The organism is Streptomyces sp. RLA131 (assembly GCF_056270125.1).
Genome location: NZ_JBWDOQ010000002.1, coordinates 1927179 through 2837757 on the forward strand (window position 1 = coordinate 1927179; position 910579 = coordinate 2837757).

Here is a 910579-nt window from a genome sequence, read left to right on the forward strand (position 1 = left end):
GCCATGGTCGGTCACCGGTCGCCCCGACTGTGGCGGTTCGGCTGGGCGTCGGCCCGGCTCGACGACGTGGTGGGCTACCCGGGCGCGCGGCTCACCGCCGCCCTCGCGGTACTCGCCGGACCCGACCCGCGCGGGGCTTGGCGCGCCTGGCGTACGGACGGCCCCAAGCACCCGAGCCCCAACGCGGGGCCCGTAGAGGCGTCGTTCGCGGGGGCGTTGGGGGTACGGCTGGGCGGAACCCTGGCCTACGGGGGAAGGACCGAGCACCGGCCGGTGCTCGGCGCGGGGAACCGGGCCGTGGAGATCGGTGACATCGAGCGGGCGGTGCGGCTGTCGCGGCGGGTGAGCCTGCTGGCGCTGGGCGTCGCGGTGGCCGCCCGGGCGGCGTTCGGCCGCCGGCCCGCCGCCTCCGGCCGGGCCGTCTCCCGCCGGGCCGCCCGCACCCCGGCGGGAGCCTGCGCATGAGCGGCGGGGCGCTGCTGGTGGCCGGGACCACCTCCGACGCGGGCAAGAGCGTGGTGACCGCCGGGATCTGCCGGTGGCTGGCGCGGCAGGGCGTCCGCGTCGCGCCGTTCAAGGCGCAGAACATGTCGCTGAACTCGTATGTGACCCGGGAGGGCGCCGAGATCGGGCGCGCCCAGGCCATGCAGGCGCAGGCGGCACGTGTGGAGCCGACCGCGCTGATGAACCCGGTGCTGCTCAAGCCGGGCGGCGACCGCACCAGTCAGGTCGTGCTGCTCGGCAGGGCGGTGGGCGAGATGAGCGCCCGGGGCTACCACGACGGCAGCCGGGGGCGGTTGCTGGAGACGGTGGTGGGCTGTCTGGAGGAGCTGCGCGGGCAGTACGACGCGGTGATCTGCGAGGGGGCGGGCAGCCCTGCGGAGATCAATCTGCGGCGCGGCGACATCGTCAACATGGGGCTGGCGCGTGCGGCGCGGTTGCCGGTGGTCGTGGTCGGGGATATCGACCGGGGCGGGGTGTTCGCGTCGTTCTTCGGGACGACGGCGCTGTTGAGCGCGGAGGACCAGGCGCTGGTGGCCGGTTACATCGTGAACAAGTTCCGGGGGGATGTGTCACTGCTGGAACCCGGACTGGAGATGCTGCGCGGGCTGACCGGGCGGCCGTTCTACGGAGTGCTGCCGCACCGGCACGGCCTGGGCATCGACGAGGAGGACGGGCTGCGCATGTCGCGGCACGGGACCGTGCGCGAGGCCGGCACCGCCGCCCCGTACGGCGAGGACGTGCTGCGCGTGGCGGTGGCCGCGGTGCCGCTGATGTCGAACTTCACCGATGTGGACGCCCTCGCGGCCGAACCCGGCGTCGTGGTGCGCTTCGTGGACCGCCCCGAGGAACTCGCGGACGCCGACCTGGTGGTGGTGCCCGGCACGCGCGGCACCGTGAAGGCGCTGGAGTGGCTGCGGCAGCGGGGCCTGGCTCAGGAGATCGCGCGCCGCGCGGCGCAGGGCCGGCCGGTGCTGGGGATCTGCGGCGGTTTCCAGGTGCTGGGCGAGTCCATCGAGGACGAGGTCGAGTCGCGGGCCGGGACCGTCGACGGGCTGGGGCTGCTGCCGGTGCGGGTGCGGTTCGCCGCGGACAAGACACTGGCCCGCCCGGTCGGCACGGCGTACGGGGAGCGGGTCGAGGGGTACGAGATCCACCACGGCGTCGCCGACGTGCGCGGCGGCGACGAGGCGTTCCTGGACGGCTGCCGGGTCGGGGCCGTGTGGGGCACGCACTGGCACGGCTCCCTGGAGAGCGACGGCTTCCGGCGTGCCTTTCTGCGCAGGGTGGCCCAGGCGGCGGGGCGGCGGTTCGTGCCCGCGCCGGACACCGCCTTCGCCGCGCTGCGCGAGGAGCAGTTGGACCGCCTCGGCGATTTGATCGAGGAGCACGCAGACACCGCCGCGCTGATGCGGCTCATCGAGGACGGCGCACCCGCCGGCCTCCCGTTCATAGCCCCGGGGGCACCGTGAGCACCGTACTTCTGCTGTCGACCGCCGACACCGATCTGCTGGCCGCGCGGGCGTCCGGCGCGCCGTACCGGATCGGCAACCCGACGCGGGTGGACACCGCCGACGAGCTGCCCGCCCTGCTGGAGGGCGCCGGCATCGCCGTCGTACGGCTGCTGGGCGGCAAGCGGGCCTGGGAGGACGGCCTGGCCGCGCTGCGCACCGCCGGGATCCCGACGGTGCTGCTGGGCGGCGAGTCGGTGCCGGACGCGGAGCTGATGGCGGAGTCGTCGGTGTCGGCGGGCGTGGTGGCCGAGGCGCTGCGCTATCTGGTCGAGGGCGGGCCGGAGAACCTGCGGGAGCTGGCGCGCTTCCTGTCGGACACGGTGCTGCTGACCGGCGAGGGCTTCGAACCGCCCGCGTCGATGCCGGACTTCGGGGTGCACGGCTCCTACGCGTACCAGGAGGGCCGCCCGACCATCGGCGTGCTCTTCTACCGGGCGCACGAACTGTCGGGCAACACCGGCTTCGTCGACACCCTGTGCGAGGCGATCGAGGCGAAGGGCGCCAACGCGCTCCCGGTGTACTGCGGTTCACTGCGCGGCGTAGCCGAGATGCAGCGCAGGGTGGGGGCCGGGAGCGAGGAACGAGCGGACGGCACCCGCCCGCAGCGGAGTCGAGGCGAAGCGGGCACGACAGAACCGCGGGACGGGGAGGAGGGGTTGTACGCGCTGCTGGGGCGGACGGACGCGATCGTCGCCACGGTGCTGGCGGCGGGCGGGACTCGGGCCTCGGACGCGTCGGCCGGCGGGGACGACGAGGCGTGGGACGTCGGGGCGCTGGCGGAGCTGGACATTCCGGTGCTCCAGGGGCTGTGCCTGACCTCCTCGCGCGCGGCGTGGGACGCCTCGGACGCCGCGCTGTCCCCGATGGACGCGGCGATGCAGGTGGCGATCCCGGAGTTCGACGGGCGGCTGATCACGGTCCCGTTCTCCTTCAAGGAGCAGGGCGCGGACGATGTACCGGTGTACGTCGCCGATCCCGAGCGGGCGGCCCGGGTGGCCGGGATCGCGGTGCGGCACGCGGCGCTGAAGTACAAGCCCAACGCCGACAAGCGCCTCGCGCTGGTCTTCACCGCCTACCCGACCAAGCACTCGCGGGTGGGCAACGCGGTGGGCCTGGACACCCCCGCCTCGGCGGTACGGCTGCTGGACGCGCTGCGCGAGGCGGGGTACGGCGTCGACGCCTACCCGGACAACGGTGACGAGCTGATCCACCGGCTGATCGCAGCCGGCGGTCACGACGTGGAGTGGCTGACCGAGGAACAGCTCGCCTCGGCCCCGGCGCGGGTGCCGCTGGCCGACTACCAGCGGTGGTTCGCGACCCTGGACCCCGGGCTGCGCGAGGGGATGCTGGAGCACTGGGGCGAGCCGCCGGGCGGCCTGTACGTGGACGGCGAGGACATCGTGCTGGCGTCGCTGCAGTTCGGCAACGTCGTGATCATGATCCAGCCGCCGCGGGGCTTCGGCGAGAACCCGATCGCGATCTACCACGACCCCGACATGCCGCCCTCGCACCACTACATGGCGGCGTACCGGTGGCTGGAGCTGTCCTTCGGCGCGGACGCGATCGTGCACCTGGGCAAGCACGGCACCATGGAGTGGCTGCCGGGCAAGGGCCTGGGGCTGTCCGCCGGCTGCGCGCCCGACGCCGTGCTGGGCGAGCTGCCGCTCGTCTACCCCTTCATCGTCAACGACCCCGGCGAGGGCACCCAGGCCAAGCGGCGCGGGCACGCCACCGTCGTGGACCACCTGGTGCCGCCGATGGCGCGCGCCGACTCCTACGGCGACCTGGCGAAGCTGGAGCAACTGCTCGACGAGTACGCCCTGGTGTCCGACCTGGACCCCACCAAGACGCCGGCTGTGCGCAGCCAGATCTGGACGCTGGTGCGGGCCGCCGAGCTCCACCACGACCTGCATGTGGACGACCAGCCGGACGACGACGCGTTCGACGAGTTCGTCATGCACATCGACGGCTGGCTGTGCGAGATCAAGGACGTCCAGATCCGTGACGGCCTGCACATCCTCGGCGGCGGCCCGGTCGGTGAGGCGCGGGTCAACCTGGTGCTGGCGGTGCTGCGTTCGGCGCAGGTGTGGGGTGGTGTCGGCGGGGCCCTGCCGGGGCTGCGGGCGGCGCTGGCCGCGTGGTTCGGGCTGGAGGAGAAGGCGCTGCTGGCCGAGCCGGGCGCCCGGGTGGAGGTGCCGGCCGCGCTCACCTCGCTGGCCGGGGGACCTGCGCGTACCGGCTCGGACGCGGTGGACCTGCTGGAGACGCTGGCCCGGCGGCTGGCCGAGGCCATGGAGGCGGGCGGCTGGGCGACGGGCGCGGCCAAGGACGTGGTGGCCGAGGTCGTCGGCGCCGACGTCCCGGAGGCGGTGCGGGTGCTGGAGTTCGCCGCCGACGAGGTCGTGCCGCGGCTCGCCCGCACGACGGACGAGATCGACAACGTGCTGCGGGCGCTGCGCGGCGGTTATGTGCCCGCCGGGCCGTCCGGTTCGCCGACCCGCGGCCTGGTCAATGTGCTGCCGACGGGCCGCAACTTCTACTCGGTCGATCCGAAGGCGATCCCCTCCCGGCTGGCCTGGGACGTCGGCACGGCGCTCGCCGACTCGCTGCTGGCCCGTCATCTCGCCGACACCGGTGCGTATCCCAGGTCCGTGGGCCTCACCGTCTGGGGCACGTCCTGCATGCGCACGCAGGGCGACGACATCGCCGAGATCCTCGCCCTGCTCGGCTGCCGTCCCGTCTGGGACGACGCCTCGCGCCGCGTCACCGGTTTCGAGGTGGTGGGCCTCGACGAGCTGGGCCGGCCCAGGATCGACGTGACCGTGCGCATCTCCGGTTTCTTCCGGGACGCCTTCCCGCACGTGGTGTCCCTGGTGGACGACGCCGTCCGGGCGGTGGCCGAGCTCGACGAGCCCGCCGACCGCAACTACGTACGGGCCCACGCCGACGAGGACACCGCCGCGCACGGCGACCGGCGGCGTGCCACGGCCCGGATCTTCGGCTCCAAGCCGGGCGCGTACGGCGCCGGGCTGCTGCCGCTGATCGACGCCCGCAACTGGCGCAGCGACGCCGACCTGGCCGAGGTCTACGCGGTCTGGGGCGGCTACGCCTACGGGCGCGGGCTGGACGGCCGCGCCGCGCGGGGCGACATGGAGCAGGCCTTCCGGCGGATCCAGGTCGCGGCGAAGAACGTGGACACGCGCGAGCACGATCTGGTCGACGCCGACGACTACTTCCAGTACCACGGCGGCATGGTGGCCATGGTGCGGCATCTGACGGGGGTCTCCCCCGAGGCGTATGTCGGCGACAGTGCGATGACCGACCAGGTCAAGACGCGCACGCTCGGCGAGGAGACGCACCGGGTCTTCCGTGCGCGGGTGGTCAACCCGAAGTGGATGGCGGCGATGCGCAGGCACGGTTACAAGGGCGCCTTCGAGATGGCCGCGACCGTGGACTACCTCTTCGGGTACGACGCGACGGCGGGTGTGGTGGACGACTGGATGTACGAGCGGCTGGCCGCCGAGTACGTCTTCGCCCCGGAGAACCGGGAGTTCATGCAGAAGTCCAACCCCTGGGCGCTGCGGGGCATCAGCGAGCGGCTGCTCGAAGCGGCGGAGCGCGGGCTGTGGGCGGAGCCTCGGCCGGAGACCCTGGACCAGCTGCGGGAGACGTACCTCCAGCTTGAGGGCGATCTGGAGGGTGACGCGTGAGCGCGGCGCCGTCGCCGGGCGCGGACGGACTGCCCCAGCCCTGTTCGCTTCGTATCAAGGAGGCCCTGTGAGCACCCCCTATCCGTTCAGCGCGATCGTCGGGATGGACGATCTGCGGCTGGCGTTGCTGCTGAACGCGGTGTCCCCCGCCGTCGGCGGTGTGCTCGTACGAGGGGAGAAGGGCACCGCCAAGAGCACCGCCGTGCGGGCGCTGGCCACGCTCATGCCGGAGGTGGACGTCGTCGCGGGGTGCCGGTTCAGCTGTGATCCGCAGGCGCCGGACCCCGCGTGCCCGGACGGGCCGCACGCGCGCACGCCGGGGGTCGCCAGGCCCGCGCGGATGGTGGAGCTGCCGGTCGGGGCGTCGGAGGACCGGCTGGTCGGCGCGCTGGACATCGAACGGGCGCTGTCGGAGGGCGTGAAGGCCTTCGAGCCGGGTCTGCTGGCGGCGGCCCACCGGGGTGTGCTGTACGTGGACGAGGTGAACCTCCTCCACGACCATCTGGTGGACCTGCTGCTGGACGCCGCCGCGATGGGCGCCTCCTATGTGGAGCGCGAGGGGGTCTCGGTCCGCCACGCGGCGCGTTTCCTGCTGGTCGGGACGATGAACCCGGAGGAGGGCGAGCTGCGGCCGCAGCTGCTCGACCGGTTCGGGCTGACCGTCGAGGTGGCGGCGTCCCGGGAGACGGACGAGCGGGTCGAGGTCGTCCGGCGCAGGCTGGCGTACGACGAGGACCCGGCGGCGTTCGCGCGGCGCTGGGCCGCCGACGAGCAGGCGCTGCGCGCGCGGATCGCCGGGGCGCGGGCGCTGCTGCCGGGCGTACGGCTCGGCGACGGGCCGCTGCGGCAGATCGCGGCGACCTGCGCGGCGTTCGAGGTCGACGGGATGCGGGCGGACATCGTGATGGCCCGTACGGCGACCGCGCTGGCGGCGTGGGCCGGGCGCACGGAGGTGCTGGCCGAGGACGTACGGCAGGCCGCGCTGCTGGCGCTGCCGCACCGGCGCCGGCGCAATCCCTTCGACGCGCCGGGGCTGGACGAGGACAAGCTCGACGAGACGCTGGAGCGGAACCGCGGCGAGGACCCGGAGCCGGATCCCGACCCGGAAGGCCCCCAAGGGCCTGACGGCCCCGACGACGGTGGCGGCCCGGAAGGCCCCGACGACGGTGGCGGGCAGCCGCCGCAGGACGGCCCCGGCGACGACGCGACCGGCAGCGGGAGCACCCCGCAGGACTCGCGGGAGGACACCGGGCAGGACGCGCCGGCGGCCCCCGGCGGCGCCGGCGAGCAGCGGTCCGCACCGGCCGGCGAGCCGTTCAGGGCCAGGGCGCTGAGCGTGCCCGGCCTCGGCGAGGGCGCCGCCGGACGCCGCTCCCGGGCACGGACGGCCCACGGCCGCACCACGGGCGCGCGGCGCCCGCGGGGTGCCCTGGGCAAGCTGCACCTGGCGGCCACCGTGCAGGCCGCCGCACCGCACCAGCACGCACGCGGGCGCAGCGGCGCCGGCCTGGTGCTGCGCAGGGACGATCTGCGGCAGGCCGTACGGGAGGGCCGTGAGGGCAACCTGGTGCTGTTCGTGGTGGACGCCTCCGGCTCGATGGCGGCGCGGCAGCGGATGAGCGCGGTCAAGGGCGCGGTGCTGTCGCTGCTGCTGGACGCCTACCAGCGGCGGGACAAGGTCGGGCTGATCACCTTCCGGGGGACGGGCGCGGAGCTGGCGTTGCCGCCGACCTCGTCGGTGGAGGCGGGCGCGGCCCGGCTGGAGAAGCTGCCGACGGGGGGCCGGACGCCGCTGGCCGCCGGGCTGCTCAAGGCCCGGGAGGTACTGCGGGTCGAGCGGCTGCGGGACGCGTCGCGGCGGCCGCTGCTCGTGGTCGTGACCGACGGCCGGGCGACCGGCGGGCCCGACCCGGTGCCGCTGGCGTCGCGGGCGGCCCGGCTGCTGGCCGCCGAGGGCACCGCGTCGGTGGTCGTGGACTGCGAGTCGGGCCCGGTCCGGCTCGGGCTGGCGGGGGCGCTGGCGCGCGATCTGAGCGGCACCGCCGTCACCCTGGAGGAACTGCGCGCGGACGCCGTGTCCGCGCTCGTGAAGGACGTACGCAGGAGGGCCGCGTAATGCCGCAGGGACAGCCGAGTGTCGTGCCGCAGGACGGGCTGACGACGCGGCAGCGCCGCAACCGGGCGCTGGTCGTGGTGCACACGGGCGTCGGGAAGGGCAAGTCGACGGCGGCCTTCGGGCTGGCGCTGCGGGCCTGGAACCAGGGCTGGCCGATCGGGGTGTTCCAGTTCGTGAAGTCGGCGAAGTGGAAGGTCGGCGAGGAGCGGGCGCTGCGCGTGCTCGGCGCCTCGGGCGAGGGCGGGACGGTGGACTGGCACAAGATGGGCGAGGGCTGGTCCTGGGTGCAGCGCAACGTCCGGGACGCGCAGAGCAGCGAGGACGCGGCCCGCGAGGGCTGGGAGCAGGTCAAGCGGGATCTGGCGGCGCAGACGTACGGGCTGTACGTGCTCGACGAGTTCGCGTACCCGATGCACTGGGGCTGGGTGGACACCGACGAGGTCGTCGAGGTGCTGCGCGACCGTCCCGGCACGCAGCATGTGGTGATCACCGGGCGCAACGCGCCGGAGAAGCTGATCGGCGCCGCGGATCTGGTGACCGAGATGGGCAAGGTCAAGCACCCCATGGACGCCGGTCAGAAGGGCCAGAAGGGCATCGAGTGGTGAGCCCGGTCCATGTCCCCCGGCTCGTCATCGCCGCGCCGGCGTCCGGCAGCGGCAAGACGACCGTGGCCACCGGCCTGATGGCTGCCTTCGCCGGGGCCGGGCTCGCCGTGTCCCCGCACAAGGTCGGGCCGGACTACATCGACCCCGGCTACCACGCGCTGGCCACCGGCCGCCCGGGGCGCAACCTCGACGCGTACCTGTGCGGGCCCGAGCTGGTCGCCCCGCTGTTCCTGCACGGGGCCGCGGGGGCCGCCGGGGCCGGCATCGCGGTCGTCGAGGGCGTCATGGGGCTCTACGACGGTGCCTCGGGCGAGGGCGAACTCGCCTCCACCGCGCATGTGGCGAAGCTGCTGCGGGCCCCGGTGGTGCTGGTCGTCGACGCCTCGTCGCAGTCCCGGTCGGTGGCCGCCCTCGTGCACGGCTTCGCGTCGTGGGACCCGCAGGTGCGGGTCGCGGGCGTCATCCTCAACAAGGTCGCCTCGGACCGCCACGAGGAGCTGCTGCGCGAAGCGCTGGACGCCTCCGGGGTGCCGGTGCTGGGCGTGCTGCGCAGGGACGGCGCGGTGGGCACGCCCTCCCGGCACCTGGGGCTGGTGCCGGTCGCCGAGCGGCGTGCGCAGGCCGTGGACGCGGTGCGCGCGCTGGCGGAGCGGGTCCGTGCCGGGTGCGACCTCGACGCGCTGCTGGCCCTCGCGCGCAGCGCGCCCCCGCTCACGGTTCCCCCGTGGGACCCGGCGGCGGCCGTCGCGCAGGCCGACCCGCAGGCCGACCCGCAGGCCGACCCGCAGGCCGACGCGCATGCCGTCGCGCAGGCCGACCCGCAGGCCGACGCGCGAACCGGCATCGAGCGGCCGGTGGCCGGTGGCCGCCCGGTCGTCGCGGTCGCGGGCGGACCCGCGTTCACCTTCTCGTACGCCGAGAACACCGAGCTGCTGGCCGCCGCCGGGGCGGAGGTCGTCACCTTCGACCCGCTGCGCGACGAGGCGCTGCCGCCCGGCACCGCCGGGATCGTCATCGGCGGCGGATTCCCCGAGGTGTACGCGCCCGAGCTGTCGGCGAACGAGCCGCTGCGCAAGGCCGTCGCCGCGTTCGGGGGGCCGGTCGCGGCCGAGTGCGCGGGGCTGCTGTACCTGGCACGTGAGCTGGACGGTCTGCCGATGTGCGGGGTGCTCGACGCGACCGCCCGGATGTCGCAGCGGCTGACGCTGGGCTACCGGGAGGCGGTCGCCGTCTCCGACAGCGCCCTGGCTGTGGCCGGTACCAGGGTGCGGGGCCACGAGTTCCACCGCACCGTGGTCGAGCCGGGCGCGGGCGGTTCCCCGGCCTGGGGTGTCGTACGGCCCGAGCGGCGCGTGGAGGGTTTCGTGCAGGAGGGCGTGCACGCCTCGTACCTGCATGTGCACTGGGCCGGCCGTCCGTCGCTGGCGCGCCGGTTCGTGGCCGGGGCCGACGCGACGAGGGCGCGATGAGGCGAAGCGGCGCGCGGGCGGCGCCGGAGAACCCGCCCCGGGGGTGCGGGCATGCCCTGCCCCCCGGTAGTTGTTCGTCTGCGTCTGCGTTTCCGTCTTCGTCTTCGTCTTCGTCTTCGTCTTCGTCTTCGTCTTCGTCGAGAGATGTCATGAGGTGTGTCGTATGAGCAGCAGACTGATCGGGGTCGGGGTCGGACCCGGCGACCCGGAACTGGTGACGGTCAAGGGCGTGAACGCGCTGCGCGCGGCCGATGTGGTGGTCGTGCCGGTGATGGACAGCGGCGAACGGGGCCGGGCCGAGGCGACGGTGCTGCACTACGCGCCGCAGGAGAAGGTCGTGCGGGTGGTGTTCGCGCTCAACGAGCGGTCGGACCACGCCCGCCGCGAGGCGGCCTGGGACGCGGCGGGCGGCCGGGTCGCGGAGCTGCTGCGGGCGCACGGGACGGTGGCGTTCGCGACCATCGGCGACCCCAACGTCTACTCGACGTTCACCTATCTCGCGCAGACGGTGGCCGCCCTGGTGGACGGACTCGTCGTGGAGACCGTTCCCGGGATCACCGCCATGCAGGATCTGGCGGCGCGCAGCGGGGCGGTGCTGACCGAGGGGACAGAACCGCTGACGCTGGTGCCGGTGACGGCCGGGTCCGCGGTGCTGAAGCAGGCCCTGGAGGGCCCCGGGACGGTGGTGGCGTACAAGTTCGGGCGGCTGGCGGAGGAGGTCGCGACGGCGCTGCGCGAGACGGGCCGCACCGAGGGCGCGGTGTGGGGCTCCGCGCTGGGGCTTCCCGAGGAGACCATCCGGCCGGCCGGCGAGATGCTGGACGGGCCACTGCCCTATCTGTCGACACTGATCGCGCCCGCGTCGCGGGAGAGCCGTGGAGGAAAGCTGTGAGCAGCACCAGGACCGGCAAGGTCACGTTCGTCGGGGCCGGGCCCGGCGCCGCCGATCTGCTGACCTTCCGGGCGGCGAAGGCCATCGCGGACGCCGACATCGTGATCTGGGCGGCGAGCCTGGTGCAGGCCGAGGTCCTGGAGCACGCCCGTGAGGGGGCGGAGATCCTGGACTCGGCGACGATGTCGCTGGAGGACGTGGTCGCGGTCTACGAGCGCGCCGCACGCGAGGGGCTGCGCTGCGCACGGATCCACTCCGGCGACCCGGCCCTGTGGGGCGGCACGCAGGAGCAGCTGGACCGGTGTGCCGGGCTGGGGGTCGAGACGGAGATCGTGCCGGGGGTGTCGTCGTTCTCGGCGGTCGCCGCGATCGCGCAGCGCGAACTGACGATCCCCGAGGTCGCCCAGTCCGTGATCCTCACCCGGCTGGGCGGCGGCAAGACGCCGATGCCGCCCGGCGAGGAGGTGCGGGAGTTCGCGCGGCACGGCACGACGATGGCGCTGTTCCTGTCGGCTGCCCGGTCCGGGCAGCTGGTCACCGAGCTGCTGGAGGGCGGCTACCCGCAGGACACCCCGGTGGTGATCGCCTACCAGGCGACCTGGCCGGAGGAGCTGGTGCTGCGCTGCACGATCGCCACGCTGGAGGCCACGGTCAAGGAGCACAAGCTCTGGAAGCACACCCTCTTCCTGGTCGGCCCGGCCCTGTCGGCCACCGGCACCCGCTCGCACCTGTACCACCCCGGCCATTTCCACGGTTACCGCCGGGCCGATCCGGTGGCACGCCGCGCGCTGCGCGAATCGCGCGGCTGAGCCACCGCCCCGTACACACTGACCAGGCGCCGGAAGGAGGGACCGCCGTGAGCGACAAGCCGTACGAAGCCGGCGTGATCACCGTGATCGGTACCGGGACGGGGCTGCCGGCGCCGGTGGTTCCGGCCGGCGCCACGCTGGTGGTGGGCGCCCGGCGCCATGTGGACGCGGCGGCTCCGGCACCCGGCGTCGAACGGATCGTCCTGGGACCGCTGGCCCCCGCGCTCGACGCGATCGACGGGCACCTGGCGAAGGACGGCCGGGCGGTGGTCCTGGCGTCCGGCGATCCGGGGTTCTTCGGGATCGTACGGGCGCTGGCCGAGCGCTTCGGGGCGGCGGCGCTGGATGTCAGGCCGTCCTCGCCCTCGGTGGCGGTCGCCTTCGCGCGACTGGGCCTGACCTGGGACGACGCGGTCGTGGTGAGCGCGCACGGCCGTGATCCGCGCATCGCGGTCAATGTGTGCCGGGCGCATCCGAAGACGGCCGTGCTGACCGGTCCGGGAGCCGGGCCCGCCGAACTGGGCGCGGCACTGGCCGGCGCGGGCACCGGGCGGACGTTCGTCGTGGCGTCGGCGCTGGGCACGGCCGCCGAGTCGCTGGAGCGGGTCTCCCCCGCCGAGGCGGCGGGGCGCGACTGGTCGGCGACCGGGGTCAGCGTCGTGCTGTGCCTCGACGAGCGGCGGGCGCTGTCCCCGGTGGCGCGTACGGTCGCCGGGCCGCCGCCCGCGCCGGCCGGGTGGGCGCTGCCCGAGGAGGCCTTCGCGCACCGGGACTCCATGGTCACCAAGTACGAGGTCCGGGCGCTGGCCCTGGCCCGGCTGGGCCCGCGCACCGGCGAGCTGGTGTGGGACATCGGCGCCGGGTCGGGGTCGGTGGCCGTCGAGTGCGCGCGCTTCGGGGCGGCGTCCGTCGCGGTGGAGCGCACCGCCGACGGCGTGGAGCGGATCCGGGCCAACGCGGCCGCGCACGGCGTCGAGGTCACCGTCGTGCACGGCAGCGCGCCGGACGCTCTGGAGTCGCTGCCCGACCCCGACGCCGTCTTCGTCGGCGGTGGCGGCCGGGATCTGCCGGCCATCGTCACGGCCTGCGCGCGGCGGGCCCGACGCACGGTGGTGGTCACCCTGGCCGCCCTGGACCGGGTGGCGGACGTACGGGCCGCGCTGGCCGCGGCCGGGCTGGAACCCGACGGTGTGCTGCTCCAGTCGTCCCGGCTGGCGCCGCTGCCCGGCGGGGTCAGCAGGCTGGCGGCGGCCAACCCCGTCTTCGTGCTGTGGGCGACCCGGCCCGTCCCGCACCCCATCGATTCCCCACCCGGCACCACCACCGAAGGAGCACCACAGTGATCGGCCTGATATCCGCCACGGCGGCGGGACAGCGCGGCTGCGAACAGCTCGCGGCCGCCTGGCCGGACCGTACGCGCCTGTACGACGGCCCGGTTCGCGAGGCGGTCACCCGCGCCTTCGGGGAGTGCGAGCAGCTGGTCTGCTTCCTCGCCACCGGCGCCGTCGTACGGCTGGTCGCCCCGCTGCTGGCCGGGAAGACCACCGACCCGGGCGTGGTGTGCGTCGACGAGGCCCACCGGCACGCCGTCGCGCTGCTGGGCGGACACGCGGGCGGGGCGAACGCGCTGGCGGCGGCCGTGTCGCAGGTGCTGGGCTCGGCCCCGGTCATCACCACGGCGACGGACGCCGTGGACGCCCCCGGCCTGGACACCCTGGGGCTGCCCGCCGAGGGCGCGGTGGCCGCGGTGGCCCGGGCACTGCTCGACGGCGAACCGGTCGTGCTGCGCGCCGACGCGGTGTGGCCGCTTCCCCCGCTGCCGCCGAACGTCGCTGCGGCCGATGCGGCTGCCGGGGCCGGCGCGGCCGAGCTGCGGGTCACCGATCGTGTGGTGGCCGACGGTGACCGCACCGTCGTGCTGCGGCCGCCGTCGCTCGTGGTGGGCGTCGGCGGGAGCCGTGGCGTGGGCGCCGACGAGGTGCTGGGGCTCGTACGGGAGGCGCTGGCCGAAGGCGGGCTGGCGGAAGCCTCGGTGACGGCACTGGCGACTGTCGACGCCAAGGCGGACGAGGCCGGGATCGTGGCGGCGGCCGAACGGCTCGGCGTACCGCTGCTGACCTACCCGGCCGCGGCGCTGGCCGGAATCGACGTACCGAACCCGTCCGCCGCGCCGCTGGCCGCCGTGGGCACCCCCTCGGTGGCGGAGGCGGCGGCCCTGGCGGCGGCGCCGGGCGGTGAACTGGTGGTCCAGAAGCGGAAGTCGGCGATGGCCACGGCCGCCGTGACGCGGCGCCGCCCGCGCGGACGGCTGGCCGTGGTCGGGCTCGGCCCGGGCGCGCGGGACCTGCTGACCCCCCGGGCCCGGACGGAGCTGCGCCGGGCGTCGGTCGTGGTGGGCCTGGACCAGTACGTCGACCAGATCCGTGATCTGCTCCGCCCCGGCACCCGCGTCCTGGAGTCGGGGCTCGGCGCGGAGGAGGAGCGGGCCCGCACCGCGGTGGCCGAGGCCCGGGCCGGGCACGCGGTGGCGCTGATCGGCAGCGGCGACGCGGGGGTGTACGCGATGGCCTCCCCCGCCCTGGCCGAGGCGAGCGGCGACATCGACGTGGTGGGGGTGCCCGGGGTGACGGCCGCGCTGGCCGCCGCCGCGATCCTGGGGGCGCCGCTGGGGCACGACCATGTGTCGATCAGCCTGTCCGATCTGCACACGCCGTGGGAGGTCATCGAGCGGCGGGTACGGGCGGCGGCGGAGGCCGATCTCGTCGTCACCTTCTACAACCCCCGCAGCCGGGGCCGTGACTGGCAGCTGCCCAAGGCGCTGTCCATCCTGGCCGGGCACCGCACCCCGCAGACCCCGGTGGGCGTCGTGCACGCCGCCTCCCGTCCCGACGAGCGCAGCGAGCTGACGACGCTGGCCGCGCTGGACGTCACCACGGTCGACATGGTCACCGTCGTCACCGTCGGCAACACCGCCACCCGTGACGTCGCGGGCCGGATGGTGACCCCGCGCGGCTACCGGTGGCAGACGACCGCCGCCGTGGCCGACGCCCCGCTTCCCCCCGAGAACCCCACCAAGGAGACCCAGCTGTGACCCCGCCCGCACTCCTCCTCGTCGGCCACGGAACCCGTGACGAGGCCGGTGCCGAAGCGTTCCGCGCCTTCGTGGCGCAGCTCGGCGAGCAGAATCCGGGGCTGCCGGTCGGCGGTGGCTTCATCGAACTGTCGCCGCCGCCGCTGGCCGACACCGTGGCCGGGCTGGTGGAGGCCGGTGTGCGCAGCTTCGCCGCCGTGCCGCTGGTACTCGTGTCGGCCGGGCACGCCAAGGGCGACATCCCGGCGGCGCTGGCCCGCGAGGAGCAGCGGCACCCGGGCACGTCGTACGCGTACGGACGGCCGCTCGGCCCGCATCCGGGGCTGCTGGCGGTGCTGGAACGGCGGCTGGACGAGGTGGTGTCCCCCGAGGAGCGCGAGGACACCACGGTGCTGCTGGTCGGCCGGGGCTCCACCGACCCCGACGCCAACGCCGAGGTCTGCAAGGTCGCCCGGCTGCTGTGGGAGGGCCGGGGCTACGCGGGCGTGGAGCCGGCCTTCGTGTCGCTGGCGGCGCCGGACGTGCCGTCGGGACTGGACCGGTGCGCGAAGCTGGGCGCCGGGAAGATCGTGGTGCTGCCGTACTTCCTGTTCACCGGGATCCTGCCGGACCGGGTACGGCAGCAGGCGGAGAGCTGGTCGGCCGCGCACCCGGAGGCGGAGGTGCTCCAGGCCGGGGTCATCGGCCCGGAGCCGGAGCTGGCGGAGCTGGTGATGGAGCGGTACCGCGAGACGCTCAAGGGCGACCTGCGGATGAACTGCGACACCTGCCTGTACCGCGTCAAGCTGCCGGGCTTCGAGGACCGGGTGGGGGCACCGCAGCAGCCGCACCACCACCCGGACGACCCGTCGCACGCCCACGGCGGCCACGACCACGGCCACCACGAGCACGGTCACGGCAACGGCCACCACCACGACCATGCCCACTGACGACGACACGTACGACCTCCGCCACCACGGGGACAGTGAGGTCCGGGACGACGGCGACGGCCTCGTCGACCTCGCCGTCAACGTCCGTACCGGTACGCCGCCCCGGTGGCTGAAGGAGCGGCTGGCGGCCTGCCTGGACGGGCTCGCCGCCTACCCCGACGGGCGGGCCGCCCGCGAGGCGGTGGCCCTGCGGCACGGGCGGCCGGCCGCCGAGGTGCTGCTGACCGCGGGCGCGGCGGAGGCCTTCGTGCTGCTGGCGCGGGCGCTGTCGCCGCGCCGGGCGGTCGTGGTGCACCCGCAGTTCACCGAGCCGGAGGCGGCGCTGCGGGACGCCGGCCACCGGGTGGACCGGGTGCTGCTCGACGCCGCCGACGGTTTCCGGCTCGACCCGGCGCTGGTGCCGGACGACGCCGACCTGGTCGTCATCGGCAATCCGACCAACCCGACCTCCGTACTGCACCCGGCGCGGGCGCTCGCCGAACTGGCCCGCCCCGGGCGGACGCTGGTGGTCGACGAGGCCTTCATGGACGCGGTCCCGGGTGAGCCGGAGTCCCTCGCCGGACGCCGGGACCTGCCCGGGCTGGTGGTGCTGCGGAGCCTCACCAAGACCTGGGGGCTGGCCGGGCTGCGGATCGGCTACGTACTGGCCGGACCCGGGCACATCGCCCGGCTGGAGCGGGCCCAGCCGCTGTGGGCGGTGTCCACCCCCGGGCTGACCGCCATCGCGGCCTGCGTGGAGCCCGCGGCGCTGGCCGAGGCGGCCACCGCCGCCGTCACCATCGCCGCCGACCGCCACCGTCTCGTCGCCCGGCTGGGCCGGTTCGCGGGCCTGGAGATCGCGGGGGAGGCGCCCGCGGCACCCTTCCTCCTGATCCGGCTGCCGGGCGCGGACGTCGTGCGCGAGCGGCTGCGGGATCTGGGCTTCGCGGTACGGCGGGCCGACACGTTCCCGGGCCTGGGCCCGGACTGGCTGCGGGTGGCGGTACGGGACCCGGACACCACGGACCGGTTCGTGGCCGCGCTGGGCAAGGCGCTGGAGGCCTAGCCGAGGGGGCTGTCACCAGGTCCGGAGCACGCCGGAAAACTTTTCCGGATTCCCGTCACATCTGCGTGCAGCGTTCCGTCAGTGCTGTGAAGACGCCGACCAGGCCGAAGCGAAGGAGAGCAGCCATGACGAACACCTCCATCTCCCGGATGCCCAACCCGGCCGAGTTCGTGCCCGAGCTGAACGACATCAGCGCCGCCCTCTTCCGGGCCTCGGGCAACCGCTCGGTGCCGCGCACCACGACGAACCTGGTGCACCTGCGCGCCGGGCAGATCGTCGGCAACACCTACCTGACGATCCTGAACACCGGCTTCCTGCGCAAGGCCGGGGAGTCCGAGGAGCGCATCACCGCCGTCTCCTCCTGGCAGGACGCCCCGTACTTCACCGACGCCGAGCGTGCCGCCCTGGCCTTGGTGGAGGCCACCCTCCAGCCCGCCCCGCACGGCAGGGAACGTGTCTCCGACGAGCTGTACGCCGAGGTGGCGAAGCACTACGACGAGAAGGCGCTGGCCACCCTGACCATCGCGATCGGCCAGATCAACTTCTTCATCGCCCTGGCTGTCATCGGCAAGCCGCAGCCCGTCGGTTCCCTCGCGGACGAGCAGTGGGACTGACCTCGGACTCATTCGTCCAGCGGGAGGGAGAGGGCGGCCCGGCCCTCCCCCTCCCACACCTCTCCCGCCGGGGCCGGGTCAGTCCCTGACGGTCACCTCGACGGGCCTGCGGCGGCGCGCGGCGCAGGCCACGACGCTGCCGACGACGAGCAGCCCGGCGGCGCCCAGGGCGACGTACGGGGTGGCGGGGGCGCTGCCGGTCTCGGCGAGGCCCTGCTCCGTGGTGGCGGCGTTCTGCGCCCTGGCCCGGGTGCCCGCGCCGGTGCCGGTGGACGGCTTGACGCCGGCCGGCTCGGCGGTGCCGGTGGACGGCTTGCCGGTGCCGGGGTCCGCGGCGGCTCCGGGTCCCGGGCCGTGCGACGGGCCGTGCGACGGGCCGCGCGCGGCGCCGCCCCGGGGCATCCGGCAGGTCGCCCCCGCCAGGGTGACGTGGCCGTTGACCTCGCCCACGTTCAGGTCGAGCGGGTTGACGGCGACGGTCAGTTCGAGCGCGGTGGCCGCCGCCGTACGCGAGGTCACCGCGCGCGGGGACAGCTCCAGCCGCACCTGGCCGACCCCGGGCACCGTGACCCGGGTCGGGCCGCCCGCGCTGACCTCGACCCTCTTGCCGAGGACCAGGACCCGCCCCAGCACCTCGGACTGGGCCGTCGGCCGCCTGCCGGGCCGGCAGGTCGCCCGGGAGGTCACCGTCCCGGCCTCGATCAGCCCGAGCAGTGGCAGCCCGGGGACATGGACCCGGGCGTTGACCAGACGTACGTATCCCTCGGCGCCGTGCCGGTCCGCGGTGGCCCGCGCGACGGCGGCGTCGGCCCGCAGCACGCTGAACGCCCGGCCGTGGTCGACGCCGTCCAGCCGGGCGGACAGCGCGGTGCGGTCGGCGGCGGCGGGCGCGCGCACCTCGTTGAGTGTCAGACGCAGCGGCACGTCGACGGTCCTGCTGAGCAGCGACACGTCGAGCCCGGTCCGCAGGACGACGGCCGTGGCCTTTCCGCTTTTTCCGCTGCCGCTCGTACTCTGCGTGGCCTGCGCGGTGGCCGCGGGCGCCAGAGCGAGTGTGCCCGCCGCGAGTGCGACGACGGGCCTGCGGAAGGCAGTGCTGTACACGGTGGAGAACCCCCAACTGGCATGGGTCGCCGACGCCGCTGACGGGGACAGCGCGTTCGTCGACGACCTCGACGCCCGTAATGATTTACGTACTGAGGGTGAACCGGCGACTACCTGACGTCAGTTCACCCCAATGGGTGGTTTCCGCATCCGCGCTCGATTTCTCCGGTACGTGCGTTCGCCCGCGTCACTCGTTCCACGACGCGAACGTCAACTCGCGTACTCCCTGGCGTACTCGATCAGGGCAGCGAAGTCGATCGCGCCGGGATCGCCGTGCAGGTTCTCCGGGACGTGACTGTGTCCGCAGACACCCCGGAAGGCGTTCCACGCCCGCCCCGGCATCCGCTGCCCGTTGTGGGCGCCGTACGACTGCGGGTACGGCTTCCACAGCTTCGGTCCGCTCAGCGGAACGTCGTGTTCCTCGCTCATCCAGGCCAGGAAACGGGCGAGTTCACGCAGCGCCCACTCGGGCGCCTGGGGCCAGTACACATGCGGCTCGCTCCCCCAGTCCTGGTGGGTGACGGGGTCACAGGTGCCGACCAGCTCCACCTGGCAGACGTTGAGCGTGTTGGTCTCGACACCACCCGCCCGGTTGACCAGGGCACGGGCCGAGATGTCGATGTCGAAGTGCTGGTACCACTTGAGCTTGCGCGCCGCGAAGTCGGGCACGGCCGTCAGACTGGGCGCGCTGGCGCCCCCGTCGTACGAGGGGACACGACGCCCCTCGGTGGTGTGCAGGACGACGACGTTGACCTCCATCGGGTCGCCGCCGTAGTCGTCCTGGTACCAGTAACGCAGCGATGCGCCCGGGAACTTCTGCGGTCCTCGCCTGGTCATGGCTGATCCCCGTCCTGTTCCGTGCCGACCGGTCGTTCCGATACCAGCACGGACGGGACGGGCGTATCCCCCGAATCCCGCTCGGATCACCCGAACCGGGGTGCGGGCCCGCACACCGGACGGTTCAGCCGACCACCCGTCCGCGCAACACGATCCGCCGCGGCGCCGCCAGGACGCGTACGTCGCGGCGGGGGTCGGACGGGTAGACCACGAGGTCGGCGGGGGCGCCCTCGGTGAGGCCGGGCCGGCCCAGCCAGGCGCGGGCGGCCCAGGTCGCGGCGGAGAGGGCGGCCGGGGCGGGGAGCCCGGCCCGGACGAGCTCGGCGACCTCGTCGGCGATCAGGCCGTGCGCCAGCGAGCCGCCCGCGTCGGTGCCGGCGTAGATGGCGATGCCGGCCTCGTGGGCGGCGCGGACGGTGTCGTAACGGCGGGCGTGCAGCCGCCGCATGTGGTCCGCCCAGCGCGGGAACCTGGCGTCGGCGGGGGCCGCGAGCCGCGGGAAGGTGGCGATGTTGACGAGGGTGGGGACGATGGCCACCCCGTGCTCGGCGAAGAGCGGGATGGTCTCCTCGGTGAGGCCGGTGGCGTGCTCCACGCAGTCGATACCGGCCTCCACCAGATCCCGCAGCGAGTCCTCCGCGAAGCAGTGGGCGGTGACCCGGGCGCCCTCGGCGTGCGCGGCGGCGATCGCCGCCTCGACGGCGCCGCGCGGCCAGCACGCCGCCAGGTCACCGGCCTCGCGGTCGATCCAGTCGCCCACCAGCTTGACCCAGCCGTCGCCGCGCCGGGCCTCCTGCCGTACGTAGGCGGGCAGGTCCTCCGGCTCGATCTCCCACGCGTAGTTACGGATATAGCGTCTGGTACGCGCGATATGACGTCCGGCGCGGATGATCCGGGGCAGGTCCTCGCGGTCGTCGACCCAGCGGGTGTCGGACGGCGAACCGGCGTCGCGGATCAGGAGGGTGCCGGCGTCCCGGTCGGTGAGGGCCTGCTTCTCCGAGGTCTCCGGCTCCACCGGTCCATGGCGGTCGAGGCCCACATGGCAGTGGGCGTCGACCAGTCCGGGCAGCGTCCAGCCGTCGACGGTGACCGGGTCACGGGCGCCGGCCGGCCGGTCGTAGGTGATCCGGCCGCCGACCACCCACAGTTCGTCGCGTACCTCGTCCGGGCCGGTCAGGACCCGGCCCCTGATGTGCAGCACCTCGCGTTCGCCCATGACCGGCACTCTACGAGGCACCGGTTACCCTCGGCCCATGGCACATCCCCTCCTTGACCGGCTCCCCCCGATGACCCCGGCCCGCTTCGCCGGCATCGAGCGGAAGGTGGCCGCGCTGCTCCGTACCGCCAACGACGTCGTGATCACCCAGGGCGAGGCGCTGCTGCCCCTGGAGGGCTGCATCCGCGCCGCCGCCCGGCCCGGCTCGACGGCGCTGAACGTGGTGACCGGTCCCTACGGCCAGACCTTCGGCGGCTGGCTGCGCGACGCGGGCGCCACCGTCGTCGACCTGGAGGTGCCCTTCCACACGGCGGCCGGCACGGACGCGGTCCGGCGGGCCCTGGCCGAGCACCCCGCCATCGACCTCGTCTCCCTGGTGCACGCCGAGGCCGCCACCGGCAACACCAACCCGGTCGCCGGGATCGGCGAGGTGGTACGGGCGCACGGCGCGCTGTTCATGCTGGACGCGGTCGCCTCCGTGGGCGCCGAGCCGCTGCTCACCGACGCGTGGGGGGTCGACCTGTGCGTCATCGGCGCCCAGAAGGCGATGGGCGGCCCGGCGGGCGTGTCGGCGGTGTCGGTGAGCGAGCGGGCCTGGCAGCGGATGGCGGCCAACCCGGCCGCGCCGCGCCGCTCCTATCTGTCGCTGCTGGACTGGAAGGACCGCTGGATCGACACCGGCCGCCGCGCGCTCCCGCACGCCCCGGCGCAGTTGGAGATGCTGGCGCTGGAGGCCTGTGTGGAGCGGATCGAGGCGGCCGGGCTGGACGCGGTGATCCGGCGGCACACGGCGGCCGCCGCCGCCACCCGGGCGGGGGTGCTCGCGCTGGGCGCCGGTTCCGGTCTCGAACCGTACGTCCACGACGCCCGGGACGCCGCTCCGGTCGCCACCACGCTGCGCACCCTCGACGGCGTCGACGCCTCCGAGCTGGTCACCCGGGCCCTGGCCGCCGACCAGGACCTGCCGCTGGCCGCCGGGGGCGGAGCGCTGGCCAAGGAGATGATCCGGGTCAACCACTACGGGCCGGACGCCGAACTGGACGTCGTCGTACGCGGCCTGACCGCGCTGGCGCATGCGCGTCAGGGAGACACGGAAGCCGCCGTGAGCGCGGCGGAGCGGGCCTGGCGGCAGGCGCTCGCCGGCTGAGGGCGGATAGCGCAGGTGGCCGCTCGCGGCCGGTTCCGTCGGCATGGGGGGCCAGAGCTACGGAACCGGCCGCGAGCGGCTGGGGGACGTGAGAGGGGCCATTCTCCTAGTCCCACCCAGTGGTTGCCGCGGCGGGCGGATAGGTTGCCGAGAAGTTCGAAGTTTTTTCCGGCGTCCACATTCGTTCGGTTTTGGGCGACCCGTTCTCGAACAACTCACGTCGCACTGCTACGCTCACGCATCTCGCCAGGACCGAGGCGACGCAACGGGGCCACCGGTAGCGATCAGGGGAGGGGTCACCGTGGGCACAGCTGTCGACGATGTCGCCGCTGCCGAGTTTCACGAGTTCTTCGAGCGGCACCACACCGAACTGTCCCGTCTGGCCTATTTGCTGACCGGGGACCGGGACGCGGCGGACGATCTGGCGGCCGACGCGCTGGTCGCGATGTGGCACCAGTGGGACCGGGTGCGGGCGGCCGACCACCCGGCGGCGTACGCGCGCGGCGTGGTGACCAACCTCGCGCGTTCACGGATCCGGAGCATGGTGCGGGAGCGCCGCCGGGTGGCCCTGTTCTGGGGGCAGCGCAGCGAGCGGATGGACGACCCGGATGTGCCGGCGGTCGTCGACGTGCGCGAGGCGCTGCGCAGACTGCCGTTCCGCAAGCGTGCCTGCGTGGTGCTGCGGCACGCCTTCGACCTGTCGGAGAAGGAGACGGCGGTCACGCTGGGCATCTCGGTCGGCACCGTGAAGAGCCAGACCTCGCGGGGCATCGCGGAGCTGGAGAAACTGCTCGGGCCGGCGAACGCCGTACGGGTGCTCGACCCACCGGGGCGGAACAAGACGGCGGCAGCCGCTGGACACGCGGGACGGAGGAACTGATGGGCGGCCGGTACGAGGACAGGAACGGGCGGCACCCTGAGGTGCTGAGCGACCTGCGGACGGAACTGCGGCGTGCGGCACAGGAGCACCGCCCCGACCGGGAGCGGATGCTCGCCCGGGTGGAACGCGGGATGTCCGCGCCGGAGCCGGGGCCGCGGCGCGGCCACCGGTCGCGGTACGGACCGGCGCCGTGGGCGCGGGTGGTGAGCGTGACGGCCGGGCTGGTCGGCGCGTTCGGCATCGGCGGCCTCGCGGTGGGTCTGACGGTCAACAGCGGCGACGCCGGCCCGCAGACGGTGGTGTCCTCCCCCGGCCCGGCCTCGTCGCCCGCCGTGCCGTCGGCGACGGCCTCCCCGACCCGGCGGCCGGTCACCCCGCCGTCGGGCCGGGCGAGCGGCAGCCCGTCCGCGACCGGGAAAGCCACGGACAGCGCGTCGGCGCAGGCCTCGTCCACGCCGACGACCTCGCCCGACGTGAAGCGCGGCAACCATCCGCAGGACGGCTATCTGTGGTCGGACGGCTCGATCGACAAGGCGAGCAGCGAGTTCTGGGCGCAGAGCAATGTCACCGTCAAGAGCACCGGGACGCTGAGCGGACTGGTCGTCGAGCTGCGGGTGGTGAAGACCGACGAGGTGGCGAGCACCGGCTCGTGGTCGACGCTCAACTCCGACGACTACGAGGTGAAGATCACCGAGGACGACGACGCGCTGGTCTACCGCTGGACGCTGAAGCCGGGGAAGACGCTGGCGGCGGGCACCTATGTCTTCGCCGGCCAGTACAACCACGCCAAGGGCGGCCGGGACGCGGGCGGGGACGCGTACGCGGCGCAGGGCGACGGCCCGGACGGCGCGGTGGAGGTGCGCGGCGACTTCTACTGATCGCCGCCCACCGGCCACTGCCACCGTTCCCCGGCGCGCGTCCGCTGTTCACGGTCGTCCAGCGCGGTCGTCCAGCGCGGTCGTCCAGCGCCGTCGTCCAGCGCCGTCGTCCAGCGCCGTCATTTCACGCGGTCATTTCACCCGGGTAATTCTCCGGCGAATTCCCGGTAATAGCGGCCGGCTATTCTCCCGCATGCGCTCCTGCCCAGTCGTTCACAGCCCAAACGCCAAGGTTTCGTGAACGTTCCACGGTGATTCTCAGGGTGTGATCGACCCCACAGGATCACCCTTTTGCCCGGTTCTATCCGGGCAAACCGGGGCGTATCACCGCCCGGCTCACGTACGCGTGATAACTGCCGACGGCTGCCCTGTAAAGGCCGCAGCGCCATGCAATTCAATTTTCCACTCGGTAGCTTCGTGCCGCATGACCACCGCAACGCAATTGCTGATCGACAGCCCGGAAATCGGGGACGGCGCCGCGCTCTGGCGTATCGCCCGTGATTCACGCACCCTCGACCTCAACTCCTCGTACAGCTATCTGCTGTGGTGCCGGGACTTCGCCCGCACCTCGGTGGTGGCGCGCGGGGCCGGCGGCCGGGCGGTGGGCTTCGCCACCGGCTACGTACGGCCGGACCGGCCGGGGACGCTGGTGGTCTGGCAGGTCGCGGTGGACCAGGAGCAGCGGGGCAGCGGGCTGGCCGGCGCGATGCTGGACGACCTGGCGCAGCGCATGGCCGCCGAGGGCGTACGTGAGGTCGAGACGACGATCACCCCGGACAACGAGGCCTCGCACCGGCTGTTCATGTCGTTCGGCAAGCGGCACGGTGCCGGCGTGGAGCGCGAAGTGCTGTTCGACGGCGGCCTGTTCCCCGACGGACACGATCCCGAGGTGCTCTACCGCATCGGCCCGATCGCCTGAACTCCCCCGCACCCAGACCGCGAAGGAACCGGACATGACCATCACCCCGCCCGCCCCGACCGTCTTCGAGAGCCTGGAATCCGAGGTCCGCAGCTACTGCCGTGGCTGGCCGGCCGTGTTCGACCGCGCGCGGGGCAGCCGGATGTACGACGAGGACGGCCACGGCTACCTGGACTTCTTCGCCGGCGCCGGCGCCCTCAACTACGGCCACAACAACCCCGTCCTCAAGCGGGCCCTGCTGGACTATCTGGAGCGCGACGGCGTCACCCACAGCCTGGACATGAGCACCACGGCGAAGCGGGCCTTCCTGGAGCGCTTCCAGGATCTCGTCCTGCGCCCGCGTGACCTGGACTACAAGGTGATGTTCCCCGGCCCGACCGGCACCAACGCGGTGGAGGCCGCGCTGAAGCTGGCCCGCAAGGTCAAGGGCCGGGAGAGCGTGGTGTCGTTCACCAACGCCTTCCACGGCATGTCGCTCGGCTCTCTCGCGGTGACCGGCAACTCGATGAAGCGGGCGGGTGCCGGCATCCCGCTGGTGCACGGCACGCCGATGCCGTTCGACAACTACTTCGACGGCCGCGTCCCGGACTTCCTGTGGTTCGAACGGCTGCTGGAGGACCAGGGCTCCGGGCTCAACCAGCCGGCCGCCGTGATCGTCGAGACGATCCAGGGCGAGGGCGGCATCAATGTCGCCCGCCCGGAGTGGCTGCGCGGGCTGGCCGACCTGTGCCGGCGGCGCGACATGCTGCTGATCGTCGACGACATCCAGATGGGCTGCGGCCGCACGGGGACGTTCTTCTCCTTCGAGGAGGCCGGCATCGTGCCCGACATCGTCACCCTGTCGAAGTCCATCGGCGGCTACGGCATGCCGATGTCGCTGACCCTGTTCAAGCCCGAACTGGACGTCTGGGAGCCCGGCGAGCACAACGGCACCTTCCGCGGCCACAACCCGGCCTTCGTCACCGCGACCGCCGCCCTGGACACGTACTGGGCCGACGGCGGCAGCATGGAGAAGCAGACCGTCGCGCGCGGCGAGCAGGTCGAGGCCGCCCTGCGCCAGATCGTCGCCGAGCACACCCGCTCCGGCGCCCGGTACCGGGGCCGGGGCCTGGCCTGGGGGCTGGAGTTCACCGACAAGTCCCGCGCCGACCGGGTCTGCGCCCGCGCCTTCGAGCTGGGCCTGCTGGTCGAGAGCTCCGGCCCGCAGGGCGAGGTCGTCAAGCTGCTGCCCGCCCTGACCATCACCCCCGAGGAACTGGACGAGGGGCTGCGCACCCTCGCCCGGGCCGTCCGCGAAACCGCGTAAGGAGTACATCCGCAGATGATCGTCCGTTCCCTGAAGGACATCGAAGGCACCGACCGCGACGTGACCGCCGAGAGCGGCACCTGGCGCAGCAAGCGCATCATCCTCGCGAAGGAGGGTGTCGGCTTCTCGTTGCACGAGACGGTCATGTACGCGGGTACCGAGACCGCCATGTGGTACGCCAACCACATCGAGGCCGTCCTGTGCGTCGAGGGCGAGGGCGAGCTGACCGACGACGAGACCGGTACGACGTACGCGGTCGGTCCCGGCACGCTCTATCTCCTCGACGGCCACGAGCGGCACACCATGCGCCCGACGACCGATCTGCGCTTCGTGTGCGTCTTCAACCCGCCGGTCACCGGCCGCGAGGTGCACGACGAGAACGGGGTCTACCCCCTGCTCACGGAAGGAGCCTGACATGACGACCGCGACCACCACCGACCTGTACCCCACCCGGGGCGCCACCGAGGTGCTCGTTCCGCGCCGGGACCCGGTGGTCTGGGGCGACCGCACCGGGGCAGCCGTGACCGACCCGGCCCTCGGTGACTACGAACGCGACGGCTTTCTGACGGTCGATCAGCTGATCACGCCGGAGGAGGTGCGGACCTACCGCGCCGAACTCGACCGGCTGGTCGCCGATCCCGCGGTGCGCGCCGACGAACGGGCCATCGTCGAGCCCGAGTCCCAGGAGATCCGTTCGGTCTTCGAGGTGCACCGGCTCAGCGAGGTCTTCGCCGGGCTCGTCAACGACCCCCGGCTGGTCGACCAGGCCCGCCGGATCCTCGGTTCCGACGTCTACGTCCACCAGAGCCGGATCAACGTCAAGCCCGGCTTCGGGGCCTCCGGCTTCTACTGGCACTCCGACTTCGAGACCTGGCACGCCGAGGACGGCCTGCCCCGGATGCGTACGGTCTCGGTCTCCGTCGCGCTGACCGGGAACCACGCCACCAACGGCGGCCTGATGATCATGCCGGGCTCACACCGGTCCTTCCTCGGCTGCGCCGGCGGGACGCCCGCCGACAACTACCGGCAGTCGCTGCGGATGCAGCAGGCCGGCACCCCGTCGGACGAGGCCCTGACCGAGCTGGCGGGACGGCACGGGATCCGGCTGTTCACCGGCCCGGCCGGCTCGGCGACCTGGTTCGACTGCAACTGCATGCACGGGTCGGGCGACAACATCACGCCGTTCCCGCGCAGCAACGTCTTCATCGTCTTCAACAGCGTGGAGAACACCGCCGTCGAACCCTTCGCCGCCCCGGTGCGCCGACCGGAGTTCGTCGGCGCCCGGGACTTCACGCCGGTGCGGTGAGGCCCGTTCGCTGCCCGTACCCGCCGTACCCGTACCCCCGGGGAAGCGGGTCAGGGCGACGCGGCTGCCGTACGTACGGCAGCCGCGTCGCCCTGCGCTTTTCCTGAACCGACCGGTCAGGCCTCGCGGCGGCCGTCCACCCGGCGGGGCAGGCCCAGCGGGTTGCCGTCGCGCAGCTCGGCCGGGAGGAGGCCCTCGGGGGTGTCCTGGTAGACGACCGGGCGCAGCCAGCGCTCGATCGCGGTACCGCCGACCGAGGTGGAGGTGGAGGTGGTGGCCGGGTAGGGGCCGCCGTGGTGCATGGCGGGGGCGACGGCCACGCCGGTGGGCCAGCCGTTGACCACGACGCGGCCGGCCAGCGGGGTGAGGCGGGCCAGCAGCTCCGCCCCGCCGCCGGCGGCCTCGGCCTCGCCGACGTGGGCGGTGGCGGTGAGGTTGCCGGGCAGCCGCCCCAGGACGGCCGCGACCTCCTCGCCGTCGGCCGCTCCGGCGTAGCGGGCGACGACCGTCACGGGGCCGAAGCACTCCTCCAGCAGGGCGTCGTACTCGCCCTCCCGCGTCAGGCGGGCGGCCGGGACGGTGACGAAGCCGGGGCGCACCATGTGCTCCCCGCCGTCGCCGGCCTCGACGGGGGTCTCCACGCCGGGCAGCCCGGCGCGTTCGCGCACCCCGGCGATGAAGTTGTCCCGCATCCGGGCGTCCAGCAGGGTGCCCGAGGGCGCCTCGGACACCGCGCCGGCGAGGGACTTCAGCAGCCGGTCGCCCGCCTCGCCCTCCGGGGCCAGGACCAGACCGGGCTTGACGCAGAACTGGCCCACGCCCAGGGTCATGGCCCCGGCGAGACCGGCGCCGATCTGCTCGGCGCGCTCCTCGGCGGCGGCCTCGGTGATGACGACCGGGTTGAGGCTGCCCAGTTCGCCGTGGAAGGGGATGGGTACCGGCCGGGCGGCGGCGGCGTCGAAGAGCGCGCGTCCGCCGCGTACGGAGCCGGTGAAGCCGGCCGCCGAGACCAGCGGGTGCCTGATCAGCTCGATACCGGCCTCGAAGCCGTGCACCACCGACACCACGTCCGCCGGGAGGCCGACCTCGACAGCGGCCCTGCGCAGCGCGTCGGCGGCGAGTTCGCTGGTCGCGGGGTGGTCGGGGTGGGCCTTGACGACGACCGGGCAGCCGGCGGCCAGCGCGCTCGCGGTGTCGCCGCCGGGCACGGAGAAGGCCAGCGGGAAGTTGCTGGCGGAGTAGACGGCCACGACGCCCAGCGGGATCCGGTAGCGCCGCAGGTCGGGGCGCGGGGGCGCCAGTGCGGCGTCCGCGTGGTCGATGATCACGTCCAGGAAGGCACCCTCGTCGACGACGTCGGCGAAGGCCCGCAACTGGTAGGCCGTACGGCCGAGTTCACCGGTGAGCCGGCCCGGGCCGAGCGCGGTCTCCGCGTCGGCGGCCTCAAGGATCCGGGGCCCGGCCTCCTCCAGGAAGTCGGCGGCGGTGCGCAGCAGCCGGGCGCGTACGGCCCGGTCGGCCAGCGCCGGGACCGTGGTGGCCGCGGCCCGCACGACCGTGTCGACCTCCTCGGCCGTCGCCTCGACCGCTACCTGCTCCCGCTGCTTCCCGGTACGGGGATCCACACTCCACACTGGTACAGCCACAGCGGGTACCTCCACGCCTTTTGTTCGATATGCTGAACAGCATCCGTAATTGTGAATACGCTGGGAGCCTACTTGCGCGGGTCCCGGCCGAACAAGAGGGGTCGACGGATGGCTGCAGGGGACGGAGGATCGCAGGTCAAGTCGGCGGTCCGGACGGTCGAGCTGCTGGAGTTCTTCGCCGGGAGCCCGGGCATGCACAGCCTGGCCGCCGTCCAGGAAGCGGTCGGCTACCCCAAGTCCAGCCTCTACATGCTGCTGCGCACCCTGGTCGAGCTCGGCTGGATCGAGACCGACGCCACCGGCACCCGGTACGGGATCGGCGTACGGGCGCTGCTGGTCGGCACCTCGTACATCGACGGCGACGAGGCGGTCGCCGCCGCCCGCCCGACCCTGGACCGGCTGTCCGACGACACCGGCGAGACCATCCACCTGGCACGGCTCGACGGCACCAACGTCGTCTATCTGGCCACCCGGCAGTCCCAGCACTATCTGCGGCCGTTCACCCGCGTCGGCCGCCGGCTGCCCGCGCACTCCACCTCCCTGGGCAAGGCGCTGCTGGCCACGCACACCGACGAGCAGGTCCGCAAGCTGCTCCCGGAGTCCCTGGACGCGCTGACCGAGCACACCCACACCGACCGCGAGAAGCTGATCCTGGAGCTCCGGCAGATCCGCGAGCAGGGATACGCCGTGGACCGTGAGGAGAACACCCTCGGCCTGAAGTGCTTCGGCGTCGCCATCCCCTACCGCACCCCGGCCCGGGACGCGATCAGCTGCTCGGTGCCGGTGGCCAGACTCACCCCGGCACACGAGCAGTTGATCAGGGATGCCCTCTACGACGCCCGCGACCGGCTGACGCTGGCCACCCGGCGGCTCTGAAGCGGCCGGGCGTCAGCTGCTCACCGGCCACCGACCACCGGCCGCACTGCCTGCCGGCTCGGCGGCTCAGCGGGACAGCGGCTCGGCGGCTCGGCGGCTCAGCGGTGGCCGAACCACCTCATCGCCGGCAGCGCCCGGTCGCCGTAGTCGAACAGCGCCTGGTTCTCCCACGCGTCGGCCGACGAGGAGTCGTCCGGGTCCCAGCCGTTGCCCGTGACCGCGGTCCAGGTGGGCTCCCAGTAGAAGACGCCCAGACCGCGGCCGTTCGGCACCGCCTCGACGACGTTCATCACGTCGCGCAGGTTCGCCGCCTGCCCGGCGGGGGTGGCCGGGTAGCCGGAGACCAGCTGCGAGGAGAACGCGATGTTGTTCTCCAGCGCGTCGTCGTTGTCCAGGGTGAAGGCGTAGGCGGTCTCGGCGACGAAGACCGGCCTGTCGTAGCGGGAGGCCATGTCGTCGAGCGTGGTCTGCAGGTCGTTCAGCGCGCCGTGCCAGTAGCTGTAGTAGGACAGGCCGATGACGTCGAAGGGCACCCCGTACGAGACGGCGTTGTCGAACCACCAGCGGGCGCCGCCGTCGTCACCGGCGTTGGCCAGGTGCAGGGCGACCAGCGTGGAGCGGCTGACCGCCCTGGCCGCCTCCGCGCCGGCGGTGAGCAGCGCGGCCAGGCCCGGCCAGTTGTCCCAGCGGCCGTCCGGCCAGAGCATGCCGCCGTTGATCTCGTTGCCGATCTGCACCATGTCGGCCGTGGTGCCCTGCGCCCTCAGGGCCTGCAGGACGTCGTACGTGTGGTTGTAGACGTCGGCCTTGAGCTGGGCGAAGGTGTCCGAGGCCCAGGCCGCCGGCTTGTTCTGCTTGCCGGGATCGGCCCAGGCGTCGGAGTAGTGGAAGTCGACCAGCAGCTTCATGCCGTGCCGCTTGACGCGCCTGGCCATGGCCAGGACCCGGGCCTTGTTGTTGTAGCCGTCGGCCGGGTCGACCCACACCTTGAGGCGGGCGTAGTTCATCCCGGCGGAGCGCAGGATGGTCAGGGCGTCGGCGCGGGTGCCGTCGGCGTACCGGTACACACCGCCGAAGTCCTCGCTCTTGGTGAGGGTCGAGATGTCGGCCCCCTTGATCGCCAGGCCCGTCGAGCCGGGGGTGAGGGTCACGTCGTCGACGTTGATCCACTCGCCGGCGGCGGCGTCGGAGACGATGCTGACGGTGCAGCGGTGGTTGGTGACCTTCACCGAGGTGACCAGCCGTACCCAGCTGCCGTTGGGGGTGGGCGGCAGATCGGTGCGCTGCTCGGCGCCGCCGCAGCCGCTCAGCGCGAGGTGGGCGGTCCGCTGGCCACCGGAGGAGCGGACCCAGGCGGTGAGGGTGTGGTGGCCGTTCGCCAGGCCGGTCAGGTGCTGGTACGTCTGCACTTTGTATGCAGTAGACGACCAGTGGGTGAGCCGGTACGAGCCGGAGTGTCCACCGGATTCTGTATACGAGGCGTTGCCCTGGCCCGCGGCGTTGCGGGTGCTCCAGCCGGCCGGGGTGGCCGTGCCGGTGCCGTCGGCCTCGAAGTCGCCGTTGGCAAGGGCACCGGTGCCGGTGCCGGTGCCGGAGGCTGTGCCGGCGCCGGGCGCCGCGTATGCCGACGGCGTGGGCAGCGCGGTGAGTCCGGTCGCCGTCAGCGACACCGCGAGCGAGCGGGCCAGCATCGTGCGTCTCGAAGGGAGCATCGAGGTCATCCGTTCGACAGGGGAAAAGTACGGATACGGGTACGGGTACGAGCGGGCGGGCGGCGCCGCGCGACCCCAGTGCCGGGCGGCGCCGCCGGTGTGCCGCGTCAGCGGTGGCTGAACCAGCTCATCGCCGATGTGGCCTTGTCGCTGTAGTCGAACAGCGCCTGGTTCTCCCAGCCGTTGCCCGATGACGCGTCGGTCGGGTCCCATCCGTTGCCGGTGACGGCGGTCCAGGTGGCCTCCCAGTAGAAGACCCCGAGGCCGCGGCCGTTCGGCACCGCCTCGACGACACTCAGCACGTCACGGAACCAGGCCGCCTGGCCGGCCTGTGTGGCCGGGTAGCCGGAGACCAGTTCACCGCTGGTGTCGATGATGTTGGTCAGCGAGTCCTCACTGTCGAGCCGGAACGGGTAGGCGGTCTCGGCGATGTAGACGGGCTTGGCGTAGCGGGACGCGACGTCGTCGAGCGTGGTCTGCGCCGCGGCCAGCGTGCCGTGCCAGTAGCCGTAGTACGACAGGCCGATCACGTCGTAGTTGATGCCGTAGGTGGCCGCGTTGTCGAACCACCAGCGGACGGTGGCGTCGTCACCGGCGTTGGCCAGGTGCAGGGCGACCAGCGTGCCGGAGGAGACGGCCTTCGCCGCGCTGTAGCCGGAGTTGAGCAGCCCGGCGAGCTGGGACCAGTTGCTGGTCGAGCCCTCGGACCAGAGCATGCCACCGTTGATCTCGTTGCCGATCTGCACCATGTCGGCGGTGGTGCCCTGCGCCTTGAGGGCGTTGAGGACGTCGTACGTGTGGTTGTAGACGTCGGTCTTGAGCTGGCTGTAGGTGTGGCCGGACCAGGCCGCGGGCTTGGTCTGGGCACCGGGGTCGGCCCAGGTGTCGGAGTAGTGGAAGTCGACCAGCAGCTTCATGCCCTGGTTCTTGATCCGGGTGGCCATCGCCAGCACGCGGGCCTTGTTGTTGTAGCCGTCGGCCGGGTTGACCCAGACCTTGAGGCGGGCGTAGTTCATGCCGGCGGACTTCAGGATCGCCAGCGCGTCCCCGGTGGTACCGGAACTGGTCTTGTACACGCCGCCGTACGCCTCGCTCTTGGCGAGGGAGGAGATGTCGGCGCCCTTGACCGTCAGCCCGGTCGAACCGGCGGTGAAGGTCAGGTCGTCGACGTTGATCCAGTTGCCCGCGTTGGCATCGGAGTTGACGCTGATCGTGCACTGGTTGTTGGTCACCGCGATCGAGGTGACGACGCGGACCCAGGAACTGGAGCTGACCGGCAGGTCGGTGCGCTGGTCGGTGCTGCCGCAGCCGGTGAGCGCGAGGTAGGCGGAGTTCTGGCCGCCGCCGGAGCGGACCCAGGCGGTGAGCGTGTAGCTGCCGTTGGTCAGGCCCGACAGATACTGGTAGGTCTGCACTTTGTATGCAGTAGACGCCCAGTGGGTGAGCCGGTACGAACCGGAGTGTCCACCGGATTCTGTATACGAGGCGCTGTTCTGGCCCGCGGCGGAGTAGGTGCTCCAGCCGGTGGGAGTGGCGGTGCCGGCCCCGTTCGACTCGAAACCGCCGTTGGTGAGGGTGCTCGCGGCTGCCGCGGTCTGGGCCGGGGCGGCGGTCAGGCCGACGGCCACGAGCACGGGTATCGCCAGGGTGCGGGCCAGGGCCCGCAGAATGGTGCGACTCGGCTGGAACATCGTTGTCCCTTCGATGAACCCATGGGTGGGTTGGTTGGGCGGGGCGGCGCCGTCCCCACCGCGAGCGCGGTGACGCCGCCCCTACCGGCCGGAGACCTCCCCAGGCCCCGGCCGGAACCAGATGCGTGCGCTAGCCGTCCACGCGGACGACCCGTACCGCGCCGGCCGGCACCGCGAGCAGCCCGGCGACCCGCTCGCCGGTGAGCAGCTCCGTCCCGGATCCGCCGACGGCGACCTTGGCCTCGGTACCGGTGTGGTTGATCACGAAGACATGGCTGCCGTCCTCTCCGGCCCGCCGGACGACCTCCACGTCGCGCGGCAGGTCCTCGCGCGCCGCGATGCCCGCGTCGGCGGCGGCCGAGGCCAGCACCGCGTCCAGGTCCCGGGCGTCGAGGCGGGTGGAGACGTACCAGGCGGTGCCCTGCCCCAGTGCGTGGCGGGTGACGGCCGGCCGGCCGGCGGCGGGGCCGTCGGCGTAGGTCCACACCGGCTCGGCGCCCTGCGGGGCGGGCACGACGAACTCGGTCCACAGGTCGCCGGTCAGCTCCGGGCCCGCCCCCGCGGCCGCCGGGGCGTTCCCCCCCGCGGCCTCGATCCGTACCCGCTCGCCGTCGAGCAGCGGCGCGAACTCCTCGACGGTCAGCCCGAGCACCTCGCGCAGCGCACCCGGCACCGCGCCGGGGTGCACGGTGTCGTGCTCGTCGACGATGCCGGAGAAGTACGACACGACCAGGGTGCCGCCGCCCTCCACATACGAGCGCAGCTTGCGTCCGGCGGCCTCCGACGCGAGGTACAGCGCGGGGACGACGACCAGCGGGTAGGCCGACAGATCGGCCTCGGGGTGGGCGAAGTCGACGGTCAGGTGCCGGTCGTAGAGCGCCTCGTAGAAGCTGTCGGCGCGCTCCCGGGCGTCGTGGTCCTGGCTGGGGCGCCACTCCAGCTTCTGGGCCCACCAGGACTGCCAGTCCCACAGCATGGCGACATCGGCGACGGTCCGGCTGCCTGCGATCCCGGCGAGGGCGCCGATGTCGGCGCCGAGGGCGACCACCTCGCGCCAGATCCGGCTGTCGGTGCCGGCGTGCGGCAGCATCGCGGAGTGGAACTTCTCGGCGCCGTAGCGGGACTGGCGCCACTGGAAGAACATCGCGCCGTCCGAGCCCCGGGCGACGTGGCCGAGGCTGTTGCGGGCCATCTCGCCGGGGCGCTTGGCGGGGTTGCGGCGCTGCCAGTTGACGCCGCTGGGCGAGTGTTCGAGGAGCAGCCAGGGGGCGCCGCCGGCGACTGACCGGGTGAGGTCGGCGGCCATGGCGAGGTTGACGTGGGTGCGGCGGCCGTCGGTCATCAGGTAGTGGTCGTTGGTGACCACGTCGACCGCCTCGCCCCAGGCCCAGTAGTCCATGGAGTCGCACTGGCTGAGCGCGGTCATGAAGTTGGTGGTGACCGGGATGCCCGGGGCCAGCCGGTGCAGGATGTCGCGTTCGGCGGTGAAGTTGCCGCGGATCGTGGCGTCCGTGAAGCGCGCGAAGTCCAGCTGCTGCGCCGGGTTGGCGACGGTCGGGGTGATCCGGGGGGCGTCGACATGCGCCCAGTCCACGTAGTGCTGTCCCCAGAAGGCGGTGCCCCAGGCGGCGTTCAGCGCCTCCAGGGTGCCGTAGCGGGCCTGCAGCCAGAGGCGGAATTCGGCCGCGGACGCCTCGCAGTAGCAGGCCGATACGGGGACGCCGTACTCGTTGTGGACGTGCCACAGGGCGACCGCCGGATGGCTGCCGTAGCGGCGCGCCAGCTGCTCGGTGATCCCGGCGGCCGCCTGCCGGTAGGCCTGCGAGCTGTGGCAGATCGCGCCGCGCGACCCGAACCCGTAACGGATCCCCTCGCGGGTGACCGGCAGTACCTCGGGGTGGGCGGCGTAGAACCACGCGGGCGGTACGACGGTGGGGGTGCCCAGGTCGACGCGGATGCCGTTGGCGTGCAGCAACGCGATGATCCGGTCGAGCCAGCCGAAGTCGTACACACCGGGCTCGGGCTCCAGCAGAGCCCAGGAGAAGATCCCGACGCTGACCATGGTGACGCCGGCCTCGCGCATCAGCGCGACGTCCTCCTGCCAGACCTCCTCGGGCCACTGCTCGGGGTTGTAGTCACCGCCGTAGGCGAGGCGACCGACGCGAGGCAGCATGCGAACTCCTGGATGATGTTGGGAACGTGCACAGTCGCGTGAGCGGCGACTCGGCCTAGATAACCGCATGGCAACAAGCATTGACAAGTGTCCGGAAAGTTTCTCTACTGTGAACGCTCACAGTGCATGGCTGGCGGCCGCATCGACGCTGCCGCCCTTGTCAGGGAAGCGAGACCATGCGTACCTCACTCATTGCCAAGGTCACGGCCGCCGTTCTCGGCGCGGCCCTCCTCGCGAGTTGCAGCAGCAGCTCGGACGGCACCGCGAAGGCGGAAGAAACCGGCCCCGTCAGCCTCACGTACTGGGCATGGGCACCCGGCCTGGACAAGGTCGTCGACATCTGGAACAAGAAGAACCCGAACATCAAGGTGACGGTGAAGAAGCAGGCGTCCGGCGACGACCTGGTCACCAAGATCATCACCGCTTCCAAGGCCCACAAGGCGCCGGACCTCATCCAGGCCGAGTTCCAGGTGCTCCCCACCCTGGTCAGCAATGACGTGCTCGCCGACATCTCGGGCGAGGCCGGCGACGCCAAGAGCGAGTTCGCCGACGGCGTCTGGCAGCAGGTCACGCTCGGCTCGGACGCGGTGTACGCGATACCGCAGGACACCGGGCCGCTGATGTTCTACTACCGCAAGGACCTGTTCAAGAAGTACAAGCTGTCCGTCCCCACCACCTGGGACGAGTTCGCGCAGACCGCCCGCGCGCTGAAGAAGAAGGACAGCAAGAAGTCGCTGACCACCTTCAGCAGCGGCGACCCCGGCCTCTTCGCGGGCCTGTCCCAGCAGGCCGGGGCGAAGTGGTGGACCACCAGCGGTGACACCTGGAAGGTCGGCATCGACGACGCCGCCTCCAAGAAGGTCGCCGACTTCTGGGGCGGTCTGGTCAAGGAGGGCGCCCTCGACAACCAGCCGATGTACACCCCCGCCTGGAACAAGGCCCTCAACACGGGTACCCAGATCGCCTGGGTCAGCGCTGTCTGGGCCCCCGGTGTCCTCACCACGGCCGCCCCCGACACCAAGGGCAAGTGGGCCATGGCACCGCTGCCGCAGTGGACCGCCGGTGAGAACAAGACCGGCAGCTGGGGCGGTTCGACGACCGGCATCACCACCGACTCCAAGCACAAGGCCGCCGCGGCGAAGTTCGCCACCTGGCTCAACACCGACCCGACGGCCGTGGCCGCGCTGGTGAAGAACGGCGGCATCTACCCGGCGGCGACCACCGCCCAGACCGGCAGCGCGCTGTCCAAGGCGCCCGACTTCTTCTCCGACCAGCCCGACTTCTACACCCAGGCCGCCGCGATCGCGAAGACCACGGCGCCGGGTGCCTGGGGGCCGAACGTGAACGTCGCGTACAGCGCCTTCAAGGACGCCTTCGGCAAGGCCGCGCAGCAGAAGTCCGACTTCACCTCGGCCCTGGACACGATGCAGTCGACCACGGTCGCGGACCTGAAGAAGCAGGGCTTCAGCGTCGGCTAGCCGGTCGACCAGCCGGCCGGTCGGACCGTCGACCGGCCGGTCAGCGCCCCTTCCCGTGCCACTCTCCTGCCCCGCCCCGCCCGGAGACTCCCGGGCCGGGCGGGGCAGGGTGTCCGGAGGCCACCGCCCGGGCTGCTCCGCGGGCCCGGCCACCGTCCAGCGCGAACGCGCAACCGCTCCACCCACCGTCGAATCGAGTTACCCATGGCATCGGCGACCGTCCGCCCCCGTGAGCGGGGCCGTCCCGCAGGGCCGCGTCTGGCACCGTACGGCTTCCTCATCCCCGCCGCCGCGCTGTTCGCGCTGGTCTTCGCCCTCCCCATCGGCTACGCGCTCTACCTCAGCCTGCGCAAGGTCGAGGTCAAGGGCCTCGGCCTGGGCCACAACGCCCGCCACGAGGTCTGGGCCGGCGTGGCCAACTACACCGACGCGCTGCACGACACCGAGCTGCTGCACGGCGCGCTGCGGACCCTGGGCTACGGCGCCCTGGTGGTGCCGTCCATGCTGGGCCTGGCCCTGCTGTTCGCGCTGATGCTGGACGCGCACCGCACCCGGGCACGCGGCTTCTCCCGGCTGGCGATCTTCCTTCCGTACGCCGTCCCCGGAGTGATCTCCGCGCTTCTGTGGGGCTTTCTCTACCTCCCCACGATCAGCCCGTTCTACTTCCTGATGGACAAGGCGGGCCTGCCCGAGCCCGACCTGCTCTCCGGCGGCGCGATGTTCGGCTCGCTCGCCAACATCGCGGTCTGGGGCGGCACCGGCTTCAACATGATCGTCATCTACACCTCGCTGCGTGCGGTGCCCGTGGAGATCTACGAGGCGGCCCGGATCGACGGCTGCTCGGAGCTGCAGATCGCCCTGCGGATCAAGATCCCGTCGGTGGCCCCGGCCCTGGTCCTCACCTTCTTCTTCTCGATGATCGCCACCCTCCAGGTCTTCAGCGAGCCGATGACGCTCAAGGGGATGACCAACACCATCTCCACCACCTGGAGCCCGCTGATGAAGATCTACCAGGACGCCTTCGTCCGGGGTGACATCTACTCGGCGGCCGCCACCTCCGTGATCCTCGCGGTGGCCACCCTGGCCCTGTCCTTCGGCTTCCTCCGGGCGGCCAACTCCCGTACCAAGCAGGGGGCTTCCTGATGTCCGCCACCACGATCGCCCGCCCGGAGGCGCGTGCCCGGGAGCGCTCCGGCCGCAGCCGCCGGCCCCGCCGCCCCGGCCTGGTCCCCACCGTCGTCCTGCTGCTGGGCGCCGCCTACTGCCTGCTGCCCGTGGCCTGGGTGCTGGTGGCCTCGACCAAGAGCAGCGGTGAGCTGTTCTCCACCTTCACCTTCCTGCCCGGCACCGGCCTGCTGGACAACGTCCGCGACCTGACCGCGTACCGCGACGGCGTCTACTGGCAGTGGATGCTCAATTCCCTGTTCTACTCGGGGGTCGGTGCCCTGCTGTCCACGGCGGTGTCCGCGCTGAGCGGCTACGCGCTCGCCAAGTACCGCTTCCGGGGCCGCGAGACGATCTTCAACGTCCTGCTGACCGGGGTGCTGATGCCGCCGGTCGTCCTCGCCATCCCGCAGTACCTCCTGATGGCCAAGGCCGGCCTCGCCGACAGCTATGTGTCGGTGCTGCTGCCGAGCGTCCTGTCCCCGTACGGGATCTACCTCGCCCGGATCTACGCCGCCGCCGCGGTCCCCGACGACGTCGTGGAGGCGGCCCGGGTGGACGGCGCCCGGGAGTGGGGGATCTTCGCCAGGATCGGGCTGCCGATGATGCTCCCCGGGCTGGTGACGGTCTTCCTCTTCCAGTTCGTGGCGATCTGGAACAACTTCCTGCTGCCGTTCATCATGCTCGGTGACGACGAGAAGTTCCCCGTCACACTGGGTCTGTACACACTGCTCCAGCAGGGCGCGTCGGCACCGGCGCTCTACACCCTGGTCATCACCGGCGCGATGCTGGCGATCATGCCGCTGATCGCGCTCTTCCTGGTGATCTCCCGGTTCTGGAGTCTGGATCTGCTGTCCGGCGCCGTAAAGTCCTGACCCGAAGCCTGCCGAGAGAAAGCGCCGCATGAGCCGCACCGAACGACGTCGACCACCGACGATCCACGATGTCGCCCGCGAGGCCGGGGTGTCCCGCGGCACGGTCTCCCGGGTGCTCAACGGGGGCCACAACGTCAGCCCGACGGCGCTGGAAGCGGTCAACGCGGCGATCCGCAGAACGGGATACGTGGTCAACCGGCATGCCCGCAGCCTGATCACCGGCCGCTCGGACTCGGTGGGCTTCCTGCTCACCGAGCCGCAGGAGCGGTTCTTCGAGGACCCCAACTTCAACGTCCTGCTGCGCGGCTGCACACAGGCCCTGGCCGCCCACGACATCCCGCTGCTGCTGATGATCGCCGGGACGGAACCGGAACGGCGGCGGATAACGCGCTACATCACCGGCGGCCACGTCGACGGCGTACTGCTGGTCTCCAGCCACTCGGGCAACCCGATGGCCGAGCGGCTGGAGCAGGGCGGGGTGCCGGTCGTGGCCTGCGGTGAGCCGCTGGGCCAGAGCCACGCCATCGCGTATGTCGCCGCCGACGAACGGGGCGGGGCCCACCAGATGGTCCGCCACCTGGTCGCCTCCGGACGCCGCCGGATCGCCATGATCACCGGGCCGCTGGACACCCCCGGCGGTGTCCAGCGCCTCGCCGGCTACCGCGAGGAGCTGACGACCGCCGGACTGGAGACCGACGAGCGGCTCGTCGCCGAGGGCGACTACAGCCGCGCCAGCGGGGACGCCGCCATGACCGCCCTGCTCACCCGGGTCCCCGACCTCGACGCGGTCTTCGTCGCCTCCGACCTCATGGCGCAGGGCGCCCTGACCGCCCTGGACCGGGCCGGCCGCCGCGTCCCGGAGGACGTCGCCGTCGGCGGCTTCGACGACTCCCCCGCCGCCATGGGCACCCGGCCCCCGCTCACCACCGTCCGCCAGCCCTGGGACCGCATCAGCACCGAGATGGTCCGCGTCCTGCTGGCCCGCCTCTCCGGCGAGGACCCCTCCGCGGTCATCCTCCCGACGGAACTGGTGCGGCGCGACTCCGCGTAGCCGGCGGCCGTTCGCGAGCAGGGGTCAACTCGCCCTAGGATCAGGCACGTTGACCGCGCGGCTGCTCGGCAGCTCCGCTGCTCCGCTGCTCTGCTGCTCTGCTGCTCTGCTGCTCTGCTGCTCGGCCGCTCGGCCGCGGTCGGCACATCCTCTTCCGCTCTCGCGCCCCGGAGCCCCCGTGCGTCTTCCCCGTTCCGCTTCCGGCTGGACCATGGCGGTCTTCGGCATCCTCGCCACCGCTCTCGGGCTGGTGGGGCTGGTCTCCCCCGACGTCCAGCTGGGGCTGCTGGGGCTGGGTGCCGCGCACCGGCGCGCCGCGTCCGACTTCACCCACGCGTTCATGACCGCGTCATCCATGGCGGCGGTGAACATGGGCGTCTACTACGTCCTGGCCGCCCTCGCCGACTGGCGGGCCTTCTTCCGCTGGACGGTCCCGTTCCGGCTGCTGACCTGCACGGTCTTCACGCTCGCCGTGATCGGCGGGCGCGCTCCCGGAGCCTTCGTCGGGGTCGGGCTCTGGGAGGGCGCGGGGGCGTTCGCGACGGGAATGGCGCTGCTGTACGAACGGCGCGCGGCCCCCGGGGAACTGCCCGGGGGCGGCATGACGGCGCGCCTGGCCCCGACCGGCGACGCCCGGGCCTGAGCTCCGCGTCGCACGGTGAGCACCGCGAGCTGTCAGGGCCGGGGCCCGCAGGCCGCGCGGATCATTGGGAACCGGTCGGGCCACGGGCCGCGCCGGCACCAGATGTCGAGGGTGGCTATCCGCACGGCGTGAGCCGCAGGGTGAGCACCTCGAAGGGCCGCAGGCTCACCGCGATCGTGCCGTCCGGCTGCGGCTCGACCGGCGGTGCCCCGTCCATCGGGCGCTCCAGCAGGTCGGTGACCTGGGCGCGGGCCACCGGGAAGCCGGGCCGCAGCGTGGTGCGGGCCCGTCCGCCGAGCGACTCGTAGAGCCGGACGACGACGTCCCCGGAGCGGTCGTCGGCGAGCTTGACCGCCTCGATGGCCGCCGCCCGGCCGTCCAGGGCCACCAGCGGCTCCGGGGGTCCGCCGGCGGGGCCGGGGCCGGGGCCGTGACCCGGGACGATCCGCAGCGGCAGGTTGAGGGCGTAGCCGCCCTCCACCGCGTCGGCGACGGAGGCTCCCGGCAGGAGCGAGTACGTCATCCGGTGCCGGCCCTGGTCGGCCTGCGGGTCGGGGCTGCGGGGCGCCCGCACCAGGCTCAGGCGCAGCGTGGTGGTGGTGCCGCCGTCGTGGTCGCGGGTGGTACGGGTCACGTCGTGGCCGTACGTGGAGTCGTTGAGGACGGCGACGCCGTAGCCCGCCTCGGCGACCTGCACCCAGCGGTGGCAGAAGACCTCGAAACGGGCCGCCTCCCAGCTGGTGTTGGTGTGCGTGGGCCGGAAGACGTGGCCGAACTGGATCTCGGCGGCCGAGCGGTCGGCGTGCACGTCCAGCGGGAAGGCCGCCTTGAGGATCTTCTCGGCCTCGTGCCAGTCGATGTCGGTCTCGATGTCGATCCGGGGGCTGCCCGCGTGCAGCCGTACGGTCTGCGTGATGCGGGAGTCCCCGAAGGACCGCTCGATGCGGACGGCGCCGCTCAGCGGGCCGCTCCCGGTGACGGTGAGGCTGTCGACGGCGGTGAGGTCGGTGTACTGCCGCCGGTAGTGCGGGTCGATGTCCCAGGCGTCCCAGTGATTGGGCAGGTCGGTGTGCAGGCGCAGCAGATTGCCGCGTTCGCCGGGGGCCAGGACCTCGCGGTCGGCGACCAGGTCGTACACCGAGGAGAGGAGCCCGGCGTCGTCGAGGGTGACGCGGACCAGGCCGTTGTCCAGGACCCGGTCGGTGACGGTGACGGGGACGGTGACTGGGGGGTGCGCCTCCGTCAGCGGGACGGCGCCGGAGGCGGGTACGTGGGCGTGGACGGTGCGGGGCTCGCCGTCGGGCGTGAGCTCGGCGGGGACGGTGACGACCTCGGTGCGGGGGCGGGGGCCGGCGTTGAACAGCCACGGCGTGGCGGGCCGCGCCTCGGCCGGTCCGTGGTCACCGTCTCGTCGGCTGCCGTCGGCCGGTGGCCGGTCCGGCCCGGACGGGGCGGACAGCGCGGTTGTCGCTGTCGCGATGATCGCTTCCAGCTCTTCCCGGATCCGGGCGTAGGCCGCCTCGGCCTCGCGGTGCACCCAGGCGATGGACGAGCCGGGCAGGATGTCGTGGAACTGGTGGAGCAGCACCGTCTTCCACAGCCGGTCCAGGTCCTCGTACGGGTAGCTGTGGCCGGTGCGCAGCGCGGCGGTGGCGGCCCACAGCTCGGCCTCGCGCAGCAGGTGTTCGCTGCGGCGGTTGCCGGACTTGGTGCGGGCCTGGCTGGTGTAGGTGGCGCGGTGGAGTTCGAGGTAGAGCTCGCCGGACCAGACGGGCGCGTCGGGGTATTCGGCCCGGGCGTCGCGGAAGAAGGTGTTGGGGTCCTGGACGACGACCTTGGCGGAGCCTTCGAGGTCGCGCAGCCGGCGGGCCTTCTCCATCATCTCGCGGGTGGGCCCGCCGCCGCCGTCGCCGTGGCCGAAGGGGACGAGGGAGCGGGTGCCGCCGCCCTTGTCGGCGTAGTTGCGCACCGCGTGGGCCATCTCCGCGCCGGAGAGGACCGCGTTGTAGGTGTCGACGGGCGGGAAGTGGGTGAAGACCCGGCTGCCGTCGATGCCCTCCCACCAGAAGGTGTGGTGGGGCATCCTGTTGGTCTGGTTCCAGGAGATCTTCTGGGTGAGGAACCAGCTCATGCCGGCCAGTTTCGCCAGCTGCGGGTAGGCGCCGGTGTAGCCGAAGGAGTCGGGGAGCCAGACGCCCTCGCACTCGACGCCGAACTCGTCGGCGAAGAAGCGCTTGCCGTGTACGAGCTGCCGGGCCAGGGCCTCGCCGCCGGGCAGGTTGCCGTCGGCCTCGACCCACATGCCGCCGACGGGGATCCAGTTGCCGGCCTTGGCGGCCTCGCGCATGCGGGCGTAGACCTCGGGGTGGTGTTCCTTGGCCCACGCGTACTGCTGGGCCTGGGAGCAGGCGAAGACGAAGTCGGGGTAGTCCGCGGCGAGGGCGGTGACGTTGGAGAAGGTGCGGGCGGTCTTGCGTACCGTCTCGCGCAGCGGCCACAGCCAGGCGCTGTCGATGTGGGCGTGGCCGACGGAGGACAGGGTGTGGGCGCTGGCGTGCGCCGGCCGGGACAGGACGTCGGCGAGCCGGGCCCTGGCAGCCTCGGCGGTGCCGGGCACGTCGGTGATGTCGACGGCGTCGAGCATCCGCTCCAGGGCGCGCAGCAGTTCGTGCCGGCGGGGGTCGGTGGCGGACAGCTCGCGCATCAGCTCCGCGGCGACCTCGATGTCCAGGACCAGGTGCCAGACGTTCTCGTCGAGTACGGCGAGGTCGGCGCGGGCGAAGGTGTAGAGCGGCTCGGGCGGGGCGGTGAGCCGGTCGCCGAGCGGGGTGGGGAGGAAGCCGTTGCCGAGGATGTCGGGGTTGGCGGCGGCCTCCAGCAGGAAGTGCACCGGTTCGCCGCCGGCGGCTTCGCGGGCCACGGGCACGTACTGGTTACGCGGTTCGATGCCCTTGACCGGGTGTCCGGCGGCGTCGTGGACCAGGGCCTCGGCCTGGTTGCCGGGCCAGTCGCCGACGAAGCCGAGGTCGAAGACGGCTTCGACGCGCTTGCCGGCCCATTCGGCGGGGACGGTGCCCTCGGCGCGGATCCAGCTGGTGGACCAGGGGCGGCCCCAGCGCTCGCCGACGGCGAAGGGCCCGTACTCGGCGGCCAGCGCCTCGGCGACCGGCACGGGTTCGCCGGGGACGTGCCAGGCGGTCAGCGTCAGCGGGACGGACGCGCTGTACACGGCGGGGCGGATCCGCTGTGCCAGGACGCGGTCGAGGCGGTCCTCCACCTGCTTGCGGTCGTCATGCATGGCTCAGTCCCGGAGGTAGACGAGGTCGGGTACGTGCTTGCGGCAGCCGTCCGGCAGTCGCTGGGCGACGGTCACGGAGTCCACGAGTGGGTGCAGCGCGAAGGCGCGCGGCGCGGCGGCCCGTTCGCCGGTGGTGGCGGCGTGAGACGGACGGCGCCGGCCCGGTGCGGACCCCTGCGGATCACCGTGCCGGTCATGCGCCCCGTCATCCTGTTCACCGTCGTCATCCCGACCATCAACGGCCTCCAGAGCTTCGCGGCAATCGCCGCCAATGCCGGCCCCGGCGGCCCCGGCCAGGCCGGCCTGACCACGCTGCTGTACTTCTACCAGTCCGCCTTCCTCGACAACGACCACGGCTACGGCGCGGCCGTCCTCCGGGCGTTCTTCGTACTGATCCTGGTGCTGGTCCTCATCAACTGGCGCGTCGTACAACGAGGGAGGAAGACCTGACAGCCGGACCGACGGCCCCGGCCTTCGTCGTCACATGCGTGACCACCGTCCTGGTGCCGCGCACCGCCCGCCGGCGGGTGTGCGCGGCCGAAGGCGGCGCAGCGGCCCGTAAACGGGGCAGGCCCGTGGTGCGCGGCCGGAGCCGTGCACCACGGGCCTGCCGGGGACCAGGTCCCGGCCGCTTCCGGAAGACTTCTAGGAGACGAAGTAGGTCGGGTTCGGGATCTTGTACGACTTGTCGGCGTAGCCGCCGTCGAGGTCGGAGTACTGGTCACCGAAGTTGCCGATGACGTCGTAGCCGAGGGACTCGATGTAGGCGCGGGTGCCGGCCTTGTACTGGACGGTGGTGCAGGTCCAGGCCGTGACGGAGGCGCAGCTGCTCAGGTACGACGGCGGGTTGGCCTTGTTCTTGAGGAAGACGTGGTCCGCGTCGAGGTCCAGGGCGTAGCCGTCGGTGGTGAGGTTCTTCACCGCGGCGGAACGCTGGGCCTCGGCCAGGCCGGAGAGGAGGAAGACCTCGACGTGCTTGGAGTCGGCGTAGTCGACCAGCGAGGTCATGCCGGGAACCGCGGGGCGGTCCGCCTGCTCGACGTAGGCGGCCCAGGTGGTGCTGTTGTACGTGTAGTTGGTCTTCTTCTCGTAGTCGAGGCTGAGAAGCAGGGTGTCGTCGACGTCGAGGACGATCGCCGGCTTCACACCCTTCTTGTAGTGCTTGCCGGCCGCGCGCTTGATGTCCTTCTTGGCCTCGGACAGCACGCTGGCGACGTCCTTGGCGTAGTCGCTGTCCGCGGCGGACTGGTAGACGCCGTTCGCGTCCTTGGTGGTGCCGTAGTACTCGTCGATCTCCGTGACGAGCCTGCCGATGTTGTGCGGCTCGCTGCTGTGCCGCGCCTCGGTCACCTTGCCGTTGTCGCCCGCGGTCGCGACACCGGCGCCGTACAGGGCACCGCTCGCGATGGCACAGGCTGCGGCGATCGACGCCACTCTGACGGATGTGCGCATGGATGGGTCTCCGGATCTGGCCTTGTGCAGGCCACGAGGTCGGGATGAGACGTGGTGCCCGGCGGAACTCGCGCCCCCTCTGCACCAGGTCACCGCTTGTCTACGCGCATCAACACAAGGCGTACAACGCACTTTATGCTTCCGTTATGCGATTCATATGAACGTACGAGGCGGTGGGCGCTCAGCGCATCGTCGCGCCGATCGTGCCGCCGTCCGTGCCGAGGAAGGCCGTCGCGGGCAGCGAACCGCCCGCCCGGCGTGGCGCGTGGGCGGTGGCGGCGTCCCCCGAGCCGAAGGACGGGGCGGCGACCCCGGCGTCCCAGCTGTTGCCCGACGAGACGGCCTGGGCGCCGAGTTCGGCCGGGCCGCCGGTGTCGGCGACCGCGAGGTTCCTGGTCAGCCGGGCGGCGCCGGTGGCGAAGCGGAAGCCGGTGCCGCGGTTGGCGTAGGCGGTGTTGCGGTCGAGGCTGACCGCGCCGGAGCCGGAGCCCCCGGTGAAGCCGTCGGCGGCGTTGTCCCAGGCGGCGTTGGAACGCAGCAGGTGCGGGGCGGAGTTGTGGGCGGCGGCGAGCACGAAGCCGTTGCCGTGCCGGCTGTTGCCGGTCTCGCCGGTCTTGCCGGTCTCGCCGGTCTCGCCGGTGCCGCTCTCGCCGTCGCCGGCCTTGCCGTTGCCGAAGGCCCAGCTGCGCTCGACGGTGACCGGGGAGGCCCACCGCCACACGTCCATGCCGTCGTCCGCGTTGTTGAACAGCCGGGCCCCGGTGACCCGGTTGCCGCTGCCCGAGCCCGAGGTGACGGCCAGTCCGTCGGCGTCGTCGCGCCGGCCCGCCGGGTCGTGGTTGTCGTAGGAGTCCAGGTTCCGGATCAGGTTGTCCACCGTACGGTCGCCGCGCAGGGTGAACCCGCTGCCGCCGTTGCCGCTGGTGGCGAGGTTGCTGAAGATCCCGCCGGTGCTGGAGGTCACGACCAGGCCGCGCGCCGGGGAGTTCTGGAAGCGCAGCCCGGACACCGTCCAGTAACTGCCGCTGATCCCGGCCAGCGTGGAGCCGGCGGGCAGCCGGGAGCCGTCGATCCGGACCGTCTCCGACCCGTACGCGGTCAGGGTGATCCGCGAGCCCGGCCGGCCGCTCGCGGCGGCGCGCAGGGTGCTGGTCGGGTAGTACGTGCCGCCGCGTACCCGGATCACGGTGCCGGCCGAGGCGCCCTCGACGGCGCTCCGCAGGCCCGCGGTGGTGGAGACCGTGACCGTGGTGGACGCCTGGGCGTAGAGCGGCATGGCGGTGAGGTAGACCCCCGTCCCGCAGCCGACCGCCACCAGCACGGTGGCGATCGACAGGGAGGGGTCCTTGCGGTGGCGTCCGGCGGAGCGTCTCACGGGGAAGGGATCCTCTCGCGATGGTCCTGGTTTCCTGTGGTTGCCGCCGGACGCCGAAAGGTTGCCGCGAATCCGGAATGAATCCGGAACGAATCCGGAACCGGTTCCGTACGGCTCAGTTCATCGTGGCGCCGATGGTGCTGCTGCCGGTGGTGAGGAAGGTCGTGGCGGGCAGCGACCCGTCGGACTGACGGGAGTTGTAGCAGGTGGTGGCGTCGGTGCTGACGAACGACGGGGTGGAGATCCCGGAGTCCCAGTTGTTGCCTGCCGAGGTCACCGAACCGCCCTTGGACACCGAGCCGCTGCCGTTGCTCACGGCGAGGTTCTTGCCCAGCTTCGCCGAGCTGGTGGCGAAGTAGTAACCGTACTTGGTGTTGGCGTAGGCGGTGGTGCGGTTGATGACGATCGCCCCGGTGTTGCTGTTCTCGGTGAAGCCGCTGCCCGCGTCGTCCCACGCGGCGGAGTTGTTGACGACATGGGCGACGGTCTCACCGTCGCCGCCCAGCTTGTAGCCGTTGCCGTCGCCCGCGAAGGCGGAGTCCGACCAGCGGTTCTTGCCGTTGCCGAAGGACCAGGTGTGCTCGATGGTGACGGGGGACGAGAAGGACCACAGGTCGAGGCCGTCGTCGGAGTTGTTGTAGAGGCGGGCGCCGGTGACCAGATTGCCGGTGCCGGAGCCGAACTTGATGGCGACGCCGTCGGCGTTCTCCCCGTGGGTGGCGGCGTCGTAGTTGCCGTAACTGTCCAGGTTCTTGACGGTGTTGTTGGTCGTGGAGTCGCCGGTGAGGGTGAACCCGGAGTCGCCGTTGTCGATGGTCTTGACGTTGCTCCACAGCGTCGAGGCGCAGGACTGGCAGACCACCGCGCTGTCCGGGGAGTTCTGGAAGGTGATGTTCGAGACCGTCCAGTAGTCGGCGGTGAGTTTGAAGATCCAGTCGCCGTCGGGAAGGCTGGAGCCGTCGATCTTGACCGTCTCCGAGCCGTAGGCCTGCAGGTAGACCCGGTTGGAGGAGGTGCCGTTGGCCGTCGACTGCAGCGTGGCCGTCGGGTAGTACGTGCCGCCGCGCACCTGGATGACGGTGCCGGCTGCGGCACTGGAGATGGCGCTCTGCAGGGCCGCCGTGGTGGACACCGTGACGGTGGCGGCGTGCGCCTGGGGCGCGGTCAGCAGGGCGCCGCCGGTGGTGGCGGCCAGGACCGCGAACGCGGTCGCGGCGGACCGCCGGGAGCGGCTGGAACGGGCGGTGCGTGCGGAGCGTGCGGTGCGTGCGGAGCGTGCGGAGCGTGCGGAGCGTGCGGAGCGGATTCGGCTCATGGTGCGGATCCCTTCCCGTGGGGGTGTCGACCGGCGCGTCCCGGCGCCGGTGCTGTGGGGGGGTGGAGTTGTGGGTTGTGGTTGTGGTTGTGGGGGGGAGCTAGAGCTCCGGGAGGGTGTCCGGCCAGCTGATCGCGTCGTCGGGGACGGCGTCGTCCAGACCGGTCAGGGCCCCCGGCGGGAGGAGGTGCTGCCGGTGCAGTTCGCGGGCGACCAGCCGGGCGACCTCGATGGCCCCGTGGGCCTGGAAGTGGGTGTTGTCGGCCACGCCGGCCGGGTAGTTGGGGGACTCCCCCGCGTCGAGCCAGAGGAAGCAGTCCTTGGTGGCCTCCGCCCCCAGCTCGTCCCACAGGGCGAGGCTGAGCGCCTGGAGGTCGACCAGCGGTACGTCCTCCTCCTCGGCCAGTGCCTTCATCGCCGCCGGGTAGTCGCCGTGCGAGGCGTAGGCGTGCCCGTCGGCGCCGAAACGGCGGCGCTCGACGGGCGTGACGAGCACCGGGTGCGCGCCGAGCTGCCGGGCGCCGTCTAGGTAGCTGCGCAGATAGGTCCGGAAGGTGGTCGCGGGGTCGGTGCCGCGGGCCGGGTCGGTGGTCTTCTCGTCGTTGTGGCCGAAGGACACCAGCAGCCGGTCGCCGGGCCGGATGTCGCGCAGGATGTGGTCGAGGAGTCCGGCGTCCTCGTAGCTCTTGGAGCTGGCCCCGGACAGGGCGCGGTCGTCCACGGCGACCCCGCCGCCGGCGAAGAGCGGGAGCGCCTGGGCCCAGCCGGTGCGGGGCGCGGTGCCGGTCGCGTAGACCGAGGCGGTGGAGTCGCCGGCCACCCGGACGGTGACATGGCGTCCGCCCCGCGGGCCCGGGCGGCGCGGGGTGAGCTGCGGCGCCCAGTCGCCGAGCCAGTCGGCGACGGTCCGGGTGGCCGCCTCCTCGTCGGTGAGCTGCGGCCGGTTGTCGGGGACCGTGATCACCGCGCCGGGGCCGACGTTGGCGTACTCGCGGAAGCGCATGGTCTGCCAGGGGTAGGCCGCGCGCATGTCGGTGTACGGGGCCACGGCGTCGATGCCCGGGCCGAGCCAGCTGTCGCGGACGGTCAGCATCGGCCAGGCCGTGGTCTCGTACGACGGCACCCAGGGCCGGGCGATCTTGTACGCGGCGTCCGGCGCGCCACTGGTCACGCGGGAGCGCAGGGCCAGGAAACCGTGCGGGTTGGCTCGGGCCGTGGCGGGCGCGAACACCATGCCGTACGGGGTGAAGTCCACCGCCCGGTCCAGGGTGTGGAACGCGCAGCGGTCGAAGACGGCGGTGGCCCGGCCGAAGACGAAGTCGACGTCGCCCTCGATGTGGCAGTCGCGGTAGTAGTGCCGGTCGAAGGTGTCCAGGGCGGTGGTGTCGGCGAACAGGGTGTCCTGGTGGGCCAGCAGCCGGACGTGGTCGAAGAAGGTGCGGTCGCCGGTGGCGTGGACGGCGACGGCCTGGGTGCCGGTGATGTCGGGGTGGTCGGCGCGCAGCCAGTCGTTGGCGACGGTGAGGTCACGTACGGTCACCCCGGGTGCGGCGGAGGTGAAGGTGGCCGAGCCCGCGGTGCCGTAGGTGCCGCTGCCGTCGGGCTTGGGGGTGCCGTTGGCGTTGTCGTACACGATGACGATGTCGCGCGGGTCGCCGGTGGCGCCGGTGAGGGTCAGCCCGGCCCGGCCGGCGGGCACGGTGACGGTCTCGCGGTAGGTGCCCGGGGCGATGACCAGGGTCCAGCCGCCGGCCGGGGTGCCGGGGACGGCGTCCACCGCGGCCTGGACCGTGGTGTGGTCGCCGTGTCCGGCGGCGTCCACGAAGAGCGTACGGCGGTCGGGGCGGTGGCCGGGGGAGCCGTGGTCGCCGAAGCGTCCGTCGTCGGCGCTGCCGGTGGGGGTGGGGGTGGCGGCGCGGGCTGTGGCGGCTGCGGCGGTGGTGGCCGCGGCCCAGCCCAGGGCGGCGGCCGTCGCCGTGGCGGTCAGCAGGGAGCGGCGGCTCAGGCGGGGGTCGGCCATGTCAGCGGCTCCCCTCGGGGGCGCGCCACGGGGCCCAGTCGCCGAGGTACACCTCGCGGGTGGCCGAGGCGGCCTCCTCGTCGGTGAGCTGCGGCCGGTTGTCCGGCACCGTGATCAGCGCGCCGGGGCCGCTGTTGCGGTACTCGCGGAAGCGCTGGTTCTGCCATGGGAAGCCGGCGGACATGTTGGCGTACGGCTCGGCCGCGTTGACGCCGGGGCCCAGCCGGCTGTCGCGGACGGTGAGCATCGGCACGGCCGTGGGGTCGGAACCCGGTACCCAGGGGCGGGCCAGCCGGTAGTACGTGTCCGGCGCGGCGCTGGTGATCCTGGAGCCGGTCACCAGGTAGCCGCGCGGGTTGGCGGCGGCGGTGCTGGGGGCGAAGACGAAGCCGTACGGGGCCGAGGCGAGGTCGCCGCGGTCCAGGGTGTGGAAGTGGCAGTGCTCGTAGACGGCGGTGGCCCGGCCGAAGACGAAGTCGACGTCGCCCTCGATGTAGCAGCGGTCGTAGTACTGCCGGGCGAAGGCGGTCAGGGCCGTCGAGTCGGCGTACAGCGTGTCCTGGTGGCCGAGGAAGCGGCAGTGGTGGAAGGCGGACCGGTCGCCCTGCACCTTGATGGCGACGGCCTGGGTGCCGGTGATCCCGGGGTGGTCGGCGCGCAGCCAGTCGTTGGCGAAGGTCAGGTGGCGAGCGGTGAAGCCGTCGGCCTGCACGGTGGTGGTCGCCGAACCGGTGGTGCCGTAGGTGCCGCTGCCGTCGGGCTTGGGGGTGCCGTTGGCGTGGTCGTAGACGATCACCGTGTCGCGCGGGTCGGCGGTGGCGCCGGTCAGGCTCAGGCCGGTCTTGGAGGCCGTGATCAGGACCGTCTCACGGTGGATGCCGGGGCCGAGCACGATCGTCCAGGGCTCCGCGGGCAGGTCGGGGGTGGCGTCGACGGCTGCCTGGAGGGAGTCACCGGCGGGGACGAACAGGGTGCGGCGCCGGTCGGCGGCGCGGGCGGCGGTGGCGGTGGCCGGGCCGGCTCCGAGCCCGAGGGCGGCGGCCGTCCCGGCCAGGAGGGCGGATCTGCGGGTCAGGGGCAAGGGTCCACTCCTTTGTGGATGGGTGCGGGGTGAGCGTGGGGGCGCGGGGGCGGCGGGGCGCCGGCCGGGGACGGTCGGCCGGCGCCCGCCCGTGGGGGGAGGTCCGGGGGGCCGGGTCAGAGCTTGCCGGCGCCCGCGTGGCAGTCGACGATGCGCGGGATGTCCCTCGGGGCGTCGACCGCCGTGCGCAGGGTGGGGGCCCAGCCGGCGTCGTCGCCGAGGAGTTCGCCCGGGACGTTGGTGTTGTGGACGGCGAGCAGATCGGTCTCGGTGCCGTTGACGTAGTTGTCGTCGGCGGTCAGGGCGGTGCCCTTCCACTTCTTGATGACGGTGCCGACGTCGGTACCGGCCGGGAGGGTGAAGGCGTTGGCCTCGGCGACGAGTTGCGACTGGTAGCCGACGCCGAGGCTGTAGCCGAACTCGTAGCCGGAGTCCGCGGTGGTGACGTAGTGGTTGTTGTAGGCGTCGACCTGGCCGAAACGGACCCTCGGGGCGCGCTCGGTGACGTTCCGGTAGAGGTTGTGGTGCAGCGTCACCCGCAGCTTGCCCGCGTCGGTCGCGGAGGCGCTGTCGCTGTTGCCGATCAGCGACGTCTTGTCGTGCTCCTTGAAGACGTTCCACGATCCGGTGATCAGGTCGGAGCCCTTGATGATGTCGAAGAGGCCGTCGTGCTTCTGGTAGATGCGGCCGTAGTAGCTCGGCAGCGAGGAGTCGGGCTCGGCGCCGTCGGAGAAGGTGTTGTGGTCGACCCAGACATGGGTGGAGGTGACCACGGTGAGGTTGTCGTACTCCGAGTTCCAGTTGCCGGTGTCGCCGTCGGTGGGGTCCCAGGCGGGGAAGCAGTCGGAGGCGTTCTCGAACGCGAGGTTGCGGATGATGACGTTGTCGGCGCCCTTGACCATCAGGTTGCCGCCCAGGATCGTGGCGCCCTTGCCGACGCCGACGATGGTGGTGTTGGAGCCGACGACGACCTGGACCCGCTCGGCCTGCACCTTCTGGGAGGCGGCGCGGGCGTCCTCCTGGGCGCCGGAGGGCTCGGTGGTACGGCCCCAGGTGCCGGGGTCGTAGGCGGTGAGGTAAGCGTCGAGGGAGTAGCCGCCGGTGGCGTAGTCGTCGCAGCCGAGCGCGGCGCCGGTGTCGTCGGTGTTGAAGTCGATGGTGCCCCGCACCTGGATGATCTTGGGGGTGCTGTCGCCGCCGTTGAGGGCGGCGACCAGCTGGGCACGGTTGCGTACGGTCAGGACGTGGGCGGCGTCGGCGGCCGCGCCGCCGGTGGTGCCGGTGCCGCTCGACGCCCAGCCGTCGCCCGCGGGGAGCGTGGCACGGGCGGGGGACGCGGCCTGGGCCGGTACGGCGGAGGCGGCGGCCAGCGCCAGGGAGGCGCAGCCGACCAGGGTTGCGATGATGCGGGCATGACAGACTGACCTGCGCATTGCTGCTCCTTGCGGGGAGAAGGTGCGGTGCGGGTGAGGCCGGGAGGGGCGGCGGCAGACCGCCCCTCCCGGTGCCGGTGCCGGTATCGGTGCCGGTGCCGGTATCGGCGTGCCGGTGCCGGTATCGGCGTGCCGGTGCCGGGCCGGGTGAGGAGCGGGTGAGGACCGGGGTGGGGCCGGTCAGGAGCTGTGCTTCTTCCAGTCGGCCTGGGCCGCGTCGATCTTCTGCGCGAACAGGTCCAGGAACTGCTTGGCCGTCTCCTTGCCCAGCACCAGCTTCTGGAAGTCGGGCTCGGTGTCGGTCTTGCTGATCGTGCCCCAGTCCGGCAGGTAGTACGGCAGCTGGACGATCTTGGTGTTGCTGTCGGTCAGCGCGTCCAGAGCGGCCTTGGTGGTCGGCGACTGCGCGATCCAGGAGGCCTTCTGCGCCTCGGAGTTGGCCGGTATGGAGCCCGCCGACTCGTTCCACAGGCTGTTCATCTCCGCCGACCCGGCGAACTCCATGAACTTCCAGGCCGCCTCCTTGTTCCTGCTCGCCTTGAACAGCCCCAGCCCGTCCACCGGGTTGGAGACCGTGGTGCGGACCCCGCTCGCGTCCAGCGGCATCGCCACACCCGCGAAGTTGTCCTTGCCCAGGGCGTCCACATGGTTCTGGTACGAGCCCAGGTTGTGCTGGAGAATGCCGATCTTGCCGGTGTCGAACTCGGCGACCATCTTGGTGAAGTCGTTGTTCAGGTCGGCCGAGGGCGTGACCTTCTTGTACAGGCCGACGTACTTCTCCAGGGCCGCGACGTTCTTCGGGTCGCTGACCGTGCTCTTGTCACCGTTCCAGAAGGTGGTGATCCCCGACTGGCCGTACATCATGTCCAGCGCCTGGGCCACCGACCCGGCGCCGCCGCGGAAGGTGAAGCCGAACTCGTTCTTCTTCTTGTCCGTCAGCTTCGTGGTCGCGGTGTAGAAGTTGTCCCAGGTGGTCGGGGGCTGAACACCGGCCGCCTTGAACAGGTCGGTGCGGTACCACAGGATGCCCATGTTCGCCGAGGTCGGCAGCGTGTAGAGCTCGTCGTCACCGCCGGCCACCTGGACGCCCCTGACCAGGTTGGGGTCGAGCTTGCCCTTCAGCGCGCCGGAGTCGATCCGGTCGGTCACCGGCGCCAGCGCGCCCTGCGGGACCAGGTCCGCCAGCAACGCCGTACCGACGCCGCCCACGTCCGGCAGTCCGCTGCCGCCACCCGCGATGGCCGTGTCGTACTTCTGCTGCACCTCGGCGGCCGTCACCCCGACGTACTTCACCTTGATGTCCGGGTACTTCTTCTCGAACTTGGCGATGATCTGCTTCCAGACCTCGGTCCTGACCCCTCCGTTGTTGTCCCAGAAGGTGATCTCGCCCTTGCCGCTGCCCTCGTCGCCCTTGCTGCCGGAGCCGTCCGTCCCGCAGGCGGTGGCGGCGAGAGCCAGTGCGGACACGGCCGCGACCGCGGTGACGCCGGTGCGGAGTCTGCGGAGTCTGCGGCCCATTGGTGCGGTCATCGTGGAATCTCCTGTTCGGTAAGTGCTCGGTGCTCGGGACTCGTGGTGCTCCGGCCGGCCCGGCGCGGAGCCGGCGACGACCGGGAGGGACATACGTCGTATATGGCGTGGTATATGACGCGGTTTGTACGGTGTACCGGGCATCAGACACCGCCTTCGGTGAGCCGGTGGACCAGCCCCGCGGCCTCGGCCCGGCCGAGCCGGCCGTCCACCACGGCCGTGGCGATCCGCCGGGTCACCGTCCGGCCGGGCGGCAGCGGCAGCCGGTCCCGCCAGGCCAGCGAGGACCCGACACCGGGGTACTCGGCGGTCCGGACGAACCAGGGGTCGGCCCGCGTCGGCCGCGTCGCGCCGGCGAAGACCAGGGTCCAGCGGTCCCCGCCGAGCGCCAGCCAGTCCGCCGTCCGGCCGTGCACGGCGTCCTCGCCCTCCGCGTCCGCCGTGAACACCCGGACGGCCGGCCCGGACCCGGTGGGCGCCCGCCAGAAGAAACCGCCGTAGCCGGCGCCGGGGCGGCCGTTGGTGGCCGGGCTGCCGATGGACAGCTCACCGCCGGAGGAGTTGGTGAGGGCGAAGGTGAAGTCCAGGGCCCAGCAGTCGGCGCTGAAACCGCGGACCGCGACGGTACGGCGCTCGCGCAGTAACTCCCGGCCGCCGGCCCGCCAGGACAGCTCCTCCACGAAGCCGTCCGGGTCGCGCAGCAGCCAGCCCCGGTGGGCCTGCACCCCGTGGTTGTCCAGCTCGGTCGGCCCCTGGCCGCGCACATAGGTGCGTCCGCCCCAGAAGTTGTGGCCCCCCGCGTCCGGCACCGCGACGCTCACCCCGAGATGGTGCGGGTGGTCGCCCGGCATGAACGCGGTGACCGGCACCCCGGCGGTGGTCGTCAGCGGATGCAGATACGGACGCGGGCCGAGCCGGCCCGGCAGCTCGGGCCGGTAGGTGTAGCGGCCGACGGTACGGCCGGCGCAGCGCAGCGTCAGCGCTCGGGCGGCGGTGGTCCCGGTGACGCCCATCAGCGTCCCGCCCCCGCCGGGGCGGCGGCCCACGGCGCGCCCAGTTCCGAGAACAGCGCCAGCGTCTCCGCCCCGGCGGCCACCATGCCGTCGACACCCGGCACCACGCGCCGTACCGCGCCCTCGTGCCGCTCGGCGCGCCAGGCGCCCTCGGGCAGCCGCACCGGGTCGGGGGCGGTCCGTACCGCCTCGACCACCTTCATGAAGGCGCCGGTCGCGCGCGGCGGGACCAGCAGCGGGGAGCCGTCCCGCACATGGGCGATCAGGTTCTCCAGCAGGTCGGTGCGCCCGTAGGTCCGTTCCTCCGGGCCCCGGTCGGCGCGCTGGAGCAGCACCAGGTCCTGCTTGTACCAGAAGGTGACGCGGCCCCGGTCGCCGTGGACCACGACATACGGTTCGGCGGCCCGTTCGGCGCAGAGGGTGGCCGCCACGGTGATCCTGGTGCCGCGTGCCGTGCGCAGCCGTACCGCCGAGGTGTCGTCGGACTCGATGGCGTTGGCCCGGTACAGCTCCAGCTCGATGCTCTCGACGTCCTCGGCCAGGTGGCTGCCGTCGATGGCCAGGGCGGTGGCCACCGCGTGGGCCAGCGGGTTGGTCAGGACGCCGTCGACGACGTCGCGGCCGCCCAGGGTGCGGTGCCCGGACCAGGCGGCGCGGGTGAAGTAGTGCTCCTCGCGTACCCAGTTGCCGGCCGCCCCGATGCCGCGTACGGCACCGACGGCACCGTCCGCGACGAGTTCACGGATGCCGGCGAGGGCTTGCGAGCCCAGCGACTGGAAGCCGATCTGGCAGGCCCGGCCACTCGCCTCGATGCCGGTGACGAGGCGTTCGTACTCGGCGTAGGAGGGCGCGGGCGGCTTCTCCAGCAGGACGTGGGCGCCCTGCGCGGCGGCGGCGAGCGCCAGGTCGGTGTGGGTGTGGATCGGTGTGCAGACGATGACGATCGCGGCGCCGGTGCGGGCGGTCAGCTCCCCCAGGTCCGTGCCCTGTTCGGGGCGGCCCAGGCCGGCGAGGTCGGCCGGGTCGGGCGGGGTCACGTCGCAGACGCCGGTGAGCCTGACACGTCCGGTGCCGGCGAGCCGGCGCAGGTTCTGCAGGTGCCACCGGCCGTGGCCGCGTGCGCCCGCCAGAACGACGGATATCGGTGCCATTCGGACCTCCTTGTCCGGGGGTGTCAGCCCTTCACGGCCCCGGCGCTGAAGCCGGTGACCAGCCACTTCTGGATGAACGCGAAGACGATCACGACCGGGACGGCCGCCACGACGCCGCCCGCCGCCAGGGTGCCGAGGTCGACGCTCTCGCCGGAGCCGATGGTGTAGCTGAGGCCGACCGGGATCGTGTACTTCTCCTGGGTGCTGAGGAACATCAGCGAGAAGAGAAAGTGGTTCCAGCTGTGGACGAAGGCGAAGGAACCCACCGCGATCAGTCCCGGCCGCAGCAGCGGCAGCACCACCGCGCAGAAGGCCCGGAAGCGGCCGCAGCCGTCGACCCAGGCGGCCTCCTCCAGCGAGACCGGGACGTTCTTGATGAAGCCGCTGATCAGGATGATCGACAGGGGCAGCTGGAACACCGTCTCGGCGATGATCACGCTCCACAGCGAGTCGATCAGCCGCAGGTTGGCGAAGATCTGGAACAGCGGCACCAGCATCAGCGCGCCCGGGATGAACTGGGAGCACAGCAGGGCCAGCATGAAGACCTGTTTGGCGCGGAAGTCGAAGCGTGCCAGCGCGTAGCCGCCGAGCAGCGCGACCACCGTGGTCATCACCAGCGTGGCGACACCGATGAGCAGGCTGTTCCTGAAGAAGACCGCGAAGCCGAGGTCGTTCCACACCTTGGAGAAGTGCTTGGTGGTGGCGGGCCACGGCACCAGTGACGTCGACCCCGAGGGGCGCAGCGCGAACAGCAGCATCCAGTAGAAGGGGATGATCGTGAACAGCAGGTACAGGCCGAGCGGCAGGAATATCTGCCAGCGCGGGGACCCCTTGTCCTTCGGGCGGCGGCGCCCGGGGCCGGCGCCCCGGACGCGGTCGGCGCGCGGGGCGACGGTGTCGTGTTCCGTCATGGTGCTGGTCATGTGCGGTCGCCCCCGAACTTGCTGAGACGCAGATAGACGATGGAGCAGAAGAGGAGGATCACGAAGGCGACGGTGGTCAGGGCGGAGGCGTAGCCGAAGTCGTGGCCCTTGATGCCGGTTTCGGCGACGTACAGGGGCAGGGTGGTGGTCTGCCCGGCCGGTCCGCCGCCGGTGAGGGTGTAGAGGAGGTCGACGTTGTTGAACTCCCACACGCCGCGCAGCAGCGTGGACAGCACGATGGCGTCCTTCAGGTGCGGCAGGGTGATGTGCCAGAACTGCCGGCGCCGGGTCGCGCCGTCCACGGAGGCCGCCTCGTACAGCTCGCCGGGGATGGACTGGAGGTCGGCGAGGATGAGGATGGCGAAGAAGGGGACCCCGCGCCACAGTTCGGCCAGCACCGCGGCCGGGAAGACGGTGCTCGGGCCGGCGAGCACGGAGGTGCCGTACTCGCCGATGCCGTAGTCGGCCAGGTAACGGCTGATGCCGGTGGAGGGGTTGTAGAGCAGCATCCAGATGGTGGTGGTCAGCACGCCCGAGACGGCCCAGGGCGAGAAGACCATGGCGCGGGCGATGCCGCGGCCCACGAAGGTCTGGTTGACCAGCAGCGCCAGCGCCAGGCCGAGGGCGAGTTGCAGGCTGACCTCGGCGACGACCCACTTGAGGCTGAAGAGCAGGCTCGTCCAGAACAGCGGGTCGTCGGTGAAGATCGTGGTGAAGTTGCCGAAGCCGGCGAAGCCGTTCCGCCAGGGCTTGGTGACGTTGTAGTCCTGCAGGCTGTAGTAGAGGACGCTGGACATCGGGTAGGCGATGAAGCCCACCATCAGTGCCACGGCGGGTGCGATCAGGAGGTACGGAATGCGCCGTGCCGCGCTCGCTGACCGGCGCCGTGCGGGCCGGGGTGGTTTCGCCACGGCTGTGGCCATGACCGGTACTCCTTCGTACGGTACGGGGAAAGCGCTTGCCGAGTAGTGATGGTTCGTCCCTGACCGCGGGACGCGTAAGGGGAGTTGGTCAGCCCGCGTAGGGCTCGGGCACTTCGCCGGACCGGGCCAGGAAGCGGAAGTCGCAGCCGGTGTCGGCCTGGGTGATCTGGTCCTGGTAGAGCGCGCCGTAGCCGCGGCCGTAGCGCGGCGGGGGTGCCTGCCAGCCGGCCCGGCGGCGCTCCAGCTCGGCGTCGCCGACCTCCAGCCGCAGGGTGCGCGCCTGGACGTCGAGAGTGATCAGGTCCCCGGAGCGGACCAGGGCGAGCGGGCCGCCGACGTACGACTCGGGGGCGATGTGCAGCACGCACGCCCCGTAACTCGTGCCGCTCATCCGGGCGTCGGAGATCCGCACCATGTCCCGGACCCCCTTCTTCAGCAGGCGGTCGGGGATCGGCAGCATCCCGTACTCCGGCATGCCGGGGCCGCCCAGCGGGCCGGAGTTGCGCAGCACCAGCACGGTGTCCTCGGTGATGCCGAGCTCCGGGTCGTTGATGGTGCGCTGCATGGTCCGGTAGTCGTCGAAGACGACGGCGGGACCGGTGTGCTTGAGCAGCTGCGGCTCGGCGGCGACGTGCTTGATGACGGCGCCGTCCGGGCAGAGGTTGCCGCGCAGCACGGCGACCCCGCCCTCCTCCGCCAGCGGGTTGCCGAGCGGGCGGATGACGTCGTCGTTGTGGACCAGCGCCCCGTCGATCTGCTCGCGCAGCGTCGGGTGGGAGACGGTGGGGCGGTCCAGGTGCAGCCGGTCCTTCAACCGCGCCAGGAATCCGGGGAGTCCGCCGGCGAAGTGGAAGTCCTCCATCAGATATCTTCCACCAGGTCTGATATTCGCCAGCACCGGCACCGTCCGCGCGACGCGGTCGAAGTCGTCCAGGGTGAGGGTCACCCCCGAGCGCCCGGCCATCGCGATCAGATGGATCACGGCGTTGGTCGAACCGCCCAGCGCCAGCACGGTGGCGACCGCGTCCTCGTACGCCTCACGGGTCAGGATCCGCGACAACCTCAGGTCCTGCCACACGAGTTCCACGATCCGCAGCCCGGACGCCGCCGCCATCCGGTCGTGCCCGGAGTCGACCGCCGGGATGGACGAGGCCCCGGGGACGGTGACGCCCAGCGCCTCCGCCGCCGCGGTCAGGGTGGAGGCCGTCCCCATCGTCATGCAGTGACCGGGGGACCTGGCCAGGCCGTTCTCCAGTTCGCCCAGCTCGCAGTCGCCGATCAGCCCGGCCCGCTTGTCGTCCCAGTACTTCCACATGTCGGTGCCCGAGCCCAGCACCTCGTTGCGCCAGTGCCCCGGCAGCATCGGGCCGGCCGGCACGAACACCGTCGGCAGGTCCACGCTGGCGGCGCCCATCAGCAGCGCGGGCGTCGACTTGTCGCAGCCGCCCATCAGCACGGCACCGTCCACCGGGTAGGAGCGGAGCAGCTCCTCGGTCTCCATCGCCAGCAGGTTGCGGTAGAGCATCGGCGTCGGCTTCTGGTATGTCTCCGACAGCGTCGACACCGGGAACTCCAGCGGGAAGCCGCCCGCCTGCCACACCCCGCGCTTGACCGCCTGCGCGCGGTCGCGCAGGTGGACATGGCAGGGGTTGATGTCACTCCAGGTATTGAGGATCGCGATCACCGGCTTGCCCAGGTGCTCCTCGGGCAGATAGCCGAGCTGCCGGGTGCGGGCCCGGTGGCTGAACGAGCGCAGGCCGTCGGTTCCGTACCACTGGTGGCTGCGGAGTTCTTCCGGCGGAACTCGGTTGGTCAGAGGGGGCATGATGACTGACAGGCCTTCCGTATCGTCCCTGATCGGCGGCTTGCACTACGGCTTCTTCGGCTTGCGGCTCGCGGGTTCTACGGCTCACGGCTCCAACGGCATCGCGGTACGGCGGGGGCTCAGGACAGATCCCAGCCGGCGAGCAGGGCGGCGACCCGCCCGCGCGTCTCCTCCTCCAGCAGACGGCTCGGCGGCCGGACGTCGCGCCGGCACAGGCCCTGGACCGCCAGCGCCTCCTTCACCACCGACACGTTGTTGGCCGACTGGCGTTCCGCGCGCAGTTCCTCGAACTCGCGGATCCGCTCCCAGACCTTCATCGCGGCCACGTAGTCCCCGTCGCGCAGCGCCCGCAGCATCTCCAGCGACACCCGGGGCGCCACGTTCACCAGCCCCGAGGTGAAGCCGGTCGCCCCCACCGCCCAGTACGACGGCGCGTACAGCTCGGCCAGCCCCGCCACCCACGTGAAGCGGTCCAGCCCCGCGTCCCGCGCCACCGCGGCGAACCGCGCCGCGTCCGGCACCGCGTACTTCACCCCGATCACGTTGGGGCACAGCTCGCCCAGCCGGCCGATCACCTCGCCGTCCAGCAGCGCGTTGCGGATGTAGGGCACCACTCCGAGTTCCGGGACCGCCTCCGCGATGGCCCGGTGGTAGTCCACCCAGCCGTCCGGCGAGACATACGGATGGATCGGCTGATGCACCATCACCATCTGCGCCCCGGCCTCACGGGCGTGCCGCGCGGCCGCGGTCGCCGTCGGCACGTCGTGCCCGACCCCGACGATCACCTGGGTGTCCGGGTCCTGGGCCGCCTCCGCCATGGTCAGTTCCACGACCAGCCGGCGTTCGGCGGGCTCCAGGGCGTAGAACTCACCGGTGTTGCCGTTCGGCGTGACCGTCCGCACCCCCGCGTCGAGCAGCCTGCGCAACAGCACCCGGTAGGCCGTCCGCTCCACGCCGCCCCCGGCGTCGAACGGGGTCACCGGTATCGCCACGACCTCGGCGAGCGCTGACGACTGCTCTGCGAATGACATGCGGTCTGCCCTTCTCACGGCCTACGGCCACGGCTGAGGCCTTCCCGGTGTGCGACTACGGCTTGCGGTTCCGGCGGCCGGCTCGCGGCTGCGGCGCCCGGCTGCGGCTCGCGGCTGCGGCTGCCGGCGTGCGGAACCTGGGGTGCGGGCGCGCGCAGGACCGTCCCCTCACTGCGCGCGCCCGCGGCTCATGGGGCCGGCTCTTCCAGCCCGTGCTCGGGAAAGGCCCTTGCCACGAATTCCGTGATGTGCCGGTGCAGCAGGTGCGCCGCGCCGTCGCCGTCGCCGTCCAGCGCCCGCGCCAGGATCTCCCGGTGCTCGCTGGCCTCCTGCTCCCACGACGGCGTCTCCTGCCACACCACGGCCGACACCAGCGCCGCCTGGTCCCGTACGTCGTCCAGCATCCGCGCCAGCAACGGGTTCCCGCAGGGCACGTACAGCGCCCGGTGGAAGTCCCGGTTGGCCAGCGACCGGTCGGCCCTGTCCGCCGCCGCGTCCGCCCGCGTCAGCGCGTCCCGCGCCGCCTCCAGCGACGCGCGCTGCGCGATGGTCCGCCGCAGGGCCTCCGGCTCCAGCAGCAGCCGTACGTCGTAGACCTGCCGGGCCATCTCGGCGTCCACCGTGCGCACCGTCACGCCCTTGTACTGGCTCATCACCACCAGCCCGGTGCCGGCCAGCGTCTTGAGCGCCTCACGCACCGGCGTCTTCGACACCCCGAACTGCGCGGCCAGTTCGGTCTCCACCAGGGCCTGCCCCGGCCGCAACTGGCCGGTCAGTATGCCGTGCTTGATCGTCTCCAGCACGTACTGGGTGCGGGAGGGAATAGGCGTCGGCACAGCACCAGCCAGCAGGTCCATGGCAGCTCTCAGATCTCGCGTATGGCGTCTCATATATGACGTACGAAGTACGACGCGATGAAGTTAGAGCCGCGCAGAGGCCGAGTCAATGGGCTGAACGAACTTTGCCCCCGCGGCAGTGAACGGCCCGTCACTCATTCGGACGAAGCCGGTGCAATCCGAAGCACCCGCCCGGGGGTGGTCGCAGGATGCGGATCATGAACCAGCGAGCAACCGTCCCCCGCTTTCCGGCTACCGGCTCCCGGCTACCGGCTACCGGCTCCCCGACCGGCTCCCCGCTAACGTCGGGGACATGGACCCCGAGACCTTCGCCGAGCTCCGTCGGATCGCCGAGGCGCTGCCGGAAGTACCCGGGGTGGGAGCAGTGGAGATCGCCCACGGCGAGATCATCATGATGATGTCACCGGTAGCTCGACACGAGCTGGCCGTGATCCGACTCAGCCGGCAACTCAACGCCCAGCTACTCCGGACCCACCCCGGATTCATCGCCCACGGCGGAGCCGACCTTGTGGATCCCGCTCTCGGCCGGCTGCGTCGTCCCGACATCATGGTGTTCGCCGAATGCGACCTGGAACCCGATGTGGCCGCCTTGCGGCCGGAACAGGTCCTCCTGGTGGTCGAGGTCGTCGCCAGGTCCGATCCCGAGAACGATTACGAGGAGAAGGTCACCGACTACAAGGCGATGGGCATCGCCCACTACCTGATCGTGGATCCCCGCTCGGGCACTGGCGCGATCCACTCGCTGCCCGACTACCGGGAGCCCGTCAAGTTCTCGTTCGGCGACACGGTCACCCTGGGCCCCTGGACCCCTGGACCCCTGGACACGAGTGTGCTCAGGACCTACGGCGGCGGCCCGGAGGAGCGGTAGCCAGTAGCCAGTAGCCAGTAGCCACCCTCGGGTCAACTCGCCCGAAGGGCCGCCCGCACCGCCGCGAGATCCGCGTCCGAGGCCAGTCCCGCGTGGTAGAGGCGGAGCTCACTCGCGCCCAGCGCGGTGGCGTGGGCGATGTCGGCGGCCAGGGTGCCGGGGCTGCCGCCCAGGCCGGCGACGACCGGGAGGTTGGCGGCGAGCACGGTGCCGGGGCGGGCGTGGGGGACGCAGCCGGCGAGCAGGGCGGTGCCGGGGAGGACGAGGCCGTCGGCGTGGGCCAGTACGTGGGCGGGGTCGACGCCGGCGTTGGCACCGCAGTGGTGGAGGGCGGGGTCGGCGTGCAGGAGGACCTGGAAGCCGTCGGGGGCCTCGGCGCGCACGGCGGCGATGACGTCCCGCTGGAAGTCCCGGGCGATCCGGCCGCGCCAGGCCAGGGTGAGGGCGGCGAGGTCGGCGCCGAGGAGCTCTTCGATGTCGGCCCATTCGTCGGGGCCCGGGGTCCACTCCCCCGCCCAGACCGGGGCGAGGGCCCTGCGCACCGCGTCCCGCGGGTCGTCGGCGCCGAGCCCGGCGTATCCCTCGCGGCAGACGGAGCAGAAGCAGAGCGACATCAGGTACTGGGCGGCGGCGTCCAGCGGGACGCCGGCGACCTTGTCGTGGGCGTGGAGGTGGGCGAAGCCGTACCAGCCGCAGGATTCGAGTTCGGTGCCGCCCGCACCGGGGCGGACGGCGGCCTCGGCGGCCAGGGCGACGGCGTATGCGCGGACCTCGGGCCGGGCGATGCAGGGGGCCCAGGGGTAGCGGTCGCCGTAGGCGTTGGTGACGCGGATCCGGGGGTGGTCCTCGCCCAGCCGGGAGTTGTGGGCCAGTACGACCCAGGAGTGGACGGCCAGCCCGGCGTCGGCGAGGGCTTCTGCGGCGGTGGCGTACGCGTCGGCCACGGGGATCCAGTTCTGCGGGCGGGGCCGCAGTTCGCGTCCGGCCCAGCGCGGGCCGGAGGGCGGGTAGAGCACGGCGGCGTGCGGGGCGGTGACGACGCGGTGCCGGGGGTGGCGGGGGGTGAGGGCCCGGGTGGAGTGGTAGGCGGAGGCGAGGGTGACCTGGCCGATGCCGAGGTCGGCGATGCGGTGGGCGGCGTCCGGGTCGCCGATGACGTCCCAGGGGTAGAGGAAGGCCGAGACCTTCAACGGCTTCAACGGCTTCAACGGCTGCGACGGCTGCGACGGCTGCGAATTTCGGGACGGATGCGACGGCTTCGACGGCTGGGACACTGCCAACTCGACTCCTGCTGCGGTGGGTTGTCGGATCCTGCCGGGCGACGCCCTGCCGTGTTCGACGAGCCGTCCGGGCGCGGGGCCGGTGCGGCACCACAGGTCAGGAGCGTACGTCCATCTGATCATTGTCCATATTCATGAACATCGTTACGCTAGGGGACCTCCGGTCAGGGGGTCAAGCACGCCCTCGGCACGACTCCTTGACGCACCCGGAAGCGCTCCGCCCGCCCACACCCCCGGCCAAGGAGAACGTGCCATGCCCGCTCCCCGCACCGTCCTGCTCACCGGCGCCGCCGGCGGCATGGGCACCCTGATGCGCGAGCTCCTCCCCGCGTACGGCTACGAACTGCGGCTCCTGGACCTCACCGAGGTCGACGGGGCCCCGGAGGCGATCACCGCCGACCTCGCCGACCGGGCGGCGCTGCGCGAGGCCGTCCGCGGCGTCGACGCGATCGTCCATCTGGCCGGTATCTCGCTGGAAGCCCCCTTCGACAAGATCCTCAAGGCCAATATCGAGGGCACGTACAACCTGTACGAGGCGGCCCGCGAGGAAGGCGTCCGCCGGGTGGTGTTCGCCTCCAGCAACCACGCAGTCGGCTTCACCCCGCGCCCCCGGGGGGACGATCCGCTCATCCCGGTCGGCACGCCGCGCCGGCCCGACACCTTCTACGGCCTGTCCAAGTCCTTCGGCGAGGACCTCGCCCAGCTCTACTGGGACCGGCACGGACTGGAGACGGTCTCCGTCCGTATCGGCTCGTGCTTCGCCGAGCCGAGTTCGGTGCGCATGCTGTCGCTCTGGCTGAGCCCGGCCGACGGGGCCCGGCTGCTGCACGCGGCGCTGACGGCCGAGGGCGTCGGGCACACCGTCTGCTACGGCAGTTCGGCCAACACCCGGCTGTGGTGGGACCTGTCCTCGGCCCGGGCCCTGGGGTACGAGCCGCAGGACGACTCCGAGCCGTACGCCGCCGAACTCCTCGCCAAGCACGGCGAACCGGATCCGGCCGACCCCGAACACGCCCGCCTGGGCGGCCACTTCACCACCCGTCCGCCGATCTGGCCGCACTGACCCGATAAGTTGTCGGTCCGTGGATCGACGCGTGCTCAAACCGGTGCTCGACGTCCTGCTGGTGCTGGTGGGCGCGCTGCTGGGGATCGCCACCAACTACGCCACCGGCGAGACCGGCCATGTACCGCTGGCGCTGCGCCTGCTGCGCGACTGGTCGGTGCCCCTGGTGGGGGTGGGGCTCGCCGCGCTGGTCGCGGGCCAGATCTGGCTGCAGTTGCTGGACCGGCCCGGTGCGCCGCGCCGGGTCTGGGAGTCCGGCCAGCCGCCCTACCCCGGCCTGGAGGCCTTCACCGAGCAGGACGCGGCGGTCTTCTTCGGCCGGGACCGCGAGATCGCCGAGCTCGTCGACCGCCTCCACCCCGCCGTGCCGGCCCGCGCCCATCGGTTCGTGACGGTCGTCGGCCCTTCCGGCAGCGGCAAGTCGTCCCTGGTCCTGGCCGGACTGCTGCCCGCGCTCGCCCGGCGGCGCGGCCGGTGGACGGTGGGCCCGGTACTGCGGCCCGGTACGGATCCGGTGGCCGGATTCGTACGTGCCCTGGGCGGGCTGCCCGAGGCCCGGCCGGCGCTGCTGGTCGTCGACCAGCTGGAGGAGCTGCTGACCCTGTCCGGGCCGGACGAGCGGGCCGCGTTCCTGGCCGCCGTGCGCGACGCGCTGCACGCCGACGCCCGGCTGTGGATCGTGGCCACGCTGCGCTCGGACTTCCTGACCGGCCTGCTGGACGCCGGTTTCGCCGACCTCGTCCGCCGGCCCTCGGTGATCGGTGTCCTGGGCCGCGAGGAGCTGTACGAGGTGATCGGGCGGCCCGCCGAGCAGGCCGGGCTGGCCTTCGCCGACGGGGTCGTCGCCCGCATGGTCGACGACTGCGGCGGCGGGGACGCGCTCCCGTTGCTCGCCTATACGTTGCAGGAGCTGTACCTGCGGGCCGGGGGGCCGGGCGGCACCGTGACGGCCGAGGCGTACCGGGCGCTGGGCGGGGTCGCCGGGGCGCTGTCGGAGCGGGCCGACCGGATCAAGGCCGAGCTGGCCGGCGCGCCGGTCGTCGAGACGCTGCTGCGGTTCGTCACCGTCGACCGCAATGAGCCGACCCGGCGTCGTGTGCCGCGCGCCGATCTGTCGCGGGCCGGGCGGGAGGTCGCCGACGCGTTTGTCTCCGGGCGTCTGCTCACCGGTGACGGGGGTGTCCTGGACGTCGCCCACGAGGCCCTGTTCCGGCAGTGGCCGCCACTGCGGCAGGCGGTTCAGGCCCGCGCGGAGGAGCTGCGGCGGCGCACCGAGCTGGAGCGCTGGGCGCAGGACTGGGAGCACGCGGAGCGCTCGGACGCGTATCTGCTGGCCGGTGAACGGCTGGCGGTCGCCCGGCAGTGGGTGGTGGAGGACGGCGGGATCCCGCTGGTCGCGGAGTTCGTGGAGCGGTCGGTGCGGCGGGACCGGGTGGCGATGGCGCGGGTGGCGGACGCGGTGGCGGTCCGGGTGCTGGAGAGCGCCTCGCGTGAACCGGAACCGGCCATGCTGGCGGCGCTGGCGGCTGTCGAGGAGTGTGCCGCGACGCCGCGTGCGGTGCAGGCGCTGCACACCGCGCTGGGGGCGTCGCGGCTGCGGAGGGTGTTGCGGGGCTTCGGGCTGGGGGCGTCGGCCGTGACCTGGTCGCCGGACGGCCGGTGGCTGGCGGCGTCGTCGGACGACGGGACGGTACGGATCTGGGGAACGGGGGACGACCCCGGTGCCGTCGACACCGGTCCCGTCGTGCTGAGCGGGGGTGGCGACTGGATGCCCGATGTGGCGTGGTCGCCCGACGGCCGGCGGCTGGCCGCGGGTTCGCGCGACCGGACGCTGCTCGTCTGGGATACCGGGACCTGGGCGGAGGTGGCCGTGCTGCGTCACGGGGAGGCGGCCGGCGAAAGCGACCGGGGGATCGGCGGCATCGCCTGGTCGCCGGACGGCGGCCGGCTGGCCTCGGCGGGCAGTGACCTCGCGGTGCGCGTCTGGGACGGTGTCACGTTCGCCGAGGTGTGTGTGCTGCGTGGCCACGAGGCCATGGTGTGGGGGCTGGACTGGTCGCCCGACGGGCAGCGGATCGTCAGCTCGGGCGAGGACATGACGGTGCGGATCTGGGAGCCGGGGGCCGGGGCCGCCGTCCAGGTACTCACCGGCCACCGGGACATGGTGGCGGATGTGGCGTGGTCCCCGGACGGCAGCCGTGTGGCCTCCGCCTCCGACGACCGCACCGTGCGGCTGTGGGACACCCGCACCTGGACCGAGGAGCGCAGATTCACGGGCATGGACTCCTTCGACCGCGTGGCCTGGTCCCCGGACGGGAGCCGCCTGGCCGCGAGCGACGAGGACCGTACGGCCCGCGTGTGGACCCTGGGCGGCGGGACCGGGGTGACCTGGCTGACCGGTCACGCCGACAGCGTGTACGGGATCGCCTGGTCACCGGAGGGCGAGCGGATCGCGACCGTCTCCCGGGACCGCACCGTGGCCGTGTGGGACGTGACGGAACGGAGCAGCACCCTTCACGGCCACCGGGACTCGGTCTGGCAGGTCGCCTGGTCGCCCGGTGGGGACCTCCTCGCCTCGACCTCCCAGGACGGCACGGTACGGATCTGGGACGCGGCCACCGGGGCCGTGCTGCGCACGGAGGGACTCCGGGGCGGCGCGGCGTCCGGGGAGGTCGCCGATGTCGCCTGGTCGCCGGACGGCACGCGGCTCGTCGCCGCGCTGCGGGACGGCTCGGCCGTCGTCTGGCGGATCGACGGGGCCGGCGGGCGGCTGGCGCTGTCGGGTCACAGCGAGGAGCTGTCCGACATCTCCTGGTCCCCCGACGGCACCCGGATCGCCACCGCGTCCCGTGACGGCACCGCCCGTGTCTGGGATGCCGGTACCGGGGCCGTGCTCCACATCCTCGACGATCACGACGGCTGGGTCACCGGCACCGCCTGGTCCCCCGACAGCCTTCATCTGGCCACCACCTGCACCGACCGGACGGTCATCGTCCGCGACACGGCCGGCGGCGCGGCCGTGGCCCGTCTCCAGGGCCGTGGTGACCATGCCTGGAAGGTCGCCTGGTCCCCCGACGGCCGCCGCCTGGTCACCGGGTCCCGGGACCGTACGCTCCGTCTGTGGGATCCCTTCGCCGGCACCGAGCTCGCCGTCATGACCGGCCATGAGGACCGGGTGCAGGATGTCGCCTGGTCCCCCGACGGCCGGCTTGTCGCCTCGGCGTCCCGGGACCGGACCGTCCGGCTGTGGGATCCCGACACCGCCGCCGAGGTCGCCGTGCTGGGCGTGCACGACGACTGGGTGAACGGCCTGTCGTGGCACCCGGACGGTTCGCGTCTGGCGACGGCCTGCCGGGACCGGACCGTACGGGTCTGGGAGCCCGCCGACGGCGATGTGGACTCCCTGCTCCGCCGGGCCCGGGCGCGGGTGTTCCGGGAGCTGACGCCGGACGAGCGGCGGGCGTTTCTGCTGCCGGAGCGGCCTCAGCCGTAGGCGCTGATCCCGGTCAGGTTCCGCAGGCCGTCACGCACTCCTTCCAGGCGGGGTCGCTGAGCAGTGGCCGAAAGCGGGTGAAGAGACGGAGGAGTTCGGCGCCCCAGCGGTCGCGGAACTCGGTGCTGGTGAGGACGAGGTCGAGTTCGTTGGCGACCGTCAGTTCGGCGAAGTCGCGCCGCAGGGCGGCGGTGGGGTGGTGGGCCCGGCCGGTGAAGCGGTTACGGAAGGACGCGGTGCCGTCGTCGGCGAGGCCGGGGTAGGTGGCCTGCCGGTCGCAGCCGGCGTAGTCGTAGACCAGCTGCTCGGCCTCGGCGCCGATGAGGGCGGCGAGGTCGGCGCGGCGGTCCAGGGGCAGCAGGGCGGTCGGGAATCCGTCGGTGCCGTAGGCGGCGTGGCAGAGTCCGGCGAGCCGTAGTTCCGGACGGGCTCCCCAGCCGGCGAGCAGGCCGCGTACGCGGTGCAGGTGGTCGAGCAGGGTGCCGCCGGGGTGGGCGATCGCTCCGGCTCCGAGCGTCGCCAGGAAGTGGGTGGCGCGCTGTTCCCTCTCCTCGACGGGTTCTTCGGTCTCCGCGGGGTCTTCGGTCTCCGCGGGTTCTTGGATCTCTGCGGGGTCTTCCACGGGGCTGTCCCTCCATCGGTGGGTCGGCACCCTCCAACAGGGTTGCCGCCCACAGCTGTTGAGGCTCTCGTGTAGCTCAGAACGGCTTTCCCGGACGGTTCGGGAACGAAACGGGGACTCCTCGGCGGGTTGTCAGTCTGGGTTGACACATTCACTTTGTCAGCCCAGACTGACAGACATGGAAGCGGAAGAACTCACCGCACGGATCCGGTCCCACGACCCTGCCGTCGGCCTTCGGGCCGTGAGCGCGCTGCACCGGCTGGCCGAACGGGTCGAGACGGCCTCGGTGCTGCTGGCCCGGGAGCAGGGGTGGTCGTGGGAGCAGATCGGAGACGCGCTGGGCGTGTCGCGGCAGTCCGTGCACGCGAAGCACACCAAGCAGGAGAAGTGAGAGAGGGAGGCCGTAGATGTTCAAGCAGATGGCGAGCGGAGCACGCGACACCGTCACCTCGGCACTGGAGGAGGCCCGGCTGCGCGGCGACCGCCGGCTGGGCACCGAGCACCTGCTGCTCGGGCTGCTGCACGACCCCGGCTCGGCGGCCGCGCGGGCCCTGGGCACGGACCTGACGACGGCCCGCGCCGGGCTGCGGGACCTGGACCGGGCGGCGCTCGCCTGCGTGGGTGTGGACGTCAGCGGGATGGAGCTGCCGGCGATCCCGGCCTCGCGCAAGCGGACCCCGTTCAGCTCCGCCGCGCGCGGTGTGCTGGAGCGCGCCGTCCGGGAGACCGCCCGGGCCCGGAGCCGGCGGATCACGCCCGAGCACCTGCTCGTCGCCCTGCTGGAATGCGAACACCCCGACCCGGCGGCGGAGTTGCTGGATCAGCTGGATATCGACCGTACGGCCGTACGGGTACGGATCGGCGCCGGCCCCGACGACCCCGTTCGGTAATGGAACCGTAAAGGGGGATCGCTCGTTATCGAGAACATGACCGCTATGACACCCGGCTCGAATGTCCCCCTCGCCGCCCAGCGCGTCGCGGTGGAGGTCGCCGCGCCCGTGCGCCTCGACATCTCGGGTCTGCTGATCGCCGCCGACGGCAAGGTGCGCTCGGACGACGACTTCGTCTTCTACAACCAGCCCGACGGCCCCGGTGTGACATACCGGCCCGACTCGATCGTCGTGGACACCGCGGCCGTCCCGGCGGACATCGAGAAGGTGGTGGTCACCGCGAGCCCGGACGCGGCCGGGAGCACCTTCGCGGGCATCGAACCGACCGCGACCATCCGGGACGCCGGGGACGGCAGTGTGATCGCCACCTTCACCCCGCCGCAGCTCGGCAGTGAGACCGCGCTGGTCGTGGTGGAGGTCTACCGGCGCGGCGGCGCCTGGAAGGCCCGGGCGGTCGGGCAGGGGTACGCCGACGGGCTGGCCGGGATCGCGACGGACTTCGGCGTGAGTGTCGACGAGCCGGCGCAGGCCGCGGCCCCGGTCGCCCCGCCGGTCGCGGCGCCGGCAGCGGTCGCCCCGCCGGCTCCCGTCGCGGCCCCGCCCTCCGGCCCCGCCGTCACCGACATCCCCCCGCCGCCGCCCGCTCCCCCGGCCGCCGCGCCGGCCGCACCGGCCCCGGTGGCGTCCGGGAAGGTCAACCTGGACAAGGGCCGGGTCAGCCTCCAGAAGAACCAGACGGTCTCCCTGGTCAAGGGCGGCAAGCCGCTGCTGTCCGGCGTACGGATGGGCCTGGGCTGGGAGCCCGCCTTCCGGTCCAAGGACATCGACCTCGACGCCTCGGTCATCGCCTACGGCCCGCAGCGCAACCACATCGCGTCCTGCTACTTCGGCAAGCTCACCATCCTGGGCGGCGCCGTCCAGCACTCCGGGGACAACCTCACCGGTGAGGGCGCCGGCGACGACGAGGCGATCACCGTGCACCTCGGTGGCCTGCCGCCCGAGGTCACCGGTCTGGTCTTCACCGTCAACTCCTTCTCCGGCCAGAAGTTCGACAAGGTCGCCAAGGCGTACTGCCGGCTGCTCGACGCCATCACCGGCGAGGAACTGGTGCGCTTCGACCTCACCCAGGGGGAGCCCCGGACGGGAGTGATGATGGCCAAGCTGGTCCGGCAGTTCTCCGGCGAGTGGGAGATGACGGCCATGGGCGAGTTCGTGGACTCGCGCACGGTCAAGGGCATGGTCAAGCCCGCCGCGCAGGCGCTGTGACAGCGGCTGCGCGGCGGGCTCGGGCGTAACCGCCCGCGCGGGCGGTCAGGCGTACGGCGTCGTCAGCAGCTCTGGCGGCGCCAGGGGCCGGTGATGGCCAGCATGATGCCCGGGTCCTGGATGTTGGCGAACAGCGTCCTGCCGTCGGGCGAGAAGGTCACGCCGGTGAACTCGCTGAACTCCGGGTCGTCCGCGGTGCCGATGTTGAGGTCGTTGCGGGCGATGGGGTAGGTGCGGCCGTCGCCCAGGGCGCCGAAGAGGTGCTGGACGCCCTCGCCGTCCTCGGCGATGACCAGGCCGCCGTAGGGCGAGACGGTGATGTTGTCGGGGCCGTCGAAGGCACCGTCCACGGACGGGTCGGGGTTGACGCCCAGCAGGACCTTCAGGGTCAGGGTGCGGCGCCTGGGGTCGTAGAACCAGACCATGCCGTCGTGCTGGACCGGGCTCTCGTCACGGGCGAAGGAGGCGACGATGTAGACACCGCCGTCACCCCACCACATGCCTTCGAGCTTGCGGGCCCGGGTGATCTCGCCGGCGGCGAACTGCTTGCGCGTCGACACCGTCTTGGCGTCGCGGTCCGGGACGTCGATCCAGTCGACGCCGTAGACGGTGCCGATCTTCGTGGCGCGGGAGAGGTCGTCGACGAACTGACCCCCGGAGTCGAAGCACTTGAAGGCCTGGAGCACACCGGCGTCGTCGGCCAGGGTGCGCAGCTTGCCGCGGCCGTGGCGGAAACCGGCCGGCGGGGTCCAGCGGTAGAGCAGGCCGTTGGGGCCGGAGGCGTCCTCGGTGAGGTAGAGGTGGCCGCTCTTGGGGTCGGCGACGACGGCCTCGTGGGCGTAGCGGCCGAGGGCCTTGACCGGCTTGGGGTCGTGGTTGGCCTTGCGGTCGTAGGGGTCGACCTCGAAGACGTAGCCGTGGTCCTTGGTCATGCCGTTGGAGCCGGCCTTGTCCTCGGTCTCCTCGCAGGTCAGCCAGGTACCCCAGGGGGTGGCGCCGCCCGCGCAGTTGGTGGAGGTGCCGGCCACACCGACCCACTCGGCCACGTCCGAGCCGTGCTTGGCGACCTCGACGATGGTCACGCCGCCGGACGCCGCCGGGTCGTACACCAGGCCCTCGGTGAGCGGCACCGGGTGCGGCCAGCCACTGCGGGGGCCCCTGAGCTCGTGGTTGTTGGCGAGGAGGGTCGCGCCGCGCAGGCCCTGGAAGGTGGCGGTGCCGTCGTGGTTGGAGGGGGTGGACTCGCCGGTCTCCAGCGTGGTGACGCCGGTACGGGTGATGATCCGGTACGAGAAGCCCTCGGGGAGCGCGAGGATGCCGTCGGGGTCGGCGACCAGCTCACCGTAGCCGAGCTTGCCGCTGTGCCGGGCGGTGGCGGCGGCCGCCGCGGAGGCGGGCGCGTCCGCGGCGAGCGCGCCGGGGGCGGTGGCGAGCACGTCGACCGTTCCGGCCAGCGCGATGCCCGCACCGGTGATGGCCGAACGCTTGGCGAAGTCCCTGCGGGTGAGCGGCATCGTTTCTCTCCTGGTGGTCCACGTGCGACGTGGGTCATGGGTTGGTAATGCGCCGTCGGTCACGCTCCCGTCCTATGGCAAACGGAAGTTGAATTGAACCTGACTTTCGGCCACCCATTTCGGCCACTCGTTCCAGTGCCCGTTTCCCGCGCCCGTTTCCCGCGTTGGATTCCCGCGCCCGCTTCCCGCGCCCGCTTCCCGCGCCCGTCCCCGCGTCCGTCCCCGCGCTCGTCCGGCCTACTGGTTGCCGCCGGTCGCGGAGCGGGCCTTGAAGGCCGCCTTACGGGCCTCCTTGGCGACCGCCCGGTCCGGGTGCAGCCGTCCCATGGCCTCCAGCACGTCGGCCGTGGCGGGGTGGTCGACCCGCCAGGCGGCGGCGAAGAAGCTGTCGTGCCGGGCCACCAGGTCGGTGACGAGTTCCCGCAGCAGATCGAGGTCGTCGTCGGCGTCGAGCTGGGCGGCCAGGGTGTCGACGGTGAGCCAGAAGATCATATCCTGGTCCGGGGCGGGAACGTCGGGGGCGCCGCGCTCGGTGAGCCAGACCCGGGCCAGGCCGCCGAGTTCACGGTCGTCCAGGACGTCACGGAGGGCGGGTTCGGCCTCCGCTCCCAGGAGGCTGAGGGTCTGCTGGGCGACCAGTCGGCGGCCGGGGGCACCGCGGTCGTCACCGCGGGCGGCCTGCAGCAGTTCACCGGCGGCGTCGGCGGGCTTGCGCCGGCCGAGCCACTGGTCGGCCTCGCGGCGGGCGGCGGCGTCGGGGTACCGGAAGAGCGCCTCCAGCAGATCGGCGGCGGGCCGGCCGGCCAGGTCCCCGGTGGCCGGGGCGTGGGCACCGGAGTCGAGCAGCCGGGCGCGGACCCCGAAGACGCCGAGGGGGGTCAGCCGGACCAGGCCGTAACGGGAGACCTCCTCGGGGTCGAGCTCTGCGGCGGGGCCGGACTCCCCGTCGTCGGTGCCGTCCTCGGCCTCTTCGATGAGTGCCTCGTCGACGGGCTCGTAATCGATCAGACCGGTGGAGGTGAGCAGCCGGAAGTGTCCGTCCAGGCGCAGCATCACCTCGGTGACCTCTTCGAGAACCGCGTCGGAGGGGTCCTCCATCTCGTCGGGGACGACCATGGAGGCCGCCAGCACCGGCAGCGGCACCGAAGCGGCCTCGTTCTCCTCCAGCGCGCCGAACATGTACAGGTTGCCGAGCGCGCCGTCCAGGAACTCCGCCTCCTGCTCAGGGTCGAAGCCCAGCGCGGCCGGGTCGATGTCGCCGTCGGGGCCGAGTTCGTCGATGAGCCCTTCCAGGTCGGGTGAGGACGCCTCGGCGAGCGCGGTGTCGACGGACGACAGCCAGGCGTCCAGGATGTCCTGGGACCGGCCGCCGTCCACCTGTGCCAGCGCCTCACCGGGGACGGCCCGGCCGGCGGCGTCGTCCGCGTCGGCGGCAGCGTCGGGCGCGGCGGTCTCCTCCGCCGTCTCGTCGATGTCCAGCTCGACCAGGCCGGCGTCGATCGCGACCCCCCAGGCCTGCGCGGTCTCCGCGGGCCCGTCGGGTAGGTCGCCCAGGCCCAGTTCGGTGACGGCGCGCCGCAGGTCCGCCTCGGTCAACTCCCCCATGGCGTCCACCCGGACGTGCGGCGCGGCCCAGCGGGCCAGCCGTACGGCGCGCTCCAGCAGCGGCGCGGCGAGCGCGGCCCGCGCCAGCTCGTCCTCGGGCAGCAGCCGTACCGGCGGCAGGTCGAGGCGGTCAGCGGCCATGGCGAGGTCTCCTAAACGCTTACGGGATGTGAGGGCGTGGCACGGAAGCGTGAGCACGCGGACCCAGCGTAGTCCCGGAGGGGCAGTGAGGAGGTTCACCCTACGGGCGACCCCCGGCCGGCCGGGGGTGCCTTGACAACGCCATGACGAGCCAAGGAGATTACGCGCGTAGAGCCGTCGGCGGGACCCCGCCCGGCCACCCGCGCCCGCGCCGCCGGGTCACCCGCTCACGCTCCTCGTCGCCCGTGACCCGGCATACGGCATACGGCATACGGCACATCTCATATTGCATACGATATACAGCATACATCATACGATGAGAGCTGGTAGGCATCCCTCTTCAACCCGGCCCGGGTGTTCTTCACCGGCGGCGCGGGCGGCGACCGCACCCCGCTCGGAGACCCGACGGGTCAGGCCGGCCGCCCCGGGCGGGGCCGACACCTCCGTCCGCACGACGGCGGGTTCTCCGCCGACGGCGCCCCGAAGGCCCGCACCTCTCGCCGTGGCCCCGGCGAGCCGCATCGACGCCGGGTCCGCCGGGCTCCCCGCGTTGTTTGCGCGCGGGGAGCCCGGGCAGACGAGGCCACGATGCGAGCACTTCGAGCAATCCGGGCGCGAATATCCGCGTATGCCCCCGCGTATGCCCCCATGTGTGTCCCCGCACTGATCGTTCTGGGCGGGGGCGTCCCCGGTCTGGACCGTGACTCCCTGTGGCAGGACGAGGCGACCACCGCCGCCATCGCCGGCCGGCCGCTGCCGCAGCTGTGGCACACCCTGGGCAGCGTCGACGCCGTCCACGGCGCGTACTACCTGCTGATGCACTGGCTGCTGGCCGCGCTCGGCGGTGTCGTGCCGCTGGAGGTCCTCATCCGCCTCCCCTCCCTGCTGGCCGCCGCCGCTGCCGCCGCCGGCGTGGCCGCTGTCGGCCGCGCCGCCCACTCGCCCGCCGCCGGGCTGCTGTCCGGCTGCGTCTTCGCCCTGCTGCCCGTCGTCAGCCGGTACGCCCAGGAGGGCCGCTCCTACGCCCTCGTCACGGCGGCGGTCGTATGGGGCACGTACTTCCTGGTACGCCGCCGATGGGCCGGGTACGCGGTGGCCCTGGCCGTCGCCTGTGTGCTCAACCTCTTCGCCGTCCTGGTGCTCCCGGCCCACGGCGTCGCGCTCCTGCTGGCCCGGGCCGGGGCGCCCGCGCTGCGCCGCTGGGCCGCGGCAGTCCTAGCCGCCCTGATCCCGGCAGTGCCTGTCGCCTGGGTGGCCTCCGGGCAGACCGCGCAGGTGTCCTGGCTCACCCGCCCCGGGTGGCCGGACGTACGGGCGCTGCTCGGCGGCTGGGCGGGCGGCGCGCTGCCGCTGGCCGTGCTGGGGGCACTGTGCGCGGCGGGCGTGGTGGTGGGTCTGCGCCGGGCGCCGGGGCGGGCGTCCTCGCCGGCCGGTTCCCCGGGTGGCGCCGGGCGGGAGCCGGCGGCGGCGCCCCTGCTGCGCGGGCGGGACCCGGGTGGGGACCGGGGCCGGGGACGGGCCGGGGCGGGCGGCGCGCTGCTGACCGCCGGGCCGCGCCCGGCCGGCACGGGCGGCCCGGCCGGCGCGGCCGGCGCCCTCCCGGGCCCGGCGCTCGGCACGGAACCATCGCGTCCGTCCCTCGCCGTGCTGGTCGCCCTGGGGCTGCCGGTCGCCGTGCTGCCCCCGGCGGTGCTGCTGGCCGTGTCGCAGTTCCATCCGCTCTACCAGGACCGTTACGTACTGTTCTCCACCGCCGGCCTCGCCTGGCTGGCCGGCGCCGCCCTCACCGCGGTGGCCGCGGTGAAGCGCGGGGCGGTCGTCGTGGCCGCCGCGCTCATGGTGGCGCTGGGGGCGCTCACGCTGCCCGCCCAGCGGGAGGTGCGCCGGGTCGACAGCCGGGCGGACGACCCGGCCGCCGCCGCCCGCGTGGTGGCCGCGGGGGCACGCGCGGGGGACGCCGTGGTCTTCCTGCCGTCCGTGCGGCGGCTGGTCGCCGAGGCGTACCCGGGCGCCTTCCGCCGGGTCGACGATGTCGCCCTGGCCCGTTCGGGCGCACGGTCCGGGACGCTCGCCGGCCGCGAGATCAAGCCGGAGAAGGTGGCGGCTGCACTGCGCGGCGCGGACCGGGTGTGGGTGGTGAGCCGTTCGTACGCCTCGCCCGCCGACCTCGGCGCCCCCACGGACGTGGCCAAGCGTGACGCGCTGCGCACGGGGTTCCGGCAGGTCCGGATCGTGCGGGTGCTGGGCTACGCGGTGCGGCTCTACGTCCGGCAGACGCGGAGCCACACCGCAGCGCACTGACAGTACGTCAGTTGTGGCTGTGGAGCACCTCGTTGAGGCCGCCCCAGGAGCCGGTGCGCTGGAGCACCTCGACCGTGCCGGTGGTGGAGTTGCGGCGGAAGAGCAGATTGTCCGCGCCGGACAGCTCCAGCGCCTTGACGATCTTGCCGTCGGGCAGGGTGACCCGCGTGCCGGCCGTGACGTAGAGACCGGCCTCGACCACGCAGTCGTCACCGAGGGCGATGCCGATACCGGCCTCCGCGCCGAGCAGGCAGCGCTCGCCGATCGACACGATCTGCTTGCCGCCGCCGGAGAGCGTGCCCATGATCGACGCGCCGCCGCCGATGTCGGAGCCGTCGCCGACCACGACGCCCGCGCTGATCCGGCCCTCGACCATGGAGGTGCCCAGCGTGCCGGCGTTGAAGTTGACGAAGCCCTCGTGCATGACCGTGGTCCCGGTCGCCAGGTGCGCGCCCAGGCGGACCCGGTCGGCGTCGGCGATCCGGACACCGGCCGGGGCGACGTAGTCCGTCATGCGCGGGAACTTGTCGATGCCGGTGACCTGGAGGTGCAGGCCCTCGGCACGGGCGGCCAGCCGCACCGTCTCGACCTGGTCCACCGCGACCGGGCCCAGGGAGGTCCAGGCGACGTTGGCCAGCAGGCCGAAGAGGCCGTCCAGGTTCTGGCCGTGCGGCCGGACCAGGCGGTGGCTGAGCAGGTGCAGCCGCAGATACACGTCGTGGGTGTCCAGCGGCTTGTCGTCGAGCGAGGCGATGACGGTCCGTACGGCGATCACCTCGACGCCGCGTCGCGCGTCCGGCCCCAGTGCCTTGGGCGCGGTCCCGCCGAGGAGTTCGGCGGCGCGCTCGCCGGTCAGCCGTTCGGTGCCGGCCGGGCCGGGCGCCTCGACGAGCTCGGGCGCGGGGAACCAGGTGTCGAGAACGGTGCCGTCGGCGGCGACGGTCGCCAGCCCCGCGGCGACGGCACCGGTGGCGCGGGTAGCGGTCGTAGAGGTCGTTTCAGTCATGTATCGAACGCTAGCCTGCGATACCGCGCCGTGCCCAACCCGCCCCCGCCGCTCCGGCTGGTCAGCCCGGGGTGACCGCGCTGACGCTGCCCTGCTCGGCGGGGGCCGGATGGAACAACGGCATGCGGTGGGCGGCCAGTACGGCGCCGCCGACGATCACGACCAGCGCGACACAGACCGGCCACAGCAGCCCGGGCGCCGCCTGGTACAGGGCTCCGCCCAGGGGTGCGGCGAGGACCACGCCGCTGATGGAGGCGCCGGCGTACAGGCTCTGGAAGCGGCCCTGGAGGTGGTCGGGGGCGTTGTCGGCGATGTACGCCGTGGAGGGCGACTTGTACAGGATGTCGCCGAAGGTGAGCAGCGCCATCATCACGATGGCGGTGGCGATGTACCCGCCGAGGACCAGTGCCGCGTATCCGGCGCCGACCAGCAGGATGCCCCCGCCGATGACCAGCAGGGGGGCGCGTTCGCGCAGGGCGACGGTGACCGGGAGTTCCAGCAGGATGACGAGCCCGCCGTTGATGGCGATGAGCGCGCCGTAGAAGCCCGTGCCCATGCCGTGGTCGGCGAGGAAGACCGGCAGGGTGGAGTACTGCTGGCGGTAGATGGTGTCGGCCACCAGGATCGCCACCAGGACGACGATCACGGCCGGCCGCGCCCGCAGCGCCGTCCACAGCCCCGGGACGTCCGTGTCCGCCGCGGCGGACACGGGCCGCCGCCGCTTGTTGCCGTTGGCCGGGAGGATGAGAGCGGCCCAGACGGCGAAGAAGAGCATGCCCGCGCCGTCGGCGACGAACAGCCAGCCGTACGAGAAGCTCGCGGCGATCAGCGCGCCCAGCGGCGGGCCGACGGTGACACCGGTGTTGGCGAAGAAGCGCAGCAGCGCGAAGCCCTGGCGGCGGGCGCCCTCGGGCACGGAGAAGGCGATGAGCGCGGAGTTCGACGCCCGGGTGATGCCCGTACCGAACTGGCAGACCGGGAAGAGCACGGTGAGCGCGGCGATCGGCAGGACCGGCAGCGCGGCCAGGACGGTGCCGGCGACGACCATGCCCGCGATGATGGTGCGGCGGTGCCCGAAACGGTCACCGATCCAGCCGCCGGTGAAGTTGCCGACGACCATGCCGATGCCGCCGAGGCCGGCGATCAGTCCGGCGTGCGAGGTGCTGAGTCCGCGCGGCCCGGTCAGGTAGACGAAGAGATAGACGAAGGTGAAGCTGAGGGCCGCGACGACGAACATGCTGGCGGCCAGCAGCCATACGACTCTGGGGATGTCCTTCATCGCCTGTTTCACGCCTACTCCTGGATTCGGTTCCCCTCCAGAATCGATCAATCGCGGGTATACGTGCGGTACACAGCGATGGACGGATCAGGTCGCGACCGGTATCGGCCAGTAAGGGGTCACCGGATCAGCCGGGCGAACATCGCGCGGGCCTGATCGGCGTCGAACTCCCGCCCGGTGAGGAGAACCTGCAGGCAGAGCCCGTCGGCCAGGGCCGCCAGGGCGCGGGCGGTGCCGGGGTCGGTGCGGCGCCCGATGACCTCGGTCATCAGGTCCACCCACTCCGCGGCGATGGGGCGTACCGCGGCCCGGCGCAGCGCCGCCAGGTACAGCTCGTACTCCAGCTCGGTGCGGGCCCGGTCGCGGGTGACCATCTCCTCGACCAGCCGGGCGAGGTCGGCCGCGAGGTCGGTGCCCGGATCGGTCAGCGCGGTGCGCGCGTCGAGGTCGCGCTTGCACTCCTCGTTGGCCTGGTGGAGGGCGGCGACCAGCAGGTCGTCAAGGGTCGCGAAGTGGTACGTCGTCGAGCCGAGCGGCACATCGGCCTCGGCGGCGACCGCGCGGTGGCTGAGCCCCGCGATGCCGCGTTCGCCGACCACCCGGATCGCTGCGTCGATGATGCGGCGGCGGCGGTCGGGGTCGTAGCGGCGGGCCATCAGTGCGCGCCGCCCAGGTTGAGCACGACAACGCCGGCGATCACCAGGGCGAGCCCGGCCAGCCGGGCGGCGGTCGCCTGTTCGCCGAGGAAGACCATGCCGATGGCGGCGACGGCGGCGGTGCCGGTCCCCGCCCAGATCGCGTAGGCGGTGCCGACGGACATCGTCTTCAGGGTCCGCGCGAGCAGCATGAAGGCGATCAGATATCCGGCGGTGGTGCCCAGGGACGGCCAGAGCCTGCTGAAGCCGTCGCTGTACTTCATCGCGGTCGTGCCGAGGACCTCGGCGAGTATCGCGCCTCCGAGCATCAGGTACACCATGCGTACGAGTGTACACAACGATACGTACGACCGTACACATCAGCGGGCGGAGCCGCCGAGCCGGAAAATACCTCCCGGGGGGCGGCATAGCGGCGGGCATCCGTACGCGTCTGTGTCAGTGCAGAGCGCAACGGAAAGGTGACGGATGGATGCCCAAGGGCAGGAGAGCTTCAGAGAGTTCGTGGCGAACCGCTCGCCCGCGCTGCTGAGGCTGGCCGTGCTGCTGAGCGGCGGGGACCGCCACGCCGCCGAGGACCAGCTGCAGAACGCGCTGATCAAGGCGGCCGGCCGCTGGCACCGGATCGACGAGCCGGAGGCCTACGTCCGGCAGGTGCTGTACCGCCAGCAGGTGAGCCGCTGGCGGCTGCGCTGGCCGCACCGCGAGACCACGGTGGCCGCGCCACCGGAACCTACGGCGAACGACGCAGGGCACGGCGACGCCACGGGGGCCGCCGAACTGCGCATCGTCGTACGGCAGGCGCTGGCGCGCCTCACCGCGCGCCAGCGCACCGTCCTGGTGCTCCGCTACTTCGAGGACCTGCCCGAGGCCGAGGTCGCCCGTCTGCTGGGCTGCTCGGTCGGCACGGTCCGCAGCACCAATCACCGCGCCCTGGACAAGCTGCGCAGGGCCGCCCCGGAGCTGGGCGCCCCTTCGCACCTGCCTGTGGACTTCTCACCCGCGGAGGCCCGGTCATGAACGTCGAAGAGCTGCTGCGCGACACCCTCCACGACATGACGGGCGACGCCCCCGCCCCGTCCGCCGGCCTGGCCGACCGGGTCCTGCACGCGCGGCGCCGCCGCCGGATCCGGACGGTCGCGGCCGTGGCCGCCGCGACCGCCGCCGTCCTGGTCGCGGCCGTCACCGTCCCCGGCCTGGGTTTCCGCGACCACGCCGAGGGCCGTCCCGCCTCGGTCACCGGCACCGCCGACGTGGTCGGCCACCCCGACCAGACCCCGCCCCGGGATCTGATCGCGGCGGGCGACACGGCGGTCTCGGCGTACTTCACCACCAAGTGGGTCGTACAGACCGGCAAGGGCGCCAAGGCCGTCCGCACCCTCCAGCGCACCTGGCATCTCTACAACACCACCACCGGCCGCTACGACGCCGTCCCCTGGGCCTATCTCGACGTGGCTCCCGGCCTGCGCACCGCCGCCGTCCTGGAGGGCCCGCTTCCCAGCGGGCGCGTCGGCCTCCTGGACATGGCCACCGGCAAGGTGACCCGCTGGATCGAGCTGGACCACCCGGCCGGCGGCGTGAGCTGGTCGCCCAAGGGCGACAAACTGGCGGTGACGACATACGCCAGGACGCCGGAGACGATGGTCGGCACGGAGAAGATCAACCGGTCCGTGCAGAGCCGGACCGGCTACTACCTCGTGGACCCCGGATCCGGCACGAAGACCTACCGCGGACTGCCGCAGGACCCGTCCCTGGGCGGCAACATGCGCGAGGACCTGAAGTGGAGCCGCGACGGCTCACTCCTGAAGGTCACCGAGGTGTCCCTGAGCGAAGTCCGGTTCTACGACCTCCAGGGCCATGAGCAGCCGGCGCCCAAGGGCGAGGAAAAGGGCTACCCCTACGCCGGGCTGTCACCCGACGGCCGCCATCTCGCGGGTGACTTCGTGGGCAAGGGCGGCGACATCGCCACCGAGGTACTCGACGCCGGCAGCGGCGAACGGGCCGGCAAGGAGCCCGTGCAGGAGCTGCTCGCCTGGGCCGACAACGACCGGCTCATCGCCTGGGGCTGCGACCCCGAGAAGTGCAGCAGCTCGAACGAGTTCCGCAACCGTCTTCTGCTGACGGACATCAGCGGCGAGCACGTGACCGTGCTGTCCGGCTTCCGCGCGGCCTCCGCCACGTCCGGCAGCCGCTGGACGCCGCTGTTCACGGCGCGCTGAGACATGGGTGTGGCCCGGCAGCGGTGCTGCCGGGCCACACCCATGTCCCATGTGCCAGACGGGTCAGACGTTGAAGCCGAGCGCCCGGAGCTGGTCGCGGCCCTCGTCGGTGATCTTGTCGGGGCCCCACGGGGGCATCCAGACCCAGTTGATCTTGAGGTCGCTGACGATGCCCTCCGTCGCCGACCTGGCCTGGTCCTCGATGACGTCGGTGAGCGGGCAGGCCGCCGAGGTGAGCGTCATGTCGAGGGTGGCGACATTGGAGTCGTCGATGTGGATGCCGTAGATGAGCCCGAGGTTGACGACGTCGATGCCCAGCTCGGGGTCGACGACGTCGTAGAGGGCCTCGCGGACCTCCTCCTCGCTCGCCGGCTTCGTCGTGGTCGCCGTGGTCGTCGCGGTGGTCGCGGTCGTCGCGGTGTCTGCGTTGTCGCTCATGCGGTCTCCCTTGCCGCGCTATCGCCCAGGGCCTGGGCAGTAGCGTCCTTCCACGCCATCCAGCTGAGCAGCGCGCACTTCACGCGCGCCGGGTACTTGGAGACGCCGGCGAACGCGACCGCGTCCTCCAGCACCTCCTCCATCGCCTCGTCCGGCTCGGTCTTGCCCTTGGACTGCATCAGCTCCAGGAAGGTCTCCTGGATCTTCTGCGCCTCGGGGAAGTCCTTGCCGACCAGCAGCTCGTTGAGCACGGAGGCGCTGGCCTGGCTGATGGAGCAGCCCTGGCCCTCGTACGAGATGTCCTCGATCCGCGCGCCGTCGCTGCCGCCGAGCCGTACGCGGAGCGTGATCTCGTCGCCGCAGGTCGGGTTGACATGGTGCACCTCGGCGTCGCCGTCGCGCAGGCCTCGCCCGTGCGGGTGCTTGTAGTGGTCCAGGATCACTTCCTGGTACATGGAATCGAGCTTCACCAGTCGGCCGTCCTCATCCGAAGAAGTTCCGCACGTGCTCCAGGCCGTCGATCAGTGCGTCGACCTCACCCGGAGTGGAGTACAGATAGAACGACGCCCGGGTGGTCGCGGGAATTCCGTACCGGAGGCAGACCGGCCGGGCGCAGTGGTGTCCGACACGGACCGCGATGCCCTGCTCGTCGAGCACCTGGCCCACGTCGTGGGGGTGGATGTCGCCGAGGGTGAAGGAGATCGCGGCGCCGCGGTTCTCGGCCGTGGGGGGGCCGATGATGCTGAGGTCGGGGACCTCGTGGAGCCGCTTGAGGGCGTACTCGGTGATCGCGTGCTCATGGGCGGCGATCTTGTCCATGCCGATGGCGGAGAGGTAGTCCACGGCCGCGCCCATGCCGACCGCCTGGGCGATCGGGGGCGTACCGGCCTCGAACTTGTGCGGCGCCGGGGCGTAGGTCGAGGAGTGCATCGAGACGGTTTCGATCATCTCGCCGCCGCCGAGGAACGGCGGCAGGTCCTCCAGCAGCTCCTGACGGCCCCAGAGCACGCCGATGCCGGTCGGGCCGCACATCTTGTGGCCGGTGAAGGCCACGAAGTCCGCGCCGAGCGCCTGGACGTCCAGGGCCATGTGCGGGGCGGCCTGGGAGGCGTCGATCAGGACCAGGGCGCCGACGTCCTGGGCGCGGCGCACGATGGCCTCGACCGGGTTGAGGGTGCCGAGGATGTTGGAGACCAGGACGAACGAGACGATCTTGGTCTTCTCGGTGATGACCTGCTCGATGTTGCTCAGGTCGAGGCGGCCGTCGTCGGTGAGCCCGAACCACTTCAGCTTGGTGCCGGTGCGCTGTGCGAGCAGCTGCCACGGCACGATGTTGGAGTGGTGCTCCATCTCCGTGATGACGACCTCGGTGTCGCGGTCCACGCGGTACGGCTCGTCGGCCCAGCCCAGCATGTTGGCGACCAGGTTGAGCGACTCCGAGGCGTTCTTGGTGAATATCACCTCGTTGCGGCTGGGCGCGTTGATGAAGGCGGCGACCTTGTCGCGGGCACCCTCGTACAGCGCCGTGGCCTCCTCGGCGAGCACGTGCACGCCACGGTGGACGTTGGCGTTGTGCCGCTCGTAGTACTCGCTCAGGGTGTCGATGACCTGGCGCGGCGTCTGGGAGGTCGCCGCGTTGTCCAGGTACACGAGCTTCTTCCCGTCGTGGACCACGCGGTCCAGGATCGGGAAGTCCTTGCGGATCGTCTCGGTGTCGAGCAGGCCCGGCAGCTGCGGTCGTGTCACTGGGTTGCGCCACCCTTCACATACGACTCGTAGCCCTCGTTCTCCAGCTTGTCCGCGAGCTCGGGGCCGCCGGACTCGGCGATCCGGCCGTGCGCGAACACGTGGACGTGGTCGGGCTTGATGTAGCGCAGGATGCGCGTGTAGTGCGTGATCAGCAGGGTGCCGACCTGGCCGCTCTCGCGGACCCGGTTGACGCCCTCGGAGACGATGCGCAGGGCGTCGACGTCCAGGCCGGAGTCGGTCTCGTCGAGGATCGCGATCCGCGGCTTGAGCAGCTCCAGCTGGAGGATCTCGTGGCGCTTCTTCTCACCGCCGGAGAAGCCCTCGTTGACGTTGCGCTCGGCGAAGGAGGGGTCCATGTGGAGACGCTCCATGGCCTCCCTGACCTCCTTCACCCAGGTGCGCAACTTGGGGGCCTCGCCGCGGATGGCGGTCGCCGAGGTGCGCAGGAAGTTGGAGACCGAGACACCCGGGATCTCGACCGGGTACTGCATGGCCAGGAAGACACCGGCCCGCGCCCGCTCGTCGACGGTCATCTCCAGCACGTTCTCACCGTCGAGGGTGACGGTGCCCCGGGTGATCGTGTACTTGGGGTGCCCGGCCAGCGAGTACGCCAGGGTGGACTTGCCGGAGCCGTTGGGGCCCATGATGGCGTGGGTCTCGCCCTGCTTCACGGTCAGGTCGACCCCGCGCAGGATCTCCTTGGTGCCGTTCTCGACCTCGACGGTGACGTGCAGGTCGTGGATTTCAAGCGTTGCCATGGGTGCCTCAGGACTCCTGGGTGACGGAGACGAGCACTGCCGCATCGGGGCCGTCTCCTTCGATTTTTACGGGGTATACGGGGACCGGCCGCGTGGCCGGCAGCCCGGACGGCTTGCCGGTCCGCAGATCGAACGAGGACCCGTGCAGCCAGCACTCGATCTGGCAGTCCTCCACCTCGCCCTCGGACAGCGAGACGTTCGCGTGCGAGCAGACGTCGTTGATGGCGAACACCTCGCCGCAGGTCCGCACGACGGACACGGGCGTGCCCTGGAGTTCCACCCGTTTGGGGGTGTCCTCCTCCAGCTCGCCCAGCGCGCAGGCTCGTACGAAGGCCATCAGACGGACGCCTCCAGCTCGGCGTCGATCTTCGCCATCAGGCGTTCCTCCAGGTCGGGCAGGCCGATCTGCTGGATCAGTTCGCCGAAGAAGCCGCGGACGACCAGACGGCGGGCCTCGCCGGCCGGGATGCCGCGGGCCATCAGGTAGAACAGCTGCTCGTCGTCGAAGCGGCCGGTCGCGGAGGCGTGGCCGGCGCCGACGATCTCGCCGGTCTCGATCTCCAGGTTCGGCACCGAGTCGACCCGCGCGCCGTCGGTGAGGACGAGGTTGCGGTTGAGCTCGTAGGTGTCGGTGCCCTCGGCCTCGGCGCGGATGAGGACGTCGCCGATCCACACCGCGTGCGCGCCCTCGCCCTGCAGCGCGCCCTTGTAGGCGACGTTGCTGCGGCAGTGGGGCGTGTCGTGGTCGATGAAGAGGCGGTGCTCCTGGTGCTGGCCCTTGTCGGTGAAGTACAGGCCGAACAGCTCGGCCTCACCGCCCGGGCCGCCGTAGACGACCCGCGGGTGGAGGCGTACGACGTCGCCGCCGAAGGTGACGATCACGGACTTGAAGCTCGCGTCACGGCCGACCAGCACGGTGTGCTGGGCGGCGTGCACGGCCTTGTCGTCCCAGTCCTGGACCGAGACGACGGTGAGCTTGGCGCCGTCGCCGATCAGGAACTCGACGTTGGCGGCGAGCACCGCGTCACCGGTGTGGTCGATGACCACGACGGCCTCGGCGAACGCTCCGAGTTCGATGACCTGGTGGCCGAAGGCGGTGCCGCCCTCGCCGTGCACGGCGATCCGTACCGGCTCGGTGAGCACCGTCTCCTTGGGGACGGAGACCACGGAGGCCTTCTCGAAGGAGCTGTACGCCTGCGCCGCGATCCGGTCGACCGGCTTGCCGGCCCTGCCGATCCGGGCGTCGTCACGGCCCACGGTCTCGACGGTGACGCCCTCGGGGGCGGTCACCTCGACCCTGATGCCCTGGCCGCCGCTGTCGGCGACGGCGCTGCCGTCGTGCAGGCCGCGCAGCCGTTCCAGAGGCGTGAACCGCCACTCCTCCTCGCGGCCGTGCGGGACCGGGAAGTCGGCCACGTCGTAGGACGCGGGCGCGCTGACCCGGGCGTCACGGGGCTGGCCGACCTGGATGGCCCCTTCGGTGGTGGCACCGGCGGGAGCACCGGCGGCAACAGTTTCAGCCATGGCTGTCGTACGGCTCTTTCTCTCTGGGGTTCACGCTGGGACGCGTCGTCTGGTGAGCTTCGGGAGGCTTGGCCCTAGCCGACGGCCCCTTCCATCTGCAGCTCGATCAGCCGGTTGAGCTCCAGCGCGTACTCCATCGGCAGTTCCTTGGCGATCGGCTCGACGAAGCCGCGGACGATCATCGCCATCGCCTCGAACTCGGTCATGCCCCGGCTCATCAGGTAGAAGAGCTGGTCGTCGCTGACCTTGGAGACGGTCGCCTCGTGGCCCATGGACACGTCGTCCTCGCGGACGTCCACATACGGGTAGGTGTCGGAGCGGGAGATGGTGTCGACCAGCAGCGCGTCGCACAGCACGTTGGACTTGGAGCCCGCGGCGCCCTCGCCGATCTCGATCAGACCGCGGTAGGAGGTGCGGCCGCCGCCTCGCGCCACCGACTTGGAGACGATGTTGGAGGAGGTGTTCGGGGCCATGTGGACCATCTTGGCGCCGGCGTCCTGGTGCTGGCCCTCGCCCGCGAAGGCGATGGACAGGGTCTCGCCCTTGGCGTGCTCGCCCATCAGGTAGACGGCCGGGTACTTCATGGTGACCTTGGAGCCGATGTTGCCGTCGACCCACTCCATGGTCGCGCCCTCGTACGCCACGGCGCGCTTGGTGACCAGGTTGTAGACGTTGTTCGACCAGTTCTGGATCGTCGTGTAGCGGCAGCGGCCGCCCTTCTTCACGATGATCTCCACGACGGCGCTGTGCAGCGAGTCCGACTTGTAGATCGGCGCCGTGCAGCCCTCGACGTAGTGCACGTAGGCGTCCTCGTCGACGATGATCAGCGTCCGCTCGAACTGGCCCATGTTCTCGGTGTTGATCCGGAAGTAGGCCTGGAGCGGGATCTCGACGTGCACGCCCTTGGGGACGTAGATGAAGGAACCGCCGGACCACACGGCCGAGTTCAGCGAGGCGAACTTGTTGTCGCCGACCGGGATGACCGTGCCGAAGTACTCCTGGAAGAGCTCCGGGTGCGTCTTCAGCGCCGTGTCGGTGTCCAGGAAGATGACGCCCTGCTCCTCCAGGTCCTCGCGGATCTGGTGGTAGACGACCTCCGACTCGTACTGGGCGGCGACACCGGCGACCAGGCGCTGCTTCTCGGCCTCCGGGATGCCCAGCCTGTCGTAGGTGTTCTTGATGTCCTCCGGCAGGTCCTCCCAGGACTCGGCCTGCTTCTCGGTGGACCGCACGAAGTACTTGATGTTGTCGAAGTCGATGCCGGTCAGGTCGGAACCCCAGGTCGGCATGGGCTTCTTGCCGAACAGCTTCAGGCCCTTGAGCCGCAGCTTGAGCATCCACTCCGGCTCGGACTTCTTGGAGGAGATGTCGCGGACAACGTCCTCGGAGAGGCCGCGCTTGGCAGCCGCGCCCGCCGCGTCGGAGTCGGCCCAGCCGTACTCGTACGTGCCCAGCCCGTCGAGTTCGGGGTGAGTGGTCTCCGTGGGAGCAGTCATGCGGGGTTCCTCCCGGCGTTTGCTTGCGGAACAAAGGTCGTACAGACCCCGTCGCCGTGGGCGATGGTGGCCAGTCGTTGCACGTGGGTACCGAGCAGGCGGGAGAAGACCTCGGCCTCCGCCTCGCACAGCTGCGGGAACTGCTCGGCGATGTGTGCCACCGGGCAGTGGTGCTGGCAGAGCTGCTCACCGGCGGAGGAGGGCGCGCTGCGCGTGGTAGCAGCGTACCCGTCCTGGCTCAGGGCCTTGGCGAGCACCTTCGTACGGTCCCGGGGCTCGGCCGCCTCGACCTCGACCCGGTAGCGCTCGGCCTGGGCCGCGACCCTGGCCCGGGCGAAGTCCGACACCGCGGCCTCGCCCCGCTCCCCGCCACCGGCGGCCTGCGCGATCCAGCGCATCGCGTCGGCGGCGAGCTGGTCGTAGGCCTGGTCGAAGACGTCCCGGCCGCAGTCCGTCAGGGCGAACGCCTTGGCCGGACGGCCGCGCGTACGGGCCCCGTAGACCCGCTTCTCGCGGGGCTCCACGAGGTCCTCGGCGACCAGGGCGTCCAGATGGCGTCGTACGGCGGCCTGGGTCAGACCCAGCCGTTCGGCCAGGTCGGCGGCGGTCGACGGGCCGTGGTCCAGGATCGACCGGACGACCCGGTTGCGGGTGCTCCGCTCCCCGGCCGTCTGCTCCTCCTGAGCCTCGCCCACGTATTTCACAATGCCAGTGTTGCGTAATTCCTCGGGGCAAGGCAAGCGGGGTCCCGCGCGGACGGCGGTGGGGTACGTCACTTAGGTGAACCTAAGCCGACCAGCGCAAACGTCCCGCCCCCGCGCCGACCGGGCCCTCGGCGCGGCGGGTGCCGGGCGGGTTCGCAGACTGCCCGTCATGGGAGACGAGCCCGCGGTCCCAATCCCCGACGCCGGACTCGCACCGCTCGGCCGGGGGGCCTCCCGGGCATCGCCCGGCTGCGCCGGACTCCGTCCGCCGGACCCGGGACCGGGCCCTCGGCGCGGCGGGTGCCGGGCGGGTTCGTAGACTGCCCGTCATGGGAAACGAGCCCGCGGTCGAAGTGGACGGACTGGTCAAACGGTACGGGGCCAAGACGGCGGTGAACGGGCTCGACCTCGCCGTCGGGCGGGGGACGGTCACGGCGGTGCTCGGGCCGAACGGGGCCGGGAAGACGACGACCGTCGAGACCTGCGAGGGGTACCGGCGGCCCGACGCCGGCAGTGTGCGGGTGCTCGGGCTGGACCCGGTCACGCAGAACGCCGCGCTGCGCCCCCGGATCGGGGTGATGCTCCAGTCGGGTGGCGTCTACCCCGGCGCGCGGGCCGAGGAGATGCTGCGGCACACCGCCGGCCTGTACGCCCACCCCGTCGACCCGGACCTGCTGATCGAACGCCTCGGCCTCGGCTCCTGCGGCCGGACGCCCTACCGGCGGCTCTCCGGCGGCCAGCAGCAGCGGCTGGCGCTGGCCATGGCGGTGGTCGGGCGGCCGGAGCTGGTGTTCCTGGACGAGCCGACCGCGGGCCTGGACCCGCAGGCCCGCCGGGCCACCTGGGAGCTGGTGCGCGAGCTGCGCGCCGACGGGGTCACGGTCGTACTGACCACGCACTTCATGGACGAGGCGGAGCAGCTCGCCGACCAGGTCGCCGTCATCGACGCCGGCCGGGTCATAGCGCGCGGCACCCCGGACGAGCTGTGCCGGGGCGGCGCCGAGAACACCCTGCGCTTCTCCGGGCGCCCCGGTCTCGACCTGGCCTCGCTGCTCAACGCGCTGCCCGCCGACTCCGCCGCCGCCGAGCTCACCCCCGGCAGCTACCGCATCGAGGGCAAGGTCGATCCGCAGCTGCTGGCGACGGTGACCTCCTGGTGCGCCCAGCACGGCGTGATGCCGGACCGGCTCGCGGTCGAGCGGCGCACGCTCGAAGACGTATTCCTGGAGCTGACCGGCAAGGAGCTGCGCTGATGACCACCTTCGCCCCGGAGCCGGGCGCCGCCCCGCTGCCCCGCATGATCGGCGCGCAGACGGCCCTGGAGACCCGCATGCTGCTGCGCAACGGTGAGCAGCTGCTGCTGACCGTGGTCATCCCCGGCCTGCTCCTGCTGCTCTTCGGCACCGTCGACATCATCGACACCGGCGCGGGCGCGGCGGTGGACTTCCTCGCCCCCGGCATCCTGGCGCTGGCCGTGGTGTCGACGGCCTTCACCGGCCAGGCCATCGCCACCGGCTTCGAGCGGCGCTACGGGGTCCTCAAGCGGCTCGGGGCGTCGCCGATGCCCCGGTGGGCGCTGATGACCGCCAAGACCGGTTCGGTGCTGGTCACCGAGTCGCTGCAGGTCGTGCTGCTGACGGTGATCGCGTTCGCGCTGGGCTGGTCCCCGCACGGCAACCCGGCCGCGGTGCTGCTGCTCCTGCTGCTGGGCACGGCCGCCTTCTCCGGCCTGGGTCTGCTGATGGCCGGGACGCTCCGGGCCGAGGCCACCCTGGCCGCCGCCAACCTGGTGTTCCTGCTGCTGCTGGTGGGCGGCGGCGTGATCGTCCCGCTGGACAGGTTCCCGGCGGGCCTGCGCTCGGTGCTGGAACTGCTGCCGGTCTCGGCCCTGTCGGGCGGCCTGCGGGACGTGCTCCAGCACGGCGCCGGCATGCCGTGGGACGACCTGGCGATCCTGGCGGTGTGGGCCGTGCTGGGCCTGGGCGCGGCGGCGCGCTGGTTCAGGTGGGAGTGACGCAGTCGGTGAAACGGGCGAAGCCGGTGTCCTGGCCGGCGTCGACGGCCAGGAAGCCGCCGTCCTCGTTGTGGCTGGCCAGCAGGCACATGTCGTAGCGGACGACGCGCGGCAGCGTCGCGGTGCCGTCGGTGCGGAAGCGGTGGGCGCCGGTGAGCTGGCAGGAGTCGTAGCGGACGAGGGGGCCGCGGGTGCCGAGGTCGTAGCGGTGCGCCTTGAGGGCGGGGGCGAAGGACTTGAAGGCGTTGGCGGTGTCGTCGCAGTCGTTGAAGTGGACGGTGCCGCTGTTCCAGGCGCAGTCGATGACGACGACGTCGGGGTCGCGCAGTTCGAAGCGGATGTCCTCGGCGTGGAAGCGCTGGACGCTGCTGAAGTGCTCGGCGCGGGGGAAGCGGAAGAAGGCGCTCTCGTAGCCGTAGTCGGGGTGCTCCCGGGTGCGGCGGCCGGTGACGATGTAGCTGCCGCCGCGGCAGTTGACGGAGCCGCCGTAGGGGAACTCCAGGAAGTTGCCCCACTCGTAGTGGACGGTCATGTCGTTGAACCAGTAGTTGAGGAACTGGTCCTGCTGCTCGGGGTCCTGGGAGCGCTTGGACAGGCCCGAGTAGAGGAACGCCTTGCGGTACGAGCCGCCGACCCGGCAGGACTCCCAGCGCATCTCGGAGTTGGTGTTGCTGCCGTCCAGGGCGAGGCCGTACTCCCACTCCCCCATCCACTCGCAGTCGGTGAAGCGGTAGTTGGCGGCGCCGCCGGTGGAGTAGGACAGGAAGAACGACGCGCCGGGCGTGCCGGAGGTGAAGCGCAGCCCCTCGAAGGCGAGGTTCTGCCACATGTCGTTGTTGTTGCAGAGGTAGGCGTCCGCGGCGGTCTCCGGTGCGAAGACGATCTCGCTGATCCGCAGGCCGGCGCCCCGGAAGCGCAGGCCGTTGGCGGCGTTGTCGGGGTCGTCGCCGTTGAGCAGGGCGCCGGGGCGGGTGATCAGGAACCGGCCGGGCGGGATGTCGATGACGGTGCGGCCGGTGTGGTCGTCCAGGCGGGAGACGGCGTACGCGTAGGCGTCGGCGAAGGCCTGGCTGTCGTCGGTGGTGCCGTCGCCCTTGGCGCCGAAGTCGGCGACGACGTCGACGACCCCGGGGTGGCCGGTGGTGGCCGGTTCCTTCACCGCGGGCGCGGCCGGTGAGTCGGCGGCGACGAAGACGGCGGCGCCGGTGCCGGTCAGGGCGGCCGCGGCACCTCCGTAGAGCAGCCGTCTGCGGTTGAGGTGGTTGGCGGCTCCGTGATCGGTCATGATCCCCCCAGCGGCTCGAAAGCCCGTTACTCCCGAATACCCCCTCGTGAAGGATTGCACAAGAGGGCGCCTACGATGGTCGGGTGCCGAATCCGAACCTCCTCGCCGCCATCGCCCGACGCTGGACGCCGTCCCCGGTGACCGTGCGGCGGGCCGCCATGGCCGCGCTCGTGATGAGCGTGGTGATCGTGGTGACCGGCGGCGCCGTCCGGCTGACCGCGTCCGGCCTCGGCTGCCCGACCTGGCCCAAGTGCACCTCGGACAGCCTGACCACGACGAGCGCGATGGGCTTCCACGGTGCCGTCGAGTTCACCAACCGCATGCTGACGTACGTGCTGTGCGCGGCCGTCGGCTGGGCGATCGTCGCGGCGCGCTCGGCGAAGCCGTGGCGGCGCGGTCTGACCCGGCTGAGCTGGGCGCAGTTCTGGGTCGTGATGAGCAACGCGGTGTGGGGCGGCGTCACGGTGCTGACCCACCTCAACCCCTATGTCGTCGCCGCGCACTTCCTGCTGTCCACCGCGCTGATCACGGTCGCCCTGCTGACCTGGCAGCGGGTGTCCGAGGGTGACGGCGCCCCGCGCCCGCTGACCGGCAAGCCGGTGCGGCAGCTCGCCTGGGTGCTGACCGGGGCTTCGCTGGCGCTGATCGCGGTCGGCACCCTGGTGACCGGCGCCGGGCCGCACGCGGGCGACCACAGCGACGTCCCGAGGGTCGGCATCGACTGGGAGGGCGTCGCCCAGCTCCACGCCGACCTCGCCTGGGTGGTGTGCGCGCTGGCTCTGGCCCTGTGGTTCGTGCTGCGCGCCGTGGACGCCCCCGCCGGGCCCCGCCGTCGGGCCGCCGAGCTGCTGGCGGTGCTGCTCGCGCAGGGCGTCATCGGTTACGTCCAGTACGCGACGGGCCTGCCCGAGCTGCTGGTGGGTCTGCACATGCTGGGCTCGACGCTGATCTGGATCGCGGTGCTGCGGGTGCTGCTCAGCCTGCGCGAGCGGCCGTCCGCCCCGGCCGAGGGGACGGTTCCCGCCCCGGCGGCGGACTCGGCTGCGGACTCGGCTGCGGACTCGGCTGCGGACTCGGCTGCGGACTCGGCTGCGGCGACGGACCCGGCTCCGGCGGCCGGGGTTCACTCCAGCCGGTAGACCCGGCGCGCGTTGCCGGCCGCGAGCATCGCGGCCACCCGCCGCGCGTCGCCCGCCGACCATGCCCCGTCGGCGACCCAGCCGCCCAGCAGCCGCCGTACCGCGTCACGGAACAGTTCGGCGCCGGCCACGTACAGCTCGGGCAGCCCGTAGGCGTCCGTGGAGAACAGCAGCTTGCCGAAGGGCGCGAGTTCCAGGAACTCGGCGAGGACGGCGGGGGCGCGGGCCCCGGTGTGGGTGAGGGCGAGTCCCACGTCGGCGTGGACGTGCGGGAAGACATGGGCCAGGTAGGCCGCCTGCCGGTGGTACGGGTAGCCGTGCAGGAGAACGAGATCGGTGCCCAGGCCCGCGGTGGCGCGCACGAAGTCGGTGAGCAGCGCCGGGTCGGCGTGGTCCAGGCGCAGGTCGGGGTCGCCGAAGCCGGTGTGCAGCTGGAGCGGCAGCCCGGTGGCCACGGCGGTCCACAGCAGGTGCCGGATGAGTACGGGGTCGGTGAGCCGTCCGCCGGGCGGGCCCGCGTCCAGCCACCGTCCGGCGGCCCGCCGTACCTCGCCGGGGGACGGCGGTTCGGGGGCCAGCGCCAGGCCGTGGCGGTAGGCGGCGACCGACTTGAACCCGGCGGCGTTCCCGGCGGCGGTGTGCACGGCCTCGGCGAGCCCGGTGACGAGTCCGCCGACGGTGCCGGTGGCGGCGGCGACCCGCTCGGCCAGTGTCTCCAGCCTCACGATCTCGTGGGCGCCGGCCCCGGCCGCGCCGGCCAGCTCCCCGGGGCCGGTCAGGTCTCCCGGCAGTCCGGTGTCCACCAGGTAGGTGGCGATGCCGGTCGCCCGCAGCAGCCGGCGGGTCGCCTCGTACGCCCCGAGCTCCCGGCGCCGGGCCAGGTACCGGGCGGGCGGTGCGTGGGCCTCCAGCCCGAGCAGCGGCGGGCACCAGCGGCGTACGGCGAAGCCCGCCTGGGTGTCGAAGAACGTCGTCCCCGGGGCGGCGGGGGCGGCGGACTCGGTCAGGTACGGCTCGAACGACCCGAGGCCGAGTTCGCCGCGCACGACCCCGTGGCAGTGGTGGTCCACCAGCGGGGGGATCTCGATCATGGGCGGTACGGCCCCCTCCGCCCGTGCGGTCCACCGGGGGTCCCCCTTCCGGGGGAACTTCCCCGGCCTCGGCGAGTACCCCCTCCGGGGGGAAACCGGCGGCCACCGCAGGACGCGGTACCCGGCGACCCCGGGCACGGGCCGCCGTGCCGGCTCACCAGCGCCACCGGGTGGCCTCGGCGATCTGCTGCGGCTCGCTGCCGGCGAACCGTTCTGCCTCCGCGCGGCGTACCGCGAGCACCGCGCCGTGCAGGACGTCGCCGAGGGCCTCGCGCAGCACCGGGTCGGCCTCGAAGCGGTCGGCCGCCTCGCTCAGGGACGTGGGCAGGCGCTCGGGCCCGGCCGGGCCCAGCGCCGGGTCCCCGGTGACGGGCCCGGGCAGCTTCCCGGTGCCGGCCAGCCCGGCCGCGATCACCGTGCCGACCAGCAGGTAGGGGTTGGCGGCGGCGTCGAAGCACTTCAGCTCCGCGTTGGCGTCGTCGCCGTCGGCGGCGGCGGACCCCGCCACGAACCGCAGCGCCGCCTCCCGGTTCTCCAGCCCCCAGCAGCGGAAGACGCCCGCCCAGCGGGACGGCTCCAGCCGCAGATAACTCGCGGGGCTGGGCGCGCCGACCGCCAGCAGGGCGGGCAGGGTCGCGAGCAGTCCGGCGAGGAAGGCCTCGCCGGCGGCGGTCATGCCGTAGGGTCCGGGGCCGCCGGAGAGCAGCCCGGCGGCGCTGACGTGCAGGTGGCAGCCGTTTCCGACCTGCCCGGCGGTGAAGCTGGGCGCGAACGAGGCCCGCAGGCCGTGCCGCAGGCTCACCGCCCGTACGGTCTCGCGGACCAGTACGGCGTCGTCGGCGGCGCCGACCGGGTCGGCCGGCGCGGTGGAGACCTCGAACTGCCCGGGGGCGTACTCGGCGTGGATCTGGTGGACCTCCACGCCCTGGGCGGCCAGGGCGTCGTACAGGTCGCGCAGGTAGTCGGAGCGCTCGGTGAGCCGGGTGAGCCCGTAGGCGGGCCCCTCGCCGGGGGGATCGACGATCCATTCGGTCTCGAAGCCCATCCGCAGGTCCAGGCCCCGCTCGGCGGCCCGTTCGGCCATCCGGCGGGCGAACTGCCGCTGGCAGGCGGGGTGCGGCTCGCCGTCCTGCCGGAAGCGGTCGGCCGGGGCCCAGGCCCAGCCGGGCCGGGCGGCCAGGACGGTCAGCCGGTCCAGGTCGGGGAAGAGCCGCAGGTCGCCGTCGGGGCCGCCGAGATGGGCGGAGGCGGTGATCGCGTCGTCCGAGGTGAAGACGTCGAAGACCGGTGACATGCCGACCCCGGTCGACGCGGCCTCGGGGAGCCGGCCGGTGGGCACCGTCTTGGCGCGGCTGACGCCCGCGTTGTCCACCCAGCTGATCGCGACCGCCCGGACGCCCTCGGCGGTCAGCCGGGCCGCCTCCTGCCGGGCCAGGATCCGTCGCTGCTCACGTGTCTGCGCCTGCACCACGACTCCCGTCACCCGTCATCCGTCACGGACCACTGTCCATCCCATGGTCCCTAACGGCCGGGTGGGGCGTCAGGTGTTGGCGGGACCGCCGATCTGCAGACCGGCCATCCGCTTCCACTCGTACGGCCCGGTGCGGACCTTCGCCGCGAAGTCGCCGTCGAAGTCCTCGTGGAGGGTGACGCCGGCCCGCTCGACGGCGCGCAGCGCGATCTCGTGGGTCGGGGCGACCAGGTCGCCCCACTCGCCGTTCTCGCCGACCAGGACGATGCGGGTGCCGATCTGGCCGATGTACTCCACCGTGGCCTCGGCGGCGCCGCCGTGGCTCCTGGCGAAGGCTCCCACCTGCTTCGCGAGCCGCTCCACGCGCCGGGCGCTGCGGCGCTGCGCGCGAGCGTCGGGGCCGGCCGGGCCGGTCTCGGTGTCCGGGGTGCCCGGGGTGTCTGGGGTGTCTGCTGCCGTGACTGCCATGACCGAAATGCTACCCGCCGGTAATCAGCGGAGGAAGGGGTCCACGGCCACGGCCACGAACAGCAGCGTCGCGTAGGTGATGGACCAGTGGAACAGCCGCATCTCCTTGAGCCGCACGCCGGCCACGCCCGCCTTGGCCCGCCCGTACAGCGCGTGCGCCTCGACCAGCCAGAAGCCGCCGAGCAGCACGGCCGCGGCCCCGTAGAACCAGCCGGCCGCGCCGAGCGGCCACCACAGGGTCAGCGAGACCAGCACCATCACCCAGCTGTAGATCACGATCTGGCGGCCGACGACGACGTTGCCCGCCACCACCGGCAGCATGGGGATGCCGACCCGCGCGTAGTCGTCCTTGACCTTCATCGACAGCGGCCAGTAGTGCGGCGGCGTCCAGAAGAAGAGGACGAGGAAGAGGACGGAGGGCGCCCAGCCCAGACCGTCGCGCACGGCGGTCCAGCCGATGAGGATCTGCATGCAGCCGGCGACACCGCCCCAGACGATGTTCTGGGAGGTGCGGCGTTTGAGGCCGAGGGTGTAGACGAAGACGTAGTAGAGGATCGCGGCCAGCGACAGCGCGGCGGACAGCGGGTTGACCAGCACGGCGAACCACACCGTCGAGACCACCGACAGCGCGATGCCGAACACCAGGCACTCCCAGGGCGCGACCATGCCGGTGACCAGGGGACGCCGTTCGGTGCGGCGCATGAGGGCGTCGATGTCGCGGTCGATGTACATGTTGAGGGCGTTCGCGCCGCCGGCCGACATGTAACCGCCGGTCATGGTCGCCGCGACGAGCCAGAGGTCCGGCACCCCGTCCGCCGCGAGGAACATCACCGGCACCGTGGTGATGAGCAGCAACTCGATGATGCGCGGCTTGGTCAGCGCCACGAACGCCATCAAACGGGCACCGAAGGGCCGGTGTGACGGCCTGCGACCTGTGCTCGACCCGATGGCTCCGGCGGGCCGGGATTCGACGGCCGTCACGAACACCCCTGATCAAAAAGTCCAGCAAGCGGCTCCGCTTGCGCGTACCACGCCACTGTAGACGTAGCGGATACTCCGGCCCGCCCGGGGGTGCCCCGTGTTGACCCTCATACCGCACCGCGGGCGCCTCGCGCAGGCCGTTCGCGTTCAACAGGCGAAGACAGTCCCGGCGGGGCAGGCTGGCCCTGTACCCGGCTCCGCGCCGGGAATGTCCACTCGCGGAGACTGGTTGCCCCAGGCGTCGAGCAATACCGCTCGAATAGGTGCACGCCCCCACAGGGGTAGGCTCGACAACGCCCGGTAGGCACCCCGTCACCGGCGTCCATCATGTGGGAAAAGCAGCATGTGGAAAGGAGCCCTGAGCCAGGGTGAGTACCGAGCCGACGACCGCAGACCTCGAATGGACCGATCTGGACAGGCGGGCCGTTGACACCGCCCGGGTGCTGGCCATGGATTCCGTGCAGAAGGTCGGAAACGGCCATCCCGGCACGGCCATGAGCCTCGCGCCCGCCGCGTACCTGCTCTTTCAGAAGTTGATGCAGCACGACCCGTCCGACGCGCACTGGACGGGCCGCGACCGTTTCGTCCTGTCGCCCGGTCACACGTCGCTGACGCTGTACACGCAGCTGTTCCTTTCCGGCTACGGCCTGGAACTGGACGACCTCAAGGCCTTCCGTACCTGGGGCTCGCTGACCCCCGGTCACCCCGAGCACGGTCACACCACCGGCATCGAGACCACGACCGGCCCGCTGGGCCAGGGCATCGCCAACGCCGTGGGCATGGCGATGGCAGCCCGTTACGAGCGCGGCCTGTTCGACCCCGACGCCCCCGCCGGGGAGTCGGTCTTCGACCACAACATCTGGGCGATCGTCTCCGACGGCGACCTGGAGGAGGGCATCTCCGCGGAGGCCTCCTCGCTGGCCGGCCACCAGAAGCTGGGCAACCTGGTCGCCCTGTACGACGACAACCACATCTCCATCGAGGGCGACACCGCCACCGCGTTCTCCGAGGACGTGCTCAAGCGGTACGAGGCCTACGGCTGGCATGTGCAGCGGATCGAGCAGGACCCCTCGGGCGACTTCGACATCCACGCCCTGTACGCCGCCTTCAGGACCGCGCAGGCCGTCACCGACCGTCCGTCGCTGATCGCCGCCCGCACCATCATCGCCTGGCCGGCGCCGAACGCGCAGAACACCGAGGCCGCGCACGGCTCGGCGCTCGGCGACGACGAGGTCGCCGCCACCAAGCGGGTGCTGGGCTTCGACCCGGAGCGCAGCTTCGAGGTCGCCGACGAGGTGCTGGCGCACGCCCGCAAGGCCGTGGACCGCGGCCGTGAGGCGCACTCCGCGTGGACCAAGCGGTTCGAGGAGTGGCGTACCGCGCAGCCCGAGCGGGCCGCGCAGTTCGACCGGATCTCCGCGGGCGAGCTGCCGGCCGGCTGGGAAGAGGCGCTGCCGGTGTTCCCGGCCGGCAAGGACGTCGCGACCCGCAAGGCCTCCGGTGAGGTCCTGCAGGCCGTCGGCGCGGTGCTGCCGGAGCTGTGGGGCGGCTCGGCCGACCTCGCGGGCTCCAACAACACCACCATCGACGCCTCGTCGTCGTTCCTGCCGGCGGACAACCCGCTGCCCGAGGCCAGCCCGTACGGCCGCACGGTGCACTTCGGCATCCGCGAGCACGCCATGGCCTCGGCCATGAACGGCATCGCCCTGCACGGCAACACCCGCATCTACGGCGGCACCTTCCTGGTGTTCTCCGACTACATGCGCCCCGCCGTGCGCCTCGCCGCGCTGATGAAGCTGCCGGTCACCTACGTGTGGACGCACGACTCCATCGGCCTGGGCGAGGACGGTCCCACCCACCAGCCCGTCGAGCACCTCTCCGCGCTGCGCGCCATCCCCGGGCTGAACGTGGTCCGCCCGGCCGACGCCAACGAGACGGCCATCGCCTGGCGCGAGATCCTCAAGCGCCACGCCACCGCCCCGGCGCCGCACGGTCTCGCCCTCACCCGCCAGAACGTACCGACGTACGAGGCGAACGAGGACGCGGCCAAGGGCGCCTACGTGCTCTTCGAGGCCGAGGGCGGCCCGGCGCAGGTCATCCTGCTGGGCACCGGTTCCGAGGTCCAGCTGGCCGTCGGGGCCCGCGAGGCACTGCAGGCCGAGGGCATCCCCACCCGGGTGGTGTCGGTCCCGTCGGTGGAGTGGTTCGAGGAGCAGGACCAGGCCTACCGCGACAGCGTTCTGCCGCCGTCCGTCAGGGCCCGGGTCGCGGTCGAGGCCGGTATCGGCCTGACCTGGCACCGCTTCGTCGGTGACGCGGGCCGGATTGTGTCCCTGGAGCACTTCGGGGCAAGCGCCGACTACAAGGTCCTCTACCGCGAGTTCGGGCTGACCGCCGAGGCCGTGGCCGCCGCCGCCCGCGACTCCGTCGCCGCCGCTCGCTGACGTACGACGCATACGACTTACGAGGAGATGCAACTCCAATGACAGACGCACTCAAGCGCCTCTCCGACGAGGGCGTGGCGATCTGGCTCGACGATCTGTCCCGCAAGCGGATCAGCTCCGGCAACCTCGCGGAACTGATCGACCAGAGCCATGTCGTGGGCGTGACCACCAACCCCTCGATCTTCCAGAAGGCCATCTCCGGCGGTGACGGCTACGACCAGCAGCTGACCGAGCTGGCCGCCCGCGGCGTGACGGTCGAAGAGGCCATCCGCATGATCACCACGGCGGACGTCCGGGACGCGGCCGACGTGCTGCGCCCGGTCTACGACGCCTCCGGCGGGCAGGACGGCCGGGTCTCCATCGAGGTCGACCCGCGGCTGGCGCACAACACCCTGGCCACCGTCGCCGAGGCCAAGCAGCTGGCCTGGCTGGTGGACCGTCCCAACACCCTGATCAAGATCCCGGCGACCAAGGCCGGCCTGCCGGCCATCGCGGAGGTCATCGGCCGGGGCATCAGCGTCAACGTGACGCTGATCTTCTCCCTGGACCGCTACCGCGAGGTCATGGAGGCGTACGTCTCCGGGCTGGAGAAGGCCAAGGCCGCCGGTCTGGACCTGTCCCGGATCCGCTCGGTCGCGTCGTTCTTCGTCTCCCGGGTCGACACCGAGATCGACAAGCGGCTGGACAAGACCGGCGGCGACGAGGCCAAGGCCCTCAAGGGCAAGGCCGCCCTGGCCAACGCCCGGCTGGCCTACCAGGCGTACGAGAAGGTCTTCTCCTCCGAGCGCTGGTCCGCCCTGGAGAAGGCCGGCGCCCACCGCCAGCGTCCCCTGTGGGCGTCCACCGGCGTCAAGGACCCGGCCCTCCCGGACACGCTGTACGTGACCGAGCTGGTCGCCCCCGGCACCGTCAACACCATGCCGGAGGCCACCCTGGAGGCCACCGCCGACCACGGCGAGGTGACCGGCGACACCATTCGCGGCACCTACGCCCAGGCGCAGGCCGACCTCGACGCGCTGGCCGCCGCCGGCATCTCGTACGACGACGTCGTCCAGCTCCTGGAGGACGAGGGCGTGGCCAAGTTCGAGCAGGCCTGGAACGAGCTGCTGGACTCCACCGCGGCCGAGCTCAAGCGGCTCGCCCCGAAGGAGGCGTAAGGACGTTGAGCAGCGAAAATCCGCTGCGTGACGCCCAGGACCGACGGCTCCCGCGTATCGCGGGGCCGTCGGGCCTGGTCATCTTCGGCGTCACGGGTGACCTCTCCCGCAAGAAGCTGATGCCGGCCGTCTACGACCTGGCCAACCGCGGCCTGCTGCCGCCGGGTTTCTCGCTCGTCGGCTACGCCCGCCGGGACTGGGCGGACGAGGACTTCGCACAGGTCGTGCACGACTCCGTCAAGGAACACTCCCGGACCCCCTTCCGCGAGGAGGTCTGGCAGCAGCTCTCCGAGGGCATGCGCTTCGTCCCCGGTGACTTCGACGACGACCAGGCCTTCGAGAAGCTCAAGGCCACCATCAACGAGCTCGACAAGGCACGGGGCACCGGCGGCAACTTCGCCTTCTACCTCTCCGTGCCGCCCAAGTTCTTCCCCAAGGTCGTCGAGCAGCTGAAGAAGCACGACCTCAACGAGGGCCCCGGCGACGCCTGGCGACGGGCCGTCATCGAAAAGCCCTTCGGCCACGACCTGGAGAGCGCGGAGGACCTCAACCAGGTCATCCACCATGTCTTCCGGTCCCGCAACGTCTTCCGGATCGACCACTACCTGGGCAAGGAGACGGTCCAGAACATCATGGCGCTGCGGTTCGCCAACACGATGTTCGAGCCGCTGTGGAACCGGTCGTACGTCGACCATGTCCAGATCACCATGGCCGAGGACATCGGCATCGGCGGTCGCGCGGGCTACTACGACGGCATCGGCTCGGCCCGTGACGTCATCCAGAACCACCTGCTCCAACTGCTGGCGCTGACCGCGATGGAGGAGCCCGCCTCCTTCGACGCCGACTCGCTGGTCACGGAGAAGCTCAAGGTGCTGCGGGCGGTCAAGCTCCCGGACGACCTGGGCCTGCACACGGTGCGCGGCCAGTACGCGCACGGCTGGCAGGGCGGCGAGGAGGTGCTCGGGTATCTGGAGGAGGACGGCATCAACCCCCAGTCCAAGACCGACACCTACGCCGCCGTCAAGCTGGAGATCGACAACCGCCGTTGGGCCGGGGTGCCGTTCTACCTGCGGACCGGCAAGCGGCTCGGCCGCCGGGTCACCGAGATCGCGGTGGTCTTCCAGCGCGCCCCGCACTCCCCCTTCGACACCACCGACACCCAGGAGCTCGGGCAGAACGCCCTGGTCATCCGGGTCCAGCCGGACGAGGGCATCACCATCCGGTTCGGCTCCAAGGTGCCGGGCACCTCGATGGAGATCCGGGACGTGACCATGGACTTCGCGTACGGCGAGTCCTTCACCGAGTCCAGCCCGGAGGCCTACGAGCGGCTGATCCTGGACGTACTCCTCGGGGACTCGAACCTCTTCCCCCGTCACCAGGAGGTGGAGGAGTCCTGGAAGATCCTCGACCCGATCGAGGAGCACTGGGACACCCACGGGCGGCCGGAGCAGTACACGGCCGGGACCTGGGGCCCGAAGGCGGCGGACGAGATGCTCGCACGAGACGGCAGGAGCTGGCGCCGGCCATGAACATCGACCTGACCGAGACCACATCGAGCAAGATCAACTCGGCGCTGATCAAGGCCCGCCGGGCTTCGGGGAGTCCGGCGGTCGGCATGGTGCTGACCCTGGTCATCGTCACCGACGAGGGCAACCACTACGACGCCCTGAAGTCCGCGAACGACGCTTCCAAGGAACACCCCTCGCGGATCCTGGTCGTCATCAAGCGCCCCGGCCGGTCGCCGCGCGACCGCCGCACGGCCCGCCTGGACGCCGAGGTACGGGTGGGCGGCGAGACCGGCACCGGCGAGACCGTCCTGCTGCGCATGCACGGCGAACTCGCCAACCACGCCCAGAGCGTGGTGCTGCCGCTGCTGCTGCCGGACGCTCCCGTCGTGGTGTGGTGGCCGGAGACGGCCCCGCTCAACCCCGCCGAGGACCTGCTGGGCCGGCTCGCCGCCCGCCGCATCACCGACGCGGCGGCGGCCGAGGACCCGGTGGCCTCGCTGACCCTGCGCGCCGACACCTACACCCCCGGCGACACCGACCTCGCCTGGACCCGCATCACCCCCTGGCGCAGCGTGCTGGCGGCCGCCCTGGACCAGAAGCACGCCGCCCTGACCGGCGCCGTCGTCGAGGGCGAGGCGTACAACCCCAGTACGGAACTGCTGGGGCTGTGGCTCGCCGAGCGCCTCGGCGTGCCGGTGGAGCGGCGGGTCTCGGACGGCCCCGGCATCACCGCCGTACGGCTGCGCACGACGGACGGCGAGATCAGCCTGGACCGCCCCAACGGCTCGGTCGCCGAGCTGGCGATGCCTGGCCAGCCGGACCGGCACGTCGCGCTCCAGCGGCGCGGCACGGCCGAGCTGATCACGGAGGAGCTGCGCCGGCTGGACCCGGACGAGGCGTACGCGGCGGCGGTGAAGTTCGGCGTCAAGCGGCTGTCGCATCCGGAGCCGGCCGTGGTCGGCGCCGCCCCGAAGCCCGGCCCGCCGAAGGAAGCGAAGGAGCCGAGGGAGCCGCAGAAGCCGAAGGAGCCGCAGGAGAAGGCGGTATCGACGTGAGCGTGCCGCAGGTCGTCATCCACCGCGACAAGGAGCTGATGGCCAGGGCCGCGGCGGCCCGGCTGATCACCAAGGTCGTGGACGCCCAGGCCGCCCGCGGCTCCGCGTCGGTGGTCCTCACCGGCGGCCGCAACGGCAACGCGCTGCTGGCCGCCCTCGCGGAGTCCCCGGCCCGGGACGCCGTCGACTGGGCGCGGCTCGACCTGTGGTGGGGCGACGAGCGCTTCCTCCCCGACGGTGACCCCGAGCGCAATGTCACCCAGGCCCGTGAGGCCCTGCTGGACTCCGTTCCGGTCACCGCGGCCCGGGTGCACGCCATGCCCGCCTCCGACGGCCCGTACGGCGGAGACGCGGACGCGGCGGCCGCCGCCTACGCGCAGGAGCTGGCGCGGGCCGCCGCCGCCGAGGACCGGGGCCATGTGCCGGCCTTCGACGTCCTCATGCTGGGCGTCGGCCCGGACACGCACATCGCCTCGCTCTTCCCCGGCCACCCCGGCGTCCGTGAGACCGAACGCACCGTCGTCGGCGTCCACGGCGCCCCCAAGCCGCCGCCCACCCGGATCTCGCTGACCCTCCCGGCGATCCGTGCCGCCCGCGAGGTCTGGCTGCTGGCCGCCGGCGAGGACAAGGCCGGTGCCGTCGCCATCGCCCTCTCCGGCCCCGGCGAGCTCCAGGCCCCCGCGGCGGGCGCGTACGGCCGCAGCCGTACGCTCTGGCTCATCGACGGGCCCGCCTCGGCCAAGCTCCCCCCGGAGCTGCGACCGCCGCGTACGGCCTGACGGCCGCACCCGCCCGCACTGTCCCGCCCGCACTGTCCCGCCCGCACTGTCCCGCCCGCCGCCGTTCTCCACGGCGGCGGGCGGGCGGCGTCACCGTCCTCGCACCCCGACCGATCCCGGGAGAGCTCCGCATGCGGCAGCCCACCACAGAGCTTCTGTCGCACTCCGAAGGCCGGATCGCCGTCTCGGTCAAGGCGCTGTTGACCACCGCGTCACTCCTGTGGTGGGGGTATCTGCTCTGGGGCGTGCGGAACCAGCTCTACGTGGTGCCCACGGGCCTGCTGGTTCTCGGCACGCTGACCGTCTCCGTGGCGGCCACGTGGCGGCTGTGCGGGAGCGGGCGCCGGTTCCCGCGGCGCCTGGGGATGACCCTGATCGCCGTTCGCGGCATCGGGGTTGCGACCGTCACCCTCTGTCTGCTCTCCGCGACGTCCTGATGACGACGGGGCCCGGCGTCACCGCCGGGCCCCTGACCGCTGTTCCGCGACGGTCAACGACCGCGCAGCGACCGGTACTTGGCGACCAGTGCCTTCGTGGAGGCGTCCAGGCCGGCCACCTCCGCGCCCTCGGTCAGCGCGGGTTCGACCCGCTTGGCGAGGACCTTGCCGAGCTCGACACCCCACTGGTCGAAGGAGTCGATGTCCCAGACTGCGCCCTGGACGAAGACCTTGTGCTCGTAGAGGGCCACCAGCTGGCCGAGCACGGACGGCGAGAGCTCCGTCGCGAGGATCGTGGTCGTCGGGTGGTTGCCGGGGAACGTACGGTGCGGGATCTGCTCCTCGGCGACGCCCTCGGCCCGCACCTCCTCGCTGCTCCTGCCGAAGGCCAGGGCCTGCGTCTGGGCGAAGAAGTTGGCCATCAGCAGGTCGTGGTGGTCGCGCAGCGGGCCGAGCTCGCGGACCGGCTCGGCGAAGCCGATGAAGTCCGCCGGGATGAGCTTGGTGCCCTGGTGCAGCAGCTGGTAGTAGGCGTGCTGGCCGTTGGTGCCGGGGGTGCCCCACACGACCGGGCCGGTCTGCCACGTCACCGCCTTGCCCTGGCGGTCCACGTACTTGCCGTTGGACTCCATGTCGAGCTGCTGCAGGTAGGCCGTGAACTTGGCGAGGTAGTGGCTGTACGGCAGCACGGCGTGCGACTGGGCGTCGCGGAAGTTGCCGTACCAGATGCCCAGCAGCCCGAGCAGCAGCGGGACGTTCTCCGCGGCCGGGGCGGTGCGGAAGTGCTCGTCGACGAGGTGGAAGCCGGCCAGCATCTCGCGGAAGGAGTCGTTGCCGATGGCGACCATCAGGGAGAGCCCGATGGCGGAGTCGTAGGAGTAGCGGCCGCCGACCCAGTCCCAGAACTCGAACATGTTGTCCACGTCGATGCCGAACCCGGTGACCTTCTCGGCGTTGGTGGACAGGGCCACGAAGTGCTTGGCCACCGCCTCGTCGCCGGCGCCCAGGCCGTCGAGCAGCCAGCCGCGCGCCGAGGTGGCGTTGGTGATGGTCTCGATGGTGGTGAAGGTCTTGGAGGCGATGATGAACAGCGTCTCGGCCGGGTCCAGGTCGCGTACGGCCTCGTGCAGGTCCGCGCCGTCGACGTTGGAGACGAAACGGAACGTCAGCTCGCGGGCGGCGTACGGGCGCAGCACCTCGTAGGCCATCGCGGGGCCCAGGTCGGAGCCGCCGATGCCGATGTTGACGATGTTCTTGATGCGCTTGCCGGTGTGGCCGCGCCACTCGCCGGAGCGGATCTTGTCGGCGAAGACCCCCATCTTGGTGAGCACATGATGCACGGCGGGTACGACATCATGGCCGTCGACGGCGATGACGGCCGAACGCGGCGCGCGCAGGGCCGTGTGCAGCACGGCGCGGTCCTCGGTGACATTGATCCGTTCGCCGCGGAACATCGCGTCGCGCAGCTCCTCGACCCCGGCCGCGGCGGCGAGTTCGCGCAGCAGGCTCAGGGTCTCGTCGGTCACCAGGTGCTTGGAGTAGTCCAGGTGGAGGTCGCCGACCTGGAGGGTGTAGCGCTCGGCGCGTCCCGGGTCTGCCGCGAAGAGCTCCCGCAGGTGCGTCTCCCCGAGTTCTTCCCGGTGCTTGGCGAGCGCGTGCCACTCCGGCCGCTGGTCGAGTCGGATCCGGCTCGGGTTCTGCGCGTTGGTGTCGGACATCAGTCCACTTTCTCCTCGTCCTCGCTGCGGGACCAAACTAGTTGATTACGCGCCGACGAGTCGCAGCCGGGCCAAAGCCACCGCACCGGCGCCGCCGTGGTGTACGGGCAGTACCCGCAGGTCCAGTTCCTCGGCGCGGGCCACCACCCGGCCGAGCAGCGGGCCGTGCGGGCCGAGCAGGCCGCCGGCGGCCACCAGCGGCTCCCCGTCGAGCGGTTCGAGGGCGGCGACGGTGGCGGCGAGTTCGTCGGCGGCGTCGTCCAGCAGGGCTGTGGCCACCTCGTCGCCGTCGGTCTCGGCGCTCACCGCGAGCGGGCTGAGCCGGGCGAGCCGCACCGGGGGCTCGGCGTAGGCGAAGGGGAGCAGGCGGTGCCGCAGCAGCTCGCACTCGTGCCGGCCGGGCCGTTCCTGGGCGAGGTACGGGCCGCCCGGGGTGCCGGTGTAGTGCGCCAGGACCGCCTCGACGAGGGAGGTCCAGGGCCCGCGTCCGTCCAGGGCCCGCAGGGCGCAGCGCAGTACCTCGCGGCCGATCCAGAAGCCGCTGCCGCCGTCTCCGAGGAGCCAGCCGTTGCCGTCGGCCAGGTGGAGCCGGCGGCGGTCCTCGATACGGGCGGCGACGGCGCCGGTGCCGGCGACGAGGACCAGGCCGTCGGAAGGGGTGCCCTCGGCGGCGGCGAAGGCGATCTCCATGTCGCCCAGGACCTCGATGGAGCGGGCGGCGATGCCGTTGGCGGTGAGGGCCTCGTCCAGGCAGGAGATGGCCAGCTCGTATCCGGCGTCGGGTCCCGCGTCGGAGGCGCCGCCCGCGAAGCCGCCCACGACGGCCCGTACGGCGGCCCGCTGCTCCGCTTCCGGGGCGGCCGCCCGGATCGCCGCCACCAGGTGCCGGGTGAGCTCCGCCCGGGGCACGCTGATCGCATTGCCGGGCCCGCCGGCGCCCTCGCCGAGCACGGCGCCGTCGTCATCCGCGAGGTATGCCCGCGTACGGGTGCCGCCGGCGTCGATGCCGATCACCAGCGGCCGGTGATCACCAGCCACAACTGCGAGCATACGACGCGGTCACGCCCCGCGCAGGGCGGCGCGGACGCGACGGCACACACAGGAATGCCCCCGGGAGGCTCTCCCGGGGGTGTCCGCCCGCCTGGCGCGGTCAGATCTCGCCGCGCAGCTTGGCCAGCGCCTCGGCGAGGATCGCCTCGCCGTCGGCCGCGCTGCGCCGCTCGCGCACATAGGCCAGATGGGTCTTGTACGGCTCGGTGCGCGGCGGTGCCGGCGGGTTCTCCTCGTCCTGCCCGGCCGGGAAGCCGCAGCGCGGGCAGTCCCAGGTTTCCGGGATCTGCGCGTCACTGGCGAAACTCGGCTGGGTCTCGTGCCCGTTCGAACACCAGAAGGAGATGCGAAGGCGCGGCGCGGACTCGCCGCGCTCTGCCTCTCCCATCGGCCCCGCTCCGACCCGACTGCCACGGATCGCGTTGCCACTTGCCACGGTCGTAACTCCCTGCGTGATGGTGCTGCGAGGTCGCCCAGTTTACGGAGACCTTACGCCCCGTCCAGCGGCTGGGCGTCGACCCGGCCCCCGAGGACGCGGTTCCATGATAAGCCGCGTCGGCGACGAGGCGTCAGTTCTCCCTCAACGCACAGGAGTCGGAGGCGTCACGGGCCTCGGGAACACCGGTCAGTGGTTCTTGAACTTCAGCAGCAGACCGAGGACGACGATGCAGGTGAACCAGAGCAGACCGAGCGCCACGGTGATCCGGTCGAGGTTACGCTCGGCCACCGAGGAACCGCCGACCGAGGACTGCATGCCGCCGCCGAACATGTCGGACAGGCCGCCGCCCTTCCCCTTGTGCATCAGGACCAGCAGCAGAAGCAGCAGGCTGAAGACGATGAGGGCGATGGAGAACCCGAGTACCACAGCTGGACCAACTCTCTCGGTGACAGACGGACGACGGCATGAGGCCGCGGGGCCGGACAGTGGTCCGGCCCCGACAGCCTACTTGTCCCACAGGGGGTGAGGGTACTGGGGCGTGTCGCGAAAGGAGCGCCGTCCGCCCCTACTGGTCGCGGAAGCGGACGATCTTGACGAATTCCTCCGCGTCCAGCGCCGCCCCGCCGACGAGGGCGCCGTCGACATCGGGCTGCGCCATGATCGCCGCGACGTTGCCGGCCTTGACCGAGCCGCCGTACTGGATGCGGACCGCGTCGGCAAGCTCCTGGCTGTAGAGCTCGGCCAGCCGGACACGGATCGCCCCGCAGACCTCCTGGGCGTCCTCGGGCGTGGCGACCTCGCCGGTGCCGATGGCCCACACGGGCTCGTAGGCGACGACGATCGACTCGGCCTGCTCGGCCGGGATGTCCTTCAGGGCGCCGTCGAGCTGCGCGAGGGTGTGCGCGACCTGGTTGCCCGCCTTGCGGACGTCCAGGCCCTCGCCGACGCACAGGATCGGGGTGAGGCCGTGCTTGTACGCGGCCTTGACCTTGGCGTTGATCAGCGGCTCGTCCTCGCCGTGGTACTGGCGGCGCTCGGAGTGGCCGATGGCGACATAGCTGCACTTGAGCTTGGCGAGCATGGAGCCGGAGATCTCGCCGGTGTACGCGCCGGAGTCGTGGGCGGACAGGTCCTGTGCGCCGTACTTGATCTTGAGCTTGTCGCCGTCGACCAGCGTCTGCACCGACCGCAGGTCGGTGTAGGGCGGCAGGACGGCGACCTCGACGGCGTCGTAGTCCTTGTCGGTGAGGGCGAAGGCGAGCTTCTGGGTGTGGGCGATGGCCTCGAGGTGGTTGAGGTTCATCTTCCAGTTGCCCGCCATGAGCGGCGTACGGGTCATGCTTCAGTCCTCCAGTGCGGCGAGGCCGGGGAGGGTCTTGCCCTCCAGGTATTCGAGACTGGCGCCGCCACCGGTCGAGATGTGGCCGAAGGCCTTCTCGTCGAAGCCGAGGATGCGCACGGCCGCGGCGGAGTCGCCGCCGCCCACCACGGTGAAGGCTGGGGGTCCCCCCGCCGAAGGCAGGGAGATGTCGATCAGCGCCTGGGCGACCGCGCGGGTGCCTTCGGCGTAGTCGGGGTGCTCGAAGACTCCCATCGGGCCGTTCCAGAAGACGGTGGCGGCGTCGGCGAGCTTGGCGGCGAACAGCTTGCGGGACTCCGGACCGATGTCCAGGCCCATCAGCTCGCCGGGGAACGCGTCGGCGGAGACCGTGACCGGGTGCGTCCCGACCGGGTTCTTCAGGTCGGGGAAGGCGTCGGTGGCGACCACGTCGACGGGGAGCACGAACTCCACGCCCAGCTTCTTCGCCCGCTCCAGGTACTCGGTGACGGCCGGGAGCTGGTCCTCCTGCAGCAGGCTGCCGCCGACCTCGTGGCCCTGGGCCTTGAGGAAGGTGAACATCATGCCGCCGCCGATCAGGATCCGGTCGGCCTTGCCCAGCAGGTGGTCGATCACGCCGAGCTTGTCGGAGACCTTCGAGCCGCCGAGCACCACCACGTACGGGCGCGACACGTCCTCGGTGAGCTTCTTCAGGACGCCGACCTCGGTGGCGATCAGCCCGCCCGCGGCGTGCGGGAGCCGGGCCGGGAGGTCGTAGACGGAGGCGTGCCGGCGGTGCACGGCGCCGAAGCCGTCGCCTACGTACACGTCCGCCAGGCCCGCGAGGGAGTCGGCGAAGGCGCCGCGCGCGGCGTCGTCCTTGGCGGTCTCGCCGGCGTTGAAGCGCAGGTTCTCCAGCAGGACGACCTCGCCGTCGACCAGCGCGGCCACCGCGGTCTGCGCGCTCTCGCCGACGGTGTCGGTGGCGAACGCCACGTTCTTGGACAGGAGTTCACCGAGTCGCTTGGCGACCGGGGCGAGCGAGAACTGCGCGTCGGGCGCGCCCTTGGGGCGGCCCAGGTGCGAGGCGACGATCACCCGGGCGCCGGCGTCGGCCAGCGCGGTGATGGTCGGCACGGCGGCGCGGATGCGGCCGTCGTCGGTGATGGTGTCACCGGAAAGAGGGACGTTGAGGTCGGCGCGGACGAACACCCGCTTGCCGGCGATCCCTTCGGAGACGAGGTCTTCGATCGTCTTCATCCATGGCTCCTAGGTCATGGGACAGGGCCCGGACGACTCTCGCGTCGTACGGACCCTGTCCTCATCGCATCGTGCTGCGTGTTGCTTAGAGCTGGCCGCCGATGAAGGTGGTCAGGTCGACGAGGCGGTTGGAGTAACCCCACTCGTTGTCGTACCAGCCGATGACCTTGACGCTCTTGCCCTGGACCATGGTCAGGGACGAGTCGAAGGTGCAGGACGCCGGCCAGTTGACGATGTCCGAGGAGACGATCGGGTCCTCGGTGTAGTCCAGCAGACCCTTGAGCTGACCCTCGGCGGCCTTCTGGAACGCGGCGTTGACCTCGTCCTTGGTGACCTCGCGCTCCAGCTCGACGACCAGGTCGGTGACCGAGCCGGTCGGGACCGGGACGCGCATCGCGATGCCGTCGAGCTTGCCGGCGAGCTCCGGGATGACCAGGGCGGTGGCCTTGGCGGCACCGGTGGTCGTCGGGATGATGTTCTCGGCGGCGGCACGGGCACGGCGCAGGTCGCTGTGCGGGAAGTCCAGGATGCGCTGGTCGTTGGTGTACGCGTGGACCGTGGTCATCAGGCCCTTGACGATGCCGAAGTTCTCCAGCAGCACCTTCGCCATCGGCGCCACACAGTTGGTGGTGCAGGAGGCGTTGGAGATGATGTGGTGGTTCGCGGCGTCGTACTTGTCGTTGTTGACGCCCATCACGATCGTGATGTCCTCGCCCTTGGCGGGAGCCGAGATGATGACCTTCTTGGCACCGCCCGCGATGTGCTTGCCGGCGGCCTCGCCGGTGGTGAAGATGCCGGTCGACTCGATCACGATGTCGACGCCCAGCTCGCCCCACGGGATGTCGGCGGGGTTGCGCTCGGAGAGCACCTTGATGGTGTGGCCGTCCACGGTGATGGTGTCGGCGGTGTGGCTCACCTCGGCCTTGAGGCGGCCCAGGATGGTGTCGTACTTGAGCAGGTGCGCGGTGGTCGCCGTGTCACCCAGGTCGTTGACAGCCACGATCTCGATGTCCGCACCCTGCTCCAGGGCGGCACGGAAGAAGTTGCGACCGATGCGACCAAAGCCGTTGATGCCTACGCGGATCGTCACGAACCGATCTCCTCGCTGATTCGCCGAATACCTTTTATGGTCCGGCTGCGACTTATGGGATGTCCCCGACCAAGGACGACCCTACCTCGCCCGCGACCCGGTGGTGACATCAGGCAGGCCGGTGAAAACGGCGCGGCGACCCGTACCGCCCGGTAGGGGTACGGGCCGCCGCGCCGGCGGGTGCCGACGGGGTGCCGGGGCCGCCGCAACTCCGCTCAGGCGCGCAGCGACGCCAGTGCCCGGCCGATCAACGCGGCCCGGTCCGCGGCGCCCTGTACGTGTTCCAGCCCGAATCCGAGCAGGACGGTGTCACGTGTGGTGACCGCCGGGTAGGACGTGAAGAGTTCGCCGGAACGGACCCAGTCGCTCAGCGGGGCCGGGCTGCCGGCCGGCGGACCCGGCACCGTCCAGGCCCCGAGGGAGGTCTCGAAGCCCTCGGCCTGCTGGTCGGTGCCGCCCACCGCGAGCCGCGTGTCGTCCACGAAGACGCCGCGTCCGCCGCTGCCGGGGTCGGTGATCGAACTCAGCGACACCTCGACCGTGGTGCCCGCGTAGGCACTCAGGTCGAAGGCGACCTGCTGCCAGCCGCCGGAGGATCCGGTGAAGCTGTTCCAGGCCCCGCTGGTGCCGGTGGCGGTGCAGCCGTCCGTCCCCGGCGTCAGGTAGTGCGTCAGGAAGGGGTGCTCGTTGATCAGGAAGCCCGCCTCGCATTCGCTGGGCACGTCGGTGCCGGTGGCGCCGCCGGCCTCGGGCAGCGTCGTCCAGTCGTCGGCGCCCGCGGTGTGCGCTTCGAGCACCGCGTGGTCGTAGCCGGGCTCGGTGTCCCAGTTGAGCGCGAGCCGCAACTGCGGGTGGTCGGCCGCGTCGACGCCGGTGAGGTCGAGGGTGCGGCTCAGCCGCTTCCAGGAGTCGTCGGTGTGGGTGGCGGCGGCCATCCACCGGCCCGCGTACGGGGCGTACGGGTTGGTCACCCCGGTGTACGAGCCGGCCTTGGCGCTCGCGAACTGCGGGAAGCCGGCGGCGGGCAGGGAGTCGGAGGTGACGGTGTACGACCCGGGGGTGTCCAGCGGGTTGTCCGAGGCGTCACCGAGCGCGGCGGTGACCCCGGCCAGGGCCCCGCTGCCGGTGAAGCCGGTGGCGCCGGCCGACGACGCCCGGCCGTAGGCGCCGAGGTAGTACTGGCTGAAGTCGTCGGTGGAGGCGCGGCCCACGACTGCGGAGCCACCGGCCCGTTCCCCGGCCTCGACCAGTTTGCCGCCCTCGTTGAGGAAGGCGCGGATCGCGAGCTGGGTGTCACCGCCCGGTGCCTTGGCGCCGGTGTAGTGGACGACGGTGGTGAAGTGGCTGAGCACGCCGAGCGCGTGCGGGGCGCCCTGGGTCGCCACGTCCCAGACCACGGCGCGACGGCCGTTGGCCTTCAGCGCGTCGACGTAACTCTGGGCGTGGCCGGCCCCGGCGCCCTCCTCGGCGACCACCAGAACGGCGGCCTTCGCGCGGGCGGCCACGGTGTAGGTGAAGGGGTCGCTCGAAGTGCGCGCGCCGCTTCTGGTGCTGCCGGTGAACCAGACCTTCACGGTGTCGCCGGTGCGGGCGCCGCGCACCTCGGCGCGGTACTCGTCGAAGCGGAGGTTGTCGTGGCCGCCGTAGGTCTCGCCGCCCTTCCAGGCGCCGAGGCGGGCGGTGTGGACGCGGCCGCCGTTGATCCGGTAGGCGAGTTTCTTGCCGGTGACGGACTTGCGGACGGTGACGGCGACCTCCTGGCCGGCGCCGCGCGCGTAGGAGGTGGTGAAGGCGTCCGGGGTGAAGTCGGGGGCCCGGGTGCCGGTCACGGAGACGGGCCGGTCGGGGTGGGACGCGGTCTCGGCGACGGCGAGCGCGAAGGGCACGTTCTTGGCGAACTCGCCCTGGATCAGCTTCTCGTCGTCGGGGAAGTTGAAGCCGGACTGGCACTCCTCGGGCTTCCACGCGTCGGTGGGGTCGATGGCCGAGGCCGTCTGGCAGGTGCTCATCTCCGGGGTGAACATCAACGTGCCGTTGACGTTGGCGGCGTGGCCGTCGGCCTCGCCGTTGGTGGTGTAGAGCTCGGAGGAGACCTGCGGGTAGTAGCCGGGGATCGCGGAGTTGCCCGGGGTGCCGGCGAGCGACCGGTAGAGCACGTCGTCCGGGGTGGGTGTGGCGACCTGCCAGCCGACCCCGTACAGGAGCAGTTCGGCGGCGGAGTGGTAGTTGATGCCGTACTCGAAGCCGATGCGCTTCTCCAGGCGGTCCAGGGCCCGGGTCTCGGGCTCGGAGGACGGGCCCGTGCCGCGGTAGGTCTCACTGGCCGGGCTGGGGGACGAACCCTCGTTGTCGTAGCCCCACTTGTAGGCGAAGTTGCGGTTGAGGTCGACGCCGTCGCCGCTGGTGTACAGGCCGTCGCCGTTGTTGTCGCGGAGGTTCTTGCGCCAGAGCCGGTCGCCGTCGGGGTTGTGGGTCCAGTCGTAGCCGTCGGGGTTGGCGGAGATCACGAACCACAGCTCGGTGGTGTCCACGATCTTCGTGACGCGCGGGTCCTTGCCGTAGTTGTCCAGGTAGTAGTGGAGCAGCCGGCGGGTCATCTCGGGCGTGATCCACTCACGGGCGTGCTGGTTGGACACGTACAGCACCGAGGGCTTGGCGCCGTCCGCGGTCCTTCGGGCGCCCTTGGTGAGCTTGACGGCGAGGATGTCCTGGCCGAGCAGGGTCTTGCCGATGGAGACGACCTTGGTGAGGTGCGGGTGCGCCTGCCCGGTCTTGACGATCTCCTCGCGGAGGCCGCCGGCGCCGCTGTAGGGACGGAACACGCCGTCACCGGCGGCCTGGAGGCGGGCCTCGGCCTTCGCGGAGACGGTGTGCTCGGTGAGTTCCACCCCGTCGGCCTCCAGGCCGCGGGCCTGGGCGTCGGTGAGGTAGACCTCGACGTGGGCGGTGCCCGTGGCGGGGGCCTGCTCGGCGAGTTCCTGGCCGTCCTGCCCGGCCGCGAGGAGCAGCGGTATCTGGGCGCGGGTGATGTCGGCGTCGAAGACCTTCACGGCGTCCGCGGCCGGGTCGGCCTGCGGCGCGGCCCCGGCCGGGGTGGCGGGCGCCGCCATGATCCCTCCCAGCAGCAGTGCGCCCGCGATGAGTATCGATCGTGCCCTGTGTCCCATGAGCCCCCCTTGCAGTGGTCTGTCACGGCGGTGCAGACGCCAGGCTTCTGGTCACAGCATGGTCATGTCAATCCTTTCCGGGCAGAATGGCCGGACGGCAGAAAGCCGCCGGTGCCCGCGAGGGCGCACCGGCGGCCGGAGCGGCGGCTGCTCAGCCGACCAGGTTGTCGGCCATGTCCTCGGTGAGATTGGACTCGGTGCCCGGGATGCCCAGGTCCTGGGCGCGCTTGTCGGCCATCGCCAGGAGCCGCCGGATACGGCCCGCGACGGCGTCCTTGGTCAGCGGGGGCTCGGCGAGGGAACCCAGCTCCTCCAGCGAGGCCTGCTTGTGGTCCATGCGCAGCCGGCCCGCGGCGGCCAGATGCTCGGGCACCTCGTCGCCCAGGATCTCCAGGGCGCGCTGCACCCGCGCCCCGGCGGCGACCGCGGCCCGGGCCGAGCGCCGCAGGTTCGCGTCGTCGAAGTTGGCGAGGCGGTTGGCCGTGGCCCGGACCTCGCGCCGCATCCGGCGCTCCTCCCAGGCGAGTACGGACTCGTGGGCGCCGAGCCGGGTCAGGAGGGCACCGATGGCGTCGCCGTCGCGGACCACGACCCGGTCGACGTTGCGCACCTCCCTGGCCTTGGCCGAGATCTGGAGCCGGCGGGCGGCGCCGACGAGCGCCAGGGCCGCCTCGGGACCGGGGCAGGTGACCTCCAGCGAGGAGGACCGGCCCGGCTCCGTGAGCGAACCGTGGGCGAGGAAGGCGCCACGCCAGGCCGCCTCGGCGTCACAGGTGGCGCCGGAGACGACCTGCGGCGGCAGGCCCCGGATGGGGCGCCCCCGGCCGTCGACGAGCCCGGTCTGCCGGGCCAGCTGATCGCCGCCGGCGACCACCCGCACGACGTAACGGCTGCCGCGCCGCAGACCGCCCGGCGCCATCACCACCAGATCCGAGGAGTGGCCGAAGATCTCCAGGATGTCCTTGCGGAGCCGCCGCGCCGCGATCCCGGTGTCCAGCTCCGCCTCGATCACGATGCGGCCGGACACCAGGTGCAGCCCGCCCGCGAAACGCAGGATCGCCGAGACCTCCGCCTTGCGGCAGCAGGTCCGGGTGACGGGAAGCCGGGAAATCTCGTCCTTCACCGCTGCCGTCATCGCCATGGGCCGATCCTTCCATGCATACGAAAAATCCGGTCGTACGCGGCGGCCAGCAGCTCCGGGTCGTGTCGCGGCCCGTCGGGGGCGGCGACGGCGGCCAGCTCAACCGTGCCGGACAACCGCTCGGCGGCCTCGGCGAGGCTGTCGCGGTCGGGCACGGCGGCCTCGTCGGCCAGCACCACGTCGATGGTGAGTTTAGGGGCGTGTCGGGCCAAAACCTCCAAGTGACGCTGCGGAGAAAACCCGTCGGTCTCGCCGGGCTGCGGCGCGAGGTTCAGCGCGAGCACCTTGCGGGCCCGGGTCTCCATCAGCGCGCACACCAGTTCCGGCACCAGCAGATGCGGCATCACCGAGGAGAACCACGACCCCGGGCCGAGCACCACCCAGTCGGCGTCCAGCACCGCCTGCACGGCCTCCGGCACGGCCGGCGGATCCGACGGGACGAGCTGGACTTCCTGCACGTCACCGGGGGTGAGGGCGACATTGGCCTGACCCCGGACCGTGGTGATCCGGTCCGGTGCGGCCGGGTCGTGCCCGCGCACCGAGGCGGTCAGCTCCAGCGGCACGGCGGACATCGGCAGCACCCGGCCCTGGGCACCGAGAAGCCGCCCGACCCATTCCAGGGCGGCCACCGGATCACCGAGCTGTTCCCACAGCGCGACGATCAGCAGATTGCCCACCGCATGGCCGTGCAGATCACCCTCGCTGGTGAACCGGTGCTGGATCACCCGCGACCAGGTCTGGCCCCATTCGTCGTCCCCGCACAGCGCGGCCAGCGCCTTGCGGAGGTCACCGGGCGGCAGTACACCCAGCTCCTGGCGGAGCCGGCCGCTGGAACCGCCGTCGTCGGCGACGGTGACGACGGCGGTCAGGTCCTGCGTGATCCGGCGCAGCGCGGACAGCGAGGCGGACAGTCCCTGACCGCCGCCGAGCGCCACCACCTTGGGGGTTGCGCCGGAGCCCGAACGACGGGCCGACCGGCGCAGGAAACGGGCGGTCTTGATCACTCGCGCCCCATGTCGCGGTGGACGACGACGGTCTCCACGCCCTCCGACGACAGCCGGGCGGCCAGCCGCTCCGACATGGCCACGCTGCGGTGCTTGCCGCCGGTGCAGCCGACGGCGATGGTGACGTAGCGCTTGCCCTCGCGGCGGTAGCCGGCGTTGATGATGTGCAGCAGCTCGGCGTAGCCGTCGAGGAACTCCTTGGCGCCGGGCTGGTTGAAGACGTAGGTGGAGACCTCGTCGTTGAGCCCGGTGAAGGGGCACAGCTCGGGGACCCAGTGCGGGTTGGGCAGGAAGCGGCAGTCCACCACCAGGTCGGCGTCGACGGGCAGGCCGTACTTGAAGCCGAAGGACATCACGGTGGCCCGCAGCTCGGGCTCCTCCTCGCCGGCGAACTGGGCGTCCATCTTGGCGCGCAGCTCGTGGACGTTGAGCGAGGAGGTGTCGATGACCAGGTCGGCGTCGCCGCGCAGCTCGCTCAGCAGCTCGCGTTCCTTGGCGATGCCGTCGACGATCCGGCCGTCGCCCTGCAGGGGGTGCGGGCGGCGGACCGACTCGAAGCGCCGCACCAGGGTGTCGTCGGAGGCCTCCAGGAACAGGACCCGGCGCCTGACGCCCTTGGCCTCCAGGTCGGCCAGCGACTCGCGGAGGTTGTCGAAGAAGCGCCGGCCGCGTACGTCCACGACGACCGCGATACGGGCCACGTTGCCCTGGGAACGCGCGCCCAGGTCGACCATGGTGGGGATGAGGGCGGGTGGCAGGTTGTCCACGACGAACCAGCCGAGGTCCTCCAGGCACTTGGCCGCGTGGCTGCGGCCCGCGCCGGACATACCAGAAATGATCACGAGCTCGGGGATGGCCTCCGCCGCCTCGCCCACCGCACCGGTGGTCACCTGTGCTCCGCCTCCGTCGCTGACGTTCATGTTCCCTTCCCTCGCTCTTCCTCAATGATCTCTCCTGTGGCGGTGTTCACCGCAGGACCGGCGGGCGCCGCCCCGGCCAGGGCCGCGAGCACCGTCTCCGCCGTACGCCGGCCGACTCCCGGGACCTCGCAGAGCTGCTCGACGGTCGCCGTACGCAGCCGCTTGAGCGAGCCGAAGTGTTTGAGCAGCGCCTGTCTGCGGGTCTCGCCCAGGCCTGGTACGGAGTCCAGCGCACCGGCCTTCATCGACTTCGAGCGTTTGGCGCGCTGGTAGGAGATGGCGAAGCGGTGCGCCTCGTCCCGTACCCGTTGCAGCAGGTAGAGGCCTTCGCTGGTGCGGGGCAGGATGACCGGGTCGTCGTCACCGGGCACCCAGACCTCCTCCAGCCGCTTGGCCAGTCCGCAGACCGCGACATCCTCGATGCCCAGCTCCTCCAGGGCCCGCCGGGCCGCCGCGACCTGCGGCTTGCCGCCGTCGACGACGACCAGCTGCGGCGGGTAGGCGAACCTGCGGGGGCGGCCGCCCTCGTCGGTCAGCGCGGTGGCGTCGACTGGGCCGCTGACCCGCGCCGCGCGCTGTGTCCGGTCGGGCTGGTCGGTCTGGTCGGGCTGGTCGGTCTGGTCGCCGTCCACCCACTCCCCCGTCTTCTGCACATCCAGCAGATAGCGGCGGAAGCGGCGGGAGACCACCTCGTGCATGGCGCGGACGTCGTCCTGGCCGGCGAAACTCTTGATCTGGAAGCGCCGGTACTCGCTCTTGCGGGCCAGCCCGTCCTCGAAGACCACCATCGACGCGACCACGTCCTCGCCCTGGAGGTGGGAGATGTCGAAGCACTCGATGCGCAGCGGGGCCGTGTCCAGGTCCAGGGCCCCGGCGATCTCCTCCAGGGCGCGGGAGCGGGTGGTCAGGTCGGAGGCGCGCCTGGTCTTGTGCAGGGCGAGCGCCTGGGCGGCGTTGCGCTGCACGGTGGCCATCAGGTCCTTCTTGTCGCCGCGCTGCGGTATGCGCAGGGAGACCTGCGAGCCCCGGCGGGTGCACAGCCACTCCTGCACCGGCTCGTACGGCTCCGGCAGGGCCGGGACCAGCACCTCGCGGGGCACGGCGTCGCCCTGTTCCTCGCCGTAGAGCTGCTGGAGGGCGTGCTCGACCAGGCCGGCGGTGCCGACGTCCTCGACCTTGTCGGTGACCCAGCCGCGCTGGCCGCGCACCCGGCCGCCGCGTACGTGGAAGATCTGGACGGCGGCCTCGAGTTCGTCCTCGGCGACGGCGATCAGGTCGGCGTCGGTGGCGTCGGCCAGCACGACGGCGTTCTTCTCCATGGCGCGGCGCAGCGCCTCGATGTCGTCACGGAGGCGGGCGGCCTTCTCGTACTCCATCTCGGTGGCGGCGTCCTTCATCTGCTGCTCCAGGCGGCGCAGATAGGTGCCCGTCCGGCCGGCCATGAAGTCGCAGAAGTCGTCGGCCAGTTCGCGGTGCTCCTCGGCGGTGACCCGGCCGACGCAGGGCGCGGAGCACTTGCCGATGTAGCCGAGCAGGCAGGGCCGGCCGATCTGCGCCGAGCGCTTGAACACCCCCGAGGAGCAGGTGCGGACGGGGAACACGCGCAGCAGCAGATCGACGGTCTCGCGGATGGCCCACGCATGGGCGTACGGACCGAAGTAGCGCACGCCCTTGCGCTTGGGGCCACGCATCACCTGGACGCGGGGAAACTCCTCGTTCAGTGTGACGGCGAGCGACGGATAGCTCTTGTCGTCGCGGTACTTGACGTTGAAGCGCGGGTCGTACTCCTTGATCCAGGAGTACTCGAGCTGCAACGCCTCGACCTCGGTGCCGACCACCGTCCATTCCACGGAGGCGGCGGTGGTGACCATGGTGCGGGTGCGGTGGTGCAGGTTCGCGAGATCCTGGAAGTACGAGGAGAGGCGGGAGCGCAGGCTCTTCGCCTTCCCGACGTAGATCACCCGGCCGTGTTCGTCCCGGAACCTGTAGACGCCGGGGCTGTCCGGAATCTGACCCGGCTTGGGGCGGTAGCTGGATGGATCGGCCATGCCCCCACCCTACTGACTGGCGATGACAATCCCGTTCCGTCCACAGGGCTATCCGGCGATCAGCTTGCCGTCCTTGACCGTGACCTCGGCGGCACCGAGCGCGGTGGTGGCCGGCCCCTTCTCGACGGCGCCGGTCTCGGCGTTGAAGGCGCTGCCGTGGCAGGCGCAGGTCAGGGTCGTGCCGCTGACCGAGTCGCAGACGCAGCCCTGGTGGGTGCAGACGGCACTGAAGGCCTTGTAGGTGCCCTTGGAGGGCTGTGAGACGACCAGTTTGGCGTCCTTGTAGAGCTTGGCGCCGCCGACCGGGACGTCGGAGGCCGCGCCGAGTTCGGCGGAGGTGGTGGCGGCGGTGCTGCCGCTGTCCGCCGTGTCGCTCGTGGCGTCGGAGCTGCCGCAGGCGGTGAGGCCCACACCCGCGACACCGGCGAGGGCGGCGCCGCGCAGGACGGTACGGCGGCAGGGGGGCAGTTCGGTCATGCGATGCTCCTGGGCTCGGCACGTAGGGGGAAGTCAGGATCCGAAGATCTTGAAAACCGGACCTTACGTGCCGAGTCTTTGAGAAACCTCTGAGTCGGCGCTCAGGCCTTGCGGGCCGCGGCCGCCGTCCGCTTGCGCGGGGCCGCCTTCTTCCGGGCGGCCGGCAGGGCGGGCGCGTCGGAGATCCGCTCGGCCCCCAGGATGTCGCGGAGGAACTTGCCGGTGTGGCTCGCGCCCACTCCCGCGATCTGCTCGGGAGTGCCCTCGGCGACCACCAGGCCGCCGCCGTTGCCGCCTTCGGGTCCCATGTCGACGACCCAGTCTGCGGTCTTGATCACATCGAGGTTGTGCTCGATGACGATGACCGTGTTGCCCTTGTCGACCAGTCCCGACAACACCTTGATCAGCTTGCTGATGTCCTCGAAGTGCAGCCCGGTGGTCGGCTCGTCCAGGACGTAGACGGTGCGCCCGGTGGACCGCTTCTGCAGCTCGGAGGCGAGCTTGACGCGCTGCGCCTCACCGCCCGACAGCGTCGGCGCGCTCTGGCCGAGGCGGACGTATCCGAGCCCCACCTCGTTGAGCGTGCGCAGATGCCTGGCGATGGTCGGGACGGCCTCGAAGAAGTCCAGGGCCTCCTCGATCGGCATGTCCAGGACCTCGGCGATGGACTTGCCCTTGTAGTGGACCTCCAGGGTCTCCCGGTTGTAGCGGGCGCCGTGGCAGACCTCGCACGGGACGTACACGTCCGGCAGGAAGTTCATCTCGATCTTGATGGTGCCGTCGCCGGAGCAGTTCTCGCAGCGGCCGCCCTTGACGTTGAAGGAGAAGCGCCCCGGCAGATAGCCGCGGACCTTGGCCTCCATGGTCTCGGCGAAGAGCCGGCGCACATGGTCGAAGACACCGGTGTACGTCGCCGGGTTGGAGCGCGGGGTGCGGCCGATGGGCGACTGGTCGACATGGACGACCTTGTCGACCAGGTCGTCGCCGTCGACCCGGGTGTGGCGGCCGGGGACGCTGCGCGCGCCGTTCAGCTCGCGGGCGAGGTGGGTGTAGAGGATGTCGTTGACCAGGGTGGACTTGCCCGAACCGGAGACGCCGGTGACGGCGGTGAAGACCCCGAGCGGGAAGGACACGTCGATGTCCTGGAGGTTGTGCTCGCGGGCGCCGTGCACGGTCAGCTGCCGCTTGCGGTCCACCGGCCGCCGCACGTCCGGCGTCGGGATGCTGCGCTTGCCGGCGAGGTACTGGCCGGTCAGCGACTCCTTGTTGGCCAGCAGATCCTTCAGGGAACCGCTGTGGACGACCCTGCCGCCGTGCTCGCCCGCGCCGGGGCCGATGTCGACGACCCAGTCGGCGATCTTGATGGTGTCCTCGTCGTGCTCGACGACGATCAGCGTGTTGCCGAGGTCGCGCAGCCGCACCAGGGTCTCGATGAGCCGGTGGTTGTCCCGCTGGTGCAGGCCGATGGACGGCTCGTCGAGTACGTAGAGCACGCCGACCAGCCCGGAGCCGATCTGGGTGGCGAGCCGGATCCGCTGGGCCTCGCCGCCGGACAGGGTGCCGGCCGCGCGGTTGAGCGAGAGGTAGTCCAGGCCGACGTCGACCAGGAACCTCAGCCGCTCGTTGACCTCCTTCAGGACCCGCTCGGCGATGGTCTTCTCACGGGCGCTGAGCTTCATGCCGCGCAGGAACTCCGCGCAGTCGCTGATCGACATCGCCGCGACCTCGGCGATGGACTTCTCCTGCACCGTGACGGCGAGCACGATCGGCTTGAGTCGTGTCCCCTGGCAGACCGGGCAGGGGATCTCCCGCATGTACCCCTCGAAGCGCTCCCGGCTGGTGTCGGACTCCGACTCCGAGTGCCGCCGCTTGACGAAGGGCACCGCCCCCTCGAACGAGGTGGTGTAGGAGCGCTCCCGGCCGTAGCGGTTCTTGTAGCGCACCTGGATCTGGGTGCGGTGGCCGTTGAGCAGGGCCTTCCTGGCGCGCTGCGGCAGCCCGGCCCAGGGGATGTCGGTACGGAAGCCCAGCTCGTCGGCGAGGGCACCGACCAGGCGCTGGAAGTAGTCCCGGGTGTGGCCGAGCGACCAGGGGGCGATGGCGCCCTCGTCGAGGGACTTGTCCTCGTCGGGGACGATCAGCTCGGGGTCGACCTCCATGCGGGTGCCGATGCCGGTGCAGTCGGGGCAGGCGCCGAAGGGCGAGTTGAAGGAGAAGGAGCGCGGCTCCAGCTCCTCGAAGGACAGGTCGTCGTACGGGCAGTAGAGGTGCTCGGAGAACATCCGCTCGCGCTGCGGGTCGTCCTCGGGCAGATCCACGAAGTCCAGGATGACCATGCCGCCGGACAGCCCCAGCGCCGTCTCGACGGAGTCGGTGAGGCGGCGCTTGGCGCTGTCCTTGACCGTGAGGCGGTCGATGACCACCTCGATGGTGTGCTTCTCCTGCTTCTTCAGCTTGGGCGGGTCGGTGAGCTGGACCGTGGCCCCGTCCACCCGCGCCCGGCTGTAGCCCTTGGTCTGCAGATCGGCGAACAGGTCGACGAACTCGCCCTTGCGCTCTCGGACCAGCGGGGACAGCACCTGGAAGCGGCTGCCCTCCTCCAGCTCCAGCACCCGGTCCACGATCGCCTGCGGCGACTGGCGGGAGATGGGGCGGCGGCACTCGGGACAGTGCGGCTTGCCGATACGGGCGAACAGCAGCCGCAGGTAGTCGTAGACCTCGGTGATGGTGCCCACGGTCGAGCGCGGGTTGCGGGAGGTCGACTTCTGGTCGATCGAGACAGCCGGCGACAGACCCTCGATGAAGTCGACGTCGGGCTTGTCCATCTGGCCCAGGAACTGCCGGGCGTAGGAGGAGAGCGACTCGACGTAGCGGCGCTGCCCCTCGGCGAAGATCGTGTCGAACGCGAGGGACGACTTGCCCGACCCGGACAGCCCGGTGAAGACGATGAGCGAGTCCCGTGGGAGGTCGAGCGAGACGTTCTTCAGGTTGTGCTCGCGAGCGCCACGGACGGTGAGTCGATCGGCCACGCCAGTGCGCACCTTTCATAGAACGAGAGCGAGAAGAGCTGCTGATCCCCCAGACAGACTAACGAGGGCTCATAGCGGTTTCTTCCGGTTGATGCTTCCGGCCGCGTCACACCAGGCTATAGCACGTACATTCGATTTGCGGCCACGGCATGCCTTCTTCACCCGGACGAGTGGAGCGCGATAGCGTCGTTGACACACCCCGGGAGGCCATCTGTGTCCGTCCAACGACCCGACCCCGAGCGCGATGCGGCCGCGGTGGAAAAGGCCACCGCCCAGCTGGTCGACGCGGTCTCCGCGCTGACCCCCTCCGCCGTCGCCGAGCCCTCGCTGCTCCCCGGCTGGACACGCGGCCATGTCCTCGCCCACCTCGCCCGCAACGCCGACTCCCTGGTCAACCTGCTGACCTGGGCGCGCACCGGCGAGGAGACCCCGCAGTACGTCAGCCAGGAGGCCCGCGACAAGGACATCGCGGACGGCGCGGGCCGCCCGCCGGCGGAGCACCTGGACGAGCTGCTGATCTCCGCCGACCGGCTGGCCCACGCGATCGAGGAGACCCCGCCGCAGGCCTGGGCGGCGCAGGTCTCGATGCGGTCCGGACGAGTCGTCGCGGCGGCCGAGATCCCCTACCAGCGGCTGATCGAGGTCCTGCTGCACCATGTGGACCTCGGCATCGGCTACACCTGCGCCGACCTGCCCGGCGACTTCGCCGCCCGCGAGCTGGCCGGGGTCATCGACGGGCTGTCCGGCCACGAGGGCATCGCGGCGGTACGGCTGCACGACACCGACAGCGGCGAGCAGTGGACCATCGGCGCCGCCAACGAACCCGACCTCACCGTCAGCGGACCTCGCACCGCCCTGCTGGCCTGGGTGACCGGCCGCAGCGCCGGCGAGGGCCTGACCGGCCGCCCGGACGTGCCCCTGCCCGTGCTGCCGCCGCTAGGCTGACGGACATGGCTTACTCGGGAGAGGTCGAGGTCGGCGGCACGCCCGACGTGCACGAGCTCAAGGACCTGATCATCACCAAGGCCGCCGTCGGCCCCATGAACAACAACGCGTACGTCCTGCGCTGCCGCGCCACCGACGAGCAGCTGCTCATCGACGCCGCCGCCGAGCCGGAGACGCTGGCCGAGGTGATCGGCACCGACGGCCTGGCCTCGGTGGTCACCACGCACCGGCACGGTGACCACTGGCAGGCCCTGCGGGCCGTGGTCGACGCCACCGGCGCCCGCACCCACGCCGGGCGGTACGACGCCGAGGGCATCCCGGTCCCGACCGACGTGGCGGTCGAGGACGGCGACACCGTCCGGGTCGGCCGGGTCGAGCTCACCGCCCGGCACATCGTCGGCCACACCCCGGGATCCATCGTCCTGGTCTACGACGACCCGCACGGCCACCCGCACGTCTTCACCGGCGACTGCCTCTTCCCTGGCGGCGTCGGCAACACCCAGGGCGACGCGGAGCGCTTCACGTCGCTGCTCGACGACGTCACGTCCAAGCTCTTCGGCGAGCTGCCGGACGAGACCTGGGTCTACCCGGGCCACGGCTTCGACACCACGCTCGGCGCCGAGCGCCCGCACCTGCGTGAGTGGCGCGAGCGCGGCTGGTAGCCGCCGGGGCCCGCTCAGTTCTCGTGCTGGTGGAACCAGTAGAAGGCCGCGACGGCCATGGAGAGCCCGATGGCGAGCCCGATCAGGGAGGCGTGGACCCACGAGTAGCCGCTGAGGCTGAGCAGATAGCCCATGGCGCAGCCGAGGACGACGCCGTACAGGGCGGCGCGGGGTTCGCGGGCGAGCGATGAGCGCGTCGCCCCGATCAGGTAGCACACGGCCGCGAGCCCCACGCAGCCCACGACGGCGGTCACGGTCATCCTGGTGGTGGAGGCGCCGTTGTTGCCGGCGATGAAGGCCGCGTAGCCGCCGTAGACCACCCCGAGCATCAGCGGAACGGTCCACGCGGTGGTACGGATCGGCGTACGGGTGACCGCGGAGGCTTGTGCGTTCATGTCCAGGCTCCTCTCGTATGCCCTGTCCATCAGGTCACACCCGCGCGCCGGTCCCGGCAACCGCTGGGCTGCCGCGACCGGCGCGGGACGTGCGCGGAAGGAGTGCGGGACCGTCCGTCAGACGTCGGCGTGCTCCGGGCGCTCGGCGCCGGCCTCGCGCTCCGCCTGCTTCTTCGAGGCCCGCAGGCTGGTCACGGTGGTGACGGCCAGGACGAGCAGGATGAATCCCAGCGAGAAGGGGATGCCGATCTCCGGGACGTGCACGCCGGACTCGTGCAGGGCGTGCAGCACCAGCTTCACGCCGATGAAGCCGAGGATGACCGACAGCCCGTAGGAGAGGTGGACCAGCTTCCGCAGCAGCCCCCCGATGAGGAAGTACAGCTGGCGCAGGCCCATCAGCGCGAAGGCGTTGGCGGTGAAGACGATGTACGGGTCCTGGGTGAGGCCGAAGATCGCGGGGATGGAGTCCAGCGCGAACAGCACGTCGGTGGTGCCGATGGCGAGCATCACGACCAGCATCGGCGTCATGACGCGCTTGCCGTGCTGCCGCACGAAGAGCTTGGTGCCGTGGTAGCGGTCGGCGACACCGAGGCGGCGCTCGGCGGCCTTGAGGAGCTTGTTCTCCTCGAACTCCTCGTCGTCGTCGTCGGAGCGGGCTTCCTGGATCAGCTTCCACGCGGTGTAGATGAGGAAGGCGCCGAAGATGTAGAAGACCCAGGAGAAGGAGACGATGATCGCGGCGCCGGCGGCGATGAAGACCGCGCGCAGGACGAGTGCGATCAGGACGCCGACGAGCAGCACGCGCTGCTGGTACCGGCTCGGGACCGCGAACTTCCCCATGATCAGGACGAAGACGAAGAGGTTGTCGACGCTCAGCGACTTCTCGGTGACGAAGCCGGCGAAGAACTCACCGGCCGGCTGTCCGCCGCCGAAGACCAGCAGGCCCAGCCCGAAGAGGGCGGCCAGGGCGATCCAGACGCCCGTCCAGATGCCCGCCTCCTTGACCGACACGTCGTGCGGTTTGCGTCCGATGAGGAAGTCGACGGCGATCAGGGCGCACAGACCGGCGATGGTCAGCGCCCATACGGCCAGGGAAACATCCATTGCTTTGCCTCCGGCAGGCTGGTTCGGCAACTGTCAGCGTTGTCGCTGCCGGAGGTCTCTTCCACCCGGGCCCAAGGCGGCCCGGACCGGTGGTCCCGTCAGCACAGCCGTCGGGACGGCCCGTGATGACGGGGTCACCGCAGTAGGGAATACTCCCCTCCGCGTAAAGAACAGTACACGAAAGACCAAAGAAAGGTAAAGCAAAGGTCAAGTAGAGGGAAGGCCGGCCGGCCCGGAGGGGTCAGGTGCCATAGGCCTGCCGGGCCGTGGCGAGCCGGCCCAGCACCAGCGGCAGCACCTGGCTGCCCGGCGGCGGCAACAGCGGCTCGAAGGTCCACGCATGGCCGACCCAGGGGTCGGCGAGGTGGTCCTCGGGCAGCGGGGTCAGGCGCAGCAGGGAACGCCACAGCGGGTCGAGGACCGGGCCGTACTCGCGGGCGTCCTCACGGTCGGCGACCAGCAGCAGATGGACACCGGCCGAGGGGCCCTCGTCGGCGAGGTAGCGCAGCTGGTTGACGGCGCGGTCGTCGAAGCCGTACGGGAAGTCGTTGACGATCAGCAGGTGCTCGGCCGGGTCCAGGCCGGGCGGGAGCGCGTCGGGGGCACCGGCCCGCAGCGCCATCTGCACCAGGTCGACGCGCTCGGTCATCCGGGCCAGCACCGCTGCCACCCCGGCGGCGCCGACGGCCGGCGGCTCGCGCAGCGCACCGGAGTCGGTGAGCGGGGCGAGCGCGGTCGCAGCCGAGCCCGAGGGGTCGATGACCCGCAGCGCGTAGCCGCCGACCGGGTACGCGGCGAGCAGCCGGGCGGCCATCGCCACGGCCACCTCCAGGGCGCGGACGCGGTCCTGGGCGCTGTCGATCCACAGGCCGCGTTCCAGCGGGAGCCGCACCAGCATGGGGATCCGCAGCGCCGGGGACTCCGGCAGGTGCAGATCGCCCACCCGGACCGCCATCGGCGGCCCGTCCGGCACCGCGTAGCCGTGCCAGGCGGGGCTCTCCCAGCCCGCGTAGGCGGGCGGCAGGGCGGGCTCGACCACCTCGATCTCGGCGGTGAGCTGGGTCAGGTCGCGGTCCAGGGTCGCGCGGGCCTGGTCGACCAGATCGGCCTGCCGGGCCATGGCCTGGTCGCGGGCGGCCTCGGCGGCCGCCCCGGTCCGGGTGCGCGGGTCCGACAGGGCCCCCTCCAGCTCACGGTCGAGCCGCGCCTCGGCGAAGTCGGTGGCGCTGCGGTACGCGGCGACGGAGCGGGCCAGGTCCTCGAACATGCCCCAGACCTGGTTGTACAGCCGCTCCTCCATCGACCAGCCGCCGGCGTCCCCGGCGACCGGCACCGGGACCTCGGCGGCCGGGGCCAGAGCTGGGGCCGGGGCCGGGGCGGGGGCCGGGGGTTCCGGCTGGGTCAGCCGCAGGTCACGCAGGAGTTCGGGGACGCCGCCCGCGTAGCCCTGGCCGACGGCGCGGACCTTCCAGGCGCCCTGCCTGCGGTAGAGCTCCAGCGCCACCAGCGCGGACTCCTCGCCGAGGCCCGCGATGGTGAAGCTCGCCAGCTCGGCGCCGCTGCCGGCGTCCAGCACGGCCACGTACGGCGCCGCCAGCTGTCCGAAGCGGGCCGCCCCGGGCCGGCCGGGCGGCAGCGCCAGCACCACGCTCACACACGCGACCGGCCCGGGCACGGCGTCCAGTTCGACCGGGAAACGGTGCGCGGCGGCGGGCAGCGGGGAGAGCCGCAGCTCCTGCCCCGACTCCCCCGCCGTGCGGCCGGCCAGCACGGGCGTGGTGGCCGACACGGTGATCTCCAACCGGTTCCGCGGGAGCGGATGGTTCTGTCCCCGGACCAGCTCGGCGGCGGTCATGGATGCCCCTAGAGCGACGGCAGGATGGCGGGCATCAGGTCCTGGAAGGTGCGGCCGTTGGCCGGGGTGCCGATGGCGGTCATCGACCAGCCGGCGCCCGCGCGCTGCACCTTCGCCATGATCTGCGCGGTGTAGGCGCCGCCGCCGGTGAGGGTGTAGCGGGCCAGCTCCTGGCCGTTGGTCTCGTCCACCAGGCGGCAGAAGGCGTTCTGCACCTCCTGGAAGGACTGCCCGGTGAAGGAGTTGACGGTGAAGATGATCTGGTCGATGTGCACGGGGACCCGCTGCAGATCGACCAGGATCGACTCGTCGTCGCCGCCCTGCCCGGCGCCGCCGACCAGGTTGTCGCCGGTGTGCTTGACCGAGCCGTCGTCGCTGACCAGATGGCGGAAGAAGACCACGTCGACGGGCTGCTTGTCGGCGAACAGCACGGCCGAGGCGTCCAGGTCGACCTCACGGGTGCGGGAGCCGAAGAGCCCACGGCGGGGCGCGGCCTGCCAGCCCAGGCCCATACGTACCGCCGTCAGTGTCCCCCCGTCGGACTTCTGCAGGCTGATCTGCTGGCCCTTGGTCATGTTGACCGTCACGCGCGTCCCCTCTCACCCATGTGCACTGTGCGGTTGTCCTGTCCCGCACCCTATGGGTAGACGCCGAAGGGAGGCACGACGGTTCACCGGCTTTATGCCATGCCGGCCTCCCGCATCTGGCGCAGCTCCTTCTTCAGCTCGCCCAGCTCGTCCCGCAGCCGCGCCGCGACCTCGAACTGCAGCTCGGCGGCGGCGGCGTGCATCTGCCCGGTCAACTCGCCGATGAGGTCGGCCAGTTCCTCGGCCGGGAGGGTCCTGCTGTCCCGGCGGCCGCCGGCCTTGCCCGACAGACCCGGCACCGGGGCCTTGCCGCGCGAGCGCTGCCGGCCGCTGCCGAGCAGTTCCTCGGTGTCGGCGTCCTCGCGGGCGAAGGAGTCGAGGATCCCGGCGATCTTCTTCCGCAGCGGCTGCGGGTCGATGCCCCGCTCGGTGTTGTACGCGATCTGCTTCTCGCGCCGCCGGTTGGTCTCGTCGATCGCCTTGGCCATCGAGGGGGTGATGCGGTCCGCGTACATGTGCACCTGGCCGGAGACGTTGCGCGCGGCGCGGCCGATGGTCTGGATCAGGGAGGTCCCCGAGCGCAGGAAGCCCTCCTTGTCGGCGTCCAGGATGGCCACCAGTGACACCTCGGGCAGGTCCAGGCCCTCGCGCAGCAGGTTGATGCCGATCAGCACGTCGTACTCGCCGGCGCGCAGCTCGCGCAGCAGCTCCACCCGGCGCAGCGTGTCGATGTCGCTGTGCAGATACCGCACCTGGATGCCCAGTTCGAGCATGTAGTCGGTGAGGTCCTCGGACATCTTCTTGGTGAGGGTGGTGACCAGGACCCGTTCGTTCTTCTCGGCGCGCGTGCGGATCTCGTGCACCAGGTCGTCGATCTGGCCCTCGGTGGGCTTGACGATCACCTCGGGGTCGATCAGACCGGTGGGCCGGATGATCTGCTCGACGACGCCGTCGCCGCGCGAGAGCTCGTACGGGCCCGGGGTCGCCGACAGGTAGACCGTCTGGCCGACCCGGCCGAGGAACTCCTCCCACTTCAGCGGCCGGTTGTCCAGGGCGGACGGCAGCCGGAAGCCGTGGTCGACCAGGGTGCGCTTGCGGGAGGCGTCGCCCTCGTACATCGCGCCGATCTGCGGCACCGTGACATGCGACTCGTCGATGACCAGGAGGAAGTCCTCCGGGAAGTAGTCGATCAGGGTGTCCGGCGCCGTGCCGGCCTCGCGGCCGTCGATGTGCCGTGAGTAGTTCTCGATGCCCGAGCAGGTGCCGATCTGCCGCATCATCTCGATGTCGTACGTGGTGCGCATGCGCAGCCGCTGGGCCTCCAGGAGCTTGCCCTGCTTCTCCATGACCGCGAGCCGCTCCTCCAGCTCCTTCTCGATCCCGGCGATGGCGCGCTCCATCCGCTCCGGACCGGCCACGTAGTGCGTGGCGGGGAAGACGTAGAGCTGCTCGTCGTCGGTGATGACCTCGCCGGTGAGCGGGTGGAGGGTGGACAGGGCCTCGATCTCGTCACCGAACATCTCGATACGGACGGCGAGCTCCTCGTAGACCGGGAAGATCTCGATGGTGTCGCCGCGGACCCGGAAGGTGCCCCGGGTGAAGGCCACGTCGTTGCGCGCGTACTGGATGTCGACGAACTTGCGCAGCAGCTGGTCGCGGTCGATCTCGTCGCCGACCTTGAGCCGGACCATGCGGTCGATGTACTCCTGCGGGGTGCCCAGGCCGTAGATGCAGGAGACGGAGGCCACCACGATCACATCGCGCCGGGTCAGGAGCGAGTTGGTGGAGGAGTGACGGAGCCGCTCGACCTCCTCGTTGATGGAGGAGTCCTTCTCGATGTAGGTGTCCGTCTGCGGGACGTAGGCCTCGGGCTGGTAGTAGTCGTAGTACGAGACGAAGTACTCGACCGCGTTGTTCGGCAGGAGCTCGCGGAACTCGTTGGCGAGCTGGGCGGCCAGGGTCTTGTTCGGTGCCATCACCAGCGTCGGCCGTTGCAGCCGCTCGATCATCCACGCCGTGGTCGCCGACTTGCCCGTGCCGGTGGCGCCCAGCAGTACGACGTCCTTCTCACCGGCGCGGACGCGCCGCTCCAGGTCGTCGATGGCCGCCGGCTGGTCACCGCTGGGCTGGTAGGGACTGACGACCTCGAAGGGCGCCACACTGCGTTCGATGTCTGATACGGGCCGCATGCCATCCACCGTACGGCCCCCCACTGACAACGGGGGCCGGACCGCGCTCCGGCCCCTTCCCGAACCGCCTCCTACGGCAGCAGTCCGGGCGGTTTCCTGGCGGCGACGTCCTCGACCCAGCCGACCAGCAGCACGGCGACGGCGATCAGGATCCAGGCCACGCCGAACTGGAACCACATGCTGTCCAGGGGCAGCGACAGCTCGAAGGCTCTGACCTGCCACATCAGGTCGATCAGGGGGACGGAGACGATCAGGGCGATCTCGTGCCACAGGTAGATCGTGACGGCCCGGGAGTTGAAGACCGTCACCGTCCGGTCCAGCGGGCGGTAGCGGCGGATCCAGTTCATGTCCGGCCGGAAGCGGAGCAGCAGCAGGACGAAGCCGACCGACCACAGGGCCTGCGCGAGCGGGATCTCGTTGAGGTCGTAGGTGCCGTCGGACAGGTGGGTGAAGGCCCACCAGCCGCCGGCGGTCATGGCGGCGGCCGCCAGGAGCAGCACGACGGCGGCGCTCATCCGGTCGACCAGCCCGTCGCGGTGCGCGAAGCCGAGCATCCAGCAGGCCAGGTAGGTCGCGAGGTCGAAGACGACGGTGCCGACCTGGCCGTCCGGCGGGGTCCACACCGTCGACATGACGACGATCGGCAGCAGGGACAGGACGAGCACCGCGCCCCGGGACAGCCGGAAGGCCTTCAGCAGCAGCGGGGACAGCAGCACGAACCACAGGTACGTCCGCAGGTACCACAGGATGTCGGTGGCCTGCTCGGCCCAGGCGCTGCCGGGCGGGTCGCCGACCGGCACCACCCAGAGCAGCATCCGGGCCCACCAGCGGCCGATGTGGTGCTCGGGCGGGGCCCAGCCGTGGATCATCATCGCCAGGACCACGACGACGCCGAACGCCCACAGCGGCGGGAGCAGCCTGCGCATGCGGCCGCGGATGACGCCCGCCGCGGGGCGGTCCAGGGAGCGGGCCATCAGGGAGCCGGCGAGGGCGAACATCACGCCCATGGAGGGGAAGGCCAGGCTCAGCCAGGCCCACCCGAAGGTGTGGTAGGTGACGACCCGGACCATGGCGAGCATGCGCAGCACGTCCAGGTACCGGTCCCGGCCGCCGCGTGCCGCCGCGGCGGCACGCGCACGCCGGTGACCGCCCCGCACCGGCGCCGCCGGAGGTACCGGCTCCGCCGGCGAAGGTACCGGTGCCGGCGAAGGTGCCGGGGCAGGTTCCGGTGCCGGGTGATACGGATACGTCTGCGCGTGCGTTACCGCCTGCGTCTGCGTGTCGGTCATGAGACACCTGCCGGGGCCTGGGGGCTCCCGACCTCGCCGGTGCGCTTGAGCTTCTGCCAGCGCAGCCGGCCGCCGGTGAGCGCGGTGACACAGGAGTGGATGAGGACGAGGTACATCAGCTGGCGGTAGGCGATCTGCTGGAGCGGCATCATCAGCAGGTAGCGGTACTTCTCCCGGTCCAGGCGGAACGCGTAGGCCGCGCACGCCAGTTGGAGGGCCAGCACGGCGAGCCAGGCGAGCAGCGACTTCAGCGGGTCGACGAAGACGGCTCCGTAGATCGTGAAGAGGTCGATCAGCGGCGCGAAGACCGGGGTGACGATCTGGAAGAGCACCACCAGCGGCATGCCGACCCGGCCGAAGCGCCCGGAGGGGCCGCGGTCGACGAGCGAGCGGCGGTGCTTCCACAGGGCCTGCATGGTGCCGTAGGACCAGCGGTAACGCTGCCGCCACAGCTGGCCTATGGAGCCGGGGGCCTCGGTCCAGGCACGGGCGTGCTCGGCGTAGACGACCCGCCAGCCCGCGCGGTGCAGGGCGATGGTGACATCGGTGTCCTCGGCGAGGGTGTCCTCGCTCATGCCGCCGGCCTGGAGGAGCGCGGAGCGGCGGAAACCGCCGACGGCGCCGGGGATGGTGGGCATGCAGTCGAGCAGGTCGTACATGCGCCGGTCGAGGTTGAAGCCCATGACGTACTCGATGTGCTGCCAGGCGCCGATGACGGTGTCGCGGTTGCCGACCTTGGCGTTGCCGGCGACCGCGCCGACGGACGGGTCCGCGAAGGGCTGCACGAGCCGGCGGACCGTGTCGGGCTCGAAGACGGTGTCGCCGTCCATCATGACGATGAGGTCGTGACGGGCGTGCGCCACACCGTTGTTGAGGGCGGCGGGCTTGCCCGCGTTCTCCTGCCGTACGACGCGGACGTTGGGCAGGCCCATCGCCTCGACGATGTCGGCGGTGCCGTCGGTCGATCCGTCGTCGACGACGACGATCTCGATGGGGTGGGTGCTGGCGGCGAGCGAGTTCACCGTGTTGGCGATGCACTCCTTCTCGTTGTACGCGGGCACGATGACGGTCACCGGTTCGGTGATCTCCGGCCCCCAGGAGAACCGGCGTTTGTTGCGGATCCGGTAGTGCCGCCGGGCGAGGACCACCATCAGCGCGAAGCGGCCCATGACCGCGACGCCCACGACGACCAGCAGCCAGGACAGGCCCGGCATGACCCACTCGGCGAAGGTGACCGACCACACGAAGGCCCGGCCCTCCCACAACTGGGCGCCGGTGGCCTTCTGGTTGGTGCTCTTGACGCCGAGGCTCTTGGTAAGGGTGGTGAAGGTGTAGCCCTTCGCCTTCATCTTCTTGATGTACTCGCCCAGCGCCGCGACGGTCTGCGAGCGGTCGCCGCCCGCGTCGTGGAAGAGGACGGCGGCACCCTTGCCGTTCTCGGGGGTGGCGTTGCTGATGATCTTCGCCACGCCGGGCTTCGTCCAGTCCTCGCTGTCGGTGTCGACGAAGGCGCTGATGTAGCCCTTGGCGCCGATGTACTGGTAGACCGGCCAGTTGACGTTGTCGATCGCGTCCGTCTCGGAGGAGTACGGGGCGCGGAAGAGCGAGGTCGTGATGCCGGCGGCGCCGGACAGGGCGAGCTGGGTCTGCGACAGCTCACGGTTGATCCTGGCCTCGTTCTGGTACGACAGGTCCACGTGGGAGAAGGTGTGGACGCCGATCTCGCTGCCGGAGTCGACCATCTCGCGGACCAGTTCGGGGTAGCGGGCGGCCATCTGGCCGACCACGAAGAAGGTGGCGGGCACGTCGTTCTCGCGCAGCACCGCGAGCACCTTGGACGTCCACTCGACGCTGGGGCCGTCGTCGAAGGTGAGCGCGATGGTCTTCTTCGGAATGGAGTGGCTGGTGGCCTCGCCGTCGGCGTCGAAGCTGAGGAGCGGGCCGCCGTCGGTGACCTTGTCGGGGACCTTGCTGGAGCTGCCGGACTCGTGCACACGGCTGTCGTTGCCGATCTCCGAGTGCAGATAACCGTCGAGGAGCATGACGCACACCAGGGCGCACAGACCCAGCAGGGCCATCACCACCCGGGGTTTGGGGACGGCCTGCCTGCCCGCCGAGGCCACCCTGACGATCGCGCCGGGGGCGGCGTGCCGTCGGTTCGGATTCCTGGTCATCGCCATCGTGGGTCAGCCGCTCCAGGCGTTGCTGCTCGTGCCGGTGCCGCCGTCGCTTCCGGTGCCGCTCCCGCCGGTGCCGCTGTCGCCGCCCTGGGTGCCGCCGTCGCGGGAGGTCGCCGAGGCGCTGGGGCCGGGGGTGGCGGAGGAGGTCGCGCCGCGGGTGGCCGAGGCGGAGGCGCTCGCCGTGGACGTGGCCTTCGACGCGCTCGCCGAGGCGCTCGCCTTCGGGGTCGCCGTGGCGGAACTGCTCGCGGACGCCGACCCGGTGACGTCGGCGGCCGGTACGGTGCCCGCCGAGTGCGTCGCGGAGGCGGCCGGGGACGGCGTGCGCGCCGCGGTGGCCCTCCGGGTGGCGGTCGCCGACGAACTCGCCGTCGGGGACGCTGAATTCTTGGCCTTTTCCGCGGTGGTCGCGGACTTCGACGACTTCCCCGGAATGAGGGTGTCCGGCGCGAAAGGAGTACCGCCCGCGAAGGCCACCCCGAGCACGGCCGCGTAAGCGATGCAGCCGATACCGGTAATCACCCCGGCCCGCCGGATAATACGCGCCCTGCGGCCCGACGCATCGACGAAGACCGGTCCTTCTTCACTGGAACTACCCCTACGGGCGTTCACCCGCCCCGACTTGGAATTCATGGAGGGAATGCTATCAGGATAACCGCTTGATAAAATCTCAAATTCTTTCATGAGGTTTTTAATGAGGGATTTATGAGTTATCATGAGGGATCCTCACACGTGAGGTGTTGGTAGGGTCGCCGATATGAAAAAGCTGATCGGCGGAATCGCCGCCGTCCTGGTATTGGCGGGCGCGGCCGCGCTGGTATGGAGCGGCACCTCGCGTACGTCGCCGAGCAGCTCCCCCTCCTCCCACGGCTCCCCGTCGGCCGGTTCGACGGCATCGGGTCCGACGGCCTCCGGCTCTCCGTCCGGGAATGTGACATTCGCCCCGTACGTCGCCGTATCGGCGGGCTCGGTCCACGACATGGCCGCGACCGCGGACCAGGCCGGGGTCAAGGACTTCACCCTGGGATTCGTGGTCTCCGGCGACGGCTGCGCCCCCGTCTGGGACGGCGCCGAAGGCCTCACCGTCACCGGACTCGCCACCCGGATCAGTCAGTTGCGGGCGGCGGGCGGCACGTTCGCCGTCTCCTTCGGCGGCCAGGACGGCACCGAACTGGCCCTGGCCTGCGACAGCGTCTCCGACCTGGCCTATGTGTACGCCCAGGTGATCGACCGCTACGACCTCACCGAGGTCGACTTCGACATCGAGGGCAGCGCCCTGCGGGACACCGCGGCCAACACCCTGCGGGCCAAGGCCATCGCCCAGCTGCAGAAGGAGGGGACGGGGGAGGACCGCGTACCGCGGATCTCCTTCACGCTGCCCGCGATGCCGCAGGGGCTGACGGACGACGCCGTCGCCCTCCTGGAGAACGCCGAGCACAACGGCGTCGACATCGGGACCGTCAACATCATGGCGATGGACTACGGGTCCTCGTACACCGGTGACATGGGCGACTACGCGGTCCGGGCCGCCACCGCGGCCCACACCCAGCTGCGGAGCGTCCTCGGACTGTCCTCGGCCGCGGCGTGGCGGACCCTCGCGGTGACCCCGATGATCGGCGTGAACGACATCACCACCGAGGTGTTCACGGTCTCCGACGCCAGGCAGCTGGCCGCGTTCGCGGCGCGTGAGCGGCTCGGACGGCTGTCGATGTGGTCGGCGTCCCGCGACACCTCCTCGCTGGCCTTCAGCCGCGCGCTCTCCGGCGCGGCCGCGTCCGGCTGACGTTCCCCCGGACGCGGGGACCTGCGGAACATCAGGGCTGTTCGGTGCTGCCCGACGGACCGTCGGGCAGCACCGTGATGCGCTCCAACGGGCCGTACGGGCCGGTCGCCAGGGCCGCCCGGACGGCGGCGGCCACCTCGCCGGGATGCCGGGCCAGGGCGGACGGCGCGATCCGTACCACCCGCAGCCCCAGGGCCTCCAGCCGGCCGTGTCCGCCCCCGGCCGCCGGGCCGAGGTCCAGGGCGACGCCGTCCCGGGCCCAGTAGGCGTCCGGGGAGGCCAGGAAGGACCCGTCGAGCCGCAACTGCGGCCGCCACAGGGGCTGGCGCAGCCCGGCCCGTACGACCAGCGTGCGGGCCAGGACGAGCGCCGACCTGACCCCGGCGTCCAGTTCGGTGAGCAGCCGGCCGACGGCCGGTCTGCGGGCCAGTGCCGCGCCGCCCAGCTCGGCCGCCACGGCCTCCGGCCGCACCCCGGCGTACGCCACCAGCTCCCGGATGACGTCACGGGCCCACGCCGGGTCGCAGGACTCCCTCACCCCGTCGGCGGCGGCCCGGGCCAGCGGCGCCACCGGCACCCCGCCGACGGCCCGGGCCGCCGGCAGCCGGTGCGCGTGGTGCACCCGCACCCAGGTGTGCGTCCTGATCCGGCGGCCGGCGGCCACCAGGACGTCCACCACGGGCACCCCCGACGGCAGCGGCGCCGCCTCGATGCCGAGCAGCGCCAGTGCGGCCGTGCCGGTCACCATCGTCGGCGCCCCGGGGTGCCCGGCGAAACCCACCGCCGCCCGGCAGCGCTGTGCCAGGGTCATCGGCCCGGCGTGCATCACGATCACCCGGGGCAGCGGGCGCTGCCACCGGCCGCCGGGGCGCACCCTTTCGCGTACCAGGGACTGCGGGACGCCGATCGCGGCGAGCTGCGCCAGGGTGACCACCCGGTCCTGTTCACGGGCGAGCCCGCGCAGGGCGGGCAGATAGTCGTTTCGCGTCATGACCCTCCCGTGCCCCGCTGTGGCCGTCCGGCCACCCGCTGTGACAGAGCTGTCGACAAGCGCCACCCGCGAGAGTGTCGGTGGGGGCGCCTACGCTGGTGATGTGACGAGCCCGCAGACTGATTCCGCCTCCTCCCCCGCCGCCTCCCCCGCCGCCGCGCCGGCAGCCGGGGCCTCAGCCGTGACCGTGACCGTGGCCTGGGCGGTGCTGGACACCCGGATCGGGCCGCTGCTGCTCGCCGCGACCGAACGGGGCCTGGTCCAGGTGGTGTTCCATGCCGGTCCGCGCACCGCCGAGGAGGCTGTGGAGCGGCTGGCCCGCCGGCTGGGGGCGGCCGTGCGCGAGGATCCGGCCGCGCCGCCGCTGGCCGAGGCGATACGGCAGGTGCGGGAGTACTTCGCGGGCCGGCTGCGGGACTTCACCCTCGACCTGGACTGGTCGCTGACCACCGGCTTCAACCGCCGCGTGCAGCGCGAGCTGGCCACCGGCGTCCCGTTCGGCACCGTCGTCGGCTACCAGGACCTGGCCAACCGCGTCGGCGAGCCGGGGGCGGCACGCGCGGTCGGGGTCGCCATGGGCGCCAACCCGCTCCCCGTCGTCGTTCCCTGCCATCGCGTCGTGGAGAGCGACGGCGGCATCGGCGGCTTCGGGGGCGGGCTGGAGACCAAGCGGCAGCTGCTGGCCCTGGAGGGCGTGCTGCCCGAGCCGCTGTTCTGAGCCCTTGAACCTGCCGGGGGGTCAGATACCGCAGCCGGGATCCGGTGCGTCCACCGACAGCGGCGCGCCCTCGGGGAGGATGTAGGTGACGTAGAGGACGACCGGTTCGGTGCCGAGATTGCGGCCGATGTGGACATGGTCCGCACCGTCCGGCTCGACGAAGGACTGGCCCGCGGTCGAGGTCTCCACCGAGCAGTCGGCCATGGTGCGGGTCAGCGTGCCCGACTGGACGACGGCGATCAGCTTGCCCTGGTGGTAGTGCCAGCCGGTGCTGCCGCCGGGCGCGACGGTGATCGTCCGGACCACCACATCCGTCCGGCCCCTCGTCTTGATCTTCAGACCGTGTTCGGACGTGCCCTTGGCCAGGACCGTCGCGGTCACCCCGCTGCCGGGCGTGGCCAGCGCCGCCGACGGCACCACCGCCACCGCGGCCAGCGCGGTCAGCACCAGCCCCGCCCTGCGCATCCGGACCGCCGTCCCCCTGCCGAGCTTCATGAGATCCCCTCCCCTTCAGAGCCTGCGCAACGCTACCGAGAGACAAGGACAGCACGGAAGTGGACACAACACCGGGCATGACACCTGACACGACATCTGCCACGTCACCGGACCCGGCGGCCGACGCGGCACCCGGCGGGGCGGCCTGGGCCGTCACGGCGGGCGCGCCCGGGTCACCGGTGATCCTCCATGTCCCGCACGGCGCACGGGCGATCCCGCCGGCGGTCCGCGCCGGCATCCTGCTGGACGACGACGCGCTGACCGCCGAACTCGGCCACATGACCGACTCGCACACCCGCACCGTCGCCGAACGCGCCGCCGCCGCGGCCGCCGTGACGCCCTGGAGGTTCACCAACCGGCTGTCCCGGCTGGTCGTGGACCCCGAACGCTTCCCCGACGAACGCGAGGAGATGCGCGCCGTCGGCATGGGCGCCGTCTACACCCGTACCCACGACGGCCGTCCGCTGCGTGAGGACGACCCGGACGCCGGCCGGGCCCTGCTGGACGCCTACTTCACGCCGTACGCCGCCGCGATGACCGCCTGCGTCCAGGACCGGCTGGAGGCCGTGGGCCGGGCCGTGGTGGTCGACGTCCACTCCTACCCCCGTGACCCGCTCCCCTACGAGCTGCACGCGGGCGGTCCCCGGCCGGCGGTGTGCCTGGGCACGGACTCCTTCCACACCCCCGGCTGGCTGCTCGACGCCGCGCGGGAGGCGTTCGCCGGCTGCGGCACGGTCGGGCTCGACTCACCGTTCTCCGGGACGTATGTGCCGCTGCGGCACTACGGCGGTGTGCCGGAGGTCGCGGCCTTGATGATCGAGATCCGCCGGGACGTGCCCGGGGACCCGGAGCGCCTGGGCCGGCTGGTGAGCGCGCTGGCCGGGCTGATCGATCAGTCCTGCAGCCGGAACCGCGCCGCCTGGAGGTAGTCGGGCTGCGGATCCAGCGCCGCCGCGAGCCGGAAGTGCCGCAGTGCCTCGTCCGGGCGCCCGGCCCGCTGCAGTGTCCGGCCCAGCGCGAAGTGCGCGAAGGCGTTGTCCGGTTCCCGCTCCAGTACCACCTGGAACTCCAGCTCCGCCGGGCGGAGCTGGGCGGCCAGGAAGAACGCCCGGGCCCGCAGTAGGCGCGCCGCCGTGTTCTCGGGGTGCGCGGCGATCACCGAGTCGAGCAGCTTCACCGCTCCGCGCGGATCGCGGGCCTCCAGCAGCTGCTCGGCGGCACGATAGTCGATGACATGCGTCTCGGGTGTCCGTTCAGGCACGGCCATCTCCTTCCGGGGCCAGGGGTCAGAACTACCCCGCCATCACAGCGGTCATACGCGTTCCCCGCCGCGCAACACCTCCCAGACCTTGCGCACCTGAGGCTCCAGCGCCTCCAGGGTCCCCTCGTTGTCGATGACGAAGTCCGCGACGGCCAGCCGCTGCTCACGGGTGGCCTGGGCGGCCATCCGGGCGCGGGCCTCGTCCTCGGTCATGCCGCGCAACCGCACCAGGCGGTCGAGCTGCGTCGCTGGGGCGGCATCGACGACGACGACCTGGTCGTACAGCGACGCGAGCCCGTTCTCGGCGAGCAGCGGGACGTCGTGGACCACCACGGCGTCCGGCCCGGCGGCGGCCTCCTGCCGGGCGGAGGCGTCCCGGACGAGGGGATGGACGATGGCGTTGAGAGCCCGCAGCCGGGACGCGTCGGCGAAGACGACGGAGCCGAGCGCGGGCCGGTCGAGGCTGCCGTCGGGCAGCAGGATGCCGGGGCCGAACTCGGCCACGACGGCGGCCAGGCCCTCCGTGCCGGGCTCGACGACCTGACGCGCGATGCGGTCGGCGTCGATGATCACGGCGCCGTAGGAGGCGAGGAGCGCCGAGACGGTGCTCTTGCCCGAGCCGATGCCGCCGGTCAGCCCGGCGCGGACGGCCCGGGTCACGCCCCGTCGTCCTCGCGGTCGGCGAGGAAGCGTTCGAACTCGGCCGCCAGGTCGTCGGCGGACGGCAGCTCGACCGGCTCGGCGATCAGCGAGTCGCGGCTCTGGGAGCCGGCCAGGGCGTCGTACTGGTTCTCCAGCCCCCGGACCACGGACACCAGCTCGGCGTCGCCCTCCTCCACCTGCCGGTCGATCTCCACCCGTACGGTGTGCGCCTCGGTGCGCAGCGCGTGCGCGACCTCGGGCAGGACCAGCCCGGTGGCGGCGGTCAGTGCCTCCAGGACCGCCAGCGCCGAGTCGGGGTAGGCGGAACGCGCCAGGTAGTGCGGGACATGGGCGGCGACACCGAGGACATCGCGTCCGGACTCGGCGAGCCGCAGCTCGATCAGAGACTCGGCGCTGCCGGGCACCTGGGCCTCGTCGAACCAGCTGCGGTGGCCGGGGACGAGGTCCAGCCGGTTGCCGTGCGGGGTGAGACCGACGGGGCGGGTGTGCGGGACACCCATGGGGATCCCGTGGAAGTTGATGGCGAGGCGGACCCCGAGACGTTCGATGAGCTGGCGCACGGCGGCGGCGAAGCGCTCCCACTCGACATCCGGCTCGTGGCCGGAGAGCAGGAGGAAGGGCGCCCCGGTGCTGTCCTCGACCAGGTAGAGGGTGATCTCCGGCGGGTCGTACGAGCTCCAGTGGTCCCGCTCGAAGGTCATCAGGGGGCGTCGGGCGCGGTAGTCCACGAGGCGGTCGGCGTCGAAACGGGCGACGATCTCGTGCTCCAGGCGGTCCAGCAGCTGCTCGACGATCTGTGATCCGGTCTCGCCGGCATCGATGTAGCCGTCGAAGTGGTACAGCAGTACGGGTCCGGCATCGCCGAACGCCTCGTCGACGGCCTCGGCCCCGCCCGGCGCGAATTCGTACAGCCCTTGCGGATCCAGCACCGCACACCCTCTCTTTCCCCGCCCGCCACGGTCGTTGGCGGGCCCATGCTCTGCACTCTCGAACGAACGGCGGGGCCCGCGCATTCCCCCGGGCCCCGCCGTGGCCGGGCCGGAACGCGCGTGGGCCCCGCCTCCCGTGAGGGAAGGCGGGGCCCACGCGTGGGTCACAGGACCCCGGCGGCGAGCGTCAGCTCTGGCCGCCGGCCAGCTTCTCGCGAAGCGCGGCGAGCGCCTCGTCCGAGGCGAGGGCACCGGAGGTGTCATCGGACTCGGAGGAGTACGAACCGCCGCCACCGGCCACCGACGGCGCCGGGGCGCCGCCCGTCTCGGCAGCGGCCTGCTCGTCGGCCTCGCGGGACTTGATGACCTGGGCCTGGTGCTGCTCGAAGCGCTGCTGCGCCTCGGCGTACTGGGTCTCCCACACCTCACGCTGGGACTCGAAGCCCTCGAGCCAGTCGTTGGTCTCGGGGTCGAAGCCCTCGGGGTAGATGTAGTTCCCCTGGTCGTCGTACGACGCGGCCATGCCGTACAGGGTCGGGTCGAACTCGACCGAGGCCGGGTCGCCGCCGAAGGCCTCGTTGGCCTGCTTCAGCGAGAGGCTGATGCGGCGGCGCTCAAGGTCGATGTCGATGACCTTGACGAAGATCTCGTCGTTGACCTGGACGACCTGCTCCGGGATCTCCACGTGGCGCTCGGCCAGCTCGGAGATGTGGACCAGGCCCTCGATGCCCTCGTCGACGCGCACGAACGCACCGAACGGGACGAGCTTGGTGACCTTACCCGGGACGACCTGACCGATCTGGTGGGTCCGGGCGAACTGCTGCCACGGGTCTTCCTGGGTCGCCTTCAGCGACAGGGAGACACGCTCGCGGTCCATGTCGACGTCGAGGACCTCGACGGTGACTTCCTGGCCGACCTCGACAACCTCGGAGGGGTGGTCGATGTGCTTCCAGGACAGCTCGGAGACGTGGACGAGACCGTCGACGCCACCCAGGTCCACGAAGGCACCGAAGTTGACGATCGAGGAGACGACGCCGGAGCGCACCTGGCCCTTCTGCAGGGTGGTGAGGAAGGTCTGGCGGACCTCGCTCTGGGTCTGCTCCAGCCAGGCACGGCGGGACAGGACCACGTTGTTGCGGTTCTTGTCCAGCTCGATGATCTTGGCTTCGAGCTCCTTGCCGACGTACGGCTGGAGGTCGCGGACGCGGCGCATCTCGACGAGCGAAGCCGGCAGGAAGCCACGGAGGCCGATGTCGAGGATGAGACCACCCTTGACGACCTCGATGACGGTACCGGTGACGATGCCGTCCTCTTCCTTGATCTTCTCGATCGTGCCCCAGGCGCGCTCGTACTGAGCCCGCTTCTTGGACAGGATGAGACGACCCTCCTTGTCCTCCTTCTGGAGAACAAGAGCCTCGATCTCATCGCCCACGGCGACGACCTCGTTGGGGTCGACGTCGTGCTTGATGGAGAGTTCGCGGGAGGGGATGACGCCTTCGGTCTTGTAACCGATGTCGAGCAGGACCTCGTCCCGGTCGACCTTCACGATGACGCCGTCGACGATGTCGCCGTCGTTGAAGTACTTGATCGTCTCGTCGATCGCGGCGAGGAAGGCTTCCTCGTTACCGATGTCGTTGACCGCCACCTGCGGGGTGGTACGAGGGGCCTCGGTGCTGCTCGTCATAAGGAAAGGGGCTCCGGTACGGACAGAAATCGTAGGTACTGCTACGCCGGGAGCCCTTGTCGTCCCTGCCGAATTCCGGACAGCCTGCACGGCCGAGAGGTTTGCAACAGATACGAGCGCAGCCTGCTCGGTCCGAGGTGCGCAGGCTCGCAGCGCAACTTGTAGCATACGGGGGCAGCCGGGCACGGTCAATGCGCGAAGAGCACACCGGGGGCATTACACCCCTAATCGGGCAACGCGCATTGCATGCTGCGGCGGTATCCGCAGCCACAGGTCAACACAGAGGGTACGACGACAAGCGCGATGATCCAAGCACCCGGTACGGAAGAAGAGCCCGAGGCGACCCGGCGCGGCGCCGACAACACGGAGACCGTCCGTGCCAACCGCGGCTGGTGGGACGGCAACGCCGACGAGTACCAGATCGAGCACGGGGAGTTCCTCGGCGACGACCGCTTCGTCTGGGGCCCGGAGGGGCTGGACGAGGAGGACGTCCGGCTGCTCGGCCCGGCGGAGTACCTCGGGGGGCTGCGGGTGCTGGAGATCGGCGCCGGCGCGGCCCAGTGCTCGCGCTGGCTCGCCGCGCAGGGCGCGCGGCCGGTGGCCCTGGACCTCTCCCACCGGCAGCTCCAGCACGGCCGGCGGATCGGCGCCGGCTCCCCGCACGCGTTCCCCCTCGTACAGGCGGACGCGAGCGCGCTGCCGTTCGCGGACGCCTCCTTCGACCTGGTGTGCTCCGCGTACGGGGCGCTGCCCTTCATCGCCGACACCCAGCTGGTGCAGCGCGAGGTGCGGCGGGTGCTGCGGCCCGGCGGACGGTGGGTCTTCTCGGTGACGCACCCGGTGCGCTGGGCCTTCCCGGACGAGCCTGGGCCCGAGGGGCTGACGGCGGTCGCGTCGTACTTCGACCGGACGCCCTACGTCGAACAGGACGACGACGGGCGCGCCGTCTACGTCGAGCACCACCGCACCCTGGGCGACCGGGTCCGGGAGATCGCGCGGGCGGACTTCCGGCTGGTGGACCTCGTCGAGCCCGAGTGGCCGGAGTGGAACCAGCAGGAGTGGGGCGGCTGGTCCCCGCTGCGCGGACGGCTGCTGCCGGGCACGGCGATCTTCGTCTGCGTCGCCGGACAGGTGACCGGACAGGTGACCGGACAGGGAGCCGGGTGACGAGCCGGATGACGATCCGCGCCGAGGGGCTCGCGCTCCCCGTACGGACGGCCGTGCCGGCGCTGCTCGCGGCGCTGGAGACACACGGGTGCGCGGTGCTCGCGGCCCCGCCGGGGACCGGGAAGACGACCCTGGTGCCGCTGGAGCTGGCCGGGGCGGGGATGCGGGTGGTGGTCGCCGAGCCCCGGCGGATGGCGGCGCGGGCCGCGGCCCGGCGGATGGCGTGGCTCCTCGGCGAGGAGGTGGGCGGCCGGATCGGCTGCACGGTACGCGGCGAGCGCCGGGTGTCGGCGCGGACCGTGGTCGAGGTGGTGACCACCGGCGTGCTGCTCCAGCGGTTGCAGCGGGACCAGGAACTGCCCGGCGTGGACGCCGTGATGCTCGACGAGTGCCATGAGCGGCATCTGGACGCGGACACCGCGATGGCCTTCCTGCTGGACGTCCGGGCGGCCCTGCGGCCCGGGCTGCGGCTGGTGGCGGCCTCGGCGACGACGGACGCACCGGCGTGGTCGGCACTGCTGGACGACGCCCCGGTGGTGGCGGCGCGGGGGCGGATGCACCCGGTGGCCGTCCGTTGGGCCCCGCCGCCGCGCGGGATCCGGCCGCCGCACGGGACGCGGGTCGATCCGGCCTTCCTCGGCCATGTGGCGGCGACGGTCCGGCAGGCGCTCGCCGAGCTGCCCGAGGGCGATGTGCTGTGCTTTCTGCCGGGGGTGGGCGAGATCGCCCGGACCGCCGGGCTGCTGGGCGGTGCGGACGCCGAGGTGCTCCAGCTGCACGGGCAGGCCCCGGCGGCGGTGCAGGACGCGGTGCTGCGCGGCGGCGACGGCGGGCGCCGGGTGATCCTGTCGACGTCGGTGGCGGAGTCCAGCCTGACGGTGCCCGGGGTGCGGATCGTGGTCGACTCCGGGCTGGCGCGGGAGCCGCGCACGGACCACGCCCGGGGGCTCGGTTCGCTGACGACGGTACGGGCCTCGGCGGCGACGGCGGCACAGCGGCTCGGCCGGGCCGGGCGGGAGGCGCCGGGCACCGCCTTCCGCTGCTGGAGCGAGGCCGACGACGGCTCCCGTCCACGGTTCCCCTCCCCCGAGATCGCGGTGGCCGACCTGACGCAGTTCGCCCTCCAGGCGGCCTGCTGGGGTGATCCGGACGCGGGTGGCCTGGCGCTGCTGGACGCGCCGGCGGCCGGTGCGATGACGGCGGCGCGCGAGGTGCTGGCCGCGATCGGCGCCGTGGACGCGGTCACCGGCCGGCCCACCGCCCGCGGCACCCGGATGGCCCGCATCGGCGTCCACCCCCGGCTGGCCAGGGCCCTCCTCGACGGCGCCGCCCGGTTCGGCGTACGGCGGGCCGCGGAGGTCGTCGCCCTGCTGTCCGAGGAGCCGCCGCGTTCGTACGGCGACGACCTGGCCGCCGCCTGGCGCACCGCCCGGCGCGGCGGTGACGGCTACGCGGGGCGCTGGCGTGCGGAGGCCGGGCGGCTGTCCTCCGCTGTGGGTACGGGTACGGGCTCGGGCCCGGGCCCGGGCCCGGATACGGGCGCGGCGGAGGCCGGGGACGACGCCGTGGCGGGGCTGGTCGCGGCGCTCGCCTTCCCCGAGCGGGTCGCCCGGCGGCGCGGCGGTGGCCTGCTGATGGCCTCGGGCACCGCGGCGCAGCCCGGCGAGGGGTCCCGGCTGGACGCGGCCGCGTGGCTGGCGGTGGCGGTGGCGGACCGTCCCTCGGGGGCGCCGTCGGCGCGGGTCCGGCTGGCCGCGGTGATCGACGAGGGGACGGCCCGGCAGGCGGCGGCCCCGTTGCTGGGGACGCGGGAGGAGGTCGGCTGGAGCGGCGGCGACGTCGTGGCCCGCCGCGTGGAGCATCTGGGCGCGATCGAGCTGGCCGTACGCCCGCTGGGGAACCCCTCGCCCGAACGGCTGCGGGCGGCGCTGCTGGACGGCCTGCGCGAGGAGGGCACCGCCCTGCTGCGCTGGAGCCGGGACGCCCAGGGGCTGCGGCAGCGGCTGGCCTTTGTCCACCGGGAACTGGGCGGGGCCTGGCCGGACGTGTCGGAGGCGGCGCTGCTGGAGAGTGCCGGGAACCCCGGGGGGTGGCTCGGCCCCGAGCTGGCGACGGCCCGGCGCCGGGCCGACCTGGAGCGGGTGGACGCCGGTCAGGCCCTGTCGCGGCTGCTGCCCTGGGCCACCGGGGACGCCGCCCGCCTCGACGAGCTCGCCCCGGAACGGGTCACCGTGCCGTCCGGATCACGGGTCCGGGTCTCGTACGAGGCAGAGCAGCCGGTGCTCGCGGTCAAGCTCCAGGAGCTGTTCGGCTGGACGCGGACGCCGCGGATCGCCGGGGGCCGGGTGCCGCTGCTGATCCATCTGCTCTCCCCGGCCGGCCGCCCGGCCGCGGTCACCGCCGATCTGGAGTCGTTCTGGCGGGAGGGCTACCGCTCGGTGCGGGCGGATCTGCGGGGCCGCTACCCCCGGCATCCGTGGCCGGAGGACCCTTCGACCGCCGAGCCGACCCGCCGGACGAACGCGCGCCGCTGAGGCGGCGGCCGCGGGCCTCCAGGACGAGGGACAGCGACAGCAGGGCGGCGCCGAGGAAGAGGAAGCCCCAGGGCAGGTAGCTGGTCATCAGCAGCACGAGCCGGCGCTGGGACTTCACCAGGGCGACGGTGTGCGCGATGTAGTCCTCGCGCATCTTCACGTCGCCGGCGAAGACGGTGACGGGCTGCTGCTTGCCGTCGGTGTAGCGCAGCTCCTCGCGGTGGACCTCCTCGCCGTTGACGGGGGCGCCGGTGGTGGGGTCGACCCAGAACATCCGCTTGGTGGTGTACCAGCGCTCCAGGCCCATGGCGGTGACGGTCGCGGCGGTGACGTCCTTGACCGGCATGGTCCGGGGCATCGGGACCCGGGTCCAGGGGACGGTCTGCTCGAAGTAGTAGACGCTCAGGCCGCGGAAGTCGCGGGTGCCCCGGTAGTGGATGGGGGCGGAGGTGCGGGACTGGGCGTCGAAGTAGTAGTAGTCGCGCTTCTCGGTCAGGAAGGGGAACTTGAACTCGATGCCCTTTCTGGTGACCGGGGTGCCGTCGACGCTCTCGCCCGCCGCGTGGACGGGTTCCTGGCTGTGGGCGTCGAAGATGTAGCGCTCGGGGATCTCGGAGACCATCTTGCCGTCGGGCCCCTGGATGTAGGACAGGCCGTCCCAGACCACGACGTGCCTGCCGGTGGCCCGGCCGACCTTCTCCGCCTCCTCCACATTGCCCTTGAGGGTCTGGACAATGGTGATCTTGGAGACCTTCTTGGGGTGCATGCTGCCGTAGTCGAGCAGGGTGGCGTTCCTCGCTTCGAGGACGACGGCCTGGTACTGGCCGGCCGGGATCCTGGCCAGCCGGGGGAAGGCGTACCAGCGCAGCAGCGGCGAGAGGGCCGCGAAGAAGACGGCGAGGGCGAGGAGCACCAGGCTGGACCGGCGACGCACGGCGGCTCGCCTCCTACGGGTGGGAGGGGACGGTGGTCAGCAGCGGCTCGGGCGAGGTGCTGCCGCTGGGCGTGCCGATCGCGCACACGGCGAGTACGAGAGCCACTGCGGCGGCAAGTCCGGCGGCCGAGGCGATGAACGCGCGCATGACCGGGCCTCCTCCCGATTGGCGGACCCGTGGGGCGGGCCGGGGCACCGTAGCAACCGGGGCGTGAGATGAGAACACGTACGGCCGCAACTCCTGTGGGGAGCGCGGCCGTACGGGTGGCGGTGCCGGGTGTCAGTTGAGCTTGCCGGAGGCCGATTCGCCGGTGGCCACCTCGGTGGCCGAGGCGGAGGGGGAAGCGGTGGCGCACGGGTCGTCGGTGGCCGTGGCGGACGGCGAGGCGGACTCCGTCGCCGACGCCGAGGCGGTCGGGCAGGCGGTCGCGGTCGGGCTCGCCGACTCCGAGGCGGACGCGGAGGCCGACGCCGACGCCGACGCGGAAGCGCTGGCGCTGGCGGACCCCGAGGCCGACGCGGACGCCGACGCCGACGCCGAGGTGCTGATGCTCCCGCCGGCCGTCGCGGTGGGCTTGCCGGTGCCCGAGGCGGAGGCCGACGCGGTGGGCGACTTCGACGAAGAGGCCGACGCGGAGGGCGACTTGGTGCCCGTGGGAGTGCTGCTCGTACCGGTGGAGGTGCTGGTGCCGGGGCTGGTCTCCGTGCCGCCGCCGCTGTCGGGCACCGAGACGGCGCCGCCCTTGCGGAAGTGGTCGTACCAGGACAGGACGGTGTTCAGGTACTCCTGGGAGTGGTTGTAGCCGAGGATCGCCCGGTCCATCTCGGCGTCGACGGACAGGTCGCGGCCGTCGGCGCACAGGTAGTTGCCGGCGGCGAGTGCGGCGTCGTAGATGTTGTTCGGGTCCTTGTCGCCGTCGCCGTTGCCGTCGGCACCCCAGGTGGCCCAGGTGGACGGGATGAACTGCATGGGGCCCACGGCGCGGTCGTGCTTGGCGTCGCCGTCGTACGCGCCGTCGTCGGTGTCGGTGATGTCGGCGAAGCCGTCGCCGTTGAGCACCGGGCCGAGGATGGGGCTGATGGTCGTGCCCTCGGCGTCGACGTTGCCGCCGCGCGCCTGGTTGGACTCGACCTGGCCGATCGCGGCGAGCAGTTCCCAGCGCAGACGGCACTGGGGCTTGGTGGCGGCGATCGCGCTCTGCGCCCTCTGGTACGCGTCCAGGACGGTGGCCGGCAGGCCCGTGCCGGAGGTGTCGGTGCCGGTCCCCGTGCCGGTGCCTGGGGTACTCGACGAGGCGGGCGTAGGGGTGTTGAGCGGCGGCATGTCGGTGTAGTACGGCGAGCCGCCGTCGATCGCCGGGCCGGGTGGCGGGGTGACCGCCGCTCTGGTCGCCGCGCTGTTCTGACCGGCGAAGGCGAATCCCGGACCCTGTGAGGCGGTCAGTGCCGCCATCGCCGCCGCGGCGACCGCCGTGCCGGCGACCCCTCTGCGTATCCGTCGGCCGTACCGCGCTGCCATACCCGGATTCCCTCCCATATGGGCCTGATGTGCGTCTCCCGTGCGCGACAACGGTGGTGACACTACGGCAACTTGCTGCCCGCAGCTACCGGTCCGGGCCACGCATACTGATCAGACATACGGACGTAGGAAGAGGTTGTATGCCGTTCACTTTGAGCCATGCGACGGCTGTGCTTCCGGGTCTGCGGCAGGACCGGAACGGCCGGGTGGCCGGCCGGGGTCCGCTGGTGGCCTCCGCGCTGGTCGCGGGCTCCTTCGCGCCGGATGTGCCCTACTTCGCGGACTCCGTGCTGCGCGGCGTCTTCGGCTACGGGGAGATCACCCACGGCCCGCTGGGCGTCGTGCTGGTCGATCCGCTGCTCGCGGCGGTGATGGTGGGTGGCTGGTTCGCGCTGCGCGGTCCGCTGACGGCGCTGCTGCCCGAGCGGTGGCAGGGCCGGGCGGGCGCGGTGCTGGGGTACGGCGCCGGGCGGCGGCCGTCGTCGCCGCGGACCGCCGGGTGGTTCTGGGTGTCGGCCGTGGTGGGCTCGGCCACGCATGTGGTGTGGGACGCCTTCACGCATCCCGGGCGGTGGGGAGTGCGGCTGCTGCCCTTCCTGGACCAGGGCTCGTTGGCCGGTGTGCCGATGTACCGGGTCGCCCAGTACGGCAGTTCGGCGGTGGGCCTGGTGGTGGTGGCCGGCGCTCTCGTACGGGCGCTGCGTGCCGCTCCCGCCGACGCGCCCCGGCCGGGGCGGGTGCCGCGGCTGTCGCGGCGGGCCCGGCTCTGGGCGGCAGCCGGTCTGGCCGCCGGGGCCGCGGTGGGGGCGGTGGCGCGCTGCTGGCGCTGGTACGACCTCTATCCCTGGGCGCCGGCCGCTGACGCGCTGCCGATCGGGCTGTTCGGGGCCGGTGCCGGGCTGGTGCCCGCCGCCCTCGCCTGCGCGGCGGCGGTGCACCTGGCGGCCCGGCGTCCGGCCCCGGGCCCGGACTCGGACCCGGCCCCGGAGGCGCCGGGTCAGTGGGCGGCGGACTCCCAGTCGGCGCCGACGCCCACCGAGACGTCGAGCGGGGCGAGCAACGGGTAGGCGCCGGCCATCTCGCGGCGCACCAGCTCCTCGACGGCCGCCCGTTCGCCGGGGGCGATCTCCAGCACGATCTCGTCGTGGACCTGGAGCAGCAGCCGGGAGGTGAGTGCCTCCTTGCGGATGGCCTCGTCGACGCGCAGCATGGCGAGCTTGACGATGTCGGCGGCCGAGCCCTGGATGGGGGCGTTGAGCGCCATCCGCTCGGCCATCTCGCGGCGCTGCCGGTTGTCGCTGTTGAGGTCCGGCAGATAGCGGCGGCGGCCGAGCAGGGTCTCGGTGTAGCCGGTGATCCTGGCCTCCTCCACCACCCGCTGGAGGTAGTCCCGTACGCCGCCGAACCGTTCGAAGTAGGTGTCCATCAGGCCGCGCGCCTCGGCGGCCTCGATGCCCAGCTGCTGCGAGAGGCCGAACGCCGAGAGTCCGTAGGCCAGTCCGTACGACATGGCCTTGATCTTGCGGCGCATCTCGGCGTCGACCCGCCCCGCCGGGACGGAGAAGACCTGCGAGCCGACGGTGGTGTGCAGGTCCTCGCCGGAGGTGATGGCGGCGATCAGGCCCTCGTCCTGCGACAGATGGGCCATGACGCGCAGTTCGATCTGGCTGTAGTCGGCGGTGAGCAGCGACTCGTACCCCGCGCCGACGACGAAGCCGCGGCGGATGTCGCGGCCCTCGGCGGTGCGCACCGGCACGTTCTGCAGGTTGGGGTCGGTCGACGACAGCCGGCCGGTGGCGGCGACGGTCTGGCTGAAGCTGGTGTGGATCCGGCCCTCGGGCGCGATGGTCTTGATCAGGCCCTCGACGGTGACCCGCAGTTTGGCCTGCTCCCGGTGACGCAGCATGATCACCGGCAGCTCGTGGTCGGTCTGCGCGGCCAGCCAGGCCAGGGCGTCGGCGTCGGTGGTGTAACCGGTCTTGGTCTTCTTGGTTTTGGGCAGGCCCAGTTCGCCGAAGAGCACCTCCTGCAGCTGCTTGGGCGAGCCGAGGTTGAACTCGTGCCCGACCGCGCCGTGCGCCTCCTTCACGGCCTGCATGACGGCGCCGGCGAACTGCTGCTCCAGCCGCTCCAGATGCTCCCGGTCGGCGGCGATACCGGCCCGCTCCATACGGGCGAGCAGCGCCGAGGTGGGCAGCTCGACATCCCGCAGCAGATCGGCGGCGCCGACCTCGGCCAGCCGCTCGCCGAAGGCCTCGCCGAGGTCGAGGACGGTACGGGCCTGCGCCATCAGGGCGTCGGCCTCGGCGCCTTCCTCCTCCTCGCCGAAGGCCAGCTGGCCGCTCTCGCCGCCGGCCGGGGCCAGTTCACGGCCCAGGTACTCCACGGACAGGACGTCCAGGGCGAAGGAGCGGCGGCCGGGCTTGATCAGGTAGGCGGCCAGCGCGGTGTCCATGGTGACGCCGTCCACGCTCCAGCCGTGCTCGGCCAGGACCCGCATCACGTTCTTCGCGTTGTGCAGCACCTTGGGGCGGGCCGGGTCGGCGATCCAGGTGGCGAAGGCCCGTTCGTCGGCCTCGGCGAGCTGCGTCGGGTCGATCCAGGCGGCCGGGCCTCCGGCGGCGGCCAGCGCGATCTCGGTGACGCTGCCGCTGCCCAGGGCCCAGGCGTCGACCGTGGCCAGGCCCAGCGGCCCCGCCGCGTGGCTGTCCAGCCAGCCGGGCAGCTCACCGGAGTCCAGGACCCGGCCGTCGACCTCGACGCCGGCGGCGATCTCGGCCGCCTCCTCCACCGCGCCCGGGTCGCCGGCGTAGAGCCGCTCCCGGAAGTTGGCGTGCCGGAACTCCAGTGCGTCCAGTACCACGTCGAGCGCGGGGCGGTCGTAGGGCAGGCGGGCCAGCTCCTCGGGGCCGCAGGGCAGGGCCACGTCACGGACCATCTCGGTGAGCCGGCGGTTGAGCTTGACGGACTCCAGATGGGCGCGGAGGTTCTCGCCCGCCTTGCCCTTGACCTCGTCGGCGCGCTCCACGAGCTCCGCGAAGGACCCGAACTGGTTGATCCACTTGGTGGCGGTCTTCTCACCGACCCCCGGGATGCCGGGCAGGTTGTCCGACGGGTCGCCGCGCAGCGCGGCGAAGTCCGGGTACTGGCGCGGGGTGAGGCCGTACTTCTCCTCGACCTTGGCCGGGGTGAAGCGGGTCAGCTCGGAGACGCCCTTGGTCGGGTACAGGACGGTGACATGGTCGCTGACCAGTTGGAAGGCGTCCCGGTCGCCGGTGACGATCAGCACCTCGTACCCCAGGGCCTCGGCCTGCGTGGCCAGCGTGGCGATGACGTCGTCCGCCTCGAAGCGGTCGACCGCGAACCGCTTGACGGACATGCTGTCCAGCAGCTCGCCGATCAGCTCGACCTGGCTGCGGAACTCGTCCGGGGTCTTGGAGCGCGTCGCCTTGTACTCGGGGAACTCGTCGAACCGCCAGGTCTTGCGGGACACGTCGAACGCGACGGCCAGATGCGTGGGCTGCTCGTCACGGAGCGTGTTGGCGAGCATCGACGCGAAGCCGTAGATCGCGTTGGTCGGCTGACCGGTAGCGGTGTTGAAGTTCTCCACCGGCAACGCGTAGAACGCCCGGTACGCCAGGGAGTGCCCGTCCAGCAGGAGCAGGCGCGGCCGGCCGGCCGCGTCCGCCGGGGTGGACGCTGCGTTCGTCTTCTTACCTGTCTCTGCCACGCGTCCGATCCTCCCACGCCCCACTGACAATCCCGGCCGTGGCAGTATCTGCACATGGCAGGCAAAGCACCCTCAGGCGACCCGGTCCAGGACGCACCCGCGACAAGCGCTCCCCAGCACGCCGCCGCCGGGCTGCCGGCCGTCGGCCACAGTCTGCGCATGGCGCACCAGCAGATGGGCGTGCGGCGCACCGCGCTCACGCTGCTCAAGGTCAACCAGAAGAACGGCTTCGACTGTCCGGGCTGCGCATGGCCGGAGCCGGAGCACCGCCACACCGCGGAGTTCTGCGAGAACGGCGCCAAGGCCGTCGCCGAGGAGGCGACGCTGCGCAGGGTGACGCCGGACTTCTTCGCCGAGCACCCGGTCTCCGACCTGGCCGGGCGCAGCGGCTACTGGCTCGGCCAGCAGGGCCGGCTCACCCAGCCCGTCTGTCTGGCCGAGGGCTCGGACCACTACGAGCCGGTGTCCTGGGAGCGGGCCTTCGAGATCATCGCCGAGGAGCTGCGCGCCCTCGCCTCGCCCGACGAGGCGCTGTTCTACACCTCGGGCCGCACCAGCAACGAGGCCGCCTTCCTGTACCAGCTGTTCGCCCGCGAGTTCGGCACCAACAACCTGCCGGACTGCTCCAACATGTGCCACGAGTCGTCCGGCTCGGCGCTGTCGGAGACCATCGGCATCGGCAAGGGCAGCGTCCTGCTGGAGGACCTGTACCGCTCCGACCTGATCATCGTGGCCGGGCAGAACCCCGGGACCAACCACCCGCGGATGCTGTCCGCCCTGGAGAAGGCCAAGACCGGCGGCGCCACGATCGTCACGGTCAACCCGCTGCCCGAGGCCGGCCTGCAGCGCTTCAAGAACCCGCAGAACATCAAGGGCCTGGTCGGCGGCGGCACCGCGCTGTCCGATCTCTTCCTGCAGATCCGTCTCGGTGGCGACCAGGCGCTCTTCCGCGCCCTCAACGCGCTGCTGCTCGAAGCCGAGCAACGAGCCGCTCGGGACGGGGCCCCGGGCACCGTCCTGGACCGCGCCTTCATCGACGAGCACACCCACGGCTACGAGGAGTTCGCGGCCGCCGCCGGCGCCACCGACTGGGACGAGGTGCTGCGCGCCACCGGACTGGCCCGTGAGGAGATCGACCGGCTTCTCGCCCTCGTCCTGGAGTCGAAGAGCATCGTGGTGTGCTGGGCGATGGGCCTGACCCAGCACAAGCACTCCGTCCCCACCATCCGCGAGGTGGTCAACTTCCTGCTGCTGCGCGGCAACATCGGCCGCCCCGGCGCCGGGGTCTGCCCCGTGCGCGGCCACAGCAACGTGCAGGGCGACCGCACCATGGGCATCTTCGAGCGCCCCGCCCCGGCCTTCCTGGACGCCCTGGAGAAGGAGTTCGGTTTCGCGCCGCCGCGCGAGCACGGCATGGACGTCGTACGGTCCATCCGCGCCCTGCGCGACGGCGCGGCGAAGGTCTTCTTCGCCATGGGCGGCAACTTCGTGGCCGCCTCCCCCGACACCCACGCCACCGAAGCCGCCATGCGCGGCGCGCGGTTGACGGTGCATGTGTCGACCAAGCTCAACCGCTCGCACGTCGTCACCGGTGCCCGCGCCCTGATCCTGCCGACGCTGGGCCGCACCGAGAAGGACGTGCAGGCCGGCGGCCCGCAGTTCGTCACCGTCGAGGACTCCATGGGGATGGTGCACGCCTCGCACGGCGGCCTGGAGCCGGCGAGCCCGCACCTGCTGTCCGAGACGGCCATCATCACCCGGCTCGCGCGTGCGGTCCTCGGCCCCGGGAGCAAGGTGCCCTGGGCGGAGTTCGAGGCCGACTACGGCCTCGTACGGGACCGGATATCCCGGGTCGTCCCAGGCTTCGAGGACTTCAACACCAAGGTCGCCCGTCCCGGCGGCTTCACCCTTCCGCACGCCCCGCGCGACTCCCGCACCTTCCCCACCGCCACCGGCAAGGCCAACTTCACGGCGGCCCCGGTGGAGTACCCGGCCGTTCCCGAGGGCCGGCTGCTGCTGCAGACGCTGCGCTCCCACGACCAGTACAACACCACCGTCTACGGCCTCGACGACCGCTACCGCGGCATCAAGGGCGGCCGCCGCGTCGTACTGCTCAACCCCGAGGACGCCGCCGCGCACGGCCTCGCCGACGGCGCGTACGTGGACCTGGTCGGCGAGTGGTCCGACGGCACCGAACGGCGCGCCCCCGGCTTCAGGGTGGTCTGCTACCCGACCCCGCGCGGCTGCGCGGCCGCCTACTACCCCGAGACCAATGTGCTGGTCCCGCTCGACCACACCGCCGACACCAGCAACACCCCGGCGTCCAAGTCGGTGGTGATCCGCCTGGAGGGCGCCACCGACCGTCCGGTATAAAGCTGGTCAGTACACCGAAGTACCACGGGGTACGACGCCACAGACGATCGGAGCCAACCGGCATGGACGACCAGCGCGAGCCGAACCCCACCCCGTTCCCCGCGGAGGTCATCCAGGAGTACGCGGGCCTCGGCGTCGACATCGTCGCCCTGTTCTCGGCCGGCCATCTCGGCGCCCGCATGGGCATCGAGGTGACCGAGGCCTCCGCCGAGCGGGTCGTGGGCACCATGCCGGTCAAGGGCAACACCCAGCCCTACGGCCTGCTGCACGGCGGCGCCTCGGCCGTACTCGCGGAGACCCTCGGCTCGGTCGGCGCCATGCTGCACGCGGGCTCCGGCAAGATCGCCGTCGGGGTGGACCTCAACGCCACCCACCACCGCGGCGTCCGCGATGGCGTCGTCACCGGCGTGGCCACCCCGCTCCACCGGGGGCGCTCCTCCGCGACCTACGACATCGTGGTCAGCGACGAGCAGGGCCGCCGCGTCTGCAGCGCCCGGCTCACCTGCGCCCTGCGTCCGGTGACCCCCAACGGCATCACCGGCTGAGCCTCCTCCCGCTTTCATTTACGTAACGCTTCGTAACATCCGCGCAATACAGGAGGAGAGCCGCGCCCCGGTCGGGGAGTGCTCCGGAGCACTCCTCACCGGCGCTCACGCCCCCTGGTGATCCCGTTCACAGACAACACCGAGTACCGGAACTGCGGCTTCTCAGCATGTGAAATCTTTGGATTCACACGAAATGTTCGGTTTTGCCGCGCGGCCGAAGCTCAAGCCTTGCTCATGTCATAACAAGAGCGTCACATCATGTCCGCTCCCACTCCCGGACCCCCGCTCGCACGCCTATAGTCACGCCCAGTCACCGCGCCACCGGATTCCAGCTCAGTTCGGTTCAAGCGCACGACTCGGCCCCTCAGCAGAGCGGGCCGCGCCAGGGGAAAGGACCAATCGTGCGACACCGTTCCTTGCTGATTCTCACCTCCGTGCTCACTACCGGAGCGCTCACGCTGACCGCCTGCGGCTCCCGCAGCGACGACGGTTCGAGCGACAGCAAGACCACCACCGTTGTCATCGGGGTCGACGCCCCGCTGACCGGTGCGAACTCGGCCACCGGCCTCGGCATCCAGTACGGCGTCCAGATCGCCGTCAACGACGCCAACAAGAACAACACCGTCCCCGGCGTGAAGTTCAAGGTCAAGGCGTACGACGACAAGGCCCTGCCCGCCACCGGCCAGCAGAACGCGACCGCGCTGGTCGGCAACGACGACGTCCTCGGCGTCGTCGGCCCGCTGAACTCCGGTGTCGCCACCTCGATGCAGCAGGTCTTCGCCACCGCCAACCTGGTGGAGATCTCGCCCTCGAACACCAACCCCGAGCTCACCCAGGGCAAGAACTGGCAGACCGCGAAGAAGCGTCCGTACAAGACGTACTTCCGTACCGCCACCACCGACGCTCTCCAGGGCGGCTTCGCGGCCGACTACGCGTACAGCACCCTGAAGAAGAAGAAGGTCTACGTCGTCGACGACAAGCAGACCTACGGCGCCGGCCTGGCCAAGATCTTCAAGGACAGCTTCGCGGCCGCGGGCGGCAAGATCGCCGGCACCGACCACGTCAACACCGGTGACAAGGACTACTCCACCCTCGTCACGAAGATCAAGAACTCGGGCGCCGACCTGCTCTACTACGGCGGCCAGTACGACGAGTCCGAGATCATCACCAAGCAGCTCAAGGCCGCCGGCGCCGACATCCCGCTCTTCGGTGGTGACGGCATGTTCACCCCGACCTACATCGAGACCGCCGGCAAGGCCGCCACGGGCGACCTGGTGACCTCCATCGGCGTCCCGGTCGACACCCTGCCCGCCGCCAAGGACTTCGTCGCCGAGTACAAGGCCAAGAAGTACCCCGGTGACTACGGCACCTACGGCAGCTACGCCTACGACGCCGCCAACGCCATCATCAAGGCCGTCGGCAACGTGGTGAAGGACGGCAAGGTCCCGTCCGACGCCCGCGCCCAGATCGTCAGCCAGGTCCAGAAGTCGGACTTCGAGGGCATCTCCGGCAAGATCTCGTTCGACGAGTACGGTGACACCACCAACAAGCAGCTCACCGTCTACCAGGTCAAGGACGGCAAGTGGACCTCGGTGAAGAGCGGCACCTTCGAGCCCAAGAGCTGACCAGCCGACCGGCTGACCGGCTGATCAGGGCCTGACGCCCCGCAGCGCCGGCACCACCAGAACCACCACAGGGCCGCGCGGCCACGACCACACGTCACCGCGCGGCCCGTGTTCTACCCCCTCCCCCTTCTCGCTCTCCCCACCCACATGGAGGCCATGCGGTGAACACCCTGCCGCAACAGCTGGCCAACGGGCTGTTCCTCGGCTCGATGTACGGGCTGATCGCCATCGGTTACACGATGGTGTACGGCATCGTCCAGCTCATCAACTTCGCCCACGGCGAGATCTTCATGACCGGAGGCTTCGGCGCGCTCACGGTCTACTTCTACGTCCTGCCCGACGGCACATCCATGTGGATAGCGCTCCCGGCGATGCTCATCGGAGGCGCCCTGGTCGCCGTCCTCATCGCCGTGGGAGCCGAACGCTTCGCCTACCGGCCGCTGCGCGGCGCGCCACGCCTCGCGCCTCTCATCACCGCCATCGGCCTGTCCCTCGCCCTCCAGCAGGCCGTCTTCAACTGGTACCCCGACGCCAAGAGCGCCCGCGTCTTCCCGCAGCTCGGCTTCGGCCCGTACCACCTGGGCTCCATCAGCATCCAGAGCGGCGACGTCTTCCTGATCATCGCCGCCCCGCTGTGCATGGCCGCCCTCGCCTTCTTCATCCGCACCTCGCGCACCGGCCGCGCCATGCAGGCCACCGCGCAGGACCCGGACACCGCCCAGCTCATGGGCATCGACACCAACCGCATCATCGTGATCGCCTTCGCGATCGGCGGCTTCTTCGCGGCCGTCGCCGGTGTCTCCTACGGCGTCAAGTACGGCAGCGTCGACTACAGCATGGGCTTCCAGGCCGGTCTCAAGGCCTTCACCGCGGCCGTCCTCGGCGGCATCGGCAACATCTACGGTGCCATGCTCGGCGGCCTCGTCCTCGGCCTCGCCGAAGCCCTCGCCACCGCCTACATCGCCGACATCCCCGGCATGCAGCAGCTCGGCGGCCAGGGCTGGTCCTCGGTGTGGGCCTTCGTACTCCTCATCCTCGTACTGCTCTTCAGGCCACAGGGCCTGCTCGGCGAACGTGTCGCGGACAGGGCGTGAGCAACATGACCAACACCACCGAGAACCCCACCGCTCCCGCCGCCACGGCCACCGCGCCCGGCGTGATACCGCTGCCGCAGAGCGCCGCGCGGGCCCTGATCGCCGTCGGCGCCGCCGGTACCGTCGCCAGCGCCTTCATGTCCTGGACCTGGACCTCCGAGTTCCCCGGCGACCTCACCGTCTACGGCTACCCGGCAGGCCTGCAGATCCTCGCGCTCATCGCCGGAGCCCTCACCCTGCTCATGGCCCTGGGCACCTGGGGCGTACGCGGACTGCGCTGGCTCAACCCCACCGCCGGCCCCGCCCCGGTGTTCCTCGCGGCCATCTCGGCCTTCACGGTCACCTGGTTCACCGCCATCGCCATCACCGTCGACCTCGGCGGCCTGGTCAACCTCGACCCGGGCGCCTACGTCGCCATCGTCGCCTCGGCACTGGCCGTCGCCGGTGCCCTGGGCCTGCCCCGCCCCGGCGGCGAGCTGCGCAGCATCTTCGGCAAGCCCGACGACCTGCCCGGCGCCCGCGAACTCCCGGGCTGGGCGCAGCGGCTGACCATCACCGCCTGTACCGCCATCGCCCTGGTGATCTTCACCTACGGCATCGGCATCAACGACGAGGACAGCGAGACCTTCGTCGGCTTCATCCTGCTCATCCTCTTCGGGGCCATGGCCCTGTACACCGCCGGGCTGCTCGACCGCTTCTCCGCGCTCAACGCCCGGCACAGGGGCTTCGCCACCGGCATGGCCTTCCTCGCCGCGGCGCTGTTCCCCTTCACCCAGAGCAACGACCACAACGCCAACCTCGGCGTCAGCATCCTGGTCTTCGGAACCGTCGCCCTCGGCCTCAACATCGTCGTCGGCCTCACCGGCCTCCTCGACCTGGGGTACGTGGCCTTCCTCGGCGTCGGCGCCTACGCCGCGGCCCTGGTCTCCGGCTCCGAGTTCTCCCGCTTCTCCGGCGTCCAGTTCCCCTTCTGGGCCGCCGCCCTCACCGGCATGGCCGCGTCGCTGGTCTTCGGCGTCCTGATCGGCGCCCCGACCCTGCGGCTGCGCGGCGACTACCTCGCCATCGTCACCCTCGGCTTCGGTGAGATCTTCCGTATCGCCGTCAACAACATGGACGGCACCTCCGGCCCCGACATCACCAACGGCCCCGACGGCATTCCGAGCATCCCCGACCTGGAGATCCTCGGCTTCAACCTCGGCGCCTCGCACGTCGTCGCGGGCTTCACCCTCGGCCGGTTCGCGAACTACTTCTTCCTCATGCTGGTGATCACCGCGCTGGTCGTGCTGGTCTTCACGCGTGCGGCGGACTCCCGCATCGGCCGCTCCTGGATCGCCATCCGCGAGGACGAGACCGCGGCCACCGCCATGGGCATCAACGGCTTCCGGGTCAAGCTCATCGCCTTCGCCCTCGGCGCCTCCCTGGCCGGCCTGGCCGGCACGGTCAGCGCCCACGTCACGTACAGCGTGGTGCCCAGCCCGTACCAGTTCGCCGGCGCGGCCCCGCCCAACTCGGCGTTCCTGCTGGCCGCCGTCGTCCTCGGCGGTATGGGCACCGTCAACGGCCCGATCCTCGGCGCGGCACTGCTGTACCTGATCCCGGAGAAGCTCGGCTTCCTCAAGGAGTACGAACTCTTCGCGTTCGGTATCGCCCTCATCATCCTGATGCGCTTCCGCCCCGAGGGCCTCATCCCCGACCGGCGCCGCCAGCTGGAGTTCCACGAAACCGGGCAGCTCGACGTACCCGACGACCCACTCCTGCCCGACAGCACCGTCGGCGTCACCAAGGCGGGGGCGTAACCACCATGACGACCACCACTGCCGCCCCCGGCACCACCACCGGCACCGTCCTCGAAGCGTCCGGTGTGACCATGCGCTTCGGCGGCCTCACCGCCGTCAAGTCCGTCGACCTCACCGTCAACAGCGGCGAGATCGTCGGTCTGATCGGCCCCAACGGCGCCGGCAAGACCACCTTCTTCAACTGCCTCACCGGCCTGTACGTCCCCACCGAGGGCAAGGTCTCCTACAAGGGCACCGTGCTCCCGCCCAAGCCCCACCTGGTGACCCAGGCCGGCATCGCCCGTACCTTCCAGAACATCCGGCTCTTCGCCAACATGACCGTTCTGGAGAACGTGCTCGTCGGACGCCACACCCGCACCAAGGAAGGCCTCTGGTCCGCCCTGCTGCGCGGCCCCGGCTTCCGCAAGGCCGAGGCCGCCTCGCGCGAACGTGCCATGGAACTCCTGGAGTTCATCGGCCTCCAGCACAAGGCCGACCACCTCTCGCGCAACCTCCCCTACGGCGAGCAGCGCAAGCTGGAGATCGCGCGGGCGCTCGCCAGCGAGCCGGGCCTGCTGCTCCTGGACGAGCCCACCGCGGGCATGAACCCCCAGGAGACCCGCGCCACCGAGGAACTGGTCTTCGCCATCCGGGACCAGGGCATCGCCGTCCTCGTCATCGAGCACGACATGCGCTTCATCTTCAACCTCTGCGACCGTGTCGCCGTCCTCGTCCAGGGCGAGAAGCTCGTCGAGGGCGACAAGGACACCGTCCAGGGCGACGAACGCGTCATCGCGGCCTACCTCGGAACCCCCTACGAGGAAGAGGCCGGCGCCGAAGCCACCACCAGCACCACGGAGGACGAGCGATGACCGCCCTGCTCGAAGTCGAGGACCTGCGCGTCTCCTACGGCAAGATCGAAGCCGTCAAGGGCATCTCCTTCAGCGTCGAAGCCGGCCAGGTCGTCACCCTCATCGGCACCAACGGCGCCGGCAAGACGACGACCCTGCGCACCCTCAGCGGCCTGCTGCGGCCCAGCAGCGGCCGTATCCTCTTCGACGGCCAGCCCATCGAGAAGGTCCCCGCGCACAAGATCGTCTCCCTCGGGCTCGCGCACTCCCCCGAGGGACGGCACATCTTCCCCCGCCTGACGATCGAGGAGAACCTCAAGCTCGGCGCCTACCTGCGCAAGGACGCCGACGGCATCGTCAAGGACATCCAGCGCGCCTACGACCTCTTCCCCATCCTGGGCGAACGGCGGAAGCAGGCGGCCGGCACCCTGTCCGGCGGCGAGCAGCAGATGCTGGCCATGGGGCGCGCCATGATGTCCCAGCCCAAGCTGCTCATGCTGGACGAGCCGTCGATGGGCCTGTCGCCCATCATGATGCAGAAGATCCTGGCGACCATCGTCGAACTCAGGGCCTCCGGCACGACCATCCTGCTCGTCGAGCAGAACGCCCAGGCCGCGCTGTCGCTGGCCGACCAGGGCCATGTGATGGAGATCGGCAACATCGTCCTCAGCGGGACCGGACAGGACCTGCTGCACGACGAGTCCGTCCGCAAGGCCTACCTCGGCGAGGACTGACCCGGCACGGACGTACGGACGTACGTACGTATATGGGCCGGGCCCGCACCGACTGTCGGTGCGGGCCCGGCCCGTGTACGTGTGCGGCCGCGTCGCGGCCGCCGCTACTTCTCCGGCACCTCTTCGATCACGGCCTGCGCCACCGCCTGCATCGTCATCCGGCGGTCCATCGACGTCTTCTGGATCCAGCGGAACGCGGCCGGCTCGCTCAGCCCGTACTTCGTCTGCAGCACGCTCTTGGCGCGGTCCACCAGCTTGCGGGTCTCCAGCCGCAGGCTCAGATCCGCGATCTCGGCGTCCAGCGCGCGCATCTCGGTGAACCGCGACACGGCCATCTCGATCGCCGGGACGAGGTCGCTCTTGCTGAACGGCTTCACCAGGTACGCCATCGCCCCCGCGTCCCGCGCCCGCTCGACCAGCTCGCGCTGCGAGAACGCGGTCAGCATCAGGACCGGGGCCAGCCGGTCCTTGGCGATCTGCTCGGCCGCCGAGATGCCGTCCAGAATCGGCATCTTCACATCGAGGATCACCAGATCGGGGTGGTGCTCCGCCGTGAGCTTCACGGCCGTCTCACCGTCGCCGGCCTCGCCGACCACGGCGTAGCCCTCCTCCTCCAGCATCTCTTTCAGGTCGAGCCTGATCAGTGCCTCGTCCTCAGCGATGACGACACGCGTGGTCGTCGGGGGTACGTGCTGCTGCTCGTCAGCGGGCTCGGGGGCGCTCACGGGACTCCTTGTTCCTGGGCAGGACTGCACCAAGAGCCTACCTAGCTGCGCCCCTGACCACCTACACGGTAGGCTGTGATCCGCAACCGGCCGGGTTGGCGGAACGGCATACGCGGAGGTCTCAAACACCTCTGCCCGAAAGGGCTTGTGGGTTCGAATCCCACACCCGGCACTTTTTACATCTCACAGCACAATCCTTCGAGGCGCCGGGCTCAGCTCGCGCGCTCCAGCGGCTGCAGCTCCACAGCCAGCCGCATGTTCAGAGCCTGGGCCAGCCGTTCCAGCATCAGTATGGTCGGCATGGTGCCGCCCGCCTCGAATCGAGCCACCGCGGGCTGCTGCAGGCCCGCGGACTCCGCGAGCTGCCGCTGACTCAGTCCGAGCTCTTCACGGCGGGCCCGCACAGCCGCGCCGAGTTCGAACCTGAGCTGAGCCGCCCGATAACCCTCACCGGCGCCGGGCCGGGCCATGATCTCGGCGCGCTTCTCGCTCCACGCCTTCCTTGCCGCCATGTTCGCTACCCCTCGTCCTCGTCGGCAGTGTGCGATTCGGCGATGCATCGCTGCATCGCACGGCGCGCCCGGTCAACCTCGGCATCCTCGCGCATGCGTTGCTTGCGGAAGACCGTCAGCAGGACGATGCGGCGCCCGGCCGCAATCCAGTACGTGATCCGCACCGACTCCCGGTCGATGTGAAAGCGCAGCTCTCGAAGCTTGCCATCCAGCTGCCGGGTGTACGGCTCACCGAGCAGGACTCCGTACTCCGCGAGCAGGTCCACGTAGAAGACGGCGGTCTCCTGGTCGTCCTGCTTGAGCGCGTCGAACCAGTCGTCCACCTCGGGTTCGAGTTCCACTTCTCCCCAAGTCATAACATGGATGTTATGCAGGCGCCAGTGGGCACCTGCGGGAGAAGGCAGGGGCGCCACCCGAAGGGGCTACTTCGGGGAGTCGTCCTCGCCGATGTGGTGGACGCGGACCATGTTGGTCGTGCCGGAGATGCCGGGGGGCGAGCCGGCGGTGATGACGACGATGTCGCCCTTCTTGCAGCGGCCGATGCGCAGCAGCTGCTCGTCGACCTGTTCGACCATCTCGTCGGTGGTCCGGACGGTCGGGACGAGGAAGGTCTCGACGCCCCAGGTGAGGTTGAGCAGGGACTGGGTGGCCGGCTCGGGGGTGAAGCCGATGACGGGGATGGGCGAGCGGTAGCGGGTCAGGCGGCGGACGGTGTCACCGGACTGGGTGAAGGCGACCAGGAAGCGGGCGCCGAGGAAGTCGCCCATCTCGGCGGCGGCACGGGCGACGGCGCCGCCCTGGGTGCGGGGCTTGTTACGTTCGGTGAGCGGGGGGAGGCCGGCGGCGAGCATGTCCTGCTCGGCGGCGGCGACGATACGGCTCATGGTCGTGACGGTGGCGACGGGGTACTTGCCGACGCTGGTCTCGCCGGAGAGCATCACCGCGTCGGCGCCGTCCATGACGGCGTTGGCTACGTCGCTGGCCTCGGCGCGGGTGGGGCGCGAGCAGTCGATCATGGATTCGAGCATCTGGGTGGCGACGATGACGGGCTTGGCGTTGCGCCGGGCGAGTTTGACGGCCCGCTTCTGGACCAGCGGGACGGCTTCGAGGGGCATTTCGACGCCGAGGTCTCCGCGGGCGACCATGATCCCGTCGAAGGCGGCGACGACGTCGTCGAGGTTGTCGACGGCCTGCGGCTTCTCGATCTTGGCGATGACGGGGACGCGGCGGTTCTCCTCGCGCATGACGCGGTGCACGTCCTCGGCGTCGCGGCCGCTGCGCACGAAGGACAGGGCGATGATGTCGGCGCCGGTGCGCAGCGCCCACCTCAGGTCGTCGATGTCCTTCTGCGACAGGGCGGGGACGGAGACGGCGACGCCGGGGAGGTTGAGGCCCTTGTTGTCGGAGACGATGCCGCCCTCGATGACGATGGTGTGGACGCGGGGGCCTTCGACGTCGGTGACTTCGAGGGTGACGCGGCCGTCGTCGACGAGGATGCGTTCGCCGCGGCCGACGTCCGCGGCGAGGCCCTTGTAGGTGGTGCCGCAGATGTGGCGGTCGCCCTCGACGTCGTCGGTGGTGATGGTGAACGTGTCGCCGCGTTCAAGGAGTACGGGGCCTTCGGCGAAGCGGGCGAGGCGGATCTTCGGACCTTGAAGGTCGGCGAGGATGCCGACGCTGCTCCCGGTCTCCTCGGCGGCCTTGCGGACGTGCCGGTAGCGGTACTCGTGGTCGGCGTGGGTGCCGTGGCTCATGTTGAGGCGGGCCACGTTCATTCCGGCTTCGACCAGGGCCTTGATCTGGTCGTAGGAGTCGGTCGCGGGACCCAGGGTGCAGACGATTTTCGCTCGGCGCATGTTTCGAGCTTATGACTTACCCGCGGGTAGGGGCTGAGAAGCAGACGACTGTTCAACGGCTTCCGGACCAACGATTGTTGACAAGTGGTGAAGTGTGCGGGGGGTCGCTCGGATGAGCTGTTTCACAGCTCCGGGGCGGTCATCGTGAAGTGGGCGGTGACCTGGGCGTGGACGGTCTGGCGCTCGGGTTCGAGGTCGATGGCGGGGGTGTCGTCGGCGCCGGGCGGGCCGGCGGCGGTGAACGCGGCGGCGCGCATGGTGCGCTCGCGCAGCTGCGGGGCGGACTGCTGGACGCCTTCGTCGTCGAGTTCGAGCAGGGCGGTGAGGCGGGCGCCCAGGGCCTCGGCGTACTCGCGCGCGCGCTGGACGGCGTCGTGCACGGCCTGGGTTCTGGCGGTGCGGTAGGCGGGCGACGTGGGGCGCAGGGACCACCAGGGGCCGTCGACGCGGGTGAGGTCGAGTTCGGCGAGGCGGGTGGTGAGTTCGCCGAGGGCGGTGAAGTCGGTGAGGGTGGCGGTGACGCGGACGGTGCCGTGATAGGCGCGGACGCGTTCGCCCCGGCCGCGTTCGCGCAGTTCGGGGGTGATGACGAAGCCGCCGGTCTCGACCTTCTCGACGGCGTCGCCGTACTCCTTGACGAGGTCGAGGACGTGGTTGTTGCGGCGCGTGATGTCCTTGAGCGTGGTGTGGCGGTCGGTGCCGCGGGCGGTGACGGTGACGGCGATGCCGGCGAGTTCGGGCTCGACCTCGATGGTGGCCTCGCCGCGCACGCCGACGCGCGGGGCGGGCTGCGGGGCGGCCGCTGCGGGGGGCTGTGTCATGGGTTCCACTGTGGCAGGGCGGCGGTCTGTTGTACGTGTTCGAGCAGGACACGCCGCAGTTCACGGGCGGCGCGCGGCGGCCCGGTGTCCTTGCGGTGGGCGAGCGCGATGGTGCGGGTCAGGCCGGGCGGGGCGAAGGGGGTGGCCCGCAGGGTGGGGCGGCGGCGGGCGACCATGGCGGGGACGACTGCGAGGCCGAGGCCGGCCTCTACGAAACCGAGGACGGCGTCCATCTCGCCGCCCTCGACGGCGAAGGCCGGTTCGAAGCCGGCGGCGCGGCAGGCGCCGATGGTGAGTTCACGCAGGTCGTAGCCGCTGCGGAACATCACCAGGGGGTGGTGGCGCAGGTCGTCGATCCGCAGCAGCGGCGGGGTGTCGGCGGTGGTGACGGCGACCAGGTCCTCCTGGAGGACGGGGGTGGCGTGCAGGGCCGGGTCGTGGCTGTGCAGCGGCAGCACGATCAGGGCCAGGTCGAGGCTGCCGGTGGCGAGCTGGCGCACCAGGTCGCGGGAGCCGCCCTCCTCGATGACGAGCCGGATGCCGGGGTACTGGCGGTGGTAGGAGGCCAGGACGTCGGGAAGGAGCCCGGTGCACAGGCTCGGTGTGGCGCCGAGCCGGACCCGGCCCCTGCGGAGCTGGACGAGTTCCTGCACCTCCTGGGTGGCGGTCTCGGTGTCGGCGATGATGCGCCGGGCCAGGGGCAGCAGGGCCTCACCGGCGTCGGTGAGGGTGATGTTGCCCCTGGCCCGGCTGAAGAGCTGCGCGCCGAGTTCGCGTTCGAGGGCCTTGATCTGCTGGGAGAGGGAGGGCTGGGCGATGTGGACGCGTTCCGCGGCGCGGGTGAAGTGCCTGGTGTCGGCGACGGCCAGGAAGTAGACGAGCTGCTGGAACTGCATAGGCCCAGCCTATGGAAACGAGCCGGAACATGTCTTGGACCTGTCGTGGAGGCCGGCCCTAGCGTCGTGAGCATGGCTTTGGCGACCGCGCCCCGGGCGCGACTGTGGGACTCGACCGTCGGGAAGAAGGCGGTCATGGCCGTCACCGGCGTGATCATGCTGCTGTTTCTGGTCGTGCACATGCTCGGGAATCTGAAGATCTTCTTCGGCCCGGAGAGCTTCGACGGCTACGCGGCGTGGCTGCGCACCATCGGTGAGCCGGTGCTGCACAACGGCTGGTACCTGTGGGTCCAGCGCACCGCCCTGCTGGCCTGCGTGGTCCTGCACGGCCTCGCCGCGTACCAGCTGAGCCGCCGCGACCTGGCCGCCCGTCCCACCGGGTACGCGCACCGGCGGCGCCGGGCCTCGTACGCCACCCGGACGATGCGGTGGGGCGGGGTGATCCTGGGGCTGTTCATCGTGTGGCACATCCTGGATCTGACGACGCTGACGGTGAATCCGCGGGGGCAGGCGGGCCGTCCGTACGAGAACGTGGTGGCCGACTTCCGGGTCTGGTGGGTGGACGTCGTCTACATCGTGGCGATGCTCGCGCTGGGCCTGCACATCAGGCACGGCTTCTGGAGCGCGGCGCAGACGCTGGGGGCTGTGAACAAGCGGCGCGATCGCGCCCTGAAGGTGACGGCGAACGTGCTGGCGGCGGCACTGACCGCCGGCTTCCTCGTGGTGCCGGTCGCCGTGATGAGCGGATGGGTGAACTGAACATGTCCGACTACAGCGACTTCCGGGTGGGCGAGCCGGTCGCCGACACCAGGGCCCCGGCGGGGCCGGTCGAGCAGCGCTGGGACCGCCGCCGCTTCGAGGCGAAGCTGGTCAACCCGGCCAACCGCCGCAAGCACACGGTGATCGTGGTGGGCACCGGCCTGGCCGGCGCCTCGGCGGGGGCGACGCTGGCCGAGCAGGGGTACCGGGTGGTGCAGTTCTGCTTCCAGGACTCGCCGCGCAGAGCGCATTCGATCGCCGCGCAGGGCGGGATCAACGCGGCCAAGAACTACCGCAACGACGGCGACAGCGTGCAGCGGCTCTTCTACGACACCGTCAAGGGCGGCGACTTCCGGTCCCGGGAGTCCAATGTGCACCGGCTCGCCGAGGTGTCGGCGCAGATCATCGACCAGTGCGTCGCGCAGGGTGTGCCGTTCGCGCGGGAGTACGGCGGTCTGCTGGACACCCGGTCCTTCGGCGGTGTCCAGGTCTCGCGGACCTTCTACGCGCGGGGGCAGACCGGTCAGCAGCTGCTGCTGGGCGCGTACCAGGCGCTGTCGCGGCAGATCGACGCGGGCGGGGTGGAGATGCACGCCCGTACCGAGATGCTGGATCTGGTCGTGGTGGACGGGCGGGCCCGCGGGATCGTGGCGCGGGACCTGGTCAGCGGCGAGATCTCGGTCCATCTCGGGGACGCGGTGGTGCTGGCGACCGGCGGCTACGGCAATGTCTTCTTCCTGTCGACGAACGCCAAGGGCTCCAACGCCACCGCGATCTGGCGGGCGCACCGCCGGGGCGCCTGGTTCGCCAACCCGTGCTTCACGCAGATCCATCCGACGTGCATCCCGCGTTCGGGCGACCACCAGTCGAAGCTGACCCTGATGAGTGAGTCGCTGCGCAACGACGGCCGGATCTGGGTGCCGGTGACCGCCGGTGACTCCCGGCCGCCGGAGGAGATCCCCGAGGCGGAGCGGGACTACTACCTGGAGCGGATCTATCCGTCGTTCGGCAATCTCGTGCCGCGTGACATCGCCTCGCGCGCGGCGAAGAACGTCTGCGACGAGGGGCGCGGGGTGGGACCGGGCGGTCAGGGCGTGTACCTGGACTTCGCGGACGCGATCGCGCGGATGGGCCGGGAGCGGGTCGAGGAGAGGTACGGCAACCTCTTCGAGATGTACCGGCGGATCACGGCGGAGGATCCGTACCGGCGTCCCATGCGGATCTATCCGGCCGTGCACTACACGATGGGCGGGCTGTGGGTGGACTACGACCTCCAGACCACCGTGCCGGGGCTGTTCGCGATCGGGGAGGCCAACTTCTCCGACCACGGCGCGAACCGGCTGGGGGCGAGCGCGTTGATGCAGGGGCTGGCCGACGGGTACTTCGTGCTGCCGGCCACCGTCAACGACTATCTGGCGCGCGGCCCGTTCGACCCGGTACCGGCCGGTCATCCGGCCGTCCGAGAGGCCGTCGCCGGCGTCGGGGAGCGGCTGGGGCGGCTGCTGGCGGCCGGCGGGGACCGTACGCCGGACTCGTTCCACCGGGAGCTGGGTGAACTGATGTGGGACGAGTGCGGCATGGCCCGTACGGAGCCGGGGCTGCGCAAGGCGCTGGAGCGGATCCCGGCGTTGCGGGAGGAGTTCTGGCGGCGGGTGCGGGTGCCGGGGAGCGGCGCGGAGCTCAACCAGTCGCTGGAGAGGGCGAACCGGGTGGCGGACTATCTGGAGCTGGCCGAGCTGATGTGTCTGGACGCGCTGCACCGGCGGGAGTCGTGCGGTGGGCACTTCCGTGAGGAGTCGCAGACGGCGGACGGGGAGGCGCTGCGCGACGACGGCCGTTTCTCGTACGCGGCGGCATGGGAGTTCACCGGGGCCGGGGCCGCGCCGGTGCTGCACAGGGAAGAGCTGGTCTTCGAGTACGTCCGTCCCACTCAGCGGAGTTACGCATGAACATCACCTTGCGCGTCTGGCGGCAGCGTTCGGCATCGGAGCCGGGGGCGATGGTCACGTACCAGGTGGCGGACGTCAGCCCGGACATGTCGTTCCTGGAGGTGCTGGACGTCCTCAACGAGGAGCTGATCCTCGGCGGCGGGGAGCCGGTCGCCTTCGACCACGACTGCCGTGAGGGGATCTGCGGCGCGTGCGGTGTGGTCATCAACGGACAGGCGCACGGCCCGGAGCGGACGACCGCCTGCCAGTTGCACATGCGGGCCTTCCGGGACGGCGACACGGTCGATGTCGAACCGTGGCGGGCGGCGGCCTTCCCGGTGGTGCGGGACCTGATGGTGGACCGGTCGGCCTTCGACCGCATCGTCCAGGCCGGCGGCTATGTGTCGGTGCCGACCGGCAGCGCTCCGGAGGCGCATGCCACGGCGGTCCCGAAGGAGGCGGCGGACTCCGCGTTCGAGCATGCCGAGTGCATCGGCTGCGGGGCGTGTGTGGCGGCGTGCCCGAACGGCTCGGCGATGCTCTTCACGTCGGCGAAGGTCAACCACCTCAACGTGCTGCCGCAGGGCGCGCCGGAGCGGGAGTCGCGGGTGCTGAACATGGTGGCGGCGATGGACGGCGAGGGCTTCGGGGGCTGTACGAACACCGGTGAGTGCGCGACGGCCTGCCCGAAGGGGATTCCGTTGCCGTCGATCGCGGCTATGAACCGTGAATACCTGCGGGCGTTGCGGCGGAGTTGACGGAGGCGGGTGCGGGGACGGGGGCGGGCGCGGGGGCGGCGGCGGGCGCGGGCAGCAGCCCGAAGGTGGTGAAGGCGGTGCGGGAGGGCAGCGGGTAGGGCCGGGTGCCGGTGAGGGCGTTGAGGATGACGGCGGAGCGCCATGCGGCGAGTCCGAGGTCGGGGGCGCCGACTCCGTGGGTGTGGCGTTCGGCGTTCTGGACGTGGACGGCCGATCCGGTGTCCGCGATGGCGGGGGCGAGGACGAGGCGGTGGTCGGCGTCGACGAGGGGGCGGCCGGCGCTGTCGCGGCTCAGGTAGGGGTCGAGGGGGGCGAGGAGCTGGTCGAGGGGGCGTTCGCGGTAGCCGGTGGCCAGGACGACGGCGTTGGTGGTGAGCCGGGTGCGGACGCCCTGCTCCCGGTGTTCGAGGTGGAGTTCGATGGCGTTGGTGCCGATGCGGCCGGCGGTGCGGACGGTCACACCGGGGGTGAGGGTGGCGTCGGGCCAACCGCCGTGCAGGGTGCGGCGGTACAGCTCGTCGTGGATGGCGTTGATGGTGTCGTGGTCGATGCCCTGGTGGAGCTGCCACTGCCGCGGGATGAGCTGGTCGCGGACCGGTTCGGCCAGGCCGTGGAAGTAGTGCGTGTAGTCGGGGGTGAACTGCTCCAGGCCGAGTTTGCTGTACTCCATGGGCGCGAAGGCGGGGGTGCGGGCGATCCAGGTGAGGCGTTCGGTGCCGGCCGGACGGGCGCGCAGCAGGTCCAGGAAGACCTCGGCGCCGGACTGGCCGGAGCCGACGACGGTGATGTGCCCGGCGGCGAGGAGGCGTTCGCGCTGGGCGAGGTAGCCGGCGGAGTGCACCACGGGCACGGTGGGTGCCTCGGCCAGTGGCCTGAGCACCTCGGGGACGTACGGGGCGGTGCCGATGCCGAGGACGAGGTTGCGGGTGTGGGTGCGGCCGAGGGCTTCCGCTTCGCCGTTGGCGTCGAGCTGGGTGTGGTCGACCTCGAACAGGGCGCGGCCGGGGCTCCAGCGGACGGTGTCGACCTGGTGGCCGAAGTGGGTGGTGGGGAGGGATTCGGCGACCCAGCGGCAGTAGGCGTCGTACTCGGCGCGCTGGATGTGGAAGCGCTCGGCGAAGTAGAAGGGGAACAGCCGGTCGCGGGCCTTGAGGTAGTTGAGGAAGGTCCAGGGACTGGCGGGGTCGGCGAGGGTGACCAGGTCGGCGAGGAAGGGGACCTGGAGGGTGGAGCCCTCGATGAGCAGGCCGGGGTGCCAGTGGAAGGCGGGGCGCTGGTCGTAGAAGGCGGCGCGCAGGCCCGGGAGCTGGTCGGCGAGGGCGGCGAGGGAGAGGTTGAAGGGGCCGATGCCGATACCGAGGAGGTCGAGGGGCTGGTCGGGGCCGGTTGCCGTCGTCATCGGGAGGTGCTGCCTTCCGTGGTGAGCGCCAGCAGCGCTGCGAGGTCTTCGGGGCGGGTGTGCGGGTTGAGCAGGGTGGCCTTGAACCACAGGCGTCCGTCGGCGGTGGCGCGGCCCAGGACGGCACGGCCCTGGTGCATCAGGTGGCGGCGTACGGAGGCGACCTGCTGGTCGTCGGCGCCGCGGGGACGGAACAGCACGGTGCTGATGGTGGGGCGGGCGTGCAGTTCCAGCCCGGGGTGCTGTTCGACGAGGTCGGCGAGGGTGTGGGCGCGGTCGCAGACTGCCTCGACGAGGGCGCCGATCCCTTCGCGGCCCAGGGCCTTGAGGGTGACGGCGATCTTGAGGATGTCGGGGCGGCGGGTGGTGCGCAGCGAGCGGCCGAGCAGGTCGGGCAGGCCGGCCTCGGTGTCGTCGGCGGCGTTGAGGTAGTCGGCCCGGTGGTCCAGCGGGCGCAGCGCGGCGCTGTCGGGCACGGCGAGCAGGCCGGCGGCGACCGGCTGCCAGCCGATCTTGTGCAGGTCGAGGGTGACGGAGGCGGCCGAGCGCAGCCCGTAGAGGCGGTGGACCTCGCGGTCGCTGAAGAGCAGGGGGCCGCCGTAGGCCGCGTCGATGTGCAGTTCGGCGCCGTGGGCCGCGGCGGCCTGGGCGAGTTCGGGCAGCGGGTCGATGGCCCCGGTGTCGGTGGTGCCCGCGGTGGCGACGAGCAGTGCCGGGTCGTAGATGCCGGAGAGGGTGTGTGCGGCGGCTGCGGGGTCCAGGACGCCGGCCGGGGTGTCGACGACGATCGGCCGGGGCAGGCCGAGGACCCACGCGGCGCGCTCGACGCTGTGGTGGGCGTTGGCCCCGCAGACGGTCTGCAGCGGGGCGGCGGGGTGGCGTTCGCGGGCCAGCAGCAGGGCGAGCTGGTTGGACTCGGTGCCTCCGGTGGTGACCAGGGCGTCGGCGTGCGGGCGGCCGGGGAAGACCAGGGCCGCCAGGGCGGCGACGGTGGCGGCCTCGACGGCGGTGGCGGCGGGCGCCTGGTCCCAGGAGTCCATCGAGGGGTTGAGGGCGCTGACCGCGAGGTCGGCGGCGACGGCGACGGCGAGCGGTGGCGCGTGCAGATGGGCCGCGCACAGCGGGTCGCCCGGGTCGGCGGCGCCTTCGGCCAGGGCCTGTACGTAGGCGGTCAGAGCCCGTTCGTCCCCTTCGCCGCTCTCCGGGACCGCCTCGCCGCAGGCCGCCCGGACCCGCCGGGTGACCTCGTCGGGGCCGCCGGCCGGCAGCGGGCCGCCCCGCGCGGCGGCTCCCCGCGCGAGCGCGTCGAGCGCGGTGTCGAGCAACGGCCGCAGGTGCTGGGTGCCTTCGACGCCTCCGGCAAGGTGGGGATGGGGTGGCATGGGGTGGCGCCCTTCGCGGTTGTACGGCGGTGGTGCTGGTGCCGTGCGGCTGACCGGGGCGTTCGCACGTCCCGGTCAGCACAACGACCGCCGTCCGTCGGGGGACACCTCTTTTTCTGCGGCAGAACTTCAGACGCGGACCGGGGCCCGGGCCCGGGCTCTCAGTGGGAACCGCTGCCGCGTACCCGCAGGGCCCGGGCCAGATCGTCGAGCTGGTCGGCGAGCCTGCGCCGCAGCGCCGGGGTGACGGCGGGGTCGGCCAGGCATGCCTCGCCCAGGCTCAGCGTGCCGGGGTCGACGTGCGGCAGCGGGAAGGCGTGGCGGCCGGCGGCCTCGGCGAGCGCGCGGCCGCGTCGGGCGGCCAGCGCCGTGGCGGCGGGGAAGTAGCGGGGCACGTAGTCGCCGACCAGGTCGTGGTGCTCGGGCTGCCAGAAGCCCTGGGCGGTGGCGGTGAACAGGTAGTTGGACAGGTCGTCGGTGTCGAAGAGGGCGGCCCAGGCGGCGGCCTTGGCGGCCGGGTCGGGCAGGGCGGCACGGCAGCGGGCGGCGCCCTCCTGCCCGGTGGCGCTGGGGTCGCGGGTGAGTTCGGCGTCGATGTCGGCTCCGGTGGCGGCGCCGAGGACGCAGAGCCGGGTGAGGATCTGCCAGCGCAGTTCGGGGTCGAGGCGGGGGCCGCCGGGCAGGGCGCCGGCGGTGAGCGCCTCGCGGAGTCCGGCGGGGTCGGTGGCGACGGTGATGAGGGTCCGGGCGGCGGCCAGCGGGTGGCGCGGCAGCAGCGCCCGGGAGGTGGCCTCCAGGGCCGCCAGCGCGGCGGGGCGGCGGTCGGCGGGCAGGTAACGGTCGGCGATCTGGCCGCGGGCGAAGGTCAGGACGCCCTCGACGATGGCGATGTCGCTCTCGTACGGCAGATGGGCCCGGACCGCGTCGAGGTAGGCGGCGGGCGGGAGTTCGCCGTCGCGGACCAGGTCACGGGCGGCGTTCCAGACGACCGCGCGGGACAGCGCGGCGGGCAGGCCGCGCAGCGAGGCGGCCGCGGTGGTCCAGGAGTGCTCGTCGAAACGGATCTTGGTGTAGGTGAGGTCACCGTCGTTGAGCAGGACGAGGTCGGGGCGCGGGCCGGTGAAGTCGACGGGCTCGCCGGGCACGTCGACGGAGAGGCGTTCGCGGGCGACCAGCCGTGCCGGGTCGGTGGGCGCCTGGTCGTACAGGCCGACGGTGATGCGGTGCGGGCGGCTGCCGCCGTGGCGGACGGCGAGCCGCCAGCCTTTGCCCCCGTCGGTCGTGGTGACCTCCGGGGTGAGGGTGTCGGCGCCGGTGGTGCGCAGCCAGGCCGCCGCCCAGGTGTGGACGTCGCGGTCGGTGGCGCGGCCGAGGGAGTCCAGGAAGTCGGCGAGGGTGGCGTTGCCGAAGCGGTGGCGGGCGAAGTGGTCGTTGATGCCGGCGAGGAAGTCCTTCTCGCCGAGCCAGGCGACCAGTTGGCGCAGGGCGGAGGCGCCCTTGGCGTACGAGATGCCGTCGAAGTTGAGCAGCGCGGAGGCGGTGTCGGGGACCGCTTCGGCGTCGGGGGCCACGGGGTGGGTGGAGGGTCGCTGGTCGGCGTCGTAGCCCCAGCCCTTGCGGGCGACGGCGAAGTCGGTCCAGGTGTCGGTGAAGCGGGTGACCTCGGACAGCACCTGGTAGCCCATGTACTCGGCGAAGGACTCGTTGAGCCAGATGTCGTCCCACCACCGGAGGGTTACGAGGTCGCCGAACCACATGTGGGCCATCTCGTGCGCGATGACCATGCCGCGGGTCTGGCGCTCGGTGTCGGTGACGGCGGAGCGGAAGACGAACTCGTCGCGGAAGGTGACCAGTCCGGGGTTCTCCATCGCGCCGGCGTTGAACTCGGGGACGAAGGCCTGGTCGTAGGAGTCGAAGGGGTACGGCTCCTCGAAGATCTCGTGGTAGCGGTCGAAGCAGCGGCGGGTGATGTCGAGCAGCTCGATCGCGTCGGTGTCCAGATGGGGTGCCAGCGAGCGGCGGCAGTGCAGCGCGAAGGGCAGGCCGGCGTGCTCGGTGCGCACCGAGTGCCAGGGGCCGGCGGCGACGGCCAGCAGGTAGGTGCTGATGGGCGGGGTGGGTGCGAGCCGCCAGCGGCCCTCGCCGGTGCGCTGCGCGATGCCGTTGCCCAGGACGCTCCAGTCGGCCGGCGCGGTGACGGAGACCTCGAAGACCGCCTTGAGGTCGGGCTGGTCGAAGGCGGCGGCGACGCGCTGGACGTCCTCCATGAACAGCTGGGTGTAGAGGTAGGTCTCGCCGTCGGCGGGGTCGGTGAAGCGGTGCATGCCCTCCCCGGTGCGGGAGTAGCGCATGTCGGCCTCGACGCGCAGCTCGTGGGCGCCGGCGGTCAGACCGGTCAGCGGCAGCCGGTTGTCGTCGAGGGTGGCCGGGTCGAGCTCGCGGCCGTCCAGGACGGCGCGGTGCAGTTCCGCGGGCTTGAGTTCGACGAAGGTGTCGCCGTCGGCGAGGGCGGTGAAGCTGATCACGCTGCTGGAGGCGAAGGTCTCGTCCCCGCGGGTCAGGTCGAGGCCGACGGCGTAGTGCTGGACATCGATGAGCCGGGCGCGGGTCTCGGCCTCGGCACGAGTGAGAGCTGGCATACGGCCATGCTGCCGCATGGTCCCCGCGCGGCGCACCGGGGTTGTGGGGCCCGCTCGGCTCAGCCCGGGAGGGCGTCGACCACGAGACCGGCACAGGACACCAGCCGCAGCGAGGGGCGGAGGTGGCCCGGACTGCCGGGGGCCGGACTGCCGGGGGTCCGGCTGCCCGGGGCCTGCCTGCGCGGGGCCGGCAGGCGGAAGGCGTCGGCGGCGGACCGGGCCCGCACGCGGATGACCACGAAGCGGGCGCGGCTGCCGTCCTGGCGGGTGATGACGATCAGGTCGTGGCGGCGCAGTGCGCGCAGACCGTGGAAGACGGCGGGCCGTCCCCGCCGGGTGCCGCCCCGGCCGACGATCACGGCGGCGCCCGCCTCGCCGGGTGCGGCGCTGCGGTCGTACCAGCCGGCGTAGCCGCCCTGTTCGCCGTCGGGGGTCTGCGGGGTGCCGTCGTCCTTCAGGCCCAGGTCCAGGACGACGGCATGGACTCCGGCGGCCGGGATGTCGATCCGTACCGGCGTGTGCGGCGGCGGGTCGGTGGCCCGGGCCCGGGCGGTGGCGTGGACGGCCGCCGCGCTGTCCCGGTCACCGGCGTGCATGACGGACCACACCGTCGCCGCCGCGACGGCGAGCAGGGCGAGGGCGGCGGCGTTCACGCGGCGGTGGGCGGCGGTGGGCATACGGTCACGCTACGAGCGGCGGCGCCACGCCCGCATCAGCCGTCCGTCCACACCTGCGTCAGCCGAAAGAAGGGGGTGCCCCGGGGCGCGTACACCCCGGGGTGCACGACACGGGCACGACGGCGTGGACCGGCGCGTAACCTCGGAGGCGACGGAGCCGTAGCCGGGGGAGGCGCAGGTGAGCCGCATGCCAGATCCGGGGAGCCCGGCAGCCGGTCCGATCGTGCACGGATTTCCGCACCTGGAGACGGTCCGGGCGGCGCTGACCGCGCTGTACCGGCGGCTGTCGGCGGACATGCTGGGCAGCTTTCCGGCGAGTGTGCGCCCCGAGGCGGTGGACTTCTCGCCGGACGAGGATCCGTATCTGGGGGCGCAGCGCGTGGCGCACGTCATCGTGGAGCACTTCCGGCTGCCGCAGGCCCGGATGGTGGTGAGCTTCCGCGACATGGTCCACGCGGGCAATGTGGAGCTCGCGGCGGGCCCGGAGTACTTCGTCGAGCTGCACGCCCGGTTCAAGGAGGACCGCCGCGACGTCGGCGCGGTCCTGGCCCACGAGGTGATGCACGTCCTGCTGCACCGCCTGGACCTGGAGTTCCCCGGCACCCGCGACAACGAGATCCTCACCGACACCGCCACCGCCTATCTCGGCGCGGGCTGGCTGCTGCTGGACTCCTACCGCGAGGAGCCGGCGCTGCGCGGAGAGCGGGTGCTGATGTCGGCGTCGAAGCTGGGCTATCTCACCCCGGAGGAGTTCGGTTACGTGCTCGCCAAGCGCGCCCTGGCCTTCGGTGACGACATCGAGCCCTGGTTCACCAGTGTCCAGGCCCGCGAGGCCTACCGGGCCGGGCTCACCCTGGCGCGGCAGGACCTGCGCCGGCCGCCGTTGCTGGCCGGCGGCTGGGCGGGCCGGCGCCGCTACGCCAGGGATCGCCGCGCGGGCGTCGCGGCGCCCTCGGCCGGCTACACGTTCGAGGGCACCGGCAGCTCCGGCCCGCTGCGGGTCTGCTTCCCCTGCCCGACCTGCCACCAGCGGATCCGGGTCCCGGTGCGCGGCCGGGTCAGGGCGCGCTGCGCGCTGTGCCGGACGGTGCTGGAGTGCGACACGTAAGGCCGTGGCTGTCAGGGCCGGGTCGCCCACCATGTCCGCAGGACCTGTTCGGCGGGTTTGCCGTGCGGGGTGAAGGCGAGCCGGGCGGGGGTCTCGCCGCTGCCGGGCCAGTCGTCCCACATCCACCAGCTGACGCCGGCCCACCAGGATCTGCCGTCGAACACGGAGAGCAGGGCCTCGTAGGCGGCGGCCTGTTCGGCTTCGGCGGGGCGTTTGCCGACGGTCCAGGACCAGGGGGCGGTGGTGGCGCCGCGCTGGCTGGCGTATCCGGCCTCGGTGAACAGTACGCGGCGGTGGTGGCGGGCGGAGAAGGCGGCCAGCCGGGCCGCGACCGGGCGCCAGGCCAGCCGCAGCCGCCGTACGTCGGTGGTGGGACGGTCGGCCAGCGGCCAGTAGGCGTCGACGCCGATGAGGTCCAGGGAGTCCCAGAAGGCGACGTGCCGGTACTCGTCGTAGTTGGCGGCGTAGACCAGTGAACCGGTGTAGACCGCGCGTACGGCGGAGACGACGGTCCGCCAGCGGTCGCCGTCCCGTGAGGTGCCGGCCAGTTCGGTGCCGACGGCGAGCTGTTCGGCGCCGGTGTGCCGGGCGATGCGGGCGTAGTGGGTGATGAAGCGGGTGTAGGCGGCGAACCAGGCGTCCGGGTCGGTGGGGCGGATCCCGGCGCGGTCCCGGTCGCCGGGCAGGTCGATGTGCGGCTTGATCTGCACCTTGAGTCCTTCGGCGCGGGCCAGCCGGATGATGTGGCGCAGCGAGGCGTCGTCGGCGGTCTCGCCGGTGGGGTGCATGGCCGGGTCGTGGACGCCGCGCTGGTACCAGGTGGGGGTGAGGGAGATCCAGCGGGCGCCGGTGGCGGCGATGTCGCGGAGGTAGCGGGGGGCGGCGGGGCTGTCGTAGTCGGTGACGGCCCAGGAGGGCAGGGCGATGCCGCGTACCTGTTCGGGGGCGGCGGCGGGCGCGGTGGGCGGGGCGGTGGTGGTGCAGCCGGCGCCGGTCGTGGCGAGGACGGCCGCCGCGAGTGCCGCGACGGCCGTCCTCAGGAGCGGGGTCACGAAACCGCCGCGGGGCTGACGAAGGTGTAGCCGAGGGCCTTGATGCCGTCGACGGTGTCCTTGAGGGGCTGGAGCGGATAGGTGGGGTGGTAGAAGAAGCTGGCGAACCCGTCGCGGACGGCGAGGTTGGCCTTGGCGGAGGCGATCAGGTCGGCGGGCAGCCGGGCCGGGTGGTTGTTGAAGGCCTCCGGCTCGTAGTTGCCGATGTTCTCGGGCAGCACGGTGGTGCCGTAGACGTCCTTGACGACGTACGGGAAGAACTGGCCGATGAACCGGTTGGCGACGGCCGTGCCGCCCAGCGTCCCGGAGAAGTACAGCGAACGCTCCAGCCGGGCGGTGAAGTTGGACGCGAAGACCTTGTAGTCGGCGGCGGAGGCCGCGTAGTGCGGGGTGGTCCACAGCTTGGGTTTCGGCAGGCCGGCCAGGGTGAAGGCGGAGAGCGCGGAGGTGACGCGGCCCTGGGCCCACAGGGTGGAGTCCTCGGGGACCGTGCCGTCGTGGACCACGTTGTTCGCGGTGTCGACGTGGGCGCGGTAGAACTCGAAGTCGTCGCCGGTGACGCCGTTGTAGGGGTTGGCGACGCTGCCGTACTGGTGGGTGTAGCCGTGGTCCATCAGGACGGCGCCGTGGGCCAGCATGTACTTCAGCGCGGAGACGACCTGGGGGCGCTGGAGCAGGGTGACGGTCTGCGCGGTGCCGTTGCTGAAGGTGCCCTTGGGGTCCTTGTAGACCGGGATGACGTTGATGCCGTACGGGATGTTCTGCGAGAACAGGTAGTCGGCCATCGAACGCAGCTCGGTGGGATCGGAGTTGGGGCTGATGTCCTCCAGCCGCATCATGGCCCGGTGCCGCTCGGCGGTGCCGGGGGCGAGGGCGTCGAAGAGCAGGTCCTCGAAGGCGATGACCCGGTCGCTCTCGGAGACGTACGCGAAGGGGATCTCGCCGACGTACGTCAGGTTGGACGAGCGCAGGGCCCACGGGAAGGTGGAGCCGGTCGAGGAGTCCGTGGCCTGGGCCAGGGTGGTGACGGCCGGATAGCCGCCGCCGGTCAGGACGTTGGGGCGCAGCACGCCGCCGTCCTGGTCGGCGGGGACGGTGCGGGTGAGGTTCTGGGAGCGGTAGGAGACCTGGGTGACGGTGCCGACTCCGCTGCTGGTGGAGAAGTACGAGGTGGTCGGGTCCCAGCCGTACTTCTGCTCGAAGGCGGTGACGCCGGCGGCGTTGGCCAGGGACCAGATGTTGTCACCGACCCAGGTCACCGGGTGGGTGGTGGCGATCACGTCCTGGTAGAACGCGGCCGGGACGGCGTCGGGGACGCTGCCGCCGTAGTAGGTCGAGCCGACGTAGACCGTCGCGGTGTACTGGTCGACGAGCCCGGCGGTGTACTGCGAGACCGGCTTGGCGGTGACAGTGCCGAAGTGGCCGCCGAGGTTGGCGGCGGCCATGGCGTACAGCTCGCCGAGGTGGCCGTAGGGGCCGGCGGTGTCGTAGAGCACCAGCGCGGTGGTGGCGGCCGCGGCGGCCCTCACCGCCGCGGGCCGTACGGAGCCGGCCTGCCGGGCGGCCGGGGCCGGGGTGGCCGTTTCCGGGGCCGTCCCCGTGGCCGAGGGCGTGGGCGTGGCTGTCGCTGTGCTCGGAGCCGGGGTCGCGGACCTGCGGGCGGGGGTCCTGCTCCGCCGTGAGGTGTCGGCGGAACGCTGGGCGGTGGCCCACCCCTTGAGGTCGATGTTGCGGAGCCCGGAAGGGCTGCCGAGCCCGTCCCCGTGTCCATGGCCGTGGCCGGTCCGGGCGGCGGAGGGCCGGTCGGTCCCCGCCCCCCTGGCCACGGACAGGAACACGCCGCCGAAGAGCGCGGCGACGAGCATGAGGACGGCGGAGACGCGGGTGCGAGTCACCCGGCGCCTCCTGAATCGGGAATGCATGTTCCCCCCATTGGTGCATGACTGAACGAATCGCCGATTGTTCAGTCGGATAATCGGTGCCGTCAAGAGGATCGGCTATTCACCTTTCCATTCGAATATTCACCCTGACGTGCGCCGATGTACACACATTCCAACATCCACACTCCCCCGGACGAGTGAATTCTCGGGACCCTCGGGGGGCCGACCCGGCAGAATGCCCCAACATAACCGATCACCGTAGATGACCATCTTAAATGCTCCGCTACTTTTCTCCCCTGCATCAATTGGGGGGAACCAACTCATGTACGGAAGACCCGCCCTGGGCACCATGCTGCCGCTGGCCGGGGTGACAGCCGCGTCTCAGGACATTCCCGGCCTTCCCTGGGCCAGGGCGTTACAGGCGGCCGCCGGAGCCGGCTTCGTGCTCTACTGCCTGATCGCCTTCGCGCTCGTCACGGCGAGGATCTGGCTGCGCGCCCGCCGCCCCGGCGGCGCCGGAGAACGTCGATGACCGACAGCCTCGAACTGCCGTTGCTGTGGGCCGCCATGGCCATCATCGTGCTGGCCGGCTGCTACAACACGGTCCTCTTCCTGCTCTCCCGGATCCACATCCGGCGCTCCCGGATCCCCGGCGCCGAGCGCTTCTACGTGTTCCTGCTGGCCTGCCTCAACGAGGAGAAGGTGCTCGCCGAGAGCCTCGCCCGCATCACCTCGCTGCCGGGCGGCAACTTCATCGCCCTGGTCATCGACGACGCCTCGCAGGACCGCACCGCCGAGATCGCCGGGAGCACCGGCAACCCCCGGGTACGGCTGTACCGGCGCCGGATGCCCGACGCCCGGCGTGGCAAGGGCGCGGCGCTGAACGCCGGGGTACGCCACCTGCGTGCCTCCGGCCTGCTGGGCCACCGCGATCCCGGCGAGGTCGTCCTGTGCGTGGTCGACGCCGACGGACGGCTCGACCCGCACGTCCTGCAGGCCGTGGACCCGTTCTTCGACGACCCGCGCACCGGCGGCGTCCAGATCGGGGTGCGGATGTACAACCGCGGGGCGGGGCTGCTGGCCCGGCTGCAGGACATGGAGTTCGTGGTCTACGGCGACGTCTTCCAGAGCGCCCGCCGCTTCCTCGGCAGCGTCGGCATGGGCGGCAACGGCCAGTTCATGCGGCTGTCGGCCCTGGACTCGCTCGGCGGCGACGGCCCGTGGAGCGACAGCCTGACCGAGGACCTGGACCTGGGCGTACGGCTGATCGCGCACGGCTGGCGCAACCAGTACTGCCCCACCGCCGCCGTCTCCCAGCAGGCCGTGCTCGACGTACGACGGCTGGTCCGGCAGCGCTCGCGCTGGTTCCAGGGGCACCTGCAGTCGGCGAACCTGGTACCGGTCATCCTGCGCGACGTACCCGGCCGGGCCGCGATCGACCTGCTCTACCACCTGTCCAGCCCGGTGCTGATCCTGCTGACCTCACTGCTGCCGCTGTCCTTCCTGGCCGCCCTCACCGGAACCGCCGTCGCCTCGGTGCGCACCGGCCGTCCGCTGGTGTCGCCGATGTGGCTGCTCGGCCCGTACGTGCTGTCGTTCACCGCGGCCTACGCCTACGGCTACGTCTACGCCCGCCGCGAGCGCACCCTCGGGCTGGTGCGCTCGGTGCTGGTCGCCCATGTCTTCATCTTCTACGGCTACATCTGGTTCGCCGCCGGCTGGTGGGGCCTGTGGCGGCTGCTCACCGGCAAGCGGGGCTGGCTCAAGACCGCCAGGACCTGACACCCGCGGCCCTTCTCCGTGCTTTTTTCCTTTCTCTTCTGCTGTCGACCGTCCAAGGGGGACCACCCATGCCTGTTTCCGATGCCCGTATCCGCGCCATGCTCGTCCTGGGCACCCGGCCCGAGGCGATCAAACTCGCGCCCGTGGCGCGCGCCATGTCGGCCTCCGAGCTCTTCGAACCGCTCGTCGTCACCACCGGGCAGCACCGCGAGATGCTCCACCCGATGCTGGAACTGCTCCGGGTCCCGGCCAGGGCCGTCCTGGAGGTGATGCGCGACCGCCAGCAGCTCTCCGACCTGACGGCCCGTCTGGTGGAGGGACTGGGCGAGGTGATCAGGGCCGAACGGCCGGACCTGGTGGTCGTCCAGGGCGACACCACCACCGCGCTGGCCGGCGCGCTGGCCGCCTTCTACGAACGGGTGCCGGTCGCCCATGTCGAGGCGGGGCTGCGCACCGGGGTCCTGGACAACCCGTTCCCCGAGGAGCTCAACCGCAGGCTGATCGGCCGCACCGCCCGCTGGCACTTCGCCCCCACCGAGCGTGCCGCCGCCCATCTGCGGGCCGAAGGCACCCCGGACAGCCAGGTGTTCACCACCGGCAACACCGTCATCGACAACCTGATGTGGGTACTGGGCGAGGGCATCGGCAGCAGCGCCTTCCGCGGCACCGAGGGCTGCCGGCGGGTACTGCTCACCCTGCACCGCCGGGAGAACCAGGGCGAACGGATGCGCGCGATGGGCCGCGCCCTGCGCCGGCTGGCCGACCGGGGCGACGTGGAGATCGTGCTGCCGCTGCACAAGAGCCCGGCGGTGCGCGACGCGCTGCTGCCCGAGCTCGGCGGCCATCCGGCCGTCCGGGTCGTCGAGCCGCTGGACTACCTCGACTTCGCCGCCACCCTCGCCGCCTGCGACCTGGTGCTCACCGACTCCGGCGGCATCCAGGAGGAGGCCCCCAGCCTGGGCAAACCCGCGCTGGTGCTGCGTACCACGACCGAGCGGCCGGAGGCGGTCGAGGTCGGGGCGGCCCGGCTGATCGGCACCGAACCGGAGGCGGTGCTGGCCGCGGCGGAACGGGTGCTGGACGACCCGGACCTCTACCGCCGGATGTCCCGGGCGGGCAATCCGTTCGGCGACGGGCGGGCATCGGAGCGCATCCTCGCCCAGCTCGCCGAGGACTTCGGCGAGGACATGCGGGCCACCGTACCGCTTGCCGCTTTTGTCCCCGAGCAGGGCGGTCCGGGGACATACTCGTCGGCATGACCTCGCTGCGCCGCCGCCTCGCGCTGATCGCCGTACTCGTCGTGAGCGCCGCCGCCACGGTCCACGCGTGCCAGGCGCGGGGCGGCGGGCCGCGGGCCTGGGCCGACGGATCGGTGCACGGCGACTGGCGGTCGGTGTACGACGGGTACGGCGAGAACACCGGCCACGACGGGCAGTTGTCGCTGTCCCCGCGCCCGTCCCGCCGGGCCGGCGAGACCCACGCGGGGCTGATCGTGTCGACGGCGGTGTACGCGGACGTGGACTGCTCGGCACGGCTGCGGACCCTGGAGCAGCTGCGTACGCCCACCCCCAACCCGTGGGAGGTCCCGTGGCTGCTCTGGGCGTACAGCGACCCGGAGCACTTCTACTACGTCACCCTCAAGCCCAACGGCTGGGAGCTGGGCAAACGTGATCCGGCCTACCCGGGCGGGCAGCGTTTCCTGGCCACCGGCCCGGAGCGCTTCCCGGTGGGCCGCTGGTACCGGCTGCGGGTCGTGCAGCGCGGAGCCGCCTTCTCGGTGACGGTCGACGGGCGCGCGCTGGCCGCGTTCACCGATGCCGAACGCCCGTATCCGGGCGGCGGCGTGGGCGCGTACACCGAGGACGCCCGGGTGGAGTTCCGGGACATGAGGGCGCGGCGCCTGTCCTCGGTCGGGTGAGGACAGGCGCCGCATTTCCGTTCCGTACGCCGTTGTACGGGAACGTTCTGGGTGGACCGGGCGGGTCAGACCGTCAGCGGACGGTCCGTGGGCCTGATCGGGGCCGGCAAGGTGCTGGTGCCGGTGAGGAAGTGGTCCACCGCGCGGGCGGCGGAGCGGCCCTCGGCGATGGCCCAGACGATCAACGACTGACCGCGGCCGGCGTCACCGGCGACGAAGACACCGTCGACGTTGGTCGTGTACGAGCCGTCCCGCGCGATGTTGCCGCGCGCGTCCAGCTCCAGGCCCAGCTGCTCGACCAGACCGTTCTTCTGGTCGGTGCCGGTGAAGCCCATGGCCAGCGTGACCAGTTCGGCCGGGATGACCGTCTCGGTGCCGGGCTGCGGGACGAACCTGCCGTCCTCGAACTTCACCTCGACCAGGTGCAGCGCCTTGACGTTGCCGTCCTCGTCGCCCTCGAACTTCACGGTGTTGACGGCGTAGACCCGCTCACCGCCCTCCTCGTGCGCCGAGGTGACCTTGTACGTCATCGGCATCGTCGGCCAGGGCTGGCCGGCCGGCCGGCTGTCGCTCGGCCGGGGCATGATCTCCAGCTGGGTGACGGAGGCCGCGCCCTGGCGATGGGCGGTGCCGACGCAGTCCGCGCCGGTGTCGCCGCCGCCGATGACGACCACATGCTTGCCGGCGGCGGTGATCGGCGGGGTGACGAAGTCGCCCTCCTGCACCTTGTTGGCCAGCGGCAGGTACTCCATGGCCTGGTAGATGCCCTTGAGCTCGCGCCCCTCGGCCGGCAGGTCACGGGCCTGGGTGGCGCCGGCCGCGATGACCACGGCGTCGTAGCGGCGGCGCAGCTTGGCGCCGTCGATGTCGGTGCCGATCTGCACACCGGTGCGGAACTTGGTGCCCTCCGCGCGCATCTGCTCGATGCGGCGGTTGATGTGCCGCTTCTCCATCTTGAACTCGGGGATGCCGTAGCGCAGCAGGCCGCCGATGCGGTCGGCGCGCTCGTACACCGCGACCGTGTGGCCGGCCCGGGTCAGCTGCTGGGCGGCGGCCAGTCCGGCCGGGCCGGAGCCGATGACGGCGACGGTCTTGCCGGAGAGCCGGTCCGGGGGCTGCGGGGTGACGTCGCCGCTGTCCCAGGCCTTGTCGATGATGGTGACTTCGACGTTCTTGATGGTGACGGCGGGCTGGTTGATGCCCAGCACGCACGCCGACTCGCAGGGGGCGGGGCAGAGGCGACCGGTGAACTCCGGGAAGTTGTTGGTCGCGTGCAGCCGCTCGCTGGCGGCCTGCCAGTCCTCGCGGTAGGCGTAGTCGTTCCACTCGGGGATGAGGTTCCCCAGCGGACAGCCGTTGTGACAGAACGGGATGCCGCAGTCCATGCAGCGGCCGGCCTGCTTGGTGATGATCGGCAGCAGACCGCCGGGAACGTAGACCTCGTTCCAGTCCTGCTTGCGCTCATCGACGGGACGGGTCGGGGCCGTCTCGCGGGGCGTGGTGAGGAAGCCCTTCGGGTCAGCCATTTGCCGCCTCCATCATCTTCGCGGTGGTCTCGGACTCGGAGAGCCCGGCCTGCTCGGCGGCGTTCTTGGCGGCGAGCACTGCCTTGTAGTCCCTCGGCATGACCTTGCCGAAGCGGGTCAGGGTGTTACCCCAGTCCGAGAGGAGCCTGGCGGCCACCGTCGAGCCGGTCTCCTCCTGGTGGCGGCGCACCACGTCGTGCAGCCACTTGATGTCGTCCGCGTCCAGCTCCTCGACGTTCACCATGCCGGTGTTGACGTTGGCGGGGTCGAGGTCGATGACGTACGCGATGCCGCCGGACATACCGGCCGCGAAGTTGCGGCCCGTCTCGCCGAGCACGACGGCCCGGCCGCCGGTCATGTACTCGCAGCCGTGGTCGCCCACGCCCTCGGAGACGACGGTGGCGCCGGAGTTGCGGACGCAGAAGCGTTCGCCGGTGCGGCCGCGCAGGAACAGTTCGCCGCCGGTGGCGCCGTAGGCGATGGTGTTGCCCGCGATGGTGGAGTACTCGGCGAGGTGGTCGGCGCCCCGGTCCGGGCGGACGATGACCCGGCCGCCGGACAGGCCCTTGCCGACGTAGTCGTTGGCGTCGCCCTCCAGGCGCAGGGTCACGCCCTTGGGGAGGAAGGCGCCGAACGACTGGCCGGCGGAGCCGGTGAGGGTGATGTCGATGGTGTCCTCGGGCAGGCCCGCGCCACCGTACTTCTTGGTCACCTCGTGGCCGAGCATGGTGCCGACCGTGCGGTTGACGTTGCGGACCTTGATCTGGGCGCGGACCGGGTCGCCGTTGTCCAGGGCGTCCTTGGCGAGCTGGATCAGCTCGTTGTCCAGCGCCTTGGCCAGGCCGTGGTCCTGCTCGACGACGCGGTGCAGCGAGGCGCCCTCGGGCAGCGCGGGCACGTGGAACAGCGGGGCCAGGTCGAGGCCCTGCGCCTTCCAGTGCTCGACCGCCGCGTCGGCGTCGATCAGCTCGGCGTGGCCGACGGCCTCCTCGATGGAGCGGAAGCCGAGCTCGGCGAGGAGCTCGCGGACCTCCTGCGCGATGAACTCGAAGAAGTTCACCACGTACTCGGCCTTGCCGGAGAAGCGGTCGCGCAGCACCGGGTTCTGGGTGGCGATGCCGACCGGACAGGTGTCCAGGTGGCACACCCGCATCATGACGCAGCCGGAGACGACCAGCGGCGCGGTGGCGAAACCGAACTCCTCGGCGCCCAGCAGGGCGGCGATGACGACGTCACGGCCGGTCTTGAGCTGGCCGTCGGTCTGGACGACGATGCGGTCGCGCAGGCCGTTGAGCAGCAGGGTCTGCTGGGTCTCGGCCAGGCCGAGCTCCCAGGGGCCGCCCGCGTGCTTGAGCGAGGTGAGCGGCGAGGCGCCGGTGCCGCCGTCGTGGCCGGAGATCAGCACGACGTCGGCGTGGGCCTTGGACACGCCCGCCGCGACCGTGCCGACGCCGACCTCGGAGACCAGCTTCACATGGATGCGGGCGGCCGGGTTGGCGTTCTTGAGGTCGTGGATCAGCTGGGCGAGATCCTCGATCGAGTAGATGTCGTGGTGCGGCGGCGGCGAGATCAGGCCGACACCGGGGGTGCTGTGCCGGGTCCTGCCGATCCACGGGTAGACCTTGTGGCCGGGCAGCTGGCCGCCCTCGCCGGGCTTGGCGCCCTGCGCCATCTTGATCTGGATGTCGTCCGCGTTGACCAGGTACTCGCTGGTGACACCGAAGCGGCCGGAGGCGACCTGCTTGATCGCCGAGCGGCGCGCCGGGTCGTACAGGCGCTCGGCGTCCTCGCCGCCCTCGCCGGTGTTGGACTTGCCGCCCAGCTGGTTCATGGCGATGGCCAGCGTCTCGTGCGCCTCCATGGAGATGGAGCCGTACGACATGGCGCCGGTGGAGAAGCGCTTGACGATCTCCGAGACCGGCTCGACCTCGTCGATGGAGATCGGGGCGCGGGCCGCCTCTTCGCCGCTCTTGAACCGGAACAGCCCGCGCAGCGTCATCAGACGCTCGGCCTGCTCGTCGACGCGGGACGTGTACTGCTTGAAGATGTCGTAGCGGCGCGAGCGGGTGGAGTGCTGCAGCCGGAAGACGGTGTCCGGGTCGAACAGGTGCGGCTCGCCCTCGCGGCGCCACTGGTACTCGCCGCCGATCTCCAGGCGGCGGTGCGCGGCCGGGATGCCGGAGGCCGGGTAGGCCTTGGCGTGCCGGGCGGCGACCTCCTTGGCGACGACGTCGATACCGGCGCCGCCGATCTTGGTGTCGGTGCCGTGGAAGTAGGTGTCGACGAACTCGTTGGCCAGGCCGACGGCCTCGAAGACCTGCGCGCCGCGGTAGGAGGCGACGGTGGAGATGCCCATCTTGGACATCACCTTCAGGACGCCCTTGCCGAGCGCCTTGATCAGGTTCTTGAGCGCCACCTCGGGCTCGATGCCCTGGAGGAACGTTCCGGCGCGCAGCAGGTCCTCGACCGACTCCATCGCCAGGTACGGGTTCACGGCGGCGGCGCCGTAGCCGATCAGCAGCGCGACATGGTGCACCTCGCGCACGTCGCCGGCCTCGACCAGCAGGCCGACCTGGGTGCGCTGCTTGGTGCGGATCAGGTGGTGGTGGACCGCCGAGGTGAGCAGCAGCGACGGGATCGGCCCGTGCTCGGCGTCGGAGTGCCGGTCGGACAGCACGATCAGGCGGGCGCCGTCCTCTATGGCGGCGTCGGCCTCGGCGCAGATCTCCGCCAGGCGGGCGGCGAGCGCGTCACCGCCGCCGTGCACCCGGTACAGGCCGGACAGGGTCGCGGCCTTCAGGCCCGGCAGGTCGCCGTCGGCGTTGATGTGGATGAGCTTGGCCAGCTCGTCGTTGTCGATCACCGGGAAGGGCAGGGTGATGTTGCGACACGATGCCGGGGACGGCTCCAGCAGGTTTCCGGACGGGCCGACCGCGCTGATCAGCGAGGTGACCAGCTCCTCACGGATGGCGTCCAGCGGCGGGTTGGTGACCTGCGCGAAGAGCTGGGTGAAGTAGTCGAAGAGCAGCCGGGGGCGGGCGGACAGCGCCGCGATCGGCGAGTCGGTGCCCATGGAGCCCAGCGGCTCGCCGCCCGTCTTGGCCATCGGCGCGAGGATGACGCGCAGCTCTTCCTCGGTGTAGCCGAAGGTCTGCTGGCGGCGGGTGACCGAGGCGTGGGTGTGCACGATGTGCTCGCGCTCGGGCAGGTCGTTGAGGTGGATCAGCCCACCGTCGAGCCATTCCTTGTACGGGTTCTCGGCCGCGAGCTGGGCCTTGATCTCGCTGTCCTCGATGATCCGGTGCTCGGCGGTGTCGACCAGGAACATGTGGCCGGGCTGCAGACGGCCCTTGCGGACCACCTTCTCCGGCGGGATGTCGTGCAGCACGCCGGACTCCGAGGCCAGGACCACCAGGCCGTCGTCGGTGACCCAGTAGCGGCCGGGGCGCAGACCGTTGCGGTCCAGGACCGCCCCGACCTGGGTGCCGTCGGTGAAGGTGACGCAGGCCGGGCCGTCCCAGGGCTCGATCAGCGTGGAGTGGTACTGGTAGAAGGCGCGGCGGGCCGGGTCCATCGAGCCGTGGTTCTCCCACGCCTCGGGGATCATCATCAGCACGCTGTGCGGCAGCGAGCGGCCGCCGAGGTGCAGCAGCTCCAGCACCTCGTCGAAGGTCGCGGTGTCCGAGGCCCCCGGCGTACAGATCGGGAAGACCCGGTCCAGGGCGCCGCCGAACAGCTCGCTGTGCAGCTGCGACTCGCGGGCCCGCATCCAGTTGCGGTTGCCCTTGACCGTGTTGATCTCACCGTTGTGCGCCACGAAGCGGTACGGGTGTGCCAGCGGCCAGCTGGGGAAGGTGTTGGTGGAGAAGCGGCTGTGCACCAGCGCGATCGCGGTGGCCATCCGGCGGTCGGACAGGTCCGGGAAGAAGGGCTCCAGCTGGCCGGTGGTCAGCATGCCCTTGTACACGATCGTGCGGGCGGAGAGCGACGGGAAGTACACGTCGGCCTCGCGCTCGGCGCGCTTGCGCAGCACGAAGGCGGGCCGGTCAAGATCGATTCCGGCCTTCCGCGAGTCCTCCGCGTCGGTGACGAAGAGCTGCGAGAAGTACGGCATGGTGCTGCGGGCGGTGGCGCCCAGCAGCTCCGGGGCGATCGGCACCTCGCGCCAGCCGAGGACCTTCAGGCCCTCCTCGCCGGCGATCCGCTCGATCGACTCGACGGCCTTCTTGCGGTCGTCGGCCTCGACGGGGAGGAAGGCGATACCGGCGGCGTAGTGGCCGGCGGCGGGGAGTTCGACGCCCTGCCCGGCGACGGCCTCACGCAGGAACGCGTCCGGGACCTGCAGCAGGATGCCGGCGCCGTCGCCGGAATCGGGCTCGGCGCCGGTGGCGCCGCGGTGCTCCAGATTGCGCAGAACGGTGAGCGCCTGCACTACCAGCGCGTGGTCGGCCTCGCCCGTGAGGGTGGCCACGAAGCCGACGCCGCAGGCGTCGTGCTCATTGCGCGGGTCGTACATCCCCTGCGGGGCGGGACGCCCGTCCATGTGGGCCCAGCCGGAGCCGGTGGCCTCGGCTTGTGAGGACCCTGTCAGCGGAGGACGCATCGGCTCTCCCGTCGTCGTCAATCGGCATATGTCATGCGCATCTGGGACGACGTTGGCCCTCTGCGATTTCGTGCAGGTTACATGATGGCCGGATGGCCGAAAAGTGGATAGTCCGCTTCCATCATGTGGACAGAAAGGCGCTGCGAGCAGGCATGATGTGACCGGCGTCGCTCCCGTGAGACGCGGGCGGCTCTGCCCGCGGCGCCACAGGGAGATGCCCTGCGTTGGCCGACCTGAAACGCGCGGGTAACAAGCGGCTTGCGCCGGAGCAGGCCCTAACCGACAGCGCCGCCGAACAGGGCTCCCAGAACGAAGGTAACCCCGGCGGCCGCTCCGCCCAAGAGGAGCTGCCGCAGTCCGCTGAACCACCAGCCGCGCGCCGTGACCTTCGACACGGCCGCGCCGCAGCCGAACAGCCCCACCAGCGCCAGGGCCAGCGCCGGCCACAGCGTGGTCGCGCCCAGCAGGTACGGCAGCACCGGCAGCAGCGCGCCCACCGCGAACGACACGAACGAGGACCCCGCCGCGACCAGCGGCGACGGCAGGTCCGACGGATCGATGCCCAGCTCCTCGCGGGCGTGTATCTCCAGCGCCTGCTCCGGGTCCACGGACAGCTGTCGCGCCACCTCGTACGCCAGCTCGGGATCGACCCCGCGCGAGGTGTAGAGCGACGCGAGCTCCAGCAGCTCGTCCTGCGGATTACGGCTCAGCTCCAGCCGCTCAAGGGCGAGTTCGGCCTCGACCAGCTCCCGCTGGGAGGCCACCGAGGTGTACTCCCCCGCCGCCATGGAGAACGCCCCGGCGGCCAGCCCGGCCATGCCGGTGATCACGATGGTGTGCGGCGCGACCGCGCCTCCGGCGACACCCGTGATGAGCGCCAGGTTCGACACCAGGCCGTCCATCGCCCCGAAGACCGCGGGCCGCAGCCAGCCGCCGCTCACATCGCGGTGCTCGTGATGCGCGACGTGGACCGGTGTACCGGCGTCCTCGACAGTCAACGACGACATGGGTGACCCGCTCTCCTCGCCCGGGGATCGCACCCCGGTTCCCTCCCACAGAACTCCTCGACCGTACGCCGCGATTTTCTTCGTTTCCAGCAAGGAAAGCCTGCCTTACCTGCGAAAACGCGACGGCCGCCGCACCCGGTGGGTACGGCGGCCGTGACGGTCGTGCGGGTTGTCAGGACTTCTCGGCGTGGGCCTCTTCGGGCGCGGCGGCGGCCTTGGGCCCGGCCTCGGCCTCCGCTTCGCTCTCCGGCTCGGCCTTGGTCTCGGCCTCGGCCTTGGGCTCCGGCTCGGCCTCGGGCTCGGCCTCAGCCTCGGGCTCGGCCTCACGCTCGCGCTCGGGCGCGGTCCCGGCTTCCGCCTTGGCTTCGGGCTCGGTCACGGGCTCGGTCCCGGCCGCCTCCGGCCCGGCATCCGCCGCGACCGCGGCCGGCTCGACGACCTCCTCGCGGCCCGGCCGCTTCTTCGCCGAGATCACGAAGTAGACCACCGCCCCGACGAAGACCACGATCGAGGTCCAGTCGTTGAGCCGCAGGCCCAGGATGTGGTGGGCGTCGTCGACCCGCATGTACTCGATCCAGAACCGGCCGACGGTGTACGCGGCGACGTACACCGCGAAGGCCCGGCCGTGGCCGAGCCGGAAACGGCGGTCGGCCCAGATGACGAGCAGGGCGACACCGACACACCACAGCGACTCGTACAGGAAGGTCGGGTGGTACGTGGCGAGGTCGGGCGAGTCCACCGGCCGGTGCGCGGCGTCGATCTTGAGCGCCCAGGGCAGGTCGGTCGGCCGCCCGTAGAGCTCCTGATTGAACCAGTTGCCCCAGCGGCCGCAGGCCTGGGCGAGGGCGATCCCGGGGGCCAGGGCGTCGGCCCAGGCCGGCAGCGGGATGCCGCGGCGGCGGCAGCCGATCCAGGCGCCGACGGCACCGAGGGCGATGGCACCCCAGATACCGAGGCCGCCCTCCCAGATCTTGAACGCGTTGACCCAGTCCTTGCCCTCACCGAAGTAGAGCTCGTAGCTGGTGATCACGTGGTAGAGACGTCCGCCGACCAGGCCGAACGGCACCGCCCATACGGCGATGTCCGCGACCGTGGTCTTCTGTCCGCCCCGGGCGGCCCAGCGTTTGCCGCCGAGCCACACGGCGACGAAGACGCCGATGATGATGCAGAACGCGTAGCCGCGCAGCGGAATCGGGCCCAGGTAGAGCACTCCGCGCGACGGACTGGGGATGAATGCGAGGTTCATGGCAAAGACCGACGCTACCCTGCCGGGCGGGCGCGCGGGCACCCGCCCGGCAACGGCTGGATAACGCCTCAGCCGGAGGCGGACGGGGAGGGGGTCGCGGCCGGGGAGGGGGTCGCGGCCGGGGAGGGGGTCACGGCCGGGGAGGCCGCGGCCGAGGTACTCGGTGTGATGCCCGGCGTCGCCGTCCCCGCCTTCTTGCCCTTGTTGGCGTCGGCCACCAGCTGCTTGAGCCGGTCCGAGGTCAGCGGGGCGCTCGCGTCGGCGTAGATGTTCTTGCCGTTGAGCAGGACGGTCGGCGTGGCGTTGTAACTGGTCTTGCCGAAGGCGGTGTTGGACGCCATGATCCACTCGTCGTAGGTGCCCTTGTTGACGCAGGCCGTGAAGGCGGCGTTCTTCAGGCCCGGTACCTTGCCGGCCAGCTGCAGCAGATAGGCGTTGTCGGCGAACTTGTCATCGGTCTCCGACGGCTGGTTCTCGTACAGGACGTCGTGGAAGGCCCGGAACTTGTTCTGGTCCTGGGCGCAGGCCGCCGCGTTACCGGCCCTGAGCGAGCCGGTGCCGCCGAGGTTGCCATCGATGATGCGGACCAGGTGGTACTGGACCTTGAGCTGGCCGCTGTCCTGGAGGCCGTGGACGGTGTCCCGGAAGTTCTTCTCGAACTGTCCGCAGGCCGGGCAGCGGAAGTCCTCGTACACGGCCAGGGTCGAGGGTGCGTCGCTCGCGCCGCTGGGGATCACGAGCTTGTCGGTGCCGCTCGCGCCCACCGGGGCCGCGGCCGGCGTCCCCGAGCCGCCGCCGCTATTGCTGGAGACCACCACGCCGATCACGGCGGCGATCGCCAGCACGGCGACGATGCTGCCGCCGACGATCAGCGCCCGCTTGCGCTTGTCGCGCGCCTTGTCCATCTCACGCTGTTCCTGCATCCGCTCGCGGGCGGTGCGCTTGCTCTCACGGTTCTTCTCGCTCACACCCCCGCATAACGAACCGGGGGCACGCATTCGCGTACCCCCGGCCCTGAATTCCCCCGAACGGATTACGCCCGGTGGGCCTCCTCGATCACGGTCCGGCTGCGTACGCCCTTGGCCAGGTCGGCGGCGAGCTCGCGCACCGCCGCCAGACCGGCCGCCTCGTCCGGAGCGTCCAGCATCCGCTTGACGAAGGCCGAGCCGACGATGACGCCGTCGGCGAAGAGCGCGACCTCGGCCGCCTGGTCGGCGTTGGAGACGCCCAGGCCCACACAGACCGGCAGTTCGGTGGTGGCCCGGGTGCGCCGCACCAGGTCCGCGGCCTGTTCCCCGACGCTCTCGCGGGTGCCGGTGACGCCCATCAGCGAGGCCGCGTAGACAAAGCCGGAGCCCGCCTCCGTGATCTTCGCCAGCCGCTCGTCCCGGCTGCTCGGCGCGACCACGAAGACCGTGGCCAGGCCCTGCTGCTCGGCGGCCTTGCGCCACACCTCGGACTCCTCGACCGGCAGGTCGGGCAGGATGCAGCCGGCGCCGCCCGCCTCGGCCAGCTCGGTCGCGAAGCGCTCGGCGCCGTAGCGGTCGACCGGGTTCCAGTACGTCATGACCAGGATCGGCGCCCCGGTCGCGGCGTGCGTCTCGCGCACCGTGCGCAGCACGTCGGCGATCCGTACGCCGCCGCGCAGCGCGATGTCGTCGGCGGTCTGGATGACCGGGCCGTCCAGCACCGGGTCGCTGTGCGGCAGCCCGATCTCGACGATGTCGGCGCCGCCCTCCAGGACCGCCTTGGCGGCCTCGATGCCGCCGTCGACGGTCGGGAAGCCGGCCGGGAGGTAGGCGACCAGGGCCGCCCGGTTCTCGGCCTTCGCGTCGGCGAGGACGCGGTTCAGCAGCTCGATGGTGCCGTTGCCGCTCACTTCTCGTCCTCCTCGGTGACCTCGTCGGTCGGGTCGTACAGCCCGAAGTAGCGGGCAGCGGTGTCCATGTCCTTGTCGCCGCGCCCGGAGAGGTTGACCAGCAGCAGGCCGTCCTCGCCCAGCTCACGGCCGATCTGCAGGGCGCCCGCCAGGGCGTGCGCGCTCTCGATGGCCGGGATGATGCCCTCGGTCATGGACAGCAGCCGCAGTGCCTGCATCGCCTCGTCGTCGGTGACCGGACGGTACTCGGCGCGGCCGCTGTCCTTGAGGTAGGCGTGCTCCGGGCCGATGCCGGGGTAGTCCAGGCCCGCCGAGATCGAGTACGGCTCGGTGATCTGGCCCTCGTCGTCCTGGAGGACGTACGAACGTGAGCCGTGCAGGATGCCGGGCTCGCCGGCGGTCAGCGTCGCGGCGTGCTCGCCGGAGTCGACGCCGTGGCCGGCCGCCTCCAGGCCGATCATGCGGACACCGGAGTCGGGGATGAAGGCGTGGAAGAGGCCGATGGCGTTGGAGCCGCCGCCGACACAGGCGGCGACCACGTCCGGGAGCCGTCCCGCGCGCTCCAGGATCTGGCGGCGGGCCTCGACGCCGATGACGCGGTGGAAGTCCCGCACCATCGCAGGGAACGGGTGCGGGCCCGCCACGGTGCCGAACAGGTAGTGCGTGCGGTCGACGTTGGCGACCCAGTCGCGGAACGCCTCGTTGATCGCGTCCTTGAGGGTGCGGCTGCCCGACTTCACCGCGACGACCTCTGCGCCGAGGATGCGCATCCGGGCCACGTTAAGGGCCTGGCGACGGGTGTCGATCTCACCCATGTAGATCGTGCACTCCAGGCCGAACAGCGCGCACGCGGTGGCCGTGGCCACACCGTGCTGTCCGGCGCCGGTCTCGGCGATCACCCGGGTCTTGCCCATGCGCTTGGTGAGCAGCGCCTGGCCGAGCACGTTGTTGATCTTGTGCGAGCCGGTGTGGTTCAGGTCCTCGCGCTTGAGGAAGACCCGCGCCCCGCCGGCGTGCTCCGCGAAGCGCGGCACCTCGGTGAGCGCGCTGGGGCGGCCCGTGTAGTTGACCAGCAGGTCGTTGAGCTCGGCGGCGAACGCCGGGTCGGTCCTGGCCTTGTCGTACTCGGCGGCCACCTCGTCCACGGCGGCGACCAGCGCCTCCGGGATGAACTTGCCGCCGTAGGCGCCGAAGTAACCCTCGGCGCTGGGGATCAGACCATCGGGGTCGGGAATGAAGAACTCGTCGTGCGACATGACGATCCTGGCTCCTCGCGCGTTTACGCGTACTCAGGGATGAACAGTACGTATCGTCGGCGACGGCCCGGGCACGGCTGCGCGGCCCCTCCGGTGGGGGCGGTGGAATTCAGCAGTTCAGCATGCCGGGGCGGCCGCACGGGCCGCACGCCATCGGCGGCCGTTCACCTGGCCCGGCTCGCACCCGATCACATAGCGCACCCGGCGCCCCAGCACCCGGCGGGCCGGTGCCCGGCAACCGCGCGGACGGCAGCCGCGGCGCAGCCGCGCGTAGGCGTCCGTGCCGGTCGGGCCGGCGGGGGTGGTCGGGAGCATGTGCGTCACTCTAGCCCAACGGGTCGGGGGCGGTCGTCCCGCCGGGGCGGGACGACCGCCCCCGGGGGCCGGGTGGTGCGCGGCGTGGTGCGCGGCGGGCGGAATCAGCTCCGGCCGTGGCGCAGCGCGGGGTGGGCGCCGGCCGCGACGAGGTCGGCGACGGCGGCCTTGGGGTCACGGCCGGTGACGAGGGACTCGCCGACCAGCACGGCGTCGGCGCCGTCGTTGGCGTAGGCGATGAGGTCGTGCGGGCCGCGCACCCCGGACTCGGCGATCTTGACGACGTGGTCGGGGATCTCGGGCGCGACACGGGCGAAGTTGCCCCGGTCGACCTCAAGGGTCTTGAGGTTACGCGCGTTGACGCCGATGATGCGGGCGCCCGCGTCGACCGCGCGGGCGACCTCCTCCTCGTCGTGCACCTCGACCAGCGGGGTGAGCCCGATGGACTCGGCGCGCTCGATGAGGGACACCAGCGCGTCCTGCTCCAGGGCGGAGACGATCAGCAGCGCGAGGTCGGCGCCGTGCGCACGCGCCTCCCAGAGCTGGTAGGCGGTGACGATGAAGTCCTTGCGCAGCACCGGGATGTCGACCTTGGACCGGACGGCGTCCAGGTCGGCGAGGGAACCGCCGAACCTGCGCTGCTCGGTGAGGACGCTGATGACGGCGGCGCCACCGGACTCGTAGTCGGCGGCGAGGCCGGCCGGGTCGGCGATGGCGGCGAGGGCGCCCTTGGAGGGGCTGGAGCGCTTGACCTCGCAGATGACCTTGACGCTGTCGCCGCGCAGAGCGGCGACGCCGTCCTTGGCCTCGGGGGCCTTGGCCGCCAGCTCCTTGAGCTCGTCGAGGGAGACCTGCGCCTGCCGCTCGGCGAGGTCCTGGCGGACTCCGTCGATGATCTCGTCGAGCACACTCACGCGAGCGGTCCCCTTTCCATCAGCCTTCATCAGCGAAACGATCAAGCCAGCGAATGGGATGTTCCACCAGCACTGCGATGGTAACCGCCGGGGCCCGGAGGACCTGCATCCGGCGGAGCATAAGCCCACTACGTGGACATTTCCCCGGAACCCGGAACCGCTCTACGGAGCCAGCGCCGCCCCGAACGGCAGGTTCCGGACAAGGGTGAAAACGATCACGACGGCGGCCACGGCCCACACCCCGGCGGGCCTGACCGGCACCTGGAACGGCCGCCCCCGGGCCGTACGCGTCACCCACACGGCCCAGAAGACGGCGAAGGCGGCGTACCCGGCGACCGCCAGCGCGTTGAGCCCGAGCGCCGCGCCGAGGTCGCCGTGCGCGACGGCGTACGCGCTGCGCAGGCCGCCGCAGCCGGGGCAGTAGACGCCGGCGTACCTCAGCAGCGGGCAGACCGGGTAGTGCCCGGGGGTGTTGGGGTCGACCGTCGCGACATAGGCGAAGGCGGCGACGACCCCGCCCAGGACGCCGAGCGGCGCGGCGAGGCGCCGCAGGGGCGGGGCGGGGGGAAGGAGGGTCACCGGCCGATTGTCCCCCGGAAACGGCGGACGGCGCGGCCCCGCGCGGGGCCGCGCCGTCCGTCATGCGCGAGGAGGCCGGGCTGTCGGCCGTGGCGTCGGCCGTGGCGTCGGTTGTCCGGTCCGGTCAGCCGTGCCGTCAGCCGTGCTGCTGGGCCGTGCGGCCCGAGGAGGAGCGGGGCTCCTTGCCCAGGCCCGCGGCCCGCATGGCCATGCCGACGATGCCGCCCAGGCCGGCCACGACGAGGCCGCCGAGCATGCCCAACGGATTGCCCAGGACAACGAAAGCACCCGCGATGCAGAAGCCGATGAAGGCGATGGTGACGCCGGTCCACGCGGCAGGGGTGTGTCCGTGGCTGTTGCCCGCCATGAGTGCTCCCAAAGTCTTGCTGGTTCAGCTGGTTCCCAGCTGGTTCAGAGGTCGGCACCATTGTCCCCCAGGTGCCCTCAGGCCGTGTCACCGGCCGTCCGGGTCGGGTCCTCGCCACGGTCCAGGGCCTTCCACAGGTCCTCGGGGCGGTCCGGGTCCACCACCGGCGCGCGTCGCTCGCGGGGCCGGGGCCCGGCGCCTTCGCGGTCGTACCGGTCGGACATCGTCGGCCAGGCCCGGCCGCGTACGAGGGCGATGATCCCGGCGGCCAGCAGCAGCACGCCGCCCGCCGCTGCGACCAGCGGCCAGGCGGTGGTGGTGCTGCCGCTCACGGAGGAGTGGGCCACGGCGGTGGCGGTGGAGGCCGCCGAGTCCAGAGCGGCGGTGTCGCCGAGGGCGAGCAGCGGGGCGGCCACCGTGCCGGCCCCGGACAGTGCCAGCAGCGCCGAGACGGTCACCCGGCCGGCCCCGCGCACCGCGAACACCGCGACCAGCGCGGCGAGCCCCACCAGGGCCAGCGCGCCGGGCAGCGCGGTGACCTCGCCGCCGGTGGCGTGCACCGCCATGCCGCTGCCGGCGAAGGAGACGCTGCCGTTCATCCAGGTCTTCCCGGCGGCGATCAGGACGATCGCGGCGCCCACGACGCCGAGCAGCAGCGCCGCGGCGAGGCTGCGCCGGCCACCACCGCCCCGGCCGGCGGGCGGCACGGGGGCCGTCGGGGCTACGGGGGCGTCCGGGGCTACTGACTCTTCTTCGGTCTGGGGCTGGGTCGCGGCAGTCACCCCTCCACTATCGCCTATCGCCGCAGCGCGTTCGCCGTGGCCACCGCGCGCAGCACCGCCGCCGCCTTGTTACGGCACTCGGTGTCCTCGGCGACCGGGTCGGAGTCGGCGACGACACCCGCCCCCGCCTGGACGTACGCGGTGCCGCCGCGCAGCAGCGCGGTACGGATCGCGATGGCGGTGTCGGAGTCCCCGGCGAAGTCCAGATAGCCGACGCAGCCGCCGTACAGGCCGCGCCGGGTGGGTTCCAGCTCGTCGATGATCTGCATGGCGCGCGGCTTGGGGGCGCCGGACAGCGTCCCGGCGGGGAAGCAGGCCGTCAGGACGTCGAAGGCGGTGCGGCCCGCGTCCAGCGTGCCGGTGACGGTCGAGACGATGTGCATGACGTGGCTGTAGCGCTCGATCGACATGAAGTCGACCACCTCCACGCTGCCCGGCTCGCACACCCGGCCCAGGTCGTTGCGGCCCAGGTCGACCAGCATCAGATGCTCGGCGCGCTCCTTCGGGTCGGCGATCAGTTCGTCGGCGAGCGCCTGGTCCTCCTGCGGGCTCGCCCCGCGCGGCCGGGTGCCGGCGATCGGGTGCACCATCGCCCGGCCGTCCTCGACCTTGACCAGCGCCTCCGGACTGGAGCCGACGACGTCGAAGCCGTCGAAGCGCAGCAGGTACATGTACGGGGACGGGTTGGTCGCCCGCAGCACCCGGTAGACGTCCAGGGCGCTGGCCGGGCACGGGGTCTCGAAGCGCTGCGAGGGCACGATCTGGAAGGCGTCGCCGGCCCTGATGTACTCCTTCGCCGTCTCCACCGCCGCCTGGTACACCGCTCCGCCGGAGCGGACCGTGATCTCCTCCGGCAGGGCGCTGGGCGGCAGTTCCACGGGCGCGGGGTCGACCGGCCGGGCGAGGTCGGCGGCCATCGTGTCGAGGCGGGCGACGGCGTCGGCGTAGGCCTCGTCGACGCCGGTGTCGAGGTCGTTGTGGTTGATCGCGTTGGCGATCAGCAGGACGGAGCCGTCCCAGTGGTCCAGCACCGCCAGGTCCGAGGTCAGCAGCATCGTCAGCTCGGGCAGCCGCAGGTCGTCCTGCGCGTGGTCGCCGATCCGCTCCAGGCGCCGCACGATGTCGTAGCCCAGGTAGCCGACCATGCCACCGGTGAACGGCGGCAGTCCGCCGTCGCCGTGCAGGTCACGGGGGGTGTGCAGGGTCTCCACGGTGGCGCGCAGCGCGTCCAGCGGGTCGCCGTGCTCCGGTACCCCCACCGGGGGTGTGCCGATCCAGTGCGCCTGGCCGTCCCGTTCGGTCAGCGTCGCGTCGCTCCGTACGCCGACGAAGGAGTAGCGCGACCACGACCGGCCGTTCTCCGCCGACTCCAGCAGGAAGGTGCCGACCCGCTCCGCCGCCAGTTTCCGGTACAGCCCGACCGGTGTGTCGCCGTCCGCCAGCAGCCGCCTGCTCACCGGGATCACCCGGCGGTCCAGCGCGAGCTTCCGGAACGTGCCGAGGTCGGGGGTGACGGTGCCCGTGGTCATGGCCGCAAGCCTAGTGCCCGTTGGCCGCGCGCCCGACACAAGGCCGCGGCGGCCGCGGCCGGTCCCGCCCCGGGCGGCCCGGCCCGCCCACGGCCCGGCACGGTCAGCCCAGCGGCAGGGTGTCCGCGTCGAAGCAGGTGCGGTCGCCGGTGTGGCAGGCGGCGCCGACCTGGTCGACCCTGACCAGGAGCGTGTCGCCGTCGCAGTCCAGGGCCACGGACTTGACGTGCTGGAAGTGCCCGGAGGTGTCGCCCTTGACCCAGTACTCCCGGCGGCTGCGGCTCCAGTAGGTGCAGCGGCCGGTGGTGAGGGTGAGCCGGAGCGCCTCGTCGTCCATCCAGCCGAGCATGAGCACCTCGCCGGTGTCGTACTGCTGGGCGATGGCGGGGACGAGGCCGTCGGGGTTGCGCTTGAGGCGGGCGGCGACGGCGGGATCGAGCTCGGAGTCCATGCCTCCATTCTGCGCCCGATCACCACGGACCCAAAAAGCCGCATGACTCACATAGCACGCAAGCCGGGTGACCGGGCGTCAGTAAAAGGTCACCCCTGTCACGACTTCGTATCCAGGTGAAGCCCTTGTCACCCGGATGGGGCATGCTTCGTGCATGAGTTTTCCTCCGCCGCCACAGCCCAGCCAACCCCAGCCCGGCCAGGGCGGCGGATACGGTCCGCCGCAAGGGTACGGACCTCCGCCCCTCCCCCAGGGCGGTGGCGGCTACGGCTACCCCGAGCAGGGCGGTTACCCGCATCAGGGTGGCGGTTATCCGCCCCAGGGCGGCGGATACGGAGACGGCGGTTACGGCGGCGGTGGGGGCGGCTGGGGCGGGCCGGGCGGCCCCGGTGGCCCCGGTGGCCCCGGCGGTTATCCGCCGCCCCCGGGCGGCGGCAAGGGCGGGAAGATAGCCGCGATCGCGATCGGCGCGGTGATCGTCGTCGCGGTACTGGTCGGCGCCCTGGTGGTCCTCATGGGCGGCGACGGGGACAGCGACACGTCCGCGTCCTCCAGCAGTTCGACCCCGGCGTCGTCGGCGACGTCCTCCGCCTCCGGCGACAGCACCGCGACCGACGACGCCAGTGACGCCACCGCCGGCTCGGACCCCACCGACAGCGTGGTCCCCTATGTCGTCCTCTCCCCCGGCAAGTGCTTCGACCACCCGGGGCTGAACAGCAGCGTCAAGGTCGTCACGACCCGTTCCTGCAGCAGCGCGCACGACGGCGAAGTGATCGCCAACGAGACCCTGACCGGCAGCTTCACCACCGAGACCGAGCTGCAGACGAAGGTCCTCAAGCTCTGCGAGAAGGACGCCAAGGCCCGCCTGGCCAAGATCCCCGCCGACGGGCGGACCTACTACTACTACGCCATCTACCCGTCTCTGGCGACGTACACCATCCAGAACAAGCACACCATCTCCTGCTCCCTGACCCTGAGCAACAAGGTGGACGGCAAGCAGCTCACCAAAGCCCTTCCCTAGAACCCCCGCCCGGCGGGGAGTGGACGTAGGCTGACGGTATGTCGACTCATGCGCAGCGTGAACGTCTGCTCCTCGCCGACCTCCTGGAGAGCGTCGGACCCGAGGCCGCCACCCTGTGTGACGGCTGGACCACCACCGACCTGGCCGCGCATGTCGTGGTCCGCGAGCGCCGGGCCGACGCCTCCGCCGGACAGCTGATCCCACAGCTCGCGCCCCGGCTGGAGCGGGTGCGCAAGGAGTTCTCCCAGAAGCCGTACGAGGAGCTGATCCGGCTCATCCGTACCGGGCCGCCCCGGCTGTCGCCCTTCGCGCTCAAGCAGATCGACGAGGCGGCGAACACCGTCGAGTTCTACGTCCACTCCGAGGACGTCCGCCGCGCCCAGCCCGACTGGACGCCGCGCGAGATCGACCCGGTCTTCGCCGACACCCTCTGGTCCCGCCTGGAGCGCACCGCCCGGCTGCTCGGCCGCAAGGCCCCGGTCGGCGTCGTACTGCGCCGCCCCGACGGCCAGACCACCGTCCTGCACCGCGGCACCCCGGTGGTCACCGTCACCGGCGAGCCGGGCGAGCTGGTGCTCTTCGCCTTCGGGCGTACGCAGTCCGCGCGGGTGGAGACCGAGGGCGACAAGGACGCGGTCACCAAGCTGTACGACACTCCGCAGCTCGGCATCTAGGGCGCGTCGGCCACCGGCGTCCGCCGGGGCGCGGGTCCCCGTGCGGGTCCTCGGGGTTCAGCGGGCCCGGCGGGTGACGGTGAAGGCCGATGCCTTGGCGTCGAAGGTGGTGTCGTGGTCCTTGGCCGTGACCAGGACCGCCACGTACCAACGGCCGGTCGGGGTGTCGTCGGCGTCCTGCGGGCCGACGGGGGTGGAGTAGGTGCACACCGAGGTCGTCGGTGAGGACGCCTTGCAGGTGGCCTTCTCGGTAGTCAGGACCAGGTCCCGCTTCCTGGGTGTCACGTTCGAGCTCTTCGGCCAGGCGAGGACCTTCACGCTGCTGATGCCCGACCCGTCGGAGACGGTGGCGGAGAACCGGAACGTCCTGGTGCCGGTGGCGCCCAGGACCAGCGGGGTCGCCGAGACCTCGCGGATCGCGGGCCGCGCGGGAGCGTCGGCGGCATCGGCGGTGCCGACGCCGAGGCAGGCGGCCACGACACCGCCCACGACGAGAGCGCCGGCGAGGGCGGAGACCGCAACACGAGTGGACATGGAGTTCCCCCAGGAAAGAAGCGAGTGACGAACCGTCACCACGGTTGCTGTGCACGGCACCTGACGTGGTGTCGTGCTGTGTCCATGGTGTGCGGCAGCAGGGTTGGCCGGCATGAGTACCACTACTCAACCCGCCCCGGTACGGCCCGGTGAGTACCTCCGGCACCGCAACGCGAACAGCCGGCCCGGTCACCCGCGGATCCGCGGCTCGCCGCGTTCCGGTGTTCACTGGTGCGGCAGTTCGGACCTGCGCAGGGCCGGGGAGGCGAGACCGTACGCCGCCGCCAGCACGGTCACGGCGGCGCTGGCGGTGAAGACCGGCTCCAGGCCCCAGGCGGCGATGCCGGCGCCGGTGAGCGGGTAGCTCAGCGGCGCGACGCCGACCGCGAAGAAGGTCAGCACCGAGCCGACCCGGCCCAGGTAGGCGGGGGCCGTCAGGGTCTGGAGCAGGGCGCCCACCAGCGCGCCGCCGAGCCCCGCCAGCAGACCGGTCGCCACGCCCGCCGCCACGGCCAGCGGCAGCGACGGGGCGTAGGCCAGGGCCGCGGCGGCAACGGCCCCCAGGGCGCCGCTGACGCTCAGTACGAGTCCGGCGCGCGGTATCCGGCCGCGTACGGTCAGCAGCAGTGAGGCGGCCCCCGCGCCCGTCCCGAAGCCGCTGATGATCCAGCCGAGCCCGGCGGCGCCCCAGCCCCGCTGGTCCGCCAGCAGCGTGGCGCCGATGTTCAGCGGTCCGGCCAGGCCGAGCTCGGCGGCGGCGCCGACGGCCACCAGCGCGGTCAGCGCCCGGTTCCGGCGGATGTGACGGAAGCCGTCGGCCAGTTCCCGCAGGGCCGGGCCCTTCGCCCGGATCCGGTCGTCACCGGGCAGCGGGGTGATCCGTACGGCGGCCAGCAGCACCAGCGACACCGCGAAGAGCACCCCGGCCACCCCGAAGGCCGCCGCCGACCCGCCGAGCCCCATCGCCAGTCCGCCCAGCGGCGCCCCGGTGACCGTGGCCACCCGGGTGGCCAGGCCCTTCATGCCCTGGACGCGGGTCAGCTGGTCCGGTCCGGTGATCCGCGGCGGCAGCGCGCTGACCGCGGGCATGAACAGCGCGTCGACCGCGCCGAAGACCAGGGCGACCGCCACCAGGGCCCACAGCCCGGGTGTGGTGAGGGCCAGCAGCCCCGCCATGGCCAGGATCACCACGCAGCGGGTGGCGTCGCTGCCGATGACCACCCGGCGCGGCCCGAAGCGGTCGGCGACCAGTCCCCCGCCCAGCATCAGCGCGGCCCGGGGCACCGAGCCGACGGCCAGCACCAGCCCGGCCTGTGCGGCGCCGCCGGTACGGGTGGCCGCCCACGACAGGGCGATGAAGTAGACGCTGTCGCCGATCAGCGAGGCGGCGAACGCGGTCAGCCAGCGCAGGACGTTGCCGTCCCGGTGGGCGGGCGCCGAAGGGGCGGTGAGCACGGACGTCGTGCGTGTCCCGGTCGCCGGCATGACGGCGGCCTCCTTCTCTGCGGTCCTCTGCGCGGACTTCTCCGCGGAGATCAGGGGCGGAAGGGGAATCCGTACAGGTGCAGTGCGACGTTCTCGCGGCCGGCGGTGTCGCCGGCGTCCTCGGCGGCCCGCCCGTGGTCGGTCCAGCGGCGGACCAGTTCGTCCAGCTCCCGGCTGAGCCGGCCCAGTTCGGCGGCGGTCAGCCGGGGCATGTACTCGGAGCTGAACGAGGCGTCCATCCACTCCCCCGGCCAGCTCCCCGACTCGTCCAGATGCGCCATGTACCGCTCGTAGCGGGACGCGACGATCTGCCGGTTGACCGCGCTCATCACCGCCGCCCCCTCGGGCCGGTCGGCGAAGTCCGTGCTGCGGAAGGTGATGCCGCGCTCCGAGGTGACCTGCCACCAGCGCTCGCGGCCGTCCGAACTCCCGCCCTGCGCCTCCTTGATGAAGCCATGGGCGGCCATCTTGCGCAGGTGGTAGCTGACCAGCGACACGGCCTCGTCGACCTGGTCGGCGAGTTGTGAGGCGGTCGCCTTACGGGCGAGGTGCAGGGCCCGGTAGAGCTTGATGCGCAGCGGGTGCGCGAAGACCTTCAGCGCGTTGAGGTCGGTGATCCTGAAGATCTCGTTCCCGGCGCAGTCCGGGGCGCCGGCCCCCGCGTCGTCCGGGACCTTGTCATCTGCCATGTCCACGACGCCAGTTGCGCAGCTTTTTTTGCGCAACATAAATTGCGCAACTTTATTTTTCTGTTCCGGCAACGAAAAGCCGGCCCGGCCGGCGGGTGAACCGCCGCGACCGGACCGGCCGTGGATCAGGCCCCTGCCGGGGCGGGGCCTCAGCGCGCCGGGTATCCCGCGCCGCGCAGGGCGTCCTTGACCTCGCCGATGCGCAGGTCGCCGAAGTGGAAGACGGAGGCGGCCAGTACGGCGTCGGCGCCGGCCGCGACCGCCGGGGCGAAGTCGGGGAGCCTGCCCGCGCCGCCACTGGCGATGACGGGGACGGTGACGTGCTTGCGCACGGCGGCGATCATCTCGGTGTCGTAGCCGTCCTTGGTGCCGTCGGCGTCCATCGAGTTGAGCAGGATCTCGCCGGCGCCCAGTTCGGCGGCCCGGTGCGCCCACTCCACGGCGTCGATGCCGGTACCGCGGCGGCCGCCGTGGGTGGTGACCTCGTAGCCGGAGGGAGTGCCCGCGTCCGTGCGCCGGGCGTCGACCGACAGGACCAGCACCTGGCTGCCGAAGCGCTCGGCGATCTCCCGGATGAGCTCGGGCCGGGCGATGGCGGCGGTGTTGACGCCGACCTTGTCCGCGCCCGCGCGCAGCAGCTTGTCGACGTCGTCCGCCGAACGGACGCCGCCGCCGACCGTGAGCGGGATGAAGACCTGCTCGGCGGTGCGGCGGACGACGTCGTACGTGGTCTCGCGGTCGCCGGAGGAGGCGGTGATGTCGAGGAAGGTCAGCTCGTCGGCGCCTTCGGCGTCGTACAGCTTGGCCATCTCGACCGGGTCACCGGCGTCGCGCAGGTTCTGGAAGTTGACGCCCTTGACGACGCGGCCGTTGTCGACGTCGAGGCAGGGGATGACGCGGACCGCGAGGGTCATTGGGGGGCTCCTCGGAAGGCTTCTACTTCGACCTCGACCAGGACGCGCGAGTCGACGAAACCGGCGACCAGGACGATGGTCCCGGCCGGGCGCACGGCGCCGAACAGCTCCTTGTGGGCGCGGCCGACATCCTCCGCGTCGCGGGCGTGGCTGATGTACATACGGGTGCGGATGACGCTCTCGGGTCCCAGGCCGAACTTCTCCAGGGCGGCGAGCGCGTTGCCGAAGGCGAGCTGGGCCTGCTCGTACGGGCTCCCCTCGCCGGCCACCACCCCGCCGACCAGCGGCATGGTGCCGCCGACAAGGACCCGGTCCCCCGCCGCGACGGCGCGGGCGAAGCCCATGGTCTCTTCCCAGGGGCTGTCGCTCTGCACATGCTGCACGGCAGGGGTTTCAGTCATCGTGACACGGCCTCCAAAGCCTCTTCCAAGGTGAACGCCTTGGCATAGAGGGCCTTGCCCACGATGGCGCCTTCGACACCCTCCGGGACCAGAGTGGCGATCGCGCGCAGGTCGTCAAGGGACGAAACGCCCCCGGAGGCGACCACCGGCTTGTCGGTGGCGGCGCAGACGTTCTTCAGCAGCTCCAGGTTGGGGCCCTGCAGCGTGCCGTCCTTGGCGATGTCGGTGACGACGTAGCGGGCGCAGCCCTCGCCGTCGAGGCGGGCCAGCGTCTCGTACAGGTCGCCGCCGTCGCGGGTCCAGCCGCGGCCGCGCAGCGTGGTGCCGCGTACGTCCAGGCCGACCGCGATGCGGTCGCCGTGCTCGGCGATGACCTTGGCGACCCACTCGGGGGTCTCCAGGGCCGCGGTGCCGAGGTTGACCCGGGTGCAGCCGGTGGCGAGGGCGGCGGCGAGGGTGTCGTCGTCGCGGATGCCGCCGGACAGCTCGACCTTGATGTCCATGGAGCGGGCGACCTCGGCGATCCGGGCGCGGTTGTCGCCGGTGCCGAAGGCGGCGTCGAGGTCGACCAGGTGCAGCCACTCGGCGCCGGACTGCTGCCAGGCGAGGGCGGCGGCCAGCGGATCGCCGTAGGACGTCTCGGAGCCGGACTCGCCGTGGACGAGGCGGACTGCCTGGCCGTCGCGGACGTCGACGGCGGGGAGGAGTTCGAGGCGGGGCGTGGTCATTGCGTCGTACGTCCTAGAGGGTGTCGAGCCAGTTGGTCAGCAGCTGCGCGCCGGCGTCGCCGGACTTCTCGGGGTGGAACTGGGTGGCCCACAGCGGCCCGTTCTCCACGGCGGCGACGAAGGGCTCGCCGTGGGTGGCCCAGGTGACCTTCGGGGACCGGATGTTGGCGTTGGTCACCTCCAGCTCCCAGGAGCGGACGGCGTAGGAGTGCACGAAGTAGTAGCGCTCGTCCGCGTCCAGACCGGCGAACAGCCGGGTGTCCTCGGGGGCCTTGACGGTGTTCCAGCCCATGTGCGGGACGACCGGCGCGCGCAGCGGCTCGACGGTGCCGGGCCACTCGTCGCAGCCGGCGGTCTCGACTCCGTGCTCCACGCCGCGCGCGAAGAGGATCTGCATGCCGACGCAGATGCCCAGCACCGGACGGCCGCCGGCCAGCCGGCGGCCGATGATCATCTCTCCGCGTACGGAGGTGAGTCCGGCCATGCAGGCGGCGAAGGCGCCGACCCCGGGGACGAGGAGCCCGTCGGCGTTCATCGCCTTGTCGAAGTCGGCGGTGATCTCGACCTCGGCGCCGGCCCGGGCCAGGGCGCGTTCGGCGGAGCGGATGTTGCCGAAGCCGTAGTCGAGGACGACCACATTCTTGGCGGGCTTGGCGGGCTTGGCGGACTTGGTCATGTGCTGGGTCCCCCTCTACAGGCGCATCAGGCCGGCGGTCAGCGACATGGCGGCGCTGACGCCGAGCAGGATGATGACGCTCTTGGGCAGCTTCTGCTTCCAGAAGGAGTAGACCCCGCTGGCGAGGAAGATCCCGAGGAAGATGTAGACGGCGGCGGCCGTGTTCATCAGAGGGCGCCCTTCGTCGAGGGCAGGATGCCGGCCGCGCGCGGGTCGCGCTCACTGGCGTAGCGCAGGGCCCGCGCCAGCGCCTTGAACTGGCACTCGACGATGTGGTGCGCGTTGCGCCCGTACGGCACGTGGACGTGCAGGGCGATCTGCGCCTGCGCGACGAAGGACTCCAGGATGTGCCGGGTCATGGTGGTGTCGTACTCGCCGATCATCGGCGCCATCTTCTCCGGCTCGGTGTGCACCAGATAGGGGCGGCCGGACAGGTCGACGGTCACCTGGGCGAGGGACTCGTCCAGCGGGACGGTGCAGTTGCCGAAGCGGTAGATGCCGACCTTGTCGCCCAGGGCCTGCTTGAAGGCGGCGCCCAGCGCGAGGGCGGAGTCCTCGATGGTGTGGTGGGAGTCGATGTGCAGGTCGCCCTCGGTCTTGACGGTGAGGTCGAAGAGGCCGTGGCGGCCGAGCTGGTCGAGCATGTGGTCGTAGAAGCCGACGCCGGTCGAGATGTCGGTCCTGCCGGTGCCGTCGAGGTTGATCTCGACGACGACGGAGGTCTCCTTGGTCGTGCGTTCCACGCGGCCTACGCGGGACATGTGCTCAGCTCTCCTTCTTCAGGTCGCGTGCCGCTTCCAGGAACGCGTCGTTCTCGGCCGGGGTGCCCGCGGTGACCCGCAGCCAGCCCGGTACGCCGTTGTCGCGGACCAGGACACCGCGGTCGAGGAGCGCCTGCCAGACGGCGTGGCTGTCCTCGAAGCGGCCGAACTGGACGAAGTTGGCGTCGGAGTCGGTGACCTCGTAGCCGATCGCCCGCAGTTCGGCGACCAGGCGGTCCCGCTCGGCCTTCAGCTGCTCGACGTACCCCAGCAGCGTATCGGTGTGCTCCAGCGCGGCGAGCGCGGTGGCCTGCGTGACCGCCGACAGGTGGTACGGCAGCCGGACCAGCTGTACGGCGTCCACCACCGCCGGGTCGGCGGCGAGGTAGCCCAGGCGCAGACCGGCGGCACCGAAGGCCTTGGACATGGTGCGGCTGACCACCAGGTGGGAGCGGCCCTCGATGAGCGGCAGCAGCGAGGGACGGTGGCTGAACTCGCCGTACGCCTCGTCGACCACCACCAGGCACGGGCGGGCGGCCTGCGCGGCCTCGTACAGCGCCAGGACGGTGCCGGCGTCGACCGCCGTGCCGGTGGGGTTGTTGGGCGAGGTGATGAAGACGACATGCGGGCGGTGCTCGGCGATCGCCGCCGTGGCCGCCGCCACGTCGATGGTGAAGTCCTCGCTGCGCGGGCCGGAGATCCACCCGGTGCCGGTGCCGCGCGAGATCAGCGCGTGCATCGAGTACGAGGGCTCGAAGCCGATCGCGGTGCGGCCGGGGCCGCCGAAGGTCTGCAGCAGCTGCTGGATGACCTCGTTGGAGCCGTTGGCCGCCCAGACGTTGGCGAGGCCGACCGGGTGCCCGGCGGTGCGCGTGAGGTACGCGGCGAGGCCGGTGCGCAGCTCGACCGCGTCCCGGTCGGGGTAGCGGTTGAGGCCGCGGGCGGCCTCGCGGACCCGCTCGGTGATGCGCTCGACCAGGGCCTCGGGCAGCGGGTACGGATTCTCGTTGGTGTTCAGGCGTACCGGGACGTCGAGCTGGGGGGCGCCGTACGGGGACTTGCCGCGCAGTTCGTCCCGGATGGGAAGGTCGTCAATGCCGGTCACTGACCCGGTACCGTCCAATCGAATCGCGCTCGTACAGCCGCGCCGTGCGCGGGCAGGTCCTCGGCGTCGGCGAGGGTGACCACGGTCCCGGCGACCTCGGCCAGCGCCTCGCGGGTGTAGTCCACGACGTGGATGCCGCGCAGGAAGGACTGGACCGACAGCCCGGAGGAGTGGCAGGCGCAGCCGCCGGTGGGCAGCACGTGGTTGGAGCCGGCGGCGTAGTCGCCCAGCGAGACGGGGGCGAAGGCCCCGACGAAGACCGCGCCCGCGTTGCGCACGCGGGCGGCGACGGCGGCCGCGTTCTCGGTCTGGATCTCCAGGTGCTCGGCGGCGTAGGCGTCCACCACGGCGAGTCCCTGGTCGATGCCGTCGACCAGCACGATGCCGGACTGGCGGCCGGTCAGCGCCGGAACGATCCGGTCCTCGACGTGCTTGGTGGCGGCGACCTGGACCGCCAGCTCCTTCTCGACGGCCTCGGCGAGGTCCGGCGAGTCGGTGACCAGGACGGCGGCGGCCAGCGGGTCGTGCTCGGCCTGGCTGATCAGGTCGGCGGCGACGTGCACCGGGTCGGCGGTGGCGTCGGCGAGGATCGCGATCTCGGTGGGCCCGGCTTCGGCGTCGATGCCGATCCGGCCCTTGAGCAGACGCTTGGCGGCGGCCACGTAGATGTTGCCGGGGCCGGTCACCAGGGTGGCGGGACGGCACTCCTCGGTGCCGTACGCGAACATGGCGATCGCGGTGGCGCCGCCGGCCGCGTACACCTCGTCGATGCCGAGCAGCGCGCAGGCGGCGAGGATGGTGGGGTGCGGGAGCCCGCCGAACTCCTTCTGCGCGGGGGACGCGACGGCCATGGAGCCGACGCCGGCCTCCTGGGCCGGCACCACGTTCATGATCACGGACGACGGGTAGACCGACAGCCCGCCCGGCACGTACAGCCCGACGCGGTCCACCGGCACCCAACGCTCGGTGACCGTGCCGCCCGGCACGACCTGCGTGGTGTGATCGGTGCGGCGCTGCTCGCGGTGGACGATCCTGGCGCGGCGGACGGACTCCTCCAGCGCGGCGCGCACCTTCGGGTCCAGCTCGTCCAGGGCGCGGGAGAGCTCCTCCACCGGCACCCGGACCCGGTCGATGACGACTCCGTCGAACAGCTCCGCGTAGTGGATCAGCGCCGCCGTGCCGCGATGCTTCACGTCCTCGCAGATCGGGCGCACCTTCTCCAGGGCGGCCTCGACGTCGAAGTCGGCACGGGGCAGCAGGTCGCGGTCGATTCCGTTCTCGGGGAAGGCATCGCCGCGCAGATCGATTCGGGAGATCACCCTCCCAAGTGTAGGGAAAGCCACCGGGGGCCCGCGCCGGGTATCAGTCCCTGATACGGCATACGGCCCCCACCGGAAGATCATTGCCGATAGCGTTTCGGTCGTCGCTGTGAGCCACGGGAGGGAAACCGGTGACCGAGCAGTCGGACACGCCGCCGTCACCACCACCGGCACCGCCGCACCAGCCGCCGCACGAGCCGCCGCACGAGCCGCCGCAGCAGCAGCCGCAGCAGCAGCCGCCGCGTCAGGCGGCGGACCGGCCACCGCATCAGCCGCCGGAGGACTGGACCGCGGTGGAACAGGGGCTCTGGGAGGCCTTTCGCCTCGGCGAGTGGTACGACCTGCGCACCGGCATCCCCGAGCGGGACGACCCTGCCGCCGACCGCTTCTGGGGCCCCGACCGGACCGTACGGGCCGAGACGATCGCCCGGCTGCTGCTCGACGGGCCGCCCGCCGTCCCCGGCCGGGTGTCGTGCGTCAAGCTGTCCGGCGCCCAGATCACCGGCGAACTCCAGCTCTCCGGCGGCACGGTGGTGCCCTACGTCGAGCTGCGGGACTGCCGTTTCGAACAGGTCGTGATGCTGTCGGAGTGCCACTTCACGACCATACGGATGGTGCACTGCGCCGTTCCGCGCCTGGAGGCCGCCCGGCTGCACACCACCGGCGACCTGCACCTGCCGCAGTGCACCGTCGAGGGAGGCATCCGGCTCACCGACGCCCACATAGGCACCGACCTGCTGCTGAACCAGCTCACCGTCCGCCGTGACCGGCACGGGCGCGCCATCGCCGCCGACGGCCTCAGCGTCGCGCAGGACGTCGAGGCCGAGCTGATGGAGGCCACCGGCGAGATCAGCCTGCGCAGCGCCCGCATCGGCGGCCGGCTGAGCCTGCGCGGCAGCGTGCTGCACAACCCGTACGGGCGCTACGCGCTCAACGCCGCCCGGGTCCAGGTCGAGCACACCCTGTACCTGAGCGCGGGCTACGTGGGCTCCGCCAGCAACAGCGGCACCCCGCCGATGGGCGTGCGCACCCGGCGCTTCACCTGCGAGGGCGGGCTGCGGCTGGACGACGGCCGTTTCGGCAACGCGGTGATCATCAACCAGGCGCGGTTCCGGCTCACCGGAAGCCAGCAGCTGTCCCTGCGCCGGGTGCAGACCCCCGAACTGCGGCTCACCCTGGACGAGCCGCCGACCGGCATGATCTCGCTGGCCGGGGCGCGGGTGGGCAACCTCACCGACGCGCAGACCTGCTGGCCGGAGGCGGCGGGCGTGGACCTGACCGGGTTCTCGTACGGCTCGCTGAGCCCCGAGGGCCCCTTCCCGCTGCGCGAGCGCATCTCCTGGCTGGCGGCGGCCACCCCCGAGTACAGCCCGGAGCCGTACGAGCACCTGGCGGCCGCGCTGCGCGCCAGCGGCGAGGACTCCGACGCCCGCGAGGTACTGCTCGCCAAGCAGCGCCGCCGCCGGGAGACGCTGCCGCTGGCGGGCAAGCTGTGGGGCTACATGCAGGACATCACGGTCGGCTACGGCTACCGGGCCGGCCGGGCCGCGCTGTGGATGGCGGTGCTGTGGGCCATCGGCGCCAACTTCTTCCACGGGCATCCCCCGCCGCCCCTCAAGGCGGACGAGGCCCCGCACTGGAGCGCCGCCCTCTACGCGCTGGACCTGCTGCTGCCGGTCATCGACCTGGGCCAGGACAGCGCGTGGAAACCGGCGGGCGACGCGCAGTGGGCGGCGGCGGCCATGGTGGTGCTGGGGTGGGTGCTGGCCACGACGGTGGCGGCCGGCGCGTCCCGGCTGCTCCGACGCGGCTGACCGGCCGGCGCGGCGCGGCGGCGTAGCGGCGCGGCGGTGACAGATACCGAATCTTCATCGAAAGCACAGGTGCCCGCCGGAGTTCCCGCCGTTGAATGAGCACACCATGCCATTCCTCCGTTCCCTGGTCGCCGTGTCGCGCATGCTGCGGCACACACCGCACATCGGCGCCGATCTGCCGCCCGATGACGCGGTGCTCCTCGACGCGCCGGACGAGCGGCTCGCGGCGGCCTCGGCGCACCTGGACGGCGGCGACTTCAAGCCGGTCGCGGAGCTGCTGGCCTGGACCCGGGACGCCGCCTGGTGGGAGACCAGGGACCGGTATGTCGCCTGGCTCGCCGAGCACCACCTCACGGGCGGCGGCCCCCTGTGGCTGCGGGACTGGCGCGACGCCGACCCGGACAGCCCGGACCTGGCCGTCGTGCGCGCCGAGGCCGCCGTCCGGCAGGCCTGGCGGGCGCCCGGTCCGGCCCGCCGCACCACGCTGCTGCGCGAGGCCGGTCCCCTGGTGCGGGCCGCCACGGAGGCGGGCCCCGGCGATCCGGTGCCCTGGCGTACCGCGATCACCCGCGCCCGGGGCCTGGGCGCGCGGCGCGAGGACTTCGACACCCTGTGGGCGCAGGTGCTGGCCCGTTCCCCGCACCACTACGGCTGCCATGTCAGCGCCCTGCGCTTCCTGCGCGCGGAGGGCACGGTCCGTCCCCGGGAATGGCTGGCGTTCGCCGCCGACGCCGCCGACAGCGTGCTGCCCGGTTCCCTGGTGCTCGGTCTGCCGCTGCTGGCGGCGTACGAGCACCTGCTCACGGGGGGCCGGGACTCCGACACGTACGTGGACGCGGCCATCACCGGCGCCCTGGAGCTGTCCGCCTGGCACCACCCCGGCGACCGTGAGCCCGCCGAGGTGCGCAATGTGCTGGCCCAGATGCTGATCCTGCGCGGGCGGTGGTCCGAGGCGCTGGACGAGTTCCGCGCGATCGGGGTGCACGCGACGTCTTTTCCGTGGCACCGTACCGGCGAACCCCGGCGCGAATTCCTGGAGATGCGCACCGGCGTACGCGTTCAGCTCGCATCGGCTGTCGGTCTCTGGGCCAAACCCGGCGGCCCTTACGCATAAGCTTGCTGGCTGTGACCGTGCGCATCCCGCTCTTTCCGCTCAATTCGGTGCTGTTCCCCGGCCTCGTGCTGCCGCTGAACGTGTTCGAGGAGCGGTATCGCGCACTCGTACGCGATCTCATCGCCCTCCCCGAGGACGCCCCGCGCCGCTTCGGCGTCGTCGCCATCCGCGACGGCCACGAGGTCGCGTCCAAGGACGCCCCCAAGGACCGGGGCGCCGCGGCCGGCTTCGGACCCGACCCCGCCAGGAGTTTCTTCGGTGTGGGCTGCGTCGCCGAGGCCGCCACGATCGGCGAGCGCGAGGACGGCGGCTTCGAGATGGTGGCCACCGGGACGACGCGCTTCCGGCTGCTGTCGGTGGACGCCGGCGGACCGTACCTGGTCGGCGAGACCGAGGAACTGCCCGAGGAGCCCGGCGAGGGGTCGGGCGCGCTGGCCGCCGGCGTCGCGCGGGCCTTCCGCACGTACCAGAAGCGGGTCGCGGGCTCACGCGAACGCACCCTGGCCACCGACTCCGGCAGTGAGCTGCCCGACGAGCCGTCGGTGCTGTCGTTCCTCGTCGCCGCCGCCACCGTCCTGGAGACGCCGCTCAAACAGGCCCTCCTTGAAGCCCCGGACACCGCCACCCGGCTCACCGAGGAACTGCGGCTGCTGCGCCGTGAGGCAGCCGTCATCGGCAAGCTCCGCACCCTCCCGGCGGTCGACCTGACCCGCCAGACCCCGAGCCCCAACTGACCCTCCGGCGGAGCCCCGTGGCCAAGAAGACCAAGAAGACCTCCGGCGGCACGCCCGCCACCGTCGCCCTGGAGCAGGCCGGCGCCCCCTTCACCGTCCACGCCTACGACCACGACCCCGCCGCCGCCCTCGGCTACGGCGAGGAGGCCGCCCAGGCCCTGGGCACCTCACCGGCGCGGGTGTTCAAGACGCTGGTCGCCGATGTCGACGGCGCCCTCACCGTCGCCGTGGTGCCCGTCGCCGGCTCCCTCGACCTCAAGGCACTGGCCACGGCCGCCGGCGGCAAGCGGGCCGCGATGGCCGACCCGGCCGACGCCGAGCGTACGACCGGCTACGTGCGGGGCGGCATCTCGCCGCTGGGGCAGCGCAAGCGGCTGCGTACGGTCGTCGACGCCTCGGCGCTGGACCACGACACGGTGTTCGTCTCGGCCGGCAAGCGCGGCCTTGAGGTGGAGCTGGCCCCGCAGGACCTGGTGCGGCTCACCGGCGCCGTCACCGCGCCGATCGGCAGGCCCTGAGGCTGACAGGACGCGCACAGACGGATCAGGGCACCGGCACAGCACGGTCGGTGAGGATCCCCTCGTACGCCTCGTACGCCTCGTACGCCTCGTACGCAGAGCCGACGTCAGGGGAGTTCCTCATGAGCACCGCAACCGTCACGCGCCGCCTCGGGATCGTCGCCGGAGTCCTGGCCACCGTCGTCATCGGCCCATCGGGAGCCGTCGCCGACGCTCTGGCCGAGGCCAACAGCGCGCCGTTGCGCACGCCCGGCACGGCGGACAGGAACGCCACGACCGCCGCCGTCCCGCTGGTCCGGGTCCGCCGCCTGCTGCCGGCGTAGCCGCCGTAGCGGGCGTCAGGCGCCGTCGGGGGTGTCCCAGTGCGGGACGGTCTCCGGGTCGCGGGGGCCGAAGCCCGTGGTCAGGCCCAGGTGGAACAGGGTGGCCGCGATCGGCCACACCAGCAGGGTGCCCTTGGCGCGCAGCTCCAGCGGGGCGTCGAAGACCTTCTTGGCGCCGACCGCCCTGGCGTGCGCCACCAGGTCCTGCGTCGGGCCGAGCCACACACCGAGCCGCCAGGCCAGCAGCGAACCGAGCCCGGCGCCGACCGCCAGGCCGAGCACGATGCCGACCCCGCCGCGCCGGCAGCGCCAGAAGGCCAGTACGGCGCTGACCACGCCCATCCCCAGGGCGAGCAGCACAAAGGTGCCGTCGCCGCCGGCCGCCTGTTCGCCCTCGGAGTCCTTGAGGTAGACCGCCTTGCCGTCCGAGACCAACGGAATGCGCGGCGCCAGCCACAGCCACAGCAGGCCCAGCGCCACCCCCGCGACGGTCAGCAGCAGCGCCGTCAGCGCACCGCGCCGCAGCTCCTGGCCGAGGACCAGGCGCTCGTCCTCCGGCAACCCGCCCCCGGGCGTGTCGGGCACCGGGTACGGCGGTTGCATGGGCGGCTGGCCGTGGGGCGTCAGAGGTGCGGTCACGCTGCCATCGTGCCAGGTACGCCTGTGCGGCGCCCCCGCCGGGTCACCAGCGAACGCCCGGCGGCACCCCCGGACGGCGTACGGGCCCGTCCGACGGATCACCGGCAGGCGGCCCAGCGGCCGTCACCGGCAGCCATCACGCCAGCTGTTCACCGGCAGGCGCCCCGGCGGCACGCCAGGCGCCGTCCGGCACGTTCGACGAGTCACCGCCGGCCGTCACCGGCAGGAAACCCACCAATACGCCCAGGCGTCGGCCGGCACATCCGGCGCGCCGCAGGCAGGCAGGCAGCCCGGCGCTACGCCCGGACGGCGTGCGGCACGTCCGCCGAGTCACCGGCCGCCGTCGCGGCGGCTGTCACCGGCAGGCGGCACGGCGGTATGCCCAGGTGGCCACTGACAGGGAGACCGCGCCCACCACGGCGCACACCGACAGGTCGGCGGCCATGGCGATCCAGTCCGGGCGTGCGTCGAAGGCGCGGGCCAGCGCCTCGACGCCGTATGTCGACGGCAGCGCGTCGCGTACCCAGCCGACCGGGGCCGGCAGGTTCCCGGCCGGCAGCACGCCCAGCAGCAGTGCCGCCGACATGCCCAACTGCCCGAACAGCGTGGCCAGTTCCTGGCGCGGCGCCAGCAGCCCCAGTGCCGCGCCCAGCCCGGCCAGGGCGGCGCCGGCGAGTGGGACGACGGCGGCCAGCACCCACAGGTTGGCGAACGGCAGCTGGAAGAGCGCGCAGCCCACCGCTGCCGTCGCGACCGTCCCGGGCACCGTGAACGAGGCGTACGCGCCCGCCGCACCCAGCACCACCGCGGCGGGCGGCACCGGCAGCGTCGCGTAGTAGTCGAGGCCGCCGGAGGCCCGCAGCTGCCCGAAGTACTGGGCCAGCAGGTTCAGCGCGACGAACGCGACCACCAGCACACTCGAACCCGCCACCACCGAGCGGGCCGCGCCGTGCGCGCCGCCGTCGACCACGCCGCGCATCAGCACCATGATCCCGACGGACTGGAACGTCGCCACGAACAGCAGCGGGATCCGGGCCACCTTCGCCCGTGACAGCTGCGCCCGGTAGACCGCGCCCAGCGCGGGCAGCAGCGGGGTGCGCGGCGCGAGCGGCGCCGGTGCGGCGTCCGCCGCGGCCGTGACGTCCGCGGCGGGCCGTTGCCCGGCGCTGCCGGGGGCCGACGGGGCCACCGCGTTGGTGCCCGCTCCGGCGGAGGCCACACTCATCCTTTGACCAGTCCCTTCTGGCGACCGCCCAGGGCCAGGTACACATCCTCCAGGCTCGGTGTCGCCAGCGTGAAATCGTCGAGCGCGGCGAACGCCGGACCGCCCGTCACCTCGGCCACCACGGCGCGGGCCCGGGTCTGCGGCAGCCGCAGCGTCCAGCGGCGGCCCGCGATGCCGGCGCTCTCGCGCAGCGCCGCGATGCCCGGCACCTGGAGCGGGGGCTCGTCCCGCCAGACCAGGTCCAGCCGCACCTCGTCCGCGACCAGGGCCTTCAGTCCGGCCGGCGTGTCGCAGGCGATCACCCGGCCGCCGTCCATCACCCCGACCCGGTCGAGCACGGTCTCGGCCTCGATCACGTTGTGCGTGACCAGCAGCACCGTCGCGCCGCGTTCGGCTCGCCGGCGGTCCACCGCCGCCCACACCGCGCGCCGCGCCACCGGGTCCATTCCGGTGGTCGGCTCGTCCAGCACCAGCACCGGCCGCTCCCCCACCAGCGCCGCCGCGAAGCACGCCAGCCGGCGCTGCCCGCCCGACAGCCGTTTGAGCGGCCGTCCCGCGATCGTGGTCAGCGCCAGCTCCTCCAGTACCGCGTCCCGCTCGGCACGGGCCGCCCGGGCGGTCAGCCCGCGCAGCCGTCCCGTGGTCTCGGCGGCCAGCGCCACCGTCAGTTCGTCGAGGGCCGTGGACTCCTGCCCGAGGTAGCCCATCAGCCGCGCCGCGCGCTCCGGACTGCGTACGAGGTCGTGCCCGAGGAAGGTGATCGTCCCCGCGTCCGGCCGCAGCAGTCCCGTCAGCTGCCGTACGAGGGTGGACTTGCCGGCCCCGTTGGGCCCGAGCAGGCCGAAGATCTCGCCGCCCCGTACATCCAGGTCGATGCCGTCGCTGGCCCGCACGTCCGCGTAGCTCTTCACCAGCCCGCGCACACGGATCACAGCCGTGTCGCGCCCGGCCGCATGGTCCGTGCCTGTGCTCACGAGAACCGAGACTACGCGCTGCGCGGGCCGGGCTGCGCCCCGGACCCCCTGGGGCCTGTCTTATGTATCTTCGTGGCGTCGCGGGGTCTGGCACGCGCGCTCGCCGTGTTCTCGTCAGTCGACGACGCTCCGCGTCGCCTCCCTCCTCGGCCTTGCGATCACACGCACCAGACCCCGCTCCTTCACCCACGAATACCCATAAGACAGGCCCTGGCTACTCCCCGGCGGGGGCGTGCTGCCCGGCGGCCACCGACCGGGCGTCGATCTCACGCCAGAACCCGGCCCGGATGGCATAGCGGTCGTGCTCGTCGATCTGGTCGTCCTTGTGGGCCAGCAGGCCGAAGCGGGCGGCGTAACGCAGCAGCTCACCGTCGATGCGGTGCGGGACGCGGGGGTACTCCACCGAGAGCAGCTGGAGCTGCCCGGCGTCGGCCAGTCGGGCGATCCAGCGGCGGGCGAAGACCTGGCCGACCTCGAAGGGGTCGCCGGAGACGGTGGTGATGTCCTCCTCGCGGTCCGCCCAGCGCTGTTCGGCGGAGGTGAGCTGGGCGAGGGTGGGCAGACCGGACTCGGCGGCCTCGGCGGCGCCGACCATGCCCTTGTCGGAGGACCAGCGCAGGGTCGCGGCGGGGGCCGGCGCGTGGTGGGGTGACGCGTGCCCGGGGCCCCGGAGCGCGGCCAGGTCCTTGGGGGTGGGGACGACCTTGCCGGGAGGCTGCTCGGGGTCGGCCGGTGCGGCCGCTGCCCCGTTCTTGGCGGCGGCCGGCTCGGCCGGGGCCGGCGGCGCGCCGCGCGCGGGCTCGGGCAGCGGCGCCGACAGGATCGCCGCGATCTCCGGCCGGGGGCCGAGCGGCGCGCAGGCGCCGGTGCCGGCCACCTCACGGGCACGGATGGCCCGGGTGATCCACTCCCGGTCGAGCACCCGGCGTTCGTCCGCCTCGGCGACCAGGTCCTCGGACTGGTTGTAGTCGCCGTCGGCGGCCTGCACGGCCCACAGGTGGACGGCGACCCCGTGTTCCTTCGCGGACATCATGCCGGGCAGCAGGTCGCCGTCGCCGGTGACCAGGACCACGTCCGAGCAGGCCCGGTTGCGCGCCAGTTCGGAGAGTTCGGCGTGCATGGCGGCGTCGACGCCCTTCTGCGCCCAGCGTCCGTCCGTTCGGGTGAGCGCGCCCAGCCGGACGGTGACCCGCGGCATGACCCGCAGCCGCCGGTGCTCGGGCTGCGGTACGCGGTCGGGGGCGCCGTCGAACCAGTAGATCCGCAGCAGCGGCTGGCCGGTCTCGATCTCGGCGCGCTCCCGCAGGCCGGCCACGACGGCGGCGTGATCGACCAGGATCCGGGACCGTGAGGGCTCTCCGGCCAGCAGGCTCGCGGCGGCGCCCAGCAGGTAGCCGGCATCCACCAGGACGACGCAGCGGTCCATCGGTCTCACCCTCTTCTCCGGTGTCCTGACGGCCCCCCGGTATGGATGTTCCTCCGAGTCTGCCCGAACGCACCGGCGTTATGAGCCGGAACCCGATCACCGGCGTGGCGGTCCGGCCACCTTACGGCCGTCACAGTCTGCAACTGCCCGAAATGCGACCTTCGTACTCCCATGGAAACGTGAGTGATGCCCGTCGTCCAAGGTTTCCTACAAGGAGGAACGATCGTGGGCAAGAACAAGAACCGTGGTGAACGCACCGGACAGCGCCACGAACATCGCTCGACCGCCATGCCCGCCGATGAACCGGCGAAGACTTCCGCCGCTCAGGAGCAGACGATGCCGGTCCCCGGCTCCGAGCAGCACGTATCGCACAAGCGCGGAAAGAAGTTCGGCCACAACTAGCCGGACGGCTGTCGCGAATCAGCCCCCGTCGGCGGTCTGTCCGCCGGCAGGGGCTGTTTTCGTGCCGCGCGCCGGGCCGCCCGCGGGCGGCCCGGTCTCACTCTGCGTGTACGGGCGGGGCGGGTGGGGCCGGTGGGCCGGGCGGGCCGGTGGTCAGCCCGCCTGCTGCTGGGCCACGCCGAGACAGGCCGGGCCGAGCAGCGCCTTGAGGTCGCCGAAGAGCGCCGGGTCGGCGGTGACGCGGTGCCGGTCGAGCCGGAGCACCGTGGTCTTGCGGGCGCCCTGGAGCCGGACCCGGACCTCGGTGTTGCCCTTGTGGCTGGCGAGGACCTCGCCGAGCCGGGCGACCAGGGGCGGGGTGACCTTGACGGTGGGGATGGAGATGGTGACCGGGGCGTTGGTCCCGGCGTCGGTCAGGTCGGGGACCATCAGCTCCATCGCGACCAGCCGGGGGATGTCCTCGCGTTTGTCGAGGCGGCCCTTGACGAAGACGACCGCGTCCTCGACCAGCTGGGTCGAGACCAGCTGGTAGGTGGCCGGGAAGAACATGCAGTCGATGGTGCCCGCCAGGTCCTCGACGGTGGCGATCGCCCAGGCGTTGCCCTGCTTGGTCATCTTGCGCTGGAGGCCGGAGATGATGCCGCCGATGGTGACGATCGAGCCGTCGGAGTAGTCACCGCCGTTGAGCGCGGCGATGGCGGCGTCGCTCTTGTCGTTGAGGATGTGCTCGATCCCGAAGAGCGGGTGGTCGGAGACGTACAGGCCGAGCATCTCCCGCTCCTGGGCGAGCAGATAGGCCTTGTCCCACTCGTCGTCGCCGATCGGGGTGTCCAGGCCGAAGGCGGTGCCGGAGTCGGCGGTGTCGCCGCCCAGGTCGCCGAAGAGGTCGAACTGCCCCTCGGCCTCCTTGCGCTTGACCGCGACCACGTTGTCGATCATCGGCTCGAAGACCGCCGACAGGCCCTTGCGGGAGTGCTTGAGCTCGTCGAAGCCGCCGGCCTTGATCATGGATTCGACGGTGCGCTTGTTGCAGACCACGACGTCCACCTTGTCCAGGAAGTCGGGGAAGGAGCTGTACTTCCCCTTCGACTTCCGGCAGCGCACGATCGAGTCCACGACGTTCTGTCCGACGTTGCGCACGGCGGTCAGGCCGAACACGATCGTGTCGTCACCGCGCGGGGTGAAGTTGGCCTCGGACTCGTTGACGTCCGGCGGGAGGACCTTGATGCCCATGCGACGGCACTCGTTGAGATAGAGCGCCATCTTGTCCTTGTCGTCCTTGACGGAGGTCAGGAGGCCGGCCATGTACTCGGCGGGGTAGTTCGCCTTGAGGTACGCGGTCCAGTAGGAGACCAGTCCGTACGCGGCCGAGTGGGCCTTGTTGAAGGCGTAGCCGGCGAAGGGGACCAGGACGTCCCACACGGCCTGGATGGCGGCGTCGGAGTAGCCGTTCTTCTTGCAGCCCTCCTGGAAGAAGGCGAAGTTCTTGTCGAGCTCCTCCTTCTTCTTCTTGCCCATCACGCGGCGCAGGATGTCGGCCTCGCCGAGCGAGTACCCGGCGAGGATCTGCGCGGCCTTCTGCACCTGCTCCTGGTACACGATGAGGCCGTAGGTGACGCCGAGGACCTCCTTGAGCGGCTCCTCCAGCTCCGGGTGGATCGGGGTGATCTCCTGCTGCTTGTTCTTGCGCAGCGCGTAGTTGATGTGCGAGTTCATGCCCATCGGGCCCGGCCGGTACAGGGCCGAGACGGCGGAGATGTCCTCGAAGTTGTCGGGCTTCATCATGCGCAGCAGGGAGCGCATGGGGCCGCCGTCGAACTGGAAGACGCCGAGGGTGTCGCCCCGGCCGAGCAGGGAGTACGTGTTGGGGTCGTCCAGGGGCAGGGAGAGCAGGTCGATGTCGATGCCCTTGTTGGCCTTGATCGACTTGACCGCGTCGTCCATGATCGTCAGGTTGCGCAGGCCGAGGAAGTCCATCTTCAGCAGGCCGAGCGACTCACAGCTCGGGTAGTCCCACTGGGTGACGACCGCGCCGTCGTTCTTGGGCGAGAAGATCGGTACGTGGTCGATCAGCGGCTCGCTGGACATGATCACGCCGGCCGCGTGCACGCCCATCTGCCGGACCAGGCCCTCGATGCCCCGGCCGGCGTCGATGACCTTCTTCACGTCCGGCTCGTTCTCGTACATCGCCCGGACCTCGCCCGCCTCGCTGTAGCGGGGGTGGTCCTTGTCGAGGATGCCGGACAGCGGGATGCCCTTGCCGAGGACGTCGGCGGGCATCGCCTTGGTGATCCGGTCGCCGACCGCGTACGGGTAACCGAGCACCCGGGCCGAGTCCTTGATCGCGTTCTTGGCCTTGATGGTGCCGTAGGTCGCGATCTGGGCGACCTTGTCGGAGCCGTACTTCTCGGTGACGTAACGGATCACCTCGGCGCGCCGGCGTTCGTCGAAGTCGATGTCGACATCCGGCATGGAGATGCGCTCGGGGTTCAGGAACCGCTCGAAGATCAGACCGTGCGGGACGGGGTCGAGGTCGGTGATGCCCATCGCGTACGAGACGATCGAACCGGCCGCCGATCCTCGGCCGGGGCCGACGGCGATGCCGTTGTTCTTGGCCCACATGATGAAGTCGGCGACGACGAGGAAGTATCCGGGGAACCCCATCTGGACGATGGTGTCCATCTCGTAGTCGGCGAGCTTCTGCCGGTCCTCCGGGATGCCGCCCGGGAAGCGCCGGGCCATGCCCCGCGCGACCTCGGCACGGAACCAGCTGACCTCGGTGTACCCCTCGGGGACGTCGAAGCGCGGCATGAGGTTCTTCGACTCGAACATGCCGGCGGTCTCGACCCGGTCGGCGATCAGGAGCTGGCTGTTGCGGCAGCCCTCCTGCCAGGCGTCGGAGGAGTCGATCGCGTACATCTCGGCGGCGGACTTGAGGTAGTAGCCGGAGCCGTCGAACTTGAAGCGGCCGGGGTCGGAGAGGTTGGACCCGGTCTGGATGCACAGCAGGGTGTCGTGGGCCGCCGACTCGTGGGCGTAGGTGTAGTGCGAGTCGTTGGTGACGACGAAGGGCGCGTCGAGCTTTTTGGCGACCTCCATCAGGCCGTCGCGCGCGCGGCGGTCGATGTCGATGTCGTGGTCCATGATCTCGACGAAGAAGTTCTCCTTGCCGAAGATGTCCTGGTACTCGCCGGCCGCCTTCAGCGCCTCGTCCATCTGACCGAGGCGGATCCTCGTCGACACCTCGCCTGACGGGCAGCCGGTGGTGCCCATCAGGCCCTCGGCGTACTGCGACAGCAGCTCGCGGTCCATCCGGGGCTTGCGGAAGAACCCCTCGAAGGAGGCGCGCGACTGGGCGCGGTAGAGGTTGTGCAGCCCCGTCACGTTCCGTGCCCAGATCGTCATGTGGGTGTAGGCGCCGGCACCCGAGACGTCGTCGCCCTTCTGGTGGGGCGCGCCCCACTTCACGGGCTTGGTGTAGTGCCGTGACTCGGGGGCGAGATAGGCCTCGATGCCCATGACCGGCGTGACGCCCGCGGCCTTGGCCTGGTGGAAGAAGTCGTACGACCCGTGGAGGTTGCCGTGGTCGGTGATCGCCACGTGCGACATGCCCATCTCATTGCAGGCCTTGAACATGTCCTTCAACCGCGCGGCACCGTCCAGGAGGGAGTACTGCGTGTGGACGTGCAGGTGCGTGAACGGCTGGTCTGTCACGGGGAGTGACACCTCCGGGCGGTCGGTCCATGAACTTCTACGGGCGGCGAGGGGAATCCTACGTCCCGGCACCGACAATCCCGTCGAGGTCCGGCCACCGCCCGGGGCGAAACCCCGAGGAGCCGGGGCGTAGCCTGCGGCACGGGCACGGGGCCTGGTCCGTTGCCACCGGGGAGTCCGGGGGAATCCAGGGAATCCAGGGAATCCAGGGAATCCAGGGAATCCAGAATTCTACGATCGGGAGACACACCGGCGATGAGCACCACGTTCGGCGACAGCAACCGCGGCGAGCAGATTCTCGCGGTGTTCGACACCGCCTTCGGCGAGCTGCTGGCCGCCGACCCGGCCGCCTTCCGGGTCAAGTTCCGCAAGATGGCGGCCTCCGCCTTCGCCTTCTACCGGGGCACGGCCGGCCTGTACTACGCCGACCTGGCGGCCGCGGACGACGGCGCCGCCTACCTCGACGAGCGCACGTCGCGGGTCTGGATCCACGGCGACCTGCACGCCGAGAACTTCGGCACCTACCTGGATGCCAACGGGCGCCTGATCTTCAATGTCAACGACTTCGACGAGGCGTACGTCGGTCCCTTCACCTGGGACCTCAAGCGCTTCGCCGCCTCCGTCGCCCTCATCGGCTACAGCAAGGCCCTCGCCGACGACGTGATCTCCGGTCTGGTGCGCACCTACGCCGCCGCCTACCGCGACCGGATCCGCGCACTCGCGCACGACAAGGCGGTGCCCTCACTGACCCTGGAGACCGCCCAGGGTCCGCTGCTGGACGCGCTGCGCAGCGCCCGCTCCCAGACCCGGGTCGGCCTGCTGGACTCGATGACCGAGATCCGCGACTGGAACCGCCGCTTCGCGCCGGGCGGCGGCGCCTTCGAGCTGGACGCGGCGACCCGCGCCAAGGTGCTCGACGCCTTCGAGGCCTACCTGGGGACGCTGCCGGAGACCAACGGGATCAACCCCGACAGCCATCGCGTCAAGGATGTCGTCGGCCGTCGCGGGATCGGCATCGGCAGCGCGGGGCTGCCCTCGTACAACCTGCTGCTCGAAGGGCACACCGACGCCCTGGAGAACGATGTCGTGATCTACATGAAGCAGGGCCAGACGCCCGCGGTGTCCAGGCACATCACCGACCCGGCGGTGCGCGGCTACTTCCGCCACGAGGGCCACCGCACGGTCATCTCCCAGCGCGCGCTGCAGGCCCACGCCGATCCGTACCTCGGCTGGGCCGAGCTGGACGGTGTCGGCCAGCTCGTCGCCGAGGTGTCGCCGTACGCCGTCGACCTGGACTGGTCCGACCTGGACGACCCGGCGCAGATCGAGGCCGTGGTGGCCGATCTGGGCCGTGCCACGGCCGGTATGCACGCCGCCGCCGACGACGAGAGCGGTCACTCGCTGGTGCCGTTCTCGACGGAGGACGCCATCGACAAGGCCATCGCGGCGGACGAGGACGGCTTCCCCGAGACGCTGGTGGACTTCGCGCACGCCTACGGCGCGCGGGCGCGGGCCGACCACCAGATCTTCGTGGACCTGTTCCGCAACGGCCGGATCCCCGGGCTCTGAAGCCGGGGTCCACAGCCAGGCTTTAAGTACTACTTACCTATCGGCGTGGCACACTCTGCGCCATGGAGGGGACGGGACCACCGCTGAGAGCGCTGCGCGCCGCGCTGTTCGCCGCGCTGTGCGTCACGCTGTCCGCCACCTCCCATGTGCTGCTCTCCCGGATGCCCCTGCCGCTCACCACGGTGGCGGGGGCGTACGGGGCGGTGTTCGCCGCCGCCTACGCGCTCGGCGGGCGGGAGCGCGGCTTCGGGGCGATCGCCGCCCTGCTGGTGCCGCTCGAACTCGCCGCCGACACCGCCTTCACCGTCGGCCAGGCGACCTGTTACGGCCCCGGCGGCGGCCCCGTCACCGGTTCCTGGCGGGCGCTGACCTGCCACGGCGGCGAGATCGGCGCCGCCGGTTCCGCGCACTCCGCGTCGCCCTGGCTGCTGCTCGGCGTCCACCTCGCGGTGGGGCTGGCGGCCTCCTGGTGGCTGCGGCGCGGTGAGGCCGCCCTGCACCGTGTACTGCGCACCGCGTTCCGGCCGTTGGCGGTCGCCATGGCCGCGCTGCGCACGCCGCCCTTCCGGCCGGTTCCGCGTCACGCGCGGGCGGCCGTCGCCGCCCCGGCCCCCGCGCTCCCGCTGCTCGCGCACTCCGTCGTACGCCGTGGTCCGCCGCGCTCGGCACTGACCTGAGCCCCCACCCACGTACGTACACAGACGGAGAACGAACCATCATGAGTCAGCGAAACAGCCTCGCCGCCAAGAGCGCCGCCCGGGAGCGGCTGCGCGCCGAGCGCGAGAAGCAGGCGAAGCGGGAGAAGCTGCGCCGCCAGATACTCGTCGGCGGCGGCGTCATAGCCACCCTGGCGGTACTGGCCGGCGTCGCGGTGGCCGTGGTGAAGCTCAACCAGCCGAGCTACTGGGAGGCGGCCGCCGACAAGAAGCTGGTCAAGCCCGCGAACTCGTCGGGCAAGAACGGCACGTCGATCGTCGTCGGCAAGTCGAGCGCCACGCACACCCTCAAGGTGTACGAGGACCTGCGCTGCCCGATCTGCGCCCAGTTCGAGCAGACCTCGGGCGACCAGGTGCAGGCCCTCGCCAAGGACGGCACGTACAAGATCTCGTACACGATGGGCGCCTTCCTGGACAACTCCCTCGGCCAGGGCCAGGGTTCCAAGAACGCGCTGAGCGCGCTGGGCGCGGCGCTGAACGTGAGCACGGACGCCTTCACCGCGTACCACAAGGTGCTGTACTCCAAGGCCGTCCACCCGGAGGAGACCACGGACGCCTTCGGCAGCGACGCCAACCTCATCAAGTACGCCCAGAAGGTACCGGCCCTGAAGAACAACAAGGCCTTCCAGAAGGACGTGAAGGACGGCACCTACGACAAGTGGGCGCTGACGATGGACGAGCAGTTCAGCGCGGACGGCATATCCGGCACCCCGACGGTGAAGCTGGACGGCACGGTCATGGACAACGTCCAGGGCATGACCGCCGCCCAGTTCAAGGCGGCGGTCCAGACCCAGCTGAAGAAGTAGCGGCAGCGGCCTCGCGGTCACGCCTGCCGGTTCCCGGCGAAGACCCCGGGAACCGGCAGGCGAAATCCCGTCGAACGTTTCGAAACACCCCTCGGACGTGGGTTACTGGCGCGTAACCTGTGCGCCTGTGACCGAGACCTCCGCACCCTCGCAGACCTCATCGAACGCATCGAACGCACCCGCGCCGGGCGCGCCCCACCGGCGGACCGCGCCCTCCCGGCGGGCCGTGGTCAAGGCGGCCGCCGCCGGGGCCGCGCTGATACCGCTGGCGGCCACCGCCGCCCAGGCGGACGGCACCGGGGCGTCCGCGCAGCCCGCCTTCCTGCACGGGGTGGCCTCCGGCGACCCGCTGCCGGACGGCATCCTGCTGTGGACCCGGGTGACGCCCGCCCCCGACGCCGTCCCCGGCTCCGGCCTCGGCCCGGACACCCCGGTCAGCTGGACCGTCGCCACGGACCGCGCCTTCTCCTCCGTGGTGGCGACCGGCTCCGTCACCGCCACCGCCGCCTCCGACCACACCGTCAAGGCCGACATCCGCGGCCTGAGGCCCGCCACCGACTACTGGTTCCGCTTCGGCTGCGAGGGCGTCGACTCCCCCGTCGCCCGCACCCGCACCGCCCCCGCCGACGACGACGCCACCGGCCGGCTGCGCTTCGGTGTGGTCTCCTGCGCGAACTGGGAGGCCGGGTACTTCTCCCCGTACCGCCACCTCGCCGCCCGCGGCGACCTGGACGCCTGGCTGCACCTGGGCGACTACATCTACGAGTACGGGACCGGCGAGTACGCCGCCCGGGGCACCGTCGTGCGGCCCCACGCGCCCGCCCACGAGATCACCACCCTCGCCGACTACCGCACCCGGCACGGCCGTTACAAGACCGACCCGGACCTGCGGGCGCTGCACGCCACGGCCCCGGTGATCGCCATCTGGGACGACCACGAGTTCGCCAACGACGCCTGGTCGGGGGGCGCGGAGAACCACACCGAGGGTGCCGAGGGCGCCTGGAAGGACCGGCAGGCCGCCGCCAGGCAGGCGTACTTCGAGTGGATGCCGGTCCGCCCCTCCGTCGCCGGCACCACCTACCGCCGGCTGCGCTTCGGGAAACTGGCCGATCTGTCCCTGCTGGACCTGCGCTCCTTCCGCTCCCAGCAGGTGAAGGCCGGCAGCGGCGACGTCGACGACCCGGACCGTACGATCACCGGGCGTGCCCAGCTCGACTGGCTCAAGTCCGGCCTGTCGGCCTCCCGGACGACCTGGCGGCTGGTCGGCAACTCGGTGATGATCAGCCCCGTCGCCTTCGGTTCGCTGCCCGCGTACCTCCTGGAGCCGCTGGACGAGCTGCTTGGCCTGCCCCGGGACGGCCTGGCCGTCAACACCGACCAGTGGGACGGCTACACCGACGACCGCCGTGAGCTGCTGGCCCATCTGCACGACAACGGCATCGGCAACACCGTGTTCCTGACCGGCGACATCCACATGGCCTGGGCCAACGACGTACCGGTCAGGGCCGCCACCTACCCCCTGTCGCCCTCCGCCGCCACCGAGTTCGTCATCACCTCGGTGACCTCCGACAACCTCGACGACATCCTCAAGGTCGCGCCCGGCACGGTCTCCGTCGTCGCCGCCGCCGCGATCCGGGCCGCCAACCGCCATGTCAAGTGGCTCGATACCGACTCCCACGGCTACGGCGTCCTCGATCTCACCGCGGCCCGCGCCCAGATGGACTACTACGTCCTGTCCGACCGCACCGATCCGGCCGCCACCTCCACCTGGGAACGCTCGTACCGGACCACAGCCGGCACACAGAAAGTCGAGCGGGTGTACTCACCGGTCAACTGACGGCCCCTCAGCATCGATTTCCGGCCACTGGTCGCGTTAACCGAGGATCACACGGGGCGGGCGGACAAAGACTCGAATGCCCTCCGACCCGGGCATTCCGCCCGCCCCGCGTGTCAAAGCCGTTGCATACCAAGGGAATACCCTCCCTTTACCAATGGGCCGGTTCCGGCCTGCACCGCGTCTGGCATGGACACATAATCTCCGGCTCGGTGAGGAGGAAATTCCTCCCCGCCCGGTCCCCCACCAGGAGTGCCCATGTCCCCCCACACGTCTGCCTCCCGGCGCCTGCTCGGCCTCGCCGCCGTGGCCGGAACCCTCGCCCTGCTCCCGGTCTCCGGAGCCACCGCCACCGTCAGCACCGCCGCCGCCCACGCCAGAACCGGCGCGCAGCAGTGTGCCGACGACGACGCCGCGGCCCGCAAGATGAAGGGCTCGACGGCCAAGGAGCCCAACGCGGTCACCGCGGCCCAGGTCAAGCGGATGAACGCCGACCTGAAGAAGAAGCTCGGCGTCCTGAAGGCGGCCGGCAAGCGGACCACCCTGAAGGCCGCCGCCACCACGACCATCCCGGTCTACTGGCACGTCATCACCAGCGGGACCACCGGCAGCCTCACCGCCAGCCAGATAGCCGGCCAGATCTCCGTCCTCAACGCCGCCTACGGCGGCACCGGCACCGGCAACGTCAGCACCGGCTTCCAGTTCTCGCTGGCCGGCACCGACTACACCAACAACTCCACCTGGTACAACCTCACCGACGGCTCCTCCGCCGAGACGACCATGAAGTCCACCCTCCGCAAGGGCGGCGCCGGAGCCCTCAACATCTACTCCGCCAACCTCTCGGACGACCTGCTCGGCTGGGCCACCTTCCCCAGCTCCTACTCGTCCAACAAGACCTACGACGGGGTCGTCATCCTCGACACCTCGATCCCCGGCGGCTCCGCCACCAACTACAACGAGGGCGACACCGCCACCCACGAGGTCGGCCACTGGATGGGCCTGTACCACACCTTCCAGGGCGCCTGCGGCACCACCGGCGACTCCGTCTCCGACACCCCGGCCGAGAAGTCCGCCGCCTACGAGTGCCCGACCGGCCGTGACACCTGCACCGCCACCGGTGTCGACCCGATCCACAACTTCATGGACTACACGTACGACTCCTGCATGTACCAGTTCACCTCCGGCCAGGTGACCCGCATGCAGAACCAGTGGACCGCCTACCGGGCGAGCTGACGCCCACCGGGCACTGATCGCACCCCTCCCGCGTTCTCGTACCGATGGACACCACCTCGGGGCGGGGACGCGGGAGCCGGGCGCGCAGAACCCTGTTGACCCTGCTGCTGCTCGGCGGCCTCCTCCTGGCAGCCATGGCCTGGCCGACCCTCAGGGCCCAGGTCCGCGCGTCCTCCTGGGAGAAACAGCAGCCCGAGGGCCCCGACCACATCACCGCGCGCATGGAGACCGTCAGGGACGCCGTCGTCGAGGAGTTCGGCCTCCACGGCACCCCCGGCTGCTACCGCGAGGACGGCGGCATAGCCGGGGGCGGCGAACATCCCCTGGGCCGGGCCTGCGACTTCATGCTCGGTCCGGCCGGTGAACGCGCGACCCCCAGGGCCGACGCCCTCGCCGAGGACATCGTGGCCTGGGTGCGCGAACACGCCCAGGAATACGGCATCTGGTACGTCATATACGAGCAGCACATCTGGTCCAGCCGGCTGCCGCAGCAGGGCTGGAAGAAGATGGAGGACCGCGGCTCGATCACCCTCAACCACTACGACCACGTGCACATATCGGTCTACTGAACAACGGCTCCGCCGAGTCGCGGCGCGCGATGCGGCCCGGAGACGGCCCAAAATGCCACGGACCGTACGGGCACGCAGCGGGCACGACGAGTCAACGCTTCTGGGCCCTGTACCGCTTGAGAAGAACCGTGATCCTCCCTTGGTCGGCGGCACCGTTGAGTTCGGCAAGAAGATCATCGGGGCAGAGTTCGTAGTGGTCGCCCCACCACCGGCGCCCCCTGTTGTCCCAGACGCGGTAGCCGCCCGGGACACCTCTGGCCACGTACCGCCGTTTGCTCATCCGGTGTTCCCCTTTGACCTCACGCAACTTGGGCACCGCCTCAGGGACATCTCCCGCGCACCCCCCTGCCGGAGGCCGCGGGCTGACCGGGCTACCGGGCTACCGGGCTACCGGGCTACCGGGAACCGGCCGCGTCCAGATCCGCCAGGAAGTCCACCACGATCGCCCAGGTGCGGTCGGCCGCGTCGGCGTCGTGGTCGGGCAGGTCCGGGTCGGTGTAGAGGTGGCCCGCGCCGCGGTAGCGGTGGATCGCGACGTCGGCGCCGGCCTTGCGCATCCGCAGGTACCAGGCGTTGAGCCAGTCGTCGGGCTCGAAGGGGTCCGGCTCGGCGACGTGCAGCTGGACGGGCAGGTCGGTGGCGGCCGCGTCGTCGGCGATGTCGGACGTGCCGTGGAAAAGGAGCAGGCCGCGGGCCCGGTCGTCGGCGAGGGCGAGGTTCTGGGCGATGGAGCCGCCGAGGGAGAAGCCCGCGTAGACCAGGCCGCGGTCGGACAGGGGGCCGGAGACCGTGACGGCCCGCATGAGAAGTTCGTCACGGCCGATCTCGTCCTTGATGGCCATGCCGTCCTCCACGGTGTCGGCGGTACGGCCCCCGTACAGGTCAGGGACGTGCACCTCGTGGCCTGCGGCACGCAGCCGGTCGGCGGCGGTGTGCACCGCCGGGCGCAGTCCGTAGGCCGAGTGGAAGAGGACGATATTCACAGGGCTCCTTCGCCGGGGGTCGGGTACGCGACCATGGTGCCAGCTACTTTCGAAAGCATGCAGAACGTCGTCCGCCCGGTCGCCGTGGCAGGCGGTGCCGTCGTCCTCACCCTCGCTGTCGGCTGGGTGGTGGACATGGCGCTCCGCCGCGCCGACGCACAACACCCCGAGACACCACTGTGGGACCTGCTGCGCCGCTGCCGGCTGCCGCTCCAGCTGGTGCTGTGCAGCGCGTTGCTGCGAGGGTCCTACGCGGCCGCGCACATCGCCCCGAACCACAGCGCCGTCGTGGGGCAGGCGCTGACCCTGGTCCTGATCGGGGCCTGCGCCTGGCTGGTGGTGCGGGTGACGGTCGCCGTGGTGGAGGCCTCGTACTCGCGCTACGCGTCCAGCTCCCACGACCGGGCCCGGGTGCGACGGGTCCGTACCCAGGTGACGCTGATCCAGCGGGTGGTCTCGGCGATCGTCGGCGTCGTGGCGATCTCGGCGATGCTGCTGACGTTCCCCGCGATGCGCACGATCGGCACCTCGATGCTGGCCTCGGCCGGCATCATCGGTATCGTCGCCGGCGTCGCGGCGCAGTCGACGCTCGCCAACCTCTTCGCCGGGCTGCAGATCGCCTTCGGTGACCTGGTGCGGATCGGGGACGTGGTGGTCGTCGAGGGCGAGTGGGGCACCGTCGAGGAGATCACCCTGACGTATCTGGTGGTGAGCACCTGGGACGAGCGGCGGATCACCATGCCGGTCTCCTACTTCACCAGCAAGCCCTTCGAGAACTGGTCCCGCGGCAACCCGCGGATGACCGGCACCGTCTTCTTCCACCTCGACCACTCCACCCCGGTGGACCTGATGCGCGAACAGCTCCACCTGATCCTCAAGGACTGCGAGCAGTGGGACGGCCGCGCCTGGGGCCTCGTGGTGACCGACACCACTCCCAGCACCATCCAGGTCCGAGCCCTGGTCACCGCCCAGGACTCCGACGACATCTGGACCGTGCGCTGTGTCGTCCGCGAGCAGCTCCTCGACTGGCTCCGCCGCGAACACCCCTACGCCCTGCCCCGGATCAACACCGCCGCCGCCCCGGGACTCGCCGAGGCCCCCGACCGCGAGCAGACCCCGCCCACCGCCCACGACGTCGGCCCCGGCCCCGGCAACATCTCCTGACCCCGTCCGGCGAACCGGCCCGTCCGGCGATCATGGACACGCGCCGCCGGCACGGCCTCAGCTCCGCCGGGGCGCGCCGCGCAGGCTGTGGAGGTCGAGTTGACGCAGGACGCGGTCGACGATCTCCGGGTCGTAGCCGGGTTCGCTGCGGGCGGCGAGGACCTCGTGGCGGGCGGCGGAGAGCATCTCGCCCTGGATGCGCTGGATGGCCCGGGTGCGGCCGATGCGTTTGCGATGGGCCTCGCGGCGCTCGTCGTCGAGGATGTCGGGGCAGATCCGTACGCCGACGTCCACCGCGCGCCGTTGCAGCTGTTCGGCGAGCTCCTCCGGGATGGGTTCGGCCGCCTCGATCTCCTTGAGGCGGTGTTTGGCCGCCATCATGGCCCGCAGGGCCAGCATCCGTTCCAGGTCGTGCTCGGCCTCGGTGTCGCCGCTGACGCCGAGCCGTCCGACAATCCAGGGCAGGGTGAGGCCCTGGAGGACGAGGGTGGCCAGGACCACCGAGAAGGCGATGAAGAGCACCTCGTCGCGGGCCGGGAAGTCGCCGCCGGCGTCGGTGTGGAGGGGGATGGCCAGGGCGAGGGCGATGGAGGCGACGCCCCGCATGCCGGCCCACCACATCACGACGGTCTCCCGCCAGCTCATCGGGATGTCCTCGTCCAGGTCCCGCAGGCGGTGCATCCGTTTGGCGACCCAGGCGGCCGGCAGCAGCCACAGCAGCCGTACGCCGATGACCACGGCGACCACCAGGCCGGCGTGGGCGGCGATGGAGCCCCAGCGGCCGGAGCCGACGCCGACGACATTGTGCAGCTCCAGGCCGATCAGCCCGAAGGCGATGCCGGTGACCAGGGTGTCGACGACCTCCCAGAAGGTGCCGCCGGCCAGGCGGGCGGTCACGTCGTCGGCATCGGTGGCGTACTCGGCGAGGAAGAGCGCCGTGGTCAGGACGGCGAGTACGCCGGAGCCGCTCGCCTCGTCGGCGAGGGCGTAGGAGGCGAAGGGCACCAGCAGGGTGAGCCCGATCTGCAGCGTCGGGTCGTCGACGAGCCCGATGAGCTTGCCGGCGCCCCAGCCCAGGGCCACGCCGACGAGGACGGCCACGACCGCCGACAGGAACAGCTCGCCGAGGGCGTGCGGCCAGGAGAAGGTGCCGGTGACGGCCGCGGCGATCGCCACGTTGTAGAGCACGATCGCCGTGACGTCGTTGAACAGGCCCTCGCCCTCCAGGATCGACACCATCCGGCGGGGCAGCCCCAGCTTGCCCGCCACCGCCGTCGCGGCGACCGGGTCGGGCGGCGCGACCAGCGCGCCGAGCGCGACCGCCGCGGCCAGCGTGATGCCGGGGACGACGGAGTGGGCGACGGCCGCGACCGCGGCCATGGTGATGAAGACCAGGGCGACCGCGAGCAGCAGGATGGGCCGTACGTTGGCGGCGAACTGCCGCCAGGACGTGCGCTGTACGGAGGCGTAGAGCAGCGGTGGCAGAACCAGCGGCAGGATGAGATCCGGGTTGATCTCGACGTTCGGGACGAACGGCACCAGCGCCATCACGATCCCGAGCAGCGTCATCAGCACCGGTGAGGGCAGCCCGATCCGGTCGCCCAGCGGCACCATCACGATCGCGGCCAGCATCAGGGCGAAGAAGAGTGCGAGTTGATCCACGCCCTCAGCCTGCCATGCGGCCGGAGCCGCTAACGTGTCGCGGGGCGTCCCAGCTCGCGGCGCATCGACCGGTGGGCGATGCCCGCCTCCTCGTACTCCGGGCCGTACGCGAGGTATCCGAGCCGTTCGTAGAAGGGCAGCGCGTGGGTCTGGGCGTGCAGTTCGACGGCCGTCAGGCCGATCCGCCGGGCCTCGTCCTCGATGGCACCGACCAGTGCCGCCCCGATGCCGAGGCCGCGCGCGGCGCCGGTGACCGCGAGGCGGCCGAGGATGCCGGTGCCGTCGGTGCGACCGGCGCCGGGAAGCAGCCGGCCTGCGCCGACGGCGCCGTCCGGGCCGGTCGCCAGGAGGTGCACGGCGGCGGCGCCCTCGGCGTCGTACGCGTCGTACTCCAGCTCGGCGGGCACCTTCTGCTCGACGACGAAGACCTCGTGCCGGACGCCGAAGTACGCCTCGCGGTCGGCCGGGGTGGTGGCCACCCGCAGCTGGTAGGGCCGCTCAGGCACTCTCGTCCCGGACCGTGTCCAGGGCGTGCCGCAGGTCGTCCGGGTAGTCGCTGGCGAACTCGACCCAGCCGCCGTCCCCGGGGTGCTCGAAGCCGAGGCGGACGGCGTGCAGCCACTGCCGGGTGAGTCCGAGCCGCTTGGACAGTGTCGGGTCGGCGCCGTAGGTGAGGTCGCCGACACAGGGGTGCCGGTGGGCGGACATGTGGACCCGGATCTGGTGGGTTCGGCCGGTCTCCAGCTTGATGTCCAGCAGCGAAGCCGCCCGGAACGCCTCGACCAGGTCGTAGTGGGTGACGCTGGGCTTGCCCTCGGCGACCACGGCCCACTTGTAGTCGTGGTTGGGGTGGCGGCCGATCGGCGCGTCGATGGTGCCGCTCATCGGGTCCGGGTGGCCCTGCACGAGGGCGTGGTAGCGCTTGTCGACGGTCCGCTCGCGGAACTGCTGCTTGAGCAGGGTGTACGCGATCTCCGACTTGGCGACGACCATCAGCCCGGAGGTACCGACGTCCAGGCGGTGCACGATGCCCTGGCGCTCGGCGGCGCCGGAGGTGGAGATCCGGTACCCGGCGGCGGCCAGACCGCCGATGACGGTGGTGCCGGTCCAGCCGGGGCTGGGGTGGGCGGCCACCCCTACCGGCTTGTCGATGACGACGACGTGATCGTCCTCGTGCACGATCCTCATCCCGGGGACGGGCTCGGCGACGATCTCGACCGGGCGCGGCGGGGCCGGCATCTCGACCTCCAGCCAGGCGCCGCCGTTGACGCGGTCGGACTTTCCGGCGGTGCTGCCGTCGATGCTGACCTTCCCGGCGGCGGCCAGTTCGGCCGCCTTGGTCCGCGAGAATCCGAACATGCGGGCGATGGCGGCGTCGACCCGCTCGCCCTCCAGGCCGTCGGGTACGGGCAGGGTGCGGATCTCGGGGGTGCTCTGGGGAAGGGTGCTCACCCGATCGAGTATGACGGACTCCGGCGGCTGCCCGCCCCGGCCGCCCGTCCGGGGCGGCCCGGCCGCCCCGGACTCAGTCCTTGTGGACGGTGCCGTCCGGGTCCAGGCCCTTGAAGGACAGCAGCACGATCAGGATGCCGCCGCAGACGATCGCGGAGTCGGCCAGGTTGAAGACCGCGAAGTGGATGGGCGCGACGAAGTCCACCACGTGCCCCTCCAGGAAGCCCGGCGCGCGGAAGACCCGGTCGGTGAGGTTGCCGAAGGCGCCCCCGAGCAGCAGGCCCAGCGCGATCGCCCACGGCAGGCTGTAGAGCTTGCGGGCGATCCGCGCGATCACGCCGATCACCGTGAGCGCGATCAGCGTGAACACGATCGTCATGCCCTGCCCGAAGCCGAAGGCCGCGCCCGCGTTCCGTACGGCCTCCAGCCGCAGGTACTGGCCGAGTACGGAGATCGGCTCGTGCCCTTCGAGGCTGGTCACCACCCAGAGCTTGCTGAGCAGGTCCAGGAGGTAGGCGAACACCGCCACGCCGAGCAGCACGGCGATCCTCCGCGAGCCCCTGCGGGGGGCGGGTCCGGTCGCCTCGTCCTGCGTGCTTGCGGTGTGTTCCGCGTTCGCCATGTACGTACGTCCCTTCCTGACGAGGACGAGGTTACGGCACACACGTACGGGCCGGACCGCGGTCAGCGGCGTTCCTGCCGCTGTTTGCACTCCACGCACAGGGTGGCCCGCGGGAAAGCCTGCATCCGGGCCTTGCCGATCGCGTTCCCGCACGATTCGCACAGCCCGTAGGTGCCCGCGTCCAGCCGGTCCAGGGCGTGCTCGGTCTGGGTGAGCATCTCGCGGGCGTTGGCGGCCAGCGACATCTCGTGCTCGCGGGTGATGTTCTTGGTGCCGGTGTCCGCCTGGTCGTCACCGGCACCGTCGCCCGAGTCGCGCAGCAGCCCTGCGATCGCGGCCTCGGACGTCACGATCTCGGCCCGCAGCCGGACGCCCTCCTCCTGGAGCCCGGTACGGGCCTGCTCGGCCTCCTCGGGCGTCCAGGGGTCCTCCCCGGGGCGTACGGCCAGCTCTCCCGGCACGGCGGCGCGGGGGGTCGGCACGGCGCTCGGCTGCGGCGCGGCCGTCCGGGCCTCGGTCTTCTTGGCAACCACCTTTTTGACTCCCGTTCTCGTGGCCTTGACGGCCTTCGTGTTCTTGACTGCCTTGACTGCCTTGACTGGCTTGACCGGTTTGACCGGTTTGACCGGCTCGGTCGCCTTCGTGGACGGCCGGGCCTTCGCCGCCGCCTTCGCGGACTTGGCCGGCTTCTTCGCAGACGCGGTCTTCTTCGCCGGGGTTGCCTTCCTCGTGGCCGTGGCCGCCTCTTTGCCCGGGGGCGCGGCCTTCTTCGCCGGCACCGTCTTCCCGGCCGGCGCAGCTGTCTTCTTCGCCGTTCTCGCCACCATGGCCACGGCCCCTTCACATATGGTGATGTTGCGCGCGAATCGTGCCGGAACGATAAATCGACTCCCGAGCCGCGGCAACGCGGGACGCCGCCGGATCCGCCCGCCGTGCCCGGTCGGGACGCGGGTACGCATCCGTTGTGCCCAGCTGACCGCCGGGTATTCCGGTACTTCCCGGTAGTGCGGTGCCAACCGGGCCATTCGGGTCACGCGCCGGGTGCCCGGAAACCGTGCCGACAGCGCGTCCCCGCCCCCGTACACTGGGCGGAGCGAAAGGCGTGGAAGGGGACGAGTAGCGCCGCACGCAGCCAAGAGCGACCCGGGGACGGTGGAAGCCCGGGGGTGTGCGCGACGTGAAGATCACCCCGGAGCCGCCGGAGGAAAGCCCCGTCAGGGGCGAGTAGAACCGGCAGCGCGACCCCAATGAGGGGGCTGCGGACCCACCGGGTGCGCCGCCAAGGAGGGTGGTACCGCGGGAGCGCGCGACAGCGCCATCTCGTCCCTCCGACGGAATACGCACACACGTGTCCGCCGGAGGCAGAACCGATGACGCAGTACCGCCCGGTCCCCGCCCAGGTCGACCTGCCCGCGCTGGAGCACGAGGTGCTCGCGTTCTGGCAGGAGAACAAGGTGTTCGCCCGCTCGCTCGCGCAGAGCGAGGGCAAGCCGGAGTGGGTCTTCTACGAGGGCCCGCCGACCGCCAACGGCATGCCCGGCGCCCATCACATCGAGGCCCGCGTCTTCAAGGACGTCTTCCCGCGCTTCAAGACCATGCAGGGCAACCATGTGACCCGCAAGGCCGGCTGGGACTGCCACGGCCTGCCCGTGGAGCTGGCGGTCGAGAAGGAGCTGGGCTTCGCCGGGAAGAAGGACATCGAGGCGTACGGCATCGCCGAGTTCAACGCCCGCTGCCGCGAGTCCGTGACCCGGCACACCGACGCCTTCGCCGAGCTGACCACCCGAATGGGGTACTGGGTGGATCTGGACGACGCCTACCGGACCATGGACCCCGAGTACGTCGAGTCGGTCTGGTGGTCGCTCAAGCAGATCTTCGACAAGGGCCTGCTGGTCCAGGACTACCGCGTGGCGCCCTGGTGCCCGCGTGACGAGACCGGCCTGTCCGACCACGAGCTGGCGCAGGGCTACGAGACCATCGTCGACCCGTCGGTCTTCGTCCGCTTCCCGCTGACCTCCGGCCCGCTCGCGGGCGAGGCGGCCCTGCTGGTGTGGACGACCACCCCGTGGACCCTGGTGTCCAACACCGCCGTCGCCGCGCACCCCGACGTGACGTATGTGGTGGCCACCGACGGCCGGGAGAAGCTGGTCGTCGCCGAGCCGCTGCTCGGCAAGGCCCTCGGCGAAGGCTGGGAGCCGACCGGTCTCAGCTTCACCGGCCGCGAGATGGAACGCTGGACGTACGACCGTCCCTTCACGCTGATCGAGCTGGCGGACGCGCACTACGTCGTCAACGCCGAGTACGTCACCACCGAGGACGGCACCGGCCTGGTCCACCAGGCCCCCGCCTTCGGTGAGGACGACCTGCGGACCTGCCGGGCCTACGGCCTGCCGGTCGTCAACCCGGTCCGCCGCGACGGCACCTTCGAGGAGGACCTGCCGCTGGTCGGCGGCCAGTTCTTCAAGAAGGCCGACGAGGCGCTGGTCGCCGACCTCGAAGCCCGCGGCCGGCTTTTCCGGCACGTCCCGTACGAGCACAGCTATCCGCACTGCTGGCGCTGCCACACCGCGCTGCTCTACTACGCGCAGCCCTCCTGGTACGTCCGGACGACGGCCGTCAAGGACGCCCTGCTGCGCGAGAACGAGCGCACCAACTGGTACCCGGAGTCGGTCAAGCACGGCCGCTTCGGCGACTGGCTGAACAACAACATCGACTGGGCGCTGTCCCGCAACCGCTACTGGGGCACCCCGCTGCCCATCTGGCGCTGCGAGGAGGACCACCTGACGTGCGTCGGTTCGCTGGCCGAGCTCTCCGCGCTCACCGGCACCGACCAGACCGGCCTGGACCCGCACCGCCCGTACATCGACGCGGTCACCTTCGACTGCCCGCAGTGCCAGACCACCGCCACCCGCGTCCCCGAGGTCATCGACGCCTGGTACGACTCGGGCTCCATGCCCTTCGCGCAGTGGGGCTACCCGTACCGCAACAAGGAGCTGTTCGAGCGCACCTACCCCGCGCAGTTCATCTCCGAGGCGATCGACCAGACCCGTGGCTGGTTCTACACGCTGATGGCGGTCGGCACGCTGGTCTTCGACCGCAACGCGTACGAGAACGTGGTGTGCCTCGGCCACATCCTCGCCGAGGACGGCCGCAAGATGTCCAAGCACCTGGGCAACATCCTGCAGCCCATCCCGCTGATGGACCAGCACGGCGCCGACGCCGTCCGCTGGTTCATGGCCGCCGGCGGCTCCCCCTGGGCCGCCCGCCGGGTCGGCCACGGCACCATCCAGGAGGTCGTCCGCAAGACCCTCCTGACGTACTGGAACACCGTCGCCTTCCAGGCCCTGTACGCCCGCACGTCCGGCTGGGCACCCGGCGACACCGACCCGGCGCCCGCCGACCGCCCGCTGCTCGACCGCTGGCTGCTCGGCGAACTCAACGCGCTGGTACGGGATGTGACGGAGTCCCTGGAGTCCTACGACACCCAGCGGGCCGGCAAGCTGCTCTCCGCCTTCGTCGACGACCTGTCCAACTGGTATGTGCGGCGCTCGCGTCGGCGCTTCTGGCAGGGCGACCCGGCGGCGCTGCGCACCCTGCACGACGTCGTCGAGACGGTCACCCGGCTGATGGCCCCGCTGACGCCGTTCATCACCGAGCGGGTGTGGCAGGACCTGGTCGTGCCGGTGGTCCCGGGCGCCCCGGAGTCGGTGCACCTCACGTCCTGGCCGACGGCCGAGGCGGGGCTGATCGACCCGGTGCTGTCCGAGCAGATGGCGCTGGTGCGCAGGCTGGTCGAGCTGGGCCGCGCCACCCGCGCCGAGTCCGGCGTGAAGACCCGTCAGCCGCTGTCGCGCGCGCTGGTCGCCGCGTCCGGTTTCGACGCCCTGGGCGAGGAGCTGCGCGGCCAGATCGCCGAGGAGCTGAACGTCGCCGGGCTGGCCTCGCTCAGCGAGGTCGGCGGTTCTCTGGTCGACACCACCGCCAAGGCCAACTTCCGGGCCCTGGGCAAGCGCTTCGGCAAGGGCGTCCAGGCCGTCGCCAAGGCCGTCGCCGGCGCGGACGCCGCCGCCCTGTCGGCCGCCCTGCGCGAGGGCACGGCGACGGTGGAGGTGGAGGGCGAGCCGGTGAGCCTGTCCCCCGACGAGGTCATCATCACCGAGACCCCGCGCGAGGGCTGGTCCGTCGCCTCCGACTCCGGCGCCACCGTCGCCCTGGACCTGGAGATCACCCCGGAGCTGCGCCGCGCGGGCCTGGCCCGGGACGCCATCCGGCTCATCCAGGAGGCCCGCAAGAACAGCGGCCTCGACGTCGCCGACCGCATCGCCCTGCGCTGGCGGTCGACCGACCAGGAGCTGTCCGCCGCCCTGGCCGAGCACGCCGGCCTGGTCTCCGACGAGGTCCTCGGCACGGACTTCGCCGAGGGCGAGGGCGACGACTCCTACGGTGCCGCGTTCACCGACGAGGCCCTGGGCCTGGTCTTCCGCCTGCGCAAGCGGTAATACGCGGCCGCGGTCCCTCCTCACCCGGAGTGCCGGGTGAGGAGGGACCGCCGTACGGTCCCGGGGGGCCGTTGCGGTGAGGCCGGCGATCCGCCCCGGCGTGGCCCGGACGGCGGATCGGACACGCGAAAAGGGCCGGGCCCTGAGGAAGCGATTCCTCAGGGCCCGGCCCTTTGTGCTGCGGGTGACCGGCCGGCGACCTAGTTGTCGTCCTCGTCGATCAGGAAGCCACGCATCGGCGTGGGCGCCTGCTGGAGCGGCTGCGGCGCCTGCGGGCGGACCGGAGCCATCGGCTGGGTCATCGCGGGCGACATCTGCTGCTGGCCACCGTAGGTCGGGTTGGGGCCGCCGTGGCCGCCCATTCCCTGGCTGCCGTAGGACTGGCCGCCGCCCATCGTGCCGGCACCCATGGAGCCCGCACCGGCGGAGGCCATGCCACCGCCCATACCGCCACCCATACCGCCACCCATACCGGCGGAGGAGGACGAGAGCGACGCGGCCGCAGGCGTACGCGGCGGAGCGAGCGAGTCGTCGGCCTGGGTCTCCAGCTGACGCAGCTGGCTCTCCAGGTAGGACTTCAGTCGCGTCCGGTACTCGCGCTCGAAGCCGCGCAGGTCCTCGACCTTGCGCTCAAGCGTGGCGCGGGCGGACTCCAGGGAGCCCATCGCGACACGGTGCTTCTCCTGCGCGTCCCGCTCCAGGGCGTCCGCCTTGGCACGGGCGTCCCGCTCCAGGCCCTCGGCGCGGCTGCGGGCCTCGCCGACGATCTTGTTGGCCTCGGAACGGGCCTCCGCGATCGCCTGGTCGGCGGTCTGCTGGGCAAGGGAGAGCACCCGGGCGGCACTGTCGCCACCGGGACCCTGCTGCTGCATCGGGTGACCGCCACCCATGGGGCCCTGCTGCTGCATGGGGTGCTGGCCCATCGGGCCGGGCCCCTGCTGCATCGGACCGCCCTGGCCCATCTGACCCATCTGGCCCATCTGGCCCTGGCCACCCATGGTGCCGGGGCCCTGCTGCATCTGCTGCTGCATGGGGTTGCCCTGCTGCTGCATGGGATTGCCCTGCTGCATCTGCTGCATGGGGTTGCCCTGCTGCATCGGACCGCCCTGGCCCATCGAGCTGGGACCGGCGGGCAGCGCGAGACCACTGCCGGGGCCCTGCTGCTGAGGCGGGCCCATCTGCTGCGGCGGCACCGGCTGCGGGCCCGATATGGCGGCGGGCACGGGAGCCCCGGGACCCCGGCCGTCCTGCTGCTCGGGCTTGCGCATGCCCTGCTGCTGGTTCTGGGCGGCGGCTCGGGTGGCCGCGGCCAGTTTGGCCCGCAGGTCCTCGTTTTCTCGCAGGAGCCTGGTCAGCTCCGCCTCGACCTCGTCGAGGAAGGCGTCGACCTCGTCCTCGTCGTAGCCTTCTCGCAGTCGGACGGTCGTGAACTGCTTGTTACGAACGTCCTCGGGGGTCAGCGGCATCTCTTCACCTCAACGTGATCGTCGGCATATCGGGAGCCCACACCGTTCACATCAGGCCCCCTACTACGGAGATCAGGATGTACACGATGATCATCAATACGAAGAAGGACAGGTCGAGCGCCACGCCCCCGAGACGCAGCGGCGGAATGAACCGCCGCAGAAGCTTGAGCGGCGGATCGGTGACAGTGTAGGTCGCCTCCAGGACAACCACCATCGGCTTGCCAGGCTGCCACGAACGGGCGAACTGGAAGACGTAGTCCATCACCAATCGGAAGATCAGGACAATCAGGAAGCAGAACAGCACGATGTAGAGCACCTGTAGCGCGACGCTCATCGTGCTTCCCTCTCCCTTGCTCGTCCACTGGCCCTGCGGCCGGGTTTCTACGGTTTCGTATATCAGCTCTGATTGAAGAACCCGCCCTCGGCGATGCGGGCCTTGTCCTCCGCCGTGACATCGACGTTAGCAGGCGACAGCAGGAACACCTTCTGCGTCACCCGCTCGATGCTGCCGTGAAGACCGAAGACCAGACCCGCGGCGAAGTCGACAAGACGCTTCGCGTCCGTGTCGTCCATCTCCGTCAGATTCATGATCACCGGGGTCCCCTCGCGGAAGTGTTCCCCGATCGTACGGGCTTCGTTGTACGTCCGGGGGTGGAGCGTCGTGATCCGGTACGGCTCTCGTTCGGACACGACCTTAGGCATGATCACCGGTGCGTTCTTCTCCAGGCTATGACGTTCTTGTGTGATAGATGCCACTGGGGCGATCCGTGGTTCCCGGGGGGCGGGAGCATGCACGATGCGTACGGGTTCGTCCGATTGTGTCGTCTGATGGGACTGATGCGGTCGGCGGGGGCGCTCGGGCTCCGGTTCCGGCTCGAACTCGTCGTCGGGGTCGAAGCCCGGGCCGTCGTAACCGTCGTCCTCCACGAGGCCGAGGTAGACCGCCATCTTGCGCATCGCGCCGGCCATGCTCTGCGTCCTCTCAGCGGGGAAAGACCATATTTTTGGTGTGGTCCGACTTGTTTGGTGACGTTACCCGAGCCCGGGACGGACTCCGAGTACCGCGCTACCGACGCGTACATGTGTCGCACCCGCCGCCACCGCTTCCTCCAGGTCCGCACTCATCCCTGCCGAGACCATGTTCGCAGCCGGATGAGCCGAGCGCAGGCCGGATGAGATTTCCACCAGCCGATCGAAAGCGGCGCGAGGTTGACCCGCGTACGGCCCGGCCAGCGGTGCGACCGTCATCACTCCGTCAAGGCGCAGCGCCGGGGCCGCCGCGATCGCGTCGGCGATCCCGGCGACGGCGTCGGGGGCGACGCCGCCCCTGCTGCCCCGCTGCCCGGAATCGGCGTCCAGGGCGACCTGGACCAGGCAGCCCAATTCGCGGTCGGCCCGGTCCGACTTCAGTACGGCGGCCGACAGCGCGTCCACCAGCCGGAGCCGGTCGACGGAGTGCACGACATCGGCGTAACCGACCACCGAGCGGACCTTGTTGGTCTGCAACTGGCCCACGAAGTGCCAGGTCAGAGGGAGAGCGGCGCAGGCGGCGGCCTTGGGGGCGGCGTCCTGGTCGCGGTTCTCGGCGACATCGCGGACACCGAGTTCCGAGATGATCATCACATCGTCGGCGGGGTAGGTCTTGGTGACCACGATCAGCGTGACCTCGTCGCGGTCCCGGCCGGCGGCCGCGCACGCGGCGGCGATCCGCCGCTCGACCCGTGCCAGGTTCGTGGCGAGTTCGGTTCTTCGATCACTCATCAGACAGCGCCGTCCAGCCAGACATATCCCGCGAGTCGTCCGGTGGTGCGCTCGCGGCGGTACGAGAAATGGTCCGCGGACTCCATCGTGCAGACGTCGGATTTCTCACTCATCTGCACGCCGAGCCGGGCGAGTTGGGCGTGCACGCCGGTGACGACGTCCACCGAGGCGGTGCCCCAACTCGTGGTCCCCCAGGCCTGCGGGACCACGGCGGCCACCTGGTCGCGCATCGCGTCCGGCACCTCGTAGCACCTGCCGCAGACCGCGGGGCCGGTGACGGCGGTGATCCGCTCCGGGCGGGCACCGAGGCCGACCATGGCCTCCACCGCCGCGGGCACCACACCGGCGACCAGTCCCGGGCGGCCGGCGTGGGCGGCGGCGACCACCCCGGCGACCGGGTCGGCCAGCAGGACCGGAACGCAATCGGCGGTGAGCACGGCGAGCGCGAGGCCCGGCCGGGTGGTGACGATCGCGTCGACCTCGGGGGCCGGCCGCCGGCCCCAGGGGGTGCCGGTACCGTCCGGGCCGCCGGGGCCCGGCGGAGCGACCACGGCGACATCGCTGCCGTGCACCTGGTTCATCCAGACCACCTGCCCCGGGTCCAGGCCCAGGGACTTCGCGGCGGCCTCGCGGTTGGCCCGGACCGCCTCGGGGTCGTCGCCGACGGCGCCGCCGAGGTTGAGGCTGTCGTACGGAGCGGCGCTCACCCCGCCCCACCGGTCGGTGAAGGCGAAGTGCGCGCCGCTGTCGGTGTGACTGTGCCCTATCACTTGAGGCTGTGCCTACTTCAGGAAATCGGGGACGTCCAGTTCCTCGGCCGAGGTGTCCTGGTAGGGGCGGGCCGGGGGAACCTGCGGGGTGATCGGGGTGGGTGCCGGGATCTCCGCGACCGGCGTGGGCTCCACCGGCTCCTCGCGCGGGGTGATGCTGCCGAGGCCGCCGTAGGTGGATCGCGGGGTCTCGGGAGCCGGCGCGGGGGCCTCCTCGCGGGAACCGTAGGCGCCGAGCACCTTGTCGCGGCTGCGGGTGGTCGGCGGCTGGCCGCCGTCGAAGCCCGCCGCGATGACGGTGACCCGGACCTCGTCGCCGAGGGCGTCGTCGATGACGGCGCCGAAGATGATGTTGGCCTCCGGGTGCGCGGCCTCGCTGACCAGCTGGGCGGACTCGTTGATCTCGAACAGGCCGAGGTCGGAGCCGCCGGAGATGGAGAGCAGGACGCCGCGGGCGCCGTCGATGGAGGCTTCGAGCAGGGGCGAGGAGATCGCCATCTCGGCGGCGGCGACCGCGCGGTCGTCGCCCCGGGCGGAGCCGATGCCCATCAGGGCCGAACCCGCCTCGGACATCACGGACTTCACGTCCGCGAAGTCCAGGTTGATCAGGCCCGGGGTGGTGATCAGGTCGGTGATGCCCTGGACGCCGGACAGCAGGACCTGGTCCGCGGAGCGGAACGCGTCCAGCACACTGACCTGGCGGTCGGAGATCGACAGAAGACGGTCGTTGGGGATCACGATGAGGGTGTCGACATTCTCGCGGAGCCCCGCGATGCCGTCCTCGGCCTGGTTGGCCCTGCGGCGTCCCTCGAAGGTGAACGGCCGGGTGACCACACCGATCGTCAGGGCGCCCAGCGAGCGGGCGATATTGGCGACCACGGGCGCGCCACCGGTGCCGGTGCCGCCGCCCTCACCCGCGGTGACGAAGACCATGTCGGCGCCCTTGAGCACCTCTTCGATCTCCTCGCGGTGGTCCTCGGCGGCCTTGCGGCCGACATCGGGGTTCGCGCCGGCGCCCAGACCACGGGTGAGTTCGCGGCCGACGTCGAGCTTCACGTCGGCGTCGCTCATCAGGAGGGCCTGCGCATCGGTATTGATCGCGATGAACTCGACGCCCTTGAGACCGACCTCGATCATCCGGTTGATGGCGTTCACGCCACCGCCGCCGATGCCGACGACCTTGATGACTGCGAGGTAGTTCTGCGGTGCTGCCACGTCGAAGGCCTCTCGCCTCGAGTTACGTATGCCTGTGGGACGGGGACGGTTCAACGCCGGCCGACCCGAACCCTAACCCTGAGGTTTAGGGTTACCAGTGTGCCTGTCGCGCAGGTTCTCTGGGACAGGACACTAAATCGACAAGCGGTTCGCGTTCAACGAACACGCCGAACCCTCCCGTTTTTCTTTTGACCCTATGTGATCACGCCTCACCGGACCAACCAGGCTACGGCTCATGTCAATGGGTTGGTCAACCACTGGACACGGCAGGCGAGGTGGGCGCGCTCACGTCGAAGTGATCCGCGTCCCCCGCCGCTTTCATCAGCGCGGTGAGCACGGCCGCCTTCCGTGCCCCGTTCTCCGAGCTCCCCCACACCACCGTGCGGTCGCCCGACAGCCGGATACTGATCCCGTCGTAGGAACGGACCCGGATGACCCGCGCCTGGCGGCGGACGGCGTCCGGGAGATCGTCCGCCACCTCGACGGCGGAGCGCAGCAGCGCCTTTGTCCCGAAATGGCGGTAGCCGGCACCCCGGGCGAGCCTCAATTCGACGAGAGGGACACCGCTCGGGGCGTTTTCGACAGTGGCGTAACGAAGACCGCCGGCGTCCACTTCGGTGTAATTTCCGTCATTTTCCAGGAGGGCGGCCGGAGTTCTTTCGACGATTTTCAGTGCGATGGTGTGCGGCCATGAGCGTTCGACGACCACATGGTCGATCCGGCGCAGCCGGCCGGTCAGCCGGCTCGTGATCGCGTCGGTGTCCACCGACACCAGCGGGCCGCCCAGCGGGACGTCCGCCGCCGCCTCGACCTGGGCCGGGGTCAGCACACGGGTGCCGGTGATCTGCACACGGGTGGCGCGAAGCCAGGAGGAACCGTAGAACAGCCAGCTGCCCGCGACGGTCAGCACGGTGGCCAGGATCAGCAGCAGCAGCGTGGCCCGCCGCCGTACGGGGACGGACGGCGGCGCCGGCCGCTGCTGCTCGGCGGTGGTCGTTGCGGCCACGGAATCCTCCGGGTTGCGGTCTCGTTGGCGGCTGTCCGCCGGTGGCCGGATCTCGCCGGCCACCGGTGGGCCCGCTGGAAACCTACCGCCGCGAGGCGACCGCTTCGTAGACCATGCGCACCAGCAGGTCGTCCGCGTCGCGGCGGCCGAACTCGGCGGCGGCGCGGGACATCTCGTAGAGCCGGTGCGGGTCGGTGAGGACCGGCAGGACCTGGGAGAGGACCCACTCGGGGGTGAGTTCGGCGTCGTCGACCAGCAGGCCGCCGCCGGCCTTGACGACGGGCTGGGCGTTGAGGCGCTGCTCGCCGTTGCCGATCGGCAGCGGGACGTACGCGGCCGGGAGGCCGACCGCGGACAGCTCGGCGACGGTCATGGCACCGGCCCGGCAGAGCATCATGTCGGCGGCGGCGTAGGCGAGGTCCATCCGGTCGAGGTAGGAGACCGGGAGGTACTGCGGCATGCCGGGCATGTTGTCGGCGTGCGGCAGCTCGTTCTTGGGGCCGACGGCGTGCAGGATCTGGACGCCGGACTGCTGGAGCCGGGGCGCGACGGTGGCGATGACCTCGTTGAGCCGGCGGGCACCCTGGGAGCCGCCTGAGACGAGCAGCGTCGGCAGGTTCTGGTCGAGGCCGAAGGCGGCACGGGCCTCGGGGCGGACCGCGCCGCGGTCCAGGGTGGCGATGGTACGGCGCAGGGGGATGCCGATGTACCGGGCGTCGCGCAGCTTGCTGTCGGGGGTGGATACCGCGACGGCGTGGGCGTAACGCGAGCCGATCTTGTTGGCCAGGCCGGGGCGGGCGTTGGCCTCGTGGACGACGATCGGCACGCCGAGCCGCTTGGCGGCCAGATAGCCGGGCAGCGCCACATAGCCGCCGAAGCCGACGACGCAGTCCGCCTTGGTGCGTTCGAGGATCTGCTCGGCGGCCTTGATGGTTCCGCGCAGCCGCCCGGGGACGGTGATCAGCTCGGGGGTGGGTTTGCGCGGCAGTGGGACGGCGGGGATCAGGGCCAGATCGTAGCCGCGCTCGGGGACCAGCCGGGTCTCCAGGCCGCGTTCGGTGCCCAGTGCCGTGATCCCCACGGTCGGGTCCTGCCTGCGCAGGGCATCGGCGAGCGCGAGCGCGGGCTCGATATGACCGGCGGTTCCTCCGCCGGCGAGTACGACATGCACCGAAATTCACCGCTCTCCCGACGGCCGCCGTCCGGCGAACCGCCTCATTGTCCGTGTCACGGTTCCCGTGAGGAAGCCGGGTCCCCGCGCGGCCAGGGCCGCTCGCGCCGCGGGCTCGCTCCTGGCGAAGCAGATCAGCAGCCCGATCGCGAACATGGTCGGCAGGAGAGCCGAACCCCCGTAGGAGAACAGCGGGAGCGGGACGCCGGCGATCGGCAACAGGCCGAGCACCGCACCGATGTTGATCACGGACTGGGCCGTGATCCAGGTCGTCACGCCTCCCGCGGCAAACCTGACGAAGGGGTCCTCCGTACGACCGGCCACGCGGATACCCGCATAGCCTAGAGCCGCGAAGAGGGCGAGCACCGACAACGTACCCGCCAGGCCCAGTTCCTCCCCGGTCACGGCAAAGATGAAGTCGGTGTGCGGCTCGGGGAGTTGTCCCCATTTCTCCACACTCGCGCCGAGCCCGGAACCGAACCAGCCGCCGGAGGCGAGGGCGTAGATGCCGTGCACGGCCTGCCAGCAGCCGCCGGTGGGTGTCACATCGGTGGCGCCGATGCAGGCGAGCCGGTCCATGCGGTTGCCGCTGGTCTTGATCAGCAGGATGCCGATGACGCCGGCGACGGACAGCACGCCGGCGAAGAGCCGGGTGGGGGCCCCGGCCAGCCACAGCAGGCCGAAGAGGATCGCGGTGAGGATGATCGCGGTGCCCATGTCGCCGCCGAGCATGATCAGGCCGAGCACCATGAAGGCGACCGGGACCAGCGGGACCAGCATGTGCTTCCACTGGACGAGCAGCTTCCGGTCGTCCTTGCGGGCCAGCAGGTCCGCGCCCCACAGCACCAGGGCCAGCTTGCCGAACTCGCTGGGCTGGAGCTGGAACGGGCCGCCGAGATAGAGCCAGTTCTGGTTGCCGTTGACCGACTGCCCTATCCCCGGCACCTGGACCAGGCACATCAGGAACATCGAGCCGGCCAGCAGCGGATAGGCGAACGCCCGGTGCAGCCGCACCGGGAAGCGTGAGGCGGCCACCAGCAGGCAGGTGCCCAGCACGGCGGCGAAGAGCTGCTTGCGGAAGTAGTACGTGGACGGCTGGCCGTACTCCAGCGCCTTGATCTGCGAGGCGGAGAAGACCATCACCAGGCCCAGCGCGGTGATCAGCAGGCTGCTGCCGAGCAGGACGTAGTAGGCGGTCAGCGGCCGGTCCCAGGCGTTCTTGGCCTTCCGGAAGGCGCCCGCCGCCCCGCGCAGCGGGCCGGGGCGGCGCGGGGCGCCCGGGACGGGGGGCCGCGGGACCCGTACGCGGCCCGGCGGAGCGGGCACGGACGGCCGTGCCGGGCGGGCCGGAGCGCGTACGGACCGGTCGGGTCCGGTCATGTCCCCTCCTTGGTGCGCCTGCTTACTGCGCCTGCTTGCTGCGCCTACGTGCCTTTCGGCAGGTCCCGTACGGCCTGGGCGAAGATGTCTCCACGGACGTTGTAGTTCGCGAACATGTCCATGGAGGCGCAGGCCGGGGCCAGCAGGACCGTGTCGCCGGGGTGGGCCAGACCGGCGGCCGCGGCGACGGCCGCCGCCATCGCCCCAGTGTCGGTGCGGTCGAGGTCGACGACCGGGACCTCGGGGGCGTGTCGCGCGAGCGCTTCCCGGATCAGGGCGCGGTCGGCACCGATCAGGACGGCGCCGCGCAGCCGCTGGGCGGCGCCGCGCACGAGCTCGTCGAAGGTGGCGCCCTTGGCGAGACCGCCGGCGATCCACACGACGGGCTCGTACGCCGCCAAGGAGGCCTCGGCGGCGTGGGTGTTGGTGGCCTTGGAGTCGTCGACGTACGACACGCCGTCGACGGTGGCGACCCGCGCGATCCGGTGGGCGTCCGGGGTGAAGGCCCGCAGGCCGTCCCGGACGGCGCCCGGGGACACGCCGTAGGCCCGGGCGAGGGCGGCGGCGGCCAGGGCGTTGGCGACGTTGTGCGGGGCCGGCGGGTCGATGTCGGAGACCTCGGCCAGCTCCTGGGCGTTGCGCTGCCGGTTCTCGACGAAGGCCCGGTCGAGCAGGATGCCGTCCACCACGCCGAACTCGGACGGGCGCGGGCTGCCGAGGGTGAAGCCGATGGCGCGGGCCCCCTCCTCGACGTCGGCCTCGCGGACCAGCGCCTCGGTGGCCGGGTCGGCGAGGTTGTAGACGCAGGCGACCTGGTTGCCCTGATAGATACGCCCCTTGTCGGCGGCGTACGCCTCCATGGAGCCGTGCCAGTCCAGGTGGTCCGGGGCCAGGTTGAGGACGACGGCGGAGTGCGGCCGTACCGAGGGTGCCCAGTGCAGCTGGTAGCTGGACAGCTCGACGGCGAGCACGTCGTACGGCTCGTCGCCCAGGACGACGTCCAGCAGCGACACGCCGATGTTGCCGACGGCGGCGGTGCGCAGGCCGGCGGCCCGCAGGATGCTCGCCAGCATCTGGACGGTGGTGGTCTTGCCGTTGGTGCCGGTCACCGCGAGCCAGGGGGCGGCTCCGGGGGCCCGCAGCCGCCAGGCCAGTTCCACGTCGCCCCAGACGGGTACGCCCGCCTCGGCGGCGGCCGCGAAGAGCGGGGCGGCGGGCTTCCAGCCGGGGGTGGTGACGACGAGGTCGGTGCCCTCGGGCAGGGTGGCGCCGTCGCCGAGGCGCACGGTGATCCCGAGCGCCTCCAGTTCGGCGGCCTGCGCACGCGCCTTCTCGTGGTCGGCGCCGTCCACGGCGGTGACCCGCGCACCGAGGCCGTGGAGCACCTTGGCGGCGGGCACACCGCTGACGCCGAGCCCGGCGACGGTGACACGGCGTCCCGCCAGGTCGGGCGTCGTCGCGGTCTCCGGCGGGAGGCCTGTCACTTCGCCGCCACCCAGCCCGCGTAGAACAGGCCGAGGCCGACCGCCATGCACATGCCCTGGATGATCCAGAAGCGGACGACGACGAGGACCTCGCCCCAGCCCTTGAGCTCGAAATGGTGCTGGAGCGGGGCCATCCGGAAGACCCGCTTGCCGGTGAGGCGGAAGGAGCCGACCTGGATGACGACCGACATGGTGATGAGGACGAACAGGCCGCCGAGGACGGCGATCAGCAGCTCGGTGCGGGACAGGATGGCGAGGCCGGCCAGGGCGCCGCCCAGGGCCAGGGACCCGGTGTCGCCCATGAAGATCTTCGCCGGTGAGGTGTTCCACCACAGGAAGCCGAAGCAGGCGCCCATCAGGGCCGCCGCGACGACCGCCAGGTCCAGCGGGTTGCGGACCTCGTAACAGGCGCTGTCGGCGATCAGCGGGTTGCCGCACCACTGGCCGTACTGCCAGACACCGATGACGGTGTAGGCGGCGAAGACCATCACCGAGGCGCCGGTGGCGAGGCCGTCCAGACCGTCGGTGAGGTTCACGCCGTTGGACATGGCCAGGATCATGAACAGCGCCCAGATGACGAAGATCACCGGGCCGACCGACCAGCCGAAGTCCTGGGTGAAGGACAGCTTCGTGGAGGCCGGGGTCTGGCCGCGGGCGTCCGCGAACTGCAGCGACAGGACCGCGAAGGCGATGCCGACGATCAGCTGGCCGGCCATCTTCGCCTTGGCGCGCAGACCGAGGCTGCGCTGCTTGACGATCTTGATGTAGTCGTCCAGGAAGCCGACCACGCCCATACCGGCGAAGAGGAACAGCACCAGCAGGCCGGAGATGGTCGGCCGCTCGGAGGTGATGACCTTCGTGACGGCGTACGCGACGAGCGTGGCCAGGATGAAGGCGATACCACCCATGGTGGGCGTACCGCGCTTGCTGTGGTGTTCCTTGGGGCCGTCGTCGCGGATGAACTGGCCGTAGCCCTTGCGGGCGAGCAGCTTGATCAGCAGCGGGGTGCCGACCAGCGACAGGAACAGGCTGATGACACCGGAGATCAGAATCTGCTTCATCAGGCGGAGACCCCGCCCTCAGCGCCCGAGGCCAGCAGCGCGAGCGCCACCCGCTCCAGACCAACCGACCGTGATGCCTTCACCAGCACGACGTCCCCCGGACGCAGTTCGCTGCGCAACAGATCGATCGCCGCCTCAGCGTCGGACACGTGCACCGACTCCTCACCCCACGAACCCTCGTTGTAGGCGCCCATTTGCAGCCAGGAGGCCTCACGGCCGCCCACCGCCACGAGCTTGCTGACGTTGAGCCGGACGGCGAGCCGTCCGACCGCGTCGTGCTCGGCGAGGGACTCCTCACCCAGCTCCGCCATCTCGCCCAGCACAGCCCACGTCCGCCTGCCCCGGCCCATGGCGGCGAGTGCTCGAAGAGCGGCCCTCATGGAGTCGGGGTTCGCGTTGTAGGCGTCGTTGACGACCGTCACGCCGTCCGGCCGCTCGACGACCTCCATCCGCCAGCGGGAGAGCGTTCCGGCCTCGGAGAGCGCGGTGGCGATCTCCTCGACGGACATGCCCAGTTCACGGGCGACGGCGGCCGCGGCGAGCGCGTTCGACACGTGGTGCTCACCGTACAGGCGCAAGGTCACTTCGCTGCACCCGGTAGGCGTAACGAGTGTGAATACGGCCTGACCTCGGTCGTTGAGCCGGACATTACCGGCTCGCACCTCGGCGTCCTGGCCCTCGCCGAACAGGACGACGCGGGCCTTGGTGCGATCGGCCATGGCACGTACGAAGGGGTCGTCGGCGTTGAGCACGGCGATACCGCCGGCGTCGGCCGGCGGCAGGGCCTCGACCAGTTCGCCCTTGCCCAGGGCGATCTGCTCACGGCCGCCGAACTCGCCGACGTGGGCGGTGCCGACGTTGAGGACGACGCCGATCCGGGGCGGGGTCAGTCCGGTGAGGTAGCGGATGTGGCCGATGCCCCGGGCGCCCATCTCCAGCACCAGGTGCCGGGTGTTCTCCTCGGCGCGCAGCGCGGTGAGCGGCAGCCCGATCTCGTTGTTGAGCGAGCCCTCCGGCCACACGGTGGGCGCGATCCGCTGCAGGAGCTGCGCGATCAGGTCCTTGGTGCTGGTCTTGCCGGCCGAGCCGGTGAGGGCGACGAGGGTGGCGCCCAGCCGTTCGATGACGTACTTGGCCAGCGCGCCGAGCGCGGTCTGCACATCGGGCACGACGATCGTGGGGACGCCGTCGAGCGGGCGGGCGGCGAGCACGGCGACCGCGCCGGCCGCCATGGCCCGCGCGGCGTAGTCGTGGCCGTCGACGCGCTCGCCGGCGAAGGCGGCGAAGAGGCTGCCGGGCTCCACCGCGCGGGAGTCGATGACCACGGGCCCGGTGACACGGGTGTCCGGGGCCGGTATGTCGTTCGTGCTCCCGCCGACCGCCTGGGCGACTTCGGCGAGGGTGAGTGGGATCACAGCTGGTCCTGGTCCTTGTCGTTCCGGTTGGCCTGATTGGCCTGGTCGGCCCGGATGGCCTTGCGCAGGACCTCACGGTCGTCGAAGGGGCGTACCACCCCGGCGATGTCCTGGCCCTGTTCGTGGCCCTTGCCCGCGACCAGCACCGTGTCCCCCGGGCGGGCCCGGGCGACGGCGGCGGCGATCGCGGCGGCCCGGTCGGCCTCGACCACGACGGCGCCCCGCTCATGGGCGGGGACCTCGGCGGCCCCGGCCAGCATGGTGGCGAGGATGGCGAGGGGGTCCTCCGAGCGCGGGTTGTCGGAGGTCAGTACGGCGGTGTCGGCGAGCCGCGCGGCGGCGGCCCCCATCGGGCCGCGCTTGGTGGTGTCACGGTCGCCGCCGCAGCCGATCACCACATGCAGACTGCCCTCGGTGACCTTGCGCAGCGCGCGCAGCACCGATTCCACGGCGTCGGTCTTGTGGGCGTAGTCCACCACGGCCAGATAGGGCTGTCCGGCGTCCACCCGCTCCAGACGTCCCGGCACCCCGGCCACGGCGGCGACGCCGTCGGCGGCGTGCCGCGGGTCGATCCCGGCGGTGACCAGGGCGGTGATCGCGGCCAGCGCGTTGGCGACGTTGAAGGTGCCCGGCAGCGGGGCGGCGGCGGGGATCCGCTCGCCCTTGGGGCCGACGGCGGTGAAGCGGGAGCCCATCGGGCCCACCTCGACGTCCTCGGCGCGCCAGTCGGCGTCCGGGTGGCCCTCGGCGGAGAAGGTGGTGACCGGGATCGCGGCCTCGGCGGCGAGCCGGCGGCCGTACGCGTCGTCGAGGTTGACCACGCCCAGGCGGGCCCGGCGCGGGGTGAACAGCTGCGCCTTGGCCTGGAAGTAGTCCTCCATGCCCGAGTGGAACTCCATGTGCTCGGGGCTGAGGTTGGTGAAGACTGCGACGTCGAAGACCGCCCCGTCCACCCGGCCCAGGACGAGCGCGTGGCTGGAGACCTCCATCACGACCGACTCCACACCGCGTTCGCGCATCACCGCGAACAGCGCCTGCAGGTCGGTGGCCTCGGGGGTGGTCCGTTCGCTCTTGACCCGCTCGTCGCCCATCCGGGTCTCGACGGTGCCGATCAGACCGGTGGCGGTGCCGTGGACGGCCCGCAGACCGCCCTCGGCGAGATACGCGGTGGTGGTCTTGCCGGAGGTGCCGGTGATGCCGATCTGCAGCAGGCCGTCACCCGGCCGGTCGTAGATCGCGGCGGCCAGCTCGCCCATCCGCGAGCGCGGGTTGTCCACGGCCAGCACCGGCAGTCCGGTGGCGGCGGCGCGTTCGGAACCGGCCGGGTCGGTGAGGACGGCGACCGCGCCGAGTTCGGCGGCCTGCGCGGCGAAGTCGGCACCGTGCAGGCGGGCGCCGGGCAGAGCCGCGTACACGTCACCGGGGCGGACGGCCCGGGAGTCGTGGGTGATGCCGGTGACGTCGGCTCCGCCGGGGGCCGAGGGCTCGGTGCCGAGCCGCTCGGCCAGCTCCGCCAGCGGTTTGGGGCGGACCTGGGACGGGCGGGGTTTACCGGGAGACTGATCAGCGAGTGGCACGGCGGTGAGAGTACCCGCCGGGCCGTGCTCACGGCCAAAGCAGGCCCCTGGCGGCGCCTGCGGCGGGGCTGCGGGCCCGGTGGGCGGGGTGGCCGCGGTCACGGCTTTCACCGGCCTCACGACTTCGAGGCGTTCCACTCGACCGGCAGGCTGCCGGCCCGGGTGCCGGTCGGCGGCACCTGCAGGGACTTCAGGGCGAACTCCATCACGTTCTTGAAGACCGGGCCGCAGATCTGGCCGCCGAAGTAGCTGCCCTCGGTCGGGTTCTGGATCACGCAGGAGACCGTGATCCGGGGCTTGTCGGCGGGGGCGAAGCCCATGAAGGAGGCGGTGTAGCCGCTGTAGAGGCCTGTTTCCGGGTCCACCCGGTTGGCCGTGCCGGTCTTGCCCGCGACGCGGTAGCCGGCGATCCGGGCGGCGATGCCGGTGCCCTGCTCGTCGCCGACGACCGACTCCAGCATCCGGGACACGGTGCCGGCGGTCTTCTCGCTGACGACGCGGGTCTTCTTCGGGGCCGCGGCGGGGACGTACTTGCCGTCGGCGCCGGTGGTGCCCTTGACCAGGCTCGGCTCGACGCGCACGCCGCCGTTGGCGATCGTGGAGTAGACGGAGGTCGCCTGGAGGGCGTTGAGGGACAGCCCCTGGCCGAAGGGGATCGTGTACTGCTGCGATGCGTTCCACTTCTGCGGCCTGGCCAGGATGCCGGAGGTCTCGCCGGGGAAGGCGAGGCCGGTCTGCTGACCGATCCCGAACTTGCGCAAGTACGAGTAGAGCACCTTGTTCGCCTGCTTCTGGGTCTTGCCGAGCTGCTCGGTGGCGAGGATCGTGCCGATGTTGCTGGACTTGGCGAGTACCCCGTTGAGGGTGAGATGCCACGTGCCGTGGTCGACGTCGTCGTGGAAGACGCGGTCCGCGCGGGGCAGGGTTCCGGGAACGGTCACCTTCGTGGCGGGCGTCGCGACGCCCTCGTCCAGGACTGCGGCCATCGACATCACCTTGCTGACGCTGCCGGGCTCGTAGGCGTCGAAGAGCGCGGCGTTGCCCATGGCGGAGGAGTCGGCCTTGCTGAGGTCGTTGGGGTCGTAGCCCGGGGAGTCGGCCATGGCCAGGACCTGACCGGTCCGGGTGTCCTGGACGATGACGTAGCCCCGGTCGGCGTCGGACTCCGCCACCTGGTCGGCGATGGCCTGCTGGGCCGCCCACTGGATGTCCCGGTCGATGGTCAGCTCCACGGTGGAGCCCGGCTCGGCGGCCTTCTCCCGTACGCCGGCGGTCGGGATCCGGCGGCCGCCGGACTGGGCGTAGGTGATCGTGCCGTCCTTGCCGGCCAGCGCGGTGTTGTACTGCTGCTCCAGGCCGCCGCCGCCCTTGCCCTCGGAGTTGACGAAGCCGATCACGCCGGCGGCGAGGTCGCCGTTGGGGTAGACCCGCTTGCTGTGCGCCTCGTGGAAGATGCCGAGCAGGACGTTGGCGCCCCTGCCCTTGGCGGCCTTGTCCGCGAGTGCGCTCTGCAGGTCCTTGATCTGGTTCCAGACCTGGGGCGACTGCTGCTTGGCGATGACCTCGTTGCGCGAGGCGGGGTACTCCGCGAGCTGCTTGGCGATCTTCTTCTCGTCGCCGCCGACGATGGGGGCGAGCAGCTCGGCCGCCTGCTGGGGTGCGTCGCCGACGTCCGTCTCCTCCTTGGTGAAGAGCATCGGGTCGGCGGTGATGTCGTACGCGTCCACGGTGTTGGCCAGGTCCACACCGTCCCGGTCGGTGATGGTGCCGCGCTCGGCGGCCAGCGTCGCGGTGTAGTAGCGGTTGGCCTCGGCCTTCGTCGCGAACGAGGAGGCGTCGACGGCCTGCACCTGCAGGAGCCGGACGACGAAGGTCAGCATCACCAGCGTCAGCGCCAGGCTGACCAGGCGCAGCCGGGGCCTCGGCTTCCCCAGCCGCAGGGTGGTGCCGCCGGAGGGCCGCACGGGCCGCCGGGCCGGCGGGCGGCGCCTGGGCGGCTGCCCCGGGCCCGTCCCGGGCCTCGGTCGCCTGCGCGGTGGCATGTCCCCGGTCACGGATTGCTCCTCGTGGTCGTCTGCGGGGGCGGGACCGTGGCGGACGCGGCCGGGACCGCCGCCGCGGCGGCGGCCGGGGCGGCGGCGGCCGCGGACGGGGACAGGGCCGGCGACGCGGACAGCGCCTGCGACGGGACGAGCGACGGCGGCGACTGCGACTGCGACTGCGACAGCGACGCCGCGGGTGAGACGGAGGCCGCCGCGGAGGCCTGTGCGGAGGCGCTGGGTTCCGGGGTCACGGAGGGCTCCGGCAGGGGCTCGGCGGTCGCCGCGTCCGGCGAGCCCTTGATCTTGCCGTCCGGGGCGAGGAAGGCGGGGTTGCCGCCCGGCACCATCCCCAGCTCACGCGCCCGCTGGTCCAGCGGGCCGGGCGCGGCGTACTCGTCCACCTGCTGCTGGAGGGCCTGTTCCTCGTCCGTGAGCTGCTTGGTCTGCTTCTGCAGGTCGTCCAGCTTGAAGGAGTCCTTGACGACCGCCGAGTTCAGCAGCAGCAGCGAGAAGAGGCCGCCCGCGAGCAGCAGCACGATCAGCAGCACGAACGGGGACCGCGCGGCCGTCGGTGCCCCGGGGCGGCGGGCGCCCGTCCGCACGCCTCCGCTCACCTGGGCTCCTCCTCGCGGACGCGCTCCGCGCCGCGCAGCCGGGCCGGGGCCGCGCGGCGGTTCCCGGCGATCTCGTCCTCCGTGGGGAGCTCGGCGCCGCGGGTGAGCAGCTTGAGCCGGGGCTGGTAACGCTCGGGGACGACCGGGAGGCCGGGCGGCGCCGTGATCGCGGCGCCCGCGGCGAGGACCTGCTTGACGAGGCGGTCCTCCAGCGACTGGTACGACAGGACGGCGATACGGCCGCCGACGGCGAGGGCGGCCACAGCGGCGGGGACGGCCCGTTCCAGGACCGCCAGCTCGCCGTTGACCTCGATGCGCAGCGCCTGGAAGGTGCGTTTCGCCGGGTTGCCGCCGGTGCGCTTGGCGGCCTGCGGCAGCGCGGCCCGGATCAGTTCGACCAGCCGGGCGCTGTTGGTGAAGGGTTCCTTCTCGCGCTCCCGGGCCACGGCGTCGACGATCTTGCGGGCGAACTTCTCCTCGCCGTAGTTGCGCAGGATGCGCACCAGGTCGCCCGGCGGATAGGTGTTGAGGACCTCGGCGGCGCTGATGCCCGTGCTCTGGTCCATCCGCATGTCCAGCGGCGCGTCCTGGGCGTAGGCGAAACCCCGGCCGGCCTCGTCGAGCTGCATGGAGGAGACCCCGAGGTCGAACAGGATGCCCTGGACCCGGGGGACGCGGAGGCGGCCGAGGACCTCGGGCAGCTCGTCGTAGACGGCGTGCACGAGGGTGGCCCGGTCGCCGTAGGGGGCGAGGCGTTCGCGGCTGAGTTCGAGGGCGGCGGGGTCGCGGTCGATGCCGATCAGCCGGACGCCGGGGAACTCCGCGAGCAGCGCCTCGCTGTGGCCGCCGAGCCCGAGCGTGGCGTCCACCACGACCGCGCCCTCCCCGGCCAGTGCGGGCGCCAGCATGTCGAGGCAGCGCCGCAGCATCACAGGGACGTGGGAGGGGGTGGTGCTCATCGGGCCCTTCTCAGGTTCTGGGACGTACCACTGGGTCCCCGCCCGCTCGTGCGAAACCGTCTGGCACCGGGGAAGTAGTGCCAGCGGACCGGGAGCGGGAGGAGGCCGAGCGTCACGTACGCGTACGTGAGACAGCAGGCTACGGCGGTGGGCCGTGACGGACGGAGTCCGGGGGAGGGTCACAGTAAGCCGGGCGGCACCTCCTGCGACAGCGCCGGCAGGGTGTCCTCCTGGGCCCGCAGATACTGCTCCCAGACGGTGGCGTCCCACACCTCCACCCGGTTGTTGGCGCCGATGACCGCGCAGTCGCGGCGCAGGCCGGCGTAGGTGCGCAGGGGCTGCGGAAGAGTGACCCGGCCCTGCTTGTCGGGCACCTCGTCGTGGGCCCCCGCGAAGAGCACCCGCATGTAGTCACGGGCGGGCTTGGAGGTGACGGGGGCGTCGCGCAGCCGCTCGGTCACCGACCGGAACTCGGTCAGCGGCCATACGTACAGGCAACGCTCCTGGCCCTTGGTGATCACCAGGCCCTCGGCGAGCTGCTCGCGGAACTTGGCGGGGAGCACCAGCCGGCTCTTGTCGTCCAGCCGCGGCGCGTACGTCCCGAGGAACATCCGCACCTCCCGCAGCTGGTCAGGCGATTCGAGCCAGTCCCGGGCCGGTCCCGGGCCACCCACTTCGCGCCACTTTACTCCACTGGGCCCCACGGTCAACGCACGCCCCGCTCCGCCACGGGCGCGGGCCCGGGGCCGCGCCCGGAAATCACCCCCGTGGGGGAACGGGCGCGCGGCCTGTGGGTTACCTCACAATGCGGAGGATTGACCGAGTTTTGTGGGACCTCACAGCGGGTCGGAAGGGCCTGTGCCGTCTACGGTCGTGTCATGTCGATAACCGAGAAGCAGCCAGCAGGCACCGACTCCGTCACGGACGGCCTCGTCGAGGCGAACCGGCGCTACGCGGAGCAGTTCCGCGATCCCGGCATGGACGCCCGTCCGGTTCTCAAGGTCGCGGTCGTCGCGTGCATGGACGCCCGCCTCGACCTGCACGCGGCACTCGGCCTTGAGCTGGGTGACTGCCACACCATCCGCAACGCCGGCGGAGTGGTGACCGACGACACCATCCGCTCGCTCACCATCAGCCAGCGCGCCCTCGGCACCCGCTCCGTGGTGCTGATCCACCACACGGGCTGCGGCCTGGAGACCCTGACCGAGGACTTCCGCACCCAGTTGGAGGACGAGGTGGGCCAGCGGCCGACCTGGGCGGTGGAATCCTTCCGCGACGTGGAGCAGGACGTACGGCAGTCGATGGCGCGGGTACGGACCTCACCGTTCCTCGCGCACACCGACGATGTACGGGGTTTCGTCTTCGACGTCCATACAGGACTGCTGAGGGAAATCACGACTGAGTAACGGAAGACGAGTGACTCGGAGCATAGTTGGAGTAACAATGCTCCGAGCGCGCCACCTCGCCCGAGGTCAGGGACGCGAACGGGGATTTGGGCCGAGGAGGGCCGGGTGACGACCTATGACGCACGAGCGAGCCTTACGGATCTGACCACCACAGCGGAGCGGATCCGCCGTTCGGTGGAGAACGTGATCGAGGGCAAGCCCGAGGTCGTACGGCTTTCGCTGACCGTACTGCTCGCGGAGGGGCATCTGCTGATCGAGGATGTCCCGGGCGTCGGCAAGACCATGCTGGCCAAGGCTCTGGCGCGGTCCATCGACTGCTCGGTGCGGCGCATCCAGTTCACGCCGGACCTGCTGCCCTCGGACATCACCGGGGTGAGCGTCTACGACCAGCAGCGGAGGGACTTCGAGTTCAAACCGGGTGCGATCTTCGCGCAGATCGTGGTCGGCGACGAGATCAACCGCGCCTCGCCCAAGACCCAGTCGGCACTGCTGGAGTCGATGGAGGAGCGGCAGGTCACCATCGACGGCTCCACCTACGAGCTGCCCAGCCCCTTCATGGTCATCGCCACCCAGAACCCGGTGGAGATGGAGGGTACCTATCCCCTGCCCGAGGCGCAGCGCGACCGTTTCATGGCCCGGGTGTCGATCGGCTACCCGAGCGCCGAGGCCGAGTTGCAGATGCTGGACGTGCACGGCGGCGCCCCGGCGCTGGACGACGTACAGCCGGTGGCGCACGCGCACGAGATCGTGAAACTGGTGGAGGCGGTGCGCACCGTTCATGTGTCGGTGCCGGTGCAGCGCTACGCGGTCGCGCTGGTGAGCGCCACCCGCCAGCACCAGGACCTGCGGCTGGGCGCGTCGCCGCGCGCCACGCTGCACCTGGTGCGGGCGGCCAGGGCGGCCGCGGCGCTGGACGGGCGGGAGTTCGTGCTGCCGGACGACGTCCAGACGCTGGCGTCCGCGGTGCTCTCGCACCGTCTGCTGCCCACGGCGCAGGCCCAGTTGAACCGCCGTACGCCGGAGCAGGTGGTGGCCGAGATCGTGCAGCGGACACCGGTGCCCGATCCGGCGGCCACCAAGTGGCGCGAGTCGCAGGGCGCCGGCCGGCCGCCCGGCGGCGCGCGGGGGCTGTGAGATGCGCCCGCGGCCGGACGGCGGCGGGCCGGACCGCTCGACGACAGGGGTCCGGCGATGAGCAAACCCACACACGAAGGCATGCACGAGGGCACGCACCCGGGCCTGAACGGGGCCACGCACGAGGCCACGCACGGGGTCATCAACGGTGCCGTGCCCCCGGCCACGGGCGGTGCCGTGCACGAGCGGCGGCCCTCCGGCGCGCCCTCCGCTGACCCCGGCAACGGCCTGCGGGCGGCCCTGGGCGGGCTGACCACGCGCGGGCGGTCCTTCCTGGCGGCGGGCGTGGCGGCGGCGGTGTGCGCCTACGTACTGGGGCAGCCGGATCTGCTGCGGGTCGGAGTGCTGCTGTCCGCGCTGCCGCTGGTCTGTGTGGTCGTGCTGTACCGGACGCGCTACCGGGTGGCCGGCAGCCGGCGGCTCTCGCCGTCCCGGGTGCCGGCGATGTCCGAGGCCCGGGTGCGTCTGCGGGTCGACAACGTCTCGCGGCTGCCGACCGGGCTGCTGATGCTCCAGGACCGGGTGCCCTACGTACTCGGGCCCCGGCCCCGTTTCGTGCTGGACCGCGTCGAGCCGGGCGGGCACCGCGAGGTGTCCTACCGGGTCCGCTCGGACCTGCGCGGGCACTATCCGCTGGGGCCGTTGCAGCTGCGGCTGACGGATCCTTTCGGCATGTGCGAACTGACCCGCTCCTTCAGCGCCTTCGACACCCTCACGGTGGTCCCCCGGGTGCAGCCGCTGCCACCGGTGCGGCTGGCCGGCGAGGCCTCCGGATACGGCGAGAGCCGCACCCGTGCCCTCTCGCTGGCCGGCGAGGACGACGTCATCCCGCGCGGCTACCGCCACGGCGACGACCTGCGCCGGGTGCACTGGCGTTCCACCGCCCGGTACGGCGAGTTGATGGTGCGCCGCGAGGAGCAGCCGCACAAGGCCCGCTGCACGGTGCTGCTCGACACCCGCCGGGAGGCCTTCCAGGGGGCCGGACCCGACTCCGCCTTCGAGTGGGCGGTGTCCGGGGCCGCCTCGGTGGCCGTGCACATGCTGGGGCGCGGCTACTCGGTACGGCTCCTCACCGACACCGGCAGTTCGGTGCCGGGCCCCGACGGCACCGGCGGCTTCGGGATGGCCGATTCCTCGGACGCGGCCGGGGTGCTGCTCGACACCCTCGCGGCGATCGACCACTCCGAGGAGTCCGCGGGCGGTCTCACCCTCGCCCATGACGTGCTGCGGTCCGGCAGCGAGGGGCTGCTGGTGGCCTTCCTCGGCGACCTGGACGAGCAACAGGCGGCCGTGGTCGGCCGGATGCGGCAGCGCGCCGGGGGTGCGGTGGCCTTCGTACTGGACGGCTCCGGGTGGAACCTCTCGGCGGCCCCCGACAACGACGGCGGCCGGCCGCAGGTGCCGCCCCCGGGCGACGGACCCTCCGCCTCACCCCCACCGGACGGGGTCCGCCCCGGCACCGTGGGCCGGTCGGTACGGATGCTGCGCGAGGCGGGATGGACGGTACTGCCGGTCTCGTCGGCCAAGGACGACAAGCTGTCCGAACTGTGGCAGCGGGCCGACCGCTACCGCTCACGCGAGGAGGCGGGAGCCCGATGATCAGCGGACGAGCCAGGCTGGCGGTGTGCGCGGCGGCCGCCTCGATCATGGCGGCCTGTTCGCTGCTGCCGCTCACCAACAGCAGTACCTGGATCCTGCAGGCCTTCTTCCTGGTGATCGTCCAGAGCTCGGCGGGCGCGCTGGCCCGCCGGGTGCCGCTGGCCCGGCCGCTGACGATCCTGGCGCAGGCGGTGGTCTCGCTGCTGCTGCTCACCCTGTTCTTCGCCCGGCGTCAGGCGTACCTGGGCGTAATGCCCGGCCCCGGGGTCTTCCGGCACTTCGGCAGTCTGCTCACCGCCGGTGTGCAGGACGTCAGCCAGTTCGCGATCCCGGCCCCGGTCACCTCCGGCATCCGGCTGCTGCTGGTCGCCGGGGTGCTGCTGATCGCCCTGCTGGTGGACGCGCTGGCGGTCACCTACGGCAGCGCGGCACCGGCCGGGCTGCCGCTGCTGGCGCTGTACTCGATCGCGGCGGGCCTGTCCGCCGGTGGCAGCCGCTGGCTGTGGTTCGTGATCGCGGCGGCCGGTTATCTGCTGCTGTTGCTGGCCGAGGGCCGCGACCGGCTCTCCCGCTGGGGCCGGGTCTTCGGCGGGCCCGCCGGTTCGGCGGGGGCGGCTGCCGGGTTCCCGGACTCCTCGGGGATATCCCGCGGCGGGGGCGCGGCGACCGCTCCGGTGCGTACCGGCCGCAGGATCGGCGCGATGGCGATGGGTATCGCCCTGATCGCCCCCGCCGCGCTGCCCTCGCTCGGCGGCGGACTGCTCGGCGTCACCGGCGCGGGCGCCGGCTCGGGGCGCGGCGGATCGATCCTGGCGGTCAATCCGCTGGTCGCCCTCACCGACAACCTCAACCAGCCCGACAACCGCCAGGTCCTGATCTACCGGACCAACGCCAAGAACACCTCCGACCTGTATCTGCGGATCGTCTCCCTCGACGAGTTCAACGGCGAGCAGTGGCAGTCCGCCAAACGCACCCTCAGCGACGTGCCCGAGCGGCTGCCGGCCGTCCAGGGGCTCACCTCGCAGATCAAGACCACGCAGATCCAGACCAACATCGCCGCCGCCAAGGACTACGGACAGCTGTGGCTGCCGATGCCCTACCCCGCCGACCAGGTCCGGGTGGACGGCCGCTGGCGGTACGAACAGGTGGGCCGCACCGTCATCGGTGACCGGGGCCAGACCACGGCGGGCGTCAGCTACAGCGTGGACAGCCTCCAGGTGGAGCCGACCGCGGCCCAGTTGGAAGCCGCTCCGGCCGCCTCGGCGAATCTGGTCCGGGAGTACACCACGGTCCCGAACTCGCTGCCGGACGTGGTGCGGACCACCGCCCAGCGGATCGCCAAGGACGCCACGACCGAGTACCAGGAGGCGGTCGCGCTCCAGAACTACTTCACCAGCGGGGAGTTCACGTACAGCACCTCGGTGTCCTCCGGGACCGGCGTCGACGCGATCGCCAAGTTCCTGAAGAACAAGGAGGGTTTCTGCGTCCACTTCGCCTTCACCATGGCGGCCATGGCGCGCACCCTGGGGATCCCGGCCCGCGTCGCGGTCGGCTTCACCCCCGGCACCCCGCAGTCCGACGGCAGCTACACGGTGGGCCTCAAGGACGCCCACGCGTGGCCCGAGCTGTACTTCGAGGGGATCGGCTGGACCCGCTTCGAGCCCACCCCGACCCGGGGCTCGGTGCCCGGCTACACCCAGGACACCTCGTCGTCGGACTCCGGCAGCACCACGCCCGACGTGCCGTCGCGGGGCAGCAGCGCGGCACCCAGCGCGAGTGCGAGCGCCTCGCCGACCTGCACCGCCAAGGCCGTCCAGCTGGGCGACTGCGACCCCCTCACCCAGACCTCGGGCGGCGGCCCGACGAACGGCGGCCTGTGGGCCGCGCTCGGCGGCCTGACCGGCGTCCTGCTGCTGCTGGGCGGCGGGTCCCTGCTGATCCTGCTGCCGTTCGTCCCGCTGCTGTGGCGGCGGGGGGCGCGGTCCCGGCGGCTGGGCAGCCGCCAGGTGCTCGAGGCCTGGCGCGAGCTGGTGGACACGGCATGGGACTACGGCGTCCTGCCGGACGAGTCCGAGACCCCGCGCCGCGCGGTCGCCCGGATCATCACCGACGGCCGCCTCGACGAGTATCCGGCCGAGGCCGCCCGGCGCCTGGCCACCGCCGTCGAGCAAGCCCTCTACGCCCCGCGCCCCGGCCCGGTGACCGGTCTCAGCGCCGACATCCACCATGTCCGCGACGGCCTCCACCACTCGGCCGATCGGGTGACACGGCTGCGGGCCTCGCTCCTGCCCCGATCCGCCGCCCGGCTCGGCTGGTCGCTGTCCCTGCGCTGGACGGCCACCACGGCAGCCTGGGGGGAGGCGCTGCGGCGGGCGGGAGCCGCGCTGCGGCGGCGCACGGCCCGGCAGGGCCCGTAGGCCCGTGGACCGGTAGCAGGCAGCAGCACGGCAGTGGGGCGCGGGACCCGATCGGGTCCCGCGCCCCACTGCCGTGCTGCTGCCTGCCGGTGCCTACCGGCCCTTGCTCACTGGCCCTGCTCGTCGCGGCGGCGCTGCCACCGCTCCTCGATGCGGTCCATCATCCGGCCCCGCCTGCGCGGCTCCCGCTGCCCGCGCACCTGATGCTGGTGCTGACGGCCTGCGGGGCCGGGAGGCTGTTCGCCGGGTTTCACGACGCGACGCCAGCCGGTGACGGCGAGAACGGCACAGCCGAGCATGACGAGGAAACCGACCACACTGATCCATGGCTGCTTGGCGATCATGCCGGCCATGAGCAGACCAATACCGACAAGGAAGCCTGCGACCGCCAGGTAGACGCGACGCCTGGTGTAGGTGCGCAGCCCGCTTCCCTCAAGCGCCGACGCGAACTTGGGATCTTCGGCGTACAGCGCTCGCTCCATCTGCTCGAGCATGCGCTGCTCGTGCTCCGAGAGCGGCACGGAGACCTCCTACTCGTCGGTCGCGGGGGAGCGACCGGTACGACCCTTCCAGGATAGGCAGGGATTCGCCCCCCGTGAAACCCGCCCACTGCGCCAATCCGAGGCCAGTCCCGACGGGGAGTTCTTTCCCCGTCCCTGGTTACGTCATGCCAGCATAAGGCCCTGAAGGCAGCATTCGGGGGGCGTGTGACGGACTACCCGGACCACTGTGCTCAGCCACGCTCCGCGAGGACGTGCAGCTGGGTGGCGACGGAGTGGAACGCGGGCTGCTCGGCGGCAGCCAGTTCGAGCCGCAGCAGGGCGTCGAGGGCACCGGGTTCGGTGTCGACGAGGACGCCCGGCACGAGGTCGGCGAAGACCCGGACGCCGTGCACCGAGCCGACCCGCAGGCCGGCGTCGGCGACGAGCGCGGTGAGCTCGTCGGCGGTGAAGCGGCGCGGGACGGGGTCGCCGCTGCCCCAGCGGCCGGCGGGGTCGGTGAGGGCGTGCTGGGCCTCGGCGAAGTGGCCGGCGATGGCGCGGGCCAGGACGGCTCCGTAGCGGCCGGCGGCGAGCAGGCTGAGGGTACCGGAGGGGCGCAGGGTGCGCACCGCGTTGCGGCAGCCCTCGGCGGGGTCGTCGACGTACTCCAGGACGCCGTGGCACAGCACCACGTCGTACCCGCCGGGCTCCACGACGTCGAGCAGGCCGTGGGCGTCGCCCTGGACACCGCGCACCCGGTCGGTGACGCCGGCCTCGGCGGCCCGGCGCTCCAGGGCGAACAGGGCGTCGGGGCTGGGGTCGACGACGGTCACGCGGTGGCCCAGGCGGGCCACGGGGACCGCGAAGTTGCCGGTGCCGCCTCCGGTGTCGAGCACATCGAGGCCGCCGCGGGCGTCCCGGCCGCTGGCCTTGGTCTGCCGGTCGAGTGCGTCGCGCAGGACCTCCCAGACCACGGCGGTACGCAGGGACGCGCGGGGCCGCATCTGGTCGGCCCCTCCTTCACGGGACATGCGGACGGCTCCTCGCGGTGGTCGGTCTGTCCAGGCGGCTCCACTCTAGTGCGGTGGCCGGCCGGGCCGGAGCACCAGCATGCGTTCCACCAGCCGCAGGAACAGGCCCGCCGCCCGCACCAGATCGTCCGCGTCGCGCCAGCCGGCGGCGCCCTGTATCCCGGCCTCGCAGCGGGCCCGGCGCCCGGCGCCGGCCTCGAACAGGGCGCTCCACTCGGCGAGTTCGGGAGCGACCTGCGGCAACACCGACCAGGCGCTGCGGATCGGCCGGCGCCGCCGCCTGCCGGTCTCGGGGCGGCCGCGCACGGCCAGCACGGCTGCGGCGGTGCGCAGCGCGGCCAGATGGGCGGTGGCGTAGCGCTCGTTGGCGGTTTCCAGGAGGGCGGCCTCGGCCAGGCCGCGCCGGGCCTGGGCCAGCAGGTCGAGGGCGGCGGCCGGTGCCCCGGCGCCGCGCAGGACGGGGTGGACGGGGTAGGCGTCCGCCGTCGCGTTCGCATTGTCCTGGCTGCGGACCGGTGCGGTCATCACGAACCTCCTCGGGCACGGCTGCGGCGGGCCGTTCGGGCCCCACGCCTCTCATCGTGGGGCACGGCACTGACAGTCGGCCGGGCATGCCATACTGTTTTTGCACTGACTAGTCAGTTCAATTGGAGGAACTCGTGATCCACGCGGAGGGGTTCGGGCTCAAGGGCCCCCGTGGCTGGGTGTTCCGGGACGTCACCTTCACCGCCCCCGAGGGCGGCCTGGTCGCCATCGAGGGACCCTCGGGGTCGGGCCGGACCTGCCTGCTGCTGGCCCTGAGCGGACGCATGCGCGCGACGCAGGGGTACGCGGAGGTCGCCGGGCACCGGCTGCCCCGGCAGGCCGCGGCAGTACGGCGGATCGCGGCACTCGGGCAGGTGACCGGCGTGTCGGAGCTGGATCCCGCGCTGACCGTGGGCGAGCACCTGCGCGAACGGGTGCTGCTGCAGCGCCGGTTCGGCGACTCGCTGCGCGCGCTGCTGCGCAAGGACCCCGCTCAGGACCGGCGGCGCGTCGACGAGGCGCTGGCGACGGCCGGCCTGGATCTGGACCAGCTGGTCAAGGGCCCGCGCACCGCCGCCCGCGACCTGGAGCGGCTGGAGGCCCTGCGCCTGAGCACCGCCCTGGCCCTGCTGGGCCGGCCCCGGGTGCTGGCCGTGGACGACGCGGACCACAAGCTGTCGGACGCCGAACGGGCCCAGGCCTGGGCGATGCTCCGGTCCGTCGCGGCGGCCGGCCCGACCGTGCTGGCGGTGTGCAGCGAGGCTCCGAAGGACGTGCCGACGATCCGTACGGAACCCACCGCGAACACCGCGAACACCGCGGCCACCGAGACCACCGAGACCACCGAGACCACCGAGACCACTGCGAACACCGCGAACACCGAGACCGGTGACTCCGCGACCGAGGAGGGGGCGGGCGATGCGTACGCCGAGGCTGGCAGCGCTTGAGCTGAGGAGGTTCGGCCGGGGGCGGCTGCCGCGGGCGGCGATGGCGGCGGTGCTGCTGCTGCCGCTGCTGTACGGCGGGCTGTACCTCTGGTCGTTCTGGGATCCCTACGGCCGCCTGAACCGGCTGCCGGTGGCCCTGGTCAACGCCGACCGGGGCTCGGCGGGCGCCACCATCGTCAAGGGGCTCAAGGACAGCGAGACCTTCGACTGGCAGGAGACGAGCGCCGCCGGGGCCGCGAAGGGCGTCGAGGACGGCACGTACTACCTGTCGCTGACCGTCCCGGCCGACTTCACCGAGCGCGTCACCTCCAGCTCGGGCGAGGACCCGGTGACGGCCGCGCTGAAGGTGCGCACCAACGACGCCAACAACTACGTCGTCGGCCAGATCTCACGGACCGTCTTCGCCGAGGTGCGGTCCACCGTCTCCACCAAGGCGTCCCGGAAGTTCTACGACCGGATCTACCTCTCCTTCTCCGATCTGCACGACCAGACCCGCAAGGCAGCCGACGGCGCCGACGACGTCACCACGGGCGCCGGCCGGGCCGAGGACGGCTCGGCGACCCTCGGCGACGGCATCGACACCGCCAAGGCCGGCGCCGACGAACTCGCGCGCGGCCTGAAGAAGGCCCGCAAGGGCAGCCACTCCCTGGCCACCGGCCTCGGCACCCTGTCCACCGGCGCCGGGAAGGTCGCCAGGGGCGCCGACCAGGTCGCGGCCGGCACCCAGACCCTCGCCGACCGGGTGAACGACGCCTCCGACGAGATCGCCTTCGTGAAGAAGCACGCCAAGGAGATCAACGCGGCGGCCCGGCTGGTCGCCGACGGCTCCCAGGCGATCCGCGACGGCCTGGGCACCCTCCCCGCCGACACCGCCCGGGCCGTCACCCAGGCCAGGGCCGCCGCGGCCGAACTGCGCGGCACGTACAACGACCAGTGCCCGCTCGGCGCGGTCACCGCGCAGTGCAAGGCGCTGAAGAACGCCGCCGACACCGCGGACGACGTGGCGGTGCTGGCCGGCCGGCTGCGGACGTACGTCAGCGACAGCACCACCGAGATCCAGAACCTCCGCGACGACCTGGGCACCGTCCACTCCATCGCCGGGCAGCTGGCGACGGCCGACATCGCCCAGGAGCTGGACACCGTCGTCAGCAAGGTCAACGCCCTCAACAGCGGCGCCCACCAGGTCGCCACCGGCGCCGGGAAGGTCTCGGCCGGCCTGGGCACCGCCACCACCGGCGCCGGCACCCTCGACAGCGGCATCAGCCGGCTCTCCACCGGCGCCGACGAGCTGTCCGGCGGCCTGTACCGGCTCTCCACCGGAGCCAACCGGCTCACCACCGGCCTGGCCGAGCTCACCGACGGCAGCGGCCGGCTCGCCGACGGCCTGCACGACGGCGCGTCGAAGATCCCGGACTACGGTACGAAGACCCGCGACGACCGCACCGAGGTGATGTCCGACCCGGTCCGGCTCGCCTCGCAGAACCTGCACAAGGCGGGCAACTACGGCACCGGCTTCGCCCCGTACTTCATCCCGCTCTCGCTCTGGGTCGGCGCGATGGTCGCCTACATGCTGCTCCAGCCGCTCAGCCGGCGCGCCCTGGCCATCGGGGCGCCGGCCTGGCGGACGGCGCTCGCGGGCTGGCTGCCGGTCCTGGCCATCGGCGTCGGGCAGTCCCTGGCGCTGCTGGCCGTACTGCACTGGGCGATCGGGCTCCAGCTGACCAGGGCGGCCGGCACGGTCGGCTTCCTGGTTCTGGTCACAGCCTGCTTCTCGGCCATCGTGCAGTGGCTCAACGCCCGCTTCGGCCCGGCCGGCCGGGTGCTGGTGCTGGCGCTGCTGATGCTCCAGCTCACCTCGGCGGGCGGCACCTACCCGGTGCAGACCAGCCCGGCGTTCTTCAACGTCCTGCACCCGCTGCTGCCCATGACGTACGTCGTCGAGGGACTGCGGCACCTGATCACCGGCGGCGGCCTGTGGCCGGTGTGGCGGGCCTGTCTGGTTCTGGGCGTATTCACAGCGGGCGCCCTTACCCTCACCGCGTGGTCGGCGCGCCGCAAGCAGGTCTGGACGCTGGACCGGCTGCATCCCGAGCTGTCCCTGTGAGCCCGCGGCGCCCCCGGCAGGGAGAATCGGACGCATGAAGAGCGAACGACGTCAGGCCACCCGGCAGAAGCTCTACGAGGCCGCGGTCACCCTCATAGCCGAGCAGGGCTTCTCCGCGACCACCGTGGACGAGATCGCCGAACGGGCCGGGGTGGCGAAGGGCACGGTCTACTACAACTTCGCCAGCAAGAACGAGCTCTTCGAGCAGCTGCTGCGGCACGGCGTGGGCCTGCTCACCGCCTCGCTGCGCGAGGCCGCCGACGGCGTCGCCGCGCGCGGCGGCAGCAAGGTCGACGGGATCGACGCGATGATCCGCGCAGGACTGGTCTTCATCGCCCGCTATCCGTCCTTCACCCAGCTGTACGTCGCCGAACTGTGGCGCACCAACCGGGCCTGGCAGGACACGCTCATGGTGGTGCGCAAGGAGGCCATCGCGGTCGTGGAGCAGGCGCTGCGCGACGCGGTGGAGGCGGACGAGCTGAGCGACGAGATCGACGTCCAGCTCACGGCGGCCGCGCTCTTCGGGATGGTGCTGGTGGCCGCCCTGGACTGGCTGTCCTTCCAGCCCGAGCGCAGCATCGACGACGTCCACGCGGCGCTCTCGCGGCTGCTTCAGGGGCGGGTGGCCGGCCGGGCCCGCGCGTAGCGGACCCCGGCCGGAGGCCGCGCGCCGCCCCGGTACGGGCCGATCCCCCGTCGGGCCGTACCGGGACGGCGCCACCCCCCGTTCCCCCGTGCGCGGAAGGGGTGCCACACCGTTCCGCCGCCCCGTGCCGGCGGTGCGGCGCCGCGTCCCTTCCGTGCCTCCACCCTGGCGTCCACGCGGGTCGACGCCCATCCGTACCCGTACTCAACCGCGCCTGTAGGTACACGTACTCAGAGCCGGTACGGTTCGCTCATGTCGGTTCTTCCGCTCGTTTTCACCAGCGGCTGGGCGAGCGGGATCAACGCCTACGCCGTCGTCCTTCTGCTCGGCCTGATGGGTGCCACCGGCGTCAGCGACGAGGTGCCCGCCGCGCTGGAGCGGCCGGATGTGCTGGTCGTCGCCGGGGTGCTGTTCCTGGTCGAGGCGGTCGCCGACAAGATCCCGTACGTGGACACCGCCTGGGACGTCGTCCACACCGTGATCCGCCCGATCGCGGGCGGTGTGGTGGCCGCGCTCCTGGCCGGGCACGACGGCTCGCTGCCGCAGCTCGCGGCGGCCGCCGTCGGCGGGACAACGGCACTGGCCAGCCATCTGGTCAAGGCCGGGGTGCGGATGGGTGTCAACACCTCCCCCGAGCCGGCCAGCAACATCATCGTCAGTGTCGCCGAGGACCTCGGCGTCTCGGGGATCATCGTCCTCGCCCTCTTCCACCCCCTCCCGGCCGCGATCGTCGCGGGCACCGCGCTGGTGCTCGGCGTGCTGACGGTGATCTTCATAATGTCCCGGATCCGCCGCTACTGGCGGCGCTGGACGGCCCGCCGGGAAGCCCGGCGGCAGCGGCAGCAGGCCCCCGTATAGAGTCCCGGGCATGGCACGTATCGCGGTGATCGGCGCGGGTATGGGCGCCCTGGCGGCGGCGGCCCGGCTCGGCACCGGCGGCCACCGCGTGACGGTCTACGAGCGCTCGGCGTCCTACGGGGGCGGCGTCGGGCGGTACGAGCGGGACGGCTTCGTCTTCGACACCGGGCCCGGGCTGCTGCATCTGCCGGCCGTCTACCGCGACCTGTTCGTCAAGACCGGCAAGGAGCCCCTGGAGAGCCTCGTCGGCCTGGTCCAGGTCGACCCGGCCGTCCGGCATGTCTTCGCCGACGGCACGGCGGTCTCGCTGCCGAACGCCTCGCGGGCCGGTGTCGTCGCCGCCCTGGACGCGGCGATCGGGCCGGGCGCCGGCGAGCGCTGGGCCGAACTGCTCGGCCGCGCCCGGGAGGTCTGGGAGGCCACCCGCCGGCCGCTGCTGGAGGACACCCTTCCCACCGGCCCCACCGGCCCCGCCGCGGTGTTCCGGGACCCGTATCCGGCCCCGCCGGTGCGGCGCGGGCTCCTCCGGCGCGGCACGCCCACCCTGGCCGAGGTCGCCGCCCGTGAGCTGGGCGAGCCGCGGCTGATCGCGATGCTGGAGCACCACGCGGCGGCCTACGGCTTCGATCCGGCCAGCGCGCCGGCGAGCGCGGCCGTCCTGCCGTACATGGAGCACACCTTCGGCACCTGGTACGTCCGCGGCGGCATGCGCGCGCTGGCGGAGGCGGTGTACGAGCGCTGCGTGGCGCGGGGCGTGACCTTCCGCTTCGGGGCGGAGGCCGTCGCGGTGGTGGAGAAGGCGGGGCGCGCGGCGGGCGTCGAACTGGCCGACGGCACACGGGAGGACGCGGACGTGGTGATCGCGGGGGCGCCCGGCATCGCCACCGCGGCGGGCGGGCCGGCCGAGGGTCCGGTCGCCGGACCGGCGGGCGGACCGGCGGGCGGCGCCCGGCACTTCGCCGTGCTGCTGGCCCTGCGCGGCGGCCGCCCGGACGGTACCGCCCACCGCACGGTGGTCCACGGCGGGGACGGGCTCGCGGTGACCGTGCTGCGGCCCGACGACGCCACGGTACGGCCGGACGACGGGCACGAGGCGGTCACCCTGACGGTGAACGTGCCCCCGGGGGCCACCGGCGGGGCGGAGAGCCTCGCCGACCGGGTCCAGGCCTCGGCCGCGGCGGCCCTGCCCGCTCTGCGGCTGCCGGAACGGCTGCTCTGGCGGCATGTCCACAGCACCGGCGACGCCCTGGCCCGGCCTGCCCTCGCGGGCGCCGGCGGCGCCTTCCTGCTGCCGCCCAACCGCACCCCGCTGCCCGGCCTCTACCGCGTCGGCGGCCGGGCGCACCCGGGCGGCGGCCTCGCCCACACCGGCATGTCCGGCGCGATCGTCGCCGACCTCGTCGCGGGTGGCCCGGGCGGCAGCCGCTAGCGCGGTGCCTGACGCGGCGCCCGCGATGGTGCACCGGGTCCGTCCGGTGGCCGCGCGCCCCGGTGCACGGTCGCGGTCAGAAGCGGTACGGGTCGTACGGGTCGGCGTACTGCGGCTGGTCCGGCTGCTGCTGGGGCTGCTGCTGCGGGGGGATCCAGGGCTGCTGCTGCTGAGTGCCGTCGGGCTCGTTCCCCGGCTGCTGGGGGACCCAGACGCCACCGGCGGGCGTGTCGTAGCCGTACTGGCCGTTCTGGCCGTTCTGAGGGGGCTGGCCGTTCTGGGGGGCGTACGGGTCGGCGTAGGCGGCCGGGTCGTAGCCGTAGGTCTGCTGCGAGGCGTCCCAGCCGCCGTACTGCTGCTGCTGGTCCTGTCCCTGGTCCTGTCCCTGTCCCTGGCCGTAGGAGGCCGCGGCGGGCTGCTGCTCGGCGGACCAGTCGCTGCCGTACCCCTGGGCGCCGTAGCCCTCGTAGCCGCCGCTGGTGTACGGGTCGGGGGTGTAGGAGGACTGGCCGTCGTAGAGCGGGAGTTCGCCGCTGTCGTCGTGCATGGGCGTCGGCTGGTAGATCTGCCCGGAGTCGAAGCTTCCGTAGGCGGCGGTCTGCTCGGCCGCGGTCTCCACGGGCCCGGCGGACATCGGCTCGTCGTAGCCGGCGGGGGCGGCGTCCTGCTCACGGGCACCGCCCTTGCGGCGGCGGCGGGCGGCGGCCCGGCCCGTCGGCTCCGCCTCCTCGGCCTCCTCGGCCGGCGGAGCCGCGTCGGGTCGCCGGCCCTTGATGGCCCAGCCCTCGGCGAAGCCCTTGCGGTAGGAGAGGGTGACGAAGGTCTGGCCGGTCGCGAACGCGACGGCGCCGACGCCGATGACCACCACCGCGGGGAGGTAGACGCCGAAGACCACACCGAGGAAGCCGGCGAAGGCCAGCAGCCGCCAGCGCAGCCGCGCCTTGTACTGGAGCAGCACCTCGCCCAGCAGCCACAGCGCGACCACGCCGAACGCGATGTAGAGCACCGTGTAGCCCATGCCGCACTTCCTCACCGTTCACCGTCGGTGGCCCCGACGGGCGGCGGCCCCGCCCCTCATGACCTCTTCAGGACCTAGGCCCTCTGGTGCAGTCCCAGATTCTCGTAGATTTCCAGTGACGCCGTGGAGTGATTCAGGGTAATGAAGTGCAGTCCCGGGATCTCCTCGGCCATGAGCCGACGGCACATCTCGGTCGCGTATTCGACCCCGATCGCCCGCACCGCGGCCGGATCGTCCTTGACGGCGAGGATACGGTCCGCGAGCTCCGGGGGGAAAGGCGCGTTCCCCAGCTGTGCGAAGCGCTCGATCTGCCGCACGTTGGTCACGGGCATGATCTCGGGGATGATCGGAGTGACGCAGCCTGCGGCGTCGACCCGCTCACGCAGTCGCAGATAGTCCTCGGCGCGGAAGAACATCTGGGTGATGGCGTAGTCCGCACCGGCCCGGCACTTGTCGACAAAGTGACGGGTGTCACTTTCCCAGTCGGTCGAGCGCGGGTGCATCTCGGTGAAAGCGGCCACCCCCACGCAGAAGTCGCCGGACTCCTTGATCAGCCGCACCAGGTCGGCGGCGTAGTGGACCCCGCTGGGGTGCGGGACCCACTCCCCCATCGGGTCGTCCGGCGGGTCGCCGCGCACCGCGAGCACATTACGGATTCCGGCGTCGGCGTACTGGCCGATGATGTTGCGCAGCTCGGCGACGGAGTGGTTGACGGCCGTCAGATGGGCGACCGGGGTCAGCGTGGTGTCGGAGACGATCCGTTCGGTGGCCCGCACCGTACCCTCGCGGGACTTGCCGCCCGCCCCGTAGGTCACGGAGACGAAGGTCGGGCCCACCGCCTCGATCCGGCGGATGGCGTTCCACAGGGTGCGTTCACCCTTGTCGGTGCGGGGCGCCATGAACTCGAAGGAGTACGACCGCTGGCCGGAGGCGAGCAGCTCACGGATGGTGACCGCACGATCGGTCCTGGTGGATGCTGTGCCAAGGGCCATGCGCTTCAGGCTAACCGGGCTGGTGGGCAGTCCCAACCGATGGCGACATTTTGTCCACGCCTTGGGACGGCCGTCCCATCCTATGCACGCTCGCGGACCCGCTTCGCCAGCTCGGCCGCCACCGCCGCCGGATCCGCCGCCTCGGTCAGGGCCCGGACCACCACGATCCGCCGGGCCCCGGCGTCCAGCACCTCGTCCAGGTCGGCCAGGTCGATGCCGCCGATCGCGAACCACGGGCGGCCGGTGCCCAGGGAGGCGGCGTACCGGACCAGGTCCAGGCCCGGGGCGGGGCGCCCCGGCTTGGTCGGGGTCGGCCAGACCGGCCCGGCGCAGAAGTAGTCCGCACCGGGCTCCACGGCGGCCGCGGCCACCTCGGACCGGGTGTGGCAGGACCGTCCCACCAGCACCTGGTCGGAGGAGCCGCCGAGGATCGCGCGGGCGGCCGGCACCGGCAGGTCGCCCTGCCCCAGGTGCAGTACGTCCGCGCCGGCCGCGTGGGCGACGTCCGCCCGGTCGTTGACCGCGAGCAACTTGCCGTGCCTCGCGCAGGCGTCGGCCAGGGCCGCGAGGTGCTCCAGCTCCTCGCGGGCCTCGATGCCCTTGTCGCGCAGCTGGATGACGTCCACACCTGAGGAGAGCACCGCGTCCGCGAAGGCCGCCAGGTCGCCCTGGCGGCGGCGGGCGTCGGTGCACAGGTAGAGCCGGGCGTCGGCGAGCTGCGCGACGGCGCTCATACGGCGAGCGCCTGGGCCCGGCGCTTGACCTCGGTGCCTCGGTTCTCGCGCAGGGCCTGCGCCGGGGTGCCGGGCAGGCTGGGGTCGGGGGTGAACAGCCACTCCAGGGCCTCTTCGTCGCTGAACCCGTCGTCCTTGAGCAGGGTCAGCGTGCCGGCGAGGCCCTTCACGATCTTTCCGTCGCCGATGAAGTCGGCCGGAACCATCAGGACCCGGTTCTCACCGCGGCGCACCGCGATCAGCTGGCCTTCCTTGATCAGCGGCCGGATCCGGGTCACCTCCAGGCCGAGGCGCTCGGCGACATCGGGAAGGGTCAGCCAGGACGGTACGAGGGAGTCAAACTTTGCATCGATCTCGGTCACGTGGACAAGCCTGCCATCCCGGACCGACAGTCGGATACCGCATCGCCTAGAGAACGGCCGTCTTCAGCGGTACCGCCGGGTCGGCCGCCAGCTTGTGGTCCAGTCGGACGCCGCGCTCGATGAGCTTGCGGCCCTGGGCCAGGTCCCGGGGCCGGCCGACGGTCAGCAGGGCGGTGAGAACGCCGTCTCGCAGCCAGCAGACCGACCAGGCCGGGCCGTCCGGGTCACCGCGCAGCAGCATGGTGCCGGCGCCCGCGTGGTGCCCGGCGTACTGCAGGAAGCGGCCGAACTGCTCGGACCAGAAGTACGGCACCGGGTCGTAGCGCGCGTCGCCGTCGAGCAGGTTCGCGGCGGCCACCCGGGGGCCCTGAAGGGCGTTGTCCCAGTGGTGGATCAGCAGCCGCCGCCGGTAGCGGGCGGAGGGGAAGGACACGCAGTCCCCGACCGCGTACACGTCCGGGACGGAGGTGCGCAGCCGGTCGTCCGCCAGCACCGAACGGTCGCCCGGGTCCAGCGCCACCCCCGAGCCGGCCAGCCAGTCCGTGGCCGGGCGGGCGCCCACGCCCACCACGACGGCCGCGGCCGGCAGCCGGGTCCCGTCGGCCAGCAGGACCTCCCCCGGCCGCACTTCGGCGACGCCGGCGCCCGTACGCAGCTCCACGCCCGCCTCCGCGTACCAGTGCCGCATCCGATCGCCGATCTCGCCCGGCAGCACGCCCGCCAGCGGCCGGTCCGCCGCCTCCACCACGGTGACCGCGCAGCCCGCCTGCCGGGCCGCCGTCGCGAACTCGGCGCCGATCCAGCCCGCGCCGACCACCACCACGTCCTGCCGGGCGTCCAGGACGGCGCGCAGCGCGAGCGCGTCGTCCAGCGTGCGCAGCAGGTACTGGCCGGCGGCCGGGCCGGGCATCCGTACCGGGGCCGCCCCGGTCGCGATCACCAGCCGGTCGTACGGCACCGGGCCCTCGTCGGTGGTGACCTGACGGCCGACCGGGTCCAGGGCACGTACCCGGCGGCCGAGCAGCAGTTCCACGTCGAGTGCGGCGAAGTCGACGTCGAACGAGGCCCCTTCGGCCGCGGCGGCCCCCAGCAGGACCGCCTTCGACAGCGGTGGCCGGTCGTAGGGCGCGTGCGGCTCCTCGCCGAGCAGGGTGATCCCGCCCGTCCAGCCCTCCTCCCGCAGGGACACCGCGGTCTGGACCCCGGCCATTCCGGCCCCGACGACAAGGGCGCGCTGTGCTGTGCGGCTGCTCACGGGATCACCGTAGCGCCGGGACCGACCCGGGGGCTCGAAGCGTCGGCGGCGCCGTACTAGGGTGGCGGGGCAAACGCACTCGCGGGAGTCCGGGCGGACCGGGCTGAGAGGGCGGCTGGCCGGCCGCCGACCGTACGAACCTGATCCGGGTCATGCCGGCGAAGGGAGCAGGATGCCCACGCATCGGTATGACGTCGTGGTGGTCGGCGGCGGGATCATCGGGCTCGTGACCGCCTGGCGGGCGGCCCAGCGCGGCCTGAGCACGGCGGTGGCCGACCCGCGCCCCGGCGGCGGGGCGGCGCGGGTGGCGGCCGGGATGCTGGCGGCGGTCACCGAACTGCAGTACGGCGAGCAGACGCTGCTCGAACTCAACCTCGCCTCGGCGGCCCGCTACGCGCACTTCGCGGCCGAGCTGGGCGAGGCGACGGGGATGGACCTGGGCTACCGGCGCTGCGGCACGCTCGCGGTGGCGCTGGACGCCGACGACCGGGCGCAGCTGCGCGAACTGCACGCCTTCCAGAGCCGTCTGGGGCTGGAGTCGCAGTGGCTGAGCGGCCGGGAGTGCCGCCGTCTGGAGCCGATGCTGGCACCGGGGGTGCGGGGCGGGCTGCGGGTGGACGGCGACCACCAGATCGATCCGCGCAGGCTGGCCGAGGCGCTGCTGCGGGCGGCCGAGGGGGCGGGCGTCGCCGTCCACCGCTCGGAGGTGGCCCGGGTCGAGGTCGGGGCGGGCCGGGCGCGCGGCGTCGGGCTGCGCGACGGGACCCGGCTGGAGGCCGGGCAGACCGTGCTGGCCGCGGGGAGCCTGAGCGGCACCGTGGCGGGGGTGCCCCCGGAACTGCTGCCGCCGGTGCGCCCGGTCAAGGGCCAGGTGCTGCGACTGCGGATCCCGGCGGCGCACGCGCCGTTCCTGTCACGCACCGTACGGGCGGTGGTGCGCGGCGGCCATGTCTACCTGGTGCCGCGCGAGAACGGTGAGCTGGTGGTGGGCGCGACCAGTGAGGAGCTGGGCTGGGACACGACGGTGACCGCGGGCGGGGTGTACGAACTGCTGCGTGACGCCCATGAGCTGGTGCCGGGCATCACCGAACTGCCGCTGACCGAGACGCTGGCGGGGCTGCGCCCGGGGTCCCCGGACAACGCGCCGATGCTGGGCCCGAGCGGACTGCCCGGGCTGATGCTGGCCACCGGCCACCACCGCAACGGCGTGCTGCTCACGCCGGTCACCGGCGACATCATGGCCGAGCTGCTGACCGGCGGCGAAGTCCCGCCGCTGGCACGGCACTTCTCCCCGGCCCGCTTCCTCACCCGGCAGGCCACCCGACAGGAACAGGAACAGCCCGCATGACGCACGTGATCTCCGTGAACGGCGAGGCCCGCGAGCTTCCGGACACCGGACTCACCCTGGACCGGCTGGTGGCGACCCTGACCGCCGCGCGCTCCGGGGTGGCCGCCGCGCTCAACGAGACCGTGGTGCCGCGCGGCCAGTGGCCGGCCACCGCACTCCACGACGGGGACCGGGTCGAGGTCCTGACCGCGGTCCAGGGAGGCTGATCCGCCGCCATGGCAGACGATCCGCTGACGATCGGCGGCAGCGCCTTCGGCTCCCGCCTGATCATGGGCACCGGCGGCGCGCCCAGCCTGGAGGTCATGGAGCAGGCGCTGCTCGCCTCCGGCACCGAACTGACCACCGTCGCCATGCGGCGCCTGGACCCGACGGTGAAGGGGTCGGTGCTGTCGCTGCTGGCCGGGCACGGCATCCGGGTGCTCCCCAACACCGCCGGCTGTTTCACCGCCGGCGAGGCCGTGCTGACCGCCCGGCTGGCCCGTGAGGCCCTCGGCACGGACTGGGTGAAGCTCGAAGTGGTCGCCGACGAGCGGACCCTGCTGCCCGACACCGTCGAACTCCTCGACGCCGCCGAGATCCTGGTGGACGACGGCTTCACCGTCCTGCCGTACACCAACGACGACCCGGTCGTGGCGCGCCGGCTGGAGGACGCCGGCTGCGCCGCGATCATGCCGCTGGGCTCGCCCATCGGCTCCGGGCTGGGCATCCGCAACCCGCACAACTTCCAGCTCATCGTCGAGCGCGCGTCCGTCCCGGTGATCCTGGACGCCGGTGCCGGCACAGCCTCCGACGTGGCCCTGGCCATGGAACTGGGGTGCGCGGCCGTGATGCTGGCCTCGGCCGTGACCCGCGCCCAGGAGCCGGTGCTGATGGCGGGCGCGATGCGGCACGCCGTGGAGGCCGGCCGGCTGGCGTACCGGGCGGGCCGTATCCCGAGGCGGCTCTACGCGCAGGCGTCGTCGCCGGTGGAGGGGGTCGCGGCCTTCGACCCGGAGGCCCCCGCGTTCTCCCCCCGTACGGGTGAAATCACCGCCCGGCCGTAGCCCAACCGCCCCATGATCCCGGCCGATTCACCCGACCGCCCCTCCCTGGTGTGACGCGGATCACGCTAGCGTTGCCGCATCGTCAACCTTGTCAGCGTCGACAAAAGGGAGAGATCCATGCGGGTCGGAGTACTGACCGGCGGCGGTGACTGCCCCGGGCTCAATGCGGTCATCCGCGGCATCGTCCGCAAGGGTGCGCAGGAGTACGGCTACGACTTCATCGGCTTCAGGGACGGCTGGCGCGGCCCGCTCGAAGGGGACACGGTGCCGCTGGACATCCCGGCGGTGCGCGGCATCCTGCCGCGCGGCGGCACCATCCTCGGGTCGTCCCGCACCAACCCGCTCAAGGCGGAGAACGGCATCCGGCGGGTCAAGGACAACCTCGCCAAGTACGAGGTGGAGGCGCTGGTCGTGATCGGCGGCGAGGACACCCTCGGCGTGGCGACCACACTGGCCGACGAGTACGGCATCGCCTGCGTCGGCGTCCCCAAGACCATCGACAACGACCTGGCCGCCACCGACTACACCTTCGGTTTCGACACCGCCGTCAACATCGCGACGGAGGCCATCGACCGTCTCCACACCACCGCCGAGTCGCACATGCGCGTCCTGGTCGTCGAGGTGATGGGCCGGCACGCCGGCTGGATCGCCCTGCACTCCGGGCTGGCCGGCGGCGCCAACGTCATCCTCATCCCCGAGCAGCGCTTCGACGTCGACCAGGTCTGCGCCTGGGTCGAGAGCCGCTTCAAGATCCGTTACGCGCCCATCGTGGTGGTCGCCGAGGGCGCGATGCCCAAGGACGGCGAGGCGGTCCTCAAGGACGGCACCCTCGACTCGTTCGGCCATGTACGGCTGTCCGGGGTCGGCGAATGGCTGGCGAAGGAGATCGAGAAGCGCACCGGCAAGGAGGCCAGGACCACCGTCCTGGGCCATGTGCAGCGCGGCGGCACACCCAGCGCCTTCGACCGCTGGCTTGCCACCCGCTTCGGGCTGCACGCCATCGAGGCGGTGCGCGACCGGGACTTCGGGAAGATGGTCGCGCTGCGCGGGACGGACATCGTACGGGTGCCGCTGGCCGCCGCGACATCCCATATCAAAACGGTCGATCCCAAGCTCTACGCCGAGGCCGGCGTCTTCTTCGGGTAACCCCTTCGGTAAACACATCGTTTCCCCGGCGACCTCACAGCTTTCCCTGCTTGCCATCGGAGATCAGGCGGCCGTACATTCCCTCCACCCGGCTTGTCCGGCCGCTTCGTAATCCCCCCTTGAGCAGCTGAGGAGCGCCCGGATGACGGGTGTACTGGCGGTCGCAGGCGGCACCGCATCCGGCAAGTCCACCCTTGCCGAAGCGCTGGCGCTGCAGCACCCCGAGACCATCGCACTGGTCCATCTCGACGACTTCTACGTGCCCGCGCAGGATCCGCTGCGCGGCGTGTGGACGGTCAGTGCCAACGGCTATCCGGTCCTGGACTGGAACCATCCCGGATCGATCGACGAGGCCGCGGCCGGGGCGGCGATCGACGCCGCCCGCGCCCGGCCCGGCGTACGGCTGGTCGTGGTCGAGGGCCTGTTCGCGCTGACGATCCGCTCGGTCGCCGCCCGCGCGACCTGGCGGGTGTACGTGGACACCCCCGACGACGTACGGCTGGCGCGCAAGATCCTCCGCAAGATCGAGGTGCAGCGGCAGGACCCCCGGGTGTCGCTGCTGAACTACCTGGAGACCGGGAGGGAACGGCATGCCTCGCATGTCGCCCCCTCCCGGGCCCTGGCCGATCTCGTCATCGACGGGACGGCCTGTGAGTACGAGATGCTGGCGTCGGTGATGATGCTGATCGGCCCGGTGCTGCGCGAGCGGCCCGCCCTGGACGCCTCCGCCTTCAGCGAGACGGCGTGAGCACCCCGCCCAGCAGCTCGGCCACGATCCGGGTGCCGTCCAGGGTCAGGACCGACTCCGGGTGGAACTGGACACCGGCGAAGCCCGGCCCGCGCATGGCGTGGACGTCGCCGGTGGCCGGGTCACGGCTCAGCTCGACATGGCGCGCGGCCAGCTCCTCGGCGGTGCCGTCGTCGGCGCGCGCGGTGAAGGAGTTGTAGAAGCCGACGGTCTCGGGCCGCCCGAAGAAGTCGATGCCCTTCTGGGCGCCCTGGAACGGCTCCTCCTTGCGCACGATCTCCATGCCCAGCTCGGCCGCGATCAGCTCCTGGCCGAGGCACACCCCGAGCAGCCCGTGCGCGTGCCGCTTCACGAGGTCGGCGGTGAGCGTGCGCAGGAAGCGCATCTTCGGGTCGGTGGTGTCGGCGGGGTTGCCCGGGCCGGGACCGAGGACGACGGGGCCCTCGTGCGCGAGGGCGGCCTCGCGCAGCCCCGGCTCGTCGTAGCGGCGGACGGTCACGTCGTAGCCGCAGGAGCGCAGGACGTGCCCCAGCATCGCGGTGAAGGTGTCCTCGCCGTCGACCACCAGGGCATGGCCGCCGCCGGCCGCCGGCCGGGACTCCTCGGTCTGCATCCGCAGCCAGAACGGCGCGAGGCCGGCCCGCCGCGCGTCCAGGGCGGCCCGCACCCGGGGGTCGTCGGCCAGCCGCGGGCGGGGGCCCGCCTCGTGCCGTACCGGCGCCGGCACCACGCCGAGCGCGCTGAGCACCCCGGCGGCCTTGGCCCGGGTCTCGGCGACTTCGGCGTACGGGTTGGAGTGACGTACCAGCGTGGCCCCCACCGGCACCTTGAGCCGCCCGTCGGGCGCGATGTCGGCGGTACGGATCAGGATCGGCGAGTCCAGGGTCTGCGCACCGCCCTCGTCACGGCCGATCAGCGCCAGGGCGCCGCCGTAGTAGCCCCGGCCCCCGGGCTCGTGGCGCTCGATGACCCGGCAGGCGTTCTGCACGGGCGAGCCGGTGACGGTCGCGGCGAACATCGTCTCGCGCAGCACGTCCCGTACGTCCATGGTGCTGCGGCCGCGCAGCTCGTACTCGGTGTGCGCCAGGTGCGCCATCTCCTTGAGGCGGGGTCCGACCACGACGCCGCCCCGCGGGCAGACCGCGGACATCATCTTCAGTTCCTCGTCGACCACCATGGTCAGCTCCTCCACCTCCTTGGCGTCGCCGAGGAAGGCCAGCAGCCCGTCGGCGTCGGGGCCGGTGGAGGGGTAGCGGTAGGTGCCGCTGATCGGGTTCATCACGACCGTGCCGCCGGAGACCCGGACGTGCACCTCGGGGCTGGCGCCGACCAGGGTGCGGTCGGGGGTGTGCACCACATACGTCCAGTAGGCACCGCGTTCGCCGCTGAGCAGCCGCCGGAACAGGGCCAGGGCGTCCGCCGCCCCGAAGTCCGGGATCCGGGCCCTGAAGGTCCGCCGGATCACGAAGTTGGCGCCCTCGCCCCGGCCGATCTCGTCCTCGATGACCCGCCCGACGATGTCGGCGTAGGCGTCGGCGTCGATGTCGAAGCCGCCGCTGGTGACCTGGACGTCGTGCACGGGCAGCGCGGCCAGCGCCTCGGCCAGTGGCAGCTCGTGCGCCTCCTCCGCCCGCAGCACCGCCAGAGGCGTGCCGTCGTCCCGTACGTCGAAGCCGCGCTCGGCGATCTGCCGGAACGGGACCAGCGCCAGCACGGGCAGGCCGGGATCGGCCGGCAGCGGGAGGTCGGCCAGCCGTTCGGCGGTGGTCACCGGGCCGGTCAGCACCTCGACGGTGTCCGCGTCCCGGCCGGGCGTACGGCGGCGGAGCAGGGCGAAGGGCGGGGCGGTGGGAGAGAGCAGACGCTCGATGAGCGGGTGGTGCTGCTGCACGGCGGTTCCTTCCGGTGTGAGCGGGAGGGAGCGGCCGGCTGCGGAAACGCCGAAGGCCGCCCCTGGGGCGGCCTTCGCGAGACTGTCGTTACGCGCGCGATGGGTGGGCCGCCGGATGAGCGGTCCACCACCAGTTCATGTTGAGCTGCGGCGCGTACATGGCGAGGACACTAGCGCACGTCCGGATCGGATCGGAGCCGACACGGCCGCGCCCGAAGGCCCGTACGGTCAGCGGACCGCGGCGAGTACGGCGAAGACCATCCCGGCGACGGCCGCCACGCCCGCGGCCGCCCCGAAGCCCAGGACGTTGCGGTTCTCGTCCCGCAGCAGCTCCCGCTCGGACTTCACCGACATCAGGAACACCCCGCCCCCGGCCGGGGCCCCGACCGCCGGCGGGCCGTCGGCGTCGGCGGCCTCGCCGTGGACGTAGAACGGGCTGCCGGGGCGGACGAGCCACTCCTCGTGCCGGAAGCCGATCGTCGTGCCGTCCCCGTCCCCGCCGCCCCCGCTGCCGTCCACGCCGCCGGTGGGCGGGTCGAAGCGGTCGAGCACCTTCTCCGCGCCGACGACCCGGTGGCCGGCCGGTCGGATCGCCACCCGGCCGGTGCCGTCCTCCACCAGGAACGCCGTGGTGGAGGTGTGCTCGGACAGCACCTCGGTGCTGGTCCTGCGCTTGCGGTAGCCCCTGCTGTCGCGGTACGTCTCCTCGTACCTGCGGGTGATCCGGTGCCGGTGCCACACGCACTCCACGCCGGCCAGCCCGGACCTCAGCGCGCCGTCCCGGTGCGGGCGGGTGACGCCGGTGACCTCGCAGCGGTACCGGAAGGCGCCCTCGCCCGCGGCCTGCGCGGCGGCGGCGTGCAGGGCCAGCAGGTCCCGTACGGGCAGTGTCTCGGTGCTTTCCATGGAACGGGCCCGGCGGTGCGCGGCATGCGTGAGGTATCCGCAGACCGCTGCCACGGCCAGAGCGGCCAGTCCTGCCCAGATCACGACATCTCCCCGCGCCGAGGCGTCCCTGTCGACGGCGCAGACCCTATCCGGCGCCGCGACGCGCCGGTAGGGGCGGGCCAGGGCCGGAAAGCCGTCTCAGCCACTGGGCGGATGCGAAAAACAGTCGACACGACCCCGTAATGTGGAATCTGTGACCGTGAACGCTGAAACCCACGCCAGTGCCAACACCTGGCGCTCTCTGCCCGCGGCGCAGCAGCCCGAGTACCCGGATGCCGAGGCTCTGCGCGATGTGATCGCCGACCTCGAAGCGTATCCGCCCCTTGTCTTCGCGGGCGAGTGCGACCAGTTGCGCGACCGCCTGGGGGCCGTGGCCCGGGGTGAGGCGTTCCTGCTCCAGGGCGGCGACTGCGCCGAGGCCTTCGACGGCGTGTCGGCGGACCAGATCCGCAACAAGCTGAAGACCCTGCTGCAGATGGGCGCGGTGCTCACGTACGCGGCCTCCGTGCCCGTGGTGAAGGTCGGCCGGATCGCCGGCCAGTACAGCAAGCCGCGCTCCAAGCCGACCGAGACCCGGGGCGGGGTGACGCTCCCCACCTACCGGGGTGACTCGGTCAACGGCTTCGAGTTCACCGAGGCGTCCCGGATCCCCGATCCGGAGCGGCTCAAGCGGATGTACAACGCCTCTTCGGCGACCCTGAACCTGGTGCGTGCCTTCACCACCGGCGGTTACGCGGACCTGCGCCAGGTGCACGCCTGGAACCAGGACTTCGTGCGCAGCAGCCCCTCCGGGCAGCGCTACGAGGCGCTGGCCCGGGAGATCGACAACGCGCTGAACTTCATGAAGGCCTGCGGCACCGACCCCGCCGAGTTCCGGACGGTCGAGTTCTACGCGTCCCACGAGGCGCTGCTGCTGGACTACGAGTCGGCGCTGACCCGCACCGACTCGCGGACCGGGAAGCTGTACGACGTGTCGGGCCACATGGTGTGGATCGGTGAGCGCACCCGCCAGCTGGACGGGGCGCACATCGAGTTCGCGTCGAAGATCAGCAACCCGATCGGCATCAAGCTCGGCCCCACGACGACGCCGGAGGAGGCGCTGACGTACGTGGACCGGCTGGACCCCGACCGGGAGCCCGGACGGTTGACGTTCATCGTGCGGATGGGCGCGGACAAGGTCCGCGACAAGCTGCCGACCCTGGTGGAGAAGGTCACCGCTTCCGGCGCCCAGGTGGCGTGGGTGACCGACCCGATGCACGGCAACACCTTCGAGGCGGCCTCGGGCCACAAGACGCGCCGCTTCGACGACGTCCTGGACGAGGTCAAGGGCTTCTTCGAGGTCCACCACGGTCTGGGCACCCACCCGGGCGGTATCCATGTGGAGCTGACCGGCGACGACGTCACGGAGTGCGTGGGCGGCGGCGACGAGATCTTCGTCGACGACCTGCACCAGCGCTACGAGACGGCCTGCGACCCGCGGCTCAACCGCAGCCAGTCGCTGGACCTGGCGTTCCTGGTGGCGGAGATGTACCGGGGCTAGGCCTCGCTCCGGAGATCCCGCCGGCGGACGGAGAGGGGCACGGATCACAACGATCCGTGCCCCTCTCCGCTTTTCACCCATCCGAGTGCCGGGTAAGGTTAGGTTAACCTCATGACGACTTGAGGCGGACTCGGGAGAAGGGGTGAACCGCGTGTACGTCTGCTCGTGCTTCGGCGTCACCGAAGAGCAGGTCAAGCAGCATGCGGACGCCGGGCGCTGCACTCCCCGCCAGATCGCCTCGGCGTGCAAGGCGGGCACCGACTGCGGTTCCTGCGTACGTCGTATACAGGCCCTGCTGGGCCGCGGCACCGACTTCGCCACGCGGACGGACATGGCGTCGGCGGTGGCCTTCACCCCGGCCTCGGTGCCGGTCCCGGCCTCGGTCTCCGTCTCGGCGGAAGCCGCCTAGCTCTGCGGTCAGCTCTCCGGCTGCTCGATCAGCTGGGCGATGTAGAGCGCCTCGCCGAGCTTCTCGACCAGTTCCAGCTGGGTGTCGAGATAGTCGATGTGGTGCTCCTCGTCGGCCAGGATCGACTCGAAGATGTTGGCCGAGGTGATGTCCCCCTTGGCCCGCATGACCTCGATACCGCGCCGGAGCCGGTCGATGGCCTCGACCTCGACCTCGCGGTCGGCCTTGAACATCTCGGTGACCGTCTGGCCCACCCGGACATGGAAGAGCCGCTGGTAGTTCGGCAGGCCGTCCAGAAAAAGGATCCGGTCGGTGAGCACCTCCGCGTGCTTCATCTCGTCGAACGACTCGTGACGGGTGTATTTCGCGAGCTTCGTCCAGCCGAAGTTCTCCTGCATCTTGGCGTGCAGGAAGTACTGGTTGATCGCGGTCAGCTCGCCGGTCAGCTGCTCGTTCAAGAACTCGATGACCTCGGGGTCGCCCTGCATGGCAGACGCCGTCCTTCCTGGTGGTTCGGCAAGTTGGGCGCATCATGGCACCGCGCGCCGGGTCGATCCAGTAAGTACACGCTTACGACCTGGTACACGTCGTCGGTCCTGGTGGCCGGGTTGTCCCCGTTCGGGATGGTCCTGGTCGATAGCACTGCATCCGGTCTGTCACCATGGAGTCATGGGTCAGTCCGAACGCCGCGAGGGGGAGCCAGCGGGGCTTCCGCCCGGACAGCGGCTCCAGCGCGGCTGGCCGGTGACCCACTACGGACCTGTGCCGCGCTTCAAGCCCGACCGCTGGGAGTTCCGGGTCTTCGGCGCCACGGCGGACGGCGACAAGCACTGCTGGAACCACGAGGAGTTCGCGGCGCTGCCGTACTCGACCGTCGTCGGGGACTTCCACTGCGTGACGAAGTTCAGCATGCTCGGCGTGGAGTGGGGCGGCGTGGCCGCCTCCTCGGTCCTGAAGCTGGCGCCGCCCGCGTCCGGCGTCACCCATGTCATGGTGTGGGCCGAGTACGGCTTCAGCTCGAATCTGCGGATCGACGACTTCGCCGACGACAAGTCGATATTCGCCACCCACCGCGGCGGCGAACCGCTCACCGCCGAACACGGCTTCCCGGTACGCCTGATCGTGCCGCACCTGTACGCCTGGAAGGGCCCCAAGTGGGTCCGGGGCATCGAGTACATGACCGCCGACCGCCGCGGCTTCTGGGAGGAGCGCGGCTATCACAACATCGGCGACCCCTGGGCCGAACAGCGCTACTCCTACCAGGAGGAGCCCGGCGAGGGCCCCGAGCTGTAGCGTGCGGCCGCGCGGCCCCGGGCCGCGCTCGTCCTCGATCGCCGGACCGGCGGACTCAGCCCCGCAGTGACTTGAGGCGGGCCACGTCGGCCGCGTGGCCCTCGGGGCCGCCGGGGGTCTCGATGACCAGGGGGACGCCCTCGGTGGCGGGGTGGGCGAGCAGCTCGGCGAAGGCGTTCTCGCCGATGTGGCCGGCGCCGATGTTCTCGTGACGGTCCTTGTGTGCGCCCACGACGTCCTTGGAGTCGTTGGCGTGCACCAGCCGGAGCCGGCCGGCGCCCACCGTGGCCACCAGTTCGTCCAGCAGCAGCTTGGTGCCGCCGGGGGCCGCCATGTCGTGACCGGCGGCGAAGGCGTGGCAGGTGTCCAGGCAGACGCCGAGCCTCGGGTGCCGGTCGAGGGCGTCGAAGTACGGGCCGAGGTCCTCGGCCAGCGAGCACAGCGAGGAGCCCTGGCCGGCGGTGGGTTCGAGGAGCAGCCAGGGGTCGTCGTCGTGGGTCAGTTCGTCCAGCAGCGGCAGCATGTGCTCCCGGGCCTGGGCCAGGGCCACCGCGCGGGGGCGGCCGCCGGTCGCCGAGCCGGTGTGGACCACCACGCCGAGGGCGCCGATGGCGCGGGCCCGGCGCAGCGAGTGCCGCAGCGACACCACGGACCGCTCGACCGTGGCCTGCGTGTGCGAGCCGAAGTTGATCAGGTAGGGGGCGTGGACGTACGCCGGGAGGCCCCGGTCGGCACAGCCCTCGCGGAAGGCCTCGTCCTGGGCGGGGTTGCCGGGCGGGGTCGCCCAGCCGCGCGGGTTGGCGACGAAGACCTGCACGGTCTCGGCGCCCATGGCCGCCGCGTACGACAGACCGACCGAGGCCAGGCCCCCGGCGACGGGGACGTGCCCGCCGACGGGGTTGCGCGCGGCCGTCACGTCAGCTCACCCACAGGGTGATCGTGCTGCCCTTGGCGGCCTCTTTGCCGGCGCCCGGGGACTGGCTGGTGACCTTGCCGGTGAAGAAGTACTGGATCACGCGGACGTCGAACCCGGCGTCCTGGAGGATCTGCTTGGCCTCGTCGGCGTCCTTGCCCTCGACGTCCGGCACCTCGACCATCTGCGGGCCCTTGGACAGGGTGAGCGTCACGGTGTCGCCCCGGGCCGGCTCGGCGTCGTCCGGGCCGGGCTTCTGGGCGGCGACGGCGCCGGCGTCGGCCTCGTCGGAGTAGACGGTCCCGGCCGCGACCTTCACTTTCAGGCCGGCGTCCTCCAGATCCTGCCGTGCCTCGTCCTCGGACTCGCCCACGACGTCCGGTACGTCCACCGGCTGCCCCTTGCTGACGGTCAGCGCGACCGTGGTGCCCTTCGAGCGGCGGCTGCCGGGGTCCGGGTCGGTGGCGATCACGTCGCCGGCGGCCTCCTCGTCACTGAACGCGCGGGTGACCTTCCCCGGGGTGAGCCCGGCCTGCCGGAGCTCCTTGCGGGCGGTGGCCAGCGGCTTGCCGGCCAGGTCCGGGACGCGTACCCGCTCCGGGCCCTTGGAGACGGTGACGGTGACGGTGCCGTGGTCGCGGACCCGCTTGCCGGGGCCGGGGTCGGTGCTGATCACCCGGCCCTTGGCGACGGTCTCGCTGAAGCCGCTGACGACCCGGGTCTTCAGCCCCTCGGCCCGCAGGTCGTGCTCGGCGGTGGCCCGGGTCTCGTTCAGGACGGCCGGGGTGGTGGTGAACTGGCCGTCGGCGACGTACCAGACGCCGCCGGCCAGACCGAGGATCAGCAGCAGGACGGCGATCACGGCGACCGGTCCCCGGCGACGGCCGGGGGCCGGTGGCGGGGGCGGCGGCGTGGCCAGGAAGGCGGTCCGGTTCAGGGCCTCGGTCGGGTCGGTCGGCGCGGTGCGCGCGATGGCCGTCGTCGGCTCCTCCGCGCCCACCGCCGCCACCGGCAGCGCGGCCGGCGGTACCGCGTCCAGCTGCTCGGGGCCGAGCGCCTGCCGGACGGCGTGCACCGCCGCCAGCAGCCCCACGGCGTCGGCCGGGCGCCGCGCGGCGTCCCGGGCCGCCGCGCTCGCCACCAGCCGGTCCAGTTCGGGGGCGAGGCCGGGCACGGCGGCGGACGGCGGCGCGATGTCCTCGTTCAGGCGCCGGTAGATCGCCTGCACGGCGTTCTCGGCGGCGTAGGGCTTGGCGCCGGTCAGCATCTCGTACAGCACCAGCCCGCAGGCGTACACATCGGTACGCGGGTCGGTGGTGCCGCTCTCGATCTGCTCGGGCGCCATGTACGACGCGGTGCCCAGGACGCCGTCACCGATCGAGGTGGTGTTGGTGTCCACCGCCCTGACCAGGCCGAAGTCGGCGACCTTCACCCGGCCGTCGTCGCCGATCAGCACGTTCTCCGGCTTCATGTCCCGGTGCACCAGCCCGGCCCGGTGCGCGGCTCCCAGGGCGGCCAGCACGGGCTCCAGGATGTCCAGGGCCGCCCGCGGCTGGAGCGCCCCGCGCTCGCGCAGCACGTCGCGCAGGGTGCAGCCGGCGATGTACTCCATCGCCAGATAGACGTAGGTGCCGTCGGTGCCCTGGTCGAAGACCCCGACCACGTTCGGGTGCGCGAGCCGGGCCACGGCCTTGGCCTCCCGGATGAACCGGTGGACGAAGCCGCTGTCCGCGGCCAGCCCCGGATGCATCACCTTCAGCGCCAGCACACGGTCCAGCCGGGTGTCCACGGCGCGGTACACCGTGGCCATACCGCCGACCGCGATCCGGGTCTCCACCCGGTAGCGGCCGTCGAGCGTCTGCCCGACGAGCGGGTCCTGAAGGGTCGTGTCCACGGCTTGAAGTGTACGAGCCCCGGATGACCCGTCCGGCGTACCCCGCCGCCTTGTGGCACGCCCGTGCCCGACCGGGACCGAACCGTGACCCGCGCCGGCCGGTCCGGGCACGCGGCGGGTGCCCGCCGGGTGCCCGCGGAGGGGCGGGGTCAGCCCTCGTCCAGGCCGCGTTCGATGGCGTAACGGACCAGTTCGACGCGGTTGTGGAGCTGGAGTTTGCCCAGGGTGTTCTGGACGTGGTTCTGGACGGTGCGGTGCGAGATGACCAGGCGCTCGGCGATCTGCTTGTAGCTCAGGCCCTTCGCGACGAGGCGGAGGACCTCCGTCTCGCGCTCGGTGAGGCTGGGCGCCCGGGGGCCGTGCGGGGTGGCCGGGGCGGGGTCGGAGGCGAGCCGGCGGTACTCGCCGAGGACCAGGCCCGCCAGGCCGGGGGTGAAGACGGGGTCGCCGACGGCGGTGCGGCGGACGGCGTCGAGGAGTTCCTCACGGCCGGCGGACTTCAGCAGATAGCCCGTGGCGCCGGACTTGACGGCCTCCAGGACGTCGGCGTGCTCGCCGCTGGCGGACAGCACGAGGACCCGGAGCGCCGGGTTGTCGCCGATGACGTCCTTGCAGACCTGCACCCCGGACAGCCCGGGGAGGTTCAGGTCGAGGACGAGGACCTGCGGCAGCGCGGCCTTGGCGCGGCGCACCGCCTCCGGGCCGTCGCTCGCCGTGGCGACGACCGCGTAACCGGCCTCCCCGAGGTCGCGGGCGACGGCGTCGCGCCACATGGGGTGGTCGTCGACCACCATCACGCGCACCGCCGCGACGGATGCGTCGGACACGTCGGCCAGGCCGGCTGCGTCGGTCATTTCGTGAGCCTCATTTCCACTTCTGCCCCCTGCCCCGGCACCGAGACGACTTCCACCGTCCCGCCCAGATCACGCAGACGGCCTCGGATCGACTGGGCGACCCCGAGCCGCCCTTCCTTCTCCGCGTCGGCGAGCCGGCCCTCGGGGATGCCGGGTCCGTCGTCGCGGACGCTGACCAGAACGGCGTCCGGTTCGTCCTCCAGCAGGATCCACGCCCGGGCGCTGTCCCCGGCGTGCAGGCGTACGTTGTCGAGCGCGGCGCCGACCGCCGCGGCCAGCTCGGTCGCGGCGTACGTCCCCACCAGGACAGGAGTACCCGGTGCCGACACGGTGACGCGGGCGGCGGCCAGGGAAGTCAGCAGCGGGCGCAGGTCGACCGGCCCGGAGGGCTTCGCCGGGGAACCGTCGCCCGCGCCGTCGCGGGCCTCGTCGGGGTCCCCCGCGGCCGGGGTGGCCTGGCCGGTCACCAGGGCCCGCAGGGCGACCTCCTGCCCGCCGGCCAGCCGGCCCAGCTCCGCCGCCTCGCCACCGATCTCGGCGCCGCGGCGCTGGACCATGGCCAGCACCTGCAGGACACCGTCGTGGATGTCGCGGGCGAGGCGTTCGCGTTCGCGCGTGGCGGCCTCGATCCGCAGGGCGCGGGCCAGGACGCGCTCACTGGTGCGGGCGACCTCGACGACATAGCCGATGGCGATGCTGGCGATCCACACCAGCAGCACGTTGTGCACGGTGTCGCGGGAGAGCGCGCCGCGCTCCAGGACGTTGGCGACTCCGACCAGCGCCGAGGCGGCGGCCGCCCACCGCCAGCCGCCCTTGACGGCGAACGCCAGCACGGAGCCCGCGGTCCATATCGACGGCAGCGTCGGGCCGCCGTCCAGGATGCGCTGATGCGTGGCGACGGCCGGGGTGAGCAGGATGCCGGTGAGCGCGAGGGTGATGTCGGCGGTCAGGAACCGCTTGGTGCAGCGCTGCGCCGAGCCGACCCGGCCGAGGGTGAGCAGCGTCCACCCGGCGAGCACCGCCAGGTACCCGACGCCCAGCCAGGGGCGCCGGTAGTCGTCCTCGCCCCAGCCGATGCCGAACAGCCCGACCGCGTAGGCCAGCGTGAGCAGCCGGTAGGCCGTGAGCGCGCGCCACAGCGGCTGCTCGACGGACATCCTGACGACCCGGTCCCCCATCGGTCTCTCCCCCTGTGGGCAGGCCTACGACTCGGCGGCCGCCTGCTGCTTCCTCGCCTCGGCGATCTGCCGCTTGGCGGCGGTCGCGTAGATGTCCTCGTACTCCTGGCCGGACAGTTTCATGATCTCGTACATGACCTCGTCGGTCACCGCGCGCAGGATGAAGCGGTCGCCGTCCATGCCGTGATAGCGGCTGAAGTCCAGCGGTTCGCCGATCCGGATGCCCGGCCGCATCAGCTTGGGCACGACCTTGCCGGGCGGCTGGATCTTCTCGGTGTCGATCATCGCGACCGGGATCACCGGGGCCCCGGTGGCCAGCGCGATGCGGGCCAGCCCGCCGGGCTTGCCCCGGTAGAGGCGGCCGTCGGGCGAGCGGGTGCCCTCGGGGTAGATGCCGAAGAGCTCACCGGCCTCGATGACCTTGATGCCGCTGCGGATCGCCGCCTCGCCGGCGCCGCGCGCCCCGGAGCGGTCGACGGGCAGCTGGCCGACGCCCTTGAAGAAGGCGGCGGTGAGCTTGCCCTTGAGGCCGGGCGTGGTGAAGTACTCGGCCTTGGCGATGAAGGTGACCTTCCGGTCGAGCACCGCCGGAAGGAAGAACGAGTCGGAGAAGGACAGGTGGTTGCTCGCAAGGATCGCCGGCCCCTGCGCGGGGATGTTTTCGAGCCCCTCCACCCATGGCCGGAACGCGGCCTTGAGCGGGGAACCGATGGCGACCTTCATCACGCCGTACAACAACCCGACCTCCTGTGTCTGACCCAAAGACCTTAACGCCAGATCGCTCCGTGCTCTCCCCCGGTGCCGGGCGTCCGCGTACTGTTGGGTATTCCTCGCGTGCCCCCGCCCTCGGGACTCATGAACTGGAGACACACGGTGCCGCTCATGCCCGGAGCCGAGCCCTTCCGCCACGACGGCGGTGAGATCGGTGTGCTGCTCTGTCACGGCTTCACCGGTACGCCGCAATCGCTGCGGCCGTGGGCCGACCATCTCGCGGAGCGCGGCCTGACGGTCTCGTTGCCGCTGCTTCCCGGGCACGGCACCCGCTGGCAGGACATGCAGCTCACCGGCTGGCAGGACTGGTACGCCGAGGTGGACCGCGAGCTGCGCACCCTCACCGCGCGCTGCTCCCAGGTCTTCGTCTTCGGTATGTCGATGGGCGGCGCGCTGGCCCTGCACCTGGCGGCCGAGCACGGTGACTCGGTCCGGGGCATCGTCCTGGTCAACCCGTCGGTCAAGGCCGACAGCCACCAGCTCAAGGCCGTGCCGGTGATCCGGCATCTCGTCCCCTCCGTGCCCGGCATCGCCAGCGACATCGCGAAGGAGGGCTCGGAGGAGGTCGGTTACACCCGCACCCCGCTGCACGCGGTGTACTCGCTGAGCCGCTTCTGGAAGCTGGTGCGCGCCGGCCTCCCGCAGGTCACCCAGCCGCTGCTGCTGCTGCACAGCCGGGTCGACCACGTCGTGCACCCGTCGAACTCGGCGGTCGTGCTGAGCCGGGTGTCGTCCACCGACGTGACCGAGCGGGTCCTGGAGCGCAGCTACCACGTGGCGACCCTGGACCACGACGCCCAGCAGATCTTCGAGGAGTCCTACGACTTCGTCCAGCGGCTCGCGGCCCCCGCCGCGAAGGAGGACGCTGCACGTGGCTGAACCCGAGGAGCAGGGGCAGCCCCCGCTCGACGAGGCTGCCGCCTGGGCCGAGTTGGTCGCCGCGTACGACACCGACCCGGAGCCCGGCACCGGCTCCTGGCCCGCGGCGGAGGACCTGCCCCGGCTGCCGGACGCGGACGGCGACGCCCCGGCGGACGGCACATCCGTGGACGACGGCGCCCCGGACGGCGAGGAGCGGGAAGGGCCGTCGGCAGTGGTCCCGCCGACGTTCACCGGCATCGTCATCCACCCCGTCATCACCGGCCCCCGCGACTACGAGGTCACCGAGGAGGACGAGGGCCACTTCGAGCCCCCCGAGCCCCCGCCGCTGCCCGAGACCGACGTCACGACCAGGTTCGCGTGGCTCGCCGTGCTCGGTGGTCCCGCGCTGATCTTCGCCTTCATCCTGCTCCAGGAGGAGCTGCCCTGGTGGGCCGTGACCGTCGGCATCGGCGGCTTTCTCGGCGGCTTCGCCACGCTGGTCGCGCGGATGCGCCCCGGCTCCGACGATGACGACGACCTGCCGGACGGCGGCGCGGTGGTCTGACGCCCCGGCCTCTTGCCTCAGGGCACGCACAACACCGCCACACGGCCCGCCCGGAACGCTCCGGGCGGGCCGTGCCGCGTTCACCGGCCTCTGGAACCCGATCCCGCCCAACGGCGAAGTACCGGTGAAAGCCCAGGACTTCGGAGTGCCGTACGGACGAACCCGAGGCGTTCGCCGCGCTGTTCGACCGCCATGCCGGTTCGGTGCACCGCTACGCGGCGCGCAGGCTCGGCGCGGAGGCGCCGGACGACCTGATGGCGGAGACGTTCACCACAGCGTTCCAGCAGCGGCACCGGTACAACACCGGGTACGCCGACGCCCGCCCGTGGCTGTTCGGCATCGCCTGGTGGCCGCGACGCGACGTCCTGCGCGAGTGGGACGCCGGTCCCCCCGGGCCGTGTTTTAGAAGTCCCGCCTGTCCCGCGACGCTCCCCCAGCCTGGCGGCTGGGGGCACCCCCACCCGGCGGTAGCCGGGGGAGCCGCGGGACCCGCCCTCCGGGCGGCCGGCGCTACTTCTGAAACACGGCCTGTGCCCGGCCGGGGGCGGGCGGCACTCTGAGGGCGGCCAGGACCGGGAGGTGGTCCGTGGCCGCTCTCAGGTCGCGCGGAGTGATGCCGGGGAGGCCGAGGGGGACGCCGCAGCCGAGGACTTCGATGCCGGGGGTGGCGAAGACGGCGTCGATGCGCTGGTGGGGGGCGTCGGGGGTGGAGGTCAGTTCGGCGCCCCACGGCTGTACGGCCCAGCAGTCCTGGAGCTCGGCGGCCAGCCGGCGGAAGGCCCGTCCGCCGGGGCGGTCGTTGAGGTCGCCGCCGGCGACGGCATGGGGTTCGCCCATGGCGGCGAGGCGGTCGAGGAGCAGCCCGGCCTGGGCGTGGCGCTCGCGGGCGGCGAGGCTGAGGTGGGTGCTGACCACGGAGAGCCGGGCGGCGCCGAACCGGACGACGGCGGTCGCGAAGCCGCGCTGGTGGAGGCCGGGGGTGCGGGGCAGCAGCACGTCCTCGGTCCGCTCGATGTGCGGGCGCAGCGAGGAAAGGATCAGCGGGCCGGCGGCGGTGGCGCCACCGGTGACCGTGACCAGGCCCGACTCGCGGGCGAGCCAGGCGGCGGCCTTGCGCCAGCGGAAGAAGCGCGGCGCCTCCTGGATGAGGGCGAGGTCGGGGGCGCAGGCCCGGATGACCCGGGCCAGCGCCTCCCGGTCGTCCCGCATCGAGCGGACGTTGTAGCTCAGCACCCGGACGACGGCGGAGCCGTCGGGCTCCGTACGGGAGGCGGGCAGGTCCGGCAGCGCGGTTTCCCTCACGCCGTGTGCCTTCCCCCGCACCGCCCCCGCCCGAAACCGAAACCCGGGATCAGCCCTGGCGGGCCAGGTCCGCCGCGCCCACCAGTCCGGCCTTTCCGCCGAGCTGGGCGGCGAGCACCTGCGCGTGCGGCCGGTACTGGCCGCCGACGAGCCAGCGGCGGAAGGACTTGCGGATGGGTTCGAGCACCAGTTCGCCCTCGTCGGAGACGCCGCCGCCGACGATGAAGGCGGACGGGTCGAACAGCGACGCCAGGTCGGCGAGGCCGGCGCCGGCCCAGCGCGCGAGCTCGCGGAAGGAGTCGACCGCGACCTTGTCGCCGCCGCGGGCGGCGGCGCTGATGTGCTGGCCCTCGATGCCGTCCGGCGTGCCGTCGCCGAGCGACAGCAGCAGGGCGGCGTTCTCCGGCTGGGCCACGGCGCGCTGCTTGGCGTAGCGCACCAGCGCCCGCCCGGAGGCGTACTGCTCCCAGCACCCCTGGCTGCCGCAGCCGCACAGCAGGCCGTCCGGCACCATGCGGATGTGGCCGAACTCGCCGGCGACGCCGAAGCGGCCGCGGCGCAGCTTGTTGCCGATGATGATGCCGCCGCCCAGCCCGGTGCCCAGGGTGATGCAGATGACGTCGTCGTGGCCCTGGCCGGCGCCGAAGCGGTACTCGCCCCAGGCGGCCGCGTTCGCGTCGTTCTCGACGACGACGGGGAGACCGACGCGCTGCTCGACCTTGTCCTTGAGCGGCTCGTGGCGCCAGTTGATGTTGGGCGCGAAGAGCACGGTGGCACGCTTGTCGTCGACGTATCCGGCGGCACCGATACCCACGGCCTCGACGGTGTGCTGCGTGCTGACGTCACGGACCGCCGCCGCGATCGCGTCGACCACCCCTTCGGGGGTCGGCGGGGTCGGCACCTTGACGGTTTCGAGAATCGCGCCGTCCTCGTCGACCACCCCGGCCGCGATCTTGGTGCCGCCGATGTCGACGCCGATGGTGAGTCCCATGTGTCCCTCAGTTTTCGGTCGATCCCCGCCGAGTCCAACCGTACCGGAGGGATGCGTCAGTCCAGGTCGATGTGCTCGCTGGACGAGCCGCCCGCGGTGCCGGTAGTGCCGCCGCCGGAGCCGGAGGTCCAGCGGCGTTCGTGGCCGGATACCGCGGCGCGGTAGGCGGCGAGAAGTTCGGAACCGGCCTGCGCCAGATGGTCGAAGACCTCGGGATTACGTTCCTTGATCGGGTCGACGACCTGCTTGACCTGCGAGATCACCGTCTCGGCGGCCATCGCCACGCCTGGCTGGCGCAGCACCGAGATCCGGTCGGCGACGGCCTCCGCGAGCCGCCGCAGCTCTTCGGCGGCGCTGCCGGGGCCCTGCCCGGCCCGTTCCCGGCGACGGGCGTTCTCCGCTGCGATGTCCTCCGCGCTGGCCTTCGCCCAGGCATCCTCATCAGTGCTCATACATCGACGTTACCGGGTCATCGGGGCCAGAGCGCCGGGTCGGGCTCGAACCGGACGTTCAGGGTGCCGTCGCGCAGCGAGGCTCCGGTCACGCCGCAGCGGCGCAGCCCGGAGGGCAGCGGCAGGATGCGGCGGAAGCCCTCGGTGTCGATGACGAGTTCGTCGCCCCTGCGGACCAGGTCGAGGCGTTCGCGGGTGGCGCCGGGCAGCGGCAGCCGCCAGAGGAAGTGGCCGTCGGCGGCGAGCCGGTCCTCGACGGTCCAGGGCCTGACGCGCTCCGGCGCCGGGGTGTCCGGCCTGTCCGGCGTGTCCGGCCTGTCCGGGACGGCCAGCGCGGCCAGGTCCTGCGCGCCGTGCGGTCCGCGGCCCAGGTGAGGCACCTCGTGCACGGGGGTGCCGGCCAGTTCGGAACGCAGGGCGCGCAGTTCCTTGTGCTGCTGCGCGGACAGCTCGGCCAGCCAGGGGTCGGGGGAGCCGCCGGGCAGCACCCGGTTGGCGACCACGGCCTCCAGACGGTGGCCGAACAGGGCGAGGCCGGTGCGGGCGTGCCGGACCGCCTCGGCGGCGTGCGCACCCGGCTCCACGACGAGCCGTACCGAGGTCGCGGGGTCCTCGATCACGGCCTGCGCGGCGGCCAGTTCGACATCCGCCCGGGCGGCGGCCTCGTAGGCCCGCTCCCCCGGCATCGGTACGCCGGCGAGCTGCGCGAGGACCGGCCGCAGGGCGCGGGCGGCCTGGCGTTCGGGCGGTACGAGCCGGCCGAGGTAGCGGCGCAGCTGTTCGGGCAGCGCGAGTGCGGCCAGGGCGGCGTGGACCGGCGGCAGGTCGACGACAAGGGTGTCCGGGGCGTCGTCGGCCAGGGCCGCGTCGCGCAGGGCGCGCAGCAGGGCGAGGGCGTCGGCGCCGGGGAGCTCGGTCAGTTCCTCCGGGTCGAGCGGCGCGGCCCCGAGCAGGTCGAGTACGGAGCCGAGCCGGCCCTGGACCTCCAGGGCGTCGGCGCGGAAGGACGCGGCCGGGTCGACGCGGACGACGGTGACGCCGGGCAGCGCGTCCGGGGCGGGGAAGGCGCCGCCGCGGTCGGCCGAGACGAGCAGGACGCGGCGGCCCCGGGCGGCCTCGGCGGCCGCTGTCGCGGCGGCGATCGTGGTGCGGCCGGAGCCGCCGGGGCCGGTGACGAGGAGTGTGCGCACCTCAGGCCCGGGCGTCGGCGGACCCGGCCGGGCCGCCCGACTCCACGCGCTTCTTCAGGCCGGACAGGGCGCGGTCGATGATGACCTTCTCCGCCTTGCGCTTGATCATCCCCAGCATGGGGATCTTGACGTCGACGGTCAGCTGGTAGGTGACCTCGGTGCGCTTGCCGCCGTCGAGCGGGGCCAGCACATAGGCGCCGTCCAGGGAGCGCAGCATCTGCGACTTGACCAGCGACCAGCGGACCTCGCTGCCGCCGACCCACTGGTAGGCCAGGGTGTGGTCGTCCTTGATGGCACCGGCGTCCAGCAGCAGCCGGACCTGCTCGGCGCGGCCCTGGTCGTCGGCGGAGAGGATCTCCGCCTCCTTCACCTCGCCGGTCCACTCGGGGTACCGCGCGAAGTCGGAGATGACCCCCATGACCTCGGCCGGAGCCGCGTCGATCGTGATGCTCGACTTGGTGTGTTCCGCCATCGCCGTGGCCCCTCCGGGACTTCGCAGGACTGGTGTTGTTGCAGGCTACCGCGTACGTCCCGAACACAGGACCGCCGGGGCGGCGTCAGCGGGCGATCACCACTCCAGGGCCCACGGCGTACGGGTGGCGTTGAAGTGCCCCACGTTGACGCACTCGGTGGTGCCGATCCGCATGCGCCGCGCCAGCGGCTGGTGGACGTGCCCGAACAGGGCGTACCGGGGGCGGATCTCGTTGATCGCGTCGAGCAGTGCCTCGCTGCCCCGCTCGAAGCGGCGGGCGACGGTGTCGTAGCAGAGCTCGGGGACGGCCGGCGGGATGTGCGAGCACAGCACGTCGACCGGGCCGAGGGCGGCGACCTTCGCCGCGTACTCCTCGTCGTCGACCTCGTACGGCGTCCGGTAGGGGGTGCGCAGGCCGCCGCCGACGAAGCCGAAGACCAGGCCGCCGATCTCGGCCGTGGCGCCGTCCAGGACGGTGGTGCCGGGGCGGGCGTACTCCGGCCAGAGGGCGGGGACGTCGACGTTGCCGTAGGTGGCGTACGTGGGGGTGGGGAAGGCCGCGAAGAGTTCGGCGTACTGGGCGCGTACCGCGCTCTCGACGGCGGCGCGGCGGTCCAGGCCGGCCCACAGTTCGGCGTCCAGGGCGCGGGCCTCGTCGAAACGCTTGGCGGTGCGCAGGGCGACCATGCGGGTGGCGTTCTCGGTGCCGAACAGGTCGGGGAAGATGCCGCGCGAGTGGTCGGCGTAGTCGAGGAAGAGGACGAGGTCGCCGAGGCAGACCAGGGCGTCGGCACCGTTCCCCGCCTTGCCGAGCGCCTCGACCGCACCGTGCACATCACTGACGACATGGACCCGCATGCCGATCACTCTAGTGCCCCCTACCAGCGGGTCACCCGCCTTCTGGACTACCCTTCGGTCAGCAGTTCTGGGGCGAGTGCCGGGTATGTGACACACAAAACATCTACACGTCGCCTCTATCGCGATTGCTTTACCGGTGGGTAACGTCCGGTCAGTCCAATGCCCGTGAGTTCAGTGGACGCAGCAGCCAGCACCGCCGCCGGCGCCGATGAGGAGCAGCAGTCTTGCGCGAGTTCAGCCTTCCGGCCCTTTACGAGGTCCCAGCGGACGGCAATCTGACGGATCTCATCCGCCGCAACGCCGTGCAGCATCCCGATGTCGCCGTGATCGCCAGAAAGACGCCCGCGGGCGACTGGCAGGACGTCACCGCGACCGCCTTCCTCGCCGAGGTCCGGGCCGCCGCCAAGGGCCTGATCGCATCGGGTGTCGAGCCGGGCGACCGGGTCGCCCTGATGTCGCGCACCCGCTACGAGTGGACGCTCTTCGACTTCGCGATCTGGAGCACCGGCGCGGTCACCGTGCCGGTGTACGAGACCTCCTCGGCCGAGCAGATCGAGTGGATCCTCAGCGACTCCGGCGCCGTCGCCGTCATCGTGGAGACCGAGGGCCACGAGCGGGAGGTCGAGTCGGTACGGGACCGGCTCCCGCAGCTCAAACAGCTGTGGCGGATCGAGTCGGGCGCGGTCGACACGCTGGTCGCGGCCGGCAGCGACATCTCCGAGCGGGTCGTCGACGAGCGCAGCGCGACCGCGAAGGCGGACTCCCCGGCGACGATCGTCTACACCTCGGGCACCACCGGCCGCCCCAAGGGCTGTGTGCTGAGCCACCGCAGCTTCTTCGCCGAGTGCGGCAACGTCGTGGAGCGGCTGCGGCCGCTGTTCCGTACCGGCGAGTCCTCGATCCTGCTCTTCCTGCCGCTGGCGCACGTCTTCGGGCGGCTGGTGGAGGTGGCCTCCATCATGGCCCCGATCAAGCTCGGCCACGTCAGCGACATCAAGAACCTCACCGGTGAGCTGTCCTCGTTCCGGCCGACGCTGATCCTCGGTGTCCCCCGGGTGTTCGAGAAGGTCTACAACTCGGCCCGTGCCCAGGCCCAGGCGGGCGGCAAGGGCAAGATCTTCGACAAGGCCGCGGACACCGCCATCGCGTACAGCCGGGCCCTGGACAGCGCCGGCGGCCCGTCGGTCGGCCTGAAGTTCAAGCACCGGGTCTTCGACCGGCTGGTCTACAGCAAGCTGCGCGAAGTGCTGGGCGGCCGGGGCGAGTACTCCATCTCCGGCGGCGCGCCGCTCGGCGAGCGCCTGGGCCACTTCTTCCGCGGTATCGGCTTCACCGTCCTGGAGGGGTACGGCCTCAGCGAGTCCTGCGCTGCCACCGCCTTCAACCCCTGGGACCGTACGAAGATCGGCACCGTCGGCCAGCCGCTGCCCGGCTCCACGGTGCGCATCGCCGACGACGGCGAGGTGCTGCTGCACGGCGAGCACCTGTTCACCGGGTACTGGAACAACGAGGCCGCGACCGCCGAGGCGATCTCCGACGGCTGGTTCCACACCGGCGACATCGGCACGTTGGACGAGGACGGGTACCTCGCCATCACCGGCCGCAAGAAGGAGATCATCGTCACCGCCGGCGGCAAGAACGTCGCCCCCGCGGTGATCGAGGACCGCATCCGCGCCCACGCCCTGATCGCCGAATGCATGGTGGTCGGCGAGGCCAGGCCCTTCATCGGCGCCCTCGTCACCATCGACGAGGAGTTCCTGCCCCGCTGGGCCGAGCAGCACGGCAAGCCGGCCGGCACGACGGTCGCCGACCTCAAGGACGACCCGGACCTGCTGGCCGCCGTCCAGCAGGCCGTCGACGACGGCAACGCCGCGGTCTCGCACGCCGAGGCGGTGAAGAAGTTCCGCGTCCTCACCTCGCAGTTCACCGAGGAGTCGGGGCACATCACCCCCTCGCTCAAGCTCAAGCGCAATGTGGTGCTGAAGGACTTCGCCGGCGAGATCGAGGCCATCTACACCCGCTGAGGTCCTCGATCGCCGGGCCGGGGGCACCTCCCGGCGACAGCTGGGGGCACCGGAAATCAGCCCGCCCGGCGATCGAGGACGAACCGGCCTAGCCGATGGAGTCCTCGGCCAGCACCCGGGCCATCGTGCGCTCGGCCAGGGCCGTGATGGTGACGAACGGGTTGACGCCGATGGAGCCCGGGACGAGCGATCCGTCGGTCACGTACAGCCCCGGGTAGCCGGAGGCGCGGCCGTAGGTGTCGGTGGCCTGGCCCAGCACGCAGCCGCCCAGCGGGTGGTAGCAGAAGTCGTCCGCGAAGGCCCGGGTGTCGCCGAACAGGTCGTAGCGGTAGATGGTGCCGTTGGCGGAGTTGACGCGGTCGAAGAGGGTCTTGGCGGCGTTGACGGACGGCTGGTTCTGGGACCGGGTCCAGTTGAGGACGGCGGCGTCGGTGGCGGCGTTGTACGTGAAGGTGCCGCGTTCGGCGTTCTTGGTGATGGCGAGGTAGAGGCTGGCCCAGGTCTCGGTGCCGGCCGGGAGCGGGGCGATCTCGGCGAACACCGGGTTGGCGGTGTTGGCCCAGTCGTCGATGGCCAGGGCGGGGATGGTGGACTGGTTGGCGCCGGTCGGGTTCCACAGGTGGTTGGCGCGGCCGACCATGATGTTGCCGTTGGTGCCCCAGCCCGCGCCGACCTTGGCGCTGAGGTTCGGCAGTGCCCCGGTGTCGCGGGCGCGCAGCAGCAGTTCGGTCGTGCCGAGGCTGCCGGCCCCCAGGAAGAGGCTGCCGCAGCCGATCTCACCGGTCCCGACGACGGCGCCGGTGGTGTCGATCCGGTCGACGGTGACGACGTAGCTGCCGTCGGCCTCCCTGCGCAGGGCCTTGGCCCGGGTCAGCGTCTCGATGGTGACGTTGCCGGTGCCGACGGCCGCGGCGAGGTAGGACTTGTCGAGGCTGCGCTTGCCGTAGTTGTTGCCGTAGATGACCTCCTGCGCGAGCGCGGATCTGGTGGCGGTGCCGGCGGCTTCGCGCTCCATGTAGGCGAAGTCGTAGACGTTGGGGATGAAGGTGGTCTTCAGTCCCGCCTTGGCCGCCTGTTCCCGGGAGACGCGGGCGTACTGGTACCACTCGGTCGACTCGAACCACGTCGGGGAGACGCTGTTGACGCCGAGCATGCGGTTGGCGAGCGGGAAGTACGTGCCGTACATGGCGTCCGCGTCCACCTGCGGCAGGACCTGCTGGAAGTACGTACGGGACGGGGTGACGGCCATGCCTCCGTTGACCAGTGAGCCGCCGCCGACGCCCCGGCCGACGTAGACGGACATGTCCGTGTAGTGGACCTTGTCCAGGACGCCTGGGTAGGAGGTGATGTTCTTGTTGATGACGTCCAGCCACAGGAAGGTGGCCAGCGGAGCCTCGGTGCGGGTGCGGAACCACATCGAACGCCGGTCGGGCGAGGTCATGGTGCAGAAGACCTTGCCGTCGGAGGCCGGGGTGTCCCACAGCCGCCCCATCTCCAGGACGACGGTGCGGATCCCGGCCTCACCGAGCCGCAGTGCGGCGACCGCCGCTCCGTAGCCGGAGCCGATGACGACAGCGGGGGCGTAGTCGGTGGTGGCGGCGGCGGTCGCGGCGGTCGCGTTACTCAGTCCGATTCGGGTGATTCCCAGGGCGGCGGCGGCCTCGAAGGCAGCCACCCCCAAGATCTGACGACGCGTCAGTTTTGTTGTCATGGGCGCATCGTGGGCGGAATATCTGATTCCGCCCATAGGTCGCGCACATGGTCTTTACCAAATCTTTTTTCCGCGCCGGGCGGCGGAGCGGGCCGGCGCGGCGCCGGCGCGACATCAGGACAACGCCGGTGCGACGCCGGAACAGCGTCAGAGCGAGGTCAGAGCAAGGTCAGAGCGAGGACAGAGCGAGGTCAGAGCAACTCCCGCAGGCGCTCGGCCAGATGGTCCCAGCGCCAGGCCTCCTCGACCCAGCGGCGACCCCTGTCGCCCATCCGGCGGCGCAGTTCGGGGTCGCCGAGGAGGGTGACGATGCGGTCGGCGGCCTGCTCGGACGAGCCGCCGGACACCACCCAGCCGGTCTCTCCCTGGAGCACGGCGTCCGGGGCGCCTCCCGAGTCGCCGGCGACCACCGGCAGCCCGGTGGCGGAGGCTTCGAGGTAGACGATGCCCAGGCCCTCGACGTCCAGGCCGCCGCGCCTGGTCCGGCACGGCATCGCGAAGACGTCACCGGCCCCGTAGTGAGCGGGCAGTTCGGCCCAGGGGACGGCACCGGTGAAACGCACCGACGCCTCCACCCCGGTCCGCACCGCGAGCTGCTTGAGCCGGTCGGCGTAGGGGCCGCCGCCGACGATCAGCAGCACCGCGTCCGGCTCGTGCCGCAGGATCCGGGGCATCGCCAGGATCAGGGTGTCCTGCCCCTTGCGGGGCACCAGCCGCGAGACGCAGACCACCACCGGGCGGTCGGTCAGGCCCAGCCGGGCCCGTACGGCGTCGCCGCCGGACCCCGGATGGAAGGTCTTCTCGTCCACGCCGGGCGGGAGCCGGACCATCCGGGCCGCGGCCTCGCCGGTCAGGGCCCCGGCGATCCGCGAGCGGGTGTACTCGCCGAGATAGGTGATGGTGTCGGTGCCCTCGCCGATCCTGCGCAGCAGCCTGCGGCTGACGGGCAGCTGTGCCCAGGCCGCCTCGTGGCCGTGCGTCATGCCGACCAGCCGGCGCGCACCGGCCGCGCGCAGCGCGGGGGCCATCAGGGCGAGCGGGGCGGCCGCGCCGAAGAGGACGGAGGTGCAGCCGTGTTCGCGCAGCAGCCGGGCCGCGCGCCGGGTGACCCCGGGGGTCGGCAGCAGCATCGTCGTACGGTCGCGGACCACGGGGAAGGGCTGGTCGGCGTCGAACGCGGCGACCTCCGAGCCGTCCCGCCAGGTGGAGGCGTACACCACGACCTGCGCGGGATCCAGGCGCAGCGCCATACTGTGTACAAAAGCCTGGATACCGCCCGGCCGGGGCGGAAAGTCGTTGGTCACGATCAGCGTCTTGTCCATCGCGGCCGAGGTTACCTTTAAGGCTGTCCTCATCCGTGACCGGCATCATGCATCATCAAGCATCGGGTGAGGTTCGGACAGGGGTGGACATGACAGGCGTCGTCGGCAGGCTGCTCCCGGTCGCGGTCTGGGTGGCGACCCGGGGTCTGCTGCTGCTGATGGTGTTCAAGGTGATCACCGTCTCACCGCTCGACGTCACCTCCGACGTCTCCTCGATCTACCACGGCTGGTACGAGGTGCTGAAGACCGGCACCTTCCCGCAGTCCGACGTGACCTGGCAGTACCCGCCGGCCGCCGCCCTCGCCGTGCTCTCCCCCGCGCTGCTGCCCTTCCTCGGCTACACCACGGCCTTCTTCTGGCTCTGCTGCGCCGCCGACGCCGTCACCTTCGCCCTGCTGCTGCGGGCCGGGAATCAGGAGGGCCGGCGCCTGCTCGGCGCCTGGGTGTGGCTGGCCGGTGTGCCGCTGCTCGGCCCGACCGCCTATGCCCGGTACGACCTGATGGTGACCGCCGTCGCCGTCGCCTCACTGCTGGCCGTGGCCCGGCGGCCCCGGATCTCCGGGGCGCTGGCCGGCTTCGGCGCGATGCTCAAGGTGTGGCCCGCGCTGCTGCTCATCGGCACCCCGCGCGACCGCACCCGCCGGGTGTGGGGCACCGCGGCCGGGACCGCCGCCGCCATCGGGCTGTTCTTCCTCGCCGTCATGCCGGGCGCGTTCGCGTTCCTGACCTTCCAGGGCGAGCGCGGCACCGAGGTCGAGTCCCTCGGGTCGCTGGTCTTCCACATCGCCCGCCACCACGGCTGGCAGGGCCAGGTGCTGCTGAACTACGGCTCGGTGGAGTTCCTCGGGCCGTATGTCGAGCTGGTCAGCCGGGTCGCCCTGGCGCTGACCGGGATCGCCTTCGGCTGGCTGGTGCTGTGGCGGCTGATGGCCCGTACGTTCACCGCGGCGACGCCCTTCGACGCCGGCCTCACCGCCGTCCTGCTCTTCACCACCACCAGCCGGGTCATCAGCCCGCAGTACATGATCTGGCTCGTCGGTATGGCCGCCGCCGGGCTGACGGTGCGCGCGAGCGTCATGGCGCTGCCCACGATGCTGATCCTGGTGGCGACCGGGCTCACCTTCTACGAGTTCCCCGCCCACTTCTCCGACGTGGTGGTCAGCAACAGCCTCGGCATCACGCTGCTGGTGGTGCGCAACGGCCTGCTGGTCGCCGCCTCCCTCATGGCCTGCCGCCGCCTGTGGGTGGCCGCCGTCCGCACCGTGCCGCAGGAGGACCACGCCGGGGCCGACGACTCCGCTCAGGACCCCGACAGCCCGGAACCGGACAGCGACCGGCTCCTCACCTGGTGACCCCCGGCCCCTCCCCCGCCCCTCCCGCCCTTGCCGTGCGCCGCGAACAGCCCCAGCACCGCCGCGCACTGCGTCCCCGCGCTCAGCGTGAGCGCGAGGGCGACCCCGGCCAGACCGAGGCCTGACAGCGCGTAGGCCAGGGGCAGTTGGAGGGCCGTGCCGATGACGGTGACGCGGGCCAGGGCGGAGCCGCCGCCGCTGCCCTGGAAGACGCCGCCCAGCGCGATGTAGCAGGCGAGCGGCACCAGGTACCCGGCCAGGCAGCGCAGCAGCAGGGTGCCCTGCGCGGCGACCTGCGCTCCGGCGCCGAAGGCGGCCATCAGGTACGGGGCGGTGACCAGCAGCACCAGCGCCGCCGTGAGGCCCGTGACGCCCCCGGTGAGCACGGCCTGACGGCCGATCGTGGACCGCTCCTCGTGGTGTCCGGCCCCCAGGCGGGTGGCGGTGTGGATGGCGGCGGCCTGCCGGATCGCGTAGAAGGCCATCGTGGCCACGTACATCGCCTTGACCGCGATCCCGTACGCGGCGACCGGGGTGACCCCGAGCCGGGCCACGATCGCCACCATGGCGAGCGAACCCGCCATCCGGACCAGGAAGTCGGCCGACATGGGCAGCCCCGTGCGGGCGGTGCCGCGCAGCGCGGTGAACGTGGGCTCGGCGGGGCGGGCCCCGGCGGCCTCGCGGAGGGTGCGGTTGCGGCGCAGCAGGGCCAGGCCGGCGGCGAGCGCGACGCCGCGCCCGGCGACGGTGGCCAGGGCCGCGCCCCGTACGCCGTAGGCGTGGATCAGGAACGGGTCGAGCGCGAAGACCAGCCCGTTGGCGAGGAACGCCAGCCGCATGGGGGTGCGGGTGTCGCCGGTGCCCTTCAGGATGCCGTCGACCATGTTCTGGGCGAAGAACACGGCGACGCCGGGGAGCGAGACCGCCAGGAAGTCGGCCGTCAGCGCCAGGGCCGGACCCTCCCGGCCGCCCAGCACCAGCCCGGCGACCGGCTCGCGCAGCAGGTATCCGCCGACCGCGACGACCGGGGTGACCAGCGCGCACAGCGCCCAGCCGCCCCGCACCGCCGACCGGACCGCGCCCGCGTCCCTGGCCCCGGCGGCACGCGCGACCAGCACCGTGGTGCCGTACGCGGCCAGCATGATCACGCCGAGCAGCACGTTCTCGATGTTCGTGGCCACCGCGACGGCCGCCACCGCCGCCCCGCCCAGCCGGGCCACCCACAGCATGTCGATGATCCCGGTGACCACCCCGGCGAGCAGCTCCGAGTAGACCGGGTACGCCAGCGCGAGCAACCGCTTGCGGTGTGCCGCCGGCCCCATGGGCCCGTCGTCGTCCGTGATGTCCGCCGTATCCGCTGTATCCGCCGCATCCGCCGCATCCGCGGTGTCCGCCATGTCCGCCCCCTCGTTTCGCGGTATCTCGATTCGAGGTACCGCGATTAGAGGTAACATGAGGTGCGCACCCCGCGCAAGCACGAAGGGAACCGCCGCTGTGCTGGAGCTGACGATTCTCGGCTTCCTCCACGAGGAGCCGCTGCACGGATACGAGCTGCGGGAACGCATCGCCGGACTCAGCGGCCACGTACGCCCGGTGAGCGACGGCGCCCTCTACCCGGCCATCGCCCGGCTGGTGAAGGCGGGCCTGCTCGACGAGCACGCCGAACCCGGCACCGGCGGCGCCACCCGCCGGGTGCTGACCCTCACCCCGGCGGGCCGGGCGCGGCTGCGCGAACGGCTCCGCGACCCCAAGCCCGTCGAGATCACCGACCAGACCCGCTTCAACACCCTGCTGGCCTTCCTCCGCCACCTCGACGACCCTGCCGCCCAGGCCGCCGTCCTCCGGCGCCGCCTGGACTTCCTGCAGACCCCCGCCAGCTTCTTCTACGACGAATCCGGCACGCCGCTACGGGCCGAGGACACCCCCGACCCCTTCCGCCGGGGCATGCTCCGCGTCGCCCGCGCCACCGGCCGGGCCGAACGGGCCTGGCTGACCGAGGCCCTCGCCGAGCTCGGCGGCTGACGCGGCGCCGCGTCACCGCGCGGCACCAGCGCCGCGCCGCGCCGGGTCAGAACCGCCGTGCGGCGGCGATGCGCCCGGCCGGGGTCGGATGCGTACCGAACAGCGCGTGCAGCAGCCGGGGCGGCTCGGGGTCGCCGACGTTGGCGACGGTCAGCCGCCGCTGCATGGCGATGAAGCAGTCCGGGTCGCCGGTGAGTTCGAGGGCGTGGACGTCCGCGCGGCGCTCGACGCGGCGGCTCAGCGCGCACCCGGCGGGCCCGGCCAGCGCGGAGCCGGTGGCCGCCACCGCCGCGAGGAGCCACATCGAGCGCGGGTCGGCGAACCGGGACACCCCGGCGGCGTCCAGGAGCGGCTGCCAGGAGACGACGACGGCCAGCAGAGCGACGCCCGCCGCCGCGCCCACCGCGCCGAGCAGGGTGCCGCGCAGCACGTCCCGGTGCTTGACGTGCCCGAGTTCGTGGGCGACCACCAGCTCGACCTCGCGCGGATCGGCGGTGGCGAGCAGGGTGTCGTAGGCGACGATCCGGCGGGTACGGCCGAAGCCGGAGACATAGGCGTTGAGGGCGGTCGTACGGCGGGAGGCGTCGGCCACCAGCACCTCGCGGACCCGGACCCGGTCGCGTTCGGCGAGGCCGAGCAGGGCGTCCCGCAGGGGGCCGGGCTCCATCGGGGTGAAGCGGTTGAAGAGCGGTTCGAGCAGCACGGGCGCCAGCCAGGACAGTACGAGTGCCGCCAGCGCCGCCACCGGAGCCGCCCACGCCCACCATCGGCTGCTCGTGCCCGCGAGGGCGTAGACCCCGTACAGGGCCCCCAGCACCAGCGGTACGGAGACCAGCAGCCCGCGCACCACGTCCACCGTCCAGCCGCCCCAGCCCTGGGTGACGAGGCCGAAGCGGGCCCTGACGACCCGTACCCGCGCCGCGAACGGCAGCGACAGCAGCGTGCGCAGCACCACCAGCGCCAGGCCGCCGCCGAGGACCCGCAGAGCCCAGTTGTCGCCGGACAACCCGGTCAACCAGGCCCCGGCAGGCGTCAGGCCCAGCCCCAGCAACAGCGCGAGCCCGGCCGCCCGCCCGCCCAGCACGGCCGGCGACTGAGCCCGCCGCAGAGCCCGCCCCCGGGCAACCTCCTCCGGCGTGAAGTCGGCTCCCCCGTCATCCCCGAGGCCCCGCACCCTGTCCGGGTCCGGGTCCGGGTCCACGCCCTGGCCCGGGTCCACGCCCTGGCCCGGGTCCACGCCCTGGCCCGGGTCCGGCTGGGCCGTCGTGCTGTCCTCGGGCGTGGTCATCCCAACTCCCGCTCCATGTAGGCGCGCCAGCGCGCCGTGAAGTCCTTCGTGCCGGTGCCCAGCGTACGGCGCAGCGCCGCGTCGAGGCCGGTGCCGTTGCCGTTGCCGTTGCCGTTGCCGTTGCCGACCGCGCGGTACAGCGCGGTGAGGCGGGCGGTGCCCCAGTGGTCGGCGATGAGGCGGCAGGCGAGCCAGGCGCCCTCGTAGGACTGGGCGAGGCCGTCGGCCGTGGTGGCGAAGTCGGCGTCGGAGGGCAGGGCCCGGGGTATCCGGCCGGCGGCGAGGTCGCGGGCGAGTTCGGGGGCGGCCCGGCGGGGCGTGCGGCCGGTGCCCCGGTAGCCGGTCCAGTCGGCGAAGCCCTCCGAGAGCCAGAGCGGGGTGGCCCCGGTGGTGGCGGCGCGGGTGGCGACATGCGTGGTCTCGTGGGTGAGGACGACCCGCCTGCCGAGCGCCGAGAGTTCGCCGAACGCCTCGGGGTTGACCACCACCCGGTCCGCCGGAACACCTGCCGGGGAGGTCCCGGACGCCCCGGACGCCCGCAGCTCCGCGGTGGTGACGGCGGCGATGCCCTCGTAGGCCGTCGGGGAGGCGTCCAGCAGCGCGGCCATGTCGCGCAGCGAGCCCGGCACTTCCACCACCACGCGGCGTGTCCAGCGCTCGCCCCACACGCCGCTCACGGCCGTCACCGCGCGGTCCACATCGGCCGCGTACGCCTTCAGCGAGGCCTGCGGGGCCCCGACCCCCAGCACCAGGCTGTGCGTGCCCCTGGCGACCCTCAGGGCGCCCTGGTCCCACAGGTTCGCCGGGGTTCCGGTGGCGATCCGCCAGCGGTTGCCGTCGCGGACCAGGCCGAGCGACAGCGCGGAGGTGACGGGCACCGCGTCGTAGCCCCGGAGCCGGTAGCGCAGTTGGACCTTCGCGGTGTCACCGCTGCGCCGGACGAGCCGGTACGACCACGAGGCGAGCGGCATCGCGGCCAGGTTCCGGAACACCCGGCGCTGCGCGGTGCGCCGGGCGGGCGCGACGTCGGCCAGGAAGGCGGTCTCGTCGTGCCCGAGGACGGCCGCCGCGTGCCGGTCGAGCATGGTCTGTACGCCCTCCTGCGCGGGCCGGGCCCCGCACCCGGAGCCGAGCAGCGCGAGGGCCAGCCCCACGGCCGTCAGGACGCGTCTCACGAGGCCGATCGTACGAGGCCGGGGGCCGGCGGGCGCTACGCGGGCCGGGTGACCGCCGAGATCGGCATCATGCCGACCGGGTCGTAGCGCACCCGCGCCCCCGGGTAGGGGGCGTGGACGACCTGTCCGCCGCCGACGTACATGCCGACATGGCTGGCGTCGCCGCGGTAGATGACGAGGTCCCCGGGCCGGGCCTGGGAGAGCGGCACCCGCTGCCCGGCGTGCTGCTGGGCCTGCGAGGTGCGGGGCAGCGCGATGCCGGCGTGCCGGTACGACCAGACCATGAGCCCGGAGCAGTCGAAGGCGCCGGGACCGGCGGAGCCCCACGCGTAGGGGGCGCCGACTGCGGCGCGGACCGCGGCCACCGCGGAGGAGGCGCGGCCGGAGGCGGCGGCCAGGTCGGGCAGGTGCAGGTCCATGGCGCGGCCGGAGCGGGAGGCGCGTTCCTGCAGGCGGGCGGCGAGCCCGGCCCGCTGGTCGGCGGTCAGGGAGTTGACGAGCCGCTGGGCGGTGGCGAGTTTGCTCTGCACGGCCCGTTTGCGTTCGCGCAGGGCCTGCCGCGTACGGTCCAGGTCGTCGAGCTTGCGGATGGCCTCGGTGCGCTTCTGGTCGAGGCCCCGCCGGGCATCGCCGAGTTGCCTCAGCTGTTCGGCCTGGCGGCTGCCGATCCGGTCGAGGGCGGCGGCCTTGTCGAGGTAGTCGTCCGGCTCGGCGGAGAGCATCAGGGCCAGCGTCGGGTCGACGGCACCGTTGCGGTACTGGGCTCCGGCGAGCGTACCGAGCCCCTCCAGCATCCGGTTGACCCGCTGCCGGCCGCGCGCGGCCTCGTCCTGCAGGACGTTGACCTCGCGGCGGAGCCGTTCGGCGCGGGCGTGACCGGCGTTGTAGCGCTCGGTGGCCTGCTCGGCCTGCTCGTAGAGCCGGTCGACCCGGGTGGCGACATCGGCGGAGGTGTCCGCCGGCTGTGCCAGGGCCGTCGTCGTCGGTGCCGCGACGGCCGCCGCCGCGGCGGCGGACAGGACCGTGACGCGGGAGGTGCGGGCGGCGAGGCCCGGATGCGAGGTGCGTCGATGGGATGCCACGGCATCTGACAGTAGTCAGCCGCACACGGGGAGTTCAAAGACCGCGCGTCCACCTGCGGCGCCCGCCCGGTCTCCCGCGCAGGTCACCTGCCGTACCGCGACAGCCCGTCATCACCCGAACGGGCCCCGCGTCGTGCCGGATTCGCCGGATACGTCAGGTACGTCAGATCCGTCGGCTGTGTCAGATCCGGACGCCGAACTGGAACGGCATGTCACTGATCGCCTCGTACCTGACCACCGTGCCGGTGCGCGGCGCGTGCAGCACCATGCCGTTACCCGCGTAGAGGCCGACGTGGTGCTGGTCGCCGTAGAAGATGATCAGGTCGCCCGGCTTGAGCTCACTCATCGTCAGGTGCGTACCGGCGCCGGCCTGGGCCTGCGAGGTCCGGGGTATGGAGACACCGGCCTGGGCGTAGGCCCAGGAGGTGAGGCCGGAGCAGTCGAAGGAGCTGGGGCCGGAGGCGCCGTAGACATACGGGGAGCCGAGCTTGGTCTTCGCGGCGCTCAGGGCCGCGGCGGCACGCTCGGTCGCCGAGGAGTCGCTGCCCAGGCTCACCCGTGAGGAGGCGCGGCTGGCGGCGGCCGCGTCCCGGCTCGCGATGGCGGCGCGCTGCGCGGAGGTGAGGGTGTTGAGGAGCTTTTGCGCCTTCTGGAGCTTGGCCTGGATCTCCTTCTTCTTGTCCGCCAGCACCGTGCGGGTCTCGTCCAGCTCCTGGAGCTTGTCGGCGGCTTCCGCCTTCTGCTGGTCCAGGGCACGCTTCTTGGACGCGATCTGCTTGAGCGCGTCGGCCTGCTTGCTGCTCAGCTGGTCCAGCGTGGAGGCCTTGTCCAAGTAGTCGTCCGGGTCGGCGGACAGCAGCAGCTGCACGGACTCGTCGATGCCGCCGCTGCGGTACTGGGCGCTGGCCAGCGAACCCAGTTCGTCCTGGAGGTCGTTGAGACCGGCCTGCTCGCGGGCCACCTCGTCCTGGATCTCGGAGACCTGCTTCTGCAGCTTCTGCTGCTTCTCCTTGGCGCCGTCGAGCTTCTCGGTCGCCTGCTCGGTCTCGTCGTAGAGCTTGTCGACCTGTGCCTTGACGCTCTTGACGGACTGCTTGGCAGGGGCAGCCTGCGCGGCCTGGGCAGACAGTGCGACGGCTGCCGCGGCGGTCGCGGTGAGTACGGTGACCCGGGTGCGACTGGCCGGCTTGGGACGACGGTGGGACGCCACGGAGGCGAGCTCCTTCTTCCTACAGCCGCCTACCGGCATCCCCGGGAACGTGGTTCCTTCCCCGGCTCCAAAGCGCACACTGGCGCGGCACTTCGGATTCGGCGGGACCCCCGCCACCATCCTGGATGGATGATCGAACTCGCGGAGGTACGAGCCCTGACCTTAGTGACCATCCCGTGATCGGTTCAAATCAAAGTGTGTAAAAACTAAGGCGCAACGCGTTTTCTTTACAAAGATCACACGCCCAGTACCGATCGCCTCACGCTGAGTTGATGTCAGAACCGAATCAGAACCGAATCAGACGCGCGCAAGTCGCTTCAGGAGCAACGTCGAAGCGACCGGACGCGCCCCGGCCTTCGCCACTCCGTCGGCAACCTCACGGTCGGCCGAAACGACCACAACGGGACGACCGGGAGGTTCCGCCCGAACCAGACGCCGGATCAACTCGTCGGCGGTCTCGCCCGCCTTGCTGAACAGCACCCGCACTCCGCGCGGCGGCGCCAGCAGCACCGGCGCGTCCAGATCCGCCCCGTCGAAGACACACGTCATCTCGGCGCCGCTCTGCGCGGCCAGTACCGACAGCCCGCCCAGCAGCCGCAGCCGCTGCTTCTCCAGCGGCAGCGCCGGATACCCGGTCTTGGTGACGTTGTAGCCGTCCACCACCAGATGCGCCTGCGGCAGCGCCAGCAACTGGTCCAGCAGCGCCGGGTCGTTCTCGGACAGGGCGCGCCGCGCGATGTCCTTCGGGCTGAACGAACCCGGCTTGGCCGCGTCCACCGTGTCGGCCGGCAGGATCCCCATGGTGTCGCGCGGCGGCAGCGCCAGCTCGCGCCGCAGCCCGGACGCCGCGTCAAGCACCGTGTCGAGCAGCAGCCGCAGCCGTACGTCCTCCACGCTGCGGCCCTCCCGCACGGCCCTGCGGCCCGCCTCCACCGCCGCCTCCGCCTCCGCGAGCCGGGACTTCAGCCGCCGCGACTCCCCCTCGGCGGCGGCCCGGTCGACGGCTCCGGTCGCGCGGACGTCCTCCAGTTCGTGCTCCACCTTGCGCAGCGCCGCCTCGGCCCGCTTGACGTCGCTGGCCGCACTGCGCAGCTTGCGCTGGAGCGACTCGGACTCCTTACGGGCCGCGTCCAGCTCGGCCCGGGCCCTCAATGCCTCGGTCCTGGACTGCTCCCGTACCGCCGTGAGCTCCTCGCGCAGCTGCGCCAGCTCACGGGCGGCTTCCTCCCCGGCCCGTTCGGCGTGGGCGCGCTGCACCTCCTCGCCGGCCGCCGCGACCAGCTTGGACCAGCCGGTCGGGCGCAGCAGATAGGCCGCCGCCGCCACGTCCAGCGGATCCACCGCGGGCGGCACCGTGCCGGACTCCAGGGCGCCGGCCAGTTCCGGCTGCGCCTCACGGAAGCGGGTCGCGATCCGCTGCCGGAAGGCCGGATCGCTCTCCAGGGCGGTCGCCAGCGCGGTCGCCGCGAACTTCGCCCGCCGGCTGGGGGTGAAACGGGCGTAGGGCCGCAGCTGCGACGGCAGCTCGGCGTGGGTCAGCCCGCCGAACGCGTCGGCCGCCAGGGCCACCACCCGGTGCCGTACGCCCTCCGGGAGGGGACGGTCCAGCGACTCGGCGGGCGGGTCGGAGGCATGCCCGACAACACCACCGTCGAGCTCATCAGCCTGCGGCTCACCGCCGGTCCGGTCCACCCGTCACTCCCGTCCGATCCTCGGCGCCTCCCCGTACGCCATTTCCCGTTCGTAACCATTGTCCCCGCAGGATCAGCCCTGCGCGGACTCCGGCTCCGACACGTCCGGGCGGTCGACCAGCTCGACCTGGTCCACGGCGTTGCACCAGCGGCAGCGCACCGACTCGACGGTCTCGTGCACGACCTCGGTCTCCTCGATCCGCGGCTCACCGGCCAGATCCAGATGCACGAACTCCACGACCTTGCTGGAGCGGGTCACGTCGAACCGGGTCAGATTGCCGCAGAGCGTGCAGCGCCACCGCGTGGTCGCGGTCGGCAGGGGAACCGGCATCGCAGGGACCTCTTTCGTACTGTCCGGAAAGAACCGGCTCTGGTTTCCGGCCACCCTAAGGCCTGGACCGTCCATTGCGCTGCGGCGAGGCACCCTGTGCCCCTTACACCCCTTCCGTCATCATCGGTCCATGGTCATCCCGGTGTACGACAAGAACCCGGTCCGCCGCACACCCGTGGTGACGTACACCCTCATCGGACTGTGCGTACTGGTCTTCCTGGCCGGACCCCCGGCGACCGGGGCCGTGTGCCGGCAGGCCGTCTGGTTCGCCCACTGGGGCGTGATCCCCGACGAGCTCTGGAACGGCCGGCTGCCCGCCGCGCGGCTGACCCTCCCGCACGGCTGCCCCACCCCGGACTTCACCAAGTCACCGGTGCTCTCGGTGCTCACCGCCCTGTTCGTGCACGGCAGTTGGGTGCATCTGCTCGGCAACATGCTTTTTCTGCACGTCTTCGGCGACAACGTCGAGAACCGGATGGGCCGGGCACGCTTCCTGCTCTTCTACCTGGCCGCCGGCTATCTGGCCACCTACGGCTACGCCCTGGCCCACGCCGGCTCGACGCAGACCCTCGTCGGCGCCTCCGGGGCGATCTCCGGGGTGCTCGGGGCGTATCTGTTCCTCTGTCCGCGGGCCCGGGTGACCAGCCTCTTCCCCTTCCTGTTCTTCCTGCCGCTGCGCTTCCCCGCCTGGATGGTGCTCTGTTTCTGGTTCGTCCTGCAGTGGCTGGCGGCCCGGATCAGCCAGCAGGGCCCCGGGGTCGCCTACCTTGCACATGTCATCGGGTTCGTCTTCGGATTCCTGTGCACCTGGGTCTGCTTCCGGCGACCGCATAGGCTTGAGGCCGCCCCGCCGGGCGCACCCTCGGCCACCCAAGGAGATCTTCAGCCGTGATCACCGCGATCGTCCTCATCCAGACCAGCGTCGACCGTATCCCCGAGATCGCGGAGGCCATCGCCGCCCTGGACGGGGTCAGCGAGGTCTACTCCGTGACCGGCACCTACGACCTGGTCGCCATGGTCCGGGTGGCCCGCCACGACGACCTGGCCGACGTCATCCCCGGCCGCATCAGCAAGATCCCCGGCGTCGAGGCCACCGATACCCATGTGGCCTTCCGCACCTACTCCCAGCACGACCTGGAGGCCGCGTTCTCCATCGGCCTGGACGCCTGAGTCAGCCCCGGTCGGGCACGCAACGGCCTTCCTCGGTGCGGTAGTTCCAGGCGGCTCCGTCGCGTACCAGCTCCGCGACGGCCGCCAGGAACCGGTCGACGTGCTCGTCGGGGGTGCCGGCGCCGAAGGAGACCCGGATGGCGTTGAGGGTGGCGTCGCCACCGCAGTCACCGGGCTCGTCGCGGTCGCCGAGCAGCGTACGCACCAGCGGATGGGCGCAGAACAGGCCGTCGCGGACCCCGATGCCATACTCGGCGGAGAGCGCGGCCGCGAAGTGCGAGCTGTTCCAGCCCGCCACCACGAAGGAGATGACGCCGACGCGCGGGGCGTCGTCACCGAAGAGGGAGAGCACCTTCACCTGCGGCACCTCGGCCAGACCGGCCCGCACCCGGGCGACGAGGTCCTGTTCACGGGCGACGAGGTCCTCGAACCCGGCCTCGGTGAGGGCGCGGCACGCGGACGCGATGGCGTAGACGCCGATGACGTTGGGCGAGCCGGCCTCGTGCCGGGCGGCGGTCTCGTGCCACTCGACGTCCACCCGGCCGTCCTCGCCCCGTGCCACCCGGCGCGAGGCACCGCCGCCGGCGAGGTACGGCTCGGCGGCGCGCAGCCAGTCGGCCCGCCCCGCGAGCACGCCCGAACCGAACGGGGCGTAGAGCTTGTGGCCGGAGAAGGCCACCCAGTCCACGTCCAGCTCCGCCACGTCCACCGGGTGGTGCGGGGCCAGTTGGGCGGCGTCCAGGACGATCCGGGCGCCGTGGGCGTGCGCGGCGGCGGCCAGCTCCCGTACCGGCCACAGCTCGCCGGTGACATTGGACGCGCCGGTCACACAGACCAGCGCCGGACGGTCCTGATCGCGGCCGGCCGCCAGCGCCCGGGTCAGGACGGCGACGGCCTCGCCGGGGGTGCGCGGCGCGGGCAGGCAGGTCAGGTCGGTGTCGCGCCAGGGCAGCAGCGCGGCGTGGTGCTCGGTCTCGAAGACGTACACCTGGGTCCCGGCCGGGACGGCGGCGGCCAGCAGGTTCAGCGAGTCCGTCGTCGAGCGGGTGAAGACCACCTGGTCGTCCTCCCGGCAGCCCAGGAACTCCGCCACCGTCCGCCGGCTCTGCTCGAACAGGTCCGTGGACAGCTGCGACAGGTACCCGGCCCCCCGGTGCACGCTGCCGTAGTACGGCGCGTAGGCGGCGACGTCGTCCCAGACCCGCTGGAGGGCGGGGGCGCTGGCGGCGTAGTCGAGGGCCGCGTACGTCACCTCGCCGCCGGTCACCAGCGGTACGAGGACATCGCGGCCGAGCACGGGCAGCGGGGTGCGGACGGACTGGTTCACGGGAGCAGACATGACAGAACTCCTGGGGGCGGCAGAGCGTGAGCGAGCAGGGAAGTGCCCTCGGCGCGGCCGCGACAGGCACGGACAGAGCGACGGGAGGGCAGGGAAAGCCGAAAACCGGGCCTCGGGCCCTATCGCATTCGCTTGCTCATCAGAAGAACTCCCGGATCCGCGCTTGCCGTGAGCCTCGCTGCTCACGGCCTGGTCATCACCCGGGGCACCCCGCCGCAGAAGGAGGGTTGCCGGACAGCGAGCCGGGGCTTGTGCGCTGTCACTCGTGACCTGCCGAAAATCATGCCACACGCGCTCCGCCGCGCAAGCGCCGGTCCGTATCGCGGACACCACGCTCCCCGTTCGCCGGACCGGCCGCGGAATCGCCCGGCCGGCGAACGGGGACAAGCGCGGCCACGGCACCGGCCGCGCCTTGGTACTGCCTGCGCCTTGGTACTGCCTGCGCCCTGGTACCGGCTGCGCCCTGGTACCGGCCGCCCCCTGGTACCGGCTACGCCTTGGTCGCCGCCGCCCAGCGCTCCAGCGTGCCCGCGGCCGAGCCGGAGTCGATCGACTCGGCGGCGCGGGTCATCGCGCGGCCGATCTGCTCGGTCAGCGTGCCCTCGCCCGGCTCGAACGCGACCAGCGCCGCAGCCGAGTTGAGCAGCACCGCGTCCCGTACCGGCCCCGGCTCACCGGCGAGGACCCGGCGGGCCACCTCCGCGTTGTACGAGGCGTCGGCGCCGCGCAGCGCCTCGACCGGCACCAGCTCGATGCCCACGTCACGTGGGTCGAAGGGCACCTGCGTGACGGCGCCGTCCCGCACCGTCCACACCTGGGAGGTGGCGGTCGTGGTCAGCTCGTCCAGCCCGTCGTCGCCGCGGAAGACCAGCGCCGAGGAACCCCGCTTGGCCAGTACGCCGGCCATGAGCCCGGCCATCCGGGTGTCGAAGCAGCCGATCGCGGAGGCCGTCACCCGGGCCGGGTTGGTGAGCGGGCCGAGGATGTTGAACGAGGTCGGCACGCCCAGGTCCCGCCGGACCTTGCCCACGAACCGCATGGCGGGGTGGAACTTGGCCGCGAAGCAGAAGGTGATGCCGGTCTCCTCGACGATCTCGGCGACCCGCTGCGGTGACAGCTCCAGGTTGATCCCCAGCCGCTCCAGTACGTCGGAGGATCCGCTCGCCGAGGACGCCGCCCGGTTGCCGTGCTTGACCACCCGGACCCCGGCGCCCGCGATGACGATCGCCGACATCGTGGAGATGTTGACCGTCTTGGCGCGGTCGCCGCCGGTGCCGACGATGTCGACGGCCGGTCCGGGGATCAGCAGCGGCTCGGCGTGCGCGTACATCGCCTCGACGAGGCCGAGCACCTCCTCGACCGTCTCGCCCTTGGCGCGCAGCGCCACCATGAAGCCGGCGATCTGCGCGTCGCTCGCCTCACCGTTCATGATCCGGTTCATCGCCCACGCGGTGTCGGCGGCGGTCAGGTCCTGCCCGGACAACAACGCGCTCAACAGGTCGGGCCAGCTCATGAACCGCTCCTCGCTCCCAGTGACGGACGTCTGCGAAGCCTATCGGCGCCGGGGCACGGCAAAGGGCCCCGTCCAACCCACGGACGAGGCCCTTCCCGGTGGCACAGCGCTACGGAGTCAGTGGTGGCCGTCGCCGCTCATGATCTCCTTGTACTCCTCGCCGGTCGGCTTCGGGATCTGCGTGTCCCTGCCGTACAGGCTGTGGGACAGCTTCGACCGGAGCTTCGCGATCCGTCCGGCCTTGCGCTCGACACCGTTCTCGTCGACCTCGGGCCCGATCTCCAGCGGCCGCGGCTGGTCGTGCTGCGTGAGCGTGTACAGCGCGCCCTGCGGCAGGGGCTCGTGGATCTCGATGAACTCACCGTGCGGCAGCCGCTTGATGATGCCGGTCTCGCGGCCGTGCAGCACCTTGTCGTGGTCCCGTCGCTGCAGGCCCAGCGCGATCCGCTTGGTGGCGATGAAGACCAGCACCGGCAGCACGAACACACCGATCCGGACGATCCACGTGATCGTGTTGATCGACAGGTGGAAGCGGGTGGCGAACAGGTCGTTGCCACCGCCGACCATCAGGATGATGTAGACGCTTATCCACGCGGCACCGATGCCGGTACGGACCGGCTTGTTGCGCGGGCGGTCCAGCAGGTGGTGCTCCCGCTTGTCGCCGGTGGCCCAGGACTCGATGAACGGCCAGGCGCCCAGGAAGGCCAGCACCACCGGGAAGACGATCAGCGGGATGAAGACACCCAACTGGAGCGTGTGGCCCCAGGCGTTGATCTCCCAGCTCGGCATGACACGGATCAGGCCCTCGGCGAAGCCCATGTACCAGTCGGGCTGCGCGTCGGTCGACACCTGGTCGGGACGGTACGGCCCGTAGGACCAGACCGGGTTGATCGACACCAGGGCCGCCATGGCCGTGATGACGCCGAAGACCAGGAAGAAGAAGCCGCCGGCCTTCGCCATGTACACCGGCAGCAGCGGCATGCCGACCACGTTGTTGTTGGTGCGGCCGGGCCCGGGGAACTGGGTGTGCTTGTGGTAGAAGACCAGGATCAGGTGGGCCACCAGCAGGCCCAGCATGATGCCCGGGATCAGCAGCACGTGGATCGTGTAGAACCGCGGGATGACGTCGTGGCCGGGGAACTCGCCGCCGAAGAGGAAGAACGAGATGTACGTGCCCACGATCGGCGCGGACAGCACCGCGCCCTCCATGAAGCGGATACCGGTACCCGACAGCAGGTCGTCGGGGAGCGAGTAGCCCAGGAAGCCGTCGAAGAAGCCCAGGAACAGCAGCAGGAAGCCGAAGAGCCAGTTGATCTCGCGCGGCTTGCGGAAGGCGCCGGTGAAGAAGACGCGCATCATGTGCACGAACATGCCGGAGACGAAGACCAGCGCGGCCCAGTGGTGGACCTGACGCATCAGCAGGCCGCCGCGCACGTCGAAGCTGATGTGCAGCGTCGAGGCGTAGGCGTCGGACATCCGGATGCCCTGCAGCGGCGCGTACACGCCGTCGTAGGTCACCTCGGACATGCTCGGGTGGAAGAACAGCGTCAGATAGACACCCGTGAGGATGACGATGATGAAGCTGTAGAGGCAGATCTCACCGAGCATGAAGGACCAGTGGTCCGGGAAGATCTTGCGCATGTTGGCCTTGGCCAGGCTGTAGATGCCCAGCCGGCCGTCGGCCCAGTCGGCGACCCGCTCGCCCGCGGGCGCCTTGCCGCGCGGCTGCGAGCTGTCGTTCGGAGAGGTCACAGTAGCCATCAGCCACGCTCCCAGAAGCTCGGGCCCACGGGCTCCGCGAAGTCGCCGAGCGCTTCGAGGTACCCCTCGTCGTTCACGCTGATCCGCAGCTGCGGCAGGGCGTGGCCGGCCGGGCCGAAGATCACCCGTGCGCCGTCGGCCAGGTCGAAGGTCGACTGGTGGCACGGGCACAGCACGTGGTGCGTCTGCTGCTCGTACAGGCTGATCGGGCAGCCGACGTGGGTGCAGATCTTGGAGTACGCCAGGATCCCCTGGTGCGCCCACTCGCGGGACTGCTTGTCCTTGATGTTGTCCGGAGCGATCCGGACGATCATCAGGGCCGCCTTCGCGATCTGCTCCTGGAAGTCCTCCTGGTCCTCCTCCAGGCCCTCGGGCACGGCGAAGGTGAGAGAACCGACGGCCACGTCCTCGGGACGCAGCGGCTCGTTGGTGTTCTGGTTGATCAGCAGCTTGCCCTTGGTCCACAGGGTGTGCCGGAGCTTGTCCTCCGGCAGCGGGCCCAGGTCACGGAGCAGGACGACACCGGAGAGCGGCACCAGGGCCAGCGCTCCGAACATCGTGTTGCGGATCAGCTTGCGACGGCCGAGCTGGCTCTCCTTGGCGCCCTGCGCGAAGTCGGCGAGCACCTTGGCCCTGACCTCGGGCTCGGCCGAGATCGCGTGGCGGTCGTCGGCGACCTCGACATCGGACATCAGGGTGCGGGCCCAGTGGACCGCGCCCGCGCCGATGGCGAAGAGGGCGATGCCGAGGGTCATACCGAGCGCGAAGTTCAGCGCGCTGATGTGACCGATCGGCCAGATGAATACGATCTTGTCGACCGGGATGGCCACGAAGCTGGCGATGAAGGCGACGGTGGCGAGCATGGACACGGTGAACAGCAGCGCCACCGTGCGCTCGGAAGACTTGGCGGCCTTCTCGTCGATGTCCTGACGCCGTGGCTCGTGGGGCGGCAGGCCGGGGTCGGCGAAGGGGTTCTCCGCGACCTCGCCCGCGTGAGCCTCGCGCTCACTTGGCAGCGTTTCTTCTGACATGTCCTGACTCACGACTTCTTGGCCTTGGAGGTGTGGGCGGCGACCCAGATGGCAACGACGATCAGGGATCCGAGGCCGAAGATCCAGCCGAACAGACCCTCGGTGACCGGACCGAGGCTACCCAGCGAGAAACCGCCGGGGCTGGGGCTGTCATCGCTGTTCACCTCGTTCAGGTAAGCGATGATGTCCTTCTTGTTCTGTGTCGTCAGGGTGCTGTCCGGGAAGGACGGCATGTTCTGCGGGCCGGTGAGCATGGCCTCGTAGATGTGCTTGTTGGAGACACCCTCAAGGCTGGGGGCGTACTTGCCGTTCGTCAGCGCGCCACCCTTGCCCTGGTAGTTGTGGCACTGCGCGCAGTTGCTCCGGAACAGCTGGCCGCCGTTGGCGACACTCGCGTCCGTCGTGCTGGTCTGCTCCTTGCTCGGCGTGGACGGTCCGGGGCCGAGCGAGGCGATGTACGCGGCGAGCTGGTCGATCTCGGCCTGCGTGTACACCACCTTCTTCGCGGGGATCTGGGCGCCCGGCTGCTGAGCCGGCATACGACCGGTACCCACCTGGAAGTCCACGGCCGCGGAGCCGACGCCGACCAGGGTCGGGCCGTCGTTCTTGCTGCCCTGCCCCGACGTACCGTGGCAGCTGGAGCAGCCTACGGCGTACAGCTTCTTGCCCTCTTCGATGGCAAGTGACTGCTGCGTGTCATCGGCTACGGCCTTCTGCGGAGCGAGCGCGGCGTACAGCCCCCCGGTGGCCGCGAGCGCGAGAAGTAGGACGACAAGCGCCGCCAGCGGGTGGCGCCGTCGTGCGGAGAGCTTTTTCACGGATTACCCCGGTGTCAGGATCTCTTGCGTCGATGGTTCTGGAAGTGTGATCGGGAGCGCGCCCGGTCCGGGCGGCCCGATTACTTGATCATGTAGATCGTGGCGAAGAGGCCGATCCAGACGACATCGACGAAGTGCCAGTAGTAGGACACGACGATGGCCGCAGTGGCCTGCTCATGGGTGAACCTCTTGGCCGCGTAGGTCCTGCCCAGGACCAGCAGGAAGGCGATCAGACCACCCGTCACATGCAGACCGTGGAAGCCGGTCGTCAGATAGAACACCGAACCGTACGGGTCGGAGGAGAGCGAGAGGCCGTCCTCCTTCACGAGGTTGGTGTACTCGTAGATCTGACCGCCGACGAAGACCGCTCCCATGATGAACGTCAGGCTGAACCAGGCGCGCAGCTTCTTCACGTCGCCGCGCTCAGCGGCGAACACGCCCATCTGGCATGTGAAGGAGGAGAGCACCAGGATCACGGTGTTCGTGAAGGAGAACGGAACGTTCAACGCCGAGGCGTGTTCCTTCCAGAACTCGGCACCCGTGACCGAGCGGAGGGTGAAGTACATCGCGAAGAGGGCCGCGAAGAACATCAGCTCGGAACTCAGCCAGATGACAGTTCCGACGCTGGTGAGGTTCGGCCGGTTGACCGACGGGTGCGCGTGCCCGGTATCTACTGCAGTTGCTGTCGCCACGACCGACATTATGTCGGTCGCTTATCCCGCCCTCACTCCGGGGGGTGCCATTCGGAGTGTCAAGGACCCGGATGGTCCCCCTAACGAGCGACCTCTCCTCCAAGCGGGCAGTTCAGGAGTAAGGTTCGGCAGCAGTCAGGCGACTCCGCGAAGACGAGGAGGCACGGATGCAGGCGACCGCCACGGTGCTGGTCTACAGCGACGACGCGAACACCCGGGAGCAGGTCCGGATGGCCGTCGGAAGGCGTCCCGCGTCCGACGTGCCGCCGGTGGAGTTCATCGAGTGCGCGACACTCCCGGCCGTCATCAGCACGCTGGAGCGCGGCGGCGTCGACGTGTGCGTCCTGGACGGCGAGTCGGTGCCCGCCGGCGGGATGGGCGTGTGCCGTCAGATCAAGGACGAGATCTTCAACTGCCCGCCCGTACTGGTGCTGATCGGCCGCCCCCAGGACTCCTGGCTCGCCACCTGGAGCCGCGCCGACGCCGCCGTCTCCCACCCCGTCGACCCCGTCGACCTGGCCGCCGCCCTCGCCGACCTGCTGCGGCACCGCCTCTCCCTCGACGCGTAACGGCTGCGCCGGGCGTGCGGGGACGGGCCACGGCCCGACCCCGCACGCCCGTCAGGCCTCCGGCTGGAGACGGGCGGTAGCGGCCATGGCGTCCTGGAGCGACGCCGGGGCGTCGACCGCGGGTGCGCGGACGCCGGCGGCGCTGCCGCGCTGCCAGGCCGTCCAGGACAGGTTCCAGTCGCCGAAGCCGTTGTCGAAGGGCGTCATCATGGGGCCCCGGCTGTGGACGACGCGGACCACGTCTCCGCGGCGGACCTGGTCGAAGAACCACTTGGCGTTGGCCATGCTCATTCCGGTGCAGCCGTGGCTGACGTTGGCGCGGCCCTGGGATCGCACGGACCAGGGGGCGGCGTGGACGTACTCGCCGCTCCAGGTGACCCGGGTGGCCCAGCGGACGGGCAGATCGTAGGCCTCCCTGCTGCCCTGGGCGATGCCGACGGTGGTGCTGTCCATCCGGACGAGTGACTCCTGGCCCAGGACCACCTTGATGCCGTTGCGCGTGTCGAAGCCCGGCTTGCCGGTGGTGACGGGCAGGGTGCGGACGACCCTGCCGTCGCGCCGGAGGGTCATGTGGTGGGTGCGCGCGTCGGTGACCGCCACGACGCGGTCGCCGGTACGCAGCGTCAGCGGCTTGGCCGCGCCGCCGAAGAGGCGGTTCTTGATGTGGACGCCGTCCAGGGTGCTGACGACGTCGATACGGGCGTGGGCCGGCCAGTAGATCCGCGGTCGGTAGTGCAGGGTGCGGCTGTCCACCCAGTACCAGGCGCCCTCAGCGGCGACAGGAGCCGCGTTGACGTGCAGGTTGCGTTCTACGACGGCGCGGGCCGCCCGGCCCCTCACGGGGGCGCTCAGCGCGGCGGTGACGGGCTGGCCGACACCGTAGGTGCCCGTGTCGGGGCCGAAGGAGACCCGCAGCCGCTTGTCGGCGGCGGCGGTGTCGAAGCCGAGGACCTTGCGGCCGGGGCGGCCCTTGCTGTCCTCGGTGCTCACCCGCACCGTGTAATGGGCGCCTGCGGCGAGCGGGGAGGTGCTGCGCCACCTGGTGCCGTCGGCGGAGAGTCCGCCCCGCACGTAGCGGCCTGCGGCGTCCGTGGCCGTCACATCGGTGAGCCGGTGGCCATCACCCTTGACGGTGACTTCGAGCGGCTTCTTCGGATCGGTCCTCTTCGAGCCGATGCCCGCGTACGAGACCTGGCTGGTCGCGTCGTAGGGCGCCGAGGCGAGGGGGTCGCCGCCTCCTCCGCCGCAAGCGGCGAGGGGAGCTATGAGGAGGGCACCGATCGCTGTCCGGCAAAGAGTTGAGTGACGCATGCTCTCACGCTAGGAAACCGCCGGTCCGCGCGCCCGCCGAGCGCGTGCGAACGGGCGACGACGCACGGGGGCCCGGGCACCTCGCGGTACCCGGGCCCCCGTGTCCGTGGGCGTCAGCCGCTCACTGGGTGCGGTTCTCACCGCGGTAGTACTCGAAGACCCAGCCGAAGAGTCCGACCATGATGATCGGCGCCGAGAAGTAGGCCAGCCACCAGCCGAAGATGATCGCGAGGAAGAAGATCGCGCCACCGAAGGCCAGGGAGAGCGGCTGCCAGCTGTGCGGGGAGAAGAAGCCCAGCTCACCGGCGTCGTCGGCGACGTCGGCGTCCTCACGGTCCTGCGCGCCGGTGTCCGCGCGGCGGGCGGTGAAGGCCAGGTAGAACCCGATCATCACACTGAGGCCGAAGGACATGAACAGCGCGGTGGTGCCGACGGCCTCCTTCGACCAGACGCCGTAGACGATGGCCATCGCCAGGATGAAGACCGACAGCCACAGGAACATCTTGCCCTGGAACTTCACTTGCCGGCCTCCTTCTCATCGGTGCCCGCGAGAGCCTTCTCGCCGTCGCCGACGTTCTCCAGCTGGTCCAGGGCCGCGATCTCCGGGTGGTGCAGGTCGAACGCCGGGGATTCGGACCGGATACGGGGCAGGGTGAGGAAGTTGTGCCGCGGCGGCGGGCAGGAGGTCGCCCATTCGAGCGAACGGCCGTAGCCCCACGGGTCGTCGACCTCGACCTTCTTGCCGTACTTGGCCGTCTTCCAGACGTTGTAGATGAACGGCAGTATCGACAGACCGAGCAGGAAGGAGCTGATGGTGGAGATGGTGTTCAGCGTGGTGAACCCGTCCGCCGCCAGGTAGTCCGCGTAGCGGCGCGGCATGCCCTCGACGCCCAGCCAGTGCTGGATGAGGAAGGTGCCGTGGAAGCCGATGAACAGCGTCCAGAAGGTGATCTTGCCGAGCCGCTCGTCCAGCATCTTGCCGGTCCACTTGGGCCACCAGAAGTGGAAGCCGGAGAACATCGCGAAGACGACGGTGCCGAACACCACGTAGTGGAAGTGGGCCACGACGAAGTACGAGTCCGAGACGTGGAAGTCCAGCGGCGGGGCCGCCAGGATCACACCGGTCAGACCGCCGAAGGTGAAGGTGATCAGGAAGCCGATCGCCCACAGCATCGGTGTCTCGAAACTCAGACTGCCCTTCCACATGGTGCCGATCCAGTTGAAGAACTTCACACCGGTCGGTACCGCGATCAGGAAGGTCATGAAGGAGAAGAACGGCAGCAGCACACCGCCGGTGACGTACATGTGGTGCGCCCACACCGTCACGGACAGACCCGCGATGGAGATCGTCGCCGCGATCAGCGAGACATAGCCGAACATCGGCTTGCGGCTGAAGACCGGGATGACCTCACTGATGATGCCGAAGAACGGCAGCGCGATGATGTACACCTCTGGATGCCCGAAGAACCAGAACAGGTGTTGCCATAGCAACGCCCCGCCGTTGGCGGCGTCGAAGACATGCGCTCCGAACTTGCGATCCGCCTCCAGCGCGAGCAGCGCGGCGGCCAGCACCGGGAAGGCGAAGAGCACCAGGACACCGGTGAGCAGGACGTTCCAGCAGAAGATCGGCATCCGGAACATCGTCATGCCGGGGGCGCGCATGCAGATGATGGTGGTGATGAAGTTGACCGAACCGAGGATCGTGCCGAAGCCGGAGAAGGCCAGGCCCATGATCCACATGTCGCCGCCGATACCCGGCGAGCGGACGGCGTCGGTCAGCGGGGAGTACGCGAACCAGCCGAAGTCGGCCGCGCCCTGCGGGGTGAGGAAGCCACCCACGGCGATCAGCGAGCCGAACAGGTAGAGCCAGTAGGCGAACATGTTCAGCCGCGGGAAGGCGACGTCGGGGGCGCCGATCTGGAGCGGCATGATCCAGTTCGCGAAGCCCGCGAAGAGCGGGGTCGCGAACATCAGGAGCATCACGGTGCCGTGCATCGTGAAGGCCTGGTTGAACTGCTCGTTCGACATGATCTGCGTGCCCGGCCGCGCCAGCTCGGCGCGCATCAGCAGCGCCATGATGCCGCCGAGGATGAAGAACACGAAGGACGTGCCGAGGTAGAGCGTGCCGATCGTCTTGTGGTCGGTGGTGGTCAGCCACTTGACGACGACGGCACCGGGCTGCTTGCGCCGTACGGGGAGCTCGTCCTCGTACACGTCTTCGGCTGCTGCCTCGGCAGCGCCACCCTGGGGTTCGTTGAGAATGCTCACTGGGTCTTGGTCTCCGCATTCTTGGCGTTGCCCGTGGTGGCAATGCCTGCCGGGACGTAACCGGTCTGGCCCTTCTTCGCCAGGTCCGCCAGGTGCTCCTGGTACTTCTCCGGGGAGACGACCTTGACGTTGAACAGCATCCGGGAGTGATCCGTGCCGCAGAGCTCGGCGCACTTGCCCATGTAGGTGCCCTCCTTGTTGGGGGTCACCTGGAAGACGTTGGTGTGGCCGGGGATGACGTCCATCTTCATCAGGAAGCTGACCACCCAGAAGGAGTGGATGACGTCGCGCGAGGTGAGGACGAACCGCACGCTCTCGCCCTTGGCAAGCCACAGCGTCGGGCCGGGGTTGCCGGTCTGCGGGTTCTTGGTGGCCGGCGTGCCGAAGTCGTAGACGCCGTTGGCGTCGGCCGGCGCGTCCAGCTTCTTCGCCGAGATCGAGGAGAGTTGGCTCATGTCGACCGGCGACTTGTTGGCGTCCACGTGCTCGACGTAGTTGAACGCCCAGCTCCACTGGAAGCCCACCACGTTGATCACATGGTCCGGAGTCTTTGAGGTCTCCAGGATCTTGGACTCATCGCGGGCGGTGAAGTAGAAGAGCACCGAGATGATGACCAGCGGGACCGTGGTGAACAGGGCCTCGATCGGCATGTTGTAGCGGATCTGAGGCGGAACCTCGATCTTCGTCCGGCTGCGCCGGTGGAAGACCAGGCTCCAGATGATCAGGCCCCAGACCAGGCAGCCGACCGCGAGTGCGGCCGCCCATGAGCCCTGCCAGAGCGAGAGGATTCGCGGTGCCTGCTCCGTGGCGGGGCTGGGCATACCGAGGCGGGGAAAGTCCTCGTATGTGCAGCCGGTGGCGGTAGCAAGGACCAGGCCCGCGGCCAGCGCCTGCGGCAGCTTCCGCCGCATCGGGCGCCGCGACGAGCGGTCGGAGCCGTTGGGACTCACGTAGCGCCTTCCCGAGAGTCTCGCCCGCGCGTCGTCCGGTGTCCCGGCCTGTGCTGGTCGGTCCGCCCGGGCGCGGGCAGTGGTGTGGATGTTTATGCGGACCAAACCCTACTGGACGCAATTTGGGGCCGCGCGGGGAGGGGGTCCAACGCGCCGGGGCTGCCCCCGAAGGGATGGAACGGCCCCGGAGGAGGGCCCGTCTGACGCATCGCCGGGCCCGGAGTTACGGTGCTGTCGTGCCCTACTTCGATGCTGCCTCCGCCGCTCCGCCGCACCCTGTCGCCCGGCAGGCGCTGCTGGCCGCACTCGACGACGGCTGGGCGGATCCCGGCCGTCTGTACCGCGAGGGACGCCGCGCCCGGCTGCTGCTGGACGCCGCCCGCGAGGCCGCCGCGGAGGCTGTCGGCTGTCGCCCGGACGAGCTGTTTTTCACTCCTTCGGGTACCGCGGCGGTGCGTTCGGGGGTGGCCGGCGCGCTGGCCGGGCGGCGCCGGACGGGACGTCACGCGGTCGTGTCGGCGGTCGAGCACTCCTCCGTACTGCACGCGGTCGACGGATTCGACGTGACGGAGGTGGCCGTCGGCCGTACCGGGCTGGTGGACGCGGACACCTTCGGCGCGGCCCTGCGGACGGACACCGCCCTGGCCTGCCTGCAGTCCGCCAACCACGAGGTGGGCACCGTCCAGCCGGTCGGCGCGGTGGCCGAGCGGTGCCGGGCGGCCGGTGTCCCGCTGCTCGTGGACGCCGCCCAGTCGCTGGCCTGGGGGCCGGTCCCGGACGGGTGGTCACTGCTGGCCGCCAGCGCCCACAAGTGGGGCGGGCCGCCGGGCGTCGGTCTGCTGGCGGTCCGTAAGGGAACCCGCTTCGTCCCCCAGGGCACGGTCGACGACAACCTGCCCGCCGTCGTCGCGGCGGCGGCGTCGCTGCGGGCGGCCCGGGCCGAGGCGGCGGCCGAGGCGGCCCGGCTCTCCGCACTGGTCGAGCGGATCCGGGCCCGGGTGCCGGCCGTGGTGCCCGATGTGGAGGTCGTCGGCCATCCGCGGCTGCGGCTGCCGCACATCGTCACGTTCTCCTGCCTCTACGTGGACGGCGAGGCACTGCTGCACGAGCTGGACCGGGCGGGTTTCGCCGTGTCGTCCGGCTCCTCGTGCACGTCGAGCACGCTGGTGCCGAGCCATGTGCTGCGGGCGATGGGGGTGCTGTCGGAGGGCAACGTCCGGGTCTCCCTGCCGCGCGGAACGGAGGAGGCCGACGTCGACCGCTTCCTGGCGGAGCTGCCCGGCGTGGTCGCCGCCGTCCGCGAGCAGCTGGGAACGGCGGCGCCGGCCACCGAGCGCACCGGCTCCCCGGAGGGGCCCGCGCTGGTCGTCGACTCCCTGGGTAAGCGGTGCCCGATCCCCGTCATCGAACTGGCCAAGGTGATCGGGGACGTCCCGGTGGGCGCCGTGGTGTCGGTGCTCTCCGACGACGAGGCCGCCCGCCTCGACATCCCGGCCTGGTGCGGCATGCGCGAGCAGGAGTACCTCGGCGAGCACGACGCGCCGCGCGGCGCCGCGTACTGGGTGCGCCGGCTCGTCTGACCGGGAAGCGCCATGCCGTGCCGCGCCGCGCCGTGCCGCAACGTGCCGGTGTGCCGGTCTAGAGGAACGCCCCCGACGGCACATAGGGGGCGGGCGGGCGCATGCCGCGCAGGCACAGGTATCCGGCGTTGGCGATGTCCAGGCCCGCGGTGATACCGACGTCCAGGGCCCATTGCTGGTCGGCGGTGAGGCAGTTGACCTCGACCGGCGTGCCGTCGGGCAGGCCGAGGAGGGCGGCGGTGAGCAACCGGGTGGCCAGCCGGCGGGAAGTGGCGGCGAGGAGCTCGACGCGGCCGCTGGGCCGGACGTAGCAGTAGCCGCTGCCGGCGAGGTCGTCGACGACGAAGAGGGCACAGTCGCGCAGGAGTTGGTCGTGGTCGGAGCCATGGGCGCCGCCCCGGGTGCGGCGGCCGACGGAGTCCATGAGGTCGCGGTGCTTGGCGGAGCCCTCGTGCACGGCGCCGTCCGGCGCGGGGAGGCGGGACTTGTCGACGGCCCCGGTGAGCCGCATGGCGGGGTGGAGGGCGAAGCCGGCCTGGCGGTAGGTGGCGGCGGCACGCGGGTCGGACGATCCGCAGATGATCCCCCGCAGGCAGCCCCGGCCGTAGACCATGGCGGCGGCCAGCAGTTCACGGCCGACGCCGCGCCCCTGCGCCTCGGGCAGTACGACGAAGGTGGACAGCCCCCAGGTGCCCTCGCGCCGGAGCGAGAGCGCGGCGCCCACCGGCATGCCCGAGGTCTCGTCGACCGCGAGCCAGCACCCGCCGGGGTCGGTGCGGGCCAGATGCCGGTTGCGCTCGCGGTGGCGCCCGGCCCGCCGGGGGTCGTCCGGTACGGGGAACACCCGCGAGGCGCCGAACGCGGCGGCGGAGACCACCCGCACCGCTTCGGCGTCCTCGTCGTCATCACGCAGGGGACGCAGAATCACGCGGCCCATCATCACGGAAGAGCGAGCATCCGCTCCAGGGCGAGCCTGGCGAAGTGTTCGGTCTCCTTGTCGACCTGGATGCGGTTGACGAGCTTGCCGTCGGCGAGCGACTCCAGCGTCCAGACCAGGTGCGGGAGGTCGATGCGGTTCATGGTCGAGCAGAAGCAGACGGTCTTGTCCAGGAAGACGATCTGCTTGTCGGGGTGGGCCTTGGCCAGGCGCCGTACGAGGTTGAGCTCGGTGCCGATGGCCCACGCGGAGCCGGCCGGGGCGGCGTCCAGGGCCTTGATGATGTACTCCGTCGAGCCGACCTGGTCGGCGGCGGCCACGACCTCGTGCTTGCACTCGGGGTGCACGAGCACGTTGACGCCGGGGATCCGGGCCCGTACGTCCTCGACCGACTCCAGCGAGAAGCGGCCGTGCACCGAGCAGTGGCCGCGCCACAGGATCATCTTCGCGGCGCGCAGCTGCTCCGGCGTCACCCCGCCGCCGGGCTTGTGCGGGTTGTAGACGACGCAGTCGTCGAGCGAGAAGCCCATGTCGCGCACGGCGGTGTTGCGGCCGAGGTGCTGGTCGGGGAGGAAGAGGACCTTGCCGTCAGCGGCCTGACCGGGCCGGCCGGGCTCGCGCTGGCCGAAGGCCCACTCCAGGGCGCGCTTGGCATTCGACGAGGTGCAGATCGTGCCGCCGTGCCGGCCGGTGAAGGCCTTGATGTCGGCGGAGGAGTTCATGTAGGCGACGGGGACGGTGACGTCCGCGATCCCGGCGTCCGTCAGGACGTCCCAGCACTCGGCGACCTGCTCGGCGGTGGCCATGTCGGCCATCGAGCAGCCGGCGGCGAGGTCGGGGAGGATGACCGCCTGCGCCTCGGAGGTGAGGATGTCGGCGGACTCCGCCATGAAGTGCACGCCGCAGAAGACGATGTACTCGGCCTCGGGGCGGGCGGCGGCGTCACGGGCGAGCTTGAAGGAGTCGCCGGTCACGTCGGCGAACTCGATGACCTCGTCGCGCTGGTAGTGGTGGCCGAGGATGAAGACCTTCTCCCCGAGCCTGGCCTTGGCGGCACGAGCGCGCTCGACCAGATCCGGGTCGGACGCGGCGGGCAGGTCGCCCGGGCAGTCCACGCCGCGCTCGCTGCGCGGGTCGGCCTCGCGGCCCAGCAGGAGCAGCGCGAGCGGGGTCGGCTGGACGTCCAGGGGTTCGGTGATGCTGGTCACGGGCCGGAGCCCTTTCTCTGCGGCTCAACCTTTATCGTCTACTTGACGCTATCTATGATAACCCGTTCGCGTCAGAATGACGACGGCCCTCGCGTCAATGTGACGCGTCCCCCACCCGCGACCCGAGGAGGGCATGCCCGTAACGAGCCGGGTGTGCGAGCATGGATCGGAGAACGACGAACCGGTGCCCGGAATGAATCCGGGGCGCGAACGGTTGAGTGCCGGTAGCAGCAGTCCGTACAACCCGGGAGACAAGAAGATGACGGTTCAGGACGAGACCAGCACGGACGGGATCCTTCTGTCCGACGCGGCGGCCGGCAAGGTCAAGGCCCTGCTGGACCAGGAAGGCCGCGAGGACCTCGCGCTGCGTGTCGCCGTCCAGCCCGGCGGCTGCTCCGGCCTGCGCTACCAGCTCTTCTTCGACGAGCGCTCGCTCGACGGCGACGTCGTGAAGGACTTCGACGGCGTGAAGGTCGTCACCGACCGGATGAGCGCCCCCTACCTCGGCGGTGCCTCCATCGACTTCGTGGACACCATCGAGAAGCAGGGCTTCACCATCGACAATCCGAACGCGACGGGCTCGTGCGCCTGCGGTGACTCGTTCCACTGAGGCTCCGAGCGTTCCGTACGAGGGCGGTGGCACCCGATCGGGTGCCACCGCCCTCGTCGTTTCCGCGGCTCACTTCTTACGGCTCACTTCTTACGGCTCACTTCTTCGGCACGGTGCTGCCGTCCGAGCCGTCGACGACCCGGCGGCCGCCCAGCGGCCCGTCCAGCCGTACGGTCCGGGTGAACTCCTTGGCCAGCATGGCGCAGGGCCGCTCCGGCTGCTTGCGCCGATGGACGACGCTCACCTTCACCGCGCCGCCGCCGGCCGCCGTCTCCGTGGCGGACGCGGTGTAGGTGCCACAGACCCCGCCCCAGAAACGCACCGTGAGGCGCTCGCCGCGCGCCGTGTACGACACCAGGTCGACCGGGGTGCCCGATGACGTGCCCGACGGGGAGGCGGACGGGGAGGCCGAGGGCGTGCCCGGGGAGGTACTGATCGCCGGCTGCGCCAGGACCGAGGTGCCCTTCACTCCCGTACGGGTGACCTCGAAGAGCCAGGACGGCACCAGGGCCCGCCGGCCCGCCACGGTCTGCGCCGACAGCCCGAACACGGTGTGGCGCACCTGGAAGGTCCCGGGCCTGGTGGGCACGCAGGGCATCACCGTGGGCAGCAGCGGGTCGTCGCCGGGGGCCCTGGACTCCTTGGGGACGACGGTCGGGCAGCGGCCGATCCCGTGGTCGTAGCCGCTCCCGGCGGCGGCGCGCAGCTGCCTGAGGGCCTGGGCGGAGCCGATCAGGGGATGGACGGCGCCCCTGGTGAAGGCCGACAGCGAGCCGTTGCCCCGGATCGTTGCTCCGTCCGGGTCGATCTTGAGGCTGGTGGACCAGCCGTACGTCCGCAGGCCGGCCACGACCGGGTCGGCGGTGACCGTGCGCAGCCCGCCCGCGGCCTGCGAGGCATCGGTGCTCGCATCGGTCATACCGAGTGCCCTGAGCAGCGGTGCGGCCAGCTCCAGGGCCTTCCGGCCGGAGACGGCGGCCCCCCGGACCGTGTGCGGGGCGGTGCCGTAGCGGGCGTACGACCACGAGCCCGGGGCGGCCTTGAGGACCTGGAGGGTGGGGCCTGTGCCGCCGCCCGCCTTCCACAGGCCCGCGTCGGAGGTGACGGCGCCGGGGACGCCCAGCGCCGTCGCCAGCTTCTCGGCGGCGGCGCGGGAGACGGGTCCGGGCAGCCGCACGGCGGCCGGGGCCGCGGTGTCCGGTGCGGAGGTGCGGCCACGGTCGCCGGAGCCCGGCCGGCCCGCGGAGGCCGTGGCCCAGTACGCCCCGCCGCCACCGGCCAGCAGGACCGTCGCGGCGATGCCCAGGGCGATCAGCGGGGACCGGTGCCGGCGGGGGCGGTCATCTGTGCGCTCGTCCATGCCGGTTGGACGGACGCACGGGCGCTGTGGTTCCAGGAACGGGCGAAAGCCCCCCGGACGAGCCGTGACAAGCCGGGGGCGGCCCGGGGGCGGCCCGGGGGCTCAGGACCCGTACTCGGCCATGCCGTCCACGACGTGTGCGGAGGCGGGCGGCACACTGATGCCCCGCAGCTTCGACGGGGCGACCGCGGCCGCCTTGTCCCTGGCCCCGACCTCCCAGTGCGGAGCCATCTTGTGGCAGTCGCCGATCAGCTGGGCGAGCGACTCGGGTTCCGCCGGCGGTGCGGCGGGGAGAGATGTCGTCATAGTCCTGACCCTAGGCACCTCGGGAGCCGTGAGAAAGCCCTACTATCGGGTAGTTTCGCCGTGTCGGCGCGAACCCCGGCACCCGGTAGCGTGGACAGGTCCGTACCTCACCCGTACCGCCTCCGCAGGAGCATCCCCGTCGTGCGTATCGCTGTCACCGGCTCCATCGCCACCGATCATCTGATGACCTTCCCCGGCCGTTTCGCCGACCAGTTGGTCGCCGACCAGCTGCACACGGTCTCGCTCTCCTTCCTGGTCGACAACCTCGACGTGCGGCGCGGTGGTGTAGGCGCCAACATCTGCTTCGGCATGGGCCAGCTCGGCACCGCCCCGATCCTGATCGGCGCGGCCGGCTCGGACTTCGACGAGTACCGCGCCTGGCTGGACCGGCACGGCGTCAACACCGACCACGTCCGGATCTCCGAGGTGCTGCACACCGCGCGGTTCGTCTGCACCACCGACTCCGACCACAACCAGATCGGCTCCTTCTACACCGGCGCCATGAGCGAGGCCCGGCAGATCGAGCTCAAGGCCGTCGCCGACCGGGTCGGCGGCCTCGACCTGGTCCTGATCGGCGCCGACGACCCCGAGGCGATGCTCCGCCACACCGAGGAGTGCCGTTCGCGCGGCATCCCCTTCGCGGCGGACTTCTCGCAGCAGATCGCCCGGATGAGCGGCGACGACATCCGGATACTGCTGGACGGCGCGGCCTTCCTGTTCTCCAACGAGTACGAGAAGGGCCTCATCGAGTCCAAGACCGGCTGGACGGACGAGGAGATCCTGGGCAAGGTCGGCCACCGGGTCACCACCCTGGGCTCCCGGGGCGTGCGGATCGAGCGGACCGGCGACGAGCCGATCCTCGTCGGCTGCGCCGAGGAGCAGGCCAAGATCGACCCGACCGGCGTCGGCGACGCCTTCCGCGCGGGCTTCCTGTCCGGCCTGGTGTGGGGGGTCGGCACGGAGCGGGCGGCGCAGGTCGGCTGCATGCTCGCCACCCTGGTCATCGAGACCCTGGGCACCCAGGAGTACACGCTGCGCAGGGCGCACTTCATGGACCGCTTCACCAAGGCGTACGGCCACGAGGCCGCCGCCGAGGTCCGCCCGCTGCTGCCCTGAGGGCCCGCGCTGCCCGAGGGGCCGGCTGCCCCGAGGAGCCGGGCACCCGAGGACGCGCGCCGGACAGTGCCGCGCCCCGGACCGCTGGAGCGGTGCCGGGGCGCGGTGAGGCGTGGGCGGGGCGGTCCTGGACCGGTCAGCCCGGGATCAGACCGTCGTCCTTGAGCATCTCCCGGACCTCCTCAAGGGTGGCGTCGGGATTGGGCAGGATCAGTTCGGACGGCTCCAGGGAGTCGTCGGGCAGCGGCTCACCGAAGGATCGGACCGCGTCGAGCAGGGCGTGCAGGGTGCTGCGGAAGCCCGCCTCGTCACCCTTGTCCATCTCGGCGAGCAGTTCGTCGTCGAGCCTGTTCAGCTCGGTGAGGTGGCTCTCCTCCACCGTCACCTGCCCCTCCCCCATGATCCGTACGATCATGACGCCCTCCTACTTCTCGAACCGGGGCTGGTCCTTGGGCTCCTGCTGACCGCTCTCGATCGCCTGCTGCGGCGAACCGCCGGAGAGCTCGGCCTTCATGCGCTGCAGCTCCAGTTCCACATCGCTGCCGCCGGAGATGCGGTCCAGTTCGGCCTGGAGGTCGTCCTTGGCGATCCCGGTCGGGTCGTCCAGGGCGCCGGAGGCCAGCAGCTCGTCCAGGGCACCGGCCCGGGCGCGCAACTGCTCGGTCTTGTCCTCGGCACGCTGGATGGCCATGCCGACGTCGCCCATCTCCTCGGAGATACCGGAGAAGGCCTCGCCGATCTGGGTCTGCGCCTTGGCCGCGCTGTAGGTGGCCTTGATGGTCTCCTTCTTCGTACGGAAGGCGTCGACCTTGGCCTGCAGCCGCTGCGCGGCGAGAGTGAGCTTCTCCTCCTCGCCCTGCAACGTCTGGTGCTGCGTCTCCAGGTCGGTCACCTGCTGCTGCAGGGCCGCCTTGCGCGACAACGCCTCGCGCGCCAGGTCCTCACGCCCCAGGGCGAGCGCCTTGCGGCCCTGGTCCTCGTACTTCGCCGACTGCTGCTGCAGCTGGTTCAGCTGCAGTTCCAGACGCTTGCGCGACGTGGCCACGTCCGCGACGCCCCGGCGCACCTTCTGCAGCAGTTCCAGCTGCTTCTGGTACGAGTAGTCCAGGGTCTCGCGCGGATCCTCGGCCCGGTCCAGGGCCTTGTTGGCCTTCGCGCGGAAGATCATCCCCATCCGCTTCATGACACCGCTCATGGGCCTCGCGCGCCCCCTTCATACGGATTCAGCTCACCGGCACACCTCTACAGACCCCACAGTACGGGGCCTGGTTCCATTACCCCACTGTTCGGGTCCGGATGCGCTCATCCTGCAGGACGATCACAGTTCGGTGACCTAGGGCCCAGGGATGAGTCCGAGGCTGGGGGTCGGCTCGGGGAGCACGTAACCTTGGGGTTGTGTTCCGACGTCGATCGCAAGATGAGCAGGCAGCCAAGGCCTCGACCACCACGGTGATCGAGGATGCGCAGCCCCGTGACCCGCAGGCTCCCAAGGGTCGTCCCACGCCCAAGCGCAACGATGCGCAGACCCGCCGCCGCACCTCGGTCTCCGTGCCGGCCGACCGCAAGGCCGCGGCCAAGCAGGCCCGCGACGCCCGCCGGGTCGAGATGGCCAAGCAGCGCGAGGCGCTGGCCGGCGGGGACGAGCGCTACCTGCCGCTGCGCGACCGCGGCCCGGTCCGCAGGTTCGTCCGGGACTACGTCGACGCCCGGGTGCGGGTCGCCGAGTTCTTCCTGCCGCTGGCCGTGGTCATCCTTCTGATGACCATCGTGCAGAGCGCCGCCGTCAAGAACCTCGGTCTGCTGCTGTGGCTGCTGGTCATCGTGCTGATCGTGGTCGACTCGATCGTCACGTACATCCTGCTCGGGCGGCAGCTGCGCAAGCGGTTCCCGCAGGAGAGCAGGCTGCGCAGCCACATCGCGTACGGCCTGATGCGCACCCTGCAGATGCGGCGGCTGCGGCTGCCGAAGCCGCGGGTCAAGCGCGGCGCGAAGCTCTGAGCGAGCAGGAGGGCCCCGGGTTTCGGAACACCGTCCGCCACGAGCTGGTCGCCCGGCAGCTCGACGAGCAGATCATCGCCAGATTCCCCGTCGGCCGGCGGCTGCGGGTGCTCGACGTCGGCCCCGGCCGGGGCGCGCGGACACTGCGGCTGGCCCGCGCCGGGCACCTGGTGACCGGCCTGGAGTCCGACCCGGCCCTGCTGGCCGCCCTGCGCGACGCGCTCGCCGCCGAACCCGAGGGCATACGCGGCCGGGTCACGCTGATAGAGGGTGACGGCGGCGAGGCCGGCCGTCACTTCGGGCCCGGCAGCTTCGATGTCGCCATGTGCCACAAGGCGCTGCCGTACGTCCCCGAGGACGATGTGACGCTGGCCGCGCTGGCCCGGGTAGTGGCCCCCGAGGGCCTGCTGTCCCTGGTGGTGCCCAACGGCGACGCGCTCGCCATGCGACCCGCGCTCCTCGGCGACTGGGCCGGCGCACTGGCCGCCCTCGGCCCCGGCCCCGCCCGCCCCGACCAGCGGGAGGCCCTGGCCGCCACGCTGCGCAGCATCGGGCTGCCGCTCGGCGGCTGGTACGGCGTCCGGGTCTTCACCGACGGCGCCGACGACGCCGCGACCCTGCCGCAGGACCCCCGGGAACGGGAACGGCTCCTCGCCGCCGAGGAACTGGCCGGCCGTACGGACCCCTACCGGTCGGTGGCAGCCCTGCTCCACCTGATCGCGGCCCGCGCCTGACCCGCGGACGGGCCCGCCCGCGGGAGCGGCGCCGAGGCCGGGCCGCCCCCGGGGCGGGGTGGGGGTATCGGGGCTTGCGGCTGGTCGGCGGCTATGCCTCTTCGGCCGCGCGCAGGCTCATGGGGCCGTAGATCTTCGTTTCGTCCTCGAAGAGAACGACCTGGTCGGCGCCGCCCTGGAGGAGGTCCTTCCAGATCTCGCCGATCCAGGACTCGGCGTCCCCCTGCGTGGTGAACTCCTCCGGCTCCACCGCGGGCTGAACCTCGGTGCCGTCGGCCTTCTCGAACCGCCACGTCCACGCCATGTCCGTACTCCTCGTCCCTGGGGGTGCCTGCCCGGCAGCGTAGCGTGCACGGACGAGAGAAGATCGTGACGTGGAACTCACTCTCCTCGGCACCGGAGGCCCGCAGGGCCTGCCGGTTCCCGGCTGTCCCTGCGCGGTCTGTGCCTGCGCCACCGGCGACCAGGCCCGCGCCGCCACCTCCCTGCTGGTGGACGGTGTGCTGCTGCTCGACCTCACCCCCGGGCTGGCCTTCGCGGCCGCGCGGGCCGGGCGCTCGCTGGTCGGCCTGCGCCAGGTGCTGCTGTCCCACCCGCACGACGGGCCCGCGGTGGAGATCCCCGCCGGTCTCCCGGCGCCCGCGCGGGTGCTGGCGGGGCAGGAGGTGTCGCTGCTGTCCGGCCACCGGATCAGGGCGGTCGCCGTCGACGCTCCGGGCTCGGGGTACGAGGTCGAGGGGCCAGGGGGTGAGCGGCTGCTGTACCTGCCGCCGGGGTGCGCGCCCGCGGGGCTGGCCGAGGGCTCGGCCTCGTACACGTACGAGATGGTGCTGCTGGACGTGGTGGGCCGGCCGGACGCGCTGGCCCGGCTGCGCGCGGCCGGCGCGGTCGGCCGCACGACGGATGTGCTCGCCGTCCACCTGGACCACGACGGGCCCGTGGGCGCGGCCGAACTGCGGCGGCGGCTGGCCGCGTTGGGCGCGCGGGCCGTGCCGGACGGGACGGCGCTCGTCGTCGGCGAGTACTCCGACGTGCCCGACATCCCGCGCCGCACGCTGGTCCTGGGCGGCGCCCGGTCCGGGAAGTCCGTCGAGGCCGAGCGGCGGCTCGGCGCCCTCCCGGAGGTGCTGTACGTCGCGACCGGCGGCAGGCGGGAGAACGACCCGGAGTGGGCCCAGCGGGTCGCGCTGCACCGCGAGCGCCGTCCCGGCGCCTGGCAGACCGTCGAGACCTGCGACCTGGTGCCGCTGCTCGCCGGCGACCCGGAGGGGCCCGCGCTGCTCATCGACTGCCTCGCGCTGTGGCTCACCGACGCGATGGACGCCGTCGGCGCCTGGGACGACGCCGCGTGGTCCAACGGAGGCCGCCGTGAACTGCACGCCCGTGTCGACGAGTTGGCCGCCGCGTGGCGCGGCACCGGCCGTACGGTGGTCGCCGTCAGCAACGAGGTCGGCTCGGGCATCGTGCCCGCCACCGCCGGCGGCCGCCGGTTCCGCGACGAGCTCGGCCGCCTCAACGCCGCCGTCGCCGACCGGTCCGAACACGTCCTGCTCGTCGTCGCCGGTCAGGCCCTGCCGCTGCGGGGCTGAGCCGGAGGGCCGGTCACGGTAGTGTTCGGGCGGTGAGCGGTCTGAATCTTGATGACTTCGGCTCCCGCGTGGAGCGTCCAGACGCCGGGATCCGGCGCGATGCGCACGACCGCTGGGAGCGGGTGCTGCGCCCGGCCGGGGCACTGGGGAACCTCGCGGAGCTCGCCGACTGGCTGTCGGCGGCGCAGGGCCAGGTGCCGGCGCGGGCGATCGAGCGGCCCAAGCTCGTGCTGTTCGCCGCGGATCACGGGGTCGCGGCGCTCGACGTGTCGACGCGCCCCGCCGGAAGCGCGGCCGTGCTGGTGCGCGCCGTCCTGGCGGGCGGCTCACCGGCCAATGTGCTGGCCCGCGCTTACGGCGCGGGTATCCGGGTGGTGGACGTGGGCCTGGAGGCCGACGTCGAGGGCGTGACGGGACACCGGGTCCGCCGGGGGTCGGGCCGGCTCGACATCGAGGACGCGCTCACCGCCGAGGAGACCGAGCAGGCGTTCCGTACCGGCGCGGCCATCGCCGACGAGGAGGCCGACTCGGGCACCGACCTGGTGCTGCTGGGTGATCTGAGCGTGGGCGGCACGACGCCCGCCGGGGTGCTGATCGCCGCGCTGTGCGGCACGGACGCCTCCGTGGTGACGGGCCGGGGCTCGGGGATCGACGACATCGCGTGGATGCGCAAGTGCGCGGCGATCCGGGACGGGCTGCGGCGCGCCCGCCCCGTACTGGGCGACCAGCTGGAGCTGCTCGCGGCGGTCGGCGGCGCCGATCTCGCCGCGCTGACCGGCTTTCTGCTCCAGGCCGCGGTGCGCAAGCTCCCGGTGGTCCTGGACGGTGTGGTGACGGCGGCGGCGGCCCTGGTGGCGCAGCGGGTGGCCTTCCGGGCGCCGGACTGGTGGCTGGCCGGGCAGGCGAGCGGGGAGCCGGGGCAGGCCAAGGCGCTGGACCGGCTGTCGATCGAACCGCTGCTGGAGCAGGGCGTGACCGCGGGCGGGGGTACGGGGGCGCTGCTGGCGCTGCCGCTGCTGCGGGGCGCGGCCGCCCTCGCGGCGGAACTCCCGGAACTCCCGGAGCCGGCAGGGCCGGCAGAGCCGGCCGAGGTGCCGGAGCTGACTGACCCGGCGGACCCGGCGGAACTGCCCGAGACAACCGGGCCGACCGGGCCGACCGAGTAGGCGGAACGTTTCTGGCGGCGCCGGGTCAGCGGTCCGGGTCGGGTGTGCCGCCCAGCAGGTTCTGGAGCCGCCGCCTGGGCCCGTCCCAGCGCGCGTCGTGCCGGACGGCGCGGTCGGCGGCCCGGCGCTGGGCGCGGGGGCGGCGGCCGTACAGCTTCTCGGCCCAGTACGAGCCGGGGCGGGCCAGCCGGGCGGCCCCGAACATCGCGACGAGCGGGACGAGGACGCCGACGACGGCGAGCCGGCCCTTGCCCTTGACCAGGGCGATGAGCGCGAAGAAGAAGTTGGCGAGCACGGTCGAGACGACGGCGACCCGGTCCTGCTGCTCGTCGCTGCTGACGGAGTCCACGCCGAACGGCAGGAAGCCGCAGAGCAGCAGCCCGACCAGGGCGGCGGTCAGGACGACCACCTCCACGCTCTTGCGGCCCCGCTCGCTCCAGTAGACGTCGTCGAGGTAGAACAGCAGCGCGAACTCGTCGAGGACCAGACCCGCGCCCATCCCGAACACCACCGCGCAGCACGCCGCGACCCAGCCCTGCCGGGCGCTGGCCACCGCCCCGAAGCCGCCGATGACGGTGAGCACCACCCCGGGGACGACATGGTGGATGTGCAGCCCGCCGGGCGTGACGTTGCGGAAGGGCCCCTTTCCGGCCCGGATCAGCCGGGTGATGGTCCTGGTGACCACGAAGGTGATCAGGAAGGACGCGAGGGCGAGAAGCAGCGGCAGTTTGCCCGGCTCGGCGATGTTCCGGTACCACCAGTTACCCATATCCGTAAATCTACTGATACACGGCCTGGATACGCTGCACGCCATGACTTCGGCTTCTGTTGACGACGGACTGCGCTTCGCCTTCGGCACCCTGACGGTGCTGCGGGTCCGCGTCACCCGGTGGGACCGCGACGCCGCCCGCGCCGGGATGCTGTGCGCCCCGCTGGCCGGCCTGGCGGTGGGACTGGCCGCGGCCCTCGCCGGCGGGGCGCTGCTGCTGCTCGGGGCCGACGCGCTGCCGGCCGCCGTGGCCACCGCGGCGGTCCCGGCCGCCCTCACCCGGGGGCTGCACCTGGACGGGCTGGCGGACACGGCGGACGGGCTGGGCAGCGGCAAGCCGGCGGAGGACGCACTGCGGATCATGAAGCAGTCCGACATCGGGCCGTTCGGGGTGCTGACGGTCGTTTTCGTGATCCTGGGTCAGGTCGCGGTGCTGGCCTCGCTGTACGGGCAGTCCCACGGCTGGGTCCGGGGCGCGCTGGCCCTGGCCGTCGCCTCGGCCGTCGGGCGGACCGCGATGACGCTGGCCTGCCGCGACGGTGTGCCCCCGGCGCGGCCGGAGGGGCTGGGCGCGGCGGTGGCCGGGACCGTCCCGGTACGGACGGCCCGGGCGGCCGCGGTGCTGGTCGTGCTGTTCGCCGCCGGGTGCGGGGCGGCGCTGGGCCCCTGGGAGGCGGTACGGCTGGCGGTGGCGGCGGTGGCCGGGCTGGGCGCGGCGGAGCTGCTGCTGCGGCGGTGCCGGGGGCGGTTCGGGGGTGTGACGGGGGATGTGTTCGGGGCGCTCTGCGAGACGGCGGTGATCACCGTACTGGTGGTGGCCGGTCTCGGTTAGATGTGCGAACAGCGGGCGTACCCGGGGGAAAACCCTCGCATCACAGGCCGCGGCCGCCGTTACGCGCGGAGCGGCGGCTACCCAGCGTAAGGTCGGTTCCGCACCCTCGCCCGGGCGGAGGGGCGTGGGCCGGGCCCGGTCCGGCCCGCCGGACGTTGTCCGGTGTGGCGCGTCGACATCAGCACACGAGGAACAGGACCTTCATCACCGTGACTGCACTGACTCTCAGCACTTCCTCCGCCGCAGCGCTGCGCGCGGATGCCGTCGTCATCGGCGTGGCCAAGGGGGCGAAGGGTCCCGAGGTCGCCGCGGGCGCGGAGGCGGTGGACAAGGCGTACGACGGCAGGCTGGCCGCGATCCTGGAGACCCTGGGCGCCTCGGGCGGTGAGGGCGAGGTGACGAAGCTGCCCTCGCCGGCCGGCGTGAAGGCACCGGTCGTGGTGGCCGTGGGCCTGGGCGAGCCGCCGGCCGAGGGCACCGGATACGCGGCGGAGACGCTGCGCAAGGCGGCCGGAGCCGCGGCCCGCGCGCTGACCGGCGCGAAGAAGGCCGTGTTCGCGCTGCCGACCGCCGACGCGGACGCCGCCGGGGCCATCGCCCAGGGCGCGCTGCTGGGCGCGTACGCCTACACCGTGTACCAGCAGACGAGCAACGGCAGGACGCCGCTCGCGGAGATCGCGCTGGCCGGCGCGAAGCCGCGCGACCGCGCGTTCAAGGCCGCCGCCGACCGGGCGATCGCGCTGGCCGAGGAGGTCAACCGGGCGCGTGACCTGATCAACATGCCGCCCAACGACCTGCACCCGCGGGAGTTCGCGGCCGTGGTGACGGCCGCGGCCAAGGAGCACGGTCTCAAGATCGAGGTCCTGGACGAGAAGGCGCTCGCCAAGGGCGGCTACGGCGGCATCCTGGGCGTCGGCAAGGGCTCGGCGAACCCGCCGCGGCTGGTGAAGCTGTCGTACACGTCCGGGAAGGCGAAGAAGCACCTGGCCTTCGTCGGCAAGGGCATCACCTACGACTCCGGCGGCATCTCGCTCAAGCCGGCCGGGCACAACGAGACGATGAAGTGCGACATGAGCGGCGCGGCGGCGGTCTTCGCGGCCGTGGTGACGGCGGCCAGGCTCGGTCTGGACGTCAATGTCACCGGCTGGCTGGCGCTGGCGGAGAACATGCCGTCGGGCACCGCGACGCGCCCCGGTGACGTGCTGCGGATGTACAGCGGCAAGACGGTGGAGGTGCTCAACACCGACGCCGAGGGCCGCCTGGTGCTGGCCGACGCGCTGACCCGCGCCTCGGAGGAGAAGCCCGACGCGATCGTGGACGTGGCGACGCTGACCGGCGCGATGGTGCTGGCGCTGGGCAACCACATCTTCGGGATCATGGCCAACGACGACGGCTTCCGTACCGCGATCCACGAGACGGCGGCCGAGGCCGGCGAGCAGTCCTGGCCGATGCCCCTGCCGGTGGAGCTGCGCAAGGCGATGGACTCCCCCACGGCCGACATCTCCAACATGGGCGAGCGGATGGGCGGCGGCCTGGCCGCCGGACTGTTCCTGAAGGAGTTCGTGGGCGAGGGCATCACCTGGGCCCACCTGGACATCGCGGGCCCGGCCTTCAACGAGTCCGGCCCCTTCGGCTACACCCCCAAGGGCGGCACGGGGTCCGCGGTGCGCACCCTGGTCCGGCTCGCGGAGAAGGCCGCCACGGGCGAGGTCCTCTGACCGTCGCGGTCGAGGGCCGCACCGACTGTTTCGTCACACACGTACCGGCCCCGGGCATACAACCCGGGGCCGTCGCGTTCGCCCAGAGCGAGATACCGGCCAGTAGCCGGGAGCTGGGGCGTTCCGTACGTCTCAGACCCCGGCCCGGTGGCCCGCAAGCCTGGAACAAGTGCGAAGATGTTGTCTCGGCACGACAGGGCCCCGTTCTACAAGAAGCGGCCGAACTAAAGCCGCCGCCCGGTCACGGCAGACCGGCTCCGGCGTACCCATGCATGGAGGACGTGACGTGGCGAACGACGCCAGCACCGTTTTCGACCTAGTGATCCTCGGTGGCGGGAGCGGCGGTTACGCCGCCGCGCTGCGCGCGGCTCAGCTCGGTCTGGACGTCGCCCTGATCGAGAAGGACAAGCTCGGCGGCACCTGCCTGCACCGCGGCTGCATCCCCACGAAGGCTCTGCTGCACGCCGGTGAGATCGCGGACCAGGCCCGTGAGGCCGAACAGTTCGGCGTCAAGGCGTCCTTCGAGGGCATCGAGATCGCCGGGGTCCACAAGTACAAGGACGAAGTCATCTCGGGCCTGTACAAGGGCCTGCAGGGCCTGGTGGCCTCCCGCAAGATCACGTATGTGACCGGCGAGGGCCGGCTCTCCTCCCCCACTTCGGTGGATGTCAACGGCCAGCGTTACACGGGCCGTCACATCCTGCTCGCGACCGGCTCCGTGCCGAAGTCGCTCCCCGGTCTGGCCATCGACGGCGACCGGATCATCTCCTCGGACCACGCGCTGGTCCTGGACCGCGTCCCGAAGTCCGCGATCGTGCTGGGCGGCGGCGTCATCGGCGTCGAGTTCGCCTCCGCGTGGAAGTCCTTCGGCACCGATGTCACCGTCGTCGAGGGCCTGCCCCACCTGGTGCCGGTCGAGGACGAGAACAGCTCCAAGCTGCTGGAGCGCGCGTTCCGCAAGCGCGGGATCAAGTTCAACCTGGGCACCTTCTTCTCCAAGGCCGAGTACACGGCCGACGGCGTCAAGGTCACCCTGGCCGACGGCAAGACCTTCGAGGCCGAGCTGCTGCTCGTCGCCGTCGGCCGCGGCCCGGTGTCGGCCGGCCTCGGTTACGAGGAGGCGGGCGTCGCCCTCGACCGTGGCTACGTCCTCGTCGACGAGTACATGCGCACCAACGTGCCCACCATCTCGGCCGTCGGTGACCTGGTCCCGACCCTCCAGCTCGCGCACGTCGGCTTCGCCGAGGGCATCCTGGTAGCGGAGCGACTGGCCGGCCTGAAGGCCGTGCCGATCGACTACGACGGCGTGCCGCGCGTCACGTACTGCCACCCGGAGGTCGCCTCCGTGGGTATCACCGAGGCGAAGGCCAAGGAGCTGTACGGCGCCGACAAGGTCGTCACCCTGAAGTACAACCTCGCCGGCAACGGCAAGAGCAAGATCCTCAAGACCGCGGGCGAGATCAAGCTCGTCCAGGTCCGCGACGGTGCTGTGGTCGGCGTCCACATGGTCGGTGACCGCATGGGCGAGCAGGTCGGAGAGGCCCAGCTGGTCTACAACTGGGAGGCCCTGCCCGCGGAGGTCGCGCAGCTCATCCACGCGCACCCGACGCAGAGCGAGGCCCTCGGCGAGGCCCACCTGGCCCTGGCCGGCAAGCCGCTGCACTCGCACGACTAGTTCACGGACACGCTGACCAACCACGCACAGATCGTTAGGAGCAACCGAAACCATGGCGGTTTCCGTAACCCTGCCGGCGCTCGGCGAGAGCGTGTCCGAGGGCACTGTCACCCGATGGCTGAAAGCCGAAGGTGAACGCGTAGAGGCCGACGAGCCGCTGCTCGAGGTCTCGACGGACAAGGTCGACACCGAGATCCCGGCGCCCGCGTCCGGCATCCTCGCCTCCATCAAGGTGGCCGAGGACGAGACGGTCGAGGTCGGCGCCGAACTGGCCGTCATCGACGACGGCAGCGGCGCCCCCGCTGCCGCCCCCGCCCCAGCTGCCGCCGAGGCCCCCGCGGCCGAGGCTCCCGCAGCCCCGGCCCCCGCGGCCGAGGCTCCGGCGGCTCCCGCCCCCGCGGCCGAGGCTCCGGCGGCTCCCGCCCCGGCCGCCGCCCCCTCCGGTGGTGCCCAGGGCACCCCGGTCGTCCTCCCGGCTCTGGGCGAGTCGGTGACCGAGGGCACCGTGACCCGTTGGCTGAAGGCGGTCGGTGACACCGTCGACGCCGACGAGCCGCTGCTCGAGGTCTCCACGGACAAGGTCGACACCGAGATCCCCTCCCCCGTCGCCGGCACGCTGCTGGAGATCCTGGTGGAGGAGGACGGCACGGCCGAGGTCGGCGCCAAGCTCGCCGTCATCGGTGCCGCCGGTGCCGCGCCCGCCGCCCCCGCGGCGGCCGCTCCGGCCCCGGCTCCCGTCGCCGCCGCCCCGGCTCCGGCTCCGGCCGCCCCCGCGGCGCCGGCTCCCGCCCCGGCTCCGGCTCCCGCTCCGGTGGCCCAGGCCCCGGCGCCCGCTCCGGCCCCGGCCGCCGCTCCGGCTCCGGCTCCGGTCACCCCGGCCGCGGCTCCGGTTGCGGCTCCGGCCGCCGCCACGGGCGGTGACGAGGGTGCGTACGTGACCCCGCTGGTCCGTAAGCTCGCCGCCGAGAACGGTGTCGACCTCGGCACCGTCAAGGGCACCGGCGTCGGTGGCCGGATCCGCAAGCAGGACGTCGTCGCGGCCGCCGAGGCCGCGAAGGCCGCCGCCGCAGCCGCGGCTGCCGCACCGGCACCGGCCGCCGCCAAGGCCGCCGCACCGGCCGCTGTCTCGCCGCTGCGCGGCCAGACGGTGAAGATGTCCCGCATCCGCAAGGTCATCGCGGACAACATGATGAAGGCGCTGCACAGCCAGGCGCAGCTGTCCACCGTGGTCGAGGTGGATGTCACCCGGATCATGAAGCTGCGGGCCCGTGCCAAGGAGTCCTTCCTGGCCACCGAGGGCGTCAAGCTCTCGCCGATGCCGTTCTTCGTGAAGGCCGCCGCCGAGGCGCTGAAGTCGCACCCGTCGATCAACGCCAAGATCAACGAGGACGGCACCGTCACCTACCACGACGTCGAGAACATCGGCATCGCGGTGGACTCGGAGCAGGGCCTGATGGTCCCGGTCATCAAGGGCGCGGGCGACCTCAACATCGCCGGCATCGCCAAGAAGACCGCGGAGCTGGCCGGCAAGGTCCGCAACAAGAAGATCAGCCCCGACGACCTGGGCGGCGGCACGTTCACGATCAGCAACACCGGTTCGCGCGGTGCGCTGTTCGACACCATCATCGTGAACTTCCCGCAGGTCGCCGAGCTCGGCATCGGCGCCACGGTCCGCCGTCCGGTGGTCATCAACCACCCGGACCTCGGCGAGACCATCGCCATCCGCGACATGGTCTACCTGACCCTGTCGTACGACCACCAGCTGGTCGACGGCGCGGACGCGGCCCGTTACCTCTCGGACGTCAAGGCCCGCCTGGAGGCAGGCGAGTTCGAGGGCGACCTCGGACTGTAGACGTCAGCGGTACGCACAGCGGCCGAGGCCCCAGCCCCTTCCCGGGCTGGGGCCTCGGCCGTTTCCGTGCGAACGGGCCCACGTACCGGGTCACGTTCCCGATCGCCTCCCGGATCACAGAAGAATCACGGCACCCGTTGAACACTCCGGCCACACCCGACGTACATAAGAGCGCAAGGCCAAGCACCGCCCGTGAGGGGCCAGACGGGCGCGACCAGTAGCGGATCCATCGTCAAGGAGATCAGATGTCGCGTGCCCTTCCGTCCTTCAACGGACGTCGGGTCCTCATCGCCGGCGTGGCCGGCGGTGTCCTGGTGTCGGGAATCGTGGTAGTGGGCGCCGCCATGGCGGGTCAGACCAAGTCGACCACCGACGTCACCACCAAGGCCGCTGTCGGTACGGTCAACTGCCCCGACGTCAAAAGCCAGTTGCCGGCCATCCCAGCGCAGTCCCAGGCCGAGGTGGACCGTAATCTCACGCTGCTGAACACCCAGATCGCCGAGGCGAACCAGCGGCTGATCACCACCCAGGGGCAGGGCGGCGCGAACTTCGTCAACAACGCCATCCTGGGCCCGCTGAAGGACAAGCGGACCTCCACGATCGACCGGATCGTGATCTCGATCGGCCGCCACGCCGCCAAGCCGACGGGGCTGGACTCGCTCGCGGCCTGCACCCTGAACTCGGCGGGCACGGGCGGCGCGGCGGCTACCGCGACCGCCTCGGCCGCGGCCACCGCGACGGCGGCCGCCACCGCCTCCGCCGCGGCGACCGGAACGACCGCGGCCACCGGTCAGACGATCGTGTGCCCCGACATCGCGTCGGTGGTCACCAACGTCCCGGCGGCGGCGCAGGCCAACGTGGACAAGGACCTGGCGCTGCTGCAGAAGCAGATCCAGGAGTCGAACACGCGCCTGGCGAACAGCGTCGGCCAGGGTGGTGCGAACTTCGTCAACAACGCCATCCTCGGCCCGCTGCAGGGCAAGCGCGAGTCGACCATCGACCGCCTCAAGCTCGACTTCACGCGCACGGGCGCTGCCGCACCGGCCGGCCTCGACGCGTCCCTGGCGGCCTGCAGCCTGTCGTCGTAAACCAGGAGGTGAGAGGGGCCATGCGTGAGACACGTGAGACACACGAGATGCGGCTGGTCGCCACGGAGCCGTCGGGCGCCGAGGAATGGTTCTGCCCGATGTGCCAGCGGCGGATCCTGATGCAGTGGCCACCGCACTACGAGGTCGTGGTGCTGGAGCGCGGCGACGACACCGTCGCGCACGCCGGGGGCGGCCCGGCCCCCGAGGACCTCAGATGGCTGAGGGAGATCGGTATCAACTGGGACGGCGACACGGCGGCCTGAGGCCGCCGCGACCCCGGACCGGGGACCGGGGATCCCCGGTCCGGCCGCCGACTCCCGGGCCACCCGATCACCTGCCCGCCAGGTGGACGTGGCCCGGTCCGCCCGGCCCTTCACCTCACTGTCAACTCGGGCCTCTGCTCGGGCACCTGCTCGGGCACCTGCTTTGCCGTCCGCTTTGCGGTCTGGTCTGCCGTCTGCTTTGCCCGGTCCAGGCCGGTGCGTATCGTTCCCGTACGGAGCGCGGGAACGATACGCATCTGGAGGACCCATGCGCGCGGCACGCCTGATCCATCTGGTGCTGCTCCTGCAGACCCGCGGCTCGATGACCGCGGCCGAACTGGCGGACCGGCTGGAGGTGTCCGAGCGCACCGTGGGGCGGGACGTGCTGGCGCTCTCCGAGGCCGGCGTGCCGGTCTACGCGGAGCGCGGGCGGGCCGGGGGCTACCGGCTCGTCGACGGCTACCGCACCCGTCTGACCGGCCTGGGCCGCGGCGAGGCCGAGGCCCTGTTCCTGTCCGGGGTGCCCGCGGCGCTGCGCGCGATGGGCCTGCACGACGCGCTCTCCAGCGCCCGCCTCAAGGTCTCGGCCGCACTCCAGCCCGAACTGCGCGACGCCCCGGAGTCGGCCGCGCAGCGCTTCCACCTGGACGCGCCGGGGTGGTGGCACGAACCCGAGACCCCCGAACTGCTGCCGCAGGTCGCCGAGGCGGTCTGGGGTGATCTGCGGCTTCGGGTGAGCTACCGGCGCGACGACGGCGTCGTGGAGCGGGAGTTGGAGCCGTACGGACTCGTGCTCAAGGCCGGCGTCTGGTATCTCGTGGCCCGGGTCGGGCCGCCGGAGCAGGGGCACGGGCACACGGACGGGCACGGGCACGGTCAGGGGGAGGACGGCGGACTGCGGGTCTACCGGGTGGACCGGGTGGTCGGTGCCGAGGCGTCAGGGGAACGCTTCGAGCGCGATCCGGAGGTCGACCTTCCGGGTTTCTGGGCCCGGCACGCCGAGGAGTTCGCGCGCTCGCTGCTGCGCGAGGAGATCGTCGTACGGCTGTCGGCGCGGGGCGCGCGCCGGCTTCCGTATGTCACCGACCGCACGGCGGCCCGCGAGGCGCTGGCGGCGGCGGACGGGGCCGACTGGCGGGGGCGGGTGACGGTCACCCTTCCGGTGGAGGGACTGGACGTCGCCCATGACCAGCTTCTGGCACTCGGCGCGGATGTGGAAGTATTGGGCCCAGAATCCCTGCGGGAACGTTTCTTCTCAACCGCGGAAAGACTCGGCGAGCTCTACTCATAACGACACGGGCGCATCTGGGCCGCTCCGCGTGCGGGCGGGCCCGGCAAGCCGGATGCTGGAGCGGTGATGGACGAGACGGAGTTCTGGGAGATCATCGACGCCACGCGGGAGGCCGCGGGCGGTGATCCGGAGGACCATGCCGACCTGCTGGTCGAGCGACTGACACAGCTCGACCCGGACGGGGTCGCCGACTTCGCCCGTCACTTCGAGAACCGTTTCAACCGCGCCTACCGCTGGGACGTGTGGGGGGCCGCCGACATCATGCTCGGCGGGGCCAGCGACGACGCCTTCGACTATTTCCGGTGCTGGCTCATCGCCCAGGGCCGCCATGTCTTCGAGGGCACGCTGCACGACGCGGATGCGCTGGCCTCCCTCATCGAGCGGTTCGACCCCGAGATCGACGGCGACGCGGAGGACCTCGGCTACGCGGCCGACGAGGCCTACGAGGCCCTCACCGGCGTACGCCTGCCCGACCTCGGACTGCCCGAGCCGGCCCCCGAGCCGGAGGGCGGCTACTTCGACTTCGAGGACGCGGCCGGCATGGCCGAGCGCTTCCCCAAGCTGTGGGACCGCTTCAACTGAGGCGCGCCGCTCAGAGCGTACGGCCCATCAGCACGTCGTCCACATAGTCGCCGTCGAGCAGGAACTCCCCCGGCAGTACGCCCTCGACGGCGAAGCCCAGCGACGCGTAGAGCCGCCGCGCCGGCGCGTTGTGCCCCAGCACGCGCAGCGTGATCCGCCGCGCGCCCTGCGCACGGGCGGTGTCCATCGCGGCGGACATCAGCGCCCGCCCCACCCCCCGGCCCCGGGCTCCCCCGGCCACCACCAGGCCCTGGATCTGACGCACATGCGCATTGGAGACCAGCGGCGTGGGCGACGCCACCCGCACATAGCCCACCACCGCCCCGCCGCCGCCCCCGCCGCTGTCCTCCTCGGCGACCAGATACGCCTCCGGCACCCCGAAGAACGGCCCGTCGGCCGCCGGGCGTGTCTGCTGCACGGAGTGGACGGTCGACCAGCAGTCGTGGTCGAGAGCGGCAAGCGCCGCATCGTCAGCCTGCGCAGCGGGCCTGATACTCACATCGGACATGCCATCACCCTGCCAGCGTGGCGCGGGCGTGGCGAGGCAGTATTGGCTCATGCGTCGTATCGCGGTGACCGGCTCGGCCGGACTGATCGGTTCTGCCCTGGTGCGCTCGTTGCGCGGGGACGGCCACGAGGTCGTACGGCTCGTCAGGAGGGAGCCCGCGGCGCCGGACGAGGTCCGGTGGGATCCGGACCGGAAGTATGTCGACGCCTCCGGGCTGGCAGGGTGCTCGGCGGTGGTGCACCTGGCGGGGGCGGGCGTCGGGGACCACCGGTGGACGGCGGCGTACAAGCGGGAGATCCGCGAGAGCCGGGTGCGGGGCACGACGGCGGTCGCGGAGGCGCTGGCCTCGATGGACACACCGCCGGAGGTCATGGTCTGCGCCTCCGGGGTCAACTTCTACGGTGACACCGGTGACCGCGCGGTCGACGAGCGGGACCCGGCGGGCGAGGGCTTCCTCGCGGAGGTCTGCCAGGCCTGGGAGGCGTCGACCGACGCGGCGGAGCGGGCCGGCGTGCGGACGGCGTACGCGCGGACCGGGCTGGTGGTGGCGCGGGACGGCGGGGCGTGGGCGCCGCTGTTCCCGCTGTACCGGGCGGGCCTGGGCGGGCGGCTCGGCAACGGGCGGCAGTACTGGTCGTTCATCGCGCTGCACGACCACGTCGCGGCGCTGCGGCACATCATCGACACCCCGGCACTGTCCGGGCCGGTCAATCTGACCGCCCCCGAGCCGGTCACCAACCGCGAGGTCAACGCCGCGATGGCGCGGGTACTGAGGCGCCCGGCGCTGTTCGCCGTGCCGGGGCCAGTACTGCGGGCGGCGCTCGGCGAGTTCTCCGGGGACGTGCTGGGCAGTTTCCGGGTCCGGCCCGCCCGGCTGCTCGACTCGGGGTTCGTCTTCGCCTTCCCGGAGATCGACCAGGCGATCCGGGCGGCTCTCGGCCGATAACCGCTGCTTCATCCGCCTGGGTTGTGGGCATGACGGTTCCAGCGCGGGGATCCATGCAAGGAACCATGCCGACCTCCGGGAGGGGCATCGTGCTACTGACGGCACGCCCGACGACCAACGTGACGGATGCGACGGACGTTGTGGTGATAGGGGCGGGCCTCTCCGGCCTGTCCGCGGCGCACCATCTGACCAACGCGGGACTGAAGGTCACCGTCGTCGAGGCCGCCCTGCGGGTGGGCGGCCGGATGGCCACCGACACGGTGGACGGATTCCGCCTCGACCGGGGACCGCAGTTGCTCAACACCTCGTACCCGGAGCTGCGCCGCACCCCCGGGTTGCACGGCGTCGCGCTGCGTCCGTTCGCGCCGGGCGCGGTGGTGCGTACCGGCGCCCGGACGGCCACCCGCGCCCTGGACCGGGCCCGGCTGCGGTCGGCGCTGGGCAGGCTGGCCGCCACGCCGGCGGAACGGCTGCTGGCCCGGCCCGAGACGACCGCCGCGGCCGCGCTGTCGGCCGCCTTCGCCCCACGTGCCGTCGACGGTTTCCTGCGGCCGCTGCTGGCCGCGCTGCTGTGCGACGACCGGCTCGGCACGTCCAGCCGCTGCGCGGATCTGGTGCTGCGGGCCTTCGCCCTCGGCCGTACGTGCCTGCCGGCCGGGGGCGCCGCCGCGGTGCCGGACCGGCTCGCGGCCGCGCTGCCGCCGGGCGCGTTACAGCTGGGGGTACGGGCGGTGGCGGTCGCCACGAGCGGCGTGGCGCTGGAGGACGGCGGCTTCCTCGCCGCCCGCGGGGTGGTGGTGGCGACCGGTGCGCGGGCGGCCGGTGAACTGCTGCCCGGACTGCGCGTGCCGGGGTTCCACGGCGTGACCGTCGTCCACCACGCCGCCCCCGGGATGCCGCTGCGCGAGCCCTCGCTGGTGCTGGACGCCGGCCGGCGCGGGCCCGTCTCGCACACCTTCCCGGCCAGCCTCGTCGACCCGTCCCGCGCCCCGGCAGGGCGGACCCTGGTCACCTCCGTGATCCTCGGCCCGCCGGTGCCGGACGGTGTGGTGCGGGCCCATCTGGCCGAGCTCTACGGCACCCCCACCCGGGGGTGGGAGCAGCTCGCCGTGCACCACGACCCGGAGGCGGTGCCCGCGATGCCGGCCCCGCACGACCTCCGGCGGCCGGTGCGGGTCCTGGCGGGGCTCTATGTGTGCGGCGACCACCGGGACACCAGCACCGTCCAGGGCGCCCTGCTCTCCGGCCGGCGGGCGGCGCTGCGGGCCCTGCGGGACTTCGGCGTGCGGCCCGGCCAGGGGGCCGTGCCGGTCGCCGCGTAGCGGGTATCCCGTAGCCCGCATGTTGTATGCGATATGCGGACTACGGGATGCGGGATGCGGGATGCGGGATCCAATATGCGGCATCTCGTATCCCGTATGCCGCATATCGCATGCTGTATACCGCATACCGCGGCTCATCCGGGCGGCGTCACACCCAGTGCCGCCGCCCGGTCGTGGAAGGCCCGTACGGCGGGCAGGTCGCGGTGCGCGTCGAGCCGTCGGCCGAAGTCGCGTACGTACTCCAGCGCGCGCAGCGACCGCATCTCGGCGGCCTGCTGCATGGCCTCGGACCCGAGGGCACAGGCCGCGTCGAGTTCGCCGAGGCCGAGCCGGGCGGTGGCCAGCACGACGCGGCAGAACAGCCGGGAGCGGGCGTAGGCGGCGGGGCGCAGCTGGAGCGACCGTTCCGCGTGCTGGGCGGCGGCGCGGTACTGGTGGAGGTCGCGGTGGCAGTGGCCGAACTCGTCGGCGAGCTGGGCCTCGTCGAAGAAGCGGGCCCACGGGGGCGCCTCGTCGCCGGCGCGGGCGGCTTCGAGGGCACGCTCGGCGCGTACCAGAGCGGCGGTGCAGGCGCGTACCTCGCCGAGGACGCCGTGGCCCCGGGCCTCGGCGGCGTGCAGCAGCGCCTGGACGACGGGCGGGGCCCCTGTGCCGACGCCCTGCTGGGCGACCCGGGCGAGCTGGACGGCCTCGCGGCCGTGCCCCAGGTAGACCGCCTGGCGGCTCATGGTGACCAGGACGTAGCCGCCGTAGGCGCGGTCGCCCGCGGCCTGGGCCAGTCGCAGGGCCTGGACGAAGTAGCGCTGGGCGAGCCCGTGGGCGCCGATGTCGTACGAGGTCCAGCCGGCGAGCCGGGTGAGGTCGGCGACTGCGGCGAACAGCCGTCGGCCCAGGGCTTCGCCGTAGGAGCCGCGCAGCATGGGTTCGGCCTCGTACTCCAGGTACCGGACGAGGGCCTGCCGGGCGTGGCCGCCGCCGTAGGCGTTGTCGAGGGAGCGGAAGAGCTCACCGACGGAGCGCAGGGCGGCGATGTCGCCGAGGGCGAGCCGTTGTCCGCTGCTGCCACTGCTGCCGTTGCCGCCACTGCTGCCGTTGCCGCCGGCGCGGGCGGAGCCGGGAGCGGGGGCCGGCACCAGGGCCGGGGCCGAGGCGGGGACCGGTGGCACCGGGCCGCGGTTCTGCGAGGGCACCCGGGTGAGGGCGGAGAGCGGCGTCGGGGCGTGGTCGGCGCCGAGCACGCCCCGGGCGACACGGTCGTCGGCGCGGCCGATCAGCCAGTCGCGGCTGGGGACGACGAGTCCGGCGGGGGTGAAGGCGATCCGGCGGACGTCGGTCTGGCCGCCGGTGTCCTTGCGCCAGAGGCCGGCGACGATGTCGATGGCCTCCTCGGGGGAGCCGGCGAACTCCAGGCCCGCGTAGACCGGGGCGACGGCGTCGAGGCCGAGGTCCTGGGCGGAGAGGCGGCGGCCCAGCCTGCGGGTGAACACCTCGGCGATGAGCGCGGGCGTGGTGCCGCGCGGCTGCTGGCCGCGGAGCCAGCGGGTGACCGAGGTCTTGTCGTAGCGCAGGTCGAGTCCGTGTTCTATGCCGAGCTGGTCCACGCGGCGGGCGAGCCCTGCGTTGGAGAATCCGGCCTCGGCGATGAGGGCGGCGAGCCGACGGTTGGGCGAACGCTGCGTGGATCGGTCGGTCATCGGCGGTGCGGTCCCCTGCCTTCCGGGCTACTCCAGAACGGCGCGAATGTAACGTTCCGTGGCCACCCGCTCACTACCTGAGCCGCGCATTCCCCGGAACGGGTGAATTCGGCGGCCTGTTACGACCGAAGTCCTTACGTCCATCCGGGTCGGGTGCTACGCGGGCGGCCAGCTACAGGACGTCCCTGCGGCGGACGTACAGTTGCATGGCACAGGAGTCCACCCACAGGACAGAGGAGAGCCGCCGTGAGTGACCTGCACTTCGTCCACCTGGGCTTCGGCGGGGACGCCGTCGAGTACCAGGAGGCATGGCAGGAGCAGCGGAGGGTGCACGCCGCCCGTTTCGCGGACGAGATCCCCGACACCTGCCTGCTGCTGGAGCACCCGCCGGTCTACACGGCCGGGCGGCGTACGCAGGACAACGAACGTCCGCTGGACGGCACCCCCGTGGTGGATGTCGACCGCGGCGGCAAGATCACCTGGCACGGCCCCGGCCAGCTGGTGGGTTACCCGATCCTGAAGCTGCCGCGCCCGGTGGACGTGGTCGCCCACGTTCGCCGGCTGGAGGACGCCCTGATCGCCGCCTGCGCGGAGTTCGGGGTGGAGACCTCGCGGGTCGAGGGCCGCAGCGGTGTGTGGGTGCTGGGCGACCCGGCGACCGACGACGCGGCTGGCCGTCCGGCGATCCCCGGGCTGACCCTGGACTTCGACCCCAGGCTGCACGACGAGGAGTTCGACCCGCGGCTGGCCGGCCCCGAGTACGCCCCGTCCAACGCCGGTCAGCGCCGCGAGGACCGCAAGCTCGCCGCGATCGGCATCCGGGTCGCCAAGGGCGTGACGATGCACGGCTTCTCGCTGAACTGCAACCCGGACAACACCTGGTACGACCGGATCGTGCCCTGCGGCATCCGCGACGCGGGCGTGGCCTCGCTCAGCAACGAGCTGGGGCGCGAGGTGACGGTCGGCGAGGTGGTGCCGGTGGTCGAGAAGCACCTGCGGGCCGTCCTGGAGACGGCGGAGCCGCTCCCCCGGGCCGTCTAGGCCCGTCTCACGGTAGGAATGCACGGGCGTACGCTGATGTTGGCCATGGAAAACATGGAAGAGAAGCCGCAAGAGGGAGTCGGACGTGTCCGCTGTCGCACCTGAAGGCCGCAAGATGCTGCGTCTGGAGGTCCGCAACAGCCAGACCCCCATCGAGCGCAAGCCCGAGTGGATCAAGACCCGGGCGAAGATGGGCCCCGAGTACACGAAGATGCAGGCGCTGGTGAAGGGCGAAGGCCTGCACACCGTGTGCCAGGAGGCCGGCTGCCCCAACATCTTCGAGTGCTGGGAGGACCGCGAGGCGACCTTCCTCATCGGCGGCGACCAGTGCACGCGGCGCTGCGACTTCTGCCAGATCGACACCGGCAAGCCCGCCGACCTCGACCGCGACGAGCCCCGCCGGGTCGCCGAGTCCGTGGTCACCATGGACCTGAACTACGCCACCATCACCGGCGTCGCCCGTGACGACCTGGAGGACGGCGGCTCCTGGCTCTACGCGGAGACCGTACGGCAGATCCACGCCATGACAGCGGGTCGCACGGACGGCCGTACCAAGGTCGAGCTGCTCATCCCCGACTTCAACGCGGTACCGGAGCAGCTCGCCGAGGTCTTCGGCGCCCGCCCCGAGGTGCTGGCGCACAACGTGGAGACGGTCCCCCGCATCTTCAAGCGGATCCGTCCGGCCTTCCGTTACGAGCGGTCGCTGGAGGTCATCACCAGGGCGCGCGAGGCGGGCCTGGTGACCAAGTCCAACCTGATCCTGGGCATGGGCGAGGAGCGCGCCGAGATCAGCCAGGCCCTGCAGGACCTGCATGACGCGGGCTGCGAGCTGATCACCATCACCCAGTACCTGCGGCCGACCGTGCGGCACCACCCCGTGGAGCGCTGGGTCAAGCCGCAGGAGTTCGTGGAGCTCCAGGAGGAGGCCGAGGAGATCGGCTTCGCCGGTGTCATGTCCGGGCCCCTGGTGCGCTCCTCGTACCGGGCCGGACGTCTCTTCCAGCAGGCCCTGGCCGCGCGGGGCTGAGTGCGTTCCGTCACGTAGGGGGGCCGGTCCGGGTCCCCGGTGGGCCACTGACGTGGCGGGGCCGGGGACAGGGGGCTCACCGGGGTTTCATCCGAGTTTGACCGATCGGTCACGGGCTGGTAACACAATGTGGTGACGCTGGATTCACGCATTCCCATGCGATTTCGAGCCCGTCCTTTAGGGGGACCCGCCATGCAGGCCGAGGCCGCGCACGTCCACCACAGCTCCACCTTCCCGGCACCCTCCGTGACCGGCGCACTGCGTGTTGTCGAATCGTTCCTGCTGCGCGGTGCGGAGCAGACCGCCCGGCGTAACGCGTGGTCGGCCGTTCTGGAGGACCGTAAGCGGGCCAGGGACCGCCGTGAGGCGGAGTACCACCTGGACTCCCTCGGGGCCCGCTAGTCCCGCGGGGCCGTACGGCACGTATCCTGTGCGGCATGGCGAGGGAATCATCCGAGAGCAGTAACCCTGGACGGCTCAAGCAGATCGTCCAGACCTACAAGATGACCAGGCGGGTCGACTCCAAGGTCGGGCTCGTCGTAGCGGGTGTGGGCATCGTCACCTTCGGCGTCGTCCTCGCTGTCGGCTTCTTGGTCGGTCACCCCATCTACGCGGGCATCCTGGGCCTCCTGCTCGCCTTCCTCGCAATGGCGGTCATCTTCGGCCGCCGGGCCGAGCGGGCCGCCTTCGGGCAGCTCGAAGGCCAGCCGGGTGCCGCAGCGGCGGTGCTGGAGAACGTCGGGCGCGGCTGGTCCGTCACCCCGGCGGTGGCGATGAACAAGAGCCAGGACCTGGTGCACCGGGCCGTGGGCAAGGCCGGCATCGTGCTGGTCGGCGAGGGCAACCCGAACCGGGTCAAGGGCCTGCTGGCCGCCGAGAAGCGGAAGATGGCGCGCGTCGTGCTCGATGTGCCGGTCACCGACATCATCGTCGGCAACGGCGAGGGCGAGGTGCCGCTGAAGAAGGTGCGTACGAAGCTGCTGAAGCTGCCTCGTGTGCTCCCCGGCCCCAAGGTGACCGAGGTCAACGACCGGCTGCGGGCGCTCGGTGACCTGATGAAGAACATGCCCGTCCCGAAGGGCCCGATGCCCAAGGGGATGCGGATGCCGAAGGGGCGCTGACGCCCGGCGGATCGCATACAGCAGATCGCACACAGTCGATCGTATACAAAAGACCGTAGCTCGGAGACATCACCTCCGGGCCACGGTCTTTTGTATACACCGCTCAGATCCGCACCTGGACCGCGCCCACGGCCTTGTCGTGCAGCCCGCGCGTATCGCGGTCCCAGACGACCGCCGGGATCACCAGGATCAGCAGCAGGGTGCGCAGCAGGACGCCGCCCAGGCCGAGCCGCGTCCCGTCCAGCCGGACCACGCGCAGCCGCAGCAGCCGCTTCCCGGGGGTCATGCCGACCGTGCCCAGGGTGAGCACGCTGAGCGCCGCGAAGACGACCATCGTCCACTGGTCGGCCCCCTTGGGGTCACCGTGCGCGATCAGGCCGTATGCGATCACCAGACAGAGGAACCAGTCGACGAACAGAGCCGCGATCCGCCGCCCCGTCGGCGCGATCGATCCGGGGCCGTCCTGCGGCAGACCGAGCCGCTCACCGCGGTAGCCGAAGTCGGCGCCAGCCTGCTCGGCGGCCGCCCTGGGGCCCGAGATCCATGATCCGATTGCATCCCTGTTGTCCACCTGTCCACCGTACTGCCCTGTACGAGACCGGTCCCCCTTGGCCCGTCACTCCTGCGGAGCCTCGGTTAACCTGCAGGAAACAAATGGGTCATGACGGGGAAATCCCCGGTCCCTATCGTCTGGTCCAACGTGCGCCACCGCACTGGTCGCACCAGGAGCTGCAATCCGGTCGCCGCTGGCCGGGCCAAGGAGGAGTTGGATGTCTTTCCAGAACGCCGACGAGGTGAAGAAGTTCATCTCGGACAACGACGTCAAGTTCGTGGACGTCCGGTTCTGCGACCTGCCCGGTGTCATGCAGCACTTCACGGTCCCGGTCAGCTCGTTCGACCCGACCGAGGAGCTGGCCTTCGACGGGTCGTCGATCCGCGGCTTCCAGGCCATCCACGAGTCCGACATGGCGCTCCGTGCGGACCTCTCCACCGGACGGCTCGACCCGTTCCGCAAGGACAAGACGCTCAACATCAACTTCTTCATCCACGACCCGATCACCGGCGAGCAGTACAGCCGTGACCCGCGTAACGTGGCGAAGAAGGCCGAGGCCTACCTCGCCTCCACCGGCATCGCCGACACCGCGTTCTTCGGCCCCGAGGCCGAGTTCTACGTGTTCGACAGCGCCCGCTTCGAGACGAAGGCCAACGGCGCCTTCTACGAGATCGACTCCGAGGCCGGCGCCTGGAACACCGGTGCCCTGGAGGACAACCGCGGCTACAAGGTCCGCTACAAGGGTGGCTACTTCCCCACCCCGCCGGTCGACCACTTCGCCGACCTGCGTGCCGAGATCTCCCTCGAGCTCGAGGCCTCCGGCCTCCAGGTCGAGCGCCAGCACCACGAGGTCGGCACCGCCGGCCAGGCCGAGATCAACTACAAGTTCAACACGCTGCTCGCCGCCGCCGACGACCTGATGCTCTTCAAGTACATCGTGAAGAACGTCGCCTGGCGCAACGGCAAGACCGCGACCTTCATGCCCAAGCCGATCTTCGGTGACAACGGCTCCGGCATGCACGTCCACCAGTCGCTGTGGACCGGCGGCCAGCCGCTCTTCTACGACGAGCAGGGCTACGCGGGCCTCTCGGACACCGCCCGCTACTACATCGGCGGCATCCTCAAGCACGCCCCGTCGCTGCTGGCGTTCACCAACCCGACGGTGAACTCCTACCACCGCCTGGTGCCCGGCTTCGAGGCCCCGGTCAACCTGGTGTACTCCCAGCGCAACCGCTCCGCCGCGATCCGCATCCCGATCACGGGTGCCAACGCCAAGGCCAAGCGCATCGAGTTCCGCGCCCCGGACCCGTCCAGCAACCCGTACCTGGCCTTCTCGGCCCTGCTGCTGGCCGGCCTCGACGGCATCAAGAACAAGATCGAGCCCGCCGAGCCGGTCGACAAGGACCTCTACGAGCTCGCCCCCGAGGAGCACGCGGGCGTCCCGCAGGTGCCGACCTCCCTCCCGGCCGTCCTCGACGCCCTGGAGGCCGACCACGAGTTCCTGCTCGCGGGCGGCGTCTTCACCCCGGACCTCATCGAGACCTGGATCGACTACAAGCGCGTCAACGAGATCGCCCCGATCCAGCTGCGCCCGCACCCGCACGAGTTCGAGCTGTACTTCGACCTCTAAACCGGTGCCCGGCCGTCCAGGCCGCGGATGTCATCTGGGCCCTGCCGCTCTCCGTGAGGAAAGCGGCAGGGCCCAGATCTGTTCGGCGGACTCGGGACCTGCACGAGTACCGCCACTCCTCCCCGGCCCACCTCGGAGAACGTCCGCCGCTCGCACCACCGCTATGAGGCAGCCTTGCCCCACAGGTCGGTGCTGTGGGCATCGACGAGAGCGCCGATGCGGGTGAGGACGTCGCTGACCGGCTGCGGGTCGAGTCGGCGTCCGTCACGCAGACGCAGTGCGACATGATCCTCGGCGGCCTCCTTGCCGCCGATGACGGCTTGGTAGGGAACCAGGCGGGCCTCTCGGATGCGGGCACCCAGACTGCCGCGTTCCGGTCCTGCGATCTCGGCACGCAGTCCGAGGTCGGTGCATCGCCGGGCGAGGGCTGCGGCGTTCGGCAGTTCGCTGTCGGAGACCGGGAGGATCACCAGTTGAGTGGGGGCGAGCCAGGCGGGGAAGGCACCGCCGTGCTGTTCGACGAGATGGGCAACGGCTCGCTCCACACTGCCGATGATGCTGCGGTGGATCATGACCGGGCGATGTCTGGCGCCGTCCGCGCCGATGTAGCGCAGGTCGAACTGCTCGGGCTGGTGGAAGTCGACCTGGACGGTGGACAGGGTGGATTCCCGGCCGGCGCTGTCGGTGACCTGGACGTCGATCTTGGGGCCGTAGAACGCGGCCTCTCCCTCGGCCGCCTCGTAGGGCAGGCCGGAGCGGTCGAGGACGTCGGTCAGCAGGGCGGTGGACCGTTGCCACTTCTCGGGTGCGGCGACGTACTTGCCGCCGGGGCCGGGGAGGGAGAGCCGGTAGCGAGTCGGGGTGATGCCGAGCGCCTCGTACGCCCGGCGAATCATCTCCAGCGCGGCCTGTGCCTCTTCGGCGACCTGGTCCAGGGTGCAGAAGATGTGCGCGTCGTTGAGCTGGATGGCCCGCACCCGGGTCAGCCCGCCGAGCACGCCGGAGAGTTCGGAGCGGTACATGCCTCCCAGCTCGGCCATGCGCAGGGGCAGCTCGCGGTAGCTGTGGGAACGGGAGCGGTAGATCACAGCGTGATGCGGGCACAGGCTCGGCCGCAGGACGACCTGCTCACCGCCGAGGTCCATCGGGGGGAACATGTCGTCGCTGTAGTGCGCCCAGTGCCCGGAGATCTCGTACAGCTCCCGCTTGCCGAGGACCGGTGAGTACACGTGCCGGTACCCCGCTCGCCGCTCGGCGGCGCGGATGTACTCCTCCAGGGTGTGCCGTACGGTCGCGCCGTCGGGCAGCCAGTACGGCAGGCCCGCGCCGATCAGCGGGTCGGTGTCGAACAGGCCCAGTTCACGGCCGAGTTTGCGGTGGTCATGCATGGCGGTCTCCTCGCGGACATCGGGCGAGTGACCTCAAGGCGAAGCCCCGGGGCACTCGCCCCGGGGCTTCGGACAAAGACATCTGTCAGCGCGCCGGGACACTCTCCGGCGTCGTCGTCACAGCAGCGCGCTTCATGCCGGAGACGTTAACAGGCCGTAGCGATGTCCACACGGTGATTTCTCGTCGGGGATACCCGGGGCGGGGTGGCTCGCCCGACGAGGCCGGCAGCGATCAATCCGTTCGCTCCCGGACCGGGTGCGCTCTACGCTCGCCGGACCCGGGTGTCCGGCGAAGGGGCGGGGATGATCAGCTGTTCCACTGTCAGGGCTGTCAACGCGCTGACGGCCCGCTGGGTCGCGGCGATACCGCACCGGGCCACCGTCCTGACCGCCGTGGGGGTCTGGCCGCTGCTCGCGTTCCTGCTGCACGGCGCGGCCGGAGCCGCCCGCCGGGAGCTGGCGGACGCACTCGAAGTGCCGGCGGACACCGCCGCTTCGCAGAGCCGGGCGCTGCTGGCCGGCCTCGGGGCGGTGCGCGGCGTGGAGACGGCCCTCGGGGTGTGGACGCACGAGGAACTGCCGGTGGAGTCAGCCTGGTTGGACGCTCTGCCCGCCCCTGTCCATGAGCTGCTCAGCGGAGACCCGGCCCGTGACCGGCTGCGGCTCGACGCGTGGGCGCGCAAGTGCACGGACGGGCGCATCGAGTCGATGCCGGTCGCCGTGGACGACGGGACGCTGTTGCTGCTGGCCGGTGCGCTGACGGTCCGCACCGACTGGATCCGGCCGTTCACCCCGGGCGCGACGGAGGCGGAGTGCGGTCCCTGGCAGGGCCTGAACCTTGCCTCGCTGTACCGGTGGACCCAACTGCTGGACCGGGTGGGGGTCGCGCAGACCCCGGTCGGGCCGGTCACCGTTCTGCGGGTCATCGGGGCCCACGGCGTCGACGTCCACCTTGTCCTGGGTCCCGGGGAAGTCCCGGCGGCCAGGGTTCTCGAAGCCGGAGTCCTCGCCCTGGACCGGAAGTTCGCACCCCTGCCGGGCGACCGGCTGCCATTGGGCGAGCCGGGTCCCGGGGTGACCGTGGAGCGTGTCCCCAGCGTGGACGGCGTGCCGTGCCTGGGCGTCACCACCGTGCCCTTCAGCATGCGGGCCGACCATGACCTGCTCGGCCATCGGGAGCTCTTCGGCCTGCGGGCGGCGACCGACGACGACCTCGGCCACTTCCCCGGCATCAGCACGGCCCCGCTGGCCGTCAGCAGCGCCGCCCAGGCCATGACGGCGTCCTTCGGCGCGCTCGGTTTCCGTTCAGCGGCCGTCACCGCCGTGGCCATCGCAGCGGGCGGGCTGCCGCGGTACCGCTACCGCGCCCGCGAGATCCGGGTCAGGTTCGACCGTCCCTTCGGCTTCCTCGCCGTCCACCGCACCTCGCGGCTGGTCCTGAACGCCGGCTGGGTCACCGAGCCCGAGATCCTCGAAGAACTCGACTGACAGACCCGACTGACAAAGGTGAGCGACGAAGGTGAGCGACGTGAACGCAGTGGACCGCGACGCTCGGCTCACCGGAGCCATGGTCGGACGGGCGGCAGGGGACGCGCTCGGTGGCAGACCGTCCTCGCACCTGGCTGGCACCCGGACGACGCGACCGAGTCCAACGGCGCGGTCTGGCCCACCCTCGGCACCGCCCTGTGGGCGCTGCGCGCCACCAGCACCTTCGAGGCGGCGCTTCGCTCCGTCGTCGACCTGGGCAACCGCGTCCACACCCCGCTGCCCGGCTTCGGCCCGAAGACCTGGCACGCGGCGGACCTCGTGTGCCTCGCCCTCGCCCTGCCGGCCCGGCTCACCGGCTGAAGGCCGGCGTCGCCCCCGGCCTCGTGCGGCCGCTACACCGCGGCCGGCGCCGGGGCGAGGCGGCGCACGGCGAAGTCGCGGTTGGCCATGGTCTGCCGGCGGTACGGGGCGGGCAGGTCCGGCATGGCGAGCAGCCGGTCGCAGGCCTCCAGGGAGGCTTCGGGGTCGCCGGTCCAGTACGCGGTGATCGAGAACTCGAAGAGCAGCCCCCAGCGGTACACCCAGGGCTGGATGAACAGCAGGTCGTCCGGTGCGTCCCGGTTCAGTGCCGCGCGGGCGAGGGCGTGCGCAGCGTGGTGGCGGCCCATCCCGCGGAGCCTGCAGACCAGTTCGTAGCAGGCCTCCAGGCGCTGCGGCCGCACCTCCCACGCGCGGGAGAGCGTGTCCATCGCGCCCGGCCAGTCGCCGTTCCCGGCCTTGAGGATGCCGGCCTGCAGCAGCGCGCAGTAGACCTCCTCGACCCAGCCGCCCATCCGGGCGCGCCGCTCGTAGAGGGTGATCGCCTCTTCCGGCCGCCCCATGTCGCGCATGGTCTGCGCGAGGTAGAAGACCGTGCGCGCGTTGCCGGGGTCACGCTCCATCTCCGCGGTCAGCAGCCGTGCGTCACGCTCGAACTTGTCGCTCCGCGAGCCGCCGTCCGCGAAGTCCTCGACCACCAGGGCGTCGAGGTTCTCCTGTCCTTGTCCCTTGGCGTCGTCACTCGTCAGGTACTCGTGGGTGACGCCCTCGTAGCGCCAGGCGACATCACCCCGGACGAGACGCTTGATGCGGTACGAGGTCTCGCCCTCGTGCCGCAGCATGTAGGCGTCGGCGGTCAGTGGGGGCAGGGCTGCGTCCTGGCGGATCACCAGGTCCGCGTCGAGCAGCAGCAGATAGTCGGCCCTGCCGCGTGCCCGCCTGATGTTGGCGGTGCGGTTGTGGCCGAAGTTGATCCAGGGCTCCTCGTGGAGTTCGCCGGGAATCCCCTCCAGCGCCGACCGGATGAGCTGCTGGGTGCCGTCGGTCGAGCCGGTGTCGGAGATCACCCAGCTGTCCACCAGGCCCGCCACGGAGGCGAGACACCGCTCGATGACCTTTGCCTCGTTCTTGACGATCATGCACAGGCAGATCGACGGCCTCATGTCCTCACCGGTCCCGAGATGTCGTGGGTGGTCGTGGGTGGTCGTGGGTGGTCGTTCATGTGGCCGGCCCCGGCCACGAAGCATGGTGACTTCGTGGCCGGGGCCGGCGGCCGGACGTCAGCTGGCGCCGGCGCCGCGGCTCCGCGTCAGGGGGCGCACTCCGCGACAGCGGTGATCGAGCCCGAGAGAATGCCGCTGGGGATGAAGCCCGTGACGTTCCACTGGTTGAGGTTCACCGAGTCCCTGCTGGAGTCGGTGATCTGCAGAATGGAGGGGGACGCGCCGAGCCTGAAACCGCCGCCCAGCAGAACCGTTCCCGCAGGGCAGGTGGCGGTCGCGGTGACCGGCGTGAACAGGTTCAGAGCGGGCGCCGTGACGGGGGTGCCCACAATCTGCTGGGTAGTGGTCGGTCCGGCGGGGCCGGTCGCACCGGTGGCGCCGGTGGCGCCGGTGGCGCCGGTCGCGCCCGCAGGGCCGGTCGCGCCGGTGGCGCCGGTGGCGCCGGTCGCGCCCGCAGGGCCGGTCGCGCCGGTCGCGCCGTTCGTACCGGGCACACCCTGGGGGCCGGTCGGACCGGTCGGACCCGTCGCACCAGCCGGCCCCTGGGGGCCGGTCGGACCGGTCGGACCCGTCGCACCGTCCACACCGTTCGTACCCGGCAGACCCTGGGGACCGGTCGCACCGCTGGCGCCGGTGGCGCCGTCCGTACCGTTGGTACCGGGCGTGCCCTGCGGACCGGTCGGACCCGTCGGACCCTGAGGACCCTGAGGACCGGTCGCACCGGTGGCGCCGTCCGTACCGTTGGTACCGTCCTTGCCGTTGGTACCGGGCGTGCCCTGCGGACCCGTCGGACCCGTCGGACCGGTGGCGCCGTCCGTACCGTTGGTACCGTCCTTGCCGTTGGTACCGGGCGTGCCCTGCGGACCCGTCGGACCCGTCGGACCGGTGGCGCCGTCCGTACCGTCCGTACCGTCCGTACCTGGCGTGCCCTGCGGACCCGTCGGACCCTGCGGACCCTGAGGACCGGTCGCGCCGTCCACACCGTCCACACCGTTCGTGCCATTCGTGCCGTTCGTGCCAGGCAGACCCTGGGGGCCGGTCGGGCCGGTCGGACCCGTCGCACCAGCCGGTCCCTGGGGGCCGGTCGGGCCGGTCGGACCGACCTGGCCGTTGCCACCGTGGTCGCCGCCGTGGCCGCCGCCGTGGCCACCCCAGTGACCGCAGTACCACTGGCTGTAGCACGGGGTGCCCGTGGTCTTGCCGACCGCTCGGGGGCCGCCGTTCCCGGCAACCGCCGCATTCGCCACTCCTGCACTTGCCGCACCCATGAAGATGGCGCTCGCCATCGTCACGCCGCCGGCCAGGCCCCACAGCCGTTGACGACGCACCCGGCTGGATATGGCCTGCCTCGATCGTGCACTCATCAGCTCACCTTTGCGAGAGGGAAGAGGGAAATCGCCCAGGTCAAGGGGCGACAAGCCCCATAATTACCGTGGGTGCGAATCCGCGCACTTTGAGTCACCTATCGGAGTGGGGCAATGTGACCCCGGGGGCCGGAACCCGGGGGCCGCAAGGGCTTTCGCCGTCCGGGATAACTGAGCGCTGTCCATGCCTTACCGTGAGTCTTCCCGTCGAGGTCGGCGTCGAGGTTCGGTTGGTCAGGTGACAGGTGACACACGCTCCTTCTCCGCGCACCGTGGTGGTCCTCACGGCGCTTCGGCTCGAATACGACGCCGTACGGCGGCACTTGACGGCCGTCGAGCCCCAAGTGCATCCGGACGGTACGTATGTGGCGATCGGCCGGCTGGAGGGCGCCCACGCGCCCGTGCGGGTCGCGCTGGCCGAGATCGGTCCGGGCAACCACACCGCGGCGGTACTGACCGAACGGCTCCATACCTGGCTGCAGCCCGAGGCCCTGCTCTTCGTGGGGGTGGCGGGCGGGCTGCGCGATGACGTCAGGCTCGGGGATGTCGTGGTCGCCACCCATGTCTACGCCTACCACGGGGGCAAGCAGACCCCGCGGGGCCTGCAGGTGCATCCCCGGGTGTGGGAGGCGCCGTACCGGCTGTTGCAGGTGGCCAAGTACGCACTGCAGGGCGACCGGTGGCAGGACAGGGTGCACTTCAAGCCGATCGCGGCGGGCGAAGTGGTGCTCAACAGCGCGCAGTCGGAGCTGTCCTCGCAGCTGAGGGAGCACTACGGCGACGCGGTGGCGATCGAGATGGAGAGCGCGGGGGTGGCGCAGGCGGCGCACCTGGGCACCCTCCAGACGCTGACCGTTCGCGGGATCAGTGACAAGGCCGACGGCCGCAAGCATCAGGCCGACGCCGGCGGCTCGCAGACCCGCGCCGCGGCCAACGCGACCGAGGCCGCGCTCGCCGTCATCGCCGCCCTCGCGGGACCCGCGTCCGGGCCGGTCCCGAAGAAGAGACTCAAACCGAAGCCGAAGCCGAAGTTGCCGAGGTTGAAGCCGGATCCGGATCCGGATCCGGATCCGGCACCCGGGCTCCGGGTGACGGCGGCGGCGCTGACGCGGCGGCTGCGGGCGGTGCCCGCGCGGCGGCGGCAGGTGCTGCTCCCGGTGGCGTTACTGGCGCTGGCGGGGATCGGCGCCGGGGTGGCGGTGTCGTGCCGGGGTGGCGATGACGGGGGCGGCTCGGGCGGCACGCCGCCGGCCGTGCGGGCCCTGCCGGCCTGCGGGAAGGCGGACACCAAGGTACGGATCGCGGCCTCCGTCGACATGTCGGAGATCCTGGCGCGGGCTGCGAAGGCCTACGGGAACCGGTCCGCGGGCGGCAGCTGCGTGGGGATCGTGGTCGACGGGGTCAACTCGGGTACGGCGATGCGGGCGTTGGCCCGCGGCTGGAAGGAGCAGGACGGGCAGCGGCCGGACGTGTGGTCGCCGGCCGGGACCGCGTGGCTGTCGCTGGCCCGCAGGCTGGCGAAGGACCCGGCCCTGAAACCGTTCCCGAAGTCGGCCGAGCCGATCGCGCAGAGTCCGCTGACGATCGCGATGCCCGAGCCGATGGCCCGGCAGCTGGGCTGGCCCGAGAAGGCGATCACCTGGGCCATGCTGGCGGACTGGGCCAAGCACGCCGACGGTTTCTGGGCGCAGCGCGGCAAGCCGGAGTGGAAGGCGTTCGAGCTCGGCAAGACCAACCCCGGGTACTCCACCTCCGGGCTCAACGCGACGGTCGCCGCGTTCTTCGCGAAGACGGGAACCAGCGGCGAGCTGAGCGTGCCCCATATCGACAAGAGTGCCAACCAGAAGTTCGTCAAGAGCATCGAGCAGGCCGCGGTCCACTACGGCGACACGACGCTGACGTTCCTGGCCAATCTCCGTGAGGCCGACGGGTCCAGCCCGGACCGTGCCATGTCCTACATCTCCGCCGTCACCCTGGAGGAGAACACGGTGGTGGCCTACAACGCCGGCTACCCGTGCGGGGCGCTGAGCCGGCTGCCGGAGTGCGTCAGGACCGGCAGACCGAGGACCCCGTTGGTGTCGTTCTATCCCAAGGACGGGGTGCCGTTCTCCGAGCACCCGTATGTCGAGCTGACCGGTATGACCGCCGCGAAGAAGAAGATGTCGGCGGCCTTCCTCGGCTATCTGCACTCCCCCGAGGTGTACGCGAAGCAGTTCGAGCCCTTCGGGTTCCGCACCTGGCGGGGCGCGGTCCCCAAGGGCTCGAAGGTGATCACGCAGGCCCACGGGGCGCTGCCCGGCGCGCCGATCACGCCGATGCCGATGCCGGGCGGCGATGTACTGGAACGGATCCTGGACGTCTGGCCGGCGCTGCGCCGGCGGGCCAATGTGCTCGCGGTGATCGACACCTCCGAGTCGATGAGTTACGGGGTGCCGGGCACCGGTTCGAGCAAGATGGAGCTGCTGAAGCAGGCCGAGCCGGCGCTGTTCGGCGAGTTCACCGGGACCGACCGGGTCGGGCTGTGGAAGTTCTCCGACGCCGATGTGCTGGGCGGCACCCACGACTACAAGGAACTGGTGCCGCTCGGCCCCACCCGCAAGCACGTCCTGGCCGACAATGTCGCCGGCCTCGTCCCCGAGGGCGCGACCGGCCTGTACGACACCCTGGACGCCGCCGTACAGGCCATGCGTGACGACTACGACCCCCAGGCCATCAACGCGATCGTGCTGCTCACCGACGGTGTCAACCAGGACCGCACCAGCCTGGGGCTGAGCGCGCTGCTGAAGCGGATCGGGGACACCCGGAAGCCCCAGGTGCGGGTCTTCACGATCGCCTACGGGAGCGGCGCCGACGAGGAGGACAAGGGCGGCAGGAGCGTGCTGGAGGAGATCGCCGCCGCCACCGGGGGCCGCGCCTACGACGCGAAGAACGCCAGGACGATCGACGACGTGATCACCAGCGTGATCTCCAACTTCTGACCGCCCGGCGGCCGCCGACGCTCACACCTGGCGGTCGACGAGGAACGGCAGCAGCGTACGGATGTCGTCGGCCGGGCCGGGGGCCAGCGGCACGCCGTCCAGGCAGTCGCGGGCTGCCGCGAGCTGCCGGTGGGCCTCGGCGAGGGTGGCGGCGCGGCCCCCGGCCTGTTCGACGAGGGCGGCCGCCTCATGGTGCCGGCCGGCGTCGTCGGGAAAGCCAGGTGAGGTGAGCAGGGCGGCCAACTGCCGGGCCGGTGGCCCGCCTTCGGCCAGGGCGGTCAGGACGGGGAAGGTCTTCTTCAGCCGCCGCAGGTCGTTGTGGACGGGTTTGCCGGTGGTCGCGGGGTCGCCCCAGATGCCGAGGAGGTCGTCGACGGCCTGGAAGGCGAGGCCGAGGTGGCGGCCGGCCCGGGAGAGGGCGGCGACGGTGGGTGCGGGGGCGCCGGCCAGGACGGCTCCCAGCGCGGTGGCGCAGCCGAGGAGGGCCCCGGTCTTGCGTTCGGCCATGGTGCGGTACTCGTGGAGCCGGACGGCGTGCGGGCCGGTCCAGGGGCGGCTCTCGAAGAGCAGGTCCTCGGCCTGGCCGGCCACCAGGTCGGTCAGGGCCGTCGCCAGCCGGCCGAGGGCGGCCGGGGCGTGGGGGGTGGGTGCGTCGGTGAGGGTGGTCAGGGCGAGGGCGAACAGGGCGTCGCCGGCCAGGACGGCGGGGCCGGTGCCGTAGGCCTTCCAGACGGCCGGGCGGCACCGGCGCAGTTCGTCGCCGTCCATGATGTCGTCGTGGACCAGGGAGAAGGTGTGGATCAGCTCGACGGCGACCGCACCGGGGACGGCCGTGGCGGCGGGGGCGCCGCAGGCTTCGGCGGCCAGCACGGCGAGGGCCTGGCGTACGCCCTTGCCGCCGGAGCCGAGTGCGTGGGCGGCCATGTCGCGGGGCCAGGGGTGGAGCCGGCCGACGGCGGTGGCCAGGCCGGGGCGGACGAGGTCGCGGCAGCGGGCGAGGATCTGCTCGGCGGAGGCGGGGGCGGGGGCGGGCACGGAGGCGGGGCGCGCGGTGGTCCTCGGCGTGGTGGACGTGGTCATCGGTGGCCGCCCTCCTCGCGCGCCTCGCGCCGAGCGCTCTCCGGGTGCTCCGGGTTCTCCGGGTTCTCCGGGTGCTCCGGGTGCTCCGGGTGCCCGATGCCGAGTTCGGCGCGGGCCCGGTCGACCATGTCGCGGGCGTGGTGCAGCCCGATGCGGTCCAGGGTGCGGTGCAACTCGTCGAGTTCGGCGGCGGTTTCGGCCACGTCGCGGCCGAGTCGGGCCCGGGTCTTGGCCAGGCCGAGCCTGGCCAGGGCCGTGCCACGCGGTTCGCTCATGGCCCGGAACTCCGCCAGCGCCTCCTCGTAGACCGCCTGCGCCTGCTCGTAACGGCGGGCGCGGTAGAGGACGTTGCCGCGCATCTTGTGGTTGTAGGCCAGGGCACTGGACAGGTTCATCTCGCGGCAGGTCGCCTCGGCCTCGCCGAGCAGCTCCAGGGCGCGGTCGGGGTCGTTGTCGCGTACCGAGACCAGGTCGGCCATGCCGCGCAGGGCCCAGGCCCGGCCGCGCCGGTCGTCGGCCTTCTCCGCTATCGCGGCCGCCTCCTCGAACATCGCCAGCGCCGTGTCGTACGCGCCGGTGTTGCGGTGCATCTGGGCGATGCCCTCCAGTGCCCAGACGGTGTGCCGGGCCTCGCCGCGCCGGCGGGCCTCGGCGAGCAGCTGTTCGTGGAGGGCGCCGACGGCCCGGTAGTCGCCCTGGATGCGGCCGGTCTCGGCCATGCCCGCGAGTGAGTAGCCGCGGACGACGACGTCCCCGCCGCGTTCGCCCAGGTCGGCGGCGAGGGAGAGCAGCCGGCGGGCCAGGGCGAGCGCGCCCCGCTGCCGGGCGAGGGTGCCGCCGCTCCACAGGGCCCAGGCCATGGCGCCGAGGTCTCCGGCGGAGCGGGCGGCGCGGTAGCTCGCCTTCCAGGCCCGGTCGGCCTGGTCGACGTGGCCGAGCCGGCGGTGCGCCTCGGCGACGGCGAGGGCGGAGCGCGAGATCTCCTGCCCCGAGCCGGAGCGCTCGGCGGCCCTCAGTTGCCGGGTGCCCTGGTCGAGGACGTCGACCAGGGAGGCGTTCACGGAGAGGGAGGTCAGGGCGCCCTGGTACTCCGGGGCGGATGCCTTGCTGTAGTGCATGGGGGCCTTTCTGCGTCGTCACCATACGGGGTATGCATACGCGGTATGCATAAAGGTGGACGCAGCTGCTCCGCTCCGGGTTGCCCAGGTCGGCCAGGAAGTCAGGAAGTCAGGAAGTCAGGACCGCCCAGCCCGCCGCCGGCAGGCGGATCCCCTCGCGGCCCAGCTCACCCGCGCCCTCGGCGAACACCCAGGGCGCGGGGCCCGGCGGAAGGGCGAGCTCCACCGGGTCGTCGCCGATGTTGAGGGCGGCGGCCAGGACCTGCGGGCCGGAGGGGGAGGTGGCGATGTGGACGAGCGCGGTGTTGGTGAGGGTGGTGACGGTGCTGCGGGCGCGCACCAGCCAGGGATGACGGCGGCGCAGCCCGATCAGCCGCTGGTGGAGGCGGTAGTGGTCGCGGCCGTACGGCGCCAGCCCGTCGGGGTGGGCGGGGAAGGCCGGGCGGATGGCGTCGTCACCGCCCTCGCGGTCCTCCTTGACGCCCCGGAAGGCCTGTTCGTCGCCCGCGTAGACGGAGGGGACACCGCCGGTGGTGAGCAGTACGACCAGGGCGTGTGCCAGGTGGCGGGGGTCGGACAGGCGGCTGGCGAGCCGGGTCACGTCGTGGTTGCCGAGGAAGGTCTGCGGGGCGAAGGTGTCCAGCAGGGTGTTGTGGCGCTTCAGGGCCCAGGCCAGCTCGAAGAGGTTGCGGTCGTTCAGGGAGCTCCAGACCGCCTTCCACAGCTCGTACTGGGTGACCGAGTCGAGTCCGCCCTGTTCGACGAAGGCCGTGTAGTCGCCGTGAATGACCTCGCCGACCAGGCAGGCGTCGGGGAAGCGGGCCCGTACGCGGTCGGTGACCGTACGCCAGAAGGGCAGCGGGACGGCGTAGGCGGCGTCGAGCCGCCAGCCGTCGACGCCACGGCCCAGCCAGTGCGTCATGACGTCGGTGACGTGGTCGGCGACGGCGGGCTCGTCGTGGTTGAGGGCGACGAGGCGGTGGTGGCCCTCGAAGAGGCCGAAGCCGCCGTCCGCGTGCGGGTCGGGGCGGAACCACGAGGCGTACGGCGAGGCGGGGCCGCGCTCGACGACGTCGGCGAAGGCCGGGAAGCCCCGGCCGACGTGGTTGAACACCCCGTCGAGCAGCACCCGCACACCCCGGGCCGAGGCCTGCTCGACCAGGCGGAGCAGATCGCCCTCGGTACCGAGCCGGGAGTCGACGCGGAAGTGGTCGAGGGTGTCGTAGCCATGGGTCTCGGAGGCGAAGACCGGGCCGAGGGCGAGCCCGTTGCAGCCGAGGTCGACGAGATAGCCGAGCCAGTCGGTGAGCGCGGCGAGCCGGGGCACCGGCGACGCGGCCGGGGGCAGCGCCTCGCGCTCCGCGCCGGTGAAGCCCAGCGGGTGGACGTGCCACCAGACGGCGTGGTCGGACCATCGCATGCGGTCTCCCGGGGCTCGTGGTGCTTGTGGGGCGCTCGCGGCGTGCCAGCGGCGTGCTCGCCATGAGGGAGTACGTAGTCTCCTCGGCGACCGGTGCCCTGTCAGGCGGGTCGTTCCTTCCCCGCAGGCCGCGGGAGAGCGGGCGACGTAGCGTGGAGGTCCGGGCGGGGTGTCGGCAGACGCGTGGCAGGTGGCAGGTGAGCGAAGAGCGCAGCGGGGAACAGCGCGGGGAGCCGGACGGGGGACGGATCGACTACGCGGCCGTCTTCCAGGCCCTGCCGGGCGCGGTGCTGCTGCTGAGCCCGCAGCTGGTCGCCGTCGAGGTCAACGACACCTATCTGCGGGTCTCGGGCCGCACCCGGGACGAGCTCCTGGGCCGCTACGTGTTCGACGTCTTCCCCGACAACCCCGCGAACCAGGACGCGTACGGGATGCGCAACCTGGAGGCGTCACTGCGCCGGGTCGCGGCCACCGGGGAGCGCGACAGCCTGGCGCTGCAGCGTTACGACGTGCAGGACCCGGAGCGCCCGGGGGCCTTCGAGGAGCGGTACTGGAGCACGGTCAACGCGCCCGTGTGCGGTCCGGACGGCGGGGTGCGGCTGATCCTGCACCGGGTGGAGGAGGTGACCGAGCTGATCCGGCGCCGCCACGGCCGGTCCGGGGGCGACGGAAGCGACGAGATGGCGGTCCTGGAGGCGGATCTGTACGTACGGGCCCGGGAGCTCCAGGAGGTCAACGAGCGGCTTCGGCAGGCGCATGCCAGGGAGCGCCAGGTGACGCTCGCCCTCCAGGAGGCCATGCTGCCGGCGCCGCAGCCGGTTTCCGGCCACCGGGCCGCCGTGCGCTACCGGCCCGCGGCGACCGCGCTGAACGTCGCCGGGGACTGGTACGACCTGGCGGAGCTGCCCGGCGGCCGGATCGCGGTGGCGGTGGGCGATGTGGTGGGCCACGGGCTGACGGCGGCCTGCGTCATGGGGCAGCTGCGCAGCGCCCTCAGCGCGGCGGTCCAGGTCGCCGACGGGCCCGCCCAGGCGTTGGACGGGCTGGAGCTGTACGCGCGTTCGGTGCCGGGTGCCGAGTCCACGACCACGGTACTGATGATCATCGACGACGCCACCCGGACCCTGACGTACAGCAGCGCCGGGCATCTGCCGCCGGCGCTGATGCGCCGGGGCGGACGGGTGGAGTTCCTGGCCGGCGCCACCGATCCGCCGCTCGCGGCACGGCCCGACCAGCGGCCTCGGCCCCAGGCGTGTACGGCCTTCCGGGAGGGGGACGTACTGGCGCTCTTCACCGACGGCCTCGTCGAGCGCCGGGACGAGGACATCGACACCGGGATGGCCCGGCTCGCCGACAGCCTGGTGCACCACGGCGGGCTGGACCCCGAGCAGTTGGCGGACGCGCTGCTGGACGATCTGGGCGGGGCCGACGGTCCCACCGACGACACCGCCCTGATCGTGATCCGGCTCTGATCCGGCTCTGATCCGGCTCTGATCCGAGTCGTCCGGCTCAGTCAGTCCTGGTAGCGGATCAGCGAACGGACCATGTGGCAGGTGGTGTTGGACGGCGGGTGGATGCCGATCCGGGCGGCGGTGGAACGGATCCGGACATTGTGGGCCTGGCGGGGCGTGTAGACCCCGGTGTCGAGCAGGGCGATGGCCAGGCGCATGGCCTTGAGCCGGCGGTTGTGGGTCTCGTACCACTCACGCGGCCGGCCGGGCGGCAGCGGGCGCTTCGCGGGGGTGGCGTCGGAGGTGGGGGCGGGCAGTGGGAAGAGGGTGGCGGAAGCGGTCATGGGCAACCTCCCGAGGCGGTCGTCGAACTCTCGCTCACTCCTTTGATTTTACCCCGTACCACTGACAAATCCCCTGATCGCAGCGGTATTTGACCGGCATCAGGACCCCCTCGGGCCACGGATGAGCAGGGCCGCCTCGACGCCCGCGCCGGTGTCCGGGAGGGCCTCGTAGAGGTGCGGGACATCGGCCGGCCAGCTCACGTGTTCACCGGCCCGCACCGTCAGCGGCGCGTCGCCGGGCCCGACCCGGGCGGTGCCGGAGAAGACCGTCAGGTACTCCACCGTGCCGGGCGGGTGCGGCGGGGAGAGCTGGGTGCGGCCGGGCCGGATGCGGAGACGGTAGAGCTCGGTGGTGGTACCGCCGTCCGTGAATGCCTCCAGCAGGGTGGCGGAGACGGCCGCGCCGTGCAGGGTCCGCACCCCGGCGTCCGCCGCCGGCTCGGGCAGTACGGCCGCCAGCGGGACACCGAGCTGTCCGGTGATCGCGTAGAGCGTCTCGACGGTGGGGTTGGTACGGGTACCCGTCTCCAGGCCGGACAGGGTGGCCTTGCCGACACCGGCACGGTGGGCGAGCTCGGACAGCGACATCCCGCGTTCGCGGCGGAGCCGGGCGATACGGGTGCCGATCACGGACGCGAGGTCGCCGGGGGCACGTGCGCTCATGGCGGACAGTATCGCGCGACCGGGGCGGCCCCCGGCCCCCGGCCCGGGGGGCCGGGGGCCGCGGCGGCTTGCTAGCGTGTTCCGTATGTGGAACACGGTGTGGACCGGCCTGGTGGCCGCCGTCGTCGGCTTCGCGAGTTCGTTCGCCGTCGTCGTGGCGGGTCTGCGGGCGGTGGGCGCGGACCAGGACCAGGCGACGTCGGGGCTGTTCGCGCTGTGCCTGGCCATGGGGGTGCTCGGTATCGGGTTCGGGCTGCGCTACCGGCAGCCGATCAGTGTCGTGTGGTCGACGCCTGGGGCGGCGATGCTGGTCGCGGCCGGCCAGCAGCCGGGCGGCTACCGGTACGCCGTGGGGGCGTTCGTGGTCGCCGGCGCGCTGACGCTGCTGACCGGGCCGTCGGGCCGGCTCGCCGGGCTGATCTCGGCCATCCCCACGCCGATCGCGGCCGCGATGCTGGCGGGCGTCCTGCTGCAGATCTGCCTTGCCCCGGCCAGGGCCGCCGTACAGCTGCCGTCGCTGGCCCTGCCGGTGATCGCGGCCTGGCTGCTGCTGGCCCGGTTCGCGCGGCGGTGGGCGGTACCGGGCGCGCTGCTGGTGGCGCTGGCCATGATCGCGCTGCGGCCCACGGCCGGGGCCGGGGTGTCGTCCGGCGGGCTGCTGCCGGGGCTGGCCTTCACCGTGCCGGCCTTCGGCGTGGGGCCGCTGATCGGCCTGGCCGTCCCCCTCTACCTGGTGACGATGGCCTCCCAGAACCTTCCGGGCGCCGCCGTGCTCGCCACGTACGGCTACCGGGCCCCGATGCGTCCGGTCCTGATCGGCACCGGCGCCGCCACCGCACTCGGCGCGCCCTTCGGCGGCTTCTCCGTCAACCTGGCCGCGATCACCGCGGCCCTGGCCGCCGGCCCCGACGCGCACCCCGATCCCGCACGCCGCTGGATCGCCTCGGTGTCGGCGGGCGGGGCCTATCTGCTCTTCGGCCTCGGCGCGGGCTCGGCGACGATGCTGCTGGCCGCCGCTCCCCCGCTGCTCATCGAGGCGGTGGCCGGGCTGGCCCTGCTGGGCGCGCTGAGCGGTGCGCTGGGCGCGGCGATGGCCGACCCGGAACGCCGGGAGGCGGCCATGGTGGCGTTCGTGGTCAGCGCCTCGGGCATCACGGTGGCCGGGATCAGCGCGCCGTTCTGGGGGCTGCTGGCCGGGCTGGCGGTGGCGGCGGCCCTCACCCGCGTACGCGAGCCGCAGCCCGCGCCGGAACCGCAGCCCGCGCCGGAGGCCGGGCCCGAGGCCGGGCCCGAGCCGGAGGCCGCCTGACCGGACACACCGGCCAGGTCAGGCCACCCAGCGCGGCCGCTGGGCGCCGGGCGACAGCGGCAGCCCGTCAGTCAGGGCGGCGGCCATCCGGCGCACCGCCTCGTCGAGGGTGTCGGCGGGCAGCGTGTACGGGATGCGCATCCGGTGCTCGAAGGTGCCGGGGTGGGCGGCGAACTGGGTGCCGCTCTCGATCCGTACGCCGTAGTCGAGGACCCGCTCCGCCAGGGCCGAGCCGATCGGCTCGCCCAGGTCGACCCACAGGCCCAGGCCGCCGGGCGAGGGCTGCCAGCTCCACTGCGGGAGATGGCGGCCCAGCGCGGCGACGAGGGCGGCCCGCTGCCCGCGCACCTGCTCCAGCCGGGCGGGGAGCAACTCGGCGTCGCGGGCGAGGAGTTCGAGGGACAGCAACTGCTCCAGGACCGCGCCGGCCATGTCGGCGGCGACGCGCTGTCCGGCCAGTTCGGTGACCAGCCGGGAGGGCGCGCGCAGCCATCCGACGCGCAGGCCGCCCCAGTGGCTCTTGCTCATCGAACCGATGGTGATGACATGGTCGCCCTCGCCGCGCCCGGCGCGGCAGGCGAAGGGCTCCGGGGCGGGGACGTCCAGGGCGATGTCGGCGATGGTCTCGTCGATGACCAGCATCGTGCCGGCGTCCCGGGCGGCCCGCAGCACCCGGGCCCGCTGCTCGTCGGGCATCAGGCAGCCGGTCGGGTTCTGGAAGTCGGGGATCAGATAGCCCAGCCGGGGCACGGCCTGCCGCAGTGTCGACTCGATGATCCCGCTGTCCCAGCCGCTGTCGGTGACCGGCACCGGGGCGACCCGCAGCCCGGGGCGGCGGACGGCCTCCAGGGCGTTGGCGTACGTGGGGTTCTCGATCAGCACCCGGTCCCCCGGGCCGGCGAGCAGCCCCAGCACCAGGCTGAAGGCCTGCTGCGCCCCGGAGGTGACCAGGATCTGCTCCGGCAGGGTGGCCAGGCCGCGTGCGGTGTAGCGGGCGGCGACGGCGGCGCGCAGCTCGGGCAGCCCGTAGGGGTGGTAGCCGGAGGTGGGGGCGTACTCCGCGACCCGGGGAGTGATTGCGGCGAGCGCGTCGGTCAGCACCTGCTCGGGGATCCCGGGGGCGGCCTTGGTGAGGTCGATCGCGCTGTCCTCGTGGCTCAGCAGCCGGTTCACCAGGGCCGGGCGCCGGTTCTCCGGCAGTGCGGTGAAGGTCCCGGAGCCGCGCCTGCTGTGGACGTAACCGCTCTCGCGCAGCAGGTCGTACGCGGCGGTCACGGTGGCCCGGCTGGTGCGCAGCGCGGGGGCGAGTTCACGCTCGGCCGGAAGCTTGACGTGCAGCCCGATCCGCCCGTCCAGGATCAGCGCGCTCACCGCCTGGGCGAGGTGCCGGTACGCGGGCCGGGCCCCGGCGGGGTCGGGGAGCAGCGCGGCGAGCTGCCGCGCGCCGAGCCGTGAGTCCGCCACCTTGCCACTCTCCTTGAATTGGTCATGTTGTTCGGGCCAATGACATCACAGACTTGGCCAGGTGGACAGCACCCAGATCACCGACCGGTTCGAACGCGACCTCCAGCGGCGGCACGAGGCACCGCTCGCGCAGCCCCTGCGCCTGCCCCTGCGCCTGCCCGTGCGCCTGCCCGTGGCCCTGACCCCGACCCTGTCGGCAGGCCTGCGCCGGCTGCGACAGCTGCGGCTGCGGCTGCCGGCGCCCCGGGTACGGTGAACGGTGATGACCGAACTGAGCTACGCCGACGTCAAATCCGCCGCCGACCGCATCGCCGGGCAGGTCCGCCCGGTGGCCCTGGCCCCCGCCGACCCCGGTGAACTCGGCCCCGCCGACGGGTGGTTCGCCCTGGAGCTCCTCCAGCACACGGGCACCTTCAAGGCCCGGGGCGCGGCCAACTTCGTCGCCGCCCACCTCGACGCCGGCACCATGCCCGAGGCCGGGGTCGTCATCGCCAGCGGCGGCAACGCGGGCCTGGCCTGCGCCTGGGCCGCCGGACGGCACGGCATCAGGGCGAGCGTCTTCGTCCCGGAGACCGCGCCCGAGGTGAAGGTGGCCGGACTGCGTGCCCTGGGCGCCGACGTACGGCAGGTCGGCACCGAGTACGCCGAGGCGCTGGAGGCCTCGCGGGCGTACGCGGCCGGGACCGGGGCCGTGGAGTCCCACGCCTACGACCATCCGCTGATCGCCGCCGGGGCCGGCACCCTGCTGGACGAGATCCACGCGGCGCTGCCCGGCCTGGACACCGTGGTCCTCTCGGTCGGCGGGGGCGGCCTGTTCGCGGGCGTCGCGGCCGCCGCCGCGCGGCACGGGGTGCGGGTCGTCGCCGTCGAGCCGGAGCGCTGCCGGGCGCTGAACGCGGCACTCGCGGCCGGCGAGGTCGTGGACGTGACCGTCGACTCGGTCGCCGCCGACGCGCTCGGCGCCCGCCGGGTCACCCCCATGGCCCTGCACTGGGCCCAGCAGGGCGACGTACGGTCCGTCCTCGTCCCGGACGAGGCCGTGGTCGCCGCCCGCCGGGCCCTGTGGACCGGGCGGCGGCTGGCCGTCGAGCACGCCGCCGCGACAGCGCTGGCCGCGCTGCGCACGGGCGCGTACGTCCCCGGGCCGGGCGAGAGGGTCGCCGTCGTGCTGTGCGGTGCCAACACCGACCCCTGCGGCCTATAGCGGGGGCGCCGTGCCCAGTCCGGCCCGTGCGTGCCGCACCAGGGCCCGGGCGGCGGGACCGGCCGGGCCCCGGGAACGCCAGGCGAGGGCCAGCCGGGAGCTCAGCGCCGGCTCGGTGACGGTCACGGCGAGCAGCGCCGGCGAGCGGGCCGCCGCGAGCGACTCGGGCAGTACCGCCACCCCCAGGCCCTGAGCGGCGAGGTCGGCGAGCACGGCCGGGTCGCTCGCCTCGAAGGCGATACGCGGCCGGAAACCGGCGCTCGCGCAGGCGTCGTCCACGGCGGTGCGCAGACCGGTCCCCCGGGTCAGCGTGATCAGGGCACGGTCCCGGAGGGCGGCCAGGCGGACCGTACCCGCGTCCGCGAGGGGGTCGTCGGGGGCCACGGCGGCCACCAGCCGCTCGTCCACGACGACCTGGATCGCGATGCCCTCGGGCGGGCCGGCCGCCAGGCCCACCACGGCCAGGTCGAGCCGGCCGGCCAGGACGTCGTCGAGCAGGACGTCGGAGTTGGCCTCGGTGAGGCTGATCTCCACCGCCGGGTGCCGCCGGTGGAAGCCGGCCAGCACGGCGGGCAGCGGCAGCGCCCCGCAGGACGCCACCATGCCCACGGCCACCTGGCCGCGTACGAGCCCTGTCAGCTCGTCCACGGCGAGCCGCGCCCCGTTCACCGCCTCCAGCGCCGCCCGTGCGAACGGCAGCACCGCCCGGCCCACCTCGGTCAGCCGGACGGTGCGCCCCGACCGGTCGAACAGCGGCTGCCCCAGCTCCCGTTCGAGCCGGCGGATCTGCGCGCTCACCCCCGGCTGGGCGACATGCAGCCCGGCGGCGGCACGGGTGAAGCTCGCCTCGTCGGTGACGGCGACGAAGTACTCGAACTGGCGCAGTTCCATGACGTCGGATGCTAGTGCGGCGGCCGGGCGGTCACCGCACCGGTCAGCCCCGCGAGGAGCTGTGCTGCTGCTGTCCGCCCTGGCCGCCGCCCGGCCGCCCGGAGTTGCCCGGCGTCTGCGGTCGGCCCTGCCCCTCGGGACGGTTCTGGCCCTCCGGACGGTTCTGCCCCTGCGGGGGCTGTCCGGTCACCACCGTCCCGGTCGAAGGGCGGCGGATCTGCCTGATGTCGGAGATCCTCTTGTCCGACAGGTCCGACTGGACACTCAGATACGTGAACGACCGCTGCGGGCCGCCCTCCCAGGTCAGCTGTACATAGGTGACGAGGTGGCCGGCGCCGCTGCTGGCGTACTTGACCGCCCACGCGGAGGGCACGTTCTGGGCCCGCAGCACACCGTCGGCGTGGCTGGTCCGCTCCCAGGCGGTGAGGCGCTGACGGAGCGCGTCGGTGAGGTAGAAGCCGCGCAGTTCCGCGGCGAGCCTGCTGTTGCGGCCCGATGCGTAGGCGGCGTCGATGTAGGCGCCGTAGAAGTCCGCGACCCGGTCCACGACGGCCCTCGGGGTCCCGCTCCGTACGAGGTGATCCGGCCCCTGCCCCTGGTACCCCGACGGGGCGGGCGGCGGTGCCTGCGCGGTGGCCGGTGCGGTGAAGGCGGCCGCCGCGACGACTGCGGCGAGGACGGTGCGGCGGGCTCTGCGGAAGCTGGTCATGGCGATCGGTGGCCTTTCGCGTGCCTGGGGGCACCACCCAGCATCAACTGGGGGTGGGCGATTTCACCCAAAGAGGGCACTTCATCCTGCGCGATCGACCTGGCTCCGCCGGGTTGTACACGCGGCCGGCGGTCTGCGGTCCTACTAAAGGCCCTGCGGGTCACGCTCCCGCGTAGCGGGCCGGGGGCGCGCCGACGGCGGCGGTGAAGTCACGGGTGAGGTGCGCCTGGTCGGCGTAGCCGAGGTCGGCGGCGAGGGCGGCCCAGTCGATGCCGGCGCCCCGGGCGGCGCGGGCGGCGGCCTCGTGGAGGCGGGCCCGGCGCAGCACCCACTTGGGGCCGGCCCCGACGTACTCGGCGAACAGCCGCTGCAGGCGCCGCACCGGCACGCCGAGTTCCGCGGCGACCTGGCCGACGCGGTGGAGGGAGGGCTCGGCGGTGATCCGCTCGACCATCAGCGCGACCTCAAGGGCGAGCGGGTCGGGCTCCTCGGGCAGCCTGGGCAGCAGGAAGGCCTCCGCCAGGCGGGCCATCGCGGCGCCGTCGGCCGCGGCCAGCACCGCGCGGCTCACCGGGGCGGCCTCCGGCCCCAGGACCGCGGCGGCCGGGACCCGCCGGTCCGCGAGGGCGGACACCGGGCCGCCGGCCAGGCCCCGGAAGCCGCCCGGCCGGAACTTCACCCCGAGCACCTGGCCGGCGCCCTCCAGCCGCCGTACGAACAGCCCCCGGTCGACGCCGTACACCAGCGGCTCGGGTTCCTCGAAGACCAGGTGGACGCTGGGGTGCGCCAGCACCTTGGTCTCGTACGCCGGCCTGCCGCGCAGATCCCAGCGGACGTGCCAGTAGAACTCCACGTACGGCGCGGCCCGCGGCCCGGCGTCGTACCGCTGAAGGCGGCTGACCTGCGCGGTCTCACCGGGGTGGAGCACCCCGCGGCCGATCGCCGGCTCACTGTCGCGTTTGTTCAAGACCGTCCTCCGCCCCCGCGCCTAGCGTGCCATCCATGGAGAGCAACCTGCACCCGTACATGACCGAAGCCGCCGCCGAAGCCGCCCGGATCGCGCGCGGTGTCAGCCCCGGGCAGCTGGCCGGGCCCACGCCGTGCGGCACCTGGGACACCCGGACCCTCGTCAACCACTGGGTCCTCTACTCCTCCCACGGCCTCGAACACCGGGCCCGGCGCACACGGCTCCCCGACGCCCTCACCGAGCACGACTTCACCGCCGACCCGGACTGGGCCGCCGCGTACGCAGCCCAGCTGGACCGCGCCGTCGCCGCCTGGGCGGACCCGGCCACCTGGGAGGGGGAGGTCGATCTCGGCTTCGCCTCGATGCCCGCCCCCGAGATCGCGTCCCTCGTCATCAAGGAGACCGTCGTCCACGGCTGGGACGTCGCCCGCGCCACCGGCCAGGGCGGCTTCCGCTGCTCCGACGGCCTGGCCGCGCTCATCCTCCGCGCCGTCGACGACCACGCGGAGATATACCGGCAGTACGAGGGGTTCGCCGAGCCTGTGGCCCTGACGGACCCCGCCTCCGCGACCCCCCTGGACCACGCCCTCGCCCACTCCGGGCGCAACCCCCACTGGACCCCCACCACAGCGACTACGCGCTGAGGACCCCCGCGCCCGGAGGACGGAGTCCGCCGCAGCGGACCGAAGCCCGCGAAGCGGCGCGAGAGACGCCGACAGAAGAGGCCGAGGTGTTCGCCGAGCCTGTGGCCCTGACGGACCCCGCCTCCGCGACCCCCCTGGACCACGCCCTCGCCCACTCCGGGCGCAACCCCCACTGGACCCCCACCACAGCGACTACGCGCTGAGGACACCCGTGCCGAGCAGGCCGAAGAGCAGGGCGCCGATGATGAGGCGGTAGATCACGAACGCGTTGAACGAGTGCTTGGCGACGAACTTCAGCAGCCAGGCGATCGAGGCGTAGGCGACCAGGAAGGACACCGCCGTGCCGACCGCGAGGGGGGCCATGTCGACACCGGCGCCGACGGCGTCCTTGAGCTCGTAGAGGCCGGCGCCGGTGAGGGCGGGGATGCCGAGGAAGAACGACAGGCGGGTGGCGGCGACGCGGTCGAGGTCGAGGATGAGCGCGGTCGACATGGTGGCGCCGGAGCGGGAGAAGCCGGGGAAGAGGAGGGCGAGGATCTGGGAGGAGCCGACGAGCATGGCGTCCTTGAACGTGGTGTCGTCCTCACCCCGCTTGTGGCGGCCCATCTGGTCCGCGCACCACATCACGGCGCTGCCGACGATGAGGGAGCCGGCCACCACCCACAGGGAGGCCAGCGGGCCCTCGATCAGCTTCTTGGCGGCGAGGCCGACGACCACGATCGGGATGGTGGCGTAGATGACCCACCAGGCGAACTTGTAGTCGTGGTGGTAGCGCTCCTCGCGGTTGCGCAGGCCGCGGAACCAGGCGGAGACGATCCGCACGATGTCCTTGAAGAAGTACACGAGCACGGCGGCGATGGCCCCGACCTGGATGACCGCGGTGAAGGCGACCACGGCCTTGTCGTCGACCGGGATGTCCATCAGTCCCTCGGTGATCTTGAGGTGGCCGGTGGAGGACACGGGAAGGAACTCGGTCACCCCCTCCACGACTCCGAGCACCACGGCTTGGCTGACACTGATCGCGCTCATGGGACCCATCTCTACGGAGGCTTCGACCCTACATAGTGTAGGGGTAGGCGGGCGATGGCCTACGGTTCCGAACAGTCTGCAACAGGGCGGCCGGCGGCTCCGCATCGGTCGGCCTTATTGACGGACTGTCAGGGCGGCCTCAATGTAATGTCCATGATGAGACGACAGGGACGGCTGGGGCTGGTGTTCTCTCTGTTCACCGCCCTCGCCCTCACCCTCGGTAGCGGCACGGACACCAGCGCCGCAGCCGACGCAGCAGCCGACGCCCCCGCGGGCTCCCTCTGGTTCGACAACACCCCCCTCACCGTGACCGGCACCGGCTTCACCGACGGCTACGGCCGCCAGGTGGTCCTGCGCGGCTACAACGTCTCCGGCGAGACCAAGCTGGAGGAGAACGACGGCCTGCCCTTCGCCTCGGTCGCCGACGCCCGTAAGTCCGCCGCCGCGCTGCGCGCCCTCGGCGGCGGGAACACCGTCCGCTTCCTGCTGTCGTGGGCGCACGCCGAGCCGGTACGCGGCCAGGTCGACACCGCGTACCTGTCCGCCGCGACCGCGCAGATACAGGCCTTCCTGGACGCCGGGATCCGGGTCTACCCCGACTTCCACCAGGACCTCTTCTCCCGCTACCTCTTCAACGAGGGCAGCTGGTACACCGGTGACGGCGCCCCGAAGTGGGTCGTGGACGCGGGCGGCTATCCGGCCGAGTCCTGCGGCATCTGCCTCTTCTGGGGCCAGAACATCACCTCGAACTCGGCCGTCACCCAGGCCACGTACAACTTCTGGCACAACACCGGCGGCATCCAGGACGCCTTCCTGGTCACCGCCCAGACGACCATGACCTACCTGGCCCAGCACCTCACCGCCACCGGGTTCACCGGGGTGGCCGGCTTCGACCCGTACAACGAGCCGCACTTCGGCACGCTCGACTCGGGCCAGACCAGCCGCACCTGGGAGCAGAACGTCCTCTGGCCCTTCTACCAGAAGTTCCGGGCCCGGATGGACGCCGCGGGGTGGACGGCCAAGCCCGCCCTCGTCGAGCCCAACCTCTTCTGGAACGCCAACCTCGACTCCCAGAAGCAGGAGGGCGGCCTGCTCGACGCCGGGACGCTCGGCCCGCGCTACGTCTTCAACACCCACTTCTACGACCAGGCGGCGATCTGCGGCATCTGCATGTGGGGCAACGCCTCCGACGGCCAGTACGCCACCAACTTCGCGACGATCCGCGACCGCGCCGCCGCGGCCGGCACCGCGGCGGTCGTCAGCGAGTTCGGGCATCCGCTGTCCGGGTCGACCTCGGGCAAGGCCCCGACCATCCTGAAGGCCATGTACCAGGCGCTGGACTCCCGGGTGAAGGGCGCGAGCTGGTGGTCGTCCCCGCAGACCTCGGGCACGGTGCTGTCGGGCACCCAGTGGCAGTGGGACATCTACAACGACCGCCACAACGAGCTGATGAACGACAACCCGGACAAGGTGCTCACCGACAACGACGCCTGGAACGACGAGGACCTGTCCGCCGTCGCCCTCGACGACTCCGGCACCGTCGTGCTGCGCCAGGACAGCCGCCTGCTCGACCGCCTCTATCCCTCGGCCACCGCCGGCAGCGCCCTCGCCTTCACCTACGAGGACCGCTCCCGCGACGGATCCACCACCCTGACCTGGAACCCGGTCCCCAGCTCACTGCCCAACGTCTCCTCCCTGGTCGGCTCCGGGCAGTACGGACTGGTGGTCTGGCGCTCCACCGGCATCTCCGCGCCGACCGAACTGCACCTGCCGGCGTCGTTCGCGACCTCGTCGACGACGGTCGTCTCGGACCTGGGCACGGTCACCGGCCCGTCCGCGTACACCACCGGTGCCGCGGTGGGCGTCGCGGTGGAGCCCGGCGGCTCCGGCAGCCGGCGCCTGCTGCTCACGGCGCCCGCCGACTCCGGCACCCTGCACTACGCGCTGGTCGCCAACACCTCCGCCGGGGCACCGTCGGCCGCGCTGCGGACGGCCGCGCAGACCGAGCTGACGGCTTGGGCGAAGAGCCACTTCTGACATATACCAATAAAGGGAAGACAAGCGCACAATAGTGATGATTCAGCTCGGTCGGACTTGCAGAACGGAAGAAGGAGGCGAGTCGTATGGCCGACGTCTCTCACCGCCCAGGTGATATCTCCGCCCATCCCGATGTGCCGGAGATGCGCGACCGCTACGCCCGCATGCTGGGTGAGCGGGATGTCGTACTCGTGGACGGCCCGGTGGTGCTCGCCGGTCTCTACTGCGCCATCTCCCCCTGGACGGTGCACTTCTCGGGCGCCCAGCCGCAACTGGCGCTCAACAACCTCGTCCTGGGCATCGCTGTCGCGGTGCTGGGGTTCGGACTCGCCATGGGTTCCACGAGGATGTACGGCCTGAGCTGGGCGATGGCCGCGATCGGTGTCTGGCTGATCGTCGCCCCGTGGGTGGTCGGCAACAACCCCAGCACCGGGGCGATCATCAACAACATCGTCATCGGCGGCATCACCTGCCTCCTCGGCCTGCTGGCCGCCGGCACGCTGATGCGGGCCACCCGCCAGTCGTCCGCCTGACACGGACGCACCGGACACACCGGACACACCGGACACACCGGGAGACCGTTCCCCGATGCGCGGCCCGCCACCCGGCGGGCCGCGCATCTGAGTATCCGCACTCATGTGCACGACCCCCCGCAGGGGGCAGGCTGCGGTTATGGACGAGATCACGAACGGCGGCGGATACGACTACAACGAACGCGCGACGGCCGCGGGCCTGGCACTGGCCGGCGCCCTGGCGGTGGCCTGGCTGGCCGGGATGGTCTACGTCATCGCCAGCTGGTCGGCGGTCGGTTGATCCGGATCGGGCAGCCGCACGGCTCCGGCCCCCGGGGTCCGGCGGGGCCGCCGGGGACGTACGCGCCGAAGGTGCCACCGTGCCCGGGCTATTCGGCGGAAGCCAGCAGTTCCGTCACGCGCAGGGCGAAGCGGGCGTCGCAGGGGTGCGGGCGGCCGGTACGGGCTGCGTCGACGAGGGCGTCGATCGCGTGGCCGAACGCCACAACCGGGCCCTCGCCCCGGCCGGGCAGGGCGAACACCCCCGCCGTGCCACGCAGTTCGAGCGCGACCCCGGCGGCCTCGGGCGGGGCGGTGAGGCTCAGCGTGACGCTGCTGGAGGCACCGCCGGCATGCCGCAGCACGAGGTGGACGGTGTCGCCGGGACCGGGAGCGGCGGTCAGGCCGGTGACGTCGCCGAGCACCGGCAGCAGCACGGACAGGGCATGCGGCCCCACGTCCCACAGGGCGCCCTTCTCGCGCCGCCAGCGCGAGGCCGCGTACGGGCTGTCGCCGGAGCCGGCGAAGACCGAACCGAGCCAGTCGGCGCGGGCGGTGAACCAGCCGCCCTGGGCGGCGCGGTCGTCGGTCCAGGCGGCGGAGGCGGCCTCGAAGCGGACCGTGAAGAAGACCACCGAGGCCACCCCGGCCGCCTGCGCGGCGTCGGCGACCTCGCGCGCCGCGGCGACGGTGGTGGCGAGCGGCTTGTCCAGCAGCAGGTGCCGGCCGGCCCGGGCGGCCCGTACGGCCAGGCCCGCCTGCACGTCGGGCGGCAGGGCGATCGCGACGGCGTCCACGTCGGCCAGGAGCTCGTCCACGTCCTCGTAGGCGCGCGTCCCGTGGCGTTCCGCGAGCGCGGCGGCGGCCTCGGGCCGGCGGCCCCAGACACCGGTGAACTCGGCGTCCGGGTGGGCGGCGAGGGCCGGGGCATGGGCGCCCCCGGCCCAGGGACCGGTGCCCAGGAGTCCGAAGCGCATGGCTACGGCTCCAGATGGCGGGCGTAGGCGGGGCTGAGGTCGCTGACGTCGACGGAGGTCGCGACGCTCAGTCCGGGGGTGGCGGCGGTGTGCCGGCGGGCCAGGTCGAGGACGGCGGCGGTGAGTTCGGTCCTGGTCTGCGGGCTGCGGCCGGGAAGCAGTGCCAGCTCGATGTGGATCAGGGCGTGGCCGCCGGAGCCGTCGCCGAGGACCGCCTCCTCGACCCGGCGGAAGCGGGTCCTGCACGCCTCGACCTTGGTGGTGGCGATCCCGGCGACGAGCGGATGCAGGGCGAGTGCGAACCCCTGGCGGTCGAACGCGTCGGTGAGGGCGTCGGAGTACTCCACGGTGATGTGCGGCATGCGGCCACCCTATTACCGGCGATCCGCCGGGCCTCAGCGGGCGCCCGGCGGATATTCGTAGAGTCGTTCACACTGGGTTAACACGAGGGCAATGGTTGAGAAATCGCAGGTTGTGACGCTGCGACATAGCCCAATGCACCCGCAAAGCCCGCGTTTGTTAAGGATGAGGCCCGTGCCCTACAAGGCTGAGTACATCTGGATCGACGGCACCGAGCCGACCGCCAAGCTTCGTTCGAAGACCAAGATCGTCGCTGACGGTGCCGAGCCGGGGATCTGGGGCTTCGACGGCTCCAGCACCAACCAGGCCGAGGGCCACGCGTCGGACCGCGTACTCAAGCCCGTCGCGACCTACCCGGACCCGATCCGCGGCGGTGACGACATCCTCGTCATGTGCGAGGTCTTCAACATCGACGACACCCCGCACGAGTCCAACACCCGTGCGCTGCTCCGCCCGATCGCCGAGAAGTACGCGACCCAGGAGTCGCTGTTCGGCATCGAGCAGGAGTACACCTTCTTCGAGGGCTCCCGCCCCCTCGGCTTCCCGGCGGGCGGCTACCCGGCCCCGCAGGGCGGCTACTACTGCGGCGTCGGCGCCGACGAGATCTTCGGCCGCCCGGTCGTCGAGAAGCACCTCGACAACTGCCTCAAGGCGGGCCTGGGCATCTCCGGCATCAACGCCGAGGTCATGCCCGGCCAGTGGGAGTTCCAGGTCGGCCCGCTGTCCCCGCTGGAGGTCTCCGACCAGCTGTGGATCGCCCGCTGGCTGCTCTACCGCACCGCCGAGGACTTCGGTATCTCCGCGACCCTGGACGCCAAGCCGGCCAAGGGCGACTGGAACGGCGCGGGCGCGCACACCAACTTCTCCACCAAGGCCATGCGCGAGGGCTACGAGGCCATCATCGAGGCCGCCGAGTCCCTCGGCCGCGGTGACAAGCCGCTGGAGCACATCACGAACTACGGCACCGGTGTCGAGGAGCGTCTCACCGGCGCCCACGAGACCGCCCCGTGGAACGAGTACAGCTACGGCGTCTCCAACCGCGGCGCCTCGGTCCGTATCCCGTGGCAGGTCGAGGTCGACAAGAAGGGCTACATCGAGGACCGGCGTCCCAACGCCAACGTCGACCCCTATGTGGTCACCCGCCTCATCGTCGGCACCTGCTGCGAGGCCCTGGAGGCCAAGGACCTCGTCTGAGGCCCTCACCCACGGCTCTGTTCCGAGGGCGCCCGTCACCATGACGGGCGCCCTCGGCGCGTCCGGGGTCCGTCCGGGGTCCGTCCGGAGCGCGGAGGGTGTCGCCACGTACACCCGTGCGTGCGGGTGCCAGCCCCAGTGACGGGCCGCGCACCGGGTCGGCAGACTGCGGGTCATGAACCCGAAGAACGTGCTGTTATCGATCCGGCACGCGGCCGTACTGGCCGTACTGGCCGTGGAGTCGGCGCTGCTGCTGACCCTGGTCACCGCGTCGGTCGCGACCGTCCCCTGCGGGATCGGCGTGCTGACCACCCCCGGCGTCCTGGACCTGGTACGCCGGCGGGCGGATCACCGGCGGCGGCTACTGGAGAAGTGGTACGGCGTGCGGACGCCCAGCCCCTACCCGCCCGAGCCGCCGCGCCACGGCACGGGGGTCAAGAGGCAGTGGCACCGATGCTGGTGGCTGCTGGAGGACCCCGCCACCCAGCGCGACCTCCAGTGGCTGGCGTTCGACTCCCTCGTCGGCGCGTTCCTGGCCTGGCTCAGCGTCGCCGTCCTCCCCAAGGCGCTGTACGGATTCGCGCTGGCGGCGGGTCTGTGGCGGCCCATCTACCGGGCGGGCGGCGGTGACTGGTACGACTTCGTCCATGTGACCAGCCAGGACCGGGCGTGGATGGCGGCCGGGCTCGGCGTCGTCTACCTGCTGCTCGGCCTGCGCTACACGCCGCGGATCATGGCGCTGCACACCCGGTTGAGCCGGCAGCTGCTGTCCCCCACCCCGGCGCGCGAACTGAGGCTGCGGGTGGCGCGGCTGGCGGAGACCCGGGCGGACGCGGTGGATGTCTCGGCCGCCGAACTGCGGCGTATCGAGCGCGATCTGCACGACGGGGCCCAGGCGCGGCTGGTGGCCATGGGCATGAGTCTCGGCCTGATCGAGCACCTGCTGGAGAACGACCCCGCCCAGGCCCGCCGGCTGCTCGCCGAAACCCGGCAGTCCTCCTCCCACGCCCTCACCGAACTGCGCGAGCTGGTGCGCGGTATCCATCCGCCGGTACTCGCCGAGCGCGGACTGGGCGACGCGGTACGGGCGCTGGCGCTGCGGTCGTCGATTCCCGCCGAGATCACGGTGGAGTTCACGGGCCGCTTCCCGGCCCCCGTGGAGGCGGCCGTGTACTTCGCCGTCTCCGAGCTGCTGACCAACGCCGCCAAGCACGCGGACGCCGGGCGGCTCTGGCTCGACCTGCGCCACGACGGCGGGACGGGCATGCTGCGCGTCACGGTCGGTGACGACGGCCGGGGCGGGGCGGACCCCGCCGGCGGCACCGGACTGCGCGGGGTGGAACGGCGACTCGGTACGTTCGACGGGGTACTCGCCGTCAGCAGCCCGGCCGGCGGCCCGACCACCGTGACGATGGAGGTGCCGTGCGTGTCGTCCTCGCCGAAGATCTCTTCCTGCTGAGGGACGGTCTGGTGCGGCTGCTGGAAGCGTACGGTTTCGAGATCGCGGCCGCCGTCGAGTCGGGGCCCGAACTGCTCTCCGCCCTGCTGGAGTTGAAGCCGGACGTCGCCGTCGTCGATGTGCGCCTCCCGCCGTCCTTCACCGACGAGGGCCTGCAAGCCGCCCTCCACGCGCGCCGCGTGGTGCCCGGACTGCCGGTGCTGGTGCTGTCCCAGCATGTCGAGCAGCTCTACGCCCGCGAGCTGCTGGCCGACGGCACCGGTGGCATCGGCTATCTCCTCAAGGACCGCGTCTTCGACGCCGGCCAGTTCGCCGACGCGGTACGCCGGGTGGCGAAAGGCGGCACCGCGATGGACCCGCAGGTCGTCTCGCAGCTCCTGGCCCGCCACGTCACCGACGAGCCCCTGGGCCGGCTGACCCCGCGCGAGCGCGAGGTGCTGGAGCTGATGGCCCAGGGGCGCTCCAACACCGCCGTGGCCGCGCAACTGAGCGTCACCGAACGGGCGATCGCCAAGCACACGTCCAACATCTTCGCCAAGCTCGGCCTGCCGCCCTCGGACGACGACAACCGCCGGGTGCTGGCGGTGCTCGCCCACCTCGACGGGACATGACGGCGGTCCTGTTGCCGGAGAACAGGCAACAGGACCACCGAGCGGGGCGTCAGTTCACGAAGACCGAGGGGCTGCCGGTCTGGGTGGTGTCGGTGACCGGGGCGTACTTCGCGGTGAAGTAGCCGCTGCTGAAGCACAGCGCCGAGCCGGAGGTCTTGGTGAACTGCTGGTTGCTGAAGGTGATGCTGTTGTCGGTGTTGCTGGACGAACCGGTCAGGCTGCTCGCCTGGTACACACAGGTGATCGTCCCCAGCAGGGTCTTGAGGACGACCGTGGTCTGGATGGGGGCGGCCGAGCTGGCCGGGGTCACCGTGACCACACCGGCGGACGTCACGGTGGTGACGTACGGCAGGTTGTTGACGGTCACGCTGGAGACACCGGTGACGCCGATGACGTTGCTGGTGCAGTTGGCGAAGGTGTGGGCGGAGACCGACTCGGTGGCGGTCCCGGAGGAGGCCGGGTTGGCGGTCACGGAGGCGGTGAACTGCGAGGTGGAGCAGATGACGCCGCTGGTGCCGGTGGAGCTGGAGTAGAGGGTGGCGGTGGTGCCGGTGGACAGCGGCGCCGTGAGGACGTCGCCCACCGCGGCGGCGGTGCCGGCCGCGCTGCCGGTGGTGAGGACGTTGGTGGCGTCGGCGTCGGCGGAGGCCGGCAGGGCGGTGAGCAGGGACAGCGCGGTGACGGTGGTTGCCATGGCGAGAGCGGTTCGGATACGCATGCGGGTGTCCTCTTTCGGAGGGTTGGGGGGATGCCGTGTGGGGGTGTGGGGGTGGGGCGCGGGTGGAGCGTGGGTGGAACGTGGGGGTTGTGGGGGCCGCCGCCGGCCTGTGGCGCCTTCTCCGTACGCGACGGACCGGCGGCGGCGTTTCCGGGCAGCGCGCCGTGCGCCTACGCGCCAGGCCCTGTCCGGGCGATCGCGAACGGACCGGACGCCAGGCGGCGATGGGGCCGTTCCTGATCGGCCGGACAGGGCCTGATGACGTGGGGCAGGGCGCGGGCGTGGGGAAGGGGGGCAACCGACCCGGAAAACTTCATGTGCGCGCACTCCTCAGGGGGGAGGGGTGCCGGGAAGATGTCGTGCAGACGGAACATGCCGTGCAGACGGACATGGTGCGTGTGGTGCGCAGGGCGTGTGTTGCGTGGTGCCTGTGATGCGTGGTGCGTGGTGTCTCGGTCCGGCGCCACGGACTCGTAAGAAACCTGTGAAGGTTGTAAACCTGATAGGTATTCAGCGTCAAGGGTGAACTCGGAAGGAAGTTCGAGAAATGAGCGTCGTACTTCCCGGAACCAGGGCCGGTCGTGATCCTGAGCGATCCATCAGACGAGGCCCGCGCAGGCTGCCCGCCGAGGTGGTGGCCGCGACCCAGCGGGACCGGCTGCTGGACGGCATCGTCCGTACCGTCGCGCAGGCCGGCTACACCAAGGCCCGGATCAGTGACATCTGCCAGGCCGCCGGGGTCACCCGGCCGGTCTTCTACGAGCAGTTCGAGGGCAAGGAGGACGCCTTCATCGCGGCCCACCGGCACGGGACCTCGCTGGTCGTCGCCTCGATGGGCACGGCCTTCGACGCGGTCGCGCCCGAGGACTGGCCGACCGGCATCCGGGACGCCCTCGCCACACTGCTCCGCATCCTGGCCGAGGCCCCGGCCTTCGCGACGATGGCGGTGGTCGAGCTCGACGCCGTCGGGGCGGCCGGACGCGCGGAACGGGAAGCGCTGCTGGCCTGCTTCCGGCGCTTCTTCGCGGCGGCGCCGGTCGGCGAGGGCGTGTCGCGGACCGAGCTGGTCGACGCCGTCGTGGGCGGGGTCTACGCGAGCATCCACCGGCGGATCGCCGCCGGTGGGACGGCCGAACTGCCCGGACTGCTGCCCACCCTGGGCTACTTCGTACTGGCACCCTTCCTCGGTCCGGCGGAGGCCGCCGCATGGCTGGCGAAGCCGGGCCCGGTGGCGCTGGCCGCCTCGCCCCCCTGCCTGTCGGGAGGGGGCCCGCCCGGCGGCTCGTCCGGCGGCTCGTCCGGCGGCTCGTCCGGCGGCTCGTCCGGCGGCTCACAGAAGGTCCGCCACGTAACCGACACACCGTCAACATCGTTTTCCCACAAGCCACTTGACCCGACTCTTACCGCGGGGTAGCTTCCTCACCGGCTACAGCGACGTGCCACGGAAAGCCCTTGCGCTCCGCCGGGAGGTGCACGGGCAGGCGCACGCCGCCCATCCGCTGTCCGCGCCAGGACAACGTGCCAATGAACCATGCGTGATTCTGTTCCGCGTTCACCACGTTCCTGGGAGCTTTCATGAGCACGTCCCCCGAAGCCGTCGCATCAGGCGACGACAGCACCACACCGGCGCCGTCCAGACGCGGACGCGTCCGTTTCCGCCGGGCGGCGGTCATGGCCGTACCCGCCGGTCTCATCGGCGCGACCCTGATGGTCCTCAGCGCACAGGGGGTACTCGCCTCCCAGTTCGCGATCTCCGGTATGCCGTTCACGGTCACCGCGGACAAGCTGGATGGCACGGGCTTCGAGCAGTTCGGCGGCCTCGACACCATGTCCAAGGACAGCCCCAACGCCGGTGACACCGGCGGCCAGGTACTGATCATCACCTCGGCGATCAAGAAGGCCGAGCTCTACAACCTGTGCCAGAGCGTCGACCTCGGCGGCATCAACCTCCGGATCACCGCCGGCACCGGCAGCACTCCGGTGACAGCCCGCCACCTGACCACCGACTCCACCCTGATCCAGGGTGATGCCTCGTTCAAGAACATCGAGATCGGCAACGACGCCAGCGAGCTCAACAAGGCCGGCGTCAAGGGACCGATCGGCGTCTTCAGCCAGCAGTCGGACAAGGTCACCATCATGAACCTGCGGCAGACCAACTACGCCACCACGGCCGCCCTCTTCAAGCTCCCCGGCCTGCACCTCAGCTTCAGCGACCAGGCCTGCTGATGAGCGGCTTCGCCGCATGGCGCGGACGCCGTCCCTTCTGGGGCGGCGTCCTGCTCACCCTCGGGGGCGGTGAGATCCTGCTGACCATGCACGCCCCCATCGGCATCGTGGTGCACATGGGCACCATGGGGCTGGCCGGATTCCTGCTGCCCGCTCTGATGATCGTCTGCGGAGTGCTGACCCTCTGCAACCCGGCGCAGCGGCTCTTCTACTCCCTCGTCGGTGTGCTGCTCTCCCTCGGTACCTGGATCACGTCCAACCTGGGCGGCTTCATCCTGGGGCTGATCCTCGGCATCGTCGGCTGCTGCCTGACCTTCGGCTGGCTGCCCGAGCAGGGACCGCGGCAGCGCCGCGTCCTCCGCCGTCGCGGAGGCGCTAGCGCAACGTCGTGAGCGAGTCGCCCGAGTCGAGCACGCCGGTCAGCTCGGCCCGGGCGCCCCGCTCGGCGGGCGCGGCCAGCGTGCTGCCCGTCCCTGTAGCCGTGACCCCGCCGGACGCCTCGATCCGTGCCACGTCCGGGCTCCCGGCCGCCAGCAGGTACCAGTTCCCGGCGGTCGACTTCCACAGCACGCCGGCCAGTACCTGCGGCAGGTGACCGCCGCACGCCGCGGTGTCCGAACCGCTCTGCCCCACCGGTGCTCCCGGGCTGGTGGCCGAGGCCGTCGGCGGCAGGAACAGCGCCAGTGCCCGGCCGGCACCCCGCCAGGTGTCGGACCGCAGGCACACCCAGGAGGCGGTCCCGTTCCGCTCGGGCAGGAGCTGGTGGGAGTACTCCCAGGCGTCGACGGTCCGCACCCCGTGGCCGCGCAGGGCCGGTAGATTGCATACAGTATGTGCCCAACTGGCGCGGGCCGTCGGGCCGGCCGCCCCGGACCGCTGGTACGTCAGCTGCGCCGGCACCAGCTCGCCGAGGTCGGTCAGCAGATACGGACGGCCGCCGGTCCGGGCCGCGTTGGCGAACTCCAGCACCGGCCATGTCGTCCCGCAACTCCCGGCGCCGGTGTCCGCGCCCGGGATGCGCACCGGGTCCGTCACACCGTCCGCCGTCCGGTGCAGCGACACGGCGGCCCGGCCGGGGGCCAGCAGATCGCGGGTCCGGGCCCGGCTGACCCAGGGGGCGGTCAGAAAGCGCGTGTTGCCGTCCGTCCGGCCGACCACCACGGCCGCCGTGGTGGCGCCCGCGCCGTCCACCCGCGCGAAGTCCAGTGCCGCCGCGCCCGCCCCGCCGCCGCCGCCACCACCCGCCCGGCTGCCCGGCTCCGCGTACCGTACGACCCGCATCCCGTCGTACAGCACCACCACCACGGCCCCGTCCACCTCGCCCGCGTACAGCAGCTGCGGCTCCTGCGCCGGGCGGCTTCTGGCGGTGCCCACGGTGGCCGACACCCGTACGGCCGGGCCCGGGTTCGCCCACACCGCGAGCGCCCGGCCGAGCAGCGCGGTGTCCTTCGTACGGCCGCCGCGCGCCGGCCACGCGGTGAAGTCGGTGCGTGCGGTGTGCCGCCACGCCCCGCTCCTCGCCCGCACCAGCTTCCCCGGGTCGCGATACGCCCCCGCGTACGTCCCGGACGGCGCGCCCGCGGCGGCGTACGGCTCCGCTGCCCCGCCCAGAGTCCCGCCCAGGATCCCGAGCAGGGCCCCGGCGACCGCCACCGCGCCGGCGACGATCAGCCCGGCCTTCACGTGCTGCCGCCGGCGCAGCAGGTCCGTCGGCCGGGCCCCGACGGTGGCGGGGTCGAACTCCCGGCCGCGCAGCAGCCCTTCGGGCAGCGCCTCGGCCGCCTTCACCGCCGTACGGGCGTCCGCCGCCCCGAGCCGCTCCAGCAGCCCGCAGATCCGCGCGCGGTCCAGCCCCTCCGACTCGCGCAGGACGTAGGCCGCGCGCCCGGCCGCGTCCAGCGGTGTCAGCGCCCGGTCCAGTGCCGACTCGTCCGTCCCGCCCGCCTTCGGATGGAGCCGCAGGCCCCACACATACGGCGGCGCGGCCATCACCGGCCCCAGCCCCGACCGCAACCCCAGCGGCAGTCCCAGCGGCAGTCCCGGGCGCCCTCGTCGCCGGAGCCCCGACCGCAGCGCGGCGCGCAGCACCTCCTGCCGCACCAGCGCGTACGCCGAGGCCGCCACCACCGGCGACCGCGGCAGCGCCCGCTGGACGAGGGCGTGGGCGGTGATCACCCGGCGGTGCCGGCCCAGTGACGGCGGCAGCGTGAGATAGGCCAGCCGCACCAGGTGCGGGTAGTGCTCCACCAGTGCCGCTTCGGCCTCTTCGACGTCCACCTCGACGGACCCGGCCCGCGGCGGACGGGCAGCTGTCGCCTGCTTCGACTCCACGTTCAGGGAAACGAGTGAATCCTGCGATGGTCACCCCGGCACAATGGCGGACATGAGCGATCTTGACTTCCGCCCCGCCCGTGACGCCGACGCCCCGGCGCTGGTACGGCTCCGTGACGATGCCGCCCGCTGGATGCAGGCCAACGGGATCGTCCAGTGGAAGCCCGGCGAACTGGGCGAGGACCACTTCCGCCGCCGCATGGCCGAGGGCGAGGTGTGGCTCGCGGAGGCGTCCGGCCGGGCCGTCGGCGGCTGGGAGCTGTGGTGGAACGACCCCGCCGCCTGGGGCGTCAGGCCGGCGGACGCGGGCTATGTGCACCGGCTGATGGTGGACCGCGCGGCGGCGCCGCCCGGTGCCGGGCGGACGATGCTGGCCGAGGCCGAGCGCCGGATAGCCGAGGCGGGGCGGGCGTACTGCCGGCTGGACTGTGTGTCGACGAACCCGAGGCTGCGGGCGTACTACGAGAGTGCCGGGTACACGGTGGTCGGCGAACAGCCGCTCAAGGACGGCGGGCTGGGGAGCAGGTACGCCGTGACGCTGCTGGAGAAGGAGCTGACGGCGGGGAGTTACGAGGAGTCCGCGCGGCGGGCCCGTTCGAAGGCCTCGCGGGCGGAGCGCTGGATCTCCTCCCGCTCGCGCAGGACGGACTCCATCTCCTCGGCGGCGTCCGGCCCCGGACCGGGGCCGCGCCGGGTGAGCTGGTCATGGAGGAAGCGGCATGCCGCGTCCTCGGTGCTCAAGCGCCGGAACGGCTGACAGACGCCTCGTTCGCAGGTGCCGACGACCCATGCGTCGCCCTCCTGCCGGAGGTATCTGAAGTCCACGGGCCTCGGCCGGGTCTCGTGGAAGCCCGGGATCTCGTACAGCCCGTCGGCGACGCCCTCGGAGGCGAGCACCTCGCACAGCTCACGTCGGTCCATGTCGGGTCCCGTCAGTTCAGGCGCTTGAGGAAGCCGCCGGTGACCAGCGTGCCCACATTGTCGGTCGTTCCGGGGATCTTGTACTGGATGCCCTCGCCCGGCTGGTTGAACCACGGGGCGGCGGGGCCCGCCTCGACCGTGAACGGCTTCAGGACCTTGTACACGTGGTAGTTGAAGGGGTAGGCCCCCTCGATGGTGTTGAGGCTCTGCGGCGGCAGGGAGCGCTGGGAGTACGGCGTGCCGGCCGGAGCCAGGAACTGGCCGCCCTCGCCTCCGAAGCGGTCGAGTTTCTGCCCCACGAGGAGCGGCAGGTTCACGGAGATCGCGTTGCCCGCCGCGTCGAGCCGGAAGCCGTTCTTGATCGGGAAGTCGTAGCGCCCCTGCGCGGGGAGCCACCAGGTCTGGATGAATCCGTTGGCGGTCTGTCCGCCGAGGCGCCGGTAGTCGGCGAGGATCGCGCCGAGTACACCCCTGGTGGGCAGGAAGCGCGGCCCGAGGCGGGGGTCACCGCAGAAGTACGTGGGATCGGTGAAGGTGATGCCGACGCAGGTGTTGGGCCTGTCACCCCTCTCCGACGCGGTCGGGTGCGGGGTCGTGGCGGTCGGGGAGCCCGGCAGGGGGCGGCCGGCGGCGGCCGGTGTTCGCCCGGCGCGGCCGGGGTCGTCCGCCTGAGCGGGCGCGATCGCGCCCATGAGCGCGCTGACGGCCAGCACGAGTACGGCGGGAAGCGCGGACAGGGATATTCGCCGGCGAGACCTCACGGGTCCTCCAGGGGAGTCGTCCGCGGTATGCCGATGACGTCGGCGCGGCCGCGGAGGGAAGCGGAACGGCACCCGGTGACACAGCGCAGCTTCTGGCTACACAGTGTCACCATGGGCACTGTATGCGTACCCCCGCGACTCCCCAGCGCAAGGCGCCACGCCGGTAATTCATCCGTATGGGCCCCATATGGGCCTTCCTCGATCACCGGACCGGCCGAGAAGCCGGTGCCCGCAGCCATCGCCGGGAGGTACCCCCGGTCCGGCGATCGAGGAGGGACGGCTACCGGACGGACGCGACGAACACCGCGACGGTCCGGGCCGGGACCGTGAAGGTGCCGGAGGCGGAGTCGTACGTGGACTTCTTGACGACCTCGTCCGAGCCGGCGGCCTGAACGGGGTGAAGGGCGTAGCTCCGGCCGGCCAGGGCGGTGATCCGCTGGTCCTGGGAGCCGGGGGTCGCGTTGAGGACGACGACGAGCCTGCCGAGCCTCATGGTGATGACGCCCGCCGTCTCGTCCTTGCCCGAGAGGGGGAAGGACAGCCGGTCCTGGACCGCGGAGGCCGTGGTGAGGCCGAAGGCCGGCTCGGTCGTGCGGATCTTGATCAGGTCCTGGTAGGCGGCGGTGGCCCGGTTGATCTGGGCGCACGCGGCCTTGAGGGAGCTGATGCCCAGCAGGGGCCTGGCGTAAGGCCACTTGGACTCGTTGTCGGCGGCCTGCGGGAGGCCGCGGCCGAAGCCGTTGCCGGCCGCGCAGTTCCAGTGGATGGCGTTGAACCAGTCGCCGGAGTCGTAGGAGTTGCGGTCGAGGGACTTGGAGCGCAGCAGGTCGCTGCCGGCCTGGTAGAGGGCAGGGCCCTGGGACAGGGCGGCGGTGGCCTCGGCCAGGACCTGCATGCGGGCCCGGTCGTCCGCCGAGGTGCCGGACGGGAGCTTGTAGGCGAGGGCGTCGTACAGCGACTCGTTGTCGTGGGCGTCGACGTAGGCGAGGGCGTCGCCCGGGGCGTCGGCGTAGCCGGCGGCGGAGCCGTTGTAGTCGACCTCGGAGCCCTTGACCTGCTTGCCGGTCGAGTCGGTGAAGGTGAAGTCCTTCAGATTGCCGGTGAGGCCGACCTTGATGAGGTCCTGGTAGTGCAGGAGGCGGGTCTTCTGCTCGGCGGTGGTGCCGTTGGCGGTGGAGGTGTTGGGGTCGGTGTAGAGCCCGGAGGCGAAGCCCTGGACGCCGGGGTCGGAGTCGAAGGGGCCACCGCCGCGGACGGCGTCGCGGGCGCGGTCGGAGAAGGTGGCGATGCCGGTGCCGGCCATGTTCTTCTGGGTGGCCTGGACGAAGCGGGCGTCGTCGGCGACCTCGCCGAAGTTCCAGCCCTCGCCGTACATGATGATCTTCTTGCCGTCGACGCCGTCCTTCTCGGGTGTCAGCGCGTCCAGCGCCCTGCGGACGGCGAGGAGGTTGGCCTTGGGCTGGTGGCCCATCAGGTCGAAGCGGAAGCCGTCGACCTTGTACTCCCTGGCCCAGGTGACGACCGAGTCGACGACGAGCTTGCCCATCATCGCGTTCTCGGTGGCGGTGTTGGAGCAGCAGGTGGAGTCGGCGACCGATCCGTCGGCCAGCAGCCGCTGGTAGTAGCCGGGGACGATCCGGTCGAGTACGGAGTTGTCGTCCTGGCCGGAGGCGGCGGTGTGGTTGTAGACCACGTCCATGACGACCCGCAGGCCGGAGGTGTTGAGGCTCCGGACCATCTCGCGGAACTCGACGGTGCGCCGCGTCCCCTCGGGGTCGGTGCTGTACGAGCCTTCGGGCACGGTGTAGTGGAGCGGGTCGTAGCCCCAGTTGTACGCGTCCTTGGCGGCGACCGCGCCGACGCACTCCTGCTGCTTGCCGGAGTCGGCGGCGTAGGAGCCCAGGTCGCAGTCGGGGGTGGACTGGTCGGCGGCGTTCTCCGCGACCGTGGCGAAGTCGAAGACCGGGAGCAGGTGGACGTACGAGACACCTGACGCGGCGAGCGCCCTGAGGTGTTTCATGCCGGCCGAGCCGGTGTCGGTGAAGGCGGTGTACTTGCCGCGGTCGGCCGCCGGGACGGTGCTGTCCTCGGCGGAGAAGTCGCGCAGGTGGAGTTCCTGGATCTGGGCGTTGTTGAGGGTGACGGCCTTGGGCTTGGCCAGGTTCGACCACCCCTTGGGGGCGAGGGAGGGGTCGTCCAGGTCGGCGATGACGCTGCGCTCGGAGTCGGTGGTGAGCGCGACCGAGTAGGGGTCGGTGACCTTGTTGGTCTCGATCTTCCTCGTCGAGGGGGCCCAGACCTCGACGACGTACCGGTAGGTGCGGCCGGTCCAGGACTTCTTGCCTCTGACGCTCCAGACGCCGCTGGCCGGGTCACGTTTCATGGCGACGGTGGTGCCGTCCAGGTCCAGGGCGACGGACCGGGCGGTCGGGGCCCAGACGGACAGCGTCGGTGTGCCGTGGTGGTCGAAGACCGCGCCGAGGGAGGCCTTGCCGGCCTTGGCGGCGTAGAGGTCGTCGAGGACGCCCTGGGTCTGTACGCCGGTGGCGGCGAGCAGGGCGCCTGTGGCGAGGTGCTGGGTGGCGACGACCTGGCCGGTGAGGGCGTTGCCGGTCCGGTCCCGGTCGCGCGGGTCGACGGTGAAGGCAGCGTAGTCCTTCAGGTGCGGGTACTTCGTCCTCTGGGCGTCGGTGAGGCCGCCGCTCACCGGTGTGAGGCGCAGCCAGTGCTGGCTGCCGGTGAGTGCGCCGTCCTTGAGGGTCAGGTCGCCGTCGGGCGAGTAGACGAGCTGGTAGCTGGCGGCGGCCGTGGGGCTGGTGTCCCAGGCGACGGTGTTCCGGTCGATCCACTGGGCCTTGGCGGCCGAGAGGTCGAGGTCGGCGGCGGAGCCCTCGGTGGAGGGCAGCAGGTATTTCGCGGTTCCGTTCAACAGCCACACCTCGTGCCCGTACGTCGAGAAGTCCAGGGACTGGTCGGCGTCGAGATCCTTGGTGTCGCCCTTGTGGATGATGTAGCTCAGCGAGGTCGCGCCATCGGTGAGCGGTACCTCGAAGACGGCGCCGTAGGTGTCAGTCTTCACCGGCTTCAGGGGGCTGGACCAGTCGGTGCCGGTGGCGGCGCCGGTCCAGACGTGCAGGCCCCAGCCGTCGTAGTCGCCGTCGGCGCGGTGGTAGTGGATGACCGCCTTGCCGGTGTCTCCCCCAGCCTGGCGGCTGGGAGGTGCCCCCAGATCCGGGTAGGCGCCGGTGGGGGCCTCCGTCAGGACGTCGGCGTCACCCTGGGAGAGCCAGACCTCACCCGTGCGGGTGACATCGATGGTGCGGTCGGCGGAGACGTCCTTGTTGCCGTCCTTGTCGATGACGAGGAAGCCGACGCTGCTCGCGCCCTCCTTGAGCTTGACGTAGGCGAAGGCGCCGTAGGCGTCGCGGCCGGTGAAGTCGTGTCCGGCGGGCCAGGTGGTGGACTCGCCGTCGGCGAGGTCGCCCCAGGCGTAGAGGCGCCAGTCGGTGTAGTCGCCGTCTGTGCGCTTGTAGTGGACGATCGCGTAGTCCCGGCTGGTGGCGGTGGGCGTCGCCTCCTGCTCCGGGGTGCCGGTGGTGGTCTGCGCGAGGGCGCTCGCCGTACGGCCCGCCCGGTCGACGACAACGGCCTTGTAGCGGACGGTCGTTCCGGCCGCGAGGTCGTCCCCGAGGTGCTGGGTGACCTGGTAGGGGGCGTGGTCGGCGGAGCCGAGGGTCTGCCAGGCGCCGTTGCCGGTCTGCGCGGCGAAGACGACGCGGCTCAGCGGGGCCGCGTCGATGTCCGCGGAGAGGGTGACCGTGCCGGTGGCGCCGGCGGCGGGGGCGGTCAGGGTGACGGCGGGGGTGCCGGTGGCCGCGCCCAGCTTCCTGGTCGCCTTGTAGACCACGGCGGACATGGCCGGGACCTTGACCGCGATCTTGGTGTCGGAGCCGGAGGTGACGGTGCCGGAGCCGCCGTAGATCTCCTTGAAGCCGATGCCCGCGGAGTACGTGGACAGGTCCACGCTCTTCGCGCTCGTCGCGTTGTTGACGGCGACGACGTACTCCACGCCGTCCGCGGCGAGGGTGCGGGAGAAGGCGTAGACACCGGCGCCGTCGGCCGCGTAGCGCTCGGTCTGGACGCCGTCGGTGAGGGCCGGGTTCCGCTTGCGGAGTTCGGCCAGGGCGGCGATGGAGGTGTAGAGCGTCCCGTCGGTGTCGTACGCGTCGGAGGCGGCGGTGCGGTCGGTGCCGAGTTCGTCGTCGTCGAGGTAGTCGGCGACCTGGGAGCCGAACATGGTCTGGCGGGCGTCCTTGTCGCCGCCGGAGCCGGTGAAGCCCTGCTCGTCGCCGTAGTACACGACGGGGTTGCCCCGGCTGAGGAACATCAGCTCGTTGGCGAGTCTGTCCTTCTTCACCAGTTCGGCGTCGGTGGCCCCGGGGTTGTCGGAGGTGAGGAAGTACCCGATGCGGCCCATGTCGTGGTTGCCGAGGAAGGTGACCTGCTCGTACGCGTTGGCCGTGCCGGAGGTGTACTTGTAGTCGTCGGCGAAGACGGACGACAGCTTCGCGGCCGAGGCGCCCTGCGAGACGTACTCGCGGGCGGCCTCCTGGAAGGGGAAGTCGAGGGTCGCGTCGAGCCTGCCCTGGGTGACGTAGGGGGAGGTCACCGATGTGTCGGCGGAGTAGACCTCGCCGAACTGGAAGAAGTCCTTGCGGCCGTGCTTCGCGGCGTAGTCGTCCAGGGCGGTGGCCCACTGGGTCCAGAAGTCCATGTCGACGTGCTTGACGGTGTCGATCCGGAAGCCGTCGATACCGAAGTCGCGGACCCACTTCTGGTAGATCCGCTCCATGCCGTGCACGACCTCGGGGCGCTCGGTCCACAGGTCGTCCAGGCCGGAGAAGTCACCCTGGTCGGTGCTCTCGCCGGCGTAGGTGGAGTCGCCCCGGTTGTGGTACATCGTCGGGTCGTTGAGCCAGGAGGGGACCTTGGTGCCGGTCTCGGAGGCGGCCACGGCCGGGGTGTAGGCGAAGGAGTCCCGGTCGACCGCCGGGAAGGCCTTCTTCCCGTCGGCGTAGTCGGCGTCGTCGAAGGGCACGCCGTCCTTGGTCAGGTACGGGAAGGCGCCCTTGGAGAGGTAGCCGTAGGACTTCTGGTCGTGGTCGACGACGTCGGCGGTGTGGTTGGTGATGACGTCGAAGAAGACCTTCATGCCCTTGGCGTGGGCCCTGGAGATCAGCTTCTCCAGGTCGGCGTTGGTGCCGAAGTGCGGGTCGACCTGGGTGAAGTCGGTGATCCAGTACCCGTGGTAGCCGGCCGACGCGGTGTCCCCCGTCCCCTGGACGGCCTTGTTCTTGAAGATCGGCGCCATCCATATGGAGGTGGTGCCGAGGCCCTTGATGTAGTCCAGCCGCTTGGTCAGGCCCTTGAGGTCGCCGCCCTGGTAGAAGCCCTTGTCGGTCGGGTCGTAGCCGGTGGTGAGGCGGGTGCCGGTGAGTCCGCCCTTGTCGTTGGAGGTGTCGCCGTTGGCGAAACGATCCGGCATGACGAAGTAGAACTGCTCCCGGGTCAGGTCGTCGCGGGCGTCCGCCGAGGCGACCAGCGTCCTGTCGGACGGGGGCGGCGGGGTGGCCGCGCCGACGGCCACGGGCTGTACGAAGGCGGCGACGAGTGCCGCCAGAACGACGGCTACGGCGGTGCGTGCGCCGCGCGCGCGACGGGCGCGCACAGCGGACACGGGCAGCCAGGGCTGCTGGGCCACGGGGTGATCTCCTTGCGGAATCCGTGTGCGGACGGTAGTGCCGCCGGGGTCCGCTCCGGACCTCCGGTGACGCTCGCGCCCGGTACCCACGCGCATGAGCCGGGTGCCGCCCGGCGTCGGTGCCGGACTGTGAACCGGACGGTAGCGCTTACGCAGGCCTTACAGCAAGATGTCGCAAAGATTTCCAGGCAACGGCCGTCAATCGTGCTGGTGCGGACCGGTCCGACGGGCTGCGGGCACCCCTTCACGCGGTGCCAACCCCCGCGCAAGCGACTGCAATTCACAGCAAGAACTTTCAACCAATCTCTTGACGTGCACTGTTCACAGAAGCACGCTCACTCTCGCGTTCAACGCACCCCCCGTCGGACCGATCTCAGGAGAGCCGCACCCCCATGAGTCGCACCCCGGAATCCGCCTCCCCGCCACCGCCCCGCCGCATACGCGCCCGGCTCTCCGCCGGAGCCCTCGGCCTCGCCGCCGCACTCGCCCTCGGCGCCCTCACCGCCCTGCCCGCCACCCAGGCACACGCCGCCACCGACACCGGTGTGGCCAACGGCGACGTCATCGCCAACCTGTGGGAGTGGAACTGGGACTCGGTCGCCTCCGAGTGCGCCGACGTCCTGGACCCGGCCGGTTACGGAGCCGTCCAGGTGGCCCCGCCCGCCGAGTCGCTCAAGCAGTCCAGCTACTACTGGTGGGACGTCTACCAGCCGTACTCGTACAACCTCAACAGCCGCTTCGGCAGCGCCACCCAGTTCGCGAACATGGTCACCACCTGCCACAACGCCGGCATCAAGGTCTATGTCGACGCGGTGATCAACCACACCGCCGCCCAGACCGGCACCGGCTACAACGGCACGGCCGTCAGCAACAAGTACGACACCCCGGACTGGGACCCCGGCGACTACCACCAGTCGGACGACTGCTCGGACTCCGACCTGATCATCGACGACTGGTCGAACCTCACCGAGATCCAGAACTGCGAACTGCTCGGCCTGCCGGACCTGGAGACCGAGGAGACCAACGTCCGCAAGGGCATCGCGGGCTTCCTCAACAAGATGACCGCGCTCGGGGTCGACGGCTACCGCATCGACGCGGCCAAACACATCCCGGTCACCGACCTCACCGCCATCGAGGGCTACCTCGACGACACCACGTCCGGCGGCGACCCGTACATCTTCCAGGAGGTCTACCCGGGCACCACGCCCACCGCCGCCTCCTACCAGGGCACCGGTGACGTCCTGGACTTCACCTACGCCAACAAGATCAAGGCGCAGTTCCAGGGCAGCATCTCCAACCTGCAGACCTTCGGCTCGACCTGGGGCTTCGTGGACGAGGGCTCATCGGCGACCTTCGTCACCAACCACGACACCGACCGCAACGGCTACACCCTGGCCCTCCAGGGCGGTGACCAGACCACACTGGCCAACATCTACCAACTGGCCCGCGGCTACGGCACCTCACCGTCGGTCTACGCCAGCTGGAACTGGACCGCCGGCGACCAGGCCCCGCCGAACTCCGGCGGCTTCGTCACCGACACCGACTGCTCCAGCGGCTGGACCTGCCTGGACCGGTACACCGCCGTGAAGGGCATGGTCGAGTGGCACAACGCGGTCGGCTCGGCCGCGTACACCAACTTCCAGGCCAAGTCGAGCAATGTCATCGGCTTCAGCCGTGGCACCACCGGCTTCATCGCCATGAACAACACCTCCGGTTCCACCACGTACACCTACGCCACCAACCTGGCCGACGGCACCTACTGCGACGTCATCACCGACTGCGCGAACACCGTGACCGTCTCGGGTGGTTCGGCGAGCATCACGGTGCCCGCCATGAGCGCGGTGGCCATCCACACCGGCACCTACACCTCGCCCTCGCCGACCGCCACCCCGACCAGTACCGCCACCAGCACGCCCACCAGCACCGCGACGGCCACCGCCACACCCACCACGACGGCCACCAGCACCGGCACCTCGGGCTCGACGGTCACCGCGACCTTCAACGAGTACGCGTCCACCGGCACCGGCACCAACGTCTATGTGGTCGGCTCGGTGGCCGCCCTGGGCAACTGGGACACCGGCAGCGCGATCCAGCTCTCGTCGAGCGGCTACCCGATCTGGACGAAGGCCGTGCAGCTCCCGGCCGGCACCTCCTTCGAGTACAAGTACATCGAGAAGGACGCGTCCGGGAACGTGACCTGGGAGTCCAACGCCAACCGGTCGGCGACCACCGGCACCTCGGCGCTGACCCTCGACAACAGCTGGAACCTGGCCGCCACGAACGCCACCGACGTCACCTTCAACGAGTCCGCGACCACCGTCTCCGGCACCAACGTCTACGTGGTCGGTTCCGTCGCCTCGCTCGGCGGCTGGGACACCGACGACGCGATCCCGCTGTCCTCGGCGAACTACCCGACCTGGAGCAGGCTGGTGATCGTGCCCAACAGCTCGTCCTTCGAGTACAAGTACATCAAGAAGGACACGAACGGGAACGTGACCTGGGAGTCCGGGAGCAACCGCGCCTACACCACCGGGTCGTCGGCGGGTTACACCACCAGCGACACCTGGAAGTAGCCGGAGCAGCCCGGAGCTGCCCCGGGGCGGACAGCGGCGACACCTCTTGCAGGATCTTGCAGAAAGTTTCTAACAGGGGCTTTCGCAGGGAGTTGCATCGCTGTTACGTTCCTGTCCAGCCCGGTCCGATCGGCCGGGGGTCCACGCAGGACACGGAGGTTCACCTGCGGCGGGTCCCACGCGCCCGGCCGATCGGCCCGGTACCCACCCCCTCGGACCGGGGCGGGGTCCGGGACCGTCAACGCACCCCGCCGCCCCGTCCGGGGCAGGTCCCGGGCCCGGCCCCACCGGCCCCACCGGCCCAAGCGCCCGTCAGCCGCGCCTGCGCACCTGCGCGGTGGAGCCGCGCACCACCAGCTCGGTCTGGAAGACGAACTCCGAGCGCTGCACGGGGTTTCCGCTGATCTCCTCCAGCAGGGCGCCCACCGCGGCCGCGCCCATCGCCTCGACCGGCTGCCGGATGGTGGTGAGCGGCGGATCGGTGAACGGCACCAGCGGCGAGTCGTCGTAGCCGACCACCGAGACGTCGCCCGGCACCGTCAGTCCGCGCTCGCGCACCGCGCGGATGGCGCCCAGGGCCATCAGGTCGCTGCCGCAGACGATGCCTGTGCAGCCCCGGTCCAGCAGCGCGCCGGCCGCGGCCCCGCCGCCCTCGACGGTGAACAGGGTGTGCTGCACCGGGGCGTCCTCGCCCAGCGCCGCCAGGAAGCCCTCGACCTTGCGCTGGACGGGCACGAAACGGCCGGGGCCGACGGCGAGCCCGATCCGCTCGTGGCCGAGGTCCAGCAGATGCTGCACGGCCATCCGGGCCGAGGCCCGGTCGTCCGGGGAGACGAAGGGCCCGGCCACGGCCGGGTTGTAGCCGTTTATCAGGACGTACGGCACACCGCGGCCGACGAGGCGGGCATACCGCTCGGGGTCGGAGTTGAGGTCGGCGTGCAGCCCGGACAGGAAGACGATGCCCATGACGCCGCGCTCGGCCAGGGCCTCCACGAGTTCGTCCTCGGTGGCACCGCCGGGATGCTGGGTGCAGAGCACGGCCGTGTACCCGTAGCCGGTCAGGTTCTGCTCGATGACCTGCGCGAAGGCGGGGAAGATCGGGTTGCTGAGCTCCGGTGTGATCAGCCCGATCTGCCCGGCGCTGCGATGCCGTAGTCGCAGCGGCCGCTCGTAGCCGAGCACGTCGAGCGCCGCCAGCACCTTCTGCCGGGTGGTGGCGGCGACTCCGGGCTTCCCGTTCATGACACGGCTGGCGGTGGCCTCGCTGACCCCCGCCTGTGCCGCGATATCCGCAAGTCGCGCCGTCTGCATGGCCCGACTTTATGCGAGCGACGTCAGACCGCCCACCAAACCGTCGTGTCGGCCGGAACCGTGACCAAGCCCTCCGTGCTCGTCGCGAGCCCGGCGCTGGCCAGCAGCACCCTTCCCGGGGCCGGAATCGTCACCGGTCCGTCGGTGGTGTTGACCGTGCAGACGAAGCCCGGACGCCGGAAGGCCAGCACACCCGCCGGGGCCTCGGCCCACTCCACGGCGGTGCCCGCACCCAGTCCCGGGTGCTCGCGGCGCACGGCCAGCGCGCTGCGGTACAGCTCCAGCGTGGAGTCCGGGTCGCCGCTCTGCGCCTCGACGCTCAGCCCCGCCCACTCCGCCGGCTGCGGCAGCCAGCTGCCGCCCGCCCCGAAGCCGTAGGACCGGCCCTGCGAGGTCCACGGGATCGGCACCCGGCAGCCGTCGCGGAAGCCGTCCTGGCCGGCCGCGCGGTGGAAGGCCGGGTCCTGACGGACCTCGTCGGGCAGGTCGGTGACCTCGGGCAGGCCGAGTTCCTCGCCCTGGTAGACGTACGCGGAACCGGGCAGCGCCAGCATCAGCAGCGAGGCCGCCCTGGCGCGCCGTACCCCGCCGCCGAGGCGGGTGAGGTGCCGTACGACGTCGTGGTTGGACAGCACCCAGGTGGTCGGGGCGCCGACCGGCCGCATGGCGTCCAGCGAGAGGTCGATGACCTCGCGCAGCGCCCCGGCGTCCCATCCGGTGCTCAGGTACTGGAAGTTGAAGGCCTGGTGCAGTTCGTCGGGGCGCAGGTAGTTGGCCGTGCGGTCCACGGTCGGGGTCCAGGCCTCGGCCACGCCGATGCGCTCGCCGTCGTACTCGTCGAGGATCTTCCGCCACGAACGGTAGATCTCGTGCACGCCGTCCTGGTCGAAGAAGGGCAGGACGTCGTTGCCGAGCAGCCGGAGCCGCTCGTGCTCGCTGCCGCCGATGTCGGGCAGGCCCTCGGCCTTGACCAGGCCGTGCGCGACGTCGATCCGGAAGCCGTCGACCCCGATGTCCAGCCAGAACCGCAGGATCGAGCGGAACTCGTCCCGGACGGCCGGGTGGTCCCAGTTGAAGTCGGGCTGCTCCGGGGCGAACAGGTGGAGGAACCACTCCCCGTCGGCGGCACGGGTCCAGGCCGGGCCGCCGAAGACGGACTCCCAGTCGTTGGGCGGCAGTTCGCCGCTCTCACCCTTGCCGGGCCGGAAGTGGTACCGCTCGCGCAGCCGCGATCCGGGGCCCTCGCGCAGCGCCTGCTTGAACCACTCGTGCTGGTCGGAGGAGTGGTTGGGGACCAGGTCGACGATGACGCGCAGCCCCAGGCCGTGGGCGTCGCGGATCAGGCCGTCGGCGTCGTGGAGGGTGCCGAACATCGGGTCGATGGCCCGGTAGTCGGCGACGTCGTAGCCCGCGTCCGCCTGCGGGGAGGCGTAGAAGGGGCTCAGCCACACGGCGTCCACGCCCAGGTCGCGCAGATACGGAAGGCGCTCCCGGATGCCCGGGATGTCGCCCATTCCGTCGCCGTTGCCGTCGGCGAAGCTGCGCGGGTACACCTGGTAGATGACAGCTTCCCGCCACCATTCGCTCCGCGGGTCTGCTGGGGTGCCGGTCGGCTGGGCCTGGTCGGCGAGGCGCTGGGTCATGACGTCCTTGGTCGCGATTCGTGGGGCCCGTTCAGCCCGTCCGGCGTTCGAGGACCGGGGGCCCGGGGGCGGAGCCCCCGGCGGGCCCGGGCGGAGCCCGGTTTCGGGAAGGGGCGGGGTGGGGAACTCCCCGTCCGGTCAGGACTTCGCGGCGCCGGCCGTCAGCCCGGTGACCAGATGCTTCTGGACGAGGTAGAAGACACCGCTGACGGGCACCGCGATGAGCACCGCCGTGGCGGCCATGTAGTTCCACTGCGAGTCGTGCTCGCTGATGAAGCTGCTCAGGCCCACCGCCAGCGTGTACTTGGTGTCGTCGAGCATGAACGTGTTGGCGAAGGCCACCTCGCCCCAGGCGGTGAGGCAGGTGTAGAAGGCGGCGACCGCCAGCCCCGGCCGGGCCAGGGGGAGGATGAGGCGCCAGAACGTGCCGAAGGGTGAGAGGCCGTCGACCCGTCCGGCTTCGTCGATCTCGAAGGGGATCGTGTCGAAGTAGCCCTTGAGCAGCCAGGCGCAGTACGGGACGGCGGTGGTGCAGTAGACCAGGACGAGGCCGCCGTAGGTGTCGATCAGGCCGAGGTCGCCGAGGATGGTGTACATCGGGACGATCAGTACGGCGATCGGGAACATCTGGGTGACCAGCAGTACCCACATCAGCTTGCGGTAGCCGGGGAAGCGCATCCGGGAGATCGCGTAGCCGGTGGTCGCGGAGATGCCGACGCCGACCAGGCAGGTGGCGAAGGCCACGAGACAGGTGTTGCCGAACCAGGTGAAGAAGCTGGTGTGTTCCAGGACGAAGGAGTAGTTGGAGAAGCTCCACTTGCCGAGGATCCGGCCGGGGTGGAGGTAGTCGTCCTTGTCCGGGCCGAGCGAGAGGAAGATCAGCCAGCCGATCGGGAAGACCGCGATGAGGCTGGCGGTGATCAGTGCCGTGTGGGTCAGGACGGTGGCCCGGCGGCTGCGCCGGCCCCGTCGGGGGGCCCGCCCGGGGCGGGCGGCGGCGGGCGGGTCGGCGCGGACGGGCTCCGCGGGGGCGCCTGCCTGGGGGGTCGCGGTGGTGCTCATGGCGGGAGTCCCTTCCTGTTCAGCCGGCGAGCTGCTGCTCATTGCGGGCCAGCCAGCGTCGGTAGAAGGAGGTGAAGACGATCAGGATGGCCAGCAGCAGGACGCCGTAGGCGGCGGACTGGGCGAAGTCGCGGGGCTGCTGTCCGAAGCCGAGGTAGTAGGCCCAGGTCACCAGGATCTGCACGTCGGGGGCGTTGGAGCCGAAGAGCAGGTAGATGATGGCGAACTGGTTGAAGGTCCAGATGACGCCGAGCAGCACCACGGTGCTGCTGACCGAGCTCAGGCCGGGCAGGGTGACGTTGCGGAAGCGCTGCCAGGCGTTGGCGCCGTCCATCTCGGCGGCCTCGTAGAGCTCGCCGGGGATGGACTGGAGGCCGCCGAGCAGCGAGACGATCATGAAGGGGACACCGCACCAGGTGTTGACCATGATCGCGGCGGTGCGCTGGAAGGTGGTGTCCTCCAGCCACTGCGGCTGGGGCAGATGGAGCGAGCCGAGGACGGAGTTGATCACGCCCGAGTCGCTGAGCATGATCCGCCAGGAGAAGACGGTGACGAAGGTGGGCACCGCCCAGGGCAGGATCAGCATCATCCGGTAGAACGTGCGGCCGCGCAGCTTCTCGTTGAGCAGCAGGGCGAGGCCCAGACCGAGGGTGTAGTGCAGGACCACGCAGGCGAAGGTCCAGAAGACGGTCCAGAGGAAGTGGGACCAGAAGCGGTCCCAGGAGGTGGGGCCCCACAGGATGTCGGCGTAGTTGCCGAAGCCGATGAAGTGGTACGTGGCGGCGATGTGGTTGACACCGATGGTGCGCGCCGAGTTGAGGCTGTTGGCGTCGGTCAGCGTCAGGTAGAAGCCCTGGACGAGCGGGTAGCCGACCAGCACGCCGAGTACGACGACCACCGGGGCGATCATCACGTACGCGTACCAGTGCTTCTGGTAGGAGCGCTTGAGGCGCTGGAACGGGCCGTTGCCCGGCCCCTGGGCACCGCGGCTCTTTGCGGCCGCGCCGCCCTCGACGGCGACTGTCATCGGTGACACCTTCTCGGTTTCGGCGGTTCAGCACCGGGATGGCCGCCGGCTCCTCCCCCGGGCGGGGGCGGAGCCGGCGGCCGCGGGCGTTACTTGCTGTAGTCCGGCAGGAGCTTGGCCATCGCGGTCTCGGCGTTGGACAGACCCTTGTCCAGGCTCTCCTTGCCACCGGCGACCTTGGTCAGCTCGGTGCCGAGCGGGCCCCACAGCGAGCTGTACTCGGGCAGCTCGGGACGGGGCTGGGCGGAGGACAGGACCGCCTGGAAGCCGGCGACACCCGGGTCGGCGGTGACGGCGGAGGTGTAGGCGTCCGAGCGGGTCGGCAGGGTGGCGTTCTTCAGCGCGATCTGCGTCTCGCTCTTCGCGGAGGTCATGAACTTGACGAACTTGACCGACGCGTCCTGGTGGGCCTTGTCCGAGCCCGCGTAGACCGAGAGGTTGTGCCCACCGGTCGGGGCGCCGGAGGAACCGGAGGAACCGGCCGGCAGGACCGCGACACCGAGGTTGCCCTTGTCGGAGAACGCCGAGCCCTTGTAGAAGTTCGTGATCTCCCACGGGCCCTGGATGATCGAGGCGACCTTGCCGTTGACGAAGGCGTCCTCGATGTGGGCGTAGGCGTCGGCGGTGACGTCCGCCTTGTGCAGGCCGGTGCCGGAGAACAGGCTCTGCCAGGTCTTGAGACCCTTCTTGGCGGCGGCGCCGTTGACGGTGATCTTCTTGCCGGCGGTGTCCACCATGTCCACGCCCTCGCCGTACAGGAACGGCTGCGCGTAGTAGGCGGCGGAGTTCAGCCAGAAGCCGTCGACCTTGGCCTTCTGCTTGACCAGCTTGGCGTCGGCCTTCAGCTCGTCCCAGGTGGCGGGGGCGGCGGTGATGCCGGCCTTCTTGAACAGGGTCTTGTTGTAGACCAGGGCGAGCGTGTCGGTGGTCAGCGGCACACCGTACGTCTTGCCGTCGTACTGGGCCTGCTTGATCAGGCTGGCCTGGAACTTGCTCTGGTCGGTGAGCGCGGCGGTGCCGTCCAGGGCCAGGAAGTAGCCCTTCTTGGCGAAGGCCGGGGTCCAGCCCACCTCGGAGCGCAGCACGTCGGGGGCGCCCTTGCTGCCGGCAGCGGTGTCGAACTTGTTCTGCGCGGAGTCGAAGGGGACGTTGACGTACTTGACCTTGACCGTGGGGTTCGCCTTCTCGAACTCCTTGACCAGGGCCTTGTACGTGGGGGCCTCGTTGGTGGAGTTGGAGGTGTCCCACCAGGTGATGGTGACGGGACCGTCAGCCTTGTCACCGCTGTCACTGCCGCCGCACGCCGTCGCCGCGAGGGCGATGGACGCCACAAGCGCGGTGGCCGCTATGCCACGCCGCATGAGGTTCTCCTTGAGGTGAAAGCCCGTGATGGTCAGGGATGCGATGACGCTCCCCCCTGCCGACTGCACCTTTGCGGCCGTCGGGCTGTCGGTGAACGTAACAGGGTTGTAAGAGCGATGAAAGACCTTGCTGCAAAGTCTTGCAAGATCCTTTGATCGTTACGCCCACGTGTCCTCACGGTTGCTGCCGGGAGACTTGACGTGGCACGCTCCTCCTGCTGCAAGCTATTGCGGATCCTTCCGCAAATTCATGAAACGCGTTGCCGCCGACGACTCCGACCCACGAGGGACCCCCATGACCCAGGAGCTCGCCCCCGACGTCCATGACCGCCCAGCCGGCCGCCCCCGCGGGGAAGGCGGCCAGGACGGCGCCGGGTGGTGGCGGAGCGCTGTCATCTACCAGGTGTACGTGCGTTCCTTCGCCGATGGCAATGGCGACGGCATCGGCGATCTGCCGGGTGCCCGGGCCCGGCTGCCGTATCTGAGGGACCTCGGTGTGGACGCCGTGTGGCTGACCCCGTTCTACGCCTCCCCGCAGGCCGACGGCGGCTACGACGTGGCCGACTACCGCGCCGTCGACCCGATGTTCGGCACCCTCACCGACGCCGACGACCTGGTGCGCGACGCCCACGCCCTGGGACTGCGGGTGATCGTCGACCTGGTCCCCAACCACTGCTCGGACCACCACGAGTGGTTCCGGCAGGCGCTGCGCGAGGGCCCCGGCTCGCCGATGCGGGAGCGCTTCCACTTCCGCCCCGGCAAGGGCGAGCACGGCGAACTGCCGCCCAACGACTGGAACTCCCTGTTCGGCGGACCGGCCTGGACCCGGGTGAGCGGCCCGGACGGCGAGCCCGAGGAGTGGTACCTGCACCTCTTCGCCCCCGAGCAGCCCGACTTCAACTGGGAGCGGGAGGCCGTCCGCGAGGAGTTCCGCTCGATCCTGCGCTTCTGGCTCGACCTGGGCGTCGACGGCTTCCGGGTCGACGTCGCCCACGGCCTGGTCAAGGCCGAAGGGCTGCCCGACATCGGCCACAACCTGGAGATGGGCCTGCTCAACACCGACGAGCTGCCCTTCTTCGACCAGGACGGCGTCCACGAGATCTACCGCGACTGGCGCACCATCCTCGACGAGTACCCGGGCGAACGCGTCGCCGTCGCCGAGGCCTGGACCCCCACCCTGGAGCGCAGCGCCCGCTATCTGCGCCCCGACGAGCTCCACCAGGCCTTCAACTTCGAGTACGTGATGGCCGGCTGGGACGCCGGGCGGCTGCGCGAGGTGATCGACGAGACGCTGAGCGCGATGGCCCCGGTCGACGCCCCCGCCACCTGGGTGCTGTCCAACCACGACGTGGTGCGCCACACCACCCGCTACGGCGGCGGAGAGCAGGGCCTGCGCCGGGCCAGGGCCGCGGCGCTGCTGATGCTGGCGCTGCCCGGCTCCACCTACGTCTACCAGGGCGAGGAGCTCGGCCTGCCCGAGGTCACCGACCTGCCCGACGAGGTCCGCCAGGACCCCTCGTTCTTCCGCGACAACGGCCAGGAGGGGCTGCGCGACGGCTGCCGGGTACCGATTCCGTGGTCCGGGGACCGTCCTCCGTACGGCTTCGGGCCGGGCGACAGCTGGCTGCCGCAGCCGCCCCGGTGGACGGAGCTGAGCGTGGAGGCACAGACCGGCGACCCGGACTCGACGCTGGAGCTGTACCGCGCGGCGCTGCGGCTGCGCCGGGAGCTGCCGGGGCTCGGCGACGGCTCGCTGCGCTGGACGGACGCCCCCGCGGCGCCCGACGGCATCCTGTCCTTCGCCCGCCCCGGTTTTGTCTGCACGGTCAACCTCAACGGCACGGAAGTGGAAATCCCGGCTCCGGGACGGCTGTTGCTGGCCTCGGCGCCGGTCGTCACGGGTGACGGACCGGTCCGGATTCCGGCGGATTCCGCTGTCTGGTGGGCGGTCTGAGATGCGACCGGTAAGGTCCGGTCCTGTGACCGCCAGGCTTGCCGACATCGCAGCGCAGGCGGGTGTCAGCGAGGCGACGGTCAGCCGGGTGCTCAACGGCAAGCCCGGGGTGTCCGCGGGCACCCGTCAGTCCGTGCTGACCGCGCTCGACCTGCTCGGCTACGAACGGCCGGTGCGGCTGCGGCAGCGCAGCGAAGGCCTGGTCGGCCTGATCACGCCCGAGCTGGAGAACCCGATCTTCCCCGCCTTCGCCCAGGTCATCGGGCAGGCGCTGACCCGGCAGGGCTACACCCCGGTGCTCGCCACCCAGACCCCCGGCGGCTCCACCGAGGACGAACTCGTGGAGATGCTCGTCGAGCGCGGGGTGGCCGGCATCATCTTCGTCTCCGGGCTGCACGCCGACTCCACCGCCGACATGGGGCGCTACGAGCGGCTGCACGGCCAGGGCGTGCCGTTCGCCCTGATCAACGGCTTCACCGACAAGGTCAAGGCGCCCTTCATCTCCCCCGACGACCGGGGCGCGATGCGGCTCGCCGTCACCCACCTGGCGGCCCTGGGCCACGAACGGATCGGCCTCGCGGTCGGCCCCAGGCGCTACGTCCCGGTCCGCCGGAAGATCGAGGGCTTCGTACGCTCGATGGGGGAGGTCCTCGGGCTCGCCGCGGAGCAGGCCGAGGGACTCATCCAGCACTCGCTGTTCACCCTGGAGGGCGGCCAGGCCGCCGCCTCCGCGCTGCTGGACTCCGGCTGCACGGCCATCGTCACGGCCTCCGACATGATGGCGCTCGGCGCGATCCGGGCCGCCAGGCAGCACGGCCTCACCGTGCCGGGCGACGTCTCGGTGGTCGGCTTCGACGACTCACCGCTGATCGCGTTCACCGACCCGCCGCTCACCACCATCCGCCAGCCCGTCACCGCCATGGGACAGGCGGCGGTCCGGGCGCTGCTGGAGGAGATCGGCGGCACCCCGGCCCCGCACAGCGAGTTCGTCTTCCTGCCCGAACTCGTGGTCCGCGGTTCCACCGCGTCGGGGCCCGGCAGCCAGCAGCCGTCACTGCCCGTACAGCAGGTATCCGGCGTACGTACACCGGATGCACGGAATCCCACCGGGGGTTGATCGGCGCCCCGCGGGCGCATGGCAGACTATCGCCCCATGGGGGAGACGAGCACGAAGACCGTGCGTGACCGGACAACCGCCCACCCGGCTGACGGGGCCGACTACGAGGGCCGTACGGAGGGCACCCGCACGCTCATGGAACGGTTCAGGGCACCCCGGCGACCGCGCCTGTGGTTCGAGATCCTGCTGATCGCGGTCAGCTACTGGCTCTACTCGCTGGTGCGCAACGCCGTACCCGAGCAGAAGGCCGCCGCCATGCGGCACGCCGACCAGGTCTGGGACTTCGAACGGTCGCTGGGGCTCGCCGTCGAGCACGGCGTCAACCACACCGTCAATTCGGTCACGTGGCTCATCGTCGGGATGAACTACTACTACGCCACCTTGCACTTCATCGTCACCCTGAGTGTCCTGGTATGGCTCTTCCGCAGACATCCCGGCCGGTACGCCTCGACCCGGCTGGTGCTCTTCGTCACCACCGGAATCGCCCTGGTCGGCTACTACTGCTACCCGCTGGCCCCGCCGCGGCTGATGGACGGCTCCTTCGTCGACACCGTCAAGGTCCACCACACCTGGGGTTCGATGGCCTCCGGCGATCTCGCGCATGTCTCCAACCAGTACGCGGCCATGCCCTCCATGCACATCGGCTGGTCGCTGTGGTGCGGGGTCACCGTCTTCATGCTGGCCAAGCCGCTGTGGGTACGTGTCCTGGGCCTGCTGTACCCGGTGACGACGCTGCTCGTCATCATCTCCACCGCCAACCACTTCTGGCTCGACGCGGCCGGCGGGGCGACCTGTCTGGGCGTGGGCTTCGCCGCCTCCTGGGCGGTGTACGGGGGCCTGGCGTACCGCCTGCCGGCCCGCGTCCCGGCCCTGCGGTAGCGGCGGGGCCGCGTACGGCCGGCGCGCTACGAGCCGTAGAAGCGGTCCTCCACCACGGCCCGCGCCCGGCGGGTGACCCGGCGGTAGTCGTCGACCATCTCGCCGACGTGGCCGGGCTCGTACCCCAGATACCGCCCGACGGCGGCCAGCTCACGGCCGTCCGAGGGGAACGTGTCGCCGGGCCGGCCCCGCACCAGCATCACCGCGTTGCGCACCCGTGAGGCCAGCACCCAGGCGGCGTCCAGCACCTCGGCGTCCTCCTCGCCCACCAGCGCGGCCTCGCGGGCGGCGGCGAGCGCGGCCCGGGTGCGGGTGGTGCGCAGGCCGGGCTCGGCGGCCGCGTGCTGGAGTTGCAGCAGCTGTACGGTCCACTCGACGTCGCTGAGGCCGCCCCGCCCGAGCTTGGCGTGGGTGGTGGGGTCGGCGCCGCGCGGCAGCCGTTCGGCCTCCATACGGGCCTTGAGCCGCCGGATCTCGCGTACCGCGTCCTCCGGAAGGCCGCCGGGCGGGTAACGCAGCGGGTCGACCAGGGCCATGAAGCGCGCCGCCAGCTCCTCGTCGCCGGCCACCGGCTCGGCGCGCAGCAGCGCGTGCCGCTCCCACACCAGCGACCAGCGGCGGTAGTAGGCCTCGTACGAGGCGAGCGTCCGTACCAGCGGGCCGCTCTTGCCCTCGGGGCGCAGGTCGGCGTCGACCAGCAGCGGCGGGTCGGCGGTGGGGATCTGCAGCAGGCGCCGGAGCTCGTTGACGGTCCTCAGCGCGGCCCGCGACGCCTTGCCCTCCTCGGCCCCCGGGTACGGCTCGTGCACGAACAGGACGTCCGCGTCCGATCCGTAGCCCAGCTCGTGTCCGCCGAAGCGGCCCATGCCGATGACGGCGATCCGGGTGGGCAGCGGCTCGCCGGTCTCGGCCTCGACGGCGTTGACGGCGGCCTGGAGCGCGCCGGTGATGGCGGCGGCGTTGAGGTCGGCCAGGGCGGCGCCGATCGCGTCGGCGTCGTCGCGGTGGACTCCGACGAGGTCGGCGGCGGCCGTACGCAACAGCTCCCGCCGCCGCACCCCGCGCACCGCCGCGACGGCCTGTTCGGGGGTGGTGGCGCGGTGGACGGCGGCCAGCACCTCCTGGTCGAGGGCGGCGCGGCCGCGCGGGCGCAGCCCCTCGTCGTCGCCCAGCAGCGCGACCGCCTCGGGGGCGCGCATCAGCAGGTCGGGGGCGAACCGGCCCGAGGACAGCACCCGCGCCAGGTTCTCGGCCGCCGCGCCCTCGTCCCGCAGCAGCCGCAGGTACCAGGGCGTACGGCCGAGCGCGTCGGAGACCCTGCGGAAACCCAGCAGTCCGGCGTCGGGGTCGGCGGAGTCGGCGAACCAGCCCAGCAGCACCGGCAGCAGGGTGCGCTGGATGGCCGCCTTGCGGCTCACCCCGGAGGCCAGGGCCTCCAGATGACGCAGGGCGGCGGCCGGGTCCGCGTAACCCAGCGCCTCCAGCCGCTGCTTGGCGGCGACAGCCGACAGTCCGGCCTCGCCGGGGGCGAGTTGCGCGACGGCGTCGAGCAGCGGCCGGTAGAAGAGCTTCTCGTGCAGCCGCCGTACCTCGACCGCGTGCCGCCGCCACTCGCGGTGGAGTTCGGCGACCGGGTCGGCCCGCAGGCCCAGGGAGCGGCCGAGCCGCCGCAGGTCGGCGGGGTCGTCGGGGACGAGGTGGGTGCGGCGCAGCTTGTGGAGCTGGATGTGGTGCTCCATGGAGCGCAGGAAGCGGTACGCCGCGTCGAGGGCGGCGGCGTCCGCCCGGCCGACGTAGCCGCCCCGCGCGAGCTGTGCGAGGGCGGTGAGGGTGGTGCCGCTGCGCAGCGAGGAATCGGTCCTGCCGTGCACCAGCTGGAGCAGCTGCACCGCGAACTCCACGTCCCGCAGGCCGCCCGGTCCGAGTTTCAGCTCCCGCTCGACCTGCGCGGCGGGGATGTTGTCGACCACCCGGCGCCGCATCTGCTGCACGTCCTGGACGAAGTGCTCGCGGTCGGCCGCCTGCCACACCATCGGCGCCAGCGCCTCGACGTACTCCTTGCCCAGGGCCGGGTCGCCGGCCATCGGACGGGCCTTGAGCAGGGCCTGGAACTCCCAGGTCTTCGCCCAGCGCCGGTAGTAGGCCAGGTGGCTGCTGAGGGTCCGTACCAGGGGGCCGTTCTTGCCCTCGGGCCGCAGATTGGCGTCGACCTGCCAGATGCTGCCCTCGACGGTGGTGTCCGAGCAGATCCGCATCATGCGGGAGGCGACCCGGGTCGCGGCCTGGAGGGCGGCGTTCTCCGGGGCGCCGTCGGCGGGCTCGGCGACGAAGATGACGTCCACGTCGGAGATGTAGTTCAGTTCGTGGCCGCCGCACTTGCCCATGCCGATCACGGCCAGCCGGCAGGAGGCCGCGTCCCCGGACAGCTCCCCCGCCGCGATGGCCAGCGCCGCGCGGACCGTCGCGGTGGCCAGGTCGGCCAGCTCGGCGGCGGTCTGCACCAGGTCGCTGGTGCCGCACACGTCGCGGGCGGCGATGCCCAGCATGCAGCGCCGGTACGCGACGCGCAGCGCGTCGGGGTCGGCCGCGTCCCCCACCACCCGTTCGAACTCCTCGACCCCGGGGTGCAGGTCCGACGCCTCGTAGGTGACCAGGGCGTGCCAGTCCCGGGGGTGCCGGGCCAGGTGGTCGGCGAGGGCCAGCGAGGCGCCGAGCACCCCGAGCAGCCGGTCGCGCAGCGGTTTGGCGGCGGTGAGGGTGTCCAGCAGGGTGCGCCGCTCCGCGTCGTCCAGGGCCTCCGCCAGCCGTACCAGGCCGAGCAGTGCCTGATCGGGGTCGGCGGTCGCGCCCAGCGCGTCCAGCAGCACCGAGTCGGTCCGTACGGCCGACAGCTCGGGTGCGTTCAGCAGCCGCTCGGCCGCCGCCGCGTCCGTGAAGCCCGCCCGCAGCAGCCGTCCGAACCTGCTGTCCCGTCGCCCTTCCAGCACGCCGACCGCACCGCCTCTCCGTACCTCGTCGCCTCCGGCCCGCAGGGCGCTGCCCGTCGCTGCCTGTCGCTGCCAGGACCATTCGTACCCGCGGATCGGCGCCGGATCACCGCCGGATCGGCGCCGAGCGGCCCCCGCAGAGCCTAACCGTCCGTAATGAGCCGGGGTACGCACCCATCGTTCCCCTGAGCTTTACCTCGGTGGCGCTTCCGGGTTTCACCGTCCGCTCCTAGCCTTGCACGGCGCGTTCCGTTCCCCCCACACAACGGAGGTCAGCCGTGACCGGCCGACGCACCCGACGCACCTTCATCGCTCTCGCTTCCGCCCTCGGCCTCACCGCCGCGTACTTCGGCCTGGGAGCCGCACACGCCGCGAGCAGTGTGCCCACCCCCGACCACGTGGTCGTGGTGGTCTTCGAGAACCACGCGTACAGCCAGGTCATCGGCAGCTCCAGCGCCCCGTACATCAACTCGCTGCGGACCGGCGGCGCCAACCTCACCGCCTCCTACGCCGAGACCCACCCCAGCCAGCCCAACTACTTCGCGCTCTTCTCCGGTGCCACCCAGGGCATCACCGACGACAGCTGCTACACCCCCGGCTTCAGCTCCGCGGCCAACCTCGCCTCCGAGCTGATCGCCGCCGGCAAGACCTGGGCCAGCTACAACGAGACGCTGCCCAGCGCCGGTTCGACCACGTGCAGCAGCGGCAACTACGCCCGCAAGCACAACCCCTGGTTCGGCTTCAGCAATGTGCCGGCCTCGTCGGCGTACACCTTCGCGCAGTTCCCGACCACCTACTCGGCGCTGCCCCAGGTCTCCTTCGTCGTACCGAACCTGTGCAGCGACATGCACGACTGCTCGGTCGCGACCGGCGACACCTGGCTGCGGACCAACCTGAGCGCGTACGCCACCTGGGCCGCGACCCACAACAGCCTGCTCGTCGTCACCTTCGACGAGGACAACCGGCTCTCCGGCAACAAGATCCCGACCGTCCTGTACGGCCAGCCCGTCACGGCGGGGTCCTCCTCCTCGACCACCTACAACCACTACAACCTGCTCCGCACCCTGGAGGACATGGCCGGCCTCGGCACCCACGCCGGCAACGCCGCCTCCGCCTCCGACATCACCGGCATCTGGGCCTCGTAGCGTGTACCTGGCGGACAGCCGCGCCGGCACCCGACGGGTCAGCCCGGGTGCCGGCGCCATCGGAGCGACGGTTTTCGCCCTGGGCGCCGTCAGCCTCGTCACCGACATCTCCTCCGAGATGGTCACCGCCGTCCTCCCGCTGTACCTGGTGACGGGCCTGGGCCTGTCACCGCTCGGCTTCGGCCTCCTGGACGGCGTCTACAACGGCTTCAGCGCCCTCGTCCGGCTCGTCGGCGGCCACCTCGCCGACCGGGGCGGCGGGCACCACAAGACGGTGGCCGCACTGGGGTACGGCCTGTCCGCCCTCTGCAAGCCGCTTCTCCTGCTCGCCCACACCCTCCCCCTCATCGGCGCCGTCCTCGCCGCCGACCGCACCGGCAAGGGGCTGCGCACCGCGCCCCGCGACGCCCTGATCTCGCTGTCGGTGGCGCCCGCGGCCCGCGGCCGGGCCTTCGGCGTCCACCGGGCCATGGACACCACCGGCGCGCTGCTCGGACCGCTGGCCGCCTTCCTCATCCTGCGGCAGGCCGCCGACGGCTACGACGCGGTCTTCACCGTGAGCTTCTGCGTGGCGGCGGCGGGCGTGGCGGTGCTGCTGCTCTTCGTACCCGGCCGCGAGACGGGGGCCGCCGGGGCCGCCCGGACCGGCCGGGCCCGTCCGGCACCCGGGGACACCCGCGGCCGGCCGCGCTCCTCGCTCGCGCTGCTCCGCCGGCGCCCGGTGCTCCGTCTCACCGTCTGCGCGACCCTGCTGGGCCTGGCCACCGTCAGCGACTCCTTCGTCTACCTGCTCCTCCAGCACCGCCTCGCCGTCCCCGACCGCTGGTTCGCCCTGCTCCCGCTCGGCACGGCGGCGTCCTTCCTCACGCTCGCCGTGCCGCTGGGCCGCCTCGCGGACCGGCTGGGCCGGTGGCGGATGTTCCTCGCCGGCCACGGGGCACTGCTCGCCGCGTACGGGCTGCTGCTCGCGCACGGCCCGGTGTACGCGGTCCTGCTGCTCCACGGCGCCTTCTACGCGGCCACGGACGGGGTACTGATGGCGGCCGCCGCCGACGCCGTCCCTCCCGAGCTGCGCGCCGGCGGCCTCGCGCTGGTCCAGACGGGTCAGGCGCTGGCCCGGTTCACCGCGTCGATCGCCTTCGGCGCGGCCTGGACGGCGTGGGGCGACCGTACGGCCCTGACGGGTGCCGCCGTGGCGCTCGCGGTGGTCTGGGCGGCCGCGGCGTCCCTGCGTCCGCGGGCCACACCGGTTCGGGAGGCCACACCATGATCATGATGATGACGAAGGCGCCGACGAGACTGACGACCCGTGGCCGGCTGCTCGTCCTGCTCACCACCCTCGCCGTGCTGGCGGGCGTCGCCACCGGCGCCGTACTCCACGCCGCCGACCGCGCCGCCCGCAAGGACCGCCCGCAGGCCGGTGGTCCCGCGGTGACCGCCGGCGCGGTCACCCTCGCCGCCGCCGGACGGCGCGAACTGGTCTTCCGCAACATGGCCTGGGGCCCGCACCGCGACGAGCTGGCGACCGTCCCCGCCGACCGCCCGGCCGGCCCGCGCACCGCCTCCGGCGTACGGTGCCTGCGCTTCCACGCCGCCGGCGGCACCGGCATCTGCCTGCAGTCCGTCCACGGCGCCGTCCAGGACACCTACCGGGCGGTCGTACTCGACGCCCGGCTCCACGAACGCCGTCACTACGCCCTCGCCGGGATCCCGACCCGGGCCCGGGTGTCCCCGGACGGGCGGATGGTGGCCTGGACGGTCTTCGTCAGCGGCGACTCGTACGCGGGCACGAACTTCTCCACCCGCACCTCCGTCCTCGACACCCGCACCTGGCACCTGGACGCCAATCTGGAGGACTTCCGCATCATCAGGCAGGGCCACGTCCACCACGCCGCCGACGTCAACTTCTGGGGCGTCACCTTCGCCGACGACACCCGCTTCTACGCGACGCTGGCCACCGGCGGCCACACCTACCTCGTCCGCGGCGACACCGCCACCCGTACGGTCCGCACCCTGCGCACCAACGCCGAGTGCCCGTCGCTGTCCCCCGACGGCCGCCGGCTGGTCTACAAGAAACGCGTCGCCGGCCGCTCCCCCGACGCCCCCTGGCGGCTCTACGCCCTCGACCTGCGCACCCTGCGCGAGACCCCGCTCGCGGAGACCCGCAGCGTCGACGACCAGGTCCTCTGGCGGGACGCCCGGACCGTCCTGTACGCCCTCCCCGGCGACTACGGCGCCGACCTGTGGACCGTCCCCGCCGACGGCACCGGCACCGCCCGCCGGCTCATGACCGCCGCGCTGGCGCCCGCCTACATAGACTGATGACAGGAGACCGCGAAGGTCGGCGCACGTCACGCGCAACGAACCGGAAGCAGGTGTGCCACATGTCAGTTCTGCTCGACGAATCCCAGGTCCGCGAAGCCATGGCCGACCTCCCGGACTGGTACCAGGAGGGCCTCACTCTGCGCCGCACCGTCAAGACCCGCGACTTCCCGTCCGCGATCCGCATCCTCAACGACGTCGCGATCGAGGCCGAGAAGATCAACCACCACCCGGACGTCGACGTGCGCTACGACACGCTGTACTTCACGCTGAGCACGCACTCCGCGGGCGGCCTCACCATCCTGGACACCACGCTCGCGCATCGCCTGGAGACCGTCATCGGCTCCCACACCCGCGCCCACGCCTGACGGGCCGCAGGCCTGCGGGGCCTTGCGGGGGCCTCGCGGGGGCCTTGCGGGCCTGCGGGCTCAGGGCGTCGCGAGCGACACATCGGTCGCCTTGACCAGGGCCACCACCCGTGACCCCTCACCGATCCCCAGCTCCACGACCGCCTCCCGGGTGATCGCGGCGGTCAGCACGGCGTCCGTCCCGGTGTCGGCCAGTGTCACCTTGACGGTCGCCATCGCCTCCCCGAACGCGACCGCGCTCACCGTCCCGGGGAGCTGGTTGCGGATGCTCAGGCCCTCCACCGGAGCCGTCGCGAGCGCCACCTCCGTCGCCTTCACCAGAGCCGTCACCGCCCCGCCCGGCACGATGCCGAGTTCCCTGACGGCCTCCTTGGTGACCACGGCGGTCAGTTCACCCCGCCCCAGTGCGACCTTGACGACGGCCATGACCTCGCCGGGCTCGACGGCGACGGCGGTACCGGTGATCTGATTACGGATGCTCAGGCCCATGGGGCCCACCGTAGACACGCGCTCGCCGGACAGGCACGCACCCGCGCACCCGCCCGGCGACCGGAAAGCCGTACGGCCTACAGCAGGGCGCGGATTGGCCCGTGCGCAGCGCCTCCGGGACCTTCGCGACATAAAGGTCTAACGTTCGGGGCTGAAAGCCACTCACCGGGCAACACTCCGAAAATCTGAAGACAGGGTCATTCGCATGACTGAAACGAATGTCGACAGCGCTCCGGTCCTTGACGGTCTCGAAGAAATCGAGGGATGGTTCTTCCTTGCCGACCAGTTTCTCTTTCACTGGCTGTTGACATTCCAGAAGGACCACGGCGTCACCGGCGATCTCCTCGAACTCGGTGTCTACAAGGGGAAGAGCGCGATCCTTCTCGGTTCCCACACCGTGGACGAAGAGGAGTTCGTCGTCTGCGACCTCTTCGACTCGCCTGCCCCCGACGCTCCCACAGAGAACGAAATGCGCTGCTACTACCCCACGCTCACCCGTAGGGTTTTCGAGGAGAACTATCTCCGCTTCCACCACCAGCTCCCCGCCATCGTCGAGGGAGCCTCTTCGGAGATCACCTCCAGCGTGGAACCCGCCCGGTTCCGGTTCGTCCACATTGACGCTTCGCATCTGTATCCGCACGTAAAGGGAGACATCGCGTCAGCCAGGACTCTCCTCAAGCAGGACGGGATCGTGGCGCTGGACGACTATCGGAGCCCGCACACTCCTGGGGTCGCGGCAGCCACCTGGGAAGCCGTGCTCAACGGCGGTCTGAAACCGATCGCGGTCACCGAGAGCAAGTTCTACGGAACCTGGGGCGACCCTTCCGAGCCGCAGAAGCGACTGGGGGCCCTGCTCGCGGCCAGTCAGCACTTCTGGGGTGTGGGAGAAGAGGTCGCCGGACATCCTCTGATCCACATCCACAACCGCTGAGAACCGTCACCGTCCGGAGCGGACACTACGGCGCGGGACGACCCTCCGGGCCGACGGCTGTCAGCCGTCGGCCCGGAGGGTCGTCAAGGCGGGGAATCCCCGCTGATCCGCGCTTACAGCGTCGGCAGGTTCTTGCGCAGCTCGAAGGCGGTGACCTCGGAGCGGTACTCCTCCCACTCCTGCTTCTTGTTGCGCAGGAAGAAGTCGAAGACATGCTCGCCGAGGGTCTCCGCCACCAGCTCGCTGCGCTCCATCAGCGTGATCGCCTCGCCGAGGTTCTGCGGCAGCGGCTCGATGCCGAGCGCCCGCCGCTCGCCGTCCGACAGCGCCCACACGTCGTCGTCGGCGCCGGGCGGCAGCTCGTAGCCGCCTTCGATGCCCTTGAGGCCGGCGGCCAGCAGTGCCGCGTACGCCAGGTAGGGGTTCGCGCCCGAGTCGATCGAGCGGACCTCGACCCGCGTCGAGCCCGTCTTGCCCGGCTTGTACATCGGGACCCGGATCAGCGCGGACCGGTTGTTGTGGCCCCAGCAGATGTACGAGGGCGCCTCGCCGCCGGCGCCCGCCGTGCGCTGGGAGCCGCCCCAGATGCGCTTGTAGGAGTTCACCCACTGGTTGGTCACGGCCGAGATCTCGGCGGCGTGCGTCAGCAGACCCGCGATGAACGACCGGCCGACCTTGCTGAGCTGGAACTCCGCGCCCGACTCGTAGAAGGCGTTGCGGTCCCCCTCGAAGAGGGACAGGTGGGTGTGCATACCGGAGCCGGGGTGCTCGCTGAACGGCTTGGGCATGAAGGTCGCCTGCACACCCTGCTCCAGCGCCACCTGCTTCATGACCAGCCGGAACGTCATGATGTTGTCGGCGGTCGACAGCGCGTCCGCGTACCGCAGATCGATCTCCTGCTGACCGGGGGCGCCCTCGTGGTGGGAGAACTCCACCGAGATGCCCATCGACTCCAGCATGGTGATCGCCTGACGGCGGAAGTCCTGGCCGATGTTGTGCGGGGTGTGGTCGAAGTAGCCCGAGGTGTCCGCCGGCGTCGGGACCCGGCCGTCGGTCGGCTTGTCCTTGAGCAGGAAGAACTCGATCTCCGGGTGCGTGTAGAACGTGAACCCGAGGTCCGAGGTCTTCGCCAGGGCCCGCTTCAGCACGTACCGCGGGTCGGCGTAGGACGGCGACCCGTCCGGCATGAGGATGTCGCAGAACATCCGTGCCGTGCCGGGCGCCTCGGCCCGCCAGGGCAGGATCTGGAAGGTGCCGGGGTCCGGCTTCGCGATCATGTCGGACTCGTAGACGCGCGCGAAGCCCTCGATCGCCGACCCGTCGAAGCCGATGCCCTCGTCGAACGCCTGCTCCAGCTCCGCGGGCGCCACGGCCACCGACTTCAGATACCCGAGCACGTCGGTGAACCACAGCCGCACGAAGCGGATGTCCCGCTCCTCCAGCGTACGAAGAACGAACTCCTGCTGCTTGTCCATAGCTACATCCTTGCAGGTCATACGGCCTGTGCACCACAGCCAGGGCATTCGGCGGCGTTCTTGGGGGGCATCCCAGTATCACCTGTTGTGGTTTCCTCCAGATTACGCATGCCCGGCCGCGCTTCACTCGTCGGGGGGATATCGCCGTAACCCGCTGTGTGGACGCCCTCAGCTGGCTAGCCTGACCTGCGCGGATTGCGGTCCTGGTGGCAGGGGGTGCGGGAGCGGTGACCGGTGGCGACGAGGGCTCGCAGAGCATGCGGATGTTCGGGGCGGTGGTGCGTGCCGCGCGCGAGAACGCGCAGCTGTCCTCGGAGGAGCTGGCACGCCGGGTGACCTACTCGCGGTCACTGATCGTGAAGATCGAGCGCGGTGAGCGGATGCCGCCGCAGGACTTCGTCCCCAGGGCCGAGGAACTGCTGCGGACCGGCGGCATGCTCCGGGAGGCGGCGAAGCACCTGTCGCGGGAGCGCTACCCGTCGTGGTTCGAGGACTACGCGGAGGAGGAGGCGAAGGCCCTTGTCCTCAACACCTACGACACCCTGCTCATCAACGGACTGCTGCAGACCGAGGCCTACACGCGAGCCGTGCTCGCCTGCCGCTGTCCGGCACTGGACGAGGATCAGACCGAGCACCGCGTCGCGGCGCGGCAGGCCCGTCAGTCGCTGCTGACCCGCGACCGGCCCGCCGAGCTGTCCTTCATCTTCGACGAGTGGGTGCTGCGGCGTCCGCTCGGCGGGGCGGCGGTACTCAAGGAACAGTTGGAATGGCTGCTGGAGCTGGGTGACCGCCGACATCTGTCCATCCAGGTGGTGCCGATGTCGTACGAGGCCCACGCCGGGGTCGACGGCCCGATGCACCTGCTGGAGACACCGCGGCACCAGTGGCTCGGCTACCTCGAAGTGCAGGGCAGGGGACGCCTGATCGACGACCTGGAGGAGGTCTCGGAGCTGCACAGCAAATATGCGATGATCCGGACGCAGGCCCTCACCCCGGGGGACTCCGCGCGACTGATCGAGCAGATTGCGGGTGGACCGTGAACGCCGAACTCGCCTGGTTCAAGAGCAGCTACAGCGGCGCCGAGGGCGGGGCTTGCCTCGAAGTCGCCCTGGAATGGCGCAGGTCCAGCCACAGCGGCGCCGAGGGCGGCCAGTGCGTCGAGGTCGCCGCCTGCCCCGCCACGGCCCGCACCGCCCGCACGGTCCACGTCCGCGACTCCAAGGCCGCCCCCGCCGGGCCGACACTGGCCTTCACACCCGCTGAATGGTCCGCGTTTGTCGCCTTCACCGTCGGGACGACCGTGGAATAGCCGGACCGCGGGGAACATTCTTCGGCCGGAATGCTTCGGCCCGGGTCTTGTATGTTGGTGACCACCAACAAAGGCGGGCGGGAACATGCACAAGTCAGGGAACATGCCCACCGGGGAGGCGGTACTCATTGGTGTATCGCTGGGCATCCTCGCGCTCGCGATCGGAATCATCTGCCTCTTCGATCTCAGAATAACGAGGCCGATGCTCCACCCCGGCAAGACCAGAGCGGAGTTCTACGCGGATAATCCCGCCGCCAGGCTCCCGACCCTGGTTGTCGGCTCGCTCTTTCTCTTCGCCGGCGGCATCGTGATCCTGGCAATGGCCACCGTGGTCCTCTCACTGATCTTCTGACTGAACGCCGATGGCCCGCCCCGGACAGGGCGGGCCATCGGCGTTCAGTCACGGTTTTTCTGTCACGGCTTCCAGGTGGACGACGCGCCCGGCGTGAAGACCTTCACCCCGTCACCGCTGACGTCGATGCCCTGGAGCGCGGGCCCCTGCACCGACACGCCTCCTCCGATGGAATACCCACCGAAGTAGTACTTTCCCTTCCCGTTCGTCCGGTAGCCGTAGCCGCCGTTGGCTCCGACGAATCCGTCCGCTGCGGTAACCCCTACCACCTGGAAGTCCTGGTCCTTGACGCGCGCGGAATTGTATCCCACCGAAGCGCCGCCGTAGACCTTGAAGAATTTCAGGAAACCACCGCCCGGGAACTTGGGAGCATTCGACATCCCGCCCGATGTGTAGAGCTGTAGGTGTCCGTCCTGGGCGTAGACGTTCAGGCATCCCCAGAAGCAGGCGGAACCCGATATGTAGGTGTGCTGAGTGATCTTGTCGACGCCATGCTGGATGGTCTTGCCCAGTTCGCAGAGGGCACCCATCAACGAGCAGCCACTGTCGTCGACGTGGTTGACCGAATCTCCGTAAGTCGGCAGCCTCACGATGTAGTTGAGGATGTTGTCGCTGAGCTTCGGGCCAAGATCCGCAGAGGCCTGCGTGAAAAGAGTCGTCCCTTCAGCCGGGGGCGTCGGCGTCGTGTAGACCGGGCCCTGCGGGTGAACGACCCTCGACTTGCTGGTCGGCATGCCGTTCCGGCAGTTGTTGACCTCACCGGTCCCGCATTCGATGGACTGGAGGCCGCTCGGGTCGCTGAAGGAGACCGGATTGTTCAGCGAGTAGCTGTAGGCGTTGATGTTCTGCGGTGTGTACGGGGTGGTGAGCTCGTCGGGGCTGAGGAAGCGGCCGAGGCTCGGGTCGTACATCCGGGCGCCGAGGATGGACAGGCCGGTCGAATCGTCCTCGGTCTTGCCGAGGAAGCCCCGGTCCGAACTCGACGGCAGGCTCGTCGCCCGCTGTGCGCCGAAGGGCGAGTAGCGGCGACGACTGACCACGCCGGTGGCGGCCAGGATGATCAGCTGGGTGGAGGCCTGGCCATCGGAGAGCAGCCAGCTCAGAGCACCGTTGGTGGTGCCGTCTGCGGTTCGCATGGCGACGGTCGCGGTGCCGGCCGTGTAGTACCGGGTGTTCTTGACCGTGCCGGTGCTCGTCTTGTGGAACTCCTGGTTTCCGATGTAGAGGACGCTTTCGCTGCTGCTCTTGCGTGCCAGGAGAGTCCCGTCGGCGTCGTAGACGTAGTTGGTCGTGGTCGGGCCGGCGACCTGCGTGACGCGGTGCTCGGCGTCCCAGGTGAAGGTGGTGGCGGTGCCGTTGACGGTCTTGGTGTGCATCTGGCCATCGGCGTCATAGGAGTAGAGGTCCGTGCCACTGCTCGTCTTGACGCTGGTGACGCCGTGCGGCTGGGCGGCGCCGGCGGTGTACGTCGACTGGTCGGCGGAGTAGCCGGGGTAGACGTAGTCGCGGGCGGTGCTGCCAGTACTGGTGGTGCTGGTGACCTTCTGGAGGTTGCCGATGCCGTCGTAGGTGTAGTCCAGCTGGTACGGGGCCAGGCTGCTGCTCGCGGTCAGGTCGGGCGTGAAGGCACCCTCGCAGCCGCCGGACGCCTCGGTGGTCCAGGCACGGGAGAGACGGTTGAGCTCGTCGTAGGTGAAGCACTCGGTCTGACCGGTGGTGCTGTCCTTCACACCGGTGATCTGACCGGCGGCATCGCGCGCGTAACTGTCGTTCTGCACCGGTGTGCTGCCGGCCGTGCTGGTCGTTGTGGTGATGTTGGTGAGCCAGTTGGTGGTGTCGTCGTAGGTGTAGGCCCGGCTCGCCGTCGTGGTCGTGGTGGCGGTCGTGCCGTAGGTCCGTCCGGTGAGGCGGCCGAGGGTGTCGTAGTCCGTGGAGTTCACGTAGGTGGCGAGCGGGCTGGAGACCTTGTCCAGGAACCCGTATGTGTCGTAGGCGGACGTCACCGTCTCCTGGGGCAGACCACCGATCGCCGGGTAGGCGACGCTCGTCTGGTGATCGGCCGCGTCGTATCCGTACGCGACGGTGTAACTGCCGTCCAGTCCGCTGCCGTCGCTCGGGACGGTGGTCGTGGTGCCCGTCTTCCGGCCCCGGGTGTCATAGCCGCTGACCGTGGTCTTGTAGGCGTAGGTGCCCGAGTACGACGTGGCGGAGGCGAGCTGGCCAATGCCGCCGGAAGCGGTGTCGTAGGTACGGGAGGTCAGGGTGACGCTGCCCTTGCTGGTGGTCAGCGGCCGGTTCAGGTTGTCGTAGGTGTAGGTCAGGGTGTCGGTGTTCGCGTCCGTCGTGGTCTGGACGTTCCCGTTGTTGTCATAGGTGGTCGAGGAGCTGCCCGTGTCCGGGTCGACGGTGGAGGAGCGCTCACCCAGCCAGTTGTAGCCGTAGGTGGTGATGTTGCCCTTGGAGTCGGTGATCTGCGACAGCTTGCCGCTGCGCGTGTAGTTGTACGTCGTGGTGTAGGTGCTGGGGCCGAACTCCACCACCTTGGAGGTCTGCCCGAAGACGTCGGTGTAGGTGTTGGTGCGCTCGCCGACGGCGGGGACGGTGGTGGTGTAGTCGCCGTGGTAGTTGGTGATGGTCTGGCCCTGGAGCTGCGCGGCACCGTTGGCCATCATCCGGGACTGGGTGGTACGGCCCGCGTAGTCGATCAGCAGATCGGTGTAGGACGGCAGGCTGTCCACGGTGGGCAGGACCATGCCGGAGCCGGCGGCGCTGGAGTTGTAGAACGCGGCCGAGGTGCCGGTGACGTTGCCGGAGGTGTCGTACCGGGTGGACACCACGGTCCGGCCGGTGCCGCCCGAGGCGGGGGTCTGGGTCTCCCGGGTGCGGCCGAGTCCGTCGAGGTAGCTGTAGGACTTGAGGTACGTCGAACCGGACTGGAGGGTCTCGCTGGTCACCTTGGGCGGCGTGTCGGAGACGAGCGTGGGCACGCCCTCACTGTTGGTCTCCGTGGTGACGGTGTAGGTGAACCGCATTGACGGATTGCCGTCGGGGTAGTTGGCGATCTCGGTCGGCTTGAACACCTCCGAGGTGCGGCCGACGGAGTCCGCCACCACCCGCGTGACGTTGTTGTTGGCGTCCTGGACCTTGTAGGCGCTGCCCCACAGCCGGGAGTACCAGGTGGTGGTGCTCGTCGCGGTGGCCGAGCCGGTTCCGTCGGGGTCCGGGGTGGTGACCTTCACGCCGTCGGTGGGCCAGGACGTGGCGGGGCTGTAGGTGGTCGTGGTGGTGTGGTTGGCCTTGACCGTGCTGCTGGTGCTGGCACTGCCGATGCCGTCGGTGGTGGTGAGGATGCGGCCGCCACCGTCGTAGGTGTTGGTGGTGTCACGGTAGTTCGACGCGTCGGTGTAGGAACGCATGGTGGTGGGGTTGCCGTCGGTCGGTACGTCCGCGGCCACCGTGGTGGCGCCGTCGTACAGGGTGACCTTGTACGAGTCGAGGTTGGCCGAGGCTCGGGCGGCGCAGTCGGCGGCGTAGTGCCGGGTCTCGTCGGTCAGGACCATCCAGCGTTTGACGTCGGAGTCGGGGAAGTTGGCGGTGTTGTAGGCGCGGCCGTAGGTGGTGCAGCGGTTGTCGTCGGTGTCGACCAGGCCCCAGTCGTTGGTGCGCAGGGGCAGGCCGTAGGTGGTGCTGACGGCGTCGGTGTCGTCGTACTCGTCGTTGACGACATGCTCACGCCAGCCGGCCGAGGTCAGCTCGTCGGTGGTCGTCTTGGCGTCGCGCACGAAACGCGCGTCGGGCAGACCGTCGTACACGGCGGTGTCATGGGACCAGTAGGTGTGCCAGACGCGTTTGTGGGACTGGCCCGTACCGTCGCGGGTGGACTCCTCCAGCGTCTTGCCGTTCAGCCAGGCGCTGTCGGTGACATTGGTGGTGGAGTCGTCGCCGTCGGAGACGGTCACGCTGCGGGTGGCGGAGGAGTCGGACTTCGACGTGCGGTCGCCGTCCATGCCCCGATAGAGCCAGTAATACGTCGAGGCGGAGTTGTCCTTTGTACCGGTGAAAACCTCCACCTGCTGGTAACCGCGCCAGTCCGTCCACGACTCGTCGTCGTCCGGGATCATCGGATCGTTCGGGAACGCCCAGGCCGGCTTGCCGTTGTACTCGTACGTGGTCGTCATCACCGGATCACCGTCGGAGTCCGCGCCCTGGCCGACACCTGGATCCGAGACGACCTTGCTGACCACGTACTTCTTGAACCAGCCGGTGCGGGCGTCGGTCTCGCCTTCCGGGGTCCATTTCTGCTTGAAGCAGTCCTCGGTGTTGTTGGACTCCGAGGGCAGGTCGTCGATGTCGCAGGCGTCAGGCTGCGCGTAGGTGACGTTGGTGAAGGATCCCAGGTCGCCGTGGACCTGGTTGACCCGGCGGAAGTTCAACAGGCTGGAACCGACCTGGTTGTCCTTCCACTCACCGTTGAAGTTGATGGTCGGCAGCGTGATGTCGTCACCGTCGCCATAACCCTTGCGCTGCACGTAGTCCAGCCACAGCGTCTCGCCGATCGTGCCGTCCGGGTTCGGCAGCCCGTACTTCATCTGGTACTGCATCGCCGGGTCCCAGGCCGAGGAATCGGTGTCCCGGACGAAGGTCTTGATGTCCCACAGCATGTCCGTGGAGAAGAACGTCGGCGAATACGTCTCACCGGTGATGCTCTTGCAGGAGTCGTCGGCCGCCGTCCCGTCACAGATCAGGTCGGTCGGCACATCGGGATACGAGTCCGGGTGCGAGGACAACGCCGGGCACGCGGCCGGCTCACTGCCCAGCGGATCCATGTCCGCCATCCGTTCCACGCAGCGGCCGACGTGCGTCAGCTCGACCTTCGCGGGCAGTTGCGCGCCGGCGATGTCGGAGGCCCAGCCGTACTCGATCCGCACCAGATAGGAGGCAGCGTCATAGGACCGCGCCTGGTCGCTCAGCACCACCGAGCGGTAGTGGTTCTCCTGCTTCTCGTAGAAGTAGGCGTTCTCCACCTCGTTCGGATCGACCACCCGGTCCAGACCCCAACGCCACGCCTGGTCACAGATCCCGATCCCACCGCTGTAGCACGGCTCACCGGCATCATTGCCCACAACCGGGACGGTGAGCACCGAGTGCGTGTAGTCACCGGTGCGCTCACTGCGACCCCAGCCGAAGTAGTACCGCATCCCGTCCTGGGAAGAGACCACCCAGTACTCGTCGTCCGCGCCATGGCCACCGGTCAGGTGCTGCACCCGCCAGCCCGGATCGTCCTGCACGTGATACGCGCCGGTACCGGTGTCGTCCTGCACCAGATCCGAGGTCACACCGTTGAGGTTGATGACATAGACCGCGCCGTCGATCTCCTTGGCACTGTTCGGCGAGTCCCAGCACAGATCACCGACATTGGCGATGCCGTCCTTCGCACAGGCACGGTAACGCCGCTCCACATAACCGACGTTGAGGTCCCAGCCCATGCCCGCCCAGGACGCCTGCGTGTTCGACGCCGACGTCAGACCGTCCACCGCCTGCGAGTTGTACGACAGCGACAGATTCGGCGTCGTACCCGTCGGGGTTTTGGGCACGGTGATCGGCAGGCTGTAAGTGAAGGCACCCGAGCCCACCGACACGTTCCACGACCCCGAAGGGCTCAGGGTCGACGCCCGGTAGTCGCCCTTGTCCGACGAGGACGTGGACGCCAGCGCGTACACCGTGCCCGAGTCCGAAGTCGCCGCCAGCGACATCGACGCATCGTCGGCGTCGGCGGCGGAGCCCAGGTCCAACTGGTCGGCCGGGACACCCGACGGGTCACCGTCGGCCTGGACCGTGGCCGTCAGCGTGCCGAACTTCGTGTCGTTGTCCGCCTTCACGAACACCGGCTTCGCCGAACACCCTCGCGCATCCGGCGTGGTCAACGCACACGCCGGGAACTTCACCAACCGCAACCGCGACGCGAAATCCGCACCGTACGCGTACTTGAAACCGGAGTAGTCCAGGCTGACCTGCACCGGACCGGTGTCCGAGGTGCCGTCGGCACGGGTGAGCTGAACGCCGATCCCCACACCACCCGCCGAGGAGATCGCCTTACGGTCCAGAACCTTCACATCCACCGTGGCGGGAGCAGGCACCGCCACCGCACCGGACCTACCGTTCAAGCCCGTCAACGACCTGGACGACTTCTTCAGAATGCTGTCCTTCGGCGCCGGGGCAACCGTCACCACCGCCGACTTGGCATCCCCACCCGACGGCGCCACAGCAACCGCCTCACCCGACTTCAACCCCGCCAGATCAACCCGCGCCGCCGCCCTCTTCGGCCACCTCGGAGTAATCGGCTTCGTCGACGTCGACTCCGCGCGGTCCTTCGGCACCGAACCCGCGTCCTGGGCCGGCACGTTGACCGGGCTCTTCGCCTTGGCCGCCAACAGCGGTGCCGCGACGGCGGCCGGTATCCCGGACAGCATCGCCGCCATCAGCAAACTCGGTACCGCAACCGCCAGACGTCTCGTACGCGACAGCATCAGACAATCCCCCGTTCATCCCCCGCACAGCGCCTGTACAGCAGACAGCCGGCGCCAGTTGACCGCGCCGACGTTAATCGCGGCCCCCCGCCCGGGATAGATCAACAAAAACGGACAACTTGAAGCACATGCGCATCAGGCGCCTCAGCCCAGACATGTGACCTGCGTCACGCCGCCGGCGGCGGCAAGGGGGACTGGCGTGACGGGAGTTGCCGGTGGTTCAATCCCGACGCATCGAGCCTGACAACGGGGGTACCTCATGAAGGACTTGGCCACGGCACTGAACCGCCGGCAGCTCCTCAAGTGGGCCGGTGGCGCCATCGGTGCGACCGCGCTCGGCACCACGGCGGTCGCACTGACCGGCGGAGACGCGAGCGCGGTGGACGCCTCCACCCACTTCGACCTGACGGCGGCCTCCTCGGAGCTGTTCCGGGAGATCGAAACGCAGGAGACCCGCGTACTGCAGTCGTTCTCCTTCGACAACACCAACAAGCACCTGTACGTGGTGGGTCTGGTCCAGGCGGGCCGGCAGCTTCCCGGCGAGACGCGGACCTACACCGGCACCGAGCGGGAAGCCAATGGCGACCTGTGCGTGACGCGCCTGGATCTCACCGGCGCCATCATCGGCCGCATGTATCTCAAGGGTTTCGGCCACGGCGTCTCGATAGCCGCCGAACCCTCGGGAAACAGCGCTTATCTGTGGACCGAGACCGACTCCGTACAGGCGCTGGACTCCAGCACCGGCAATTACATCGGCTGGGGCAGCAAGATAGGCCGTTTCAAATTCGCCAACGGCACCGTACTCACCCCGGACTCGTCGCAGCTGACCAAATTCAGCCCGGTCTCCGGGGCCGACCGGACCACCATCGCCATCGACCCCGTCAACAGCCGGCTGGCGGTCCGCTACCGGCCGGGCAGCACCGGAAGCACCTTCAAGTTCGGCCTCTACGACCTGGCCACTTTCAAGGCCGGCACCTTCACAGCACTGGCGACCATCACCCAGCCGACCACCCTCGGCACGTTCCAGGGCTTCACCAGTCTCGGGCAGTTCCTGTACCTGATCGACGGCAATGCCTATGACTACGACTCCAGCGGCAACATCGTGAACGCGGACGGGAACACCTATGTCACAAGCGTCAACTGGAATACCGGTGTGCAGTACGACCGCCAGCTGACAAGGGCCGGCGAAAGCCTGTACTACCGAGAGCCGGAGGGCCTGGCCATTCAGATCCCGGACACGAGCGACACCTCCGTCACCCGCCTGGTCATGGGATTCGCCTCCGAGGAATCCAGCAGCGTCACCGAGAAGAAGGCCAGCTTCTACTACAAGTCGGCTCTGGTCTCCTGATCCGGCGGCCGTGTCGGCCATCGGGGTGAATCCGCCCCCCGCCCCGCCCCGACGCGCCCGGCGGGGCGGGCATGCGGATGTCAGCTGTGAGACATGGCCATCCACCAGACCACGCGGCGAGCGCTGCTCGCCCTCAGCGGGGCAGCCGCGCTGGCCGCCTGCACCCGTCACGGCGAGCAGCGGGACGGCACCGACGGGGCGGCGCCCGAGCCGGGGGGCTTCGTGCGGCCGGACGGCCCGGAGGTGCTGGCGGCGGAGGCGAAACGGGTGACGAACGGCACCGTGCGCCGGCTGCGGCTGACGGCGGTGGAGGGACCGGTGGAGCTGGGCGGCGGCCGCACGGTGCGCACCTGGTCGTACGGCGGGCAGCTGCCGGGGCAGGAGATCCGGCTGACCGCCGGGGACACGCTGGCGGCGACGCTGGTGAACCACCTGCCGCAGAGCACGTCGGCGCACTGGCACGGGCTGGCGCTGCGCAACGACATGGACGGGGTGCCGCACCTCACCCAGCAGCCGATCGGGGCGGGCGCGGAGTTCTCGTACCGGTTCGCGGTGGACCGGCCGGGGACGTACTGGTTCCATCCTCATACCGGGGTGCAGATCGACCGGGGGCTGTACGCGCCGATGATCGTGGAGGACCCGAGGGAGCCGCTGTCGTACGACCGGGAATGGACGGTGCTGCTGGACGACTGGCTGGACGGGGTGGACGGGAGCACCCCCGACGCGGTGATGGCGGACCTGATGGGCGGCGCGCGGACGAAGCCGGACCGGATCCTCACCTCGTCCCGCAGCCCGCTGCTCGGGGTGGGTTACGCCGGGCATGTGGACTACCCGCTGTACCTGGTCAACGGACGGATCGCGCGGGACCCCTCGGTCTTCACGGCGAAGCCGGGCGACCGGATCCGGATCCGCTTCGTCAACGCGGGCGGGGACACCGCCTTCCGGGTCGCGCTGGGCGGGCACCGCATGACGGTGACCCACACGGACGGCTTCCCCGTGCTCCCGGCCGACACGGACGCGCTGCTGATCGGGATGGGCGAGCGGTACGACGTCGTGGTCACCGCCGGCGACGGGGTCTTCCCGCTGACCGCGCTGGCGGAGGGCAAGGCCGGCGCGCGGGCGCAGGCGGTGCTGCGTACGTCGCCGGGCGGGGCACTGCCGGCCCCCTCGGCCCGGCCGGCCGAGCTCGACGGGGCGCTGGTGACGGCGGATCTGCTGCGGGCCGCCGAGAGCGTACGCGTGGCGGCGGCCGCCCCGGACCGTACGATCCGGCTCACGCTGACCGGCAGCATGCGCAGGCACGACTGGGCGTTCAACCGGCAGCCGTACGACCACCACCACAGCAGGCCGCACGTGGTGCGGGCGGGCGAGCGGGTACGGCTGCGGTTCGTGAACCACACCGGGATGTGGCACCCGGTGCATCTGCACGGGCACACCTTCGCGCTGCCGCACGGCGGTGCGCGCAAGGACACCGCGGTGCTGCTGCCGGGTCACTCGCTGGACGTGGACATGGACGCCGACAACCCGGGGCTGTGGATGCTGCACTGCCACAACATCTACCACTCGGAGGCCGGCATGATGACAGTGCTGGGCTATGCGTCGGACTGACGATTACACTGGGCGGCGTGCCTCAACTTCGCCTCGCCCTGAATCAGATCGATGCCACCGTCGGCGACATCGCCGGGAACGCCGAGTCGATCGTGCGCTGGACACGGCACGCGGCCGAGCAGGGAGCCCACCTGGTGGCCTTCCCCGAGATGGTGCTGACCGGCTATCCCGTCGAGGACCTCGCGCTGCGCTCCTCCTTCGTCGACGCCAGCCGGACCGCGCTCGAAGCGCTGGCCGCCCGGCTGGCGGCCGAGGGCTTCGGTGAGCTGCCGGTCGTCGTCGGTTACCTGGACCGCAGCGAGAAGGCCCAGCCGCGTTACGGCCAGCCCGCCGGCTCGCCGCGCAACGCGGCGGCGGTGCTGCACGGCGGCCGTATCGCGCTGCGGTTCGCCAAGCACCATCTGCCGAACTACGGCGTCTTCGACGAGTTCCGTTACTTCGTGCCCGGCGACACCCTGCCGGTGGTGCGGGTGCGGGGCGTGGATGTGGCCCTGGCCATCTGCGAGGACCTCTGGCAGGACGGCGGCCGCGTCCCGGCGACCCGGTCCGCCGGTGCCGGTCTGCTGCTGTCGGTCAACGCCTCCCCGTACGAGGTCGCCAAGGACGACACCCGTCTGGAGCTGGTGCGCAAGCGGGCCCAGGAGGCCGGCTGCACCCTGGCCTACCTGGCGATGACCGGCGGCCAGGACGAGCTGGTCTTCGACGGTGACTCGATCGTCGTCGCCGAGGACGGCGAGGTGCTCGCGCGGGCCCCGCAGTTCGAGGAGGGCTGTGTGCTCGTCGACCTCGACCTGCCGGCCGCCGCCCCGGAGCCGCCGAGCGGTGTCATGGAGGACGGCCTGGAGATCGAGCACGTGGTGCTGTCCGCCGAGCCGCTGCCGCCGTACGAGGTGGAGGTGCGGGGCGGGCACGCGCCGCGGCTGGGCGACGACGAGGAGGTCTACACCGCGCTGGTGGTGGGGCTGCGCGCGTACGTCACCAAGAACGGCTTCCGCTCGGTGCTCATCGGGCTGTCGGGAGGAATCGATTCGGCACTGGTCGCGGCCATCGCCTGCGACGCGGTCGGCGCGGAGAACGTGTACGGCGTCTCGATGCCGTCGCGCTACTCCTCCGAGCACTCCAAGGGCGACGCCGCCGAACTGGCCCGCCGTACCGGGCTGAACCTCAGGACCGTGGCGATCGGCCCGCTGTTCGACGCCTACATGAGCGCGCTGGAGCTGACCGGCCTGGCCGAGGAGAACCTCCAGTCGCGGCTGCGCGGCACCACCTTGATGGCCATCTCCAACCAGGAGGGCCATATCGTCCTCGCCCCCGGCAACAAGAGCGAGCTGGCCGTGGGGTACTCGACGCTGTACGGCGACTCGGTGGGCGCGTACGGGCCGATCAAGGACGTCTACAAGACGCTGGTCTTCCGGCTCGCCCGGTGGCGCAACCAGGCCGCGCGGGAGCGCGGCCAGACGCCGCCGATCCCGGAGAACTCCATCGCCAAGCCGCCGAGCGCCGAGCTGCGGCCGGGCCAGGTCGACACCGACTCGCTGCCCGACTACGACGTCCTGGACCGGATCCTGGCCCTCTACGTCGACCAGGACCAGGGCGGCGAGGCCATCGTGGCCGCCGGCTTCGACGCCGAGCTGGTGGCCAGGATCCTGCGCCTGGTGGACACGGCCGAGTACAAGCGCCGGCAGTACCCGCCGGGCACCAAGATCTCCGCGAAGGGCTTCGGCAAGGACCGCCGGCTGCCGATCACCAACCGCTGGCGCGAAGCGCTGCACTGAGCGCTGCCTGTTCTGGTTCCGGTGCCGCGCCGGCCTTCGGCCGCGCTTGTCCTCAATCGCCGGACGGGCTGATTTCAGCCCGTCCGGCGATTGAGGACGGAACCGGAAGCCGGACGGACCCGGTGAACCATTCCGGTCACCGCGCTAGACGCGCTCGGCCTGCGCCGCAGGCGCTGCCGCTCCGCCGGTGACGACGACACGGGACGCCGCCGCGGCGGGGGCCCGGCGCTCCAGGACGGCCGCCGTGACGGCGATGGCCAGGCCGCTGAGGGCGAGCGCGGAGGCGACGGCGGCCGGGGCCGTGAGGCCGTAGCCGTGGGCGATGACCAGACCGCCGATCCAGGCACCGCCGGCGTTGGCGAGGTTGAAGGCGGCCTGGTTGGCCGAGGACGCCAGGCTCGGCGCGTGGCGGGCCTTCTCCATGACCATGACCATCATCGGGGAGCCGGCCGCGAAGGCGGCCACGCCCAGCATGACGACCGTGAGCGCCGCACTCCACTGGGCGTGGGCGGTGACCGTGAACAGCGCGAGGACCACGGCCATCGCGCCGAGGCCGCCGATCAGGGTGGGCCGCAGGGCCCGGTCGGCGAGCCGCCCGCCGAGCAGGTTGCCGATGGTGGCGCCGACACCGAAGAGGGCGAGGACGAAGGTCACGCTGCTGTCGCCGAACCCGGCGACATCGGTGAGCAGCGGGGTGATGTAGCTGTAGACCGCGAAGACCGCGGCGAAGCCGAAGACCGTGGTGGCCAGCGAGAGCCAGACCTGGCCGCTGCGGAAGGCGGACAGTTCGTTGCGCAGCCCGCCGCCGGGCGCGGCCGGGAGCCGCGGTACGAGCAGGGCGATGCTGCCGATGGCGGCCAGCCCGATGACGCCGACCGCGAGGAAGGTGGCCCGCCAGCCCAGGTGCTGGCCCATGAGGGTGGCGGCGGGGACGCCGACGATGTTGGCGATGGTGAGCCCGGTGAAGACCAGCGAGACGGCGCGGGCCCGTCGGGCGGGGTCGACCATGCCGGCGGCGACGACCGCGCTGACACCGAAGAAGGCGCCGTGCGGCAGCCCGGAGAGCACCCGCCCGGCGAAGAGCCATCCGTAACCGGGGGCGAGCGCGGACAGGGCGTTGCCGACGGTGAACAGCCCCATGAGGGAGATCAGCACGGTTTTGCGCGGCAGGCGCGTCGTCAGCGCGGCGAGCAGCGGCGCGCCGATGACGACGCCGAGGGCGTAGGCGGAGACGAGGTAGCCGGCGGTGGGTATCGAGGTGTGGAGATCGTTCGCGACGTCGGGCAGCAGGCCCATCATCACGAACTCCGTCGTGCCGATTCCGAAGGCTGAGATCGCGAGCGCGAGCAGAGCCAGGGGCATGGAGCAACCTTTCAGCGTGCGGTGGAGCACGGGGGACGTCAGAGGACACAGGAATATGTTCACTGGAGGAACAAAGTCTCTCAGACAAATCTTCCCGGAGAGAAAACAGCAGGTTGCGGCCGTGCTACGAGATGCCGCGAGGTCACGACACCGTCACGACACCGCGACCCGGGCCGCCACCGGCCGGTGGTCGCTGGCGGTGGCCGGCAGTACCCATGAGGAGGTCGGCTCGATGCCCTTGACCATGATCTGGTCGATCCGGGCCATCGGGAGGCCGGCCGGCCAGCTGAAGCCGAAGCCGTCGCCGCCCACGCCCTGCGTGGAACGCATCTGCGAGGTGATGGAGGCCAGTGCGCGGTCGTTCATGGTGCCGTTGAGGTCGCCGAGCAGGATGACACCGGTCAGCTTCTCGGCGGCGATGGCCTCGCCGAGCGCGTCCGCGCTGCGGTCCCGGCCGTTCGCGGTGAAGCCGAGGCTGACGTTGACCCGGACGGAGGGGAGATGGGCCACGTACACCGCGATGTCGCCGTGCGGGGTGGCGACGGCGGCGCGCAGGGCGCGGGTCCAGCCGAGCCGGATGTCCACGGCCCGGACACCGCTGATCGGGTATTTGCTCCAGAGCCCGACGGTGCCCTTGACCGCGTGGTACGGGTAGGCGCTCTTCAGCTGCGTCACGTACGTGGAGAGCTGGTCCTCCGCCAGTTCCTCCAGCGCCACGATGTCGGCGCCGCCCGCGATGACCTCCTGGGCGGTGGCGGCCGGATCCGGGTTGTCGGCGTTGACATTGTGGGTGAGGACGGTGAGGTTGCCGCCGGCCACCGACTTGTCGGTGACCAGGCCGCCGAAGAGGTTCACCCACACAACGACCGGCAGCAGCAGCGCGATCAGGGCCGTCGCCGAGTGCCGCAGCAGAGCGATGACCAGCAGTACCGGGATCGCCAGGCCCAGCCAGGGCAGAAAGGTCTCCAGCAGGCTGCCGAGGTTGCCGATGCGGTTGGGCACGTCGGAGTGGAAGGACAGCAGCAGGGTCAGGAGCACGGCGCAGGCGGCGGTGACGATGCCGCGCCGCCACATGCCGGCTCTGCGCCAGGCGAACCGGCCCCCGAAACGGCCGCGCCGGGACGCGTCCGCCGTACGCCGCGGCCCGGGACCGCCGTCGGTGGAAACATCCGAGCTGTACGCCTGTGTCATGGGGGGAGTCCTCACTGTCTTGCCAAGTGCAGTGTCGACCTTAGGGGATCGACACAGAGAGGACGGGACGCACGGGCAGCGGGTTCCCGGGGGACCCGCCACACCGGGCGTCTGTGACACAACGACAATATTCAGCCGGGTCTGCGCACCCCGTCGAGCACCGCGTCGACTATCTGTTCGGACAGGCCCTCTTCGAGCGAGGCCCCGGGCCGGAGCATCGAACGGGCCAGCATCGGACCCGAGAAGAGGTCGCCGAGGAGCTCCAGATCGATGTCGTCGCGGAGTTCACCGCTGCGGACCCCCCTGCGCAGCACGTCGTACATCTGCTCGCGGCGGGCCTCTATGACCGTGCGGTGGTAGTGGTCCCACAGGCCGGGGCGGCTCTGGACGGCGGCCAGGACCTGGCGCAGCACGGCGGAGGTGCGCTTGGCGAGGCCGCGCCGCCGGATGGCGTCGGCCAGGACGACCAGGTCGTCACGGACCGACTCCCCCGCCAGCGGCGGCGGTTCCTCGTCGAGCGAGCGCAGCACGTCGAGCATCAGCTCGTCCTTGCCGGCCCAGCGGCGGTAGACGGTGGCCTTGCCGACGCCCGCGTGGCGCGCGATCTTCTCGATGGACAGGTCGCCGAAGGTGGCGCCCTCCTCCAGGAGCAGCAGCACGGCCTCCAGGACTGCCGTGTCGACGGCGATGCTGCGCGGCCGTCCGCGTCGCTGTACGACGGCGTCCCCGGGCGTGGTCATCGTCCGGCTCCCACCGCTTCGCTCTCGCGCTCGCCGCCGCCACCGGAGGGGTTCTCGGCGGCGTCCTTGCGGGGCAGGAAGACCAGCACGACCACGGCGCCGATCAGGGCCACCGTGGCGGAGCAGACCGCGGTGACGTGCATCGCGTGGATGAACGCGTCGTTGGCCGGGCCGATCAGGGAGCGTCCGGCGGGGCCCAGCTTCCCGGCGACGGCGAGGGTGGCCTCGATGGACTCACCGGCGGCGTGCCGGGCGGGGGCGGGCAGGCCGCCCAGGTGGCTGTTGATGCCGTCACGGTAGACGGTGGACATCAGCGAGCCCAGCACCGCGACCCCCATGGCGCCGCCGACCTGCCGGAAGGTGTTGTTGACCGCCGATCCGGACCCGGCCTTCTCGCGCGGCAGCGCGGACATGATCATCACGGTGGCGGGCGGCATGATGTGCGCCATCGCGGTGCCCATCACGGCGAACAGGATCTCCAGGACCCAGATCGGGGTGTCCGCGTCCAGCAGCAGGAAGCCGAGGAAGGCGACGGCCGTGGCGATCATGCCGACGGCGCAGACCGCCCGCGGGCCGAAGCGGTCCACGGCGAGCCGGGCGCGTGGCGCGAAGATCATCTGCGCGGCGGCCAGCGGGAGCAGCAGCAGGCCCGACTGCAGGGCGCTGTAGCCGCGCACGCTCTGGGTGTAGAAGACCACGAAGAAGGTCACGCCCATCAGGGCGAAGAAGACCAGGCCGATGGCGGCCACCGAGGCGGAGAACTGGCGGTTGCGGAAGTAGGTGACGTCCAGCGCGGGGTGGTCGCTGCGCTTCTCGTAGAGGACGAAGAGGCCGAGCACGGCGAGGCCGCCGAGACCGGTCGCCCAGACCTCGGGCCGGGTGAAGTCGCCGAGCTGGCCGCCCTTGATGACGCCGAAGACCAGCAGCACCAGGCCGACGATCGACAGCAGTACGCCGACGGGGTCGAGACGGCCCGGGTGCGGGTCCCGGGAGTCGGGCACGATGAGGATCATGGCGATGATCCCGGCGATCACGATGGGGACGTTGACCAGGAAGACCGAGCCCCACCAGAAGTGCTGGAGCAGCAGCCCGCCGGTGATCGGCCCGATCGCGATGGCCAGACCGACGACGCCGGCCCAGATGCCGATCGCCCGGGGCTGCTCGTCGCGTTCGAAGACGTTCATGATGATCGCGAGGGTGGCGGGCATGATGAAGGCCCCGCCGAAGCCCATGACGGCGCGGAAGGTGATCAGCTGCCCGGAGGAGTCGGCGATCGCGGAGAGCGCGGAGCCCCCGCCGAACACGAACATGCCGAAGAGCAGGGCCTTCTTGCGGCCGAGCCGGTCGCCGAGCAGCCCGGCGGTGAACAGCAGGCCCGCGAAGACCAGCGTGTAGGAGTTGATCGCCCACTCCAGCTGGCTCTGGGTGGCACCCAGGCCGGTCGGGGCGGGCTGGGCGATGGTCTTCATCGCCACGTTGAGAATCGAGTTGTCCAGGACCACGACCAGCAGGCTGAACAGCAGCACGGTGAGGATGGCCCAGCGGCGGTTGTGGACCGCCTCGGGAATGCTTCGGGCCGGTGACATAGCGGGGGACGACATGAGCTCCAGGCTAGGACCGATTTACGATACGGGACCGTCTCGTATCGTAAATTCTCGGCAAACTCGGCGTACTCCCCCGAGCGTGCCCCCTCGGCCCGCCCGGACCGCCCCGTGCCCGCCCCCTGGGTCTCCCCCTGCTCCTCCCCCTGACCCACCCCCGGAGTCTGACGGATCACGCTCCCCTCCTCTTTGCGGCCGCCGACGGGCGTGTCAGCATGGGGGGTGGTCCGGGGACGCCGTCAGGGCGCCTCGAGATGACGAAGGAGCCGTTGCAATGAGCGCAATGCCGCATGCCGTTCCGGCTGCCCAGACACCCGCGCAGGCCACCCCCCGCCCCACCGACAGCAGCAAGGCGCTGTACGGGGGCAAGGGCACCCGGCGCGTCACCGTACGGGACATCGCCGCCGCCAAGGAGCGCGGCGAGAAGTGGCCGATGCTCACGGCCTACGACGCCATGACCGCCTCGGTATTCGACGAGGCCGGGATCCCCGTGCTGCTGGTCGGGGACTCGATGGGCAACTGTCACCTCGGTTACGACAGCACCGTCCCGGTCACCATGGACGAGATGACGATGCTGTCGGCGGCCGTGGTGCGCGGCACCAGCCGCGCCATGGTCATCGGCGACCTGCCCTTCGGCTCCTACCAGGAGGGCCCCACGCAGGCCCTGCGCAGCGCCACCCGGCTGGTCAAGGAGGCCGGCGTCCAGGCCGTGAAGCTGGAGGGCGGAGAGCGCTCGGCGCAGCAGATCGAGCTGCTCGTCCAGGCCGGCATCCCGGTGATGGCGCACATCGGCCTCACCCCGCAGTCGGTCAACGCCTACGGCGGCTACCCGGTGCAGGGCCGTGGCGACGAGGCGGCCCACCAGCTGCTGCGGGACGCCAAGGCGGTGCAGAGCGCGGGGGCCTTCGCGGTGGTCCTGGAGCTGGTCCCGGCCGAGCTGGCCGCCGAGGTGACCCGCAACCTGCACATCTCCACCGTCGGCATCGGCGCGGGCGTGGAGTGCGACGCCCAGGTGCTGGTGTGGACGGACATGGCGGGCCTGACCGGCGGGCGCCTGCCGCGCTTCGTCAAGCAGTACGCGCGGCTGCGCGAGGCCCTGGGCGGAGCGGCCAAAGCCTTCGCGGAGGACGTGGTCTCCGCCGCCTATCCGGCGGCCGAGCACAGCTTCCACTGAGCGTCCACTGATGCCGGTTCGCTAGCTGTTCGGTGCCCGGCGGCCCCCGGATTGCCCGGGCACCAAAGTTTTTTCTGTGACCGTTGAGCCACTCACGGCATTGGCGCGTATCTACGGGTGTCCACCGCTTCACACGCGGACAGCCGAACAGAGCACCAGCCGGGGGCCTTGACATGAGTAGTTCAAGCATCCGCCGATCCGCCGTCGCGGGCGGCATTGCAGCGGCGATGCTGATCCTCGCCACCGCCTGCGGCTCGTCTCCGTCAAGCAGTACCGCACCGTCGGTGTCGTTCCCCGCGGAGTCGCCGTCCCAGTCACAGTCGACCGGGGGCATGAAGGCCGCGCAGGACGCGACACTCGGCAACATCGTCACCGACAGCACCGGTATGACGCTCTACCGCTCCGACAACGACAAGAACAATCCGCCGACTTCCAACTGTACCGGCGACTGCGCCACACAGTGGCCGCCCGTGCCGGCCGTCTCCGACTCACAAGTGGTGGGTGTCGACCAGAACCTGGTCGGCAGCGTGGAACGCGCCGACGGCACCAAGCAACTGACCCTCGGTGGCTGGCCGTTGTACCGCTACGCGGGCGACAAACAGGCGGGCGACACCAAGGGCCAGAAGGTCGGGGAGGTCTGGTTCGCCTCGACACCCGACGGCCTGAAGGCCGGAGAGAGCAGCGATGCGAGCGCCAGCCCGACCAACTCGTCAGGATACTGATGAACGGGGTGGCTTTGGTGGGACTCGACCGACGGCCTCCGGTAAGGCAGGATCAGGCCGTGGCCGATCACCGCGCCGGGAGAGCTCCGGAAGAAGATTTGATGCGGGAGCTGTACAAAGCCCATGCGGGCGCGCTCTTCGCCTATGTCATGCGGCTGGTCGGCGGAGACCGCTACCTCGCCGAGGACGTCGTTCAAGAGACGTTGCTCAGGGCGTGGAAGAGCGCGTCCCGCCTCGACCCGGCCGCCCGTTCCCTACGACCCTGGCTGGTGACCGTCGCCCGTCGAATAGTCATCGACGGTCACCGCAGCCGCCAGGCCAGACCGCCGGAGGCATCACCCGCAGCACTCGACCAACTGCCGGCCGAGGACGAACTCGACCGTTCACTGCGGCTGATGACCATCTCGGACGCCCTGGAGGACCTCAGTGAGGCACACCGCCAGGTGCTGATCGAGACGTACTTCAAGGGACGTACTGTCAATGAGGCGGCCGCTGAGCTCGGTGTTCCACCGGGCACGGTCCGCTCGCGGGTGTTCTACGCACTCCGTTCAATGAAAATCGCGCTGGAGGAGAGGGGTGTGACCACCTCGTGACGGTCTACGGTTCCGGGCCCGGGGCGCCCCATGACCCCCGTGATCCACATATCGACGTCGGTGCGTACGTACTCGGCGTGCTCGACGACATAGAGATGGCGCGCTTCGAGCACCATCTCGCCGTCTGCCCGGAGTGCGGGGAGCAGCTCGACGAGCTCAGCGGGCTCGTCCCGCTGCTCGCCGAGCTCGGCCCCGCCGGCGCCGGCTCGCCGGTCGCCCCCAGCGGCGACGCGATGCTGCGCAAGCTCGTCGACCGGGTCAGCACGGAGCGCGGCGTGCAGCGGCGCCGCCGCTGGCTCTCGCTGGTGGCGGCGGCCGTGCTGGTCGTCGGCGGCCCGACCGCGGCCTACCTGGCCGCGAGCGGCGGCTCCGGCGACACCCCGGCGGTCGCGGTCGACGCGACCCACACCGGCAAGAACGCCGACACCGGCGTCAAGGCGAAGGTGGGTGTCACCGGCAAGAAGTGGGGCACCGATGTCGCCCTGGAGCTCTCCGGCGTGAAGGGGCCGCTCACCTGCCGGCTGGTCGCCGTCGGCAAGGACGGCTCGCAGCAGACCGTCTCCACCTGGTCGGTGTCCCCCGCCGGGTACGGCACCAAGGCACAGCCGCAGCCGCTGACCGTCGAAGGCGGTGCCGGGATGACGCTGGACGACATCAAGCAGTTCGACGTCATCGACTCGACGGGCAAGGTGCTGGTCAGCGTCAGCAACTCGTAAGCGGTCGGCGCACCGGCCGTACCGCAGGACAGTGTCAACACGCGTGATCCCCCCACACGTTGGCACTGTCCAAAGCGCACCGGGGCGTGACAGGGCAGCCGTCCGGTCAGGGATTCCACCGCCCTTGCCGGGCGGGGAAGACCACACTACTAGGGAACGGCGTCTCCGCAAGCGCCCTTCGGCGGCTTGTCAGGACATCAGCCACCCAACAGTATTCAACATCCGCCGACATCGGCCGACAGCGCGTGTCGGTGGATGTCGGCGCCGTGTCGGTGTTCTGTCGGCGGGGCCCCTCACTGTAGGGGCATGACGACGACGCGACTGACAGACACAGACGGCAGCCCTGCCGTCTCCGTACGGGGGCTGGTCAAGCACTACGGTTCGACCAAGGCACTGGACGGCGTCGACCTCGATGTACGGCAGGGCACGGTCCTGGGGGTTCTCGGGCCCAACGGGGCCGGCAAGACCACACTCGTACGCATCCTGTCCACCCTGGTCCAGCCGGACGCCGGCACGGCGACGGTGGCCGGCTACGACGTCCTGCGCCAGCCCCGCGAACTGCGCCGGGTGATCGGCCTGACCGGACAGTACGCCTCGGTGGACGAGAAGCTGTCCGGCCGGGAGAACCTCTACATGATCGGGCGGCTGCTCGACCTCTCACGCACCGAGGCCCGCCGCCGCTCGGACGAGCTGCTGGAGCGCTTCTCGCTCACCGAGGCCGCCAAGCGCCCCGCCCAGGAGTACTCCGGCGGTATGCGCCGCCGCCTCGACCTCGCGGCGAGCATGATCGGACATCCCGCGGTCCTCTATCTGGACGAGCCCACGACCGGCCTGGACCCGCGCACCCGCAACGAGGTGTGGGCGGAGGTCCAGCACATGGTCGCCGAGGGCACGACCGTACTGCTCACCACCCAGTACATGGAGGAGGCCGAACAACTCGCCGACGAGCTGACCGTCTTCAACCGGGGCCGGGTGATAGCGGCCGGCCGGGTGGACGAGCTGAAGGCCAAGGTGGGCGGCCGGACCCTGCAGGTCCGCCCCGTGGACCCCGCCTCACTGCCCGCCATGGCCGCGGTACTCGCCGGGTCGACCCCGGACCCCGCGACCGGCGTGCTGAATGTGCCGATCGTCAGCGACGAGCAACTGACCGAGGTGGTCGGCCTGCTGGGCGCCCGCGGCTTCGCGCTCGCCGGCATCAGCACCCATCTGCCCAGCCTGGACGAGGTGTTCCTGGCCGTCACCGGTCAGAAGGCCTCCGCCGACGACACCGCACGCACCGAGGACAAGGAGCTCGTCGCATGAGCGCCGCCGTGATCACCACTCCCCTGACCACCTCCGGCGAGGGCCGGATCAGCATGCGGGCGAACCTCCGGCACATCGGCGCGCTGGTGCGCCGCAACGTCCTGCAGATCAAGCAGGACCCGGAGTCGATGTTCGACGCCCTGCTGATGCCGATCATCTTCACCCTGCTGTTCGTTTACGTCTTCGGGGGCGCCCTGGAAGGCAGCCAGACCAAGTACGTCAACTACATGGTCCCCGGCCTGATGGCCATGATGGGCATGAACATCGCGATGGCCGTAGGCACCGGCATCAACTCCGACTTCAAGACCGGGGTGATGGACCGCTTCCGGACCATGCCGATCGCCCGGTCCTCGGTGCTGATCGCCAAGATCGTGGTCGAGGTCGGCCGGGCACTGGTCGCCACCGTCATCCTGCTGACCATGGGCTTCATTCTGGGAATGCATGTGAGCACGAGCGTCTTCGGGCTGCTCGCGGCAGTCGCGCTGTCCACCGTCTTCGGCGCCTCGCTGATGTGGATCTTCATCCTGCTCGGCCTGGTGGCCAAGACCCCTCAGTCGGTCCAGGGACTCGCCATGATCGTCGTGATGCCGCTCCAGTTCGGAAGCTCGATCTTCACCAAGCCGACCACCATGCCCGGCTGGCTGGAGTCGTTCACCAAGGTCAACCCGCTCTCCAACCTGGCCGACGCCAGCCGCAACCTCATCAACGGCGGCCCCGTCGCCCACTCGGTGTCGATGACCCTGGCCTGGGCGGTCGGCATCACCGTGATCACCGCCCCGCTGGCGGTGGCGCGCTTCCGCAAGAAGGCCTGACCCGCCCCGACGGCCCTCACGCCGCCGCTCCCGTCCCCGTCCGGGGGCGGGAGCGGGGCCGTCCCGCCCCCGCACGAAGGACGCACGAAGGAGGCACGGGGCCCGCACGAGGACCGCACGGTTCGCGGACGGCGCGCGCAGCGCGCACGCTGGACGCATGGAGTCCGTCGCGCCGGTGCAGGCGCTGGAGCGGATCGCGTTCCTGCTGGAACGCTCCCTCGCCCCGACCTACCGGGTGAAGGCCTTCCGTACGGCGGCCGACGCCGTCGCCGCCCTGCCGGACGGGGAGCCGGCGGAGCGGGCCGAGGCCGGGACGCTGGAGACGGTCAGGGGCCTCGGCCCCAAGACCGGCGCCGTCGTACGGGAGGCCCTGGCCGGCCGGGTGCCCAGGTACCTGGCCGAGCTGGAGGCCGCGGCGGAGACCGGCTGGCCGCCGGTGGAGGGCGGCGGCACCCTGCGGGCGGCACTGCGCGGCGACTGCCATCTGCACTCCGACTGGTCGGACGGCGGCAGCCCGATCGAGACCATGGCGCGTACCGCCCGGGACCTCGGGCACGAGTGGGCCGCCCTCACCGACCACTCCCCCCGTCTCACCGTCGCCCGGGGGCTGTCCGCCGACCGGCTCCGGGAACAGCTGGACGTGGTGGCGGCGCTCAACCAGCGGCTGGCCCCCTTCCGGCTGCTCACCGGCATCGAGTGCGACATCCTGACGGACGGCTCGCTGGACCAGAGCGTGGAGCTGCTGGAGCGGGTCGACGTCGTGGTCGCCTCCGTCCACTCCAAACTCCGCATGGAGCGCGCCGAGATGACCCGCCGGATGGTCGCCGCCGTCGCCAGCCCGCATGTCGACATCCTGGGCCACTGCACCGGCCGCCTGGTCGCCGGCGGCGAGGGCCGCCGTAACGAGGGCAGGCTGCGGCCCGAGTCGGCGTTCGACCCCGACATGGTTTTCGCCGCCTGCGAGGCCTACGGCACCGCCCTGGAGATCAACAGCCGCCCCGAACGGCTCGATCCGCCCCGGCGGTTGCTGCGCGCGGCCGTCGACGCCGGGCTGCTCTTCGCCATCGACACCGACGCGCACGCCCCCGGTCAGCTGGACTGGCAGATCTACGGCTGCGCGCGGGCCGAGGAGTGCGGCGTCCCCGCCGCACGGGTCGTCAACACCTGGACCGCGGACCGGTTCCTGCGCTGGGCGCGCGAGCGCGATCTCGGCCCGTCCGGCGATTGAGGCCGGGCGCCCGGCGATTGAGGCCGGGCGCGGGCCGAAGCCGAGCGAGCACTATCCCGCCTTCTTGCGGGCGGCGGTCTTCGCCGTCTTCTTGGCGGCGGTCTTCTTGGCGGCGGCCTTCTTCGCCGGCGCCCTCCCGGCGGTGCTCTTCCCGGCGGCACTCTTCCCGGCGGCCTTCTTGGCCGGAGCCGGCTTCTTGTCGTCGGACCGGGCGTCGATGCTGGCCTGGAGAGCGGCCATGAGGTCGATGACGTTGTCGGGGGCGACGGCGGTCCCGGCGGTCTCCGGGACGGGCTCGCCCTCCAGGCGGGCGGCGACCAGCTCGTCCAGCGCGTGCTGGTAGTCGTCGTGCAGCGCGGTGAGGTCGAAGTCCTCGGAGAGGGTGTCCATCAGGGACTCGGCCATCCTGAGTTCCTGAGGGCGCACGGTGACGTTGTCCGAGGGCGCCAGGCCGCTCACGCCGCGGATCTCGTCGGGCCAGTACATGGTGTGCAGGACGAGCACGTCCTCGTGCACCCGCAGCAGCGCCAGGGACTCACGTGTACGGAGGGCGATCTTGGTGACGGCCGCCTTTCCGCTCTTGACGAGGGCCTCGCGCAGCAGGACATAGGGCTTGGCGGCGGCGGCCTCGGCACCGACGTAGTAGGCACGGGACAGCGTCAAGGGGTCGATGTCACCGGCGTCGACGAAGGCCAGCACGTCGATGAGCTTCTTGCTGGGCAGGGGCAGCTGCCCCAGGTCCGCGTCGGTCAGGACCGCGGTGCGGCCGGCGTCGTCCTCGTAGCCCTTGGCGATGTCGCCGTAGGCGACTTCCTTGCCGCACTTCTCGCAGCTCCGCTTCATCCGGATACGGCCGCCGTCGGCGGCGTGCACCTGGTGGAGCGCCACGCCGTGCTCCTCGGTGGCGGCGTAGAGCTTGACGGGGATGGACACCAGCCCGAAGCCGATTGCCCCTTTCCACATACTTCGCATACTTTTGTCCCTCCGTGGGGACTTTCCACACTATGCCCGCCTCGCCCGAGCGGCAGGCCGTGGAGGTCGACGGCCGCCGCATCGTACTGACCCATCTGGACCGGGTGGTCTTCCCCGCCTCCGGCCACACCAAGGCGCAACTGCTGCACTACTACGCCCAGGTCGCGGCGGCCATGGTCCCGCACGCGGCGGGACGGCTGGCCTCGTTCGTACGGGCGCCGGAGGGGCCGCAGGGGCAGACCTGGTTCGCCAAGCGGCCGCCGAACGGCACGCCGGAGTGGGTGCGGACCGAGGAGGTGCCCGACAAGGACGACCCGCAGCCGCATGTGGTCGTCGACTCCACGGCCACCCTGGTGGCGATGGCCAATCTCGGCGGCTTCGAGGTGCATGTGCCGCAGTGGACGGCCGACGGCGGGCGGGACGCGCACGACCGGCTGGTGCTGGATCTCGATCCCGGCGAGGGGGCCGATCTGGTGGTGTGCTGCCGGGTGGCGGAGCGGCTGCGCCAGATGCTGCACGACGACGGGCTCACCGCCTATCCGGTGACGTCTGGCAGCAAGGGGCTGCATCTGTACGCGCCGCTGGTGCCCGCCCCGGCCCGCAGCGCGGCCGGCTACGCCAGGACGCTGGCTGCCAGGATGCGGGACGAGCATCCGGGGCTGGTGGTGGTGTCGATGGCCCGGAACCTGCGGGCGGGCAAGGTGCTCATCGACTGGTCGCAGAACGCCTCGGCCAAGACCACGGCCTGCCCCTACACCGTGCGGGTACGGCAGCGGCCGGGCGTGGCGACGCCGGTGACCTGGGACGAGGTGGCCGCCTGCCGCAGCCCGGCAGACCTGGTCTTCACCCCGGAGGACGTCCTGGAACGGGTGGCGGAGCACGGCGACCTGATGGCCGCGCTGGACTCGGGCACCGTACGGGGGAGGCTGCCGTGACCGGCGACCCGGTCCCGCCGCCGGTCCAGGTCGTGCTGGCCCGCCGGGTGGAGCGGCTGCCGGAGCCCGGGGACCTGCCCGGCGGATGCGCGTACGAGCCGAAGTTCGACGGGCACCGGCTGGTGGTGCTGACCGGGCCGGTGCGGTTGCAGACCCGGTCCGGGCGGATGGTCACCGGGACCTTCCCGGAGATCGCGGCGGCGGCCGGGGCCCTGCCACCCGGCACGGTCCTCGACGGCGAGCTGGTGATCTGGCAGAACGGCAGGCTGGACTTCGGCGCCCTGCAGAAACGGGCCCTGCGCGGCGCCCGTACACCGCCGGCGAACTACGCCGCCTTCGACCTGCTGGCCTGCGACGGCCTCGACTGGCGGGGCCGCCCGTACGAGGAGCGCAGGCTCGGCCTGGCCGCGCTGCTGGGCGGGCTCGGACCGCCGCTGCAGCCCGTCCCGATGACCGCGGACCGGGCGGAGGCCGAGTCCTGGTACAGCGGGCTGGCCGCCGGCGGTGTCGAGGGACTGGTCGTCAAGGGCCGGGCCCAGCGCTACCGGCCGGGCCGGCGGGACTGGCTCAAACTGCGGCACAGCGTCCCCCAGGACGCCCTGGCGATCGGCACCGACGGGCCGGCCCTCGTGGTGGACCTGGGCGACGGGCCGGTCACCACGGCGCCGCTGGAGGCAGCCCTGCGTGCGGAACTGGCCGCGCTGCCCGTGCCGCCCGGACCCGACGCGCCGCTGCCGGTGGAGGTGTCGCAGGGCAGCGGGCGGCACGGCGCGGTCACGGTGCTGCGGCTGCGCCCGGAAGCCTGACGGCGTCGTGCATCGCCGCCACGGCCTGCTCGACGTCGAGGGCGCCGCCCTCGGCGTGCGCCGCCTCGTACACCGGGTCGCCCAGCCGTGCCCGCAGCGTGGCCTCGGCCTCGGCGACGGCGGCCGCCTGGTGGGGGCTCAGCACGAGCGGGCGCAGCCGGACGTGGGCACCAAGAAGGGTGGCGGCGCGGCGACAGCGGTCGTGGGTGAGGCCCCGGTCCGCGCCGGGGCCCTGGCCGGCGTCCTCGGGGAGGCGGGCCAGGGTGGTGATGGCGACGGGGAGCAGCAGGACGGCGAGGCGGGGTGCGATGACGGAGGCCAGCGGGTGGCCCTGGAGGCGGTCGAGGCCCTGGGCGATCAGCGCCACACCGCCGACCGCGTCGCCCTCGATGCCCTGTACCCAGCCCTTCATGCCCAGCAGCAGCCCGGCGATGAACGGGGGCACGCCCGCCGGCATGGCGTCCAGCACCTCGTCCATCAGGGCACGGGCCTCGACGACCTCGCCGCGCTGGCCGAGCAGACCGGTGAGCAGGACCCGGCCGTAGAGGCCGGCGCCGGCGCCGTCGCCGCCGACCCCGAAGCTCTCGGCGTCGGCGATGCCGGACCGCAGCAGGCGTTCGCCCTCCTCGGTCCGGCCGCTGCTGACCAGGGAGTCGCCGAGCCGGATGTTCAGCATCGGCACCTGCTGGTACGAGCCCAGCCGGCGGGCCAGGACGATCGCCTCGCGGCAGCACTCGGCGGACCGGGCCCAGTTGCCCAGGCCCGTGGCGGTCTCGGCCTCGCCGGCGAGGCATTCGGCCACGCCCCAGTCGTCGCCGACCTGCTCGAACAGGGCGCGGCTCTCGCGCAGGTCGTTCATCGAGGGTCCGATGTCGTCGGCGACGTCGTTCATGACCTTGGCGCGCAGCTGGAGGATGAACGCCAGCTCCCATACGCGGCCGTGGCGGCGGCAGCTCTCCACCGTCTCGTCGGCCAGGTCGCGCAGCCGGTTGAAGTCGCCGCTCATGAAGCACGCGAAGGGCCGCAGCAGTCCCGGCCGGACGCTGGACTGCGGCAGTTCCGGCGGATAGGCGGCCACGAAGGCCTTGCCGAGCGCGGCCCCCTCCGCGTTGTTCCAGAAATCCATGTCGCCCTCGTGGCCGAGATAGACCGCGAGCCGCGCCCAGCGCCGGGCCTCCCGCAGCTGGAGCGGGGCCAGCGGTGGCGGCCGGTCGAGGGGGCCGTGGTCCAGCGGTACGGCCGGCTCGGACGCCGCGAAGACGTCGGCGTCGCTCATCGCCGCCACCGCCTCGGGCCACGCGCGCAGCTCGGAGCGGTAGTTGCGCATCTCCCAGAACCACAGGCAGCCCAGGGTCAGGACCAGTGCCTCGTGTTCGTCCCCGGCGTCGACCGCCCGGCGCAGCGCGGCGCGCAGGTTGTCGTGCTCGCGCTCCAGGCGGTCCAGCCAGTCCAATTGCTCGGGGCCGCGCAGCAGGGGGTCGGCGGTGCGGATGTACTCGCGGAAGTGGACGGTGTGGCGGCGTTCGACGGCGGCCCGCTCTCCGGACTCGGCGAGGCGTTCGGCGGCGTACTCGGCGATGGTCTCCAGCATGCGGTAGCGGGCGCCGTCCTCGGTGAGGTCGGCCAGGACGAGGGACTTGTCGATGAGTGAGCCGAGGAGTGCGGCGGTGTCGGCGGCGTCCGGTCCCTCCAGGCCGTCCCCCGCGCAGACCTCCTCGGCGGATTCGAGGGTCCAGCCGCCCGCGAAGACCGCGAGGCGGCGCAGCAGGACCCGCTCGTCGGACTCCAGCAGGTCCCAGCTCCAGTCGACGACCGCGCGCAGGGTCTGCTGGCGCGGAAGTACGGTGCGGCTGCCCGCGTTGAGGATCCGGAAGCGGTCGTCGAGGCGGTCCGCGAGCTGACGTGGGGTCAGTCCGCGCAGCCGGGCGGCGGCCAGTTCGATGGCCAGCGGCAGCCCGTCCAGGCGGCGGCACAGTTCGGCGCAGGCCTGGGGGTCCTCGTCGGGGGTGAAGCCGGGGCGGGCCGCGGCCCCCCGGTCGGCGAGCAGGCGCAGCGCGGGCGGCTGCGGCAGCGGGTCCAGGGGGCGCACGGCCTCCCCCGGTATGCCGAGCGGTTCGCGGCTGGTGGCCAGCACCGTCACGCCGGGGCAGTACGCGAGCAGGGTCTCGGCCAGCGCGGCGGCGGCGTCGATGACGTGCTCGCAGTTGTCCAGTACGAGCAGCAGCCGGCGCCCGGCGCAGTGCTCGGCAAGCTTGAGCGAGGCGTCCTTGGCCCGGTTGTCAGCCGCCAGGACGGCTTCGGCCGCCGAGCCGCCGTGCAGCAGCGTCTCGCGCAGCCCCAGGGCGTTGAGCACGGTCTCCGGGACGTTGCGGGGATCCTCCACGGGGGCCAGTTCGGCGAACCACACGCCGTCGTCCCAGCGGTCCGCGACCAGGTCGCCGGCCTCCTGCGACAGCCGGGTCTTGCCGGTGCCGCCGGGGCCGGTGAGCGTGACCAGCCTGGCGGTCGCCAGGTCGGCGCGGAGCGCGGCGAGGTCGCTCTCACGGCCCACGAAGCTGGTCAGGCGGGCGCGGGCGTTGCCGGTCCGGCGGGCGGCCGGCACCGGCACGTCCCCCGGACCCGGCGCGGCGGGGTCAGCGGTCCTGGGTGCGGCGGGCGGAGACCCGGCGAGCGGGGAGCCGGGCAGTGGGGACCCGGGCGGTGGGGACCCGGGCGGTGGGGACCCGGGCGGTGGGGATCCGGGCGGTGGGGATCCGGCGAGCAACTCGGCGTGCAGCGAGCGCAGTTCGGGGCCCGGGTCGGTGCCGAGCCGGTCGGCGAGGGTGCGCCGGACCTCCTCGTACGCCGCGAGGGCGTCCGCCGGCCGGCCTGCGGCGCGCAGGGCCCGGATGTGCAGCGCCCGCAGCGGCTCGTTCAGCGGGTGCGCGGTGGCCAGTTCGGCCAGCCCGGGCAGCGCCTGCTCGGCCCGGCCGAGGGCCAGATCGGCGGTGAGCCGCAGCCGCTGGGCGGTCAGCCGCAGCGCGTCGTAGCGGGGGGCCACGGCCGCCCGGTCCGGCAGGTCCGCCAGGGCGGGGCCGCGCCACAGCGCCAGCGCGTCGTCCAGGACGGCGGCCGCCTTCGCCGGGTCCTGGTCGGTCAGGGCCCGGCCGCCCTCGTCGACCAGCCGCTCGAAGCGGTGGGCGTCGACCGCCTCGGGGCTCGCGCTCAGCCGGTACCCGCCGTCCACCGAGCCGATCGCCTCGCGCCCGATCGCCCGCCGCAGCCGCCCGACCAGCGCCTGCAGGGCCGCGGGCGCGTCGGCGGGCGGCTCGGCCTCCCACACCTCGTCGATCAGTCCGTCGGTCGTCCGCGTCCGCCCGGGGCTCAGTGCCAGCGCCGCGAGCAGTGCGCGCAGCCGGGCGCCGGACAGCGGCACCGTGGTGCCGTCGTCGCGGTGGGCCTGCGTCGTTCCCAGAATGCTGTAGCGCACGGCACCATTCTGCCTACTCCCCGCACCCCGCTCGCCGGATCGGCTGAACCCCGGGCACTCGCGTTGTGCCCGGAACGTTGGCATGATCGGGCGGCCAGGGCCGTGAGCGAGCACGCCGGGTGCCCCGCACGCCGTACGACCCCCAGAGGAGCCCCGCGAGAATGACGACTGCGGCAACGAGCAGTGACCGCCGTATCAGCCCGATCTTTCTCGGGCTGGTGGCGGTCATGGGGGTGTCCGGCTGGGGTGTGTGGACGGGCTTCTCGGTGAGTACGGGCTTCGCGGTGTTCCTGTTCGTCGTGACCGGCTGGGTGGTGTCGCTGTGCCTGCACGAGTACGCGCACGCCCGCACCGCCCTGCACGGCGGGGACATCACGATCGGCGCGAAGGGCTACCTCACGCTCAATCCTCTGAAGTACACCCACGCGGTGCTCAGCATCGTGCTGCCGGTGGTCTTCGTGATCCTGGGCGGGATCGGGCTGCCGGGCGGCGCGGTGTTCATCGAGCGCGGACGGATCCAGGGGCGCTGGAAGCACAGCCTGATCTCGGCGGCGGGGCCACTGGTGAACGTGGCGTGCGCGGTGGCACTGCTGACCCCGTTCGCGCTGGGGGCGCTGGACACCGTGCCGGGGCCGTTCCTCGCGGCGCTGGCGTTCCTGGCGATGCTCCAGGTGACGGCGGCGATCCTCAACCTGCTGCCGGTCCCGGGGCTGGACGGGTACGGGATCGTCGAGCCGTGGCTGTCGTACAGCTTCCGCCGTCAGGTGGAGCCGTTCGCCCAGTTCGGGCTGCTGGCGGTGTTCGGCTGCCTGTGGATCCCCGAGGTGAACAGCGCGTTCTTCGGCGCGGTGGACGCGATCATGCGGACCTTCGGGGTGGACGAGGCGTTCACCTACTGCGGGCAGGCGTGGTTCCGCTTCTGGCAGGGCGACCCCGACCTGTGCACGCGCTACCTCAACGGCTGAGCCCGGACCGGGACCGGTGCGCGCGCACGTAGTACCAGCACATGTTGCTGGACAGGCCCGCGACGAGGATCCACAGGATGCCCAGCCAGCTGCCCTGGACGAAGGAGACGACCGCGGCGGCCACCGCCAGGACGCAGACGACGAGGGCGTAGAGGGCGAGGCGGGGCATGGGGGGCGGCTCCTGTCGGATCACGTACGGACGCTGCCATTGTCCCCCATGCCCGGCGCCGTCAGAGGTCGGTGACGCGCAGCCCGGCGTGGGCCTTGTAACGGCGGTTCACGGAGATCAGGTTGGCGACCAGGGCCTCGACCTGGTGGGCGCCGCGCAGCCGGCCGGCGAAGACGCCGCGGATGCCGGGGATGCGGTTGGCCAGGGCCTGCACGGTGTCGGTGTCGGCGCGGGTCTCGCCGAGCACGAGGACGTCGGTGTTGATCTCCTCGACGGCCGGGTCCTCCAGGGTCACCGCGGACAGGTGGTGGAAGGCGGCGGTGACCCGCGACCCGGTGAGGATGGCGGCGGCCTGCTCGGCGGCGCTGCCCTCCTCGACCTTGAGCGCGTACGCGCCCTTCTTGTCGAAACCGAGCGGGTTGACGCAGTCCACGACCAGCTTCCCGGCCAGTTCCTCGCGCAGCGACTCCAGGGTCTTGGCGTGCCCGTCCCACGGCACCGCCACGATCACGATGTCGCTGCGCCGGGCGGTCTCGGCGTTGTCCGCTCCCTGGACGCCCAGGCCCAGTTCGGCGGCCGTGGCCTGGGCGCGGTCGGCGGCGCGCGAGCCGATGATCACCTGCTGGCCGGCCTTGGCCAGCCGGTACGCCAGGCCCCGGCCCTGCGGACCGGTGCCACCGAGCACGCCGACGACGAGGCCGGATACGTCGGGCAGGTCCCAGGGGTCCTTCGCGGGGGCCTTGGCGGGGGTGGCGGCGGGTGCGTTGTCAGCGGTAGTCATAGCGTGATCCTGCCAGCCACCTGCCCTGATCGCTTCCCCGCCGTGATGTGATGCTGACCTCTCGGCCGGTCGCCGGGGCGCGGGCCGGAGGTTGGGGGAAAACCGGTTGCCGGGGGTGGGGCCGCGCGCGGAGCATCGGGCAGCGTGCCCCGACTGCTGCCCGACCTCGCTCCCTGGCGCTCCTCGCGCGACTTCCGGCTGATGTGGCTGGCCGGGGTCGTGACGATCTTCGGCAGCTTCCTGACCTTCGTCGCGGTTCCGGTCCAGCTCAAGGAACTCACCGGCTCGGCGCTGGCCGTCGGGGCGGTCGGGGTGGTGGAGCTGGTGCCGCTGGTGGTCTTCGGGCTGTACGGGGGCGCGCTCGCGGACGCCATGGACCGGCGGAGGCTGATCCTGTGGACCGAGGCCGCTCTCGGGGTGCTGTCGGTGCTGCTGCTGGCCAACACGCTGCTGCCGAGCCCCGCCGTCTGGCCGCTCTATGTCGTCGCCGCCCTGACCAGCGCCCTCACCGGGCTGCAGCGTCCCGCGCTCGACGCGATCGTGCCGCGTATCGTCCCCCATGAGCAGCTCGGCGCGGCGGCCGCGCTCAACGCGCTGCGCTGGCAGGTCGGGGCGATCGCCGGGCCCTCGCTGGCCGGGGTGCTGATCGCGTTCGCCGGTCCGGCCTGGGCGTACGCCCTGGACGCGGTGTCCTTCGCGGTCTCGGTCGCCCTCGGGCTGGGGCTGCGGCCCTCGCCCGCCGCGCACGACGCCGAAAAGCCGTCGCTGCGCAGCATCGGGGAGGGCGCGCGCTACGCCTGGGGCCGCAAGGAGTTGCTGGGCACGTACGCCATCGATCTGGCCGCGATGTTCTTCGCGTACCCCACCGCGGTCTTTCCCTTCCTCGCCGACGAACTGGACGCCCCCTGGTCCCTGGGGCTGATGTACGCGGCGGGCACCGTCGGTTCGCTCGTGGTGAGCCTGACCAGCGGCTGGACCTCGCACATCCACCGCCACGGCCGTCTGATCGTCTTCGCCGCGCTCTCCTGGGGCGCGGCCATGGCCGTCGCCGGCTGGATGCGCGACGTGTGGCTGGTGCTGCTCTTCCTCGCCGTGGCCGGTGGCTGCGACATGATCAGCGGCATCTTCCGCTCCACCATCTGGAACCAGACCATCCCGGACGACCTGCGCGGCCGTCTGGCCGGCATCGAGCTGCTCTCGTTCTCCGTGGGTCCGCAGCTCGGTCAGGTCCGGGCCGGCGGTACGGCCGCGCTGACCGGCGTCCGTACCGCCGTCTGGTCCGGCGGTCTGGCGTGCGTGGCCGCGGTGGGGGTGCTGGCCGTGTGCCTGCCGACGCTGATGGCGTACGACGCGCGGGAGGGGACGGCCGGCACGGGCGGCGGTCCGGCGCGCGAGGACAGCGGGGCGGCGGGACAGGCGGCCCGGTGAAAGGCGAACGGTGAACGCGGGCGGTCTCAGCCCTGGTTCCCGTCCTCCTCCGGTGACCGGTCGTGCCAGCGGGGGTCCTTCTCCCACTGCTCGTTGCGCGCGGCGGCGGTCGCCATGGCGTGCTCGGCCTCGCCCCGGGTGGCGTAAGGACCGAAGCGGTCCTTGGCGGGGCAGTCGGGGCCCTCCTCCACCTTCTTGTGCTCAAGGCAGTAGAACCATTCGCCCGGCTTTCCCTCCGGCTTGCGTACCCGCTTGAAGAACGACATGGCTTCATAGTGCCCGGCGGGCCGTGGATACACTCGCTGACATGTCAGTCCTCGTGCCCGGGAGGCTTTCGCCGACCCGATCCGTCCCCGCCTCGATCCCCCGCCCGGAGTACGTCGGCCGGCCGGCCCCGACCCCCTACACCGGGCCGGAGGTGCAGGACGCCGAGACGGTGGAGAAGATGCGGATCGCGTCCCGGATCGCCGCGCGGGCCATGGAGGAGGCGGCCAAAGCCATCGCGCCCGGGGTGACCACGGACGAGCTGGACCGGATCGCGCACGAGTACATGGTCGACCACCGGGCCTATCCGTCGGACCTGGGCTACCGGGGCTTTCCCAAGTCGCTGTGCGCGTCGATCAACGAGGTCATCTGCCACGGCATCCCGGACTCGACCGAGCTGCGCGACGGCGACATCGTCAACCTCGACGTGACGGCGTACATCCACGGGGTGCACGGCGACACCAACGCCACCTATCCGGTCGGTGATGTCGACGAGGAGTCACGGCTGCTGGTGGAGCGGACCCGCGAGTCGCTCAGCCGGGCGATCAAGGCGGTACGGCCGGGCCGGCAGATCAATGTGATCGGCCGGGTCATCGAGTCGTACGCGAAGCGTTTCGGCTACGGCGTGGTCCGGGACTTCACCGGGCACGGCATCAACACCTCGTTCCACTCCGGGCTGATCGTGCCGCACTACGACGACCCGCGGGCGACGACCGTGATCAAGCCGGGGATGACCTTCACCATCGAGCCCATGCTGACACTGGGCACGCACGACTACGACATGTGGGACGACGGATGGACCGTGGTCACCAAGGACCGCAAGCGCACCGCGCAGTTCGAGCACACCCTCGTGGTGACCGACACGGGGGCAGAAATCCTTACTCTGCCGTGACCGACCCGGTATGACGGGTTAGACGAGGCTCATGTAGGTTAGGGCAGCCTTCCCAAGGGAAGGCTGCCCTATCTGTCCTGTTGCACGAGCAGCCTGGAGCCCGCATGTCGACCGCCCGCATGTCCGCCGTGACCGCCGCAGGGATCGTGGTCGCCGTCACCGCCGTGACCGGATGCGCCGACAAGGCTGACGCGACCGGATCCAACGCCGTCAAGGTGACCGCGACCGACAGCAAGTGCCAGGTATCGAAGACCAAGTTCGCCGCCGGCAAGATCACGATAGCCATCGCCAACAAGGGCTCGAAGGTCACCGAGGTCTACGTCTACACGCCGAGCGACAAGATCGTCACCGAGCGGGAGAACATCGGCCCGGGCACCAAGGCGACCATCACCTCCGTGATCAAGGCCGGTACGTACGAGGTCGCCTGCAAGCCCGGCATGAAGGGCACCGGCATCCGGCAGAAGATCACCGTCACCGGCAAGGGCGCCGTCAAGACCGATCCGCGCCTGGACAAGGCCGTGGCCCAGTACCGGACGTATGTGCAGGCGCAGGCGGACCAGACGCTTCCGGCGGTGAAGAAGTTCGCCGCCGCGATCAAGAAGGGCGACCTCGCCGCGGCGAAGGCGGAGTTCGCGAACTCGCGGATCGGCTGGGAACGCACCGAGCCGGTGGCCGAGTCCTTCGGCGACATCGACCCCAGGACCGACGTGCGCGCCGACGGTCTTGAGGACGGCCAGAAGTGGACCGGCTGGCACCGCCTGGAGAAGTCCCTGTGGCAGGACAAGAAGATCGGCTCGACCGAGAAGAGTCTCGCCGACCAGCTGGTCTCCGACCTGGAGGACTGGCAGACCCGGGTCGGCAAGGCCGACATCACCGCGACCAGCATGGCCAACGGCGCCAAGGAGCTGCTCGACGAGGTCGCCACCGGCAAGGTCACCGGTGAGGAGGACCGCTACAGCCACACCGACCTGTCGGACTTCTACGCCAACGTCGAGGGCGCCGAGAAGGCCTACCAGCTGCTGAAGCCGGTCGCGTCGGAGAACGACGCGGCGCTGACCAAGGAACTGGACAAGCAGTTCGCGTCGATCAAGAAGTTGCTGGACACCTACCGCGAGGCCGGCAGCTCCTCGGGGTTCGTCTCGTACGACACCGTGCGCAAGTCGGACAGCAAGAAGCTGTCGGACGCCGTCAACTCGCTCGCCGAGCCGCTGTCCCGGCTGGCCGCCGCGGTCGCGAAGTAAGCAGAGGGAGAACGGGTCATGGCTGAGCCTGAGGCCGACAAGAGCGCCGACAACAGCGCCGGCAAGAGCGCGGACGAGACGACCGGGAAGGCCGCCACCGCGACGGCCGCCACCTCCCGCCGGGCGGTGCTCGGCTGGACCGGCGCCGGCGTCGTACTCGGCGCGGCGGCGGCCGGGGGCGCGGTCACCGCGCTGCGGACCGGCGACGACACCCAGAACGCGGCCTCGGCCGGGGCCGCGGTGGCCTTCCACGGCACGCACCAGGCGGGCATCGTGACGCCGGTCCAGGACCGGCTGCACTTCGCGGCGTTCGACATCACCACCGACGACCGTGACGAACTGGTCCAGCTGCTCAAGGACTGGACGGCCGCGGCGGCGAGGATGACCAGGGGCCAGGCGGTCGGCGACGGGGCGGTCGGCGGGCTCGCCGAGGCGCCCCCGGACGACACCGGCGAGGCGCTGGGCCTCCAGCCGTCCCGGCTCACCCTCACCGTGGGCTTCGGCCCGGGGCTGTTCGACAAGGACGGCAAGGACCGCTTCGGGCTGAAGAAGTACCGGCCCGAGGCGCTGGTCGACCTGCCCAGGTTCCCCGGTGACGCGCTCGACACCCGGCGCAGCGGCGGCGACCTGTGCGTCCAGGCCTGCGCCGACGACCCGCAGGTCGCGGTGCACGCGATCCGCAACCTGGCCCGTATCGGCTTCGGCAAGGTCGCCGTCCGCTGGTCGCAGCTCGGCTTCGGCAAGACCTCCTCCACCACGCCCGACGAGCAGACCCCGCGCAACCTGATGGGCTTCAAGGACGGCACGCACAATGTCGCCGGTTCCGACCGGGCCACCCAGAAGAAGCATGTGTGGGTCTCCGGGGAGGACGGCCCGAGCTGGCTGGCCGGCGGCTCGTACCTGGTCGCCCGCCGGATCCGGATGCACATCGAGACCTGGGACCGCACCTCGCTCCGCGAGCAGGAGGACATCTTCGGCCGCACCAAGGGCGAGGGCGCCCCGGTCGGCAGGAAGCACGAGCGGGACACCCCCAACTTCAAGGCCATGAAGCCCGACGCGCACGTCCGGCTCGCGCACCCGGACAACAGCGGCGTGACGATCCTGCGCCGCGGCTACTCCTTCACTGACGGCACGGACGGGCTGGGCCGGCTGGAGGCGGGGCTGTTCTTCCTCGCCTACCAGCGCGACGTCCGGTCGGGCTTCATCCCGCTGCAGAAGCGGCTGGCGAAGACCGACGCGCTCAACGAGTACATCCAGCACGTGGGTTCGGCGGTCTTCGCCGTGCCGCCGGGCGTCCGCGACAGCGGCGACTGGTGGGGCAGCGCGCTGTTCGACAACCCCGAAGGGAAGTGACCGGGCGTGTTCGGCAACTATCTGATCGGTCTGCGGGAGGGCCTGGAGGCCAGCCTGGTCGTCTGCATCCTGGTCGCCTACCTGGTGAAGACCGACCGCAGGGACAAACTGCCCCCGGTGTGGACCGGCGTCGGCGCCGCGGTCGTGCTCAGCCTGGGCTTCGGCGCGGCGCTGCAGTTCGGCTCGCAGGAGCTGACCTTCGAGGCGCAGGAGGCGCTCGGCGGTTCGCTGTCGGTCATCGCGGTCGGTCTGGTGACCTGGATGGTGTTCTGGATGCGGCGTACCGCGCGGCATCTGAGGGCCGAGCTGCACGGCAAGCTGGACGCGGCGATCGCCATGGGCACCGGCGCGCTGGTCGTCACCGCCTTTCTGGCGGTGGGCCGTGAGGGCCTGGAGACCTCGCTGTTCATCTGGACGGCGGTGCAGGCCACCGACGACGGCTACCGCCCGGTGGTCGGGGCGGGCCTGGGGCTGCTGACCGCGGTCGTGCTGGGCTGGCTGTTCTACCGGGGCGCGGTGCGCATCAATCTGGCCAGGTTCTTCACCTGGACCGGGGCCATGCTGGTGGTCGTCGCGGCCGGTGTGCTGGCGTACGGCTTCCACGATCTCCAGGAGGCCGGCTGGCTGCCGGGGCTCGCCGCGCGCGCCTTCGACATCAGCGAGCAGATCCCCGTCGACAGCTGGTACGGGACGCTGCTGAAGGGCGTGTTCAACTTCCAGCCGGACCCGACCTGGCTCCAGGTCACGGTCTGGGCGCTGTATCTCGTACCGACGATGTTCCTGTTCCTCGCCCCCGGTAGGGTTGCCGCGCCGAGTGCCGCCAGTGCCGCCGCAGCAGCCCCGAAGGAGCGCACGTCCGATGACCCGCAGGCCGCCGTTTCTGCCAGCTCTCGCCCTGCTGACACTGATGGCGCCGGCCATGACGGGGTGCGTGACGGTGCACGGGGAACAGGCGCTCGTTCCGTCCGTGAGGAAGGCTGAGGCCGCCCGGGTCCTGTCCGGGTTCGCCCGCACCAACAACAAGGCCAACAAGAACTTCGACCCGGAGCTGATGGCCACCATCGAGACCGGCGCACTCGGGCTGACCGACGTGGCCGGTCTCAAGGCGAAACACGCCAACAACCCTGACGGCAACCCCTCGTACAAGCCGATCGAGCTCACCGACGCCCACTTTCTGATACCCCGTCAACGCGGCTGGCCCAAGTGGTTCGTCGCCGACGCGGTGAGCAACAAGACCGAGAACGGCCGCTGGTTGCTGGTCTTCCGGCGCGGCAGCTCGGCCGAGCCCTGGAAGGCCTCCAACATCGGGGTGTACGGCGACTCGGACGACCTGGAGTTCGCCCGGGACGGCGACGGCTACGCCGAGACCGTGCCGGCCGCGGCGCCGGATCTGCTGGTCCGGCCCGACCGGTTGAGCGCGCGGTACACGGACTACCTGCGCGACGGCTCCACCGGTTCCGACGGTTCGGCGGGCGGCGCCGTCTTCGCCGCCGGGCCCGCGACGTCCAAACTGCGCAGCACCCGCGCCGCCAACTCCCGTACGGCGACCCTCGCCCTCCAGTACGCCGACCAGCCCGTCAAGGACCGTGAGTACCCGCCGGTCGCGCTGCGGCTGAAGGACGGCGGCGCGCTGGTCTTCTTCGCCTCCCACCACACCACCCGCGCCACGTCGCTGCGGCCCGGGGTGGCGCCCGCGGTCGACGAGGACACCAAGGCGCTGATGACCGGCACCGTGAAGACCGCTGTCACCTATGTACGGCTCGGTGAACAGGCCGCGACGGTGCCTGCCAAGGCGGACGGCGGCAAGGTGACGGTCCTGAGCCGGGTGGTCGGCCTGATCTCGGCGAAGGGCGAGTGACGCCACTCCCCGGCGCTCTGCCGCCACTCCCTCCACTCCCGCAGCGGCCTTCCCTACGGCTCCCTACGGGCGATTCCGTACGTACGGCCCTCAGAGCCAGCCCACGTTCTCCGGCTCGGGCTCGACCTGGGCGCACGCGTCGGTGAGGACCTCCAGCAGCGGCAGCGGATCGGGCAGCGCACGCTCCGGGCCGCGCCCCGGCAGCCACTCCACGGCGGAGCCCGACGGCAGCCGCGAGGGCGGCACCAGCACATAGCTGCCCCGGCAGTGCCAGCGCAGGCCCGGGTGCTCGTCGGCCGTCTCGGGATGGCAGTCCAGCTCGCAGGGCCACCACTCGTCCTCGTCGGCGGTGGCGCGGGTGCCGGTGAAGAACAGCATCCGGTCGTCGGACAGGGCGACCGGCCCGACCACGGCGCCCTCGGCGGCCAGCCGCTCCAGGGCGATCCGCCCGGCCTCCGCGGGGACGTCGAGCACGTCGTGGTTGCGGCCGGTGGCGGTGATGAAGTTGGCCAGCGGCTGGGTGCGCAGCCACTGTTCGACCGTGGGGCGGTCGGTACTGGCCTGGGTGTGCCAGGCGAACGAGACCGGGTGCATGCCCGGGGTCGGACAGCCGATCCGGTCACAGGAGCAGCGGAAGCCCGACACCCCCGAGGGATGGGCGGCCGGTGCCAGGGGCAGTCCGGCGTCGGCGGCGGCCAGCAGCAGTTCGTCCCGGAGCCGGCTTCGCGCGGACGGCTTGCCGGTGCCCGCTCCGTCGCTGCCGTCCTGATCCGCCGAACGGCGGCGCAGCCAGTCGGACAGTCTGCTCTTGCCTGCCATCGAGCCCCTTGCCCCTCTCCCCTGCGTGTGCCTGCGGTCACCCGGGTTCCACAGTACGTAACGTCGCGGTGGACGTAAGCGGAATTCACGGATGATGGACCCCATCCTGCTCCCTGTGGGTCCGCTGTGCCCACCCGGGGCCCGCTCCGCCGCCCGGTTTACCGACCTGGCGTCGGTAACTTGTCGGCACACGGGGAAGGATGCCGTCATGACGCCGTCCGAACCCTTCTCCACCGTGATCCGCGCCGCCAGTCAGGACCAGCACACCCGGGCCGAGAACTCGGCCTTCATGAGCGACCTGCTCGGCGGGCGGCTCGGCCTCGACGCCTACGCCCGGTACACCGAGCAGCTCTGGTTCGTCTACCGCGCCCTGGAGGACGCCGGTCACCGCCGCCGGCTGGCCGGCGACCCCGTCGCCGCGCCCTTCCTGCGGCCCGAACTCCTGCGGCTGCCCGCGCTCGAACGCGACCTGGACCACCTCCTCGGCCCCGGCTGGCGCCCGCGCGCCGACGCCCTGCCCGCCACCCGCGCCTACGCCGACCGGATCGCCGCCGGCGCGCGCGACTGGCCGGCCGGCTTCGTCGCGCACCACTACACGCGCTACCTCGGCGACCTGTCCGGCGGTCAGGTCATCCGGGGCATCGCCGAGCGCCAGTGGGGCTTCCCCCACAAGGGCGACGGCGTCCGCTTCTACGTCTTCGAGGGGATCGCCAACCCGGCCGCCTTCAAACGGGAGTACCGGGCCCTGCTGGACGCGCTGCCGCTCGACGACCTGGAGAAGCAGCGCGTGGTGGACGAGTGCGGAAGGGCGTTCGCGATGAACACCGCGCTCTTCGCCGAGCTGGGCCGGCAGTTCCCGCTCAGCGCGTGAGGTTCCAGCCCTCCCCCTCGTACGGGGTACGGGTGAAGACGAAGGTGCCCAGGTCGAGCCGGGTGGGGGTGGCCACCAGGGTCTCGCCCGCGTAGTAGTCGTCCAGGCCGGTCCAGGTGCCGCCGGGCTCGGCGCGCAGCCGGCAGCCCCGGCCGCGGCCGCCGGCCGGGACGAGTTCGAGGTCACGCCCGGCGCGCAGCCGGAGGGTGTACGGGGCGGTGCCCCAGAACCAGGCGCCGGTGAGGGCCAGCAGGGCCGGGTCGGGGTCGGAGAGAGGGCGCCAGGGCGCGGGGACGGTGGGTTCGAGGTCGGCGACGATCCGCAGCAGGTCGGCGGCGACGGCGGCGGCCGGGGTGCCGGAGGTGGCGTTGGCGAGGGCGATACCGGCCAGCCGGTCGTCGGGGCTGACCCACAGACCGGCCACGAACCCCGGCATGGAACCGCTGTGGCCGGCCAGCGAGCGGCCCTGCGCCCGCATCAGCTGGAGCCCGAGGCCGTACTCGCCGTCGGGGGCGGCCGGCCGGCGCATCTCGGCGAGCGAGTCGCGGCTCAGCACCTCCGGGTCGGCGTCCCCGGCGAGGAAGGCCGCCCAGCGGCACAGGTCGGCGGCGGTGGACCACAACTGCCCGGCCGGGGCCATGTGCCCGGTGTCCTCGATCACGACCTCGGGCTGCATGACGTCCGCGTACGGATGCACCGCCCAGCCGCCCGCGTGCGGGGCCTGCGGCAGCAGCGTCGTACGGGACATGCCCAGCGGACCCAGCAGTTCGGCGCGGAGCGCCTCGCCCCACGGCACGCCCCGCAGCCGCTCGACGACGGCGCCGAGCACGGCGAAGCCGGGGTTGGAGTAGTGGTACCGGCGCCCGGCGGGGTGGACGCGCTCGCCGATGACGTCGGCCAGTTCGGGGCGGAGCGAGCCGGGCGAACGCTCCCACCACGGGCCGGGGGTCTCGGAGGCCAGCCCGGAGGTGTGGGCGAGGAGCTGGGCGAGGGTCAGGCCGTCCGCCGCCGTGGAGCCGAGGTGCCTCTCGACGGGGTCGGCCAGGTCGAGGAGGCCCTCGTCGCGCAGCCGCATCACCAGCACGGCCGCGAAGGTCTTGGTGATCGACCCGATCCGGTACTGGGTGTCCGCGTCCGGGGCGTGCCCGTCCACGCACGAACGGGACCCGTGCCAGACCGGCCGGCCGTCCCGTACGACGGCACCCACCAGTGAGGGCGCGCGGCCGGCGGCCTGACCGGCCGCGATCCGGTGCAGCAGCGCGCGGCGCGTCCCGGGCAGCAGGTCGGCGAACTCTTCGTCAGGCGTAGGCATGGCGCCACCCTATGCGCGGGCCGCGGGTCCACCATGTGCGTCATGAGCCTGTGCACGCCCCGGCGGTATCTCATGTGCCCGCCCACCTATTTCCGCGTGACCTACTCGATCAACCCCTGGATGGATCCGGCCAAGCCCGTCGACTCCGCCCTCGCCCTGCTCCAGTGGGAGGACCTGCGCGACCGCTACCGCTCGCTCGGGCACACCGTGGAGATCCTCCAGCCGCTGCCGGGCCTGCCGGACATGGTCTTCGCCGCCAACGGCGCGACCGTCGTGGACGGCCGGGTCCTGGGCTCGCGGTTCGCCAACGCCGAACGCGGGGCCGAGGCTCCGGCCCACCGCGAGTGGTTCCTCGGGCGCGGGTTCTCCGAGGTCCACGACCCCCTGCACATCAACGAGGGCGAGGGCGACTTCGCCATCACCGCCGACTGGATCCTGGCCGGCCGGGGCTTCCGCAGCAGCCCGCTCTCCCATGCCGAGGCGCAGGAGTACTTCGGCCGTCCCGTGATCGGCCTGGAGCTGTCCGACCCCCGCTTCTACCACCTCGACACGACGCTGTGCGTGCTGTCCGGCGACGAGATCATGTACTACCCCGACGCCTTCTCCCCCGGCAGCCGTGCCGTCCTGGCCCGGCTGTTCCCCGGTGCGCTGATCGCCTCCCGCGCGGACGCCACCGCGTTCGGGCTGAACTCGGTGTGCGACGGACACCATGTGCTGCTGCCGGCCGGGGCCACCGGGCTGGTCCGGCCGCTGCGCGAGCGGGGCTACGAGCCGGTGCCGCTGGACATGTCGGAGCTGCAGAAGGCCGGCGGCAGCGTGAAGTGCTGCACGCTGGAACTGCGCGACTAGCGATTGAGGACGAACCGGCCGCCGGCCCGGGCGTGGTACGAAAGGACATGGCACTTCACAGCTCGTATGACGCCGTTGTCGTCGGTGGTGGCCACAACGGTCTGGTCGCCGCCGCGTACCTCGCCCGGGCGGGCCGGTCGGTCCTGGTCCTGGAGCGGCTGGACCACACCGGGGGCGCGGCGGTGTCGACGCGCGCGTTCGCGGGAGTGGACGCGCGGCTGTCCCGGTACTCGTACCTGGTGAGCCTGCTGCCGCGGCGGATCGTGAGCGACCTGGGACTGCGGTTCGCCACCCGGCGGCGCCGGATCTCCTCATACACCCCGAAGGGGGACGGCGGGCTGCTGGTCGACTCCGGGTCCGCCGCGCGCACCCGGGAGAGCTTTGTCCGGGTCACCGGCTCGGACCGGGACTTCGAGGCCTGGCAGCGCTTCTACGCGATGACGCAGCGGGTCGCCGAACGGGTCTTCCCCACCCTGACCGGGCCGTTGCCGTCCCGGGCGGAGCTGGAGCGGATCGTGGACGACGGCGACGCCTGGTCGGCGCTGTTCGAACGGCCGCTGGGCGAGACGGTGGAGGCGCTCTTCGACGACGACCTCGTGCGGGGTGTGGTGCTCACCGACGCGCTGATCGGCACCTTCACCCATGCCCATGATCCGTCCCTGCTGCAGAACCGCTGCTTCCTCTACCACGTGATCGGCGGCGGCACCGGCGACTGGGACGTGCCCGTCGGCGGTATGGGCGCGCTCACCGACGCGCTGGCCGACGCGGCGCGGGCGGCGGGCGCCGAGATCATCACCGGTGCCGAGGTGACGGGGGTCGTCACGGACGGGGTACGGGCCGAGGTCACCTACGACGGCGGCACGGTGGGGGCCCGGCATGTGCTGGTCAACGCCGCGCCGCACACCCTGGCCGGGCTGCTGGGCGATCCGGCGCCGCCGAAGCCTGAGGGCGCGCAGCTCAAGGTCAACATGCTGCTGGACAGGCTGCCCCGGCTGCGCGACACGGCGGTGGACCCGCGTGAGGCGTTCGCCGGGACGTTCCATATCGCCGAGGGGTACGGCCAGTTGCAGAGCGCCTACGAACAGGCCGCAGCCGGGGCCGTCCCCACGGCGCCGCCGTCGGAGATCTACTGCCACAGCCTGACCGACCCGTCGATCCTGGCCCCCGAACTGGCCGAGCGGGGCATGCACACGCTCACCCTGTTCGGGCTGCACGCCCCGGCCCGGCTCTCCGGCGCCAAGGACGCCCTGGTGGAGGCGACCCTCGCCCAGCTGGACGCGGTGCTCGCCGAGCCGCTCTCCGGCTGCCTGGCCACCGACGCCGACGGCCGCCCGTGCGTGGAGGCGAAGACCCCGGCCGACCTGGAGCGGGAGGTGGGGCTGCCCGGTGGCCATATCTTCCACCGGGACCTGTCCTTCCCGTACGCGGACGCCGGCACCGGGCGCTGGGGAGTCGAAACCACCCGTGCGAACGTCCTTGTCTGCGGGGCGGGCGCCGTGCGCGGTGGCGGCGTCAGCGGAATTCCCGGGCACAATGCGGCGATGGCCGTGCTCGAAGGGCGGACGGCGTGATCGGGGTGAACGGCATGAACAGCGTGAGCGGTATGAAGGTAATGAGGAGCAGCACGATGGCGGGACGAGAGTGGATGCGGGCCGGAGTGCTGCGGGGCCGCCGGCCGGTCAAGGAGGAGGCCGGCGCCGTCACCCCACCGCCGCGCAGGTGCACCGACGACGTCGTGGTGGACTGCGCCCTGTACGAGGACGGGGTGCGGCAGGCCACCCTGTCGCTGCGCGAGGTGATGAAGGCGACCCGTGAACGGCCGGGCAGCTTCGCCTGGATCGGCCTGTACCAGCCCGACATCGAGCATCTGGCGGAGGTCGCGGACGCCTTCGCCCTGCACCCGCTGGCCGTCGAGGACGCGATCCACGCCCATCAGCGGCCCAAGCTGGAGGCCTACGGCGACACGCTGTTCCTGGTCCTGAAGACCATCGTCTTCGTCGAGCACGAGCGGCTCACCGCGACCAGCGACGTCGTCGACACCGGCGAGATCATGATGTTCGTCGGCCCGGACTTCGTCGTGGTGGTGCGGCACGGCAGCGCGCCCGGCCTCAGCCGGGTGCGGCGGGCGCTGGAGGCCCAGCCCGAGGTGCTCGCGCAGGGGCCGACGGCCGTCATGCACGCCATAGCCGACCAGGTGGTCGACGACTACGTCGATGTCGCGGACGCCGTCGAACTCGATGTCGAGCAGCTCGAAGCCGATGTCTTCTCGGCCGGGCACGGCGACGACGCGGAGCGCATCTACCAGCTCAAGCGCGAGCTGATCGAGTTCAAGCGGGCCGTGCAGCCCATGGCCCGGCCTCTCCAGCGGCTGGCCGAGGAGCCGCTGCCCTGTGTCCGCCCGGAGGTCGCGCGCTATCTGCGGGACGTCCACGACCACCTCACCCAGGTACGGGAGCGGCTGGCCGGTTACAGCGAACTCGTCGACGGTCTGCTCGCCGCCAACCTCAGCCAGCTCGCCGTGCAGCAGAACGTCGACATGCGCCGGATCAGCGCGGGCGCCGCCATCCTGGCCGTGCCCACGATGATCGCCGGGTTCTACGGGATGAACTTCGCGCACATGCCCGAGCTGGGCTGGACCTACGGCTACCCGCTGATGCTGGTGGTCACCGCGTCCCTGTCCTTCACCGCCTACCGCGTCTTCCGCCGCTTCGGCTGGCTGTGACGGGCGGGCCGCCGCGCCCGCCCGCTCACTCCCAGGCGTCTCCCCAGTCCGCGTCGCGGGCGGCGCGGTACGCCTCGCCGTGCCGTTTGGTGACCGTCCGCCGGACCAGGCCGTCCCGCACCGTGCACAGGTCGAGCAGGACCTGGCCCTTGCGGATCTGGGGGTGCCGTACGACGCGGGCGGCGGCCGGCACCGCCGGAAGGCGCGCGGCGGCGACGTAGCTGAACTTCTCGTCCTCGTACGGCAGCGAGCCGCCCTTGACCTGGCGGTGCAGGGAGGTGCGCTGGACCCGGGCGGCGAAGTGGCACCAGTCGGGGGCCTGGACGGGGCAGGCGCCGTCGTGCGGGCAGGGGGCCAGGACGGTGTACCCGGCGGCGATGAGCTGGTCGCGGGCGGCCAGGACGCGGGCGTAGCCGTCGGGGGTGCCGGGTTCGACGACCAGCACGGCGCCCCGGGCGGCGCGGGCGGCCTCGGCGACGACGGCGGTGCGGTCGGCGTCGGACAGTTCGCCGATGACGTAGGAGACGGTGACGAGGTCGGCCTCGGGCAGCCGGGCCGCCGAGCCGCCGCCGAGCGGGGCCTTGCGCCAGTCGGCCTCCCGTACGGACGCCGACGCCGCGCCGGCGGCCAGCTCGCGGCCCAGGGCGAGTGCGGCTTCCGACCAGTCCAGGACGGTGCTGGAGTGCCCGGCGTCCGGCCAGGTGTCGGCCACCGCCCAGGTCGCGGCCCCGGTGCCGCCGCCGACGTCGAGATGGGTGGCGGGGGTCCAGTCGCCGGCCCGGTCACGGAACTCGCCGAGCGCGGCCCGTACGGCGGCGTGGGTGGCGGGCATCCGGTAGGCCGCGTAGGCGGCGACGTCGGAGCGGTCGCGCAGGATGGGCGACTTGGCGCCGGTGGCGGTACGGCCCCGGTACGTGGCGATCAGCCGGTCGACGGCCTGGACGGCGCGGCCCGGGGGCAGTCCGTCGAGGAGGTCGGAGAGGGCGGCTTGCAGAGTGGACACAAGGGACAAGGGTAAGGGCGGGCGCCGGGGGCCGACGCCCCGGCGCCCGCCCCCGGCGGTGGAGCTCAGCTCACCGCGTCCACCGGGTCCGTGTGTCCGAAGTGGCCCAGCGCCGCGTACCGCTCGGGCCGGCGGGCCCGCAGCCACAGGGCGATGCCGACGCCGAGCAGGAACATCACGGCGATGGCCCAGGGCAGGTACTTGATGAACGGCACCTCGCCGTCGCCGGCCAGCACGGCGCGGTTCTCGACGAGCAGGTAGCAGGCGCCGATCATGGCCGCGGCCCCGACGACCGGCGCGACCAGGGTGGTGAACCAGTGGAAGCCGTCGCGGGCGGTGGTGAGGAAGTACCGGATGATCGCGAACGAGGTCAGCGCCTGCACGCCGAGGATGCCGAGCACGCCCATCAGCGGTGCCCAGGTGCCCAGTTGGAGCAGGGCCGCCTCGGTGCTGGAGTCGTACACGGTGAAGCCCAGGACGATGAGGCCGACCAGGACCGTGACGGTCATCGACGCGGCGGCGGGGCTGTGGTGCCGGGAGGTGCGGGCCAGCGGCGCGGGCGCGACTCCCTCCCGGGCGAGGGAGTACAGGTAGCGGGCGCCGGTGTTGTAGAACGCCATGGCGCAGGCGAAGGGGCTGATGACGGCCAGCACCTGCATCGTGACGACCAGCCAGTGGCCGACGTACAGATCGGCCAGCGGGTAGAAGGCCGAGTCGTACTTGCCGGCGAACTGGTCCTTGACCGCCTGCGCGGCCTCGTCCAGGCCCCAGCCGGAGACGAAGGCGTAGGAGACGGTCATGTAGAGCACGCCGAGCCCGATCACCGATCCGTAGGTGGCCGCCTTGGCGATGCGGTGCGGGTCGCGGGACTCCTCGGCGTAGTTGGGGGCCATCTCGAAGCCGACCCAGGACCAGAAGGCGGCGAACAGGGCCACTCCGGCGGCCGCGGTGCCGAAGACATGGGCGGCGCTGCCGTTGCCGAAGACCTCGGCGGGGTTCAGCGGCTTGGCGGAGAGGCCGTGCGCCCCGCCGTGGGCGAACACCCCGACGGCGAGGACGACCAGGGCGAGCACCTCCAGCACCAGGGAGACGCCCAGGATCTTCGTGGTCAGCTCGATGTGGAACCAGGCCAGCGCGGACATCACGGCGAGTCCGGCGAACATGTACACCCAGACCGGGATCCGCACCCCGGTCCAGGCCTCGACGCTGGTCGCCGCGAAGTAGCCCATCACGCCGATGATGGAGGCGGAGAAGAGCATGTAGCAGAGCGCGATCAGCACGCCGGAGCCCACGCCTGGGATGCGGCCCAGGCCCCGGGTGACGAAGGTGTAGAAGCCGCCGGCGGAGGTGACCCGGCGGCTCATCGCGATGTATCCGACCGAGAAGACCGTCAGGGCGACGGTGGCCAGCAGGAACGCGGCGGGCGCGGCGTATCCGGAGCCCATGACGGCCACCGGCACGTTGAACAGCATGGCGGTCATGGGCGCCGCGCCCGTGACGATGCAGAAGATGACGCCGGGCAGCCCCAGGGCTCCGGACGCGAGTCGGTGCGGCGGCGCGGACGCCTCTGCCGGCGCGGGGGCCACGCCCTCGTGCACTGCCATGAACGGCCCCTCTCCATGTTTCTTCCTACGCTGAACGTTGCGTCCTGCGAATCGGAATGCTCGCAGTCCAAATGAGTCCTTCCGCACGTCAGGGCGTTAATTCCAGGTCAACGGCGCCCGGGAAAGGAACGGCTGTGTTAACTCTCCGGCCGCGCGTGGACCAGGCACCCCGCCCCCTCCTACCGTCGGCCGGGGGACGGAACAGAACGGAGCACCACAGCCATGAGCCGCTACACCGCGACCCTCGGCGGTCGGCACCACCGCTTCGACGGGCTGGCCCGGCTGCTGGCCGCCGCGAGCCCCGAACGCTCCGGCGACCGGCTCGCCGGGCTCGCCGCCGAGTCGGCACAGCAACGGGTGGCCGCACGGCTGGCCCTGGCCGAGGTGCCGCTGGAACGATTCCTCGCCGAGCCGCTCGTTCCGTACGAGGACGACGACGTCACCCGGCTCATCCTCGACACCCACGACGCCGCCGCCTTCGCGCCGGTGGCGGGGCTGACGGTCGGCGGGTTCCGCGACTGGCTGCTCTCGGACGCCGCCGACACCGCGACACTGGCCGCGCTCGCCCCCGGGATCACCCCGGAGATGGCCGCCGCCGTCTGCAAACTCATGGGCAACGCCGACCTGGTCGCCGTCGCCCGCAGGGTGAGCGTCGTCACCGCCTTCCGGTCGACGATCGGCCTGCCCGGACGGATGGCGACCCGCCTTCAGCCCAACCACCCCACCGACGACCCGGCGGGCGTGGCCGCGGCCCTCCTCGACGGGCTGCTGCTCGGCTCCGGCGACGCCGTCATCGGCATCAACCCGGCGACCGACAGCCCCAGGGCCGTACGCGATCTGCTGGAACTGCTCGACGGGGTGATCCAGCGCCACGCCATCCCGACCCAGTCCTGCGTGCTGTGCCATGTCACCACCAGCATCGACCTGATGGCCGCCGGAGCCCCCGTCGACCTGGTCTTCCAGTCGATCGCGGGCACCCAGGCCGCCAACGCCTCCTTCGGCGTGACACTCGGTCTGCTGGACGAGGCGTACGAGGCCGCCGCCGCCCTGCGCCGGGGCACCGTCGGCGGCAACGCCCTGTACTTCGAGACCGGCCAGGGCAGCGCCCTGTCGGCCGGCGCGCACCACGGCGTCGACCAGCAGACGGTGGAGGCCCGGGCCTACGCGGTCGCCCGGCGCTACGACCCGCTGCTGGTCAACACCGTGGTCGGGTTCATCGGCCCGGAGTACCTCTACGACGGCCGGCAGATCCTGCGGGCCGCCCTGGAGGACCACTTCTGCGGCAAGCTGCTCGGCCTGCCGATGGGGCTGGACATCTGCTACACCAACCACGCCGACGCCGACGACGACGACATCGCGACCATGCTGACCATGCTGGGCGTGGCCGGGGCGTCCTTCGTGATCTGCACACCGGGCGGGGACGACATCATGCTCAACTACCAGTCGGCGTCCTACCACGACGCGTTGTACCTGCGCGAGGTGCTGGGTCTGCGCCCGGCGCCGGAGTTCGAGGCGTGGCTGGAACGGATCGGGCTGCTCGACGAACGCGGCGGGATCCGCGACCTGGCCGGCGCCGCCCATCCGCTGACCGCGATCGCCGGCCCGGCGGTTCAGGGGGCGGCGGCATGACGGCACGCCATCCGGTTCCCGTTCCGGCGCGGGAAGCGGCGCAGGAACCCTCGCCGGCGCCGGCGAGCGACGGGACCACCGCCCCGGCCGGCGGGACCGCCCCGGCCGACAGCGCGCTGTGGGCGTCGCTGCGCCGCCACACCCAGGCCCGGATCGGCCTCGGCCGGGCCGGGGCGGCGCTGCCCACCCGGCACCGCCTGGAGCTCCAGGCCGCCCATGCCGCCGCCCGTGACGCGGTCCACTCCCCCTTCGACGCCGACGCCGTCGCCGCCGCGCTCACCGGCGTGCCGACGGTACGGGTGCGCAGCGCCGCCGCCGACCGGTTCACCTACCTCCAGCGGCCCGACCTGGGGCGGCGACTGGATCCGGCCGCCCGGGCGGGGCTGACGCGCGGCGACTGGGACCTCGTCCTGGTCATCGCCGACGGCCTGTCCAGCCGCGCCGTCCACGACCACGCCGCCGCCGTGCTCCGGCGGGCCGTCTCCCTGCTGCCGGGCTGGCGCATCGCCCCGGTGGTGCTGGCCGAACAGGCCCGGGTCGCCCTCGGCGACGACATCGCGGCCGCTCTGGGGGCCGCCATGGTGGTCGTCCTCATCGGCGAACGGCCGGGCATGTCGGCGGCGGACTCGCTGGGCGCGTATCTGACCTACCGGCCCGAGCCGGGACGTACGACGGACGCCGACCGCAACTGCCTGTCGAACATCCGCCCGCCGCTGGGGCTCTCCTACGACGAGGCCGCCGCCCGGCTCACCGCCCTCATGCGCCGGGCCCGCGAACTGCGGCTCACCGGGGTCGGCCTGAAGGACGAGTCCGGCACCGGACAGGAACCGCGACTTCCGGTCTGACCGAACGCCGGACAGCCGCAAACCGGCCATTTCACCCGGGAAGTTCGTATACGCCGGGGGGAACACCCCCCGTCACGTCGCGCGCTGCGGGCAGGGCGCGACGTGACGGCCGGTGAGCGGTTCCGACCGGCCTCCGCCGGGCGGCGCACGCCGGAGCGCGGACCGGAGCGCCGGGGCGGCCCGATCAGCAACTCCGCCTGTGGCAGCGGCTCGACCGCCCCCGGCCTGCGAGGATGACCGGCACCCGGCGGCGCGGGCGTCGCCGGGAGCACAGAAGTTGTCCTGTTACCCTGCGGGACGCGGTGATCGTAGGTGATCGGATCCGGCTTCATGTGAACATCCGGACAACTGGCTACCGAATATTCGTAAACCGTAGCGAACGTACACCTGTTTGGCTTAACGTTCCGGGTTATTACGGTGCACAGCTGCTTGGGGAAGTGGCATGTGCGCCCAATCTGTCGCGATGTGCCAGGGGGGTCCATGCGGCGTGTCGGTGTATCCGATAACGGAGTGCTTGATTCCATCACCGGGGGGAGCGGTAGGCAGGGTCAGTCCCGGCCGGCCGCTCCCCGCGGACTGAGTGACAAGGCGCGGTGGTATCTACCCGTAGCCCTACTGGCCGACGCGGCCGGGATCGGCGTGCCGGTGTGGCTGGTGTTCCAGGCCACCCTGCAACCGAGACCACTGCTGTGCGCCGGCGTGGCGGCGGTCTCATGGCTGTGTGTACAGACCGGACGGCACCGCTATGCACCGCTATGCCGTGCGGTCGCTGGGCGAGTCCCGGGCGGCGCGCCCGGTGCTCTACGACTGGCTGATCCTGCTGGGCGTGCTGGCCGTGGCCCGCACGCTGCTCGGCGAGGACTCGGAACCGTTCCTGGCGCTGCTCGCGCTGGTGCCGGGACTGCTCCTCACCGCCGCCTGCCGGAAGCTGACGTACCGTCACTTGCTCGGCTCGCGGCGTGAGGCCCACGCCGTACGACAGGTGCTGGTGATCGGCGAGCCGAGCGCCGCCGACCATGTGGTGGGCCATCTGGCCGCCCGTACCGACCATGAGTACGTGGTGGTCGGCGTGGTCCCGGTGGGCCTGGCCAACCTCGAATGCGGCGCCCCGGTCGCGGCGCGGCTGGCCTCGGTGCCGCCGCCCCGGCCGAGCCTGGACTCACGTGCGGTGCTGGACGCGGTACGCGAGTACGGCGCGGACCTGGTGCTGGTCGCGCCGGGGCCGCGGATGGCCGGTGAGCGGCTGCGCAGACTCTCCTGGGCGCTGCACGACGCCGGTCTGTCGCTGGCCGTACTGCCGGGCCTGACGGATGTGGCCATCCGCCGGGTCGAGCTGGCCTCCGCCGCGGGGCTCACCCTGCTGCATGTGAGCCCGCCCACCCGGCGCGGCTTCCAGGTCGCCCTGAAGGCCGCCCTGGACCGGACCGGTGCGGCGATCGGACTGCTCTTGCTGTCCCCGCTGTTCGGACTGATCGCGGCGGCCATCCGGCTCGGCTCCCGGGGGCCGGTCTTCTACCGGCAGATCCGGCACGGGCTGGACTGCGCGCCCTTCACCATGTGGAAGTTCCGCACGATGGTGACGGACGCCGATGTCCGCAAGGCCGAGCTCGCCACGGTCAACGAGAACGACGGCCTGATGTTCAAGATGCGCCGCGACCCGCGGGTCACCTCGATCGGGCGGATACTGCGCCGGCTCTCCCTGGACGAACTGCCGCAGCTCGTCAATGTCCTGCGCGGTGAGATGTCCCTGGTGGGGCCTCGTCCGCCACTGCCCGACGAGGTGGCGCGCTATGACGAGGTCGAGCTGCGCCGACTCTCGGTCAAGCCCGGCCTGACCGGTCTGTGGCAGATCAGCGGCCGCTCGGACCTGTCCTGGGACGAGACGCTGGCACTGGACCTGCGCTATGTGGACAACTGGTCGTTCACGTCCGACGTCGACCTCATGGCCCGTACGCTCCGGGCCGTCGTCGACGGCCGCGGAGCGTACTGATGCCCGTGCCCGGGTCAGGCCGGACCGGCCGCCTGCCAGTCCGCGTAGACCGACGCGATGCCGTCGCGCAGGGAGATCCGCGGCTTCCAGCCGAGGGCGGACAGCCGGGAGATGTCGAGGAGTTTGCGGGGGGTGCCGTCGGGCTTGCCGGTGTCCCAGCCGATGGCGCCCTCGTAGCCCACGACCTCCCGTACGGTCTCGGCCAGTTCCCTGATCGTCAGGTCCTCGCCGCAGCCCACGTTGACCGGCTCGGGGCCGTCGTGGCGGTCCAGCAGCAGCACGCAGGCCGCCGCGAGGTCGTCGACGTGCAGGAACTCACGGCGCGGTGTGCCGGAGCCCCAGAGCACCACCTCGGGGGCGCCGTCCCGCCGGGCCTCGTGGAAGCGGCGGATCAGCGCGGGCAGCACGTGCGAGGTGGCCAGGTCGAAGTTGTCGCCGGGGCCGTAGAGATTGGTCGGCATGGCGGAGATGTACGAGGCCCCGTACTGGCGGCGGTAGGACTGCACCTGGACGATGCCGGCGATCTTGGCGAGGGCGTAGGGCTCGTTGGTGGGCTCCAGGGGCCCGGTCAGCAGAGCGTCCTCGGTGATCGGCTGGGGTGCGAGCTTGGGGTAGATGCACGAGGACCCCAGGAAGAGCAGCCGGCCGACCCCGGCGGCGTGCGAGCCGGCGATGACGCTCAGCTGGATGCGCAGGTTGTCCTCGATGAACTGCACCGGATAGGTGCTGTTGGCCATGATGCCGCCGACCTTGGCGGCGGCCAGCACGACCGCGTCGGGCCGGGTGTCCGTCAGAAGGCGTTCGGTCTGCGCGGCGTCGCGCAGGTCGAGTTCGTCCCGGCCGCGGGTGATCACCTCGTGGCCGTCGGCCGTCAGCCGGCGGGCCACCGCCGAGCCGACGAGGCCGCGGTGGCCCGCGACAAAGATCCGGGCCTGGGGCGGCAGCAGGGATGTTCCAGAGGTCTCGACAGTCATGGCGCGCATTCTGCCAGGACAGAGAGGGTTTGGAGGGGTTTCCTCCGAAAATCCGCTCGATAGTCGTACAGAAAGTTGCACAACCGTCCTGATGGGGATCAGGGCGTTCTTCTCCGGACTTGTTCCGGTTCGTCACCACAGGTTCTTCCATCACCTGTACATACCGAGGGGGTATGCGTGAGCAAGTCGGCGCTCATCACCGGCGTCACCGGCCAGGACGGGTCCTACCTGGCCGAACTCCTGCTGTCCAAGGGCTACACCGTGCACGGGATCGTCCGGCGGTCGTCCACGTTCAACACCGAGCGGATCGACCACATCTACCAGGGCCCGGAGGAGCCGAATCGTTCCTTCGTGCTCCACCACGCGGACCTCTCGGACGGGGTGGCGCTGGTGAACATGCTGCGCGACCTGCGGCCGGACGAGGTCTACAACCTGGGCGCCCAGTCCCATGTGCGGGTCTCCTTCGACGCCCCGCTGTACACCGGCGACGTGACCGGCCTCGGCGCCGTACGACTGCTCGAAGCGGTCCGGGCCAGCGGTGTCGAGACCCGCATCTACCAGGCCTCCTCCTCCGAGATGTTCGGCGCCACCCCGCCCCCGCAGAACGAGGCGACGCCCTTCCACCCGCGCAGCCCGTACGGCTGTGCCAAGGTCTACGCCTACTGGGCGACGGTCAACTACCGCGAGGCGTACGACATGTTCGCCGTCAACGGGATCCTGTTCAACCACGAGTCCCCGCGCCGCGGCGAGACCTTCGTGACCCGCAAGGTGACGCGCGCCGTCGCCCGGATCAAGGCCGGTCTGCAGGACCGGCTCTACATGGGCAATCTCGACGCCGTGCGCGACTGGGGGTACGCGCCCGAGTACGTCGACGCCATGTGGCGGATGCTCCAGCGCGACCAGCCCGACGACTACGTGGTCGCCACCGGGGAGGCCGCCACCGTGCGCCAGTTCCTGGAGGTCGCCTTCGGCCACGCCGGCCTGGACTGGGCCGAGTACGTCCGTTACGACCCCAAGTACGAGCGCCCCAGCGAGGTGGACGCGCTGATCGGCGACGCCGGCAAGGCGGAGGAACTGCTCGGCTGGAAGCCCTCGGTGCGGGTGGACGAGCTGGCGCGGATCATGGTCGACGCCGACATCCGGCTGGTCGAGGACCAGTTGGCCGGAGCGTCGGTGCGCATCGACCGCTGAGCGGGCGCACCGGAAAGAGCCAGCAGAACCAGAAGAACCAGAAGAACCAGCAAGGTCGGCAGAGCCGGTAACGCCGGTAGCGCCGACTATGAATTTCTTCACCAAACGCACACAGGTTCACCAAACCTGTCACTCAGCATGTCCATCACGCCCTACTCTGCCGTGCACGGGCACGGACAGATGTGCCGGGTGGGGACCAACAGGGCCGGGGGGCTCATGCGAAGACTGGTAACACTCACGGCTGTCACCGCGCTGGCGGCGGCATCCCTCACCGGCGCGGCGGCGGTGATCGGCACGGCGACGCCCGCGGCCGCGCTCACCTCCCCCGTGGCCTTCACCGCCGACGACCTGTCGACGTACCAGACCAACGGCATCGTCTGGTCGCTCGCCGAGGCCGGCGGCGTGGTCTTCGCCGGAGGCACCTTCTCGGCCGTCCGCCCGCCCGGCTCGGCCGCCGGCTCCGACGAGACCTCGGCGGTCAACTTCGCGGCCTTCGACGCCGCGACCGGCGCGCCGACCTCCTGCAAGCTGTCCTTCACCCGCGCCTCCGGCACCGCCACCGTGCGGGCGCTGACGGTCTCGCCGGACAAGAAGACGCTGTACGCGGGCGGTTACTTCACCTCGGCGGGCGGGGTCTCCGGGCTCAACGGCCTGGCCGCGATCGACGTCGCCACCTGCACGGTGAAGTCGTCGTTCACCCCGGCCTTCAACTCGACCGTGCGGGCCGTGGACGTGGCCCCCGACGGCACCGTCTACGTCGGCGGCGACTTCACCACCGCACGCGGCACCGCGCGGGCGAGGTTCGCCGCGCTCACCGCGGCCGGGGCACTGACCTCGTGGACGGCCGACGCCGACCTGTCGGGCCGGGCGATCCAGGTCACCCAGGACGGCAGCCAGGTGGTGCTGGGCGGTGACTTCACCACGGTGGACGGCCAGGACTCGCACGCCCTGGCGGTGGTCGACGCCTCGACCGCCGCGCTGACCCGGGCCTACCCGAGCGGCTTCGTCCCGGCCACCGCGGTGGTCAAGGACCTGGTCACCGACGGCTCCGGGGTCTTCGTGGCCGGCGAGGGCATGGGCGGGGCGTCCTTCGACGGGCGGCTCGCGCTGAACACCAGTGACTGGTCACAGCGCTGGCGCGACACCTGCCAGGGCGCCGACCAGGCGCTGGCGGTGTACCAGACGGTGCTGTACGCCGGGAACCACAACCACGACTGCTCCAGCATGGGCGAGTTCCCGAACGTGGAGCGCAAGCACTTCACCGCCGAGTCGGTCGACGACCCGACGCTGCTGCCCTGGTTCCCCGACACCAACGAGGGCACCGGCGAGCAGCTCGGCCCGCGTTCGCTGACGCTGTCCACGGCCGGCTCGGCCACCTATCTGTGGGCGTCCGGTGAGTTCACCACCGTCAACGGCGTCGCCCAGCAGAGCCTGACCCGCTTCGGCACCGACGTGGCCTCCAGCGACGCCCCGTCCACCCCGGTGGCCACGGCGGCCAGCGAGGGCCCCGGCTCGGTCACGGTGCGCTGGCAGTCCAGCGAGGACCTGGACGACGGCACCCTCACCTACAACGTCTACCGCAACGGCTCGGCCACGCCGGTCTACACCACGACCGGCTCCTCGCTGCCGTGGAAGCGCCCGCAGATCACCTTCACCGACACCTCGGTGACGGCCGGCACGACGTACTCGTACCGCGTCTCGGCGAGCGACGGCACCCACACCAGCGCCCTGTCCACCGCCCGCACCGCCACCCCGGCCACCGCGCGGAGCGCCTACGCCGACCAGGTGCGGGAGGACGGCGCGAACCTGTACTGGCGGTACGACGAGACCACCGGCGTGCTCGCCTCCGACAGCAGCGGCTCCGACGACAGCGGCGTGTACGTCAGCACCCCGACGTACGCCCAGACCGGCGCGGTGCCGGGTGCCAGTACGGCGCTCGGGCTCAACGGCACCTCGGAGTACGCCTACAGCGACAAGCTGCACGACTCGCCGGCCACCTACAGCGAGGAGGTCTGGATCAGGACCACGACCACCTCGGGCGGCCGGATCCTCGGCTTCGGCAGCAACATCGGCGCCGCCCAGAGCTACTTCAGCCGGCAGGCCGACAAGGCCGTCTACATGACCGACAGCGGCAGGCTCGCCTTCGGCACCGGCGGTGGCGGCGGCGGTCCGGGCGGCGGCGGTGGCGGCATCCGGACGGTCGTGGAGTCCCCGGCCTCGTACAACGACGGCGCCTGGCACCACGTGGTGGCCACCCAGGGCTCCGACGGGATCACCCTGTACGTCGACGGTGCCTCCGTGGGCCACAACGCGGCGCCCGCCTCGCTGAACTACCCCGGCTACTGGCGGGTCGGCGCGGACACCCTCACCGGCTGGACCGACAACCCCACCAGCCAGTTCTTCGCCGGCACCGTCGACGAGACCGCGATCTACCCGACCGCGCTCACCGCCGCCCAGGTCGCCGACCACTACGACCTGGCCACGGCCGTGGCGGACACCACGACCACGGTCACCGCGACCGACGACTCGTACGTCAACGCGGCGGCCACCACGACCAACTACGGCACCTCCACCTCCATGGCGGTGCGCGGCACCACGGCGTACGAGAGCTACCTGCGGTTCACCCTGCCCTCGGCGCCGGCCGGCCAGGTCCTCAAGAGCGCCGTACTGCAGGTCCGTACGAGCTCCACCTCCACGGCCGGCTCGGCGGACAGCTTCTCCGTCGTGCCGGTCACCGGGGCCTGGACGGAGAGCGGGGTGACCTGGGCGACCAGGCCCGCGCTGTCCTCGGCGGCGCTCGGCACGCTCTCCGGCGCGACGGACATCTCGACGTACTACACGGCGACGCTCGACGCCTCGCAGCTGAGCGCGTCGCTGGGCGGCAGCACCGGGCTGGCCGTGACCAGCACCGGGACGGACGCCCTGTGGCTCTGGTCGAGCGAGGTGTCGACGGCCGCGTACGCACCGCAGCTGGTCCTCACCTTCGGCAAGGCCTGATCCACCCGCATTCACCCGCACAGCGGGCGGCCCGGCCCCACGGCCGGGCCGCTCGCGCACAACGGCACACTGACCAAGCCCTTGGGGGGCAAGCACATGCACAGCTCAAGACCCTGGACGGCAGCCGCCTCGGCCATCGCCCTGGCCGCCGCGTCACTGGCCGGAGCCATCGCCTCCGCGCCGTCCGCGGCCGCACTGACCCCGCCGGTCGCCTTCACCGCAGACGACCTGTCCACCTACCAGACCAACGGCATCGTCTACGCCCTCGCCCAGGCGGGTGGCACGGTCTTCGCCGGCGGCACCTTCTCGGCGATCCGGCCGGCCGGTTCCGCCGCCGGTACCAACGAGACCCCGGCGGTCAACTTCGCGGCCTTCGACGCCGCCACCGGGGCCCCGACCGGCTGCTCGCTCTCCTTCACCGTGGGCGACGGCTCGGCCACCGTCCGGGCGCTGGCGGTCTCCCCCGACGGCAAGACCCTGTACGCGGGCGGCTACTTCGGCGCGGTCAACGGCGTCGGGGTCAACAGCATCGCCGCCATCGACATCGCGACCTGCACCCCCAGCACCACCTTCCACCCCGCGGTCAACGCCACCGTCCGGGCGCTGGCGGTCACCTCCGACACCGTCTACCTCGGCGGTGACTTCAGTACGGTGGCGGGCGCCTCCCGCGCCCACTTCGCCGCGCTCACCACCGCCGGCGCCGCCACCTCGTGGACCGCCGACACCGACGACACCGGCCGGGCCGTGGACATCACCCCGGACGGCGCCCATGTCGCCATCGGCGGTGACTTCTTCACCGTCAACGGCACCGCCTCGCACGCGCTGGCCATCACCGACGCGGGCACCGGCGCGGTCAGCAAGGCCTACCCCTCGGGCTACTTCTCGGCCACCTCGGTGGTCAAGGACATCACCAGCGACTCCACCGGTCTCTACACCGGCAACGAGGGCAGCGGCGGCGGCGTCTTCGACGGCCGCACCGCCTTCAACCTCGCGGACTTCAGCGAGCGCTGGCGGGACACCTGCCTGGGCGCCACCCAGGCGCTCCAGCTGTACCAGAACGTGCTGTACAGCGCCTCGCACGCGCACGACTGCTCCAGCATCGGCGAGTACCCCGACGGCCAGCGCCGCCACCTGCTCGCCGAGGGCGTCAACAGCTACACCAAGCTGCCCTGGTTCCCCGACACCAACGACGGCAACGGCGAGGGCATCGGCCCGCGCGCCCTGACCATCTCCACCTCGGGCAGCACCGACTACCTGTGGTTCGCCGGCGAGTTCACCACGGTCAACGGGGTCGCCCAGCAGAGCCTGGGCCGGGTCTCCAACGGCACCGACACCGGCGCGCCCACCGTCCCGCAGGTCAAGGCCGAGAGCATCACCCCCGGAGTGGTCAACCTCCGCTGGCGCTCCAGCTTCGACACCGACGACGGCACCCTGACCTACAAGGTCTACAAGAACGGCGGCACCACGCCCGTCTACACCACCACCGGGTACTCGCTGCCCTGGTCCCGGCCGCAGATCACCTGGACCGACCCCGACGTGACGGCGGGATCCACGTACTCGTACCGGATCACCGCGAGCGACGGCACCAACACCACCGCCAAGTCGGCCGCCGAGACCGTCACCGCGGCCACCACCGCCCAGGCCTACCCGGCCAAGGTCCTCGCCGACGGCGCCAACCTGTACTGGCGTTACGACGAGACCTCCGCCGCCGGTGCCTACGCCGCCGACACCTCGACCACCGGTGACAACGGCGTGCAGTGGAACTCCCCGACCCGGGCCGTCGCCGGCGCGGTCGCGGGCAGCACCGCGATCAGCTACAACGGCGCCGGCCAGTGGACGTACAGCGACAAGTCGCACCCGCGGCCGAGCGCCTACACGATCGAGACCTGGTTCAAGACCACGACCACCACCGGCGGCAAGCTCGTCGGCATGGGCAACCGGGTACAGCTGGCCAGCAGCTCCTCCGACAAGCAGATCTACATGGCCAACAACGGCCGGCTGTACTTCGGGGTCAACTCCAGCGGTCTCAAGACCGTCAACACCATCACCTCCTACAACGACGGCAACTGGCACCACGTCGTCGCCACCCAGGGCGGCGACGGCATGAAGCTCTACGTCGACGGCGCGCTGAAGGCCTCCAACTTCCTGGTCACCAGCAGCCAGAACTACACCGGCTACTGGCGGGTCGGCGGGGACGCCATGGGCACCTGGCCCAACCGCTCGACCAGTGACTACTTCACCGGGGCGATCGACGAGACCGCGATCTACCCGTCCGTCCTCACCGCGACGCAGGTCGCAGCGCACTACACCCTCGGGACCTCTGGATGATCCGCACCACCCGCAGCACCACCGCACGCCGCCGCGCCGCCGCCGTCCTTGTGACGGCGGCGGCCGCCGCCGTGCTGCTGACCTCGTGCAGCAGCGGCAGCGACTCCGACGGGGCCACCGCGGCCAAGGGCGGCTCGTCCCCGACGTCCGCCGCCTCCGCCCCGTCCGCCGGTTCCTCCTCATCGGCCACCCCCTCGGCGAAGAGCAAGGCGTCCGGCACCTCCTCCGCCGGTCCCAGGTCCGTCGTGCCCGATTCCCAGCTCACGCCCGCCACAGGGTCGTTCACCAAGAAGCAGAAGAAGTACCTGTCCGGCCGGGTGCCCAAGGGCAACGACCCCGCCGCGATCCTCCAGACCGGCCAGGAGACCTGCGACCGGATCGCCTCCGTCGCCAGGATCGACCGTGACGCCGTCGTCGGTGCCATCATCACCGGCGACATCGCGGGCGCGGCCGACGCCATCACGATCCTGTGCCCGAAGCAGAAGCCCGTCCTGGCCGACACGGTCGGCGGCCTCAGCGACGGTACGACCACCAAGCCCGCCGCCGGGCGCTACCGGGCACTGACGCCCACCAAGTCCTGCAACTGGCAGCTGGGCACGAAGTCGGGCACGAAGCACACCGTCACCATCGCCAAGGGGACGAAGACCTTCACCTCGACCGGCTGCTACGCCTGGATGCGGCTGTAGACCGACCGCAGCCCGTCCACCACCGCGTCGATGGAGAACGCCTCCCGCGCCAGCTTCCAGGCCGCCGCGGAGGCGGCCTCCGCCGCCCCGGCGTCCAGCAGTTCCAGGACCGCCGGGGCGATCCCCTCCGGCCCGGCGACAACCCGGCCGGCACAGGCGCGTTCGATGTCGCCGGCCAGCCCGTTGGAGCCGGTCACCACGGACGGCACTCCCAGCGAGAGGGCTTCGAGCACCGACATCGGGAAGGGCTCGTCGACCGAGGGCAGTACGTAGACATGGGCGCGGCGCAGCTCGTCCAGGACCTGGGCGCTGCTGAGGGTGCCGATGTACTCGACGGCGTCGGCGACACCGAGTTCGCGGGCCAGGCCGAGCGCCCCGGCCAGCGAGCCCTCGTCCGCCCCGGCCATCACGAACCGCGCGTCCGGGTGCCGGCGCAGCACCCCGGGGACGGCGGCGACGAAGTCCTCGGGCCGTTTGCGGGCCTGCATACGGGCGGCGTAGAGCACCCGCGGCGGCCCGTCCGGCGCGGGGCGGCGCGACTGCGGGGGGACGCCGTTGACGAGGTGCACCGCGTGCGTCAGGGGGGTGCCCGCCACGGCGTCCAGGTCGGTGCGTTCGTGCCGGGTGAGATGGAGGACGGCGTCGGCGCGGCGGAGCAGCCGGCGTACCGCGACCGCGTCCAGGACCTTGGCGAGCAGCCGGTCGCTGGGGTCGACCATGCCGTGGGTCTGGAGCACCAGGGGGCGCCGGGCCCGCAGCGCGGCCAGGGCCACGGGCAGCGTGACGAGGTCGCGGGCGAGGTGGACATGGACCACGTCGGCGTCCCTGACCAGGCGGCCCGCGCCGGCCAGCAGCCCCGGCGAGCTGATGCCGCTGAAGCCGACCGGGAGCAGCCGCCGGGCCTGGTGGAGCCGGGCCGGTACGCCCTCGACGTCGGTGGGCAGCGGTCCGTCGAACCCGTCCGCGAGCGCGACCAGCGTCACGTCGTCGCCCCGGTCGCGCAGGCCTCCGGCGAGGTTGAGGGCCACCCGTACCGGACCGCCGAAGGCGTTGCCCGTGCTGTGCAGCGTGACAACGTGCAGCACCTTCACCGCTGGGGCTCCTTCAGGGCGCGGCGGCCGCCGTCGGCGGTCTGCAGGGTCAGTTCGGGCAGATCGCGGGAGAGCACGCCGCCGGCCCCGACCACCGCGTGCCGTCCGACGGTCACCCCGGCCAGCACGGTGGCGCGGGCCGCGACCCAGGCGCCGTCCTCGACGACGATGGGGGCGTTGCGGTAGCGGAAGTCGGTGGCGCGGTGGTCATGGCTGCCGGCACAGAGGAAGGCCTCCTGGGAGAGGCAGACGTTGGCCCCGATGGTGACCGGTTCCAGGTTCAGCAGCCAGGCGCCCTCGCCGATCCAGGTGTTGTCCCCGACCCGCAGCTTCCACGGCCACAGCACCCGCACCCGGTGCCGGATCAGCACGCCCTCGCCGATGCTGGCGCCGAAGGCCCGCAGGATCGCGACCCGCAGCCGGGCCGGGCAGAACCAGGCCATGAAGACCGTGTTCATGACGGCGAACCACAGTGCCTGGGCCGCCTTCCCGCGCCCCTTGTCGTATCCCTCAAGCGTGAATGTCCGCAGATCCCGCACTCATTGCCCCCAAAGCCCCCACAATTTCGGGTCAGCGTATCCCGTTGGCACGGCCGCGCGAAGGTCGAACGAATAGACTGCGACCAAAGGCACAAGGGGGGCTTTCGTGGCACTGGCGACCGCAGCGCCGAACCGGCGGACCACCGCGCCCAAGACCTCCCCGCGGGCTCTGCTCTCCCGGGCCCTGGCCGTCCCGCTCGTCCTCGGTTTCACCCTGCTGCTGCCGGTCTACGTGGTCTTCCAGCCCGGCGACGGCCTGCGCGACCAGGCGTACTGGCTGCAGTTCGTGCTCACCTGCTACGCCGGTACGCGACTGTCCGGGATGATCCTCACCCGGCGCCGCAAGCTCCTCCAGGGCACCTTCTGGCTGTTCGTGTACATGGCCATGGGCATCGCCCCGCTCGCCCAGGCCGTCCTGGGCCGCACCCCGGCCCCCGTGGTCGGCTCGCGCTCCGACCTGTCCACGGCCATCGCCCTGGTGCTGCTGGGCTGTGTCGCCTTCGACGCCGGGGCGCTGGCGGTCCGGCCCAACCCGGCGCCCCTGCTCAGCCGGTCCCACCGGCCCGCCCGGGTCAACCGCCGGCGGCTGGTCCTGCTGGTGGCGTTGGCCTTCGCCGGCAGCGCGCTGCTCATCATGAAGCTGGGCGGCCCGGCCGTCTTCTTCAGCAGCCGGATGGAGATCATCGCGGCGGTCGACGACAGCGGGGTGGCCTCGGCCGGTTCCCAGGCCGGCTCCGCGACCCTGCGGGGCCTGGGCACCGTCCCGGCGCTGATCGCCCTGCTGGTCTTCACCCGCTGGCTCGTGACCTCCCGGCGCGCCCGCCGCCGCCCGCTGACCGTGCTGACCTGGCTGGCCCTGCTCGGGCTGAACGGGATCGTCAACAACCCGATCTCCAACCCCCGTTACTGGTTCCTGACAGTGCTGCTCGCGTTCCTGTTCTCCGCGTTCCCGCAGAGCCCCGCGATGTACCGGACCGCCCTGACCATGGGGGTGCTCGCGGCCGTCCTGATCTTCCCGTTCGCGGACCGCTTCCGGTACGACGACAAGAACTACAAGCCCGTCGAGACGACCTCGGTGCTCGAACCGCTGGTCCTCAAGGACTACGACCAGACGGCGATGTTCTCCAACACCATCACCTTCGTCGAGTCCGGGTACGGCCACACCTACGGCAAGCAGCTGGCCGGTTCGGTCTTCTTCTACGTCCCCCGCTCGCTGTGGAGCGACAAGCCGCTGGACACCGGCGTCATGATCGGTCAGTGGATGGGGCAGACCAACACCAATCTGTCCTCCCCGCTGTGGGCCGAACTCTGGATCGACTTCGGGCCGTTCGGCATGACCGCCGGCTTCCTCGGCCTGGGCTGGGTCGCCGCCCGCGCCGACCGCCGCTACGCCCAGCGCATCGCCCCCACCGGCCCCGGCCAGCCGCTCGGCGACCCCGGCAGCCTCTCCGCCGTCGCCATCCCGCTGGTCGCGGGGTACTCCTTCATCCTGCTGCGCGGGCCGCTGCTCCAGGCCTCGGGCCGGGTCGGCATCGCCGTGCTGTGCCTGGCGCTGATCACGACCTTCCGGTCGGAGCCGTCCCGGCTCATCCGCTGAGGCGCCCTCCGGTCGGAAGGCCGGTCAGGAGCTGCCCTCGGTCTCCAGCGCGCCGGGGCGTACGTACCCGGGGACGTCCTCGGTGCGGCGCAGCGAGTAGACCCGGGACCAGGAGGCGGTGGCCTTCATGGCCGAGCCGAGGCACAGGCCCCAGGCGGCACCGGGGGTGCCGGCGAGGCCGTAGCCGGCGTACATGAAGGCGACGGCGGCCACCGAGAAGACCAGCTGGATGGGGAGGGTGGCCCGGGGGGTGAGGATGCGCAGGGTCAGCAGACCGCAGATGCCCAGGGCCATGGCGGCGTACTGGGCGCCGGTGGCGGGCAGCAGCCGGGCGGCGGCGGGCCAGGTGTCGCCCAGCAGCTGGCGGCCGGCGGAGTCCGGCAGGACGTAGAGGACGAGCGCCCACGCGGCGGCGACGAGGGCGAGGACGGCGCCGACGACGGCGGTGGCGCGGGTGGTGCGGCGCAGGCTGCCGAGGCGGGTGAGCAGCGGCGGCCCGAAGGAGGTGGCGGAGTTGAACAGGACGTTGAGGGGGCCGAAGAGCGTGGTGGCGCCGCGCAGGGCGCCGACGGCCAGCGGGGTGGCGACCACGCCGAGGCCGAGGACGGCGAGCTGGCTGCTGGCGTTGCCGACCGCGAACTCCACCACGAAGCGGCGCCCGAGGTGCCCCCGTCGCAGATAGCGCCGCAGGTCGGCCCGTACGCCCGCGACCAGGCGGCGCAGCAGCACCGCCGACAGGGCCAGGGCCGGCAGGGCGGAGACGCCCCACACGGCGACCATGCGGGCGGCACCGGTGCCGTGCGGCTGGAGCATGAGCGCGGGCAGGACGGCGGCCAGCCGCAACGTGTCGGCGGCGAGGGCCAGCTGCGGCAGCCGGAGCACCGAGAAGCAGTAGCGCAGGGTGTCCTGGGTGAGGACGACGGGCAGCACGAGGCCCAGGGCGGCGAGCGCGGCGGGGGTCCGGCCGGGCAGGAATCCCGCGGCCAGGGCCAGCGTGAGCCCGGCCGCCGTGGAGGCCGCCGCGGTGAACAGGGCGGCCGAGCGGCAGGGAACGCGCAGGTCCTCGTCCCGGTGGAGGACGAGTTCCTGGCCGACGTACGCGCCGGCGGCGCCGAGCAGCACCGTGAAGACGACGTAGACCATCGCGAAGACGGCGAAGGACGTGGTGTCACTGTGCCGGGCGACGACGACCAGCACGGCGATGTTGGTGAGAGCGGCGACCCCCTGGTCCAGCACGGAGCAGACCACGGCGGTGCGGGCTCTCGGCGCCGTCACCGGGAGCCGGTCCCGGACCGGATGGTGTGCAGCGCGAGCGTCGTCTCGGGGGACGGCGCGGAGCCGTCCGGGGACTTCGCCGCACCGTCACCGGGCCGCCCGGCCGGTGGACCGGGCGGCGCCGGAACGGAGGAGGGGGCCGCCACGGCCGGCTGGCGCGCGGAGCGGCGCAGCAGCCGCTTGCGCGGGGTCTGGTGCAGTACGGAGCCGAGGACCGAGCCCCCGGCGCCGACGATGAGTTCGCGGATGCGGTCCAGGTCGGCGCGGTGCACCTCGCGGGGGTCGCAGACGACCAGGACGCCGTCGACGCGGTCGACCAGGGCGAGCGCGTCGGCGTAGGAGAGCACCGGCGGGGCCAGCACGATGACCGTCGAGTTGGGGGCGTCGGCCTCGGAGATGAGCCGGGTCACGGCCGTGGAGGTCAGGGAGCGGGCGACGTTGCGCACCCGGCGTCCGGGGACCAGGTCGAAGGTGCCGGACTCACCGGCGTCGACCGGGACCTGGAGGCCCGCGGGCCAGCCGCCCTCGCCGAGTTCGGCGGAGCGGGCCCAGCCCGGACGGGTGCCGTCGGCGGCGCGCAGCCGCGCGGACAGCCCCGGGGAGCGCAGGTCGGCCTCGATGAGCAGGGTCTCGATGCCGGTCTCGGCGAAGGACGCGGCGAGGTTGACGGCGGTCAGCGCGGCGGCCTCGCCGCTGCCGCGCGGGGCCACCACCAGCAGCCGCCGCCGGTCGGCGAAGTGCTTGTCGTAGGCGAGCCGGAAGGCGACGGAACGATACTCCTCGGCCAGCCGGGGGTCGGCGTGGTCGGCGGCGAGCAGCGGCCCGGGGCGGACCCTCGGCAGGGTGCCGAGGACGGGGGCCCGCAGGGCGCGCACCACGTCGCCCTCCGAGCGGGCCGCCGGGTCGAAGACCAGCCGGGTCCAGGCCGACAGCAGCCCCAGGGCCAGGCCGACCAGCGTGCCCAGGGCCAGCAGGATGGGGAGGCCGAGGCCTTCCGGGGCGGTCGGCGCGGTGGCGGTCTTGAGGACGTACCCGGGGGTGGTGTCGAGCGCCTTGAGCTGGCTGATGTCGCCGTTGAGCGAGGAGATCTGGGAGAGCAGGTTGGCCTCGGCGGCCAGCGCGGTGCTGCGGTCGGTGTCGTTCTGGATGGTCTCGATCTTGGCGAGCAGGTCCTGGCGCTCCTTGACCAGCGGAGTCACCTGCTTCTTGTAACCGGCGACCATGGTGGCGATCAGGGCCTTGGTCTGGGCCTGCCGGGTGCTCAGATAGGCGTCCTTGAAGGCGTTGGCGCCGCGCGCGGCCGCCTGCGGGGTGCCGGCGGTGAAGGCGAAGCGCAGGACGAGGGTGTTGGTGGGGTTGGTCACCTGGAGGTGGCTCTGCAGCTTGGCCACGGCCCGTGGGTCGTCCGAGGGGACGTCGAGGGCCTTGGCGGCCTTGGCCGCGATCTGGTTGCCGGCCGCGGACTGCCGCTCACTGCCGATGTTGATCTGCTTGTCGGCCGAGGCGCTGCCGGCGCCGAAGGGGTCGGCGGTGGCGCCCCGGACCTGCACCTCGGCGGTCGCCGAATAGCTGTCCTGGCCGGTCACGGCCAGCCAGGTGCCGCCGAGCAGCCCGAGGAGCGCTCCGGCCCCGATCATCGCGCGGTAGCGGAGCAGCTGCCTGAACTGGTCGCGCAGCAGGTCCGGTTCGTCGCTCTGCGACGCGGCGGCGCGGAGTTGTTCGCTCACGTACGTGCTGTCCCCTCATGGATTGCGTGATCCAGCGCTTCGGTCAGGAGCGCGTCGATACGGGCCAGGCCCGCTTCCTTGCTGAGGTGTGCGTCGACATAGGCCGGTCCCCGTGCGCCGAGCTCGTCGGCGGCCTCGGGGTCCTCGGCGAGGGCGTGTACCGCCTTGAGCAGCGCTCCCGGGTCCTCCGGCGGGACCAGGACGCCCGCGCCGGAGCGCAGCACTTCCTGGGCGGTGCCCCCCTCGACGGCGACGGAGGCGACGACGGGGCGGGCGGCGGCGAAGTAGGAGGTGAGTTTGGACGGGATGCTCATGTCCAGTACGGAGGCGCGCTGGGTGACGGCCAGCACGTCGGCGGCGGCGAGCACGTCCGGGAAGTCGGCGTCGTCGGCGGGCGGGAGGAAGTCGAGGTTGGGCAGCGCGCCCTCGCCTCCGGCGAGCCGGACGAGGTGGGCGCGCTGGTTGCCGTCGCCCATCAGCACCACGCGGACGGCCGGGTCCTGGCGGGCGGCCTCGACCAGGACCTCCAGGCCCTGCTTGAGCCCCATGTTGCCCGAGTGCAGGACGACGGTCTGGTCCTCGGGCCAGCCGAGCCGGGCCCGGGTCGCGGCCCGCGACCCGGAGGGGCGTTCCACGTGCGACCAGTTGGGGACCAGCCGGATCCGGCTGCGGTCCACCCCGAGGGCGGCCGCCTTGTCGATGAAGCTCTCGTGGATGACCCCGACCAGGGTGCCGCGCCGCAGCGCGTACGACTCGGCGGCGCCGGCGGCCGATGCCGCCCGGTCACCGCCGCGGATGCCGCTCTGTGCCGCCGCCGCGCCCATCAGGTCCTGCACGACGGGGACGTACGGCACCTTGTGGCGGCGGGCCAGCCGGGCGGCGACGATGCCCCCGGCGAGGCTGGGCATCTGTGCGAACACGGCGTCGGGCCGGGGTATGCGCGGTGGCGCGAGTAGCCCGTGGGCGAGCACGGAGGCCTCGAACAGCGCCCGGCGCACGGCCGTCTGCCGCGGCGGCACGGTGTGCCGTCTTCGGTGCACCCGCACCCCGGACCGGGTCTCCTCGGTCCGCCAGACGCCCCGGTAGGCGGGGTCGAGCTGCCAGGCGGGATAGTGCGGCATCCCGGCGAGCACATGCACCTCGGCCCCCAGGGCCGCCCAGTGTTCGGCGATCTGGGTGGCGTACGGGCCGATTCCCGCGTGCTCGGGCGCATAGTTGGTGGAGACCAGCAGCAGTCGGCGGCCGCGGAACATATCGAAGTCGGTCAACGGAACGACCCCTTCCCCCCAGAAGTGACCAGGCATTCACCTTAACCGTTCACCAGTGCAACACATCCCCTTCACGCTAAAGTCTGAGACTCGACAGCGTTGGGGAACGTTGTACGCCTGTGGGGGGATATGCACATGTCACATGTTGTGGGCTACGCGCCGGGAGTTTACGACCTCTTCCACGTGGGCCATCTCAACATCCTGCGGCACGCGCGCAGCCAGTGCGACTACCTGGTCGCCGGTGTCGTGTCCGACGAGATGGCCGCACTGGCCAAGGGCCGCACGCCCGTCGTGCCGTTGATCGAACGCCTGGAGATCGTACGGAGCTGCCGCTATGTCGACGCCGCCTTCGTCGAGACCGTACCGGACAAGCTGGAGACCTGGGAACAGGTCCGCTTCGACCTGATCTTCAAGGGCGACGACTGGCGGGGCACCGACAAGGGCGCGAAGCTCGAACGCGACTTCGCCACGGTCGGGGTGGAGGTCGTCTACTTCCCGTACACGGTCCACACGTCCAGCACCCAGCTGCGCCGGGCGCTGGACATCCTGGTCAGCGGACCGGATCCGGCCGAAGTGCGGTCAGCTCCCTGAACCACTTGGCGAGGAAGGCCACCAGGAACAGGGCGTGCACCGCGAAGAGCACGGTGTACCCGGCCCGGAAGGCGACCGGCGAGCCGAGCAGCAGGAAGACCAGGCAGAACACGCCGTGGTCGACGGGGAGCAGGGCCACCGCGCGCAGCGTCGAGGGCGGCGCGGCGGGCCCGGCGCCCGGACCGGCACCCGGCCCCGCGGCTGAACCGGCCGCGGCCGCCTGGCGCTTGAGCTGTTCGGTCAGCAGACCGGCGCAGAAGGTGACCACGGCGGCCAGCTGGAAGCCCAGCGGCAGCAGCAGCCAGCCGTCCGAGGGCAGATCGAAGAAGCGGTAGAAGGAGATCAGGACCGCGCTGTGGACGGCGACCATCTTGGCGCAGTCCACCACATGGTCCAGCCACTCCCCCGCCGGGCCGCCCCGGCCGGTGAGCCGGGCCAGCTGGCCGTCGGCCGAGTCGAAGGCGAAGCCCACCGCGAGGCCGAGGTAGACGGCGACGGCCAGCGTCCACGACGGCCGCGCCAGGGCGACGGCCGCCACGGACCCCAGACTGAAAGCGGCGCTGATCAAAGTGACCTGATTGGGCGTCAGCCCGACTCGGTACGCCCCGGCGGCGAGCACACGGCCCGCCGGCCGGTTGATGTGGCGCGAGTAGAGGGAGACCCCTTTCGCCGATTTCTGCGCATTTCGCAGCTGTCTCAGTGCACTCGATGACCCCATTGACCCCATTCGAACATCATGTCAGGTCACGTACGGGTCCACTGCTGGTTCGTTCCGCCGTTGCAGGTCCACAGGTCGAGCAGGGTGCCGTTGGCCGTGCCCGCGCCGACCGCGTCCAGACACAGGCCGGACACGTTGTTGGTGATCGTTCCGTTGGAGTTGACCGTCCACTTCTGGTTGGTGCCGCTGTTGCAGTCCCAGACGACGACCTTGGTGCCGTTGGACGTGCCGCTGTTGTACGCGTCGAGGCACTTGTTGCCGTAGACGACCAGCTCGCCGCGCGAGGTGGAGGTGAACGTCTGGTTCTGCCCGCCGGTGCAGTCCCACAGCTGGGCCTGGGCGCCGTTGGTGATGGTGTTCTGCCCGAAGTCGGCGCAGCGGGCCGAGCCGGTGCCCTTCAGCGCGGTGCCGTTGGTACCGGCCAGGTCCTGGACGTAGAGGCTGCTGGGGGCGGAGGAGAAGGTCAGCGTGTTACTGCCCTTGGCGAGGGAGAGCAGCACGGACACCGTGCCGTAGGTGGTGGCCGAGCCGGTGGGCGGCAGCGTGACGGTGGTGGCGTACTGGCCGTTGACCTGGAGGGTGGTGGTCCGCGCGGCGGCGGTGCCGTTGGCGTAGGTGATGTCGGCCAGCTTGACGCCGGCCGCGCCCGCGGTGGCCGTCACCGAGGTGGAGCCGGTCCAGGTGGTGCCGGCCGCCTCGGTGCCGGAGACGGTGAGCAGCACGCCCTCGCCGGCCGGCACGGTGGCGGTGTAACCGGTCGCGGACGAGCCGAGGTCGGACGCCGACCACACGTTCCGTACCGACGCCGAGGCGGTGGTGAGCCCCATGTCGGCCCAGCGGGCGGTGACCGAGGCCGCGGCCGACGTGCGGTTGAGCAGCAGGACCGCGCGCTTTCCGGTGCCGGACAGGACCTTGCTGTAGACCTGGAGTCCGGTGGTGTCCTCGGCGACCTTGACGCCCTGGAGGCCCCGGGGGTCCTGGTCGATGGCGAGGACCTCGGAGTTGCCCAGGATCGAGGCCGTGGTGGAGCTCATGGTGGCCAGGTTGTTGCCGGCCAGCAGCGGGGCTCCGCCGATCGCCCAAAGGCCCATATGGGTGCGGTTCTGGGCGGCGGTGAAGCCGCTCATGCCGACCATGAGCATGTCGGGGTCGTTGTAGTCGCCGGTGTGCTGGGCGGACGGGTGCAGGGACTTGTCGAAGTTGGCCAGCATATTGGCCGTCGACGGGCTGTTGCCCCAGAAGATGACGTCGGTGCTGGTCCGCCAGAGGTCCGCGGTGCCCGCGCCCCAGTTCCACGGGTTGCCGGTGCCCCACTCGCAGACCGACAGCACCATCGTCCGGCCGGTGACGGCGGTCGCGGCGGTGTTGGCGGCGCTGATCGCCTTGTACGTGGCCTCCTGGGCGAGTCCCTCGGCGTTGCCGCCGCACCAGTCGACCTTGACGTAGTCGAAGCCCCAGTTCTGGAAGTCCTCGAAGTCCTGCTGGTAGTGGCCCTCGCTGCCGGTGTTCGCGGCGGCGGGCTCGGTGGTCGGGTAGTAGTAGCCGCAGCCGTTCTTGCCGGCGTCGGTGTAGATGCCCGCCTTGAGTCCCTTGCTGTGGATGTACGAGGCGATGGCGGCCATCCCGCCGGGCCACTTCGTGGTGTCCACGGTGATGTCCCCGGCGCTGTCGCGGGTGCCCTCCCACCAGCCTTCGTCGATGTTGACGTACCGGTAGCCCTTGGCGGCCAGTCCGGAGGAGACCAGGGCGTCGGCCTGGGCCTTGATGGTGGCGTAGTCGATGGTGCTGGCGAAGCTGTTCCAGGACGCCCAGCCCAGCGGCGGCGGTGTGACGGCGACCTGGGCGGCGGCCACGTCGGCGGGCGCGGCGGCCGGCTGCCGGTCCTGGCGGGGGGCCGCCAGCAGCCCCAGGGCGGCCAGGGTGAGGGCTAACACCTGGACGGCGATACGCCAGGCGGTGGTACGGGTGCGGGTCATGCGGCTCTCCCGAGGCGGCTTGTTCGCAGAGTCGAACACTTTCCAACGGAATTCGTCACACATGACACGCAGCTCTACATGGCCACGTCAATAGTTCTGCCCAACCTGTGCCTTCCGGGGACCGGCGAGCGCCCGCGCGAACCGGGTGCCGAGCGCCGCCCGTGGCGCGCTTCCCTCACGCCAGGTCCGGCACGGATGCACCGAGTTCGCCAGCAGCACCAGGAAGGAGTCGGTGGCCGGGTCCAGCACCACACTGGTCCCCGTGAAGCCCGTGTGACCGACCGCCCCGCGCCCCGCCAGCTCACCCATGAACCAGGCCTGGTCCCGCTCGAAGCCGAGCCAGCGGCCGAAGGGCCCGCCCCGGTCCAGCATCGCGCGGCAGAAAAGCGCCAGGTCCCAGGCGGTGGAGAACAGGCCCGCGTGACCGGCGACCCCGCCCATGGCGAAGGCGTTCTCGTCGTGGACGACGCCGCGCAGCAGACCCCGGTCCAGCCGCCCCCACGGCCGCCGCTGGTCCTCGGTGGCGGCGATCCGGGGCACCCAGGAGGACGGCGGGGCGAAGCGGGTGTCGTACATACCGAGCGGGTCCGTGAGGTGCTCGCGCACCAGGGCGTCCAGGCCCTCACCGGTGGCGCGCTCCAGGACGTGCTGGAGCGCGATCAGATTGAGGTCGGAGTAGACGCGGGTGGTGCCGGGTTCGGCGACCGGGGCCTCGGCCCACAGCAGCGCGGCCCGCGACGCGGCGTCCGGGCAGTCGTGGAAGGGCAGTTCCGGCCGGAGCCCGGAGGTGTGGTCGAGCAGCTGGCCCACGGTGATGCCGCGCTTGCCGGCGGCGCCGAACTCGGGGACATGCGCCACGACCGGTTCGTGCGGCGCCAGACCGGCCGCGTCGGCGACGGCGGCGGTGAAGAGCTTGGTGAGCGAGGCCAGGTCGAAGACCGTGTCCACCCGCATGGGCACCCGCCGCGCGGGCGGCAGTTCGGCGTCGTACGCCGCGTACCGCAGCGCCCATCCGGTGGCCTGGTGCGCCAGCACCTCGCCGCCCCGGCCGGCCAGTACGACGGCACCGGCACACCACGGACGGGGGCGGCCGGGGGCCGGTGCCAGAAAAACCGCGAGTTCGTCGACGAGGGCGCTCAGCTCGTCAGGGCAGATACCTTTCGACAGCCGCGGCGCCATGCTCCTCCAGGGCCTTGCGGGCCTTCTCGATCAGCGCTGGGGTGGGCTCGCGCCCCGAGGCCATCACCAGATCCTCGGGGTCGATCATATGTTCGGATCCGGTGTGAAGGCAGCTGTCGGCTGTCTTCCAGGCCCACTTGCTCTCGTCGATCGGCTCGGACATGTCCGCCTCCTGACGCCTTACTACAGTCCATCCACACTACGCCGACCAGGACGGCAGAGCCCGGCGAAGCAGGCCACCGCGCCCAGCACGCTCACCAGCTGCACCAGCGCCATCGGCAGCGCCGTGTGCTCCCCCGCGACCCCGACCAGCGGCGAGGCGACGGCGCCGATCAGGAAGGAGCACGTACCGAGCAGTGCGGACGCGGAACCGGCGGCGTTCGGGGTCCGCATCAGCGCCATGGCGTTGGTGTTGGGCAGCACCAGGCTCATGGCGGACATCAGCACGAACAGCCCGGCGGCGACCGGGACCAGTCCGACCCGGCCGAACACCCCGGAGGACATGAGCAGCAGCGCGACGGCCGCCAGGGTGATGAAGGCCAGCCCGATCCCGACCACCAGGTCCATGCTGACCCGGCCCACCAGCACCTTGCCGTTGAGCTGGCCGAGGGCGACCAGGCCGACGGAGTTGACGCCGAACAGCAGGCTGTAGGTCTGCGCGGAGGCGCCGTACATCTCCTGGACGACGAAGGAGGACGCCGAGACATAGGCGAAGAGCGCGGCGAAGGTCAGCCCGCCCACCAGCATGTAGCCGGTGAACCGGCGGTCGGCGAGCAGCGCGCGCATCGTCGAGAGGGTGTGGCGCAGACCGCCGCCGTGCCGTCGGCCGGGCGGGAGGGTCTCGTGCAGCCAGCGCCACACCACCAGGGTGAGCAGCGCGCCGATCACGGTCAGGACGACGAAGACGCCCCGCCAGTCGGTCACCCGCAGCACCTGGCCGCCGATGACGGGGGCGATGATCGGGGCCACGCCGGAGATCAGCATCAGGGTGGAGAAGAAGCGGGCCATCGCCACACCGTCGTACATGTCCCGGACCACGGCCCGCGCGATGACGATGCCGGCCGCGCCGGCCAGCCCCTGGAGCAGCCGGAAGCCGACCAGCAGTGCGGCGGTCGGCGCGAACGCGCAGACCGCGGTGGCCAGTACGTAGATCACCATGCCGGCCAGCAGCGGCCGGCGGCGGCCCCAGCGGTCGCTCATCGGGCCGACGACCAGCTGCCCCAGCGCCATCCCGGCCAGGCAGGCGGTGAGGGTGAGCTGCACGGTCGACGCGGGGCTGTGCAGGGACCGGGTGACGGTCGGCAGCGCGGGCAGGTACATGTCCATGGAGAGCGGCGGCAGCGCGGTCAGGCCGCCCAGCACGAGGGTGACGAGCAGGCCCGTCCCGGCGGTCGTACGCCGGGCGGCGGGCGGCCCGGGACGCTCGGCGCGTCCTGCCGTCCTGGACGGCTCCGGTGTGGATATCTGGTCGGGCGGGATCGGGCCGGCTTCCGGCATACGGGTCTCCATGGTCGTTGAATCGTTCACTATGCTCTCAGGATTTGCACAGCGATCGACAGTCAGGGGTGGCCGGGCGATGCGACAGGCGACGGAACAGGCGACGGAACACCACCGGAGGATCCGGTGGGGGATCCTGGCGACCGGCGGTATCGCCGCGGCCTTCACCGCCGACCTGCTGGAGCTCAAGGACGCCGAGGTGGTCGCCGTCGCCTCGCGCAGCCTCGCCTCCGCCGAGGCCTTCGCCGAGCGGTTCGCGATCCCCCGGGCCTACGGCAGCTGGACCGGACTCGCCGACGACGACGGCGTGGACGTCGTCTATGTCGCCACCCCGCACTCCGCCCACCGGGTCGCCGCCGGGCTGTGCCTGCGGGCGGGCCGGGCCGTGCTCTGCGAGAAGGCGTTCACCGTCAACGCGGTGGAGGCCCGCGAACTGGTCGAGCTGGCCCGGGGGCGCGGGGCCTTCCTCATGGAGGCCATGTGGATGTACTGCAACCCCGTCATCCGGCGCCTCACCGGACTCGTACGCGACGGCGCCATCGGTGAGGTGCGCGCCGTCCACGCCGACTTCGGTCTCGGCGGGCCCTTCGCCCCCGACCACCGGCTGCGCGACCCGGCCCAGGCCGGCGGCGCCCTGCTCGACCTCGGCGTCTACCCGGTCTCCTTCGCCCATCTGATGCTCGGCGAACCCGACGAGGTCCAGGCCTGGGCCCGGCTCACCGAGGAGGGCGTCGACGCCAACACCGGCATCGTCCTCGGCTACGACAGCGGCGCCCTGGCCCTGCTCGGCTGCTCCATCACCGCCGGAACCGGCGCCACCGCGTCGGTCACCGGCACCACGGGGCGGATCGAGCTGCCCCACGGCTTCTTCCACGCCGACCGGTTCGTCCTGCACCGGGACGGGCGGGAGCCCGAGGAGTTCACCGCCCCGGTCAGCGAACTGCACGGCCTTCAGCACGAGGCGGCCGAGGTCATGCGCTGCCTGCGGGCCGGCGAGCGGGAGTCGCCGCTCGTACCGCTGGACGGCAGCCTCGCCGTGATGCGCACGCTCGACACGGTCCGGGACCGTATCGGCGTGCGCTACCCCGGCGAGGTGTGAGTCAGACCTGCCGCAGGCCCGGGTTGCCGGCCTCCGTCACGAAGGACGCGGCGGTGCTGACCGCGGCGCCGGGGGTGGTGACCGCGTCGACCGTCCGGTAGTCGGCGCGGGCCTGGTCCTCCGTCAGCTCCACGGTGACGTAGCCGCGCCGGCCGTCGTAGAACTTCAGATGGGGGTTGGCGGCCAGGTAGGTGGACCAGTTGGAGGGGTGCGCGGAGCCGTTCTTGCCGCTGGAGACCGAGCTGCCGACGAGTTCGACGCCCAGGGTCGCCGAGCCGGGGTCGTCGAAGTCCTTCTTGATGTCGAAGGCGTAGTGGACGTGCACATCGCCGGTGAGGACGACGAGGTTCTCGATACCGGCCGCCTCGACGCCCGCCAGGACCCGGTCGCGCGAGGCGGGGTAGCCGTCCCAGGAGTCCATGCTGAGTCTGGAGACGGCGGCGGTGGTGTTCCTGCGCTGCGAGAAGGTGACCTGCTGCGGGATGACGTTCCAGGTCGCGGTGGAGCGCCGGAACCCGTCGAGCAGCCAGCGCTCCTGGGTCTCTCCGGTGAGCGTCCTCGCCGGGTCCTCGGACTCCGGGCCCGGGTACTGCCAGCCGTCTCCGTAGGCCTGGTCGGAGCGGTACTGGCGGGTGTCGAGGATGTCGAACTGGGCGAGGTGCCCGTAGTGGAAGCGCCGGTAGAGCCGCGCGTCGGGGCCGTCGGGGAGCTGGGGGCGCCGCAGCGGCTGGTTCTCCCAGTAGGCGCGGTAGGCGGCGGCGCGGCGGACGAGGAAGTCCGCGGGCGGGTCGCCGTTCTCGTCGACACCGCCGGCGTAGTTGTTCTCGGTCTCGTGGTCGTCCCAGGTGACGAACCAGGGGTGGGCGGCGTGCGCGGCCTGGAGGTCGGGGTCGGTCTTGTAGAGGGCGTAGCGCAGCCGGTAGTCCTGCAGGGTGACCGTCTCGGTGTCGAAGAGGTCCGGGAGGGTGCGGTCGGTGTAGGCGCGGGCGCCACCGGCCGCGCTGACGGCGTACTCGTACTGGTAGTCGCCGAGGTGGAAGACCGCGTCGAGGTCCTCGTCCGCCAGATGGCCCAGCGCCGTGTAGTAGCCGTCGTGGTACGCCTGGCAGGAGACGAAGCCGAAGCGGATGTCGCGGGGCCGGGCGTGCCGGGCCGGTGCGGTGCGGGTGCGGCCGGCGGGGCTGATCCAGCTCCCGGCCCGGAAACGGTAGTGGTAGACGCGGTCGGGGTCGAGCCCGGTGGCCTCGACATGCACGGCGTGGTTGAACTCCGGGTGCGCGGTGGCGTGTCCGCGCCGGACGGTGCGGGTGAAGCCCTCGTCGTGGGCGATCTCCCACCGGACGGCGATCCGCGCCTGCGGCAGTCCGCTGCCGGGCTCGTACGGGCTCGGGGCGAGCCGCGTCCACAGCACGACGGAGTCCGGCAGCGGGTCGCCGGACGCGACCCCGAGGGTGAACGGATCGTCGTTCAGGACCTCCTGGCCCGCCTCGGCCGCGGCGGCGGTGTGCGCCCCGGGCAGGTTGGCGGCGAAGGCGAGCCCCGCGGCGGCTCCGGTGACGGTCAGGAAACGGCGCCGGTCGAAGTGCGCGGCGGCGGTGCGTAGCTCTCGGTCGTGCGACGACATGGATGTCATGTATGCCCTCCCGGACCACTGATGTCGTACGCCATTCCAGTGGCCGGCGAGGTCGGCGAGCTGTCGCGTACACGACATCATGATGACGGAGCGGTGAACGGCTGCGATACCCGCGCGCCGGGAGTGCGCGCCCCGGCGCGAGTGTGATCAGCATTCATAGGGAAACGGTCAAGTCCGAAATACAGCCCATAAGACCAGTTGTGGCGCGTTACGTTGCGGCATGCTCACCAGGCACCACACACGACCAGTGACGGAAACAACCGCGGACACGGCAGACGTATGGGCGGAGCCGGCGCCACTCCGCGGCGAGGAGGCTGCGGAGGCACGAGGCGCGGTCGGCGCGGTCGGCGCAGGGGAGGCCGACTCGATACCCGTGTCGGGGCCGGTGTTCGTCGACAGCAGCGGCAGACGGGCCCGGCGGGTGCGCCGGATCGGCTGGATCGTCGGCGGGGTGTGCGCGGTGTACACGGTGGGGCTGGTCCTGAGCCTGACCGGGGCCACCCCGATCGCACCCCGCACCCTGCTGCCGCTGCCGGGGATGCCGAGCACCGCCCCCGGAGAAGGCGAGGCCGAGGCCCGCGCGGTGGACGTGCCGTCCGAGCCGTCCGCCGGGCCGACGGCCGCAGCCGGCTCCGGGCGCACCGACTATGTGCGCACCGGAACGCGGTCGCGTGGCGTGGCGGCGCCACCCGGTGCCACCGGCCGGGCCGTGGCACCGGTGACAGCCTCGGCGACGGCCCCGGGGACGGCTCGGCCGACCGGCACCGAACAGGGCGGCCCGCAGGCCGGAACCCCGACGCCGGGGTCCGGCGCCGGCGGCTCCGGCCGGCCGAGCGAGTCGGCGCCCGGGTCGGCGAGCCCGACGGCCGGCCCGACGGCCTCGGCGTCGCCCGGCCCGGCGACCGGCGAACCCACACCCTCGGGAGCAGGCAGCGGCACCCCGCGGCAGCGGAACGGGAGCCGGTGATCCCGCTCCGGCCCCGGCTCGTCATCCCGCTGCTCGTCCTGACGATGCTGGTGTGCGTCCTGCTGCTCGGCGGCTATGTGCGCGGCGACTTCGCCGCCGACCACCGCGTCCACCCCCCGGTGTCCGCCGGCCGGGTGCCGCAGGCCGTGCTGGACGGCGGCCCGGTGGTGGACACCACGGGCGGCCGGCAACGGTCGTACCGCACGCCCGACCGCACGATCGCGCTGACCTTCGACGACGGGCCCGACCCGGTCTGGACACCGAGGATCCTGGACGTCCTGCGCCGGTACGGCGTGCACGCCACCTTCTTCGTCACCGGCGAGAACGCCGCCCGCCACCCCGCCCTGATCCGGGAGATGGTGCGCGACGGCCACGAGATCGGGGTGCACACCTTCTCCCACCCCGACCTGGTCTACCAGGACGCCGCCCGCCTCGACCGCGAACTGTCGCAGACCCAGCTGGCGCTGGCCGGCGCCGCCGGCATCCACAGCTCGCTCTTCCGGCCGCCGTACTCCTCCACCGCCGACGCCCTGGACAACCTCTCCTGGCCGGTGGTCCGCCGGCTCGGCCGCAAGGGCTATGTCACCGCCTTCATCGACCGCGACACGGAGGACTGGCAGCGCCCCGGCGTGCGGGCCATCGTCGACGCCGCGGTGCCGGCCGCCGCGAAGAACGACGTTGCGACGGACGGCGTTGCGACGGACGGCGGCACGAACAACGACGGCGCGATCATCCTGCTGCACGACGCGGGCGGCGACCGCTCGCAGACCGTCGCCGCCCTGGACCGGCTCATCCCCGGCATCCGGGCGCGCGGCTACCGCTTCGCCACCGTCAGCGGCGCGCTGGGCGCCCCCAGCGCCAACCAGCCGGTCACCGGTACGGAGTTGTGGAAGGGCCGGTCCTTCGTCGCGGCCGTCCAGCTCTCCGAGACCGCCGTGCCCGCGCTGGCCACCCTGCTGGGCGCCGTCGGCGTCCTGGTCCTGGCCCGCTTCGGCGCGATGCTCGTACTGGCCCGGCGGCACGCCCGCCGCCGGCGCGCCCCCGGCTTCGCGTACGGGCCGCCGGTGACCGAGCCGGTGAGCGTGATCGTGCCCGCGTACAACGAGCGCGAGTGCATCGCCAACACGGTCATCTCGCTGATGGCCGGCAGTCATCCCGTCGAGATCATCGTGGTGGACGACGGCTCCGACGACGGCACCCCCGACATCGTCGAAGCCCTCGGTCTGCCCGAGGTCACCGTCGTACGGCAGCTCAACAGCGGCAAGCCGGCCGCCCTCAACACCGGTGTCGCCAGGGCCCGTCACGAGCTGATCGTGATGATGGACGGTGACACCGTCTTCGAGCCGTCCACCGTCCGGGAGCTCGTCCAGCCCTTCGCCGACCCCCGGATCGGGGCGGTCGCGGGCAACGCCAAGGTCGGCAACCGCCGGACCATGATCGGGCGCTGGCAGCACATCGAGTACGTGATGGGCTTCAACCTCGACCGCCGCATGTACGACCTGATGCGCTGCATGCCCACCATTCCCGGCGCGATCGGCGGCTTCCGGCGCCGCGCGCTGGCCGACGTGGGCGGCATGAGCGACGACACCCTCGCCGAGGACACCGACGTCACCATGGCCCTGCACCGGGCCGGCTGGAACGTCGTCTACGCCGAACGCGCCCGCGCCTGGACCGAGGCCCCGGCCTCGCTGCGACAGCTGTGGAAACAGCGCTACCGCTGGTCGTACGGCACCATGCAGGCGATGTGGAAGCACCGCGGCGCCACGCTCGACCGCGGCCACTCCGGCCGTTTCGGACGCGTCGGCCTCCCCCTGATCGTGCTCTTCCAGCTGATGACACCACTGCTCGCCCCGCTCATCGACCTCTTCGCCCTCTACGGGCTGCTCTTCATGGACCCCGGCGGAACCGCCCTCGCCTGGTGCGGAGTTCTGGGCATCCAGGCCGCCTGCGCCGCGTACGCCTTCCGGCTCGACGGCGAACCGCTGCGCGACCTGTGGCCGCTGCCACTCCAGCAGGTCGTCTACCGGCAGCTGATGTACCTCGTCCTGCTCCAGTCCTGCGCCACGGCGCTGGCCGGCGGCCGCCTCGGCTGGCACAAGCTGCGGCGCACCGGCGAGGTCGGAGCGCCGCCGCCCGTGGCCGCCGGCGGCGACCGATGACCCGGCCCACGGCCGACCGACGCCCAGACCCGGAGGACCCCTTGCCCGCCCCGTCCGCTCCCGCTGCTTCTCCTGCCGCTCCCCCGGCCCGGCCCGGCCCCGGACGGGACCGCTACCTGGACCTCCTGCGGGCCCTGGCCCTGATCCGCGTCGTCACCTACCACGCCTTCGGCTGGGCCTGGCTGACCCTGGCCTTCCCCTCCCTCGGCATCATGTTCGCCCTGGCCGGCTCGCTCATGGCCCAGTCGCTCAGCCGCCCGGGGGCCAGAGCCGCCGCCGTACTGCGAAGCCGCCTGCGCCGGCTCCTCATACCCTTCTGGGTCTTCGCGGCCGTGGCGCTCGGCGCGATGTACGTGCACGGCTGGCGGCCGCACTCCTGGGCCCGCGCGATGTGCTGGATCCTGCCGCTCGCCGACCCTCCCGCCACCCCGTGGGCCGAGCAGCTGACCGGACCCCTGTGGTACATCCGCACCTACCTCTGGCTGGTCCTGCTCTCCCCGCTGCTCCTGCGGGCCTTCCGCCGCGTCCCGCTGGGCTGTCCCGCCGGCTGCCTCGCCCTGGCCGCGCTCGCCCAGTACGGCCTGCTGCCGCTCGGCGAACCCGCCCTGTCGGCCGCCGTCGACCTCACCGTCTTCACCGCCTGCTGGCTGCTGGGCTTCGCCCACCGTGACGGCCGGCTCGACACGGTCCGGGCCGGCACCGTGCTGGGCGTGGCCGTGCTCTGCGTCGCCGCCGGTGGCCTCTTCGCGTACACCCACCCCACCGACGAGGGGTACGACCTGGGTGACATCCCCCTCGCCCAGGCCCTGTGGTCGCTCGGCTTCGTCCTCGTCCTGCTGCGCTTCCGGCCGCGCCGGCTGCCGCGGATGCCGTGGGCCGACGGGGTCGTCGGGGTGCTCAACGCCCGCGCGGTCACCGTCTATCTGTGGCACGAGATCGCGCTCGTCGTCAGCGTCCCGCTGATCGACCGGATGTGGGACGTCCCCGCCTTCGAGGCCCATCTCCCGCTGGACGCCGTCTGGTTCCAGTACCTGGTCACCTGGCCGCTGATCGCGGTGGCGATCCTCCTCGTCGGCTGGGCCGAGGACCTGGCGTCGCGGCGCGTGCCGCATCCGTGGCCCGTCTCGGTGCGGAGCGGGAACACCGTCCGCGCGGAGGGTGTTGACGCCCCACATGACGATCAACACCGGCGAGACCGGCGGGACCAGCGGGACCAGCCCGACGGAAGTCCTGCGCTACACCGCGTTCTCCGCTGACCCCGCGGGCGGCAACCCCGCGGGCGTGGTGCTCGACGCCGCCGGCCTGGACGACGCCGCGATGCTCGCGATAGCCGCCGAGGTCGGCTACTCGGAGACGGCCTTCGTCACGGCGGCCGACGGCCGTGAGCTGACGGTGCGCTACTTCAGCCCCCGGGCCGAGGTGTCCTTCTGCGGCCACGCCACCGTCGCGACCGCCATCGCCCTGGCCGAGCGCACCGGTCCCGGCGACTTCGTGTTCGGCACGGCCGCCGGTACCGTCCCGGTCACCGTCACCGCCACCACCGACGACCGGGTGCCGGCCGGGCCGGCCACGACGCTGCTGCGGGCCACCCTCACCAGCGTCGATCCGCAGGTCGGGCCCGCCTCCGACGAAGCCGTGGCCGAAGCCCTCGCCGCCCTGCGCTGGGCCCCTGCCGACCTCGACCCGGCCCTGCCGCCCCGGATCGCCTACGCCGGTGCCCGCCACCTGGTCCTCGCCGCCGCCACCCGCACCCGGCTCGCCGACCTCGACTACGACTTCGACCGCCTCGCCGCCCATCTGCGCTCCCTCGACCTGACCACCGTCCAGCTGGTGTGGCGCGAGGGCGGCCCCGGCAGCACCGTGTTCCACGTCCGCGACCCCTTCCCGGTCGGCGGTGTCGTCGAGGACCCCGCGACCGGTGCCGCTGCCGCCGCCTTCGGCGCGTACGTACGCCACCTCGGCCTCGTCACCGCCCCGGCGACCCTCACCCTCCACCAGGGCCACGACATGGGGCGCCCGGGCCTGCTCACCGTCACCCTGCGCGAGGGCGACCCGAGGGTGCGGGTCAGCGGGACGGGTGTCGCCATCGGCTGATCGCCAACACCCCTTTTTTCAGGGCGATTTCCAGGTGAGCGGCGCCAACGTGCCCCGGCTTGCCTCGGGTACCCTGCTGCCCCGCGCTCCGGCGGCACCCGATCCTGGAAGGACGCCATGACTGCCTCCCCCGACGACCAAGCGGCACCGGACGCCGGTACACGGGCGCTGCCACGTCGGACGAGCAGATCGTCCGCCATCGCCGAGGCCGCCGCCGGCCGGACCACCAGCCCCCAGGACAGGACCGGCCCCGTCGGCGGCACGGCGAGCGCCCGACGTGCCGCCGCGGTCCCCGAGCAGCCGCCGTCCGGGGCCGGCCCGGCGCCGGACTCCGCCTACGCGGACGGCTTCGCGGCCGGACTCGCCTTCGCGCCGTTCGGCGGCGCCACGCCTGACCCCGGCCAGGGCCAGGATCAGGGCCAGGGCCAGGGCCGGGCGCCCGCGACCCGGCGGTCCCGTAAGGCCCTGCTGGCCGGTGCGGCCGTCGTGGTCGCCCTGCTCGTCGGCGTCCCGTTACTGGTGCTCGGCACCGGCGGCCACAGGCCGGCCGCGTCCGGCTCCGCCGACGGAACCGGCACCGGCACCGACGCGGACGCGGCGGACCCGCTCGCCCCGATATCCCCGGCCGCCGGGAACTCGAAGCCGCAGCGGCCCTCGGGCGACTCCAAGACCGGCAGCAGGCCCTCCGCCGACGGAACCCGGGCGGCCACGCCCGCGGAGGGGTCCGACGCCACGAGCAGCACCGTCGGCGACACCGACAAGGCCGGCTCGGCGAACGCCCCCGCCCCGAGCTCCCCGTCCACCGGCGGCTCCTCCGGCGACACCAAGGGAATCACCATCCGCAGCAACGCCTCCGGCCGCTGCATCGACGTCACCGACGGCAACACCGCGAACAGCACCCCCTTGCAGATCTGGGACTGCACCGGCGCCACCCGGCAGACCTGGAAGCTCATGTCCGACGGGACCGTACGTTCGCTGGGCAAGTGCATGGACGTCGCCAACGGCTCACGGGACGACGGCGCGGTGGTCCAGATCAGCGACTGCAACGGCACCGGCGCCCAGCAGTTCCGGTTCGACTCGGCCCACGAGCTGATCAACACCCAGGCCGGCAAGTGCGTCGACGTCAAGGACCTGCAGACCGCCAACGGCAGCCGCCTGCAGACCTGGAGCTGCACCGGCGCGGACAACCAGAAGTGGACCACCGGCTGAACGGAAACGGCCGGCGGCACACGGCTGCCCCGCGGTCAGGCCCGTAGGGCGCCTCCGCCGGCTTCCTCAGGGGCCGGCAGGGTCCTGGACGGGCGCCGTGGCGTCGGCCGGCTCGGCACCGGCACGGCCCACGGTCAGCCGCAGCGTCACGGCCGCCGAGGCTCCCGCCACCAGGCCGAAGGTCAGCGCGGCCGGGACGCCGTCACCGAGGGCGGCGGACAGGTAGATCAGTCCCCAGCGCAGGCCCGCCCCGTCCGTCGCCACCCGCAGCAGCTGGCTCGCCAGTAGCCCGAGGACGGTCGCGCACACCGCGCCCACCGCCATCGCCGGGACGGTGACCCTGGTCAGCAGTACGGACAGCCACCGCAGTGCCCACCACACGACGGCGAGCAGCAGCACGTCGGCGGTCCGGTACAGGAGCCAGTCGCCGAGCGGCGTACCGGCCGGACCCGCCCAGGCGCCGAGCAGCAGCCACTGGCGCAGGAGGTCGCCCGGTTCCGCCAGCAGCCCGTGGGACAGGGAGATCGGCTGGATGCGGGCGGCAACCGGCTGGTACGAGAGCACCACCAGAGAGAAGGCGATGACCGCGGTCCCCACGGTGGCGGCCAGGCGGGCGGCCCGCGCCGGCACGGCCTCCCGCGGTGGCAGGTCGGCGCCCTCCGCCGTGACCCGGGCCACGAGCACCGTCCCCAGCGCCGCGACCAGCGCGGTCACCACCACGATCTGCCGCCCGGACGAGATCGCGCTCACCAGCTGGGGCAGGAAGCGGTAACTGCCGTGTCCCTGCGAGGCGATCAGCCACGGCGCGGAGACGGTCACCGCGAGGGTCCCGGCCACCAGGCCCCAGGCCCACACCGCGAGCAGCGTGGCCGGCAGCCGCCCGCGCACCGGCGGGAGCCTGCGCACCAGGAGCATGGCCCCGGGCACGAAGAAGGTGAAGACCGCGGCGAACCGGATCTGCAGCGCGGTGTGGTGGAGCGCGAGGTAGCGAGTGCTGTCGGTCCCGGGTGTGCCGTACGAGGCCGCGGAGTCGGAGTCGTACGACCAGGGAGTGAGCCAGCGTTCAAGATCGGCGGCAGTCCGGCCGCCGATCACGTCGGCGGTGCCCGGCAGACGCAGCGCGTGCGCACTCGCCCCCGCCCACCACAGAAGCGCCGTGATCAGCAGACCTCCGACCAGTGCCGGTAACGCCGCGCGCCGATATGTCATGACCGTCCCCCCGCCGTTGTTCGCGCGTCCCGCGCACCCCGCGCGTCCCGCGCATCCCCAAGTCAGGCCGAGACTACGGGTCCTTGATCACATACGGATCACAGTCGTACACCGGCCTGCCGGGACACGGGCGGCAGCGGCGCTCTCCGAGGGACTTCTGGTCGCCCGACGCGGCAACCCCCCGAAAGACCGGAAGGGGCCTCCGACGCGGGTCGGAGGCCCCTTCGAGGCAAAGCCGCAGGTGGCGGCAGACGAGTCGGGCTGTACGCCGGGTTCTGTCGCCGGTCGGCCTCGCGGCCGGCCGGGAGACGGCCATCCATCTAGGACCGGCGTTGCCGCCGGCCTCGTGCGGTCTACCCGCGGACTCGGGCGGGCAGCCCTCGAACGTCCGCGCAGAGTGCCTGTCGGCGCTCCTTTTGACCTTGCTCCGGGTGGGGTTTACCTAGCTGCCCAGGTCACCCTGGGCACTGGTGGTCTCTTACACCACCGTTTCACCCTTACCGGGGGCCGAGGCCCCCGGCGGTCTGTTTTCTGTGGCACTGTCCCGCGGGTCACCCCGGGTGGGCGTTACCCACCACCCTGCCCTGTGGAGCCCGGACGTTCCTCGCCGGAACCGAAGTCCCGCCGCGGCCGTCCGCCCGGCTCGTCTGCCGTGATGACCATGGTAGCGGCTCTGCCGGCGGCCGCTGCCGTCGGTGCCCTCACGTGCGCGGGCCGGGCCGCCGTAGGCTGCAGCCTACGTCTACCGAAGGGGAATCCGCCGTGCTCGTCCTGCTTCCGCCGTCCGAGGGCAAGGCCGCCGGGACCACCGGTGCGGCGGTGAGGCCGGAGGCGCTGTCCCTGCCGGGGCTCGCCGAGGCCCGGCGCGCGGTGTTCGAGGAGCTGGTCGGGCTGTGCGCGGGCGGCGACGACGAGAAGGCCGCGGCGGTACTCGGGCTGAGCCCCGGGCTGCGGGGCGAGGTCGCCAGGAACGCCGGGCTGCGCGAGGCTCCGGCGCTGCCCGCCGGGGAGCTCTACACGGGCGTGCTCTACGACGCCCTCGGCCTGGCCACCCTCGACGCCGCCGCCCGGCGCCGGGCCCGGCAGTCACTGCTGGTCTTCTCCGGGCTGTGGGGCGCCGTCCGGATCACGGACCGTATCCCTGCCTACCGCTGCTCGATGGGCGTGCGGCTGCCCGCGCTCGGCGCCCTCGGGACGTACTGGCGGCCCTTCATGGCCGAGGTCCTGCCGGAGGTGGCGGGCGGCGGGCTGGTGCTGGACCTGCGGTCGGCGGCGTACGGCAGTGCGTGGAAGCCCCGGGGCGAGGTGGCCGGGCGGACCGCCGCGGTGCGGGTGCTGCAGGCCGACACCCGCAAGGTGGTGAGCCACTTCAACAAGGCGACGAAGGGCCGGCTGCTGCGGGCCCTGCTCACGGCCGGCGCCCGGCCGGGGAACCCGGCCGAGCTGGTCACGGCCCTGCGTGACCTCGGCTTCGTGGTGGAGGTGCCGGCGCCGGGGAAGCTGGACGTACTGGTGACGGACGTGCACTGAGCCACCACGGGCCGGCCCGCCCACGGGCCGGCCCTGGCGCGGCTATCGCAGGTGCGAGGTGTCGTTGAGCAGGCGCAGCGACGCGTTGCCGTCGCTGTAGTACGCGACGGTCGACACGGCGGCGGCCGACAGCTCCATGCGGAACAGCGATTCCGGCGGGGCCCCGAGGGCGAGCCGGACGAAGGTCTTGATCGGGGTGACGTGCGTGACGCACAGGACCGTCAGCCCCGCGTGGCGGGTGAGCAGCTCGTCCCGGGCCACCGCGACCCGGCGGGCGACGGTGGCGAAGGACTCGCCACCCGGCGGGGTGGCCCTGGAGGAGGCCAGCCAGGCGTCGAGTTCGGCCGGGTAGCGGTCCTTCGCCTCGGCGAAGGTGAGGCCCTCCCAGGCGCCGAAGTCGGCCTCCCGCAGGCCCTCCTCGATGTGCACGTCGAGGCCGAGGCGGGCGGCGACGGCGGCGGCGGTCTGCCGGCAGCGGGACAGCGGGGAGCTGACGATCACCTGGATCGTGCCGCGGGCGGCGAAGGCCTCGGCGGCGCACCGGGCCTGCCAACGGCCCTTCTCGGACAGCTCGGGGTCGGTGCCGCCGCTGCCGGAGAACCGCTTCTCGGGGGTGAGGGCGGTCTCGCCGTGGCGGAGCAGGACCAGGGTGGTGGGGGTGCCCAGGTCGGCGGACCAGCCCGCGGAGGCCGACTCCTTGGACTCCGCCGTCTCCGGTGCGGGCACGGACACCACCGCGGCCGGGCGGCCCGCGGCGAGCGCGGCCCGTGCCGACTCGGCGCCGCGGGTCGCGGCCTCGCGGGCGGTGGCCCGGTCGGGGGCGCCGGCGGGCGGGGTGTCCAGGGCCGCCCGGGACCGGGCGGGCTCCCACTGCCTGCCCTTCTGGCCGGCGTCCATGGCCTCGTTGGCGAGCCGGTCGGCGTGCTTGTTCCGCTCGCGGGGGATCCACTCGTACGTGACCTGGCCGGCCGGGAAGACCGTGCGGGCCTCCGCTGCCAGCGGCCGCATGTCCGGGTGCTTGATCTGCCAGCGGCCGGACATCTGCTCGACGACGAGCTTGGAGTCCATGCGGACGCGGATCCGCGCCTGCGGGTCGAGGGCGTGCGCGGCCCGCAGCCCGGCGATGAGGCCCCGGTACTCGGCGACGTTGTTGGTGGCCGTGCCGATGTACTCGGCGGCCTCCGCCAGGGCCTCGCCGGTCGCCGGGTCGAGGACGGCCGCACCGTAACCGGCCGGGCCGGGGTTGCCCCGGGAACCGCCGTCGGCCTCGACGATGAACGTACGAGGCGCCATTAAAGACCGGACTCCGGGGTGCGGACGAGGATGCGGCTGCAGTTCTCGCACCGTACGACCGAGTCGGCGGGGGCGGCGCGGACGTCGTTGAGCTCGGTGATGTTGAGCTCCAGGCGGCAGCCCTCGCAGCGCTTCTGGTAGAGCTTGGCGGCGCCGACGCCGCCGGAGTTCACGCGGATCCGGTCGTAGAGCTTCAGCAGGTCGGCGGGGACGGAGTCGGCGATGACCTCGCGCTCCTTGGCGGCCTTGAAGCCCTCGGCGTCGATCTCCTCCAGGGCGGCGTTCTTGCGGGACTCGGCCTCGGTGACCTTGGCGGTCAGCGAGTCGGAGCGGCCGGTGAGCTCGGTGACGCGCTCCTGGAGGGACTCGCGGCGCTCCATGACCTCCAGGACGACGTCCTCCAGGTCGCTCTGCCGCTTGGCCAGCGAGGTGATCTCGCGCTGGAGGTTCTCCAGGTCCTTGGAGGAGGAGACCGCGCCGGAGTCCAGGCGCTGCTGGTCGCGGACCGAGCGCTGGCGCACCAGGTCCACGTCCTGCTCGGCCTTGGTCTGCTCGCGGGCGGTGTCGCTCTCCTGGGTCTGGGCCGCGACGAGCAGGTCACGGACCTGGGCGAGGTCCGCGTTCAGCCGGTCGAGCTCGGCGTGCTCGGGAAGGTTGCGGCGCTTGTGGTCCAGCCGCGCGATGCGCGAGTCGAGGGCCTGGACTTCGAGGAGTCGGATCTGGTCGGCGGGCGCGGCGTTCAGCGGGGGGCTCCTGAGCTAGTGATGGTTTCGAGGGGACGGGCGTGTGCCGTCCAGGGGTCGGTCACCGTGCGCGACACGAAGGTGCGCAGGGCCCAGCCGTGGCGGTCGGAGATCTCGTCGAGCTGGCTCGCGGCCAGCTCGCACCAGGGCCACTCGGTGGCCCAGTGGCCGGCGTCCACGAGCGAGGGCCGCCCGTCGGAGAACAGCCCGGCCTGCTGGGCCTCGGAGGCCGGGTGGTGGCGCAGGTCGGCCGTGAGGTAGACGTCGGCGCCGGCCCGGCGTACGTCGGCGAAGAGGCCGTCGCCGGAGCCGCCGCACACCGCGACCGTCTTCACCAGCTGCTGCGGGTCACCTGCGACGCGCAGCCCGGTCGCGGTCCGCGGCAGGCCCCGGGCGGCGCGGTCGGCGAACTCGGCGAGCGTCAGCGCCGTGTCCAGTACACCGATCCGGCCGAGTCCGCGGCGGCCCGCCGGGTCGGCCGGGTCCGGCACCAGCGGCCCGGTGACGCGCAGGCCGACGGCGGTGGCGAGGGCGTCGGAGACGCCGGGGGCGGCGCGGTCGGCGTTGGTGTGCGCGACGTGCAGGGCGATGTCGTTCTTGATCAGGTCGTGCACGACCCGGCCCTTGAAGCCGGTGGCCGCGACCGTGGTCGTCCCGCGCAGGTAGAGGGGGTGGTGGGTGACGAGCAGATCCGCCTCGGTCGCCATCGCCTCGTCGGCGACCTGCTGGACCGGGTCCACCGCGAAGAGCACCCGGCCGACCTCGGCGTCGGGATCCCCGCACACCAGGCCGACGGCATCCCACTGCTCGGCCCACCCGGGGGGCCAGAGGGCTTCGAGCGCGGCGATGACGTCGGACAGTTTGGGCACGGGTGGAAGGTTACCCCTCATCCCTTACGCGGACGGAGCCACGGACTCCTGCACATACCTGGACCGGCCCCCCGGGGAACCGGACAACAGCCACCCTTACGTGTGAAGCGGGCCAACTCGGGTCGGCCGGGCGGAGGTGCGAAAACTAGCGTCTGGGGAGGGAGGTGGGTCCACACCATGACAACCTGCGCCACCGAGACCGCCAGGGATCCGGCAACAGTGCGGCGGGCGGGGTTCACGATCGCGGCCGACGGCTCGTACGCGGCCTGTCTGGCCGCCCACGGGACCGGGGACGAGTGGTTCCCCGAGCGCTGGACCCTGGGCGGCCCCGAGCCGTACACCGTCCCGCTGCCCGGCAACCAGCCCGAGGACCCGGAGTCCGAGGTGCTGCCGCTGCCCGACGGGCGGGTGCTGATCCGCCGCCGGGTCGCCGACCGGCACGATTTCGCGCTGCTGTACCCGACCGGCCCCGGCACCGGTGTGCTGCCGATCGGCTCGCTGGAGGGCGAGGAGGTGCGGCTGCTGCCGCCGTCCCCCGGCGGTGACGCGCTGGCCCTGACGTACGACGGTTCGTCCAGCACCGTGTGGCTCGTGCACGCCGGCGAGGGGCTGCGGGCGCTCGCCGGGGTGCCGGGACGCTGCGGCGGCGGCGCGTGGCTGGACCGTACGGGACGGATGCTGGCGCTGGACCGGGAGGCCGGCGGGCAGACCAAGCTGGTCGCCGTCGACCTGGCGCGGGGCGACGCCGGCCCGTTGCTCCAGATCACCGAGGACAGCAACGACCGGCTGCTGCTGGCCGAGCCCGACAGCGGGCTGCTCGTCCTGCGCAGCGACGCCCCCGGCGAGGACCGGCTCGGCTGGTGTGTGCTGGGCAGCCGCCACCCGGTGCGCTTCCCCGAACTGCTGCGGCCGCCGGAGCAGGGCCTGGCGGAGCGGCAGGAGCTGATCACGCCGTTCGCGGCGCAGCCCGGGCAGATGCTCACGCCGGAGGCCTGCGGGGTGGCGCTGCGGCACGGCTCCTCGCTGGCGGTGTGGCAGCCCGGCGAGCGGCGGTCCCCGCTGACCTGGCTCACCGGCCCGGAGGGCTGGCTGTCGGGCGTCGGCTGGTGGACGGGGGGCGGGGTGCTGCGGCTGCCGTACGCCTGCGTGCACTGTCCCTGCGGCATCGTCGACTACGAGGCGCCCACGGCGGTCACGCCGGCGCTTCCGTTGGGCCTGGCGGTGCCGGCGGAGGACGTGGCGTCCAGCAGTGCCGTACTGCCGTTGCAGCAGGCGCCGCTGACCCCGGCGGGGCCGGTGACGGCCGGATCCTGAGCTCCGATACGATCACGCGGGGGGCGATGTCGGTGATCATTCGGCATGCGTGGACGGCTCGTTGGGCTCTTCTTCCGCCTGCCCCCGTGCGCAGACATCGTAAGCGATCGACGGAGATTATTCCCATGTCCGAAGCCCGAACCGACACCGCCGACAGCGCTGCCCCGCAGCAGGCCTGCGCCGCCGGCCGCCACCGTGGCCCGACGTCCCCGGACGACAACGAGGCCCCGGCGTACGGCCGTCACCGCAGGCCCGCGGCGGAGCAGCAGTTTTAGCGGAAACGTTCACTCCGTACTGCGGCGCAGCGCCAGCACCTCCGTCGCGGCGAAGGTGCTCGACGGGTCGCGGGCGTCGTAGTACGGGGTGAGCAGCTCGTCCAGTTCGCCGTAGGTGAAGGCGTCCTTGGCGGTCTCGAACCGTTCCGCGACCCGGGGCCGGTCGACCACCGCGACCATCCCGCCGTGCACGACGAACAACTGGCCGTTGATCCGCTCCGCGGCCGGCCCCGCCAGATAGCCCACCAGCGGCGCGACATGCTCCGGCGCGAGCGGGTCGGGACCCCGCTGTTCCGGCGCCCCGAAGACGTCCTCGGTCATCCGGGTCCGCGCTCGCGGGCAGATCACATTGGTCCGCACCCCGTACTTGCCCAGCGCCGCCGCCGTGGAGGTCGTCAGGCCGACGATTCCGCCCTTGGCTGCCGCGTAGTTGGGCTGCCCCGCCGAACCGGCGAGGAACGCCTCGGAGGAGGTGTTCACGATGCGGCCGAAGACCGGGGCACCGGTCCTCTTGGCCCGCTCCCGCCAGTGGGCGGCGGCGAACCGGGTCGTGTTGAAGTGGCCCTTGAGGTGGACCCGGATGACGCTGTCCCACTCCTCCTCGGCCATCGAGAAGACCATCCGGTCACGCAGGATCCCGGCGTTGTTGACCAGGATGTCGAGTGCGCCGCCGGACGTTTCGAGCGCCAGCTCGATCAGGGCCCGCGCCTGCGCGAAGTCCGCGACGTCCCCGTGGTGGGCCACCGCGCTGCCGCCCGCCGCGGTGATCTCGGCGACCACGGCGTCCGCCGGGGCGGCCGACGCGTCGCCGGAGCCGTCCCGGCCGCCCTGCCCGAAGTCGTTGACGACCACATGGGCCCCGAGCCGCGCCAACTCCAGTGCCTCCGCCCGGCCGAGCCCCCGCCCGGCGCCGGTCACGACGGCCGTACGGCCCTCCAGTGGGGTGAGCGGCATGGTGGTTCCCTTCTCGGTCGAGTGCGCGGTGTGCGGCTGGCCTGGCGTGGCATGGCGTGGCATGGCATGGCATGGCATGGCTGCGATCGTTCACCGGGTTGCGCACAGGTGCGCCCGCCCACGGCCCGAGGTCACACCGTGATGCACGTACGGAGCGCTTCGCCGGTGCGCATCTGGTGGAGGGCGTCGTTGATGTGTTCCAGGCGGACGCGGTGGGTGATGAGGCCTTCGAGGTCGATGCGGCCGGCGCGCCAGAGGCGGATGACGCGTTCGTAGGAGCGGCGCACGTCGCCGCCGCCGTAGAGCGAGGGGAGGATCCGCTTCTCGTCGAAGAAGAGCTCGAACATGTTGAGCTGGAGGAGGTCGTCCATGGCTCCGGCGCCGACGATGCACAGGGTGCCGCCGCGGCGGGTGGTCTCGTAGGCGGTGCGGGCGGTGGTGGAGCGGCCGACGACCTCGAAGACGTAGTCGAAGCCCTCGCCGGCGGTGGCGCGGGCCTTGACGCCGGCCAGGTCCTCGGGGGCGACCGCGTCCGTGGCGCCGAAGCGCAGCGCGGCGTCACGGCGGGACTCGACCGGGTCGACGGCGATGATCTCGGCGGCGCCGGCCACCCGCGCGCCCTGGATGACGCTGATGCCGACGCCACCGCAGCCGATGACGGCGACCGACGAACCCGCCTCGATCCGGGCCGTGTTCAGTGCGGCGCCGATGCCCGTGGTCACGCCACAGCCGATCAGGGCGGCGATCTCGTAGGGCACGTCGTCCGGGATGGGTACGGCGCAGGGGGCCGCGACGACGACCTCCTCCGCGAAGGTGCCGGTGCCGGCGAAGCCGAAGACGTCCCCGGCGGGCCGGCGGAAGTTGGGGGTGCCGGCGTTGACGAAGCCGGCCAGGCACAGGTGCGGCTGGCCGCGGCGGCAAGCCGTGCAGGAGCCGCAGGCGGGGAGCCAGCAGACGAGGACGCGGTCGCCGGCCGTCAGGCCCTCGACGCCGTCGCCGACGTCCACGATGTCGCCGGCGCCCTCGTGCCCGGGGATGAACGGGGCGGGCTGCGGCAGCACGCCGCTCATCGCCGAGAGGTCGGAGTGGCACAGGCCGGTGGCGCGGATCCGGATGCGTACGCGGCCGGGGCCGAAGCCCACCGCTTCGATGTCGTCGACGACTTCGAGTTTGTCCTGGCCTATCTCCTGCTGCAGAGCTGCCCGCATGTTGCTGCTCCTTATCGCTTTATCGGTATGCGACGACGGTGTCGGTCAGCACCGGCGCGTCGTCCCGTTCGACGGCGGTCGCCGACACCTGGACACGACCCGGGGCGGTGGTCCACAGGTGGACGCGCAGGGTCTCACCGGGGAAGAAGATCCCGGCGAACCGGGTGGAGTAGGCGAGGACGCGCGACGCGTCGCCGTCGAGCAGGGTGTCCACGACGGCCTTGAGCACGATGCCGTACGAGCAGAGCCCGTGCAGGATCGGCCGTTCGAAGCCGGCCCGCTTGGCGAACTCGGGGTCGGCGTGCAGCGGGTTCCAGTCGCCGGACAGCCGGTAGAGCAGGGCCTGGTCCTCGCGGGTGGTGCGCAGGACCGTGCGGGTGGGCTCACCGTCGGGCGCCGGGGCGCGGACGGTGGAGCCGCGGTCGCCGCCGAAGCCGCCTTCGCCGCGTACGAAGATCTCGGTGTCGGAGGTCCACAACGGGCCGTCGGTGTCGGTGACCTCGCTGCGCAGCACGATGACGGCGGCCTTGCCCTTGTCGTACACGGCGGCGATCCGGGAGGCCTGGACGGCCTCGCCCCGGACAGGGAGGGGCCGGTGGACCTCGATGCGCTGGCCGCCGTGCAGAACGGTGGCGAGGTCGACGTCGATGCCGGGCATGGACAGCCCGCCGGCGGCGGCCAGCGCCCCGCCGGCGACGGTGGCGAAGCTGGGCAGCACCTGCAGGCCGGGACCCTCGAAGGCGTAGCGGAGTTCGTCGGCGCCGGCGCCCGCGCCGATGCCGAGGTGGTAGAGCAGTACGTCCTTGTGGGTCCAGGCGAGCCCGGTCCGGCGGGGCTCGGCCGTGGTGGCCATGGCGACGTCGATGGGCATGTCCTGGCCGCTCCTTCACTCCGGTCACTCCGGCTAGAACGCGTTCTAGCCACCGGGCTCCTGTATAACGCATCGCCTGTGGGGCCGGAAGAGCTGACGCACCATCAGACACGACCGGTCCGGGACATGTCTCCTGCCCGACCGGCGACCCGTCGCCGGGTCCAGGACTCGTTAGCCGTGCCGCAGCGAGATCCCGGACGGGGCGCCATAGGAATTCCCTATAGCGTCCGCTGACATTTCGTCTTTGCCTCTCGTTCTTTCCCGGACGTACCGTCAAACAGCTCGACGAGGTGCTCGACGCGATTTCTCCGAAGATTCGCGCTGCGCACGTCGATTCTTCTTCCGTCGAGCGGACGATCACGCAATTGAGAGGACCGGTGGCATGACCACGATTGAGAACGGATCGGGAACGCGGGAATTCGCGGGAAAGCGGGCCCTGGTCACAGGTGGTTCTCGCGGAATAGGAGCGGCCATCGTGCGCCAACTCCTGGACGCGGGCGCCGAGGTGCTCACGACCGCCAGGTCGGCGACGAGCACGGTGCCGGAGGGAGCCGCCTTCGTGGAGGCCGACGTGCGGACGCGGGCCGGAGCGGAGACGCTCGCCGCGGCCGCGCAGGAGCTGCTCGGCGGGGTGGACATCCTGGTCGACAACGCGGGTGGGGCGCGACCGTACCAGGAAGCCTCGGCCATCCCCGACGAGGAGTGGCAGGACCAGCTCGACCTGAACTACCTGGCGTCGGTGCGGCTGGACTCGCTGCTGACCCCGGCGATGCGGGAACGGCGTTCGGGGGCGATCGTGCACGTCTCCTCGGCCGCGACCCCCACCTCCGTACCGTCGTTCCTGCACTACACGGCGGCGAAGGCGGCGCTGGAGAACTACAGCCGGGGACTGGCCCTGGAACTGGCCCCGTTCGGAATCCGGGTCAACACCGTGAGTCCTGGCAGGGTCGCCACTCCCGGCGGCGAAGCAACGCGGGAGCAGTGGGCGCGCCTGGACGCGGGGCCGGCCCAGGACAGCACCACCGTGCCGCTGGGGCGCGACGGTCAGCCCGACGACATCGCCCACGCCGTGCTGTTCCTCGTGTCCGAACGGGCGAGCTGGCTGACCGGGAGCAATCTCGTCGTGGACGGCGGCGAATTCCCCAGGGGCTGACGCCGACGGAATTCGGCCCGCCCGCCTATTCCTCGGGCGTCAGGACACGGCTCACTCCAAGGCTCCGGGTTCCACATCGACTTGCACCGAATCGAGAACCGGATACATCACCGGTTTCGAGAGAAAGAACGAAGGATCTCAGCATGGGTGAGTACAGCGACAAGAATGTAGTGATCACAGGCGGCGGGAGCGGCATAGGATTCGCGGCGGCGAAGCTGCTGGTGGACGGCGGAGCGCGCGTGGTGATCACCGGTCGTTCTCAGGCCACGCTCGACGCCGCGCGGGAGCGGCTCGGCAAGAACGCGGTGGCCGTCCGGAGCGATGTGGCCTCACTGTCCGACCTGGACGCTCTGGCTGACCGTGTGAAGAGCGAACTCGGCACGATCGAGGCCCTGTTCGTCAACGCCGGCATCACACGCGTCATGCCCTTCGAGTCCACGACCGAGGAGATGTACGACGAACTGTTCGCGATCAACGTCAAGGGCGCCTACTTCACTGTGCAAAAGCTCGCCCCGCTGCTGAGTACGGGCGCCGGTGTCGTCCTCACCACCTCGGTCGCGAACGTCATCGGCATGCCGGAGACCAGTGTCTATTCGGCCGGCAAAGCGGCGCTGCGCTCGATGGCCCGCAGCCTCTCCAGCGAGCTGCTTCCGCGCGGAATTCGTGTCAACGCGGTCAGCCCCGGTCCCATCGACACGGGGATTCTGGAGAATACGATGACCGAAGAGGCCGCCAGGGAGTTCAAGGCGCAGCGGGTCGCGGAAAACCCCATGCGGCGTTTCGGCACCCCCGAAGAAATCGCCAGGGCGGTCGCGTTCCTCGCTTTCGACGCCACTTACACCACCGGCACCGAGTTCGTCGTGGACGGAGGTGCCACCCAGCTGTGAGCTTGTCCCGATACGCCGCTGACGGCAGTCCCGGAGAAGCGAGTGACGGTCACAGCGCGCGCACTCCGGCGGTGGTCATGCCTCGTCGGACGGGATGGCACTGCTGACGGGGAAGCGTCGTCCTGCGCGGTCCGTCCTCGGTGCCCCGCTTCCTTCTCGGCCGTCAGGACACCGGTGAGAAGGAAGCGGACTCGGACCCGGACCCGGACCAGGTCTCCTGACGCAGGAGGTCGAGCAGGGCCGTCTCCGCCGGGCCCGCGCCCTGCCGGAGCACGGCAATGACGGGCTGGGACACGACCGGGAACACCGGGCGAAGGAGGTGCTCGTAACCGTGGGGCACCGCGGAGGCCGGGACGAGCGTCACCCCCAGCCCCTGGGCGGCCCAGCGCACGGCCGTCGCCGTCTGGGACACGCGGGCGACCGTGGTCGGGGTCAGATCGTTGTCCCGCACCACGTTCAGCAGCACGCCGTCGAGCGCGCTGTCGCGGTCGAACCTCACCCACGGCTCCCCCTGCAGCTCGCGCAGCTCGACCCGGTCCGCGGCGAGCTGCCGGTGCCCGGCACCCAGCACCACGACGAACTCCTCGTCGCCGAGGTGGTGGGCGTCGGCGGGGCTCCGCTCGCACGCCGCCATCAGGGCAAGGTCCAACACGCCCCGGCGGCACAGCCGCTCCAGCTCGGCGGAGCTCGGCTCCTCGAAGACGGTGACCTCCAGCCGCGGGAAGCGGCGACGCAGCGCGCCCAGCGCGCCCGGCAACTGCCGCGTGCCAAAGCCCATCTGCACCGCGACCACCAGCTCGCCCACCAGCTCATCGGCACCGGCCCGCGCCGTCGCCCTCGCCCGCCGCGACGCGCTGACCGCGACCTCCGCCTCCCGCAGGAACGCCCGGCCGACCACGGTGGGCACCAGTCCGGTCGGCGTGCGGGCGAACAGTTCCACGCCGAGTTCCCGCTCCAGGCCACGGATCTGCTGGGACACCGACGGCTGGGCGACACGCAGCAGTTCCGCCGCCGCCGTCACCGAGCCCTGCTCGGCAACGGCCAGGGCGTACTCGAACTGACGAAGACTCATCGGCTCCCGTCTCCTCCGTGCGATGGACTGCGGTCCACCCCGCGGTAATCGTTGTACTAACAGGTGTTACATCACGGGAGGTCGCGCGTTTATTCCATTCATCGGCGGCGTTGGCAGCAGCCGAACCGCCCCGGCGCCCTCGGACAACTGCCGGCGCAGCCGGAAGACAACCCAGCAGGGTGTCAGTCAGTGGCAGAGCCACGACCACCGGAACCCGCTACGAGTATCAATGTCAGTGGCTGCTGGGAGACTGCGAAGCATGATTGATCACCTCGGGATCCAGGTGCACGACACCGCCGCCGCGGCGGCCTTCTACGACGCCGTGCTCGCCCCGCTCGGCGGTCGGCGCCTCCTGGACTTCGGCCAGGTGGTGGGGTACGGCACCGACCACGCCGACTTCTGGCTGAGTCCGGTCGCCACACCCGGCGAGTCGCGTGAGACGCATGTCGCCTTCCAGGCGGCGGACCGCGCGCAGGTCGTCGCCTTCCACCGGGCCGCCGTCGCCGCCGGGGCGGAGGTTCTGCACGAGCCGCGCCTGTGGCCGGAGTACCACGAGCACTACTACGGGGCCTTCGTGCGCGACCCCGACGGCAACAACGTGGAGGCGGTGTGCCACCGGCGCGAATGATCCGCCGCCGAGCCGCGCGAGCGGCGGCTGCCGGAGTGCCGGGTCCTGGTCCTGGTCCTGATCCTGGTCCTGGTCCTGGTCCTGATCCTGGTCCTGGTCCTGGTCCTGGTCCTGGTCCGAGTCCTGATCCATCCTGACGACCTTCGGCCGCCCCGGCGGTCCGCGCCGTGCCATGGCGGCCGCCGCCCGTGCCCGGTGGAGGAACTCGCCGGTGCCGTAAGGCGCGTGCCGGCCGCCGCCCTCGGCGCGGGCTCAATCCGCTCACCCCGCGCCAGCGGGAGGCGCGGGGCGCCGACGACGGCGTTTTCACCAGGGCCGCCGCCCGCGCCCGGTGGAGGAACTCTCCGGTGCCGTACGGCGCGCTTGCCGTAAGGCGGGCGCGTCATCGGCCCCGCGCCGGCCGCCGCCGCGCTCGGCACGGGCCACCTCCCGCTCACCCCGCGCCAGCGGGAGGCGCACCGCCCGGCGGCACGGCCGGCCGTGGCGTGCGGCACGATTCCCCCATGACGACGCACCCCGCACACCCCGCACCCGCCGTGCTCGCCGCCTTCGAGGCGGCGAAGGGCTTCATGCCGACCGACGAGGGCCTGGCCCTGTACGCAGCCGCCGAGGACGCCGCACGGCGGCTGCCGGGCCTGCCGCTGCTGGAGGTCGGCACCTACTGCGGGCGCTCCACGATCCTGCTGGCCGGCGCCGCCCGCGAGGCCGGGACGCTCGCCGTCACGGTGGACCACCACCGGGGCAGCGAGGAGCAGCAGCCCGGCTGGGAGTACCACGACAAGGAGCTGGTCGACCCCGAGGTCGGCCTGATGGACACGCTGCCCGCCTTCCGCCGCACGCTGCACGCGGCCGGGCTGGAGGAGTACGTCCTCGCCCTGGTCGGCCGCTCCCCGCAGGCCGCCGCCGTGTGGGGCAGCCCGCTCGCGCTGGCCTTCATCGACGGCGGCCACACCGACGAGCACGCCACGAACGACTACCAGGGGTGGGCGCCGCACCTCGCCCAGGACGGGCTGCTGGTGATCCACGACGTCTTCGCCGACCCGGCCGACGGCGGCCAGGCCCCGTACCGGATCTACCGCCGGGCCCTGGCCTCGGGCGCGTTCACGGAACTGTCCGTGACGGGTTCGCTGCATGTCCTGCGGCGTACCGGCCCGGGAATCTGAGGACGGCCAGTACCATCGCCGGCATGCTGAGTGACAGGTCGGGCGGTGGCCGGCGGGGCCGCGTGCTGACGATCGCGGTGGCCGCCCTGGTGCCCACGTGCTTCGCGGGCTGGCTGGTGTGGGACTCGCTGCGCGGCCCCGGCGGGGACGAACCGCAGCGGGTGCTGCCGCTGCCGTCGGCGCCGGCGAGCCCCGGCGACGACAACAAGACGCTCGCCGACGCCGGTCCCACCGGACGCGGCGGCCTGCCCCTGAGCGGCAAGGTCGTCGTCCTGGACCCCGGCCACAACACCGGCAACCGCGACCACACCGCCGACATCAACCGGCTCGTCGACATCGGGACGGCCCGCAAGGCCTGCGACACCACCGGCACCGCCACCAACAGCGGTTACCCGGAGGCGTCCTTCACCCTGGACGTGGTGCGGCGGGCCCGGGTCATCCTGGCCGGGCGGGGCGCGACGGTGAAGCTGACCCACAACGGCGGCCGGGCCTTCGGTCCGTGCATCGACGAGCGGGCCCGGATCGGCGACCGGGCCGGGGCGGACGCCTCGGTCTCCGTCCACGCGGACGGCTCGGCGGCGGGCAACCGCGGCTTCCACGTCATCCTCCCGGCCGCCGTCCACCGGGGCATCGCGGACACCCGGCCGATCGTCGCGCCCTCGCGCCGCCTCGGGTCGGCCGTGAAGAAGCACTTCGCGGACATGACCGGTTCCGCCCCGGCCAACTACATCAACCACGGCACCGGCCTGGACACCCGCGGCGACCTGGGCGGGCTCAACCTCTCCACCGTCCCGAAGGTCTTCGTCGAGTGCGGCAACATGCGTGACGCGAAGGACGCCGCCGAGCTGACCGATCCCGCCTGGCGGCAGCGTGCCGCGCAGGGCATCGCGGACGGCATCACCGCGTATCTGCGGGGCAGGACGTGAGCACGGGGCAGAGGCTGGGTCCCGATCGTGTACCAGACAGCGCACCCGCCGCACCGGCCTGTGATCACACCCGTACGATGGGGGACCGCCCCCGCGCCTGACCACTGACGACAAAGGACCCCTAGTGAATAACCGCTCCCTCACGCGAGGAGACGGCGCGGTGATCGGTGCAGCGGTGCTGCTCCTGATCGCCTCGTTCCTGACCTTCTTCAGCAGCAGCGGCTCCGGCTCCTTCTCCTCGTACCACCACGAGACGAACGCCTGGGAGAGCACGCTCTTCCCGCTGCTGCCGTCCGTCCACCTGGTGGGGCTCATCGCGGCCGGGCTGATCGTCGCCTCCCGCTTCCAGCCCGAGGGACGGAAGGTCCTGGGCATCGCCCTGGACCAGTGGGGCACGGTGCTCGCCTTCTCGGCCGCCTGGGCCGCCCTGTGGTCGCTGTTCAGCGCCGGCGGTGACGACAGCATCGACGTCAGCCTCGGCGCCGGCGCCTACCTGTCGCTGCTCGCCACCCTGGCGCTCTCCGCGATCGCGGTGCTGAACCTGCTCGGCAACCCGGCCCTCAAGGCCCCGCTGCTCCCGGCCCCGCGCCCGCAGCAGCCCCAGCACCCGCAGCCCGGCCCGTACGGCCAGCAGCCCTACGGCGCCCCGCAGCAGCCCGGCGGCTACGGCTACCCGGCGCCCGGTGCGCCCGACCCGTCGTACGGCGGCCAGCCGCAGTCGCCCTACGGCGCCCCGGCCCCGCACCCGCACCCGCAGGCCACCCAGCCCGGTCAGCAGGCCCCCGGCCAGCAGCCCGCGCCGCAGCCCCAGCCCGGCCCGCCCTCCCCGGAGTTCGCCGCCTTCTGGTTCGCCGTGCCCGTCGCCCGTCCGATCTTCCCCGAGGACGGCTCGCCGAGTCCCTTCGCCGAGCTCACCCCCGGCACCTGGTACCTCGCGGTCGACCAGCGCGGCCCCGCCCTGATCGCCCAGACCCAGGACGGCCGCCGCGGCGTCCTGCAGGACACCAGCGGTATCCAGCGCGGCTGACCCCCGCTGTCCGCTGCCCGACGGCCCCCGCCCCTTCACGGGCGGGGGCCGTCGGCGTTACCCTGCGCTGACGCATCGTCACATCAAGGACCGCCTACGGGGAGGCGCCCATGCGACTCGGCCTCGCGCTCGGATACTGGGGCCGCGGCCCGGCCCCGGGCCACCTGGCGCTCGCCCGCGCGGCGGAGCGGCTGGGCTACGACTCGGTGTGGACCGCCGAAGCCTGGGGCTCGGACGCCTTCACGACCCTGACCTGGATCGCCGCGCACACCACCCGGATCCGGCTGGGCACCGGCATCGCGCAGATGGCGGCCCGCTCCCCCACCGCGACCGCGATGCACGCGCTCACCCTGGACCATCTGTCCGGCGGCCGGATGATGCTCGGCCTGGGACTGTCCGGCCCGCAGGTGGTGGAGGGCTGGTACGGCCGCCCCTTCCCCGCCTCCCCGCTCACCGCGACCCGCGAGTACGTCGACGTGGTCCGCCAAGTGCTGCGCCGCGAGGGCCCGGTGGCCCTGGAGGGCCGCTTCCACAGCCTCCCGTACGACGGTCCCGACGGCACCGGACTGGGGAAGCCGCTGAAGTCCATCACCCACCCGCTGCGCCCTGACATCCCCGTCCTGCTGGGCGCCGAGGGGCCCCGCAACATCGCGCAGACCACCCGGATCGCGGACGGCTGGCTGCCGCTGTACTGGTCGCCGCTGCGCCCCGACGTCTACGGGGCGTCGCTGGAGTCGCTTCCCAAGGACTTCATGATCGCGCCGATGGTCCGGGCGAAGGTCTGCGCCGATCCCGCCGAGGGCCTGCTCGCGGTGAAGACGATGCTCGGCTTCTACATCGGCGGCATGGGCACCCGGGGCCGCAACTTCCACGCCGATCTGATGGGCCGGATGGGGTACGAGGCCGAGGCGCGCCGTATCCAGGAGCTGTTCCTCGACGGCCGGCGGGCGGAGGCCGTCCAGGCCGTCCCGGACGCGTTCGCCGACGAGATCTCCCTGGTCGGCCCGCGCGAACGGATCGCCGAGCGGCTGGAGCTGTGGCGGTCGGGACCGGTCACCGACCTGCTGGTGACCGCCCCCGACCAGGAGACGCTCGCCGTCCTCGCGGAGCTCAACCCCCGTTGAGCTGGGACAGCTTCGGTACGGTGTCGGTGACCGGTGCGCCCGCTTCCTTGCCGGCCGTCTTCACCTGGGTGATGGTGCTCTGGAAGTTCTTGACGACCTGGTCCGTCGACTCGCCCCTGCGCAGCTTGCCCGGCAGGTCCTTCAGCGAGTCGATGGCCACGGTCAGCGGGGCGACCAGTTTCGACAGGGTCGGGTCGGCCTTGGCGTTGGCCGCGGCGTGCTTGAGCCGGTTGTAGGCGAAGCCGCCCGCCAGTCCGGCCTTGACCAGGGCGAAGGTCCGGCCGTCCGCGCCCTTCTTGAACCTGCCGTTGCGGTACGGCTTGACGATCCACTGGTACGTGGCGCCCGCCGCCAGCCCGGCGTTCGCCACGAAGCGGGTCTTGGCCAGCTTCTGCCTCTGCACCGAGGAGGCCGGGCTCGCGCTGCTGCCGCCGGACAGGTCGGACGACGTGTCACCACCGCACGCGGGCAGCACGAACAGGGCTCCCGCGAGCAGGATCGCGGTGAGGGCGCGGCGCAGTGGCATGGCGGTGCTCCAGGGGTCCGGGTGACTCGCGGGGACGCGCGTACGGCACAACCTTCGAATCGTCACCCGGTCCGGGCCGCCCGGCCACTCGAAGGGGGTTTCGAGTCCGCCATCCGGGCAACGAGCAGGGCATGGCCAGACGATACGGCGGAAATCTCGCGGCGACGATCATCCTTGTCATCGCCGACGTGGCAGCGTTCATCCTGATCCTGTGGATCCTGCTGTGGATGCTCGACGCGAACCGGGCGAACGACCTCGTGGAGTGGATCCACGACACGGCGTCCTGGCTCGGCGGATGGGCTCACAACATCTTCTCGCCCGACTCCGACTGGGGACGCGTGCTGCTGAACTACGGTCTGCCGGCGGCGGTCTACCTCATCATCGGACACGCCCTGGCGGGCCGGGTCAACCGGGCCTGACGGGGGCCCTGTCCCCGGTCCCGGCCCTGTTCCCGGTCCCGTTCCCGGTCCCGTTCCCGTTCCACATCCGACCCGATCAGCCGGACTCGCAGCAGCCCAGCGCGTCCGGCTCCAGACCGAGCGGGAGGCGGTCACCGCCGAAGACGGCGGTGGTCGCCTCGTCGCCGCCCAGGGCGGCCACGGCCAGCAGCACCGCGCCCGCCGTCCAGGTGGTGCGCTCACGGGGCCACACCGCCCCGTCGTCGAAGACGTAACCCGTCCAGTACATGCCGTCCTCGGACCGCAGGTGCTGGATGTCGGCGAGGATCCGCACCGCGCGGTCGGACTCGCCCATCGCCCAGAGAGCCAGGGCCAGTTCGGCGCTCTCGCCGCCGGTGACCCACGCGTTGGGCACCACACAGCGCACCCCGAGGTCCGGTACGACGAAGCGGTCCCAGCCGGCGTCGATACGCTCGCGGGCCTCCACCCCGCGCAGGATGCCGCCGAGGACCGGGTAGTACCAGTCCATGGAGTAGCGGTCCTTGTCGAGGAACAGCCCGGGATGGTGACGTACCGCGTGGCCCAGTGCCCCGGCGGCCAACTCCCAGTCGGGCTGCGGGTCCTCGCGGTGGTCGGCGACGGCCAGGGCGCAGCGCAGCGCCTGGTAGATCGAGGAGGAACCGGTGAGCAGCGCCTCGTCGGGGAAGCTGCCGTCGGCCTCGCGCTTCCAGGCGATCTGGCCGCCGGGCAGTTGCAGGGCGAGTACGAACTCCACGGCGGCGTGCAGGGTCGGCCACATGCGGTCCAGGAAGGCGTCGTCGCCGGTGGACAGGTAGTGGTGCCAGGCGCCGACCAGGATGTACGCGACGAAGTTGGTCTCGCGGCCCCGGTCGCCGGGCTCGCCCTCGGCGCCGTCGGCGTAGAGGTAGGAGGCGTACCAGGAGCCGTCCGGGTTCTGCCGGTCGGCGAGCCAGCGGTACGCGGCGTCGGCCCGCTCGTGCTCGCCGGCGGCGTCCAGGGCCATGGCGGCCTCGACATGGTCCCAGGGGTCGAGGTGCCCGCCGGTGAACCAGGGGATGGCACCGTCGGGGCGCTGCACGGCGGCGATCCCGGCGACGGTGGCGGCGGCCTGATCGGCCGTGAGCACCCCGGGCAGGGTGAGGTGTTCGGTACGGCCGGGAGGTGTGCTCACGCGTCCGCCCCCGCAATGGCGGGGGTGTGCGGCTTGGTCGCGTAGGCCACGAAGCTCTTGCCGATCAGCGGGTTGAGGGCGGCCTCGGCGACCCTGGTGGCCAGCGGTTTCTTCATGATGTCCCAGACCAGGAGCTTGTGGTAGAGCTTCACCGGCAGTGCCTGGTCGTTGTCCACGCCGACCGCGCACTTGATCCACCAGTACGGGGAGTGCAGGCCGTGCGCGTGGTGGGTGCCGTACGGGCGCAGCCCGGCCTCGCGGATCCGGCCGAGCAGTTCGTCCGCGCGGTAGATGCGGATGTGGCCGCCCTCGACCTCGTGGTAGGCGTCGGAGAGCGCCCAGCAGATCTTCTCGGGGCCGTAGCGCGGCACGGTGACGGCGATCAGGCCGCCCGGCCTGAGGACCCGGACCATCTCGGCGAGGACGCCCTTGTCGTCGTGGATGTGCTCCATGACCTCGGAGATGATCACGCGGTCGAAGCTGTTGTCGGGGAAGGGCAGTTGGAGCGCGTTCCCCTCCATCGCGAGGGCGCTGGCGGAGGCGGGCGCCTCGCCGGCCTCCTTCATCGCCGCGAACCACCTGGCGACCTCGCGGATCTCGTCGCCGTTCTGGTCGAGGGCGACCACGTTGGCACCGCGCCGGTAGCACTCGAAGGCATGGCGGCCGGCGCCGCAGCCCAGGTCGAGCACCCGGTCGCCGGGGGCGAGCGGGAAGCGGGAGAAGTCGACGGTCAGCACGGAGGGCTCTCTCTTATCCGGCGATGGGGGCGGCGGGTCGTACGGTGCGGAGCCCGGCGGCGTCGCCGCCCTGCTCGGCGATGGCGGCGCGGTAGTGCTCGGCGGTGCCGATGGCGGCCTGCCGCCAGGTGAAGCGGGCCAGCACCCGGTCCCGTCCCGCCACGCCCAGTCGGCGGCGCAGCTGCGGTCCGGTGCCGGGGTCGAGGAGCCGCCCGAGGGCGTGGGCCAGGGCCCCGGCGTCACCCGGCGGCACGGCCAGGCAGGTCTCTCCGTCGGGCCCGGCGACCTCCGGGATGGCGCCGCCGGTGGTGGCCACCAGCGGGGTGGCGGTGGCCATCGCCTCGGCGGCGGGCAGTGAGAAGCCCTCGTACAGGGAGGGCACGCAGGCCACTTGCGCGGACCGCACGAGGTCCACGAGCTCGGCGTCGCTGATGCCCTTGACGAAGTCGACGGAGTCTTCGAGCCCGTACCGCTCGATCGCGGCCGCGACCGGCCCGTCGTCGGCGCGCCTGCCGACGACGACGAGGTGTGCCTCCGGCCGCTCGGTGCGCAGCTTGGCCAGGGCCTCGACCAGGTGGACGAGGCCCTTGAGCGGGACGTCGGCGCTGGACGTGGTCACGATCCGGCCCGGGACCTCGGGCACGGCGGGGTCCGGTGAGAACAGGTCGGTGTCGGCGCCGATGTGCACGACGTGGATCCGGTCCTCGGCCACGCCCAGGTCGTCGATGATCTCGCGCCGCGAGGACCCGGAGACGGTCAGCACGGACGGCAGCCGGCGGGCGACCCGCTTCTGCATCCGCGTGAAGCCGTACCAGCGGCGGACCGAGGCCCGGCGCAGCCGGCTCCGCGCCGCGTCCAGGTCGAGGCGGCGGTCGACGGTGATGGGGTGGTGGACCGTCGTCACCAGCGGGACGCCGAAGCCGAGCTGGCCGTAGCCGAGCGTCTGGTTGTCGTGCACGACGTCGAACTCACCGCGCCGGGACGCCAGATGACGCCGCGCCCGCAGGCTGAAGGTCAGCGGCTCCGGGAAGCCGCCGGTCCACATCGTGGCCACTTCGAGGGCGTCGATCCAGTCGCGGTACTCACCGGGCCTCGGCGTCCGGAAGGGGTCGGGCTGCCGGTAGAGGTCCAGGCTGGGCAGCTCGGTGAGGACCACGCCCTCGTCGAGCACCGGATACGGCTGGGCCCCGATCACCTCGACGCTGTGCCCGAGCCGGGCGAGCTCGCGGGAGAGGTGTCGTACGTAGACGCCCTGGCCCCCGCAGAAGGGATTGCCCTTGTAGCTGAGCAGCGCGATCCGAAGCGGCCTCGCCTCTGCGGTCACTCCCGGCCCCCTTCTCACTGCACTTCAGCCGGAGCGTAGCCGGTCGCGCTAATCTAGAACAAGTTTCAGACCAGGTGGTCCGAACCTCGAATCTACCGGCCCGTAGCGCTGCCGCAGACAGCCGGACCAGGTGATTCGCACCACGGCGCGAGGCCCTGCCATCATGCACGCGACCTCGGACGGAATCGGACCGAACAGGAAGCGGGCGAAGCGGGGAATGGGAGCGATGACCACAGAACCCGGATCCTCCCGGCGCACCGGCGCCGCTGTGACCTCGCCCGCGGCGCCCCCCGCGTCGACCGCGTCGACCGCCGGGTCCCCGGTGTCCACGGCGTCCCCGGCCTCCCCGCCGCTCACCGAGCGCCAGGAGGCCCGCCGCCGCCGCATCCTGCACACCAGCGCCGAGCTCGCCTGCCGGGGCGGCTTCGACGCCGTCCAGATGCGCGAGGTCGCCGAGCAGTCCCACGTCGCCCTGGGCACCCTCTACCGTTACTTCCCCTCCAAGATCCATCTGCTGGTCGCCACCATGCAGGACCAGCTCGGCGGGCTCCACCAGGCCCTGCGCAAGCACCCGCCGTCCGGCGCCACCCCCGCGGACCGCGTCTCCGACACCCTCATGCGCGCCTTCCGCGCGATGCAGCGCGAACCCCACCTCGCCGACGCGATGGTGCGCGCCCTGACCTTCGCCGACCGCTCCGTCAGCCCCGAGGTCGACACCGTCTCCCGCCTCACCACCGCGATCATCCTCGACGCGATGGGGCTCGACGCCCCGCCCACCCCCGCCCAGCTCTCCGCCGTCCGCGTCATCGAGCACACCTGGCACTCGGCCCTGGTGACCTGGCTGTCGGGACGGGCCTCCATCGCCCAGGTCAAGATCGACATCGAGACGGTCTGCCGTCTGATCGACCTCCCGGCGGCACGGCAGCCGCAGTAATCCGTTCGACGGCCGGCCCCCGGCCCGGCAACCTCTGGTCATGAAAGCTCGTTTCTGGCCCCTGTACGGCCTCCGGATCACCACCCCCCGCCTCGAACTGCGCCTTCCGGACCTGACGCTGCTCGACGAGCTGGCAGCCGTCGCGGCCGACGGTGTCCACGACCCGGCGGCCATGCCGTTCAGCGTCCCGTGGACCGACGCGGACCCGCAGGACCGTGGCCGGGGGACCTTCCAGCACGTACTGCGCACCATCGCGGAATGGCACCCCGACGCGTGGACCCTGAGCCTGGCCGTCCTCGCCGACGGCAAGGTCGTCGGGCGCCAGGACGTCACCGCCGCGGCCTTCGCCGTCACCCGGGAGGCCGACACCGGCTCCTGGCTCGGCCTCGCCCACCAGGGCGACGGCATCGGTACCGAAATGCGGGCCGCCGTACTGCACTTCGGCTTCGCCGGGCTCGGGGCCGCGTCCATGACCTCGGCCGCCATGACGGACAACGCCCGCTCCCTCGGTGTCTCCCGCCGCCTGGGCTACCGCCCCGACGGGCTGACCGTGGCCTCCGTACGCGGCCGGGCCCGGACCGTCCAGCGGCTGCGCCTGGACCGCTCGGGCTGGGAGGCCCACCGCACGGTGCCGGTCGAGGTGACGGGGCTGGAGGCGTGCCGGGCCCTGCTCGGGGCGTAGGCGCCGTCCGGGGCGTAGGCCCGCCGGGGGCGCAGGCCTGTCCGGGGGCGCAGGCCTGTCCGGGGGCGCAGGCCTGTCCGGGGGCGCAGGCCTGTCCGGGGGCGCAGGCCTGTCCGGGGCGTAGGTCCGTCCGGGGCGCAGGCCTGTCCGGGCGATCACAGCCGTGGCGACAGCCCCGGGAGCCCCCTCCCCCTTCCCGGATGGACGGGTGGCGCGGGGGTGGCGCGGAAAGCGCGCGCACTGACGAGTAACCGTCAAATCCGTTTGTTCAGCGCTCGGTTGAGCGTCATCACGGCCGGGCGAACGGGTGAAGCACCCATCTCACCCTTTTGACGCACTCTCACGAATTGCCGCATATGCCAGGATGACCCACTTTGAGGTTGTAGGTGATGACACATCACCTGCTCCGGCAGGCAGCTGCTCTTCATTCCCTCACCCGGGACTCGGGGCCTGGGCTTGTCCGGAACCCGTGGCACGCGCCCGGAAGCCTCACAGCTGCGGCGACCGCGCGCGCCGACCGCCCAACGGCCTGAAGAAAGGTCTCGTCCATGGCTGTGAACGCCATTGCGTCGGCCCCTCCTCAACCGAGGCGCAGACGTACTCGGCTCAAAGCGTTTCTCGCCTTGCTGCCCGCCGCCGTACTGCTCGCGATGGCCTCTCCGATATCGAGCATCGCCTACGCGGCAGAAGCCCCCGTGCAGTTGGGCACCGCCACCAGCTACGCCATTCTGGCCGGTTCCACGGTCACCAACACCGGCCCCAGCGTCATCAACGGTGACCTCGGGCTCCACCCCGGCTCGTCGGTGACGGGCTTCCCGCCCGGAATCGTCAACGGCGTACAGCACATCGCCGACGCCGCCGCCCTCCAGGCCAAGTCCGACCTCGTCATCGCCTACAACGACGCGGCCAGCCGGGGCCCCGGCGCCGCCGCCCCGCCGGACCTCACCGGCCTGACACTGGCACCCGGCGTCTACACGGGCCCGACGCTCGGACTCACCGGCACCGTCACCCTCGACGGCCAGGGCGACCCCAACGCCGTCTTCATCTTCCAGGCCGGCTCAACACTGATCACCGGTTCGGGGAGTGTCGTCAACCTCATCAACGGCGCTCAGGCCTGCAATGTGTTCTGGCAGATCGGCAGCTCCGCGACCATCGCGACCAACTCCTTCTTCAAGGGCAACATCCTGGCCCTCGCGTCGATCACCGTACAGACCGGCGCGGTGATCGAGGGCCGGGCCCTGGCCCGCAACGCCGCGGTCACCCTGGACACCAACACCATCACCCGGGCCGCCTGCGCCGTCGGCCCGCCCGGTCCTCCCGGACCCACCGGACCCACCGGACCCGCTGGACCCACTGGACCCACCGGCGCCACCGGACCCACCGGCGGCCCCGGCGCCGCAGGCCCTAACGGAGCCCCAGGTGCCGCAGGCCCGAACGGAGCTCCCGGTACCGACGGCGCTCCCGGCGCCCCGGGTGCCGCAGGCCCCAACGGAGCCCCCGGTGCCACCGGCCCGATCGGCGCCGCAGGCCCCAACGGAGCCGCAGGACCCAACGGAGCCCCCGGCCCCATCGGTGCTCCCGGCCCCATCGGTGCCGCAGGACCCAACGGCGCTCCCGGTGCCGGAGGACCGATCGGAGCCCCCGGCGCACCCGGTGCCGCAGGCCCCAACGGCGCTCCCGGTGCCACCGGCCCGATCGGCGCCGCAGGCCCCAACGGAGCCGCAGGACCCAACGGAGCCCCCGGCCCCAACGGCGCTCCCGGCCCAATCGGCCCGAACGGAGCCGCAGGCCCCAATGGAGCCCCCGGCCCCCACGGTGCCGCAGGACCGATCGGCCTTCCCGGCCCGACGGGACCCGCAGGCCCGCACGGACCCGCAGGTCCCCACGGTGCCGCAGGCCCGAACGGCGCCCCCGGCCCCAACGGTGCTCCCGGCCCGACCGGACCTGCCGGCCCCGCCGGCCCTGCCGGACCCGCCGGACCCGCCGGACCCGCCGGACCCGCCGGACCTCCCGGACCGGTCGGCCCCAACTACCCGGACTATCCGCCCTTCCCGCCCCTCCCGCCCTATCCGCCCGACTACCCCCCGTACCCCGGCCCCGGTTACCACGGCGGTCACGGTTACCACGGCGGCCCCGGTTACCACGGCGGTCACGGCGATCACGGCGGCGGTCACGGCGATCACGGCGGCGGTCACGGCGACTACGGCCACCACAACGACTACGGCCACTACGGCCACTACGGCAAACAGAACGACGACTGCGACAACGATCGCCCCAGCCACTACGGCCATCACGGCAACCAGAGCCACTGGGGTTACCGCGATCACCAGTTCGGCAACAGGGACGACTGTCCTGACCAGTGGGGCGTGCCCTGGTCGATCAGGCGGATCGTCCGATCGCACTGACCGACTCGTCTCTCGTCCCGCGTGATTCCTGACCCTGAGCCCCCGGACCTCGCCTCCGGGGGCTCAGCGGTGGGCGGGACGGCACCGGGTCGGCGGTAGTCACGACGCGGCGGGCCGGGACACGCAGCCGCGCGATGTCCTTCAAAGCACTTGGGGAGAGAACCTCACCAATCCCACCCCAACTGCGCCTATCACTCCATGGGGTGACGAGGTGGCAGATGTTCGGATCAGCGGTGTACGGTCGCGCCAACACCGCACACAGACGACGGCCCCCGGCCGGGACTGGCATCCCGATCGAGGGCCTGATCACGAGGAAGCCGAACCTTCCCAATGACTTCAGCGCAGTTTAGCGCGGTACCCCCTGCCGGGGTGCGGCACATCCGTCACCAGCACGCCGAACGGTTCACCGTGGTCGGCAATCACCTCGCCCAGAACCGCGAACTGTCGGCGGTGGCGATCGGCCTGGCCGTGTACATCCAGTCCCTGCCCGACGGAGTGCCTGTCGGCATCAGGGAGTTGACGGCCCGCTTCCGCGAGGGCGAGATCACGATCGCCCGGGCGTTGCGGGAGCTGGAGGCCGCCGGATATCTGGTGCGGCGGCGGGAGCGGCTCTCCGACGGCCGGATGGTGACGCGGACGACGTACCTCGAGCACCCCGGGGCTGTGTCGGTACCGGCGCGAGTACCGCCCCCGCCACCGGCTCCGGCACCTGTCGATGCCGTCGTGCGGCCGGTGCCGGGCCGCCGGGCCGCCGCCGTCCCGGAGGGGCCCGTGAACCCGGCGGCGGCCGTCGTACTGGCCGGGCTGCGGGCCGGGGACGAGCGGCTGGTGCTGTCGGAGCGGGACGTACGGCGTCTGGCCCCCGCCGTGGGTGTCTGGCTGGAGCGCGGGGTGACCCCGGAGCGGGCCCGCGCCGTGCTGTGCGGACTGCTGCCGCCGGGTGAGATCACGCACCCCGCCGCGCTGGTCGCCTACCGGCTGCGGGAGTTGAGGCCGCCCGCACTCCCCACCTCCCCCGCAGCCCCGCGGGGCCCCGCCCGCCCGGAGCCGATGCAGGTCTGCGAGGGCTGCGACCGCGGCTTCCGGGCTCCGGAACCCGGGCACTGCCGGGACTGCCGGAACGGAACGGCCGCCTGACCCGACGGACGGCGGAGCCACTACCCGACGCGCTGGATCACGGCCCGGCGGATGAGGAACTTGCCGGGCTCACGCACCTGCTCGAAGGCCTCGTTGTTCAGCAGGACGCAACTGCCCGAGGTGGAGGTGACCGTGACCACCAGGGACTTGTTGTTGTCCAGGTTCGTGACCCGGAGCTTGGTGCCCGCCGGGAACTGGTTGCTGGAGGCCGCCGGGGTCCCCGCCTCGCCGGAGAGCGTCACCGTCGAGCCGGCGCAGACCACGTCCCCGGCCGGCACGGCGGACGACGACGCGGCGGCGGAGGACGCGGCAGCCGACGGAGCCGCGGCGGAGGGCGCCGCCGACGCGCTCGCGGAGGTGTGCGCGGGGGCGGGAGCGGTCGCGAGCGAGCAGCCGGAGGCCTTGGCCTGGACGCCGATCTGGGCGATGACGGCTTCCCGGTTGACTATCCGGGCGGCCGAGTTGGCGTCCGGATGCGCCTTCTGGTCGGCGATGAACTTCTGGTTGTTGCGCAGCGCGGTGTCCAGCCCGTCGCAGACCACCGAGGCGTTACTGGTTCCGGTCGTGACGATCGCGATCCCCCCGACGAGCACGGCGGCGCCGACCAGACCGGCGATCTTCTTGCCACGGGTCAGTGTCCTCTTGCGCGTCATGTCCGACTCCAAGTCCTCTGCCGGGACCAGCCCTTGCGCGGCCCGTGTCATGAGTCAGTACGCGGCGGCCGCGAGGATCTCCCAACCTGATGACCTGTTTGAAGCCTGCTTAAGGCTCCCTTGAGGCGGAACCGCGCCAACCGGGACGGACCGGGACACCCACGGCCGCCCGGAACCGCCAGGAGCCGCCCGGTGGCCTACTCGGAGTGCCGTTAACGAACGGCAAACCCGTTCCTCGACTGCTGGTCGGATCATCCAGCGAGTCTTTCCCGGGCGTACTCGCGCAGCTCGATCATCGGCCGCTCGGTCCGGTCGTCCAGGCGGCGGATGAGGGCGGAGGCGAGGTCGATGCAGCGAGTGGCCCTGGAGTCGAGGGCGGTGTCGAGAGCGGCGCGTGCATCGGCCGCGGTGGCGGAGGCGTCGCGGTTGTGGAGTGAGCCTTCGGCCCGGTAGGTCAGGAACACCGCTTTGGTGCGGGAACGGCGTGGATTGAGTTCGCCCAGTCCGGAGTCGATCGCGGTGGCGGCGCGGCCGGGGTCGCCGAGGTCGAGCCAGCAGCGTCCGGCGTCGGCGTTGACGTCCGCCATCGACATCCAGGCGACCACGGGGGGTGTGTCCTGCGGGTGCATCCGGTCCAGCTCGGTCTCCGCGGACGCCAGTGCTCGCCCGGTTCCGTGATGGTCCTGGAGTACGGCGCAGGCGCGTGCACGGCGTACGTCGAGCAGGGAGCGTGCGGCCGCCGTACGGGTGCGGGAGCGGGCGTGTTCCAGGACGCGCAGCGCATCGGCGGGCCTGGACAGCCAGGTGGCCTGGTAGGCAAGGTCGGACAGGGCGACGGCGGCGAGGTCGCGGTCCCCGGCCTGATGGGCGGCGTGGACGGCGGCCTGCCAGTGGCGTTGGGCGTCGGCGTGCCGGTCCGCGTCGAAGCGCAGCCATGCGGCGCAGTGCGCGAGGTCGGCGGCCACGGCGTGGAGTCGGCGGCCTGCTGCGGGGGTGTAGCGGTCCTGGGTGATCAGGTCGATCGCGGTGTTCAGATGGGCGTCGATGAGGCCGGAGACCTGCGGATGCGGCCCGACTGCAAGGGTGCGCAGTTCGCCGGAGCGCTGTTCCAGCCACGTGAGGAGTTCTTCGTCGATGTTCTGTCCTCCGAGGGCCTGGGAGAGGTGGTGGGGCTCGATGCGGGCCCAGTCGGCGGCGACCTCGATGAGGGTGCTGCTGCTGAGTACCAGGAAAGATCGTCGGTCCATGCGGGTGATCTGCACCTCTCTCAGGGCGGCCCGGCTTCCTAAGGGGCTGAAGGGGGCGGGCTGTTCGAAGGTGGGCAGCCAGTCGGGCCATCGGAGATGTTCGATCGCGGCGGCGGGAACGTCGAGGACGCCTGCCAGCAGTAACTGGCTCTCCTCGCTCGGTGTGGTGTTGCCGGTCTCCCAGAGCCAGATCCGGTTGCGGTCGATGCCGCTGCGCAGGCCGCGCTTGCCAGCCTGGTCACGGAGCAGGCGGGCGAGGTCGTCTCCGGACCAGTGGTGGTTGCGGCGCAGGTGCGCCAGTGGATGACGGTCCAGATCCATGTCGCCCCCTCAGATATCGACACCGTCCGTCCACCATGCCGTACCTGGCGGGCAGTGACGAGGCTTCACCGAGGGTGGGCACACACCGGCCACACAGTCATCCTCTGGAGCACGGCGGGGCTTGGTGGTGTCCTCGACGGCATGACGCCACGCATCCGTGTGACGCCGTCGAGAAGGGCTGGTCCTCGCGTGAACACCAGGGATCGCTTCGCTGATCTGTCCGGCGCCACCGTCACGGTGACCGGAGGCTTCGGACTGGTCGGCAGCCGCATTGTGCACAAGCTCCGCGCTCTTGGCGCCAAGCCACTGACCGTGGGCCGGCTGGACGCCTACGGCAGTTCCGTCTACTCCTCCGTGTTCGGCATCTCGCCCGGGGACCCGGACGTCGTCGCCGGCGACATCACCGATGCCGTGCTGATGAACGACGTGCTGTCGCGCAGCGATTACGTCATCCACGCCGCGGCGCTGGCCGACGTCGCAGAGTGCACCCGTAATCCGGCGGCGGCGCTGGAAGCCAACATCCGCGGTACCCAGACCGTGTTGGATGCAGCGGCCCGGCACAGCGGCACGTTGAGGCGGCTGGTCTTCGTCTCCTCGGCCAGCGTCTACGGCGTCGGCGACGGTTCGTCAGGTGCGGGCGCCCGGTTCAGCGAGGAGGATGCGCTGACGCCCGGGTCGGTCTACGCCAACACCAAGGTGTGGGGCGAGCATCAGACTGCCCTCACCCTGGGCGGCGCCGGCGATTCGTACGCGATCGTGCGGTACTTCTCCGTCTACGGACAACCGCAGGTGGTCAAGGAGAACAGCCACAGCTGGGTGGTGGCCTGGTTCGCCATGCGGGCCGCGCTCGGCCTGCCGCTGCACCTCAACGGCGGCGGCCACCAGGTGCGGGACTTCGTGCACGTCGACGACATCGCGGAGGCCACCCTGCTGGCGGCCGTGACCAAGCGCGCGGACCGTACGACGCTCAACGTCGGCACCGGGTGCGCCACTTCCATCCGGCAGGTCGCCGACCTGGTGTGCCGCCACCATCCCGGTGCGCGGATCATCGAGACCCCGCGGCCTCAGGGCGATCCGCTCGGAGCCTGCGCCGACATCTCCCGTATGGAGAAGGTGCTGGGCTGGACCCCACGGGTGGACATCGAGGACGGGGTGAGCCGGTACCTGGAGTGGCTGGAGCGCACCCCGCAGGCGATCCCGGCGTGGCTTCACACCGAGGCCCAGGCCGCTGTGTGAAGGGTTCAGATCACCGGGGGGCGGCCGAGGCGGGTCAGCTTGGACACGGTGCGCCATCGCATCGGCTTGCGGCGCCCGCATTCGGTGCGCCAGCCCTCAGCGAAACCGCCGAACCAGGCCCGCAACCCAGTGAGGCTGCGGGTGCGGGCCAGCGTCAGGGCCACCCACACGCCCAGATAGAGCGGGACGAGCACCGCGGGCAGGTGACGGCGCGCGAGGTAGATCCGGTTGCGGGCGTTGACCTGGTAGAAGAAGGCGTGCCGGGCCGGGGATGTGCGTGGGTGCTGGAGCAGCAGCTGCGGTTCGTAGCGCACCTCCCAGCCGGCATCGATCGCCCGCCAGGCCATGTCTGTCTCCTCGTGTGCGAAGAAGAACGCGTCCGGCCAGTGGCCGATCTCCTGAAGCATCTTCACGGACAGGACGTGTGCGCCACCGAGGAAACCGGTCACCAGGCCGCCGCGCAGCGGATCACCGGCCCGCAGCCGTGGCACGTGGCGGCGTTGCGTCACTCCGGTCTCGTCCGCGATACGGAAGCCGACGATGCCCAGCTGCGGGTCCGCCGTGTACAGCGCGGTGATCGTGGCGAAGACGTCGTCGGCGACCAGCAGCCCGTCGTCGTCCAGGTCCAGCACCAGGTCCATGTCCCCGAGGTGCTCCAGGGCGGCGTTGCGGCCTCCGGTCACCCCCAGGTTCTCTGCCAGCTGCACCGTCTCGACCCACGGCGGCAGATCGGGCATCGCGCACCCGTTGGCCACCACCACCGTCCGCGCCGCCGGGGTTGTCTGCGCATGGACCGAGGCCAGCAGTTCCGCCAGCTCCTTGGGCCTCGTGCCCATCGTCAGGATCGCCACGCCCAGCTTCACGCCTGCTCCGTACCCCTTCTGTGTGAAGGACGCCATGACCGATACGACTTCGCCCGGCCGCGCCTGCCTGCATGAACTCGCCGACCAGGGCCGACTCCCCGCCCACCAGCCGATGGACCAGGTGACGCTCGGGTGGATTACGGACAACCGTCCGGCGAATTTCGACGCAGCGCCCAGCTTCCCACGCCCGGGACTCATGCTCGTACCGGACAGGTCGTGGTTCCAGGCCGAGCGCCAGGCCGATGCCAATCACGGGGTCCGACACAACGCCCGCGTCAGCCTGCTTGCCGCCCTCCTGGCCCAGGAGTACGGGCTCGACGGCGACGATGTCGTAGCGGTCTGCGCTGCCGGGGCGGTCCACGACTGCAGGCGGCGTGACGACCGGGCGGATGCCGGTCACGGACAACGAGCGTCGTCGTGGTTCCTCCACCGCACCGCCATGGTCACCGGTGCGATGGGCCGTGAGGTTCCGGCGGCCGCACTGCATCGGGCGGCGCAGGCGATTGCCGTGCATGACGTGCCCTACGACCACTTCACCGCGCGGCAGCAACGTGCCTACCAGCGCGCCCCGCACCTTGTCGACGTCCTCAAGGCGGCCGACTGCCTGGATCGCTACCGCCTGCCGCTCCAGCGGTGGTGGCCGGACCTGGCCCGGCTACGGATTCCGGTGCCCGACTGGCTGCCCCCGGCAGCCTTCGCCCTCGTCGTACGCAGCGAGCAGGCCGCCCTTGACGGAGCCACCAACCCACGCGCCCTCGCCGGCGCCCGACGCTTCCTCACCCCCGGCCAGTAGGAGACCGCTCGTGGACATGGACACCGACCTTGACGACGCCCACACCGACTACACCCACCCCCGCACCCGCCCCGTCCCGGCCGGGTGCGCCGAGAGCGAGGACGACTGGCGCCGCGGACTGCAGCACGACACCCCATGCGGCCATCTGCTCGCCCATAACGCCATGACCCAGGCGCTCACAAGCGGCCGCCCGATCCAGCTGATGCACACCACGACGGCCCTGGACGCCATCCGTGCCAGCGGCCAGCTCTACGCCTCCTCCGGATGTCTACTCGCCGCGCTGTACTGCGCGCCGCTGACCGAGACGCCCACCGGCCTGCGCCCGCACAACCTCGGCGCCTACCTGCTGCGGACCAAGCCGCACACCCAAACCCTGATGATCGAGATCGCGCCCACTGTCCCGGCGTCGGCCAAGGGCATCGACTACCTGCGGCTCGGCCGGGTCCACCTGCGCGCCTACCTCGACCACAGCAGCTTCCTCACCCAGGCCGAGGACCTCCGGCTGCGCGGAAGAGCGCTGCATCAGATCCGTGGCGCCGCCCCTTTCCTGGACGTGGTCCTGGCCAACGCCACCGGACGCCGGACGACGCCGAGCACGTTCGTGGACCAGCTCGCCGCTGCCGTCCGGGGCCTGCCGTTCCTGGGCTACGTGTACTTCGAGGTGCTGTCGGAGTACCTGATGCTCCACTCCACCAGTGCCGAGACGAAGGCGTTTGCGGAGGCCGGCGAGATGAACAACCGCCTCTACAAGCGCCTGGCGTTCTCCGCGGTCAGCGGCATGGACAAGTTGTTCGACCTGTCCCGCTTCCATCCCGACCACCAGCGCCTGCACGACCTGATCGCCGACATCGAGCCCTCGCTCGCCCCCGCAGCGGCGCAGTACACCCGAGACCGCCTCTCCCACCTGCTCACCGCTCTGGCCCTCGACTCCGGCCAGGACGCGACCACCTTCACCTTCCAAGGCCAGGACTTCGACAGCCTTGCCAAGGCCGCGCCGTCCCTGCTGGGGCAGACACTCTTCCGCGAAATGCGCATTCTGCAGCGCTATCCGCAGCTCTACCTCGCCTTCGAGCAGGCCAAGGCCCTTCGGGCCTGGAACTACTGGAACCACCACCAGATCGCGACGCCGTTCAACGGGTTCCTCCCCAAGGGCGAGATCGGGGTCAACCCCGCCTATCCCGGCGACTGCACGGTGTGGCTGGCGGAGACCTGCGAGCGGGGCCTGATCCACCCGGTCGACGAACTCGACGTCGCCTTCGTGCCCCGCCTGGCGGACCTGGGCATGACCGCCATGCGCCGGGACGCCACCGGCAAGGCCGCCGGACATCCGGCCGCTGCCTGACCTGATCGGCTGGCGCTACTACCAGGCCCACCCATCCCGGCGGACTGCTCGGGCTGGATGTGCATCCAGATGAGCGGGGTCAGGGCCCGTTTGTTCGTCCTGCTCGCCGGACAGGGTGAAGTGGTCCACCACCCCGTCCAGACCCAGATCCCGCACCACAAGGCGTCGGTGCGCCGTTTCGCGGACCGGCTCAGCCCCGCCGTGGAGGTCTCAGGCTCCGCCAACGCCCCGCGGCGCGAGGCCGACGGCCGCTGGCACGCCGACAACTTCGACGTGAACAGCCCCTTCCGCATGCCCGCCTTCGATCCGAAAGCTACTGGCGGGTTACTTGTCACCTGGTTCGCCGTTCGTTAACGGCACCCCTACTCCTCCGGCGGGAAGACCACCTCCCCGGTGTCGCGGAGGGTGATGGTGATGGCTTCGACGGGGCAGCCCTCGGCGGCGGCGAGGAGTGACTCGGCGGCGTCGGCGTCGGGGCGGACGGGGTGGGACTGGCGGGCGGAGTCCAGGGTGAAGCCGCGGGGCGCGGAGTTGACGCACATACCGGAGCCGATACAGACGGAACGGTCGACGTCGACGCGCCAGCGGTCGGCGGCCATCAGGCGGGAGACCCGGCGGCGCCGGTGGGGGCAGCGTAGCCGGGCGGGAGCTGGATCATCTTGTGCTCGTGGAACTCGGCGTAGCCCTCGGGGCCGAACTCGCGGCCGAGACCGGAGCTCTTGTAGCCGCCGAAGGGGCCGAGCATGTCGAGGGCGAAGGTGTTGACGGAGTAGGTGCCGGTGCGGACCTGGCGCGCGATGTCGATGCCGTGCTCGACGTCGGCGGCCCAGACGCTGCCGGAGAGGCCGTACTCGGAGTCGTTGGCGATCCGGACGGCGTCGGCCTCGTCGTCGTAGGGGAGGAGGCAGATGACGGGGCCGAAGATCTCCTCGCGGGCGATGCGCATGCTGTTGGCGACGTCGCCGAAGAGGGTGGGTTCGACGTACCAGCCGGTGGGCTGGGCGGAGGGGCGGCCGCCGCCGGTGAGGACCTTGGCGCCTTCGGACTGGCCGAGGGCGATGTAGTCGAGGGAGCGCTGCCGCTGGCGGCGGGCGACCAGGGGGCCGACCTGGGTGGCGGGGTCGAGGGGGTCGCCGACGACCAGCGCGGAGGCCGCCGCCGCGAAGGCGTCGGCGATCTCGTCGTAGCGCGAGCGGGGGGCCAGGATGCGGGTCTGGGCCACGCAGGCCTGGCCGTTGTTCATCCACGCGCTGGGGACGAGACCGGCGACGGTGGCCGCCAGGTCGGCGTCGGGGAGGATGATCGCGGCGGACTTGCCGCCCAGTTCCAGGGTGACGCGGGTGAGGTTGCGGGCGGCGACCTCCATGACGCGTTTGCCGGCCGCGACCGAGCCGGTGAAGGAGACCTTGTCGACGCCGGGGTGGCCGACGAGGTACTCGCTGACCTCGCGGTCGGCGGGCAGGACGGACAGCACACCGTCGGGCAGCCCGGCCTCGCGGGCGATCTCGGCGAGGACGTAGGAGTCGAGCGGGGCCTCGGGGGACGGCTTGAGGATCACGGCGCAGCCGGCCAGCAGCGCGGGGCCGAGCTTGGCGGCGGCGGTGAACTGGGGGACGTTCCAGGGGATGACGGCGGCAACGACGCCGACCGGCTCACGGCGTACGACCAGGGGCCACAGGACGCCGGGGCGGCGCTCCTCGTAGGTGAAGTCGCGGGCGACCCGGATGGCGGCGTCCCAGACCATGACGGCGCCGAGGGCCTGGCCCATGATGCTCCACGACAGCGGGGAGCCGTTCTGGCTGCTGATGAGGCGGGCGAGTTCCTCGTGGCGGGCGGCGACTGCGTCCTTGATGCGGGTGACGACGGCGATCCGCTCGTCGAGCGGGGTACGCGGCCAGGGGCCCTCGTCGAAGGCCTGGCGGGCCGCCGCGACGGCCCGGTCCACATCGGCGCGGGAGGCGTGCGGCACGCGGCCGATGACCTGCTCCGTGTGGGGCGATACGACCTCGATGACGCCGCCGTCGCCCTGGGGGTCGGCCAACTGCCCGCCGATGACGACCTGTCCGTGTTCGATGACCTCGGTCATGACCCGACAACCTTCCCTGACGCTTCGTCAGAATGACGCTGCTTCAGAACTGATACCAGTTCTAGTTATGGTGGGCAATGCATCCGGCGAGAGGGGACCCCATGGATCACGGCGGCGGAGTCTGGAGCATCCGGGTCCCGATTCCCGACAATCCGCTCGGCCACACGCTGGTGTACGTCGTGGACACCGACCGCGGTCCCGTCCTCGTCGACACCGGATGGGACGACCCGGACTCCTACGACGCCCTCGCCCACGGCCTCACCGCCCTCGGCACCTCGGTCGCCGGGATCCACGGCGTCCTGGTCACCCACCACCACCCCGACCACCACGGCCTGTCCGGCCGGGTCCGCGAGGACTCCGGCGCCTGGATCGCGATGCACGCCGCGGACATCGACGTCGTCCGGCGCACCCGCGGCGCGGAACCCGGCCTGTGGCGCGGCTATCTGGCCACCAAGCTCGCCGCCGCCGGGGCACCCGAGGAGCACCTCGCACCCCTGCGTCGCCCGGGTACCGGGCCGCTGCCCGGACTGCACCCCGCCCTGCCCGACCGGGAGATCGTGCCGGGCGAGCGGATCGACCTGGCGGGGCGGGCGATCCGCGCCGTGTGGACGCCGGGGCACACCCCGGGACACGTATGCCTGTACGACGAGGAGCGGCGGCGGCTGTTCTCCGGGGACCACCTGCTGCCCGGGATCACCCCGCACATCGGGCTGTACGAGGACCCGGCGGACGCGACCGTCACCGACCCGCTCGGCGACTACCTGGACTCCCTGGAGCGGATCGGCCGCCTGGACCCGGCCGAGGTGCTGCCGGCCCACCAGTACGCCTTCGCCGACGCGGCCGGCCGGGTGCGGGAGCTGCTGGAGCACCACGCCGAGCGGCTGACGGCGCTGCGCGGGCTCATCACCGGCCGGCCGCGCACGCCGTGGCAGCTGGCCGAGGTGATGGAGTGGAACCGGCCCTGGGAGCAGATCCCCTACGGCTCCCGGAACATCGCCGTCGCCGAGGCGGAGGCCCACCTTCGCCGTCTGGTGAAGGCGGGCCTCGCCGAACCGGTCCCGGGCACCGACCCGGTGACGTACGCGGCGCTCTGAGCGGGGGCGCGGTGATGCCGCGACGCGGCGACGCGGCGACGCGGCGACCAGAACCGGACGGGATCACCCGGGCGTCCACGGGGGTGAGCGCCGAGCCCTCACCCCCGAAAGGCGGCCATGTCGCATCCCGTCCCCGCCCAGCCCCTGGTCGAGTACTGCTTCATCATCACCTTCAGCGCCGACTACAAGAATCTGCGCACCTTCTCCGGCACGTACACGCCCCAGCCCGGGATGACCCGGTACGACGTCTACAACCGGATCCACGCCGATCATCTGCTGCAACTGCCGTCGCTCATCCGCTCCGTCTGCCAGGTGACCTTCTTCTCGCTGGAGCCCAACCAGCTGTCCTGACCGGCTGCCCCGGACCTGCGGTCCCGGACCGGCTGCCCCGGACCGGCGGTCAGAGCCGCTGGAGGATCGTCCCGGTCGCCAGCGCGCCGCCCGCGCACATCGTGATGAGGGCGAACTCCTTGTCCGTACGCTCCAGTTCGTGCAGGGCCGTGGCGATCAGCCGGGCACCCGTCGCGCCCACCGGGTGGCCGAGCGCGATGGCGCCGCCGTTGACGTTGACCTTCTCCAGGTCCTGGTCGAAGACCTGGGCCCAGGACAGCACGACGGAGGCGAAGGCCTCGTTGATCTCCACGACGTCGATCTCGCGCAGCGTCATGCCGGCCTTGCCGAGTACCGCCCTGGTCGCGTCGACCGGCCCGTCGAGGTGGTAGTGCGGGTCGGCGCCGACCAGGGCCTGGGCGACGATCCGGGCGCGGGGCCTGAGCTTCAGGGCCCGGGCCATGCGTTTGGAGGCCCACATCACGGCGGCGGCGCCGTCGGAGATCTGGGAGGAGTTGCCCGCGGTGTGGACGGCGGTCGGCATGATCGGCTTCAGCCCGGCCAGTGCCTCCGCGGTGGTGTCGCGCAGCCCCTGGTCGCGGTCGACCAGGCGCCACATGCCCTGCCCGGCGAGCTGCTCCTCCTCCGTCGTCGGCACCTGCACGGCGAAGGTCTCGCGCTTGAAGCGTTCCTCGGCCCAGGCACGGGCGGCCCGCTCCTGGGAGATCAGCCCGAGCCGGTCGACGTTCTCCCGGGTGAGGCCGCGCCGGCGGGCGATGCGTTCGGCGGCCTCGAACTGGTTGGGCAGGTCGACGTTCCACTCGTCGGGGAACGGCTTGCCCGGCCCGTGCTTGGACCCGCTGCCCAGCGGCACCCGCGACATCGCCTCGACCCCGCAGCCGATGCCGATGTCGATGACGCCGGCCGCGACCATGTTGGCGACCATGTGGTTGGCCTGCTGCGACGAGCCGCACTGACAGTCCACGGTGGTCGCGGCGGTCTCGTACGGCAGCCCGACGGCCAGCCAGGCGTTGCGCGCGGGATTCATGGACTGCTCGCCGGCGTGGGTGACGGTGCCGCCGACGATCTGCTCGACGGCGTCGGGCTGGATGCCGGTGCGGCCGAGCAGTTCGCGGTACGTCTCACCCAGCAGGTAGGCGGGGTGCAGATTGGCGAGCGCGCCGCCGCGCTTGCCTATGGGGGTGCGTACAGCTTCGACGATGACGGGTTCTGCGGCCATGACCTCGTCCTCTCCTCGGCCGCGGGGCGTCCCGGCGCCCGCGGGGGGCAGAACTAGTACGCGTTCTAGTTCCACGAAGCAGTCTGCTTACCGGCGGTACAACCACGCAAGGGGCGTGCACGCGTCTTGCGGCCTGACGCGCCCGTTACTACCGTCGGGAACACTCCTCAAATCTGATGGACCGTCAGAGATGTCGGTCCGTCACCCATCGGACCTACCGGACTTGGAGCGGCCGATGTCCTCGTGCCCCGCGCTTCCCCACGGCGTCCCCGAAGGCTTCGACTTCACCGACCCGGGCGTCAACCAGCGTGCCATCCCGCTCCCCGAACTCGCCACCCTGCGCGGGACCGACCGGGTGTGGTGGTGCCCCCAGCCGCACGGCGTCGCCGGCTTCGGCGACGACGGCTACTGGGCCGTCACCCGGCACGCCGACGTCAAGGCCGTCTCCGTCGCCCCCGAGATCTTCTCCTCCCGCACCAACACCGCGATCATCCGCTTCAGCGAGCACATGAAACGCGAACGGATAGAAGCCCAGCAGCTGATCATCCTCAACCAGGACCCGCCCGAGCACACCCGGCTCCGCCAGATCGTGCAGCGCGGCTTCACCCCGCGCGCCATCCGCGCCCTGGAGGACGCGCTGCGCGAGCGCGCGACCCGGATCGTGGCCGGCGCGGCGGCCCGCGAGGGCGGCAACTTCGTCACCGAGATCGCCGCCGAACTCCCGCTCCAGGCCATCGCGGACCTGATCGGCGTCCCGCAGGAGGACCGCGCCAAGATCTTCGACTGGTCCAACACGATGGTCGGCTACGACGACCCCGAACTCGCCATCACCGAGGAGATCGGCACCAACGCCTCCATCGAACTCATCTCGTACGCCATGAACATGGCCGCCGAGCGCAAGAAATGCCCCGCCCACGACATCGTCACCCGGCTCGTCGCCGCCGAGGACGAGGGCAACCTCACCGACGACGAGTTCGGCTTCTTCGTCCTCACCCTGGCCGTCGCCGGCAACGAGACCACCCGCAACGCCATCACCCACGGCATGCACGCCTTCCTCACCCACCCCGAGCAGTGGGAACTGTTCCGCGAGCAGCGCCCGGCCACCACGGCCGACGAGATCGTGCGCTGGGCCACCCCCATCACGTCCTTCCAGCGCACCGCCACCCGCGACACCGAACTCGGCGGCGCCCACATCAAGGCCGGTGACCGCGTCGGCCTGTTCTACGCCTCCGCCAACAACGACCCCGAGGTCTTCGACCACCCCGAGCGGTTCGACATCACCCGCGACCCCAACCCCCACCTGGGCTTCGGCGGCGGCGGCCCGCACTTCTGCCTGGGCGCCAGCCTCGCCCGCATGGAGATCGGCCTCATCTTCGACGCCATCGCCGACACCCTCCCCGGCATCCGGCTCACCGGGGACCCCCGGCGGCTGCGCTCGGCATGGATCAACGGCGTCAAGGAACTGCCCGTCAGCTACGGCAGATCGGCCCGCCAGTAACGACTGCCGTCGGGGTGGCGGATGAGCCAGCCGGCCTCCACCAGATAGCGGCGCAGCGCCGAGAAGTCCTCGTGCACGGTCAGCAGGGCCTCGTTGACCTCGCGCTCGCCGTACTCGCGGTCCGGCTCGAACAGGGTCGTGGCCAGATACTCCAGAAGCTGCCCGCGACGCACCTCACGTCGCGGGATGGCGGTCAGCCGCCCGCGCGAGAAGAGCGCGGACACCTCAGGAGGACGACCGGCGGGCGTGGCGGGCGTGACGGGCATGGCGGGCGTGGCGGGCATGGCGGTACTCCTCGGCTGCCGTGAGCGGATGCGACCCGGCCGGAGCGTGTCACAGCGCCCGGCCCGTCGGCACCGCATTTACCGCCGACGTGCGAGGCTGGGGGCATGTCTGTAGTGAAGATCAACGTACTGAGTGTCCCGGCCGAGCAGCGGGACGTCCTGGAGAAGCGGTTCGCCTCGCGCGCCGGGGCCGTGGAGGCCTCGGACGGCTTCGAGTGGTTCGAGCTGCTGCGTCCCGTCGAGGGCACCGACCAGTATCTGGTGTACACCCGCTGGCGCAGCGAGGAGGACTTCCAGGCCTGGATGTCCGGCCCGATGCAGGCCGCGCACACCGGCGGCGGCGAGCGCCCCAAGCCGGCGGCGAGCGGCTCGAACCTGTGGTCCTTCGAGGTCGTCCAGCAGGCCGCCCCGAAGCAGAGCTGACCCCGCCGGGTACGACGGCCTCCACCGCGCCCGCGGCGGGGGCCGTCGTCGTCCCCGGGCCGAACGGACCCACCAGTTCCGCATGCGCCGGGTGGCCCCGCACAGCGCGCGGCGACGGGCGGTGTCACGCCGGCGCTTCGGCATCCTCCCGGCGCCAGCGTGCCTCGCCCCGCAGTGTCCGCCAGTACCAAGTCACGGCAGCGACGCCGATGGCTGCTGCCGTCAGCCAAGCACGGACGCCCCCGTCGAAGAGCCGGCCCCACAGCGTCGCCCACTCGTCCTCCGCCCCGGAGCAGACGCGGGCCAGCTCTGCCGGCCCCCGGGCATCCTGCCCGGGAGCGCCCCGGGCCTCGCCGAGATCCGGTGCGCTCCTGAGGATGGTGAGCGGGTTACCGAAGCGCTCTGCCGCCACAGTGTCGGCGCTCTACTCTCGAACCATGAGCGCCAACATCGGCAAGCGACTCCAAAAGATTCGCAAGCGACGCGGCATGACTCAGCGCGAACTCGCGGTTGAATCCGGCGTATCGCTCTCCTTGATCAGGAAGCTGGAGCAGGGGGAGCGGTCGGACACGCGGCTCGAGACCGCCCGGCAGCTCGCGGTGGCCCTGCGCGTGCCGACGTCGGGACTCATCCCGCCCCAGAGCGACGAGTACCCGGCGAACGCCGACTCCGGGAATCAGTGGGAGGCGGTACGGCGTGCGCTCACCGCTCCCGTGCAAACCGACGGGCTGGAGGAACCTCCCACCCTTTCCGGGGTCCGTACGGCCATTGATTCCGCACTCCCGCTCTTCTCCGGCGACCGATTCTCGGAGTTGAGCATCATCCTCCCCCCGCTGATCCGAGACGCTGACGTATTGGCAGAAACCGGAAGCGAGGGGCGTGACGTACGCGTACGGCTCATGCAACTAACGGGGTGGCTGCTCACCCAGACGCGCCAGTTCGATGCGGCGGAAACCGCTCTCGGGCGATCCTTGGGTGACGCCTCCGACCGAATCCAGGGAGCCGCGACCGTCAACACGCAGTGCTGGCTGCTGCTGCGGCGGGGGCGGCTCAGCGAGGCACGGGAACTGGCCATTCGGTGGGCCGACGAAGTGGAGCCCCGCATCTCGCGGGCAACCCCCTCCGAACTGAGCGCATGGGGATGGTTGCTGCTGCGTGCCTCGGCTGCCGCGATCCGCGACAACCGGCCCGGTGAAGCCGAGGACGCGCTGCGGTACGCCAATTCCGCAGCCGTGGCCGTGGGACGTGAATTCGCACCCGGAGGCGACTTCCTCAAGGCGTTCGGGCCCGTCACCGTGGCACTGAAACGAACCGAGAACGCCATGATCATTGACCGGCCGGACCTGGTTCTCAGACTTGCCGCTCGCATCCCCACGGACGGGATGCGGCCCACCTCCAACAATCGGAACCGTCACCTGCTGGATGTCGCGGAAGCTCACGCACGTTCACGCGACTACGCGAAGACCGTCGAAATCCTGCAGCGGATTCGGGAGTCGGCCCCGCAGTGGCTTCCCAATCAACGGTACGCACGGGACATCTTCGGCCGCGTCATCGCCAAGCGGCGCACGCTCACTACTGATATGAGAAGCCTGGCAGACGCGATCGGGGTACCCATGTGACGCTGCGGGTGGCACTTCGGACTGACATCCCGTCAAAGTGCCGTTGATGGCCCGCGAGGGCATCCGTAGCGTCGTGTTCCATGGCAGCGCGAGAGAGAACCATGGAAGCCCGGGAACACGGAGTCGGAACGCTGGTCCTGGACACCGCCCGGGACGAGATCGGGCGCGTCATGGGGCACATGGGCCCCTATGTGCAGCTTCGCCCGAGGGACGGCGGGTGCGAGTGGGACGCGCGTCCGGAGAACGTCCGGCCGCTCAGCACTGCCGAGTCCCTGAGCGATCGGGTGGCCGAGGCGAACCGGCGCAGCCTTGGGCGGGGGTGCTGATGGGTGCCCGGACGGTCATCAAGGCGGCCGAGTGGACGTTGAGCGTCGAGACGGGTGCGGGCGCGCCGGAAGGCATCTTCTCGGTGCGGTGCATCGTGTGCGGGGCGGAGTCGCCCGCGGTGGACACGACCGTCTGCCGGTGGAGGTCTGGGCGCTCAAGCACACGGGGCTGAATCCGGGCCATCGCCGGTATCAGCCCAGGGTTCTGGGCTTCTGGCGGGTCGATCCCTCCCCCGGCAACCCGTACCGCGCTGTGGAGACTGCTGAGGATACGGACCAGGGGAGCCGCCCTCCCGGTGGTCCGGGACGGGCGGCTCCCCTTGTGATGTGAGCGGTGGTGGTGCGGGGCGGTCAGCCGGCCTTGGGGGTCAGCAGCTGCTGGACGACCTCGCGGTACTGGCGCAGGACGACCCGCAGTTCCTCGGTGTCGGCGGACGTCCCGGCACCTTCGCCCTGCCACGAGGAACGCAGCCGGGCCAGGGCCTCGTCCAGGACGCGGTCGGCCTCCTCGACGGCGTGCCGGGGCTGGTCGACGAAACCGCTGACCGCCTGCTGCAGGCGTGCGGCGAGCTTGTCGTCATCGCCGTGGCCGCTGTCGTGGCCGCTGTCGTGGCCGCCGTTGTGGTCCGGCCTGATGGCGTGCCGGCTCTCGTGCCGGTCGGTGCGGTCGGAGCCGGGGGCGGTGAGGTCGGCAGTGCGGTCGGCGCCCGTGGCGGTCCGGTCGGTGGTGGGGGTGGCGCCCGTGGCGGTCCGGTCGGCGGTCCGGTCGGGGGTGGGGGTGGGGGTGGACCGACGGCCGTCGGTGCGGTCGGTGCGGTCGGCCGTGCGCGGCTCGGTGCGGGTGTCGGTGCGCGTGTCGGTGCGGTCGGCCGTGCGCGGCTCGGTGCGCGTGTCGGTGCGGGGCTCGGGCGTTCCGGTGGTCCGCGGCTCGGTGCCACCGGTCGTACCCGCCGTACCCGCCGCACTCGCCGGGCGCGGCTCGGGCGTCCCGGGCGTGGCCGCGGTGCGCGGCTCCTTGACGGGGCGCTGCGGCTCGGTGTTCTGCTGCGGCTCGTTCATCAGCTGTTGCTCCTCGACGAGAGATGGACTCGGGCGGCACGGTGCTTGATGCCCTTGCCGTTGGTGTCGTTGTTGGTGTCGTTGTTGGTGCCGTTGCCGGGTTCGGGGTCGTTGCGGTCGGCCTTCGCGAGGTCGTCGAAGAGCTCACGGGCCTGTACGAGGACGGTGCGCAGCTCCTCCGTCGAGCTGTTCTCGTCCGCGGACCGCACGTTGCGGTAGGTCTGGACGTGCCGGGGCCGGTGGACGGAGAGGGCGTCGACCTGCTCGCCGGAGGCCGCGTCGGGGTAACCGCGGTCCTGGACGAGCCGTTCGAGGAGCGTGCGGGCCTCGGCGACGGCCTGGGTCGGCGAGTCGACGAACCGCTCCTGGACGCCGGTCCACTCGGCCGCGTAGCGCTCCCGCTCCTGCCAGGTCAGCGGCCGGACCTTGATAGCGCCGTGCCGCTCCACCCGCTCCTGGAGTTCCTGGTCGGCGGCGGCCTCGTCGCCGTCGTGCCGGGCGAGCACGCGTTCGTACTCGGGGCCGAAACGCCGCTTCAGGCTGCCCGTACGGCCGCCGGACCGTGCGGCGCCGAATCCGACCGCGACCACGATCGCGAGAACGATCACGATCGCGGCGATGATGATGCCGGTTGTCATAGCTGCCCCTCAGGCTGGACTACGGTGCTTACCAATGCCGTTGGGCATCGGGTTGCCGCGCAGCCCGGGCCGAAACGCCCGCTACGTCAAGTAACTGTCTCGCCGGGCCTGTATTTGGCGGAGGCTTTCTGGTCCTCCCGGCCGTCCGGCCGGTCGGTGTCCCGGCCGCACAGCTCGCCGGCGAGCTTGTTGAGCAGTGCGGCGAGATCGGCGTACCGGTCGGCGTCCCAGTCGCCGAGCAGGTCGGCGAGGACCTTGCGGCGGGCCTCGGTGAGCAGCGCCACGACCTCCTGGCCGCGCTCGGTGAGCACCAGCGGATTGCCGTCGCGCCGGGCGAGGTGCTGTTCCTCGATCTCGACCGCCGCCCGTTCGATGACCTCGCGCGGTGCGGTGGCGTGCAGCGCGAGATCCACCGGGTCGACCGAACCGGTCCTGGCGATCCGCAGCAGCAGCCAGCTGGATCCCGGGCAGAGGTCGAGCCCGGCCAGCGCGGTGATGCGTACGTACAGATCGCGCCGGGCCTCCCGGCTGCCGAGGAGGGTGAGCCCGCGGGCGATCTCGTCCAGCGAGGAGCGTTCGACCGGGTTGATGCCGATCGTCTCGCTGGCGTCGGGGACGGTGACCGAGCCGCGCAGCGGCTGCTCCTTGAGCAGCCACGCCAGGACGAAGGCGACCAGGACCACCGGCACCGCGTAGAGGAAGACACTGGTGATCGAGACGGAGAAGGCGTGCAGCACGGCCGGGCGCAGCGACGCCGGGAGCTGGGCGACCGAGCGCGGGTCGGAGACGATGGTGGACGGCTGGAAACCGGCCGGCAGCGGCCGGCCGGCCAGTGCCGAACCCACCTTGTCGTTGAGCGTGCTGGTGAAGATCGTGCCGAAGATCGAGACGCCGAAGGACGCGCCGATCGAGCGGAAGAAGGTCGCGCCGGAGGTGGCGGAGCCCAGGTCCTCGTAACCGACGGCGTTCTGCACGGCGAGGATCAGCACCTGCATCACCAGGCCCAGTCCGAGGCCGAAGACCAGGAAGTACAGGCTCATCACCCAGGTGGAGGTGAACTCGTCGAGCCGGTGCAGCAGAAGCAGCCCGACGACGGTCACCGCCGTGCCCAGGATCGGGAAGATCTTGTAGTGGCCGGTGCGGGAGACGATCTGCCCCGAGATGGTCGACGACAGCAGCATGCCGATCACCATCGGGATCATGTGCACACCCGACAGGGTCGGCGAGTAGCCGTGGACCACCTGGAGGAAGGTCGGCAGAAAGGTCAGCGCGCCGAACATCGCGAAGCCGATGACGAACGAGATCACCGAGCAGAGCCAGAAGGTGCGGATCCGGAACAGGCGCGGGGGCAGTACGGGTTCGTCGGCGCGGCGCTCGACGACGACGAAGGCGGCGATCAGCGCGACGCCCAGCACGGCGAGCCCGATGATCTGCGGGGAGTCCCAGGGCCAGGTCGTACCGCCCAGGGAGGTCATCAGGACCAGGGAGGTCGCGGCGGCGGCGACCAGGGCCATGCCGAGGTAGTCGATGCGGTGGGTGGCGCGGCGTACCGGAATGTGCAGGACGGCGGCGATGACGGCGAGGGCGACCACCCCGATGGGCAGGTTGATGTAGAACACCCAGCGCCAGGTGAGATGGTCGACGAACACCCCGCCCAGCAGCGGTCCCAGCACACTCGCCGCCCCGAACACCCCGCCGAACACGCCCTGGTAGCGGCCCCGGTCGCGGGGCGGCACGATGTCGCCGACGATCGCCATCGACAGGGCGATCAGGCCGCCGCCGCCCAGGCCCTGCAGGGCGCGGAAGGCGATCAGTTCGCCCATGCTCTGGGAGATGCCGCAGAGCGCCGAGCCGATGAGGAAGATGACGATCACGGACTGGAAGAGCTTCTTCCGCCCGTACATGTCGCCCAGCTTCCCCCACAGCGGGGTCGCGGCCGTCGACGCCAGCAGGTAGGCGGTGACCACCCACGACAGGTGCTCCAGGCCGCCCAGGTCGCTGACGATGGTCGGCAGCGCCGTCGACACGATCGTCTGGTCCAGCGCGGCCAGCAGCAATCCGAGGGCCAGGGCGCCGATCGCCACGTTCACACTGCGCCCGCCGACGGCGCCGTGACCCGGGGGGTTGGTACCGGGAACAGCCTCGGATGTCGTGTCCTGCGCCATTGCCGCGCTCCTCGCTTCGGTTCTGGCTTCGGTTCTCCGATCAATATTCACACCGATCATCACTATTGGCGCCATTTGTACGGCCGCCGGGGCCAGGGGCGGCCGAGGGCCGCGGTCACGAAATCTGCATAATCACAGCTCTGGACCGATGGAGGGGTACACCGGTGGACACGGTCGAGCACTGCCCGATATGCAACGCTCCCACGGAGACCGACAGCGGGCAGCCCGGCTGCGGCTGCGCCAACCGCGCGGCGCTGCGGGAGGACGTCGTGCCGGAGGCCGAGGACTTCCACCCGCTGCGGGTCCGGCCCTATGTGGCCCTGCCGGGCGACGACGCCTCCGACGTACCCGCGCCGCTGCCCACCGCGCCACTGCCCGTCGTGGCGGAAACGCCCGGGGCGGCCGGGGTGGCTGGGGCGGTCGGGGCGGTCGGGGCGGTCGAGGTGCCCGGGCCGGTGCTGCTGCCCGACCGGCCCGACCGGGCGGAACAGCCGCGCCCGCGCCGCCGGCGGGGGCCGGTCGTGGTCGCCGCAGCCGCTACGGCCACCGTGGTCGCCGTCGGCGCGGTCGTTCTGGCCGGCCAGCTCCTCGGCGGGAGCGACCGCGCCGACCGCGCCCACCCCGACAACGGCACCTCGGCGCCCGACCTGGTGCTGCCGTCCGGCTCCGGCTCCGGCTCGGGCGGCCCCTCCCCCAGCTCCTCCCGCTCCGGTACGGCGAGCCCGTCGGCCACCGCCCCGGCCTCCGTCACCCCCTCGGCCTCCCGGACCACCGGCGCCGCCGCCGGAACCGCCGCGTCCGCCTCGGCGACACCCTCCAGGTCCTCCACCTCGGCCTCCGCGTCCGCCTCCCGCCGGCCCTCGGGCTCCCCGTCCGCCACCACCGCCCCCGTACTCCGTCAGGGCGACCAGGGCACCGAGGTCGTCGAACTCCAGAAACGGCTGGGGCAGGTCCTGCTCTACACAGGCGCGGACGACGGCGTCTACGACTCCGACGTCCGCGAGGCGGTCTCGCGGTACCAGTCCGTCTACCGGGTCCAGGGCGACTCCGACGGCGTCTACGGGACACACACCCGGGCCTCCCTGGAGTCGCGCACGCAGGAGCCGTAGGGCGGCCCGGCCGTCGCCCGGCCGCCCGGCCGCCCAGCCGCCGGCCGCCCAGCCGCCGGCCGCACGGCTGGCACAATCGCGCCGTGGCTACTGAAGGCTTCGGCCCGCCGGAATTCCAGCTCGTCCTCCTCCGGCGCATGGCGGACCACCAGCCCGCCCTCGTCGAGGACGCCCTGCGCACCCTGAACGCGACCTACGCCGACCTGCGCGAGGCGAACCGCCGCTGGCAGGCGTGGGCGCACGCCCGCAACGGCCCCCGGGGCGAGCGGCGTTACCGGATCGCGCTCGGCGAGCCGGAGGCGGAGGAGACCCGCCGGATCGGCGATCTGACCTGCCGGGCGCCGCGCTGGAAGGTGCCGTTGTGGCCGACGCTGCGCTTCGAGGTGCTGTGCGCCCCGCGCGGCGGCGCGACCTGGAACGAGTGGCTGATCCGGGCCCCCGGTCAGGCCGGCCCGGAGCTGCGCACGGCCGCCGACCTGGCGCCGTGGACCTGCACGGTCGACGAGGTGGCCGGGGCCTTCGCACCGGCGGTGCCGATGGAGGGCGACGCGCCCACCCGCTGGCGGCTGCGCTTCACGGACCCGGCGGAGGGCAGGACGCGGACGGCCCACTTCACCTGGGGGCTGCTGCAGTACGTGGACTGAGACGGGCGGGCAGGGCGGGCCGGGCGAGCAGAGCAGGCCGGGCAGCCGGGGCCGGGCTCACGGATGACCATGGGGACCCCCCTGGCGCAAAGCCCTCCTGGTTTTGTATCGTGTAGGAACAAAGTGGTTCCGCCCGTTTCCCCTGACCGGCGGGCGGGGCCACTGAGTATCTGTGAGGAGTACGTATGCCGTCGCTTTCCGCCCGCGCCCTACTGCTGGACATGGACGGGACCCTCGTCAATTCCGATGCCGTGGTGGAACGCTGCTGGCGCGGCTGGGCCGTCCGGCAGGGCCTGGACGGCGACGCGGTGATGAAGGTGGTGCACGGCCGCCAGGGCTACGCCACGATGGCGGTGCTGCTGCCGGACCGCCCGATGGAGCTCAACCACACCGAGAACCGCGAACTGCTCGCCCAGGAGACCGCCGACACCGACGGCGTCGTGCCGATCGCCGGGGCGCCCGCCTTCCTGGCCGCGATCCAAAGTCTCCCGCACGCCCTGGTCACCTCCGCCGACGACGCCCTCGCCCGGGCCCGGATGACCGCGGCGGACCTGCCGATGCCCGACGTCATGGTGACGGCGGAGCGCGTCAGTGCCAGCAAGCCGGACCCGGAGGGCTTCCTCAAGGGCGCCGCCGAGCTGGGCCACGCCCCGCAGGACTGCGTGGTGTTCGAGGACTCCGAGGTCGGTATCGCCGCCGGCCGCGCCGCCGGGATGCGGGTCGTCGGCGTCGGCCCCCGCGCCGCCGCGCACGCTCCGACCGCCCATGTGGACTCCCTGGAGCAGGTGCGGGTCGAGGCCACCGCGGACGGCGGCCTCGTCCTGCACATCGCGGCGCCGAGCGCCGTCTGACGCATCCGCTCGGCCCGCATCCCGCGGGCCCGCACGTCACGCGGGCCCGCTCGGCCCGCATCCCGCGCGGCCCGCGTGTGACGCCGGGCGACCTGGCGAACGATCGCGGCCACCGGCTTACTACGGCCCCGGTACTGGTGTGCTCTCGTATGCAACTGTCGCCGGTTCACCGAGGAACCCAGCCTGTTGGGCAACTCCTCGAACAGGACCGTTCATGATCGCCTCAGGCCAGAGCCAGTCCGGACGCTCCCTCGGCCAGCAGCACATCACCGACCCGCCTGAGTGAGCTGTCGATGACGCTGTGACCTGGGTGGTGCAGCTTCGGTGAGACGAGCTGAGTGGAGAGGTGCCGGCGAAGGTGCTCCATTCCGCGCGGCGTTCTGCCGCGTGTCATAGAACCTGCGCCGTATTGCCCTTCCTCCTGGGCCGGGGAGGCCACTCAACGCGTAGCGGCGTCGGCGAGGATTGACTGAAGACGTGCTCGGCATTCGGCGACGAAGGCGGGGAAGGTGTCCCAGTAGTAGGAGATCCCACTGACGCCCACCGCGACCGCCCAGGCGCGAGCCCGGGTCCAGGTCAAATAATCGAGGTTCAAGGTGTCCCAGTAGGCCTGTCGGGCTTGTGGCGGCAAGTCCCAGACTGTGGAGTGCTCGGCGTCGGGAAAGCCGACCGAGAGTCCTCCGAAGTCGATAACTGCGTGGAGCTTGCCTTCCCGGACCAAGAGATTGGTCGGCTTGAGGTCGCCGTGGAGCCACACGTGAGGCCCGGAGGGCTCGGGCAGTGCGAGCGCGGCTCGCCACAACTGTTCCAGAGTGTCAAAGTCGAGCTCAGAACCCACCGTGGCACGGCAGTCGTTGAGACACCCAGTGATCCACTGGTCGCACGGCTCCAGGCTGCCTCCGCGGTACCAGCTGAGGCCGTCAGTGCGGGTGGCTCCCATGAGGTCGATGCGGTGGAGTTCCCTCACGATCGCCGCGAGGTCCGCTCCGAAGACGGCCCAGTCCCGGACGGCGTCCGGGCTGGCTTCGTCACCGTCAATCCAGCGGTAGACCGACCAGACCATTGGGAAGGCATCGGTGGGCGTCCCCGCATGGACAGGCTCGGGAATCGGACAGGCAAGGTGGGGCGCCAGGCGAGGAAGCCATTCCTGTTCCTTCCGCACGGACTGCCCGTTGTCGGCGGTTCGTGGAAGTCGCACGAGCAGGTCATGGCCCAGCCGATACATGGTGTTGTCCGTACCCGCGCCTGCGGGCGACAACGGTAGGCCAGCCCACTCCGGGCGCTGTGCCTTCAGTAGTGCTCGGACCAGCGTCTCGTCGACTGGGATCTCATTCTCGTGAAGCGTCACGTCGGAAGTCTCCTCGCCAGATGGAACGGGAAGCCAATGACTTCGTGCGACTTCGTGCGCCTTGCCTTTCCCGGCGGGCACTGACAGGCGAATACCGACACGCGCCAAGGTGGCCTCAGGCGGGCTGCGGGGCGGGCGTTGCCGCAGCGGGCGTTGCCGCAGCGGCCGCGACCTTGCGGGTCTCGCGCATTATCAGCAGCCCGTTGACCACCATCAGCGTCGCGGTCAGGCCGTGGACGCCGAGCGCGGTGGCCACGGAGCCGTGGTGGGCCAGCACGGTGGCCATGTCGCCGTACGCGGCGAGGGCCTCCACCAGCAGTACCCAGCCCAGCGCCCGGCGGTGGCCCGTCACCAGCAGGATGCCCAGGACCAGGGCCAGGACGACGTCGCGGATTCCCTTGATGATCAGGAAGCCGTCGCCGTCACCGGACGGCCAGCTCGGAAGGCCGAAGCCCGGCGCCGTCGTCTCCGGGCTCAGGATGAACTCCATCCCGAACCAGAGGATGAAGAGGATGAAGGCGGCGGCCAGGACGGTGTTGACCTTCTTCAGCGACATTGTTCTTCTCCTTGCGAGTCTTCGCCAACTTGGTGAGCTTCGTGGAGCTTGCTGAGTCGTGCAGGGCCCGATCACGCCGCGCGGACGCGGCTGATCGAGGGGCGTAGCTCGTCGGGAGCGCCGTTGTGGGATCTGAGCGACTTCGATATCAGGTGAGGGCGGCGACCAGCAGGGTGAAGGTGCCGATGAGAACGGCGACGCGGACGTAGTGCCAGCGGTCCCAGCGGTTGCTCTGCTCCTTCCAGTCCTCGGGTCGGTTCTCGGGGGTCCACGTCCTGCTCCGGTTGTTGATCGGGACGAGCAGCAGGAGCGACATGATCACACTGAGGATCAGCAGCGCGGCGGCGGTGACGACGAGGCCGGTGCCGTGGTGATGCCATCCGGCGATGGCCCAGACCGCGCTCAGGACGAGCGAGCCGATGTACCAGAACGGCATCACGGCGCCGAGCATCCGGCCCCCGTGGGCGCGGCCGAGCTGACCGCTGTCCTCGGGGAGTGCGTCGAAGATCCGTTTCATGACGAAGGCGACGGAGAACTCCACCCCCACCATCACGCCGACGACCACAGTGGTGAACACCTCGAGTGCGTTGAGCATGATGACCCCTCCAGGATCTAGTGCCGCTAGCTTACGAAGTAACGCTAGTACTGCTGCCGCTCCCTTGTCTAGCGGTGCTAGGATCGAGTCATGTCGGTACAGGAACGCAAGGAGCGCGAGCGGGCGGTCCGCGAGCGCCTCATCGTGGCGACGGCCCGCGAACTCGCCGAGCAGCATGGCTGGGACGCGGTCACCACGCGTCGGCTCGCCGAGCGCATCGAGTACAGCCAGCCCGTCCTCTACAGCCATTTCCGCGGCAAGCGCGAGATCATCGGTGCCGTCGCCCTCAAGGGCGCTGCCGAGATGGCCGCGGCGCTGCGGGCCGCGACCGCCGCCGCGGACGGTCCGCGCGCTCGGGTCGCCGCCCTCGCCCGCGCCTACCTCGACTTCGCCGCACGCAACCCGGCGGTCTACGACGCCCTGTTCCAGCTCGACGGTGGCCTGGCCTTCGCACAGGAGGACACCCCGGCAGCTCTCAAGGACGCGTTCGCCGCGCTGCTGGAGAGCCTGGGCGAGGTCGCCGGGGACGGTGTCCACCCGGGGCTGTTCACCGAGGTGTTCTGGGCGTCCCTGCACGGCCTTGCGACCCTGGCCCGGGCGGGACGGCTGCTGCCGGAGGACGCCGCGCAGAGGGTGGAGCTACTGGTGGACCGGCTCGCCGTGCTCTGACACCCCATCCCGGCGGGCACGCAGCCGGGGGGCCTCGGCCCGCTTCACGATCGGCACCTTCGCCTGCGCCTCGATCAGTTTCGCGTTCGCCGCGGCGATGGTGTCCACCCGCAGGTAGTACTGATCGACTTGGACCAGCCGGGCCCGCGTGAGCGCCTCGTCGTTGTTGACCCAAGACCGGGCCGTACTAGGTCCTGTCTGGAGTTCGGATCAGGAGTTCGGTAGATCGCCTGCGCGCGAGGGCTCGGTCTTGATAGGCCGTCAGTCATGGCGCGAGGCGATCTCACCGAAGAGCAGTGGGCCCTGATCGAGCCCCATCTCCCGATTGCCGCGGTTGGGCCCATCCCTGACCTGCGGAAACACTTCAACGCGGTGATGTGGCGGTTCCGGACCGGTAGCCCCTGGCGTGACCTGCCGACCGAGTTCGGGCCCTGGCCGAGCGCGTACGACCGCTTCCGGATCTGGGCGACGCGGGGTGTTTTCCAGGATCTGATGCAAACAGTGATCGCCGAGGCCGCCGCCCGCGGCCAGGCCGACCTGGGCCTGGTCAGCGTGGACTCTGCGACCGCCCGGGCCCACCATCACGCCGCCGGGATGGCCCTGGACCCCGAGCAGTTGGCGGCCTTGGAAATGGCCGTCGAGGCCGAAAAGGGGGCGATGGCAAGGCGCAAAGAACGCAGGACGGACAGGCCGAGGATGAGGCGCGCGTCGAGCGGCGACGGGTCCGCCGACGACACCGAGCCCGCTTGAAAGCCGCCGAGCTGGGGCGTTCCCGGGGCGGACTGACGAGCAAGATCCATGTGGCGGCTGACCGACGCTGTCGCCCGCTTGCGTTCGTCCTCACGCCCGGGCAGGCCGGCGACAGTCCACAGTTCGCCCCGGTCCTGGAACGGGTGAAGGTGCGCGGCCCGATCGGGCGCCCGCGGACCCGGCCGGATGCGGTGGCCGCGGACAAGGCGTACTCGTCCCGACGCAACCGCCACTACCTGCGACGACGCGGGATCCGAGCCGTGATCCCGGAGAAGGTCGACCAGGCCGCGAACCGCAAGAAGCGTGGCAGCGCTGGCGGTCGGCCAGTCTCACACGACGCGACACTCTACAAAGAGCGCAACACCGTGGAACGGTGCATCAACCGGCTGCGGAACTGGCGCGGTATCGCTACCCGGTACGACAAGACCCCGGAGAGCTACGAGGCCGGACTGCACCTGTGTGGTGCGATGCTCTGGCTCCGCAGCATCGCACCACACTCGTGATCCGAACTCCAGACAGGACCTAGGGCGTGTTGCGAAAGTCCCGCCTGCTCCACGACGCCTGGCACGCACGCTCGCCGCGTTGTCGGGATCATCCAAGTACGTCCAGTACGAGGACGACCCTCCGCCTTGCGATCGCACGCACCAGACGCCGCGGAGCCCGCCCTGCGGGCGGACGGCGCTACTTTCGCAACACGCCCTAGCCGGCGAACGCCTCGTAAAGGCTGAATCCCGCCAGAACCACCATCACGGCCGCCGCGATCTTCGTGATCAGCGCCAGCGGCACCCAGCGCATCAGCAGCCGGCCGCCGAAGATGCCGATCAGCGCGACCGACCACAGCGCGAGGACGGCCCCGAGGCCGACCGCGAGCGGCTCGTCGTAGCGGGCGGCGAGGTTCGCGGTCATGATCTGCGTGAGGTCACCGAACTCGGCGACCAGGATCAGCATGAAGCCGCTGCCCGCCACCTTCCAGAAGCTGTGGTCGGCCGGCTCGCGGACCTCCTCCTCGTCGTCGCCCTTCCTGAACAGCAGCACGGCCGCCCCCGCGAGGAAGAGCAGGCCGACCACCCCCTGGACCCAGCGGTGCGGGAGCAGGGTGAGGACGCTGCCGGCCGCGATGGCGAGAGCGACATGGAGGACGAACGCGGCGGCGACGCCGCAGAAGACGTACGAGGCGCGGTAGCGAGTGCCCAGGACCAGACCGGCGAGGGCGGTCTTGTCGGGCAGCTCGGCGAGGAAGACGACGCCGAAGGTGATGACGGCGACGGTGAGGCTGAACACGGGCTGGGATCCCCATCGGTCGGGCGGCCGCGCCGGACAGCCCGTGGGAACAGGGGTCGCTTCGGCACGGCAGCGTTGAACATACGTTGAACACTGCGGCCGAAGGTCTCGCTGGCGGATGCAGGACATCCGTCTCCGGGCGCCGGGTCGGAACCGATCATGAAGACGATCGGCCGACCAGTATGTCGACGTTCCGGCGAAGAGCTACTCCCCTTCTGCTGGTGTCATTCTACGTGGTCGGGCTGCCGGGTCAGCCGCCCCCGGGCCACCAGTTCCAGGACCACGGCGAGCGACACGGCCTGCACGGCCAGCAGCGCGACCAGCACGAAGAGCTGAACGGCCCCCGCCTTCACGGGAGAAGCGCCGCCGAGCAGCATCCCGACGAAGGCCCCGGGCAGGGTGACCAGACCCACAGTGCGGGTCTGGTCCAGCCCCGGGACCAGGGCGGTGGAGGCGGCGGGGCGGGCGATCTCCAGGCGGGCTTCGCGGTCGCCCAGCCCGAGCGCGAGGGCGGCCTCCACCTCGCCGTGCCGGGTGTGCAGTTCCTCCAGCGCCCGCCGCCCGCCCAGGACGGTGGCGGTGAGGGCCCCGCCGATGAGGATGCCGGAGACGGGGATGAGGGCGATGCCGTCGACCGGGACGAGCCCGGTGAGCACGAGGAGGGCGACGACGGGCAGCGCGCCCGCCGCGATGGGCACCGCGGCCCAGCGCCAGGACGGTCCGGGGGTGATACGGCGGCCCGCGGTACGACTGGCGACTGTATACATCAGGACAATGAAGGCGAGCAGCGCCGCCGGGTAGTGGACGACCCAGCCGATGACCAGGGAGACGGCCGCGAGCTGGACGGTGGCGCGCAGTCCGGCCGTCGCGATGGACCGGGCGTAGTTCTCACGGCCGTCGGACAGGTGGGCGTACGCGGCGACCGCCACGGCCGCCACCAGCAGCGCGGCGAGGACGACGCCGAGGGTGCGGTCCACCGGCAGCAACGTGGTGGAGGCCAGTCCGGCGGGGGCGGCGACGGGGACCGGCCCGGCGAGGGCCGGTCCGGCGGCAGGCCCGGGGGCCGGTCCGGCGGGCGCAAGGGCGGCGGCAAGGGCAGGGGCGGCGAGCGGGGGCACCCGGCCACCCTAGGGCGGCGACCGGAAAACCCGGGGCAACGGCCGGAATCGGTCGTGCGCAACCCCTCGACATGACGTGTTCATGTCGTCAATCTGTTACCTGCCGCTCGCCCCGAAGAAACGTTGCGGCGGCAGGATTTGCCTCGGCTTCACAGCCAACATTCCCCCACATCAAGGGAGTTCGCATGTCCCGTATGGGCAATGCTCTCACCCGGCGCGGAATCTACGCGCGTCGACGAATAGCCTTCATAGCCGCCTTCACCGGGCTCGTCGCCATGATCGGCCTCTTCGGCCCCGGCACCCAGGCACAGGCCGCGCTCCCCACGCCGGTCAGCGCCGCCACCGCCCGTACCTACCTCGCCGCGCTCGACGTCGCGACCGAGGTCAGGACCGGCTACGACCGCGACCTGTTCCCGACCTGGATCACCATCAGCGGAACCTGCAACACCCGCGAGTACGTGCTCAAGCGCGACGGTACCAACGTCGTCGTCAGCTCCGCGTGCGTCGCCACCAGCGGCAGCTGGTACTCGGTCTACGACGGCGCCACCTGGACCGCCGCCTCCGACCTCGACATCGACCACCTCGTCCCGCTCGCCGAGGCCTGGGACTCCGGGGCCCGCAACTGGACCACCGCCCAGCGCCAGGCCTTCGCCAACGACGTCACCCGCCCGCAGCTCATCGCGGTCACGGACAACGTCAACCAGTCCAAGAGCGACCAGGACCCGGCCGAGTGGATGCCCCCGCTCAGCAGCTACGCCTGCACCTACGTCCGTGCCTGGGTCCAGGTGAAGTACTACTACGACCTGTCGGTCGACACCGCCGAGAAGGCCAAGCTCACCTCCGTGCTCAGCGGCTGCTGAGCCGTTCCCCGGTTCGCTCCCCCCACACGAACTCCCTGCGGGAATCACCGCCTCCCCTCCGTCGACCGTAGTCTTGCGACTGTGACGGAGGGGAGGCACCGTACGTGACCGCAAGCCTGCGACTGGGCCCGCTGCTCAGATACACCGACCGGCACACCGCGACCGTGTGGATCGAGACCGACCGGCCCCGCGAGGCCGAGGTGATCTGCGACAGCGACGACCCCGCACACGACAAGCCCGGCACTCCCGGCACTCCCGGCACGCCCGGCGAAGACGGCCCCGACCGGGGCCCCGCCCGGGGCAGTGCCCGCACCTGGCAGATCGCCGGCCACCACTACGCCCTCGTCACCGTCACCGGACTGCGCCCCGGCACCAGCACCCCGTACCGCGTGCTCCTGGACGGGGAGCAGGTCTGGCCGCTGCCCGGCTCGCCGTTCCCGCCGAGCACCATCACCACGGCGGGCGACGACGACCAGGAACTGCGGGTGGCCTTCGGCTCCTGCCGCTGGGCCGCCCCGCCCTCCGACGGCCACGACCCGGTCGGCCCCGACGCGCTGGACACCCTCGCCCAGCAAGTGGCCGCCGGCACCCTCCCCCGCCCCGACGTACTGCTCCTGCTCGGTGACCAGGTCTACGCCGACGAGACCTCCGCCGCCACCCGCGCCTGGCTCGACCGGCGCCGCGACCTCACCGAGCCGCCCTGGGACCAGGTCGCCGACTACGAGGAATACGCCCACCTCTACTACGAGTCCTGGCTCGACCCGGAAATCCGCTGGCTGCTCTCCACCGTCCCCAGCTGCATGATCTTCGACGACCACGACGTGATCGACGACTGGAACACCTCCCACGCCTGGCGCCAGGACATCCGCCGCACCGCCTGGTGGCAGGAGCGCATCCTCAGCGGCCTCACCTCGTACTGGGTCCACCAGCACCTCGGCAACCTCTCCCCCGCCGAACTCGCCGACGACCCGCTGTTCGCCGCCGTACGGGCCACCGCGGACGGCACCGAGATCCTCCGCGCCTTCGCGGCCCGCGCCGACGACCAGCCCGCCTCCGTGCGCTGGAGCTACCGCCGCGACTTCGGCCGCACCCGGCTGGTCATGGTCGACTCCCGCGCCGCCCGGGTACTCGACGAGGACAACCGCGCCATGCTCGACCCCCGGGAACAGCGCTGGCTGCACCGCAACACCCGCCCCGACGGCAGCTTCGACCATCTCCTGGTCGGCACCTCGCTGCCCTGGCTGCTCCCGCACGCCGTGCACCACGCCGAGGAGTGGTCCGCCGCCCTCACCCGCGGCGTCCGCGGTCTGCGCTGGGTGCGCCGGGGCGAACGCCTGCGCCGGGCCGCCGACCTCGAACACTGGTCGGCCTTCCGCCACTCCTTCGACGCCCTCGCCGGCCTGCTCACCGACACCGCCACCGCGCCGGACGCGCCCGCCACCGTCTGCGTGCTCTCCGGCGACGTCCACCACGCCTACACCGCCGAGGTGGTCTCCACCACCCCCGCCCTGAACTCCCGGCTCCTCCAGCTCACCTGCTCCCCCATCCACAACCGGGTGCCCGCCTACATGCGGCTGGCGTTCCGCCTCGCCTGGAGCCGGTCCGGCCGTCTCATGGGCCGCGCCCTGGCCCGCCACGGCCGGGTCGCCCCCGCCCCCGTCAGCTGGAACAAGCTCGGCGGCCCCTGGTTCGGCAACCAGCTGATGACCCTCACCCTGCGCGGCCGCGCCGCCCACCTGCGTCTCGACCAGGCCCGCGGCGACGGATTCCGTACCGCCCTGGACACCGACCTCACCGACGGCTAGAGCGTGGATGCGGTGTTCGGCCCCGGGCCGGCCGGGGCCGGGGCCGAACACGTCGGCCGCCACTGTCAGGACGCGCACTCCGCGTACACGCTGAGCGTTACACCGTTCCCGCCGATATTGACCTGGACTTCCCATCCGTTTCCGATTCTCCGGCTGAACACGGTGGAGATAGTGGCCGTGGGATTGCTGACAACGTAACCCCCGCCTGTGACCAGCGTGCCGACCGGACACTGGATCGACGCGGTGGTGGGTGTGTTGTTAGGAGCGGGCACGGCGGCACTCTGTACCTGCTGCGTTATAGAGACGGCCCCGGTGGCCCCGGTCGGGCCCGTGGCTCCAACGGGGCCGGTCGCACCTGCGGCACCACTTTAAGTGACCCGTACGCCCCTGTTGACGGGCCACTCCACCGCCTCCATCGCGCGCCCCACGTCGAGTACCGGGCGCGCTCGACCACCGCCCCCGGGACGCCGGCCCACCGAGCCGAGCAGCACAGCCCGCCCCCCGGGGGGGAGCGTGTACGCCGAACCGGTAGGACATCTGCGGTCCGCGTGGTGGCGGTGCGGCGCCACGGCTCTCCAGCGCCGACGCGGCGACGCGCTGTCAGGAGCGGGCGCCTCTCGCGACCTCCGTGTCGAATGACTCGCGGCAGCCGATGGGCAGGGCACGCCCATGCGGGAGACTCGCAGCGGATGATCTTGAGTACGGGAACCGTGGTTCGTCAGTACCCCATCGTGCAACCATGCGGAAGGCCCAGGTCGATACCTCTCCGACCTGGGCCTTCGGCGTCTGCGGGGTGGGCGTGGACGGTTTCGAACCGCCGACATCCGCCTTGTAAGGGCGGCGCTCTACCGCTGAGCTACACGCCCGCTGAACGCGAGAGGAAACCTTACCCTGCCATACCCCCTGCTCAGCAAACCCATAGCGGCCCGCTCGCCGCCCGCACCCCCGGAGCGTGCCGCCGGACGGCCCGGCGAACCCTTACGGCCGGCGGGGGTTCTCGATCACCTGACCCGGGCGGCGACGGCCCGCGCACAGTCCAGGGACTCCGTGTGCGTGGTGTCCACCTCCAGGTCGTAGACCACGCCCCGGTGGACCATCTCCGCCTGAGACGCGGCCATCCCCTCGACCCGATTCCCCCGGGCGACCTCGCGGCCTGCGGCGACCGCACTTTCGCACCTGACGCCGACCCACAGCACGTCCAGTCCGCCAAGCGCCTTCTGCCACCGCTCCTGGGAGGTCGCTCCGCCGAGGAAGACGTCATCGACGATGATCCGGGCGCCCGCACGGGCCATCGCGGCGACCCCCTCCATCCATGCTGCTTCCAGCTCCCGGAACTCCGATCCGACATGCACACCGCCATCTGCGGCGAAGGCGATTCCCGCGTCCGGTGTCCGCATGGAAGCGGGCATCGCCTCGATCAGCGAGTCGACGGCGGCGGCAAGCCACGGATCCCGCAGTACCGCTTGCAGACACCGGACGATCCCGGACTTGCCCGAGCTGGACCCGCCGTTCAGCACGATCACCTGAGTTGTCACCAGGTCACCGTAGAGGCAGCCGCCACGGCGCCCGAAGCCTTTTTCGGCGGGCCCGCCCTGCTGCCACACCCCGGCGAACGATCACATCCAGCGGGCACGCTTCATAGCGAATGCTTCTGGCTGCCGGTCCTAGCAGGTCTCGGACTTCTGGATCCGTTGCGGGAATCGTGGACACCGACCCGAGAAGGCCCGACGAGAGGAATTACGTGATGTCGTACGACCCGAAGCAGACCGTCGCCGCCTACTACCGCGCCTGGAAGGAGAAGGACTTCGCCGCCTGCGCTCCGTGCTCGCCGACGACGCGCGCTTCCGGGGGCCGCTCGGCGAGGCCGACGGCGCCGACGAGTGCGTCAAGGGCATCGAGGGGGTGATAACTGCTACAAGTTGTCTATTCATTCATAGTCATCTCTAGTCGTGCATCTCACGTAGCTTGGTCTGGTGAAGCTTTCGGAGTGGGCGCGTCAGCAGGGCGTGAGCTACCAGACCGCCTGGCGGTGGGTGAAGGACGGGAAGATGCCCGTCCCGGTCCGCCAGGCGCCGTCAGGGACGTGGCTGGTCGACGAGACCGCTGTCCAGTCCTCAGGACGCGTGGTGGCGTACTGCCGCGTATCGTCGGCCGACCAGAAAGCCGACCTGGACCGGCAGGTGGCCCGGGTCGTGGCCGGTGCGAACCGGCGGGGCCTGGCCGTCGCGGAGGTCGTGACCGAGGTCGGATCAGGGCTGAACGGGCGTCGCCGCAAGCTGCACCGGCTTCTCGCTGACCCGGGTACGGCCGTGATCGTGGTCGAGCACCGTGACCGGCTGGCCCGGTTCGGTGTCGAGCACCTGGACGCCGTGCTGTCGGCGTCCGGCCGGCGCCTGGTCATCCTCGATCCCGCCGAGACCGCCGATGACCTGGTACGGGACATCACCGAGGTCCTGACCTGGATGTGTGCCCGCCTGTACGGGCAGCGGGCGGCGAAGAGCCGCGCCGCCCGCGCGATCGCCGCCGCGACCGGCGAGGCCGCCGAATGAAGAGGTTCCAGGCACAACCCGGTTGCGTGGTGCAGGCCTACCGTTTCGCCCTGGACCCGAACGCCGTCCAGGAGAGCGCGCTGCGTTCGCACTGCGGCGCCGCCAGGGCCGCATACAACTGGGCTGTGGGCTGGGTCGAGGCGTCGTGGTGGCAGCGCAAGGCCGAGGAGACGTACGGGATCGGCGAGGCGGATCTGACCGAGTGGCGGCCGTGGTCGCTCCCGTCGCTGCGGAAGGTGTTCAACGAGGCCAAGCACACCGACCCGCGGTTCTCCTCCTGGTGGGAGGAGAACTCCAAGGAGGCGTACAGCACCGGCCTGGCCAACGCCGCCGCCGCGTTCGACAACTACGCCAAGTCCAAGCAGGGCAAGCGCAAGGGCAAGCAGGCCGGGATGCCCCGCTTCAAGTCGAAGCGGAAGGCCCGCCTGTCCTGCCGGTTCACCACCGGCACGATCCGCGTCGAGACCGGCGGCCGTCATGTCACGCTGCCCCGCATGGGGACGATCCGCGTCCACGAGCCCACTGGCAAGCTCCTGCACCGCGTCCAGGCCGGGACCGCCCGCATCCTGTCCGCGACGGTCCGGCACGCACGAGGGCGCTGGTTCGTCTCGTTCCAGGTGGAGGTCAAGCGCGACCTCGTCCGCGTGACCCGCCCCGGTGTCGCGGTCGGCATCGACCTCGGCATCAAGACGCTCGCGGTCATGGCCGACAGCACCGGGGAAATCCGCCAGGTGCCCAACCCGCGCCACCTGAGCACCGCGCTCAAGCAGCTCCGCAAGACCTCCCGCATCGTCTCCCGCCGCCGGGGCCCGGACCGCCGCACCGGACAGAGGCCCTCCCGCAGGTGGGAGAAGGCCAACACTGCCCGCAACCGCGTGCACCACCGGGCCGCGAACCTCCGCGAAGACGCCCTGCACAAGCTCACCACCACGGTGACCGCCGAGTACGGCACCGTCGTCGTCGAAGACCTCAACGTCGCCGGCATGGTGAAGAACCGGCGCCTGGCCCGGCACATCGCCGACGCCGGGTTCGGTGAGATCCGCCGCCAGCTCGCCTACAAGACCCGCCGCAACGGCTGCCGCATCGTGGCCGCCGACCGGTGGTTCCCCTCCTCCAGGACCTGCTCCGGATGCGACGCCTGCGGCCTGGTCATCGACCGGGACGTCAACGCCGCACTCAACCTCGCCGCACTCGCGGCGGCCTGCATGACTGGTACCGGAGTGGCCGGAGACCAGGACACCGCCAAGGTGTCGAAGCCCCGTGGAGCCGACCGGAAGACCCGCACCACCCGCCCCCGCCGCAAGACGGGGACGGGGCGGGCAGCTGGCGCAACCCTGCTGCACCAGCGGCAGACAGAAACGGGAGACCGTCGTCAGGACACCGAAGCACTCACGCTTTGGTGACACCGTCACGGACCTTCCGGGCCGAAATGCCCGGAATGCTGAGAGCTGATGAGGCTCAAAGCAACGGCTCTCACGGATCGTCACCCGATGCCGATGTCGCCGTCCTGACGATGGTCGCCGACGGCCCCGACGTCCTGACCTGGTTCGAGCTCCACACCTCGGTCGCCGAGCCGGTCCTCACCTCGACCTGGGCCCAGGTCGAGGACGGCCGGATCACGCGGGTGCGGGCGGCGTTCGACCCGCGTCCGCTGCTGTAGGCGTGTGTCAGAGTGCCTCGGCGACCGCGGCGCGGTCGGGGGTCGCGACGGCCTGGACGGGGATGCTGACGGCGACCGTCACCGGGAGTGTGGTCGCCGCGGTGGTGACGTCGCGCTCGCGCTGGAAGACGTACATGGCCACCGAGCCGGAGGCGATGAGGGCCAGCAGGGAGAGCGCGGAGCCGAGCCAGGTGGCGCCGAGCCACTGGCCGCCGAGGTAGCCCAGACCGACGCTGTAGACGGCCCAGGTCAGACCGGCCAGGGCGGACCAGGGCAGGAACTCCTTGGCGCGACGGTGGGCGGCGCCGGCGCTCAGCGAGACGACGGAGCGGCCGGCGGGCGCGAAGCGGGCGAGCACCACGAGGGCGCCGCCGCCGTGGGCCAGGACGGCGCCGAGCTTCTCCTGCGCGGTGGACAGCCGCCGGGACTGGGCGACGCGGTGGTCGAGCCAGTCTCCGCCGCGCCAGGCGAGGCGGTAGGCGGCGATGTCACCGAGCAGTGAGGCGCTGGCCGCGCAGGCCAGGAGGATGGCGATGTCGAGGAGTTCGCCGCCCGCGGTGGCGGACCCCGCCGTGGCGGCGGAGATCAGCAGGACGCCGCTGGGGAGGACCGGCACGAAGACGTCGAGCACGATCGACAGGGCGACCAACGGGTAGATCCACGGGCCGTGGAGCAAGGAGCCCAGTCCTTCGAGCACTGTGCCTCCTCGACCGGCATGGCGCACGGCGCCCGCTGGGTGTGAGGCTGTCCGCGCGGGAAGCGGATCATTCCTCCACTTCCTGCCGTACAGCGTACGCTACCGATGGTTCGGCGGGCCGCCGGGTAGGGCGTGACGTTTTACTCATGTTGGGACGCCTGAGCGAGGAATAAAGGTTGAGAGGCCGCCGGAAGGCGGCGGAACAGCGCGGACGGCACCGCTCCGCCGCCCCTCCGCCACCCCTCCGGCGGCACCGCCGAGGTACGCCCCTGCCTTCGGGCGGCCCGGCGTACGTCAGCGGCGCCTCACGCCGCGCTCGGCTCCGTCGCGGGCGCGCGCCGAGCCCGCGCGACGCCGATCAGGCCGTCCAGCGCCCAGGCACCGGGTCCGGTGACGACGATCAGCAGGAAGGCCCAGGCGTAGACGGCCGCGAGCTCGCCGCCGTTCCGGATCGGCCACAGGGCGGCCTTCTGGTGCACGTCGAAGTACGCGTACGCCATCGACCCGGAGGCGACGAGGGCGGCGGCGCGGGTGCCCAGGCCGAGCAGCACCAGACCGCCGGCGGCGAGCTGGATGACGGCGGCGTACCAGCCGGGCCAGGTGCCGGCCGCGACGGTGCCGCCGCCCATGGCACCGCCGAGGACCCCGAAGAGCGAGGCGGCGCCGTGGCAGGCGAAGAGCAGTCCGATGACGACCCGGAACAGCCCGAGGACATGGGGCCTGGACGCTTCGGGGAAGCCGGAAATGGGCATGCGGAACTCCTTCGGTCAGGTGCGGGACAAACCGATACCCGTCGACCCCAGGGAGCCCTTACGAGATCCTGCAACTTTCAAGCATCAGTCTCGGCCATCAGACACACACCCGTAATAGCCGCGCCGGCCACCGTGCGCAGCACGGCCCGCGCCACCGCGTCGGTGTCGGCCAGGGTGACCGAGTTCACGCCGGGACGGGCGCCGGCGGCGGTCACCCAGTGCACGCCCTCCGTCGGCACACCGACGGCGAAACGTCGCGGATGCGCCCGGCCCGCCCGGTCCAGCAACCGGTAGGGGCGGCCGGTGACGTCCAGGCCCCCGGTCTCGTAACCGCCGATCCGGTGCGGGCGGCAGTCCCCGGCGGCGAGCAGTCCGGCGAGCAGCGGATCGGCGGTCCGGCGCAGGTCGGGCTCCGGCAGCCGGGCCTCGACCAGGGCCGTCACCTGCTCCCGCGACCCCGGAACGTCGGGCGAATACGCGGTGAAGCAGGCACCGGGCCCGGCCTCGACCGCCAGCCGGGGTCCCAGGATCTCCACCACCCCCGCCTCGATCAGCGCGACCAGCTCCTCGATACGGCTGCGGGGCGGCCCGATCGACAGAAAGGCGTTGAGCGGGGTGTACCAGCGGTCGAGATGGTCGCGGTGCGAGTCGCCGGACAGTCCGGCGTGGTCGACGACCTGGCGCAGCTCGTTGCGCAGGTCCCGCAGTACGTCCAGGGCGGCCTTGAGCGGGCCTGCCACATTGCCGAGCCTGGCCTGTTCGGCGTCCTGCCGCAGATGGGCCAGGAGCCAGGTCCGGAAGGTCTCCCGGCACGCGAAGCCGGTGTCGCGGTGCGGGCGGGCCAGCCGCGTCCAGTCCCAGCGGACGGTGGGCGGTATCGCGAACTCGGCCAGTACGGCGGTCTCTTCGGGACTGCCGTGCGGGGTGCGCAGATAGCGCTCCTGGAAGCGGCCGGCCGGCCCGGGACCACGGTCGGCGGCCAGCAGCGCCACGTAGTAGACCGTCTCCGCCTCCTTGGCGACCAGCGGCCACACGTCCTGGAGGAAGTCCGGGCAGTCCTCGGCGTCGCCCGACTCGGCGCGCCCGCGCAGCCCTTCGATGACGTCGGGGGTCAGCAGCAGCGGATGGTGGCGGCCGTGCGCGCCCTTCTCGTTGTCGCCGCGCGCGTGGTACGGGACGCCGCGCCGCGACCCGGCCAGGATGCGCGGCTCCCGGCCGGAGGGCGTGTAGGTCAGCCGGTCGCCGCGGTGGTGGAAGCCGCCGCCGCGGCCGGTGGTCAGCAGCGCCACGTGGTCGAAGAAGTTGAGGCCCAGACCGCGCAGCAGCACCGCCTCGCCGGGACGGAGGGCGGTGAGGTCCAGGTCGGCGGGGTTGGCGGGCGGGACGTAGCGCAGCCCGTCGGCGGCGGCGTGGCGGGCCAGCCGCCGCTGCTGGGGCGTGGGGGTCGCCGGAAGGTGACCCTGGGCGAGGACGACCGCGTCCAGGCCGCCCAGCGCCAGGCCGTTGTCCAGGACGAGCCGCTGGCGTCCGGCCCGCCCGGCGCCGTCGGGCCCGCCGGTGCCGTCGTCCGTCAGGCGGGTCGCCCGTGCCCGGTGGACGGTGACCCTGACCGCGTCCGGGGCCGAGCGCAGGGCACGGCGGAACACCCACTCCAGGTAGTGCCCGTAGAAGGCGCGGCTCGGGTAGTCGTCCGGGCCCAGGGCCGCCGCCTCGGCGCGCACCCGGTCGTCGTACGCGTCACCGGCGCTGCCGGAGCGGGCGAGGGCGGCCGCCCAGGCGTACAGGCTGGGCCCGGGACGTATCGGGCCCTCGCACTCCACGCTCTCGTCGGTGAACAGGGTCACCTGCGAGGCCACCGTGTTCATCAGCAGCTCCGCCGGCTGCGCGGTGCGCCACACCCGCCCGGGGCCCGGCGGGGCGGGGTCGACGACATGCACCGTGAGGTGCGCGCCGGGCGCCAGCGTGCCGGGGGCCGAGGCGCAGACCCGCTCCAGCACACTCGTGCCGCGCGGGCCCGCGCCGACGATGGCTATGGCATGACGCGGCTGTGCTGCGGCTCCGGACACGGTGGGGGTCTCCCGGGGGCAGATGCGGCTGCGGGACGGCTCGTGCGCCGAACATCATCCCGTGCGCGGGACGGATGTCCACGCATGGCCCGGAATATCGCCCTTCGTTGTGGGCCGGATCACGTCGCGTCGGTACGCGTCTCCTCGCTCCTGGCGGGGCCGGTCGTGGCGGTCGGGCCGCCCGGGTCGGACAGGGGGTGGGTGGTGCCGGCGTCGGTGCCGGTGTCGGTGCCGGGTGCGGCTGACCTGGGCCATTGTCATGCCGGGCCGGAATGGATCCGCCCCGGCGGACGCCAAACCTCGGCAAAGGAAAAGCATGCTCATCCCTTTGAGTGAGTTCGTCCGCATGGGTGCGTTGGGTAGCCCCGCTGTGGGCGAATCGCGGACGGTCAGCCGTCGCGAACGCCGAAAGGCAGCAAAAGCAATGGGGAGGACAGCCCATGACGGTTGAGTCGGGTATCGCACCGGAGTCCGGGCAGCGGGAAGAAGCACAACAGCAGAGTCTGAGCACGGCCGCCGCGCGGAATCTCGCGACGACGACCAAGTCCGCGCCGCAGATGCAGGGAATCAGCTCGCGGTGGCTGCTGAAGATTCTTCCCTGGGTCCAGGCCACGGGCGGCGCGTACCGGGTCAACAGGCGGCTGACGTACACCGTCGGCGACGGCCGGGTGGAATTCATCCAGACCGGCGCCGAGGTGCGGGTGATTCCGGCGGAGCTGGGCGAACTGCCCCTGCTGCGCGGCTTCGACGACCAGCCCGTACTGAGCGCGCTGGCGGACCGTTTCACACAGAGCGAATTCGCCCCGGGCGAAGTGATCGTGGAGGAGGGCCGGCCGGCCGACCAGGTGTTCCTGATCGCGCACGGCAAGGTGAACCAACTCGCCACCGGCAAGTACGAGGGCCAGGCCGTCGTCGGTGTGCTCGCCGACGGCGACCACTTCGGCGACGAGTCGCTGACCGCACCGGACGGCACCTGGGCGTACACCGCCAAGGCCGCGACCGCCGTGACCGCGCTGGTACTCCCCCGGCACGCCTTCCAGAACGTGGCCGACCGCTCGCAGACCCTGCGGGAACAGGTCGAACAGTTCATCGCCGACGGCGGCCACGCCCGCGACAAGTACGGCCAGGCCGAGATCGCGCTGTCCGCCGGCCACGAGGGCGAGGCCCAACTGCCCGGCACCTTCGTGGACTACGAACTCTCCCCGCGCGAATACGAGTTGAGCGCGGCCCAGACCGTACTGCGGGTCCACAGCAGGGTCGCCGACCTCTACAACCACCCGATGAACCAGATCGAGCAGCAGCTCAAACTCACCGTCGAGGCGCTGCGCGAACGCCAGGAACACGAACTCATCAACAGCCGGGACTTCGGTCTGCTGCACAACGCGGACTACACCCAGCGGATCAACACGCATTCCGGGCCGCCGACCCCCGACGACCTGGACGAGCTGATCACCCGGCGCCGGGACGCGCGCTTCCTGCTGGCGCACCCCCGGACCATCGCGGCGATCGGCCGGGAACTCAACAGCCGGGGCCTGTATCCCGATCACATCGATCTGCACGGCGACCGCGTTCCGGCCTGGCGCGGAATTCCCCTGCTGCCGTGCAACAAGATTCCCATCACGAAGGAGAACACGAGCTCGGTCATCGTCCTGCGGACCGGGGAGGACAACCAGGGTGTGATCGGCCTGCACCAGACGGGAATTCCCGACGAGTACGAGCCGGGGCTCTCGGTGCGTTTCATGGGCATCAACGACAAGGCGATCATCTCGTATCTCGTGAGCGCCTACTACTCCGCCGCCGTGCTGGTGCCCGACGCGCTCGGTGTACTGGAGAACGTGGAGATCGGCCGCCGCTGACCCTGGGGATACCCCCACCACGGCCCCGGGGGCGGCCCGGATTCCGGGCCGCCCCCGGGCTTCGTAGCGTCATGGGTACGTTCCGCACCCTGCCCGCGACGCCCGTGGAGGCGATCCCGTTGAGCACAACCAGCCGCCGTCTGATCCTCGCCACGGCCGGGGCGGTGCTCGTGCTCGGCACGGCCACCGCCTGCGCCGACTCCTCCGACGACACCAAGCCGGACAAGCACGCCTTCGCGCTCACCGGCGAACGTCTCACCATCGACGCCGCCGACACCAAGGTGGTGGTCAGGCCGGCCGACGTGAAGGACGTACGGGTCACCCGCTGGATCGACGCCTGGACGGTCCTCGGCAGCACCCCCAAGGCGACCTGGTCGATGACCGGACACACGCTCAAACTGCGGATGAAGTGCTCCGGGACGATGGCGAACTGCTCGGTCCGCCACGAGGTGCTGGTGCCGCGCGGCGTGGCCGTGACCGTGACCAACGGCGACGGCAGGGTCGAGGCGAGCGGCTTCGACACCGCGCTCACGGTCTCCACCGGTGACGGCTCCGTCGTCGTCCACGACGTCAGCGGCGCCCTCGACCTCTCCAGCGACGACGGCAAGGTCGAGGCCACCGGCGTCACTTCGCGCGAGGTGACCGCGCGCTCCGGCGACGGCTCCGTCCGGCTGCGCTTCGCCACGGTCCCGGACCGGGTCTCCGCCACCACGCAGGACGGCAAGGTCACCGTCCAGCTCCCCGACGGGCACTACCGCGTGTCGGCGACGTCGGGCGACGGCAAGGTGTCGGTCACGGTGCCGCGCGACTCCGCGAGCGACCACCGGGTCGCCGCCCGCTCCGACGACGGCTCGGTGACGGTCCAGGGCCTGCAGTAGCACCGGTCCCGCCGCGCCGACGCCGGGGCCGGGGCCGACGCCCGGGCCGACGCCGACGCCGGGGCCCGCGCTAGCGGGGCTGTACGGTCCGGCCGCACACGGCCCGGGTCGCCTCGGCACGGGCCGCGTTGGGGCGTTCGCTGGCCTCGATGAAGGCCCGTGCCTCCGCCTCCGTACGGCCGCCCGCGACATGGCGGGCGAGCAGCCGCGCCTCGCGCACCTCGGCCGGGGCCTCCACGAACCACAGCTCGTCCAGGAGGTCACGCACCCCGTCCCAGCCGGGTGCGTCGTCGGCCAGGTAGTTGCCCTCGGTGACCACGAGCCGGACCTCGGGGAGGACGACGATGCCGCCCGCCACCGGTTCGTCCAGGTCACGGCGGAAGTCCGGGGCGTAGACCGGACGGCCGTGCCAGGTGCGCAGCCGCCCCAGGAGATGGACATAGCCGTCCACGTCGAAGGTCTGCGGGGCGCCCTTGCGGCCGCGCAGGCCCAGCCGGTCCAGCTGGGCGTTGGCCAGGTGGAAGCCGTCCATGGGCACATGGGCCGCCGTGCCCGCGCCCAGGCGGGCGTTGACGCCGTCGACCAGGGCGCGGGCCAGCGTCGACTTCCCGGCGGCCGGCGCACCCGCCAGCCCGAGCAGGAACCGTCTGGCTGGCATGCTGGGCACGAGGGCTACGGCGTCATCGACGAACATGCCGCCACCTTAGGAGGAGATGTCTTGCACGAGACCAAGAACCCCCCGCTCACGCCCGAGCTGTACGAGTACGTCCTCAGGAGCAATCCGCCGCTCGACCCCGTGCAGCGCGAACTGGTCGAGATCACCCACGCCCGGCTCGGCGACGACGCCGGCATGCAGACCGCCGAGGAACAGGGCCCGTTGCTGGCGTTCCTGGTGCGGCTGCTCGGCGCGCGCCGCATCGTCGAGGTCGGTACCTTCACCGGCTTCTCCACCCTGTCGATGGCCCAGGCGCTGCCCGCCGACGGCAGCATCATCGCCTGCGACCTCTCCGAGGAGTGGACCGACTACGGCCGCCGGGCCTGGGCCAAGGCAGGTGTCGACGACCGCGTCGACCTGCGGATCGGCCCGGCCCTGGACACGCTGCGGGCGCTGCCCGCCGACCCGGTGATCGACTTCGCGTTCCTCGACGCCGACAAGGAGAACTACGTCAACTACTGGGAGGAGCTGGTCCCCCGGATGCGCCCCGGCGGCGTCATCGCGGCCGACAACACCCTGCTGCACGGCCGCGTCCTGGATCCCGTACCCCGTGGCGGCGCCGCCGGCATCCTGGCCTTCAACACCCACGTCCAGGCCGACGACCGCGTCGAGGCGGTTCTGCTGACCGTGGCCGATGGGCTCACGCTGGCGCGCAGGCGTCCGTAAGCTGGGCCCATGCCCCGTTACGAGTACCGATGCCGCTCCTGCGGCAGCACCTTCGAGCTGAACCGGCCGATGGCCGAGTCCTCCGCCCCGGCCGCCTGCCCCGCCGGGCACGACGACACCGTGAAGCTGCTGTCGACCGTCGCCGTCGGCGGCACGGCGGCCGCCCCGCGCCAGGCCTCCGGCGGCGGGGGCGGCGGCGGTTGCTGCGGGGGAGGCTGCTGCGGCTAGCCGCGGCTAGTGGTGGGCGGCCCGTTCCTCACGGATGCCGGCGACGACCCGGGCCGCCGTCTCGCGTACGGCCGCGGTCTCGGTGAGGAAGTGCCAGTAGTCGGGGTGGCGGCCCTCCAGCCCGGCCACGGCGCGGTCCAGCCGGGCCACGGCGTCGTCGAGGGGGCGGGCGTGACGCGGCTCGGGTGTCGAGCGGCCCTGCATGGCGAGCCGCTGCGCGTCGCGGATGGCGAACCTGGTCTTCTCGATCTCGGCGTTCGGGTCCTTGCTGACCTCGTTGAGCCGACGCAGCCGGTCCCCCGCCGCCGACACCGCCCCGTCCAGGTCGTCCAGCAGCGCCCGTACCGTGGTCAGCCGTGACGTCGCGTCCGGCCAGCGCTGCTCGTCCCGGGCCTTCGCCGCCTCCGCGAGCTTCGCCTCGGCCTGCGGGACCACCCGGGCCGCCTGGGCCGGCACCTGCTGCAGGTCCTCCCAGCACGCCAGGCTGAACCGCCGGCGCAGCTCGCTCAGGATCGGGTCCACGCCCTCCGCCCGGGTCGCCAGCGCCTGCGTACGGGTACGCAGCGACACCAGCCGCTTGTCGATCTCCCGGGCCCGCTCCGGCAGCCGCTCCGCCTCCGCCCGGATCGCCTCGGCGGCCCGCAGTACCTCGTCCGCCCGCTGGATCGTCGCCTGCACCCCATGGGTGCCCGCGCCCTGGTTCAGCTTGGTCAGCTCCGGGCCCAGCGCCGCCAGCCGCGCCGCCAGGTCGTCCGCCCGCAGGCCGGAGGCCCGTACGCCGTCCAGCGCGGTGCTCGCCGCCCGCAGCGCCTGCCGGGCCCGCTCCACGGCGGGCGCCAGCCGCGCCAGCTGCGTCTCCGCCGTGCTCAGCAACGGGCCCAGGCTCTGCCCGAACCGGTCCAGGTCGGCCTTGACCCGCACCAGATCGTCCCTGGCCTTCGTCAGCTCCGCCCGCGCCCGCGAGGCCGCCGCCGCTTCCAGCTCGTCCCGGTCCAGGTCATGGGCGTCCACCGCCGCGATGTACGCCCCGCTGACCTGGTCGATGCGCTCCCCCAGCGCCCGGAAGTCCGCGCGTACCCGCTGAGCCGCCGGGGAGTTGTCCACAGCCGTGATCGTCTCTATCGAGATCACCAGATCCCGCTGCGCCGTGTCCAGCTCGTAGAACGCCTCCGCGGCGGCGTCCTTCGCGGCCTGCGCGTCGGCCCGCAGGGTGTCCTCCCCGCGCCGCCACCACGAGCGTGCCGTCGTCACAGTCGCTCTCTCTCCCACCGCTCGGCTTGCGATCCCGGTCCAGTCTCCCACCCCCCGAAGACGAATACACCGCCCCGTCCGGTTGCCACGGATCGCGGACAGGCCGCCGGGACCCGGCGCGGGGGCCACCGGCTCAGGCGGCCGCGGCCACCATCCGCCGGAGGATCTCCTCGCCGGCCGCGACACCGGCCACGGTCAGCGACTCGACGTGGGGCGCGGCCCACCCCGTGTCGAAGAGCTCGCCGTGGCCGGGGCGCCAGCCGGCGTCGGCCGCGAGGAGCAGGTCGGCGTCGAGGAGGGAGTCGCCGGCCGCGTAGACCCGGTGGGCGCCGGTGCGGCGGGCGACCTCGGCGAGGGCGGCGCTCTTGCTGAGCGGCTTGGGCACGGCGTAGATCTTGCGGCCCTGCATGGAGACGGTCCAGCCGCGTTCCTCGGCCCAGCCGGCGAGTTCCTTGACCCAGCCCTCGGGCACCAGGGACCGTTCGACGACCAGGTAGACGAAGAGCTCCTCCGCGACCCGCTCCTTGCGCAGCCACTCGGGGTCGGCGGTGGCGGCGAGGTGGTCGCGGACCTCCGCGAGCGGCGCGGAGCCGTCGGCGAGCCGGCGCCGCATCTCGGTGTTCCAGTCGTGGTCGGTGTGGCCCTTGACCAGGATGTGGCCGCCGTTGGCGCAGATCGCGAAGCGCGGGATGGGCCCGGGGAGGTTGATCCGCCGGTACTGCTTGCGCGTGCGCGTCGTCGCGGGCACGAACTCCGCGGCGGCCGCGAGTTCCTGGATGAGCCCGGCGGCGGTCTCGGTCATGAACGACAGCGGGCGGGCCTCGTTGACCTCGATGCACAGCAGCCGGGGCGCGTACTCGTCGGGCATGGTCAGGGCCAGCGCCGAGGGCGAGTAGATGAGGGTGCGGTCGAGGTCGCTGGCGAACAGCTTGCGGGTCACGGTGCTGCTCACTTGGCCGCAACCGCCTTTCCATCGGTGCCGGTCGCGCCCCGGGTGAAGCGCGGGTGGATCAGTCCGACGCAGGAGTACGGCAGGCCGTCGACTTCCTCCACCGGGACGCCTCGCTGCTCGGCGAGCAGCCGTACGTGGTCCAGGTCGGCGCCGGCGCCGCGCTGGGCGAGGATCTTCCAGGGCACGCGGCGCAGCAGCACCCGCGTGGTCTCGCCGACGCCCGGCTTGACGAGGTTGACGTCGCCGATGCCGTACTCCTCGCTGATCCGTTCCACCGCCGCCCAGCCCTCCCAGGTCGGTGAACGATCGGCGGCCTGAAGGGCCTTGACGTCGTACGCGACCTGGTCGCCGACCTCGGCGAAGCGCGCCTCGACAGCGTCGAGGAAGAGCCCGGAGACGTCGGCGCCGGCCAGTTCGCGGTAGAACTTCGCGCCGTGGAAGTCGTCCGGGCCGGTCAGGTCGGCGCGCAGCACGGTGCGCGAGATCAGCCCGGACACGGTGGAGTTGAGGCAGGCGGAGGGGATCAGGAAGTCGTCCCGGGTGCCGTAGGTGCGTACGCAGCCGCCCGGGTCGGCCAGTACCGCGATCTCCGGGTCGAAGCCTCCGTACGGCTTGACGGCCTCGGCCAGTTCGCGGGTGATGGCGCCCTTGCCGGTCCAGCCGTCGACGAACACGGCCTGCGCGGGGTCGTGGTGCTCGGCCAGCCAGCGCAGGGCTGTGGTGTCGATGCCCCGGCCGCGCACGATCGAGACGGCGTAGTGGGGCAGTTCCAGGCCGTGCGCGTGCCGTGCCCAGCGGCGCATCAGCACGCCGACCGGGGTGCCGGCCCGGGCCAGGGACACCAGTACGGCGTCCGGGCCGCGTTCGGCGAGCACCAGTTCCGTCACCGCGCCGACGGCCCGCGCCATCCGGGCGGCCGACGTGTCGAGCGCCGCCCGGAAGAGGGCCTGGTACTCGGGGCTGGGCTGGTACTCCACCGGCAGCGACTCGGCGTAGTGCGCGCCCCCGCTCTGGATGGCCTCCTCGCGCTCCTCGGTCGGCGCCTCCAGCTCCACGTCGGAGAGGTCCTTCAGCAGCCAGCCGACCTCCTCCGGCGCGTACGAGGAGAAGGCCGGCCCGCGCAGGGGCTCGGGCAGCCGGCTTGGCCGGCTGGGGACGTACGAAGGCACCACGGCGAGCAGCAGCCTTTCTGTGTGTTCGGCGAGCCGCGCGAGCAGCCCGCCGGGTCCGTGCAGGGCGGGGGTGTCCCCCACCGAGTCCACGACGGCGACGATCGCGTCGAAGCGGCCGCCCGCGACGTTGTAGGCGTAGCGCTCGCCGTCGCCGTCGGCCGGACGGTCGTGATCGGGAAAAACGATACGGGTTCGTATCGCATAGCCGGGATCGTCCACGGCGAGGACGGGTGATCGCGTGGTCGTGGAGAACCGGACCTCGGCCGCTCCGTCGAGGGCGTCGTCCAGGGCCTGCGCGAGCCGCAGCGGGGCGTACATCAGCTCCTCGTTGCCCAGGACGAGGACGCGGCCGCCTCGGGCCCCGGCGGGAAGCGCGTCGGCGAGACGGGCCGCCATGCCGGGCAGGGCCGCTTCGAGGCGGGCGCGGTGCGCGGGGGTGAAGCCGTGGCGGCCGCCGTCCGGCAGCCGGTCGGGCCAGCCGAGGCCGACGCGGCTGACGGGGCCGGCGGGGTCGAGAGGGCCGGCGGGGTCGAGAGGGCCGACGGGGTCGAGAGGGCTGACGGGGCTGACGGGGCCGGACGTCGTCGCCGGGCGCGGTCCGGAGGGTCGCCCGGGAAGGGGCGGGGTGGTGGCGGGGGCGGTGGGCGCCGCCTCGTGCTCGGCCACCAGTTGCCGGCCCCGCTCCAGTACGCCTTCCGGCAGAGCGACCGTCCCGGACGCCAGCGCGATCAGGTCCACCCGGGCCCCGAGGCCGGCCGTGAACGCGTCGAGCCGGTCCCGGTCCGCCGCGGAGCGCATGTCGACCAGGGCGACGACCACGTACCGGTCGCGCGGGTACGTGCGGTGCAGGTCCGTGATCGTGTTGAGCACGGTGTTGCCGGTCGAGAACTCGTCGTCGACCAGCACCAGCGGCCCGTCGCCGGCCAGCAGCGCGGGGTCCTCGGGCAGCAGCAGGTGGGAGGTGGCGTGGCTGTGCTCCTCCTCGAAGCCGCCGACGGCGGTGACTCCGGCCACCGGCCGCCGCGTGGAGTGCAGGTAGGGCGCGAGGGCGAGCCCGTCGGCGACGGCGTGGCCGAGGCCGGTGGCGGTCTCCGCGTAGCCCAGGACGACGGCCCGGGCGGCGTCGGCGTCGCCCAGCAGGGCGCGCACCCGGCGGCCCAGGCCGTACCCGGCCCCGTGGACGACGGCGGGGCGCTGCGGCACATGCTTGCCCAGCACGTTGGACACCAGCAGGTGGGCCCGCTTGGGGTTACGGCGCAGGGCGAGGCCGAGCAGCCCGGTCGGGCCGGTCAGGCCGTCGCCGTGCACTTCGAGGCCGAGGCGGTCGGCGACCCACTGCCCGGACCAGATGTCCGTGTTCGCCATGCGGTGGTGGTTCCGTTCTGTCGTCACGCCGGCACGCACGCCGCGAGAAGCTCCACGAAGCCGATCTCCTCCCGGGCGACACCGAAGACCTCGGCTCGCCGCAGGGTGCGTTCGGCCCAGGCCCGGTGGGGCTTCACCTCGTTCATCTTGTTGGTGTACGCCGATCTCAGCACGCCGCCGCCGCTGCGGTCCTCGTGAAGGATGTCGACGGCGTCGCTCCACTCCTCGTGGGAGACGACGCTCAGCGCGTGCACGGGCAGGACGTGCGAGGGGTGGATGCAGGTCTTGCCCTGGAGTCCGTTGGTCCGGTCGAGCTCGATCTCGCGCAGCAGCCCGTCCATGTCGTGCTGGATCAGGGACTGCCGCAGGCCGACCGCCTCGGGCACGAAGGGGCTGTGCCGCAGCAGCGGCTTGAACATCCGCTCGGAGTGCTTGAAGTACTCCCACACGGGCCCGGTCACGGTGAAGCCGGTGCCGTCGGCCCGCCCGAGGACGTTGATCACGTCGGCGATGGCCGAGGCGACGATACGCACGTCGTAGGCGGTCATGTCGGGCGAGCGGCGCAGCCCGTACGCGGAGCAGAAGTCGGTGACGCCGAGCCGCAGGGCCAGCACGCGCTCGCGGTACTTGTCGACGGTGCGGGCGATCCCGTACAGGGTCTCGGTCCGGGTCTCCAGGTGCAGCAGCTGCGGGGACTCCAGCACCGGCATGGCGAAGAGCCGGCGCCCGCAGGCGGCCTCGGCGGCGGCGAGGGCCTCCAGGAAGGGGACGCCGGTCTCCTCGGTGAACTTGGGGAGGACGAAGCCGGACAGCAGCTGTACGTGCTCGCCGAGGCGCCGCACCAGGTCGGTGATCTGGCCGGGGGTGCGGACCCGGACGAAGAGCAGCGGAAGGCCGTCCTGGCCGATCCCGCCCTCCTGGCCCGCCCGCGCGGCGAGGACCGCGAACTGCCGGACGAGGTTCTCCTCGGCGCCCTCGACCTCGCGGTCGTCGATGGAGTCCTCCAGGCACAGCACCATGGAGACGACGCCGCGCCCGGCCTGCTTGACGACGTCGTCGGCGAGCTGCTGACGGGTGGCGGGACTGTACAGGGTGGCGCCGAGAGCCACGGAGAGGGTGCGGGTGGGCGAGTCGGAGGTGAACTCCTGCGGTTCGCGGTGGAACAGGTCGTTCCGTACCCCTGGCGCGAGGTGCCCGAAGTGACGCATGCATATCCCCGTGGTGAGTGGATGGAAAGGTGACGGGCAGCGTCCCCCGACGCCATCTGGCCGATTATCGTACGTGTCGGTATACAACCTGAGCTCCTGCCCGCGTGAAAATCAGGTAACCCCCTCGCGTCCTCGGCGTGTCATAGCGGACTGGATCCTGTAGACACTCGGCCGAATCCTGTAGACAATCCGCCGGATCCTGTAGACACCCCCGGCCGCGTTGTGGGCGGGGCGCCCGAAAGGGCAGGATGACGGACATGACGCACGCGATGGTGAAAGGCTCGAACATCCCCCTGGAAACATCAGGGGTGCGCGCGGTGCTCCGCTGGAGCCCCGGTGCCGGCGTGCCCGATGTCGACGCCTCGGCGCTGCTGCTCGGCCCGGACGGCCGGGTGCGCTCCGACGCGGACTTCGTCTTCTACAACCAGCCCCGGCACCCCTCGGGCATGGTCCGCCATCTGCCCAAGCAGTCCGTGGCCGAAGGGCTGACGGACACCGTCGAGGTGGACCTCGGCGCTCTCGGCCCGGATGTCGACCGGGTGGCGATCTGCGCCTCCGCCGACGACAGCCCGTTCGGGCTCGTCTCCGACCTGCGGCTGACGCTCTACGGCACCGACGGAACCGAGCCGCTGGCCGTCTTCGACGTGGTGCCGGACACCGGCAGCGAGTCGGCGCTGATCTGCGGGGAGCTGTACCGGCGCGGCGAGGCGTGGAAGTTCCGCGCGCTGGGACAGGGCTATGTCGACGGGCTGGTCGGCCTGGCCACGGAGTTCGGCATCTCGGTGGACGAGGACGGCACCGCCGGCCCGGCGCCGGACGCCCCCGCGCCCGCACCCGACCTGGAGCCCACGTCCGTCCCGCAGCCCCTGCCGGCCGCCGCGGCCCTGCCCGAGCCGGACGGCTATCCGCTGCCGGCGCCGACCCAGCCGCACATCCAGGCCCCGACCGAGCCGTATGTCCCGGTCCCGACCCAGGCGCCCACCCAGCCCTATGTCGCGCCCGCCTACGGCTACCCGCCCACCTCCGCGCCGGCCGTCCCGGCCACCGCGCCCGCGTACGGCTATCCCCAGCCGCCCGCCGCCACCGCGCCGGCGTACGGATACCCGCAGCCGCCCGCCACCGCACCGGCGTACGGCTATCCCCAGCAGTCCCACCCGACCCACCAGTCACCGGCCACCGTCCCGGCCTACGGCTATCCGCAACAGCCGGCCCCGGTCTCGCAGCCGCCCGCCTCACCGACCGCCTTCACACTCCCGCCGCAGGGCCCCCAGTTCCAGCAGGGCCGCTGAGCCTGCCCGGTCAGCGAGCCTGCCCGGTGCGCAAGCCTGCCCGGTCGGCGAGCCTGCCCGGTCAGCGCACCGGGGTGGACTTGTAGCCCCGGCCCCACTGCAGGCCCCAGCCGTAGAGCCGGTCCAGTTCGGCCTGGAAGCCGTACACGTACTTGACCTCGCGCTTGACCATCAGCTCGCCCTTCCGGTTCTCGATCAGCACGACCGCGCAGGAGCGGGCCTGCGGCTCGCGCTCGCTCAGCGGGATCTCGATCCGGGGGCCCGAGGTCGGGAAGATCTCGACCTTGGCGTGGGTGCGGTCGAAGGCGGGCGTGCCGTCGTAGATGTAGACGAAGACGAGCAGCCGCTTGAACTCGTCCCGCTTGTCGAAGTTGATGTAGAGGGTCTCGCCGGAGGAGCCGCCGAAGCGGTCGTCCCCGCTCATCTGGATGTACGGGGGCAGGTCGAGGTCGCCGAGGAAGTTGCCGAGCGGCTGGACGACGCCCTTGGTGCCGTCGGCCAGTTCGTACATGCACGCCAGGTCGAGGTCGACGTTGACCATGGCGGGGCCGGCGGCCTGGACGGGCTCGGGCTTGAACAGCTGGAGCTGGCGGCTGAGCCAGGAGCCGCGGCGCTTGTCCCAGGCACCGGTGTCGGAGGTCCGCATCGACCAGGACAGGTTGATCCGGAGGTTTCCGGAGGCGGCGCCCTGCTTGGTCAGGGACACGACGGGATGCCGCCGGGTCAGCTCGACGGTGTGTGCGTTGGCGACATCGAACTGCGAGGCACCGCTGGGCCGCAGGAAGCCCGGGAACTGCCACATGAAGTACTCACCCTCCCCTGGACGCGAACCGCCCCCTGCCGGTCGGCAGGGGGCGGCTGCACACCTTCCGCGCTCTCGCGCACTCCGGGGTCAGACCCCGGAGGTGACTTCCGCCTTGTCGTTCGACTGACCTGAGCTTTCCCCTTCACGGCGGTTTCGCACCACCGACGACCAGTAGGAAGCCGCGATCAGGACAACCCCGACGAGGCCGGTGATGACCTCGTTGATCTCGTACTTGATGGTGACGAGCAGGATGACCGCGAGGGCGCCGATCGCGTAGTGCGCGCCGTGCTCCAGGTAGACGTAGTCGTCCAGGGTGCCCCTGCGGACCAGGAAGACGGTGAGCGACCGGATGTACATCGCGCCGATGCCGAGGCCGAGGGCCATCTCGAAGATGTCGTTGGTGATGGCGAAGGCGCCGATGACCCCGTCGAAGGAGAACGACGCGTCGATGACCTCCAGGTAGAGGAACATGAAGAACGCGGCCTTGCCGGCCAGCCCGACGGCGGACGCCCCGGCGCCCGTACCCGCGCCCGTGCCCGTGCCGGAGGAGGTCCCGGCGGTGGCCGCACCCTCACCTTCGGCGTCGTCGGCGTCATCCTCGTCGTCGTCGAGGCGGTCCTCGAAGTACCCCGAGATACCGCCCACGACGAGATACGTGACCAGACCGGCGACGCCGGCCAGCAGCACGGTCGCGCTCTTGTCACCGCCGTGGTGGGCGGTGTCGGTGGCGATGGTCATGGAGGTGACCATCAGCGCGACCAGCGCGATGACCACCGAGAGCATGTCGAGCTTGCCCAGCTTGGCGAGCGGGCGCTCCAGCCAGGAGAGCCACTGGTGCTCGCGCTGCTCGAAGATGAAGTCCAGGAAGATCATCAGCAGGAAGATGCCACCGAACGCGGCGATCGCCGGGTGCGCGGCGGTGACCAGGCTCTCGTAGCGGTCCGGGTCCTGGACGGCCACCTTGACGGCCTCGATCGGACCGATCTTCGCCGTGATGGCGACGATCACGACGGGGAAGACCAGGCGCATGCCGAAGACGGCGATCAGCACACCGACGGTCAGAAAGATCTTCTGCCAGTAGGCGTTCATCTTGCGCAGGATGCCGGCGTTGATCACCGCGTTGTCGAAGGAGAGCGAGATCTCCAGGATCGAGAGGATGGCGACGATGGTCATCCCCTGCACGCCCCAGAGGACGCCGGCCAAGGCGAGGCCGGCGGCTGTGATGCCGAACGACCAGCCGAATGTTCTCAGGAGCACTGGAAACCCAATCCTTATAGACGCTTTACGAAACGTTGACCCCGAAGTCTAGGGCGATGCCACGCAAGCCTGACGCGTACCCCTGTCCGACGGCACGGAACTTCCACTCCCCGTTGTACCGGTAGAGCTCGCCGAAGATCATCGCGGTTTCGCTCGACGCGTCCTCGGAGAGGTCGTAGCGGGCCAACTCGGCCTGGTCGGCCTGGTTGACCACGCGGATGAAGGCGTTGCTGACCTGTCCGAAGGTCTGTCCCCGGCTGTCGGCCTCATGGATCGAGACCGGAAAAACGATCTTGTCGACGGTCGCCGGGACCTGGGAGAGGTCGACCAGGATCGACTCGTCGTCCCCCTCGCCGTCGCCGGTGAGGTTGTCGCCGGTGTGCTCGACCGAGCCCTCGGGACTGGTCAGGTTGTTGTAGAAGACGAAGTACTCGTCTCCGAGCACCCGCCCGGAGGCGCACAGCAGGGCGCTGGCGTCGAGATCGAAGGGCGCTCCGGTGGTGGAGCGCGCGTCCCAGCCGAGCCCGATCATCACCTGGGTGAGATTCGGCGCGGCCTTGGTGAGGGAGACATTGCCCCCCTTGGCGAGCGTGACGCCCATGTCTTCCGTTCCTCCCCGCCAGGCGTGCGTACGGCACCGCGACCGCGCCGGGCGCGGTGCCGGTGCCGTACGCCGGCCACGAATGAGCTCAGACGTTGACGCCGAAGTCCTGCGCGATGCCGCGCAGGCCGGAGGCGTATCCCTGGCCGATGGCTCGGAACTTCCACTCGGCGCCGTGCCGGTAGAGCTCGCCGAAGACCATGGCGGTCTCCGTCGAGGCGTCCTCGGTCAGGTCGTAGCGCGCCAGCTCCTTGTTGTCGGCCTGGTTCACCACGCGGATGTACGCGTTGCGCACCTGGCCGAAGGACTGCTGGCGGGTCTCGGCGTCGTAGATCGACACCGGGAAGACGATCTTGACGACCTCGGCCGGGACACCGGCCAGGTTCACCTTGATCGCCTCGTCGTCGCCCTCGCCCTCGCCGGTGGTGTTGTCACCGGTGTGCTCGACGGAGCCGTCGGGGCTCCTGAGGTTGTTGAAGAACACGAAATTCTCATCGGAGAGGACCTTGCCCTCGGAGCCCGCCAGGAGCGCGCTGGCGTCGAGGTCGAAGTCCGAGCCCGTGGTGGTGCGGGCATCCCAGCCGAGGCCGACGAGGACGGCCGTCAGATTGGGGGCCTCCTTCGTCAGCGATACGTTGCCACCCTTGCTGAGGCTGACTCCCACGAGTCCTCCCAATTGGTCACATGCCGCTTGTACCGGATCAACGCCCAGAGCCTAGTGACCGGTTCCCGCTCGTCACAGCAGTTCGAGCGCCTTCGCGTACTCCTTGAGGTCACGGGCGTCCGGCAGGCCGTTGACGATGGTCCAGCGGACCACGCCCTCCTTGTCGATGACGAAGGTGCCGCGCACCGCGCAGCCCTTCTCCTCGTCGAAGACGCCGTACGCCCTGGAGGCCTCGCCGTGCGGCCAGAAGTCGGAGAGCAGCGGGTACCCCAGGCCCTCCTTCTCGGCGAAGACGCGCAGCGTGAACGGCGAGTCGTTGGAGACCGCGAGCAGCTGGACGTCGTCGTTCTGGAAGACGGGGAGCTCATCGCGCAGGGCGCACAGCTCACCCGTGCAGACGCCGGTGAAGGCGAAGGGATAGAACAGCAGGACCACGTTCTTCTCGCCACGGTAATCCGAGAGCCGGACGGTCTGGCCGTGCTGGTTCTTGAGCTCGAAGTCCGGAGCCTTGTCGCCTACGGCGATCGCCATGGAACACACCTCTCTGGTTACGGGAACGCATCCGCGCCCGGCCAGTCTTCCACCGTGCCCGCACCGCATGCGGCACACCCCCGGCGACCTGGGGTCACCGAGGGTGCGTCCGACGGGGTGGTGCCGGGGCCTACTTCTTGCCCGCCCTGGCGGTCTTGGGGGTGACCAGGCGGCTGGCGGTCCAGTCCTTGGTCACGTTGAGGCTGCTCGTCTGAGCCAGGCCGGCGGTCTGCGCGGCCTCACCGATGTCGCTCGGCTCGACGTGTCCGTCGCGGCCGGTCTTCGGGGTCATGAGCCAGATCTGGGCACCGTCGTCGACGGCGGACGTGGCGTCGACCAGGGCGTCGGTCAGGTCGCCGTCGTCATCGCGGAACCACAGGATGACGGCGTCGGCGACGTCGTCGTAGTCCTCGTCGGCGAGCTCTTCGCCCGTGATCTCCTCGATGCCCTCGCGGAGCTCCTGGTCGACGTCATCGTCGTAACCCAGCTCCTGGACCACCTGTCCGGGCTCGAAACCAAGCCGGCCAGCCGGGTTGGTCCGTTCCTCCGCGTGGTCCGCGGTCGCGCTCACGTTTTGCCTCCTGTCATGGGGAATATCCTCCCGCCACTGCGCGGGTTATTGGCGGTAGTCCACACGGGCGCGGCGGATCGCGCAAGTACCCAGCCGCCCATCACGCCCATACGTTGACGTGTCACCGCAACCCGCACCTTGAATCGTGACGCAGATCACGCCACTTTGCGAGGGTTCCACCCGAATCAGTGCCCCGGTCGGTCGTACGACCGACTGGGCGTAGAGTTGCGATTTGGCCGACCGGCCACCAAAGGTCACGCAAGAGGTGCGCAAGCAGCGTGCGGGACCCTGTAAGGGGTCTGTCTCAGAACGTGGCTGTTACCGCTCAGTAGAGATGACGTTTTCGAGTGACGCGGTACACGATGGAGGCGGCGCGACCCAGCAGAGCAAGACCTAGTAGCGAAGGAACAGCGTGGCTTCCGGATCCGATCGCAACCCGATCATCATTGGCGGCCTTCCCAGCCAGGTCCCGGATTTCGATCCCGAGGAGACTGCGGAATGGCTCGACTCGCTTGACGCCGCTATCGACGAGCGCGGACGCGAGCGCGCCCGCTACCTGATGCTTCGCCTTATCGAGCGTGCCCGCGAGAAGCGTGTGGCCGTACCCGAGATGCGCAGCACGGACTACGTGAACACCATCGCGACCAAGGACGAGCCGTTCTTCCCCGGCAACGAGGAGATCGAGCGCAAGGTCCTCAACGCGACCCGCTGGAACGCGGCGGTCATGGTGTCCCGTGCCCAGCGGCCCGGCATCGGCGTCGGCGGCCACATCGCCACCTTCGCCTCCTCCGCCTCCCTGTACGACGTGGGCTTCAACCACTTCTTCCGGGGCAAGGACGGCGGCGACGGCGGCGACCAGATCTACTTCCAGGGGCACGCGTCCCCGGGCGTGTACGCCCGCGCGTTCCTGCTGGACCGGCTCTCCGAGCAGCAGCTCGACGCCTTCCGGCAGGAGAAGTCCAAGGCCCCCTACGGCCTGTCCAGCTACCCGCACCCGCGGCTCATGCCGGACTTCTGGGAGTTCCCGACCGTCTCGATGGGCCTCGGCCCCCTCGGTGCGATCTACCAGGCGCGGATGAACCGCTACATGCAGGCGCGCGGCATCGCCGACACCTCCGCCTCGCATGTGTGGGCCTACCTCGGCGACGGCGAGATGGACGAGCCCGAGTCCCTCGGACAGCTCTCCCTGGCCGCCCGCGAGGGCCTGGACAACCTCACCTTCGTCGTCAACTGCAACCTGCAGCGGCTCGACGGTCCGGTGCGCGGCAACGGCAAGATCATCCAGGAGCTGGAGTCGCAGTTCCGCGGCGCCGGCTGGAACGTCATCAAGCTGATCTGGGACCGCAGCTGGGACCCGCTGCTCGCCCAGGACCGCGACGGCGTGCTGGTCAACAAGCTCAACACCACGCCCGACGGCCAGTTCCAGACGTACGCCACCGAGTCCGGTTCGTACATCCGCCAGCACTTCTTCGGCGACGACCAGCGGCTGCGCGGCATGGTCGAGGGCCTCACCGACGACCAGATCCTGCACCTGGGCCGCGGCGGTCACGACCACAAGAAGATCTACGCGGCGTACAAGGCGGCCAAGGAGCACAAGGGCCAGCCGACCGTCATCCTCGCCCAGACCGTCAAGGGCTGGACGCTGGGGCCGAACTTCGAGGGCCGCAACGCGACCCACCAGATGAAGAAGCTGACGACCGACGACCTCAAGCGCTTCCGGGACCGGCTGCACATCCCCATCACGGACAAGCAGCTCGAAGAGGGCTACCCGCCCTACTACCACCCGGGACCCAAGTCCGAAGAGATCCAGTACATGCACGACCGCCGCAAGGGCCTGGGCGGCTACGTCCCGACCCGCGTCGTGCGCGCCAAGCCGCTGAACCTCCCGGACGACAAGGCCTACGCGGGCACCAGGAAGGGCTCCGGCACCCAGTCGATCGCCACCACCATGGCCTTCGTCCGGCTGCTCAAGGACCTCATGCGGGACAAGGAGATCGGCAAGCGCTTCGTGCCGATCGCCCCGGACGAGTACCGCACCTTCGGCATGGACTCGCTCTTCCCGTCCGCGAAGATCTACAACCCGCTCGGCCAGCAGTACGAGTCCGTGGACCGCGAGCTGCTCCTCGCCTACAAGGAGTCGCCGACCGGCCAGATGCTGCACGACGGCATCTCCGAGGCGGGCTGTACGGCCTCGCTGATCGCGGCGGGCTCGGCCTACGCCACGCACGGCGAGCCGCTGATCCCGATCTACGTCTTCTACTCGATGTTCGGGTTCCAGCGCACGGGTGACCAGTTCTGGCAGATGGGTGACCAGCTCGCCCGCGGCTTCGTGCTGGGCGCCACCGCGGGCCGCACCACCCTCACGGGTGAAGGCCTGCAGCACGCCGACGGCCACTCGCACCTGCTGGCCTCGACCAACCCGGCGGTCGTCGCCTACGACCCCGCGTTCGGCTTCGAGATCGCGCACATCGTCAAGGACGGTCTGCGCCGGATGTACGGCGGCACCCCGGAGCAGAACGAGGACATCTTCTACTACCTCACGGTCTACAACGAGCCGATCGTCCACCCGGCCGAGCCGGCCGACGTCGACGTCGAGGGCATCCTCAAGGGCCTGCACAAGTACCGGCCGGCCGAGGGCGGCGCCATCCCGGCGCAGATCCTCGCCTCCGGTGTCGCGGTGCCGTGGGCCATCGAGGCGCAGAAGATCCTCGCCGAGGAGTGGAACGTCAAGGCCGACGTCTGGTCCGCGACCTCCTGGAACGAGCTGCGGCGCGACGCGGTCCGGGCCGAGGAGCACAACCTGCTCCACCCGGAGGAGGAGCAGCGCGTGCCCTACGTGACGCGCAAGCTGTCCGGCTCCGAGGGTCCCTTCGTGGCCGTCTCCGACTGGATGCGGGCCGTACCGGACCAGATCTCGCGCTGGGTGCCGGGCAGGTACCAGTCCCTGGGCGCCGACGGCTTCGGCTTCGCCGACACCCGGGGCGCGGCCCGTCGCTTCTTCCACATCGACGCGCAGTCGGTCGTCCTCGGCGTGCTCACCGAGCTCGCCAAGGACGGCAGGATCGACCGCTCCGTCCTGAAGCAGGCCATCGACCGCTACCAGCTGCTCGATGTCGCCGCCGCCGACCCCGGTTCGGCCGGGGGCGAGGCGTAACACCCCCGCTGCCATAGCCGGCAGCCGGGAGCACGGGAACATCACTAGGCCGTGTTTTAGAAGTAGCGCCGGCCGCCCGGAGGGCGGGTCCCGCGGCGTCTGGTGCGGTGCATCGCAAGGCGGAGAACTGTCCTCGTAGTGGGCTACTCGGACAATTCGACAACGCAGCGAGGTGCCGTGCCTGGGGGTACCACCCAGCCGCCAGGCTGGGGGAGGGTCGCGGGACAGGCGGGACTTCTAAAACACGGCCTAGAACATGCCGTTGCCCCAGCCGCCGCCGGCCAGCCACATCAGGGCGACGAGCGTGTCGATCGCGCCCAGGACGAGGGCGACGACCGCGGGGATCGACTTCGAGCCGCTCCAGGTCCGGCCCATGGCGAGCCAGCCGCAGATGACGGCCACGGGGCCGAGGATGATGCCCAGGACGAAGAAACCCGCGACGGCGCAGATGACGCCGATGATGGCCAGGGTTCCGGCATCGGTACGGAACGGGGTCCGGGAAGAGGAAGTGGATCGAACCGGCATGGCGCCTCCTTGGTCACCCGTTCGTCTGCCCCTGACGCCGATCGGCAATCCCCCCACTGCCCTGACAGGCCGTCACCAGCCGTCCGGGAACAGGCGGCCCGGCGGCTGTATCGTGTGCGCCCGTGACACAGACGATGACGTCCGGCGGTCTGCGCGATCGCAAGAAACAGCGCACTCGTGACGCCCTGGTGCGCACGGCGGCCGAACTGTTCGTCAGGAAGGGTTACGAGCGCACCACCGTCGACGAGATCGCCGAGGCGGTCCAGGTCTCCCAGCGCACCTTCTTCCGCTACTTCACGAGCAAGGAGGAGGTCGCGCTGTCCCTGGAGGAGCTGCCGGAGGCGCGGTTCCTGGCCGCCGTCGCCGCCCGGCCGGCCGGCGAGGCCCCGCTGGAGGCGCTGCGCGCCGCGCTGGCCGAGTTCTGGGACGACGGCGAGGCCACGGCCGGTACGGCCACCGGCTCGGCGGTCCCGGCGGCGGTCCGCGTCCGGATGTACCGGGTGATCGAGTCGACGCCCGTGCTGCTCGCCGCGCAACTGGGGCGTACGGCGGCGCTGGAGGAACGGCTCGCCGCGGTCATCGCCCGCCGCGAGGGACTGGATCCGGGGACCGACGTACGGGCCCGGGTCCTGGTGGCCGCGTTCGGCGGGGTGCTGCGGTCGGCGAGGTGTGACTGGGGGCACGGCGAGGAGACCAGCGTGGAGTCGATCCGCCGGACCGCCGAGCGGTATCTGGCCCTGCTCGCACCCGTGGTGACCCAGAGCTGGGGGCACCGTACACGAAACGAGGGAATCTCCACGTCTCAAACGTGACTTGGGTCACCGTGCGCACGGGAGGGTGCCCGCGTCTCCTATGGTGGCCGTTACGGCGCCTTCTCCGGGGCCGTCCCGTCCCCCCACGTACACAGCGAGGCGGAAACCCTTGGGCTTTCTCGACGAGCGCTTCAGCTCGCCTTCACTGCGTGCCCTGCTCGCTCTGGCCGTGGTCTTCGTGATGCTGGGGACCACCGGCTGGACGGCCCTGCACCACTCCAAGGGCTACCCGGACTCCCGGTCGGCCGCGGTCGCCTCCTGGCTGAAGGGGTCGGTCGGCGGCAGAAGCCTGCCGAGCCCGGAGGCCGGCGCCGACGCCGTGGCCAGGTTCTTCGGCAGCCTCACGCCGGCGCAGCGCAGTCGCCTGGCCGGCCGCTATCCGCTCGTGGTGGGCAACCTCAACGGCACGCCGGTCTCGCTGCGCTACCGGGCCAACCGGATAGCCCTGACCGGCGCCGAGGCGCAGGAGACGAAGCGTTCGCACAGCGCGCTGCTCACCGTCGAGGGGCGTCAGGAGGCCGGCCGCCGCGCCAACCGCTACGCCTCGCTGCTCAAGCCCGGCCGGCAGATCCTCGCCTTCGACCCGAGCGGGCGCGGCCGGGCCGCCGAGGTGTTCGGCGACCTGACCGGTGCCGACCGGATCTCGGTCCTCGTGCCGGGTGTCGACACCGACATCCTCACCTTCGAGCGCACCGTGCGGGCGTACACGTCACCGGTGGGCATGGCCCGCTCGCTGTACGCGGCTGAGCACACCGCCGAGCCGTCCGCCCACACCGCCGTCATCGCCTGGGCCGACTACACCACGCCCTCCGGGGTGGGGCTGGACGCCTCCACGGGCGAACTGGCCAAGGCCGGTGCCAAGCGGCTCAACGCGTTGCTGTCCGCCCTGCCGGCCCGCTCCCGGGTGTCGCTGTTCTGCCACTCGTACGGTTCCGTGCTGTGCGGCGTGGCAGCGCCCTCCCTGCCGGGCACCGGGGCGACCGTTGCCGACATCGCGGTCTTCGGCAGCCCCGGCATGCGGGTCGACCGTGCCTCCGACCTGCACACCACCGCCCGCGTATGGGCGACCCGGGACGCCACCGACTGGATCGGTGACGTCCCCCACATGGAGTTCGCCGGACTCGGCCACGGCGCCGACCCGGTCTCCCGGGCCTTCGGTGCCCGCGTCATCGCCGCCACCGGGGCCCAGGGGCACGCGGGCTACTTCCAGCAGGGCACCACCAGCCTCGCCAACTTCACCCGTATCGCGCTGGGCGCCTACCGCTCGGTGACCTGCGCCGCCGCCGACACCGCCTGCACGGCCGCCTGACGGCTGACGCCCGTCGCCGGGGCCGCCCGCTACTCGCGGGCGGCCGAGGTGGACGACATGTCCGGGTAGCGGTCCCCGGCCACGTGGCCGGCGATCGGCTCCATCCACTCCAGCTCGATCTCGTCGAGGGTGATCCGGGTGGCGGCGGTGTTCTCGCGGACCCGGTCCGCCTTGCGGGTGCCGGGGATGGGCACGACGGTGAGGCCGTGGACCAGGGCACGCTGCTGGACCCAGGCCAGGGCGATCTGGCCGAGGGTGGCGCCGTGCGCCTTGGCGGCCTTGCGCACCGGGTCGAGCAGGTCGGCGTTGCGCTTGGCGTTCTCGCCGGTGAAGCGGGGCTGGAACTGGCGGAAGTCGCCGCCGGACAGATCGGCCGAGGCGTCGGTGAAGGCGCCGGTGAGGAATCCGCGTCCGAGCGGGGAGTAGGGCACGACGGCCACGCCGAGGTCGGCGGCGGCCGCGACGAGCGAGATCTCGATGTCGCGGCTGAACAGGGACCACTCGGACTGCACGGCGGCGATCGGGTGCACCGCGTGCGCCTCGCGCAGCTCGGCCCCGGTCACCTCGGACAGGCCGAGGTGCTTGACCTTGCCCTCCCGTACGAGCTCGGCCATGGCGCCGACGGACTCCTCGAAGGGCACGGCCGGGTCGCGGCGGTGCATGTAGTAGAGGTCGATGACCTCCACACCGAGCCGCCGCAGACTGCCCTCCACCGCCTCACGTATGTAGGCGCGGTCGTTGCGGATGGCCCGGTAGTGCGGGTCGTCCGGCTTGCGGACGATGGAGAACTTGGTGGCGAGGGTGATCTCGTCGCGGTGGGCCCGCACGAACGGGGAGATGAACTCCTCGTTGGCGCCGGAGCCGTAGACGTCCGCGGTGTCGAAGAGGGTGACGCCCAGGTCGAGGGCGGTGTCGAGGGTGGCGCGGGCGGCGGCTTCGTCGGTGTCGCCGTAGAACTCGCTCATGCCCATGCAGCCGAGGCCCTGGACGCCGACGAGAGGGCCGTCGGTGCCGAGGGTGGCGGTGGCTACACGGTCGTCGCTCTGGGGGGTGCTCATCAGGTCAGGCCCTTTCCGCATACGTGTCGATCTTGAGGTCGAGGACCGCGAGGGTGCCCTGGAGCTCGGCGATCCGCCGGAGCACGTCGGTACGCGTGCACTCCAGCAACTGCCGCCGCTCGTCCCGGGTCTGGTCGCCGAGCCGCACCAGCTCCGCGTAACGGACCATGTCCGCCACGGGCATCCCGGTCAGCCGCAGCTTGCCGACGAAGGCCAGCCAGTCCAGGTCCCGGTTGCTGAACCGGCGCTGCCCGGTGTGGGAACGGTCCACGTGCGGCATCAGCCCGATGCGCTCGTACCAGCGCAGGGTGTGCGCGGTCAGCCCGGTGACGGCCACGACCTCGCTGATGGTGTACCGGTCCCTGCCGTCCGGGAGTGGATGCCGCGCCTCGTCGGAGCAGTTGCGTACGCTGCCGGGCTTGCTCTTCGCCACCTGCGTCACGGTCATGGCGTCAACGCTAAGACCTTGGAGCGCACTCTAAGCAAACGACTTCCGTTGACCGGGATCGCCGGCACTAGGCTCGCTGTCATGCGCAGCCTGAGTCTGATCGAGAAGTGGCCGGTCCCCCACGCCGCCGCGGTGGTCGTCCGCCGCGACGGCACGGCGGCCGGCACGTACGGCCCCGCCGACCGCCCCTTCCGGCTGGCCTCGGTCACCAAACTCCTCACGGCCTACGCCGCGCTCGTGGCGTACGAGGAGGGCGTCTACGAACTGGACGACCCGGCCGGCCCGCAGGGCTCGACCATGCGGCATCTGCTCGCGCACACCTCCGGGCTGGCCTTCGACGAGCCCCGCGTCATGGCCGCCCCCGGCACCCGGCGGCTGTACTCCAACGCCGGTTTCGAGGCCCTGGCCGACCACATCGCCAAGGCCGCGGAGATCCCCTTCGCCGAGTACCTGCGCCAGGCCGTCCTGGAGCCGCTGGCCATGGCCGCCACCCGGCTGGAGGGCACCCCCGCGGCCGGCGGCGTCTCCACCACCGGCGACCTCGCCCGCTTCGCCGCCGAACTCCAGGCCCCCCGGCTGCTCCACCCCTCGACCCTGGCCGAGGCGACCTCGGTGGCCTACCCCGGCGTCAAGGGCGTCCTCCCCGGCTACGGCCACCAGAACCCCAACGACTGGGGCCTCGGCTTCGAGATCCGCGACTCCAAGTCCCCGCACTGGACGGGGTACTCGTCCTCGCCGCGCACCTTCGGCCACTTCGGCCAGTCCGGCACCTTCCTGTGGGCCGACCCGGACGCGGGTGCCGCGTGCGTCGTCCTGACCGACCGCGACTTCGGCGAGTGGGCGCAGCCGCTGTGGCCGGCGCTCACCGACGCGGTGCTGGCGGAACTGGCGGAGCCGCGCGCCTAGGCCGTGGCGCTCGTCGCTGCCCGGGAAACCCGGCCGGCCCGGGCGGCGGCCTCAGCCGTCAGGTCCGCCGGGCGCGGAGGCGACGGACGTTCCGAGCCGACCGGGACCCTCACCGGCCGCCGGCCGTGAGGCCGAGCCCGCCGAGCCCGCCGAGCCGCCGAGTACGGCGATACCCGGCGGCTCCGGCGGCGCAGGACCGTCCATCCCTCCAGCCCCATCTGTACCGGTGTCCTCAGAAGTCATCGTCCGCCCCTGCTGGGTGCTGTCGACCGGAGGGGGCCGGGCCGGAGCCCGCCCGGGACGTCACAGCTCGGCCCCGGATGCGGATCCGTACCGCCCCCGGCGCCGCGCACAGGTGCGGATAAGGCAGGCTTGTCCCGTGGCAGAACCATCACGGCACGATTACGACCCCGCCCGGGACCACCGGCACTCGGCGACGCTGCGACGGCTGGAGAAGTCGTCCGGGAGGCTGGCGCAGAACGCGATCGCGCGGATGGACGAACAACTCTCGTGGTACCGGGCCATGCCGCCGGAGAACCGCTCGTGGATCGGTCTGGTGGCGCAGGCGGGCATAGCGGCGTTCACCGAGTGGTTCCGGCACCCGGAGACCCCGCAGGCCATCAGCACCGATGTGTTCGGCACGGCCCCGCGCGAGCTGACCCGGGCGATCTCGCTGCGGCAGACCGTGGAGATGGTCCGGGTCACCATGCAGGTCATGGAGGCCGCGATCGACGAGGTCGCGGCGCCGGGCGACGAGGCGGTGCTGCGCGAGGCGCTGCTGGTCTACGCCCGCGAGATCGCCTTCGCCACCGCCCAGGTGTACGCGCAGGCGGCCGAGGCCCGGGGCGCGTGGGACGCGCGACTGGAGTCGCTGGTCGTCAACTCGGTGCTGTCGGGCGAGGCGGACGAGGGCGTGCTGTCCCGGGCGGCGGCGCTCGGCTGGGGCTCGCCGGACAAGATCGTGGTCGTCCTGGGGACCGCGCCCACCGGGGACAGCGAGCTGACGGTCGAGGCGATCCGCCGGGCGGCCCGGCACGCCAAGCTCCAGGTCCTCACCGGGGTGCTGGGCGACAAACTGATCGTGGTGGCGGGCGGCGACGGCGAGCCCCTCAGGGTGGCCAAGGGGCTGATCGGGCCGTTCGCGGCGGGCCCGGTGGTGGCCGGCCCGGTGGTCGGCGACCTGCTGTCGGCGACCCGCTCGGCACAGGCGGCGGCGGCCGGACTGCGGGCCTGCGCGGCCTGGCCGGACGCGCCCCGCCCGGTGCTGGCGGACGATCTGCTCCCGGAGCGGGCGATGGCCGGGGACCGGGCGGCCCGCGAGCAGTTGGTGGAGGAGATCTACAGCCCGCTGGAGGAAGCCGGTTCGGCGCTGCTGGAGACGCTCTCGGTCTACCTGGAGCAGGCCTCCTCCCTGGAGGGCGCCGCGCGAATGTTGTTCGTTCACCCCAACACCGTCCGCTACCGGCTCCGACGTGTGACGGACGTCACCGGATGGTCGCCCTCCGACGTGCGTTCCGCGTTCACACTGCGCATAGCGCTTATCCTTGGGCGACTCTCAGACTCCGGCCAGACACCGTGAGTACCACAAGGCTTTTTGTGGGACACCAACAAATCACCCGTCGGTTCTTGGTCCCTGTCCCCACGGGCGGGGACCACCGTGCACACGAGAGAGTGAAAAGGTGCTCGTACTCGTCGCTCCCGGCCAGGGCGCTCAGGCGCCCGGCTTCCTGACCCCCTGGCTCGAACTCCCCGGTGTCGCGGACCGCCTCGCAGGCTGGTCCGACGCCACCGGTCTCGACCTTGCCCACTACGGCACGAAGGCCGACGCGGACGAGATCCGCGACACCGCCGTGGCCCAGCCGCTGCTGGTGGCCGCGGGTCTGCTGGCCGCCCGTGAGCTGTTCCCGGACGAGGCGGCGGCCCGCCGTGTGGTCGGCGCGGTGGCCGGTCACAGCGTCGGCGAGATCACGGCGGCCGCGGCCGCCGGGGTGTTCGACGCCCGTACCGCCCTGCGTTTCGTGGCCGCCCGCGGTACCGCGATGGCCAAGGCGGCGGCCGTCACCGAGACCGGCATGTCGGCCGTCCTGGGCGGCGACCCGGACGCCGTGGTGGCACACCTGGAGGGCCTCGGCCTGACCCCGGCGAACATCAACGGCGCCGGCCAGATCGTCGCCGCAGGTACGACGGAGCAGCTCGCCGCCCTTACCGCGGACAAGCCGGAGAAGGCCCGGGTGATCCCGCTGAAGGTGGCGGGCGCCTTCCACACCCGGCACATGGCCCCGGCGGTCGCCGACCTCGAAGCGCTCCTGCCGGAGCTGACCATCGGCGACCCGGGCACCCGGTACGTGTCGAACACCGACGGCCGGGTCGTCGCCGACGGCGCCGAGATCGTCCGGCGGCTGGTGACCCAGGTGTCCAACCCGGTCCGCTGGGACCTGTGCATGGAGACCTTCACCGCGCTGGGTGTCACCGCGATCATCGAGGTGGTTCCGGGCGGCACTCTCACCGGACTGGCCAAGCGCGCGCTGCCCGGTGTCGCCACGCTCGCCCTGAAGACCCCGGACGACCTCGAAGCGGCCCGCGCGATCATCGCCGAGCACGGCACCCACGAATAGGAGCCCCGCACACATGACCGCGTCGCAGCGCCAGCCGGCGAAGATCCAGCCCAGCAAGGGCGCCCCGTACGCCCGCATCATGGGCGTCGGCGGCTACCGCCCGACCCGCGTGGTGCCCAACGAGGTGATCCTGGAGCACATCGAGTCCAGCGACGAGTGGATCCGTTCGCGTTCCGGCATCGTCTCCCGGCACTGGGCGAGCCCGGAGGAGACCGTCGCCGAGATGTCGATCGCGGCGGCCGGCAAGGCGCTGGCCGACGCCGGGATCACGGCCGAGCAGATCGGCGGCGTCATCGTCGCCACCGTCTCCCACTTCAAGCAGACCCCGGCGGTGGCCACCGACATCGCGCACCGGATCGGCGCGGGCAAGCCGGCCGCTTTCGACATCTCGGCGGGCTGCGCGGGCTTCGGCTACGGCCTGACCCTCGGCAAGAGCCTGGTCGTCGAGGGCAGCGCGAAGTACGTCCTGGTCATCGGGGTGGAGCGGCTGAGCGACCTCACCGACAAGGAGGACCGGGCCACGGCCTTCCTCTTCGGCGACGGCGCGGGCGCGGTCGTGGTCGGCCCGTCCGACGTACCGGCGATCGGTCCCACCGTGTGGGGCTCGGAGGGCGACAAGTCCGACACGATCACCCAGACCGTGGCGTGGGACCGTTTCCGGACCGGTGACGTGGGGGAGCTGCCCCGCGATTCCAAGGGCGAGGTCAAGTTCCCGTCGATCACCCAGGAGGGCCAGGCGGTCTTCCGCTGGGCGGTGTTCGAGATGGCCAAGGTGGCCCAGGAGGCGCTGGACGCCGCCGGGATCACCGCCGACCAGCTCGACGCGTTCATCCCGCACCAGGCCAACATGCGGATCATCGACTCGATGATCAAGGCTCTCAAACTGCCGGAGCACGTGGCGGTCGCCCGCGACGTGGAGACCACCGGCAACACCTCGGCCGCGTCGATTCCGCTCGCCATGGAACGCCTGCTGGCCACCGGTCAGGCCAAGAGCGGTGACACGGCCCTGGTCATCGGCTTCGGGGCGGGTCTCGTCTACGCCGCGACTGTCGTTACCCTCCCCTAGTCACACCACACCAAAACGGCGCCGCAACCCGCTCGCCGTGCAAGTCCGCAGCAACACACAAGGAGCGCCGAATGGCCACCCAGGAAGAGATCGTCGAGGGTCTCGCCAACATCGTGAACGAGATCGCCGGAATCCCGGTCGAGGACGTCGAGCTGGACAAGTCCTTCACCGACGACCTGGACGTCGACTCGCTGTCCATGGTCGAGGTCGTCGTCGCCGCCGAAGAGCAGTTCGACGTCAAGATCCCGGACGACGACGTGAAGAACCTCAAGACCGTCGGCGACGCCGTCGACTACATCCTCAAGGCCCAGGCCTAACCAGCCCTGAGCGGCCGGTTCTCGGCAACACCGGACGACGTGTCTGTCGCCCGCCCTTCTAGACGTGGAGAGACAATCCCTGTGAGCCCGACCAATCGCACCGTGGTCGTCACCGGTATCGGCGCCACCACTCCGCTGGGTGGGGACAGCGCGTCGACCTGGGACGGCCTGATCGCCGGCCGTTCCGGCGTCAGTTCCCTCGAACAGGACTGGGCGGCCGAGCTGCCGGTCCGTATCGCCGCGCAGATCGCCGTCGAACCGACGGAGGTCCTGCCGCGGCCGCTCGCCCGCAAGCTGGACCGCTCGGCGCAGTTCGCGCTGATCGCCGCCCGCGAGGCCTGGGCCGACGCGGGCTACACGGCCAAGGCCGGCGAGGACCCGTCGGTCGACGCCGACCGCCTGGGCGCGGTCGTCGCCTCCGGCATCGGCGGTGTCACCACTCTGCTCAACCAGTACGACGTGCTCAAGGAGCAGGGCGTGCGCCGGGTCTCCCCGCACACCGTGCCGATGCTGATGCCCAACAGCCCGTCCGCCAACGTCGGTCTGGAGATCAACGCCCGGGCCGGTGTGCACTCCCTGGTCTCCGCCTGCGCCTCCGGCGCCGAGGCGGTCGGCTACGCCATCGAGATGATCCGTTCCGGCCGGGCCGACGTGGTCGTGGCCGGCGGCACCGAGGCGGCCATCCACCCGCTGCCGATCGTGGCGTTCGCCAACATGATGGCGATGTCGAAGAACAACGACGACCCGCAGGGCGCCTCCCGTCCGTACGACAAGGGCCGGGACGGCTTCGTCCTCGGTGAGGGCGCGGGCGTCATCGTCCTGGAGTCGGCCGAGCACGCCGCCAAGCGCGGCGCCAGGGTCTACTGCGAGGCGATCGGCCAGGGCCTGTCCGCCGACAGCCACCACATCGCCCAGCCCGAGCCGAGCGGCCGGGGCATCGCCGCCGCCCTGGAGCAGCTGCTGTCCTCGACCGACATCAAGACGGCCGAGATCGCGCACCTCAACGCCCACGCGACCTCCACCCCGCAGGGTGACGTCGCCGAGGTCAAGGCGCTGCGCAAGGTGCTGGGTGACGACCTGGACCATGTGGCCATCTCGGCGACCAAGTCGATGACCGGTCACCTGCTGGGCGGCGCCGGCGGTATCGAGACCGTCGCCACCGTCCTGGCCCTGCACAAGCGGCTGGCGCCGCCCACCATCAACCTCACCGAGCTCGACGAGGAGGTGGAGCCCGGCCTGGTCTCCGCCGAGCCGCGGCCGCTTCCGCAGGGCCCGCTCGTCGCGCTGAACAACTCGTTCGGCTTCGGCGGCCACAACGTGGTGCTGGCGTTCCGCACAGTCTGATCACAGCTTTCCCGCCGGCCTCAAGAGCCCGCGCACACCTGGTCGTTGACCGGTGGGCGCGGGCTCTCGGCAGGTCCGCGGCGGGGCCCGGGGGACGTGGGGGACGGTCGGGGTCCTTGAGTAGGATGGGCGCTCCGATACGAGTCGATCATGCCCCGCAACAGCACCCCCATGCGTCGAGGACCCTGATCAGATGCCAGCACCCATGCCCGCGCGTCCCGGTCCGCTGCCCGCTCTGCTGATTTCCGTGCTGGTCGGCGCCGGAGCGGGGGTCGCCGCCACCGCTGCCGCGCCGCCGGACGGACGGCAACTGATGGCCTGGTACGCGGGCGTGGCGGCGGTGCTGCTCAGTGTCGCGGTGGCCACCAGCATGCTCGCCGACCTGCGCGAGATGGAGAACCGGCACGACGAAGAGACCGTCCTGGGCGACCTGCTCCACCCGGACCACCGCACCGCCCAGGCCGGCCGGCCGACAGCATCGCCGTGCTGACCGGCGCCCGCTCCGGGCGCCGGTGGACCAGGCCGATCGTCATGGAATCCGTACTGCGCGGCGCCATGGGCCGGATCGGCGCCTACCAGCGGATCCGGCTGCACTCGGCCAGTACGGTCGCGGTCGCCGGTCACGCCGCCGAGGGTGTCATGCACGCCCTGGCCGAACTCATGGACAACGCCACCAACTTCTCAGGTGCTCGTTGGACTCCACAACCTCTGATTCCGTGTCCCGAAGCCCACTGCGCAGCACCGCCAGGGTCTGAAGATCGTGATCGTCGGCGGTTTCGGGGTCGGGAAGACCACCATGGTCCGCTCGGTGAGCGAGATACGCCCGCTCAGCACCGAGGAGACCATGACCAAGGCGGGCGTCGGCGTCGACGACGCCTCCGGGGTCGACGGGAAGACCACCACCACGGTGGCCTTCGGCTTCGGCCGGATCAGCCTCAACGACACGATGGTGCTGTACCTGTTCGGCGCACCCGGCCAGGAGCGCCTCTGGTTCCTGTGGGACCGGCTGTTCTCCGGCACCCTGGGCGCGGTGGCCCTGGTGGACACCCGCCGGCTCGCCGACTCCTGGTACGCCATCGACCGGCTGGAGCACCACGGCACCCCGTTCATCGTGGCCCGCAACGACTTCGGCGGTCCCGGGCACACGCCGGAACAGCTCCGGGACGCCCTCGACCTGTCCCCCGACGTACCGCTGATCGACTGCGACGCACGCTCCCGCGGGTCCTGCAAGAACGTGCTGATCACGCTCGTCAACCATCTGTACGCCCTCTCCTCCTCCGCACTGGAGACCACTCCGTGAGCAGCGAACACCTCTCCTACGCCGACACCCCCGAGCCGCCGCCCGGCTGCCCGGCCCACGCCGGCGGAGCGGCCGACGCCGTGCCGCTGTACGGGCCGCGGTTCCAGAACAACGCGGCTCAGGTGTACCGGGACCTGCGGCGCGAGTACGGCGCCGTGGCACCGATCCTGCTGGACGGCGGGCTGCCCGCGTGGCTGGTGCTCGGCTACCGCGAGGTGCACCAGGTCACCAGCAACGACCAGCTGTTCGCGCGGGACTCGCGGCGCTGGCACGCCTGGCAGCACATCCCCGGCGACTGGCCGCTGATGCCCTATGTCGCCTATCAGCCCACCGTGCTGTTCGCCGAGGGCGCCGAGCACCAGCGCCGGGCCGGCGCGATCAGCGACGCGCTCGCGGCGATCGACCAGTTCGAGCTGCAGACCCTGGCCGAGCAGGTCGCCCACCAGCTGATCGACGGCTTCGCGGGACGCGGTGAGGCCGACCTGATCGCCCACTACGCGCACCAGATCCCGATCCGGATCATGTCCCAGCTGCTGGGTCTGGCCGAGGCGGACGTGCCCGAGCTGGTCCGGGACATCGCCCTGTCGCTGGACGAGGGCCCGGGTGCCCTCGACGCCCATCTGCGCACCGTGGCGCGGATGCAGCGGCTGGTCGCGGGCAAGCGCGAGCAGCCGGGCCCCGACATCCCGTCCCGGATGCTGGAGCACGAGGCGGGGCTGACCGACGACGAGGCCGCCATCGACCTGCTGATGGTGCTGGCCGCCGCCCAGCAGCCCACGGGCAACTGGATCGGCAACGCCCTGCGGCTGATGCTGACCGACGACCGGTTCGCGATGACGCTGTCCGGCGGACGCGGCAGCGTCGGCCAGGCCCTCAACGAGGTGCTCTGGGAGGACACCCCCACCCAGAACTACATCGGCCGCTGGGCCGCGCACGACACCCAGCTGGGCGGCCGCCGGATCCGCCAGGGCGACCTGCTGGTCCTGGGGCTGGCCGCCGCCAACAGCGACCCGGAGGTGCGCCCCGACTCGTACGGCGGCCCGACCGGCAACCGGGCGCACATGTCCTTCAGCCACGGCGAGCACAGCTGCCCGTACCCGGCGCCCGAGATCGCCGAGGTGATCGCGCGTACCGCCATCGAGGTGCTGCTGGACCGGCTGCCCGACGTCGACCTGGCCGTCGAGCCGGAGGCGCTGGTGTGGCGGCCGTCGGTGTGGACGCGGGGCCTGTTCTCGCTGCCGGTCGAGTTCACCCCCGGTCCCATGTCGGGCTGACCGGAGCCGGCTGATCCGGCCGGTCCGGGCCGGCCGGTACGGCCGGGCCGCCCCGGTCAGCCGACCGGGGTGAACTCCACCGGCAGCGCGGCCGGGGCCCGGGTGAAGACGCCCTGCTCGTAAGGGATGTAACCGCTGCGCAGCCGCAGGTCGGGCATGGCGTCCAGGAGTTGGCCGACGCCGACCTCGACCTCCGCCTTGGCCAGCAGCGCGCCGACGCAGAAGTGCCGTCCGAGGGCGAACGCCAGGTGGTCGGCGGCGGCCGAGAAGGCGGTGGCGGCCGCCAGGTCCGCCCGGAAGATGTCGAAGCTGTCCGGGTCGCGGTAGCGCAGCTCGTCACGGTTGGCGGCCCCGATCAGGCAGGTGACGGTCCTGCCCGCCGGGATCGTGCCGCCGCTGACCCGCACGTCCTCCGCCGGCTGCCGCATGATCATGTGCACCGGCGGGTTGAAGCGCAGCGTCTCGGCGAACGCCCGCGCGATCAGCCCGCGGTCCTCCCGCACCGCGGCCAGCTGGTCGGGGTGGTCAAGCAGGTTCTTGACGATGCTGACGATCGCCTTGACGTCCTCGTCACTCATCCGGGTGCCCTCGACCTCGGCCGAGACCAGGTTCGACAGCAGGTCGTCCCCCGGGTTCGCGCGGCGCTCCTGGATGATCGGGATCATGTACTCCGCGAACTCCTGACGGGTGCGCGGCCCGGCGGCGGTCACGGCGGCGTCCTGGCTCAGGTTGCCGAGGAAGGCGATGATCGAGGTGTACCACTCGTGGAACTTCTCGAAGTCGCCCTTGTCCAGGCCCGGCATGTCGGCGATGACGTAGACCGGGAAGCGGGCCGCGAAGTCGCTCGCCACGTCCGCCGAGCCGTCGGCACGGAACCCGTCGATGAGCTGTCGCGCGTTGCGCTCGATCACCGGCAGGAACTGCTCGTCGAGCGTGCGTCCGCGGAAGGCCGGCGCCACCAGCGCCCGGCGTACGGAGTGCTCGCGTCCGCTCATCTGCAGGATGGTGCGGCCATGGACCGGCTCCAGCTGCCAGTCGTAGTTGTCCTGGTGAACACCGGCTCCTTGAAGGCGCGTTCGACATCCTCGTACCGCGAGATGATGTAACTCCGCATCGGCTCGTGCCATATGAGCGGAAAGCCCTCGCGCATGACGCGGTACGCGGCGTACGGATCCGCCGCGAATTCGGGTGACAGGATGTCAGGCGCTTGCTGTGCGGTGGTCATGATGCTCCATCAGCTGACGGGAGTGGCCGAGCCGATCAAGGCTACGGAGCGAACACTCTTGCGGGTCCCGACCTGATGCGATTCACCCGATAGGCAGGTTTCGCCCGTTCCGCGCATTTCGTCGGTTGTGGCGGCGCAGCCTGAAGAGGTGAACCGATGGCTTTGCGGAGGGGCCGCCGCCGCGGCGATGTTCCTGTGTCCGGCGGGGGCGGCGGTGGCGGTGGCGGACGACCACCGGCCGGTGGTGCGGGTGGATCCGGACACCGGCGCGGTCCATGTCGAGGTGGGTGGCGGCGCCGTGAGCGTCGACACCGGCCGGGAGGGGGACGGCGGGGTCCGGGCCCGGGTCAGGACCGGCGGGACGACCGTCACGGCGTCCAGGGGCCCGGGCGGGTCCACGGCCCGGGTGGAGACCCGGCACTGCCCGCGCTACGAGTCCACGGTCAGCGGCTCGGTGACGGAGGCCGGGGCCCGGGGCTCGGTGTCCTGGCGGCACCCGTGCGGGGCGCGGCCCGCACCGCCGCCGAAGCCCGCCCCGAGGCCGTACCGGCCCCCGGCGCCACCGCCGGTGCGCCGGGCCGCACCGCCCCCGCCCTCCACGCCGCCCTCCACGCCGCCCCCGACGCCCGCCCCGGAGCCCACACCGCCACCGTCACCCTCCCCGGCCGTCAGCGCCACCGCGCGCGCCCGGGTGATGGCCTACGCCGGGCCGCCCGGCGCCCCGGTGCACGGCGGGGCGTCCCTGGTCACCCTGACCCTGCTGATCACCGCCCCCGCCGTGCTGGCCGCGGCCACCCTGCGCCCGCAGGGCGGCGGCCGGCGGCGTGCCCGCTGACACACATCCACGGAGGTCGCATGTCGCAGTGGCTCGTTCTGGCGATCGGAATGGCCGTCGCGTGCGCGGTCGTCCTGACCATCGTCGTCCTCAACAACCGCCGCGTCGGGGACGACGACGACCCGTCAGAGACGCCCGACGTCATCGAGTACATGACCATGATGTTCGGCGTGATCTACGCCATCGTGCTCGGCCTGGCCATCGCCGGTGTCTGGGAGGCCCGCGGCGCCGCCCAGGACGACGTCCGGCGCGAGGCACAGGCCCTGCACGAGGTCAGCGAGCGCGTCCAGGTCTACCCGGCGGCCGTGCGCGACCGCACCCGGGCCGACATCGGCACCTACGTCACCCATGTGGTCCACAAGGAGTGGCCGGCGATGCTCCGCGACGCCGAACTCACCCCGCGCGGCGACGTCCTGCTGGAGAAGGTGCGGCGCGACGTCACGGACTTCGTGCCCCGCGCCGACCTCCAGACCCAGGCCTACCAGCCCGTGGTCGACCAGGTGGGCGTGGCCGACGACGCCCGCAACGCCCGCGGCCAGAACGCCGGGCCGACCATGCCGGGGGTGGTCTGGTTCGGCCTCATCGTCGGCGCACTGGTCTCCGTCGGCCTGATCTTCACCCTCCAGATCCGCCGCTCACCACGCGAGTTGCTGCTCGCCGGCCTCTACAGCGCCCTGATCGCCTTCCTGCTCTTCCTCATCTGGGATCTCGACGCCCCCTTCGGCCACACCCCCGCCGACTCGACAGCGGCCTTCCTGGCCCTGTTCCCCAAGGCTTGAACTCCGGTCCGTCCGGCGATCGAGGACGAAACGGCCCCGGACGGACCCGGTGAACCCACCCGCCACGGCGCCGCGCCGGCGCCTACGCCTACGCCTACGCCTCGCCGAAGCTCGCGAAGTACGAGGCCACCATGTCCTCCCCGCCGTGCCCCAGGGCGGCGGCCCGGCGGAAGCGTTCCGCGCCCGCCGCCGCCACGTCGAGGCGGACCCCGGCCCCCTCGCCGGCCTCGACGATCAGCCGGGCGTCCTTCTCCGCGGTGGTCACCGCGAAGCTGGGCTCCAGGTCGCCGGAGAGCACGGCGGCCGACTTGCCGCGGAGGTACCCCATGTCCAGCGGGCCGCCCTCGATGATGTCCAGGAACTGCTGGAAGTCAACGCCGAGCCCCTTGGCGAGGGCCAGCGCCTCGGCTGTGCCGTGGGTGACCGCGAGCACCCAGCTGTTGGCGACGAGCTTGAGCCGGGTGGCCGTGCCCGCCGCGCCGTCGTCGCCGACCCAGAGCGTACGGCTGCCGACCGCGTCGAACACCGGTGCGGCGGCGTCCCGTACACCGGGCCGGCCGGCGGCCAGGACGACCAACTGGCCGTTCTCGGCGGGCTGCCTGGTGCCCAGGACGGGGGCGTCCACGAAGCCCAGGCCCAGTTGCTCGGCGAGCACGGCGAGTTCGGGGACGGTGTCGACCCCGACGGTGGTCGACTGCACCCACAGCGCGCCCGGCGCCAGCCCCGGGGCCGCCTGCCGCATCGCGTCGAGGACGGACTGCCCGTCGTACAGCATGGTCAGGACCACGGTCGCGCCCGTGACCGCCTCCGCGGCGGTGCCGGCCACGGTGACGCCGTGCGCCGCCAGGGGATCGGCCTTGGTCTTCGTACGGTTCCATACGCGGACGTCGTGTCCGGCGGCGGCCAGGTTGCGGGCCATCGAGGAGCCCATGATGCCGGCGCCGAGGACGCTTACCGAGAGGTTGTCAGCCATGCGCCTACGCTACGTCGGACTCACACCACCTGGTGCAGCCAGCGCACCGGCGCACCCTCGCCCGCGTAGCGGAAGGGCTCCAGTTCGTCGTCCCAGGGTTTGCCGAGCAGCTTGGCGACCTCGGCCTCCAGATCCGCCTCGCCCTTGCGGGCACGGGCGAGCGCGGCGCGCAGCCGGTCCTCGGGGATGAGGATGTCGCCGTGCATTCCGGTGACGGCATGGAAGATGCCGAGTTCGGGCGTGCTGCTGTAGCGCTCGCCCTCCGCGGTGGCGCACGGCTCGGCCGTCACCTCGAAGCGCAGCAGGTGCCATCCGCGCAGCGCGGACGCGAGTCTGGACGCGGTGCCGACCTGGCCATGCCAGGAGAACTCGGCGCGCCAGGTGCCCGGCGAGGCGGGCTGGCGGATCCAGTCGAGGTTGACGCGCACGCCGAGCACGCCCGCGACAGCCCATTCGACGTGCGGGCACAGCGCGCGCGGCGCGGAGTGAACGTACAGAACTCCACGTGTCGTCACCGGGACCTCCAGTGTGGGACGAGGTTCGCCTTCCCCAGCGGCCTCATGCCCGTACCGAAGCGATCCGGACGCCATCGGACATTCTGCACCAATCGCTACATGTACGACAAACTTTGACGCCCCTTCTCCCGGCGTGCTGTCAGGGAAAAGCTACCGCGCCGCGTCATCGGAAGGGTGACGTACTGTCGGGCTCACCGATATGTCACCCACTCGCCCGAGAGAGGAATCGCGCATGCGACACGGCCTGGCGACCGTTGTGGCCGCGCTGACCCTGCTGGTCGGCTGCTCGGGCGCCCCTTCCTCCGCTCCGCGTGACGCCCCGTCGGCCACGCGCGAGGCCGCCCCGAAACCCACTCCAACGTGGGACACGGCACCGGCCTCGGTCGCGGCCCTGGGGGACTCCATCACCCGCGGGTTCGACACCTGCGGGATACTCAAGGACTGCCCGGCCGAGTCCTGGGCGGCGGCCTTCGCCGAGCGGATCGGGGCCGGGCACAGCTGGAACCTCGCCCGGAGCGGGGCCACCATGGCGGCGCTGCGAAGCCAGGTGGAGCGGGCGGCGGCGAAGAAGCCGGCCCAGGTCACCATCCTGATGGGCGCCAACGACGCCTGCCGCACCAGCGCCTCGGCGATGACGCCGGTGGCCGAGTACCGGCGCGAGTTCGCCGACGCGATGAGCACCCTGCACCGCCTGCTCCCCCGGGCCCAGGTCTTCGTGGCGAGCGTCCCGGACCTGTGGCGGCTGTGGCAGGTCGGCAAGGACAACCCGCTGGGCCGGGAGGTCTGGAAGCTCGGGCTGTGCCCGTCGATGCTCGGTGACGCCGAGTCGGTGGCCACGGCCGCCCAGCAGCGGCGTACGACCGTGCGGGACCGGGTGGTCGCGTACAACAAGGCGCTGGCGCAGGTCTGCGGCCGGTACGCGCACTGCCGCACCGACGGCGGCGCGGTCTTCGACTACCGCTTCACCGCGGACGAGTTGAGCCCCTGGGACTTCTTCCATCCCGGCAAACAGGGGCAGGCCCGACTGGCCCGGGTGGTCTACAAGGCGTTCGCGTCCGGCGGGGCCGGGCGGTAGCACGGGACCACCCGCCAACCGGGCGCGGTTGTTCGAGATACCAGACACTGTTCGTAATTTCGTGAATTTCAACGCGTGGATCATGGCGGCATCTACACTCCGTTGTCAACAGGCGAAACCGGCTGAGATCCGTACCACTTCAACCGTTGACATCGCCGGGAGAGCGTTATTACGTTCCCTTCAGCATTTCGAACGCGTTACGAAATCTCGAACAAGATCGAGCAAGGGGCAGTATTCCGTGCGCATCACCGGCATCAGCACTCACGTGGTCGGCACCCCGTGGCGCAACCTCACGTACGTCCTGGTGCACACCGACGAGGGCCTCACCGGCGTGGGCGAGACCCGCATGCTGGGCCACACCGACGCGCTGGTCGGCTACCTGCGGGAGGCGGAGACCAACCACATCGCCGGCTCCGACCCCTTCGCCGTCGAGGACCTGGTCAAGCGGATGAAGTACGGCGACTACGGACGCGCCGGCGAGATCGTCATGTCGGGTATCGCGGTGGTCGAGATGGCCTGCTGGGACATCAAGGGCAAGGCGCTGGGCGTGCCGGTCTGGCAGCTGCTCGGCGGCAAGGTGCACGACCGGATCAAGGCGTACGCCAACGGCTGGTACACCACCGAGCGCACCCCCGAGGCGTACCACAAGGCCGCCACGAAGGTCGTCGAGCGGGGCTACCAGGCCCTGAAGATCGACCCCTTCGGCACCGGCCACTACGAGCTGGACCACGCCGGGACCAGCTACGCCGTCTCCCTCATCGAGGCCGTCCGCGACGCCATCGGTCCCGAGACCGAGCTGATGCTCGAAATGCACGGGCGCTTCAGCCCCTCCACCGCCGTACGGCTCGCCAAGGAGTTCGCCCCCTTCCGGCCGGCCTGGCTGGAGGAGCCGGTGCCGCCGGAGAACCTCAAGGCCCTGAGCAAGGTGGCCGAGCGGGTCGACCTGCCGGTCGCCACGGGTGAGCGGATCCACGACCGGATCGAGTTCCGCGAGCTGTTCGAGTCCCAGGCCGCGGACATCATCCAGCCCGACGTCGGCCACATCGGCGGCATCCTGGAGACCCGCAAACTGGCGGCCACCGCCGAGACCCACTATGTTCTGGTCGCCCCGCACAATGTCGGGGGCTCCGTTCTGACCGCCGCCTCCCTGCAGGTCGGCTTCTGCACCCCCAACTTCAAGATCCTCGAACACTTCAACGACTTCGCGGACTCCGACATCAAGAAGATCGTCAAGGGCGCCCCCCAGGTCGTCGACGGGTATTTCGAACTCTCCGAGGCACCCGGCCTCGGCGTGGAGTTCGACGTGGACGCCGCCGCCGAGTTCCCTCAGCAGCAGGCACGCTTCGACCTCTGGGCCGACGGCTGGGAGCAGCGCAAGCCGAAGGCATCCTCACGGTGACCACCAGCACCTCCAGATCCGGGTCCCCCTCCGCCGGCACCGAGCGGGCGCTCGTCCTCGACGCACCCGGCAGCCACCGCCTGGTCGAGCGCGAGCAGCACCCGCCCGGCCCCGGCGAGGCCCGGGTACGGGTGCACGCCAGCGGCATCTGCGGCAGCGACCGCGAGATCTACCAGGGCAACCGGCCCGAGGGCTATGTGCGTTACCCCGTCACGCCCGGCCATGAGTGGTCCGGCACCGTTGAGGGGGTGGGCGCGGGGGTCTCGGCCGGTCTGGTGGGCCGCAAGGTCGTCGGGGAGGGGTTCCGCAACTGCCAGGTCTGCGACCGGTGCCATGCCGGGGAGACCACCCTGTGCGTGGCCGGGTACGAGGAGACGGGCTTCACGCAGCCCGGGGCGATGGCCGACACCCTCACCCTGCCCGCCCGGCTGCTGCACCCTCTTCCGGACGAGGCCGACCTGACCGAGGCCGCACTGCTGGAGCCCGCCGCCTGTATCGCGGCCGCCACCTTGAAGGCGAACATCCAGCCGGGCGAGCGGGTCGCGGTGGTCGGCACCGGCACCCTGGGGATGCTGGCGGTGCAGTTCCTGGCCGCCGTCTCCCCCGCCGAGCTGCTGGTGGTGGGCACCAGCCAGGACCGCGAGAAGCTCAGTTACGATTTCGGCGCCACCGACTTCCGTACCGCCGACGAGCTGGACGCACGGAGCGCCGGCTACGACGTGGTGATCGAGACCGCCGGCTCGGCCTCGGCCGCCCGCGCCTCGGCCGCGCTGGCGCGCCGGGGCGGCCGGCTGGTCCTGACCGGCATCCCGGCCTCCGGGGCGCAGGGGCTGGACCCGACGGATCTGGTGGTCCGTCAGCTCACCGTGCACACCGTCTTCGGCGCCGCGCCCGGCGCCTGGGCGCACGCCGTCCGGGTCTTCGGGACCGGGCTGCTGACACCGGGGCCGCTGATCACGCATCGGCTCCCGCTCACGGAGTTCTCCGCCGCCATCGATCTGGTGGGCAGCGGCGACCCCAAGGTCGGCAAGGTACTGCTCATGCCGAACTGACCGTCACCACGCCCGGCACCCCGCACTACGCACAGACTCGGACGGCGTCCGAAATACCGAACATTGGAGCACCGCACCGTGACCGACGCACCCACACCGAGCCCGCAGGCTCCCGGCCCCCGCCGCCCCGGCGAGTACGCCCTCGCGCTGCTCGGTCACGGCGCACCCGCGAACGACCCGGCCGACACCTCGGCCCACTCCTTCCCCGACGGCGGCAGCTGGCGCACCGAGATCCCCTCCGTGGAGGGCCCCGAGGCACTCGCCACCGTCCTGGCGGAGGCCGAGCGGCTCGCCGTGCCGGTGCACCGGATCAGCCAGGGCAGCGGCATCTGGATGCTCACCGACGCCGAGATCACCGAAATGGTGCAGGCGACCGCCGAACGTGACATCGAGCTCTGCCTGTTCACCGGTCCGCGGGGCAGCTGGGACATCGGGGCCTCTACCCGTACCCAGTCCGGGGGCGGCGGACTCCGGGCCCGAGGTCACGATCAGGTAGCGGGCTGCGTAGAAGACGCCCTGCGGGCTACGGCACTTGGCGTACGCTGCCTACTCGTTGCCGACGAGGGAGTCCTGTGGCTGCTCAACCAGCTTCGCCATCAGGGGGTACTGCCCGCCGACACCACTTTCAAGGTGTCGGCGTTGGTGGGCCCGGTGAACCCGGCTGCTTACGGAGTCTGGGAACGGCTCGGTGGCGACTCGATCAACATCCCGTCCGACCTGACTCTCCAGCAGATCACCGAGATCCGCCGGGTCAGTGGCGCTCCGATGGACTTCTACATCGAGGCTCCCGACGACCTGGGCGGGTACGTCCGGCTCTACGACGCGGCCGAGCTGATCCGCCGCGGCGCCCCGATCTACCTCAAGTTCGGGCTGAGCAAGGCGCCCGCCATCTACCCGTACGGCCGTCAACTGCGCGACGTCACGCTGCAGACGGCGGTCGAGCGGGTACGACGCGGCCGGCTGGTGCTCGATCTGCTGGCCCGGCACGGCGCGGACGGCGGCATGTCGCCGCTGGGCGCCCGGCTGCCGGGACCGCTGAACCGTTTTCCGCTTGACGCGGCAGACAACGCTGTCGCGGCTTCCGCGGGCAGCAGTACCGACCCACGTTTGACCCCCGAAAGGATCTAGATCCATGCGCATAGCCAGAGCCGCTCTCCTGCGTTCCGCCGCGGCAGTGACGGTCACCCTCACCCTGGGCGCCGGCGTCTCCGCCTGCGGTCAGGACTCCGACTCCGGAAGCAGCGACTCCAAGGGCGGCACCATCGGCATCGCGATGCCGACGAAGTCGTCCGAGCGCTGGATCGCCGACGGCAACAACATGAAGAAGCAGCTGGAGAAGCTCGGTTACAAGGCCGACCTGCAGTACGCGAACAACGACACGAGCCAGCAGGTCTCGCAGATCCAGAACATGATCACCAAGGGCGACAAGGCGCTGGTGATCGCCGCCATCGACGGCACCGCCATGAACCAGGTGCTCCAGCAGGCCGCCGACGCCAAGATCCCGGTCATCTCCTACGACCGCCTGATCCTCGGCACCAAGAACGTCGACTACTACGCGACGTTCGACAACTACAAGGTCGGCCAGCTCCAGGGCGGTTACATCGTCGACAAGCTCGGTCTGAAGAACGGCAAGGGCCCGTTCAACATCGAGCTGTTCGCCGGCTCCTCGGACGACAACAACACCAAGTACTTCTTCAACGGTGCCCTGGACACCCTTGAGCCGTACATCAAGTCCGGGAAGCTGGTCATCAAGTCCGGCCAGGACAAGCTCAACCAGGTCACCACGCAGCGCTGGGACGGCGCCACCGCCCAGAAGCGCATGGACAACCTGCTGAGCGCCGACTACAGCGGCAAGAAGGACCACGTCGACGCGGTCCTGTCGCCGTACGACGGCATCTCCATCGGCATCATCTCCTCGCTGAAGAACGTCGGTTACGGCAGCAAGTCCAAGCCGCTCCCGGTCGTCACCGGCCAGGACGCCGAGCTGGCCTCGGTCAAGTCGATCATCGCGGGTGAGCAGACCGCGACGATCTACAAGGACACCCGCAAGCTCGCCAAGGTCGCGGTCTCGATGGTGAAGGCCGAGCTCACCGGCGCCAAGCCCGAGATCAACGACACCAAGTCCTACAACAACGGCAAGAAGGTCGTCCCGACCTACATGCTGCAGCCCGTCAGCGTCGACAAGTCCAACTACGAGTCGGTCCTGGTCGGCGGCGGCTACTACAAGGCCTCCGACTTCAGCTGACACCGGGCCCACAGTCAGCGGTCGGCGGCGGGTCACCTGACCGGTCCGCCGCCGGCCGCTCCCACCTCGTCAATCGTCAGAACGGATGCACCACCATGGGTGACCGTGCTCTCGACAAGCCCGTCGACAAGCCCGTCCTCGAAATGCGCTCGATCACCAAGACCTTCCCCGGGGTCAAGGCACTCTCCGACGTGACCCTGTCGGTCAAGCAGGGCGAGATCCACGCCATCTGCGGCGAGAACGGCGCCGGCAAGTCGACGCTGATGAAGGTCCTCAGCGGCGTCTACCCGCACGGCTCCTACGAGGGCGAGATCTACTTCCAGGGCGAGCTCTGCGAGTTCAAGGACATCAGGGCGAGCGAGAGCCGCGGCATCGTCATCATCCACCAGGAACTGGCCCTGGTGCCCTATCTGTCCATCGCGGAGAACATCTTCCTCGGCAACGAGCACGCCACCCGCGGGGTGATCAGCTGGAACGAGACCCTGCGGCACGCCAAGCAGCTCCTCGACCGGGTCGGCCTGCCGGAACGGCCCACCACCCGCGTCGCGGACATCGGCGTCGGCAAGCAGCAGCTCGTGGAGATCGCCAAGGCGCTCTCCAAGGAGGTCAAGCTGCTCATCCTCGACGAGCCGACCGCCGCGCTCAACGACGAGGACAGCCGCAAACTCCTCGACCTCATCCTGGAGTTCAAGGCCGCCGGGATCTCCTGCATCATCATTTCGCACAAGCTCAACGAGATCGAGCGGGTCGCGGACTCCCTCACCATCCTGCGCGACGGCAAGACCATCGAGACCCTCTCCGTCAGCGACGGCGGGATCAACGAGGACCGCATCATCCGCGGCATGGTCGGCCGCGATCTCGAAAACCGGTTCCCCGAGCGTGAGCCGTACTCCGGCCCGGACGCCGGCGAGGTCGCCTTCGCCGTCGAGGACTGGACCGTGCACCACCCCATCGACCATCACCGCAAGGTCGTCGACGGGGTCTCGGTCAACGTCCGCCGCGGCGAGATCGTCGGCATCGCCGGGCTCATGGGCGCCGGCCGCACCGAGCTGGCGATGAGCGTCTTCGGGCGCTCCTACGGCCGGGACATCTCCGGAACCGTCCTGAAGAACGGCGAGGCGATCCGTACCCGGACCGTCCCGGAGGCCATCGGCCACGGCATCGCGTACGTCACCGAGGACCGCAAGAGCTACGGCCTCAACCTGATCGACAACATCAGCCGCAACATCTCGTTGTCGGCGCTGCCGAAGATCACCCGGCGCGGCGTCATCAAGGAGCACGAGGAGACCCGGGTCGCCGAGTCCTTCCGCAAGACCATGAACATCAAGGCCCCCACCGTCTTCGAGGGGGTCGGCAAGCTCAGCGGCGGCAACCAGCAGAAGGTCGTCCTCAGCAAGTGGATCTTCACGGGGCCCGACGTGCTGATCCTCGACGAGCCGACCCGGGGTATCGACGTCGGTGCGAAGTTCGAGATCTACACGGTCATCAACCAGCTTGCCGCCGACGGCAAGGCGGTCGTCTTCATCTCCTCCGAGCTGCCCGAACTGCTCGGAATGTGCGACCGGATCTACACCATGTCCGCCGGACGGCTCACGGGGGAGATCTCCCGGCAGGACGCCACACAGGAACTACTGATGCGCCACATGACCATGGACAAGGCCGACAAGGCCAGCAACAACGAAGCAGGAGCCGGATCATGAGCAGCCCGGTGAAGACCGACACCCAGGACGCGCCGGGCGCCTCCCCCAAGGACAGCACCGGCGGTAACACCGGCTGGGCGGGGATCCTGCTCCAGGCGATGCGCAGCAACCTGCGCCAGTACGGAATGATCTTCGCCCTGGGGCTGATCATCGTGCTGTTCAGCATATGGACCGACGGCAAGACGGTCACCCCGCTCAACGTCACCAACATCATCACGCAGAACGGTTACGTCTTCATCCTGGCGATCGGCATGATGATCGTCATCATCGCCGGGCACATCGACCTGTCGGTCGGTTCGCTCGCCGCCTTCGTCGGGGCCGTCGCCGGCGTACTGATGATCAATCATCACTGGTCGTGGCCGCTCGCGTTGCTGATATCGCTGCTCATCGGCGCGATCGCCGGTGCCTGGCAGGGCTTCTGGATCGCCTACATCGGCGTACCGTCCTTCATCGTCACCCTCGCCGGCATGCTGATCTTCCGCGGCGGCACCGAGATCCTCCTCCAGGGCCAGTCCCTGGCGCCCTTCCCGGACGGCTTCACCAAGATCAGCGGTGGCTTCCTTCCGTCGATCGGCCCGGACACCAACTACCACAACCTGACGATGCTGCTCGGCGTGGCCCTCATCGTCTGGACGGTGTTCCAGGAGTGGCGCGGCCGTCGTCAGCAGGTCGCGTACGACCTCGACGTGCTGCCGTTCGGGCTGTTCGTGCTCAAGTGCGTGGCGATCAGCGCCGCGATCATCATGTTCACCCTCACCCTGGCCAGTTACGAGGGCTTCCCGATCCTGCTGCTGATCCTGGCCGGTCTGCTCATCGTCTTCGGCTTCGTGATGCGCAACACCGTGATCGGCCGCCATGTCTACGCCCTCGGCGGCAACCAGTCCGCCGCCAAGCTGTCCGGCGTCAAGGACAAGCGCGTCGTCTTCCTGATCTTCGTCAACATGGGCGTCCTCGCGGCCCTGGCCGGTCTGGTGGCCGCCGCGCGTCTGCAGTCCGCCACCCCCGGCGCCGGCATCAACTACGAGCTGGAGGCGATCTCCGCCGCCTTCATCGGCGGCGCCTCCTCCAGCGGTGGTGTGGGAACGGTACTGGGCGCCATCATCGGTGGCCTGGTGCTGGGCGTGCTCAACAACGGCATGTCCATCCTCAGCGTCGGCAGCGACTGGCAACAGGTCATCAAGGGCCTGGTGCTGCTGGCCGCCGTCGGCTTCGACATCTACAACAAGCGCAAGGTGGGTTCGTAGCCATCAGCACCATCGGCAAGGAGCACTTCGGCACCCTCGACGACGGGGCCGGAGTCGACATCTGGACCGTTCCGGTCGGCGGGGTCACGCTGAAGGTCCTGTCGTACGGCGGCATCGTCCAGACCCTGGACCTGCCCGACCGGCACGGCCGTACCGCCAACGTCTCGCTGGGGTTCGCCACCCTGGCGGAGTACGTGGACCGCAGCCCGTACTTCGGCGCGGTCATCGGGCGGTACGGCAACCGCATCGCCGGCGGGCGGTTCACCCTGGACGGGGTCGCCCACGAACTGCCGGTCAACAACGGTCCGAACTGCCTCCACGGCGGTGACCGGGGCTTCGACCGTCACCTCTGGGATGTCGAGCCCTTCACGGACGGGTCCGACGCCGGGCTGGTGCTGCGCCGCACCAGCCCGGACGGGGAGATGGGCTTCCCGGGCACGCTCCGGGTCGAGGTCGTCCACACCCTCACCACGGACGCCCGGTGGCGTATCGACTACACCGCGACCACCGACCGGGCGACCGTGGTGAACCTGACCAACCACACGTACTTCAACCTCGGCGGCGAGGGCAGCGGCAGTGTCCACGGCCACCGGGCCGAGATCGCCGCCTCCCACTACACCCCCGTCGACGCCGATCTCGTACCGACCGGCGAAACGGCCCCGGTCGAGGGCACCCCCTTCGACTTCCGGCAGGCCAAGCCCATCGGCCGGGACCTCCGCGACGCGACCGACCAGATCCTGTACGCCCAGGGCATCGACCACAACCTCGTCCTCGACAAGGGCGTCACCGGCGGCCCCGAGCACTTCGCCACGGTCACCGACCCCGCCTCGGGGCGGGTGATGCGGATCGCCACCACCGAGCCCGGCGTGCAGTTCTACACCGCGAACTTCCTGGACGGCTCCTTCGCCGGCACCTCCGGCCGCACCTACCGCCAGGGTGACGCCTTCTGCCTGGAGACCCAGCACTTCCCGGACTCACCCAACCGGCCGTCCTTCCCGTCGACCGTGCTGCGGCCCGGGGAGACGTACCGCTCGACGACGGTGCACGGCTTCTCGGCGGAGTAGCCCGGCACCGGACGGTGCGTAGGCCCAGGACCCATCGGTCCTGGGCCTTCGTACTGTCCGGCGGGCCGGCGTACCTGTCCGGCGTACCTGCGGCGTACCTGCGGCGTACCTGTCCGGCGTATCTGTCCCCCGTACCTGTCCGGCACGCGGTCCGCGCGGGCTTCCGCCGGTCGTCCTGAGGGACCGTCGTGAGGCCCTATCGTGTACGGCATGGCTTCCGCTGAGCTGATCCGTATCGTCTCCCGTTCGTCCCCCATGGCCCTCGCCCAGGTCGAGCGGGTACGCGCCGAACTGGCCGCGCTGCGACCGGAGATCACGACGGAGGTGGTGCCGGTCACCACCTCCGGCGACCGCTGGATGGGGGATCTGGCCAAGCTCGGCGGGAAGGGGGCGTTCACCAAGGAGGTGGACGCGGCGCTGCTGGCCGGTGAGGCCGATCTGGCGGTGCACTGCGTGAAGGACATCCCCGCGGACCGGCCGCTGCCGGCCGGGACGGTGTTCGCGGCGTTCCTCAGGCGGGACGACATCCGCGACGCCCTGATCCATCCGGAAGGGCTCACGCTGGACAGCCTCCCGGCCGGGACCCGGATCGGTACCTCGTCGGTGCGGCGGATCGCGCAGCTGGCGATCTCGCACCCGGAGCTGGTGTGCGTACCGATGCGCGGCAACGCCAACCGCCGCCTGGAGAAGATGGAGTCGGGAGAGGCCGACGCGCTGCTGCTGGCCGCCTCGGGCCTGGAACGGATCGGGCAGACCGAACGGATCAGCGAGATCCTGCCGGTGGAGACGATGTGCCCGCCGATCGGCGCCGGGGTGCTGGCGCTCCAGTGCCGCGAGGACGACACGGCCACCATCGAGACGGTCACCGCGCTCGGGGACGCCGACGCGTGGCGCGAGATCACCGCCGAGCGGATGCTGCTGCATGTCCTCCAGGGCCACTGCAACTCCCCCATCGCCGGCTACGCGCGGGCCGAGCGGGACGGCCGGCTGTCGTTGCGGGCCCGCGTCTTCACCCCCGACGGCAAGCGCGTCCTGGACGCCCACGAGTGGGCCGGCCCGCTCGACCCGGCGACCCTGGGCACCTCGGTGGCGGTCGCGCTGCTTCGCCAGGGTGCGCGGGAACTGATCGACGGGATCGCCCACTGACGGCGAATTCCGAGAACGTGCGGAGGGCTGAGAGAAAATCATTCTGATTTTCTCTCAGCCCTCCGCACGTTCCGGCTTGACCGAATTGCCCCACGGACCGAATGGGTCCTCTCATCGCAGGTGGGACCGGGGATGAGAGCGGCTGAAATTCCGCTGAGAATTCCCCAGAAAGGCCGACTGACCGGCCATCCGCCCATCATCTCGCGGGTGTTCCCGGGTCTCGCCGACTTCTAATATGTGAACGTCCCCGAACCCCTTCCCCCACTTGAGGGAGCTCATATGCGTTCCGTTTCGTTCACATCGTTCACATCGTTCAAAGCGGCTGCCGTCGCCGCCGTCGCCGCTTCCGCGCTCGTCGCGGGCGCCGCGTCCGCGTCGGCCGCCCCGGCCGCCGGCGGCACGCACGTCACCAAGTCCTCGAAGAAGGGCGCGGGCGTCTCCGTACTCCTCGCCGACTTCCGGGGCGGCGACCTGTCCGTGACCGTGGACGCCACCGGCACCAAGTCCACCAAGCACACCTGGACGCTGTACGTGGACGGCCGCAAGTTCGCCGCCAAGTCCTACACGGACAAGGCCAAGGCGAAGACCTGGGTCATCGACGACCTGCCCGCCGGTGACGTGAAGCTCGCCGCACCGGCCGCCAAGGGCCAGGTCACCAAGGTCTCGCTCGACGCGAAGTGATGCTCCGGACGGGCCGGTGGAACCTTCCCCCGGCACCGGCCCGTCCGGCTCCATGCCACACCGACCCGCGGGTCAGCGCTTGGTGTAGATGAAGCCGATCTTGTCGACCGCGTCGCCCGACCTGCCGTGGAAGCCGGCGATCTGCCAGCCGGAGGGCGCGGTGCGGGTCACGCAGTCCGAGGTGGTGCTGCCGCCGGCCAGCGTGTTGCCGAGGTTGGTCGTGAACTTGGCGTAGAAGATCCGGGTGTGGCCGCTGTAATCGGCCTGGCACAGGTACGCGGTCGTCACGTACTCGCCGCTGCCGAGGGTGAGGGACGAGGCCGTGCCGCCGGTCCCGCCATGGGTGAGGGTGGTGCCGCCGCTCAGCGTCAGACCCATCTGGTCGACCCGGGAGCCGCTGCGCAGGGAGACCTTGGTGGCCTGGCCGGCCGCCGGGACACTGCTGATGTCGTTGAAGTAGTCGCCGTGCGGGCCACCGAACTGGTCACTGAGCTGGAAGGACGAGTTCCGGGCCCAGGAGAACTTCACGGTGATCGGGTCGTGGTCGGAGAGCATCAGCCCGGAGGAGTCCTCCAGGAACTTCGCGTGCTCGTTGTTGTAGTAGGTGGCGTTGAGGGTGACCAGCTTGCTGCTGCGGTAGAGGACCTTGTCCACGACCTCGCAGGTGTTGGGCACCGTGGCCCCGGACTGGTCGCAGACCAGCGCGTCGCTGCCCTTGGCGGGCGCCGTGCCGCCGCGGATGAGCTTGACCCAGGCGTCGGTGAGGCCGTTGTTGGCCGCGAACTCGGCGATGGTGTCGGCGGACCGGGTGTAGCGGGTGTTGGTGTCGCCCATCACCACGACGGCGTTGCCCGCCGAGTGGGTGGAGATGAAGGACGTCAGCTGGGCGAGGTTGCTGGCCCGTGACGCCTCGTCACCGTCGTTGGTGCCCGCGTTGGTGTGCAGGTTGTAGAAGTCGACGTAGACGCCCTCGGACAGGCGCTCCCGCATGAAGGTGAAGCCCTTGGGGGTCAGGCAGTCGCCGGAGTCGATCTGGCAGGAGTCCCACCCGGCCCGCTCGAAGTCGTCGCCGTCGTAGGAGATGCCGGACAGCGTGTTGAGGCCGCTGCCGATGCCCGCGCCACCGCTGGTCGCCGTCCGGTAGGGGTGGGTGTCGGAGGCGTAGAGGTAGGCGTGGTAGTTGAAGTCCTCCTGGACCTGGACGATGTCGTACGGGCTGAGCCGCTGGCCGATCGCGGTGGTGCTGGTGTCGCGGGGGGTGTCGGCACTCGACAGGGCCTCGGGCAGACCGGCGACGTTGTACGTCAGGACGCTGAAGGCGCCGCTGTCGGCCGCGGCGGCGGGGGCGGCGGTGGCCGCCAGCCCGGCCAGCGCGAACGCGCCTGCGGTGAGGCAGGTGAGCAGTCTTCGCTGCACACGGTTCATGGGGGGACCTCTCTGTCGGGGGCTCCGCAAACATGTTCAGGGCATGCCAACGCATAGCAAACGCTTGCCGGACGGCCGCCGTCAACGGCGAGAACACCGGTCTTTTACCGCTGGTAACCTTTGTCGGCCCCGGCCGCCGCGTGCCACGTGTCGTTTGCCGCGTGTCGTTTGCCGCGTGTCGCCTGCGGCCCGCCGCTTGTCCCGGGTCACGCCCGCGAGCCGGGCACCGTACTCCGCGTCGTCCTGGCGGGACATGTGCGGCGCGCGACGCGGCAGGCGGCCGCGCCGGGCTCGGACACCGTCGAACGGAACTGTCCTTCAAGGAGGGCCGAGGCACCACCCAGGTGATCGTCGACCCGAAGACCGGCGTGCTCCTGGAAGTCGTCCAGCAGCGGGACGGCGGCAAGGCCGGCCGACAGACCTGCCTGTCCGTCGGTCCGACCGACAAGAGCGGCTGACCGCACCGGCCCTGGTGTGACGCCTGTGTGCCGGAGTCCGTGACCGCGGGCCGCGGCCCACATACCGGGCGCATGACCCCGGGAGCCCGATTTCCACGATATGCACAGGCCAGTGACGATCTACTCACAGATCGGCTGCCTAGGCTCCGTGAACATGACAGACAGCCCGAAACACAAAGCCGGAAGCCAGATCAGCCGCCGCCGGGTGGTCGTCGCAGGGTCCGCCGCGGCCGCCGTCGCCGGTCTCGGCGTCGCCGGTGCCGCGTTCGCCGACACCACGACCTCGGACGCCACGACGGCCGACGCGAGTGCCGACGCGAGCAGTTCCGCGTGTTACACCCTGACCGAAGAGGTGACCGAGGGGCCTTACTCCCTCGAAGGCGCGCTCGTCCGCAAGGACATCAGCGAGGGCAAGCCCGGCATCCCGATCGAGTACACCTTCTCCGTCGTCGACACCGCCAACGACTGCGCCCCCCTGGCGGACGCGCTCGTCGAACTCTGGCACTGCGACCACCTCGGCGAGTACTCGGGCTTCGTCGGCGGCAACGGCCACACCGAGACCGACGACGGCACCTTCCTGCGCGGCGGTCAGGTCACCAACAGCCGGGGCCGGGTCACCATCAAGTCGATCTGGCCGGGCCACTACGTCTCCCGTGCCGTCCACGTCCACCTGCGGGTGCACGTCGGCGTGACCCTGGCCGACGGCACCTACTCCGGTGGCACCATCTGCCACACCGGCCAGCTGTTCTTCGACCCGGACCTCAACGCCACGATCCAGAGCCTGGCCCCGTACTCGGCGAACACCACCACGGAGACACTGCTCGCCGACGACTCGGTCTACGACGACGCCGGCGCGTCCTCCGGACTGCTCACGATCAAGGCCTGCGGCAAGAAGCCCGCCAAGGGCTACAAGGCATCCCTGACCATGGGCGTCGACTCCACCGCCTCCCACGCCGGCGGAGGCGGTGGCGCACCCACCGGCGAGCCCCCGTCCGGGGCGCCGAGCGACCTTCCCAGCGCATCCGCGAGCGCGTCGGAGAGCGCGTCGGAGAGTGCCTCCGCAACGAGCTGACCTCGGTCGAACGCTGTCGAATAAGTGGACAATAAAGGACAGCGAGGCGGAACTTTAGCCGGTCCGTGCTTCCCCTGTCCCCCAAATGCAACATGCGCCCCACCTGTGGGTGACAATGGTGCACCCTCTTGTCTGGAGGGCGGGGGAAGCAACGGGTCGTGCGCCCTCATACAGCACGGCCCACGTGACCGAGGAGGTCCCGCCGTGACTGTCGCAGTCGGCAACACCGGTAGCAGTGCGCTGGAGCTCTTCCGTTCGAGCACCGCGCACAGCCCTTCGTTCTTCGCCCTGGACCGGGCCGGCGGCGGCAACAGCGACATCGTCGACTTCTGCATCCCCTGCAACCCGTACTTCCCCACCCCGGCGATATTCGACCGTCTCGCCACGCGGCTGCGCGACATCCTCACGTACTACCCGAGCAGCGCCGACACGATAATCTCCGAGCTCAGCACCACGCTCGGGCTCAACCCGCAGACGGTCGCGATGGGCAACGGCTCCACGGAGCTGATCACCTGGATCGACCACCTCCTCGTCCGCGAGAGCCTCGCCATCCCGATCCCGACCTTCGGGCGCTGGACCGACCAGCCCATGGAGACGGGAAAGCGCGTTGACATGTTCCTGTTGCCGGAGGCCAACGGCTTCGGCCTGGACCCGGCCGCGTTCATCTCCTTCATACGCGCCCGCGGTTCACGCACCGCGGTGATCTGCAACCCCAACAACCCCGACGGCGGCTACCTCCCCCGGCACGCCGTCATCGCGATGCTCGACGCGCTCTCCGACCTCGATCTGGTCGTCGTCGACGAGTCGTTCATGGACTTCGTCGACGCGGAGGCGTTCCCGAGCGTCGCCGACGAGGCCGCGCTGCGGCCGAACGTCGTCGTACTGCGCAGCCTCGGCAAGAACTTCGGCCTCCACGGCATCCGCTTCGGCTACATGGTCGCCAACCCCGCCATCGCCGGGAAGATCCGCAAGGCGCTGCCCAAGTGGAACCTCAACTCCTTCGCCGAGACCGTCGTCTTCATGATCAAGGAGTACCGGCAGGAGTACGCGCAGAGCCTGCGCATGCTCAGCCGCGACCGCCAGGAGATGATCTGGCAGCTCGCCGCCCTGCCCGGGATGACCGTCTACCCCTCCCAGGGCAACTTCGTCTTCGTCAAGCTCCCGGACGGCGTCGAGGGCGGCATCCTGCGTGACCGGCTACTGGCCGAACACGGCGTCCTCACCCGCGAGTGCGGCAACAAACTGGGCAGCAGCAGCCGCTTCATGCGCCTGGTCGTCCGTTCCCAGCCCGACGTACAGCGGCTGCTCACCGGGCTGAGCACCGTGCTGTACGGCAGCACCTGGTACGCGGCCCCGCCCGCCCAGGCGCAGGCCCAGGCCCAGGCCCAGGCCCAGGTCCAGGAGGCCGCCGCGGCCGCCATGCCCCCGGCCCCCGAGCCCGCGGCCCTCTACTCGGCGCAGTCCACGCCCGAGCCGGCCTCCCTCTACACGCCGCAGGCACCGCCCGAGCCGGCCGCCACCCCGATGTACTCGGCGCAGGTGGTGGGCCAGCCCCAGCAACAGGCCCAGTTCCAGCCGCAGTTCCAGCCCCAGATGCAGGCGCAGCCGCAGTACCAGCCCCAGATGCAGGCACAGCAGCAGCCGCAGTTCCAGCAGCAGCCCCAACAGCAGTACGTCGAGGCCTCCTACGCCCAGGCTCCGTACGCCGTCCAGCCCCAGCAGCAGGCACAGCAGCAGGCACAGCAGCAGCAACAGGCACAACAGCCGCCGCAGCCCCAGCAGCAGCCTCAACAGCAGGCACAGCCGGATCTCCAGCCCGCGGCGGCCTACGCCCAGCCCATGCCGCAGTTGCAGCAGCCCCAGCAGCAGCAACCTCAGCAGCAGCCGCAGGCCCCGTCCCGCGCCTCGCAGGGGCCGCAGCCGACAGCGGCGTACGCCCAGGTCTCGGCCCCGCAGCAGCAGGGGCAGCAGCAGGGGCAGGGGCAGAACCAGCCGGCCAGCCAGTCCGTCCAGGAGACGGCCGTCTTCTACCCCGACCAGATCGCCGACGTGCCGCCCGCGTTCCTCCCCGCCCAGCGCAGCACCGGCGGCCCCAAGCCCGCCCTCTACTGGCAGGACGCCTGACCGGCACCCCGGCGAAGTGGCCGACCACTCAGGCCACTTCGCCGGCCAGGCCCGCCGTTCCGGCGCCTCCTGGCCCCACATCGGCAGGAGCATGGGCGTCACCGGGCAGACGGCCCAGAGGCGTCAGGGTTCGTAAGGTAACTTACTAACCGGCCTTGCTTCGCGCCGCAGCAGACTTCGTAAGGAAACTTACTAACGAACGTCGGGCGGTCCGGCTCAGCCGCAGATCGCCCGCCGGCGCGCCCGCAAAGTCCTGGAACTACCCCGCGCGAGGCCCTGCCGCATGGCCACAACTACGTCGGCACCGGGCACATCCTGCTCGCCCCGCTCGCCCTGCTCGGACGGTGCCGGGCGTGACCGTTCACGTTCGGCGCGCCCTTGTCGCGGCGGCCGGGCGGTGTGCCTGCGGCCTGTCAGGGTTCGAGGTCGACCGCTCCCTTGCCGCTCGGGATGTCGAGCGGCACCGAGACCTGGTCGTGCGTGATCAGCCAAGTGCCGTCGATCTTCTGGAGGCCGTACGTGACCCTGACCCACATACCGCTCGTCGCCGTCCCGTTCTTCAGCGTGCCGCCGAAGGCGTGCCCGAAGGCCACATCCTCGCCCACGGTGAGCGTCAGGTCGCGAACCTCGTAGGTCACGCTCTCGAAGAACGCGAACACGGGCGCCCAGTTCTTGAGTTTCGCTTCCAGCCCCACGTGCTGGAGCGGCGGCTCGACGTCGAAGGACACGATGTCCGCTGCGTACAGCTGCTTGAGACTCTCGGGATCCTTGGCTTGGAGCCCATCGGCAATCCTGTCGACCAGCTGGCGAATCTTGGCTTCGTCTACCTCGCGTTGCGTGGGCATCGCTACCCCAGCCTTTCCTTTCGCGGTGGAACCGTGGCTTCTCACGCGCCGGACACTGTGGATTTCCGCTTCACCTGTCAGTGCAGAATTCCGGCCCGCACCCTCTCTTTCGACGTTGCGATGTCCCAGTAGCGAGCAGTGCCCCACGCAATGGCGAAGAATTTTGTGAGCGACGCTCGTGTGTTGTTGTTCCTCCGCTCCCTGCCATACACGCCGACGGATCCCAGACTTCTGGTGACCATGATGGAACCTCCTCATTCGCTCATGCAGTTGCTGCCCCTTGGCGGGCGGCGCCGGTCAGGTGAGCGCCGGAGGGTCGACCTCGCCGGCCCCGGAGCGCCCGGACGACTCCCGGCAAGTGCGGCGCGGCCGCGCGCACATGGAGCGAGACGACGGGGCGGCGTGCACGCCACCCGGCACACCGCCGACACCGCGGCGGTGCCTCGGGATGCCGAAGATCTCGGCGACGGCCATGGAACGCGCTCGCTCGCCGCACACCTGGACCAGCGCCTCGGCGAGCGACCAGACCAGCCGGCCCCCGACGTTCCCGTCGAGTTCCTCTTCGTGGACACGTACCTGGAAGTGCGGCATCGGATTTCAGAATCCGATGGTTATCGCGGAACAGCAGGACGGTGCCGCACCCGGGCTGGAATTCCGCGTTGAGGATGCTACAGCCGCGAGGAACTCGACGCCGTGGCCGCAGAACTCAACAGCCGCCCACGCAAAACGCTCGGCTGGGAATCTCCAGCCGAGCGCCTCGCTAAGCTCCTGGCCACAGCCAGTTGATCACTTGTGTTGCAACGACCCCTGGAATTCGCCCCCTCGGGGGAGGGGTGTCCCCCACAAAGGCTGACCCGACAAGCCGGGCGTCTCAGCCGAGACTGTCAGAGAGGGACCGTTCCCGGGACACGCCCACAGGGGCGCCCGATCTTCATCCAGGGCACGTTGCTATTGAACTTGAACTCGTGATGTCGGCCTGACCTCGGGTGTCGGCCGACATCAATCAACTTGCAGTAGCTGACTCGGCTTACCAGGCGGGGCGCTTGTCCTGACGGTCCGTCGAGAAGCCGGTGGGCACGGTCGCTTCGGTCCGCAACAGCAGGCCCGGGTCGGGCGGAAATTCATCGGTTGTCGGCGCTGGGCCGTGCAGGCGCCTATGGCCCGGGACCGGCAATTCGACCAGCACACCGTCGCGCATCATCCACAGCCCGAAGCAGTCATCTTCCTCGTCATGGATCAGCACCTGCACGCTCGCCGGATACGGCCACGCCAGGGATTCCAAGTGCCGCAGCAGACCTGACCGCGGACGCACGCGGTTGAACTCGATCATCCACCCGTCAACAAACATGTCCAGCCGCTCGAAGTGGCCCCGCCAGCTGCGCGAGTCATCCGGCCGTGTCAGTGGCTCCATCACATCGTCCGCGTACGGCGCCAGCACGATGACCTGCGCAATTCTGCTCATGCCGAAGTATCAGCGCACTCCATGGGCCGGTGGCAATCGAATTCCGAGGCGACGGGCGAGGGAGAAGACCCGCCTGGGCAGCGGCAGCACCCAGTAAGCCGACGGGACCACATCCGCGAAGCCGATCACTTGCTGAGGGTCAGGCCCGTGCCGGCCAGGCAGCCGTCGATGACCTCCGGCCGGTACTGAAGCATCTTGAGCTTGCGTTTCACGGCGCGGGTGATCTGACTGAGGTCCGCAGCGGCAAGGTTGCCGATGTCGCGTTTGACCAGCGACCAGATGCCCTCCTGCGGGTTCAGGTCCGGGGCATACGTCGGCAGCTGGAAGACGGTGAGCCAGTCGGCATTGGCCTCGAAGAACTCCCGCAACGGCGCGACCAGATGCATGCGCAGGTTGTCCCACACGAGGACGATCGGGCCGCCCAACTGCGTGCGGGCGCGGAGAATCAGGTCGCGGTAGTCCTTCCAGCCGAAGCCCTTCGGTTCGTCCTTGCGGCCCCGGTACTCACGGATCGCGTAGATCAGCCGGGACCGCTCACCGGGCTTGTAGCAGGTCATGCCCGCCATCGACACCCGGCCCGAGCCACGTCCACGCACGCGGACAACTGGGGTACTGCCTTGGCGGCCCCAGGTCCTGGCACGCGGCGGCGTCATCGACTGGCCGGCTTCGTCCTCGAAGACCACCCAGGCGCTGTTCGCCGCCGCGGTGCTCTTACCCGCGGCCAGACCTCCCGCTTCCACAGCTCCACCGCGTCGCCATCGCGCTCGATCGCGCGCCGAGCAGGCTGCTGCCAGGACCAGCCGTGCCTCCTCAGCAGCCGCCACGTGCCCTCCACGGTGTACGAGACGTGGAACAGCCGGCCGATCATCGTCTTCACCCGGGCCAGCGTCCACCGCTGATCGGTCCACCCATGGGCCAGCGGGCCACGCTCCAACTCCCGCTCCAGCCTGGCCATCTGCGTCTCCGACAGGCGAGGCCGCCCCGGCGATCCCTTCGACGCCACACCGGCCAGGCCCTCCTCGCGCCACTGGCGCCGCCAGCGTTCCACCGACCGCTCCGAGACCCGCAACGCGGCAGCAATCTCCCGATTCTTCTCCCTGCCCTCGAAGCACGCCACGGCCTGGACCCGGACCCGCTCCCGCGCGGCCCTCTCGGCGTCGGTCAAGCCACCACCCTGCGGATATCTCACCTCACCAGGGCTACCGAGCCCACCTGCACGCTGTCCGGCGAACAGCCCGACATCACCCGATCAAGTTCAGTACCCCTCCGAGGGGCAATGAGGTCCACGGCGGGTCGAGCGGAGCAGCACGCCTCCCGCACCGGGCAAAGGCCCGAGGCTCTCGGGGAGGCGTGCGTACTCCTCGGGGTGGGGTTCAGCCCACCGCGTTCGCCCGCTCGGCCGCGCTCAGCGACGAGAGGGGTTCGGCGACAGACTTGGCGTGGACCGGGTTCGCGTGAGTGGCCGGGACCGGGTTCGCGTGAGTGGCCGGAACCGAGTTCGCGTGAGTGGCCGGGACCGGGTTCGCGTGAGTGGCCGGGACCGGGTTCGCGTGAGTGGCCGGGGTCGCGGCGTTGGCGACGCCGGCCATCCCCGCGGCGGCCAGAACGGTTCCGGCGGCCAGGCTGAACATAGCGCGGCGGTTTTGCGTGATCTTGCGGTGCTTCGACAACAGTGTGCCTCTTTCTCGGATCGCCGGGCTCCCACCTGTGCGTGGGAGCCCTTTCTGGAGATGGGTACGGAGGCGGGCGGCAGTCAGGTTGCACGGTGCGGCGGGAAAATTCTCCTGCCCGCACCGTGCAACCCCAGAGGGCCACTCCACGTATGTATGACAGGTGGAGTGGTGCGCAAGGGAGAGGCCGGCAAAGAGTGAGGGACACGGCCCGGGAACGGGAGTTCCGGGAATTTGCCGAGGCGCGGCAGGCGCAGCTCCGACGCAGCGCCTACCTGCTCTGCGGTGACTGGCACCAGGCACAGGACCTGACCCAGACGACTTTGATGAAGTTGTACGCGGCCTGGGGACGGGTCAGCCGGGACGGCAATGCGGATGCCTACGCTCGCACCATCCTCACCCGCACCTTCATCGACCAGTGGCGCAAGAGAGGCTGGCGTGAGGAGCCGGTGAGCGAGCCACCCGATCTTCCCTCGGGCGTGTCTGGCGCACCGGAGTTGCGATTGATGATGCAAGAAGCCCTGATGGAGCTGGCGCCCCGCTACCGAGCCGTGTTGGTCCTGCGATTCTGGGAGGACTGGTCCGTTGAGCAGACCGCGCACGCACTGCGGGTGAGTCCGGGAACGGTAAAGAGCCAAAGCGCCCGCGGGCTCGCCCGGCTACGCGAGGTCGTCGAAGGCCTTGACATTGAAGGGACCAGGAGGTGAAACCGGCCATGAATGAGCACAAGAACGACGCTCTGCACGCCGCCTTCCAGGCAGTCCTCAGCGCCGAGCCGGAGCCTGCGCTACCCAGCGTTATCGACGCGGCCGTCGTCGGCGGCTACCGGATCCGCCGCCGACGAGCTGCGCTCGCCACAGCCGGCGCACTAATCATCGTGGCCTCCATGGTCGGCGTGGCCGTCAACCTGTCCTGGCTGGGCGGCGAACGGGCTCCGGTGCCCCTGGCCCCCGCCAGCACCGCCCGCCCGACGCCGCACACACCCGAACCCGCTCGCACGGCAGCAGAGCCCCTTCCCTCCGGAGACTGACAGTCGCCGGGGCCGCCCCGGCATCAGGTTGTGGAGTCCAGGTGGATCCACACGGCCTCCGAGTTCCACTTCCGTACGCGACTGGGACCTGTACCGCTACAGCGACTGGTTCCTGCTGTCCTGCGTGGTGCTGCCCTGGGCCGTCGAGCAGTACGAGGGGGCTGAGGAACATGTGGCGTGCTTGAGCGGTGAGACGCGGGCGACGTCCTCGTCCAGGACGTCGTACTCGTTCTCATCGGCCGGCTGCCGCGACACGGCGCTTGCCCTCATGCCGGTCGAGGGCCGTACGGTCGGCCACCGTGCCCTCCCCCTCCCCGCGTCCGCGCCCGCACCCGTCCCCCGCCGCACCCGCCTCCGCATCCGGGCGGGCGCTCCCGGCCGTATCTGCTCTGGCTGGCCGGAACGCATGCCTCCCTGCTCGGCGACGCGGCGCTGCACTTCGCCCTCGGCTGGGCCGCCGGGGCCCATGGCGGGGGAACGGCCGCGCTGGTGCTGACCGCGGTCACGCTGCCGCGCACGGCGCTGCTGCTGCTCGGCGGGGCGGTGGCCGACCGGTTCGGCGCCCGGCGGGTGGTGATCGCCGGGGACGCCGTGCTGCTGGTGGCCACTTCACTGCTGGCCCTGGCGGCGTGGCGGCTGGGTACGCCGACCTGGCTGCTGATGACGGTCGCCGCGGTGCTGGGGACCGTCGGGGCCTTCTCCCTGCCGGCCGCCGGAGCCATGCCCCGGCGCCTGGTGGCCAGGGAGCAGTTGCCGCGGGCGCTGGCCGTTCAGCAGGCCGGACGCCAGGCGGCCTCCCTGCTCGGCGCACCGCTCGGGGCCGTGGCTGTCGCGGCCACGGGGCTGGCCGGGGTGGCGCTCGTGGACGCGCTGACGTTCGCGGCGGTGATCGCGGCCGTCGCCCGGGTCCGGCCGGGGGCGGCGGACGGCGGGCCCGCCCCGGCGGGGAGCCTGATGGCCGGGATGGCCGAAGGGGCCCGGCTCGCCGTACGGGATCCGCTGCTGCGGGCGGCGCTGCTGCTGACCGGCGCGGCGGCCGGCGGGCTGTTGCCGGTGGTGTCCCTACTGGGTCCGCTGCTGGCCAGGGAGCAGGGGTGGGGGGCCCGGGGCGCGGGCATGGTCGCCGGCGGGCAGTCCCTCGGGATGGTCGTGGTGGCCCTGCTGGTGGCGCGCCGGGGGCCGTTGCCGCGTATCGGCGTAGGGGCGGCGCTGGGCCTGTGCGTGGCGGCGGCCGGCGTGGCGGCACTCGCGGCGCCGGCAGCACTCGCGGCGGCCGGCGTGGCGGTGGCCGGCGTGGCGGCGGCCGGCGTGGCGGCGGCCGGGTGTGCGGGGGTGGTGATCGGGGTGGGGTCCGGGATGTTCGCCTCCCATGTCGGGCCGCTGGTCCTGGCGGGTGCCCCGGACAGTCATACGGCCCGGGTGCAGGCCTTGTTGACGCTGACCCAGTCCCTGGCGCTGGTGGTGGCCAACAACGCGCTCGGCCGGCTCGCGGACGCGGCCGGGGCGTCGGTGGCGGTGTCGGTCTGCGCGGCCGTGGTCTGCTGCGCCGGGCTCGCTGGGCTGAAGTCGGGGGCGCTGCGGGGCAGTCGGGCGGAGGGGTGAACTCCGTGTTCCGGCCAAGTTGTACCTCCCACAGAATCCACAGCCCGCTGACAGTCAATCCACAGCATCCGCTCGTAATTTCCGTGTCCATGACAGACACCCCCACATCACAGGACCAGGCGCACAGCCGCCGCAGCGTCCTCGCCGCCGGTACCACGGCGGCCGCAGTCATCGGCCTCGGCGCCGCAGGTCTCACCTCCGCTTCCGCGGGCGCGGCCGAGGCGGCCCCCACTGCCGCCGACGCGGCTCCCGCGGCGGCCGCGGCCGTGTGCACCCTGTTCTCGGAGGTCACCGAGGGCCCCTACTACCTCTCCGTGGCGCTCGTCCGGTCGGACGTGACCGAAGGCAAGGCAGGCCTGAAACTCACGCTCAACCTCACGGTCGTCGACAGCAGCACGTGCGCGGTCCTGCCCAACGCACTGGTCGAGATCTGGCACTGCGACGCGCTGGGCGAGTACTCCGGCTTCGTCGGCAACAACGGCCACAACGAAGCGGACGACGGCACCTTCCTGCGGGGAGGTGTGCTGACCAACTCCAGCGGCCTGGCGACGATCACCACGATCTATCCCGGCTGGTACCGGGGCCGGGCAATCCACATCCACCTCAAGGTGCACACCGGCGTCACCGTCTCCAACGGCAAGTACACCGGCGGCACGGTGGTCAACACCGGCCAGCTGTTCTTCAGCGAGACGGTGACGACAGCGGTCGCCAAGGTCTCGCCCTACTCCACCAACACCGTCACCCGCACCACGCTCAGCCAGGACTCGGTCTACGGCGGCGGGGGCGCCCAGGACGGGCTGCTGACCCTCAGCGGTTCGACCAGCGCCGGCTACACCGGCACGCTCACCCTCGGCGTGGACACCTGACCGCGGCCACAACCCCGTACGACCCGTCAGCAAGCCCGGCCGGAGCGCGTTCTCGCGCTCCGGCCGGGCCCGTTTCGGCCATATTGCGGCATACAGACAACGCACAGCCGAGCCTCAGCCGGCCTTCAGGTCGCGTTTCTACTTTCCATGCTCATGACACACACTCCCATGCACGAGACGCCGGCGCACAGCCGCCGCAGCGTCCTGGCCGCCGGCTCGACGGCGGCCGCCGCCATCGGACTCGGGGCCGCCGGCCTCACCGGAGCCGGAGCCGGAGCGGCCCAGGCCGCCCCCGGGCCGGGCCGGCCCACCGCGACCGCGACCGCGACCGCGACCAGCAGCGTGTGCTTCCTGACCGCGGAGGTCGAACAGGGGCCGTTCTACCGCGACATCGCGCTCGTACGCTCCGACGTGACCGAGGGGAAGCCCGGCGTCCCGCTCACCCTCGCCATCACGGTGGTCGACGAGACCGACGGATGCACCGTGCTGCCCGGCGCGCTGGTCGAGATCTGGCATGCCGACGCGCTCGGCGAGTACTCCGGTTTCGTCGGCGCCAACGGCCACAGCGAGGCGGACGACGGCACCTTCCTGCGCGGTGCCGCGCTCACCGGGTCGGCAGGCGTGGCGGCCCTCACCAGCGTCTATCCCGGCTGGTACGCGGGCCGGACGGTGCACATCCACGTCAAGGTCCACACCGGCGTCACCGTCTCCGGCAGCACGTACACCGGGGGCAGTGTCGTGCACACCGGGCAGCTGTTCTTCGGCGAGACCGAGACGGCGGCGGTGGCCGCGCTCTCGCCCTACTCCACCAACACCGTCACCCGCACCACGCTCACCGCCGACCGTCTCTACACCGGCAACGGGGCATCGTCCGGACTGGTCACCCTGACCGCGCTGGGGAGTTCGCCGTCCAGTGGCTACGCGGCCACCATCACCGTCGGCGTCGACCCGGGCGCTACGGCTTCCTGAAGCTGATCCCGTCCTCCGGCCGGGGTGCCGGCTCCGGAGCGGACTCCGGCTCCGGGGCCGGCTCCGGAACCGGCAGCAGGTCCCGTACGAGAAGCGTGGCGCCGGCGACCGCGCCCGGCATCAGGAACACCGCGACCACCGGCACCAGGAAGAGCAGGATCAGCGGCACCCCGAAGCCCAGGGTGAGCAGTTTGCGCCCGCGCAGCAGGCGCAGCCGCTCGCCCAGCGGGACGGCCCGGCGCTGGAAGGCGACGGCCGTCAGCTCCAGGGTGAGGTAGAAGCCGGAGACGCAGAAGCCGACGACCGGGACGACGGTCTGGCCGACGAAGGGCACGAAGCCCAGGGCGAAGAGCAGTACGCCCCACACCGCGACCCGGAGCAGCACCCGGACGCTGTCGCGGGCGGAGAGCCACAGTTCGCGCCACCAGGGCAGGTCGGGGGCGTCCGGGGCGCCGCCCTCGGTCTCGTCGACCCGCTCGGCGAGGGACTCGTAGAAGGGCTGGCCGACCAGCAGGGTCACGGCGGTGAAGGAGATCACCGCGAGGAGCAGGCCGCCGCAGAAGAGGACGGCGGTGAGCAGGCCGCGGAAGAGTCCCTGCCACGGGGAACTCCAGCCGTCGGCGAAGGGCGTGGCCCAGGCGGTGGCGTCGTCGGCCCAGAAGGCGAGGACGACGAGGGCGGCCGCGTAGCCGGCGAGGGTGATCAGGGCGGGCAGCAGCCCGAAGCCGAACCACCGGCCGTTCCGGAGGACCCAGCGCTGGCCGTCCGCCAGGTGTCGTATGCCTGCCGCAAGATCTCGCATGGGCGAAATCGTAGCCTTGCTGCCGGGAACGGGGACCGGGCGGACCGGGCGGACCGGGCGGACCGGGCGGACCGGAGGGACCGACCCCGGCAGGGGCGCCGCAGGGGCACGGCGGGGAGCACGGCAGGGGTACGGCGGGTTCACGACAGGGCGGCCGCAGCCGCTCGCACCGGAGGAGCAAAGGTGCGGACCTTCCTGTGAGTTGGACCACGGGAAAGCAAACGCCGCCCCCGGCAACGGATGTGAGGCGGCAAAGCGGCGGTCTGCATTGCCAGGAAGGGCTTGTTGTCGCGCACACATCAAGCCATGGTCATCTCGGCTGACAAAGCCGCTCGCACCCGCACCGCCCCTGTCACCCCCCATTCCAGGAGGCAGTACGTTGCGCATCACACCCCCCACCAGACGGCTCCGCACCATGGGCGCGGCTGTCATAGCCACGGCCGCCCTGGTCCTCACCGGCTTCGGCGCCGCCGGACCGGCGGACGCGAGGACCACGGTGGCCAAGGCCACCCCCAAGGTCACCTGGACCAAGGCGTGTTCCACCCCCGCGGCCGGCTACGCCGCGTGCAACGCCAAGCGGGTGACCGGCGGCGTCACGGAGTACATGGCCGAGAAGGCCGCCAAGCAGGGCGTCACCCCCAAGGCCGCCGACGCCACCACCCCCTCCGGCTTCGGACCGACCAGCCTGTGGTCCGCGTACGGCCTGACCTCCGCCGCCGCGTCCAACGGCGCGGGCAGCACGATCGCCATCGTCGACGCCTACGACGACCCCAACGCCGAGGCGGACCTGGCCACCTACCGCTCCTACTACGGCCTGTCGGCCTGCACCACGGCCAACGGCTGCTTCAAGAAGGTGAGCCAGACCGGCTCCACCACCTCACTGCCCGCGGGCAACAGCGGCTGGGCCGAGGAGATCTCCCTCGACCTCGACATGGCCAGCGCCATCTGCCCGCTCTGCAACATCCTGCTGGTCGAGGCGACCTCCGCCAGCTACGCCAACCTCGGCGCCGCCGTCAACCGGGCGGTCACCCTGGGCGCGAAGTACGTCTCCAACAGCTACGGCGGCTCCGAGTCCTCCTCGGAGACCTCGTACGACACCAGCTACTACAAGCACGCCGGGGTGGCCATCACCGTCAGCTCCGGTGACGCCGCCTACGGCGTCGAGTACCCGGCGTCCTCGCAGTACGTCACGGCCGTCGGCGGCACCAAGCTGGTGACCTCCTCCACCACCCGCGGCTGGACCGAGACGGTCTGGAAGACCAGCAGCACCGAGGGCGCGGGCTCCGGCTGCTCCTCCTACGAGACCAAGCCGAGCTGGCAGACCGACGCCACCTGCAAGAAGCGCATCGTCGCCGACGTGTCCGCCGTCGCCGACCCGGCCACCGGTGTCGCGGTCTACGACTCGTACGGGGTCACGGCCGGCTGGTACACCTTCGGCGGCACCAGCGTCTCGGCGCCGATCATCGCCGGGGTCTACGCCCTGGCGGGCACCCCCTCCACCAGCTCCTACCCGGCGTCCTTCCCCTACGCCCACGCCGGCACGTCGGCCCTGAACGACGTGACCAGCGGCAACAACGGCACCTGCACCACGTCCTACTACTGCACCGCCACCACCGGTTACGACGGTCCGACCGGCTGGGGCACCCCGCAGGGCGTCACCGCCTTCGCGGGCTGAACCCCGCTCGTCCGGACCGGCGCGGGTCCCACCTCTGCGGAGGTGGGACCCGTTCCCGTCCCCGTTCCCGTTCCCGTTGTCCTGATGACGGCCTCGCGGCCGGCGGGTCCGGCCCGGCCGGATCAGCCCAGCCGGATCAGCCCAGCCGGATCAGCCCAGCCGGATCACGTTCCACGACAGCGGCTTGAGGGTGGCCCTCAGGATGCCGTCCTCGATGACGGTGCCGTCCACCGTGTGCGGGGTGACGCGGTCCGGGTTCTCCAGGGTGTTGACGGCGTCGGGGTCGTCGTCGGCGAGGACGCTGTGCTCGACGACCTCGCCCACCGCCAGGCCGCGCAGCCCGATCTCCAGGGGCAGGGCCTCGGTCCGGCCGCGGTTGACGGCGAAGACGGTGACCGCGCCGGTCTCCTCGTCGACGACGGCGGTGGCGTGCAGCAGCGGCACCTCGCCGAACGCCTTGGTCCCGTACGAGGGGCTGTCGACGTTGACCTGGAGCACCCGGCCCCGGCCGTACCGGCTGGCCTGGGCGAAGGGGTAGAAGGTGGTCTGCCGCCAGGCAGGGCCGCCGGGCTCGGTCATGATGGGCGCGATGACGTTGACGAGCTGGGCCAGGCAGGCCACGGTGACGCGGTCGGCGTGCCGGAGCAGCGCGATCAGCAGCGAGCCGAAGACGACCGCGTCGGTGACCGAGTAGACGTCCTCCAGCAGCCGGGGTGCCTCCTGCCAGTCCTGGACGGGGTGCGGGTTGGGCCGCGCCATGTACCAGACGTTCCACTCGTCGAAGGAGAGGTTGATCTTCTTCTTGGACTTCAGGCGGGCGCCGACGTGGTCGCAGGTGGCGACGACGTTCTCGATGAAGGACTCCATGTCCACGGCCGAGGCCAGGAAGGAGTCACGGTCGCCGTCCTTCTCCTCGTAGTAGGCGTGCAGGGAGATGTAGTCGACCAGGTCGTAGGTGTGCTGCAGGACGGTGGACTCCCAGGCGGCGAAGGTGTCCATGCCCTGGCCCGAGCTGCCGCAGGCGACCAGTTCGAGGTCCTTGCCCCAGTCCTGCTGGCGCATCGCGCGGGCGGTCTCGGCGGCGAGGCGACCGTACTCCTCGGCGGTCTTGTGACCGGTCTGCCAGGGTCCGTCCATCTCGTTGCCCAGGCACCACAGGCGGATGCCGAAGGGGTCCTTGTCGCCGTGGGCGGCACGCAGGTCGGACAGGGCGGTCCCGGCCGGGTGGTTGGCGTACTCCTGGAGGTCCAGGGCCTCCTGGACGCCCCGGGTGCCGAGGTTGACGGCCATCATCGGCTCGCCGTCGACCTTGCGGAGGAAGTCGATGAACTCGCTCAGCCCGAAGCGGTTGGTCTCGGTGGACCGCCAGGCCAGGTCGAGGCGGCGCGGCCGCTCGTCCCGGGGGCCGACGCTGTCCTCCCACTTGTAGCCGGAGACGAAGTTGCCGCCGGGGTAGCGGATGGCGGTGGTGCCCAGCTCCCGGACCAGCTCCAGGACGTCCTGGCGCAGGCCCTGGGCGTCGGCGGTGGGGTGGCCGGGCTCGTAGACGCCGGTGTAGACGCAGCGGCCGAGGTGCTCGACGAAGGACCCGAACAGGCGCGGGTCGACGTCGCCGACGGAGAAGGCGGGGTCGAGGGCGAAGCGGGCGGTGCCAGACATGGTTCCCTTTCGGAATCGCGGAAGCTGTGGAACAGGTGGCCGGGGCTGGGACTCGGGGGTCAGCGTGCGACGGGCCAACCGGACGTCCAGTCGAGCCGGTTGAGGCCGAGCTCGGGGGTGCCGCCGTCGTCGCCGTCGTAGTAGTGGTAGACCAGCAGGTCGCCGCGGCGGTCGTGGAGCACGGTCTGTCCGCCGGGGCCGATGTATCTGCCGTGGGTGTCCAGGACGAGGTCGCCGCCGCCGTCGAGCATCGGGGTGCCGGCCGAGTCGTAGTAGGGGCCGGTGGGGCGGGTGGCCCGGCCCACCTTGATCTTGTAGGTGCTCGCGGTGCCGGCGCAGCAGGCGTCGTAGGAGGCGAGGAGATAGTAGTAGCGGCCGTGCCGGACGACATAGGGCGCCTCGACCGCGTACGGCAGGTCGGGGCGGGTCGCCAGGTGGTGGACGGTGGGGTGGGCGGTGTCGCGCGTTCCGGTGCGCGGGTCGAGGCGGATCATGCGAATGCCGGTCCAGTACGAGCCCAGGCTCAGCCACCAGCTGCCGTCGCGGTCGGTGAACAGGGCCGGGTCGATGGCGTTGTGGTCGTCGGCGGTCGTGGTGGCGTAGACGATGCCCTGGTCGGTCCAGCTGCCCGGCGCGCCGGTGCCGCTGGTGGCGAGGCCGATCGCGGAGTGGTTGGTGCCCCAGCCGGAGACGGCGTAGTAGAGCCAGTAGCGGCCGTGGTGGTAGGAGACATCGGGCGCCCAGGGGTCGCCGTCGGCGCTGTAGTCGTACCACCAGGCGGGGACGGTGGTGAAGGCGGAGCCCGCCCGGGTCCAGTGGACGCGGTCGCGGGAGGTGCGGGCCTCAAGGCCGCCGTGGGTGGAGTAGACGACGTAACTCCCGTCCCGGGTCCGGACCATGGAGGGGTCGTGGACCACGGTGTCGCCGGTGACGGGCAGGGGGTCGGGGTAGGCCGCGGCCGACGCGGTGGACGGAAGCAGTACGAGCGCCAGCGCGGCGAGGAGCACCGGGGCGCTTCGCGGACCTGGTCTCAACTTCGGCTCCTTCCAGAGGGGTTGACGGCCACCCCGGCCGTCACTAACGTTCCGGCGATTTAACGGAAAAGTTCCGGAAGTTTTTCAGAAGGGAAGCTTCTGTGCGCAACGTGATCCGTATCGCCCTGGTCGCCGCCGTCGCCGCCACCACCCTGGGCGCCGCCCCGCAGGCCGCCGCCCCGCAGGCCGCGTACCGGCCGGCCGGCGGCGTCGACTTCGGCCACCGCCTCCAGTCCATCGACGGCTTCGGCTTCTCGCAGGCCTTCCAGCGCGCCGACCTGATACGCGGCGCGCGCGGGCTGACCCCCGAGCACCGGCGCGAGGTCCTCGACCTGCTCCTGGACCGCCGCACCGGCGCGGGCCTGAGCATCCTGCGGCTCGGCATCGGCTCGTCCACGGACGCCGTCTACGACCACATGCCGACCATCGAGCCCACAGAGCCGGCCGGCCCCGACGCCACCCCGGCCTACGTCTGGGACGGCGACGACGGCGGCCAGGTCTGGCTGGCCCGGCAGGCCCAGGCGTACGGCGTCAAGCGCTTCTACGCCGACGCCTGGTCCGCCCCCGGCTTCATGAAGGACAACGGCTCCGACAGCGGCGGCGGCACCCTGCTGCCCGGCTGGCGGCAGGCCTACGCCCGCTATCTGCGGCAGTACGCCGACTTCTACGCGGGCGAAGGCATCCGCATCACCGACCTCGGCTTCACCAACGAGCCCGACCTCAGCACCTCGTACGCCTCGATGCGCTTCACCCCCGGCGAGGCCGTCGCCATGGTCAGGGCGCTGGGCCCGGCGCTGCGGGGCACCGGTATCCGGATCGCCTGCTGCGACGCGGCCGGCTGGGACCAGCAGGCCGCGTACTCGGCCGCCATCGAGGCCGATCCGGTCGCCGACGCCGCGGTGGCCACCCACACCGGGCACCCCTATGTCTCCGACTCCACGTACCCGCTGCCGACCGACGCCCGCACCTGGATGTCGGAGTGGAGCCCCAACGGCTCGACGTGGAACGAGGCCTGGGACGACGGCTCGGGCTACGACGGCATCTCCGTCGCGCGGCAGATCCACCGCACCCTCACCGACGCCGGCGCCTCGGGGTACGTCTACTGGTTCGGCGCCTCGCTCGGCGCCACTCGCGGCCTCATCCAGCTGGACGGCGCCGGCTACCACGTCTCCGAACGCCTGTGGGCCCTGGCCGCGTACAGCCGCTTCATCCGCCCCGGGGCGGTGCGGGTGGCGGCCTCCGCCGCCGATCCGGCGGTCGAGGTGAGCGGCTACCGCAATCGCGACGGCAGCCGGGTGATCGAGCTGCTCAACACCGGGACGGAGGCCCTCGACCGGACGTACTCCACCGGCGCCGGCCGCGGCGAGGTCTACCTCACGGACTCCGCCCACTCCTTGGCCCGCACCGGCCCCGCCGCCGCACCCGGCGGAAACCTGGCCCTCCATCTGCCACCGCGTTCGCTGACCACCGTGGTCCTGCGCTAGGACGTGTCGCGAAAGCCCCCGCCTCACTGGCCCGCCAGGCCCGTGTGGGCGATGCCGCGCACGATCTGCCGCTGGAAGAGGACGAAGACGACCAGCAGCGGCAGCCCGGCGAGGATCGCCGACGCCATGATCTGCGCGTAGCGCAGCCCGTACCCGCCCTGCACCACGGTCGCCAGCCCCACCGGGAGGGTCATCACGTCCGGGTCGGTCGCGACGATGAAGGGCCAGACGAAGTTGTTCCACGCCCCGATGAAGACAAAGATCGACACGGCGGCGAGCACCGGCCGGGAGAGCGGGAGCACGATCGTGAAGAACACCCGCCACCGGCCGGCCCCGTCGACGAACGCCGCCTCCTCCAGCTCCCGCGGCACCCCCTGGAAGAACTTGTAGAGGATGTAGACCATGGCCGGCTGCGCCACCTGCGGCAGCACGATGCCCCAGTAGGTGTCGACCATCCGCAGCGAGACCATCTCGGAGAAGAGCGGGGCGACCAGCACCGTCGGCGGCACCATGATGCCCGCCATGATCGCGCCGAACAGGATCCTGTCGCCCCGGAACCGCGCCCGGGCGAACCCGTAGGCCGCCATGGCCGAGAAGAGCACCGTGATCACCGTGATGAGCACCGACGTGACGGCGGAGTTGACCGCCCAGCGGGCGATACCGCCGGTTTCGAGCACCTTGCCGTACGCGTCGAAGCTGATCGCGGAGGCCAGCCATTCCAGCGGGACCCTGGTCGTCTCGCCCTCGGGCTTGACCGAGGTCGCCAGCGCCCAGGCGAGCGGCACCAGCCACAGTGCGGCGAGGACCGCGGCCACCGCCAGCAGCACCCACTGGCCGGGCCGCACCTTGCGGATTGCGTGGACGGCTGACATCACTCGGTCTCCTTGCTGATGGTGCGGGTCACCCGCAGGTGGACGAGGGAGACCACGACGATGATCACGAAGAAGATGTACGAGATGGCCGAGGCGTAGCCGAGCCGGTAGCCGGTGAACCCGGTGTAGTAGATGTACTGGACGATCGGGCGGGTGGAGAACTCCGGGCCGCCGCCGGTCATCAGGTAGATCTGGTCGAAGACCTTGAGCGAGGCCAGCAGTTGGAGCACCACGATCAGCAGGGTCGTGCGGCGCAGCATCGGCAGGGTGATGTCGCGCAGTTTCCGCCAGGGTCCGGCCCCGTCCAGGGAGGCGGCTTCGTAGAGCTGCTCGGGGATGGACTGCAGAGCGGCCAGGTAGAGCAGGAAGTTGAAGCCGATGGTCCACCACACCGTGGTGACGACGATGGAGAACATGGCGTGGTCGGGGTCGCCGAGCCACAGCCACTGGCCGTCGTAGCCGAGCTCGCGGAGCCAGTCGTCGGCGAGGCCGAAGCCCGGCTGGAAGATCCACACCCAGATCAGCGCGACGGTGGCGGACGGCAGCAGGAAGGGCGCGAAGAACGACAGCCGCCACAGCCACCGCGCGAACCTGAGGTTGTGCACGAGCAGTGCCAGCCCGAGGCTGAGGACCACCAGGGGCACGGTGGAGAGCAGGGTGAACCACACCGTGTGCCACAGCGTGCTCCACACCTCGGGATCGCCGAAGGCCTCGGTGTAGTTGTCCAGGCCGACGAAGGCCGTGTTGCCGCCGGCGATGTTGTCGCCGCCGAAGCTCATCTTCAGGCCCAGGACGAGCGGCCAGAGCAGGAAGAGGACGTAGACGAGGAGAAAGGGGGCGACGAACAGCAGCCCGTGCTCGGACCACTTGCGGCGTACGCCGACCGGGGCCGCCGGTTCGGCGGACGAGGAGGTCGGTGCGACGGGGACCTCGGCGGCGGCGGTGGTCATGACGCGTCTCCCGGGAAGGGGTTCGAAGCCGTGAGCAGCTTGCGCAGCACGCGCTTGGTCTCGGCCAGGCCCTGCTCCGGGGAGCGGCCGCCGGTGAGGACGGTGGAGTAGACCGAGCCGAGCTCGATCTCCAGTTGCGAGGCGGAGCCGCTGAACCAGGCGCTCGGGTCGTAGGCGATGTCGTCGATCACGCCCCGGTACTCGGACTGCGGTTCCAGGGCGAGGTAGGCGGGGTCCTCGTGGATGGGCAGGTAGGCGGGTATGTGGCCGGCCTTGCCCCACTCGACGCTGTTCTTGAGCATCCACGCGATCATGGCGTAGCCGGCCTTCTCGGTCTCCGGGTCGCGCTTGTCGCGGTGCGGGAAGACGAAGCTGTGCGAGTCGGCCTCGGCGGACCAGCCGCCGAAGACGCTGGGAAAGCGGGTCATGCCGAACGGGGTCTTGGCGGCGACCATCGTGCTGACGTCCCAGTCGCCGTTGAAGAAGAACGGGACGGTGCCGCTGGCGAATCCGGCCGACGCGCCGCCGTAGTCGGTGGTCGGGTTGGCCAGTTCCTCCTGGGCGAGCTGCCGCATGAACCGCAGCGTGGTCAGCACCTTGGCGTCGTCCATGGCGATCGCGGTGCCGCCGGCGTTCAGCAGCGTGCCGCCGCTCTGCGGGTACAGGCTCCAGAAGAGCCGCCACGGGCCGACGGTGCCGGTGCCGAGGCTGTCGAAGAGGATGGCGAAGTCCGAGCCGGCGGCCTTCTTGGCGGCCCGCAGCTGCGCGAGGAAGGCGTCCGGGCCCTCGGTCTTCCTGAGCTTGCCGTCGTCGTCGAGGAGCCCGGCCTTCTCGCAGAACCTGGTGTTGTAGTACATGACGAACGGGTGGGCGTCGAAGGGGACCGCGTAGAGCGTGCCGCCGACATGGGCGCGTTGCCACACGCCGTCGGAGAAGTCGTCCTTGGTGATCCCGGCTTCCTCCAGCAGGTCGAGGTCGACGGGGTCGAGCAGCTTGCCAGGGCCGAAGCCGGGGAGCCGCGCCATGTGGAAGCTGGCCAGGTCGGGGGCCCGGCCTCCCGCGCCGGCCATGGCGAGCTTGGTGTAGAAGGGCTCGCCCCAGGCGAGGGTGTCCGCGTCGAGACCGACCGCCGGGTGCTGCTTGCGGTACTCGTCGAGCATCGCGGTCAGGATGATGCCGTCGCCACCGCCGAGGAAGTGCCAGAACCGGATCCGGGTCCGGTCCGAGCCCAGCGCGACCGGTGCCGCGCAGCCGGCGGTCACCGCCGGTCCCGCGAGACCGAGTCCGGCGAGTCCGAGCCCGGCGAGGAAGCCTCTGCGACTCGGGGGAGAATGCTCCATTGCCACTCCCATGTTCGAGATATCGAATGACGCCCGCAACCTCGAACGGGAACGTAAAGTTGAAACGTTTGCGCGTCAAGGCTTCGGACAGCATTCGGCGAAGTCGCGCACACCCATTGACGACCGGACAGTAAGCGCTTAACGTCACGCCAGGGTTTCGGACAGTGAACGGCATATCGAACATTGCGAGGATGATCCGTGCATGTATGGGGGGATTTGACGGTCCGTTTTCCCACTGAGTCCGCCGGGGCGGCCGGGACGCCGCCGGGGCTCGAACTGCTTCCCACCACCCTCGCCGGCCAGGCGGTGACACCCCGCGGCCGCATCGACGAAGCCGCCGCCCGGCACCACCCCGACACCGGGCCCGCGCGGACCGTGGAACCGCTGGCGTCCGCCGCCCGGCCCGGTGACGCCCTCCACGAACCGTTCGCCGGCGCCCGGACCCTGCGGCGCAGCGCCACGGAGGCGGCACTGCGGCTGCGGGGCCGTCGGGTGGAAGGCGCCGATGACGGCGCCGATGACGGCGCCGGAACCGCCGTGGTCACCGAACTCTCCACCCCCGACGGGCTGTTGCTCGTCCACCGGCTGATCCGGGGCGACGGCTTCGTACGGGTACGGACCACCGCCGTCAACGAGAGCGACCGCCCGCTCACCCTCGACCTCCTCACGTCCTTCACCCTCGGCGGCATCACCCCCTTCGCCGCCGACGACGCCCCCGGCCCGGACCGGCTGGTCGTGCACCGCGTCCGCTCCGCCTGGAGTGCCGAGGCACGGCCGGTGGCGGAGTCCGTCGAACAGCTCGGCCTGGAACGGCCGTACGTGTCCATCGGCACCGTAGCGACCCGCTTCGGCTGCGCCGGGAGCATGCCGGCGGCCGGCTGGATGCCCTTCCTGGCCGTCGAGGACACCGTGGCCGGGGTCACCTGGGGCGCGCAGCTGCACGCGTCGGGGCCCTGGCAGCTGGAACTCGTCCGCTCCCGCGACGGCCTGGCGCTGAGCGGCGGCCCGGCCGACCGCGACTTCGGCGGCGGACGGCTGCGGCTCGCCCCCGGCGAGAGCTACCAGGCCCCCGAGGCCGTGCTGTCGGTCGTGCGGGGCGGCCTGGACGAGCTGTGCGCCCGCCTCACCTCCGCCCAGTCGGACCACCCCCGGCCCGGCCTGGAACCCGGCCTGCCCGTGCAGTTCAACGAGTACGCCACCACCTGGGGCAACCCCACCCACGACCGGGTGATCGCCCTCGCCGACCGGCTGCGCGGCACCCCGGTGCGCTACTTCACCATCGACTGCGGCTGGTTCAGCGAACCCGGCGCCGACTGGGGCCGCAGCCACGGCGACTGGCAGCCCAGCGCCACCCGGTTCCCCGGCGGGCTCGCGGCCACCGCACGGGCACTGCGCGAACGCGGCTTCGTCCCGGGGCTGTGGTGGGAGCCGGAGACCACGGGCGAGCTGTCCCGGGCGTACGGCGACGCCGCGCTCCATGTGCACCGGGACGGTGTTCCCGTCCAGGTGTCGGCCCGGCGGTTCCTGGACCTGCGGCGGCCCGAGGTCGCCGGGCCGCTGCTCGACCGGATGACGGCGGTGCTGGAGGACGGCGACTTCGGCTATCTGAAGATCGACTACAACGCGAACCTTGTCGCCGAGGGCGACACCGTCCGCGAAGTGGCCGCCGCCGGCGTGGAGTTCGTACGGGCCCTGTCGGCCCGGCTGCCCGGCCTGGTCATCGAGAACTGCTCGGGCGGCGGCCACCGCCTCTCCCCCGCGCACACCGCCGTCACCGCCGTGTCGTCCGGCTCCGACGCCTTCGAGGCCCGCGAGGGCCCGGTCATCGCGGCCAACCTCCAGCGGGTGCTGCTCCCCCGCCAGTCGCTGGTCTGGGTGACGCCGCGGGCCGACGACGACGAGGACACCCTCGTCTCCAAGCTCGCGGCGGGCTTCCTGGGCCGCCTGTGCCTGTCCGGCGACCCCGACCGGCTGAGCGAGGCCGCCTGGCGGCGGGTCACCGAGACCCTGGAGCTCTACGAGCGGGCGGTGCCGGTCATCGACGCGGGCGTGTCGCGGCAGGGCGGTACCCGTCCGGCCGACGCCATGCGCAATCCGTCCGGCTGGCAGTCGGTGCTGCGGGTGTCCGCAGACGGCGCTCTCGCCCTGGTCGTCCTGCACTCCTTCGCCGGTCCGGTGGGCCCCGTGACCGTGCCGCTGCCGCCCGGCCACTGGACGGTGACCGGCGCGCTCGTGCCCGGCCACGCACCGCTGTCCGTGGCCGGGCCCCGGCTGCGGTGGCAGTCCCCGCCGCAGTGGTCGGGCGCGGTCGCGCTGCTGGCCCGGGAGAACTGAGACGCCGAGGGCAGGAGTCCGGCCCGCGGTGGAGGAGAGCAGTCATGGACTACGCGCGCGTGCGGGCCGTCGCAGACGAGCTGTCGGCCCGGTCCGAGTCGTGGGCTGTCGAGATCAGCGGGGACGAGATCATCACGATGACGAGCCCCGCCAAGCAGCACGAGTTCAATGCGCGCAAGCTCAGGCGGCTGCTGGAACCACAGGTGGAGGCCTCACACCCCGGCTGCGCCGTGGACAAGGGTCCCGATGTCGAGGACGTACGGCTGGGCAGCCTCCGCCGCCCTGACGTCATGGCCTTCATCGAGGCCGCCCTGGCCGAACCAGGTCCGGCCCTCGATCCGAAGGACATCCTGATGGTCGCGGAAATCGTCTCGAAGTCGAACCCGGACAACGACTACTCCGGAAAGCTGCGGGACTGTCCCGAAATGGGCGTTCCGACGTATCTGATCGTGGACCCGCGCAACGGTGCCGTGAAGGTCTGTACCGGAATCGTCCGCACGGCTGAGGGTGACCGCTACCGAGACCTTGAGGAGTACACCTTCGGTGAGGTCGTCGCCGTCGGCGGCTGGTCGGTCGACTCGTCCCGGTTCATCCGTTACACGGGCAGCGACGAGTAGCCGCCGGACCCCGGGGCGGGTGTCGGGGGCCGCCCCGGGGTGGATCGGAAGGTCAGCGCGCCAGCGGCACACCGACCCGGCGGTCGGCGATGCTGCGGCCGGCCTCGACGGCATAGCCGCCGGGGACCGTGGTCCAGTCCGAGGCCGCCTCGTCCCACACCTGGAAGGCGCGCTCGGGAAGGACGACCTCCACCTCGGCGGTCTCGCCGGGGGCGGCCTGGACCGACCCGAAGCCGGCGAGCCGGCGGGCCGGGCGCTCGATCCCGGCGGCGGCCCCGGTGGGCGCGAGGTAGATCTGGACGACCTCACGGCCGGGGCGTGAGCCGGTGTTGCGGACCCGGACCCGGACCGTGGTGCCGGTCAGCTCGATCGACTCGTAGGCCCAGTCGGTGTAGCCGAGCCCGTGGCCGAAGGCGTACGCGGGGGCGGTCCCGGCCTTCTCCCAGGCGGGGTGGCCGATGAACACGCCTTCTTCGTAAGACAGTTCGCCGTCCGTCGGGACGACCTGGGCGACCGGGACGTCCTCGAACCGCACCGGCCAGGTGGTGGGCAGGCGGCCGCCCGGCTCCTCCGCGCCCAGCAGCACGTCGGCCAGAGCGGCACCGGCCTCCTGGCCGGGGAACCAGCCGAGCAGCACCGCGGCCACGTCGTCGCGCCACGGAAGCTCCACCGGGGAACCGGAGTTGACGATCACCACGGTCCGCGGGTTCACCGCGGCGACCGCGGCGACCAGCTCGTCCTGGCGGCCCGGCAGCCGCAGGTCCTTGCGGTCGAAGCCCTCGGACTCGACCCGCTCGGTGGTGGCTACGACCACGATCGCGGTGTCGGCGGCCCGCGCGGCCCCGACGGCCTCGGCGATCAGCTCGTCCGCGTCCCGTTCCGGCTCGCCGTGCACGAGGGAGAAGCCGACGGCCTTGATCGGCATGTCCGTCGTCTTGAAGACGACGTGGTGGAGCGAGACCTCGACCGGCCGGCCGGCCTCCAGGGTGATCCGGCCCCGGTCGACGGGGGCGCCGAAGAACGCCTCGAAGGGGTCGGACTCGGAGCTCAGGGCCTGCTCGCCGTCGAAGACGACCGTGCCGTCGACGACCAGCCTGAAGCCGCCCAGGCCCTTGGTGCCGAAGTGGTGGTCACCGGACTCACGCGGGGTGAAGGTGCCGCCGACCTCGACGCTGTGCAGCGCCTCGTAGCCGACGCCCTCGGGGAGGTCGTTGCCCATCCACTGGACCTGGCCGCTGGGCAGGGAGGACTCGCCCAGCACCCGGCCCTCGGCGTCACGGCAGACCGCGCGCAGCTCGAAACCCTTGTCGGCGATGGCCAGTTCCTCGCTGGGATCGGCGCCGACGGCGTACGTCAGCGCGCCTTCGGGCAGCGCGGCGGTCAGGCCGTCCAGCGGCGAGACGATGTGGTCGGGGAAGACCTGCGCGGAGCCGCCGCCGAGCACCCGGGCGTCCCGGGCGGCGGCCCCGATGAGGGCGACCGTGCCGGGTGCGGCCGGGTCCAGCGGCAGGGCCGCGCCCTCGTTGCGCACCAGGACGAAGGAGCGGCGGGCGATCTCGCGGGCCAGCGCGTCCCCGTCGATGCCGGACGGGCGGTCGGCCTCGGCGACGGCGGGCGGGGCGGTGCCGAGGATGCCGACCCGGGCGGCGAGCCGCAGGACGTTGCGCACGGCCCCGTCGACGACCGCCTCCTCCACCCGGCCCTCGCGGACGGCGGTGGCCAGCGCCTTGCCGTAGACGCTGTCGGGGCCGGGCATGGCGACGTCGAGGCCGCCGGTGATGGCGCCGACGGTGTCGCGCGCGGCCATCCAGTCGGAGACGATGCAGCCGTCGAAGCCCCACTCGCCGCGCAGCACCTCGTTCTGCAGGTAGCGGTGCTCGCTCATGGTGATGCCGTTGACTGAGTTGTAGGCCGCCATGATGCCCCAGGGATGGGCGTTCTTGACGATGGCCTCGAAGGGGGCGAGATACAGCTCGCGCAGCGCGCGGGCCCCGACGAGGTTGTTGACCGTGAAGCGGTCGGTCTCGGCGTCGTTGGCCACGAAGTGCTTGACGGTGGTGCCGACACCGCCCTCCTGGACACCGGCGACATAGCCGGTGCCGATCTCGCCGGTCAGGTACGGGTCCTCGGAGTAGGCCTCGAAGTGCCGTCCGCCCAGCGGCGAGCGGTGCAGGTTGACCGTCGGGGCGAGCAGCACATGGACGCCCTTGCGGCGGGCCTCCTGGGCCAGCAGGTTGCCGGCCCGGCGGGCCAGTTCCGGGTCCCAGGTGGCGGCGAGCGCGGTGGGGCTGGGCAGCGCGACGGAGGGGTCGTCGGCCGTCCAGCGCACACCGCGCACGCCGATCGGACCGTCCGACATCACCAGGGAACCGAGCCCGATCTCCGGCAGCGCGGGCAGGGACCACATGTCCTGCCCCGCCAGCAGCCGGGCCTTGGCGTCGAGGTCGAGTCTGCCGAGGGCCTGCTCCACCGCGAGAGCGCGAGCGTGGTCGGTCATGGGTTCAACTCCCTTGTGAGGATGGACGGTCGGCGATTCATCGGGTGTTACGGATCCGGGTCACGGACAGGGCGCCGAACAGGGTCACGACGGCCGCGAAGGCGAAGAACAGGGTGTAGTTCTCGCCGCCGCCGACCGCCAGCAGCAGGGTGGCGAGCAGCGGGGCCAGGGTCTGCGGCAGGGCGTTGGCGATGTTCATGACGCCGAGGTCCTTGGCGGGGTTCTGCCGGCTCGGCAGTACCTCGGTGACCAGCGCCATGTCGACGGCGTAGAACATGCCGCCGCCGATGCCGACCAGCACCTGCGAGAGCATCACCATGCCGAAACCGCCGGCGAAGGCCAGCACGACCAGGCCGGAGACGATCACCAGGCTGCTGCCGATGACGAAGGGCTTGCGGGCGCCGACCTTGTCGGACATCCAGCCGCTGGTGGCGGCCATCACCGCGTTGAAGGCGTAGCTGACCATCACCAGCAGGGCGACCTTGCCCGCGACCTCGGCCGCCGGGACGCCGAAGTCCGACATCAGGTAGTAGGCGAGGTAGGAGGTGGGGGCGACCATGCCGAACATGACCATGAACTTGGACAGCCAGGCCCAGCCGAAGTCCGGGTTGCGGACCGGGTTGGTCCAGAAGCTGCCCGCGAACTCCTTGACGGAGAACCGGCCGGGCTTCACGGTGAGCCGCTTGTCCGGCAGGGTCACCGCGAACCAGGTGACCAGCAGGATCGCCATCAGGGCCGGCACCAGGAACTGGATCCTGACGTCGGAGAAGAGCGCGGCGAGCTGCGCGCTGGCCACGATGGCCAGGGTGAGCGCCACACCGAGGGCGCCGGAGACCTGGCCGAGCCGGTGGGCCGGCACCTGGTCGGGGACGGTCGCCTGGAGCGCGGAGAGCGAGGAGTTGTATGCGGTCTGGGCGATGGCCCAGCCCAGGGCGATGACCGGGATCGACGGGACGAAGGCGATCAGCGCCAGCCCGAGGAAGCCGAGGAGGACTCCGCCGACGAGCCAGGGGCGGCGCCGGCCGAAGCGGGAGGCCGTGCGGTCGGACAGCCGGCCGACCAGCGGGTTGGCGATGAGCGCGAAGAACGCGCCGACCGTGAGTACCAGGCTGAGGCTTGACGTCCTGCTGTCCGGGGCCACCTGCGCCACACACAGGGCCAGGGTCACCAGCACCGGGGTCAGAAGGGCGCCGAAGAGACCGAACTCGGCGAGGGCGATCCTGGCGGTGAATCCGCGGGGGACGGACTGCGTCGTGCCGGCTGACGTTCTGCCGGCGTCGTCGGCGGTGGTGGCGTCGGGGACGATTGCCTGATCCACGGCCCGCCTCCTCTTCGAGGTGAAGGAACAAAGCGACTGAACGGGGACCGAGCGGAGAAACATCCCCGTTACGTGCCGCACATCCTGAACCCATTTACCTGATGATCGGTAGGGGTTGTTATCGCTTCGTAACATAAGAGCGTTCACAGGGTGAAGCCGCAGGCTAGGCTCGTCCGATGTGACAGCACACGACAGCAACCGCGGACGAGGACGGACCACGCGCAACGAGGACCGCAGAGCGGAAATCATCCAGGCCGCCCTGGAGGTCATCGCCGAACGCGGTTACCGGGGCGCCTCGCTGGCCGCCGTCGCCGAGCGGGTCGGCCTGACCCAGCAGGGGCTGCTGCACTACTTCCCCACCAAGGAAGCCCTGCTCATCGCGGTTCTCGAAGTGCGCGACCAGTGGGACATGGCCTCGGCCGCGCTGGCCGGCAGCGCCTGGCCGATGGAGATGATGGCCAGCCTGGTGGAGTACAACGCCACCCGCCCCGGCATCGTCCAGGTCTTCACCGTCCTGGCCGGCGACAGCGTCACCGAGGACCACCCGGCCCGCGCGTACTTCAAGGACCGCTACCACCGGGTGCGGCAGCACGCGGTCGAGTCGCTGCGCAGCGAGTACGGCGACGAACTCCGCGGCGGACTCACCCCCGAGCAGGCCGCGCCGCTGCTCATCGCCATCATGGACGGCCTCCAGGTCCAGTGGCTGCACGACCCCGAGGCCGTGGACATCCCGACGGCCTTCCGTGACTTCGTCAGACTGCTGACGGTGCCGGAAGGACCGCAGGGACCGACCGCAACGCCGTAAGGACCGCGCTCCAGGGAGCACGGTCCTTACGGGGTGACGCCTCGGCGCCCGGCGACGGGGCCAGGCTCAGAGCTTGACGATCATCTTGCCGGTGTTCTCGCCGCGCAGGAGGCCGAGGAACGCCTCCACGTTGTTCTCGATGCCCTCCACCACGGTCTCGCGGTAGTGCAGCTTGCCCTCGCGCACCCAGGTCCCGACCTCCTGCACGAACTGCGGCTGCAGGTCGTAGTGGTCGCCGACCAGGACACCCTCGACCCGGAGCCGGTTCTGGAGGATCTTGACCATGTTGCGCGGGCCCGGCGTGGGCTCGGTGGCGTTGTACTGGGCGATCATGCCGCAGATCACGGCCCGGCCGCCCAGGTTGAGCGCGCCGAGCGCCGCTTCGAGGTGCTCGCCGCCGACGTTGTCGAAGTAGACGTCGATGCCGTCCGGGGCCGCCTGCGCGAGCTGCTCGGCGACGGGGCCGTTCTTGTAGTTGAAGGCCGCGTCGAAGCCGTACTCCTCCACCAGGAGCTTGACCTTCTCGTCCGAGCCCGCGCTGCCGATCACCCGCGAGGCACCCTTGAGCTTGGCGATCTGGCCGACCTGGCCGCCCACCGCGCCGGCCGCGCCCGAGACGAAGACCGCGTCGCCCTCCTTGAAGGCACCGACGCGCAGCAGACCCGCGTACGCCGTGAGTCCCGTCATGCCGAGCACGCCGAGGTAGGTGCTGAGCGGCGCCACGGCGGGGTCGACCTTGACCGCGGCCTTCGCGTCGGCCAGGGCGTACTCGCGCCAGCCGCCGAAGTGCAGCACATGGTCGCCGACGGCGATGCCCTCGGCGCCGGAGGCGACGACCTCACCGACCGCGCCGCCCTGCATCGGCTGGTCGAGCCGGTACGGCTCCACATACGACTTCGCGTCGTTCATCCGGCCGCGCATGTACGGATCCACCGACACGTACGCGTTGCGCACCAGGACCTGGCCCGGGCCGGGCTCGCCGACCTCGGCCTCGCGCAGCGCGAAGTCCTCGTTCTTCGGCCACCCGTGGGGGCGGGCGACCAGGTGCCATTCGCGGCTCTTCGGCATGGACGGGAACCTTTCGAGAGAAGGAAAGCTTGAGGTTCTTAACTAACCATGGACCTTGATGTTTCATGATGTCAAATAAATCGTTACCCTCGTGGCATGTCCGACCCACTGACGCGCGAAGTCGTCGACCTCATCGCCACCGTGGTGGCCCGCTACCACGAGGAGTACGAGGAGGCCGCCGCGCAGCACCGGCTCACCGGCGCCCAGGCACGCGTACTGGCACTGCTTGCCCGTGAGCCCACGCCCATGCGAGGCATAGCCCGGCAGCTGAAGTGCGAGCCCTCCAACGTCACCGGCATCATCGACCGGCTGACCGCCCGGGGCCTGGCGGAACGCCGCCCCGACCCGGCCGACCGGCGGGTCAAGCTGGCCGCCGCGACCGACGAGGGCCGCCGGACCGCCGAGCGGCTGCGCGGATCACTGGACTTCGCACGCGAACCCCTGGCCGCGCTCAGCGAGCAGGAACGGACGTCCCTGCGGGACCTGCTCCGCCGGATGACCGGCTGACCGTGGCCGACCGTTCCGCCCTCGGCCGCCGGGCCCCACGCGCAGCCCGGTGAAGGGGGTGAGGCATGTCCCCTGGGCGTCCACCCCTTGACCCTCGTGTCTCAGCGGTCGGGTGGTGTCTGTGCTTCTACCGGCAGCTGACGACAAGGCGGCGGGACCGGGCGCAGCGCACTCGGTCCCACCGCCGATCCGGCCGCCGTCAGCGACGGCCGGCCGTGTCCTTCGCGGGTGCCCGCACTGTCAGCGAGACCGGCACGGTGTCGCTGACAAGGAACCCGTCGGTGCCGAGCCCGAGGGTCGCGGTCACCGTCCCTGGCTGGGCCGGCCTCACATCACACGCGTTCAACCGCACTCGTACGGTGGTGTGACGACCCGGCTGGATGGTCAGCGTCGTCCTGCTCTCGGCCACCCAGGCAACGTCGATCGGCTCGGCCTGACTGTATCCGGACAGCACCGAACCGGCCGTCAACGCGAATGCGTCGTCGCTCTTGCCGCCGATCGCGTAGAAGCCGCGCGCCCCGACGACGCCGATCGCGCTGTTGCGCGCCATGTCGGCGCTGGGCAGCGGTGTCCACCAGTTCATCGCCGGATCGTAGGCGTAGGCCTGGTCGGTCAACACCGAGGAGTTGTCCGTGAGACCGCCGGAGAGGAGCAGCCGTCCGTCGGCCACGCCGTACGCGGACTGATGCATGTCGATCGGGAGGTCGGCGACCCGCTTCCATGTGTCGCGAGCCGGGTCGTAGACGTAGGCCTCCTTGACCGACCGGCCCACCGGGCCGCCGTCGCGGCTGGTGAGACCACCAGCGCAGTAGAGCTTGCCGGAGATCGCGCCACACGAAGCGCCGTTGATCTCCCTGGGGTAGGGGTGGACGGTACGCCAGGTCTTCTTCTTCGCGTCGTAGGCGCTGACGGTGGAGTGGAAACTGTCGTCCGTGGACATCCCGCCGACGGCGTACAGCTTGCCGTCGAGCACCGCGGTACCGGCGCCTGCCAGCGCGTCGGGGTTGTCGGTTGTGGTGCTCCAGGTGTCGGTGGCGGGATCGTAGACCTGCGTCCTGGTCTCGATACCTATCGCCGAGTAGTCCGCCGCCACCCAGTAGCCGCCGCTGACATAGAACTTCCCGTCGATGAAGCCGCCGGACGCGGCCGCCACCGCGAACGGTGCATCGGCCTTCTGTCGCCAGGTGTTCGCGGCCGGATCGTAGGCGTAGAAAGCAGCCAGCGGTACGAAGGAGTCGACGCCCGAACCGAGTCCCGCGTACACCGTGCCGTGAGAGCTGCCGCCGACCATGAACGCGCCCGGGGCAGGCATGTCAGCGGTCGATGTCCATGCCGGACCGGAGGCGGCCGAGCCGGTGGACTCGTTGATCTTGACCTTGAGGGGCACGTCGCCGGTGTTGGTGAGCGTGAGGTCGCGGGTGGCCGAGCCTCCCCTCGGCACGGATGCGCTGATCGGCCCGCTGGTCTCAAGCCGGCCCGCGTGCAGTGTCAGGTCGACCGCGGTCGCCTTGTCGGCGGCCAGCTTCACCTTCTTGGTGGCCGAGTGGTACGGGTACTTCGCCGCGGTCACCGTCCGTTGGCCCGTCAGCGAGGAGAAGAACCAGTAGAAGCCGTCCGCCCGGCCGGGGATGCCGGCCATGGGCGCGCTGGTCACGTTCTGGTCCGGCAGGTCCGTGAGGGAGACTGCCGCGCCGTCCACCGGCTTCGAGGTGTTGCCGTCGGTGATGCTGCCGACGACGAGGCCACCGGGCTGCGGGGTCACCCACGCGCCGCCCAGCCGGACGTTGTCGACATACCAGCCTCCGCCAGGACCGGCGTCCGCTGTGTCGATCTGGCGCCGGAACCTGACCCGCCCGGAGACCGTCTTCCCGCTCGCGGGCAGAGCGACGGTCACGGACCCGGACGCCGCCGAGTCGTCCGACCACTCGGTCGTCCAGGTCCTGCCGCCGTCCGTGCTGTAGTCGACGCTCGACAGGCCGAAGTAGTAGTTCGTGTCGAAGGACACGAACGGCGTCCTGGAGGCAGCCACCGTGAACTCCGGGGAGACCAGCGACGAGTCGAGCGGCTTTCCACCCGTGTTGCCCATGACGTACGCGAATCCGCCGCTACCCGGGGTCAGGTTGGCCGACGTGTTGTCAGCGGTCCAGGAGTCTCCCACGGTGGTGTCGACCGTCCAGCCGGCCGGCATCGTGGCTGCGTCGAAGGGCTCGGTCCCGCCTTCGGATTGCTGGGTGTAGCCGGACGCCGAACCGAGCGCCGCCACCGGTGAAGCGGTGAGGCCGATGTCACGGACCACGCTGGTGGTCTTCGTCGTGACGCTGGTGTCGCGCTCCTGGTAACCGGGGTAACCGGAGGTGGCATGCAGCGTGTAGTGGCCGTTCACCGGCAGCCGGACCGAGTACTTGCCGGTGACCGGGTCGCTGTGGACCGGGCCGCCCGGAATGCCGTTGTCGACGACGATTCCTGCGGGCAGCGGCCAACTGTGGCCCGACGCGTCGGCGACAGTACCGCTGACCGTCACCAGAGGTACCGCGGCCAACTCGGCATCGGCCGTCGTGGTCGTGTCGGCGCTGACCTTGACATCGTGCGTGGTGTTGTCCGCGTAGGCGAAGGCACTCACGTCGACGTCGTACGTGCCGGCGGCCAGCCGTATCCGGTAGGTGCCGTCGGGGCCTGTGGTCGTGGTCGTCGTCGACGCGCCGGTGACGCCGACCTTGGCGCCGGAGACGGGCTTGCCGGTCGACGCCTCGGTGATGGTGCCGCTCAGTGTGCCGGCCGGTCCGCTGGAGAACGCAGCGGTCCCGTTCGGTGTGCCGAGTCCGGTGGGGCCGTCGTAACCCGCTTTCGCCGTGCACAGGTACGAGGGGTCGCACGTGCCGTTGGAACCCGAGGTCACGTCGTTGAGGCTGCCGGTGTGGGCGTAGGGATAACTGTTGGGATACGTGTCACCGAGCATCGCTCCGCCGAGCGCATAGGTCGCGGCGATGATCGGCGCCGAAGCGCTGGTGCCGCCGTACTGTCCCCAGCCGGTGCCGTAGGTGGAGCCGTACGTGTCGTACACCGCGACACCGGTGACGGGATCGGCGACCGCCGACACGTCGGCGACGGTGCGCTGGGCGCAGCCGGTGTCCTTCTGGAACGAGGGCTTCGGTTGGGCCAGCGAACAGCCGGACCCGGGACCGCCGCCGAGGCTGTTCCACACCGATTCGCTCCAGCCGCGCGCCGTGTCCGCATCGCGTACCAGTGACGTGCCACCGACGGGCGGTGACGTGGGGCGAGGCCGCGGGGAAGCTGACGCCGTAGTTCGAGTCGCCGCTGCTGGCGACGACCGCGACACCGGGATGGTCGTAGTACCGCTGCGCGTTCTGCAGGTCCGTCGGCCACTCACCGCTTTCGGGCGCGGCCGAGTACGCGGATCCGTAGCTGTTCGACACATAGCTCGCACCCAGCGCGACTGCTTCGTTCACTCCGGCACCAAGCTGGTTCATGGTGGCGCTGTCGGCCTCGACCAGGATGATGTCCGCGTTGGGAGCGACGGCCGACACCATGTCGAGATCGAGCGAGATCTCAGCCGCCCAGCCTTCCTGGGCCGGGGGGTAGTCGCCCTGGAGACCACGCTGATTGACCTTGATGAACTGACCGGGCCTCAGCGGCGGCAGGCCGAACTGCTCCCGGTACACCGCAAGGTCCGCGGCGGCGTTCGGATTGTCGTAGGCGTCGACGATGGCGATCGTCGCACCAGCGCCTCCGTCCTTCGGCAGGTTGTAGGCGCTGAGCAGGTCGGCGGGCGACTTGCCACGGGGCGTGGCAGCGGCCCGGACGCCCTTGCCACCCTCGACGCCGTTGACCCGCAGCGCGAAGCACCGCGCCTCGGACTTCGACTTGGGGGTATCGCACGTCGCGCTCACACGGTCGGTGTTCCCGGTCGGCTTCGTGGCGGGCCGGCCCTTGTGTGCCTGCGCGGACGCCAGTTGGGAGGACAGCGTGGCGCCCGGGCCTGAGGTCGCCGCGGAGCTCGGCGTGCCGCTCCGCTGCGCCGCAGCCGTCGGCGTGCCGGCGACGGCGGAGGTCTGCGCCCCGGTGAACGCGGCAAGGCAGGCGGCTATGAGGAACGAAACCGGAGCGCGCAAGCGCTCGCGTCTCATCATGGACAGGCAACCCTTCGTTCGGGGTGGGAGAAGTCAGAGCGGTACGTAGCCGGAAGGCTCCTCGCGGTCGGTGTCTTCTCCGCCCGTGCCCTCGGCCTCGTCGTGTTCGTCGCCGGGCCGCTCGTGCCCGCACGAGCTCCGTTCGTCTGCACCGCTCATGGACACCCTCCGCCGCTGCGCCACAGGTGGACGCAGTTCGCCCGACGAGTATGGGTCGCGTGAACAGGCGGTTTCGATTGGGCAGATGGGTTAAAGAATGGTCGGCCCGGGACGGACATGACCGGGCGTCTCAGTCGATTCCCGCCTGCGTGACGCACACCGCCAGCGCCGTCCGGGACCCCACCCCGTACTTGCGCATGGCCGACTTCAACTGCACCCCGACGGTGCTCGGGGACCTCGACAGCTCAACTGCGATCTGCCGGTTCGTCATTCCTCGCAGCACCAGTCGCACGACCTCCGACTCCCGTGGCGACAGCCGGCTCCCGTATCCGCGCCGGCCGCCGACCCCGCGCGCGGCGCGCGTGCAGCGCTCGACCCCCTCCCGTGCCCGCGCCTCCTCGTGAGGCCTCGGCAACTGCGCCCACGCCAGCGCCGCGAGATCCCAGGCGCGGGCCGCCGCCTCGAACTCCCCCCGCCCTTCGGCGCTCACCGCCCGGCACTCCTCCAGCGCCGACTGCGCCGCGGGGGCGCAGCGCCCGCGCAGCCCCTCCTCAAAGGCGGCGACGAGGCGCTCCGCCTCGGTCTGCCGGTCGGCCGCCGTCAGCGCTGCCACCCGCACTGGCGCGATCTCCGTCGCCCATATCCATATGTTCTTGTCCATGAGCAGCCGCACGGGATCACTGGTCAGCGCGAGCGCCTCCTCGGCGTCACCCGCGGCGAGCCGCAGGCGTGCGTGCGCCGCGGCGGACTCCAGCCACAGGGCGATGATGCCGCGACGCTTGCTCTCCTCCCGAAGCGTCCGCAGCAGTTCATCGAACTGCTCGTCGCCGCCCGCTGTCGCCAGTCTCAACTGGGCCCCCACCAGCAGCGCCTCCAGCCGGCACACGGGCATGTCGGCGGCGTCCGCACACTCCTCGGCCCTCTCGGCCAGCCCGTGCCCCGTGCCGGTGAGGTAGTCGAGACGCAGCAGCGTCACCGTCGCCATGTTCCGGATCACCTGGTAGCCGTGCCGTTCCGCGATGCCGACGGCCCTGTTCAGGCGGACCCGGGCCTCCGCGTACCGGCCCCAACGCATCGCCGCGTCGCCGATGTTCAGCTCGGTACGAGCGCGTTCGACCGCGAGTTGCGGCGTCGACTCGTCCTCACCGAGTTCCCCGGCGAGGGTCCAGCCCGACTCCTCCCCGAGTTCGAGCAGCGCGGTCACACGGTTGACCAGCAGGATCATCCGTTCGTGCGGGACGAGTTCGGAACCCGCGGCGAATCGCCGGGCACGCTCCAGCCAGCGCAGGTGGGTGGAGGCCGGCCACGTCCCGGCCCACGGCAGTCCGAGCACGGTCATCGCCCAGGCGTCGGCGAACGTACCCTCGCCGAGGTCGGGTATGGCCAGCTCCAATTCGGCTGCGGCAGCCGCGTAGTCACCGAGGCTGAACAGGACACGACCGAGCTGGCCGCGCACATCGGCACGGTCACGCGCACTGAGCCGGTCCGTCTCCAGGACGGCACGTAGAGCGACGATGACGTCCGCACGCCGGGCGTATCCGGTGAACGCCAGGAAGGGCATCTTCCGCACCAGCGGAGCGACCGCATCCGCGGAGAGCCGGGGTTCCGTGATCAGTTCGTGCAGAAGGGTGACGGCTGTGAGGTGGTCGCCGGAGACGAGGGCTACGTCTGCCGCCTGTTCGGTGTACTCGCACCACCGGGCTGTCTCGCCGCTCTCCCGGAAGTGATGGGCGAGTCTGCCGATCGGTCGGGGCCGCACGGTCTCCAGGAATGCGGCGGCGCGCCGATGGGCGGCGCGCCTTTCGGAGGGTGCCGCCCGGTCGGACACCGCTCGCGCGGCGAGAGCGTGCCGGAAGGCGATCCGGCCCGGGCCCGAGCTGTCCTCGACGAGCAGGCCGCTGCGCACCGCGTCGGAGACTGCGGCTTCGGCCACCGGGTCGATCACGGAACTCTCGGACCCGGTCAGTCCGCTGACCTCCCCAAGCGTTCGCTCGTCCGACGGATCGCCCAGGACGGCGGCTGCCAGCAGTACCCGCTGGGCGTCGGCCCCGAGCCGGGCCACCCGTTCGGTGACGGCGTCCCGGATCGTCGGAGGCACGGCGATCTCGTCGAGGGTACGCCGCACCCACTCGCCGTCCCGCTGGACGAGGTCTGCCCGGTCCCACATCAGGCGGACGCACTCCTCCAGTACGAGCGGCACTCCCGCGGTCCGTTCGTGCAGGAATGCGGCGAACTCGGTGGAGACATGCTCGTCGTCCAGCATCGAGGACACCAGCCCCGCGGTGTCTGCCACCGCGAGTCCCCCGAGGCTGATGCGCGTAGGGCTGCCCCCCGTGCCTGTCGGAACCCGGGAGGAGAGGCGGAGCAACAGGGAGTCGGCGCTCACCTCTTCAGGGCGGTACGTCAGCACCAGGCTGAGCACCAGTGGCTGCCGCGAGGCGAGGAACAGAAGCAGCTCCAGCGTCGCCTCGTCCGCCCAGTGCACGTCCTCGACCACCAGGATCTCGATGCCGAGGCGGTCGAGGAGTTCGGCGAAGGCCCGGATCAGGCGGTGCCGGGCGGCACCTGCGTCGGCCAGTGGTTGTGGGGCGGGCGGCAGGTCGTGGGTCCATTCGGGGAACAGCGGTCGCAGCGTGCCGGCCAGTGCCGAGAGCCCGAGACCGGCTACCCCGGTTCCACTCGACGCGGCCTGCCGGGCAGCGTCGACGATCGGCCCCAGGGTCAGTGCCTCACGGAACGGCGGGCAGACCGCCACCAGCGAACGCGATCCTTTGAGGGCGAGCGCCGACAGGGCCTCTCGCACCAATCGGCTCTTACCGAGTCCGGCTTCGCCCTCCACCATTATCAGCGTGGGCAGTTGTTCCAGCGCGTCCGTCAGGCGGCGCAGTTCGGCGTCCCGTCCGACAAGACGGGGACTGTCCACACCCGTGCTCCGCTGCACTCGACCGCCTTCCGCGTCGCCCCGTCCTTCCCCGAAGCCTCCTCCGACACCTCATCGTGCGGGAAAGGGCTGCTCGTCGACGGGTCGCCTGCGTAGACGCCAGGAGATCCAGGGGCCGGAGGGGCCCTGGCCACGACGACCGCCGGGGCACTGCCTGCAGCGCCCGCAGAAGAGGCAGATACTTCACCCGTCAACTAGATGATCGTCGGCCTGAAGTACACCCCGGAACGCCACGACCCGTCAAGGAGCCATGGTCTGAACAATCGAGATCCGAGGCGGATGCCCTGGAAGGAGCGCGGCGACCGGAACGCTTGACTGGTCAATTAAATTGATGTTGGATCCTTCGTGGCGCCGACATTCGCCCGACCACGCCTCACCTGCGACTTCCATGCAAGGGGCGGCGGGATCGGCTCCTGCCCCGCACACCGCCGACGCGCGATTCCGGCTGCGGCCGAGGGGGCCGGGGCGTCTTCACGCTTATGTTCCATCTCTTCCTTGGAGCTCAACATGACCGAACAACCGACGCGCGGGTTCGTCGTGACGGACCGTGATGCCCGCTGTCCGTTCGATCCTTCCGAGCGACTCGCGGAGATGGCCCGGCGCGAGGAACCCACCCGGGTCACAGTGTTCGAGCGGGAGCACGGCGAGGTCGAGGTCCTGACGTTCCACCGTTACGCCGACGTACGGGCTCTGTACAACGACCCCCGCCTCGACCACAGCTTCATCCCCGTGCCGGATGGGGCCATGGCCTCGCAACCGGGCTTCTTCCCGCGCTTCCACGGCACGGAGCACGCCCGGCTGCGCCGTATGGTCGCGGGCTCCTTCACTCCCAAGCGCGTCGCGCAGCTGCGGCCCAGGATCGAGAGCGTCATCTCCGAGCTCCTGGACGAGGTGGAGGAAGCCGGGCCGGGTGTCGATCTGTTCAAGGCCTACGCCCTTCCTCTGCCCTCCATCGTGATCGGCGAGATTCTGGGCATCCCCAGTGCCGAGCACCGGGACTTCGACCGGCTGTGCGCGGGGATCGTCAACCTCTCGCTGCCGCCCGAGGAGGCGTTCAAGAACTTCATGCGGCTGAACGACTACGTCGGCGGCCTGGTGGCCCAGAACCACAAGAGCCCGACCGACGGCCTGATCGGCGCGCTGGTGGAACAGCGCCACGGCGAGGTCAGCGACGACGAGATCGTCGGCATGGTCGGCGCACTGGTCCTCGCGGGCCACGAGACGTCCGCGTCGACGATCGCACTGAGCGCTCTGGCACTGATGCAGCAGCCCGAGCAGCTCGCGGTCCTGCTCGACGACGCCAACTCCGTGGCTGACGCCGCGGAGGAGCTGCTCCGCTACATGAGCGTCGCGGGTGGCTTCCCGCGCATGGCGACCGAGGACGTCACCATCGGCGGATACACCGTGAAGGCCGGCGAGTGGGTCGTCGCCTCGCCGCTGAACGCGAACCGCGACCCGGAGGTCGTCTCAGGAGACCCGAACACCCTCGATCTGACCCGCGAGCCGATCCAGGTCATGACCTTCGGGTCCGGGATTCACCAGTGCCCGGGACAGCACCTGGCCCGCACGGAACTGCAGATGGCCCTGATCCCCCTCTTCCGCCGGTTCCCCGGCCTGCGCCTCGCGGTGCCGGCCGAGGAGCTGTCCTTCCACCGCTTCGGACCGAACGTCTACGCCCTGGATGCCCTGCCTGTCGCCTGGTGAACTCTCCGCGCGGCGGGCCCCGGGCAGATGCGGCGCGCCCGCCGCGCGTCACCCCCAGGCATTTCTCGACTCAAGTATTTCGGAGAACAGTTCATGATTGTCACGGTTGAGGAAGACAAGTGCGTTGCCGCCGGCCAGTGTGTCGTGGCGGCACCTGAGGTCTTCGACCAGCGGGACGACGACGGTGTCGTGATCCTGCTTCAGGAGAATCCTCCGGTTGCGGAGTTCGACCGGGTGCGCACGGCCGCGACGATCTGCCCCGCCGCCGCGATCCGGCTGGCAGAGTCGCTGCCCTCATGACGGCTGACGTTCTGGTGGTCGGTGCTTCGGTCGGCGGACTCACGACTGTGGAGGCGCTGCGCGCGAGGGGCTTCCGCGGCACTGTCCAGGTCGTGGGGGCGGAGACACACCTGCCCTACGACCGGCCTCCGCTCTCCAAGAAGGTCCTCTCCGGCGCCTGGGACGAGGAACGGATACGCCTTCGCGGTCAGCGGGAACTGGACGCGCTGGACGCCGAATTCCTGCTGGGCCGTCGAGCGGTGCGCCTCGATGTGGAAGCCCACACGGTCGCGCTCGACGACGGCCGAAGCCTCGGCTACCGCCGACTCGTGCTGGCTACGGGGCTGATGCCGCGCACGCTGCCCGGTGCGGACTCCCTGCGCGGAGTGAGGGTGCTGCGCACCCTGGAGGACTGCTTCGCGCTCCGCGCGGAACTGCTCACCGCCCGCAACGTCGTGGTCGTCGGTGCGGGTGTCCTGGGATGCGAGATCGCGGCGACGGCACGGCAGATGGGTCTGCACGTCTCGTTGATCGATCCGTCACCGGTTCCGATGCTCCGTCAGACGGGTGCGGATGTCGGCCGGTTGCTGTCCGGGCTCCACGCCGGACAGGGCGTCCGGATGATCATGGGAAGCGGCACCACCGGTCTGACCGACGACAACGGGCGGGTCACCGCGGTGGCCCTCGACGGAGGCGGGACCATTCCCGCGGACGTGGTCGTGGTGACCATCGGCTCCACCCCCGCGACCGAGTGGCTCATCGGCAGCGGACTGACCCTGAGCAACGGCATCGTCTGCGACGAACGCGGCCGTGCGGGGGCCGGCGTCCACGCGGTCGGAGACGTGGCCCGCTGGTCCAACGGCAGCACCGGCGACGGCATCCGTCTGGAGAACCGGACCAACGCCGTGCAGCAGGCCGGATTCGTGGCAGCCGACATCACCGGCACCCAGGACAGCTATCAGCCGGTTCCGTACTTCTGGACGGACCAGTACGACATCAGGATGCAGGTGTTCGGTTCGCTCCCCGCGGACGCCGATTTCCGGCTGATCGAGGGCACCGCCGAGTCTCGCAAGTTCGTCATGCTCGCCGAGAAGGACGGACAACCGGTGGGCGTGATCGGCTGGAACAGCGCCAAGGCGGTCATGGCCGCCAAGAACGCGTACCTGAGCTGAAAACGCAGGGGCACCGGGTCGGTGGTGACCTGGCGGCGGGCCCGGACGGTGCCGCTGTCCACGCAGGGCATGCCCGTGGCAAAGATCACCGGCTCCTCGTGGCTGAACCGCATCGAGGCCCGGTTCACCGCCCTGCGCTGCTTCACCCTCGACGGCACCGACCGCGCCGGCCACAAAGAGCGGGGCAGCATGATCCGCCGCTGCGTCATCTGGTGGAACAGGCACACGGCCGATATTCGCTTGCGCACCGTCGTCACGCGGGTCAACGTCGCCTGACACCTGACGAAGGCGGAGAAGATGACCACGCAGACCCACCACGTCGACCACGAACTCATCCAGGCCGCGGCCCACGTCGCGCGCACTCGCTGCCGGGGCGACAACCACACCATGGCGGCCGCGGCCCGTGCCCGGGACGGCCGGATCGTCACCGCCGTGAACGCCTACCACTTCACCGGCGGCCCCTGCGCCGAGCTGGTTCTCCTCGGTACGGCAGCCTCCCAGGGCGCCTACGAGCTGGACACGATCGTCGCCGTGGGCGACCGCGACCGGGGGGTCGTTCCCCCGTGCGGACGGTGTCGCCAGGTGCTTGTCGACTACTTCCCGGCCCTGAAGGTCATCGTCGGGGCAGGCGACCGCCTCCGGACCGTCTCCATCACCGGCCTGCTTCCCGAAAGCTACATCTGGGCCGACCACCAGCTCGACACTGAGCAGACCGAACCACTCGGCACGAGCTGACACCGCCGGACATAACAAGGCGAACGTTGCCTGATGCGGCGCTAGCTGCACCACCACAGGAACTGGGTGCAGCTCTCGGTCGGGTCCGGGGCGGCCGTGGACGCGGTCGGGGCGGCCGACGTGGGGTCGGAGGCCGCGCTGGAACCCGAGCCACCCGATCCCGCGGTGGCGGCCGGGCTGGTGGCGGGGTCGGCGCTGACGCCGCCCGAGACGGTGACCGTGGCCGAGGGGGAGGCCGGGGCGGAGGCCTCCGCGGAGGCCTTGGACTTCTTCTTACCGCCGCGGGCGAACGCCGAGGCCGACGCGTCGGCGACCGGGTCGGCCGACGTCCCGTGCCCGGCGGAGCCGGACGCGTCCGGCGAGGCGCCGTCGTCGCCGCCCGCGGCCGAGGCGCCGGAGTCGTTCGCCGCGGAATCGGTGTCGGCACCGCTGACATAACTGGCGATGGGCAGCTCCGCGACACTCACCCCGACCAGGACGATGCCCGCGCCGACGAGCGTGCCGACGATCAGCCGGGACCGGCTGCGGCCCTTGGCGCGGCGCGAGCCACGCGACGAACGGCCGCCGCCCCGCGACTGCTCGCCGCCCCGCTGCTGCTCGGCGCGGCGCCGGGCCGCCCGGCCCTCGGTCGCGTCGGCGGCCACGGCGGTGGTGCCGGCCGTAGGCAGGTCGCCGGCCGCCGCGCCGCCGAGTTCCTCGGCGGGCGTGCCGCAGCCCGGGCATGACAGGGCGCCGTTGATGTGCCGCTGGCAGGCGGAGCAGTAGTCGTCCATCGTCCGGGCAGACTATGGGACCGCCCGGCGGGGGATGACTGAGAGTTGCTCACGATCCGGTGAGGATGTCGTGTGGCCGCGACCAAAAGGGTCCTAGCCCCCGTCAGCCCGCAAATGGCACATCCGGCATGCCCTGTCCCGCGTCGGGCAGTACCAGCACCGAACCGGCGAGCGGTGCCCCGGCCAGGGCCGGGGCACCGAGTCCGATCGTCGCGGTCGTGATGTAGAGGTCGGTGAGCCGCGGCCCGCCGAAGGCGCACGCGGTCGGCCGGGCGGCCGGCACCGGTACGACCCGGTCGAGCCTGCCGTCGGGCGTGTAGCGGCGGACCGCCGAGCCGTCCCACAGGGCGACCCAGACGCAGCCCTCGGCGTCCACCGTGAGGCCGTCGGGGAAGCCGGCGCCGTCCTCGACAGTGGCGAAGGTGCGGCGCCGGCGTATGTCGCCGGTCGCGGGGTCCGCGTCGAAGACGTCGATACGCCGGGTGGGGCTGTCCACGTAGTACATCAGCGTGCCGTCGGGGCTCCAGTCGGTGCCGTTGCTGACGGCGACGTCGTCCAGCACCGGGACCACGGCGCCGTCCGGGGAGATCCGGCTGAGGCTGCCGCCGCCGGGGGCCTCGTCGTAACGCATGGTGCCGGCCCACAGGGTGCCGGTGGCGTCCACGGCCGCGTCGTTGGCCCGCCGCCCCGGGACCGGCTCGCGGTGCAGCCAGCGGAAGGCGCCGTCGGCGTCGTAGAGCCCGATGCCGTCGCGGAGGTTGGCCACGACGCCGCCGCCGGCCCGGGGCCTGGCGGCGCCGACGTGCTGTTCGGTGGCGAGCACGGACTCCCCGCCGGTGGCGGGGTCGTACCAGTGGATCCGCGCGCCGAGGATGTCCACCCAGATCAGCCGGGCGCTGACGGGGTCCCAGCCGGGACCCTCACCGAGCAGGGCATGGGCGCGGAAGGCCAGGTCGACCCGGGTCACAGCGCACGCCCCCGGTGTCCGAGCCGCTCGGAGAGCTCGGCGGCGCCCTTGGCCGCCAGCTCCTCCAGCTCGGTCTGCCGTTCCTGACTCCAGCGGATCATCGGTACGGAGATGCTGAGCGCGGCCACGACCTGGCCGCCCGAGTCCCTCACCGGCGCGGCGACACAGGTCACGTCGGGGTTGGACTCGCGCTGTTCGACCGCGATGCCGCGCTCGCGGATGCCGGCGAGCTGGCGGCGCAGCTCGTGCGGCGAGGTGATGCTGTGCGGGGTCATCGCGGCCAGCGGCCGGTCCTCGGGGAGCCGGGCGTCGAGGGCGTCGGGCCGCAGTGAGGCGAGCAGCATCTTGCCGACCGAGGTGCAGTGGGCGGGCAGCCGGCGTCCGGCGGCGGAGACCATGCGCACCGCGTGGGTGCTGTCGACCTTGGCGATGTAGATGACGTCGGTGCCTTCGAGGATCGCGACGTGCACGGTCTCGTCGCAGGTCTCGGCGACCGAGCGGGCCACCTGCTGCCCCTCGGCGGCGAGGTCGAGGTGCTCGGCGTAGCGGCTGCCGAGCTGGTACGGGCGCACTCCGAGCCGGTAGCGGCCGGGCTGTCCGGGCAGCGGCACGAGATAGTTGCGGGCGGCGAGCGTGGTGACGAGTTCGTGCACGGTGGTGCGCGGCAGATCGAGCTTGCGGGTGATCTCGGGCGCGGACAGGGTGCCGTCGCCTTCGAGAAAGAGCTCCAGGATGTCCAGGGCTCGGGTCACGGCGGGTACCAGGCGTCCCATCTCTGCTCTCTCCGACTACGTGTTCGAGTGATCCGGATGCTTGAAATGTTCGAGATCCCGGAAGTTGATCGGTATCGCGAACAAAGCGTAACCGCCGTCGGCTCCGCTCAGCAATGGTTCGGACACTCACACGCCACGCCGAAGATCTGCCTGTCCGTTACATAATAAGACCCTTTTGTTAGCTTCTGTACGCCGCTCAAGTAATCACCCCATTCTGTCAAATTCCAGAACTTTCCCATCACTACGCCTACGGGGGTGTCGTGACGATCACGCCGAGCAGCACCCGGCCGACCACCGACCACCAGCCCACGATCGTGCCGGCCCCCGCGTCGGCGGCCTCAAGCGCCGCCTGGACGGGGGCCGGTTCCGCGCCCTCGTACGACTACCAGCGGTTCAGCGAACTCGCGGGCCCACTGACCGAGTGTGAGCCCGGCGAGAACGGGACCTACCGCGTCCAGTACCGCAGCCTGCTCGCCGAGGGCCCGCACAAGGTCCGTACCGCGCTGCTGCTCTCGGCCGCCCCTCTGGTCTCCGTCGTCCTGCTGCTCTGGCTGATGCAGCCGCAACACTGGGTGCACCGCAGCTACGTGGCGCCCTGGGCGAACGTCGCCGACACGGTGATGCTGGTGTCCATCGGGCTCATCGAGCTCTTCCGGGTGGTCACCGTCGTCTCCAACGCGCACGCCACCCTGGTCGCGTGCGACCCGGTGCCGGTCATCCCCGAAGGCGGCACCCGGGTGGCCTTCCTGACCAGCTACGTCCCCCGCTCCGAGCCGCTGGAGATGGTCGCCCGCACCCTGGGGGGCGCGGTGGGCGTGCGGCACGACGGCCCGCTGGACATCTGGCTGCTCGACGAGGGCGACGACCCCGACGCCCGGCGGCTGTGCGAGGGCCTGGGAGTACGGCACTTCAGCCGCAAGGGCGTCGAGAAGTGGAACCAGCCCACCGGCGGGTTCCGGGCCCGGACCAAGCACGGCAACTACAACGCCTGGCTCGACGCCCACGGCGACGACTACGACTTCATGGCCTGCGTCGACACCGACCACGTCCCGCTCCCCAACTTCCTTGAACGCATGCTCGGTTACTTCCGCGACCCCGACATCGCCTTCGTCGTCGGCCCCCAGGTCTACGGCAACTACGACACCCCCGTCACCAAGGCCGCGGAGAGCCAGCAGTTCCTTTTCCACGCCCTCATCCAGCGGGCCGGGAACGCCTACGGCTCGCCCATGTTCGTCGGCACCAACAACGCCGTGCGGGTCAGCGTCCTCAAGCAGATCGGCGGCCTGTACGACTCCATCACCGAGGACATGGCCACCGGCCTGGAGATCCACGGCACCCGCAACCTCGCGACCGGCCGCAAATGGCGCTCGGTCTACACCCCGGACGTCCTGGCCGTCGGCGAGGGCCCCTCGTCCTGGACCGACTTCTTCACCCAGCAGCTGCGCTGGAGCCGCGGCACCTACGAGACCGTGCTCAAGCAGTTCTGGAAGGCCCCGTTCACCCTTTCCCCGGGCCCGCTGCTCAACTACTCGTTGCTGGTCACGTACTACCCGATGTCCGCCGTCAACTGGATGCTCGGAGCCCTGTCCTGCACCCTCTTCCTGGTCCTGGGGGCCTCGGGGGTGCACATCGAGTCGTCGGTCTGGCTGATGCTCTACAGCGACGCCGCCGCGCTCCAGATCGGCCTCTACCTGTGGAACCGGCGGCACAACGTCAGCCCGCACGAGCCAGAGGGCTCCTCCGGGGCGGCCGGCATGGTGATGTCGGCACTGTCGGCCCCGCTCTACACCCGCTCGTTCGCCGAGGCCGTGCTGCGCCGCCGCTCCGGCTTCGTGGTCACCCCGAAGGGCGACTCGGCCAGCCCGGACCGGCTCGCCACATTCAGGATCCACCTCTTCTGGGCCGCGGTCTTCGGCGGCTCCTTCGTCGCTTCCTTCTTCCTGGGCCACACCCATGTGGCGATGCGCAGCTGGGCGGCGCTGGCCCTGGCCATCGCCCTCGCCCCCGTCGTGGCATGGCAGGCCGGCGAGGTGCGCGAGCGGATCCGCGCCCGCCGCCGGGGGAAGCCGGCCTCCCCGTCCCATCCGCTCGACCAGCACCGCCCCGCGCAACGCCGTTAGAGGTCCGCAGAGGTCCGTAAAGGAAGCCCCCCGTGAGGTACCGCCCCAGTCCGCAGCTCCGCAAGACGGCGCTCGGCGCCACCGCACTCGTCGCCCTGGCCGGGCTGAACGCCCCGGCGGCGGTCGGATTCGCCGAGCGCGCCTACCACCACTACAAGATCAACCAGCCGGGTTACATGGCGGCCTACGGCCACTGGGACCTGGTCGACGTGCCCCGTCAGTTCCGGATCAACGCCATCCACGCCGCCCTGCTGCACACCGGCAAGGTGCTGCTGATCGCGGGCTCCGGCAACGACCAGCGCAACTTCAACGCGGGGAAGTTCCAGAGCGTCCTGTGGAACCCGGCCGACAACACCTTCAAGGAGATCGACACCCCCAAGGACATGTTCTGCTCCGGCCACGCCCAACTCCCCGACGGCAAGCTGCTGGTGGCCGGCGGAACCGCCCGCTACGAGAAGCTCACCGGCGACGTCACCCGGGCCGGCGGCGCCATGCTGATCAAGAACGAGGACCCCGACCGGCCCCACTTCTTCCCCAAGGGCACCGTCTTCCGGGGCGCGTCGGGCCTGAAGTACCGGTCGCTGTTCGACCTGCTGGTGCCGCGCGCCGCCAAGACGGTCACCACGACGGAGTTCAGGGTCAAGGTGAAGGTCAAGGTGAAGGTCAAGGTCAAGGTCAAGGCGAAGGCCGGGAAGGCCGCGGGCAGAAGGAAGACCAGGCACAGGGCCAGGCACCACCACGCCAGGACGCGGACCGTGACCCGGACGGTGACCCGCACCGTCGTCCGGTACCGGACCGACGTCAAGGTCACCGCCAGCCAGGCCCGGGTCTACGTCGAGTCGACCGTCCGGGGCGAGAAGGGCATCAGCAACACCGCCGACCAGTACGAGATCACCGGCCTCACCGGCAAGGACAAGGACAACCTGTACGGGCTGGCCACCAAACTCGGCCTGGACAAGAAGGACTTCCAGGGACTGCGCGAGGCCTATGAGTTCGATCCGGTCGCCGAGCGCTACATCCAGGTCGACGCCATGGCGGAGGCCCGCTGGTACCCGACGCTCGTCACGCTCAAGGACGGCCGGGTGCTCGCCGTCTCCGGCCTCGACGACATGGGCGAGATCATCCCCGGCAAGAACGAGATCTTCGACCCCCGGACCCGCACCTGGTCCAAGGGCCCCGACCGCTACTTCCCCACCTACCCGGCCCTGTTCCTCACCCAGGGCGGCGACCTGTTCTACTCCGGCGCCAACGCCGGCTACGGCCCCGCCGACCAGGGGCGTGTCCCCGGCATCTGGAACCTGGCGAAGAACACCTTCACCGCGGTCCCGGGCCTGACCAGGGCCGACCAGACCGAGACCGCCGCCTCCGTCCTGCTGCCCCCCGCCCAGCGCCAGCGCTTCATGCTGCTCGGCGGCGGCGGCGTCGGCGAGTCCCACCGGGCCACCCCCCGTACCGCCCTGGTCGACCTCAAGGCCGACAAGCCGCGCTACCGACCCGGCCCCGACCTCCCCGAGGGCACCCGCTACCTCAACGCCGTCCTCACCCCCGACGACAACGTCTTCACCACCGGCGGATCCGCCGACTACCGGGGCAAGCGCGCCAGCGACATCCTCAAGGCCCAGTTCTACGACCCCACCACCAACGCCTTCACGCCCGCCGCCGCCCCCACCGTCGGCCGCGACTACCACTCCGAGGCCCTGCTCCTGCCCGACGGGCGCATCGCCGTCTTCGGCTCCAACCCGCTGTTCGCCGACAAGGACGACACCCAGCCCGGCGTCTTCGAGCAGCGCATCGAGGTCTTCACGCCCCCGTATCTCTACGGCGACCAGTCCCACCGCCCGCGGCTCGCCGGCCGCCCCCTCGACCTGGCCCGCGGCGAGTCCGCCACCCTCGACGTCTCCGACCCGGCCCGTCCGGCCAGGATCCGCCTCATGCGGCCCAGCGCGGTCACCCACGCCACGGACGTCGAGCAGCGCTCCATCGAACTGACGCCGCACCGCAGGGCCGGCGCGGTGTCCGTGACCATCCCCGACGACCCCACCCTCGTGCCCAGCGGCTGGTACATGCTCTTCGTCACCGACGCGCACGGCACTCCGTCCAGGGCCCAGTGGGTCCACGTGCGCTGAGCCGGGCCCCCGTTACGGTGCGGCACGGCGCGGCTGCGGCGAAGCCCCGGTCCGGTGGACCGGGGCTTCGCCGTACCGCGGTACGGCGCGGGTGCGGTGCCCGGTTCGCTACTGACCGAGGCCCGCCAGGACCGCCTGCGTGGCGGTGCGGGCGAGGTCCAGGGCGTACGAGGACCACCAGTGGCCGGCGGCCGGGGCGCCTCGGCAGGCGCCGTCGGACTCGCCGGGGCGCTTGACCCAGAGGTAGGCGTCGACCAGGGGGCTGCCGGTGGCGGTGGTGGGGACCTGGCCGAGCGCCCGGTGGGGCGGGTTGCACCAGGTCTCGGAGTCGCCCTGGGCCTGCCATGGGCCGTTGCCGTTGCGGCTGGTGTCGATGATGTAGTGGACACCTCCCAGGCTCGCGGAGAGCTTGTCCCCGTAGGCCTTGCTGACCCGCGTGGTCTGGAAGTTGGAGACATTGAGCGCGAAGCCGTCCGCGTCCCAGACCCCGGCCTGCCAGAGGGCCTCGACCAGCCCCTTCTGGTCGGGGATCCATCCGGCGTTGCCGGCGTCGAGGTAGACCTTCGTACGCGGCAGCGCCTTGAGCGTCCTGATCGCCTCCCCGATGAGTTCGAGCCGGTTGCCTTCGAGCTCGGCGCCGGCGCAGCCGACGACGAGCTGGGCGACGGCGTCCGGTTCGAGCACGATCAGCGCCCTGCGGTCCTGGATGCCCGCGGCGAGCTGCCGGATCCACTGCCGGTAGGCGTACGAGCTGGGGGCACCGCCCGCCGAGTAGTAGCCGCAGTCGCGGTGCGGGATGTCGTACGCGGCGATGACCGGGACGCGGTCCTCGTAGGCGGCGGCGACGGTGATCCGGCGTACCTCGTCCTCGGGGTCCTGGTCCCCCACCCAGGTCGCCGACGGCTGGTCGGCGATCCGGCGCAGCAGCGCGGCGTCCTGCTCCCTGCCCCGCGACTCCCACGCCTCGGCCTGGCGGGCGGCCCGGGAGTCGGGATTGACCCAGAACGGCGAGGACCCGGCGGCCGTGGCCGCCGCGTCGGGTCCGCTGTCCGCGGCGGCCGGCGCCGTCGCAGGGCCGGACGTGAGCAGCACGACCGCTCCCGCCAGTCCGGTGATCGTTCCTTTCAGGGTTCGTTTGATACGCATGTGATTTACCGTCACACAGCCCGCAACTGACGGCACGTCAACAGCGGCTGTTCGGGTGAGGAGGCCCGGCGACCGGTGCCGGACCCAGGTGCCGGGCCAGGTGCCGGGCCCGGCGTCAGAGGCCGTTGGTGAAGGCGGACAGCCGGGCCGTGCCGTATCCGCCGTCGATGGGGACGTTGCGGGTGGCGTTGCCCGACAGCCAGGCGGACAGGGTGGCGAAGTCGGTGTCGCCGTGGGTGTCCTTGTAGAGCGCCGCGATTCCGGCCACGTGCGACGCGGCCTCCGCGGTGCCGTCCATGGTGCGGAAGGTGCCGTTGAGGTACGCCGAGGTGATGTCGGTGCCAGGCGCGTGGATGTCCACGCAGGGGCCCCAGTCGCTGAACCAGGCCCGGTGGTCGGTGTCGTCGATGGCGGCGACGGTGAACGCCCGCGGCGAACTGGCCGGGGAGACGAAGCAGGCGTTGACGTCGCCGTTGCCCGCCGCGACCACCGGGAAGACCCCGGCCCTGCTCAGTCCCTCGACCGCCCGGTTGCTCACCGGCGACCAGCGGCCGGACACCGAGATGTCGGCGACGGCCGGCTTCACCGCGTGCCCGGCCACCCAGTCGATGCCGGCCACGACCGCCGAGTTCGTGGTCCGGGCCGTACAGGGGAACACCCGGACGGAGACCAGCCGGGTCCTGCGGGCGACCCCGGTGTAGCCGCCGCCGACCACCCCCGCCACATGGGTGCCGTGCCCGTTGCAGTCGGCGCCGCGGTGGCCGTCGCGGATCGCGTCGTAGCCCGGGACGGCCCGCCCGCCGAAGTCCGGGTGCCCGTACTCGATGCCGGTGTCGACGATGTACGAGCTCACCTTCGCCCCGGTCGCCTTCACCGCGAAGCCGGTGCCGTCCAGGGCGCGGTGGTTGATCCGGGTCAGCCCCCACGGCACGAAGCCCCCCATCCGCGGGCCCTGCGGAGCGGGGGCGGCGGACGGCGAGGCGGCGGACGGCGAAGCCGGAGCGGGGGCGGCGGACAGCGGAGCACCGGACGGCGAGGCGGCCGACGGCGAAGCCGGAGCGGCGGACGCGGGGGCGGCGGACGGCGGAGCAGCGGACGGCGGGGCCGGGGCCGGGGCAGCCGACGGCGAGGCGGCGGACGGCGGGGCCGGGGCGGCGGACGGCGGGACGTGGGCGACGGACGGCGGGGCCGACGCCGGGGCCGGGGTGCTCGGGGTGCCCGCGTCGGGTGGGTCGCGGGGGTCCAGGTCGTCGTCCGAGGGAGCGCCCTCGTTCTCCGGGAGGGTGATCACCGTGTCCTGCTCCACCTCGTCGACGCCGGGTGTGGCGCGCAGCCGCGCAAGCTGGGCGGCGGTGAACTTCGCGGCGAAGCCGGTCAGCGCGCTGCCGTACACGTACAGCGGCTTGACGCCGATCCGGCGGGCGACGGCCGAGGGGGCCGTGCCGGCGGCGAGGGTGACGATGTACTGCCCGGGGACCGCTCCCGGGATCTCCTGGGGCGCCGGTGCCACCGCGTGGGCGGCACCGGGCAGCGCGGCGACCAGGGCGGCCGCGGCGGCCGCCCAGCGCGAGAACGTACGGGACTTGTGCATCGTCAAGGCTCCTGGTCAGGAAGGAATCTGATCGCCCCCCAGATTCTGGGTACCAGCCGCGGAGCCCGGCGGCGCGGCCCCGGGGGCCAACCGGGTGACGGCGCGCATCCGGCGAAAATCCCGGTCGTTGACCATCCCGATCCCCCGATCATGACCGACGAAAGGAAACGACTCGTGAAGCGTCTGTCCCAGGCCGCTGTGCTGACCCTCGCGGCGGGTGCCGCCGTGATGGGCAGCGCCGGTGGCGCCATGGCCCACGGCGGCCACAATGGCGGCGCGTCGGCCGACGCCAAGGCAGTCGGTTCCCCGGGTGTGGTGAGCGGCAACATCATCCAGGTCCCGGTCGACGTGCCGATCAACATCTGCGGCAACAGCATCAACGTGATCGCCCTGTTGAACCCCGCCATCGGCAACACCTGCGTCAACGCCTCCGGCGGCCACCACAAGTAGCCCCGTACCGACGTACCGCGGAAGGCCGCCGGGGCGATGCCCCGGCGGCCTTCCGTATGCTGACGTCCCGCCGGCCGGCCCCGCTCAGTCGGGGATCGCGTGCGACACCCTGCGCAGCGCGCCGCCGAGCACCCCGGTGGCCATCGCCCCCGGCTGGGTGTCCTGCGCCGACAGCATGCCGAACGGCCCGAAGTCCAGCCGCTGGTCCCCGGCCTTCCCGGACAGCCGCGGCGGCGGGGTGCGCACCGTGTTCGGCATCTGGACGATGTCACTGACCTGGTCCGGTACCGCACGCACCTGGGAGTCCAGCGCGGCCACGGCCGGCGACACCCGGTCCGCCGCGGCGGGATGCTCGGCAGCCGCCGCGCCCGAGGCCGACGCGGCCCCCGCGCACATCGCGAGGATGACCGCGCCCGCCCCTGTGGAGATCTTCACGGATCGCCTTCCTTTCCGAATTCTCGGGCATTGCGGTGCCAACGAACCGGGCCGCCCGCAGTGCACGCCCACCAGGGCCAACCGGGTGACGGCTCGCATCCCATGCGAAAAGTCGTCGTTGACCAGAGCGATCCAGGCACGGATCAGTCGTGATGGACGAAAGGAACAGCTAGTGAAGCGTCTTACGAAGGCCGCAGTGCTGACCGCCGCTGCGGGAGCCGCGGTACTCGGAACCGCCGGTGGCGCCGTCGCCCACGACGGTGGGCACGACGGTGGGCACGGCGCTTCGGCCCAGGCGATCGCCGCCGGCTCCCCCGGTATCGCCAGCGGCAACATCATCCAGGTCCCGGTCGACGTGCCGATCAACATCTGCGGCAACAGCATCAACGTGATCGCCCTGTTGAACCCCGCCATCGGCAACACCTGCGTCAACGCCTGATCCGGGCACCGAACACCACAGGAGACAAGCACCATGCTGAAGAAGGCACTCGCCATCGCCGCCGCCGCTGTCGCCGGCACCGGCGCTGCCGCGGCCATCGCCCCCGCCGCCCACGCCTCGGACACCTCCGGCGGCAACTACTCGCAGAACATCAACGTCATCCCGCACCCCTGCGTCGACGTCAAGAACGTCCTCAACGGCATTGGCCTCGTCGGCGCCAACGTGCCCATCGCCAACAGCTTCGAGGGCCAGCAGTGCAACGAGAAGTCCAAGATCAACGGTGACCACAAGGCGCCGCTGTCGGACTTCGCCGACATCGGCGCCTATCAGCACTGAGTACGGGAGTTCCCCGGCGGCCGTCCCGCAGCAGCGGGGCGGCCGCCTTGTCGCGGTCCGAGTGCCGCCGAGCGCGGCCGGAATTCGGCCGGAGCGGGGGCCGGAGCGCGGGCCGGGGGATCGATACGGATCCGCGCCACGACACACACAAACCCGGCCCTCACGGAATCGCCGTGGGGGCCGGGCTCGGGACCTGCGCCTGCGCCTGCGCCTGCGAACCTTCGCGGGAACGCGTCAGTGCTGGTAGGCGCCGGCATCGATGAAGTCCGACAGCGGGCCCTTGTGGTCGCCGTTGATCTTGGACTTCTCGTTGCACTCCTGGCCCTCGAAGCTGTTGAGGATCGGCACGTTGGCACCGACGCCGCCAATGCCGTCGGCGACGTTCTTGACGTCGAGGCAGAGGTGCGGAAGGAGGTTGGTGTTCGCCGAGTAGTTGCCACCCGAGGTGTCGGAAGCCTGAGCGGCCGGGGCGATGGCGCCCGCGGCACCGGTGGCGGCGACGGCGAGCGAAGCGCAGGCGAGAGCCTTCTTCAGCATGGGTTTTCTTCTCCTCTGAGTTCGACGGCGTCAGTTCCGGACGCCGACACCAGTTCAAACGCGTCAGAGGGAAGGACGTGACGGTTATCGATGCATGAGGTACTTTCTTTCACTCTCTGGGTGGATATAACCCGTTTTATACGAATGCGCCCAGGACAACAGCGCTGTTGAAGCCGCCCGTCCCCCGAGCCACCACCAGCGCCGTACGCAGCCGCTCGGGCCGCAGCCGGCGGGTGACCAGGCGGATCCCGTACCGCTCCAGGGCCGCTTCGGCGTCCGCCTCGGGGTCGGCACCGGCGGTGGGCGGCACCGAACCGGTGCGCAGCGCCAGCGCGGCGGCCGCCACATCCAGCGCACCGGCACCGGAGGTGAGCCGGCCGACCGCCGACTTCGGCACGGTGACCGGCAGTGCGGCCAGCCGGGACCCGAAGACCTTCCGCAGGGCGGCGGCCTCGGCGGCGTCCCCGTCGGGGTGGCCGGCGCCGTCGGCGAAGACCACGTCCACGTCCTCCGGGGCCCGTCCGGCCTGCGCGAGTGCCAGGGTGACCGCCCGGGCCAGCTGGACGCCGTCCGGGGCGGGCAGGGTGTGGTGGTGGGCGTCGTGCGTGGCGGCGTGGCCGAGCAGTTCGGCGTAGATCCGGGCGCCGCGCATGGCGGCGTGCGAACGCTCCTCCAGCACCATCAGCGCGCCGCCCTCCCCCGGCACGAACCCGGAGGCGTCCGGGCTGAACGGCCGGTAGGCGCGATCTGGATCCTGCCCGCGATATACCGTATGCAATGTTGACTGGCAGGTGAGCGCGAACGGCGACAGCGGGGCCTCGGTGCCGCCGACCAGCACCGCCTGGCTGCCGCGCCGCAACAGCCGCCAGGCCTGCTTGAGCGCGTCGAGACCGCCGGCGCCGTCCGACGAGACGACCCCGCAGCCGCCGGTCAGTCCGTGCCGGATGGAGAGCTGGCCGGTGCTGGCCGCGTAGAACCAGGCGATGGACTGGTACGTGCTCACCTTGCTGGGGTGGTCGGCCCACAGGGCCTGCTCCTCCTTCTGCCCGAACTCATTGCCACCCGAGCCCGCCGCGGTGACCACCGACAGCTGGAACGGCAGGTGGTCGGCGGGCTTGAGGGCCGCGTCGGCGAGCGCCATCTCCGCCGCGGCCATCGCGAACCAGCTCCAGCGGTCGGTCTGGACCCGGAGCTTGTTGGTCATCCACTCGGCCGGCTCGAAGCCGGTGATCTCCCCGGCCACCGCGATCGGCGATCGGGTGGCGTCGGGGCGGACGAGCCGGCGGAGGCCGCTGCGTCCGCCGAGCGTGGAACGCCAGTACGGTGCCGTGCCGATGCCGGTCGGGGCGACGACGCCGACGCCGGTGAGGACTGCCCCAGTGTTCATACGTCAGCCTCCGCAGCTGAGAGGACCGCCGAGAAGACCATCGCCGACTGGAAGCCCCCGAAGCCGCTGCCCACCGACAGGGCGTGCCGCACCGGCTGCTCCCGGGCGAAGACCGGCGTGTAGTCGAGGTCGCAGTCGGGATCGGGGTGGACGAGGTTGGCGGTGGGCGGGATGACGCCCCGGTCGACGGCCAGCGCGCAGGCGGCCATCTCCAGCGAGCCGATCGCGCCCAGGGAGTGCCCGATCACGGACTTGATGGAGCTGATCGCCACCTTGTGCGCGTGCTCGCCCAGGGCCCTCTTGTACGCGGCGGTCTCATGGCGGTCGTTCTGGGTGGTCCCGGAGCCGTGGGCGCTGATGTAGTCGAGCTGGTCGGGGCGGACCCCGGCCTCGCACATGGCGGAGATGATCGCCTCGCTCAACTCGTAGCCGTCGGGGCGCAGTCCGGTCATGTGGTACGCGTTGGCACGGTTGTCGAAGCCACGGACCTCGCAGTAGATGTGCGCCTCACGGGCGAGGGCGTGTTCCAGCTCCTCCAGGACCAGGACCGCTCCGCCCTCGCCGAGGACGAAGCCGCTGCGTTCCTTGTCGAAGGGGGTCGAGGCCTGTGCCGGGTCGTCGCCGCCGATGGTGGTGGCCCGGATCGCGTCGAAGCAGGCCACGGTGATGGGTGAGATGGGCGCGTCGGAGGCACCGGCGAGCATGATGTCCGCCTCGTCGTCCCGCATGGCCTGGAAGGCGTAGCCGATCGCGTCGATGCCGGAGGTGCAGCCGGTGGAGACCACACCGCAGGGTCCGTGCAGCCCGTGCCGCAGCGATATCTCGCTGGCGGCCGAGGACGGGTGCATGGCCCGGTAGAGGAAGGGCATGCCGTGCTCCGGGGCGACCTCCCAGTGACGGCCGGCGTCACTGGCGACGACGTACTCGTCCTCCAGCGTGACGGTGGCGCCCACCGCCGTGCCGAGGCTGACGCCGATGCGCTCGGTGTCCTCGTCCTGGACGCGCAGACCGCTGTCGGCCAGCGCCTCGGCCGAGGCGGCCAGGGCGAACTGGGCGAAGCGGTCGTTGCGCCGGATCTCCTGCGGGGTGAGGCCGGCCGCGACCGGGTCGAAGTCGCACTCGGCTGCGATCCGTGAGCGGTACCGCGAGGCGTCGAAGCGGCTGATCCGGCGAATGGCCGGGCGTCCGCCCACGATCCGGTTCCAGAACGCCTCCCGCCCCACCCCGCCCGGCGCGACCGCGCCCACACCCGTGACGACGACCCGGCGCCCCGCGGGAGGCGCCACCGACCGGCCTCCTGCGCTCACCGGTCGACCAGCTCGCGTACGACGCGTTCGGCCGCCTCTTCCCTGCTCTCGGTGTCCACATGGCCGAGGTCGGGGCGCGGCGCCAGCGGACTGAGGAAGAACACCCCACGGGCGGACGCCGCGGTCTCGTTGACGACCCGGTGCTTGACGTTGCGCGGGATCAGCAGCGCCTCGTCCTTGCGCACGATGTGCGGCACCCCGTCGAGGTCGAGCCGCAACTCGCCCTCCACGACGACCAGATACTCCTGGGAGTACGGGTGGTAGTGCTCGGCCACCGCCTCGCCGGGGCCCAGCAGCACGATGCCGCAGAACCCGTCGGTGCAGCCCACCGAGCCGGGGGTGAGCAGGGTGCGCAGGTCGCCGCCGCGGCGGTTGTCGGGCTTGACGTCGCTGATGTGGACGGCGCGGGTGCGGCGGGCTTCGAGGCGGTCCTTGATGAGCTGGAGCTGCACCTTGGAGTTGCCGTTGATGCGGTGCCGCATGCCCTCGTCGTCGACGGGGGCGTCGGGCTTCATCCTGAAGTCCTGGACCCACCGCATCCGGGTCTGCTCGGGCCCGATCTCCTCGTACTGCCAGAAGATGTTCATGAACTCGAAGGGACCGGTCTCCACCCGGCGGGCGCGGACGGTGCGGCCGGCCGGGTCGGTGGTGCGCTCGGAGACCCAGGACCACACGCGGCCCTTCTCGTCCGGGTGCATGGTCAGCCGGAAGGTGACCGTCTTGCCCTCCTGGCTCAGGATCTCCGCGGCGGCGTACTCGCTGAACAGGTCCGGCCAGCTCGCCACGTCGTTGGTACGGGTCCAGACATAGGTGAAGGGCGCGTCGATGACGATCTCGTTCTCGGTGTGCGCGGTCATCGTACGGTCACCGCCTCTTCGACCATGCGGCGCAGCTGCGTCGGGGTCGTCTCGGCGGTCAGGCATTCCTCCACGTCGACACCCCACCGGGCCACGACTCGCGCGGCGATCTCGGTGCGGCCCAGGGAATCGATGTCGAGCTCCCGGAAGGAGTCCTCGAAAATCCCCGGTCCCACGGGCGGCTCGGCGCCGACGGCGAGCAACAGCGTCGCCAGCTCGCTGTCGCTGAAGTGAGTATCGGTCACAGACGTCACGGGTACCTCCAACCACACGGCCGATTAATCAGACCAACGGTCCCCACAGTTGGGGAGCACGTCACGCGGCAGCCGTCGGGTCCACCCGGACGGGGGCATCACTCGGGGGAAACCTCGGGGTCGTGGGCGAAGACGTTGAGCAGGTCGCCCACGAAATGACTCGCCTCCGCCGGGTGGCGGAAGTGACCCCCCGGGTTGATGGTGTACTGGTTGCGTCGGCCGACCCGGGCCTTGGTCAGATACCCGCCGGCGACCAGGTCGGCGACGATTCCCTGCGCGGCCCGCTCGGTGATCCCGGCGTGCACCGCCACCTCCCGCAGCCGCGCGTCCGGCTTTCTGGCGAGTTCCAGCAGGACACGGGCGTGGTTCGTCAGGAACGTCCAGCGGCCGCCGGAGTCCTGGGACGCCGGGCCGGAGGCCGGTTCGGAGGCCTGTTCGGGGGTGGTCATGCTCTCCCTCGGGCAATCAGAGGAACCACTATTGACGAAATTTATTTCGTCTATTCATTGACACGCTACCCCTCCGGCGCCACGATCGAAAGGTGACTGCATCCGAGAGTGCCGAGGCGCGCGACCTGTCCAAGGTCATGTTCGCACGGCTGAGGGAGCTGGAAGAGGGCACGTACGAGTACCAGTACGTACGCAACACCCTGATCGACCTCAACCTCACCCTCGTGCGCTACGCGGCGCGCCGCTTCCGTTCCCGCCACGCCCAGCGCGACGACATCCTGCAGGTCGGCACGATCGGCCTGATCAAGGCCGTCGACCGCTTCGACATCCAGCGCGGGGTCGAGTTCACCACCTTCGCGCTGCCCACCATCGTCGGGGAGATGAAGCGCTTCTTCCGCGACACCAGCTGGGCCGCCCACGTACCGCGGCGCCTTCAGGAAGCCCGGATCGACATCGCCCGCGCCACCGAGGGACTCGGCAAGCAGCTCGGCCGCGATCCGACCACCGCCGAGCTGGCCGGCGAACTCCAGCTGACCGAGGCCGAGATCATCGAGGCCCAGGTGGCCGCCGACAGCGCGTACACCGCCTCGTCGCTGGACGCGACCACCGCCGACGACGACAGCGAGGGCGCCCTCGCCGCCCATCTGGGCCGTCTGGACCCGTCGTTGGAGCAGATCGACAACCTTGTCAGCCTCGGGCCGCTGATCGCCGCGCTCGACGAACGCGACCGCATGATCCTCTCGTTGCGCTTCGGCGCCGAACTCACCCAGGCCGAGATCGCCGATCGCATCGGCGTCTCCCAGATGCATGTCTGCCGGCTGCTCAAGCGGATACTGGCCACGCTGCGCGAAGGGCTCCTGGCGGAGGTGGCGGAGGCCCCGGCCGCCGGCTGACGGGCGGCGGGTGACGGCGGACCGCGACGGGTGACGGCGGACGGCGGACCGCGACGGGTGACGGCGGACAGGCCCTACAGCCAGCCGCGTTCACGGGCGATGCGCACCGCCGTATGCCGGTTCTCGGCCGAGAGTTTCGCGGCGGCGGCAGACAGGTAGTTGCGCACCGTGCCCGGGGACAGGCAGGCGCGCCGGGCGATCTCGGCGACCGGCGAGCCGTCGGCGGCGAGTTCCAGCACCTCGGCCTCGCGGGCGGTGAGCGGCGAGTCGCCGGCGCTGATGGCGTCGGCGGCCAGCTCGGGGTCGATGTAGCGGCCCCCGGCGTAGACGGTACGGATGATCTCGGCGAGCTGCCGCGCCGACACCGTCTTCGGCACGAAGCCCCGTACGCCCGCTGAAAGGGCCCGTTTGAGGTGGCCGGGCCGGCCGTGGCCGGTCACGATCATCGTCCGGCACCCGGCCAGCCTCGCCCGCAGCGCGGTGGCGACCGCCACGCCGTCGCCCCCTCCCGGCCCGCCCGGCATCTGCAGATCCAGTACGGCGACGTCCGGGCGGTGGGCCACGGCCATGGCGATCGCCTCGGCGCCGGTGGCCGCCTCGGCCACCACCAGCAGGTCGTCCTCGTACGACAGCAGCGCGGCGAACGCCCCCCGGATCAGATGCTCGTCGTCGGCGAGCAGTACCCTGATACGTCCGTCACCGGTGACGGACTCCGGTTCGGCACTCATACCGTCACCGTGAGGCGGAAGCCGCCCGGCCGCGGCTCGGCCGTGAGCGTGCCGTTGAGTGCGGCGAGCCGTTCGCGCAGCCCCGCCAGACCCGACCCGCCGCCCTCGTCGCCCCGGGGTTCGGGCACGCCGTCGTTCTCCACGGCGAGCACCACACCGTCGCCCACCGACAGCCGGATGGTGCAGCGCTGTGCCTCACTGTGCCGCAGCACATTGGTCGTGGCCTCCCGGATGACCCAGCCCAGCGCCGCCTGGATCCGGGGCGGCAGTGTGCTCCCGTCGTCCCCCTCGGCCCGCCCGTCGACGCCCGCCGCGCGCAGCACGGACAGCGCGCCGGCCAGTTCCACCGCCAGGTCGGCCTCGCGGTAGCCGCGTACGACATCGCGGACCTCGCGCTGCGACTCCCGGGCGATCCGCTGCACCTCCACCATCTGCTCGGCCGCCTCCGGGCGCCCCCGCCGGGCCAGTTGCACCGCCAGCTCGCTCTTCAGCGCGATCACCGCCAGGTTCCGTCCCATCACATCGTGCAGATCACGTCCGAACCGCAGCCGTTCCTCGGCGACCGCCAGCCTCGCCTGGAGCTCCCGGGTCGCGTCCAGCTCCCATACGGCGCCCAGCAGCCAGGCCGAGAAGCCGCAGGTGAAGACCCAGCCGCAGGCGGCGAGCAGCACCACGACGCCGATCGGGACGCTCTCGTCGCCCGGCAGTCCCAGCGCCGCCCCGACCGCGGCCGTCCCGGCGGCGGTGCCGAGCACGGCGTACAGCATGCGACGGGTCGTACGGATGCCCAGGACCAGCGCGCCCAGGCCGAAGCAGGTGAAGGCGACCACGGGCATCGGCATGTCGGCGGCGTTGCCGATGACCCCGGTCGCGCGCAGGGCCAGCGTCGCCACCGTGCCGGCCGCGGACAGCACGGCCACCGCGGCCAGCAGCCGGTCGGGCCGGCCGCGGCGGCCCAGGATCCAGTCCAGCGCCCGCGACGACAGCACCGCGCACAGCACGGCGTGGCCGACCACCAGCGCGGACAGCCCGGCCCTGAGCCAGGGCACGGTCTGCGACTGGAGGACCGTCAGGCCGATCAGGCCCACCTCGATCAGCGCGAAGAAGTGGAACGACCAGCGCGTGTACAGCTCGATCCGGGCGGGGTCGCTCCGCCGGTCCCACCAGCCCGTCAGCCTCGACATCCGGCTTCCGCCCTCTCCCACCGTCGCCCACCCCCTCGTTCCGTTCCCCGGCCGTCCGGCGAGGTCAGCGCCGCGGTTCCCAGCGGAACCACCGTCGTACAGCAAACACGGCCACCACCGTCCAGGCCAGTGCCGCACCCAGCGCCACCGGCACCCCGGCGGTCCCGGCGTCGCCGAACCAGCCCGCCCGGACCAGTTCCATCACCGGCGTCACCGGCAGCCACCGGCACGCCTCGCTCATCGGACCCGGCATCGAGTTCAGCGGCATCAGCAGCCCCGAACCCACCGTCGACACCAGCAGCAGCGGCGCCGTGGTCAGTTGGGCCAGCTCCACGCTTCGGGTGAAGACCGTGGACGCGGCCGCCAGCGCGGTCAGCAGCACCACCCCCAGGACCACCCCGGCCAGCAGCAGGTCCGGCCTGCGCGGCGGCCCCAGGTCCAGCAGCACGGACCCGGAGACCACCAGCAGCACGCACTGCGCCAGCGCCACGGCCACCGCCGGCAGCGCGGTGCCGGCCAGGATCGCCGGATCCGTCGGCTCGCCGGTCCGCAGCCGCTTCAGCACCAGCTCCTCGCGGCGCGCCACATAGGTGGTGACCAGGTTGTAGTAGACGACGAAGAGCAGTACGAACCCGATGCCGCCGCTCATCGCCAGCGCGTCGGTGTCCGGTGCCGCCGTGCCGGCCTGCTCGTACTGCCCGAACACCGGCCGCCAGGCCGCCACCATGCCGACCGGCAGCAGCAGCGCGGTGGCCAGCGCCGTACGGTTGCGCCACAGCAGGGTCAGTTCCGCGCGCCCCAGGGCGGCGATGGTGCCGGTCGTGGTGGCGGTCCTCGTGCCGGTCGTGGTGGCGGTCATCGCGCGGTACCCCCGACCGTTCCGTCCGTGCCGTCCGTGCCGTTCGTGCCGTTCGTGCCGTCCGGCCCGGCGGAGCCGGCGGAGTGCGCCGAGTCGGCGATCGCCAGGAACGCCTCCTCCAGGGACGCGGTGCGGGCGTCCAGCCCGTCCAGCGTCACGTTCCTGTCCTGCGCCCAGCGCAGCAGCGCCGTCAGCGACTCCTGCAGCCTGCCGGTGTCCAGTACGATCCGGCCCTGGCGGACCGTGTGCCCCAGGACGCCCGGCCCGTGCAGCGGCGGCAGATCGCCGGGAAACCATCCCGCCGGCAGGGCGAAGGAGATCCGGGCCGGTCTGGCCGCCGTGACCTCGGCCGGGGTGCCCGAGGCCACGATCCGGCCGTCCTTCATGATGGCCAGCCGGTCCGCGAGGGCCTCGGCCTCCTCCAGATAGTGCGTGGTCAGCAGCACGGTGACCCCGTCCGCCCGCAGTTGTCGCACCAACTCCCAGGTGTCGCGCCGCCCTTCGGCGTCCAGCCCGGTCGTCGGCTCGTCCAGGAACAGCACCTCGGGCCGGCCCAGCAACGCCAACGCCAGGTCCAGGCGCCGCCGTTCACCACCCGACAGCTGCTTGGTCCTTACCCGGGCCCGGGCCGCCAGTCCGACCATGCCCAGCGCCTGGTCCGGCGGCCGGGCCCCGCTCACGCAGCCCGCCCACATCCGCGCCGTCTCCGCCACGGTCAGGTCACCGGGGAAGCCGCCCTCCTGGAGCATCACGCCGATCCTGGGCCGGACCCGCGCCCGCTGGGCATACGAGTCGTACCCCAGGACCCGGACCGTCCCGCCGCTCGGCCGGGCCAGCCCCTCCAGCAGTTCCACGGTCGAGGTCTTCCCCGCCCCGTTCGTGCCGAGCAGCGCGAACACCTCCCCGCGCCCGACCCCGAACGACACTCCCCGTACGGCCTCGAACCCGCCCGCGTATCCACGGCGCAGCCCGGCGGCCTCGATCACGTTCTCCCCGGTATCCATGCGACAAGCCTCCGCCGCCGGGCCGCCGCCGGGCAGTGCGGGCTGTCACCGGCCGCCATGACGAATGTCATCCGGGGACGCGGCCGGGTGGACGCCGTGATCCGGGCCCACGGCGGGGATCGACGTCCTCCACGCCAACGCGGGCGCGGTCCGGTGCGGTGCCGTCGGCACCCGGCTGCGCGCCGAGCTGGACCCGGGGTGGCTGACGGCCCATCACGCCTGGCCCGGCCGCATCCGGTGCGCGGCCGAGCCGTCATCGTGACCGTGCCGAGCCGTCACTGGAAGAACTGGTGCCGGTCCGCGTGCCGCCTGCGGTTCGCCTCGTCGGCGGCCGCCTGCCGCTCCTGGGGTGATCCGGTCTCCCACACGTCCGCCGCGCGGCGGACCGTCTCGGCCACCGGGTTCATCAGCACGGCGAAGCTGACGAGCAGGACGACCAGGCTCAGCCCGATGACCAGCGGGACCACGAACGCCACTGCGCTGACCCCCTCGTCGACGCTGCCCCGGCCCACTCCCTCGGGGGTGACCGCGAGCATCCCGGTGTAGTGCATCCCGCTGACCGCCAGCCCCATCACCAGCGCGGCGCCGGTGATCGGCAGCGCGCCCGAGATCCGCAGGGTCGCCCACAGCGCGGCGGTGGCCGCCACGACGGCGATGACCACGGAGAGCGCCACCACCAGGGCGTCGTAGCTCACGCCGCCGGGCAGGCGTACGGCCGCCATCCCGATGTAGTGCATGCCGGCCACGCCGAGCCCGGCGAGCAGACCGCCCCCGAGCAGCGACGACCACGACGAGCCGCGCCCGGCGACCAGCATCCCGGCGCCCACCACCAGCACCGCGACCACCCAGCTCAGGACGGTGAGCGGTACGTCGTAGCGAAGCGACATGTCGTCGATGCTGTAGCCGAGCATCGCGACGAAGTGCATCCCCCAGATCCCGGTCCCCAGGGACACCGCCCCCGCGGTCAGCCAGCCCTTCCCCTTGTCGAGTCCGACCGCGTGCAGACGGCTCGCACAGGCGAGTCCCAGGGCCGAGCCGATACAGGCGATCGCGTACGCGAGGACCGGATAGACCGTGCTCGACCACAGATGGTGCTGATGTACCACTTGGCACTTCCCCTCACAGGCGCGGCACGACCGGGCCTGCCCCATGGATCCGAGCGATCATCCTCGGCGATTGTTCAAATTTCTACCACTGCCGGGGCACAGAAATCCCACCTCCGTCACCAAAACGTGATTCGCGACATTTGTGACGCACCGTCACATCGCAAGCCTGCCACCCCGATAGCCGCTCCGCATTCCACCCGATTCCCCCCCACCCGAATGGCTTTACCTTCTCTTTGCAACCTGGTCCGGGGCTGCCTCGTCTCTCCGCTCGATCCGTAACCCAGCCCGCCCCGAGCACCCTGGCGGGCCGACGAAAGAGAGCCATTCATGCGCCGAACTGTTCTGGCGGCCACGGCACTCGCCTGCACCGCCGTACTGGCGAGCGTGGCACCCGCCTTCGCCGCCGCGGCGAGCGCCAGCCCCACGACGGCCGCGACCCGCGCGGCCAGCGTGAGCGCCGTGCCGAGCACCGCGCCGAGCGCCACGGAGGACGGCACCCGCAGCCCGAGCGCCGCACCCAGCACCGCACCGACCCGGGCGACCGAGTCCCAGGTCGGCGTCGTCCCCTCAGGCGCGCCCGACACCGGCGTGCCGCCGCTGGCCGAACAGTCCGACACCAAGGGCGAGATGATCGGCGGCGCCGCCGCCGCGCTGCTCCTCGCCGGCGGCGCCGGGGTCCTTGTCGTACGGCGCCGGCGGACGACCGGGGCATGACCTCCCCCTCCCGGCGCGCCTTCGCCACCGCGGCGATGGCCTCCGTACTCGCGGGCTGCGGCGGCCCCCGCAGCAGCCCCGGGAGCGGCCGGGCCACCACCGCGACCTCACCCTCCGGCGGCACGCCGACGCCCGGGCCCGCCACAACGGCACCGCGCGCGCTGGGGCGTTCGGTCCCGGTCGGGCTGCGGATCCCGGCCATCGGGGTCGACACCCCCGTCATGCGGCTCGGGCTGGCCCCGGACGGCAGCGTGCAGGTGCCGCCGGTCGCGGCGCACGACCCCGCGGGCTGGTACCGGTACTCGCCGACACCCGGCCAGCTCGGCCCGTCGGTGATCCTCGGCCATGTCACCGTCGGCGCCTACGGGGACGGGGTCTTCCGCCACCTCGCGGAGCTGCGCCGGAACGACCGGATCGTGGCGCGGCTGAAGAACGGCACGGCGGCGGAGTTCACCGTCGGCGCCGTGCGGACGTACGCCAAGGCACACTTCCCGGCGCACACGGTCTACGGGGACGTGGACCGCCCCGAACTGCGGCTCATCACCTGCGGCGGCGCCCGTACCGGCGCCGGGTACCCCGACAACGTCGTCGTGTTCGCCGCGCTGACCTCCGGGAGCCATTGAACACCCCGCACGCCCCCGGGATCCCGGGCCGGTGGACCGTACGCCAACGGCCCGGGATCCTTCCCCACGAGTGCCATCACGACCATGGAGAGCGTTGAAACGGTCCCGCGAAACGGCAGCCTCCGAGCTGTTCGCCGCCCTCTACCCCCGCCTCGCCGGCTGGTGCCGCCGGTTGGTCGACGACGACGGCACGGCCCACGAGATCGCCTCGGAGGCGTTCACCCGGCTCTGGGCACGCTGGACGACGGTGAAGGAACCCCGCGGCTTCCTCTACGTCACCGCCGCCAACCTCGTCCGGGACCACTGGCGCAAGCTCGAACGCGAGCGCAGAGCCATGCGCCGCGCCACCATCGAAGCCGCCGTCCGCCCGCAGACCGAACAGCCCGACCCGTCGGTACGGCTGCTCGTACAGTCCCTCCCCGAACGGCTACGCGTCCCGATCCTGCTGCACTACTACGCTGACATGCCGATCCGGGAGGTGTCCGAACTGACCGGACGCAAGGAAGGGACCATCAAGGCCGACCTCCACGCGGCCCGAGAACTGCTCCGCGCCGACCTGAGGAGAAGCCTTGATCACACACTCTGACGACGGCTCCCACGACGGCCCCGACGACGGGCTCGGCCCGAAGCACGACGACCCCCTCGCCATCCTGCTGCGGCCCACCCCCACCCACCTCGGCCCGCCCCCCGGCCGGTACGGAGCCATCCGTCGCGCCGCCGCCCGCCGCCGGCTGCTGCGCACCGCCGCCGGGGTCGGCGCGGCCTGCGCCGTCGCCGTCCTCATCGCCGTACCGCTCCGCCTGACGGCCCCCCAGCCCTCCGCACCCCCGGCGATCCCCCTCGCCCCGCCGTCCGCGAACGTCCCCCCGGCGACCCCCACCCCCTCCGCCTCGCCCTCCCGGCCCGCCCGCCCCAGCCCCAGCACAGCCCCCGGCACCACCACTCCCACCACCCCGTCCACCGGCGCGACCGCTCGCTCCGCCGGCCCGTCACCGACCGAGACCTCACGAAGCGTCCACCCCTCGACAGCGGCCCGGGACAGCCCAGGCACGCAGACCGCGACCGACAACTGACGTCCGGCCGGTCCCCCCGCCCGCCCCCAGCCACCTTGCACCCGTCGGTGGTCGACGCGAAGAGATTCGTCACTCTGAGTGATTGGTTGGATGCGTAAAGTGAGGTACGTTCAAAGGGTCTCGGCTGGTTGTCAGTGCGGGACGCCGCGGCGTGTGGCCGACACGGCCGCGGGGCGATGCGTGCCGGCCACAAGGAGTCGAGTGTCTGAGCAGAGCACGGTCGAGGTCGAGACCGCCTACGGCCGGGTGTCGGGGCTGGTGAAGGACGGCATCGCCCGCTTCCTCGGCATGCCCTACGCACGTGCGCCGATCGGCGAGCTGCGCTTCGCGGCCCCCGTGGAGCCGCAGCCGTGGACGGGGGTGCGCACGGCACACGAGTGGGGTGCGACCGCGCCCAAGCCGCCCCTGGGCGGACGGCTGGGCGAGATCCTCTCCGATCCGAGCGTCGAGGGCGACGACTGGCTGAACCTCAACGTATGGACGCCCGACCCGGACGGATCTCCGCTGCCGGTGCTGGTGTGGATCCACGGCGGCGGGTTCACCACCGGTTCCTCCGCGGTGCCGGCCTACGACGGTGCCACCTTCGCCCGCGACGGCCTGGTGTGCGTCACCATCAACTACCGGCTCGGGGTGGACGGCTTCGGCTACATGCCCGACGCCCCGGCGCCGGCCAACCGCGGCCTGCTCGACCAGATCGCCGCTCTCACCTGGGTGCGCGAGAACATCGCCCGCTTCGGCGGCGACCCCGGCAATGTCACCGTGTGCGGGGAGTCGGCCGGCGCGATGAGCGTGCTGGCCCTGCTGTCGCGCGACGACGGCCTGTTCCACAAGGCGATCGTGCAGAGCGGCAACGCCCACATCGGCCAGACTCCCCAGGACGCCGCACTGATGATCGGCGCCGTGGCCGACCGCCTCGGCGTCGAGGCCACCGCCGAGGCGCTGGCCGGCGTCCAGATCGAGGAACTGGTCAAGGCGCAGAGCGACGTCAGCGCCGACGTCAGCACGACCGCGAACCCCACCACGTACGGGGCCAGCACCATCGCCTCCTGCGGCATGTCGTTCCTGCCGGTCATCGACGGAGACGTGCTGCCCCGGCTGCCGATCACCGCGATCGCCGACGGCGCCGGCAGCCGCGTCCCGCTGCTGATGGGCACCACCACCGAGGAGTTCCGGCTCTTCATCGTCACCAGCGCGCTGGTCTCGGTGCTCCTGCCCGGCCCGTTCAAGGAGCGCGTCAAGGCCTACGGCGCTCCCAACACCGCCTACGACGGCTACAAGGACAACGGCACCGCCGCCTACCCGCGCAACGCCCCCTCCGGCGTGGCCTCCGCGGTGCTGACCGACCGCATGTTCCGCATCCCCAGCTACCGGGTCGCCGAGGCCCGCACCGGCGGCGGCGCGGCGCCCACCTACCTGTACGAGTTCGGCTGGCGCTCCGCGGTCACCCCCAACGACGTCAACGTCCAGCTCGGCGCCTGCCACAGCCTCGATCTGCCCTTCGCCTGGGACACCCTGGCGCTGCCGGAGAACCGGAAGTTCACCGGCGCCAACCCGCCCCAGAATCTCGCCGACGCCCTCCACGGCGCCTGGGCCGACTTCGCCAGGACCGGCCAGGTGTCCTGGAAGAAGTACGACCTGGACGAGCGCCCGGTCATGACCTACCGCTACAACAACACCTCCGCCGACCAGGTCGTCAACGACCCCCGCAGTGGCGAACGCACCCTGTGGGACGGCCACCTCGACCCCAGCTGACCACCACCCGCACCCCGACCCCGGCCCCGGCACTCCTTGTGTGCCGGGGCCGGGGTCGTACGGGTGCGTTCGCGGCTCGCGCGGCTCAGCCGCGGTCGGTTCGACCGCGAAAAGCCCACCGTCAAAGCGCACGTCTCCCACACGCTGACCAGGCCGGTGTACCGCTCAGGAGGCATCTGAACGAACGAGCCACGAACTATGGTCATCCGATGACGAGTAGCAACACGGTGCGGGCCCAGGTCCTCGACGGCACCCGTCCGACGACGGAGCCCACGGCCTGGAGGCAACGGCTGCGCCGGTTCGGCTACGCCGGACGCCCCCGAACCGATATCCGCGAACGCCTGGTGCCGCCCTTCCCCGAGCCGGGGACCCGCGTCTGGGAACTCCTGGGCCTCAGCCCGGTCCTGGCGTACCGCGTCGCGAGGGCGACCGGCTGGCTGGGGCCGGTGCTCATCGCCGTCCTCGCCGGAGCGATCCGCTTCTGGCACCTCGGCCGGCCGCGGGCCGTCATCTTCGACGAGACCTACTACGCCAAGGACGCCTGGTCCATGCTGCGGCTCGGCTACGAGGGCACCTGGCCGGACCGCAAGATCGCCGACCCGCAGATCCTCGCGCACCCCCAGGTGGTCCCCCTCTCCGGCACCGGGCACTTTGTCGCGCACCCGCCACTGGGCAAGTGGGTGATCGCCGTCGGCGAGTGGATGTTCGGCCTCGACCCGTTCGGCTGGCGCTTCATGACGGCGGTGCTCGGGACGCTGTCGGTGCTGATGCTGTGCCGAATAGGACGGCGCCTGTTCCGGTCGACGGTGCTGGGCTGCCTGGCCGGAGCACTGATGGCGGTGGACGGTCTGCACTTCGTGATGAGCCGCTCCGCTCTGCTCGATCTCGTCGTCATGTTCTTCGTACTGGCGGCGTTCGGATGCCTGCTCCTCGACCGGGACGGTGCGCGGGCCCGGCTCGCGGCAGCCCTGCCGGTGGGCGGGGACGGCCGCGCGGGCCCGGACCAGGACACCGGCGACCACGCCGGAACGGGCGTACGTCCATGGCGGCTCGCGGCCGGCCTCTTCCTGGGACTGGCGGCCGCGAGCAAGTGGAACGGCCTGTACGTCCTGGCCTTCTTCATGATCCTCACCGTGCTGTGGGACGTCGGCTCCCGCCGCGTCGCGGGGGCACGCAGCCCGTTCCGGGCCGTGCTGCGCAAGGACCTCGGCCGGTCGGTGGTGTCCGTCGTTCCGGTGGCCGTGGTGACGTATCTGACGACCTGGACCGGCTGGTTCCTGTCCGACAACGGCTACGGGCGGCACTGGGCGGACGGCCGCGGCGGCCCCTGGTCGTGGATCCCGGCGCCTCTGCGCAGCCTGTGGCACTACGAGTACGGGGTCTACCGGTTCAATGTGGGACTGCACACCCCGCACCCGTACCAGTCCAACCCGTGGAGCTGGCCGGTCCTCGGCCGCCCGGTGGCGTTCTACTACGAGTCGCCGAAAGCCGGGCAGGCCGGCTGCCACGCGGCGGCCGGCTGCTCGCAGGAGGTCCTCGCCCTGGGCACGCCGCTGCTGTGGTGGTCGGCGTGCTGCGCGCTGGTGTATCTGCTCTACCGGTGGGCCCTGCGCCGCGACTGGCGCGCGGGCGCCGTCCTGTGTGCGGTGGGCGCCGGTTATCTGCCCTGGTTCCTGTACCAGGACCGTACGATCTTCTCCTTCTACGCGATCGTCCTCGTGCCGTATCTGTGCCTGGCCGTGGCGATGCTGGTGGGCGCGCTGCTGGGTCCGCCGGGCGCGGACGACAAGCGCCGCGCCCGGGGTGCGGTGGCCGCGGGCGTTCTCGTACTGCTCATCGCCTGGAACTTCGTCTACTTCTTCCCGGTCTACACCGGGCAGACGATCCCGTACTCGTCGTGGAACGCGAGGATGTGGCTCGACAGCTGGATCTGAACTCCGTATGTCCACCGCCTACGCGGTGGTGGCGCCGCCCTCCGGTGGTTCAGCCGGTCCTGCGGGCCACGCCCCCGTAGAAGCCGATCTCGCCGGACCGTGCCGGCGGCGGGGTGTCCGGACGCCAGAACGGGACCTGGGCCAGGCCGGGTTCGACCAGTTCGAAGCCGTCGAAGAACCGCTCGACCTCGGCGCGGGACCGCAGGTTCAGCGTGGCGGTGGCCTTGCTGTAGACCGCCTGGGCCGCCCTGCGATCAGCGAAGTCACCCGTGGCGTGCGAGAGCACCAGGAAGCTGCCGGGCGGCAGCACGTCGCGCAGGGTGGCGACGATCCGGCCGGGTTCCTCCGCGTCGGTGATGAAGTGGAGGACGGCGACGAGGAGCAGGGCGACCGGTTCGTCGAAGTCAATGACCCGGCGGACGTCGGGGTGATCCACGATGGCCCGCGGGTCGCGCAGGTCGGCGAGCACGACGCTGGTCGCGCCGGAGCGGCTGAGCAGCGCGTCGGCGTGCGCCTTCACGATCGGATCGTTGTCGACGTACGCGATGCGCACGTCAGGGGCCACCTCCTGCGCGGTCTCGTGCACGTTCGGCGAGGTGGGCAGCCCGGTGCCGACGTCGAGGATCTGACGGACGCCGCTGCTGACAGCGAAACGGACGGCGCGCCGCAGGAAGGCACGGTTGGCCCGCACACCGATCCGCACCTCGGGTGCCGCGGCGGCGAGTTGGTCGGCGGCCTGCTGGTCCACCTCGTAGTTGTCCTTGCCGCCCAGCAGGTAGTCGTAGATCCGCGCAGGGTGCGGCCTGCTGGTGTCCACCCTCCCGGTGCCGAAGCCGTCCTGAATCACGCCGCGCTCCCCTCGACGACCACCACGACCCCCTTGCCCGTGAGCCGCTGACGACAGCCTTCCATATCAACTGCCGCGCACAGAACGTCAGTTACCGGAGCCGTCGCCGCGAACCTCCTGGGACACCGGTTCCTGGCGAGGGCGCGCTGTGCACCACCCTCGCTTCCAGCGGCGGCTCGCAGTTGTGCCCGCAGCGGCCGCCCCGGCGAGATCACCCGATCCATCGTCCTGCCCGTCTCCTACGACCGGCCCGACGACACCCGCCACACCATCCGCGCGGCGCTCGACGGCGGGTTCAGCCACATCGTGCTCGGACTGGGCGCGCCCTACCCGGCCGAGGTCGCACGCCGGGTTGCCGGCACCTTCATCGGGCCCCTCTCCGACACCCCGACGTTCGTCTGACGAACCCGTCGCGAACAGGTCCGATCGTCACGACCGAGTCCGAGTCGTACAGGACGCGTCGGCACAGCCATGCCCAGCACCCCCCTGGGCCTCCCGATCGTACGAGTGACGGGAACCAACCCACCAACAACGTAAGGAGCTTCAGCAAGCCCGCGTGAGGAACGGGTCCGGCGCGACAGCGACCGGCCGCAGGGGGTGAACCGCCGCAGTGCTGCTGCTCATGGCTCTGGGACGTCGATGGTGTTGCCCGCGGTCGGCCGGGCCGGGCGGGTCCGTGAGCGGAAGGTGCGGCGGTAGGCGTCCGGAGGCACGCCGACCGTGCGGTTGAAGTGCCGGCGTAGCGTCGTGGCGGTGCCCATGCCGGCTGCGGCCGCGATGGTGTCGACGCTGTCGTCGGTGGTCTCCAGCAACTCCTGGGCGTGGCGTATCCGCTGGGTCAGCAGCCACTGCAGGGGGGTGGTGCCGGTCACCGATCCGAAGTGGCGGCCCAGGTTGCGCGAGCTCATCCGCGCCTGCCGGGCCAGGTCCTCCACGGTCAGCGGATGGTCCAGCCGTTCGATCACCCAGGGGAACAGTTCGGCGAGCGGGTGGTTGTCCGGGGCGGGTACCGGGGTGGTGACGAACTGGGCCTGGCCGCCGTCCCGGTGCGGCGGCACGACCAGGCGGCGGGCGACGGTGTTGGCGATCGACGAGCCGCGGTCGAGGCGGACCAGGTGCAGGCACAGGTCCATGGCGGCGGCTTTGCCGGCGGAGGTGAGAACGCTGCCGTTGTCCACGTAGAGGACGTCCGGGTCCACCTTCACCCGGGGGTATCGGGCGGCGAGGGCCCGGGTGTGCGCCCAGTGCGTGGTCGCGCGCCTCCCGTCCAGCAGGCCGGCGGCGGCCAGTACGAACGCGCCGGTGCAGAGGGAGGCCACGCGTGCGCCGGCATCGTGGGCCGCGCGCACCGCGTCGACCAGGTCGGCGGGTGGGGTCTGGTCGACGTCGGCCCAGCCCGGGACGATCACGGTGTCGGCGCGAGAGAGCTGGTCGAGGCCGTGGTCGGGCTCCAGCCGGAAGCGGCCGACCCGCACGGCGTCCGGCCCGCAGAGGGTGATGTCGTACCAGGGGACCGTAACGGCATCCGGGGCGGAGCCGAAGACCTCGTAGGCCAGGGCCAGTTCGAAGTGCAGCATCCCGTCGGTGACGGCCAGCGCGACAGTGTCCATGTCCGGAATTGTATGGGCCATGGCGTTCCGGACACTCGTGCGGAGCGCCGGCTCTCGCCAGGATGTTCGTAACGGATCACGGCAGAGCATGTGAGCACGGAGGAGAACCCATGGGGTCGGGGCAGGCAGTGGTGGTGTTCGGCGCGTACGGTCACACCGGACGTTTCGTGGTGGCACAGCTGCGGGAGCGCGGGTTCGTCCCGGTTCTTTCCGGCCGGGACGCCGACCAGCTGAAGGTACTGGCGGCGTCCCGGCCCGGACTGGACGTCCGCCCGGCGTCGGTCGACGTTCCGGCCTCGCTCGACCACGCGTTGGCCGGTGCGGCGGCTGTGATCAACTGCGCCGGGCCTTTCGCCACGACGGCCGCCCCCGTGATCGAGGCGGCCCTTCGCGCCGGGATCCCGTACGTGGACGTGGCGGCCGAGATCGAGGCCAACGTCGATACGTTCACGCACTTCACGGACCGCGCTCGCGCCGCAGGAGTGGTGATCGTCCCGGCGATGGCCTTCTACGGCGGCCTCGGCGACCTGCTGGCCACCGCCGCGATGGGCGACTGGACGGCCGCCGACGAGGCGCACATCGCGTACGGGCTGAGCAGTTGGCACCCCACCGCCGGGACGCGCGCGGCAGGCGCGATCTCCCGGGAGCGGCGGGGTGGCCGACGCGTCCGTTACACGAAGGGGCAGTTGGAGTACTCCCAGGACGCCCCGCCGACCCTCACGTGGCCCTTCCCCGACCCGATGGGCCCGCGGGCCGTCATCGGCGAGTACTCGATGGCTGACGTGGTCACCGTGCCCAGCCACCTCGCCGTCCCTGAGGTGCGCAGCTACATGACCGTCGAGGCGGCCAAGGACCTGTCGGCCCCGGACACACCGACGCCGAGTGCGGTCGACGAACGCGGGCGGTCCGCGCAGACCTTCCTCGTCGATGTCGTCGTGCGCTCCGGCGGCACCGAACGGCGAGCTGTGGCGAGGGGCCGGGACATCTACGCCGTCACCGCGCCGCTCGTGGTGGAAGCAGTCGACCGCATCCTCACGGGACGGACCAGGACGGTCGGTGTCGCCTCCGCCGGCGAGATCTTCGACGCGCCCGGCTTCCTCCGCGCGCTGTCCCCGCACATCTCCCTGGAACTGCGCCGCTAGCGGGCAGACCGCCCCGGCCGTCCCGCGTCGGCGGCCGCTGCGGTCAGGCCGCGGGTGGCGTGGCGTGGCGTCCGGCCGCGGCACGGCGACGACCACGGCCGCCGTCACCCGCACTCGCCCCGGTGCCGGCCCCGCCCCCCGACCCTTGCAAGGGCTCCGCGCCTTCCGCGGGCAGAGCACGCGGTGACGCCGACAGCGACGCGGCGGACTCCGGCACCGTGACGGTCGGTCCGGCCCGGTTCAGAGATCGTCCAGCTGGAGGTGATCCATCACCAGGTCGAATATCCGCCTGCCCTCGCCGGCCTGGACCGGCGAGGCAGGCGACTCCACCGTGAGCCAGTACCGCACGCCCTGGCCGCTGACGACCGCCATCTCGATCCGCTGGACCCGGTCCTTGGATCCGTCGTCGCTGTAGACGAACGCGCTGGTGAGCACCGCCGCGGATCTGCCCTGCACCGCGGTGTTCTTCACGGTCCCCGTGACGTCCCGCATCGTGGAGTCGGCTCCGTCCTTGTAGTACTCCAGCTGCCACTCGCACGCCTCCCGGCTGTCGCCCGTGAAGCCGGCGACGCGCTGCAGCTCGATGGAGAAGAGCTGGTCCGGGGCGGAGAACAGCACTTCCGTCTGGCCGTCCTTGTTCGAGTCCGGGTCCACGTTCCGCTTGTACTCCGCGGGAACCGCGAGCGACGCGTGCACCTGCCCGCTCTCGTCCTTCGTCGTCCAGCCCCGCGGGAGCCCGCCCCCGAACGGGTCCAGGATCGCGTACACCAGCACCAGTACCGCTGCCAGCGCGACAGCGCCGAGCCCGTACCGCGCCCGGCGGTTGGACCGAAGCCCGGTCAGGGCCCGGCGCGGCCAGGGCGCCGGACCGCCGTTGGCACCGCGCACGGCCTCCGTCGTCAACGGGGCGCGGCCCCCGGGATCCGGTTGGGCGACGTCGCGCAGCGCCTCGATGATCGCAGGCGCCCGCGGCCGCTCCCTGGGCTCCTTGCTCAGCAGTCCCGCGATGAGATCGGCCAGCGGGCCGGCATGGGCGGGCCGCTGCGGCTCGGCAAGGAGGATGGCCTGCATGGTCGACGGGGTGGTCTGGCGGCGGAACGGCGACATTCCCTCCACCGTCTGGTACAGCACCACACCCAGCGACCACAGGTCGGACTCCGGGCCGGGGCGCCGGCCCAACACCCGCTCGGGCGCGATGTATTCGAGCGAGCCGACAAAGGCGCCGGGCTCGGTGAGGCTCTCCTCGCCCTCGACCTGTGCGATGCCGAAATCCGTGAGCACGACCCGGTCGTGCCGCCCGAGCAGCACGTTCGCGGGCTTGACGTCCCGGTGCAGGATGCCTGCCTCGTGGGCCGCCGCCAGTGCGCCGACGACCGCGAGGCCGATCCGCACGGCCTCCTGCGGTGGCAGCGTGCCCTCCTCCAACACCTCGGCCAGCGAACGCCCGTGCACCAGCTCCATGACGATCCACGGTCGCCCGTCCTCGGTCACCACGTCGTGCACGGTGACGACCGACGGGTGGTCGATCCGGGCTGCCGCCCGCGCCTCGCGCTGCATCCGCAGATACACGGTGGTGCGCTCGGCTTCGCTCAACCGGTCCGGAACGCGGGGCTCCTTGATTGCCACATAGCGGTCCACGATCTCGTCGTGGGCCCGCCACACGGTGCCCATGCCACCGGATCCCAGCCGTTCCAGCAACCGGAAGCGACCGCCGACGAAGCGGCCGCTACCGGGCCCGGCAGCCTCCGCCGCCGGCGCCTCACCCCGTCCGTCTCCGGCTTCCCCACGAGGGGAAGGCAGGGGCGGCTGCAGCGCGTAGCTGGTCGGCTCGTCCCCAGGACCCCCATCGATCGCCATGAGCACATCATCTCAAGCGGTGCGGAGGGTGTCGCGCACCTTCCGGGCAACGGTCCGGCTCGTCGGCGACGACGACCTCGACGGCGCGCCGTCGCGGGCCCGTCGCTCGCCGAGGGCGGTGTCGGCCCTCACTCCGGGGGCGGGTGAGGCGGGTCTGCAGGTCGACGGACTCGTGCGGTTCCTCGGGCCGCACGGCGCCGCACCGGGTGGCGGCCCGTGCACGTCGTGGTCGGAGAGGGTCCAGGTGATGGCCGCTCCGGTCCGGCCACCACCTTGCGTGCCGGGCCGGAGCCCGGAGGTCCTGCAGACGGTGGAGAAGGTGCCGGGACGACGGTCCCTCTCGTGACGCGAGTCCGTCTCGGTTGCTGAAGCCTCGATGAAAGGAACCTGTCAACCACTTATGTACTTTTCCGCAATATGCGGCGTACGGCATCCAAATGGGACTCGCCCCGAGGCTCGCTCATTGAGCTGTAGACAATTTCGCTGATAGTTCTCTGCTCAATCGCGCGTGTCCTGGACGGTGCCGCCCGCCGAGTCGGCGCACCGTCCCCCACTCTTGCCTTGAGGGAGCTGTTCGTGAGCAAAGAGAGAACAAGTCGGGCGCGGAGCCGACGGACCTGGCGGAACATAGCCGGCCTGGCCGCCGGTGTGGTCCTCGTCGGTGGCGGATTCGTGGCAGCCAACGCCGCGACGACCACGGGCGACGCGAAGAAGGCGGCCGCGGGCGTCCACTACCCGGTCAACAAGAAGGCCTCCGGTGTCGCGGCCGTGGTCAGCGCCGCGAACACGTTTCTGAACACGCTGGACTCCGACCAGCAGGCGGAGACGCTGCTGGACCTCACCGAGGCGAACGCGACCGCCTGGTCGAACCTGCCGTGCGGCTCGTCCTGCCGGGTCGGCATCCAGACCGGCTCGCTGAGCGACGAGCAGCTGGCCGCCCTGAAGAACGTGCTGAAGGCGGCCCTGGGGACCGGCAAGGACACCGGCTACGAACACGTCCTGCAGACCCTCCTGGCCGACGACCAGCTGGCCTCGGCGCAGAGCTCCGGGTCCGGTTCCTCCGCGCCGTCGGGCAGTGCGTCGAGCGACCCCTCGGCCTCCGCCTCCGCCTCGGCCTCCGCCTCGGCCGACCCGAGCGCCACGGCCACCGACGCCCCGACGGGCACCCCGCCGTCCGGCGACCCCGGTGGCGGCGGCGCCGGTGGCGGGTACGGCAGTGGCATCTACTTCCTGGCGTTCCTCGGCACCCCGTCGGCGGACGGCACCTGGCAGCTGCACTTCGGCGGCCACCACCTCGCCGTGAACATCACCTACAAGGACGGCAAGGTGTCCGGTGCCAGCCCGTTCTTCACCGGCGTCGAGCCCTCCAGCTGGACCGCGGACGACGGCACCACGTACGAGCCGCTGGCCGATTTCCGCGACGGCATGCTCAAGCTGACCGGCAGCCTGAGCACGAAGCAGCTGGCCACGGCCAAGCTGTCCGAGTCGTTCAGCGACGTGCTGCTCGGCCCGGGCGAGGACGGCCAGTTCCCGGAGACCAAGGAGGGCATCAAGGCCAGCTCACTGTCACCCAAGCAGAAGACGCTGGTCCTGGAGGCGATCCACCCGTGGATCGCCGACGTGGACGACGCCACCGCCAAGCAGCTCATGAAGACGTACACGCGTGAGCTCGACCAGACCTACGTCGCCTACTCCGGCGGCACGGGTCTGGACACCCAGGGCGACTACGTCCGCATCGACGGCCCCAGCGTGTGGATCGAGTTCGTCTGCCAGAACGGCTTGGTCTACCAGGGCAAGGTCCACTACCACACCGTGTACCGGGACCACACCCGCGACTACGGCAGCGAGTTCTCCTTCTCATGACCCGACCGCGAAACTGGCTGACCACAGCACTGCGTCTGGTGGCCGGGGTCGCGATCGCGGTACCGGCGGCGCTCCTCGTAGGGGCGTCGCCGGCCGCCGCGCATCCGATGCCGCACTCGGTGGTGGAACTCGACGTGTACCAGACCCTGGTGAGTGCCCGTCTGGAACTGCCGGCCGACGACTTCTCCCGGGCCAGCGGGATAGATCTGGGCAACGCCACCCAGGCCACCCTGCCCGGGAAGGCCAAGGCCATCCGGACCTACCTCGGCAAGCACATCCGCCCGGCCACCACCCAGGGCAAGGCCTGGCAGGTCAGCATCGGCAGCCTGAGTCTCAGCAGCACCGAGCAGACCTCCACCGGCCCCTACCGCGAGCTGGTCGCCGAGGCCGTTCTCACCCCGCCGGCCGGCACCGACGTACGCCACTTCACGTTCGACTACGACGTCATCGTCCACCAGGTCATCACGCACACAGCGCTGGTGGCGGTACGTCAGGACTGGGCCGCCGGGCAGGTCGACGGCGAGCGCGCCACCCAGGTCGGCACCATCCGGATCAACACCAGGACCATGACCGTCCCGGCCCTGAAGGTAGACCTCGGCGACGGCAGCGCCTGGCGGGGTTTCCTCGCCATGGTGACGTTGGGCGGCGACCACATCCTCACCGGCACCGACCATCTGCTGTTCCTGCTGATCCTGCTCCTGCCCGCGCCGCTCGCGGCCACCAGGCGGCGCTGGGACGGCCTGGTCGGCGGCCGGTCCGCGCTCGGCCGGGTCGGCCTCATCACGTTCGCCTTCACCGCCGGGCACTCCGTCGCGCTGGCCGCCACCGCGCTCGGCCGTCTGGACATCCCCGCCTGGCCGGTCGAGGCGTTCATCGCCGCGAGCATCCTCGTCGGCGCGATCCACGCCATCCGGCCCCTCTTCCCGGGCAAGGAGGCGCTCGTGGCCGGGGTCTTCGGGCTCGGCCACGGCATGGCGTTCTCCTTCGTCCTGGCCGAGATGCATCTGTCCACCGGGCAGCTCGTGACCAGCCTCCTCGGCTTCAACCTCGGCATCGAGCTGGTCCAGCTCCTGCTGGTCTGCCTCGCCCTGCCCTCACTGCTGGTCCTCGCGCGCCTGCGTGTCCAGCCCGCGCTACGACTGGCCGGCGCCCTGCTCACCGGCACGGCGGCCCTCGGCTGGCTGGCCGACCGTCTCGGCCTGCCCAACCCGGTCGCCCGGGCGGCCGACAGGGCCGGATCCCACACCACGCTGATGCTGGCCGCCCTCACGGTGACCGCACTCGCCGCCGCCGCCTGGAGTCTGGCCACCCGCCGGAACCCACGGCCCGGACCGGCCGAGCCCTCCGCGGCGACAATGTGTGAGCCGTACGATCGGGACCAGTCGGCGGATACCGCCGAAGCGGCTGCGACGTAACGCCGTTGACCGGACCACTTCGCGGCTGTGCTTTCCGGCCCGGGTCTTCCCCTGCCGACGTCCGACGTCCCCTGCGGGAGCGTCGGGCGGCGCCTCCATCTCCGACGGCCGAAGCCCGGCCAAAACCGGCGGCAACCTTTCCGCCTCCAGCGGCTACTGAGGAGGGCAACACCGAATCGCTCTTTCGAACGGATGCACATGCTGGAAACAAGGCAGGCCGCGCTGCGTCGCAAGCGCAGGCGCAGGCTGATGACGGGCACTACCGCGGCGTTGATCGTCGCGGGTCTTCTGGCCTGGCTGGTCGTGGCCGTGCAACCCGGCAGCAAGACCGAGGCCGGCCGGGCCAGCGCCACGGCCACGCCCGTCGCCGCCTCCCAGAAGACGCGCCCGCCGGCATCGCCGGGGCAGAAGCCGTCCACCGCGTCCCCGTCCGCCGCCTCGCCGAGCGCCACGGCCTCCCCGACCGCCTCGAAGGCTTCCGCGACCCCGTCGAAGGGGGCGCGGTCATCGGCCGCCCCGCGGGAGGCTCCTGTCACGACATCCCTGGCCGGACGGATACGGCCCAAGGCCACCTACCAAGGGGTCGCCACTGTCTACAAGGCCGGGACCGGGGACGGCGCCTGCTCGTACGGTCCGAGCGCCGACATGATGATCGCGGCCATGAACACCACCGACTACGAGACGTCCAAGGCCTGCGGGGCGTACGTGCGCGTCCACGCGGCGAACGGCGCCTCCGTCACGGTCCGGATCACCAACGAATGCCCTCTGCCCTGTGCGCCCGGACAACTCGACCTCAGCGAACAGGCCTTCGCCAAACTGGTCCCGATCTCGACCGGCCGGATCGCGATCACCTGGAGCCTGTTGAGCCCCGGCACGTCGGGGACCGTCTCGATCCGCTACAAAACCGGATCCAGCCCCTACTGGTGCGGCATCCAGGCAATCGGCCACCGCAACCCGCTCGCCCGGCTGGAGATCCACACCAGCAGCGGCTGGAGCCAACTCGCCCGAACCGACTACAACTACTTCCTCTCCCCCAACGGCAGCGGGTGCGGCGGCGCGATCAGAATCACCGACATCTACGGAGAACGACTGACCATCAACGGGATCGCTCTGCGCCCGGAAGCCGTGCAGCCGACACGGGTGCAGTTCGCACAGCACTGACCCGCGCCCACCATGGCGCCCCTCCGAACGAAACGCCCGGAGGGGCGGCAGCAGCAGCCGGCTGATGGATCGGCGCGAGCACGGTCGTGCCCCTCGGGCACACCGCCGGGGTTTCAGCGGCTCCGCGATCCGGACCAGGACGCCGCAGGAGGGGACGGGCTCAGCTCTTTCCGGGCCGGGTCACCCACCGGCCGTCGACCCAGCCGCTGACGGTCTCGTAGCCGGAGCGGAACGAGCCGAGGTAGTCCACCTTCAGGTTCTGCTCGGCGGTGGACAGACGTGCCGTGTAGCTGTCGGCTTCATCCGCCGGGCCGCCGGTGGTGTTGACCGCGACGTACGGGTACGGATAGACGGGCCGTGAGGCGGTGACCTTGCCGCTGCTGTCGAGGTCCTGGCTGAGCAGGCTGCTCGGGGCGTCGCCCTCGGTGACCCAGTCGACGATCGCGGACAGCGCGTCGATGCTGTCCGGTCCCTGACCGCCCCCGCAGTGCGCCACGCCGGGGAGCAGGAACAGCCGGGCGAAGTCCTTGGTGGCGGCCTCGCCGCCCATCGCCTTCTCCACTGCCCGGTAGTAGGCCATGGAGGCGACGGAGGAGATGTTCGGGTCGGCCAGGCCGTGCCAGATGATCAGCTTGCCGCCGGCCGCCTTGAACGCGGACAGGTCCGGATCGGTGGCGTCCATCATCCCTTCGTTCAGCTTCATCAGCTTCTTGTAGTCGGCCGCGGTGAACTTCACGTCCTTCCACGACAGTTCGGGGTGGGCCTCGGGATAGAGCAGGTAGCGGACCCGCTCGTTGACGTTGGTCTGGTTCGTCGTCGAGCCGGTCGCGGTGGTCGGGACGGTGACGCCGGCCCAGTTCAGCTCGTTGCCACGCAACTGCCAGCCGGGATAGAGGAGTTCGCCGTGCTTGTCGCGCGGACCCGAGTACAGCTCGCGTACGGTGGTGACCTGGTGGGCGGTGAGGCAGAAGTCGGCGGCGGTGGAGGACTGGCCGCTCGCGCACGCGATGCCGCCCGGATCCCAGGTGCAGCTGAGCGGATCCTCGATGATGCCGTCGTCGGTGACGCCGCAGCCCTTGAGCACGGCGGCATGCAGCGGTGACAGGTCGGCCGTGGTGAGCGTGGCCTCGCCGTCGTCTCCGGCGAAGACGGCGTGAGCGTTCCAGGCGTGCTGGAAGGTGTGCGCGGTCCAGTTGTTCGCGGGGGCGCCCGCGACGATGCCGTCGAAGTCGGTGGGGTAGCGCTGGGCCTCGGTGAGCGCCTCGTGGCCGCCCTGCGAGCAGCCGTCGTAGTAGGCGCGGGTGGCGGACTGCCCGTAGAAGCGTTTGACGATGTCCTTCGCCGCCACGGCGAGTTGATGCTCGGACCTGTAGCCGAAGTCAGCCTTCAGTGTCGGGTCGGTGGCGAACAGGCCGGAGCTCATGCTGGTTCCGTAGTGGCCCTGGTTGTCCGTGGCGACGGCGAAGGCACCGCTGGTCAGCGGGGCGCAGCCGGTGGCGGCCGGGGCGCTGCCGGTTGTCACCACGCCGCAGTTGCCGCCGCAGCCGACCTGGAGGTAGTTGCCCTGCCAGGTCGTCATCGGCAGGCGCAGGTCGAACTGGAGCTGCGGGGCGATGAGGCCCTTCACCTCGCACGCGGCCCAGTGCCCGAGGTGTTGTCGCCGGCGGCCAGGACGGTCGCCGAGGCGATCTGCGTCGGTGCCCCGGAGATACCGTTCAGGTCGAGCTTCGCGATGGCGGCGCAGTCCATGACGGGGGCGGTGCTCACAGTGGCGGCGGCGTCGGCGGTGCCCGCCTCGGCGGGACCTCCGGTCAGTATCAGGCCTGTGCCGATGACCAGGGCGAGCGCCGCCGCCAGCGATGCGGCTGTGCGCCGGCCTCGTTGACGCGGGATACGTGGTTTCACAGGGTCTCCCAATGATCCGTGGCTCCCGCCGGGGTGTGGCAGGGAGTGAAGCAGCGTCTGGCGAGCGGCAGAAGTCCGCAGTCCCTGTGAACCGGGGTGCGGACGCCCACCGGCCCGTCAGGAGTGCCCCAATACCGCGCCACGTCCGATGAATCCGCTGGTGGAGGCGGCTCCCGCGAGCGGGAATCCGTCCGTCGTGCGCCGCCGGTGACGAGCCATGGCCGTCCGGGATACGAGCCATCACCCCGCCAGCCCGCCCACCCCGTTGACCGCGACGGTCAGACCGAGCGCGGTGACGACGGCCGCGGAGACCACCGGCAGCCATCGCAGGACGGGGCTGCTTCCGGGGCGGCGGAAGCGTTCCAGGCCGGTGCGGGCGCTCACCAGGATCAGTCCGAGGCCGACGAGGACACCGGCCAGGCCGACGCTGAAGGAGACGATCATGGTCAGGCCCAGGGCGGTACGGCCCAGACCGATGGCCAGCAGCAGGACGGTCAGCGCCTCGGGGCACGGGATGATCCCGCCGGAGACCCCCATGGTGGCGATGGCTCGGAACGTGGTGGGCATGACGGGCGGGTGATGGTGGAGCGCGCCATGGCCGTGATCGTGGGTGTGGGGGTGCGTGTGCTCGTGGTGGTGTCCATGGTCGGGTCCGTCCCCGTCGCGTTGCAGCCATCTCCGCCGCAGCAGCCTCGCACCCAGGACCAGCACCACCCCGCCGCTGGCGGTCTCCAGCACCGGCACCGGCACCAGCACCTCCGGCATGACGAACTGCCCCGCGAACAGCACCGCCGCGCCGAGGGCGATCACCGAGGCGGTGTGGGTGACGGTGATGACGGCGCCGAGGACCACCGCCTGCCTGGGCGTGCTGTGGGCGCCGACCAGGTAGGCGGCGAGCAGGGCCTTTCCGTGCCCCGGGGTCAGGGCGTGGAACGCGCCGAGCAGGGCGCAGGTGCCGATGAGCACCAGCAGGGCCCAGGGAGTGGACAACGGGGAGTGGAGGGCGTCGAGCATGGCGCCTCCGCTCGACTCCGTCCGTTCCGTCCGTTCCGTCCGTTCCGTCCGTTCCGTCTGTCCGGATGGGCGCGGTGAACTCGAAGCCGACACGCCGGCGGAGGGCGGCGCGAACGTGATCGCGCGCCCCTCGTCGGCCCGTTCGACGTTCGCCGGCGCCGCCGAGGCGCCGTTCGCCACCATCACGTTCGCCTGCACTCTGGTCCCGAAGTACCCGGCGGGTCGTATGCGTTGGTGAACGTGACGCTACGACTGCCGGACGGCAGGTCGGCGGTCAGGTCGAGCGTGACGGCGCCGGCGGCCGAGGCGAGCAGCGGGTAGTCGGCGTAGGTGCTCCTGGTGAGCGTCAGCGGGATGTCGCGCCCGTCAGCCCGCAGCTTGAGTGCGGACGTCACGCGCTCGGCGTGCGCGGCCGTCTCGTCGGTGTCGAGCTGCCGGTCGCCGTCGGTGTCGAGTGCTTTGGCGAAGGCGGGCGCCACCAACACGCCCGGGGTGATGACGAGTTGGATGCCGAGCTCGGATCCGTCGGGGGTCAGGTACGTCTGCTGCACGACCTCGTCGGTGGGGTGGGCCTGGGCCGGTGCGGCCAGGAGGCCCGACCCGGCGGCGGCCAGCACAAGTGCGGCCGTCCACCGGGCCAGGCGGCGTTTGAGGATCACGGATCAGTCCTCGGCGCCGTAGTCGTTGCCGGTCTCGCGGTAGATGGCGTGGATGTGGCTGGTGCCGCCCATCTTCCGCTGGTGGGCGAACTCGATGGTGAAGTCGGGGCTCTGGACGCGGTAGTAGATCGGCTGGTCACTCGACGTGGATCCGGACCAGGCGAAGTAGGTCGAGTCGAGGTTCTCCTCGGCCGACTCCAGTTTCGACGCGGACTGCTCGTCGTTGAGCGGGCTGATCCACTCCGTGATCAGGTCGAGCAGCAGCCCTTTCTGCTCGTCGGTGAAGGTGGACGCCTGGACGCCCTCGTAGGCCAGGGTCTTCCCGTCCTGTCCCGCCCCCAGGATGATCTCCGTGACCGCGGTGTCCAGAATCGCCGCGTCGAGCTGGTCGTCGTCCAGCGACTGCACTACGGCGAACGCCTTGTCGGTCTCGCCGCCGAGCGGTTCGTAGCTCACCCCGTTCAGGGTGTACGTGGCCGGCTGGACGCCGAAGAGGGTCGGCGCGAGGGTCATGGTGTCACCGGTCAGCGTGACGTTGACGGCGAGGTGGTGACCGCCGTACTGGACCGTCCACTGCCCGCTGGAGGACGGGGTGCCGAGGATCCGGATCCAGTAGTGGTCCGATCCGTAGTCGTCGCTGCCGGTGGTGGTGTGCAGGACGCCGTCGGCCGTGGTGATGCCGGTGACCTGCTCGTAGCCGTCGTCGCTGAGCGCCGCCCGCAGGATGGCGAGGACCGCTGCCTGCTGGGTGGAGGTCAGTGCGTCCATGCGCAGCCCGGCGCGGGTGTACAACCCGTCGGGCAGGTTCGACCACTGCGAGAGGTTGGACTGGGTGCGGGACGCCTGGACGGCCGACTTCTGGGAGGTGCTCAGGGTGGCCAGGAACGCGTTGACCGCGGTGAGGGTCTCCGAGGCCGCTGTGGCGTCCGCGGAGTAGGCGACCGTGGCGACGTCGCCGCCGGCGACGGACACGGCTCCGGCGTTGCCGGAGGTGAGAGCGGTCGCGAGCAGGACCGCGGCGGCCGCTCCGATCGCGATGCGGGTGATGCTCCGGGCGGGGTGGACCCGGGCGGAGTCGTTGCGGGGCGGTGACACCAGTAACACGAGGCCTCCTGAGCGGGGGGGACGGCGTGGCCGGACGCGGACACACCGATGGAGGTGAGCCGGCTTCGGGACGCCGGGTTCAAGGAAGCATGAGATCCGTCAACCATCTTGTTAACAAAGTGAGTTGACACGTTTCGCATGAAACTCACAGCAGGGCGCACTCACAGCAGGGCGCCCATACGCCCGGCACTCCCGCCGGAGGGTCGGCCGAACCCTTCCGCGCGGAAGAGGTCACCCGCTCTCCGCGTCTTCGTTCCGCGCAACCCATTGACACACCCCTTCCGATTGTCAACAATCTGGGCCATTAAATGGGCAACAGGGAGGCGGCCATGACCGACCGACCAGCCACACATCACCCGACGCCGTCGGATCACGCCCGCGCACTTGTCGCGGGGGCTTACGACATCCATCTGCACATCGCACCCGACCTGATGAAACGCCGCGTCGACGATCTGACCCTCGCGTCCCGCTTCGTCGAGGTCGGCCTCGCCGGATTCGTACTCAAGTCGCACTACGTCCCCACGACGGAACGGGCCGAGGTGGTGCGTAACGCCGTGCCCGGCTTCGGCGCGGTCGGGGCGATCACCCTGAACGCCTCGGTGGGCGGCATGAACCCGATCGCCGTGGAGATCGCCGGTCGCGGCGGCGCACAGTTCGTATGGCTGCCGACCGTGGACAGCTCCAACGAACGGGCCTGCACGGCGGCCGCTCCGGAAGGCGCGAACCCGCCCATGTGGGTTCAGCTCCAGAACGAACTGCGGGCCGCCGGCATGGCGGCCGACCCGGTGGAGGTGGTCGGGTCGGACGGCACGGCCCTGGAGACCACCCGCCAGGTACTCAGGGTGATCGCGGCCCACGACATGACGCTCGCCACCGGGCATCTCAGCTCCCACGAGATCGCCGTCGTCGTGGACGCCGCGGTCCAGGAGGGCGTACGCCGGATCGTGGTCACCCATCCGGAGTTCACCTCCCAGCGGGTGGGCGTGGAACGTCAGCGCGCACTCGCCGCCCGGGGCGCCCTGCTCGAACGCTGCTTCACCACCCCGTACACCGGGAAGGTCTCCTGGGATCTGTGGCTGGAGAACATCAGGGCGGTCGGCCCTGAGCACTCCGTGCTCTCCAGCGATCTCGGACAGCCCTTCAACCCTCCGGTGGAGGACGGCCTGGCTCTGCTCGCCGACCGGTTACTCGGCGCGGGCTTCACCGAGCAGGAGATACGGACCATGGCCGTGGACAACACCCGGCGGCTCGCGGGGGCGGTGAAGGACCGATGAGCGCCCGCCGGACGCCGACCGCCGGGAACACCGTCCTGGAAGTCCGCGGGCTGACCAAGCAGTTCGTCAAGGACGACCTGGGGATCGTGGCGTTACGCGATCTGAGTCTCGGCATCGAGGAGGGCTGCTTCGTCACCGTTCTCGGCCGGAGCGGCTGTGGCAAGTCGACCATGCTGAACCTGATGTCCGGGCTCACCTCCCCCACCTCGGGCGTCGTCACGCTCCGCGACGAGCCCGTGGCCGGTCCGCGTACCGAGGTCGGCTACATGACCCAGTCCGACACCCTCATGCCATGGCGCGACGTCCGCCGCAACGTCGAGATGCCGATGGAGATCAGGGGCGTACAGGCGAAGGTCCGCCGGGAACGCGCGAGCGACCTCATCGAGCGGGTCGGCCTCACCGGCTTCGAACGCCACTACCCGCGCGAACTGTCCGGCGGTATGCGGCGCCGGGCGAGCCTCGCCCGGATGCTCGCCGGCGACCCGGAGGTCCTGCTGCTCGACGAGCCGTTCGGCGCACTCGACGCGCAGCTCCGATCCGCGCTGCAGGCCGAGTTGCTGCGGCTGTGGCAGGGCAGCGGGCAGACCGTGGTGTTCGTGACGCACGACATCGAGGAGGCGTTGCTGCTCGGGGACCGGGTCGTGGTGCTCGGCCGGGTGGGACGGGTGGTCGTGGACAGGGCGATCGACCTGCCCAGGCCGCGTGACGCGGACGAGCTGCGGGTGGACCCGCACTTCGTCGGCCTCCACAGGGAAATGACCGCGGCGCTGAGGGAGGCGCGATGAGCACGCCGGAGGAGGAACCGGCGAGCGTCGAGCCGCCCACGAGTCAGGCGGTCACCATCGCGTTGAACCGCGGACGGTGGGCCAGGCACGGCGGCAAAGTGGTCATCTGGATCGGCCGTCTGGTCTTCGTCGTGGTGCTGCTGGTCGCCTGGGAGCTGTGCGCCGGCCGCCTCTTCGACATCACCTTCACCAGCCGACCGCCCGACGTCGTGCACCGGCTGATCGAATGGCACCGGGACGGCATCCTCTGGTCCAACACCTGGGTCACCCTCCAGGAGGTCATCCTCGGGTTCGCACTCGGCGCCGGGTCCGGCGCGGTCACGGGGTTCGTTCTCGCTTCCCTGCCGACCTTCTACCGGGTCGTCGACCCGTTCGTCGTGGCGCTCTACTCCTTGCCGAAGGTGGCACTCGCACCGTTGTTCATCGTCTGGTTCGGCATCGGTATCCAGATGAAGGTGCTGCTCGCCGCCGTCACCGTGTTCTTCCTGGTCTTCCTCAACACCGCCGTGGGCGTACGTGAGGTCGACCGGGGACTGATCGACGCGGTACGGCTGATGGGGGGCCGTCGCCGTGAAGTCGTATGGAAGGTCGTCCTTCCCGCTTCGATGACCGGTCTGCTCACCGGTCTCAAGGTCGCCGTCCCGTACTCGCTGATCGGCGCGGTGATCGGTGAACTGGTCGCGTCCAACCGGGGACTGGGCTACCTGATCAGCGACGCGGCGGCCAACTTCGACACAGCGGGCGTCTTCGCGACGCTCGTCGTACTCGGGACGATCGCCGCGATCCTGAACCTGATCGTCGGCCTGGTCGACCGCAGAGCCAACCGCTGGAAGCCTCTGGAGGTCCGGAAATGAACCGTCGGCAACTCGTCAAGAGCATGTTCGCGACCGGCGTGGTCACCCTGGCCGGCGCCGGCTGCGCCGGGTCCGGCGCCAAGACGCAGGTCGGCGAGGTGGCAGTGGGGCAGGTCAGCACATCGATCGCGTTCTTCCCGATGTTCATCGCGACCAGGAAAAACTACTTCAAGAAGGAGGGCGTCACCTTCGGGGACCCGCCGATACTCGGCAGCGGCTCCAAGGTCTCGGCCGCGTTGAAGTCCGGGAGCATCGAGCTCGCCGGTTCGGTGATGACCGACGTCTTCAAGCTGTCGGCGCTCGACGGCAACATCCGCCTCGTCGCCAACATGGTCGACAAGTACTACATCGACATCGTCACCGGCACGAAGTTCAGGGGCGCCTCGGCCGACGCCACGCTGGACAAGCGGATCGAGTCCCTGCGCGGCAGGAAGATCGGCATCACCGGGCCGGGCAGCGGCACCGAGGCACTGGTCATCTACCTCTTCACCAAGGGCGGGATGGATCCGAAGAAGGACGCCGAACTGGTCAACCTCGGCAGCGAGCCCGCCGCGGCGCTCGGGGCGCTCAAGAACGGCAACGTCGACGCCCTGTCCTTCGCCCAGCCGCTCGCCCAGCAGGCGGAAGGGACCGGGGTCGGTACCACCTACATCTCCCCGGCCCGAGGCGACATCCCCGGCCTGGTCAACGTGTCCCACGGCGTCATCTTCACCACGCAGGGCATCCTGAAGAAGAAGGCCGACGAGATCGCCGCCTTCCAGAGAGCGCTCCTACGGGCGAAAAAGGACATCCACGGCGGCGACACCGCGGAGCTCAGGAAACTGCTCGCCGAATACCGCAGCGGAATGCCCGACGCGACACTGGACGCGCTGCTCCCGCAACTGAAGGACGAGATCCCGGCGACCAACGGCTTCAAGCGCTCCTCCTTCGACGCCGCGGTCGCGTTCCACACCTTCTCCGGCCTCATCGACAAGAACCCCGACTACGACCAGCTGGTCCCGGCGAACCTGCGCGAGACGTGAACGCGGACATCGTGGTCCGCCGCGCCCTCCAGCCACCCCCCGGCGTGAAGGAGCTGCCATCGGCGCGATACTCACCAAAGGGGCGACCGCGAGACCTTCCCTCTCCCGGCCGGCCCCGGCCCCTCCCGCACGGTGACGCCCATGTCACCGCCCGCCCTCCGTCCCTCCCCGAGCCAGCGAAACGGAACCCACCATGAACGGCGCGCCCTCCCACCGCCCCGCACTGTCCACGGGCCCCGATCCCACCGACGGCGTCGTACACCTGACGGCCGCCGGAGTGAGCCTGGTCCTGGACCTCCGCGGCCCCGGACTCCCCGCCGTCCTGCACTGGGGGGGCGCTCTGGGGAATCTGCCGTCGGAGGAACTGCTCGCCCTGGACCGCGTGGCGACCATGCCCGAAGTCGTCGTCGGCGTCTTCGGGCCGGTCCCCCGCCCGGGCCTGCTGGCCGAGCACGGCGCGGGGTGGCACGGCACCCCCGGACTGACCGGGCACCACCAGGGCCGCGACTGGTCACCGCTGTTCGCCCCCGAGTCGGTCGACGTCGAGGGCGGCACGGTGCGGATCCGGGCGGCCGATCCCGCTGCCCGGCTGGAGCTGGTGCTGGAGGTGGAGCTGACGGAGTCGGGGCTCGTACGGCTGCGAGCGACGGTGCGCAACAACCACCCCGACCTCCCCTACAGCCTGGACGCCCTGCTGCCGTCGCTGCCCGTGCCGGGAACGGCGACGGAACTGTTCGATCTCACGGGGCGCTGGTGCCGGGAGCGTTCCCCGCAGCGGCAGCCGTTCACCGTCGGCGCGCGGCTGCGCGAGGCGCGGCGGGGGCGCACCGGCCACGACGCGTCCCTGCTGCTGGCCGCCGGGACCGACGGGTTCGGCTTCGGCTCCGGTGAGGTGTGGGCGCTGCACCTGGCCTGGAGCGGGAACCACCGGCTGCTGGCGGAGCGGCTGGCGACCGGCCAGGCGGTGCTGGCGGCCGGCGAACTGCTGCTGCCCGGTGAGATCGCGCTCGCGCCGGACGAGTCGTACACGAGCCCCTGGGTGTACGGCTCGTACAGCGATCAGGGCCTGGACGGGGTCTCCGCGCGCTTCCACGACGACCTGCGGGCGCGGCCGGCCCACCCCCGCGAGCCGCGGCCCGTGGTCCTCAACACCTGGGAGGCCGTCTACTTCGACCACGACCTGGCGAAGCTGACCGAGCTGGCCGACCTGGCGGCCGAGGCCGGCGTGGAGCGGTTCGTGCTGGACGACGGCTGGTTCCGGCACCGGCGTCACGACCGGGCCGGACTCGGTGACTGGTACGTGGACGAGACGGTCTGGCCCAAGGGCCTGCACCCACTGGTCGGCCACGTCCGCGGGCTCGGCATGGAGTTCGGGCTGTGGGTGGAGCCGGAGATGATCAACCCGGACTCCGACCTGGCCCGTGCACACCCGGAGTGGATCCTGGCCACCGGCGGCCGCAGGCCGGCCGACATCCGCTTCCAGCAGGTGCTGGACCTCACCCACTCCGGCGCCTACGACCACATCCTCGAGCGCCTGGACGCCCTGGTCGGCGAGTACGGCGTCGGCTACCTGAAGTGGGACCACAACCGGGACCTGATCGACGCCGGCCACCACCCGGGCGGCGAGCCGGCCGTGCACCGCCAGACCCTCGCCGTCTACGCCCTCATGGACGAGCTGCGCCGACGCCACCCGGGCCTGGAAATCGAGTCCTGCGCCAGCGGCGGCGGACGGGTCGACCTCGGCATCCTGGAGCGTACCGACCGAGTGTGGGCCAGCGACTGCATCGACGCCCTGGAACGGCAGGCCATCAACCGCTGGACCGGTCTCCTGCTGCCCCCCGAACTCGTCGGCTCCCACATCGGAGCCGACCGCTCCCACACCACCAGCCGCACCCACGACCTGGCCTTCCGTGCCGGTACCGCGCTCTTCCAGCACTTCGGCATCGAGTGGGACCTCACCGTCAAGACCCCCGCCGAACGGGCCGAACTGGCCCGCTGGGTCGCCCTGTACAAGCGACTGCGCGGTCTGCTGCACAGCGGCCGGGTGGTGCGGATCGACCACCCGGACCCGGCGCTGTGGGCGCACGGCGTCGTCGCCCACGACCGGTCCGAAGCCGTGTTCTCCCTGACCGCCGTGGCCACCCCGGTCACCTCCCTGCCCGGCACCGTACGGCTGCGCGGGCTGGACCCCGACACCGTCTACCGCCTGCGGCCGCTGCCGCCCGGCGACACGGCTCCCGGCATGGACCGGGGCCGCCCGGCATGGATGACCCCGCAGGGTGTCACCGTGCGCGGCAGCGTGCTGGAGCGGGTGGGAATCCAGGCGCCGAACCTCCACCCGGAGCAGCTCGTCCTCCTGCACCTGACGAAGGCCTGAGACGCCCCTGTCGTCCGCGACTCCGCGACTCCGCGACTCCGCGACTCCGCGACTCCGCGACTCCGCGCGGACGGTTCGGCGGGCGCCACGACGGACTCCGGCCTCCTTGCGGAACACCGCCCGTCCACGACGCGACGGCCTCGTGGACGGGCGGGCGTGAGGGTGAGCGGGGTTCGGGGCTGCCGACGGGCTACTGCACGGGGTTCCAGCCGTCGCTGCCGGCCAGGTACTTCTGTGAGGTGTAGTTCGCCGCGGTCGTGCTGCTCATCAGCGGGCGGTCGCTGGTGCCGGTGCTGGCTCCGGCGCCGCTGTTGTTGTACTCGTTGAACCGGCACGTCTTCCAGGAGAAGCCGCTCATGTCCTGCCAAGCTCCGGCCTGGCGGATGTGCGCGCCCAGCGTCGAGTCGCGGACCAGCACCTGACCGATCGCGTCGGCCGCGCCACCGGCGTGCCAGCAGCGGCCCAGGGCCACCGTCCCCGCCGCGGCCGAACTGAGCAGTGTCGATCGGGTGATCAGGATGCCGTACGGGTTCACGGAGTTCGTGGCCGCCGCGGTGATGTAGCCGTTGTTGCTGGTGCTGCCGCGGTCCAGCGAGCGGATGGTCGTGGAGTCGACGACCAGGGCGCCGTTGCCGTAGATGAAGTCGACGGCGCCTTCGATGTAGCTCTTGTAGACGTATTGGCGGACCTGCGAGCTTCCGGTACCGCCCCAGGACAGGAACGTGTCCTGGTAGCCCAGCAGGCGTACGTTGCGGTAGACCTGCCGGTCGCCGCCGGCGTACAGGGCCAGTGCCTGACTGTCGTGCGCGGCGTAGGTGTTGGCGATGGTCACTCCGTTGACCGTGGTGTCCTTGGCCATGTTGAGCACGGTCGCGCTGCCCGCGGTACCGGCGGTGGAGGCGGGAGCGTTCCCGGTGATCACCACGTCGGTCGCGGTCCCGGTCGTACCGTGCAGGGTGATGCCGGACTTGCCCGACGAGATGGACACCTGACCGTAGTAGGTGCCCGGCTTGATGTTGATGACCGTGCCGGACGAAGCCGCCGCGAGGGCGGCCTGAATGGTCGTGTAGTTTCCGGAACCGTCAGCCGCGACCGTGATGGTGGTGGCGGCCTGCGCTGGAATGGTCAGCGCGCCGGCGGTCAACTGCAGGACAGCGACGGCTGTGGCGCCGCCAACGACGATGGTCCGGCGCTTGCCGAGCGGGGGCATGTGTGAACCTCTCCTCGAACGTTGGGGTGGCCGGTGATCCTCAGTACGGCGCGGTCGTGGGCCAGACGATCGCGCTGGTGGGGATGGTGGCGGTGAGCTGCTGAAAATCGGCGGACGGCAGGACGCCCTGGTCGCGCAGGGCGGTCGCGACCAGTCGAGCGACCTCGATCGCACCGAATGCCTGGAAGTGTGTGTTGTCCGAGCTGCCGTCGGGGTAGTTGGGGTACTGACCGGCCGCCAGGATCATGAAGTACTTCTTCGTTCCCTCCACGCCGACGCGGTTCCACAACGCCGTGCTGGAAGCGGTCAGATCGATCAGCGGTACGCCCTTCGCCGCCGCGAGCTCACGCATCGCCGCGGGGTAATCGCCATGTGACGGGGAAATGACCCCCGCGCTGTTGAAGTGGCGCCGTTCCACCGGCGTGAGGAGAACCGGGATCGCGCCCTTGGCCCGGCTCTTGTCGATGTACTGGGAGAGATACGACTTGTACGTTGTCCACGGCTCGGTGTAGCGGGCCGGGTCGTCGGCCTTCTCATCGTTGTGCCCGAACGAGATGAGGAGATAGTCACCGGGGTTGATCAGAGCCAGGATGTGGTCGAGTCGGCCCAGATCGATGAAGCTCTTGGAGCTGGTCCCCGACTTGGCCACGTTCACCACCACGGCGTTGGAGGTGAGGAACACCGGCAGCGCCTGTCCCCAGCCGGTCCGGGGAGCCAACGAGGACACATACGTGGACGCGGTGGAGTCTCCGGCGATGTACACATGAACGGGGGTCGCCGCCGAGGCGGGCACCCCCGCGTCGACCATCGGAGCGACGAACAGGGCTGTCACGGCACCGATGAGCGCCGCGAGCCTGACGAGCCGTCGGCTCCTGAGGCATCGCCGTATCAGGCGTTCGAAGAGCATGCTCTCCTCCGGCCTCGGGCGGGGGGCGGCAGGGCCATGATCAGTCCTCATTTCCGCAGGCCGGCGCATGAGGTGCCGCGGCGGACCGACAGCTGGTGGGGGGATGTTTCCGGTTGCGCGGTGCAGCGAGTGGGGGTGGAACCCGAACGTGTGCGGAGGTGAACGCGTGCGGTGGGCCGCGACAGGAGACACCACGTGCCGATACCGCCGGGCTGATGCCGCCGAGGGCGCGATCGACCCTCGGCGCCCGTTGCTGTGAACGTTCACAGCAACTGGTGAAAAGCAGCCACGGTACGTTTCCCAACGGGATGTGAGGCTCATCACGCAGCTTCCCGAGCGGGGCTCCAGCTGTCAACCTCCAGTCACCAAGAATCCGCACGGCTTCCGGAGCCCGCGCCGGCAGATCCATGAGTTCCTTACGATCGACCGCCGAACCTCCGCACAGATAGACGCAGTTCAGTGCGTCATTGCCGCAGAATCGATCAATGCACCGGTGAACCGAAGGCATCCGCACTACTCGGATCCGCACCTGGCCAAACAATAATGGTGACAGCATCCCTGACGATCCATCAACAAGTACTTGACTTGGGGGTGCGTGGGAGCGTTCCCAGCCGTTGCCTGATTCACGCCGGTTCGCAGCGTTCGTTCCCGGCGTCGCGGGTCCGTTCCGCCTGCGGACCGGGGTCGTCCCGGCGGCCTCCGGCCCGCCTACCGGTGGACGTGGATCTCGGTCACGTCGGCCGCCGCCGGGTTCCTAGGCCTCGCCGGGCCTTATCAGGCCGCTCTCGTAGGCGAACACGACGGCCTGAGCCCGGTCCCGCAGCGAGACTTTGTCGAAGATTCGGCTGACGTGCGTCTTGACTGTCTGTTCAGCAAGGAACAGGTCTGCCGCGATCTCGGTGTTCGACCGCCCGCGGGCGACCAGGACGAGGACCTCGGTCTCCCGCGGAGTCAGCCCGTTGAGCCGGGCGGAGGCCGGAAGCGCGCGCGGGCGGCTGCGGACGAAGCCCTCGATGAGCCGCCGGGTGACCGACGGCGCGAGGAGCGCGTCGCCGGCAGCGACGACCCGCACCGCCGCGATCAGGTCGGCGGGCGGGGCATCCTTGAGCAGGAAGCCGCTGGCCCCGGCAGCCAGCGCCTCATAGACGTAGTCGTCGATATCGAAGGTCGTGAGCATCAGCACCCGAGGCCGGCGTTCGACGCCGCGTGGCGGGTTCATCAGGCGCCGGGTTGCCTCCAGACCGTCCAGGACCGGCATGCGCACGTCCATGAGCACGACATCGGGCTGTGAGCGAAGGGCGAACTCGACGCCCTCCTGACCGTTGGCTGCCTCGGCAACCACCTCGATGTCGGGCTGGGCGTTCAGCAATGCGGCGAAGCCCGCGCGGATCATGGCCTGGTCGTCCACAACCAGAACTCTGATGGTCATGGTGTTCCCGACAGGGGAAGGACGGCGGTGACATGGAAGCCGCCGTCGGGAAGAGCCCGGGCGGTCAGTTCGCCGTCGAGCATGGCGACGCGTTCCCGCATCCCGACCAGGCCGTGCCCGACCGCCCGGGTCTCCACGGCGGGCCGGGCGCCGGTCGCACCGGAGTTGACCACCCCGATCCGTACGGCGCCGTCGACGTAGTCGACTCTGACGTGCGCGCGGGCACCTGGAGCATGGCGCACCACGTTGCTCAACGCTTCCTGGACCAGGCGGTAGGCGGACAGCCCTACCACGGCAGGGAGTTCGGTACCGGTCGGCACATCATCAGCCACGACCAGACGGGCGTCGATGCCCGCGCGGCCGGTCGTCTCGATGAGAGCGGGGAGATCGGGCAGACCGGGCTGCGGGGTGTGCTCACCGTCGGGAGACTCCTCGCTACGCAGCACGTGGAGCAGTCGTCGCATCTCAGCCAGGGACCGTCGCGCCTGGTCGGCGATGGCCGCGAACTCCTCGGCGGCGGCCGCGGGCACATCGGGTATCCGATACGGCGCGCTGTCGGCCTGGACGGTGATCACCGACATGTGGTGCGCGACAACGTCGTGCAGTTCCCTGGCGATGCGCGCGCGCTCTGCCAGCAGTGTCGCCCGCGCCTGCTCGGCGGCACTGATCTGCTCGGCGGCCGCAAGCCGGGCCTGGGCCTCGCCACGGCCGCGAACGGCATCAGCCGTAACGGCCGCGACCGCGAGGAGCACACTCATCGGGAGCAGTGCGATCCACCCGTCGTGGGCCGGGAAAAGCGCGACGAGCAGTGCCCCCGCGGCCAGCGCCTCGAGCCACATCGCGAACGTGGCGCGACGCGAGGTCCGCAGGCCGACCACGGCGAGCACGACGGCAACGGTCAGCAGCGAGGTCACGGCCCATGGCCACGGTTCGGAACCCGAGTGCGGCCGGGTCAGCGCAGCCGTCGTAATCGCCGCCGTCAGCTCCGTCCACCAGGCGGTCCGGGGCCGAGTGGGCGCGAGGACCAGTGGGGTGGCCCGGGCGACGGTCAACGCCGTCGCCGGGCCCTAGCCGAGGTCGTAGTGCTGCGCCAGGTCCAGGGCGCCGACGAAGCAGACCGCGACGGCCAGCGCCCACAGGATTCGAAGTCCCCACCGACCACCCGGGACGGACACCGACGGCCGGGCCAGGTCGTCCCACGCCGCCCGCCGGCACAAGGCCGGCAGGGACCGGCGCCGGAGGCCAGGGATGTGGATCTTCATCGCGGGCCATGATACGACCGGCCTCACAACTGGTGAATCCAGGCGATGACCAACACGACCCCGCCGACGGACGCCGCCGCCATGGCGATGACGGGTCCGAGCCCGACCTTGCGGCCCCACATCCAGCCCGCCAGGCGGGAGTGCAGGCGCCCCAGCAGCCACAGGGCGCCCACCCCGGCGACCGCGAACGGCACGGCGACGCCGAAGTGCGCCAGCCAGGCGCCACCGACGCTCGGGCCGCCCCAGGAGTGGTCGTAGGGGCCGCGGTCAACCAGCGGGTAGAGGGCGCCGCGGAGAACGCACAAGATCTCCATGCCCACGGGGATCAGCGCCAGCAGCCCGAGCGGCACGCACAACAGGGCGTGCGTCAGCAGACGCGCCGCGCCAGGTCGATCATTCGACGTCTGCGCCACCGAGCCGTGCTCACCGGCCCGGGCCCACCACGCACGCGCCCTGTCCGAACGCCCGGCCACAACCGCACCGGCCGTCGCGACCGAGGCCGGAAGCAGCACTGCCGCGTACCCGGCCCGCCGCGCGAATCGCGAACACATGACCGCCGAACCGGACTCGGGAGCATTGTCGACGCGCTGCGAAGCCCTGAATGTCATTGTCCGTTCCTCCACTCTCCGGCCGGCCCTCTGCCGACGACCAGAAAGGTAGGGACAAGGCTCCGTCCACCACGTCACACCACAGCGCCACCCGACCCCCTACCCCCGTAGGGGGTCGGGGCATCGTCCGGGTGAGGCGATCGACCCTCCAGCAAGAGGCCAGCAGGCCGACACGTGGACTGGCCCGGAGGATCAGCCTCGTACGTCTCGCTGCTGAACTTCCTTGAGTACTCCGGCCACCGTGGCGAAGTCGTTGTCCACGTGGAGGACGGTGTGCCCGTGGTGGACCGCGGTCGCACACACCAACAGGTCGATCGGTCCTGCCGCGCGATGCTGGCCCCGCTGGGTCAGTTTGTACTGGGCGGTGTCGACCCAACGCCAGGCATTCTTCGGAACGGGAGAGAGCCGGCAGAGTGCGTCCAGCTCCTCCGCGAGCTCGTCCCGATGGGACCCGCTGGTTGCCGAGTAGAGGAACTCGGCACGTGTCGGCTCGCAGAGGGAGAACACCCCGGCGGCGATGTGCCCCTCCCACGGTGACAGTGCTCCGGGGGTGCGGAACAGGTGCCAGAGAGCGGAGGCGTCGAGCAAGTACGTGATCACTCGAAGGCCTCGCGTCGGGCACGCTTGCCTGCGTCATGCGCCGCCGCGGCCTGTTCGAACTCGCCACGCGCACCACGCGCGGCCAGCTTCTCGGCAGCATCGAGCCGCTTGATCCGTGCCACGTAGTCCCGCAGAGCCGCGTTAACCGTCTCCTTCTTCGTCGTGACCCCCATCAGCCGCATGGCCTCGGCGAGTGCCTCGTCATCGAGATCAATCTGTGTGACGGACATCGAGCACCTCCAGTATCCATGATGTATGTCATCAAGGTACATCGCCAACATTGCAGCGCGCCACCGCTCAGGACCACTCGCCGGAGAGGTGGCGGGGTGAGGTCTGGGCAGTTCCATGTACGGGCCGTTTCCCGGCCTGGCACTGGCACTCACGACAGCCGACCGCTGCGCCCGGTCCTCCAGCAGTTCGTCGACTCGGCACTGCGGCACTCGCCGAGGAAACGGGACGGGGGGCTGCAGGCTTTCCTGCCAGGGCAGGGTGCCGAGAGGGGTGTCTCTGTACCCGCGCCCGGAGTCACTGATGTCAGTGACGTCGGCGATCCCGCTCGGGCATGGTCACGCGGCCGGAACAACTCGGTAAACGATCGACCACGGGATGGTCGGCGACCTTCAGACCGCCGCATTGGTGTCCTCCGAGGGCACTAGGCCGTGTTTTAGAAGTAGCGCTGGCCGCCCGGAGGGCGGGTCCCGCGGCGTCTGGTGCGGTGCATCGCAAGGCGGAGAACTGTCCTCGTAGTGGGCTACTCGGACAATTCGACAACGCAGCGAGGTGCCGTGCCTGGGGGTACCACCCAGCCGCCAGGCTGGGGGAGGGTCGCGGGACAGGCGGGACTTCTAAAACACGGCCTAGGAGCAATGCCGTTGCGTTACGGGCTTGCGGGCTGGGGTCTTGTGATGAGGACCGCTTGAGGTCCGGTGCGGGTCGGCTGTGGCCAGGAACGGTGTTCAGTTCGCTTGAGGCGGTAGTTGGACATCTTGCGTTTCACCACGCGGGGCTGGCTGCGGAGGCGTCTGACGGGCAGGAGCCGTTCCAGGAGGTCCTGCTCGAGCATCACCAGTGCTCTGACCAGGAGGTCAGGGGGAAAAACTGCCCGGCGTGACGGTCACGCTGCGCCGGGCAGAGCGCAGCGTTTCGGTGAAGGAGACCCGGTCAGGGTCCAGGCCACGGGTGGCAGCCGTTCTCAGCATGAGTTCCCGCAGAGCGTGGTGGACCAGCAGGTGTGCCCAGATCTGCTGGTGAACACCGTCGGGTGTTTTACTGCTGAGCACGACGCGTGCGCCACGCTGATGGGTTTTGATCTCGGCGAAGACGGACTCGATCTCCCAGCGTTCGCGGTAGAGCGCGGCCAGCTGCCGGGCAGGATACCGTCGGGCGTCCAGCAGGCTGGTGACCAGGCGATAGTCGTCGGTCTCACCCTCACCGGCCCGGTCCTTGAGCCGGTAGGCCAGGACACGGACCACAACCGGCTCCTTGCGGGCCGGGCCGCCGCTCGCTCTGATGTGTGAGAGCCATGACCCGTCGCGGAACTGTTTGGTGACGGGCAGGACGCGGTTGGCGGGCACCCGCCACAGCAGGTCGGCGCCGGTGGCGGTGAACGCCTGCCACAACGGGACGCCAAGGAACCCACGGTCGGCCAGGACCAGCTGACCTGGGCCGGTCGAACGCGGCAGGCGGCCTACCAGAGTGACTTCCCCGGTGCGGCAGCCGGCCAGTTCCGCGTCCAGCACCGCATGGCTGCCGATCTCCACCAGAGCTGCCATCCGCACTTGCGGAAACGCGCTCCTGCCCGACCCGCGGCCACTGCCCGGACGTCCGAAGGCAGTCTCGTTGGCTTCACTGTCCGCGACGTCCCAGCACGTGCCGTCGACGGCGAGCAGCCGCAAGCCCCGCCAGAACGCGCCGGGCGTCGCCTCGGTCGCCATCGGCTTCGCGGTCGTGGCGAACAGCACCCGCAGCGGCTCGGAGCCCAGCCGCTGCCGGGCCCTGAACAGCGAGGACTTCGCCGGAACACGCCAGTTGCCCAGCAGCCCCGAGCCCCGCAAGCCCTCGACGAGATGGCGCATCACTTCCAGATACGGGGCAGGTGAGAACAGGGCCAACGCCAGCACGAAGTACACCACCAGCCGCGCGGGAAGCAGCCGCTGACGTCGCTCGGCACGGCCGCACGCCGTCACCACCCGGTCCACCAAGCCTGGCGGATACACCCAGGTCAACAGGCCGAGACCCGATAAGTCAGACACACTCGCAGCCATCCGAACCACCCCCGGGACGAACTGCCAAGCACAGTACGCCTACAGCAAAGGCAACGGCATTGCGCCTAGGAGTCGGCACGGCGCTGCTCATCCCACCCGTCTACATCCTCACGACGCTCCTCTTCACGGAAGTGACCTCACGCGCCCGCGCGTTCGGGGCCGTCATGGCGCTGGGAGGCATCGGCGCCGCCGCGGGGCCGCTTCTCGGAGGACTCATCACCTCCGCCGTCAGCTGGCGGGCGGCCTTCGTGTTCCAGACCCTGGTGATCGCGTTGATCATCGTCCTCAGCCGCCGGATCAAGGACCCCCTGCCACCGGATCCCACTCGCCCCTTCGACACCGCCGGAGCGATCCTCTCGGCCCTCGGCCTCATCCTCATCGTCATGGGGATCCTGGCGGCCGACAACAACATCTGGCTGATGGTCGGCCTGATCGTCCTCGGCGCACTCGTGCTGCTCTGGTTCTTCCGATCGGTACGCGCCAAGGAGCGGGCCGGACAAGAGCCGCTCCTGACGTCGTTCGTCGTCGCGACCTATCTCCAGGTGGTACGCGGATACGACGCCATCCAGACCGGCGTGATCTTCACGGCCGCCACGCTCGGCCTGCTCGCGTCGTCCCTGCCGGCCGAACGCCTGGCGAAGCGGTGGGCACAGCGCACCCTCATCGTGGCGGGCTTTGTCGTGGCGATCGCCGGGATCGGCGTCCTGCTGGCCCTGGCGAGCGGCTCTCCGAGTGCCTGGGCCTTCGCGCCAGGGCTGCTGCTGATCGGCCTGGGACTCGGCCTGAGCCTGACCCCGTCGGTCAACGTCGTGCAGTCGAGCTTCCCCGACGAGCGGCAGGGCGAGATCTCCGGGCTGTCCCGCAGTGTGTCCAACCTCGGTTCCTCGCTCGGCACGGCGATCGCCGGCACCATCCTCGTCGCAGGCCTCACCGCCCATGCCTACGGCGCTGCGATGATCACACTGACGGTCCTCGGGCTCGCCGGCCTCGTCGCAGCGGTGTTCCTCCCCCGGAGCCTGGACGCGAGCAGCACTCCTTCCTCCTCGCGCGAACCCAGGTGAGCTGTGCCGGGGCTTACGACACGCAGAAGCCAGGCCGCACCGCTCAGGCCGCACCGCGAGGCGGCGCGAGCCCGCGCCGGACGGGGCGCGGTCAGCCCGAGGTCCGCCGAAGGCCGCCGAGGTCCGCGGCACGGCTCAGGGCGTTTTCGTGGCGGCCCGCTTCCCGCTCTTGCTCCCGTTGCTGCCCGTGCTGCTTCGACCGGGCTCGGCGGGCACGGTCTTCCGCCTCATGGGCTTCGCTGTGCCCGCGACCGTTCGCGACGCTGTCCGGGTCGGTGCGGTGGGCCACTTGAACTCGATCTCCAGCTCGATCTCCCCGTCACCGATCTCGACCTCGATCTCGCTGCGGAGGTCGTCGGGAATCCGCAGGCTCAGCGTCCCGGCGCCGAGTTCCAGTTCGGCATGCCCGCCTTCCCTCAGCGCGGCTGCGAGTTCCGTGAGCCGGTCAGCGGCCTCCATGCGTGACAGCGAGCTCTTCTGCTCAAACTTGAGGTCCTTCATGGATGTCTCCGATCCTGAACAAACAGGCCCTAACGTCATTCTGCGGCCACGCATGCGATCGGACATCCTCATGCCCAGGCGGAAGAGCCGGCACCCGCACTGCCGGCGCCGCACCGGGCGAAGTCGGTCGACGCGGCCCACGGGCAGCGTCGACCCGGCTGACCAGGGCCTCCGTCAGGCCCGGGTCCCCCTCACCGGGCCTGACGCCCGCCGCCACGGCGCTGCACCTCCTGGCATCCCCAAGCGCGAAGCCCGGTTGAGCTCTACGGTTGAAAGGAGGCCCCACACCGCGGAACTCGGTTCCCTGCGCCTCGCCTCCCCCTCGGGCCCAGAACTCACCAGGAGGACCTACGCATGTCCACTGCATCCCAAACCCCTGTCCTGGACACCCTCGCCGCCATGACGGTCGACTCGATCGAGCGATGCGGGCTGGCTCCGGACCTGCTCATCCTCACGCGCATCGCGGCACTCGCCGCCTCGGACGCTCCGCCCATCTCGTACGTGGCCCACATCGACCCCGCCCTCAGGGCCGGTCTGACCGCCGAACAACTGCAGGACGTCCTGGTCGCCATCGCCCCCATCGTGGGCACCGCCCGCGTCATGACGGCAGCCGGCAACATCACCAAGGCACTCGGCGTCGCCATCGCCGTCGCCGATACCGAGATCGCGGGTGGCCAGGGCTGAGAGCAGACGCCCACCCGGCATGCGGCAGACGTCGATCACCCGGTGTCACGCCCCGCCGCGCCCCGGCCCACCGTCAGGGCCAGCCTGCGGACCCTGCGCAAGTTCATGCCCGGCGTGCCGCGCGGCACGCCGGGACGGTGGCTGGGCAGCCGTACGCGCAGGGCGCCCGGTTCGATCCGGCAGCGTACGGGGGTAGGCAGGGTTAGCGCCTCGCCGTCGACACCGACCGGGATGGCGGGTGCGTCAGCGTCGACGACGACCTCCCGGGCGGTGACCGAGGTCAGCCCGGGCGCACGTCTGCCGCGAAGCATCGAGGCCGCTTGGGCCGCGTTGTCGACCTTGACAGCGAGCACTCCCAGGACGCCGGAGTCCATCCGATCCCGGCGCCCCAACCCCGCCGGATCCCCCGTCCGGTAGGGGTTGTTGCTCACCAGGACGGATTGGGGCCCGTCGATGGTCACGGAATCAACGCGTGCCCTCAGCCGCGGGCCGCTGTGGCGGGTGAGCAGGTCCGGCAGCATCTGAAGGGTCGTACGGGCCTTGTCGCCGCGATAGGCCGGGCTCTGCACCACGGTCGCGTACGCGCCGAATGAGGCGTTGTTGACGAAGACGCGCTCCCGGCCTTCCGCCGGGGGCATCCCCGCACCTATGAAGCCCAGGTCGACGCAGAGCTCGACGCCGTCGGTGAGCGCCTGAAGGCACGCCGAGGGGTCCTCACGGTCGAGGCCGAGGTCCATGGCGAAATGGTTGCGGGTCCCGGCGCAGATGACGACGAACGGAACGCCGCGCTCCGCCGCCACGGCGGCGACCAGGGCCTGCGTACCGTCGCCGCCCGCGACACCGAGCAGGTCGGCGCCGTCGTCGACGGCCTGCCGCGCCAACTCGGCCACGTCCTGCGGATGTGCGGGGTCCAGCACGACGACCTCGGCGCCGAGAGCCCTGGCCTTGTCCGCCAGGTGGAACCTCCCGACCTTCCCGCCGCCCGAGCGCGGGTTCATGATGAGGAAGGGTCGCTCCGGCGGAGCGACAGCGCGTTCCGGTGCGCGCGCCGGGTCTGTGTCCTGCGCCAGTGCTGTTCTGCCGGCGGAGACGGCAAGCGTCCACAGGGCGAGTGAGACGAGCACCACCCACAGCAGCCCGGCGACCGCGTAGAGCACTACGACGGCCACCGGTGCGGCTGTCACCAGTACGAGGGCGAGGGCCCTGGCCGCACCTCGGCGGGCGAGCACCCACCACGCCCCGGCCACTGTGACGGCCAGCCCGGCCAGCCCCACTGCCACCAGCGCGACGCTCCGAAGCCCGGCGAACACCAGCAGGACCAGCAACGCCGCCGTTCCCGCCACCAGTGCCAGACGCGCTGTCCAACGGCTGTCCACGCGATCAGGCCTCCCGCCGATTCCACCCCCGCCTTCCATTCCACAGGCGCGATCCGCAAAGCGCATCCTGCGGCGCGGGCAGCCCGTCCCCGGGCGTCGCGTGGCGATCAACGGCTGAGCACATGACGATGGGAACACCAACTCCCCGATACGGCCCGGTTCCCTCGGTGGCGGGGCTCTACAGGAAGAACAGCACGCACGAAGGGAGATCGTGAGATGACCGAGCACGGGCCGACAGCAGGTGGCGTCGCAACACTCTCGTACAAGCCGACGCCCCCGTATTCGAAAAGATCGTCCAGATGACCCTCAACACCCTCGACGGTCGGGGCCGGACCCCGAAAACGTACCTCCTCGTACGCATCGGGACGCCGGTGGCCATGGGCGCCGCCCCCGCCCCCTACCTGCTCGAAATCGGTGCCGCCGAAGGCGCGCTCGTGGCCGTCGCCCCGGTGGGCGTCGTGTTGGCCGCCCGCGGCATCGCGGAGCGGTTCGGGCTGCCGCCGCAGGGCGAGACCGAGGGCTGACAACCCGAGAACTGCCGAAGTCTCACCCGCGCCGGGTGAGCACAGACTCGAACATGGCCGGGGACCGCATGGATGGGAGAAGGTAATGGAAAGTTCCGTGTTCATCGCGTACGACTATCCGCTTCTGGATGCGTTCTGGACCATGCTGTGGCTCTTCATCGGGGTCCTGTGGTTCGTCCTGCTCTTCCGGATCATCGCTGACATCTTCCGCGACGACACCATGAGCGGCTGGGCCAAGGCCGGGTGGCTCCTCGTCGTGATCGTGCTTCCCTTCCTCGGCGTCTTCGTATACGTCCTCGCCCGCGGCAATGGCATGGGCAGGCGCGAAATGGAGCATGCCCGGGCCAAGCAGCAGGCGCTCGACACGTACGTGCGTGAGACCGCCCGGGGTACAGGAGGAATCAGCGAGGTCGAGGAACTCGCGAAACTCTCGGAGATCCGCGCCCGGGGCGACCTCTCCGAGGAGGAGTTCCGCCGGGCAAAGGACAAGATCCTGCACTGACTGACCGCAGCAACTGCTACGACGGCGCTGCGGCGACCGGAGCCCGCCCAGCGGCGCCGCGCACCCGTAGGCGGCGCGTGCCTCAAGCCAGGAAGGGGTAGCCCATGTGCCGGTGGCTCGCCTATTCAGGAACGCCCATCCTGCTCGACACCATCCTCTACAAACCTGCCCACTCGCTGATCGACCAGAGCCTGCACTCCCGGCTGGGCGTCGAGACGACCAACGGCGACGGGGTCGGCGTCGGCTGGTACGCACCCGGCACCGAGACCCCCGCGATCGTCCGGAACACCGGCCCCGCATGGAGCAATCGCAACCTGCGCGAGATCGCCGACCACGTCCGCTCTCCACTGTTCTTCGCTCACATCCGGGCCTCGACCGGCACCGCGGTACAACAGACCAACTGCCACCCGTTCCGCCACGGCCGCTGGATATGGATGCACAACGGTGCGATCACCGACTTCCACCGGCTCCGGCGAGACCTTGCCATGGCCGTCGACCCGGAACTCTTCCCCGACATCGAGGGATCGACGGACTCCGAGCTGATGTTCTTCCTGGCACTCACCTTCGGTCTGGAGCAGGACCCGCCAGGCGCCGTCGCGCGGATGGCAGGCCTGGTGGAGCAGACCGGTCACGAGCACGGTGTGGAGTTCCCACTGCAGATGACGGTCGCTGTGGCCGACGGACAACGGCTGTGGGCCTTTCGCTACTCCAGCCAGGGAGCCTCCCGATCGCTCTTTTTCAGCACCCGGGTGGAGACACTGCGAGCACTCCACCCCGATGTGGCATTCCTGCGGGAGATATCCGACGAGACCCGCCTCATCGTGTCCGAGCCCCTGGGCGATCTGCCCGGCGCCTGGAACGAGGTCCCCGAGAGCAGCTACGGCGTTGTGCGGCCCGGACCGGACGAACTGCTCCCCTTCGCCCCACGATTCACCCCACGATCCGCGTAACGGCCGCCCCGGTCCGTGCAGGTCAGTGAGCGACAACCCCCATACGCGGAGCCGTTGTTGAAACGCCGAGCAGCGGATTCAGCCCGTTGGGCCCATGTTCTGAAGCAGCCTGACCGACAACCCCGACACCCTTCGGCCCCCGCGTCCCCCGGGCGGCCGCACTGCCCAGCCATCGGGCCTCCCCCTCGCCTCGCTCAGCCTGTACGCGGCCCGCATGACACGGGTGGGTGACACCTCCGGCACGTCACAGCCATTCGCCGATCGGGGCGACCAGGACGGTGGCCTCGAAGAGGACCGCGAGCGGTTTCAGGGCCCGATCTCGAACTCAGGCGACTTGAGGCTGTTCAGGCATCCGGTCCTCGGCGCGGCCGGGGTGTCGAAGAACGAGACGGTGATCTCCTGGGCGCACTTCGACGAGGCGAACACCACATGCGGCTCGTAGGGGACCGTGACGACCTTGGCCCGGCTCAGCGCACGGGCAACGTACGGCCCGTTGTCCGCCCCGGTCTGGGAATCGAACCCGCCCGACAGGGCGAGGGTGGGGATGTCGCCGCGCGTGACGTCCCGGATCGAGCGCGGCGCCGCGGGGACGTTCCAGACGTCGCAGTCCGGACGGAGGAAGGTGAGCTGCGGAGCCTGGGCCAGCACCGAGCGGGGGAACGACGGGAACGCTTCCCGTCCGCCGCGGAGCGCCTCGGCCTGGCTCTCGTACGGCGTCCACTCGCTGCAGAAGACGCCGTAGGCGAGACCGTGCGAAACCCTTCCCATGGCCTGGGGGCTGAGTTTGCCGCCCGCCCACTGCTGGGCGATCCGTTGCGGCTTGCCGTGCGCGAGCTCGTCGAGGGCGCGGGGTACCTGGGGCGCCACGTGGGTGGCGGAGGTCATCCAGTTCACCAGGGCCCCGCCGTCCAGTACGACCTTCACCGGCTTCGCGTTGCCGGGGAGCGAGACGGTGGTGGTGACCGGCTTGGCCTCAAGGTCACGGACGAGCCGGTCGAAGGTGGCCGCCAGGTTCGGGTAGCGCCGGTTGCACGCCGGCTGGTCCGCGCAGGCCTTGAACAGGCCGTCGAAGCCCTGCCGGGCGCTGCTCCAGGTCAGGGCAGACCCTGCCTTGGACGGTGGCAGTATGCCGTCGATGCCCACCGAGCGGAGCCCCTCGGGGTGCAGGCGCATGTAGACCAGCGCCAGGTGGGTGCCGTAGGAGATGCCGAACACGTTCCACTGCTCGATGTGCAGCGCGGTGCGCAGGTCCGCGTAGTCGGCGGCGCTCTCGGTGTCGTTGTAGGCACTGAGGTCGGCCCCGCGGCCCGCCAGCTGGTCGCGGCAGGCCTTCGTGGCCTCGACGTGCAGGCGCTCGGTGGACGGAGCGTCGTACACGAGGCCGACCGCGCGTGCGTTGAACTGGTCGACGTTGGGGCAGAGGAGCGCCGGGTCGGCCGAGTACGTACCGCGCTGGGACATGAGGATCACGTCGCGGTCGCGGTTCAGGCCTCCGTCGATCGCCATCTTCGCCTCGCCGACCGCGTCGTCTCCGGGTCCGCCCGCGAGCCACACGATGGGGTCGGGCTTCGGTGTGTCGGTCGCGGCGGGCACGATCGCGACACCGAGTCCGATCGTTCGACTGCTTGGTCTGGCGCGGTTCTCGGGCACGGTGAGCGTTCCGCAGCGGGCCCCTTCGAGCGCCTCGATCGGTTCCGGAGTCTTGGGGCAGGGGCCCGGTTCGAAGCCGGCGTGGCCCACCGTCCGGGCGGCCGTGCCGATCGGCGCTCCGGTGCCGGTGTCGGTGCGGGACTGCGCCTGAGCGGGCACTGCGAGCAGGCCGGTGACGAGGAGACCGGTCGCCATGCCGGCCGACGTGGCCAGGAGTCGTCGTGCCGTGCGGCGACGACGGGGTGCTTGCCGGAGTGTCATCTGCCCTCCCGGTCATTTCGGGATGATCGTGAACGGTCGGGGCTCCAGGCCGTCCACGCAACCGGTGTCGGGTGCCGTCGGTCGAGTGAGGAACGAGGCCAGCACGCGTTGCGCACAAGGCGACTGCGGGACCACCCAGTGGCCGATTCCGGGGACCTGCACGGCGGTCGAGCGGGACAGGTCACGGGCCACGTCCCGCGCCCAACTCGCCCCGGTCTTCGCGTCGAACGTGCCGGAGATGACGAGCGCCGGCACCGAGCCGACCGTGGCCACCCGCTGGACGGAGGTGCGGTCCGGAACGTTCCAGATCCGGCACGCCGGATACTGGAAGGGAAGTTGCGGCACCTGGGCCAGGACCGTGTCCGGCCACCCGGGGAAGGCCTTGCGCCCCGCCTTCAGCACGTCGGGTTCCGAGTAGCCCGGCGCCCACTCGCCGCACGCCACCGACTCCGTCAGGCCGTGCGCGAACGCGCCGACGTTCTGGACCGAGCCGGCCGCGCGGGCCTTCGCGAAGCGCTCCGGGTTTCCGTTGCTGAGTTCCTCCAGCGCCGCCGGGAGGTCCTCGGGCCGGACGGCGAAGGCGACGATCAGGTCCAGCAGCGCGCCTCCGTCGAGGACGACCTTGACCGGCTTCCCTCCGCTCGGCGGCGGGACGTTCAGCGTCAGGGGCTGTGCATCGAGCTTGCGCACCTGCTCGGTCAGCGTGCGGGGGAGGTTCGGATACCGGTCCCCGCAGGCGGGCTGCGCCGCGCACGCCGCGAAGATGTTGTCGATCCCCTCAGCGGCGCTGCTCCATCCCCACGGCAGGGTCGCGGTCCGGGGAGGTGCGATCGAGTCGATCGCCACCGCGCGGATTCCCTCGGGGTGCAGGCGCAGGTAGGTGAGGGCCAGGTCGCTGCCGTAGGAGTACCCGTAGACGTTCCACCGGGGGAGGCTCAGCGCCTTCCGCAGGTCGGCGAAGTCGGCGGCGTTCTCAGTGGTGTTGTAGGCGCTCAGGTCGACGCCGTCGGCCGCCAGGCGGTCCCGGCACTCCTTCACCGCCTTCAGCATGAGCTGTTCCGCCGGCTCTGCCCCATAGCGCAGGCCCACGGCCTGCGCGTTGAACCGGTCGATCTCCGGGCAGGCGAGGTTCGGGTGGTCGTAGAGGTTGCCGCGCTGGGCCATGATGATCAGTTCGCGGTCCTTGTTCAGGCCGGAGTCGACGAGGAACGGAATGTCGTCGATCGCGTCGCCACCGGGGCCGCCCGCCATGAACACCACCGGGTCCTGTGCAGGCTTCGCCAGGGTGACGGCCGGAATGATCGCCACGGCCTGCTTGATGGTCCGGCTGCCGGGGCGGGAGCGATTCTCGGGGACCTCGAGAAAGCCGCACCGTGCGCCCTTCAGCGCGGCGATGGGCTCGGGCGGCTTCGGACACGGGCCGGGCACGAACCGGGACGGGGCTGCCGGGCTGGGCCCGGCGGACTGGGCAGGTGGTGACGCGGCGCTGCTGGGTTTGGCGCCGAATGCCGCCGCCAGGCAGACCAGAGCGGCCGCGGCAGTCACCGCGTGCATGTGCTTTGGCATGTGATCTCGTTCCTCTGCCGACATCGGCGGCGGCCCTGCCGGGCATGGCCGCAGCGGTTTGGGCGGAACGCACCTTTTCGACGTTACCGGGTGGCGCATCCGCGCGCACGCGGAGCGGTTGCGACCCGTGACCCGGCGCGCATCCGCGCGCACGCGGAGCGGTTGCAACCCGTGACCCGGGCCGCCCCGGGCCCGGCATGGTGGGAGGCACGGCGTCCCGACGGGCCGCGGGCCTGCTCTCTGTCCGAGTGGCAGGTGACCAGGGTGGCGTCGAGGTCCAGGACCAGGCCGGACAGGTCGCGGCCGCCCGCGCGGGAGGGCGGTATCGCGTTGCGGGTCTCGGCGACCTGCAGCCAGGCGACCTCCCGGGCGACGGCGCGGGCCGCGCGCGGTACCGCGAGTGCGGCGGCGTCGATGCCGGCCAGCACGCGCCGGGCTGTTGGGGTGGAGAAGGCGACAGGCCGTCCACACCACAGGCAGCGGCCGGCGTCGTCCTGCCCCGGCCTGCGCACCGGATGTGCCGGCATCTGCGCCGCCTCCGCCGCTGGCCCGGTACTCCACTGGCCGCGCTGTGGTGAATCCCCGGATCAGCGGGAACGGGGATCGTTTCGGCAACGCGTCTTCCTGCCGTGGCGACCAGCAGATGGGACAACGGATCGACCCGAAGACAACCCACGACCGACGGATTATGAGTCCTTTGAGGGCCATTCCAACGCTCAGAAGCTCGCCGCCGCGACGATCAAGCCTCTGTGACTGCTGCCGATGGACAGAGGGAAAGACCCCGGCCGACGGCGGGGAGCCGCACAGCTACCGTCCGGATCCCCCCAATGTAGTAACATGTAGAACATGGAGACGACCGCCCGCGAGTTCAACCAGAAGTCCTCACAGATCCTCGCCGCGGCGGCACGCGGTGAGACCGTCACCGTCACCAAGAACGGCACCCCCGTCGCCCGGGTCGTACCGATCACCGAGAACGACATCCCCCCGTTTCGGACCGACCCCATGGGCGACATAGAGCTGCCTGACCTCGGCCTGCCGGATCTCAGCGATGACGAGATCGAGGACGTGCTCAAGGGGATGGGGTCGTGAGCCTGGTCGCGATCGCGGACACCAACGCCCTGTACCGTCTGCTCGACCCGAACCTCACCGGCCACCAGGAGCACAAGAAGGCCCTGGCGACGATCAGCCATCTCGTCATCTCCCCCATGGTCCTGGCCGAGTTGGACTACCTGATCACGGCAAGGGCGGGAACCCGCAAGGCCCTGACGGCAGCCCGTTTCGTCGAACGCAACACAGCCACCCGTCGCTTCGAGGTCCCCCCGATCAGCGCGCACTTGAGTGCCGCGATCGCCGTCGCCGAGGGATACGCGGACGCGGATGGCGGCGAGGGCATCGGGCTGGCCGACGCGATGAACGTGGCCCTGGCCGCCGCCTACCGCACCGACGCCATGTTCACCACCGACCGCCACTTCCGCATGGTCCGTCCACTGACCGGCCATCCAGCCTTTCGCCTTCTGCCCGACGATCTGTAGCCCTTTCCAGGTCGGGTGCGCCGGGAGTGCCGCACACGCCCCAATGGGCATCCCATGCGATACAGCGGACGACAGCGCGCCACCTGGAAGGCGTCGATGGCCTGCGGGGTGTCGCGGAGACCGCCCGCGCCGCGATCGCCCGCTCCCCGACGCGGGTGCGGGCGGCTCGTCGCCGAGAACGCCGTGACGGCGGCCCGGTCCGCGCCCTGGCGCCCTATCCGACGTGGTCCAGCCGTGCCACTTCCTCCTCCGTCAGTACCAGGGACGCCGACCGCGCCGAGGAGCGGACCGATTCCGGGCGGGTGGCGCCCGGGATGGGGATGACGTGCTTCGAGTGGGCCAGGTGCCAGGCCAGGCAGATCTGCTGGGGGGTGGTACCGCGTTCCTTGGCGACGGCGTGGAAAGGGGTCGGGCGTGGGGAGCGGCCCGGGCCGTCCAGGACGCTGCGGGTAATGCCGCCCAGGGGGCTCCACGGGAGGAAGGCGATGCCGAGGCGGTCGCACAGACGCAGTTCGGGGAGGCTGTCGCGGTACTGCGGGGAGTAGCGGTTCTGGACCGAGACGAGACGGTCGCCGAGGATGGCCCGGGCCGCCCGGATGTGGTCGCACGTCACATTGGAGATGCCCGCCGCGCGGATCAGGCCCGCGTCGAGGAGGTCACGCAGAGCGCCCACCGAGTCGGACCAGGGGACGTCCGGGGCGGGTTTGTGGAGCTGGTAGAGGCCGATCGCCTCCACGCCCAGGCGTCGCAGGGATCCCTCGCAGGCGCGTCTGATGTGGCCGGGAGTGCCGTTCACCGTCCAGGTGCCGTCGCCGGGACGGGTGCGTCCGCCCTTGGTCGCGATCAGGATGTCCGACGTGTCGCCCGGCCACGTGACGAGGGCCTGGGCGAGGAGTTCCTCGTTGTGGCCGCGTTCGTCCGCGTGCCAGTGGTAGGAGTCGGCCGTGTCGATGAGGGTGACGCCGGCGTCCAGGGCGGCGTGGACGGTGGCGACCGCGCGGGCACGGTCAGGGCGGCCCTCGATGGACAGTGGCATGGCGCCGAGGCCGATGGCGCCGACGTGGGTTGTTCCGATGCGGCGGGTGAGCATGCTTGTTCAGGACTTCCTCGTGATGTCGGCGGCAGTGTCGGTGACCGCGTTCGCCAGCCAGTCGGTGACCTTGGTGAACGAGAAGCCCAGCGCGGTGGCGCGGGCATTGCTCACGGCGTAGGGGCGGTCGAAGGAAAACGGGGAGGCAGGCCCGCCGTCGGCCACGATGCGGTATGCGGGGGTCGCTGAAGCGGTCGCGGCCGCGACCGCCGCGCACAGGTCAGTAACGGTGAGGTGGCCGTGGGAGGCGGCGTTGACCGGGCCGGTGACATCGGACCGCGTGGCCGTCCAGTGCAGGAACGCGGCGATCTCCTCGTAGTGCACGAACGATGTGGGGGCCGGGTGGCGGTGCACGGCGACCGGGCGGCCGGCGGTCACGCGTTCGACGTAGTGGCTTAGACGGCCCGTGAAGTCGTGAGAGCCACCACCAAGGACGTGGGCGCTGCGTACGGAGACGAACGGGAACACCGGGTCGCGGGAGAACACCGCCTCGGCCTGGCGTTTGCCCTCCGCGTACGCCGAGGCCTCGCCGATCAGCCGGGAGAGGGCGGCTGAGGACCGCCACGGCAGATCCCACCTCACCGGCCAGTGGGCCGGGTTCACGGTGGTCTCCGGGACTGGGGCGGGAGCCGCGGGCCGGAGTGACGAAGAGGTGGCCGGGTCGTAGACCTCCATCGTGGATGTCATCACATAGCGGGCGGTGCGGCCTGCGAACACGCGGCGGGAGGTGGCCGCCTGGAAGGGGGTGTAGCAGACCTGGTCGACGACGCTGTCGAAGGAACGGGTCCCCAGGGCGCGTCCGAGGGCCTCCTCGTCGTCCCGGTCGGCGATGACGTGGTCGGTTCCGGGCGGTGGCGGTGCCGAGCCCCGGTTGACAACGGTGACGTGGGCTCCCGCCCCCTGGAGCAGGCGGATCAGGTGGCGGCCGAAGTAGCGGCTGCCGCCGATGACGCAGATCTGTGGCATAAGGCCAAGACTGGCCGTGTAGCGTCCGAAGAAGTAGTGGCGACCTGCTGGTCTCGTATTAAGGAAAACTGTTGATCGATGCTCATCGGCTGCGGGTGCTGCGGGAGGTGGCCGCGCATGGCAGCTTCAACCGAGCGGCGGCCTCGATGCTGCTCACGCCCTCCGCCGTCTCGCAGCAGATTGCCGCGCTGGAACGGCAGCTCGGCACCTGTGTCGTCACCCGCAGCACCCGCGGTGTGGCCCTGACGGAAGCGGGACGGTTGCTCGTGGAGACGGCCGAGACGATCGCGGCCGAGCTGGTGCATGCCCGGGAGCGGATCGACGAGCTGACCTCCGGCCGGAGACGGCTGACCATCGCCACGTTCACCAGCGGCGGCCGCGTCCTGCTGCCCGGCGCACTCAGGCGGTTCGTCGCCGCCCATCCGCGGGTTGAGGTGAACGTGGTGGAGCGGGAGCCCGAGGACAGCCTGCCCCTGGTTCGGCAGGGCGCGGCGGACCTGGCCATCGCCTACCACTTCGACGGGCCGCTGCCGGTGCTGCCCGGGGACCGTACGGGACTGAGGTGGACGGCGCTGGCCGAGGATCCGCTGTCCGTGGCGATGCCGGCCGTCCATCCGCTGGCGGGCCGGGCGTCCGTCGACCTGTCCGACCTGGCCGCGCAGCCGTGGGTGATCGGCTGCTCCAAGACGGAGGCGTTCCTGCGGGACTACGCGGCCGCGGCCGGGTTCGAGCTGCGGGTCAGCGGTTCCACCAGCGACTACCACCTCGCCCAGGCCCTCACCGCGTCGGGTCTCGGTGTCAGCCTCGTCCCCCGCATCTGCCTGGCGCCCGCGACACCCGGCCTGGCCGTCGTTCCGCTGAACCCGCCCCGCCCCGCCCGCTACATCGGGATCGCCACCGGCAGGCGGCGGCATGACCACCCACTGGTCCGGACCCTGGTGGGGTGGCTGCGGGAGGAGGTGAAGGCGCTGCCTGCCGGGTGACCGGTCACCGGCCCCATGCAAGCTCCTCGCACCGGACGGATCCGGCCGCGACGGTGCGACACCTCACCAGGGGCGTTTTCGCAGGTGGTCCCTGGAAAGTGGGGCACCCGGAGAGCCGCGCGGAGGCCCACCCCTGGTGTCGGGGCAGACGTACTCTCGCCGGCCTGCCCGGCTGTGCTGAAACCACCACCGGAGGGTGACGCCGACAAGTTCTGGGGCGTGCCGAGCGAGATCGGCGACACCTTCAAGGGACTGAGCGGCGCCATCGGCAACCCCGGCCCGTTCCCTGCGTCCTGTCCACGTCGCGGATGTGGGCACAGCCGACCGGCCTTCCGCCATCAGGGCATCGCGGCGGCTTCCGCACGGGACACGGCGACTTCCAGTACGGCCAGCAGCGCGTCGCGGACCGAGCCCGTCTTCCGTGCGTCGAAGAGGATCAGTGGTACGTGCTCGGCGATGTCCAGTGCCCACCGCACCTCCTCGAGGTCGTGTTCGACCTCCCCGTCGAAAGTGTTGACGGCGACCGCGAAGGGGACGTCCTTGTGCTCGAAGTAGTCCACCGCCGCATAGCAGTCGTCGAGTCGGCGCGTGTCCACGATCACCAAGCTGCCGAGGGCGCCCTCCACCAGGTCGTCCCACATGAAGCCGAACCGGTCCTGGCCCGGGGTGCCGAACAGGTACAGCTTCAGTGTCGGGTCGATGGTGACGCGGCCGAAGTCCATGGCGACCGTGGTGGTGATTTTGCCCGGAGTGTGGGTGAGGTCATCCACTCCCGCCGCGACCTCGGTGATCGCGGCCTCCGTGGTCAGCGGTCGTATCTCGGATATCGAGGCCACGGTCGTGGTCTTGCCGACTCCGAAGCCGCCGGCGATGACCAGCTTGACCGGTGTCGGAGGCTGTTCAGCTGGTGTCACGGAGTGTGTCCCGTGAGTCGGGAACGGCACGGAGACCATCGATAACCCTTCGCAGTACGGAGAGATCCTGGGCGATCGCGGCGTTCGGCCGATGAACCGTGAGATGCCCGGCGTCACGCAGGTCCTCGACCAGCACGCGCACCACGTTGAGGTGCAGTCGCAGCCCGGCGGCCAGTTCCGCCACCGACAGCGGTCGCCGGCTGGCCGCGACGATCTCCTGGTGTTCGAAAGTGAGCGAGCGAAGGGCCAGGAGCCCGACCGAGGTCGACACCACCTGGGCCTCCGCCGGCATCGGCGGGCCGGTGCCGCCTGCCGATACCCGGCCGGTGGTCAGGAGGAACGGCCGAATCGCGGGGGCGCGGCGTCGCGGCTCCGGCGAGCCCTCGGCGTCCCCTGCTGCCTCGTGTGGTGGTCCAACGACGGACATCACGATCCCTTCACGATGTACCTGCACCCCTGCCCCGGACCGGGAAGGTCAGGGGGCCGACGCTGCGCCGACACTGTTCTTCAGCTCCAGCACCAGTTGGGGAGTGAGCGCGGCCCCTGCCCGTTTGGCGAAGAGAGTCATCGCGTAGGCGATGTTGCCCAGCTTCGCGGCCTCGGAGGTCACGATGCCGAGGACGGCGCCGGCTCCGATGGCCGACACCAGCACATGGCCGTGCTCCAGGTCGAGGATGACCTTGTTGAGGCGGCCGAGACCGTAGTTTCCGGATGCGCCCGCGGCAAGACTCGTCAGACCGGCCACGATCGCGGCGAGCCGTTCGGAGTCGGCCTGGTCTCGCAGCTGGGAGACGGCGATCAGCAGGCCGTCGGACGACACCGCGATGACGTCGGCCACGCCGGCGGTGTCTGTGGCGAACCGCTCCAGCAGCCAGGTGAAATCGGCCGCGGCGGCGCGCAGGTCGGTCGGTTCCGGCTTCTCGGAACTCATGTCAGTTGTCGACGTGGGCACTACCCGGCTCCTTCTGGGATTTCTGGTGCTGAGATGGTGCAGGCCCGGTCGGAGCATGGTCGTAGTCCTGCTCCGCCTGGAGTACCGCGGCTTCGAACGCGTCGAGTTCCGAACGGACGGCCTCGGCATCCAGGGGCTTCCGTACGGCCGACGATGTCCGGTCGGCCGGGGAAGCGGTCCGGGCGAGTGTCGCTCCCCGCTCCCGCCGACGCAGTGGCCGGGAGGTACGAGGTGATGGCGGTTGGTCCGCGGCGACGGTTCGCTCCGCGTCAGTCCGCGCGACGGTCCGTTCCGCGGTGGTCGGCCCCGCGTCGGCGGGGGGCGCGACGCGCTGCGGCAGCTCATCGCGCGGCGACGGAGCCCCCGGCCGCCGCAGGGGGACGGCGGAGGCAGCGGCCAGCAGGGGCGACGGTACCGGCCCGGTGGTCCCCTTCCCCGTCCTCGCCGGGAACGGCGTCACGTTCGCGACCGGGCCCGTGGTCACGGGCTCCGAGAGGTCCACGGGGCTCATGGCGGACAGGAGCGCGGCCGGGACCCACACGGTGGCGCTGACGCCGCCGCCCGGCGTACGGGTCAGGGTCACCCGCACATCCCAGCGCCGGGCCAGGCTCCCGACCACGAAGAGACCGAGCACCTCGGTCGGTGCGAGATCGAGTCGTTCCCGGCGGACCAGCCGGGCGTTCTCCTCGGCGAGGCGTTCGGCGTCCATGCCGAGCCCGTGGTCGATGATCTCGATCAGAGCCCCGCCGTCCTCGGTGACGTCGGCGCCGGGGCGGACCACCACCTCGACGGGCGTGTGGGAGGGGGAGAACGCGACCGCGTTCTCCAGCAGTTCGGCGAACATCAGTGTCAGGTCACCGATGATGTCGGGCACGACGGCGACCTCCGTCTCGGACCGCAGCGACACCCGCTCATAGCCCTCGATCTGGGCGAGCGACGCCCGGATGACGTTGGCCAGGGGGATCGGCCGGGGCTCGATGCCGCTCTCCCGGATGCCGGCGAGCAGCATCAGGCTGTCGGCGTTGCGCTGGAGGCGTACGGCGATGTGGTCGATGCGGTACAGCTGTTCGAGGAGTTCGAGGTCGGTCTCCTCGCGTTCCATCGCATCGATCAGAAGCAGCTGGCGGGTCGTCAGAATGCTTACTCTGCGGCCGACGTTGCCGAACATCTCGGCCACGTTGCGGCGGCTCAGTACCTGTCGTTCCAGCAACTGTGCGGCTGCCACCTGTACTTGGTTGAACACCTCGGCCAGTCCGCCGATCTCGTCGCGCACCGGGACAGGGATCGGCCGCGGCTGCAGCGGGGTGGTGTCATCGGACTCGTCGTCCGCGACCCGGGCCAGTTCCTCGCTCGCCACGTCGACCACCTGCTGGGCGGCGTCGGTCAGGGCCACCAGGGGACGTACGACCGAGCGCCGGACCAGGACACTGAAGGCCAGCCACACGACAAAGCCGAGAACGGCCAGACCGAGCAGGTACAGCGAGCCTCGCAGGGCGCCCGCGGAGGCGGTGTCGGCCTCGGCTGCGGTCTGCTCGATCAGCGACCGGGTGATGCCGAGGCGGGTCTCGGACTGGCGCGTTCCGTCCGCGATCGCACTGCGCAGTTGCGCCGGTGTCTTGCCCTGCAGGGCACCGGGATCGATCTGCAGCTGCGCGAACTGGGCCTTGACTCCGTTCTGCTCGGCGCTGCGCTCGATGCCGTCCATGGTCAGCACCTGGCCGGGTGTGGCGATCCGCTGGAACCGGCGCGACTGCTGGTCGTAGAGGGCATGGGAGTCGACCGCGCGGCTGTACTCGTTGAGGGCGTTGGCGTCACGGGTCTGCGCGGAGAACACCGCGCTCTCGAAGGACGCGTGGGCGGCGTCGGCGCGCAGCACCGTGTCGAGAAGTGCCGTGACCGTGGACGACGAAGTGCCGGAGTAACGGTCCAGACCGATGCCGTCGATCAGATAGTCGACCGCGGAAGCGTAAGCCGGGTCGACGTCGGCGACAGCGACGTAGCCCCGTTCGAGCCTGTCGCGCAGGACACCGAGGCGGCGGATGTAGTCGAGCGCCTGCACCTCCTCGGGCGGCAGGCCCGCGGCGAACGCCGTACGCACGGCGGCGACCTGCGCATCGGTGTTCCGCTGCGCCCGGCGGTACTCGGCGGTCGGCGGCAGCGAGGCTCCGGGGTGGGCCTCGTCGTACTGCACGGACAGCAGGAGCGCCTCCCGGTGTTCGGCCTGTACGTCGTTGATGAGCTTCGCGACCTGTTCACTGTCGCGCACCAGGTCCGCGATCCGGCCCGCGTCCTGGGCCTGCCGGGCCTGGCCGTAGGCCGCGATTCCGAGAAGCACGCCGACCGCCGCGATGGGCGCGATCACCAGGACGTTGAGCTTGCGGCGGAAGGGCCACCGGGCGAGGAAGCCCACCGCTGTCGGACGCGACTGCGGACTCCGGCCGGCTGTCCCCGGTGGCTCGGGGGCGAGCGGCGGGTTCCCTCTGTTCCCGGACACCCGGGCCTCCTTCGACATGTTGCTGAGCTGCGGCAGCCGTGTCTTGCTGGACCGCCGGTGGCCGGGAGCGGACGTGACGCATTCACGGCGTTCGCCACTGAGAGGAACGAACAGATCACGCCAGTGGCTGAATCCGACTGCGTGAGCGTAACCGCACTCTCAGGGACTTCACAGGTTTGGGATCATCAAAAATTGATCACGAAGTCCTTACCGGCGGCCGACAGACCGTGACGCCTCGGCCGCGGCGGCACGCGCCACATCGCAAGCCGCCGGCCGATGTAAGTTCTCGGGCGGGGGAATTGACGCGAACCGACCGGTTGAGCATGATCCTGGGCAGCAAGCGTGCTGCCGCCCCTGCCATCCCGAGCCACCGCTCGGGAATCGCCGTCACGCCGTAGTCGCCGCAGGCCTCTCCGTCCGAGGCACGGCGGGCCCTCGGACGGTGATCACACGCCGGAGCCGTCGCCCGACCCCGAAACTTCCTTCCCCACCCAGCCCTGCCTGCCCCTTCATGCCCCTTTTTGGAGACCTCGTGCACCCCACCTACAAGGCGGCCCTGACGGCGACCGCTCTCCTGGCCACCGCCGCTCTCGCCGCCGGCTGCGAGAGCGGCTCCAAGACCACCGGATCCGTCAGCGCCTCCTCCGGTGGCTCGTCCAGACCTGGCTGCCCCAGCGCCCTCTCCGGGGCCAAGCGGGACGTCAAGGCGGCCGAAAATGTCAACGCCCCTTGGTCCGGGCCGACCAGCGGGCCCGCGGTCGTCCCGGACCGGAGCATCGTCTACATCGCCCAGACGCTGACCAATCCCGGCGTCGAGGGCGTCGCCAAGGGCGCCCAGGAAGCCGCCGACGTCATTGGCTGGCGCGTCCGCACCATCAACGGCCAGGGCACATCGGCAGGGCTCAAGACCGCCTTCGACCAGGCTCTCGCCCTCAAACCCGACGGCATAGTCATCGGCGGCTTCGATCCCTCCTCCACCGCCAAGCAGGTGGCGCGGGCGGACGCCGCCGGCATCCCGCTGATCGGCTGGCACGCCGTCGGCACCCCCGGCCCCAGCGCGAACCCGAAGCTGTTCAGCAACATCACCACAAGGGTCGAGGACGTGGCGAGACTCAGCGCCGACTGGATCATCGCGCAGTCCGAGGGCCGTGCGGGCGTCGTGCTGTTCACCGACGCCACAATCCCGTTCGCCAAGCACAAGTCCGACCTGATCAAGAAGGAACTCGCCACCTGCTCCGGCGTGACGCTGCTGAGCTACGAGAACATCCCGATCTCCCAGGCCAACAGCCGCACCATCGGCAAGGTATCCTCCCTTGCCGCCCGCTTCGGCAACAGGTGGACCTACTCCGCCGCCATCAACGACCTGTACTTCGACTACGCGGGCTCCGCCCTGCGGGCCGCCGGAAAGAACGGTGCGGGGGCCCCGTTCAACATCGGTGCCGGTGACGGCGACCCGTCGGCCTTCCAGCGCATCAACGGCAAGGAGTTCCAGGCGGCCACCGTGCCCGAACCGCTGTCCGAACAGGGCTGGCAGATCATCGACGAGTTCAACCGCGCCTTCGCGGGCAAGCCGTCCAGCGGGTACGTCGCCCCCGTCCACATCACCACCGCGGCCAACAGCGGCGGCGCGCCGTCCTGGGACTCCGAGGGCTACCGCGAGGCCTACCGCAAGATGTGGGACAAGTAGCCACCTGACAGACCCTCGGCCGACCAGGGAAGAAGTCGATGTCGCGACCACCGACCGCGCCTGACAGGCGGCCGAGCCACACCTGGAACAACCTCGGCCAAGGGCCTCCGGCTGCACAGACATCACTTACGCCGTCCCCGTCGGCGACGATGGCTTGCCCCGTCCGGCCTTCTGCTCCGCGACGATGCCGCCGGGCAGGGAAGCGGAGCTTGCCCGCAGACCTGCTGGGCCGTTTCAGTACGGGCCGTTGACCCGCACAGCAGCCAGTCACGGCGAACGGCCCCGCGCTCCAGGTGTGGAGCATCTCAGTCTGCCGCCACCGGCGCCTTCCGCCGGCCGACGTCAACAGGCTGGGCCAGAGGCAGCCACTTCCGATTCCCTGCGTCCCATCAGCGTCCCGAATACCGCCCTCGCCCGCCGATCGGACCGTCCGCCCCAGCCCGCGAGAGCCACCGGGCGATCCACAACCGCAGGTCGACGGAGCCCCCGGCTACGGATCACCGCATCGCCGTTGAACTCACGAGCAGCGGATTCAGTCCGTTCGCCCAAAACTGAACCATGGCGCAGCGGATTCCGCTCCCAACGTGCAGAGGCTCCACCCGCTGTTCGAGGGCGGAGCCGCTGTGGCCGTTGCAGCAGGCCAGGAAATCCAGCAAGCGGGTGACCCGGCGGTGCCATCGACCGGCTGGCTGAAGGCGGCCGCGCGCACCCCCTCCTCGCGAACGTCCAGCAGCTCATGACCTCCCCCAGCACAAGGCCCCGCAGCAGGTACCCGGGCGCCGGGGCGCCGGCGACGCGATGTGGGGCGAACGCTCATGGTGAGTTCTTCAGGCGGAAAGATCCACGTGGCCGGGATCACGTCCGGCGCGCCGAGAACGTAGGTATGCGTGTCGCCATCGTCACCGAATCCTTCCCGCCCGATGTCAACGGGGTGGCCCACTGCACCTTGCGTACGGCCGAGTACCTGGCCAGGCATGGGCACGAGCCGCTGGTCATAGCGCCGGCCGGACCTCACGACGCGGTGGCCGGCCAGGAGCTGTGTCCCGTCGTCCGTGTCCCCTCTCTCCCGCTTCCCGGCTACCCGCAGGTCCGGGTGGCCCTGCCTGGCCGCAGGACGGCAGTGGCCATCGCCGCACACCGCCCCGACGTGGTGCACCTGGCCAGTCCCTTCGTTCTGGGAGTGCGGGGCATGACGGCGGCCGCCAGGCAGCACATCCCGGCCGTCGCCGTCTACCAGACCGATCTCGCGGGATACGCCCGCACCTACCTCAGCCGCGGGGAGGCCGCCGCCTGGCGGCGGATCCGCGCCGTGCACAGCGCCGCCGACCGTACCCTCGCCCCGTCCTCCGCCTCGCTGCGCGACCTGGAGCGGCACGGTGTCCCCCGGGTGCACCTGTGGCCGCGCGGGGTGGATTCCGTACGTTTCCAGCCGGACCGCCGGGACGACGCACTGCGCAGACGATTCGCCCCGGCCGGCGAGGTGATCGTGGGGTACGTGGGGCGGCTCGCCCCGGAAAAGCACGTCGAACTGCTCTCCGGGGTGTGCGGACTGCCAGGGGTACGAGTGGTCGTCACCGGCGACGGCCCCAGCGAACCATCGCTGCGCCAGGCGCTGCCCGGCGCGGTCTTTCTCGGCCGTCGTACCGGTGACGAACTGGCCCGGATCTTCGCCTCGCTCGATGTCTTCGCACACACCGGGCCGTTCGAGACGTTCTGCCAGACCATCCAAGAGGCCATGGCCAGCGGCCTGCCGGTGATCGCCCCGGCCGCCGGCGGCCCGCTGGATCTGGTCGGACACGGAGTGACCGGTCTGCTGGTCCCGCCCGGCGACGCGGACGCGCTCCGCGACGCGGCCGGGGTGCTGGCCGTGTCGCCCGCGCTGCGCGAGGAGTACGGTCGGGCCGGGCGCGCCGCCGTGGCCGCCCGCACCTGGGAGGCCGTAGGCGACCTGCTGCTCGACCACTACGACCAGGTCCTGGGCGCCCGTTCGGCGGTGGCGGCATGACGCTGACGGGCGGAGCGCTGCGGATCGTGCGTCTTGCCAACTTCGTCACCCCGGTCTCGGGCGGGTTGCGCACCGCGCTGACCCATCTGGGCGCCGGCTATCTCGCGGCCGGGCACGAGCCGGTGCTCGTCGTGCCCGGAGCGGCCGCGCGGGACGAACTCACCGCCCAGGGGAGGGTGATCACCCTCCCCGGTCCTGTCGTGCCCGGCACCGGCGGCTACCGCGTGCTGGCCGGACGTCGGCGCGTGGAGCGTCTACTCGACGAACTGGCCCCGGACCGGCTGGAGGTGTCCGATCGTACGACGCTGCGCTGGACCGGCGGCTGGGCACGCGGGCGGCGTGTTCCGGCGGTCATGGTCTCCCACGAGAGCGTCGACGGGGTCCTGCGCACCTGCGGCGTGCCGACCGGCGTGGCGCAGGCCACCGCCGACCGGCTCAACCTGCGTAGCGCCAGGGCCTTCTCGCGTGTCGTCTGCACTACGGACTGGGCGGCCGCGGAGTTCGAGCGGATCGGGGCGCGCAACATCGTCCGCGCGCCGCTCGGCGTCGACCTCGACCGCTGCGACCCCGCCTACCGCAGCACGGCGCTGCGCGCCCGGTACGCCGCCGACGGCCAGGTGCTCCTCGCCATGTGCACCCGGCTCTCCCCGGAGAAGCGCCCCGGCCGCGCGCTGGAGGCACTCGCGGTCCTGCGGGGCCGCGGGCTCGACGCGGTGCTCGTCGTCGCCGGGGAGGGGCCGATGCGGTACCGCCTCGAAACAGACGCGCGTACCGCTCGGCTGCCGGTCACCTTCCTCGGGCACGTCGCCGACCGGGCCACGCTCTCCGTCCTCCAGGCCACCGCCGATGTCGTCCTCGCCCCCGGCCCCGCCGAGACCTTCGGCCTCGCCGCCGTCGAAGCCCTGGCCTGTGGCACCCCGGTCGTTGTCAGTGCCCTCTCCGCCCTCCCCGGCATCGTCGGCCCCGCCGGCATGACCGCCGCTGACGACGGCCCCGCCTTCGCGACAGCCGTCGAAACCCTCCTCGCCCGCCCCGAACACCTCCGCCGCGCCGTCGCCCGCGCCCAGTCCGAACGCTACGGCTGGCCCGCGGCGGTCGACGCCTTCCTCGCCGCCCACGACGCGGTGGCGCGGACCGTCGTCCGGAGGGCGGCACCGTGACCGCCGTGGGCGCTCGTCCTCAGGTACCGCAGGAGCCGCAGGAGCCGACCGCGCGGCAGGTGTTGCGCTTCGCCGCGCTCGGCGACTCGCTGACCGCCGGCCTCGGCGATCCCCTGCCGGGCGGCGGGTGGCGCGGCTGGGCCGCGCTGCTCGCCGAGGGACTCACCGCACGAGCGCAGGACACGCGGCTGGTGAATGTCAGCGCCAGTGGCGCGCTGACCGCCGACGTCGCCGGGAGTCAGCTGGCGCGGGTGCGCCTCGTCCGGCCGCACCTGGCATCCGTACTGGTCGGGGTGAACGACACCCTGCGCGGCTCGTACGACATCCGGGGTATTGCGCAGCACCTGCACACTGTCCTCGGGGTGCTGCGTGAGGACGGGACGGTCGTTCTTACCGCGTGTTTGCCGGACCCTGGGCAGATGCTGGGGCTGCCGGAGGTGCTGGCACGCCCGCTCGCACGGCGGATGCGGGCGGTGAACACCGTGGTGCACGCACTGTCGGAACGGCACCGCGCGGTGCACGTCCATCTGGCGAAGCACAGCTGGGTAACGGACCGTGCCGTGTGGAGCGTGGACCGGTTGCATCCGAGCGAGCTGGGGCACCGGCTGATCGCCCGGGAAGTCCACAGCGTCCTGGTCGCGGGGGGTCACGCGACGGGTACGGCGCCCACACTCTCCCTGGACGGGCCGGGGCCCGGCCGGGCCGCCGGGGTCTGGTGGATGGCGACCCGCGGCACCAGATGGGTCGCGGACCGCTGTACGGATCTGCTGCCCGATCTCGCCCGGCTGGCGGTGCTGGAGGCCCGGCACAAGATGGCGGGCACCGACGGGCTGCTGGACCTTCGTGCCGGGAACGCCGCGGCGCAGGCGCTCGCCTCACTCGAAGCCGGGGCGGGGACCGAACCCGGGGCCGCCGAGGCGGTGGGTGCCGCCGGTCTGCCGCACCAGGTCGATGGTGGCAGCCGGCTTGTGAGGTGCCGGGGACTGCCCGGCCGACAGCCAACGGCCCCGCGCCTCGTCGGCACGGCACTTCCCCTGCTTCGGCCGGGAGAGGCTCCGCACCGCGTTGCCGAAACGCCATAGGAAGGGCGCCCCGAGGACGATCCGGCGCCCCTCGATGCTCCGACGCCGGCACCGTCGCGTATACGGTGCCGCGTCCCCTTCCGGTCACCACCCGTCCCGCCGGGCGTCGGCCGCACGACGCCGGGACGTCGTGCACGCCGGGGACACTGGCGGCGAGCGCGCTCCCGCCGGGCCCACGACAAGCAGGGACGACCGAGACCGAATGGCCATACCCCACATGCCGTTCCTGCGCCGGATCGCCTCTCTGGTCCCGATCACCGTCATCGGCGTCTGGGTGGTCCTGCACTGGCCACTCATCGCCTCCGGCGGCCGCGAACTCCTCACCGCCAACCGCTACTGGCTGCTGGCTGCGCTGGCGGTCACCGGCCTGGGCTGGGTCGCGGTGTCCTTCGCGCGCCAGGGCGCGGTGCTCGAACCGCTCCCCGCCGGACGGCTGTTCGCCACACAGTTCGCCGCAGGTGCCGCCAATCATCTCCTGCCGGCGGGATTCGGCGCGGGCGCGGTCAATCTGCGCCTCCTCAGGCGTTGCGGGATCCCGCTGACCCGGTCCTCGGCTGCACTCGCGTTGTACCTGCTGGCGGAGGCAGCGGGCAGAGTCCTGCTCCTGCTCGTGCTTCTGACCGCCTGCCCTGACGCGCTCCGGCTGGACGGCCTCGTCCCGGAAAGGGCCGTCCTCCCGCTCGCGTGGACGGCGGGAGGTCTGGTCTGTACGGCATTGCTCGCACTGGCCGCCATACGCCCGCTGCGCAGGAGCATCCGCGCCTTTCTGGGCACTGCTCTGGCCAACGCGCGTTCGGTGCATGCCAGACCCGCCCGGGCACTGGCCTTGTGGGGCGGTTCGCTGGCCTTCCCCGCCCTGCAGGCCGCCGGGCTGGTCACGGTCGCGCTTGCCCTCGACATGCAGGTGCCCGTGGTCCATGTCGCGATCGCGTATCTCGCCGCCAGCATCGCGGCCGCCGCCGTCCCGACCCCGGGCGGCATCGGCTCCGTCGACGCGGCGCTGGTCGTCGCTCTCGTCGCCGCCGGGGCCTCGGTCACCGCCGCCGGTTCGGCGGTCCTGGGCTACCGGATCATCACGGTATGGTTGCCGCTGGTCCCCGGGGCGCTGGTACTCGGCGCCCTGGTGCGCACGAAGCTGGTCTGAACCCGGTCCTGCAACGGTGGAGACCCGCGACGGGCGGAACGGCCAAGGGATCACCGGCAGCCTGATCAGCGGGACGCCGAGGAGCACGTGCAGCCCGAAGACGAACTGGCGCCCGGTCGGCTCCAAGCCCTGCATTCAGGCCCGGTTCCCCTGTGCGGGGCGAGTCCCCCCGGGGCACTCGCCCGGTCCTCGGACGGCAGGGGACGCTCTCCCGGACGGCACCTGGGAGGACCCTTGCGGCCACAGCACGAGCAGCCCCAGGCAGATCCATACGTATGTGCTCCCGCCGAGGAATCCGCCCACGACGGACGGATCATCACGCCACAGCCACACGACGCTGCTGCACAGCACCACGTACAGGGCCGCGGCGACCGCGCGATCGCCTGTTCTGGCGAGCCACGCGACGGCGGGCGCCGCCCACACCAGGTGGTGCACCCAGGTCACGGGACTGACCAGGCATGCCGCAAGGCCGGTGAGCGCCATCCCGGCCTCGTCGTCACCGACCGCCGCCGCCCGGCGAACGCGGTACGCCCAGAGGACGAGCACCGTGAGCACGGCCGCCACCCACACCGGGCGGGCCGCGCCCAGCCGGGCCAGCGCGCCCTGGAGCGACTGGTTGGACACGTAGTCCAGGGCGCCGACCCGGTGCGTGTCCCACATCGCCTGGGTCCAGAACACCCATGACGCGCGCGGCGCGGCCAGGACGCCGATCGCGGTCGCTGCCGCCGCCGTACCCGTGGCGACGGCGGCGGCCCAGCGGCGGCCGGTGAGCAGCAGGTACCCGATGAAGATGCCCGGCGTGAGCTTGACCGCCGTCGCCAGGCCGATGCCCACACCTGCGAAGCGGCCGCGCCCGCCGTCCGCGTACACCAGCGCCATCAGCAGCAGATTCACCTGGCCCAGGCTGAAGGTGTCCCGCACCGGCTCCAGCATCACGAACAGGCACCCCGCCACCACCAACCCGCCACGATTCAAGGGAAGTTCGCGCAGTGGACCGCGCAACAGCACCATCGACGCGGCCGCGTTGAGCAGTACGCTGCCCACCACGGCGCCGGTACGCCCGACCAGGAGCATGGGCACCATGCAGACGGCGGCGAAGGGCGGGTAGGTGAAGCCGTATCCGGTTCCCGGCAGCAGGTAGTCGTAGATCCGGCCGCCGTGCCGGATCCAGGCGTCGACGGTCCCGTAGTAGACGTACAGGTCGAACCAGCCCCGGTAGTACGGCACCGTGATCATGAAGAGCACCGCGCCGGCGACCGGGACCGCCGTGCCGAGCAGCTGCCGCGGCCGGGTCACGGCAGGGTTCCCGACTCGTCGGCGGCCGGCAGCCGGGACGCCGTCCGCCAGGCCAGCAGGGCCAGCGCCGCCAGTCCACCGCCGCTCACCGCGAACGCCAGTTGCCGTGCGTCCGGGGAGAATCCGTCCGGGAGTACGGCGAGGGCGAGGACGCCGCTGCCGGCGGCGGCCCAGCGGCGCACCCGGCCGGGCGGCGCGGCCGCCGCGATGGGAAACAACGCCCAGAGCACGTACCAGGGGCGGATCGCGGGGCCGAGCAGGGCGACGGCGGCCAGGCCGAGCCCGAGAGCGTACACCGGACCGAGACTGTGGCGGCGGCGCCAGACCAGGAGCAGTACGACGGCGATCGCGGCGGCACCGAGGAAGCGCCAGGCGGGCACCGCGCCGGTGAGGCGGCCGAGAGTGCCGGTGAGCGACCAGTTGTGGGCGGATACGGGGGTGCCGAGCGCCCCGATCCAGCCGTAGCCGGTGCCGGCGGCGGCGGTGGCGGCCACGGTGGTCACCGCCGCGACGGTGGCGGTGGCAAGCCCGGTCCTGACCAGCCTGGCGCGCCCGTGCAGCCGGTACGACCAGATCGACGCGACCGCCGCCAGCCCCAGCACGGCAGGTACCTTCACCAGCGCGGCCAGCGTGACCAGGATCGTGGCCGGCACCGGCCACCGCCCCGCCGCAGCCAGCCCCGCGCCGAGCAGCCCCAGCATCACCGCGTCGTTGTGCGCGCCCGCGACCAGGTGCAGCACGAGCAGCGGGTTGAGCGCGCCGAGCCAGAGCGCAGCCGACCGGTCGGTGCCGCACCGCCGGGCGAGGACGGGCAGGAAGACGATCATCAGGGCGACGCCGGACAGCGCCACCAGCCGCATGCCGGCGATTCCGAGCGGTACCGCAGCCCTGGCCACGGCCAGGAAGACCGGACCGTACGGCGTCGGCGTGTGCTGCCAGACCGGCGGCACCTCGGCAGCCAGCGGACCGCCGAGCCGGTCGGCACCGTACGTATACACGTCCATGTGCGCGGCGGCCATCGTGCCCTGCACCAAGTAGCTGTACACGTCCCGGCTGAACAACGGCGGCCCCAGCACCAGCGGCGCCGCCCAGACCCCCAGCGTCACCAACAGGAACCGCTCCCCCGGTGGTTCGGGCCCGCGCACCGCCCGCCCCAGCCACCACCACGCCGCGACCAGCAGCACAAGACCGAAGTACGCGCCGGCCAGCCCCAGCCGCCCGCCGCCCGGCCCCACCGCGTCCCGCGCCGACAGCGCCCCCGCGGTCAGCCCGCCCACCGCGACCGCGACCGAGCCCGCGAACCCGAGCCACCGGCAGCGGCGCGGGTCCGCCATCGCGTCCGGTACCGACATGCGCGCACCGTAGCCCCGCCCGGGCCACCGGCAACCGACCAGCAGGCGGACGGGAACCGGATGGCCGGTGAACCTCGACATCCAGGACCTTCAACCGGCAACGGCACTGCCGAGCAATCCGTCGGCGCCGGAGGTTCAGCCCGAGCCCATCGCGGGCTGGTGGCGTCCATCGGCGTGGGTACCGACGGCCCCCTCCTCGGAGGTGCGCAACAGCCGCTGGCCCACGGGTCCCAGGCGGAGCCGTCGATCGCCGGGATTACCGTGCCGTCGGTCTCCGTCGTGGCCAGCGGCTTCCCCGGTGCGCCCGGGCCCCTGGCCGTTACTGGTAGACCTTGTCGGTGCCCGGTCCACCGGAGAGCTTGTCCGTGCCGGCGCCGCCGTAGATCACGTCGTTGCCGCTGTTGCCGTAGATGACGTCCTTGCCGCCCCGGCCGAGGATCACGTCGTTGCCCGGCCCGCCGCGCAGTGAGTCACCGTCGTCCGATCCGACGACGGTGTCGTTGCCCGTACCGCCGTCGGCGCCGTAGTCCGGGGCGCTGAGCAGGTCGTCGCCGGCGCCTCCGTACTGGGTACCGCCGGTGACGGTGTCGTTGCCGTCGTCCCCATGGATGAAGTCGTGACCGGTGCCGGTGATGCTGTCGTTCCCGGCGCCGCCGTGGAGGACGTTCTCGTTGCCGGCCCGCATGACCAGGTCGTCCTTCTTGTCGCCGAGGTCGACGGAGACCCTCGTCCAGAAGTCACCGAACTCCGTGAGCGTACAGATCACCCGCGTCTGGTCCGTCTCGTCGACGTACGCACAGCCCGCGCCGGGCGTGATCGGCACGTCATCGTCGATGACGAACTTCGTCCCGCCCTGTCCGGTGATAATGACGTGGTTGAACTGACCTGTGGCCGCCTTGTAGTAGACAGCGTGCCCCCCGTCTTCGGTGTAGGCGCTCGCGTAGGTGGTCGCGGCCACCGCGCTGGTCGGCGCGGTGACAACGAGTGCGGCGCCGGCGACTACCAGCGCTCCCAGTGGTGCGGTCCAGCGTGACATCAGATCCCCCAAGGACGCGTGTGCGGCGATGCGTCGCCGTCCGACTTCTTGTGCCAGTACTGACCAACGGCCCCGCCGCATGGTTGCCCCCGGTGCCGCATCGGGCAGCGTTCGCTCCGACCCGGCCGTGACGTGGCGGCCCGGGCGCCCGTTGCCGGTAGCCGGTAGCCGGTAGCCGATGCGATGCTGGGGCAACGATCACTCCGCTCACCATGCGTTCCCCGCTTGCGGTAGCCGGATCCGGTAGCCACGACTACGGCCTTGCCGCGGTGGACCGTACCGGCGGTGTCGGTGACTTCCCTGATGTCGCCGGAGAGGTCGACGGAGGCGATGTCGTCCTCGACGATCTCAGCACCGGGACTTTCGGCCTGGGCTCGCATGTTGATCATCAAGTCCGGGCCGTCGATGCCCTGCGGGAAGCCAGGGAAGTCCTCGACCTCGGTGGTCGTGGTCAGCGCGAGCCCCCGACGAAAATCGCGCCGCCGAAGACGAGCGGCTTGAGTTCGGCGCGGGCGGTGCAGAGGGCGGCGGTGTATCCGGCGGGACCGGATCCGATGACGACGACCTCGCGCCCGGCGGTGTCCGCCACGGGCGTCACGCCTCCTGCTTCGCGTCGATCTCGGCGATCAGTGCCTCGATACGGGTCTTGATCTCGTCCCGGATCGGGCGTACGGACTCCACGCCCTTGCCCGCCGGGTCTTCGAGCGCCCAGTCGAGGTACGTCTTGCCGGGGAAGACGGGGCAGGCGTCGCCGCAGCCCATGGTGATGACGTAGTCGGACGCCTGGACGGCCTCGGTGGTGAGGATCTTCGGCTTGGCGCCGGCGATGTCGACGCCGACTTCCCTCATGGCCTCGACGGCGGCGGGGTTGACCTGGTCGCCCGGGATCGATCCTGCGGAGCGGACCTCGATCCGGTCGCCCCCGAGGTGGTTCAGGAATCCGGCGGCCATCTGCGAGCGCCCGGCGTTGTGGACACAGACGAAGAGCACGGAGGCGAGCGGGCTGGAGGACATCGGTTCTTCCTTCGTAAGTGATCGAGCGGGTTGTGCGGGTGAGACGGGATGGGAGGTTCAGGCGATCCGCATGGAGCTGAGCAGGTCGGTGATGTGCGTGTCGATCTCGTCGCGGATTCCTCGTACGACGCGATCGGTGCGCCTTCGGGATCCGTCACGGGCCAGTCCAGGTAGCGGCGGCCGGGCACGATCGGGCACGCGTCCCCGCATCCCATCGTGATGACGATGTCGGCCGCCTGCACCACCTCGTCGGTCAGCGGCTTGGGAAAGGCTCCTGCGACGTCCACTCCGGCCTCGGTCAGAACCTGCGTGACCACTGGCCCGACCTCGGCGGCAGGGTGCGTACCGGCTGAGGAGACGGCGACATGACCTCCGGCGCGGTGCGCGAGGAGGGCGGCAGCCATCTGTGAGCGGCCCGCGTCGTGGCCGCAGCGGAACAGCACACGGGGCAGGCCGACACCGGGCGCCCCCTGGACGTGCACGAGCGCGTCGAGCCGGGCGTGCTCGGCGAGGCGCTCGTAGGAGTCGACGACAAGGCGCTGGACAGTCTCGGGCGAGAAGCGCCCGCAGTGGCGGAGGGCAAGACCGGCAATGCCGGCCGCGAGACGCTCATCCGGCAGGACAGGGGCGGAGACGCGGTCATGGGAACCCCTTTCGGGGCCTGGGTCCCCACCTGTGTGGAGACGCGGGCCCCAGGAATCACTCCAAGCTGGTATCAGCTCGGAGTGATGTGAGAGTATCAGTCCATGATGACGTCAGTCGACACTGATCTGATGCGGGTTCTCGCCGACCCGCTCCGGCTCCAGATCGTCACCTTGCTCGCCAGGGAGACGCTCTGCAGCACACACCTGATCGAGGAGACGGGAGCCAGGCAGACCAACCTCTCCAACCATCTGAAGGTGCTGCGCGAGGCCGGGGTCGTGGAGACCGAGCCGTGCGGCCGGTTCACCTACTACCGGCTCAAGCCGGAGGTCATCGCCTCCCTCGCGGGCCAGTTCGCCGACCTGGCGGAGACCGCGCGCGCCACTGCCGAGAACAACGTCAAGCGGTCCTGCCCCTGATCCCCGCCCCGCGGCGACCTGCAATGAGGAGTCCTGTTGACCGCCACCGAGGCCACCGAGCGTGATGACGCCGAGAGAACCGCCATAGCCCCCGTCCCTGTCGCGCCGCAGCCCGCCCCGGGCGCCACTCCGCCTCAGGCACCCCCGCTGATCGCCAGGGCGGCAGCCGAACTGGTCGGTACCGCAGCCCTGGTCGCGATCGTCGTCGGCTCCGGCATCCAGGCCACCGAATTGACCAAGGACGTCGGCCTGCAACTGCTCGCGAACTCCACCGCGACCGTCTTCGGCCTCGGCGTCCTGATCCTTCTGCTGGGCCCGGTCTCCGGCGCGCACTTCAACCCGGCCGTCACCCTGGCCGAGTGGTGGACCGCTCGCCGCGGCGGTGCCGGAGTCACACTGCGCGAGATCGCGGTCTACGTCCCTGCTCAGATCGTCGGCGCTGCCGCGGGCGCTGTCCTGGCGGACGCGATGTTCGGCGAGCCGCTGGTCAAATGGTCCACGCACGACCGTTCCGCCGGGCATCTGCTGCTGGGCGAGGTCGTCGCGACGGCCGGACTGATCCTGCTGATCTTCGGGCTGGCCCGCACCGACCGGCTGCGCTTCGCGCCCGTCGCGGTCGCCTCATACATCGGCGCCGCCTACTGGTTCACCTCGTCCACGTCCTTCGCCAACCCAGCGGTCACGATCGGGCGCGCCTTCACCGACACCTTCGCCGGCATCGCACCCGGCTCGGTGCCCGGGTTCATCGCCATGCAGCTCACCGGCGTCGTGGTGGGGCTGGCGCTGGTGGCGCTCATCTTCATGCCCGGCCGGCGCGAGGCCGAGCAGCCCGCCGGATGACGCTGACAACCCAGGTCGTAGTGATCGTAGTGATCGGCGGCGCCAAGCCGGGCTCGCCGCCGGTTATCAGCTGCGCCGACTGGGCATCGAGTTCGCCATCCTCGACGCCCGCCGGATCCTGCTGCTGACTCCCGCCCGCAGAGGGCATCCAAGGCGCTCGGAAGCCTGGCCGCCCTGGCCTGTGTTGCCTGCTGCGCGCGCTGCCCGCCCTGATCAGGGCGGGCGTCGTCGGTACGGGCGCCGGAGCGGTGGTGGGCTGGCTGCCCTCGCCGTCGGAACCTGGTGGCTCGGCCGGCACCCGTTCTCGCTCTCGGCGCCATGGAAACGAGCCCGCATCGGCGGCCTGCCCCTCGCCTCGCTCAGCCTGTACGCGGCCCGCATGACACGGGTGGGTGACACCTCCGGCACGTCACAGCCATTCGCCGATCGGGGCGACCAGGACGGTGGCCTCGAAGAGGACCGCGAGCGGTTTCAGGGCCCGATCTCGAACTCAGGCGGCTTGAGGCTGTTCAGGCATCCGGTCCTCGGCGCGGCCGGGGTGTCGAAGAACGAGACGGTGATCTCCTGGGCGCACTTCGACGAGGCGAACACCACATGCGGCTCGTAGGGGACCGTGACGACCTTGGCCCGGCTCAGCGCACGGGCAACGTACGCTGTTGCGATGGTCGGCTGACGTAGCCAGTCGCAAGGGCGGCGAGTTCTACACTCCTCGCGGCGTCGTCCGATTGCTGACGGTGACACCCTTGATTACCTACTCCGTCGCAGGTCAGAGCCATCAAGGCAGTTCCGAACAGCGCGAGACCCACGAGATTCCAAACGAGATTCCAAACCCGCGAGCAGCGGATTCGGTCCGTACAGTCGAAGTTAACGGTCCGGCACCTCACGAGGAACGTTTCCGCAGATCACAGGCCTGCACAGTGGGGCGGGTGGGACTCGAACCCACGACCGACGGATTATGAGTCCTTTGGGGATCTTGGCGGTCCTTGCGGTTCCACGCCGATCCATGGCGTTCTTGCAGGTCAGACGCGCTCTTCAGCGTTGGGATCAGCTGATCTTTGTCGGTCTGTTCCTGTCCTTGTGTCCTCAACACGTCCTCAACACGGCCATTTAAGGGAGGTCTTCCCCGTGGGGTGCCTGCGGCCGGCGGTCCGCGCCATGCGACGAGCCCGTTCTCGCGAGCCGACCGGAGCCGAATGCGGGCGGCGGATTCCGGGAGCCGCACACGTGGGAACCGTGCGCAGTGGGCAGAACGCAGGGGCGGGCCCGATCAGTTGGCCGACGTGTTCCGTGTCATCTCGGCTACCTCGGTGATGGCGCGTTGTCTGAGATCGCCGAACAGCTGCATCGTGACGGCGGCCAGGACGTCGTCCCCGCCGACAGTCCGCCCGTCCCCGCGGCGGGTGGACAGGGCGAGGAGGGGGTCCTTGAGCAGCGGGGCCGGGGCTGGCTCACCCGGCACCACCAGACTGACCGTCCCGAACCGCTTGATCCCGGCCTCGCGGACGACCTTGGCCGCGTCCCGGGCCAGGGCCGTCAGGAACACGCTCGCGATTCCGTCCAGGTCGCGGACCATCGCCGGGACGGCCCTCACCCCCCGGCTCCCCAGCAGCCTTCTCACCCCGGCCTCGAACCGGTGGGCGCCAGCCACACCACTCGGCGTACGCGCCTCGCGGCGCTCACGAAGAGACACGAGCGCACCATCGGCGTTGCGCACCTCGCCCATCAGGCCGTGGAAGGTCGGGCTGTGCAGGTACCATGCCGATCCCACCTCCACCTCGACGTTCCGGTCGATCGCCGAGATGAGGTCCTTGGGAATCAGCCTCTTCCTGGCCTCCTCGGCCGCCGCGCTTCTCGCGCCGTCGATGATCTCCGTCAGCACGGTCCGCGTCACCGACGCGGCGGCCCACGCGGCCGGCCGGGAGACGTGCAACGAGGTCACGTCCCTGAACACCGCTTTGACGAGCTGAGGCTTGAACGGCAGGTCGGTCACGACGGAAGCGGTCTGCGGACCACTGCGCTCGGTGCGTAGGGGCTGTGTGGTGGTCATCGAAGAATGTGCTTTCTGCTGTCGGAGGTGTCAGTGGCCCATGCCGCACCGGGCGGCGAGACCACAGAGCTCTGCGGAGGGCGCCGAGCCAGCACAGGGCCTGCCGGGCGGGGCCGCCGGCACACAGAGGTGCAGGCGGCCCCGCCCGGATTCTCGGCGTTCGCGCGACCGGGCGTGCGGCAGGGGGTGCCGCCCGGGCGACGCGCTGTGGTGCGGCGCCGTGCCGGTCAGGCGACCTGGTGTCTGCCGACTTCCAGGAAGTGGCGCAGTGCTTCGGGTGTGTTGTCGTCGAGGGCTGCGTTGGCTGCCGCGCGCAGGGCCGGGCTGATGGACGGGTCGGCGAGGATGCGGGCGATGGCGACGCGGTCGTCCTCGGCCTGGGCTATCCGGTAGCCGGTCTCCAGCCAAGCGCGCATCGCCTCGGGGTCGTTGGCGTCCAGGAGGGCGTTGACCTCGGCGATGACGCGCCGGCCGCTGTCGGGGTCGGCGAGCAGGCGCGTGATGGCGACGCGGTCGTCCTCGGCCTGGGCTATCCGGTAGCCGGTCTCCAGCCAGGCGCGCATCGCCTCGGGGTCGTTGGCGTCCAGGAGGGCGTTGGCTTCTCGTGTCACACGCCGGCCGCTGTCCGGGTCGGCGAGGATCCCGACTATGGCCACCCTCAGGTCGTCGGCGTCCGGCTCGTCCGCGGGCGCCGACACCGCGGTCGGTGCCGCCATGGCGGCGAAGGACGGGGTGGCGAGCAGGAGGGCCGGGGCGAGGATGCCCGCGGCAATGCCGGGCGCTACGCGATGCAGTCGCAAGGGGAATGCTCCTCTTCGTTTGCTACGGAGGTGAGTTGAGGACGCCTCAGGGCGTTCACTTCGGTGATGCTGCCACCTGGGTCTGACAGTGGCAGTTGCCCCCTGCGGTCGCAGGGCACCGTCGCCGCGGACGTGGCCGGTGTTTCATGGCGGCGCGCCTTCGAGAAGGGCGGCCCTGAGCGCGGCTCGTGGCTGTCGGGGCATGATCGGGGCGAGACGATTCCTGGGGGCGGTCCGAGCGTGTGGTGGTGCGCGACGGGGTTCGGCTTGCCTGCCGGGACCGGGGCGGGCCGGGGGAGCCGGTCGTGCTGCTGCACGGCTTGGCCGGTCATGCGGGTGAGTGGGAGGTGGTGGCCACGCGGCTGATTGCCCGGTATCGGGTCGTCGCGGTCGATCAGCGCGGGCACGGCGCGAGCGAGCGTCATCGACGTGGGAGTGCCCGATCTGCTGTTCACCGGCTTCTACCCGACGATCACATGGATTCCGTTCGTGAGCGCCGGTATGGCGCTGGCCCGCCTCGACCTGTCCCAGACCGCCGTCCAGTGGCGCCGGGCCGCGCTCGGCGCCGCCCTCACCGTGGCCGCGTACCGCATGTCCTTGCTGCTGGCCGGCAAGGACGCGTTGAGGAGCACGGCGGAAGACCGGCCGTCGTCCGGCGGCTCCGGGTCGATGCCCCTCGACAGCGGGTCGCTGGAGCCCCATTTTCCGGCCTCGTCGCTCTTCACGGCCGCCGCCAAGCCGGCGAAGTACATCCGCTGGGACCCGACCGGGGTGGGACGCCTCCACATCCCACCCCGGCGGACGGCTCACAGACACCAGTTGCCACTGAGCCACCCGCGCCCTGCACCGAACGAGCGGATCCAGCGCCTTCCGAGTCGAAGCCTGCGAGGGAGCGGGCCCTCCCCGTACGGCACGGCAGCGAGGCCGGCTTTGAGGTTCAGGTCCCGCGCGAGCAGGCGTCTTCGTCACTGTGCCGGAGTGATCGACTTTCCGCTGTCCGTGGCCCGTCGGCAGCGGATCGACCTTCCAACCCGCTGAGGCCCGCCCCGCTGTCGGGGGGAGCCTCAGTAGCAGTCCTGACAAGCCAGGACCTCTGCTGCCTTCCACCGACGGACCATATACAAAAGATCTTGTATCTTGGTATACTCCAGTTGATATACACAGGAGGGCACCCATGAGTCGTACCGTGATCGACCTCGACGACGAGGCCTTGGAAGAAGCGGCCAAGGAACTCGGCACCACCACCAAGCGCGAGACCATCAACACCGCACTGCGGGAAGTAACGGCCCGTTACCGGCGTCTGCGCGCGCTCGACGAAGCCCGCGAGCTGGTGACCGACGGCGCGCTGGACATGGAACTTCTCCTGGACAAGAGCAAGTACCGGCCCACGAGCACAGCCGACGCCGCCTCCGACACCGGAGCGCATGAGTGACCGTCGCCGACTACCTCATCGACACCTCCGCGCTCGCCCGCGTCCTACTCCGCCAGAACACGGCCGACTGGGATGACAGGATCGGCGCCGGCCTCGTCGCGATCTGCGACATCACCGAACTCGAGGTCCTCTACTCAGCCCGTTCGGCCGCAGACCGTACGCGTTTGAAGGAGGCGCTCGACGCCCACTACGTCTGGTGCCCCATGCCAGAAGGTGTCTACCGCCGCTCCCGCGTCGTCCAGGAACAGCTGACCGCCAAGGGTGAGCACCGCAGCGCGGGCGCCGCCGACCTTCTAGTGGCTGCCGCCGCCGAGGAAGCGGGGCTCACACTGCTCCACTGCGACCACGACTTCGACACCATCGCCCGCACCACGGGACAGCCGGTCCGCACGATCGACCTCAGGCAGTGGAGCCTCCGCAGCCGCACAGTCGGCGATGAGGAACGGGGTGGCCCGTGGCAACGGCCTGTCGAGGACTCAATCGAAGCCCGGGCGCCCGAGCCACGGGAATGACTGGCCAACCAGGGAACTCACCCGCGGCCCGTACCGTTCGTCAACCTTGCTCGTGACCCCTTGCTTTCGGTCCCGGGTAGCCGAGGACGGGCACTTCGGATGGGTGCCAGGCACCCATGGCACTGGGCCCGCACCGTGCACGCCGCCCTTGAGGTGACCTCGAAGGCAGACTTCGCGGTACCTGCGTCCTCACAGCGTCCTCAATTACGCCTCCGGCTCCTCGCTGAGGCCGCTCCTGGGCTCCTCCCCCACCACGCTCCGGCGCATTCACGCAGGTCAACGCAATGCCTACCGCCGCCCGTCGCTCGCCGTCGAACTCGCGAGCAGCGGATTCAGTCCGCTGAGCGGTAGTTGACGCTCCGACACCTCACGAGGAACGTTTCCGCAGGTCAGGAGCCTGCACAGTGGGGCGGGTGGGACTCGAACCCACGACCGACGGATTATGAGTCCGCTGCTCTAACCGGCTGAGCTACCGCCCCGTACGGCGCGTCGTACACGCTGTCTGCCGCAGCATAGCCGCTCATACGATCTGTCGCCCTCGGGGGTCTCGGACGCATCACCTGGGGGACGTCGATCATCAGGTGACCGGTTCCGCCGGTACGAAAAAGGACCCCCGAGGGGGTCCTTCTCCGGCTGCTCCCCCGGCTGGACTCGAACCAGCAACCCTCCGGTTAACAGCCGAATGCTCTGCCAATTGAGCTACAGGGGACCGAGCTCCCCCGACTGGACTCGAACCAGTAACCTGCCGGTTAACAGCCGGCTGCTCTGCCAATTGAGCTACAGGGGATTGCTTGGCGTGCATCGAATGCACCCACTTCCGGCCTCCCGGACGGCGTGCGTTCGCTGCGACACATACATTAGCGCAAAGTAGGGGGTGCTCCGCCAACCGGTATGGCCGTGGTTGTCCTGCGGCTACGGCGGGTAGGCGAGCCTTGCGGTCCGAGGTCCAGGTCCGAGGGAAGGATGAGGAGCCATGCGCTACCGGCTGACGTTCATGGGTGGAGTGGTGGTCGGCTACGTGCTCGGCGCACGGGCCGGGCGGGAGCGGTACGAGCAACTGCGCAAGAGCGCGCAGCGGATCGCCCAGAACCCGGCGGTGCGCAACGCCGCGGAGAGCGCCGGCCAGGCCGGGCGCGGGGTGGCGCTGAAGGCCGCCGACGTGGTGGGCGCGAAGGTCGGTGACAAGCTGCCGCCGAAGCTCTCGGAGCAGCTGCGGCGACTGCGCGGGAACGGTGCGCGGGTCGAGGACGACTGGGGCACCAGTAATACGTGAGCGGTACGTGACGGTGTACGGCGGCCCGGAGGGCTCGCCCTTTTCGGCGTGTCGGCGGCGTGGGGCATGATTCCCGCATGGCGATAGTCGCGGGGATGGACAGCTCGGGCGCGGGGACCACCGTCGTCGTGTGTGACACCGACAGCGGACAGGTACTGCGGCAGAGCTATGCCCCGCATCCCGTGGAGGGGGAGGGGACGGCGTCGGAGGCCGATCCGCAGTCCTGGCTGCTGTCGCTCGGGGACGCCGCGAAGGACGGGATCCTGGAGGGCGTCCGGGCGATCGGGGTGTCGGGGCAGCAGCACGGGATGCTGGCGCTGGACGCGGGCGGGGCGCTGGTGCGGCCGGCGCTGCTGTGGAACGACAAGCGGGCGCAGATCCAGGCGGCGGACCTGACGGATGAGCTCGGCGGCCCCGCGGGGTGGGCCGAGGCGGTCGGGGCGGTGCCGCAGGCCGCGTACCCGGTGGCGAAGCTGCGCTGGATGGCGCAGCACGAGCCGCAGGCGGCGCAGCGGACGGCGGAGGTGCTGCTGCCGCACGACTGGCTGGTCTGGCAGCTGCTGGGCCGCCCGCAGCGGCGTACGACGGACCGGGGTGACGCGTCGGGCACCGGCTACTGGTCGGCGGCGACCGGGCAGTACCGCACCGATCTGGTCGAGCTGGCGCTCGGGCACCAGGTGGGGCTGCCGCAGGTGCTGGGCCCGGCGGAGCCGGCCGGGCAGACCCCGGAGGGATTGCTGATCTCGGCCGGGACCGGGGACAACATGGCGGCGGCGCTGGGGCTGGGGGTCGGGCCGGGCGACGCGGTGGTGTCGCTGGGGGCGGCCGGGACGATATTCGCGGTGCATCACCAGGCGCTGAGCGACCCGACGGGCACCATCACCTCCTTCGCGGACGCGACCGGGCGGCATCTGCCGATGGTGCACACCCGCAACGCCGTACGGGCGCTGCGCGGCACGGCCGACCTGCTGGGGACGGATCTGGCGGGGCTGTCCGGCCTGGCGCTGAAGTCGACGCCGGGTTCGCACGGGCTCGTCATGCTGCCCTATCTGGAGGGTGAGCGGACTCCGGACCTGCCGCACACCGCGGGGACGTTGGCGGGGCTGCGGCGCGAGAGCATGAAGCCGGAGCATCTGGCGCGGGCGGCGTTCGAGGGGATGCTGTGCGGGCTGGCCGACGCGCTGGACGTGCTGCGCGGGCGGGGTGTGGAGGTGCGGCGGATCTTTCTGCTGGGCCCGGCGGGCGAGCTGCCCGCGGTACAGCAGCTGGCGCCCGCGCTGTTCGGGGCGCGGATCGTGATCCCGCCGCCGGCGGAGTACGCGGCGCTGGGGGCGGCCCGGCAGGCGGCGTGGTCGCTCGGCGCGGTGACGGGGAGCGGTTCCGCGGAGCAGCCGCCGCCGGCGTGGCGGACCAGCGACCCGATGCGGTCGATCGAGCCGGGCGAGGACGATCTGCCGACCGGGCAGGCGGTGCGGCAGCAGTACGTCTCGGTGCGGGAGCAGACGCATCCCGGCGCCTTCGGCGGGGCTTCGTTCTCGCACTGAGAAACCGGGTGCCTTCGGCAACGGTCGGACCATAGGATCCTCTTTCGTGCTGATCCGACTCCTCCGTTCCCATCTGCGTCCCTACCGACAACCCGTCACCGTGCTCGTCCTGCTCCAGCTGGTGCAGACGATCGCCACGCTCTACCTGCCCACTCTCAACGCCGACATCATCGACAGCGGCGTGGTGAAGGGCGATACCGGCTACATCCTGAGGGTCGGCGGCGTCATGCTCGCGGTGACCGTGCTCCAGGTGGTCTGCGCCATCGGCGCGGTGTTCTACGGGGCCCGGACCGCGATGGCGGTCGGCCGGGACATCCGGGCGTCGGTCTTCGACCGGGTGCAGAGCTTCTCCGCGCGTGAGGTGGGTCACTTCGGGGCGCCTTCGCTGATCACCCGTACGACCAACGACGTCCAGCAGGTGCAGATGCTGGCGCTGATGACCTTCACGCTGATGGTCTCGGCGCCGATCATGTGCGTCGGCGGCATCATCATGGCGCTGGGCCAGGACGTGCCGTTGTCCTCGCTGCTGCTGGCGGTGGTGCCGGTGCTCGGTGTGATCGTCACCCTGCTGGTGCGGCGGCTGCGGCCGCTGTTCCGGAACATGCAGGAGCGGCTGGACACCGTGAACCAGGTGCTGCGTGAGCAGATCACCGGCATCCGGGTGATCCGCGCCTTCGTCAAGGACGAGTACGAGCGCGAGCGCTTCGGGCGGGCCAACGCCGAACTGACCGCCTACAGCCTGCGTACCGGGCAGCTGATGGCGCTGATGTTCCCGCTGGTGTTCGCGGTGGTGAACATGTCGAGCGTGGCGGTGATGTGGTTCGGCGCCCACCGGATCGACAGCGGGGGGATGCAGATCGGGGCGCTGACGGCGTTCCTCAGCTATCTGATGCAGATCCTGATGGCGGTCATGATGGCCACCTTCATGTTCATGATGGTGCCGCGGGCCGAGGTGTGCGCCGAGCGCATCGAGGAGGTGCTGGCGACCGAGTCCAGTGTCGTGCCGCCGCTGTCGCCGGTGCGGGAGCTGCGCCGGCACGGTCATCTGGAGCTGCGGGGCGCGGACTTCGCGTATCCGGGCGCCGAGGCGAAGGTGCTGCACGGCGTGGATCTGGTGGCCCGGCCGGGTGAGATCACGGCGGTGATCGGTTCGACCGGCAGCGGCAAGACCACCCTGCTGGGGATGGTTCCCCGGCTCTTCGACGCCACGGGCGGCGAGGTGCTGGTGGACGGGGTGAACGTCCGCGAGCTCGACCCGGCGCTGATGGCCCGCACGGTGGCCCTCGTACCTCAGCGGCCCTATCTGTTCTCCGGGACCGTCGCCTCCAACCTGCGCTACGGCAAGCCGGACGCCACCGAGGAGGAACTGTGGCACGCGCTGGAGGTCGCGCAGGCCAAGGGGTTCGTCGAGGCGCTGGAAGGCGGGCTGGACGCGCCGATCGCGCAGGGCGGCACCAATGTGTCGGGCGGGCAGCGGCAGCGGCTGGCGATCGCGCGGGCGCTGGTGCGGCGGCCGGAGATCTATCTGTTCGACGACTCCTTCTCGGCGCTGGACTACGCCACCGACGCCGCGCTGCGGCAGGCGCTGGCGCGTGAGACGGCCGAGGCGACCGTGGTGATCGTCGCGCAGCGGGTCAGCACCATCCGTGACGCCGACCGCATCGTCGTCCTCGACGAGGGCCGGGTCGTCGGCACCGGCACCCACCACGAGTTGATGGCCGGCAACGACACCTACCGGGAGATCGTGCTCTCCCAGCTCACCGAGCAGGAGGCGGCATGACCACCACCCCGACCCGGCGCGGTCCGGCCCCCGCCGCCGGTCCGATGCGTTTCATGGGCGGCCAGCCCACCGAACGTTCCATGGACTTCAAGGGCTCCGGCAAACGCCTGCTGAGGCTGATGCGCCCCGACCGGCTGTCCCTGTACGGGGTGCTGGTGTGCGCGGCCGTCAGCGTGTCCCTCAACGTGGCCGCCCCCAAGATCCTCGGCCGGGCCACCGACCTGATCTTCGCCGGCGTCATCGGCCGGTCCCTGGACGCCGGCACCAGCAAGGCGCAGGCGGTGGCGGCGCTGCGGCAGCAGGGCCGGGGCGGCCTCGCCGACGTGCTCGCCGCGCTGGACTTCACCCCCGGGCGGGGCATCGACTTCGACGCGGTGGGCTCGGTGCTGCTGACCGTGCTGGCGATCTACGCGGCGGCGGCGGTCTTCCACGTCGGCCAGGGCCGGTTGGCGACCCGGGTCATCCAGCGGGCCGTCTCCCGGCTGCGCGGGGACGTCGAGGCGAAGCTGGCACGGCTGCCGTTGTCGTACTTCGACAAGCAGCCGCGCGGTGAGGTGCTCAGCCGGGCGACCAACGACATCGACAACATCGGGCAGACCCTGCAGCAGACCATGGGCCAGATCGTCTTCTCACTGCTGTCGATCGTCGGCGTGCTCGGGATGATGTTCTGGATATCACCGCTGCTGGCGCTGATCGCGGTGGTGACGGTGCCCGTCTCGGTGCTGGTCGCCACCGTCATCGGCAAGCGCGCCCAGCCGCAGTTCGTCGCCCAGTGGAAGACCACGGGCAGGCTCAACGCGCACATCGAGGAGATGTACTCCGGTCACTCGCTGGTCAAGGTCTTCGGCCGCCAGGAGGAGTCCGCCGAGACCTTCCACGAGCAGAACGAGGCGCTGTACCGGTCGGGCTTCCGGGCCCAGCTCATCTCGGGCGTCATCCAGCCCGCGATGATGTTCATCGGCAACATCAACTATGTGCTGGTGGCGGTGGTCGGTGGTCTGCGGGTGGCCTCCGGGTCGCTGTCGATCGGCGACGTCCAGGCCTTCATCCAGTACTCCCGGCAGTTCAGCCAGCCCCTCACCCAGGTCGCCAGCATGTCGAACCTGGTGCAGTCCGGGGTGGCCTCGGCGGAGCGCATCTTCGAGCTGCTCGACGCCGTGGAACAGGGCGAGGAGCCGGTCTCCCCGGCCCGGCCGGCCGAGCTGAAGGGGCGGGTGGGCTTCGAGTCGGTGGCCTTCCGCTACGACCCCGACAAGCCGCTCATCGAGGACCTGTCGCTGGCCGTCGACCCCGGTCACACCGTCGCCATCGTCGGCCCCACCGGCGCCGGCAAGACCACCCTGGTCAATCTGCTGATGCGGTTCTACGAGGTGACCGGCGGCCGGATCACCCTGGACGGCACCGACATCGCCGCCATGTCCCGCGAGGAACTGCGGTCCGGCATCGGCATGGTGCTCCAGGACACCTGGCTCTTCGGCGGCAGCATCGCCGAGAACATCGCGTACGGGACCGAGGGCGCGGGCCGGCCGGAGATCGAGGCGGCCGCGCGGGCCGCGCACGCCGACCGCTTCATCCGTACGCTGCCCGACGGCTACGACACCGTCATCGACGACGAGGGGGCGGGGGTCAGCGCCGGCGAGAAGCAGCTCATCACGATCGCGCGGGCGTTCCTGTCCGACCCGGTGATCCTGGTGCTCGACGAGGCCACCAGCTCCGTCGACACCCGTACCGAGGTGCTCATCCAGCGGGCGATGGCCAAGCTGTCGCACGGCCGGACGAGCTTCGTGATCGCCCACCGCCTGTCCACCATCCGCGACGCCGACGTGATCCTGGTGATGGAGTCCGGCTCGATCGTCGAACAGGGCACGCACGAGGAGCTGTTGGCGGCGGGCGGTGCCTACGCGCGGCTGTACGCGGCGCAGTTCGCGCAGGCGGTGGCGGAGGTCGACTGAGGCCCGGGTCCGGGCCCGGGCCGGTCCGGGGCTCGGGTCCGGGGCTCGGGTCCGGGGTCAGTCCAGGTAGCCGCGGAGCTGGTCGGCGAAGGCGTGGTCGCGGAGCCGGCTGAGGGTCTTGGACTCGATCTGGCGGATGCGTTCGCGGGTGACGCCGAAGATGCGGCCGATCTCCTCCAGGGTGCGGGGCCGGCCGTCGTCGAGGCCGTAGCGCAGCTGGACGACCTTGCGTTCGCGTTCGCCCAGGGTCGACAGGACGGCTTCCAGATGCTCGCGCAGCAGCAGGAAGGCCGCGGACTCCACGGGTGAGGTGGCGTCGCCGTCCTCGATGAGGTCGCCGAGGGCGACGTCGTCCTCCTCGCCGACCGGGGCGTGCAGGGAGACGGGTTCCTGGGCCAGGCGCAGGACCTCGCTGACCCGCTCGGGGGGCAGGTCGAGCTGGGCGGCGACCTCGTCGGTGGTCGGTTCGTAGCCGCGTTCCTGGAGCAGACGGCGCTGGACCCGTACGACGCGGTTGATGAGCTCCACCACATGGACGGGGACCCGGATGGTGCGGGCCTGGTCGGCCAGCGCCCGGGACATGGCCTGGCGGATCCACCAGGTGGCGTAGGTGGAGAACTTGTAGCCGCGGGCGTAGTCGAACTTCTCGACGGCGCGGATCAGCCCGAGGTTGCCCTCCTGGACCAGGTCGAGCATGGTCAGGCCACGGCCGACGTAGCGTTTGGCGACGGAGACCACCAGGCGGAGGTTGGCCTCGATGAGGCGGCGCTTGGCCATCCGGCCGAGGACGACCAGACGGTCGAGGTCGACCGCGAGCTGGGAGTCGAGGGTGTCCAGGTCGGGAGCGTTGTTCAGGCGCTCCTCGGCGAACAGGCCGGCTTCGACACGGCGGGCGAGCTCGACCTCCTCGACGGCGGTGAGCAGCGGGATCCGCCCTATCTCGCGCAGATACTGACGGAACAGGTCGGAGGACGGGCCGGCGACCTCCTCGCGCAACGGTCGCTCGGGCTCGTCCGGTTCCTCGACGGTGCCGGGGGTCCCGGCAGCGGTGCCGGGGGTCCCGGCAGGGGGGTCGGGGGTCCCGGCTGTCCCGGGCCGGGGGTCCGCCACCGGCTGCGCGGCCGTCTCCGGGTGTACCGCCGGGTGGTTCTGCTCGGGGACCCTCTCCAGCGGGTCTGCGACGGCGGGCGGCACCATCGGCCCCGCCTCGGCCACGGTCGTCAGGGTCTGGGTCTGCACGGGAGCGACCTCCACGGTGAGCACAGTCACGGACTCGGAGACACGCGGCAGCGGAACGGTCGTCGCGGCGGCCTCGCCGCTGTCCGTCCAGGACTTCGCCGTGAGCGGATCCCCGGGAGCGTCTCCATCGACGCGACCCGGAATTCCGCGCTCCGAGGACTCAGGCACCGCCCACCAGTGTGGCCTACGGCACACCTTCGCCACGAGGGTCGTGCGAGGGCTTTTTCAGCGCCGGGTCACGGACCGCGTACGTCGTGTCACACGGCCCGGACTCCGGTGTCCCGCTACCCGCCCAGGCCCCGCAGCAACGCGGCCAGGCCGCCGAGGAACTCCCGGTCGGGGCCGACCTCGCGGGCCTGGCGGGCGGTCTGGCTCATGAACGGGAAGTCGTCCGGGGACAGTTGGGCGATGACGTCGGTGCCGGCACCGGCCAGCGGCCCGAGGTGTTCGAGCTGGATCGCCCCGATGACGTAACTGAGCAGCCCGCGCAGCGCGATGACCCGCCGCTCGCCCTCGATTCCGGCGTCGGTGAGGATCGCGAGGACCGCCTCGGACCAGCGCAGCACGCCCCGCGAGCGGTGCCGGTGGGTGACGGTGAGGGGGATGACCGCGGGATGGGCACCCACGGCGTCGCGCATCCGCCCGACCATGATCTCGATCCGCTCGCGCCAGGGGAGCTCCGGCGCCGGGAGCCCGGTGTCGACGGCGGAGAGCACGCGTTCGACGACGAGCGCTTCGAGTTCCTCACGGTCGTCCACGTAGCGGTAGAGCGCCATGGTGCTCATGCCGAGCTCCTCGGCCACCGCGCGCATCGACAGCCCGGCGAGGCCGTCGCGGTCGATGACGGCGAGGGCGGCCGAGGCCAGTCGGTCGGGGGTGAGGGAACGGGGGCGGGGCATGGCGGTTGACAGCGTACGGCATACGCGTACGCTCGTGAGCGTACGCCGTACACCTAAAAGGGGTGCCCAATGCGCATGTCACCAGGGTCGTCAGTCGTCACCGCCCGCAGCCTCACGCCCGTCTCCGGTCCGGCGGTCGCCGTGCCCGACCCCGGGCGGCTGGTCCATCTGCAGTTCCGGCGCTTCGCGGGGTGTCCTGTATGCAATATGCATCTGCGCTCGGTGGTGCGGCGGCACGCGGAGATCGAGGCGGCCGGGATCCGGGAGGTGGTGGTCTTCCACTCACCGGCGGAGGAACTGGCGCGGCACACCGCCGGGTTGCCGTTCGCCGTGGTGGCCGATCCGGACCGGCGGCTGTACGTCGAGTTCGGAGTGGAGGCGGCTCCGCGGGCGCTGCTCGACCCGCGCGCCTGGGGGCCGATCGTACGGGCCGTCCTGCGCGGCACCTGGGAGACCGCCCGGGGCCGGGAGCGGCTGCCCGCGGGCAGCCCGCACGGCGGGCGGCTCGGGCTGCCGGCCGACTTCCTGATCGCCGGTGACGGCCGGGTGATCGCCCGCAAGTACGGCGAGCACGCCTACGACCAGTGGCCGGTCGACGAGCTGCTGGAGCTGGCCGCCGCCGCTACAGCGCCTTCGCGCCCTGCTCCCGGAGCCGGTGGTCGTACTGCTGAAGGGCCCACAGCTCGTTCTGCACGGCCGTGAGCTGCTCGGGGTCGCCCTGGTCCATGAGGCGGGACTGGGCGGCGTGCACCTCCCCAATCCGGCGGGCGACGGCCTGACGCCGTACGCGGACGAGCACGTCACCCGCGTAGATGTCGGGGGTCTTGTGCATGACGGGCTCGACGGCGAGCTCGGTGATCATGCCCCGGACGGTGTCGTCGGGGGCGGTGTCGCGGACCCGGGTGAGGTAGTCGCCGTCCGCGAACTCCGCGCCGCCCGCCTCGGTGATGGCCCGGCGCACGGCGACGTAGGGCGGCGCGGTGAACTCGTCCTCGCCGTAGGCGTCGAAGGCGGGCGAGACCAGCTCCGGGAACTGCAGGGCAAGCTTGAGCAGCTCGCGTTCGACCCGGTGGGCGGGGCTGCGCAGGTCCAGGCGGGGGCCGCGCGGGGCGGCGGGAGCGGCGGGCCCCCCGGTCTGGCGCGCGGGGGCGTTGCGGGCGGCCGGGGCGCCGCCGGAGGACCGGCGTTCGCGCTGCCAGCGGGCGAGCTGGCCGACCCGGCGGACGACGAACTGCGAGTCCATGATGCCGAGCATGCCGGCGAGCTGGACGGCGTACTCGTGCTGGATCGCGGAGTTCTTGATCCCGGCCACGATGGGGGCGCCCGCCTCCAGGGCGGAGGCGCGGCCCTCGGCGGTGTCGAGGTTGTAGCCGGAGACCACCGAGCGCAGGGCGAAGGCGAAGAGCGGGGTGCGGTTCTCGACGAGGCGGGCCACGGCGGCGTCGCCCTCGGCGAGGCGGAGTTCGCAGGGGTCCATACCGCCGGGGGTGATGGCGATGGAGGTCTCGGCGGCGAACTTCTGGTCGTCCTCGAAGGCGCGCAGGGCGGCTTTCTGGCCGGCCGCGTCGCCGTCGAAGGTGAAGACGACCTCGGCGTTGGCGTTGTCCATCAGCAGCCGGCGGAGGATCTTGATGTGGTCCCCCGCGAAGGAGGTGCCGCAGGTGGCGATGGCGGTGGTGACCCCGGCCAGGTGGCAGGCCATGACGTCGGTGTACCCCTCGACGACCACGGCCCGGTTGGTCTTGGCGATGTCCTTCTTCGCGAGGTCGATGCCGTAGAGGACGTGGGACTTCTTGTAGAGCGGGGTCTCGGGGGTGTTGAGGTACTTGGGGCCCTGGTCGTCCTCGCGCAGCTTGCGCGCGCCGAAGCCGATGACCTCGCCGGTGATGTCGCGGATCGGCCAGGTCAGCCGGCCCCGGAAGCGGTCGATGGCACCCCGGCGGCCCTCGCTGGCCAGGCCGGAGGTGAGCAGTTCGCGGTCGGTGAAGCCCTTGCCGCGCAGATAGCGGATGAGGTGGTCCCAGCCGGCGGGCGCGTAGCCGACGCCGAAGTGCTCGGCGGCGGCCTGGTCGAAGCCCCGCTCGGCCAGGAACTTCCGGCCGATCTCGGCCTCGGCACTGCCCAGCTGCTCGGCGTAGAACTGGGCGGCGACCTTGTGCGCCTCGACGAGCCGGATCCGCTCGCCCTGCTGACGGCCGGGGGTGTAGCCGCCCTCGTCGTACCGGAGTGTGACTCCGGCCACACCGGCCAGGCGCTCGACGGCCTCGGAGAACGAGAGGTGGTCGAGCTTCATGACGAAGTCGAGGGTGTCGCCGCCCTGCTGGCAGCCGAAACAGTAGAAGAGCCCCTTGCTGGGACTCACCTGGAAGGACGGGGACTTCTCGTCGTGAAAGGGGCACAGCCCCTTGAGATTTCCACCGCCGGCGTTCTTGAGCTGCAGGTACTCCGAGACAACGGCGTCGATCGGGACCGCGTCCCGGACCGCCTTCACATCTTCGTCCCTGATCCTGCCTGCCACGGATGAAGTCTACGGCTGGGTCAGGACAGCTTGGCCACGAAGACGTGGTGCGGGCCCGCCGGCTCCAGGACGAACTCCTCGCCGACCGCGGTGAAGCCCTGGTGCTCGTAGAAGCCGCGCGCCGAGCTGCGGCCGTTGCACCACAGCACCTCGGCACCGCGCGCCCGCGCCTCGGCCATGCCGGCCCGCAGCACGGCCGCGCCGAATCCCCGGCCCCGGACCGCCGGCGAGCTGGCCATACCGCGCAGCCGGTGGGCGGGGGCGGCCTCGCCGGGCAGCGCCTCGGGGAAGAAGGTGGCGCAGCCGGCGACGGTGCCGTCGGTGTCGTAGGCGGCGACGTGGAAGACGCCGGGACGGGCGTCCTCCACGAACGCGGCGGTCTCCCGGGGCCGGCCGGGGCGCAGCACGCTCCACCTCAGCTCGAAGATCTCGTCGAGCGGTACGACGGCGGTGCGCATGCGGTCCCTCCGGCGAGGCGAACAGTCCGGAAACGAGCAGTCCGGGAACGATCAGTCCAGGAACGAGGCTAGCGGCACCGAGGGGTCGGCGAGCCGGTCGGGGTCGACGGGGGCGCCGGAGCGGATCAGCTTCTGGATGGTGTCGGTGACGTCCCAGGTGTTGACGTTCATACCGGCCAGGACCCGGCCCTGGCTGAGCCAGAAGGCGATGAACTGCCGCTTGCCCACGTCACCGCGCGCGATGACCTGGTCGTAGGTGCCGGGGGCGGCGTGCCCGGAGAACTCCATGCCCAGGTCGTACTGGTCGGAGAAGAAGTACGGCACCCGGTCGTAGGGCACGTCCTTGCCCAGCATGTTGCGAGCCGCGACCGGTCCGCTGTTGAGCGCGTTGGCCCAGTGCTCGACCCGCAACCGGCCGCCGAGCAGCGGGTGTTCGGCGTTGGCGACATCGCCCGCGGCGAAGATGTCCGGGTCGGACGTGCGCAGGCGGGCGTCGACGGCGATGCCGCCGCCGGCCGCCCGGTCGGCGAGGTCGATGCCGGCCGCCTCGGCCAGGGCGGTACGGGGCGCCGCGCCGATCGCGGCGAGGACGTCGTGGGCGGGGTGCTCCTCGCCGTCGTCGGTCAGTACCGACATGACCATGCCGTCCTGGCCGGTGATCCCGGTGAGCCGGGCGCCGAAGTGGAAGCGGACGCCGTGATCGCGGTGCAGCTCGGCGAAGACCTCCCCCAGCTCCGGGCCGAGCACGCTGTGCAGCGGCGTCGGCCCGGGTTCGACGATGGTGACCTCGGCGCCGTAACCGCGGGCCGCCGCCGCGACCTCCAGGCCGATCCAGCCGGCGCCGGCGATGACCAGCCGGCCGTTCTCCCGGCCGAGGGAGGCCAGGACGCCCTTGAGCCGCTCGGCGTGCGCGAGGCGCCGCAGATGGTGGACGCCGGCCAGGTCGGTGCCCGGGATGTCGAGGCGGCGCGGCTCGGCGCCGGTGGCCAGCAGCAGCTTGTCGTAGGGCAGGGAGCTGCCGTCGCCGAGAGTGACGGCCTTCGCCGCGCGGTCGACGCCGACGACGGGCTGGCCGAGGTGCAGCTCGACGTCGTGCTCGGCGTACCAGGCGGCGGGCTGCACGAAAACCGAGTCGCGGTCCTCGTTGCCGATCAGGAAGCCCTTGGACAGTGCTGGACGCTCGTACGGGTGGTCGCGCTCGTCACCGATCAGTATCACCCGGCCGGTGAAACCCTCGGAGCGCAGCGTCTCGGCCGCCTTCGCGCCCGCGAGTCCCGCCCCGACGATGACGAAGGTCTGATCTGCGTCCACCACTGTGCGCCTCCCTGGCGTCCCGGGCCCTGCCTGACGGCTGCCCCTGCGAGCGTCCCGCACGCCGGGGCCGGCGGGAAGGGCGCCGCGCCGACCACCTGGCGCCTGTCGCCGGCACAGCGCCGCCCGGCCCGCCGTCCGGCCCGCCGTCCACCTGCGAGGGGCCCGTGACGGGCGTACGGCGCTACGCCGGCGACAGGCCCCGGCGTGTCGCGGTGAGGCGGGCGTGCAGCGCGGTCGCGGAGGCGTCGGTGAGGGAGGCGATCTGGTCGACGACGGCCCGCTGCCGGGCGCGGTCGTCCGGGGCCGCGTCGAAGATGCCCCTGAACTGCGGGTCGAGCCCTTCGGGCGCACGCGCGAGGAGCGCTTCCGCCAGCTCGGCGATCACAACGCGCTGCTGCGCACGTCGCTTTTCCTGGGCCGCGCGCTGCATCACGTACCGGTCGGCGACCGCCTTGAGCACGGCGCACTCCAGCCGCTGTTCGCGGGGCACGACCAGCTCGGCGCGGTAGCGGGTGAGCCTGCCGGTGCCGTACGCGTCCCGGGTCGCGCGCTCGGCGGCGAGGCAGAAGCGGCCGATGAGCTGCGAGCCGGCGTCCTTCAGCCTGGCCTGGGCGACCGCGGAGCCGTCGTAGCCGTGCGGCCACCACTCCTGGCCGAGGAGCCGGTCCAGCGCCCCGGCCAGCTCGTGCTCGTCGGCGCCGGGCGCGTAGCGCGCCGCGGCCACCGCGAAGACCTCGCGGCGTTCGGGTTCGGCGAGCAGGAGGCCCGGGTCGAGATGGCCGGCGTGCAGGCCGTCCTCGACGTCGTGGACGGAATACGCCACGTCGTCGGCCCAGTCCATGACCTGTGCCTCGAAGCACTGCCGGTTCTCGGGGGCCTCCTTGCGCAGCCAGTCGAAGACCGGCAGGTCGTCCTCGTACGCGCCGAACTTGGGGCTGGCCGGATCGGTGGGGTGACCGCCGCGCGCCCAGGGGTACTTGGTCGCGGCGTCCAGGGCGGCCCGGGTCAGGTTGAGGCCGACGCTGACGCCGTCCGGCGAGAAGCGCTTGGGCTCCAGCCGGGTCAGCAGCCGCAGCGACTGGGCGTTGCCCTCGAAGCCGCCGCAGCCGGCCGCGAACTCGGCCAGCACCTGTTCGCCGTTGTGCCCGAACGGGGGGTGCCCGATGTCATGGGCCAGGCACGCGGTCTCCACCAGGTCCGGGTCGCAGCCGAGGGCCGCGCCCAGCTCCCGGCCGACCTGCGCGCACTCCAGGCTGTGGGTGAGCCGCGTGCGCGGGCTGGTGTCGATCTCCGGTGAGCTGTCCACCGGGTCCACCACCTGCGTCTTCCCGGCGAGCCTGCGCAGCCCCGCCGAGTGCAGCATCCTCGCCCTGTCCCGCTGGAACGCCGTCCGCCCGGGGCGCTTGTCCGGCTCCGGTACGTAGCGTTCCGTGTCGGCTTCGCGGTACGGGGCTCCGCCCGGGTCGTTCACGTCGTTCATGAGGCGACCGTACGCCGTCGCGGGTCCGCCCGGCGGCGAGGGTGGCGCGCCGGGCGTCAGGCGGTCGCCAGCTCCGTCCACGCCGGGCCGGCGGCGGCGGCCAGGGCCTGGTCGTAGCGGTGCAGCACGAGCCGGGCCATGGCGGGGTGGGGGCCGAGGGGCGCGGCGGCGATCCAGGGGGCGGCGGAGCCGGTCTGGGTGGCGAAGCGGCCGGGTGAGGCGAAGCAGGAGGCGACCACGACGCGGTGCCGGCCGCGGGCGGCCAGGGCGGCCACCGAGTCCGTGACGGACGGCCCGGCCGTGGCGTAGGCGGGGACGACGGGGATGCCGCCGAGCCGCCGGCGCAGCAGCGCCGCGGTGCGGGCGGTGTCGCGGGCGGAGTCGGGGTCGCGGGAGCCGGCCGCCGCCAGGACGACACCGGCCCGGGCCGCGCCGGCCCCCCGGGGCGTACGCCAGCCGGCCTCGGCCAGCCGGCCGTGCAGGGCCTCGGCCAGCAGCGGGTGCGGGCCCAGCGGTGCGGCGATCAGGCCGCGCAGGTGCGAGGCGCGGGCGAGGGCCTGCGGGATGTCCTGTTTGACGTGGTAGCCGCGGCTGAGCAGCAGCGGCACCAGGACGACGTCGCCGCGCAGCGCGGCCAGCGTGTCGTCGAGCAGCGGCTCGTTCAGCTCGATGTGGCCGAGCCGCACCGGCACGTCGGGCCGCAGGGCCCGGATCCGGTCCAGCAGGCTCTGCGCGGTGCGCAGCGCCCGCGGGTCACGACTGCCGTGCGCGACGGCCACCAGCGTGGCGGGCCGGTGACCGACGGCGCGCAGGGCGACCGCGGAGAGCTGGCTGCTGAGCTGGGCCGTTATCTGGGTCACGAGGTGCGCCGTACTGTCGAAACTGTCGGATGGGTCCGGTCCGGAGAACTCCAGTGCCGTCATACGACGAGTCTGGCGAGCCGCGGTTGCCTCGCCGTTGCACGGACATGACGCCTGGTTTCCGCCCTTTCACACAGCCGGCCGGCCGCTGTGAGGAGTCCGGCCGCTACCTCCGGTACCAGTCGCCGCTGGGGATGAGCAGGCCGGAGTCCAGCAGCCGCCGCTCCTCCACCGGGGCGGCGAGGTACACCCAGGCGAGCATGGGTTCGCCGTCCTCGGTGCGGGTGCCGCGGGCGACGCGTTCGAAGAGGTTGTCGTCGGCGCCGGGGACGTACTCCTCCAGCTGGTCGAGTTCGGCCAGGACGGCCGCGTAGAACTCGGGGAGGGGGAAGACGAGTTCCCCGAAGACGCGGCCTTCGGGGGCGTTGACGGCGTAGGGGAAGCCGGGTCCGTCGTAGAGGACCGCGCCGGTGAGGGCCGCGGGCGTGACGACCTTCGTGCGGCCGCGGAGCAGCCCGGCATGGTTGGCCTCGCCCTGGCGGAGCGTGCCGTAGACGAAGAAGGGCAACTGGGACTGGTCGAGGTCGAGCACGACGGAAATGGAACCGCATCGAAGGCCCGCGCGTCGAGTCGGGCGGGGGGTTGATCATCAAACATTCAAAGATGAGGGGGATCCATGAGGGTGCGGTTGCCCTTTCGTCCGCGTTTGCCCGAAGGGCGGCGCGAACGGCGCCGGCTGGTGCGGGCCGTGGTGCTGGGCGGCGTCCTGGCGCTGCTGCCCGCGACCTGGCTGCAGGCGTCGGCGACGGACCGCATCCGTACGCCGGCCGATGTACCGGCCGCCCCGGTGGCTGTGGTCTTCGGCGCCGGACTGTGGAACGGCGAGCCGTCACCGTACCTGGCACACCGCCTCGACGCGGCGGCCGAACTGTACGAAACGGGCAAGGTCCGCGTCATCCTGGTGACCGGCGACAACAGCCGTAAGGATTACGACGAACCGGGCGCGATGCGGCGCTACCTGAAGCGCGAGGGCGTGCCGGGGGCGCGCGTGGTGCTCGACTACGCCGGCTTCGACACCTGGGATTCGTGCACCCGCGCCAAGCGCGTCTTCGGCGTCGACCGCGCGGTGCTGGTCAGCCAGGCCTTCCACATCCGCCGCGCCCTCGCCCTGTGCTCCGCCGCCGGCATCGACGCCTACGGGATCGGGGTCGACGAGCACCACAACCTCACCTGGTACTACGGCGGCGCCCGGGAGATCGCCGGCGCCGGCAAGGCCGCCCTGGACGCCGCCCTCACCCCGGACCCGCAGTTCCTCGGCCCCCGCGAGCACGGGGTCACGAACGCGCTGCGGGGGCGCTGACAGGGCCCGGGCGAAGGCTCACAGGGCCTCACCGCCGGGCCGGCGGGCCGCTGAGGCCCCCGTACCGGACGCGTAACGCGGCCGCGCGACCGGCGAAACACGCCGGAAGCATGCTGGACGGCATGAGCGCGCCCGGCACCACCGACACCCCCACGCACTGTCCCTACTGCGCGTTGCAGTGCGGGATGGGCCTGCGGGCGAACGCCGCCGGCACGGTGGACGTCGTGGAGCGGGACTTCCCGGTCAACCGGGGCGCACTCTGCGGCAAGGGGCGCACCGCGCCCGACGTACTCTCCTCCCGGGTCCGGCTGACCGAGCCGCTGATCCGGAGCCGTGCCACAGGCAGGCTCGGACCGGCCTCCTGGGACGAGGCTCTCGACCGGGTCGCCGAAGGTCTCGTCCGGGTCCGGGCCGCGGGCGGGCCCGACGCGGTGGGGATCTTCGGCGGCGGCGGGCTGACCAACGAGAAGGCCTACGCGCTGGGCAAGTTCGCCCGCGTGGTGCTGCGGACCTCGCAGATCGACTACAACGGCCGTTTCTGCATGTCCTCGGCCGCCGCCGCCCACCACCGGGCGTTCGGGCTGGACCGGGGGCTGCCGTTCCCGATGGCGGACATCGCCCGCACCGGTTGCGTGATCCTGGTCGGGTCCAACCTGGCCGAGACGATGCCGCCCGCGCTGCGCTACCTCACCGAGCTGAAGGCGGCCGGCGGCAGGCTGATCGTCGTCGACCCGCGCCGCACCCGTACCGCCGAGCAGGCCGACCTGCACCTCCAGCCCCGGCCCGGCACCGACCTGGCGCTCGCGCTGGGGCTGCTGCACCTGATCGTGGCGGACGGGCACGTCGACGAGGAGTTCGTCGCCGCGCGTACGAGCGGCTGGCCCGAGGCCCGCGCCGCGGCCATGGCGCACTGGCCGGAGCTGGTGGAGCGGATCACCGGCGTACCGGTACCGGCGCTGCGCGAGGCGGTGGAGCTGTTCTGCGGCGCGACCGCCTCCGGCGGTGCCGGCACCGGCATGGTGCTGACCGCGCGCGGTCCCGAGCAGCAGGCCAAGGGCACCGACACCGTCGGCGCCTGGATCAACCTGTGCCTGGCCACCGGACGGGCCGGGCGCCCCCTGTCCGGCTACGGCTGCCTCACCGGCCAGGGCAACGGCCAGGGCGGCCGCGAGCACGGCCAGAAGGCCGACCAGCTGCCCGGCTACCGCAAGCTGGACGACCCGGCCGCCCGGCGGCACGTGGCCGGCGTGTGGGGCGTCGACCCCGACGACCTGCCCGCCCCCGGGCGGAGCGCGTACGAGCTGCTGGACGCCCTCGGACAGGACGTGAAGGGGCTGCTGCTGATGGGCTCCAACCCGGTGGTGTCCGCGCCGCACGCCGGGCACATCGAGAAGCGGATCGCGGCGCTGGACTTCCTGGCCGTGTGCGACGTCGTCCTGTCGGAGACCGCCGCCATGGCCGACGTGGTCCTGCCGGTCACCCAGTGGGCCGAGGAGACGGGCACGACCACCAACCTGGAGGGCCGGGTCCTGCTGCGGCGCAAGGCGCTCGACGCGCCGGAGGGCGTACGGAGCGACCTCTACGTCCTCAACGGCCTGGCGGCCAGGCTCGGTTGGGAGAAGGGCTTCCCGACGGACCCGGAGGAGGTCTTCGACGAGCTGCGCCGCGCCTCGGCGGGCGGCCCGGCGGACTACTCGGGCATCACCTACCGGCGGATCGCCGAGGAGGACGGGGTCTTCTGGCCCTGCCCGGACAGCACGGGCGCGGGCACCGGCACGGGCGCGGGCGCGGGTTCCGGCGCGGGCGCGGGCACCGGCGCGGGCTCCGGCACCGGGGCGGGCACCGGCTCCGGCACCGGAACCCCGCACCCCGGTACGCCCCGGCTCTTCCTCGACCGGTTCGCGACACCGGACGGGCGGGCCCGCTTCGTCCCCGTACAGCACCGGCCCTCGGCCGAGGAGCCGGACGCCGACTACCCTCTGTACCTGACGACCGGCCGGGTGCTGGCCCAGTACCAGTCGGGGGCCCAGACCCGGCGGGTCGCCGAGCTCAACGCGGCGGCGCCGGGGCCCTTCGTACAGCTGCACCCGCACCTCGCCGACCGGCTCGGGATCGCCGACGGGGACCCGGTGGCGGTGACGTCGCGGCGCGGCCGGGCGGTGGCACCGGCGCGGGTCAGCCGGGGGATCCGGCCGGACACGGTGTTCATGCCGTTCCACTGGCCGGGCGAGGGCCGGGCCAACACGCTGACCAACCCGGCCCTGGACCCGACCTCGCGGATGCCGGAGTTCAAGGTCTGCGCGGTACGGGTCGAACCGGCGTAGGGCCCACCGCGCGTGCGTGCGGGGTCGCCGGACGGGCCGAGCCGGGACACGCCGCCGCGAGGACCCCTGGGGCCGGGGCGACCAGCCGGCTCCCTCAGCCGGACGACGCCCCCGCGACCACGATCACGTCCACCGACTGCGTGGCGAATCCGTCCATGACGCAGGCGGCGAGCGGGACGCCGGCGGCGGACGTGGTGCCCCTGGAGACGAACGCGTCCGACAGCTCGGGGCCCACGTCGCACAGCACCGGGGCGTGTTCCCCGGCCACCGTGTTCGGCTCCGGTTCCGGCAGGTGGTTGGCGTCGAGGAAGCGCTGGAAGGCGGCGCCGGTCGTCTCGAAGCGCAGGCCGAGGCCGGAAGTGGTGTCGTAGCGCAGGTCGTCGGCGCCCTCCGGCAGGACGACGCCGAGTTCGGCCGCGCGCTCCCGCGCCGACACCGCACTCCCGGCGCAGGCGGTACCTACAAGGCCGGTCCGCCTGCCGCGCCCGGCATCGGACTCGCCGTCGGACTCGCCGTCGGACACCTCGTACGCCACACTCTCCGTCTCCCCCATGGCCAGGGATCGTACGGACGCGGGCGCGCTTGCGCAGCGGAATCCGACGGGCTCACGGTCCGTCGGGCTCACACCTCGCCCCGCCCCACGCTGAGGGCACTGTTCCTTTCGGGAAACGGCGGGGATGCCACCGGGTAACAGCGGCGCCGCAGGCTCATGGGCATGAGGATTGTGGTGGTCGGCGGCGGAATGGCGGGGGCGCGCCTCGTGCAGCGGCTGGCGCCGTACACCGGCGACGGCACCGGCACCGGCACCGGCATCGGTCTCGGCACCGGTCTTGAGGTCGCGCTGCTCGGCGAGGAGCCCCACGCGCCCTACAACCGGGTGCTGCTGGCGGAGGTGCTCGCCGGGCGGTATCCCGCCGAGGTGATCGCGCTGCCGGGCGGCGGGAACGGCCCGGTGCGGCGCGGGGTACGGGCGATGCGGATCGACCGGACCGAGCGGACCGTGGTCTGCGACGACGGAAGCGTCGTGCCGTACGACCGGCTGGTGCTGGCGACCGGGTCGAACCCGGTACTGCCGCCGCTGCACGGCCTGTTCACGCGAGGGCGCGGGGAGTTCCCCGACGGGGTGCACGCGTTCCGGACGATGGACGACTGCCTGGCGCTGTCGGCGGCCGTGCGGCCGGGGACGAGGGCCGTGGTGGTCGGCGGCGGGCTGCTCGGCGTGTCGGCGGCGCGGGCGCTGGCGGCCCGCGGGGCGCAGGTGGTGATCGCCACCCAGGGCGAGTATCTGATGGAACGTCATCTCGACGAGTCCGCCGCGGCGTTGCTCCGGTCCCACCTGGAGGAGTCGCTGGGCGTCGAGGTGCACACCGAGTGCCGGGTGCGCGGGCTGCTCACCGAGACCGACGGCGCACCGGCCCCGGCCACGACACCGCAACTGCGGCTGGCGATGGCGACCGCTGCTCCGACGGCGACGGCGGGCGCGACGGCCATGACGACGATGACGCTGCCGCGTGAGAGCGCGGCCGCCCAGCCCGCCGCCACCCGGACCGTGCAAGCCGTCGAACTCGCCGACGGATACCGGCTGGACGCCGACCTCGTCGTACTGGCCTGCGGGGTCCGCCCCCGGGTCGGGCTGGCGCAGGCGGCGGGGCTGGAGACCGCCAGGGGCATCGTGGTCGACGACGAGCTGCGCACCTCGGACCCGTACATCCACGCCGTCGGCGACTGCGCGCAGCACGACGGTGTCGTCTACGGCCTCGCGGGCCCGGCCACCGAACAGGCCGACGCGCTGGCCCGGATCCTCACCGGGGAGGCCGGCCGCTACCGCGGCACCCGGTCCCTGACCCGGCTGACCCTCAACGGCCCGCAGGCCATGGACATCGCCACCTTCGGCGATCCCGTACCGGCGCCCGGGGACGACGTACTGCACCTCGCGGACGCGACCCGGGGCACCTACCGCAAGGTCGTCACCCGTGGCGACCGCCTGGTCGGCGGGATTCTGCTCGGCGAACTCGCCACCGTCGGCGAACTGGCCCGCACCTGGGAGGGCGACGAGCCGCTGCCCGACCGCGTTTCACCGCTCCACCTGCTCACCGCGCTCACCGACAACGGAGGCTCTTGATATGACCACGCCTACGATCGTGCTGGTCGGCCACGGAATGGTCGGCCAGCGTTTCCTGGAGGCGCTGGCCGACCGGGGCATCACGAGGACCTCACGGGTCGTGGTGCTCTGCGAGGAGCCGCGCCCCGCCTACGACCGGGTCCAGCTCACCTCGTACTTCTCCGGGAAGACCCCGCAGGACCTGTCCATGGTCGAGGACGGCTTCATGGAACGGCACGGGATCGAGCTGCTCGTCGGCGACCCCGCGGTCGCCGTGGACCGGGAGAACCGCACCGTCACCGCCCGCTCCGGACTCACCGTCGGGTACGACACCCTGGTACTGGCCACCGGCTCGTACCCCTTCGTGCCGCCGGTCCCCGGCAAGGACTCCACCGGCTGCTTCGTCTACCGCACCATCGAGGACCTGCTCGCCATCGAGGAGTACGCGATGACCTCGCGCACCGGCGCGGTGGTCGGCGGCGGGCTGCTCGGGCTGGAGGCGGCGGGCGCCCTCAAGGGCCTGGGACTGGACACGCACGTCGTGGAGTTCGCTCCCCGACTGATGCCGGTGCAGGTCGACGAGGGCGGCGGCGACGCGCTGCGCCGCTCCATCGAGGGCATGGGCGTGACCGTGCACACGGGTGTGGGCACACAGGAGGTCACCGCGTCGGACAACGGCTCGGTGGCGGGGATGAAGCTGTCGGACGGCTCGGCGCTCGACGTCGACCTGGTGGTCTTCTCGGCCGGCGTACGGCCCCGGGACCAGCTGGCCCGTGAGTGCGGGCTGCCGGTGGGCGAGCGCGGCGGCATCGTGGTCGACGAGCGCTGCCGGACGGGGGACGAGGCGGTCTACGCGATCGGCGAGTGCGCGCTGGCCAGCGACGGCCGGGTGTACGGGCTGGTGGCGCCGGGCTACGAGATGGCCGAGACGGCGGCCTCGGCGATCGCGGCGGTCGCCGGGGAGGAGGCCAGGTCGTTCACCGGTGCGGATCTGTCCACCAAGCTCAAGCTGCTCGGCGTCGACGTCGCCTCCTTCGGTGACGCCCACGGAACTGCAGACGGTTGTCTGGATGTTGTATACAGCGACTCCCGGGCCGGTGTATACAAAAAACTGGTCGTCTCCCCCGACGGCGTCCTGCTCGGCGGCATCCTGGTCGGCGACGCGGAGCAGTACGGCACACTGCGCGCGTTCACCGGCACCGTACCGCCGGTCTCCGCCGAGCAGCTGGTGCTGCCGGCCGGCGCGGGCGCCCCGGTCGCGCTGGGCCCGTCCGCGCTGCCCGACGAGGCGGTGATCTGCTCCTGCCACAACGTCACCAAGGGCACCGTCCGCGCCGCGGTCACCGAGCACTCCTGCACCACTGTCCCCGAGGTCAAGAAGTGCACCAAGGCGGGCACGGGCTGCGGCAGCTGCGTCAAGGTGCTGGGCCAGCTGGTCACCGCCGAGCTGGAGGCCGGCGGCGTCGAGGTCGACAAGGGCCTGTGCGGCTGCTTCGGCCAGACCCGCCAGGAGCTGTACGAGATCGTGCTCGCCCTGCGTGTCTCGACGTTCGCCGACCTCCTCGACCGGTACGGCCGCGAGGCCGCCCGGGGCGGTGACGGCTGCGAGATCTGCAAGCCGACGGTCGCCTCGATCATCGCCTCGCTGGCGCCCACGATCGGCACCTCCGTGCACGTCCTGGACGGCGAGCAGGCCGCACTGCAGGACACCAACGACCACTTCCTGGCCAACCTGCAGAAGAACGGCTCCTACTCGATCGTGCCGCGCATCCCCGGCGGCGAGATCACCCCCGAGAAGCTCATCGTCATCGGCGAGGTGGCCCGCGACTTCGGGCTCTACACCAAGATCACCGGCGGCCAGCGGATCGACATGTTCGGCGCCCGCGTCGACCAGCTGCCGATGATCTGGACCCGGCTGGTCGACGCGGGCTTCGAGTCCGGGCACGCGTACGGCAAGTCGCTGCGGACCGTGAAGTCCTGCGTCGGGCAGACCTGGTGCCGCTACGGCGTCCAGGACAGCGTCCGGATGGCCATCGACCTGGAGCTGCGCTACCGGGGTCTGCGCTCCCCGCACAAGCTCAAGTCCGCCGTCTCCGGCTGCGCCCGCGAGTGCGCCGAGGCGCAGAGCAAGGACTTCGGCATCATCGCCACCGCCGGCGGCTGGAACCTGTACGTCGGCGGCAACGGCGGGGCCACCCCGCGCCACGCCGATCTGCTGGCCCAGGACCTGAGCGACGCCGAACTGGTCCGGCTCATCGACCGCTTCCTGATGTTCTACATCCGTACGGCCGACCGGCTGGAGCGCACCTCGGTGTGGCTGGACCGGATCGAGGGCGGCCTCGACCATGTGCGTGACGTCGTCGTCCACGACTCACTGGGCATCTGCGGCGAGCTGGAGTCGCTGATGGCCGACCACGTCGCCGGCTACCGCGACGAGTGGGCCGACACCATCAACGACCCCGAGCGCCTGTCCCGTTTCGTGTCCTTCGTCAACGCGCCCGACGTCCCGGACCCCTCCGTGAAGTTCGTCCCGGAGCGCGACCAGGTCAAGCCCGACCTCCAGCTCCTGGCCGGCCCCTCCCCCACAGCTTCGCGTGGGGGTACCCCCACCTCGCCAAGCTCGCCCGTCCGCACCCTCGAAGGGACCTCCGTCTCATGACCGTCGAACTCCTTGTCGACCAGGAGTGGTTCGCCGTGTGCGACCGGGACCGCCTGGCCCCCGGGCGCGGTGTCGCCGCGCTGCTCCCGGACGGCCGCCAGGCCGCGGTCTTCTCCGACCGCAACGGCACGCTCTACGCCGTCGACAACCGTGACCCCTTCACCGGCGCCTATGTGCTCTCGCGCGGCCTGATCGGCACGGTGGAAGGCCGGGCCTACGTCGCCTCGCCGCTGCTGAAGCAGCGCTTCGACCTGGCCGACGGCCGGTGTCTGGACGACGAGACGGTGTCGATCCCGGCCTTCACCGTGCGGGTGCGCTGACAGCGGGTGCCCTGACAGCTGGGGCGCTGATCAGGCCGTGCCGCAGGCGGTGCCGTTGAGCGTGAAGCCGGCCGGCGCCGGGTTCGAGCCCGACCAGGTGGCGTTGAAACCGAAGCTCTGGGTGCCGCCGGCGGCGATCGTGGCGTTGTAGGACAGGTTGGTCGCCGTCACGGCCGTCCCGGACTGGCTGACGGTGGCGTTCCAGCCCTGGGTGACCTTCTGGCCCGAGGGGTAACTCCAGGCCAGTGTCCAGCCGTTGACGGCGCTGCTGCCGGAGTTGCGGACGGTGACGGTCGCCGTGAAGCCGGTGTTCCACTGGTTCACGCCGTAGCTGACCGTGCAGCCGGCCGCCGGGACGGTGCCGGTCCAGCCCAGCGCCTCGGCGATGCCGTAGAACGCGGGTTTGGGCTGGTAGTTCTCGTCGTACGGGGTGGCCGCGCCCTGACCGCTGAAGACGTCGGGGATCCAGGACGTGGCGTCGGTCAGGCCCCAGACGGTGACGCCGACGCAGCGGGTCACCGCGACGCAGGCTCCGACCACCGACTTGAAGTCGGCCTTCTGCTGGGCCAGTTTGGCGTCGGTGGCGGGCAGCACCATCCGGATGTCGAGCTCGGTGACGGCGACATCGAGGCCGAGGTCGGCGAAGCGCTGGAGGTTGGCCTGCACGGTGGAGGGAACCGAGCCGACGATCAGATGGCCCTGGAAGCCGATGCCGTCCAGCGGGACGCCCTGGGCGAGCAGGGACTTCGCGAGGTTGTACATGCCGTCGGACTTCGCGCCGGTGCCGTCGGTGTTGTAGTCGTTGATGTAGAGCTTGGCGGCCGGGTCGGCGGCGCGGGCGGCGCGCAGCGCGTCGGCGATGTAGGACGAGCCGAGCTGGTTGTACCAGAGGTTGGCACGGAAGGTGCCGTCCTCGTTGAAGGGCTCGTTGACCACGTCCCAGTGGGTGATCTTGCCCTTGAAGTGGGTGACCTCGTCCGTGACGTGCTTGATCATCAGGGCGTGGAGCTCGTCGGCGGTGAAGGTGCCCGAGGTGAGCCAGCCGGGCAGCTGGCTGTGCCAGACCAGGGTGTGGCCGCGCACCTGCATGCCGTGCGCCTGGGCGAAGCTCACCAGGTTGTCGCCGCCGGTCCAGTTGTAGGTGCCGCGGGTGGACTCGACGGCGTCCCACTTCATCTCGTTGCCGGGTGTGGCCGAGTTGAACTGCGTCCCGGCGATGGCGGCGTAGGAACCGATGTTCAGCTCGCTCGCGGTCGCGGCGGTGCCGATGTACTTCCCCTTCGCGGTGGCGAGGTCGCGCAGCAGGGGGTCGGCGGCATGGCTGGTGCCGGCGAGGCCGAGGAGTAACGCGGCCGCGCCGGTCACGGCGACGGCGGCTCTGCGTAAGCGCTGGAGTTTCATGGGGGGAGCCCTCTTTTCCGGAAGATTGCCGCAAGGATTCCGAGGGTGCGGGGGAAACCGTAGAGCCGGCAGGGAAGGTCGTCAACGCCTGTGACAACGCTTTCCGGAGTACGCTCGGGCCGGGGCCAGTCCCTGAAAGGTTTCGGTACGAGGAGGGGCCATATGGCGGAGGAACAGGTGCCGGCGGCGGGCGGACGGAAGGTGACCATCACCGCGATCGCCGCAGCGGCGGGCGTCTCCGTGCCGACCGTCTCGCGGGTGGTCAACGGCCGCTCGGACGTGGCCCCGGAGACCCGGGCCAAGGTCGAGGACCTGCTGCGGCAGCACGGCTACCGGCGTCGCACGGCCGCGCCGGGCGACCGGGCCGCGCTGCTGGACCTGGTCTTCAACGACCTCGACAGCCCCTGGGCCGTGGAGATCATCCGGGGCGTCGAGGAGGTCGCGCACGCCGCCGGTTTCGGCACCGTGGTCTCCGCGATCCACGGGCGGGCCGGCTCGGCCCGGCAGTGGATGAAGAACCTGCGCGACCGGGCCTCGGACGGCGTGATCCTGGTGACCTCCGTCCTGGAACCGGTACTCCACGAGGAACTGCGGCGGCTCAACGTCCCGATCGTGGTGGTCGACCCGGCCGGCTCCCCCGCGCTGGACGCGCCGACCATCGGCGCCACCAACTGGGCCGGCGGGATGTCGGCCACCGAACACCTGCTGGGACTGGGCCACCACCGGATCGGCTTCATCGCCGGGCCGGCCCGGCTGCTGTGCAGCCGGGCCCGGCTCGACGGCTACCGCGCCGCCCTCGAAGCGGCCGGAGTGGCCGTCGACGACAGCCTGGTGGTGCAGGGCGACTTCTACCACGAGGGCGGCTTCACCGCGTGCGGCCGGCTGATGGACCTGGCCGCGCCGCCCACCGCGATCTTCGCCTCCAGCGACCAGATGGCGCTGGGTGCCATCGAGGCCCTGCGGCGGCGCGGGCTGCGGGTGCCGGAGGACGTCAGCGTGGTCGGTTTCGACGATCTCCCCGAAGTCCGCTGGTCCGCGCCCCCGTTGACAACGGTCCGTCAACCACTGGTGGAGATGGGCAAGCTGGCCGCCCGTACGGTGCTGCGTCAGGCGCGCGGCGAGGAAGTGGACTCACCCCGGCTGGAGTTGGCGACCGAGCTGGTGGTCCGGGCCAGCACGGCGGCGGTCCCGGCGGTCCCGGCGACCCGCGGTTGAGCCCGGCCGGCCCGCGGCCGGTCCCGGACCGCCCTCCACTGCGCCCGGACGGTTCCGGACGGTTCTGTCAGATCCGTTGACACGGGCGCGGCGCGTCCGTAACTTCCGGCTGCACACGTCCGATAATTATCGGCGAACTTCCGGAAGGTGCGCGATGCGAGCAGCTCTGGGCAACACTTCTGCTTCCCCCCGCCGCGGGCTCCCCCGCCAGGGGCTCTCCCGCCGCGGGTTCCTGTCCGTCTCCACGGCGGCCGGGCTGGGGGCGGCGGCCACTCTGAGCGGCTGCGGCGGCTCGTCGGACGGCGGGGGCTCGGGGAAGACCACCCTTGAGTGGTGGAACATCACCACCACCGACCCCGCCAAGAAGATATGGGCCCAGCGCGCCAAGGAGTTCGAGGCGAAGAACCCGGATGTGACGATCAAGATCGTCACGCTGGAGAACGAGGCCTACAAGTCGAAGATGACCGCGCTGACCGCCTCGGGCAAGCTGCCGGACATCTTCCACACCTGGGGCGGCGGCGTCCTCCACCAGCAGATCGACGCGGGCCTGGTCGAGGACGTCACCTCCGCCACCGCCTCCTGGACGAAGGGCTTCGTACCCGCCTCGCTGACCGCGTACAAGTTCGACGACAAGCTGTACGCGATCCCCTTCGACATCGGCGCGGTCGGCTTCTGGTACAACAAGGCGCTCTTCGCCGACGCCGGTCTCGACACCCCGCCCACCACCTGGTCCGGCTACCTCGACGCGGTCGACAAGCTCAAGTCGAAGGGCATCACCCCCATCGGCCTGGCCGGCAAGGAGAAGTGGCCCGGCATGTACTACTGGGCGTACCTGGCCATGCGCACCGCAGGACTCGACGCCCTGCAGAAGGCCGCCACCGACAACGACTTCACCGGCGATGGCTTCGTCAAGGCCGGGCAGCACCTGAAGGAACTGGTCGCCCTGCAGCCGTTCCAGAAGGGCTTCCTGGGCGCCGGCTACTCCACCCCCAGCGGCCAGGCGGCCAGCGTCGGCAACGGCAAGGCGGCCATGGAGCTGATGGGGCAGTGGGCGCCGAGCGTGGAGAAGTCCTCAGGCAAGGGACTCGGCGACGACCTGGGCTTCTTCTCCTTCCCCTCCGTCGAGGGCGGCGCGGGCGCGCTCACCGAGGTCTTCGGGGGCGGCGGCGGGCACGCGGTACGCAAGGGCGCGCCCAAGGCCGCGCTGGACTTCCTGGAGTTCTTCGCCGCCCCCGCCTTCGACCGGAAACTGGTGACCGGCACCGGGGTGCTGCCGGTGGTCAAGGCCGCGTCCGGCGCGCTGACCGACCCCAACCTCAAGGCGGTGGCCACCGCGCTCGACCAGGCCACCGGCTTCCAGCTCTACCTCGACCAGGCGTACGCGCCCGCCGTCGGCCAGGAGGTCAACGACAGCGTCGCCGCACTCATCGCGGGCAGCAAGTCCCCCGAACAGGTGGCCCGGTCGATCACCCAGGTCGCGAAGAGCCAGTAGGCGGCGATGACTTCGACCCCGACTTACGTACGGCCCGCCGACCCGGACCCCCGGCTGCCGGCCGGCGGGCCGCCCGCGGCCACCGTGCGGCCACCGGCCCTGCGCCGGTTCCGCGACTGGCTGACGGCGGTGCTGTTCACGGTGCCGGCGCTGGTGCTGTTCGCGGCGTTCGTGCTGCTGCCGATCCTGTTCGCGCTCTACACCAGCCTGTTCACCTGGGGCGGCTTCGGGTGGCCGTCCGAGTTCAGCGGGCTGGACAACTTCAGCAAGCTGCTGGACGATCCGGTCTTCCTGGGCGACCTGTGGCGGGGCCTGGCACTGATCGCCTTCGGAATCGTCTTCCAACTGCCCTTCGCGCTGGCGATGGCGGTGCTGCTGAACCAGCGGCTGCGGGGGCGGGCTGTATACAGAATGCTGTTTTTCGCGCCGTATGTGCTGTCGGAGGTCATCACCGGCGTGCTGTTCAGCATGATCTTCGCCCCCGGGGACGGCCTTGCAGACAAAATACTGTCTACAATCGGCCTGGAGAGCCTCGGCGGCCGCTGGTTCGCCGACCAGTCGACCGTCCTGCCGACCCTCTTCATCGTCATGACCTGGAAGTACTTCGGCTTCCACATGATGCTCTACCTCGCCGGCCTCCAGGGCATCCCGCCCGAGCTCCACGAGGCCGCCAAGATCGACGGCGCCGGCGCCTGGCAGCGCTTCCGGCACATCACCCTCCCGCTGCTCGGCCCGACTCTGCGGATCAGCGTCTTCCTCTCCGTCATCGGCGCCATCCAGCTCTTCGACCTGGTGTGGGTGATCTCCGCCGGCGGCCCGGACCACTCCTCCGAAACCCTGGCGATCACCATGTTCCAGTACGGCTTCAAGCGCTACCAGGTGGGCTACGCCAGCGCCATCAGTGTCGCGATGTTCCTGATCAGCCTGGTCTTCGCCCTCGTCTATCAGCGCTTCGTCATGCGCCGGGACACCGAAGGAGCCCTCACCACCATGCGAGCGCGAGCATGAAACGCCTCCCCGTCTACATCATCGTCTGGCTGGTCGGCGCGGTCATGGTGACGCCACTGCTCTACGGCGTCATCTCCGGCTTCAAGTCCACCGACCAGCTCTCCCGCAACCCCTTCGGACTGCCCGACCCCTGGGTGACCGGCAACTACACCGACATCCTGGGCTCCGGCGTCTTCTGGCGCAGCCTCGGCAGCAGCACGCTCATCGCCGTGACGACCACCCTGCTGATGGTGGGCGTCTCGGCGCTGGCGGCCTTCGCGTTCGCCCGGTTCGCCTTCCGGGGGCGGGAGTTGCTGTTCACCCTGTTCACCGCCGGGCTGATGTTCCCGTTCGCCGCCGCGATCCTGCCGCTGTTCGTGCTGCTGCGCTCGGCGGACCTGCTGGACAACCCGCTCGGTGTGATCCTGCCGCAGGCCGCCTTCGGGCTGCCGCTGACCATCGTCATCCTGCGCGGCTTCTTCCGGGAGATCCCCGGTGAGCTGGAGGAGGCGGCGACCCTGGACGGCTGCGGTGCCTTCGGCTTCTTCTGGCGCATCCTGCTGCCGATGGCCCGGCCGGCGCTGGGCACGGTGTCCGTGCTGGCCATCGTCGGCAGCTGGAACAACTTCTTCCTGCCGCTGCTGGTCTTCAACGACCCCAAGTGGTGGACCATCCCGGTCGGCGTCCAGCAGTTCCAGGGCCAGTACGTCTCCGACACCGCACGCATCTTCGCCTATGTCGTGGTCGCCATGGTGCCCGCGCTCGCCTTCTACGCGGTCGCCGAGCGGCAGCTCATCGGCGGCATCACCCTCGGCGCGACCAAGGGCTGACGGCCGGCCCGCTTCCCCCCGGCCCGCTGGCCCCGGCTGCCCCCGGCCCGCTGGCCACGCCCAGCCTCCCGCCCCCGCCTCCCGCCCCCGCCCCCCGCCCCCGCCCCCCGCCCCCCGCCTTCCACGCGCCTTCCCCGGAGGAGTCCCATGACCCAGACCTGGCAGGACCCCGCGCTCCCCGCCGAGGTCCGCGCGGCGGATCTGCTCGCCCTGATGACCCTGGAGGAGAAACTCGCCCAGCTCTACGCGGTCTGGCCGGGCTCGGAGACCGCCGAGTCCGGCGAGGACGTCGCCCCGCTCCAGCACGAGGTCAGCGAGGCCGTCGACCTCGACGGCCTGCTGCCGCACGGGCTGGGCCAGTTGACCCGCCCCTTCGGTACGGCCCCGGTCGAACCGGCCGCCGGCGCCGCCGGGCTGGCCCGCACCCAGGCCCGTATCGCCGCCGCGAACCGCTTCGGCATCCCGGCGCTGGCCCACGAGGAGTGCCTCACCGGCTTCACCGCCTGGGGCGCCACCGTCTTCCCGACCCCGCTCGCCTGGGGCGCCTCCTTCGACCCGGCCCTGGTGGAGCGGGCGGCCGGGCTGATCGGCGGCAGCCTGCGGGCCGCGGGCATCCACCAGGGCCTCTCCCCGGTGCTGGACGTCGTACGCGACCCGCGCTGGGGACGTACGGAGGAGTCGGTCGGCGAGGACCCCTATCTGGTCGCCACCGTCGGCACCGCCTACGTACGGGGGCTGGAGTCGGCCGGCATCGTGGCGACCCTCAAGCACTTCGCGGGCTACTCCGCCTCGCGCGGCGCGCGCAACCACGCCCCGGTGTCCATCGGGCCCCGTGAGCTGGCCGATGTGATCCTGCCGCCCTTCGAGATGGCCCTGCGCGACGGCGGGGCCCGGTCGGTCATGGCCTCGTACACCGACACCGACGGTGTCCCCGCCCACGCCGACCCCTGGCTGCTGACCGGCCTGCTCCGCGACACCTGGGGCTTCACCGGCACCCTGGTCGCCGACTACTTCGGGGTGTCCTTCGTCGAGCTGGCCCACCGGATCGCCGCCTCCCCCGCCGAGGCCGCCGCCCTCGCCCTCGCGGCGGGCGTGGACGTCGAACTGCCGGGCGTCCGCTGCTACGGGACGCCGCTGCGGGACGCGGTGCGCGCCGGCACCGTCCCCGAGGCCCTGGTCGACCGGGCCGCGCTGCGGGTGCTGACGCAGAAGGCCGAACTGGGCCTGCTGGACGGCACCCTCGCGGAACCCCCGGCCACCCTGGACCTCGACCCGCCGCAGATGCGCGAGGTGGCCCGGCGGCTCGCCGAGGAGTCCGTGGTGCTGCTCTCCAACGACGGAACGCTCCCGCTGCGCCCCGCGGCCCGGATCGCGGTGGTCGGCCCGCTCGCCGACGACCCGGCTGCCATGCTCGGCTGCTACACCTTCCCCCGCCACGTCGGCATCGAGCACCCGGACCTGCCGATGGGCATCGACGTACCGACCCTGCTGGAGGCACTGCGCGCCGAGCTGCCCGACACCCCCATCAGCCACGCCCAGGGCTGCGAACCGCCCGCCGGGGCGGCGGCGCCGACCGCGGGCACGGAGATCTCGCAGGAGGCGGTCGCGCTCGCCGTCGGGGCCGACCTGTGCGTCGCCGTCGTCGGGGACCGCTCGGGGCTGTTCGGCCGGGGCACCTCCGGCGAGGGCTGCGACGCGGCCGACCTGACGCTGCCCGGCGCGCAGGGCGCACTCCTGGACGCGCTGCTCGCCACCGGCACCCCGGTCGTCGCGGTACTGCTCACCGGGCGCCCCTACGCGCTCGGCCGCTGGGCGGACCGGCTGGCGGCCGTCGTCCAGGCCTTCTTCCCCGGCCAGCAGGGCGGCCCCGCCGTCGCCGGGGTGCTGAGCGGCCGCGTCAATCCGTCCGGCCGGCTCCCGGTGAGCGTCCCGTACGGGCCCGCGGCGCAGCCCTGGACCTATCTGGCCCCGCCGCTCGGGCAGCACGGCGAGGCCAGCACCGTCGACCCGACACCGCTGCATCCCTTCGGGCACGGGCTGTCGTACACCGCCTTCGCCTGGGACCGGCCCGAGGCGGACGCCACGGAGCTGCCCACCGACGGGGAGACCACCGTGCGCCTCACCGTCCGCAACACCGGCACCCGGCCCGGTACCGAGGTCGTTCAGCTCTATCTCCACGACCCCGTCGCCCGGATCGTCCGCCCGGTCGAGCGGCTGGTCGGCTACGCCCGGGTCCCGCTGGACGCCGGGGCCTCGGCGGAGGTCCGCTTCACCTTCCACGCCGACCTGGCCTCCTACACCGTGGCCCCGGGCCGGCGGATCGTCGAGCCCGGCGCCCTGGAACTGCGGCTGGCGGCGTCCAGCGGCGAGTCCGCCGTACGGCACCGGGTACCGCTGACCCTGACCGGCGGGGAACGCGCCGTGGACCACCGGCGGCGGCTGGTGTGTGAGGTGCAGGTGAAGTAATAGCCGCTGCTCAGGGCCCTGCGGATGCGGACTGTCCGCGGTACGGCAATGCTGGGAACAGTGCCGTACCGCAACAAGGAGGGCATTTCATGTCCATGCTGGACAAGATCAAGGGCATGCTCAAGGGTCACCCCGACCAGGCCCGTCAGGGCGTCGAGAAGTCGGGTGACTTCGTCGACGACAGGACCGGCAGCAAGTACAAGAGCCAGGTCGACACGGGCCAGCGGAAGATCAACGATCAGCTGGGCACCGACGAGGACCGGCCGGACCGGCCCCACACCTGACGCGCGGCCTGACGCGGACCCGCACGCAGCGCCTGCCACCCCTGCGTCCCCTCGATCAGCCCCGGCCGCACCCGGCCGGGGCTGACGCGGACCCGTCCACGGCCTACCCTCGTACGACATGAGCTGGACCGCGAACGACATCCCCGACCAGACCGGCCGCACCGCCGTCGTCACCGGCGCCAACAGCGGTATCGGCTACGTCACCGCGCGCGAACTCGCGCGCCACGGCGCCCGCGTGGTGCTGGCGTGCCGCAGCGAACAGCGCGGCCGGGAGGCCCTCGACCGCCTCCGCGGCGAGGTGCCGGGCGCCGACGCCGCCTACCGCCACCTGGACCTGGCCGACCTGGCCTCCGTACGCGCCTTCGCCAAGGACCAGGCCGACGACCGTACGGGCCAGGGCCGCCTCGACCTGCTCGTCAACAACGCCGGTGTCATGGCCCTCCCCCACCGCCTCACCGCGGACGGCTTCGAGTCCCAGTTCGGCGTCAACCACCTCGGCCACTTCGCCCTGACCGGACTGCTGCTGCCGCACCTGCTCGCCGCCCCCGGCTCCCGCGTGGTCAGCGTCTCCAGCAGCCTGCACGCCCTGGCCAATGTGGACCTCGGCGACCTCAACAGCGAGCGCCGGTACCGCCGTTGGACGGCCTACGGACGCTCCAAGACCGCCAATCTGCTCTTCGTCCACGAACTCGCCCGCCGCCTCGCCGCCGCCGGCGCCGACACGGTGGCCGCCGCCGCGCAGCCCGGTTACGCCTCCACCAACCTCCAGGCCGCCGCCCCCCGTATGGAAGGCCGCCGTCTCACCGCCCGCGTCATGGAGCTCGGCAACCGCGTCGTCGCCCAGTCCGCCGAGGCCGGCGCCCTGCCCTCCCTCCACGCCGCCACCGCCCCCGGCGTCGCCCCCGACTCCTTCACCGGCCCCCGCATACCGAACTGGCGCGGCTCCCCCGCCCCTTCCTGGCGCGCCCCCTGGACCCGCGACGACCGCACCGGGGAACTGCTGTGGGCGGCCTCGGAACAGCTGACGGGCGTGACGTACGCGCTGCCGCGCGGCTGAGCGGTGCCGGATGGAACCCCGGGGACGCGACGAGGACCAGGACGGGCGGACCGCCATCACTTCGGGCACCCGGTACTCGACTCGACGCGGCCCGGCGCCGGCTCGCCCCGTACCGGCCGCCGACCGAGGGGACCGCGCCGCCCAGCTACTCGGCGGCGGTCGCGGCCTACGCCAAGCCGCCGATCAGCCAGGCCCCCGGCCCGAGCGGCAGCAGGCACGACGCCACCAGGCCGCCACCCCGGTCGCCCCGGCGGCCCACACAGCCGCGAGGGCCGCCCCCTCAACGGGGCGGCCCTCATGCGTCCGGGCTCCGAGCAGCCAGCAAGGAATGGGGACGTGTGCCACCGTACGCCCGGCCACTGACAGTGCCGTTACGGACGGGACTCCTCGAACTCTCGTAGCCGCCGACCGACCGGCTGCCGGTCACGAGAAGAAGCGCACCTCCGGGTGGCGTTCCGACGGCCGACGGTCCGTCGAGCAGCCCGTTGTCGCGATCACGCTGCCTGCCTCGCAGCGCGACCGCCGGGCGGACCCGCCGGTTCACGTTGACGCTCACCCACGCCGGATCGTCACCAGCGACACGAAAGCCCCGTGACCACCCCGCTCGGTCGGCGAGTCACCGGGCGCACACCGCCGCACAGAAAGCGGGGGCGGCGCCTCCGCACGAGGCGCCGCCCCCGGTGAGGGTGGGAGATGGTTCAGGTGCCGGGTTACCGGCTGTCGCTGCCGCTCTTGCCCAGGGCCGCGGCCCGGCCGGCCTCCAGGCGGGCGACGGGGATGCGGAAGGGCGAGCAGGAGACGTAGTCCAGGCCGACCTCGTGGAAGAAGTGGACGGACTCGGGGTCGCCGCCGTGCTCGCCGCAGACGCCGAGTTTGAGGTCGGGGCGGGTGGCGCGGCCCGCTTCGGCGGCGGAGCGCACCAGGGCGCCGACGCCGTCGCGGTCGATGGTCTCGAAGGGGGAGACGCCGAAGATGCCCTTCTCCAGGTAGGCGGTGAAGAAGCTCGCCTCGACGTCGTCGCGGCTGAAGCCCCACACCGTCTGGGTGAGGTCGTTGGTGCCGAAGGAGAAGAACTCGGCGGCCTCGGCGATCTGGCCGGCCGTGAGGGCCGCCCGGGGTAGTTCGATCATGGTGCCGAGGGTGAGCTTGAGGTCGGTGCCGGTGGCCGCCTGGACCTCGGCGATGACCTGCTCGGCCTCCTCGCGGACGATCTCCAGCTCCTGGACGGTGCCGACGAGGGGGATCATGATCTCGGGGCGCGGGTCGCCCTTGACGCTCTTGCGGTGGGCGGCGGCCTCGGCGATGGCGCGGACCTGCATGGCGAACAGGCCGGGGATGACGAGGCCGAGGCGGACGCCGCGCAGGCCGAGCATGGGGTTCTGCTCGTGGAGCTTGTGGACGGCCTGGAGGAGCCGCAGATCGTTCTCGTTGGCGTCGCGCCGGGATTCGGCCAGGGCGACGCGCACCGAGAGTTCGGTGATGTCGGGGAGGAACTCGTGGAGCGGCGGGTCGAGGAGCCGTACGGTCACCGGCAGGCCGTCCATCGACTCGAAGAGCTCGATGAAGTCGGCCTTCTGGAGCGGGAGAAGGGCACTGAGTGCCTCGTCCCGCTCGGTGTCGGTGTCGGCGAGGATGAGCCGCTCGACCAGTGCGCGGCGTTCGCCGAGGAACATGTGCTCGGTGCGGCACAGGCCGATGCCCTGGGCGCCGAAGCGGCGGGCCCGGTTGGCGTCCTCGGCGTTGTCGGCGTTGGCACGTACGCGCAGGCGGCGTACCCGGTCGGCGTAGGCCATGATCCGGTGGACGGCCTGGACCAGTTCGTCGGCGTCGTCGGCGCCGGCGTGCATGCGGCCCTCGAAGTACTCCACGACCGGGGACGGGACGACCGGGACCTCGCCCAGGTAGACCTTGCCGGTGGAGCCGTCGATGGAGACCAGGTCGCCCTCCTCGACGACCAGGCCGGCGGCCGTGGTCATCCGGCGCCGCTTGGTGTCGACCTCCAGCTCCTCGGCGCCGCAGACGCAGGTCTTGCCCATGCCGCGGGCGACGACGGCGGCGTGCGAGGTCTTGCCGCCGCGCGAGGTGAGGATGCCCTCGGAGGCGATCATGCCGTCGAGGTCGTCGGGGTTGGTCTCGCGGCGGATCAGGATGACCTTCTCGCCCGAGCGCGACCACTTGACGGCGGTGTACGAGTCGAAGACGGCCTTGCCGACCGCGGCGCCCGGGGAGGCGGCGATGCCCCAGCCGATCCGCCGGCTCTTCGCGTCCTCGGAGAAGCGCGGGAACATCAGCTGCGCGAGCTGCGCGCCGTTGACCCGCTGGAGCGCCTCGGCCTCGTCGATCAGGCCCTGGTCGACGAGCTGGGTGGCGATCCGGAACGCGGCGGCGGCGGTGCGCTTGCCGACCCGGGTCTGGAGCATCCACAGCTTGCCGCGCTCGATGGTGAACTCGATGTCGCACAGGTCCTTGTAGTGCGTCTCCAGGGTCTGCATGATCTGCATGAGCTGGTCGTACGAGGCCTTGTCCAGGCCCTCCAGGTCCGCGAGCGGCACGGTGTTGCGGATGCCGGCGACGACGTCCTCGCCCTGCGCGTTCTGCAGGTAGTCGCCGTAGACGCCCTGGTGGCCGCTGGCCGGGTCGCGGGTGAAGGCGACGCCGGTGCCGGAGTCGGGGCCGAGGTTGCCGAAGACCATGGAACAGACGTTCACCGCTGTGCCCAGGTCGCCGGGGATGCGCTCCTGGCGGCGGTAGAGCTTGGCGCGGTCGGTGTTCCACGAGTCGAAGACGGCCCGTACGGCGAGGTCCATCTGCTCGCGCGGGTCCTGCGGGAACTCGCGGCCCGCCTCCTTGGCGACGATGCCCTTGAACTCGTCGACCAGGTTGTGCAGGTCCTCCGCGCCCAGGTCCAGGTCGCTGCTCGCGCCCTTGGCGCGCTTGGCCTCGTCGAGCGCCTCCTCGAAGAGCTCGCCGTCGACGCCCAGCACGGTCTTGCCGAACATCTGGATGAGGCGGCGGTACGAGTCCCACGCGAAGCGCTCGTCGCCGGCCTGGGCGGCGAGGCCGGCGACCGAGGCGTCGGACAGGCCGATGTTGAGGACGGTGTCCATCATGCCCGGCATGGAGAACTTCGCCCCGGAGCGCACGGACACCAGCAGCGGGTCGTCCGGCTGGCCGAGCTTCTTGCCCATGTGCCGCTCCAGGGCGTCGAGGTGCGCACTCACCTCGTCGCACAGCTCGGCCGGCTCGGCGCCGGAGTCCAGGTAGACCTTGCAGGCCTCGGTGCTGATGGTGAAGCCCGGAGGGACGGGCAGACCGAGGTTGGTCATCTCGGCGAGGTTCGCTCCCTTGCCGCCGAGCAGATCCTTGAGGTCCTTGTTGCCCTCGGTGAAGTCGTAGACGAACTTCTGGTTTTCGTTTCGTTCCGACACGGGACTGCTCTCCTCGCGACCGGGGTGCCCTGACTGGCCGGGAGCGTACCCATCTCGAAGGCCCAGCAGAACGTCCACCATCACGTCACATGGCTGTAACCACCCGTCCGCCGTGTGATCGAAAGTGATCACAGGTACATGGGCATGCCACTCATCCCTTCACTTCCCGAACACATGATCGCGAGATGTGATCGGCGACGACCCCGGCAACTACGCTCCGTATGAACTTCCTTGACCAGGTGACACCGAAAACGATGGCACCGAGTGCCACGCCTTGGAGAGATAACTCCAGGCGTTAACTGCTCATATGAGCGATGCCCCTATCAGGCGTGGCGAGAATCACCCCTTCAGTCTCACTCCCCGGACGATCAGCCGGTACATCGCGCAAGGTTTGTCTGCCGCCGCGCCCACTGCTGTTATAGGTGCTGTGTCCTCACCTTCGAACGCGCCCGGTGAACCGTGGAACTCAGCGGACACCGATTCCGTGGGACTGCGCGCCGCCGCGTCCTCCGTACTCCTGGGTAACTGGGCGGGCGGCTCCACCGTCCCCTCCCGCACCCTCTACCCGCACCAGTGGAGCTGGGACTCCGCCTTCATCGCGATCGGCCTGCGGCATCTGTCCCCACGCCGGGCCCGCCGCGAGCTGGAGACCCTGTTCTCGGCACAGTGGCGGTCGGACGGCCGCGTCCCGCACATCGTCTTCAACGACTCCGTACCCGCCGACGCCTACTTTCCCGGCCCCGACTTCTGGCAGGTCGGAGTGCCCGGCGAGGCCGGTCTGACCGGCACCTCCGGCATCGTCCAGCCGCCCGTGCACGCGCTGGCGGCCTGGGAGGTGCACCGCACCGACCCCGGCGCGTCGCTGGAGGTGGGCTTCCTGCGCCGCCTGTACCCGCAGCTCGTCCAGTGGCACGAGTACCTGCGCGCCCACCGCGACCTCGGCGGCGCCGGGCTGGCCGCCATCGTCCACCCCTGGGAGTCCGGCTGGGACAACAGCCCCTGCTGGGACGGCCCGCTGGCCCGGATCACCCCGGCCGACCCGGCCGGCTACGTACGCCGCGACCTCACCCACTCCGACGCCGCCGACCGCCCCACCGACGACGACTACGGGCGCTACGTACGGCTGTGCACGGACTACCGGGAGGCGGACTACGACGACACCCGGCTGCGGCACACCTTCGCCGTCGAGGACCCCTGCTTCAACGCGCTGCTCATCATCTCCGAGTACGCCCTCGCCGACATCGCCGAGGCCATCGGCGCCTCCCCCGAGCCGCACCGCGACCGTGCCGAGCAGCTCACCGCCGTCCTGATCGACCGGCTCTACGACCCCGGCGCCGGGGTGTTCCGCTGCCGGGACCTGCGCGCCGAACCGGGCGCCGGGCTCATCGACGAGCTCAGCGCCGCCGGCCTCGTCCCGCTCGTCGTGCCCGGCCTGCCCGACCAGATCGTGCGCGCCCTGCTGCGCACCGCCACCGGCGACCGCTTCGGCCTGGGCCGGGTCCATCTGCTGCCCAGCTACGACCTGCTCTCCCCCGCCTTCGACCCGGGCCGTTACTGGCGCGGCCCGTCCTGGTTCAACATCGCCTGGCTCTTCCACCGCGGCCTGCGGCAGTACGGCGCCGAGGCCGACGCCAAGCAGCTCCGGGAGGGCGTGCTGGACGCCGCGGGGCGCTCGGGCTTCGCCGAGTACGTCAACCCGCACACCGGCGAGGGGCACGGCATCCGCGGTTTCAGCTGGACGGCGGCCACGACGCTGGACCTGATCGCGGGGTAGCGCCGACGACCTGGTGCGCGACAGGGGCCGGGCCCCGGCCTGTCGCGCATGGGGTCGTCAGCCGCCGGAGGTGTCGAGCTCCGCGTCGGCGGAGGCGACCGCGCGGTCGTACGGGTCGTTCAGCCAGCCGTCCGGCAGGACGACCCGCTTGGCGCCCGCGGTACGGCCGCGCGGCCCCTCGGCGCCCTGCGGCCAGGGCTGGGCGAGGTCGAGGCCTGCGAGGTGGTCGTCCAGCTCGGCCAGCGAGGACGCCATGGCGAGCTTGCGGCGCGCCTCGGAACCGACCGAGAAGCCCTTGGTGTACCAGGCGACGTGCTTGCGGAAGTCGATGACGCCGCGCTCCTCGCCGTCCAGCCACTCCCCCAGCAGCGCGGCGTGCCTGCGCATGACGGCCGCGACCTCGCCCAGCGGCGGGGCGGCCTGGGCGGTGGTGCCCTCGAAGGCCGCGACCAGGTCGCCGAAGAGCCACGGCCGGCCCAGGCAGCCGCGGCCGACGACCACGCCGTCGCAGCCGGTCTCGCGCATCATCCGGACCGCGTCGTCGGCGCACCAGATGTCGCCGTTGCCGAGCACCGGGATCTCCGGGACGGCCTCCTTGAGCCGGGCGATCGCCTCCCAGTCGGCGGTGCCGCCGTAGTGCTGGGAGGCGGTCCGGCCGTGCAGGGCGACGGCGGTCACACCCTCCTCGACGGCGATCCGGCCGGCGTCGAGGTAGGTCAGGTGGTCGTCGTCGATGCCCTTGCGCATCTTGATGGTGACCGGCAGGGCCCCGGCGTTGCCGACCGCCTCGCGCAGGATGGAGCGCAGCAGGTTCCGCTTGTACGGCAGCGCCGAGCCGCCGCCCTTGCGGGTCACCTTGGGCACCGGGCAGCCGAAGTTGAGGTCGATGTGGTCCGCGAGGTCCTCGTCGACGATCATCCGCACGGCCGCGCCGACGGTGGCCGGGTCGACCCCGTAGAGCTGGATGGAGCGGGGCTTCTCGGTGCCGTCGAAGTGGATCAGGTGCATGGTCTTGTCGTTCCGCTCGACCAGCGCCCGGGTGGTGATCATCTCGCTGACGAACAGGCCCCTGCCCCCGCTGAACTCGCGGCACAGGGTGCGGAAGGGGGCGTTGGTGATGCCGGCCATGGGTGCCAGGACCACCGGCGGCCACACGGCGTGCGGGCCGATCCGGAGCGGGGTGGCGGTGGCGGTGGCGGCAGTCGTCATGGGCCCATTCTCCCGTATCCGGCGGACCACATTGAATGTACGATAAAATGATTACACAGATACAACTAATCCGAGCCCCGAGGTCTCCACCCATGCCAGAAACGAACGACCGGCGGCGGATCCTCATCCTCGCGATCTGCTGCATGAGCCTGCTCATCGTCAGTCTCGACAACACGATCCTGAACGTCGCCCTGCCGTCCGTGCGCCGCGATCTGCACGCCTCCGTCTCCGGACTGCAGTGGACGATCGACGCCTACACCCTCGTGCTGGCCTCGCTGCTGATGCTGGCCGGCTCCACCGCCGACCGGATCGGCCGGCGCCGGGTCTTCCGGACGGGTCTGGTGCTCTTCACCACCGCGTCCGTGCTGTGCAGCCTCGCGCCGAGCCTGGAGTGGCTGATCGTCTTCCGGATGCTCCAGGCGGTCGGCGGCTCGATGCTCAACCCGGTCGCGATGTCGATCATCACCAACACCTTCACCGAGCCGCGCGAACGGGCCCGCGCGATCGGCGTCTGGGGCGGCGTCGTCGGCATCAGCATGGCCGCCGGGCCGATCATCGGCGGCGCGCTGGTCGAGTCGGCGGGCTGGCGGGCGATCTTCTGGATCAACGTCCCGGTCGGCCTCGCCGCGCTGTTGCTCACCGCGCGCTACATCCCCGAGTCCCGCGCCCCCAAGGCCCGCCGGGTCGACCCGGTCGGGCAGGTGCTGGTGATCACGCTGCTCGGCTCGCTGACCTACGCGATCATCGAGGCACCCGAGGCGGGCTGGACCTCACCGCTGATCCTGGGGTGCGTCGCGCTCGCGGTGGCGGCGCTGGCCGGGCTGGTCGGCTACGAGCGGCGGCGTGTGGAACCGCTCATCGAGCTGCGCTTCTTCCGCAGCGCGCCCTTCAGCGGGGCGACGGTGATAGCGGTGAGCGCCTTCGCCGCGCTGGCCGGCTTCCTGTTCCTCAACACCCTCTACCTCCAGGACACCCGGGGCATGTCCGCCCTGGACGCCGGGCTCCATCTGCTGCCGATGGCCGCCATGGCACTGGTCTGCGCGCCGCTGTCCGGCCGGATGGTGGGCAGCCGGGGCCCGCGGCTGCCGCTGATCCTGGCGGGCCTGACCACCACGGCGAGCGGCCTGCTGCTGACCAGGCTGGACGCGGACTCCCCGGACCTGCTGCTCTACACGGCGTACGTGCTGTTCGGCATCGGCTTCGGCTTCGTCAACGCCCCCATCACCAACACCGCCGTGTCCGGCATGCCGCGCTCGCAGGCGGGCGTCGCGGCGGCCGTCGCCTCCACCAGCCGCCAGGTCGGCCAGTCGCTGGGGGTCGCCGTGATCGGCGCCCTCGTCGCGGCGAGCCTGGACACCGCCGCCTGGGCCGTCATCGCGGGCTGCGGCGTGGTCGTACTGGTCCTGGGCCTGCTCACCACCGGCCGCTGGGCGGCCGGCACCGCCCAGCGGACGGCGGCCCGGCTCGGGTCACCGGAACGCGAGGCCGGCATGGTGGGCGCGCGATGACCCCGGCCACCGGCGACGCCGCCGGCCGGGCGTGGGCGGCCATGCGCGCCCTGGTCCTGGACAACGACCGCCGTCAGGAGGTCTGCGACGCCCTGGGCCTGAGCTTCTTCCGGGTCAAGGCACTGCGCCGGATAGCCGCCGCCCCGGTCGGGCTCGGCGATCTGGCCGCCGCGCTGCTGACCGACCGCCCGTACACCACCGTGGTCGTGGACGACCTGGCCAGGCGCGGGCTCGTGGAACGTACGCCGCATCCCACCGACCGCCGCTGCAAGATCGTCACCGTGACCGCGGCCGGGGCGACCGCCGCCGCCGAGGCCGAGCGCGTCCTCGGCACGCCGCCGGCCGCCCTGCGGGAGCTGGACGAGGAGGAACTGGCCCTTTTGGAGCGCCTCATGGCCAGGGCCGCCGGGCGCTAGCGCCGCGGCCGCGCCTGTCCCCGATCGCCGGACCGGGGGCGGTCGGGGGCGCCGCGTTCGCGCTCGCCGGTGAGGAACGCGGCCTGCCGGACGCCGAATTGGAAGGCGCGTTGTCGGACCCTCGTGCGACGATCTGAACATGACGGGGACACAGATCGCGGCGACAGACGTCCGCAGCAGTGAGGAGCTGGCCGCGCTGACGGCACGCGGGGTCCGGCCCAAGTACCTCTTTTTCTGGAAGCAGCAGCCGCAGCGTGACGGCAGTGTGGGCCAGGGCGCCCTGAGCCAGTGGTGGCCGTCGCCCTTCACCGTGGACGGCGTCACCTACGCCGGTGCCGAGCACTGGATGATGGCCGGCAAGGCGCGGCTGTTCGGGGACGACGCCGCCCTGGCGCGGATTCTGGAGACCCCGCATCCGCACGCCGTGCAGAAGCTCGGCCGCCAGGTGCGCGGCTTCGACGAGGCGGTGTGGACGCGTCACCGCTGGGAGCTGGTCGTCGAGGGGAGCCTGGCCAAGTTCGGCCAGGACGCGGCGCTGCGGGAGTATCTGCTGGGTACGGGCTCACGGGTGCTGGTCGAGGCCAGCCCGGTCGACCGGATATGGGGCATAGGGCTGGCCGCCGACGACGAGCGGTCCGCGGACCCGGAGCAGTGGCGGGGGATGAATCTGCTCGGCTTCGCCCTGATGGAGGCCAGGACGCGACTGCTCAGGCCGGCACGGGAACGGCAGCGGCAGCAGCAGCAGCGGCTTCCCGCGTGAGCACCAGGTCGTGGAGCCGGTCCAGGCGTTCGCGGGTGGCCGCGTCGGCCGGGGTGTAGGTGACCAGCCGGGGGCCCGGCCGGGGGCCGAGCCACAGATGGGTGAAGTCGAAGGTGAGCAGACCGACTTCGGGGTTGAGGAAGCGCTTGGTGCGGTTCTCGGGCTGGACGACCTCATGGCGGTCCCAGAGGGCGGCGAAATCGGGGGACGCCTGCTGGAGCCGCTTGACGAGCGCCTTCCAGGCGGGCTCGGCGAGGTGTTCGACCATGGCCGCGCGGTACTTGGCGACGCAGAGCCGGCTGGTCTCCGGCCAGTCGGGGAGTGCCTCGCGCCAGACCGGGTCGGTGAAGATCAGCCACAGGATGTTGCGGTCCTCGTAGGGCAGGGCGTCGAGGTCCGAGACCAGCCGTCCGTAGGTGCGGTTGTAGGCGATCACATCGGTGCGGCTGTTGACGACGGCGGCGGGCAGCGGCTCCAGCCTCCCGAGCATTTCGAGCATCTGCGGTGACATCCCGGGGCAGTCGGCGCGCGGGTTGGGATCCGGGACGCCGACCAGGACGAAGAGGTGGCCGCGCTCGTTGGGGTCGAGCATGAGGGCGCGGGCGACGGCGTCGGCGACCTGGGCGGAGATCTGGATGTCCCGGGCCTGCTCCAGCCACGTGTACCAGGTGACGCCCACGGCGGCGAGCGCGGCGACCTCCTCGCGGCGCAGGCCTGGCGTGCGCCGGCGGCGGCCGGGCGGCAGGCCGACCTGCTCGGGGGTGATGCGTTCGCGGCGGCTGCGCAGGAAGTGGGCGAGTTCGTGGCGGGCCGCGGCCGTGGTGGTCATGGTTCCAGGGTGCCGCAGGGCCGCGCCGGGCTCAAGCAGTTGCCAGGTGGTTCTGATACCTGGATAAACGCTCTCTGGTACCACCCTGAGAGTAGGGGCATGGTGGGTGCCGTGACTGAACCCATGGAACTCACCGCCGGTCTGAGGTCCCGCGCCGAGGTGCGGCCCCGGGTGACCCGGATCGCGCCCGGCCCGGCACCGGCCGCCGGCCCGGCCTCCTCTCCCCCGGCTCCACCGGCGCTCTCCGCCACCGGGCTGTTCACCGTGCTGCTCGGGGCCGCCCTGCCGCTGATCGACTTCTTCATCGTCAATGTCGCGCTGCCGGCCATCTCCTCCGATCTGCACGCCTCACCGTCCGTCCTGGAGCTGGTGGTCGCCGGCTACGGGGTCGCGTACGCGGTGCTGCTGGTGCTCGGCGGGCGGCTCGGCGACATCTTCGGGCGGCGCCGGCTCTTCCTGGCCGGGATGGCCGCCTTCGGCGTGACCTCGCTGGCCTGCGGGCTCGCCCCGACCGCCTGGACGCTGGTCGCGGCCCGGGTGGCGCAGGGCGCGGCGGCGGCGCTGATGCTGCCGCAGGTGCTGGCGACCATCCACTCCTCCACCAGCGGCCGGCGGCACGCCAGGGCGATGAGCCTGTACGGGGCGACGGCCGGCCTGTCGATGGTGGCGGGCCAGATCCTGGGCGGGGTGCTGGTGGCGGCCGACATCGCCGGGACCGACTGGCGGGCGGTCTTCCTGGTCAATGTGCCGGTGGTGGTGCTCGGGCTGGTGCTCGCGGTCCGCGCGGTGCCGGAGACCCGGTCGGCGCACCCGGCGCCGGTGGACGGCCCCGGCACGGTGCTGCTCGCGGTGGCGCTGGTGACGCTGCTGGCCCCGCTGACCGAGGGCCGGTCGGCCGGCTGGCCGCTGTGGACCTGGGTGTCGCTGGTCGTCTTCCCGGTGGCGGCCGCCGGGTTCTTCGCGGTCGAGCGGCGGGCGGACCGGGCCGGGCGGATCCCGCTGGTGCCGCCGAGCCTGTTCCGGCTGCCGGGGATGCGGCGGGCGCTGCCGATGATGCTGCCGTTCTCGATCGGCTTCGGCGGCTTCATGTTCGTGATCGCGGTGGCACTGCAGGAGGGGCTGCGGTACGGGCCGGTGAAGGCCGGGCTGGCCCTGGCCCCGATGGCGGCGGCCTTCTTCGTGGGGTCGCTGTTCGGCCCGCGTCTGCTCGGGCGGTTCGGCAGCCGGGTCGTCACGGCGGGCGGCGTGCTGCAGGGCGTGGGTATCGCGGTGCTCGCGGTCACCGTGGCCCGTGACTGGCCGGATCTGACGGTGGCGGCCCTGGCGCCCGGGGTGACGCTGGCGGGGCTGGGGCAGTCCCTGCAGCTGCCGGTGCTCATGCGGCTGGTGCTGACCGGCGTGCCGAGCGAGCGCGCGGGGGTGGGTGGCGGTGTCATGGTCACCACCCAGCAGTCGGCGCTGGCCCTGGGCGTGGCCACGCTGGGCACGCTGTTCCTGTCGCTGGCGCCCTCGCACGGGATGCGGGACGCGCTGGTGACGGTGCTGGCGGTGCAGCTGGTGGTGGTCGCGCTGACCACCACGATGAGCCTGCGGCTGAGGGCCATGGACCGGTGACGGGAGCCGGAAGCAGCGAGCCGACACATGGACTGACAGATATTGAAATCTGTCAGTCCATGTGCCACTCTCGGAGGTGTCAGCTGCTTTCCCCGGCCCGACGAAAACGGAGCACACCATGCTCGACCGCCCCCTCGGCACGACCGGCCCCCGGGTCTCCGCTCTCGGCCTCGGCTGCATGGGCATGTCGGCCCTCTACGGCGACACCGACCGCGCCGAGTCCGTCGCGACGATCCACGCCGCCCTCGACGCCGGGATCACCCTCCTCGACACCGGCGACTTCTACGGCATGGGCCACAACGAGATGCTGATCGGCGAGGCCCTGCGCTCGGCGAGCCCCGCGCACCGCGAAAAGGCGCTCACCAGCGTCAAGTTCGGCGCCCTGCGCGGCCCGGCCGGCGAGTGGTCCGGCTACGACGGCCGCCCGGCGGCGGTGAAGAACTTCGCCGCGTACTCGCTCCAGCGCCTGGGCCTGGACCACATCGACGTCTACCGGATCGCCCGCCTCGACCCCGCCGTCCCCATCGAGGAGACCGTCGGGGCCATCGCCGAACTGGTCGAGGCCGGTTACGTACGGCACATCGGCCTCAGCGAGGTCGGCGCCGAGACCGTCCGCCGCGCGGCCGCCGTCGCCCCCATCAGCGACCTGCAGATCGAGTACTCGCTCATCTCGCGGGGCATCGAGGACGAGATCCTGCCCACCCTGCGCGAGCTGGGTATCGGCGTGACGGCCTACGGGGTGCTCTCGCGCGGGCTCATCAGCGGCCACTTCACCCGCGACCGGCAGCTGGCCGCGAACGACTTCCGGGCGATGAGCCCCCGCTTCCAGGGCGCGAACCTCGACCACAACCTCCAGCTCGTGGACGCCCTGCGGAAGATCGCCGAGCAGAAGGGCGTGTCCGTCGCCCAGACCGCCATCGCCTGGGTCCTGGCCCAGGGCGAGGACATCGTGCCGCTCGTCGGCGCCCGCACCCGGCAGCGCCTGGACGAGGCCCTGGGCGCCACCGACGTCACGCTGGACGCGGACGACCTGGCGGCCGTCGAGCGCGCCGTCCCGCCCGGCGCGGCCTCCGGCGACCGCTACCCGGCCGCCCAGATGGCACATCTGGACAGCGAACGCCGCTGAGCTGGGAGACTGGAGCCCTCCCGACCCGAAAGGCCCGCGAAGCGATGCCGCCCGAGACGCTGACCCCCGAACGCATCCTCGAAGCCACCGAGGACGTGCTGCGGCGCTACGGCCCGGCGAAGGCCACCGTGGTGGATGTGGCGCGCGCGCTGGGCGTCAGCCACGGCAGCGTGTACCGGCACTTCCGTACCAAGGCGGCGCTGCGCGAGGCGGTGACGCAGCGCTGGCTGGACCAGTCGCACGCGAGGCTCGAAGCGATCGCGGAGGGCGGCGACGCCCCGGCGGCGGAGCGGCTGCGGGGCTGGCTGGCCGAGCTGTTCGCCGCGAAGCGGCGCAAGGCGGGGGGCGATCCCGAGCTGTTCGCCACGTACCAGGCACTGGTGGCGGAGCACAGCGGAGTGGTCGACGAGCACATCGTGAGCATGGTCGCGCAGCTCGCGGTGATCATCTGCCAGGGCGTCGCCGACGGGCAGTTCGACCCGGCCGCCGGGGCCGACGCACAGACCGCCGCCCGGACCGCGCGGGCCGTGTGGGACGCCTCGGCGCGCTTCCACGACCCCGCCCACGCCGCGGACTGGACGCAGCCCGGGATCGACGGGGACTTCACCGCCGTGTGCGACCTGGTCCTGCGTGGCCTGGCCCCCTGAGAGGGCCAGGCCACGGGTGGTTCCCCGGGTGCCCCGGGTGCGGTGCGGCGATCAGCAGCCGAGCAGACGGCTGCCCAGGTAGGACTGGACCTGGTCCAGCGAGACGCGCTCCTGCTTCATGGTGTCGCGCTCGCGCACCGTCACCGCGTTGTCGTCCAGGGTGTCGAAGTCGACGGTGACGCAGAACGGGGTGCCGATCTCGTCCTGGCGGCGGTAGCGGCGGCCGATGGCGCCCGCGTCGTCGAAGTCGATGTTCCAGTTGCGCCGCAGATCGGCCGCCAGGCCCTTGGCCTTGGGCGAGAGCTGCGGGTTGCGGGACAGCGGCAGGACGGCGACCTTGACCGGCGCCAGGCGCGGGTCGAGGCGCATCACGGTGCGCTTCTCCATGACGCCCTTGGCGTTGGGCGCCTCGTCCTCGTTGTACGCGTCGAGCATGAACGCGAGCATCGCCCGGTTCAGGCCCGCCGCGGGCTCGATGACGTACGGGAAGTAGCGCTCGCCGGCCTCCTGGTCGAAGTACGACAGGTCGGTGCCGGACGCCTCGGAGTGCGCCTTGAGGTCGAAGTCGGTCCGGTTGGCGATGCCCTCCAGCTCGGAGAACTCGGTGCCGCCGAAGTTGAAGCGGTACTCGATGTCGACGGTGCGCTTCGAGTAGTGGGAGAGCTTCTCCTTCGGGTGGTCGAACCAGCGGATGTTCTCCTCGCGGATGCCGAGGTCGCGGTACCAGTCCCAGCGCTGCTGCATCCAGTACTCGTGCCAGGTCTCGTCCTCGCCGGGCTTGACGAAGAACTCCATCTCCATCTGCTCGAACTCGCGGGTCCGGAAGATGAAGTTGCCCGGGGTGATCTCGTTGCGGAAGGACTTGCCGGTCTGGGCGATGCCGAACGGCGGCTTCTTGCGCGAGGTCTGCTGGACGGTGGCGAAGTTGATGAAGATGCCCTGGGCGGTCTCGGGGCGCAGGTACGCGGTGCCCGAGGCGTCCTGGGTGACGCCCAGCGTGGTCTTCAGCAGGCCGGAGAACTCCTTGGGCTCGGTGAAGGAGCCCTTGTTGCCGCAGTGCGGGCAGTTGATGTCGGCCAGGCCGTTGGCGGGCTCGCGGCCGTGCTTGGCCTCGTACGCCTCGGTCAGGTGGTCGGCGCGGAAGCGCTTGTGACAGGAGGTGCACTCGGTGAGCGGGTCGGTGAAGGTGGCGACATGGCCGGACGCCTCCCAGACCTCGCGGGCGAGGATCACCGACGAGTCGATCCCGACGACGTCGTCGCGCGAGGTGACCATGGAGCGCCACCACTGGCGCTTGATGTTCTCCTTGAGCTCGATGCCGAGCGGCCCGTAGTCCCAGGCGGCGCGCTGGCCGCCGTAGATCTCACTGCTGGGGAACGCGAAGCCACGGCGCTTGCTCAGGCTGACGATGGTCTCGATCTTGTCGGCGGCCACGGTGCTCTCTTCAGTACGACGAAGCGGATGTCTCAGATTACCGGCGGGTGAGGGTGCCGTATCAAATCGGTTCTGCGCCGGGGGGCGTGGGTGACAGTAGGACCTGGGTCACACAGAGGCCAATTGACAATCGTTTCCAGTTTTGTTGAAAATGGGAGTCATGAACATAGGTCGCCGCCTCCTCGTCCCCACGGCTGTCGCCGGAGCCGCCGCGCTCGGCCTCATATCCCTGTCGGCATGCTCCTCCAGCGGCGCCGGGAGCATGACCAGTGACGGAAAACTGAAGGTCACGGCCTCCTTCTACCCGATGGAGTTCCTGGTCGACCAGATCGGCGGCAGCCATGTCAGCGTCACCGAACTGACCAAGCCCGGCGTCGAACCGCACGACCTGGACCTCACCCCCCGGCAGACCGCGGCACTGGGCGAGTCCGGGGTCGTGGTCTACCTCAAGGGCCTGCAGCCCGCGGTCGACGACGCGATCGCCCAGTCCGGCGTGAAGTACATCGCCGACGCCTCGGCGCTGACCTCCCTGGAACAGCACGGCACCGAGGTCGACGGTCACGACCACACCACCTCCGACAACACCGGCGGCGGCAGCGAGGAGTCCGGCGCCGATCCGCACATCTGGCTGGACCCGGTGAAGTACGCCCAGGTCGCCAGGGGTGTCGAGAAGACCCTCGCCAAGGCCGACCCCGGCCACGCGACCGCGTACGCGAAGAACCTGAAGTCGCTGACCGGCAAACTGGACACGCTGAACACCGAGTTCGAGGACGGTCTGCGCGACCGCACCTCGGACACCTTCCTCACCACCCACGCCGCCTTCGGCTACCTCGCCGAGCGCTACGGCCTGGTCGAGGAGGCGGTCAACGGCATCGACCCGGAGTCCGAGCCCAGCGCGGCCAGGATCAAGGCACTGCACACCCTCGCCGGGAGCAAGCACGTCTCGACGGTCTTCTTCGAGACGCTGGTCAGCGACCACACCGCCAAGACCCTGGCGGGCGACCTCGGGCTGCGCACTGATGTACTCGACCCCATCGAGGGCATCACGGCGAAGTCCCGGGGCGGCGACTACATCGAGGTCCAGCGCAGCAACCTCAAGGCCCTCCAGACGGCACTCGGGGCCAAGTAAGTGATCACGGAGGCGGCATCCATGGCACCTGCACCCATCGCGTCCACGGAGCGCGAACACGTCATTTCCCTGCGGCAGGCGACGGCCTCGCTCGGCTCACGGCCGGTGCTGCGCGGCATAGACCTCACGGTGCGCCGCGGGGAGGTCGTCGCGCTGCTCGGGGCCAACGGCTCCGGCAAGTCCACGGCGGTGCGCGCCGTGGTCGGCCAGGTGCCGCTGTCCGGCGGTGAGCTGGAGCTGTTCGGCACGCCGCTGCGCGGCTTCCGCGACTGGGCCCGGATCGGCTACGTACCGCAGCGCACCACGGCGGCCAGCGGTGTCCCCGCCACCGTCCGCGAGGTCGTCTCGGCCGGGCGGCTGGCCCGCACCAGGCTGGGGCTGCCGCGCAAGGAGGACCGCGCGGCCGTGGACCGGGCGCTGGAGCTGGTCGGCATGGCCGACCGGGCCAGGGACTCGGTCAACGCGCTCTCCGGCGGCCAGCACCAGCGGGTGCTGATCGCCCGCGCCCTGGCCGGCGAACCCGAACTGCTCATCATGGACGAGCCGATGGCCGGGGTCGACCTGGCCAGCCAGGGCATCCTGGCCGGCACCCTGCGCGAGCAGGTCGCCGCCGGCACCAGCGTGCTGCTCGTACTCCATGAACTCGGCCCCCTGGAACCGCTGATCGACCGCGCGGTCGTGCTGCGCGACGGCTGTGTGGTCCACGACGGGCCGCCGCCCCAGGCCGTCGGCCAGCACGCGCTCCCCGGCCACGACCATGTGCACCCGCACGCGGACCCGGCCTCCGGACCGCTCCGTACCGGCCTGCTGACCTAAGGACCCAAGGACCCGAGATGGATCTCCTCACCTACGCCTTCATGCAGCGGGCCCTGCTCGCCGCGGTCCTGGTCGGCATCACCGCCCCCGCCATCGGCATCTACCTGGTGCAGCGCCGCCAGGCCCTGATGGGCGACGGCATCGGCCATGTCGCCCTCACCGGCGTCGGCCTCGGCTTCCTGCTCAACGCCAGCCCGGTGTGGATGGCGACCCTGGTCGCCGTGCTGGGCTCGGTGCTGATGGAGCTGATCCGCTGGTTCGGCAGGACCCGCGGCGACATCGCCCTGGCCATGCTCTTCTACGGCGGCATGGCGGCCGGTGTGATGCTGACCTCGCTGTCGAAGACCGGCACGACCGCCAACCTGACCACGTACCTGTTCGGTTCGATCACCACCGTCGCGCCCGAGGACATCCCGGTGATCTGCGTACTGGCCGGCTTTGTGCTGCTGGTCACCATCGGCCTGCGGCGGCAGCTCTTCGCCGTCAGCCAGGACGAGGAGTTCGCCCAGGTCACCGGCCTCCCGGTGCGGATGCTGAACCTGCTGGTCGCGATCACCGCGGCGGTCACCGTCACGGTGGCGATGCGCGTGGTGGGCCTGCTGCTGGTCAGCGCCCTGATGGTGATCCCGGTGGCCGCCTCGCAGCAGATCTCGCGCAGCTTCGCCATGACCTTCGCCATGTCGATCGCCATCGGCGTCGTGGTGACCCTGTCCGGGACCGTCACCTCCTTCTACGTGAACGTGCCCTCGGGCGCGACCATCGTGCTGATGGCCATCGGGCTGTTCGTCGTACTGACGGCCGTCGCCGGCCCGCTGGCCGCGAAACGCGCCCGGCAGGCCGCAGAGGCCGAGGCGCGGTGCACCCTTGAGGTACCCGTGACGCGCAGCCCCGGGGACGACGTGAAGGTATGAGCCGACGGGACGGCCTGGCAGAATGGCCCGTCGGACACAGTTACGGGACGACCGAGAAGGAGGCACCGGTGACGACCGCCAAGCAGCCCCCAGTGCGCGGCCGATCGACCCGCCAGCGCGCCGCCGTGGCCGCCGCGCTCGACGAGGTGGACGAGTTCCGCAGCGCCCAGGACCTGCACGACCTCCTCAAGCACCGCGGCGACTCCGTGGGACTGACCACGGTCTACCGCACCCTCCAGTCCCTCGCCGACGCCGGCGAGGTCGACGTCCTGCGCACCGGCGACGGCGAGTCGGTCTACCGCCGCTGCTCCAGCGGCCACCACCACCACCTGGTCTGCCGCGTCTGCGGCAAGGCGGTCGAGGTCGAGGGCCCGGCCGTCGAGAAGTGGGCCGACGCCATCGCCGCCGACCACGGCTTCGTCGACGTCGCCCACACGGTGGAGATCTTCGGCACCTGCGCGGAGTGCGCCGCCGCGGCCACCGCCGGCTGAACCGCGCCCCCCTGTCCTCGCACTGTCCTCCCGCTGTGCTCCCGCTACGCCTTCGGCTCGACCTCGTTGGGAAGCGCGCCGCCGAAGCGGCGGTCCCGGGACGCGTACTCCAGACATGCCCGCCACAGGTCACGGCGGTCGAAATCCGGCCACAGCACGTCCTGGAAGACCATCTCGGCGTAAGCGGACTGCCAGATCAGGAAGTTGGACGTACGCTGCTCGCCCGACGGGCGGATGAACAGGTCCACGTCCGGCATGTCGGGGTGGTACATGTACTTCGACAGCGTCTTCTCGTTGACCTTCGAGGGGTCGAGCCGCCCGGACCTTATGTCCTGCGCCATCGCCTGGGCGGCGTCGGCGATCTCGGCCCGGCCGCCGTAGTTGACGCACATGTAGAGGGTCATCGCCTTGTTGCCGCGGGTCTGTTCCTCGGCGACCTGGAGTTCGTTGACGACGCTCTTCCACAGCTTGGGCATCCGCCCCGCCCAGCGGATCCGGATGCCCATGGCGTCCATCTCGTCGCGGCGGCGCCGGATCACGTCGCGGTTGAAGTTCATCAGGAACTTGACCTCGTCGGGCGACCGCTTCCAGTTCTCCGTCGAGAACGCGTACAGCGAGAGGTTCTTGACGCCCAGTTCCAGGCAGCCCTTGAGCACGTCGAGGACGACGGACTCGCCGACCTTGTGGCCCTCGGTGCGCGGCAGTCCGCGCTCCTTCGCCCAGCGGCCGTTGCCGTCCATCACCACCGCCACATGCTGCGGCACCAGCTCACCGGGGATCTTCGGGGGCTGCGCGCCGGACGGGTGCGGGTCGGGGGCCCGGTACTCACGTCGGGAACGGGTCAGAATCCCGCGTACTGCCATTGCGCGTGCCTTCCTATTTCTCCACGAACCTGAGCGAGCGCAGGCCGCGCTCCAGATGCCACTGCAGATACGCCGCCACCAGCCCGCTGCCTTCCCGGCAGTGGCGAGGCTCGCACGCATCAGCCGTCTCCCAGTCCCCGCCCAGCAGGGCACCCAGGAGTTCCAGCGACTCCAGTGAGGGTACGACGCTTCCGGCCGGGCGGCACTCGCCGCATACGACTCCTCCCGCCGCGACCGAAAAGAACCGGTTCGGGCCGGTGAGTCCGCACTTCGCGCAGTCGTCGAAACTCGGCGCGTATCCGTTGACCGCGAGCGAACGCAGCAGGAACGCGTCCAGCACCAGCCGCGGGTCGTGCGAGCCCTCCGCGAGCGTCCGCAGCCCGCCGACCAGCAGCAGATACTGCTGGACCGCCGGCTCCCCCTCGTGGTCGGTGAACCGCTCCGCCGTCTCCAGCATCGCCGTGCCGGCCGTGTAGCGGGCGTAGTCGGTGACGATCCGGCTGCCGTACGCCGCGATCGTCTCCCCCTGGGTGCACAGCGGCAGCCCGCGGCCGATCAGCTCCCCGCCCCGCGCGAAGAACTGCACGTCCACATGGGAGAAGGGCTCAAGGCGGGCCCCGAACTTCGACTTGGTCCGCCGCACGCCCCGCGCCACGGCCCGCACCCGGCCACTGCGGCGGGTGAGCAGGGTGATGATCCGGTCCGCCTCACCCAGCTTCTGGGTGCGCAGCACGATGCCGTCGTCGCGGAACAGACTCATGGCATCCATTGTCCCGTACTACGGCGGTGCCCCTGCCCCGTACCCTGCATCCCATGTCGATCACCGCAACCGTGGCCGTGCTGGCCATAGCCGCCCTGCACGCCTACATCCTGGTCATGGAGATGTTCCTGTGGACCACCCCGAGAGTGAGAGCCTCCTTCGGCACGACGCCGGAGTTCGCCGAGGCCACCAGGGCGCTCGCCGCCAACCAGGGGCTCTACAACGGCTTCCTGGCCGCCGGCCTGGTGTGGGGCGCGGTCGCCGGTGACCCGGTGGGCTTCGCCGCGAAGGTGTTCTTCCTGGTGTGCGTGGCCGTGGCGGGGGTCTACGGGGCGGCGACGGCGTCGCGCCGGATCGTCTTCGTACAGACCGTGCCGGCGCTGATCGCGCTGGCCCTGGTGCTGGCCGCCCGCTGACGGCGGCCGGTCACGGCTACGACGGGGTACGGGCGGCCGCCTCCAGCAGCCGGTCGGTGTCCTCGCGGCTCAGGCCCAGACAGCGGCCGACGGCGGTGAGGACCTCCCGCTCGGGGGGCAGATAGGGGCCGTCGGCAAGGGCGATCCGGGCGCCCTGGAGCAGGACCCGCTCACGGCCCTGCGGGGCGAGGTGGCGGGCCAGCGGTTCCAGGGCCTCGTGCAGTTCGATCGACAACCAGCTGCCGCAGCCGTCGACGGCGTCGGCCAGACCGGCCGGGCCCCAGGCGTCCGCCGCCCCGGGGAAGCGGCCCTCGTCGGCCACTATCGCCGCGAGCAGCCCCAGCAGCTGGTCCTCGGTGCAGTCGGTGAAGCCGGCCGAGCGGACCGCCCCCACCGCCGCGCTGCGGGCCGCCCCGCCGCCCGCGCCGCCGGCCGTGAGGACCGCAAGGGCGACGGTGTGCACGGCGTCGCGCAGCATCGCGGAGAAGACGGTGGTGGTGGGACGGGCCAGCGCCTCCGGGCCGGACCGGCCCCGGCACAGCACGCACTCCACGACCGTCCCGGCGCTGCCGCGCGACCACAGCGGCAGCCCCAGCACGGTCAGCCGCCGGACCCCGGTACGCCGGCGGTACCCGCGGTCACCGCCGCAGTCCGCGCAGAAGAAGTCGCCGTCCCCCTCGGTGTGCCAGGTCGTCCGCACGCCCACGACGCACAAGCCCTTGATCTGGAGCACCTGGCACCCTCCGGCCACCGCATCGTCCCGGTTCGTCCCGGCACGGACCGTGGTGTGCGCGCATGCGCGTAGCGCCCCGGCACCGTTGCCGTGTTTCCGTGATGTTAGCCACAGCGATGACGTCGAGTCAGTACCGCGTAAGGGGGCAATTCAGAATCGGCCACGCGTCCGGGGCCGCGGGGCGGCCCCGGAGCCCCGGACACGGGGGTGCGAAGGTCAGCGCGCGGCGCGGTTGACGGCCGATACGACGGCCTTCAGGGAGGCGCGCGTGGTGTTGGGGTCGATGCCGATACCCCACAGGACCTGGCCGTCGATGGCGCACTCGATGTACGAGGCGGCCTGGGCGGACGCGCCCTCGCTCATGGTGTGCTCGGAGTAGTCCAGCAGGCGGGCGTCGACCCCGACGGCCGCCAGCGCCTCGAAGAAGGCCGAGATGGGGCCGTTGCCGGAGCCGGTGAGAACGGTCTCACGGCCGTCGACGACCGCCTCGACGGACAGCGTGTCGATGCCGTCCTTGTCGGTGGTGGACTGGCCGGCCCGCAGCTGGACGCGGCCCCAGGCGTTCTCCGGGTTGGGCAGGTACTCGTCCCGGAAGACCGACCAGATCTCGGCGGGGGTGATCTCGCCGCCCTCGGCGTCGGTCTTGGCCTGGATGATCCTGGAGAACTCGATCTGCATGCGGCGCGGCAGGTCCAGCTTGTGGTCGTTCTTCAGGACGTAGGCGATACCGCCCTTGCCGGACTGCGAGTTGACCCGGATGACGGCCTCGTAGGAGCGGCCGACGTCCTTGGGGTCGATGGGCAGGTACGGCACGGCCCACTCGATGTCGTCCACGGTCTTGCCGGCGGCGGCCGCGTCGGCCTCCATGGCGTCGAAGCCCTTCTTGATGGCGTCCTGGTGGGAGCCGGAGAAGGACGTGTAGACCAGGTCGCCCACATAGGGGTGGCGGGCGTGGACCTCCATCTGGTTGCAGTACTCGGCGGTACGGCGGATCTCGTCGATCTGGGAGAAGTCGATCTGCGGGTCGACGCCCTGGCTGAACAGGTTCATGCCCAGCGTGACCAGGTCGACGTTGCCGGTGCGCTCGCCCTGCCCGAACAGGCAGCCCTCGATGCGGTCGGCGCCGGCCATCAGGGCCAGCTCGGCGGCGGCCACCGCGGTGCCGCGGTCGTTGTGCGGGTGGACCGACAGGCAGACGTTCTCGCGGCGCGACAGGTTGCGGGACATCCACTCGAAGCGGTCGGCGTGCGTGGACGGCGTGGAGCGCTCCACGGTCGCCGGCAGGTTGAGGATGATCTCGCGGCCGGGCTCGGGCTGCCAGACGTCCATGACGGCCTCGCAGACCTCCAGGGCGAAGTCCAGCTCGGTGTCGGTGAAGATCTCGGGGCTGTACTGGTAGCCGAACGCCGTCTCGTCACCGAGGATCTTCTCGGCGTACTCCACGACCAGCCGCGTGCCGTCCGTGGCGATGGCCTTGATCTGCTCCTTCGAGCCGCGGAAGACCACCCGGCGGAAGGTGGGCGCGGTGGCGTTGTACAGGTGCACGGTGGCCCGGGCGGCGCCGCGCAGCGACTCCACGGTGCGCTCGATCAGGTCCTCGCGGGCCTGGGTCAGCACGGAGATGGTCACGTCGTCCGGGATCGCGCCCTCTTCGATGATGGAACGCACGAAGGCGAAGTCGGTCTCGCCGGAGGAGGGGAAGCCGACCTCGATCTCCTTGTAGCCCATCTTCACCAGCAGATCGAACATCGCGCGCTTGCGGGCCGGCGACATGGGGTCGATGAGCGCCTGGTTGCCGTCACGCAGGTCGGTGGACAGCCAGCGCGGGGCCTTGGTGATCCGGTTGTCGGGCCAGGTGCGGTCCGGGATGTCCACGGCGTCGTACGGCCGGTACTTGTGGATCGGCATCGCGGTGGGCCGCTGGCGTACGGTCGCGGCGGTGACGGGCGTGGGGCGGCCGACGGAACGGGGGCTGGTCATGTGCTGGGGCTCCTCTTGGGGTCCGGCTGGCGTACGGCCGACGGCGGCGAATTCGCAGCGCCAAACTCCGCGGGGAGGGGGTCGGCCTCGACTACAGGCCCTCGCCGCGGCAGCTAAGGAGAAGCAGCCCGAAACGCATGATGCTGACGACCCTAGCCCAGCCCGGCGGCCTCTCACAGCCGCAGAGCCGTTCTTCTCAGTATGCAAGATCCGGCGGGATACGCGTAAAAGCGCAGATCTTCCCCCCTTTTCATCAATCGTCGTCGCAAACAGTGACAACCCGCTTACTCCGTGCCAGATTGCCGGGCATGACCAAAACACCCGACACACCGGTTTTCTGCACGATCATCCCGCCGCACATCCTCGACAAGGTCGCCAGGAACGAGGACCAGGCCCTCGCCGAACCGGCCCGCCGCACCCTGGAAAGGGACGCCGCGCTGCGCACGCGGCGGCGCCTGGAAACCGTCAGCGCGATCGGCCCGGTGCCTGCGGGGGCGCCATCGGACCGACCCCGGCGCACGGTGTACGACGCCCGGCACCGCACCGACCTGCCGGGCCGCAAGGTCCGGGGCGAGAACGACAAGCCCAGCAAGGACATCACCGTCAACCGGGCCCACGACGGCCTCGGCGCGACCTTCGAGCTGTACCTGAAGGCGTACAACCGGCACTCCATCGACGACTCCGGGATGCAGCTGCTGGCCAGCGTCCACTTCGACGAGGGCTACAACAACGCCTTCTGGAACGGAGAGCAGATGGTCTTCGGCGACGGTGACGGTGAGATCTTCAACGACTTCACCGTCTCCGTCGACGTCATCGGTCACGAACTGACCCACGGTGTGACGTACCACACCGCCAACCTGGAGTACTTCGGCCAGTCCGGCGCTCTCAACGAGTCCCTCTCGGACGTCTTCGGGTCACTGGTCAAGCAGTACGCCCTCCAGCAGACCGCCGACCAGGCCGACTGGCTGATCGGCGCGGGGCTGCTCGCCGAGCGGGTCACCGGAGTCGCGCTGCGCTCCATGAAGGCCCCCGGCACCGCCTACGACGACGACGTCCTCGGCAGGGACCCGCAGCCCGCCACCATGGAGCACTACGTCCGCACCGGACGCGACAACGGCGGCGTGCACATCAACTCGGGCATCCCCAACCACGCCTTCTACCTGGTCGCCGAGGCGCTGGGCGGCCACGCCTGGGAGCGGGCCGGCCAGATCTGGTACGACACCCTCACCGGCGGCGAACTCTCCTCCACCGCCGACTTCGCCGCCTTCGCCCGCCTCACCGCGGCCTCGGCCCGCGCCCGCTACGGGGAGGCCGAGGAGTACCGGTCCGTGCTCAAGGCCTGGTCCCAGGTCGGCGTGCCCGCCAACGGCGGCGGCGCCGAACTCCCCCGGCAGACCCCGGCCCCGGCCCCGGAAGGTGCGCGGCCCCCGGTAGGGGGGTAGGCGCGGCACATGCGCATAAACGTCATCCGCTCCGGCGGCTTCGCCGGAATCGAGCGCCGGGCGGCCCTCGACACCACCGGCCGCCCCGACGCGTTCCATCTGCACGCCCTGGCCCGCGACACCCTCGCCGCGGGCCGGGGCCGGCCCTCGTCCGGTGTGCCCGACGGCTTCCACTACGAGATCACCGTCGACGGCCGGACCGTGCACTGCGCCGACCCGCACCTGAGCGACGCGCAGCGCGAACTGGTCCGCACCGTGCTGAAGGAGGGCGCGTAACGCCCGGCGCCGCGCGGTGCACCGGGCGGCCCGGTGCACCCGCCCCGGTGCACCCCCGCCCCGGTGAACCCGCCTAGAAACCGAGCTTGCGCAGCTGCTTGGGATCCCGCTGCCAGTCCTTCGCGACCTTCACATGAAGATCGAGGAAGACCGGGGTCCCGAGCAGCGCCTCGATGTGCCGGCGGGACTTCGTGCCGACCTCCTTGAGGCGGGCGCCCTTGGGGCCGATGATGATGCCCTTCTGGCTGGGCCGCTCGATGTAGATGTTGGCGTGGACGTCCAGCAGCGGCTTGCCCTCGGGGCGGTCCTCGCGGGGGATCATCTCCTCGACCACGACCGCGATGGAGTGCGGGAGTTCGTCACGTACGCCTTCGAGGGCTGCCTCGCGGATCAGCTCGGCGACCATGACCTGCTCGGGCTCGTCGGTGAGGTCGCCCTCGGGGTAGAGCGGGGGGCTCTCGGGGAGCAGCGGCACCAGCAGGTCGGCGAGGAGCGAGACCTGCCGGCCCGCGACGGCCGAGACGGGAATGATCTCGGCCCATTCGATGCCGAGTTCCCTGCCGAGCTGGTCGATGGCGATGAGCTGCTCGGCCAGGGCCTTGGAGTCGACGAGGTCGGTCTTGGTGACGATGGCGATCTTGGGCGTCTTGCGGACCTCGGCCAGTTCCTTGGCGATGTACTTGTCGCCGGGGCCGAGCTTCTGGTCGGCGGGGATGCAGAAGCCGATCACGTCGACCTCGGCCCAGGTGGTGCGTACGACGTCGTTGAGCCGCTCGCCGAGCAGTGTGCGGGGCTTGTGCAGCCCCGGGGTGTCGACGAGGACGAGCTGCGCCTCGGGGCGGTGGACGATGCCACGCACCGTGTGCCGGGTCGTCTGGGGCCGGTTGGAGGTGATGGCCACCTTCGTACCGACCAGAGCGTTCGTGAGGGTGGACTTGCCGGCGTTGGGACGGCCGACGAAGCAGGCGAAGCCCGCGCGATGGGTGGCTTCCGTTGCTTCCGATGACGGGTTACGAGCGCTCATGGCGTCCATTCTCCCTGATCCGCTCGGCCCGGCCGACCGTGAGCTTTCAGTAACCGACAGGCAATGAAACACGTACGAAACACAGGCGCCCACATCCGGAAACCCGCGGAGGCGACGCTCTCAGTCGCCTGCCCAGCGAAAGGTGCCCTTCGTGCTGTATCTGTCCGCCGCCGGGATCGACTCCGGCGACACCGCCTGGCTGCTCGCCAGCACCGCCCTGGTGCTGCTGATGACACCGGGCCTGGCCCTGTTCTACGGCGGCATGGTCCGCACGAAGAGCGTCCTGAACATGCTCATGATGAGCTTTGTGTCCATCGCCCTCGTCACGGTGGTCTGGCTGGTCGCGGGGTACTCGCTCGCCTTCGGCACGGACGCCGGGGGGCTCGGCCTCATAGGCTCCCTGGACCACCTGGGGATGAACGGCATCACCCCGGGAAGCCTGACCGGGCATGTGCCGACGCTGCTGTTCGCGACGTTCCAGCTGACCTTCGCGATCGTGACCGCGGCACTGATCAGCGGGGCCATCGCCGACCGCGCCAGGTTCGGGGCGTGGGTGGCCTTCGTCCTGGTCTGGACGCTTGCCGTATACGTTCCGGTGGCTCACTGGGTCTTCGGTACCGGTGGCTGGATCGTCAGCCGGCTCGGGGCCCTGGACTTCGCCGGCGGCACCGTCGTCGAGATCTGCTCCGGCGCCTCCGGACTGGCGCTCTGCCTGGTCCTCGGGCCCCGGCTGGGCTTCCGGAAGGAGGCCATGCGCCCGCACAACCTGCCGCTGGTGCTGCTGGGCGCCGGGCTGCTGTGGTTCGGCTGGTTCGGCTTCAACGCCGGGTCCGCGCTGGGCGCCAACGGTCTGGCGGCCGCCGCGTTCCTCAACACCCAGGCCGCCGGCTGCGCCGGGCTGCTCGGCTGGCTCATGGTGGAGAAGCGCCGCGACGGTCACGCCACGACGCTGGGCGCCGCCTCGGGCGCCGTGGCCGGCCTGGTCGCCATCACCCCGGCCTGCGGATCGGTGGACCTGCCGGGCGCCCTGGTCGTCGGCCTCACGGCGGGGCTGCTGTGCTCGTACGCCGTGAGCTGGAAGTTCCGGCTCGGCTTCGACGACTCCCTGGACGTGGTGGGCGTCCACCTCGTCGGCGGCGTCGTCGGCACCCTGCTCATCGGCCTGTTCGCGACGGCCACCATGACCGGCGGCCCGCAGGGGCTGCTGCACGGCGGCGGCCTCGGCCAGCTCGGCCGGCAGTTCGTCGCCGTGGCCGTGGTGGGCGCGTACGCCTTTGGAGTGAGTTACGGGATCGGCAAGGCCATCGACCGGCTGATGGGTTTCCGCGCCTCGGCCGAGGAGGAGCTGACCGGACTCGACCTCACCGTCCACGCGGAGACCGCGTACGACCACGGAGCGCTCGGTCACGGCGCCCCGCAGGCGGCCTCGGTCGGGGCGGCCGCAGCCCGCTGACCTTGGTCAAGAGTGGTTCCGGAGTTGGCCAAGTGCCCGGGGTGACGCGGGGATTCGGCTAGGCTGCCGCCCGCGCGGCGAGGTGCGCCGGTCGACACGGGGGAACGGTGGCGTGAACTATCTGAGTGATGCCTGGCATGACGGTGAGCAGTTGGTCGGCGACGCGGTACAGGTCGGCAAGGACATCGTCATGGCGCCGGTGGAGATCGCCCACTGGGCCCTGGAGGCGATGTTCGGCAGTACCGCCGACGTCGGCCGGATCGCGACCGAACTGGCCGCCCTGGGCAAGCAGATCGACCAGCTGAGCAAGGAGATGAACACCGCCGTCGGCCAGGTCGACTGGCACGGTGAGGCGGCCGACGCCTTCCACTCCCATGCCCAGGGCCGGATCCGGGAGTTGCGGAGCGCCGCCGACAACCTCGACGCGCTGAGCGAGTCGGTGAAGCGCCTCGCCGACGTGCTGTGACCTGACAACGGCAATCGGGAAGCGGACAACGGGTAACGGGTAACGGGGAGAAGACCGCATGGCCAAGGAACAGTTCGGCGTTCAGCTACAGCATCTCAGCGCACTCCAGAAGGACTGGCACACCGCGAGCGAGCGCGTCGAGGAGATCGCCGGGAAACTCGACGAGGCGAAGGCCGCCATCTCGCGGGCGGCCTCGACCGATCTCGCAGCCGGCGCCGCCGCCATGGGCCCGGCCCTGCTGGCCGGCCTCGCCACCGCCTACCAGGTCCTCCAGGACGTCCGGGAGATCGAGGCGCAGGCGCACACCCTCGCCGAGACACAGGCCAGACTGAAGACGGAACTCGCGGACGACGCCCAGAAGCTCAAGGCCGTCGTGGAGGAGTACGCCGCCGTCGAGCGCAGGAACCACGACGGCATGAAGAAGCGGGACTCCGACTCCGCTGACGACGCTGTCCCCACTGCCCCCCAGAGCGTCGGGCACACCGGCGGCGGGAGCGGAGGCGGCAGCGGCAGCGGAGGCGGCAGCGGCGGCCCCACCAAGTCCGACTCCTTCGACGGCAAGGGCACCGGCGACTGGAAGACGGAGGGCAGCTGGGACGCCTGGTCGCCGGGCAGGCACCACACGACCCGGGGCGCGGGCGTGGTCGACTCCCCGAACCTCACCGGGCTGCCGGAAGAACGCCGCGGCATCCTCGACCGGGCCCTGGAACGGATCAACCACCGGATCGGCTACAGCCAGTCGGCCACCACCAACGGCTACCGCGACGACTGCTCCGGCTTCGTCTCGGCCGCCTGGGGCCTGGACGGGCCGGGCGCCAACACCTACGGCCTGATGGGCAGTGGGATCTCCCACCAGATCACCAAGGACGACCTCCAGCCGGGCGACGCCCTGATCGCCGGCGACCACGTCGTGCTCTTCGGCGATCTCCCACCAGATCACCAAGGACGACCTCCAGCCGGGCGACGCCCTGATCGCCGGCGACCACGTCGTGCTCTTCGGCGGCTGGGCCGACTCGTCGCACACCACATACATCGCCCTGGAGGACAACGGCTCGCAGGGCACCGTGTCGCATGTGATCCCGTACCCGTACTACTCCGGGGACGCCGCGCACGAGAGGTCGATCGGCCACCCTTATGTGCCCTACCGCAGAAACGGCCTGTAGTACGCCCTCCCCCACTCACCCGAGGAAGCTCCGGTCACATGCCCGTCCGCCGTCTGCCCGCCGTGGTCGCACTGGCCGCTACGGCCCTGCTCGCCCTCACCTCCTGCACGGCCGGCGGCCCGGCCGCGGCCGCGGCCTCACCGCCCCGCAGCACGCCCGCCGTGGACCCCGAGCCGTCCGCCGACTGCGGGAAGGCCGAACTGCCCGCCGGGCACCGGATGGTGGAGCTCGTCAACCCGCCGGCCCAGGGCATCGTGCAGGCGCGGACCGCCGCCTTCAGCTGCGACCCGAACGGGGGCGGCTACGCGGGCAGGGGCACGGCCAGGGACTACACCTTCGCCCCGGACGTCGTGGCCCGGCTCGCCACCGGCGCCACCACCCACCGCACCGTCAGCTTCGACGCGCTGAGCGGGCACCTGCGCGCCTGCCTCGGCCAACAGGGCTCCGTACAGCAGCCGTTCTCCTGCTCGGGGAACATCTACGACATCACGCTGTCCGCGTCCGGCAGCGTCACGCGGATCAGCGAGGTCTGGCACTCTTGACTTCCTCCCCGGCCTAAAGGTCGGGGATTCCCGTCTGCTCCCACCGCGCGGGGGCTGTGGGCTGCTTCGGGTGGGTTGCTGCTTCGTCGCGCGGTGCCGGTACGAGTACCGGGCTTACCTGCGCTCCACAGCCGTTTACGGTCTCCGCCTGTCCGGCGGCGACCTTGCGTCCTTCGGTCCTGATGTTGAGCGCGGCGTTCACGTCGCGGTCGTGGACGGTCCCGCAGTTCCCGCAGGTCCACTCGCGGACCGTCAACGGTTTGGGGCCGTTCTTCACCCCGCAGGCGGAGCAGAGCTGCGAGGAGGGGAAGAACCGGTCCACGCGGGCGAAGGTCCGCCCGTACCGGGCGGCCTTGTACTCCAGCATGCTCACGAACGCGGACCATCCGGCGTCGTGCACGGACTTCGCCAGGCGGGTGCGGGCGAGGCCTTTCACCGCGAGGTCCTCGACGTACACCGCTTGGTTCTCGCGGATGATCGTCGTGGACAGCTTGTGGTGGAAGTCCCGCCGTGCGTCGGCCGTGCGGGCGTGAGCCCGTGCGACCTTGACCACGGCCTTCCTGCGGTTCGCCGAGCCCTTGGTCTTGCGGCTCAGGTTCTGCTGCGCCTTGCGGAGCTTCTTCTCCACGCGCCGGAAGAACTTCGGGGAGGAGATCTTGCGGCCGTCGGAGAGGACCGCGAAGTGGGTGAGGCCCAGGTCGATACCCACCTCGGGCATCGTCTGCGGCAACACCTCGGACCCGTCCGTCCCGACGACGAACGAGGCGAAGTACCGGCCCGCCGCGTCCTTGGTCACGGTCACCGTGGACGGGGTCGAGGGCAGGGCGCGCGACCACTTCACCGGCACGTCGCCGATCTTCGGCAGCGACAGCTTCCCGCCCGGCGTGATCCTCCAGCGGGCATTCGCGGTGAACCGTACCGACTGCCGGTTGTCGCGCTTGGACTTGAAGCGGGGCGCTCCCATGCGGGGGCGCTTGCCTTTGAGACCGTCGAAGAAGTTCCGGTAGGCGGTATCCAGGTCGCGGAGCGACTGCTGCAACACGACGGACGACACCTCGCCCAGCCACGCCCGCTGCGGAGTCTGCTTCGCCTGGGTGATGAGCAGCTTCGACAGGTCCCCGGTCTTCGGGAACGGAAGGCCCTCCGCACGGACGGCCTCCCGCGCCCTGAGGGCGTCGTTGTAGACCACCCGCACGCACCCGAACGCCCTGCCCAGCAGCACGCGCTGACCGGCCGTCGGGTTCAGGCGGAAGCTGTACCGAAGCTGCATACCGTGATCGTACTGAACTTGGTTTATGGCTGATATACAGAACATCCGTACTGGTAGGCACTGCACTTTCGCCCTTCATGCGCACTTGGTTTTTCGTGACGAAGTACCGGCATCGGGTCTTCAACGACGCCCACCTGAAACGGATGGAAGAGATCATGCGCGCGGTGTGCGCCGACTTCGAGTGCGAACTCGTCGAGTTCAACGGCGAGAACAACCACGTCCACCTCCTCATGAACTTCCCGCCCAAGGTCGCCCTGTCCAAGCTGGTCAACTCCCTGAAGGGCGTCAGCTCGCGCAGGCTCCGCCAGGAGTACCCGGAACTGGTCCGGCACTACTGGCGGGCGCAGCGCCTGTGGTCCGGCTCGTACTTCGCCGGATCGGCGGGCGGGGCTCCGCTGTCAATCGTCCGTCAGTACATCGAGCAGCAGAACCGTCCGCTTTGACCTGCGGCTCAGAGCACTTCCCAGAATCGCTTCACCACCGGGCCGAAGCCCGGCGCACTGCGATTCATCTCCGGTAGCGGCGGGTGCGGTGGCCGCTCGCGGTCACCACACCAGGCCTTGTCCCTCGGATCACGCCTGGGACGTGACGGTCCGGCACCCTCTGGTGAGGGAGGAGATCCAGCGGCATGATCATGGTGAAGGTCGGAGCCGGAGCCGGACCGGGGCAACGGTGACGGGGCCGGGGCTAGCCGGCGGCGATCGTGCCGCGCAGTGCCCCGTCGGGGCCGGCGAGCAGCACCGGGGTTCCGGGGCCGCCGAGGTCGTGTACGGCGGCGAGATCGACGGCGGCCACGACATCGGCGGCCGTCACGACCGCCGCGGCCTCCAGGGACTTCGCGCCGCTCGCCACGGCCATCGCGACCGCCGTCTGCAAGGCGCTGAGCCGCAGGGACTCCAGCGCCACCGTCCCGGCGACATAGGTCCGCCCGGTCTCGTCGCGCACCGCCGCGCCCTCGGCCACGCCGTTGCGGGCGCGGACCGAACGGGCCAGGGTGATGATCTTCCGGTCCTCGGGGGGCAGCTCGTCGCTCATGCGGAAAGCGTATCCGCCGGGGCGGCGTTACGAGCCGGTGCGGTCCGCGGCCTCGTCGGCGGGGGCGTCGGCGGTCTCCGGCCGGACCGGCTCGACCAGGACCGCGCCGATCCGGTTCCGCCGGCCCGCGACGGTCTCCGCGGTGAGCCGGAGCCCCAGCGGGCGGCCGGGGTAGGACAGGTCCTCGGGCAGCGGGACGACGGCCGAGGCGCCGGGGATGGGGACCCGGCCCAGGGTCTTGGCGAGGAGTCCGCCGACGGTCTCGACGTCCTCGTCGTCCAGGTCGATGTCGTACAGCTCGCCGAGGTCACCCAGGTCCAGGCGGGAGGTGACGCGGTAACTGCCCCCGCCCAGGTCCTCGATCGGGGGGAGTTCGCGGTCGTACTCGTCGGTGATCTCGCCGACGATCTCCTCCAGGATGTCCTCGATGGTGACGATGCCGGCCGTGCCGCCGTACTCGTCGATGGCGACCGCGACGTGGTTGCGCTGCTGCTGCATCTCGCGCAGCAGGTCACCGGCGTTCTTGGTGTCCGGGACGAAGGCGGCCGGGCGCATCACCGAGGAGACCGGGTCGGTCTCGGACTCGCGGTTGATGTGGACCCGCCGGGCGAGGTCCTTGAGGTAGACGATGCCGACGATGTCGTCCTCGGACTCGCCGGTGACCGGAATGCGGGAGAAGCCGGAGCGCAGGGCCAGCGTCATGGCCTGGCGGATGGTCTTGTAGCGCTCGATGGAGACCAGTTCGGTGCGCGGGACCATGACCTCGCGCACCAGGGTGTCGCCGAGCTCGAAGACGGAGTGGACCATGCGCCGCTCGTCGTCCTCGATGAGGGACTCCGACTCGGCGAGGTCGACCATGGCCCGCAGCTCGGCCTCGCTGGCGAACGGGCCCTGGCGGAAGCCCTTGCCGGGGGTGACCGCGTTGCCCAGGAGGATCAGCAGCTTGGGGACCGGGCCCATGATCCGGGCGAGCGGGAGCAGCACGTACGCGGCGGCCGTCGCGGTGTTCAGGGGGTGCTGGCGGCCGATGGTGCGCGGGGACACGCCGACGGCGACGTAGGAGACCAGGACCATGACGCCGATGGCGACGGCGAGGGCCTGCCAGGTGTGGTCGAAGTGGCGTACGCAGACGACGGTGACCAGGACCGCGGCGGCCATCTCGCAGGAGACCCGGACCAGCAGGGCGACGTTGAGATAGCGGGTCGGGTCGGCGGTGACGGCCAGCAGCTTGTCGCCGCCGCGCCGGCCGCCGCGCACGGCGGTCTCGGCACGGAAGCGGGAGACCCGGGCGAGGCCGGTCTCGGCGCAGGCGGCCAGCCAGGCCACCACGACCAGCAGGATCGCGTAGACGACCATCAGTGGGTGGTGGTGGGCGCCGGGGAGGGGCCGGTCAGGCCGCGCTCGGCGCGCCAGCCGTCGAGAATGGCCTTCTGGAGACCGAACATCTCGGTCTTCTCCCCGGCGTCCTCGTGGTCGTAGCCGAGCAGGTGGAGGACGCCGTGGACGGTGAGGAGCTGCAGCTCCTCGTCCATGGAGTGCCTGGTGGCGGCCTCCTCGCCCTGCCGTTTGGCCACTTCCGGGCAGAGCACGATGTCGCCGAGCAGTCCCTGCGGGGGCTCCTCGTCGTCCTTCCCGGGACGCAGTTCGTCCATCGGGAAGGACATGACATCGGTGGGGCCCGGCTCGTCCATCCACTGGATGTGGAGCTGCTCCATGGCGTCGGCGTCGACGGCGATGATGGAGAGCTCGGAGAGCGGGTGGATACGCATGTGCTGGACGGCGTAGCGCGCGATGTCGAGCACCGCCTGCTCGTCGAGCTCCCAGCCGGACTCGTTGTTGACGTCGATCGCCATGGTTGTTTCGCTGGCTACTTTCGGTGGTCTGCGTTGCCGTTTTGGTCGTCGTAGCGCTCGTAGGCGTCCACGATGCGCCCCACCAGCTTATGGCGTACGACATCGGTGCTCGTCAGGCGCGAGAAGTGGACGTCCTCGACGCCCTCCAGGATGTCCACGACCTGCCTGAGCCCGCTCTTGGTACCGCCGCCGGGCAGGTCGATCTGGGTGACGTCACCCGTGATGACGATCTTGGACTCGAACCCGAGCCGGGTCAGGAACATCTTCATCTGCTCGGCGCTGGTGTTCTGCGCCTCGTCGAGGATGATGAAGGCGTCGTTGAGGGTCCGGCCGCGCATGTACGCCAGCGGGGCGACCTCGATCGTGCCCGCGGCCATCAGCCGGGGGATGGAGTCGGGGTCGATCATGTCGTGCAGCGCGTCGTAGAGCGGGCGCAGATACGGGTCGATCTTCTCGTACAGCGTGCCCGGCAGGAAGCCGAGCCGCTCGCCGGCCTCGACCGCGGGGCGGGTGAGGATGATCCGGTTGACCTGCTTGGACTGCAGAGCCTGGACGGCCTTGGCCATGGCCAGGTAGGTCTTGCCGGTGCCGGCCGGGCCGATGCCGAAGACGATCGTGTGCTTGTCGATGGCGTCGACGTAGCGTTTCTGGTTGAGCGTCTTGGGGCGGATGGTGCGGCCCCGGTTGGACAGGATGTTCTGGGTCAGGACCTCCGACGGGGTCTCCTCGCCGGCTGCCCCGCCGTTCTCGCTCTGCCGGAGCATGGCGATCGAGCGCTCCACTGCGTCCTCCGTCATCGGCTGGCCGGTGCGGAGCACCAGCATCATCTCGTCGAAAAGCCGCTGGACCAGTGCGACGTCCGTCCGGTCGCCGGTCGCGCTGACCTCGTTGCCCCGGACGTGGATGTCGACGGCCGGGAACGACCTCTCGATCACGCGAAGGAGCGCGTCTCCCGATCCCAGTACCGTCACCATCGGGTGCTTGGCCGGTACGACGAAGTGGGCGCGCGCCTGCGGTTGCTGCGTTGTCGGTGTCTGAGTCATGGGCCGGCTCTAGGCCTGCTCATCCCGCCTTCTGCTGATCGGATCGCCCGTGAGGCCTGGGTACCAAGCGTACGACGGTGCGGGGCCGGGCCCGAGGGGTTTTACCGGGCGGGCCGTGTCGGGTAGGACGGCCTCATGCAGATCCGCACCGCGGCACCCGACGACGTACCCGCCACCATCGCCCTGCTGGACGGGGCCATCGCCTGGCTGACCGCCCGGGGCTACCCGGACCAGTGGGGCACCCGGCCGTGGTCCTCGCGGCCGGCGGCCGTGGAGCGCGCCCACGCCTACGCCCGGGAGTACCTGATGCGGGTCGCCGAGACCGACGACGGCGCGGTGATCGGGGCGAGCGTGGTGGCCGAGGAGCCGCCGGGGTCCGTGGCCCCGGCCGGGGAACGCGAGCTCTACCTACGGCTACTGGTGACCGACCGGGCCCGGTCCGGCACCGGGATCGGCGCCGCGCTGGTGGCCGACGCGGTCCAGGAGGCCCGGCGGCGCGGCATCACGCTGCTGCGGGTGGACTGCTACGCGGGCAACGAGGGCCGTCTGATCGCCCAGTACGAGGCCCTGGGCTTCACCCGGACCGAGCCCTTCCTGACGGTGGACGGCCAGGGCGCCCCCTGGGCCGGCCAGGTGCTTCAGCTGCGGCTCTGAGGGCGGAAGCCGATCGTCGGCACCGCCCGGCGCAGCGGCCAGCGGCGGGTGCCGGAGGGCAGCAGGTCGTCGAGGAAGGCGTAGCGGCGCAGGGCGGCGCGGTCCTGGTCGTCGTAGGCCTTGGCGTGCTGCCACCAGGCGGCGATCTCGATCCAGCCGGGGGCGGACAGCGAGCCGCCGAACTCCTTGACGGACAGGGCGGCGGTCAGACCCGCGAAGGCGAGCCGGTCGGTGAGCGGCCAGTCGGCGAGGGTGCCGGTGACGAACCCGGCGACGAAGACGTCACCGGCGCCGGTGGGGTCGAGGGCCTCCACCGACAGGGCCGGCACCTCGGCGGTCTCGCCGCGCGCGGAGTCCACCGCGTACGCGCCGTCCGGGCCGAGGGTGACCACGGCCAGCGGCACCAGTTCGGCGAGCTTGCGGGCGGCGGCGCGCGGGCAGTCCGTACGGGTGTAGTGCATGGCCTCGGTGGCGTTGGGCAGGAACGCCTCGCAGTGCTCCAGGTCGGCGAGGTCGGCCGGTTCCCAGCGGCCGGTGTCGTCCCAGCCGACGTCGGCGAAGACCCGGCTGCCGGCCCGCGCGGCGTGTCCCAGCCAGTCCTGGCGGGGCGCGCCCGGCTTGAGCGCGGCCACGCACGCCCGGGTCCGCGGCGGGCATTGCGGGGCCGGCTCCTCCGGCGGCGGGGCCTCGTGGCCGTGGCTGACCATGGTGCGTTCGCCCTCGTACGCCATGGAGACGGTGACCGGCGAGTGCCAGCCCGGGATCCTGCGGGACAGCTCCAGGTCGATGCCCTCGCCGTCGGCGAGGCTGTCCCAGCAGTAGTCGCCGTACATGTCGTCGCCGAAGGCGGCGGCCAGCGAGGTGTGCAGGCCGAGGCGGGCCAGGGCGGTGGCCATGTTGGCGACGCCGCCCGGGCTGGAGCCCATGCCGCGCGCCCAGGACTCGGTGCCGCGCACGGGCGCGCTGTCCAGACCGGTGAAGATGATGTCCAGGAAGACGGTTCCGGTCAGATACACGTCGGTCTGCGGATCGCCGGGTGCGCGGACGTCGGCGAGTGGATCGAGCACCGGTTGGTCGTCCACCCCGGGATTCCTCTCCGCTGGTCGGATTCTTCTGCCGGCCGGATGGCGCCGGCCGGACTCCGCTGCCCACTGTGCCAGGAGAATGGGACGCATGAGGCTCACGATCCTGGGTGGCGGCGGCTTCCGTGTCCCACTGGTGTACCGGGCGCTGCTCGACGGCGATGTCATCACCGAGCTGGTGCTGTACGACACCGACCGGCTGCGGGTCGGGGCCGTCGCCTCGGTCCTGGCCCACCAGGCCGGTACGCGCCGGGGGCCGGGGGCGGCGCCGCGGGTCCGGGTCGCCGGTGATCTGGACGACGCGCTGCGCGGCGCCGATTTCGTGTTCTCCGCGATCCGCGTCGGCGGCATGGCCGGCCGGGTGCGCGACGAGCGGGGGCCGCTGGCGGAGGGGCTGCTCGGGCAGGAGACGGTGGGCGCGGGCGGGGTGCTGTACGGGCTGCGCACGCTGCCGGTCGCGACGGCGATCGCCGAACGGGTGCGGGCGGTGGCGCCGGATGCCTGGGTCATCAACTTCACCAACCCGGCGGGCATGGTCACCGAGGCGATGGCGGCCGTGCTCGGCGCTCGGGTCATCGGGATCTGCGACTCGCCGGTCGGCCTGGTGCGCAGGGCGGCGCGGGCAGCCGGGGTCGATCCGGACGCCGTCGACTACGACTACGTGGGCCTGAACCACCTGGGCTGGCTGCGCGGGCTCGGCCACCGTGGCCGCGACCTGCTGCCGGGGCTGCTGGCCGACGACGAGGCGCTCGGCTCCTTCGAGGAGGGCCGGCTCTTCGGTGCGCGGTGGCTTCGGGCGCTGGGCAGCCTGCCCAACGAGTACCTGCACTACTACTACTTCCAGCGCGAGGCGACAGCGGCGGTCCGGGACGCCGGTACGACCCGGGGCGAGTTCCTCCAGCGGCAGCAGGCCGCCTTCTTCGAGGCGGCGGCGCGGGCGCGGCCCGACCGGGCCCACGACCTGTGGGACCGTACCCGGCTCGAACGCGAGGAGACGTACATGGCGGAGAACCGCGCCGCCACCGGGGGCTGGCAGCGCGACGCGCACGACCTGGACGGCGGCGGCTACGACCGGGTCGCGCTGGCGCTGATGCGGGCGATCGCGCGCGACGAGCGGTCGACGCTGATCCTCAACGTCCGCAACGGCGGCACCCTGGCGGCCCTGGACGCGAACGCCGTGATCGAAGTGCCCTGCGAGGTGGGCGCGTTCGGGGCACGGCCACGGGCGGTGGCCGCGCCGGACGCTCATCAGGCGGGGCTGATGCTCGCGCTGAAGGCCGTCGAACGGGCCGCCATCGAGGCCGCCGCCACCGGGTCGCGGGACGCCGCCCTGCGCGCGCTGGCGATGCACCCGCTGGTGGACTCGGTGGCGGCCGCCGCCCGGGTGCTGGACCGGGCGGCGGCCGGTTTCTGAGCGTGCGCGGCGCGGCGGTTTCCGAGCGTGCGCGGCGCGGCCCCCGGGGCTGTCGGGGCCCCAGGGCTCACCCGAAGTCGTGGGCGTCCACCTCGGCGAGGTACGCCTCGCGGGTCGCGTCGTCCAGGAAGGCGGCCCGGAAGGAGTTGCGGGCCAGGGTGCGCAGCGCGTCGGCGTCCAGCGGCAGCGCGTCCCGTACGGCGTCGAAGTTGTCGCCGGCGTAGCCGCCGAAGTAGGCGGGGTCGTCGGAGTTGACGGTGACGAGCAGGCCCGCTTCGAGCATGGCGGGCAGGGGGTGGTCGGCGAGGGTGTCGACGCAGCGGAGCCGGACGTTGGACAGCGGGCAGACGGTGAGCGGGACCTGCTCGCGGACCAGCCGGTCGACCAGGGCCGGGTCCTCCACGCAGCGGATGCCGTGGTCGACGCGCTCGACGCCCAGCACGTCCAGGGCCTCCCGGATGTACTCGGGCGGACCCTCCTCACCTGCGTGGGCGACCCGGCGCAGTCCGGCCTCGGCGGCGGCCGCGTAGACCTCGCGGAACTTCGACGGCGGGTTGCCGACCTCGGCGGAGTCCAGGCCGACGGCGGCGATACGGCCGAACCAGGGGCGGGCGGCCTCGAAGGTCTCCATGGCCGACTCGGCGGACTCGTCGCGCAGGAAGCACATGATCAGCCGGGTGCTGACGCCGTGCCGCTCCTGGCCGCGGTCCAGGGCGCGGCCCAGGCCTTCGATGACGGTGCCGATCTCGACCCCGCGCGCGGTGTGCGCCTGCGGATCGAAGAAGATCTCGGCGTGCCGGACGCCCTGGGCCGCGGCTCGGGCGAGGTACGCGTCCGCGAGGTCGGCGAAGTCCTGCTCGGTGCGCAGCACGGCCATCAGGGCGTAGTACAGGTCCAGGAAGGACTGCAGGTCCGAGAAGGAGTACGCGGTGCGCAGCTCCTCGGTACCGGCGTAGGGCAGTTCCACGCCGTTGCGCGCTGCGAGGGCGAAGGCGAGTTCGGGTTCGAGGGTGCCTTCGATGTGCAGGTGCAGTTCGGCCTTGGGGACGGGGGCCGGGGCCGGGGCCGGGGCCGGACGATGGGTTGACATCGGACAAAGGTACCGGTGGGCGGCAACCTTTCCGCGTGCGGCGACTACTGGTGGGTAAGAAGATCGCTCCACTCCCCCGTTAGGACGCAACTCCGTGGCATCCCCCACCCACCGCCGGTCTCTCCGCAGCCGGCGTACCGCTCTGGTCGCCACCGCAGCCGTGGCCGCCGCCGGACTCGGCGCGATCCCGTTCGTCATGCAGGCGAACGCCGCGACCGACCTCGCCCACCAGGTGCTGCCCGCCAAGGACGGCTGGGCGGCCAGCGGCACCGGCACGACCGGCGGCTCGACGGCCGACTCGGCGCATGTCTTCACGGTGTCGACCAGGGCCCAGCTGGTGGCCGCGCTCGGCAGCTCCACGAACACCACCGCGAAGATCATCCAGGTCAAGGGCACGATCACCGCGGACACCGGCAGTTGCGACAGCTACGCCTCGGGTACCGGATACAGCCTGGCGGCCTATCTCAAGGCCTACGACCCGTCGGTCTGGGGCCGTTCCAAGGTGCCGTCCGGCACCCAGGAGACCGCCCGCGCCGCCGCGCAGGCCAAGCAGGCGAAGAGCATCGCGTTCACCGTGCCGTCGAACACCACCATCGTGGGTGTGCCCGGCAGCGGCGCCACGATTCTCGGTGGCAGCCTGCTGCTGAAGAACGCCGACAACGTCATCGTCCGGAACCTGACGGTGAAGAGCCCCGAGGACTGCTTCCCGCAGTGGGACCCCACGGACGGCTCGACGGGCAACTGGAACTCCGCGTACGACGCGATCACCCTGCGCGGCGCGACCCATGTCTGGGCCGACCACAACACCTTCACCGACGGCCCGACGCTCGACAGCGCCGAGAAGACCTACTTCGACCGCGAGTACCAGGTGCACGACGGCGCGCTCGACATCACCCAGGGCTCGGATCTGGTGACGGTGGAGCGGAATCGTTTCACCAACCACGACAAGACGACGCTGATCGGCAGCAGCGACACCGACAACGCGAGCAAGCTGCGGGTCTCGATCCACCACAACGTGTACGCCGGGATCGTGCAGCGCGCCCCGCTGACCCGCGTCGGCCAGGTCAACATCTACAACAACTACTACGACACGACGAAGCTGAACGGCTACGCCCACAGCTACACCGTCAACTCCCGGGCAGGCGCCCAGGTCGTGCTGCAGAACAACTACTGGAAGCTCTCCGCCGACCGCAAGGCCTCGCAGCTCCTCAGCGGTGACGGCACCGGCACCGTCGCGGGCAGCGGCAACCTCGTCGACGGCACCACGACCGATCTGGCCGCCGTCTACAACGCCTCGGTGAGCTCCTCCAAGCGGGTCGGGACGACCGCCAACTGGACGCCGACCCTGCAGGCGGGCCTGGAGTCCTCGGCCAAGAACCTGCCGGCCACGCTGGCGACCACCACGGGCGCGGGCGTGCTCACCTCCTCCGGTACGACGTCCGCGACGTCCGCGACGTCCACGACAGCCACGACAGCCAGCGCCTCCGCCACGAAGGCGACGGCCACCACCACCGCCACCACCAAGGCCTCGGCCGGCAGCACCCTCACCGTCGGCACCTCCGGCACGTACAAGACCGTCCAGGCCGCGGTCGACGCCTCGGCCGCCGGGGACACGATCTCGATCGCCAAGGGCACGTACAAGGAGGTCGTCACCGTCCCGAGCGGCAAGAAGGGCCTGACGATCAAGGGCGCCACCGGCAACGCCGAGGACGTCGTCATCACCTACGACAGGGCCTCGGGGACGAAGAAGGCCGACGGGACGACCTACGGCACCACGGGCAGCGCCACCGCGACCTTCTCCGCCAACGACCTGACCGTCACCGGCGTCACCATCCAGAACACCTGGGAGAGGGCGGCGCACCCGGAGATCACCGACACCCAGGCCGTGGCGCTCTACGCCCAGGGCGACCGGCAGGTGTTCACCAACGACCGGTTCATCGGCCACCAGGACACGATCCTCAACTGGGCGCCGTCCGCGACCGGTCAGTACCGCCAGTACTTCTACAGCAGCTTCATCGCCGGTGACGTCGACTTCCTCTTCGGCAACGCCACCGCCGTCTACGACCGCGTCAACATCTCCCTGCGCGACCGCGGGGCGGCCGCCGGCGGCAACAACGGCTACCTGACGGCGCCGAACACGACCTCCGCCAAGAAGTACGGCATCCTGATCACCGGGAGCAAGATCTCCAGCTCCGCCCAGGCCAACACCTTCTCCCTCGGGCGTCCCTGGCACCCGACCTCCGACGCGGTCGGCCAGACCGTCATCCGCGACACCGTCCTGCCGGCCGCCGTCAGGATCGCCGCGCCCTGGACCGACATGAGCGGCTACTCCTGGAAGTCCGCGCGCTTCTTCGAGTACGCCAACACCGGCGACGGCGCCACGGTCAACGCCAACCGCCCGCAGCTCACCGCCTCGCAGGCGGCGGACTACACCGCGAAGAAGTTCCTGGCCGGCACCGACGGGTGGAACCCGGTCCACTGACGCCCGTCCACTGACGCCCGTCCACTGACGCTCAGCTCTTCGCACGCCGTGGCACAGGAACCCGTACGAGGTCCTGTGCCACGGTCAGTTCACCGGTGAACCCGGCCTCGCGGGCCTGGCGCCCGAAGTCGTCCGGGTCGGTGTAGCGCTGCGAGAAGTGCGTGAGGACCAGGTGCCGCACGCCCCCCTCGGCCGCGACCCGGGCGGCCTGACCTGCCGTCAGATGTCCGTGGTCGGCGGCGAGTCCGGCGTCCTGGTCGAGGAAGGTCGACTCGATGACGAGCAGGTCGGCACCCTCGGCGAGGGCATGCACCCCGTCGCACAGCCGGGTGTCCATCACGAAGGCGAACCGCTGCCCGGGGCGGGGCTCGCTGACCTCGTCCAGGGTGACGCCGTTCAGCGCGCCCTCGTGCCTGAGCCGGCCGACGTCCGGGCCGGCGATGCCGTGCGCGGCGAGCCGCTCCGGGATCATGCGCCGGCCGTCCGGTTCGGTCAGGCGGTAGCCGTAGGACTCCACCGGGTGCGACAGCCTGCGCGCCTCCAGCCGGAAGGCCGGAGTGTCCGCGAGGACCGTGCCTTCGCCGCTCACCGGTTCCTCGGCCAGCTCGACGGTCTCGCGGTAGGCGGTCGCGTAGCGCAGCCGGTCGAAGAAGTGCTGCCCGGAGGCCGGGTAGTGGGCGGCGACCGGGTGCGGGACCCGGTCGAGGTTGATCCGCTGGATCACCCCGGCCAGACCCAGGCTGTGGTCGCCGTGGAAGTGCGTGACGCACAGCCGCGTCAGGTCGTGCGCGGCCACCCCGGCCCGCAGCATCTGACGCTGGGTGCCCTCGCCGGGGTCGAAGAGGATGCCCTCGGCGTCCCAGCGCAGGAAGTACCCGTTGTGGTTGCGGTGCCGGGTGGGCACCTGGCTGGCCGTGCCGAGCACCACCAGTTCACGTGCGGACATCGGCGCGGTCTCCCGGTCCTATCCGGGCGGCCAGGAGAGGCCGCGGCCGCCCAGGACGTGCGCGTGCGCGTGGAAGACGGTCTGCCCGGCGCCGGAACCGGTGTTGAAGACCACCCGGTAGCCGGTCGCGTCGATCTTCTCCTGGGCGGCGACCTCACCCGTCTCGCGCAGCACGTCCGCCGTCAGCCGCGGATCGGCGGCGGCGAGGGCGGCCGCGTCCCGGTAGTGCGCCTTGGGAATGACCAGGACATGCGTCGGGGCCTGGGGGTTGATGTCGCGGAACGCCACCGTCGTGTCGGTCTCGCGCACGACGGTCGCGGGGATACCACCCTCCACGATCTTGCAGAACAGGCAGTCGGCCTGCGGTTCTCCCGCCATGGTGCCGCACCTTCCCTCGGCTGACTCGCTTTACGCAGCGCAGCCTAGACGAGTGCGTCCCGTGCCGCCTCGCCCGCCCCGCGGGCGCAGGGCGCCGTTCAGGACGGGGCCTGGGCCTTCTCCAGCTTCTTGATCTGCGCGGAGACCAGTGCGTCCGGTACGTCGGCCGAGGAGCCGGTGCCGCTCACGGTGCAGAACAGGACGACGGTGGCACCGCTGCGCACGACCACGAAGTCGTCCGCGCTGTCCCCCTCGGTCCGCAGCCGGAAGGCAACGGCGTCGTCGCCCGCGTCGGGGGCGGTGGCGGCCTTGGCGGTGGTGCGGGCCGGCACGCCGCCCTCCCAGGCGGTGCACTTCCCGAGGGCGGTGCGCAGGCCGTCGAGGACGCCCTCGGCGTCGGACTGCTCGTAGGCCATGAGGCCGACCGTGGTGGCGGAGCCGGCCGCGGGGCCCGAGGCGGCGTAGGCGAGGAGGCCGACGAACGTCTCGGGGTGCGGGGCGGGGGAGGCGGTGCGCATGTTCTCCAGCGGCTGGCAGGCCGCGGGCCGGGCGGTGCCGCCGCCGTCGGGCTTCGCGGGGAAGGCGGCGATTTGGAAGCCGTCCACGTCACCGCCCGACAGCGCGGCGGACTTCAGCCGGGCCGCGCCGAGCGGCTCGGCGGGCGCCCCTGACGCGGCCGCCGACCCGGAGGCCGTCGCCGACGGCAACGCCGACGCCGACGCCGACGATGAACCCGACGCCTTCGCATCGGAATCACCACCGCCGCCGCTCCCGCATCCGGCCGCCAGGACCGCCGTGAAGAGAACCGCCACTGTCAGCCTGATCCGCACGCGCTGACCCCCCGTTATCGGCACCGGTCGATTGGATCACTCCTCCCGGGAAGCCGTGGGCGGTATCGGTGAAACTACGTCAGTTGCTGCATACGTACGGTGATTACATGGTTTTACGGACACCTGATCACCGCACTGACCGAGCTGCGCCGGCCAGTCCGCGCCGTACTCGCGGTGGGCGAGCGGCAGCACCAGGCCTCCGTAGGCGCCCCGGACCAGGACCGACGCCGCCTCCAGGTCCGCGCACCGCGCGCCGCCGGGGAACAGCAGCTCGGCCTGCTCCGCCACGAACTCCCCGGGGAGGGCCGACAGCCGTGCCCACAGCAGCCGTTCGCCCCGGGAGCACAGCTCATGGCTCCAGCCGATCGCGGCCCGCAGCGTGCGGTGCCGCAGCGGCTCCACCGGTCCGTCGGTCAGCAGCGCGAAGCGCTCCCCCGGCACGCTCAGCCGCTCCGACAGCCGTTTCCCCGACATGTGCCGCAGCCGGCGCGCCGCCAGCTCGATGCTCAGCGGATCCCCGTCCAGGCAGGCGCAGACCCGCAGCGCCATGTACTCCGGCAGCACCGCCCCGTACGCCGCCGCCCTGCGCATCAGCAGCCGTACCGCGCGGTCCTGCCGCAGCGGGCGCAGCCGTACGACCCGCTCCCCCTCCAGACCGAGGGTGCGGCGGCCGGTGGTCAGGATCCGCAGCCCCGGGGCGGCGTCGAGCAGGTACTGCGCCAACTCGGCGCAGGCCAGTGGCAGATGATCGGTGGTGTCGAGCACCAGCAGGGCCTCGCGGCTGGTGAGCGCACGGACCAGGGCCTCGGCGGGGGGCAGATCCGTGTAGCGCGCGAGCCCCAGCACCCCTGCCACCGCCTGCGGCAGCAGGCCCGGCACCCGGCAGCCGGTCAGATCCCGCCCGAACACCGGCAGCCCGGTGTACCTGACGGCCTCCGCGGCCAGCCGTGACTTCCCGACCCCGGCCATGCCGGTGATCGTCAGCAGGCGGGTTTCCCGCAGCAGCTCCGCGACGTCGGTCGCTCGGTCGTGGTCCAGGTCCAGGGTGTCCGGCACCCCCCGAGTCTCCCTCCGCCCCACCGGGCTGCCGGGCGACCGGTCAAAGATCGGTATACCTAAAGCAGCCGGCAGCCCTTGCTAGGTACACCTCCTGGGCCTGATCCTCATTGCCGGGGCCGGCCCGCGAGGCACGGAGGGGGAGGCCGGCCCCGCCTCACGCCCGCGCCTCACGGCCCCGCCTCACGCCCGCGCCTCACGCCCGGCCGCGGGCCGCTTCTACGGCAGGGGCGGCGGCGTCTTCGCGGGCTGCTCCGCGAGGGCGTCCAGGGCGAGGGCGACGGCCGTGTCGAGCTGGGGATCGCGCCCGGCCACCCAGTCCTGCGGGGTGTGCGGAACCTCGACATCGGGGTCGACGCCGTGGTTCTCGACGTCCCATCCCTGGCCCTCCAGCCAGAAGGCGTACTTGGGCTGGGTGACCAGGGTGCCGTCCACCAGGTGGTAGCGGGAGTCGATGCCGATGACGCCGCCCCAGGTCCGGGTACCGACCACCGGGCCGATGCCCAGCGCCTTGATGGCCGCGTTGACGATGTCGCCGTCGGACCCGGAGTGCTCGTTGGCCACGGCCACCACCGGGCCGCGCGGCGCGTCCATCGGGTAGCTGAGGGCGGGCAGGCCGCGCGGCAGGTCCCAGCCCACGATGCGGCGGGCCAGCTTCTCCACCACGAGCTGCGAGGTGTGACCGCCGCGGTTCTCGCGCACGTCGACCACCAGGCCCTCGCGCGCCACCTCGACCCGCAGGTCACGGTGGAGCTGGGCCCAGCCGGAGCCGACCATGTCGGGGACGTGGAGGTAGCCCAGCCGGCCGCCCGAGCGCTCGTGGACGTACGCCCGGCGGTCGGCGACCCAGGCGTGGTAACGCAGCGGCTCCTCGTCGGCGACGGGCACCACCACCACGTGCCGTACGCCGCCAGGTTCCCGGCCGACGGTCAGCTCGACGGGCTTACGGGCGGTGCCCACCAGCAGCGGGCCGGGGCCGGTGACCGGGTCGACAGGGCGGCCGTCGACGGCGAGCAGGGCGTCTCCCGCCCGTACCGCCACCCCGGGCGCGGCGAGCGGGGAGCGGGCGCGGGGGTCGGAGGTCTCGGAGGGCAGGACCCGGTCGACGCGCCAGACTCCGTCCGCGTCACGGGAGATGTCGGCGCCGAGCAGCCCCTGCCGGTGCAGGGAGTCGCCGTGGCCGCCGGCGGGTGTGACATAGGCGTGCGAGGTGCCGAGTTCACCGGCGACCTCCCAGAGCAGGTCGACGAGGTCGTCGTGGGTGGCGACCCGGTCCAGGACGGGCCGGTAGCGCTCGCGCACCCCGTCCCAGTCGACGCCGCCCATGTCGGCGCGCCAGAAGTTGTCCCGCATCAGGCGGTGGGCCTCGTCGTACATCTGGCGCCACTCGGCCTGCGGCTGGACGGTCAGGCGGATCCGCGACAGGTCGACGGTGACGTTGGAGTCCGAATCGTCCTCGGACGGCGTGGACTTGTGGTCGGCGGAGGCGACCCGCAGCCGGTGCCCGGAGGTGATGAGCACCTTGTTGCCGTCGCCGCTGACGGAGAAGTCGTCGGCGTCGTCGGCGATCTCCTCCATCCGCAGCTGCTTGAGGTCGTAGCGCTCCAGCGTGGTGGCGGGCGGTTCGGCGTCGGGCGTGGCCAGGCCGGTGCCCAGGACGCCGCGCAGCGGGTGGCGCAGCCACAGCACGCCGTCCTTGGCGGTGCGCAGCGTCGAGTAGCGGGCCGCCTCGACGGGGAAGGGCACGATCCGGTCGGCGAGACCCTCGGCGTCGACCCTGGTGGCGGCCGGGGCGTCCTTCTTCGGGGTGTCCCCCTCCGGCTTGCTGTCGGCCCCCTCCTTGTTCTTGTCGTCGTCGGCGGACGGATCGACGGGCCGGCCGTGCCGCTGCGGACCGAAGGGCGAGGGCGTGGTGGCGGCCAGGGTGATCAGGTGCGGGCGGCAGGCACCGAGGAAGGCCAGGTCGAAGACGTGCTCGTCGTAGACCGGGTCGAAGGCCCGCTCGGACAAAAACGCAAGGTGCTTGCCGTCGGAGGTGAAGGCGGGCGAGAAGTCGTTGAAGCGCAGCGGGGTGGCGTCGATGGTGGTGAGGTCGGAGGTGGCGGCCAGCTTGAGGCCGCGCAGCGGCGACGGCCCGGGGTGCGACCAGGCGAGCCAGGCGGAGTCGGGCGAGAAGGCCAGGCCGGTGGCGTGTCCGTGCTCGCTGGTGGCGACCGTCCTGACCTCGCCGGTCTGGGTCTCCACGAGCAGGATCCGCCCGTCGTGCGAGGCCACGGCGATCCGGTGCCCGTCGGGCGAGACCGTCAGCCCCAGGACGCGGCCGAGCCGGCCCGCCGCCAGTCTGCGCGGCGCGGCGCCGGGCGCTCGCCCCGCCGCCGGTGCGATCTCCAGGGCGTCCTCGCCCTCCGCGTCGGTCACCCAGACCACCTGCTGGTCGCCCTCGCCGCCGAAGACCCGCGGCAGCCGAGTCCGCACGCCCGGCTCCGCCGCCAGGGCCCTCGCCGGGCCGCCGCGGTGCGTCACCCAGTGCGTCGTGCCCCGCACCTCGACGGCGCTGCCCCGCCCGGTGTGGTCCGGCCGCGCCCCGCCGAGGTGGTGCGCGGCGTGGACGGGGTGCGGCTGGAGGTCGGTGCGCTGCCCGCCGAGCCGGACGTCGAGCCGCCGGGGCTCCGCGCCGTCCAGGTCGTCCAGCAGGTGGACCTCACCGGCCGAGGTGTACGCGACCCGGGTGCCGTCGGTCGCCGCGTGCCGGGCGTAGAAGCCGCCGACGGGTGTGTGGCGGCGCAGGTCGGTGCCGTCCGGGAGGCTGGAGTAGAGCGCCCCGACCCCTTCGTGGTCGGACAGGAAGGCGATCCGCCCGCCGACCCAGACCGGGCACTCCAGGTTGCCGTCCAGCCCGGCGTGCAGCCGCTCGAACTCGCCGTCCCCGGACCGGTCGATCCACAGTTTGCCGGCCGTCCCGCCCCGGTAGCGCTTCCACCAGGCGGCCTCCCGGTTCATGCCGGCCGAGAGCAGCACCACCGCGCGGTCCGGGCCGAACGCCACGTCCCCCACCGGGCCGTAGGGCAGTACCCGGCCCGGTCCGCCGTCCAGCGGCACCGCCCGCGCCCAGCTGCGCCGCAGCGACGCCTGCCCGTACGTGCTGATCGCCACGACCTCGCCGTCCGCGGTCCAGCCCCGCACCGAGGTCTTCCAACTCCCCCAGTGCGTCAGCCGTTTCGAGGGGCCGCCGTCGACGGGGGCCACATGCGCCTCCGGTGCGCCGTCGCGCAGCGAGGTCCAGGCGATCCACTGTCCGTCCGGTGAGATCCGTGGATGGTCGACCGGCACGTTGTCGGCACTGACCCGCCAGGCGCGGCCACCGCCGCCGAGCGGCGCCGCCCAGACGTCGTCCTCGGCCGTGAAGGTGATCAAATCGCCGTGGAGGTGCGGAAAGCGGAGGTACGAGGGCTGAAGCTGCGGCTGTGTCACGCCGTCACATTAACCACCCGCCGGGCACACCGGCGATGCCTTTGGATCACAATTCCCCTGAGGTGGGTGACTCCGTGCCGCCCGGCCGGAGCGCCGCCGCCACGGCCAGGGCCTTGAGTTCGGCCCACTGGATCCGGGGGCGGGGCAGGCCGCGGCGGTCCAGGTAGGACCGGGTGGCGCGGCGGGCGTCGCGCAGGGTGGCGATCATGTCGCGGGGGCGGCCGGAGCCGGCGGGCTCGACCACCTTGGCGGGGGTCAGCAGCCAGCGGCCGCCGTCGGCGTGGAGTTCGCCGCGCACGAGGGCGTTGCGCAGCCCGGCGAGACGGTCGTCGTGGCGGTGGACGAGAAGGCTGGCGGGGCCCGGCGCGACGAGGTGGCCCTCGGGGATGTCCACGGTGTGGCCGTCGGGGGTGGCGGTGGTGCGGGTGCGCATCAGCAGCGGGGCGCCGGAGGGGTCGCGGGCACCCAGGACCGCGCTGGGGAAGGCGGCCAGCAGTTCCGCTCCCAGGAGCGCGGCGGGCGCCGCGGCGGTGGCGGGCTCGGCGGCGGTGGCGGGCGCCGCGGCGGGCGGCAGCTGCGACAGCGGGGGCAGGGTGCGGACCTGGCCGGGGGTGACGGTGATGAGCAGCCGCATGTAGTACCAGTCCATGAGCCAGCGGGCCGGCGGGTCCACGTACTTGCGGCTGTCCGGCTGGCGTTCGAAGAGCATGGACCAGTACTCCTCGTCGCCCGCCGGGCCGGTGACGATCTCCTCGGGGCAGGTCGCGGTGCCCGTGACCAGGATCTGCGGCGGGTCGGTCAGACCACTGCCCGTCGGGTCGGAGAAGAGCAGGGCGACCCGCCCGTCCCGGCGGACGTTGAGCGCCTTGCGCGCGAACGCCAGGGAGGTGGTCACCAGCAGCGTGCCGTCCTCACGGCGGTGGAACGCGGTCGGCCAGGTCAGGGGGGTGCCGTCACGGCCCAGGGTGGTGAACTCGCACGTACGGTAGGCGTCGACGGCCGGTCGAAGGGCCGCCTCAAGGGTCTGCATGGCCGTGACACTGCCACGCGGGACGGCCCGACTCGGCCTCCCCGCCGCGGCGTTGCCCTTTTCAGCCCCGACTTCAGCCCCAACGTCCTGTCCGCCCGAGCAGCAGGGCCGTCGCCGCGACACCCGCCGTGGACGTACGCAGCACCGTGGCCCCCAGGCGGTACGGCTTGGCCCCGGCCGCCGCGAAGGCGTCCAGTTCGTCCGGGGCGACGCCGCCCTCGGGGCCGACGACGAGGACGAGGTCGCCCTCGTCCGGGAGGGGCGCGCAGGCCAGCGGCTGCGAACCCTCCTCGTGCAGCACGGCGGCGAAGGCGGCCGAGCCGAGCAGCACGGCGACCTGACGGGTCGTCATGAGCTCGGTCACCTCCGGAAAGCGGAGCCGACGGGACTGCTTGGCGGCCTCGCGGGCGGTGGAGCGCCACTTGGCGAGGGCCTTGGCACCGCGCTCGGCACGCCACTGGGTGACACAACGGGAGGCGGCCCAGGGGACGATCGCGTCGACGCCGGTCTCGGTCATGGTCTCGACGGCCAGTTCACCGCGGTCGCCCTTGGGGAGGGCCTGGACGACGGTGATCCGCGGCCGGGGCGCGGGCTCGGCCCGGATCTCCGTCACGTCGGCCTCCAGCCGGTCCTTGCCCTCGACCGCCACGACCCGGCCGTACCCGCCGATGCCCTCGCCGTCGGTCAGCACGATGTCCTCGCCGGCCCGCAGGCGGCGTACCGAGACGGCGTGCCGGCCCTCCGCCCCGGTGAGGACGGCCCGCCCGACCGCCAGCGGCCGGCCGGGGTCGGCGATGAAGACGGGGGCGGTCACAGGGCGGCCCGGGTGGCGTCGAGCTCGGCGGCCAGAATCCCGACGAGCTCACCGGCGGGCACCTGCCGGGCCAGCCGGTGGCCCTGTCCGGCCCACAGGGACATGGCCTGGGGGTCGCCGGCCGCGGCGGCGGCCTTGCGCAGCGGCGAGGTGAGGTGGTGGACCTGGGGGTAGGCGGCCGGGGCGTACGGGCCGTGCTCGCGCATGAAGCGGTTGACCAGGCCCCGGGCGGGCCGCCCGGAGAACGCCCGGGTGAGCTCGGTGTGGGTGAAGACGGGGTCGGTGACGGCCCGCTTGTGCAGGGCGTTGGCCCCCGACTCCGGGCAGACCAGGAACGCGGTGCCCAGCTGCGCCGCGTCCGCGCCCACCGCCAGGACCGAGGCGATCTGGTCTCCGCGCATCAGCCCGCCGGTCGCGATGACCGGCAGCCCCGGCACGGCCTCCCGCACCTGCGGAACGAGCGCCAGCAGGCCCACCCCGGCGCAGTCCAGCTCGGGGTCGTCACGGTGGGTGCCCTGGTGGCCGCCGGCCTCGATGCCCTGCACGCACACCGCGTCGGCGCCCGCCCGCTGCGCCGCCAGCGCCTCGGCGGCGGAGGTGACGGTGATCACGGTGACGGTGCCGACGGCGTTCAGCGCGGCCAGCGTCGCGCGCGCCGGACAGCCGAAGGTGAAGCTCACCACCGGCACCGGGTTGTCGATCAGGATCGAGACCTTGGCCTCGTACGCGTCGTCACTGCCCGAGTCCGGGTCGCCGAGCGGGGTGTCGTACCAGGCGGCCTCACCGGCCAGCTGCTCGGCGTAGCACTCGACGGCGGACGGATCGGCGGTCGCGGGCTGCGGCATGAACAGATTCATGCCGTACGCGTTTCTGGTGAGACTGCGGACCTGCTTGATCTCCTCGTACATCGCCACCGGCGTCTTGTAGCCGGCGGCGAGGAAGCCCAGCCCTCCGGCCTCGCTCACGGCGGCGGCGAGTCTGGGCGTGGACGCGCCACCGGCCATGGGCGCCTGGACGACGGGGTACCTGAAAAGATCGGTCAGGGCGGGCATGACGCCATCGTTTCACGACCCCCTGACAGCCGCTGGCCCGGGCAGCGGCTGTCAGGGGGTCGCGCGGCCCTGGCCGGCGGAACCGTCAGCGGCCGTTGAACGCGTCCTTCAGCCGGGAGAAGAGCCCCTGCTGGCCCGGCTGGAACTGGCCCAGCGGCCGCTCGTCGCCGCGCAGCTTCGCCAGCCGCCGCAGCAGCTCCTCCTGGTCCGGGTCCAGCTTGTCGGGGGTGCGGACCTCGACATGGACGATGAGATCCCCGCGGCCGCCGCCCCGCAGGTGGGTGATGCCGCGCTGGTGCAGCGGGATCGACTGGCCGGACTGGGTGCCGGGCCGGACGTCGATCTCCTCCAGCCCGTCGAGGGTCTCCAGCGGACACTTGGTGCCCAGCGCCGCGGCCGTCATCGGCAGGGTGACCGTGCAGTGCAGGTCGTCACCGCGCCGCTGGAAGACCGGGTGCGGCAACTCACGGATCTCGACGTACAGATCACCGGCCGGGCCGCCGCCCGGGCCGACCTCGCCCTCGCCCGCCAGCTGGATCCGCGTGCCGTTGTCGACACCGGCCGGGATCTTCACGGTGAGGGTGCGCCGGGACCGTACCCGCCCGTCGCCCGCGCACTCGGGGCAGGGGGTGGGCACCACGGTGCCGAAGCCCTGGCACTGCGGGCAGGGACGGGAGGTCATGACCTGGCCGAGGAAGGACCGCGTGACCTGGGACACCTCACCCCGGCCGCGGCACATGTCGCAGGTCTGGGCGGTGGTGCCCGGAGCCGCACCCTCGCCCGAACACGTGCCGCAGGTCACAGCCGTGTCGACCTGGATGTCCTTGGTGGTCCCGAAGGCCGCCTCGTCGAGCTCGATCTCCAGCCGGATCATCGCGTCCTGGCCGCGCCGGGTCCGCGAGCGCGGACCGCGCTGCGAGGCCTGCCCGAAGAACGCGTCCATGATGTCGCTGAAGTTGCCGAAGCCCGCGCCGAAGCCACCCGCGCCGCCACCGCCGCCGGCCGCCGACAGGGGGTCGCCGCCGAGGTCGTAGACCTGCTTCTTCTGCGGGTCCGAGAGCACCTCGTAAGCGGCGTTGATCTCCTTGAACCGCTCCTGGGTCTTCGGATCCGGATTCACGTCCGGGTGCAGTTCGCGCGCGAGCCGGCGGAATGCCTTCTTGATCTCGTCCTGGCCCGCGTCGCGGCGCACACCCAGGACGGCGTAGTAGTCCGTCGCCACTTACGACTCCGCCAGGATCTGTCCGACGTAACGTGCCACTGCGCGTACCGCTCCCATCGTTCCGGGGTAGTCCATGCGGGTCGGTCCGACCACGCCGAGTTTTGCCACCGCCTCGTCGCCCGAACCGTAGCCGACGGCGACGACCGATGTGGAGTTGAGGCCTTCATGGAAGTTCTCGTGACCGATTCGTACGGTCATGCCCGAGTCCTGTTCGCCGAGCAGTTTGAGAAGCACCATCTGCTCCTCCAGCGCCTCCAGCACGGGGCGGATGGTCAGCGGGAAGTCGTGGTTGAAGCGGGTCAGGTTCGCGGTGCCGCCGAGCATGATCCGCTCCTCGGTCTTCTCGACCAGCGTCTCCAGCAAGGTGGCCAGCACGATCGAGACCGCCGGCCGGTCGTCCTTCTCGAAGCTCTCCGGCAGGTCCGCCACCAGCTGCGGCACGTCCGCGAAGCGACGGCCCGCCGCCCGGCTGTTGAGCCGGGCCCGCAGGTCCGCCAGCACGGTCTCGCCGACCGGCACCGGACAGTCCACGAGCCGCTGCTCGACCCGCCCGGTGTCCGTGATCAGCACCAGCATGATGCGGGCCGGGGCCAGCGCCAGCAGCTCGACATGACGGACGGTGGAGCGGGTCAGCGACGGGTACTGCACCACCGCGACCTGCCGGGTCAGCTGCGCCAGCAGCCGCACCGTACGGGCCACGACGTCGTCGAGGTCGACCGCGCTGTCCAGGAAGTTCTGGATCGCGCGGCGCTCGGCCACCGACAGCGGCTTGACCCCCGCGAGCTTGTCGACGAAGAGCCGGTACCCCTTGTCGGTGGGCACCCGGCCGGCGCTGGTGTGGGGCTGGTGGATGTAACCCTCCTCCTCCAGCACCGCCATGTCGTTGCGGACCGTGGCCGGCGACACCCCGAGGCTGTGCCGCTCGGTCAGCGCCTTGGAGCCCACCGGCTCCTCGGTGCCGACGTAGTCCTGGACGATGGCGCGCAGTACTTCGAGCCGCCGTTCACTGAGCATCAGCGCGCACCTCCAGTCTCGGGTCCCTTGTGACGCCCTTGGCACTTTGGCACTCATGTCGGACGAGTGCCAGCTTCCCCGCAGCCAGTGTACGGCGCGGTAGCAAGACCCCGGCAAGGGCGGCCGCTCTCCGGGCCCGGTACGGTCATGGTGTGGACATGCCCGACGTGTGGGAACGGCTCGCCCCGGGGGTGGTCCGGCGGCGGCTTCCGTTCCTCGACGTGACCATCGGCGTCGTGATCGGTGACCGGGCCGTGCTCATGATCGACACCGGGTCCACCCTCGCCGAGGGGGCCGAACTGCGCGACCAGGCCACCGTCCTCACCGGCGGCCGGCCCGTCACCGACCTCGCGCTCACCCACGGCCATTTCGACCACGTCTTCGGGGCCGGCGCCTTCCCGGCCGGAGTCCGGGTCCACGGCGAACTCACCCTCGGCGCCCACCTCGCCCGCGAACGCCTCGCGCTGCGCGCCGACGCCGTGCGGCACGGCACCGACCCGGCCGCCGCCACCGAGGCCGCCGACGCCCTGGTACGCCCCGGCGTAGCGGTCGACAGCCGGCTGGAGCTCGACCTGGGCGGCGGCCGGTCCGCCGTCCTCGTCCACCCCGGACCCGCCCACACCACGCACGACCTGGTGGTCGTCGTCCCCGGCCGGCCCACCGTGGTCTTCTGCGGCGACCTCGTCGAGGAGTCCGGCGACCCCCAGTGCGGCCCCGACGCCGCCCCCGGCGCCTGGCCCGGCACCCTGGACGAACTGCTGGCGCTGGGCGGCGAGGACGCCCGGTACGTCCCCGGGCACGGCGCCGTGGTCGACGCACGTTTCGTACGCGCCCAGCGGGACGCGCTGGCCGCGCGCTTCGGCGTGTCGTAGATACGACTGGATACGATCTGACGCATGCGCAGCAGGAGTTACGGTCCCGACCTCACCCCGCCCTGGAAGAAGAGCGCCCCCGCGCCCGAGGCCGCCGCCGAGCCCGGCCTGGTCGTCGAGGAGGCCGCCACCGGCTTCTGCGGGGCCGTCGTGCGCTGCGAGAAGTCCGCCGAGGGGCCGACCGTGACCCTGGAGGACCGGTTCGGCAAGCACCGCGTCTTCCCCATGGTCCCGCGCGGCTTCCTGCTCGACGGCCAGGCCGTCACCCTCGTCCGCCCCTCCCCCGGCGCCCCGCGCACCCCGGCCCGTACCGCCTCGGGCTCGGTCGCCGTCCCCGGTGCGCGGGCCCGGGTCGCCCGCGCCGGGCGCATCTACGTCGAGGGCCGTCACGACGCCGAGCTGGTCGAGCGCGTCTGGGGCGACGACCTGCGCATCGAGGGCGTCGTCGTGGAGTACCTGGAGGGCGTCGACGACCTCCCCGCGATCGTGACCGGGTTCGCCCCCGCACCGGACGCCCGCCTCGGCGTCCTGGTCGACCACCTGGTCCCGGGCAGCAAGGAGTCCCGTATCGCGGACCGGGTCACGGGCGCCGACGTCCTGGTCGTCGGGCATCCCTACATCGACGTCTGGGAGGCCGTGAAGCCCTCCTCCGTCGGGATCCCGGCCTGGCCGTCGGTGCCGCGCGGCCAGGACTGGAAGACCGGCGTGTGCCGGGCCCTGGGCTGGCCGGAGAACACCGGCGCCGCCTGGCAGCGGATCCTCGGCTCGGTCCGCAGCTACAAGGACCTGGAGCCGGCCCTGCTGGGGCGGGTGGAGGAACTGATCGACTTCGTCACGGCCGGCGGTGCCTCTTGACGGGGGGCAGGGTCTGGAACCCGGCGGTCTCCAGCTTGACGCCGAGCAGGTCGAGCGGAACGGGAGCACCGAACTTGAACGTCCGCTCCGTCCGGTAGTCGGCGTCCTCCCCCTTGCCGATCGGATCCGTGAGCACCACGGAGTGGGCCGCCATCGGGTCGATGATCAGGTAGACGGGAACCTGGCCCGCCGCATAGATGGAACGCTTCTCGCCGTAGTCGCGGTCGACGCTGCTCTTGGAGACGACCTCCATCAGCAGCGTGACAGCAGGAGCCGGAATCAGCCGCCCGGGACCGTCGAACGCACCGAGTTCCATCACCACAAGATCCGGCTGCGGCTCGCTGCTCTCGCCCGGGATGGAGATGTCCTGGGTCTGAAGGCGCTCCCAGCGGTCGTGAGGGATCTGGTCCTGAACGGACCGGACGATCCGGTTGTGGACCACGTCGGGCCCCGCCATCATCACGATGTCCCCCCTGAGGAGCTCAGCCTTGAAACCCTCGGGAACCTCCAGGTTCTCGAAGATCTCGGCGACATCAGTGATCAGTCGGTCATCCACAGCGGTCATCTCCGTGGCCCTCCGCTTCCCGCCGCCGCAAGTACGGCAGCAGCCTACGAACAGCGTAGGCAGCCGCACCGCGGATCCGCACGGGTTCACTCCGGGGAGTGATCGCGGCGGGTCAGTCGACGAGATCCCGTACGACCGCGTCGGCGAGCAGCCTGCCGCGCAGGGTGAGGACGGCGCTGCCCCGGGCGTAAGGGGCACTCTCCAGGAGGCCGTCCCTTACGGCCCGCTGCGCGGCGGCCGCGCCGGCCGGCTTGAGGAGGTCCAGGGGGCACCCCTCCACGAGCCGCAGCTCCAGCAGGATGCGCTCGACCCGGCGGTCCTCGTCCGCCAGGACCTCGCGGCCGGCGCCGGGGGTGCGGCCCTCGGCCAGGGCCTGGGCGTAGGCACCGGGGTGCTTGACGTTCCACCACCGCACGCCGCCCACGTGGCTGTGGGCGCCGGGGCCCGCGCCCCACCAGTCGGCGCCGCGCCAGTAGAGCTCGTTGTGGCGGCAGCGGCCGGCCTCGGAGGCCGCCCAGTTGGAGACCTCGTACCAGGCGAGACCGGCGGCGGACAGCCGCTCGTCGGCGATGAGGTAGCGGTCGGCGTGGACGTCGTCGTCGGTCATGGGCACCTCGCCGCGCCGGATGCGCCGGGCGAGCTGGGTGCCCTCCTCCACGATGAGGGCGTACGCGGAGACATGGTCCGGGCCGGCGCCGATCGCGGCGTCCAGGGAGGCGCGCCAGTCGTCGTCGGTCTCCCCCGGGGTGCCGTAGATCAGGTCGAGGTTGACGTGGTCGAAGCCCGCCGCCCGCGCCTCGGCGACGCAGGCCTCGGGGCGGCCGGGGGTGTGCCGGCGGTCCAGGACCCGCAGGACGTGCTGCCGGGCGCTCTGCATGCCGAAGGAGACGCGGTTGAACCCGCCCTCGCGCAGCGCGGACAGATAGGCCGGGTCCACGGACTCCGGGTTGGCCTCGGTGGTGATCTCGGCGTCGTCGGCGAGCCCGAACTCGTCGCGGATCGCGGCCAGCATCCGCACCAGGTCGTCCGCGGCGAGCAGGGTCGGTGTGCCGCCGCCCACGAAGACGGTCCGCACGGCCCGCGGGTCGTCGCCGAGCACCTTGCGCGCGAGGCGGATCTCCTCGACCAGGGTGTCGGCGTAGTTGTCGCGGGAGGCCAGCACCCCGCCGCTGCCGCGCAGCTCGCTCGCGGTGTAGGTGTTGAAGTCGCAGTACCCGCACCGCGTCGCGCAGTAGGGGACGTGCAGATAGAACCCGAGCGGGCGGTCCCCGGCACCGGTGAGGGCGGCGGGCGGCAGCGCGCCGTTCTCGGGCAGGGGCTCGCCGTCAGGCAGTACGGAAGGCATGTCACCCATTGTCCGGCACGAGGCCGGTGATCATTGCGCCTGGAGGACGAGGAGTGCCAGGTCGTCGTCGGGCGGGCTGGCGTCGTAGTCGTGGACGGCCCGCCGGATCCGTTCGGCGACGGCGACCGCGCCCAGTCCCGCGCAGGCGGCGAGCGCGGCGGTGAGGCCGTCGTCGTCGTCGAACTGGCGGTTGCCGTTGCGCCGCTCGGTGACGCCGTCGGTGACGCACAGCAGGGTGTCGCCGGGGGCGAGGTCGAAGGACTCGCTGAGGTACCGGGCGTCGTCGGTGATGCCGAGGAGTATCTGCGGGGCCGCGACGGGCCGTACCGCGCCGTCGGCGGCCGACAGGACCAGCGGCAGCGGGTGCCCGGCGCTGGCGAGGGTGCAGCGGGCGCCCCGGCCGGCCTGGTACGGGACGATCTCGCCGTACAGCAGGGACAGGAACCGCGGTGGTTCGGCGCCGAGGGAGACGGCGGCCGCCGCGGCGGCCTCGTCGGCCAGGGCGCGGTTGAGGCGGTCCAGGACCTCGGCGACGTTGTAGCCCTCGCGTGCGAGCAACCGCATGACCGGACGGGCGAGCCCGGTGACGGCCGCCGCCTCGGGGCCGCTGCCCTGGACGTCGCCGAGGGCGAAGCACCAGCGGTCGCCGCCGGCCGGGAAGAGGTCGTAGAAGTCGCCGCCGACGACATCGGCGCCGGTGGGCTCGTAGACGATGGCGGTCTCCATGCCGGGGATGCGCGCGATGGTGGCGGGCAGCAGACCGCGCTGGAGCACCTGACTGATCATGGCCTGGCGGGCGTACTGCCGGGCGGTGCCGACGGCCAGCGCCACCCGCCGGGCGAAGTCCTCGATGAGGCCGATGACCTCGTCGGGGATGCGCATGAGGCCGGTACGCCCCAGCAGCAGGGTGCCGTGGCAGCGGCCGCCGACGATGAGCGGGCAGGCGAGCGCGGCGCCTCCGGGGTCGAAGGGGTCGTCGGTGGCGGGCCACGGCCAGGGCACCGCGCCGGCGCGGCCGGCGGTGGCGGGGAACGCCGGCGGGTTCTTCTCCAGAGCCGTGCGCAGGTTGTCGATGCGGTTCTCGGACAGGTGCCAGACGCGGGCAAGCCGGGGCTCGGTGGTGTCGGCGCCGGGGCCGGGGCCCCCGGGGTTGAGCCAGACCGCGCACCAGTCGGCCAGCCGGGGCACCAGGAGCTGGCCGGCGAGCGCGGCGACCAGGTCCTCGTCGAGCTGGCCGGCGAGCAGGTCGGAGGCCTCGGCGAGGAAGGACAGCGAGCCGCGGCTGATCCAGTCGCTGTCGTGCCGCCGGAAGGCGCGCTGCGGGGAGGGGGCGAGGATCTCGGCGGCGCGCAGGTCACGGGCGAAGCCGCGGTCGCCCCCCTTCCCGGCGGCGGCCGGATCCCCGCTCTCCCGGGCGTGGGCATGGGCATGGGCGTCCGCGTCGGCGTCCGCGTCCGCGTCGGGGAGGGCGAGCCGGCACCAGATGGTCTTGAGGTCGCGGCGGTAGGTGATCCCCCACTCCTGCGAGAAGGCCGCGACCAGCTGGAGCCCGCGCCCTCCCTCGCGCCCCTCACGCTCCATTTCGACGGGGTTGCGGACCATCCGCGCGGGGTGGTGGTCGGACACCTCGATGACCAGAGCCCGCGGCGCGTCCAGGCGGCACAGCACCTCGGCGGTCGTACCGGCGTGGATCACGGCGTTGGTCACCAGTTCGCTGACGAGCAGCACGGCGTCGTCCACGACCCGGTCGCCCGTGCCGTCGGTGGGCCATACCTCCCGCACGGCCCACTCGGCGAGCGCGGCCCGCACGAACCTGCGCGACGCGGAAGCCGCGAGCTGGTTCCCGGGCAGGCTGGTACGGGAAACGAACTCGCGCGGCATGCAGTCTGGCCCCACTGTGCGGCTCCTGAGCAGATCCGGCATTGCGCCCTTGGCGACAGGGCCAGCGTGACAGACTGAGCCCGCTCGTACGCACCGAGTCACCAAAGAAGGCCGTGATGGCTCTTAAATCGGCTGTTCCCGCCCCTAATTCCCCTTCTTCCGCACGAGTACGGCAACGGGGCGAAGCCGCAGCAGCACCGCAGGATCCCTCGGTCCCCGGGCTGAGACCGCTGCTGACCGCCATGCGGGCCCTGGCCGACGGGGACTTCCGGGCCCGGCTCGACGGCCCGCACGACGCCCCGTACGAGGGCCTGATGGCCGAAGTGGCCGAGGTCTTCCACCAGATCACGGCCCGGGAGCGGCACTTCGCCGGCGAACTGGCCCGGGTGCGGCGCGAGGTGGTGCGCCACGGCAGACTCGACGAACGCCTCTCCCCCAGCCCCGGCCAGGGCTCCTGGGCGATGAACGTGCAGGCCGCCAACACCCTGATGGACGCGCTGGTCATCCCGGCGGCCAACGCCACCCGGGTGCTCGACGCGGTCGCGGGCGGCGATCTGACCCAGCGCGTGGATCTGCACGACGGCAGCCGCCCGCTCCGCGGTGATCTGCGGCGGCTCGGGCGGGCGGTGAACCGGATGGTGGACCAGTTGTCGCTGTTCACCGGCGAGGTGACCCGGGTGGCCCGCGAGGTGGGCACCGAGGGACGGCTGGGCGGCCGGGCGAAGGTCCAGGGTCTGTCGGGCAGTTGGCGCGATGTCACCGAGGCCGTCAACACGATGGCAGCCCGGCTGACCGCCCAGGTGCGGGACATCGCCGTGGTGACGACGGCGGTGGCGCGCGGTGACCTGACCCGTCAGGTCACGGTGGAGGCGACCGGCGAGCTGCTGGAGCTGAAACTGACCGTCAACACGATGGTCGACCAGCTGTCGGCCTTCGCCGACGAGGTGACCCGGGTCGCCCGCGAGGTCGGCACCGAGGGCCAGTTGGGCGGCCGGGCACAGGTCCGGGGCGTCAGCGGGGTCTGGAAGGACCTCACCGACAACGTCAACTTCATGGCGTCCAACCTCACCTCCCAGGTCCGCAACATCGCCCAGGTCACCACCGCCGTCGCCAACGGCGACCTCAGTCAGAAGATCACGGTCGACGCGCAGGGCGAGATCCTCCAGCTCAAGTCGACCGTCAACACGATGGTCGACCAGCTGTCCGCGTTCGCCGACGAGGTGACCCGGGTCGCCCGCGAGGTCGGCACCGAGGGCCAGCTGGGCGGCCGGGCACAGGTCCGGGGCGTCAGCGGGGTCTGGAAGGACCTCACGGACAACGTCAACTTCATGGCCGACAACCTCACCTCCCAGGTCCGCAACATCGCCCAGGTCGCGACGGCGGTCGCGCAGGGCGATCTGGGCAAGACCATCACCGTCGAGGCCAAGGGCGAGATCCTGGAGCTGAAGTCCACCATCAACACCATGGTCGACCAGTTGTCGGCCTTCGCCGACGAGGTGACCCGGGTCGCCCGCGAGGTCGGCACCGAGGGCAATCTCGGTGGTCAGGCGCAGGTCCGGGGCGTCAGCGGGGTGTGGAAGGAGCTCACCGACAACGTCAACTTCATGGCGTCCGACCTCACCTCCCAGGTCCGCAACATCGCCCAGGTCACCACCGCCGTGGCCAAAGGTGACCTGTCGAAGAAGATCACGGTCGACGCGCGCGGCGAGATCCTGGAGCTCAAGGACACCGTCAACACCATGGTCGACCAGTTGCGCGCGTTCGCCGACGAGGTGACCCGGGTGGCCCGCGAGGTCGGCACCGAGGGCCGGCTCGGCGGCCGGGCGCAGGTGCTGGGCGTCAGCGGGGTCTGGAAGGACCTGACCGACAACGTCAACTTCATGGCCGACAACCTCACCTCCCAGGTCCGCAACATCGCCCAGGTCACCACCGCCGTCGCCAACGGCGACCTGTCGAAGAAGATCGACGTGGACGCGCGCGGGGAGATCCTGGAACTGAAGACGGCCATCAACACGATGGTCGACACCCTGTCCTCCTTCTCCTCCGAGGTGACCCGGGTGGCCCGTGAGGTCGGCAGCGAGGGCCGGCTCGGCGGCCAGGCCCGCGTCGAGGGCGTCTACGGCACCTGGAAGCGGCTCACCACCAACGTCAACGAGCTAGCGTCCAACCTCACCACCCAGGTCCGTGCCATCGCCGAGGTCGCCTCCGCCGTCGCGCAGGGCGACATGTCCCGCTCCATCAGCGTGGAGACCCAGGGAGAGGTGGCGGAGCTGAAGGACAACATCAACCTGATGGTGTCCAACCTCCGCGAGACCACCCGCGCCAAGGACTGGCTGGAGTCCAACCTCGCCCGCCTCGCCGGGCTGATGCAGGGCCACCGCGATCTGATGGAGGTCGCCGACCTGATCCTGCGCGAGCTGACCCCCCTGGTGAACGCCCAGTACGGCGCCTTCTTCCTGGCCGAGACCGAGCGGACCGAGGACAAGGGACTGGCGTTCATCGCCGGTTACGGCTCCGCGCAGAGCTCGACCGTCGACACCCCGGGCATGCCCGGCCACGGCCTCGTACGGCAGGCGGCGATCGAGAAGAAGCGGATCCTGGTGGAGGAGGCCCCGCCGGACTACATCACCATCGGCTCGGGGCTCGGCGAGGCCGCGCCGGCCAGCGTGGTCATCATCCCGATCCTCTTCGAGGACCAGCTGCTGGGCGTCATCGAACTGGCCTCCTTCTCCCGCTTCTCCGATGTCCATCTGGCCTTCTTCGACCAGTTCGTCAGCACCATCGGCGTCGCCATCAACACCATCATCGCCAACTCCCGTACCGAGTCACTGCTCGGCGAGTCCCAGCGGCTCGCGACGCAGCTCCAGGAACGCTCCGACGAACTCCAGCGCCAGCAGGCCGAGTTGCAGCGCAGCAACGCCGCGCTGGAGGAGAAGGCGGCCCTGCTGGCCATCTCCTCCCAGTACAAGTCGGAGTTCCTCGCCAACATGTCCCACGAGCTGCGCACCCCGCTGAACTCGCTGCTCATCCTGGCCCGGCTGCTGGGCGACAATCCCGACGGCCGGCTGTCGGACCAGGAGGTGCAGTTCGCGACCACCATCCACCGCTCCGGCTCCGACCTGCTCCAGCTGATCAACGACATCCTCGACCTGTCCAAGATCGAGGCCGGCCGGATGGACGTACGCCCCAAGAAGCTGCCGCTGATCAAGCTGCTGGACTACGTCCACGCCACCTTCCGCCCCATCACCCTCGACCGGGGGCTGGCCTTCGAGGTCTGCGTCGGGGAGGGGGTGCCGCGCGAGATGTACTCCGACGAGCAGCGGGTGCAGCAGATCCTGCGCAACCTGCTGTCGAACGCCATCAAGTTCACCTCCCAGGGCCTGGTGGAGCTGCGGGTCTCCCACTGCGAGGGCACCGCCGGCGGCACCGGTGACGAGGAGCAGCTGATCGCCTTCTCCGTCAGGGACACCGGCATCGGCATCGCGCCCGACAAGCTGCCGGTCGTCTTCGAGGCCTTCCAGCAGGCCGACGGCACCACCAACCGCAAGTACGGCGGCACCGGGCTCGGCCTGTCCATCAGCCGTGAGATCGCCGGGCTGCTCGGCGGCCGTATCGTCGCCGAGAGCGAGCCGGGCCGGGGCTCGACCTTCACCCTGTACGTCCCCGCGGTGTACTCGGCCGACCCCGACCGGGCCGGTGAGCACGAACCGGAGCAGGCCGCACAGCCGGCGGACGCCCTCCCCCACCAGGAGCCCGGCTGGCCCACCACCAGCAAGCTGGAGGAGTGGCGCGGCGGCCGGCCCGGCCGGGTCCTGCCCGGCCACCGGGTGCTGATCGTCGACGACGACATCCGCAACGTCTTCGCCCTGACCCATGTCCTCGGGCGGGTCGGCATGCCCGTCCTCTACGCCGAGAACGGCCGCGAGGGCATCGAGTCCCTGGAGCGCAACCCCGATGTCTCACTGGTCCTGATGGACATCATGATGCCCGAGATGGACGGCTACGAGACCATCGAGGCCATCCGCCGCACCACCTGCTGGGCCGGTCTGCCGATCATCGCCCTCACCGCCAAGGCCATGCCCGGCGACCGCGAGAAGTCCATCGCCTGCGGCGCCAACGACTACGTACCCAAACCGGTGGACGTCGACCGGCTGCTCAGCGTGGCCTGCGCTCTGCTCGACCCGGAGTCCGGCGACGGCACACCCACGGGGCCTGCGGGGCCCGCGTCATGATCGGATACGGCGACCCGGCGGGCATCCTGCTCGTCGACGACCGCGAGGACAACCTGATCGCCCTGGAGGCCGTGCTCGGCTCGCTCAACCAGCCCCTGGTACGCGCCCGTTCCGGCGAGGAGGCCATGAAGGCGCTGCTGCGCCAGGACTTCGCCGTCGTCCTGCTCGACGTCCTGATGCCCGGCATGGACGGCTTCGAGACCGCCGCCAACATCAAGCGGCTCGACCAGACCAAGGACATCCCGATCATCTTCCTGACCGGCAACGACCTGGACACCAGCTTCGCCTTCCGCGGTTACGCCACCGGCGCCGCCGACTACCTCACCAAGCCGTTCGACCCCTGGGTGCTGCGCGCCAAGGTCACCGTCTTCCTCGACCTGCACCGCAAGACCCGCCAGCTGCGCGAACTCCTCGCCGGGGACGCCGAGATCACCCGACGGCTGACGGCCGTGGAACGGCAGCTGTCCGGCGACGACCGTGCCGACGTCGCCGAACTCGGCCGCCGGGTGGCCGCCCTGGAACGGGCCTTCCGGTCCCTGTCGGCGGAACGCTCGGCGGGCGCGTGACGCCCGCGCGTGACGCCCGCGCACGCCCGCACGGGCCGCCGGCGGCCGGGGAGCCGCGCCCGGCGCCGCTCCCCGGCCGCCGCGCCGTCAGGCCTCCCGGGTACCCGCGTACATGTCGTCGATCAGCTCCTTGAACTCCCGCTCCACGACCGGCCGCTTGAGCTTGAGGCTGGGCGTCAGGTCGCCGTGCTCGACGTCGAGGTCGCGGGGCAGGACGCGGAAGGTCTTGATCTGCTCCCAGCGCTGGAGCCCGTCGTTGACCCGCCGCACATAGCCGCCGATCAGCTCACGGACCTGCTCGGAGGTGACGACGTCGGCGTAGGGCTTGCCGCCCAGGCCGTTCTCCTCGGCCCAGCCCAGGATGGCGGGCTCGTCCAGGGCGAGCAGCGCGCTGCAGAAGTTGCGGTCGGCTCCGATGACCAGGACGTTGCTGACGAACGGGCACACCGCCTTGAACTGGCCCTCGACCTCGGCGGGGGCGATGTACTTGCCGCCCGACGTCTTGATCAGGTCCTTCTTGCGGTCGGTGATCTTCAGATAGCCGTCGGCGGACAGCTCGCCGATGTCCTCGGTGTGGAACCAGCCGTCGGACTCCAGCACCTGTGCCGTCTTCTCCGGCAGCCCGTGGTAGCCCTCCATGACGCCGGGGCCGCGCAGCAGGATCTCGCCGTCCTCCGCGATCCGGACCTCGGTGCCCGGGAAGGGCTTGCCGACGGTACCGGTGCGGTAGGCCTCGCCGGGGTTGAGGAAGCTCGCGGCGCTGGTCTCGGTGAGACCGTAGCCCTCCAGGATGTGGATGCCGGCGCCGGAGAAGAAGTAGCCGATCTCGGGCGAGAGCGCGGCGGCGCCGGAGATGCAGGCGCGCAGCCGGCCGCCGAAGGCCTCGCGGATCTTGGCGTAGACCAGCTTGTCTGCGACCGCGTGCCTGGCCGCCAGGCCGAAGGGGGCGCTCGCCCGGCCGGTGCGCCGGAAGTTGTCCTGGGAGATCTTGCCGTACTCACGGGCGGTCTCGGCCGCCCACTTGAAGATCGAGTACTTCGCGCCGCCGGCCGCCCGGGCCTTGGCCGCGACCCCGTTGTAGACCTTCTCGAAGATCCGGGGCACGGCGGCCATGTACGTAGGCCGCACCACCGGCAGGTTCTCGATGATCTTGTCGACCCGGCCGTCCACCGCGACGACGCCGCCGACCGTGATGTGCCCGGCGATGAGCACCTTGCCGAAGACATGGGCCAGCGGCAGCCACAGGTACTGGACGTCGTCCTCGGCGAGCAGGTCGACGGCCTGGATCGCGCGTCCCATGTACGACCAGGCGTCCTGCCGCAGCCGCACACCCTTGGGGCGGCCGGTGGTGCCGGAGGTGTAGATCAGGGTCGCGAGCTGGTCCTTGGTGAGCGCGGCGACCGCGTCCGTCACGGCGTCCGGGTTCTTCTCCAGGTACGCCGCCCCGCGCTCCTCCAGGCCGTCCAGGGTGAGGGCCCAGCCGTCGTCGCCGAGCTCGGCGCCCTCGGGGTCGATCACCACCACATGGACCAGCTCGGCCAGCTCGGACCGCCGCTCACGGACCTTGGCCAGCTGCGTGGCGTCCTCGGCGATCAGTACCCGGCTGCCGGAGTCGGCCAGGATGAAGGCGGTCTCGGCGGCGCTGGTGGTCGGGTAGACGGTGGTGGTGGCCGCCCCCGCACACAGGATGCCCAGGTCGGAGAGGATCCATTCGAGCCGGGTCGCGGCGGCGATGGCCACCCGCTCCTCCGGCCGTACGCCCAGGTCCATCAGACCGGCCGCTATGGCGTGGATCCTGGTCGAGGCCTGCTTCCAGGTCAGCGCGTGCCACTCGTCCGGGCCGCCGTCCGCCGCCGGTACGGGGTAGCGGTACGCCTCGGTGTCGGGCGTCGCCGCGACTCGCTCCAGGAAGAGCGTCGCCACAGAGGGCGGCCGATTCTCGATCAACGTCTGCGTGTCCGTCACGACATCCTCCGGGAGCCCGCCTCTTTACTGAGTTAACTCGCGAGTAACCATCGAGTCGTGATCAGGGTAGAGAAAGGAAACCCGCTTGGTAAGAGGCTACGGGCGCCGCGATACAACCGTGACGAGTGAGGTGCGTGACATATACACACACCTCGCGGACCGGCAGGCGACCGGCAGGCCCGCCGCGACGCGCGGCGGACCCGCCGTCCCGGGCATCAGCGGCCGAGCGGCAGGCCACCGACCATCGGGGACGTGCCGCCGGTCTTGGAGACGCCGCCCAGCAGCTCGCCGGTCTTGCCGGAGACGACCTTCAGACCGTTCTTGGTGATCGCGTCCTTGGCGTCCAGGAGCTTGGTCGCGCCCTCGCCCAGCGGCACCGTGCCGCTGTCGGCGAACGCCGGCGCGGCGGCCGCCGCACCCAGCGCGATCATGGAACCGGCGACGATCGCGGCGGCCTTCGTGTACTTCACTTCAGTTCCCCTTCCGCAGCGGCGCCCGTCGCCACTGTCACCATGAGTAACGGTCGTGACAGCGCGCCAGAAACCGCGCCCGGCCGGGTTTTTCGCCATTCACCCGAATGCCGTACCGGATACCCGCTCATACGAAGGACGCCTGTCCGTTCATCGGACAGGCGTCCTTCGTGCGAGCCGGCTGATGGCCGGGAGCGGGCCGGGAGCGGGGCCGGGGCCTGCCCGGGGCCGCGCGCTACTTCTTCTTCGACGAACTCTCGTCGCTGGAGAGCACCGCGATGAAGGCCTCCTGCGGGACCTCCACCGAGCCGACCATCTTCATCCGCTTCTTGCCCTCCTTCTGCTTCTCCAGCAGCTTCCGCTTACGGGAGATGTCACCGCCGTAGCACTTGGCGAGGACGTCCTTGCGGATGGCGCGGATCGTCTCGCGGGCGATGACCCGGGAGCCGATGGCCGCCTGGATCGGCACCTCGAAGGCCTGCCGCGGAATGAGCTCGCGCAGCTTGGCGACGAGCCGCACGCCGTACGCGTACGCCGCGTCCTTGTGCGTGACGGCGGAGAAGGCGTCGACCTTGTCGCCGTGCAGCAGGATGTCGACCTTGACCAGGCTGGAGGCGTGCTCGCCGGTGGGCTCGTAGTCGAGCGACGCGTAACCGCGGGTCTTGGACTTCAGCTGGTCGAAGAAGTCGAAGACGATCTCGGCCAGCGGGAGGGTGTAGCGGATCTCGACCCGGTCCTCGGAGAGGTAGTCCATGCCCAGCAGCGTGCCGCGGCGGGTCTGGCACAGCTCCATGATCGAGCCGATGAACTCGGTGGGCGCGAGGATCGTGGCCCGTACGACCGGCTCGAAGACCTGGTCGATCTTGCCCTCGGGGAACTCGCTCGGGTTGGTGACCGTGTGCTCCTTGCCGTCCTCCATGATCACGCGGTAGACCACGTTGGGGGCGGTGGCGATCAGGTCGAGGCCGAACTCGCGCTCCAGGCGCTCGCGGATCACGTCGAGGTGCAGCAGGCCGAGGAAGCCCACCCGGAAGCCGAAGCCGAGGGCCGCGGAGGTCTCCGGCTCGTAGACCAGCGCGGCGTCGTTGAGCTGGAGCTTGTCCAGCGCCTCGCGCAGGTCCGGGTACTCCGAGCCGTCCAGCGGATACAGACCCGAGAACACCATCGGCTTGGGGTCCTTGTAGCCGCCGAGCGCCTCGGTCGCGCCGTTGACGAGGGAGGTGATCGTGTCACCGACCTTGGACTGGCGGACGTCCTTCACACCGGTGATGAGGTAGCCCACCTCGCCGACACCCAGGCCGTCGGCCGGGGTCATCTCGGGCGAGGAGACGCCGATCTCCAGCAGCTCGTGGGTGGCGCCGGTGGACATCATCCTGATGCGCTCGCGCTTGTTGAGCTGTCCGTCGATGACACGGACGTAGGTGACGACACCGCGGTAGGAGTCGTACACCGAGTCGAAGATCATCGCGCGGGCCGGGGCGTCCTTGACGCCGACCGGGGCCGGGACGTCCCGGACCACCCGGTCGAGCAGCGCGTCCACGCCGACACCGGTCTTCGCGGAGACCTTGAGCACGTCCTCGGGCCGGCATCCGATGAGGTTGGCCAGCTCCTCGGAGAACTTCTCCGGCTGCGCGGCCGGCAGGTCGATCTTGTTGAGGACCGGGATGATGGTGAGGTCGTTCTCCATCGCCAGGTAGAGGTTGGCCAGCGTCTGCGCCTCGATGCCCTGGGCCGCGTCGACCAGCAGCACCGTGCCCTCGCACGCGGCGAGGGAACGCGAGACCTCGTAGGTGAAGTCCACGTGGCCCGGGGTGTCGATCATGTTCAGGATGTGGGTCTTGCCCACGTCGTCACCGGTGTTCGGCGCCCAGGGCAGCCGGACCGCCTGCGACTTGATCGTGATACCGCGCTCACGCTCGATGTCCATCCGGTCCAGGTACTGGGCGCGCATCTGCCGCGAGTCCACCACACCGGTGAGCTGGAGCATCCGGTCGGCGAGCGTCGACTTGCCGTGGTCGATGTGCGCGATGATGCAGAAGTTGCGGATCAGCGCCGGGTCGGTACGGCTCGGCTCCGGCACGTTCGAAGGGGTCGCGGGCACGCAGGGTCCAGTCTTGGTCGGATCAACAAGCGGATCTCTTGGTCGGAGCAACGTCACCGATGTCCGAGTGTCGGCCTCCATAGTCCCATGTTCGCGGCCCGGCATGGGTTTGGGACGCCGACAGCGTGGCTGGTAGCCTGGAGCACTGTGTCCCGCGCCCTCCGACCCGGGACACTCACCCGGAACAATTGAAGGAAAAGGCTCTCTTCGTGGCGAACATCAAGTCCCAGATCAAGCGGAACAAGACCAACGAGAAGGCGCGCCTGCGCAACAAGGCCGTCAAGTCCGAGCTCAAGACCGCCATCCGCCGTACCCGTGAGGCCGTGGCCGCCGGTGACGTCGAGAAGGCCACCGAGGCCGCCCGTCTGGCCGCCCGGAAGCTCGACAAGGCCGTGAGCAAGGGCGTCATCCACAAGAACCAGGCCGCCAACAAGAAGTCGGCGATCGCCGGCCAGGTCTCCGGCATCAGCGCCTGACCTTCTCGCTCCGCTTCACCGCACGACCTGTTCCACCCGCACCACCAGTACCACCGCTTTGTACGCCGGAAACCGGAATCAGCGGCCCCTCTACCGCCCGGACCAGCACCCACAGCAGCACACGCCGCGCGCGGACGCGTTCGCCACGCGTGCGCGGCACAACCCGAAGGCCCTCGTACCTACCCGGTACGGGGGCCTTCGGCATGATCGGTCCACAGGGTGTGGACAGTAACGATCTGCGCCAAAGCAGTCCCGTGACCAACATCTGCTGCTTTATTGTCACGACATGTCCACGCCGCCTGAGCAGCCGCAGCCGTCCCAGTCACCGCCGCCGTCAGATCCCGTACCCCAGCCGCCCGCACCGCAGCCGCCCGCACCCCAGCCGGCCGCCGCCCTGCCGCCGGCGCCGGTAGCGCCCGTGCCCCAGGGGCCGGCACCGCAGGTACCGGCCCAGCCGAGCGCCTATCCGTACCCCAGCCCGCAGTCCCCGGGCGGCTACGGACCACCGCCGCCGTCCATACCGTCCCAGCAGAACCCGTACGCGCAGCCCCAGCCGGGCCCGTACGCGCCGCCGCCGCCCGCGGGGGCCGGCGGCGGAGCGGGCCGCGCCATCCTGTGGGCCGTGGTGGGAGCGGTGTTCGCCTCCGCGCTCTGGGCCGGCGGCGTCTTCCTCCTCGGTGGCGACGACAGCCCGTCGGCCGATCTGCGCGGCTACGAGACCAAGTCCGACCTGTGCGCGGTGGTCGACTACTCCTCCTTCGAGAACGAGTACCCGGAGGACGACACCGACCCCCTGCACAAGACCCTCAAGGCCGATGCCCTCGACGAGAGCTACTGCAGCATCGGTCTGAAGAAGTCCGGCTCGTCCTACTCCGACGCGTACTTCTCGGTCCAGGTCGACCTCCACAAGGCCACCGACCCCGCACCCGAGTTCAGCGCGCTGTGGGAGAACTACGGCGACCGGTACGAGGACTACAAGGTCGAGAAGATCAGCGGCTTCGGCGACGAGGCGTACCTCGTCACCGAGGACACCACGACCGGATCCAGCACCAGTGGCACCCGGGCGGCGACGCTGGCGGTGCGCGACGGCTGGATGACGTACCAGATGACGTACGACGCCTATCTGTCGTCGTACGACACCGACAAGGACCCGCCGGAGATCTCCGAGGTCACCGAGTGGCTCAAGACGGACAGCCGGTCCACCCTGGAGAAGCTCAAGACGGCCTGACGTCGGGCCCCGCCGGCGCCGTGCGGGCGCGGCCTCCCGGGCCAAGCCGGGCCACCCGCCCGGCTCAGCGCCGGCGGGCCGCCCGCGCGATCGTGACGACCGCCTTCTCCAGCGCGTACGCCGGGTCCGCGCTGCCGCCCTTGACGGCCGCGTCGGCCTCGGCGACCGCGCGCAGGGCGTCGGAGACCCCGTCGCCCGTCCAGCCGCGCATCTGCTGGCGTACCCGGTCGATCTTCCACGGGGGCATGCCCAGCTCCCGGGCCAGCACGCCGGGATTGGCCCCGCGCGGGGCCGACGCCAGCTTGCCGATCGCCCGCACACCGCTGGCCAGGGCGAAGGTGATGCCCGGCAGCGGCTGCCCGACCGCGAGCGCCCACCGCAGCCGCTCCAGCGCCTCCGCCGCCCGCCCGGTCACCGCCAGGTCGGCCACCTCGAAGCCGGTCGCCTCGGCCCGCCCGGTGTAGTACCGCGCCACGATCGCCGCGTCGATCGTGCCCTCCACATCGGCCACCAGCTGCGCGCAGGCGCTCGCCAGTTCCCGCAGATCGCTCCCGATCGAATCCACCAGCGACTGGCACGCCTCCGGCGTCGCCGACCGCCCCAGCGCCCTGAACTCCCCCCGTACGAAGGCCAGCCGGTCCGCCGGTTTCGTCATCTTCGGGCAGGCCACCTCGCGCGCCCCGGCCTTGCGCGCCGCGTCCAGCAGTCCCTTGCCCTTGGCTCCGCCGGCGTGCAGCAGCACCAGCGTGATCTCCTCGAAGGGCGCGACGAGATACGCCTTCACGTCCTTGACCGTGTCCGCCGACAGGTCCTGCGCGTTCCGCACGACCAGGACCTTGCGCTCGGCGAACAGCGAGGGGCTCGTCAGCTCCGCCAGCGTCCCCGGCTGCAGGGCCTCGGGCATCAGATCCCGGACATCGGTGTCCGCGTCGACGGCCCGCGCGGCCGCCACCACCTGCCGCACCGCACGGTCGAGCAGCAGATCCTCCTGCCCCACGGCGAGGGTGAGCGGGGCGAGCGGGTCGTCTGTCGCACTGTTCCTGGCCATCGCCGACCAGCATCGCACGAGCCTCGGACACCCCGGCACAATGTCCGCGTGCACCATGTCCTCGTACTCCCCGACCGCGACGCGGCGGAAGAGACCGCCGCGGAGGCGGTACAGCGCTTCGGCCTGCCCGGCACCCCCCGCCTGATCCGTGATGCCCTGGCCGGCGAGGACGACGCCGAGGACGCCCAGTGGCTCGTCGTCATCGAGGACGAGGACGGCCGCCTGGACCCCGCCGCGCTCGAAGCCCTGGCCGAGGAGCTCGACGGCTGGACCGAGAAGCCCTTCAGCCCGTCCGGCGACTGAGGACAAGCGCGGGCGTGGGGGACGGTGTCCGGGATGCGAGACCGGACCCGATGGCGGACGGGCCGTGGCTATTCTGATTCTGGAGTGAGCAGAACGGCATCCATGGCCGGTCTCCTCAAGGGTTTACGGGTATTAGCGGGAATTCAGCTTCGGATTTCGTTGCATGAGACCTCTTGACGGGTTGTTGACGCCCGGGGTTTCATGCCGGGACGGAAGCACATATTCCGCTCCATGTTTTCCTTGACCGGAGGCGGTAGCCCCCTCAGCCCGAGTCGATCGGACCCCGCATGACCGACACGCTCCAGCCCCCGCATTCGCCGTTGGCGCCGCCGATGGACGCGCCCAAGGCCCTGACCCGGTCGATCGGCGTGGTGGGCGGCACGTTGCTGACGCTCTCGTGCCTGACTCCGGCCTCGTCGCTCTTCGTGATCGTGCCGCCGCTCTTCGCCGACCTGGGCACCGGCACCGCGCTGACCATCGTCATCGCGGCGGTGCTGTGTGTCGCGGTGGCGTTCTGCTACTCGGAGCTGGGGACGCTGATCCCCAGTGCGGGCGGCGAGTACGCGATGGTGGGGACGCTGGTCGGGCGGCTGGCGGGGTGGATCGTCTTCGTACTGTCGCTGATCGTCGTGATGATCGTGCCGCCGATCATCGCCCTGGGCACCGGCGAGTACCTGGAACCGATCATGCACGTCAACGGCCAGCTCGCGGGCGCCGGGGTGATGCTGCTCGCGACGGTCATGGGCCTGCTCGACCTGCGGGCCAACGCCTGGATCACCGGCATCTTCCTGGTGCTGGAGGTCATCGCGGCCGGCCTGGTGGCCGTCCTGGGCTTCTCGCACAGCCAGCGTTCGGCGTCGGTGCTGCTGCACCCGGTGACGGACGCGGGACACGGCATGAGCTCGGCGGTGACGGCGGGCACGGTCGTCGCGGGACTGGCGATCGCACTGTTCGTGCTGCAGGGGTTCAGCACGGCGGTGTACCTGTCGGAGGAGATGGAGAACCCGAAGCGGACCGTGTCACGGACCGTGCTGTGGACGCTGGGCATCGGCGCGGCCGTCGTGATCGTCCCGACCATCGCGATCACCGTCGGCGCCCCCGATCTGCACAGCCTGGCGGAAGGCAACCTGTCGGCGCTCGTGCGGGGCTGGAGCAACTCGGCGGTCGGTACCTTCATCAGCCTGTGCATCGCGCTGGCGATCATCAACGCGGGCATCGTGATGGTGATCCAGAACTCGCGCGTGCTGTACGCGTCGGCGCGCGACCGCGCCTGGCCGCGGCCGGTCAACAAGGCCTTCGGCCGCCTCGGCGGCCGCTTCGCCTCGCCGTGGGTGGCGACCCTGGCGGTGGGCGTGCCGGGCGCGGTGCTGTGCTTCGTCCCGGTCGAGACGCTCAGCGGTGTCACGGGCGTGGCGGTGGCCGCGATGTACGTCGTGGTGGCGGTGGCGGCGCTGGCCTCACGGCGCGGCCCCCACGCGAAGCACCAGGCGTGGCGGATGCCGCTGTGGCCCGCGGTGCCGCTGCTGCTGATCGTGGTGCTGGTGTACGTGCTGACGCAGCAGACGACCCAGGACCTGCTGATCACCGGCGGGATCGTGGCGGTGTCGTGCCTGTACTGGCTGCTGTACCTGCGGCCGAGGCAGGACACCCGCTGGGTGATCTCGGTCCCGGAGGAGCAGTTGGGGCTGGACTGAGCCGGATCCCGCAACGGACCGGCCCGAACCGGACCGGCCCGGACCGGATCGGACCGGACCGGATCGGACCGGCAGGGCCTCAGCGCCGGCCGCTGAAGGTGCGGCGCAGGTCGTCGACCCAGCCGCCGTGGATCGGCACGGTCGCCGGCGAGCCGGCTCCGGATCCGCTGCTCGGGCGTGCTGACGCCGGGCGGGTCCTCTCCTCCTCGGGCTCCCGGGCCGGCGGCGGTGTGCCGCCGCCGGCCCGGGAGAGGCCCGGCTAGAAGACGGGAGTGCCGGCCTGCGTCAGCTTCCAGTTGTCGGTGAAGAAGACCGACGGGTCGATCTCGCCGGCCGTGACCGCGTAGTCGATCAGCAGCTGACGGATCTCCTGACCGCCGTTGTAGACGATCTCGGCCGAGGCGATGTGCGGGTAGCCGCTGCCGCCGGACGCCCGGTAGTTGTTGACGGCGACCACGAAGACCTGGGTCTCGTCGATGGCGGCGCCGTTGTACTGCAGGTTGGCGATCCGCGAGCCCGAGGGCTGCGCGATGTCGATGTCGTACGTGAGGCCGAGGGCGACGTCGTAGGTGTAGTCCCAGCGCGTCGTGCCGCCGGAGGTGCTGTTGGTGAGGGTCGCGGTGTCGACGGCGGTGCCGGCCGGGACCCGGTTGTAGTAGGCCGCGGCGAACTCCAGGTAGTCCTTGAGCTGGGCGCCGGTGAGCTTCTTGCCGTAGAGGGTGTTGTCGTAGATGTAGAGGCCCGCGATGTCGCGGATGGAGACATTGCCCGCCGGGATGTCGGCGGTGCGGCTGAAGGGGGCGGCGACGGAGACGACGGGCAGCGAGGCGTCGTCGCCGGTGAGGCCGGCCTTGACGGTCGCGGCCTGGACGTAGTTGATGAAGTCGATGATCGCCGTGTCCTTCCAGCACGAGTCGACCCCGGACATCTCCTGCGTACAGGTGCCGATCGTCTGGTTGACGTATGCCACGACCTTGTCGTGGTCCGCCGTCAGCAGCTTGACGATCTCCGGGTCCTCCTCGACCGCGTTGGCCTTGAGGACGTCGGAGGTGACGGAGGTGACGTGCCACCTGCCCTTGCTGAACTCCACCTCGAAGTCGAAGACCGACAGGCGCTTGCCCCAGCAGAAGGGCTCGGACAGCACGACGTCCTTGCCGGTGGTCTCGTTGGTCACCTTGTAGGTGGGGACCTCGACATGGGTGTGGCCGACCAGGATCGCGTCGATGCCGGGCACCTGCTGGGCGACCAGGTTCGAGGCGTTCTCCACGTACGGCAGGGCGTCACCGTAGGAGGTGGAGCCGTCGAGGCCGGAGTGGTCGGTCAGGAAGACCACGTCGGCGCCGAGCGCGCGCACCTTGGGGACGTACTTGGCCGCCTGCTCGACCAGGCCGGGGAAGACCATCTTCCCGGAGACGTTGTCCTTGTCCCAGATCGCGATACCGGGGTTGGTCAGGCCGATGATGCCGACCTTGACCGGCGGGCGGCCCGGGACCGGGATGCACTTGATGACGTAGGGCGGGAAGGCCGGCTTGAGCGTCTTCGCGTGCAGCGCGTTGGCGCCCAGCAGCGGGAACTTGCACTGCTCCTGGAAGGTGCGCAGCAGCGGGATGCCGTAGTTGAACTCGTGGTTGCCCAGCGCCGCCGCGTCGTAGTGCATGGCGTTCATGGCGGCGGCCATCGGGTGGATGGGGCCGCGCTTGCCCTTGCTGCCGGTGATCGGCTCGACCTTGGCGTAGTAGTACGCGAGCGAGGTGCCCTGGATGATGTCGCCGGCGTCGACCAGCAGCGTACGGTGGGCGCCCTTCTCCTCGCGGACCTGCTTGACCAGGCTGAAGACCTTGGCCAGCCCGATGTCGTCGTTCTTGGAGTCGGTGTACTCCGCGTTGGTGTAGTAGTCCCAGTTGAAGACGTGGCTGTGCAGATCCGTCGTCCCCAGGATCGAGAAGGAGTACGTCTTCGGGGCGTGCTCGCCCTTGCCGCCGTTCTTCTTCTCTGCGGCGGCCGCCTGCGGCGCGGCAACGACCGCGCCGGCCGTCCCGGCGAGCGCGACCCCCGCCCCGGTCGCGGCCGAGCGGTTGATGAAGTCTCTGCGGTTGATGGGCACTTGACGCCTCCGAAGGCCGGGTTCACTGCCGTTCACACGATGTAACGCGCGTAGACTTACATCCCGGCGGGTATCTGCGTAAGGCCTTTTACGTTTCTGGCAGGTCAAGGGAGCGTATACACGGCATCGGTGAGACCTCATGAGCCTTTCCCCTCCCGGGCGGCGCGCAGCTGATGCGGCGTTCCCGTGACCGCGATCGGGCCATCGGTGTCGGTGCGCAGGACGGTGGCGCCCAACGCCCGGAGCGCGTCCACGGTGCGGGGCGAGGGATGGCCGTAGGGGTTGCCGACGCCGCAGGAGATGAGCGCCAGCCGGGGGCGCAGCCGGGCGAGCAGGGCGGGGTCCTGGTAGGCGGAGCCGTGGTGGGCGACCTTGAGGACGTCGACGCGGGGCAGCCCGGGGGTGGCGGCGAGCAGCCTTTGCTGGGCGGCCGGTTCGAGGTCGCCCAGGAGCACAAGGGTGAGGCCCGCGGTGCGGACCAGCAGGGTGATGCTCGCGTCGTTGGGTCCGTCGTCCGGGAGGGCGCCTGGAGCGGGTGGGGGTGGCCAGAGCACCTGCCAGTCCAGGGTGCCCAGCCGACGGTGCTCACCGGCGGTGGCGCTGACGACCGGGATGCCCGCGACGGCGGCCCGGCGGCGCACGAAGGCGGCCTGGCCGGAGGGCTCGTAGAGGGTGGTGGTCTCGATCGCACCGACCCTGCGGCCCCGCAGCACCCCGGGGAGGCCGTCCACATGGTCGGCGTGGAAGTGCGTGAGAACCAGCAGCGGGATGGTCGTGATCCCCAGGGAGCGCAGACAGCGGTCGGCGAGTGCGGGATCGGGACCGGTGTCGATGACGACGGCGGTGCCGGTGCCCTCGCCCGCCGACAGGACCAGGGCGTCGCCCTGACCGACGTCGCAGGCGACCATGCGCCATCGGGGCGGCGGCCAGCCGGTGAGGGCGCCGGTCAGCGGAACCGGGCGCAGGACCGCCAGCAGGAGGAGCAGCGCGGCCGCGGCGCACAGCCAGGGATGCCGGGACAGCCGGCGGCCCAGGAGCACACCGGCCACGGTGAGCGCGGCGAGCAGGGCCGCGCCCGGCCAGGTGCCCGGCCAGTCGACGGTCGCTCCGGGCAGCCCCGCGCCGTGCCGGGCGACCACGACGATCCAGCCGGTGGGCAGGCCGGCCAGCCACGCCAGGGCCCGGGCGGCCGGCATCGCGACCGGCGCCACCACGAGAGCCGCGAAGCCGAGCACCGTGGCCGGGGCGACAGCAGGCTCCGCCAGCAGGTTGCAGGGCACCGCCACAAGGCTCACCCGGGCGGCCAGCACGGCCACCACCGGTGCGCACACCGCCTGTGCGGCCGCCGCCGCGGCGAGGAGCTCCGCCGGGCGGGGCGACACCCCTCGGCGCTGCAGAGCCGCGCTCCACCGCGGGGCGAGGACAAGCAGGGCGCCGGTGGCGAGGACGGAGAGCAGAAAGCCGTACGAGCGGGCGAGCCAGGGGTCGTTGAGCAGGAGCAGGAGCACAGCCGCCGACAGGGCCGGGAGAAGGGAACGCCTGCGACCGGTGCCGATGGCCAGCAGGGTGATCAGCCCGCAGGCGGCGGCGCGCAGCACACTCGGATCGGGGCGGCAGACGATCACGAAGCCGAGGGTGAGCGCACCGCCGAGCACGGCGGTGACCCGGAGCGGGATGCCCAGGCGGGGTGCCAGACCGCCGCGTTCGGCCAGGATGGCGGTGCCGGGCGGCCCGATGAGCAGCATGAGCAGAATGGCGAGGTTGGAACCCGAGACGGCGGTCAGATGCGTCAGGTCGGTGGCCTCGAAGGCATCGCGCAGCTCGGGCGTGAGGCGCGCGGTGTCGCCCACCACCAGCCCAGGCAGCAGGGCCCTGGCGCCGGGCGGCAGGCCCGCGGAGGCCGTGCGCAGGCCCGCGCGGAGGCGGCCCGCCATGCGCTGGACGGAGGTGGGCGGCCCGGTCACCCGGGGCGGCCCGCGCACCGACAGCAGCGCCGCCACACGGTCGCCCGGACGGGCCGACGGCGTGAGCCGGGCGTTGACGGTGACCCGGGTCGACGGCAGCAACCGCAGCCAGGGCCCGGCCGGTTGGTCGGCGATGACCAGCACCGGGGTGCGCACGGCGGTCGTACGGCCCCGGGCGGTGACGCGGACCGCCTCGGCGTCGACGATCGCGGTCGCGGGTGTACGGGCGGCTCCCCGCACCCGGGGTCGGAGGATGCGTGCGTCGCCGGTGAGCCTCAACTCGACCGTGGCGCGGGCCTGGTCGGCCGCCAGAGCGGGCAGGGGGCCCCGGTGCAGATCGGCCGCGTGCAGGGCGGCGGCACCGGCGGCTGCCGCCGCGCAGAGCAGAACGGTCACCGTGGCCGCCGTCAGCCCGGCAAGCGGGCGCCCTGAACCGCGTCCGGCCCCCGGGGCCACCCACGCGCCGGCCGGCCGCGACCTTCCGGGCGGTGGCGCTGAGCCAGGCGCCGGCGAGCCGGCTCCCGAGCGGCCCTCCGGAGCCACGACGCCGGCCCCACCGGAGGCGGGCCGCCCGGAACCGCGGGACGGGGTGACCCCACCACGAGGGCACATCCCGTCCAGGGCATCCCCCACACCCGGAACGGGCCGCCCAGGACCACCGGCCGGCGCCGCGACGCCGTCAAGCACAGCGCCGTCATCGCGGCACACCCCGTCCACGGCCTCCCCCGCACCCGGGACGGACCGCCCGGGGCCACCGGCCGGCGCGGCGGAGCCCGCGTGGGAGTGGCGGCGTCGGGAGAGTGCGAGCAGGAGGGCCGCTGTCGCCACGGCTGCCGCGCATGCCACCGCCACCGCTGTCCCGGGCACGGCCAGTGCCCAGGCCGCCGCGAGCCAGGCGGCGATGGCGGGCGGGACCAGGCGGTAGTCGGGTGGACCCTCCTGGTGGGGGTGGGACGCGCCACGCGGGGACGCGGCGGTGGCGTGGACGGCGGGCCGCGGGGCCGGGAGGGCGTCCGGCGCGGTCATGGGACGACCAGCGGCTTGAGATCGGCCAGGCGCCGGTCACCGATACCGGTGACCTCGTCGAGCTGGTCGACCGAGGTGAAACCGCCGTGCTGGGTGCGGTAGTCGACGATGTGCCGGGCCAGGACCGGGCCGACGCCCGGCAGCGTCTCCAGCTGCTCCGGGGTGGCCGCGCTCAGGCTGACCAACGCGCCGGTCGCCCCCGGCGCCGGTACCGGGACGCCGACGGCGACCTGTTCGCCGTCGGCCACGAGCCGGGCCAGGTTGAGCGCGCCGGTGTCGGCCCCCGGCAACGCGCCGCCGGCCGCCTTCACCGCGTCCGCGACCCGCGATCCCGTCGGGAGCCTGCGCACGCCCGGCCTGCGCACCTTGCCGGTGACATCGACGACGACTTCGCCCCGCCGCGCCCCGGCCGGCACCGGCGGCCCCTGCGAGGGCACCGGCCGCACGGCTTCCACCGCCGCCTCCGGGACCGTCACCGGCTCCGGCCGCCCCGACCAGAAGTGGTACGCCGCGAAGGCGACCGCCGCCACCAGCACCACGGTCAGGGCCGCGACGGTCCTCGGCTCGACCCCGCACCGTACGCACAGCCATGCCCGTAACCCGGCCGGGGGCGGGGCCGGGGGCGGTGTTCCGGCGGGACTGTCCCGGGGCAGGGGCGGGGACAAAGGCACGGGGTTCGCCGACTCGGGCTCAACCGGCGGAGCCTGCACGGGTGGTGGGTCGAAGAGCGCGGCGGCACGCTCGCGGAGCGCGGCCGGATCGGGGTGCCTGCGGAGCAGGGTTCGCGTGGGTGCCATGCCATCGACGGTAAGCAGAATCTCGCGTCAGAGATGATCATGGATCAGAGCCTGTGGACAACCTGCCCGAACCCCAGTCCCCGCCCCCGCCCCGCGCCCCGCGCCCCCGGCCGCCGGACCTCGGCGGGCCGGCCCGGCCCGGCCCGGTCCGGTCCGCACGGGCCGTCAGTGCGGCGACACGACCGCGCCCAGCAGCCCCGGCCCGGTGTGGGCGCCGATGACGGCGCCGACCTCGCTCACCACCAGGGTGTCGAGCCCGGGAACGCGCTCCCGCAGACGATCGGCGAGAGCGGAGGCCCGCTCGGCCGAGGCGAGGTGGTGGACCGCGATGTCGACCTGGCGGCTACCGGCGCGCTCGACGACGATCTCCTCCAGCCGGGCCAGCGCCTTGGACGCCGTACGGACCTTCTCCAGCAGCTGGATGCGGCCGTCCACGAGCTGGAGCAGCGGCTTGACCGCGAGAGCCGAGCCCAGCAGCGCCTGGGCGGCGCCGATACGGCCGCCCCGGCGCAGATAGTCGAGGGTGTCGACGTAGAAGTACGCCGAGGTGTCCGAGGCCCGCTTCTCCGCCGCGGCCACGATGTCGTCGGCGGAACCGCCCGCCTCGGCGGTCTCGGCCGCGCTCAGTACCGGAAAGCCCAGGGCCATCGCGACCATCGCCGTGTCGACGACCCGCACCGGTACGGGGGCGTCCCCGGCGGCGAGCAGAGCGGCGTCGTACGTGCCGGAGAACTCGGCCGACAGGTGGAGGGAGACGATGCTGTCGGCGCCGGCCTCCGCGGCGGCACGGTAGGCGGCGGCGAACTCCTCGGGGCTGGGCCGGGAGGTGGTCACCGGCTTGCGGCGCTGAAGGGCGCGCGCCACGGCGGGCGCGGAGACCTCGGTGCCCTCCTCCAGCGCCTCGTCGCCGATCACCACCGCGAGCGGCACCACGGTGATCCGGTGCCGGGTCAGGGCCTCCTGCGGCAGGTAGGCCGTGGAATCGGTGACGATAGCGACATGGGAGGACATGTGCGGGAGGTTACCCGTGGTCGGAGGCCGAGGACAGTACGGGGCCCTTCCGTGTGATCATCGGACCGGCGCCGGGCCGCCGGTCCGGGCGATCAGACGAGCCGCTTCCTCGCCGCCTGCCCCTTGGCTCCCTTGGCTCCCTTGGTTCCCTCGGTCCGCGCAGCCGGGCCGGCGGCCGGGACAGCGGTCGGGGCAGGGGCCGGGACCTCGGAGGGGGCCCAGTGCCGCAGGGCGCCCGCCTCCACCTCGATCTCCCGGCCCAGGGCCGCCAGGTCGTCGTCGGCGAACTGCCGGGCCCGGTCCTGGGCGGCCCAGCGCAGCGAGTCCGCGGAGTGGGTGATGCGCCTGGTGCGTTCCTCGAGTTCGGGGAGCCGGGCGGCGATACGGCCCCGGTCCGGCTCGCGCTCCAGCAGCTTCAGTTCGGCGTCGAGCTGCGCGGCGTGGTCGCGCAGCCGGCTCAGCAGTCCCAGGGCCTCGGTCAGCGAGGCATCCGCGGACGCGTCGGACTCCAGCGCCTCCCGGGTGCTGCTGATCGACGCGCGCAGGCCGAGCCGGAGCTCGGCGAGCCGCCCCACCGGTCCCGGCTGGGCGACGCTGCGCGCGCGGAGCGTGGTGTCCTCGACCATGCGCCTGGCCTGCAGTCCGGTCCGCTCGACACCTCGCTTGACCGCCCGCACCGTCTTCACCGCGGCCACGACACCGACGGTCACGAGCGATGCGAAGAGCAGCAGGATCACGGTGACGGCGATTTCCACGGCGGCTCCTCAGCTCGGTGGACTACGTCCACCGTAAACGCACAGGGTGGGTCGGGGGTTCCGGGGGAACCCCCGACCCGCCCCTAAGGGTTACGTCACGATGTTGACCAGCTTGGGCGCCCGCACGACGACCTTGCGGATGTCCGCCCCGCCCAGCGCCGCGACAACGGCCGGCTCACCCAGCGCCTGGGCCTCCAGGTCGGCGTCGGAAATGCCCGGCGGAACCTCCAGGCGGGCCTTGACCTTGCCCTTGATCTGGACGACGCAGGTGACGGTCTCGTCCTGGACCAGCGCCGGGTCGGCGACGGGCAGGTCCGTGTGGGCCAGCGAGCCGGAGTGCCCCAGCCGCCGCCACAGCTCCTCGGCGATGTGCGGGGCCAGCGGCGCGACCAGCAGCACCAGCGGCTCGGCGACCGAACGCGGGATCGGGCCGCCCGACTTGGTCAGGTGGTTGTTCAGCTCGGTGAGCTTGGCGATGGCGGTGTTGAAGCGCAGCCCGGCCAGATCCTGGGTGACGCCGTCGATCGCCTTGTGCAGCGCGCGCAGCGTCGCCTCGTCGGGCTCGGCCCCGGTCACCGTGATCTCGCCGGTCGCCTCGTCGACGACGTTGCGCCAGATCCGCTGCAGCAGCCGGTACTGGCCGACGACGGCCCGGGTGTCCCAGGGCCGGGACACGTCCAGCGGGCCCATCGCCATCTCGTACAGGCGCAGCGTGTCGGCACCGTACTCGGCACAGATCTCGTCGGGCGTGACGGCGTTCTTCAGGGACTTGCCCATCTTGCCCAGCTCGCGCCTGACGGCCCGGCCCTGCCAGAAGTACCCGCCGTCCCGCTCCTCGACCTCGGTGGCCGGGACCGGGAAGCCGCGGTCGTCGCGGTAGACGTAGGCCTGGATCATGCCCTGGTTGAACAGCTTGTGGAACGGTTCGACCGAGGACACATACCCCAGGTCGAACAGCACCTTGGACCAGAAGCGCGCGTACAGCAGGTGCAGTACGGCGTGCTCGGCGCCGCCGACGTACAGGTCGACGCCGCCGTGCGGCCGGCCCTCGCCCGGGCCCATCCAGTACTGCTCGATCCCGGGGTCGACCAGCTTCTCGCTGTTGTGCGGGTCCAGGTAGCGCAGCTCGTACCAGCAGGAACCGGCCCAGTTGGGCATGGTGTTGGTCTCCCGGCGGTACGCGCGCGTGCCGCGCCCGTCGCCCAGGTCCAGCTCGACGTTGACCCAGTCCTCGTTGCGCGACAGCGGGGTCTCGGGCTCGGTGTCCGCGTCGTCCGGGTCGAAGGTGCGCGGGGAGTAGTCCTCGACCTCGGGCAGCTCCAGCGGCAGCATCGACTCGGGCAGGGCGTGCGCGGTGCCGTCCTCGTCGTAGACGATCGGGAAGGGCTCGCCCCAGTAGCGCTGGCGGCTGAACAGCCAGTCGCGCAGGCGGAAGTTGACGGTGCCCTCGCCGATGCCGCGCTGCTCCACGTAGGCGATGGCACGGCGCTTGGCCTCGGCGACGTCCAGGCCGTTCAGGTCGATCTCGTCGTTGGCGGAGTTGATCGCCGGGCCCTGGCCGGTGTAGGCCTCGCCCTCCCAGCCCTCGGGCGGCTGCACGGTGCGGATGATGGGCAGTTCGAAGACGGTGGCGAACTCCCAGTCGCGCTCGTCCTGACCGGGGACGGCCATGATCGCGCCGGTGCCGTAGCCCATCAGGACGTAGTCGGCGACGAAGACCGGGATCTTCGCACCCGTGAGCGGGTTTACCGCGTGGGCGCCGCTGAAGACGCCGGTCTTGTTCTTGCCCTCGGTCTGCCGCTCGACGTCCGACTTGGAGGCGGCCTGCTTGCGGTACGCCTCGACGGCCTCCGCCGGGGTGCTCGCACCGCCCGTCCAGGCCTCGCGGGTGCCCTCGGGCCAGGTGGCCGGGACAACGGCGTCGACCAGCGGGTGCTCGGGGGCCAGCACCATGTAGGTGGCGCCGAACAGGGTGTCGGGGCGGGTGGTGAAGACGGTGATCTTCTCGGCGGAGCCGGCCGGGCCCTCGACCGCGAAGTCGACGCGCGCGCCCTCGCTGCGCCCGATCCAGTTGCGCTGCTGCAGCTTGATCGCCTCGGGCCAGTCCAGGGCGTCCAGATCGGACAGCAGGCGGTCGGCGTAGGCGGTGATGCGCATGTTCCACTGGCGCAGGTTGGCCTTGAAGACCGGGAAGTTCCCGCGCTCGGAACGGCCGTCGGCGGTGACCTCCTCGTTGGCCAGCACGGTGCCCAGGCCGGGGCACCAGTTGACCGGCGACTGGGAGGCGTACGCCAGCCGGTGGCCGCCCAGCACGTCCTCGCGCTCGGCGGGGCTCAGCGAGGCCCAGTCACGGCCGTCCGGGGTGGGGCGTGAGCCGTCGGCGAAGGCGGCGATCAGCTCGGCGATCGGGCGGGCCCGGCCGGCGGCCTCGTCGTACCAGGAGTTGTAGATCTGCAGGAAGATCCACTGGGTCCACCGGTAGTAGTCCGGGTCGATGGTGGCGAACGACCGGCGCTTGTCGTGGCCCAGGCCCAGCCTGCGCAGCTGGGCCTTCATGTTCTCCATGTTGGCCTCGGTGGACACCCTGGGGTGGGTGCCGGTCTGCACCGCGTACTGCTCGGCGGGCAGGCCGAAGGCGTCGAAGCCCAGGGTGTGCAGCACGTTGTGGCCGGTCATGCGCCGGAACCGGGCGAACACGTCGGTGGCGATGTAGCCCAGCGGGTGGCCGACATGCAGTCCGGCACCCGAGGGGTACGGGAACATGTCCATGATGAAGGCCTTGGGCTTGGCCAGCTCGCCGTCGCCCGCCAGGTCGCCGCTGGGGTTCGGGGCGGCGAAGGTCTGCTCCGCGTCCCAGAAGTCCTGCCAGCGGTTCTCGATCTCGGCGGCCAGCGCAGCCGTGTAGCGGTGGGGCGCAGCCGTCTCAGCGGCGGAGGTGGTCTCGCTCATCGTCCTCGGTACTCCATCGATGTGCCTGCGGAAATTCCTGCGGAAACGAAAAAACCCCTCGCACAGGAGGGGACGCCGCCACTGACTGGATCCTTGGCCGATCCTTGGCCGATCCTCGTCAGCGCGGCCCGCTAAGCAGAAGGCGTACGGCACGCATGGCCCCAGGTTACCGCAGAGCGGGAAGGGCCCGCACCGAGGTATGCACCTCGGTACGGGCCCGTGTCGCCCGGCGATCGCCCGGCGATCACCTGGCGATCACCTGGTGATCACCGGTGATCACCTAGTGCCGGTGGCCGTGCCCGTGGCGCACGAACGACTTGAGGTAGCCGCTCGCCGGGCTGCCGACGCCGGTGGCGTCGTCGTAGCCGACGACCGCGGACAGCGAGCTGTCCCGGCCGAGGCTGCGCAGCGAGGTGATGGTGCCGTCGGCGGCGTCGAGGCCGTTGGCGTAGTCGACCCGGACCACGGCCATCCGCTTGCCCGCGCCCAGCGGGAAGTCGGTGACGTCGTGGTAGGCCGAGGTGCCGTACTTGTTGTAGATCGACGGGTTGGCGAAGCCGATCGGCACGCCGCCCTGGGCCTGCTGGGCGAGCGCCTGGACGGCGGCGAAGACCGGCGAGGCGAGCGAGGTGCCGCCGATGCGGTACTCGCTGTACTGCACCGAGCCGTCCGGGAAGGTCTGGCTCTGGCCGACCAGGAAGCCGGTCTGCGGGTCACCGACGGCCGAGACGTCCGGGATGACACGCTGCTTGGTCGTGCCGCCGTTGGCCAGGGCCAGCGAGTCGGGGACCACACCGCGCTGGTAGAACGGCTGGTCGTAGATCTTGCTGGTGCCGCCACCGCCGCCGTACGAGTACGTGCCGGGCAGCGAGGCCCAGCTGGTGCCGTCGGCGGAGAGCAGCGACTTGGTGGTTCCCCAGCTGGTTTCCCACTTGTAGTTGTCGCTCTTGCCGACCGCCAGCGAGGTGCCGCCGACCGCCGTCACCCAGGGGGAGTTGGCGGGCGCGTCGGCCTGCACGGTACCGGTGTTGGCGAGTTCGTCGCCGTTGTCACCGGAGGAGAAGTAGAAGCCGATGCCCTCGACCGCGCCCTGCTGGAAGATCGCGTCGTAGAGCGGGGCCGCCGAGTCGTACTCCTCGGCCTCGCCCCACGAGTTGGAGACGATGTCGGCGAGCCGGTTGTCGACGATCTTGGTCAGCGAGTCGAGCAGGTCCTCGTCCGTGCAGGACGCGGCGCCGACGTAGGTGATGTCGGCCTTGGGCGCGACCCCGTGCACGGCCTCGACGTCGAGGGTCTCCTCGCCATACCAACCGGAGGCGTCGCACTCCTCGGTGTACTGGTACGAGTCCGGGTTGACCTGGGTGAGCTGGCCCTTGGCGTAGCCCGCGTCACCGTTCTTGGCCGCGTAGGTCTTCGCGTCCTTGGCGATGTACGGCGAGGCGTAGGCGTCGGTGATCGCGACGGTGACGCCCTTGCCGGTGTTGGCCTTCTTCGCGCCGTAGGCCCCGCGCAGCTGGGTGCCGGTGTAGCCCTTGACCGCGTACGGCTGCTTGGAACCGTAGGCGGACGGCAGGCTGCTCGCGGTCTTGGAGCCGTAGTACGAGGAGAACGGCCCGGAGTTCTTGAAGACCGCGCTCGGGCCGGGCAGCGTGTCGTCGTGCTTGACCACGTGCGGGGCGTTGTCCAGGCCGGTGACGGTCAGGACCGCGCCGTCCAGGGATGCGGGCGCGGAGGCCGTCTTCGAGGGCGCGCGGTAGGTCTTGCCGCCCTTGCTGTAGTTGTGGAGCGAGGTGCTGAACGCCTTCTCGGCGTCCGCCACCTCACCGGTCACCGTCACATAGCGCGAGGTGGTGCCGGTCACGGTCAGGCCGGAGGACTTGAGCCAGGCCTTGACCTCGGTGACCTGCGCCGCGGTCGTTCCGAAGCGGGCCTTGGCCTGCTTCGCCGTGAGGTACTTGCCGTACAGGCTCGAACTCGGGTCGGACACGGCCTTGGCGTAGGCCGCCAGGCCGTCGGCGTCGCGGCCTGCCAGGTAGACCCGGGCGGTGACCTTCTTGGAGTCGGCGGTGGTTCCCTTGTCGGCCTTGGCCGTTGCCCAGGCGGGCTTGGTGCCGCTGAGCGCGTCGCGGGTGTGGGCGGCGGTGTCGGCCTGGGCGCTGGGTATTCCCATCGCCAGCGCACCGGCGGCCAGCGGCAGCGAAGCCGCCAGGGCCAGTCCGGTACGCCGTTTTCTGGAGCGTGAAGAGCTCATCAAACCCCCTGCGAGACGGATCGTCAGGGCGTCACTCTTACGGTGAACTGTTCATGCCAGAGGAATGGAATTGCCAAGAAAGCCCCAAGTGGCCACTTGGGAGCACATCTGAGGGAAAACCCTGCACCCCTCCCCCGGCCGGCGATCCCCTCGACCGGCCCCCGGTCGGCCGCCGGCACAGCCGCGGTTCACGACCGGTTCGACCCCCCGCCCAAACCGGCACGATTCCGCATGCTGATCCGACCAACGTTAGCAGTTCGTAATGACCCACACGCGAGGTTGTTTAAAACCCTCACACTCACGGGTGGTCCTGCATAGCGTCTTGCGCATGCGCCCCCTCCCTCAACGTTCGAACTCCCGCCGCGGGAGCCGCCCTCTTGCGCAAGAGCAAAGCGGCGACGCTCCCCGTCCCGAGGCTCTCCGTTCGTCCCCCTTGCCCCGCCTGCTCGCCGTCGGTGTCGTCGGCGCCCTGCTGATCGCCCTCGGCGCCACCGCGAGCGGGGAGTTCCTCGTCTTCCTCGACTTCGGTGTCGGCGTGCTCTGCCTGGTCTCACTGACCTCGACCGTCATCTGGGGCCTGGTCTCCACCGACGAGCTCATTCTCGGCCCGCGCCAGCGGATCATGACGCAGGGCATCCACCGGGGGTTGGGTGTCGCCGCTGTCTGCTTCCTCATCGTGCACATCTCGGTCAAGGTCTCCGAGGGCCATGCCACGCTGTTCCAGGCCTTCGCGCCGGCGGGCCTCACCGGACAGGCGTTCCTCATCTTCCTGGGCACCTTCGCCTCGTACACGATGATCCTCGCCGCCGTGACCGGCGCGCTGCGCAGCGCGTTCGCCGAGCGCCGCCACCCGGTGCGCTGGCGGATCCTGCACTGCACCTCGTACGCCTCCTGGTGCACGGCCCTGGTGCATGGGCTGAGCGCCGGACGCGCGGCCAAGACCCAGTTCGTGGTGATGTACGTCCTCGCTCTGGTGGCGGTCGCCATCGCGCTGATCATCCGCCTGCGCGCGACGCGCGGCCAGAACCTCTTCCAGTCCCGCCCCTCCGCGTCGGGCACCGGCGGCCTGAGCCCCCAGGGGAGCCGCAACCGGTCCCGCCGCGCCGAGCCCAACCGGCGCAACGACGGTGTCCCGCTGGCGTACACCGACCCGCTGCCCCCGCTGCCGAACTTCCCACCCGTCGCCCCGCCCGCGGACTCCCTGGCCGGCCTGCCGCCGGTCTACGCGCAGCCGCTGGCCTCCGACGCCACCGCGCAACTGCCTCCCATACCGGACCAAATGCCCCCTTATTACGAGACCCCGCCCTACGGAACGCAGATGCCGCCCCAGGTGCCGTACGGTGAGTCCGCTGATGTGAGTGCCGACCGGCTCCAGCCGGTCAACTGGCAGCAGCCTTCTCAGGCCCAGTCCCCGGGCCCGTACTACAACGGAGGCCAGCGATGAGTCCCCGCCCCGACAACCTGCCGGCCGTCCGCGGAGCCGCGACCGGCAGCGGCGACGTGCTGCCCGAGGTCCGCGCCGTCGGACTGCCGCGGGTCACCGCGGGATTCGACGAGGTCGAGCGCCTCGACCGGGTCACGCACTTGTCGGTGCACGGTTCCATGCCCTCCGGCATGACCGAGAGCGAACTGACCGATCTGGCCGAGCTGATGTGCCTGCGCGGCAAGGGCGGCGCGGGCTTCCCGTTCCACAAGAAGCTCAGCTCCGTCGCGGACAACGTGCGGCGCTCCGGCGTACGGCCGGTCGTCGTGGTCAACGGCTCCGAGGGCGAGCCCGCCTGCCGCAAGGACGCGACGATCCTGCGCAGGGCGCCCCATCTGATGCTGGACGGGGCCCTGCTGGCCGCCGAGGTGATCGGCGCCTCGCAGCTGATCGTCGCCGTCACCCGCGACACCAACGAGGCCTCGGTGCGCGACGCGATGGCCGAGCGCGGCCTCGGCGACCGGCGCGGCAAAGCGCTGCGGGCCCGTATCGTCCGGATGCCCGAGCGCTTCGTGTCCGGCGAGTCCTCCTCGATCATCTCCGCCGCCAACGGCGGCACCCCGCTGCCGCCCGGCCGCAAGGTGAGCGCCAGCGAGGCCGGCGTCGACGGCGCCCCCACACTCTTCTCCAACACCGAGACCTTCACCCAACTCGCCATCGGTGCCCGCCTCGGCGCGATCCGCTACGGCTCGACCGGCGTCGCCGGCGAGCCGGGCACCGCCATGCTCACGGTCTCCGGATCGGTGCCCCGCCAGATGGTCGTGGAGTGCCCGACCGGCGTGCCGATGTCGTACATCCTGCAGATGTGCGGCGCCGGAGTCGGCCAGGGTGTCCTGGTCGGCGGGTACCACGGCGGCTGGATCGACCCGTCGGTCGCCTCCATGGTCACCATCGCCCGCGAGAGCCTGGAGGCCCACAAGGCCACGCTCGGCGCGGGCGCGCTGCTGCCGCTCGACCCGGGACTGTGCCCGCTCGGCGAGTCCCTGAAGGTCGCCGAGTGGCTGGCCGGCGAGACGGCCGGCCAGTGCGGGCCGTGCAAGCTCGGACTGCCCGCGATGGCCTCGCTGCTGCGCGACGTCCTCAACGGCGGCGGCCAGGGCGCCCTGGAGGAGCTGCGCAAGGTCGCGATGGGCGTGAAGGGCCGTGGTGTGTGCAAGCACCCCGACGGCTCGATGCGCTTCGTCATGTCCTCGATCGGCGCCTTCACCGACGACCTGGCGGCACACGTACTCGGCGGCGGCTGCGGCCGCCCGGTCAAGGGCGTCATGCCGCTGCTCGGCTCCGAGCCCATCGGCGGCAAGGGCGGCGGCGCCGGCTCCGGCCCCTCCAACCAGAAGCTCGTCGTGGACTGGACCCTGTGCAAGGGTCACGGCCTCTGCGCGGGCATCCTTCCCGAGATCGTCCGCCTGGACCGCAACGGCTACCCCGACATCGCCGGCACCCGCGTCCCCAACCACCTCACCGGCCAGGCGCAGCGCGCCGTACGGCGGTGCCCGGCGCTCGCGCTGCGCGTGGAGGAGGCGGGCCGTCGGTAGCCCCCGCCGCGCACCGCGCGGAACAGACCGGAGCGAGCCCTGACCGCACTTCACGCGGTCGGGGCTCGTCGGCGTCCGGTGGCCCCGCGACCGAGTGATCCAGGAGCCCGGAAGTCCGGAAGTCCGGAAACCCGGAAACCCGGAAACGACGAGGCCGGTAGGTGTCCTCGGACACCTACCGGCCTCGTACTTGTGGAGCTACGGGGATTCGAACCCCGGACCTCTTGCATGCCATGCAAGCGCTCTACCAACTGAGCTATAGCCCCGCGCGCCGTCTGCCCGGGTCTCCCCGGCGACTCCGCATACATTACGGGCTGCTCCGGGGTTTGGCCAAATCCGTTTCCGGGGAGGCGCGCGAGGCGGCGACGCAACCTCTTCGTTCCCTGTGGGCGTCAGGGTGCTTGAAGGTAGTGTCGGGCACCTGTGCCCCTTACACCGTCCTCATCGCGCCATTCAACCGGACCACAGGAGCCGCGCACCGTGACCGCGACGCAGCCGATCGCCGACCCTCTTCTCCTCAGGGCGGCGCGGACCTTCATCGTGCGACGCCCCACCCTGGTCGCGGCCCTGGTGTGCGGGCTCTCCTTCACGGGGTTCTGGCTGGCGCAGCGCGCCGCGCACGTCACGATGCTCGACGTCATGGTCTACCGGGCCGAGGGCTGGACCGTGCGCACCGGCGCCGACCTGTACGACATGCGGGCCACCGCGGCCCGGCTGCCGACCACGTATCCGCCGTTCGCCGCGCTGCTGTTCATCCCGCTGACCTGGGTGGGCGTCGGCACCATGCGCACGGCGGCCACGCTGGGCAACCTCGGTCTGCTGGTGGCGCTGGTGCATCTGTCGCTGCGGCTGCTCGGCCGCCCGGCGCGGCTGCCGCGCGCGGCGGTGACCCTCGCGGTCTCCGCCGGCGCGGTGTGGTGCGAGCCGGTGTGGACGACGCTGCGGTACGGGCAGATCAATCTGCTGCTCGCCGTCCTGGTGCTGTGGGACCTGACCCGGAGGGCGGACCACCGCTGGGCGGGGGCCGGCATCGGGATCGCCGCCGGGATCAAGCTCACCCCCGCGCTGTTCGCGGTCTTCCTGGCGCTCGCGGGGACCGCCCTGGCCGTACGGCGCCTGCGGCGTGGCGGCCGTGGCTGGAACGTGCACCTGCGGCGGGCCGCCGTGGCGGCCGGCACCTTCACGGGCACGGTGGCGCTGGCCGCGGTGGCGGTGCCGCACGACTCCAGGCGCTTCTGGACCGAGATCATGTTCGCCGCCGACCGGGCCGGCAACGGCGAGGACACCGCCAACCAGTCGCTGCGCGGCGTCATGGCCCGCGCGCTGCACACCGGCGATCCGGCGAGCTGGTGGCTGCTGCCGGCCGCCGCGGTCGCCTGCGCGGGCCTCGCGGTGGCGGTCGGCGCGCTGCTGGCCGGTGACCGCCTGCCGCACAACGCCGCCTGGGCCGCCGTCTCCTGCGGGGTCACCGCGCTCATCGTCAGCCCGGTCTCCTGGTCCCACCACTGGGTCTGGGCCGTCCCGATGGTGCTGCTGCTCGCCACGGAGGCGGTACGCCGGCACGACCGGCGGTGGACGGCGGGGGCGGTCGTGGCCGGGCTGCTGTACTGCTCGTTCGCCCTGTGGCTGGTCCCGCACGCCACCGGGCACCGTGACGAACTTCACCAGTCCGTGGGCCAGATGGCGCTGTCCGCCCTCTACCCGGCCGGGGGCGCGGTGTTCCTGGTGGTCGCCGCCGTGGTCACCGTCCGGGCCTGGCGCCGACGGCCGCCCGCCCGGTACCCGGCGTCGCACCCGCGGTACGCCTACGCCGCCCGCTGACCACGGCGGCGGAGCCCGCCCACGACCGCGCCGGCCACCGCTGCCGCCGTGAGCGCGGCGGCCGTCACGGCCATCGCGTGCGCCGAGGGGTGCGGGCCGGCCACCGCCAGCCGGTTCAGGAACAGGGTGCCGAAGGTCGCGACGCCGATGAGCTGGCCGAGCTGGGTGACCGTGGCCAGCAGCCCGCTGGCGTCGGCCGCGTCGGCGGGGGCGACCTGGCCCAGCGCCTGTGTCAGCGGCGGGCCGAAGCCGCAGCCGAGACCGGCGCCCAGACCGGCCAGTGCCGTCAGCACCCCCGCCTCGTGCTGCCCGCCGTCGCGCAGGACCAGCCCCAGCCCGGCCAGCGAGACCGCCGCGAGCAGCAGCCCGGCGGGGGCCAGTACGCCGTGCAGGCGGTGCGGCAGCCGCCGCCAGTAGAGGCCGACCAGCCCGAAGGTCACCGCGGCGGCCGCGAACGTCAGGCCGGTGTGCAGGGCGCTCTCGCCGAGCCCGCTCTGCAGGTGCAGCGCGAAGGTGAACAGGAAACCCGCGTTGACCGCCATGGTGAGCCCGATGACGGTGGCGGCCCGCCCCATACCGGGCGCCCGCAGCACCCGCGGGGAGACCAGCGGGGCGCCCCCGCCACGGGCTAGCCGGGCCTCCAGCGCCACGAAGGCCGCGAGGAGCACCACGCTCGCCGCCAGGCAGATCCAGCCCCACAGCGGCCAGCCCTCCTCCTGCCCCAGCACGAGCGGCACGGTGAGCAGCGTGACGGCCGCGCCGAGCAGCACCAGCCCCGGCAGGTCAAGTCCGCGCCGCCGCTCCGGCTCCCCGGGCCGGTCGCGCGGGATCACGCGCGGGGCCAGCAGCAGCATCGCCAGCCCGATGGGCACATTGACCAGGAACACCGGCCGCCAGCCGGTCCCGAACAGGTCCGCGCTGACCAGCACCCCTCCCAGCGACTGCCCCAGCGCCGCGCCGGAGGCGAGGACCGCGGCGTACACGCTCAGCGCCCGCAGCCGCCGTTCGCCCGTGAAGTTGCGCTGGATGAGGCTCAGCACCTGCGGGATCATCAGCGCGGAACCGGCCCCCTGCACGACCCGGAAGCCGGTCAACTCCCCGGTGGACGAGGCGAGTCCGCAGGCCAGCGAGGAGGCCGTGAACAGTGCCAGCCCGGCGAGGAAGGCCCGGCGATGACCCAGGAGGTCGCCCAGCCGCGCGCCGGTGATGAGCAGCACGGCGTACGAGACGGTGTATCCGGCGACGACCAGTTGCAGCCCGGCGCCCGAGGCGTGCAGGTCGGTACGGATGGTCGGCGCGGCGACATTGACGATGAACACGTCGAGAAGGGCCATGAACTGGCCGGTGAGGATGATGCCGAGCAGCAGCCCGGCGGGTGGCCGGCGGACGGTGCCGGTCCGGCCGGAGGCCGTCGGGCTGAGAACGGAGTTCGTCATGCCGCCGAGCCTGACGGCGGCCCGGTACCCGTGCCGAGAGCCCCGTGACACTGGTACCGGCAGCACCTGGCGCGGGGTCCGGACCCGGGGCACGATGAACGCATGCCCGAGCGCCGCAACGAACTCGCCGCCTTCCTGCGCAGCCGCCGCGCCCGGATCACCCCTGCGGACGTGGGCATGCCGCCGGGCCTGCGGCGCCGTACGCCGGGGCTGCGCCGCGAGGAGGTCGCCACGCTGTCCGGGGTCGGCGTGACCTGGTACACCTGGCTGGAGCAGGGCCGCCCGATCAACGCCAGCGTCCAGGTCCTGGACGCCGTCGCGCGCACGCTGCGGCTGGACGTCACCGAGCGGCAGCACCTCTACCGGCTCGCCGGGGTGCCCTTCGTCGCGGACGACATCCCCGACGCCGAGCCGGTCGGCGCGGAGGTGCAGGGCATCATCGACTCCCTCGACCCGCTGTGCGCGGTGGTCTACAACGCGCGCTACGACGTCCGGGCCAGCAACGCCGCGTACCGGGACCTGTTCCCCGCGGTACGGATCGCCGGGCGCCGCGACTCCAACGTACTGCTGCGGCTCTTCACCGGGCCGCCCTGCTGCTCGGCGTTCCTCAACCGCGCCGAGGAACTGCCCCGCATGGTGGCCCAGTTGCGCGGCTCGTACGGGCGCCATGTGGGCGAGCCCGTCTGGGAGTCCTTCATCGAGCGCATGATCCGCGAGAGCCCGGAGTTCGACCGGATGTGGGCCAGCGGCGACGTGGCCCCGGCGGGGCGGCGGATGAAGCTCATCCAGCACGCCTCGGTGGGCCACATCCGGCTGACGTCCGTCTCGCTGGCCATCGACGGCATGCCCGAGCACCGCATCGTGGTCTACACCCCCATCGACGAGGAGAGCCGGCTGCGCGTCGCCCGACTGCGCGGCATGGACGACCCGTTGCTCGGATGCCCGGTACACGCCCGCCCGCTCTCGCAGATCGCCCGCGAGAACGCCCCCGCGGCAGACCCCGCGGCAGTCCCGGCGCTCTCCCGGCGGCTGGTCCCGCGGCTCCGTGCCCGGCCTGTCCAGCACCCTCCGGCACAACGACGAGGCCGGTAGCTCTCCGCGTTTCCCGCGGACACCTACCGGCCTCGTTCTCGTACTCGTGGAGCTACGGGGATTCGAACCCCGGACCTCTTGCATGCCATGCAAGCGCTCTACCAACTGAGCTATAGCCCCGCTGTTCCCAGGGCTTTCGGCCCGGTGAACGAGTAGAAGCTTAGCCGGTCACAGCCCGAATCCCGAAATCGAGGTCAGTCGTCGTCGCCGAGCACCGGCTCGGGCAGCGAGCCCGCGTTGTGCTCCTGAAGACGCCAGCCGCGCGCCCCCTCGGACAGCACCGACCAGCAGCAGTTCGACAGGCCGCCGAGCGCTTCCCAGGTGTACGGATCCAGGCCGAGCAGCCGCCCGATGGTGGTGCGGATCGCCCCGCCGTGGCTGACGACGACGAGGGTGCCGCCGTCCGGCAGCTTGTCGGCGGCGGCGAGGACGACCGGGGCGGCCCGGTCGGCGACCTCGGTCTCCAGCTCGCCGCCGCCGCGCCGCACGGGCTCGCCGCGCTTCCAGGCCGCGTACTCCTCGCCGAAGCGCCGCGTGATCTCGTCGTGCGTGAGGCCCTGCCACTCGCCCGCGTAGGTCTCCCGCAGGCCCTCGTAGTGCGCCACGTCAAGGCCGGTGAGGGCGGCCAGCTCGGCCGCGGTGTGCGCGGCGCGCCGCAGGTCGGAGGCGATGACCGCGTCCGGCTTGAGGGCGGCGAGCAGCCGGGCGGCACGCTTGGCCTGCGCGAGACCGGTCTCGGTGAGGGGAATGTCGGTAGTGCCCTGGAAGCGGCCTTCGAGATTCCACGCGGTCTGGCCGTGCCGCCACAGCACCAGCCGGCGGCCGCGGCCGCGGAGCTGCCCGTTCAGTTGAAGTCCCCGTCCTCGTCGGCCGCCGCCAGGGAGCGGGCGTGCTCGGTGGCCTTGCCACGGGTCGCCAGCGCGTCCTCGGGCAGGTCGAGCTCCGGGCAGTCCTTCCAGAGCCGCTCCAGGGCGTAGAAGACCCGCTCCTCGGAGTGCTGGACGTGGACGACGATGTCGACGTAGTCGAGCAGTACCCAGCGCGCGTCGCGGTCGCCCTCGCGGCGGACCGGCTTGGCGCCCAGCTCCTTGAGCAGCCGCTCCTCGACCTCGTCGACGATGGCCTTCACCTGGCGGTCGTTGGGCGCGGAGGCCAGCAGGAACGCGTCCGTGATGGAGAGGACGTCGCTGACGTCGTAGGCGATGATGTCGTGCGCGAGCTTGTCGGCGGCCGCCTGCGCGGCGTTCTTGATGAGCTCGATGGAGCGGTCCGTGGCGGTCACAGGTGAGGCTTTCGGATCGGGGACGTCTGTGTATCCAGGGTCTCACGGTCCACGGACAGTCTCCGACGGGTTATCGGCGGCGCGGCGGCGCCGGGTGCGGGTTCGCGGGGCTGTGCCGCCGCCCCGCACCCGGGGCGGCGGCACAGCGCGGGCGCACACTCAGCCCTTGTAGTCCGTGCCGAGTACCACGGTGATGTCGGCGTTGGACGCGCTCTTGCCCTTCTTGACCACCTTGGCGGCCAGGCCGAGGGTCTTGGCGACCTCCTGCGCGTCGGCCTTGCTTCCGGCGTCGGCGTACAGGACCTGCGAGGCGGCCTGGACGGTGCCGGTGCCGGCCGGTACGTAGGTGTAGCCGGCGTTGACCACGGCCGCCTGCGCAGTGAGCGTGGCGCCCTGGTCACCGGTGGCGTTCTTGACGCTGATCCGCGGTATGCCGGAGACGCTGTTGTTGGTGACCGTGCCGCCGAGGACGTCCTTGACCACGCTCTGCGTCGCCTTCGCGCTGAGCGTGCCGTCGGTCTGCACCGGCAGCGCGGCCGTGGAGTACGCCCCGGTCTTGGCCTGCTCGGCCAGGGCCGACAGGCTGGCTCCCAGCTCCTTCTCCTTCAGGGAGGGGTCCGGGATGGCGTTGAGCGTCTGGATCGTCTTCACGCCCAGGCTCGTGCTGCTGGGGAACTTCTTCAGCAGCCCCTCGATGACCTGCCCGAAGCGGATGAGCTGCTTGGCCTGCGCCTCGCCGCTGCCCCGGTAGGTGGCGTACGCGACCGCCGCCTTGCCGTTGAGCTCCTGGTCCTTGCCGGCCTTGACCAGGGTCTTGCCCTTGGACTTCACGGTGGCGTCGGTGTCCACGATGATGTCGCCGAGCGAGTCGACGAGGAGCTCCAGATACGGCGTGTCGAGCCGCCAGGTACCCGCGATACGGGTGCCGAGGAGGTTGTCCAGGCCTTCACGGGTGGGGGTGGCGCCGTCGTCCACGACGGACTTGGCGAGGGTGGTGGCGTCACCGTCATCGGTGCTGACGGCAAGGGAGTTGGGCAGCAGGACCGTCGTACCGCGCTTGGTCGTGGAGTTGCTCACCAGCAGCGCCGTCGAGGTCTCGTCGCTGTCGACCGGCCGCAGGTGGAGCACGATCACATCGCGCTTCTGGGCGCCGCTCGCCGTCGTGCCGGTGGTCTCGGTGGCGCCGAACCCGGGGAGTTTCCCGGCCTGCCAGAGGTAGCCGACGCCGCCGACCGCCACCAGCGCGAGCACCACGACCAGGCCGACCACGCGGTTACGGCCGCGGCGCTTGCGCTCGTCACGCCGCTCGGTGCGGGACTCGGTGAACTTCAGCCAGTCGATGACCTCTTCGGACTCCTCGTCGTCCTCGTCGACGAAGGCGAACTGCTCGGTCCCGTAGTCCTGACCGGGGCCGGGGCCGGGGGGTGCGGGGGGCGCCTCCCCGTAGTGCGGCGGGGCCGGGGCCGCCTGCGGCTGGGCCTGCGCGGGCTGCTGCTGCGGCTGCGGCGGCTGCTGCTGCTCGTACTGCGGGTACTGCTCGTACTGCTCGTACTGCGGCTGCTGGGGGATGTAGCCCTGGTACTGCTGCTCCTGCGGGTAGTACGGCTGCTCCGCATAGCCCTGCTCGGGCTGCTGGTACTGGTCCGGCTGCTGGGGCTGGGGCTGGGCGTACGGGTCGTAGCCGTACCCGCCGTCGCCGTAGGTGTACTGCTCCTGCTGCTCCTGCTGTTGCTGCTGTCCGTAAGCGTCCTGCGACGGGGAGTGCCGGGGCTGGGGGTAGGGGTCCTGCGGATACGGCTCCTGTCCCTCGGCGTACTGCCAACGAGGGTGTGCGTCGTTCACGTGGACCCCTCCACCGGTTACCGGTACAGCCTGCGTTTGTCGATGTAGCGCACGACGCCGTCGGGCACGAGATACCAGACCGGATCGCCCTTGCCCACCCGGCCCCGGCAGTCCGTCGAGGAGATCGCCAGCGCGGGGATCTCGACCAGCGAGACCCCGCCCTCGGGGAAGCCGGGGTCGGCCAGCGTGTGGCCGGGGCGCGTCACGCCGATGAAGTGCGCCAGCGAGAACAGCTCCTCGGCGTCGCGCCAGGAGAAGATCTGGGAGAGGGCGTCGGCACCCGTTATGAAGAAGAGGTCGGCCTCGCCGTGCTCGGCGGCCAGGTCCCGCAGGGTGTCGATGGTGTACGTACGCCCCGGCCGGTCGATGTCGATCCGGCTCACCGAGAACTGCGGGTTGGACGCGGTGGCGATCACCGTCATCAGGTAGCGGTCCTCGGCGGGCGAGACCACCTGGTCGCTCTTCTGCCACGGAGTGCCGGTCGGTACGAAGACCACCTCGTCGAGGTGGAACAGACTCGCGACCTCACTGGCGGCCACCAGGTGACCGTGATGGATGGGGTCGAACGTGCCACCCATCACGCCGAGCCGCTTCTTCACCGGCTGTGCCTGCTCTCCCATGCGTGCAGAGCCTACTTGCACTTGCCGGGGGCGCTACCCGCTTCAGCGGTCCCTGTTGAAACGCGTAGTAATCCAGAGCAGGAGAAGCAGGACGAACAGGGCGCCACCACCGGTCAGCAGCGGGTTGAGGCTCTCGTGGTTCACATTGCCGGACTCGCTCTCGGCGAGGGTGGCGAGGGCAGCGGCCGCGTATGAAGTCATGGGCGACATCGTACGGGCGGGCCCGGGGGAACTTCGCGCGGGCTTCGCGCGTCCTCAGTGTGTACCGATTGGCAATCAGGGGGTCAGGCCAATATGTCCGAGTCGAACGGTCCGAGCGGTTCGAACGAGCCGAACAATCTGCCGGGGCGCACCCGCCGCCGCTTCCCGGGCATCTCCTCACGGACGTACGAGCACCCCGCCGACCGTTCGGCCCTGGTGGCGCTGCGCAAGCTCACCGGTTTCGACACGGTCTTCAAGGCGCTCAGCGGCCTGCTCCCCGAGCGCAGCCTGAGACTGCTCTTCCTCTCCGACTCCGTCCGGGTGAGCGACCAGCAGTTCTCCCATCTCAACGACATGCTGCGGGACGCCTGCTACATCCTGGACCTGGAGAAGGTCCCCGCGATGTACGTGACGCAGGATCCGCAGCCCAACGCGATGTGCATCGGGCTCGACGCGCCGATCATCGTCGTCACCACCGGCCTGGTGGAGCTTCTCGACGAGGAGGAGATGCGGGCCGTCGTCGGGCACGAGGTGGGGCACGCCCTGTCCGGCCACGCGGTCTACCGCACGATCCTGCTCTTCCTGACCAACCTGGCGGTGCGGGTGGCGTGGATCCCGCTGGGCACGCTGGCGATCATGGCGATCGTCACCGGGCTGCGCGAGTGGTTCCGCAAGTCCGAGCTCTCCGCGGACCGGGCCGGACTGCTGGTCGGCCAGGATCTGCGGGCCTCGATGCGCGGTCTGATGAAGATCGCCGGTGGCAACCATCTGCACGAGATGAATGTCGACGCGTTCCTCAAGCAGGCCGAGGAGTACGAGTCCGCCGGCGACCTGCGCGACTCCGTACTCAAGATCCTCAACGTGCTGCCGCGCACCCACCCCTTCACCACGGTGCGGGCCGCCGAGCTGAAGAAGTGGGAGGCCGGCCGGGACTTCCAGCGCATCATGGACGGCCACTACCCGCGGCGCGACGACGACAAGGACGCCTCGGTCTCCGACGCCTGGAAGGAGTCGGCGAACCATTACGCCGAGACGGTGAAGAGCAGCAAGGACCCGCTGATGCGGCTGATCACCGACATATCCTCCGGTGCCGGGGATCTCGGCGGGAAGCTGCGCGACCGGTTCACCGGGGCGTCGTCCACGACGGGCTCCGGCTCCAGCCAGCAGGACTCGTCTTCGCCGGGCTCGCAGTCGTCCGACTCGCCGTCGTCCGACTCGCCGCCGCAGGACTCGCCGCCGTCGTCCGGGTCGTCCGGGACGCCTGAGGACTGATCCGGACCTCGGGAGCCAGCACCCCGCAGACCGAGGTCAGCTGGTGCTCGTGGTCGTACGGGTCGGTGCCCGGCTGGGGCTGCGGCCGGCGCCCGGCCAGCATCGGCTGGAAGTAGCCCGCGGCCGAGGTGGTGCAGGACAGCGGCCCGGCCTCGGTGGCGGACTGCACCACCTCCACATGGCGGTCCCGCAGGTCGTCCCGGTCGAAGCGGATCCGCAGCTCACGCCGGACGGTGAAGAGCGAGACCGGGGCGGTCGCCGTGTTGGCGTCGCGTACCGCGTAGACCAGGGTGTGGTCGGTGGCCACCTCCAGCAGGTCGTCACCGACCTCGGTCACAGCCATGCTGCCGCGCACCCGCACCTGCGGATCGGCGAGGCTGATCCGGGTCGGGTCGAAGCGCACCAGCCAGCCGGTCGCCGCGTACCGGCCGTCGTCGGCGGGCCGCTCCAGGCTGCGGTCGAACTGGTCCAGCTGCCCGGGAGTGAGCAGATTCCGTACGGTGCGGACATCGCCGCCGGTCAGCGCGCCGGGATCGATCATGGAGGCGACCAGGTAGTCCTTGGCGCCGTTCAGCGCCTCCATGACCTGGTCCTCGCTGAAATGCCCGGTGCGGTGTGCGGCCGGGAGGGTGATTCCCGCGGCGCCGGTGCGGTAGTCGGCGGAGCGGCTGCCGTCGAAGGGCTGCCCGCTGTCGACAGCGGACACCGTGCTGGTGGGGGCGAGCGGGATCAGGGTGATCCGCAGCGGGTCCGCGGCGGAGACGGCCGGCTGCTGGTACGGATTACGTATGCCCAGGTAGATGGCGGTGCCGAAGGCCATCGCGATCAGCAGGACCAGGATCAGGGCCTGGCGGGGCGCTCCGCCACGGGACCAGAAGCGGCGGATGCGCACGGCCCGGGCCGTGCCGTCGAGCCGTTCCCTGGCCGAGTACTCCTGTATCCGGGCAGCACGGACAAACGATTCGTCGAAGACGACGGATCGGTATTCGTCATCCCCACCTCCCCCCGGAACGCCTTCGGGGTTCCCCTCAGGTGGGTCTCCAGGACCGGCCATACCACAAGCGTAGGTCTCCGGGGCCACATATAAACGCCGTGGTACGAGACAACTTTGCCCGGACAGGGAGCGGTTGATCGGCGGGCGGGCCCCGGCCGACGGGCGGGCGGGCGGTTCAGTGGGTGGGGCCGACGGCCACCGGGGCCGAGGGCGGGGCTCCCACCCGGCCCGTCGGGGACGGCTGGATGGTCGGCTGGCGGCCACCACCGGCGCCCCGGTAGACCGCTGCGAACGTCAGTGCGACCACGCCGATGCCCATCAGCACGGCCAGCAGCCAGGCGATCGTCCGGTGCCAGCGGCCATGGCCCCGGTAGGGGCGGCGCTGGGCGTACAGCTCCTCGTACTCGGCGTCGTCGGGATCCAGCGCGCCTTCGCCGCCGTAGAGGGAGTCCCGGGTGTCGCCACCGGTGGGCTCGTCCTCGATGCCGCCGACCCGGGCGCGGGCCGCCATGCGCTCCTTGTGGCTGGGCTCGTGGAAGACGGCGGACCGCACGAAGGCCTCGTCGAACACCACGGACGCGAACTCGTCGTCCGCGCCACCGTGGTCGTCACCGTCCGGGAATGAACGGTCTGCCCCCACATCGTCCGGCACCCGTCCAGAATAGGGCCAGCGGCTCCGCTTGGGCAGTGAAATCAGCCGCGGATGTGCCCGTCCCCGGTGACGATGAACTTGGTGGAGGTCAGCTCCGGCAGCCCCATCGGACCGCGTGCGTGCAGCTTCTGGGTGGAAATCCCGATCTCCGCGCCGAAGCCGAACTGCCCGCCGTCGGTGAACCGCGTCGAGGCGTTCACAGCCACCGCCGCCGAATCCACCAACTGGGTGAACCGGCGGGCCTCGGACTGCGAGTCGGTGACGATGGCCTCCGTGTGGCCCGAGGACCACAGCCGGATGTGGCTCACGGCCCGGTCCAGCGACTCCACGACCGCCGCCGCGATGTCGTACGACAGGTACTCGGTCTCCCAGTCCTCGACGGTGGCCGCCACGACCTTCGCCCGGGTGCCCGACTTCTCGGCCAGCTCCAGCACCCGCTCGTCGCCGTGCACCGTCACCCCGGCCTCGGCCAGCGCGTCCAGCGCGCGCGGCAGGAACTCCTCGGCGATGTCCTGGTGGACCAGGAGCGTCTCGGCCGCGTTGCACACGCTGGGGCGCTGCGCCTTGGAGTTGATCAGCACGCTGACCGCCATGTCGAGGTCGGCCCGCGCGTCGACGTACACATGGCAGTTGCCGGTGCCGGTCTCGATCACCGGGACCGTGGACTGCTCGACGACCGTCTTGATCAGGGAGGCGCCGCCGCGCGGGATCAGCACGTCCACCAGGCCCCGGGCGCGCATCAGCTCGTGCACCGACTCCCGGCTCTCGCCCGGAACCAGCTGCACCGCGTCCGCCGGCAGGCCCGCCCCGCCGACGGCGTCCCGCAGGACGGTCACCAGCGCGGTGTTGGAGTGGTGGGCGGAGGAGGAGCCGCGCAGCAGCACCGCGTTGCCCGACTTAAGGCACAGGGCGGCCGCGTCCACCGTGACGTTGGGCCGGGCCTCGTAGATGATGCCGACCACGCCGAGCGGCACCCGCACCTGGCGCAGGTCCAGTCCGTTGGGCAGCGTCGAGCCGCGCACGACCTCGCCCACCGGGTCCGGCAGGCCCGCCACGTCCCGTACGTCGTTGGCGATGGCCCGCACCCGCTCCGGGGTGAGCGTCAGCCGGTCGATGACGGTCTCGCCGGTGCCGGCCTCGCGGGCCCGTGCGATGTCCAGCGCGTTGGCCTCGACGATCTCCCGCGTACGCACCTCCAGCGCGTCCGCGATCGCCAGCAGCGCGTCGTCCTTGGCGGCCCGGGGCAGCGGGGCCAGGTCCGTGGCGGCCGAGCGGGCGCGGTACGCGGCCTGCAGCACCGGGGACTGCGGCCACGGGTTCGGCAGGGAGAACGAGGCGGCTGACTCTTCGGGGTGGCGACTGTCGCTCATGTCCATCAGAGTACGGCGGCGCGCGGCCGGCCCGGCGCCGCTTTCACGGGCTGAGACCGGCTGGGCGCCTCCCGGGCGCCCGTGGCCGGGAGGCACCCCTCCCGGTCTCAGAACGGGTGGACGCCCACCGGGGTGGCCGGGGCGGGACCGTAGCCCTCGGCGATGCGGTGGTGGTACGTCTGGCGGTCGATCACTTCGAGGCCGACGATCTCCCAGGGCGGGAGGTTGGCGGTGGAGCGGTGCTCGCCCCACAGGCGCAGGGCTATCGCGGCGGCGTCGTGCAGGTCGCGGGCCTGCTCCCAGTAACGGATCTCGGCGTGGTCCGCGGCGTACCGGCTGGTGAGCAGAAAGGGGTGGTCGTGGGCGAGCCGCTCCAGCGCCCGCCGGATCTCCGGCAGCGGGGCCTCGGCCCCGGAGACGCTGAGGGTGACATGCCACAGACGCGGCCCGGGCACCTGCTGACCCTGCTGCTCCCGCATGACCGCGGCCGACCCGGCCGAGCCGGCCGATCCGGCTGCGTCGACGCTGACCAGGGTCCGCTCCGCCGTCCCCCGGGGCGGTGCCCCTGGACGCCCTCGTCTCACCGGTGGCCTCCCTGTCAGCGTTTCGGACTCCGCATCAAAGTTGACCAGCCCGCGGGCGGCCTTGGGGCCGTTTTCACCAAGTAACCACGGATGGGGGCCGTCAGGAGTGCAGGAGTACGAGGTCGTCGCGGTGCACGACCTCACGTTCGTACGCCGGGCCCAGCTCCCGGGCCAGCTCGTGCGTGGAGCGGCCGAGCAGCCGCGGCAGCTCGGCGGCGTCGAAGTTGACCAGCCCGCGGGCGACGGCGCGGCCCGCCGTGTCACGCAGCTCGACGGGGTCGCCGGCCACGAACTGCCCCTCCACGCCCGCGATTCCGGCCGGCAGCAGCGACTTGCGGCCCTTGACGACGGCCTGCACGGCGCCGTCGTCCAGGATCAGCGCGCCGTTGGGGGTGGAGGCGTGGGCGAGCCAGAGCAGCCGGTCGGCGGAGCGCTTGCCGGTGCGGCGGAACAGGGTGCCGGTGGGCCGTCCGGCGAGGGCGTCGGCGGCGCGGCTGGCGGAGGTGAGGACGACCGGGATGCCGGCCCCGGTGGCGATCCGGGCGGCCTCGACCTTGGTGACCATGCCGCCGGTGCCGACACCCGCCTTGCCGGCGCTGCCGATGGAGATGCCGTCCAGGTCCGCGGGGCCCGCGACCTCCTCGACGCGTGAGGCTCCGGGATTGCTGGGGTCGCCGTCGTACAGGCCGTCGACGTCGGAGAGCAGCACCAGCAGATCGGCCCGGACCAGATGTGCCACCAGCGCCGCGAGCCGGTCGTTGTCGCCGAAGCGGATCTCGTCCGTGGCGACGGTGTCGTTCTCGTTGACGACGGGCAGCGCGCCCATCGCCAGCAGCTGGTCCAGGGTGCGGTACGCGTTGCGGTAGTGCGAGCGGCGGCTGATGTCGTCGGAGGTGAGCAGCACCTGCCCGACCCGTACGCCGTAGCGGGCGAAGGAAGCGGTGTAGCGGGCGACCAGCAGCCCCTGGCCGACACTGGCGGCGGCCTGCTGGCGGGCCAGGTCGCGGGGGCGCCGGTCGAGGCCGAGCGGGGCGAGTCCGGCGGCGATGGCACCGGAGGAGACCAGGACGATGTCCTTGCCGGACCGGTCGCCCTCCCCACGGGTCTTGGCCAGGACGTCCACGAGCGCGTCGACCCGGTCGGCGTCCAGTCCCCCGGCCGCCGTGGTCAGCGACGACGAGCCGACCTTGACCACGATCCTGCGGGCCTCAACGACGTCCTGCCTCGCGCTTGCCACGTGCGTCCTCTCCTGCTCCCCTGCCACCGCCCGCCACCTGCCGCCGGTCCTCGCAATCTACGCGAACGGGCCGCGCGGGCGCCTTCGCGTATCGGTGGGCGGACGCGGCGGATCCCCCTGTGGATCCACTGTGGATCCGGCTGCGGATCCCGTAGCGGATCCCGTTGCTGATCCCCCTGTGGATCTCCCGGGACATCTTTTGGACACGGTTGAACCACGAGCGCCCCCGTAAACCCTCCATATGACAAGGAACACCACAAATGGTCATTGTCACCAACGCCGCGATCGTCATACCTTCAAGGCTTGGCATCTCTCTGCCGATCACCATCCGGACACCCCCTGCCAGGAGCCCCGCCCGTGCTTTCTGCTGGTTTCGCCTCCCGTCGCGTGGCGCAGCTGTCAGCGCTCTCCGCGCTGATGGCGGCCTTCGCCGTCCAGTTCCTGGGCGCGCTCGTGCCGAACGTGCCGACGTTGATCGCCGCCACCGCGGCGGGCCTCGGGCTCGACCTCTATCTGCACCAGCGTCAGCCCGGCCTCATCTCGGCCCTCGGCAAGGTCCGCCTCGACGTCACCGTAAGGCAGTTGCTCCGCGACATGCTGCTGGTCATCGGGCTGCTCCGGGCGACCGGCGACAACCCGCTGGACCACCACTTCTGGCTGGTCGCGCTGCTGCTGGGCTTCTACCTCGCGCACTTCCTGTGCCAGGGCCTCGCGGTGGCGGTGCGCCGGATCCGTACGCTCCCCGTCGTCACCCGCAACATCGACGCCTCCGCGCTGCGGCTGTCCGCCGCCCCGCCGCGGATCCTGGCCCGCCGCGCCGGCCACCGCCTGCTGCGTTTCTCGGTGCCCGGCACCGCCGGTCTGCTGGTGACCGCCGCCACCCGGGACGCCCTGTGGGGCGCCGCCGGGCTCGCCGTCTCGCTGCTCCTGGTCACCGCCGGCACCGGCTACCTGGCCACCTGGCTGCTCCCCCGCAAGCGCCCCGCCGACGAGGAGCAGACCCTGGCCTGGCTGGACGCCTGGCTGGCCGACTACCGGCCGACGGCCGGCATGTACTTCTCCGGCGGCACCACCTCGGCCTACCAGGCCAACATGTGGCTCTCCACCCTGGCCGACCTGGACGGCAACCCGGTCATCGTGCTCCGTGAGCGCTTCATGGTGCAGAAGATCGAGGCCACCGACATCCCGATCATCTGCATCCCCAAGGTCGCCCACCTGATGCGGCTGGAGCACTCCACGCTCAAGGTACTGCTGCACCCGGCCAACTCCGGCAAGACCTCGCAGATCCTGCGCATCCCGTCCATCAAGCACGCCTTCACCAACCACGGCGAGAGCGACAAGCTCTCCAGCTGCAACCCGTACGCCAAGGCCTACGACGAGGTCTGGGTGGCCGGCCCCGCCGCCCGCGACCGCTACCAGCTCGCCGACATCGGCGTCGAGGACAAGGACGTCGTCGAGGTCGGCCGCCCCCAGCTCGCCCCGATAACCCCTTACGCCGGCCCGCCCGCCGGCGAGTTCACCACCGTGCTCTACGCGCCGACCTGGGAGGGCTGGGACGGCCAGCCCGGCAACACCTCGGTCATCCTCGCGGGTGAGAACATCGTGCGGGAGCTGCTGGCCGACCCCGGCGTACGCCTCCTCTACAAGCCCCACCCGATGACCGGTTCCGTCGACCCCCGCGCGGGCGCCGCCAACATCCGTATCCAGGCGATGATCGCCGAGGCCGGCCGTCTGCGCGGCGGCTCGCGCCCCGGCGCCGAGGCGGTCGCCGAACTCGCCCGCCGCACGCGGGAGCTGGACCTGCTCACCACCTCCACGTTCCGCGACAGCGCGGACGAGATGGAGAAGATGCTCACCCAGGGCCGCCCCGCCGACGGGCGCGCCGCCGCGGTCGCCGCCGCCACCACGGCCTGGGAGGACGCCTACTGGGCTTCCGTACCGGCCTGGGAGCACCAGATCATCATCACCCCGCGCCCGTCGCTGTTCTCCTGCTTCAACAACTCCGACCTGCTCATCAGCGACGTCTCCAGCGTCGTCTCGGACTGGCTCAGCAGCGAGAAGCCCTACGCCGTCGCCAACACCACCGGGCTGTCCGAGTCGGACTTCCGCACCGGCTTCCCCACCGTCGGCGCCGCGGCCGTGCTCTCCCCCCGGGCCGACACCGTCCCGGCGCTCCTGGAGTCCGTCCGCCACCCCGAGAAGGACGCTTACGCCGAGGCCCGCGCCGAGCTCAAGGTCCAGCTCCTCGGCCCCTCGGACCCGCCCTCCCTGGTCCGCTTCAACGCCGCCGCCCTGTCCCTGGCCGCCGAGGCCGAGCAGCGCGCCGCCCGCGCCGCCGCCCGCGGCGAGATCGAACTGCCGGGCCAGCGCGAGGCCGTTGACGCGGCCGAGGAGACCGCCGCGCTGGCGGTCAGCGAGGACGAGACCGCGGACGTGTAGCCGGCTTCCACAGCAACGCGGAGTGGCCCCGGAAGGAAATCCTTCCGGGGCCACTCCGCGTTGACGCGCGATTCTTCAGAATGGACCGGTGTAGTACTGCTTCCGTTCTCCGACTTCGCTCCGCAGCAAAGGACCAGCGTATTTCTTGAACACGAGCCACGGCTCGACATAACCCAGCAGATAATCCGTGATTCGAATGCTCACCATCTCCCGCACACCCGGGCGATCACTACCCAGCAGGCATTCGATGGCATCGGCGCACCGCCGAGCCACTTCTTCATCCGGGTGCGCCTCGGTGAGCAGGGGACGCAGAACCGCGCCCACAAATGCCACGCTCGCCAGCGTGTATGCGCCTACCTCGGAAGCTTGGCCGTCGCTTTCCGGACCGAAGATCTCCAGCTCCTTCTGCTCCAAGGAGAGGATTTTTTCCCGGCTTTCCGGAAGAACGTCCCAAAGGACTTGACGCACGAACGCGTTATCCGTCTGCCCCGCACCACCCGCTGTAGCCGTCACTACGCAACCACTCCGTCGACACTGGTACTACATTTCCCGCTGCCTACAGTACAACAGGTCGGTGCCACCCGAACGAAGGGCGGCACCGACCCAGCCGACAGCACGGCTACGCTATGTCATTCGAACTGGGGCAGGAGTTGGGCCAGTCACAATACCCCCGCCCATGAACCCAGTCGTCCACGGTCAGCAAGATACCGATCACGCCAAGGATATTGCCCGCCGCTCCAAGGATGCGGGGAATCTTCGGCTCATTCACCAGACGTGGACCGCCGACCGGCTTCCCATTGTATGTCTTGATCTCATACTCGGCTCCCGTCACCGTGGCCATCGAGGGAGCCTTGATCGCTCTCGTCGCAGCAGCCCTTACGGTGCTCGCAACGCTTTTGTTCTCATTCAATATCTTGGTGATCGCGCCGCCCTTGTCCTTCGTGTCCAGCGCCGTCCAGAGCTCGTCGGCCTCTTGGAGCGCAACCTGCCGATCCGCCTCGGTCAGGACGGTACTACCCGCTTTACGGTCCTCTTCGAGCAGAGCTGTCAACCGGATAAGCTGGTCGGATGCGTCCGCAACGTGATAAAGATTCTTGGTCGGCTTCCCGGTCTCCAACTCATTGATCAGCGCGGAGCCAACCTTGCCGTCCTTCACTTCGGGGACGGAACCTGGCTTCGCGTAGATCTCGTCAAGAATGGCCTTGAGTTCCGCGCTCTCGACGACCGGTGCCACCGCAGCGACCACGCCCTGTGAAGGATGAACGACCTTCGACTTGCTGGTCGGCATGCCGTTGCGGCAGTTGTTGACCTCACCGGTCCCGCATTCGATGGACTGAAGGCCACTCGGGTCGCTGAAGGAAACCGGATTGTTCAGCGAATAGCTGTAGGCGCTGAGATTCTGCGGGCGATAGGGCGTGGACAACGGATCCGTGCTCAGGAAACGGCCGAGCGAGGGATCGTAGACACGGGCACCCAGGATCGACAATCCCGTTGAGTCATCCTCGGTCTTGCCGACGAAGCCTCGGTCCGTACTGCTCGTGAGATCACCGGAGCGCTGGCTGCCAAAGGGGTAATAGCGGCGCCGCGTGGCGACTCCGGTGGTCGCAGCGATCATGAGCTGCGTTGATGCCTGCCCGTCCGAGAGCAGCCAGTACAGGGTGCCGTTGCCGGATCCGGCGGCGACACGCATGGCGACAGCTGCGCTTCCGTCGCTGTAGTAGCGGGTGCCGACGGTGGCGGAGCTGGTCTTGTGGATCTCCTGACCGCCCAGGTAGAGGACGGTCTCCGTAGGAGCGACACGCTGCATCAGGGCGCCGTCGGCGTCGTAGACGTACGAGGTGCTGGTCGTACCTGCGACCTTCGTGAGCTGGTGGAGGGTGTTCCAGATATAGCCGGTGGTGGTGCTGCCGACGGTCTTCGTCTTCATCTGGCCGTCGGCGTCGTACCCATAGGTCTCGGTGCCTGTGCTGGTCTTGATGCTGGTGACGCCGTGCGGCTGGGCGGCGCCGGCGGTGTAGGTCGACTGGTCGGCGGAGTAGCCGGGGTAGACGTAGTCGCGGGCGGTGCTGCCGGTACTGGTGGTGCTGGTGACCTTCTGGAGGTTGCCGATGCCGTCGTAGGTGTAGTCCAGCTGGTAGGGGGCCAGGCTGCTGCTCGCGGTCAGGTCGGGCGTGAAGGGCCCGGCGCAGCCGCCGGACGCCTCGGTGGTCCAGGCACGGGAGAGGCGGTTGAGCTCGTCGTAGGTGAAGCACTCGCTCTGGCCGGTGAGGGTGTCCTTGATGTCCGTCGCCTGACCGGCGGCGTCGCGGGTGTAGGCGTCGTTCTGGACGGTGCCCTTGGCGCTGGTGGCCGTGGTGATGTTGGTGAGCCAGTTGGTGGCGTCGTCGTAGGTGTAGTTGCGGGCTGCCGTCGTCGTGGTGGTGGCCGCGGTGCCGTAGGTCCGCCCGGTGAGGCGGCCCACGGTGTCGAAGTCGGTGGCGGCGACATACGTGGCACCGAGCGAGCTGGTCACCTTGTCCGGCAGGCCGTAGGCGTCGTAGGTCGTGGTCACGGTCTCGGCGGGCAGGCCCGCGGTCATCGGGTAGGTGACGCTGGTCCGGTGATCGGCGGCGTCGTAACCGTAACTGACCGAGTAGGAGCCGTTCAGACCGTTGCCGTCAGTGGGGACAGTGACGGTGGTGCCGGTCGCGCGGCCGTCCGCGTCGTAACCGTTGACGGCGGTGGTGTAGGCGTAACCACCGGAGTAGGTCGTCGCCGACGCAAGCTGGCCGAGGCCGCCTGAAGCGGTGTCATAGGTACGCGAGGTCAGAACCGTGCTGCCGTTGCTGACGGTCAGGGGACGACCCAAGTTGTCGTACGCGTAGGTCAGCGTCTCGTTCTTCGCGTCTGTGGTGGTAGCGGTGCCGCCGTTCTTGTCATACGTCGTCGAGGACGTACCCGAGTCCGGGTCGACGGCGGAGACCCGTTCGCCGAGCCAGTTGTAGGTATAGGTGGTGATGTTGCCCTTGGAGTCGGTGATCTGCGCGAGTTCGCCGCTGCGCGTGTAGTCGTACGTGGTGCTGTACGTCGAGGGGCCGAACTCCACGACCCTGGAGGTCTGGCCGAAGACGTCGGTGTAGGTGTTGGTGCGTTCGCCGACCGCCGGGACGGTGGTGGTGTAGTCGCCGTGGTAATTGGTGATGGTCTGGCCCTGGAGCTGGACATCGCCCTTGGCCAGGATCCGGGACTGGGTGGTGCGGCCCGCGTAGTCGATCAGCAGATCGGTGTAGGACGGCAGGCTGTCCACGGTGGGCAGGACCATGCCGGAGCCGGCGGTGCCGGAGTTGTAGAACGCGGCCGAGGTGCCGGTGACGTTGCCGGAGGTGTCGTACCGGGTGGACACCACGGTCCGGCCGGTGCCGCCGGTAGCGGGAGCCTGGGTCTCGCGGGCATGGCCCAGCCCGTCGATGTACGTGTAGGACTTGGTGTACGTCGTCCCGGACTGGAGGGTCTCGGTGAGGGTCTTGGCCGGGTTGTCGGCGACCAGGTCCGGGACACCTTCGGAGTTGTCCTGCACCGGGATGTCATAGGTGAATCTGATCGACGGTGTGGTGCCGTCGGACCAGCCGCTGACCTCGGTCGGCTTCCACACCTTCCAGGTGCGGCCGACCGAGTCGTAGTCGACCCGGGTGTACTTGCTGTTGGCGTCCAGGACCTTGTAGGCGCTGCCCCACAGCCGGGAGTACCAGGTGGTGGTGCTCGTCGCGGTGGCCGAGCCGGTTCCGTCGGGGTCCGGGGTGGTGACCTTCACGCCGTCGGTGGGCCAGGACGTGGCGGGAGTGTAGGTGGTCGTGGTGGTGTGACTGGCCTTGACCGTGCTGCTGGTGCTGGCGCTGCCGATGCCGTCGGTCGAGGAGGTGATCCGACCGCCACCGTCGTACGTGCTGGTCACATCACGGTAGTTCGACGCGTCGGTGTATGTCCGCACCGTGGTGGCGTTGCCGTCGGAGGGCTCGTCGGCGGCCACCGTGGTGGCGCCGTCGTAGAGCGTCACCGTGTAGCTGTCCAGGTTGGCCGAGGCTCGGGCGGCGCAGTCGGCGGCGTAGTGCCGGTTCTCGTCGACCAGGACCATCCAGCGTTTGACGTCGGAGCTGGGGAAGTTGGCGGTGTTGTAGGCGCGGCCGTAGGTGGTGCAGCGGTTGTCGTCGGTGTCGACCAGGCCCCAGTCGTTGGTGCGCAGGGGCAGGCCGTAGGTGGTGCTGACGGCGTCGGTGTCGTCGTACTCGTCGTTGACGACATGCTCACGCCAGCCGGCCGAGGTCAGCTCGTCGGTCGTGGTCTTCGCGTCGCGCACGAAACGCGCGTCGGGCAGACCGTCGTACACAGCGGTGTCATGGACCCAGTACGTGTGCCACACCCGCTGGTGCGACTGCCCGGAACCATCACGCGTGGACTCCTCCAGCGACTTGCCATTCAGCCACGCGCTGTCGGTGACATCGGCGGTGGAGTCGTCACCGTCGGACACGGTCACGCTGCGGGTCGCGGACGAGTCCGACTTCGACGTGCGGTCGCCGTCCATGCCCCGGTACAGCCAGTAGTAGGTGGAGGCGGAGTTGTCCTTGGTGCCGGTGAAGACCTCCACCTGCTGGTAGCCGCGCCAGTCCGTCCACGACTCGTCGTCATCCGGGATCATCGGATCGTTCGGGAACGCCCAGGCCGGCTTGCCGTTGTACTCGTACGTGGTCGTCATCACCGGGTCGCCATCATGGCTGGCACCTGTGCCCACGCCCGGGTCGGATTCGACCTTGGTCACCACGTACTTCTTGAACCAGCCGGTGCGGGCGTCGGTCTCGCCTTCCGGGGTCCACTTCTGTTTGAAGCAGTCCTCGGTGTTGTTGGACTCCGAGGGCAGGTCGTCGATGTCGCAGGCGTCAGGCTGCGCGTAGGTGACGTTGGTGAAGGATCCCAGGTCGCCGTGGACCTGGTTGACCCGGCGGAAGTTCAGCAGGCTGGAGCCGACCTGGTTGTCCTTCCACTCACCGTTGAAGTTGATGGTCGGCAGCGTGATGTCGTCGCCGTCGCCATAACCCTTGCGCTGCACGTAGTCCAGCCACAGCGTCTCGCCGATCGTGCCGTCCGGGTTCGGCAGCCCGTACTTCATCTGGTACTGCATCGCCGGGTCCCAGGCCGAGGAGTCGGTGTCCCGGACGAAGGTCTTGATGTCCCACAGCATGTCCGTGGAGAAGAACGTCGGCGAATACGTCTCACCGGTAATGGACTTGCACGAGTCGTCGGCCGCCGTCCCGTCACAGATCAGGTCGGTGGGGACGTCGGGATACGAGTCGGGGTTGCCCGACAGACCCGGGCACGCCGCCGGCTCACTTCCCAGCGGATCCATGTCCGCCATCCGCTCCACACAGCGGCCGACGTGCGTCAGCTCGACCTTCGCGGGCAGCTGCGCGCCGGCGATGTCGGAGGCCCAGCCGTACTCGATCCGCACCAGATAGGAGGCCGCGTCGTAGGCGCGGGCCTTGTCGGTCAGGACGACCGAGCGGTAGTGGTTCTCCTGCTTGTCGTAGAAGTAGGCGTTCTCCACCTCGTTCGGGTCGACCACCCGGTCCAGACCCCAACGCCACGCCTGGTCACAGATCCCGATACCGCCGCTGTAGCAGGGCTCACCGGCATCATTGCCGACCACAGGGACGGTCAGCACGGAGTTCGTGGCGGTGCCGGTGCGCTCGCTGCGGCCCCAGCCGAAGTAGTACCGCATCCCGTCCTGGGAAGAGACCACCCAGTACTCGTCGTCCGCGCCATGCCCACCGGTCAGGTGCTGCACCCGCCAGCCCGGGTCATCCTGCACGTGATACGCGCCGGTACCGGTGTCGTCCTGCACCAGCTGGGACGTGACACCGTTGAGGTTGATGACATAGACCGCGCCGTCGATCTCCTTGGCACTGTTCGGCGAGTCCCAGCACAGATCACCGACATTGGCGATGCCGTCCTTCGCACAGGCACGGTAACGCCGCTCCACATAACCGACGTTCAGATCCCAGCCCATACCCGCCCACGACGCCTGCGTGTTCGACGCGGACGTCAGACCGTCCACCGACTGCGAGTTGTACGACAGCGACAGACTCGGCGTCGTACCCGTCGGAGCTTTCGGCACCTGGATCGGCAGATCGTAGGTGAAGGCACCCGAGCCGACGGAGACGTTCCACGACCCGGCAGGGCTCAGGGTCGACGCCCGATAGTCACCCTTGTCCGACGAGGACGTGGACGCGAGCGCGTACACCGTGCCCGAGTCGGAGGTGGCCGCCAGCGACATCGACGCATCGTCGGCGTCGGCGGCGGAGCCCAGGTCCAACTGGTCGGCCGGGACACCCGACGGGTCACCGTCAGCCTGGACCGTGGCCGTCAACGTGCCGAACTTCGTGTCGTTGTCCGCCTTCACGAACACCGGCTCCGCCGAACACCCCCGCGCATCCGGCGTGGTCAACGCACACGCCGGGAACTTCACCAACCGCAACCGCGACGCGAAATCCGCACCGTACGCGTACTTGAAACCGGAGTAGTCCAGGCTGACCTGCACCGGACCGGTGTCCGAGGTGCCGTCGGCACGGGTGAGCTGAACCCCGATCCCCACACCACCCGCCGGGGAGATCGCCTTACGGTCCAGAACCTTCACATCCACCGTGGCGGGAGCAGGCACCGCCACCGCACCGGACCTACCGTTCAAGCCCGTCAGCGACCTGGACGACTTCTTCAGAATGCTGTCCTTCGGCGCCGGGGCAACCGTCACCACCGCCGACTTGGCATCCCCGCCCGACGGCGCCACAGCGACCGCCTCACCCGACTTCAACCCCGCCAGATCAACCCGCGCCGCCGCCCTCTTCGGCCACCTCGGAGTAATCGGCTTCGTCGACGTCGACTCCGCGCGGTCCTTCGGCACCGAACCCGCGTCCTGGGCCGGCACGTTCGTTGTCTTCTTCGCCCCTGCCGCCAGCGGCGCCGCGACAGCGGCCGGCACCCCCGACAACGCGGCGACCATCAGCAGACTGGGCACAGCCACTGCCAGACGTCTCGAACGCGACAACATCACACGACCCCCACACCCCACGCAAAACGCCGGCACAGATCACGCCGACGACGGCAGACATTAACCCCGCCTTTAACTTTCCTGGTAGATCAACAAATCGGACGACTCGGCGCACATGATCATCAGTCACCCCGCAGCCCGCCCGTGACGCCCGTCACAAACCGCGTCGCACGCCCCTCTGACCAGCGCACTCGCGGCAACAACGGGGCTGGCGCGACAGGAACCTCAGATGATTCAATCCCCACGCATTGAGACAGAGGGGTGGGGGCTTCGTGAAGGACACGGCTTCGGCGTTCAACCGCCGGCAACTGATCAGATGGGCGGGTGGCGCACTCGGGGTGACCGCGCTCGGCTCGGCCGCCGTCGCGCTGTCCGGGGGTACGGCGAGCGCCGTCAGCACCTCCACGCGCTTCGATCTCACCGACGCGTCGGACGAGTTGTTCCGGGAGATCTGGCTCCAGGAGACCCGCGTACTGCAGTCGTTCTCGTTCGACAACACCAACAAGCACCTGTACGTCGTCGGTCTGGTCCAGGCCGGACGCCGACTCCCGGGCGAGACGCAGACCTACACCGGCACCGAACGCGAGGCCAACGGCGACCTGTGTGTCACCCGTCTGGACCTCACCGGGGCCGTCATCGGCCGCATGTATCTCAAGGGCTTCGGCCACGGCGTCTCGATAGCCGCCGAACCCTCGGGAAACAGTGCCTACTTGTGGACCGAGACCGACTCCGTACAGGCGCTGGACTCCAGCACCGGCAATTACATCGGCTGGGGCAGCAAGATCGCCCGCTTCAAGTTCGCCAACGGCACGGTGCTCACCCCGGACTCGTCCAAGGTCACCAAGTACGCCCCCGTCTCCGGCGCGGACCGCACCACCATCGCCGTCGACCCCGTCAACAGCCGGCTGGCCGTGCGGTACCGGCCCGGCAGCACCGGAAGCACCTTCAAGTACGGCCTGTACGACCTGGCCACCTTCAAGGCCGGCACCTTCACCGCTCTCGCCACCATCACCCAGCCGACCACGCTCGGCACCTTCCAGGGCTTCACCAGCCTCGGCCAGTACCTCTACCTGATCGACGGCACCGCGTACTCGACCAGCAACCCGTCACCCGGCAACACCTATGTGACGTCCGTCGACTGGAACACCGGCACCACCAACCAGCGTGAACTCACGCAGGCGGGCACCAGCCTGCGCTTCCGGGAACCGGAAGGCCTCGCCGTCCAGATCCCCGACACCGGCGACACCACCAAGACCCGCCTCGTCATGGGCTTCGCCTCCGAGGCGTCGGACACCGACACCAACAAGAAGGCCAGCTTCTACTACAAGGACAAGCTGGTCTGAGTACTCAACAGGCCGCCTCCCTAGGATGTTGCGACAATCCCAGGGAGGTACGTTCCATGTCAGAACACAGTCGCAGGGCACTCCTGCGCACCGCCGGCGGCCTCGGCCTGGCGGCGCTCGGTACCGGATACGGCGCGGGGGTCGCATCCGCATCCGTGCCGACGTCCGGACGCTTCGACCTGACGAAGCCCGCGTACGACCAGTTCCGGGGCAAGAAGCTCTACAACGCCACCGTCATGCAGGGCTTCGCCTTCGACGACACCAACGGCTGGCTCTTCGTCTCGCAGTTGCGCGACGGCACCTCCGACACGTCCGGCGACCTGTGTGTCACCCGGCTCAGCCTCACCGGCGCGCAGCACGGCCACATGTATCTGAAGGGCTTCGGCCACGGGGTGTCGATCGCCGCGCAGCCGTCGGGCAGCGCCACATACCTGTGGACCGAGGTCGACGCGAACTCCGGGGGTTACGGCAAGCGGCTGGCGCGCTTCAAGTTCGTCAGCGGCAGCACGCTCTCGAACACCTCGTCGTCGCTGAGGAAGTTCACGCCGGTCTCCGGCGCCAACGAGCACACGCCGGCCATCGACCCGGTGAACAAGCGGCTGATCGTCCGCTACAACGTCAGCGGAAGCGGAAAGCACATCGCCGTCCACAGCCTGGCCAAGGCCACGGACGGCGACTTCAGCAGCCCGCTCGTGAAGTTCGCGCAGCCGGGCATCTCCGGTACCCCGCAGGGCTACACGGCCTACGGCCAGTATCTGTACTACCTGACAGGAAACGCGTACTCGCGCCACAACTCGTCGCCGGGCAACACCTATCTGACCAGCGTCAACCTCAACACGGGCAAGATCAAGCAGGGGCCGGTCCTCAGCAAGGCCGGCTCCACGCTCAACTACCGCGAGCCGGAGGGCCTGGCGATCCACCGCACCAGCGGAGGCGAAGTCCGGCTGTACTTGGGCTTCGCCTCCGAGTGGGCGGGCGACCGGCGCGCCAACCTCTTCTACAAGAAGGCGCTTGCCTAGCCGGACCGCCGGTGCGGTGACCGCGTAGCTTCACCGGTTCCGTCCGGCGGCCGTTACGTCCTCGATCGCCGGACGGGTCGAGCAATCAGCCCGCGAACGGGTCGAAGTCGCGGT

General features: G+C 71.6%; 799 protein-coding genes, 7 tRNA genes, 1 other RNA gene, 19 pseudogenes and 2 riboswitches (2 of these 828 only partly in view). Of the genes and pseudogenes, 384 read left to right on the plus strand and 442 right to left on the minus strand.

Features of this window, described 5'->3' with window-relative positions:
- The 13 genes from RWE79_RS09760 to RWE79_RS09820 all read left to right on the plus strand — a co-directional run.
- Positions 1–465 carry the final stretch of a cobalamin biosynthesis protein gene (locus RWE79_RS09760; protein ID WP_475939629.1) on the plus strand. The gene continues 528 nt to the left of window position 1, outside the view, so the window shows 465 of its 993 coding nt (coding positions 529–993); its start codon lies off the left edge, out of view; its stop codon occupies positions 463–465.
- Positions 462–1973, plus strand: a complete 1512-nt coding sequence (locus RWE79_RS09765) for a cobyric acid synthase (protein WP_475939630.1) — start codon at positions 462–464, stop codon at positions 1971–1973. The genes RWE79_RS09760 and RWE79_RS09765 overlap by 4 nt, the downstream gene beginning before the upstream one ends.
- A complete protein-coding gene (cobN, locus tag RWE79_RS09770; protein ID WP_475939631.1) occupies positions 1970–5725 on the plus strand; it encodes a cobaltochelatase subunit CobN in 3756 nt (1251 codons plus the stop codon). The genes RWE79_RS09765 and cobN overlap by 4 nt, the downstream gene beginning before the upstream one ends.
- 67 nt (positions 5726–5792) lie before the next feature.
- The gene (locus tag RWE79_RS09775) at positions 5793–7841 is read left to right on the plus strand and encodes a putative cobaltochelatase (RefSeq protein WP_475939632.1); all 2049 of its coding nucleotides are present in this window, start codon (positions 5793–5795) and stop codon (positions 7839–7841) included.
- Entirely contained in the window at positions 7841–8446 is a 606-nt protein-coding gene (gene cobO, locus RWE79_RS09780) for a cob(I)yrinic acid a,c-diamide adenosyltransferase (RefSeq protein WP_475939633.1), read from the plus strand. The genes RWE79_RS09775 and cobO overlap by 1 nt, the downstream gene beginning before the upstream one ends.
- A complete protein-coding gene (locus RWE79_RS09785; protein WP_475939634.1) occupies positions 8440–9915 on the plus strand; it encodes a cobyrinate a,c-diamide synthase in 1476 nt (491 codons plus the stop codon). The genes cobO and RWE79_RS09785 overlap by 7 nt, the downstream gene beginning before the upstream one ends.
- A 163-nt stretch (positions 9916–10078) precedes the next feature.
- Entirely contained in the window at positions 10079–10807 is a 729-nt protein-coding gene (gene cobI / locus RWE79_RS09790) for a precorrin-2 C(20)-methyltransferase (RefSeq protein ID WP_475939635.1), read from the plus strand.
- Positions 10804–11616, plus strand: a complete 813-nt coding sequence (cobM, locus tag RWE79_RS09795) for a precorrin-4 C(11)-methyltransferase (protein ID WP_475939636.1) — start codon at positions 10804–10806, stop codon at positions 11614–11616. The genes cobI and cobM overlap by 4 nt, the downstream gene beginning before the upstream one ends.
- A gap of 74 nt (positions 11617–11690) precedes the next feature.
- Positions 11691–12959, plus strand: coding sequence for a precorrin-6y C5,15-methyltransferase (decarboxylating) subunit CbiE (cbiE, locus tag RWE79_RS09800; RefSeq protein WP_475945716.1), 1269 nt, complete (start codon positions 11691–11693; stop codon positions 12957–12959).
- On the plus strand, positions 12956–14707 hold the full coding sequence (gene cobJ, locus RWE79_RS09805) for a precorrin-3B C(17)-methyltransferase (protein ID WP_475939637.1): 1752 nt from the start codon (positions 12956–12958) through the stop codon (positions 14705–14707). Before cbiE ends, cobJ begins: the two co-directional genes overlap by 4 nt.
- Entirely contained in the window at positions 14704–15636 is a 933-nt protein-coding gene (locus RWE79_RS09810; protein WP_475939638.1) for a sirohydrochlorin chelatase, read from the plus strand. The genes cobJ and RWE79_RS09810 overlap by 4 nt, the downstream gene beginning before the upstream one ends.
- Complete coding sequence (cobC, locus tag RWE79_RS09815) at positions 15626–16681, plus strand: Rv2231c family pyridoxal phosphate-dependent protein CobC (RefSeq protein WP_475939639.1); 1056 nt, start codon at positions 15626–15628, stop codon at positions 16679–16681. Before RWE79_RS09810 ends, cobC begins: the two co-directional genes overlap by 11 nt.
- A 125-nt stretch (positions 16682–16806) precedes the next feature.
- Positions 16807–17295 (plus strand): carboxymuconolactone decarboxylase family protein, encoded by a 489-nt coding sequence (locus tag RWE79_RS09820; RefSeq protein ID WP_475939640.1) that lies wholly within the window; start codon positions 16807–16809, stop codon positions 17293–17295.
- A gap of 78 nt (positions 17296–17373) precedes the next feature.
- Here RWE79_RS09820 and RWE79_RS09825 read toward each other — a convergent pair whose 3' ends face one another.
- The 3 genes from RWE79_RS09825 to RWE79_RS09835 all read right to left on the minus strand — a co-directional run bounded on the left by RWE79_RS09825 (position 17374) and on the right by RWE79_RS09835 (position 20452).
- Positions 17374–18399: an SCO1860 family LAETG-anchored protein gene (locus RWE79_RS09825; protein WP_475939641.1), complete on the minus strand. Its 1026-nt coding sequence runs from the start codon at positions 18397–18399 to the stop codon at positions 17374–17376.
- Between the two features lie 210 nt (positions 18400–18609).
- The gene (locus RWE79_RS09830) at positions 18610–19236 is read right to left on the minus strand and encodes a hypothetical protein (protein WP_475939642.1); all 627 of its coding nucleotides are present in this window, start codon (positions 19234–19236) and stop codon (positions 18610–18612) included.
- 124 nt (positions 19237–19360) lie between these two features.
- On the minus strand, positions 19361–20452 hold the full coding sequence (locus RWE79_RS09835; RefSeq protein ID WP_475939643.1) for an amidohydrolase family protein: 1092 nt from the start codon (positions 20450–20452) through the stop codon (positions 19361–19363).
- 37 nt (positions 20453–20489) lie between these two features.
- Here RWE79_RS09835 and RWE79_RS09840 point away from each other — a divergent pair, with 37 nt between their 5' ends.
- The 7 genes from RWE79_RS09840 to thpD all read left to right on the plus strand — a co-directional run bounded on the left by RWE79_RS09840 (position 20490) and on the right by thpD (position 26888).
- Complete coding sequence (locus tag RWE79_RS09840; protein ID WP_475939644.1) at positions 20490–21599, plus strand: pyridoxal-phosphate-dependent aminotransferase family protein; 1110 nt, start codon at positions 20490–20492, stop codon at positions 21597–21599.
- Positions 21600–21900: 301 nt separating this feature from the next.
- Positions 21901–22479, plus strand: a complete 579-nt coding sequence (locus tag RWE79_RS09845) for a SigE family RNA polymerase sigma factor (protein ID WP_475939645.1) — start codon at positions 21901–21903, stop codon at positions 22477–22479.
- Positions 22479–23357, plus strand: a complete 879-nt coding sequence (locus tag RWE79_RS09850) for a hypothetical protein (protein WP_475939646.1) — start codon at positions 22479–22481, stop codon at positions 23355–23357. The genes RWE79_RS09845 and RWE79_RS09850 overlap by 1 nt, the downstream gene beginning before the upstream one ends.
- Positions 23358–23781: 424 nt before the next feature.
- A complete protein-coding gene (gene ectA, locus RWE79_RS09855; RefSeq protein WP_475939647.1) occupies positions 23782–24276 on the plus strand; it encodes a diaminobutyrate acetyltransferase in 495 nt (164 codons plus the stop codon).
- A 34-nt stretch (positions 24277–24310) separates the two neighbouring features.
- Positions 24311–25582, plus strand: a complete 1272-nt coding sequence (gene ectB, locus RWE79_RS09860; RefSeq protein WP_475939648.1) for a diaminobutyrate--2-oxoglutarate transaminase — start codon at positions 24311–24313, stop codon at positions 25580–25582.
- Between the two features lie 15 nt (positions 25583–25597).
- Positions 25598–25996 (plus strand): ectoine synthase, encoded by a 399-nt coding sequence (locus RWE79_RS09865; protein ID WP_475939649.1) that lies wholly within the window; start codon positions 25598–25600, stop codon positions 25994–25996.
- Between the two features lies 1 nt (position 25997).
- Entirely contained in the window at positions 25998–26888 is an 891-nt protein-coding gene (gene thpD / locus RWE79_RS09870) for an ectoine hydroxylase (protein WP_475939650.1), read from the plus strand.
- Between the two features lie 116 nt (positions 26889–27004).
- Here the strand turns inward: thpD and RWE79_RS09875 are convergent, their stop codons facing one another.
- Positions 27005–28534 carry an aldehyde dehydrogenase (NADP(+)) gene (locus RWE79_RS09875; protein ID WP_475939651.1) on the minus strand — a complete coding sequence of 510 codons (1530 nt, stop codon included), beginning with the start codon at positions 28532–28534 and terminating at the stop codon, positions 27005–27007.
- A 108-nt stretch (positions 28535–28642) separates the two neighbouring features.
- Between RWE79_RS09875 and RWE79_RS09880 the strand changes: the two genes are divergently transcribed.
- Positions 28643–29410, plus strand: a complete 768-nt coding sequence (locus RWE79_RS09880; RefSeq protein WP_475939652.1) for an IclR family transcriptional regulator — start codon at positions 28643–28645, stop codon at positions 29408–29410.
- A gap of 98 nt (positions 29411–29508) precedes the next feature.
- On the opposite strand, the gene RWE79_RS09885 is transcribed toward RWE79_RS09880, so the two are convergent.
- From RWE79_RS09885 to RWE79_RS09895, 3 genes are all read right to left on the minus strand, one after another.
- The gene (locus RWE79_RS09885) at positions 29509–31122 is read right to left on the minus strand and encodes a glycosyl hydrolase 53 family protein (RefSeq protein ID WP_475939653.1); all 1614 of its coding nucleotides are present in this window, start codon (positions 31120–31122) and stop codon (positions 29509–29511) included.
- Between the two features lie 107 nt (positions 31123–31229).
- Positions 31230–32813 carry a glycoside hydrolase family 53 protein gene (locus RWE79_RS09890; protein WP_475939654.1) on the minus strand — a complete coding sequence of 528 codons (1584 nt, stop codon included), beginning with the start codon at positions 32811–32813 and terminating at the stop codon, positions 31230–31232.
- Between the two features lie 130 nt (positions 32814–32943).
- The gene (locus tag RWE79_RS09895) at positions 32944–34986 is read right to left on the minus strand and encodes a beta-galactosidase (protein WP_475939655.1); all 2043 of its coding nucleotides are present in this window, start codon (positions 34984–34986) and stop codon (positions 32944–32946) included.
- A 176-nt stretch (positions 34987–35162) separates the two neighbouring features.
- Here RWE79_RS09895 and RWE79_RS09900 point away from each other — a divergent pair, with 176 nt between their 5' ends.
- The 5 genes from RWE79_RS09900 (at position 35163) to RWE79_RS09920 (ending at position 40197) form a co-directional block, all read left to right on the plus strand.
- Positions 35163–36464, plus strand: a complete 1302-nt coding sequence (locus RWE79_RS09900; protein ID WP_475939656.1) for an extracellular solute-binding protein — start codon at positions 35163–35165, stop codon at positions 36462–36464.
- A 204-nt stretch (positions 36465–36668) separates the two neighbouring features.
- The gene (locus RWE79_RS09905) at positions 36669–37607 is read left to right on the plus strand and encodes a carbohydrate ABC transporter permease (protein ID WP_475939657.1); all 939 of its coding nucleotides are present in this window, start codon (positions 36669–36671) and stop codon (positions 37605–37607) included.
- Complete coding sequence (locus RWE79_RS09910) at positions 37607–38503, plus strand: carbohydrate ABC transporter permease (RefSeq protein WP_475939658.1); 897 nt, start codon at positions 37607–37609, stop codon at positions 38501–38503. The genes RWE79_RS09905 and RWE79_RS09910 overlap by 1 nt, the downstream gene beginning before the upstream one ends.
- A 28-nt stretch (positions 38504–38531) precedes the next feature.
- Positions 38532–39554 (plus strand): LacI family DNA-binding transcriptional regulator, encoded by a 1023-nt coding sequence (locus RWE79_RS09915; protein ID WP_475939659.1) that lies wholly within the window; start codon positions 38532–38534, stop codon positions 39552–39554.
- A gap of 211 nt (positions 39555–39765) precedes the next feature.
- Positions 39766–40197, plus strand: a complete 432-nt coding sequence (locus RWE79_RS09920; RefSeq protein WP_475945718.1) for a hypothetical protein — start codon at positions 39766–39768, stop codon at positions 40195–40197.
- A 115-nt stretch (positions 40198–40312) separates the two neighbouring features.
- On the opposite strand, the gene RWE79_RS09925 is transcribed toward RWE79_RS09920, so the two are convergent.
- Together RWE79_RS09925 and RWE79_RS09930 are read right to left on the minus strand one after the other, a co-directional pair.
- Positions 40313–43495: an alpha-mannosidase gene (locus RWE79_RS09925; protein WP_475939660.1), complete on the minus strand. Its 3183-nt coding sequence runs from the start codon at positions 43493–43495 to the stop codon at positions 40313–40315.
- Positions 43496–43498: 3 nt separating this feature from the next.
- A pseudogene (locus RWE79_RS09930) lies at positions 43499–43636 on the minus strand (6-phospho-beta-glucosidase); the annotation flags it as partial.
- Positions 43637–43690: 54 nt separating this feature from the next.
- Between RWE79_RS09930 and RWE79_RS09935 the strand changes: the two are divergent.
- The gene (locus tag RWE79_RS09935) at positions 43691–43945 is read left to right on the plus strand and encodes a hypothetical protein (RefSeq protein ID WP_475946439.1); all 255 of its coding nucleotides are present in this window, start codon (positions 43691–43693) and stop codon (positions 43943–43945) included.
- Positions 43946–44140: 195 nt separating this feature from the next.
- Here RWE79_RS09935 and RWE79_RS09940 read toward each other — a convergent pair whose 3' ends face one another.
- From RWE79_RS09940 to RWE79_RS10005, 14 genes and pseudogenes are all read right to left on the minus strand, one after another.
- Positions 44141–44947, minus strand: a complete 807-nt coding sequence (locus RWE79_RS09940) for an HAD family acid phosphatase (RefSeq protein ID WP_475939661.1) — start codon at positions 44945–44947, stop codon at positions 44141–44143.
- Between the two features lie 181 nt (positions 44948–45128).
- Entirely contained in the window at positions 45129–46322 is a 1194-nt protein-coding gene (locus RWE79_RS09945) for a right-handed parallel beta-helix repeat-containing protein (RefSeq protein ID WP_475939662.1), read from the minus strand.
- 115 nt (positions 46323–46437) lie between these two features.
- Positions 46438–47637, minus strand: coding sequence for a right-handed parallel beta-helix repeat-containing protein (locus RWE79_RS09950; protein ID WP_475939663.1), 1200 nt, complete (start codon positions 47635–47637; stop codon positions 46438–46440).
- An 874-nt stretch (positions 47638–48511) separates the two neighbouring features.
- Positions 48512–49657: pseudogene (locus RWE79_RS09955) on the minus strand (pectinesterase family protein); the annotation flags it as partial.
- Position 49658: 1 nt separating this feature from the next.
- Positions 49659–50738 carry a pectinesterase family protein gene (locus tag RWE79_RS09960; protein WP_475939664.1) on the minus strand — a complete coding sequence of 360 codons (1080 nt, stop codon included), beginning with the start codon at positions 50736–50738 and terminating at the stop codon, positions 49659–49661.
- Between the two features lie 116 nt (positions 50739–50854).
- Positions 50855–52171 carry a pectate lyase family protein gene (locus RWE79_RS09965; protein ID WP_475939665.1) on the minus strand — a complete coding sequence of 439 codons (1317 nt, stop codon included), beginning with the start codon at positions 52169–52171 and terminating at the stop codon, positions 50855–50857.
- Positions 52172–52351: 180 nt separating this feature from the next.
- Complete coding sequence (locus RWE79_RS09970) at positions 52352–53689, minus strand: ABC transporter substrate-binding protein (RefSeq protein WP_475945720.1); 1338 nt, start codon at positions 53687–53689, stop codon at positions 52352–52354.
- A gap of 155 nt (positions 53690–53844) precedes the next feature.
- Positions 53845–54714, minus strand: coding sequence for a DUF6807 domain-containing protein (locus RWE79_RS09975; protein ID WP_475939666.1), 870 nt, complete (start codon positions 54712–54714; stop codon positions 53845–53847).
- Positions 54714–55865, minus strand: coding sequence for a Gfo/Idh/MocA family protein (locus RWE79_RS09980; RefSeq protein WP_475939667.1), 1152 nt, complete (start codon positions 55863–55865; stop codon positions 54714–54716). The genes RWE79_RS09975 and RWE79_RS09980 overlap by 1 nt, the downstream gene beginning before the upstream one ends.
- Positions 55866–55888: 23 nt before the next feature.
- Positions 55889–56788, minus strand: a complete 900-nt coding sequence (locus tag RWE79_RS09985) for a carbohydrate ABC transporter permease (RefSeq protein WP_475939668.1) — start codon at positions 56786–56788, stop codon at positions 55889–55891.
- Positions 56785–57711 (minus strand): carbohydrate ABC transporter permease, encoded by a 927-nt coding sequence (locus RWE79_RS09990; RefSeq protein WP_475939669.1) that lies wholly within the window; start codon positions 57709–57711, stop codon positions 56785–56787. The genes RWE79_RS09985 and RWE79_RS09990 overlap by 4 nt, the downstream gene beginning before the upstream one ends.
- A gap of 88 nt (positions 57712–57799) precedes the next feature.
- A complete protein-coding gene (araD, locus tag RWE79_RS09995; protein ID WP_475939670.1) occupies positions 57800–59536 on the minus strand; it encodes an L-arabinonate dehydratase in 1737 nt (578 codons plus the stop codon).
- 119 nt (positions 59537–59655) lie between these two features.
- Positions 59656–60567 carry a dihydrodipicolinate synthase family protein gene (locus tag RWE79_RS10000; RefSeq protein WP_475939671.1) on the minus strand — a complete coding sequence of 304 codons (912 nt, stop codon included), beginning with the start codon at positions 60565–60567 and terminating at the stop codon, positions 59656–59658.
- Between the two features lie 188 nt (positions 60568–60755).
- Positions 60756–61424: a GntR family transcriptional regulator gene (locus RWE79_RS10005; RefSeq protein WP_475939672.1), complete on the minus strand. Its 669-nt coding sequence runs from the start codon at positions 61422–61424 to the stop codon at positions 60756–60758.
- A 292-nt stretch (positions 61425–61716) separates the two neighbouring features.
- On the opposite strand from RWE79_RS10005, the gene RWE79_RS10010 reads away from it, so the two are divergent.
- Positions 61717–62292 (plus strand): Uma2 family endonuclease, encoded by a 576-nt coding sequence (locus RWE79_RS10010; RefSeq protein WP_475939673.1) that lies wholly within the window; start codon positions 61717–61719, stop codon positions 62290–62292.
- Between the two features lie 32 nt (positions 62293–62324).
- Here the strand turns inward: RWE79_RS10010 and RWE79_RS10015 are convergent, their stop codons facing one another.
- Positions 62325–63482, minus strand: a complete 1158-nt coding sequence (locus RWE79_RS10015; protein ID WP_475945722.1) for a hypothetical protein — start codon at positions 63480–63482, stop codon at positions 62325–62327.
- Between the two features lie 343 nt (positions 63483–63825).
- Between RWE79_RS10015 and RWE79_RS10020 the strand changes: the two genes are divergently transcribed.
- Both RWE79_RS10020 and RWE79_RS10025 read left to right on the plus strand, forming a co-directional pair.
- Positions 63826–64635, plus strand: coding sequence for an NAD-dependent epimerase/dehydratase family protein (locus tag RWE79_RS10020; RefSeq protein ID WP_475939674.1), 810 nt, complete (start codon positions 63826–63828; stop codon positions 64633–64635).
- Positions 64636–64654: 19 nt separating this feature from the next.
- Entirely contained in the window at positions 64655–68128 is a 3474-nt protein-coding gene (locus RWE79_RS10025) for an nSTAND1 domain-containing NTPase (RefSeq protein WP_475939675.1), read from the plus strand.
- Positions 68129–68141: 13 nt separating this feature from the next.
- On the opposite strand, the gene RWE79_RS10030 is transcribed toward RWE79_RS10025, so the two are convergent.
- Positions 68142–68651, minus strand: a complete 510-nt coding sequence (locus RWE79_RS10030) for a DUF6817 domain-containing protein (protein WP_475945724.1) — start codon at positions 68649–68651, stop codon at positions 68142–68144.
- Between the two features lie 277 nt (positions 68652–68928).
- Between RWE79_RS10030 and RWE79_RS10035 the strand changes: the two genes are divergently transcribed.
- Genes RWE79_RS10035 through RWE79_RS10045 form a run of 3 tightly spaced genes read left to right on the plus strand, consistent with a single transcriptional unit; the run spans position 68929 to position 70906 of the window.
- Entirely contained in the window at positions 68929–69141 is a 213-nt protein-coding gene (locus tag RWE79_RS10035; protein ID WP_475939676.1) for a helix-turn-helix domain-containing protein, read from the plus strand.
- Positions 69142–69157: 16 nt separating this feature from the next.
- Positions 69158–69640: a Clp protease N-terminal domain-containing protein gene (locus tag RWE79_RS10040; protein ID WP_475939677.1), complete on the plus strand. Its 483-nt coding sequence runs from the start codon at positions 69158–69160 to the stop codon at positions 69638–69640.
- Positions 69641–69676: 36 nt separating this feature from the next.
- Complete coding sequence (locus RWE79_RS10045; protein ID WP_475939678.1) at positions 69677–70906, plus strand: TerD family protein; 1230 nt, start codon at positions 69677–69679, stop codon at positions 70904–70906.
- Between the two features lie 62 nt (positions 70907–70968).
- Here the strand turns inward: RWE79_RS10045 and RWE79_RS10050 are convergent, their stop codons facing one another.
- Together RWE79_RS10050 and RWE79_RS10055 are read right to left on the minus strand one after the other, a co-directional pair.
- The gene (locus RWE79_RS10050; RefSeq protein ID WP_475939679.1) at positions 70969–72420 is read right to left on the minus strand and encodes an alkaline phosphatase PhoX; all 1452 of its coding nucleotides are present in this window, start codon (positions 72418–72420) and stop codon (positions 70969–70971) included.
- A 237-nt stretch (positions 72421–72657) separates the two neighbouring features.
- Positions 72658–74166 (minus strand): hypothetical protein, encoded by a 1509-nt coding sequence (locus tag RWE79_RS10055; protein ID WP_475939680.1) that lies wholly within the window; start codon positions 74164–74166, stop codon positions 72658–72660.
- Between the two features lie 648 nt (positions 74167–74814).
- Between RWE79_RS10055 and RWE79_RS10060 the strand changes: the two genes are divergently transcribed.
- Positions 74815–76467 (plus strand): glycosyltransferase family 39 protein, encoded by a 1653-nt coding sequence (locus RWE79_RS10060; protein ID WP_475939681.1) that lies wholly within the window; start codon positions 74815–74817, stop codon positions 76465–76467.
- 7 nt (positions 76468–76474) lie between these two features.
- Here RWE79_RS10060 and dapD read toward each other — a convergent pair whose 3' ends face one another.
- The 4 genes from dapD to RWE79_RS10080 form a co-directional block, all read right to left on the minus strand.
- Entirely contained in the window at positions 76475–77473 is a 999-nt protein-coding gene (gene dapD / locus RWE79_RS10065) for a 2,3,4,5-tetrahydropyridine-2,6-dicarboxylate N-succinyltransferase (RefSeq protein ID WP_475939682.1), read from the minus strand.
- 61 nt (positions 77474–77534) lie between these two features.
- On the minus strand, positions 77535–78752 hold the full coding sequence (locus tag RWE79_RS10070) for an MFS transporter (RefSeq protein WP_475945726.1): 1218 nt from the start codon (positions 78750–78752) through the stop codon (positions 77535–77537).
- 119 nt (positions 78753–78871) lie between these two features.
- Positions 78872–79408, minus strand: coding sequence for a TetR/AcrR family transcriptional regulator (locus tag RWE79_RS10075; protein ID WP_475939683.1), 537 nt, complete (start codon positions 79406–79408; stop codon positions 78872–78874).
- Positions 79408–79728: a DMT family transporter gene (locus tag RWE79_RS10080; RefSeq protein WP_475939684.1), complete on the minus strand. Its 321-nt coding sequence runs from the start codon at positions 79726–79728 to the stop codon at positions 79408–79410. The genes RWE79_RS10075 and RWE79_RS10080 overlap by 1 nt, the downstream gene beginning before the upstream one ends.
- Positions 79729–79873: 145 nt before the next feature.
- Here RWE79_RS10080 and RWE79_RS10085 point away from each other — a divergent pair, with 145 nt between their 5' ends.
- Both RWE79_RS10085 and RWE79_RS10090 read left to right on the plus strand, forming a co-directional pair.
- Positions 79874–80425: a SigE family RNA polymerase sigma factor gene (locus RWE79_RS10085; protein ID WP_475939685.1), complete on the plus strand. Its 552-nt coding sequence runs from the start codon at positions 79874–79876 to the stop codon at positions 80423–80425.
- A complete protein-coding gene (locus RWE79_RS10090) occupies positions 80422–81624 on the plus strand; it encodes a WD40 repeat domain-containing protein (protein ID WP_475939686.1) in 1203 nt (400 codons plus the stop codon). The genes RWE79_RS10085 and RWE79_RS10090 overlap by 4 nt, the downstream gene beginning before the upstream one ends.
- 63 nt (positions 81625–81687) lie before the next feature.
- Here RWE79_RS10090 and RWE79_RS10095 read toward each other — a convergent pair whose 3' ends face one another.
- The 8 genes from RWE79_RS10095 to RWE79_RS10130 all read right to left on the minus strand — a co-directional run bounded on the left by RWE79_RS10095 (position 81688) and on the right by RWE79_RS10130 (position 88293).
- Positions 81688–82062 carry a metal-sulfur cluster assembly factor gene (locus RWE79_RS10095; protein ID WP_475939687.1) on the minus strand — a complete coding sequence of 125 codons (375 nt, stop codon included), beginning with the start codon at positions 82060–82062 and terminating at the stop codon, positions 81688–81690.
- Positions 82059–82532 (minus strand): Fe-S cluster assembly sulfur transfer protein SufU, encoded by a 474-nt coding sequence (gene sufU, locus RWE79_RS10100; RefSeq protein ID WP_475939688.1) that lies wholly within the window; start codon positions 82530–82532, stop codon positions 82059–82061. The genes RWE79_RS10095 and sufU overlap by 4 nt, the downstream gene beginning before the upstream one ends.
- 13 nt (positions 82533–82545) lie before the next feature.
- Positions 82546–83808: a cysteine desulfurase gene (locus RWE79_RS10105; RefSeq protein WP_475939689.1), complete on the minus strand. Its 1263-nt coding sequence runs from the start codon at positions 83806–83808 to the stop codon at positions 82546–82548.
- Positions 83805–84569, minus strand: a complete 765-nt coding sequence (gene sufC / locus RWE79_RS10110; RefSeq protein ID WP_475939690.1) for a Fe-S cluster assembly ATPase SufC — start codon at positions 84567–84569, stop codon at positions 83805–83807. Before sufC ends, RWE79_RS10105 begins: the two co-directional genes overlap by 4 nt.
- A 7-nt stretch (positions 84570–84576) precedes the next feature.
- Complete coding sequence (locus tag RWE79_RS10115; protein WP_475939691.1) at positions 84577–84906, minus strand: non-heme iron oxygenase ferredoxin subunit; 330 nt, start codon at positions 84904–84906, stop codon at positions 84577–84579.
- Positions 84906–86093, minus strand: coding sequence for a Fe-S cluster assembly protein SufD (gene sufD, locus RWE79_RS10120; protein ID WP_475939692.1), 1188 nt, complete (start codon positions 86091–86093; stop codon positions 84906–84908). The genes RWE79_RS10115 and sufD overlap by 1 nt, the downstream gene beginning before the upstream one ends.
- Positions 86094–86167: 74 nt before the next feature.
- Complete coding sequence (sufB, locus tag RWE79_RS10125; protein WP_475939693.1) at positions 86168–87589, minus strand: Fe-S cluster assembly protein SufB; 1422 nt, start codon at positions 87587–87589, stop codon at positions 86168–86170.
- Complete coding sequence (locus RWE79_RS10130; protein ID WP_475939694.1) at positions 87586–88293, minus strand: helix-turn-helix transcriptional regulator; 708 nt, start codon at positions 88291–88293, stop codon at positions 87586–87588. Before RWE79_RS10130 ends, sufB begins: the two co-directional genes overlap by 4 nt.
- 329 nt (positions 88294–88622) lie before the next feature.
- On the opposite strand from RWE79_RS10130, the gene RWE79_RS10135 reads away from it, so the two are divergent.
- Both RWE79_RS10135 and RWE79_RS10140 read left to right on the plus strand, forming a co-directional pair.
- Positions 88623–89546, plus strand: a complete 924-nt coding sequence (locus RWE79_RS10135) for an ABC transporter ATP-binding protein (RefSeq protein ID WP_475939695.1) — start codon at positions 88623–88625, stop codon at positions 89544–89546.
- Positions 89546–90307 carry an ABC transporter permease gene (locus tag RWE79_RS10140; protein ID WP_475939696.1) on the plus strand — a complete coding sequence of 254 codons (762 nt, stop codon included), beginning with the start codon at positions 89546–89548 and terminating at the stop codon, positions 90305–90307. The genes RWE79_RS10135 and RWE79_RS10140 overlap by 1 nt, the downstream gene beginning before the upstream one ends.
- Here the strand turns inward: RWE79_RS10140 and RWE79_RS10145 are convergent.
- Complete coding sequence (locus tag RWE79_RS10145) at positions 90294–91592, minus strand: glycosyl hydrolase family 28-related protein (RefSeq protein WP_475939697.1); 1299 nt, start codon at positions 91590–91592, stop codon at positions 90294–90296. The genes RWE79_RS10140 and RWE79_RS10145 overlap by 14 nt on opposite strands.
- An 83-nt stretch (positions 91593–91675) precedes the next feature.
- Between RWE79_RS10145 and RWE79_RS10150 the strand changes: the two genes are divergently transcribed.
- Positions 91676–92731 carry a COX15/CtaA family protein gene (locus RWE79_RS10150; RefSeq protein WP_475939698.1) on the plus strand — a complete coding sequence of 352 codons (1056 nt, stop codon included), beginning with the start codon at positions 91676–91678 and terminating at the stop codon, positions 92729–92731.
- Here RWE79_RS10150 and RWE79_RS10155 read toward each other — a convergent pair.
- The 4 genes from RWE79_RS10155 to RWE79_RS10170 form a co-directional block, all read right to left on the minus strand.
- Entirely contained in the window at positions 92716–93822 is a 1107-nt protein-coding gene (locus RWE79_RS10155) for an amidohydrolase family protein (RefSeq protein ID WP_475939699.1), read from the minus strand. The genes RWE79_RS10150 and RWE79_RS10155 overlap by 16 nt on opposite strands.
- Positions 93823–93976: 154 nt before the next feature.
- The gene (locus RWE79_RS10160; RefSeq protein WP_475945728.1) at positions 93977–95290 is read right to left on the minus strand and encodes a type I glutamate--ammonia ligase; all 1314 of its coding nucleotides are present in this window, start codon (positions 95288–95290) and stop codon (positions 93977–93979) included.
- Between the two features lie 72 nt (positions 95291–95362).
- Positions 95363–95761 carry a hypothetical protein gene (locus RWE79_RS10165; protein WP_475939700.1) on the minus strand — a complete coding sequence of 133 codons (399 nt, stop codon included), beginning with the start codon at positions 95759–95761 and terminating at the stop codon, positions 95363–95365.
- Between the two features lie 24 nt (positions 95762–95785).
- Positions 95786–96742, minus strand: coding sequence for a heme o synthase (locus RWE79_RS10170; RefSeq protein ID WP_475939701.1), 957 nt, complete (start codon positions 96740–96742; stop codon positions 95786–95788).
- Between the two features lie 368 nt (positions 96743–97110).
- On the opposite strand from RWE79_RS10170, the gene tkt reads away from it, so the two are divergent.
- The 6 genes from tkt (at position 97111) to RWE79_RS10200 (ending at position 104122) form a co-directional block, all read left to right on the plus strand.
- Positions 97111–99186, plus strand: a complete 2076-nt coding sequence (gene tkt / locus RWE79_RS10175) for a transketolase (RefSeq protein WP_475939702.1) — start codon at positions 97111–97113, stop codon at positions 99184–99186.
- A gap of 38 nt (positions 99187–99224) precedes the next feature.
- Complete coding sequence (tal, locus tag RWE79_RS10180) at positions 99225–100343, plus strand: transaldolase (RefSeq protein WP_475939703.1); 1119 nt, start codon at positions 99225–99227, stop codon at positions 100341–100343.
- 5 nt (positions 100344–100348) lie between these two features.
- Complete coding sequence (zwf, locus tag RWE79_RS10185) at positions 100349–101872, plus strand: glucose-6-phosphate dehydrogenase (protein WP_475939704.1); 1524 nt, start codon at positions 100349–100351, stop codon at positions 101870–101872.
- Positions 101869–102906, plus strand: a complete 1038-nt coding sequence (gene opcA, locus RWE79_RS10190) for a glucose-6-phosphate dehydrogenase assembly protein OpcA (protein WP_475939705.1) — start codon at positions 101869–101871, stop codon at positions 102904–102906. Before zwf ends, opcA begins: the two co-directional genes overlap by 4 nt.
- Positions 102903–103685, plus strand: coding sequence for a 6-phosphogluconolactonase (gene pgl, locus RWE79_RS10195; protein WP_475939706.1), 783 nt, complete (start codon positions 102903–102905; stop codon positions 103683–103685). The genes opcA and pgl overlap by 4 nt, the downstream gene beginning before the upstream one ends.
- Before the next feature lie 131 nt (positions 103686–103816).
- Complete coding sequence (locus RWE79_RS10200; protein ID WP_475939707.1) at positions 103817–104122, plus strand: hypothetical protein; 306 nt, start codon at positions 103817–103819, stop codon at positions 104120–104122.
- 53 nt (positions 104123–104175) lie between these two features.
- Here the strand turns inward: RWE79_RS10200 and pgi are convergent, their stop codons facing one another.
- The 14 genes from pgi to uvrA all read right to left on the minus strand — a co-directional run bounded on the left by pgi (position 104176) and on the right by uvrA (position 122783).
- A complete protein-coding gene (gene pgi / locus RWE79_RS10205; RefSeq protein ID WP_475939708.1) occupies positions 104176–105840 on the minus strand; it encodes a glucose-6-phosphate isomerase in 1665 nt (554 codons plus the stop codon).
- A 45-nt stretch (positions 105841–105885) separates the two neighbouring features.
- On the minus strand, positions 105886–106878 hold the full coding sequence (locus tag RWE79_RS10210) for an N-acetylglucosamine kinase (RefSeq protein WP_475939709.1): 993 nt from the start codon (positions 106876–106878) through the stop codon (positions 105886–105888).
- Between the two features lie 112 nt (positions 106879–106990).
- Complete coding sequence (locus tag RWE79_RS10215; protein ID WP_073497103.1) at positions 106991–107326, minus strand: RNA polymerase-binding protein RbpA; 336 nt, start codon at positions 107324–107326, stop codon at positions 106991–106993.
- A gap of 189 nt (positions 107327–107515) precedes the next feature.
- On the minus strand, positions 107516–107755 hold the full coding sequence (gene secG, locus RWE79_RS10220; RefSeq protein ID WP_475939710.1) for a preprotein translocase subunit SecG: 240 nt from the start codon (positions 107753–107755) through the stop codon (positions 107516–107518).
- A gap of 139 nt (positions 107756–107894) precedes the next feature.
- Positions 107895–108668 carry a triose-phosphate isomerase gene (gene tpiA / locus RWE79_RS10225; RefSeq protein ID WP_475939711.1) on the minus strand — a complete coding sequence of 258 codons (774 nt, stop codon included), beginning with the start codon at positions 108666–108668 and terminating at the stop codon, positions 107895–107897.
- A gap of 3 nt (positions 108669–108671) precedes the next feature.
- Positions 108672–109907: a phosphoglycerate kinase gene (locus tag RWE79_RS10230; RefSeq protein ID WP_475939712.1), complete on the minus strand. Its 1236-nt coding sequence runs from the start codon at positions 109905–109907 to the stop codon at positions 108672–108674.
- 85 nt (positions 109908–109992) lie between these two features.
- A complete protein-coding gene (gap, locus tag RWE79_RS10235; protein ID WP_475939713.1) occupies positions 109993–110997 on the minus strand; it encodes a type I glyceraldehyde-3-phosphate dehydrogenase in 1005 nt (334 codons plus the stop codon).
- Between the two features lie 215 nt (positions 110998–111212).
- Positions 111213–114164 (minus strand): M14 family metallopeptidase, encoded by a 2952-nt coding sequence (locus RWE79_RS10240; RefSeq protein ID WP_475939714.1) that lies wholly within the window; start codon positions 114162–114164, stop codon positions 111213–111215.
- Between the two features lie 151 nt (positions 114165–114315).
- Positions 114316–115305, minus strand: coding sequence for a DNA-binding protein WhiA (gene whiA / locus RWE79_RS10245; protein WP_475939715.1), 990 nt, complete (start codon positions 115303–115305; stop codon positions 114316–114318).
- Positions 115296–116309 carry a gluconeogenesis factor YvcK family protein gene (locus tag RWE79_RS10250; protein ID WP_475939716.1) on the minus strand — a complete coding sequence of 338 codons (1014 nt, stop codon included), beginning with the start codon at positions 116307–116309 and terminating at the stop codon, positions 115296–115298. The genes whiA and RWE79_RS10250 overlap by 10 nt, the downstream gene beginning before the upstream one ends.
- The gene (rapZ, locus tag RWE79_RS10255; RefSeq protein ID WP_475939717.1) at positions 116306–117229 is read right to left on the minus strand and encodes an RNase adapter RapZ; all 924 of its coding nucleotides are present in this window, start codon (positions 117227–117229) and stop codon (positions 116306–116308) included. The genes RWE79_RS10250 and rapZ overlap by 4 nt, the downstream gene beginning before the upstream one ends.
- Entirely contained in the window at positions 117226–119277 is a 2052-nt protein-coding gene (gene uvrC, locus RWE79_RS10260; RefSeq protein WP_475939718.1) for an excinuclease ABC subunit UvrC, read from the minus strand. Before uvrC ends, rapZ begins: the two co-directional genes overlap by 4 nt.
- A 48-nt stretch (positions 119278–119325) precedes the next feature.
- Positions 119326–119754 (minus strand): Rieske (2Fe-2S) protein, encoded by a 429-nt coding sequence (locus tag RWE79_RS10265; RefSeq protein WP_475939719.1) that lies wholly within the window; start codon positions 119752–119754, stop codon positions 119326–119328.
- A 101-nt stretch (positions 119755–119855) separates the two neighbouring features.
- Entirely contained in the window at positions 119856–122783 is a 2928-nt protein-coding gene (uvrA, locus tag RWE79_RS10270; RefSeq protein WP_475939720.1) for an excinuclease ABC subunit UvrA, read from the minus strand.
- A 213-nt stretch (positions 122784–122996) separates the two neighbouring features.
- Here uvrA and RWE79_RS10275 point away from each other — a divergent pair, with 213 nt between their 5' ends.
- Together RWE79_RS10275 and RWE79_RS10280 are read left to right on the plus strand one after the other, a co-directional pair.
- The gene (locus RWE79_RS10275) at positions 122997–123728 is read left to right on the plus strand and encodes a maleylpyruvate isomerase family mycothiol-dependent enzyme (RefSeq protein ID WP_475939721.1); all 732 of its coding nucleotides are present in this window, start codon (positions 122997–122999) and stop codon (positions 123726–123728) included.
- A 5-nt stretch (positions 123729–123733) separates the two neighbouring features.
- The gene (locus RWE79_RS10280) at positions 123734–124390 is read left to right on the plus strand and encodes an MBL fold metallo-hydrolase (protein ID WP_475939722.1); all 657 of its coding nucleotides are present in this window, start codon (positions 123734–123736) and stop codon (positions 124388–124390) included.
- A 14-nt stretch (positions 124391–124404) separates the two neighbouring features.
- Here the strand turns inward: RWE79_RS10280 and RWE79_RS10285 are convergent, their stop codons facing one another.
- The 7 genes from RWE79_RS10285 to RWE79_RS10315 form a co-directional block, all read right to left on the minus strand.
- Positions 124405–124785, minus strand: coding sequence for a hypothetical protein (locus RWE79_RS10285; RefSeq protein ID WP_475939723.1), 381 nt, complete (start codon positions 124783–124785; stop codon positions 124405–124407).
- 117 nt (positions 124786–124902) lie between these two features.
- The gene (locus tag RWE79_RS10290) at positions 124903–125889 is read right to left on the minus strand and encodes a TerC family protein (RefSeq protein ID WP_475939724.1); all 987 of its coding nucleotides are present in this window, start codon (positions 125887–125889) and stop codon (positions 124903–124905) included.
- Positions 125890–126130: 241 nt separating this feature from the next.
- Complete coding sequence (locus RWE79_RS10295; RefSeq protein WP_475939725.1) at positions 126131–127744, minus strand: TerD family protein; 1614 nt, start codon at positions 127742–127744, stop codon at positions 126131–126133.
- An 8-nt stretch (positions 127745–127752) separates the two neighbouring features.
- Entirely contained in the window at positions 127753–128331 is a 579-nt protein-coding gene (locus RWE79_RS10300; RefSeq protein WP_475939726.1) for a TerD family protein, read from the minus strand.
- Positions 128332–128423: 92 nt separating this feature from the next.
- Positions 128424–130520: an excinuclease ABC subunit UvrB gene (gene uvrB / locus RWE79_RS10305; protein ID WP_475939727.1), complete on the minus strand. Its 2097-nt coding sequence runs from the start codon at positions 130518–130520 to the stop codon at positions 128424–128426.
- A gap of 71 nt (positions 130521–130591) precedes the next feature.
- The gene (locus RWE79_RS10310) at positions 130592–131677 is read right to left on the minus strand and encodes an acyltransferase family protein (RefSeq protein WP_475939728.1); all 1086 of its coding nucleotides are present in this window, start codon (positions 131675–131677) and stop codon (positions 130592–130594) included.
- Positions 131678–131805: 128 nt separating this feature from the next.
- Entirely contained in the window at positions 131806–133989 is a 2184-nt protein-coding gene (locus tag RWE79_RS10315) for a bifunctional polysaccharide deacetylase/glycosyltransferase family 2 protein (RefSeq protein ID WP_475939729.1), read from the minus strand.
- A 1-nt stretch (position 133990) separates the two neighbouring features.
- Between RWE79_RS10315 and RWE79_RS10320 the strand changes: the two genes are divergently transcribed.
- Both RWE79_RS10320 and RWE79_RS10325 read left to right on the plus strand, forming a co-directional pair.
- A complete protein-coding gene (locus RWE79_RS10320; protein ID WP_475939730.1) occupies positions 133991–134485 on the plus strand; it encodes a hypothetical protein in 495 nt (164 codons plus the stop codon).
- A gap of 261 nt (positions 134486–134746) precedes the next feature.
- Positions 134747–135772, plus strand: coding sequence for a chitinase (locus RWE79_RS10325; protein WP_475939731.1), 1026 nt, complete (start codon positions 134747–134749; stop codon positions 135770–135772).
- A gap of 31 nt (positions 135773–135803) precedes the next feature.
- Here RWE79_RS10325 and RWE79_RS10330 read toward each other — a convergent pair whose 3' ends face one another.
- A complete protein-coding gene (locus RWE79_RS10330; RefSeq protein ID WP_475939732.1) occupies positions 135804–136763 on the minus strand; it encodes a hypothetical protein in 960 nt (319 codons plus the stop codon).
- A gap of 181 nt (positions 136764–136944) precedes the next feature.
- Between RWE79_RS10330 and RWE79_RS10335 the strand changes: the two genes are divergently transcribed.
- Positions 136945–137481 (plus strand): methylated-DNA--[protein]-cysteine S-methyltransferase, encoded by a 537-nt coding sequence (locus tag RWE79_RS10335; protein WP_475945730.1) that lies wholly within the window; start codon positions 136945–136947, stop codon positions 137479–137481.
- A 21-nt stretch (positions 137482–137502) separates the two neighbouring features.
- Here the strand turns inward: RWE79_RS10335 and RWE79_RS10340 are convergent, their stop codons facing one another.
- The gene (locus RWE79_RS10340) at positions 137503–137976 is read right to left on the minus strand and encodes a cupin domain-containing protein (protein ID WP_475939733.1); all 474 of its coding nucleotides are present in this window, start codon (positions 137974–137976) and stop codon (positions 137503–137505) included.
- Between the two features lie 77 nt (positions 137977–138053).
- Here RWE79_RS10340 and RWE79_RS10345 point away from each other — a divergent pair, with 77 nt between their 5' ends.
- The gene (locus tag RWE79_RS10345; RefSeq protein ID WP_475939734.1) at positions 138054–138905 is read left to right on the plus strand and encodes an N-formylglutamate amidohydrolase; all 852 of its coding nucleotides are present in this window, start codon (positions 138054–138056) and stop codon (positions 138903–138905) included.
- On the opposite strand, the gene RWE79_RS10350 is transcribed toward RWE79_RS10345, so the two are convergent.
- From RWE79_RS10350 to rpsA, 4 genes are all read right to left on the minus strand, one after another.
- Entirely contained in the window at positions 138869–139237 is a 369-nt protein-coding gene (locus tag RWE79_RS10350; protein WP_475939735.1) for a tetratricopeptide repeat protein, read from the minus strand. The genes RWE79_RS10345 and RWE79_RS10350 overlap by 37 nt on opposite strands.
- Before the next feature lie 51 nt (positions 139238–139288).
- Entirely contained in the window at positions 139289–139897 is a 609-nt protein-coding gene (gene coaE / locus RWE79_RS10355) for a dephospho-CoA kinase (protein WP_475939736.1), read from the minus strand.
- Positions 139894–140829 carry a PAC2 family protein gene (locus RWE79_RS10360; RefSeq protein ID WP_475939737.1) on the minus strand — a complete coding sequence of 312 codons (936 nt, stop codon included), beginning with the start codon at positions 140827–140829 and terminating at the stop codon, positions 139894–139896. The genes coaE and RWE79_RS10360 overlap by 4 nt, the downstream gene beginning before the upstream one ends.
- Before the next feature lie 187 nt (positions 140830–141016).
- Positions 141017–142513, minus strand: a complete 1497-nt coding sequence (rpsA, locus tag RWE79_RS10365; RefSeq protein ID WP_475939738.1) for a 30S ribosomal protein S1 — start codon at positions 142511–142513, stop codon at positions 141017–141019.
- A gap of 303 nt (positions 142514–142816) precedes the next feature.
- Here rpsA and RWE79_RS10370 point away from each other — a divergent pair, with 303 nt between their 5' ends.
- Both RWE79_RS10370 and hrpB read left to right on the plus strand, forming a co-directional pair.
- The gene (locus RWE79_RS10370) at positions 142817–143680 is read left to right on the plus strand and encodes a class I SAM-dependent methyltransferase (protein WP_475939739.1); all 864 of its coding nucleotides are present in this window, start codon (positions 142817–142819) and stop codon (positions 143678–143680) included.
- An 8-nt stretch (positions 143681–143688) separates the two neighbouring features.
- Entirely contained in the window at positions 143689–146214 is a 2526-nt protein-coding gene (hrpB, locus tag RWE79_RS10375; protein WP_475945732.1) for an ATP-dependent helicase HrpB, read from the plus strand.
- A gap of 1 nt (position 146215) precedes the next feature.
- Here hrpB and pgfA read toward each other — a convergent pair.
- The 3 genes and pseudogenes from pgfA to RWE79_RS10390 all read right to left on the minus strand — a co-directional run.
- Positions 146216–147148, minus strand: a pseudogene (gene pgfA / locus RWE79_RS10380) (cell envelope lipid trafficking protein PgfA); the annotation flags it as partial.
- A gap of 13 nt (positions 147149–147161) precedes the next feature.
- Positions 147162–147296 carry an SPW_0924 family protein gene (locus tag RWE79_RS10385; protein WP_475939740.1) on the minus strand — a complete coding sequence of 45 codons (135 nt, stop codon included), beginning with the start codon at positions 147294–147296 and terminating at the stop codon, positions 147162–147164.
- 132 nt (positions 147297–147428) lie between these two features.
- Positions 147429–148667 carry a lytic transglycosylase domain-containing protein gene (locus RWE79_RS10390; RefSeq protein ID WP_475939741.1) on the minus strand — a complete coding sequence of 413 codons (1239 nt, stop codon included), beginning with the start codon at positions 148665–148667 and terminating at the stop codon, positions 147429–147431.
- Positions 148668–148807: 140 nt separating this feature from the next.
- On the opposite strand from RWE79_RS10390, the gene RWE79_RS10395 reads away from it, so the two are divergent.
- Positions 148808–149734, plus strand: coding sequence for a DUF4184 family protein (locus RWE79_RS10395; RefSeq protein ID WP_475939742.1), 927 nt, complete (start codon positions 148808–148810; stop codon positions 149732–149734).
- On the opposite strand, the gene polA is transcribed toward RWE79_RS10395, so the two are convergent.
- Positions 149665–152397, minus strand: coding sequence for a DNA polymerase I (gene polA, locus RWE79_RS10400; protein ID WP_475939743.1), 2733 nt, complete (start codon positions 152395–152397; stop codon positions 149665–149667). The genes RWE79_RS10395 and polA overlap by 70 nt on opposite strands.
- Before the next feature lie 54 nt (positions 152398–152451).
- Here polA and RWE79_RS10405 point away from each other — a divergent pair, with 54 nt between their 5' ends.
- The 7 genes from RWE79_RS10405 (at position 152452) to RWE79_RS10435 (ending at position 161397) form a co-directional block, all read left to right on the plus strand.
- On the plus strand, positions 152452–154770 hold the full coding sequence (locus RWE79_RS10405; RefSeq protein ID WP_475939744.1) for an FdhF/YdeP family oxidoreductase: 2319 nt from the start codon (positions 152452–152454) through the stop codon (positions 154768–154770).
- 62 nt (positions 154771–154832) lie between these two features.
- Positions 154833–155315, plus strand: a complete 483-nt coding sequence (locus RWE79_RS10410; protein ID WP_475939745.1) for a hotdog fold thioesterase — start codon at positions 154833–154835, stop codon at positions 155313–155315.
- 401 nt (positions 155316–155716) lie between these two features.
- Positions 155717–156940 (plus strand): branched-chain amino acid ABC transporter substrate-binding protein, encoded by a 1224-nt coding sequence (locus RWE79_RS10415; protein ID WP_475939746.1) that lies wholly within the window; start codon positions 155717–155719, stop codon positions 156938–156940.
- Positions 156941–157101: 161 nt separating this feature from the next.
- Positions 157102–158034: a branched-chain amino acid ABC transporter permease gene (locus RWE79_RS10420; RefSeq protein ID WP_475939747.1), complete on the plus strand. Its 933-nt coding sequence runs from the start codon at positions 157102–157104 to the stop codon at positions 158032–158034.
- Between the two features lie 5 nt (positions 158035–158039).
- Positions 158040–159833, plus strand: a complete 1794-nt coding sequence (locus RWE79_RS10425) for a branched-chain amino acid ABC transporter permease (RefSeq protein WP_475945734.1) — start codon at positions 158040–158042, stop codon at positions 159831–159833.
- 5 nt (positions 159834–159838) lie between these two features.
- Complete coding sequence (locus tag RWE79_RS10430; RefSeq protein ID WP_475939748.1) at positions 159839–160684, plus strand: ABC transporter ATP-binding protein; 846 nt, start codon at positions 159839–159841, stop codon at positions 160682–160684.
- Positions 160681–161397 (plus strand): ABC transporter ATP-binding protein, encoded by a 717-nt coding sequence (locus RWE79_RS10435; protein WP_475939749.1) that lies wholly within the window; start codon positions 160681–160683, stop codon positions 161395–161397. Before RWE79_RS10430 ends, RWE79_RS10435 begins: the two co-directional genes overlap by 4 nt.
- A 104-nt stretch (positions 161398–161501) precedes the next feature.
- Here the strand turns inward: RWE79_RS10435 and RWE79_RS10440 are convergent, their stop codons facing one another.
- Positions 161502–162122: an ANTAR domain-containing response regulator gene (locus RWE79_RS10440; protein ID WP_475939750.1), complete on the minus strand. Its 621-nt coding sequence runs from the start codon at positions 162120–162122 to the stop codon at positions 161502–161504.
- Positions 162123–162211: 89 nt separating this feature from the next.
- Between RWE79_RS10440 and RWE79_RS10445 the strand changes: the two genes are divergently transcribed.
- Positions 162212–162294, plus strand: a tRNA-Leu gene (locus tag RWE79_RS10445).
- A gap of 40 nt (positions 162295–162334) precedes the next feature.
- Here the strand turns inward: RWE79_RS10445 and RWE79_RS10450 are convergent.
- The 5 genes from RWE79_RS10450 to RWE79_RS10470 form a co-directional block, all read right to left on the minus strand.
- The gene (locus tag RWE79_RS10450) at positions 162335–162634 is read right to left on the minus strand and encodes a helix-turn-helix domain-containing protein (RefSeq protein ID WP_475939751.1); all 300 of its coding nucleotides are present in this window, start codon (positions 162632–162634) and stop codon (positions 162335–162337) included.
- 5 nt (positions 162635–162639) lie between these two features.
- Positions 162640–162990, minus strand: a complete 351-nt coding sequence (locus RWE79_RS10455) for a type II toxin-antitoxin system RelE/ParE family toxin (RefSeq protein ID WP_475939752.1) — start codon at positions 162988–162990, stop codon at positions 162640–162642.
- Positions 162991–163056: 66 nt separating this feature from the next.
- Positions 163057–164490 (minus strand): pyruvate kinase, encoded by a 1434-nt coding sequence (gene pyk / locus RWE79_RS10460; protein WP_475939753.1) that lies wholly within the window; start codon positions 164488–164490, stop codon positions 163057–163059.
- A gap of 122 nt (positions 164491–164612) precedes the next feature.
- Complete coding sequence (locus RWE79_RS10465; protein ID WP_475939754.1) at positions 164613–165311, minus strand: SIMPL domain-containing protein; 699 nt, start codon at positions 165309–165311, stop codon at positions 164613–164615.
- Positions 165308–166207 (minus strand): LysR family transcriptional regulator, encoded by a 900-nt coding sequence (locus tag RWE79_RS10470; protein WP_475939755.1) that lies wholly within the window; start codon positions 166205–166207, stop codon positions 165308–165310. Before RWE79_RS10470 ends, RWE79_RS10465 begins: the two co-directional genes overlap by 4 nt.
- Before the next feature lie 72 nt (positions 166208–166279).
- On the opposite strand from RWE79_RS10470, the gene RWE79_RS10475 reads away from it, so the two are divergent.
- Genes RWE79_RS10475 through RWE79_RS10485 form a run of 3 tightly spaced genes read left to right on the plus strand, consistent with a single transcriptional unit; the run spans position 166280 to position 169652 of the window.
- Positions 166280–166966: a succinate dehydrogenase cytochrome b subunit gene (locus RWE79_RS10475; protein WP_475939756.1), complete on the plus strand. Its 687-nt coding sequence runs from the start codon at positions 166280–166282 to the stop codon at positions 166964–166966.
- Complete coding sequence (locus RWE79_RS10480) at positions 166954–168915, plus strand: fumarate reductase/succinate dehydrogenase flavoprotein subunit (RefSeq protein WP_475939757.1); 1962 nt, start codon at positions 166954–166956, stop codon at positions 168913–168915. Before RWE79_RS10475 ends, RWE79_RS10480 begins: the two co-directional genes overlap by 13 nt.
- On the plus strand, positions 168912–169652 hold the full coding sequence (locus tag RWE79_RS10485) for a succinate dehydrogenase/fumarate reductase iron-sulfur subunit (RefSeq protein WP_475939758.1): 741 nt from the start codon (positions 168912–168914) through the stop codon (positions 169650–169652). The genes RWE79_RS10480 and RWE79_RS10485 overlap by 4 nt, the downstream gene beginning before the upstream one ends.
- Here RWE79_RS10485 and RWE79_RS10490 read toward each other — a convergent pair.
- The 4 genes from RWE79_RS10490 to RWE79_RS10505 all read right to left on the minus strand — a co-directional run bounded on the left by RWE79_RS10490 (position 169612) and on the right by RWE79_RS10505 (position 175749).
- Positions 169612–171051, minus strand: coding sequence for a lysine N(6)-hydroxylase/L-ornithine N(5)-oxygenase family protein (locus tag RWE79_RS10490; protein ID WP_475939759.1), 1440 nt, complete (start codon positions 171049–171051; stop codon positions 169612–169614). The two genes, RWE79_RS10485 and RWE79_RS10490, sit on opposite strands and share 41 nt — an antisense overlap.
- Positions 171048–172433 carry a pyridoxal phosphate-dependent decarboxylase family protein gene (locus tag RWE79_RS10495; protein WP_475939760.1) on the minus strand — a complete coding sequence of 462 codons (1386 nt, stop codon included), beginning with the start codon at positions 172431–172433 and terminating at the stop codon, positions 171048–171050. The genes RWE79_RS10490 and RWE79_RS10495 overlap by 4 nt, the downstream gene beginning before the upstream one ends.
- 161 nt (positions 172434–172594) lie before the next feature.
- Positions 172595–175072 carry an aminopeptidase N gene (pepN, locus tag RWE79_RS10500; RefSeq protein ID WP_475939761.1) on the minus strand — a complete coding sequence of 826 codons (2478 nt, stop codon included), beginning with the start codon at positions 175070–175072 and terminating at the stop codon, positions 172595–172597.
- A gap of 59 nt (positions 175073–175131) precedes the next feature.
- Positions 175132–175749, minus strand: coding sequence for a sortase domain-containing protein (locus RWE79_RS10505; RefSeq protein ID WP_475939762.1), 618 nt, complete (start codon positions 175747–175749; stop codon positions 175132–175134).
- 187 nt (positions 175750–175936) lie between these two features.
- Between RWE79_RS10505 and RWE79_RS10510 the strand changes: the two genes are divergently transcribed.
- Positions 175937–176857 carry a hypothetical protein gene (locus tag RWE79_RS10510; RefSeq protein WP_475939763.1) on the plus strand — a complete coding sequence of 307 codons (921 nt, stop codon included), beginning with the start codon at positions 175937–175939 and terminating at the stop codon, positions 176855–176857.
- An 11-nt stretch (positions 176858–176868) separates the two neighbouring features.
- Here RWE79_RS10510 and RWE79_RS10515 read toward each other — a convergent pair whose 3' ends face one another.
- Together RWE79_RS10515 and RWE79_RS10520 are read right to left on the minus strand one after the other, a co-directional pair.
- Complete coding sequence (locus RWE79_RS10515; protein ID WP_475939764.1) at positions 176869–177909, minus strand: glycoside hydrolase family 113; 1041 nt, start codon at positions 177907–177909, stop codon at positions 176869–176871.
- Positions 177906–179804 carry a DUF2334 domain-containing protein gene (locus RWE79_RS10520; protein ID WP_475939765.1) on the minus strand — a complete coding sequence of 633 codons (1899 nt, stop codon included), beginning with the start codon at positions 179802–179804 and terminating at the stop codon, positions 177906–177908. The genes RWE79_RS10515 and RWE79_RS10520 overlap by 4 nt, the downstream gene beginning before the upstream one ends.
- A 307-nt stretch (positions 179805–180111) precedes the next feature.
- Between RWE79_RS10520 and RWE79_RS10525 the strand changes: the two genes are divergently transcribed.
- The 4 genes from RWE79_RS10525 to RWE79_RS10540 all read left to right on the plus strand — a co-directional run bounded on the left by RWE79_RS10525 (position 180112) and on the right by RWE79_RS10540 (position 183489).
- On the plus strand, positions 180112–180321 hold the full coding sequence (locus tag RWE79_RS10525) for a hypothetical protein (protein WP_475939766.1): 210 nt from the start codon (positions 180112–180114) through the stop codon (positions 180319–180321).
- Positions 180318–181571 (plus strand): glycosyltransferase family 2 protein, encoded by a 1254-nt coding sequence (locus tag RWE79_RS10530; RefSeq protein ID WP_475939767.1) that lies wholly within the window; start codon positions 180318–180320, stop codon positions 181569–181571. Before RWE79_RS10525 ends, RWE79_RS10530 begins: the two co-directional genes overlap by 4 nt.
- Before the next feature lie 68 nt (positions 181572–181639).
- Positions 181640–182830 (plus strand): non-hydrolyzing UDP-N-acetylglucosamine 2-epimerase, encoded by a 1191-nt coding sequence (gene wecB, locus RWE79_RS10535; RefSeq protein WP_475939768.1) that lies wholly within the window; start codon positions 181640–181642, stop codon positions 182828–182830.
- Entirely contained in the window at positions 182827–183489 is a 663-nt protein-coding gene (locus RWE79_RS10540) for a 3-keto-alpha-glucoside-1,2-lyase-like domain-containing protein (RefSeq protein ID WP_475939769.1), read from the plus strand. The genes wecB and RWE79_RS10540 overlap by 4 nt, the downstream gene beginning before the upstream one ends.
- A 65-nt stretch (positions 183490–183554) precedes the next feature.
- Here RWE79_RS10540 and RWE79_RS10545 read toward each other — a convergent pair whose 3' ends face one another.
- The 14 genes from RWE79_RS10545 to hisI form a co-directional block, all read right to left on the minus strand.
- On the minus strand, positions 183555–185015 hold the full coding sequence (locus RWE79_RS10545) for a glutamate synthase subunit beta (protein ID WP_475939770.1): 1461 nt from the start codon (positions 185013–185015) through the stop codon (positions 183555–183557).
- Positions 185008–189618 (minus strand): glutamate synthase large subunit, encoded by a 4611-nt coding sequence (gene gltB / locus RWE79_RS10550; RefSeq protein WP_475939771.1) that lies wholly within the window; start codon positions 189616–189618, stop codon positions 185008–185010. Before gltB ends, RWE79_RS10545 begins: the two co-directional genes overlap by 8 nt.
- A gap of 275 nt (positions 189619–189893) precedes the next feature.
- Positions 189894–190625: a VIT1/CCC1 transporter family protein gene (locus RWE79_RS10555; RefSeq protein WP_475939772.1), complete on the minus strand. Its 732-nt coding sequence runs from the start codon at positions 190623–190625 to the stop codon at positions 189894–189896.
- Between the two features lie 172 nt (positions 190626–190797).
- Positions 190798–191871: a prolipoprotein diacylglyceryl transferase gene (lgt, locus tag RWE79_RS10560; RefSeq protein WP_475939773.1), complete on the minus strand. Its 1074-nt coding sequence runs from the start codon at positions 191869–191871 to the stop codon at positions 190798–190800.
- Between the two features lie 68 nt (positions 191872–191939).
- Positions 191940–192839: a DsbA family protein gene (locus RWE79_RS10565; protein WP_475939774.1), complete on the minus strand. Its 900-nt coding sequence runs from the start codon at positions 192837–192839 to the stop codon at positions 191940–191942.
- 65 nt (positions 192840–192904) lie between these two features.
- Positions 192905–193750, minus strand: a complete 846-nt coding sequence (gene trpA / locus RWE79_RS10570; protein WP_475939775.1) for a tryptophan synthase subunit alpha — start codon at positions 193748–193750, stop codon at positions 192905–192907.
- Entirely contained in the window at positions 193747–195006 is a 1260-nt protein-coding gene (gene trpB / locus RWE79_RS10575; protein WP_475939776.1) for a tryptophan synthase subunit beta, read from the minus strand. Before trpB ends, trpA begins: the two co-directional genes overlap by 4 nt.
- Before the next feature lie 117 nt (positions 195007–195123).
- A complete protein-coding gene (gene trpM, locus RWE79_RS10580; protein WP_475939777.1) occupies positions 195124–195321 on the minus strand; it encodes a tryptophan biosynthesis modulator TrpM in 198 nt (65 codons plus the stop codon).
- Between the two features lie 104 nt (positions 195322–195425).
- Positions 195426–196235, minus strand: coding sequence for an indole-3-glycerol phosphate synthase TrpC (gene trpC / locus RWE79_RS10585; protein WP_475939778.1), 810 nt, complete (start codon positions 196233–196235; stop codon positions 195426–195428).
- Positions 196236–196397: 162 nt separating this feature from the next.
- Positions 196398–196814, minus strand: a complete 417-nt coding sequence (locus RWE79_RS10590; protein ID WP_475939779.1) for a DUF2752 domain-containing protein — start codon at positions 196812–196814, stop codon at positions 196398–196400.
- A 136-nt stretch (positions 196815–196950) separates the two neighbouring features.
- On the minus strand, positions 196951–197181 hold the full coding sequence (locus RWE79_RS10595; protein ID WP_475939780.1) for an HGxxPAAW family protein: 231 nt from the start codon (positions 197179–197181) through the stop codon (positions 196951–196953).
- Positions 197182–197258: 77 nt separating this feature from the next.
- A complete protein-coding gene (locus RWE79_RS10600) occupies positions 197259–197963 on the minus strand; it encodes a TIGR02234 family membrane protein (protein ID WP_475939781.1) in 705 nt (234 codons plus the stop codon).
- A gap of 14 nt (positions 197964–197977) precedes the next feature.
- The gene (locus RWE79_RS10605) at positions 197978–199492 is read right to left on the minus strand and encodes an anthranilate synthase component I (protein ID WP_475939782.1); all 1515 of its coding nucleotides are present in this window, start codon (positions 199490–199492) and stop codon (positions 197978–197980) included.
- 103 nt (positions 199493–199595) lie between these two features.
- On the minus strand, positions 199596–199943 hold the full coding sequence (hisI, locus tag RWE79_RS10610; RefSeq protein WP_475939783.1) for a phosphoribosyl-AMP cyclohydrolase: 348 nt from the start codon (positions 199941–199943) through the stop codon (positions 199596–199598).
- A gap of 154 nt (positions 199944–200097) precedes the next feature.
- Between hisI and RWE79_RS10615 the strand changes: the two genes are divergently transcribed.
- Positions 200098–200964, plus strand: coding sequence for a hypothetical protein (locus RWE79_RS10615; RefSeq protein ID WP_475939784.1), 867 nt, complete (start codon positions 200098–200100; stop codon positions 200962–200964).
- Positions 200965–201002: 38 nt separating this feature from the next.
- Positions 201003–201638, plus strand: coding sequence for a TIGR03085 family metal-binding protein (locus RWE79_RS10620; protein WP_475939785.1), 636 nt, complete (start codon positions 201003–201005; stop codon positions 201636–201638).
- A gap of 57 nt (positions 201639–201695) precedes the next feature.
- On the opposite strand, the gene RWE79_RS10625 is transcribed toward RWE79_RS10620, so the two are convergent.
- The 11 genes from RWE79_RS10625 to hisD all read right to left on the minus strand — a co-directional run bounded on the left by RWE79_RS10625 (position 201696) and on the right by hisD (position 210250).
- Positions 201696–202172 carry a DUF5707 domain-containing protein gene (locus RWE79_RS10625; RefSeq protein ID WP_475939786.1) on the minus strand — a complete coding sequence of 159 codons (477 nt, stop codon included), beginning with the start codon at positions 202170–202172 and terminating at the stop codon, positions 201696–201698.
- A 225-nt stretch (positions 202173–202397) separates the two neighbouring features.
- Positions 202398–203657, minus strand: a complete 1260-nt coding sequence (locus RWE79_RS10630) for an MFS transporter (RefSeq protein ID WP_475939787.1) — start codon at positions 203655–203657, stop codon at positions 202398–202400.
- Between the two features lie 50 nt (positions 203658–203707).
- Complete coding sequence (locus RWE79_RS10635; protein ID WP_475939788.1) at positions 203708–204346, minus strand: helix-turn-helix domain-containing protein; 639 nt, start codon at positions 204344–204346, stop codon at positions 203708–203710.
- Positions 204347–204495: 149 nt separating this feature from the next.
- Positions 204496–205260, minus strand: a complete 765-nt coding sequence (gene hisF / locus RWE79_RS10640) for an imidazole glycerol phosphate synthase subunit HisF (protein WP_475939789.1) — start codon at positions 205258–205260, stop codon at positions 204496–204498.
- Positions 205257–205661, minus strand: a complete 405-nt coding sequence (locus tag RWE79_RS10645) for a Rid family hydrolase (RefSeq protein ID WP_475939790.1) — start codon at positions 205659–205661, stop codon at positions 205257–205259. Before RWE79_RS10645 ends, hisF begins: the two co-directional genes overlap by 4 nt.
- Positions 205658–206389 carry a bifunctional 1-(5-phosphoribosyl)-5-((5-phosphoribosylamino)methylideneamino)imidazole-4-carboxamide isomerase/phosphoribosylanthranilate isomerase PriA gene (priA, locus tag RWE79_RS10650; RefSeq protein WP_475939791.1) on the minus strand — a complete coding sequence of 244 codons (732 nt, stop codon included), beginning with the start codon at positions 206387–206389 and terminating at the stop codon, positions 205658–205660. Before priA ends, RWE79_RS10645 begins: the two co-directional genes overlap by 4 nt.
- Positions 206390–206402: 13 nt before the next feature.
- Positions 206403–207065 (minus strand): imidazole glycerol phosphate synthase subunit HisH, encoded by a 663-nt coding sequence (gene hisH, locus RWE79_RS10655; protein ID WP_475939792.1) that lies wholly within the window; start codon positions 207063–207065, stop codon positions 206403–206405.
- A gap of 15 nt (positions 207066–207080) precedes the next feature.
- A complete protein-coding gene (locus tag RWE79_RS10660; RefSeq protein ID WP_475939793.1) occupies positions 207081–207233 on the minus strand; it encodes a hypothetical protein in 153 nt (50 codons plus the stop codon).
- Positions 207233–207826, minus strand: coding sequence for an imidazoleglycerol-phosphate dehydratase HisB (hisB, locus tag RWE79_RS10665; RefSeq protein ID WP_475939794.1), 594 nt, complete (start codon positions 207824–207826; stop codon positions 207233–207235). The genes RWE79_RS10660 and hisB overlap by 1 nt, the downstream gene beginning before the upstream one ends.
- A gap of 4 nt (positions 207827–207830) precedes the next feature.
- A complete protein-coding gene (locus tag RWE79_RS10670; RefSeq protein ID WP_475939795.1) occupies positions 207831–208931 on the minus strand; it encodes a histidinol-phosphate transaminase in 1101 nt (366 codons plus the stop codon).
- Positions 208928–210250, minus strand: coding sequence for a histidinol dehydrogenase (gene hisD / locus RWE79_RS10675; RefSeq protein WP_475939796.1), 1323 nt, complete (start codon positions 210248–210250; stop codon positions 208928–208930). Before hisD ends, RWE79_RS10670 begins: the two co-directional genes overlap by 4 nt.
- 293 nt (positions 210251–210543) lie before the next feature.
- Between hisD and RWE79_RS10680 the strand changes: the two genes are divergently transcribed.
- The 5 genes from RWE79_RS10680 (at position 210544) to RWE79_RS10700 (ending at position 214753) form a co-directional block, all read left to right on the plus strand.
- The gene (locus RWE79_RS10680) at positions 210544–212064 is read left to right on the plus strand and encodes an oxidoreductase (protein ID WP_475945736.1); all 1521 of its coding nucleotides are present in this window, start codon (positions 210544–210546) and stop codon (positions 212062–212064) included.
- 106 nt (positions 212065–212170) lie between these two features.
- A complete protein-coding gene (locus tag RWE79_RS10685; RefSeq protein ID WP_475939797.1) occupies positions 212171–213178 on the plus strand; it encodes a hypothetical protein in 1008 nt (335 codons plus the stop codon).
- 2 nt (positions 213179–213180) lie between these two features.
- Positions 213181–213912 carry an LON peptidase substrate-binding domain-containing protein gene (locus RWE79_RS10690; protein ID WP_475939798.1) on the plus strand — a complete coding sequence of 244 codons (732 nt, stop codon included), beginning with the start codon at positions 213181–213183 and terminating at the stop codon, positions 213910–213912.
- A gap of 17 nt (positions 213913–213929) precedes the next feature.
- Entirely contained in the window at positions 213930–214430 is a 501-nt protein-coding gene (ybaK, locus tag RWE79_RS10695; protein ID WP_475939799.1) for a Cys-tRNA(Pro) deacylase, read from the plus strand.
- Between the two features lie 122 nt (positions 214431–214552).
- The gene (locus RWE79_RS10700) at positions 214553–214753 is read left to right on the plus strand and encodes a hypothetical protein (RefSeq protein ID WP_475939800.1); all 201 of its coding nucleotides are present in this window, start codon (positions 214553–214555) and stop codon (positions 214751–214753) included.
- 15 nt (positions 214754–214768) lie between these two features.
- On the opposite strand, the gene RWE79_RS10705 is transcribed toward RWE79_RS10700, so the two are convergent.
- The 4 genes from RWE79_RS10705 to RWE79_RS10720 form a co-directional block, all read right to left on the minus strand.
- A complete protein-coding gene (locus tag RWE79_RS10705) occupies positions 214769–215392 on the minus strand; it encodes an ABC transporter permease (RefSeq protein ID WP_475939801.1) in 624 nt (207 codons plus the stop codon).
- Between the two features lie 355 nt (positions 215393–215747).
- Positions 215748–216617 carry an ABC transporter permease gene (locus RWE79_RS10710; protein WP_475939802.1) on the minus strand — a complete coding sequence of 290 codons (870 nt, stop codon included), beginning with the start codon at positions 216615–216617 and terminating at the stop codon, positions 215748–215750.
- Complete coding sequence (locus RWE79_RS10715) at positions 216614–217591, minus strand: ABC transporter ATP-binding protein (RefSeq protein ID WP_475939803.1); 978 nt, start codon at positions 217589–217591, stop codon at positions 216614–216616. Before RWE79_RS10715 ends, RWE79_RS10710 begins: the two co-directional genes overlap by 4 nt.
- A gap of 214 nt (positions 217592–217805) precedes the next feature.
- The gene (locus RWE79_RS10720) at positions 217806–219017 is read right to left on the minus strand and encodes an NYN domain-containing protein (RefSeq protein WP_475939804.1); all 1212 of its coding nucleotides are present in this window, start codon (positions 219015–219017) and stop codon (positions 217806–217808) included.
- Positions 219018–219242: 225 nt separating this feature from the next.
- Here RWE79_RS10720 and RWE79_RS10725 point away from each other — a divergent pair, with 225 nt between their 5' ends.
- Positions 219243–219419, plus strand: a complete 177-nt coding sequence (locus RWE79_RS10725) for a hypothetical protein (protein ID WP_475939805.1) — start codon at positions 219243–219245, stop codon at positions 219417–219419.
- A gap of 153 nt (positions 219420–219572) precedes the next feature.
- On the opposite strand, the gene dnaE is transcribed toward RWE79_RS10725, so the two are convergent.
- Positions 219573–223133, minus strand: coding sequence for a DNA polymerase III subunit alpha (gene dnaE / locus RWE79_RS10730; RefSeq protein ID WP_475939806.1), 3561 nt, complete (start codon positions 223131–223133; stop codon positions 219573–219575).
- A 255-nt stretch (positions 223134–223388) separates the two neighbouring features.
- Here dnaE and RWE79_RS10735 point away from each other — a divergent pair, with 255 nt between their 5' ends.
- The 6 genes from RWE79_RS10735 (at position 223389) to RWE79_RS10760 (ending at position 229860) form a co-directional block, all read left to right on the plus strand.
- Positions 223389–224702 (plus strand): DUF2252 domain-containing protein, encoded by a 1314-nt coding sequence (locus RWE79_RS10735; RefSeq protein WP_475939807.1) that lies wholly within the window; start codon positions 223389–223391, stop codon positions 224700–224702.
- A 62-nt stretch (positions 224703–224764) separates the two neighbouring features.
- Positions 224765–225379 carry a hypothetical protein gene (locus RWE79_RS10740; protein ID WP_475939808.1) on the plus strand — a complete coding sequence of 205 codons (615 nt, stop codon included), beginning with the start codon at positions 224765–224767 and terminating at the stop codon, positions 225377–225379.
- A gap of 41 nt (positions 225380–225420) precedes the next feature.
- Positions 225421–226224, plus strand: a complete 804-nt coding sequence (locus RWE79_RS10745) for a thioredoxin domain-containing protein (RefSeq protein ID WP_475939809.1) — start codon at positions 225421–225423, stop codon at positions 226222–226224.
- A gap of 226 nt (positions 226225–226450) precedes the next feature.
- Entirely contained in the window at positions 226451–228061 is a 1611-nt protein-coding gene (locus RWE79_RS10750; protein ID WP_475945738.1) for an alkaline phosphatase D family protein, read from the plus strand.
- Between the two features lie 255 nt (positions 228062–228316).
- The gene (locus RWE79_RS10755) at positions 228317–229291 is read left to right on the plus strand and encodes a zinc metalloprotease (RefSeq protein ID WP_475939810.1); all 975 of its coding nucleotides are present in this window, start codon (positions 228317–228319) and stop codon (positions 229289–229291) included.
- Between the two features lie 44 nt (positions 229292–229335).
- Positions 229336–229860, plus strand: coding sequence for a VldE C-terminal domain-containing protein (locus RWE79_RS10760; protein ID WP_475939811.1), 525 nt, complete (start codon positions 229336–229338; stop codon positions 229858–229860).
- Between the two features lie 91 nt (positions 229861–229951).
- Here the strand turns inward: RWE79_RS10760 and RWE79_RS10765 are convergent, their stop codons facing one another.
- Both RWE79_RS10765 and RWE79_RS10770 read right to left on the minus strand, forming a co-directional pair.
- Complete coding sequence (locus RWE79_RS10765; protein ID WP_475939812.1) at positions 229952–230140, minus strand: hypothetical protein; 189 nt, start codon at positions 230138–230140, stop codon at positions 229952–229954.
- A gap of 115 nt (positions 230141–230255) precedes the next feature.
- Positions 230256–230843 (minus strand): dienelactone hydrolase family protein, encoded by a 588-nt coding sequence (locus tag RWE79_RS10770; RefSeq protein WP_475939813.1) that lies wholly within the window; start codon positions 230841–230843, stop codon positions 230256–230258.
- Positions 230844–230900: 57 nt separating this feature from the next.
- Here RWE79_RS10770 and RWE79_RS10775 point away from each other — a divergent pair, with 57 nt between their 5' ends.
- Positions 230901–232007: a mechanosensitive ion channel family protein gene (locus RWE79_RS10775; protein ID WP_475939814.1), complete on the plus strand. Its 1107-nt coding sequence runs from the start codon at positions 230901–230903 to the stop codon at positions 232005–232007.
- Between the two features lie 57 nt (positions 232008–232064).
- Here RWE79_RS10775 and RWE79_RS10780 read toward each other — a convergent pair whose 3' ends face one another.
- The 5 genes from RWE79_RS10780 to RWE79_RS10800 all read right to left on the minus strand — a co-directional run bounded on the left by RWE79_RS10780 (position 232065) and on the right by RWE79_RS10800 (position 236276).
- Complete coding sequence (locus tag RWE79_RS10780) at positions 232065–233669, minus strand: Na+/H+ antiporter (RefSeq protein WP_475939815.1); 1605 nt, start codon at positions 233667–233669, stop codon at positions 232065–232067.
- Between the two features lie 29 nt (positions 233670–233698).
- Positions 233699–234175 (minus strand): GNAT family N-acetyltransferase, encoded by a 477-nt coding sequence (locus RWE79_RS10785; RefSeq protein WP_475939816.1) that lies wholly within the window; start codon positions 234173–234175, stop codon positions 233699–233701.
- Complete coding sequence (locus tag RWE79_RS10790) at positions 234168–235121, minus strand: RluA family pseudouridine synthase (RefSeq protein WP_475939817.1); 954 nt, start codon at positions 235119–235121, stop codon at positions 234168–234170. The genes RWE79_RS10785 and RWE79_RS10790 overlap by 8 nt, the downstream gene beginning before the upstream one ends.
- Positions 235122–235194: 73 nt before the next feature.
- The gene (lspA, locus tag RWE79_RS10795) at positions 235195–235743 is read right to left on the minus strand and encodes a signal peptidase II (protein ID WP_475939818.1); all 549 of its coding nucleotides are present in this window, start codon (positions 235741–235743) and stop codon (positions 235195–235197) included.
- A 62-nt stretch (positions 235744–235805) separates the two neighbouring features.
- On the minus strand, positions 235806–236276 hold the full coding sequence (locus tag RWE79_RS10800; RefSeq protein WP_475939819.1) for a TraR/DksA family transcriptional regulator: 471 nt from the start codon (positions 236274–236276) through the stop codon (positions 235806–235808).
- Here RWE79_RS10800 and RWE79_RS10805 point away from each other — a divergent pair.
- Together RWE79_RS10805 and ileS are read left to right on the plus strand one after the other, a co-directional pair.
- Positions 236266–236748: a hypothetical protein gene (locus RWE79_RS10805; protein ID WP_475939820.1), complete on the plus strand. Its 483-nt coding sequence runs from the start codon at positions 236266–236268 to the stop codon at positions 236746–236748. The genes RWE79_RS10800 and RWE79_RS10805 overlap by 11 nt on opposite strands.
- 365 nt (positions 236749–237113) lie before the next feature.
- The gene (gene ileS / locus RWE79_RS10810; RefSeq protein WP_475939821.1) at positions 237114–240242 is read left to right on the plus strand and encodes an isoleucine--tRNA ligase; all 3129 of its coding nucleotides are present in this window, start codon (positions 237114–237116) and stop codon (positions 240240–240242) included.
- Between the two features lie 200 nt (positions 240243–240442).
- Here the strand turns inward: ileS and RWE79_RS10815 are convergent, their stop codons facing one another.
- The 17 genes from RWE79_RS10815 to mraZ all read right to left on the minus strand — a co-directional run bounded on the left by RWE79_RS10815 (position 240443) and on the right by mraZ (position 258837).
- A complete protein-coding gene (locus RWE79_RS10815) occupies positions 240443–241708 on the minus strand; it encodes a DivIVA domain-containing protein (RefSeq protein WP_475939822.1) in 1266 nt (421 codons plus the stop codon).
- A 46-nt stretch (positions 241709–241754) separates the two neighbouring features.
- Positions 241755–242042 (minus strand): YggT family protein, encoded by a 288-nt coding sequence (locus tag RWE79_RS10820; protein WP_475939823.1) that lies wholly within the window; start codon positions 242040–242042, stop codon positions 241755–241757.
- A gap of 62 nt (positions 242043–242104) precedes the next feature.
- Positions 242105–242677, minus strand: coding sequence for a cell division protein SepF (locus tag RWE79_RS10825; RefSeq protein ID WP_475939824.1), 573 nt, complete (start codon positions 242675–242677; stop codon positions 242105–242107).
- Between the two features lie 63 nt (positions 242678–242740).
- Complete coding sequence (locus RWE79_RS10830) at positions 242741–243469, minus strand: YggS family pyridoxal phosphate-dependent enzyme (RefSeq protein WP_475939825.1); 729 nt, start codon at positions 243467–243469, stop codon at positions 242741–242743.
- A complete protein-coding gene (gene pgeF / locus RWE79_RS10835; RefSeq protein ID WP_475939826.1) occupies positions 243469–244239 on the minus strand; it encodes a peptidoglycan editing factor PgeF in 771 nt (256 codons plus the stop codon). The genes RWE79_RS10830 and pgeF overlap by 1 nt, the downstream gene beginning before the upstream one ends.
- Positions 244240–244251: 12 nt before the next feature.
- Positions 244252–245454 (minus strand): cell division protein FtsZ, encoded by a 1203-nt coding sequence (gene ftsZ, locus RWE79_RS10840; RefSeq protein WP_475939827.1) that lies wholly within the window; start codon positions 245452–245454, stop codon positions 244252–244254.
- A 250-nt stretch (positions 245455–245704) separates the two neighbouring features.
- The gene (locus RWE79_RS10845; RefSeq protein ID WP_475939828.1) at positions 245705–246460 is read right to left on the minus strand and encodes a cell division protein FtsQ/DivIB; all 756 of its coding nucleotides are present in this window, start codon (positions 246458–246460) and stop codon (positions 245705–245707) included.
- Between the two features lie 82 nt (positions 246461–246542).
- Positions 246543–247631 (minus strand): undecaprenyldiphospho-muramoylpentapeptide beta-N-acetylglucosaminyltransferase, encoded by a 1089-nt coding sequence (gene murG / locus RWE79_RS10850; protein WP_475939829.1) that lies wholly within the window; start codon positions 247629–247631, stop codon positions 246543–246545.
- A gap of 6 nt (positions 247632–247637) precedes the next feature.
- Positions 247638–249011, minus strand: coding sequence for a putative lipid II flippase FtsW (gene ftsW / locus RWE79_RS10855; RefSeq protein WP_475939830.1), 1374 nt, complete (start codon positions 249009–249011; stop codon positions 247638–247640).
- A gap of 44 nt (positions 249012–249055) precedes the next feature.
- Positions 249056–250495, minus strand: coding sequence for a UDP-N-acetylmuramoyl-L-alanine--D-glutamate ligase (gene murD / locus RWE79_RS10860; protein ID WP_475939831.1), 1440 nt, complete (start codon positions 250493–250495; stop codon positions 249056–249058).
- The gene (gene mraY / locus RWE79_RS10865; RefSeq protein WP_475939832.1) at positions 250492–251556 is read right to left on the minus strand and encodes a phospho-N-acetylmuramoyl-pentapeptide-transferase; all 1065 of its coding nucleotides are present in this window, start codon (positions 251554–251556) and stop codon (positions 250492–250494) included. The genes murD and mraY overlap by 4 nt, the downstream gene beginning before the upstream one ends.
- The gene (locus RWE79_RS10870; RefSeq protein ID WP_475939833.1) at positions 251556–252971 is read right to left on the minus strand and encodes a UDP-N-acetylmuramoyl-tripeptide--D-alanyl-D-alanine ligase; all 1416 of its coding nucleotides are present in this window, start codon (positions 252969–252971) and stop codon (positions 251556–251558) included. The genes mraY and RWE79_RS10870 overlap by 1 nt, the downstream gene beginning before the upstream one ends.
- A complete protein-coding gene (locus RWE79_RS10875; protein WP_475939834.1) occupies positions 252968–254650 on the minus strand; it encodes a UDP-N-acetylmuramoyl-L-alanyl-D-glutamate--2,6-diaminopimelate ligase in 1683 nt (560 codons plus the stop codon). The genes RWE79_RS10870 and RWE79_RS10875 overlap by 4 nt, the downstream gene beginning before the upstream one ends.
- A 14-nt stretch (positions 254651–254664) precedes the next feature.
- A complete protein-coding gene (locus tag RWE79_RS10880; protein ID WP_475945740.1) occupies positions 254665–256590 on the minus strand; it encodes a peptidoglycan D,D-transpeptidase FtsI family protein in 1926 nt (641 codons plus the stop codon).
- Between the two features lie 8 nt (positions 256591–256598).
- On the minus strand, positions 256599–257204 hold the full coding sequence (gene ftsL / locus RWE79_RS10885; RefSeq protein ID WP_475939835.1) for a cell division protein FtsL: 606 nt from the start codon (positions 257202–257204) through the stop codon (positions 256599–256601).
- Positions 257201–258163, minus strand: a complete 963-nt coding sequence (gene rsmH / locus RWE79_RS10890) for a 16S rRNA (cytosine(1402)-N(4))-methyltransferase RsmH (RefSeq protein ID WP_475939836.1) — start codon at positions 258161–258163, stop codon at positions 257201–257203. Before rsmH ends, ftsL begins: the two co-directional genes overlap by 4 nt.
- Before the next feature lie 179 nt (positions 258164–258342).
- The gene (mraZ, locus tag RWE79_RS10895) at positions 258343–258837 is read right to left on the minus strand and encodes a division/cell wall cluster transcriptional repressor MraZ (protein WP_475939837.1); all 495 of its coding nucleotides are present in this window, start codon (positions 258835–258837) and stop codon (positions 258343–258345) included.
- A 204-nt stretch (positions 258838–259041) separates the two neighbouring features.
- On the opposite strand from mraZ, the gene RWE79_RS10900 reads away from it, so the two are divergent.
- From RWE79_RS10900 to RWE79_RS10915, 4 genes are all read left to right on the plus strand, one after another.
- Entirely contained in the window at positions 259042–259569 is a 528-nt protein-coding gene (locus RWE79_RS10900; RefSeq protein ID WP_475939838.1) for a beta-class carbonic anhydrase, read from the plus strand.
- A gap of 105 nt (positions 259570–259674) precedes the next feature.
- Positions 259675–260703 (plus strand): AAA family ATPase, encoded by a 1029-nt coding sequence (locus tag RWE79_RS10905; RefSeq protein ID WP_475939839.1) that lies wholly within the window; start codon positions 259675–259677, stop codon positions 260701–260703.
- Between the two features lie 57 nt (positions 260704–260760).
- Positions 260761–262302 (plus strand): DUF58 domain-containing protein, encoded by a 1542-nt coding sequence (locus RWE79_RS10910; protein WP_475939840.1) that lies wholly within the window; start codon positions 260761–260763, stop codon positions 262300–262302.
- Entirely contained in the window at positions 262299–264719 is a 2421-nt protein-coding gene (locus tag RWE79_RS10915) for a transglutaminase TgpA family protein (RefSeq protein WP_475939841.1), read from the plus strand. Before RWE79_RS10910 ends, RWE79_RS10915 begins: the two co-directional genes overlap by 4 nt.
- Positions 264720–264826: 107 nt before the next feature.
- Here the strand turns inward: RWE79_RS10915 and RWE79_RS10920 are convergent, their stop codons facing one another.
- The 3 genes from RWE79_RS10920 to RWE79_RS10930 form a co-directional block, all read right to left on the minus strand.
- Entirely contained in the window at positions 264827–265240 is a 414-nt protein-coding gene (locus RWE79_RS10920) for a DUF3040 domain-containing protein (RefSeq protein ID WP_475939842.1), read from the minus strand.
- A gap of 212 nt (positions 265241–265452) precedes the next feature.
- A complete protein-coding gene (locus tag RWE79_RS10925; RefSeq protein ID WP_475939843.1) occupies positions 265453–266232 on the minus strand; it encodes a class I SAM-dependent methyltransferase in 780 nt (259 codons plus the stop codon).
- 45 nt (positions 266233–266277) lie between these two features.
- Positions 266278–266757, minus strand: a complete 480-nt coding sequence (locus RWE79_RS10930; protein ID WP_475939844.1) for an SAV_6107 family HEPN domain-containing protein — start codon at positions 266755–266757, stop codon at positions 266278–266280.
- Positions 266758–266879: 122 nt separating this feature from the next.
- On the opposite strand from RWE79_RS10930, the gene RWE79_RS10935 reads away from it, so the two are divergent.
- The 5 genes from RWE79_RS10935 (at position 266880) to RWE79_RS10955 (ending at position 272741) form a co-directional block, all read left to right on the plus strand.
- Complete coding sequence (locus RWE79_RS10935; protein ID WP_475939845.1) at positions 266880–267704, plus strand: ATP-binding cassette domain-containing protein; 825 nt, start codon at positions 266880–266882, stop codon at positions 267702–267704.
- Positions 267676–269808, plus strand: coding sequence for a YhgE/Pip family protein (locus RWE79_RS10940; RefSeq protein WP_475939846.1), 2133 nt, complete (start codon positions 267676–267678; stop codon positions 269806–269808). The genes RWE79_RS10935 and RWE79_RS10940 overlap by 29 nt, the downstream gene beginning before the upstream one ends.
- A 34-nt stretch (positions 269809–269842) precedes the next feature.
- Entirely contained in the window at positions 269843–270454 is a 612-nt protein-coding gene (locus tag RWE79_RS10945; protein WP_475939847.1) for a TetR/AcrR family transcriptional regulator, read from the plus strand.
- A 252-nt stretch (positions 270455–270706) separates the two neighbouring features.
- Positions 270707–271312 (plus strand): DUF4126 domain-containing protein, encoded by a 606-nt coding sequence (locus tag RWE79_RS10950; RefSeq protein WP_475939848.1) that lies wholly within the window; start codon positions 270707–270709, stop codon positions 271310–271312.
- A 10-nt stretch (positions 271313–271322) separates the two neighbouring features.
- Positions 271323–272741, plus strand: coding sequence for a phytoene desaturase family protein (locus RWE79_RS10955; RefSeq protein WP_475939849.1), 1419 nt, complete (start codon positions 271323–271325; stop codon positions 272739–272741).
- A gap of 76 nt (positions 272742–272817) precedes the next feature.
- Here RWE79_RS10955 and RWE79_RS10960 read toward each other — a convergent pair whose 3' ends face one another.
- The 5 genes from RWE79_RS10960 to RWE79_RS10980 all read right to left on the minus strand — a co-directional run bounded on the left by RWE79_RS10960 (position 272818) and on the right by RWE79_RS10980 (position 277102).
- Positions 272818–273759 (minus strand): hypothetical protein, encoded by a 942-nt coding sequence (locus RWE79_RS10960; RefSeq protein ID WP_475939850.1) that lies wholly within the window; start codon positions 273757–273759, stop codon positions 272818–272820.
- Positions 273760–273833: 74 nt separating this feature from the next.
- On the minus strand, positions 273834–274751 hold the full coding sequence (gene metF, locus RWE79_RS10965; RefSeq protein ID WP_475939851.1) for a methylenetetrahydrofolate reductase [NAD(P)H]: 918 nt from the start codon (positions 274749–274751) through the stop codon (positions 273834–273836).
- 80 nt (positions 274752–274831) lie between these two features.
- Positions 274832–275485, minus strand: coding sequence for a thiamine phosphate synthase (thiE, locus tag RWE79_RS10970; RefSeq protein WP_475939852.1), 654 nt, complete (start codon positions 275483–275485; stop codon positions 274832–274834).
- Positions 275482–275847 carry an Rv2175c family DNA-binding protein gene (locus tag RWE79_RS10975; RefSeq protein WP_475939853.1) on the minus strand — a complete coding sequence of 122 codons (366 nt, stop codon included), beginning with the start codon at positions 275845–275847 and terminating at the stop codon, positions 275482–275484. The genes thiE and RWE79_RS10975 overlap by 4 nt, the downstream gene beginning before the upstream one ends.
- Positions 275848–275893: 46 nt before the next feature.
- Complete coding sequence (locus RWE79_RS10980; RefSeq protein ID WP_475939854.1) at positions 275894–277102, minus strand: NAD(P)/FAD-dependent oxidoreductase; 1209 nt, start codon at positions 277100–277102, stop codon at positions 275894–275896.
- 71 nt (positions 277103–277173) lie between these two features.
- A riboswitch (TPP riboswitch) is annotated at positions 277174–277286 on the plus strand.
- On the opposite strand from RWE79_RS10980, the gene thiO reads away from it, so the two are divergent.
- From thiO to RWE79_RS11005, 5 genes are all read left to right on the plus strand, one after another.
- Positions 277275–278450: a glycine oxidase ThiO gene (gene thiO / locus RWE79_RS10985; RefSeq protein WP_475939855.1), complete on the plus strand. Its 1176-nt coding sequence runs from the start codon at positions 277275–277277 to the stop codon at positions 278448–278450. Its footprint overlaps the riboswitch before it by 12 nt.
- Positions 278447–278656, plus strand: coding sequence for a sulfur carrier protein ThiS (gene thiS / locus RWE79_RS10990; protein WP_475939856.1), 210 nt, complete (start codon positions 278447–278449; stop codon positions 278654–278656). Before thiO ends, thiS begins: the two co-directional genes overlap by 4 nt.
- A gap of 9 nt (positions 278657–278665) precedes the next feature.
- Positions 278666–279493, plus strand: coding sequence for a thiazole synthase (locus RWE79_RS10995; RefSeq protein ID WP_475939857.1), 828 nt, complete (start codon positions 278666–278668; stop codon positions 279491–279493).
- Positions 279494–279610: 117 nt separating this feature from the next.
- Positions 279611–280639, plus strand: a complete 1029-nt coding sequence (locus RWE79_RS11000) for a 6-phosphofructokinase (protein WP_475939858.1) — start codon at positions 279611–279613, stop codon at positions 280637–280639.
- Positions 280640–280781: 142 nt separating this feature from the next.
- Complete coding sequence (locus RWE79_RS11005) at positions 280782–281387, plus strand: uridine kinase family protein (protein ID WP_475939859.1); 606 nt, start codon at positions 280782–280784, stop codon at positions 281385–281387.
- Here RWE79_RS11005 and RWE79_RS11010 read toward each other — a convergent pair.
- The 3 genes from RWE79_RS11010 to RWE79_RS11020 form a co-directional block, all read right to left on the minus strand.
- Entirely contained in the window at positions 281371–283278 is a 1908-nt protein-coding gene (locus tag RWE79_RS11010) for a chorismate-binding protein (protein ID WP_475939860.1), read from the minus strand. The two genes, RWE79_RS11005 and RWE79_RS11010, sit on opposite strands and share 17 nt — an antisense overlap.
- Before the next feature lie 88 nt (positions 283279–283366).
- Positions 283367–283438 carry a trp operon leader peptide gene (locus RWE79_RS11015; RefSeq protein ID WP_475945742.1) on the minus strand — a complete coding sequence of 24 codons (72 nt, stop codon included), beginning with the start codon at positions 283436–283438 and terminating at the stop codon, positions 283367–283369.
- Positions 283439–283506: 68 nt separating this feature from the next.
- Positions 283507–284268 carry a GIDE domain-containing protein gene (locus RWE79_RS11020; RefSeq protein WP_475939861.1) on the minus strand — a complete coding sequence of 254 codons (762 nt, stop codon included), beginning with the start codon at positions 284266–284268 and terminating at the stop codon, positions 283507–283509.
- 157 nt (positions 284269–284425) lie between these two features.
- Here RWE79_RS11020 and RWE79_RS11025 point away from each other — a divergent pair, with 157 nt between their 5' ends.
- Positions 284426–285766, plus strand: a complete 1341-nt coding sequence (locus tag RWE79_RS11025; protein ID WP_475939862.1) for a class II 3-deoxy-7-phosphoheptulonate synthase — start codon at positions 284426–284428, stop codon at positions 285764–285766.
- Between the two features lie 142 nt (positions 285767–285908).
- Positions 285909–286175 carry a (2Fe-2S)-binding protein gene (locus RWE79_RS11030; protein ID WP_475939863.1) on the plus strand — a complete coding sequence of 89 codons (267 nt, stop codon included), beginning with the start codon at positions 285909–285911 and terminating at the stop codon, positions 286173–286175.
- 8 nt (positions 286176–286183) lie between these two features.
- Here the strand turns inward: RWE79_RS11030 and bfr are convergent, their stop codons facing one another.
- Positions 286184–286663, minus strand: coding sequence for a bacterioferritin (gene bfr / locus RWE79_RS11035; RefSeq protein ID WP_475939864.1), 480 nt, complete (start codon positions 286661–286663; stop codon positions 286184–286186).
- Between the two features lie 181 nt (positions 286664–286844).
- Between bfr and RWE79_RS11040 the strand changes: the two genes are divergently transcribed.
- On the plus strand, positions 286845–287468 hold the full coding sequence (locus RWE79_RS11040; RefSeq protein WP_475939865.1) for a sulfite oxidase-like oxidoreductase: 624 nt from the start codon (positions 286845–286847) through the stop codon (positions 287466–287468).
- A gap of 55 nt (positions 287469–287523) precedes the next feature.
- On the opposite strand, the gene RWE79_RS11045 is transcribed toward RWE79_RS11040, so the two are convergent.
- The 5 genes from RWE79_RS11045 to RWE79_RS11065 form a co-directional block, all read right to left on the minus strand.
- On the minus strand, positions 287524–288384 hold the full coding sequence (locus RWE79_RS11045; protein WP_475939866.1) for a deoxyribonuclease IV: 861 nt from the start codon (positions 288382–288384) through the stop codon (positions 287524–287526).
- A gap of 1 nt (position 288385) precedes the next feature.
- Positions 288386–290275 carry a Stk1 family PASTA domain-containing Ser/Thr kinase gene (gene pknB, locus RWE79_RS11050; protein ID WP_475939867.1) on the minus strand — a complete coding sequence of 630 codons (1890 nt, stop codon included), beginning with the start codon at positions 290273–290275 and terminating at the stop codon, positions 288386–288388.
- Positions 290276–290424: 149 nt separating this feature from the next.
- On the minus strand, positions 290425–291129 hold the full coding sequence (locus RWE79_RS11055; RefSeq protein ID WP_475939868.1) for a response regulator: 705 nt from the start codon (positions 291127–291129) through the stop codon (positions 290425–290427).
- Positions 291126–292307 carry a MacS family sensor histidine kinase gene (gene macS / locus RWE79_RS11060; RefSeq protein WP_475939869.1) on the minus strand — a complete coding sequence of 394 codons (1182 nt, stop codon included), beginning with the start codon at positions 292305–292307 and terminating at the stop codon, positions 291126–291128. Before macS ends, RWE79_RS11055 begins: the two co-directional genes overlap by 4 nt.
- 24 nt (positions 292308–292331) lie before the next feature.
- Positions 292332–293045 carry a lysophospholipid acyltransferase family protein gene (locus RWE79_RS11065; protein WP_475939870.1) on the minus strand — a complete coding sequence of 238 codons (714 nt, stop codon included), beginning with the start codon at positions 293043–293045 and terminating at the stop codon, positions 292332–292334.
- Positions 293046–293180: 135 nt separating this feature from the next.
- On the opposite strand from RWE79_RS11065, the gene RWE79_RS11070 reads away from it, so the two are divergent.
- The 3 genes and pseudogenes from RWE79_RS11070 to RWE79_RS11080 all read left to right on the plus strand — a co-directional run.
- Positions 293181–293957 carry an alpha/beta hydrolase gene (locus RWE79_RS11070; protein WP_475945744.1) on the plus strand — a complete coding sequence of 259 codons (777 nt, stop codon included), beginning with the start codon at positions 293181–293183 and terminating at the stop codon, positions 293955–293957.
- Complete coding sequence (locus RWE79_RS11075) at positions 293950–294504, plus strand: hypothetical protein (protein ID WP_475939871.1); 555 nt, start codon at positions 293950–293952, stop codon at positions 294502–294504. The genes RWE79_RS11070 and RWE79_RS11075 overlap by 8 nt, the downstream gene beginning before the upstream one ends.
- Before the next feature lie 155 nt (positions 294505–294659).
- Positions 294660–294848, plus strand: a pseudogene (locus RWE79_RS11080) (RNA polymerase sigma factor); the annotation flags it as partial.
- A gap of 166 nt (positions 294849–295014) precedes the next feature.
- On the opposite strand, the gene RWE79_RS11085 reads toward RWE79_RS11080, so the two are convergent.
- The 6 genes from RWE79_RS11085 to RWE79_RS11110 form a co-directional block, all read right to left on the minus strand.
- Complete coding sequence (locus RWE79_RS11085) at positions 295015–295806, minus strand: endonuclease/exonuclease/phosphatase family protein (protein WP_475939872.1); 792 nt, start codon at positions 295804–295806, stop codon at positions 295015–295017.
- A 49-nt stretch (positions 295807–295855) separates the two neighbouring features.
- Positions 295856–296797, minus strand: coding sequence for an ROK family glucokinase (locus RWE79_RS11090; protein WP_475939873.1), 942 nt, complete (start codon positions 296795–296797; stop codon positions 295856–295858).
- A gap of 56 nt (positions 296798–296853) precedes the next feature.
- Positions 296854–297249 carry a DUF5304 family protein gene (locus RWE79_RS11095; protein WP_475939874.1) on the minus strand — a complete coding sequence of 132 codons (396 nt, stop codon included), beginning with the start codon at positions 297247–297249 and terminating at the stop codon, positions 296854–296856.
- Positions 297250–297266: 17 nt separating this feature from the next.
- Positions 297267–298439: an ArsA family ATPase gene (locus RWE79_RS11100; protein ID WP_475939875.1), complete on the minus strand. Its 1173-nt coding sequence runs from the start codon at positions 298437–298439 to the stop codon at positions 297267–297269.
- Position 298440: 1 nt separating this feature from the next.
- Positions 298441–298911 carry an SRPBCC family protein gene (locus tag RWE79_RS11105; RefSeq protein WP_475939876.1) on the minus strand — a complete coding sequence of 157 codons (471 nt, stop codon included), beginning with the start codon at positions 298909–298911 and terminating at the stop codon, positions 298441–298443.
- Positions 298912–299007: 96 nt separating this feature from the next.
- Positions 299008–299769, minus strand: coding sequence for a metallophosphoesterase family protein (locus tag RWE79_RS11110; protein ID WP_475939877.1), 762 nt, complete (start codon positions 299767–299769; stop codon positions 299008–299010).
- 224 nt (positions 299770–299993) lie between these two features.
- On the opposite strand from RWE79_RS11110, the gene RWE79_RS11115 reads away from it, so the two are divergent.
- Entirely contained in the window at positions 299994–301793 is a 1800-nt protein-coding gene (locus RWE79_RS11115; protein WP_475939878.1) for an AMP-dependent synthetase/ligase, read from the plus strand.
- Between the two features lie 88 nt (positions 301794–301881).
- Here the strand turns inward: RWE79_RS11115 and RWE79_RS11120 are convergent, their stop codons facing one another.
- Together RWE79_RS11120 and RWE79_RS11125 are read right to left on the minus strand one after the other, a co-directional pair.
- Entirely contained in the window at positions 301882–303504 is a 1623-nt protein-coding gene (locus tag RWE79_RS11120) for a GMC oxidoreductase (protein ID WP_475939879.1), read from the minus strand.
- Positions 303505–303695: 191 nt separating this feature from the next.
- A complete protein-coding gene (locus tag RWE79_RS11125) occupies positions 303696–304826 on the minus strand; it encodes a glycosyltransferase family 4 protein (RefSeq protein WP_475939880.1) in 1131 nt (376 codons plus the stop codon).
- Positions 304827–304915: 89 nt separating this feature from the next.
- Here RWE79_RS11125 and RWE79_RS11130 point away from each other — a divergent pair, with 89 nt between their 5' ends.
- The gene (locus tag RWE79_RS11130; protein ID WP_475939881.1) at positions 304916–306178 is read left to right on the plus strand and encodes a glycosyltransferase 87 family protein; all 1263 of its coding nucleotides are present in this window, start codon (positions 304916–304918) and stop codon (positions 306176–306178) included.
- Here RWE79_RS11130 and RWE79_RS11135 read toward each other — a convergent pair.
- Positions 306127–307500 carry an MATE family efflux transporter gene (locus tag RWE79_RS11135; RefSeq protein ID WP_475945746.1) on the minus strand — a complete coding sequence of 458 codons (1374 nt, stop codon included), beginning with the start codon at positions 307498–307500 and terminating at the stop codon, positions 306127–306129. The genes RWE79_RS11130 and RWE79_RS11135 overlap by 52 nt on opposite strands.
- Positions 307501–307672: 172 nt before the next feature.
- On the opposite strand from RWE79_RS11135, the gene RWE79_RS11140 reads away from it, so the two are divergent.
- A complete protein-coding gene (locus tag RWE79_RS11140) occupies positions 307673–308200 on the plus strand; it encodes a PadR family transcriptional regulator (RefSeq protein ID WP_475939882.1) in 528 nt (175 codons plus the stop codon).
- Between the two features lie 46 nt (positions 308201–308246).
- Here RWE79_RS11140 and RWE79_RS11145 read toward each other — a convergent pair whose 3' ends face one another.
- The 6 genes from RWE79_RS11145 to RWE79_RS11170 all read right to left on the minus strand — a co-directional run bounded on the left by RWE79_RS11145 (position 308247) and on the right by RWE79_RS11170 (position 314977).
- Positions 308247–309488 carry a M48 family metalloprotease gene (locus RWE79_RS11145; protein WP_475939883.1) on the minus strand — a complete coding sequence of 414 codons (1242 nt, stop codon included), beginning with the start codon at positions 309486–309488 and terminating at the stop codon, positions 308247–308249.
- Positions 309485–310663, minus strand: coding sequence for a hypothetical protein (locus RWE79_RS11150; protein ID WP_475939884.1), 1179 nt, complete (start codon positions 310661–310663; stop codon positions 309485–309487). Before RWE79_RS11150 ends, RWE79_RS11145 begins: the two co-directional genes overlap by 4 nt.
- 35 nt (positions 310664–310698) lie before the next feature.
- A complete protein-coding gene (locus tag RWE79_RS11155) occupies positions 310699–311745 on the minus strand; it encodes a C40 family peptidase (protein ID WP_475939885.1) in 1047 nt (348 codons plus the stop codon).
- Positions 311746–311926: 181 nt separating this feature from the next.
- Positions 311927–312955 carry a C40 family peptidase gene (locus RWE79_RS11160; protein ID WP_475939886.1) on the minus strand — a complete coding sequence of 343 codons (1029 nt, stop codon included), beginning with the start codon at positions 312953–312955 and terminating at the stop codon, positions 311927–311929.
- Positions 312956–313252: 297 nt separating this feature from the next.
- Complete coding sequence (locus RWE79_RS11165; RefSeq protein ID WP_475939887.1) at positions 313253–314647, minus strand: NYN domain-containing protein; 1395 nt, start codon at positions 314645–314647, stop codon at positions 313253–313255.
- 72 nt (positions 314648–314719) lie between these two features.
- Positions 314720–314977, minus strand: a complete 258-nt coding sequence (locus RWE79_RS11170; protein ID WP_475939888.1) for a hypothetical protein — start codon at positions 314975–314977, stop codon at positions 314720–314722.
- Between the two features lie 130 nt (positions 314978–315107).
- On the opposite strand from RWE79_RS11170, the gene RWE79_RS11175 reads away from it, so the two are divergent.
- Together RWE79_RS11175 and RWE79_RS11180 are read left to right on the plus strand one after the other, a co-directional pair.
- Positions 315108–315869, plus strand: coding sequence for a rhomboid family intramembrane serine protease (locus tag RWE79_RS11175; protein WP_475939889.1), 762 nt, complete (start codon positions 315108–315110; stop codon positions 315867–315869).
- On the plus strand, positions 315866–316147 hold the full coding sequence (locus RWE79_RS11180; RefSeq protein ID WP_475939890.1) for an Lrp/AsnC family transcriptional regulator: 282 nt from the start codon (positions 315866–315868) through the stop codon (positions 316145–316147). The genes RWE79_RS11175 and RWE79_RS11180 overlap by 4 nt, the downstream gene beginning before the upstream one ends.
- Position 316148: 1 nt before the next feature.
- Here the strand turns inward: RWE79_RS11180 and RWE79_RS11185 are convergent, their stop codons facing one another.
- The 6 genes from RWE79_RS11185 to ctaE all read right to left on the minus strand — a co-directional run bounded on the left by RWE79_RS11185 (position 316149) and on the right by ctaE (position 323310).
- Positions 316149–317486: an aminotransferase class V-fold PLP-dependent enzyme gene (locus tag RWE79_RS11185; RefSeq protein ID WP_475939891.1), complete on the minus strand. Its 1338-nt coding sequence runs from the start codon at positions 317484–317486 to the stop codon at positions 316149–316151.
- Positions 317487–317640: 154 nt separating this feature from the next.
- Positions 317641–317757, minus strand: a riboswitch (SAM riboswitch).
- Positions 317758–317976: 219 nt separating this feature from the next.
- On the minus strand, positions 317977–318999 hold the full coding sequence (gene trpD, locus RWE79_RS11190) for an anthranilate phosphoribosyltransferase (RefSeq protein ID WP_475939892.1): 1023 nt from the start codon (positions 318997–318999) through the stop codon (positions 317977–317979).
- A 117-nt stretch (positions 319000–319116) separates the two neighbouring features.
- The gene (gene qcrB, locus RWE79_RS11195; protein WP_475939893.1) at positions 319117–320760 is read right to left on the minus strand and encodes a cytochrome bc1 complex cytochrome b subunit; all 1644 of its coding nucleotides are present in this window, start codon (positions 320758–320760) and stop codon (positions 319117–319119) included.
- Positions 320760–321791: a cytochrome bc1 complex Rieske iron-sulfur subunit gene (qcrA, locus tag RWE79_RS11200; protein WP_475939894.1), complete on the minus strand. Its 1032-nt coding sequence runs from the start codon at positions 321789–321791 to the stop codon at positions 320760–320762. Before qcrA ends, qcrB begins: the two co-directional genes overlap by 1 nt.
- An 8-nt stretch (positions 321792–321799) precedes the next feature.
- A complete protein-coding gene (qcrC, locus tag RWE79_RS11205; protein ID WP_475939895.1) occupies positions 321800–322609 on the minus strand; it encodes a cytochrome bc1 complex diheme cytochrome c subunit in 810 nt (269 codons plus the stop codon).
- Between the two features lie 80 nt (positions 322610–322689).
- On the minus strand, positions 322690–323310 hold the full coding sequence (gene ctaE, locus RWE79_RS11210; RefSeq protein WP_475939896.1) for an aa3-type cytochrome oxidase subunit III: 621 nt from the start codon (positions 323308–323310) through the stop codon (positions 322690–322692).
- A gap of 158 nt (positions 323311–323468) precedes the next feature.
- On the opposite strand from ctaE, the gene RWE79_RS11215 reads away from it, so the two are divergent.
- Positions 323469–323870 carry a hypothetical protein gene (locus tag RWE79_RS11215; RefSeq protein WP_475939897.1) on the plus strand — a complete coding sequence of 134 codons (402 nt, stop codon included), beginning with the start codon at positions 323469–323471 and terminating at the stop codon, positions 323868–323870.
- 51 nt (positions 323871–323921) lie between these two features.
- Here the strand turns inward: RWE79_RS11215 and RWE79_RS11220 are convergent, their stop codons facing one another.
- The 4 genes from RWE79_RS11220 to ctaC form a co-directional block, all read right to left on the minus strand.
- On the minus strand, positions 323922–325181 hold the full coding sequence (locus RWE79_RS11220) for a L,D-transpeptidase (protein ID WP_475939898.1): 1260 nt from the start codon (positions 325179–325181) through the stop codon (positions 323922–323924).
- A gap of 121 nt (positions 325182–325302) precedes the next feature.
- Positions 325303–325701 carry a cytochrome c oxidase subunit 4 gene (locus RWE79_RS11225; protein WP_475939899.1) on the minus strand — a complete coding sequence of 133 codons (399 nt, stop codon included), beginning with the start codon at positions 325699–325701 and terminating at the stop codon, positions 325303–325305.
- Positions 325698–327449: an aa3-type cytochrome oxidase subunit I gene (gene ctaD, locus RWE79_RS11230; RefSeq protein WP_475939900.1), complete on the minus strand. Its 1752-nt coding sequence runs from the start codon at positions 327447–327449 to the stop codon at positions 325698–325700. The genes RWE79_RS11225 and ctaD overlap by 4 nt, the downstream gene beginning before the upstream one ends.
- A complete protein-coding gene (gene ctaC / locus RWE79_RS11235) occupies positions 327446–328399 on the minus strand; it encodes an aa3-type cytochrome oxidase subunit II (protein WP_475939901.1) in 954 nt (317 codons plus the stop codon). Before ctaC ends, ctaD begins: the two co-directional genes overlap by 4 nt.
- A 236-nt stretch (positions 328400–328635) precedes the next feature.
- Here ctaC and RWE79_RS11240 point away from each other — a divergent pair, with 236 nt between their 5' ends.
- Positions 328636–329979 carry an aminotransferase class V-fold PLP-dependent enzyme gene (locus RWE79_RS11240; protein WP_475939902.1) on the plus strand — a complete coding sequence of 448 codons (1344 nt, stop codon included), beginning with the start codon at positions 328636–328638 and terminating at the stop codon, positions 329977–329979.
- Positions 329980–330037: 58 nt separating this feature from the next.
- On the opposite strand, the gene RWE79_RS11245 is transcribed toward RWE79_RS11240, so the two are convergent.
- Positions 330038–330907 carry a GNAT family N-acetyltransferase gene (locus tag RWE79_RS11245; RefSeq protein WP_475939903.1) on the minus strand — a complete coding sequence of 290 codons (870 nt, stop codon included), beginning with the start codon at positions 330905–330907 and terminating at the stop codon, positions 330038–330040.
- Between the two features lie 11 nt (positions 330908–330918).
- Positions 330919–332124, minus strand: a complete 1206-nt coding sequence (nadA, locus tag RWE79_RS11250) for a quinolinate synthase NadA (RefSeq protein ID WP_475939904.1) — start codon at positions 332122–332124, stop codon at positions 330919–330921.
- A 259-nt stretch (positions 332125–332383) separates the two neighbouring features.
- On the opposite strand from nadA, the gene RWE79_RS11255 reads away from it, so the two are divergent.
- Complete coding sequence (locus RWE79_RS11255; RefSeq protein WP_475939905.1) at positions 332384–332734, plus strand: HesB/IscA family protein; 351 nt, start codon at positions 332384–332386, stop codon at positions 332732–332734.
- A 97-nt stretch (positions 332735–332831) separates the two neighbouring features.
- On the opposite strand, the gene RWE79_RS11260 is transcribed toward RWE79_RS11255, so the two are convergent.
- Positions 332832–334094 (minus strand): hypothetical protein, encoded by a 1263-nt coding sequence (locus RWE79_RS11260; RefSeq protein ID WP_475939906.1) that lies wholly within the window; start codon positions 334092–334094, stop codon positions 332832–332834.
- Between the two features lie 102 nt (positions 334095–334196).
- Positions 334197–334400, minus strand: a complete 204-nt coding sequence (locus RWE79_RS11265; protein WP_475939907.1) for a hypothetical protein — start codon at positions 334398–334400, stop codon at positions 334197–334199.
- Positions 334401–334541: 141 nt separating this feature from the next.
- On the opposite strand from RWE79_RS11265, the gene RWE79_RS11270 reads away from it, so the two are divergent.
- A complete protein-coding gene (locus RWE79_RS11270; RefSeq protein WP_475939908.1) occupies positions 334542–335516 on the plus strand; it encodes a carbohydrate kinase family protein in 975 nt (324 codons plus the stop codon).
- A gap of 136 nt (positions 335517–335652) precedes the next feature.
- On the opposite strand, the gene pspAA is transcribed toward RWE79_RS11270, so the two are convergent.
- On the minus strand, positions 335653–335931 hold the full coding sequence (pspAA, locus tag RWE79_RS11275) for a PspA-associated protein PspAA (RefSeq protein ID WP_475939909.1): 279 nt from the start codon (positions 335929–335931) through the stop codon (positions 335653–335655).
- A 9-nt stretch (positions 335932–335940) separates the two neighbouring features.
- Positions 335941–336711, minus strand: a complete 771-nt coding sequence (locus RWE79_RS11280) for a PspA/IM30 family protein (RefSeq protein WP_475939910.1) — start codon at positions 336709–336711, stop codon at positions 335941–335943.
- A gap of 200 nt (positions 336712–336911) precedes the next feature.
- Between RWE79_RS11280 and RWE79_RS11285 the strand changes: the two genes are divergently transcribed.
- Entirely contained in the window at positions 336912–337514 is a 603-nt protein-coding gene (locus tag RWE79_RS11285) for a DUF3043 domain-containing protein (protein WP_475939911.1), read from the plus strand.
- Complete coding sequence (locus RWE79_RS11290; RefSeq protein ID WP_475945748.1) at positions 337511–338248, plus strand: class I SAM-dependent methyltransferase; 738 nt, start codon at positions 337511–337513, stop codon at positions 338246–338248. Before RWE79_RS11285 ends, RWE79_RS11290 begins: the two co-directional genes overlap by 4 nt.
- Positions 338249–338339: 91 nt before the next feature.
- Here the strand turns inward: RWE79_RS11290 and RWE79_RS11295 are convergent, their stop codons facing one another.
- Positions 338340–338552, minus strand: coding sequence for a hypothetical protein (locus RWE79_RS11295; RefSeq protein WP_475939912.1), 213 nt, complete (start codon positions 338550–338552; stop codon positions 338340–338342).
- Between the two features lie 70 nt (positions 338553–338622).
- Between RWE79_RS11295 and RWE79_RS11300 the strand changes: the two genes are divergently transcribed.
- Positions 338623–339837 (plus strand): bifunctional adenosylcobinamide kinase/adenosylcobinamide-phosphate guanylyltransferase, encoded by a 1215-nt coding sequence (locus RWE79_RS11300; RefSeq protein ID WP_475939913.1) that lies wholly within the window; start codon positions 338623–338625, stop codon positions 339835–339837.
- A gap of 32 nt (positions 339838–339869) precedes the next feature.
- On the plus strand, positions 339870–341003 hold the full coding sequence (cobT, locus tag RWE79_RS11305; RefSeq protein ID WP_475939914.1) for a nicotinate-nucleotide--dimethylbenzimidazole phosphoribosyltransferase: 1134 nt from the start codon (positions 339870–339872) through the stop codon (positions 341001–341003).
- Positions 341004–341028: 25 nt separating this feature from the next.
- On the opposite strand, the gene RWE79_RS11310 is transcribed toward cobT, so the two are convergent.
- Entirely contained in the window at positions 341029–341772 is a 744-nt protein-coding gene (locus tag RWE79_RS11310) for a hypothetical protein (protein ID WP_475939915.1), read from the minus strand.
- A gap of 43 nt (positions 341773–341815) precedes the next feature.
- Here RWE79_RS11310 and RWE79_RS11315 point away from each other — a divergent pair, with 43 nt between their 5' ends.
- The 8 genes from RWE79_RS11315 (at position 341816) to RWE79_RS11350 (ending at position 351073) form a co-directional block, all read left to right on the plus strand.
- Positions 341816–342604 (plus strand): adenosylcobinamide-GDP ribazoletransferase, encoded by a 789-nt coding sequence (locus RWE79_RS11315; protein ID WP_475939916.1) that lies wholly within the window; start codon positions 341816–341818, stop codon positions 342602–342604.
- Between the two features lie 209 nt (positions 342605–342813).
- Entirely contained in the window at positions 342814–344322 is a 1509-nt protein-coding gene (locus RWE79_RS11320) for a leucyl aminopeptidase (RefSeq protein ID WP_475939917.1), read from the plus strand.
- A gap of 286 nt (positions 344323–344608) precedes the next feature.
- Positions 344609–345997 (plus strand): dihydrolipoyl dehydrogenase, encoded by a 1389-nt coding sequence (gene lpdA / locus RWE79_RS11325; protein ID WP_475939918.1) that lies wholly within the window; start codon positions 344609–344611, stop codon positions 345995–345997.
- A 52-nt stretch (positions 345998–346049) separates the two neighbouring features.
- Positions 346050–347849, plus strand: coding sequence for a 2-oxoglutarate dehydrogenase, E2 component, dihydrolipoamide succinyltransferase (sucB, locus tag RWE79_RS11330; protein WP_475939919.1), 1800 nt, complete (start codon positions 346050–346052; stop codon positions 347847–347849).
- Between the two features lie 245 nt (positions 347850–348094).
- On the plus strand, positions 348095–348937 hold the full coding sequence (locus RWE79_RS11335; RefSeq protein ID WP_475939920.1) for a hypothetical protein: 843 nt from the start codon (positions 348095–348097) through the stop codon (positions 348935–348937).
- Between the two features lie 20 nt (positions 348938–348957).
- On the plus strand, positions 348958–349200 hold the full coding sequence (locus RWE79_RS11340) for a hypothetical protein (RefSeq protein WP_475939921.1): 243 nt from the start codon (positions 348958–348960) through the stop codon (positions 349198–349200).
- Positions 349201–349468: 268 nt separating this feature from the next.
- Entirely contained in the window at positions 349469–350491 is a 1023-nt protein-coding gene (locus tag RWE79_RS11345; RefSeq protein ID WP_475939922.1) for a helix-turn-helix transcriptional regulator, read from the plus strand.
- A gap of 66 nt (positions 350492–350557) precedes the next feature.
- Positions 350558–351073: a DUF4240 domain-containing protein gene (locus RWE79_RS11350; protein WP_475939923.1), complete on the plus strand. Its 516-nt coding sequence runs from the start codon at positions 350558–350560 to the stop codon at positions 351071–351073.
- A gap of 10 nt (positions 351074–351083) precedes the next feature.
- Here RWE79_RS11350 and RWE79_RS11355 read toward each other — a convergent pair whose 3' ends face one another.
- Positions 351084–351581 carry an N-acetyltransferase family protein gene (locus RWE79_RS11355; protein WP_475939924.1) on the minus strand — a complete coding sequence of 166 codons (498 nt, stop codon included), beginning with the start codon at positions 351579–351581 and terminating at the stop codon, positions 351084–351086.
- A gap of 49 nt (positions 351582–351630) precedes the next feature.
- On the opposite strand from RWE79_RS11355, the gene RWE79_RS11360 reads away from it, so the two are divergent.
- Both RWE79_RS11360 and RWE79_RS11365 read left to right on the plus strand, forming a co-directional pair.
- Positions 351631–352527: a TIGR01777 family oxidoreductase gene (locus RWE79_RS11360; RefSeq protein WP_475939925.1), complete on the plus strand. Its 897-nt coding sequence runs from the start codon at positions 351631–351633 to the stop codon at positions 352525–352527.
- Positions 352528–352616: 89 nt separating this feature from the next.
- Entirely contained in the window at positions 352617–353849 is a 1233-nt protein-coding gene (locus tag RWE79_RS11365; protein WP_475939926.1) for an NAD(P)/FAD-dependent oxidoreductase, read from the plus strand.
- 134 nt (positions 353850–353983) lie between these two features.
- On the opposite strand, the gene RWE79_RS11370 is transcribed toward RWE79_RS11365, so the two are convergent.
- Positions 353984–355543, minus strand: coding sequence for a regulator (locus tag RWE79_RS11370; protein WP_475939927.1), 1560 nt, complete (start codon positions 355541–355543; stop codon positions 353984–353986).
- Between the two features lie 246 nt (positions 355544–355789).
- On the opposite strand from RWE79_RS11370, the gene lipB reads away from it, so the two are divergent.
- From lipB to RWE79_RS11390, 4 genes are all read left to right on the plus strand, one after another.
- Positions 355790–356584: a lipoyl(octanoyl) transferase LipB gene (gene lipB, locus RWE79_RS11375; RefSeq protein WP_475939928.1), complete on the plus strand. Its 795-nt coding sequence runs from the start codon at positions 355790–355792 to the stop codon at positions 356582–356584.
- A gap of 85 nt (positions 356585–356669) precedes the next feature.
- The gene (gene lipA, locus RWE79_RS11380) at positions 356670–357611 is read left to right on the plus strand and encodes a lipoyl synthase (RefSeq protein ID WP_475939929.1); all 942 of its coding nucleotides are present in this window, start codon (positions 356670–356672) and stop codon (positions 357609–357611) included.
- Positions 357612–357803: 192 nt separating this feature from the next.
- A complete protein-coding gene (locus tag RWE79_RS11385; protein ID WP_475939930.1) occupies positions 357804–358013 on the plus strand; it encodes an SCO2195 family GlnR-regulated protein in 210 nt (69 codons plus the stop codon).
- Positions 358014–358048: 35 nt separating this feature from the next.
- Positions 358049–358732: a DUF4191 domain-containing protein gene (locus RWE79_RS11390; RefSeq protein ID WP_475939931.1), complete on the plus strand. Its 684-nt coding sequence runs from the start codon at positions 358049–358051 to the stop codon at positions 358730–358732.
- Between the two features lie 103 nt (positions 358733–358835).
- On the opposite strand, the gene RWE79_RS11395 is transcribed toward RWE79_RS11390, so the two are convergent.
- On the minus strand, positions 358836–359303 hold the full coding sequence (locus tag RWE79_RS11395) for an RDD family protein (protein WP_475939932.1): 468 nt from the start codon (positions 359301–359303) through the stop codon (positions 358836–358838).
- A gap of 199 nt (positions 359304–359502) precedes the next feature.
- On the opposite strand from RWE79_RS11395, the gene glnA reads away from it, so the two are divergent.
- Positions 359503–360915, plus strand: coding sequence for a type I glutamate--ammonia ligase (glnA, locus tag RWE79_RS11400; RefSeq protein ID WP_475939933.1), 1413 nt, complete (start codon positions 359503–359505; stop codon positions 360913–360915).
- A 161-nt stretch (positions 360916–361076) separates the two neighbouring features.
- Here the strand turns inward: glnA and thrS are convergent.
- Positions 361077–362309 (minus strand): annotated as a pseudogene (thrS, locus tag RWE79_RS11405) (threonine--tRNA ligase); the annotation flags it as partial.
- Positions 362310–362606: 297 nt separating this feature from the next.
- Here thrS and RWE79_RS11410 point away from each other — a divergent pair.
- Together RWE79_RS11410 and RWE79_RS11415 are read left to right on the plus strand one after the other, a co-directional pair.
- The gene (locus RWE79_RS11410) at positions 362607–363791 is read left to right on the plus strand and encodes a serpin family protein (RefSeq protein WP_475939934.1); all 1185 of its coding nucleotides are present in this window, start codon (positions 362607–362609) and stop codon (positions 363789–363791) included.
- Positions 363792–363809: 18 nt separating this feature from the next.
- Positions 363810–364151, plus strand: a complete 342-nt coding sequence (locus RWE79_RS11415) for a hypothetical protein (RefSeq protein WP_475939935.1) — start codon at positions 363810–363812, stop codon at positions 364149–364151.
- A gap of 32 nt (positions 364152–364183) precedes the next feature.
- Here the strand turns inward: RWE79_RS11415 and RWE79_RS11420 are convergent, their stop codons facing one another.
- Both RWE79_RS11420 and RWE79_RS11425 read right to left on the minus strand, forming a co-directional pair.
- The gene (locus tag RWE79_RS11420) at positions 364184–365272 is read right to left on the minus strand and encodes a glycosyltransferase (RefSeq protein ID WP_475939936.1); all 1089 of its coding nucleotides are present in this window, start codon (positions 365270–365272) and stop codon (positions 364184–364186) included.
- A gap of 146 nt (positions 365273–365418) precedes the next feature.
- The gene (locus RWE79_RS11425; RefSeq protein ID WP_475939937.1) at positions 365419–365826 is read right to left on the minus strand and encodes a hypothetical protein; all 408 of its coding nucleotides are present in this window, start codon (positions 365824–365826) and stop codon (positions 365419–365421) included.
- A 1115-nt stretch (positions 365827–366941) separates the two neighbouring features.
- Here RWE79_RS11425 and RWE79_RS11430 point away from each other — a divergent pair.
- Positions 366942–369674 carry a phosphorylase family protein gene (locus RWE79_RS11430; protein WP_475939938.1) on the plus strand — a complete coding sequence of 911 codons (2733 nt, stop codon included), beginning with the start codon at positions 366942–366944 and terminating at the stop codon, positions 369672–369674.
- A 21-nt stretch (positions 369675–369695) separates the two neighbouring features.
- Here the strand turns inward: RWE79_RS11430 and RWE79_RS11435 are convergent, their stop codons facing one another.
- From RWE79_RS11435 to RWE79_RS11445, 3 genes are all read right to left on the minus strand, one after another.
- Positions 369696–370754, minus strand: a complete 1059-nt coding sequence (locus RWE79_RS11435; protein ID WP_475939939.1) for a polyprenyl synthetase family protein — start codon at positions 370752–370754, stop codon at positions 369696–369698.
- Entirely contained in the window at positions 370751–371872 is a 1122-nt protein-coding gene (locus tag RWE79_RS11440) for a tetratricopeptide repeat protein (RefSeq protein WP_475939940.1), read from the minus strand. Before RWE79_RS11440 ends, RWE79_RS11435 begins: the two co-directional genes overlap by 4 nt.
- Positions 371873–371981: 109 nt before the next feature.
- Complete coding sequence (locus tag RWE79_RS11445; protein WP_475939941.1) at positions 371982–373292, minus strand: alpha-amylase family protein; 1311 nt, start codon at positions 373290–373292, stop codon at positions 371982–371984.
- A gap of 62 nt (positions 373293–373354) precedes the next feature.
- Here RWE79_RS11445 and RWE79_RS11450 point away from each other — a divergent pair, with 62 nt between their 5' ends.
- On the plus strand, positions 373355–374764 hold the full coding sequence (locus RWE79_RS11450) for a PP2C family protein-serine/threonine phosphatase (protein WP_475939942.1): 1410 nt from the start codon (positions 373355–373357) through the stop codon (positions 374762–374764).
- 41 nt (positions 374765–374805) lie between these two features.
- Here RWE79_RS11450 and RWE79_RS11455 read toward each other — a convergent pair whose 3' ends face one another.
- Both RWE79_RS11455 and RWE79_RS11460 read right to left on the minus strand, forming a co-directional pair.
- Positions 374806–375087, minus strand: coding sequence for a hypothetical protein (locus RWE79_RS11455; protein ID WP_475939943.1), 282 nt, complete (start codon positions 375085–375087; stop codon positions 374806–374808).
- A 99-nt stretch (positions 375088–375186) separates the two neighbouring features.
- The gene (locus RWE79_RS11460) at positions 375187–375750 is read right to left on the minus strand and encodes a helix-turn-helix domain-containing protein (protein WP_475939944.1); all 564 of its coding nucleotides are present in this window, start codon (positions 375748–375750) and stop codon (positions 375187–375189) included.
- An 85-nt stretch (positions 375751–375835) separates the two neighbouring features.
- Between RWE79_RS11460 and RWE79_RS11465 the strand changes: the two genes are divergently transcribed.
- A complete protein-coding gene (locus RWE79_RS11465; protein WP_475939945.1) occupies positions 375836–377059 on the plus strand; it encodes a benzoate/H(+) symporter BenE family transporter in 1224 nt (407 codons plus the stop codon).
- An 18-nt stretch (positions 377060–377077) separates the two neighbouring features.
- Here the strand turns inward: RWE79_RS11465 and yczR are convergent, their stop codons facing one another.
- On the minus strand, positions 377078–378523 hold the full coding sequence (yczR, locus tag RWE79_RS11470) for a MocR-like transcription factor YczR (protein ID WP_475939946.1): 1446 nt from the start codon (positions 378521–378523) through the stop codon (positions 377078–377080).
- Positions 378524–378584: 61 nt separating this feature from the next.
- Here yczR and RWE79_RS11475 point away from each other — a divergent pair, with 61 nt between their 5' ends.
- Together RWE79_RS11475 and RWE79_RS11480 are read left to right on the plus strand one after the other, a co-directional pair.
- Positions 378585–378779, plus strand: coding sequence for a hypothetical protein (locus RWE79_RS11475; protein ID WP_475939947.1), 195 nt, complete (start codon positions 378585–378587; stop codon positions 378777–378779).
- A 6-nt stretch (positions 378780–378785) separates the two neighbouring features.
- A complete protein-coding gene (locus RWE79_RS11480) occupies positions 378786–379727 on the plus strand; it encodes a serine/threonine dehydratase (protein ID WP_475939948.1) in 942 nt (313 codons plus the stop codon).
- On the opposite strand, the gene RWE79_RS11485 is transcribed toward RWE79_RS11480, so the two are convergent.
- The 3 genes from RWE79_RS11485 to RWE79_RS11495 all read right to left on the minus strand — a co-directional run bounded on the left by RWE79_RS11485 (position 379722) and on the right by RWE79_RS11495 (position 382294).
- On the minus strand, positions 379722–380618 hold the full coding sequence (locus RWE79_RS11485) for a LysR family transcriptional regulator (protein ID WP_475939949.1): 897 nt from the start codon (positions 380616–380618) through the stop codon (positions 379722–379724). The genes RWE79_RS11480 and RWE79_RS11485 overlap by 6 nt on opposite strands.
- A 43-nt stretch (positions 380619–380661) precedes the next feature.
- Positions 380662–381327, minus strand: coding sequence for a hypothetical protein (locus RWE79_RS11490; protein ID WP_475939950.1), 666 nt, complete (start codon positions 381325–381327; stop codon positions 380662–380664).
- A gap of 160 nt (positions 381328–381487) precedes the next feature.
- Positions 381488–382294, minus strand: a complete 807-nt coding sequence (locus tag RWE79_RS11495) for a DUF6597 domain-containing transcriptional factor (RefSeq protein WP_475939951.1) — start codon at positions 382292–382294, stop codon at positions 381488–381490.
- Positions 382295–382329: 35 nt separating this feature from the next.
- Between RWE79_RS11495 and RWE79_RS11500 the strand changes: the two genes are divergently transcribed.
- On the plus strand, positions 382330–382938 hold the full coding sequence (locus RWE79_RS11500; protein ID WP_475939952.1) for a TIGR03086 family metal-binding protein: 609 nt from the start codon (positions 382330–382332) through the stop codon (positions 382936–382938).
- A 192-nt stretch (positions 382939–383130) separates the two neighbouring features.
- Here the strand turns inward: RWE79_RS11500 and RWE79_RS11505 are convergent, their stop codons facing one another.
- Positions 383131–383967, minus strand: coding sequence for an undecaprenyl-diphosphate phosphatase (locus RWE79_RS11505; protein WP_475939953.1), 837 nt, complete (start codon positions 383965–383967; stop codon positions 383131–383133).
- Between the two features lie 156 nt (positions 383968–384123).
- On the opposite strand from RWE79_RS11505, the gene RWE79_RS11510 reads away from it, so the two are divergent.
- From RWE79_RS11510 to mmpA, 3 genes are all read left to right on the plus strand, one after another.
- Positions 384124–386004: a cellulase family glycosylhydrolase gene (locus RWE79_RS11510; protein WP_475945750.1), complete on the plus strand. Its 1881-nt coding sequence runs from the start codon at positions 384124–384126 to the stop codon at positions 386002–386004.
- Between the two features lie 86 nt (positions 386005–386090).
- Entirely contained in the window at positions 386091–386537 is a 447-nt protein-coding gene (locus RWE79_RS11515) for an SPW repeat protein (protein WP_475939954.1), read from the plus strand.
- 139 nt (positions 386538–386676) lie between these two features.
- The gene (gene mmpA, locus RWE79_RS11520; protein ID WP_475939955.1) at positions 386677–386817 is read left to right on the plus strand and encodes a morphogenic membrane protein MmpA; all 141 of its coding nucleotides are present in this window, start codon (positions 386677–386679) and stop codon (positions 386815–386817) included.
- Positions 386818–386905: 88 nt separating this feature from the next.
- Here mmpA and RWE79_RS11525 read toward each other — a convergent pair whose 3' ends face one another.
- Both RWE79_RS11525 and RWE79_RS11530 read right to left on the minus strand, forming a co-directional pair.
- Entirely contained in the window at positions 386906–387772 is an 867-nt protein-coding gene (locus RWE79_RS11525) for a Gfo/Idh/MocA family protein (protein ID WP_475939956.1), read from the minus strand.
- A gap of 2 nt (positions 387773–387774) precedes the next feature.
- Positions 387775–388134 (minus strand): 5-carboxymethyl-2-hydroxymuconate Delta-isomerase, encoded by a 360-nt coding sequence (locus RWE79_RS11530; RefSeq protein ID WP_475939957.1) that lies wholly within the window; start codon positions 388132–388134, stop codon positions 387775–387777.
- A 172-nt stretch (positions 388135–388306) separates the two neighbouring features.
- On the opposite strand from RWE79_RS11530, the gene glnII reads away from it, so the two are divergent.
- The 3 genes from glnII (at position 388307) to RWE79_RS11545 (ending at position 391396) form a co-directional block, all read left to right on the plus strand.
- Positions 388307–389326 (plus strand): glutamine synthetase, encoded by a 1020-nt coding sequence (gene glnII, locus RWE79_RS11535; RefSeq protein WP_475939958.1) that lies wholly within the window; start codon positions 388307–388309, stop codon positions 389324–389326.
- Between the two features lie 175 nt (positions 389327–389501).
- Entirely contained in the window at positions 389502–390785 is a 1284-nt protein-coding gene (locus RWE79_RS11540) for a sensor histidine kinase (protein WP_475939959.1), read from the plus strand.
- Positions 390749–391396: a LuxR C-terminal-related transcriptional regulator gene (locus RWE79_RS11545; RefSeq protein WP_475939960.1), complete on the plus strand. Its 648-nt coding sequence runs from the start codon at positions 390749–390751 to the stop codon at positions 391394–391396. Before RWE79_RS11540 ends, RWE79_RS11545 begins: the two co-directional genes overlap by 37 nt.
- Before the next feature lie 49 nt (positions 391397–391445).
- Here RWE79_RS11545 and RWE79_RS11550 read toward each other — a convergent pair whose 3' ends face one another.
- Complete coding sequence (locus RWE79_RS11550; RefSeq protein ID WP_475939961.1) at positions 391446–392114, minus strand: Tat pathway signal sequence domain protein; 669 nt, start codon at positions 392112–392114, stop codon at positions 391446–391448.
- 547 nt (positions 392115–392661) lie between these two features.
- Between RWE79_RS11550 and RWE79_RS11555 the strand changes: the two genes are divergently transcribed.
- From RWE79_RS11555 to RWE79_RS11565, 3 genes are all read left to right on the plus strand, one after another.
- Positions 392662–393528, plus strand: a complete 867-nt coding sequence (locus tag RWE79_RS11555) for a TetR/AcrR family transcriptional regulator (RefSeq protein ID WP_475939962.1) — start codon at positions 392662–392664, stop codon at positions 393526–393528.
- A 161-nt stretch (positions 393529–393689) separates the two neighbouring features.
- Positions 393690–394340: a DUF6230 family protein gene (locus RWE79_RS11560; RefSeq protein WP_475939963.1), complete on the plus strand. Its 651-nt coding sequence runs from the start codon at positions 393690–393692 to the stop codon at positions 394338–394340.
- A complete protein-coding gene (locus RWE79_RS11565; RefSeq protein ID WP_475939964.1) occupies positions 394340–394732 on the plus strand; it encodes a DUF6114 domain-containing protein in 393 nt (130 codons plus the stop codon). Before RWE79_RS11560 ends, RWE79_RS11565 begins: the two co-directional genes overlap by 1 nt.
- Here the strand turns inward: RWE79_RS11565 and RWE79_RS11570 are convergent.
- Positions 394716–396671 carry a hypothetical protein gene (locus tag RWE79_RS11570; RefSeq protein ID WP_475939965.1) on the minus strand — a complete coding sequence of 652 codons (1956 nt, stop codon included), beginning with the start codon at positions 396669–396671 and terminating at the stop codon, positions 394716–394718. The genes RWE79_RS11565 and RWE79_RS11570 overlap by 17 nt on opposite strands.
- A 52-nt stretch (positions 396672–396723) precedes the next feature.
- Here RWE79_RS11570 and RWE79_RS11575 point away from each other — a divergent pair, with 52 nt between their 5' ends.
- On the plus strand, positions 396724–397428 hold the full coding sequence (locus RWE79_RS11575) for an N-acetyltransferase family protein (RefSeq protein ID WP_475939966.1): 705 nt from the start codon (positions 396724–396726) through the stop codon (positions 397426–397428).
- A 175-nt stretch (positions 397429–397603) separates the two neighbouring features.
- On the opposite strand, the gene RWE79_RS11580 is transcribed toward RWE79_RS11575, so the two are convergent.
- Positions 397604–398353, minus strand: a complete 750-nt coding sequence (locus tag RWE79_RS11580) for a TNT domain-containing protein (protein ID WP_475939967.1) — start codon at positions 398351–398353, stop codon at positions 397604–397606.
- Positions 398354–398633: 280 nt separating this feature from the next.
- Complete coding sequence (gene pulA / locus RWE79_RS11585) at positions 398634–404114, minus strand: pullulanase-type alpha-1,6-glucosidase (protein ID WP_475939968.1); 5481 nt, start codon at positions 404112–404114, stop codon at positions 398634–398636.
- 392 nt (positions 404115–404506) lie between these two features.
- Here pulA and RWE79_RS11590 point away from each other — a divergent pair, with 392 nt between their 5' ends.
- Entirely contained in the window at positions 404507–406687 is a 2181-nt protein-coding gene (locus RWE79_RS11590; RefSeq protein WP_475939969.1) for a carbohydrate-binding module family 20 domain-containing protein, read from the plus strand.
- 312 nt (positions 406688–406999) lie between these two features.
- Here RWE79_RS11590 and RWE79_RS11595 read toward each other — a convergent pair whose 3' ends face one another.
- From RWE79_RS11595 to RWE79_RS11615, 5 genes are all read right to left on the minus strand, one after another.
- Positions 407000–407998: a LacI family DNA-binding transcriptional regulator gene (locus RWE79_RS11595; protein WP_475939970.1), complete on the minus strand. Its 999-nt coding sequence runs from the start codon at positions 407996–407998 to the stop codon at positions 407000–407002.
- A 23-nt stretch (positions 407999–408021) separates the two neighbouring features.
- On the minus strand, positions 408022–409641 hold the full coding sequence (locus RWE79_RS11600) for a glycoside hydrolase family 13 protein (protein ID WP_475939971.1): 1620 nt from the start codon (positions 409639–409641) through the stop codon (positions 408022–408024).
- A gap of 138 nt (positions 409642–409779) precedes the next feature.
- Positions 409780–410703 (minus strand): sugar ABC transporter permease, encoded by a 924-nt coding sequence (locus RWE79_RS11605; RefSeq protein WP_475939972.1) that lies wholly within the window; start codon positions 410701–410703, stop codon positions 409780–409782.
- 19 nt (positions 410704–410722) lie between these two features.
- Positions 410723–411730, minus strand: coding sequence for a carbohydrate ABC transporter permease (locus RWE79_RS11610; RefSeq protein ID WP_475939973.1), 1008 nt, complete (start codon positions 411728–411730; stop codon positions 410723–410725).
- A gap of 89 nt (positions 411731–411819) precedes the next feature.
- Positions 411820–413091, minus strand: coding sequence for an extracellular solute-binding protein (locus tag RWE79_RS11615; RefSeq protein WP_475939974.1), 1272 nt, complete (start codon positions 413089–413091; stop codon positions 411820–411822).
- 295 nt (positions 413092–413386) lie between these two features.
- Here RWE79_RS11615 and RWE79_RS11620 point away from each other — a divergent pair, with 295 nt between their 5' ends.
- The 3 genes from RWE79_RS11620 to RWE79_RS11630 are packed head-to-tail and all read left to right on the plus strand — an operon-like array spanning position 413387 to position 417041.
- On the plus strand, positions 413387–415045 hold the full coding sequence (locus tag RWE79_RS11620) for a glycoside hydrolase family 13 protein (protein WP_475939975.1): 1659 nt from the start codon (positions 413387–413389) through the stop codon (positions 415043–415045).
- Between the two features lie 25 nt (positions 415046–415070).
- Positions 415071–416162 (plus strand): LacI family DNA-binding transcriptional regulator, encoded by a 1092-nt coding sequence (locus RWE79_RS11625; RefSeq protein WP_475939976.1) that lies wholly within the window; start codon positions 415071–415073, stop codon positions 416160–416162.
- Positions 416163–416198: 36 nt separating this feature from the next.
- Positions 416199–417041 (plus strand): phosphatase PAP2 family protein, encoded by an 843-nt coding sequence (locus tag RWE79_RS11630; protein WP_475939977.1) that lies wholly within the window; start codon positions 416199–416201, stop codon positions 417039–417041.
- Between the two features lie 26 nt (positions 417042–417067).
- Here the strand turns inward: RWE79_RS11630 and RWE79_RS11635 are convergent, their stop codons facing one another.
- Positions 417068–420028 (minus strand): bifunctional [glutamine synthetase] adenylyltransferase/[glutamine synthetase]-adenylyl-L-tyrosine phosphorylase, encoded by a 2961-nt coding sequence (locus RWE79_RS11635; RefSeq protein ID WP_475939978.1) that lies wholly within the window; start codon positions 420026–420028, stop codon positions 417068–417070.
- Positions 420029–420306: 278 nt separating this feature from the next.
- Here RWE79_RS11635 and RWE79_RS11640 point away from each other — a divergent pair, with 278 nt between their 5' ends.
- The 4 genes from RWE79_RS11640 to RWE79_RS11655 all read left to right on the plus strand — a co-directional run bounded on the left by RWE79_RS11640 (position 420307) and on the right by RWE79_RS11655 (position 423863).
- On the plus strand, positions 420307–421173 hold the full coding sequence (locus RWE79_RS11640) for an alkaline phosphatase family protein (protein WP_475939979.1): 867 nt from the start codon (positions 420307–420309) through the stop codon (positions 421171–421173).
- 1 nt (position 421174) lies between these two features.
- Positions 421175–422443 carry an MFS transporter gene (locus tag RWE79_RS11645; protein WP_475939980.1) on the plus strand — a complete coding sequence of 423 codons (1269 nt, stop codon included), beginning with the start codon at positions 421175–421177 and terminating at the stop codon, positions 422441–422443.
- A 29-nt stretch (positions 422444–422472) separates the two neighbouring features.
- Entirely contained in the window at positions 422473–423495 is a 1023-nt protein-coding gene (locus tag RWE79_RS11650) for a TolB family protein (RefSeq protein ID WP_475945752.1), read from the plus strand.
- A 62-nt stretch (positions 423496–423557) separates the two neighbouring features.
- Positions 423558–423863: a 4a-hydroxytetrahydrobiopterin dehydratase gene (locus RWE79_RS11655; protein WP_475939981.1), complete on the plus strand. Its 306-nt coding sequence runs from the start codon at positions 423558–423560 to the stop codon at positions 423861–423863.
- 60 nt (positions 423864–423923) lie between these two features.
- Here the strand turns inward: RWE79_RS11655 and RWE79_RS11660 are convergent, their stop codons facing one another.
- On the minus strand, positions 423924–424352 hold the full coding sequence (locus tag RWE79_RS11660) for a TOBE domain-containing protein (RefSeq protein ID WP_475939982.1): 429 nt from the start codon (positions 424350–424352) through the stop codon (positions 423924–423926).
- A 205-nt stretch (positions 424353–424557) separates the two neighbouring features.
- Here RWE79_RS11660 and RWE79_RS11665 point away from each other — a divergent pair, with 205 nt between their 5' ends.
- Positions 424558–425283: a class I SAM-dependent methyltransferase gene (locus RWE79_RS11665; RefSeq protein ID WP_475939983.1), complete on the plus strand. Its 726-nt coding sequence runs from the start codon at positions 424558–424560 to the stop codon at positions 425281–425283.
- A 113-nt stretch (positions 425284–425396) separates the two neighbouring features.
- Here the strand turns inward: RWE79_RS11665 and RWE79_RS11670 are convergent, their stop codons facing one another.
- Positions 425397–426758 carry a glutamine synthetase family protein gene (locus RWE79_RS11670; RefSeq protein WP_475939984.1) on the minus strand — a complete coding sequence of 454 codons (1362 nt, stop codon included), beginning with the start codon at positions 426756–426758 and terminating at the stop codon, positions 425397–425399.
- A gap of 227 nt (positions 426759–426985) precedes the next feature.
- Here RWE79_RS11670 and RWE79_RS11675 point away from each other — a divergent pair, with 227 nt between their 5' ends.
- The 3 genes from RWE79_RS11675 to RWE79_RS11685 all read left to right on the plus strand — a co-directional run bounded on the left by RWE79_RS11675 (position 426986) and on the right by RWE79_RS11685 (position 428419).
- A complete protein-coding gene (locus RWE79_RS11675; protein WP_475939985.1) occupies positions 426986–427798 on the plus strand; it encodes a helix-turn-helix domain-containing protein in 813 nt (270 codons plus the stop codon).
- Positions 427795–428067 carry a DUF397 domain-containing protein gene (locus RWE79_RS11680; RefSeq protein WP_475939986.1) on the plus strand — a complete coding sequence of 91 codons (273 nt, stop codon included), beginning with the start codon at positions 427795–427797 and terminating at the stop codon, positions 428065–428067. Before RWE79_RS11675 ends, RWE79_RS11680 begins: the two co-directional genes overlap by 4 nt.
- Before the next feature lie 85 nt (positions 428068–428152).
- Positions 428153–428419, plus strand: coding sequence for a hypothetical protein (locus tag RWE79_RS11685; protein ID WP_475939987.1), 267 nt, complete (start codon positions 428153–428155; stop codon positions 428417–428419).
- 62 nt (positions 428420–428481) lie between these two features.
- Here RWE79_RS11685 and RWE79_RS11690 read toward each other — a convergent pair whose 3' ends face one another.
- On the minus strand, positions 428482–434556 hold the full coding sequence (locus RWE79_RS11690) for an RHS repeat-associated core domain-containing protein (protein ID WP_475939988.1): 6075 nt from the start codon (positions 434554–434556) through the stop codon (positions 428482–428484).
- Here RWE79_RS11690 and RWE79_RS11695 point away from each other — a divergent pair.
- The 4 genes from RWE79_RS11695 (at position 434540) to RWE79_RS11710 (ending at position 439677) form a co-directional block, all read left to right on the plus strand.
- A complete protein-coding gene (locus RWE79_RS11695; RefSeq protein ID WP_475939989.1) occupies positions 434540–435046 on the plus strand; it encodes a hypothetical protein in 507 nt (168 codons plus the stop codon). The genes RWE79_RS11690 and RWE79_RS11695 overlap by 17 nt on opposite strands.
- A 159-nt stretch (positions 435047–435205) precedes the next feature.
- Positions 435206–436294, plus strand: a complete 1089-nt coding sequence (locus RWE79_RS11700; RefSeq protein WP_475939990.1) for a phage baseplate protein — start codon at positions 435206–435208, stop codon at positions 436292–436294.
- A 93-nt stretch (positions 436295–436387) separates the two neighbouring features.
- A complete protein-coding gene (locus RWE79_RS11705) occupies positions 436388–437902 on the plus strand; it encodes a multicopper oxidase family protein (RefSeq protein ID WP_475939991.1) in 1515 nt (504 codons plus the stop codon).
- Between the two features lie 17 nt (positions 437903–437919).
- Positions 437920–439677 carry an NAD+ synthase gene (locus tag RWE79_RS11710; RefSeq protein WP_475939992.1) on the plus strand — a complete coding sequence of 586 codons (1758 nt, stop codon included), beginning with the start codon at positions 437920–437922 and terminating at the stop codon, positions 439675–439677.
- 144 nt (positions 439678–439821) lie between these two features.
- On the opposite strand, the gene RWE79_RS11715 is transcribed toward RWE79_RS11710, so the two are convergent.
- From RWE79_RS11715 to RWE79_RS11730, 4 genes are all read right to left on the minus strand, one after another.
- On the minus strand, positions 439822–441039 hold the full coding sequence (locus RWE79_RS11715; protein ID WP_475939993.1) for an MFS transporter: 1218 nt from the start codon (positions 441037–441039) through the stop codon (positions 439822–439824).
- A 153-nt stretch (positions 441040–441192) separates the two neighbouring features.
- Positions 441193–442113: an endonuclease/exonuclease/phosphatase family protein gene (locus RWE79_RS11720; protein ID WP_475945754.1), complete on the minus strand. Its 921-nt coding sequence runs from the start codon at positions 442111–442113 to the stop codon at positions 441193–441195.
- A 248-nt stretch (positions 442114–442361) separates the two neighbouring features.
- Complete coding sequence (locus RWE79_RS11725; RefSeq protein WP_475939994.1) at positions 442362–442970, minus strand: TetR/AcrR family transcriptional regulator; 609 nt, start codon at positions 442968–442970, stop codon at positions 442362–442364.
- On the minus strand, positions 442967–444571 hold the full coding sequence (locus tag RWE79_RS11730) for an MFS transporter (RefSeq protein ID WP_475939995.1): 1605 nt from the start codon (positions 444569–444571) through the stop codon (positions 442967–442969). The genes RWE79_RS11725 and RWE79_RS11730 overlap by 4 nt, the downstream gene beginning before the upstream one ends.
- A 283-nt stretch (positions 444572–444854) precedes the next feature.
- On the opposite strand from RWE79_RS11730, the gene panB reads away from it, so the two are divergent.
- The 7 genes from panB to RWE79_RS11765 all read left to right on the plus strand — a co-directional run bounded on the left by panB (position 444855) and on the right by RWE79_RS11765 (position 451118).
- Positions 444855–445745: a 3-methyl-2-oxobutanoate hydroxymethyltransferase gene (gene panB / locus RWE79_RS11735; protein ID WP_475945757.1), complete on the plus strand. Its 891-nt coding sequence runs from the start codon at positions 444855–444857 to the stop codon at positions 445743–445745.
- 227 nt (positions 445746–445972) lie between these two features.
- On the plus strand, positions 445973–446467 hold the full coding sequence (locus RWE79_RS11740; RefSeq protein ID WP_475939996.1) for a hypothetical protein: 495 nt from the start codon (positions 445973–445975) through the stop codon (positions 446465–446467).
- Positions 446467–447060, plus strand: coding sequence for a sigma-70 family RNA polymerase sigma factor (locus RWE79_RS11745; protein WP_475939997.1), 594 nt, complete (start codon positions 446467–446469; stop codon positions 447058–447060). Before RWE79_RS11740 ends, RWE79_RS11745 begins: the two co-directional genes overlap by 1 nt.
- Positions 447057–447776 (plus strand): anti-sigma factor family protein, encoded by a 720-nt coding sequence (locus RWE79_RS11750; RefSeq protein WP_475939998.1) that lies wholly within the window; start codon positions 447057–447059, stop codon positions 447774–447776. The genes RWE79_RS11745 and RWE79_RS11750 overlap by 4 nt, the downstream gene beginning before the upstream one ends.
- 306 nt (positions 447777–448082) lie before the next feature.
- On the plus strand, positions 448083–449078 hold the full coding sequence (locus RWE79_RS11755) for an ATP-binding cassette domain-containing protein (protein ID WP_475939999.1): 996 nt from the start codon (positions 448083–448085) through the stop codon (positions 449076–449078).
- Positions 449075–449890, plus strand: a complete 816-nt coding sequence (locus RWE79_RS11760; RefSeq protein WP_475940000.1) for an ABC transporter permease — start codon at positions 449075–449077, stop codon at positions 449888–449890. The genes RWE79_RS11755 and RWE79_RS11760 overlap by 4 nt, the downstream gene beginning before the upstream one ends.
- A gap of 157 nt (positions 449891–450047) precedes the next feature.
- Positions 450048–451118, plus strand: a complete 1071-nt coding sequence (locus tag RWE79_RS11765; RefSeq protein WP_475940001.1) for a PHP domain-containing protein — start codon at positions 450048–450050, stop codon at positions 451116–451118.
- Positions 451119–451169: 51 nt separating this feature from the next.
- On the opposite strand, the gene ku is transcribed toward RWE79_RS11765, so the two are convergent.
- On the minus strand, positions 451170–452081 hold the full coding sequence (gene ku / locus RWE79_RS11770) for a non-homologous end joining protein Ku (RefSeq protein WP_475940002.1): 912 nt from the start codon (positions 452079–452081) through the stop codon (positions 451170–451172).
- A gap of 41 nt (positions 452082–452122) precedes the next feature.
- Between ku and ligD the strand changes: the two genes are divergently transcribed.
- Complete coding sequence (gene ligD / locus RWE79_RS11775; RefSeq protein ID WP_475940003.1) at positions 452123–453025, plus strand: non-homologous end-joining DNA ligase; 903 nt, start codon at positions 452123–452125, stop codon at positions 453023–453025.
- Entirely contained in the window at positions 453022–453831 is an 810-nt protein-coding gene (locus RWE79_RS11780) for an ATP-dependent DNA ligase (RefSeq protein ID WP_475940004.1), read from the plus strand. Before ligD ends, RWE79_RS11780 begins: the two co-directional genes overlap by 4 nt.
- Here RWE79_RS11780 and RWE79_RS11785 read toward each other — a convergent pair.
- On the minus strand, positions 453800–457300 hold the full coding sequence (locus tag RWE79_RS11785; RefSeq protein ID WP_475940005.1) for an AfsR/SARP family transcriptional regulator: 3501 nt from the start codon (positions 457298–457300) through the stop codon (positions 453800–453802). The genes RWE79_RS11780 and RWE79_RS11785 overlap by 32 nt on opposite strands.
- A gap of 161 nt (positions 457301–457461) precedes the next feature.
- Here RWE79_RS11785 and RWE79_RS11790 point away from each other — a divergent pair, with 161 nt between their 5' ends.
- Positions 457462–458265, plus strand: coding sequence for a site-2 protease family protein (locus RWE79_RS11790; protein WP_475940006.1), 804 nt, complete (start codon positions 457462–457464; stop codon positions 458263–458265).
- On the opposite strand, the gene RWE79_RS11795 is transcribed toward RWE79_RS11790, so the two are convergent.
- Both RWE79_RS11795 and npdG read right to left on the minus strand, forming a co-directional pair.
- Positions 458255–458434: a hypothetical protein gene (locus RWE79_RS11795; RefSeq protein WP_475940007.1), complete on the minus strand. Its 180-nt coding sequence runs from the start codon at positions 458432–458434 to the stop codon at positions 458255–458257. The two genes, RWE79_RS11790 and RWE79_RS11795, sit on opposite strands and share 11 nt — an antisense overlap.
- A 61-nt stretch (positions 458435–458495) precedes the next feature.
- Complete coding sequence (npdG, locus tag RWE79_RS11800) at positions 458496–459215, minus strand: NADPH-dependent F420 reductase (RefSeq protein WP_475940008.1); 720 nt, start codon at positions 459213–459215, stop codon at positions 458496–458498.
- A 144-nt stretch (positions 459216–459359) separates the two neighbouring features.
- Here npdG and RWE79_RS11805 point away from each other — a divergent pair, with 144 nt between their 5' ends.
- The gene (locus tag RWE79_RS11805) at positions 459360–460643 is read left to right on the plus strand and encodes an MFS transporter (RefSeq protein ID WP_475940009.1); all 1284 of its coding nucleotides are present in this window, start codon (positions 459360–459362) and stop codon (positions 460641–460643) included.
- A gap of 26 nt (positions 460644–460669) precedes the next feature.
- Here the strand turns inward: RWE79_RS11805 and RWE79_RS11810 are convergent, their stop codons facing one another.
- On the minus strand, positions 460670–460909 hold the full coding sequence (locus tag RWE79_RS11810) for a hypothetical protein (RefSeq protein ID WP_475940010.1): 240 nt from the start codon (positions 460907–460909) through the stop codon (positions 460670–460672).
- A 41-nt stretch (positions 460910–460950) separates the two neighbouring features.
- Here RWE79_RS11810 and map point away from each other — a divergent pair, with 41 nt between their 5' ends.
- From map to RWE79_RS11835, 5 genes are all read left to right on the plus strand, one after another.
- Positions 460951–461799 (plus strand): type I methionyl aminopeptidase, encoded by an 849-nt coding sequence (gene map, locus RWE79_RS11815; protein WP_475940011.1) that lies wholly within the window; start codon positions 460951–460953, stop codon positions 461797–461799.
- 104 nt (positions 461800–461903) lie between these two features.
- Positions 461904–463040, plus strand: a complete 1137-nt coding sequence (efeO, locus tag RWE79_RS11820; RefSeq protein WP_475940012.1) for an iron uptake system protein EfeO — start codon at positions 461904–461906, stop codon at positions 463038–463040.
- A gap of 18 nt (positions 463041–463058) precedes the next feature.
- Entirely contained in the window at positions 463059–464393 is a 1335-nt protein-coding gene (efeB, locus tag RWE79_RS11825; protein ID WP_475940013.1) for an iron uptake transporter deferrochelatase/peroxidase subunit, read from the plus strand.
- A gap of 6 nt (positions 464394–464399) precedes the next feature.
- Positions 464400–465374, plus strand: coding sequence for an iron uptake transporter permease EfeU (gene efeU, locus RWE79_RS11830; RefSeq protein ID WP_475940014.1), 975 nt, complete (start codon positions 464400–464402; stop codon positions 465372–465374).
- Positions 465301–466251, plus strand: a complete 951-nt coding sequence (locus RWE79_RS11835) for an SCO2278 family lipoprotein (RefSeq protein WP_475945759.1) — start codon at positions 465301–465303, stop codon at positions 466249–466251. Before efeU ends, RWE79_RS11835 begins: the two co-directional genes overlap by 74 nt.
- A gap of 90 nt (positions 466252–466341) precedes the next feature.
- On the opposite strand, the gene RWE79_RS11840 is transcribed toward RWE79_RS11835, so the two are convergent.
- Complete coding sequence (locus RWE79_RS11840) at positions 466342–467070, minus strand: bifunctional DNA primase/polymerase (RefSeq protein ID WP_475940015.1); 729 nt, start codon at positions 467068–467070, stop codon at positions 466342–466344.
- A 208-nt stretch (positions 467071–467278) separates the two neighbouring features.
- Here RWE79_RS11840 and RWE79_RS11845 point away from each other — a divergent pair, with 208 nt between their 5' ends.
- A complete protein-coding gene (locus tag RWE79_RS11845; protein ID WP_475940016.1) occupies positions 467279–467941 on the plus strand; it encodes a biliverdin-producing heme oxygenase in 663 nt (220 codons plus the stop codon).
- Here RWE79_RS11845 and RWE79_RS11850 read toward each other — a convergent pair.
- The gene (locus tag RWE79_RS11850) at positions 467931–469253 is read right to left on the minus strand and encodes a serine hydrolase domain-containing protein (protein WP_475940017.1); all 1323 of its coding nucleotides are present in this window, start codon (positions 469251–469253) and stop codon (positions 467931–467933) included. The two genes, RWE79_RS11845 and RWE79_RS11850, sit on opposite strands and share 11 nt — an antisense overlap.
- Before the next feature lie 42 nt (positions 469254–469295).
- Here RWE79_RS11850 and ddaH point away from each other — a divergent pair, with 42 nt between their 5' ends.
- Genes ddaH through RWE79_RS11865 form a run of 3 tightly spaced genes read left to right on the plus strand, consistent with a single transcriptional unit; the run spans position 469296 to position 472824 of the window.
- Positions 469296–470102, plus strand: a complete 807-nt coding sequence (ddaH, locus tag RWE79_RS11855; RefSeq protein ID WP_475940018.1) for a dimethylargininase — start codon at positions 469296–469298, stop codon at positions 470100–470102.
- A gap of 47 nt (positions 470103–470149) precedes the next feature.
- Positions 470150–471673 carry a phytoene desaturase family protein gene (locus tag RWE79_RS11860; RefSeq protein WP_475940019.1) on the plus strand — a complete coding sequence of 508 codons (1524 nt, stop codon included), beginning with the start codon at positions 470150–470152 and terminating at the stop codon, positions 471671–471673.
- Between the two features lie 56 nt (positions 471674–471729).
- Complete coding sequence (locus RWE79_RS11865) at positions 471730–472824, plus strand: magnesium and cobalt transport protein CorA (RefSeq protein ID WP_475940020.1); 1095 nt, start codon at positions 471730–471732, stop codon at positions 472822–472824.
- A 25-nt stretch (positions 472825–472849) separates the two neighbouring features.
- On the opposite strand, the gene RWE79_RS11870 is transcribed toward RWE79_RS11865, so the two are convergent.
- Both RWE79_RS11870 and RWE79_RS11875 read right to left on the minus strand, forming a co-directional pair.
- Positions 472850–473827, minus strand: a complete 978-nt coding sequence (locus RWE79_RS11870; protein WP_475940021.1) for a small ribosomal subunit Rsm22 family protein — start codon at positions 473825–473827, stop codon at positions 472850–472852.
- A 65-nt stretch (positions 473828–473892) separates the two neighbouring features.
- The gene (locus RWE79_RS11875; RefSeq protein WP_475940022.1) at positions 473893–475431 is read right to left on the minus strand and encodes an APC family permease; all 1539 of its coding nucleotides are present in this window, start codon (positions 475429–475431) and stop codon (positions 473893–473895) included.
- Positions 475432–475653: 222 nt separating this feature from the next.
- Between RWE79_RS11875 and RWE79_RS11880 the strand changes: the two genes are divergently transcribed.
- The 3 genes from RWE79_RS11880 (at position 475654) to RWE79_RS11890 (ending at position 479895) form a co-directional block, all read left to right on the plus strand.
- Entirely contained in the window at positions 475654–477060 is a 1407-nt protein-coding gene (locus RWE79_RS11880) for an ethanolamine ammonia-lyase subunit EutB (RefSeq protein WP_475940023.1), read from the plus strand.
- Positions 477057–477905: an ethanolamine ammonia-lyase subunit EutC gene (eutC, locus tag RWE79_RS11885; protein WP_475940024.1), complete on the plus strand. Its 849-nt coding sequence runs from the start codon at positions 477057–477059 to the stop codon at positions 477903–477905. The genes RWE79_RS11880 and eutC overlap by 4 nt, the downstream gene beginning before the upstream one ends.
- 721 nt (positions 477906–478626) lie before the next feature.
- Complete coding sequence (locus tag RWE79_RS11890) at positions 478627–479895, plus strand: sugar transferase (protein ID WP_475940025.1); 1269 nt, start codon at positions 478627–478629, stop codon at positions 479893–479895.
- A gap of 14 nt (positions 479896–479909) precedes the next feature.
- Here the strand turns inward: RWE79_RS11890 and RWE79_RS11895 are convergent, their stop codons facing one another.
- On the minus strand, positions 479910–480869 hold the full coding sequence (locus RWE79_RS11895) for a GDP-L-fucose synthase family protein (protein WP_475940026.1): 960 nt from the start codon (positions 480867–480869) through the stop codon (positions 479910–479912).
- 177 nt (positions 480870–481046) lie between these two features.
- On the opposite strand from RWE79_RS11895, the gene gmd reads away from it, so the two are divergent.
- From gmd to RWE79_RS11915, 4 genes are all read left to right on the plus strand, one after another.
- A complete protein-coding gene (gene gmd, locus RWE79_RS11900) occupies positions 481047–482060 on the plus strand; it encodes a GDP-mannose 4,6-dehydratase (RefSeq protein ID WP_475940027.1) in 1014 nt (337 codons plus the stop codon).
- 216 nt (positions 482061–482276) lie between these two features.
- A complete protein-coding gene (locus RWE79_RS11905; RefSeq protein ID WP_475940028.1) occupies positions 482277–485057 on the plus strand; it encodes a CBM96 family carbohydrate-binding protein in 2781 nt (926 codons plus the stop codon).
- A gap of 96 nt (positions 485058–485153) precedes the next feature.
- A complete protein-coding gene (locus RWE79_RS11910; RefSeq protein ID WP_475940029.1) occupies positions 485154–487385 on the plus strand; it encodes a LamG domain-containing protein in 2232 nt (743 codons plus the stop codon).
- The gene (locus RWE79_RS11915; protein ID WP_475940030.1) at positions 487382–488071 is read left to right on the plus strand and encodes a hypothetical protein; all 690 of its coding nucleotides are present in this window, start codon (positions 487382–487384) and stop codon (positions 488069–488071) included. The genes RWE79_RS11910 and RWE79_RS11915 overlap by 4 nt, the downstream gene beginning before the upstream one ends.
- Here RWE79_RS11915 and RWE79_RS11920 read toward each other — a convergent pair.
- Positions 488050–489162, minus strand: coding sequence for a glycosyltransferase (locus tag RWE79_RS11920; protein WP_475940031.1), 1113 nt, complete (start codon positions 489160–489162; stop codon positions 488050–488052). The two genes, RWE79_RS11915 and RWE79_RS11920, sit on opposite strands and share 22 nt — an antisense overlap.
- Positions 489159–489701 (minus strand): WcaF family extracellular polysaccharide biosynthesis acetyltransferase, encoded by a 543-nt coding sequence (locus tag RWE79_RS11925; RefSeq protein WP_475940032.1) that lies wholly within the window; start codon positions 489699–489701, stop codon positions 489159–489161. Before RWE79_RS11925 ends, RWE79_RS11920 begins: the two co-directional genes overlap by 4 nt.
- 106 nt (positions 489702–489807) lie before the next feature.
- Between RWE79_RS11925 and RWE79_RS11930 the strand changes: the two genes are divergently transcribed.
- Positions 489808–491298 carry a hypothetical protein gene (locus RWE79_RS11930; RefSeq protein WP_475940033.1) on the plus strand — a complete coding sequence of 497 codons (1491 nt, stop codon included), beginning with the start codon at positions 489808–489810 and terminating at the stop codon, positions 491296–491298.
- Between the two features lie 24 nt (positions 491299–491322).
- Here RWE79_RS11930 and RWE79_RS11935 read toward each other — a convergent pair whose 3' ends face one another.
- The 3 genes from RWE79_RS11935 to RWE79_RS11945 are packed head-to-tail and all read right to left on the minus strand — an operon-like array spanning position 491323 to position 495553.
- On the minus strand, positions 491323–492573 hold the full coding sequence (locus RWE79_RS11935) for an MATE family efflux transporter (RefSeq protein ID WP_475940034.1): 1251 nt from the start codon (positions 492571–492573) through the stop codon (positions 491323–491325).
- A complete protein-coding gene (locus RWE79_RS11940; RefSeq protein WP_475940035.1) occupies positions 492570–494300 on the minus strand; it encodes a polysaccharide biosynthesis tyrosine autokinase in 1731 nt (576 codons plus the stop codon). Before RWE79_RS11940 ends, RWE79_RS11935 begins: the two co-directional genes overlap by 4 nt.
- On the minus strand, positions 494297–495553 hold the full coding sequence (locus RWE79_RS11945) for a glycosyltransferase (RefSeq protein WP_475945761.1): 1257 nt from the start codon (positions 495551–495553) through the stop codon (positions 494297–494299). Before RWE79_RS11945 ends, RWE79_RS11940 begins: the two co-directional genes overlap by 4 nt.
- A 150-nt stretch (positions 495554–495703) precedes the next feature.
- Between RWE79_RS11945 and RWE79_RS11950 the strand changes: the two genes are divergently transcribed.
- Complete coding sequence (locus RWE79_RS11950; protein WP_475940036.1) at positions 495704–496159, plus strand: FAD synthase family protein; 456 nt, start codon at positions 495704–495706, stop codon at positions 496157–496159.
- On the opposite strand, the gene RWE79_RS11955 is transcribed toward RWE79_RS11950, so the two are convergent.
- The 5 genes from RWE79_RS11955 to RWE79_RS11975 form a co-directional block, all read right to left on the minus strand.
- The gene (locus RWE79_RS11955) at positions 496119–496886 is read right to left on the minus strand and encodes a CDP-alcohol phosphatidyltransferase family protein (protein WP_475940037.1); all 768 of its coding nucleotides are present in this window, start codon (positions 496884–496886) and stop codon (positions 496119–496121) included. The two genes, RWE79_RS11950 and RWE79_RS11955, sit on opposite strands and share 41 nt — an antisense overlap.
- Before the next feature lie 17 nt (positions 496887–496903).
- Complete coding sequence (locus RWE79_RS11960) at positions 496904–498853, minus strand: ricin-type beta-trefoil lectin domain protein (RefSeq protein ID WP_475940038.1); 1950 nt, start codon at positions 498851–498853, stop codon at positions 496904–496906.
- An 87-nt stretch (positions 498854–498940) separates the two neighbouring features.
- A complete protein-coding gene (locus RWE79_RS11965) occupies positions 498941–500032 on the minus strand; it encodes a serine hydrolase domain-containing protein (protein ID WP_475940039.1) in 1092 nt (363 codons plus the stop codon).
- Entirely contained in the window at positions 499998–500195 is a 198-nt protein-coding gene (locus RWE79_RS11970) for a hypothetical protein (protein ID WP_475940040.1), read from the minus strand. The genes RWE79_RS11965 and RWE79_RS11970 overlap by 35 nt, the downstream gene beginning before the upstream one ends.
- A 20-nt stretch (positions 500196–500215) precedes the next feature.
- Positions 500216–501529, minus strand: a complete 1314-nt coding sequence (locus tag RWE79_RS11975; RefSeq protein WP_475940041.1) for a multidrug effflux MFS transporter — start codon at positions 501527–501529, stop codon at positions 500216–500218.
- A 79-nt stretch (positions 501530–501608) separates the two neighbouring features.
- Between RWE79_RS11975 and RWE79_RS11980 the strand changes: the two genes are divergently transcribed.
- The gene (locus RWE79_RS11980; protein WP_475940042.1) at positions 501609–502628 is read left to right on the plus strand and encodes a Gfo/Idh/MocA family protein; all 1020 of its coding nucleotides are present in this window, start codon (positions 501609–501611) and stop codon (positions 502626–502628) included.
- 1 nt (position 502629) lies between these two features.
- Here RWE79_RS11980 and RWE79_RS11985 read toward each other — a convergent pair whose 3' ends face one another.
- Positions 502630–504261 (minus strand): alkaline phosphatase D family protein, encoded by a 1632-nt coding sequence (locus RWE79_RS11985; RefSeq protein ID WP_475940043.1) that lies wholly within the window; start codon positions 504259–504261, stop codon positions 502630–502632.
- Positions 504262–504508: 247 nt separating this feature from the next.
- Between RWE79_RS11985 and RWE79_RS11990 the strand changes: the two genes are divergently transcribed.
- The 5 genes from RWE79_RS11990 to RWE79_RS12010 all read left to right on the plus strand — a co-directional run bounded on the left by RWE79_RS11990 (position 504509) and on the right by RWE79_RS12010 (position 510690).
- Positions 504509–505228, plus strand: coding sequence for a hypothetical protein (locus RWE79_RS11990; RefSeq protein WP_475940044.1), 720 nt, complete (start codon positions 504509–504511; stop codon positions 505226–505228).
- A complete protein-coding gene (locus RWE79_RS11995) occupies positions 505225–507387 on the plus strand; it encodes a bifunctional polysaccharide deacetylase/glycosyltransferase family 2 protein (protein ID WP_475940045.1) in 2163 nt (720 codons plus the stop codon). The genes RWE79_RS11990 and RWE79_RS11995 overlap by 4 nt, the downstream gene beginning before the upstream one ends.
- A 41-nt stretch (positions 507388–507428) precedes the next feature.
- Positions 507429–508643 carry an acyltransferase family protein gene (locus tag RWE79_RS12000; protein ID WP_475940046.1) on the plus strand — a complete coding sequence of 405 codons (1215 nt, stop codon included), beginning with the start codon at positions 507429–507431 and terminating at the stop codon, positions 508641–508643.
- Positions 508561–509481: a PhzF family phenazine biosynthesis protein gene (locus RWE79_RS12005; protein WP_475940047.1), complete on the plus strand. Its 921-nt coding sequence runs from the start codon at positions 508561–508563 to the stop codon at positions 509479–509481. Before RWE79_RS12000 ends, RWE79_RS12005 begins: the two co-directional genes overlap by 83 nt.
- Before the next feature lie 117 nt (positions 509482–509598).
- Positions 509599–510690: a ricin-type beta-trefoil lectin domain protein gene (locus RWE79_RS12010; RefSeq protein ID WP_475940048.1), complete on the plus strand. Its 1092-nt coding sequence runs from the start codon at positions 509599–509601 to the stop codon at positions 510688–510690.
- Between the two features lie 66 nt (positions 510691–510756).
- Here the strand turns inward: RWE79_RS12010 and RWE79_RS12015 are convergent, their stop codons facing one another.
- Positions 510757–511899: a hypothetical protein gene (locus RWE79_RS12015; RefSeq protein ID WP_475940049.1), complete on the minus strand. Its 1143-nt coding sequence runs from the start codon at positions 511897–511899 to the stop codon at positions 510757–510759.
- A 248-nt stretch (positions 511900–512147) separates the two neighbouring features.
- Positions 512148–512545: RNase P RNA component class A (gene rnpB, locus RWE79_RS12020), an RNA gene on the minus strand.
- A gap of 116 nt (positions 512546–512661) precedes the next feature.
- Between rnpB and yaaA the strand changes: the two genes are divergently transcribed.
- Positions 512662–513429 (plus strand): peroxide stress protein YaaA, encoded by a 768-nt coding sequence (gene yaaA, locus RWE79_RS12025; RefSeq protein WP_475940050.1) that lies wholly within the window; start codon positions 512662–512664, stop codon positions 513427–513429.
- Positions 513430–513471: 42 nt separating this feature from the next.
- On the opposite strand, the gene RWE79_RS12030 is transcribed toward yaaA, so the two are convergent.
- From RWE79_RS12030 to RWE79_RS12040, 3 genes are read right to left on the minus strand one after another with little or no spacing between them, the layout of a single operon-like run.
- The gene (locus RWE79_RS12030) at positions 513472–514722 is read right to left on the minus strand and encodes a bifunctional RNase H/acid phosphatase (RefSeq protein ID WP_475940051.1); all 1251 of its coding nucleotides are present in this window, start codon (positions 514720–514722) and stop codon (positions 513472–513474) included.
- The gene (locus tag RWE79_RS12035) at positions 514722–515465 is read right to left on the minus strand and encodes a zinc ribbon domain-containing protein (protein ID WP_475945763.1); all 744 of its coding nucleotides are present in this window, start codon (positions 515463–515465) and stop codon (positions 514722–514724) included. The genes RWE79_RS12030 and RWE79_RS12035 overlap by 1 nt, the downstream gene beginning before the upstream one ends.
- Complete coding sequence (locus tag RWE79_RS12040; RefSeq protein ID WP_475940052.1) at positions 515462–516334, minus strand: Nif3-like dinuclear metal center hexameric protein; 873 nt, start codon at positions 516332–516334, stop codon at positions 515462–515464. Before RWE79_RS12040 ends, RWE79_RS12035 begins: the two co-directional genes overlap by 4 nt.
- Before the next feature lie 177 nt (positions 516335–516511).
- Here RWE79_RS12040 and RWE79_RS12045 point away from each other — a divergent pair, with 177 nt between their 5' ends.
- Together RWE79_RS12045 and RWE79_RS12050 are read left to right on the plus strand one after the other, a co-directional pair.
- Complete coding sequence (locus RWE79_RS12045) at positions 516512–517648, plus strand: hypothetical protein (protein ID WP_475940053.1); 1137 nt, start codon at positions 516512–516514, stop codon at positions 517646–517648.
- A gap of 125 nt (positions 517649–517773) precedes the next feature.
- On the plus strand, positions 517774–517923 hold the full coding sequence (locus tag RWE79_RS12050; RefSeq protein WP_475940054.1) for a hypothetical protein: 150 nt from the start codon (positions 517774–517776) through the stop codon (positions 517921–517923).
- Between the two features lie 9 nt (positions 517924–517932).
- On the opposite strand, the gene RWE79_RS12055 is transcribed toward RWE79_RS12050, so the two are convergent.
- The 3 genes from RWE79_RS12055 to RWE79_RS12065 form a co-directional block, all read right to left on the minus strand.
- Positions 517933–518877: a 3-oxoacyl-ACP reductase gene (locus RWE79_RS12055; protein WP_475940055.1), complete on the minus strand. Its 945-nt coding sequence runs from the start codon at positions 518875–518877 to the stop codon at positions 517933–517935.
- Between the two features lie 131 nt (positions 518878–519008).
- Positions 519009–520085 (minus strand): Zn-dependent alcohol dehydrogenase, encoded by a 1077-nt coding sequence (locus RWE79_RS12060; RefSeq protein ID WP_475940056.1) that lies wholly within the window; start codon positions 520083–520085, stop codon positions 519009–519011.
- Positions 520086–520104: 19 nt separating this feature from the next.
- Positions 520105–520956: a MaoC/PaaZ C-terminal domain-containing protein gene (locus RWE79_RS12065; RefSeq protein ID WP_475940057.1), complete on the minus strand. Its 852-nt coding sequence runs from the start codon at positions 520954–520956 to the stop codon at positions 520105–520107.
- A gap of 382 nt (positions 520957–521338) precedes the next feature.
- Between RWE79_RS12065 and RWE79_RS12070 the strand changes: the two genes are divergently transcribed.
- Positions 521339–522109 carry an SDR family oxidoreductase gene (locus RWE79_RS12070; RefSeq protein WP_475940058.1) on the plus strand — a complete coding sequence of 257 codons (771 nt, stop codon included), beginning with the start codon at positions 521339–521341 and terminating at the stop codon, positions 522107–522109.
- Between the two features lie 143 nt (positions 522110–522252).
- A complete protein-coding gene (locus RWE79_RS12075; protein ID WP_475940059.1) occupies positions 522253–522996 on the plus strand; it encodes an SDR family oxidoreductase in 744 nt (247 codons plus the stop codon).
- Positions 522997–523159: 163 nt separating this feature from the next.
- Here RWE79_RS12075 and RWE79_RS12080 read toward each other — a convergent pair whose 3' ends face one another.
- Positions 523160–524068: a LysR family transcriptional regulator gene (locus RWE79_RS12080; protein ID WP_475940060.1), complete on the minus strand. Its 909-nt coding sequence runs from the start codon at positions 524066–524068 to the stop codon at positions 523160–523162.
- Positions 524069–524327: 259 nt separating this feature from the next.
- Here RWE79_RS12080 and RWE79_RS12085 point away from each other — a divergent pair, with 259 nt between their 5' ends.
- The 5 genes from RWE79_RS12085 to RWE79_RS12105 all read left to right on the plus strand — a co-directional run bounded on the left by RWE79_RS12085 (position 524328) and on the right by RWE79_RS12105 (position 528936).
- Positions 524328–524696: a VOC family protein gene (locus RWE79_RS12085; protein ID WP_475940061.1), complete on the plus strand. Its 369-nt coding sequence runs from the start codon at positions 524328–524330 to the stop codon at positions 524694–524696.
- Between the two features lie 503 nt (positions 524697–525199).
- Positions 525200–525859 (plus strand): class I SAM-dependent methyltransferase, encoded by a 660-nt coding sequence (locus tag RWE79_RS12090; protein WP_475940062.1) that lies wholly within the window; start codon positions 525200–525202, stop codon positions 525857–525859.
- 23 nt (positions 525860–525882) lie between these two features.
- Positions 525883–526785, plus strand: a complete 903-nt coding sequence (locus tag RWE79_RS12095) for an N-acetylmuramoyl-L-alanine amidase (protein ID WP_475940063.1) — start codon at positions 525883–525885, stop codon at positions 526783–526785.
- Between the two features lie 124 nt (positions 526786–526909).
- Positions 526910–527812: a hypothetical protein gene (locus tag RWE79_RS12100; RefSeq protein ID WP_475940064.1), complete on the plus strand. Its 903-nt coding sequence runs from the start codon at positions 526910–526912 to the stop codon at positions 527810–527812.
- A gap of 110 nt (positions 527813–527922) precedes the next feature.
- Positions 527923–528936: an LLM class F420-dependent oxidoreductase gene (locus RWE79_RS12105; RefSeq protein WP_475940065.1), complete on the plus strand. Its 1014-nt coding sequence runs from the start codon at positions 527923–527925 to the stop codon at positions 528934–528936.
- On the opposite strand, the gene RWE79_RS12110 is transcribed toward RWE79_RS12105, so the two are convergent.
- A complete protein-coding gene (locus RWE79_RS12110) occupies positions 528923–529462 on the minus strand; it encodes a hypothetical protein (protein ID WP_475940066.1) in 540 nt (179 codons plus the stop codon). The genes RWE79_RS12105 and RWE79_RS12110 overlap by 14 nt on opposite strands.
- A gap of 131 nt (positions 529463–529593) precedes the next feature.
- Between RWE79_RS12110 and RWE79_RS12115 the strand changes: the two genes are divergently transcribed.
- Positions 529594–529881 carry a hypothetical protein gene (locus RWE79_RS12115; RefSeq protein WP_475940067.1) on the plus strand — a complete coding sequence of 96 codons (288 nt, stop codon included), beginning with the start codon at positions 529594–529596 and terminating at the stop codon, positions 529879–529881.
- A gap of 76 nt (positions 529882–529957) precedes the next feature.
- Here the strand turns inward: RWE79_RS12115 and RWE79_RS12120 are convergent, their stop codons facing one another.
- The 3 genes from RWE79_RS12120 to RWE79_RS12130 are packed head-to-tail and all read right to left on the minus strand — an operon-like array spanning position 529958 to position 533113.
- Complete coding sequence (locus RWE79_RS12120) at positions 529958–531007, minus strand: prenyltransferase/squalene oxidase repeat-containing protein (RefSeq protein ID WP_475945765.1); 1050 nt, start codon at positions 531005–531007, stop codon at positions 529958–529960.
- Between the two features lie 41 nt (positions 531008–531048).
- Positions 531049–531789 (minus strand): class I SAM-dependent methyltransferase, encoded by a 741-nt coding sequence (locus RWE79_RS12125; RefSeq protein ID WP_475940068.1) that lies wholly within the window; start codon positions 531787–531789, stop codon positions 531049–531051.
- A 13-nt stretch (positions 531790–531802) separates the two neighbouring features.
- The gene (locus RWE79_RS12130; protein ID WP_475940069.1) at positions 531803–533113 is read right to left on the minus strand and encodes a glycosyltransferase family 4 protein; all 1311 of its coding nucleotides are present in this window, start codon (positions 533111–533113) and stop codon (positions 531803–531805) included.
- A gap of 226 nt (positions 533114–533339) precedes the next feature.
- Between RWE79_RS12130 and RWE79_RS12135 the strand changes: the two genes are divergently transcribed.
- From RWE79_RS12135 to RWE79_RS12150, 4 genes are all read left to right on the plus strand, one after another.
- On the plus strand, positions 533340–534047 hold the full coding sequence (locus tag RWE79_RS12135) for a TetR family transcriptional regulator (protein ID WP_475940070.1): 708 nt from the start codon (positions 533340–533342) through the stop codon (positions 534045–534047).
- Positions 534048–534087: 40 nt separating this feature from the next.
- Complete coding sequence (locus tag RWE79_RS12140; RefSeq protein WP_475940071.1) at positions 534088–534729, plus strand: GNAT family N-acetyltransferase; 642 nt, start codon at positions 534088–534090, stop codon at positions 534727–534729.
- Between the two features lie 623 nt (positions 534730–535352).
- Positions 535353–537134: an ice-binding family protein gene (locus tag RWE79_RS12145; protein ID WP_475940072.1), complete on the plus strand. Its 1782-nt coding sequence runs from the start codon at positions 535353–535355 to the stop codon at positions 537132–537134.
- Positions 537135–537503: 369 nt separating this feature from the next.
- On the plus strand, positions 537504–538271 hold the full coding sequence (locus RWE79_RS12150) for a helix-turn-helix domain-containing protein (RefSeq protein WP_475940073.1): 768 nt from the start codon (positions 537504–537506) through the stop codon (positions 538269–538271).
- A gap of 20 nt (positions 538272–538291) precedes the next feature.
- Here RWE79_RS12150 and RWE79_RS12155 read toward each other — a convergent pair whose 3' ends face one another.
- Together RWE79_RS12155 and RWE79_RS12160 are read right to left on the minus strand one after the other, a co-directional pair.
- The gene (locus RWE79_RS12155) at positions 538292–538924 is read right to left on the minus strand and encodes a hypothetical protein (RefSeq protein WP_475940074.1); all 633 of its coding nucleotides are present in this window, start codon (positions 538922–538924) and stop codon (positions 538292–538294) included.
- A gap of 251 nt (positions 538925–539175) precedes the next feature.
- Entirely contained in the window at positions 539176–540492 is a 1317-nt protein-coding gene (locus RWE79_RS12160) for a hypothetical protein (RefSeq protein WP_475940075.1), read from the minus strand.
- Between the two features lie 189 nt (positions 540493–540681).
- On the opposite strand from RWE79_RS12160, the gene RWE79_RS12165 reads away from it, so the two are divergent.
- Entirely contained in the window at positions 540682–541728 is a 1047-nt protein-coding gene (locus tag RWE79_RS12165) for an NAD-dependent epimerase/dehydratase family protein (protein WP_475940076.1), read from the plus strand.
- A 5-nt stretch (positions 541729–541733) separates the two neighbouring features.
- Here the strand turns inward: RWE79_RS12165 and RWE79_RS12170 are convergent, their stop codons facing one another.
- Entirely contained in the window at positions 541734–542627 is an 894-nt protein-coding gene (locus RWE79_RS12170) for a glycosyltransferase family 2 protein (RefSeq protein ID WP_475940077.1), read from the minus strand.
- Here RWE79_RS12170 and RWE79_RS12175 point away from each other — a divergent pair.
- The 3 genes from RWE79_RS12175 to RWE79_RS12185 all read left to right on the plus strand — a co-directional run bounded on the left by RWE79_RS12175 (position 542626) and on the right by RWE79_RS12185 (position 545080).
- Positions 542626–543384 (plus strand): hypothetical protein, encoded by a 759-nt coding sequence (locus RWE79_RS12175; protein WP_475940078.1) that lies wholly within the window; start codon positions 542626–542628, stop codon positions 543382–543384. The genes RWE79_RS12170 and RWE79_RS12175 overlap by 2 nt on opposite strands.
- Before the next feature lie 16 nt (positions 543385–543400).
- Complete coding sequence (locus RWE79_RS12180; protein WP_475940079.1) at positions 543401–544726, plus strand: hypothetical protein; 1326 nt, start codon at positions 543401–543403, stop codon at positions 544724–544726.
- A 69-nt stretch (positions 544727–544795) separates the two neighbouring features.
- Positions 544796–545080 (plus strand): hypothetical protein, encoded by a 285-nt coding sequence (locus tag RWE79_RS12185; protein ID WP_475940080.1) that lies wholly within the window; start codon positions 544796–544798, stop codon positions 545078–545080.
- An 8-nt stretch (positions 545081–545088) separates the two neighbouring features.
- Here the strand turns inward: RWE79_RS12185 and RWE79_RS12190 are convergent, their stop codons facing one another.
- The gene (locus RWE79_RS12190; protein WP_475940081.1) at positions 545089–545325 is read right to left on the minus strand and encodes a ferredoxin; all 237 of its coding nucleotides are present in this window, start codon (positions 545323–545325) and stop codon (positions 545089–545091) included.
- Positions 545325–546812, minus strand: coding sequence for an aldehyde dehydrogenase (locus tag RWE79_RS12195; RefSeq protein ID WP_475940082.1), 1488 nt, complete (start codon positions 546810–546812; stop codon positions 545325–545327). The genes RWE79_RS12190 and RWE79_RS12195 overlap by 1 nt, the downstream gene beginning before the upstream one ends.
- A 101-nt stretch (positions 546813–546913) precedes the next feature.
- On the opposite strand from RWE79_RS12195, the gene RWE79_RS12200 reads away from it, so the two are divergent.
- Positions 546914–547906, plus strand: a complete 993-nt coding sequence (locus RWE79_RS12200) for an MBL fold metallo-hydrolase (RefSeq protein WP_475940083.1) — start codon at positions 546914–546916, stop codon at positions 547904–547906.
- A 117-nt stretch (positions 547907–548023) separates the two neighbouring features.
- Positions 548024–548257, plus strand: coding sequence for a hypothetical protein (locus RWE79_RS12205; RefSeq protein WP_475940084.1), 234 nt, complete (start codon positions 548024–548026; stop codon positions 548255–548257).
- 49 nt (positions 548258–548306) lie between these two features.
- On the opposite strand, the gene RWE79_RS12210 is transcribed toward RWE79_RS12205, so the two are convergent.
- Positions 548307–549476, minus strand: coding sequence for a steroid 3-ketoacyl-CoA thiolase (locus tag RWE79_RS12210; protein WP_475940085.1), 1170 nt, complete (start codon positions 549474–549476; stop codon positions 548307–548309).
- A 235-nt stretch (positions 549477–549711) separates the two neighbouring features.
- Between RWE79_RS12210 and RWE79_RS12215 the strand changes: the two genes are divergently transcribed.
- Positions 549712–550974, plus strand: coding sequence for a cytochrome P450 (locus RWE79_RS12215; protein ID WP_475940086.1), 1263 nt, complete (start codon positions 549712–549714; stop codon positions 550972–550974).
- Here the strand turns inward: RWE79_RS12215 and RWE79_RS12220 are convergent.
- Positions 550950–551258, minus strand: coding sequence for a DUF2087 domain-containing protein (locus tag RWE79_RS12220; protein ID WP_475940087.1), 309 nt, complete (start codon positions 551256–551258; stop codon positions 550950–550952). The two genes, RWE79_RS12215 and RWE79_RS12220, sit on opposite strands and share 25 nt — an antisense overlap.
- Positions 551259–551363: 105 nt before the next feature.
- Between RWE79_RS12220 and RWE79_RS12225 the strand changes: the two genes are divergently transcribed.
- Entirely contained in the window at positions 551364–551681 is a 318-nt protein-coding gene (locus tag RWE79_RS12225) for an antibiotic biosynthesis monooxygenase family protein (RefSeq protein ID WP_475940088.1), read from the plus strand.
- Between the two features lie 124 nt (positions 551682–551805).
- Here RWE79_RS12225 and RWE79_RS12230 read toward each other — a convergent pair whose 3' ends face one another.
- The gene (locus tag RWE79_RS12230) at positions 551806–552093 is read right to left on the minus strand and encodes a hypothetical protein (protein WP_475940089.1); all 288 of its coding nucleotides are present in this window, start codon (positions 552091–552093) and stop codon (positions 551806–551808) included.
- Between the two features lie 25 nt (positions 552094–552118).
- Between RWE79_RS12230 and RWE79_RS12235 the strand changes: the two genes are divergently transcribed.
- The 3 genes from RWE79_RS12235 to RWE79_RS12245 all read left to right on the plus strand — a co-directional run bounded on the left by RWE79_RS12235 (position 552119) and on the right by RWE79_RS12245 (position 553957).
- The gene (locus tag RWE79_RS12235) at positions 552119–553300 is read left to right on the plus strand and encodes a helix-turn-helix domain-containing protein (protein WP_475940090.1); all 1182 of its coding nucleotides are present in this window, start codon (positions 552119–552121) and stop codon (positions 553298–553300) included.
- Positions 553301–553625: 325 nt separating this feature from the next.
- Positions 553626–553799: a DUF7848 domain-containing protein gene (locus tag RWE79_RS12240; RefSeq protein WP_475940091.1), complete on the plus strand. Its 174-nt coding sequence runs from the start codon at positions 553626–553628 to the stop codon at positions 553797–553799.
- A complete protein-coding gene (locus tag RWE79_RS12245; protein WP_475940092.1) occupies positions 553724–553957 on the plus strand; it encodes a DUF7848 domain-containing protein in 234 nt (77 codons plus the stop codon). The genes RWE79_RS12240 and RWE79_RS12245 overlap by 76 nt, the downstream gene beginning before the upstream one ends.
- Before the next feature lie 20 nt (positions 553958–553977).
- On the opposite strand, the gene RWE79_RS12250 is transcribed toward RWE79_RS12245, so the two are convergent.
- The 3 genes from RWE79_RS12250 to RWE79_RS12260 all read right to left on the minus strand — a co-directional run bounded on the left by RWE79_RS12250 (position 553978) and on the right by RWE79_RS12260 (position 557488).
- On the minus strand, positions 553978–554685 hold the full coding sequence (locus RWE79_RS12250; RefSeq protein WP_475940093.1) for a hypothetical protein: 708 nt from the start codon (positions 554683–554685) through the stop codon (positions 553978–553980).
- Positions 554685–555323 carry a hypothetical protein gene (locus RWE79_RS12255; protein ID WP_475940094.1) on the minus strand — a complete coding sequence of 213 codons (639 nt, stop codon included), beginning with the start codon at positions 555321–555323 and terminating at the stop codon, positions 554685–554687. Before RWE79_RS12255 ends, RWE79_RS12250 begins: the two co-directional genes overlap by 1 nt.
- Before the next feature lie 86 nt (positions 555324–555409).
- A complete protein-coding gene (locus tag RWE79_RS12260) occupies positions 555410–557488 on the minus strand; it encodes an MDR family MFS transporter (protein ID WP_475940095.1) in 2079 nt (692 codons plus the stop codon).
- A gap of 164 nt (positions 557489–557652) precedes the next feature.
- On the opposite strand from RWE79_RS12260, the gene RWE79_RS12265 reads away from it, so the two are divergent.
- The 3 genes from RWE79_RS12265 (at position 557653) to RWE79_RS12275 (ending at position 560092) form a co-directional block, all read left to right on the plus strand.
- The gene (locus RWE79_RS12265; RefSeq protein ID WP_475940096.1) at positions 557653–558597 is read left to right on the plus strand and encodes a peptidoglycan-binding domain-containing protein; all 945 of its coding nucleotides are present in this window, start codon (positions 557653–557655) and stop codon (positions 558595–558597) included.
- Positions 558598–558734: 137 nt separating this feature from the next.
- Positions 558735–559241: a hypothetical protein gene (locus RWE79_RS12270; protein WP_475945767.1), complete on the plus strand. Its 507-nt coding sequence runs from the start codon at positions 558735–558737 to the stop codon at positions 559239–559241.
- Positions 559242–559426: 185 nt separating this feature from the next.
- Positions 559427–560092, plus strand: a complete 666-nt coding sequence (locus RWE79_RS12275) for an HAD-IA family hydrolase (RefSeq protein WP_475940097.1) — start codon at positions 559427–559429, stop codon at positions 560090–560092.
- 223 nt (positions 560093–560315) lie between these two features.
- Here the strand turns inward: RWE79_RS12275 and RWE79_RS12280 are convergent, their stop codons facing one another.
- The 4 genes from RWE79_RS12280 to RWE79_RS12295 all read right to left on the minus strand — a co-directional run bounded on the left by RWE79_RS12280 (position 560316) and on the right by RWE79_RS12295 (position 562591).
- Positions 560316–560459: a hypothetical protein gene (locus RWE79_RS12280; RefSeq protein WP_475940098.1), complete on the minus strand. Its 144-nt coding sequence runs from the start codon at positions 560457–560459 to the stop codon at positions 560316–560318.
- A 72-nt stretch (positions 560460–560531) separates the two neighbouring features.
- Positions 560532–561440, minus strand: a complete 909-nt coding sequence (locus tag RWE79_RS12285) for an aminoglycoside phosphotransferase family protein (protein WP_475940099.1) — start codon at positions 561438–561440, stop codon at positions 560532–560534.
- Between the two features lie 115 nt (positions 561441–561555).
- Positions 561556–561996, minus strand: coding sequence for a DUF4267 domain-containing protein (locus RWE79_RS12290; protein ID WP_475940100.1), 441 nt, complete (start codon positions 561994–561996; stop codon positions 561556–561558).
- Positions 561997–562144: 148 nt separating this feature from the next.
- The gene (locus tag RWE79_RS12295; RefSeq protein ID WP_475940101.1) at positions 562145–562591 is read right to left on the minus strand and encodes an anthrone oxygenase family protein; all 447 of its coding nucleotides are present in this window, start codon (positions 562589–562591) and stop codon (positions 562145–562147) included.
- Positions 562592–562681: 90 nt separating this feature from the next.
- On the opposite strand from RWE79_RS12295, the gene RWE79_RS12300 reads away from it, so the two are divergent.
- Positions 562682–563260: a TetR/AcrR family transcriptional regulator gene (locus RWE79_RS12300; RefSeq protein ID WP_475940102.1), complete on the plus strand. Its 579-nt coding sequence runs from the start codon at positions 562682–562684 to the stop codon at positions 563258–563260.
- On the opposite strand, the gene RWE79_RS12305 is transcribed toward RWE79_RS12300, so the two are convergent.
- Positions 563231–563368: a hypothetical protein gene (locus RWE79_RS12305; RefSeq protein ID WP_475940103.1), complete on the minus strand. Its 138-nt coding sequence runs from the start codon at positions 563366–563368 to the stop codon at positions 563231–563233. The two genes, RWE79_RS12300 and RWE79_RS12305, sit on opposite strands and share 30 nt — an antisense overlap.
- Before the next feature lie 159 nt (positions 563369–563527).
- Here RWE79_RS12305 and RWE79_RS12310 point away from each other — a divergent pair.
- A pseudogene (locus RWE79_RS12310) lies at positions 563528–564513 on the plus strand (IS5 family transposase).
- 196 nt (positions 564514–564709) lie between these two features.
- On the opposite strand, the gene RWE79_RS12315 reads toward RWE79_RS12310, so the two are convergent.
- A complete protein-coding gene (locus tag RWE79_RS12315) occupies positions 564710–565291 on the minus strand; it encodes a TMEM165/GDT1 family protein (RefSeq protein WP_475940104.1) in 582 nt (193 codons plus the stop codon).
- A gap of 224 nt (positions 565292–565515) precedes the next feature.
- On the minus strand, positions 565516–566292 hold the full coding sequence (locus RWE79_RS12320; protein ID WP_475945769.1) for an ABC transporter permease: 777 nt from the start codon (positions 566290–566292) through the stop codon (positions 565516–565518).
- 302 nt (positions 566293–566594) lie between these two features.
- Here RWE79_RS12320 and RWE79_RS12325 point away from each other — a divergent pair, with 302 nt between their 5' ends.
- Positions 566595–567269: an HNH endonuclease family protein gene (locus RWE79_RS12325; RefSeq protein WP_475940105.1), complete on the plus strand. Its 675-nt coding sequence runs from the start codon at positions 566595–566597 to the stop codon at positions 567267–567269.
- A gap of 104 nt (positions 567270–567373) precedes the next feature.
- Positions 567374–569074, plus strand: a complete 1701-nt coding sequence (locus RWE79_RS12330; protein ID WP_475940106.1) for an alkaline phosphatase D family protein — start codon at positions 567374–567376, stop codon at positions 569072–569074.
- Positions 569075–569868: 794 nt separating this feature from the next.
- Here the strand turns inward: RWE79_RS12330 and RWE79_RS12335 are convergent.
- Together RWE79_RS12335 and cpt are read right to left on the minus strand one after the other, a co-directional pair.
- Positions 569869–569940 (minus strand) — tRNA-Val (locus tag RWE79_RS12335).
- A gap of 135 nt (positions 569941–570075) precedes the next feature.
- Complete coding sequence (gene cpt / locus RWE79_RS12340) at positions 570076–570609, minus strand: chloramphenicol phosphotransferase CPT (protein WP_475940107.1); 534 nt, start codon at positions 570607–570609, stop codon at positions 570076–570078.
- A gap of 438 nt (positions 570610–571047) precedes the next feature.
- Between cpt and RWE79_RS12345 the strand changes: the two genes are divergently transcribed.
- From RWE79_RS12345 to RWE79_RS12355, 3 genes are read left to right on the plus strand one after another with little or no spacing between them, the layout of a single operon-like run.
- Positions 571048–571623 (plus strand): IS607 family transposase, encoded by a 576-nt coding sequence (locus RWE79_RS12345; RefSeq protein ID WP_475940108.1) that lies wholly within the window; start codon positions 571048–571050, stop codon positions 571621–571623.
- 26 nt (positions 571624–571649) lie between these two features.
- On the plus strand, positions 571650–573026 hold the full coding sequence (gene tnpB / locus RWE79_RS12350) for an IS607 family element RNA-guided endonuclease TnpB (RefSeq protein WP_475940109.1): 1377 nt from the start codon (positions 571650–571652) through the stop codon (positions 573024–573026).
- Between the two features lie 35 nt (positions 573027–573061).
- Positions 573062–573283, plus strand: a complete 222-nt coding sequence (locus RWE79_RS12355; protein ID WP_475940110.1) for a hypothetical protein — start codon at positions 573062–573064, stop codon at positions 573281–573283.
- A gap of 7 nt (positions 573284–573290) precedes the next feature.
- Here the strand turns inward: RWE79_RS12355 and RWE79_RS12360 are convergent, their stop codons facing one another.
- The 3 genes from RWE79_RS12360 to RWE79_RS12370 all read right to left on the minus strand — a co-directional run bounded on the left by RWE79_RS12360 (position 573291) and on the right by RWE79_RS12370 (position 576798).
- Positions 573291–573980, minus strand: coding sequence for a DedA family protein (locus RWE79_RS12360; RefSeq protein WP_475940111.1), 690 nt, complete (start codon positions 573978–573980; stop codon positions 573291–573293).
- A gap of 305 nt (positions 573981–574285) precedes the next feature.
- A complete protein-coding gene (locus tag RWE79_RS12365) occupies positions 574286–574732 on the minus strand; it encodes a DoxX family protein (RefSeq protein ID WP_475940112.1) in 447 nt (148 codons plus the stop codon).
- A gap of 77 nt (positions 574733–574809) precedes the next feature.
- Entirely contained in the window at positions 574810–576798 is a 1989-nt protein-coding gene (locus tag RWE79_RS12370) for an FAD/NAD(P)-binding protein (RefSeq protein ID WP_475940113.1), read from the minus strand.
- Positions 576799–577238: 440 nt separating this feature from the next.
- Here RWE79_RS12370 and RWE79_RS12375 point away from each other — a divergent pair, with 440 nt between their 5' ends.
- Complete coding sequence (locus tag RWE79_RS12375) at positions 577239–578654, plus strand: family 2B encapsulin nanocompartment shell protein (protein WP_475940114.1); 1416 nt, start codon at positions 577239–577241, stop codon at positions 578652–578654.
- Between the two features lie 71 nt (positions 578655–578725).
- Positions 578726–579532: a DUF4097 family beta strand repeat-containing protein gene (locus tag RWE79_RS12380; RefSeq protein ID WP_475940115.1), complete on the plus strand. Its 807-nt coding sequence runs from the start codon at positions 578726–578728 to the stop codon at positions 579530–579532.
- Positions 579533–579602: 70 nt separating this feature from the next.
- On the opposite strand, the gene RWE79_RS12385 is transcribed toward RWE79_RS12380, so the two are convergent.
- Positions 579603–580226, minus strand: coding sequence for a nucleoside/nucleotide kinase family protein (locus RWE79_RS12385; RefSeq protein ID WP_475940116.1), 624 nt, complete (start codon positions 580224–580226; stop codon positions 579603–579605).
- Positions 580227–580250: 24 nt separating this feature from the next.
- Between RWE79_RS12385 and RWE79_RS12390 the strand changes: the two genes are divergently transcribed.
- A complete protein-coding gene (locus RWE79_RS12390; RefSeq protein WP_475940117.1) occupies positions 580251–580913 on the plus strand; it encodes an O-methyltransferase in 663 nt (220 codons plus the stop codon).
- Positions 580914–580922: 9 nt separating this feature from the next.
- Positions 580923–581141: an FmdB family zinc ribbon protein gene (locus RWE79_RS12395; protein WP_475940118.1), complete on the plus strand. Its 219-nt coding sequence runs from the start codon at positions 580923–580925 to the stop codon at positions 581139–581141.
- Between the two features lie 6 nt (positions 581142–581147).
- On the opposite strand, the gene RWE79_RS12400 is transcribed toward RWE79_RS12395, so the two are convergent.
- The 4 genes from RWE79_RS12400 to RWE79_RS12415 all read right to left on the minus strand — a co-directional run bounded on the left by RWE79_RS12400 (position 581148) and on the right by RWE79_RS12415 (position 587089).
- Positions 581148–582392, minus strand: a complete 1245-nt coding sequence (locus tag RWE79_RS12400) for a hypothetical protein (RefSeq protein ID WP_475940119.1) — start codon at positions 582390–582392, stop codon at positions 581148–581150.
- A 133-nt stretch (positions 582393–582525) separates the two neighbouring features.
- Positions 582526–583344 (minus strand): HAD family hydrolase, encoded by an 819-nt coding sequence (locus tag RWE79_RS12405; protein ID WP_475940120.1) that lies wholly within the window; start codon positions 583342–583344, stop codon positions 582526–582528.
- Positions 583341–585881, minus strand: a complete 2541-nt coding sequence (locus RWE79_RS12410; RefSeq protein WP_475940121.1) for a phosphoribosyltransferase — start codon at positions 585879–585881, stop codon at positions 583341–583343. The genes RWE79_RS12405 and RWE79_RS12410 overlap by 4 nt, the downstream gene beginning before the upstream one ends.
- A gap of 23 nt (positions 585882–585904) precedes the next feature.
- Entirely contained in the window at positions 585905–587089 is a 1185-nt protein-coding gene (locus tag RWE79_RS12415; protein ID WP_475940122.1) for an HpcH/HpaI aldolase/citrate lyase family protein, read from the minus strand.
- Positions 587090–587346: 257 nt separating this feature from the next.
- Between RWE79_RS12415 and RWE79_RS12420 the strand changes: the two genes are divergently transcribed.
- Positions 587347–588378, plus strand: a complete 1032-nt coding sequence (locus tag RWE79_RS12420; protein WP_475940123.1) for a TerD family protein — start codon at positions 587347–587349, stop codon at positions 588376–588378.
- A 61-nt stretch (positions 588379–588439) separates the two neighbouring features.
- On the opposite strand, the gene RWE79_RS12425 is transcribed toward RWE79_RS12420, so the two are convergent.
- From RWE79_RS12425 to RWE79_RS12450, 6 genes are all read right to left on the minus strand, one after another.
- Complete coding sequence (locus RWE79_RS12425; protein ID WP_475940124.1) at positions 588440–589180, minus strand: TerD family protein; 741 nt, start codon at positions 589178–589180, stop codon at positions 588440–588442.
- A 90-nt stretch (positions 589181–589270) separates the two neighbouring features.
- On the minus strand, positions 589271–590440 hold the full coding sequence (locus RWE79_RS12430; protein ID WP_475940125.1) for a DUF475 domain-containing protein: 1170 nt from the start codon (positions 590438–590440) through the stop codon (positions 589271–589273).
- A gap of 25 nt (positions 590441–590465) precedes the next feature.
- Positions 590466–591041 carry a TerD family protein gene (locus tag RWE79_RS12435; RefSeq protein ID WP_475940126.1) on the minus strand — a complete coding sequence of 192 codons (576 nt, stop codon included), beginning with the start codon at positions 591039–591041 and terminating at the stop codon, positions 590466–590468.
- An 88-nt stretch (positions 591042–591129) separates the two neighbouring features.
- A complete protein-coding gene (locus RWE79_RS12440) occupies positions 591130–591705 on the minus strand; it encodes a TerD family protein (RefSeq protein WP_475940127.1) in 576 nt (191 codons plus the stop codon).
- Between the two features lie 72 nt (positions 591706–591777).
- A complete protein-coding gene (locus RWE79_RS12445) occupies positions 591778–592236 on the minus strand; it encodes a peroxiredoxin (RefSeq protein WP_475940128.1) in 459 nt (152 codons plus the stop codon).
- A 130-nt stretch (positions 592237–592366) separates the two neighbouring features.
- Positions 592367–592807 carry a DUF3052 domain-containing protein gene (locus RWE79_RS12450; protein WP_475940129.1) on the minus strand — a complete coding sequence of 147 codons (441 nt, stop codon included), beginning with the start codon at positions 592805–592807 and terminating at the stop codon, positions 592367–592369.
- 412 nt (positions 592808–593219) lie between these two features.
- Between RWE79_RS12450 and aceE the strand changes: the two genes are divergently transcribed.
- On the plus strand, positions 593220–595961 hold the full coding sequence (gene aceE / locus RWE79_RS12455) for a pyruvate dehydrogenase (acetyl-transferring), homodimeric type (protein WP_475940130.1): 2742 nt from the start codon (positions 593220–593222) through the stop codon (positions 595959–595961).
- Positions 595962–596210: 249 nt separating this feature from the next.
- Here the strand turns inward: aceE and RWE79_RS12460 are convergent, their stop codons facing one another.
- Entirely contained in the window at positions 596211–596486 is a 276-nt protein-coding gene (locus RWE79_RS12460) for a small hydrophobic protein (RefSeq protein WP_475940131.1), read from the minus strand.
- Positions 596487–596608: 122 nt separating this feature from the next.
- On the opposite strand from RWE79_RS12460, the gene RWE79_RS12465 reads away from it, so the two are divergent.
- The gene (locus tag RWE79_RS12465; protein WP_475940132.1) at positions 596609–597298 is read left to right on the plus strand and encodes a TetR/AcrR family transcriptional regulator; all 690 of its coding nucleotides are present in this window, start codon (positions 596609–596611) and stop codon (positions 597296–597298) included.
- 109 nt (positions 597299–597407) lie between these two features.
- On the plus strand, positions 597408–598607 hold the full coding sequence (locus tag RWE79_RS12470; RefSeq protein ID WP_475940133.1) for an alpha/beta hydrolase: 1200 nt from the start codon (positions 597408–597410) through the stop codon (positions 598605–598607).
- A 29-nt stretch (positions 598608–598636) separates the two neighbouring features.
- Here RWE79_RS12470 and RWE79_RS12475 read toward each other — a convergent pair whose 3' ends face one another.
- Positions 598637–599665 carry an aldo/keto reductase gene (locus RWE79_RS12475; protein WP_475940134.1) on the minus strand — a complete coding sequence of 343 codons (1029 nt, stop codon included), beginning with the start codon at positions 599663–599665 and terminating at the stop codon, positions 598637–598639.
- 4 nt (positions 599666–599669) lie between these two features.
- The gene (locus tag RWE79_RS12480) at positions 599670–600113 is read right to left on the minus strand and encodes a MerR family transcriptional regulator (RefSeq protein WP_475940135.1); all 444 of its coding nucleotides are present in this window, start codon (positions 600111–600113) and stop codon (positions 599670–599672) included.
- An 81-nt stretch (positions 600114–600194) separates the two neighbouring features.
- Between RWE79_RS12480 and RWE79_RS12485 the strand changes: the two genes are divergently transcribed.
- From RWE79_RS12485 to RWE79_RS12525, 9 genes and pseudogenes are all read left to right on the plus strand, one after another.
- On the plus strand, positions 600195–601019 hold the full coding sequence (locus RWE79_RS12485) for a serine hydrolase domain-containing protein (RefSeq protein ID WP_475940136.1): 825 nt from the start codon (positions 600195–600197) through the stop codon (positions 601017–601019).
- Positions 601020–601398: 379 nt separating this feature from the next.
- Positions 601399–602598: a PucR family transcriptional regulator gene (locus RWE79_RS12490; protein WP_475940137.1), complete on the plus strand. Its 1200-nt coding sequence runs from the start codon at positions 601399–601401 to the stop codon at positions 602596–602598.
- Positions 602599–602698: 100 nt separating this feature from the next.
- Positions 602699–603634, plus strand: coding sequence for an ACP S-malonyltransferase (locus tag RWE79_RS12495; protein ID WP_475940138.1), 936 nt, complete (start codon positions 602699–602701; stop codon positions 603632–603634).
- 13 nt (positions 603635–603647) lie between these two features.
- On the plus strand, positions 603648–604700 hold the full coding sequence (locus tag RWE79_RS12500) for a beta-ketoacyl-ACP synthase 3 (RefSeq protein WP_475940139.1): 1053 nt from the start codon (positions 603648–603650) through the stop codon (positions 604698–604700).
- Positions 604701–604771: 71 nt separating this feature from the next.
- The gene (locus RWE79_RS12505; RefSeq protein ID WP_127359798.1) at positions 604772–605017 is read left to right on the plus strand and encodes an acyl carrier protein; all 246 of its coding nucleotides are present in this window, start codon (positions 604772–604774) and stop codon (positions 605015–605017) included.
- An 81-nt stretch (positions 605018–605098) separates the two neighbouring features.
- Complete coding sequence (locus tag RWE79_RS12510; RefSeq protein WP_475940140.1) at positions 605099–606361, plus strand: beta-ketoacyl-[acyl-carrier-protein] synthase family protein; 1263 nt, start codon at positions 605099–605101, stop codon at positions 606359–606361.
- Positions 606362–606566: 205 nt separating this feature from the next.
- Positions 606567–607045, plus strand: a pseudogene (locus tag RWE79_RS12515) (ATP-binding protein); the annotation flags it as partial.
- Positions 607046–607053: 8 nt separating this feature from the next.
- A pseudogene (locus RWE79_RS12520) lies at positions 607054–607661 on the plus strand (GTP-binding protein).
- On the plus strand, positions 607658–608935 hold the full coding sequence (locus RWE79_RS12525; protein ID WP_475940141.1) for a cytochrome P450: 1278 nt from the start codon (positions 607658–607660) through the stop codon (positions 608933–608935). The pseudogene RWE79_RS12520 and the gene RWE79_RS12525 overlap by 4 nt, the downstream one beginning before the upstream one ends.
- Before the next feature lie 56 nt (positions 608936–608991).
- Here RWE79_RS12525 and RWE79_RS12530 read toward each other — a convergent pair.
- Positions 608992–610160: pseudogene (locus RWE79_RS12530) on the minus strand (cytochrome P450).
- A 148-nt stretch (positions 610161–610308) separates the two neighbouring features.
- Here RWE79_RS12530 and RWE79_RS12535 point away from each other — a divergent pair.
- Together RWE79_RS12535 and RWE79_RS12540 are read left to right on the plus strand one after the other, a co-directional pair.
- Positions 610309–610995 (plus strand): hypothetical protein, encoded by a 687-nt coding sequence (locus tag RWE79_RS12535; RefSeq protein ID WP_475940142.1) that lies wholly within the window; start codon positions 610309–610311, stop codon positions 610993–610995.
- A 20-nt stretch (positions 610996–611015) separates the two neighbouring features.
- Positions 611016–611774, plus strand: coding sequence for a bestrophin-like domain (locus tag RWE79_RS12540; RefSeq protein ID WP_475940143.1), 759 nt, complete (start codon positions 611016–611018; stop codon positions 611772–611774).
- A 94-nt stretch (positions 611775–611868) separates the two neighbouring features.
- Here the strand turns inward: RWE79_RS12540 and RWE79_RS12545 are convergent, their stop codons facing one another.
- Together RWE79_RS12545 and RWE79_RS12550 are read right to left on the minus strand one after the other, a co-directional pair.
- Entirely contained in the window at positions 611869–612747 is an 879-nt protein-coding gene (locus RWE79_RS12545; RefSeq protein WP_475940144.1) for an NAD(P)-dependent oxidoreductase, read from the minus strand.
- Positions 612748–612767: 20 nt separating this feature from the next.
- Positions 612768–613262 carry a DUF3145 domain-containing protein gene (locus RWE79_RS12550; RefSeq protein WP_475940145.1) on the minus strand — a complete coding sequence of 165 codons (495 nt, stop codon included), beginning with the start codon at positions 613260–613262 and terminating at the stop codon, positions 612768–612770.
- 232 nt (positions 613263–613494) lie between these two features.
- Between RWE79_RS12550 and RWE79_RS12555 the strand changes: the two genes are divergently transcribed.
- From RWE79_RS12555 to RWE79_RS12600, 10 genes are all read left to right on the plus strand, one after another.
- On the plus strand, positions 613495–614337 hold the full coding sequence (locus RWE79_RS12555) for an SGNH/GDSL hydrolase family protein (protein ID WP_475940146.1): 843 nt from the start codon (positions 613495–613497) through the stop codon (positions 614335–614337).
- A gap of 238 nt (positions 614338–614575) precedes the next feature.
- Positions 614576–615736, plus strand: a complete 1161-nt coding sequence (locus tag RWE79_RS12560) for a mandelate racemase/muconate lactonizing enzyme family protein (RefSeq protein WP_475940147.1) — start codon at positions 614576–614578, stop codon at positions 615734–615736.
- Positions 615733–616788, plus strand: a complete 1056-nt coding sequence (locus tag RWE79_RS12565; protein WP_475940148.1) for a zinc-dependent alcohol dehydrogenase — start codon at positions 615733–615735, stop codon at positions 616786–616788. The genes RWE79_RS12560 and RWE79_RS12565 overlap by 4 nt, the downstream gene beginning before the upstream one ends.
- 78 nt (positions 616789–616866) lie before the next feature.
- A complete protein-coding gene (locus RWE79_RS12570) occupies positions 616867–617916 on the plus strand; it encodes a hypothetical protein (protein ID WP_475940149.1) in 1050 nt (349 codons plus the stop codon).
- A gap of 4 nt (positions 617917–617920) precedes the next feature.
- Positions 617921–619033: a multiple monosaccharide ABC transporter substrate-binding protein gene (gene chvE / locus RWE79_RS12575; protein WP_475940150.1), complete on the plus strand. Its 1113-nt coding sequence runs from the start codon at positions 617921–617923 to the stop codon at positions 619031–619033.
- 95 nt (positions 619034–619128) lie between these two features.
- Entirely contained in the window at positions 619129–620733 is a 1605-nt protein-coding gene (mmsA, locus tag RWE79_RS12580) for a multiple monosaccharide ABC transporter ATP-binding protein (protein ID WP_475940151.1), read from the plus strand.
- Positions 620730–621977 (plus strand): multiple monosaccharide ABC transporter permease, encoded by a 1248-nt coding sequence (gene mmsB / locus RWE79_RS12585; protein WP_475940152.1) that lies wholly within the window; start codon positions 620730–620732, stop codon positions 621975–621977. The genes mmsA and mmsB overlap by 4 nt, the downstream gene beginning before the upstream one ends.
- On the plus strand, positions 621896–623041 hold the full coding sequence (locus RWE79_RS12590; RefSeq protein ID WP_475945772.1) for an aldose epimerase family protein: 1146 nt from the start codon (positions 621896–621898) through the stop codon (positions 623039–623041). Before mmsB ends, RWE79_RS12590 begins: the two co-directional genes overlap by 82 nt.
- 210 nt (positions 623042–623251) lie before the next feature.
- A complete protein-coding gene (gene hemC / locus RWE79_RS12595) occupies positions 623252–624187 on the plus strand; it encodes a hydroxymethylbilane synthase (RefSeq protein ID WP_475940153.1) in 936 nt (311 codons plus the stop codon).
- A 279-nt stretch (positions 624188–624466) separates the two neighbouring features.
- A complete protein-coding gene (locus RWE79_RS12600) occupies positions 624467–624868 on the plus strand; it encodes a hypothetical protein (protein ID WP_475940154.1) in 402 nt (133 codons plus the stop codon).
- A 72-nt stretch (positions 624869–624940) separates the two neighbouring features.
- Here RWE79_RS12600 and RWE79_RS12605 read toward each other — a convergent pair whose 3' ends face one another.
- On the minus strand, positions 624941–626293 hold the full coding sequence (locus RWE79_RS12605) for a jacalin-like lectin (protein ID WP_475940155.1): 1353 nt from the start codon (positions 626291–626293) through the stop codon (positions 624941–624943).
- 612 nt (positions 626294–626905) lie between these two features.
- Between RWE79_RS12605 and RWE79_RS12610 the strand changes: the two genes are divergently transcribed.
- The 3 genes and pseudogenes from RWE79_RS12610 to RWE79_RS12620 form a co-directional block, all read left to right on the plus strand.
- Positions 626906–627823, plus strand: coding sequence for an intradiol ring-cleavage dioxygenase (locus RWE79_RS12610; RefSeq protein ID WP_475940156.1), 918 nt, complete (start codon positions 626906–626908; stop codon positions 627821–627823).
- A gap of 204 nt (positions 627824–628027) precedes the next feature.
- Positions 628028–629947 carry a pyridoxal phosphate-dependent aminotransferase gene (locus RWE79_RS12615; protein WP_475940157.1) on the plus strand — a complete coding sequence of 640 codons (1920 nt, stop codon included), beginning with the start codon at positions 628028–628030 and terminating at the stop codon, positions 629945–629947.
- A gap of 4 nt (positions 629948–629951) precedes the next feature.
- A pseudogene (locus RWE79_RS12620) lies at positions 629952–630071 on the plus strand (Clp protease N-terminal domain-containing protein); the annotation flags it as partial.
- Positions 630072–630360: 289 nt separating this feature from the next.
- Here the strand turns inward: RWE79_RS12620 and RWE79_RS12625 are convergent.
- From RWE79_RS12625 to RWE79_RS12645, 5 genes are all read right to left on the minus strand, one after another.
- Positions 630361–630792, minus strand: coding sequence for a YybH family protein (locus RWE79_RS12625; protein ID WP_475940158.1), 432 nt, complete (start codon positions 630790–630792; stop codon positions 630361–630363).
- A gap of 297 nt (positions 630793–631089) precedes the next feature.
- Complete coding sequence (locus tag RWE79_RS12630; protein ID WP_475940159.1) at positions 631090–631383, minus strand: hypothetical protein; 294 nt, start codon at positions 631381–631383, stop codon at positions 631090–631092.
- Positions 631384–631819: 436 nt separating this feature from the next.
- Entirely contained in the window at positions 631820–632254 is a 435-nt protein-coding gene (locus RWE79_RS12635) for a hypothetical protein (RefSeq protein WP_475938094.1), read from the minus strand.
- A gap of 125 nt (positions 632255–632379) precedes the next feature.
- A protein-coding gene (locus tag RWE79_RS12640; protein WP_475938095.1) for an IS630 family transposase occupies positions 632380–633443 on the minus strand; the annotation gives its coding sequence in 2 pieces (ribosomal slippage) (positions 632380–632976 and positions 632979–633443; 1062 coding nt in all).
- Between the two features lie 184 nt (positions 633444–633627).
- Entirely contained in the window at positions 633628–633924 is a 297-nt protein-coding gene (locus tag RWE79_RS12645; RefSeq protein WP_475940160.1) for a hypothetical protein, read from the minus strand.
- A 197-nt stretch (positions 633925–634121) separates the two neighbouring features.
- Between RWE79_RS12645 and RWE79_RS12650 the strand changes: the two genes are divergently transcribed.
- From RWE79_RS12650 to RWE79_RS12670, 5 genes are all read left to right on the plus strand, one after another.
- Entirely contained in the window at positions 634122–634631 is a 510-nt protein-coding gene (locus tag RWE79_RS12650) for a SigE family RNA polymerase sigma factor (protein ID WP_475940161.1), read from the plus strand.
- 8 nt (positions 634632–634639) lie between these two features.
- Positions 634640–634954: a hypothetical protein gene (locus tag RWE79_RS12655; RefSeq protein ID WP_475940162.1), complete on the plus strand. Its 315-nt coding sequence runs from the start codon at positions 634640–634642 to the stop codon at positions 634952–634954.
- Between the two features lie 384 nt (positions 634955–635338).
- On the plus strand, positions 635339–636556 hold the full coding sequence (locus RWE79_RS12660; protein WP_475945774.1) for an MFS transporter: 1218 nt from the start codon (positions 635339–635341) through the stop codon (positions 636554–636556).
- An 89-nt stretch (positions 636557–636645) separates the two neighbouring features.
- A complete protein-coding gene (locus RWE79_RS12665) occupies positions 636646–637422 on the plus strand; it encodes an intradiol ring-cleavage dioxygenase (protein WP_475940163.1) in 777 nt (258 codons plus the stop codon).
- 153 nt (positions 637423–637575) lie between these two features.
- Positions 637576–638391 (plus strand): intradiol ring-cleavage dioxygenase, encoded by an 816-nt coding sequence (locus RWE79_RS12670; RefSeq protein WP_475940164.1) that lies wholly within the window; start codon positions 637576–637578, stop codon positions 638389–638391.
- Here RWE79_RS12670 and RWE79_RS12675 read toward each other — a convergent pair.
- Positions 638378–639193 (minus strand): EI24 domain-containing protein, encoded by an 816-nt coding sequence (locus RWE79_RS12675; protein WP_475940165.1) that lies wholly within the window; start codon positions 639191–639193, stop codon positions 638378–638380. The genes RWE79_RS12670 and RWE79_RS12675 overlap by 14 nt on opposite strands.
- 379 nt (positions 639194–639572) lie before the next feature.
- Here RWE79_RS12675 and RWE79_RS12680 point away from each other — a divergent pair, with 379 nt between their 5' ends.
- The gene (locus RWE79_RS12680) at positions 639573–640868 is read left to right on the plus strand and encodes a S53 family peptidase (protein WP_475940166.1); all 1296 of its coding nucleotides are present in this window, start codon (positions 639573–639575) and stop codon (positions 640866–640868) included.
- Positions 640869–641018: 150 nt separating this feature from the next.
- On the opposite strand, the gene arfA is transcribed toward RWE79_RS12680, so the two are convergent.
- Entirely contained in the window at positions 641019–642527 is a 1509-nt protein-coding gene (gene arfA / locus RWE79_RS12685) for an arabinosylfuranosidase ArfA (RefSeq protein WP_475940167.1), read from the minus strand.
- 59 nt (positions 642528–642586) lie between these two features.
- Positions 642587–643561 carry an arabinan endo-1,5-alpha-L-arabinosidase gene (locus RWE79_RS12690; protein WP_475940168.1) on the minus strand — a complete coding sequence of 325 codons (975 nt, stop codon included), beginning with the start codon at positions 643559–643561 and terminating at the stop codon, positions 642587–642589.
- Positions 643562–643662: 101 nt separating this feature from the next.
- Between RWE79_RS12690 and RWE79_RS12695 the strand changes: the two genes are divergently transcribed.
- Positions 643663–645045, plus strand: coding sequence for a glycoside hydrolase family 30 protein (locus tag RWE79_RS12695; protein WP_475940169.1), 1383 nt, complete (start codon positions 643663–643665; stop codon positions 645043–645045).
- Between the two features lie 23 nt (positions 645046–645068).
- Here the strand turns inward: RWE79_RS12695 and RWE79_RS12700 are convergent, their stop codons facing one another.
- Genes RWE79_RS12700 through RWE79_RS12710 form a run of 3 tightly spaced genes read right to left on the minus strand, consistent with a single transcriptional unit; the run spans position 645069 to position 648207 of the window.
- A complete protein-coding gene (locus tag RWE79_RS12700; protein ID WP_475940170.1) occupies positions 645069–645917 on the minus strand; it encodes a carbohydrate ABC transporter permease in 849 nt (282 codons plus the stop codon).
- Positions 645917–646867 carry a carbohydrate ABC transporter permease gene (locus RWE79_RS12705; protein ID WP_475940171.1) on the minus strand — a complete coding sequence of 317 codons (951 nt, stop codon included), beginning with the start codon at positions 646865–646867 and terminating at the stop codon, positions 645917–645919. The genes RWE79_RS12700 and RWE79_RS12705 overlap by 1 nt, the downstream gene beginning before the upstream one ends.
- Positions 646864–648207 (minus strand): extracellular solute-binding protein, encoded by a 1344-nt coding sequence (locus tag RWE79_RS12710; protein WP_475940172.1) that lies wholly within the window; start codon positions 648205–648207, stop codon positions 646864–646866. The genes RWE79_RS12705 and RWE79_RS12710 overlap by 4 nt, the downstream gene beginning before the upstream one ends.
- 198 nt (positions 648208–648405) lie before the next feature.
- Between RWE79_RS12710 and RWE79_RS12715 the strand changes: the two genes are divergently transcribed.
- Both RWE79_RS12715 and RWE79_RS12720 read left to right on the plus strand, forming a co-directional pair.
- A complete protein-coding gene (locus RWE79_RS12715) occupies positions 648406–650541 on the plus strand; it encodes a glycoside hydrolase family 36 protein (protein WP_475940173.1) in 2136 nt (711 codons plus the stop codon).
- A 44-nt stretch (positions 650542–650585) separates the two neighbouring features.
- A complete protein-coding gene (locus RWE79_RS12720) occupies positions 650586–651158 on the plus strand; it encodes a Uma2 family endonuclease (RefSeq protein WP_475940174.1) in 573 nt (190 codons plus the stop codon).
- Positions 651159–651210: 52 nt separating this feature from the next.
- Here RWE79_RS12720 and RWE79_RS12725 read toward each other — a convergent pair whose 3' ends face one another.
- The gene (locus RWE79_RS12725) at positions 651211–653655 is read right to left on the minus strand and encodes a glycoside hydrolase family 3 protein (protein WP_475940175.1); all 2445 of its coding nucleotides are present in this window, start codon (positions 653653–653655) and stop codon (positions 651211–651213) included.
- A 37-nt stretch (positions 653656–653692) separates the two neighbouring features.
- The gene (locus RWE79_RS12730) at positions 653693–654973 is read right to left on the minus strand and encodes an MFS transporter (protein WP_475940176.1); all 1281 of its coding nucleotides are present in this window, start codon (positions 654971–654973) and stop codon (positions 653693–653695) included.
- A gap of 178 nt (positions 654974–655151) precedes the next feature.
- Between RWE79_RS12730 and RWE79_RS12735 the strand changes: the two genes are divergently transcribed.
- A complete protein-coding gene (locus RWE79_RS12735) occupies positions 655152–655778 on the plus strand; it encodes a TetR/AcrR family transcriptional regulator (RefSeq protein ID WP_475940177.1) in 627 nt (208 codons plus the stop codon).
- A 66-nt stretch (positions 655779–655844) separates the two neighbouring features.
- Here RWE79_RS12735 and RWE79_RS12740 read toward each other — a convergent pair whose 3' ends face one another.
- Positions 655845–656846, minus strand: a complete 1002-nt coding sequence (locus RWE79_RS12740) for an NADP-dependent oxidoreductase (RefSeq protein WP_475940178.1) — start codon at positions 656844–656846, stop codon at positions 655845–655847.
- A gap of 96 nt (positions 656847–656942) precedes the next feature.
- Between RWE79_RS12740 and RWE79_RS12745 the strand changes: the two genes are divergently transcribed.
- On the plus strand, positions 656943–657353 hold the full coding sequence (locus RWE79_RS12745; protein WP_475940179.1) for a MarR family winged helix-turn-helix transcriptional regulator: 411 nt from the start codon (positions 656943–656945) through the stop codon (positions 657351–657353).
- Positions 657354–657552: 199 nt separating this feature from the next.
- On the opposite strand, the gene RWE79_RS12750 is transcribed toward RWE79_RS12745, so the two are convergent.
- The 4 genes from RWE79_RS12750 to RWE79_RS12765 form a co-directional block, all read right to left on the minus strand.
- Positions 657553–660309 (minus strand): carboxypeptidase regulatory-like domain-containing protein, encoded by a 2757-nt coding sequence (locus RWE79_RS12750; RefSeq protein WP_475945776.1) that lies wholly within the window; start codon positions 660307–660309, stop codon positions 657553–657555.
- Positions 660299–661501, minus strand: coding sequence for a hypothetical protein (locus RWE79_RS12755; RefSeq protein ID WP_475940180.1), 1203 nt, complete (start codon positions 661499–661501; stop codon positions 660299–660301). Before RWE79_RS12755 ends, RWE79_RS12750 begins: the two co-directional genes overlap by 11 nt.
- A 33-nt stretch (positions 661502–661534) precedes the next feature.
- Positions 661535–661660 carry a hypothetical protein gene (locus RWE79_RS12760; RefSeq protein WP_475940181.1) on the minus strand — a complete coding sequence of 42 codons (126 nt, stop codon included), beginning with the start codon at positions 661658–661660 and terminating at the stop codon, positions 661535–661537.
- Between the two features lie 130 nt (positions 661661–661790).
- Positions 661791–664583, minus strand: coding sequence for a helix-turn-helix transcriptional regulator (locus RWE79_RS12765; protein ID WP_475940182.1), 2793 nt, complete (start codon positions 664581–664583; stop codon positions 661791–661793).
- A gap of 525 nt (positions 664584–665108) precedes the next feature.
- Here RWE79_RS12765 and RWE79_RS12770 point away from each other — a divergent pair.
- From RWE79_RS12770 to RWE79_RS12790, 5 genes and pseudogenes are all read left to right on the plus strand, one after another.
- The gene (locus RWE79_RS12770; RefSeq protein ID WP_475940183.1) at positions 665109–666305 is read left to right on the plus strand and encodes a cytochrome P450; all 1197 of its coding nucleotides are present in this window, start codon (positions 665109–665111) and stop codon (positions 666303–666305) included.
- 93 nt (positions 666306–666398) lie between these two features.
- Positions 666399–666605 (plus strand): ferredoxin, encoded by a 207-nt coding sequence (locus RWE79_RS12775; RefSeq protein ID WP_475940184.1) that lies wholly within the window; start codon positions 666399–666401, stop codon positions 666603–666605.
- Entirely contained in the window at positions 666602–667756 is a 1155-nt protein-coding gene (locus RWE79_RS12780) for an NAD(P)/FAD-dependent oxidoreductase (protein ID WP_475940185.1), read from the plus strand. Before RWE79_RS12775 ends, RWE79_RS12780 begins: the two co-directional genes overlap by 4 nt.
- Positions 667757–667777: 21 nt before the next feature.
- A pseudogene (locus RWE79_RS12785) lies at positions 667778–668032 on the plus strand (hypothetical protein); the annotation flags it as partial.
- A gap of 21 nt (positions 668033–668053) precedes the next feature.
- Entirely contained in the window at positions 668054–668491 is a 438-nt protein-coding gene (locus RWE79_RS12790; RefSeq protein WP_475940186.1) for a cytidine/deoxycytidylate deaminase family protein, read from the plus strand.
- 41 nt (positions 668492–668532) lie between these two features.
- On the opposite strand, the gene RWE79_RS12795 is transcribed toward RWE79_RS12790, so the two are convergent.
- The 3 genes from RWE79_RS12795 to RWE79_RS12805 form a co-directional block, all read right to left on the minus strand.
- Entirely contained in the window at positions 668533–669264 is a 732-nt protein-coding gene (locus tag RWE79_RS12795) for an SCO2400 family protein (protein WP_475940187.1), read from the minus strand.
- Positions 669265–669367: 103 nt separating this feature from the next.
- Positions 669368–670231 (minus strand): SMP-30/gluconolactonase/LRE family protein, encoded by an 864-nt coding sequence (locus RWE79_RS12800; protein WP_475940188.1) that lies wholly within the window; start codon positions 670229–670231, stop codon positions 669368–669370.
- Positions 670228–671004: an IclR family transcriptional regulator gene (locus RWE79_RS12805; protein WP_475940189.1), complete on the minus strand. Its 777-nt coding sequence runs from the start codon at positions 671002–671004 to the stop codon at positions 670228–670230. Before RWE79_RS12805 ends, RWE79_RS12800 begins: the two co-directional genes overlap by 4 nt.
- Positions 671005–671264: 260 nt before the next feature.
- Between RWE79_RS12805 and RWE79_RS12810 the strand changes: the two genes are divergently transcribed.
- Positions 671265–673124, plus strand: a complete 1860-nt coding sequence (locus RWE79_RS12810) for a glycosyltransferase family 2 protein (RefSeq protein ID WP_475940190.1) — start codon at positions 671265–671267, stop codon at positions 673122–673124.
- Positions 673125–673156: 32 nt separating this feature from the next.
- Positions 673157–675250 (plus strand): galactose oxidase-like domain-containing protein, encoded by a 2094-nt coding sequence (locus RWE79_RS12815; protein ID WP_475940191.1) that lies wholly within the window; start codon positions 673157–673159, stop codon positions 675248–675250.
- Positions 675251–675358: 108 nt separating this feature from the next.
- Here the strand turns inward: RWE79_RS12815 and RWE79_RS12820 are convergent, their stop codons facing one another.
- Both RWE79_RS12820 and RWE79_RS12825 read right to left on the minus strand, forming a co-directional pair.
- Positions 675359–676396: a glycoside hydrolase family 6 protein gene (locus tag RWE79_RS12820; protein ID WP_475940192.1), complete on the minus strand. Its 1038-nt coding sequence runs from the start codon at positions 676394–676396 to the stop codon at positions 675359–675361.
- Between the two features lie 115 nt (positions 676397–676511).
- On the minus strand, positions 676512–677987 hold the full coding sequence (locus RWE79_RS12825) for a S8 family peptidase (protein WP_475945778.1): 1476 nt from the start codon (positions 677985–677987) through the stop codon (positions 676512–676514).
- 174 nt (positions 677988–678161) lie between these two features.
- On the opposite strand from RWE79_RS12825, the gene RWE79_RS12830 reads away from it, so the two are divergent.
- Positions 678162–678437: a chaplin gene (locus RWE79_RS12830; protein WP_475940193.1), complete on the plus strand. Its 276-nt coding sequence runs from the start codon at positions 678162–678164 to the stop codon at positions 678435–678437.
- An 84-nt stretch (positions 678438–678521) separates the two neighbouring features.
- On the opposite strand, the gene RWE79_RS12835 is transcribed toward RWE79_RS12830, so the two are convergent.
- Positions 678522–678872, minus strand: coding sequence for a hypothetical protein (locus tag RWE79_RS12835; protein ID WP_475940194.1), 351 nt, complete (start codon positions 678870–678872; stop codon positions 678522–678524).
- Positions 678873–679044: 172 nt separating this feature from the next.
- On the opposite strand from RWE79_RS12835, the gene RWE79_RS12840 reads away from it, so the two are divergent.
- Together RWE79_RS12840 and RWE79_RS12845 are read left to right on the plus strand one after the other, a co-directional pair.
- Positions 679045–679311: a chaplin gene (locus tag RWE79_RS12840; protein ID WP_475940195.1), complete on the plus strand. Its 267-nt coding sequence runs from the start codon at positions 679045–679047 to the stop codon at positions 679309–679311.
- Positions 679312–679344: 33 nt separating this feature from the next.
- Complete coding sequence (locus RWE79_RS12845; RefSeq protein ID WP_475940196.1) at positions 679345–679647, plus strand: hypothetical protein; 303 nt, start codon at positions 679345–679347, stop codon at positions 679645–679647.
- Positions 679648–679881: 234 nt separating this feature from the next.
- On the opposite strand, the gene RWE79_RS12850 is transcribed toward RWE79_RS12845, so the two are convergent.
- From RWE79_RS12850 to RWE79_RS12875, 6 genes are all read right to left on the minus strand, one after another.
- The gene (locus tag RWE79_RS12850) at positions 679882–680184 is read right to left on the minus strand and encodes a hypothetical protein (RefSeq protein ID WP_475940197.1); all 303 of its coding nucleotides are present in this window, start codon (positions 680182–680184) and stop codon (positions 679882–679884) included.
- Positions 680185–680320: 136 nt separating this feature from the next.
- Positions 680321–681571 (minus strand): beta-ketoacyl synthase N-terminal-like domain-containing protein, encoded by a 1251-nt coding sequence (locus RWE79_RS12855; RefSeq protein WP_475940198.1) that lies wholly within the window; start codon positions 681569–681571, stop codon positions 680321–680323.
- Positions 681568–682857 carry a beta-ketoacyl-[acyl-carrier-protein] synthase family protein gene (locus RWE79_RS12860; protein WP_475940199.1) on the minus strand — a complete coding sequence of 430 codons (1290 nt, stop codon included), beginning with the start codon at positions 682855–682857 and terminating at the stop codon, positions 681568–681570. Before RWE79_RS12860 ends, RWE79_RS12855 begins: the two co-directional genes overlap by 4 nt.
- Before the next feature lie 17 nt (positions 682858–682874).
- Positions 682875–683735 carry a cupin domain-containing protein gene (locus RWE79_RS12865; RefSeq protein ID WP_475940200.1) on the minus strand — a complete coding sequence of 287 codons (861 nt, stop codon included), beginning with the start codon at positions 683733–683735 and terminating at the stop codon, positions 682875–682877.
- Positions 683732–683980 carry a hypothetical protein gene (locus tag RWE79_RS12870; RefSeq protein WP_475940201.1) on the minus strand — a complete coding sequence of 83 codons (249 nt, stop codon included), beginning with the start codon at positions 683978–683980 and terminating at the stop codon, positions 683732–683734. The genes RWE79_RS12865 and RWE79_RS12870 overlap by 4 nt, the downstream gene beginning before the upstream one ends.
- A gap of 107 nt (positions 683981–684087) precedes the next feature.
- On the minus strand, positions 684088–684438 hold the full coding sequence (locus RWE79_RS12875) for a MarR family transcriptional regulator (protein ID WP_475940202.1): 351 nt from the start codon (positions 684436–684438) through the stop codon (positions 684088–684090).
- 137 nt (positions 684439–684575) lie between these two features.
- Here RWE79_RS12875 and RWE79_RS12880 point away from each other — a divergent pair, with 137 nt between their 5' ends.
- On the plus strand, positions 684576–685331 hold the full coding sequence (locus RWE79_RS12880; RefSeq protein WP_475945780.1) for a SigB/SigF/SigG family RNA polymerase sigma factor: 756 nt from the start codon (positions 684576–684578) through the stop codon (positions 685329–685331).
- A gap of 74 nt (positions 685332–685405) precedes the next feature.
- On the opposite strand, the gene RWE79_RS12885 is transcribed toward RWE79_RS12880, so the two are convergent.
- The 5 genes from RWE79_RS12885 to RWE79_RS12905 all read right to left on the minus strand — a co-directional run bounded on the left by RWE79_RS12885 (position 685406) and on the right by RWE79_RS12905 (position 690212).
- Positions 685406–686059, minus strand: coding sequence for a response regulator (locus tag RWE79_RS12885; RefSeq protein WP_475940203.1), 654 nt, complete (start codon positions 686057–686059; stop codon positions 685406–685408).
- Entirely contained in the window at positions 686056–687243 is a 1188-nt protein-coding gene (locus tag RWE79_RS12890; RefSeq protein WP_475940204.1) for a sensor histidine kinase, read from the minus strand. The genes RWE79_RS12885 and RWE79_RS12890 overlap by 4 nt, the downstream gene beginning before the upstream one ends.
- Positions 687244–687307: 64 nt before the next feature.
- Complete coding sequence (locus RWE79_RS12895) at positions 687308–688102, minus strand: ABC transporter permease (RefSeq protein ID WP_475940205.1); 795 nt, start codon at positions 688100–688102, stop codon at positions 687308–687310.
- Entirely contained in the window at positions 688099–689106 is a 1008-nt protein-coding gene (locus RWE79_RS12900; protein WP_475940206.1) for an ABC transporter ATP-binding protein, read from the minus strand. The genes RWE79_RS12895 and RWE79_RS12900 overlap by 4 nt, the downstream gene beginning before the upstream one ends.
- Before the next feature lie 275 nt (positions 689107–689381).
- A complete protein-coding gene (locus RWE79_RS12905) occupies positions 689382–690212 on the minus strand; it encodes an MHYT domain-containing protein (RefSeq protein ID WP_475940207.1) in 831 nt (276 codons plus the stop codon).
- Between the two features lie 327 nt (positions 690213–690539).
- Between RWE79_RS12905 and RWE79_RS12910 the strand changes: the two genes are divergently transcribed.
- From RWE79_RS12910 to RWE79_RS12935, 6 genes are all read left to right on the plus strand, one after another.
- On the plus strand, positions 690540–690926 hold the full coding sequence (locus RWE79_RS12910) for a sortase-dependent protein (RefSeq protein WP_475940208.1): 387 nt from the start codon (positions 690540–690542) through the stop codon (positions 690924–690926).
- A complete protein-coding gene (locus RWE79_RS12915; protein ID WP_475940209.1) occupies positions 690923–691549 on the plus strand; it encodes a class F sortase in 627 nt (208 codons plus the stop codon). Before RWE79_RS12910 ends, RWE79_RS12915 begins: the two co-directional genes overlap by 4 nt.
- Before the next feature lie 94 nt (positions 691550–691643).
- Complete coding sequence (locus tag RWE79_RS12920; RefSeq protein WP_475940210.1) at positions 691644–692135, plus strand: RNA polymerase sigma factor; 492 nt, start codon at positions 691644–691646, stop codon at positions 692133–692135.
- Entirely contained in the window at positions 692119–692622 is a 504-nt protein-coding gene (locus RWE79_RS12925) for a hypothetical protein (protein WP_475940211.1), read from the plus strand. The genes RWE79_RS12920 and RWE79_RS12925 overlap by 17 nt, the downstream gene beginning before the upstream one ends.
- Positions 692623–692823: 201 nt before the next feature.
- The gene (locus tag RWE79_RS12930) at positions 692824–694374 is read left to right on the plus strand and encodes a carboxylesterase/lipase family protein (RefSeq protein WP_475940212.1); all 1551 of its coding nucleotides are present in this window, start codon (positions 692824–692826) and stop codon (positions 694372–694374) included.
- 209 nt (positions 694375–694583) lie between these two features.
- Positions 694584–696308 (plus strand): dolichyl-phosphate-mannose--protein mannosyltransferase, encoded by a 1725-nt coding sequence (locus RWE79_RS12935; protein ID WP_475940213.1) that lies wholly within the window; start codon positions 694584–694586, stop codon positions 696306–696308.
- Between the two features lie 49 nt (positions 696309–696357).
- Here RWE79_RS12935 and RWE79_RS12940 read toward each other — a convergent pair whose 3' ends face one another.
- Positions 696358–697155, minus strand: a complete 798-nt coding sequence (locus RWE79_RS12940; RefSeq protein WP_475940214.1) for an SAM-dependent methyltransferase — start codon at positions 697153–697155, stop codon at positions 696358–696360.
- Between the two features lie 620 nt (positions 697156–697775).
- Positions 697776–698765, minus strand: coding sequence for a helix-turn-helix domain-containing protein (locus tag RWE79_RS12945; protein WP_475940215.1), 990 nt, complete (start codon positions 698763–698765; stop codon positions 697776–697778).
- Positions 698766–698875: 110 nt separating this feature from the next.
- Here RWE79_RS12945 and RWE79_RS12950 point away from each other — a divergent pair, with 110 nt between their 5' ends.
- Entirely contained in the window at positions 698876–699907 is a 1032-nt protein-coding gene (locus RWE79_RS12950) for a saccharopine dehydrogenase family protein (protein ID WP_475940216.1), read from the plus strand.
- Between the two features lie 240 nt (positions 699908–700147).
- Here the strand turns inward: RWE79_RS12950 and RWE79_RS12955 are convergent, their stop codons facing one another.
- Positions 700148–701764, minus strand: coding sequence for a serine/threonine-protein kinase (locus RWE79_RS12955; protein WP_475940217.1), 1617 nt, complete (start codon positions 701762–701764; stop codon positions 700148–700150).
- A gap of 672 nt (positions 701765–702436) precedes the next feature.
- Between RWE79_RS12955 and RWE79_RS12960 the strand changes: the two genes are divergently transcribed.
- The 3 genes from RWE79_RS12960 (at position 702437) to RWE79_RS12970 (ending at position 706203) form a co-directional block, all read left to right on the plus strand.
- A complete protein-coding gene (locus tag RWE79_RS12960) occupies positions 702437–703627 on the plus strand; it encodes a DUF3500 domain-containing protein (protein ID WP_475940218.1) in 1191 nt (396 codons plus the stop codon).
- Complete coding sequence (locus RWE79_RS12965) at positions 703624–705042, plus strand: HupE/UreJ family protein (RefSeq protein WP_475940219.1); 1419 nt, start codon at positions 703624–703626, stop codon at positions 705040–705042. Before RWE79_RS12960 ends, RWE79_RS12965 begins: the two co-directional genes overlap by 4 nt.
- 249 nt (positions 705043–705291) lie before the next feature.
- A complete protein-coding gene (locus RWE79_RS12970) occupies positions 705292–706203 on the plus strand; it encodes an expansin EXLX1 family cellulose-binding protein (protein WP_475940220.1) in 912 nt (303 codons plus the stop codon).
- A gap of 160 nt (positions 706204–706363) precedes the next feature.
- On the opposite strand, the gene RWE79_RS12975 is transcribed toward RWE79_RS12970, so the two are convergent.
- The 5 genes from RWE79_RS12975 to RWE79_RS12995 form a co-directional block, all read right to left on the minus strand.
- The gene (locus RWE79_RS12975) at positions 706364–707830 is read right to left on the minus strand and encodes a tannase/feruloyl esterase family alpha/beta hydrolase (protein WP_475940221.1); all 1467 of its coding nucleotides are present in this window, start codon (positions 707828–707830) and stop codon (positions 706364–706366) included.
- Positions 707827–708108 (minus strand): hypothetical protein, encoded by a 282-nt coding sequence (locus tag RWE79_RS12980; RefSeq protein ID WP_475940222.1) that lies wholly within the window; start codon positions 708106–708108, stop codon positions 707827–707829. Before RWE79_RS12980 ends, RWE79_RS12975 begins: the two co-directional genes overlap by 4 nt.
- A 240-nt stretch (positions 708109–708348) precedes the next feature.
- Positions 708349–709122 carry a nickel/cobalt transporter gene (locus RWE79_RS12985; RefSeq protein ID WP_475940223.1) on the minus strand — a complete coding sequence of 258 codons (774 nt, stop codon included), beginning with the start codon at positions 709120–709122 and terminating at the stop codon, positions 708349–708351.
- A 182-nt stretch (positions 709123–709304) separates the two neighbouring features.
- Complete coding sequence (locus RWE79_RS12990; RefSeq protein ID WP_475940224.1) at positions 709305–709781, minus strand: hypothetical protein; 477 nt, start codon at positions 709779–709781, stop codon at positions 709305–709307.
- A 3-nt stretch (positions 709782–709784) separates the two neighbouring features.
- Complete coding sequence (locus RWE79_RS12995) at positions 709785–710885, minus strand: DUF3500 domain-containing protein (protein ID WP_475940225.1); 1101 nt, start codon at positions 710883–710885, stop codon at positions 709785–709787.
- Between the two features lie 329 nt (positions 710886–711214).
- Between RWE79_RS12995 and RWE79_RS13000 the strand changes: the two genes are divergently transcribed.
- From RWE79_RS13000 to RWE79_RS13020, 5 genes are all read left to right on the plus strand, one after another.
- Positions 711215–712159 (plus strand): DUF6282 family protein, encoded by a 945-nt coding sequence (locus RWE79_RS13000; protein WP_475940226.1) that lies wholly within the window; start codon positions 711215–711217, stop codon positions 712157–712159.
- Positions 712156–712944 (plus strand): ABC transporter ATP-binding protein, encoded by a 789-nt coding sequence (locus RWE79_RS13005; RefSeq protein ID WP_475940227.1) that lies wholly within the window; start codon positions 712156–712158, stop codon positions 712942–712944. Before RWE79_RS13000 ends, RWE79_RS13005 begins: the two co-directional genes overlap by 4 nt.
- Positions 712941–713798 (plus strand): ABC transporter permease, encoded by an 858-nt coding sequence (locus RWE79_RS13010; RefSeq protein WP_475940228.1) that lies wholly within the window; start codon positions 712941–712943, stop codon positions 713796–713798. The genes RWE79_RS13005 and RWE79_RS13010 overlap by 4 nt, the downstream gene beginning before the upstream one ends.
- Positions 713795–714820 carry an ABC transporter substrate-binding protein gene (locus tag RWE79_RS13015; RefSeq protein WP_475940229.1) on the plus strand — a complete coding sequence of 342 codons (1026 nt, stop codon included), beginning with the start codon at positions 713795–713797 and terminating at the stop codon, positions 714818–714820. Before RWE79_RS13010 ends, RWE79_RS13015 begins: the two co-directional genes overlap by 4 nt.
- A 193-nt stretch (positions 714821–715013) precedes the next feature.
- Positions 715014–717197, plus strand: a complete 2184-nt coding sequence (locus tag RWE79_RS13020) for an alpha-galactosidase (protein WP_475940230.1) — start codon at positions 715014–715016, stop codon at positions 717195–717197.
- A gap of 190 nt (positions 717198–717387) precedes the next feature.
- Here the strand turns inward: RWE79_RS13020 and RWE79_RS13025 are convergent, their stop codons facing one another.
- From RWE79_RS13025 to RWE79_RS13065, 9 genes are all read right to left on the minus strand, one after another.
- Complete coding sequence (locus RWE79_RS13025; RefSeq protein ID WP_475940231.1) at positions 717388–718407, minus strand: pectinesterase family protein; 1020 nt, start codon at positions 718405–718407, stop codon at positions 717388–717390.
- A gap of 40 nt (positions 718408–718447) precedes the next feature.
- A complete protein-coding gene (locus RWE79_RS13030) occupies positions 718448–719314 on the minus strand; it encodes a rhamnogalacturonan acetylesterase (RefSeq protein WP_475940232.1) in 867 nt (288 codons plus the stop codon).
- A gap of 754 nt (positions 719315–720068) precedes the next feature.
- A complete protein-coding gene (locus RWE79_RS13035) occupies positions 720069–720743 on the minus strand; it encodes a response regulator (RefSeq protein WP_475940233.1) in 675 nt (224 codons plus the stop codon).
- On the minus strand, positions 720740–721657 hold the full coding sequence (locus RWE79_RS13040) for a sensor histidine kinase (protein ID WP_475940234.1): 918 nt from the start codon (positions 721655–721657) through the stop codon (positions 720740–720742). The genes RWE79_RS13035 and RWE79_RS13040 overlap by 4 nt, the downstream gene beginning before the upstream one ends.
- 153 nt (positions 721658–721810) lie before the next feature.
- Positions 721811–722005, minus strand: a complete 195-nt coding sequence (locus RWE79_RS13045; protein WP_475940235.1) for a hypothetical protein — start codon at positions 722003–722005, stop codon at positions 721811–721813.
- A gap of 23 nt (positions 722006–722028) precedes the next feature.
- Positions 722029–722613, minus strand: coding sequence for a hypothetical protein (locus RWE79_RS13050; RefSeq protein ID WP_475940236.1), 585 nt, complete (start codon positions 722611–722613; stop codon positions 722029–722031).
- Positions 722614–722805: 192 nt separating this feature from the next.
- On the minus strand, positions 722806–723213 hold the full coding sequence (locus RWE79_RS13055; protein WP_475940237.1) for a PIN domain-containing protein: 408 nt from the start codon (positions 723211–723213) through the stop codon (positions 722806–722808).
- Complete coding sequence (locus RWE79_RS13060) at positions 723210–723443, minus strand: type II toxin-antitoxin system VapB family antitoxin (RefSeq protein ID WP_030606313.1); 234 nt, start codon at positions 723441–723443, stop codon at positions 723210–723212. Before RWE79_RS13060 ends, RWE79_RS13055 begins: the two co-directional genes overlap by 4 nt.
- A gap of 855 nt (positions 723444–724298) precedes the next feature.
- Entirely contained in the window at positions 724299–725477 is a 1179-nt protein-coding gene (locus RWE79_RS13065) for an IS4 family transposase (protein ID WP_475938055.1), read from the minus strand.
- Positions 725478–725536: 59 nt separating this feature from the next.
- Between RWE79_RS13065 and RWE79_RS13070 the strand changes: the two genes are divergently transcribed.
- Positions 725537–726538 carry an MFS transporter gene (locus tag RWE79_RS13070; protein WP_475940238.1) on the plus strand — a complete coding sequence of 334 codons (1002 nt, stop codon included), beginning with the start codon at positions 725537–725539 and terminating at the stop codon, positions 726536–726538.
- 135 nt (positions 726539–726673) lie between these two features.
- Here the strand turns inward: RWE79_RS13070 and RWE79_RS13075 are convergent, their stop codons facing one another.
- The gene (locus RWE79_RS13075) at positions 726674–727039 is read right to left on the minus strand and encodes an amphi-Trp domain-containing protein (RefSeq protein ID WP_475940239.1); all 366 of its coding nucleotides are present in this window, start codon (positions 727037–727039) and stop codon (positions 726674–726676) included.
- Between the two features lie 354 nt (positions 727040–727393).
- On the opposite strand from RWE79_RS13075, the gene RWE79_RS13080 reads away from it, so the two are divergent.
- Positions 727394–727723: a carboxymuconolactone decarboxylase family protein gene (locus RWE79_RS13080; protein ID WP_475940240.1), complete on the plus strand. Its 330-nt coding sequence runs from the start codon at positions 727394–727396 to the stop codon at positions 727721–727723.
- A gap of 35 nt (positions 727724–727758) precedes the next feature.
- On the opposite strand, the gene RWE79_RS13085 is transcribed toward RWE79_RS13080, so the two are convergent.
- Entirely contained in the window at positions 727759–729138 is a 1380-nt protein-coding gene (locus RWE79_RS13085) for a diacylglycerol/lipid kinase family protein (RefSeq protein ID WP_475940241.1), read from the minus strand.
- 260 nt (positions 729139–729398) lie between these two features.
- Here RWE79_RS13085 and RWE79_RS13090 point away from each other — a divergent pair, with 260 nt between their 5' ends.
- The 3 genes from RWE79_RS13090 (at position 729399) to RWE79_RS13100 (ending at position 731075) form a co-directional block, all read left to right on the plus strand.
- Entirely contained in the window at positions 729399–729623 is a 225-nt protein-coding gene (locus RWE79_RS13090) for a hypothetical protein (RefSeq protein WP_475940242.1), read from the plus strand.
- An 85-nt stretch (positions 729624–729708) separates the two neighbouring features.
- Positions 729709–730125: an SHOCT domain-containing protein gene (locus RWE79_RS13095; protein ID WP_475940243.1), complete on the plus strand. Its 417-nt coding sequence runs from the start codon at positions 729709–729711 to the stop codon at positions 730123–730125.
- A 104-nt stretch (positions 730126–730229) separates the two neighbouring features.
- Positions 730230–731075, plus strand: coding sequence for a class II glutamine amidotransferase (locus RWE79_RS13100; protein ID WP_475940244.1), 846 nt, complete (start codon positions 730230–730232; stop codon positions 731073–731075).
- 306 nt (positions 731076–731381) lie between these two features.
- On the opposite strand, the gene RWE79_RS13105 is transcribed toward RWE79_RS13100, so the two are convergent.
- The 3 genes from RWE79_RS13105 to RWE79_RS13115 all read right to left on the minus strand — a co-directional run bounded on the left by RWE79_RS13105 (position 731382) and on the right by RWE79_RS13115 (position 735079).
- Complete coding sequence (locus RWE79_RS13105; protein ID WP_475940245.1) at positions 731382–732920, minus strand: alpha/beta fold hydrolase; 1539 nt, start codon at positions 732918–732920, stop codon at positions 731382–731384.
- 78 nt (positions 732921–732998) lie between these two features.
- Positions 732999–734552 carry an alpha/beta fold hydrolase gene (locus RWE79_RS13110; RefSeq protein WP_475940246.1) on the minus strand — a complete coding sequence of 518 codons (1554 nt, stop codon included), beginning with the start codon at positions 734550–734552 and terminating at the stop codon, positions 732999–733001.
- Between the two features lie 83 nt (positions 734553–734635).
- Positions 734636–735079 carry a hypothetical protein gene (locus RWE79_RS13115; RefSeq protein WP_475940247.1) on the minus strand — a complete coding sequence of 148 codons (444 nt, stop codon included), beginning with the start codon at positions 735077–735079 and terminating at the stop codon, positions 734636–734638.
- Between the two features lie 319 nt (positions 735080–735398).
- On the opposite strand from RWE79_RS13115, the gene RWE79_RS13120 reads away from it, so the two are divergent.
- Together RWE79_RS13120 and RWE79_RS13125 are read left to right on the plus strand one after the other, a co-directional pair.
- Positions 735399–735641 carry a type II toxin-antitoxin system Phd/YefM family antitoxin gene (locus RWE79_RS13120; RefSeq protein WP_475940248.1) on the plus strand — a complete coding sequence of 81 codons (243 nt, stop codon included), beginning with the start codon at positions 735399–735401 and terminating at the stop codon, positions 735639–735641.
- Entirely contained in the window at positions 735638–736084 is a 447-nt protein-coding gene (locus RWE79_RS13125; protein WP_475940249.1) for a PIN domain-containing protein, read from the plus strand. Before RWE79_RS13120 ends, RWE79_RS13125 begins: the two co-directional genes overlap by 4 nt.
- 214 nt (positions 736085–736298) lie before the next feature.
- Here RWE79_RS13125 and RWE79_RS13130 read toward each other — a convergent pair whose 3' ends face one another.
- Together RWE79_RS13130 and RWE79_RS13135 are read right to left on the minus strand one after the other, a co-directional pair.
- Complete coding sequence (locus RWE79_RS13130; protein ID WP_475940250.1) at positions 736299–737174, minus strand: aldo/keto reductase; 876 nt, start codon at positions 737172–737174, stop codon at positions 736299–736301.
- A 6-nt stretch (positions 737175–737180) separates the two neighbouring features.
- The gene (locus RWE79_RS13135; RefSeq protein WP_475940251.1) at positions 737181–738140 is read right to left on the minus strand and encodes an NAD-dependent epimerase/dehydratase family protein; all 960 of its coding nucleotides are present in this window, start codon (positions 738138–738140) and stop codon (positions 737181–737183) included.
- 71 nt (positions 738141–738211) lie between these two features.
- On the opposite strand from RWE79_RS13135, the gene RWE79_RS13140 reads away from it, so the two are divergent.
- Positions 738212–739123 (plus strand): LysR family transcriptional regulator, encoded by a 912-nt coding sequence (locus tag RWE79_RS13140; RefSeq protein WP_475940252.1) that lies wholly within the window; start codon positions 738212–738214, stop codon positions 739121–739123.
- A 338-nt stretch (positions 739124–739461) separates the two neighbouring features.
- On the opposite strand, the gene RWE79_RS13145 is transcribed toward RWE79_RS13140, so the two are convergent.
- From RWE79_RS13145 to RWE79_RS13160, 4 genes are read right to left on the minus strand one after another with little or no spacing between them, the layout of a single operon-like run.
- Positions 739462–740076, minus strand: a complete 615-nt coding sequence (locus tag RWE79_RS13145; RefSeq protein WP_475940253.1) for a GTP-binding protein — start codon at positions 740074–740076, stop codon at positions 739462–739464.
- Positions 740024–740464: a DUF742 domain-containing protein gene (locus RWE79_RS13150; RefSeq protein WP_475940254.1), complete on the minus strand. Its 441-nt coding sequence runs from the start codon at positions 740462–740464 to the stop codon at positions 740024–740026. The genes RWE79_RS13145 and RWE79_RS13150 overlap by 53 nt, the downstream gene beginning before the upstream one ends.
- Positions 740465–740512: 48 nt before the next feature.
- A complete protein-coding gene (locus tag RWE79_RS13155) occupies positions 740513–740989 on the minus strand; it encodes a roadblock/LC7 domain-containing protein (RefSeq protein ID WP_475940255.1) in 477 nt (158 codons plus the stop codon).
- The gene (locus RWE79_RS13160; RefSeq protein ID WP_475940256.1) at positions 740970–743483 is read right to left on the minus strand and encodes a sensor histidine kinase; all 2514 of its coding nucleotides are present in this window, start codon (positions 743481–743483) and stop codon (positions 740970–740972) included. The genes RWE79_RS13155 and RWE79_RS13160 overlap by 20 nt, the downstream gene beginning before the upstream one ends.
- A 511-nt stretch (positions 743484–743994) precedes the next feature.
- Here RWE79_RS13160 and RWE79_RS13165 point away from each other — a divergent pair.
- From RWE79_RS13165 to RWE79_RS13185, 5 genes are all read left to right on the plus strand, one after another.
- Positions 743995–745170 (plus strand): substrate-binding domain-containing protein, encoded by a 1176-nt coding sequence (locus RWE79_RS13165; RefSeq protein WP_475940257.1) that lies wholly within the window; start codon positions 743995–743997, stop codon positions 745168–745170.
- Between the two features lie 883 nt (positions 745171–746053).
- Positions 746054–747175 (plus strand): glycosyltransferase family 4 protein, encoded by a 1122-nt coding sequence (locus tag RWE79_RS13170; RefSeq protein WP_475940258.1) that lies wholly within the window; start codon positions 746054–746056, stop codon positions 747173–747175.
- Entirely contained in the window at positions 747172–748335 is a 1164-nt protein-coding gene (locus RWE79_RS13175; protein ID WP_475940259.1) for a glycosyltransferase, read from the plus strand. The genes RWE79_RS13170 and RWE79_RS13175 overlap by 4 nt, the downstream gene beginning before the upstream one ends.
- Before the next feature lie 5 nt (positions 748336–748340).
- Positions 748341–749417 (plus strand): SGNH/GDSL hydrolase family protein, encoded by a 1077-nt coding sequence (locus RWE79_RS13180; RefSeq protein ID WP_475940260.1) that lies wholly within the window; start codon positions 748341–748343, stop codon positions 749415–749417.
- Positions 749418–749619: 202 nt separating this feature from the next.
- Positions 749620–750561, plus strand: a complete 942-nt coding sequence (locus RWE79_RS13185; RefSeq protein WP_475940261.1) for a lysylphosphatidylglycerol synthase transmembrane domain-containing protein — start codon at positions 749620–749622, stop codon at positions 750559–750561.
- Between the two features lie 135 nt (positions 750562–750696).
- Here RWE79_RS13185 and RWE79_RS13190 read toward each other — a convergent pair whose 3' ends face one another.
- The 6 genes and pseudogenes from RWE79_RS13190 to RWE79_RS13215 all read right to left on the minus strand — a co-directional run bounded on the left by RWE79_RS13190 (position 750697) and on the right by RWE79_RS13215 (position 756002).
- Complete coding sequence (locus RWE79_RS13190) at positions 750697–751857, minus strand: glycosyltransferase 87 family protein (protein WP_475940262.1); 1161 nt, start codon at positions 751855–751857, stop codon at positions 750697–750699.
- Positions 751854–753209: a polyprenol phosphomannose-dependent alpha 1,6 mannosyltransferase MptB gene (mptB, locus tag RWE79_RS13195; RefSeq protein WP_475940263.1), complete on the minus strand. Its 1356-nt coding sequence runs from the start codon at positions 753207–753209 to the stop codon at positions 751854–751856. The genes RWE79_RS13190 and mptB overlap by 4 nt, the downstream gene beginning before the upstream one ends.
- A 319-nt stretch (positions 753210–753528) precedes the next feature.
- Entirely contained in the window at positions 753529–754245 is a 717-nt protein-coding gene (locus RWE79_RS13200) for a calcium-binding protein (protein ID WP_475940264.1), read from the minus strand.
- Between the two features lie 218 nt (positions 754246–754463).
- A pseudogene (locus RWE79_RS13205) lies at positions 754464–754834 on the minus strand (NAD(P)/FAD-dependent oxidoreductase); the annotation flags it as partial.
- 5 nt (positions 754835–754839) lie between these two features.
- Entirely contained in the window at positions 754840–755259 is a 420-nt protein-coding gene (locus RWE79_RS13210) for an arsenate reductase ArsC (protein WP_475940265.1), read from the minus strand.
- The gene (locus RWE79_RS13215; protein WP_475945782.1) at positions 755178–756002 is read right to left on the minus strand and encodes an arsenate reductase/protein-tyrosine-phosphatase family protein; all 825 of its coding nucleotides are present in this window, start codon (positions 756000–756002) and stop codon (positions 755178–755180) included. The genes RWE79_RS13210 and RWE79_RS13215 overlap by 82 nt, the downstream gene beginning before the upstream one ends.
- 3 nt (positions 756003–756005) lie before the next feature.
- Here RWE79_RS13215 and RWE79_RS13220 point away from each other — a divergent pair, with 3 nt between their 5' ends.
- Complete coding sequence (locus RWE79_RS13220; protein ID WP_475940266.1) at positions 756006–756320, plus strand: ArsR/SmtB family transcription factor; 315 nt, start codon at positions 756006–756008, stop codon at positions 756318–756320.
- Between the two features lie 36 nt (positions 756321–756356).
- A complete protein-coding gene (locus RWE79_RS13225) occupies positions 756357–757160 on the plus strand; it encodes an aquaporin (protein ID WP_475940267.1) in 804 nt (267 codons plus the stop codon).
- Between the two features lie 471 nt (positions 757161–757631).
- On the opposite strand, the gene RWE79_RS13230 is transcribed toward RWE79_RS13225, so the two are convergent.
- From RWE79_RS13230 to RWE79_RS13240, 3 genes are all read right to left on the minus strand, one after another.
- A complete protein-coding gene (locus RWE79_RS13230; RefSeq protein ID WP_475940268.1) occupies positions 757632–757901 on the minus strand; it encodes an alpha/beta hydrolase in 270 nt (89 codons plus the stop codon).
- 526 nt (positions 757902–758427) lie between these two features.
- Positions 758428–759207, minus strand: a complete 780-nt coding sequence (locus RWE79_RS13235) for a hypothetical protein (protein WP_475940269.1) — start codon at positions 759205–759207, stop codon at positions 758428–758430.
- Between the two features lie 227 nt (positions 759208–759434).
- On the minus strand, positions 759435–760007 hold the full coding sequence (locus RWE79_RS13240; RefSeq protein ID WP_475940270.1) for an ALF repeat-containing protein: 573 nt from the start codon (positions 760005–760007) through the stop codon (positions 759435–759437).
- Positions 760008–760252: 245 nt separating this feature from the next.
- Between RWE79_RS13240 and RWE79_RS13245 the strand changes: the two are divergent.
- The 4 genes and pseudogenes from RWE79_RS13245 to RWE79_RS13260 form a co-directional block, all read left to right on the plus strand.
- A pseudogene (locus RWE79_RS13245) lies at positions 760253–760456 on the plus strand (alpha/beta fold hydrolase); the annotation flags it as partial.
- Positions 760431–760736, plus strand: a pseudogene (locus tag RWE79_RS13250) (DUF418 domain-containing protein); the annotation flags it as partial. The pseudogenes RWE79_RS13245 and RWE79_RS13250, both read left to right, overlap by 26 nt.
- Positions 760737–761181: 445 nt before the next feature.
- Positions 761182–761439 (plus strand): type II toxin-antitoxin system VapB family antitoxin, encoded by a 258-nt coding sequence (locus RWE79_RS13255; RefSeq protein ID WP_475940271.1) that lies wholly within the window; start codon positions 761182–761184, stop codon positions 761437–761439.
- Positions 761436–761846, plus strand: a pseudogene (locus RWE79_RS13260) (PIN domain-containing protein); the annotation flags it as partial. The gene RWE79_RS13255 and the pseudogene RWE79_RS13260, both read left to right, overlap by 4 nt.
- 510 nt (positions 761847–762356) lie before the next feature.
- Here the strand turns inward: RWE79_RS13260 and RWE79_RS13265 are convergent.
- The 3 genes from RWE79_RS13265 to RWE79_RS13275 all read right to left on the minus strand — a co-directional run bounded on the left by RWE79_RS13265 (position 762357) and on the right by RWE79_RS13275 (position 762738).
- Positions 762357–762430 (minus strand) — tRNA-Ile (locus RWE79_RS13265).
- A 157-nt stretch (positions 762431–762587) separates the two neighbouring features.
- Positions 762588–762660: transfer RNA gene (locus RWE79_RS13270), tRNA-Asn, on the minus strand.
- A 5-nt stretch (positions 762661–762665) separates the two neighbouring features.
- Positions 762666–762738: transfer RNA gene (locus RWE79_RS13275), tRNA-Asn, on the minus strand.
- A 186-nt stretch (positions 762739–762924) separates the two neighbouring features.
- On the opposite strand from RWE79_RS13275, the gene RWE79_RS13280 reads away from it, so the two are divergent.
- The 4 genes from RWE79_RS13280 (at position 762925) to RWE79_RS13295 (ending at position 768500) form a co-directional block, all read left to right on the plus strand.
- On the plus strand, positions 762925–763224 hold the full coding sequence (locus RWE79_RS13280; protein ID WP_475940272.1) for a YtxH domain-containing protein: 300 nt from the start codon (positions 762925–762927) through the stop codon (positions 763222–763224).
- Between the two features lie 77 nt (positions 763225–763301).
- Positions 763302–764768: an FGGY family carbohydrate kinase gene (locus RWE79_RS13285; RefSeq protein ID WP_475940273.1), complete on the plus strand. Its 1467-nt coding sequence runs from the start codon at positions 763302–763304 to the stop codon at positions 764766–764768.
- A 46-nt stretch (positions 764769–764814) separates the two neighbouring features.
- Complete coding sequence (locus RWE79_RS13290; protein ID WP_475940274.1) at positions 764815–766548, plus strand: ABC transporter ATP-binding protein; 1734 nt, start codon at positions 764815–764817, stop codon at positions 766546–766548.
- Positions 766545–768500 carry an ABC transporter ATP-binding protein gene (locus RWE79_RS13295; protein WP_475940275.1) on the plus strand — a complete coding sequence of 652 codons (1956 nt, stop codon included), beginning with the start codon at positions 766545–766547 and terminating at the stop codon, positions 768498–768500. Before RWE79_RS13290 ends, RWE79_RS13295 begins: the two co-directional genes overlap by 4 nt.
- Before the next feature lie 57 nt (positions 768501–768557).
- Here the strand turns inward: RWE79_RS13295 and RWE79_RS13300 are convergent, their stop codons facing one another.
- Together RWE79_RS13300 and RWE79_RS13305 are read right to left on the minus strand one after the other, a co-directional pair.
- A complete protein-coding gene (locus RWE79_RS13300) occupies positions 768558–769907 on the minus strand; it encodes an RNA polymerase sigma factor (protein ID WP_475940276.1) in 1350 nt (449 codons plus the stop codon).
- A gap of 116 nt (positions 769908–770023) precedes the next feature.
- Positions 770024–770638, minus strand: a complete 615-nt coding sequence (locus RWE79_RS13305; protein ID WP_475940277.1) for a TetR/AcrR family transcriptional regulator — start codon at positions 770636–770638, stop codon at positions 770024–770026.
- 75 nt (positions 770639–770713) lie between these two features.
- On the opposite strand from RWE79_RS13305, the gene RWE79_RS13310 reads away from it, so the two are divergent.
- Positions 770714–771340, plus strand: a complete 627-nt coding sequence (locus tag RWE79_RS13310) for a peroxiredoxin-like family protein (RefSeq protein ID WP_475945784.1) — start codon at positions 770714–770716, stop codon at positions 771338–771340.
- On the opposite strand, the gene dnaG is transcribed toward RWE79_RS13310, so the two are convergent.
- The 6 genes from dnaG to RWE79_RS13340 all read right to left on the minus strand — a co-directional run bounded on the left by dnaG (position 771261) and on the right by RWE79_RS13340 (position 777860).
- Positions 771261–773156 (minus strand): DNA primase, encoded by a 1896-nt coding sequence (dnaG, locus tag RWE79_RS13315; protein ID WP_475940278.1) that lies wholly within the window; start codon positions 773154–773156, stop codon positions 771261–771263. The genes RWE79_RS13310 and dnaG overlap by 80 nt on opposite strands.
- A 20-nt stretch (positions 773157–773176) precedes the next feature.
- On the minus strand, positions 773177–773614 hold the full coding sequence (locus tag RWE79_RS13320) for a GNAT family N-acetyltransferase (RefSeq protein ID WP_475940279.1): 438 nt from the start codon (positions 773612–773614) through the stop codon (positions 773177–773179).
- Between the two features lie 51 nt (positions 773615–773665).
- A complete protein-coding gene (locus RWE79_RS13325) occupies positions 773666–774928 on the minus strand; it encodes an NAD(P)/FAD-dependent oxidoreductase (protein WP_475940280.1) in 1263 nt (420 codons plus the stop codon).
- A gap of 181 nt (positions 774929–775109) precedes the next feature.
- Positions 775110–776408 carry a deoxyguanosinetriphosphate triphosphohydrolase gene (locus RWE79_RS13330; protein WP_475940281.1) on the minus strand — a complete coding sequence of 433 codons (1299 nt, stop codon included), beginning with the start codon at positions 776406–776408 and terminating at the stop codon, positions 775110–775112.
- A gap of 56 nt (positions 776409–776464) precedes the next feature.
- Positions 776465–777268, minus strand: coding sequence for a sirohydrochlorin chelatase (locus tag RWE79_RS13335; RefSeq protein WP_475940282.1), 804 nt, complete (start codon positions 777266–777268; stop codon positions 776465–776467).
- 166 nt (positions 777269–777434) lie between these two features.
- Positions 777435–777860 carry a gamma-glutamylcyclotransferase family protein gene (locus RWE79_RS13340; protein ID WP_475940283.1) on the minus strand — a complete coding sequence of 142 codons (426 nt, stop codon included), beginning with the start codon at positions 777858–777860 and terminating at the stop codon, positions 777435–777437.
- Between the two features lie 84 nt (positions 777861–777944).
- Between RWE79_RS13340 and RWE79_RS13345 the strand changes: the two genes are divergently transcribed.
- Both RWE79_RS13345 and RWE79_RS13350 read left to right on the plus strand, forming a co-directional pair.
- Positions 777945–778628: a SanA/YdcF family protein gene (locus RWE79_RS13345; protein WP_475940284.1), complete on the plus strand. Its 684-nt coding sequence runs from the start codon at positions 777945–777947 to the stop codon at positions 778626–778628.
- A 122-nt stretch (positions 778629–778750) separates the two neighbouring features.
- Entirely contained in the window at positions 778751–780952 is a 2202-nt protein-coding gene (locus RWE79_RS13350) for a molybdopterin oxidoreductase family protein (protein WP_475940285.1), read from the plus strand.
- A 94-nt stretch (positions 780953–781046) separates the two neighbouring features.
- Here the strand turns inward: RWE79_RS13350 and RWE79_RS13355 are convergent, their stop codons facing one another.
- On the minus strand, positions 781047–781505 hold the full coding sequence (locus RWE79_RS13355) for a hypothetical protein (protein ID WP_475940286.1): 459 nt from the start codon (positions 781503–781505) through the stop codon (positions 781047–781049).
- 156 nt (positions 781506–781661) lie between these two features.
- On the opposite strand from RWE79_RS13355, the gene RWE79_RS13360 reads away from it, so the two are divergent.
- Genes RWE79_RS13360 through nirD form a run of 3 tightly spaced genes read left to right on the plus strand, consistent with a single transcriptional unit; the run spans position 781662 to position 786032 of the window.
- Positions 781662–783074, plus strand: a complete 1413-nt coding sequence (locus RWE79_RS13360; protein WP_475940287.1) for an NAD(P)/FAD-dependent oxidoreductase — start codon at positions 781662–781664, stop codon at positions 783072–783074.
- A gap of 1 nt (position 783075) precedes the next feature.
- On the plus strand, positions 783076–785712 hold the full coding sequence (nirB, locus tag RWE79_RS13365) for a nitrite reductase large subunit NirB (RefSeq protein WP_475940288.1): 2637 nt from the start codon (positions 783076–783078) through the stop codon (positions 785710–785712).
- A complete protein-coding gene (gene nirD, locus RWE79_RS13370) occupies positions 785709–786032 on the plus strand; it encodes a nitrite reductase small subunit NirD (protein ID WP_475940289.1) in 324 nt (107 codons plus the stop codon). The genes nirB and nirD overlap by 4 nt, the downstream gene beginning before the upstream one ends.
- A gap of 30 nt (positions 786033–786062) precedes the next feature.
- Here nirD and RWE79_RS13375 read toward each other — a convergent pair whose 3' ends face one another.
- Positions 786063–787433: a glycoside hydrolase family 10 protein gene (locus RWE79_RS13375; protein ID WP_475940290.1), complete on the minus strand. Its 1371-nt coding sequence runs from the start codon at positions 787431–787433 to the stop codon at positions 786063–786065.
- Positions 787434–787595: 162 nt separating this feature from the next.
- Here RWE79_RS13375 and RWE79_RS13380 point away from each other — a divergent pair, with 162 nt between their 5' ends.
- The 7 genes from RWE79_RS13380 to RWE79_RS13410 all read left to right on the plus strand — a co-directional run bounded on the left by RWE79_RS13380 (position 787596) and on the right by RWE79_RS13410 (position 795764).
- Positions 787596–788648 carry a LacI family DNA-binding transcriptional regulator gene (locus tag RWE79_RS13380; RefSeq protein ID WP_475940291.1) on the plus strand — a complete coding sequence of 351 codons (1053 nt, stop codon included), beginning with the start codon at positions 787596–787598 and terminating at the stop codon, positions 788646–788648.
- A gap of 154 nt (positions 788649–788802) precedes the next feature.
- Entirely contained in the window at positions 788803–790140 is a 1338-nt protein-coding gene (locus RWE79_RS13385) for an extracellular solute-binding protein (protein WP_475940292.1), read from the plus strand.
- Positions 790141–790146: 6 nt separating this feature from the next.
- Positions 790147–791148 (plus strand): carbohydrate ABC transporter permease, encoded by a 1002-nt coding sequence (locus RWE79_RS13390; protein WP_475940293.1) that lies wholly within the window; start codon positions 790147–790149, stop codon positions 791146–791148.
- Positions 791145–791957, plus strand: a complete 813-nt coding sequence (locus RWE79_RS13395) for a carbohydrate ABC transporter permease (protein ID WP_475940294.1) — start codon at positions 791145–791147, stop codon at positions 791955–791957. Before RWE79_RS13390 ends, RWE79_RS13395 begins: the two co-directional genes overlap by 4 nt.
- Positions 791958–792104: 147 nt before the next feature.
- On the plus strand, positions 792105–794423 hold the full coding sequence (locus tag RWE79_RS13400) for a beta-xylosidase/alpha-l-arabinosidase (RefSeq protein ID WP_475940295.1): 2319 nt from the start codon (positions 792105–792107) through the stop codon (positions 794421–794423).
- Between the two features lie 89 nt (positions 794424–794512).
- The gene (locus tag RWE79_RS13405; protein WP_475940296.1) at positions 794513–794707 is read left to right on the plus strand and encodes an antitoxin; all 195 of its coding nucleotides are present in this window, start codon (positions 794513–794515) and stop codon (positions 794705–794707) included.
- A 118-nt stretch (positions 794708–794825) separates the two neighbouring features.
- Positions 794826–795764: an oxidoreductase gene (locus RWE79_RS13410; protein WP_475940297.1), complete on the plus strand. Its 939-nt coding sequence runs from the start codon at positions 794826–794828 to the stop codon at positions 795762–795764.
- Positions 795765–796474: 710 nt separating this feature from the next.
- On the opposite strand, the gene ppdK is transcribed toward RWE79_RS13410, so the two are convergent.
- Positions 796475–799273, minus strand: a complete 2799-nt coding sequence (ppdK, locus tag RWE79_RS13415; RefSeq protein WP_475940298.1) for a pyruvate, phosphate dikinase — start codon at positions 799271–799273, stop codon at positions 796475–796477.
- A 346-nt stretch (positions 799274–799619) separates the two neighbouring features.
- Here ppdK and RWE79_RS13420 point away from each other — a divergent pair, with 346 nt between their 5' ends.
- Positions 799620–800966 (plus strand): MGH1-like glycoside hydrolase domain-containing protein, encoded by a 1347-nt coding sequence (locus RWE79_RS13420; RefSeq protein ID WP_475940299.1) that lies wholly within the window; start codon positions 799620–799622, stop codon positions 800964–800966.
- 57 nt (positions 800967–801023) lie between these two features.
- Here RWE79_RS13420 and dusB read toward each other — a convergent pair whose 3' ends face one another.
- A complete protein-coding gene (gene dusB, locus RWE79_RS13425; RefSeq protein WP_475940300.1) occupies positions 801024–802175 on the minus strand; it encodes a tRNA dihydrouridine synthase DusB in 1152 nt (383 codons plus the stop codon).
- A gap of 92 nt (positions 802176–802267) precedes the next feature.
- Between dusB and RWE79_RS13430 the strand changes: the two genes are divergently transcribed.
- The 3 genes from RWE79_RS13430 to RWE79_RS13440 all read left to right on the plus strand — a co-directional run bounded on the left by RWE79_RS13430 (position 802268) and on the right by RWE79_RS13440 (position 804859).
- Entirely contained in the window at positions 802268–803683 is a 1416-nt protein-coding gene (locus tag RWE79_RS13430) for an MFS transporter (protein WP_475940301.1), read from the plus strand.
- Positions 803680–804099, plus strand: a complete 420-nt coding sequence (locus RWE79_RS13435) for a MarR family winged helix-turn-helix transcriptional regulator (RefSeq protein WP_475940302.1) — start codon at positions 803680–803682, stop codon at positions 804097–804099. Before RWE79_RS13430 ends, RWE79_RS13435 begins: the two co-directional genes overlap by 4 nt.
- 139 nt (positions 804100–804238) lie before the next feature.
- The gene (locus RWE79_RS13440; RefSeq protein WP_475940303.1) at positions 804239–804859 is read left to right on the plus strand and encodes an NADAR family protein; all 621 of its coding nucleotides are present in this window, start codon (positions 804239–804241) and stop codon (positions 804857–804859) included.
- Here RWE79_RS13440 and RWE79_RS13445 read toward each other — a convergent pair.
- On the minus strand, positions 804807–805688 hold the full coding sequence (locus RWE79_RS13445; RefSeq protein ID WP_475940304.1) for a helix-turn-helix transcriptional regulator: 882 nt from the start codon (positions 805686–805688) through the stop codon (positions 804807–804809). The genes RWE79_RS13440 and RWE79_RS13445 overlap by 53 nt on opposite strands.
- Positions 805689–805787: 99 nt before the next feature.
- Between RWE79_RS13445 and RWE79_RS13450 the strand changes: the two genes are divergently transcribed.
- From RWE79_RS13450 to RWE79_RS13460, 3 genes are all read left to right on the plus strand, one after another.
- Positions 805788–807302 (plus strand): MFS transporter, encoded by a 1515-nt coding sequence (locus tag RWE79_RS13450; RefSeq protein ID WP_475940305.1) that lies wholly within the window; start codon positions 805788–805790, stop codon positions 807300–807302.
- 118 nt (positions 807303–807420) lie between these two features.
- Positions 807421–808428, plus strand: a complete 1008-nt coding sequence (locus RWE79_RS13455; protein ID WP_475940306.1) for an aldo/keto reductase — start codon at positions 807421–807423, stop codon at positions 808426–808428.
- 44 nt (positions 808429–808472) lie between these two features.
- A complete protein-coding gene (locus tag RWE79_RS13460; protein WP_475940307.1) occupies positions 808473–809075 on the plus strand; it encodes a TetR/AcrR family transcriptional regulator in 603 nt (200 codons plus the stop codon).
- A gap of 51 nt (positions 809076–809126) precedes the next feature.
- On the opposite strand, the gene RWE79_RS13465 is transcribed toward RWE79_RS13460, so the two are convergent.
- On the minus strand, positions 809127–810509 hold the full coding sequence (locus RWE79_RS13465; RefSeq protein ID WP_475940308.1) for a glycine--tRNA ligase: 1383 nt from the start codon (positions 810507–810509) through the stop codon (positions 809127–809129).
- A 160-nt stretch (positions 810510–810669) separates the two neighbouring features.
- On the opposite strand from RWE79_RS13465, the gene RWE79_RS13470 reads away from it, so the two are divergent.
- The 4 genes from RWE79_RS13470 (at position 810670) to RWE79_RS13485 (ending at position 813856) form a co-directional block, all read left to right on the plus strand.
- Positions 810670–811638: a metal ABC transporter substrate-binding protein gene (locus RWE79_RS13470; protein ID WP_475940309.1), complete on the plus strand. Its 969-nt coding sequence runs from the start codon at positions 810670–810672 to the stop codon at positions 811636–811638.
- A gap of 21 nt (positions 811639–811659) precedes the next feature.
- Positions 811660–812454 (plus strand): metal ABC transporter ATP-binding protein, encoded by a 795-nt coding sequence (locus tag RWE79_RS13475; protein WP_475940310.1) that lies wholly within the window; start codon positions 811660–811662, stop codon positions 812452–812454.
- 17 nt (positions 812455–812471) lie between these two features.
- Entirely contained in the window at positions 812472–813365 is an 894-nt protein-coding gene (locus RWE79_RS13480; RefSeq protein ID WP_475940311.1) for a metal ABC transporter permease, read from the plus strand.
- Between the two features lie 68 nt (positions 813366–813433).
- On the plus strand, positions 813434–813856 hold the full coding sequence (locus RWE79_RS13485) for a Fur family transcriptional regulator (RefSeq protein WP_475940312.1): 423 nt from the start codon (positions 813434–813436) through the stop codon (positions 813854–813856).
- Between the two features lie 44 nt (positions 813857–813900).
- On the opposite strand, the gene RWE79_RS13490 is transcribed toward RWE79_RS13485, so the two are convergent.
- Entirely contained in the window at positions 813901–814719 is an 819-nt protein-coding gene (locus RWE79_RS13490) for an isoprenyl transferase (protein ID WP_475940313.1), read from the minus strand.
- 13 nt (positions 814720–814732) lie between these two features.
- Positions 814733–815479: a DNA repair protein RecO gene (gene recO / locus RWE79_RS13495; protein ID WP_475940314.1), complete on the minus strand. Its 747-nt coding sequence runs from the start codon at positions 815477–815479 to the stop codon at positions 814733–814735.
- Positions 815480–815532: 53 nt separating this feature from the next.
- Between recO and RWE79_RS13500 the strand changes: the two genes are divergently transcribed.
- Positions 815533–815895 (plus strand): DUF1304 domain-containing protein, encoded by a 363-nt coding sequence (locus RWE79_RS13500; RefSeq protein WP_475940315.1) that lies wholly within the window; start codon positions 815533–815535, stop codon positions 815893–815895.
- Between the two features lie 16 nt (positions 815896–815911).
- On the opposite strand, the gene RWE79_RS13505 is transcribed toward RWE79_RS13500, so the two are convergent.
- Together RWE79_RS13505 and leuA are read right to left on the minus strand one after the other, a co-directional pair.
- Positions 815912–816628 (minus strand): TerB family tellurite resistance protein, encoded by a 717-nt coding sequence (locus RWE79_RS13505; protein ID WP_475940316.1) that lies wholly within the window; start codon positions 816626–816628, stop codon positions 815912–815914.
- A gap of 216 nt (positions 816629–816844) precedes the next feature.
- On the minus strand, positions 816845–818608 hold the full coding sequence (leuA, locus tag RWE79_RS13510; protein ID WP_475940317.1) for a 2-isopropylmalate synthase: 1764 nt from the start codon (positions 818606–818608) through the stop codon (positions 816845–816847).
- 308 nt (positions 818609–818916) lie between these two features.
- On the opposite strand from leuA, the gene RWE79_RS13515 reads away from it, so the two are divergent.
- Both RWE79_RS13515 and RWE79_RS13520 read left to right on the plus strand, forming a co-directional pair.
- A complete protein-coding gene (locus RWE79_RS13515) occupies positions 818917–820050 on the plus strand; it encodes a M4 family metallopeptidase (protein WP_475940318.1) in 1134 nt (377 codons plus the stop codon).
- A 9-nt stretch (positions 820051–820059) separates the two neighbouring features.
- Positions 820060–820326: a protealysin inhibitor emfourin gene (locus tag RWE79_RS13520; protein ID WP_475940319.1), complete on the plus strand. Its 267-nt coding sequence runs from the start codon at positions 820060–820062 to the stop codon at positions 820324–820326.
- A gap of 73 nt (positions 820327–820399) precedes the next feature.
- Here RWE79_RS13520 and era read toward each other — a convergent pair whose 3' ends face one another.
- Positions 820400–821359 (minus strand): GTPase Era, encoded by a 960-nt coding sequence (era, locus tag RWE79_RS13525; RefSeq protein WP_475940320.1) that lies wholly within the window; start codon positions 821357–821359, stop codon positions 820400–820402.
- Positions 821360–821504: 145 nt separating this feature from the next.
- On the opposite strand from era, the gene RWE79_RS13530 reads away from it, so the two are divergent.
- The 3 genes from RWE79_RS13530 (at position 821505) to RWE79_RS13540 (ending at position 824974) form a co-directional block, all read left to right on the plus strand.
- A complete protein-coding gene (locus tag RWE79_RS13530; protein ID WP_475945786.1) occupies positions 821505–822803 on the plus strand; it encodes an ammonium transporter in 1299 nt (432 codons plus the stop codon).
- Positions 822804–822915: 112 nt separating this feature from the next.
- Entirely contained in the window at positions 822916–823269 is a 354-nt protein-coding gene (locus tag RWE79_RS13535; RefSeq protein ID WP_475940321.1) for a WXG100 family type VII secretion target, read from the plus strand.
- Between the two features lie 58 nt (positions 823270–823327).
- Positions 823328–824974, plus strand: coding sequence for a hypothetical protein (locus RWE79_RS13540; protein WP_475940322.1), 1647 nt, complete (start codon positions 823328–823330; stop codon positions 824972–824974).
- A 13-nt stretch (positions 824975–824987) separates the two neighbouring features.
- Here RWE79_RS13540 and RWE79_RS13545 read toward each other — a convergent pair whose 3' ends face one another.
- Positions 824988–826244: an RNA-guided endonuclease InsQ/TnpB family protein gene (locus RWE79_RS13545; protein ID WP_475940323.1), complete on the minus strand. Its 1257-nt coding sequence runs from the start codon at positions 826242–826244 to the stop codon at positions 824988–824990.
- A gap of 25 nt (positions 826245–826269) precedes the next feature.
- Here RWE79_RS13545 and tnpA point away from each other — a divergent pair.
- Positions 826270–826687, plus strand: a pseudogene (gene tnpA, locus RWE79_RS13550) (IS200/IS605 family transposase).
- A 244-nt stretch (positions 826688–826931) separates the two neighbouring features.
- Here the strand turns inward: tnpA and RWE79_RS13555 are convergent.
- From RWE79_RS13555 to RWE79_RS13570, 4 genes are read right to left on the minus strand one after another with little or no spacing between them, the layout of a single operon-like run.
- On the minus strand, positions 826932–827279 hold the full coding sequence (locus RWE79_RS13555; protein ID WP_475940324.1) for a cytidine deaminase: 348 nt from the start codon (positions 827277–827279) through the stop codon (positions 826932–826934).
- A 27-nt stretch (positions 827280–827306) separates the two neighbouring features.
- Positions 827307–828635 carry a hemolysin family protein gene (locus RWE79_RS13560; protein ID WP_475940325.1) on the minus strand — a complete coding sequence of 443 codons (1329 nt, stop codon included), beginning with the start codon at positions 828633–828635 and terminating at the stop codon, positions 827307–827309.
- Positions 828635–829132, minus strand: coding sequence for an rRNA maturation RNase YbeY (ybeY, locus tag RWE79_RS13565; RefSeq protein WP_475940326.1), 498 nt, complete (start codon positions 829130–829132; stop codon positions 828635–828637). The genes RWE79_RS13560 and ybeY overlap by 1 nt, the downstream gene beginning before the upstream one ends.
- Before the next feature lie 14 nt (positions 829133–829146).
- Entirely contained in the window at positions 829147–830175 is a 1029-nt protein-coding gene (locus RWE79_RS13570) for a PhoH family protein (RefSeq protein WP_475940327.1), read from the minus strand.
- A 135-nt stretch (positions 830176–830310) separates the two neighbouring features.
- Between RWE79_RS13570 and RWE79_RS13575 the strand changes: the two genes are divergently transcribed.
- Positions 830311–830829, plus strand: a complete 519-nt coding sequence (locus RWE79_RS13575; protein WP_475940328.1) for an N-acetyltransferase family protein — start codon at positions 830311–830313, stop codon at positions 830827–830829.
- Here RWE79_RS13575 and RWE79_RS13580 read toward each other — a convergent pair.
- Positions 830814–831911, minus strand: coding sequence for a carbohydrate kinase family protein (locus RWE79_RS13580; protein ID WP_475940329.1), 1098 nt, complete (start codon positions 831909–831911; stop codon positions 830814–830816). The two genes, RWE79_RS13575 and RWE79_RS13580, sit on opposite strands and share 16 nt — an antisense overlap.
- A 91-nt stretch (positions 831912–832002) precedes the next feature.
- On the opposite strand from RWE79_RS13580, the gene RWE79_RS13585 reads away from it, so the two are divergent.
- Positions 832003–833325 carry a 6-phospho-beta-glucosidase gene (locus RWE79_RS13585; protein ID WP_475940330.1) on the plus strand — a complete coding sequence of 441 codons (1323 nt, stop codon included), beginning with the start codon at positions 832003–832005 and terminating at the stop codon, positions 833323–833325.
- 67 nt (positions 833326–833392) lie between these two features.
- Here the strand turns inward: RWE79_RS13585 and RWE79_RS13590 are convergent, their stop codons facing one another.
- Positions 833393–834415 (minus strand): adenosine deaminase, encoded by a 1023-nt coding sequence (locus RWE79_RS13590; protein WP_475940331.1) that lies wholly within the window; start codon positions 834413–834415, stop codon positions 833393–833395.
- A 94-nt stretch (positions 834416–834509) separates the two neighbouring features.
- Here RWE79_RS13590 and RWE79_RS13595 point away from each other — a divergent pair.
- Both RWE79_RS13595 and RWE79_RS13600 read left to right on the plus strand, forming a co-directional pair.
- Positions 834510–835835, plus strand: a pseudogene (locus RWE79_RS13595) (pectate lyase family protein); the annotation flags it as partial.
- Between the two features lie 147 nt (positions 835836–835982).
- Positions 835983–836897 (plus strand): annotated as a pseudogene (locus RWE79_RS13600) (pectinesterase family protein); the annotation flags it as partial.
- Positions 836898–836928: 31 nt separating this feature from the next.
- Here RWE79_RS13600 and RWE79_RS13605 read toward each other — a convergent pair.
- The 10 genes from RWE79_RS13605 to hrcA all read right to left on the minus strand — a co-directional run bounded on the left by RWE79_RS13605 (position 836929) and on the right by hrcA (position 848710).
- Positions 836929–837843, minus strand: coding sequence for a ribonuclease Z (locus tag RWE79_RS13605; protein WP_475940332.1), 915 nt, complete (start codon positions 837841–837843; stop codon positions 836929–836931).
- Positions 837844–837861: 18 nt separating this feature from the next.
- Positions 837862–838221, minus strand: coding sequence for a histidine triad nucleotide-binding protein (locus RWE79_RS13610; protein ID WP_475940333.1), 360 nt, complete (start codon positions 838219–838221; stop codon positions 837862–837864).
- A 98-nt stretch (positions 838222–838319) separates the two neighbouring features.
- Positions 838320–838928, minus strand: a complete 609-nt coding sequence (locus RWE79_RS13615; protein ID WP_475940334.1) for a hypothetical protein — start codon at positions 838926–838928, stop codon at positions 838320–838322.
- A 159-nt stretch (positions 838929–839087) separates the two neighbouring features.
- Positions 839088–840107: an ATP-binding protein gene (locus RWE79_RS13620; protein WP_475940335.1), complete on the minus strand. Its 1020-nt coding sequence runs from the start codon at positions 840105–840107 to the stop codon at positions 839088–839090.
- A 219-nt stretch (positions 840108–840326) separates the two neighbouring features.
- Positions 840327–843578 (minus strand): S41 family peptidase, encoded by a 3252-nt coding sequence (locus RWE79_RS13625; protein WP_475940336.1) that lies wholly within the window; start codon positions 843576–843578, stop codon positions 840327–840329.
- 46 nt (positions 843579–843624) lie between these two features.
- Positions 843625–844608: a pyridoxamine 5'-phosphate oxidase family protein gene (locus RWE79_RS13630; RefSeq protein WP_475940337.1), complete on the minus strand. Its 984-nt coding sequence runs from the start codon at positions 844606–844608 to the stop codon at positions 843625–843627.
- Positions 844609–844681: 73 nt separating this feature from the next.
- On the minus strand, positions 844682–845422 hold the full coding sequence (locus RWE79_RS13635; protein WP_475940338.1) for a 16S rRNA (uracil(1498)-N(3))-methyltransferase: 741 nt from the start codon (positions 845420–845422) through the stop codon (positions 844682–844684).
- The gene (locus RWE79_RS13640) at positions 845419–846474 is read right to left on the minus strand and encodes a nitronate monooxygenase (RefSeq protein WP_475940339.1); all 1056 of its coding nucleotides are present in this window, start codon (positions 846472–846474) and stop codon (positions 845419–845421) included. Before RWE79_RS13640 ends, RWE79_RS13635 begins: the two co-directional genes overlap by 4 nt.
- A gap of 85 nt (positions 846475–846559) precedes the next feature.
- On the minus strand, positions 846560–847696 hold the full coding sequence (gene dnaJ / locus RWE79_RS13645; RefSeq protein ID WP_475940340.1) for a molecular chaperone DnaJ: 1137 nt from the start codon (positions 847694–847696) through the stop codon (positions 846560–846562).
- Positions 847697–848710, minus strand: a complete 1014-nt coding sequence (gene hrcA / locus RWE79_RS13650) for a heat-inducible transcriptional repressor HrcA (RefSeq protein WP_475940341.1) — start codon at positions 848708–848710, stop codon at positions 847697–847699.
- Positions 848711–848868: 158 nt separating this feature from the next.
- On the opposite strand from hrcA, the gene RWE79_RS13655 reads away from it, so the two are divergent.
- Positions 848869–849582 carry an MBL fold metallo-hydrolase gene (locus RWE79_RS13655; RefSeq protein WP_475945789.1) on the plus strand — a complete coding sequence of 238 codons (714 nt, stop codon included), beginning with the start codon at positions 848869–848871 and terminating at the stop codon, positions 849580–849582.
- A gap of 24 nt (positions 849583–849606) precedes the next feature.
- Positions 849607–850437 carry a DUF3097 domain-containing protein gene (locus RWE79_RS13660; RefSeq protein WP_475940342.1) on the plus strand — a complete coding sequence of 277 codons (831 nt, stop codon included), beginning with the start codon at positions 849607–849609 and terminating at the stop codon, positions 850435–850437.
- On the opposite strand, the gene RWE79_RS13665 is transcribed toward RWE79_RS13660, so the two are convergent.
- The 3 genes from RWE79_RS13665 to RWE79_RS13675 form a co-directional block, all read right to left on the minus strand.
- Positions 850415–851002: a Uma2 family endonuclease gene (locus RWE79_RS13665; RefSeq protein ID WP_475940343.1), complete on the minus strand. Its 588-nt coding sequence runs from the start codon at positions 851000–851002 to the stop codon at positions 850415–850417. The genes RWE79_RS13660 and RWE79_RS13665 overlap by 23 nt on opposite strands.
- 112 nt (positions 851003–851114) lie before the next feature.
- The gene (hemW, locus tag RWE79_RS13670) at positions 851115–852356 is read right to left on the minus strand and encodes a radical SAM family heme chaperone HemW (RefSeq protein ID WP_475940344.1); all 1242 of its coding nucleotides are present in this window, start codon (positions 852354–852356) and stop codon (positions 851115–851117) included.
- Between the two features lie 21 nt (positions 852357–852377).
- Positions 852378–854228 carry a SpoIIE family protein phosphatase gene (locus RWE79_RS13675; protein WP_475940345.1) on the minus strand — a complete coding sequence of 617 codons (1851 nt, stop codon included), beginning with the start codon at positions 854226–854228 and terminating at the stop codon, positions 852378–852380.
- A 242-nt stretch (positions 854229–854470) separates the two neighbouring features.
- On the opposite strand from RWE79_RS13675, the gene RWE79_RS13680 reads away from it, so the two are divergent.
- Together RWE79_RS13680 and RWE79_RS13685 are read left to right on the plus strand one after the other, a co-directional pair.
- Complete coding sequence (locus RWE79_RS13680; protein WP_475940346.1) at positions 854471–858460, plus strand: HAMP domain-containing protein; 3990 nt, start codon at positions 854471–854473, stop codon at positions 858458–858460.
- The gene (locus RWE79_RS13685; protein WP_475940347.1) at positions 858457–859026 is read left to right on the plus strand and encodes a response regulator; all 570 of its coding nucleotides are present in this window, start codon (positions 858457–858459) and stop codon (positions 859024–859026) included. The genes RWE79_RS13680 and RWE79_RS13685 overlap by 4 nt, the downstream gene beginning before the upstream one ends.
- Before the next feature lie 87 nt (positions 859027–859113).
- Here the strand turns inward: RWE79_RS13685 and RWE79_RS13690 are convergent, their stop codons facing one another.
- From RWE79_RS13690 to lepA, 3 genes are all read right to left on the minus strand, one after another.
- Complete coding sequence (locus tag RWE79_RS13690; RefSeq protein WP_475940348.1) at positions 859114–860991, minus strand: AMP-dependent synthetase/ligase; 1878 nt, start codon at positions 860989–860991, stop codon at positions 859114–859116.
- A 215-nt stretch (positions 860992–861206) separates the two neighbouring features.
- Positions 861207–861461, minus strand: a complete 255-nt coding sequence (locus RWE79_RS13695; RefSeq protein ID WP_475940349.1) for a hypothetical protein — start codon at positions 861459–861461, stop codon at positions 861207–861209.
- A gap of 235 nt (positions 861462–861696) precedes the next feature.
- Entirely contained in the window at positions 861697–863562 is a 1866-nt protein-coding gene (gene lepA, locus RWE79_RS13700) for a translation elongation factor 4 (protein WP_475940350.1), read from the minus strand.
- Positions 863563–863771: 209 nt separating this feature from the next.
- Between lepA and rpsT the strand changes: the two genes are divergently transcribed.
- Together rpsT and RWE79_RS13710 are read left to right on the plus strand one after the other, a co-directional pair.
- Positions 863772–864038, plus strand: coding sequence for a 30S ribosomal protein S20 (rpsT, locus tag RWE79_RS13705; RefSeq protein WP_475940351.1), 267 nt, complete (start codon positions 863772–863774; stop codon positions 864036–864038).
- A 286-nt stretch (positions 864039–864324) separates the two neighbouring features.
- Positions 864325–865266, plus strand: a complete 942-nt coding sequence (locus RWE79_RS13710) for a hypothetical protein (RefSeq protein WP_475940352.1) — start codon at positions 864325–864327, stop codon at positions 865264–865266.
- 64 nt (positions 865267–865330) lie between these two features.
- Here RWE79_RS13710 and holA read toward each other — a convergent pair whose 3' ends face one another.
- A complete protein-coding gene (holA, locus tag RWE79_RS13715; protein ID WP_475940353.1) occupies positions 865331–866314 on the minus strand; it encodes a DNA polymerase III subunit delta in 984 nt (327 codons plus the stop codon).
- A gap of 48 nt (positions 866315–866362) precedes the next feature.
- Here holA and RWE79_RS13720 point away from each other — a divergent pair, with 48 nt between their 5' ends.
- The gene (locus tag RWE79_RS13720) at positions 866363–866617 is read left to right on the plus strand and encodes a hypothetical protein (RefSeq protein WP_475940354.1); all 255 of its coding nucleotides are present in this window, start codon (positions 866363–866365) and stop codon (positions 866615–866617) included.
- 287 nt (positions 866618–866904) lie between these two features.
- On the plus strand, positions 866905–868311 hold the full coding sequence (locus tag RWE79_RS13725) for an APC family permease (protein ID WP_475940355.1): 1407 nt from the start codon (positions 866905–866907) through the stop codon (positions 868309–868311).
- 259 nt (positions 868312–868570) lie between these two features.
- Here RWE79_RS13725 and RWE79_RS13730 read toward each other — a convergent pair whose 3' ends face one another.
- From RWE79_RS13730 to RWE79_RS13760, 7 genes are all read right to left on the minus strand, one after another.
- The gene (locus RWE79_RS13730; RefSeq protein ID WP_475940356.1) at positions 868571–870415 is read right to left on the minus strand and encodes a bifunctional metallophosphatase/5'-nucleotidase; all 1845 of its coding nucleotides are present in this window, start codon (positions 870413–870415) and stop codon (positions 868571–868573) included.
- Positions 870416–870552: 137 nt separating this feature from the next.
- Positions 870553–872991, minus strand: coding sequence for a ComEC/Rec2 family competence protein (locus tag RWE79_RS13735; protein WP_475945791.1), 2439 nt, complete (start codon positions 872989–872991; stop codon positions 870553–870555).
- Between the two features lie 410 nt (positions 872992–873401).
- Complete coding sequence (locus tag RWE79_RS13740) at positions 873402–874202, minus strand: ComEA family DNA-binding protein (protein ID WP_475940357.1); 801 nt, start codon at positions 874200–874202, stop codon at positions 873402–873404.
- A gap of 165 nt (positions 874203–874367) precedes the next feature.
- Positions 874368–875213 (minus strand): DegV family protein, encoded by an 846-nt coding sequence (locus RWE79_RS13745; RefSeq protein ID WP_475940358.1) that lies wholly within the window; start codon positions 875211–875213, stop codon positions 874368–874370.
- A 92-nt stretch (positions 875214–875305) separates the two neighbouring features.
- Positions 875306–875968 carry a hypothetical protein gene (locus RWE79_RS13750; RefSeq protein ID WP_475940359.1) on the minus strand — a complete coding sequence of 221 codons (663 nt, stop codon included), beginning with the start codon at positions 875966–875968 and terminating at the stop codon, positions 875306–875308.
- A 90-nt stretch (positions 875969–876058) separates the two neighbouring features.
- Positions 876059–878917, minus strand: coding sequence for a leucine--tRNA ligase (leuS, locus tag RWE79_RS13755; protein ID WP_475940360.1), 2859 nt, complete (start codon positions 878915–878917; stop codon positions 876059–876061).
- Between the two features lie 280 nt (positions 878918–879197).
- Positions 879198–881168: a S53 family peptidase gene (locus tag RWE79_RS13760; RefSeq protein ID WP_475940361.1), complete on the minus strand. Its 1971-nt coding sequence runs from the start codon at positions 881166–881168 to the stop codon at positions 879198–879200.
- Positions 881169–881601: 433 nt separating this feature from the next.
- Between RWE79_RS13760 and RWE79_RS13765 the strand changes: the two genes are divergently transcribed.
- Positions 881602–882612 (plus strand): cytochrome b/b6 domain-containing protein, encoded by a 1011-nt coding sequence (locus RWE79_RS13765; RefSeq protein ID WP_475940362.1) that lies wholly within the window; start codon positions 881602–881604, stop codon positions 882610–882612.
- Positions 882609–884186, plus strand: a complete 1578-nt coding sequence (locus RWE79_RS13770) for an NADH-ubiquinone oxidoreductase-F iron-sulfur binding region domain-containing protein (protein WP_475940363.1) — start codon at positions 882609–882611, stop codon at positions 884184–884186. The genes RWE79_RS13765 and RWE79_RS13770 overlap by 4 nt, the downstream gene beginning before the upstream one ends.
- Positions 884187–884379: 193 nt before the next feature.
- Here RWE79_RS13770 and RWE79_RS13775 read toward each other — a convergent pair.
- A tRNA-Ala gene (locus RWE79_RS13775) sits at positions 884380–884452 on the minus strand.
- Between the two features lie 214 nt (positions 884453–884666).
- On the opposite strand from RWE79_RS13775, the gene RWE79_RS13780 reads away from it, so the two are divergent.
- Positions 884667–886007, plus strand: a complete 1341-nt coding sequence (locus RWE79_RS13780; RefSeq protein ID WP_475940364.1) for a glycosyltransferase 87 family protein — start codon at positions 884667–884669, stop codon at positions 886005–886007.
- Here RWE79_RS13780 and RWE79_RS13785 read toward each other — a convergent pair.
- On the minus strand, positions 885992–887443 hold the full coding sequence (locus RWE79_RS13785) for an MFS transporter (RefSeq protein ID WP_475940365.1): 1452 nt from the start codon (positions 887441–887443) through the stop codon (positions 885992–885994). The genes RWE79_RS13780 and RWE79_RS13785 overlap by 16 nt on opposite strands.
- 102 nt (positions 887444–887545) lie before the next feature.
- Between RWE79_RS13785 and RWE79_RS13790 the strand changes: the two genes are divergently transcribed.
- Complete coding sequence (locus RWE79_RS13790) at positions 887546–888535, plus strand: helix-turn-helix transcriptional regulator (RefSeq protein ID WP_475940366.1); 990 nt, start codon at positions 887546–887548, stop codon at positions 888533–888535.
- A 47-nt stretch (positions 888536–888582) separates the two neighbouring features.
- Here the strand turns inward: RWE79_RS13790 and RWE79_RS13795 are convergent.
- From RWE79_RS13795 to RWE79_RS13820, 6 genes are all read right to left on the minus strand, one after another.
- Positions 888583–888655 (minus strand) — tRNA-Ala (locus RWE79_RS13795).
- A 74-nt stretch (positions 888656–888729) separates the two neighbouring features.
- Positions 888730–889383, minus strand: coding sequence for a histidine phosphatase family protein (locus RWE79_RS13800; RefSeq protein ID WP_475945793.1), 654 nt, complete (start codon positions 889381–889383; stop codon positions 888730–888732).
- On the minus strand, positions 889380–889817 hold the full coding sequence (rsfS, locus tag RWE79_RS13805) for a ribosome silencing factor (RefSeq protein ID WP_475940367.1): 438 nt from the start codon (positions 889815–889817) through the stop codon (positions 889380–889382). The genes RWE79_RS13800 and rsfS overlap by 4 nt, the downstream gene beginning before the upstream one ends.
- A gap of 159 nt (positions 889818–889976) precedes the next feature.
- Positions 889977–891659 (minus strand): LCP family protein, encoded by a 1683-nt coding sequence (locus RWE79_RS13810; RefSeq protein WP_475940368.1) that lies wholly within the window; start codon positions 891657–891659, stop codon positions 889977–889979.
- A gap of 17 nt (positions 891660–891676) precedes the next feature.
- The gene (gene nadD / locus RWE79_RS13815) at positions 891677–892279 is read right to left on the minus strand and encodes a nicotinate-nucleotide adenylyltransferase (RefSeq protein ID WP_475940369.1); all 603 of its coding nucleotides are present in this window, start codon (positions 892277–892279) and stop codon (positions 891677–891679) included.
- A gap of 42 nt (positions 892280–892321) precedes the next feature.
- On the minus strand, positions 892322–892480 hold the full coding sequence (locus RWE79_RS13820) for a hypothetical protein (protein ID WP_475940370.1): 159 nt from the start codon (positions 892478–892480) through the stop codon (positions 892322–892324).
- A gap of 93 nt (positions 892481–892573) precedes the next feature.
- Between RWE79_RS13820 and RWE79_RS13825 the strand changes: the two genes are divergently transcribed.
- Positions 892574–893752 carry a M48 family metallopeptidase gene (locus RWE79_RS13825; protein ID WP_475940371.1) on the plus strand — a complete coding sequence of 393 codons (1179 nt, stop codon included), beginning with the start codon at positions 892574–892576 and terminating at the stop codon, positions 893750–893752.
- Between the two features lie 67 nt (positions 893753–893819).
- On the opposite strand, the pseudogene RWE79_RS13830 reads toward RWE79_RS13825, so the two are convergent.
- The 5 genes and pseudogenes from RWE79_RS13830 to proB form a co-directional block, all read right to left on the minus strand.
- Positions 893820–894806, minus strand: a pseudogene (locus RWE79_RS13830) (SCO2583 family membrane protein); the annotation flags it as partial.
- A gap of 115 nt (positions 894807–894921) precedes the next feature.
- On the minus strand, positions 894922–895398 hold the full coding sequence (locus tag RWE79_RS13835; RefSeq protein ID WP_475940372.1) for an SCO2584 family spore wall biosynthesis protein: 477 nt from the start codon (positions 895396–895398) through the stop codon (positions 894922–894924).
- 41 nt (positions 895399–895439) lie between these two features.
- Positions 895440–896768, minus strand: a complete 1329-nt coding sequence (locus tag RWE79_RS13840; RefSeq protein WP_475940373.1) for a glutamate-5-semialdehyde dehydrogenase — start codon at positions 896766–896768, stop codon at positions 895440–895442.
- A 107-nt stretch (positions 896769–896875) separates the two neighbouring features.
- Positions 896876–897352, minus strand: coding sequence for a hypothetical protein (locus RWE79_RS13845; RefSeq protein ID WP_475940374.1), 477 nt, complete (start codon positions 897350–897352; stop codon positions 896876–896878).
- Between the two features lie 100 nt (positions 897353–897452).
- A complete protein-coding gene (gene proB / locus RWE79_RS13850; protein ID WP_475940375.1) occupies positions 897453–898589 on the minus strand; it encodes a glutamate 5-kinase in 1137 nt (378 codons plus the stop codon).
- Positions 898590–898946: 357 nt separating this feature from the next.
- Between proB and RWE79_RS13855 the strand changes: the two genes are divergently transcribed.
- Positions 898947–901028, plus strand: a complete 2082-nt coding sequence (locus RWE79_RS13855; protein WP_475940376.1) for a hypothetical protein — start codon at positions 898947–898949, stop codon at positions 901026–901028.
- A gap of 75 nt (positions 901029–901103) precedes the next feature.
- On the opposite strand, the gene RWE79_RS13860 is transcribed toward RWE79_RS13855, so the two are convergent.
- On the minus strand, positions 901104–901442 hold the full coding sequence (locus RWE79_RS13860) for a hypothetical protein (protein ID WP_475940377.1): 339 nt from the start codon (positions 901440–901442) through the stop codon (positions 901104–901106).
- Between the two features lie 205 nt (positions 901443–901647).
- A complete protein-coding gene (locus RWE79_RS13865; RefSeq protein ID WP_475940378.1) occupies positions 901648–907716 on the minus strand; it encodes an RHS repeat-associated core domain-containing protein in 6069 nt (2022 codons plus the stop codon).
- On the opposite strand from RWE79_RS13865, the gene RWE79_RS13870 reads away from it, so the two are divergent.
- From RWE79_RS13870 to RWE79_RS13880, 3 genes are all read left to right on the plus strand, one after another.
- The gene (locus RWE79_RS13870) at positions 907700–908167 is read left to right on the plus strand and encodes a hypothetical protein (RefSeq protein ID WP_475940379.1); all 468 of its coding nucleotides are present in this window, start codon (positions 907700–907702) and stop codon (positions 908165–908167) included. The genes RWE79_RS13865 and RWE79_RS13870 overlap by 17 nt on opposite strands.
- A gap of 208 nt (positions 908168–908375) precedes the next feature.
- Positions 908376–909446: a phage baseplate protein gene (locus RWE79_RS13875; protein WP_475940380.1), complete on the plus strand. Its 1071-nt coding sequence runs from the start codon at positions 908376–908378 to the stop codon at positions 909444–909446.
- Positions 909447–909502: 56 nt separating this feature from the next.
- Positions 909503–910465, plus strand: a complete 963-nt coding sequence (locus RWE79_RS13880) for a phage baseplate protein (protein WP_475940381.1) — start codon at positions 909503–909505, stop codon at positions 910463–910465.
- Positions 910466–910550: 85 nt separating this feature from the next.
- Here RWE79_RS13880 and obgE read toward each other — a convergent pair whose 3' ends face one another.
- Positions 910551–910579, minus strand: the 3' portion of a protein-coding gene (gene obgE, locus RWE79_RS13885; RefSeq protein WP_475940382.1) for a GTPase ObgE. It continues 1414 nt past the right edge of the window; only the last 29 of its 1443 coding nucleotides appear in the window; its start codon lies beyond the right edge, outside the window — the gene reads right to left on this strand; its stop codon occupies positions 910551–910553.

What these genes read in the sequence shown, in the direction of transcription:
- RWE79_RS11385 (WP_475939930.1), top strand. Translation starts at nt 357,804, where the DNA reads ATGCAGGCCGAGGCCGCGCACGTCCACCACAGCTCCACCTTCCCGGCA.
- RWE79_RS10410 (WP_475939745.1), top strand. Translation starts at nt 154,833, where the DNA reads ATGGACGACCAGCGCGAGCCGAACCCCACCCCGTTCCCCGCGGAGGTC.
- RWE79_RS12190 (WP_475940081.1), bottom strand. Translation starts at nt 545,325, where the DNA reads ATGGCCGCCGACCGCTGGCGCGTCGACGTCGACCGTTCCGTCTGTATC.
- RWE79_RS10945 (WP_475939847.1), top strand. Translation starts at nt 269,843, where the DNA reads ATGAAGAGCGAACGACGTCAGGCCACCCGGCAGAAGCTCTACGAGGCC.
- RWE79_RS12845 (WP_475940196.1), top strand. Translation starts at nt 679,345, where the DNA reads ATGCTGAAGAAGGCACTCGCCATCGCCGCCGCCGCTGTCGCCGGCACC.
- RWE79_RS11845 (WP_475940016.1), top strand. Translation starts at nt 467,279, where the DNA reads ATGACGCCGTCCGAACCCTTCTCCACCGTGATCCGCGCCGCCAGTCAG.
- RWE79_RS12290 (WP_475940100.1), bottom strand. Translation starts at nt 561,996, where the DNA reads ATGTCGCTGAAGAAGGTCAACACCGTCCTGGCCGCCGCCTTCATCCTC.
- ectB (WP_475939648.1), top strand. Translation starts at nt 24,311, where the DNA reads ATGACCATCACCCCGCCCGCCCCGACCGTCTTCGAGAGCCTGGAATCC.
- RWE79_RS12485 (WP_475940136.1), top strand. Translation starts at nt 600,195, where the DNA reads ATGCGCAGCCTGAGTCTGATCGAGAAGTGGCCGGTCCCCCACGCCGCC.
- RWE79_RS11120 (WP_475939879.1), bottom strand. Translation starts at nt 303,504, where the DNA reads ATGACAACAAAACTGACGCGTCGTCAGATCTTGGGGGTGGCTGCCTTC.
- RWE79_RS10075 (WP_475939683.1), bottom strand. Translation starts at nt 79,408, where the DNA reads ATGGCCCGCCGCTACGACCCCGACCGCCGCCGCCGCATCATCGACGCA.
- RWE79_RS12460 (WP_475940131.1), bottom strand. Translation starts at nt 596,486, where the DNA reads ATGCCGGTTCGATCCACTTCCTCTTCCCGGACCCCGTTCCGTACCGAT.
- RWE79_RS12710 (WP_475940172.1), bottom strand. Translation starts at nt 648,207, where the DNA reads ATGGAGCATTCTCCCCCGAGTCGCAGAGGCTTCCTCGCCGGGCTCGGA.
- RWE79_RS10660 (WP_475939793.1), bottom strand. Translation starts at nt 207,233, where the DNA reads ATGAACACGGCCGCCGCCGTCTACATCTTCCTCGGGATCTTCCTCGCC.
- RWE79_RS12045 (WP_475940053.1), top strand. Translation starts at nt 516,512, where the DNA reads ATGACAACCTGCGCCACCGAGACCGCCAGGGATCCGGCAACAGTGCGG.
- RWE79_RS11880 (WP_475940023.1), top strand. Translation starts at nt 475,654, where the DNA reads ATGAGCCGCTACACCGCGACCCTCGGCGGTCGGCACCACCGCTTCGAC.
- RWE79_RS12950 (WP_475940216.1), top strand. Translation starts at nt 698,876, where the DNA reads ATGGGGTCGGGGCAGGCAGTGGTGGTGTTCGGCGCGTACGGTCACACC.
- RWE79_RS11840 (WP_475940015.1), bottom strand. Translation starts at nt 467,070, where the DNA reads ATGGCAGGCAAGAGCAGACTGTCCGACTGGCTGCGCCGCCGTTCGGCG.
- RWE79_RS13655 (WP_475945789.1), top strand. Translation starts at nt 848,869, where the DNA reads ATGCCCGACGTGTGGGAACGGCTCGCCCCGGGGGTGGTCCGGCGGCGG.
- RWE79_RS11310 (WP_475939915.1), bottom strand. Translation starts at nt 341,772, where the DNA reads ATGGGTAACTGGTGGTACCGGAACATCGCCGAGCCGGGCAAACTGCCG.
- RWE79_RS11715 (WP_475939993.1), bottom strand. Translation starts at nt 441,039, where the DNA reads ATGCCCCTGGCTCTGCTCGCGCTCGCGATCTCAGCCTTCGGAATCGGC.
- RWE79_RS10145 (WP_475939697.1), bottom strand. Translation starts at nt 91,592, where the DNA reads ATGACCGATCACGGAGCCGCCAACCACCTCAACCGCAGACGGCTGCTC.
- RWE79_RS12210 (WP_475940085.1), bottom strand. Translation starts at nt 549,476, where the DNA reads ATGGCCGCAGAACCCGTCATCGTCGAAGCTGTACGCACCCCCATAGGC.
- RWE79_RS12865 (WP_475940200.1), bottom strand. Translation starts at nt 683,735, where the DNA reads ATGACCGCGCACACCGAGAACGAGATCGTCATCGACGCGCCCTTCACC.
- RWE79_RS12050 (WP_475940054.1), top strand. Translation starts at nt 517,774, where the DNA reads ATGTCCGAAGCCCGAACCGACACCGCCGACAGCGCTGCCCCGCAGCAG.
- RWE79_RS11345 (WP_475939922.1), top strand. Translation starts at nt 349,469, where the DNA reads ATGCGCGCGGCACGCCTGATCCATCTGGTGCTGCTCCTGCAGACCCGC.
- RWE79_RS11700 (WP_475939990.1), top strand. Translation starts at nt 435,206, where the DNA reads ATGAAGGACTTGGCCACGGCACTGAACCGCCGGCAGCTCCTCAAGTGG.
- RWE79_RS12740 (WP_475940178.1), bottom strand. Translation starts at nt 656,846, where the DNA reads ATGCCGAAGAGCCGCGAATGGCACCTGGTCGCCCGCCCCCACGGGTGG.
- RWE79_RS12820 (WP_475940192.1), bottom strand. Translation starts at nt 676,396, where the DNA reads ATGCGTATCAAACGAACCCTGAAAGGAACGATCACCGGACTGGCGGGA.
- RWE79_RS13735 (WP_475945791.1), bottom strand. Translation starts at nt 872,991, where the DNA reads ATGTGCCCTCGTGGTGGGGTCACCCCGTCCCGCGGTTCCGGGCGGCCC.
- era (WP_475940320.1), bottom strand. Translation starts at nt 821,359, where the DNA reads ATGGACGCCATGAGCGCTCGTAACCCGTCATCGGAAGCAACGGAAGCC.
- RWE79_RS10010 (WP_475939673.1), top strand. Translation starts at nt 61,717, where the DNA reads ATGGACCCCGAGACCTTCGCCGAGCTCCGTCGGATCGCCGAGGCGCTG.
- RWE79_RS11350 (WP_475939923.1), top strand. Translation starts at nt 350,558, where the DNA reads ATGGACGAGACGGAGTTCTGGGAGATCATCGACGCCACGCGGGAGGCC.
- ctaE (WP_475939896.1), bottom strand. Translation starts at nt 323,310, where the DNA reads ATGTCGGTCGTGGCGACAGCAACTGCAGTAGATACCGGGCACGCGCAC.
- RWE79_RS12115 (WP_475940067.1), top strand. Translation starts at nt 529,594, where the DNA reads ATGGCCAGACGATACGGCGGAAATCTCGCGGCGACGATCATCCTTGTC.
- metF (WP_475939851.1), bottom strand. Translation starts at nt 274,751, where the DNA reads ATGGCCCTTGGCACAGCATCCACCAGGACCGATCGTGCGGTCACCATC.
- ppdK (WP_475940298.1), bottom strand. Translation starts at nt 799,273, where the DNA reads ATGGTGGACGTTCTGCTGGGCCTTCGAGATGGGTACGCTCCCGGCCAG.
- RWE79_RS11740 (WP_475939996.1), top strand. Translation starts at nt 445,973, where the DNA reads ATGCTGATCCTCGCCACCGCCTGCGGCTCGTCTCCGTCAAGCAGTACC.
- ftsW (WP_475939830.1), bottom strand. Translation starts at nt 249,011, where the DNA reads ATGACCGGACCCGACCGGTCCGTACGCGCTCCGGCCCGCCCGGCACGG.
- RWE79_RS09975 (WP_475939666.1), bottom strand. Translation starts at nt 54,714, where the DNA reads ATGGGCGTCACCGGGACCACCGCCGCCCGAGCGCTGACGCTGCGCTGC.
- lgt (WP_475939773.1), bottom strand. Translation starts at nt 191,871, where the DNA reads ATGAACCTCGCATTCATCCCCAGTCCGTCGCGCGGAGTGCTCTACCTG.
- RWE79_RS12745 (WP_475940179.1), top strand. Translation starts at nt 656,943, where the DNA reads ATGTCCGACCCACTGACGCGCGAAGTCGTCGACCTCATCGCCACCGTG.
- RWE79_RS13675 (WP_475940345.1), bottom strand. Translation starts at nt 854,228, where the DNA reads ATGCCGCGCGAGTTCGTTTCCCGTACCAGCCTGCCCGGGAACCAGCTC.
- RWE79_RS11555 (WP_475939962.1), top strand. Translation starts at nt 392,662, where the DNA reads ATGAGCGTCGTACTTCCCGGAACCAGGGCCGGTCGTGATCCTGAGCGA.
- RWE79_RS13725 (WP_475940355.1), top strand. Translation starts at nt 866,905, where the DNA reads ATGACCGACACGCTCCAGCCCCCGCATTCGCCGTTGGCGCCGCCGATG.
- RWE79_RS11130 (WP_475939881.1), top strand. Translation starts at nt 304,916, where the DNA reads ATGACAGGCGTCGTCGGCAGGCTGCTCCCGGTCGCGGTCTGGGTGGCG.
- RWE79_RS10465 (WP_475939754.1), bottom strand. Translation starts at nt 165,311, where the DNA reads ATGACACAGCCCCCCGCAGCGGCCGCCCCGCAGCCCGCCCCGCGCGTC.
- RWE79_RS09890 (WP_475939654.1), bottom strand. Translation starts at nt 32,813, where the DNA reads ATGTTCCAGCCGAGTCGCACCATTCTGCGGGCCCTGGCCCGCACCCTG.
- RWE79_RS13490 (WP_475940313.1), bottom strand. Translation starts at nt 814,719, where the DNA reads ATGGCAGTACGCGGGATTCTGACCCGTTCCCGACGTGAGTACCGGGCC.
- RWE79_RS11390 (WP_475939931.1), top strand. Translation starts at nt 358,049, where the DNA reads ATGGCGAGGGAATCATCCGAGAGCAGTAACCCTGGACGGCTCAAGCAG.
- RWE79_RS12540 (WP_475940143.1), top strand. Translation starts at nt 611,016, where the DNA reads ATGTCGCAGTGGCTCGTTCTGGCGATCGGAATGGCCGTCGCGTGCGCG.
- RWE79_RS11280 (WP_475939910.1), bottom strand. Translation starts at nt 336,711, where the DNA reads ATGAGCGGTGTCATGAAGCGGATGGGGATGATCTTCCGCGCGAAGGCC.
- RWE79_RS11655 (WP_475939981.1), top strand. Translation starts at nt 423,558, where the DNA reads ATGTCAGTTCTGCTCGACGAATCCCAGGTCCGCGAAGCCATGGCCGAC.
- RWE79_RS13640 (WP_475940339.1), bottom strand. Translation starts at nt 846,474, where the DNA reads ATGCCCGCCCTGACCGATCTTTTCAGGTACCCCGTCGTCCAGGCGCCC.
- RWE79_RS12235 (WP_475940090.1), top strand. Translation starts at nt 552,119, where the DNA reads ATGAGCGCCAACATCGGCAAGCGACTCCAAAAGATTCGCAAGCGACGC.
- RWE79_RS13330 (WP_475940281.1), bottom strand. Translation starts at nt 776,408, where the DNA reads ATGAACGACGTGAACGACCCGGGCGGAGCCCCGTACCGCGAAGCCGAC.
- RWE79_RS10240 (WP_475939714.1), bottom strand. Translation starts at nt 114,164, where the DNA reads ATGGGACACAGGGCACGATCGATACTCATCGCGGGCGCACTGCTGCTG.
- panB (WP_475945757.1), top strand. Translation starts at nt 444,855, where the DNA reads ATGCCGCATGCCGTTCCGGCTGCCCAGACACCCGCGCAGGCCACCCCC.
- RWE79_RS09820 (WP_475939640.1), top strand. Translation starts at nt 16,807, where the DNA reads ATGACGAACACCTCCATCTCCCGGATGCCCAACCCGGCCGAGTTCGTG.
- RWE79_RS09990 (WP_475939669.1), bottom strand. Translation starts at nt 57,711, where the DNA reads ATGGCCACAGCCGTGGCGAAACCACCCCGGCCCGCACGGCGCCGGTCA.
- RWE79_RS09910 (WP_475939658.1), top strand. Translation starts at nt 37,607, where the DNA reads ATGTCCGCCACCACGATCGCCCGCCCGGAGGCGCGTGCCCGGGAGCGC.
- sufB (WP_475939693.1), bottom strand. Translation starts at nt 87,589, where the DNA reads ATGACTGCTCCCACGGAGACCACTCACCCCGAACTCGACGGGCTGGGC.
- RWE79_RS12220 (WP_475940087.1), bottom strand. Translation starts at nt 551,258, where the DNA reads ATGCCCGCCACGCCCGCCATGCCCGTCACGCCCGCCACGCCCGCCGGT.
- RWE79_RS11765 (WP_475940001.1), top strand. Translation starts at nt 450,048, where the DNA reads ATGGAGTCCGTCGCGCCGGTGCAGGCGCTGGAGCGGATCGCGTTCCTG.
- RWE79_RS10480 (WP_475939757.1), top strand. Translation starts at nt 166,954, where the DNA reads ATGGGTGAACTGAACATGTCCGACTACAGCGACTTCCGGGTGGGCGAG.
- RWE79_RS13185 (WP_475940261.1), top strand. Translation starts at nt 749,620, where the DNA reads ATGGCCATACCCCACATGCCGTTCCTGCGCCGGATCGCCTCTCTGGTC.
- RWE79_RS09970 (WP_475945720.1), bottom strand. Translation starts at nt 53,689, where the DNA reads ATGGGCCGCAGACTCCGCAGACTCCGCACCGGCGTCACCGCGGTCGCG.
- RWE79_RS13035 (WP_475940233.1), bottom strand. Translation starts at nt 720,743, where the DNA reads ATGACCATCAGAGTTCTGGTTGTGGACGACCAGGCCATGATCCGCGCG.
- RWE79_RS11340 (WP_475939921.1), top strand. Translation starts at nt 348,958, where the DNA reads ATGCGTGAGACACGTGAGACACACGAGATGCGGCTGGTCGCCACGGAG.
- RWE79_RS12480 (WP_475940135.1), bottom strand. Translation starts at nt 600,113, where the DNA reads ATGACCGTGACGCAGGTGGCGAAGAGCAAGCCCGGCAGCGTACGCAAC.
- RWE79_RS10685 (WP_475939797.1), top strand. Translation starts at nt 212,171, where the DNA reads ATGCCATTCCTCCGTTCCCTGGTCGCCGTGTCGCGCATGCTGCGGCAC.
- RWE79_RS12775 (WP_475940184.1), top strand. Translation starts at nt 666,399, where the DNA reads ATGATTGTCACGGTTGAGGAAGACAAGTGCGTTGCCGCCGGCCAGTGT.
- RWE79_RS11355 (WP_475939924.1), bottom strand. Translation starts at nt 351,581, where the DNA reads ATGTCCGATGTGAGTATCAGGCCCGCTGCGCAGGCTGACGATGCGGCG.
- RWE79_RS13380 (WP_475940291.1), top strand. Translation starts at nt 787,596, where the DNA reads ATGGCGGAGGAACAGGTGCCGGCGGCGGGCGGACGGAAGGTGACCATC.
- RWE79_RS09965 (WP_475939665.1), bottom strand. Translation starts at nt 52,171, where the DNA reads ATGCGCAGGTCAGTCTGTCATGCCCGCATCATCGCAACCCTGGTCGGC.
- RWE79_RS13015 (WP_475940229.1), top strand. Translation starts at nt 713,795, where the DNA reads ATGAACCGTCGGCAACTCGTCAAGAGCATGTTCGCGACCGGCGTGGTC.
- RWE79_RS11145 (WP_475939883.1), bottom strand. Translation starts at nt 309,488, where the DNA reads ATGACCACGCCCGAGGACAGCACGACGGCCCAGCCGGACCCGGGCCAG.
- RWE79_RS12630 (WP_475940159.1), bottom strand. Translation starts at nt 631,383, where the DNA reads ATGCCGCACTTCCAGGTACGTGTCCACGAAGAGGAACTCGACGGGAAC.
- RWE79_RS12250 (WP_475940093.1), bottom strand. Translation starts at nt 554,685, where the DNA reads ATGAACGAGCCGCAGCAGAACACCGAGCCGCAGCGCCCCGTCAAGGAG.
- RWE79_RS10085 (WP_475939685.1), top strand. Translation starts at nt 79,874, where the DNA reads ATGGATGCCCAAGGGCAGGAGAGCTTCAGAGAGTTCGTGGCGAACCGC.
- RWE79_RS11515 (WP_475939954.1), top strand. Translation starts at nt 386,091, where the DNA reads ATGGCCGACGTCTCTCACCGCCCAGGTGATATCTCCGCCCATCCCGAT.
- RWE79_RS13355 (WP_475940286.1), bottom strand. Translation starts at nt 781,505, where the DNA reads ATGGGGGAGACGGAGAGTGTGGCGTACGAGGTGTCCGACGGCGAGTCC.
- RWE79_RS12900 (WP_475940206.1), bottom strand. Translation starts at nt 689,106, where the DNA reads ATGGATACCGGGGAGAACGTGATCGAGGCCGCCGGGCTGCGCCGTGGA.
- RWE79_RS12260 (WP_475940095.1), bottom strand. Translation starts at nt 557,488, where the DNA reads ATGGCGCAGGACACGACATCCGAGGCTGTTCCCGGTACCAACCCCCCG.
- pepN (WP_475939761.1), bottom strand. Translation starts at nt 175,072, where the DNA reads ATGCCAGCTCTCACTCGTGCCGAGGCCGAGACCCGCGCCCGGCTCATC.
- RWE79_RS11370 (WP_475939927.1), bottom strand. Translation starts at nt 355,543, where the DNA reads ATGACCGACCGATCCACGCAGCGTTCGCCCAACCGTCGGCTCGCCGCC.
- RWE79_RS12280 (WP_475940098.1), bottom strand. Translation starts at nt 560,459, where the DNA reads ATGGAGCACCTTCGCCGGCACCTCTCCACTCAGCTCGTCTCACCGAAG.
- RWE79_RS10385 (WP_475939740.1), bottom strand. Translation starts at nt 147,296, where the DNA reads ATGCGCGCGTTCATCGCCTCGGCCGCCGGACTTGCCGCCGCAGTGGCT.
- RWE79_RS11745 (WP_475939997.1), top strand. Translation starts at nt 446,467, where the DNA reads ATGAACGGGGTGGCTTTGGTGGGACTCGACCGACGGCCTCCGGTAAGG.
- RWE79_RS11725 (WP_475939994.1), bottom strand. Translation starts at nt 442,970, where the DNA reads ATGACCACGCCCGGGGACGCCGTCGTACAGCGACGCGGACGGCCGCGC.
- RWE79_RS12140 (WP_475940071.1), top strand. Translation starts at nt 534,088, where the DNA reads ATGAAAGCTCGTTTCTGGCCCCTGTACGGCCTCCGGATCACCACCCCC.
- RWE79_RS12375 (WP_475940114.1), top strand. Translation starts at nt 577,239, where the DNA reads ATGACGGTTGAGTCGGGTATCGCACCGGAGTCCGGGCAGCGGGAAGAA.
- RWE79_RS10090 (WP_475939686.1), top strand. Translation starts at nt 80,422, where the DNA reads ATGAACGTCGAAGAGCTGCTGCGCGACACCCTCCACGACATGACGGGC.
- RWE79_RS11965 (WP_475940039.1), bottom strand. Translation starts at nt 500,032, where the DNA reads ATGGCGCCGCGGCTGTCGAAAGGTATCTGCCCTGACGAGCTGAGCGCC.
- RWE79_RS13280 (WP_475940272.1), top strand. Translation starts at nt 762,925, where the DNA reads ATGCGCTACCGGCTGACGTTCATGGGTGGAGTGGTGGTCGGCTACGTG.
- RWE79_RS13760 (WP_475940361.1), bottom strand. Translation starts at nt 881,168, where the DNA reads ATGAGCTCTTCACGCTCCAGAAAACGGCGTACCGGACTGGCCCTGGCG.
- RWE79_RS12385 (WP_475940116.1), bottom strand. Translation starts at nt 580,226, where the DNA reads ATGTTCGTCGATGACGCCGTAGCCCTCGTGCCCAGCATGCCAGCCAGA.
- uvrB (WP_475939727.1), bottom strand. Translation starts at nt 130,520, where the DNA reads ATGCGGCCCGTATCAGACATCGAACGCAGTGTGGCGCCCTTCGAGGTC.
- RWE79_RS11960 (WP_475940038.1), bottom strand. Translation starts at nt 498,853, where the DNA reads ATGACCCGCACCCGTACCACCGCCTGGCGTATCGCCGTCCAGGTGTTA.
- RWE79_RS11575 (WP_475939966.1), top strand. Translation starts at nt 396,724, where the DNA reads ATGAGCGATCTTGACTTCCGCCCCGCCCGTGACGCCGACGCCCCGGCG.
- efeO (WP_475940012.1), top strand. Translation starts at nt 461,904, where the DNA reads ATGTCGACCGCCCGCATGTCCGCCGTGACCGCCGCAGGGATCGTGGTC.
- RWE79_RS11945 (WP_475945761.1), bottom strand. Translation starts at nt 495,553, where the DNA reads ATGTTCCGCGGCCGCCGACTGCTGCTGGTCTCCACCAACTATGCGCCC.
- holA (WP_475940353.1), bottom strand. Translation starts at nt 866,314, where the DNA reads ATGGCCAGGAACAGTGCGACAGACGACCCGCTCGCCCCGCTCACCCTC.
- RWE79_RS10430 (WP_475939748.1), top strand. Translation starts at nt 159,839, where the DNA reads ATGACGACCACCACTGCCGCCCCCGGCACCACCACCGGCACCGTCCTC.
- RWE79_RS11895 (WP_475940026.1), bottom strand. Translation starts at nt 480,869, where the DNA reads ATGACTGTCGAGACCTCTGGAACATCCCTGCTGCCGCCCCAGGCCCGG.
- RWE79_RS10910 (WP_475939840.1), top strand. Translation starts at nt 260,761, where the DNA reads ATGAGCAAACCCACACACGAAGGCATGCACGAGGGCACGCACCCGGGC.
- thiS (WP_475939856.1), top strand. Translation starts at nt 278,447, where the DNA reads ATGACGCACGTGATCTCCGTGAACGGCGAGGCCCGCGAGCTTCCGGAC.
- RWE79_RS11600 (WP_475939971.1), bottom strand. Translation starts at nt 409,641, where the DNA reads ATGACCCAGCGCCTCGCCGACCAGGCCCAGCCGACCGGCACCCCAGCA.
- RWE79_RS10295 (WP_475939725.1), bottom strand. Translation starts at nt 127,744, where the DNA reads ATGACCGCCGCCGAGCTGGTCCGGGGACAGAACCATCCGCTCCCGCGG.
- RWE79_RS13285 (WP_475940273.1), top strand. Translation starts at nt 763,302, where the DNA reads ATGGCGATAGTCGCGGGGATGGACAGCTCGGGCGCGGGGACCACCGTC.
- RWE79_RS11500 (WP_475939952.1), top strand. Translation starts at nt 382,330, where the DNA reads ATGGAGAGCAACCTGCACCCGTACATGACCGAAGCCGCCGCCGAAGCC.
- RWE79_RS12880 (WP_475945780.1), top strand. Translation starts at nt 684,576, where the DNA reads ATGTTCGCACGGCTGAGGGAGCTGGAAGAGGGCACGTACGAGTACCAG.
- RWE79_RS12080 (WP_475940060.1), bottom strand. Translation starts at nt 524,068, where the DNA reads ATGAGTCTTCGTCAGTTCGAGTACGCCCTGGCCGTTGCCGAGCAGGGC.
- RWE79_RS10280 (WP_475939722.1), top strand. Translation starts at nt 123,734, where the DNA reads ATGGCTTACTCGGGAGAGGTCGAGGTCGGCGGCACGCCCGACGTGCAC.
- RWE79_RS10490 (WP_475939759.1), bottom strand. Translation starts at nt 171,051, where the DNA reads ATGACGACGGCAACCGGCCCCGACCAGCCCCTCGACCTCCTCGGTATC.
- hisF (WP_475939789.1), bottom strand. Translation starts at nt 205,260, where the DNA reads ATGACCCTCGCGGTCCGCGTCATCCCCTGCCTCGACGTCGACAACGGC.
- RWE79_RS10760 (WP_475939811.1), top strand. Translation starts at nt 229,336, where the DNA reads ATGGACACCACCTCGGGGCGGGGACGCGGGAGCCGGGCGCGCAGAACC.
- RWE79_RS11985 (WP_475940043.1), bottom strand. Translation starts at nt 504,261, where the DNA reads ATGACATCCATGTCGTCGCACGACCGAGAGCTACGCACCGCCGCCGCG.
- RWE79_RS10325 (WP_475939731.1), top strand. Translation starts at nt 134,747, where the DNA reads ATGAAAAAGCTGATCGGCGGAATCGCCGCCGTCCTGGTATTGGCGGGC.
- RWE79_RS12060 (WP_475940056.1), bottom strand. Translation starts at nt 520,085, where the DNA reads ATGCGGGCAGCTCTGCAGCAGGAGATAGGCCAGGACAAACTCGAAGTC.
- RWE79_RS11215 (WP_475939897.1), top strand. Translation starts at nt 323,469, where the DNA reads ATGCAGGCGACCGCCACGGTGCTGGTCTACAGCGACGACGCGAACACC.
- RWE79_RS11315 (WP_475939916.1), top strand. Translation starts at nt 341,816, where the DNA reads ATGACTTCGGCTTCTGTTGACGACGGACTGCGCTTCGCCTTCGGCACC.
- RWE79_RS11480 (WP_475939948.1), top strand. Translation starts at nt 378,786, where the DNA reads ATGACCGAACTGAGCTACGCCGACGTCAAATCCGCCGCCGACCGCATC.
- uvrC (WP_475939718.1), bottom strand. Translation starts at nt 119,277, where the DNA reads ATGGCCGATCCATCCAGCTACCGCCCCAAGCCGGGTCAGATTCCGGAC.
- RWE79_RS11615 (WP_475939974.1), bottom strand. Translation starts at nt 413,091, where the DNA reads ATGCGGCGTGGCATAGCGGCCACCGCGCTTGTGGCGTCCATCGCCCTC.
- RWE79_RS12985 (WP_475940223.1), bottom strand. Translation starts at nt 709,122, where the DNA reads ATGCTCGACGCCCTCCACTCCCCGTTGTCCACTCCCTGGGCCCTGCTG.
- sufD (WP_475939692.1), bottom strand. Translation starts at nt 86,093, where the DNA reads ATGGCTGAAACTGTTGCCGCCGGTGCTCCCGCCGGTGCCACCACCGAA.
- RWE79_RS13440 (WP_475940303.1), top strand. Translation starts at nt 804,239, where the DNA reads ATGACGGGGACACAGATCGCGGCGACAGACGTCCGCAGCAGTGAGGAG.
- cobC (WP_475939639.1), top strand. Translation starts at nt 15,626, where the DNA reads ATGCCCACTGACGACGACACGTACGACCTCCGCCACCACGGGGACAGT.
- RWE79_RS11455 (WP_475939943.1), bottom strand. Translation starts at nt 375,087, where the DNA reads ATGACCGCTTCCGCCACCCTCTTCCCACTGCCCGCCCCCACCTCCGAC.
- RWE79_RS12795 (WP_475940187.1), bottom strand. Translation starts at nt 669,264, where the DNA reads ATGGACGACTACTGCTCCGCCTGCCAGCGGCACATCAACGGCGCCCTG.
- RWE79_RS12445 (WP_475940128.1), bottom strand. Translation starts at nt 592,236, where the DNA reads ATGGCGATCGCCGTAGGCGACAAGGCTCCGGACTTCGAGCTCAAGAAC.
- RWE79_RS10775 (WP_475939814.1), top strand. Translation starts at nt 230,901, where the DNA reads ATGCAGAACGTCGTCCGCCCGGTCGCCGTGGCAGGCGGTGCCGTCGTC.
- RWE79_RS10020 (WP_475939674.1), top strand. Translation starts at nt 63,826, where the DNA reads ATGCCCGCTCCCCGCACCGTCCTGCTCACCGGCGCCGCCGGCGGCATG.
- RWE79_RS12605 (WP_475940155.1), bottom strand. Translation starts at nt 626,293, where the DNA reads ATGAACCGTGTGCAGCGAAGACTGCTCACCTGCCTCACCGCAGGCGCG.
- RWE79_RS12380 (WP_475940115.1), top strand. Translation starts at nt 578,726, where the DNA reads ATGGGTACGTTCCGCACCCTGCCCGCGACGCCCGTGGAGGCGATCCCG.
- RWE79_RS10095 (WP_475939687.1), bottom strand. Translation starts at nt 82,062, where the DNA reads ATGAGCGACAACGCAGACACCGCGACGACCGCGACCACCGCGACGACC.
- RWE79_RS12105 (WP_475940065.1), top strand. Translation starts at nt 527,923, where the DNA reads ATGCGACTCGGCCTCGCGCTCGGATACTGGGGCCGCGGCCCGGCCCCG.
- RWE79_RS10645 (WP_475939790.1), bottom strand. Translation starts at nt 205,661, where the DNA reads ATGACTGAAACCCCTGCCGTGCAGCATGTGCAGAGCGACAGCCCCTGG.
- RWE79_RS12300 (WP_475940102.1), top strand. Translation starts at nt 562,682, where the DNA reads ATGTCGGTACAGGAACGCAAGGAGCGCGAGCGGGCGGTCCGCGAGCGC.
- RWE79_RS09915 (WP_475939659.1), top strand. Translation starts at nt 38,532, where the DNA reads ATGAGCCGCACCGAACGACGTCGACCACCGACGATCCACGATGTCGCC.
- RWE79_RS12720 (WP_475940174.1), top strand. Translation starts at nt 650,586, where the DNA reads ATGGACTACGCGCGCGTGCGGGCCGTCGCAGACGAGCTGTCGGCCCGG.
- RWE79_RS12410 (WP_475940121.1), bottom strand. Translation starts at nt 585,881, where the DNA reads ATGGCGAACACGGACATCTGGTCCGGGCAGTGGGTCGCCGACCGCCTC.
- RWE79_RS12415 (WP_475940122.1), bottom strand. Translation starts at nt 587,089, where the DNA reads ATGCGTCACTTCGGGCACCTCGCGCCAGGGGTACGGAACGACCTGTTC.
- RWE79_RS10930 (WP_475939844.1), bottom strand. Translation starts at nt 266,757, where the DNA reads ATGACCGCACCGGTCCGCAGCCAGGACAATGCGAACGCGACGGCGGAC.
- RWE79_RS12665 (WP_475940163.1), top strand. Translation starts at nt 636,646, where the DNA reads ATGACAGACACCCCCACATCACAGGACCAGGCGCACAGCCGCCGCAGC.
- leuS (WP_475940360.1), bottom strand. Translation starts at nt 878,917, where the DNA reads ATGAGCGAGACCACCTCCGCCGCTGAGACGGCTGCGCCCCACCGCTAC.
- RWE79_RS11505 (WP_475939953.1), bottom strand. Translation starts at nt 383,967, where the DNA reads ATGAGCGCGATCAGTGTCAGCCAAGCCGTGGTGCTCGGAGTCGTGGAG.
- RWE79_RS12610 (WP_475940156.1), top strand. Translation starts at nt 626,906, where the DNA reads ATGACAGACAGCCCGAAACACAAAGCCGGAAGCCAGATCAGCCGCCGC.
- RWE79_RS13790 (WP_475940366.1), top strand. Translation starts at nt 887,546, where the DNA reads ATGCCCGAGCGCCGCAACGAACTCGCCGCCTTCCTGCGCAGCCGCCGC.
- RWE79_RS13770 (WP_475940363.1), top strand. Translation starts at nt 882,609, where the DNA reads ATGAGTCCCCGCCCCGACAACCTGCCGGCCGTCCGCGGAGCCGCGACC.
- RWE79_RS12850 (WP_475940197.1), bottom strand. Translation starts at nt 680,184, where the DNA reads ATGCTGAAGAAGGCTCTCGCCTGCGCTTCGCTCGCCGTCGCCGCCACC.
- RWE79_RS09920 (WP_475945718.1), top strand. Translation starts at nt 39,766, where the DNA reads ATGGCGGTCTTCGGCATCCTCGCCACCGCTCTCGGGCTGGTGGGGCTG.
- RWE79_RS11670 (WP_475939984.1), bottom strand. Translation starts at nt 426,758, where the DNA reads ATGGACAAGCAGCAGGAGTTCGTTCTTCGTACGCTGGAGGAGCGGGAC.
- RWE79_RS13255 (WP_475940271.1), top strand. Translation starts at nt 761,182, where the DNA reads ATGAGTCGTACCGTGATCGACCTCGACGACGAGGCCTTGGAAGAAGCG.
- RWE79_RS11915 (WP_475940030.1), top strand. Translation starts at nt 487,382, where the DNA reads ATGATCCGCACCACCCGCAGCACCACCGCACGCCGCCGCGCCGCCGCC.
- pgi (WP_475939708.1), bottom strand. Translation starts at nt 105,840, where the DNA reads ATGTCCGACACCAACGCGCAGAACCCGAGCCGGATCCGACTCGACCAG.
- RWE79_RS10915 (WP_475939841.1), top strand. Translation starts at nt 262,299, where the DNA reads ATGATCAGCGGACGAGCCAGGCTGGCGGTGTGCGCGGCGGCCGCCTCG.
- ku (WP_475940002.1), bottom strand. Translation starts at nt 452,081, where the DNA reads ATGTGGAAAGGGGCAATCGGCTTCGGGCTGGTGTCCATCCCCGTCAAG.
- eutC (WP_475940024.1), top strand. Translation starts at nt 477,057, where the DNA reads ATGACGGCACGCCATCCGGTTCCCGTTCCGGCGCGGGAAGCGGCGCAG.
- RWE79_RS09900 (WP_475939656.1), top strand. Translation starts at nt 35,163, where the DNA reads ATGCGTACCTCACTCATTGCCAAGGTCACGGCCGCCGTTCTCGGCGCG.
- qcrA (WP_475939894.1), bottom strand. Translation starts at nt 321,791, where the DNA reads ATGTCAGAAGAAACGCTGCCAAGTGAGCGCGAGGCTCACGCGGGCGAG.
- RWE79_RS11265 (WP_475939907.1), bottom strand. Translation starts at nt 334,400, where the DNA reads ATGACGACATCTCTCCCCGCCGCACCGCCGGCGGAACCCGAGTCGCTC.
- ybeY (WP_475940326.1), bottom strand. Translation starts at nt 829,132, where the DNA reads ATGGCGATCGACGTCAACAACGAGTCCGGCTGGGAGCTCGACGAGCAG.
- RWE79_RS11435 (WP_475939939.1), bottom strand. Translation starts at nt 370,754, where the DNA reads ATGACCACGTCCACCACGCCGAGGACCACCGCGCGCCCCGCCTCCGTG.
- RWE79_RS12555 (WP_475940146.1), top strand. Translation starts at nt 613,495, where the DNA reads ATGCGACACGGCCTGGCGACCGTTGTGGCCGCGCTGACCCTGCTGGTC.
- nadD (WP_475940369.1), bottom strand. Translation starts at nt 892,279, where the DNA reads ATGGGAGAGCAGGCACAGCCGGTGAAGAAGCGGCTCGGCGTGATGGGT.
- RWE79_RS12895 (WP_475940205.1), bottom strand. Translation starts at nt 688,102, where the DNA reads ATGACCGCCACCACGACCGGCACGAGGACCGCCACCACGACCGGCACC.
- RWE79_RS11255 (WP_475939905.1), top strand. Translation starts at nt 332,384, where the DNA reads ATGACGGTTCAGGACGAGACCAGCACGGACGGGATCCTTCTGTCCGAC.
- RWE79_RS13175 (WP_475940259.1), top strand. Translation starts at nt 747,172, where the DNA reads ATGACGCTGACGGGCGGAGCGCTGCGGATCGTGCGTCTTGCCAACTTC.
- dapD (WP_475939682.1), bottom strand. Translation starts at nt 77,473, where the DNA reads ATGACTGAAACGACCTCTACGACCGCTACCCGCGCCACCGGTGCCGTC.
- RWE79_RS12420 (WP_475940123.1), top strand. Translation starts at nt 587,347, where the DNA reads ATGACGCACGCGATGGTGAAAGGCTCGAACATCCCCCTGGAAACATCA.
- RWE79_RS13235 (WP_475940269.1), bottom strand. Translation starts at nt 759,207, where the DNA reads ATGACCACCACACAGCCCCTACGCACCGAGCGCAGTGGTCCGCAGACC.
- RWE79_RS11135 (WP_475945746.1), bottom strand. Translation starts at nt 307,500, where the DNA reads ATGGGGCCGGCGGCACACCGCAAGCGGTTGCTCGCGCTGGCGTACCCG.
- RWE79_RS13825 (WP_475940371.1), top strand. Translation starts at nt 892,574, where the DNA reads ATGTCCGAGTCGAACGGTCCGAGCGGTTCGAACGAGCCGAACAATCTG.
- RWE79_RS10330 (WP_475939732.1), bottom strand. Translation starts at nt 136,763, where the DNA reads ATGACGCGAAACGACTATCTGCCCGCCCTGCGCGGGCTCGCCCGTGAA.
- RWE79_RS12070 (WP_475940058.1), top strand. Translation starts at nt 521,339, where the DNA reads ATGACCACGATTGAGAACGGATCGGGAACGCGGGAATTCGCGGGAAAG.
- RWE79_RS10265 (WP_475939719.1), bottom strand. Translation starts at nt 119,754, where the DNA reads ATGACCGAACTGCCCCCCTGCCGCCGTACCGTCCTGCGCGGCGCCGCC.
- RWE79_RS13500 (WP_475940315.1), top strand. Translation starts at nt 815,533, where the DNA reads ATGTCGATCACCGCAACCGTGGCCGTGCTGGCCATAGCCGCCCTGCAC.
- RWE79_RS13115 (WP_475940247.1), bottom strand. Translation starts at nt 735,079, where the DNA reads ATGCCGGCACATCCGGTGCGCAGGCCGGGGCAGGACGACGCCGGCCGC.
- RWE79_RS10315 (WP_475939729.1), bottom strand. Translation starts at nt 133,989, where the DNA reads ATGGCGATGACCAGGAATCCGAACCGACGGCACGCCGCCCCCGGCGCG.
- RWE79_RS11450 (WP_475939942.1), top strand. Translation starts at nt 373,355, where the DNA reads ATGAGGGAGTACGTAGTCTCCTCGGCGACCGGTGCCCTGTCAGGCGGG.
- RWE79_RS13560 (WP_475940325.1), bottom strand. Translation starts at nt 828,635, where the DNA reads ATGGTCGTCTACGCGATCCTGCTGGTCGTGGTGGCCTGGCTGGCCGCC.
- RWE79_RS10720 (WP_475939804.1), bottom strand. Translation starts at nt 219,017, where the DNA reads ATGGACCGCTGCGTCGTCCTGGTGGATGCCGGCTACCTGCTGGGCGCC.
- RWE79_RS10525 (WP_475939766.1), top strand. Translation starts at nt 180,112, where the DNA reads ATGTACGGAAGACCCGCCCTGGGCACCATGCTGCCGCTGGCCGGGGTG.
- RWE79_RS09850 (WP_475939646.1), top strand. Translation starts at nt 22,479, where the DNA reads ATGGGCGGCCGGTACGAGGACAGGAACGGGCGGCACCCTGAGGTGCTG.
- RWE79_RS12885 (WP_475940203.1), bottom strand. Translation starts at nt 686,059, where the DNA reads ATGAGTGCCGAACCGGAGTCCGTCACCGGTGACGGACGTATCAGGGTA.
- RWE79_RS10050 (WP_475939679.1), bottom strand. Translation starts at nt 72,420, where the DNA reads ATGCCGCTCACCCGCAGGGACTTCGCCAAGCGTTCGGCCATCACCGGT.
- RWE79_RS12005 (WP_475940047.1), top strand. Translation starts at nt 508,561, where the DNA reads ATGACGATCAACACCGGCGAGACCGGCGGGACCAGCGGGACCAGCCCG.
- RWE79_RS13400 (WP_475940295.1), top strand. Translation starts at nt 792,105, where the DNA reads ATGACCCAGACCTGGCAGGACCCCGCGCTCCCCGCCGAGGTCCGCGCG.
- RWE79_RS13480 (WP_475940311.1), top strand. Translation starts at nt 812,472, where the DNA reads ATGGATCTCCTCACCTACGCCTTCATGCAGCGGGCCCTGCTCGCCGCG.
- RWE79_RS13575 (WP_475940328.1), top strand. Translation starts at nt 830,311, where the DNA reads ATGCAGATCCGCACCGCGGCACCCGACGACGTACCCGCCACCATCGCC.
- RWE79_RS09935 (WP_475946439.1), top strand. Translation starts at nt 43,691, where the DNA reads ATGCGCCCCGTCATCCTGTTCACCGTCGTCATCCCGACCATCAACGGC.
- RWE79_RS10345 (WP_475939734.1), top strand. Translation starts at nt 138,054, where the DNA reads ATGACACCTGACACGACATCTGCCACGTCACCGGACCCGGCGGCCGAC.
- RWE79_RS10435 (WP_475939749.1), top strand. Translation starts at nt 160,681, where the DNA reads ATGACCGCCCTGCTCGAAGTCGAGGACCTGCGCGTCTCCTACGGCAAG.
- RWE79_RS11420 (WP_475939936.1), bottom strand. Translation starts at nt 365,272, where the DNA reads ATGAGGCCGTCGATCTGCCTGTGCATGATCGTCAAGAACGAGGCAAAG.
- RWE79_RS10485 (WP_475939758.1), top strand. Translation starts at nt 168,912, where the DNA reads ATGAACATCACCTTGCGCGTCTGGCGGCAGCGTTCGGCATCGGAGCCG.
- RWE79_RS12295 (WP_475940101.1), bottom strand. Translation starts at nt 562,591, where the DNA reads ATGCTCAACGCACTCGAGGTGTTCACCACTGTGGTCGTCGGCGTGATG.
- RWE79_RS12180 (WP_475940079.1), top strand. Translation starts at nt 543,401, where the DNA reads ATGGACACCGACCTTGACGACGCCCACACCGACTACACCCACCCCCGC.
- RWE79_RS11110 (WP_475939877.1), bottom strand. Translation starts at nt 299,769, where the DNA reads ATGCGGGTCCATGTCGTCAGTGATGTGCACGGTGCGGTCGAGGCGCTC.
- ectA (WP_475939647.1), top strand. Translation starts at nt 23,782, where the DNA reads ATGACCACCGCAACGCAATTGCTGATCGACAGCCCGGAAATCGGGGAC.
- RWE79_RS11835 (WP_475945759.1), top strand. Translation starts at nt 465,301, where the DNA reads ATGGCGCCGGCCATGACGGGGTGCGTGACGGTGCACGGGGAACAGGCG.
- RWE79_RS10700 (WP_475939800.1), top strand. Translation starts at nt 214,553, where the DNA reads ATGAGCACCGCAACCGTCACGCGCCGCCTCGGGATCGTCGCCGGAGTC.
- RWE79_RS13455 (WP_475940306.1), top strand. Translation starts at nt 807,421, where the DNA reads ATGCTCGACCGCCCCCTCGGCACGACCGGCCCCCGGGTCTCCGCTCTC.
- RWE79_RS13515 (WP_475940318.1), top strand. Translation starts at nt 818,917, where the DNA reads ATGACCAAAACACCCGACACACCGGTTTTCTGCACGATCATCCCGCCG.
- pyk (WP_475939753.1), bottom strand. Translation starts at nt 164,490, where the DNA reads ATGCGCCGAGCGAAAATCGTCTGCACCCTGGGTCCCGCGACCGACTCC.
- RWE79_RS11730 (WP_475939995.1), bottom strand. Translation starts at nt 444,571, where the DNA reads ATGTCGTCCCCCGCTATGTCACCGGCCCGAAGCATTCCCGAGGCGGTC.
- RWE79_RS13345 (WP_475940284.1), top strand. Translation starts at nt 777,945, where the DNA reads ATGAGGGTGCGGTTGCCCTTTCGTCCGCGTTTGCCCGAAGGGCGGCGC.
- RWE79_RS10080 (WP_475939684.1), bottom strand. Translation starts at nt 79,728, where the DNA reads ATGGTGTACCTGATGCTCGGAGGCGCGATACTCGCCGAGGTCCTCGGC.
- RWE79_RS10140 (WP_475939696.1), top strand. Translation starts at nt 89,546, where the DNA reads ATGACCACCTTCGCCCCGGAGCCGGGCGCCGCCCCGCTGCCCCGCATG.
- RWE79_RS12055 (WP_475940055.1), bottom strand. Translation starts at nt 518,877, where the DNA reads ATGCCGCTCACCCCACTGGAGGGCCGTACGGCCGTCGTGACCGGCGCC.
- RWE79_RS12065 (WP_475940057.1), bottom strand. Translation starts at nt 520,956, where the DNA reads ATGCCCATCGACGTCGCCATGGCCACCACGGCCGAGCCCCGCCGGACC.
- RWE79_RS10340 (WP_475939733.1), bottom strand. Translation starts at nt 137,976, where the DNA reads ATGAAGCTCGGCAGGGGGACGGCGGTCCGGATGCGCAGGGCGGGGCTG.
- RWE79_RS11850 (WP_475940017.1), bottom strand. Translation starts at nt 469,253, where the DNA reads ATGCCTACGCCTGACGAAGAGTTCGCCGACCTGCTGCCCGGGACGCGC.
- RWE79_RS10455 (WP_475939752.1), bottom strand. Translation starts at nt 162,990, where the DNA reads ATGACTTGGGGAGAAGTGGAACTCGAACCCGAGGTGGACGACTGGTTC.
- RWE79_RS10510 (WP_475939763.1), top strand. Translation starts at nt 175,937, where the DNA reads ATGCCAGATCCGGGGAGCCCGGCAGCCGGTCCGATCGTGCACGGATTT.
- RWE79_RS12705 (WP_475940171.1), bottom strand. Translation starts at nt 646,867, where the DNA reads ATGACCACCGCCGCCGCCGAGGTCCCCGTCGCACCGACCTCCTCGTCC.
- RWE79_RS10505 (WP_475939762.1), bottom strand. Translation starts at nt 175,749, where the DNA reads ATGCCCACCGCCGCCCACCGCCGCGTGAACGCCGCCGCCCTCGCCCTG.
- RWE79_RS13025 (WP_475940231.1), bottom strand. Translation starts at nt 718,407, where the DNA reads ATGCCCCCGCTCGGCAAGCGCCGGACCATCGTCGTTGGCGGCGCCACA.
- RWE79_RS12700 (WP_475940170.1), bottom strand. Translation starts at nt 645,917, where the DNA reads ATGTCAGCCGTCCACGCAATCCGCAAGGTGCGGCCCGGCCAGTGGGTG.
- RWE79_RS12160 (WP_475940075.1), bottom strand. Translation starts at nt 540,492, where the DNA reads ATGGATCTGGACCGTCATCCACTGGCGCACCTGCGCCGCAACCACCAC.
- RWE79_RS13310 (WP_475945784.1), top strand. Translation starts at nt 770,714, where the DNA reads ATGTCACCAGGGTCGTCAGTCGTCACCGCCCGCAGCCTCACGCCCGTC.
- sucB (WP_475939919.1), top strand. Translation starts at nt 346,050, where the DNA reads ATGGCGGTTTCCGTAACCCTGCCGGCGCTCGGCGAGAGCGTGTCCGAG.
- RWE79_RS11760 (WP_475940000.1), top strand. Translation starts at nt 449,075, where the DNA reads ATGAGCGCCGCCGTGATCACCACTCCCCTGACCACCTCCGGCGAGGGC.
- RWE79_RS12965 (WP_475940219.1), top strand. Translation starts at nt 703,624, where the DNA reads ATGACCCGACCGCGAAACTGGCTGACCACAGCACTGCGTCTGGTGGCC.
- RWE79_RS13395 (WP_475940294.1), top strand. Translation starts at nt 791,145, where the DNA reads ATGAAACGCCTCCCCGTCTACATCATCGTCTGGCTGGTCGGCGCGGTC.
- RWE79_RS09895 (WP_475939655.1), bottom strand. Translation starts at nt 34,986, where the DNA reads ATGCTGCCTCGCGTCGGTCGCCTCGCCTACGGCGGTGACTACAACCCC.
- nirB (WP_475940288.1), top strand. Translation starts at nt 783,076, where the DNA reads ATGACCACGCCTACGATCGTGCTGGTCGGCCACGGAATGGTCGGCCAG.
- RWE79_RS11810 (WP_475940010.1), bottom strand. Translation starts at nt 460,909, where the DNA reads ATGTCGTTCTTCAAGCGGGTACGCAAGCCGGAGGGAAAGCCGGGCGAA.
- RWE79_RS13320 (WP_475940279.1), bottom strand. Translation starts at nt 773,614, where the DNA reads ATGCGCACCGCCGTCGTACCGCTCGACGAGATCTTCGAGCTGAGGTGG.
- RWE79_RS12355 (WP_475940110.1), top strand. Translation starts at nt 573,062, where the DNA reads ATGCTGAGAGCTGATGAGGCTCAAAGCAACGGCTCTCACGGATCGTCA.
- opcA (WP_475939705.1), top strand. Translation starts at nt 101,869, where the DNA reads ATGAACATCGACCTGACCGAGACCACATCGAGCAAGATCAACTCGGCG.
- trpD (WP_475939892.1), bottom strand. Translation starts at nt 318,999, where the DNA reads ATGAGCTGGCCCGACCTGTTGAGCGCGTTGTTGTCCGGGCAGGACCTG.
- RWE79_RS12805 (WP_475940189.1), bottom strand. Translation starts at nt 671,004, where the DNA reads ATGGGACGCCTGGTACCCGCCGTGACCCGAGCCCTGGACATCCTGGAG.
- RWE79_RS13590 (WP_475940331.1), bottom strand. Translation starts at nt 834,415, where the DNA reads ATGTCAACCCATCGTCCGGCCCCGGCCCCGGCCCCGGCCCCCGTCCCC.
- RWE79_RS12110 (WP_475940066.1), bottom strand. Translation starts at nt 529,462, where the DNA reads ATGCCACTGCGCCGCGCCCTCACCGCGATCCTGCTCGCGGGAGCCCTG.
- RWE79_RS12170 (WP_475940077.1), bottom strand. Translation starts at nt 542,627, where the DNA reads ATGGCGTCCTTCACACAGAAGGGGTACGGAGCAGGCGTGAAGCTGGGC.
- trpM (WP_475939777.1), bottom strand. Translation starts at nt 195,321, where the DNA reads ATGCTCCCGACCACCCCCGCCGGCCCGACCGGCACGGACGCCTACGCG.
- RWE79_RS13105 (WP_475940245.1), bottom strand. Translation starts at nt 732,920, where the DNA reads ATGGCGACCGGTCTCCTCGTCACCGGCCTGCTCGCAGTGCCCGCTCAG.
- RWE79_RS09985 (WP_475939668.1), bottom strand. Translation starts at nt 56,788, where the DNA reads ATGACCAGCACCATGACGGAACACGACACCGTCGCCCCGCGCGCCGAC.
- RWE79_RS10135 (WP_475939695.1), top strand. Translation starts at nt 88,623, where the DNA reads ATGGGAAACGAGCCCGCGGTCGAAGTGGACGGACTGGTCAAACGGTAC.
- RWE79_RS10470 (WP_475939755.1), bottom strand. Translation starts at nt 166,207, where the DNA reads ATGCAGTTCCAGCAGCTCGTCTACTTCCTGGCCGTCGCCGACACCAGG.
- RWE79_RS11595 (WP_475939970.1), bottom strand. Translation starts at nt 407,998, where the DNA reads ATGCAGACGGCGCGACTTGCGGATATCGCGGCACAGGCGGGGGTCAGC.
- RWE79_RS12095 (WP_475940063.1), top strand. Translation starts at nt 525,883, where the DNA reads ATGCTGAGTGACAGGTCGGGCGGTGGCCGGCGGGGCCGCGTGCTGACG.
- RWE79_RS11000 (WP_475939858.1), top strand. Translation starts at nt 279,611, where the DNA reads ATGCGGGTCGGAGTACTGACCGGCGGCGGTGACTGCCCCGGGCTCAAT.
- RWE79_RS13630 (WP_475940337.1), bottom strand. Translation starts at nt 844,608, where the DNA reads ATGCAGACCCTTGAGGCGGCCCTTCGACCGGCCGTCGACGCCTACCGT.
- RWE79_RS10475 (WP_475939756.1), top strand. Translation starts at nt 166,280, where the DNA reads ATGGCTTTGGCGACCGCGCCCCGGGCGCGACTGTGGGACTCGACCGTC.
- RWE79_RS10005 (WP_475939672.1), bottom strand. Translation starts at nt 61,424, where the DNA reads ATGGACCTGCTGGCTGGTGCTGTGCCGACGCCTATTCCCTCCCGCACC.
- RWE79_RS12750 (WP_475945776.1), bottom strand. Translation starts at nt 660,309, where the DNA reads ATGCTCGGTGACACGTATCCCAACAGTTATCCCTACGCCCACACCGGC.
- RWE79_RS12875 (WP_475940202.1), bottom strand. Translation starts at nt 684,438, where the DNA reads ATGACCACCCCCGAACAGGCCTCCGAACCGGCCTCCGGCCCGGCGTCC.
- RWE79_RS13520 (WP_475940319.1), top strand. Translation starts at nt 820,060, where the DNA reads ATGCGCATAAACGTCATCCGCTCCGGCGGCTTCGCCGGAATCGAGCGC.
- RWE79_RS11170 (WP_475939888.1), bottom strand. Translation starts at nt 314,977, where the DNA reads ATGCCGGTTCCCCTGCCGACCGCGACCACGCGGTGGCGCTGCACGCTC.
- RWE79_RS13685 (WP_475940347.1), top strand. Translation starts at nt 858,457, where the DNA reads ATGATCGGATACGGCGACCCGGCGGGCATCCTGCTCGTCGACGACCGC.
- RWE79_RS12215 (WP_475940086.1), top strand. Translation starts at nt 549,712, where the DNA reads ATGTCCTCGTGCCCCGCGCTTCCCCACGGCGTCCCCGAAGGCTTCGAC.
- RWE79_RS10595 (WP_475939780.1), bottom strand. Translation starts at nt 197,181, where the DNA reads ATGGCGGGCAACAGCCACGGACACACCCCTGCCGCGTGGACCGGCGTC.
- RWE79_RS10115 (WP_475939691.1), bottom strand. Translation starts at nt 84,906, where the DNA reads ATGGCCTTCGTACGAGCCTGCGCGCTGGGCGAGCTGGAGGAGGACACC.
- RWE79_RS10200 (WP_475939707.1), top strand. Translation starts at nt 103,817, where the DNA reads ATGCGGCAGCCCACCACAGAGCTTCTGTCGCACTCCGAAGGCCGGATC.
- RWE79_RS10290 (WP_475939724.1), bottom strand. Translation starts at nt 125,889, where the DNA reads ATGGATGTTTCCCTGGCCGTATGGGCGCTGACCATCGCCGGTCTGTGC.
- RWE79_RS13295 (WP_475940275.1), top strand. Translation starts at nt 766,545, where the DNA reads ATGACCACCACCCCGACCCGGCGCGGTCCGGCCCCCGCCGCCGGTCCG.
- RWE79_RS10635 (WP_475939788.1), bottom strand. Translation starts at nt 204,346, where the DNA reads ATGGCAGATGACAAGGTCCCGGACGACGCGGGGGCCGGCGCCCCGGAC.
- RWE79_RS10070 (WP_475945726.1), bottom strand. Translation starts at nt 78,752, where the DNA reads ATGAAGGACATCCCCAGAGTCGTATGGCTGCTGGCCGCCAGCATGTTC.
- RWE79_RS11565 (WP_475939964.1), top strand. Translation starts at nt 394,340, where the DNA reads ATGAGCGGCTTCGCCGCATGGCGCGGACGCCGTCCCTTCTGGGGCGGC.
- RWE79_RS13075 (WP_475940239.1), bottom strand. Translation starts at nt 727,039, where the DNA reads ATGAAGGACCTCAAGTTTGAGCAGAAGAGCTCGCTGTCACGCATGGAG.
- RWE79_RS10615 (WP_475939784.1), top strand. Translation starts at nt 200,098, where the DNA reads ATGAGTTTTCCTCCGCCGCCACAGCCCAGCCAACCCCAGCCCGGCCAG.
- RWE79_RS13120 (WP_475940248.1), top strand. Translation starts at nt 735,399, where the DNA reads ATGGAGACGACCGCCCGCGAGTTCAACCAGAAGTCCTCACAGATCCTC.
- RWE79_RS13095 (WP_475940243.1), top strand. Translation starts at nt 729,709, where the DNA reads ATGGAAAGTTCCGTGTTCATCGCGTACGACTATCCGCTTCTGGATGCG.
- RWE79_RS13130 (WP_475940250.1), bottom strand. Translation starts at nt 737,174, where the DNA reads ATGCTCACCCGCCGCATCGGAACAACCCACGTCGGCGCCATCGGCCTC.
- RWE79_RS10620 (WP_475939785.1), top strand. Translation starts at nt 201,003, where the DNA reads ATGTCGACTCATGCGCAGCGTGAACGTCTGCTCCTCGCCGACCTCCTG.
- hisB (WP_475939794.1), bottom strand. Translation starts at nt 207,826, where the DNA reads ATGTCCCGCGTAGGCCGCGTGGAACGCACGACCAAGGAGACCTCCGTC.
- sufC (WP_475939690.1), bottom strand. Translation starts at nt 84,569, where the DNA reads ATGGCAACGCTTGAAATCCACGACCTGCACGTCACCGTCGAGGTCGAG.
- RWE79_RS10555 (WP_475939772.1), bottom strand. Translation starts at nt 190,625, where the DNA reads ATGTCGTCGTTGACTGTCGAGGACGCCGGTACACCGGTCCACGTCGCG.
- RWE79_RS11755 (WP_475939999.1), top strand. Translation starts at nt 448,083, where the DNA reads ATGACGACGACGCGACTGACAGACACAGACGGCAGCCCTGCCGTCTCC.
- ddaH (WP_475940018.1), top strand. Translation starts at nt 469,296, where the DNA reads ATGAGCCTGTGCACGCCCCGGCGGTATCTCATGTGCCCGCCCACCTAT.
- hisH (WP_475939792.1), bottom strand. Translation starts at nt 207,065, where the DNA reads ATGACCAAGTCCGCCAAGCCCGCCAAGCCCGCCAAGAATGTGGTCGTC.
- bfr (WP_475939864.1), bottom strand. Translation starts at nt 286,663, where the DNA reads ATGCAGGGCGACCCCGAGGTCATCGAGTTCTTGAACGAGCAGCTGACC.
- RWE79_RS10450 (WP_475939751.1), bottom strand. Translation starts at nt 162,634, where the DNA reads ATGGCGGCAAGGAAGGCGTGGAGCGAGAAGCGCGCCGAGATCATGGCC.
- RWE79_RS13030 (WP_475940232.1), bottom strand. Translation starts at nt 719,314, where the DNA reads ATGCTCTTCGAACGCCTGATACGGCGATGCCTCAGGAGCCGACGGCTC.
- RWE79_RS10040 (WP_475939677.1), top strand. Translation starts at nt 69,158, where the DNA reads ATGTTCAAGCAGATGGCGAGCGGAGCACGCGACACCGTCACCTCGGCA.
- RWE79_RS12760 (WP_475940181.1), bottom strand. Translation starts at nt 661,660, where the DNA reads ATGAGCGGTGCAGACGAACGGAGCTCGTGCGGGCACGAGCGGCCCGGC.
- thiE (WP_475939852.1), bottom strand. Translation starts at nt 275,485, where the DNA reads ATGAGCGCCGTCGCGCAGCTCGCCGACGCCCGGCTCTACCTGTGCACC.
- RWE79_RS13010 (WP_475940228.1), top strand. Translation starts at nt 712,941, where the DNA reads ATGAGCACGCCGGAGGAGGAACCGGCGAGCGTCGAGCCGCCCACGAGT.
- araD (WP_475939670.1), bottom strand. Translation starts at nt 59,536, where the DNA reads ATGCCCCCTCTGACCAACCGAGTTCCGCCGGAAGAACTCCGCAGCCAC.
- RWE79_RS12475 (WP_475940134.1), bottom strand. Translation starts at nt 599,665, where the DNA reads ATGAGCACCCCCCAGAGCGACGACCGTGTAGCCACCGCCACCCTCGGC.
- ligD (WP_475940003.1), top strand. Translation starts at nt 452,123, where the DNA reads ATGCCCGCCTCGCCCGAGCGGCAGGCCGTGGAGGTCGACGGCCGCCGC.
- RWE79_RS12855 (WP_475940198.1), bottom strand. Translation starts at nt 681,571, where the DNA reads ATGAACACTGGGGCAGTCCTCACCGGCGTCGGCGTCGTCGCCCCGACC.
- cobI (WP_475939635.1), top strand. Translation starts at nt 10,079, where the DNA reads ATGAGCAGCAGACTGATCGGGGTCGGGGTCGGACCCGGCGACCCGGAA.
- RWE79_RS13470 (WP_475940309.1), top strand. Translation starts at nt 810,670, where the DNA reads ATGAACATAGGTCGCCGCCTCCTCGTCCCCACGGCTGTCGCCGGAGCC.
- RWE79_RS12365 (WP_475940112.1), bottom strand. Translation starts at nt 574,732, where the DNA reads ATGCCCATTTCCGGCTTCCCCGAAGCGTCCAGGCCCCATGTCCTCGGG.
- RWE79_RS11490 (WP_475939950.1), bottom strand. Translation starts at nt 381,327, where the DNA reads ATGACCAGCTTCCGCAGAGCCCGCCGCACCGTCCTCGCCGCAGTCGTC.
- tpiA (WP_475939711.1), bottom strand. Translation starts at nt 108,668, where the DNA reads ATGACCCGTACGCCGCTCATGGCGGGCAACTGGAAGATGAACCTCAAC.
- wecB (WP_475939768.1), top strand. Translation starts at nt 181,640, where the DNA reads ATGCCTGTTTCCGATGCCCGTATCCGCGCCATGCTCGTCCTGGGCACC.
- RWE79_RS13880 (WP_475940381.1), top strand. Translation starts at nt 909,503, where the DNA reads ATGTCAGAACACAGTCGCAGGGCACTCCTGCGCACCGCCGGCGGCCTC.
- RWE79_RS12725 (WP_475940175.1), bottom strand. Translation starts at nt 653,655, where the DNA reads ATGACCGACCACGCTCGCGCTCTCGCGGTGGAGCAGGCCCTCGGCAGA.
- RWE79_RS12255 (WP_475940094.1), bottom strand. Translation starts at nt 555,323, where the DNA reads ATGACAACCGGCATCATCATCGCCGCGATCGTGATCGTTCTCGCGATC.
- RWE79_RS10630 (WP_475939787.1), bottom strand. Translation starts at nt 203,657, where the DNA reads ATGCCGGCGACCGGGACACGCACGACGTCCGTGCTCACCGCCCCTTCG.
- RWE79_RS13475 (WP_475940310.1), top strand. Translation starts at nt 811,660, where the DNA reads ATGGCACCTGCACCCATCGCGTCCACGGAGCGCGAACACGTCATTTCC.
- gltB (WP_475939771.1), bottom strand. Translation starts at nt 189,618, where the DNA reads ATGCGTCCTCCGCTGACAGGGTCCTCACAAGCCGAGGCCACCGGCTCC.
- RWE79_RS13090 (WP_475940242.1), top strand. Translation starts at nt 729,399, where the DNA reads ATGACCCTCAACACCCTCGACGGTCGGGGCCGGACCCCGAAAACGTAC.
- RWE79_RS13020 (WP_475940230.1), top strand. Translation starts at nt 715,014, where the DNA reads ATGAACGGCGCGCCCTCCCACCGCCCCGCACTGTCCACGGGCCCCGAT.
- RWE79_RS13065 (WP_475938055.1), bottom strand. Translation starts at nt 725,477, where the DNA reads ATGGCTGCGAGTGTGTCTGACTTATCGGGTCTCGGCCTGTTGACCTGG.
- RWE79_RS13785 (WP_475940365.1), bottom strand. Translation starts at nt 887,443, where the DNA reads ATGACGAACTCCGTTCTCAGCCCGACGGCCTCCGGCCGGACCGGCACC.
- RWE79_RS11055 (WP_475939868.1), bottom strand. Translation starts at nt 291,129, where the DNA reads ATGACCGACGCAGCCGGCCTGGCCGACGTGTCCGACGCATCCGTCGCG.
- RWE79_RS13375 (WP_475940290.1), bottom strand. Translation starts at nt 787,433, where the DNA reads ATGAAACTCCAGCGCTTACGCAGAGCCGCCGTCGCCGTGACCGGCGCG.
- RWE79_RS09835 (WP_475939643.1), bottom strand. Translation starts at nt 20,452, where the DNA reads ATGGGCGAACGCGAGGTGCTGCACATCAGGGGCCGGGTCCTGACCGGC.
- RWE79_RS12935 (WP_475940213.1), top strand. Translation starts at nt 694,584, where the DNA reads ATGACGAGTAGCAACACGGTGCGGGCCCAGGTCCTCGACGGCACCCGT.
- RWE79_RS11550 (WP_475939961.1), bottom strand. Translation starts at nt 392,114, where the DNA reads ATGCGTATCCGAACCGCTCTCGCCATGGCAACCACCGTCACCGCGCTG.
- RWE79_RS10880 (WP_475945740.1), bottom strand. Translation starts at nt 256,590, where the DNA reads ATGCCACCGCGCAGGCGACCGAGGCCCGGGACGGGCCCGGGGCAGCCG.
- RWE79_RS11525 (WP_475939956.1), bottom strand. Translation starts at nt 387,772, where the DNA reads ATGCGCTTCGGACTCCTGGGCACCGGTCCCTGGGCCGGGGGCGCCCAT.
- RWE79_RS12655 (WP_475940162.1), top strand. Translation starts at nt 634,640, where the DNA reads ATGAATGAGCACAAGAACGACGCTCTGCACGCCGCCTTCCAGGCAGTC.
- RWE79_RS12015 (WP_475940049.1), bottom strand. Translation starts at nt 511,899, where the DNA reads ATGACATATCGGCGCGCGGCGTTACCGGCACTGGTCGGAGGTCTGCTG.
- RWE79_RS12135 (WP_475940070.1), top strand. Translation starts at nt 533,340, where the DNA reads ATGACCACAGAACCCGGATCCTCCCGGCGCACCGGCGCCGCTGTGACC.
- RWE79_RS11185 (WP_475939891.1), bottom strand. Translation starts at nt 317,486, where the DNA reads ATGTCTGCTCCCGTGAACCAGTCCGTCCGCACCCCGCTGCCCGTGCTC.
- RWE79_RS13050 (WP_475940236.1), bottom strand. Translation starts at nt 722,613, where the DNA reads ATGACATTCAGGGCTTCGCAGCGCGTCGACAATGCTCCCGAGTCCGGT.
- RWE79_RS11630 (WP_475939977.1), top strand. Translation starts at nt 416,199, where the DNA reads ATGGGGGAGACGAGCACGAAGACCGTGCGTGACCGGACAACCGCCCAC.
- RWE79_RS13385 (WP_475940292.1), top strand. Translation starts at nt 788,803, where the DNA reads ATGCGAGCAGCTCTGGGCAACACTTCTGCTTCCCCCCGCCGCGGGCTC.
- RWE79_RS10830 (WP_475939825.1), bottom strand. Translation starts at nt 243,469, where the DNA reads ATGAGTGATCGAAGAACCGAACTCGCCACGAACCTGGCACGGGTCGAG.
- RWE79_RS12635 (WP_475938094.1), bottom strand. Translation starts at nt 632,254, where the DNA reads ATGAGCAGAATTGCGCAGGTCATCGTGCTGGCGCCGTACGCGGACGAT.
- RWE79_RS13170 (WP_475940258.1), top strand. Translation starts at nt 746,054, where the DNA reads ATGCGTGTCGCCATCGTCACCGAATCCTTCCCGCCCGATGTCAACGGG.
- RWE79_RS11540 (WP_475939959.1), top strand. Translation starts at nt 389,502, where the DNA reads ATGAACCCGAAGAACGTGCTGTTATCGATCCGGCACGCGGCCGTACTG.
- RWE79_RS12200 (WP_475940083.1), top strand. Translation starts at nt 546,914, where the DNA reads ATGGATCACGGCGGCGGAGTCTGGAGCATCCGGGTCCCGATTCCCGAC.
- RWE79_RS11335 (WP_475939920.1), top strand. Translation starts at nt 348,095, where the DNA reads ATGTCGCGTGCCCTTCCGTCCTTCAACGGACGTCGGGTCCTCATCGCC.
- RWE79_RS13005 (WP_475940227.1), top strand. Translation starts at nt 712,156, where the DNA reads ATGAGCGCCCGCCGGACGCCGACCGCCGGGAACACCGTCCTGGAAGTC.
- RWE79_RS13360 (WP_475940287.1), top strand. Translation starts at nt 781,662, where the DNA reads ATGGGCATGAGGATTGTGGTGGTCGGCGGCGGAATGGCGGGGGCGCGC.
- RWE79_RS11705 (WP_475939991.1), top strand. Translation starts at nt 436,388, where the DNA reads ATGGCCATCCACCAGACCACGCGGCGAGCGCTGCTCGCCCTCAGCGGG.
- RWE79_RS11665 (WP_475939983.1), top strand. Translation starts at nt 424,558, where the DNA reads ATGACTGAAACGAATGTCGACAGCGCTCCGGTCCTTGACGGTCTCGAA.
- RWE79_RS12625 (WP_475940158.1), bottom strand. Translation starts at nt 630,792, where the DNA reads ATGCCCACGCAACGCGAGGTAGACGAAGCCAAGATTCGCCAGCTGGTC.
- whiA (WP_475939715.1), bottom strand. Translation starts at nt 115,305, where the DNA reads ATGGCGATGACGGCAGCGGTGAAGGACGAGATTTCCCGGCTTCCCGTC.
- mmpA (WP_475939955.1), top strand. Translation starts at nt 386,677, where the DNA reads ATGGACGAGATCACGAACGGCGGCGGATACGACTACAACGAACGCGCG.
- priA (WP_475939791.1), bottom strand. Translation starts at nt 206,389, where the DNA reads ATGACCACGCCCCGCCTCGAACTCCTCCCCGCCGTCGACGTCCGCGAC.
- RWE79_RS12670 (WP_475940164.1), top strand. Translation starts at nt 637,576, where the DNA reads ATGACACACACTCCCATGCACGAGACGCCGGCGCACAGCCGCCGCAGC.
- dusB (WP_475940300.1), bottom strand. Translation starts at nt 802,175, where the DNA reads ATGACGACTGCCGCCACCGCCACCGCCACCCCGCTCCGGATCGGCCCG.
- RWE79_RS11610 (WP_475939973.1), bottom strand. Translation starts at nt 411,730, where the DNA reads ATGACAGTCGCCGTCGAGGGCGGCGCGGCCGCAAAGAGCCGCGGTGCC.
- RWE79_RS12770 (WP_475940183.1), top strand. Translation starts at nt 665,109, where the DNA reads ATGACCGAACAACCGACGCGCGGGTTCGTCGTGACGGACCGTGATGCC.
- RWE79_RS09950 (WP_475939663.1), bottom strand. Translation starts at nt 47,637, where the DNA reads ATGAGCCGAATCCGCTCCGCACGCTCCGCACGCTCCGCACGCTCCGCA.
- RWE79_RS13145 (WP_475940253.1), bottom strand. Translation starts at nt 740,076, where the DNA reads ATGGTCTCCGTGCCGTTCCCGACTCACGGGACACACTCCGTGACACCA.
- RWE79_RS12195 (WP_475940082.1), bottom strand. Translation starts at nt 546,812, where the DNA reads ATGACCGAGGTCATCGAACACGGACAGGTCGTCATCGGCGGGCAGTTG.
- RWE79_RS12175 (WP_475940078.1), top strand. Translation starts at nt 542,626, where the DNA reads ATGACCGATACGACTTCGCCCGGCCGCGCCTGCCTGCATGAACTCGCC.
- RWE79_RS13450 (WP_475940305.1), top strand. Translation starts at nt 805,788, where the DNA reads ATGGTGGGTGCCGTGACTGAACCCATGGAACTCACCGCCGGTCTGAGG.
- RWE79_RS11720 (WP_475945754.1), bottom strand. Translation starts at nt 442,113, where the DNA reads ATGTGGCGGCGCGGCATCGTCACCGCCGCCTGCGCCGTGCTCCTGACC.
- RWE79_RS12970 (WP_475940220.1), top strand. Translation starts at nt 705,292, where the DNA reads ATGACGGGCACTACCGCGGCGTTGATCGTCGCGGGTCTTCTGGCCTGG.
- RWE79_RS12155 (WP_475940074.1), bottom strand. Translation starts at nt 538,924, where the DNA reads ATGACGCGCAAGAGGACACTGACCCGTGGCAAGAAGATCGCCGGTCTG.
- RWE79_RS13660 (WP_475940342.1), top strand. Translation starts at nt 849,607, where the DNA reads ATGCGCAGCAGGAGTTACGGTCCCGACCTCACCCCGCCCTGGAAGAAG.
- RWE79_RS12505 (WP_127359798.1), top strand. Translation starts at nt 604,772, where the DNA reads ATGGCCACCCAGGAAGAGATCGTCGAGGGTCTCGCCAACATCGTGAAC.
- RWE79_RS11950 (WP_475940036.1), top strand. Translation starts at nt 495,704, where the DNA reads ATGTCACATGTTGTGGGCTACGCGCCGGGAGTTTACGACCTCTTCCAC.
- hrcA (WP_475940341.1), bottom strand. Translation starts at nt 848,710, where the DNA reads ATGCTCAGTGAACGGCGGCTCGAAGTACTGCGCGCCATCGTCCAGGAC.
- RWE79_RS13350 (WP_475940285.1), top strand. Translation starts at nt 778,751, where the DNA reads ATGAGCGCGCCCGGCACCACCGACACCCCCACGCACTGTCCCTACTGC.
- RWE79_RS10405 (WP_475939744.1), top strand. Translation starts at nt 152,452, where the DNA reads ATGGCAGGCAAAGCACCCTCAGGCGACCCGGTCCAGGACGCACCCGCG.
- RWE79_RS10815 (WP_475939822.1), bottom strand. Translation starts at nt 241,708, where the DNA reads ATGCCGCTGACCCCCGAGGACGTTCGTAACAAGCAGTTCACGACCGTC.
- mraY (WP_475939832.1), bottom strand. Translation starts at nt 251,556, where the DNA reads ATGAAGCAGATTCTGATCTCCGGTGTCATCAGCCTGTTCCTGTCGCTG.
- RWE79_RS11360 (WP_475939925.1), top strand. Translation starts at nt 351,631, where the DNA reads ATGCGTCGTATCGCGGTGACCGGCTCGGCCGGACTGATCGGTTCTGCC.
- lspA (WP_475939818.1), bottom strand. Translation starts at nt 235,743, where the DNA reads ATGGCGAACGCGGAACACACCGCAAGCACGCAGGACGAGGCGACCGGA.
- RWE79_RS12755 (WP_475940180.1), bottom strand. Translation starts at nt 661,501, where the DNA reads ATGATGAGACGCGAGCGCTTGCGCGCTCCGGTTTCGTTCCTCATAGCC.
- RWE79_RS12790 (WP_475940186.1), top strand. Translation starts at nt 668,054, where the DNA reads ATGACCACGCAGACCCACCACGTCGACCACGAACTCATCCAGGCCGCG.
- RWE79_RS13570 (WP_475940327.1), bottom strand. Translation starts at nt 830,175, where the DNA reads ATGACTCAGACACCGACAACGCAGCAACCGCAGGCGCGCGCCCACTTC.
- map (WP_475940011.1), top strand. Translation starts at nt 460,951, where the DNA reads ATGTCAGTCCTCGTGCCCGGGAGGCTTTCGCCGACCCGATCCGTCCCC.
- RWE79_RS13210 (WP_475940265.1), bottom strand. Translation starts at nt 755,259, where the DNA reads ATGTCCTCCAGCCCGCTCGCCTCCGTGCTCTTCGTCTGTGTCCACAAC.
- hemC (WP_475940153.1), top strand. Translation starts at nt 623,252, where the DNA reads ATGGCTTCCGCTGAGCTGATCCGTATCGTCTCCCGTTCGTCCCCCATG.
- RWE79_RS12600 (WP_475940154.1), top strand. Translation starts at nt 624,467, where the DNA reads ATGCGTTCCGTTTCGTTCACATCGTTCACATCGTTCAAAGCGGCTGCC.
- RWE79_RS11975 (WP_475940041.1), bottom strand. Translation starts at nt 501,529, where the DNA reads ATGCCGGAAGCCGGCCCGATCCCGCCCGACCAGATATCCACACCGGAG.
- RWE79_RS12545 (WP_475940144.1), bottom strand. Translation starts at nt 612,747, where the DNA reads ATGGCTGACAACCTCTCGGTAAGCGTCCTCGGCGCCGGCATCATGGGC.
- RWE79_RS12825 (WP_475945778.1), bottom strand. Translation starts at nt 677,987, where the DNA reads ATGCACAAGTCCCGTACGTTCTCGCGCTGGGCGGCCGCCGCGGCCGCC.
- RWE79_RS12435 (WP_475940126.1), bottom strand. Translation starts at nt 591,041, where the DNA reads ATGGGCGTCACGCTCGCCAAGGGGGGCAATGTCTCCCTCACCAAGGCC.
- RWE79_RS13460 (WP_475940307.1), top strand. Translation starts at nt 808,473, where the DNA reads ATGCCGCCCGAGACGCTGACCCCCGAACGCATCCTCGAAGCCACCGAG.
- RWE79_RS11465 (WP_475939945.1), top strand. Translation starts at nt 375,836, where the DNA reads ATGTGGAACACGGTGTGGACCGGCCTGGTGGCCGCCGTCGTCGGCTTC.
- rpsA (WP_475939738.1), bottom strand. Translation starts at nt 142,513, where the DNA reads ATGACGAGCAGCACCGAGGCCCCTCGTACCACCCCGCAGGTGGCGGTC.
- RWE79_RS10230 (WP_475939712.1), bottom strand. Translation starts at nt 109,907, where the DNA reads ATGAAGACGATCGAAGACCTCGTCTCCGAAGGGATCGCCGGCAAGCGG.
- macS (WP_475939869.1), bottom strand. Translation starts at nt 292,307, where the DNA reads ATGGGGGACCGGGTCGTCAGGATGTCCGTCGAGCAGCCGCTGTGGCGC.
- RWE79_RS10370 (WP_475939739.1), top strand. Translation starts at nt 142,817, where the DNA reads ATGATCCAAGCACCCGGTACGGAAGAAGAGCCCGAGGCGACCCGGCGC.
- RWE79_RS12945 (WP_475940215.1), bottom strand. Translation starts at nt 698,765, where the DNA reads ATGGACACTGTCGCGCTGGCCGTCACCGACGGGATGCTGCACTTCGAA.
- RWE79_RS13165 (WP_475940257.1), top strand. Translation starts at nt 743,995, where the DNA reads ATGCCCCTTTTTGGAGACCTCGTGCACCCCACCTACAAGGCGGCCCTG.
- RWE79_RS13545 (WP_475940323.1), bottom strand. Translation starts at nt 826,244, where the DNA reads ATGCAGCTTCGGTACAGCTTCCGCCTGAACCCGACGGCCGGTCAGCGC.
- RWE79_RS13820 (WP_475940370.1), bottom strand. Translation starts at nt 892,480, where the DNA reads ATGACTTCATACGCGGCCGCTGCCCTCGCCACCCTCGCCGAGAGCGAG.
- RWE79_RS12225 (WP_475940088.1), top strand. Translation starts at nt 551,364, where the DNA reads ATGTCTGTAGTGAAGATCAACGTACTGAGTGTCCCGGCCGAGCAGCGG.
- RWE79_RS10825 (WP_475939824.1), bottom strand. Translation starts at nt 242,677, where the DNA reads ATGGCCGGCGCGATGCGCAAGATGGCGGTCTACCTCGGCCTCGTGGAG.
- cobO (WP_475939633.1), top strand. Translation starts at nt 7,841, where the DNA reads ATGCCGCAGGGACAGCCGAGTGTCGTGCCGCAGGACGGGCTGACGACG.
- RWE79_RS13665 (WP_475940343.1), bottom strand. Translation starts at nt 851,002, where the DNA reads ATGACCGCTGTGGATGACCGACTGATCACTGATGTCGCCGAGATCTTC.
- RWE79_RS13080 (WP_475940240.1), top strand. Translation starts at nt 727,394, where the DNA reads ATGTCCACTGCATCCCAAACCCCTGTCCTGGACACCCTCGCCGCCATG.
- RWE79_RS13840 (WP_475940373.1), bottom strand. Translation starts at nt 896,768, where the DNA reads ATGAGCGACAGTCGCCACCCCGAAGAGTCAGCCGCCTCGTTCTCCCTG.
- RWE79_RS10950 (WP_475939848.1), top strand. Translation starts at nt 270,707, where the DNA reads ATGTCGGTTCTTCCGCTCGTTTTCACCAGCGGCTGGGCGAGCGGGATC.
- RWE79_RS13390 (WP_475940293.1), top strand. Translation starts at nt 790,147, where the DNA reads ATGACTTCGACCCCGACTTACGTACGGCCCGCCGACCCGGACCCCCGG.
- RWE79_RS09925 (WP_475939660.1), bottom strand. Translation starts at nt 43,495, where the DNA reads ATGCATGACGACCGCAAGCAGGTGGAGGACCGCCTCGACCGCGTCCTG.
- RWE79_RS13000 (WP_475940226.1), top strand. Translation starts at nt 711,215, where the DNA reads ATGACCGACCGACCAGCCACACATCACCCGACGCCGTCGGATCACGCC.
- RWE79_RS10165 (WP_475939700.1), bottom strand. Translation starts at nt 95,761, where the DNA reads ATGGCAGTCACGGCAGCAGACACCCCAGACACCCCGGGCACCCCGGAC.
- RWE79_RS11910 (WP_475940029.1), top strand. Translation starts at nt 485,154, where the DNA reads ATGCACAGCTCAAGACCCTGGACGGCAGCCGCCTCGGCCATCGCCCTG.
- thiO (WP_475939855.1), top strand. Translation starts at nt 277,275, where the DNA reads ATGCCCACGCATCGGTATGACGTCGTGGTGGTCGGCGGCGGGATCATC.
- RWE79_RS11560 (WP_475939963.1), top strand. Translation starts at nt 393,690, where the DNA reads ATGAGCACGTCCCCCGAAGCCGTCGCATCAGGCGACGACAGCACCACA.
- RWE79_RS11860 (WP_475940019.1), top strand. Translation starts at nt 470,150, where the DNA reads ATGGCACTTCACAGCTCGTATGACGCCGTTGTCGTCGGTGGTGGCCAC.
- RWE79_RS10745 (WP_475939809.1), top strand. Translation starts at nt 225,421, where the DNA reads ATGAGTCAGCGAAACAGCCTCGCCGCCAAGAGCGCCGCCCGGGAGCGG.
- RWE79_RS11980 (WP_475940042.1), top strand. Translation starts at nt 501,609, where the DNA reads ATGCGACAGGCGACGGAACAGGCGACGGAACACCACCGGAGGATCCGG.
- glnA (WP_475939933.1), top strand. Translation starts at nt 359,503, where the DNA reads ATGTCTTTCCAGAACGCCGACGAGGTGAAGAAGTTCATCTCGGACAAC.
- hisI (WP_475939783.1), bottom strand. Translation starts at nt 199,943, where the DNA reads ATGGACTCCGAGCTCGATCCCGCCGTCGCCGCCCGCCTCAAGCGCAAC.
- RWE79_RS11125 (WP_475939880.1), bottom strand. Translation starts at nt 304,826, where the DNA reads ATGGACAAGACGCTGATCGTGACCAACGACTTTCCGCCCCGGCCGGGC.
- RWE79_RS09865 (WP_475939649.1), top strand. Translation starts at nt 25,598, where the DNA reads ATGATCGTCCGTTCCCTGAAGGACATCGAAGGCACCGACCGCGACGTG.
- RWE79_RS13100 (WP_475940244.1), top strand. Translation starts at nt 730,230, where the DNA reads ATGTGCCGGTGGCTCGCCTATTCAGGAACGCCCATCCTGCTCGACACC.
- RWE79_RS11970 (WP_475940040.1), bottom strand. Translation starts at nt 500,195, where the DNA reads ATGTCCGAGCCGATCGACGAGAGCAAGTGGGCCTGGAAGACAGCCGAC.
- rsmH (WP_475939836.1), bottom strand. Translation starts at nt 258,163, where the DNA reads ATGAGCACCACCCCCTCCCACGTCCCTGTGATGCTGCGGCGCTGCCTC.
- RWE79_RS11005 (WP_475939859.1), top strand. Translation starts at nt 280,782, where the DNA reads ATGACGGGTGTACTGGCGGTCGCAGGCGGCACCGCATCCGGCAAGTCC.
- RWE79_RS09980 (WP_475939667.1), bottom strand. Translation starts at nt 55,865, where the DNA reads ATGGCACCGATATCCGTCGTTCTGGCGGGCGCACGCGGCCACGGCCGG.
- RWE79_RS13680 (WP_475940346.1), top strand. Translation starts at nt 854,471, where the DNA reads ATGCGGGCCCTGGCCGACGGGGACTTCCGGGCCCGGCTCGACGGCCCG.
- RWE79_RS10710 (WP_475939802.1), bottom strand. Translation starts at nt 216,617, where the DNA reads ATGAGTGTGGCCTCCGCCGGAGCGGGCACCAACGCGGTGGCCCCGTCG.
- RWE79_RS12030 (WP_475940051.1), bottom strand. Translation starts at nt 514,722, where the DNA reads ATGGCGCCTCGTACGTTCATCGTCGAGGCCGACGGCGGTTCCCGGGGC.
- RWE79_RS12675 (WP_475940165.1), bottom strand. Translation starts at nt 639,193, where the DNA reads ATGCGAGATCTTGCGGCAGGCATACGACACCTGGCGGACGGCCAGCGC.
- RWE79_RS12075 (WP_475940059.1), top strand. Translation starts at nt 522,253, where the DNA reads ATGGGTGAGTACAGCGACAAGAATGTAGTGATCACAGGCGGCGGGAGC.
- RWE79_RS12500 (WP_475940139.1), top strand. Translation starts at nt 603,648, where the DNA reads ATGACCGCGTCGCAGCGCCAGCCGGCGAAGATCCAGCCCAGCAAGGGC.
- RWE79_RS10755 (WP_475939810.1), top strand. Translation starts at nt 228,317, where the DNA reads ATGTCCCCCCACACGTCTGCCTCCCGGCGCCTGCTCGGCCTCGCCGCC.
- RWE79_RS11530 (WP_475939957.1), bottom strand. Translation starts at nt 388,134, where the DNA reads ATGCCGCACATCACCGTGGAGTACTCCGACGCCCTCACCGACGCGTTC.
- qcrB (WP_475939893.1), bottom strand. Translation starts at nt 320,760, where the DNA reads ATGGCTACTGTGACCTCTCCGAACGACAGCTCGCAGCCGCGCGGCAAG.
- RWE79_RS10395 (WP_475939742.1), top strand. Translation starts at nt 148,808, where the DNA reads ATGCCGTTCACTTTGAGCCATGCGACGGCTGTGCTTCCGGGTCTGCGG.
- RWE79_RS12275 (WP_475940097.1), top strand. Translation starts at nt 559,427, where the DNA reads ATGCCGTCGCTTTCCGCCCGCGCCCTACTGCTGGACATGGACGGGACC.
- RWE79_RS13405 (WP_475940296.1), top strand. Translation starts at nt 794,513, where the DNA reads ATGTCCATGCTGGACAAGATCAAGGGCATGCTCAAGGGTCACCCCGAC.
- RWE79_RS10285 (WP_475939723.1), bottom strand. Translation starts at nt 124,785, where the DNA reads ATGAACGCACAAGCCTCCGCGGTCACCCGTACGCCGATCCGTACCACC.
- npdG (WP_475940008.1), bottom strand. Translation starts at nt 459,215, where the DNA reads ATGACTACCGCTGACAACGCACCCGCCGCCACCCCCGCCAAGGCCCCC.
- RWE79_RS11590 (WP_475939969.1), top strand. Translation starts at nt 404,507, where the DNA reads ATGAGTCGCACCCCGGAATCCGCCTCCCCGCCACCGCCCCGCCGCATA.
- RWE79_RS13045 (WP_475940235.1), bottom strand. Translation starts at nt 722,005, where the DNA reads ATGAAGATCCACATCCCTGGCCTCCGGCGCCGGTCCCTGCCGGCCTTG.
- RWE79_RS10390 (WP_475939741.1), bottom strand. Translation starts at nt 148,667, where the DNA reads ATGGCAGCGCGGTACGGCCGACGGATACGCAGAGGGGTCGCCGGCACG.
- efeB (WP_475940013.1), top strand. Translation starts at nt 463,059, where the DNA reads ATGGCTGAGCCTGAGGCCGACAAGAGCGCCGACAACAGCGCCGGCAAG.
- RWE79_RS09885 (WP_475939653.1), bottom strand. Translation starts at nt 31,122, where the DNA reads ATGCTCCCTTCGAGACGCACGATGCTGGCCCGCTCGCTCGCGGTGTCG.
- RWE79_RS11295 (WP_475939912.1), bottom strand. Translation starts at nt 338,552, where the DNA reads ATGGCGTGGACGTGGCGGTTCGAGAAGGCCGACGGCACCGAGGTTCAG.
- RWE79_RS11410 (WP_475939934.1), top strand. Translation starts at nt 362,607, where the DNA reads ATGATCAGCTGTTCCACTGTCAGGGCTGTCAACGCGCTGACGGCCCGC.
- RWE79_RS10605 (WP_475939782.1), bottom strand. Translation starts at nt 199,492, where the DNA reads ATGACCACGGGCACCGTCACCCCCGACCTCGGCACGTTCCGGAAGCTC.
- RWE79_RS13200 (WP_475940264.1), bottom strand. Translation starts at nt 754,245, where the DNA reads ATGTCACGCTGGACCGCACCACTGGGAGCGCTGGTAGTCGCCGGCGCC.
- RWE79_RS11440 (WP_475939940.1), bottom strand. Translation starts at nt 371,872, where the DNA reads ATGCACTACAGCAAGGCATCCGCCCCGGAGTACCAGGGCGCCCTGACC.
- RWE79_RS12780 (WP_475940185.1), top strand. Translation starts at nt 666,602, where the DNA reads ATGACGGCTGACGTTCTGGTGGTCGGTGCTTCGGTCGGCGGACTCACG.
- RWE79_RS11095 (WP_475939874.1), bottom strand. Translation starts at nt 297,249, where the DNA reads ATGAGCACTGATGAGGATGCCTGGGCGAAGGCCAGCGCGGAGGACATC.
- mptB (WP_475940263.1), bottom strand. Translation starts at nt 753,209, where the DNA reads ATGTCGGTACCGGACGCGATGGCGGACCCGCGCCGCTGCCGGTGGCTC.
- RWE79_RS12085 (WP_475940061.1), top strand. Translation starts at nt 524,328, where the DNA reads ATGATTGATCACCTCGGGATCCAGGTGCACGACACCGCCGCCGCGGCG.
- RWE79_RS10820 (WP_475939823.1), bottom strand. Translation starts at nt 242,042, where the DNA reads ATGAGCGTCGCGCTACAGGTGCTCTACATCGTGCTGTTCTGCTTCCTG.
- RWE79_RS13610 (WP_475940333.1), bottom strand. Translation starts at nt 838,221, where the DNA reads ATGGCGGGAGAACCGCAGGCCGACTGCCTGTTCTGCAAGATCGTGGAG.
- RWE79_RS11875 (WP_475940022.1), bottom strand. Translation starts at nt 475,431, where the DNA reads ATGGCAGTGCACGAGGGCGTGGCCCCCGCGCCGGCAGAGGCGTCCGCG.
- RWE79_RS11090 (WP_475939873.1), bottom strand. Translation starts at nt 296,797, where the DNA reads ATGGGACTCACCATCGGCGTCGACATCGGCGGCACCAAGATCGCGGCC.
- RWE79_RS10155 (WP_475939699.1), bottom strand. Translation starts at nt 93,822, where the DNA reads ATGATCGAGATCCCCCCGCTGGTGGACCACCACTGCCACGGGGTCGTG.
- RWE79_RS10000 (WP_475939671.1), bottom strand. Translation starts at nt 60,567, where the DNA reads ATGTCATTCGCAGAGCAGTCGTCAGCGCTCGCCGAGGTCGTGGCGATA.
- RWE79_RS13555 (WP_475940324.1), bottom strand. Translation starts at nt 827,279, where the DNA reads ATGAGCGACGAGCTGCCCCCCGAGGACCGGAAGATCATCACCCTGGCC.
- RWE79_RS12205 (WP_475940084.1), top strand. Translation starts at nt 548,024, where the DNA reads ATGTCGCATCCCGTCCCCGCCCAGCCCCTGGTCGAGTACTGCTTCATC.
- RWE79_RS10960 (WP_475939850.1), bottom strand. Translation starts at nt 273,759, where the DNA reads ATGGGCTACACGGTGCTCTACATCGCGTTCGGCGTGGTCGCGCTGTGG.
- RWE79_RS09840 (WP_475939644.1), top strand. Translation starts at nt 20,490, where the DNA reads ATGGCACATCCCCTCCTTGACCGGCTCCCCCCGATGACCCCGGCCCGC.
- RWE79_RS09830 (WP_475939642.1), bottom strand. Translation starts at nt 19,236, where the DNA reads ATGACCAGGCGAGGACCGCAGAAGTTCCCGGGCGCATCGCTGCGTTAC.
- RWE79_RS13710 (WP_475940352.1), top strand. Translation starts at nt 864,325, where the DNA reads ATGTCCACGCCGCCTGAGCAGCCGCAGCCGTCCCAGTCACCGCCGCCG.
- RWE79_RS11795 (WP_475940007.1), bottom strand. Translation starts at nt 458,434, where the DNA reads ATGCCCCGCCTCGCCCTCTACGCCCTCGTCGTCTGCGTCCTGGCGGTG.
- RWE79_RS12890 (WP_475940204.1), bottom strand. Translation starts at nt 687,243, where the DNA reads ATGTCGAGGCTGACGGGCTGGTGGGACCGGCGGAGCGACCCCGCCCGG.
- RWE79_RS09765 (WP_475939630.1), top strand. Translation starts at nt 462, where the DNA reads ATGAGCGGCGGGGCGCTGCTGGTGGCCGGGACCACCTCCGACGCGGGC.
- RWE79_RS11105 (WP_475939876.1), bottom strand. Translation starts at nt 298,911, where the DNA reads ATGGCGGAACACACCAAGTCGAGCATCACGATCGACGCGGCTCCGGCC.
- mmsA (WP_475940151.1), top strand. Translation starts at nt 619,129, where the DNA reads ATGGGTGACCGTGCTCTCGACAAGCCCGTCGACAAGCCCGTCCTCGAA.
- RWE79_RS11485 (WP_475939949.1), bottom strand. Translation starts at nt 380,618, where the DNA reads ATGGAACTGCGCCAGTTCGAGTACTTCGTCGCCGTCACCGACGAGGCG.
- RWE79_RS11510 (WP_475945750.1), top strand. Translation starts at nt 384,124, where the DNA reads ATGAGACGACAGGGACGGCTGGGGCTGGTGTTCTCTCTGTTCACCGCC.
- RWE79_RS11040 (WP_475939865.1), top strand. Translation starts at nt 286,845, where the DNA reads ATGGGTCAGTCCGAACGCCGCGAGGGGGAGCCAGCGGGGCTTCCGCCC.
- RWE79_RS10530 (WP_475939767.1), top strand. Translation starts at nt 180,318, where the DNA reads ATGACCGACAGCCTCGAACTGCCGTTGCTGTGGGCCGCCATGGCCATC.
- RWE79_RS10425 (WP_475945734.1), top strand. Translation starts at nt 158,040, where the DNA reads ATGACCAACACCACCGAGAACCCCACCGCTCCCGCCGCCACGGCCACC.
- mmsB (WP_475940152.1), top strand. Translation starts at nt 620,730, where the DNA reads ATGAGCAGCCCGGTGAAGACCGACACCCAGGACGCGCCGGGCGCCTCC.
- chvE (WP_475940150.1), top strand. Translation starts at nt 617,921, where the DNA reads ATGCGCATAGCCAGAGCCGCTCTCCTGCGTTCCGCCGCGGCAGTGACG.
- RWE79_RS13445 (WP_475940304.1), bottom strand. Translation starts at nt 805,688, where the DNA reads ATGACCACCACGGCCGCGGCCCGCCACGAACTCGCCCACTTCCTGCGC.
- tal (WP_475939703.1), top strand. Translation starts at nt 99,225, where the DNA reads ATGACAGACGCACTCAAGCGCCTCTCCGACGAGGGCGTGGCGATCTGG.
- RWE79_RS12010 (WP_475940048.1), top strand. Translation starts at nt 509,599, where the DNA reads ATGACTGCCTCCCCCGACGACCAAGCGGCACCGGACGCCGGTACACGG.
- RWE79_RS11260 (WP_475939906.1), bottom strand. Translation starts at nt 334,094, where the DNA reads ATGGACGAGCGCACAGATGACCGCCCCCGCCGGCACCGGTCCCCGCTG.
- RWE79_RS13740 (WP_475940357.1), bottom strand. Translation starts at nt 874,202, where the DNA reads ATGGCACCCACGCGAACCCTGCTCCGCAGGCACCCCGATCCGGCCGCG.
- RWE79_RS11460 (WP_475939944.1), bottom strand. Translation starts at nt 375,750, where the DNA reads ATGAGCGCACGTGCCCCCGGCGACCTCGCGTCCGTGATCGGCACCCGT.
- RWE79_RS10545 (WP_475939770.1), bottom strand. Translation starts at nt 185,015, where the DNA reads ATGGCTGACCCGAAGGGCTTCCTCACCACGCCCCGCGAGACGGCCCCG.
- RWE79_RS11955 (WP_475940037.1), bottom strand. Translation starts at nt 496,886, where the DNA reads ATGGGGTCAATGGGGTCATCGAGTGCACTGAGACAGCTGCGAAATGCG.
- RWE79_RS10940 (WP_475939846.1), top strand. Translation starts at nt 267,676, where the DNA reads ATGCGTACGCCGAGGCTGGCAGCGCTTGAGCTGAGGAGGTTCGGCCGG.
- RWE79_RS12425 (WP_475940124.1), bottom strand. Translation starts at nt 589,180, where the DNA reads ATGTGGCAGTTCCCGGGCTTCCTGCGGCCCAGCGGTGCCTCGCAGTTC.
- RWE79_RS10035 (WP_475939676.1), top strand. Translation starts at nt 68,929, where the DNA reads ATGGAAGCGGAAGAACTCACCGCACGGATCCGGTCCCACGACCCTGCC.
- RWE79_RS12955 (WP_475940217.1), bottom strand. Translation starts at nt 701,764, where the DNA reads ATGGCGATCGATGGGGGTCCTGGGGACGAGCCGACCAGCTACGCGCTG.
- RWE79_RS10060 (WP_475939681.1), top strand. Translation starts at nt 74,815, where the DNA reads ATGTGTGTCCCCGCACTGATCGTTCTGGGCGGGGGCGTCCCCGGTCTG.
- RWE79_RS12185 (WP_475940080.1), top strand. Translation starts at nt 544,796, where the DNA reads ATGAGCGGGGTCAGGGCCCGTTTGTTCGTCCTGCTCGCCGGACAGGGT.
- hemW (WP_475940344.1), bottom strand. Translation starts at nt 852,356, where the DNA reads ATGGGTGACATGCCTTCCGTACTGCCTGACGGCGAGCCCCTGCCCGAG.
- RWE79_RS09940 (WP_475939661.1), bottom strand. Translation starts at nt 44,947, where the DNA reads ATGCGCACATCCGTCAGAGTGGCGTCGATCGCCGCAGCCTGTGCCATC.
- pspAA (WP_475939909.1), bottom strand. Translation starts at nt 335,931, where the DNA reads ATGATCGTACGGATCATGGGGGAGGGGCAGGTGACGGTGGAGGAGAGC.
- RWE79_RS10540 (WP_475939769.1), top strand. Translation starts at nt 182,827, where the DNA reads ATGACCTCGCTGCGCCGCCGCCTCGCGCTGATCGCCGTACTCGTCGTG.
- RWE79_RS10900 (WP_475939838.1), top strand. Translation starts at nt 259,042, where the DNA reads ATGTCGATAACCGAGAAGCAGCCAGCAGGCACCGACTCCGTCACGGAC.
- RWE79_RS13060 (WP_030606313.1), bottom strand. Translation starts at nt 723,443, where the DNA reads ATGTCCGTCACACAGATTGATCTCGATGACGAGGCACTCGCCGAGGCC.
- RWE79_RS10735 (WP_475939807.1), top strand. Translation starts at nt 223,389, where the DNA reads ATGAGCACCACGTTCGGCGACAGCAACCGCGGCGAGCAGATTCTCGCG.
- RWE79_RS10740 (WP_475939808.1), top strand. Translation starts at nt 224,765, where the DNA reads ATGGAGGGGACGGGACCACCGCTGAGAGCGCTGCGCGCCGCGCTGTTC.
- RWE79_RS13085 (WP_475940241.1), bottom strand. Translation starts at nt 729,138, where the DNA reads ATGGAAGGCGGGGGTGGAATCGGCGGGAGGCCTGATCGCGTGGACAGC.
- RWE79_RS11620 (WP_475939975.1), top strand. Translation starts at nt 413,387, where the DNA reads ATGACCCAGGAGCTCGCCCCCGACGTCCATGACCGCCCAGCCGGCCGC.
- RWE79_RS13305 (WP_475940277.1), bottom strand. Translation starts at nt 770,638, where the DNA reads ATGCCCCGCCCCCGTTCCCTCACCCCCGACCGACTGGCCTCGGCCGCC.
- RWE79_RS13410 (WP_475940297.1), top strand. Translation starts at nt 794,826, where the DNA reads ATGAGCTGGACCGCGAACGACATCCCCGACCAGACCGGCCGCACCGCC.
- RWE79_RS10625 (WP_475939786.1), bottom strand. Translation starts at nt 202,172, where the DNA reads ATGTCCACTCGTGTTGCGGTCTCCGCCCTCGCCGGCGCTCTCGTCGTG.
- RWE79_RS10925 (WP_475939843.1), bottom strand. Translation starts at nt 266,232, where the DNA reads ATGTCCCGTGAAGGAGGGGCCGACCAGATGCGGCCCCGCGCGTCCCTG.
- RWE79_RS10045 (WP_475939678.1), top strand. Translation starts at nt 69,677, where the DNA reads ATGACCGCTATGACACCCGGCTCGAATGTCCCCCTCGCCGCCCAGCGC.
- RWE79_RS13540 (WP_475940322.1), top strand. Translation starts at nt 823,328, where the DNA reads ATGGCCAAGGAACAGTTCGGCGTTCAGCTACAGCATCTCAGCGCACTC.
- RWE79_RS11175 (WP_475939889.1), top strand. Translation starts at nt 315,108, where the DNA reads ATGGTCATCCCGGTGTACGACAAGAACCCGGTCCGCCGCACACCCGTG.
- RWE79_RS10765 (WP_475939812.1), bottom strand. Translation starts at nt 230,140, where the DNA reads ATGAGCAAACGGCGGTACGTGGCCAGAGGTGTCCCGGGCGGCTACCGC.
- RWE79_RS10495 (WP_475939760.1), bottom strand. Translation starts at nt 172,433, where the DNA reads ATGCCACCCCATCCCCACCTTGCCGGAGGCGTCGAAGGCACCCAGCAC.
- RWE79_RS11865 (WP_475940020.1), top strand. Translation starts at nt 471,730, where the DNA reads ATGGCGGGACGAGAGTGGATGCGGGCCGGAGTGCTGCGGGGCCGCCGG.
- RWE79_RS11790 (WP_475940006.1), top strand. Translation starts at nt 457,462, where the DNA reads ATGACGACTGCGGCAACGAGCAGTGACCGCCGTATCAGCCCGATCTTT.
- arfA (WP_475940167.1), bottom strand. Translation starts at nt 642,527, where the DNA reads ATGTCTGGCACCGCCCGCTTCGCCCTCGACCCCGCCTTCTCCGTCGGC.
- RWE79_RS11905 (WP_475940028.1), top strand. Translation starts at nt 482,277, where the DNA reads ATGCGAAGACTGGTAACACTCACGGCTGTCACCGCGCTGGCGGCGGCA.
- RWE79_RS12090 (WP_475940062.1), top strand. Translation starts at nt 525,200, where the DNA reads ATGACGACGCACCCCGCACACCCCGCACCCGCCGTGCTCGCCGCCTTC.
- ileS (WP_475939821.1), top strand. Translation starts at nt 237,114, where the DNA reads ATGACGCAGTACCGCCCGGTCCCCGCCCAGGTCGACCTGCCCGCGCTG.
- thpD (WP_475939650.1), top strand. Translation starts at nt 25,998, where the DNA reads ATGACGACCGCGACCACCACCGACCTGTACCCCACCCGGGGCGCCACC.
- RWE79_RS10055 (WP_475939680.1), bottom strand. Translation starts at nt 74,166, where the DNA reads ATGGCCGCTGACCGCCTCGACCTGCCGCCGGTACGGCTGCTGCCCGAG.
- RWE79_RS13435 (WP_475940302.1), top strand. Translation starts at nt 803,680, where the DNA reads ATGACCCCGGCCACCGGCGACGCCGCCGGCCGGGCGTGGGCGGCCATG.
- RWE79_RS10995 (WP_475939857.1), top strand. Translation starts at nt 278,666, where the DNA reads ATGGCAGACGATCCGCTGACGATCGGCGGCAGCGCCTTCGGCTCCCGC.
- RWE79_RS13605 (WP_475940332.1), bottom strand. Translation starts at nt 837,843, where the DNA reads ATGTCCGCACGTGAACTGGTGGTGCTCGGCACGGCCAGCCAGGTGCCC.
- RWE79_RS13150 (WP_475940254.1), bottom strand. Translation starts at nt 740,464, where the DNA reads ATGTCCGTCGTTGGACCACCACACGAGGCAGCAGGGGACGCCGAGGGC.
- nirD (WP_475940289.1), top strand. Translation starts at nt 785,709, where the DNA reads ATGACCGTCGAACTCCTTGTCGACCAGGAGTGGTTCGCCGTGTGCGAC.
- RWE79_RS13135 (WP_475940251.1), bottom strand. Translation starts at nt 738,140, where the DNA reads ATGCCACAGATCTGCGTCATCGGCGGCAGCCGCTACTTCGGCCGCCAC.
- RWE79_RS11220 (WP_475939898.1), bottom strand. Translation starts at nt 325,181, where the DNA reads ATGCGTCACTCAACTCTTTGCCGGACAGCGATCGGTGCCCTCCTCATA.
- RWE79_RS11445 (WP_475939941.1), bottom strand. Translation starts at nt 373,292, where the DNA reads ATGCGATGGTCCGACCACGCCGTCTGGTGGCACGTCCACCCGCTGGGC.
- RWE79_RS12325 (WP_475940105.1), top strand. Translation starts at nt 566,595, where the DNA reads ATGTCCCGTATGGGCAATGCTCTCACCCGGCGCGGAATCTACGCGCGT.
- RWE79_RS09905 (WP_475939657.1), top strand. Translation starts at nt 36,669, where the DNA reads ATGGCATCGGCGACCGTCCGCCCCCGTGAGCGGGGCCGTCCCGCAGGG.
- RWE79_RS13110 (WP_475940246.1), bottom strand. Translation starts at nt 734,552, where the DNA reads ATGCCAAAGCACATGCACGCGGTGACTGCCGCGGCCGCTCTGGTCTGC.
- RWE79_RS13585 (WP_475940330.1), top strand. Translation starts at nt 832,003, where the DNA reads ATGAGGCTCACGATCCTGGGTGGCGGCGGCTTCCGTGTCCCACTGGTG.
- RWE79_RS12240 (WP_475940091.1), top strand. Translation starts at nt 553,626, where the DNA reads ATGGGTGCCCGGACGGTCATCAAGGCGGCCGAGTGGACGTTGAGCGTC.
- RWE79_RS13430 (WP_475940301.1), top strand. Translation starts at nt 802,268, where the DNA reads ATGCCAGAAACGAACGACCGGCGGCGGATCCTCATCCTCGCGATCTGC.
- RWE79_RS12915 (WP_475940209.1), top strand. Translation starts at nt 690,923, where the DNA reads ATGACCTCCCCCTCCCGGCGCGCCTTCGCCACCGCGGCGATGGCCTCC.
- recO (WP_475940314.1), bottom strand. Translation starts at nt 815,479, where the DNA reads ATGAGTCTGTTCCGCGACGACGGCATCGTGCTGCGCACCCAGAAGCTG.
- RWE79_RS13745 (WP_475940358.1), bottom strand. Translation starts at nt 875,213, where the DNA reads ATGTCCTCCCATGTCGCTATCGTCACCGATTCCACGGCCTACCTGCCG.
- RWE79_RS11685 (WP_475939987.1), top strand. Translation starts at nt 428,153, where the DNA reads ATGCACAAGTCAGGGAACATGCCCACCGGGGAGGCGGTACTCATTGGT.
- RWE79_RS12270 (WP_475945767.1), top strand. Translation starts at nt 558,735, where the DNA reads ATGGCGGACCACCAGCCCGCCCTCGTCGAGGACGCCCTGCGCACCCTG.
- RWE79_RS11605 (WP_475939972.1), bottom strand. Translation starts at nt 410,703, where the DNA reads ATGAGCACCACCGCGACCCCCCAGGCAGGCGCCCCCGCGGAGCCCGTC.
- RWE79_RS12395 (WP_475940118.1), top strand. Translation starts at nt 580,923, where the DNA reads ATGCCCCGTTACGAGTACCGATGCCGCTCCTGCGGCAGCACCTTCGAG.
- RWE79_RS12910 (WP_475940208.1), top strand. Translation starts at nt 690,540, where the DNA reads ATGCGCCGAACTGTTCTGGCGGCCACGGCACTCGCCTGCACCGCCGTA.
- RWE79_RS09880 (WP_475939652.1), top strand. Translation starts at nt 28,643, where the DNA reads ATGGCTGCAGGGGACGGAGGATCGCAGGTCAAGTCGGCGGTCCGGACG.
- RWE79_RS11660 (WP_475939982.1), bottom strand. Translation starts at nt 424,352, where the DNA reads ATGGGCCTGAGCATCCGTAATCAGATCACCGGTACCGCCGTCGCCGTC.
- RWE79_RS13220 (WP_475940266.1), top strand. Translation starts at nt 756,006, where the DNA reads ATGATGACGTCAGTCGACACTGATCTGATGCGGGTTCTCGCCGACCCG.
- trpB (WP_475939776.1), bottom strand. Translation starts at nt 195,006, where the DNA reads ATGTCGCACGACGAGTTCTTCATTCCCGACCCCGATGGTCTGATCCCC.
- leuA (WP_475940317.1), bottom strand. Translation starts at nt 818,608, where the DNA reads ATGACCAGCCCCCGTTCCGTCGGCCGCCCCACGCCCGTCACCGCCGCG.
- rapZ (WP_475939717.1), bottom strand. Translation starts at nt 117,229, where the DNA reads ATGAACGTCAGCGACGGAGGCGGAGCACAGGTGACCACCGGTGCGGTG.
- hrpB (WP_475945732.1), top strand. Translation starts at nt 143,689, where the DNA reads ATGACGATCCGCGCCGAGGGGCTCGCGCTCCCCGTACGGACGGCCGTG.
- RWE79_RS10955 (WP_475939849.1), top strand. Translation starts at nt 271,323, where the DNA reads ATGGCACGTATCGCGGTGATCGGCGCGGGTATGGGCGCCCTGGCGGCG.